We start from the raw sequence: 922746 nt of genomic DNA on the forward strand, positions 1-922746 counted from the left end.
TAACCATCCGCCCCAGTAATACAAAGCCGATAAATGGCTGTCTTGCCCGGTTCTCGTGAAATTCCATCCTCTGCCTCCTCGCCTTGCCAGAGGCTTTATCTTCACGGATTCGAGGCATAACAATACAGATGCACAAAATACTTTTCTTTAACATACAGATTAGCTAAAACGATATCTGCGTGGCTTTTTTTCCACCAGTCTGTACTGGTTTATCTATCTGTATGGCGACAATAAGGGATACAGCATGACGCGTTACCAACATCTGGCCAGCCTGCTGGCGGAACGTATTGAGCAAGGGCTGTATCGCGACGGCGAAAAGCTGCCTTCAGTGCGCAGTCTGAGTCAGGAGCACGGCGTCAGCATCAGTACCGTCCAGCAGGCCTACCTGACGCTGGAACAGCAGCGGCTAATCACCCCCCAGCCGCGTTCCGGCTATTTTGTCGCGCCGCGCAAGGCGCTGCCACCGGTTCCGCCGATGTCGCGTCCGGTTCAGCGCCCGGTGGAGATAACCCAGTGGGATCAGGTGCTGACCATGCTTGATGCGCGCAACGACAAAACCATTATCCCCTTTGGCGGCGGCTCGCCGGACGTCACCCAGCCCAGCCTGAAGCCACTGTGGCGTGAGCTTAGCCGGGTCGTGCAACATAATCTCAGCGAGGTTCTCAACTACGATGAACTGGCCGGACGTCGTGAGTTGCGCGAACAAATCGCTCGCCTGATGCTGGACGGCGGATCCGTAGTGACCGCCAACGATCTGGTGATTACCAGCGGTTGCCACAGCGCCCTGTCGCTGGCCCTGCTGTCCGTCTGCCAGCCCGGAGATATCGTCGCCGTCGAATCCCCTACCTATTACGGCACCATGCAGCTGCTGCGCGGACTGGGGATCAAAGCCATTGAGATCCCGACAGATCCGGACAGCGGGATCAGCATCGAAGCGCTTGAACTCGCGCTGGAGCAGTGGCCGATCAAAGGGGTGATCCTGGTTCCCAACTGTAATAATCCGCAGGGCTTTATCATGCCAGACGCCCGCAAGCGCGCGGTACTGACTCTCGCCCAGCGTCACGATATCGTCATTTTTGAGGATGATATTTATGGCGAACTGGCTACCGATTACCCGCGTCCACGAACTCTCCATTCATGGGATATCGACGGTCGGGTGATGCTCTGCAGCTCGTTTACCAAAACTATCGCACCGGGCCTGCGCATCGGTTGGATCGCGCCGGGGCGTTACTACGATCGCCTGCTGCAGATGAAATACGCCGCCAGCGGCACCAACGTTCCGTCAACGCAACTGGCCGCCTGTAACTTTATCCGCGAAGGCCACTATCATCGCCACGTTCGGCGCATGCGGCAGATTTATCAACGGAATATGGAGATCTACACCTGTTGGCTGCGGGAGTATTTTCCTTGTGGTATCTGCGTCACTCGTCCGAAAGGCGGCTATATGCTGTGGGTTGAGCTCCCCGAGCACGTCGATATGGTCTGCGTCGCGAAGCAGCTGTGCCAGTTGAAAATCCAGGTTGCGCCGGGTTCACTGTTCTCAGCGTCCGGGAAATACCGCAACTGTTTAAGGATCAACTGCGCGCTACCGCCGATCGAGAAACACCGGGAGGTGATGGTGAAGCTGGGGGAGGCAATAAAAGTGGCGATGGAATGACTTTTCCTTCATAGCGAACTGACATCTCCCCGGTGGCGCTACGCTGACCGGGCTACGGGTTCACCGCCGCGGGCCAGTAGCCCGGACAGGCGTGGCAACCGCCGCCGCCGGGATTTCTTCCCCCCTTTTTATTGGTACAACATCATTACGGCATAACGGGCAACCACGTCATGAGCGAAGGCACACGACGGGTCAATGACATAAACAAATCGCTGATAGCGCAATATTCTGGAAATTTAATAAATAGCATTAAATAATATATAAATAGCAATTCAAATTAAAACAACACACAAATGATTTATTAAAAAAACCATATATAAGACGGAAAAAAAACATCACGCAATAAAATTGTAACGCATTGATTTATAAATATAATTATATATAACAACATGCCATTTACCTAATTGCCTTCCTGTTATATTCCCGATACATTCACCCTATCCCGATAAGGGAAACTCTAAGTATAAAAACACAACACTATAATTGGGATGAAAGTCATGAGAATAACCAAAGATCGGGTGGTTTACGCCATGTCGCAACATAATACTCCGGTTGCCAGCGTTGCCAGCGGTAGCGAAGTTCTGTTTGAAACCTGCGACTGCTTCTCCGATCAAATTACTTCCGCCGACGCTGCTTTTAATGAACTGGACTGGCAGAGAATTAACCCTGCCAGCGGGCCGGTCTATATTGAAGGCGCCGAGCCGGGTGATGTGCTAAAGGTCTGCATCAAACGCATTACCCTCACGGCCCAACAGGCGGTGATGGTTACCGCCCCTCAACTGGGCGTGATTGGCGATGAACTTCACTCGCCTACCGTCACGATCGTTCCCATTGAACATGACCATGCCGTATTGCCCGGCAATGTGCGCGTTCCGCTCAACCCCATGGTTGGCGTTATCGGTGTCGCTCCTGCTGGCGAAGCCATCTCCTGCGGCACGCCAGATAGCCACGGCGGCAATATGGACTGTAAAATGATTACTGCCGGCAGCACTCTGTGGTTGCCAGTCAACGTTCCTGGCGCACTGTTCGGCCTGGGTGATTTACACGCCGCAATGGGCGATGGCGAAGTCTCCGTCTGCGGGCTGGAAATTCCAGGTGAAGTACTGGTTGAGCTGAGCGTCGTTAAAAATCGCGCCCTCCCGTTACCGATGCTGGAAAACAACGAGACCATTTTCACCCTTGCGTCCGCCTTAACGCTCGATGATGCCGCCGCTCTGGCTGCGCGTAATATGGCGCATTTTATCGCCGACAATACGGATTTGTCGCTTGCCGAGGCGATCAACATACTCAGCATCGCAGGCGACCTGCAAATATGTCAGGTTGTCGACCCCCTTAAAACCTGCCGATATGCACTCCCCAAAACGGTCGCAGAACAACTTTCCCTGTGTATCGAAGGGGAACAAGCATGAGCGTCGAACAGTTCGGCTACAAACAGGAGCTGCATCGGGCGCTCACCTTCCGTGACCTGCTGGTTTACGGCATGATTTTTATGGTGCCGATCGCGCCGTTTGGCGTATTTGGCTACGTCTGGGATGGCGCGCAGGGGATGGTCGCGTTGGCCTATCTCATCGGGATGGTGGCGATGTTCTTTACCGCCATGAGCTACTGGTCGATGTCGCGAGCCTTCCCGGTTTCAGGTTCGGTCTACGCCTATGCCCAGCGTGGCATTCATCCTGTCGTCGGTTTTTTTGCCGGATGGCTTATCCTGCTGGACTATATTCTGGTGCCGTCGCTGCTGTATATCGTCAGCGCCGCGGCACTGGGGCCAATGCTACCAGGCGTACCGGGCTGGCTGTGGATCGTTGGTTTTATCGCGATTAACAGTCTGATCAATTTACGCGGCATTACCTTTACCGCCCGCGCCAACAACACCATCCTGATAGCAGAAATCGTGGTGCTTGCGGTGTTTGTGGTATTAGGGCTGGTCGCACTCTATTCCGGTGCAGGGGCGGGTCATCTGACGCTCGACCCCCTCTATAATGCTGATAAATTCAGCCTGCCGCTGGTCATGGGAGCGGTCTCCATCGCGGTGCTTTCCTTCCTCGGCTTTGACGGTATTTCAACGCTGTCTGAAGAGACCAAAGGCGGTGTTGATACCGTAGGCAAAGCATCATTGGGAGCGCTGATGCTGGTCGGTACGCTATTTATTTTACAGACCTGGATTGCCGCCGACCTGGCGCAGGGGATGAAATTTGGTAGCCTCGATACCGCCTTCTACGATACTGCAAACCTGGCGGGTGGCAGCTGGCTGAAGTACGTCACCATGTGGTCGACGGTGATCTCCTGGGGGATTGCCAACGCGCTGGTCGCACAGGCGGCAGTTTCACGTATTCTGTTTGCGATGGCCCGAGATAAACAGCTGCCTCAGCTGCTGGCAAAAGTACATCCTCGACTGAAAACTCCCTACGTCAGTACTCTGTTTGTGGCACTTATTTCGTTGATCTCTGGCCTCTATTTTTACGGTGATATAGATAATCTCAGTCGTCTGGTGAATTTTGGTGCGTTAATGGGCTTTCTGGTCTTGCACGTTGCCGTGATAAACCATTACCTGATCCGCCAAAAATCGCGCAATCTGGTGATGCACCTGCTGTTCCCGGTGGTGGGTTTGTGCATTATCGGCTTTGTTATCTATGAAATGGATATCGAAGCGAAAGTGCTCGGTCTGAGCTGGCTGGCCGTCGGCGTGGTCTATTACGTGATCATGCGTCTGGTACTCAAACGCAATATCGAGCTGAATCTGGAAGGATAAACGCCCGCAATAAATCTTTCTGGTGGCGTTGCGCTGACCGGGCTACGGGTTCATCGGGCCGATAGCCCGGTCAGGCGCAGCAAGCGCCGCCTCCGGGGAAGCAGCCGCCAAATCGCTTCAGGCCATCTCCCCGGTGGCGCTGCGCTAACCGGGCTGCGGGCTCAGCGTCGTCTGTTAGTCCTCGCCAAAAAACACCATGCCTTTGTATGGCTGCGTCCGGCAAGCGACCAGACGCTGGGCGAGGCTGCCGACGTGCAGCTCCAGCTTGTGGCCGTCGGGGTCGAGAAAATAATGCGATGCCCCTTCGCTGCGGTTTACCTTCCACACCGCCACGCCAGCCACGTCCAGTCGAGCGGCAAACCCGGCGAAATCGGCTTCGGCAATGTTAAATGCGTAGTGGGTATAGTCGCTCTCTTCCGGCGAGGTGACTCGCCGCTGCGGGTCAAGTGACAGACACAGCCACAGATCGCCGCAGGAAAGATAGGCTCCGCGATCCCAACGGGCATGCAGCTTCATCCCCAGCAACTGGTGATAAAACGCGACGCTCAACGGCAGTTGGCTGACCGCCAGAGTCAGGTGATTCAATCCGCTTAACATGATTTATCCTCTAATGACATCACGATTTGCTGACGCAGCCATTGATGGGCCGGGTCACGATGCCAGCGTTCGTGCCACAGCATCAGCATATCAAACCCGGCCACCGCCAGCGGCGGATCAACCACCGTCAGGCCGCTTGTCCCACGCACCAGCCGCTCCGGCACCACAGCCACCAGCTCGCTGTTACGCAGCGCTTCCAGCATAAACAGGAAATGTGGCACCGAAAGGACAACCCGCCGCGCCCGCCCGAGATTGGCCAGGGCGGTATCCGTCGCCGCGAGAAAACCACCGCCGTCCGGAGAGACGATAACCTGCTCCAGCTGGCAGAACTGCTCCAGGCTTAGCGCAGATTGCAGCGCCGGATGCCCGGTTCTGCCCGCCAGAACATAGCGTTCGCGGAACAATAACCGCTGATGCAGCTCCGGCGGTGCGCCGTCCCGGGTATGGAAAAACAGATCGGCGTCATCCCGTTCTGCCTGGGCCACCAGCCGATAAGGTTGCAGTTCAAAGACCGCCAGGCGGCTACCGGGAGAGGCCAGACGCAACGCGTGCAGCGCCGGGAGCAACATCGCCGAGGCCATATAATCCGTGGCCGCCACCCGCCAGGTCTGCACCGCCGTTGCCGGGTCAAAATGGCTGGCCGGTGCCACCGCCAGCTCAAGCGCGGCGAGCGCATCTCGCAGCGGTCCGCGCAGTTCATCGCCACGAGCGGTGGGCAGCATACCGCGCGGCCCCGGAAGCAGCAGCGGGTCAGCGAAGATCTCCCGCAGCCTGGCAAGCTGAATGCTGACCGACGGCTGCGACAGGTTAAGCCGCTGCGCCGCACGGGTGACGTTGTGCTCGCTTAACAGCACATTGAGTGTACGCAGCAAATTGAGGTCAAGACAATGTAAATTAATCACGACTATACCTGAGATTTAAGTTATTAATTTCTACTATAGCGGCGACCACCCTACTCTGCAGTTTTCCCGTGCTCAGAGGTTTTTATCATGAAAGTATTGCTGGTTTATGCTCATCCCGAACCACGTTCGTTAAACGGTGCGCTGAAAGATTTTGCCGTCCAGCATCTGCAAAATAGCGGCCACGATGTACAGGTCTCCGATTTGTACGCCATGGGCTGGAAAGCGGGGCTGGATGCCGACGACAGCACCGCGCCACCGCGAGACGATATTTACCGAACCACGTTGGATTCGAAGCACGCCTTTGAACAAGGAACTCAAAGAGCAGATATCGTTGCGGAACAAGAGAAACTGCGGTGGGCGGATACGGTGATTTTTCAGTTCCCACTGTGGTGGTTCTCGATGCCGGCCTTAATGAAGGGCTGGATTGACCGGGTATATGCTTATGGATTTGCCTACGGCGTGGGTGAACACAGCGACAGCCATTGGGGCGACCGCTATGGCGAAGGGACGCTGGCGGGCAAACGGGCGATGCTGATCGTCACCACCGGCGGCTGGGAGGAGCACTACGCTCCGCGCGGTATCAACGGGCCCATCGACGACATTCTCTTCCCCATCCAGCACGGCATGCTGTTTTACCCCGGCTTCGACGTGCTACCGCCGGTGGTATTCTACCGCACGGAAAAAACCGACGGCCCGCGCTTCACCGAGCAGCGCGCAGCGCTTGCCCAGCGGCTGGATACGCTGGCGCAAACGACGCCTATCCCTTTCCGCAGGCAAAATCACGGAGATTACCTGATTCCTTCCCTGACTTTGCGCCCGGATCTGGCGCCGGACGAACGTGGGTTTGCGGTGCATCAGCGCGCGGAGTCGTTCAACGCGTAACATTGGGGAGAACGCCATAACGTGCGGAAGTTTGCCCTTATCGCTGTTCTCCCCGAAACGGCGGTTTCTCGCAGAGAGGCCGCCAACTTCGCCCCCGGTCTCTTTCTCACCTGACATAATCGTGTATGTTCTCAACTATCCACCTTTATCCCTTTTCACCAATCCGGTAACGAGATGAGACGTATTGAGATAGTACTGCGGGAACTGGAGCGGCTGACTCAGGCCGTTACGTTAGACTCCCTGGAGAAGGGCTCAAATACCTTCACCGCAGAGCAAATCGGTTTTAACCTCGGACTGGCGCGTAATTCCGTAAGTAAAGACCTCAATCAGCTGTGGAGTGACGGACTGGTTATCAAAACCCGGGGGCGCCCGGTCTACTTTTTACATCGACGTACAACGGAAACGCTGCTTGACCGCCAGCTAACAGAGACGGATCGCGAACCTGTGACTCTCGCGGATCTTCTGCCAAAACACGCTCCCGATACTATGGCCGATCCTTTTACCTTACTGATCGGCCACGATCGCAGCCTGCACGATGCCGTTGAAAAGGGAAAAGCTGCAGTACTGTATCCCCATGGGCTACACGTGCTGCTTACCGGCCCATCCGGCGTGGGGAAAACCTTTTTTGCCGAACTCATGCACCGCTACGCCTGCGAACATGCCGGGGAAAAACTGCCGCCGCTGGTCTATTTCAACTGCGCGGAATACGCCAATAACCCGGAACTGCTCTCTTCACATCTGTTCGGCCATCGCCAGGGGGCGTTTACCGGCGCAACGGAAAACAAGACCGGGCTAATTGAACAGGCCGACGGTGGCTACCTGTTGCTTGATGAAGTCCATCGCCTGCCCTATGAGGGACAAGAAAAGCTCTTCTCGCTACTGGATAAAGGCGAGTATCGTCCGCTCGGTGCCAGCGGCCCCTCACGCAGTATTGCCGTGCGGCTAATCTGCGCTACCACTGAACCTGTCAATTCATCACTATTACGCACTTTTCAGCGACGCATTCAGGTCACCATCGATCTGCCCGGTATCCGCCAGCGCTCGGTGGAAGAACAGATAGAGCTGATCATCGGCTTTTTACAACGAGAAAGCCGTAAGATAGAACGCACGGTGAGCATCGATAAAACCCTGCTGCTCTGGCTGTTAAATAAACCGCTAGAAGGCAACATCGGCCAGTTAAAAAGTGATATCCAGTTTTTATGTGCCCAGGCATGGGCATCCGGTATGGCGGCGAATAACGAGTTGCTGCAGCTCGACAGCAAGCTGACGGATGGACCCGTCAATGCCACGCCTGAGCAGCGTCTCCTGGTCGATGCCTTATTTAATGCCAGGACGCTGCTGAATATTGACGCTCGTACGTTACCGCAGCTTAAAAGCTCGGCCGCCGATGAGCATAGTGTTGAAGAGAGCGATCTGTTCTACAGCTTCCTGACCCGTGAATACGTTAACCTGCGCAACAGCAATGTGCCTCCGGCAGAGACGCTGGCGATCCTAAAGAATAAGCTTAGCTCGATTTTCGAGTATGGCCTCTATAGCCGCGACAACACGACCCACGCCCCGCGTTATGGCGACCAAATTGAAGAGCGCGTGACTTTGCTGATTGGCTACGTCGAGCAAGTGCTTGGCTTCGCTCTGCCGGAAAATCTGGTCAATCCACTGCGTAAACATTTCCTCGCATTGATCAGTTACGTTCAACGCGGCTTGATCCCACAGCTTTATTCATCAAGCCTGATCCTCGATCGCTGCAAAGATGAATACGACAATGCGACATTGCTCTGTAAAAAGATCAATGACCTGCTGCATATCCAGTGCCCGGCCACCGAGGTCGTCTGGCTATGCTTATTCCTGAAAGAGTGCCGCCATTACCGCCAGCGTATTAACGCCAGCCCGGATTGCGGCGTTATTCTCATTGCCCATGGCGCTACCACGGCCACCAGCATGGCCCAGTACGTCAACCGGGTGCTGGAGCGCGATCTGTTCAACGCTATCGATATGCCGTTTGAGCAATCCGTCCATGATACCCTGGAGGAATTAATCCAGCTGATTGAGACGAAACGCTGGCAGCGATTGATCCTGATGGTGGATATCGGATCGCTGGTGCATTTTGGCAGTACGATCAGCAAACTGTTTCAGATTGACGTCCTGCTGATGCCAAATATTACGCTGACCAGCCTGCTGGAGATCGGCCTTGATCTCAGTTATGAGACAGGCGAACTCCCGCAGCTGGCAACGCTGATGCAGGAGAAAGGCATTAATAGCCAGCTGTGCACACCCCAGCAGGAAAACGCCGGAAAGGTCCTGGTTATTTCCTGTATTACCGGGATGGGTACGGCGGAAAAAATCAAAAAAGTGCTGGAAGAAAGCTTTGGCGAACTGATGTCGCAGGACACCCGGATGGTGATCCTTGATTATACCGAAGTGCGTAGCCCGGAACGGGTTCAGCAGGCTCTCAGCGCACATGAACGGCTGGCGGGAATCGTTGGTACCTTCCAGCCCGGCCTCCCTGATATTCCCTTTATCTCGCTGGAAGAACTGTTCTCCGAGCAGGGTCCTGAACTGGTATTAAGTCTCCTCACCCCAGACCTTTCAAGCAGCGAGCGTCGTCTGGAAATGGAGCGTAGCTCGGCCAGATTCATCAGCGCACTCACCATGGAAAGCATCATCAATCACATATCCGTGCTCAATCCTCAGCGGATTTTAAAAGAGATGGAAGGGATCCTGAACCAGCTCAGGACATCGCTGGCTATCACACCCAACCGTCAGGTGACACTACGCTTCCTGATCCACTGCTGCTGTATGGTCGAGCGTATTGTGATTAACCGTAAACCGTTACAGATGGCGCTGGAAATGCGGCCCGATATGGACCTGCAGGCGTTTAGTGTCATCAAATCAGCTTTCCATCCGGTAGAAGAGGCTTATGCCATTCGTTTATCCGATGCGGAATACATCTATATCTACGAATTATTATTTAGTTAATCTCTGTACTGGCGTGGCTTCCCGGCCCGCCAGCCTCTCTCTATCCGGTAGATGACACAAACTCTGGCACGCGCCTTGCTCTCTTTATTGCGTCAACGATTCGGCGCCAGGAGGCCACTTTGTCATCCACTGAACCTACATCCCCGTTACCCCAAATTCTGTTGCTGACGCACGGCGGTTGGGGCACGCAACTTTGCGATAGCCTGCGCATGGTGACAGGCGAAATTGCAGGAGTCAGCGAAATCGCGCTCATGCCGGTCGACACGCTTGGTGAGTTTTATCAGCGAGTTGAGAGTGTTGTTAAGGCAATGCCGCAAGGGTCGCTAATTCTGACCGACTTTCTTGGCGGCACAACGTCCAACGTTGCCGCCAGACTCAGCGCTGACTATCCCATCGCCGTTATTTGTGGGCTCAATGCATCACTGCTGCTGGAAGCGCTGGACAGGCGTGAACGAGGCCCGCTCACTCATTGCGTGAACGATCTGGTCGAAGCCGGACGCAGCAGCTGTCGCGACGTCGTCGCCCACGTGAACCAGTTAAATCACTAAGGAGCCCATCATGGCAAAAATCGTCTTATGTCGTATCGATAGCCGTCTGATTCACGGCCAGGTTGTCACTAAGTGGGTCGGCCAGTCACAGGCCAATCGTATTGCCGTCGTCAGCGATGAGCTGGATGCCGATCCGTTCATGAAAAACATCTATTTAATGGCCGCGCCACCAAACATCAAAGTCGACTGCTACAGCAACGCCAGCTTCGCCGCTGCCTGGAAAGAAAACCAGCTCGGTGACGGCAACGTGCTGGTGCTGTTCCCGTCGCTGACGGCAATCCAGCAGGCCACTCTGCAGGGATTTGACGTTCCAGCGATCCAGGTTGGTGGGCTGGGCGGCGGGCCGAACCGCAAAGCGGTCTTCCAGAACATCACGCTTGATGAAAAAGACGTGGGGATTCTCAAAGAGCTCAAAAACAGCGGGATTCAGGTGACCTTCCAGACTATCCCGGAAGATAAGCCACAGTCTCTGGACGATATCCTGAAAAAATTCTAACAAATTGATAAACAGGTAAAAACTATGGACACTCTACTTTTTGCGAGCCTGATGGGGTTGTATTACTGGTTCGCCCGATTACGTTTTGGCTATACCTTCTCCGCCATGTTGTTACAGCCCGTTGTCATTGCCGTTTTCGTCGGTCTACTGCTGGGCGATATGAAAACCGCGATGATCATCGGGGCGGGCATGCAGTTAGTCTACCTGGGCGTGACCTCCACGCCGGGTGGCAATGTACCTTCAGACCCGGCTCTCGCCGCCTGTATCGCGATTCCTATTGCCGTTAAGGCCGGTATGGAACCTAATCTGGCTATTGCGCTTGCGATTCCGTTCGGGGTCATCGGGGTTTTCCTCGACCAGCTTCGCCGCACGCTCAACGCCGCCTGGGTGCATATGGCCGATAAACATGCCGAAAGCGCCAATATGGCGGGAATTATGCGCTGCGCCTTTATTTATCCGGCTCTGCTTGGGCTGGTGCTGCGCTTCCCGGTTGTCTTTGCTGCAAACTTTTTCGGCCAAAGCGTCGTTGAGAAATTCCTTAAACTGATGCCTGGTTGGCTGACCCACTCGTTTGAAATCATGGGCGGCATTCTGCCTGCGCTGGGTTTCGCCATCACTATCATGGTCATTGGTAAGAAAAGCCTGCTGCCATGGTTTATCGGCGGATTTTTTGCGGTGCTCTACCTGAAGGTGGACATCATGGCGATGGCTATTTTCGGTACCTGCGTCGCCTTCCTGATTAAAGGCCTGGCCAAAAATGAAGGAGCAGCATGATGAGTAGCGATGTAATGCAACATGAACTGGTTGAGCGCGCCCGCGAAAGCCGGGCGTTAACCAAAGCCGATATCACCAAAGCCTGGCTGATTTACTGGCTGGGGGCAGAAGTCTCCAGCTCCTATGAACGCCTGCAAAGCCTGGTGTTCTGCGCCTCCATGACGCCAATAATCAAAAAGCTGTATCCGGAAAAAGAGGAGCAAGCGGAAGCACTGACACGCCATCTTAATTTCTTTAACTCGGAGCAGACATTCGGTTCAGTTATCCAGGGCATTGCTATCGCCATGGAAGAGCAGAAAACCCGCGGTGAACCCATTAGCGACGCCTCTATTACCGGTATCAAAACGGGTCTGATGGGACCGCTGGCCGGGATGGGCGACTCCATCATCTGGGCGGCGGTCATGCCGCTACTGATTGCTATCTTTATTCCTTTTGCTGCCAGCGGTAGCGCCTTCGGTGGTATCGCCCCGCTGATTCTCTACCCTGCTATTACCATGGCGATAAGCTACGGGCTGGTGCACAAAGGCTATACCCTCGGGCGCGATTCCATTATCGGCTTGCTGCAAGGAGGGCGAATAAAAGAGCTTATCTACGGCGCTAACGTTCTGGGCCTGATAATGATGGGGGCGCTCTCAGCAAGCTACGTCAAAATCACCACGCCGCTGAAAATAAGTGCGCTGAAGGGTTCTGAAGTGGTGGTACAGCAGATCCTCGACTCCATTGCCCCTGGCCTGCTGCCGCTGGCGGCGGTGTTTGCCGTCTACTTCTATCTGCTGAAAAAAGGCCCGCGCTACACCACGATTTTGCTATCGATTGTCGCAATCAGCATTGTTTGTTCGTTGACGGGAGTGCTGTAAGTCATGAACAGCAATATTTATCAGCAACTGGGTTTAAAAAGGGTCATTAACGCCTGCGGCAAAATGACGATCCTCGGTGTTTCTGCCGTTGCACCGGAAGTCATGCAGGCCACCGCTCAGGCGGCGGCGGCCTTTGTTGAAATGGATAAGTTAACCGACCGCGCCGGCGAACAAGTCTCCACCTACACCGGCGCAGAAGACAGCTACATCACCTCCTGCGCTTCGGCAGGAATCGCCATCGCCGTCGCGGCGGCCATTACCCATGGCGACCCCGAGAAAGTCGCTCTGATGCCCGACAGCAGCCCGTTCGCCAATGAGGTTGTGATGTTGCGCGGGCATAATGTCGATTATGGCGCGCCAATCACCAGCGCGATTCGTCTTGGCGGGGGGCGCATCGTCGAGGTAGGGTCCAGCAATCTTGCCGCACGCTGGCAACTTGAAAGCGCGGTCAGCGAAAAAACGGCAGCGCTGCTGTTTGTTAAGTCCCATCACTGTGTACAAAAAGGCATGCTCAGCATCGACGATTTTGTTCAGATCGCCCGCCAGCACGGTCTACCGTTGATTGTTGATGCTGCCGCCGAAGAAGATCTCCATCAATGGGTCGCCACGGGCGCAGATATGGTTATCTATAGCGGCGCCAAAGCATTTAATGCCCCGACATCAGGCTTTATCAGCGGCAAACGACCGTGGATCGCCGCCTGTAAAGCCCAGCACTACGGCATCGCCAGGGCGATGAAGATCGGCAAAGAAAATATGGTAGGGCTGCTCTTCGCCCTGGCGCGCTACCCGTTGGCCCCCCCTGTACCAGACGTTCCCGCATTGCGTCCCTTCACTGAGGCGATCTCCGCTCTGCGTGGCCTGAGCGCCGACATCGAACAGGATGAGGCCGGGCGAGCAATCTGGCGTATCCGGGTTCACGTCGACGAAGCCGAACTGGGGCTCAGTGCTCGCGATGTCGAAGCTCAACTGCGCGGTGGCCATATCGCGATTTACGCCCGACGTTACGCCCTACACCAGGGGCATTTTAGCCTTGACCCTCGTACCGTCGGCGAGGGCGAAATGCCGCTTATCATTGCGCGTTTGAAGGAGATTACCGACCATGCAGCGCATTAATTTTTATCGTCAGCGGGTTGCCATTAATGTGTTGGCAAAAGACATCGCTAACGCCCGGGATGTTTATGAGGCCTCGGAAGGCCATGCGGTGATTGGCGTGTTATCGGCACAATTTCCAAGCGTTGAGCAGGGTATTCATGAAGTGAGTCGCTGGATGGCCGAGATCCCTTCCATTTCCGTCGGTCTCGGCGCCGGCGATCCCGCCCAGTTTTATAAAGCCGCGATGATTGCGGCGAAGCTTCATCCTGCCCATGTCAACCAGACGTTTACCGGCTGTGGCTTTGCTGCTGGTGCACTGGCGGCAACGGATGGTCAACAGACGCGTATCAATGCACTCATCAGCCCTACGGGTACGCCGGGCGATGTACTTATCTCCACCGGCGTCAGCAGCGCAGGTGGAACGCCAGCAAAAGTCTCCTGCGATGCCGCCGTGAGAATGATTCAGGATATGGGCGCACACGCCGCAAAATTCTTCCCGATGGGCGGTGAACATTCGCTTCATGAGCTGAGCGTTCTTGCACAGAGCGCGGCGCACAACGGCATGACGCTGATTGAACCCACCGGCGGTATTGACCTGGAAAACTTCGCCGCGATCCTGCAAACCTGTTTGCAGGCGGGTGTCACACAGGTTATGCCCCATATCTACAGCGCGATTATCGATCCACAGAGCGGCAATACGCGCCCGGAGGATATACAGGCATTGATGAGTATCGTGAAAGATCTGGTTGATTAATCATCAGGTTGCGGGCGGCAATACGCAGACTCATGTTGCCGCACGCTTTCTATCGATTGATATGACAAATTGTGAGCCCCCACGCAATAACGACAATCCACGCGGCTGCACTCCCCCGCATCTTGATCGCTATCAAGAATAATCATACCGTCTGGTCGGTATGATTCGAACCATGAATATGGAAGCTCAGCATCGCAAAAAAGATCCCGTCCGCCTGCATCGTCAGCTGATTGAGTCAGCGGCGATGATTGCCGGAAGAGATGGCATCGCCGCACTCTCGTTAAACGCCGTCGCACGTGAAGCCGGGGTCAGCAAAGGCGGTCTTTTACACCATTTTCCGAATAAACAGGCGCTGATATTCGCCCTGTTTGCGCGCCTGCTGGCCATTATGGAAAAGGCCATTACGGAGCTTATGGCCGCCGATAACATCGCCTACGGTCGCTTTACCCGCGCGTATTTGCATTACCTGTCCAACCCTGAACTAACGGATACCCATGAAAGTCGGCAACTGATGGTATTGTCGCTGGCGATGCCGGATGAGCCGGTGCTGAGAAAATGCTGGCGCGACTGGATGCTGGAGCATCTGGCACAGGGCGATGCGCTGGATAACGGCCATACCGGTACCCTGGTACGCTATGCGGCAGACGGCATCTGGCTGTCGGAACTGACCGAGGGACGCACCATGAGTACCGACCACCGCCGGTCGCTGGTGCACGATCTGACGCGGATGACGCTGCCGATATGACGCGGGTAAACCTGTCCCGTCAGGCGTCATTGTTGCAGGCCGTCTGGCTACTGGCTGCGTGAAACGCCCGGGCATACGCATAGTACGCAAGGTGCGAGAACGCCCCCAGGACCAGACTGACAAAATAAAATAGCCTCATGTAGGCTCTTAGATTGAGGCCGCGATGCGCTATAACATCAATGCCCGTCTCATTTATGATGCAACGGACGGCACACTCACCCTCCCGGGAAGCACTGAACCCGACAGTCAGCTGTCTATCACCGCCAGCGCGCTGCTCTACTATTTTCTTCGCCATACCGACGTTATTAGCCGCGATGAGGTACTGAAGAAAGTCTGGGATGACAACGGATTAACCTCATCCAACAGCAACCTTAACCAGTACCTGAGCATGCTGCGAAAAACATGCCGCCATTACGATATTGATAACATCATCGTCACGGTATCGCGCGGCATGTTGCAGCTTAACCCCGATTTAGCCATCGAGATCATCGATAGCTCCCCGATGGTGTCCTCCGCATCTGAAGCGAGAGCTGCGCCAGAAGCCGAACGTCCGCAAGAGCCTGCTGCGCCGGTGCCACCCGCCGCGAGAGAAGAGCGTGCAGCATCGACAAGCCATTCGCGAGGTGCCTGCTGGTACATGGCCGGCGCCAGCCTGCTGACGATTGCCCTGCTGCTGGTGATTTTCGCGTTCGCCGGCAGCAACCCGGCGCGACCGATCACCCTGACGCCTATGAGCCATAGCCAGTGCGAGCTGCTGGCCAGTGAAGAGATGCTGCGATCCGTGTCAGCAACCGCCTACGGGAAAAATTTTGATGAGGTACGCCAGCGTCTGAAGCTGGAGTGCAAGCCCGGTGAGCGCCTCGTTTTCTTCTATGGCGACCGGCTGGAAACCAACGGCCTGGGCCGCGTCTTTCTCGCCCACTGCGCAATGCATGAAGATAATCCGTTCAGCTACTGCGATAACTATTTCTACTACTCCTGGAAGCCGCAATGAGACTCGCTCCTCGTCCCTTTTTCGCCCTCTCTACACTGGTGTTTATCGTCGCGGCCGGGCTCAGTGCCTGGAAGCTGCTGCCCGTTGAAAAAGACGGCGTAATGAGCTGTTCGACTAAAGCCATCATGCGTTTTGAAAATATGGATAAAGAGAACGTGAACGGCAATATTCATTTTAATTTTGCCGCTAACGGCAAAGGCTCCATGGTCGTCGAGGGCTATACCGACTCCGCGGCCGGCTGGCTTTATCTACAGCGCTACGTCAAATTTAACTGGACCAGTCAACGCATCTCATCCACCGAGCGCCACTACCGCATCAGCAAGTGGGAATCCAGCGCCTCGTCGATCGATGAATCCCCGGACGTTATCTTTGCCTACTTTATGCGTGAGATGTCCGATAGCCATGATGGCTTGTTCCTCAACGCCCAGAAGCTCAACGAGAAAGCGATTCTGCTGAGCTCTATTAATTCGCCGCTCTATGTATGTACCCTGAAATCCGGTAGCCAGCTGGATTAACCCCGCCCTCCCGTTTTCCCGGCACCGCTCGCACGCTAAAACCGCATTTTTTGCATTTATCCTCCGACAAAAAACATGACCATAACCACACTTATCTGATGGATATATTACCCCGCGCCCGCAATAAATTAGCAACCCGTTAACATTCCCGACGGCGCAGATCGCCGCGCTAAAACCCACCCGATCCAACGCCAAATCCCACCCGACCACTCAGCATAAATAGATAAAAACAGAGCTTATAAATACTAAATTGCAGAGTAAAAATCTAAAAACAAACCATTCACGGATTTAAATTTCACTCCTTCCGCAGTTCTCTATAGTGAACCTCGAACGCCGCTACCGCGTGTTGACGCCGTTACGCGGACGGTTTTCCCGAATCACAAAACCTGTTCTTGAGGAGATCACAATGGGTGATGCATTGGGGCTTATTGAAACCAAAGGCCTGGTGGCCTGCATTGGAGCGGCGGATGCAATGTGCAAGTCCGCCAACGTTGAGCTGATTAGCTATGAAAACATCGGCTCCGGGCTGGTCACTGTCATGGTGAAGGGCGATGTCGGCGCGGTGAAAGCGGCGGTGGATTCCGGCGTGGAATCCGCACAGCGCATCGGCGAAGTGGTGACCTCGCTGGTTATTGCCCGTCCGCATAACGACATCAACAAAATCGTCATTAAACACAAGGCTTAAGGCCAGGAGAACGCAAATGGGTGATGCATTAGGTTTGATTGAAACCAAAGGTCTGGTGGCCTGTATCGAAGCGGCGGATGCGATGTGTAAAGCCGCCAACGTCGAGCTGATTGGTTATGAAAACGTGGGCTCCGGGCTGGTGACCGCCATGGTGAAAGGTGACGTCGGCGCAGTAAAAGCCGCTGTGGACTCCGGTGTGGAATCGGCGCAGCGCATCGGGGAAGTGGTGACCTCGCTGGTTATCGCCCGTCCGCATAACGACATCAACAAAATCGTCGCGCATTACAAAGTCGCGGAATAACGGGAGACAACATGATGAAAGAAGCGCTTGGTCTAATCGAAACCAAAGGTCTGGTGGCCTGCATTGAAGCTGCTGATGCGATGTGTAAAGCCGCCAACGTCGAGCTGATTGGCTATGAAAACGTCGGCTCCGGACTGGTGACTGCGATGGTGAAAGGCGATGTCGGCGCGGTCAACGCAGCCGTTGATTCCGGCGTGGAAGCGGCGAAACGCATCGGCGAAGTGGTCTCGTCTCGCGTCATTGCGCGTCCGCATAACGACATCGAAAAAATCGCGTCGCAGCACAAGGCTTGACCTGACAGGGCGCGCCCCGTCTCCACTCTTTTAGTCTGATGAAGGATAGACTCATGATTGAACTGGATAACGATTTGCAGTCCCGCCAGAACGCGCGGGAACTGGTGCGCAGCGCCAAAAAGGCTCAGGCGATTCTGGCCACCTTTTCGCAGCAACAAATCGACGCCATCGTGAAAAACGTGGCCCAGGAAGCCGCGCACCACGCCGAAACGCTGGCGAAAATGGCTGCGGAAGAGACCGGATTTGGCAACTGGCAGGATAAAGTGCTGAAGAACCGTTTCGCTTCGCTGCGCGTTTACGACGCCATCAAAGATATGAAGACCGTCGGCATCATTCATGACGATCCGCTAAAAAAAGTGATGGACGTGGGCGTGCCGCTGGGCGTGATTTGTGCGCTGGTCCCGTCAACAAACCCGACTTCCACCGTCATCTACAAAACGCTGATTGCCCTCAAGGCCGGTAACGCGATTATCTTTTCCCCGCATCCAGGGGCACGCCAGTGCAGTTGGAAAGCCATTGAGATCGTCAAGCGTGCCGCCGAAGCCGCAGGCGCACCGACTGGCAGCGTCAGCGGTATTACCGAATTGACGCTGGATGCCACCTCTGAGCTGATGCACAGCAAAGACGTCTCGCTGATTCTGGCGACCGGCGGCGAAGGTATGGTGCGCGCGGCCTATGCATCTGGCACACCCACCATCAGCGGCGGCCCGGGCAACGGTCCGGCCTTTATTGAGCGCAGCGCTGATATTCATCACGCGGTGAAAGATATTATCACCAGTAAAACCTTCGATAATGGGGTGATCTGTGCTTCCGAGCAGTCGATCATCGTCGAACGCTGCATTTATGACGACGTTCACCGTGAGCTGGAAACTCAGGGCGCCTATTTTATGAATGAAGGGGAAGCGGCCAAAATGGCGGCCCTGCTCCTGCGCCCGAACGGCACCATCAACCCGAAAGTAGTGGGAAAAACCGCGCTGTATCTGAGCCAGCTTGCCGGCTTCAGCGTGCCAGCCAGCACCAAAGTGCTGATCGCCGAGCAAACCACCGTCTCTCACCAGAACCCCTACTCCCGCGAAAAACTGTGCCCGATTCTCGGCCTGTACGTGGAAGAGGACTGGAAAGCGGCCTGCCATCGCGTTATGGAACTGCTGACCAACGAAGGGCTCGGCCATACCCTGGTTATCCATACCCGCAACCAGGATGTGATTCGTCAGTTCTGCCTGGAAAAACCGGTCAACCGCATTTTGATTAACACCCCGGCGGCGCTGGGCGGCATCGGCGCGACCACCAATATCACCCCGGCGCTGACCCTCGGCTGCGGCGCGGTTGGCGGCGGATCCAGTTCCGATAACGTTGGCCCCATGAACCTGCTCAACATCCGCAAAGTTGGCTACGGCGTGCGTTCTATCGATGAACTGCGCGCCCCGGGCAGCCGCCCGGAACCTCAGCCGACCATCGTCACGCCGGCAGATAACCCGCACCGCAGCATTCTGGACGACGTGCGCTTCACCTCTGCGGGGACCGCGACGACTGCGCCTGCTACCGGCAACGCAGCGGCAGATAACCGCTTTGCTGTCGCCGCCGCCGTCGAAGCGGAAGGCGAGATCAGCGAGCAAAATGTAGAGCGCATCATCCGCCAGGTGCTTACGCGCTTAGGTCAGTAATGCATTGAAATAAGGCGATAAAAACGATGATTCTCGCAAAGGTAGTCGGACATGTCGTTGCCACGCAGAAATGCGCTGAGCTACGCGGCAGTAACCTGCTGCTGCTCGTCAAGTTAGACGATAACCAGCAGCCCATGAAAGACCAGACCTGGGTCGCCGTCGATAGCGTTGGCGCCGGCATGCACGACATCGTCCTGGCTGAAGAGTATTTCGCGCTCAACGCAGAGCGCTACAAAGCCATGTCGGTGGTCGCCATTGTCGAGAACGTGTTTCGGGACGCTTAAGGAGTGAATAACCCAATGAGTGAATTTTTGCTGAAACCCCGGATCCGCTTTGGTCAGGACGCGCTATCGGTTCTGAACGAGCTGCCCGCCCGCAATGCCCTGCTGGTCACCGATAAGGCGATGGTCAAATTCGGTCTCGCCGAACGCGTTACCGGCCCCTGGCACCAGCGCGGTATTGCCTTCCAGGTCTGGGACGATGTGGTGGCAGATCCGGATATCGCCACCATCGTGCGCGGTATGAAGCTGATGGACAACAGCTATCCGGATCTGGTGGTGGCGCTGGGCGGCGGATCGGTTATTGACGCAGCCAAAGCGGTTATTTTCGCCCTGGCGCAGACCCGTCCGCAGCCCGGACGTCAGCGCCCATGCTTCGTGGCGATCCCGACCACCAGCGGTACCGGTTCAGAAGTGACCGCCTTTTCGGTTGTGAAAGCGCATGCTGAAAAACTGGTGCTGGTGGACCCGACGCTGCTGCCGGATATCGCCATTCTCGACCCGGCGCTGGTGGCCTCGGTCCCGCCGGCCATCACCGCAGATACCGGTATGGACGTACTGTGCCACGCGCTGGAAGCCTACGTCTCCCGCGCCGCCAGCGACTTTTCCGATGCGCTGGCCGAAAAAGTGGTGCAGCAGGTTTTCCGCTATCTGCCCACCTGCTGGCGAAGCGGTGACAACCTGCTGGCTCGTGAAAAGATGCACAACGCCTCCTGCATGGCGGGCATGGCGTTCACCAACGCCTCCCTGGGTATCACTCATAGTCTGGCCCACGCGCTGGGCGGCGTATTTCGCGTCCCACACGGCCGGGCAAATGCGCTGCTAATGGCCGAGGTGGTGGCGTGGAATGCGGATTATCAGGGGCAGTGCGATACCGACGCCGCCCGTAAATATGCCCGACTGGCCCATTTACTGGACCTGCCAGCGGCCACAACCCGCCAGGGCGTCGCCAGTCTGCTGATTGCGATTCAGACCTTAAAAGACGAAATGACCCTGCCGGCCGGTATTGGTGATACCGGCGTTGATGGTGCTGATTTTGAGCAACGACTGGCGGAGATGGTCGGCCAGGCGCTACGCGACAGCTGTACGCCGACCAACCCACGCACGCCGGACGCTCGAGCCTTAACCGAACTCTATCGCCGGGCCTGGACCGGGCACCAGAGCGGCGCCGCCGTTCAGGGCGACTGATAACAAGATTTGGAGAACCTTACCCATGGCACACTACAGCTTAACGCCGCGCGTCAACGTGCTGGCTGACCGTTTACTCTCACAAAAAAGTACCCTGTGCACCGAGCATGCCGCCACGCTGAACGCCCTTGATGGCGATATCGCGGGTATTCCTGCTGCCGTCAAGCCGGCGCGCCGTTTCTATGAGCTGATGCGCCAGCTGCCGGTGTGCATTAGCCCCGATGAGCTGATTGTCGGTGACCAGACCCGCAAACCGCACGGGGCGATTTTCCACGATGAAAGCGCCGCGCATCGTCCGTCGGCATTCCGCTTCCTCAATCTCAGCAACGATCTGGACTCCCCGGATTATCGACTGATCGTCGAAAAAGGCGTGCTGGCGATTAAACACCAGCTGGAAGAGAAAACCCGCAGCCTGGGTAGCGCCGTTAGCCGTAGCGGTATGGATGAAGTCAACGGCTGCCGCGCCGCTATTTACGCCTGCGACGCCCTGCTCACCCTGGCACAAAACCTGGCCACCAGCGCCGAAACGCTCGCTGCTGCGGAAAGCAACCCGTACCGCCAGGCCGAACTGCTGGAAAGCGCGGCAATTCTGCATCATGTTCCGGCTCACCCGGCGCGTAACTTCAAAGAAGCCTGCCAGGCGTTTTATCTGTTCCAGCTGGCGCTGCAGCTGGACAACGGCAGCTACGCGGTGAACCCGGAAGGCGCCGATAAGGCCCTGCTACCGTGGTATCAACGCGACATCGCCAACGGCACCCTGACGCCGCAGCAGGCGTATGAAATCGTTGAGTGCCTGTGGTTCAAACTGGCGCAGCTGAGCGAAGTCCGCGCGGCCAGCACCATCGATGGCTACCCAATGTTCGACGCCCTGCGCCACGGCGCCAGCCTCGATGACGCCGGCCTTATCATCAACGAACTTTCCGGCCTGTTCCTCTGCGCACAGCGTAATCTGAGCGCGCTCAATCTGCCGGTGCGCCTGTTCCGCGGCGAGCAGAAAGTCTCCGCCGTGCCGTTTGCTACCTGCAGCGAGACGCCAACGGCAGAAGGACTGACTCCGCGTATGCAGCGCCTGCGTAACCACTACCTGACGGTACGCCCGAGCGTCTCTATCTATCGCGCGCTGGCCTTTACCGAAGTGGTGAAAGCCAATCCAGGCATGCCGACCATTCTGCTGCGCGCCAAAGCCTTCCGCCACGCCTGCGAAACCGCACCGATTCTGATTCAGGATGACGAGCTGATCGTCGGCCATCCGTGCGGCAAGCCGCGCGCGGGCGCCTTCTCGCCGGATATCGCCTGGCGCTGGGTACGCGACGAACTCGATACCATGAGCACCCGCCCACAGGATCCGTTTGAAATAAGCGAAGCAGATAAAAAAGTGATCCGCGAAGAGATCGTCCCGTTCTGGGAGGGCCGTTCGCTGGATGAAATCTGCGAAGCGCAGTATCGCGAAGCGGGCGTGTGGGCGTTCAGCGGTGAAACCTTCGTCAGCGACCTCTCCTACCACCAGATCAACGGCGGCGGCGATACCTGCCCGGGCTATGATGTGCTGTTGTTCACCAAAGGAATGAACGGCATTAAAGCCGATGCCGAGGCGCATCTTGCCGGCCTGAGTATGGAGAACCCGGAAGATATCGACCGTATCTACTACTACAAAGCGGCGATTGAAACCTGTGAAGGGGTGATTAACTATGCTCACCGCATCGCCGCTCATGCTCGTGAGCTGGCAGCCAAAGAGCAAAACGCCCAGCGTCGCGCCGAGCTGCTGACCATTGCTGAAGTGAACCAGAACGTCCCGTCTAATCCGCCGAAAACGCTGCAGGAAGCGCTGCAAAGTATCTGGACCGTGGAGTCGCTATTCGAAATAGAAGAGAACCAGACCGGCCTGTCACTGGGCCGCGTTGACCAGTACTGCTTCCCGATGTTTGAAGCCGATATTCGCGAAGGCCGCCTGACTCACGAAGCCGCGCTGGAGCTGATGCAGGCATTTATCATCAAATGCGCCGAGCTGATGTGGATGTCCAGCGAACTGGGGGCAAAATACTTTGCCGGCTACCAGCCGTTTATCAACCTGACCGTCGGCGGCCAGAAGCGTTCCGGCGGCGATGCCTGCAACGATCTGACCTACCTGATTATGGATGCCGTGCGTTTTGTGAAGGTCTACCAGCCCTCGCTGGCCTGCCGAATTCACAACCAGTCGCCGCAGAAGTACATGGAAAAAATTGTCGACGTGGTGAAAGCGGGCATGGGCTTCCCGGCCTGTCACTTCGATGATTCCCATATCAAGATGATGCTGCGCAAAGGCTTCGATTTTGAAGACGCGCGCGACTACTGCCTGATGGGCTGCGTTGAACCGCAGAAATCTGGCCGTATCTATCAGTGGACCTCTACCGGCTACACCCAGTGGCCCATCGCCATCGAATTTGTGCTCAACCGCGGCCGGATGGTGCTGTTTGATAGCTATCAAGGGCTGGATACCGGCGACCTGCGCGACCTGCACACCTTCGAAGAATTCGATGCGGCGGTGAAAAAGCAGATTGCCCATATCGTCCGCCTGTCGGCGATTGGGACGGTGATCAGCCAGCGCGTTCACCGCGACGTGGCGCCAAAACCGCTGATGTCACTGCTGGTGGAAGGCTGCATGGAGCAAGGTAAGGACGTCGCCGCCGGTGGCGCGATGGTCAACCACGGACCGGGACTGATCTTCTCCGGACTGGCAACCTACGTCGACTCCCTCGCCGCCATCCGCAAGCTGGTCTACGAAGATAAGAAATACACCCTCGAGCAGATGCGCGATGCGATGCTGGCGAACTTCGAAGGCTTTGAGGCGCTGCGCCGCGACTGCCTTAACGCGCCGAAATACGGTAACGATGATAACTACGTTGACCAGTACGCACTGGATATCACCGAGTGGACAGAAAGAGAGTGTCGTCAGTACAAGATGCTCTACTCCACACTCAGCCACGGCACCTTGTCTATCTCCAACAACACGCCGATTGGCGAGCTGACCAACGCCACGCCGAACGGCCGCCTGGCATGGATGCCGCTTTCCGACGGTATCAGCCCGACGCAGGGGGCAGATAAACAAGGTCCAACCGCCATCATCAAGTCAGTGAGCAAGATGAACGTGGAGACCATGAATATCGGCATGGTGCATAACTTCAAGTTCCTCAAAGGGTTGCTGGATACACCAGAGGGGCGCCATGGCCTGATCACTCTGCTGCGCACAGCATCGATTCTCGGCAACGGCCAGATGCAGTTCAGCTACGTCGATAACGAGGTGCTGAAAAAAGCCCAGCAGGAGCCGGAGAAATATCGTGACCTGATCGTCCGCGTCGCCGGCTACAGCGCCTATTTCGTTGAGCTGTGCAAAGAAGTTCAGGACGAGATCATCAGCCGGACGGTGATTGAGAAGTTCTGATAAAGACACGGACGTTTTTGGACAAGGATGTCCTGGCTATTTTTTCTGGAGGCAAGCGTGAATCAAGAATTAACCGGACGAATTTTCAATATTCAGAAATATTCGATCTACGACGGGGATGGTATTCGCACGCTGGTTTTTTTCAAAGGCTGCAATATACGCTGCCCATGGTGCGCAAATCCGGAGGGGCTGAATAGCCAGTTCCAGGTGATGTTCTCGCACGACAAATGCATTAACTGCGGTGACTGCGTCAACGTCTGTCCGGCCGGAATTCATTATCGGGCAGAAGAAAACGGCGAGATGAAACATTTCGTCGACCGCAATAAAGACTGTATCGGCTGCCGTAAATGCGAGGAGATTTGCACTCAGAACGCGCTGGATATTATGGGTAAAGACGTCACCGTCAGCGAACTGATGGAAATCATCATGCAGGATTATGACTTCTATATTGCTTCCGGCGGCGGCGTGACCATCGGCGGCGGCGAAATGAGCCTGCAAACCGACTTTGCCGTGGCGCTGTTCAGCGAATGCAAAAAGATGATGCTCAATACCGCCGTTGAAACCCAGGGCACGACGCCGCTGGCAAATTATCAAAAGCTGGCGCCGGTCACCGACACCTTCTTATTCGATATTAAGCAAATAGATAGCGCGCACCATAAAACGTTATTTGGTATCGGCAATGAAGGTATTCGCCGCAATCTGGAATGGCTGGTGGATTCCGGCGCCAACGTCATTGTGCGTATGCCGCTGGTTCGTGGATATAACGATTCGTGGGATGCCATTACCGGCGCAATTGATTATGTGCAGAAGCTGGCGAAGCGCGGAAATATCCGCCGTATCGATATGTTGCCGTACCACCAGCTGGGGCGAAAAAAATATGAACGCCTGGATATGCCCTACCCCATTACCCAGGATCCATCTTATTCGCCCGAGGAACTGAGCCAGCTGGAGACGTTCTTCACACAATTTGATTTTGATATTCGCTTAGTCCGCCATTAACAGGAGCCGACAATGAAAAGTTTAGGCGTAATTGAAACGCGAGGGCTGGTCGCCGCCATTCAGGCCGTAGATGCTGCCTGTAAGGCCGCGGGCGTGACCTGCATTGGCTATCGAAAAATCGGGTCGGGGCTGGTCAGCGTCTGCTTCGAAGGCGAAATCAGCGCCATCCACGCCGCTATTGAGCGCGGCATCGAGGTCGTTGCCGCAGACCAGGTTATCGGCTCGTTGGTTATCGCCCGTCCGGAACCCAGCGTGGTGGCAGCCCTTCGTCATCTGAAAGGCCATCCGGCAGCAAAACCAGCCGTGAAACACGCTGACACGAAAAGCATGATTCCGGCGCCGGCGGAAGCAATCGCGCCACAGACGCCGCCATCGCCGCCAGCGGCGGGAGAGCCAGAAGATAAAAATGCCGCGATGAAGAAAGGGAAGAAGGCATGATCGACACCCTGCTACATGAAAAAATCACCGCCCGGCTGACGCGCATCGCGCCGGATATCCCGGTCGGTATCTCGAACCGCCACGTGCATCTGTCACAGCAGGATGTTGAGGCGCTGTTTGGCCAGGGCTATGCGCTGACGCCGTTTAAACCGCTGCGCCAGCCAGGACAGTTTGCCGCTCAGGAGTGCGTCACCGTTGTCGGGCCAAAAGGTACACTGGCCCACGTTCGCGTCCTCGGACCCACCCGTCCGGTCACGCAACTGGAAATTTCCCGCGCCGACTGCTTCACTCTCGGAATAGCCGCGCCGGTACGCGAATCTGGTCAACTGGACAATGCGGGCAATGCGCTACTGATCGGCCCGGCAGGTCATGTGGAGCTGCATTCTCAGGTGATCTGCGCCTGGCGGCATATACATATGTCACCGCAGGATGCGCGGCGGTTGAACGTCAGCAACGGGCAGAAGGTTCGTGTAGGCAGCCGGGGCGAACGCCAGCTGACCTTTGATGAAGTCGTGGTCCGCGTGCGGGATGATTTTGTCCTGGAGTTCCACATTGATACCGAAGAAGCCAACGCCGCCGGACTGAAAAACGGCGCTCAGGTCACGCTCATCGCTTAACGGAGGCCAGCCATGACCGATGAAGAGATCGACCGCCTCGTGACGCGGATTATCCACAGGCTACGGCCACCGATACTGGTGATGGTAGGCCCGGCCACGGGCTACCGCCAGGCCATCCGGAGCCGCCTGGCAGGAAGCGGGCAACGTCTGCAGCTCGCGCTGGATGAAGGGATTTCGGATGCCGAACAGTGGCAGGCAATGGGTGAAATTCTGCCGTCCAGCGCCTGGCCGGAGTCGCTGCCGTCGGCGGCCTGGCGGGCCGTAGTCCTGCCGTTTCTCGACTATCCGCTGGCGGCCGATCTGGTGAGCGGTACGTTGCAAAGCCCGGCAGCCAGACGGTTGCATGACGCTCTGCTTGCCGGCCTGCCGGTGCTGGCGCTGCGCTATCACTGCGATCCGGCCAGCGAATTAAACCAGCTGCGCGGAGCCGCGAACGATACGCCTTACGCCAGTCATATACAGTCTACGCTGGCCAGGCTGACGGAGTGCGGTGTGACGCTGTGCACCATGAATGAGCTGCTGGAGAAGCTAGCAGCGGAAAGTGTGGCGATCGCCCAGGCTCCGGCTACCGGCGCACGTCGTTATCTCACTGTCACAGACATCGTGAATAATCCGGCGCTGGCTTGCGCACCCGATGTCGTCCTGACCGATGCTGCTATCGATTTTTTAAAAAACAGAAAAAAAGAACCCTACCTTAATAAATAGACCCGGAGTTTATTATGTCTTCAAAAACAAAATGCTGGCTATGGATGCTGTTGGTTATCCTCTCGGAAACCTCGGCCACTTCCACCCTGAAAATGTTCGGTAGCAGCGAAGGGATGACCAAAATGCTGCTGCTCGGACTGCTGGTGGTACTGTACTGCACCTGCTACTACTCCCTTTCCCGCGCGGTAAAAGATATTCCCGTTGGCCTGGCATACGCCACCTGGTCCGGGACCGGCATCCTGGTGGTCTCGACGCTGGGGATGGCATTTTACGGCCAGCACCCGGATACCGCGGCAATTATCGGCATGGCCATTATCGCCAGCGGCATCGTTATCATGAATCTGTTCTCGAAAATGGGCAGCGAGGAGAGTGTCGATACGCCCGCCGAGCCGGTTACCTCTCTGGACAAAAAGATCGCCAACTAACAGGAAAGGAATAGCATATGTTTAATCTCGGATTCTTATGGCTGGCGCTGTCAATCGGCTCAGAAATTACCGGCACGTCGATGATCAAAAAAACCAACGGCTTTAGCAAGCTGGCGCCTTCGGTGCTGGTGGTCTGCGCCTATTCACTGTGTTATTTCGCCCTCACCCGCGCGATGAGCACCATCCCGGTGGGCGTCGCGTATTCGCTGTGGTGCGGTTTTGGGATCGTCGGCGTCACCATTTGCTCCATGATCCTCTATAAGCAAAAACCGGATCTGCCGGCGATCTTCGCCATGGTGCTGATTATTTCCGGCGGCATCATTATGAACGTCTTCTCGACAATGTAAGCGAAGAAGCCTACGGCGCGTGGGTTTACCCCGCGCCCGTTTCGTGGCAGGATAGTCTGATGAACAGAATCGTTGTCATTGCCCGCCCATATCGTTGGTGGCTGCCTGCATAACAGGCGGCACGATTTACGTTTCCATTTTTAAAGCCGCCGGAAGGCGGCTTTATTGTTTATCAAGCGACGTCTTTCGGCTTAACAGCATCGTAAGGAGTCTCTGATGAACACAACACCAACCATTCTTACCGGCGACCGCCCTACCGGCCAGCTGCATCTCGGCCATTACGTGGGGTCTCTGCGCCAGCGAGTGCAGCTTCAGCATGACCACCAGCAGTTTATCCTCATTGCCGACCTTCAGGGGCTAACGGACAACGGCAGCGATCCGCAGAAAATCAGCAGCAATATTTTTGAGGTGATGGCCGATTATCTGGCGGTGGGTATCGATCCGCACAAAACAACGATTTGCCTGCAATCGGCCCTGCCCGCCCTCGCGGAGCTGAGCGCGCTGTATATGAATATCGTCACCGTCGCCCGCGTCGAGCGTAATCCGACGGTCAAAAGTGAAATCGCGCAGAAGGGGTTCTCCCGCTCGCTGCCGGTCGGTTTTCTGGCCTATCCCATCAGCCAGGCCGCCGATATCACCGCATTTAAAGCCGGGCTGGTGCCGGTTGGCGACGATCAGCTGCCGATGATCGAGCAGACCAATGAGATCGTCCACAAAATGAATAGCCTGACCACCACGCCGGTGTTGCAGCACTGTCGGGCGCTGCTCAGCGACGTCAGTCGCCTGCCCGGCATTGACGGCGGTGCCAAGATGTCAAAATCGCTGGGCAATACGCTCACGCTCTCGGCCAGCGAAGAACACATTCATCGCGCGGTCAGTGCAATGTATACCGACCCGACGCATTTGCGGGTCAGCGACCCAGGCCAAATCGAAGGCAATGTGGTCTTTACTTACCTTGATGCCTTTCATCCCGACAGCGCCTTCGTCGCCGATATGAAGGCGCACTATCAACGCGGCGGCCTGGGTGACCGTCAGTGCAAAAACGCACTGGAGGAGTGTTTGCAGACGCTGCTGGCGCCGATTCGCGAACGTCGGGCAACGTTTATTGCGGATAAAGGGATGCTGCTGGAACTGCTGCGCCAGGGCAGCGAGCGGGCGCACCGCCTCACACAGCAGACGCTGCATGAGGTGATGCGTGGATTAGGGTTACCCGTGCTGTTCTGAACACCCGGGGCGCGGTGCTTTAGTCGTGCGGATCATGCTCACCCTCGTGCATCTTCACGCAGTCGCGCCCGTTACGCTTGGCAACGTACAGCGCGCTGTCGGCGTCGCGCAGCAGCCGATTATAATCCGGGTGGCCGGTATGCACGGCATAGCCAATACTGGCAGTAATCGCAATATTGGTCTCTCCACCGACGTTAAACGGGAGCTGACTGATGCTTTTTCGTAAGCGTTCAAGGAGCGCAAAGGCTTCGGCCGCGCCGGTTTCCACCAGAACCAGCAGAAACTCCTCGCCGCCATAGCGGAAGATATAATCGCTGGAACGGATGTTATCGCTAAGCAGGTCGGCAACGTGCTTAATCGCCCGGTCGCCCACCATGTGGCCCCAGTTATCGTTAATCTCTTTAAAATGGTCGATATCCACAATTGCCACCGTCATCGGCAGCTCATGTTCCATGGCGAGCGTGACCTCATGTTTGAGGACCACCGGCAGGTAGCGGCGGTTTAGCAGGCTGGTCAGGGAGTCTTTACCGTTTTGCATCTGCGACAGACTGCTGAAGATAACCCCGAGCTGGCTGCTGATTTGCTGACAATGGATGTGGATGTTCTGGAGTAAGCCCTGCGTATTTTTATATTCTGCGCTGTCTTCTGAGGATTTCCAGCCGGCGATTAAGCTGTCCACCTGGTTAATTAAACCGGTAATCTCTTTCATCTGCGCATTCTTGTTAAAGTAACGCACGCATTTATGGCGGAACCACAGGCCGAATTCGGATTCAGATAATAACGTGCCGTTAATATCGGTCTTATTTTCACTCACGATATTAAAAATAGCGCTATTTTCCCAACCGGAGAGCGAGGCCTGCTGTTTGCCATATTCCATCGGCACATTATCCATCAGGCTATACAGGCGATACGCCTCTTCATTTCTTGTCGCCCGATAGTGCGATAAGGTGTAGGCATGGCACATCATCTCGATGGCCATATTAATCGCCATCACCGCGTAGTGGATGGTCGCAAGGCCGGTGGAGTGGTCAATCTTATCGTTATCCCGCACATGTTCAATCAGCCCGGCCTTGAGCTGACGGGCACCCCGCAGCACGGCCTCGGCGGGGATACCGATGCGGGCGTGAATACTGCCGATATGGTATTGCCTTTCAGCCAGCGCCTGCAGCTGATCTTTCTCGCAGGTCAAGATGTCGTGGACCCATACGGCCAGCGAACGACTAAGGCGCTCCTGCACCAGATCATAAGTCAGGTGACGGGCAATATCGGGATCCTGAAAAATAAAATCATAGAAACGAGCGGCCAGAGCTGCTGACTGCTCTGCGGCAATATCTTTAAGAACCGCCTTCACTTCCGGCGTCAGGCTGTCGTACAGCGGCAGCCATTCCTTAAAAATAACTGAGATATATTTTTTGCTTTCATCGCTCATTGAATAAAGCACTCGCCGACATGGGTCTATTTTCAAGGCCGCAAATCATACAACAGTTCGCCCTGGTCAACCAGATTGAAAATGCAGCAATCGTTTTTTACGCTTTCCCGTACCGCCATCGGCGGCGATTCGCGATGTACATCAATACCCCATGTTTATCGTATGGACATACTCAATACAAATGCTAGTATCCCATAGACGATAGCTATATTTATGCGTGTTTCATTTAAGGCCAGGATTGCTGATGATGACCACATTCGTAGCACATCTTTTTCACCGGTTAGCCGCGCAGCTGGATTCGCGACCCGGTCGGCCTTGCCTCTCAATTCCTCTATTTTTCAAAGAGATAAAACTTCGTTTGCCCGAGGGAAGAAACGCGCATCACTCAGCAATATGGAACAGAGCGAGTAGCGTATGGACAAAATCAAACAGCATTGGGCCTGGTGCCTTGTCGGACTGCTGGCGGTTATCGCCGCCCTGATATGGTGGACGCTACGTCCGCCGGGACTTCCGGAGGGTTTTGCCAGTAGCAACGGCAGGATAGAAGCCACCGAGGTGGATATCGCGACCAAGACCGCCGGACGCATCGACACCATTTTGGTCAAAGAGGGCCAGTTCGTTCACAAGGGCGATGTGCTGGCGCGTATGGATATTCGGGTGCTTAACGAACAGCGCCTCGAAGCCGCAGCCCAGATAAAGGAAGCTGAAAGCGCGGTTGCCGCCGCCAAAGCGCTGCTCGATCAGCGGCAAAGCGAAATGCGCGCCACCGAAGCGGTAGTGAAACAGCGGCAGGCGGAGCTAAATTCCACCGCGAAACGTCACGTGCGCTCCAGCGCGCTATCGCAGCGCGGAGCGGTTTCAGCGCAGCAGCTCGACGATGACCAGGCGGCAGCGGAAAGCGCCCGGGCAGCGCTCGAATCTGCCAGAGCCCAGGTTTCTGCGGCGAGAGCCGCAATTGAAGCCGCCCGAACCAGCATTATCCAGGCCCAAACCCGCGTTGAAGCTGCTCAGGCCACCGAACGACGCATCCTCGCCGATATTGACGATAGTGAACTCAAAGCGCCGCGCGACGGCCGAATTCAGTATCGCGTGGCCGAGCCGGGCGAAGTCCTGGCCGCCGGCGGCCGGGTGCTGAATATGGTCGACCTCTCCGATGTCTACATGACCTTCTTCCTGCCAACCGAACAGGCTGGCCTGCTGGCGCTGGGCAGCGAAGCGCGTATCGTACTGGATGCGGCGCCAGATCTGACTATCCCTGCGAATATCACCTTTGTTGCCAGCGTGGCGCAGTTTACGCCAAAGACGGTAGAAACCAGCGATGAACGACTGAAGCTGATGTTCCGGGTGAAGGCCCGCATCCCGCCGGAGCTGCTGGAACAGCATCTTGAGTATGTCAAAACCGGCCTGCCCGGGATGGCATATGTCCGGCTGAATAGCCAGCAGACGTGGCCTGACGCGCTCGCGGTGAGGTTGCCGCAATGAGAGACGTTCAGCAGGATACTCACCCACCGGTCGCCCTGCTGGAACACGTCGGGCAGCATTTTGGCGCCACCGTCGCGCTGCGGGATATTTGCCTGAGTATTCCCGCTCGCCGGATGGTGGGCCTGATTGGGCCTGACGGCGTCGGCAAATCGAGCCTGCTGTCGCTGATTTCCGGAGCGCGGGCCATTGAACAAGGCAACGTGATGGTGCTTGGCGGTGATATGCGCGATGCACGTCATCGCCGCGACGTCTGCCCCAAAATTGCCTGGATGCCGCAGGGGCTAGGCAAAAACCTCTACCACACTCTTTCGGTGTATGAAAACGTCGACTTCTTTGCCCGCCTGTTTGGGCATGATAAAGCCGAGCGCGAGACCCGCATCGATGAACTCCTGCACAGTACCGGACTGGCCCCTTTCCGCGACCGCCCCGCCGGGAAATTATCCGGCGGGATGAAGCAAAAACTCGGCCTGTGCTGTGCGCTGATCCACGATCCGCAGTTGCTGATCCTTGATGAGCCCACCACCGGCGTTGACCCGCTTTCTCGCGCCCAGTTCTGGGAGCTAATTGACAGCATTCGCCAGCGTCAGCCTGAAATGAGCGTACTGGTTGCGACGGCCTATATGGAAGAGGCGGAGCGCTTCGACTGGCTGGTCGCCATGAACGCGGGGGAAGTGCTGGCCACCGGCAGCGCCGAAGAGCTCAAAGCCCAAACCCACAGCCAGACGCTCGAGCAGGCGTTTATCGCCCTGCTGCCCGCAGCCCAGCGTGAGGCGCACAAAGAAGTTATCATTACACCGCGCAACGCTCTGGACAATGAAATCGCGATTGAAGCCCGTGGCCTGACCATGCGCTTTGGCAACTTCGTGGCGGTCGACCATGTGAACTTCCGCATCGCCCGGGGAGAAATTTTTGGTTTCCTCGGCTCAAACGGCTGCGGTAAATCAACCACCATGAAAATGCTAACCGGTCTGCTCCCCGCCAGCGAAGGTGAGGCCTGGCTATTTGGCCAGCCGGTCGATCCAAAGGATATTGCCACTCGCCGCCGCGTTGGTTACATGTCGCAGGCGTTCTCCCTCTACAGCGAACTGACCGTCCGGCAGAACCTTGAGCTTCACGCCCGTTTATTTCACATCCCGGATGCCGAGATCCCCGGTCGGGTGGCGGAAATGAGTCAACGCTTTATGTTAACGGAGGTCGAAGATACTCTGCCCGCGTCCCTGCCGTTAGGTATTCGCCAGCGGCTTTCTCTCGCCGTAGCGGTGATCCATCGCCCGGAAATGCTGATCCTCGATGAACCGACTTCCGGTGTCGATCCGGTCGCCAGGGACATGTTCTGGCAGCTGATGGTCGATCTCGCCCGCCAGGATCGGGTGACGATTTTTATCTCGACCCACTTTATGAATGAAGCCGAGCGCTGCGATCGTATTTCACTCATGCACGCCGGGAAGGTGCTGGCCAGCGATACGCCGCAGGCGCTGGTTGCACAGCGCGGCGCAGCCAACCTCGAAGAGGCGTTTATCGCCTGGCTGCAGGATGCCCAACAGCCCGTCGATGACATACCGCCTGCCCCGCCGGTAAACGCCTCGACCAGGACCGCCGCCCCACGACAGGCGTTTAGCCTGCGCCGACTCTTTAGCTACAGCCGTCGTGAAGCGCTGGAGCTCCGGCGCGATCCGGTGCGCTCAACCCTGGCTCTGCTGGGTACCGTGATTCTGATGTTCATTATGGGATATGGCATTAGCATGGATGTGGAAGACCTGCGTTTCGCGGTACTCGATCGCGACCAGACCCTCAGCAGCCAGGGCTGGTCACAGAATATAGCCGGTTCACGCTACTTCATTGAGCAGCCCCCGCTACAGAGCTATAGCGAACTGGACAGACGGATGCGCAACGGCGAGCTGGCCGTCGCCATTGAAATTCCGCCTAATTTCGGCCGCGATATTGCCCGCGGCACCCCGGTCAACATTGGCGTCTGGGTGGACGGCGCCATGCCGAATCGGGCCGAGACGGTGCGCGGCTACGTTCAGTCTATGCATCTGGCCTGGTTACAGGAGATGGCAGGGCGGCAGGCGACGCCGGGGCGCGATACGTCGCTGATATCCATTGAGACGCGCTATCGCTATAACCCGGATGTGAAAAGTCTGCCAGCCATCGTTCCAGCGGTGATCCCGCTGCTGCTGATGATGATCCCGGCAATGCTCAGCGCGCTGAGCGTAGTCCGCGAAAAGGAGCTGGGTTCCATCATTAATCTGTACGTTACGCCGACGACCCGCAGCGAGTTTCTATTGGGTAAACAGGTGCCGTACATCGTGCTGGGCATGTTTAACTTCTTCCTGCTGTGCGCGCTGTCGGTCTTTGTGTTTGGCGTGGCGCATAAGGGCAGCTTTCTGACCCTGACCCTGGCGGCACTGCTCTATGTCACCATCGCCACCGGGTTGGGACTTCTGATCTCCACCTTTATGAAAAGCCAGATTGCAGCCATCTTCGGTACCGCCATTATCACGCTGATACCGGCCACGCAGTTTTCCGGCATGATTGACCCGGTCGCTTCGCTGGAGGGGCCAGGCCGCTGGATTGGTCAAATTTACCCGACCAGCCATTTTCTGACCATCGCTCGCGGGACGTTTTCAAAAGCCCTGAATCTGACGGATTTATGGGCGTCCTTTATCCCGCTGCTGATTGCTGTCCCGCTGGTGCTCGGCCTCAGCGTGTGGCTGCTGAAAAAACAGGAGGGATGATGCGCGGATTACGCAATATTTATAATCTCGGTGTCAAAGAACTGCGCAGTCTACTCGGCGATAAGGCGATGCTGACCTTAATCCTGTTCGCCTTCACCGTCTCGGTCTATTCCTCAGCGACCGTAATGCCAGGGTCCCTGCATCTGGCGCCTATCGCTATTGCCGATATGGATAAGTCACAGCTCTCCTCGCGTATTATCAACGGCTTTTATCGACCGTGGTTTTTACCGCCGGAGCTGATTAATGAAGATCAGATGGATGCCGGGCTGGACGCCGGGAACTATACCTTTGCCATTAATATTCCCCCCAACTTTCAGCGTGATGTGCTCGCCGGACGGCAGCCGGAAATTCAGGTTAACGTCGACGCCACACGCATGAGTCAGGCGTTTACCGGCAATGGTTATATCCAGAATATTATTAGCGGGGAGGTGAACAGCTTTGTGGCCCGCTATCGGGATAACGCAACCCTACCGGTTGAGCTGGCGGTGCGGATGCGCTTTAACCCCAACCTCGAACAAGAGCGTTTTGGTGCAGTCATGGCCATCATCAATAACATCACCATGCTGGCGATCGTGCTGACCGGATCGGCGCTGATCCGCGAGCGGGAGCACGGTACGGTCGAACACCTGCTGGTCATGCCGGTGACACCGTTCGAAATTATGCTGGCAAAAATCTGGTCGATGGGGCTGGTCGTGCTGGTTGTTTCCGGGCTTTCGCTGTTGCTCATGGTCCAGGGAGTGCTACAGGTGCCGATTGAAGGTTCAATCCCGCTGTTTATGTTGGGCGTGGCACTGAGCCTGTTCGCGACCACCTCAATCGGTATTTTTATGGGGACGGTAGCGCGCTCAATGCCGCAGCTGGGACTGCTGATGATCCTGGTACTGCTGCCGCTGCAGATGCTTTCCGGCGGCTCAACCCCGCGGGAGAGTATGCCCCAGGCGGTACAGGATATAATGTTAACCATGCCGACAACCCATTTTGTCAGCCTGGCGCAGGCAATTCTGTATCGTGGTGCCGACTTTACCATTGTCTGGCCGCAGTTTTTAACCCTGTTGGCCATCGGCGGAGTGTTCTTTACTGTCGCTCTGCTGCGTTTTCGTAAGACGATTGGCGCGATGGCCTGAAGGGGGAGTTCTGGCCGTCACCAGCGGTGGCGGCCAGCGGTAATAAGAACGAAAGGTCAGCTCTTGCGGTTTATTACGCGACGTAGCAGCCAGGTAAAGCCCATTGCCATGCTGAACAGGATAAAGAGCAGGACCAGCCAGCTCAGAGAAATGCGGATTAGGGCGCTGAACGTCATCAGCGGCTGAAGGTAGACGGTAAAGGATTCACTTAACGGTTTCCCGATCAGCAGCAGCACGCTGTCAGCGATCCAGACGCATATCCGACAAGCCACCCAGATAATCGCCGGCCAGCAGAGCAGAACCAGAAAGGTGAAGCGTTCTTGTAGGTAGCTTATGAGCTGGCGCAAAGGCGGCCATTTTAAAAGGATCTTCATTTTTATTCTCATCGTGCCGCTTGATAGCATTTATGCCACACAAACCAGACTGTTTTGTGGCGGTGGCGTATCTCAGCGACATCGGGATAGCTTTAATACAGATCGTACGCGCTACATTATATCGAAATTTCAGTGACACGAACTCGATCGAGTTAACAAACTGTTAATGACACTAAAACATTTCATCTTGAAAGTCCAGTTACAACAGCACGCGTCGTTAAATATGCGTTAAATAACCTACAAACATATCGATAATATAAAAATTAATGAAAATAAATATATTTGAATAATAAATTCAAATGCCTCAATTTATTTTTTGGCGTTATATTTTCACGCCATGAATAGTTTCTTGCTTTATATTTTAGTTAAAGTCAGCGAATGATATTTAATTATTTGGCAGGACGTACTCTGCTGCAGGAATAAGAGAATGGGGGATAGGAGATTAAAGCAGAATAAAAACCGCTCAGCCCCTGTATGTGGAGCCACTGGCTGAGATATTTCCCCGGAGGCGGCGCGCGGCGCCTTGTCCGGGCTACCCGGCAGTACCGGCAAAAACGCAAAAAGCCCATCCGTCAGGATGGGCTTCTTACTTGTTTGATGCCTGGCAGTTCCCTACTCTCACATGGGGAGACCCCACACTACCATCGGCGCTACGGCGTTTCACTTCTGAGTTCGGCATGGGGTCAGGTGGGACCACCGCGCTATTGCCGCCAGGCAAATTCTGTTTCCACCCCGCATCTCTGCGCAGTGAATAATCTGTCATCAGGCTGAAAATCAATTTCGTCTCTTCGCCAAAACAGCTTCGGCGTTGTAAGGTTAAGCCTCACGGTTCATTAGTATCGGTTAGCTCAACGTATCGCTACGCTTACACACCCGACCTATCAACGTCGTAGTCTTCAACGTTCCTTCAGGACTCTCAAGGAGTCAGGGAGAACTCATCTCGGGGCAAGTTTCGTGCTTAGATGCTTTCAGCACTTATCTTTTCCGCATTTAGCTACCGGGCAATGCCATTGGCATGACAACCCGAACACCAGTGATGCGTCCACTCCGGTCCTCTCGTACTAGGAGCAGCCCCCTCAATTCTCCAGCGCCCACGGCAGATAGGGACCGAACTGTCTCACGACGTTCTAAACCCAGCTCGCGTACCACTTTAAATGGCGAACAGCCATACCCTTGGGACCTACTTCAGCCCCAGGATGTGATGAGCCGACATCGAGGTGCCAAACACCGCCGTCGATATGAACTCTTGGGCGGTATCAGCCTGTTATCCCCGGAGTACCTTTTATCCGTTGAGCGATGGCCCTTCCATTCAGAACCACCGGATCACTATGACCTGCTTTCGCACCTGCTCGCGCCGTCACGCTCGCAGTCAAGCTAGCTTATGCCATTGCACTAACCTCCTGATGTCCGACCAGGATTAGCTAACCTTCGTGCTCCTCCGTTACTCTTTAGGAGGAGACCGCCCCAGTCAAACTACCCACCAGACACTGTCCGCAACCCGGATCACGGGTCTACGTTAGAACATCAAACATTAAAGGGTGGTATTTCAAGGTTGGCTCCATGCAGACTGGCGTCCACACTTCAAAGCCTCCCACCTATCCTACACATCAAGGCTCAATGTTCAGTGTCAAGCTATAGTAAAGGTTCACGGGGTCTTTCCGTCTTGCCGCGGGTACACTGCATCTTCACAGCGAGTTCAATTTCACTGAGTCTCGGGTGGAGACAGCCTGGCCATCATTACGCCATTCGTGCAGGTCGGAACTTACCCGACAAGGAATTTCGCTACCTTAGGACCGTTATAGTTACGTACCGCCGTTTACCGGGGCTTCGATCAAGAGCTTCTCCTTACGGATAACCCCATCAATTAACCTTCCGGCACCGGGCAGGCGTCACACCGTATACGTCCACTTTCGTGTTTGCACAGTGCTGTGTTTTTAATAAACAGTTGCAGCCAGCTGGTATCTTCGACTGATTTCAGCTCCGTGAGCAAGTCACTTCACCTACCATCAGCGTGCCTTCTCCCGAAGTTACGGCACCATTTTGCCTAGTTCCTTCACCCGAGTTCTCTCAAGCGCCTTGGTATTCTCTACCTGACCACCTGTGTCGGTTTGGGGTACGATTTGATGTTACCTGATGCTTAGAGGCTTTTCCTGGAAGCAGGGCATTTGTTACTTCAGCACCGTAGTGCCTCGTCATCACACCTCAGCGTTTAATAAGCGTCCGGATTTACCTAAACGCTCCGCCTACATGCTTAAACCGGGACAACCGTCGCCCGGCTAACATAGCCTTCTCCGTCCCCCCTTCGCAGTAACACCGAGTACAGGAATATTAACCTGTTTCCCATCGACTACGCCTTTCGGCCTCGCCTTAGGGGTCGACTCACCCTGCCCCGATTAACGTTGGACAGGAACCCTTGGTCTTCCGGCGAGCGGGCTTTTCACCCGCTTTATCGTTACTTATGTCAGCATTCGCACTTCTGATACCTCCAGCAACCCTCACAGGCCACCTTCAACGGCTTACAGAACGCTCCCCTACCCAACAACGCATAAGCGTCGCTGCCGCAGCTTCGGTGCATGGTTTAGCCCCGTTACATCTTCCGCGCAGGCCGACTCGACCAGTGAGCTATTACGCTTTCTTTAAATGATGGCTGCTTCTAAGCCAACATCCTGGCTGTCTGTGCCTTCCCACATCGTTTCCCACTTAACCATGACTTTGGGACCTTAGCTGGCGGTCTGGGTTGTTTCCCTCTTCACGACGGACGTTAGCACCCGCCGTGTGTCTCCCGTGATAACATTCTTCGGTATTCGTAGTTTGCATCGGGTTGGTAAGTCGGGATGACCCCCTAGCCGAAACAGTGCTCTACCCCCGAAGATGAGTTCACGAGGCGCTACCTAAATAGCTTTCGGGGAGAACCAGCTATCTCCCGGTTTGATTGGCCTTTCACCCCCAGCCACAAGTCATCCGCTAATTTTTCAACATTAGTCGGTTCGGTCCTCCAGTTAGTGTTACCCAACCTTCAACCTGCCCATGGCTAGATCACCGGGTTTCGGGTCTATACCCTGCAACTTAACGCCCAGTTAAGACTCGGTTTCCCTGCGGCTCCCCTATACGGTTAACCTTGCTACAGAATATAAGTCGCTGACCCATTATACAAAAGGTACGCAGTCACCCCATAAAGAGGCTCCCACTGCTTGTACGTACACGGTTTCAGGTTCTTTTTCACTCCCCTCGCCGGGGTTCTTTTCGCCTTTCCCTCACGGTACTGGTTCACTATCGGTCAGTCAGGAGTATTTAGCCTTGGAGGATGGTCCCCCATATTCAGACAGGATACCACGTGTCCCGCCCTACTCTTCGAACTCACAGAATATGCATTTTAGTGTACGGGAGTATCACCCTGTACCCTGCGACTTTCCAGACGCTTCCACTAACACACAAACTGATTCAGGTTCTGGGCTGCTCCCCGTTCGCTCGCCGCTACTGGGGGAATCTCGGTTGATTTCTTTTCCTCGGGGTACTTAGATGTTTCAGTTCCCCCGGTTCGCTTCGTTAAGCTATGTATTCACTTAACGATAGTGTGTCGAAACACACTGGGTTTCCCCATTCGGAAATCGCCGGTTATAACGGTTCATATCACCTTACCGACGCTTATCGCAGATTAGCACGTCCTTCATCGCCTCTGACTGCCAGGGCATCCACCGTGTACGCTTAGTCGCTTAACCTCACAACCCGAAACTGTTTCGTAAAACAGTTCGCATTGCGAAAATTTGAGAGACTCGAACACACCATTTTTCCTTTCTTATTACGGAGAAAGGAAACAGTGTGTCGTTTCAATTTTCAGCTTGATCCAGATTTTTAAAGAGCAAATATCTCAAACATGATTCCGGAGAATCAGTTTTGAGATACTGAGGTCGGCGACTTTCACTCACAAACCAGCAAGTGGCGTCCCCTAGGGGATTCGAACCCCTGTTACCGCCGTGAAAGGGCGGTGTCCTGGGCCTCTAGACGAAGGGGACACTGAAGTCTCAATCGCAAGACGCCTTGCTATTTACTTTTCATCAGACAATCTGTGTGGACACTACAAAGGCAGGTTCTTTCAGGTAAGGAGGTGATCCAACCGCAGGTTCCCCTACGGTTACCTTGTTACGACTTCACCCCAGTCATGAATCACAAAGTGGTAAGCGCCCTCCCGAAGGTTAAGCTACCTACTTCTTTTGCAACCCACTCCCATGGTGTGACGGGCGGTGTGTACAAGGCCCGGGAACGTATTCACCGTGGCATTCTGATCCACGATTACTAGCGATTCCGACTTCACGGAGTCGAGTTGCAGACTCCGATCCGGACTACGACATACTTTATGAGGTCCGCTTGCTCTCGCGAGGTCGCTTCTCTTTGTATATGCCATTGTAGCACGTGTGTAGCCCTACTCGTAAGGGCCATGATGACTTGACGTCATCCCCACCTTCCTCCAGTTTATCACTGGCAGTCTCCTTTGAGTTCCCGGCCGAACCGCTGGCAACAAAGGATAAGGGTTGCGCTCGTTGCGGGACTTAACCCAACATTTCACAACACGAGCTGACGACAGCCATGCAGCACCTGTCTCACGGTTCCCGAAGGCACTAAAGCATCTCTGCTAAATTCCGTGGATGTCAAGAGTAGGTAAGGTTCTTCGCGTTGCATCGAATTAAACCACATGCTCCACCGCTTGTGCGGGCCCCCGTCAATTCATTTGAGTTTTAACCTTGCGGTACGTACTCCCCAGGCGGTCGACTTAACGCGTTAGCTCCGGAAGCCACTCCTCAAGGGAACAACCTCCAAGTCGACATCGTTTACAGCGTGGACTACCAGGGTATCTAATCCTGTTTGCTCCCCACGCTTTCGCACCTGAGCGTCAGTCTTTGTCCAGGGGGCCGCCTTCGCCACCGGTATTCCTCCAGATCTCTACGCATTTCACCGCTACACCTGGAATTCTACCCCCCTCTACAAGACTCAAGCTTGCCAGTTTCAAATGCAGTTCCCAGGTTGAGCCCGGGGATTTCACATCTGACTTAACAAACCGCCTGCGTGCGCTTTACGCCCAGTAATTCCGATTAACGCTTGCACCCTCCGTATTACCGCGGCTGCTGGCACGGAGTTAGCCGGTGCTTCTTCTGCGAGTAACGTCAATCACTAAGGTTATTAACCTTAACGCCTTCCTCCTCGCTGAAAGTACTTTACAACCCGAAGGCCTTCTTCATACACGCGGCATGGCTGCATCAGGCTTGCGCCCATTGTGCAATATTCCCCACTGCTGCCTCCCGTAGGAGTCTGGACCGTGTCTCAGTTCCAGTGTGGCTGGTCATCCTCTCAGACCAGCTAGGGATCGTCGCCTAGGTGAGCCATTACCCCACCTACTAGCTAATCCCATCTGGGCACATCTGATGGCATGAGGCCCGAAGGTCCCCCACTTTGGTCTTTCGACGTTATGCGGTATTAGCTACCGTTTCCAGTAGTTATCCCCCTCCATCAGGCAGTTTCCCAGACATTACTCACCCGTCCGCCGCTCGTCACCCAAAGAGCAAGCTCTTCTGTGCTACCGCTCGACTTGCATGTGTTAGGCCTGCCGCCAGCGTTCAATCTGAGCCATGATCAAACTCTTCAATTTAAGTTTGATGCTCGTGAATTAAACTTCGTAATGAATTACGTGTTCACTCAGAGACTTGGTATTCATTTTTCGTCCGAGGACGTTAAGAATCCATGTCACTTTGAGTGCCCACACAGATTGTCTGATAAATTGTTAAAGAGCAGTGCGACGGCGCTGAGCGCTCTGTCGCGAGGTGGCGTATATTACGCTTTCCTCTTTCAGAGTCAACCCTTAAGTTCAGGATTTTTTCTCTTCCGACCCGGCTTAATCTGTGAAGTTGTTCACATTTGCCGTGTCAGTGGGAGCGCATTATAGGGAGTTCTGTTTGTATGGCAAGCGTTAAAATACAAAAAACTTATCAAGCGCTCATAATTTGAACTTTTCTGTTTCCAGCCCGGTTAACTAAAAACGAACAAACCCAGTAACCACGCGGCTTACAGCGCAAATCAGCCAAAATACCGTTTGGCGAAAAAATTCGATCGCGGTATTTGCCGCCCGTATTTTTTCCCTCTCTTTCTTTAATACCATCACAGTGCGCTACTGCTTATGGCGAATTAAGCAGCTGGATTGACTCATGACAAAGCGCCCGCAGCCGACTCCTTTCTATAATCAGGCCCGTTTCTACATTACTGGTGTGAATCTATGGCTTATCAACTGAACATCAACTGGCCCGAGTTTTTAGAGAAGTACTGGCAAAAGCAGCCGGTGGTATTAAAGAATGCTTTCCCGAACTTCGTCGATCCGATCACCCCGGACGAGCTGGCGGGTCTGGCCATGGAACCGGAAGTCGACAGCCGGCTGGTCAGCCTGGTGAACGAACAGTGGCAGGCGAGCAACGGCCCGTTCGAACATTTTGATGGTCTGGGCGAAACCGGCTGGTCGCTGCTGGCGCAGGCGGTAAACCATTGGCATATGCCGGCTGCCGAGCTGGTACGCCCCTTCCGTGTCCTGCCGGACTGGCGTCTTGATGATCTGATGATCTCATTCTCCGTTCCCGGCGGCGGCGTTGGCCCACACATCGATCAGTATGACGTCTTTATTATTCAGGGAATGGGCAGCCGTCGCTGGCGCGTGGGTGACAAGCTGCCGATGCGCCAGTTCTGTCCGCATCCGGCGCTTCTGCATGTCGATCCTTTCCCACCGATTATCGATGAAGATCTCGAGCCGGGCGATATCCTTTATATCCCACCAGGATTCCCGCACGACGGGATCACCCACGAGACGGCACTGAACTACTCCGTTGGCTTCCGCGGACCGAACGGTCGTGACCTGATCAGTAGCTTTGCCGACTACGCGCTGGAAAACGATCTTGGCGGCGAGCACTACAGCGATCCTGACCTCACCTGCCGCGAACATCCGGGCCGGGTAGAAGAGTACGAACTTGACCGCCTGCGCACGATGATGATCGACATGATTAACCAGCCGGAAGACTTTAAGCAGTGGTTTGGCCGTTTCGCCACCACACCGCGCCACGAGCTGGATATCGCCCCGGCGGAGCCGCCGTATGCTGAAGAAGAGGTTGTCGATGCGCTGGCGGGTGGCGAAAAGCTGTGCCGTCTGAGCGGATTGCGGGTCCTGCATATCGGCGACAGCTTCTTTGTGAACAGCGAGCAGCTGGAAACGACCGATGCCAGCGCACTCGACGCCTTGTGCCGATATACCACCCTGGGCCAGGAGGAGCTGGGCGATGTGCTACAGAACCCGGCCTTTGTGGCGGACCTCGTACGCCTGATCAATCAAGGCTACTGGTACTTCGAAGAGTAATCTCGCTGCGCTATGTTTGCGTTGCCAAAAGCCTGGTTTTGCCAGGCTTTTGGCATTTACGCTATCTGTTTTGGCAAGGTGACAATAAAGCGCGTTGAGCGACTGTCGGACTCCACCACCACGCTGCCATGGTGCGCAGTGATAATAGACTTCACGATCGCAAGGCCAATACCGCTGCCCTCGCCTTTACGCTGACGGGAAGGATCGACGCGATAAAAACGGTCAAACAGCCGGGGTAAGTGCTCAGCCGCAATCGGTGTACCAGGATTTTCCACCACCAGCTTCGCCTGTCCTGCGCTTTCGCTGACTCGGATCGTGACCGCCTGCTGGCCCGGGGTATAGCGAATGGCGTTTGACAGCAAATTACTGATCGCCCGGCGCAGCATGAGCGGATCGCCGGTTACCCAGCAGGCGTTACCCGTCAAACGCAACGTCACCTCCTTCTCCTCCGCCCAGGCTTCAAAGAAGTCGAACACTTTGTTGACCTCATCGGCAAGATTCAGCGCTTTCTGCTCAGGGATCAGCTGATTGTTGTCCGCCTGCGCCAGAAACAGCATGTCGCTCACCATCCGTGACATCCACGAAAACTCTTCCAGATTGGAATACAGCACATCTTCCAGCTCTTTCTGGCTACGGGTCTGGCTGAGCGCGATTTCCGTTTGCGTCACCAGGTTGGTAATCGGCGTGCGGATCTCATGGGCAATATCGGCAGAAAAGTTGGACTGGCGGGTAAAGACATCTTCAATACGTTCCAGCATATGGTTAAACGAAATCACCAGCCGCTCCAGCTCCACCGGAACACTCCCGGGGTTTAACCGGACGTCGAGATCTTTGGACGTGATATTTTGAATTTGCCGGCTGACCTGGCGGATCGGCTTGTGTCCCTGATACACCACGAACAGCACAATAAAGATGATAAGAATGCTGATAACCGACGCCGCCGAAATCAGCTTCGCCTTCAGCTCGTTAATATAATGCAGATGAAAATCAATCGATAACGCCATCAGCAGGTGATAAGCCGGTTTGCCTTCTGCCGTTTTACCGAGCGGCAGCATAATCAGTCGCCAGGCGCGGGTTTGCATCTGATGATTATCATGCGTCATCGCCCGCGGGTGTGGATCGGTCCACGAAATTACGCTCCCGTCCTGCAACCGGGCCGCCAGCCCGGAGGTGCTCATGATATGGCTCAGGTCCGGGCCATTCGGCGACTGAAAAAGGATATTCCCGTTGGCATCATCGAGGCAGATAAAGACATTGGCATAACCATCAATCACGTTTTTTAAAATATCCAGCCGCTGTTCCTGCGAATACTCGCCGTGGTTAAGCACCGTTTCAAGCGTTGTGGCCAGCTGTTTTAAGTCGTGAACGTCACGTTCCTCAAAATGCGCTTTGACCGAATGGATCATTATCCAGGTGAACGCAAAGAACGCCACAATCGTGGCCAGGCTGATAAAAAACGTCAGCCGCGAGGCCAGCGAAAAAGGCCGCTGAAACAGCTTACTCGCCATCCGGTACCTCAAGCATATAGCCCACGCCGCGCACGGTCTGGATTAGCTTCGGCTCAAAGTCATTATCGATTTTGGCCCGCAGCCGTTTGACCGCCACATCGATGGCGTTGGTATCACTGTCAAAGTTCATATCCCAGACTTGAGAAGCAATCAGCGAACGGGGCAGCACTTCTCCCTGATGACGCAGAAAGAACTCCAGCAGCGTGAACTCTTTACTGGTCAGGGTGATACGCGTTCCAGCGCGGGTGACTTTGCGACTCACCAGATCAACAGACAAATTCGCCGCCTGAAACTGGCTTTCAACCATTGTCGATGTACCGCGGCGTAGCAAGGTTCTGACTCGCGCCAGCAGCTCGGCAAACGCAAACGGCTTCACCAGATAGTCATCAGCTCCCAGCTCCAGCCCTTTCACCCTATGCTCAACGGTGCCCAGGGCGGTCAGCAGCAAAACAGGCATGCCTTTATTGGCAGCGCGCAGCATTCTGACAATATCCCAGCCGTTCACATCCGGCAGCATAATATCGAGAATCAGCAGGTCATAATCGCCAGTCATCGCCAGGTGATAGCCGTTCAGACCGTTATCGGCCAGATCAACGACAAAACCGGATTCCGTCAGCCCTTTGGTCAGGTACTCACCGGTTTTCTTCTCATCTTCGACGATCAAAATCTTCATGACATGCTCCTTCACGCGCCTTTTGTGCGGGTTTCCAATTCTAGTGGAGACAAACCGGATAGCAATGAATTCTCAGGAAAATGACAGCTTTGTCATTTTCCTGTCACGCGTCGAACAGAGGCCGTTTTGTAAAGTACCCGTCATTCATTCATCGCCAAAAAACGTCCTGCTCTATGCGCAAATTAAAGCTCATCACGCTCAGCGTTATGTTTGTTCTGACCGGCTGCCTGTCTTTAGCACCGGAGTACCAGCAGCCGGCCTCGCCGGTGCCACAGCAGTTCTCGCGCAGCCAGAACAAGCTGGTCGCGATGCCGGCAAGCTATCAGGATACCGGCTGGCGGACGTTTTTCGTCGACCCGCAGGTAAAGGCGCTGATTGGCGAAGCGCTGCTGACCAACCGGGATTTGCGCATGGCGACGCTCAAGGTTCAGGAGGCGCGAGCGCAATATGGCGTCACTGACGCCGACCGCTACCCGCAGCTGAATAGCGCCGCCAGCACCACCTACGGCGGCAAGCTCAAAGGCGATACCACCACCAACAGCGATTACCAGGCCGGACTTAACCTCAGCTTCGATCTCGATTTCTTTGGTCGGCTGAAGAACTTAAGCGAGGCGGACCGGCAAAACTATTTCGCCAGCGAAGAAGCCCGCCGGGCGGTCCATATCTTATTAATCTCGAATGTCTCGCAGAGCTATTTCAACCAGCGCCTGGCCTGGGCTCAGCTGCAGGTGGCCCGGGAAACCTTGCAGAACTATCAGCGCTCCTACGCATTTGTTGAGAAGCAGCTGCTGACCGGCAGCACCAACGTTCTCGCGCTGGAACAGGCCCGTGGGGTTATCGAAAGCACCCGCGCCGATATCGCCAAACGCGAGGGTGAACTGGTGCAGGCCAACAACGCCCTTCAGCTGTTGCTGGGCAGCTATCAGCATCTGCCCGATGATGCGGCCAGCAGCCTTCTCGATATTAACGGCGTCGCCTTACCCCCGGCGTTGTCATCGCAGATCCTGTTGCAGCGCCCGGATATTTTAGAAGCCGAGCATGGTTTACGCGCCGCCAACGCCAATATTGGCGCCGCGCGCGCGGCCTTTTTCCCGTCGATTACCTTAACCAGCTCGGTGTCCGGCAGCAGCGCAGATCTGTCCAGCTTATTTAATCCCGCCAGCGGGATGTGGAATTTCGTCCCCAAAATCGAATTGCCGATTTTTAATGCCGGACGTAATCAGGCCAATCTCGATCTCGCCGAAATCCGCCAGCAGCAGTCGGTGGTGAACTACGAGCAAAAAATCCAGGCCGCCTTCAAAGATGTTGCCGATGCGCTGGCCCTGCGCCAGAGCCTGGCTGACCAAATCAGCGCCCAGCAACGCTACCTCTCCTCACTGCAAATTACGCAGCAGCGTGCCAGGGCGCTCTATCAGCACGGCGCGGTGAGCTATATCGAGGTGCTGGATGCCGAGCGTTCTTTGTTCACGACGCAGCAAACCCTGCTGGACCTCAACTACGCCCGCCAGGTCAACGAAATCAAGCTATTCACCGCCCTGGGTGGCGGCTGGGTGGAATAAATTTTCATTAACTTTCAGGAGTATGAATCATGAATAACATCGCTAAAACGATCATTTTCGGCCTTCTTTCTACGGTAATGTTCGGCGCACAGGCCAACGAGCATCAGCATGGAGACATGATGAATACCGCGCCAGCCGCGCAGCAGACGCAGGCCATCAGCGCCACCGGCGAGGTCAAATCTATTGATATGGAAAACAAAAAGGTCACCATCGCCCATGATGCCATTCCCGCGGTGAACTGGCCGCCGATGACCATGCGTTTCACTTTTACCCCGCAAACGCCACTCAATGACATCAAAGCCGGCAGCAAAGTCGCCTTTACCTTTATTCAGCAGGGCAACCTCTCCTTATTACAGGATATTCATCTCGCGCAATAACGCCCCACGGAGATAACCCCAATAATGTTGATATGGATACAGATATGGCATCGTTAACCCTCAAAAACAGCGCGCTGATTCTCGGCAGTATGCTTATTGGCGGCATTATCTCCGCAAGCCTGTACGCCCATTTTTCGCCTCCCGCTACCGATAGCTCGTCCCCAGCTGGTGCAAAAGAGGCCCGTAAAGTGCTGTTCTGGTATGACCCGATGTACCCCAATACCCGCTTTGATAAACCGGGAAAATCACCGTTTATGGACATGGACCTGGTGGCGAAATACGCCGATGAAGAGAGCGCATCCTCTTCCACGCCCGGCGTGCGCATCGATCCCACACAGACCCAGAATCTGGGGTTAAAAACCGATCCCGTTCGCCGTGGCCCGCTGCATTTCTCTCAGCTACTCCCGGCGAGCGTCAGCTTTAACGAATATCAGTTTGTGATTGTCCAGGCCCGCTCCGCGGGATTTATCGAGAAGGTCTATCCCTTGACCGTCGGCGATAAAATTCGCCAGGGTACGCCGCTTGTTGATCTGACTATTCCGGACTGGGTCGAAGCCCAAAGCGAATATTTACTGCTGCGGGACACCGGCGGAACCGCCACTCAGGTGGAGGGGATCCTTGAGCGCCTGCGCCTCGCCGGTATGCCGGAAGAGGATATTCGCCGCTTAAAAGCCACGCGCAAGATTCAGACCCGTTTCACCCTCAAAGCGCCGATCGATGGCGTGATCACCGCCTTTGATTTACGCAGCGGGATGAATATCACCAAGGACAACGTGGTGGCGAAAATTCAGGGGATGGACCCGGTGTGGATCAGCGCCGCAGTGCCGGAATCTATCGCGTGGCTTCTCAAAGACAGCTCGCAGTTTACGATCTCCGTTCCGGCCTGGCCCGGGAAAACGTTCACCGTCAGCAAATGGACGATTCTGCCCAGTGCCGATGCCACGACCCGCACGCTACAGCTGCGCCTGCAGGTAGAAAACCCGGATGAGGCGCTCAAACCGGGGATGAACGCCTGGCTCAAGCTGAATACCCAAAGCCAGCCGATGCTGCTGATCCCGTCAAAAGCGCTGATCGATACCGGCACGGAGCAGCGGGTGATCACACTCGACAACGACGGACGCTTTGTCCCGAAACGCATCGAGGTGTTCCAGCAATCCGACGGCATGACGGCGGTACGCGCCGGCCTCAGCGAAGGCGAAAAAGTGGTCTCCAGTGGGTTGTTCCTGATTGATTCAGAAGCCAATATTTCCGGCGCGCTGGACAGGATGCGCGCACAGACGCCTGCCGCGGCGCCAGCGCCTGCGGAATCCGCATCCCACGCCCACTGAGGAAATGACAAATGATTGAATGGATAATCCGTCGCTCGGTGGCCAACCGTTTTCTGGTGATGATGGGTGCGCTGTTTCTCAGCCTGTGGGGCGCGTGGACAATAGTCCATACCCCGGTCGATGCTCTGCCCGATCTCTCAGATGTGCAGGTGATAGTAAAAACCAGCTATCCAGGACAGGCTCCGCAAATCGTCGAAAACCAGGTCACCTGGCCGCTGACCACCACCATGCTCTCGGTCCCGGGGGCTAAAACGGTGCGCGGCTTCTCGCAGTTTGGTGACTCGTACGTGTACGTTATTTTCGAAGATGGTACCGACCCTTACTGGGCGCGCTCCCGCGTCCTGGAGTATCTCAACCAGGTACAGGGCAAGCTGCCGGCGGGCGTCAGCGCCGAAATGGGGCCCGATGCCACCGGTGTCGGCTGGATCTTTGAATACGCGCTGGTCGACCGCAGCGGTAAACACGATCTCGCGGAGCTGCGCTCGCTGCAGGACTGGTTTTTAAAATACGAGCTGAAAACCATCCCCAATGTTTCAGAAGTGGCGTCGGTGGGCGGCGTGGTGAAAGAGTATCAGATTGTTGTCGACCCGCAGAAACTGACCCAGTATGGCATCAGCCTGTCTGCGGTGAAATCCGCGCTGGATGCCTCGAACCAGGAGGCGGGCGGCTCGTCCGTCGAACTGTCAGAAGCCGAGTACATGGTGCGCGCCAGCGGCTACCTGCAAACTCTGGAAGACTTCAATAACATCGTGCTGAAAACTGGCGATAACGGCGTGCCGATCTTTCTGCGCGATGTGGCGCGGGTGCAAATGGGCCCGGAAATGCGTCGTGGCATCGCCGAACTAAACGGAGAAGGCGAAGTGGCAGGCGGCGTGGTGATCCTGCGTTCGGGTAAGAACGCCCGCGAAGTGATCTCCGCCGTTAAAGACAAGCTCGACACGCTGAAAAACAGCCTGCCAGCAGGGGTGGAGATCGTCACGACCTACGATCGCAGCCAGCTGATCGACCGGGCGATTGATAATCTCAGCCACAAGTTGCTGGAGGAGTTTATCGTCGTGGCACTGGTCTGCGCGCTGTTCCTGTGGCACATCCGCTCTGCCCTGGTGGCCATTATCTCCCTGCCCCTCGGCCTGTGTATCGCCTTTATCGTGATGCATTTTCAGGGGCTGAACGCCAATATTATGTCGCTGGGCGGTATCGCCATTGCCGTAGGGGCGATGGTCGACGCCGCCATCGTGATGATCGAGAACGCTCATAAGCGGCTGGAGGAGTGGGAACACCGCAATCCGGGGCAAAAGCTGGCTAACGACACGCGCTGGAAAATTATCACCGACGCCTCGGTGGAGGTTGGTCCGGCGCTGTTTATCAGCCTGCTGATTATCACCCTGTCGTTTATCCCGATTTTTACCCTCGAAGGGCAAGAAGGGAAGCTGTTTGGCCCCCTCGCCTTTACCAAAACCTGGTCGATGGCAGGCGCCGCGCTGCTGGCGATCGTGGTGATCCCGATCCTGATGGGCTTCTGGATCCGCGGCAAGATCCCGGCAGAGACCAGCAATCCGCTTAACCGTTTTCTGATCCGCATTTACCATCCTTTATTACTGAAGGTCCTCCACTGGCCGAAAACCACGCTGCTGGTTGCGCTATTGTCGATCCTGACAATTATCTGGCCGCTTAACCGGGTCGGCGGTGAGTTCTTACCGCAGATTAACGAAGGCGACCTGCTGTATATGCCCTCGACGCTGCCGGGGATCTCGGCCGCCCAGGCGGCGGATATGCTGCAAAAGACCGATAAGCTGATCATGACGGTACCGGAAGTGGCTCGCGTGTTTGGCAAAACCGGTAAGGCGGAGACCGCCACCGACTCCGCGCCGCTGGAAATGGTCGAAACCACGATCCAGCTCAAGCCGCAGGCGCAGTGGCGACCGGGAATGACCATGGAAAAAATTATCGAGGAGCTGGATAAGACCGTGCGCCTGCCGGGGCTGGCCAATCTGTGGGTGCCGCCGATTCGTAACCGCATCGATATGCTCTCAACCGGGATTAAAAGCCCGATCGGTATTAAGGTTTCCGGCACGGTGCTGTCCGATATCGACGAAGTCGCCGAGCGGATCGAGGTTGTCGCCAGAACCGTGCCGGGCGTCACCTCGGCGCTGGCGGAACGTCTGGTGGGCGGGCGCTACCTGAATATCGATATCAACCGCGAAAAAGCCGCCCGCTATGGGATGACCGTAGGCGACGTTCAGCTGTTTGTATCGTCGGCCATCGGCGGTGCCATGGTGGGTGAAACGGTAGAAGGCGTCGAACGATATCCGATCAACATCCGCTACCCGCAAAGCTATCGCGACAGCCCGGAAGCCCTGCGCCAGCTGCCGATCCTCACCCCGCTGAAGCAGCAAATTACGCTCGGCGACGTCGCAGAAGTGAAGGTGGTGACCGGCCCCTCGATGCTAAAAACCGAAAACGCCCGTCCGGCAAGTTGGATCTACATCGACGCCCGGGATCGCGACATGGTCTCCGTGGTTCACGACCTGCAAAAGACCATCGCCCAGCAAGTGAAGCTGAAGCCCGGCATCAGCATCTCCTACTCCGGGCAGTTTGAGCTGCTTGAACGCGCCAACCAGAAGCTGAAGCTGATGGTACCGATGACGCTGATGATCATCTTCGTGCTGCTCTATCTGGCTTTCCGCCGCTTTGGTGAGGCATTGCTGATCATTACCAGCGTGCCGTTCGCCCTCGTTGGCGGGATCTGGTTCCTGTACTGGATGGGGTTCCATCTGTCCGTTGCCACCGGCACCGGATTTATTGCGCTCGCCGGGGTGGCGGCGGAGTTTGGCGTGGTGATGTTAATGTACCTGCGCCACGCTATTGAAGCCCATCCATCGTTGGAAAATCCGCAGACCTTCAGCGTCGAAAAGCTCGATGAGGCGCTGTATCAAGGGGCGGTACTGCGCGTACGCCCGAAGGCGATGACCGTGGCGGTCATTATTGCCGGTCTGCTCCCTATCTTATGGGGAACGGGTGCGGGGTCGGAGGTGATGAGCCGTATCGCCGCACCGATGATTGGCGGGATGATCACCGCCCCGCTGCTGTCACTGTTCATTATCCCGGCGGCGTATAAGCTAATGTGGCTGTACCGGCACCGACAGACACGGAAAGCATTATCCTGAAAACCTGATATCCTGAGGGCGCCCGGCCGGTGCCCTCATTAATTACATCTGGATAGCACGACCCGCGCTCGCAATAAAATGGCAACGCATTACACTGGCTATCCGACTCTCGCCGACACCAGAGGGATTGCCTTGCAAACCATTCGTATCGTGCCGTTACCCGGTGAAAGCCGGATCGTGAATCTCTTTTCATCTCCCGAACTTGCGGATGCGTTCGCCATCACCCTGCCGTCTGATGCACCTTCAGATATCAATATCCTGGCTCATCAGGTTCTGGCGAGGCCACCGCGCTGGTTCAGATGGTTGCTGGCCTGCCGGGATCTTATGGTTAAACCCTTCGGGATCCAGTCTTCCGCTCAGATGCGGGCAAAGCTGGTCGCGGACGGTATCCCACATATTGATTTCTTTCCGGTGCTCGCGGTAGAGACCAACGAGCTGATCGTCGGAGCCAATGACAGCCATCTGGATTTCAGGATCGCAATTCTGACTCGTCACCGCGGCGAGACGCAGGAAAAAGAGGTGGTGCTGGCCTCGGTAGTACACTGCCACAACCGGACGGGGAAGCTGTATATCATGCTGATTGCTCCTTTCCACCGCCTGGTGGTCCGCGCCATGCTCAAAAGAGCCGCGGCGCGGAGCTGGCGATAGCGGCAAAGCAATCAATCACACCGCGAAGGGAGTTCTCTTTGCGGCACTGGCCGGACAGGCATCACTGTTTGCACGCGACGATAGCGTAAATAGAGGTTATTCAGGATTAACGCAGCGCCGGTGAGGCATGCACCGATAATTTCCGGCGCCGTGGGCGCGACGCCGGCCATTGCCGAAATGGAAAACGCAGTCAGGGGAACCACGTCCATAAACAGCACGCCATTCATCGGCGTCAAAACTTTATTTCCCATATTCCAGCACAAAATACCGATAAAACCAGCAATTATTGCCGTATAAAAAACATGGGGAATAATAAAGATAAAATCAGCAGACGCCGGAGCAGATACCGCACCACTAATATACAGCCCGGCAGTCAACGCCAGGATACTCGTCATCCCAAGGCCGGTCGTCATTGCCGTATATTTTAACGGCGACCAGTGAGGGAAAAATCCCGCCCCTACCGTATAAATCACCCAGCACAGCGCCCCCATAATAATCAATGCATTGGCTGCATATCCGCCAGGATTACTGACCAGACTGCCGTAGTGCCCTTTGGTAATAACGGTGAGAACGCCAAAAAATGACAGCATAATTAATCCGACGGAGAGCGCGGGCGGCATGACCCGGCGAACTATCCCGTTAACAAGAATCCCCAGCATCGGCATCGTGGCCATCATAATAGACGCCGTCAGCGCACCATCCTTCCCGGCCATCTGCTGGCCCGCAAAAACAAAAAAGCCAAAACCGACAAACCCCGCAGAGCCCAGCAGCCACGCCAGACCTGTGCGCTGCCCTTGCAGGCTGAAGCCCTGCCCACCTTCACGCAGCGCGAGTGCAATCATTAACGCCAGTCCGGCAAATCCGTAGCGCAGCGCGGTAAAGGTGTAAGGATCGCATCGCGTCAGGGCGCTGGTCATAACAGGGAACGTCGCCCCCCAGGATAAAGTGGCAAACAGGCAGCAAATAACACCGGTCGCATAGGTATTTTTCATCGCGATATATCCAATAAACATCCCTGCAACGGTATTGATTTCCACCGGCAGAGAAACAACAGTACGGGAAAATATTCAGCAGGATGGCACCACATTTTAGCCGGCACAGCTATTCTGCACCGGCGAGGGAAGCGTGCGCGAAAACTATTCCGTGGGTAATACGCCCCCTTTAGCCCAATGGGTTTTAGGTATTTCGATAATGACGACATCGACGCTTTCCGGTTTGCATTTGAGTGTTTCCACCGCTATCCGGGTTACCTCACGAGCAAAGTCACGTTTTTGTTCAGGCGTGCGGCCTGGCTGTAATTCCAAACGTAAAACAGGCATATATTTCTCTCCGATTAAGACACCCGGCTGGGGTCGATAAATTTATCTTTGCCGAAACGTGAGGACGAATAAATGTGTGTTAGGTTGATTGAATCAGAACCTACAGGTTGTTAATCATGGATAAACTTGCCGGGATGGAGATGTTTGTCAGGGTTGTCGAGTGCGGCAGCTTTACCGCAGCGGCCGATATCAGCGATGTATCGGCCACCATGGTTGCCAAACAAATCAGGGCGATTGAACAGCGGTTAGGCGCACGTTTGTTGCATCGGACGACTCGCCGCCAGCAGCTGACCGAAGTTGGGCAGCTTTACTATGAACGCTGCCGACGCGTGCTGGCGGAGTTTTCTCTTGCCGAGCATAGCGCCATGGAGCTGCAATCTACTCCCAAAGGGCTGGTGCATATGGTGGCGCCGGTCAGCTTCGGTTGCCAGATTCTGGTGCCGGCACTGAGCGTCTACATGACGCAAAATCCAGACGTCAACGTGATGCTGACGCTGGATAACCAGACCCCCAATTTGAGTCACGGGAATATTGAGCTAGGTATTCATATCGGCGAGATTCACCAGCCGGATATCGTTGCCCGACCGCTGCACGCCTATCGCCGTATTCTTGCCGCCTCTCCCGACTACCTCCGCCAGCACGGGACGCCGACGCATCCGGATCAGCTGAGCCACTTTAGCTGTCTGGGGATATCCTACTGGATACATCAGGATCGCTGGGAGCTGATGGGCCCCGATGGCGAGATATTTAAAGCGGAGGTCAAAGGTCGGTTTATGTCTAACCAGGGCCACGCACTGAGGATTGCCGCCCTTAACGGCTGCGGTATCGTGCTGCAACCGGAGTCGCTGCTGAAGGAGGATATCGCCAAAGGGCGCCTGGTGCCGGTGCTGCCCGACTGGTCCTATAAACCAACGCCGATGTATCTTATTTATCAACAGGATACACGACCATCAGCCAAGCTACGCAGCGTGATTGATTTTCTGATTCAGCGCTTTGGTGCTCAGCCATAAGCAAGCACCCAACGGGAACAAACCGGTTCTGACCAAACGCTGCGCCAGCCCGGTCCACTATTGCGACGACAAATGCCATCTACCGGGAGCCAGCGGCCCCCGGCTGACGGATTTATTGCGACGTCTTCTCGAGCGCTTCCCACAGCCCCAGCAGATAAGTCACCCCTAACGCGCGGTCGAAAAGGCCGTATCCCGGGCGCCCGGTCTCCCCCCAGATAAAGCGCCCATGGTCAGGGCGAATATAGCCGTCAAAGCCGTTATCGTGGAGAGCCTGCATGACGCGATACATATCCAGCGAGCCATACTGCGACGGATGAGCAGATTCGTAGAAATCTTTATCCTTAATCAGTTTGATATTACGCACATGGGCAAAATGGAGACGCTTGCGACGCGTAAATTCGGCAAGAATTTCATAGACGTTATTACTCGGATCTTCCGCAATCGACCCGGTGCACAGCGTAATGCCGTTCGCCGGTGAATCCACGGCATCGCAAATCTTCGTCAGGTCATCATGGTTTTTGACTACCCGCGGGAGGCCAAAAATAGAGTACGGCGGATCGTCCGGGTGAATGGCCATTTTCACACCCACTTCCTCGCATACCGGGATAATTTCTCTGAGGAAATAAAACAGATTTTCCCGCAGTTTATTATCATCAACGCCGTTATAGCGGCCGAACAGCTCCTGTACTTTGGCCAGCCGTTCAGGCTCCCATCCCGGTAATGCAAAGCCGTTGGCGTTATCGAGTACCTCTTTGACAACCTCTTCCAGGCTTTTATCAATGCCGTGCTTTTCGAAGGCCATGGTCAGCGAGCCATCCGGCAGGACGTAATTCATATCGGTCTTCATCCAGTCGAATACCGGCATGAAGTTATAACAAATGACCTTAACGCCAAAGCCCGCCAGGTTACGGATCGTTTGTTTATAATTTTCTATGTAGCGATCGCGTTCCGGGGTGCCGATTTTGATGTCATCATGAATGTTGACGCTTTCAATCACTTCCATTGTCAGGCCCGCGGCATGGGCCTGGTCAACGAGGGCCTTAATTTTCTCAACCGGCCAGACTTCTCCGGGAGCAACGTCATACAGCGCCCCGACGACACCTTCCACACCCGGCACCTGCCGGATATATTCCAGTGGGATTTTATCTTCCTGTGGCCCAAACCAGCGCATTGTCATCTGCATTTTGTATCCGCCTTAATCGTTGCATCTGTGCATGTTAACGAGGTGTACCATACTAGTATTGATAGCATATGCAGTAATTATCTTTTGATCAACCACCTCGTCAAAAAAGGATGGCCCCGCCATAAAAAGAATGACGAGATAAGCGAGTACCGTTTGTATATCGGATTAATTGTTTTTATTTTGTAAAACACGATGATGATTTATTTTAAATTTAATGAGACCCACAGCCTCTTTATTTTTAACAGGCAAATAAATTCATCAGCCTGCATTTTTAGCCATGAATACCTTTAGCGAAATAACATGCGTTAAGTCACAATTTTATTATTACGTCTTGTATGGTAGTAGACATGCAGTAACGGGGAAGCTTACCCTCAACGCCATTAAGTCCTGTCATACACCGCCCCCGACGTCAAACAGGGGGATTCGTAGCGAAAGAAACATCGTGCACGGAGTAGTTATGTCACTGATAAAAAACAGCTTCATGATAAACAACGCACCAGGTCAGCGGCTGTATTCTGAGGTAGCAAAAGCGTTACCGATTATTGATTACCACTGCCATCTTGATGCCAAAGCCATTTGGGAAAATAAACCGTTTACGGATATGACGCAGCTATGGCTGGAGGGCGACCATTACAAATGGCGGGCGATGCGAGCTAATGGAATACCTGAACAAAAAATTACGGGCAATGCTTCCGCCGAAGAAAAATTTGAAGCATGGGCGCAAACCGTCGAAGCCAGTTTTGGGAACCCTCTCTATCACTGGACCCATCTTGAGCTGAAACATTATTTTTCTATCGACGAAACGCTGAATAGCAAAAACTGGCGCGATATTATGGCGCAGTGTAATGCACAATTACGCCACGACGATTTTTTACCCCAGGCGCTCATCCGCCGTTCAAACGTTGAAGCACTGTGCACAACCGACGGACCGCTCGACGATCTGGAATACCATCGGCTGCTGGCGGCAAAAAGTGATTTTACCCCTCTCGTTTTACCCACTTTTCGCCCTGACGAACTGTTTGACACCTGCCCCGAGCGCTTTCTGACATTTATCTCCCGGCTGGCGCAGAAAACCCAGCTGGCGATAACCTCGCTGGATCAATTCCTGGCCGCTCTCGAAGCGCGTATTGATTATTTCCACAGCACGGGCTGCCGGGTATCTGACCACGGTCCGCTGGAGATCCGTTTTTCCCCGCTTGATGAGGCCGGACAGACCGCGCTGTTCCAGCGTCGGCTGGCGGGAGAGGCCCTGAATGACCAGCAGCTTCAGGCCTGGGAAAGTATGATTTTTATCGCGCTGGGCAAAATGTACAAACAGCGCGACTGGGCAATGCAGATTCACTTTGGCGCCATTCGTAATAACAACGCGACCATGTTCAACAAGGTCGGCATCAACTGTGGTTTTGACTCTATTGGCGATCAGACTCACCTTGCGCAAAGCCTGAACGCGTTGCTTAACGCCATGGTGGAGCATGACGGCCTACCCAAAACCATTCTTTACAACCTCAACGCCAGCTACAACGACGTGGTTGCCTCAACACTCGCCAACTTTCAGAGCGGCGAGGATGGGATGAAATCACCGCTGCAGTTCGGTTCCGGATGGTGGTTTAACGATACCCGACGCGGGATGGTCAACCAGCTTAATACGTTGGCCGATCAGGGGCTGCTTGCCAACTTTATCGGCATGCTCACCGATTCCCGCAGCTTCGTTTCCTACCCCCGACACGATTATTTCCGCCGGATCCTCTGTGACCTGGTTGGTAGTTGGGTAGAGAGAGGCGAAGTGCCAGAAGACCGCGCCATCCTTGACGCCATGATCCGCGGTATTTGTGTGGACAACGCCCGCCGTTATTTTCGTTTTTGATCGTCAGAGACAGGGATAAAGCATGACCCGTAAAAACAGAAAGGTAACTATCCCCGTCAGTATCGGCTACGGTCTGACGGACATCATGGGCGGCGGTGCATTTACCGTTATCGGCGCGTGGCTGCTGTTCTTCTATACCACGTTTGTCGGCCTGTCGCCGATTGAAGCGGCGTCGATTGTGGCGATTGCGCGTATCGTCGATGCTATCGTCAGCCTGTTTATGGGCAGCTTCACCGACCATTTTTATAAAAACTATTTGGGTAAGAAATTTGGTCGTCGCCGGTTTTTCCTGCTGATCGGCGCACCGCTCATGCTGGTTTACGCCCTCCTGTGGCTGAATGGCATGAACTACTGGTTCTATCTCGCGGTGTATCTGGCCTTTGAAATCATTGCCGCCATGGTGCTTATCCCATGGGAAACGCTGCCTTCAGAGATGACTAAAGATTTTAATGGCCGGACCAAACTTTCCACATGCCGTATGTTCTTGTCAGCATCCGGGACCTTTCTCGCAACCTTTATTCCCGGTCTGCTGATTGCCGCGCTGGGCGAAAACAACGCCGATGCGTATCTGATCAACGGCGTGGTATTTGCCGTGATGTTTATGATCTGCGTGTTTATTTCGTGGAAAGTAACCTGGGAACGCGAGCTGACGCCGGAAATGCTGGCAGAACTGGATAAAGAGCAGAAGCCGATGAGCGGCGCCGAAAAACTGGCTGCTTTTGGCAATCTGTTCAAGGAGTATGCTTCGACTCTGAAAGTCCGTGCGTTCCGTAAGCACCTGGCGATTTATCTGTTCTCCTTTACGGCGAAGGATGTCTACAACACCGTATTCGTCTTTTTCTGCGTCTACTGCCTGCAGGTCTCCTCTTCGCTGGCGGGGTCGCTGCTGTCGATGAGTATCGTCGGGCTGCCGGTGACCCTGGCGGCTGGCGTGGCGATCATTAAGTATGGTCCGTCTCGTCTTTATATCTTTGCCTATAGCCTGATGCTGCTGTGCCTGGGTGGTTTTTTCCTGGTGTATCAGTTCCCGACCGACAACAAAGTGATGCTGCTGGTGATCCTCGCCGGCGTTTACCAGGTCGGTCGCTGCGTACTGGAATTTACACCGTGGAACGTCTTCCCGTTTATTCCCGATATTGACGAGATGATCACCCGCCAGCGTCGTGAAGGGCTGTTTGCCGCCGTCATGACCTTCTCACGGAAAACGACGGTCGCCATCGCCACCTTTGCCGTGGGCCTGCTGTTGCAAAGCGGCGGCTTCGTAAAAGGCAGCCTGTCGCAGCCGCAGGAAGCGATTAATACCATCGCGACGCTGCTGTTTGCCGGGACCGCCGTGCTGTTGCTGATTGCTCTGTGGCAGGCACTGACCTTCCATCTGAACAAACGTACGCACAAGATTTTTGTCGATGAGATTGAGCGCCTGAAAGCCAACGGTCTTAAACAGGACGTCACGCCTGAAGCGCGTCATGTTGTCGAAGACCTGACGGGTTACAGCTATGACACGCTGTGGCGTGATACTCCGCCCGTACGGGCAAAAGCGGGAGAGCCGACCTCAATACTGAACTGACAGTCGCCGTGCGGCAGCGGTATTACGCCAGTTGCCGCACGGTGCTTTTTGTGTCCGGCAGGCTTCAATGAAGCCAGGGAAAGCAGACTATTTCACCATCTTCTGTGTTTTTTCGACATCCTTCAGCCCGCCTTCATTGATGGCGTTCTTATACCCCATGCTCTGCAACATTTTTTCTGCCTTCCCGGACTGGTTGCCGGTATTGCAGTACAGATGCAGCGTGTCATTCTTATCTTTTGCCACCTCGCTGATGTGTGTATCCAGCTGTTTCAGGGGAATATTCACCGCCCCTTCCACATGCGTTTCCTGAAACTGATCTGGGGTACGGACATCAATCCAGTGCTCGGCTGCCCACAATGATGTGGACGCCATCAGAATCGCGCCGGTCAGGATCGTTTTTTTCATTACCCGGGTCAGATTAACCATGACGACAGTTCTCCTTGTTTATTTTCCATAGTCACCGGAAAACATACTAGTGAAGGCATCTCGGGCGATCTTTGACATCATCAGGAAAATGGCGATAAACCCAATAATTATTGATGTGAGCGAAGGGGCAACCCGGCAGGCAAACTGGCAAGCTCAGCTAAAATTACTATGCTTAAAGACAACATCATCTGTTCCGCCGTTGATTTTATAGGGAGCGTATATGGGGTTCTGGAGAATTGTTATAACGATTATTTTACCGCCGCTTGGCGTATTGCTGGGTAAGGGGTTCGGCTGGGCATTTATTCTGAATATTGTGCTGACATTACTGGGCTATATCCCTGGTCTGATTCACGCATTCTGGGTACAAACGCGCGATTAATCGATATCACCATGACGGCGCATCGGCGCCGTTTGTTTGTGCCCGGCGCTTTTTGTCTGTTACTTATTTTCACCTTTATAGGGTTACCTGCCCGCATTAAGCAGGAACAGACTGTAATCCGGTGAAATACAGGCAACAAAAAACCCGCACTTGGCGGGTTCATTTTATCATCAGCAGAGCTTATCTGCTCAGGCCATTGCCTTCATCGCTGTTGTAAACGTCGCTGATAATGGGTGCAGCTTACAGCGGGGTGACGTTGCCAGCTGCCGGGCCTTTAGCACCATTTTCAATGGTGAAAGATACCTGCTGACCTTCATCAAGGGTTTTGAAGCTGTCACTCTGGATAGCAGAGAAATGTACGAATACATCTTTGCTGCCGTCGTTCGGAGTGATAAAGCCAAAACCTTTATCTGCGTTAAACCATTTTACTAAACCAGTCATTTTATTAGACATAGATACTTCCTTAATTAATGAGCCACTAAGCGCGGCGATGATGGCCTGTATTTAGAGTTACTTATTTGGCACTTAGGAGGAGGCTCACGACGAAGGGTATCTGTGGATAGCACTTGAACTGAGGACTGCTTTACTAAAACTGCTTTCATAAGGTCTGTGTTCCAAACCGATGACGCTATTAAGACATAACGAAATTATTATAGCAAGGTTTATGTTTTTTATTTTAACCACTTAAACACCCGGACGGCTATATGTCCGTTAAGTCCCGTTTGTGGCGACATCACCAGATTTTACTTATAAGAAAACCCACGTAAAAACGTGGGTAGGGTTAACAAGCGGTTATCCTGGAAAACTCAGAACTGATATTTATAAGACAGCTGGAAGCGTTTTTCTGCCTCATCAAGATAGGTGTTGTTATCTTGAATATACGTAAAGCCGCTAACTGAATGGTGTTTATTAAAGGAATAACCAAGACCTACACCGGCGAAATAGCCTTTATAGTTCTCCCCTTCATCATTTTTAGAACCATAAGACACGCCGACAAAGTTCAGCAAACGTAGATCATCGGTCAAAGGTTTAAGAGAAAATGCACCAATGTAGCCGCTGCTGCCAGCCGTTTCCTGTAGGTTAAAACCGTTCTCAGGGGACGGTTCGCCGCTGAACCCAGGTTGGTTACAGGCACCGCCTTTGTCGCTACCACAAGACAGCGTATCGCCCGTATTGTAGGTGTAACCGGCCATCGGAAAGATTTGGAATCCCGCAGGTTCAAAACCGAAGTAGCTTAACGGTATGAAAGTACCGACAGAATAGTTGGTCTGTGAGGCGCCATTAGGATAATCATTCTTACCAAAGTTGAAGTTAATAATCCCCACCGGGAACAACCAGGATCCACCCACACGCCATTCACTGCCATCGCTATTAACACTCGCATTGATTTGCCTTGCTTCATCAAGTGCAAGCGAGCCGGAAAAAGACACGTTACTGTCATTCATATCATAGCTATCGGACCAGGCGATCCCAACTTTGGTCGTTATTTTTGTCGGGTCATCGGCAGATTTATCTTTATTTTCTTTAATATTACCCGTCTGGGCCTGGAGCAGGCCAGGCATCAATCCAAAACCAATCAACGAAATAATTAACAATTTATTACACATAAAATTCCTGAAATATATATATGCTAAAGTGTGTAGTCAGCCATCATGAAATTTATATTACAGGCATAAAAACAACGTTCAGATTCAAATTAAATCTGAACAAAAAAATTATTAAAAATTCATTACTGACGTTTTGGATAAACGCTCGGGAAATAATGACTTCTTTTTCTTGGGTTAGTCCTGTCGCTTCCAGCTATCAATCAACGCTCTGGTCTGAGTCCGTACAGTCTCCTTGAGCATTTTCAGGTTATCCCCACTGAAATCTTGCCACCCCATCGACTCCATAGCCGCACGCGGCATGATATGAAACACCATTAACTGCCCGTTAGTGGTGATGAGGCGCAGCAGTACCTGTGGGTTATCTACGTCGCAATCACTAAGCCGGGCAACCAACGCAATTCCGACCTGAGTCACACGCTGCTTATTGAGGCTTCGTAGTGGGTCTGCAAGCCCGCCATGCCCGGCCTGTTCCTGAGCCAGAAACAGCGCACGTTTCTGCGCTTGTTCATCACAGAGTAAGTAGTCAGCAATCGTATCTTGCAGACGTAAAAATGCCTCGATTAACGCCTCTCTGCTTGTTTGCGGGTTATTCAGTATCACCTCTACGTCATCGAGCACGGGGGTGAAGTGTGCCTCGGCAGCCTCCATAAGATGATCCGCACAGGCCTTGTAGAGACCTTCTTTGTTATCGAAGTAATACTGTAATGCCGGGGTATTTACGCCAGCCTGACGGGCGATATCACGGGTGGATGCCCCCTCGTAACCATGTTTGCCAAACAGGCTAATAGCGACGTCTATCAGACGACGACGCGTCTGTTCACCGCGTGAATAGCCACCTTCTTCCCGGTGGCGTAAACGCCCGGTTTCAGCGATGTTTGTCATAGTGTCCTTCAGGTCTGGTCGTTGTGCAGGCGTTGAATTTATCTCAATCGATACATTTATGTCAATCGGGATAATTTCAACAAAAGATGACAACGGTGATGCCGGGTAAATTGAATTTTATGTCCGGTGGCAGGCTCAGATCGCACATCATCCTGATAACACGGGTTATCTCATGACAGGACAGAAGTTTGGGATTATCAGAATGAGCAACTATTCATATCCTTAATTAAAGGATGTTTGCTGCAGTTAGCGTGTTGCGGAATAGTGGATCAGATTAACTTACGCTGAATGAACAAGCGCGGGAAGGCCTTGCGGATACAGGATTTCGGGCAGAAAAAAGACGAGCGTTGATGTTTCTATGGTGCGAAGGCCGGACTCGCCTTTCAAGGTTAATCAAATGAATTACAAGAGATTAATTGTTAATACATTGGTAATATATACTCAGTTATATACTCAACTACTTTCTTTCAAAAATCAGCGCTTAACGCAGCACATAAACCAACTCAAAGATGGCGCTGTGATTATACCCGATTGCATCATTTCAGCCTGGGGCGTTTTTTATTATCTGAAGGTAGCATCTCCGGATAATATTTCGGTCGGTTAAAACTACGACTTCAGTTTGCATGGTATTTTTTCCGTAAAAAGTAAACGCACCCACCAGTACCAGCAGGCGCATTATGCAATGAGTAAACATGGAACAAAGATCGGCGGTGTAAATCGGGAGATAGTTCGCAATATTCACAACGCAGAGTTATTACAGTTTCTTCGTAACAAGCCAGTTACCTGTTGTGCCCGCAGGATATCGACAGCCCGAAGATAAGGGGATTGTTCCTGCCAGCTAAATCCTTTGCGATCTATTCGAATCAGCTCGTATTTTTCCACCAGAAAGTTAACGGCATCGGCCAGCGTGATACCAGCGTCGATATGTTCCTGAATAACGGTTTCATCACTGAAAGGTGTGTCCTTTAGCGTCAGGCCATAGTGCTGTTCCAGCAGGCGTGTCAGTAGCATTTGCCAGACAGCCACGGGTGACTGGTAGGGCTTTACCGCCCGCGAAGACGTTGCAGGTTGAGGTTTCATGTTTTCTCTCGCGAAAGTAATTAGCGTTAGATTGGATAAACAACGATATATAAGTAGCCGCAACTGCCAAGGGTGTCGGCTTCGCAGGTAAAACCGTTGTGATACAGGGTGACGCAGTGTGCGTGTCGGGGATTCAGTTCACCGGTGGTCAGCATTGATTCCATCTGGCTGATAAAGTGTGGAAATACTTCATCCAGCTTCCGACATTCGGCGTTACTGAATTTACCGGTGATGCTGGCCCGGTCAGCCAGATAGTGCAGCTGGTTACCCTCCTGCACCAGACGGGCTCCCAGGCGTGGCGTAATATCCCGCTGCAGTCCCCATGTGACGTTATTTCCCATCGGGCTTCTCCTTTATTGTCAGTTCAGGGTGATACTCATCAGACAGGCATAGGCCCGTTACGGTCCTGGCGACGTTCGGCGTATACCGGCAGCACGCCGGGAATGTCAGGAACTACCTGACCGGTGTAATGACATACACTGCCGTGCCACTGGTATCTGCCGGTGCAGTATCGAAAAATGCGGGAGGCCGGATGCTGGTAGTAAATCGTCATTGCCCGGCGTTTACTGATAATTTTCATGTAATACCTCAAAGAAGACCGTGTTCAGCGAACGAAAATATCTGCGTACCACCGACGATAAGGTGGTCAGGCACACGGATATCAACGAGCTGAAGCGCCTGCACCAGACGCTGCGTAATGGCTTTGTCAGCCTGGCTGGGTGTGGTGTCGCCGGAGGGGTGGTTATGCGCCAGAATCACTGCTGCTGCATTGAAATACAGGGCACGTTTGACCACCTCACGGGGATGTACCTCGGTGCTGCTAATGGAACCGGCAAACAGGGTTTCATGGGCAATCAACTGGTTTTGCTGGTTCAGGTACAGCGCCATAAACTCTTCGCGCTCCAGCCCCGCCATTTTCAGTTTCAACCAGTCACGGGCAGCCTGAGTGGAGGTGAATGCCACGCCTGTTTCGCGCAGGTGTCGGTCAAGCAGAGTTAAAGCGCGTTTTACCGTGCGTTGTGCGGTCGGTGGAAGTACCGGAGTCAGTGGGATAAGTGACTGTTCCATCATGAGTATCCTTAATCAATAATGCGCAGAATGGCGTGGGATTCAGGGTGCTGCCGGGCGTAATCCCGCAGGCGGTAATAGTGCTCAGTCATGGCATCGCATTCGATGCGACAGGCGTGATGGCTGTATTCAATCAGGCAGACAGCGATACCTGCGGCTTCCGCGCTTATTTCCGCACCATTGCCGTTCATGCCGTTAAAAAGATGCCATTTATCGTCACTGTCAGCATCAGGGACCATAAACGCTCCGCCATTGCTGAGCGTGTAAAAGGACCAGATACCACCGCTGTACTCATCACAGAAACGGTCCATCCAGGTGAAAATCCGTGGCTCCAGCGTTATCCACTGCGGAATGGAGCTGAAGTGCTGTAGCCAGAAGTTGATTCTCTGTTCGTCGGGTACCTGCGTGGCACTGAGGGTGAACTCCGGTTCGTTAGCGGGAACAAACTCGTACTGTGTCTGTGTTGTCATAGGGTTTCTCCGTCAATAAAAAACGCCAGCGGCGATGGCTGGCGTATGTAAAGGGCGTTCGGGGATGTGAAGTGAATGCCCGGGGTCAGTCGGTGGATAATGCTCTGTAAATGCCATCCTGCACGATATACCGGTTTAGTGCCGTACCGGCATCCGGTTCAAAGTTCCACGCTCGCCAGACCATCCGGCCTTCGGAGTCGCGAACCACCAGACGGAAGTGACTGCCCTGGTCGTCTTCAATGGCGATGTTGTGATACCGGCGGGTAACAGCTTCGGCCTGCAGGCGAGTGAATGAACCCGACGGTAGTAATTGATATTCAGGCATTCGGTGTACCTTAAAAGCAAAAGCCCCTGACGCAGACGCGTCAGGGGCTGTGGGAGTATGCGGGTGTGAGGTGACTGTCAGTAACCGGTTTGTACCTTATACAGCCTCAGGGTTTTGCTGCCCCGGACAATCTTCACATACAGAGCATTATCTTTCGAGCCACGCACAAATCCGGCCTGCACATCGCCCTTACAGTCACCACCATCGTAAGGAACATTGATGCCGGTCTGGCGCACCAGGTCGATAACCCCGAAGCTTAAATCTTCACAGGCAGGGCCCGGCAGGTCCTGAATCAGGGCAAACTTACGGTCATGACTGACGCCGGTCAGCGAGCACATGGAGGTGTTTATATCGTTTCCCTGGCACCAGTATTCCTGACCAGGATTGTCTTTATCCATCAGGCTTGCCGGAAGCTGCGCGGCACCGGTACTGAAGGTGGCGAATGACAGAATGAGAGCGGGAATGGCTGAGGTGATAATTCTTAACATGGCATTCTTCCTGAATTAATGGGTGTCGTATTACGCCCAATATATTTGCCGGGCATCTGGTGTGATTTAAAACGCCTGTAATCAGACTCTCAGCAGTTACCGGTACGGCGGCACAGTTCAGCCATGCTCTGCTTCGCCACCCACTGCTGCAGTTCACGGTCTTTTTGAGAACGCTTAGCCGCCAGCGCGGCCTGTTGTTTTGGATTGACGCAATTATCAGGCACGACCAGCAGGGCTTTCGGTACGTAGGTAGACCGGGCATGATTCAACGCTTCTGTCGGATTATCTGTTCCACCCGATCTCTGTTGCGCCTCGTCCAGCAGCGAGGCCTGGGTATCAATCAGAGTGAACCCACACGCCTTACCCTCTCCCTGGTACACGGATGTCAAATCGGCGGGGGAGCCACTGGCCGTTTTGAGTGCAAGTTTGCGTACCGTTTTGGTGCTTTTGTCCGCGACAAAATAGCCTCCGTTGTATCCCATCCGTAGCAGAAACTGCCGGGTCCAGGGGTAATTATCAATGACTCTGGCACCGTAGAGCGCATTGCTGAGGGTGTGATTGTCCAGACCATCGGCTGATTTCCAGCCGTCAGCTTGCATGTATTGCCAGGCCTTAACAGTCCCTACGACATTTTCAGCGGCTACTGGCAAAACGGTACCCGCGCACAGACTGAGCGCCAGCGCCGTGGTAGTAAGTAATTTCATATCTGTTCCTTTTTAGGTGAAAACCCGTCGTCAGTGACAACGAGCAGTGAGTGGAAAGTCTGAAAGTGAGGTAATACCCGAAGAAAATCGGGATGTGACAGCAGGTTACGCACCCGTGTATCCGGCACGAACAGTGCCGGGTGGAAGGTAATCGTATGAATATCGCCCAGCGGGAAAACCGTTATATGCCCCCCTAGCTCACCGGTCAGATACCAGCAGCCGTCGCTGCACACCAGGCGGTAAGGAGCCAGGCCAGAGTAACGACCGCCTTCTGCCAGTAGCGTTACCCGACGGTGTTCTGTGATGGCGCGAATCAGTCGCGTAAAAACTTCAGTCCGTGCCTGTGTTCTGGCGTTGGTGCTGTGCCAGATAAGACAGGGTGACTCGCTGGCACTCAATAGTGAGTTGACTAGTTGGTTGTCAATCTCCGGGAAAAGAGCCTCCACACCGGACTGACGGACAAAGGTCTGCACCGTCAGCTCCCTCTGACGACTACCAGACAGCAGACGACATTGCCCGTTACGGAATTCCAGGTCGAGATAAGCCAGCCGCTCGCGAAAATCCCGACGCAGCGTGCGAACTGACACGCCAAACTCGACAGCCAGCTTCTGCATAATCAGCGTTTCTCCCGCCACAAGGCGGCTGATAATCAGCGACAAGCGGACCGCAAGGCGCTCATGGCGGCGCTCAGTCTGAGACATGAGAGGCGTTCTCCATCCTGTTAATAGACTGAAAATTAAGTGATTAGTGTAACGAGAGGGCCGGACAGGATATGGACAGCAGAAGCAGTATTTTTTCAGCAGGCTGAACGCAATCAGAATGCGGCTTCGTGTCCAGTCAGAGGAAATATTGCCTGTAAATTGAGCAATGAACGGACAGGTGATGTCCGCATTAACCTGGAGCTAGTATTTGTTTGTCTGAAACCCGCTGAGCATCGTTTCTGCCATCACCCACAGCGCACGGTTAAGCTTCACGTCGCCATCGATACCGCGCACGGCACGGGTATGCGTTCGCCCGCCTTTTACACTACGTCCGCTAAGCCCACCTTTTATCAGGTTCTCCTGAATACGCTGGTAGGTGGTCCACAGGTCATTACTCTCATCCTGCCAGCGGCGTGGGGAAAGTATCTGTGTCGGGGCAACCGGCTGGTGGTCCTCCCCGAAACGGTAAGCCAGTGCGGCCTGTGCCAGAGCCTGTTGTGCAGGTGGCGGCAGCATCAGCGACTGCATGGCATCTCGCTTCTCTTCCACACGGTCAAAAATCTCCAATACCTCATACGCCCCTTCAATCACCTGACTCACCACATCTCCTTTGTGCGGCACTCGCACCTCGCCAAACGACTCACCGCAGACGAGCCCATTCGCACAGACCGCACGAAATAACCCCGGCAGCATCTGGTACGAACTTGTACCATCATGAGAGTTGAGCAGAATGATTTCCGGTACCTGTTTGCCGGTGATTTGTCCCTCCCGGCGCAGGCGCAGCATGTGCTTTGTGTGCTCGCGACGCTCAGGATCACGAACCCTGGTCTGACAGGCAAAGAACGGCTGAAAGCCTTCACGTTTCAGGCTGTCGAGCAGAGATATTGTTGGAATGTAGGTATAGCGTTCACTGCGGGACTGATGTTTATCCTCACTGAAGACACTGGGAACCACACGAAACAGCTCTTCATGGGTTAACGGACGGTCGCGACGGATAAGGTTTGCTGCGCCAAAGCGCGAAGCCAGACGGGTCATAAGCAGACTCCTCATGATGGAAAATAAATACAAAAAAGCCCTGCCGCTCAAATGGCGACAGGGCTCAGGAAACGACGGATTAAGCGGCAATATTCAGAAGAAGAAATTCCAGACAGCACGAGCAACCGACACCACGGTGCCGCGTACAGCCTGAATGATTGTCCGAACCGGGGCCGGTATCAGGGGCATGGAGCTTACTGTGTCCAGTACCGAGCCGACCGTTTCCCCAAAATCGTCACAGGCTTTTTTATTAACGGCATCGGTACGAAGCGGCGCACTGAGCTGTACCGCTACCGGACTGCTGGCCTCGCGTGGCAGGCAACGGATCATCCTTTCAGCCATTACCCGAAGCCCCCATTGCAGACGTACTGAAACCGCACAAACCGGGTTTACCGGCTGGAACAGTTCATGTAACAGGCAGATTTTGCGGCTGATATTGCGTTTCTGCTCCGTAGACAATGTCTCGCTGCCACTGGCTGGCTCAATCTTGTCGGCCTGATTGATGACAAACAGCACCTTATGCCGGTACTGCTCGCCAATCACCTGACGGTAAAAATGCTCATCCACCGCCAGCGCCCGGTCATCGGCCTTAATCAACCACAGCACCAAGTCAAGCCGGGGAAGCTGTCGCCGGTACAATGCGGCATACTCTGAATCACGGGTCTGACTTTCCCCGACACCAGGCAGATCCACGATGCTCATCACGCGTTCCCCCACCTGCAGTCGAAAGCGCAGTGGTTCGCGAGTACAGGCAGCCACATCGCTGACAGGTGAAACCTCACTGGCAAACAGGGCATTGCACAACGAAGACTTTCCCGCTCCTGTTTTGCCCATAATGCCTATTACCGGCTCATAGTGAATAAGCTGGTTTATCTGCTGCAGAATATGCTCTGATGCCCATTGCGGCAGGCCGGAAAGCGATTGCTGCAGTGACTGTGAACCGTCAAATTGATTCATTACCGCTCCTCTGAAATGAAAACAAAAAAGGCAGAACCTCATGGGTCTGCCTTTAATGGGGGATGTTCAGGGAAATGATATATATATAAAATTATTTTAAATAAACGCGGAAGTTTTATTTTCTATAGATTGTTTCTTACATACTCGCTTTCAATAAGCGAGGCCATCATATCTGACTCAGACATGTTGTAATGAACGGAGAGCTTCCTGAGTTTCTTTCTTATTTTGGCCGGAAGTATGAGTTCTGCATTATGATTTTTTATCGTCTTTCGACCCAGTTTCATCTTCCAGGCTTTTTCAAGTTCATCCATCAAAACTGCTTTGTGTTTCTGAGGAGTACAAGGTGAATCCCTTAATTCAAGGCGCTGCTGGCTTATTTTTTTATGATCTTTCGTTAATTCCTTAACTTGTTCATCCGTCCACCCGTTCCATAAGTCGAATGTTGCACAGATAAAATACCAGCGCTGAAAATTATTAAGTGGATTTAGCGGAGGGGAAACACCTTTATTTTTCATGGTATTCCACACCCAAATACATTGTTCTTCATTTTTAATATCCATCCACGAGAAAGCTTGCTGAAAATCCTCCTGAGCCCTTGTCCACACTTTGCTGGTTTCTCGTAAGAAATTAATAATATTCTTTGTGTCGAAATCAGATAATGTATTTATGATACATCCGGCAATATCTTGCACCCCGGTGATTTTATTAGCAAAAACTGGAAAAGAAACGCCATTGGCTGGTTGGTTTTTTAACGTAGAAACATTAAATGTCCCGAGAAAATTTTCTAAGTCTATTGCGATGTTTTCTTGCTTATCAGAATGCGACAGAAGCAAGCTGTTCTCTTCTGATTTTACGGAACTTTTTGGCGACTCCGGGGCATCTGACTCAGATTTGCTCTGGTTAGAACTAAAATCAAATGTTGATGCGATTACACCAAGCGTAGCCATTTTTTCAGATTGCTGGCCTGGAGTTTGATCAATCGCCAGATTAAGCGGTGGACCTCCGAGAGCACTTTGTGATAATGGGTTTACATGGTTTTCAACCTCTGGGAAAGCCCCTGCCCCTCTGAATTTTTCGAAATATAAAGCAAGGTAAAAAAAATGGAAAAAAGCTGCCCGGGGCTCTTTATTCAACCATTTTAGCTTGTTTTTTATCCAGTCGCGATTTTCTACCTGTTCCTTTCTGAGTCTGATTTTTTCTTTTTCGATACGTTCCTTCTCCCATGCCCGACTTTCCTCAATAACCGTTTTTTCGTTCATTTTGCCACCAACTCCAGAGGTTCATTGGCTTCATTTTACATAGTAAAAACGTATGTTATCAATAGTGATATCGATAACAAAATGGCATAAAAAAAATAAAAATAACATGGTTTTAATGTAGTAAAAACGTATTTATAAAACATAGCTGAAAATATAAATATCAATAAGTTACAAAAAACACCTCTTAGATTTACGAAATAAAACACTAATTACAAACAATAGCCTTCAACCAGCTGCTTAAGCCGCAGGAAGAAGTCCTCTTGTCGGACAGGCTAAGGACGCTGCAGATGGGTGTAAGAGGTATGTTTAATCAGCAAGGCTGGATGAGCTTCGGAGCTAAGCAACAATCATCTCTATTTTTTACAGCAGCACCGGTAGCTATGCCGGAGCGGGCAGCAGTCATTCATAAACCGACTCCGGTATCCATTTAGCTACCGGAGAATACCGTCATGACCGTTACACCTTCCCTGCTCGAAGACCAGTTTATCGATATGATTTTTATCACCCAACTCACCGGGTTAACGGATAAGTGGTTTTACAAACTCATCAAAGATGGTGAGTTTCCAAAACCCACCAAATTTGGGCGCAGCTCCCGTTGGCGGAAAAGTGAAGTGGAAGCCTGGCTTCAGGCACGCATTGAGGCATCCCGCAAACAGTAGTAAGCCCTACTTCACCAAATAAAACTAACCCAGACCGTACTTGCACTATCCGCTTTCTGCGGAGGCTTACGGCTGCCTGAAATTTAATAATCAAGGAAAATCTTCAATGAAAAACATCTCATTGCTCAACCATTACAATGCCTGGCTTAATGACTTTACCCGCATCAATTTGTTACATGGTTTTTGTCAGCAGGAAATAGAGCACTGGCACAAACTTGCGATTACATCGTGCCGGTCATCGGACGGTATGGCATCGGTAATTGTCATCCCACAGTATCTATTACAGGTCACTCAAACATCCCAGGAGGAAGAGTGTGCTGTTATCCCCCGACTGAATAAACGTACTGACTATTCTCTGTTACCTGGAGTGTTGCTCAGTGAATGTTACCGCCTTGGAAAAAGCAGACTGTCGGAACAATTACAGATGTTATTCCGGCTGCATACGCAACCGGGCTTTCGACAAACGCTGACACTACTTTGCTGGTGTGAACTGGTTGCAGGCCGGGATTTAGATGAATGGTATTCGCTGCACTTACTGCTTCCTGACACTCTGAAGCAATGGATGTCTGAAAAACAAAAATCTTACCGGGGACTGAAAACGCTAACTGAAAATTATATTCGTGCCAGCAGGCCAATGTGAGGTCTGGAAAATGCGAGTACAAAAATGTTATATCGCACAGCGTAGAACCGGCGAAATTGTGCCTACCCGCCAAGTGAATATGGCAGAAAGTGAAGAGTGGCGCTGCCACCATTGTCAGTGCCCATTGATATTCCACCTCCCCACCAGAACTTCACCGTCATGGTTTGAACACGATATTCCACGCGGACAACCGGAAGCCCTTTTGCAGTGCCCCTGGTTAGCAGCAGCAAGTGGGAAGTCTTCCACCATAGAGAAACTTCAGCAACTCGTGGCACAACTGCCCCCAGTCATTACAACAACCCAATGGCAATGCACGATGTGCGGCCTGTCATATGGTGGTGAGAAACGCTGCCCTCAATGCAGAAAAGGGATATACAGTCGGGAGATACGAATTTAGTGATACGTACCAGGCAATCATGGGATTGATTGGTACACCAGAAAGTTATTATATGGGGGCATATAACTTCGGAGTAAAAATCAATCACTTTCTATCATCCGGCCCCTGGTGCTTGTGGATTCGTAATTCATAACCCATGACGGGTTGGTAATATTATTAATTAACCAACTGATATATAAACAATATTATCTCATTGTCACGCCCATATACGGTTACTCATACACGACAGCCTAAATGGCTGGTATCACCCTTTAAATCCTTAATCCCTTTAACAACCCATTGCGGGTAAGGTTTTGCCCTGCCCGTAATTTATTACCCAAGGAAAATTATATGTTTGACAATATCTGTCTCGATAGACGGCATGCACCATTCAACACCACTTACCTGCAGCGTATTCTACGCGTTATAAATAACGCGACTGCAGATCACGCACGGACGATGGCAGTTCGGGTAGACCTGCGCCTTCCTGACGAGATTCTCATTAACCGACAGGGTCTGATGTCTCGCTTCATTGAATCCCTTGATGCAAAAATTGCAGCGCGCTACAGAAGTAAGTTGAAGCAGGGTAAACGAACTTATCCATGCCACCTTCGTGATGCCTGGGTTCGGGAGGTGGGGGAGATTAACCAGAAGTCTCATTACCACATGGTGCTGTTCGTGAATAACGATACGTTTAATGGGTTGGGGAGTTACAAAGAAGACGGGACGGGCCTAGCGTCTTTGATACGAGAGGCATGGTTGAGTGCTTTACAGCTTAGTCATCGCTCAGAGCACTGGCCGCTAGCCCGTTTTCCCGATAATCCACTTTATTACCTAGACGTTAATTCCGCTGGTTACAAAGAGGTTTATGATCAACTGATGTTTCGGTTAAGTTATTTTGCGAAAGAGCGCACTAAAGATTACAGCAGGGAGGAACGCTCATTCGGCTGTAGCCAAGGCTGATATTCGATACATCGTTTTGCTGATGCCGATTTATTTACGCCAGTATCCCATTGTGTGACAACCACACCGAGTTACTCCCTCCCAATTCCTTCAATTCACTCAACCGCATGGCGTCAGTCTGCCCATCAAGGGCGGCTTACACCAGCTTGCAGAAGTCGGATTATATTTGTCGCCAACGACGGTAATAGCCGTTTGACGACCGCCAGAACGGTACAGAAAGATATATAGCATCGTAGGCAGGCTGGATACCCCTGTTATCGTGCAGTCTTGATACTGCGCTTGTTTCGGATACCATTACTAGGGCAAAAAGCACTGTGTGGTCTGTGGTATCGGGATATATAGCACGGAAGAATCAAACTGGCTGATGAATGACACCAGAGCGCCTGCGTGAGGTCCGCCGTTTTTCTCCAGCCAACACAGAGAAAAAATCATAATGAGCTACCACCAGTTAATCATCACCAATACAAAGTCGGCGGACAGTGCACGCATTCACCACGTATTACAGCAACCCGGATGGTTTCGAAATACAATTGGCAGCGTTGAAAGAGGTTGCATTGCAAATGGTTTTTTCAGTGATGACTGCCTGCAGTGATCTGTTTAAATGATCACTGTCACGTTATCTGGATTGCGCAGTTGCTTGGGTTGCAGTATGTCTCATCTTAGACTGTGTTGATGTTATTGTTGATATCCACACTCCGACAGATGGCCAAATTCAGTAAACCACTTCAAAAGGCACATTTATGCAACCTCATCAGAAGTGACCCGTAAAAAATTGCAACTTAAGGAGCAATAATGAACCGAGCACAAGCCCAACAACTGCTGCAGACTGCTTTGGCTAACCCTGCTGCTGAATTTCGTGATGGTCAGTGGGAAGCCATTGATGCATTGGTTAATCGTCGTCAGAAACTACTGGTTGTACAGCGTACCGGCTGGGGTAAGAGCTCGGTTTATTTTATTAGTACTAAAATCTTCCGTGACCGCGAGATGGGGCCTACGATTATTGTATCCCCACTGCTTGCATTAATGCGTAACCAGATTGATTCAGCGCAGCGTTTGGGAATAGTTGCCGAAACAATGAATTCGGCTAATAGGGAGGATTGGCAAGCTGTAACTCAACGAATTCTCAATAACCAAATAGACTGTTTGCTCATTTCCCCAGAGCGGCTAGCAAATGATACCTTTATTGAGACGGTCCTTCAGCCCATTGCCGATCGTATCGCCCTAATGGTAATTGACGAAGCACACTGTATTTCAGATTGGGGTCATGATTTTCGTCCTGATTATCGCCGTATCGTAAATATCCTTCGTCAATTGCCAGCCAACACCCCAGTACTAGGTACGACAGCAACAGCCAATAACCGAGTTGTTGACGATATCCAAACCCAGCTTGGGGATATACAAATCCACCGAGGTCCTCTAACTCGCGAAAGCCTCGCTCTGCATACAATGTCTTTACCCGATCAGGCGTCTCGTTTAGCTTGGCTTGCCCAAGTTATTCCGATGCTACATGGAACAGGCATTATTTACGCATTAACAGTTCGTGATGCCGAGCAGGTGGCAGAATGGTTGAGCATGCACGGTATAGTTGCCATGGCATACCACGGTAGCATCGAGGCTGAAGGTTTTGAGAACAGCAATGCTTACCGTCAGTACTTGGAAGAATTGTTACTTAACAACCAGCTTAAGGTTTTGGTAGCAACGACCGCGTTGGGTATGGGTTATGATAAACCTGATTTAAGTTTTGTAATCCATTACCAAGCTCCGAGTTCAATTGTTGCATACTACCAGCAGGTGGGTCGGGCTGGGCGCGGTATTGCTCATGCAACAGGTGTACTGATGTCGGGGATAGAAGATAACGACATCCATGATTTTTTCCGTGATTCTGCATTTCCATCGGAGGATCAAGTTAACGATATTCTTCGAGTGTTGGAAAATAATGATGGTCTATCACTCCGCAACATCGAGGAAAAAACTAACCTACGCCACGGCCAGATTGAGAAAGTACTTAAGTTACTAAGTGTAGAAAATCCAGCCCCCATCATTAAAAATGAAAATCGTTGGGTTAGGACCACAGTTCGCTATCAAATGGATCATGCCCGAATTGCTCATTTGACAGGACAACGTATTCAGGAATGGGAAGAGGTTCAGGCGTACCTTACCGACACTGGATGCAAAATGGCATTTCTACGTCGTTCTCTGGACGATCTCGACCCAACTCCATGTGGTAAATGCTCATCCTGTATTGGTCAACCAATTATAAATCAAATCATTGACCCTGCTTTGGTACATCGTGCAGGGACTTTCCTAAAACATGCAGAAATGCCGATTACTCCAAAAGCTCAGGTAGCAGCTAATGCTTTTTTACAATATGGCTTCAGCGGCAATTTGCCACAGCAGATTAGAGCACAAGAAGGTCGAGTGTTGTCTCGCTGGGGAGATGCTGGTTGGGGACGGTTAGTAGCCGATAATAAACGTGCAGATCACTTTGATGATGAGCTAGTGGTTGCTATGGCCGAGATGATTCAGCAGCGTTGGCAACCGAATCCAGCGCCACAATGGGTATGCTGTGTACCTTCACGCAATCATGTACAATTAGTCCCTGATTTCGCTCGCCGCTTGGCGGCATGTTTGGGGTTGCCTTTTTTTGATGCCATCAGCAAGGTTAGAGATAACCAACCTCAAAAGGGGCAACAAAACCGTTTCCATCAATGCCGAAATCTGGACGGTGCGTTTGAGATAAATCAACCTCTACCTAACACACCGGTTTTACTTGTAGATGACATTGTAGATTCAGGCTGGACGTTAACTGTCATCGCAGCACTCCTACAACGCGCAGGTAGTGGTAAAGTATACCCTGTTGCACTTGCTTCATCTTCGGTAAAAGACTCATGAATGTATCTAACTTATTGTCAAAAACGGCCCAGGCGACCTTACTTCTGACTAGTTATTTTTCTAAAGCAACTAGCGAAAACGCCAAACCACTTTCCAATGCCGAATGGGGACGTTTTGCGCTATGGTTGAAAGAAAAAGCAGTTACGCCAGCTGATTTGTTGGACTCTGATCCTCAAACCTTACTGAATGGCTGGTACGACTCCCGTATCAGTACGGATCGGATCATTGAGTTGATGAATCGAGGACATAGCCTCGCTTTGGCTATGGAGAAATGGCAACGGGCAGGCTTGTGGGTAGTGACACGTTCTGATCCAGAATATCCATGGAGATTAAAGCATCGGCTTAAAACAGACTCTCCCCCTGTTTTATTTGGCTGTGGCAATAAAGCCTTATTAAATAGAGGGGGATTGGCTGTCATTGGTTCTCGAAATGCCAATGCATCAGACCTTACTTTTACTGATCACATCGGCGTTAAAGCTGCGGACGAAAATATAGCTGTTGTATCTGGTGCTGCGCGTGGAGTAGATGAAACAGCAATGTTAGGTGCAATGAGGCAAGGTGGAGTTGTAATCGGGATTTTGGCAGATAGCCTGTTAAAAGCTGCGACTAGTGCCAAATGGCGCAAGGGGCTTATGAATGACCATGTTGTGCTAATATCCCCTTTTTATCCTGAAGCTAGTTTCTATGCGGGAAATGCCATGGCTCGCAATAAATATATCTATTGCTTGTCGGATAGTGCATTGGTTATTCATTCTGGTCGAAAGGGTGGAACAATTAGTGGGGCAGAGGAAAATCTTAAGAAAGGATGGGTGCCACTATGGGTCAATCCAACAACCGATATAGATTCAGCTAATGCTGACTTAGTGAGCAAAGGGGGACATTGGTTGCCAAGTGATAGTAATGGCCTATCCATCGAGAATTTGCTTAAAAATAATGACAGTTCAAAAATGCAGTTAAAAGCAGAGCCCCAAGATCTTTTTTCAGAATTATCGCATCCAGAATTAATTATTGGATCTGCAGAGAAATCGTCAACTCAAGCTCTCGAAAAAAAATGGACTGCTACTATTAATGAAGAAACTCCCAACCTAATAACTACGGAAAAAAAATTAGAGGAAAAAGAGTTAGATGTAAATCCTATAGACTTTTATCTGCTATTCAGGACAGAATTACAGCGGTTGGCCGAATCTCCAATTACAGTAGATAGATTGACAGAGGTCACTGGGTTGAATAAATCGCAAGTGCTTGATTGGCTGAAACGTGCTGAACAAGATGGTTTGGTAAAAAAACTAAACCGTCCTACAAGATATCTATTAAATGAGTAGTAACAGGCTCTAATGAAGCAACTATAACCGGTTTGGCCTTAATGATTTTTAGTTAAGCTTGGACATATAAGAATTTAGAATTGACAAAATGACATTCAATTACATTAGTGTTGAGCTAATGTAATTGATCCTGATTTAAATATCATCTATCAGAATTGAACAATTTTACATAGTTTATACTTTATGTCTTTCTTTCAAGTGCAACTCCTAGATCCGCTGCCATTTTTTGGATTAGCCTCCAATCTAGCGGCCATTCTTTTTCTAAAGTAGATCTCCGTCTTTTGATTAACCAGTAAACGAAAATAACAACGCTTTGTTCAAAGAAACTACTGCCTTCTTTGCCATCCTGAATTAGTAGTTCGAGCTCAGGAGTCTCTTCTATAAATTGATGTAATCTTTCTATCGTGTCGGGTTTGATCACTTCTTTAAATGTATCTAGAATTAATAAAGTCGATTTTTGATTGTTTGGTCTATTCTTGGTTAAAGCCATGTAGATATTATCTAAAGTTCGCTGTATTCCTGCGTAACCATCAGATGCTGCGTTAATTGCTTTCGATACTGAACAGAAAAAATCATCCGTAGTTTCTATTAACGCCATGCTTTTTGCTACAGTTCTATGTATATCTGGTTCAACTATAGTTTTTGCTTTATATATGGCATCATGAGTTAACTCGGCATAGGCATGTTGTAATAAAGATCTAACCTGTATCTCACATGGAATGCCTTGTTCAATGATAACTCCATTATAATCAAAGGATTCTTTTGCAGTTACTATAAAATGTACGGATTGATACGTGAAAATTAATGGTGTATTTAATCTTTCTTCTTCGTAGTGTCTTGATGTCTTATAATGCCATTTATCACTATTTTTTATTATTTCACATATTTCATCTATATCTGAAGTAAGTAAAACGACAAACCTGATGCCAACTTTATCTTCAATCTCTTGGTAGGGATTTTTGTATGATTTTTCTTTTCGATGAAAAGCTTTATCGATTAGAGATGTCTTTTCTTTTATTCTCGGTGTTGCAGGTTGCTTGAGAAAGCTATTGAGGTCTCGCTCTTTATTTTCTGAGAGTTCTTTGCAAATATTTGAGACGACAAAATCCCCCCATGCTTTATACATAGGTAGTTCTTTTTCCCAAAGTTGCGAAAACTCTAATTCATTCATTAATTAGCTCATTCCTGAAGGGTTATCTTGTCCTTGATGAGGATTGTTGTCCACTCAGCAGGTTTACCATCTTTATCGAGTTCACCTATAGTAGATTCAATTACAATATGGCTTTTAAAAACTTCCGCAGGGGCTGTGATTTTTATATTTTTACTAAAGTTAAGCTTTCTTGTTTTTAATTTGCTTTCAATATGCTCATTGTCTCTTGTGAAAGAGGTCTGTGGTATACCAGATTCATGAGCATACTCAAGATAAAGATCCTTAACATTATCATCAAAAAATCTTTCAGCATAATCTTTAGCTGAAATTACATCCGATTTCTCATGTTTAAGATATGTAACTAATGCATTTTTAAGCACATTTTTCTTTTCCTCGCTGACATCTAATTCATTAAGAAATTCACTCGTTTTTTCATAAAAATTCTTTGTTGTGCGGGCACTTGTTTCTGGGTAACCGCAACCTAAAAAATTTTGATAAAAATATTGTGCTGCAGCTTTACCATCCGACTTACTGATTTGATAGTCAGAAATCATCACACCCCAAGATTTATTAAGATCAGTATTATCAAGAGAATTGGTTGATTGGAAAAAACCGGCAGTTTTATAAAGTTTTGTGGATGGTGTAAGTAATATTTCTTCAACGAATTTTAATGATATTTGGCCAGTTTTATTGTCGATTACTTTTTCATATGCACTATAAATATCAGCCTTGATAATTCCAATGAATTTTCTTTTATTTACACCATAGTCGCCAGAAAAGATAACTACAATTCCGCCTGGAATTGCTCGTCTTGTCTGCGCATCCGCCAGTTTATTAGCTATTGTGTAAGTCTCATCAATATAATCCTCTCCCTCTTTATCAATTAAAGTTGTAGCAATATAAGGAACATAATCTTTTCCATGTTCCTTTATTTGCATTTTTACTGCTTTAGAACCATCACCTAAAGCGTCGATTACTCGAGATTTAAAACCTTGCAAGGCATCAGCATCAAATTTTATAAATGAAGAACCTCTTGTCGGTTCTATTTTATTTCCTTCTTCGTCGCGCTGATGAATTTGGTGGATAATTATCTTGTTAATATTTATTTTGCTGATGTTCATTTCTGTGTAGTTCCGTATTATTGATTATCTGATTTCATATTTTTGCTTTCAATATATTCTTTGTGAATATTGTTCCATTCTTGACTATCTTTTTCCCAAATAGATTTATATTCATCAAAAAGACTATCAATATCTGATTGGGTTACATCTTCTTTGGATTTTAAGTAATTAACTTTGTTTCTAAGTTGATACATGGCTAGCAAAGTAGCTTTTTGCCTAAACCATAATTTTTGATAATCAAATCTTGCAGTCCACCCACTAACTAGAGTAAGACAGGCACTCACAATGAGAGCAGAATTTTTCTGTATTTTTTCATATCCAGATAAATCGAAGGCTAATATCAGTGTAGTAATAGTGCTCAGAAATATAGTCATGAAAAAAAATACTTTTAATTTTTTTTTATTCCATTTCGCCTTGCACTTTATTATGTTGATACTTTTATGGATTTCATCCAGTAAAAACTGTTGAGAAGATGTTATAGACAATTATCTCACCTGAAATATTTTCACATTGGTAATAAAACTACTCGCACTAACTGGTATGAGCTCATACCAGTTAGTGCGAGCAAGGCTACCGCATTTGATGCGCTCAACAGCTTTGTATTGAGATACTTTTAACAATGTTGTATGTAACTAGCTGATACTATTAATTATAAATGAGAATCAGAGCAAAAACGAGCGGTAGGTAAGATATAGACCGAAAGCATATAAAACCATAAATATCAACTTATTACACTACCGCATGTAAGATTCTACGTACAGAGTATAGATCAATCAAATAGTCTGAATACCACTGCATCATCTCTCTTCGCCCCTCCAGATATTGCGCATGGTTGTACGTCCCACGAATGGCATTTTTATCAACATGTGCAAGCTGCGTCTCAATCCACGCCGTATTGAATCCTTCCTCATGCAAAATCGTACTCATTGTGTGACGGAATCCATTCCCCCCTAATACGCCTTACGTAGCATATGTGCTTCACAATCACATCGAAAATGTTGAGTACAGTCATGAGATGAGCGGCGTCGAACCAAAACTTCATTGAATTCCAATGAAAACTGACATCTATGATACAAAAACACCATGAATTCATTGACATAAATTGCTACTCACTGAGATCATATCGCACACAGCTCCTTAATGAGGAATGAGCAATGGCAGTGAGTATCGCGGAATATTTAGGCCAAAGAACAGACGTGGAACAACAGATTGTCCCCGTTTCAAAAGGGACGCTGGCGCAATGCCCTTTTATGGATCGTACGTGTGACAAAGTAAGTAAAAATAATCATCCTGTTTGCTCTGTCCGTAAACCAGACGGCACTATTTGGATCGTTTGTGAGCATAGACTTTGTTCTACTCGCCAAAAAAAGACAATCATCTCTGGTGAGCGCACACAACAAGTTGACAATGTCTTAGTTGAACATCAGAGAGACATTTTGCGGAAAGTAGCAAAACTGATTTATCAGGATCCTGAACTGCAAGATTCAGAGATTGGCGTAAAAAGAGAAGTCAATATTCCTTTACCAGATTCAGATAATAGCTACCACGCAGACTACGTAATGAGAAACTTTTCCGGTAGAGGAAGAGCTGACGAAGTCCTCCTCGAAATGCAAGGCGGCGGAGAAACGAGCAGCACAGGAGCCATTACTCGCCACATTGCCGCTTGGGCTGACCTCGAATACCCAACAAATGAAATTCTAAGAAGACCTGTAGCAGCAAATACTATCGAAACCAACGCATGGAGACGACAACAAGAACAATTTCTTGTGAAAGGGAATGTTGTTGATCAAACTGGTGGAAAAATCGTTTTTGCTGTTGGTAGCTTACTCTATGACTATCTACACAGACGTTTTAGGAATGCAAATCTTAGGGATCTAAAAGCTCATAACTGGACATTATGTATTTTAGCTTTCAAGGAAGATAAGTTGGATGAACCACATCAAGGCCCGATTCCGCTGATCATTGATGACTCAAAAACATTATTCACTAATTATTCAACATTTGTAAGATTTCTAACAGATCAGGGCGCACCACGCCCTGAACTATTCGAAGGATCATTCTTACGTTTAGATAATAGTACTGTTACGATCATGCCTCGTTGAGCATCTGCTGATCTGCAAGGATAATTCTTTTTCCTATCCATTCAACAATAGGGACCGCGACAGCGTTCCCTACTGCTCTGAATCGATTAGAGTCCAGTTCTCTGGAAATCCCTGCAGACGCTCGTACTCGGAAGGCAGCATCCGGCGCACATACAGCATCTGAACTTCCTCTTGAGTCAAGTGTGTAGGTTTCTCCGTCGTTCCTGTACCCTTTGGCTTGAGGTCCTGCAGTTGCTTTTCGTCCAATACTTGCATGCTGGATAGAATAGATATCTGCTTTTGATAGGCCTGTATCAGAGGCTCCGGAAGCATTTGCCCTCTCTCCTTGGCCCTGTTTATCAACGATTCTAGTTGCTCCGGGTTCAAAAAGGACTCGAGCGGAGCGCATGTCTCCAAGACTTGCGACAATGTACACTCTTCTTCTGCGCTGGGGTGTTCCAAAGTATTTTGCATCCAATACTCTCCACGAAACGCCATACCCGAGTTCGACCAATGTATCGATGACAACTTTGAAGTCTTGTCCATTGTGGCTGTTGAGCAGTCCGGGAACATTTTCAATAACAAGCCATTCAGGCTTTCTTTCTTCGATGAGTTTTGCATATGTATAAAATAAGCCGCTTCGGGCCCCCTCTAGACCTTTCCGTTTTCCTTGGTTAGCTGACGACACATCCTGGCAAGGAAAACCACCACACCAAACACTGCTTTCTGGGATCTCATCAACATTCAGTTGTGTAATATCAGTATGTAATGGAACTTTTGGCCAATTCTTTCTAAGGACTTTCTGGCAAAACTTGTTGATTTCGCATTGAAAAACAACTTCCATCCCCGCTTTTTCAAGACCAAGATCGAATCCACCAATCCCTGCGAAAAACGAGGATACCTTGTACTGCTTCAGTGGTTTCTTTTTCATATCGACTTTTTTCATCACTTTTTGATCCGAAGATCCTAACGGAAACCAGTCCCGATGGCCACCTTTTTTTCTAACTAAGGCCCGTTCCTTGGTATCCAAGCATTGATTATGAAATAAACTAACTGTAATTATATACAGTACATCTTAAATTCCAACAAGAGTGTGCTTTTTTGCGAAAAAGTTTCCAATTTAACTACATTTTCGCATAGTCAAACGGACTAATCCCCTTCTCCCGATTCACATCCAGATAATCTGCCCACCATTGCAACATCAATCGTCTCTCATCCAAATGTTCCGCCTTATGAATATAAGCCGCCCGCACAGAGTTACGCTCCATATGGCTCATCTGCCGTTCGACTGCATCCTTCGACCACAATCCTGACTCAATCAACGAACTACATGCCATGGTCCTGAAACCGTGGCCGCACACTTCAACCTGTGTGTCATATCCCATTACTCGTAATGACTTGTTAACCGTGTTTTCACTCATCGGTTTACGCGGATCATGATCGCCAATGAAAACAAAATCGCGCTCGCAACTAAGCTTGTGAACCTGTTTAAGGATTGCCAATGCCTGACGAGACAGCGGCACTAAGTGAGGTGTACGCATTTTAGAACCACGTTGCGAATGCTTAACACCTTCTATAGCTTCTCGTTCTGCCGGGATTGTCCACATTGCCCTTTCAAAATCGATCTCAGACCAACGGGCAAAGCGCAATTCACTGGAACGAATAAAGATTAATAACGTGAGCTCAACAGCCAGACGGGTTAAAGGTCGCCCACTGTAGTTATCAATTCGGTGAAGTAGTTCAGATAAGCGTTTCAGTTCAAGTGCTGGTCGATGAACACGATTACTTGAAGCAACTGCCCCAGCCATCTCCTGAGCAGGATTGTAATCGATCAAACCGCTTTGCACTGCATAACGCATAATCGCATTAGTACGCTGCTGAAGACGTGAAGCAACTTCAAGTCGCCCTGTAGCCTCAACTACTTTAATAGGTACAAGGAGATCGCGCGTGCTAAAACTATCAATACTCCGCTTACCAATTGCTGGGAACAGATTGTCTTCCAGACTCTTCAGTACCCGTCGACTGTGATCCTCTGACCATTTCTTGTTTGCGGCATGCCACTCTCTCGCAACAGACTCAAAAGTGATGGTCTCTTTCGCCTGTTCTTCTCTAACAGCCCGCTTGTGCTCGCGCGGATCAATACCAGCGGCAACTAGCCTCCTAGATTCATCTCGTTTCTTACGAGCATCGGCTAAAGATGTTTCAGGGTAAACACCAAATGCCATAAGGTGCTGATCACCACCAAAACGAAAGCGATAACGCCAGTATTTTGAACCATTGGGATGAATTAGCAAAAACATGCCATCCCCATCAGGAAGTGTGTACTGCTTTTCCCGTGGTTTTGCAGAACGCACCTTGGTATCAGTCAGGGCCATGATGGTATTCCTTCCATATACTGCCGTGAGTATATAAGCATTATCGAACCAGCATATATACTCGGTTCTATACTCACAAGCATGTTGATGTGGGGTAACTCAGATTGACGTCGGTTGACTGAAAAAGCGAGGAAAGCCTTGCGGGGACTAGATTTTAGGCATAAAAAAGACCTCAGTTGAGGTCTATTTACATACTAATGGTGCCGAAGGCCGGACTCGAACCGGCACGTATTTCTACGGTTGATTTTGAATCAACTGCGTCTACCGATTTCGCCACTCCGGCACAGAAGGGATACGGAAACGTTGTGGATTATACCTGTCGATGGCCGCCATGCAAGCGCCAGCGTGTGCAAGCTACGCTAAGTGTCGAAAAAAACAGCGCCAGGTCTCTTTGCGGCCCTCTGAGTCACATTTTTTAGATCGTTTCCTGCCCCCTAAAATCATTACCATCAATGCTTAAAGAAGGAATAACACAAACCTCCCCGACACCTCCTTCTGCCAAGCATCGCCCCGTCCCATGCTCTACACTTTCTGTTTATCTACGCCAAACCAAGGAAATCGTGATGAGCACAATTAAAAGCTACGCCGCCAAAGAAGCGGGCGCCGATCTATCGCTGTGGGAATATGACGCGGGCGAACTGCTGCCGCAGGACGTCGAAGTCCAGGTGGAGTACTGCGGCATTTGCCACTCCGACCTGTCAATGATCGACAACGAATGGGGCATGTCGAGCTATCCGCTGGTTGCCGGCCACGAGGTGATCGGCCGCGTATCCGCGCTGGGCAGCGCGGCGCAGAATAAAGGGCTGAAAGTCGGTCAGAAAGTAGGGATCGGCTGGACGGCGCGCAGCTGCGGACACTGCGACGCCTGTATCAGCGGCAACCAGATCAACTGCCTGGAAGGCTCGGTGCCGACCATTATCAACCGCGGCGGCTTCGCCGATAAGCTGCGCGCCGACTGGCAATGGGTGATCCCACTGCCAGAAAGTATCGATATCGAATCTGCCGGGCCGATGCTGTGCGGCGGGATCACCGTCTTTAAACCACTGCTGATACATCACGTTACTGCCACCAGCCGCGTGGGCGTCATTGGTATCGGTGGTCTGGGCCACATTGCCATTAAACTGCTGCGTGCGATGGGTGCCGAAGTGACCGCCTTCAGCTCAAATCCGGCGAAAGAGCAGGAAGTGCTGGCAATGGGCGCCGATCGAGTAGTAAACAGCCGCGATCCAGAAGCGTTAAAAGCGCTGGCCGGCCAGTTCGATCTGATCATTAACACCGTCGCGGTAGACCTCGAATGGCAGCCGTACTTTGAAGCGCTGGCCTACGGCGGTAACTTCCATACCGTCGGGGCAGTGATGAAGCCGCTGCCGGTTCCGGCCTTCACCCTGATTGGCGGCGACCGCAGCATCTCCGGTTCGGCCACCGGCAACCCATCCGAGCTGCGCAAGCTGATGAAGTTCGCCGGGCGCAGCAAAGTCGCCCCAACCACCGAGCTGTTCCCAATGTCGCAGATCAACGACGCACTGAAACACGTGCGCGAGGGTAAAGCCCGCTATCGCGTGGTGCTGAAAGCCGACTTCTAACGCTCTTCCTCTGTGCCGGGCGGCCCGTCTGCCCGGCCTGTTTCCGCAGCCGGCTCCCGCAGCAGGTTCATTAAACGGTCATCTCCCCGCCATCCCCTTGCAGTCATTCGTTTCCACAATCCGGGCTTCCACAAACGCCTGAACGAGACGTCTGCCACCATGAGAAAAACCTGGCTCCCCTGGCTGATACTGTCGCCCTCCCTGCTGTTTTTACTGCTGTTTACCTGGTTCCCGCTGGGCCGTTCGGTGTACGACAGCCTGTTCGATACCCGCATGGTCAGCGACGACGCGCCGTTCGTTGGGTTGGATAACTTCGTCCGTCTGTTTGCCGATAACGTCTTCTGGCAGTCGCTGCTAAATAACCTGCTCTATATTCTGCTGACGGTAGTTCCCGGCGTGACGCTGGCGCTGCTGCTGGCGGTAGCGCTGAGCGAAAACCACCGCGTCAACCGCTGGCTGCGCACCGCCTTCTTCTTCCCGATGATTATCCCGATGGTCAGCGCCGCCGCGCTGTGGCTGTTTATCTTTATGCCCGGCCTCGGCCTGCTTGATCACTACCTCGCGAAGCTCTTTGGGCCGATGAACAACAACTGGCTCGGGCGCAGCAACAGCGCCCTGCTGGCGCTGGCGTTGATAGGCGTATGGAAGTTCGCCGGCTACTACATGCTGTTTTTCCTCGCCGGTTTACAGAGCATCCCGGCCTCAACGCGCGAAGCGGCGATCATGGAAGGTGCCACCCGCCGCCAGGTGTTCTTTAAGGTGACGCTGCCGCTGTTGCGCCCGACCCTGAGCTTCGTCATCACCACCGCGCTAATCTACTCCATCACCCAAATTGACCACGTGGCGGTGATGACCCGCGGCGGGCCGGATAATGCCACCACCGTGCTTCTCTACTACATCCAGAATCTGGCGTGGGACACCCATGACCTCGGCAAAGCCTCCGCCGCCACCTTCCTGACGCTGGCCGGGCTGTTTGCCTTCTCGCTGATTAACCTCAAACTGCTGGAGAAAGGAGCGCACCATGAGCGCTGAAGCCTCGCCGATGCTGCCGCGCGAGCAAAGCACCACGCGCCCGCTGTGGCTACGCCTGCGTCGTTCGCAGCCATTCACCCTCACCGTGCTGATGAGCTGCCTGGCCCTGCTGTGGATCAGCCCGTTTATCTGGATGTTGGCCACCGCGTTCAGCGCCACCACCTTCGGTGAGGACATGGCCTCGCTGCTGCCACGCCTGCCGCTGACCCTCGATAACTTTCGCGACGCCTGGGCCAGCGCCGACTGGCTGAGCCTGTACGCCAACACCATTATCTTCACCTTCGGCACCTTCTTCGTGCAGCTGATCACCATCACCACCGCCGGGTACGTCTTCGCCTGCCACGAGTTTCGCGGCAAACAGACGCTGTTCCTGCTGTTTTTGGTACAGCTGATGATCATGCCGGTGGTGATGATGGTGCCGAACATGCTGACCCTGAAAACCTTCGGCCTGCTCAACACTCTCACCGGAGTGATGATGCCCTACTTCACCTCGGCGTTCGGCGTGTTCCTGATGCGCCAGGCCTTCCTCGCGATCCCCAAAGAGCTGGAGGAAGCCGCGTTGATGGAAGGCTGCCGCTGGTGGCAGGTGCTGTTCCGCGTGCTGCTGCCAATGTCCTGGCCGTCGGTGCTGGCCTTCGCCACCGTCAGCATTACCTATCACTGGAACGAGTATCTGTGGCCGCTAATGATGCTCAACGATCCCGATAAACAGGTGCTGACGGTGGGGCTGGTCTCCTTCGCCATGGGCGCCGAATCTGGCGGCCAGTGGGGCACCATCGGCGCCGGGACGCTGATGGTCTGCCTCCCGCTGATGCTGGCATTCATCCTTTTCCAGAAACAGTTCCTGCGAAGCTTCGGCTTCTCCGGGATCAAATAAGGAGTTATTCATGCTGTTAGCGCAAATATCCGATACCCACTTTCGCAGCCACGGTCAGAAGCTGTACGGCTTCATCGATGTGAACGCCGCGAATGCCGACGTGGTCTCCCAGCTCAACGCCCTGGCGGAGCGCCCGGACGCGGTAGTGGTCAGCGGTGATATCGTCAACTGCGGCCGCCCGCAGGAGTACGAGGTCGCCCGCCAGATCCTCGGCAGCCTGAACTACCCGCTGTATCTGATCCCCGGAAACCACGACGATAAAGAGCTGTTTCTCGAATATCTGCACCCGCTGTGCCCGCAGCTCGGCAGCGACGCGCAGAATATGCATTACGCGGTGGACGATTTCGCCACCCGACTGCTGTTTATCGACTCCAGCCGCGCCGGCACCTCCAAAGGCTGGCTGACGGATGAAACCATCAAATGGCTGGAGGCCCAGCTGTTCGACGGCGGCGACAAGCCGGCTACGGTATTTATGCACCACCCTCCGCTGCCGCTGGGCAACGCGCAGATGGACCCCATCGCCTGTGAAAACGGCCATCGCCTGCTGGGGCTGGTAGAGCGCTTCCCGTCGCTGACCCGCATCTTCTGCGGGCATAACCACAGCCTGACCCTGACCCAGTATCGCCAGGCGATCATCTCGACTATCCCAGGCACCGTCCATCAGGTGCCCTATTTCCACGAAGACAGGCGTCCGTACTACGACCTGTCACCGGCCTCGTGCCTGATGCATCGCCAGGTCGGCGAGCAGTGGGTCAGCTACCAGCACGCGCTGACGCACCACGCCGGGCCGTGGCTGTACGACGAAAACATCAGTTGCCCAACCCAAGAGCGTTAATTCTCATGCTTAGTTTGCAAAATATCAGTAAGCGCTTTGACGGCAAACCGGCCCTCGATGCCCTCTCTCTCGATATTCACGAAGGCGAGTTCGTGGTGCTGGTCGGCCCCTCCGGCTGCGGGAAAAGCACGCTGCTACGCCTGCTGGCCGGGCTGGAGCCGGTAAGCGAGGGCGAGATCTGGCTGCACGACGAGAACATCACCGCCCTGTCGCCGCGCGAGCGCAACTTCGCAATGATCTTCCAGAACTACGCCCTGTTCCCGCACCTGTCGGTGCAGGACAACATGACTTTCGGCATGAAGGTGCGCAAGGAAGATAAGGCCAGCTGGCAACCGCGGGTTGATAAAGTGGCCCAGATGCTACAGCTGGAAAGTTTGCTGGATCGCAAGCCGGCGAAGCTCTCCGGCGGCCAGCGTCAGCGAGTGGCGATGGCCCGCGCCATCGTGCGCAACCCGCGTCTGTTTTTGATGGACGAACCGCTCTCAAACCTCGATGCGCGCCTGCGCAGCGAAGTGCGCGACAGCATTATGGATCTCCACCAGCAGCTGAAAACCAGTACCGTCTACGTCACCCACGACCAGACCGAGGCGATGTCGATGGCCGACCGCATCGTGGTGATGAACAGCGGCCACGTGCAGCAGGTCGGGCGGCCGGAATACCTCTACGCCCATCCGGCCAACCTGTTCGTTGCCGGGTTTATCGGCTCTCCGGCAATGAATCTGCTGTCGCTGCCCTGCGCCGACGGCCAGGTGCAGCTCGGCGACCTGCGTCATCCGCTGCCGTCGCACTCCCGCGACGCATCCCGCGTCTGGTTTGGCATTCGCCCGGAACATATCAGCGATCGCGTGGAAGAAGGCCATCTGCGCCTGTCCGCCACTGTACTGCAACGAGAACTGATGGGCGCAGATTATCTGCTCCACGTCAGCACCCCCATCGGCACGCTACGCTTTAGCCGCCGCCATCGCGGCACAGTGCCTGAGAAAGGCGACACGCTAACTCTCGGCTTCTCCCCTGCCGATGTGCATCTTTTTCATGCTGAGAAACAGCACAATTTAACGCCTGCTCATCAGGCGCTTACCTCAGGAGATTGACCATGCTAAAAACGCTCACAGCGGTCGGGCTTTCACTTGCCCTCTGCGGCACGGCGCTGGCCAAAGAGAAGATCGATTTCATGTTCCCGGCGCCGGTAGACGGCAAGCTGACCATGGAGATGACCCGCGTCATTAAAGCGTTCAACGATTCGCAGCAGGATGTCGAAGTGCGCGGGATCTTTACCGGCAACTACGATACCACCAAGATCAAAGCCGAATCGGCACAGAAGGCCGGGCAGCCGCCGGCGCTGGTGATTATGTCCGCCAACTTCACCACCGATCTGGCGCTGAAGGATGAGATCCTGCCGATGGACGAGCTGTTCCAGTATGGCGATCAAAAAGCGGGTGATTTCCTGGTGAAGGAATTCTGGCCAGCGATGCATAAAAACGCCCAGGTAATGGGCACGACCTATGCGATCCCGTTCCATAACTCAACGCCGATCCTCTACTACAACAAAAGCCTGTTCGATCAGGCCGGGATCACACAGCCGCCGCAAACCTGGGCCGAGCTGCTGGCGGATGCCAAAAAGCTGACCGACGAGAGCAAAGGTCAGTGGGGGATCATGCTGCCATCGACCAACGACGACTACGGCGGCTGGATCTTCTCGGCGCTGGTGCGCGCCAACGGCGGAAAATACTTTAACGAAGATTACCCAGGCGAGGTCTACTACAACACGCCGACCACCATCGGGGCGCTGCGCTTCTGGCAGAATCTCATCTACAAAGACAAAGTGATGCCTTCGGGCGTGCTCAACTCGAAGCAGATTAGCGCCAGCTTCTTCTCCGGCAAGGTCGGGATGGCGATGCTCAGCACCGGCGCACTGGGCTTTATGCGTGAGAACAGCAAAGACTTTGAGCTCGGTGTGGCGATGCTTCCGGCAAAAGAGCAGCGCGCGGTGCCGATCGGCGGCGCCAGCCTGGTGAGTTTTAAAGGCATCAACGACGCGCAGAAGAAAGCGGCCTATCAGTTCCTGACTTATCTGGTCAGCCCGCAGGTCAACGGCGAATGGAGTCGCTTTACCGGCTATTTCTCCCCGCGTAAGGCCGCCTATGATACGCCGGAAATGAAAGCCTACCTGCAGCAGGACCCGCGCGCGGCGATTGCGCTGGAGCAGCTGAAATATGCCCATCCGTGGTACTCCACCTGGGAAACCGTCGCCGTGCGTAAAGCGATGGAGAACCAGCTGGCAGCGGTGGTCAACGATGCCAAAGTAACACCGGAAGCAGCAGTACAGGCGGCACAAAAAGAAGCCGATACGTTGATGAAGCCGTACGTCGACAAAACCGCCCTCGCCGAAGTGAAATAAATTGCCGGGAACCTCCGGGATTTTCCCATCCCGGAGTTTTCCCCGGTGGCGCTGTGCTAACCGGGCGACGAACGAGCAGGATAGCAACCCTGTAGCCCGGACAGGCGCATCGCGCCGCCTCCGGGGTAATCTTGCTCGCCATTTCCCACGCCAGCCGTTTGATTTCTCAGCGTAAAAAGGGTACGTTTTCACCTTCCCCTCTCAGCGTGAGCGTCGTGCATTATGCCTATTATTCAGTCTGTTGAACGTGCCCTGACGATCCTCGATCTGTTCAATGAACAGGCGACGGAGCTCAAGATCACCGACATCAGCAAACAGATGGGCCTCAGTAAAAGCACCCTCCATTCGCTGCTCAAAACCTTACAACTGCACGGTTACATCGACCAGAACCCGGAAAACGACAAATATCGCCTGGGCATGAAGCTGGTCGAACGTGGCCATTTTGTCGTCGGGACAATGGATATTCGCCAGAAGGCAAAAAGCTGGCTGACGGATCTCTCACAGCGGACCGGGCAGACCACCCACCTCGGCGTTCTCGATGGTCACGAAGGCGTCTATATCGAGAAGATAGAAGGCAAACTCGCCGCCATCGCCTACTCACGCATTGGCCGTCGGCTCCCTGTCCACGCAACGGCTATCGGCAAGGTACTGATCGCCTGGCTTAGCGAGGCGGAACAAAATACGCTGCTGGAAGGCTATCAATACACGCCATTCACCCCGGCAACCCTCACTTCTCGTGAAGCGCTACTGGCGGCGCTGGCGCAAACCCGCGCCCAGGGTTACGCGCTGGACAGCGAAGAGAATGAGCAGGGGGTACGCTGCGTGGCGGTACCCGTGTGGAATCATGAGTCGCGGGTCATTGCCGCGCTGAGCCTGTCAACGCTCACCTCCCGCGTCGATGAGAACGCGCTCGCGCGCTACCGCGCTCTGCTGGAAGAGGCCGGGCACCAGCTGTCGAAAGCGCTGGGCTACCCGGCCTGAAGCGCTATTCGGTTACTGGCGCATAGCGGAAATAGTCAAAATCCGCGTAGCAGCCGTCGCCGCTAATATCCTCACAGTGCAGACCAACAAAGGCACCGGTAAAGAATCCGCGCCCGCCGATATAATCATCCGACAGCTTCCAGGCAGCATATTCCACCGGCACGGTGTGCCACTGCTCGCCGTCAAATGAGTAGCTGTAGCGATAGATAAGATGGTCAACGTCAACCCGCAGCCACACGCTCTGCGCCGCATCCGGTACGACAATTGGGTGTTCATGCAGCGGCCATGACGGCACGTTGTGGTCGAGCTGCAGCACTTTTATCGTCCGTCCCCGTCCCTCTTCAAAATCAACGAAGCAGTAGCTCCAGTTTTTGCTGTTGTAATAGCAGGTTAAGCCCGCACTCTGCTGAAAATTCTCCGGGGAAAATTCCATTCGCGTTTCCGCGCGGAAGACAAAGTGCTGCCAGCGCCGGGCCACGGTGGACTGAGTAAACGTCGAGTTAAGCGAATCGTTGCCATACAGCCGCAAAAAGCCCGGCCGCGCGCTCAACGACCCTAACGTGTCATCAAACGGGATACGCAACGTTTGCAGCTCCGGGCTCAGCGTCGGACCGGTGAAGTCATCCCGCCAGGCCTCATCGGCAACGGCACGACTTTCGACCATTTGTGGCCCCGGCACGCTGAGCTGAGCGTGCTTCCCCCCTTCCACCGACGGCCAGCCGTCGTGCCAGACAATACGCGCAATACCGGTTTCGCGCCCCAGGGAGCAGTAGCCTCGCCCGCCGGAAGCCAGCAGCGGCACCCCGGGTAAGCGCTGTGGGCGGCTGGTGAGATAGGCCATATACCATTCACCGGTGTGCGTTTCCAGCAGCGAACCGTGGCCGCTTTTCTGCAGGGGATTTTCCGGCAGATGCCAGCTGGTCATCATTGTCCCTTCCGGATGCAGCTCGTATGGCCCGTCGATATGTTTCGCTCTGAGCACCACAACCGCATGTTCATAGCTGGTGCCGCCTTCGGCCACCAGCAGATAATACCAGCCGTCTTTATGGTACAGATGAGCCCCTTCGGTGTAGCGCAGCGCGGTACCGGTGAACAGGGTTTTACGCGTCTTCGACAACGTCTGCGTCTGCGGGAAATACTCCTGCAGTACGATAGTGCAGTGCGGATCGCTATGATGACGCGGCCCCCACGGCCGATAGATATAATATTTACGCCCGTCCGAATCGTGAAACAGCGACGGATCGAAACCGCCATTGCCCATCGGTATCGGTTCGCTCCACGGCCCTTCAATGGAAGGCGCAGTAACCAGATAGTTGCGACCGTTTTTCCACGGAGAGTCGACGATTTTCACATCGGTATACAGCAGCCAGAATAATCCATCAGCGTAGCTCAGGCACGGCGCCCAGATGCCGCCGGAATCAGGGTTACCCTTCATATCCAGCATCGACACGCGGTCCAGCGGCGTGCTGACCAGCGACCAGTTTTTTAAATCCCGCGAATGATAAATACGCACGCCCGGAAACCACTCGAAGGTGGACGTCGCGATGTAGTAATCCTCCCTCTGGCGGCACATTGACGGGTCAGGGTTAAACCCGGTCAGAATCGGGTTATTAATGGTGTACATATTGCCTCCTGCTTAATTGGATGTCGCGGCAGCGGCGGCAGGTACGCCCTCTTCCTGCACCGCGCGATGTTGACGTAACTGCTGGCTGATGGCCTCCACGCGGTCATCGGTCAGTTTGTATAATGAGAGCATGATGAACATGCCGACGTAGAGCACCACCGGCACCACGCAGAACAGAATTTTGATGGTGGTTAACACCTCGACCGGCTGTACGCTGCTACTGGCAGAATAGTTCACATATGCCAGAATCCAGCCCACGACCGCGCCGCCAATGGCCAGGCCAATCTTCAGGCTGAACAGATAGGTGGAAAAAACCAGCCCGTCGAGGCGTCGACCGCTGCGGCTCTCTTCATAGTCCACCACGTCTGAGGCCATCAGCCACTGTAGTGGCGTGGTGGTGTTAAAGACGAACAGGAAGACGATGTTGAGCGCAAAAATCAGCGCAATATGCTCGGCCGGCACCAGGAAAATCAGCAGGCTTATCAGGGAATAAACCACGATAATCGCTTTAAAGGCCTTCACCCGGTCGAAGCGGCCCAGCAGGCGCGAAGAGGCCAGCGAACCAAACATGGTGGCAATGCTGCCGTAGAGCAGAAACTGCATCGCCAGCTCTGGATGGTCCATGACGTATTTCACGAAGTAGAGCGTTGCCCCGCCGCGTACCACGTTGGAGCAGGTCGCCATCATTTTGAAAGTACACATAATGCGCCACTGGGTGTTGCCAAACAGCAGCTTGAGGTCTTTCTTCACCGATGCGCCCGGCTGCACGTCGAAGGTGTAGCGTTCCTTGGTGGTGAAGAAGCACACGTACAGCAGCACCACGCCGCTCAGCCCCAGCACGCACATCGCGCCAAAGTAGCCTGCCTGCTCGTTGCCTTTACCGATAATGCCCACCAGCGGCAGCGCTATCCCGCTAATCGCCAGCGAACCCGCGGCAGCGAGGAAGAAACGCCATGACTGCAGCGCGTGGCGCTCTTTCGGATCCGCCGTAATCACTCCCGGCATCGCGCAGTAGGGGACGTTGACGAAGGTGTACACCAGCGTCAGCAGAATATAGGTCACGCAGGCATAGATAATTTTGCCCTGCGCGGAAAAGTCCGGCGTGTAGAAGGTCAGCATACAAACGATGCCGAACGGGATAGCGCCCCACAGCAGAAACGGGCGGAACTGACCGTAGCGGGTGCGGGTGCGATCCACCAGCAGCCCCATGAGTGGATCGGTGACGGCATCCAGCACGCGGGAAACCAAAAACAGCGTGCCCATAATGCCGGCGGAGAGACCAAATACATCGGTGTAGAAATAGGCCAACAGAAACATCGTCGCCTGCCAGACAAAGCCGCAGGCGGTATCGCCCAGTCCGTAGCCGATTTTATCTTTCATGGTTAATTGCATTTTTATCCCCAACTCCAAAGAGTGGAATGGCGCAAACGTCAGGGACCTGAAACAGGAATACATACCCGCTGCAACATCAGGGAATCACCCATAATTCGTGTGCCTGTCATTCACGTTTTCGTGTTAACAGAGTGTAAGAAGATGTTCATTTTTACAGCAATGACCATTTTTAATTTATGAATTATGTTTTTTAGTTTTTGTGACTACCATCGTTATAAACGGGGGAGAACAGAGAATATTTTATATCTTTACTTTTAAAGATTTATAAAAAAACAAAAAACCATAATTATAATTATTACAGACGTAAAAAAGCCGTCCGCGGAATATTTCCGCAGACGACTTTAATCCTGAATTTATTTAAATGCCGAGTGCTTTTTTACCGGCATTAATAACCTCAATAATTTTATCTGTATCGTATATACAGCCTTTCCACGTCCCGCCGCTGACCGACTGCAACGCTGCCCACAGACGGGTATCGTCCGGTAAAAAATCATGGGCGTGCAAATCGGGATGCGGCGCTCTTGCCGCCAGTTCCGCAGCGCCCTCTTCCGGCGTCAGCCGCTTTTGCGCCGAGCCGATAAAATTGACGTGCCCGGTGAGCGCCAGCCTGTCGACCGCAATCTCAATGACATCGTTATCGCGCAGCTTGCCGATTGGCCCACCCGCCAGCGCTTCCGGGGCAACGTGGCCGAAACAGGCCCCGGTCGACACGCCAGAGAAACGGGCATCGGTGATCAGCGACACCGTTTTCCCCCACGAGACATGTTTTAGCGCCGAGGTCAGCTGGTAGGTCTCTTCCATACCGGTACCGGACGGCCCGCCGCCGATCACCACCATAATATCGCCCTGCTCGATCTCACCATTTTTGATCGCCTTAATCGCCCGGGCTTCCGACACAAATACCCGCGCCCGCCCGGTGTGGCGATACACGCCGTCATCGTCTACCACCGAGGGATCGATCGCCGTCGCTTTGATGACCGATCCTTCCGGCGCAATATTGCCGACCGGGAAAGCCACCGTCGACGTCAGCCCTTTGTCTTTCGCCCGAGCCGGCGGGAGGATCACATCATCCGGGTCGACGCCGTCCTGCTCACGCAGACACTGGCGGAATTTCTCGCGCCGCACGGAAGTTTGCCACCAGTCGAGGTTTTCCCCCACCGTCTGGCCGGTAACCGTCATCGCATCCAGATGCAGCAGGCCAAGGCTGCGCAGGTGCAGCATGACTTCCGGTACTCCGCCGGCGAGGAAAGCCCGCACCGTCGGATGGTAGTCCGGCCCGTTCGGCAACACGCTGACCAGCCGCGGGACTTTTCGGTTGATGCGCGTCCAGTGCGCAACATCAGGAATGGTGCAGCCTGCCGCATGAGCAATCGCGGGAATATGCAGCAGGAGGTTAGTCGAGCCGCCAAACGCCGCGTGAATAACCATTGCGTTTTCAATGGCCTTATCGGTCAAAATATCGCGCGTGGTAATGCCGCGATTATCCAGCTCGCTCACCGCCCGCGCCGACTGACGAGAGATTTCCAGCCACACGTCCTGCCCCGATGGCGCCAGCGCCGAGTGCGGCAACGCCAGCCCAAGCGCTTCCGCCACTACCTGCGAGGTGCCCGCCGTGCCTAAGAACTGGCAGCCGCCTCCCGGCGAGGCACAGGCGCGACAGCCAAGTTCGGCGGCTTCCTGCAACGACAGCTCGTGGTTGGCGTAGCGCGCACCAATGGTCTGCACTTTGCCGGCGTCTTCACCGAAGGTTGGCGGCAGCGTCGCCCCGCCAGGGACGAGGATAGTCGGCAAATCGTGCATCGCCGCCAGGGCAATCATCGTCGCCGGCAGGCCCTTATCGCAGGTGGCAACGCCGATCACCGCCCGGCGCGTCGGCAGCGAGCGGATCAGACGACGGAACACAATCGCCGCATCGTTGCGGTACGGCAGCGAGTCGAACATGCCGTGCGTGCCCTGAGAGCGACCGTCGCACGGGTCGCTGACGAAGGCGGCAAAAGGGATCCCGCCGTTGCGGGTGATTTCTTTCGCCGCGGCCTGCATTTGCAGACCAATTTCCCAGTGTCCGGTGTGGTAACCCAGCGCCACCGGGCGGCCGTCACCGGCGCGAATCCCGCCCTGAGTGCCGATGATCAGCACCTCTTTGCCGGTGAGTTTGTTTGCGTCCCAGCCCATGCCGGCATTTTGCGTCATCCCGAACAGATTACCGCTCGGCGACTCCATCAGCATTTGCGGCGTCAGCGGCAGCGCCCCCTGCGGGCCTGCGGCATGAGTGATGACCGCATAAAACGCATCATCCTGGGGCGTGAAAATCGTCTCTATTGCCATCTTAATTTTCCGGTTCAGCAGAGTCTGAGCTGTTGCAGCAGCGTTTTAAGCTGCCTCTTTTTCGCCTCGTCCAGCGGAGAAGACGGAGGTAACACATGCGTGGAGATCGGCCGCCCGCACAGCACGATCGCCTCTTTAATCACATTCACGAACGGCGTATCCAGCTGGTACATCTGCGGGATGTGCAGCAGCGTCTGATGATAGCGCGCCGCTTCGGCCAGATCGCCCTCACGGAAGGCCTGCAGCAGCTTCACTGAGATCTGCGGGGCAAAGTTGGCGCTGGCAGAAATTGCCCCGTCGCCGCCCAGCAGCAGGGTGTTAAACAGATGATCGTCGTAGCCGCACAGCACCGAGAAGTGCGGGTGTGCCGATTTCACTGTCTGGATCATGCTACGCAGGTGAGCCACGGAGTCGATGGTGTCTTTGATGCCGACAATATTGCTGCGCGAGTCTGCGAGAGTTTTGACCAGCGATGGCGTGAGATCCTGGCCGCTCAGAGCCGGAAAGTTATACAGCATCACCGGCAGGGTGACGCTGTCAGCCACCTGCTGGAAATAGTGGATCAGGTTTTGTTCCGAGACTTTCCAGTAGTAAGGGTTAATCACTACGATGCCGTCGGCCCCCACCTGCTGTGCGTGCTGGCTGAGGTCAATCGTCTCCCGGGCGTTGGTGCCGCCGGTGCCAATCAGCACCGGAACCCGGCGATCGACATGGGCGATAGCGAATGCAGCGATCGCTTTCCGTTCTTCGGCGTTGAGCTGTGAAAACTCCCCGCCGCTGCCCAGAAAGAACAGGCCGTCCACACCTGCGGAAATCATATCGTCGATCAGCGCAGCGGTACCCTGGGTATCGAGCTGGCCATCGGCGGTAAAGAGAGTGGAGACAGGTGGAATAATCCCCGAGAACTGCACGGTTTGCGGCATGAGATCCCCTTGCTGAATTATTTTGTTCTACATTATAGAACAGTGTTCTTTTATTTAACGATCATACTATGCTGCCGACAAAGAGAAGGTAAATGGGGCCGTGGACGCAAGTGCACGTTTTTCAGGCTGGATCACACAATGCTGCAACGCAGATGATTTATAGCCATGAGAAATACCCCGGAGATAGCGCACAGGGCCTGTCCGGTCTGTTTGCCGGGATGGTTGTCTGATTAGCGGGTTTTGTGGCGATAAGCGCGAAGGGAAAAAAGCAGGCCGCAGCATTGTGCGGCCTGCAAATGGATCAACGATTAGATTCCTGCCGTTTCACGAATGTATTTACGCGCCTTCACCGCGTATTCGAAGGGGTTCGCCAGCGCCGGATCCTGCTCAGCTTCAACCACCATCCAGCCTTTGTAGCCAAAATCATCCAGCAGTTTGAACACCGGGCGGAAATCGATCACCCCATCGCCGGGAACGGTAAAGGTGCCCTTTTTCACGCCATCAAGGAACGACAGCCCTTCGCGACGAACCTGCTCAATGACCGGCGGGCGCACGTCTTTCAGGTGCACGTGATTAATACGCGGCAGGTATTTCTTGAGGATCGCCAGCATCGGGGCTTCGCCGCCTTCGGAATACCAGGCGTGGCCGGTGTCGTACAGCAGGAAGACTTTGTCATCCACCAGCGACATAAATTTGTCTATCTCTTCGGTAGTCTGAATACCGGTCCCCATATGGTGGTGCAGGCACACCTGCATGCCCTTCTCGGCAGCCAAACGCCCCAGCGTATTGTAGCCTTCCGCCACGCGCTGCCACTCTTCCTCGCTAAAGCAGGGTTTTGCCTCGCCGAGGATCGGTTTTTCCAGCCCCTGGATACTGCCGCTTTGCTCGGAGCAGCCAATCACTTTAGCCCCCATCGTATGGAGAAAATTCATGTGATTCACAAACTCGTCGATGGTCTTTTCCCGCTGTCCGTTGGCGAAAAAGGTACTGAACCACGCATTACAGATCTGGATGCCGCGAATATCCAGCATCGGCTTCAGCACCGCCGGATCGCGCGGATATTTGCTGCCCACTTCACTACCGCTAAACCCGGCCAGCGCCATTTCGCTGACGATCTGCTGGAAGGTATTTTCGCTTCCCAGCTCAGGCATATCATCGTTGGTCCAGCCAATAGGGGCGATCGCCAGTTTTACATTATCTTTGTTCATAAAAATGCTCCTGTTGCCGAGTCTTAGCGACGCAGCAATTCTCGTTCGATAAGTTCACGGGTTTCCACTGCCTGGTATTTCATTTTTTCCGGGTAGCCAAATAGCGAGGCGGCTACAATCGGCGCGCCGCCGACTTTGAAGGTCTGCTCAGCAAAATTCATCTCGCGCAGGGTGCGGAACAACGCGTCGAAATCCACGTCCCCCTCGCCAACGCCAACATGCTGGTGAACCACGGCATCAACGCCCGGTGGATTAACGATATAGCGGCAGTGCTTTGTATGATTTCGGGTATCTGCAATCAGCACATGTGAGAGATCGCCGCCGGCATAGCGCAGCATTTTCTCGACCTCACCTTTCCCTTTGTCATAAAAGAAAGTGTGCGGAACGCTGTATACATACTTCACATTCTCGCTGCGGAACGACTTCACGATATCGACGGTTTCGTTATGCTCTTCGCAGAAGTCCCACGGATGGGCCTGAATCTCTACGCGAATACCTTCGCGCTCAAAAACAGGCAGCAGTTCATCCATCGAGCGATAGAACATCTCTTCACAGATTTCCGGCTGATTCGGATCGCCGGAAAACTCGGTGTTGATCACCTGTACCCCCATCTCCACCGCAATTTCGATCAGCCGTTTCCAGTTTTTTACCGCCGCCTGGCGGCGCAGCTCATCCGGGCCAGACCAGCGGTATACGCAGATAAACGAGGAGATCTCTACGCCGGTTTCGCGCAGCGCCTGTTTATACTCGGCAATCACTTCCCGCCCGGCGCGCGGATGTTTGTAGAACGGGTTAATCTGCGGATGGGGCGACTGCTCAATGTACTTGTAACCCCATTCCGCGACCTGGTGGACCATGCGGGTAATCCCGAGATCGCGAATCACATCAACGTCGAAAGCAATTTTCATCGTCGTTACCTGTTCAAAGATGTTCCGTAAGCGAGAGGTGAGTTAGCGCTGGTAGAACGCCGGGCACTCTGGCAACGCAACCGCCACCGGACCGCTGCTCTCCTGAGCCTGCATGCAGGCATCGGCCGCTACAGAAGCCGCATAGCCATCCCATGCCGACGGCCCGTGCAGCTGTCCGGCCTTCACATCATTGATGAAGGCCTGCAGCTCCACGTCGTAGGCTTTGATAAAACGATCTTTCCAGTCGGTGAGGATCGCGGTCGACAGGTTGGCGCTTTTACGCATCTGGATCGCAGACGGCTCCGGCAGACGAGCAATCCCCGTTTCCCCGACCACTTCGCACTGGATGTCGTAGCCGTACTGGCAGTTAACGAAGACTTCAACATCGATCAGCGTACCTTTACGCGTTTCGAAGGAGACAATCTGCGGATCTCTCAGACGCGGATGGGTGTGGGAGGTGGAACGCGGGAAACGGACCTGTACCGAGCGATAGTCGTCGTTGAGCAGCCAGCGCAGCACGTCCAGCTCGTGGATCAGGGTGTTGGTGATCGCCATATCGGTGGTGTAGTTCTCGCCGACCGACTGGTTACGGTGCGCGCAATGCAGCATCAGCGGTGCGCCGATATCACCATCATCAATGACTTTTTTCAGTGCCAGATAGCCTTCATCGTAAGGGCGCATAAAGCCCACTTGCACCAGCCGACGGCCCGCTTTCATTTCAGCATCGACAATACGGCGGCAGCCTTCTGCGCTCATCGCCAGCGGCTTTTCGCAGAATACCGGTTTACCGGCGGCGATCGCCGCCAAGGTATATTCTTCGTGCGTCGGGTCCCACGACGTGACGAGGATAGCGTCAACATCGCTGGAATTGATGACATCGTGGCCGTCGGTGTAGATTTCCGCGTGCACGCCCGGCAGCGCAACCGCCGCACGTGCGCTATCTGCATTAATATCCGACACCGCCACCACGGTGGCTCCCTGTAAGACCTGGGTGCAACGACGGATATGTTCTTTACCGATGGCGCCTGCGCCGATGACACCTAATTTGAGTGACATAGTGGTTTTCTCCGTGATTCTGTAGGGTTCAAGGTGAGCGTTCTGTTCTAGTAATCTCGCGCTTCTGCACGTTTTTCATTAATCATTTCAGCGACTTTGCGAATACGTTCGGATAAGGCCGTCTGGGCGACGCCGACGTTCCACCAGCTGCCGTACGAGTGCACCATGGTCTTCGGCAGCACTTTAATATCAATCAACGTACTGACCGTCTCGCGGCGCGCGGCATCCAGAGCATGACGCAGCTCATCCAGAGTGGTAACACGCCAGGTTTTGCAGCCGTAGCCCGCCGCGATGGTGGCAAAGTCGACCGGCACCAGGCCGCCCTGCAGCTGCCCGGTCTGCGCTGAGCGATAGCGGAATTCGGTGCCGAAGCTGCCCATACCGTGGCCAATCTGCAGGTTGTTGATACAGCCGTTGGCCATATTGTCGAGCAGCACAACGTTGATCTTCGCCCGCTCCTGCAACGAGGTGACCAGCTCGGAGTGCAGCATCATGAAAGAGCCGTCCCCGACAAGGGAATAGACTTCGGTTTGCGGCTGCGCCAGCTTCACACCCAGCGCGGCATTCACTTCATAGCCCATGCAGGAGTAGCCATACTCCACGTGATAAGTATTGGTCGACCGGTTGCGCCAGACGCGCTGTAGATCGCCAGGCAGGCTACCCGCCGCCGCGACAATGACCGCATCCGCCGGCAGCGTTTCATTGAGCACGCCCAGCACGCTACTCTGAGTCAACGTGGAATCGGTTATCTGGCGGAACTCGCGATACACCGCATCGCGATCCAGGCCGTCGTCAATTTCCGGGACGAAAGAGGACTCCTGCCACACCGCCTGATAGACGCGCTGCGTCTCTTTCAACTGGCGGCTCTGGACGCTGTCAATCTGCGCGCCCCAGCTCGCCTGCCAGCCGTCGCCAGCCAGCGCGCTATCCAGTGAGGTCAATGCTTCACGGGCATCGGCCAGCAGCGGAATACCGTCAAGTTTCCAGGCGTCAAAGTTGCTGACGTTGACGTTCAGAAACCGCACGCCTGGGTGCTGGAACAACCATTTTGATGAGGTGGTAAAATCGCTAAAACGGGTGCCGATGCCGATAACTAAATCGGCTTCTTTCGCCAGCAGGTTGGCGGCCAGGCAGCCGGTTTCCCCTACGCCGCCCACGTTCAGCGGGTGAGAGGACACGACCGTACCTTTCCCCGCCTGCGTTTCGGCAAAGGGAACGCCGTAACGCTCGGCAAAGCGGGACAGCGCCTCGCCGGCACCGGCATATTTCACGCCACCGCCGCAGATAATCAGCGGCTTACGGCTGGCTTTGATGGCAGCAACCGCATCCGCCAGCTGTGCTGCGCTGGCCGGGCGGCGATCGAGCCGATGCACGCGTCGTACAAAGAAGGACGCCGGGTAATCCCAGGCTTCGCCCTGGACATCCTGCGGCAGGCACAGCGTCACGGCGCCGGTTTCCGCCGGGTCGGTCAGGACACGCATTGCGTTAATGCAGGCGCTCATCAGCTGTTCCGGGCGCGTAATACGATCCCAGTATTTGCTGACCGCCCGGAAGGCATCGTTGGTGCTGATGCTCAGGTCGTAGCTCTGTTCAACCTGCTGCAGTACCGGATCCGGCTGACGGGTGGCAAACACATCGCCTGGCAACAGCAGCAGAGGAATGCGGTTGGCCGTTGCCGTTGCCGCGGCAGTCAGCATATTTGCCGCACCCGGGCCAACGGAAGAGGTACAGGCGATGATCTGGCGACGCAGAGACTGACGGGCAAAGCCGGTGGCGGCGTGCGCCATGCCTTGTTCATTGCGCCCCTGGTAGACCCGCATTTCACCGCTGTCTTGTTCCAGCGCCTGGCCTAACCCCAGTACGTTGCCGTGGCCAAAGATGGCGAAAATACCTTTTACGAATTTATGCTCTTCGCCATCCACTTCGAGAAACTGGTTATCAAGGAACTTCACCAGCGCCTGCGCCATTGTCAGTCTCAGTTTGCCCATCTTGCACAATCCTTATTGTTCAGTATTTGTGTGTGGGTTAGCGCGTTTTCCCCGTGCAACACGGCTTGTCATAACGGCGGGAAATCGTTAACGTCCACTGGAATACTTTTGGATTATAGGCAAACATTTTTTTCATTAAATAGAAATACAGAAAAAATATTTCATTTTGCGAGAGGGATCAAACTCTCTCCCTGTTTCACCCGTTTCACCCACGCTGGCCACACCCCAATCTGCCTTTCCAGGCGCACCATAGCTTAAACATCCTGTTAAAAATCAGTCATAAAGCAGCATCTCATCGGACCATGCCGGTGCAGCCGTAGTTACCGTCCGCGATCCTTTGTAGAATGGGGCCTGGCGCGGCAGAGTGGTAGATCCCTCACACTTTTGGTTTTTTAATTTCGATCCAATTTGCAAATGAAATATTTATTTCTCAAACTAGGGGTAACCGTTCACCCTCAGGCTGTTTGTGGAGACCTTGTCGGCATCCCGACCCTTCCGTACAGCAGATAAAAAGGAAACCCTAGCTATGAATGCAGCAGTAAAGCGGCTCGACGTCATCTGTATTGGCCGGGTGGCTGTCGACCTCTATGCCCAGCAGATTGGCGCAAGGCTAGAAGATGTTGCCAGTTTCTCTAAATATCTGGGCGGCTCTTCCGGCAACGTGGCCTTTGGCACCGCCATTCAGGGATTAAAATCCGCCATGCTGGCGCGCGTCGGCGATGAGCACAATGGCCGTTTTTTACGTGAAACGCTCAGCCGGGCCGGGGTCGATACCGAATACCTGATTACGGATAAACAGCGCCTCACCGCCCTGGTGATGCTGGGAATTAAAGATCAGGAGACCTTCCCGCTCATTTTTTACCGTGACAATTGTGCCGATATGGCGCTGGCGCCAGAGGATATTAACGAGGAGTACATCGCCTCTTCCCGCGCCCTGGCGGTGACTGGCACCCATCTCTCGCACGCCAATACCCGCGCAGCCGTACTGAAAGCGCTGGAATATGCTCGCCGTCACGGGCTGCGCACCGCGCTGGATATTGATTACCGTCCGGTGCTGTGGGGATTGACCTCGCTGGGAGACGGTGAAACGCGTTTCATCGAGTCCGGTCCGGTCACCAGCCAGCTTCAGGAAGTGCTACATCTGTTCGATTTAGTGGTCGGGACAGAAGAAGAGTTTCATATTGCCGGTGGCAGTACGGATACTCTGACCGCACTGAAAAATGTCCGACATGCCACGAAAGCGACGCTGGTCTGCAAGCGAGGCCCGATGGGCTGCGTGGTGCTGGAAGGCGACATCCCCGATAGCTGGGACAGCGTTCCGCTTCAGCAGGGCGTACGGGTTGAGGTGCTCAACGTGCTGGGCGCGGGCGATGCGTTCATGTCCGGCCTGCTGCGCGGCTGGTTGAATGATGAAGGCTGGGAGCAGGCGTGCCGCTATGCCAACGCCTGTGGTGCTCTGGTGGTTTCACGCCACGGCTGTGCGCCGGCGATGCCGACCAAAGTCGAGCTGGATGATTATCTGCTGCGGGCGGAATCTGTCCCGCGCCCGGATATCGATGCGCGGCTGAATCATTTACACCGCGTCACCAGCCGTCGTCAGCAGTGGCCGGAGCTGTGCATTTTCGCCTTTGACCATCGTAAACAGCTGGCAGATCTGGCCCAGGAAACCGGGCGCGATTCGGCCTGTATTCCTCAGCTCAAACTGCTGCTGCTGGCCGCGGCTGAAGCCGCCGCGAAAGAGGCGGGACTTGAACAGCGTAGCGGTATTCTCGCCGACGGGACCTACGGTCAGCGAGCGTTGAACGCCATTACCGGCAAAGGGTGGTGGATTGGCCGGCCTATCGAGCTACCGGGCTCACGCCCGCTGCGTCTGGAACACGGTAACATCGGTTCTCAGCTAATCGACTGGCCGCTGGAGCAGGTGGTGAAATGTCTGGTCTTCTATCACCCGGCCGACCCGGCACCACTGCGGGCTGAGCAGGATGCGCTGCTGCTGGAGGTCTGGCAGGCCTGCAACAAGTCCGGGCATGAGCTGCTGCTGGAAGTGATCCAGCCGGAAAATGGCCCGGATAAAGACGAGCGTCATTACCACACCATGCTGGAACATTTTTACCAGCTCGGCATTCAGCCAGACTGGTGGAAACTGCCGCCGCTCTCCAGCAGCTGCTGGGATAAGATCGCCGCTCTTATTACGCGCGAAGACCCCTGGTGCCGCGGGATCCTGCTCCTCGGTCTCGACGCCCCACCGGACCGGCTGCGCGCAGGCTTTGCGGAGGCCGCAGGCCACCCGATCATCAAAGGCTTTGCCGTCGGTCGCACCATCTTTGGCCAGCCTTCGCGACGCTGGATGCAGGGGGAGCTGAGCGATGAAGCGCTGATCGACGAGGTGAAACACAACTACCTGACGCTGATCGACTACTGGCGCGAAGCCCGCGGTTGACCCCCCGATAAAGCCCGCCCGCGCCTCCTGGTGCGGGCTTTTTTCTGTTTCTTCGTGAAATGAATCGCGTATTTCATCGCAAAAAATGAAAAATTCGCTTCATTTGGTACACTGGAAGCTATATTCCTTTCATTTTCTCAGAGCGCAATCTATGGCCAATAATCCGACCCAACTGACCATCCTGCAGGATGAAATCCGGCGTCGCTACGATACCTTAAGCAAACGCCTAAAACAGGTGGCTCGCTATATTCTGGATAACAGTAATAGCGTCGCTTTCGATACCGTCGCGTCCATCGCCCAGCAGGCGGATGTCCCGCCATCAACGCTGATCCGTTTCGCTAATGCGTTCGGTTTCAGCGGCTTTAACGAAATGAAGCAGATGTTCCGCCAGCACCTGATGGAAGAGACCGCCAACTACACCGAGCGCGCGCGCCTGTTCCGCCAGACCACCAATGACGAAACATCGCCGCCGGAAACGCCAACTGAAATTCTCAATATGTTCACGATGGTGAATACCCAGGCGCTACAGCAGCTAGCGATGCAGACTTCCGGCGATGACCTTGAGCGCGCGGTCGCCCTGCTGGCAGAAGCGGAAAATATCTATGTGATTGGCCTGCGCCGCTCATTTAGCGTTGCTTCTTATCTGACCTACGCGCTGCGCCATCTTGATCGTAAAGCGTTTCTGATTGACGGTCTCGGCGGGATGTTTACCGAACAGCTGAGCCTGGTCGGCCCGAAAGACGTGGTAGTCGCCGTCAGCTTCTCGCCCTATGCGCGCGAGGTGGTAGAACTGGTTGAGCTGGGCGCTCAGCGCAAAGCGCGGCAGATCGCCATTACCGACAGCCAGGTGAGTCCGCTTGCGGCCTTCAGCGATGTCTGTTTCGTGGTACGTGAAGCGCAGGTCGACGGTTTCCGCTCGCAGGTAGCCTCTTTGTGCCTGGCCCAGACGCTGGCCGTTTCGCTGGCGCTGAACAGCAGCAAAGAACCGCAGTCGTTGCAGCACCCGGCCTGAGTCCGTCCCCGGAGAGCGCTCCGGGCAACACCATGGCACATTGATTGCGCATCCGTCGCCCCGGCAGACGTAGCATCGCCGGATAAAACCGGCGATAAAAAAAGGCCGCTAAACCAAGTTTAGCGGCCTTTTTTACATCGATGACGCGTCAGTCGTGACGAGGATAATCAGGACTGTTAATCCACGCATGATCCTCTTCCCAGGTGAACAGCCACTTGCGATCCGGCCCGGCCATCACATTCAGATAATAGCTGTCGTAGCCGGCAATCGCCGCCACCGGATGATAACCGCGCGGCACCATCACCACATCGTGGTTATACGGCGCCATGCAGGCATCCAGGCTACGATCATCGGTATACACCCGCTGGAAGGCAAAGCCCTGCGGCGGATCGAAACGATGGTAGTAGGTCTCTTCGAGCTGGGTCTCTTTGCCCGGCTGCGCGGTATCATGTTTATGCGACGGCCAGGAGCTGGTCGCGCCCTCATCGGTATACACTTCGACCACCAGCAGGCAGTCGGCCTGCGCATTATCCGGCAGAATATTGTGCACCAGGCGCTGATTGCGTCCCTTGCCACGATGCTCAACGCCCACATCCTGCGGACGAATCACCCGCGCCGGCAGCGTCCCTTTCCCCGGCGCGCTGCACACGGCCAGCTCAAGGTCGGAATCCGCCGTCACCTCAACTTTATCCTGCGTCGGGACATACACCGACCACGGCGGCGTACGCTCAAACGGCGACATACGCTGCCCCAGGTTGGGAAAATCGGCCTTCGTCGTTTTGACCGATGCCAGCCCGGCAACCAGCACCAGGCACAGCTCACGGTCGCCGCTTTCCAGGGTAATGCTTTGTCCTTTTTTCAGCATCCACACATCAAAACCGATATAGCGCCAACCGGCGCTTTGCGGCGTGATGTGCTGGATCTGCCCCTCTTTTCGTGACTTAGCCAGTAACGACATGGCGTTCTCCTTCGCCGATTAGCCCAACGTCGGCATGCTGAATTCAGATACGGTTTGCTGCCCTTCCGGCCAGCGCACGGTGGCGGTTTTCATGCGGGTATAGAAGCGTACGCCGTCAGGACCATGGACGTTGAGGGCGCCAAATACCGAGCGTTTCCAGCCGCCAAAACTGTGGAAGGCCATCGGTACCGGAACCGGTACGTTCACCCCGACCATCCCGGCCTGGACATCGTGCACGAATTCGCGTGCGGTGTGTCCATTGCTGGTGAAGACGGCGCTCCCGTTACCAAATTCGTGGCTGTTCACCAGCTCCAGCGCGCTGTGATAGTCCGCCACGCGGACAATACCCAGCACTGGCCCAAAAATCTCTTCCCGCCAGATGGTCATATCAGGCGTGACGTTGTCGAACAGCGTACCGCCGACGTAGTACCCGTCGTCATAGCCTGACACGCGCAGCCTGCGTCCGTCGACTACCAGTTTTGCCCCTTCGCTGGCACCTTTATCGATATAACCCAGCACTTTCTTCTGGTGGGTATCGGAAACGACCGGGCCCATTTCGTTCTCTTCTTTGCCGCGCATGCATCCCGGCCCGACTTTCAGCGCTTCCACCAGCGGCTTCAGGCGCGCAATCAGTTTGTCCGCCGTTTCATCGCCCACCGCCACCACCACCGGCAGCGCCATGCAGCGCTCGCCCGCGGAACCAAACGCGCCGCCCATAATGGCGTTGACCGTGGCATCCAGGTCCGCATCCGGCATCACGATAGCGTGGTTTTTCGCCGCGCCAAAGGCCTGCACGCGTTTACCATGCGCGCTGGCGGTTTTGTAGATATATTCGGCGACACCGGAAGAGCCCACGAAGCTGACCGCCGCAATGCGCGGGTCGGTGTAGAGCTGTTCGGCATCATCGTTGCTGCAATGGATAACGTTAAAAACGCCGTCCGGCAGGCCCGCTTCCTTCAGCAGTTCGGCAAGGCGGACCGCAGCGGTTGGCGCCAGCGCTGGCGGTTTCAGAATAAAACTGTTACCGCAGGCCAGGGCCAGAGGGAACATCCACATCGGCACCATCGCCGGGAAGTTAAACGGCGTAATCCCCGCCACCACGCCCAGCGGCTGCATCAGCGAATAGCAGTCCACTCCGGTGCCAACGTCGGATGAATACTCACCTTTGATCAGATGTGGAATACCACAGGCAAACTCAACGACTTCCAGACCACGGGTCAGCTCACCCAGCGCATCTGACCACACCTTGCCGTGCTCGCTAACGATGATGCCTGCCAGCTCTTCAGCGTGCTGTTCAAGCAGCATTTTAAAGTTGAACAGCACGCGGGCGCGGCGCAGCGGCGTGGTGCGCGACCAGCTTTCAAACGCATCACGGGCAACCTGAATGGCATCAGAGACTTCCTGAGCGGTCGACAAAGTGACTTCGCGCACCACCTTGCCCGTCGCCGGGTCATACACCGGCATCGTTTCATTGCTGCTGCTGGTGACGGTTTTCCCGCCAATAAAGTTTCCTGTGATCGTCATCTTCTCGCCTCATGGTGTTGGAAGGCCAACGGTGCGGCCCGTTTCCGATTTTGCTGTGCTATAACCGTAGTAAAATGAAACTTATATTTCAATATTGATGTGAAATGAAATTCCATTTTGGTGATGACTGTCGCATTTCCCGGCAACAGCACTTCAGTTTCGCAAAGAAAGCGCGATCGAAAAGGTTCAGGCGCGACGCATTCTGTGACCAATGCCTGCCAGGCAATGAAAGTACGATTATTTGAGAAGCAGCTCAAATAACCACCATTTCAGTCATTGCTAATTTTGGAATAAACGTTTTGACTTACATGCAATCGAACGAACCCAACCTATCGTCTTTCAGGAGAGCCATATGGCTATCGCACTGCATCGTTTCTGCCTTAATCGCAAGATCGCCCCATCCCTGAGCATTGAGGCCTTTTTCCGTCTGGTGAACAGCCTTGGGCTGAATAAGGTCGAGCTGCGTAATGATTTGCCCGGGGGCAAGGTGACCGACGATCTGAGCCATCAGCAGGTACGCGAACTGGCCGACCGCTACCATATTGAGATTCTGACCATCAATGCGGTTTATCCTTTCAATTGCCGTACCGAGCAGGTTCGCAGCCTGACCGAATCCCTGCTGAAAGAAGCCCAGGCCATTGGCGCTAAATCGCTGGTGCTGTGCCCGCTGAACGATGGCAGCGAAGTGCCGGCCAGCGAAACGCTAAATGCGCTGCGCGATCTGTCACCACTGTTCTCGTTTTACGGCGTACGGGGTCTGGTTGAACCACTGGGTTTCCCACAAAGTTCTCTGCGTTCAGCCGCGCAGGCGCAGACGCTGATCCGCGATGCAAAAGTGCCGTTCAAGCTGCTGATTGATACCTTCCATCACCATCTTTATCCGCTGGCGGATGCTGAGTTTAGCCAGGTGGATATCGCTGATATCGGCCTGGTGCACCTTTCCGGGGTGGAAGACTCTCGCCCACGGGAAAGCCTGACCGATGACGAACGCATCATGCTGACGGCAAAAGATCGGCTGCAAACCTGCGAGCAAATCAAGCATCTGGAAGCTCGGGGCTACCAGGGCGTGTATGCGTTCGAACCGTTTGCACCGCAGCTGGTATCCTGGCGTGAAGAGGATATCCGCCGCGAGACGGAACGGAGCATCGCCCTGATTCAACAGCATTGCGCCTGAGGGAAATCAACGCCACGCCCGGCGAATGCAGCGATTTCTCACGTCGGTTTGCGGCCAGTTTGCCTATAATCGACGCAGGATAAATGGAGGAATCGATCATGAGTTCACCCCTGCTGATTGCCCGAACCCTGGAAAAACAGCTGCATTTGCTACCTGGAATGGCCAACCGCCACGGCCTGATTACCGGTGCGACCGGCACCGGTAAAACCGTCACCCTGCAAAAGCTGGCGGAGTCATTTTCAGACATCGGTGTTCCGGTCTTTATGGCCGATGTGAAAGGTGATCTGACCGGGATTGCCGAGGCGGGTCAACGCTCGGAAAAACTGCAAACCCGACTGGAGAAAATCGGCGTCACCGACTGGCAGCCCCACGCTAACCCGGTGGTGGTGTGGGATATTTTCGCCGAAAAAGGCCACCCGATAAGGGCTACGGTCTCCGACCTCGGGCCGCTGCTGCTGGCGCGGTTGCTCAACCTTAACGAGGTCCAGTCCGGAGTGCTAAATATCATCTTCCGTATCGCCGACGATCGCGGCCTACTGCTGCTCGACTTCAAAGATTTACGCGCGATCACCCAGTACATCGGCGATAACGCCAAAACCTTTCAGAACCAGTACGGCAACATCAGCAGCGCCTCGGTCGGGGCGATTCAGCGCGGCCTGCTGACCCTGGAGCAGCAAGGTGCCGAGCACTTTTTCGGCGAGCCGATGCTCGATATCCAGGACTGGATGCGCCTCGATGAAAACGGTAAAGGGGTGATTAATATCCTCAGCGCTGAAAAGCTGTATCAGATGCCAAAACTCTACGCGGCCAGCCTGCTGTGGATGCTCTCTGAACTCTACGAACGCCTGCCGGAAGCGGGCGATCTCGACAAGCCGAAGCTGGTCTTTTTCTTCGACGAGGCGCACCTGTTATTTAACGATGCACCTCAGGTGCTGCTGGATAAAATCGAGCAGGTTATCCGGCTGATTCGTTCGAAAGCCGTCGGGGTTTACTTCGTATCACAGAACCCGTCGGATATTCCCGACGCAGTCCTTGGCCAGTTGGGCAACCGCGTGCAACATGCTCTGCGCGCCTTTACGCCGAAAGATCAGAAAGCGGTAAAAACCGCGGCGCAGACCATGCGCGCCAACCCGGCCTTCAGCACCGAACAGGCTATTCAGGAGCTGGGTACCGGCGAAGCGCTGATCTCCTTCCTGGATGAGAAAGGCAGCCCGTCGGTGGTCGAACGCGCGATGGTTATCGCCCCGTGTTCCCGAATGGGGCCAGTAACCGACGACGAGCGTAACGGCCTGATTAACCACTCCGCGCTGTACGGTAAATACGAAGACGCCGTCGATCGCGAGTCCGCCTTTGAAATGCTGCAAAAAGGCGTTCAGGCGACCACCGAACAACAGGCAGCACCGCCGGCAAAAGGCCAGGCGGACGGCGCTGACGATGGTCTTCTTGGCGGGCTGAAAGATATTTTATTTGGTACCACCGGCCCGCGCGGCGGCAAGCATGATGGGATTGTACAAACGGCGGCGAAAAGCGCGGTTCGGCAGGTAACGAATCAGATAGTCAGGGGCATGCTGGGGAGCTTACTCGGCGGGCGAAAACGGTAGTGCTATCCCCCTCTCTGCGAAAGAGAGGGGGACGTCGGGCTAGTTCCTTCTCATCATCAGCCAGAGGCTTATCAGGAAGAAACTGGCGCTTGGCAGCAGCGCACCGATAATGGGCGGGATACCGTAGACCAGCGTCAGCGGGCCAAAAATCTGGTCCAGCACGTAGAAGATAAAGCCAAAGCTGATCCCGGTGACTACCCTCACCCCCATCGCCACGCTGCGCAGCGGGCCGAAGATAAACGACAGCGCCATCAGCATCATCACCGCGACCGACAGCGGCTGGAAGATTTTGCTCCACATATTAAGCTGGTAGCGCCCCGGATCCTGTCCACTGGACTTCAGATAGGTCACGTAGTTATGTAACCCGCTGATCGACAGCGCGTCCGGGTCAAGAGCGACCACGCCCAGCTTGTCGGGCGTCAGTTTGGTTTTCCAGGTCCCGCTGACCATCTGCGAGCCGGTTATCTGTTTCGGGTTGGTCAGGTCAGACTCATCGACCTGCGACAGGCGCCAGACTTTGTTGTCGTTGTCGAATTTAGCCGAAGCGGCATAGCGCACGGTCTGCAAACGGCGCTGGTCGTTAAACGCGTAAATACTCACGCCGCCCAGTTCATCGTTTCCCTTCACTCGTTCAATATAAACAAAGTTATGGCCATCTTTCGCCCACAGCCCCTGCTGGGTGGACAGCAGCGACCCGCCGTACATTTGCTGAGCGCGGTAGTTACGCGCCATTTGCTCGCCCTGCGGCGCCACCCATTCGCCGATTGCCATCGTCAGCAGCACCAGCGGAATCGCAGTTTTCATCACCGCCATCGCCACCTGCAAACGGGTGAAGCCGGAGGCCTGCATAACCACCAACTCGCTGCGCTGCGCCAGCATACCGAGGCCCAGCAGCGCGCCAAGCAGCGCCGCCATGGGGAAGAAAATCTGCACGTCTTTCGGCACGCTGAGAATGGTATACAGCCCGGCGCCCAGCGCGTCATAGCTGCCCTGGCCCGCTTTTTTCAGCTGATCGACAAACTTGATAATGCCCGAGAGTGAAACCAGCATGAACAGCGTCATCATGATGGTGTTGAAAATCGTCCGACCGATATAACGGTCAAGTACGCCAAAGGCCTGCATCACACCGCTCCTTTGTTAAAACGGGCACGGAAGCGGCGCATCGGCACCGTATCCCACAGGTTTAGCAGCACGGCCAGCGCGAAATAGAGCAGGTTAATCCCCCACATCCAGATCATCGGGTCGATTTTACCTTTACTCCCGTTTGACTTAATCGAGGTTTGCAGCAGGAAGAAGACCAGGTACAGCAGCATCGCTGGCAGCATCGACAGCACGCGCCCCTGACGCGGGTTCACCACGCTCAGCGGAACCACCATCAACGCCATAATGAACACCGTCGCCACCAGCGTGAAGCGCCAGTGCAGCTCGGCGCGGGCGCTGTCAGTGTCGGTATGCCACAGCGAGAACATCCCCATCTGATCGGTGTTGTCAGGATCCGAGGATACCGCCTGATGGCCAATAATGGCCTGATAGTTTTTAAAATCAGTGATGCGGAAATCACGCAGCATCGCGGTACCTTCAAAGCGAGTGCCTTGATTCATGGTCACCACCTGCGAGCCGTCTTTCTTCTGCGTCAGCTCACCAGAATCCGCCACAACCACCGACGGGCGCGCATTGCCCTTCGGCTTCAGCTGCGCCAGGAAGACATCATGGAAGCGCTTACCGTTGACGTTTTCAATAAACAGCACCGCGCTGCCGTCGCTGGCCTGTTGAAACTGGCCCTGGGCTAGCGCGGCCATGCCGGGGTTAGCTTTGGCTTCTGCCAGCACCTCGTCCTGATGACGGGACGACCAGGGGCCGGCCCACATGACGTTTACCGCCGCCACAGCACCGGTAAACAGCGCGAGGATCATCGCGGCTTTCACCAGCACGGCCTTACTCAGGCCGCAGGCATGCATTACCGTGATTTCACTTTCGGTATACAGTTTGCCCAGCGTCATCAGCAGCCCGAGGAATAAACTCAGAGGCAGAATGAGCTGCGCCATTTCCGGTACGCCCAGCCCTAACAGCGAGAGCACCAAATTTGTCGGGATATCGCCATCTACCGCGGCACCGAGGATCCTGACCAGTTTCTGGCAAAAGAAAATGAGTAACAGGATGAATAGGATCGCCAACTGGCTTTTCAGCGTCTCACGAACCAGATATCTTATGATTATCACTATAAATACGCCCGTAAAAACCCGTCTTATTGCAGGAAAATTGCTTGTTTCATGGCTTAAACGTCATTTATTCTCTTTGGTCTTCGAAATCATCGCTAAGATTAAATGACTTATTGGTTCCGCGTATCAGGTTTTTTTCTGACGAACCAAAGCCGTAATAACGTTAAGATTAACACGAAGTCACCGCAACAGCGGACATGAGTTACGAAAGCTTTCAATTCTATCCGTAGCCACCGTCGTTGTCTTTAAGATTCAGGAGCGTAGTGCATGGAGTTCAGTGTAAAAAGCGGTAGCCCGGAGAAACAGCGGAGTGCCTGTATCGTAGTCGGCGTCTTTGAACCGCGTCGCCTCTCCCCGATTGCCGAACAACTCGATAAAATCAGTGACGGTTATATCAGCGCGCTGCTGCGTCGCGGTGAACTGGAAGGAAAACCTGGCCAGACGCTGCTGCTGCACCATGTGCCAAATATTCTGTCAGAACGTATTCTGCTGATTGGCTGTGGCAAAGAGCGTGAACTGGACGAGCGTCAGTACAAACAGGTCATTCAGAAAACCATTAATACTTTGAATGATACCGGTTCAATGGAAGCGGTCTGCTTCCTGACTGAACTGCACGTGAAAGGTCGTAACAACTACTGGAAAGTTCGCCAGGCCGTTGAGACCGCCAAAGAGACGCTGTACAGCTTCGATCAGCTGAAAACCAACAAAAGCGAGCCGCGTCGTCCGCTGCGCAAAATGGTCTTCAACGTCCCGACCCGTCGCGAGCTGACCAGCGGCGAACGCGCCATCCAGCACGGACTGGCTATTGCTTCCGGCATCAAAGCGGCAAAAGATCTTGGCAACATGCCGCCAAACATCTGCAACGCGGCCTATCTTGCTTCTCAGGCCCGCCAGCTGGCCGACACCTACAGCAAAAATGTCGTCACTCGCGTGATCGGCGAACAGCAGATGAAAGAGCTGGGGATGAACTCTTACCTGGCCGTCGGCAATGGTTCGCAGAACGAATCGCTGATGTCGGTGATTGAATACAAAGGTAATCCGGCGGAAGACGCGCGTCCAATCGTGCTGGTCGGCAAGGGGCTGACCTTTGACTCCGGCGGCATCTCGATCAAGCCTGCCGAAGGCATGGACGAGATGAAGTACGATATGTGCGGCGCTGCGGCGGTCTACGGCGTGATGCGTATGGTGGCAGAATTACAGCTGCCACTGAACGTGATTGGCGTGCTTGCCGGCTGTGAAAACATGCCAGGCGGCCGCGCCTATCGTCCGGGCGATGTCCTGACGACGATGTCCGGTCAGACGGTTGAAGTACTCAATACCGATGCGGAAGGCCGTCTGGTGCTGTGCGATGTGCTGACCTATGTCGAACGTTTCGAGCCAGAAGCCGTCATTGACGTGGCGACGCTGACCGGCGCCTGCGTGATTGCGCTGGGCCATCACATCACCGGCCTGATGTCTAACCACAATCCGCTGGCCCACGAGCTGATCGGCGCATCCGAGCTGGCAGGCGACCGCGCATGGCGCTTACCGCTGGGCGATGAATTCCAGGATCAGCTGGAGTCTAACTTCGCGGATATGGCCAACATCGGCGGGCGTCCTGGCGGCGCGATTACCGCCGGCTGCTTCCTGTCGCGCTTTGCCCGTAAATACAACTGGGCGCACCTGGATATTGCCGGTACCGCATGGCGCTCCGGGAAAGCCAAAGGCGCCACCGGTCGTCCGGTCGCCCTGCTGTCGCAGTTCCTGCTCAACCGCGCCGGTTTTAACGGCGAAGAGTAAAACAAATCGTACCCGGTAGGCCTGACTTGCCGGGTTCAGTTCCCCCATTACATTCTATACCCTCTGGATTTCAGGTTGCATCGCGGCGGCAACCGCGCGAATCTCCAGGAGCATAGATAACTATGTGGCTGGGGTGAGTGAGGGCAGCCAACAAAGAGGCAGCCAGAAAGACAATGGGTATAGATTATGAAGAATGCGACGTTCTACCTGCTCGATAACGACAACACCGCCGACGGCCTGAGCGCCGTCGAGCAGCTGGTGTGTGACGTTGCCGCAGAACGTTGGCGCAGCGGCAAACGCGTGCTCATCGCCTGTGAAGACGAGCAGCAGGCCATCCGTCTGGATGAAGCGCTGTGGGCACGACCTCCGGAAAGTTTCGTCCCGCATAATCTGGCGGGAGAAGGCCCCAGAGGTGGAGCGCCGGTGGAGATTGCCTGGCCGCAAAAGCGCAACAGCAGCCCGCGGGATATTCTGATCAGTCTGCGGGTAAACTTTGCAGATTTTGCCACCGCTTTCACAGAAGTGATAGACTTTGTCCCTTACGAAGATTCTCTGAAACAACTGGCGCGCGAACGCTACAAAGCGTATCGCATGGCTGGTTTCAACCTGAATACGGCAACCTGGAAATAATGGAAAAGACATACAACCCACAAGATATCGAACAGCCGCTCTACGAGCACTGGGAAAAGCAGGGCTATTTCAAACCGAATGGTGATGAAAGCCAGGAGAGCTTCTGCATCATGATCCCGCCGCCGAACGTCACCGGCAGTTTGCATATGGGTCATGCCTTCCAGCAAACCATCATGGATACCATGATTCGCTACCAGCGCATGCAGGGTAAAAATACTCTGTGGCAGGCCGGTACCGACCACGCGGGTATTGCAACCCAAATGGTGGTTGAGCGTAAGATTGCCGCAGAAGAAGGAAAAACCCGCCACGACTACGGTCGCGATGCCTTTATCGATAAAATCTGGCAGTGGAAAGCGGAATCCGGCGGCACCATTACCCGTCAGATGCGTCGCCTTGGCAACTCCGTGGACTGGGAGCGTGAGCGCTTCACCATGGATGAAGGCCTCTCCAATGCCGTCAAAGAAGTCTTTGTGCGCCTGTACAAAGAAGATCTGATCTACCGCGGTAAGCGCCTGGTCAACTGGGACCCGAAACTGCGCACCGCAATCTCCGATCTGGAAGTGGAAAACCGCGAGTCTAAAGGCTCGATGTGGCACATCCGCTACCCGCTGGCCGATGGCGCGAAAACCGCCGATGGCAAAGATTACCTCGTGGTTGCCACCACTCGTCCGGAAACCCTGCTGGGCGATACCGGCGTGGCCGTTAACCCGGAAGACCCGCGTTACAAAGACCTGATTGGCAAATTCATCGTTCTGCCGCTGGTCAACCGCCGCATTCCGATCGTCGGCGACGAACACGCTGATATGGAAAAAGGCACCGGCTGCGTGAAAATCACCCCGGCGCATGACTTTAACGACTACGAAGTCGGCAAACGTCATCAGCTGCCGATGATCAACATTCTGACCTTTGACGGCGATATCCGTGAAAGCGCGGAAGTGTATGACACCAAAGGCAACGAATCCGACGTTTACGCTAATGAAATCCCGGCAGAATTCCAGAAAATGGAACGCTTTGCCGCGCGTAAAGCGGTGGTTGCCGCTATTGACGCGTTGGGCCTGCTCGAAGAAATCAAACCACACGACCTGACCGTGCCGTACGGCGATCGCGGCGGCGTGGTTATCGAGCCGATGCTGACCGACCAGTGGTACGTGCGTGCCGATGTGCTGGCGAAACCGGCCGTGGAAGCGGTTGAAAATGGCGACATCCAGTTCGTACCGAAACAGTACGAAAACATGTACTTCTCCTGGATGCGCGATATTCAGGACTGGTGTATTTCCCGTCAGCTGTGGTGGGGTCACCGGATCCCGGCATGGTACGACAACGACGGTAACGTCTACGTTGGCCGCACCGAAGACGAAGTGCGTCAGGAAAATAACCTGGCCGCTGACGTGGCACTGCGTCAGGACGAAGACGTTCTGGATACCTGGTTCTCTTCAGCGCTGTGGACCTTCTCTACCCTCGGCTGGCCGGAAAATACCGATGCGCTGCGTCAGTTCCACCCGACCAGCGTAATGGTCTCCGGCTTCGACATCATCTTCTTCTGGATTGCCCGCATGATCATGATGACCATGCACTTCATCAAAGATGAAAACGGCAAGCCGCAGGTTCCGTTCAAGACCGTCTATATGACCGGCCTGATTCGCGACGACGAAGGGCAGAAGATGTCCAAATCCAAGGGCAACGTGATTGACCCGCTGGATATGGTTGATGGCATCTCCCTGCCGGATCTGCTGGAGAAACGCACCGGTAATATGATGCAGCCGCAGCTGGCAGAAAAAATCGCCAAACGTACGGAAAAACAGTTCCCGAACGGCATCGAACCGCACGGCACCGACGCCCTGCGCTTCACCCTGGCGGCGCTGGCCTCTACCGGTCGCGACATCAACTGGGATATGAAGCGTCTGGAAGGTTATCGTAACTTCTGTAACAAGCTGTGGAACGCCAGCCGCTTCGTGCTGATGAACACCGAAGATCAGGATTGCGGCTTCAACGGCGGCGAGAAAGTGCTGTCGCTGGCTGACCGTTGGATCCTCGCCGAATTCAATCAGACCGTGAAAGCATACCGCGAAGCGCTGGATAACTTCCGCTTCGATATCGCCGCAGGTATCCTGTATGAGTTCACCTGGAACCAGTTCTGCGACTGGTATCTGGAGCTGACCAAACCGGTGATGACCGGCGGTTCTGAGGCTGAGCTTCGCGGCACTCGTAACACGCTAGTCACCGTACTGGAAGGTCTGCTGCGCCTGGCGCACCCGATCATTCCATTCATCACCGAAACCATCTGGCAGCGTGTGAAAACCATCGTCGGCATCGACGTGGACACCATCATGCTGCAGCCGTTCCCGGCTTACGATGCAGCGCAGGTTGATGCTGCGGCGCTGGCCGATACCGAATGGCTGAAGCAGGCTATCATCGCCGTACGTAACATCCGTGCGGAAATGAACATCGCGCCGGGTAAACCGCTTGAATTGCTGCTGCGTGGCTGCAGCGCCGACGCTCAGCGTCGCGTGAGTGATAACCAGAGCTTCCTGCAGTCCATGGCGCGTCTGGAAAGCATCACCGTGCTGCCTGCGGACGAGAAAGGCCCGGTTTCGGTGACCAAAATCATCGATGGCGCCGAACTGCTGATCCCGATGGCGGGTCTCATCAACAAAGAAGATGAACTGGCGCGTCTGGCAAAAGAAGTGGCGAAAATCGAAGGTGAAATCAGCCGTATCGAGAGCAAACTGTCTAACGAAGGTTTCGTCGCCCGCGCACCGGAAGCGGTTATCGCTAAAGAACGCGAGAAGCTGGAAGGTTATGCAGAAGCCAAAAGCAAACTGATCGAGCAGCAGGCCGTGATCGCCGCGCTGTAATCCTCCCGCCCCTTGCGCTGTCAGGCAAGGGGCGTTTTTATCCGCGATACCCGCTTGCACTCCCCCCGCTCCCGATGTTATTAACAACACCATCCACCCTTTTTTGCTATGAGAAATCGTATGAATACGATCGCGACCGTGACGGCATCACTGCGCCGCATTACCGCTGAAGACAATGCCGCTATCGCCAACGTTATCCGCCAGGTTTCTGCGGAGTACGGGCTGACGGCAGATAAAGGCTACACGGTAGCCGATCCCAATCTGGATGAGCTGTTTGAGCTTTACAGTCAGCCGGGCTCCGCTTACTGGGTGGTGGAACAAGATGGTCGGGTTGTCGGTGGCGGTGGTATTGCCCCGCTGGCCCATAGCGAACCGGATATCTGCGAGCTGCAGAAAATGTATTTTATGACCTCCGCCCGCGGCCAGGGGCTGGCGAAAAAACTGGCGCTGCTCGCGCTGGATCATGCTCGCGAGCAGGGTTTTAAACGCTGCTACCTGGAAACAACAGCCTTTTTGAAAGAGGCGGTGGGGCTATACGAGCACCTTGGTTTCGCCCATATTGACGGGCCGCTTGGCAGTACTGGCCACGTCGATTGCGAAGTGCGGATGCTAAAAGCGCTGTAGCCTCTCAGCTCAGTGCTCCTCCCCGGTGGCGCTACGCTGACCGCGTTACGGGTTCGTGCGGTTTCTTAGCCCGGACAGGTGCATAGCAGCGCCTTCGGGAGCAATCTCTTTCAGGCGCTGACCGGGACGCCGCTGTGAAAGCGGAATTCGGCCTCCGGGGCGTTAATCAGCGCCGCCTCCGCCTCTCCAAGCTGGTGAATACGTTCGCTGATATCCTCTTCGGCAATCTGCTGCGCCAGATCCAGATAGTCCTGGTAGTGCCGCGCTTCCGAGCGCAGCAGCGACAGGTAGAATTTTTGCAGATCGTCATTCAGCCACGGCGCCAGCGCGGCAAACCGTTCGCAGGAGCGCGCTTCAATATAGGCTCCGCAGATCAGCTTATCGATAAGCATCACCGGTTCATGGGAACGCACCTCTCTACGCAGACCGCGGGCGTAATTGCTGGCGGTGATTTTGACGTAAGGAATATCGTGGGCCAACATCATTTCCCGCACCTGCCAGAAATGATGCAGCTCTTCTTTAATCAGCAGCACCATGTTGTCGATCAGTTGACGGCCCCAGGGATCGTCGGTTTGCGGCATCGTGCTTTTATTGATCTGTTTATGCAGCGCCACGAAATCCGGCTCGGGTCCCCAGCGGTAGGTAAAATCTTCATACGGCTTCAGGCAGGCCAGCAGCTCATCGGCCCCTTCTTTATCAGCGACATATTTACGCACCAGCAGCAGCGCGTTTTGCGCCGCTTTTAGCTCGCAGACCATATGGTCCGTCAGCAGTAGCGGGAGATTTTCCGGTTTGCGGGCTTCATCAATCCACGCCTGTGGCGTCGGGCAGTGCAGGAAATTGCGTACGGGGGCGAGTATTTGCGGGTAGTCCATGGAGGTTCCTTGCTATACGGTAACGGCCACCGGCCATTACCGTATCCAAATATACACAAAATCATTCAGGGTATAACGAGACGAAACCCCGGCGACATCATTCTCTTTGTCGTCGGGGTTTCTGTGCGTAGCCAGCAAAACGCGGCCTGAAGGATGACGTGCAGACTTGCTTAGTGGCGAACGCCGTCGTCGTCTTCATCGACGAGATCTTCGTCATCTTCTTCATCGCCATCTTCGCCGTTCGGGTCTTCGTAGTAAGTGCCCCAACCGTCATATTCCACGCCGAATTTTTCTGCCAGGGTCATCAGTTGCTCAACCTGGGCGTCAATCAGTTCCACCTTCAGTGCGCTTTCGCTCAGGATGTCACAGCAGATAACCACTTCACCTTCTTCCACTTCCAGCTCTTCCGGCTCGGTCACTTCGTAACCCAGTTTGAAGGCTTCTACCGCCACTTTCTCCAGCGTTTCGAAGTCGTCGGCAGAGAGATGGTGTTCAATGGTGTACAGCGCGTCCGGATCGCTGCCGTCTTCGAGCAGCTCTTCGATAATCAGACGCGTTTCTTCACGCTGTTCTTCCAGTAGTTCCGGGTTTGCCATGGCTCGTTCCTCATAATGTGCGACAGATACTTCTATTGTCACATACCGCCGTGATTGCCTCCACCTTTGTGCGAAAGATTTGTGCAACGGGGTTGCAAATGAATATTCATACATATAAATTGAATTTTAATTCAATAAGTGGCTTAAGCCATGTGAGGGAATCATGTCCGCGTTTTACCAGAAGCATTTTTTAAAATTACTTGATTTTACCCCTGCTGAAATCACCACCCTGCTGAAGATGGCGGCAAGACTGAAAACCGATAAGAAAAACGGTATTGAAATCCAGCATCTTGCAGGGAAAAACATCGCGCTCATCTTCGAAAAAGACTCCACCCGTACACGATGCTCTTTCGAAGTTGCCGCATTTGATCAGGGTGCCCGCGTGACGTATCTCGGGCCAAGCGGTAGCCAGATCGGCCATAAAGAATCGATTAAAGATACCGCCCGCGTGCTGGGCCGGATGTATGACGGCATTCAGTATCGTGGCCATGGGCAGGGAATTGTCGAAACGCTCGCCCGCTATGCTGGCGTACCGGTGTGGAACGGCCTGACCAACGAGTTTCACCCCACCCAGCTGCTGGCGGATTTGCTGACCATGCAGGAGCATCTGCCGGGGAAAGCCTTTAACGAAATGACCCTGGTCTATGCCGGTGATGCCCGCAACAATATGGGTAATTCCATGCTGGAAGCCGCGGCGTTGACCGGGCTGGATCTGCGCCTGGTTGCCCCGGCAGCCTGCTGGCCAGAAGCGAGCCTGGTGGCCGAATGCCAGGCGTTGGCGCAGAAAAACGGCGGCAACATCACCCTGACCGACGATATTGCGGCCGGCGTGAAGGGCGCAGACTTTATCTATACCGACGTGTGGGTATCGATGGGCGAGGCCAAAGAGAAATGGGCGGAGCGCATCGCGCTACTGCGTGCTTACCAGGTGAATAGCGAAATGATGGCGCTGACCGGCAATCCGCAGGTGAAGTTCCTGCACTGCCTGCCTGCCTTCCATGACGATCAGACCACGCTTGGCCAGCAGATGGCGGCTGAATACGGCCTGCATGGCGGCATGGAAGTGACCGACGAAGTTTTTGAGTCGGCGGCAAGCATTGTCTTCGACCAGGCAGAGAACCGCATGCATACCATCAAAGCGGTTATGGTCGCGACGCTCAGTAAATAACGGGCCTGGTACGATTCCCCCTGGAGGTGGCTCTCTTATGCCAGTCCGGGCTACCAGACCGTACCAAACCCTTACCCCGGCCCGCACCGCCGGGGTATTTCTTATGGCATCAGTACCTTCACCACCGCCTTGCGTACTTTGGCCGGTTCCCCCACGGCACATAGCGGTTTATGCACTTCGCCTGGGTAAAACACCACAAAATCTCCCGCGTTCAGGATGATGGTTTTCTCCTCTTCGCCGGCGGACAGAAACGCAATGTCCTTTTCTGCCAGCCAGTCAATATCCGGCGTGCCGGCAGGCTGGGTGCTGAACGTCATGGCTTCCTGGCCACGCAGCACAATCTGGATATCCAGATAGCGCGCATGATATTCGGCGCGACGGGCGGCGAGAGGTTCCGTCGTGTCTTCCGAAATCATATAAAACAGATTGTTACCGTCAATATCGTATTTGCCGAGCGGTGTCTCTTCGCTGACGTTGGCTTTGACGTGCTCAATCGCCTGACGCAGCGCGTCCGGTAGCCAGGCCTGCAGATGATGAATGTGACCAACGATCATAATAACCCTCAAAGATAAAACAGCTTTTCATTTTTGTTTTTATACGCCCCTTCAAACTGCCATACCACCTCTTTTTTGCGGTTTTTTGCGCTGGCGCAGCCTTATCGAAGCAATCGTTTTCTTGTTTGTGTACTAATCGCTTGATCCGAAATTTGAGCTGCGTATAATGCCGGTCGATTTGCCGGGAGGAAGCATGGTCTACTGCGTACGACATTCTGTCTTACCGCGTCTGAAAACAGGCGCTGGCGTAGCGTTTTTCTTTCCGTTGCTCAATGAATTCTCGAAGCCCCTTATTTAAGGGGCTTTTTTTTTGCCCAGGCGTCAGGAGATAAACATGGCTAACCCGCTATATCAAAAACATATCATTTCCATAAACGATCTCAGCCGAGAAGACCTCGAACTGGTACTGGCGACCGCTGCAAAACTGAAAGCGAATCCACAGCCGGAACTGCTGAAGCACAAGGTTATCGCCAGCTGTTTCTTTGAAGCCTCCACCCGCACCCGTCTGTCGTTTGAAACCTCGATGCACCGTCTCGGCGCCAGCGTGGTGGGTTTTTCTGACAGCAGCAACACCTCCCTGGGCAAAAAAGGGGAAACCCTGGCCGACACGATTTCGGTCATCAGCACCTACGTTGACGCGATAGTCATGCGCCACCCGCAGGAAGGGGCTTCGCGACTGGCGACCGAATTTTCCGGCGGGATCCCGGTCCTCAACGCCGGCGATGGCGCTAACCAGCACCCGACGCAGACCCTGCTGGATCTGTTCACCATTCAGGAAACCCAGGGCCGCCTGGAGAACCTCAACGTCGCGATGGTCGGTGACCTCAAGTATGGCCGCACCGTCCATTCACTGACCCAGGCACTGGCGAAATTTAACGGCAACCGCTTCTACTTTATCGCCCCGGATGCGCTGGCGATGCCGCAGTACATCCTCGATATGCTGGATGAGAAAGGCATTGCCTGGAGCGTACATAGCGCCATCGATGAGGTGATGGAAGAGGTGGATATTCTGTACATGACCCGCGTACAGAAAGAGCGTCTTGATCCGTCGGAGTACGCCAACGTGAAGGCGCAGTTTGTCCTGCGCGCCACCGACCTTGAAGGCGCACGTCAGAATATGAAAGTGCTGCACCCGCTGCCGCGCATTGATGAAATCACCACCGATGTCGATAAAACGCCGCACGCCTGGTACTTCCAGCAGGCCGGCAACGGCATCTTCGCGCGCCAGGCGTTACTGGCACTGGTACTGAATAGCGAGCTGGCTCTGTAAGGGGAAACGACCATGACACACGATAATAAATTGCAGGTAGAAGCCATCAAACGTGGCACCGTCATCGACCACATCCCTGCACAGGTGGGCTTTAAGCTGCTGACGCTGTTCAAGCTGACCGAAACCGATCAGCGTATCACCATCGGCCTGAACCTGCCGTCAGGCGAAATGGGCCGCAAGGACCTGGTGAAAATTGAGAATACCTTCCTGACCGACGAGCAGGTTAACCAGCTGGCGCTGTATGCCCCGCATGCGACGGTTAACCGTATCGACGATTATGAAGTGGTCGGTAAGTCACGCCCTAATCTGCCGGATCGGATTAACAACGTACTGATCTGCCCGAACAGCAACTGCATCAGCCATGCTGAGCCCGTCTCTTCCAGCTTTGCGGTGAAAAAACGGGAAAACGATATCGCGCTGAAGTGCAAATATTGTGAAAAAGAGTTTTCGCATTATGTGGTTCTGGCCAACTAATTGAGGTTGGTATTGGCTACCCGGCTCCCTATAATGGCCGGGTTCCATACGCGCTATCCTTCAAGCTGTTTCTTTGTTGGCCGTGCGGGCGGTTCGCCCCTTGCCGCATCGATGCAACTCGAAGGATTTTGCGTCACTACTTAATAATGCTGTTATTCAGGAGAACTCATGTCTAAAACTATCGCGACGGAAAATGCACCAGCAGCAATCGGCCCGTATGTTCAGGGTGTTGATCTGGGCAGCATGATCATCACTTCCGGCCAGATCCCCGTCGACCCGAAAACCGGTAGCGTGCCGGAAGATGTCGCCGCTCAGGCGCGCCAGTCTCTGGACAACGTCAAAGCTATCGTTGAAGCCGCAGGCCTGAAAGTCGGCGACATTGTTAAAACGACCGTATTCGTTAAAGATCTGAACGACTTCGCTACCGTGAATGCCGCTTATGAAGCGTTCTTTACCGAACATCACGCGACCTTCCCGGCGCGCTCCTGCGTTGAAGTGGCTCGTCTGCCGAAAGACGTGAAGATCGAAATTGAAGCGATCGCGATTCGTCGCTAATCATCGCTTTTCCCTCACCCATGCGCCTTTTTATCGCCGCGCCGGGTGAGGGAATTTAACTACTCGACCTTCGTCGCCCTCAGTAGTTTTTCCAGCGGGTAAACCGCCGCAATCACTAGCTCATCCTGCGTTTTCGCCGCTTCGTCCAGCTGTGCCTGGACCGACGCATACTCTTTATCGTCCAGCGTTCCCTGACGCGCTACCAGGTCGGTTAGCCGCAATCCCAACGTCGCCAGTTTATCCACCTGTGCCACCACCGGCTTTATTGCCGCCAGTTGATAGCTGTTTTCCGTCAGCGCCTGAGCATCGGCGATATTGTTTTGCCAGAGGGTAAAGATGTGGCGCAGCGCATCCGCGCTTTCACTGTCTTCGGCATCACTCGTCAAGCGCGCCGCCCAGCGGTCGAGGTTGCGCACGGTGAGACTTTCCGCAGGTAAAGCATCGGCAAGGCGGTTGAGCGGCTCAAACAGATGATAGTGGTCGGCCTGGAATTTCAGATGCTGGCGGGTGTAGTAGTGTGCAGGTTCCAGCGCCTGAGCGAGAATTTGCAGCGGTAGCGTACTGCCGCCGTTGGCTAAACGCGTAAACTGCACCAGCTGCTGGCTATGCTGCTGCAGGCCAACCGAGACCGTTGACCAGCTGTCCATCGCCTGCAGCCGCTGATACATATTGTCGCTGTCGTTAACATCCTGCGCCGACCACAGACGCTCCGCCACCGCAAACGCCCGCGGCCAGAGTTTGATATCCAGCACCGGCGCCGCCACGTTTTCTGCCCACAGTGCGGCTTCACCACCGAGCAGATTCTTCTGCTGTTGCGCATCCGGCACCACCGGTGGCGTACCCTGAGGAATCGCCTCCAGCCGCTGCCCGCTAACCGGATATCGGGTATTGCCAAGCAGGAAGTAGCCGCTCAGTTTGTCATCGTTCACGGTTAATACCGGTCGGGTCTCCCCCATCCAGGTATCCACGCGGAAGGTCAGTCGATCGTCATCGCTCCATTCAATATCCTGCACGGCACGGCGAGACTTACCTTTAAAATCAACAAACCCGCGCCATCCACCCTCTCCTTTTACCAGCGTAAAGCTCCCCTCAACCGCACTACCCTTCAGTCGCGGCATGGAGAAACTCCAGCTCTGCGCGCTGTCATTATCCCCAATCGTATCCACGCCGTTCAGCCCCTGCGGTACGATCTCATTGCGATAGTGATAGGCGGTATACTGCGGCTGGTCGAGATAGAAACCGGTGGAGAGAATCCCTCGATAGCCCTGCTTTGCCACCTCGCCAAGCGCGTCCTGGCCCTGCCAGGACTGGATCAGAATGCTTTTCGGCAGGTCCGGGTGATAAATTTCATCCCAGCCCACCATCTGGCGGTGGTATTTTTCGAGGATCGACTCCAGCCTGCGATTGAAGTAAGCCTGCAATGCGTGGCTATCGGCCAGCCCTTTCTCACGCATAAATGCCTGAATTGCCGGGTTCGCTTTCCACTGACTGTCGTCAACTTCATCCCCGCCGATGTGCAGATACGGGTCCGGGAAGATAGCCGCCAGTTCACCGATCATCACCTCAGCAAAAGCGTAGGTGGTCTCTTTAGTCGGATCGAGCACCGGTTTTAGAACACCCCAATGACGTTCCATTTCGTAGGGCCCAGGACCGCTCATCAGCTCCGGATAAGCCACCGCAATAGCGGAGGCGTGACCCGGCATATCGATTTCAGGCACCACCCGAATACCACGGTCCGCCGCGTAGCGGACGATCTCTTTCATCTGTGCCTGGGTATAAAACAGCCCGTCACTGGCTTTCTGTTGCAGCTTCGGATAGCGCGTCGAGGCAAAACGCCAGCCCTGATCGTCGGTCAGATGCCAGTGGAAAACGTTCAGTTTGGCCGCGGCCATACCGTCAATCTGGCGCTTAATAGCATCCAACGGCATAAAGTGGCGAGCGGAGTCCAGCAGCAGCCCGCGCCACGGGAAGCGCGGTGCATCATCAATCGTGACATAAGGAATGACGGTATTGTCTGCTCCGTTCTGGATCAGCTGAAGCAGCGTTTCCATCCCGCGCAGGGCGCCAAAACGGGTATTCGCCTTGAGGGTAATGCCCTCGGCGGTCACCTTCAGCTGGTAGCTTTCATCGCTGTCAGGACGGGGAATTGCCGGCACTTTTCTGGCAATGACCACGTTAATCGTCGGCGTTTTAGCCGGCGCCATTTGCGGTTGCAGCATCCAGCCGGTCTGGCGGGCAATACGCTCACGCCAGCGGGTGGCCGCTTCTGCCAAATCATCGCCGGTGACGTTCAGCGTCAGCTGATTATTCAACACCAGCGCACCCGACGTCTGCGGACGTTCAACGTGAGCGGGCCATGGCATCAGCGGCAGGTCGCCCGCCGGGGCGGCGCAGGCCAGGCCGCTGAGAATTAATCCGCTGGTCAGCAGGCCATAACGCACAGAGTTAAGCATGAGTTTTCCTTTTTATGACGGGCCAAAAAAAAGCAAAACATTGGGTTAACATGCGCGCAAAAGAGCGTCAAGAGAACAGGATGACGGGGTTCACAACTTTCTGAGATTTAAGAGAAATGCCAAAAAAGACCCCTCTCCCGGCAGGGAGAGAGGTCGGCACAGAGAGGGGTTATTGCCAGCCGTAGCGACGGCTGTAGAAGCCTTTCACCATCTGAGTCAGCGTCATGTAGCCTGCCAGAATGGCAATCAGCCACGGGAAGTAGCTCAGCGGCAACGCCTGCAGTTGCAGATACCCCGCCAGCGGCGAGAACGGCAGCGCAATGCCCACCAGCATCACCACCAGGGTCATGGCAAACAGCGGCCACGCGGCGCGGCTCTGAACAAACGGAATCCGCCGTGTACGGATCATATGTACAATCAGCGTCTGCGACAGCAGCCCTTCAATAAACCAGCCCGACTGGAACAGCGTCTGTGCTTCCGGCACGTTGGCATGGAAGACCCACCACATCAGACAGAAAGTCAGAATGTCGAAAATCGAGCTTATCGGACCAAAAAAGACCATAAAGCGCCCCAGTTCCGAAGGGTTCCAGCGCTGCGGTTTACGAATTTGCTCGTCATCGACATTATCAAACGGAATGGCGACCTGGGATACATCGTACAGCAGGTTCTGGATCAGTAAGTGCAGCGGCAGCATCGGCAGGAACGGCAAAAAGGCGCTCGCTACCAGTACGCTGAAGACGTTACCAAAGTTCGAACTGGCGGTCATTTTGATGTACTTCAGCATGTTGGCAAAAGTACGGCGACCTTCGATCACCCCTTCTTCCAGCACCATCAGGCTTTTTTCCAGCAGAATGATATCCGCAGCTTCACGCGCAATATCCACCGCCCCATCTACGGAGATACCGATATCCGCCGCCCGCAGCGCCGGAGCATCGTTGATGCCATCGCCCATAAAGCCGACCACATGGCCTTCGCGTTTAAGCAGCGTCACAATGCGCTCTTTATGCAGGGGGGCAAGACGCGCAAACAGGGTTGTGCGTTTGGCCAGCGACGCCAGTTCGTCATCGCTCAGGGTTTCAATCTGGCTGCCGGTGACCACTTCGCCGGCATCCAGACCGACTTCATGACACACTTTCGCCGCGACAAGCTCGCTATCGCCGGTGAGGATTTTGACGGTGATCCCGCTGGCTTTCAGCGCTTTCAGTGCCGGAGCAGTCGTCTCTTTCGGCGGATCGAGGAAAGCAATGTAGCCTTCAAGAATCAGATCGGACTCGTCAGCACGCTGATAGTCGCCTTCCCGCGCCGGCAGATAGCGAGTCGCTACCGCCACTACGCGCAGCCCCTGCCGATTCAGGGTATCAGTGACGCGCCGGATGCGGCGCAGCATGGTGTCGTCCAGCGGCACGATTTCACCGTTGTAGCGCACCTGGGTCGAAACGTTGAGGATTTCCTGTAGTGCACCTTTGCAGATCAGCTGATGAACGCCCTCCTGCTCACTCACCACCACCGACATGCGGCGGCGTTCAAAGTCGAAAGGAATCTCATCGATTTTCTGCCAGCGTTCAGAAAGCTGGCGAGCCGCCTCCAGGTCCACGCCTTCCAGCACGGCCTTGTCGAGCAGGTTTTTCAACCCGGTCTGGTAGTGGCTGTTCAGCCACGCGGAGTGCAGGACGCGCTCGCTAACCTTACCGGAGATATCGGTATGGTTTTCGAGCACGATTTTATCCTGGGTCAGGGTACCGGTTTTATCCGTGCACAGGATGTCCATCGCGCCGAAGTTCTGGATAGCATCGAGGTGTTTCACGATAACTTTTTGTTTCGACAGCTTCACCGCCCCACGTGCCAGGGTTGAAGTGACAATCATCGGCAGCATTTCTGGCGTCAGGCCCACGGCCACTGAAAGAGCGAACAGCGCCGCTTCCCACCAGTCGCCTTTGGTGTAGCCGTTAATCAGCAGAACCACCGGCGCCATCACCAGCATAAAGCGGATCAGCAACATGCTGACGCGGCTGATGCCCTTCTGGAACGCATTGGGTTCACTTTCCTGCTCACTCACCCGCCCGGCGAGCTGGCCAAACCAGGTGTTGCCGCCGGTGGCAAAGACCATCGCCTGCGCCGACCCGCTCACCACGTTGGTCCCCATAAAGCACAGGGTATCGCACTCAAGCGGGTTGCTTTGCTGTGGGTCGCGGCTGCGCACCACTTTTTCTACCGGCAGCGATTCACCGGTCAGCGACGCCTGGGCGACAAACAGATCTCGCGCCTGCAGAATACGCAGATCTGCCGGGATCATATCCCCGGCCGAGAGCTTCACGATATCGCCCGGCACCAGTTGGTCGATCGGCAGTTCGCACCAGCGACTTTCACCCTGCTCGTTGACCACCCGCAGCACCGTTGCGGTATTGCTGACCATCGCCTTCAGGGCATCCGCCGCTTTGGTGGAGCGGGCTTCCTGAACGAAATTAAGCAGCGTCGAGATCCCTACCATCAGCGCAATCACGCCAGCGGCAAACAGATCTTCCGTGGCGTAGGAGACGATGCCCAGCACGGTCAGCAGCAGGTTAAAAGGATTGCGGTAACAGGTCCAGAGATGCACCCACCACGGCGCCGGTTTTTGCGCCGGAATTTGGTTGTCACCGTAGCGAGCAAGTTTTTGCGTAACGTCGGCGTCGTTAAGCCCTTCCGGGTGGCTTTCGAAGGCACGCCAGATTTCATTTTCATCCATCGCCGCCACGTTCAGGCACTGCTTACCTAACGAATCCGGAATCGGGGCGCTGGCCAGGTTACGGGCATCAGGTAACGGGTCGCGCTGAACCAGACGGCGCGGCAAATGGCGGCTGAGCTGTGCAAACAGCTGCCGGGTAATATTTTTCAGCATAAACAGTCCCTCCACGCTCGCACAGGCGAACGCAGCAAAACAGGCAGGCACGCTAAAACCTTACCTGTCAGGTATTATTTTTTTATGGCAGGGACATCAAGGACGTCACTGCTTTACGCTTCCGGTAAAGCAGTGCTAAGCAGGCTTACCGGAAAAGGATATAACTCCATCGAGGATGAGGAGTGGGATCGGGGTCCATAATATCTCCGGTAAGTGAGTAAAAACGGTGCGAAGTATACCGCGACAAACAGGCAATTTATAGCCTCTGTATCAATGATAACCCCTCGGAACTAAACCAGACGTAAACCAGACTTTGCTCATTGCGGTTTGGTTGAGTAGCATTAGGCTCACTATAATCGGATCACGACGAGACCTCTGCATGCAAAACCGGCTGACCATCAAAGATATCGCGCGCTTAAGCGGCGTCGGGAAATCGACGGTATCCCGCGTGCTCAATAACGAAAGCGGCGTTAACGAGCGCACCCGCGAGCGGGTCGAAGCGGTTATGCAGCAGCACGGTTTCTCGCCCTCCCGCTCAGCACGAGCAATGCGTGGCCAAAGTGACAAAGTGGTGGCGATTATCGTCACCCGTCTGGATTCATTGTCGGAAAACCTTGCCGTACAGACCATGCTGCCCGCGTTCTACGAGCAGGGCTACGATCCTATCATGATGGAGAGCCAGTTCTCCCCGGCGCTGGTTGGCGAGCATCTTGGGATCCTCGCCCGTCGCAATATCGATGGCGTGGTGCTGTTCGGCTTTACCGGCATCACCGAAGAGATGCTGACGCCGTGGCGAGAGTCGATGGTGCTGCTGGCTCGCGACGCGCCGGGATTCGCCTCCGTCTGCTACGACGATAACGGCGCGGTGAACATGCTGATGCAGCGTCTGTACGATAACGGGCATCGTCATATCAGCTTCCTCGGGGTGCCGCATAGCGACGTCACTACCGGACAGCGCCGCCATCAGGCCTACCTCAACTTCTGCGAACAGCATCAGCTGACGCCATCCGCCGCCCTGCCGGGGCTGGCGATGAAACAGGGCTATGAAAATGTCGCCAGCGTGCTGACCGCCGAAACCAGCGCCCTGCTCTGCGCCACCGATACTCTCGCACTCGGCGCCAGTAAGTATTTGCAAGAGCAGCGGATCGCGGATCTTCAGGTCGCCAGCGTCGGCAGCACGCCTTTGATGAAGTTCCTCCACCCGGAAATCCTGACCGTGAATCCTGGCTATGCCGAGGCTGGACGCCAGGCGGCTCAACAGCTGATCGCCCAGATCGGCGGCCAGGCAGAACCCCGGCAGATAGTGATCCCCGCCGCGCTGATTTAAGCCCATTTGTTGGATTTATGTGATCGTTGCTGCGTTTCGGGAACGTTCCCATTTTGAAAGTCAGGCGGAGCGGTTAGGATTCATCTCAGGTCATTACGCAATCTCTTCCCTCTGTTTTGAGGCCTCATAATGAGCAAAGTAAATCAGCAGGACATCGATAAATTAATCGAACTGGTGGGCGGGCGCGATAACATTGCTACCGTCAGCCACTGTATTACCCGTCTGCGCTTTGTGCTGAATAATCCGGCCATCGCCAAACCGAAAGAAATCGAACAGCTGCGCATGGTAAAGGGCTGCTTTACCAACGCCGGGCAGTTCCAGGTGGTGATCGGCACAGAAGTCGGCGATTACTACAAAGCCCTGCTGGCCACCACCGGCAAAGCCTCTGCGGATAAAGAGCAGGCCAAGCAGGCGGCGCGGCAAAATATGAAGTGGCACGAACAGCTGATCTCGCATTTTGCCGAGATCTTCTTCCCGCTGCTGCCGGCGCTAATCAGCGGTGGTCTGATCCTCGGTTTCCGTAACGTGATCGGCGATCTGCCGATGAGTAACGGGCAGACGCTGGCGCAAATGCACCCGTCGCTGCAAACCATTTATGACTTCCTGTGGCTGATTGGCGAAGCCATCTTCTTCTATCTGCCGGTCGGTATCTGCTGGTCGGCGGTGAAAAAAATGGGCGGCACGCCGATCCTCGGTATCGTACTCGGCGTTACCCTGGTCTCTCCGCAGCTGATGAATGCCTACATGCTGGGTCAGCAGGTGCCGGAAGTGTGGAACTTCGGCCTGTTTACGATTGCTAAGGTCGGCTATCAGGCGCAGGTCATCCCGGCGCTGCTGGCGGGCCTGGCGCTCGGCTTCATTGAAACACGCCTGAAACGCATCGTCCCTGACTACCTGTATCTGGTGGTGGTGCCGGTTTGCTCCCTGATTCTGGCGGTGTTCCTCGCCCACGCCTTTATCGGCCCGTTTGGCCGTATGATTGGCGACGGCGTCGCCTTTGCAGTACGTCACCTGATGACCGGCAGCTTCGCGCCGATTGGTGCCGCATTGTTCGGCTTCCTCTATGCGCCATTGGTTATTACCGGGGTCCATCAGACCACGCTGGCAATCGACATGCAGATGATTCAAAGCATGGGCGGTACGCCGGTATGGCCGCTGATTGCGCTCTCCAACATCGCACAGGCTTCGGCGGTCGTCGGCATTATTATCGCCAGCCGCAAGCAGAATGAGCGCGAGATCTCCGTACCGGCCGCGATCTCGGCCTACCTCGGCGTCACCGAACCGGCGATGTACGGGATCAACCTGAAATACCGCTTCCCGATGCTCTGCGCGATGGTCGGCTCCGGCCTGGCTGGGTTGCTGTGCGGCCTGAACGGCGTCATGGCGAACGGTATCGGCGTCGGCGGACTGCCGGGCATCCTCTCCATCCAGCCAACCTACTGGCAGGTGTTCGGATTAGCGATGGTCATCGCGGTAGTGGTGCCAATCGCCCTTACCGTCCTCGTGTACCAGCGTAAGTTCCGTCAGGGCACGTTACAGATTGTCTGATTTTTTCTTCCGGGGCGCGATGGCGCCCCTTCGTTGTAGCAGGAAAGCGATATGAATACCCTTCCCTTTTGGTGGCAAAACGGCGTTATTTATCAAATTTATCCGAAGAGTTTCCAGGATACGACCGGCAGCGGCACCGGCGATCTGCGCGGGGTGACCTCGCGCCTCGACTATCTGCAAAAGCTCGGCGTGGACGCTATCTGGCTGACGCCATTTTACGTCTCTCCGCAGATTGATAACGGTTACGATGTCGCCAACTACACCGCCATCGATCCAACCTACGGCACGCTGGAAGACTTCGACGAACTGGTGGCCGAGGCCAAAGCTCGCGGGATCCGCATTGTGCTGGATATGGTCTTTAACCATACCTCTACCGCACATGCCTGGTTCCGCGAATCGCTCAAGAAAGAGAGTCCTTACCGCCAGTTTTATATCTGGCGCGACGGCGAACCGGCAACGCCGCCGAACAACTGGCGTTCAAAATTCGGTGGTAACGCCTGGCAGTGGCATGCCGAGAGCGGGCAGTATTATCTGCATCTGTTTGCCACGGAGCAGGCGGATCTCAACTGGGAAAACCCGGTGGTCCGCGCGGAGCTCAAAAAGGTGTGCGAGTTCTGGGCAGACCGCGGCGTCGACGGCCTGCGTCTTGATGTGGTCAACCTGATTTCGAAAGATCAGACCTTCCCGTCGGATGCCCAGGGCGATGGCCGCTGTTTTTATACCGACGGCCCACGGGTTCACGAATTTCTGCAGGAGATGAGCCGCGATGTTTTCACCCCGCGTAACCTGATGACGGTCGGTGAGATGTCCTCCACCTCGCTGGAGCATTGCCAGCAGTATGCGGCGCAGGATGGCCGCGAGCTGTCGATGACCTTTAATTTCCATCACCTGAAGGTGGATTACCCCGGCGGCGAAAAGTGGACCCTGGCGCGCCCGGACTATGTCGCGCTAAAAGCGCTGTTCACCCACTGGCAGCAGGGAATGCACAACCGGGCGTGGAATGCGCTGTTCTGGTGTAACCACGATCAGCCGCGCATCGTGTCACGTTTCGGCGATGAGGGCGAATACCGGGTGCCGGCAGCGAAAATGCTGGCGATGGTGCTGCACGGCATGCAGGGCACCCCCTATATTTATCAAGGCGAAGAGATTGGCATGACCAATCCTCACTTCTCGCACATCAGCGACTATCGCGACGTCGAAAGCCATAACATGTTTATTGAGCGCTCGGCGCAGGGACAGGCACCCGATGAGCTCCTGGCGATTCTGGCCAGTAAATCGCGCGATAACAGCCGTACGCCGATGCAGTGGGACAAGCGTGAACAGGGCGGATTTACCGCCGGCGAGCCGTGGATTGCGCTGTGCGATAACTATCAGGCGATCAACGTCGACGCGGCGCTGGCTGACCCGAATTCCGTCTTCTACGCCTATCAACAGCTGATTACGCTGCGCAAAACCACGCCGGTGCTAATCTGGGGCGACTATCTGGATCTGTTACCCGAACATCCGTCGCTGTGGTGCTATCGTCGCCAATGGCAAGGGAAAACGCTGGTCGTCGCGGCGAACCTGAGCCGCGAGTTCCAGAGCTGGCAGCCGGAGGAGTTGACCGGCGACTGGCGGGTCCTGATGAGTAACTACGCGGAGGCAGCCAACCGCCCTGCGGCAATGACCCTGCGTCCATTTGAAGCCGTATGGTGGCTGCAGGAGTAACATTTCCCCGATACCGGGTCACAGAAGGTTGTGATCCGCTAGCCCGGAGGCGCGTCAAGCGGCGCCTCCGGGAACAAGACCGTAGAGGCATTAGATGCGTTCAACCGCAGCGCGCGTGGTGCTGGTTTCCACCTGTGCAGAAGCGTGTTCCTCTTTCGCCTTCAGACGATCCCACGCCCGGAAGAACGGGTAATAGACCACCAGTGAAATACTCAGGTTTACCACCTGCAGAATAGTCCCGGAAATATGCCCGCCCGTCGCCAGATAGCCGCTGATGAAAATCGGGGTCGTAAACGGCAGCGCAATCCCCGCAGGCGGCGCTACCAGCCCGGTCGCCATCGCGGTATACGAAACAATAACCAGCAGCACCGGCGTCAGAATAAACGGCAGGAAAAAATAGGGGTTCATCACCAGCGGAATACCGAAAACCATTGGCTCACTGATGTTGAACAGCGCCCCCGGCGCGGCAATTTTCCCCAGCTGTTTCATCTGCTGGCTACGGCTGCGGAATAGCATAAAAATCACCAGCCCCAGCAGCGCCCCGGTCCCGCCGGGAGCAATCCACAGGTCATAAAACTGCTGAGTGATGATATGCGGAATCGGCTGACCGTTCTGAAACGCGGTCAGGTTTTCTGACATGTTCGACAGCCACACCGGCTGGATAAACACCAGCACGATGGCATCGCCGTGCAGGCCGAGCGTCCACAGAATGCCAATCAGGATAACCGAGATGATCATTCCCGGCAGTGTGCCACCCACATGATGCATTGGAATGCCGATAATCGTCGCGATCATGCTGTTAATGTCGCCGAACGATGAAGCTTCCACGATCAGACGCAGCGCCAGCACCACCGCCAGTACACAGAAGCCGGGGATCAGTGCGAGGAAGGACTTCGCCACCGCCGGCGGCACGCCGTCCGGCATACGGATAACCAGATTACGCCCGGCGACAAAACGATAAATCTCGGTGGAAAGCAGCGAAATCACGATCGCAACGAACAGCCCCTGACTGCCGACCAGTCCAACAGGAATCACCCCTTTGATAACCTCTGACGCCCCGTGAACCGGAGTAAACAGCGTGTGCTGTGGAATGGTCATCACAAAGGCCACCAGCGACATGGCACCCGCGGTGAGCGGGTCCAGCGTGCGGTATTTCTCCGCCAGCCGGTAAGCAATTCCGAAGCTGGAGATCAGCGCCATGATGTCGTAGGTCGCTTTCACCGGGTAGAGAATTTTATCGCGCCAGACGTCACCAAACAGGCCGCTCATCATATCGGCGTAGCCCGGAATGGGCAGATAGGCAAAAATCAGGAAAAATGAGCCGATCAGCATAAATGGCATATTAAGAATGATGCCATCACGCACGGACAGGACATGTTTTTGCCCGGCGAATTTCAGCGCCGCAGGCATGACGTAACGTTCAATGAAGGTAGTGTTCGACATTTGCGATCCCCGAAGGAAATAACGGTCAGTTAAATTGCGTCAGCCATTGACGGTTTATGGTTAACACTTCGTCCAGCAGCGCTTGAGCATCGGTGACATTCCCCACTAGCGGATTAGTTACCAGCGCCAGCAGGGCGCTATCCCGACAGCCGTGGACCGCGGCCTCAATGGTCAGCCGTTCAAACGCTTTCACCTGCTGCGTCAGGCCATTCATCGCCGGAGGCAGTGCACCAAAGGCCAGCGGACGCGCGCCCTGCGCATCAATAATGCTGTTCGTCTCTACCACCGCGTCATCATCCAGCCCATGAATCGCGCCGTTGTTCCGGGTGTTCACCACCATCTCTTTGCCGAGGTTATTGTGGATAGCGTTGATGAGTTCCACTGCCACTTCGGAGTAATAGGCGCCGCCGCGGAAGCTGAGCTGTTCCGGTTTCTCATCCAGTTCCGGGTCGGCGTACAGCTCAAACAACGAGTGTTCGACTTTCATCACCTGCTCGGCGCGGGTGCCTTTGGACTGCGCAGCCGCAATCTCTTCGGCCAGCATCGCCGGCGTCAGCCAGAAATAACGGTGATACGGACAGGGAATCGCGTTCAGCGCCCGCAGGAATTCCGCCGGCCACGGCAGTTCCTTGATGTTATTCATCGACAGCGCCTGGCCATCGCACAGCATGTCGATCACCCGACGGGTGACATCCTCCCGCCCCTGCATCACCTTATGCACCCAGACCATATGGTTGAGACCGGCAAAACGCAGTTTGACCTCGTCTTCTTTGGCACCCAGCATGCCGACTATCATGTGCTGCATATTAATCGGCACGTTGCACAGGCCGATGATCTTCGCCTTGCTGTAGCGGCTCACCGCTTCGGTGACAATTCCCGCCGGGTTGGTAAAATTGAGAATAAACGCCTCCGGCGCCAACGCTTCGACTTTCCGCGCGACGTCGAGGATAACCGGGATGGTCCTGAGCGCTTTAGCAAACCCGCCGACGCCGGTGGTCTCCTGACCCAGCAGATGATATTTCAGCCCGAGGCGTTCATCCGCGGCACGCGCCGCCAGTTGCCCGACGCGCAGCTGAGTTAAGACAAAGCTGGCCCCGCGAATTGCATCATCAAGCGTAAAGTGGACGCTAACGGTAACGTGCTCCAGCCCTTTGCGTTTTAACATCCGCCGCGTCAGCGCGGCGATAATCTCGACCTTCCCCCTGCCAGATTCAACATCAACCAGCGCCAGCTCCGTAACAGGAAGCTGTTCATAACGAACGATAATTCCTTCAATGAGCTCCGGTGTGTAGCTACTGCCGCCGCCAATCACGGCGATTTTCAGTGTTTGCATAGAGACCTCTTTTCGGCATGCAGAGAGCCGCACGCAGTCGGCATGATTGCGCGTGATGGTTCAGGTTTAAGAGAGAAAAATCAGTGATTAAGCAGTGCGAGCGCCTTATCGAGCACGGCAGCGCCGCGCATCATGCCGTAGTCGGCCATATCAATCACCGCCACCGCCTTACCGTGCGGAGCGGCCAGCGCACTCAGGCGTCCGGCTTCATACTTCACCTGTGGCCCCAGCAGGATCACGTCGGCATTGGCCAGCTCGCGCTCAAACTCCGCCACCGCCACCGCATAAATATCCAACGACAGAGCGCGCTGCTGCGCTTCCGTTTTCATTTTGCTGACCAGCATGCTGGTCGACATGCCCGCCGCACAACACAGAACAATTCGTTGCATCGCTTTTTCCTCTAGTGGTTTCGTGATCTGGCCCGTCAAGGCATACATGAATATATTGTTAAGATTGTGTGAGAGTGAAGGCTATATGAAAATAATTTTCATCAATGTGATCGATGATGACTTTTTCATCATTTTTTTCCGATTTATCTCGGATAAACTGCCCTGGAGTTAGGCGACACCCCACTCTGGTGCTATAAAGAGCACTACACGGTGCTTGAAAAATATTTTCAAAATGTATTCCGAAGAAAGGGACGATCAGGATGGATATCGTAGGGCAGTTGCAGGAAGGGTTAGTTCGTTTTAGCGCTCAGGAGTCGCGGGTCGCCGCGTTTATCCTGAAAAACCTAAGTTTTACCGCCAGCGCATCTATTGACGAACTGGCCGCCAGCGCCGGCGTCAGTCCGGCTACCATCACCCGCTTTGCCCGCTCCGTCGGCTGCGAGGATATCCGCGATCTGCGCAAGCAGCTGGCGCAGGCCAGCGAGCGCCGCACCAGTTGGCTAACGCCGGGCAGCGATGCCCTGCCTGCCGCCTGGCGGGAAAAACTGACCCATCTCGGCGATACCCTCACACAGCAGCTGGCGCACACTTCGGAAACCGCTGTTGAGAAGCTCAAATCCCGCCTGCAAACCGCCCGGGCCGTCCACTGCTTTGCGCTCGGCATACAGGATACCGCCCTGGCGTCGCTGCTCCAGCATCAGCTATTGCCTTCCGGCGTTGCCATTAACCTGTGCCAGGACACTGCGCTGATGCGTATGACCGCCAGCACCCTCAGCGATGATCATCTGCTGCTGGTGCTGGTGACCGGCGAAGCCGATACGATTTTACAAAGCGCCACGCTCCAGGCGCGGACGCAGGGCGTAACCATCATCGCCCTGACGCCGGAAAAGCACACGCTGGCCAATATGGCCGCCGATATTATTCCCCTCCCTGATAACCCACAGCTGGCACGCTACTCTCTGCTACTGCTGGTCGATCTCCTCAACGACACCCTGATGGCCTGACGCAACACGACCCCGGCCTGAAAACGTTGCATTCAGGCCCGTTTCTGCTTGTTTTATAGTCATATAAATTTACATTTGCCCCAGGCGCCCACCATCCGTACTCTCGTCTTTTTACTTTGTTCTGCATCAATAAAATCGCAAACATCTTTGATGCAAATCACTACATATAGAACTTAAAATGCGTCCCGGCCCTACATCTTGTATTAATCGTCTATTATGTCAGCACATTTCATCGTTCTTTGGCGGTGGTGGGATGTGGATAAAAAGGGCCAGAACCGGAGCAAAACGGCGGCAGGTATAGCCCCCGCGGCATCGGTGAGACTTCCGCCTCTGTGGATAACCTGTTTTATAAAGTATGGAGTGATCATGACACCGCATGTGATGAAACGTGATGGCTGTAAAGTGCCGTTCAAATCTGAGCGCATTAAAGAAGCAATTTTGCGTGCAGCTAAAGCAGCGGGAGTCGATGACGCAGACTATTGCGCCACCGTCGCAGAAGTCGTCAGCCAGCAAATGCAGGACCGTAGCCAGGTTGATATCAACGAGATTCAGACTGCCGTTGAGAACCAGCTGATGTCTGGCCCGTGGAAACAGCTGGCCCGAGCCTATATCGAATATCGCCACGACCGCGACATCGAGCGTGAAAAACGCGGTCGCCTGAATCAGGAAATTCGTGGTCTGGTTGAGCAAACCAACTCGTCCCTGCTCAATGAAAATGCGAACAAAGACAGCAAAGTCATCCCGACCCAGCGCGACCTGCTGGCCGGTATCGTCGCCAAACATTATGCTCGTCAGCACCTGCTGCCGCGCGATGTGGTGCTTGCCCATGAACGCGGTGAAATTCACTACCACGACCTCGACTATTCGCCGTTCTTCCCAATGTTCAACTGTATGCTTATCGATCTGAAAGGCATGCTGACTCACGGCTTTAAAATGGGCAATGCTGAGATTGAACCACCGAAATCAATCTCGACCGCCACGGCGGTGACGGCACAGATTATCGCCCAGGTGGCCAGCCATATTTATGGCGGCACCACCATTAACCGTATCGACGAAGTGCTGGCGCCGTTCGTCAGTGAAAGCTTCAAAAAGCATCGTAAAATCGCCGAAGAATGGCAGATCCCGGATGCGGAAGGCTATGCCCGCTCTCGCACCGAGAAAGAGTGCTACGACGCCTTCCAGTCGCTGGAATACGAAGTGAATACCCTGCATACCGCCAATGGGCAGACACCGTTCGTCACCTTTGGTTTTGGTCTCGGTACCAGCTGGGAATCCCGCCTGATTCAGCAGTCAATTCTGCGTAACCGCATCGCTGGTCTGGGCAAAAACCGCAAAACCGCGGTGTTCCCGAAACTGGTGTTCGCGATTCGCGACGGCCTGAACCATAAGTTCGGCGACGCCAACTACGACATCAAACAGCTGGCACTGGAGTGCGCAAGTAAGCGCATGTATCCGGACATCCTCAACTACGATCAGGTCGTAAAAGTTACCGGTTCATTTAAAACGCCGATGGGCTGCCGCAGTTTCCTCGGCGTGTACGAGGAAAACGGCGAACAAATCCACGATGGCCGTAACAATATTGGCGTGATCAGCCTGAACCTGCCACGCATTGCGCTGGAAGCCAAAGGTGATGAAGCCACCTTCTGGAAGCTGCTGGATAACCGTCTGGAGCTGGCTTACAAGGCGCTGATGACGCGCATCGCTCGCCTGGAAGGAGTGAAAGCTCGCGTGGCACCGATCCTGTACATGGAAGGCGCCTGCGGCGTACGTCTGAAGGCCGACGACGATGTGTCAGAGATCTTTAAAAATGGTCGCGCCTCCATTTCGCTGGGCTACATCGGTATCCACGAAACCATCAACGCGCTGTCCGGCAACCAGCATATGTATGACAGCGACGCGCTGCGTGAAAAAGGCGTCGCCATCGTCAAGCGTCTGCGCGACGCCGTTGACCGCTGGAAAGATGAGACCGGCTATGGTTTCAGCCTGTACAGCACGCCGAGCGAAAACCTCTGCGATCGCTTCTGCCGTCTCGATACCGCCGAATTTGGTGTTATTGAGGGCGTGACCGATAAGGGCTACTACACCAACAGCTTCCACCTCGATGTCGAGAAAAAGGTTAACCCGTACGACAAGATCGACTTTGAAGCGCCATACCCGCCGCTGGCGAACGGGGGCTTCATTTGTTACGGCGAATACCCGAATATTCAGCACAATCTGAAAGCACTGGAAGATGTCTGGGATTACAGCTATCAGCACGTCCCTTATTACGGTACCAACACGCCAATCGACGAATGCTATGAGTGCGGCTTTACCGGTGAGTTCGAATGTACCAGTAAAGGCTTTACCTGCCCGAAATGCGGCAACCACGATGCCGCCCGCGTGTCGGTGACTCGCCGGGTCTGCGGCTATCTCGGTAGCCCTGACGCCCGCCCGTTCAACGCCGGCAAGCAGGAAGAGGTGAAGCGCCGCGTCAAACACCTCGGCAACGGTCAACTCGGCTAATCGTCAGCCGTTTAATGCCCGGAGGTGTTGCGCTCGGGAGCCGTTCCCGGGGGCGGTGCTATGCACCTGGCCGGGCTACACGTCTGGGTTGGTTTTCGCTTTTCGCACAGCAATTGACGTCAGAACCTGGCGGCAAGCGAAAGAATCCCTGGGCGCTGACATCGCTCAGTAACCAGGGTGAGTGAGCGCAGCCAACGCAGCAATGGCGTTAATTGAGAAGCGAAAATGAATTACCACCAGTACTACCCTGTAGATATCGTCAACGGACCAGGGACAAGATGTACCCTGTTTGTCTCAGGCTGCGTCCACGAATGCCCCGGCTGCTATAACAAGAGCACTTGGCGGCTCAACTCCGGGTTGCTGTTCACGCCCGAGATGGCCGACCGTATCATCGCCGACCTCAACGACACGCGGATCGCCCGCCAGGGGATATCCCTGTCCGGTGGTGATCCGCTACATCCGCAGAACGTGCCGGAGATCCTCGCACTGGTGCGCCGCATTCTCGCCGAATGCCCCGGCAAGGATATCTGGGTCTGGACCGGCTACAAGCTGGACGAACTGAACGATGCGCAGCGGGAAGTGGTTGATCTGATTAACGTGCTGGTTGATGGCAAGTTTGTCCAGGATTTAAAAGACCCGGCGCTTATCTGGCGCGGCAGCAGCAATCAGGTAGTCCACCATTTGAGATAGACAGGATCAAAAACGGCTGACGCACTCCATCGCTACCGTTTTAAACTCATCAAAACTGCGCGTCGCGGCCAGTCTGGCCATTGCGCGTTCGCGCAGGAAGGTCACGAAAATATCGTAGATCGCCATCGCCTCTTCATATTCACTTTTGCTGATCGCCAGCAGGAAAATAATATGTGCGGTTTCGTCTCCCCAGGCGATGCCGTTCGGCGCAATCACGGTATAGACCACGGTTTTTTGTGCCAGCAGCCCCAGGGCATGGGGCAGCGCAATCCCGTCACCGAGCATGGTACTGACGATCGCTTCACGTTCAACGACGGAGTCATGGAACCCGGCGTCGACAAATCCTTCCTGCTGTAGCTGCTGGCACAGCCCGGCAAACAACGTCTGCTGGTCAATAGGCGCATCAATGACCTGAAAATGGGCCGCATCGAAATATTTATTCAGCACCCATGGTCGGGTCCTGTCCACCAGCACCAGCTTGCCTATCTGATCCAGCTGATAATCGGTCGGGAACGGGGCAATCGTCACCACCGGCTTATCCTTTTCGCCAATACGCACGGTCGAGATAACAAAATCTTCCGCCACCGCCGTCAGCTGTTCATACTCCCGCTGCGACAGGGTTGCAGCAATTTCTAACTGCGGATATTTACGCTGCAAAATGGCTTCGATCATGCGCACCATCGCATTGCTGGTGTCACATACCAGCAGCACCCGCGGCTGACGCTGATAGCCAATGTTGTAATGACGTTCCAGCCCGACGCCAATATGCAGCACCAGGAACCCAATCTCGTTTTCGCTGATGGCATAGGGCGTATATTTCCCCCAGCTGGTCACCGCTGCCAGGGTCATGTCCCACGACATCGGGTAGTGCTGCTTAATATTATCAAGCAGAGGATTGGGGATCATGATTTGGTAGCGCACCCGGGTGATCATGGTCTTAATGTGGGTCAGCAGATCGGCATGTAGCTGGGCATCGTCCAGCAGGTTGTAGTTATACTGGCTGTTGATATAGCGCAGGATATAGTTCACCAGCGCTTCACCATCGTCGGCGCTGATCGTACCCGGGTCGACATCCTGAATCTGGCGGGCTGCAAGGTGCACGCACAGCCACTCTTCTTCAGCCGGAGAGAGTACTTTTCCCGCCAGCTGTTGCAGCACGGCGGCCAGATCCCGCGCGGCATCACGCACGTTTTGCGCGACACCTTCTGCGCTAAACTCTGCCAGTGGATAGCCCTGGCTGACGCGGCGCACCGTCACTGCGCTATACAGCCGGATAAACCGCTCGCCTTCATCGGTCAGGCGCACATGGTGCCGGGTCAGAATCTCCTGCAGTTCGTCACCAAGCTGTTCCTGCACATCTGAATTCAGCGTTTCCTCATCCATTAACGGGTTGACCCCGCCCTGTAGCGCCTGCTGCCATAACAGATCGGTCAGGCAGGCGCGAATCGACACTTCGCTGCCGAACAGCCGCATGCCGTGCCGTGGGCGGGTCTCCAGGGTAAGCTGATAGCGCTGGAAGCATTCACGCACTTCGGCCATATCGCTTTGCAGCGTCGCGCGGCTGACGAACCACTCATCCGCCAGATCTTCGAGCTTGATGGAGAACGCAGAGGTCAAAAAGCGGACCAGCAGAAAGTTGATGCGGTCCTGGGCGGTGCGTGGAATATGCTGCGGCTTCGGCGCGCTCTCTTCCAGGGTCTGATAGCGCGACGGGTCATCGATTTTGAGTTGATACCCGCTGCCGCGAGCAAGAATAAATTGTGCGCCGTACTTCACTAACAACGCGTTAAGCGCCGTAATATCGGCGCGCACGGTGCGGGTAGAAACCGACAGCCGCTGCGCCAGTTCATCCTGGGGCAGCGTTTCGTTTTGCAGCAAAGTAAACAGTTGCGCTAAACGTTGGTTGGGAAATCGCATGTCAGTTCCTTCATCTTACGGCTCAAGGTTGAGCGGATATCACCATCTGTGATGGACTGCCTACCGGCGTGTATTCCGGGGCAAAGGTCAGCTTGCCGCTCTGAGGCGCCACGCTGAAGCGGGTAATATTATCGCTACGCTGGTTCATGACGTACAGCCACTGCCCCTGATTATCCAGCGTCAGCGTCCGGGGGTAGTCGCCACGGGTCCAGATATCTTCCTGATGGCTCAGGCTGCCGTCGGCCATCACGCTAAAATGCGCAATGCTGTTGTGTAAACGGTTGGCCACGTACAGCTGCTTCCCGTCGGCGCTCAGCGTCAGGCCCGCCGCGAAACTGGTCCCTTTGTACTCTTTTGGTAGCGCGGAGATAGTCTTGCCTTCGCGCAGCAGTCCGCTTTTCTTATCAATATGATAGAACGTCAGCGTCGAGGATTCTTCATTAATCAGCCACAGGCCATCACCTTTCGGTGTAAAGACAAAGTGCCGCGGTCCGGCGCCGGCAGAAGAGGCGGCGATAAACGGCGGATCGTTCGGCGTGAGCTTGCCGCTGCTATTGTCCAGCCGGTACTGATAGATTCTGTCCAGCCCAAGATCGGTAGAAAAAACAAATTTCCCGCTCGGATCCGCCGCAATCATATGGGCATGCGGCCCATTGTGATCGCTGATGGCAAAACTGCCTTCTGCGGCCGCAGCCGGTCGCTCCGCGCCAGCGGGGCCTTGATCCTGATGGGTATCCACCGCCTCACCGAGGCTGCCATCTTCTTTGATCGGCAGCACCGCTACCGTGCCGCTGACATAATTTGCCACCAGCAGATGACGGCCATCCGGCGTCAGCGACAGATAGACCGGCCCGGCTCCCGCAGAAGAGACCTGATTGAGATCGGTCAGTTCACCGTTAGCTTCAATCCGCCACGCCTGCACCACGCCCTTTTCCACTTCGCTGGCGGCATACAGCGTTTTACCATCATGCGACACGGTGAGCTGGGCAACGTTGGGCAGCGAGCTAACCAGAGCTTTATCGCGCAGCGCCCCGGTTTTACCATCGACGGTAAAACGGTACAGGCCTTCGCCATTAGGATTATAGGTGCCAACCCAGGCATAGTGAGTTTGCGCGGTGGCGGTGGCAGCCAGCAGAGAAAGTGAAGCAACAAGCAGGTGACGAGCGGTGGGCATAGTGACTCCTTGAGGTTCGATGGGGGTATTTTTCCGCACGCACCTCTCGAAGAGAAACGCGTGCGGCGGGGACGACAAACCTATTTGACGAGTGCTTTTGTCATTTCCAGCAGCTGGCGGACGTCCGCCGGGCGAGTATTCCCGCTGGCTTTATCAATAATAGAGCTATAGATGTGCGGAATAATTTTGCTGACCCCCGCGTCCAGCGCGATCTGCAAAATTTCGCTGTAGTTTTCCAGATCGATTCCGCCGGTCGGCTCCAGCCAGAAATCATGCCGTGCACAGGCTTGTGCCACCGCGAGGAACTCGTCGCGATGTTTCAGTCCGCCCATCGGGAAGTATTTGATTGAGCTACCGCCCATATCTTTCAGCAGGGCGATCGCCGTTTCCAGCGGCACAATCCCGTCAGGTGCGCCGCTGCTCAGTGGCCCGGTCGAGATCTTAACTTTGCCCGGCGTACCGGTCGGTGACACCAGACCGTTGACGACAGTATCGTTCTGCCCCAGCAGCGCACGACTGGTGCCGACGCCGGTGAACACCTGGTTAACGTGCTGCGGCTGTACCTGACGCGAGATTTCGCTGACCATGGCTGACTGATTCGGATCGCCCGCCCCCAGCCCTACCGAAAGTGCATTATCGATAAGCTGAGCGTATTCGCGCATATCCGCCACCGCGCTCGCCACGTCCGGGTAGTTTTTGGAGAGCACGCCAACCAGGACATGACCTTCCGCCGCCTCGTAGATCTCACGGGCGTTGTCTTTGCTGCCCGCCAGTACGTTCAGGCATACGCGGTCGCGGTAAAAATTCGGGGTCAGTTTCATGCGTTTTTCTCCTTGTTCAGAACCTCGGCGATGCGACGAGAGACAATCTCCAGCTGCTGCGCGTTCACGCTGCGAACATCGGCTTCAATAATGCCTTCGTTAGCCTTATAGCCGCGGAAGTAGATGGCGTATTCGCCCTGTTTCAGCGCGTCAACCAGTTCGCCGGTGGCGATGCCGGTGACGGCTTCATTAAATTTGATTTCGGCGCGGGCGATATCACGGCCCGCGCTGTCCCAGACCACCCGAGCGGTAACGCCATTGAGAGTATTCAGTTGGTTAATGAATGGCGTCATCTTCGCCACCATCTCATCCCCGCTCTCTTTGCGCGCCATCAGGTAGTGCTCAATCGCGCAGGTCAGGCCAAGGATCCCCTCTTTGCCCACTTTCATCGCCCGACCAATGCCCGCCGACTGGCGCTTCACCCACTCAACGTACTGGGTTTTACCCACCACCAGGCCACTGGTCGGCCCTTCAATGGCTTTCGCACCGCTGTAAATCACCAGGTCAGCACCGGCCCGGTAGTAGCACTGCAAATCTTCTTCCGCAGCCGCATCGACGATCAGCGGCAGGTTATGTTTGCGCGCGACGACCACCGCCTGCTCAACGCTGAGCATGCTTTTCTGCACGCAGTGGTGAGATTTGATATACAGAATGGCCGCCGTACGCGGGGTAATTGCTGCCGCCAGCTGGTCCGCGGAACATTCGTTGGCGTAACCCGCTTCCACCAGCTTGCCGCCACCCAGCGCAACCATCGAACCGACCGGTGCGCCGAAGTTGACGTTGTGGCCTTTCGGCAGCACGATTTCGTTGTTTTCAATCGGCGTGACGTGCAGATTCTCCAGCAGCCAGCTGCTGTCTTTCACCAGCACCGCCGCGACCGACTGGGCGATCCCCGCCGATGCGCAGGAGACGACGGTAGCCCCTTCAACATCCAGCAGTTTCGCGATGTATTCCCCGGTTTTATTTACCAGATCCTTCATTTCGAAGTAGTGGTTCATGCCGCTCATCACCGCGTCGACCACTTCCGGACGCGGAGTGGACACGCCCAGCGCCGTCATGCGCCCGGAGGTATTAATCACTTGTTTAAGGTTATATTTTTCAAAAATTGAAGGCATTTTCCGCGCTCCCTTGTTCGGTCAGATAGCCCTTGCCTGCGCGAATCGCGGCAAGCGGCACCAGAATATTGTCAGCCTGTAGACTCTCTTTTTCCGCATCAACCAGCAGCGTTGGCGCATGCTGTACGGTAAACAGGGTTAAATCGGCATCGTAGCCCACGGCCAGCCGCCCTTTTTGCGTCAGACGCAGCCCGTCAGCCGCGCCGGCGGTCACGCACTCAATCACCTGCGCCAGCGTCATGCCGATGGCGAGAAACTTCGACATCACCAGCGCCAGCGAACGAACCGGGCCGTCAATACGGTTGCGGCAGTAAATATCGGAGCTGATGGTGTGCGGCAGAATGCCCATCGCAATGGCTCGCCGCGCCACCTCAAAGCTGAAGCTCGCGGTGCCGTGGCCAACATCAAGCCGTACACCGCGCTGTAGTGCGCGGGTAATCGAGGCGCGCAGCTCGCCTTCTGGCGTCAGAATGCGGTTTGGTTTGCCGTTGTAGCAGTGGGTAATGATGTCGCCTGCGCTAAGCAGCCCGGCAATTTCATCGAGGTTTGGCGGGTTGTTTCCGATATGCACCATCAGCGGCAGATCGTCATTTTCCTGCTGGATGGCTTTCGCCCGCGCCAGCGGCGTAATTCCGTTTTCGCCGACGACGCTGCTGCTCATGCGTGCTTTCAGGCCGACGATAAAATCAGGGTGGCGTTTTACCGCCTGCTTCACCGCGTCCGCGTCAATATTGGCCATATTGGCCAGCTCGTTCTGAGCGATCAGCCCGACGCGGGAAATATTGAGCAGCGCATAGACTTCAGTCGCCGCTTCGCGGGTCAGCTGATAAAAATCATCGATATCATCCGCGCCGGTGCTCCCGGCATCAATTACGGTGGTGACACCGGTGGCGATACCGACGCTGTCCGGCAGGTCGTGATAGATCGGTGATTTTGGGTAGCAGTGGACGTGGGAATCAATCCAGCCGGCGCTGACGTAATAATGGCCGTCCAGCGTCACGGTTTTGCGCGCTGGCGCGTCAATCTCGCCCAGCGCGGCAATTTTCCCATCCTGGATTGCAATATCGGTCAGGGTATCGTCGACGAGGCGCGCACGGCGCAGGAGTAAATCAAACATATGTATCTCCTGTTAAGGCGGGCGCATAAGCGCCCGGGAGTATCAAAGCGCAACCGGGAATATTGAACCTAAAATCATCGCCCCGAGGATCGCGCCGCCGGTAATCGGCTTCTGCCAGATGTAAAACAGCAGGGCCCCAACCAGAGAACCGATACCGATAGGAATAGAGGCGGTCATCGCGCTGAGGATAATCAACGGACCGAGGAAGCGGCCGGAGGCGTTACCCGCGCCCATCATGACGTCGGCGCCGTAGGTCGAGTTGCTCTGGTTAACCGTGAATTTACGCGCCAGGATAATGACGTAGCCAATTGCCACGCCGATAATCAGGCCGGTTGCCAGGGAAGCGGCAAAATTCGCCACTGGGAAAATGATGCCTGCGCCCAGCAGCAGCGCCGGCACGCCGAGGCCGACCCCGGTCTGAATCGCCCCGCCGATATCCAGAATACCGACCAGCGAACCTTCGATGATACGGGCGAAGAGGAAGCTCGCGCCAAATGCCGCCACCGCACCGTACACGCCGGTGTCGATCCCGGATTTCAGCATCGCCACGAAGGCCACTTCGTTAAACGCGCCGATGCCGTAGAGGTAGTACATGTGCGTCCCGGCAAAGACGCCGGAAGAGAGCAGGCCGACAAAGATCGGGAATGACCAGTCCGCGTACCAAAAACCTTTATTCTGTTCCATGCGTTATCCCCTTATTTGCCGCTCAACGCGCTATGCAGCAGATCCAGCCAGTTCGGCACGGTCATGTGGAAGGACTCAATCATCTTCATGTCAAATCCGCGGAAGAAGCCACTCAGCACGAACAGGGCGATAATGGCCGTCATCATGATTTTGGTGACGCGGTTCCAGCCTGCGTCTTCGACGCCTTTACCGATCAGAATCCCCAGCACCAGACCCGGTACGGCGTTGCCCATAATCAGCTGCGCGGCGCCGCCGAAAATAGTGGCCCAGAAGCCTGATTTCTTACCGGCATCGATAGCCGCCAACCAGAAGATAACCGGCATGATGATGTTCACCAGCAGGTTGGCTGCAGGCACCAGCACCTTCACCGCAGTGACCTGTAATGCTTCCGGTACCGCAGAGGCCGTAGAGTTCAGGAATGCCACCACCACCATGCCGATGAGACCGCAGGCAATGGCCATTTTCTTAGGATCGTGAAGGGTTTCTGCCACGTTGCGATTTTTCATCATCAGGGCCGAGGCGCCCCAGTGCGGGATAATGCGGTGGTCAACGTCCTGGGTGAAAGCACCCGCTGCGACGGAAGAAGCCCAGGCGTTAAAGAAGAATCCCAGACCAAAGGAGAAGTGGGAAGCCGGATCGCCTTCGCAGGAATTCAGCTCGCCCAAGGTACGAAACGCCCCCATCCCCTGGGTGGTAGGCGCATGAAACATGCGTGCCGCTCCGGCGCCCACTCCGACGCCGACCAGGCCGCCGATAATGAGCGATTTTATTAAAATTATCAGGAACATAGTTTAACCCTATGGTGAAGATCAGGTTTGCGTAACGAAATCCACTTTATCGACATTAATGGCCGTTACGTTGACGGTGACATCCAGCTCCACGCTGTAGGTCCGTCGTTCACGGCGCAGAAAGAAGAACAGAAACGCTTCTTTGCGCACCGCTTCACGCGCATGAACAACCTTCACATCCTGTGGCTCAATACGCAGTAAGATGTGCGGTGAAGTGCTCATCACCGCTGCCTGTACGTGGTTCAGGGCATCGGCAAAGGCGCGCGTTTTGCTTTCGCCTTTGCCCTTGACGCTCACCGTGGTGGTGAATTGCTCTTTCATGCTCACGCGCCGTATTTCTTTTTCCAGGCTTCTACCAGGCGCTCGCCCAGCTCTTCTTTATCCATAAAGCCGAAACCCAGTACGTTGTAGCCTTCGTTGATAGCGGTCACGCCTTCATCAACGGAGCGCATGCCATATTTTGCTTTGTAACCGTGCTTGTTCTGCGCGGTGATAGCGCCTGCGCCACCGCTGCCGCAGAAGGAGATACCGAAGGTGGCATTTTCTGCTTTCATCATGTCACCCAGCTTCATATCAGCGGCAACGCCCGGTACGACAACGGCACGAGCACCGGCTTTTTCCGCGCCAGCGGCCACTTTTTGCCCTTTACCCAGGCGGTCGCCAATTACGACAGTAATTTGTTCCATTTTTTGCTCCTTACAGGTTGTCTTTTGCTACTTCGAAGTGGACGGACAGCAGCCAGGATTCTTCTTCTGGCAGGTTGCCGAATTCCGCAACCACTTCGCGGGCAAGCATCATTGAATCTTCTGAAATTTCTTCAAACAGGCTGGCATCCACTTCCGGCAGCGGCTCGCCGCTAATCGACCGGTGGGCCATTGCCCGCACGTGGGAAGTCAGCATCTGCTCCTGAACGGCGTTGGGGATGATATTGCGACGGCTTAACAGTGCGTAAACCCGCGGCAGCATCTTCTCAGCCAGCAGCTCAGTTTGCGTTGCCTGTTCCCCTACGTCGTTTATTACCGCTCCGTTATTCACTTGTGTTACCCCGTTGATGTCTCTGGGGATAAAACTAGCGCCGGGGGGAAGGAGTTTGTAGCGAGTTGTTTTCCACTTCGAAGTGGAAAGGCGGACGGCATGCGTGATCTATTCCACATAATCGGTGTGAAAATGGCATGAAGAGACTGTTTTCGGCGAAATCACGTGATGGGCGTCACAAGAAAATCATTGTGTTACCGGCTGAAGACGGCGGAATAAGCGGAAAAGAAAAGGGGAAAAGTGTGATGCCAGCAGGGTTTTATCGTGGAAGTTGAGCAGGAGGCATCGACAGATGCCTCCTGAAACAGGACTTAGCGGTATTTCTGATGGTAGGTATTACGGGTCGTTTTGAACCCTTCTGCGGCAGCCTGGGCCTCTTTCACTTTACCTTCATCCGCCAGCTTCAGCGCGCCGTCAATCTGGCCAATCAGAATATCCAGACCGTGGCGATAGTCTTTCATTTCTGCGCTGTCCGCCGCTTTACCTTCCAGCTTCGGCGGGGTGTCCTTCTGCGCATCCACGGCGGCATCGCGCATTTTGGTCAGCGCCGCTTTCAGTTCGCCCGCATCGGAGGTTTTTTGTACCACCTGCAGGTTTTGCGCGATGGTGTCCATATCTTCGCCCAGTTCAGCGGCGAACGCTGAAACAGAGCCCATTGCAAGGGCGGAGACCGCCAGCATTGCTAACAGTTTTTTACGCATTGCTCACATCCTTTTTTATTATTAAAACAAACGGGCGCCGCAGGGAGCGCCCTTCTGTACAGATTATTTTGCAAACAGCATATCGAATGGTGGGGATAAAACGGTGTTACTGTCCGGCGATTTTCATCTCCGGCAGCAGCACGGAGCCGCACTGAATATTACTGCGCGTTTCGATATCGTCACCCACGGTCACGATATTACGCCACATATCTTTCAGATTGCCGGCGATAGTAATTTCGCTTACCGGATACTGAATTTCACCATTCTCAACCCAGAAGCCAGAAGCGCCGCGTGAATAATCGCCGGTCACGCCACTGACACCCTGCCCCATCAATTCAGTGACGACAAGTCCGGTGCCCATCTCTTTAAGCAACTTTTCAAAACTCAGACCGCGGCCGTTAATCCGCCAGTTATGGATGCCCCCCGCGTGCCCGGTGCTCTTCATGCCCAGCTTGCGCGCCGAGTAGTTGGTCAGCAGCCACTGCGTCAGCACGCCGTCTTTAATAATATCGCGACGCTCGGTACGCACCCCTTCGCTGTCGAACGGCGTCGAGGCCAGCCCTTTCAGCAGATGTGGATGCTCTTCAATCGTCAGCCATTCCGGCAGAATCTGCTGGCCGAGGGAGTCGAGCAGGAAAGTCGATTTCCGGTAGACCGCGCCGCCGGCAATTGCACCGACCAGATGACCAAACAGCCCGGTAGCCGCTTCGTTAGCAAAGATAACCGGCGCTTTCATCGTCGAGAGCTTACGTGGTGCCAGGCGCGCCAGAGTACGGCGGGCACACTCATCGCCCACCCACTCCGGAGTTTGCAAATCTTCAAGCGCACGGCCAATGGTGTAAGCGTAATCGCGCTCCATATCGCCGTTTTCTTCTGCGATAACGCAGCTGGAAAGCGAATGGCGGGTTGAGCAGTAGCTCTGCAACATGCCGTGGCTGTTGCCGAATACTTTGATGCCGTAATGGCTATTGAAGCTGCCGCCTTCGGTATTGGTAATCCGTTTATCCGCCTGCAGAGCGACCTGCTCCGCGCGAGCGGCCAGCGCAATCGCCTCGTCCGGCGTGACTTCTGCCGGATGGAACAGGTCAAGATCCGGGGCATCAAAGGCCAGCAGCTCTTTATCTGCCACGCCGGCGAACGGATCCGGTGAGGTATAGCGGGCAATGTCCAGCGCCGCCTGCACCGTGCGGGCAATCGCCTGCGGGCTCAGATCGGTTGATGAGGCGCTTCCCTTGCGATTCTGATGATAAACGGTGATGCCTAACGCACCATCGCTATTAAATTCTACGTTCTCCACCTCGCCGTAGCGGGTGCTGACGCTGATGCCGGTCGTTTTGCTGACGGAGACTTCCGCGCCGTCAGATTTACCTGCCGCCAGTTCCAGCGCCGTGGTTACAGCCTCTTCCAGCGTCTTGCGCTGTTGTGCAACTTGAGAGATGACTTTCATCGCTAATGCCATAATGTAGGAAGGAGTTAAGTGAAGTCTAACAGAGAACCGTTTTTCAGTGCGCGCCTTAACTGGTAACATTAGCCTCTTTTTTTAAGGAGCCTGAGATGACAAAGCAGCCCGATGACTGGCTCGACGACGTGCCCGGTGATGACGTTGAAGATGAAGACGATGAAATTATCTGGGTCAGTAAAAGTGAAATTAAGCGTGACGCCGAAGAACTGAAGCGTCTTGGCGCAGAATTGGTAGAACTGGGGAAAAACGCGCTGGATAAGATCCCGCTCGACAGCGACCTCCGTGACGCCATTGAACTCGCCCAACGTATCAAGAAAGAAGGTCGCCGCCGCCAGATGCAGCTGATTGGTAAAATGCTGCGCAGCCGCGATGACGATCCGATTCGCCAGGCGTTAGACAAGCTGAAGAACCGCCATAACCAGCAGGTTGCGCTGTTCCATAAGCTGGAGATGATCCGCGACCGTCTGATTGAAGAAGGCGATGATGCGGTACCGGAAGTGTTAAATCTGTGGCCTGATGCCGATCGTCAGCAGCTGCGTTCGCTTATCCGTAATGCGAAAAAAGAGAAAGAAGGCAACAAGCCGCCGAAATCTGCACGTCTGATCTTCCAGTATCTGCGTGAACTGGCCGAAGGCGAACGCTAACTCCGCGTCTGCCCGCCAGATTTTCCCGGAGGCGGCGCTTTGCGCCTGTCCGGGCTACCGGATAACGCTGTACCTGTAGCCCGGCAAGCGATAGCCTCGCCGGGAATATCCCCCCTCAACGCCAATATTCCTCCGTTATTCCCACCCTGCTGCTCGGTCGGTCGTTACGATTGAGCATTAGAGCTGAATCGTTAAAGCTAATAACGCTTAAATTCACATATATTAAGTAACAATAACCATATTTATCTTATAAAAAGCGATCTTTATTGCATTTAAAAGTTTAAACATGCGCATTTTCTCATCAGGTGAGGCACTTCACGTTTTAATCAGACGCTTGCAATTAGATTCCCTTCACTGGATACACAATCGATTCAGCAAAAGGAATAAAAAATGAAAAAAACACTGATTTTGACGGCCATTTCCATGCTTATTTCTGGTCAGGCAGCGGCGAAAACCTGGGTGCTGACAAGCGCTGAAAACGGCACTGACAAAGGAAACTGGCAGATAACAAGCGATCAGCTGAAAATAAAAGATCACGACTTCAGCATTGAGCAAAAGGTCCTCCATGGCGGCAAACAGGAAGGCAGTAAAATTCTCGTAATCCGCAGTAAAGATGGCCTGACTATCACCCTTAGCCCGACCCGTGGCATGAATCTGCTGAAAATTGAAGGTTTCGGCTCTCGAATGGGCTGGGATTCGCCGGTGAAAGCGGTCGTCAACCCGGCCTTTATCAACCTCGAAAGCCGGAATGGGCTCGGCTGGCTGGAAGGTTTCAATGAGATGATGGTGCGCTGTGGTTATGAATGGACCGGCCACCCGGTCACGGCTGACGGCCAAATGTATACTCTGCACGGTAAAGCCGGGAATACGCCAGCATCGCAGGTGGAAGTTGAAGTGGCGGATACCGCCCCGTATGAAATCCGTATTCGCGGGCTGGTGAAGGAGAGCACCTTCAAAAAAGCCGATTTGCAGACCATGACCGAGCTGCGCTATGTCCCCGGTAAAAATAGCTTCAGCCTGCATGATGTCTTAACCAACCACGCGGATTACCCGCATGACTACCAGATCATTTATCACAGTAATTTCGGTACACCGATTCTGGAAGAGGGAGCACGTTTTCTGGCACCAATGTCCAGCATCAGTCCGTTCAACGACTATGCAAAAGCGGGTCTGAAGAACTGGCAAACCTACGCCGGTCCGACCAAAGATTTCGACGAAATGGTCTTTAACATCCGCCCGCTGGCGGATAACGACCACCAGACTCTGGCCGCCGTGGTCAACAAAGCAGGAGATAAAGGGGCATCCATCCAGTTCGATACCCGCCAGTTGCCGGTACTGACGCTGTGGAAAAATACCGATACCGAAAAACAGGGCTATGTCACCGGTATTGAGCCGGGTACCAGCTATGCCTATCCGGTTACCATTGAGCGCGAGCAAAAACGCGTCAAACAGCTTCAGCCTGGGGCCAGCACTCAGTTTGACCTGACCTATACGCTGCTCCATAACGCGGAGCAGGTCGCCGACGTTGAGAAGAAAATCGCGACAATTCAGGGCGATACCAAAGTGGCAGAAGACGTAACGCCTATTGCAAAGGAGTAATTTAGCGCCTTAAGCATGCCCGGGTTTCGGCCTCCGCGTCGGACCCGGGCAGCCTGCCTACGCCATCACCACCTGACGTAAATCTTCGGCAAAGCGCCGGTACTGCACTTCATCAATCGCCTGAGGGTAGCCCAGCACCAGCAGTTCATGATCGGCGATGCCGGCATGATAAGTCGGGTGACAATGCGGCCACGAGCTGGCGCGAAAACCCATCGTTTCATAAAAGCGCAGGCGCTTGCGGGCAATCTCCGTGGTTAACGGATCGATTTCCAGAATAGTCAACGGTGCCCGTTCAAGGATCCGGGCCAGCAGGCGTTTGCCATAGCCGCGGGAGCGCAGCGTATCGTCAATCGCCAGGTGTTCAATGTAGCTGTAGCCGGAAAACTGCCAGCAGCCGCTCAGGCCAATAAAGACCTCTTCATCAAACCACGCTTCCAGCGCATAGTGCGGATCGCGCAGCGCCTGCTGCTTTGCCGCCAGCTCTCGCTGTTCATGCCATGGAAATGCTTTTGCGTAGAGCGCATCGACGGCAGGAAAATAAACCGAGTCGATAGCGGTGATTTTTTTCGCTATGAGCATGACAAATCCTGAGTCACAAAAAGACATCTGCCCTCACAAGGAGGGCAGAGCGGGACGGGCCGCGCGGTTACTCCGCCGCCGCCGCTTTGCTGGCCAGCTTATCGAGCAGCTTCTGATGAATACCGCCAAAACCGCCGTTACTCATGACCAGAATATGATCGCCCGGGTGCGCGGTTTTGACCACCATATCGGCCAGGACATCCACATCGGCGCTCCAGTGCGCCGGCTGCACGCAGGCTTCCGCCACTTCAGCAACCTGCCACGGAATGTGCTGCGGCTGGAGCAGGAACACTTCGTCAGCACGACCCAGGGACGGCGCCAGATCGTCTTTGCACACGCCCATTTTCATGGTGTTGGAGCGGGGTTCCAGTACCGCGAGGATCCGTGCGGTTCCGCCAACTTTACCGCGCAGCGCCTGCAGAGTCGCCAGGATCGCCGTTGGATGATGGGCGAAGTCGTCGTATACCGTCACGCCGTTGGCTTCGCCACGCAGCTCAAGGCGGCGGCGGGCGTTGATAAAGCCGCCCAGGGCGTTGGCGGCATCGGCCGGCAGGACGCCAACATGACGAGCGGCGGCAATCGCCATCAGGCCGTTATGCATGTTGTGTTCGCCAACCAGGTCCCACTTCACTTCACCGGCTTTCTCACCGTCCAGCCAGACTTCCCACTGCGAGGCATCGGCGTTCAGTTTCTTCGCCTGCCAGTGGCCCTGTTCCCCCACCAACTCCTGCTCGCTCCAGCAGCCCATCGCCATCGTCTGTTTCAGATTGATGTCGTTTTCCGGCAGGATAATTTTGCCTTTACCCGGCACGATACGCACCAGATGGTGGAACTGTTTCTGAATAGCTTTCAGGTCATCAAAGATATCCGCATGATCGAACTCAAGGTTATTGAGGATCAGTGTACGCGGGCAGTAGTGCACAAATTTGGAACGCTTATCGAAGAAGGCACAGTCATACTCATCGGCTTCGATAACAAAGAACGGGCTGTCGCCCAGACGCGCGGAGACCTCAAAATTACCCGGTACGCCGCCGATAACAAAGCCCGGCTTATAGCCGCAGGCTTCGAGGATCCATGTTGCCATCCCCGCGGTAGTTGTTTTCCCGTGGGTGCCCGCAACCGCCAGTACCCAGCGATCGCGCAGGACGAAATCATGCAGCCACTGCGGGCCGGACATATACGGAATATTATTTTCCAGCACCGCTTCGACGCACGGATTGCCGCGGGTCATTGCATTACCAATGATAACCAGATCCGGCCGAGGCTCCAGCTGACTGGCATCATATCCTTGAATTAAATCGATTCCCTGGTTTTCCAACAGGGTACTCATTGGCGGATAGACGTTAGCATCCGACCCCGTTACCTCATGACCGAGAGAACGAGCCAGCATCGCCAGTCCCCCCATAAACGTGCCACAGATACCTAAAATATGAATGCGCATTCGTCGTTTCCCTTTTTAATCTGGCGCACATTTTACCCATATGTACGGCATCAGAGAAATGCATTTCAGGCTAATCCGTTTTTTGCTGGCGCGATTCACCTGTGCGTATTTTTTTTATTCTTTGTTAAGATTGTTGCGTTCGTTTTACTTCACATAAACATGCAGGGAACGGGTTATGAAAACGTTAGGTGAATTTATTGTCGAAAAGCAACACGAGTTCTCCCACGCAACCGGCGAGCTTACTGCTTTGTTGTCGGCGATAAAGTTAGGCGCCAAGATCATCCACCGCGATATCAACAAGGCCGGTCTGGTCGATATCCTGGGTGCCAGCGGTGCTGAAAACGTCCAGGGTGAGGTACAGCAAAAACTCGACCTGTTCGCCAATGAAAAATTGAAAGCTGCACTGCGAGCACGCGATATCGTGGCCGGGATCGCCTCCGAGGAAGAAGATGAGATCGTCGTTTTTGAAGGTTGTGAACACGCGAAATACGTGGTGCTCATGGACCCTCTGGATGGCTCCTCTAACATCGACGTTAACGTTTCTGTCGGGACTATCTTCTCCATCTACCGTCGCATAACTCCGGTTGGAACACCGGTCACCGTTGAAGATTTCCTGCAGCCCGGCAGCAAGCAAGTCGCGGCAGGCTATGTGGTTTACGGCTCTTCCACCATGCTGGTTTATACGACCGGCTGCGGCGTTCACGCCTTCACCTACGATCCTTCTCTTGGCGTTTTCTGCCTCTCTCAGGAGCGCATGCGCTTCCCGGAGAAAGGCAACACGTACTCCATTAACGAAGGTAACTACATCAAGTTCCCGATGGGCGTGAAGAAGTACATCAAATTCTGTCAGGAAGAAGATACCGGTACCCAGCGTCCGTACACCTCGCGCTATATCGGTTCTCTGGTAGCGGATTTTCACCGCAATCTGCTGAAAGGCGGCATCTATCTCTACCCGAGCACCGCCAGCCACCCGGACGGCAAGCTGCGCCTGCTGTACGAATGCAACCCGATGGCGTTCCTTGCAGAACAGGCGGGCGGTAAAGCCAGCGACGGTAAAGACCGTATTCTGGATATCGTTCCGACCAGTCTGCACCAGCGTCGCTCTTTCTTCGTCGGCAACAATCATATGGTTGAAGACGTCGAAAACTTCATTAAAGAGTTCCCGGACGCGTAACGTCCCCCTTCCCCTCCCGCCCGGGAGGGGAATTTTCCGCTAGCGGTGCGCCGTTCCACTCACCCGAGTGACCGGTGAGTTCTGCCGGTTTTCCCACAGCACCGTCAGACCGCGTTGCAGCGCGATAAATACAAACAACAGAATCCCGATGGCAATTTTTGTCCACCACGAGCTGAGCGTCCCGTCGAAGTTAATATAGGTCTGAATCAGCCCCTGAATCGCCACGCCGAACAACGTGCCCAGTACCGTTCCGACACCGCCGCTTAACAGCGTGCCGCCAATCACCACCGACGCAATCGCATCCAGCTCAACGCCAACGCCGGCGAGGGCATAACCGGCCTGGGTATAGACAGAAAAGACAATCCCCGCCAGCGTCGCCAGGCCAGTGGACAGCATATAGATCCGAATGGTCGTGCTACGGGTCGAAATCCCCATCAGATTCGCGGAGACCGCGCTGCCGCCAATGGCATAGACCTGATTGCCAAAGCGGGTGCGGTGTGCCACGAAAATCCCCGCCACCACCACCAGCAGCATCAGCAGCCCCATTGCGCTCAGGCGACCGCCGCCGGGGATAGTCCACGCCAGCCCGGAGAGGGTGTCATACAGCGGATGATCAATGGGGATCGATTCCTCAGAAACCAGATAGCTGACGCCGCGCAGAAAGAACATTCCGGCGAGGGTAATAATAAACGCCGGGATCTTCAACGCATCGATAAGCCAGCCCATCAGCGCACCAAACGCACAGCCCATCGCCAGCACCAGCGGGAACGCCAGCAGCGGGTCGATTCCCCAGGAACCAATAGCCTTCGCCAGGAATACGCCGGTGAACGCGATCACCGACCCGACCGAAAGATCGATCCCGCCAGAAAGGATCACAAACGTCATCCCGACGGCAATGATGCCGAGAAAAGCGTTGTCCGTCAGAATATTGCAGATAACCCGCGTCGAGGCAAAGCCGGGAAACTGGGTTAAGCAGTACAGATAGCCCAGCACAAATACGGCCAGGGTGATCATCAGTGGCAAATTACGTTTTATCATGGCCGCGCACTCCTTTCAGTAAGCCAATAAAGCGCGGCGACTGGACGATCAACACACACAGGACCACCACCGCCTTCACGACCTGATTCAGCTCCGGCGGAAAACCCGACAGCAGGATCCCGGTATTCATCCCCTGAATTATCAATGCCCCAACCACCGAAAGCAGCAGGTTAAAACGCCCGCCCATCAGCGAACCGCCGCCGATCACCACCGCCAGGATGGCGTCCAGCTCCAGCCACAGCCCGGCGTTATTGGCATCGGCGCCACGGATATCCGCCGCGACGATAATCCCGGCAATGGCCGCGCAGACGCCGCTCAATACATAGGCCAGCATCACCACAATCCGGGTATTCACTCCGGCGTTTTTCGCCGCCCGGATGTTGATCCCCACCGCTTCGATAAACATCCCCAGCGCCGTTTTGCGGGTGAACAACCAGAACAGCAGCAGCGTCGCGGCGGCGATCAGGACCGGCGTCGGCAGCAGCAGCAGAGAACCGCTACCGAGCCAGGCCAGGTGCGCCGAGTCGAAGGTGACGATCTGCCCGGAGGTGATCAGCTGCGCGACGCCGCGCCCGGCCACCATCAGAATCAGCGTGGCCACAAAAGGCTGGATCTTGAGTATCGCCACCAGGATCCCATTCCATAACCCCGCCAGCGCCCCCGCCGCCAGTGAAGCCAACAGCACCACCGGCAGACCGTGCCCGGCAACGGTCATTGAGGCCGCAGTCGCACCGGCAATCGCCATCACCGCGCCAACCGACAGGTCAATCCCACCGGTGGCAATCACCAGGGTCATGCCTATCGCCAGTAGCGCCACCGGTGCCGCGCGGTTGAGAATATCTATCGGGCTGCCGAACAGGCGCCCGTCCTGGAGTACAACCTGGAAGAAGTGCGGCGCCACGAGGCTGTCGACCACCAGCACGAGGATCAGGGCGATAATTTGCGGCATACCTTTCGGCCAGCTGAAGCGCCGCCTGGACTGGCCCGTTTGTGGAACTGATCGAGGCATCATGGGTTACTCCTTATGCCGCAATAGCGTTCATGATCGCCGGGACGGAGAGCTCGGCGAGCGGGATCTCCGCCACCTGCTTACGATCGCGCATGATAATCACCCGATCCGCATAGCCCACCAACTCTTCCAGCTCCGAAGAGATCACCAGCAGCGCCAGGCCATCGGCGCACAGGGTCTCAATCAGGCGAATAATCTCCGCATGCGCGCCGACATCGATCCCGCGCGTTGGCTCATCGAGGATCAGGAACTGCGGTCTGGTCAGCAGCCAGCGGGAGAGCAGCACCTTCTGCTGGTTGCCGCCGGAGAGAAATTCAATCGGTTGTTCGGCACTGGGAGTACGAATACCCAACTGGCGGATAAAGCGCTCGGCAATGTCGTTTTGCTCACGCCGTGGGATTGGCCGCAGCCAGCCGCGCTGGGCCTGTAGCGCCAGCACGATATTTTCCCGCACCGAGGCCGCGGCGATAATTCCGTCGGTTTTACGGTCCTCAGGGCAGAAGCCAATGCCGAGGCTCGAAGCCTGATGCGGCGAGCGCAGCCCTTGCACTTTACCTTTAATCCACGCCGTGCCGGTGTCTGCCGGTTTGATACCGAAAATCACCTCGGCCGTTTCCGTGCGCCCGGAGCCCAGTAGCCCCGCCAGACCGACAATCTCACCGGGTCGGACCTGGAGGTCGAACGGCGCAATGACGCCTTTCTTGCCAAAGCCTTCAAAGGCGGCAACCGGTTTGTCGCTGAGCAAGGTACGGCCCGCACGATGCAGGGCATCATGCTCCAGCTCGCGGCCAAGCATCATCTTCACCAGCTCGATCTGCGGTAGTTCGCGGGTTTCCCGGCAGCCGACAAAGCCGCCGTTGCGCAGAACGGTGATCCGGTCGCTGACGGCATACACCTGATCGAGGAAGTGGGTAACGAAAATCAGACTGACGCCATCATCGCGCAGCTGACGCATCAGGGTGAAGAGCATCTCCACTTCCTGGGTATCCAGACTGGCGGTCGGCTCATCGAGGATAAGCACCCTGGCCGATAGATCAATGGCCCGGCAGATGGCGACGATTTGCTGCATCGCCACCGAAAAGCGGTTCAGGGGTTCGCGGACATCGAGGGAGAAACCATAGGAAGCCATCAGCTCAGTGGCACGCTTTTCCATCTCTTTGCGCCGCAGCAGACCAAAACGCCGGGGTTCGCGACCGATAAACAGGTTATCTGCCACCGACATGTTCGGCAGCAGGTTGACCTCTTGATAAACCGTGCCGATCCCCAGCTGCTGGGCGTGAGCGGTATTTTTCGGCGATATCTCCTGCCCTTCCAGCCAGATAGCGCCGCGATCGGCGTGGTAGACGCCGGTCAGGGCTTTAATTAGCGTTGATTTACCCGCCCCGTTTTCACCGAGCAGGGCCATGATCTCACCACGCCGCAGGCTGAAATTAACGTTATCCAGCGCTTTGACGCCGGGGAAGAACTTGCTGAGCCCTTCCGTGCGAAGGATTTCCTGATGTGATTCGCCGTTCATGATCTCCCCTCACCTTTACCCTCTCCCGATGGGGGGAGAGGGAGCTCAGCCATGCTTTAGCCATCGGGATAACTCCGGAGTCGGCGCTACCCTATCTGTTGACGGCAATGAACCTGTAGCCCGGTAAACAGCGCGCCACCGGGAACCAGGCCTGTTTTAAGCGACTCAGTAGCCCATATTTTTCTTCTTCTCGAGCTCTTCTTTTGCCGTATCCGGCAGATAAAGCGTCGATTTGGTGATGGTCAGCTTCTCAGGCAGCGTGCCGTCTTTTTTATATTTCTCCAGCGCATCAAACGCCGGTCCGGCCATATTTGGCGTCAGCTCGACGCTGGCGTTCGCTTCACCCGCCATCATCGCTTTATAAATATCCGGTACGCCGTCGATAGAGCCGGTCAGAATATCTTTGCCCGGTTTCAGACCCGCTTCTTTAATGGCCTGGATAGCGCCAATAACCATGTCATCGTTATGGGCAAAGACCATGCAGATGTTCTTGCCGTTGTTTTCCGCTTTAATAAAGCTCTCCATGACTTCTTTGCCTTTGCTGCGGGTAAAGTCGCCGGACTGAGAGCGGATAATTTTGATGTTTGGCGTTTTAGCAATAACGTCGGCAAACCCTTTCTTACGGTCGATCGCCACGCTGGCGCCAACCGTGCCCTGCAGCTCAACCACGTTACACGGTTTACCGTTGACCGTTTTCACCAGCCAGTCGCCAATCAGCTGACCTTCAAGGACGTTGTTGGCGGTGACCGTGGTCATATAGAGATCTTTGTCTTTCACATCAATCGAACGGTCGAGCAGGAATACCGGAATTTTGGCCTCTTTGGCCTCTTTCAGCACCGGTTCCCAGCCGGTCGCCACGACCGGAGCAATAAAAATGGCATCGACGCCCTGGGCAATAAACGAGCGGACGGCTTTAATCTGGTTTTCCTGTTTTTGCTGACCGTCGGCAATCTTCAGAGTGATACCGCGTTTGGCGGCCTCCTCCTTCGCAACGTTGGTTTCGGCCGCGCGCCAGCCGGATTCAGATCCGACCTGCGAAAATCCTACGGTCAAAGGGGCAGCCATTGCCATAGACGACATAGCTGCGGAAACTGCTGTGACAAGAAGTAAGCGCTTCCACATAAAAAGGTCCTCGTAGGGTTACTGTAAGTTCAATCGACATCTGCGGACAAACTATAGACAACCGGTGATGTAACTGAATGCGTTACATCACACTTCGAAAAAGTAAACTAAATGTTAATTCCCGTGATTTATTCCAGCTGAGAGCGGATAAGGCTTCCCGCAGGTCGCGGCTACCGACGGATAAGATGAAATTTTGCGCAGGTTGAGAAATCAAACAGATACAATGTAAGCGATTACATTGTTTTATTCAGGATGCAGCTATGTTTATGGATTTTCAGGTTGTTTTTCGCCGGCGAATTCAGACAGATTACCGGCCGGCAAAATAAAAGAAGCCAAGACATTCGATGTGAGTTGGCTATAATACCAGGCACTTGTTTGCCATACATTTTAAAGGAAACAGACATGAGCTTACTCAACGTACCTGCGGGTAAAGATCTGCCGGAAGACATCTATGTCGTGATCGAGATCCCGGCTAACGCAGACCCAATCAAATACGAAGTCGACAAAGAGAGCGGCGCGCTGTTCGTTGATCGCTTCATGTCCACTGCGATGTTCTATCCGTGCAACTACGGCTACATCAACCACACCCTGTCTCTGGACGGTGACCCGGTTGACGTTCTGGTCCCGACGCCGTACCCGCTGGAGCCAGGCTCAGTAATCCGCTGCCGTCCGGTTGGCGTACTGAAGATGACCGACGAATCCGGTGAAGATGCGAAACTGGTTGCGGTACCGCACACCAAGCTGAGCAAAGAGTACGATCACATCAAAGATGTGAATGACCTGCCGGAACTGTTGAAAGCCCAGATCACCCACTTCTTCGAGCACTACAAAGACCTCGAAGCGGGCAAATGGGTTAAAGTTGACGGTTGGGACAATGCTGAAGCGGCTAAAGCTGAAATCATTGCTTCCTTCGAGCGCGCTAAGAAGTAATTCTGCCGCACTCAGGTTAGCGAAAAACACCGCCTCAGGGCGGTGTTTTTGTTTATGGGACAAAACCATGCCGCACGCGCTCGTCGCCCCGATAAGCCAGGCGTCACCGGAGGCCGCACGCGCCGGTACTCGCGCACAAAAAATAACGCCACCCGAAGGTGGCGTTACCGTGGTTAATACTGGTCTCTGTCTAACCAGTTACCGCTTTCTATCAACGTAAAGCCCTCAACGGGTCGCTGATAGACATACATCCATGCGCTACCATAAGGCGTCTGGATCAGGTGACGTGCATATTCACCGCCCTTGGTGCGCAGCGCGTCCAGTTCGGCCAGCGTTGATGCGTCAATACGATACACTTCACCATGTACTGTGCCGTTACCCGGCACCGCGCCTGGATAGTGGCCCAGGCTGTACAGCTGATAATCGTTGACACTATGATCGCCCAGCCACTGAGCGTTTGTCATCCAGTGGCTGTTGCCTTGTTTGCGTCGTAAACTGCCGTAAACAAATATTCGCATTGCTAAAACTCAAACTGATAGAGCAAATCGAGAGCCTGGTCTACGCCAGACACCGCTTCCATATATAGCTTAGGCATCAAGCGATAGCGTAATGTCAGCGTCGCCAGAGAGTCAAATATACCGACCCCATATTTTACCTGCAGACCTGGCAGCACATAGCCGCTGACCACCACCTGGGAAGAGTCGCCTACCCCCTGGGTATCCAGTGCCAAATTGCTTACGCCAAACGTCTCGCCGATTTTACCCACAACCTGACCACTTTGTGCAACCCCCAGACCAACAAGCATTGATGTCATCGCCGCGCCGTCGCCCTGTTCGCTGCTCAATCCCTGGCCACGCAGCAGGTAAGAAAGTGCTTCTTGCTGCGACATTGCCGGATCAGAGAAGATTTCCGCCTTCGGCTGATCGGCCAGGCCGGTGACCCGCACGCCGGCCACCACGTCATCTTCCGTCGAGTCCGGGTTACGAATCGCTTCGATGTTCAGCAGCGGCTGGTCCGGCGGGCCGGAGAACAGCAGCTCCCCTTTACGCACGATCAGGTCCTGACCGTAGGCGTGGAAGCGTCCCTCCGGGATATTGATCTGTCCGTTCAGGCCCAGCCCCTGTTTATCCTGGGCGACTTTCAGATCGCCGGTCAGGCGAGCCTTCAGGCCAAAGGCATCAAGACGCACGTTATTACCGACATGAATCGTCAGGTTGCTGTTGATCGGGATGCCCGCGCTCTGCGGCTTGATCGGCTGCAGGGAGTCATTCAGCATCACCTCATCAGAAGAAACTCCGACGGCGCTCTCCGGCACGTCATTGACGACGATACGCGCCCACGGAACATCAACGCTACCATCAAGGCTAAATAAGCTCGGGGTGGCGGTAAAGACCACATCCGGTGAAACGTCCAGGCGTACCATCGGCGGCACGGTAATACGTACCCGGCTGCCTTTGGCGGCGATCTGCGCGCGCCAGTTATCGATCTGGGTCCAGTCGGCGTTACCACTCAGGCTGATTTGGCCCTGTTTGGTATTCACCGTCCCCTGCAGCGTTGAGCGGGTGCCGTTGAAGCTCATCGCCAGCTGACTCGGCTGCATGTCAAACGGCATAAAGTTGCCGTCGATATCGATACCACCCAGTTGCATCTGGCCAAATAGCTGCGGGCTTTGCAGGTCGCCACCAAGACGCAGACGCGCGTTGAGTTTCCCTTCCGCCTTCTCTCCCCGGGCGAAGATCGGGTTAATCATCGCCAGAGAGAAGTTGCTGATATTCACATTGCCGCCAAGATTGCGGCGCCCCTGCGGGTCGGTGACCTGCACCTGCCCGTCCAGCTGACCGTTATTGGTCAGGCGAATCAGCCAGCCGAGCTGTGCACGATTGTTATGCAGTTCAGCTGTCAGGCTCAATGTATCGAAGGCCACCGGCAGCGGCGCATCGTTGACCATCTGGGTGACTTTCACATTGCGCCCGTTCAGCGTCACCTTGCCCTGTGGCAGCCCTTCTTTGGTCGTGTCCCAACTGACATCTGCGTTGCCGCTGAATACGCCGCTGGCCTGGGTCGCCTCCGGCATAAACGGCTTCAGCATCGCCAGGTCAAAGCGGTTCAGATTCACTACCGCCCGCCCGCTGGCCCCGGCGTCGATGGTTTGCGGAACGCACAGCTCTGCATTCGGATTACTCCAGCAGTGCGGCCCGATACTGATTTTTTGCTCGCGATTACGGTAGTCCAGCGCGATGTTGCGCGTCAGGGAAACCGGCCCAACCGGCGTCTGGAAGCGGGTATTGCTCAACGTTCCCTTCCAGCGCTCCTCTTTACGATCGAAGCTCCCAGCCAAAGAAAGCTGCCCGGACACCGGATCACCCTGCACTTTCAGCTGCAGGTCGTGCTGCTTCTCATTCCCTTTGGCGTTCAACTGCACCAGGCTGATATTGACGCCCGGCTGGCTGATACGGTCAACGCGGATATCAAGATTGCCGCCAATCTGGTCACTGGACTTCACGTCACCCTTGACGTTAACCTGAGCCACCGTCAGCTCCTGCCAGCGCAGCGCACGGGCGGTGATATCCGCCAGCAGCTGCGGCGCGTCCACGGTGCCACGTACTTTCAGCAGCCCTTTCGCCGTGCCGCCGAGCCCCGGCAGCGCATTATCCAGATTAGGCGCATCAATGGTGGCATCCAGGTTCAGATCTTTAATCCCCAGCTCGCCCTTCACCTCTGCGCTATTCTTACCGAGCGCCAGGTGTAGCCCGGGGATTTTCCACTGCATATAGCTGTTACCCTGCAGTGAACCGTTAACATCGACCTTGTTCTGCTTAACGTTCCCGGTGATTTTCAGCTCCGGAACCGACATCTGCCAGCTCCCGCCGTACAGGCTCCCCTGGGTTTTAATCATCCCGTTCAGTTTCGACGGCCAGTCCGGCACCTCTTTGGCCGTGTTGATACCGTCGAGCGTCAGCTCGCCGCGCCAGCTGATAGCCTGCTGCCAGTCGAGCAGCGCTTTCAGTTCGGTTTTCCCTTCCAGCGCTGCAACGGTCAGCTTATCGAGGTTAATCTGCTGTTCATTCCCTTTGGCATTGAGCGTGATTTTAGCCGGTGGCAGCGATTGCCCTTTCACCGCGGTACTGAACGCCATGGTGTAATCGGTCATCTTGCCATTAAATTTCAGCAGTACATCATCGGCCTGGAACTGTTTTTCGCCACTAAATGGCCAGTACAGCTGCTTACTCTTCAGCTCCATATTCAGCGGTAGCCCGGCTTCCGCCAGCTGCGCGTCAGCGCGTAGCGTCATCGCCACAGAACCGGCTAAATCCACGCCGATTTCCAGTTTTTTACGCACTTCACCGCCGACTTTCAGCTTCACTTTCTCCCCTTTCAGCGGATCAATATTCAGCGTGCTGTTGAGGGTGATGTCTACCGGCCAGTTATCCTGCAGCTGCGCGGTGCCCGATGCATTGACCTTACCCTGATCGGAATCGATATCCAGCGTATCCAGCTTCATTTGTCCGTCGATGCTGCTGACCTTCAGCAGCAGGCTGTAGACGGTCATATCGGTATCACCGGTGACGCGTAGCTGCTCGCCGCGGAACGACTGGATATTCAGGTTCAGCGGCAGATGAACGTCGGTCATTTCCGGCAGAACGGGCTGAGAGAACAGCGCTTTCATCGTCTCGCCGAGCGGTTTTTCTTCCGGCTTCGGATGTTCAATCTTCGGCTCAACCACCTGCTCCTGAGCCACTTTCGCCACCTTCGGCAGCGCGATAAGCAGTCCCTGCAGCGACGTTGGCGTCAGGGTCAGGTTCTTCTCCTGCCAGTTCAGGCCGGTGGAGAAGTCCCGCACCGACACGGCGGTGTTATCGATTTTGACGTTCACGTTTTGCAACGCCACACGACTCAACGTAATGGGATACGGCGTTGAAAGATTCAGCGGCCCCGTGTCCTCTTCCTCTACCGGCGCAGAGGGTGGCATTTTGCTGGTGTCGATCGCCACGTAGATATCGCGCAGCGAAATGTCGTTCACGCACAGGCTGCTGTCCCACAGGCATTGCAGCTTAACCGCCAGATGGAACTGTCCGGCCGTGACCGCCACGCCCGGTTGTTCAAAACGCACGTTTTGCAGCGTCAGGTCACGCCAGCCGCCGGTCACCTTGCCAATTTCCAGACCAGGTACCCAGCGGTCCGCCGCCTTCAGCACCAGGTGCAAGCCGCTGGTCGTGCCGACCAGAAACGCCACCGTCCCCAGCAGCAGGACCACAAAGATCAGTACCCCGAGGCTTATCTTCTTCCATAAACTCATAATTCAGGCCCCAGACCGATGTAAAACTGTAAACCGTGCTCGTCTTTATCGCCGACCGGTGCGGCAATATCCAGCTTGATCGGGCCAACCGGCGACTGCCAGCGCACGCCGACGCCGGCGCCGGTTTTAAAATCGCTTTTGCGGATATCGCTCACCGCTTCACCGCTGTCGACGAATACGGCGCCCCACCATTTTCCGCTGACGTTGTACTGATACTCCAGCGAGCCTGTTGCCAGCTTCGAGGCACCAATCAGCTTGCCATCGTCATCCTTTGGCGAGATCGATTTGTATTTATAGCCACGAATACTGCGGTCGCCCCCGGCGAAGAAGCGCAGATCCGGTGGAACCTTATTGAAATCATCGGCTTCAATCCAGCCGAGGTTGCCGCGCACCACAAAACGGTGGCGGTCGTAGAGCGTGCGGATCCACACATCCTGCGCCTGAGCGACGATGAAGTTGATATCCGAGCCCCACATGGTGTTGGAGTAGTCCACCGAATAGCGCTGGGAGTCGCCCCAGGTCGGCATCAGGCCGCCGCGTGAACGGGTACGGTTCACCGACACCCCAGGATAGATAAGCATCGTGGTGTTGGTGACGTTGGCCTGGGTAAAGTGGTCGAGGCTCCAGCGCAGGTTGATAGCGCGCTGCCAGCCGCTGGACAACTCCCAGTAGCGCGAAAGCGCCAGCGTCGAGGAGTCGGCTTTGGTATCGTTGAGGTCCGTGCGCTTAAAGCCGCCCTGCATTAGATAGTATTGCTCAAGAGGGTTCTTCAGCAGCGGAACTTTATAACTAAAATCAAGCTGTTGTTCGGGGGCGGAGAGGCTGATGCTGGACGTTAAGCTGTGGCCATAGGAGTTCATCCACGGCTTTTTCCAGGTCGCCTTGACCCGTGGCCCAACGTCCGTTGAATAGCCGACACCGGTCTCGACGGTGTTTTCTTTGCGCGGCGAAACCACGCCATGCAGCGGCAGGACCTTGGTTTTGCGCGATTTATCAAATTCCGGCGCCACCACTACCGAACTGAACCAGCCGGTCGCCGCCAGGCGACGGTTTAGCTCCGCCAGATCCTCAGAGGTGTAGTAATCCCCTTGCTTAAACGGCACCAGGTTTTGCAGGTATTCATCGCGGATTTGCGACCCACTGAACGAAACGTCGCCAAAACGGTAACGTTCGCCGCTGTTGTAGTCGATATCCCAGAAGGCCTGATGGCGGTCAAGGGAAACGCCGAGTTGGCTTTTAAGGAATTCGCTGTCAAAGTAGCCTTTACGCAGCGCAACATGGGTGAGCGAGCTCTTGAAGCTGTCATAATCGCCATGATTCAGCACGGTGCCGATAGCCGGGCGTTTTTTTAACAAATCCAGATAGTCACGGTCGGTGCGTGCACCGCCCCGCAGAATGACTTCCGTGCCGCCAATACGCACCGGTTCGCCTGGCGTCACTTTTGCAATCAGCACCTGTCGGCCGGTTTTCGGTGGCGGACGGAGGTCGAAAGTGATGGTCGGTTCGTAGTACCCCAGGGCCTTCAGCCCTTCGCGAATCGCATCATCAACGCGCGCGCGAAAGCGACGATCCGGCGTGACTTCATCGCTCTGGATCGTAGAAAGTTGAGCTCGGACGTTTTTTTCCAGCTCTCCGGATAACCCCTCAACCTGCAAACGCACGCTCGCGGCGCTAGCGATCCCGCTGACCAGCAAAAGGCTGGTGACACATAACTGGCGGATTTGTAGCACGTTTTCTCCTGAATATCCTTGTTTCCCCCCGAAGGAAACGAAAGCGCCGTTCCACGGCTTAATAAAACCCCAACAACTGAGGGTTGAAAAAGAAACGCTAAACCAAATAATTCTTATGTTTAAATCTAGACGTATCGAGCATGTTTATTGTGTAAAAAGACACGCTTCGTTACAACCTTAACCACGACTTATGTTTTGAGAGGCCAACCGTGAGTCTATTTGATAAAACGCATCTTGTCGCCCAGGCGGATGCGCTGCCAGGACGCAACACCCCTATGCCGGTGGCAACACTCCACGCTGTCAATGGCCACTCCATGACCAACGTCCCTGACGGGATGGAAGTTGCGCTGTTAGCGATGGGCTGTTTCTGGGGCGTTGAGCGTCTGTTCTGGCAGCTGCCGGGCGTTTACAGCACCGCCGCAGGCTATACCGGCGGCTATACGCCAAACCCAACCTACCGTGAAGTCTGTACCGGCAACACCGGCCATGCCGAAGCCGTACGCATCGTTTACGATCCACAGGTCATCAGCTACGCGCAGCTGTTGCAGATTTTCTGGGAAAATCACGACCCCGCTCAGGGAATGCAGCAGGGCAATGACCATGGCACCCAGTACCGTTCCGCCCTTTATCCGCTGACCCCGGAACAGGATGAAGCGGCGAAAGCCAGTCTGGCACGTTTCCAGGCCGCGATGCGCGACGCTAACGACACGCGTGAGATCACCACGGAAATTACCTCGGCGAAGCCGTTTTACTACGCTGAGGACGATCATCAGCAATATCTGTACAAAAACCCGCACGGCTATTGCGGTATCGGAGGCATTGGCGTCTGTCTGCCTCCGCAGGCATGATACCGTTTATAGCTAAGGTGAATAATTAACGCTCTGGCGGCTTTACAGTAGCTTACGCTATACTACCCTGTGTTATAGCCGGTCCAGAGCCTTCGGACCGGTTTTTTATGTATTCCACAGTAGAGTTATCAACTTCCCTTCCGAGGATCTGGCCTCAACGGCTGGATAAACTATGTTAAATAGTATTTTAGTTATTCTTTGTCTGATCGCTGTCAGTGCGTTTTTTTCGATATCTGAGATCTCGCTGGCAGCTTCACGTAAGATCAAACTCAAACTGCTGGCCGATGACGGCAACGTGAACGCCCAGCGCGTTCTCAAAATGCAGGAAAACCCAGGCACCTTCTTTACCGTCGTGCAGATCGGCCTCAACGCCGTCGCGATTCTTGGTGGTATCGTGGGTGACGCAGCATTCTCGCCAGCCTTCTACAGCCTGCTGAGCCAGTACATGTCTGCCGAGCTTGCAGAGCAATTGAGCTTTATCATCTCCTTTACCCTGGTCACCAGCCTGTTCATTCTGTTCGCTGACCTGACCCCGAAACGCATCGGTATGATTGCGCCAGAAGCCGTTGCTTTGCGTATCATCAACCCGATGCGCTTCTGCCTGCTGGTCTTCCGCCCGCTGGTATGGCTGTTCAATGGCATGGCCAACAATATCTTTCGCCTGTTCAAAATACCGATGGTGCGTAAGGACGATATTACTTCCGATGATATTTACGCCGTCGTTGAGGCCGGTGCGCTGGCCGGGGTGCTGCGTAAGCAGGAACATGAACTGATTGAGAACGTTTTCGAGCTGGAATCGCGTACCGTTCCATCGTCCATGACCTCGCGTGAAAACATTATCTGGTTCGATCTGCACGAGGATGAGCAGAGCCTGAAGAACAAAGTGGCAGAGCATCCGCACTCTAAGTTCCTCGTCTGCAACGAAGATATCGACCATATCATCGGCTACGTTGACTCAAAAGATCTGCTCAACCGCGTCCTGGCGAACCAAAGCCTGGTGCTGACCGGCGGCGTACAGATTCGCAATACGCTGATTGTTCCGGATACGCTGACGCTGTCAGAAGCGCTGGAAAGCTTTAAAACCGCCGGTGAAGACTTTGCCGTCATCATGAACGAATATGCGCTGGTGGTGGGGATTATCACCCTCAACGACGTCATGACGACTCTGATGGGCGATCTGGTCGGTCAGGGGCTGGAAGAACAGATTGTCGCTCGTGACGAGAACTCCTGGCTGATTGACGGCGGCACACCGATTGACGACGTGATGCGCGTGCTGGATATCGACGAATTCCCGCAGTCCGGTAATTACGAAACCATCGGCGGCTTTATGATGTTTATGCTGCGTAAGATCCCGAAACGCACCGATGCGGTAAAATTCTCGGGCTATAAGTTCGAAGTTGTGGACATCGATAACTACCGTATCGACCAGTTGCTGGTCACGCGCATCGATAACAAACCGACGGTACTGGTGCCAAAGCAACCGGAAGCCGCGGATAGCGAACCAGAGTCGGCATAAGCCCCTCTCTCTTAACAATCAAAGGCGGATGAAAAGTCCGCCTTTTTTATTGCCCGAATGTGAAGCGGCTCACGCCGCTCAGGCAATAGCAGATTTTTACTACTCCATAGCGAAACCTTCATGACTCCCCTTTACGCAAAAAGGTAACTTTGCTCGCGTCTACACGATCATATTCCTGCACAAAGGAAGAGAGGGTTACCATGATAGAATCAAATAAAAATTACTATATAAGCTGTCTGTTCTTTCTGTTCTTCTTTATTGGTTGGGGATGTTGTTATCCCTATTTATCACTATGGCTAACAGAAACCATCGGCATTAACTATACCGATGTTGGCCTGGTGTACTCCTTTACCGCCATTATTGCCGTGTGCGTCCAACCGTTATTCGGTTTTATCTCCGACAAACTAATTTATCGTAAGAATCTGATGTGGATGCTGGCGATAATTATTACCTTATTCGCCCCATACTGGATTTATATCTTCGCACCGTTATTAAAAATTAACGTTTTTCTCGGCGCACTGGCCGGTGGTATCTATATTGGTATGGCCTATGGCGCTGGTTGCGGTATTTGTGAAGCCTACATTGACAAGGTCAGCCGCGCTTCCGGGTTTGAATTTGGTCGCGCCAGAATGTTTGGCGGTATTGGTGCGGCCATCGGTACTTTTGCAGCAGGTAAGCTCTACGGGATCGACCAGAATATGATTTTCTGGTTAGCCAGCTGCGCCGGGGTTTGCCTGCTGGTGATTGTCTGGAAAATGCAAATCAGCACTGACAAGCAAGGCACCATGCAGACCGGAAAGGCCTCGCCGGTCACCTTAAGCGATGCCACCTCATTGCTGAAAATGAAGAAATTCTGGTTCTTTGCCATCTATATGATTGGCGTTGGCGCGGTGTATGAAACCTACGACCAGCAGTTCGCTATCTATTACAGCCACTTTTTTGCAAGCAAAGCACGCGGCGCGGAGGTCTTTGGCTATTTAACCACCGGTCAGATCTTCCTTGATGCCATCGTGATGTTCTTCGCACCGTGGTTCGTCAATAAAATCGGTCCCAAAAATGCCTTGTTGTACTGCGGAATGATTATGAGCCTGCGCATTATAGGTTCTGCCTGGGCAGTCGGTCCGGTATCTATCAGCCTGATTAAACTCCTCCACGGCTTTGAAAGCTCAGTATTACTTGTCGCTGCATTAAAATATATTTTCGCTAACTTCAACCCTCTGCTTTCCGCCACGGTTTACTTAATTGGGTTCCAGTTTTCAAAAAGCTTTAGCTCCATTTTTCTTTCTACCGGTATTGGCCACATGTATCAGAGCATAGGCTTTACCAGTAGTTACATTGTGCTTGGCGGGATTGCACTGTGCTTCACGTTGATTTCATTCATTACGCTGGACAGAGCGCGTGTTTTTGTTCCTCAGCCAGCGCTCGCCCATTAATTTAAGGAGGTAACCGACATGTCTGATTTATTTTATGGCGTGGCTTATTACGATGAATATATGCCTGAAGATCGGCTGGAGAAAGATATCGCACTCATGCGCGAAACGGGCATTAACGTCGTACGCATCGCGGAATCTACCTGGAGTACCCTGGAACCGCAGGAGGGCGAGTATAATTTCTACCATATTGACCGGGTACTGGATGCCATGCATAAAGCCGGGATCGCGGTGATTATCGGCACCCCGACTTACGCCGTCCCGGCATGGCTGGTGGCGAAACACCCGGACATTCTGGTCACCACCGCTGAAGGTCAGCAAAAATATGGCCCGCGGCAGATCATGGATATCGTCAATCCCAATTTTCGCCGCTATGCCGAAAAAATTATCCGCACCCTGATGGCCCACGTCCATCGCCATCCGGCAATTATCGGCTGGCAGCTGGATAACGAAACCAAGCATTACGACAATATTGGTCGCTATATGCAGGAGGGATTCGTTCGCAGCCTGCAGGAAAAATACGCAAGCCTGGCTCAGCTCAATAAAGATTTTGGTCTGGATTACTGGAGCAATCGCATCGATAACTGGCAGGATTTTCCACCTGTCGAAAATACCATTAACGCCAGCCTCGCCTGCGCATTTTCCCGTTACCAGCGCCAGCAGGTGACAGAATATCTGGCCTGGCAGGCGGAAATCGTGCGCGAATATGCGCAGCCGCAGCAATTTGTCACCCATAATTTCGATTTTGAATGGCGCGGCTATTCCTACGGCGTGCAGCCGCGTGTCGACCACTTTGCGGCGGCGCAGACGCTGGATATTGCCGGTGTCGATATCTATCATCCGAGCCAGAAGCACCTGACCGGGCGGGAGATCGCCTTTGGTGGCGCCATCACCCGTTCGCTGAAGCAAGGGCAGAACTACTTCGTGCTGGAGACGCAGGCCCAAGGATTTGCCCAGTGGACGCCGTTCCCGGGCCAGCTGCGTCTCCAGGCCTTTAGCCACGTGGCTTCGGGGGCGACGATGGTCTCGTACTGGCACTGGCATTCCATTCATAATTCGTTCGAAACCTACTGGAAGGGGCTGCTAAGCCACGACTTCTCACGGAATCCCACCAGGCAGGAAGCCACCACCATCGGCGCTGACTTCGCTCGCCTGTCGCCACAGCTGGCGGGCCTGCAGGCAGAGAACGACGTCGCACTGCTGGTAAGCAATGAGGCGATGGACGCGCTTAACCAGTTCCGTCCCGGCGACGCGCAGGGCAATGTCTATAACGACATTTTTCGCCGTTTCCACGATGCGCTGTACGACCACAATATCAGCCTGGATATCATCCATGATGTTAATGAAGCGACATCACGTTACCGTACGCTGATTATTCCCGGGCTCTACGCGGCTGATGATGGCCTGCTGTCGCGGATCAACCGCTACATAGAACAAGGCGGCAGAGCGTTAATCGGCTTTAAATCCGGGTTTAGTGATGAAAACGTCAAGGTGCGCAGCACCACCCAGCCGGGGATCTTGCATGAAGCCTGCGGCGTGAGCTACAGCCAGTTCACCCTGCCGGAAGAGACCACGGTGAGCTCATGCAGCGCAGCCATTGATTGCAGCAAAGACAATCAGGCCGAGCTATGGATGGAGCTGCTGACGCCAGATTCCACTACCCGCACGCTGCTCCGCTATCAGCATCCGGCATGGGGCGATTATGCCGCCGCTACCGATGCAAATTACGGCCACGGGCGCGCCATTTATATTGGTTTTCTGCCTCAGAAGACGCTGATTAGCCAGTTGTTTGATGTCCTGACCGCTGACCTGGACCTGCGCTCACGCACTTCAGCGTACCGCTATCCACTGGTGGTTAAGAAGATGCGTAACCGTGACGGCAAGCGCATCCATTTCTTGTTCAACTACTCCGGCGAGCCGCTGGATTTTATCAGCGAAACAGCCGGTAAAGCGCTATTGACCGGAAATGAGGTAAGCTGCGACCAGCCGCTGCGCCTTGAGGCGTGGGAATTTAGTATCATCGAAAGTTAAACGCGCTGCGCGCTCAGGTGGGGAAACTATGGAGCTGGATATCAATGAGTTGCTGAATTTCTCACCCTTGATGAAGACCTTTACCTTCAACGCCTGGGTCGTCGCCGGTTTTACGCCTATCACCCGTGGGTCAAAGCTGGACTATTACATTAACCGTCCGCAGGGCATGAAAGGCTACATCATAAACCTGACCCTGCGCGGCCAGGCCCGCGCCAAAGCGGGCGACGGTTCCCTGCTGTTTCGGCAAAACGATCTGCTGCTGTTCCCGCCCGGTGTGGCTCATCACTACGGGCGGGACGAACACAGTGAGTACTGGGACCATTTATGGATCTATTTTATCCCCCGCCCCTACTGGATAGACTGGCTTAAATGGGACCAATCCACCCACGGAATCGGCAAAACAACGGTTAACGATCCTGAGCAGCTGCAGGAGTTGCGCGATCTTTTCTACGAGGTTATTCGCCACCACAGCGCCAGCGCTCCCCTTTCAGAAGCGCTGGCGATGAACGCGCTGGAGCGCCTGATCCTCAACTGCTTTCAACGTCAACCGATCAGCAATCGCCATGCCCACGATCCGCGAATAAACGCCGTATGTGACTACCTCAACGAACATATTGCGCAGGAGATTAAGGTGGAGACGCTGGCTGCGATGGTGTTTATCTCTCCTTCGCGGCTCTCGCATCTGTTCAAAAATGAACTGGGGCAGACGGTGTACGCCTGGCGTGAGATGCAGCGTATCAACCGGGCAAAATGGTTAATTCAGAGTACCTCGCTGCCGCTGAACAAAATCGCGCTTTCAGTGGGCTATGGCGACCCGGTCTATTTCACGCGGATCTTCCGCAAACATAACGGTATACCGCCGGGCGAGTACCGCAAACGTTATGCGGAAATGAAGGGATAGAAACACTAACGGCTCCCATCAGGAGCCGTTTTATTTACCGCATAGCTATATCGTTATTCAGGTTAAGCCATCTCTGTTTGCAGACGCAGAACCTGACGATTGACTTCAGACATCACAGAAAAATGCTGCTTGTCTTTGACCTTCGGGATAAGGATTTTTCCCTTATCAAACTCAAAAGCGCCAACATCCTTGATGTATAACCGTCCACGGAACAGGATCTTCACGTACTTCGCCACTTGCAGCGGATTGTAGCGTTGGAAAATTTTCATTGTTGTCTCCTGCCAGGGTTACGCTCTTGTGGTGCCACATTTGGCCCACGATTCGGGAGCGCAAATTTAATGCCCTGAAACTATAGTCCAGAACCTCTGTAATACCCAGCATGCATAAGTTTATTTACCTTTTGATGACAATAATTAAGAACTTTCTTTTCAAACATACGTAGAAGCTAGTATAAGTCGCCGATTTCCTTCGAATATGTGCGTTACCACGCAAACTGGCACCCTGATTGCGTGTAAAGCCGGGAAATCGCATTTATGCTTAAACGAGACCAAGTGGTCGGATCACCTGCATAAAAATAAGGACCCATCATGACCCTACGTAAGCTCCTGGCGGTTTCATGCCTCCTGTTTCCGCTGATGGCCTCAGCGCATAATTTTGTCGATGGCCAGCGTGTCGCGCCGGTTGGCATTGCCGACCGGGGAGAATTAATTCTGGATAATGATAAGTTTAGCTATAAAAACTGGAATAGCTCGCAGCTGGCAGGAAAAGTTCGCGTGGTGCAGCACATTGCCGGGCGTACGTCGGCAAAAGAGAAAAATGCCACCCTGATAGAGGCGATTAAGGCAGCTAAGTTCCCGCACGATCGCTATCAGACCACCACCATCGTCAATACCGATGACGCCATTCCTGGCTCCGGCATGTTCGTGCGCAGCAGCATTGAGAGCAATAAACAGCTCTACCCCTGGTCACAGTTCATTGTCGACAGCAACGGTCTCGCTCGCAAAGCCTGGCAACTGGATGAAGAGAGCTCAGCGATAGTGGTGCTGGATAAAGAGGGGCGCGTTCAGTGGGCCAAAGACGGCGCACTCACCCAGGACGAGGTGCAGCAGGTCGTCGCGCTGCTGCACAAACTGCTTAGTAAATAGAGACCCGGAATCCAGGGTTGAGGAAGGATTCACGCGGAGTATAGTCCAGTGTGCGGCCCTGCCAGTCGTGAACGTGCGCCCCGGCAGCGACCGCAACGGCATGACCTGCGGCGGTATCCCAGGTACTGGTCGGCCCGAAGCGCGGATAAAGCTGAGCCTGGCCTTCCGCCACCAGGCAGAACTTCAGCGACGAACCGATTGAGGTAGTCTGATGCTCGCCAATCTGTTCCAGATACTCCTGCAGTTCCGGGTCGTTGCCGTGAGAACGGCTAATCACTACCAGCGGTGGCCGGGCATCCCGCACCTGAATCCGCTTACGCATGCCGCATTCGTCTTTCCATGCTTTCCCGCCTTCCGCGCAGTACAGCACGTTTAAGACCGGGGCATAAACCACGCCAAGAACGGGTTTCCCCTTTTCAATCAAGGCAATGTTGACGGTAAATTCACCGTTACGTTTAATAAATTCTTTGGTACCGTCCAGCGGGTCCACCAGCCAGTAGCGCTGCCAGTGCTGACGTACTTCCCATCCGGGAGGGTCTTCTTCCGAGAGCACCGGAATGTCGGGCGTCAGCGCCAGCAGGCCGTTGATAATGACGTTGTGCGCGGCAAGATCCGCCGCCGTTACCGGAGAATCATCTTTCTTGCTGGCAACGTCCATCGGTTGTTTTCCATCATAGACGTCCATGATGGCATCACCGGCAATCCGTGCAAGTTGACATACTTGTTCTAACATTCTCCACCTCATCTGGTTGCAGTGGCGTTAACTCGTTGTTTTAGTTATATCGCATCGCTGCGAGTTCCGCTATCTGTGATAGCGATGGCGGTTTCATGACACACTTTTCGGCATGATTCACATTTCTGTAAGCAACAGGATGTACATACATTCTCTTCTGTGTCATTGCTCATAAAAAGGACGCCTCTGATGATTAAGTTTAGCGCAACGTTACTGGCCACGCTGGTCGCTGCCAGCGTGAACGCAGCGACGGTCGATTTGCGGATCATGGAAACCACCGATTTGCACAGCAATATGATGGATTTCGATTATTACAAAGACACCGCAACGGAAAAGTTTGGCCTCGTGCGCACCGCTACGCTGATTGAAAAAGCCCGCCAGGAAGCCAGAAACAGCGTGCTGGTCGATAACGGCGACGTCATTCAGGGAAGTCCTCTGGGTGATTATATGGCCGCCAAAGGACTCAACAATGGCGATGTCCACCCGGTGTATAAGGCGATGAATACGCTGGATTACGCGGTGGGCAACCTCGGTAATCACGAGTTTAACTACGGCCTCGATTTCCTGCATAAAGCGCTCGCCGGGGCGAAATTCCCCTACGTAAACGCCAATATTATCGATGCTAAAACCGGTCAACCGATGTTTACGCCGTACCTGATCAAAGAAACCACGGTGCAGGATCGCGACGGCAAAACGCAGACGCTGCGCATCGGTTATATCGGTTTTGTTCCGCCGCAGATAATGACCTGGGATAAAGCCAATCTCAGCGGCAAAGTGACCGTCAACGACATTACCGAAACCGCGCGTAAATATGTGCCGGAAATGCGTGAAAAAGGGGCGGATGTGGTGGTAGTGGTCGCCCACTCGGGGCTTTCTGCCGATCCGTACCAGGCAATGGCGGAAAACTCGGTTTACTACCTCAGCCAGGTGCCCGGCGTGGATGCCATTATGTTCGGCCACGCGCATGCCGTGTTCCCGGGGAAAGATTTCGCCGGCATTCAAGGTGCAGATATCGAGAAAGGCACGCTGAACGGCATTCCGGCCGTGATGCCCGGCATGTGGGGCGATCATCTCGGGGTCGTCGACCTGGTGTTGAACAACGACGCCGGCCAATGGCGGGTCACCCAGTCCAAAGCGGAAGCGCGCCCTGTCTATGACGCAGTAGCGAAGAAATCCCTGGCTGCGGAAGATGCGGACATGGTGAAAGTGCTGAAAGCCGACCATGACGCCACCCGCGAGTTCGTTAGTAAACCCATCGGCCGCGCTGCGGACAACATGTACAGCTACCTGGCGCTGGTGCAGGACGACCCCACAGTACAGGTGGTGAATATGGCGCAGAAGGCCTATGTCGAACACTTTATTCAGGGCGATCCGGACCTGGCAAAGCTACCGGTGCTCTCTGCCGCCGCACCGTTTAAAGTTGGCGGCCGCAAAAACGATCCGGCCAGCTTCGTCGAAGTGGAGAAAGGCCAACTCACCTTCCGCAATGCCGCCGACCTGTATCTCTACCCAAATACTCTGGTGGTAATGAAGGTCAGCGGTAAAGAGGTTAAAGAGTGGCTGGAGTGCTCCGCCGGGCAGTTTAATCAGATTGACCCGACCAGCAGCAAACCGCAGTCATTAATTAACTGGGACGGATTTCGCACCTATAACTTTGATGTGATTGACGGCGTAAACTATCAGATTGATGTCAGCCAGCCGGCGCGCTACGACGGCGAATGCCAGATGATTCACCCGCAGGCTGAGCGAATTAAAGATCTGACGTTTAACGGTAAGCCTGTTGATCCTAAAGCCACCTTCCTCGTCGCGACCAACAATTACCGCGCCTACGGCGGTAAATTTGCCGGCACCGGCGATAGCCATATTGCGTTTGCCTCCCCGGACGAGAACCGTTCGGTACTGGCAGCATGGATCGGCGCAGAGTCGAAAAAAGCGGGCTCAATCCACCCGGCCGCTGACAACAACTGGCGCCTGGCCCCTGTCCACAGCAGTGTGCCGCTGGATATCCGCTTTGAGACTTCCCCGAGTGAAAAAGCCGCGGCGTTTATTAAAGAGAAAGCACAGTACCCGATGCATCAGGTGGCAACCGACGATATCGGCTTTGCCATTTATCAGCTGGATTTAAGTCAGCCGAAATCTTAAACCTCAGCCACCTGCTCGTGGTTCGCCAGAACCGCGGGCAGATTCAACTCAATCCAGTCCGCCAGCGCTGCCACTTTCGCACTGACCTGCTCGCCAAGCGGCGTCAGGCTATACTCTACGTGCGGCGGGACCACCGGGCGGGAAACCCGGTTGATAAAGCCATCCTGCTCCAGCGCCTGCAGCGACTGAGCCAGCATCTTTTCGCTGACGCCGCCCATTTTACGACGTAGCTCACTGAAGCGATGGGTTCCCCCACGCAGTGCCACCAGGATTAACACCCCCCAGCGGCTGGTCACATGCTTTAGCACATCGCGTGACGGGCACTGTTCGGCAAACAGATTACCGTCGCGCATTTTTTCGCTCAGCGTCGGATTGGCCATTTTCATACTTACCTTTTTGTACGTACTTACTAAAAGTTAGTTAAGGTGTTAGCTTACCACAACTGTCACGCAACACGAAGGAGAAGACTCATGATCGCGATTACCGGCGCAACCGGCCAGCTTGGCCACCTCGTCCTACAGAATCTGTTAAAAACTACCGCCGCCAGCCAGATTGTGGCCATTGTACGTAACCCGGCGAAAGCCGAAGCGCTGAGCCAACAGGGCATTGTGGTCCGCCAGGCTGATTATACCGACGAAGCGGCGTTTACCGCCGCGCTGCAGGGTGTGGATAAGCTGCTGCTGATCTCCTCCAGCGAAGTCGGCCAGCGTACGACGCAGCACCGCAACGTCATCAATGCCGCCAAGGCTGCCGGAGTGAAATTTATCGCCTATACCAGCCTGCTGCATGCCGATAAATCACCGCTTGGCCTGCACGTTGAGCATGTTGAAACCGAGAAATTGCTCGCCGACTCCGGCATCCCTTACGCTCTGCTGCGCAACGGCTGGTACACCGAGAACTACCTCGCCAGCACCCCGCCGGCGCTGGAGCACGGTGTCTTTATCGGTGCCGCCGGTGAAGGCAAAATCGCCGCGGCAACCCGCGCCGATTATGCGCAGGCAGCCGCACGCGTTATCGCAGAAGAGGGCCACGCAGGAAAAGTGTATGAGCTGGCCGGTGACGAGGCCTGGACCCTGAGTGAGCTCGCTGACGCGCTGAGCAAACTGAGCGGTAAAAACGTGGTTTATCAGAACCTGAGCGAAGCCGACTTTGCCGCTGCGCTGAAAAGCGTCGGCCTGCCGGCAGGACTGGCGGACATGCTCGCTGACTCCGATACTGGCGCCGCAAAAGGCGGGCTGTTTGACGACAGCCATACCCTGAGCTCGCTGATTGGCCGCCCGACAACGCCGCTGGCCGAGAGTATCAAAGGCATCCTGTAACGGTTACAAAAAGGTTAATTTTTGTAGCTTCCCGGCGGACCATCCTCAATAATAAAAGGATATCCGTCGGGAGAAACGCAATGCAGGGCGTACCGGAACAGTTCAACGATGAGAAAGACAGCGCGCGCTTTCGCCATCTGGCGCAGCTGCCTGGCGTTGAGCTGTATCATGCCCATATTTCCCGCTATGCGTTCGAACCGCATACCCATGAAGCCTTCGGCATTGGCGCAATAGAGCTCGGCGCCGAGCGTTTTCGCTACCGCGGCAGCCAGTACGTCGCTCCGGCTAACTCCATCGTCACCATGAACCCTGATGAGCTACACACCGGTGAGGCGGCTACCGCCGATGGCTGGCGCTACCGAATGCTCTATCTGGAACCGCAGATGCTGGAAGACGTTACCGGCGTGCGGCACTGGTGGTTCAGCGATGTGGTGCGCCAGGATCCACGGCGCTCGCAGCGGCTCTGTCAGCTTATCTATGGCTTATGGCATACCGACGACACGCTGGCGCAGCAGGGTCTGTTGCTGGACGTGATTGATACGTTCCGACCGCTGGCCCATCACGCCCCCGTTATCACGGAAGCCGCCCACCGCTTCGAGCGAGTGCGTGACTATCTGCATGACAACTATATGCACGCCGTCTCGCTCGATGAGCTGGCGCAGGTTGCCGCCCTGAGCCCGTATCACTTTCAGCGCCAGTTTAAGGCGCATTTCCACGTCACGCCCCACCAGATGCTAATGGCCATTCGCCTGTGGCGAGCCAAAGCATTTCTCACCCACGGAATGCCCGCCGCCGAAGTCGCCGCCGCCGCTGGCCTGACCGATCAGTCGCATCTGACCCGCGCCTTTACCCGCCGCTACGGCATCACCCCGGTACGCTACCAAAAACAGGTCGCCCGGCGCTGATGAATGCGCAATCTCATACAATATTTCCCGACGCGACCTCTTCTACACTTTAGCCAACTGAAACTGGTACGGATGGCGTGATGATTAGTGGTGTGTTGTATGCCCTGCTGGCGGGGCTGATGTGGGGGCTGATATTCGTCGGCCCGGTGCTGGTGCCGGAATACCCGGCGGTACTGCAATCCATGGGGCGCTATCTGGCGCTGGGGCTGATTGCCCTGCCGCTGGCCTGGCTTGGTCGCGTGCGGCTGCGCCAGCTTTCCGGGCGTGACTGGTGGACCGCGCTGGGGCTGACCATGATGGGCAACCTGATCTATTACGTTTGCCTCGCCAGCGCCATTCAGCGTACCGGCGCGCCGGTATCAACCATGATTATCGGTACGCTTCCGGTGGTGTTGCCGGTGATGGCTAACCTGCTCTACAGCCAGCGCGATGGCAAGCTGCCGTGGCGACGTCTCTTTCCGGCGCTCTCCTGCATTGCTCTCGGCCTGGTGTGCGTCAATATTGCCGAACTTCGCCAGGGTCTGCCCAATTTCAGTATCTGGCGCTACGGTTCCGGTATTGGCCTGGCGTTGATTTCGGTGGCCTGCTGGGCATGGTACGCTTTGCGTAATGCCCGCTGGCTGCGGGAAAACCCGGATAAGCACCCGATGATGTGGGCGACGGCACAGGCGCTGGTGACGCTACCTGTCTCACTGGCAGGCTACCTGATTGCCTGCGGGTGGCTGCATACTCAACAGGCTGAATTCCCCCTTCCCTTCGGCCCACGTCCCTTGCTTTTCGTGACGCTGATGCTGGCCATTGCCGTCCTCTGTTCCTGGGTCGGCGCATTGTGCTGGAATATTGCCAGCCAGAAACTCCCGACGGTCATCCTCGGGCCGCTTATCGTCTTCGAAACGCTGGCTGGTCTGCTGTATACCTTCCTTCTGCGGCAAAGTATGCCACCTGCGCTGACGCTCAGCGGCATCCTGCTGCTGGTTCTCGGTGTGGTCTATGCGGTCTGTTCCCGACCACAAAAGCCGGTGGTGCTGGAACGGGTCGGCGAGCATAAAAAATAGCCTGGTATCCGAAAGGGGTATTTCCTTGCCCATAAGATGCATTTAATATGCATCTTATATTTTTAAAGACGAGGTATCCGCTATGGCTTTTCGTGACCAACCTTTAGGCGAGCTGGCGCTGACGATCCCGCGCGCTTCCTCGCTATTTCGTAAATATGATATGGACTACTGCTGCGGTGGCAAACAGACCCTGGAACGCGCCGCATCGCGCAAGGAACTGGACGTCGCGATGATTGAAGACGAGCTGGCGAAGCTGGCGGAAGAGCCGGTTGAAAAAGACTGGCGCGCTGCACCGTACGCGGAAATCATCGACCATATCATCGTGCGCTATCACGACCGCCATCGCGAACAGCTGCCGGAGCTTATCCTGCAGGCCACTAAAGTTGAGCGCGTTCACGCCGACAAACCCGGCGTACCGAGCGGCCTGACCAAATACCTGACTATGCTGCATCAGGAGCTCTCCAGCCACATGATGAAAGAAGAGCAGATCCTGTTCCCGATGATCAAACAGGGTATGGGTACCCACGCCGCCGGCCCCATCAGCGTCATGGAAAGCGAGCACGACGAAGCCGGTGAGCTGCTGGAAGTGATTAAGCACGTCACCAACAATGTCACTCCGCCGCCGGAAGCCTGTACCACATGGAAAGCGATGTACAACGGCATTAACGAGCTGATCGACGATCTGATGGAGCACATCAGCCTGGAGAACAATGTGCTGTTTCCACGTGCCCTCGCTGGAAAATAAAAAAGGCGCCCGCAGGCGCCCTCGACATTGTCAGTATCATTGGCCACCTCGGTGGCCTTTTTTATGACGGGCCGTTGCAAGCAACGTTAAAAATCTCTCCCGAAGATTTTTTTATTTCACCAGACGCTTCTTGCCGGCAAAGAACCAGCCCACCGCCAGCAGAACGAACCACAGAGGAGTCACGATCAGCGCTTCACGCGTGTCGGTTTCCAGGGTCAACAGCACCAGGACGAAGGCGAAGAATGCCATGCAGACCCAGCACATCAGCTTACCCAGCGGCATCTTATATTTGGACTGCTCATGCAGCTGCGGACGCTTTTTACGGTAGACCAGGTACGAACACAGAATAATGGTCCAGACGAACATAAACAGGATCGCAGATACCGTGGTAATCATGGTGAAGGCGGCAATCACGCTCGGATTCACCATCAGCATCACCACGCCGCCCAGCAGGCACATGCAGGAGAAGGTCAGCCCTTTCGCCGGCACCGCACGTTTCGACAGTTTGGCAAACATTGACGGCGCCTGACCGTCCTGGGCCAGGCCGAACAGCATACGGCTGGTTGAGAACACGCCGCTGTTGGCCGAAGAAGCCGCCGAAGTCAGTACCACAAAGTTAATCAGGCTGGCAGCGGCCGGCAGGCCGACCAGCACAAACAGCTCGACGAACGGGCTCTTGGTCGGTACTACGGAGCTCCACGGCGTTACTGACATAATCACGATCAGCGCGAAGACGTAGAACATAATAATACGCAGCGGGATGGAGTTAATCGCACGCGGCAGGGATTTCTCCGGATCTTTGGTTTCCGCAGCGGTGGTTCCCACCAGCTCAATACCTACGAAAGCAAAGACCGCTATCTGGAAACCGGCAAAAAACCCGCTGATGCCTTTCGGGAACCAGCCACCGTCATTCCACAGATGGGCAAAAGAAGCCTCCACGCCGGTCGGCGATTTGAAATGCATCATCACCATCACCAGGCCAACCACAATCAGTCCCACGATAGCGACGATTTTGATCATCGCGAACCAGAACTCCATTTCACCGAACATTTTTACGGTGGCCAGGTTAAGGCTCAAGAGCAGCAGGATGACCGCCAGCGAAGCAACCCAGTCGGAAAGTCCGGGGAACCAGAACTGGGCGTAGGCGGTAATTGCCACCACGTCGGCCATCCCGGTGACCACCCAGCAGAACCAATAGGTCCAGCCGGTAAAGTAGCCTGCCCACGGCCCCAGAAGGTCGGCGGCAAAATCACTGAACGATTTATATTCCAGATTCGACAGCAGTAATTCGCCCATGGCGCGCATAACGAAAAACAGCATAAAGCCGATGATCATATAAACAAAAATGATGGATGGCCCGGCGAGGCTGATGGTTTTGCCGGAGCCCATAAACAGCCCGGTGCCGATGGCGCCACCAATAGCAATAAGCTGGATATGTCGATTCGTGAGATTTCGCCGTAGCGATTGTTCAGTCGGAGCCTGCTCTTCAGCAGCGACTTTAACCTGATCTACCATGTGATTTTCTTCCTGTTGTACCTGTCTGTGTTGTTCAGGCTCTGATGGCCCGTCATTCGTCATTACCCTGGAAAAGGGCTTATCGATATTAGGTAAGAATCGGAGGGATGAATACTATGATTTAGATATAATGTTAATTATATGTTTAAAGTGAGTGTTATATCACTCCTACAGCGCGAAACAGCTCACAAAAATACACCCAAAAAGCCTGGAAGCAATATAAAATTCCAGTAAATTTCTAACTTAAGTATTTTACGCTATTTTTTATTGCCTCCTCCCCCTGACGGGAGAGGAAGCACCTGCTGATTAGATAATATCCAGCAGTTCAACTTCAAAAATCAGGGTGCTGAACGGAGGAATGGAAGCTCCTGCGCCGCGCTCGCCGTAGGCCAGGTTGTGCGGAATAGTCAGTTCCCATTTAGAGCCTACCGGCATCAGAGTCAGCGCTTCAATCCAGCCACCGATAACGCCAGTTACCGGGAATTCAGCCGGTTCACCGCGCGCCACGGAGCTATCAAATACGGTTCCGTCGATCAGTTTACCGGTGTAATGCACACGAACGTGGTCGGTACGCGCCGGGATTGCGCCTTCACCCTGAGTCAGAACGCGGAACTGCAGGCCAGATTCGGTGCTGTTCACGCCTTCGCGCTCGCGGTTTTCATCCAGATATTTCTGGCCATCGGCCGCCATCTCCTGGAAACGCTCACGACGGACCGCATCGGCGCGTTCGTGGATTTCACGCAGCGCGCGATGAACGGCTTCCACCGGCACCTGCGGCTGATTACCTTCCAGCGCATCGGCAATGCCGGCAACCAGTGCTTCAGGCAGCAGCCCCTGCAGGCCGGATTCGCTCAGCTGTTGTCCAACCTGCAAGCCAATACCGTAACTTGCCTGCGCTTCAATAGTGTCAAAAGTCGGGGTTGCCATCTTCTTTCCTTATTTTTCGGGGGGAAAATTTCATACTCAACGAATTCCGAATAGTAAGAAGACGGCAGGCAGGTGATTCCCCGATAGCACAGACCACTGTGTAACCGGAGGAAGCAGGCGCAGCCAGCGCGTCAGCAACTCGAAAGACGACGAGCATAAAGTGGTGGGCAGCATATCAGCCATCGTCCGATGGGTAAAACTTTGTCGCGGAGATGATGACAAATCTGAGGGAAACAGAAACAATAGGAGATATCAGGTTAACCTCACGAAACATATCTTTGTCTCGGCCATCAGGAAGTTAGCCATCTATACTCTACGGAGCAGGATAAAAATATGCGGAGCAGGAGGAAAGCCATGCCCGGGCGCTTTGATATCACACCTACCCTGGCGAAGATCTGGCACGCCCCGGATCATATTCGCATTATGGATCCGCTGCCGCCAATGCATCGCCGAGGCATCATTGCCGGCGCACTGCTGGTGATTATCGGCATACTGCTCCCGTCGACGGATAGCAGCAGCCCGGTGCAAAACGGCCGGGAAGCCAGTATCGATCTGCAATCGCAGTCCCAGTCGCAATCATCCCAGCAGGCCATGCCGCTGCCGCCGATTACCACCACGCCGACGGTGAATGACACCGATCAGATGGCACCGGTGGCGCCGGAACCCGTTCAGGATGAGCCGGTGGAACAGGGGCAAACCCAGGCCTATTCTCAACCACAGCAGCAGCAACAGCAGCAGTCGACTCCGGGGATTGAGCAACAGTGGCGGACCTACCGCATCGAAGCGGGTAAAACCCTGGCTCAGCTGTTCCGCGATCATAACCTTCCGCCAACCGACGTCTATGCGATGGCTCAGGTGGAAGGTCCGGGCAAACCGCTCAGTTCGCTGCAAACCGGGCAGACGGTGCAGATCCGCCAGAATGCGAATGGCGTAGTGACCGGCCTGACTATCGATATCGGCGGCGGGCAGCAGGTGCTGTTCACCCGTCAGGCGAACGGCAGCTTTATCCGCGCACGGTAATCTCACCGCAATACGCGCTGGCAGCGCCGGGTTCGTTACCCGGCCTGTCGCACAATACTGACCCGGTTTACCCAGCCTATCCCGAAACAGACCAGCACCAGCGCAATCGCATATTTAAGCTCAAAAATATTCTCGCCGAGGAAAATAGCCGACAGCACGGTCCCCGCAATGGGGATGACGAAGCTAAACGGCGCAATCATGCTGACACGATTGTACTTCAGCAATACGCTCCACAGCGCAAACGCCACAGAAGAGAGCAGCGTCAAATAGGCCAGTACCATAAGCGCCGTCATACTGTGTATTACCAGCGTCCCTCCAGTCAGATATCCCCCCACGACCAGCACCAGGCCACCAAAAGCCAGCTGCCACCCGGTCATCACCGTCGGGTCCACGGTTTGCGAGATCTGTTTGCCATACAGCGTCGCCGCCGACAGGATAAATGCCGCCAGCACGACGAATCCATCGCCGCACCAGACAAAACTGAAATCACTCAGCGAATCGGTAAAGTTCACCAGCATGACACCCGCGAAGCCGAGGACGCAGCCGATAGTTTTGTTGTAGCTCAGCCGGTCATTTTGATAGATAAAGTGCGCCAGCAGTACACTAAAAAAGGTACTGGTGGCATTCATGATTGAGCCTTTAATACCGGTCGTAAATGCCAGGCCGACGTAAAAAAAAGCATACTGAATGGAGGTTTGCGTCAGGCCCAATAGCGCCAGCTGCCCGTACTGACGGCCATTCAAGCGGGCAATGGGCTTGCGCTGTGCCAGCGCGAACAGCAGGAGCAGCACGCCGGCGAACAGGAAACGATAGCCGGCAAAGACAATTTTGGTCGGGACATCGTCCGTGGCAATGTGAAAAAGCTGGTAACCGCTTTTAATAGCCGGGTAGGAGCTTCCCCACAGCAAACAGCAGAGTGTCGCGCAGGCGTAAGCCACTTTCTTGCGGGAAAAAACTGAAGGGGTGGAAAGCGTATCCATTCACATCACCAGAAATAAAATATCGTTTCATTTTATTATCCAGAAATGGAGGATGAATAGCTACCATACAAGATGCTAAATGTGCGGATGCCAGAAAAGCAAAACGCCGGCACAAGGCCGGCGTCTCGACGCAAACTGAGTAAAAAATTACTCAGCTACAACGTTAACAACCAGTTTCGCGAAGACTTCGCTGTGAACCTGGAAGTCCACTTCGTGCTCACCGGTGGTGCGCAGAACGCCGTTCGGCAGACGAACTTCGCTCTTGGCAACAGCAACGCCAGCTGCAGTTACAGCGTCAGCGATGTCGCGGGTACCGATGGAACCGAACAGTTTACCTTCGTCGCCAGATTTAGACGCGATGGTAACGGTGCCCAGTGCATTGATTGCTTCAGCACGTGCGTTAGCAGCGTTCAGAACGTCAGCCAGTTTGGCTTCCAGTTCAGCACGGCGTGCTTCGAAAAACTCAACGTTTTTCTTGGTAGCTGGAACAGCTTTACCCTGTGGTACCAGGAAGTTACGAGCATAGCCCGCTTTAACGTTAACCTGATCACCCAGGCTACCCAGGTTTGCTACTTTATCAAGCAGAATAACTTGCATTACCTTATCCTCTTAAAGTCGTTAATAGACAGCGGCCGATTACTGATGACGATCGGTATACGGCAGCAGGGACAAGTAGCGAGCGCGCTTGATGCAGCGAGCCAGCTGACGCTGGTATTTTGCACGAGTACCGGTGATACGGCTCGGGACAATTTTACCGCTTTCGGTAATGTAGTTTTTCAACGTTGCGATATCTTTGTAATCAATCTCAACAACGCCTTCCGCGGTGAAACGGCAGAACTTGCGACGACGGAAATAACGTGCCATTTGGCTAGTCTCCAGAATCTATCAATTCAATCTGCTCGGCATGCAGAACCATTTTGCTCAGGCCGTTCTTTGCCTTGTGGCAAGAAATGAACCCCCGAACGATGACTGCACTACCGACCGTTATACTGTGAGTAATGGCCTGGTTTTGGTGTCCGCTAATGATAACGGGCATTTGGCACCATGCCTGCCGGTGAAAACCGGCTTCCTCCTGCACTGAACGATGCTCAAGCACGAACTGGCAGTGTGGAATTCCTGACGGGCTGACCTTACGAATTGGCGTCCTGCAAATAATGCCGGACAGCTCCAGACGGTTGGTCATCAGGATTACTCTTCAGAATCCCCAGCTTCGGAATCATCTGCGGTTTCGTTTGCGAAATCTTCGCGACGCTCACGGCGCTCGTCTTTCGCTTTAACCATCGGAGATGCTTCGGTAACAGCGTGCTTAGTACGCATTACCATGCTGCGGATAACGGCGTCGTTGAAGCGGAAGTTTGTTTCCAGCTCATCGATCGCTTCCTGCGGGGCTTCAACGTTCAGCAGAACGTAGTGAGCTTTGTGCAGTTTGTTGATCGGGTAAGCCAGCTGACGGCGGCCCCAGTCTTCCAGACGGTGGATCGTACCTTCTGCTGCAGTGATTGCACCAGTGTAACGTTCGATCATACCCGGAACCTGTTCGCTCTGGTCAGGATGGACCATAAAAACGATTTCGTAATGACGCATCGAATTGCTCCTTACGGATTATTCAGCCTCCTGTCTGGGTCAGCCGCGGCCCATGGAGGCAAGGAACGTGGTTAAAGGGCGGCTGAAAAATTGACGCGTCATTCTACGTTCGGAGCCCCAGGAAGACAAGCGAATTGCACAAATAATTCGCACTAACGGCAAAGCCGCGCTAAGTCAGTGATTTAAAATTAATCAATGACGGCAGCGACACTTTTTTGAACAACTCCATCAGAAATGGTCGCGATAGACCCGACAGCCAGAGATTACACTTATATCAAAGCTATCGATAACCCACGAGGACCCCGGATTCAAGCCAGAATGGCCGACAGAACGTCAGGAGCGTAGAGTATGAAAAACATCATCATTGCCGCTATGGCTGCGCTTTTACTGAGTGCCAACGCGCTCGCAGCCATCAAGATCGATGGACGCCAGGCTCGTAACATGGATGACGTGCAGAGCCTGGGCGTTATCTATATCAACCATAATATGGCCACTGAACAAGAGGCCGACCAGGCACTGAGTCAGTTGAGCGATAAGCAGGGCGCAAAATATTTTCAACCGATCCTGATTCACGAACCGGAAAGCAACGGCGTGATTCATGCCAGCGCCGCCATCTATCGCTAATAACCGGCGCTTTGACTTCGCCCCGTAACGGGGTGAAGTCTTAATGCCATCGCCTCGACGTTTTCGCCGGAGCGATAGTGCGTGAATGGATGCTTGCTGGCATGCGATTGCCAACAATACGAAAAATGGCTCCGGAGCAGACCGGTTAATTCATCATCAAGATGAATGGCTCCGGAGCACATGCGTTACTTTTGCCCGTAATAGGCATTAGGTCCGTGCTTTCGCATAAAGTGTTTGTCCATCAGCCAGCTATCGATCGGCTTCAGCTGCGGATTGATTCCGCGTGCAATCCACGCCATCCGCGCCACTTCTTCCATCACCACCGCGTTATGCACCGCATCGTGCGCATCTTTACCCCAGGTAAAAGGTCCGTGTTGATACACCACTATCCCCGGCGTAAGCAGCGGTTCTATCTCGCCCAGCGTTTCGATGATCACCCGCCCGGTGTTCAGTTCATAAGCCTCCTCCACTTCCCTCGGGCTCAACGCTCTGGTGCAAGGGATATCGCCAAAGAAGTGGTCTGCATGGGTCGTTCCCAGCGCGGGAATAGCCAGCCCGGCCTGCGCCCAGGCCGTCGCGTGCGTCGAGTGGGTATGCACCACGCCGCCAAGGCTCGGATAGCGGCGATAGAGCGCAAGATGGGTGGCGGTATCGGAAGAAGGACGATACCGCCCTTCCACCACGTTACCCTGCAGATCCACAACCACCATATCGCTCGCTTGCATCGTCTCGTAGGCCACACCGCCCGGCTTAATTACCACCAGCCCGCGCTCGCGATCGATCGCGCTCACATTACCCCAGGTAAAGGTCACCAGGCCGTAGCGCGGCAAATCCATGTTGGCTTCAAAAACCTGCTGCTTGAGTTTTTGCATTATGCCGCCTCCACCAACCCGGCGCTGGCCATCCGCGCCATCACCCAATCGCGGGCTTTCGCCACCTCCGCTACCGGATCGTCGGTCGTTTCGCTCCACATTTCAATCAGGTAGGGTCCGCAGTAGCCGGTTTGCCTGAGTGTCTCAAAGCAGCGTTCGAAATCAACGACCCCTTCACCAAACGGGACGTTTTTAAAGACGCCGGGTTTAGTATCCTTCACATGTACCGCCACGATATGCCCCATCCCGGCCTGTAACTCCATCTGCACATCGTTATCCCATGCCGACAGGTTGCCGATATCCGGATAGAGCTGGAACCACGGATTATTCAGGTAGTGGGCGTAGCCCAGCGCTTTACTGATCGAGCTCATCAGCGGGTAGTCCATAATTTCCATCGCCAGCGTCACCTGCGCGCGGCTCGCCATTTCGACGCTCTCTTTCAGGCCATCGCGGAAACGACGGCGCGTCTCGTTGTTGGCTTCCTGATAGTAAACGTCATAACCCGCAAGCTGAATCACCCGAATGCCTACATCCTGCGCCAGCTGAATGGCTTTGCGCATAATCTCCAGCCCCTGCGCTCGCACCGCGTCATCTTCGCTACCAAGCGGGAAGCGCCGGTGGGCGCTGAGGCACATAGAGGGCACCCGTACCCCGGTTTCAGCAATCGCGTTGACGAGCTCCAGGCGCTGCTCCCGGCTCCAGTCAAGCCGTTCCAGGCGAGCGTCAGTCTCATCCACCGACATTTCGACAAAGTCAAAACCAAGCTCTTTCGCCAGCCGCAGACGATCCAGCCAGCTCCCGCCGGCAGGGAGCGCCTTTTCATAGATGCCGAGCGGAATTTTTTTCGACAGCATAACCGCTCCTTAGCCCCACAGCTGGGCAATAGAACGTTTAAACTGCCGTGCAGCTTCAACCGGGGAAGACGCGTCGCGAATGCTGCGACCGGCGATAAAGACGTGAATCGGAATACCCTGGAACAGCGGCAGATCTTCCAGCGCCAGGCCGCCGGTAACGGTGACTTTAAAGCCCATGTCGGATAAGCGCTTGATGGCACTGATATCCGCCTCGCCCCACGCTACGCCAGCGGCCTGCGCATCGCGGCTACGGTGATAAACCACCTGTTGAATACCTGCATCGCGCCATTCCTGCGCCTGCTCCCAGGTCCAGTAGCCGGTTAGTTCGATCTGTACATCACCGTTAAATTCTTTCGCCACATCCAGCGCGCCTTTGGTGGTGTTGATATCCGCGCAGCAGATAACAGTCACCCAGTCGGCATGCGCTTCAAAGCACATCCGAGAGAGAATTTTGCCGGCATCGGCAATTTTGGCGTCCGCCAGCACGATTTTGTGGGGATAGAGCGCTTTCAGGTCGCGCACGGCGCGTACGCCTTCAGCAATGCAAAGAATGGTGCCAACTTCAATAATATCCACTTCATCGGCGATCAGGCGTGTCGTTTCATACGCGGAAGACATTGATTGGTTATCCAGCGCAACCTGCAACATAGGTAATGACATTTGATGCTCCTTTTAGACGGCCGCCGTCGTGGCGTTATCAATTAAATCCAGCACTTCCTGCACGGCGCGGCAGGCACGTAAACGGTCGAAATTAGCTTCATCGTCAAACAGATTGACGATCTGCATGATGCCCACTTCCTGATGGGTGTTAGCATCAACGGCCGCCATGGTGATCAGGATGTCGACCGGGTCGTTATCCTCATGGTTGAAAGCCAGCGGCTTCCTCAGCGTTACCAGCGCAAAACCCGTTTTCTTCACCCCCTCTTCCGGACGTCCGTGTGGCATCGCCAGACCGGGCGCAATCACAAAGTAAGGGCCATGCTGAGCAACGCCATCCAGAATGGCCTGGTAGTAGCGCGGCTCAACCACGTCGGCCTTCACCAATAAATCGACGCTTAGCTTTACGGCTTCCTGCCAGGTACTGGCATCTGCCTGCAAAAGAATGGAGTTATTCTCGACAAGCGAATCACGTAATTTCATTTGGCCTCCTTACTTCACATCCTGTGGGAAATGTTCTTTGATCACTTCCAGCAGTTTTGGGCCAAAATCCGCAGGCGATAGCATGTTGCGCACGCCGACCACGTATTTGTTGCCGGAGACAGTAATCTCCCCGGCGATATGAGTAGAAGCGATGATGATATCTGCGCCGCTTAATTCACTTTTGTATTCACCCACCGCACAACTGTTCACTGAGTGATCAATATTTGATTGAGTCAAAAACTGGTCCACTTTCATCTTCATGATCATGGAACTCCCTTGCCCGTTGCCACATACAGCCAGAATACGTACGGTCATAGTCAAAACTCCTTATTGAGCAGAAGCATCTGCCAGTTGTTTTTCCGCGTCCTCTTCAGCACGCAGCGTGCGCCCTGCGAAGAACATATATGCCAGTGAAATAATGATGATGACGGCCATAAATGCGATACCGATAGAGGCAAATCCCTGCATCATCGGCGGCGCCAGGATTGACCAGTCCGCCATGCCCATCCAGGCGCTCATACCGGTGAGCTTCACCGCCCAGACGCAGCCGAAAATTTCAATCATCCCCATCACCAGACAAATCTTGAGCGCCGCGCGCCAGCCGCCAAAGTGGTTCGCAAAGACGCCGATAGTCGCGTTCGAGAAGAACATCGGAATAAAGCCCGGAATAATCAGGATGGAAGAGCCGAAGCCCACCAGAATACCGACGGCGATAAGCTGGCCAATGGTGCCCCACATAAAGCCCCAGACGACGGCGTTCGGCGCAAAGCTATAAATCGCCGCACAGTCAATCGCCAGCACGGCACCGGGGATCAGGCGCTGGGAGATCCCGTTGAACGCCTCGGAAAGTTCGGCGACGAACATACGCACGCCCTGAGTGATAATAAAAATAGCGACGGCGAACGAAAAACCAGTTTGCAGGATGTACACCGTCCAGTGCGTTTTTCCCGCCATCGCCTGGACGGTGTCGATGCCGAAAGAGAGCAGGATCGCGCCAAAGAAAATGGTCATGACAATGGCCGTGGAAACGATGTTGTCGTGGAAAATATTCAGCCAGCCGGGCAGCTTAAGATCTTCAACGCTCTCTTCTTTTTTCCCCAAATAAGGTGCGACCTTATAAGCAATCCATGAGGCGAACTGCTGTTGATGTCCGATGGAGAAGCCGCAGCCGTCGGTGACGTCCTGGGTCGGCTTGTACATCATGTTGGAGGTAATGCCCCAATAGAGCGATACCAGTACCGCCGTGCAGATAATCGTCGTCCACATCGGGTACCCGAAGATATAGAAAGAGACGGCAATCAGCCCCGCCTGCTGGAACATGATGTGCCCGGTCAGCATGATGGTGCGAATACCGGTAATGCGCCGCAGCAATACGTAACAAATATTCAGCGCCAGAGCTAACAGCACGGCATAACCCACCCAGCTGTAAGCCTCCCCCATCCGCTCAATGGTTGCCATCATGGAGGCGTAGGTATCGGAGATAGCACCGTTGATGCCGTAAACCTCAGACATTTTCGCGACGACGGGTTTAAAGGTACTGGTCAGAATGCCGGACCCTGCCTGCAACAACATAAAACCGATAATCGTTTTAATCGTACCTTTTACAATCACACTGGCGCTTTTACGCAGCAGGATATAGCCCAGGCACGTCACGATCCCCAGCAGCAGAGGGGCGTTGGTCATCACCTGATTAAAGAAAACGGTAAAGATGTTGTAGAGAATCTCCATAACACACTCCAGAAAGTGGAATCTCTGAACGCACGCTACGCCCAGGGTTTGTTGCTGCAATCACTCTAATAATCAAAAATAATCACAACAAGATTATATTTGATTAAATGTGACGCACGCCGCAAATAATCATTCAATCCGTTACCGTATTAATTCTCATTTTCTAAAATCACAAAATAATCAATACAAATCAATTGAATGGTGACATTCATGCATCATAAGACCAGCATTTACCTCCCATTCCCCTACCAAAAACATCTTATGGATGGCGAAATACAGGATTGCAATCCTGAAAAAACGGTGCCAGTATTCGTCAAAACAAATCAACAAATGATTACTTTTGAAAATACGTGAGGTAAAAATCAATGAGTAAAGTACAGACCATCACCCGCGAATCATGGATCCTGAATACTTTCCCAGAGTGGGGCAGCTGGCTGAATGAAGAAATTGAACAAGAGCAGGTTGCACCGGGCACTTTTGCCATGTGGTGGTTGGGCTGTACGGGCATCTGGCTGAAATCCGAGGGCGGAGCCAATATCTGCGTCGATTTCTGGTGCGGTACCGGCAAACAAAGCCACGGGAACCCACTGATGAAAGCAGGCCATCAGATGCAGCGCATGGCAGGCGTGAAGAAGCTCCAGCCAAACCTGCGTACCACCCCGTTTGTACTGGATCCCTTCGCTATTCGCCAGATTGATGCGGTGCTGTCCACACACGATCATAACGATCACATTGATGTAAACGTTGCTGCCGCAGTCATGCAAAACTGCGCCGATGACGTGCCGTTTATCGGCCCGCAAACCTGCGTCGATCTGTGGATTGGCTGGGGCGTCCCGAAAGAGCGCTGCATCGTGATGAAACCGGGCGACGTCGTAAAAATAAAAGATGTTGAAATCCACGCGCTCGACGCTTTTGACCGTACCGCCCTGATAACCTTACCTGCGGATCAAAAAGCGGCTGGCGTGCTGCCGGACGGAATGGATGAGCGCGCGGTAAACTACTTGTTCAAAACGCCGGGCGGCAATCTGTATCATAGCGGCGACTCTCACTACTCCAACTACTATGCGAAACACGGTAACGAACACCAGATCGACGTGGCGCTGGGGTCCTATGGCGAAAACCCGCGTGGTATAACCGACAAAATGACCAGCGCCGATATCCTGCGCATGGCCGAGTCTCTGAACACCCAAGTAGTCATCCCGTTCCACCACGATATCTGGTCAAACTTCCAGGCTGATCCGCAGGAAATACGCGTTCTGTGGGAGATGAAGAAAGACCGCCTGAAGTATGGCTTTAAGCCTTTCATCTGGCAGGTGGGCGGGAAATTCACCTGGCCACTGGATAAAGACAACGTCGAATACCACTACCCGCGCGGATTCGACGACTGCTTTACCATGGAACCGGACCTGCCTTTCAAGTCCTTCCTGTAAGACTCATCCGGCGAGCGGAAATCATTGCCCCCTCGCCGGAAATTATCCCGTCAGCATTAGTATTTTCACCTGATTTCAAATATCATCTTTGCTTATCACTTTTAATCGGATTTGCTCATGACGGAAGCGCAAAGACATCAAATTTTACTGGATTTGCTGGCACAAACGGGATTTGTCACCGTGGAGCAGGTGATTTCCCGGCTGGGAATTTCTCCGGCAACGGCACGACGCGATATCAATAAACTCGACGAAGGCGGTAAGCTGAAAAAAGTCCGCAATGGCGCTGAAGCCATCAGCGAGCAGCGCCCGCGCTGGTCGCCGATGAACATTCACCAGGCCCAAAACCACGACGAGAAAGTACGCATTGCGCGGGCGGCCTCGCAGCTGGTTAACCCGGGCGAAAGCATCGTCATCAACTGCGGCTCTACCGCATTCCTGCTAGGGCAAGAGCTGTGTGGTAAGCCAGTACAGATCATTACTAACTATCTGCCGCTGGCCAATTACCTGATAGACCAAGAACACGACAGCGTCATCATTATGGGCGGACAGTATAACCGTAGCCACTCCATCACGTTGAGCCCGCAGGGCAGTGAAAACAGCCTGTATGCCGGGCACTGGATGTTCACCAGCGGCAAAGGGCTGACCGCCGAAGGGCTATATAAAACCGATATGCTTACAGCGATGGCCGAGCAAAAAATGCTTAACGTCGTCGGCAAACTCGCGGTGCTGGTAGATAGCAGCAAAGTTGGCGAACGCGCCGGAATGCTGTTCAGCCAGGCCGGGCAAATCGACCTGGTGATTACCGGAAAACAGGCGGATGAAGCGATCCTCAAGCAGCTTGAGGATCAGGGTGTTCAGGTGATTCGCGTTTAAAGGCTGTGCTGAAAAAATTTCACCGTTGTCGCTAACGCCTCAGGTGTTATCCGGTGACGCACGCCTTTCTGCCAGACGCAGGTCAGGCCGGCAGCCAAATTGTTTTCCCGCAGCGCCTGCTGGAGCCTGAAGGTGCCTTCAGGCGGTACCACGTCATCTTCCTCGCCGTGCCAGAGCAATAGCGGTCTGTTGGCCAGCGTGCTGAGCTGCTGAGTGACATCCCACTCAGCCAGCCGTTCGGCACTGACGGCAGGCGAAGGGAACAGGCTCTGCGAAAGCTGAGTAAAATAGCCGGAGCCCATCAGACAAGCCACGCTTTTTAGATCCGGATGATGGGTCATTATTCCCAGCGCCGTCATGCCGCCCATTGATGCCCCGGCGACCGCCAGACGATCCCCTTCAACCCAGCCCTGGGCGATGACCGCCTCGCGCAAGGCCGGAAATTCGGCAAAATTCTGCAGTAAAATCGACCAGAAGCGCTGCATTCGTCCGCGTTCATCGCCATCGTAACGTGCACCATGCTCTGGCGCATCGGGCATAATGACCCGAAAACCGGCTTCCGCCAGCGCCACGGCGAAGTAGCTGTACACCCGTTTGGAGGAGGTAAAGCCGTGATAAAAGATGATGCAGGGCAATGGCTTATCCAATGCATGTTGCGGGCAGGCATGCAGCACCTCACCGCCCGCCAGACGACGTATTTCGAGAGCAATCATTGACCATCTCCTTTCACTAAAATGAGGGTATGTCATAGGCTGACATATTCAGCAAGAAACCAGGTTCACCATGATTCATAATGTTGAGAACTCGGTTACGCTTTCACGATATTTTCATTCGAAAATCGCGTCAGAGATAACACTTCGGGAACATTCCCCGGAAATGACATTCAGGCTACCACTACACTATGACTATCAGGAAACGAGATATGGTTATGCGCAGGTTAACACCGTGGTTTCTGGCTATCGCACTGAGCGGTTGTAGTGCCCTGCAGGGGACGCCAGAAGCACCACCACCCGCAACCGACCATCCGCAAGAGATTCGCCGTAACCAGACGACTGGGCTACAGAAGATGGGGACGGTGAGCGTGTTGATGTACGGTTCGCCGATGGATGTCGAAGCGGCGTTGAAAACGAAGGCAGAAACGGCTAAAGCGGATTACTACGTCATCATCATGATTGATGACACCATGGTTCCCGGCCAGTGGTATTCGCAAGCGATTCTGTACCGTAAATAGCGGTGCACTGTCTTTTAGCCAGCTTTACACTGCTTTGCGTCCATTCACGTTCTCTTGTGCATAATAACGTTCGGCCAGCCAACCTGGCAGGACGTTAGCAACGGACTGCCCTCGGGACTACGTGAAATGGAGCTGACGATGAAACGATCTTTTACCCTACCCGCACTGCTGCTGACCGCAGCGACAGCAAACACCTCTGCACAGTCAGCGGAATTCGCCAGCGCGGACTGCGTCACCGGCCTGAATGAAATTGGCCTGATTTCCGTCAATAACATTGCCGGCAGCCAGCAGGACGTTGAGCACGCCATCGCCGTGAAGGCCGATGAACAAGGTGCGTCGTGGTATCGCATCGTACAAATGTACGAAGATCAGCAGCCGGATAACTGGCGAGTACAGGCCATTCTCTACGCCTGAGGCGCCTGACGTCCCCGCCCCATTGCACGGAGTAGCAAGTCTTCCAGCGTCGGCTCATCCAGGCGCACACCGCCGCGCGTGTCGAGCATCATACGACACCAGGCTTCCGCCAGCGGCGGTGAGGCATAACGCAGCATCTGCGCCCCGACGCCGAGCATATAAACCCGGCGGGTTATCTCCCTACCCTGCTCTTCTGCGGGTCGCCGTAGCAGCTGCTGCAGCTGCCGCCACGTGCGGTCGAAATGCCGATTCTGCCCCTTCACTTCTGCGCACTCCGCCGCCAGCAGTTCCAGCGCTGCCGGATGCTTGCTCAGCACCCGCATCACGTCCAGACACATAATATTGCCAGAGCCCTCCCAGATACTATTGACCGGCATTTCACGATACAGGCGCGGCAGCTCGCTCTCCTCACAGTAGCCGGTACCGCCCAGCACCTCCATTGCCTCGGCGACAAACGGGATCCCGGATTTGCAGATTGCAAACTTCGCCGCCGGCGTAAATAAGCGAGCCCACAGAACCTCTCTCGCGCTATCCCGGCTATCCCACGCTCGCGCCAGACGGAATAAAAAGGCGGTCTGCCCTTCAAGGCGCAGCGCCATCTGGCCCAGTACCTGGCGCATCATCGGCTGATCAACCAGATTCTTACCAAATGCCTGCCGCTGTAGCGCATGATAGAGCGCTACTGAATAGGCCCGACGCATTAATGCATGGCTGCCCAGCGCGCAGTCGAAACGGGTCAGTCCGCCCATTTTGAGGATTTGCCGTACCCCATCGCCCTCTTCACCCACCAGCCAACCGCGGGCCTCAAAGAATTCGACTTCACTGCTGGCATTAGCGCGATTGCCGAGCTTATCTTTCAACCGCTCAAGGTGTAGAGCATTACGTTGACCATCGGGAAGGATCCGCGGCACGAAAAAGCAGGACAGACCTTTCGGCGCCTGAGCCAGTACCAGATGTGCATCGCTTTGTGGAACCGAGAAAAACCACTTATGTCCGACAAGATGATAAAAATCTTCGGCGGTTTTCTCGGCCCGGGTGGTATTGGTCAGTACGTCAGATCCTCCCTGCTTTTCCGTCATCCCCATACCAATCAATATCCCGCGTTTCTGACAGCCCGGCGCGAGATGCGGATCGTAGCGATCGCTCAGCAGAGGAGCCAACCAGTCGCTGAAGGGTTTAGGTAGGGCATGCTGCAACAACGGGGTGGCGGCGAAGGTCATGGTGACGGGACACAACGTTCCCGCTTCCACCTGCGCATGCAGCATAAAACGGGCTGCGCGTGCAACAAAGGCGCCCGCGCGGGCATCCTCCTGCCAGGCAAGATTATGTACCCGGTTCGCACACAGCCCCTGCATCAACAGGTGCCAGGCAGGGTGAAAGCGGACATCATCAAGCCGGTTGCCGCTCGCATCATAGCGCAGCAGCTCCGGTGGGTTACTGTTTGCCAGCCTCCCCAGCTCCAGCGACTCCGCTGCCCCCAGCTGCTGACCGATGCTGGCCAGTAAATCGCTATCCCATCCCGCCCCTTCGCGCATCACGGCTTCACGCAGCGCGCTATCAGACAGGAACAAATTACTGTTCATCAGCGGTGCGGGCTGATTGAACACGGTATGCGTTTGCCAGGGCATGCTGTCTCCTTGCGTCATTGGCGTTGCTATTCAGTATGGCCATCCTCGCCGGACATCGCCCGCGAGTCTGGTCACAAAAAACCATCTATCCCTTCGTGAAGCCCATCACAGCCATAAGAATTTTAAATTTCATAATAAAAAATGTATGGAATAATTTATTCAATTGTGACTTTTTTGCTCATATCGGGATGACTTATGCAGACCGCAACAACGACAATGGGCGCACATAAACGCGCGCTCATCGCCGGTTCTATCGGCAACTTTATTGAATGGTACGAGTTCGCGGTATATGGCTTTCTGGCGACGGTAATTGCCCAAAACTTCTTTCAGCTTGAAGGGGAATCGCCGCTGACGGGGTTAATCCTGACCTATGCCTCGTTCGCGATCGCTTTCTTCTTTCGCCCCTTAGGCGCCATTATCTTTGGCCGGATCGGCGATCGTATTGGCCGCAAACCCACGCTGATTATTGTCCTGATAATGATGACGCTGGCGACAACGGCTATTGGCCTGGTGCCGGTTTATGCCAGCATCGGGATTGCTGCACCGCTGATTCTGACGGGGCTGCGCATTCTACAGGGGCTGTTTGCCGGCGGTGAATATGGCGGCGCCGTGTCGCTGATGACGGAATTCGCCCCACGCGGTAAGCGCGGGCTGTATGGCGCCTGGCAGTCTTTCACCGTGGCGCTAGGGCTGCTGGCAGGGGCAGGTATCGTTGCGTTGATTTCGGCCGTTCTGACTCCGGAAGAGCTGCATGCCTGGGGCTGGCGCCTCCCGTTCTTCCTCGCCATTCCTATGGGAGGCGTGGCGCTCTGGCTACGGGTGAAAATGGAAGAGACGCCGGGTTTTCTCCGTCAGCAGGAGCAGCAACATCCACAGCCCTCGGCGAGCCTCAGCCAGACGCTGAAGGTTATTATGATCGGCATTGGCCGCCTGATGGTCTGGTCTGCCGCAGGCTATACCTACCTGGTCATTATGCCCGCCTATCTGCAATCCTCGCTGCATACCGGTTTTAATCAGGCGCTGTTGATTGCGGTAATTTCCAATATTGGTTTCGCCATCACGATCCTGCCCGCCGGGATGCTCAGTGACAGATGGGGACGCCGCAACGTGATGGTGATTGCCGCCGTTCTGCTGCTGATCCTGGCACTTCCGCTGCTGAAAATCCTGCAGGCGGAATCCAGCACCCTGTTGGTGAAAGGCGTCGTGGTTTTGATTGCCGGTGGGCTGGTGGGGGTTTTAGCCGGGCCGGGACCGGCAATGCTGGCGGAAATGTTCCCGACAAGGATCCGCTATACCGGACTCGGACTGGCCTACTCGCTCTCTAACGCGGTGTTCTCCGGCTGTGCCGGGCTGATGATTACCGGCCTGATTAAACAGACCGGTAATCTGGATATTCCAGCTTACTACGTGATGGCAACGGCGTTGATAAGCGTGCTGGCACTGATGACGCTCAACAAAGACGATCATTTGCGGTCGCTTGAAGAGTGAATTTTTCCGGGTGGTGGCTACGCTTTGCCCGGCCGACAAAACCGTAGGCCCGGTATGCGAAGCACCACCGGGCAAACATCAGCTACGCTGGCGCACCGCTTCAAACAGGCAAATCCCGGTGGCAACGGAGACGTTCAATGAAGAGACGCTGCCGGCCATCGGGATGCTAATCAGCTCATCACAATGTTCACGGGTCAGGCGACGCATGCCTTCACCTTCCGCCCCCATGACCAGCGCCATCGGGCCGGTCATTTTGCTCTGGAACAGCGTGTGGTCCGCTTCACCCGCGGTGCCCACGATCCAGACATTCTCTTCCTGCAGTAAACGCATGGTACGAGCGAGGTTAGTCACACGGATAAGCGGGACATTTTCCGCCGCGCCACAGGCGACTTTTTTCGCGGTCGCGTTCAGCTGTGCAGAACGGTCTCTCGGCACAATCACCGCATGCACGCCAGCGGCATCGGCGCTGCGCAGGCAGGCGCCCAGGTTATGGGGATCGGTGACGCCGTCAAGGATCAGCAGGAACGGCCGATCGAGCGAGGCAAGCAGGTCAGGAAGATCGTTTTCCTGATACTGACGCCCCGGCTTCACGCGGGCGATAATCCCCTGATGCACGGCGCCTTCGCTTTTCTCGTCAAGAAACTGACGGTTAGCGACCTGAATCACCACGCCCTGAGCTTCCAGCGCATGGATCAGCGGCAGCAGGCGTTTATCTTCGCGGCCTTTCAGAATATACACTTCCTGAAAACGCTCTGGAGCGCGCTCAAGCAAGGCCTGCACCGCGTGGATGCCGTAAATCATTTCACTCATTGATGTACTCGTTACTGGTTAGTATTGCCGTTTCGGCTTTGCAGACCGGGCACCCCGGCCTGCAAAAATTGATACACGCTTATTCAGCGACTTTTTTCTTCGCCGCACGCTTCGCCTTGGTCGCCGCCGCTATTTTCTGCGTCTTAGCAGACGGTTTTTTGGCGCTCTTCTCTTTCTTCGCTTTCTCCGGTTTTGGTTTGCCCTTATCACCACGGAAAGCGCTGTCTGGTTCGAAGTTCACCTGTTTGCCCGCCTGGCGACGACGGCCGGAAGGTTTGCCTGCGCCGTTGGCCTTCTTGGTCTTCTCCCGGGCGGTCTTACCAACGTTGCGCGGACCGCGCTCGCTGGAGATCAGGGAGAAATCGATTTTACGTTCGTCCATGTTGACCGCTTCCACACGGACTTCCACACGGTCGCCCAGGCGATAAGTCTGACCACCGGATTCACCGATCAGACGTTGTCCGACCTGATCGAAACGGTAGTAGTCGTTATCCAGCGAGGACACGTGTACCAGACCATCGATAAACAGCTCATCAAGACGCACGAAGAAACCAAAGCCGGTAACGCTGGCAATCACGCCTTTAAAAACGTTACCAACCTGATCCAGCATAAAGTCACACTTCAGCCAGTCGGAGACTTCACGGGTGGCTTCGTCGGCACGACGTTCGGTCATCGAACAGTGCGCGCCCAGCTGGAGCATTTCATCCATGCTGTAGTGCCAGCCGCCGGTTTCGGTGCTGTTGCCTTTGTGGCCCTGCTCTTTCGCCAGCAGGTACTTAATAGCACGGTGCAGCGACAGGTCTGGGTAACGGCGAATCGGCGAGGTGAAGTGCGCATAGGATTGCAGCGCCAGGCCAAAGTGGCCACGGTTTTCCGGATCGTACACCGCCTGTTTCATCGAACGCAGCAGCATGGTTTGCAGCATTTCATGATCCGGACGGTCGGCAATCGAGGTCAGCAGTTCAGCATAATCACGCGGCTCTGGCTTGTTGCCGCCGGGCAGTTCAAGGCCCAGCTCCGCCAGCACAGAGCGGAACGCGGTAATCGCTTCGGTGCTCGGTTTATCGTGAATACGGAACAGCGCCGGCTCCAGCGCCTTCTCAACGAAGCGAGCGGCGGAGATATTCGCCAGAATCATGCACTCTTCGATAAGTTTGTGCGCATCGTTACGCTGCGTCTGCTCAATACGTTCGATGCGACGCTCAGCGTTAAAGATAAACTTCGCTTCTTCACTCTCAAAGGAGATCCCGCCACGTTCTTCACGAGCGCTATCCAGCACTTTATAGAGTGTGTGCAGCTCTTCGATATGCTTCACCAGCGGCGCATAGTGCTCACGCAGCTCCTGGTCACCCTGCAGCATATGCCACACTTTGGTGTAGGTCAGGCGGGCGTGTGAGCTCATCACCGCTTCATAGAATTTGTAACCGGTCAGGCGGCCCTTGGATGAAATGGTCATCTCACAGACCATACACAGGCGATCGACCTGCGGGTTCAGGGAACACAGACCGTTGGAAAGGACTTCCGGCAGCATCGGTACGACCTGGGACGGGAAGTAGACCGACGTACCGCGGCTGCGCGCTTCAGCATCCAGCGGCGTACCAGGACGCACATAGTAGCTGACATCGGCAATAGCCACCCACAGGCGCCAGCCGCCACCGCGTTTTTTCTCACAGTAAACCGCGTCATCAAAATCGCGGGCATCTTCGCCATCGATAGTCACCAGCGGCAGGTCGCGTAAATCCACGCGGCCTGCTTTCGCCTCTTCCGGCACCTGCTCTTTCAGCACAGAAACCTGTTTCTCTACCTCTGGTGGCCAGGTGTAAGGGATTTCATGGGTGCGCAGCGCCATATCGACCGCCATGCTGGTGCCCATATTATCGCCCAGCACTTCGACAATCTTGCCGATCGCTTTGGTACGACGGGTCGGGCGTTGGGTCAGTTCCACCACCACGACAAACCCCATGCGGGCGCCCATAACCTCTTCCGGCGGAATCAGGATATCAAAGCTCAGTCGGCTGTCGTCCGGCACCACGAAGCCCACGCCAGCGTCGGTGAAATAGCGGCCGACGATCTGGCTGGTTTTGGGCACCAGAATACGTACCACGCGCGCTTCACGGCGGCCCTTACGATCCGCACCCAGCGGCTGCGCAAGGATCTGATCGCCGTGGATGCACATTTTCATCTGCTCGGAAGAGAGATAAAGGTCGTCTTTACGCCCTTCAACGCGCAGGAAGCCATAGCCGTCGCGATGACCGATAACGGTACCTTTGAGCAGGTCAAGGCGCTCCGGCAGTGCGTAGCACTGACGACGGGTAAAGACCAGCTGTCCGTCACGCTCCATAGCGCGCAGACGACGGCGCAGACCTTCGAGTTGTTCTTCGCCTTCGATATTCAGTTCTATCGCCAGCTCGTCGCGGCTGGCCGGTTTTTCACGTTTTGCTAAATGATCGAGGATAAATTCCCGGCTTGGGATTGGATTCGCATACTTTTCAGCTTCGCGGTCCTGGAAAGGATCTTGTGACATGTCGGTTCCTCCGTTGTCATCTCTGATGAGAGTTTACGTCACTCCACCAGTAATAATTTATAAAGCGGTTGATTTTCTTCAACCAAATCAGCCAGCGTGTAGTTATCTAGTTCCTTGAGAAAACTTTGCGCAGCTTCAGCCAGCGCCTTTTTCAGGCGGCAGGCGGGCGTGATGTGGCAAAATTCGCTGCTGCAATTGACCAGCGACAGCGGCTCCAGATCGCGGACGACATCGCCGACACGAATGGTTTTCGCCGGCTTACCCAGGCGAATCCCCCCGTTTTTTCCCCGCACGGCCATCACGTAACCAGCACGGCTTAACTGATTGATTATTTTTACCATATGATTACGGGAAACGCCGTAAACCTCCGTCACTTCGGAGATACTCGTCATTCTTCCATCCGGCAACGACGCCATATAAATCAGCGCCCGTAGTCCGTAATCAGTGAAACTCGTTAACTGCACATCAACCTCAGGGTAAGGGGGAAGCGGCGTACACGCAGACTTCAGGTTACTGCTGCGTCGATCGACTGGACGCATCCTGAATGCCTGTGTGTATTAATCCTCGGGTAATGAACGTATTGATACTGTATTGATGATAAACCAGCCAGCGCTCAGGCCGCTAATTTATTTGAAATGGGGCGGGTGAACAGCAAAAACAAGGGGCGCCCTGACGGCGCCCCAGAAGATGATTATGCGTCGAACGGATCGCGCAGAATCATCGTCTCAGAACGGTCAGGACCGGTAGAGATGATATCAACCGGTACGCCGGTCAGCTCTTCAATGCGCGCGATATAGTTCAACGCCGCCTGCGGCAGTCCGCTGCGCGTTTTCACGCCGAAGGTGGTTTCAGACCAGCCTGGCATGGTTTCATAAATCGGCTCAATGCCTTCCCAGTTGTCAGCAGCCAGCGGAGTGGTCGTCACTTCGCGGCCGTCCGGCAGACGGTAGGCAACGCAGAGTTTCACTTCTTTCAGGCCGTCCAGGACGTCCAGCTTAGTCAGGCAGAAGCCAGACAGGGAGTTGATCTGCACCGCGCGACGAATCGCCACGATATCCAGCCAGCCGGTACGACGACGACGGCCGGTGGTAGCGCCGAACTCGTTACCCTGCTTGCACAGGAACTCGCCGATATCATCGAACAGTTCAGTCGGGAACGGACCTGCGCCGACGCGAGTCGAATAGGCTTTGATGATCCCCAGAACGTAGTCCACGTAACGCGGACCCAGGCCGGAACCAGTCGCCACGCCACCTGCGGTGGTGTTGGAGGAGGTCACATACGGATAGGTACCGTGGTCGATATCCAACAGAGTACCCTGCGCGCCTTCGAACATCACGAAGTCGCCGCGCTTACGCGCCTGGTCCAGCAGATCGGAAACGTCAACAACCATCGCCGTCAGGATGTCGGCAATCGCCATCACATCATCCAGCACTTTCTGATAATCAACCGCTTCTGCTTTGTAGAAGTTCACCAGCTGGAAGTTGTGATATTCCATCACTTCTTTCAGTTTGTCAGCGAAGGTTGCTTTATCGAACAGGTCACCAACGCGCAGACCGCGGCGTGCAACTTTATCTTCGTAAGCAGGGCCGATGCCGCGACCGGTTGTACCGATAGCTTTCGCACCACGTGCTTTTTCACGCGCAACATCCAGTGCGACGTGATAATCGAGAATAAGCGGGCAGGCTTCGGACAGCAGCAGACGCTCACGAACAGGGATACCACGGTCTTCCAGACCCTTCATCTCTTTCATCAGCGCAGCCGGAGACAGCACAACACCGTTACCGATGATGCTGGTGACGTTCTCGCGAAGAATACCTGATGGAATAAGATGGAGGACGGTTTTTTCACCGTTGATTACGAGAGTATGGCCTGCGTTGTGACCACCCTGGTAGCGCACAACATATTTAGCCCGTTCAGTCAGGAGATCGACGATCTTCCCTTTACCTTCGTCACCCCATTGGGTGCCCAGTACGACGACGTTGTTACCCATTTTTCAAAATCACCGTTTGCTTAAAAATGGATTCTACCATCGCTTTTTCAGAGTTACAGCACTTTTTGCAGCCAATAACGGGCAGGTCTGACCATTTTTTGATCAGCTCATCGATTTCGTCAACATGTAGTAGATGACAAACCCTGCAACCACAAGACCACCGCCAAAACGGCGTAATAAATTATCCGGCAGCTGGCTCATTGTGGCGACCATTCGACGCCAGGCGCGGGGATAAAGCAGCGGCCCAAGTCCTTCGAGTACTAAAACCAGCGCCAGCGCCAGCCAGATTGTTGCGTTCATTATTGGCCCTTAGAGAGAAAGCCCGGTGCCGTCGTGAAGTAGCTTCGGCGGCAGGGCAGTGCGGGTATGACCCTTTGCAGCATTGTCCGGCATTTCACATTTATTATGAACTGCTTTCGCGCACAAAAATTCATAACTGATTGTGTTACAGGTTGTTTATGAGATACAGCCTATAAAAAAAGGCGCCTTTCTCAAGGCGCCTTTTTGCTTATGAAAGTACTTACTTACGAGCCGAGTCCGGCGATTTCATATAGCGGAAGAAATCGCTGTCCGGGCTGAGAACCATCACGTCCTGATTGCTCTGGAAGCTGTTCTCATAGGCACGCAGGCTACGGATAAAGGCGTAGAAGCCCGGATCTTGGCTAAATGCATCCGCAAACAGCTTGGCGGCCTCTGCATCGCCTTCACCACGCATAATACGGCCCTGACGTTCTGACTCAGCCAGCGTCTTGGTAACTTCATAGTCTGCGGTAGCACGCAGCTTCTCAGCCTCTTCCTGACCCTGTGAACGGTGGCGACGAGCAACCGCTTCACGCTCGGCGCGCATACGGTTATAAATCGCTTCCGACACTTCAGCCGGCAGGTTGATCTGCTTGATGCGCACGTCGACAACTTCAATACCCAGTGCCGCCATACTGTTCGGGTTAATAACCGGCACTTTACCATTGGTTTCAGTCGATACGCGCTCTGCCGCTTTGGCAATCGCATCGTCGGCAGCCGGGGTGCTGACTTCATCTTCCGTGCCTGCAGAACCGGAGTTCAACGCATCGCGCACTTCCAGCGTCAGACGACCGCGGGAATCGGTCACGATATCTTTCACGTCCAGGCGACCAATTTCGGAGCGCAGACGGTCAGAGAACTTACGTTTGAGCAGCACTTCGGCCTGGGAGACGTCGCCGCCGCCGGTTGCCAGATAGTAACGGCTGAAGTCGCTGATGCGCCATTTGATGTAGGAGTCAACGATCAGGTCTTTCTTCTCTTTGGTGACAAAGCGATCGGCCTGGTTATCCATAGTCTGAATACGTGCATCCAGCGTTTTCACTGATTCAATAAACGGGATCTTGAAATGCAGACCCGGCGCATAAACCAGCGGTTTATTTTCGCTATCGCGCAGAACTTTACCAAAGCGCAGCGTAATACCGCGCTCGCCTTCTTTGACGACAAAGACAGACATGTAAAGCACTACCAGTACGATGGCAAGAATCGCAATTACAGGTTTACGCATCGTTATTCCCCCTGACGCTGGTAGTCGTTACGCTGCGCGTTGGCGCGACGTTGGTCCATAATATTGCCATCCGTCGTGGTCGACGTGGTGCTGGCACTGCTTGAGCTGGATGCAGGCGGCAGGCGCAGCAGATCGCTCGCGCCACTGCTACCGCTCTTTGCTGCCGGGGCGCCAGCCCCTTTCAGCATCTGATCAAGAGGCAGAACCATCAGATTGCCGCCTTTATCGTTCACCAGCACTTTACGGGTATGGCTCAGCACTTTTTCCATGCTTTCGATATACAGACGTTCACGGGTGATTTCCGGCGCAGCTTTATACTCTGGCAGAATCTTCGCAAAGCGAGCGACTTCACCCTGCGCTTCCAGAACGGTCTGAGTCTTGTACGCACGCGCCTCTTCAAGGATACGCTGCGCCTGACCATTGGCTCGCGGCTGGACTTCGTTGGTATACGCTTCGGCTTCACGGATGTACTGCTGCTCGTTCTCACGCGCCGCAATCGCATCATCAAATGCCGCCTTCACTTCTTCCGGCGGACGCGCCGTCTGGAAGTTGACGTCCAGCAGGGTAATCCCCATGTTGTACGGACGAATCGTCTCTTCCAGTTCACGCTGGGTATCGCTACGAATAACGGTACGACCTTCGGTCAGGATACGATCCATCGTGTACTTGCCGATGACACCGCGCAGGGCGCTGTCCGTTGCCTGACGCAGGCTATCGTCTGCGCTGGCCACGCTAAACAGATAGCGCTCAGGATCGGTCACGCGATACTGAACGTTCATCTCAACGCGCACGACGTTTTCATCGGACGTCAGCATGACGCCAGAAGCCGCCAGTTCACGTACCGACTCAACGTTAACGGCCTGAACGTTATCGATAAAGGTTGGCTTCCAGTTAAGACCTGGCTCAACCAGATGGCTGAATTTACCAAAGCGTGTTACCACACCACGTTCCGCTTCCTTGATGGTATAGAAACCGCTGGCAGCCCAGATAATAACCGCGGCGGCCGCCACGATGCCGACAATGCGTCCGCCCATCGGGCCGCGAGGTCCCTGAGAGCTGCTACCGCTCCCCTGGCCCCCTTTTCCGCCACCGAGACCGCCAAGTTTTTTACTTAACTTGCGGAAGATATCATCCAGATCGGGCGGCCCCTGCTCGCGACCACCTTTATTGCCATTTCCCCCGGAGTTGCCGCCTTGGTTATTGCTGCTCCCCCACGGGTCGCGGTCCTGTCCGTTATTACCGGGCTGATTCCACGCCATGTATATGCTCCATATTTGTTTTTGATATCCCCACAGGGGTTAATATCTTCAGGCCAGCTGCAAGGTCAAATCACGTAATCAACCAGCGCTGGCTCTTGTTTACAGAGGCGACGCCAGTCAACGATCGGCATGCGCACCTGCAGACCCACGCTGCCGTCATCCTCCAGCCACTCTTTTTCTATCGCCTGAAGCTGATAGAACCGACTTCTCAGTCGCCCTTCCTGTGGCGGTAAACGCAGCGTATGCTGTGCCACTTCACCGGAAAGCCGTTCCGTCAAAGCCTGAAAAAGCAGTGGTACGCCAATTCCGGTCTGGGCGGAGAGCCAGACCCGAATCGGTTTATTCTCTTCATCCCGGTCGATGCGCGGTTCAAAATCGTCAAGCATGTCGATTTTGTTCATCACCATCAGCATCGGGATCTCATCGGCCTCAATTTCAGCCAGTACCGTATTCACGGCATCGATGTTTTCCTGCAAACGGACGTCGGCTGCGTCGATCACGTGCAGCAGCAGCGTCGCCTGACGCGTCTCCTGCAGCGTAGCTTTAAACGCGGCGACCAAATCGTGCGGCAGATGGCGAATAAAGCCAACGGTATCCGCAAGAACGCTCTCACCCACATCGGTAACATCAATGCGGCGCAACGTCGGATCCAGCGTCGCGAACAGCTGATCCGCCGCGTAAACTTCAGCTTCGGTTATCTGATTAAACAGCGTTGATTTCCCGGCGTTGGTGTAGCCCACCAGCGATACGGTTGGAATATCGGCTTTGGCTCGTGACCGCCGTCCTTGTTCACGCTGTTTCGATACTTTTTCCAGCCGTCCGAGGATCTGCATAATGCGGTTGCGCAGCAGTCGACGGTCAGTCTCGAGCTGGGTTTCACCCGGGCCACGCAAACCAATCCCGCCTTTCTGTCTTTCAAGGTGGGTCCAGCCGCGAACCAGGCGTGTGGCCATATGGCGCAGCTGTGCCAGCTCAACCTGCAGCTTCCCTTCATGGGTACGCGCGCGCTGGGCAAAAATATCTAAAATAAGACCTGTGCGGTCGATAACCCGGCATTCGCATAAGCGTTCCAGATTTCGTTCCTGAGCCGGGCTCAGGGCATGATCGAACAGCACGACTGACGCGCCGGTCGCTTTTACGGCTTCCGCAATTTCGACAGCCTTACCTTCACCAACAAAATATTTTGGGTGCGGTGCTTTACGGCTACCGGTAATCACCTGCATTGCTTCGACACCGGCAGAGGAGACCAGGGATTCAAACTCCTGAAGGTCTTCCATATCTTTGTCTTGCGAAAAATAGATGTGTACCAGCACCGCCTGCTCACCGGCATCATAACGGTCAAACAAGCGTAAACCCCTTCTAAAATACCAGCGGGGAACACGGTCACCCGTTGTCTTTCAAGCCGCATTGGCATTGGCTTTTCTGCCCGACCCTGGCCGGGCCGCCACGCGCGTCGTTCAAATCTGCTCCTGGCAAATTTGCTGTTCACCCCAGTCATTTACTCACGCAAATGGCTGGGGAGTCACTACGCGCCGCCTTCCTGCAGCCTGAAACTCATCGAATAAACCTGGCTCCCCGGCATGGAAAAACAGCATGAACCTTATTCAGTGTCTTCGCTGTCTTGCTGCGGCGCAGAAGAACCCTGCGCGCTACCACCGTGGTGATAGTTGCTTGTACTGCCGCCAGCATTATTGCTGTGGTGAGACACCGGGCGAGACGGGACAACAGTAGAAATTGCGTGCTTGTAGACCATCTGGCTGACCGTGTTTTTCAACAGGATCACGAACTGATCGAAAGACTCAATTTGCCCTTGCAGCTTAATACCATTCACCAAATAAATAGAAACCGGAACGCGTTCCCGACGCAAAGCGTTCAGGAACGGATCTTGTAAAGATTGCCCCTTAGCCATTCTCTCTTTTCCTTATATGTATGCTTGTTTTGTACTCAGAACCTTACGATTCTTAAAAAAAATTACGCACGATACCGTTTAATTGTACACGTTCAGTCCTGGCTCGCACCAACTACCTGTAATACTTTGTTTAGTGCCTGTTCAGGATGTTCACTATCTAACCAGTGAATATCTTCCCAGCCACGTAACCAGGTAATCTGACGTTTCGCTAACTGTCTCGTCGCGCAAACACCTCGATAAACCATTTCATCATACGGGATCTCGCCTTCAAGGTATGACCACATCTGGCGGTATCCCACACAACGAATGGAAGGCATATCCGTATGCAAATCTCCGCGGGCAAAAAGCGCCCGTACTTCTGCTTCAAAACCCGAAGCCAACATCTGATGAAAACGCTGTTCTATGCGTTGATGGAGCAGTTCACGGCTCGCCGGGGCGATGGCGAACTGATACACCTGGTACGGCAGAGCGTCTCCTGACGTTTGCGTCAGTTCCGTTAAAGTTTTACCCGAAATGAAAAAAACTTCCAGTGCCCGGGAAAGTCTTTGCGGATCATTTGGATGAATACGCGCAGCAGCAACGGGATCTATCTCCTGTAGCTGCCGGTGCAATGCGTGCCACCCCTGCTCTGCTGCCTGTTGCTCAATTTTGGCCCTGACCTGAGGATCCGCCGAAGGTAGCGGCGACAATCCTTCCAGCAACGCTTTGAAATACAACATTGTTCCGCCAACCAGCAGCGGAATACGCCCGGCAGCGACGATTTCCGCCATTTCAGCCAGCGCATCGCGGCGAAAATCCGCCGCGGAATAGGCCTCAGCCGGATCGCGAATATCCAGCAACCGATGCGGCGCAGCGCTCAGCTCCGCAGCATCCGGCTTGGCGGTGCCAATATCCATTCCTCGATAGATAAGGGCGGAATCAACACTAATCAACTCTATCGGTAAAATTTTACGCAAAGCGATCGCTAATGCGGTTTTACCGGAGGCCGTTGGGCCCATTAAAAATATTGCCTTAGGCAGGCTCGCCGTAGTGACATCACTCATCTTTCAGGGCATTCATCGCCGAATGTAAATCAACAGGTTGTAACAGACCACCCGGCGGCGCTTTTACCAGCTGCGGGCATAAACGTTCAACGTCTGCCAGCACCGTAATCGCCTGCGCCATATTCCACTGCGCATGTTCGCTCGCCAGATTACGCGCGATCCACTGCGCGATGTTGCCGACGTCAAATGCCTTTTGCTGCGCCAGGTAGCCTATCAGTTCAGGAATCAAGATTTGTAAATTTTGTTGTCTTAAGGGTAAAGGCACGGCGCGAACCGTTAAATGTTGCGCATCAGATTGCAGATCGATCCCCAACAACGCCAGCGCCGACTGCGCTTTAGCCAGCGCGTCTTTCTCCGCGGCGGACGCTTTCAGCCGCAGCGGAATCAGCAGCGGTTGAGCACAAACCGGCTCAACCTCTGGCGTCAGCTGCGCCTGGCGCAGCCAGCGTTCGGCAACCGGCAGCGAGAGAAGCGCCAGCTTGCCGTCGCGTTCAAGCAGCGCGCAATCGCCACCCACAATGGTCAGTACGCGGCCAAAACTTTGACTATGGCCTGATAGTCCATCCGCTGCGGGTGCCGGTACCGCGATTTTACGTTCAGCAGTCGGCGTATCCAGCAGCTGGCGGTAGAGCGCCCCCTGCTGTTTTTGATAACCCGGCTGTGCATGCGGCCAGCTGGCTGAACCTGTAGAAGCGGGGCCCGGCGACGGTCGCGGCGTATCGCTGCTGTAACGCGGGGCGGCGGGCTCGCGCGCAACGGCTGGCTGGGCAAAGTGGTTGCCGCCCGCCGCCACCCGATTTTCCGGAATCGGCGCCCGCGCAGGCTCAGCTTCGTTTTCTTCTGCCAGCGGGGCATTAAGCTGCTGCTGAAGCACGCTCAATACGCCCTGATAGATAAAATCATGGACCAGACGCGACTGATGAAAACGAACTTCATGCTTCGCCGGGTGGACGTTCACATCTACCTGGTGCGGATCGATCTCCAGATACAGCACAAATGCCGGTTGCTGATCGGCCCCCAGCTTATCTTCACAGGCCTGACGAATGGCGTGATTGATTAAGCGATCGCGCATCATACGGCCATTGACGTAGCAGTACTGAATTTCCGCCAGCGTTGGGTTGGTATGTAACGGGTCGGCGACCCAGCCGCGAAGCGTCAGATCGCCATGCTGCCACTCGATCGCCAGGGCATGCTCCAGAAACGGCACGCCGCAAATTGCCCCTAGCCGCCGTTCGCGCTGGCCGCCTTCAGGCACCGCACGATACTGGCGTACCGCTTTGCCGTTGTGGCTAAGGTTAATGGTGACGTCAAAACGCGCCAGCGCGATGCGCCTGACGATTTCATCGATGTGGCTAAATTCCGTCTTCTCAGTGCGCATAAACTTGCGCCGCGCCGGCGTGTTGTAAAACAGATCCAGCACTTCCAGCGTCGTGCCAATCGGATGCGCCGCCGGTTTAACGGTCACCTCCTGATCGCGCCCTTCGGCGTAGGCCTGCCAGGCTTCCTGCTGCTCCTCAGTGCGAGAAGTCAGCGTCAGCCGGGCAACTGAACTGATGCTGGCCAGCGCTTCGCCGCGAAAACCGAGGCTGATAATCGCTTCCAGATCGTCAAGCGAAGCAATTTTACTGGTGGCATGGCGAGCCAGCGCCAGCGCCAGCTCGTCCTTTTTGATACCGCAGCCGTTATCACGAATGCGGATAAGTTTTGCGCCGCCGCGCTCAATATCAATATCGATGCGCGTAGCCCCAGCGTCGAGACTGTTTTCGACCAGCTCTTTCACCACCGACGCCGGACGTTCCACCACCTCACCTGCGGCAATCTGGTTGGCGAGCTGCGGCGGTAGAACCTGAATCGGCATGACTGACTCCTTAATTAATCAACGTCCTGCCAGGCGACGTGGCGCTGGCGGTTTGGGCGGTCTCTCCGCGCGGCGCCGACTGAAGCGGATGTTGCATAAAGTAGTTACGCAGGCCGTTATAAATGGCTTCGGCGATCTGCTGCTGATAATTATCGCTACCCAGCAGCCGCTCTTCCCCGGTATTGCTGATAAAACCGGTTTCTACCAGGATCGATGGGATATCCGGCGAGCGCAGTACGCCAAGGCTGGCGTGCTCAGGACGGCGTTTGTGCAGATCGCCCACCCGTTGCAACTGGCTTAATACGTTCGTTGCCACATCATATCCGACGCGCTGAGAATGGCCGAACTGTAAATCCAGCACCGCCTGGCTGAGGTAAGGATCTGACTGGCTGTTCGCCAGCACATCACCCGCTCCACCGAGCAGTTCAGACTGCTTCTCATGCTGTTCAAGCCAGCCGGCCATCTCACTGTTCGCGCGACGATTGGATAACACCCATACCGACGCGCCGGTGGCATCGCGATTTGGCGCGGCATCGGCGTGAATGGATACCAGGAAGTTAGCGTTCTGCTTACGCGCCACGTCAGAACGGCCCATGACCGAAATGAAGTAATCGCCATCACGGGTCAGCACCGGATTGAAGAGCGGATCCGCATTTAACAACGTGCGCAGTTTGCGGGCGATAGCGATAGTGACATTCTTCTCTTTAGTACCATTCGGTCCGATTGCGCCAGGGTCCTGCCCACCGTGACCGGCATCAATGGCGATAATCACTTTATCATCCGACGCCACGGCACGGCTCACCGGACGCGTAACACTCTGGCTGTTGCTCATCGCCGTTTGTCGTTCATTTCCTGAAGATTTAAACGGATTGCGTGCGGGCTCGGCCGGACGCAATGGCTGCACCGGCACCTCGACCCGCTTAGCGACTACCGGCGGCGGCGGGGGTGGCGGAGGTGGCGCATCGGCATTAATCGTGAAAACCACGGTGTAGTTCGAACCGTTCTGCTGCTTCACCGCGCGCGTTTTACCATCTTCCGTCAGGTCCACCAGCAGGCGCAGCGTCTGGGTATCTTGCGGCGTTCCAGCCCGAATACTTTTTACCAGATTGTTGCCGCTAAACAGCAGCGGTAGCCCCTGAAGTACCCCGCTCTGCTTAATATCCAGCGCCACGGTGCGCTTGCCCTGTGGGCTAAACGAATATTCGGGATCGCCGATAAAGCTAATTGTAATACGGGCCTGCTGATCTCCATTGGCAACCTGGATATCGGATAAACTAGCCGCAGTAACCTGAATGCTAAACAGCATCAGCGTAGCGGCCAACCAACTGGTTATACGATAGGTCATCCCGTTATCCTTCAGGCTAAACGCGTCAATAAAGACTCACCTAATGCAGAGACGGCCGTTACGCGCGCCTCACGCCCTTGTGCCTGATACGTAAGATGGATTTCGACATCCGGATCAGGCAGCACACCTGTACCTTGTTGGGGCCATTCCACCAGGCAGATGGCATCGTTAGTAAAATAATCACGGATCCCCATAAATTCGAGCTCTTCGGGATCCGCCAGACGATACAGGTCAAAGTGGTACACCATCAGGTTATCGAGGGTGTAGGGCTCGACCAGCGTATAGGTCGGGCTTTTGACATTCCCGCGATGGCCGAGCGCGTGCAAAAAGCCGCGGCTGAAGGTCGTTTTACCCGCGCCTAAATCGCCATACAGATAGATGACCGTGGCGCCGGTACAGGCCTGCGCAATACGGTCACCCAAGTCTAAAGTTGCCTGCTCGTCAGCTAAAGGAATCACTCGGTTCATCATGGTCCAGGTCAATCACATACGGGTTAACAACACGCCTGAGCGTGGAAAAAAGATCGGTTGCCAGCATCCCGCGACTGCCATAGCGAGCTGCCAGTCGGTCTGCCGCTTCGCCATGCGCCACGCAGCCGGCGCAGGCAGCATCATACGGCGTCAGCCGCTGTCCTGACAGCGCAGCGATAATCCCTGTCAGGACATCGCCCATTCCGCCGCTGGCCATCCCGGCATTGCCGGCATCGATAATGCCCATCTCGCCTGCTTCGCTGGCCACCACCGTGCCCGCGCCTTTCAGCACAACCACGCCTCCATAACGTTTTACCAGACGTTGCGCAGAAAGTAAGCGATCGCTTTCAATTTCTGCCACGTCGCAGTTCAGCATACGGGCGGCTTCACCGGGGTGCGGCGTCAGCACACGATTGTGACGTTTATCGGGATTGATTGCCAGCAGGTTCAACGCATCCGCATCCCATACCATCGGTTTGCGAAAATCCCGCACCTGGCGCAGCGCCTGGACTCCCCATTCGCGTTGCCCAAGGCCGGGGCCAATCGCGACCACATCGGCCCATTGCAGACTGTCATCGACGCTTTGCTGCGTCAGTTCGTGGACCATTAATTCAGGCCTGGCTGCAACGATAGGGGCGATGTTTTCTTTATGCGTGAGCACGCGCACTAAACCCGCACCAGCCCGTAGTGCAGCCTCACCGGTCATACGGATAGCGCCAGCGGTACCGCGATCGCCACCGATAATCACAAGCTTCCCGTGATCGCCTTTATGCGATGTCGGGCGTCTGGGAGGAAGCCAGTCCGCTAGCTGTGACGCATCGAAACGCCGCAGTGGCACCGTCTGTTCGGCCAGCCAGCTTTCCAGTCCCAGGGCGTGATAGCGCAGCCGGCCAACCACATCCCGGGCTTTACCCGTTAGCAGCCCTGGCTTGAGGCCAATAAACGTTATCGTGCAGGCCGCTTCTATCACGGCACCAGGGGTAGTACCGGTTTGTGCGTTGAGCCCGGAGGGAATATCCAGCGCCACAACCGGCGCGGGATGGGCATTTGCTCGCAGGATCAACGCCGCGACATTCTCTCGCGGAGCGCTATGTAGCCCGGTACCGAGAAGCCCGTCGATAATCAGAGAGATATCATGTGGCCAGGGAATATCCGCGGCGTGAATGGTCCCACCGGCGTTCAGCCACGCGGCGCGCGCGGCGCGGGCCTCTTCCGGCAGCGGTTTCTCGCTCTCCAGCGCCAGCAGCGTGACGCCGATGCCTTCGGCCTGCGCCAGGCGCGCCACCACGTAGCCATCGCCGCCGTTATTGCCATGGCCGCAGAGGATCAGCCAGTGTTTGCTGGCAGGATAGTCGGCTCGCGCCCGTTGAAAAGCCGCTTCACCGGCCCTCAGCATCAGCTCAAACAGCGTCAGGCCAAGACTGTCTGCGGCCTCTTTTTCCGCGCGCCGCAGCGCATCTGCAGGCCAGATGAAGTGTGGTATACTGACAGGGTTTTTCGTCATTGTATGGTCCATCATGTCTCAGCCCCTCGATCTCAATAAATTAGCGCAGCAAATCAAGCAATGGGGCACTGAACTGGGGTTCCAGCAGGTCGGGATTACCGATACCGATCTCAGCGCCAGCGAACCCAAACTGCAGGCATGGCTGGATAAACAATACCACGGCGAGATGGAATGGATGGCGCGTCACGGAATGATGCGTGCCCGCCCCCATGAGCTCCAGCCCGGTACGTTGCGCGTGATCAGCGTGCGGATGAACTATCTCCCCGCCAACGCCGCTTTCGCCCGCACCCTGAAAGATCCCTCGCTGGGTTACGTCAGCCGGTATGCCCTCGGGCGTGATTATCATAAGCTGTTACGTAACCGACTGAAAAAACTCGGTGAGATGATTCAGGAACAGTGTGCTTCGCTCAATTTTAGACCGTTTGTCGATTCCGCGCCCATTCTGGAGCGCCCTTTGGCGGAAAAGGCCGGACTTGGCTGGACAGGTAAACACTCGCTGATTCTCAACCGCGACGCCGGATCGTTCTTTTTCCTCGGCGAACTGCTCGTGGATATTCCACTTCCCATCGACAGCCCGGTGACGGAAGAGTGCGGCCGCTGCGTCGCCTGCATGACCATCTGCCCCACCGGCGCCATTGTTGAACCCTATACCGTCGATGCCCGGCGCTGTATCTCTTATCTGACCATTGAGCTGGAAGGTGCCATCCCGCAGGAGTATCGCCCGCTTATCGGCAACCGTATCTACGGCTGCGACGACTGCCAACTGATTTGCCCATGGAACCGCTTCTCGCAGTTAACGGACGAAGAGGATTTCAGCCCGCGGAAAGCGCTACATGCACCGCCGCTGGTGGAGCTGTTTGCCTGGAGTGAAGCGCATTTCCTGAAGGTGACGGAGGGGTCTGCAATTCGCCGGATTGGTCATCTGCGCTGGCTACGGAATATTGCCGTTGCCCTGGGCAATGCTGCCTGGGATGAGGCGCATCTGACCGCGCTGGAAAGTCGCCGAGGTGAGCACCCACTACTCGATGAGCACATTGAGTGGGCGGTGATACAACAAATTGAGAAACGAAATACCAACGTCGTCGAGGTGCAGTTACCGAAAAAACAGCGGCTGGTTCGGGTGATTGAGAAAGGGCTGCCGCGCGATGCCTGATTCATTCACAGGCTGTGAATAAAAACAAAAACACATTGCGTTTCAATATACAGACGTTCGTCAAGTGATCGCATTAACACTTTGAAATGAAATTTTATCGTTAAATATCAATCAGATGAGTTGATATTATTCACATGATGAAGTTTTTCGGTGTGAGGTGGCGAGAGTTTAACCTGTGGATAACTCTGTTTACAGTATTTTTCGTTAGGCGGCGGAAAGCATCCCCGGTGCCATTTTGCACTGTGGATAAACTGGATACTGGAAGAAATTTTGGAGCGGGAAACGAGACTCGAACTCGCGACCCCGACCTTGGCAAGGTCGTGCTCTACCAACTGAGCTATTCCCGCTTGGGTGTGGTGACTTTCAAATTTTGGAGCGGGAAACGAGACTCGAACTCGCGACCCCGACCTTGGCAAGGTCGTGCTCTACCAACTGAGCTATTCCCGCTTGGGTATGGTGCTTTCAAATTTTGGAGCGGGAAACGAGACTCGAACTCGCGACCCCGACCTTGGCAAGGTCGTGCTCTACCAACTGAGCTATTCCCGCGTACTTCTGGCCATATTTCTATGGCGTCGTGATTTGCATTTCTGCTTCGTCACGGGAGGCGCATTATACGAGAATTCGATTTACCTGCAACCCCCCCGCGAGTACTTTTTTGTATTTTTTGTCTGAGTGGGTATTTTATCGCCAAATGCACCGTTGAATTGTACAAATAAGCATCTGACAAGGCAAAATAACTTTTTCCAACCGCGCTAAAGGCGCAAAATCGCTCAGATTTGTGGGTGCTTGATACCCGCTGACGGTCACCAACCATGACAAACAGGGAAATTCACATGAAAAGCGCGCTTTCCGTCCTGCTGCTGACCTCGCTGCTTGCTGCAGGGGCAGCATCCGCGACGACGCTGCACTTCGGCACCACGACGGCCAATCCGCCCTTTGAAACCATAAATGCGAAAAATCAGCCCTCAGGTTTCGATATCGATCTGGCCAAAGCGCTGTGCAAACAGATGCAGGCCGAATGCAAATTTACCCCTCAGGATTTTAATACGCTGATCCCCGCGCTGCGCTTTAAGAAATTTGATGCCATCATCGCCGGCATTGAAGTCATTCCTATGCGCGAAAAGCAGGTCGCCTTTACCCAGCCCTATCGTCAGGCGCTCTCCGGCGTTGTGGTGACCGCGAAAGGGGCCGCCCACCGTTTTGCTGACCTGAAAGGGAAAAAGCTTGGCGTCGTCAAAGGTACCGTCCACCAGCATTATCTACAGGACAAACAAAAAGGGGTGAACGTTATCGTTTACGATAATCATGACAGCGCACTCAGCGCACTGAAAGACGCAAGCGTTGATGCCGTAATGGATGACCAGGACACCCTTGCCCCGTGGCTACAGGAGAATCCTGACTACGCCATGATGGATGAAAGAGCCACCGACCCGAAATACTACGGCAAGCAATACGCTATTGCGGTGCGTAAAGACGACCCGGAGTTGCTGAACGCGATGAATGCTGCACTGGAGGTGGTAAAGGCGTCGCCTGACTTCCAGGCGATGGAACAGAAGTGGTTTAAATAAGACAGCGACGCCGGGGCCTTCTGACCCCGGCGTGGGCATTACAGTTTGATAAAGTTCTCGCGATAGTAAGCCAGTTCCGCCACCGACTCACGAATATCATCCATTGCCTGATGGGTTCCCTGCTTTTTAAAGCCATCGAGAATTTCCGGTTTCCAGCGGCGTGCCAGCTCCTTCAGCGTGCTGACATCCAGGTAGCGATAGTGGAAATAAGCTTCCAGCTCCGGCATATATTTGAACAGGAAGCGGCGATCCTGGCCGATGCTGTTGCCGCAGATAGGCGATTTCCCCGCCGGCACCCACTGTTTAAGAAATTCAAGGGTCGCCAGTTCCGCTTCACGATCGCCCAGAGTGCTGGCCTTGACGCGCTCGACCAGCCCGCTTCCGGTATGGGTACGCACGTTCCACTCATCCATCAGCGCCAGCTGTGCGTCAGACTGATGAACCGCAATCGTCGGCCCTTCCGCCAGAATATTCAGGTGCGCATCGGTCACCAGAGTGGCGATTTCAATAATGCGATCGCGCTCAGGATCCAGCCCGGTCATTTCGAGATCGATCCAAATCAGGTTGTTTTCATCTGCACTCATGCTATTTTCCACCCATAATTTTACAATTCTGGCCCGTAAAACTTCAGGATGCAGGCAAAACAACGTACCAGCATCTTGCAAGATGACGGGTCGATATTCATCTTAGATAGCGTGTATCATAGAGGTTTTGCCCACTTAGGGCGACCAGGAGCCAGTTCGATTGAGTAAAAATAAACTCTCCAAAGGCCAACAGCGCCGCGTGAAGGCCAACCACCAGCGCCGCCTGAAAACGACTTCGGAGAAGGCCGATTACGATGACAACCTGTTTGGTGAGACCTCTGAAGGGATCGTCATCAGCCGCTTTGGCATGCATGCCGATGTCGAATCCGCCGACGGTAGCGTTCACCGCTGCAACATTCGCCGCACAATCCGTTCGCTGGTTACCGGCGATCGCGTGGTCTGGAGGCCGGGCAAAGATGCCGCTGACGGCGTCAACGTGAAAGGAATCGTTGAAGCGGTGCACGATCGTACCTCCGTACTGACGCGACCGGACTTCTACGATGGCGTCAAACCCATTGCCGCTAACATCGATCAAATCGTCATTGTTTCCGCGATCCTCCCCGAGCTGTCACTCAACATTATTGACCGCTATCTGGTGGCTTGCGAAACGCTGGACGTTGAGCCGCTGATTGTGCTCAATAAGACCGACCTGCTGGATGACGACGGCATGGCCTTCGTTAATGAGCAAATGGATATCTACCGCGGCATCGGTTATCAGGTCCTGATGGTCTCCAGCCGTACTCAGGACGGCCTCAAGCCGCTTGAGGAAGCCCTCACCGACCGTATCAGTATCTTTGCCGGACAGTCCGGGGTAGGTAAATCAAGTCTGCTGAACGCACTGCTGGGTCTGCATGAAGATCAGATCCTGACCAATGACGTGTCAGACAACTCAGGTCTCGGTCAGCACACCACTACCGCCGCGCGCCTCTACCACTTCCCGCACGGCGGCGATGTCATCGACTCCCCCGGGGTACGCGAATTCGGGCTGTGGCATCTGGACGCGGAACAAATTACCCACGGTTTTGTCGAATTCCATGACTATTTAGGTCGTTGTAAATATCGCGACTGTAAGCACGATACCGATCCGGGCTGTGCCATTCGTGAGGCGGTAGAAAATGGCCGCATTGCCGAGAGCCGTTTTGAAAACTATCACCGCATTCTGGAAAGCATGACGCAGGTACAGGTAAAAACGCGTAAAAGCTTTTCATCATCCGATGACTGACATTTAAGCTGAGCATCGTTAGAATCGTCCCCCTTTTTTCAGGTCCCCGCACGTTTGCGGGGTCAGGAACGACAAATAATGGCCTGGAGGCTACCTTGTTAAACGATCTTAAACTTTCACTGCAATACATTCTGCCTAAACTGTGGCTCACCCGCCTCGCAGGCTGGGGTGCGAGCAAACGAGCGGGTTGGCTGACGAAACTGGTCATCGATCTGTTCGTGAAATGCTACAAGGTCGATATGAAAGAGGCGCAAAAACCGGATACCGCCAGCTACCGCACCTTCAACGATTTCTTCGTGCGCCCGTTGCGCGAAGACGCGCGTCCGTTGAACACCGATCCTAACGTGCTGGTCATGCCGGCTGATGGTGCCATCAGTCAGTTGGGCGCTATCGAAGATGACAAAATTTTGCAGGCGAAAGGCCACAACTACACCCTGGAAGCGCTGCTGGCGGGTAACTACCAGATGGCCGAACTGTTCCGCAACGGCACCTTCGCCACCACCTATCTGTCACCACGTGACTATCACCGCGTGCACATGCCGTGCAACGGTATCCTGCGCGAGATGATCTACGTCCCGGGGGATCTGTTCTCCGTTAACCACCTGACCGCGCAGAACGTTCCGAATCTGTTTGCCCGTAACGAGCGCGTTATCTGCCTGTTTGATACTGAGTTTGGCCCGATGGCGCAAATCCTGGTCGGTGCGACGATTGTGGGCAGCATCGAAACCGTCTGGTCCGGTACGGTGACTCCGCCGCGTGAAGGCGTCATCAAACGCTGGACCTGGCCTGCGGGCGACAGCGAAGGTTCCATCGCGCTGCTGAAAGGCCAGGAAATGGGCCGCTTTAAGCTCGGTTCGACGGTTATCAACCTGTTTGCTCCGGGCAAGGTGAAGCTGGTTGAACAGCTGCAAAATCTCTCCGTCACCAAACTTGGCCAGCCGTTGGCAACTGCCGTAGAGACCATGTCCGCAACCGCAGAAGACGCCAGCCCACTGAGCGATGCGACGCAAGACGAAGGTTAATTCCTGACAAAAAAGGGTTATGCCGTGCGCCTGATATATATTTTCCTGCTGGCCTGGAGCCTCAGTCTGGGGGCGTACGCAGCGACAGCCCCCGATGCGAAACTGATCGCTCAGGAACTGGAACAGGCGAAGGCGGCAAAACCCGCCCAGCCTGGTACCGTTGAAGCTTTACAGTCTGCACTGAACGCCCTTGAGGAACGCAGCGCCTCTCTTGAGCGCGCGCGTCAGTATCAGCAGGTTATCGATAACTTCCCCAAACTTTTCCAGACGCTGCGTTCACAAATCGGCAATCTGCCCGATGAACCGCGCCAGGCCTCAACCAGCCTCTCCACCGATGCCCTGAACCAGGAAATCCTGCAGGTCAGCAGCCAGCTGCTCGAAGCCAGCCGTCAGGCGCAACAGGAGCAGGAACGCGCGCGCGATATCGCCGATTCGCTTAATCAGCTTCCGCAGCAGCAGACCGACGCGCGACGTCAGCTGAATGAAGTGGAACGCCGGGTCGGCGCGCAGAACAGCAATACCCCGCTGGCACAGGCTCAGAATCTCGGCCTGCAGGCGGAATCTGCGCGTCTGAAAGCGCTGGTGAACGAGCTGGATCTGGCTCAGCTTTCGGCAAACAATCGCCAGGAGCTGTCGCGGATGCGCGGCGAGCTGGCGCAGAAGCAGGGCAAGCTGCTCGACGGCTACCTGCAGGCGCTGCGTAATCAGCTTAATAGCCAGCGTCAGCGTGAAGCAGAAAAAGCACTGGAAAGCACCGAGCTGCTGGCGGAAAACAGCGAGAACCTGCCGCCTGAGCTCGTGGCCCAGTTTAAAGTCAACCGCGAGCTGTCTCAGGCGCTGAACCAGCAGGCCCAGCGCATGGATCTGGTGGCCTCGCAGCAGCGTCAGGCAGCCAACCAAACGCTGCAGGTCCGCCAGGCGTTAAATACCCTACGCGAACAGTCACAGTGGCTCGGGTCCTCCAATCTGCTCGGCGAAGCTTTACGCGCCCAGGTAGCTCGTCTGCCGGAAACGCCGAAACCACAGCAGCTGGATACCGAAATGGCACAGCTGCGGGTACAGCGCCTGCATTATGAGGATCTGCTGAGCAGCCAGCCGCAGCTACGCCTGCTTCGCCAGGCAGACGGTGAGCCGCTCACCAGCGAACAAAATCGCATTCTTGAAGCACAGCTGCGTACGCAAGGTGAACTGCTCAACTCGCTGCTGCAGGGCGGCGATACGCTGATTCTGGAGCTGACCAAGCTGAAAGTCTCCAACAGCCAGTTGGAAGACGCGCTGAAAGAGATCAACGAAGCAACGCACCGCTATCTGTTCTGGACCTCGGACGTCAGCCCAATCGGTTTTTCATGGCCGCTGGAAATCGTCCACGACCTGCGTCGTCTGGTCTCTCTCGATACCGTCAGCCAGCTTGGCAAAGCCAGCGCGATGATGTTAACCAGCAAGGAAACGCTGCTGCCGCTGTTCGGGGCGCTGATTCTGGTCGGCTTTAGCATCAGCTCGCGCCGCCACTTTACTCGCTTCCTCGAACGCTCCAGCGCCCGCGTCGGCAAAGTGACCCAGGATCATTTCTGGCTCACGCTGCGCACGGTGTTCTGGTCGATACTGGTGGCCTCTCCCCTCCCCGTTCTGTGGATGACGCTGGGTTACGGCCTGCAATCGGCATGGCCCTACCCGCTGGCCGTGGCGATCGGCGAAAGCGTCACCGCCACGGTGCCGCTGCTGTGGGTGGTGATGATTTGCGCCACCTTCGCGCGTCCGAACGGCCTGTTTATCGCGCACTTCGGCTGGCCGCGTAGCCGGGTCACCAAAGCCATGCGCTACTATCTGATGAGCATTGGCCTGATCGTCCCGCTGATTATCGCGCTGATCATGTTTGATAATCTTAACGACCGTGAGTTTTCCGCTTCGCTCGGCCGCCTGTGCTTCCTGCTGATTTGCGGGGCGCTGGCGCTGGTGACCCTGAGCCTGAAGCACGCCGGGATCCCGCTGTATCTCGATAAGTCCGGGAACGGCGATAATATGCTTAACCGGATGCTGTGGAACCTGCTGCTCGGCGCGCCGTTAATCGCGATGCTGGCAGCGGCTATCGGCTATCTGGCTACCGCCCAGGCGCTGCTGGCTAGACTGGAGACCTCCGTCGCTATCTGGTTCCTGCTGCTGGTGGTCTATCACATCATCCGCCGCTGGATGCTGATTCAGCGACGTCGGCTGGCCTTCGACCGCGCGAAACATCGGCGAGCGGAAATTCTTGCTCAGCGTGCCCGTGGCGAAGACGATGTAGCTCATTCCAGCAGCCCTGAAGGATCGGCAGAAAGCGAAGTGAGTGAAATCGATCTCGACGCGATCAGTACTCAGTCCTTGCGCCTGGTCCGTTCACTGCTAATGCTAATCGCGCTGGTGTCGGTGATCGTCCTGTGGTCAGAAATTCACTCCGCGTTCGGCTTCCTCGAAAATATCTCCTTGTGGGATGTCACCTCGACGGTGCAGGGCGTTGAAAGCCTGGAGCCGATTACGCTCGGCGCTGTCCTGATTGCCATTCTGGTGCTGATTATCACCACCCAGCTGGTACGAAATTTCCCGGCGCTGCTGGAGCTGGCGATTCTGCAACACCTCGATCTCACCCCGGGGACCGGGTATGCCATCACTACCATCACCAAATATTTGCTGATGCTGATTGGTGGCCTGATGGGCTTCTCAATGATCGGGATTGAATGGGCGAAGCTGCAGTGGCTGGTCGCCGCGCTCGGTGTGGGACTGGGCTTTGGTCTTCAGGAAATCTTCGCTAACTTTATCTCTGGCCTGATTATCCTGTTTGAAAAACCCATACGTATTGGCGATACGGTCACGATCCGCGATCTGACCGGTAGCGTCACCCGCATTAATACCCGCGCGACCACCATCAGCGACTGGGACCGTAAAGAGATTATTGTGCCTAACAAGGCCTTCATCACCGAGCAGTTTATCAACTGGTCGCTCTCTGACTCGGTCACTCGCGTGGTGTTAACTATCCCGGCGCCAGCGGATGCCAATACTGAAGAGGTTACGCAGATCCTGATCGCCGCCGCTCACCGCTGCTCGCTGGTGATCGATACACCGGCGCCAGAGGCGTTCCTCGTCGATCTGCAGCAGGGAATTCAGATTTTCGAGCTGCGTATTTACGCCGCCGAAATGGGGCATCGCATGCCGCTGCGTCACGAGATACACCAGCTGATTCTGGCCGGCTATCGCGAACACGGCATCGATATGCCATTCCCGCCGTTCCAGATGCGTCTGGAAAGCATTGATGGCCTGAAAACCAGTAAGTCGTTGACCTCGGCAGGGAAATCCAACCGCACGGCAGGAAGTCTGTAAAACCATCCGGGGGAGCTATCCCCCGGTACTTTCTCTTACCACCAGCGTGACGGGCAGCATTTCATCCGCCTGCATCATGCCTTCCAGCAACAGTCCCACAGCCCGATAACCGAGCTGATGTTTGTCGACCGCGATAGTGGTCAGCGCCGGACGGCTCCACGCCGCAGGCGCAATATCATCGAAGCCGATAATGGCAATATCCTGTGGGACACGGACCCCGCGGCGTTCACAAATATTCATGGCCGCAATCGCCGTCACATCGTTATAGGCGAAGATGGCATCCGGTGGTACCGGTAGTGACAACAGCTCATTCATTGCCGTCACCAGCGACTGGTTGGTATCCCCCAGCGGTGAAGCAATCACTTCATATTCCGGCGGCATCATCATCTGTGCTTCATATAACGCCTGACGATAGCCCTTTTCCCGCTGACGAATACTGTAGTGGGCGGCGGTGCTGGCAAGAAAGGCAATACGCTTGCGCCCGGTGTCGATCAAATGGCGCGTCGCCAGATACCCGCCATGCTGGTTATCCAGGTTCACACAGGGCAGGTCAGGGGCCCATAAATCGACCAGCACCATCGGCAGTTTCGCCTTCTGTATCGCCATGATCAACGCGCTTTCAAAATACCCGGCACAAATAAGGGCATCAGGGTGATGCAATGCAATTTGTTCATCAACATTATCGCCAGGCCCGATAGAGAGAAAGCTCATCGCAATCCCCTGCTCACGACAGTGGTCCTCCACGCCGAGCAACAGCAAGGAATAAAAAGGCAGTGCACGGGCAATATCATGCTGGCGATGGAGCAAAAACAGGACACGCTTAATTTTATCTCCCCGCAGACGGGAAAAGTCGTATCCCATTTCCTTCGCCACCGCGATGACTCTCTGCCGGGTATCTTCCCTGAGTCCCGGCTGCCCTTTGAGGGCCCGGGATACCGCAGCGACGGACAGCCCGCACGCCTCGGCAATACCTCTGATCCTGACCGGCTTTGTCATGTCGCTCCCAATAAAAAATAAAGAAACAGCAATTCGTTAACTATAGATTTATGCCGTGTCCACAGCAACCCTCGATTTTTTAAGCCAAAAATCCCGCCACGATAAATATGGAAATATTAGCTATCACCATGAAATATATTGCTCAATTGTTTTTGAAACATGATCTTATTCACGCTTCATTGATTGCCTTCTTCCCAGAACGCTAAGTTAATTTTTAAGGTAACAATATCTTGTTTACTAAAAATGAGGTTTTATATGTTATCGGCAAAGGGTATGAAGCAAGAGAACTACCTGCTCTCGAGCATATGGTTTCTCTTTTTCTTTATCGGCTGGGGTTCTTGCTTTCCCTGGCTGTCATTATGGCTAACGGAAAAAATTGGCATTCGCTCAACCGAAGTCGGCATGGTGTATACCTGCATCGCCATTGTCGCCGTGGTTTTCCAGCCCGTCTTCGGCATCCTTGCCGATAAGCTCAATTTCCGTAAACACCTGATGTGGATGCTGGCGGGGCTGATGATTGCTTTTGCCCCCTGGTGGATCTGGGTGTTCGCCCCGTTACTCAAAATCAATATTATCGCCGGGGCTCTGGCGGGCGGCGTCTTCATCGGTCTGACGTTCGGTTGCGGCTGCGGGATCTGTGAGGCGTGGATCGATAAAATTTCTCGTCTCGAAGGATTTGAATTTGGCCGTGCCAGAATGTGGGGCGGTATCGGGGCGGCGGTCGGTACCTTTATTTCCGGTAAGCTTTTCGCGATTAACCCCAACTACATTTTTATCATGGCAAGCTGTGCCGGACTGATCCTCGCCGTGCTGCTCTGTTTCTTCCGCCCAGGCCTGCATATACGAGACGATGCGCTTAGCCCACAGCGGGTAAAAATAGACCGCGGCGATGTGCTGGCCCTGCTGCAAACAGGACGCTTCTGGTTTCTGGTGCTGTATATGGTAGGCGTTGGGGCCGTTTATGAAACCTACGATCAGCAGTTTGCCGTCTATTACAGCAGCTTTTTCGCCACTCGCGAACGGGGTGCAGAAGTATTTGGCTATCTCTACACCGTACAGATTTTCCTTGATGCGTTAACCATGTTTTTCGCACCGGCCATCGTCAATCGTATTGGCCCCAAAAACGCCCTGCTGTACTGCGGTTTTATCATGACCTTCCGTATTATCGGCAGCGCAATGGCCACCGGCCCGATCATGATATCTACCATGAAGCTATTACACGGCTTCGAAAGTTCGATCCTGATTATCGCCACTCTGAAATACATCGCCGCCAATTTCGACTGGCGACTGTCTGCCACCGTGTACTTAATTGGCTTCCAGTTCGCCAAGCAATTCAGCCAAATCTTCATGAGCACTGCCATCGGCGGTATGTACGATGCGATGGGTTTTAAACAGTCCTATACCGTCCTCGGCATTATCGCACTGTGCTTCACCGTTATTTCTGTTTTCACATTATCGCGCAATCGGGTACTGCACCCCGCGCCAACCGTATAACCCTGCGATTCAGGAGTTGATATGTCAGAGTTTTTATCCGTCATTGAAAACGGTATTACCATGGTTTTCGATTTGGCCGACCGGGCGCGTCTGCTGCATTTTTCCGCCCTGCCGTTTAATGCCGACACCATCGGGCCAAACCACGATGAGCAATCGCGCTTTAATCTGGTTGAAGTCAATATTTCCGGGCTGGATAAGCCGCTTGAACGACATGGCGCCGGGTTCACTGCTACGGCTCCAGGCTATACGCTACGCTACCAACAACACCAGGACTCCCACAATCGTGACGGGCGCAAGCTGGTTTTTACCCTGTATGACACCAACACCGCCGCACAGGTTGAGGTTCATTATCAGTTTTATACCCATCTGGCGCTAATACGCAGCTGGAGCGTCATTCGTAATCAAGGCCACCAGGCTTTTACCGTAGAGTACCTTTCCAGCTTCGTGATTAACGGCATTGCCAAAGAGAGCGCCAAAAACTGGGGTGATAACTTCACATTGCATATTCCCCACAACAGCTGGACCCGTGAACTGCAATGGCGGCAGTACCGGTTTGATGAATTAGGGTTCATGCCCTGTATTCAGAAAGGGTTGCAGCGCTCATCAAAACCGCTGCATTACAGTAATACCGGCGCGTGGTCGAGCAAAGAATACCTGCCAATGGGCTATCTGGAAGACCGCTGCACCGGCGCCGGCCTGTTCTGGCAAATTGAGCATAACGGCTCATGGCACTGGGAAATCGGCGATCAGGCCAACCATCTCTATTTGCAGTTAGGTGGACCGAATGAGTTTTATCATCACTGGTTTAAACAGCTGCAGCCCGGCGACGCGTTCTGTTCTGTCCCGGTGGCAATAGGGGTCTCCCAGGCGGGCTTCACCGATGCCATGGCGACCTTAACCCAGTACCGCCGCCGCACCCGGCGCCTCAATGATGATAACCAGCAGTTGGGCGTTATCTTCAACGACTACATGAACTGCTTATTTGGCGATCCCACGACGGCAAAACTACTGCCGCTGATCGATGCCGCCGCTGAAGCCGGGGCCGAATATTTCTGTATCGACTGCGGCTGGTATGACAAAGGTGCATGGTGGAACGGCGTGGGCCAGTGGCTACCGAGCGAAGAGCGTTTCCCTGAAGGCATTCAGCACGTGATTCGCTATATTCGCGAAAAAGGCATGATCCCAGGGCTGTGGCTGGAGCTGGAAGTCATGGGTGTGAAATCACCCAAACTGGAGGAAACCGACGACAGCTGGTTCTTCATGCGCCACGGTAAACGAGTGTTTGACCGCAGCCGTTACCAGCTGGACTTTACCAGCCCGGCGGTCATTCGCCATGCCGATGAAGTGATCGACCGGCTGGTCACTGAATATGGTGTCGGCTATATCAAAATGGATTACAACATTGAACCCGGCATCGGCACCGAACAGAACGCTGATAGCGCCGGTGATGGTCTGTTGAAACATAACCGGGCCTGGCTGGCGTGGCTGGATCGCGTGTTTGCCCGCTATCCGCAGCTGATCATTGAAAACTGCGGTAGCGGCGGCCTGCGGATGGATTATGCCATGCTGAGCCGCTGCTCTATCCAGTCCACCAGCGATCAAGAAGATTACCTGAAGTATGCGACCATTGCCGCCAATGCCCCTACCGCCGTAACGCCGGAGCAGGCGGCCATCTGGTCCTATCCGCTGCGCGATGACGATGAACAAGCAGTCATCTTTAATCAGGTCTCGGCGATGCTGCTGCGCATTCACCAGAGCGGCCATCTGGCAGAACTCTCCGATCGGGGCTTTCAACAGGTCAAAGAGGCTATTCGCTACTACAAAACGTTGCGCCAACACATCAACACCGGGCTACCGTTCTGGCCGCTGGGGCTCTCAAGCTTTACCGACGAATGGGTGGCCCTGGGAATGAAATCTGCTGAAGGTAAGGTGTGGCTGGCGGTCTGGCGACGCGAGGGATCGCAAGAGAGCTGCGCGCTACCGCTGACAGGGATTAAAGGCAGCGTACAACAGGGCTATCCATCTACCGTGCAACATAACACCGTCTGGCACAGTGAACAGGAGGTCCTGACGGTCACTATGCCGCCGCGCTCGGCGGCCATTTTTGAGATATCTCGCTAACTCGCAGTCAACCCGGCGACAGCTGCCGTCGGGTTGCCTGCATGCTTCAGCGGCGCAACACTCACCTGCATAGGTGACGGAACCTAGGCGCGATCAACGGTAAAGGCAATCACTTCACCGATGCTTTCAGCGCCCAGCGCCAGCATCACCACGCGATCCACCCCCAGCGCCACACCGGAGCAGTCCGGCAGGCCAGCCTGCAGCGCACCCAGCAGATTAGTATCAATCGGCTGCTGCGGCAGACCACGGGCCGCACGCTTGCGGTTATCCTGTTCAAAACGCTGCTGCTGTTCGCGCGCATCGGTCAGTTCATGGAAGCCATTCGCCAGCTCAATTCCCTTGTAGTAAACCTCAAAGCGCTCAGCGACGCGGTGATCTTCGGTGCTGATCTGCGCCAGAGAGGCCTGGCTTGCCGGGAAGTGATAGATAAAGGCCGGGCGATCTTTACCAATATGCGGCTCAACGCCCATGGTAAACAGCAGCTGCAGCAGGGTATCCCGGTCTTCTTCCGTATCGGCAATATTGCTCAGATCGAGTTTCGCCGCCGCTTCACGCAACTGCGTTTTATCTGCTGACAGCGGATCAAGTTCAAGATGGCGCAAAAACGCCTGCTGATAAGAGAGGCTTTCCGCCGGCTGACACTCCAGTACCTGCTGGAGTAAATCATCGACTTCGTTAATCAGGCGATACATGTCATAGCACGGACGATACCACTCCAGCATGGTGAATTCCGGGTTGTGGTGGCGCCCCATTTCTTCATTGCGGAAGCTACGACACAGCTGGAACACCGGACCGCAGCCCGCGGCCAGCAGACGCTTCATATGGTATTCCGGGCTGGTCATCAGATAAAGATCCATCCCCTGCGAATAGCCAGGGCCGACGAAACGGGTCTGGAACGGAAATAAGTGAATATCCGTCACCGTTGCCTGACTCATACAAGGCGTCTCCACCTCCAGCACGCCACGGTCGCTAAAGAAACGGCGAATTTCCGCCATTATCGCCGCGCGTTTTAACAGGTTTGGAATGGACGCGCTCGGCTGCCAGGTTGCCGTCTCGCTCATGTTACTTTCTCCGATTTCATACAAGGGCACGAAGTCTACTCGTAACCGTCGGGTGAGACAAATTTTGTGCCTGAACGTCGGCCATATGACATTCGGGAAACTTATTGTCAGTGACAATTCATCACCCAGACTGATAAACCGGCGCACATATTGACAAAAAAATCGAACACATCAATTTTCCCCATCAACCCTGCGGCTATACTCCTTTACCTATAAAGGAGCAGTGATACATTTTCGCCAGTCCGGCGGCGAAATAAACAAAAACTGGAGGAATGTCGTGCAAACTTTTCAAGCCGATCTTGCCATTATTGGCGCTGGCGGAGCAGGTCTTCGTGCTGCTATTGCCGCGGCGCAGGCAAATCCAAATGCCAAAATCGCACTGATTTCAAAAGTCTATCCCATGCGCAGCCATACCGTGGCGGCCGAAGGAGGTTCTGCCGCCGTTGCGCAGGATCATGATAGCTTTGAGTACCACTTTCACGACACCGTCGCCGGCGGCGACTGGCTCTGCGAGCAGGATGTCGTCGATTACTTCGTCCATCATTGTCCCACGGAAATGACCCAGCTTGAGCAGTGGGGGTGCCCGTGGAGCCGTCGCCCGGACGGCAGTGTCAACGTGCGCCGCTTCGGCGGGATGAAAATCGAACGCACATGGTTTGCCGCCGATAAGACCGGCTTCCATATGCTGCATACCCTGTTCCAGACCTCCCTCCAGTTCCCGCAAATCCAACGCTTCGACGAACACTTCGTCCTCGACATTCTCGTCGACGATGGCCAGGCCCGCGGCCTGGTGGCGATGAATATGATGGAAGGTTCCCTGGTCCAAATCCGCGCAAACGCGGTGGTCATGGCCACCGGCGGTGCGGGACGCGTCTATCGCTACAACACCAACGGCGGCATCGTCACCGGCGACGGGATGGGCATGGCACTGAGCCACGGCGTCCCGCTGCGCGATATGGAGTTTGTCCAGTATCACCCAACCGGCCTGCCGGGATCCGGGATTCTGATGACGGAAGGCTGCCGCGGTGAAGGCGGTATTCTGGTCAATAAAAACGGCTACCGTTATCTGCAAGACTACGGCATGGGTCCGGAAACGCCGCTGGGCGAGCCTAAAAACAAATACATGGAGCTCGGTCCGCGCGACAAAGTCTCCCAGGCCTTCTGGCATGAATGGCGTAAAGGCAACACCATCCCGACGCCGCGCGGCGATGTGGTCTATCTCGATTTACGCCATCTCGGTGAGAAAAAGCTGCTTGAGCGCCTGCCGTTTATCTGCGAGCTGGCAAAAGCCTATGTCGGCGTTGATCCGGTGAAAGAACCAATTCCGGTCCGCCCGACCGCACACTACACCATGGGCGGCATTGAAACTGACCAGCAGTGCGAAACACGGATTAAAGGCCTGTTTGCAGTCGGCGAATGTTCTTCCGTCGGTCTGCATGGCGCCAACCGCCTCGGTTCCAACTCGTTGGCAGAACTGGTGGTATTTGGTCGTCTCGCCGGTGAACAAGCGATGAAGCGTGCGGCGGAAGCCGGAGAAGCAAACGGCACGGCGCTGGATGCACAGGCCGCCGACGTGGAAAAACGCCTTAAAGATCTCGTCAATCAGGAAGGGAACGAGAACTGGGCGAAAATTCGCGACGAAATGGGGCTGTCGATGGAAGAAGGCTGCGGTATTTACCGTACGCCGGAGCTCATGCAGAAAACCGTCGATAAGCTGGCGGAGCTTCAGGAACGCTTTAAACGCGTACGTATCACCGACAACTCCAGCGTCTTCAATACCGACCTGCTTTACACCATCGAACTGGGCCATGGCCTGAACGTTGCCGAATGTATGGCGCACTCCGCTATTGCACGTAAAGAGTCACGCGGTGCGCACCAGCGTCTGGATGAAGGCTGCACCGAACGTGATGATGTCAATTTCCTCAAGCATACGCTTGCTTTCCGCGATGCAGATGGCACCACGCGCCTGGATTACGGCGATGTGAAAATCACCACTCTGCCGCCGGCGAAACGCGTATATGGCGCAGAAGCGGAAGCAGCCGAGAAGAAGGAGACGACAAATGGCTGAGATGAAAAACCTCAAGATTGAAGTGGTGCGCTACAACCCGGAAGTAGACACGGCACCGCACAGCGCATTCTATGAAGTGCCTTATGATGAGCAAACCTCGCTGCTCGACGCGCTGGGTTACATCAAAGATAACCTTGCACCTGACCTCAGCTACCGCTGGTCTTGTCGTATGGCAATCTGCGGCTCCTGTGGGATGATGGTCAACAAAGTGCCAAAACTGGCCTGTAAAACCTTCCTGCGCGAATACACCAAGGGCATTAAGGTTGAGGCGCTGGCCAACTTCCCGATTGAGCGCGATCTGGTGGTCGACATGACCCACTTTATCGAAAGCCTGGAGGCGATTAAGCCCTACATTATCGGCAACACGCGTACACCGGATCAGGGTCCAAACAAGCAAACTCCGGCGCAGATGGCGAAATACCATCAGTTCTCCGGCTGCATCAACTGCGGCCTGTGCTATGCCGCCTGCCCGCAGTTTGGTCTTAATCCGGAGTTTATCGGTCCGGCGGCTATCACTCTCGCCCATCGCTACAACGAAGACAGCCGCGACCACGGCAAAAAGGAACGCATGGCGCAGCTTAACGGTCAGAACGGCGTCTGGACCTGTACCTTCGTGGGCTATTGCTCTGAAGTGTGTCCGAAGCATGTCGATCCGGCAGCCGCCATTCAGCAGGGCAAGGTAGAAAGTTCGAAAGACTTTCTTATCGCCACCCTGAAACCACGCTAAGGAGTGCATGATGACGACTAAACGCAAACCCTATGTGCGGCCGATGACGTCCACCTGGTGGAAAAAACTGCCGTTTTATCGCTTCTACATGGTGCGTGAAGGAACCGCATTGCCCACGGTATGGTTCAGTATCGTACTAATTTACGGGCTGTTTGCCCTGAAGCATGGCGCAGAAAGCTGGGCTGGCTATGTGGGTTTTCTGCAAAACCCCATCGTGGTGATCCTGAACCTGATCACGCTTGCCGCCGCGTTACTGCACACCAAAACCTGGTTTGAGCTGGCGCCGAAAGCCGCCAATATCATTATCAAGGGTGAAAAAATGGGGCCAGAGCCGGTCATTAAAGGGCTTTGGGTGGTGACCGCACTGGTGACCGTAGTCATCCTGTTTGTTGCCCTGTTCTGGTAAGGAGGCTGAAATGATCAATCCCAACCCAAAACGCTCTGATGAACCCGTCTTCTGGGGCCTGTTTGGCGCAGGCGGTATGTGGGGCGCGATTGTCGCTCCGGTCATGGTACTGCTGGTCGGTATTCTGCTGCCGTTAGGCCTGGCGCCGGGCGATGCGTTCAGCTACGAACGCGTACTGGGCTTTGCCCACAGTTTTGTCGGTCGCGCCTTCATCTTCCTGATGATCGTCCTGCCGCTGTGGTGCGGGCTTCACCGAATCCATCACGCCATGCACGATCTGAAAATTCACGTCCCGAATGGTAAGTGGGTCTTCTACGGCCTGGCCGCCATTCTGACCGTCGTGACGCTGATTGGCGTGTTGTTTATTTAACGTCCCTGAAGCCCGGTAGCATTCTGTTACCGGGCTCTCTTTTGCAGAAAATATCCCCGCTTTTTTCCCGACAGAATCTACACTTAGCTAAAAAGCCAGCAAGGAAAATGCTATGCGTGTGCTGCCTATTATTGCGGTTGTCGCCGCGTCGTTTCTGGTTGTCGCCTGTAGCACGCCAACGCCGCCACAAGGCGTAACGGTGGTCAGTCCGTTTGATACCCAGCGCTATCTCGGCACCTGGTATGAAATCGCTCGCTTCGACCATCAGTTTGAAAGTGGTCTTGAGAAAGTGACCGCCACCTACAGCCTGCGCGACGATGGCGGGCTGGACGTGGTGAATAAAGGCTATAACCCCGACCGGGGTATGTGGCAGAAAACCGATGGCGTAGCGTACTTCACCGGCCAGCCGACTCGTGCGGCGCTGAAAGTCTCCTTTTTTGGACCTTTCTACGGCGGCTACAACGTGATCGCCCTGGATAAAGATTATCACTATGCGCTGGTCTGCGGGCCAGACCGCGATTATCTCTGGCTGCTGGCCCGCTCGCCGAAAATCTCACCGGAAGTCAAACAGCAGATGCTGGACATTGCCACCCGACAGGGCTTCGACGTCAGCAAGCTTATTTGGGTCAACCAGCGCTACTAGTCAGTGCGCGCTGATCTTCAGCCCGATAATGCCGACCACGATACACGCCAGGCTGGCAATTCGCATGGCGCTGGCAGATTCGCCCAGCAGGACGATACCTGTGATGGCCGCACCGACTGCGCCAATGCCCGTCCAGACAGCATAGGCGGTGCCGACAGGCAGCGTTTTCATCGACCATGACAACAGCGCCATGCTGAGCACCATGGCAACAATGGTTATCACGCTTGGCACCAGGCGACTAAACCCATGGGTGTATTTCAGACCAACCGCCCAGACCACTTCCAGCAGACCGGCGATAAACAAAACGAACCAGGACATAGGACTCCCTTTATGGGGCCGTCCCCGAATGCGATACGCTTACGGGTCGTCCCGCAAGGTGTGGATGAAAGCGGAGAGATTATAACCAGCAGAACGCACGATGGGAAGAACGGTACGGCCGACAACCGTACCGTCGGGGTCTATTGCTGAGCCTTATTCGCGGCACCGGAAATGGCGCTGCCACCTTCTGAAATATCCTGACCAACACCACGCGTTGTATTACATGCGGTCAACACAGAAGAAAGGGCCAAAACCGTAAAGAACGCTGCAATTGCTTTTTTCACCATAATGTCATCCTTATTACCAGTTTTAGTTATCGTGCCTTATAAGCATAGACAACCTGACCCAGGATGGCGGGATCTCAGCGTTTTTTAAGAGAAAAGGAGGGATGAAACGAAAGGTGTAAGCGAAACGGTACGGCGAAGCGGTGATAAATCAAAACAATCAACTAAAAAGGCGCTAGCTGACCGCGTGCGAAATAGCATGCCCCAGCCCCCGGATATCTTCGCCAACGCCGCGGACGGTATTGCAGCCGGTCAGCAAAGCGGCGCTCAGAGAGAGCACGAGCAGAAGTTTTATCGGGTTATTCATCTTCCTTGCCTGCGGTTGATGGCCTGCTGTTTCTTTGACGGCGATAGCAGGCGCAGCACGCTGCTGCGCCAACTCTCTATGGCATGATTACTTCACGCGGGATACGTATTCGCCAGAGCGAGTATCCACTTTGATGACTTCGCCAATCTGAACGAACAGCGGAACTTTAACCACTGCGCCAGTGGTCAGGGTCGCTGGCTTGCCGCCGGTACCTGCGGTGTCACCTTTCAGGCCTGGATCGGTTTCAACGATTTCCAGCTCAACAAAGTTCGGCGGGGTAACAGAGATAGGCTGACCGTTCCACAGGGTCACGATGCATTCAGCCTGATCCAGCAGCCATTTAGCATTATCGCCAACGGCTTTCGCGTCGGCAGCCAGCTGCTCGAAAGTGGAGTTGTTCATGAAATGATAGAACTCACCGTCGTTGTACAGGTAGGTCAGGTTCATATCAACAACGTCTGCGCCTTCAGCGGAGTCGGTAGATTTGAAGGTTTTCTCTACGCGAGTCCCGGTCAGCAGGCGGCGCAGCTTAACGCGCGCAAAAGCCTGGCCTTTGCCTGGTTTTACGAATTCACTGGCTTCAACGGCATAAGGTTCGCCGTCCATCATGATTTTAAGACCGGCACGAAAATCGTTGCTATAGTAAGTCGCCATAAGGCCCTCTAAATTTGTTAATTGGTAGCTAAGCCACAAAATGGCGCATATTGTAACCCTAAATACCCCATCCAGAGAAGATTGGTTAACGCAACTTGCAGATGTTGTGACCAGTCCTGACGAACTGCTGCATCTTTTAAATGTAGACACTGATACCCACTTGCTGGCGGGACGCGATGCAAAACGCCTCTTCCCCCTGCGCGTACCGCGGGCATTTATCGCCCGCATGGAGTCGGGGAACCCCAACGATCCCCTTCTTCGTCAGGTACTTACCTCGCAGGACGAGTTTATTTCAGCTCCGGGTTTTTCCACCGATCCGCTGGAGGAACAGCACAGCGTCGTGCCGGGTCTGCTGCATAAATACCGCAATCGGGCGCTGCTGTTGGTCAAGGGCGGCTGCGCGGTAAATTGCCGTTATTGCTTCCGCAGACACTTCCCTTATGCCGAGAATCAGGGCAATAAGCGCAACTGGCAGGCGGCGCTGGAGTATATTGCCGCGCATCCGCAGCTTGATGAGATCATTTTTTCCGGCGGCGATCCGCTGATGGCAAAAGATCATGAGCTTGACTGGTTGCTCACTCAGCTGGAAGCCATCCCGCACATTAAGCGCCTGCGCATTCACAGCCGCCTGCCTGTCGTTATCCCGGCGCGGATTACCGATGCGCTGGTTACGCGCTTTACCGATTCGTCGCTGCAGGTGCTGCTGGTCAATCACATTAACCACGCCAATGAGATCGATGCTGATTTCCGTGCCGCGATGGCGCGGCTGCGTCGGGCCGGGGTCACGCTACTGAATCAAAGCGTTCTGCTGCGCGGCGTCAACGACAACGCGCACACGCTGGCCGATCTGAGTAATGCACTGTTCGATGCGGGCGTCATGCCCTACTACCTGCACGTGCTGGATAAAGTCCAGGGCGCGGCCCACTTTATGGTCGAAGACGAAGAAGCCCGGGCGATTATGCGCGAACTGTTGACGTTAGTTTCAGGGTATATGGTGCCGAGGCTGGCGCGAGAAATCGGCGGTGAGCCGAGCAAAACGCCGCTGGATTTAGGCTTAAAACAACATTCGTGAAAAGGTCTGCCGGGGATAAGCTGGCAGACCCTCGACTCGCAGGCCGCTTTCTCACCGTCGGTGAGAAAGGCATGGAATCAGATCAGTTCGGGCACTTATAGACCTGACCGTTCATTTCGCTGTCGGTCGGGACAAAGCTCGACAGAAGGTTCTGCGTCGGGCTGCTCACGCCATAAATCACGTTACCACCCATTGCCGCAGCCTGGTTGCGCAGCGCGTTAGCTGCGCCACGCATGGAGCCGCCTTCATCACCGTTCTGACCGGACAGCCAGTTGCTCTGCTTGCCCGTCGCGGTCCCCAACAGCTGGCAATCCGCACCCGGCTTATCTTCAACAAAGCGTACGCTCTGTCCGCCTGAGCTCAGTTCGTTGCTGGAACTGCAACCCGCTAACAATAATGCTGCGCCGACAATCCCTGCTAAATATCTTACCTGCATGTTATTCCCCATGATCAATGAGCTGGACGCGCTGGCCCGGATGTACACCTTATACTAAAAAGATGAGAAAAAGAAAAACCCCCGAGCATTTCTGCCCGGGGGTTTCTTTGTTTCTAAGGGGTATAGCGCACGATTACATCATGCCGCCCATACCACCCATGCCGCCCATACCGCCAGCAGCACCTAAATCAGCTGCGTCGCTTTTCGGCAGGTCGGTCACCATGCACTCGGTGGTGATCATCAGACCAGCAACAGAAGCGGCGTACTGCAGAGCAGAACGGGTCACTTTAGTCGGGTCCAGGATACCCATATCGATCATGTTACCGTATTCTTCGGTAGCAGCATTGTAGCCGTAGTTGCCATCGCCCGCTTTCACGGTGTTAGCGACTACAGACGGCTCTTCGCCACAGTTCAGTACGATCTGACGCAGCGGAGCTTCCATTGCGCGCAGCGCAACTTTGATACCCACGTTCTGGTCTTCGTTCTGACCGCGCAGGTCGCTCAGTTTGGATGCTACGCGAATCAGCGCAACGCCACCGCCGGCAACCACGCCTTCTTCTACCGCAGCACGGGTCGCGTGCAGGGCATCGTCAACGCGCGCTTTTTTCTCTTTCATTTCAACTTCGGTGGCTGCACCGACTTTGATAACTGCAACGCCGCCTGCCAGTTTAGCAACACGTTCCTGCAGTTTTTCACGGTCGTAGTCTGAAGTTGCTTCTTCAATCTGCTTACGGATCTGAGCAACACGGCCCTGGATCGCAGCTTCTTCACCCACGCCATCGATGATGGTGGTGGTGTCTTTGTTGATCACAACGCGTTTAGCCTGACCCATATCTTCCAGGGTCGCTTTTTCCAGCTCCATACCGATCTCTTCAGAGATAACGGTACCGCCGGTCAGGGTTGCGATGTCCTGCAGCATAGCTTTACGACGGTCGCCGAAGCCCGGTGCTTTAACCGCAGCAACTTTAACGATGCCACGCATGGTGTTAACGACCAGAGTCGCCAGCGCTTCGCCTTCAACGTCTTCAGCGATAATCAGCAGCGGTTTGCCTGCTTTCGCAACGGCTTCCAGAACTGGCAGCATTTCACGAATGTTGGAAACTTTTTTGTCAGCCAGCAGGATGAACGGGCTTTCCAGCTCTACTGCGCCAGTTTCCGGCTTGTTGATGAAGTACGGGGACAGGTAGCCGCGGTCAAACTGCATACCTTCAACCACGTCCAGTTCATCTTCCAGACCGGTACCGTCTTCAACGGTGATCACGCCTTCTTTACCGACTTTATCCATCGCTTCAGCGATCAGTTTACCTACGGTTTCGTCGGAGTTAGCGGAGATGGTACCAACCTGAGCAATAGCTTTAGAGTCGGAGCACGGTACGGACAGGGTTTTCAGTTCTTCAACGGCAGCGACGACAGCTTTGTCGATACCACGTTTCAGATCCATTGGGTTCATGCCAGCAGCAACGGCTTTCAGGCCTTCTGCGATGATAGCCTGAGCCAGTACGGTCGCGGTGGTAGTACCGTCGCCTGCAGCGTCGTTCGCTTTAGAGGCAACTTCTTTTACCATCTGCGCGCCCATGTTTTCGAATTTGTCTTCCAGTTCGATTTCACGAGCAACGGACACGCCGTCTTTGGTGATGGCCGGAGCACCGAAGGATTTGTCCAGCACTACGTTACGGCCTTTCGGACCCAGGGTCACTTTCACTGCATCTGCCAGTACGTTTACGCCGCGCAGCATTTTTACACGAGCGTCGTTACCGAATTTTACGTCTTTAGCTGCCATTTTTTCTATTCCTCAAATTCGTTCAGTTTCGCGCGCGAATTACGCTTCAACAATTGCCAGAATGTCGCTTTCAGACATGATCAGCACTTCTTCATTGTCGATTTTTTCAGATTTCACACCGTAGCCGTCGTTAAAAATAACGATGTCGCCAACTTTAACGTCCAGCGGCTGCACAGTTCCGTTTTCCAGGATGCGGCCCTTACCGACAGCGATGATTTCGCCACGAGTTGATTTGGCTGCTGCAGAACCGGTCAGAACGATGCCGCCTGCAGATTTGGTTTCAACTTCTTTACGTTTGACGATCACACGATCATGTAACGGACGAATACTCATTGATAGCTCTCCTTTGAGAAAGTCATTATCAGTTATGGGTGACACCGGCCCGTATAGGGTTTTCCGGCTAGTGCCTGAGAGATGGGGGTGGGTTTTCCGGCTTCAAGGGGGAAAGTTAAAAAAAATTTTTTCCTCGTGCGCTGACGCACAGAATGAGAGACAGATCGGCCATCGTCATAAGCAAAAACGATTGTGATACCATCGATCTTTTGTCAGGGCAGGATAGCATCATGAGTGGTTTGAAGCAGGAGTTGGGTCTGGCTCAGGGAGTGGGGCTGCTTTCTACGTCGCTACTCGGCACCGGCGTCTTTGCCGTTCCCGCTCTCGCCGCGCTGGTTGCGGGAGATAACAGTCTGTGGGCCTGGCCCGCGCTGATTCTGCTGGTCTTCCCGATAGCCATTGTCTTTGCCGTACTTGGCCGCCACTTTCCCAGCGCAGGCGGCGTGGCGCATTTCGTGAATATGGCGTTTGGTTCCCATATGGAACGCGTCACCGGCTGGCTATTCCTGTCGGTCATTCCGGTCGGGCTCCCGGCGGCCCTGCATATTGCAACCGGCTTCGGCCAGGCGCTGTTTGGCTGGCACGATAGCCAGCTGCTGCTGGCGGAGCTGGGTACGCTGGCCATCGTCTGGTGGGTCGGGTCGCGTGGTGCAAGCTCCAGCGCCAATCTGCAAACGCTGGTTGCGATCCTTATTGTCGCACTGATTGGCGCTGTCTGGTGGCGAGGCGGAATTAGCCCGGCACAGATCCCCTTCCCGCCGCCAGAGAATATTGACCGCCCTCAGCTTTTTGCCGCTCTGTCGGTGATGTTCTGGTGCTTTGTCGGTCTTGAGGCCTTCGCCCATCTGGCAGCAGAATTTAAACGCCCCGAGCGCGATTTTCCCCGTGCGCTGATGATCGGCCTGCTGCTGGCGGGGTCGGTTTACTGGGCCTGTACCGTGCTGGTGCTCCATTTTCACGCCTTCGGCGAAAATATGGCTGCCGCCGCGTCGCTGCCTAATATTGTGGTTCGCCTGTTTGGTGTGCAGGCGCTGTGGGTGGCCTGTGTCATTGGCTATCTCGCCTGCTTTGCCAGCCTCAATATCTATATCCAGAGCTTTGCCCGCCTGGTCTGGTCGCAGGCGCAGTACACACCGGGGAGCTATCTCGCCCGCCTGTCGCCGCGGCAAATCCCACGCAATGCGCTCAATGTGGTTCTGGGCTGCTGCGTCATCAGTACGCTGTGCATCTACTGGCTGGATATCAACCTCGATGCGCTGATTGTCTATGCCAACGGCATCTTTATTATGATTTATCTGCTGTGCATGCTGGCGGGCTGTCGGCTATTACGCGGGCGCTATCGGGTGTTAGCCGCCATCGGGAGCGTACTTTGTCTGCTTCTGCTGGCGATGGTAGGCTGGAAGAGCCTGTACGCCCTGATTGTCATGGCGGCACTGTGGCTGTGGCTGCCAAAGCGCCGGAAGGCAGTTCTTCCCCAATGAAACCAGCCATAAAAAAAGCCGGGTAGCGCAACGCGTATCCGGCTCATTAGCATGGTGTCGGCCCGACTATGATCAGGCCAAATGGGTTAGCGGTCGTCTTTGTGATCCAGACGGTCGCGCTCTTCATCTTTACGCTGGTACTCCCCGTCAAAGGTCTCCCCGCCTCCGGTTCCGGCGCTAAAACCACCGCCCGGCATCCGGCTAAAGCGCAGGTGCGGCATCAGCTTCAGGGTCAGATGTTTTTGCACCGGCGGCAGCAGGAGTAGCAGGCCGAGGAAGTCGGTAAAGAACCCCGGGAGCAACAGCAGCAGACCGGCAATAATCAGCGAGACGCTTTTAATCATTTCTGCAGCCGGGCTTTCCCCTGCCGCCATCTTCTGCTGCATCAGCATAAAGTTTTTAAAGCCCTGGTTGCGCACCAGCGACATACCAACCACCGAGCTGAAGATCACCAGAATCAGCGTCAGCAGGACGCCGAGCACGTGAGCCACCTGGATAAAGATCGATATCTCAATGTAAACGTATAAAAAAATGGCAATAAACGGAATCCAACGCACTGGCGTCTCCTTCATTAGCGGAGCCCACTATCGGCCCCCGCAGTCATCGGTGTGCTTTTCGCATCCAATCAATATTGGGCTAAAACGCCACATTTCAATCGGCAGAAACGCTTATTTTTTTTCATGAACGGAAAAGCGGTGACTCATTTCACAGATTAATAATTCTTATACCCTTCTCGACATAATAAGTGATCAAGGTTGCTGACATTCGCTATCATCAGCATATGATCGTGGGCACCGGGCCGATTAAGGAAATAATCTTCGGCAAGAAAATGCGTAAAATCCCATAAATTCTGCGTATTTGGTGAATTCATTGGCAGCTTGAAAAGAAGGTTCACATGTTAAACAACATTCGTATCGAAGAAGATCTGTTGGGTACCAGGGAAGTTCCAGCTGACGCCTACTATGGTGTTCATACTCTGAGAGCGATTGAAAACTTCTACATCAGCAATAGCAAAATCAGCGATATCCCTGAGTTCGTGCGCGGTATGGTGATGGTGAAAAAGGCCGCTGCGATGGCCAACAAGGAACTGCAAACCATTCCTAAAAGCGTCGCGAACACCATTATTGCCGCATGCGATGAAGTTCTGAATAACGGTAAATGCATGGACCAGTTCCCGGTTGATGTGTTCCAGGGCGGAGCGGGAACGTCCGTCAACATGAACACCAACGAAGTGCTGGCCAACATCGGCCTTGAGCTGATGGGCCACCAGAAAGGTGAATACCAGTATCTGAACCCGAACGACCACGTTAATAAATGCCAGTCCACCAACGATGCCTACCCGACCGGTTTCCGTATCGCGGTTTATGCGTCGCTGCTGAAATTAACCGACGCCATCAACCAGCTGGGCGAAGGCTTCCAGAATAAAGCCGTCGAATTCCAGGATGTCCTGAAAATGGGCCGTACCCAGTTGCAGGATGCCGTGCCGATGACTCTCGGCCAGGAGTTCCACGCCTTTAATGTTCTGCTGAATGAAGAAACCAAAAGCATCCTGCGTACCGGCGAGCTGCTGCTCGAAGTTAACCTCGGCGCCACCGCCATCGGTACGCGCCTGAATACACCGGATGGCTACCAGCAGCTCGCCGTGCAGAAACTGGCGGAAGTCAGCGGTCTGCCGGTGATTCCGGCGGAAGACCTGATTGAAGCCACTTCCGACTGCGGCGCCTACGTAATGGTGCACAGCTCGCTGAAGCGTCTGGCGGTGAAACTGTCCAAAATCTGTAACGACCTGCGCCTGCTCTCTTCCGGCCCGCGCGCTGGCCTGAACGAAATCAACCTGCCGGAGCTGCAGGCGGGTTCATCTATCATGCCGGCGAAAGTGAACCCGGTGGTGCCAGAAGTGGTCAACCAGGTCTGCTTCAAGGTGATCGGCAACGACACCACGGTGACGATGGCATCGGAAGCCGGTCAGCTACAGCTGAACGTCATGGAGCCGGTTATCGGCCAGGCGATGTTTGAATCCATCCACATCCTGACTAACGCCTGCTACAACCTGCTGGAAAAATGCATTAACGGCATTACCGCCAACAAAGCGGTATGCGAAGGCTACGTATATAACTCTATCGGAATCGTCACCTACCTCAACCCGTTTATCGGCCACCACAATGGCGATATCGTCGGCAAGATTTGCGCCGAAACCGGCAAGAGCGTACGAGAGGTTGTTCTGGAGCGTGGATTGCTGACTGAGGCGGAGCTGGACGATATTTTCTCGCCGCAAAACCTGATGCATCCGGCCTATAAAGCGAAGCGTTATACCGATGAAAGCGAACAGTAAGCTTTCAGGTTAAACTACCCAGAGGCATGTCAGCGATGACATGCCTTTTTTGCTTCTTTAGGTTTACCAAATCACAACAATTCAATATCAACTTGTTAAAAAACAAGGAAGGCGTATATGTTTGGTGCAGAACTCGTGATTGTCCTGCTAGCGATCTACCTGGGGGCCCGGCTCGGCGGTATCGGCATCGGTTTTGCCGGTGGTCTGGGCGTCCTCGTCCTGACGCTCATCTTTCAAATCAAACCTGGCGCGATCCCCTTCGACGTCATTGAAATCATCATGGCGGTTATCGCTGCTATTGCCGCTATGCAGGTAGCCGGCGGCATGGATTATCTGGTCAGCCTTGCTGAGCGTATGCTCAGACGCCATCCGAAATACATTACCTTCCTTGCTCCGCTGGTCACCTGGTTTATGACTGTTCTGGCGGGAACCGGTCATACCGCGTTTTCCACCCTGCCGGTCATTACTGAGGTCGCGAAAGAACAGGGTATTCGCCCGTCCCGCCCGCTCTCTATCGCCGTCGTCGCCTCACAGATTGCGATTACCGCCTCGCCAATCTCCGCTGCGGTGGTCTTTTTTGCCGGGATCCTCGAACCGCTGGGCGTTAGCTACCTGACGCTGCTGTCCATCTGTATTCCGGTAACGCTGATTGCGGTGATGATCACGGCGGTGGTCTGTAACTTCCTCGGCTGCGAACTGAAAGATGATCCGATCTATCAGGAACGTCTGGCAAAAGGTGAAGTGAAGCTGCGCGGGAGCCAGGTTTTTGAGCTGAAACCCCACGCGAAACGTTCCGTACTGCTGTTCCTGATCGGTATCGTGGCAGTCATGTTTTACGCCACCGCCATCAGCGATACCGTCGGGCTGATTCAGAATCCGGTCCTGCCACGTAACGAAGCGATCGTCGTCTTCATGCTGACCGTCGCCACGCTGATTAGCATCACCTGTAAAATCGATACCGGCGAAGTTCTCAACGCCAGCACCTTTAAATCCGGGATGAGCGCCTGCGTCTGCGTCCTGGGTGTCGCCTGGCTGGGCGATACCTTCGTCAAAGCGCATATCACCGATATCCAGGCCGTTGCCGGCGATCTGCTGCACAACTATCCGTGGCTGCTGGCGGTAGTGCTGTTCTTCGCCGCTACCCTGCTGTATTCCCAGGCCGCGACGACCAAAGCATTAATGCCGGCCGCGCTGCTGCTTGGCGTTACGCCTCTGACCGCCATCGCCTCGTTTGCAGCCGTCTCCGCGCTGTTCGTGCTGCCGACCTATCCTACGCTGCTGGCGGCGGTAGAAATGGACGATACAGGCTCAACGCGCATCGGCAAGTATGTCTTTAACCACGCATTCCTGGTTCCGGGAGTGATTGCCATAACCCTGTGCGTCATTCTGGGTTTCCTGATTGGCGGCATCATGCTGTAAATCTGCTTAAATTCGGGCCAGTTGCTGGCCCGTTTCATTTATCCCCCCACCTTGCGTGCTATAGTGCCTCTTTTCGCTGATACGAGGTTCACGATGACTACGCCTGATGCTGTTGTTGTTCTCTGTACCGCGCCGGATGAAGCTACCGCCCAGGATCTGGCGGCTAAAGTGCTGGCGGAAAAGCTCGCCGCCTGTGCCACCCTCCTGCCTGGGGCGACGTCCCTCTACTACTGGGAAGGTAAGCTGGAACAGGAGTATGAAGTCCAGATGCTGTTGAAAACCGACCGGGCCCATCAGCAGGCGTTACTGGATTGTCTGAAATCCCATCACCCGTATCAAACCCCCGAATTACTGGTTTTACCCGTTACTCACGGAGACACTGATTACCTCTCATGGCTCAACGCATCATTACGCTGATCCTGCTGCTGTGCAGCACATCCGCTTTCGCCGGTTTATTTGACGCTCCCGGGCGCTCTAACTTTGTTCCCGCAGACCAGGCCTTTGCTTTTGATTTCCAGCAAAGCCAGCATGACGTTAACCTGACCTGGCAAATCAAAGAGGGCTACTATCTCTATCGCCAGCAGATCAAACTCACGCCGACGGATGCGACGCTTACTGCGCCAACGCTGCCGCCCGGCACGTGGCATGAAGATGAGTTTTACGGCAAAAGCGAGATTTATCGCCAGCACCTGAGCATACCGGTCACGCTAAACCAGGCGGAAAAAGGCGCGACGCTCACCGTAACGTATCAGGGCTGTGCTGATGCGGGTTTTTGTTATCCACCGGAAACTAAAGTCGTGCCGCTTCGCGCGGCCCTGGCCGTTTCCGGCAGCGAGTCGGTCCCTGCTCATGAGGCGCTATCCGCAGCCGGGCAGCCGAAATTTAACCCGCCGCTGCCGGTAGAAAAACGCCCTGAGCTGGTTGCTAAAGTTGCACAGCCTGCCCCGGCGCAGGAAAAGCGCGACGCAGGTGATAATCCACCTGCCGGTCTGCCCTTCTCTGCGCTATGGGCGCTGCTGATTGGTATCGGTATCGCCTTCACACCGTGTGTGTTGCCGATGTATCCGCTGATCTCGGGCATTGTCCTCGGCGGCAAGCAGCGACTGTCTACCGCGCGGGCGCTGCTGCTGGCGTTTATTTACGTTCAGGGGATGGCGCTCACCTATACCGCGCTGGGCCTGGTGGTCGCGGCCGCCGGCTTGCAGTTTCAGGCAGCGCTGCAGCATCCTTATGTGCTTATTGGCCTCTCCGCGGTCTTTATCCTGCTGGCGCTGTCGATGTTTGGTCTGTTTACGCTGCAGCTCCCCTCATCGCTGCAAACCCGCCTGACGCTGATGAGCAACAAACGCCAGGGTGGTTCACCCGGCGGCGTCTTCGCGATGGGAGCCATTGCCGGACTGATCTGCTCGCCCTGCACCACCGCACCGCTGAGCGCCATCCTGTTGTATATTGCCCAGAGCGGTAATCTGTGGCTCGGCGGCGGCACGCTTTATCTGTATGCACTGGGCATGGGGCTACCGCTGATCCTGGTGACCGTCTTCGGCAACCGCCTGCTGCCGAAGAGCGGCCCGTGGATGAGTCATGTGAAGACCGCATTCGGGTTTGTTATCCTCGCACTTCCGGTCTTTTTACTTGAGCGTATCGTCGGTGAACCCTGGGGTCTGCGTCTGTGGTCGCTGCTGGGCGTCGCCTTCTTTAGCTGGGCTTTTATTACCTCGCTCGGCGCAGCACGCCCGTGGTTGCGCATCGTGCAGATTGTTATGCTCGGTGCGGCGCTGGTCAGCGCACGTCCGCTGCAGGACTGGGCCTTCGGTGAACCGCTAACCCAACAGCAGGCCCACCTGGCCTTTACGCGCGTCAGCACCGTCGCGGAACTCGATCGGGCGCTGGCACAGGCCAAGGGAAAACCGGTCATGCTCGATCTGTACGCCGACTGGTGCGTAGCCTGCAAAGAGTTCGAAAAATACACCTTTAGCACGACCGAAGTACAACAGGCCCTGAAAGATACCGTTCTGTTGCAGATAGACGTGACGAAGAACAGCGCCGAGGATGTGGCTCTGCTGAAACACCTGAAGGTGCTCGGCTTGCCCACCATTCTGTTCTTTAATACGCAGGGTGAAGAACAGCCTGCGCAGCGCGTCACCGGGTTTATGGATGCGACAGCATTCAGCGCCCATTTGCACGATTGGCAACCGTGAACGACACTTTAGGAGGAAAAATGGAGGAGAAGACCGTGCAACGTGAAGATGTCCTGGGTGAAGCCATACAAATTCTCGAAATTGAAGGTATTGCCAACACCACGCTGGAAATGGTCGCCGAACGCGTCTCTTACCCGCTCGCTGACCTCAAACGTTTCTGGCCCGACCGCGAAGCGCTGCTGTACGATGCGCTGCGCTATCTCAGCCATCAGGTCGATGCCTGGCGTCGCCAGCTGCTGCTCGACGATTCGCTTACGCCTGAGCAAAAGCTGCTGGCACGCTACGGCGCATTAACCCAGTGTGTGAGCAACCATCGCTATCCCGGCTGTTTGTTCATCGCCGCCTGTACCTTTTACCCGGATGCTCAACATCCTATTCATCAACTGGCGGAACAACAGAAGCAGGCCTCTCTGGCCAATACCCACGAACTGCTGACGCAGCTGGAAGTTGATGACCCGGCAATGGTGGCTAAACAGATGGAGCTTATCGTCGAAGGCTGCCTGAGTCGCCTGCTGATAAAACGCAGCCAGGCTGATGTCGATACCGCTCAGCGTCTGGCAGAAGATATTCTGCGCTTTGCCCAATGCCGGACGGGTGGCGCATTAACCTGACGCCGAATCCGTCAGCGCTAAGCCGCGCATATTTCCCGATGGCAGGTCGCGTCAGGACCGCCGTGTAGCGTATTTCCGGGCGCGTACAGGCGGTACGTGACCGGGGTAAGCGCGGGCCGCCAACAAAGATGCAAGTTGCAGGATGAAGGGTATAATTCCCCCTACATCGATACGTCTACCGAGATTTATATGCGTCCTCTCTTCTGGGCTGCCATTATGGGGCTATGTCCGGCATCGCTCCTGGCCGCTCCCGTTCAAGGTTTTTCTTTTGCGCATAAAGACTGGGAAGTCGCCTGCGATAATACCGGCACCTGCCGGGCCGCAGGTTATGGCGTCAACATGGGTGAAATCAGCGTTCTGTTAACCCGTAACGCGGGCGCCGGGCAGCGTGTGAGCGCTCAAATGACCTTCGCCCAGACCGATCATGATATTCCCCAGGATGCCACGGTTGACCTGCTGATCGATAACCAGGATCGCGGCGCGCTTGAAGCCAAAGACGACAGCCATTTCCGTTTTGATAGCACGCAAACCGCCGCCCTGATCCAGGCGCTGGAGCATGACAATAAAATCGAGATTTCACTTAACGGCCAGCGTAAGCAACTCTCCAGCGCAGGCAGCAGCGCAGTATTTCTCAAGGTTGATGAATTTCAGCAGCGCCTGGGCACCGCAGATGCGCTGGTGCGTAAAGGCGATGCTGACGATGACAGTACACTCAATGCCCTTCCGGCTCCGGAAATTATCGCCGCCCCGATTATCCACAACGCTCAGAGCGAACCGCTGACGACAAAACAGCGGCAGAAGCTGCTGCCAGCACTGGTCCCGTTGCTGAACAGCCGCTGCGATGACTGGCAAAATAAAGATATTCCGCCTCAGGAGCGGGAGATAACCTCAACCCCTCTCGATAAAACCCATTCGCTGATCGAGGCCCTGTGCTGGCGTGCGGCTTATAACGATGGATACGCGATGTGGGTAGTCGACAATGCCCCTCTCGCCAGGCCAGAGCTCATCACGACCGACGCATCCAGCTATGCCGATGGCGTTATCACCTTTTTCAACAAAGGCCGTGGCGTCGCCGACTGCGTCAACGGAGAAGAGAGGGTCTGGGACGGAAGATCTTTCGTCCAGAGTCTGAAATACACAACCGGTATGTGCCGTGAAATCACCCCTGGCGGTACCTGGATGCTGCCCACTTTCGTCAGCCAGGTTCGTCCAAAACAGCAGAAGGATGCCGATAACATTGCGCTCAAAGCACTGTATAACGCGGTGCTGAAGGAGCAGAAGACCGACCCTGAGCTGGCATTGAAAAAGGTTGCTGAGCAGTTCCCGCTCACCGGCCACGTGACGAACTTTACGCTGACCTACGCGGACGACTCTCTGGTATCGACCAACAAACCCGCCGTCGATATCAGCGACGACGAGTGGCAGGCCTTTCTGCACTCAGACATCAGCGCTGACTCAGAAAACGGTAAGGTCAGCTTCACGCTGATTGACCTTGATAATGACGGCAAGCGCGATTTAATTATCGACAGCTATATCGGCGGGACCGGGCTATTCAGCTACACCGGCGTGCTAAAGCGCGGTGATAACACGTTTGATACCGTAGATCATAGCGATAGCGATGACGACGATAATTTTGACGCGGGCGTCCCCGGAGCGCTGTTTTCCCTCAACGGGCGCGGCGCTAATCAGTGGAACCAGTGGGTCAGAATCAACGGTCAGGTATATGCGCTGTGGTACAACGGCCAGTTTGGCGAAGACAATCTTTATCTGCTGCGCCCCTTCAGCCCGACGAACAGCAGCCCGGCCGTGACGATTCGCTATCGCTACGCGCTGGAGACGCTAAGTTCACCGGAAAAAGGCCAGCCTCTGACGCCGGCGCTAACCGCACAGGACCGGGACGATTTACTCAAATCGCTGGAGCTGATGCAAAGCAACCTGCTGAAAGATAAAAAAGAGAAAACAGAGGACGGGCCAATTTGTCCGATCCCTGCCGGCACCTCATCCGATGAAGCGGATAACTATTACAGCGGTGTCGCCTCCTACTACGTCTATGAAACGGTTGCGTATATTCCCGTCTGGCTCGGCGGGAAATGCTTTATCGGCACCGTCATCAGCCATCATGGCGCTTACCGCCACGGCGTCGATGCGGAAATTATGATCAGCTCGCCGCGGGAAGACGAAGACGTCATTGGCGGTTACTCCGTATCCGGATTGCGCCACGTTATCTCTGCCGTCAGTGGCTGGAAAATTCGCGAAGGCGACAACGGAATGATGTGATGAGTCGGCAAAATGTCCCTTTCGCGGCAAAACTGCCGCAAAGTTAAGCAATCAGCAGACAAATCAAGAAATTTGGTTGACGCGCAAGATGGATTACGGTTTAATGCGCCCCGTTGCCCGGATAGCTCAGTCGGTAGAGCAGGGGATTGAAAATCCCCGTGTCCTTGGTTCGATTCCGAGTCCGGGCACCAACCATTCAGAAACGGACGCCCTCGGGCGTCCGTTTTGCTTTATAAAGTCAACATGTTATCCCGCTCTTCATGTTCACTACTGTTCATTAAAATTCACTGGCAGCCACTAACTTTTGTTGGTAAAAAAGTTGGTAAACTCAGTTCGATGAGTTTTTTACCAACATTTACCTCACCGGAGGCTCGCCATGCGCTTAACTGATATTGCAGTAAAAAACGCCAAGCCTTCCGACAAACAGATCAAGCTATCAGATGGTAAGGGGCTTTATCTGCTGGTGCATCCCAACGGTTCGAAATACTGGCAAGCTGCTTATCGCTTCGATGGTAAGCAGAAAGTGTTCTCAATTGGCACCTACCCTTTTGTATCGCTCTCAGAAGCTCGTACAAAGCTCATAGAGATGAAAACACTGCTGAGTAATGGGATAGACCCGCTACAGCAAAAAAAAGCTGTAAAAGCTGAAGAGCGTGGAGATTTTACGTTTGAAGCTGTAGCCCGTGATTGGCATAAAAAAATGACTGTCAGTGAGCGGTGGATACCTCAGCATAGTGAACGTATTATAAACAGCCTCATCAATCATCTTTTCCCGGCTATTGGTTCAAAAGACATTACGAAGCTAACCACTCGTGATCTGCTTCTTCCTCTGCGTAAAATTGAAGTCAAAGGCCAGCATGAAACAGCTTCACGTCTGAAACAACGGATCACTGCTATCATGCGTTATGCTGTTCAGGAAGATATGATCAGTCAAAATCCGGCAAATGAGCTTGGTGGCACATTAATTACGCCTAAACGGACACATTATCCCGCTCTTGAACTTGAACAAATACCCGATCTATTAAGTCGCATAGATGCTTATAAAGGCCGCAAGCTCACTGTATTAGCTTTAAAACTAACTATGCTTGTGTTTATTCGTTCAAGTGAACTACGCTTCGCCCGTTGGCCTGAAATAGATTTTGAAAATCAACTTTGGATCATTCCGCCAAATCGTGAAGAAATCAAAAATGTAAAATTTTCTGAACGTGGTTCTAAAATGCGTATACCGCATTATGTGCCGTTAAGTCATCAGGCTATTGATATTTTAAAAGAACTGAAAGAAATTAGTTATGATATGTCTGATGGACAAGGATTAATTTTCATTGGTTGCCACGATTACCGTAAACCAATGAGTGAAAATACGGTTAATAAAGCCTTACGGCTAATGGGTTATGACACCAAAAAAGATATTTGCGGTCATGGATTCCGCACAATGGCTTGTAGTTCTCTCGTTGAGTCAGGTATATGGGCAGAAGACGCAATTGAAAGACAAATGAGCCATAAAGAACAAAACAATGTTCGTGCTGCTTATACTCATAAAGCGAAGCATATTACGCAGCGCCGTTTGATGATACAGTGGTGGGCTGATTATCTTGATGCTAATATAGAAAAATATATTATGCCATTTGATTTCGCCAGAATAGAAATTTGATTATCTAAATAAAAGAGGCTTCACGCCTCTTTTATTTAGGTTTAAAGGTTGGATATTTGGCATTCTGTTCTACTTCTTGCTGTTGTACTCTTGATGTTTCTTTTTTTAAGTTCGATTTCAATTTCGATTTAAATCTATTTTCATACTCAGCCATATATGCAGGTTTTTTCTTTATTTCTTCTTTAATTACTTTTTCTTTATTTCTTGGCTGAATAACAGGTTTTTTAATGCCTAATCGCTCCCTCACTTCTTCGATCTTAGCTGCTCGACTATTGAAACTGCTACGGCCTTTGAGTCTAAATTTATCTGTGGCTGTAATTGCTGTTTCTGCATGATCAAGTATCCTGTTGATAGAACTGCTATCAGATTTATCATGCCAACGATTGAAGCCACCTTGATTATTAATTTTGTTTGGTTTTTGATTGTATTGTTTTTTAAGTCTGTTGAGAGTTTGTGTATTTTTCTGTTTTGTATTTCTAAATCGTCTATTTGCTTGTCTATCGTATTTCTTGACAGATTTAGTATTGATGATGTTGTTGATATTGTTTTCTCTGTTCTCTCCAATACTTTCTGTGTCTGATTTAATGCTGTACTGACCGACTCCGATAATATCATCATCGTTTCTGATAATGGTTCTATCGTTGTTGATATCTGGTTCAACAAGTGATCGTCCAGAACTATTTTCATCATCTGTTTTTCTTGCTGAGAATCTTCTAATGATTTCATCATCTCTATCTTTGTCATATTTCACCTTTGTTTTAATTGTGTTCCAACTGAATTTTTTACCTAATGAAGATCCCTTAAATGCTATGTCATTTACACTGAATGAAACCCCCGCGACGTTGCCAGTGCTGGCAACATTGAACCTTGGTTCAATGCCTACGGCCTGCAGACGTTCTACGAACGTCCCTAAATCTGGTTTTCCTACCATAGCTGCTTGTAAAGAGACTTGAAGCACTAAACGGGCTGGTTTCTCTCCTGTCCTTAAAGCCATTTCAATTTCGTTCTTGGTTGGTGCTGATACCGCTGATTTTTGCCCCTGCAAGCCTTTGGTAATGGTTAAGCAGTGCTTTACTTCTAAACGTTCACAAGCTGCTATTGTATTAAATGCTGAGTGCTGACCATGCCATACGGAACCGTCTAAACCTATGCGGTTGGCTACTATATGAATATGGTCTTGATCTGTATCTTTATGACGCACACAAATATATTGATGTTTTTCTATATCGATATTCATTTCTTTTAAATAGTCTTTTGCTATCGCTTCCCATTCCTGATCTGTTAAATGTTCATTTTTTGGAAGAGATAAAAACGCATGAAAAACAGGTTTTTTTATATCTTGTCTAAAGCTGCTTACAGTTTTAAATTCATCAGTTAAATCACTAACATTATTAAAATCACTTGCCATATTGCTACATATGAAATCGTGATCATCTTTTAATATATACTCAACCCTATTTTTAAATGATCTCCCTGTTTTAGCTACATTTCCTTTCATACCGTATAAACCTCACAAGCCTTTAATATTCTTTTCATAAGTTGCTTTATAGCAAAGTTAGCTTCGGAGGCTACAGATTGTTTAAAGTCTTCGTTGATATGTAGTCTTTTAGCAATCTGATTTATATTATTACCTTGATGCTGTATTTCTCTATACAATGATTGCTCAAACTCAGGCATTTTCCTTTTTATCACTGGTTCAGCTTTTAATATTTCCCTTCTGATATAATGGCCTCTTTCTAAACCAGAAGCGTCCACTAATGAGTTTAAATACTCAAACTCTGATTTGTTTACTCTAAATTGTATAGATACATCTCTGCGTTCGTCAGCACTTAAATTTATACGTCCTCTTTTTCGATCTGTAGTTGGCATTGTTTATTCCTCATAATAATGTAATCATCTGTTGCTCTTATGTAGTCGTTATCATTTTCAATAATTAATACTTCAATAAGCTCATCAGCTTTATTTTCTGTAATGTATCTATTAGCTACAAAATAACACAAATCCCGCTCATCACTATTGATTTCATTGAATGGTATATTTTTATTTTGTTCTATGTAATAAAAAAACCTTGCCAGTATTTCGAACTTATATTCTATAGTCATACTATTCATTAAATTTTCTACATTCATCTTCTATTCTCCCTTTTAAGTTTTAACAGTTCTTTTTTATCTATCATTTTCCTAACATCTGATATTGATTGTTTCATTTCGCTTGAAGAGTCTTTTTTACCCGTACAACTACGGATCATGAAGCCGCCAAGCATTATGCAAAGAATCATCATTCCTACAGATACAAGCATCATAATATTTCTCCTCCGTATTGATTGAATAAATCAGAATAAATAAAAGTAAGTTCAGCATATTGTTCATCAGTATCGTTATCACATATAAAATCATATATCCTCTTAATCATTCCTTGATCTAAAAAATAATCTGTATATGTAGTAAAAAGACTATCTCTATTAACTTCTAACTCTGCGTTTGCTTGTATGTAAAAAAAGCATCTTTGATATAAAATATCACTTAATGTATTAATAGCTTTGTGCTCATCATGGTAAATATATTTTAAATCAAAATACATCTTTAATGCTTTTTTATATTGCTCATCACTGAAATAAAAAGCATTACTTTCCAAGAAATAATCTTTATCTGTATATACAGCTAACCTACTATCGAAATTTTCAAAATCTTCATGCATATTAAATGCTCCTATATAGTTATAATATCCAATGTAAAACTGTATGGTTTACCGCCAACCCTTGATAGGGTGATAAGGCGGAAGGGTAGATCTTTTAACAACCCTCCAAGCGTAGCGCGTGGGGGCAATCCGGAGGATTGGGTAAATAGCGGATACGCTATTACACCTTGCCTCAGTTTCCGAAAAACACAAAAACAAAGCTGAACTACACTTATATTTAAATAAATAACCGATAATAAGATCTAGTCAATAGCGGCTACATAAATAAATACACTACGTGCCAGAAAAAATGCAAATAAAAGATAGGACAAATAATATATTGTCTGTTGGTAGCTTTGCGTAAAATCGTCAAGTGCTAAATCGTGGGGTCCCGCTTGCGGGTTCCGATTTAGTTCTTGATGACACAGGGGAGGAAATAAAATTTATATGGGTGATGGTTCACGTAGTGGAGCATCACCCTGAAAGAGAAGACTGATTTACATTCTTCTTCTGAATACAATATTGTCAGAAAAAACGACTTTACCTATCATAAATCCGATAGCAAATATTAATGGTAGGCTAATAGTAGCTCCTGCCATTCCATTAGACATGCCGATCAAAAATGATAAGCCGAAGGCTAGCAGGATGATCACAGCAGCATACCAACCGGGGTAAGTTCCATACAGCACGGATGCCTGACACCCGGTGCATACCTGAACACCTCTTTGACTTTCTTTTAAGCAAAAAGGGCATTTAATTGTGTTGTTTTCCATTTTTCAGTTCCTTTTAAAAACAGCGCCCTGATAAATAACGCCATCTTTGACTTTTTCGATTTTAAAAGTCCAAGAGCCGAGATCTTTGTTTTGAGTTCTAGCGATATAGACGGGTTTCTTGCTTTCATCCCAGTTTTTAACGGTAAAAACTCCATTCCTGAACTTGATCACATCTTTCTGAATATCAAGTCTGACGCCGAACTGTTGATTGATATAGCTGCCATAGATGCCATCATCACCACAACCAGACAATAGCGTCACCAAACCTGCCACCATCATAAGTTTACGCATACCTTTTCCTTCACTGATGAGACACAGGCCACCGCTTGGCCTGTAAACGTCTTAGAATTCAATTATTTTCATAGTTCGTCATATCGTTTGTACCGATCGAAAAAAACCGCATGATAGTCACAGGCTATCATAATCAATAAATCGATCGGTTATGACAATTAAAAACCGATCGATAAGACCACATTAATCGATAAAAACTATCAATAGTGTTTTATTGATCTTTTTTATCGATCATTTTTTTGAAGGGAAATTAGAATGGAGTATTTTTAATTTTATGATAAATATCGCTTTCTATATTTATCTGGCTCTATGAATACATTATAAATTAAATATCAATTTCATACTTTTTAATGACTTAACAAGATATCATCACCAATTAAATCACTCAACATTTCATCAATAAAATCATCAGACAAAAGATATGAATTAACACCAATGAGTTTTTGAATTTCATCAATATTATGAATAGGTTCCTTGCAAATAAAAAAATCAGTTGAACATTGTGCTACTATATCATTTATATTTTCGAGGCTTGGATTGTCATCAAGATATTTTGCGCCATACAATATAGAATGTGAATTAATTGGCATATATACTGCTTTTAAATCATCATCTTTTTCATGGAATGGTTTAAATCTACGATCTCCATCAACTTCAAAAACTACGAGACAATCCCCTAATATCAATGACTGTTCAACATTTATTAGTTTATAACTTAACTTCTTATACTCTTCAATTTTCAAACTTTCATCCAACCCAAGTCCTTTTAAGTGCCCTTTTTTAGCAGCATCAGGAATACCGGATAAAACCATATTCTCAAATAAAGGAATAAGTTGCAATGAGAGTCTATTTGCCATGTCGGGAAGCCAAGCATGAACGTTATTAAAAAAAACATTTTTGATATCCGGGCGAAAAACTTGTGGAACATTTAACTCATTAAGTTGTTCATTAATCAATCTATCCATTTTTGATGGATCAGAAATGAAATTTTTATTAAAATATCTATACAGTGTGTCTTTGCTTAAAAGCCTTATTCGCATTTGATCTATTAGATGAGATGCAGTGTTGGTAAAGTTAGAACGCAAATTTTTAGTTCTAATTTCCATATGAAAAACAAAGTCGGACAAACTTCCTATATCATCCATGTCAAATGTGCCATTCACTAACTCACGGACGATTTTTGAATAAACATAAGTTTCTTTTTCAGTTATTTTGTCATCAATTGACGAATCACCATCGAGAGTATAAAATTTATTTTCCAAACCAATATTTTCAATTACTATATTTTCTTTTATAATCTCTTTTCTACATAAACAAGAAAAAAACTTTCCTTCTTTCTCTATTGAAAATCCGCGTTGTAAGAATCTAGGGATAAAATGCTGTCTTTTACCTGCCATCTTTACATCCTTTATAAAAAAATGACTTTAATAAAGTTTATCATATAAGAAAAAATATTTTAATTTTTTTTCGTACAGTAGTACTAGAAATTTAAATTTTAAAGTTTTCGGGTTTTAGATGGCGACTTTCAGTCGTAGTAGTTTTCCGTTAGGAAAACTTAGTTTTTCTTGGAGCATTCCCCCCCCTCCCCCCGCGCGAAAAATGAAAATCGCTAAAGAGATAGAGAAAGGAAAAATGAATGCTCATTGCGCTTTGCTTACTCAAAAAGTATTCTGATCGTTTCCAATCTGATACTCCCCCCCGCGACCCGCGCAAACCCTACCATGATCTTTTAAGCACTTCTCGTTTTACTAAAGAAGCTATAACGCTTTATAAATTTTAGGTAAGGCGATTCAGGCTGACAACATCGCTCCCGGTTAACCGTTGTCGCAATAACTATAAGATTCACCATCACTTGAGGGACCTTCGTATTCTTATACCTGATACAGCAGGTTTTAACGTTATTGCTTTTGAGGATTAAAAAGGATTCTGGAAATGGTATTTGACAGGCTTGTAAAAAGTTCGGATTTAGATTTGACAAATATGAAAAGATTATTTAATACTTTATTATATTTGTAATCACGTTGTCTTATAACTGATTACAAGACTTCAAAAGTCAGCGAAAACTTTTTTAGTCCTTAAAAAGTCAGATTTAATATCTGGCTTTTTTTGTATCTTCATTCTTTATAGATCTTCATATATTACCTGTCAAGCATGAATCAAGAATATTTTTGACACCATGATCAATTAGATAAAAGAACAAATAAAAAAGGCCGGATAAAATCCAGCCTTTACTCGAAACATATAATATTTTTCATATATAGCCTTAAAACTCTCTGTATGCGATTTTAAATCGCTTACACTAAAAATAGTGTAATCACATTCAGGATAACAAATAGTAAGTGAGAGTGTTTTTTATGCAGCCTGATTACGTGAAGAAAAAATCTTTTCATCAATCCAAGCATCGATTTCACTTTCTACAAAAGCGATAGTCCTTTCACCGGTTCTAACAGGTGTTGGAAATCGATTATTTTTTATTAGGTTATAAATCCATGTCCGACCATAACCAGTACGGTCGATTACTTCAGAAATGCGGATTAGTTTTTTCTTATGCGCCATATATTTCTCCATCGTCGTTTGATGGAATGTATTATTCGAATATCGCTTATGACAATCAACTACATTTACGAAAAAATATCTGGATTTTTTATAACATTTGAAGTATGACGAGAGTGAGTAGCATTAAACCAATTAAAAACAATTGGTTATATTGTTTAGCAAAAAGTGCTATTTTCCCGGCATTAGCTGATGTGTAGATATTGACCGTAAGCTTTACGTCTCATGCGGTTTGATGTTCAGTATTGTTCACTGGCGTTCACTACCGTAAACTATTGATTTAAATTGACTTGAGTTGCCATTTGTTGGTAAAAGTGAGTTGGTAAAACACAAGTGTAGTTATTTTTATTCATTTAAAACATAGGAATAAAGTGATGTTCGATTCCGAGTCCGGCACCACTATTTAAAGAAACCAGCCTAAGGGCTGGTTTCTTGCTTCCTGCGATGCGGACTCTCCATCGAACTCCGTTCGATTATTCGCGGCAGGCCGCTCACCCCTCCGGGGCCAGCGCGACAAGCGCGCTGTTCAAACGCCTGCGGCGTTAGTCCGAGTCCGGGCACCACTATTTAAAGAAACCAGCCTAAGGGCTGGTTTCTTGCTTCCTGCGATGCGGACTCTCCATCGAACTCCGTTCGATTATTCGCGGCAGGCCGCTCACCCCTCCGGGGCCAGCGCGACAAGCGCGCTGTTCAAACGCCTGCGGCGTTAGTCCGAGTCCGGGCACCACTATTTAAAGAAACCAGCCTAAGGGCTGGTTTCTTGCTTCCTGCGATGCGGACTCTCCATCGAACTCCGTTCGATTATTCGCGGCAGGCCGCTCACCCCTCCGGGGCCAGCGCGACAAGCGCGCTGTTCAAACGCCTGCGGCGTTAGTCCGAGTCCGGGCACCACTATTTAAAGAAACCAGCCTAAGGGCTGGTTTTTTGCTTTCTGCGATGCGGACTCTCCATCGAACTCCGTTCGATTATTCGCGGCAGGCCGCTCACCCCTTCGGGGCCAGCGCACCAGAGCTCACTAACTCACCCTTCCCCTTCGGCCATTCCCTCAGCGCGTCCTTGCGCCCGGAGCCAGAATGCTAGCGAGTAAAGTGATTCATCACGCAAGCGTATCGCGGCGAAAACTGGTCACCGATAATGACCGTTTCGCTATCAATGCGTTTGACCATATACAACTTGTCCGCTCGCTCATAAGAATCAAAGAAAAGATAATCTATTGCATCTGGCGCATCGTCATCCGGCGACTTTTCACGCCCTGATGGGTTAATTGTGTAAACCCCCGCAGCATGTCCCAGTGGACGGGAGTAACGAAAGAAAAGCTTACGATCGACGAGATACTGACTACCTTCTGCTTTCAACGCCCCCTGTACTGACAAAGAAAACGAGCCCGAGTGATAGCTGGTAATCAATAAAATCCCCTCAAGTTCCATTTTTGATTTATGGATATCAAGGGATGAACTAAATTCAGATGAACAGGAAAAGCTAATTTCATTTTTTTTAGCCTCTCTGTTCACCAGTAAATAGGCGATCGCCGCCCCACCGATAATGATAATCACTAGCGACCACAAAAAAGGAGACAGATCCCTCTCAGTCTTCATACCACTCCTCACGATGTTGATACTGACTATGACAGTGGTAATACCCGTTGTTGTGTCCGCATTCCGCAGCAAATGTCCAGTTAATCAGGTCATAATTACTGGCCCAGGTATTGAGATACAGGTCTTTTTTCACTGAGCAATCGGGAGTAATACCGGTTTTCTGAAAAATATCCTGGGCTCTTTCCTCCGTAATATTATCGGTACTGGCATTTCCCAGAATATGAATCTGACATTGCTGCCACCTGACGGTTCTCAGAACAGAAACATCAACCATAGGAATTTCATCCGGTATCCATGTGCACCAATATGTCGCCAGCACGGCAATACTACTGATTAATCCTGTAATACCGATTACCCAGCCGCTCGCCTTCCTCTTGCCTTTTTTGGTATCAGCGACAACGGCTACTGGCTCTTCTGCCTTTTCCGTCTCTTCCAGCAATTGAAAATGAATACCAAACTCACCAATTCGGAACCCCATTCGAGGAACCGTGACCACAATATCCGCCGGGTATCCAAGAGAAGTGATAACTTTTCGTATAAAGGAAATATGCTGATTTAGGTTTGCATCGGTTGCTCTGGCACCGTTGCGCTGAAAAACATTAAGAAGAATCTCGTCGCGGGTGGAAATTTCGTTACCATTTTGCAACAAATAAAGGAACAATTGCGATGCGACATTATTGAAAGTACCTGCCTTACCCGATGCGACGTCTTTTAACGAATTTTTATGCGGTCTGAATACGATGCCATCGCCAATAATTACGGATTTAATCTTACATATTGGGATATGAGAAACCAATGATGTCTCCTTGATACAGGAATATCCTTGAATAAATGATTGAGGCACTAGCATATCACACTTCATTTATCATTTTAGGGTTTGTCAGAGATCGCTTTATTAGCCATTTTATAACATATGTTTAATATTATGCAGATGGTCGAATACTTCACATACAAAAAACGGCTATCTTATTGTCATCTCTACACTTTGATGCTTGATTCTTTTTTCACAAAAAATTTATAAATACAGGAAGATAGTCATGCCTGCCTAAATAAAAATTCAACTAACAGATAAAAATACTATAAAAACAAATAAAAACAGCAAATAAACCCAATAAATAGCTTAAAAAATCACCAAAAAAGCCAAAAACAACGTCCCAGACGATACCAGAACAACAGGATCAGCTGAGTTTGATTCAAACCAACATTTTGCATTGCCCCATTTTCTCACCGACTTAATATAGGTCACCGAAACAGTGCTAAGGACTACTTACGATAATTCAGACTGGATTATTCATTAGCTCATAAGCACAGCGCGATTGCCGGAAAATACGAAACAATCCGCCACCGCTCTCTCGCAAAGGTATTTATGACGAAAAATACCTTTGTGAGAATACATTGTTGTAATAACCCCAAACAAAAATAAGGTTTAGATTAAACATGAAAATGAAAAATGCAGCTGTCACCTGTGCACTCATGGCCGGTATCGCATTGACGGCTACTTCTTCTTTCGCAGCTAAAAGCGTTGACCCGACTAACGGGAAAATTCAATTCACCGGTACGCTGGTCAATTCCGCATGTGGTCTGGCTCCAGAATCCAGCCCGGTGCAGGTTAATTTCGGTGAAATCCCAACGTCTCAGTTAAAAGACAATCAGCGTGCAGGTACGAAGCATGCGAAAATCGTCCTGCAAGGATGTGACGCCACCGTCGCTAAAACAGCAACCGTTACCTATACCCCGGCAACGATCGATCCGGACAATGCGTCCCTGGCCGCCTTCACTTCCGGTACCGCTCACGGCGCCGGTATTGGCATGGTTGATAGTGGCAACCAGGATGTGAAATGGGGTGAAGCAGCATCTCAGGTCAACATTACTGACGGTGAAACCGATATCGATTTTGTGGCTTATTTACAGGCCAATAATGCCTCTGCAACGATCACTCCGGGTGACTTTGAGTCCACCGTAAACTTCCAGATCGACTACCAGTAACGATATTGGGCAGGTGCATCACTGCGCCTGCTTACTACTTTATGTCCATTAGATAAAGGGAATTCGGCAATGCCTGGATGGCGGACTCTACTGCTTATTATGCTTCTGCCATCAGCATGGACCCTGGCAAACACCGGCCAGGTAGCCAAAACGCCGGGCAAAATGCATTTGCAGGGGAAAATAATAGAAGCCGCTTGCTATGTCGATCCTGATGACCAGAATTTGCTAGTTGAATTTAATCATATTTCCGCCAGGGATATTAACAGCACGCCTGAAAATATTTCAGCACATGATTTTAGCATTCATCTACTTGGCTGTTCACTGGGTGACTCACAACATCCTGGCAGTATATTTCATAGTGCCAGCATCACTTTTTACAATAAATCAGACAACATCAACACAGAATACTTAAGCGTGCAATCTGGCGCTGGAGATTTATCAATATCGATTTTTGATAAATACGGAAGTCCCATTCAAATGGGAACCCCCTCCCCCGATTATTTACTTAACCCAGGTAAAAACACGCTCAGGTTTACCGCACATTTAATTTCCCAAAACGGACATATCCGTGCCGGTGAGTTTAACGCCAGTATGCATTTTGTTGTGAATTATCTCTAAGTCGCACTGGTAATAAGGGTCCTGAAGGTTAGCAAACGAAGATGACAACGTTGAATACATCCAAAACGCTTCTGGCACTTTTTATTGCCCTGGCCTGCGCCTCTTCCCCAGCCGCTGCGGACGAGGCCATTGAATTCAATACTGCCGTACTGGATGCCAGCGATCGACAAAATGTGGATTTACAACGTTTTTCCGAAGGTAACTTTGTCGCTCCCGGGGATTATCTGCTGGACGTGCACATTAACGGCCAGGAGATCGCACAACAGCAGGTCCGATACATCACCGATGCTGACCGTCCGCATAAAACGCTGGCCTGCCTCAGTTCGCAGCAGCTCGAACTGCTGGCGCTGAAAGAGGAAGCGCTTAAATACGTCCATGCTCTTCCCGGCGACTGTCTCGACATCTCGCATTTACCCGGCATCGTGCTAAGCAATAGCGCCGGCGTTCTCGATATAACCGTCCCCCAGGCATGGATGAAATATACCGACCCAAACTGGACACCGCCCGAACGTTGGGATAACGGCATCGCCGGGCTCATTTTTGACTACAACCTTTCCGGTCAGGCGACGCGCTACCAGCAGGATGGAGGCAGCTACCAGTCCCTCTCAGGCTACGGCCAGACGGGATTTAACCTCGGTGCCTGGCGCGTGCGCAGCCAGTATCAGGCGAATTACACCTCTGATACGCAAGGTACACGCTTCGACTGGGATCAGTTCTATGCCTATCGCCCGCTGCCTTTTCTCGCGGCAAAGCTGACGCTCGGCGAAATCTATCTTAACTCACAGGTATTTGATTCTGTTCGCTTTACAGGAGCCAACCTCGCCAGCGACGAGCGTATGCTGCCGCCAAATTTGCAGGGTTATGCCCCGCAGGTTCACGGCATTGCCAGAAGTAATGCCAAAGTCACGGTGAGCCAGCAACAGCACGTGATCTATCAAACCACCGTCCCGGCAGGACCGTTCAATATTGAAGACCTGCGCAGCTCAGTGCGCGGTACGCTGGATGTCCGGGTGGAAGAACAAGATGGCACGGTTCAGACTTTTCAGGTCAATACCGCGGATATTCCCTATCTGACGCGCCCGGGCTATGTCCGTTACAACACCGCCGTGGGGAAGCCCTCACGTTACGATCACCGCCTCCAGGGGCCGGCTTTTTACAGCGGCGACTTTTCGTGGGGGATGAGTAACGCATGGTCGCTGTATGGCGGTGCGCTGCTGACCGGCAATCGCTACAACGCAGGGTCACTGGGCATCGGGCGCGACCTGAGCGTGCTGGGTGCGCTCTCGGCGGATGTCACCCAATCCATTAGCCGGATAAAAAATCAGAACGAACAAAAGGGATTGTCCTTCAAGCTCAGCTACGCCAAAACTTTTGATGAGTACAACAGCGCTATTACTTTTGCTGGCTACCGCTTCTCCCAGCGAAGTTTCCGCTCTTTCTCGCAGTTTCTTGATGAGCAGTATGAAAACAACGACAGCTCCGGGCGCGAAAAAGAGATGTATACCCTCACCGGGAACACCACCTTTTTTGCCGACACGCCCCACCTTGCCACTACGTTATATCTGACTTATGCCCATCAGAACTACTGGGATCGGCGTTCACAGGATCGCTACGGTCTGTCGGTCGGGCACACGTTTTCATTTGCCGGTATGGAAGGGCTCAGCACTAACCTTGCGGCGTATCGCTCTGAGTATCAGGGAAAACGAGATGACAGCCTGTCACTTTCCCTGTCAATTCCCTGGCGAGACGGTCGTTCGACAGAATATCAGTTGCAAAACAGCGGCGGCCGCACCAGTCAGATGGTTTCTTATTCTGATAACCGCGATCGCAATAACCCATGGCGGGTGCGCGCGGGCCTGTCAGAAGAAGGGCGAACGGCCTTTGATGGTTACTACCAGCACCGCAGCATGATGGCGGAGCTGGAGTCTAACGTCAGCTGGCAGCAGGATCGCTATATCTCCGTCGGAGGAACCGTGCGCGGTGGTTTTACCGCCACACGGCACGGAGCCGCCTTCCACAATAGTCAGGCATCCATGAATACGGCCCGTGTCATGGTCGATACCGACGGGGTCGCCAACGTCCCGCTCAATGGCCAGCAGGCCCACTCAAACCGTTTCGGAATTGCCGTCGTACCCGACATCGTCAGCTACCACAGCTTTGATACGCGTATTGATGTCGATGCCATGGATGAGGACATCGCCGCCACCAAAGCCATCGTCACCAGCACGTTAACGGAAGGTGCCATTGGCTACCAACGCTTTGCGGTGGCACAGGGCGAAAAAATGATGGGGCTGCTGCGTCTTGCCGATGGCTCAGCCCCGCCTTTTGGCGCAGAAATTTTTAATGCTAACGGCGTCAGCGTCGCCATGGTCATGGACAACGGCGAAAGCTGGATCGCAGGTGTCAAACCCGACGAAACGCTTTCCGTTGTCTGGGGAGGCCACACGCAATGCCACCTGAATGTTCCCCGACAAATCAACCCGCAAGGCAGCATCTTGCTGCCTTGTCATACCTCTCAACCAGCAAAATGAATAATGCGATGAAAAACCAATCTTCTTTTTCTCTATGGCGGGTGCTGTTATCCGCTACCTGTGGCCAGCTACTGGCTGCGGCGGTCCACTCAGCCTGGGCCGGCGTTGCCCTGGATCGTACCCGCTTGATCATCACCGAGGACGATCGTTCGGTGAGCGCGAACTTAACCAATACCAGCCCCGGCACCCCATTTCTGGCGCAATCCTGGGTGGAGGATGCCAGCGGGGCCAAAGTCACGTCTCCGCTTATGGTTCTTCCCCCCCTGCAGCGTATCAACGGCGGGCAGAAAGGGATCGCGCGAGTCACCAAAACCAGCGGGATTGCTTCCCTCCCGCAGGATCGTGAAAGCCTGTTCTATCTCAACGTGCGCGAAATCCCGCCGAAACCGGATAAACCCAACGTATTGCAGCTGGCGATGCAGTCACGCATCAAGCTGTTTTATCGTCCTTCGGCCATTGTGCCGTCGGAGCCGGGGACGGTCTGGCAAAACCAGCTGGTCTTTCACAAAAAAGGCAGCCAGTGGTCGGTGGAAAATCCCACACCTTACTTCATCACGGTCATTGGCCTGAGCCGTAAAACCGAAGCGGAAGGCAGCGGCAGGCTAACCAACTTCCCGGGGATGATGGTTGCCCCTAAATCATCGCAGGAATTTAAGGTTGCCGACGCCGGAGCCGGCCAGTTCGTCATGATGTATGTGAATGATTTTGGCGGCCATCCGGAACTCAGATACCGCTGCACAGGTGATATTTGCCGGGCGTTGCCAGCCGATCAACAACCCCGGTAATACGGTTCATCAGGGAGGTTCGTCAATGAAAAAGCTTCTTTGTGCTCTGCTGCTGGCAGGCTGCTCTGGCTCCATTCAGGCCGATAACGGGCGTCGCGATATGAGCCAGGTCTCAGGTGAATATGGCGACGTCCGCTTTCACGGGCGCGTTTATGTTTCACCGTGCGTGCTGGACATGGCATCCCGCGATCAGAGCATCGACCTCGGGGATATTCCCGCAAGCGCTTTTCACCAGGCGGGAGACCGTAGCCGCCCGGTTCTCGTCACCCTGGCGCTCAACGATTGCCTGAAAGGTTCGGGGCACGCGCTACGGGATCTCCCCGAACAAACCTCCGCCACCCCGCCGCTGACCCATAGCACGCTGGAGCAAGGCGTTTCACTCACGCTGATGGCCGAAGGCGCATGGGGAAATAGCGATCTTGCGCGCATTCACGGAGAGGTTCAGGGGGCCGGCATTCGCGTCATGAGCGAACACCAGCAGCTTATCCCTCTCAATCAGCCACAGCGCATGTGGATCATTAAACCTGGAAATAACGCGCTTCACTTTCTTGCCGCGCTGGAATCCACCGGCACCGAGGTCAGCGCCGGTGAGTTTCAAGGACTGCTCAGATTGAAGCTGGAGTATCTATGACCGTATTGTTCAAAGCCCTGCTTGGCGCCGCGCTGTCGTTCAGCCCCCTGGCGGCATCAGCATTCACCCAAGGTGAAGGTGAACCACAGGGGGGAATGCCGCATCAGTATGATATCGAGCTGAAATCGTTAGATATGGATAAAAACCATATTGGCGGGCGTACCAACCCTTTCACCTGGAATCTGAACGGGCAATACGTGGTTAATTTTCATTGTCCCGTTGAAAATATTCGTCGCGGGGCGATCCATTACTCCACGCTTTCCACCATGCCCCTCTCATCAAACGGCCCCAACCGCTACCGCCTGAATGAATACCTGGACGTTGAGGTATCGGTGTGGATTGCCGGGAACTATCGCGACTATGTGCGGGCTCCCTTTACCAACGTGTCAAATCGCCTCACCAACAATTCGTGCTCGAAGCGCAGCGGCGTCACCACGGTCAGAAACGTGGAAAGTGGTTCCAAGGGGAAGGTCGTGTTTATCGTGACCAAACCCATTATTAACGGGATCAACATCGCCTCGCAGTCGCTCCTCGACGTGGCGGGACGCATGGGAGCAGACGGTCCGACGCCGACCACATCCATTTCGCGCGTGGTGATTAAATCCGGGATTATTACCGTACCGGATAAATGTACGTTTAATCGTGGCGATAAAATCACGATTGAATTCGGCAACTTGCCCGGGTCCAACGACAAGCTTAACGGGGTCAACTTTAGCAAATCGGTCCCCATCCACGTCGAATGCGAGGGCGGAAGCTTTGATCAAGGGGCGCTGAATATCAATCTGGCCGTTCAGACAAGCACCGCCTCCGGAACCGCCGGGTTTAATAGCCAGTATCTCGGTACCCTGAGCAACGGGCAGAAACGCAACGATCTCGGCATCATCCTCAAAGACGAAGGTGGCCGCACCGTGGTACCTAATCAGTTCTATAACGTAAAAGGGTTTTATCAAAATCAGGGCGACTGGAATCTCACCGCCGCGCCCATCGCTAACCCCGGCGTTGGAAGTGTAAAAGAGGGGGAATTCGAAGCCTCCGCAACCGTCGTGGCACAGTTTCAGTGAGGCACCTGATGAGATACCGGACATTCATCGCCCTGCTCCCCTTATTGCTGGGCAGCACCGCCTATGCGGAAACCAAACTCGTCGGCGGTGATATGCATTTTCATGGCACCGTCATGGCGCTGGCCTGTAGCCTTCCACCCAATGCTGACAAGATTGAAGTCGACTTCGGACAGATCGCGGCGAAAGACCTCTACCTGAGCGGGCGCAGCCAGCCGCAGAAGTTCACGATCCCCTTACGTGATTGTAACCCCGACGTTTTCGCCACCATTTCCGTGACCTTTAACGGCACGGAGAACCCGAGTTTACCCAATCATCTGGCATTAAACAGCGGCGGACCAGGCAGCGCCTCTGGCGTCGCCATTGGGCTGAGTGAGGAGAACGGTACCGCCATTCGCCTTGGTCAAAGTACCTCCCGACAGGCGATTACCGAAGGCCCTATGGAGCTACACTTCCTGAGCTGGGTGGAGGCAGAACCCGATGCCCTGAAAAATCAATCCATTGAGTTTGGCCCGTTCAGCGCCAGTGGAACCTGGACGTTGAACTATCAATAGCATGAAGATCTTCCCCCCATCGACACACGACCTGGCTCAACGTTTCATGCTGGGCCTCAGCATGGCGTTCTGGGGCATCATTCTCCATTTTTACTGGCCCAATAACGGCGGAAGCGGCCTGTCGCTGCCGCTGAATATTCTGGCGTGGCTCTATGCGGGGCTAGTGTTGGGCGGGGCATCCGTTTTGTTACCTCGCCGCAGATGGCACATCACGATGCCATTACAGCTGATTATCGTGGGCACAATTCTCCTGACACTGCTTTGCGTGCTGACGCCGGAAATCTGGCGCCCGGAAGCGCTCCTCGTTGCCGGGGCGATAGCCGGTGGAGCTCTTTTTTATCTGGTGCTGCTGCAAATACCGCTGACGGGAAAGGCCCTAACCACGCTGCTCATAATCCTGTGGGCCGCATGTTTGCTCGAATGCGGCGTCTTTCTTATTCAGTACCTGCATCTGCCTCTGGCACAGTTCTGGGAATTCCCCTGGCGGCGCGGCACCCGTCCTTACGGCATTTTTCAACAGGTCAATCTGATAGCCAGCTTCACGGCAAGCGGTACCCTTGTATCCGCTATTCTCGCCTTACGAACCGGCACCCGATGCCGTATCGCTATCGGCGCAGGAATGCTGCTAATGGGGTTCGTGATACACGAAAGTCAGTCCCAGACCGGGTATCTGTCACTGTTTATTGGCTGGTCCCTGCTGCTGTGTGCTTTTCCTGCCCGACGGCAGCTGGCCGGATTATTGTTACTCCTGGTGCTGGGCATCGCGCTGGGAGAATGCGCTCGCCGCCTGCTCTTCGTCGCAACAATCGATCATCTGACATCCGCCCGGACTCGTTGGGAAGTCCTTCGCTATTGCTGGGTGCTGATGAAACAGAATCCCTGGACAGGCTCCGGAGTCGGGAGCTTTCCCACCCTCTTCCTGACGCATTTTGGCCACACGGGACTGAGCCGGATTGCACACCCGCATAACGAACTGGTGCTATGGCTGGTTGAAGGCGGCATTGCCGGCCTGGTCGGCATGGTCTGTTTTATCGCGGGCGGGCTCAGGCTCTGGCTGGCTGGTAATGTCTGGCGTCGCGCCTGCTTAGTGGCCGGCGTTCCCGTCCTGATCCATATGTTAACGGAGTACCCCGTCTGGCAATCAACCCCGCACTGGCTATTGCTGATCCTGCTAATGCGCTGCGCAGATCGCCCGGTAAAAAGCAGACGGCTCACCCGGTCGGCTACGGCAACGATTCGCGTCGCAATCGTGCTTCTGGCCCTGGTACTGATCCCCCTGCTGGCAAAAACGCTGCATATTCAGCAGCAGCTCACCGCCGTTGAACGACAGGGAGAGCAGTGGCGGCTTCAGGATCCGGTGCCTCCCGGCGGCTGGCTCCTGGCCTCTCGCTATCGGTTCGATATCCATATGGGCTATCTACAGCGTTATCAGCAGACAAAAAACGAGCAATGGCTGATCGCCTTTCGCCGCTGGGCTTCCGGTTACGTGGACGTTCATCCCGATCCGAATGTCTCTTTCACATGCATTTTGATTGCCCTGCATCAGCAAGACTTCGCCATAGCCCACCGCCTGGCAAAACGGTTTTATCTTGAATATCCGAACGACCGTCGTATCCCCTGGTTACAGGATCCACGGCGCCCTTTCAATCAACGAAACGATGAACATGAGCAGAATGATTGAGAACGTCCTTATCTCCTCCGAGATGAGTCAACATCGCGAACTGGCCGCGGTCTGCGGGATCAGGCTGGAAATGATCTACTTTTTTGCCGATTCTGCCTCTAACGTCAGTGAAGTGTTGAGCAAGGTGGAAACTGACTGCTCGCTAGATACGTTCTTTCGCCAGCTCTCTGTTCAGGCAAAGCAACAGCTATTTCTGTGGCAAATCCAGCAGGTCACCACGCTGCCAGGACACTTCTCCCTCAACTTATCGCTCAACATGATTATCCAGCCAGCCTTTGTACAGGCACTGATTACGCTGGCGCAGCCGGCGAGGATAATTATTGAGATACAGGACCCAGGCACTCTATCGGACCTTACCCAGAGTGAACGACAAAAGGTGCTGGCAGCCGTACGCACGCTCTGTCGGGCGGGATTCAAGGTCTGGCTCGATGATTTATACCCGCAGCAGGTGTGCAGCTGGCAATTCTCAGGAATACGTTTTGATGCGATAAAAATATCCAGCGCGCTGTTTCACCAGCTCAGAACCACAGGGCCGCAGCTGGCCTGCCTGATCGCACGTTATCGGGAAGTTGGCGAACGGGTGGTGATTGAAGGCGTGGAAACCGAACACGATTTTGCGATCGGTCGTAGCAGCGGGGCCGATGCCGTGCAGGGTTTTTTGCTGCGCGATACCCGGTCGATCGCACACCTGCTCAGTTAGTCGACGACGTGAAAGAATGCACGACAGTCTCACGCGAGCGCAGGCCCGCTGTGGTCGAAAAAAGAGTATCGGGCAGAAAGAGGCGGGCGGGCAGGCAGGCAGTGCCGTCAACCCTGCCCTTGCCACCGCTAACCAGCACAGCTTAGCGAAAGACCTCGCGTCCAAGCTGGCGGGCAACGTCCAGGTGCGCCTCCACGGTTCCCAGCTCCGGCATCAATAGCATGTGTGAACGCTCTACCGTGGCGCCGCAGTAGTCAAAAATACCGTGGGTGATTTGTGCGTTAAATGCAGCGGTAAACCCGTGTGTGTCATACGTTTTCTGGCCTGCCGCCCCTAAAGCCACAAGGTGAACCCGCAGACGTCCTAGCTTCTTCACCACATTCCCGTCGGCGGTTTCTTCATAGGCCCAGCCCTGGGAGAAGACGCGATCTACCCAGCCTTTCAGCAGACCCGGCATCGACCACCAGTAGATTGGAAAGACTAAAATCAGCGTATCGGCGTTATCAATCCGGGACTGTTGAGTGAGGACATCGGGGGGCGTTTCGTCGGTTTGCCGAAAGGCCGCCATATCTGCGGCTGAAAAAACCGGGTCAAAATTTTCCTGCGTCAGATCGACTACTTCAGATGTATCTTGTGGATCGTTTTCTGCGATCCCTTGTGCTATCTCCGCCGCGGTGCGGTGCGTCAGGGACGTATTGAGAGGATGGGAAACCACAATTAATGCATGCATGATCAATACTCCAGTTGCCCGACGACAAGATCGGACGTAGTCTTATATACCAACAGTAACCTACCAATGGTAACTTACCTTTAGTATATAAGCATGTCAACGGGAGAATATCACGATGCCAACCCCCCTCGTACGACAGCGTTTATCCCGGGAAGAGCGGCATAAACAGCTGGTGGATGTTGCCTGGCGAATCATTCATGAAGAAGGGACAGAAGCGCTAACGCTAGGATATCTGGCGAAACAAGCTGGTGTGACAAAACCGGTGGTTTATGACCATTTTGACAGCCGTTCGGGGCTTTTCGCCACGCTTTATACCGAATTTGATCGCCGCCAGACGGCGCTGATGGATGACATTATTCGCCAGACCGAACCCGAACCTGAAAAACTCGCCGGCGTGATTGCCACGTCATACATTGAGTGCGTACTGCTTCAGGGGCGGGAAATGCCCAGCGTGATGGCGGCGCTTGCTGGCACACCGGAGCTGGAGAAAATCAAACAGGATTACACCGTCGCATTTACCGCCCGATGCCGTGAATTGTTTACACCGTTTTGTAGCAAGCACCCGCCAGGGGACGCTGCTATTCTGGCGATGCTGGGGTCTGCGGAGGGCCTGTCCGCAGCGGTAGTCAATGGCATAATTACGGAACAGCAGGCTAAAGATGAGCTCTTCCAGGTGATTATGTCACTGCTACGCCGGTGCAGCTCGCCATGCTGAGCCTGATGTGAAGAACCCACCAACAGGCGGGTTCTTCCGGTAATCAATACTCAGTTGCCGCCGGCTTTCTTGATTGCCGCATCCAGCGAGTCTTTATCGGCAAGTCCCGGGAAGACGGTAATCGTGGCTTCGGTCGCGCCGGTGGTTGGCATCACAATCACGCCCGGCGTTCCGCTCAGGCCAATCTCCTGCGCCAGCTGGTTAGTGCCCTCCAGGACCGCTTCAACATCCGTTGCTTTCTTCGCATCGAAATTGACCTTCTTCGCCTGCTGCTGCACGTCCGCTGCCGTCAGCTTCCCTTCATTATGCCCGGTGGCATAAATCCCGTTATGGTAGGTCAGGTAAGCCTCTGCGCCCTTCTGCTGGTAAATTTGCAGGCCGGTCTTCGCCGCCGTTAGCGACGTCTCCCAACGGCTGCCGAAAATTGGCCACTCTTTAAACGCAAACCGGGTCTGCGGATTTTCCTTAATCACCTGCTCCATCACCGGCGCCAGGCGGCTACAGTAAATGCACTGATAATCAAAGAATTCGATAACGGTCACCTTGCCATTCGCCGGTCCGTAGGTCGGGGTGTTCTTATCCTGAGTCAGCGCAGCCTGGTTCTTAATCACCGCCTCGGTTGCCGCGCTAGCCTGCTGCTCTTGCTGAATTTGTTGCAGCTTCTGGCTTGCCTGGAGGAGCACCTCCGGGTGCGCCACGAGATAATCCGCGGCAATTTTGCCAATCCGGGCTTCCTGCTCCGGGGTAAAGGTTGCTGCTGGCGCATCAGCGGCAATGGCCAAAGCCGGAAGCAGCACGCTGCCCAACAGAGCGCCAATCAGTATTTTTTTCGTACCAGCCATGAGGATAATCCTTGCGATGAGTAAACGGCAGGTGGGTCTGACCAAACAAAGTAGCATCCTTTTTCGGTGAATCATCCCGGCACGATGCATTGATTCGTAACTTTATTTTTCAATCTCAGGCAACGGGTAATGTGGACTCACTTTTTCCGGGCGGTGGTCAACGCGCCTCAACAGGGGTACGCTTGCTTCGGTTTTCCCCCTGGGGATACCTTTTTTTAATTGATATGAGTCAGGCATGAACGAGCTATTTAATCAGTGGGATGTTGGCGTTATTTTGCTACAAATCATCGCAATCGACCTGTTGTTAGGCGGTGATAATGCTGTTGTGATCGCCATGGCATGCCGCAAACTGCCGCCAGAACAGCGTACAAAAGCCATTCTCATTGGGACCTTCGGCGCAATACTGGCCCGCGTCCTGCTGCTCGCTATCGCTGTCTATCTGCTTTCCCTGCCGTGGCTGAAAATCGTCGGGGCGATCCTGCTGCTGTGGATTGGTATCAGGCTGGTTGCCCATCAGGATGAGGATGAAGAGGTCAGCAGCTCAGGCAGCCTGTGGCGGACTGCGGTGACTATCACGGTGGCCGATGTCATTATGTCGATGGATAACGTGCTGGCGGTTGCCGCCGCCGGGAAAGGCCACCTGCTGCTGGTCGCGCTGGGTGTACTGATCAGCATTCCGATAATCGTGGCGGGCAGTAAACTGGTACTGGCCATCCTCAACCGTTTCCCGTTCGTTATCCTGCTGGGGGGCGCCCTGATCGGCTGGATAGCCGGCTCGATGTCGGTGACGGACCCAATCCTCCTACGCCTGTTTCCCGATGCACCCGATGCACTGCCGCTTATCGTTGGCGCCCTCGGCGCTGCGCTGGTGCTGCTGGAAGGCGTCCGCCGCAACGCCCGGGTACGCCCGCTCAAATAAGCTCCCCGCGACGAACACACGCCGCCAATCCCGACGGCGTCAAGTTTCCGCCACATTCCTTCCACACCGGCACTCATTTGCCCTAAGCTTATGACTGAACGTCGTGACCAACGCAGCAAGTAAAATGAGATAACGCAATGGAATTAAAGGATTATTATGCCATTCTAGGGGTTAAGCCAACAGACGATCTAAAAACGATTAAGACCGCCTACCGCCGCCTGGCTCGTAAATATCACCCCGACGTCAGCAAAGAAACCGATGCCGAAGCGCAATTCAAAGATCTCGCCGAAGCATGGGAAGTGCTGAAAGATGAACAGCGCCGCGCCGAATATGACCAGCTCTGGCAACACCGCAACGACCCACAGTTTGGTCGGCAACAGCAATCCCATGAACAGAGCTACAGCCAGCAGGACTTTGACGATATTTTCTCGTCGATGTTCGGCCAGCAGGCGCACCAGTCCCGCCGTCAGCATGCCGCACGCGGCCATGATTTAGAAATTGAAGTCGCGGTCTTCCTTGAAGAGACTCTGGCCGAGCAGACGCGCACCATCAGCTACAAACTCCCGGTCTATAACGTGTTCGGGATGGTTGAGAGCGAAACGCCGAAAACGCTGAATGTGAAAATCCCCGCTGGCGTCAGCGACGGGCAGCGTATTCGCCTGAAAGGCCAGGGGACGCCGGGGGAAAACGGTGGGCCAAATGGCGACCTGTGGCTGGTGATTCACATCGCACCACACCCGCTGTTCGATATCGTGGGCCATAACCTGGAAATCGTCCTGCCGCTCGCGCCGTGGGAAGCAGCGCTTGGTACTAAAGTGACCATCCCGACGCTTAAAGAGAGCATCCTGCTGACCATCCCGCCAGGTAGCCAGGCGGGGCAGCGTTTACGTATCAAAGGCAAAGGGCTGGCCAGCAAAACGACCACCGGCGATTTATATGCCGTGATTAAAATCGTCATGCCGCCGAAACCGAACGAGAAGGCCAGCGCGCTCTGGCAACAGCTGGCCGATGCAGAAGCCGGCTTCGAGCCGCGTCAAGCATGGGGGAAAGCATAATGGCTAAAATGGCAGTGACGTTTACGATGACGGAGTTTTGTCTTCACACCGGCGTTTCCGAAGAAGAACTGAAGGAGATCGTCGGCCTGGGCGTAATTGAACCGCGCCAGCCGCAGACAGAAGTCTGGCTTTTCGATGATAGCGCAGTCGTGGTTGTGCATCGTGCGCTGCGTCTGCGCCGGGAGCTGGAGCTGGACTGGCCGGGCATTGCGGTTGCGTTGACGCTACTGGATGAGAATGCGCGTCTGACCCGCGAAAACCGGTTGCTGCACCAGCAGTTGGCCCGCTTTTTGACCCATAGCTAAGCCGGTATTCCTCTGTCATTGTCCGGCGGCTTATCGCTTGCCCGGGCTGAGATAAGCCGAGCTATATTTTGATGGTGTAGATGCTGTAGGCCGGGCAAAGCGCTAGCCGCCGCCCGGCACCCTGTCTCATACAGCATCAACTAACGATGTACCCACTCCGGCAGCCAGTCACCGTGGCTGGCAATCAAATCGTCCACCAGGGCATAAACCTCTTCGATGCCCAGCACCGCAGAGGTATGCGGATCCATCAGTGTGGCATAGTAAACATAATCGCGGTTCTCGGTCAGGATCGCCTCCGTCAGCAGAGTCTGAACGTTAATATTGGTCTGCATCAGCGCGGCCAGATGCGCAGGTAGCGTGCCGACTTTCGTCGGCTGAATACCGTTCGCATCCACCAGACAGGCCACTTCCACGCAGCATCCTTGCGGCAGGTTGTCGATCAGCCCCTCGTTGCGCACGTTGCCGTACACCACGCTCGGCTCACCGGTCCAGATGGCATTCATAATGGTGCTGGCGTACTCGCGAGAGGGTTTGATCTCAATCCGCTCGCTGGATTTGTACCGTTCCAGCTCTTTGTGCCAGTTGTCCACCTGCTCCACGCAGCGTTTTGGATATTCATCCAGCGGCACCTGGTAGCGCTCAATCAGGTCTTCCCGACCCGGTTTGATAAACCATGGCGTATATTCGGCGAAGTGCTCTGAAGACTCCGTCACGAAGTAGCCGAGCTTTTTGAACATCTCATAGCGGACAATATTCTGACAGCGCGAGTTCTCCCGATACTTCGGCGCTCTCCCCTCGGCGTAGGCCTGTAGCATATCCGGATAAATGCTGACGTAGCTGCCGTCTGCCCGCTTCTTCTCAAGCGACAGATAGAACGCCATATGGTTGATACCTGCGCAACGATAGCGTAAATCCGCCGGGTCGAGATCGAGATCGTGCGCCAGCTCTTCCGCCGTCCCCTGCACCGAATGGCATAACCCTACCTGCTTAATATGCGGATAACGCGCATACATGGCCCAGGTATTCATGGCCATCGGATTGACGTAGTTCAGCATCGTGGCCTGCGGGCACACTTCCGTCATGTCGTCACAAATACGCCACAGGTGTGGAATGGTACGTAACGCACGCATAATCCCGCCGGGCCCGAGCGTATCGGCAATCGTTTGTTCGAGGCCATGCAGCTTGCAGACTTCAAAATCGGTGACGGTACAGGGCTGATAGCCGCCAATCTGAAAAGCCACCACCACAAAATCCGCATCCTTCAACGCGGCTTTTTGCTCTCGATGACAGCTAATTTCGCCGTCGGCGCCGACGGAATCCATCAGCTTACGGACCACAATATGCGACTCTTCCAGCCGGGTTGCATCGATATCCATCAGCGCAACGTGCGCTGACTTCAACGCCGGACGCTGAAAAACATCGCCGAGAATATTTTTGACGAAAACCGTTGAGCCAGCGCCGATAAACGTAATTTTGGGGGCAGACATAGTGCTCTCTCCTTCAGGTCATTGAACCCCTGCAGAGTGGCACGCCAGCCCCTCGCTCCGCTGCCCTCTTCCTGACAGAGCATTCCCGAAAACTCAGATCGACGGCGAGCAAACGCAAAATCTGAGATTATGGGAGTAAATCAACGGAAAAGTAGAGAAAACGGGCCGTTTATTCCGCTAGAATAAAACCATTCCGGTGCAAAAAACCGCCAGTGTGACGATTCAGGAATTCACGCCCTCATGGAAACAAACCGCACATCTTCGCACCACGACCCGCATATGAGCAGCAGTGACGAGGCGCACACCCGCAGCCCGCTAGCGCTCTATTCCGAATACCAGCGGATGGATATTGAACTGCGCTCCCCGCACGCAATGGCCACCAGTCACTGGCATGGCCAGGTCGAGGTCAATGTCCCCTTCGACGGCGATGTGGAGTATCTGATCAACAATGAAACGGTGCGCATCAAGCAGGGCTATATCACCTTGTTCTGGGCCTGTACGCCCCATCAGCTAACCCGCACCGGCGATTGCCGGCAAATGGCGATTTTCAATCTGCCGATGCATCTGTTTTTATCCTGGCCCCTGGATCGCGAACTGATCAATAACGTCACCCACGGAATGGTGATTAAATCGCTCTCCGCCCAGCAGCTCAGCGTTTTTGAAGTCCAGCGCTGGCAGCAAGAACTCAACAACGACAACGAACAAATACGCCAGCTGGCGATCGATGAAATCGCCTTGATGCTTAAGCGCTTTAGCCTCTCTGGCTGGCAGCCTATCCTGGTCAACAAAACCTCGCGCACCCACAAACACAGCGTTTCACGGCATGCGCAGTTTTACGTCAGCCAGATGCTCGAATTTATCGCCGCACACTACGATCAGGCGCTGACCGTCGATGCCGTCGCCGAACATGTCAAACTGAACCCCAACTATGCGATGGGTATTTTCCAGCGGGTGATGCAGCAAACCATGAAGCAGTACATCACCGCGATGCGCATCAACCACGTGCGCGCCCTGCTCAGCGATACCGACAAGACTATCCTCGATATCGCCCTGATCGCCGGTTTTCGCTCCAGTAGCCGCTTCTACAGCACCTTTAGCAAGTATGTCGGCATGCCGCCTCAGCAGTACCGTAAGCTCAGCCAGCAGCGCCGCCAGGGCCTGCCGCCCGCTCAACCATAAACGGGCATAAAAAATGCCGCCGGGGAAGCCCACGGCGGCAGGATTTAGCACGAGTACGGATTATTCGTTGATACGCGGGTGCTGCTGTACCAGGCGGGAACGTTTTTCCTGCAAATCCGCGATCTCCTGATCGAGATCTTCGATTTTATGCTCAATATTATCGTGATGCTCACGCAGGATCTCTTTGGCTTCCTGAATATCCGATGCGGCCGGCGTCGCCCCTTTCAGCGGGCGGTTTGCCGTCTCTTTCATCGTCAGGCCGGTCATCAGGCCGATAACCGCAATCACCATCAGATAGTAAGCCGGCATCATCAGGTTCTGCGAGGTTTCTACCAGCCAGGCCGCCAGAGTCGGCGTCAGGCCCGCCACCAGCACCGAGATATTAAACGCACTCGCCAGAGCACTAAAGCGGATATGGGTCGGGAACATCGCCGGCAGCGATGACGCCATCACGCCGATGAAGCAGTTGAGCACCACCGCCAGCAGCAGCAGGCCGGCGAAAATCAGGCCAATAATGTTGCTGTTAATCATGATAAAGGCCGGAATCGACAGGACAAACAGCGCAACGCTACCGATCAGAATAAACGGACGACGGCCGAAGCGGTCGCTGAGCATCCCAATAATCGGCTGGACGAACAGCATACCGACCATGATCGCAATAATAATCAGCACCCCGTGATCTTCCGAGTAGTGCAGGTTATGCGACAGGTAGCTTGGCATGTAGGTGAGCAACATGTAGTAGGTCACGTTGGTGGAAATCACCAGACCGATACAGGTCAGCAGGCTGCGCCAGTGTTTGGTCGCAATCTCTTTAAAGGAGACTTTTGGCCCTTCCTGTAACCCTTCACGATCGCCCTGTTCCAGGGTCTCAACGTGCTGCTGGAACGCCGGCGTCTCTTCCAGCGCATGGCGCAAATAGAGGCCAATCAACCCTAACGGCAGCGCCAGGAAGAACGGCAAGCGCCATCCCCAGCTGAGGAAGTTCTCTTCGCCTACTACGCTCGAAATCAGCACCACCACGCCGGCACCCAGAACAAATCCGGCGATTGAACCAAAGTCCAGCCAGCTGCCCATAAAGCCACGTTTACGGTCGGGCGAGTATTCGGCGACGAAAATCGATGCCCCGGTATATTCTCCCCCTACCGAGAAGCCCTGCGCCATTTTACACAGCAGCAGCAGAACCGGCGCCCAGATACCAATCGAGGCATAGGAGGGTATCAGACCGATACAGAAGGTACTGATCGACATGATGACAATGGTAATCGCCAGAATCTTTTGTCGACCGTATTTATCGCCCAGCATACCGAAGAACAGGCCACCTAGCGGACGAATTAAGAACGGAACGGAGAATGTCCCGAGCGCTGCAATCATCTGCACGCTGGGATCGGCATCGGGGAAGAAGACTTTACCTAAGGCATACGCCACAAAACCATATACACCAAAATCAAACCACTCCATCGCATTACCCAGCGATGCCGCAGTGATCGCCTTTTTCAGCTTACCATCGTCAATGATGGTGACATCACGCAGAGTGATTGGCTTTATTTTTTTTCTTCTAAGCATATTTTTCCTCTAAAGCTTCGCCGTGAGCGCACGGATCGCCGCCACACGGCAAAGCCGTCGGCGTTGTGCGTAGGGAGCGGCGAATTGCTGTGCTCCTCTTCTCAAGCGTAGCAGGTTTGCCTGCACTGTCTGCTGACAGTCTGTACAACCGAACCTGTTGACGCCTGCTCTGGCAGTAGTCAATAAATGGAGTTACGAATAAATTTACCGAATTTCCGCACTCCCCTTTTTTACCCTAACAGCGTTTAATTTCGGGATCAACTTCACAAAAAAACGGCTGCCATATAACAGAGCCAGAGAATATTAATAAGTTCCATAAATATGACAGGAGAATGATTTATTTCTGGATAAACATTGAAATTTTCCCCGCGAAATATTACGTCGCTAACACAACATAATTCAAATATTTACGTCGCGGTATTATCATAAAAAAAGACCCGACAAAAAGGCGGGAATACGCTATAATCACCCATACTTTCGGCTATCAGCCGCTGTTTAACGGACCAACGTCCTGTTTTACCCTGTAATCGCGAGGAACGCCATGCAACTCCCACACTGCCCGAAATGCCAGTCTGAGTACACCTATGAAGATAACGGCATGTTTATCTGCCCGGAATGTGCCCATGAATGGAACAATGCCGAGCCGGCTGATGATAATGACGCCCTGGTAGTAAAAGATGCTAACGGCAATTTACTTGCCGACGGCGACAGCGTGACCGTCATTAAAGATCTGAAGGTAAAGGGCAGTTCTTCAATGCTGAAAATCGGCACCAAAGTGAAGAATATCCGTCTGGTGGAAGGCGATCATAACATTGACTGCAAAATTGATGGTTTTGGCCCGATGAAGTTAAAATCTGGGTTCGTCAAAAAGAACTAATTTTATTTCCTCCGCGCAGAGAATTTATTTCCCGTAGCCAAAGCAACAGCCCGGAAAAATGAAGGGATATATTTCCGGCGCGCCGCCTGATTATTTCCACTGTGCCACTGCATCCAGCCCAGGCCGCTACCGCCTGGCCTGGATTGCTCATTCCCCTCTACACTTATTGGGTCTTCGTTACCTGAGGTAATGGTTATGCCCTTAAGCCCCTACATCACCTTTAGTGGCAACTGCGCGGCGGCGATAGCGTTCTATCAGCAAGCGCTGGGTGCCGAACTTGTCCACCAAATAACCTACGGCGAAATGCCCCAGAATATGCAGGATGCCAAAGACGGCTGTCCGTCCGGCCAGCATTTATCCGCAGACTGCATCGCCCACGCCAGCCTGCGCGTCGCGGGCAGTGAGCTCATGCTCGGCGACAGCCCGAGCGGTGAGAGCGACGGCTACGCCGGTTTTACCGTGGTACTCGATACCCAGGAGCTGGCGGAAGGTAAACGCTGGTTTGATAGCCTCGCGGACGGCGGGCGCATCGAGATGGACTGGCAGGAAACGTTCTGGGCCCACGGTTTTGGCAAGGCCATTGACCGTTTTGGCGTCCCATGGATGGTTAACGTCGTCAAACAACCTTAAAACTTCTCCTCCGGGCGGGCCCTCCCGCCCTGTCATTCAGCTGGCATCAACTCTTCATCCCTCGGTCATTATGTTTTAACCAAAATGTAACAAAAACGCGTCAGGATCGGGCCACTCTCAGAGGGAAATCCCTTCTTCTGCTTAGTGAGGCTCGACTGACATGTACTTATCCAGACCTCCGACCAGTTATCCAACCCGGTATCAGGAAATCGCGGCCAGGCTTGAGCAGGAGTTACGCCACCACTACCGCTGCGGCGACTACCTTCCTGCCGAGCAGCAGCTGGCCACGCGCTTTGAAGTCAACCGTCATACTCTGCGTCGGGCTATCGATCAGCTGGTCGAACGCGGCTGGGTCCAGCGTCGTCAGGGCGTTGGCGTGCTGGTTCTGATGCGTCCAATTGACTATCCGCTCAATGCCCAGGCGCGTTTCAGTCAGAATCTGCTCGATCAGGGTAGCCATCCAACCAGCGAAAAGCTGCTGTCGGTACTGCGCCCGGCCAGCAGCCACGTTGCCGAAGCGTTTGGCATTGACGAAGGCGATAACGTTATTCATCTCCGGACCCTGCGTCGCGTCAACGGCGTCGCGCTCTGTCTGATCGACCACTACTTCACCGACCTGCGCTTCTGGCCCGCGCTGCAAACCTTTACTCAGGGCTCACTGCACGATTTCCTGCGTGAACAGCTGGATATCGAACTGACCCGCGCACGCACCAGGATCAGCGCCCGTCGCGCCCAGGCCAAAGAGAGCAACATTCTGGGGATCCCCAACATGGCGCCGCTGCTGTGCGTGAGAACCCTGAACCACCGCGCGGGCGAACCGCAGGCCACGGAATACTCCGTCAGCCTGACCCGAGCGGACATGATTGAATTCACCATGGAGCACTGAATGCACTTTGATACCGCAACCCGCCAGCGCTGGATGTCCGTGCTGGCTCACAGTGAACCTCAGGAACTACAGGCACGGATGCAGACCCTCCAGCTGACGCCGGAGTATGAACTGATTCGCACCCCGGAAACCGGTCTGGTACAGCTCCAGGCGCGGATGGGCGGTATTGGCGATCGTTTCTTTGCCGGTGACGCGACGTTGACCCGCGCCGCCGTTCGCCTTACCGACGGCACGATAGGCTACAGCTGGATACTGGGCCGCGATCGCCCGCATGCAGAACGCTGCGCCACCATCGACGCGCTGATGCAATCGCCACACCATTTTCACACCTTAATGGAAACCCTAATTACCCCGCTGGAAGCACAACGAAGCGCGCACATTGAAGCCCGACGCGCCGAAGTCAACGCTAGCCGGGTGGACTTCTTTACTCTGGTTCGCGGAGATAACGCATGACCTTACAAACCGCTTTTACCCTACCGGTGCAGGATGCCCAGCACAGTTTTCGTCGCCTGCTGAAAGCCATGAGCGAGCCCGGCGTCATTGTCTCTCTGCAGCAGCTCCAGCACGGCTGGCAGCCGTTGAATATCGCCTCCACCAGCCTCCTGTTGACTCTGGCAGACCATGACACCCCGGTCTGGCTCTCTACGGCGCTGCATAACGACCTCGTTGGCCAGAATTTACGCTTTCATACCGGCGCACCGCTGGTGGAACTGCCACAGCAGGCGGTATTCGCCGTCGCCGATGACCGAATCAGTACCGAGCAGCTCAACGTCCTTTCTGCCGGTACCGTGGCTGCACCAGAAACCGGCGTCACGCTGATTGTGCAGCTCTCCAGCCTTAGCGGTGGACGCATGCTACGCCTGACCGGCGCCGGCATCGCCGAAGAACGCATGATTGCCCCGCAGCTACCGGACTGCATCATTGATGAGCTGACCGAACGCCCGCATCCGTTCCCGCTGGGTATTGACCTGATCCTCACCTGTGGCGAGCGCCTGCTGGCCATCCCGCGCACCACCCACGTGGAGGTTTGCTAATGTACGTTGCCGTCAAAGGCGGAGAGAAGGCGATCGCCGCCGCTCACGCTTTACAGGAACATAAACGACGAGGCAGTGGACAGCTTCCAGAACTGAGCATTGAACAGATTACCCAGCAGCTTAACCTGGCGGTCGATCGCGTGATGACCGAAGGCGGTATCGCCGACCGTGAACTGGCGGCGCTGGCGCTCAAACAGGCCAGCGGCGACAACGTCGAAGCCATTTTTTTACTGCGCGCATATCGCACCACCCTACAGCGACTGGCGGTGAGCGAACCTGTCGATACCGCCAGCATGCGCCTGGAACGCCGTATTTCAGCGGTATATAAGGATATTCCCGGCGGCCAGATGCTTGGCCCAACCTACGATTACACCCACCGCCTGCTGGATTTCACCCTACTGGCCAATGGTGAAACGCCACCGCTGAATATCGCCGAACGGCCATCAGACGCCACTCCTCACGTCTTTAACCTGCTGGAACAGCAGGGACTGGCGAAAACGGAACAGGACACTCACGCCCAACCCGATGACATCACCCGTGCGCCGCCGGTCTATCCCTGTTCGCGTTCATCACGCCTGCAGCAGCTGGTCCGCGGCGATGAAGGCTTTCTGCTGGCGCTGGCCTACTCTACCCAGCGCGGCTATGGCCGCAATCACCCTTTTGCCGGTGAAATCCGCAGCGGCTACGTCGCGGTGGAGATCGTTCCCGAAGAGCTGGGGTTTGCGGTCAACATCGGCGAACTGCTGATGACCGAATGCGAAATGGTCAACGGCTTCGTGGCGCCAGAAAGCGAACCGCCGCACTTTACGCGCGGCTATGGGCTGGTATTCGGCATGAGCGAGCGCAAGGCGATGGCGATGGCGCTGGTTGACCGCGCGCTACAGGCGCCGGACTACAGCGAAGAGATAGCCAGCCCGGCGCAGGATGAAGAGTTTGTTCTCGCCCACGCCGATAACGTCGAGGCGGCCGGTTTCGTCTCGCATCTCAAGCTGCCCCACTATGTCGATTTCCAGGCCGAACTGGCGCTGCTGAAACGCCTGCAACGGGAGAACGAACGTGGCTAACTCACTCACTGGCTACAACTTTGCTTATCTTGATGAGCAGACCAAGCGCATGATCCGCCGGGCGATTCTCAAAGCGGTCGCGATTCCTGGCTACCAGGTGCCGTTCGGCGGTCGTGAAATGCCGATGCCCTACGGCTGGGGAACCGGCGGTATACAGCTTACCGCCAGCGTCATCGGCGAGCATGACGTACTGAAGGTGATCGACCAGGGTGCTGATGACACCACCAACGCAGTATCGATACGCCAGTTCTTTCAGCGCGTCACCGGCGTCGCCACCACCGAGGCGACCTGCGATGCAACGCTGATCCAGACCCGTCACCGGATCCCGGAGACGCCGCTCACTGAAGATCAGATCCTGATCTTCCAGGTTCCGATCCCGGAGCCGCTGCGCTTTATCGAGCCCCGTGAGACCGAAACCCGCACCATGCATGCGCTGGAAGAGTACGGCGTCATGCAGGTGAAACTGTATGAAGACATTGCCCGCTTCGGCCACATTGCCACTACCTACGCCTACCCGGTAAAGGTCAACGGCCGCTATGTGATGGACCCGTCGCCGATCCCTAAATTCGATAACCCGAAAATGCATATGATGCCCGCACTGCAACTGTTCGGTGCCGGACGTGAAAAGCGTATTTACGCGGTGCCGCCGTATACCCCGGTGGAAAGCCTCGATTTCGATGACCATCCCTTCACCGTCCAGGAGTGGGATGAGCCCTGCGCCATTTGCGGGTCTCGCCACAGCTATCTGGATGAAGTGGTGCTGGATGACAGCGGCAAACGGATGTTTGTCTGCTCCGATACCGACTATTGCCGCCAACAGAGCGAGGCGCTGAAAAAATGAGCCATCCGTTACTCGCGGTCAATCACCTGACCCATCTCTACGCGCCGGACAAAGGGTTCAGCGACGTCTCTTTTGAACTGTGGCCCGGTGAAGTGCTGGGTATCGTGGGCGAATCCGGCTCGGGAAAAACAACCTTACTGAAAGCCCTCTCAGCACGCCTGACGCCGCAGGCAGGTGAAGTGATGTATGAAAACCGCTCGCTGTACGCCATGAGCGAAGCGGATCGCCGCCGCCTGTTGCGTACCGAGTGGGGCGTGGTGCACCAGCACCCCATGGACGGCCTGCGTCGTCAGGTGTCGGCCGGGGGCAACATCGGTGAACGTCTGATGGCCACCGGCGCACGTCACTACGGAAATATCCGCGCAACCGCCGAGCAGTGGCTGAGCGATGTCGAAATTCCCCCGTCGCGTATTGACGATCTGCCCACCACCTTTTCCGGCGGGATGCAGCAGCGCCTGCAAATCGCCCGCAATCTGGTCACCCAGCCGAAGCTGGTGTTTATGGACGAACCAACCGGCGGCCTGGATGTGTCAGTGCAGGCCCGTTTGCTTGACCTGCTTCGTGGCCTGGTGGTGGAGCTGAACCTGGCCGTGGTGATTGTCACCCACGATCTCGGCGTGGCGCGCCTGCTGGCTAACCGCCTGCTGGTCATGAAACAGGGTCAGGTGGTGGAAAGTGGTTTAACCGACCGGGTGCTGGACGATCCTCACCATCCGTATACCCAGCTGCTGGTGTCGTCCGTTTTACAGAACTGATATCGCTGTCGCCGGGTGGCACTACGCTGACCTGGCCCGGAAGGTGCGTTATTTGTAGGCCGGGTAAGGCGCCGCCGTCACCCGGCAAAAAGAATCAAGAGGCCAAGATGATCCGCGTAGAAAACGTGAGTAAGACTTTTGTGCTCCACCAGCAACACGGCGTACAACTTCCGGTACTGCAAAACGCCTCTCTTGAGGTCAAAAAGGGGGAATGCGTGGTGCTGCACGGCCACTCGGGCAGCGGAAAATCGACGCTGCTCCGCTCCCTGTACGCCAACTATCTGCCCGACCAGGGCCACATTCACATCTGTCACGGCGACGAGTGGGTGGATCTGGTGCAGGCTCCGGCGCGTAAAGTGCTGGAAGTCCGCAAGCACACCATCGGCTGGGTCAGCCAGTTTCTGCGCGTGATCCCCCGCATATCCGCCCTCGAGGTGGTCATGCAGCCGCTACTCGACCTCGGCATCCCGCGCGATACCAGTGCTTCACGGGCAGCTCGCCTGCTGACGCGTCTGAACGTCCCCGAGCGGCTGTGGCATCTTGCTCCGTCCACGTTTTCCGGTGGCGAACAGCAGCGGGTGAATATCGCCCGCGGTTTCGCGGTGGACTACCCGATTTTACTCCTCGATGAACCTACCGCTTCGCTGGATGCCAGAAACAGCGCCGCCGTGGTGGAACTGATTCACGAGGCCAAAGCGCGCGGCGCGGCTATCGTTGGCATTTTCCATGATGAAACGGTACGCAATCAGGTCGCCGACCGGCTGCACCCGATGGGAATAACAGCATGATTATCAACAATGTAAAACTGGTTCTCGAAGACGAAGTGGTGCACGGCTCGCTGGAAGTGCAGGATGGCAGAATTTACGCCTTTGCCGAAAGCCAAAGTCAGCTGCCGCAGGCGCTAGACGGTGAAGGCGGCTGGCTGCTGCCCGGGCTAATTGAGCTGCATACCGATAATCTGGACAAATTTTTTACCCCGCGCCCGAAAGTTGACTGGCCCGCCCACTCGGCGATGAGCAGCCACGATGCGCTGATGGTCGCCAGCGGGATCACCACGGTTCTGGACGCGGTCGCCATTGGCGACGTGCGCGACGGCGGGGATCGGCTGGAGAATCTGGAAAAGATGATCAACGCCATCGAAGAGACGCAGAAACGGGGCATCAACCGCGCCGAACACCGCCTGCATTTGCGCTGCGAGCTGCCGCACCACACTACGCTGCCGCTGTTTGAAAAACTGGTGGACCGTGAACCCGTCACCCTGGTCTCGCTGATGGACCACTCTCCTGGCCAGCGTCAGTTCGCCAATCGCGAGAAATATCGCGAGTATTACCAGGGAAAATATCAGCTTACCCATGAGCAGATGCAGCGTTATGAAGAAGAACAGATGGCGCTGGCGGCAACCTGGTCTCACGCCAACCGTCAGTCCATTGCCGCGATGTGTCGCGACCGCCAAATTGCGCTGGCCAGCCACGATGACGCCACTGCCGAGCATGTTATTGAATCCCATCAGCTTGGCAGCGTGATCGCCGAATTCCCCACCACGTTAGCCGCAGCTGAAGCGTCACGCCAGCACGGCATGAACGTCCTGATGGGAGCGCCGAATATCGTGCGCGGCGGCTCGCATTCCGGCAACGTTGCCGCCCACAAATTAGCGGCCAGCAACCTGCTCGATATTCTGTCCTCAGACTATTATCCCGCCAGCCTGCTGGATGCGGCGTTCCGTATCGCCGATGACGATAACAACACCTTCACGCTGCCACAGGCCATACGCCTGGTCAGCAAAAACCCGGCTCAGGCCCTGGGATTAAGCGACCGCGGTATCATTGCGGAAGGCAAGCGTGCCGACATGGTGCTGGCGCACCGTCGCGGCGAACATGTCCATATCGACCACGTCTGGCGTCAAGGCAAGAGGGTTTTCTGATGGCAGGAAAATTGATTTGGCTGGTGGGAGCCTCCGGCTCCGGAAAAGATAGCCTGCTGGCTGCGCTACGCCAGCGCGAAAACACCCAACTGCTGGTAGCACACCGCTATATCACGCGCCCGTTCAACGCCGGCAGCGAGAATCATATCGCCCTCAGCAAACAGGAGTTTTTCAATCGTGCCGAGCGTCAGCTGTTTGCCCTGAGCTGGCACGCCAACAATAATTACTACGGAATTGGCATCGAAATCGACCTGTGGCTGCACGCCGGTTTTGACGTGGTGGCCAATGGTTCTCGCGCCCATCTGGCACAGGCGCGAGCGCGCTACGCTGACGCCCTGCTGCCAATTTGCCTGCAGGTCACGCCGGAGGTGCTGCGCCAGCGCCTGGAACAGCGCGGACGAGAGAGCGAAACGGACATCGCTCAGCGCCTGGAACGTGCGGCGCGCTATACTCCCTCCGACTGCCTGACGCTGAACAACGACGGTAGCCTGGGGCAATCGGTCGAACAGTTCTTCACGCTGCTGCGCCGCCACTACGCCCGACAAGAGAATCAGCATGCCTACCTGTGAGCTCCGTGAACCTACTCTGGACGATGTCGATGCGGTATATGCGTTAATTTGCGAATTAAAGCAGAAAGCGTACGATCGCCGCCATTTTGCCGCCGGATTTGCCATGAACCTGGAAAATCCAACTCTGCGCTATCAGCTGGCGCAGGTGGAGGGGGAGACGGTCGGACTGATTGGGCTACAGTTACAGTTCCCGCTCAATTTCAACGCCTGGATCGGTGAAGTACAGGAACTGGTTGTGCTGCCACAGATGCGCGGCCTGCACGTCGGTCAGGCGCTGCTGGCGTGGGCGGAGCAGGAAGCCCGCGAATGCGGTGCGCAGATGGTGGAGCTCTCCAGCGGGAAAGCCCGCCCCGACGCCCACCGTTTCTATCTCCGGGAAGGGTACGCGCAAAGCCATCTGCGTTTTAAAAAAGCGCTGTGAGGAGGAAGTATGAGCCTGACTATCCGCTTAACCGGTACCGGCGGCGCCCAGCTGGTTCCGGTCTTCGGCTGCGACTGTGCGGCCTGTCATCGTGCGCGCCGTCATGAGGCCCATCGTCGTCGCCCCTGTAGCGCGGCGGTCACCTTCAATGATGCCGTCACGCTCCTGGATGCCGGGCTACCCGACCTGATGGATCGATGGCCCGCCGGTCATTTCCAGCAGTTTTTGCTTACCCACTACCATATGGATCATGTTCAGGGCTTATTCCCGCTGCGCTGGGGTGTCGGGGCGCCGATCCCGGTTTATGGTCCGCCGGACCAGGAAGGCTGCGACGACCTGTTTAAACACCCCGGCCTGCTGGACTTCAGCCATACCGTTGAACCGTTTGTGGTGCTTGAGTTACAAGGATTGCGGGTGACGCCGCTGCCGCTGAACCACTCGAAGCTGACGTACGGCTATCTGCTGGAATCGGCGCACAGCCGGGTGGCATGGCTGTCGGATACCGCCGGGCTACCGGAGAAGACGCTCAAATTTTTGCTCAATAACCATCCGCAGGCGATCGTGATTGACTGTAGCCACGAGCCTCGCCCGCAGCCTCCGCGCAATCACTGTGATTTGAATACGGTGCGCGCCATCAACCAGGTACTGGCCTGCCCGCGGGTCATCCTGACCCATATCAGTCACCAGTTTGATCTCTGGATGATGGACCACCCGCTGCCGCCGGGGTTTGAGGCCGGTTATGACGGCATGGAAATCGTTCTGGATTAACGTCAGTTCCTGGTGGGTGGCTCTATAGCCTGCCAGGCGCAGCGTACAACCTGACCGAAGCGCTCTACGCCAACGGGGCTTTAATTGTCATCATCCAGCCGACGCTGGTCGCTCTCAAGCTGCCGGCGATCCTGATCCAACTGACGCTGGCGATCGTCGAGCTGGCGGCGACGATCTTCTATCTGCCGTTGGCGATCGTCATACAGTCGCTGGCGATCGGAGCTCTGCTGGCGGCTATCCTGATAGCGCCCGTCATCATAACGATCATCGTCGTCATCTGACCGGCTGCTGCTGGGGTGATAAGCATCATTAATCGCCTGCTGAATATTGCCGATGGCATCGTCGATAATATCGGCGCGTGCAAACTGGCTGCTCAGCGACAGGGAGCAGAGGATCAAAGCGATAAGGTAACGTTTCATAGAGCCAGTCTCGTCGGGGGGCTGACTCTACGTTAATCAACGGCCGTCACGCCGGGTAGCGGAGGAATCTCAAATCCGCGGCTGTTCAAGCGCGGTAATTGCATCTATACGCCCCTGATGGCGCCCACCTTCGTAGCCGCTCCCCAGCCAGGCATCAACAATCATTTTCGCCAGCTCAAGACCGATCACGCGCGCGCCGAAGGCCAGCACATTGGTATTATTATGTTGCCGCGACAGCTGAGCCGAATAGGGTTCACTGCACACTACCGCGCGAATGCCGGGGTATTTATTGGCGGTAATAGAGATCCCGACGCCGGTACCACAGATCAAGATCCCGCCATCGACTTCCCCTGCCAGAATAGCCTGCGCAACAGCGCTGGCATAGCGTGGATAATCAGTACGCTCAGATGACCATGTTCCCTTATCCAAAACCTCGATCCCTCGCTGCTGGAGATGCGCCACAATATCATCTTTAAGGATAAACCCGACGTGATCACAGCCAATTGCAATCCTTTTCATACTTAACCTCGCCTGTTTTTACTTTACGAAAATAGATTGGTTTGTGATTTAAACCAGAAAAACTGGCGAATAACACGCCACAAACCCTGCCTGAAGGGGCATTTCTACATCGCAAAAATTCACAAATCAAGCGATCAAAATGAAAAACCCATGTTACCTATCGTCTTAAATCATACGGAGAAGTATAAAAATATATTGTTTTACAAATGGTTAATTAAAAAATAATACAACCCACTCGCCTAAAACTTTACAAATAGTTAAACTTTATAAAATTATAATTTCTGTGAAGTTGATTGTATCTTTTCTGTTTTGGCTGTGATGATATAGTGACGTCTTCACATTAAGGACAAGAGAAAGCGATGAGTCAGTCAGAATCCAGTTCGCTCCCCAACGGTATCGGCCTCGCCCCCTGGCTGCGCATGAAGCAGGAAGGAATGACCGAAAACGAAAGCCGCATCGTCGAGTGGTTGCTTAAACCCGGCAACCTGAGCGATGCTCCAGCCATTAAAGATGTGGCGGAAGCGCTATCGGTTTCCGAAGCAATGATCGTCAAGGTCTCCAAACTGCTCGGTTTTAGTGGCTTTCGTAATCTGCGTAGCGCCCTGGTGGAGTATTTTTCTCAATCTGAACAGGTCCTTCCTGCAGAGCTCTCCTTCGATGAAGCACCTCAGGACGTGGTGAATAAGGTTTTTAACATAACCCTGCGTACCATTATGGAAGGCCAGTCGATCGTTAACGTCGATGAAATTCATCGCGCTGCACGTTTCTTCGCCCAGGCTAATCAACGCGATCTTTACGGTGCGGGCGGCTCAAATGCCATCTGTGCCGATGTACAGCATAAGTTTTTACGCATTGGTGTGCGCTGCCAGACTTATCCGGATGCGCATATCATGATGATGTCCGCCTCGTTATTAAAAAAAGGCGACGTTGTCCTGGTGGTCACCCATTCCGGGCGCACCAGTGATATTAAATCTGCAGTAGAACTGGCGAAGAAGAACGGTGCTAAAATTATCTGTATTACACATAGCTACCATTCGCCAATTGCTAAATTAGCTGATTTTATTATTTGCTCGCCAGCACCAGATACTCCTTTATTAGGGAGAAACGCTTCAGCACGTATTTTACAGCTTACGTTATTAGATGCTTTTTTTGTTTCGGTGGCCCAACAAAATATTGAACAGGCTACATTAAACATGCAAAAAACCGGCGCTATTGTTGATTTATTTTCACCCGGCGCTCTGAAGTAAATAATAAAACCGATCCCACCACGGTGGGATAAATATCACTATATCCTACACCGAGAACACTGTCATGAATAAATACCTGAAATTTATCAGCGGCGCGGCTATGGGCGTAATGTTATCTACCAGCGCTTTTGCCGCCGCCGATTATGCTGTGGTATTAAAAACATTATCGAACCCTTTCTGGGTTGATATGAAAAAAGGTATTGAGGATGAGGCAAAAACGCTGGGAGTCAGCGTCGATATTTTTGCCTCGCCTTCGGAAGGGGATTTTCAATCACAGCTGCAACTGTTCGAAGACTTAAGCAATAAGAACTATAAGGGCATCGCTTTCGCACCTCTCTCCTCGGTCAACCTGGTCATGCCAGTGGCAAAAGCCTGGAAGAAAGGGATTTATCTGGTCAATCTCGATGAAAAGATCGACATGGATAACCTTCAGAAAGCTGGCGGTAACGTTGAAGGTTTCGTCACCACGGACAATGTCGCAGTGGGGGCAAAAGGGGCCGATTTTATTATCGAAAAACTGGGTGCTGAAGGCGGCGATGTTGCCATCATCGAGGGAAAAGCGGGTAACGCATCAGGCGAAGCCCGTCGTAATGGTGCGACGGAGGCATTCAAAAAAGCCAGCCAGATTAAGCTTGTTGCCAGCCAACCTGCCGACTGGGATCGTATTAAAGCGCTCGACGTTGCCACCAATGTGCTACAGCGTAACCCTAACCTGAAAGCCTTTTACTGCGCGAATGACACAATGGCAATGGGCGTTGCCCAGGCCGTGGCCAATGCCGGAAAAAGCAAAACGGTTTTGGTTGTCGGTACTGATGGCATCCCAGAAGCCCGGAAAATGGTCGAAGCCGGGCAGATGACCGCAACGATTGCACAAAATCCTGGCGATATCGGTGCGACGGGACTGAAGATGATGGTTGATGCCGAAAAAACCGGTAAGGTGATTCCACTGAATAAAACACCGGAATTTAAACTGGTGGATTCTATTCTGGTCACAAAATAATTCCCCCCGACGGTTCGCCAGAGGCGATCCCCTTACCCTCCTGACCTGAGGAGGGTAAAAATAAGTAAGGAGTTATTATGGTCACGCCATATATTTCAATGGCGGGGATCGGCAAATCCTTTGGTCCGGTTCACGCATTAAAATCGGTCGATTTAACCGTTTATCCGCATGAAATACATGCATTGCTAGGGGAAAACGGTGCAGGTAAATCAACATTAATGAAAGTTTTGTCGGGAATACATGAACCGACCAAAGGCACCATTACGGTTAATAACGTTAATTATGACAAACTCGATCATAAATTAGCAGCCAGTCTTGGCATCGGCATTATTTATCAAGAACTCAGCGTCATTGATGAACTAACCGTAATGGAAAATTTATACATCGGTCGTCATCTGACTAAAAAAGTCTGCGGCATCAATATTATCGACTGGAAAGAGATGCGCATCAGAGCAGCAATGATGCTGCTGCGCATCGGATTAAAGGTCGAGTTAGACGAAAAAGTGGCGAATCTGTCCATCAGCCATAAACAGATGCTGGAAATTGCTAAGACACTGATGCTCGACGCCAAAGTACTGATTATGGACGAACCCACCTCTTCCCTGACCAACAAAGAGGTGGACTACCTGTTCCTGATCATGAACCAGCTGCGTAAAGAGGGCACCGCTATCGTCTATATCTCACACAAGCTGGCGGAGATACGCCGTATCTGCGACCGCTACACGGTGATGAAGGACGGTAGCAGCGTATGCAGCGGAATGGTCAGCGAGGTCAATAACGACGATATCGTACGTCTGATGGTTGGCCGCGAGTTGCAGAACCGCTTTAACGCGATGAAAGAGAGCGCCGCGAATATCGCACGCGAAACGGTATTCGAGGTAAAAAATGTGACCAGCCGGGACAAGAAAAAGGTTCGTGATATCTCCTTTAGCGTCAATCGCGGTGAAATTCTCGGCTTTGCCGGCCTGGTGGGCTCCGGGCGTACCGAGCTGATGGATTGCCTGTTTGGCGTTGATAAACGGAGCAGCGGTGAAATCATCCTCAACGGCCAGGCGATAACTCCGCGCTCACCGTTAGATGCCTTAAAGAAAGGAATGGGTTACATCACTGAGAGCCGCCGTGACAACGGTTTCTTCGGCAATTTCTCCATTGCGCAAAACATGGCCGTTAGCCTGAGCCTGAAACACGGCGGCTTTAAAGGGGCAATGGGGTTATTCCATGAAGAGAACGAACGAAATACGGCAGAAGCGCAGCGAAAACTACTGGCTCTGAAGTGCCATTCTGTCGATCAAAACATCACCGAACTATCCGGCGGTAACCAACAGAAAGTATTAATTTCCAAATGGTTATGTTGCAACCCCGACGTCATTATTTTCGATGAGCCGACGCGCGGGATAGACGTCGGTGCTAAAGCAGAAATTTACAAAGTGATGCGCCAGCTGGCGAATGACGGAAAAGTCATTCTGATGGTGTCATCAGAGCTTCCTGAAATTATCGCCGTCTGTGACCGCATCGCCGTGTTCTGCGAAGGGCGGCTGACGCAAATTCTGACCAATCGCGACGACATGAGCGAAGAGGAGATTATGGTATGGGCACTGCCACAAGAGTAAAAGGCGAGTCCGATGGCAAAAAGCCGTTCAACTTCGCGCTGTTCTGGGATAAATACGGCACCTTTTTTATCCTCGCGATTATTGTCGCGATTTTCGGCACGCTGTCATCGGAATACTTTCTGACGACCAATAACATCACGCAAATCTTTGTCCAGAGCTCGGTGACGGTGCTCATCGGTATGGGTGAATTTTTCGCCATTCTGGTGGCGGGCATCGACCTGTCCGTGGGAGCGATTCTGGCACTTTCCGGCATGGTTACCGCCAAACTCATGCTGGCAGGGGTCGATCCGTTCCTCGCAGCGCTGATTGGCGGGGTCTTTGTCGGGGGCGCGCTAGGGGCGATTAACGGTTGCCTGGTCAACTGGACCGGCCTGCACCCGTTTATTATTACCCTCGGCACCAACGCAATTTTTCGTGGAATAACATTGGTTATCTCCGATGCCAACTCGGTCTATGGCTTCTCTTTTGACTTCGTGAACTTTTTTGCCGCCAGCGTATTGGGGATCCCGGTCCCGGTCATCTTCTCGCTTATTGTGGCCGTGATTTTATGGTTTCTGACAACCCGAATGCGGCTGGGCCGCAACATCTACGCGCTGGGTGGCAATAAAAACTCCGCCTTCTACTCTGGCATCGACGTGAAGTTCCACATGTTGCTGGTGTTCATTATATCCGGCATCTGCGCCGGGCTGGCAGGCGTGGTATCGACAGCGCGTCTCGGCGCCGCAGAGCCTCTGGCCGGAATGGGCTTTGAAACCTACGCCATTGCCAGCGCCATTATCGGCGGCACTAGCTTCTTTGGCGGTAAGGGACGCATTTTTTCCGTGGTGATTGGCGGCCTGATCATTGGCACCATCAATAACGGGCTGAATATTCTCCAGGTACAAACCTACTACCAGCTGGTGGTGATGGGTGGATTAATTATCGCAGCTGTCGCCCTTGACCGTCTTATCAGTAAATAAGGAATTATGATGAAAATTGCCCCTTCTTTAATGTGTATGGACCTGCTGAAATTCCAGGAACAGATCGAATTTATCGATCGGCATGCAGATTACTTTCACATCGACATCATGGATGGCCACTTTGTCCCTAATCTGACGCTATCGCCATTTTTCGTCAGCCAGGTGAAGAAGCTAGCCAGTAAACCACTGGACTGCCATCTGATGGTCACCCGGCCACAGGATTACATCGGCCAGCTGGCGCAGGCAGGTGCGGACTTTATCACCCTGCATCCGGAAACTATAAACGGCCAGGCTTTCCGTCTGATCGATGAGATTCGCCGCCACGGCATGAAGGTCGGGCTTATTCTCAATCCGGAAACATCCGTTGAAACGATGAAATATTACATCCACAAGGCCGACAAAATTACGGTGATGACCGTCGATCCCGGCTTCGCGGGCCAGCCGTTTATCCCTGAAATGCTGGAGAAGATCGGCGAACTAAAAGCGTGGCGCGAACGTGAAGGACTGAGCTACGAGATTGAGATCGACGGCTCATGCAATACAGCGACCTATGAAAAACTGATGGCGGCAGGCGCGGACGTCTTTATCGTCGGTACCTCAGGTCTCTTTAACCATGGCGACAATATTCACGACGCGTGGCAGATAATGGCAGAGCAGATTCTGGCTGCCAAAAACGAGGTATTCCCTCATGCAAAAACAGCTTAAAGTCGTCGCAGGAGTGGACATGGGCGCAACCCATATCCGCTTTTGCCTGCAAACCGCGCAGGGTGAAACTCTGCATTGCGAGAAGCTTCGCACCGCCGAGGTGATCGCGCCTGGCGGCCTGGTGAACGGGATCACGACGTTGATTCAGCAGCAGCTTGACCGCTTTCAGGCACATTGCTGCGGTCTGGTGATGGGCTTTCCGGCATTGGTAGGCAGAGATAAACGGACGATTATCTCCACCCCAAATCTCTCGTTACCACCAGAGACTCTGCGTACGCTCGCTGATGAGCTGGAGCATTCGCTGGCCTGTCCGGTCGAATTTTCCCGCGATGTGAATCTCCAGCTCTCATTTGACGTACAGGAAAATGGTTTGCAGGCGCAACAGGTGTTAGCCGCTTATCTCGGCACCGGCATGGGCTTTGCCATCTGGTTAAACGGCGGACCGTGGACAGGTGCGCACGGCGTGGCGGGAGAGTTGGGTCATATCCCGCAGGGCGACAACGCACTCCTCTGCGGCTGCGGTAATCCCGGCTGTCTGGAAACCGTCTGTTCCGGCATCGCGCTCAAACGCTGGTATGAACAACAACCGCGCAACTATGCACTTGGTGAGCTGTTTTTACACGCCGCCGAGGAGCCATTTGTCCAGGCGCTCCTGCACCATGCCGCCCGCGCAATCGCCACCGGCATCAACCTGTTCGATCCGGATGCGGTGATCCTCGGCGGGGGAGTAATGGACATGTCCGGCTTTTCACGCGAGGCGCTGCTCGCTATGACAAAAGCGCATATTCGCCGTCCACTGCCTTATCAGGCGGTGCAGTTTCTTACCGCATCCTCCTCAACATTTAATGGTGCTCAAGGGGCAGCGACGCTGGCCCGCTACCGTTATTTGCCCCAACCTGTCGCAGCGCCTGCCTCAACTGTGTCCGGCTGAAGGGCTTACGCAACAGCTCCACGTCCGGCAGCGCGGGATTGTGCGCCGGGCGCAGATCCTGGCCGCTTATCAGCAGTACCGCAACCGTCGGGAAACGGCGCTGCGTTTCGTTAATCACTTCTACACCGCTCAGCCGCCCCGGCAGCATCAGATCGCTAATCAACAGCGCGATTTCCGTCGAGGCATCAAGCAATTGCAGCGCCTGCTCGCCATTCTCTGCTTCCAGGGTTAACCAGCCAAGCTGATGCAGCTGCTCGCAGAGGGTCTGGCGCACATCAGCCTCATCTTCCAGCACCAGCGCCAGCCGCTCACCGCTCATCGTCTGCTCCGCTTCCGGCAGCGCGCCACCGGTCACCGCCTGTACCGCCGCACGCGGCAGCTGTAAGCGCACCGTCGTCCCCTGGCCCGGAGCGCTCTCAATGGCCACTCGCCCGCCAGACTGGCGGACAAAACCATAAACCATCGACAGCCCCAGACCGCTGCCGCTGCCGGTTTGTTTCGTGGTAAAGAATGGTTCAAACACCTGCGCTTTCACCTCCTGCGACATTCCGCTGCCGTGGTCGATCACCTCCAGCGCGACCATATCCTGGCGCCGCCCGTCGCTGCGGGCCACGCGCTGGTTCCAGGTGCGTAGCTTAATCACCCCGGGCCGCCCTTCCATCGCATCACGAGCGTTCATCACCAGATTAATAATCGCGTTTTCCAGCTGGCCCACGTCAATCCATGCAGGCCAGGCCGGCGACTGGGCTTCAATCTCCAGGCTCAGCGCCGGCGGCAGAGAATGACGCATCAGTTCGCCAAGGTTCTCCAGCAGCGGTTGCATGGCAACGGCGTTCGGGTGCAATGACTGTTTGCGCGAGAAGGCCAGCAGCCGCTGGGTTAACAATGCCCCGCGCTCCGCGGCTTTTCGTGCCCGGGAGATCCGCGGAATATCCGCGTCCTGCGGCTGAACCAGCTCAAGACTGCCCATAATCACCGCCAGCAGGTTATTAAAATCATGCGCCAGGCCGCCGGTCAGCTGACCCACGGCTTTCATTTTCTGGCTGTGAACCAGCGCCTGTTCCAGCCCTTTACGTTCGGTCCTGTCCAACACCACGTTCACCAGGCCACGCCCGGGGACCGGGCTAAAGCGCAGCTCAATGGTACGGTCGCCCGCCAGCTGTAGCTCCTGAGGTTTGGGGAGCGGACGGGCCAGGTTCTCCCGGATGTGTTCCGCCAGAGGGGCGGCCTGACCCAGCAGATGCTGGTAGTGAATACCGCGCTGCAGTTCATTGGCTGCCAGCCCCAACAGCAGCGGATACTGCGGGTTCCACACCACCAGCAGCCCCTGATTATCAAACAGGGCAAAACCGTCGCGCATCGCGTGAAAGGTGGTCTCCAGCAGGGTGCTTTTTTCTTTCAGTAGCAGAGAGGTATGGGCCAGCGAGGCAGTATTGCGGGCAAAAACGTTGAAGGCACGCGCCAGCTCCCCCAGCTCATCGCGCCGCTGGAGCCCAGGAACGGAAACATCCTGCTCACCGTGGGCCAGCCGTGACATCGCGCGGGAGATAGCGGTCAGGTTTGAGCCGAGGTTACGGTAGATATACCAGCTGGCACAGCCGGTTATCACCAGCGCCAGCATCGCCGACAGCAAAATAAACGTGCTGATGGAGCGCAGCTCCTGATGGCTTTGTGTCGCCCGCAGTTCGGATGCCTGGGCGACTCTGGCAACATATTGATTAATATCGCTGTTGAGCAGCGCCACCAGCGCCTTAATGTGAAACATATACCAGCCAATGGCCAGATCGCTCTCCTCAAGCTGCGCCGACAGCGGCTCCAGCCTGGCCAGTTCACCATTAAAATCCAGCAGAATTGCGTCCAACGTCGGGTCAGGGCTGGTTTTCGGCAGAAACCCTCTCACCTTATCCAGCTGCTGGACGATCGATCGCGGCGTCGAAGTATGAGTGGCAGCAACGATCAGCCGATCCATCTCCGCCAGCTGCCGGGAATCGATCGCCTCCGCGCCATGCCGATCGTTAAGATCCTGAATATGCCGGAGATAGCTCTGGTTCTGATACAGCGAGCTGAGCAGCTCATTGCGCTGTAGGTGGCGGCGCTGACCGCGTTCCAGCATGCCGCCCACGCTCTGCTGCAACTCATTGCTGCGGCGAATAATACTGGCTACCAGCGCCAGCTCCTGCTGCGCCAGCGGCGCAGCGGCAAGATGAGAGAGTGAATATTTCAGAGCCTGCTGGGTCTCCAGCAGCCGTTCCGCCTCGCTTTTATACTCCAGCGCGCCAACAACCTGCGAGAGGCGAACCGCTGCGGTGGCCACGTTGGCGGTATCGCGAGCCAGATTCATACTGCCGGTCATATCGTCCAGCGTCTGCCGTTGGACCTGTTCCTGTAGCACGCTGGCGTGGCGAAAACCCAGCACCGCGACGCCGGCCACCATCAGCGTGACCGCAACCATCAGCAAATTAAACGACAGCAGACGCCCGCGAGCGCTGGCAAAAAACGGGTTGCGATGGGACGACATGGGTCAGCTCCACGATTTTTTTATTTATCCTGGCGGTTGCAGACCATGACCGGGAGCGCCACATCGCGTAATTGTGAGCCAGGTTAACTATTCATCAATATGACAAATATGAACGGCATCTGACATTTTGCATTTATCGTGCTGTGGTGCACTGCGACTCTCGATCATGCTCGCAGGAGAGCCGCCATGCAGGGGACCCCGGTACTATCTATGCGCAATATTGCCAAAGCCTTTGGCAAGTTTTATGCGCTAAAAGGCGTCGATCTGACGGTATGGCCCGGCGAGATCCATGCATTAATGGGGGAGAACGGCGCCGGCAAAAGCACGTTGATGAAGATCCTCGCAGGGGCGTATACCGCCACCCGCGGCGAGATCCTGATCGACGGAAAACCGCACGCCATTAAAGGGCCAAAAGATGCGCTGGCCGCCGGGATCACACTGATCTACCAGGAGATGCAGCTGGCACCGAATTTAACCGTCGCGGAGAATATTTTCCTCGGCAGCGAACTGGCGCGCGGCGGCCTGGTGCTGCGCAAAGAGATGCTTAATCAGGCTCAGGCGGTCATTGACCGCCTCGGCGCCCAGTTTAAGGCCAGCGACCGGGTGATGACGCTGACCATTGCCGAACAGCAGCAGGTCGAGATCGCCCGCGCCCTGCATCGTAACAGCCGGGTTCTGGTGATGGATGAACCGACCGCCGCCCTCTCCTCCCGTGAAACCCAGCGCCTGTTTGAACTGATTTTGCGCCTGCGCGACGAAGGTATGGCGATTATTTATATCAGTCACCGCATGGCCGAGGTGTATGAACTGTCCGACCGCGTCAGCGTACTACGCGACGGCCAGTACGTCGGCAGCCTGACCCGTGACAAGCTCAACGCCTCCGAACTGGTGCGGATGATGGTTGGCCGTCCGTTAAGCGATCTGTTCAACAAAGAGCGCGATATTCCGCCGGGCCAGTCCCGGCTGCGGGTACAGGATTTGACCGACGGCGGCAAAGTGAAGGCCAGCAGCCTCGTGGTACGCGCCGGGGAGATAGTCGGCCTGGCCGGGCTGGTCGGCGCCGGCCGCTCGGAGCTGGCGCAGCTGATTTTCGGCGTGCGTAAGGCCACCGGCGGCGTCATTGAGATCGACGGCGAGCCGGTGGTCATTCACTCGCCGCGCGAGGCCATCGATCTTGGCATCGGCTTTCTCACCGAAAACCGCAAGGAGCAGGGGCTGTTCCTTGAGATGGCCGCGCAGGAAAACATCACCATGGCCACCCTCGAACGAGATGCCCACTGGGGCATGCTCAACCGCAAAAAGGCACAGACCCTCTCCGACGATGCGATCGCCCTGCTCAACATCCGCGTGCCGCATTCGCAGGTGCGGGCCGGCGGCCTTTCCGGTGGCAACCAGCAAAAGCTGCTGATCTCCCGCTGGGTCGCTATCGGCCCGCGCATTTTGCTGCTTGATGAACCGACGCGCGGTGTTGACGTCGGCGCCAAAAGCGAGATTTACCGCATCATGAATCAGATGGCCCACCAGGGGGTAGCCATCCTGATGATCTCCAGCGAATTACCCGAAGTGGTCGGCATGAGCGACCGGGTCTACGTCATGCGTGAAGGCAGCATTGTCGGCGAGCTCCAGGTCGGCGGCATCAGCCAGGAAAGTATTATGACGCTGGCTACCGGCGTGAACGACTCTCACCTTAAGGCGGTACAACCATGACAACACACAAAGAGACCGCCGCGAAGCCGGTGGCAAAATCCGCATCAGCGAAAAAAATGCTGATGGGCGATCTGGTACAAACGGTCGGTATCTTGCCGATTTTAATCCTGATTGTGGCGGTATTTGGCTTTATCGCGCCGAATTTCTTTACCGAAAGTAATCTGCTGAATATTACCCGCCAGGCATCAATCAACATCGTGCTCGCCGCCGGAATGACCTTCATCATTCTGACCGGTGGGATCGATCTGTCCGTTGGTTCAATTCTCGGGACCACCGCGGTCGCTGCCATGGTGGTATCACTGACCCCGGAGCTGTCCCTGCTTTCCATTCCCGCAGCGCTGATGCTCGGCCTGCTGCTTGGCCTGTTTAATGGGGCGCTGGTGGCCTTCGCCGGGCTGCCGCCGTTTATCGTAACGCTCGGGACCTATACGGCCCTGCGCGGGGCGGCTTATCTGCTGGCCGACGGCACCACGGTGATTAATTCCGATATCAGCTTTGAATGGATCGGCAATGATTATCTCGGGCCTATTCCCTGGCTGGTGGTGATCGCGTTACTGGTGGTGGCGGTGTGCTGGTTCATTCTACGTCGTACGACCCTGGGCGTTCATATCTACGCCGTAGGCGGCAACATGCAGGCAGCACGGCTGACCGGGATCAAAGTGTGGCTGGTGCTGCTGTTTGTCTATGGCATGAGCGGGCTGCTCTCCGGACTGGGCGGCGTCATGAGCGCCTCGCGGCTGTACAGTGCCAACGGCAACCTCGGCGTGGGCTATGAGCTGGATGCCATCGCCGCCGTTATTCTCGGCGGGACCAGCTTCGTCGGCGGTATCGGCACCATCACCGGCACACTGGTCGGGGCGCTGATTATCGCCACCCTTAATAACGGCATGACGCTGATGGGGGTCTCCTATTTCTGGCAACTGGTGATCAAAGGGGCGGTGATCATCATTGCGGTACTGATCGACAAATACCGTACCCGACACCATCAAAGTGCATAACAACAATACCCTACAGACAGAGGAAAACAGTATGCGTTTAAAACCCTTAGTAACCGCGCTCTGTGCCGGCGCGCTGCTTGCCGCAGCGCCCTTTACCCAGGCCAAAGAGCTGAAGTCAATCGGCGTCACGGTGGGGGATTTAGCCAACCCGTTCTTTGTGCAGATAACCAAAGGCGCGGAGCTGGAAGCCCGTAAGCTGGCCGGGGACAACGTAAAAGTGACGCTGGTTTCCAGCGGTTACGATCTGGGTCAGCAGGTGGCGCAGATCGATAACTTTATTGCGGCTAAAGTCGACATGATTATCCTCAATGCCGCCGACTCGAAAGGGATTGGTCCGGCGGTGAAACGGGCGAAAGACGCAGGCATTGTGGTAGTGGCAGTGGACGTGGCCGCCGAAGGCGCCAATGCCACTATCACCTCAGATAACACTCAGGCGGGAGAAATGGCCTGTAAATACATTACCGACCGCCTGAAAGGGAAAGGGAGTGTGGTGATTATCAACGGACCGCCGGTTTCTGCGGTACAGAATCGTGTCGAGGGCTGCCAGGCCGAATTTGCGCGCCACCCGGAGATTAAGGTGCTCTCCTACAACCAGAACGCGAAAGGCAGCCGTGAAGGAGGCCTGGAAATTATGACTTCATTGCTGGCGGCGAATCCGAAAATCGACGGCGTCTTTGCGATTAACGACCCCACCGCGATCGGCGCCGATCTGGCGGCCAAACAGGCACAGCGTCATGAGTTCTTTATCGTTGGTGTCGATGGCAGCCCGGACGGTGAAGAGGCCCTGAAACGTAAAAACTCACTCTTTGTCGCCACCCCTGCGCAGGACCCGCAGGTCATGGCGGCAAAAGCGGTGGAAATCGGTTACGACATTTTGCAGGGTAAACCAGCACCCGCCGCGCCGGTGCTGATCCCGGTGACAATGATCGATAAAAACAATATCGGCAGTTACAAGGGCTGGACCGTGAAGTAAGGCGCCATATATCCCCGGTGGCGCAACGGCTGCCGGGGTTATGCCGCCCTGTCACCGTGGACAACGTCCGCGGCGAACACGTAGCCCAGGCCGCGTAAGGTTTTGATCAACGTCGGCTGGTGCGGGTTTGGTTCGATTTTGCGCCGCAGGCGCATGATCAGCACGTCAATCGTTCGGTCAAAGACGTCGGTACTCTCGCTATGAGTCAAGGCCAGCAGTTGTTCGCGATTGAGCACCCGGCGGGCGTTTTGCGCCAGCGCCAGCAGCAGACTGTATTCTCCCTGAGTCAGCGGCACCGCCTGCTGCTGGGGATTAAACAACTCACAGCGAAACGTATCCAGCCGCCAGCCGTTAAACAGCAGCCCCGCTCCGCCGCTCGCGCCTTCAGCGCTGAGTGCGCCGCTGCGCCTGAGCACCGCTTTCACCCGCGCCACCACCACCCGGGAATTAAACGGCTTGGCAATATAATCATCGGCACCCATTTCCAGCCCGACCACCACATCGGCTTCGCTACCGAGACCGGTTAACATCACAACCGGTAAATCAGGCCGGCTGCGCTGCAGCTGTTGCAGTACCAGCAGCCCGTTAGTGTCGGGGAGAATCATATCCAGCAGCACCAGGGAGATATCTGCCCGCTGCGCCGCCACCGCCAGCGCATCGCTACCGGTCTGGCACACCAGCACGTCAAAAACATGCGCGCTAAGCACATCGCTGAGCAGTTCGCCAATCGCGCTGTCGTCATCCACCACTAAAATGACCGGTTTCATTACTTGCCTCTGCCCGCACGGAACGATCTCTGTCTGATTAATTCAGCAAAGGCCTCCCGACAAATCCATTCCGGGATCGCGTTTCTTCAATCCATGTCACATCTCTCCCCTCTTCGACACGTCAAAACTGACGACGCCCTGCTTTTCGTCAGCATTTAGCCCAAAAAATCGACGTATCATCAGTTAATACCCACAGTGAAAACATGGCATAGAAGATGCATATTGACGGTGTGATAGCGCATATGCGCCCATTGATGAACTGGAGCAAGACCGATGAAAAAAGTCGTCACGGTTTGCCCGTATTGCGCATCAGGTTGCAAAATCAACCTGGTGGTCGATAACGGCAAAATCGTCCGGGCTGAGGCGGCACAGGGGAAAACCAACCAGGGAACCCTGTGTCTGAAAGGCTATTATGGCTGGGATTTTATTAACGATACCCAGATCCTCACCCCGCGCCTGAAAACCCCAATGATCCGCCGTCAGCGTGGCGGCAAACTGGAATCCGTCTCCTGGGATGAAGCGCTCGACTACGTCGCCACTCGTCTCAGCGCCATTAAAGCGAAGTACGGTCCGGACGCGATTCAGACTACCGGCTCGTCCCGTGGGACGGGTAACGAAACCAACTATGTGATGCAAAAATTCGCGCGCGCCGTTATTGGTACCAATAACGTTGACTGCTGCGCGCGCGTCTGACACGGCCCTTCGGTTGCAGGTCTGCACCAGTCGGTCGGTAATGGCGCCATGAGTAATGCCATCACAGAGATTGATAACACCGATCTCGTGTTTATCTTCGGGTATAACCCGGCAGATTCACACCCTATTGTGGCGAATCACGTGATTAACGCCAAACGCAATGGGGCGAAAATTATCGTCTGCGATCCGCGTAAAATTGAAACTGCACGCATTGCGGATATGCACGTTGCGCTGAAAAATGGCTCGAATATCGCGCTGCTTAATGCCATCGGCCACGTCATTATTGAAGAGAATCTCTACGATAAATCTTTTGTCGCCAGCCGTACCGAGGGCTTCGAAGAGTATCGTAAAATCGTCGAAGGCTACACGCCGGAGTCAGTGGAAGCGATCACCGGCGTCAGCGCCCAGCAAATCCGCGAATGTGCCCGGATGTATGCGAATGCCAAATCCGCCGCCATTCTGTGGGGCATGGGCGTCACCCAGTTCTATCAAGGGGTAGAAACCGTGCGCTCGCTGACCAGCCTGGCGATCATGACCGGCAACCTCGGCAAGCCGAGCGTTGGCGTCAACCCGGTGCGCGGACAGAACAACGTCCAGGGCGCCTGCGATATGGGCGCGCTGCCGGACACCTATCCGGGCTATCAGTATGTAAAATTCCCGGAAAACCGCGAGAAGTTCGCCAAAGCCTGGGGTGTCGACAGCCTGCCGGCGCACACCGGCTACCGCATCAGCGAGCTGCCGCACCGCGCGGCACATGGCGAAGTGCGTGCCGCATACATCATGGGTGAAGATCCGCTCCAGACCGACGCCGAGCTCTCCGCCGTGCGTAAAGCGTTTGAGGAGCTGGAGCTGGTTATCGTCCAGGACATCTTTATGACCAAAACCGCGTCGGCGGCGGATGTGATTTTACCGTCAACGTCGTGGGGCGAGCATGAAGGCGTCTATACCGCCGCCGACCGTGGCTTCCAGCGCTTCTTTAAAGCGGTAGAGCCGAAGTGGGACCTAAAAACTGACTGGCAGATCATCAGCGAAATCGCTACCCGGATGGGCTATCCGATGCACTACAACAACACCCAGGAGATCTGGGATGAGTTGCGGCATCTGTGCCCTGATTTTTACGGCGCCACCTACGAGAAAATGGGCGAGCTGGGCTACATCATGTGGCCGTGTCGCGACGAATCCGATGCCGATCAGGGGACCTCTTATCTGTTTAAAGAGAAGTTCGACACCCCGAACGGCCTGGCGCAGTTCTTCACCTGCGACTGGGTTGCGCCGATCGATAAGCTCACCGACGAGTATCCGATGGTGCTCTCCACCGTGCGGGAAGTGGGCCACTATTCGTGCCGCTCCATGACCGGCAACTGTGCGGCGCTGGCCGCCCTGGCGGATGAACCGGGCTATGCGCAAATCAATACCGCCGACGCCGCGCGCCTGGGGATTGAAGATGAAGCGCTGGTGTGGGTCAACTCGCGCAAAGGGCGGATCATCACCCGTGCGCAGGTCAGTGACCGGCCGAATAAAGGGGCGGTCTATATGACCTACCAGTGGTGGATTGGCGCCTGTAACGAGCTGGTCTCGGAGAACTTAAGCCCGATTACCAAGACGCCGGAGTACAAGTACTGCGCCGTGAACGTTGAACGCATCACCGATCAGCGCGCCGCCGAGCAGTATGTGATTGACGAGTACAACACGCTGAAAGCCCGCCTGCGCGAAAGCGCAATGGGTTAATAAAGCCGCCTCCCCGGAGGCGGTGCTTCGCATTTGTCCGGGCTACGGGACGGCACGACCCCGTAGCCCGGGCAAGGCGCGTCAGCGCCGCCCCCGGGATTTCCCCGTACGGTATCCCGTCACCGGTGTTTCACCAAACCTGCCAGTTGCTGCCGTTTTCTTCTTTTTCACCTCCCTTTATACTGCTCGCTGTTTTCCCAACTGATAATAAAGAATGAAATACCTCTATTTGCTTCTTACGCTGCTCTCTCTTACCGCGGGCGCCATGGAACCCGGCAGCCAGTACAAACAACAGGCGGAGGCCGGCGATCCGCGCGCGCAGTACTATCTTGCCGATACCTACGTCAGCTCCGGTGATTATCAGCAGGCTGAATACTGGGCGCAAAAGTCGGCCGATAACGGCGACGGTGACGCGCTGGCGCTGCTGGCTCAGTTAAAAATTCGCAATCCGCAGCAGGCCGATTACAAACAGGCCAGACAGCTGGCGGAGAAGGCGGTACAGGTTGGCAGCAAGGCGGGAGAGATTATCCTGGCCCGCGTGCTGGTTAACCACCAGGCCGGACCGACCGACTATTCACATGCCATCACCCTGTTACAGGATGCCGCCCAGGACCCTGAAAGCGATTCCGCGGTCGACGCTCAGATGCTGCTGGGTTTGATTTACGCCAGCGGTGTTCAGATGGCAGAGGATGATGCCAGGGCAACGGACTATTTTAAACGTAGCTCCTCGCTGTCCCGTACCGGCTATGCCGAATACTGGGCCGGGATGATGTTCCTGCAGGGCGAAAAAGGCTTTATTGAACCGAACCCGCAGAAAGCCCTGCACTGGCTCAACGTCAGCTGTCAGGAGGGGTTTGATACCGGCTGTGAAGAGTTTGAACGGATGACGAAGGGATAATCTCTTCAGCCACGAGATTTTGCTGGCGAATGACTGGTGCGAGAAAACCAAAAAACCCCGACGCATAGCGCCGGGGTTTTTATTTATAACGGGTGAGCGGCCTACTGAGCCGTCTTATCAAATTTACCCAGCACTTCACGCTCGTACGCCAGCGCTTTTTTGCGGTCAAACTTGTGTTCCCACTTAGCGATCACCAGCACCGCCAGCGCATTGCCCACCACGTTCAGCGCGGTACGCGCCATATCGAGGATACGGTCAACGCCGGCAATAAAGGCCAGCCCTTCCAGCGGGATCCCCACGCTTCCCAGCGTTGCCAGCAGCACCACGAAGGAGACGCCAGGCACGCCAGCAATCCCTTTCGACGTCACCATCAGAGTCAACACCAGGGTGATTTCCTGCCACAGCGACAGGTCAATACCGTACAGCTGGGCAATAAAGATCGCCGCAATACTCTGATACAGCGTTGAGCCATCGAGGTTAAATGAGTAGCCGGTCGGCACGACAAAACTGGTAATAGAAGCCGGTGCACCGTAGGCTTCCATCTTCTCAATAATACGCGGCAATACGCTCTCGGAGCTGGCGGTGGAGTACGCCAGAATCAGTTCGTCTTTCAGGATACGGATCAGAATCCAGATACTTAACCCACATATCCGCGCCACGATCCCCAGAACCACCAGCGCAAAAAACGCAATCGCGAAGTAGACCAGAATCACCAGCTTGGCTAACGGCCACAGGGAGGCAAAGCCAAAGGTCGCCACGGTAACCGAGATCAGCGCAAACACCCCGACCGGCGCATAGCGCATGACCATATGAGTGACTTTGAACATGGTTTCAGAAATGGAGCGGAAAACGGTGACCAGCGGTTCACGATGCGTCGCCGGCAGCGAAGAGAGCCCCAGGCCGAACAGTACTGAGAAGAAGATAATCGGCAGCATATCGCCTTTCGCCATCGACGCGACGATATTGGTCGGCACCAGCGACAGTATTGTTCCCATCAGTCCGTGCGCATGGCTTTGTACTTCCGCCGTCGTACTCTGATATTTCGAAATATCCACCGCCGCCAGCTGCGACATATCAATGCCGCTGCCCGGCTGGAAAACGTTCGCCAGGGTAATCCCCAGCACAATCGCTACCGTGGTAATGACTTCAAAATAGATAATCGTTTTCGCGCCGATACGGCCCAGCTGTTTTGCATCGCCTACGCCCGCAATCCCGACAATCAGCGTGGAAATCACAATGGGTACGACAATCATCTTGATCAGATGGATAAAGATATCGCCCGCTGGCGTCAGTAAATTCGCAATTAACCAGTCACGGTCGTCGGCATGATAATGCAGGTAGCTACCCAGCAGGATGCCCAGCACCAGGGCCAGCAAAATTTGCCAGGCCAGGCTGACTTTTGTTGTTTTCTTCACTACAGACTTCCTCAATGAAAGGCACCATTCCCGGAAGTCATGATGCCCACTGAAAGGGGTATGAATTGTGTTGCGTTGCTTTATGGAGTTTTTTAACGCGCGGTATCAGTATCATCTGCACGGCATGCTACGCAAGCGTTTAAGAACAGGGCTTTTCTCTGCGTTTATGCATAAACTCGCTAACTTTCCCCACTTACGTTGCATAAGTATTTGTTATAAAAAAAATTTCATAAATTCCATTTCTATAAATTCATTTCTGTAACTATTTCACTTCAAAGTTTCATTTGATTGATTTTCATTCAGTTGAATCAATGCGTGATCTGCCCCCCAAATAGCAAACAAAGCCGCCAAAGCCCCTACTATTAACGTTTGTTTGACATATATTTAACAACCTACAGGAGAAAAAAAGCCATGAGCCAAATACATAAGCACTCTATTCCCGCTAACATTGCGGACAGCTGCCTGATTAACCCGGAACAGTACAAGGCGCACTATCACCAATCTGTCACCGACCCTGATGCATTCTGGGGTGAGCAAGGCAAAATCCTTGACTGGATGCGGCCCTATACGCGCGTGAAGAACACCTCCTTCGCGCCGGGCAACGTCTCGATTAAATGGTATGAAGACGGCACGCTGAACCTTGCCGCTAACTGCCTCGATCGTCACCTGGCCGAACGCGGCGACCAGACCGCGATTATCTGGGAAGGCGACGATGCCAGCCAGAGCAAACACATCACTTATCGCGAGCTGCATCGCGACGTCTGCCGCTTTGCCAACGTCCTTATCGACCTTGGCATTAAAAAGGGCGACGTGGTTGCTATCTATATGCCAATGGTGCCGGAAGCGGCGGTAGCCATGCTGGCCTGCGCCCGCATTGGCGCTATTCACTCGGTGATCTTCGGCGGCTTTTCGCCGGAAGCGGTTGCCGGGCGCATCATTGATTCCAGCTCTCGTCTGGTTATTACGTCTGACGAAGGGCTGCGCGCCGGGCGCGCGATCCCACTGAAGAAAAACGTCGACGACGCGCTAAAAAATCCAAACGTGAAAAGCATTGAGCACGTTGTCGTGCTCAAACGGACCGGCGGTAAAGTCGACTGGCAGGAAGGTCGCGACCTGTGGTGGAGCGATGTGATTGAACAAGCCAGCGCGGATCATCAGCCGGAAGAGATGAATGCCGAAGACCCGCTGTTTATCCTCTATACCTCCGGTTCCACCGGTAAGCCCAAAGGGGTGCTGCACACCACCGGCGGCTATCTGGTCTACGCCGCCACTACCTTCAAGTATGTCTTTGACTACCATCCAGGCGATATCTACTGGTGTACCGCCGACGTGGGCTGGGTGACCGGCCACAGCTATCTGCTGTACGGCCCGCTGGCCTGCGGTGCCACTACGCTGATGTTTGAAGGTGTACCAAACTGGCCAACGCCGGCGCGGATGTGCCAGGTCGTCGATAAGCACAAGGTCAATATTCTCTACACCGCGCCAACGGCGATTCGTGCGCTGATGGCGGAAGGCGATAAGGCCATTGAAGGCACCGACCGCTCTTCCCTGCGCATTCTGGGCTCCGTCGGCGAGCCGATTAACCCGGAAGCCTGGGAGTGGTACTGGAAGAAGATTGGCAACGAGAAATGCCCGGTGATGGATACCTGGTGGCAAACCGAAACCGGCGGCTTTATGATCACTCCGCTGCCGGGCGCCATTGAGCTGAAAGCGGGTTCCGCAACGCGTCCGTTCTTTGGCGTGCAGCCGGTGCTGGTTGACAATGAAGGCACGCCGCTGGAAGGCGCCACAGAGGGCAACCTGGCTATCGCCGACTCCTGGCCGGGTCAGGCGCGAACCTTGTTCGGCGACCATGAGCGTTTTGAACAAACCTACTTCTCAACCTTCAAAAATATGTATTTCAGCGGCGACGGCGCGCGTCGTGATGAAGATGGCTACTTCTGGATTACCGGCCGCGTGGACGACGTACTGAACGTATCTGGCCACCGTCTGGGCACCGCAGAGATCGAATCGGCGCTGGTGTCGCACCCGAAAATCGCTGAAGCGGCAGTGGTCGGCATTCCGCATAACATCAAAGGTCAGGCGATTTACGCTTACGTAACGCTGAACCACGGTGAAGAGCCGACGCCGGAACTGTATGCGGAAGTACGCAACTGGGTACGTAAAGAGATTGGCCCGCTGGCCACGCCGGACGTGCTCCACTGGACCGATTCATTACCGAAAACCCGCTCAGGTAAAATCATGCGCCGTATTCTGCGCAAGATTGCCGCGGGCGATACCAGCAACCTCGGCGATACGTCAACGCTGGCAGATCCTGGCGTCGTGGAAAAACTGCTCGAAGAGAAGCAGGCCATTGCGATGCCGTCATAAACGGACTCATTCCCTACACCCTCTCCTCGTCAGGGGAGAGGACATAAATCATACGCCCTAAGGATTCCACGTAGCAGGACAGCGGTAAGCATCCCCTCTTCCCGACAGCACGCAGCCGGGCGGAAAAGTGCTGCCGACGGATAGCGCGTGGATGACGAAATGGGTACCTCTGGAGACGCTGTGATGAATGAGAAAATTTGTCAGCGGGTAGAAAATAGTGCGCATTTCAGGGAGTTAGTTGCAACCCGGCAAAGGTTTGCCGCCATCCTGTCACTGATTATGTTGGTTATCTACGTGGGCTTTATTTTGCTTATCGCTTTCGCCCCCGGCTGGCTTGGCACGCCGCTGCATGCCGGCACCAGCGTCACCCGAGGCATTCCAATCGGCATCGGCGTTATCGTTATCTCTTTTGTCCTGACCGGAATTTATGTCTGGCGGGCTAACGGGGAATTTGACCGTCTGACGAAAAGCGTTATCAATGAGGTGCACGCATCATGAAGAAAGTCCTGACGGCGATTGCCGCCACGCTCCCTTTTTCCGCGAGTGCCGCTGACGCTATCACCGGCGCGGTACAACGCCAGCCGACAAACTGGCAGGCGATCATCATGTTCCTGATCTTTGTCGCCCTGACGCTGTATATCACGTACTGGGCGTCAAAACGCGTGCGCTCACGCAGCGACTATTATACCGCTGGCGGGAATATCACCGGCTTTCAGAACGGGCTGGCGATCGCCGGCGACTTTATGTCGGCAGCCTCCTTCCTCGGTATTTCCGCGCTGGTTTATACCTCCGGCTACGACGGGCTGATTTACTCCCTCGGCTTCCTGGTCGGCTGGCCGATTATTCTGTTCCTGATTGCCGAACGCCTGCGCAACCTCGGACGCTATACCTTTGCCGACGTCGCCTCTTATCGCCTTAAGCAAGGGCCGATCCGTACCCTTTCCGCCTGCGGCTCGCTGGTGGTGGTGGCGCTGTATCTGATTGCGCAGATGGTCGGGGCGGGCAAGCTGATTCAGCTGCTGTTCGGTCTGAACTACCACGTCGCGGTGGTGCTGGTCGGCGTGCTGATGGTGCTCTACGTCCTCTTCGGCGGTATGCTCGCCACCACGTGGGTACAGATTATCAAAGCGGTCCTGCTGCTGTGCGGCGCCAGCTTTATGGCCTTTATGGTCATGAAGCACGTCGGCTTCAGCTTCAACAATCTGTTCAGTGAGGCAATGGCGGTGCATCCGAAAGGCGCGGCGATTATGAGCCCGGGTGGATTGGTGAAAGATCCAATATCGGCCCTGTCGCTCGGCCTTGGACTGATGTTCGGCACCGCCGGTCTGCCACATATTCTGATGCGCTTCTTCACCGTCAGCGACGCACGTGAAGCGCGTAAAAGCGTGTTCTACGCCACCGGATTTATGGGCTATTTCTATATCCTGACCTTTATCATCGGCTTCGGCGCAATCATGCTGGTGGGGGCAAATCCGGCGTTCAAAGATTCAGCGGGCGTGCTAATCGGCGGGAATAACATGGCAGCGGTACACCTGGCCGATGCGGTGGGCGGTAACCTGTTCCTCGGCTTTATTTCAGCGGTCGCCTTCGCCACTATTCTGGCGGTGGTTGCCGGCCTGACTCTGGCCGGCGCATCGGCGGTCTCGCACGATCTGTATGCCAACGTCTTCCGCAAGGGCGCCAGCGAACGTGACGAGCTGCGGGTATCGAAAATTACCGTTCTGGCATTAGGGGTCGTGGCGATCCTTCTGGGGATTCTGTTTGAAAATCAGAATATTGCCTTTATGGTCGGTCTGGCGTTCTCGATTGCTGCCAGCTGTAACTTCCCGATCATACTGCTGTCGATGTACTGGTCGAAGCTGACTACCCGCGGTGCCATGATTGGCGGCTGGCTGGGGCTGCTGACCGCCGTGATTCTGATGATCCTCGGCCCGACGATTTGGGTCCAGATCCTCGGCCATGAAAAGGCGATATTCCCGTATGAATATCCGGCGCTGTTCTCTATCGCCATCGCTTTTATTGGCATCTGGTTCTTCTCTGCCACCGACAACTCTGCGGAAGGAATGCGCGAGCGCGAGCAGTTCCGTGCTCAGTTTATCCGTTCGCAAACCGGGATTGGTATCGAAACCGGCCAGGCGCACTAACCTGATATTCCCCGGCCACCCGGCCGGGGAATCTTAAAACATCAGCAGGCGCACCAACGGCGCTGCCAGTACCATCACCACGCCTGACAGCATCATCACCAGACTGGCCACCACCCCTTCCTGCGGCCCCAGTTCATACGAGCGGGCGGTACCGGCCCCGTGCGAAGCGGCGCCAAACCCAGCCCCTTTAGCCATCCCTTCACGAATAGCGAGCCGCATAAACAGCGCATCCCCCACCGCCATACCAAACACGCCGGTGATCACCACAAACAGGGCCACCAGCTCCGGCTGCCCGCCAATCGGTTTGGCGGCCGCCAGCGCAAACGGGGTAGTGATCGAACGCACCGCCAGGCTACGCTGAATTTCATCCGGAAGCGTAAGCAAGCGCGCCAGCCACACCGAGCTGGTTACCGCGACAACGACCGCTGTCGTCACGCCTGCGGTCAGCGACATCCAGTGGCGTTTAATCACCGCCAGGTTGTCATACACCGGGACGGCAAATGCAATCGTGGCAGGCCCCAGCAGCCATAACAGCCAGTGGGTTTCTCCCATATAGTTCTGATAGGAGATATGGCCAAAGACCAGGATCAGCACCAGCAGTATCGGGGTAAATACCAGCGGCATCAGCGGCAGCTTATGAAAGCGACGATACAGACGTTTATTGGCAAAATAGAGTGCCAGCGTCACTATCAGGCACAGGATACTCAGTTGAAAATCACTCATGCTTCATCCGGCTGATTTCAAAGCGATACACTTTATCCACCACCCATGCCGTCGCGCCCAGCACCATCATTGTACTCAGCGCAATCACCAGGCAGATCCGCCAGCCGTCCACCATCAGCAGCTGGGTATAGTTGACCACCGCCACCACCGCCGGAACAAAAAACAGCAGCATTTCCGCCAGCAGCCAGCGCGCACCTGCCCGCACCCATTTTAACGGGATCACCCGACAGACGATTAACACCAGCAGCATCAGCATGCCGACTAAATTCGCCGGTAGCGGCAGATGCAGCCAGTTAACTAAATATTCGGCGCAGACGAACAGTCCGGCATAGATCAGCACCTGAACCGGGACCTGGAGGCGCTGTACAACGAAGGGGGCCACACGAGCTGGCGCGAAGGCCATGAGCGAAATTCCTGAAAAATAAGCGAGGTGTGCAGTATAGAGAGCCGCCGGAGCGGACAGAAATGAATTAAAATCATCACAGGTATAGTCTCTGGGAATAATTATGGATATCCGAACGCTGCGCTATTTTGTCGAAGTGGTGCGTCAACAGAGTTTTACTCGCGCTGCGGAGAAGCTTTTCGTCACCCAGCCCACCATCAGTAAAATGCTCAAAAATCTGGAAGATGAGCTGAACTGCACCCTGCTCATTCGCGATGGACGCAGGCTCCTGCTGACCGATACCGGTCGGGTCGTTTTCGAACGTGGGCAGGCCATTCTTGGCGAGTTTCATCAGCTGGAATCGGAGCTGAGCGACATTAATCATCTGCACAAGGGGGTCCTGCGACTGGGGATCCCGCCGATGGTCGGCATGCTGATGGCAGAACCGATTAGCCTGTTTCGCCAGCGCTACCCGGGCGTGGAGCTAAAGATTGCCGAGTTTGGCGGCCTGACGGTCCAGCAGGCGGTAAGCAACGGCGAGCTGGATCTCGCCATGACAGCGCTGCCGGTAGACGAGAACAGCGGCCTGAGTACGCTGCCGCTCTTCAACCATCCGCTGTGCGTGCTGACGCCGAGAACGGAGCAATGGGAAAACGTTCCGTCACTGTCGCCGGAAGCGCTCGCGGCCCATCCGCTGGTGATTTATAACGAAGACTTCGCCCTGAGCCGGCAGCTAATGGCGCTGTTCACCTGCCATGATGTAAAACCTCGAATCGCGGTACGCAGCGGCCAGTGGGATTTTCTTGCTGCCATGGTGCAGGCGGGCATCGGCGTGGCTATATTGCCGCAGCCGATTTGCGAACGCCTCGATGCACAGAACTTTTGCTGGATACCGTTGCAGAGCGAGCTGCACTGGGAGCTGGGAATGATTTGGCGGGAAGGTGTGTATCTGTCGCACAGCGCACAGGCGTGGCTGGAGTGCAGCAAGGCATTCTGGCTGGGGTAAGCTCCCGGAGGCGGCGCGTTGCGCCGGTCCGGGCTACCGGCTTGCTGAACCCGTAGCCCGGTCAGCGCAGCGCCACCGGGGAACAGGTACCGGGCTACTGATCTTCGATTAACAGCGCTTCCAGCAGGTCAAGGTCATGCAGCAGCTTTTGCAGCGTTTCATTGCTGATCTGTCGGGTCGCACGCAGATGGTACAGCTCACCGCGTTCCGAACGCAGTGCCGCCAGACGGAACCGGCGTTCAAGCTGTTCTTCGAGAATTGAGGTTTCCACATCGTTGCGTCCGTCAACCCGGCGACGCAGATTACCAATGACCCGCGAACTGACCTCGGTCAGCAGCTGATTATCGATATTTTCCTTGGTGTCCGACGCCAGACGCTCTTCCATTTTCTGAATCGCCACAATAGCGACATCCGCCGTCGCTGCACGTGCCAGGCGTTCTTCTTTACGCTGCTGAACATGGTCGCTCGACTCGATATGACGCAGCAAAATCGGCAGCGCAATCACCCCGACAAACAGCGAAAACAGAATCACCCCTGCGGCCAAAAAGATCAGCTCATAGCGAGCCGGGAAGACGTTGCCGTCCGGCAGCAGGAGCGGAATCGACAGAACACCGGCGAGCGTTATCGCCCCGCGAACCCCGGCGACGGAGGAGATCAGCAGCTCACGGGTTGTCCACGAGCCAAACTCCATCGGTTTCTTTTTCAGGAAACGCTGGCTCAGTTTGCGCATCGTCCACAGCCAGCCAAAACGCACCAGCATCAGCGCGGCATAGATCAGGATAATGTCGGTAAACAGCATCCAGGTTTCAACATTAGGATCCGCTTCCGCCGCCACCAGCGACGTCGACAGAATATCCGGCAGCTGTAGGCCCAACAGCAGGAAGACCATGCCGTTAAAGACAAACTCCAGCATCGCCCAGGTGCTGTTCGCACGCAGGCGCATCGCCAGAGGCGCGGTACGCATCACGCCGGAACGAGTGATGGTCATCCCTGCAGCCACCGCTGCCAGGATCCCGGAGACGCCGATATGTTCCGCGATCAGGTAGGAAGCAAACGGCAGCAGGAACAGCAGGACAATCTGCGTTGCGGGCTCATCGCCGCCCCAGCGGCTGAGGAAGCGCATTGAGCGACCATACAGCCAGCTGACCACAAACCCGGCCAGGATGCCGCCGATGGCGACTTTGAGGAACTCGACCGTCGCGCCGCCGACGGTAAATACCATCGTGCCCATCGCCACGGCGACGGCAAACTTCAGCGAGACCAGACCGGAGGCATCGTTCATTAACGCCTCGCCCTGCAAAATCCCCATAATTTTTTTCGGAATTCGCCCTTCGCCCACGATGCCAGACAGCGCCACGGCATCGGTCGGTGACAGTACCGCCGCCAGCGCGAAAGCCGGAATCAGCGGAATACCCGGCACTATCCAATAAATGAGGAAGCCAATACCGACCACCGTCACCAGCACCAGCGCCAGCGCTAATCCGAGGATTTCTCGTCCGTGCTCGATAAATTCACGAGTCGGCGTCTTCCAGCCGTCGGCAAAAAGCAGCGGCGGAATAAACAGGACCAGGAAGAGCTCGGGGTCGAATTCAACGTGCAAACCAAACGTCGGCCACGCCAACAGCGCGCCAATGGCGATTTGCATCAGTGGTAATGGAACCTGAAAGGGCAGAACGCGTGTAACCACCCCGGAGAGAGAGACCACGAGGGTCATGATGAGTATGGTGAAGAATATTTCCATGTGTTCCCTGTTTGCTGCGTTTTCTTTTTTATACCTTAAATAATTCGAGTTGCAGGACAACAGTGCTTGCGCTGGCCCCAAAGGGACGAAGCTGAAGGCTGAGTAACGCTGCGAGCAGCGGCCCTGATAGGGTTGAGGCTCATGGATGAGCCGAATCACGAGGACAGCCAACGCTCATGCAACTTGAAGTATGACGGGTATACACCGGAGGCGTCATGTCTCTGGATAATACGCTACCCAGATTAACGCAAAAGGAAACAGGATGTGGCCTAAAAATAAAACGGGCGGCCTGAGCCACCCGTGAGACTGATGACAAACCTCAAGACGATACCGGCCTGCCATATTCAACCCAATAAAAAACAAGGAAAATCAATTTATTGATTTTCGGCTGCTAACCACAAAGAAGGAAAAACCACGCTTTTTCCTTCTTTGTCAGCAATCTGACGGGCGGCCTGAGCCACCCGTCACCCGCAGGAAAAGCTTAAATAGCCCAACCGCCGGCGTAGAAGATCACCAGCGCAGCGGCGATGATGACGGTGCCCAGGTTCAGCTTGCGCCATTCACCGGAAACCAGACGGCCGATCACCAGGGTGGCAAAGCCGATCATGATGCCCGTTACGATGTTACAGGTCAGCACGATAAAGACCGCGGTGATCAGACCCGCCATCGCATCGACAAAATCATTAAAGTCGATTTTCGCTACGTTGCTCAGCATCAGCAGACCGACATACATCAGCGCAGGCGCCGTTGCATAGGCAGGTACCAGATAAGAGAGTGGAGACAGGAACAGAATTAGCAGGAACAGTACGCCAACGGTCACGGCGGTCAGGCCGGTTTTGCCGCCAGCCGCGGTACCCGCGGCAGATTCGATGTACACCGCCGCCGGCGCAGCACCAACCACGCCAGAGAAGACGCTGCTCAGGGAGTCGGTAGTCAGCGCTTTACCGCCGTTGATAATCTGCCCGTCTTTATCCAGCAGGTTTGCCTGCCCTGCGACGGCGCGAATGGTGCCTGTGGCATCAAATACCGCCGTCATCACCAGCGCCAGCACGCTTGGCAGAACCACCGGATTCAGCGCGCCCAGAATATCGAGGCTGCCAATCAGCGAGTTGCCTTTATCATCGCTCAGCGAAGGCATCGCGAAAATACCGGAGAAGTGAACGTTCGGGTCAAACAGCAGGCCGACAATCGACACGCCGATAATCGTCAGCAGGATACCGCCCGGCACTTTCATTTTTTCAAGGCCGATAATGACCGCCAGCCCTACCAGCGACATAATCACCGGGAAGCTGTCGAATTGACCCAGCGCAACCGGCAAACCGTCCAGCGGGTTTTTGATAACCAGACCGACGCCGTTTGCGGCGATCAGCAGCAGAAACAGGCCGATACCAATCCCGGTACCCTGCGCAACGCCCTGCGGTAAATTGCGCAGGATCCAGCTACGAATGCCGGTGGCAGAGATAACGGTAAACAGCACGCCCATCAGGAACACGGCGCCCAGCGCAACCGGGATGCTGATGTGCTGACCCAGCACCAGGCTGAAGGCGGTGAACGCGGTCAGCGAGATAGCACAGCCGATGGCCAGCGGCAGGTTCGCCCACAGCCCCATCACGAGGGAGCCTACGCCGGCGACCAGACAGGTGGAAACAAATACGGCAGCCGGTGGAAACCCGGCTTTACCCAACATGCCCGGAACAACAATGACCGAATACACCATCGCCAGGAAGGTGGTCAAACCGGCAACAATCTCCTGACGAACGGAGCTACCGCGAGCTGAAATTTTAAACCAGGCGTCTAATGAACCGCCGGTACGCGCTGAAGGCGTAGACATAGAAAACTTCCCCTGAAAATTTTAATCGTTCGTCCGCATACGTGGTGGACCATCCACTGCCAGTTAAACGCGATCTCCTTGTGCTACTTCACAGCGCCAGGGGGGCTGCAAAAAGCAAACGTTTAACTCCGCGCATGCAATACGGTGGTCAGAATGAATTTGCTCCCCCCAGAACAGAGGTAAATAGCGAGCAAAATAAAAAGGCAAACGATTATCCAGCCTTTAGATGGGCCTTTTCAACTGAAGTTTGCGCTAATTCGCTAAATTTTGCTTATGACGTTCATGAAATAACCAGTCGATGCGCAAACGTTGTCGTCTATGCGCAATCCGGTAACATTTTTTTATTGCGCCGATAGCAATTCACCGCGGTCATCACAAAAATCGCTGCTTCACTGCGGCAAGGTGAACGGGCCGCCGCGTTCAATCGCTTTCTGCCAGGCCGGGCGCTGTTCTACACGCTGCACCCATTGCTTGATATGCGGCGCGTCTTCGATACCGCCACGCGCCAGCAGCGCCATGACCGGAAAACTCAGCTGGATATCGGCCATGCTTAGCCGGGCGCCGGCAAACCACGGCTGACGGGAGAGATGATCCTCAATAAAGCGCGCGTGCGTGGCGATTTGCCGGTCCAGCCAGGCCTTCTGCACCCCTTTGCCCAACGCGTTGCCTAACGTTCGCATACCGAGTGGAATGGGCGGTTTACCAAGGCTGGCAAAGACCAGTTTCATCAGCAGCAGCGGCATCAGCGAACCCTCGGCATAATGCAGCCAGAATCGGTATTGCAGCTTGTCCTCGGTCGCCTGCGGCCTGAACTGCTGTTCGCTATCGTAGGTTTCCTGCAAATATTCCAGAATGGCTCCCGACTCCGCCAGCACGTGGCCGCTATCTTCCACCACCGGCGATTTGCCAAGCGGGTGGATCTTTTTCAGTTCAGGGGGCGCCAGCATATTTTTTTCTCGCTGGTAGCTGACAATGCGATAAGGCAGCTGGAGCTCTTCAAGCGCCCACAGCACGCGTTGGGATCGTGACTGATTGAGATGATGTACCGTTAACATGCAGGCTCTCCCGTAGTTTGTTCGAATTAACTATAGGAACTGACGGCGATTGGCGGAAAAAATTCGCCTAAATAAACGGGTGAAATAGTTGGGCTGTGCCACAATTAAGTTGTCGGCGCAATCCGGAACCTCCATCAACATCTTGCGCAATACCGAGGGGAGCCGACGTCGGGGGAAACCCTCCTGCGAACCAGTAGGATAGCGTCAAAGACAAAGACCGGAAAACAACTAAAGCGCCCTGTTGTGGCGCTTTAGTTTTATACGTCATCTTCCAGCAGTCGCGCACCGGTCCCCTCTTCACCCAGCCGGTCTCCCGGGTTACGCAACGGGCAGTCACGTCGCGACAAACAGCCGCAGCCGATACAGCCGTCCAGTTGGTCACGCAGTGCGGTCAAGGTATGAATGCGCCGATCAAGCTCTTCCCGCCACTGAGATGAGAGCTGCTTCCACTCTTTCGCGCTGAGGTTATGCCCTTCCGGCAGCACGCCAAACGCATCGCCGATGGTCGAAAGCGGAATCCCGATACGCTGGGCAATCTTGATGATCGCCACCGCACGCAGCACGTCACGGCGATAGCGCCGCTGATTTCCGGCATTACGCTGGCTGTGAATCAACCCTTTGCTTTCATAGAAATGCAGGGCAGAAACGGCAACGCCGGTACGTTTTGCCACTTCGCCCGGGGTCAACAGCATTTTAATACGAGGGGATTTCTTTTCCATAAAAGCGCTTTACCTCAAGTTAACTTGAGGAATTATACTCGCCCGCAGACAAAACGACGAATCGAGAATTGAGAGAGGCCGCTTTATGTCCCATCAGGATATTATCCAAACGCTTATTGAATGGATTGATGAACATATCGATCAACCACTTAACATTGATGTAGTCGCCAGAAAATCCGGATACTCAAAATGGTACCTCCAGCGGATGTTCCGCGCCGTCATGCATCAAACGCTGGGCGATTACATCCGCCAACGCAGACTGCTGCTGGCCGCAGAAGCACTGCGCACCACCCAGCGGCCAATTTTTGATATTGCGATGGATCTGGGCTATGTGTCGCAGCAGACGTTCTCACGGGTATTTCGCCGGGAGTTCGATCGCACCCCCAGCGACTATCGCCATCAGATTTCCGCCTGACCGTTTATACACAAGGGCTGAGCAGCGCGGGTGCGTTCGCCAGCCACTGCCTGAACTCCTGCGGCGGCATCGCCTTTGCAAAGTACCAGCCCTGGCAATACTGGACCCCGCGCTTTCGTAGCCAGATGACCTGGTCCGCCGTTTCCACACCTTCGGCAACGGTCTTTAAGCGCAGGCTGCGGGCCATATCAATAATATGTTCGGCGATCATGTAGCTGGTACTGTTGGTGGTGAGCGTATCGATAAACGATTTATCGATCTTCAGAATATCCACGTTTAAAGCGTGGAGGTTGTGCAGGTTTGAATAACCCGTGCCGAAGTCATCAATGGCAATTTCATACCCGGCTTCGCGGAAAGCCTGGATGACCGGCATGGTTTTCTGTACGTCAATAAACCCGCGTTCGGTGACTTCAATTTTTATCTGATCGATACGTACCGCGTAGCTCCTGGCCTTTTCACCGATTTGGGCAATCAGCCGTGAAGAGTGGAAATCGGTCGCCGACAGGTTAATCGCAATATACAGATGCGGGTGTCTGGCCAGAAATTCTCCCAGCTCGGAAAACAGCTCATCCACCACATAATCGGTGACCTGCGCAATCATCCCCTCATTTTCCGCCAGTGGAATGAACTCCGCCGGGCTCATCACCGGCCCGTCAAACCCCGGCCAGCGCAGCAGAGCTTCGGCACCCACGCAGCGGTTATTTTCGATATCGATTATCGGTTGGTAATGCAGACACAGCTGACGGCGATTGAGCGCACGCTGTAGCATATTGCGTGGTGAATGGTATTGCTGCCGGGTACGCAACCACACCAGTAAAATCAGAATGCTGCAAATAATCCCCAGCGGTAAGGTGAGCCTTAGCTGATCATAAAAGCTCTGATAATAACTGGCGCACGAAGTGGACATAATCACGGCGATCGGGCGGATGGCCGAATGGGCCACGGTATATACCCGCTGGCCCTCGTGAAAAAAGGCGTCTTCATGACGAATCAGGCCGTGCAGAGAAGCATCGGCATGCTTACTGGTGGAAAAAAACAGGTTCGTTTTCGTATCGTACAGGCCGTAGGCTAAATCTTTATCGCTTGATATTAATGAGCTGTAGGACAGTGGGTTAATAACGGCAAGGTAATGCCCTCGCTGCATATAGTTCATCGCAAAGCCGGGATAGAAAGGCGTATCACGGTAGTAGTAGATGGCGACATCCGGCTGTTTTGTATAATTCGCAGCAGGAATACGCCATGCGGTATCAGGGTGTACCGAAGTGGAGCAAAACAAACGCGTACCATCAGCATAAATTAAATCGTCGACATAAAGCAGACTACGAACAATCGACAACATATATTGCTGATGTGCGGGAGAACATATTATCCCTTTAAATCGCATGGCTTTATCACGCGCCTGATCCGCCTCATAGATAACCATTTCCGTTTTCTGTAGCGCCAGTTGTGAAAATGCGCGGAGCCGATCGGAGGTCTCTGCTTTTGCTCTGATTTGCGCAAACCACAGCGCCAGAAGGACGGGTAGCAGGAGCACCAGCGTCATACCCAATATTCTCAACGCGTTGTGCAGTGTGCGACGATTCATTTCCGTTTATTGTCCATGCGATATGCCTTTATCACGGTAAAAGATCACACCCGTTGTTATACAACAGAGACTATTTTCAGCAACCAGTCATTTGATGTAAAAACCCCACCCTCAATAATGATGAATAATACTAATTTCACGGAGAATCGAGAAACATTCTCGTCATTATGAGAGCAACACCTCTATCTAATTCGGTTTATCCGTGTGATTGGCAAGATTACGTAATAAAAGCCGTAGATAACGCGCACAAAAAAAGAAATCAAAACCCAGGAAGGCAATGTTTACTGTTTGCGGGAGCGGTAAAATGCAGCCTCACCATTATCCACAACAATTACATGGTTTAAAAACAACCAAAAAACGCACACTTTTGACTGGTGAATAAAGAAGCAAATGTGATATAGTTCACACAACTTAATGAAACAAGAACGCTGTTTCATTACTCCCCTGATTGCCCGTAGATAGCCAGAGCGCCACGTCATTGTCAGTCTCGCCAGGTTGTCAAAGGCACCCGATTTTCTTTGAGGATGAGGTTGATGGCTTCCATAACTACCAGTGTCATACTTTTGCGCTGGCCGCTGGTGAGCGCGGTTCTGATGTTTTTGGCCAGTTCGATGAATATTCAGCTACGCAAAAGCGATTATGCCGGTTTAGCCGTTATTTGCAGCTGTCTCGGCCTGGTCGCTGCCTGCTGGTTCGCTACCGGCTTGCTAGGGATAACGCTGCTGGATATTGCCAAAATCTGGGGTAACATCAAAGACGTCATGATCGAAGTCATGAGTCAGACACCGCCAGAATGGCCGATGGTCATGACCTGATAATAAAAAAGCTTCCTTCGGGAGGCTTTTTTATTACCCCACCAAATCTATTCGCAATCCTTTGATATTTTAATAAATTTATCATTATAGATAATGTATTTATCCCCAGACTGGCGCAGCGCTGCCTGGTGAACCACATCTCCAGGCCGCAAATACCAGGCCTCGCCCTCTTCTTCCGTTGCATTGCATCCCGGCTTGATCAGCAGCTTAAACCAGGTATTGCCGCTGTTACTGACGCTTCCCGACTGGCGGTCAAAAACCCATTTAAACTGCACCTGCCGCGGGCGCACCACCAGGATAGTTTCCATCACCACCACCGGGTCGATCCCCACCGATCCACCAGCTGCAGTGCGGGCGATACGGTTACGGGTGGGGATTTCGCGAAATGAGACCCGGTAATAGCGTTCGCGGTTATCCTGTGGGCCATGGTAATAAAATTTAAAATATTCCCCTTGTCCAGCCTGCAGAGTGAGCTGACGCGGGGCAAACAGCAGCTCGCCATCTGCCGGGCGAGAGCGAACTTCATTTCCCCCCGGACGATCGATCCCGACAACGGATATCTGATACAGCCGTGCGCTCGGGTTATTATTCAGTACCCGTTTGGCGACAAAAGTCTCCCCGGCGCCCAGCGAAAAGGTTAAATTGCCAACGGAAATCGCCCGGCCCGTTGCAGGCAGCCCCAAAAGCAGCACCCACGCGACGGCCTGGAGCAGATTAATTAATATTGCGCCATGTCGCCTGAACATGAATCTCTCCTGAAGCACTGACTTCACCAAACCAGCCATCGTCATCTACCGTTCGTAACGAAATATCGTCGTTCATCGGTATGGAAAATTTCACCGTCGTCTTGTTCATCACCCCGACATCGCCGGACGCATCCGTCCACGGCGTCGTCAGCCACAGCGCATCCGTCATATCACGCCAGCTATCATCACAGCCGGCATCATAATTTTTGGTCGTACCGGTCTGGGTGGTAAACACCAGCAGCGCCGGGAAAGGAACCTTTGTCATTCCGTCCGCCGAGCTGAACAGGCAGTATGAGCGCCCGGCGATCGACTGCGACGGGCCGGTGACTTTAATCAGAACTTCATCGGCGGCGGTTTTTCCACTGGTGGTGACGATATAGCCGAAATCCAGTGACGGCTGTCCCGCGCCGACATACCCCTCGCGCGATGGAGAACTGGTGTACTCGTCGGAAATAATACTAATGCTGAAATCGCGCGGTTTGATAATCAGCGAGTTGGAGGTGGAAAACTCATACCAACCGGATTCCGGCGAGGTGGTGTTCTGGAAACGGAAGTTAAACAGATCGTTGGTATTAATATCGCTGATCCCCAGCGCCACCATCTGCTTAAAGAAGTTGCTGGAAAAGAAGATGTAAACCGAATCCGAGGCTTTCAGCTCGTTAAACGTATAGTAGTAGGCGGTGCCGCTGACCGGCTTCCAGCTGTTACCATCCAGGCTGAACTGCATATCATACATATTCACCGCCGACGTTAACGATGAGTTGTTTATTGCCGGGAAAATATGAATCGAGGTATTACTCAATCCATTGTGCTGCAACGCATAGTTGACCATCTTACAGCTCAGGCCACTCCGGGTGCCAATCGTCTGCGCCCGACAGTTCGTGCTGCCCTCTCCCAACGTCGGGATCCCGTCGCTATTGATAAAAACTTCGGTCAGCGAATGGGTGTTGATTAACTTTAAGTTCGCCGCTTTGGTATGGGTCACTTTACGGACATACCAGGCACCGGAAGCCTGATCCTTACACCGTGCTCCGCTGCTTGCATCATAGGAGACGGAGGTCTGACAAGCATTGATCGTCATCGACATGCTGCCGCCTACCGGCATCTGCTGTAGATACTGATAGAAGGCGTCCGACATCATGCCGTGCATCCATTTTTGCCCACCGGTAGTCACCGTCACGCCGTAAAATCCGTTCGCGTCAGTAACCTGCGGCAAAATCAGGCTGGTTGCCATATCGCAACCGGCGTACCAGTTGATGCAGCGCAGCCCGCTCAGGGGATTTGATACCGGCGAGTTCTCCAGCCACATATCAAACTTCCAGTTGGCGTTAAGTCCGGTGTTATAGCCGTTATCGATATAGCCCAGGCTCTGCTGATAGATAGTGCCGCTGCCGGTATATTTCAGCCCGGTCCAGCGGCTGGCACCGGTCATGCGCGGGTCCAGCACACCGCCCGGCGTAACGAAATAGTTATCATCAGAGTTGTTTTCAACGAAAACATACTGCACCGCAGCCGCGTCAGCCCAGGTTGTCTTCGTCACCGCCGCTTCTGCCCGCAGCGCGCACAGCGCGATGACAAACAGGCCAATTAACGGAAACCACTTAGCTTTCATGTCCTTCTCCTGCCTGCTGCACGCTGGCGTAAGTTTTCAGGCCGGTGCAGACGACGTCACCCACCCACACCGCTCCTCGCGCCTGACCAATCTCAAGCCCGACTTCACAGCTCTGGTTATTGCCGTAGGTAAAATCGATAGTGGGATATTTTTTATCCACGTCCATAACGAATCCGCCCGTGTTATCGGTACGCGTCCGACCAATGTGGTTATTGATATGCGCATTGGCCAGCAGCGTGCCGTCTTCGGCACGGATGCGTCCGGAAACGGTCACCATCTGCTTCACTTCCGGTTCGATAACCGCCACGTTGCCCGGGTAGAGCGTCAGGCTGCTCTTACGGCTGCTGACAATGTCGTAACTGTCGATAGAATTCTTGCTGTTTTGCAGCTCTACGTCGTAACGGCTGTAGGGTGACAGCGGCAGATAGTTGCGCTTACCGGTAAGCTGGATGACCCGCCCGTTAACCCGGGCGCTCAGCTTGCCGTCATCATCGAGATCGGTATTAAAAATCACGCCGGCGTTGCCATCGGTGCGCCCGCTGGCAGCAATATTTCGCCCCTGCCAACCCATGCTACCGCTGGCGGTCAGGTTGGTATTCACATAGCCGTCAGCGCCGCTGTTAATGTTCAACGTGCCATTGGCGTAACGTGTATCAAACTGGGCGTAGGCTCCGCCGCTCAGCGTTTTATCATCCCCGGTATCACCGGAGACCGCGCGCGAAATATTGGCGCCAAGGGTACGCACCACGCCCTCATCAAACTGTTTACGGGCGGACAGGTTCGCCATGGTGTAGCCGTTCTGGTGGGTCATACCGGCGCTGAACCAGTTTCCCAGAGGGAGTGAGAAGTCGAGCGCGATGTATTTCCCGGTGCTGCTACTGCTGTCACCATTATTGAATCGCTGGATACCGGCACGCAGGCCCAGCGAGCCGAACGCGCCGCTAAAGAGCGTCTGATAATAATCCGCGGTGTAGTAATGGCTGCTGTAGCGACGATCGTCGTTGTAGCTAATGCTAAATGTTCCCAGCTTTGACCACAGTGGATTGAGATTAAGGGTGCCGCCAATCGCCCGGTTATCGGCGTCGCTACGCCGTAGCTTATCGCCAATAATGGTTTTTTCCTGGTTAACCCAGATGGTGCTAAACCCCCCGGGTAAGGACGCGCTGATGCTGCCAATGCTGCTCCAGGAGCTGTCGCTGGCTAGCATATTTTGCAGGTTGACGTTGACCGCCTCCGTCAGCGGCACGGTCAGACGCGTCTCGGCTACGGTATTGCTATCGTAACCGTAGCCGGTCGCCGCCCAGTTGAGGACGCCAACGGCGCCGGACGTGGATGCGCCCGCCAGCCAGCTCTCTTTTGCCGGCCGGGCCTTTTTGCCGCTTTCTGACCAGCGGTCCATATGAAAGCTGCCGCCCCAGACCTGCCAGGCCAGCGGTGCCCCCGCTCCACGCCCCTGGCTGAAGAGTTTATTCACGCGCTGCGTGCGTTTGCTCACCGCCCGACCATTGACGATAACCTCGACGTCCACATCATAAATTCCGTAGGGCAGGCCCCGGGTGTCCACTTCGTGGTTGCCCATCGTAAAGTTCTGCACGCTCAGCAGACGCCCGTCGCGTGACAAATGCACCTCACCCGCGGCAGGTAAAAAAGCGACAATCGGCGTAACCGATTGTGAATGATCAAATACCGTTGAGCTGGCCTGGTTTCCCCAGGATGCACCGTAGATCTTCCCCGCAGAAATCGCGGTCATCGGCCCAAGCGACTGTAAATTCCACGTGTCCAACATCCCACCGGCAAAGCGATGCCCGGCGAAATCACGCTCATACATGGCCTTATAAATTTCACTATCCTGATTGCTGGTTCCGGCACCGTACAGCGAGCCATCCAGCACAATATGGTGTTCACGCAGAGCGCTGACGCTGTTCAACGACAAATAACTCGAAGTACTGTTCCCGGCGTTACGCATCTGGTTGTTATACACCCCGAGGTTATAGTTCAGGCTACTGCTGATACTGTTTACGCTGGACTGGCCGATATCCTCACTGCGCGAGCGCAGGACGGTCCCCAGCGCCTCACGTTTCACCACCAGCTGCAACAGCAGTTGGCGAAGACTAAGCTGTAGCTGAGCCTCAGTCGTCAGCGTGATATGTAAATCGCCGTTGAAAGGTGCATTCACCAGTTCGGTCAACGTTTTTCGGGTTTGTTCGCTTACGCTGGCATTGTCAGCGCGCTCTTCCAGCTGAATATGACGGATGCGAAGCGTTCCATCATCCAGCCAGATAAACGCGCTGCCGAGGCGCTGATCGTCCTGCGTCCCCGGGCTGCCTTCGAGGTGAAGAAACAGCGGGATACTCATCCCATCCTGCAGCGCCTGGCTAAATGCCTGAGGAATCACCACGCCACCCATTTGCTGCACCTGCTGGGGAGCTGCATTTACGCTAAGCGGAAGAGAAAAAATGGCCATACCGTAGGCAAAGAGCGTTTTCAGCCCGGGTGAAATCCGTAGTAAAGGCATAACCTTAGTCCGTCAGCACAATTATTATTTTACGGGCACAAATTGCTCGCCCTGCCAGAGAGCGACCCGTCCCTTTTTATCGGCAATATTTACGCGGGTAAAACGACGCTCTTTGCCGGGCATGAGGTAATAGTTTTCTTTGCATTCTTTGCCATCCGCAGGCTTCAGGCAGGGTCCGTAAGCTAGGATACGCAGCGTGGCATTGCCGGTGTTCGCCAGCGTTCCGTTGGCGTACTGATAGCGGTAATCCGCCTTACGCGGGGCAACGACCAGGATGGTGCCGATACGGGCCGATGCGGTGGCAACCGCACTGCGCCGGGTGCTGTCGCGCTGCGCATCGCTTAACGCCTGATCGAACCAGACGATGCGGTAATAGCGCTCTTTATTGTCCGCCGGCCCTTTATAGAAAAAGCGAATGACGTCGCTGCTCTGCGCCGGCAGCAGCAGGCTGGCGGGCGTCAGCAGCACTTCATCCTGACGGTCCATCGCAATCACACTGCCGCCTTCAAGCGGCGAGGAAAGGCGTTCAACATGGATATTGATTAAACGTCCACTATCGGTCGTGTTTTTAATCTCTTTACTGAGCACACTGCCGTCGCTGTTCATAAACGAAGAGATATCGCCAACATCCAGGGCCAGGGCCGGCATGATGGCGCAAAAATACAGGCTGATAGCCAGAATGCGGTTTTTCATATGAATTCGGTCCGTGGAGGAAAGCAGGGGGAAATCCCCCTGCTCGTGCTACAGAGAAATCAGCTGGTCCAGGTGGCGTCGAACTGAACGCTGACATCACCACTCCAGATCCCTTCCGGCAGCGTGCTGTAATCGGTGACTGCGGTCGTACCATCAGTGGTACCGCTGATGATAGAGAAGTTGAATCCATCCTGTGCAGTGGCGCGGCCGGCCTGGTTGTAACCATTAGACAGTGCGCTTAAGTTACCGCCCAGAACGCCGTTCGCGGTGTCAATCATGATGGTATCAGCAGATTTTTCGACCGCGGCGCCGTTGTAATCCACACCGACGTTCAGCGTCGAGCCCGAGGTATCCAGCTGAGTCAGGGTATTGGTAATCAGACGAGAGGTCAGTTTAAATGCCGTCGCAGTCGCATCACCTTCAATCGCGACATCAAACAGGCCTTTTTGCGAGTTAAAGCCTTTAATCCCTTCGGCGTACTGGAAAGCCAGGCTACCCAGAGGCGTCACGACCAGTTTGCTGGTGGTGTCTTTTTTAGCCGTGGCTGACCAGGTCGCAACGGCCTGAGCCGTAACGTCTGCTGCCTGAACGGTGCCCACGCAGAAAGTCGTAACCAGAGCTGCTGCTAACATTTTCAATTTCATATTCATCACCTGATAATAATAAGAGGCTTTTTATCGCCCGTACTGTTCCATCGTTATGGAATGATCGCCCTTAAGAACATGGTGTTCTTAAATGCAAAGGTTGAATAAATCGATAAAACTCACTGGATCCCTGTGACAATAAAACTCAATTACGCTGCGGGTTACACAACATTAAATAAGAATCATATTGGTTCCTGATGCCGGCAATATAAAACGCATTAAAGCAAGCATGGTAATGTTATTGTTATTTAACAAACCGACCTTATTACTGGTATTGCTTTTATGCAAACTTACCGTCTTAATACTCAGACCGAGAATTTCAGAAATATCATTGATTAAGTTGCCAATAATCATCAATGACATAATCTTCTCTTCACGAACCGTGAGATTCCTTTTCCTGGCCTTAAACTTTTTTAGCTTAAGGATGCTCTCCACCGTTTTGACACTCGCGTTAGCAGACAAAAAACAGATATTATTGATATCGGAAACATCACTAACAAATTTAGCATCAGGAGCGACAATGACCTTCGCCGGGCTGCTCGACAGATAATGCTGATAGGCACAAAGCATTTTCTCTATCTGCGCAAAATGAATAATGACGTAATCTTCTGCACTCAGCGCCCGGCACTGTTGTTGCGCGAACTCATTCTCGACGTTATCGACCCAGCTGATGTAGCAGTCATCATCGGCTATGCTCAGCAGACCCTGCATATAGAAATAATTATCTGTTACGATCAGTACGGCCATGATAACAACGCCTCCATTCCATTGAGTCCATTGAGCTAATCCATTGGAGAATGTCATCATCTATGATGAAGCTCCGACCCTTCTCTTTACTCTTATTTTTACTTTTCTTTTATGAATGATGACAAAAATTCACTATTATTTTTGTTAGAGCCGCGCCACCACATTTCATACATAAATAGTAAGCTTAATGACTTCATTTTATTACTCATAAAGTTATGAAGCACAAAAAAATCACATCTGTTGATCTTTTGTTAAAACACAACCCATTGATAAATATAAAAATAAATACCACATTTAACAAATGGACATTGATTTATAACAATCATGCTACTGGATTAAGAGTATTCTTAGTGATGAATGAATGTCAGGTCTACTCTTTGGTGCTAGTATCGCGGCATCAAATCCCAGATAAATGACACAGTGGTAACTATTCTCACAATAAGACATCATATATGGCTACTATTTACGTTATCGAGAACACGCTGAGATTTAACTCTGAAGCGCATACTCTCCATTCCATAAAAAGTAATGAACACATTACTCTGGCAATACCAGCAAGTCTGTGCTTTGATTTGTTAATACAAAATCAGGGAAGAATCGTCACCCAGGCTGAGCTGTTACAAAATGCCTGGGGAGAAAGAGGGATGAATGTTACGCCGAATACTTTACATCAAAACATCTCTTTATTGCGCAAATCCCTAAATCGCTTAAATGTGAATGGAACACTTATTCAAACCATCCCTAAACGGGGGTTTATGATTGCTGATGATGCAAACATTCGGATTGATAGCCCCGATACCAATACGGAGAACGGCCCGAAGAATGGCGTCGATAGCGTAACGCCTCAGATAAATATCGTCGTTGCGGAGGAGCGCAGCAATTACCATCAAGACAGCCAGCAGCTTCACGCCGACCCGCCGGTAGAGCAAGGAAAAGATGATGATATCCCGAAGGGAATTATCGGGGCCGTGAAAAAAAGAAAAACAGGGTGGATCATCGCGGGTATTACTACCCTGTTGATTTTTCTGCTGCATGTCTACATCAGTCAGTCGGCAGCGACCGATTCACCTTTCGCATCTTATGCACTAATAACAACGGTAAACAACTGCAAGATTTTCAGAAATGATGATTTGCGATTCGATGAATATTATATTGAATTTCTTAAAGAGCATAATATCACCTGCTCAAATGGGAAGAACATTTATATTACCAACCATTATCCATCGAGCAGGACATCGCTGATCGCCTGTCGATACCCGATTAAATCTAATAAAAAATCGTTTTGTACTTCATCTTATTACTTAAAATAACACAATATGAATATACTCAAGCTAAATAAAGTCATCGTATACGCCGGCATTATTATCGTGATAAGCTTCATTTTTTACCATATAAACACATCCGATGATGGTGAAACCATTAACTGTACTTCTGCATTTTCAATTATTAATGACAGCGAGGAGTTTACCTTTTCCGTCACGTTCTTCGCCAGCGAGGGGGATGGGTTGATCACATTTACCGGCAACTCAGGAAATATAAAAGATAACATTAGCATCAGGAAATATTTAAGTTACGTAAAAAATAAAAACAATATTTATATTTTCAGAAGCACTGACGCCAATATGCGATCAGACGTAACTCCTATCAATCATAAATTTGATGAAGTGTTACCGCCATTTTTCACCGAAATTAGAAAAGAAGATAAATTCATTATCAAAATAATAAAGATAAAACCAGGGTCGTGGGTCTTCATGTCAACAAACACACCCTATTTTATTTGTGAAAATACCAATGGTTAGCCACCTTTCCGGTTAGCACAGCGCATGGTGCTTGAAACTTCCCGGGCAGCGTTTAATCGCGCAGTGTGGCTGGTAACAGCACCCCTCCACCGTTGTAGCGTCAAAATCATAGGGACAGGAAGGCCGTTCCCGTAGGGTTTCCCACTGAGCCTGGCTGTAGATTGAAATATTATAGACTTTAATATGATGATATCTTTCGTTAACTAATACTTTCGAGGAGTACAACCTCATCGACTCCCCAGGAAGCAGCAGAATATCAGCTTCATACCATATGATGAATTTTAAGAAGCGCAGCCTTGAAATACTCGAAAATGCTACACCAGAATGTGGGCAGATAATTGTGTTCTGAATTGTCCATTTCATTTCGCATCCTTGTGCTTTGCGGGCAACAACCATATAGATAGTGATAGCAAAGATCATAATTAACCGCAAGCCTTGCCCTCGATATTGTGATGCAAGACCGGGGCATTGGGCCTTTAAAGTGACGACTAATAAGTAAGTGAGCTAATACAAAATACGTAGACAGGTAAAATAGAAATACATAATTCTACATTACGCTGGGTATAAATTTACAAAAACACAATTGCCGAACAGGCGGCAATGATGGGAAGACACGACGGGCCCTAACCAACCCCATCGCGTCGCCTGCGGATATTTACCAGGTTTTCCCAATATTAAATTGAAATTGCTCCGCCTTATCACCGTCATATTTTTTAAACGGTTCAGCCCAGGAGAAAACCAGCGGGCCCAGCGGCGACATCCACTGCACCGCAATCCCTGCCGACATACGAATATGTAGCGGATCGCCATAGTCAGGGATCCCGGCGGCCTGCGTCTGAGCGGTATTTTGCCACGACGTACTCCATACGGTCCCCGCATCGACAAAGAACGAAGTACGCAAACTGTCGGCATACTTGTCGTTGATAAACGGCGTCGGAATAATAAATTCGCTGTTCAGTACCGCCATGGCGTTTCCGCCCACCGCATCAGAAGAGCTTTCTACCGGGCAATTGCTGTAGCTACTTTCAGACCCATTACAGCGATAGTAAGCCGCTTTTGGCCCTATGGTATTAGAAGAGAAACCGCGTACCGACGTCGAGCCTCCGGCATAGAAGTTATCGTAAAACGGGACCGTTTTCCCGTTCAGGCCACCGGCATAACCCGCTTTAAGGTGTTCCATCCAGACCCAGCTTTTCCCTTCATTAAGGGGGACATACTGCGCGGTATCGAGAGTGAGTTTGTAATAACTGTTATCTGAACCCGGTACGGTCACTTTTCCGCTCAGGCTGCTTTTATTCCCCGCACGGGGGAAAAATCCGCGGTCGAGATTGTTGTAGCTCCAGCCCAGGCTGGCAAAGACGTCGTTGGCGCTATACTTTGCCCCGCTGTTGCCATCTTTCGTGACTACGTCGGGATAAATACCCCGAGAGTTAAGGTAATTCCACGTCGTCAGCTCCGGATCCATGTTCGTCAGGTAGTTATGGACATAATCTACACCCAGACTCAGCGAGTTATTTTCGCTAATCGGGAAGCCAAGACTACTCCCCAAGCCATAGCTTTGCTGGTTATAACTCCCGGCATCGGCGTCGGCGGCATCATAGCTGTTGTAGAAAATTTTCCCGCCCAGACTGACGCCATCAACGGTAAAATAGGGGTCGGTAGCACCCAGTTCAACATAGGACTGATAGCTGTTGCGCGTCCCGTTAAAACTGACGCTGTTGCCGGTGCCTAACCAGTTGTCCTGAGTGACCCCAAGCTGATAGCTGATGCCACTATCTGTCCCGAAGCCCAGCCCAACGTTAAACGAACCGGTATTACGTTCTTTCACTTTATAGACGACATCAACCTGATCCTGACTCCCGGCAACCGGCGTTATCTCTTTATCTACCGTCTCAAAAAAGCCCGTGCGATCCAGCCGCTCTTTCCCTTGCTGTACCTTTTCATCATTGAGCCATCCGCCCTCCATTTGACGCATTTCACGACGTAAGACGGCATCGCGTGAAGTGTCATTCCCGACGAAACGGATCTGGCGGACGGAATAACGGCGCCCGGCATCAACATTGATATGTAGGGCCACGCTTTTATGTGTGTCGTCTATTTCAGTACGGGTATTTACCTGTGGCCAGGCGTAGCCGTATTTACCAAACCGCTTTTTGATACTGTTTTCGACGGCTGTAATGTCGGCCCCGCTATACCATTTTCCCGACAGTGGCTGTACCAGCGCTTCAATCTCTTGCGTGTGTTCGGCCATCTCACCGCTCACCACCGTGCTGGTAACCTTATAACGCTCACCTTCAGATATGTTGACCGTGAGATACAGCGACTTTTTATCCGGCGTGATGCTGACCTGGCTGGTGTTAATCGCGAAGCGCGCATAGCCCCGGTCGAGGTAATAACTCCGCAGGGTTTCCAGGTCGGCTTCCATTTTTTGTTTCTGATATTTTTTGTCCCCGACCACGTTCCACCATGGAACATGATCACGCAGCTGAAGCTGATCCAGCAGCGTGTCCTCGCGAAAGGCTTTATTGCCGATGATATTAATCTGGGCAATGGTCGCGGCGATGCCTTCCTGAAAAACAAACTTTAAATCGACGCGGTTACGCGGCAATGGCGTTACCACCGCATGGACCTGCGCGCTGTATTTCCCGACGCTATAATAGAAATCCTGTAATCCTTTTTCTATTTCACTGAGCGCGTTACGATCCAATGCGCTCCCTTCTTCAACGCCGCTGGCCGCCAGATTGTCTTTCAGGGCATCATCTTTTACCGATTTATTTCCCGAAAAACTTAATCTGGCAATCGTCGGCCGCTCTTTAAGCTGTACTACCAGCGTCGCGCCATCACGCAGGATCTGGACATTTTCAAAGTTACCGCTGGCATATAAAGCGCGTACCGACTCGCTAATATCATCATTAGATACCTGTTCTCCGGTATGGATGGGCATGCTTAATAGTGCAGCCCCTACGGTAACGCGCTGCAACCCCTCAAAACGAATATCATCAACTTTGTACGTTGTTGATGCATAAAGCGTTAAGGGCGAAATTAATAATCCGGCAATGATATTTGTTTTCTTTAGCATGGACGTTTTGTCTAAGAGATATTTGGCGATAGCAGAATTCTGCTGGGATTTGCGTAAGCAACGCGCAGAATTACACGTCATTATGGTGAAACAATGGAGAAAAGAAGGATGTTATTCGATAGAGAAAAAATTTTAATTTAACGGAACTTCGTCAAATTAAGTCAGTCTGAGCAGCAACCTGACAACAGAATAAAATTGAAAATGATTTTTTTAATTTATAAAACAAAAAGCCCCCTTTCTGATTGGGTGAAAGGGGGAAAGATCTTGTTAGGAATGATGCTCTCTGGGATAAACCAGGAACACCAGCAATCTACCCTGAAATACAGAATTTAAAATGAAGAGATTTTGAATAAATTATGCAGTAACAACCTGTAATAACCACAATATATCAGGGCGTTAATTTGTATGAATTCTTCATATTTTCCTCAAAATAGCAGAATAGAGTATGAGAGGCTTATGGGAACATCAAAGCACATCAAGCGTGATATCTAAAAAGTAAAGTAGTGGCGCCTTACCACGGAGGGTGAGGCATTTACCTGGCCGCCTGCAGCCCCTCGCCACGTGATGGAGGGGTAGCTGGTCTGGAATGAGCATGAATCATGCGTAAAAATGAGATCCAGCAGTCCGTTCTTAACGAGCTGGTACGTTGGATAAAAAACAACCTCGATAAAAAACTTACGGTCAATGCACTCAGCGCATTTTCCGGGTATTCAGAGTGGCATCTTTTCCGTCTGTTCCGCCATTATTTTAATATGTCACCGATGGAATATATCAGGCGACAGCGCATGTCGTTATGCCGTGATTTATTGCAGATTCAACCTGCCTTCCGCATCGTCGATATTTGTGTTATGACGGGATATGAAGATATCAGTGCATTTAACCGTACATTTAAAAGGTATTATGCAGTCACCCCAACGCAATTTCGCCAGCACCTGACGGGAAATCATGATAATCCATGTAGCTGATGAGAATAAAACGCCGGGAACACTTTAATATTCCCGGCGTGATAAATGACAATCAGAAATGCGTATTTACACTGACATAGAAAGTCCTGCCTGACTCATTATAGGTCTCCGCGCCAGCACCGTATAAATAGGCCCCGGTGGTGGCATTCCCGGTCGTTTGCGCATTTCCGGCGCGATAGTGGCGAATATCAAAAAGATTGTCCACGCCGCTGGTCAGACTCAGGTTTTTATTCACGTCCCAGGTCGCACTCAGCCCGACAATGCTGTACGGGCTAAGCTCGTTCAGCTCACTTCCGGATACCGCTTCACCTTTGTAATTGAAACGTTTAGGTTTCTGCCGTCCGTACCAGGTAAAGGTGCTTTGCAATGACACATCGTCCCGGACCTGCCAGCCAAGCGTAGAGTTAAGGGTAAACTGCGGAATAACCGACAGGCGATCGCCGGTCGTCTTGTTCTTACTTTGCAGCATCCAGGTCAGGTTATTACTCCAGTTGACCGTTTCACTCAGCGGCAGGTTCAGCGAACCTTCAAGCCCTTCCACCAGCGCTTTAGGGACGTTCTCCCACTGATAGATGTTCGTCGTCCCATTGCTGGCGGTACCGACCGCTGAATACCCGGACTCAATTTTATTGCGGTAGTCGTTACGGAACCAGGTTATTCCCGCCTGATAGCCTTCATGCTTGTATTCCAGACCAATCTCTTTATTGACGCTGGTCTCAGCCTTCAGATCGCTATTCCCCATCAGATAGCAGGCGGAGCTGCTGGCATAGCATCCTTGGCCGTTACTGTAGAGAATATAGTTGGGGTTAAGCTGATAGAGGTTCGGCGCTTTATAGGCGCGGGCAATACCGAGTTTCAGGGTCCAGTCGTCACTCAGCCCCTGCGACAGATTAAGCGATGGGCTCCAGTTATTGCCGACGATACTGTGATGGTCAAAACGCAGCGCCGGCGTCAGCATCGTGCTATCGGTGAGTGCGATATTGTCTTCAGTAAACAGCGAGAAAATCTCGGCACTGCTGTAGGGACTGCGACCGGAGGCCGAAATACCGTCGATGGAACCGTAGGAGAGCGACTGGGTGGTCGACACCCCATCTTTCATCCGCTGCTGGTTCCACTCGGTGCCCAGCGTCAGATTCTGGTCGACTCCCAGCGTAAACGGAATATTCACCTCGCTGTGTAACAGCACATCTGCCAGATCGATATCCGAGAACTCACTGCTGGAGAAGATACCCTCGGTTCCCCCGGCCAGGCCTTCATTCATGCGGGAGTTACGGGTATGTTCATACTGTGCATAGCTGTTGCTGGTGACGCCGTTATCCCAGCCTCCTGTCCAGGTGAGGCCATAGGTCTGACGGTAAATGCGGTTGGTCTCTTTACCATACATACTTTTCACCAGCGTACTGGTGTTGGTATTCTGCGTATCGCCGGCATAGAGATTGCCCTGGCGGCTATAGCCGGTTTCAAACTCCAGCGCCTGCATGGGTGCAAATTCCCAGCGTAGCTTACCGTGGATATCTTTATTCACGACCCCTTCGCGCCCGGCCGGATAAGATCCCGCGTAGCTGCCGGTCCGCTCCGCCTCGTGGCCGGCGTTAATATCCTGGGCATCAGCCTGCGTTTTACTCAGGTTGCCCCATAAATTAAAGCTCACGCTGTCCGACATTAGCCCTTCAAGGCTGAAGTTCGTTCGCTTTGTCGCCCCCTCTTTTCGGTGCTGAGGCGCGTTCATGTAGGTATTCCAGGAGCCATGCCATTCGTTATTCACGGGTTTGGTAATAATATTCACCACGCCGCCCATAGCACCGTTGCCATAGCGCGCCGCCGCAGGGCCGCGAATCACGTCAATGTGGTCGATCATCTCTGCAGGAACCCAGCCGGTGTCACCGCGCGTATCACGATCGCCACGCCAGCCATAGCGTACCGAGTTACGGCTGGTCACCGGCTTGCCATCGATCAGTATCAGCGTATTCTCCGGCCCCATGCCGCGGATATCGATTTGTCGGTTATTACCGCGCTGGCCGCTGGTCGAGTTGCCGGTAAGGTTCACCCCTGGCTGAGTACGAATCAGTTCAGAGATATCGCGAGCCGGCGGGTGTTTGCGAATGTCATCAGCCGTGAGCGTTGAAACACCGGGTGCCTGCAAGGTCTGCCTGGCGGCAGTCACCACCATCGTCTCTTCGGTATTTGCCGCAGCGGTATCGGCGTCCTTTGTGTCTTCCTGTGTGCTGCTGTCAGCGGCCTGCGCGGGTAATGCCGCGCCCCAGATAGCCATATGAATCAGCACGGCTAGCGAGTAGTGTGAGTATTGTTTCATGGAGTATGCCCTGTTTTCTTTTTTTGCTGTCGGGGCGCGACTCCTTCATCATTCAGATAAACAGCGGTAGTCATTTCCATGCGAATAACTCAACGCCTGGTTTTGGCGTAGCAAAGCCCTCCCGAATAACTAACGGGATATAAAGAGCTTGTGGCCAAAATATAAAATCTCACCCTGTCGAAAATGAAAAATACGCGTCCGCACTATTCTTAGATAGCGTTTTACGATCAGCCATGGATATGATTATTGTGCGTTATTACGTTATTAGAAATGAGATTCATTATCAAGCCGATAATGTAAAATAGCTGAAACAGATTGAAATATAACAAATAAAACAAATAAAACAAATAAAACAACAGGATAAACCACGAGCGTTGTTATTGGTAATAATAATTTAATTAATATCAACATTCACAAAAACATAAAAAAAACACTATTCAACCATATTATCTCCATAATTATTTATCGTTTCCATTTCATTTTAAAAATAATAGTCAGCATTAATAAAAAAGAGAAGACGTCACTCTTCAATATTCGTCATTGAATCAAGCAGCATATTCATTCGGGTTGCTTCGCAAGGCAGGGATGCTTGCCCCGCGACATCTAGCGATGTTCCCCCCTCATGTCGTCATGGTAAACGAACAAGCTAACCCCCAAGAGTTGACTAAAATAAATGGATGCACCTGCGGAGCATCACTCCATGAACATCCTCTCATTTCAACGATACGCTATCGCCTGCTTTTCTTGCCTGGCCGCCCTGCTGCTCGCCAGCTCCGTTTATGCGGCGGCCGGGGAAAAGAAACCACCGCTTCAGGAAGAACGAGAGACGCTGGAATTAAATACGCAAGAGATGCAGCAGCCCTGGCAGGGCGATCTCCCCGGCATGCTCGACAGACGAGTCATCAGGGTGTTAACCACCTACAGCAAGACCTTTTTCTTTATCGACAAAGGCACCCAGCGGGGGGCAACACATGACATTTTTATCGAGTATGAACGCAGCCTTAATCAACAGCTGATGAAGGAACAGAAGCTCAAACACCGCCATCTGAAGGTGCGGATAATCTTTGTTCCAGTCGCTCGCGACCAACTCTTCAGCGCACTCATTGCCGGCAAGGGAGATATTGTCGCCGCAAATATTACGGTAACCGAAGATCGTCAGCAGCAGGCAGATTTTACGATGCCACTCTATTCCAACGTCCAGGAGCTTCTGCTTTCCGGACCGGGCTCACCTGAAGTGACCAGCCTGGAACAGCTCTCAGGCAAAAAAGTCTTTGTTCGCCAGTCATCAAGTTATTACCAGAGCCTGGTCGCACTGAACGCCCACTTTGCGAAAGAATCTCGTCCACCGGTTATCATCGAAGCCGCGCCGGAATCCCTCGAAGATGAAGACCTGATAGAAATGCTGAGCGCCGGCCTGATTCCGCTGACCGTTGTCGATCGTCATAAAGCTATGTTCTGGAAACAGGTTTTCCCAAAAATCCAGGTACATCAGGATATTGTCCTGCGCAAAGATGCCAGCATCGGCTGGGCGGTACGCAAGAACAGCCCCCTGCTTCTCGCCTCGTTAAATCGCTTTGTGAAGGCTAACGGCCAGGGTAGCAAGCTGGGGAATACCATCCTGCTGCGTTATCTGAAGGACGCGAAGTATGTCAAAAATGCCGCCGCACAAAAGGAACGGCGCAAGTTTCTGGCAATGGTGGATATCTTTCGCAAGTACGGCGATAAATATGACGTTGACTGGCTGTTAATGGCGGCTCAGGGGTACCAGGAGTCGCGCCTCAACCAGTCGGTCCGCAGCCACGTTGGCGCCATCGGCGTTATGCAGGTGATGCCGCGGACGGGTAAAGAGCTGAAGGTCGGTGATATCAGCAAGCTGGACCCAAATATCCATGCCGGGGTGAAGTATATGCGCTGGATGATCGACCAGTATTATGGCGACGAACCGATGACCCAGCTCGACAAGGCGCTCTTCTCGTTCGCTTCCTATAACGCCGGACCAGCCCGTATCGCCCGCCTGCGCACAGAAACCAAAAAGCGCGGTTTTGACCCCAATATTTGGTTTGGCAATGTGGAATATCTGGCCGCTGAGAAGATCGGCTCCGAAACCGTAACCTACGTCAGCAATATCTATAAGTACTATATTGCCTATCGACTGATCGTCGATGAGATGGCGCGTAAACAAAAAGCCACGGCCCAATCCAGCGGCCCGGCAGCTCCCGCCGAACCAGCAGCAGCACCAGCAGCACCAGCAGCACCAGCAGCACCAGCAGCACCAGCAGCACCAGCAGCACCAGCAGCACCAGCAGCACCAGCAGCACCAGCAGCACCAGCAGCACCAGCAGCACCAGCAGCACCAGCAGCACAGTAAGGTACAAGAGCACGCGAAACTTTCACAGCTTCGCAGCAGATATAAAAAAGCCCCGAAAAACGGGGCTTTTTTTCATGCATCAACGACTGTGTCTAAGGGAGACCTTAGAACGGGATATCGTCATCGAAATCCATCGGTGGTTCGTTAGAAGGCGCTGCCGGTGCAGACTGCTGCTGCGGGCGAGACTGTGCGCCGCCGCTGAACTGGTTGCCGCCGCCCTGCGGCTGCTGAGGCTGACCCCAGCCGCCCTGCTGCTGGCCACCGGCTGCCGGAGCGCCGCCGCCCTGACGGCCACCCAGCATCTGCATGGTACCGCCCACGTTGACGACGATCTCCGTGGTGTATTTTTCAGCCCCGGACTGATCGGTCCATTTACGGGTTCGCAGCTGGCCTTCAATGTAGACCTGGGAGCCTTTACGCAGGTATTCACCAGCGACTTCAGCCAGCTTGCCAAACAGCACAACGCGGTGCCATTCGGTCTGTTCTTTCATTTCGCCGGTCTGCTTATCGCGCCAGGATTCGGAAGTCGCCAGCGTGAAGTTGGCGACTGCGCCACCACTCGGCATGTAGCGTACTTCCGGGTCCTGCCCCAGATTACCGACGAGAATCACCTTGTTTACGCCTCTGCTGGCCATGATCGAATCTCCTGAATAGGTTTCTTAATAAGTGTAAACCGGTAATTCTAACACCACAAAGGTGCATTTTGATAGCTGCGAGGCGGATTCCAGTAAACATCTTATTGCCCTGCCATTTTTCATCGCGCATGCCGATGAGCGTTCCAATACTGTATATTCAAACAGGTCGGATTGTGCCATAATTAGCCGTTTCCGCCGTTTGTTCTTCATGCAAACCAGGCAGTCCGTGTATCTACCTACCGGGAAAGGTGAATGGATAAGATCGAAGTTCGGGGCGCCCGCACCCATAATCTCAAAAACATCAACCTCGTCATCCCTCGCGACAAACTGATTGTCGTCACCGGGCTGTCGGGGTCAGGCAAATCCTCATTGGCTTTCGACACGCTGTATGCCGAAGGGCAACGTCGCTACGTTGAATCACTCTCTGCCTATGCGCGTCAGTTCCTGTCGCTGATGGAGAAGCCGGACGTCGATCACATTGAAGGGCTGTCGCCGGCGATTTCCATTGAACAGAAATCAACATCTCATAACCCTCGCTCTACGGTCGGGACTATCACCGAAATTCACGACTACCTGCGCCTGCTCTACGCGCGCGTCGGTGAGCCACGCTGCCCGGATCATGATGTTCCTCTGGCCGCGCAAACCGTCAGCCAGATGGTCGACAATGTGCTCTCCCAGCCGGAAGGTCAGCGCCTGATGCTGCTGGCGCCAATCATTAAAGAGCGCAAAGGCGAGCACACCAAAACGCTGGAGAACCTGGCCAGCCAGGGCTATATCCGTGCGAGGATCGACGGCGAGGTTTGCGATCTGTCCGATCCGCCCAAGCTGGAGCTGCAAAAGAAACACACCATTGAAGTGGTTATCGATCGCTTTAAGGTGCGTGACGATCTATCCCAGCGTCTGGCCGAATCCTTTGAAACCGCGCTGGATCTTTCCGGTGGTACCGCCGTTGTCGCCAACATGGACGATCCGAAAGCGGAAGAGCTGCTGTTCTCCGCTAATTTCGCCTGCCCGATTTGCGGCTACAGCATGCGTGAACTGGAACCTCGCCTGTTTTCTTTCAACAACCCGGCGGGCGCCTGCCCGACCTGTGACGGTCTGGGCGTTCAGCAATACTTCGATCCCGACCGGGTTATCCAGAACGCGGAGCTGTCGCTGGCGGGTGGGGCCATTCGCGGCTGGGATCGCCGTAACTTCTACTACTTCCAGATGCTGAAATCGCTGGCGGAGCATTACCAGTTTGATATCGAGGCGCCGTGGGGCACCCTCAACGCCGACGTGCAAAAGGTCATTTTGTACGGCTCAGGTAAAGAGAACATTGAATTCAAGTACATGAACGACCGCGGCGATACTTCAGTACGCCGCCACCCGTTCGAAGGCGTGCTGCACAATATGGAACGCCGTTACAAAGAGACGGAATCCAGCGCGGTGCGTGAAGAGCTGGCGAAGTTCATCAGCAACCGCCCGTGCACCAGCTGTGACGGTACCCGTCTGCGCCGCGAAGCCCGCCACGTATTTGTCGAAAACACGCCGCTGCCAACCATCTCTGACATGAGCATTGGCCACGCGATGGATTTCTTCACCAATCTGAAGCTGTCCGGCCAGCGTGCGCAAATAGCCGAAAAAGTGCTGAAAGAGATTGGCGATCGCCTGAAATTCCTCGTTAACGTCGGCCTGAACTACCTGACGCTCTCCCGCTCGGCAGAAACGCTCTCCGGCGGTGAAGCCCAGCGTATTCGTCTGGCGAGCCAGATTGGCGCCGGGCTGGTCGGCGTAATGTACGTTCTGGACGAGCCTTCCATCGGCCTGCATCAGCGCGATAACGAACGTCTGCTCGGCACGCTGGTGCATCTGCGTAATCTGGGCAATACGGTGATTGTCGTCGAGCATGATGAAGACGCCATCCGCGCCGCTGATCACGTGATCGATATCGGCCCAGGTGCCGGGGTACACGGTGGCCAGGTTGTCGCCGAAGGGACGCTGGAAGACATCATGGCGGTGCCTGAATCCCTGACCGGGCAATACATGAGCGGAAAACGCAAGATTGAAGTGCCGAAACAGCGCGTCCCTGCCGACCCGGAAAAAGTGCTCAAGCTCACCGGCGCTCGCGGCAACAACCTGAAAGATGTGACGCTGACGCTGCCGGTCGGCCTGTTTACCTGTGTTACCGGCGTCTCCGGTTCGGGTAAATCAACGCTGATTAACGATACGCTGTTCCCGATTGCCCAGCGCCAGCTCAATGGCGCGACCATCGTTGAACCCGCGCCATATCGCGATGTGCAGGGGCTGGAACACTTCGATAAGGTTATCGATATCGACCAGAGCCCGATTGGTCGTACGCCGCGCTCAAACCCGGCAACCTATACTGGCGTCTTCACGCCGGTGCGCGAACTGTTTGCCGGCGTGCCGGAATCGCGTTCACGCGGCTATACGCCAGGGCGCTTCAGCTTTAACGTCCGCGGCGGGCGCTGTGAAGCCTGCCAGGGTGATGGTGTGATTAAAGTCGAAATGCACTTCTTGCCGGATATCTACGTGCCCTGCGATCAGTGCAAAGGCAAGCGCTATAACCGTGAAACGCTGGAGATTAAGTACAAAGGCAAGACCATTCATGAAGTGCTGGATATGACCATTGAAGAAGCGCGTGAGTTCTTCGATGCCGTACCGGCGCTGGCGCGTAAGCTGCAAACGCTGATGGACGTCGGTCTGACCTACATTCGTCTCGGTCAGTCTGCCACGACGCTTTCCGGCGGCGAAGCCCAGCGCGTGAAGCTGGCGCGCGAGCTGTCGAAACGCGGCACCGGCCAGACGCTGTATATTCTCGATGAGCCGACGACGGGTCTGCACTTCGCCGATATCCAGCAGCTGCTGGAAGTACTGCACCAGCTGCGCGATCAGGGCAATACTATTGTGGTCATTGAGCACAACCTGGATGTCATCAAGACCGCCGACTGGATCGTTGATCTTGGGCCGGAAGGCGGCAGCGGCGGCGGTGAAATCCTCGTTTCCGGGACGCCTGAAACAGTGGCCGAGTGCGAAGCCTCGCACACCGCGCGTTTCCTCAAACCCCTGCTGGGTTAATCACCGTAAAAGCTGCTGTCGGGTTGGTTCCGGCAGCAGCCGTACCGCCTGCTGGTATGAAGCATCGACCAGGTAGTAAATCTGTGAATCAGGCAGGGCACCGTCAAGAAAAACCGTACTCCAGTGGGCTTTATTCAGATGTTTGCTGGGTCTGATGTCCACGTGCTGTTCCCGCAACAGTTCAGCAAGCTCCGGGCTGGCTTTGAGCGACACGGCAGGCCGCATATCCTCCACTTCCTTCACTAACGCAAATAGCACGTCCGACACTTTAATCTGCGTGGCTTTCCAGTCGCTATGCACGCTTTGCTCCGCGCCCGGTTTTGCCATGCAGTACAGCAATAACTCCGAAATTGTCATCTGTTACTCCCCCGTGAGCCTCGCGACGATATGCCGCGAACCGCCGTGAATACGCTGTTCCTCTAACCTGTCTCGCTCAACCAAATGAATCTTCCTAAGTGTGCAGCAATACGCGAAAAGGTAAAACCTCTTCGCCCTGTTTTTTGTACAAAAAAACGGCAGCTTATTGGCTGCCGTTTTCTGTGCTGTCTCGTTTTAACCGACACTCGGGTTAATAATCAGAATTTACGATCACTTCTTCACCCAGCGCCCCGGCCATCGGCAACGGTTTATACGATGAGTTTGACGCGCGCAGTACGCGAATGCCGCGTGCCCCGGCGTCGCGCGCGGCCGAAATGTCATTATCAGAATCGCCGTAGAAGACCTTAATATTCTTCTCCTGCAGCCATTGGGTTTTCGTATTCTGCCCCGGTTTGTCACCGGCAAAAATAACCGGGTTCATGTTCGCCGCCGGGATCAGAAAATCATCCTGTAGCGTTTTCGAAACCGTTTCGGTTTTGGTCGGGCTGCGCCCGGTGACAAAGTAAATGCTATCACCGCGCTTCACGTGCATCGCAATCAGCTGCCGGGCGACCTCTTTTGGCATACTGAATTCGTCCCAGCCGTTATTCATTTTTTCCCAAAACTCGGGGTTTTTCAGGTACGCATCGCTGCCGGGTGAAAATGTTTTTTGACCGCGCCAGAAGCCCGGGCTGGAAAACAGAACCGTATCGTCAATATCAAAACCTACGGCAAACGGCTGACGACCCAGCAGGCTGTTTTCAATCTGTGCCACGGAAACCCAGTGAACCGGCATCTGCTCAGCCAGTCTGGCGACGTTGGTACCGGTGGAGAGCGGCTGTGGCGTGGAAGCCTGAGCCACGGCGCTGCCGTTGAACGTGAACAATAAGCAGATGGCCCCGAAGGCCAAAGTCATCTTGCGCATAGTTATCCCTTTAAACGTCATTCATTAAATGGCTTCTTTGCCGGGAACAAGGAACCTGGCGCTGGGGCCACGGCACCCGTTGAATGACCTGATGTATCAAGAATTGAATCGTTATAGTTTTCAATTATGTGGGTGCTTATAAATGCACCATGACCTTACCCCCCACATCCACCGATGCAAAGGATTTTCTGCTTAAATGTCATATAAAAAGAGAATGATCACACTTCAGGAAGGGAGCTGCCCTCTCCATTTAACGGGAAAGGGCAGATAATAGTCAGGGGATTACATAACCGCAGAGAACGCCTGCGCCACGCGCTGCACATTGCGTGAATTCAGACCCGCCACGCACATCCGGCCGCTGGAAATCAGGTACACACCAAACTCTTCACGCAGACGGTCAACCTGTGCCGCACTCAATCCGGTGTAGCTGAACATCCCACGTTGCTTGAGCAGGTAATCAAAATTGACGCCCGGCACCGCTTCTTTCAGGACATTCACCAGCTCCTGACGCATCGCCAGAATGCGCGTGCGCATCTCTTCCACTTCCGCCAGCCAGCAGGCTTTCAGTTCCGCATCATTCAGTACGGCCGCGACAACCTGAGCGCCAAAGTTCGGCGGGCTGGAGTAGTTGCGACGTACGGTCGCCTTCAGCTGCCCCAGCACGCGGTTTGCGGTTTCTGCGTCTTCGCACACGACCGACAGGCCGCCTACGCGCTCACCGTACAGCGAGAATATTTTTGAGAAGGAGTTGCTGACCAGCATCGGCATGCCGGCGCGGGCAATCGCGCGAATCGCGTAGGCATCATCATCCATTCCTGCGCCAAAGCCCTGATAGGCGATATCGAGGAAAGGAATCAGGTTACGCGCCTTCAGCACATCGGCAATTTGATCCCACTGGGCGTGGTTGAGATCGGCCCCAGTCGGGTTATGACAGCACGGATGCAGCAGTACGATATCACGCTCAGGCAGCGTGTGCAGTTTCTCCAGCAGCGCCTCAAAACGCACGCCGTTGGTCTCGTTATCAAACCAAGGGTAAGTACTTACTTCGAAGCCAGCCCCTTCAAATATGGCGATGTGGTTTTCCCAGGTCGGATCGCTGACCCAGACGTGAGACCCCGGGAAGTAGCGTTTCAGAAAATCGGCACCCACTTTCAGTGCGCCGGAACCGCCCAGCGTTTGAATAGAGGCAACGCGATTTTGCAGCAGCGCCGGATGTTCAGCGCCGAACAACAGTGGAGCAATCGCGTTGCGATAGGCGTTCAGCCCTTCCATCGGCAGATACAACGAGGCGCCGTGCAGCTGAGCATTAAGGCGTGCTTCCGCCTCAGCAACCGCCTGCAGCTGCGGGATAATCCCGTCTTCGTTGTAATAGAGGCCGATGCTAAGGTTTACTTTGTCACTACGCGGATCTTCTTTGAAACGCTCCATCAAGGAGAGAATAGGATCGCCAGCGTAGGCGTCAACTTTTTGAAACACGTGATGTTTCTCCGGGTTTACGAGAGGCAGGTCATAACACAATAAACCGGAAGCAGAAGAAGATCGAGAGGATGTTGGTGGATAGTTGGCGGAAAGTCAGCGAAGATCGCACGGCTCTCCGCGCCCGGGGAATGTCCCGGCTAAAACGTTAGCGTCTGCGCCGGGGTATCGCCTGCTTCAGGCCGTCACCCCGGCTAGCGCAGCGCCACCGGGGATATCAGGACTCGTGGCTGTCGACCAGATGTGCACTTAATCCAGGTACTGCATCGAGACTCTGGACGTCAGGCGGGTAATAAGTTCGTAAGCACTCACTTTTGTCAGTTCGGCGATGCGCTCGACGGGCAAACCCTCACCCCAGAGTACCACCGGGTCGCCGGACTTATCCTGCGCCTCTGGCCCAAGGTCGACGCAAATCATATCCATCGCGACACGACCCACAATCGGGACTTCGCGACCGTTAACCAGTACCGGTGTACCGGTGGGCGCCGCACGCGGATAGCCATCGCCATAGCCCATCGCCACCACGCCAAGCCGAGTGTCACGTTCACTCACCCAGGTACCGCCATAGCCCACCGGCTCACCCGCTTTATGTTCGCGCACGGCAATCAGGCTCGACGTCAACGACATCACCGGCAGACAGCCGAAATCTGCGCCGGTGGAAGGACTATCCAGCGGCGATACGCCGTACAGGATGATACCCGGGCGAACCCAGTCAAAATGCGACTGCGGCCACAGCAAAATCCCGCCCGATGCCGCAATGGAACGCAGGCCGGGTTTGCCTTCGGTAAAGGTGGTGAAAATATCCAGCTGGCGTTCGGTGGCACCGCATTCGGGTTCATCAGCGCGCGCAAAGTGGCTGACAATATTGACCGGCTGGCGAACGTTTTTACACTGGCTCAGACGCTGCCAGAACGCGTCCGCCTGTTCCGGCAGTACGCCAAGGCGATGCATCCCGGTATCCAGTTTCATCCAGACAGTGACCGGCTCAGGCAGCTCAGCCTGCTCCAGTGCCTCCAGTTGCTCCGGACTGTGCACCGCTGTGTGCAGTTGCTGCGCGGAAATAACCGACAGATCGGCCGCATCAAAGAAACCTTCCAGCAGCAGGACAGGCTTCGTGATACCGCCAGCGCGCAGGCGCAGGGCTTCTTCAAGACGGGCGACGCCAAAGGCATCGGCATCAGGGAGCGTTCGCGCGGTCTCAAGAAGACCGTGTCCGTAAGCGTTCGCTTTCACGACTGCAACCAGTTTGCTGGCAGGCGCCAGTTCACGCAGACGTTGCAGGTTGTGTCGCAGAGCGCGGCGGTTAATAACAACAGTTGCCGCTTGCATTTGAATTCCTTGATAAAAAGATTGCCTGGATCATTCGTGTTGCAGTCAACGCACCTGCGGCGCGAAGGATAACGGCTATTTATTCGTCGTCGTACTGTGGTCCCGCATAATTATCAAACCGCGACCACTGCCCGTTAAAGGTCAGACGTATCGTCCCGATGGGTCCGTTACGCTGCTTACCAATAATAATTTCCGCAATGCCTTTTAAATCACTGTTCTCGTGATAAACCTCATCACGATAGATAAACATGATTAAGTCGGCATCCTGTTCGATGGAGCCCGATTCACGCAGGTCGGAGTTAACCGGGCGTTTATCGGCACGTTGTTCCAGCGAGCGGTTCAGCTGCGACAGTGCAACCACCGGAACCTGAAGCTCCTTTGCCAGCGCCTTCAACGAACGGGAGATTTCAGCAATTTCCAGCGTACGGTTATCAGAGAGCGACGGTACGCGCATCAACTGCAGGTAGTCGATCATGATAAGCCCGATCCCCCCGTGTTCGCGGGCGATACGCCGCGCGCGGGAACGCACTTCCGTCGGCGTCAGGCCGGAAGAGTCATCGATATAGATATTGCGTTTTTCCAGCAGGATGCCCATGGTGCCGGAAATGCGCGCCCAGTCCTCATCATCCAGTTGCCCGGTACGAATACGGGTCTGATCGACCCGCGACAGCGAGGCCAGGGAACGCATCATGATCTGCTCTGATGGCATTTCAAGACTGAAAATGAGTACCGGTTTATCCTGCAACATCGCCGCATTTTCGACGAGGTTCATGGCAAATGTCGTCTTACCCATCGATGGGCGCGCCGCGACAATAATCAAATCCGACGGCTGAAGGCCGGCGGTCTTTTTATTCAGATCGTCATAGCCGGTATTGACTCCGGTGACGCCGTCATGGGGTTGCTGGAACAGCTGCTCGATACGCGCGACGGTCGCATCAAGAACTTCGGCGATGTTTCGCGGACCTTCGTCTTTATTCGCGCGGCTTTCCGCAATCTTAAACACCCGGGACTCGGCCAGGTCGAGCAGATCTTCGCTGGTACGTCCCTGCGGATCGAAGCCCGCCTCGGCGATTTCATTCGCCACCGAGATCATCTCACGAACAACCGCACGTTCGCGCACGATGTCCGCATAGGCGCTAATGTTCGCCGCACTTGGCGTATTTTTAGAGAGCTCTGCCAGATAAGCAAACCCGCCAACGCTATCCAGCTGTCCCTGACGCTCCAGCGACTCCGCCAGCGTGATCAGATCGATCGGGCTGCCTGTCTCCTGCAGACGTGCCATTTCAATAAAGATATGGCGGTGCGGACGGGTATAAAAATCTTCCGCCACAACGCGCTCGGCGACATCGTCCCAGCGTTCGTTGTCCAGCATTAAACCGCCCAACACCGACTGTTCCGCTTCAATCGAGTGCGGCGGGACTTTCAGCCCGGCGAGCTGCGGATCGCGCTCACGGGGTTCAGTCTGTGGTTTGTTGAAGGGTTTATTTCCTGCCATATTGAATGGAATTCCCGCTATAGAAATTGGCTCGAAAGGTTACCACATAGTTCAGGAGGAAGCATGGCAACACGTATCGAATTTAACAAGCATGGCGGCCCTGAGGTTCTACAGGTGGCGGAGTTTACGCCCGGCGATCCGGCGGACAACGAAATTCAGGTCGAAAATAAAGCGATTGGTATCAACTATATCGATACCTACATCCGCAGCGGCCTCTATCCGCCTCCGTCTTTACCAAGCGGCCTGGGTACCGAAGCGGCTGGCGTAGTGACGAAAGTCGGGCGCAACGTCCGGCATATTAAAGCTGGCGACCGCGTCGTCTACGCACAGTCAGCCCTGGGTGCCTACAGTACGGTTCATCATGTCGTTGCCGATAAAGCCGCCATTTTGCCGGACGAAATCTCATTTGAACAAGCGGCGGCATCATTCCTCAAAGGACTGACGGTCTACTATCTGCTGCGCAAAACCTACGAAATTAAACCCGGCGAACCGTTCCTGTTCCATGCCGCGGCCGGTGGCGTCGGGCTGATCGCCTGCCAGTGGGCGAAGGCGCTGGGCGCCAAACTGATAGGCACCGTCGGCAATGCGCAAAAAGCGCAGCGAGCAAAGCAGGCCGGCGCCTGGGAGGTGATCAACTACCGCGAAGAGAATATTGTTGAACGTTTAAAAGAGATAACCGAAGGGAAAAAAGTCCATGTGGTCTATGATTCCGTGGGCAAGGATACCTGGGAAGCATCGCTTGATTGCCTGCAACGGCGGGGGCTGATGGTCAGCTTCGGCAACTCTTCCGGTCCGGTGACCGGCGTCAACCTTGGGATCCTCAATCAGAAAGGTTCGCTGTACGTCACCCGCCCTTCCCTGCAAGGCTATATCACCACTCGCGAAGAACTGGCGGCAGCCAGTAGCGAGCTGTTTTCGTTAATTGCCAGCGGCGCGATTAACGTGGACGTAGCGGACAGCCAGAAATACCCGCTGACCGACGCGCAGCGCGCGCATGAGGTCCTCGAAAGCCGCGCCACCGAAGGGTCGAGCCTGCTGCTGCCGTAATTGCAAACAGGTGAGTGAACGCTTTGAAGCCGTGTGACGGGAGACTCGCCCTAAATCATTCGGGCTACAGGCAGGCGGCAAGAGAACGAATCCCCGGGAGCTGACAGTAGTCAGTGACTGGGGTGACAAATCTGTCTGGAACAGATTTGAACGCTGCCAGCAGCGGCCCTGATAAGGGTGAGGCTCATGGATGAGCCGAATAACGAGGTAGTCAACGCCCCTGTAGTCTGAAGTATGACGGGAGAGCAGAAAAGTTTAGGGCTTCCACATGGGAAGCCCTTACTTTTTTAGTTCGGCTGTATGTAGGGTACAGCGCGATGAATTCGTTAACGCGCTAATAGTGACAGATTTAATAAGCAAAACCTACGTCGTTTTATGCAAAATTCTTCAGGTTGTGACAGACCACTCACTCCCTTAATAACGCCAACGGTTATTCCCGCGATAACGGCTGTCAGCAGGCGATTTTATCGCCCGAATCACCCATACCACGACAACCGCCAACAGCAGCCATGGCAGCAGTTTGATCATCATTGCAAACAACCCACCGACGAACATCAGCGCCGTCGCGACGATAATCGCGGCAAGAATACCCAGCATCGACACGCCGGTGACCAGCAACATGACAAAAAATCCAATAACAAATAAGAGTTCAAGCATCGTCTTCTCCCCAAAGAAATTACGCAGTGACTCTCCGGGTATTACAAGAAACGTGCCAAGTTTAATTCATTGAATTTAATGAAAAAACTTATATCAGCCGCGACAGAACCTGGCGTATTTGACCAAATTTTGGCGTAAAATTAACGTTTATCTGCCACTAGCTTCAGCGCATGTTCCAGTACGTTAATATCCGCTCCGGCTTTATGCGCATTTTCGCTCAGGTAGCGGCGCCACTGACGCGCACCCGGAATCCCCTGGAACAGGCCCAGCATATGGCGAGTAATGTGGCCCAGATAGGTACCGTTGCTCAGCTCGCGTTCGATGTACGGGTACATCGCGCGCACGACGGCAACCGGGTCACTGTCAGTCCCATCAGCCGCAAAGATCTCCCGGTCGACCGAGGTCAAAATCCCAGGATTCTGATAGGCTTCACGCCCCACCATCACGCCATCCATATGCTCCAGGTGCAATTTTGCCTCTTCCAGCGATTTGATCCCACCGTTGATGGCCATCGTCAGATGCGGAAAGTCGCGTTTTAGCTGATAAACCCGAGGATAATCCAGCGGTGGGATCTCGCGGTTTTCTTTGGGGCTCAGGCCAGAGAGCCAGGCCTTACGGGCGTGGATGATGAACATCTCACACTCGCCGTTTCCGGAGACGGTATTGATGAAATCGCACAGGAATTCATAGCTGTCTTGATCATCAATGCCGATACGGGTTTTTACCGTCACCGGAATCGACACCACGTCGCGCATCGCTTTAATGCAGTCTGCCACCAGTTGCGCATTACCCATCAGACAGGCACCGAACATCCCGTTTTGTACGCGGTCAGACGGACAGCCGACGTTGAGGTTAATCTCATCATAGCCGCGCGATTCCGCCAGTTTCGCACACTGTGCGAGCGCCGCCGGGTCGCTGCCGCCCAGCTGCAGAGCCAGCGGATGTTCTTCTTCGCTATAGGCCAGATAGTCGCCTTTACCGTGAATAATCGCCCCGGTTGTCACCATTTCGGTATACAGCAGCGTATGGCGCGACAGCTGGCGCAGGAAATAGCGGCAGTGCCTGTCGGTCCAGTCGAGCATGGGTGCGATGGAAAAACGGTGGGCGGCAAAAGCGTGAGAAGTGGGTTCTGGCATCATGGCGAATAAACAGGCATCCGGGTAAAAAGGGGCGCTACTATAGCACAAAGATACACCACAGGCGCATAGCACCGCGATGGGTACCGTGCGCCAGATAAACGGGCTATCGCCGGCGAGGTTTGCCGTCGTGTGGGCCGAAAAATTGCGGCGGATGATCGACCCAGCGGTCCTGGCGCGTCGCCGCATACTCTGGATTCAGCGGGTAGTAAATGCGGTTAAATTTTTTGTTCGACTCTCCCACCACTAACAAGCGAACTTCCTGATCGGTGTTATTCAAAAAAGTATGACAGACCCCGGTCCCGGCCGGAAAGCCAACGCTGTCGCCCGGCTCAAGCTTCCACAAATAGCCATTGATCCAGACCTCAGGGTAGCCATCGAGCACGTAGATAAACTCTTCTTCGTCACTTTCTGCATGGGGATAAGAAGTTCGACGGCCCGGCGGCAAACGTTCATGATGAATACCCAGCCGGTTGAGCCTTAACCCCCGCGCCAGCGGAGCCCCAATAGAAAAGCGCTCCGGGTTGTTAGGATAAGAGGCATCATCTGGGCCTTCCAGTTCGCGCCAATGTCGAATGCAATCAGGTCGTTTCATCGTTTTCTCCCGAAAATGAGATGCATCAGGTATAGCACAAGCCGCCGGTTCTCGGCGTTTTGCCTGGATCGTGATAAAGTAACAACTTCAGACTCACGCAACCAGAGGATGCTCATGAATAAGACCACTTCGCAAGAAATGTTAGCGCACGCTGAAAAGCTCTGCGCACAGCGCGGCGTGCGCCTGACTCCGCAGCGCCTGGAAGTGTTGCGTCTGATGAGCCTACAGCAAGGGGCGATTAGCGCATATGACCTGCTTGACCTGCTGCGTGACAAAGAGCCACAGGCGAAGCCACCGACGGTCTACCGGGCGCTGGAGTTTTTGCTGGAGCAGGGGTTTGTGCATAAGGTGGAGTCCACCAACAGCTACGTGCTGTGCCATCTCTTCGATCAGCCGACCCACAGTTCCGCGATGTTTATCTGCGATCGCTGCGGCGTGGTCAAAGAAGAGTGCGCGGAAGGCGTGGAGGATATTATGCACACGCTGGCGGCCAGAATGGGCTTTGCGTTGCGCCACAACGTGATTGAGGCGCACGGTCTGTGCGCGGGGTGTGTCGAGGTCGAAGCCTGTAGCACTCCAGGGCACTGTCACCACGACCATACGATCCAGATTAAAAAGAAAGCCCGCTGAGGCTGGTGCCGCAGCGGGAATCAGGGTTGTCGGTACCTCCGTGTACCGTTCGGGCAGGTAATAACAGAGGGTTAATGCGTTATGACTCGCCGCTACCAGCGGTGATCGTTTTTACGTTCCCAGTCAGACACTTCTTTCTCAGCCTGATCTTTGGCGTAGCCGTAACGCTCCTGGATTTTACCTACCAGCTGGTCACGCTTGCCCTCGATGACCGTCATGTCATCATCGGTAAGCTTACCCCATTTCTCTTTCGCTTTACCTTTCAACTGTTTCCAGTTACCGCCGATTTCGTCTTTGTTCATCATTCAATCCTCATCGTTCGGTGAGTCAACAGCCCGCCGTGTGCCGGACATAGGTTTAACTATAGATAAGAATTCTGGGTTGAATTTATTATTCGGAATCTTTAACCAATTACACGTTAAAAATCGCTACGAAAACCAGGTTCCGCGCTGCCAGTGTCGCCGCCAGATAACCGCCAGCGACAGGCCGCGCAGTGCAAGAAAGACCGCCAGCGCCAGCCAAAGCCCGTGGTTACCCAGAACCGGCAGCGTCAGCAACGTCACGGCAAACCCTGCCGCCGCTATCGCCATGCTGTTACGCATCTCAGCTCCCCGCGTCGCACCGATGAACATGCCATCCAGCAAATAGCACCACACGCCAATCACCGGCAGAACCATCTGCCAGATCAGGTAGCGATCGGCAAGCTGCTGGAGCGACGGCAGCGAGGTCAACAGGGCAATAATCTGCTGCCCCGCAACGGCATAGGTCACCGCAAACGCCAGCGCCACTATTCCCGATTGCCGACAGGCCGCCCGCCAGACGTCAAGCAGCTGACTCCCATTACGCGCGCCGTACGCCTGCCCGGAGTGAGCTTCTACGGCATAGGCAAAACCATCCAGCGCGTAGGCGGTGAAGGTCAGCATGGTCATCAGAAGCGCATTGACGGCAACGATCTCGCCGCCGAGGCGAGCGCCAAAGACGGTCACCGCGCCAAAGCAGAGCTGGAGCAGCAGAGAGCGCAGCATGATATCGCGGTTTAACGCCAGCAGCCGACGCACATCCCCGCGCCAGGCGCATTTCAGCATGGCCAATGACACCCCGCGCAGCGTCAGTACGCGTTTTGCCATCAGCAGCCCGATGATAAAGGTGACATATTCGGCGGTCACCGTCGCCAGCGCAGCACCCTGCACGTTCATGTGCAGACCCATCACCAGCCACAGGTCGAGCACGATATTCAGCAGATTGCCGACGATCAGCAGAATCACCGGCGCCCTGGCGTACTGCACACCCAGCAGCCAGCCGAGCAGCACCAGGTTTGCCAGCGACGCCGGCGCGCTCAGCCAGCGAATTTTGAGAAAGCGCCGGGCCTGTTCCAGCACCGCTTCATTGCCGCCAACAATATGCAACGCCAAATCGATAAGTGGGGTTCTGAAAAGCACAATCAGCAGGCCGGCCCCTAATGCCAGCCCCAGCGGCTGCACCAGCGCCCTCGCCAGGCGAAGAGGATCTTTTGCGCCAAAGGCCTGTGCCGTCAGTCCGGTGGTGCTCATGCGCAGAAAAAGCAGCAGCATGAAGAGAAAACTGGTGGCCGTCGCGCCGACCGCAACACCACCGAGGTAAACCGGGCTATCGAGGTGACCAATTACGGCGGTATCGACCAACCCCAGCAGCGGGACGGTGATATTGGAGAAAATCATGGGTAGCGCCAGGCGCCACAGGGCCTTATCAGCGGCGTTAAAGAACATGAGAAAGAGCCTGACCGGGGGAAGACTGCGCAGCATCATGCATCAGATGATGCTGCGGGGAGAAGGTGTTACAGCCACTCACCGTTGCGAATAACGCCAACGGCCAGCCCTTCGATAGTGAAGTTTTGCTCGCGCAGATTCACCACGATCGGTGAAAATTCGCTGTTTTCTGGCAGGAGTTCGACGATGTTACCCAGCTTTTTAAGGCGTTTTACGGTAACTTCTTCGTCAATACGCGCCACGACAACCTGGCCGTTACGCACATCCTGAGTTTTATGGACCGCCAGCAGATCGCCATCAAGAATACCGATATCTTTCATCGACATACCGCTAACCCGCAGCAAAAAGTCGGCATTCGGCTTGAACATCGCCGGATCGACCTGGAAGTGACCTTCGATATGCTGCTGAGCCAGCAGCGGCTCACCGGCTGCGACGCGGCCAATCAACGGCAGACCAGGTTCTTCTTCCGTAAGCAGACGGATGCCCCGGGAGGCGCCGGAGATAATCTCGATCGCGCCCTTACGCGCCAGCGCTTTCAGGTGTTCTTCCGCCGCGTTGGGAGAACGGAACCCCAAGCGCTGAGCAATTTCCGCACGCGTTGGCGGCATGCCCGTCTGGCTGATGTGATCCCGAATGAGATCGAACACCTCTTGCTGCCTTGTCGTTAACGCTTTCATCCCGCCCCCTGGGTGTATATACAGTTATGCTGTGAGTATATACAGCTAACGGTGATTTTGGAATCAAATTTCACACAAAAATCAGGAGATTCTTTCCATTTTGCGTATCAGATAACCCATTGTGCCAGGGGTTATTGCCACCGGCAGGCCGCAAACCCCATCGGGCGCGTGGAGCCTGCCGGTCGGGACAGCAAAATTCGGTTAATGGTAGCGGGCCCACAGCAGGATTGCCCAGGTGATCAGCGCGATCGCAATGGCCAGCAGCACCGCCGCGGACCCCATGTCCTTCGCCCGACCTGATAGTTCGTGGTGCTCTGGCCCAATACGGTCTACGACCGCTTCAATCGCGCTATTAAGAATTTCGACTATCATCACTATCAGGACCGAGCCTATCAGCAGCACCCGCGTGATGGCGTCAACGTCCAGCCAGCAGGCGATCGCGACGGCAATAATGGCGGCGACGCCTTCTTGACGAAATGCGGCCTCATTCATCCATGCCGCACGGAACCCTTTCCAGGAATAACCTGCTGCTTTAATGATTCGGGTTAACCCAGTGGTATTATTGGCCATCAAAAGAACCTTTTTATGTAAATGACGTCAATGAGTGCACGCGTTTGCCGCGTGGCAACGGAAATTTTGCGCGCTTTCTGTTATTCTTGCCGCGCATTTGCATGATTAACCAGAGGCTTCACATCGTTTATGTCCGGCTGGCAACGAATTTACTATAAATTACTGAATTTACCATTACGGGTGCTGGTAAAAAGCAAGTCTATTCCCGCAGAACCTGCTCAGGAATTAGGGCTGGATACCTCGCGTCCTATTATGTACGTCCTGCCTTATAACTCGAAGGCGGACCTGCTGACTCTGCGCGCCCAGTGCCTGGAGCACGATTTACCCGACCCGCTTGAACCGCTGGAAATCGACGGCGCGCTGCTGCCGCGCTACGTGTTTATCCACGGCGGGCCGCGCGTCTTTACCTACTATGCGCCGAAAGAAGAGTCGATCAAGCTGTTCCACGACTACCTGGATCTGCACCGTAACCATCCTGACCTGGACGTGCAAATGGTGCCAGTGTCGGTGATGTTTGGTCGTAGGCCAGGGCGTGAGAAAGGCGAAGTGAACCCGCCGCTGCGCATGCTGAATGGCATTCAGAAGTTCTTCGCCGTTCTGTGGCTGGGGCGCGACAGTTTTGTCCGTTTCTCACCGCCGGTTTCCCTGCGCAGAATGGCCACCGAACACGGCACCGATAAAATTATCGCCCAGAAGCTGGCCCGCGTCGCGCGCATGCACTTCGCTCGTCAGCGCCTGGCTGCTGTCGGCCCGCGCCTGCCGGCGCGTCAGGACCTGTTCAATAAGCTGCTGGCCTCAAAAGCCATCGCGCGCGCGGTGGAAGACGAAGCACGCAGCAAGAAAATCTCCCATGAGAAGGCGCAGCAAAACGCCATCGCGCTGATGGAAGAGATCGCCGCAAACTTCTCCTATGAGATGATTCGTCTGACCGACCGCGTGCTCGGGTTTACCTGGAACCGTCTGTATCAGGGGATCAACGTCCATAACGCCGAACGCGTGCGTCAGCTGGCCCATGAAGGGCACGAGATTGTGTACGTACCGTGCCACCGCAGCCATATGGACTACCTGCTGCTCTCCTACGTGCTGTATCACCAGGGGCTTGTGCCACCGCATATTGCCGCCGGTATCAACCTGAACTTCTGGCCAGCAGGCCCGATTTTCCGCCGCGGCGGCGCGTTCTTTATTCGTCGTACCTTTAAGGGCAATAAGCTCTATTCAACGGTGTTCCGTGAATATCTCGGCGAGTTGTTCAGCCGGGGTTACTCCGTAGAATACTTCGTTGAAGGGGGCCGTTCCCGTACCGGCCGCCTGCTGGATCCGAAAACCGGCACCTTGTCGATGACCATCCAGGCTATGCTTCGCGGCGGGACCCGTCCTATCACTCTGGTGCCTATCTACATCGGCTATGAGCACGTAATGGAAGTGGGTACCTACGCCAAAGAGCTGCGCGGCGCGACGAAAGAAAAAGAGAGTCTGCCGCAGATGCTGCGCGGTCTGAGCAAACTGCGTAACCTCGGTCAGGGCTATGTGAACTTTGGCGAGCCGCTGCCGCTGATGACCTACCTGAACCAGCATGTTCCGGAATGGCGTGAGTCTATCGATCCGATTGAAGCCGTGCGGCCGTCGTGGCTAACGCCAACGGTGAACAACATTGCCTCCAGTCTGATGGTGCGCATCAACAACGCTGGCGCGGCCAATGCCATGAACCTGTGCTGCACCGCGCTGCTCGCCTCTCGTCAGCGCTCGTTGACTCGCGAACAGCTGACGCAACAGCTGGAGTGCTACCTCGACCTGCTGCGCAACGTGCCCTATTCCCCGGATGCGACTACGCCAACGGCCTCCGCCAGTGAGCTGATTGACCACGCGCTGAAGATGAATAAGTTCGAGGTCGAGAAAGATACGATCGGCGATATCATCATTCTGCCGCGTGAGCAGGCGGTGCTGATGACCTACTATCGCAACAACATCGCCCATATGCTGATGCTGCCGTCGCTGCTGGCGGCGATTGTCACCCAGCATCGTCGTATCACCCGCGCGGAAGTCCTGCATCACGTAGAGATGTTCTATCCGCTGCTGAAAGCTGAGCTGTTCCTGCGTTGGGAAAAAGAAGAGCTGGCCGGCGTTATCGATGCCCTGACGGCGGAAATGCAGCGCCAGGGACTGATTGTCCTGAGCGATGACACAATTAGCATCAACCCGTCCCATTCTCGCTCCTTGCAGCTGCTGGCCGCCGGCGCGCGCGAAACGCTCCAGCGTTATGCCATTACCTTCTGGTTGCTGAGCGCGAACCCGTCCATCAACCGCAGTTCGCTGGAGAAAGAGAGCCGTACCGTGGCCCAACGTCTGTCGGTTCTGCACGGTATCAACGCGCCGGAATTCTTCGACAAAGCGGTATTCAGTACGTTAGTGCTGACGCTGCGCGATGAAGGCTATATTAGCGATACCGGCGATGCTGAGCCGGAAGAGACGCTGAAGGTCTACCAGATGCTGGCGGCGTTGATTACGTCGGACGTGCGTTTGACGATTGAAAGCGTCACCCAGGATGAAGCGTAACGGTTAGACTGACTATTCTGCCCCCGGCTTGCGCAGTGCGAGCCGGGGACAGACAGCGCGTTTACTGCAAATAGCTCATCGCCAGACCAAGAAACACCACCAGCCCGACGTAGTTATTATTTAAAAACGCTTTGAAGCAGGCGTCACGTTCACGCCGGAAAATCAGTTTCTGCTGCCAGAAGAACAGCCCTGCCGCGATAAACAACGACCAGTAATATTCCCAGTGCAGCCCGTTCAGCCAGCCGACGGCGGCCATCAATACCAGCACCCCAATCTGCAACATGCCAATAATCGTCCGGTCATGTTCACCGAACAAAATCGCCGTCGATTTAATGCCGATCTTGACGTCATCATCTCTGTCGACCATCGCGTACTGGGTATCGTAAGCCACCGCCCACAAAATATTGGCGAGGAACATCAGCCAGCAGCTCAGCGGCAGAGCTTCACTCACCGCCGAGAAGGCCATCGGGATGGACCAGCCGAATGCGGCACCTAGCACCACCTGCGGCAAATGGGTGTAGCGCTTCATAAACGGATACACCCACGCCAGCGCCAGTCCGGCAACCGACAGCAGGATAGTCATGGTGTTTAACGTGAGCACCAGCAGGAACGAAAGCAGCACCAGCACGGCAAACAGTACCCGCGCCTCTTTCTCCGATACATCGCCGCTGGGTAGCGGGCGGTGGGCGGTGCGTTTAACGTGGCCGTCAAATTTCCGGTCGGCGTAATCGTTCACCACACAGCCGGCGGCGCGCATCAGCCAGACGCCGGCGACAAAAACGACCAGAATCCACAGCGGGGGGATCCCCGGTGTCGCCACCCATAGTGCCCACAGCGTCGGCCACAGCAGCAGCAGCGCGCCAATAGGTTTGTCAGTACGCATCAGGCGATGAAACGCCAACAGCTTATTTTGCGTCAGACTCCTCTCCATTTCTTCTTCCTCTTAATACAACGGTGACGCAGGCAGAAAAAGTTCTGTCAGCAGCAGCGGTTTTCCGCTCAGGCGGAGGCGGGAACGACGCCCCCACAGCTCTGCATAGCGCCCAATTTCAATAAAATCGCGGGTTAATGTTGATGATGTGAACAAATAGCGCCCCAGCGGCGTCTGCCCCAGCTGCTGCAAGGCCAGTTCGGGACCACACAGCGTCGACTCCGGCACGATCGTTCGGCCAGCAAGCCAGGGTTCACCATTGGCGCAAAGAATGATTTCCCGCAGCCAGTAACGCGCTTCATCTGGCAGCAACGCCTCTTCACCCTCCAGCGCTTCACGGCCAACGAAGCCTTCGTTGATCATATTCACACTGACTTTTTTCCCCTGTTGCTCAAAGCGTTGGGTCATTGAGTCTTCCAGCAACAGCCAGTCGCGCAGAGGCGGCTCCAGCGGGGGCATAGCGGCAAAATAGCGCAGCGCACGCAGTTGCGTAAGCGCAGGATGTGACATGCCTGATTCTCCGGTACATAACGTAGCAGCATTGTATCGCAGAATAAGCCAATCAGGGCGGGCAAACCGTCAAGATACGATCATCGGCGTAACAGCCATGCAACAGCGGCCGCCACGCGATAAAAAAAGGTGCGTCCAGGCGGACGCACCCAAAGGCTGTGCCTAAACATCAGCATTGTGGGGAGACGATCACCCCTTGCCTTTTACACTGCTGATAAAGGTGGAACGAGCAGATTTCGAGCCGAGGCGCTCAGCTTCGTTCATCAGTTTGAGGGCTTTGTCGATATCACCTTTCGCAACAGCCTGCTTGATGCCGTTGTTAAAGTAAGTTTCGGTGTCATCAAGCATCGGTTCGCTTTTTGCTGCTGGCGCTGGCGCCGCAACGGGAGCAACAACCGGCGCGGCCGCTGGCGCGCTGTAGACAGGTGCCGCCGTATTCCCGACGGTTACCGGGCCTGGGCCGGAAGAACCAAACAGCGGCCCAACCAGCACGCTGGAGCCTGACGATGTTTTCACTTTCAGGCCCAATGTGCCTTCAGTGGTATGTTTAGCGATCGGATCTGGAATATCAGGCACCGCATTTCCGGTACCTTTAGCGTAGGCTTTTGCCGGGTCGATTAATTTCGTCGTCTGTTGCAGATCCTGCGGCGTGGTAAAGACCAGCACATAGATTTTTTGCTGGCCTAATGCCGGAGTCAGGCGCATCACCCCTTCCAGACGATCCGAACTCATTACGCCGGGTTCCAGGTAGGTGAAATAGCTGCTTGGGAAGAACGCAGATGGCGTCATGTTCTGGTCAAGAATCAGCACATTTGGTGCATAAACGCTGGTTTGCTTATTCACTTCGCTGGTCAGCGTGAGGGTCAGCTCACCGATATTCGCCGGGACGCTGTAAGCCGCCACCGGGCCGACAATACCGGGGATATTCAGCGATTGACCTGCCGTTGCTAAATTCGTGGTTTGTGCTTTCGATTGATCCACCGGTGTCCAGGTTAGCTGCTGTAACGCGGAAGCGGGAATGGCCGGTGCAGCAGAGGTATTCTGCGGCACAAAATTCACATCAGCAAAACTGACTGCGGGTACGCTGGCCAGCAGGCCGGCGGACAGGCAGAGGGCAACGAGACTTTTCTTCATTTTCATTGTTATCACCTCAATTCCGATGGCCGAGCGGTAGCCAGGCAATAGCCCGCTGGGCCTAAACATAGAGGGGCTTGCGCCCCTCTTTTGGTCATTACACGTCAGGTCGGATTACCACCAGATTTCCATCTGGGCACCGAAGGTCCACTCGTCGCTGTCGCCACGGCTGAAGGTCTTCGCAGAAGTGTCGCTGTACGCAACGCCGGAGGTGTAGCCAGTACCGGAGTCACCGTTCGCGTAGCCCCATTTCTCATCCCACTTGGCGTAGGTTGCGAACAGACGGATTGCCGGACGAGACCAGATGCTGTCGCCAGCCTGCCACTGTTGGGCCAGGGTAATTTTGTACTGGTTGTTGCTTTCGCCGGTATTCTGGGATTTGACGTTGTCGTAGCCCACTTCCAGCAGGGTGCTCATGATAGGCGTCCATTTGTACATAGGACGTACGCCGACGGTCCACCATTTGGTGCCGTTGTTGTTGTCCAGGTTGATATCCTGGTACATCGCAACGTACATCATGTCCCAATCGTCACCCATGGAGATCGCGCCGTGGTCAAGCACACGCCACATGGTACCGTCGTTGTTGATGCTGCCGCCCTGCGGAACGCCTTTACCGTTGGAGGTCATTGCGTCAGTTGCGTACTGCAGAACAAACTTGTTGTAGCCTTTCAGAATGCTTTGCGTGTGTTCCGCAGTCAGCATCCAGCCGTCTTTAGACGCGTCCGGCTGCAGGTAGTAGTTATCCGGAACGTTGGTATGACCGTAGTCAACACCCAGCTCCAGGGTACCGCCTGGGTTGATTTCCATCTGTGCTAAACGCACGTCGAAGACGTCGTTTGGAACGATATTGTCGTATACGCGGTTACCCAGCGCATCACGGTCAGCGAAGGTCGCAGAGCCGCCAGATTCAGAAGAACGGGTCGCTGCCAGAGAGAGTTTACCGAAGCCGACATCGATGTTTTCAAGACCCGCACCAGGACCAGAGATATCCCAGTAGTAGAAGTCGATCATGTGAACGTCATGACGCTGGTAGAAACGCTTACCGGCCCAGATGGTGGAGCCTGGCAGCCAGTCGATCAGGTTTTTACCCTGCACGTTGGCTTCACGGAATGCCGGGCTGGTGGATTCCCAGTCATTTTGCTGCGATACGGAGTAGGCAACGTTAGTATCGAAGTAGAAGCTCTTATCACCTTCTTTCCAGACTTCCTGGCCCAGTTTTAATTCCGCATAGGTTTCACATTCGTTACCAAGACGGTATTTACTTTGAGCACCGGTTGCCTGGAAGCACTGTTGTTCACCGCCGCTACCGGTCCAGCCGATACCGGAACGAGCATAACCGTGGAAATCGACGGCCAGCGCCTGAGCAGACATAACGCCTGCTGCGACGGCTACCGCCAGTGGAAGTTTGCGCAGAGTAATCATCATTCTATCTCCTGAGATCATTGCTTTTCTTTGAACACTTCGCCCGTCGTTATGCCGTGTTACGGCAGCACTCTGGGGTTCGTGTTTTTTTTTTAATGGGAAGCCTTACACGCCCGGCTCTTTATGCAACCGACGACACGCCGTACCATCCTCACGGAATAAATGGCAGCGCTCTGGTGGCAAACCGATAGCGAATGTGGCTCCCTCTTTTACCAACACCACGTCATTCTGGCGGTAAACCAGGTTTTGACGGATGGCGGGGATCTGGATATGAATTTGTGTTTCGTGGCCAAGCTGCTCAACAACCTGAACTTCCCCTTCCAGGGTGACATCGGCGATATCGCTGGGCAGCAGATGCTCCGGTCGGATACCTAAGGACATATTGGCGCCAACCTGAACACGGGCGCTGTCCACCGGTAGCCAAATCTGTTGACGGTTTGGCAGTTCCACCTGCACCTGCTCAATGGCGGTAGCGGTGACTTTTACCGGCAGGAAGTTCATCTTTGGCGAACCAATAAAGCCCGCGACAAAGCGATCGGCCGGGTAGTGATACAGCTCAAGCGGTTTCCCGACCTGTGCAACGCGACCGGCATCCAGCACCACAATCTTATCGGCCAGCGTCATCGCTTCGACCTGATCGTGGGTCACGTAGATCATCGTGCGCCCAAGGCGCTTATGCAGACGGGAGATTTCGATACGCATCTGCACGCGCAGTGCGGCATCGAGGTTAGAAAGGGGTTCGTCCAGCAGGAAAACACGGGGTTCAGCAACCAGAGTACGGCCAATTGCCACACGCTGACGCTGGCCGCCGGATAACGCCTTCGGCTTACGCTCAAGCAGATGCGCCAGCTGCAGCACTTCAGCTACCTGAGTCACACGCTGGTTGATCACATCTTTTTTGGCGCCGGCCAGCTTGAGGCCGAAAGACATGTTTTCCGCGACGGAAAGATGAGGGTAAAGCGCATAAGACTGGAACACCATCCCGATACCACGCTCGGCGGGTGGGATGTCATTCATTCGCGTCTCACCGATAAACAAATCGCCACTGGTTATGGTTTCCAGTCCGGCAATCATACGCAGCAGGGTTGATTTGCCGCAGCCCGATGGCCCGACAAACACCACGAACTCCCCTTCCTGGATGTCGAGATTGATATCTTTCGATACCACAACGTCACCCCAGGCTTTCGTTATATTTCGCAGCTGTACGCTCGCCATCCCCATCTCCCTTCGTTACAACCTGTCACTAAAAGACACATTCAAGATGGGCTGACTATGCGGCATTCATTAACCTGGTGAATCCTCCACCCCCGGCTTTTTTATGGGGGAGGAGACGGGAGGATGAGAGATTGCCCCTCGCTCCGGAGGACGGCGTGGCAAAGTCAATTTCGTGATGCAGGTTGCAAAAATAGCCTCCTTTTTATGTGCTCCACGCCCCAATACCGGCATTTCTGCAAGCAAGATCACACAAACCACGGGTGGGGCGTAGACATAGGGAGGATGGAAAGGGGTTGTTAAAAAAGGAAACTCATCACCGTTAAGCCACCTAAGTGTATCCACGAGCACATCACCAAAAAGGACTGGTATATGAAAATCAAAACCGGCGCTCGCATCCTCGCGTTGTCTGCATTGACGACGATGATGTTTTCCGCCTCTGCCCTCGCCAAAATTGAAGAAGGTAAGCTGGTTATCTGGATTAACGGCGACAAAGGCTATAACGGTCTCGCCGAAGTGGGTAAGAAGTTTGAAAAAGACACCGGCATTAAAGTTTCCATCGAACACCCGGACAAGCTGGAAGAGAAATTCCCGCAGGTCGCGGCGACCGGTGACGGCCCGGATATCATCTTCTGGGCACATGACCGTTTCGGTGGCTATGCACAATCTGGCCTGCTGGCTGAAATCTCCCCGGACAAAGCTTTCCAGGACAAACTCTATCCGTTTACCTGGGACGCCGTACGCTACAACGGCAAACTGATTGCTTACCCTATCGCGGTTGAAGCACTGTCGCTGATTTACAACAAAGACCTGGTACCGAACCCACCGAAAACCTGGGAAGAGATCCCGGCGCTGGATAAAGAACTGAAGGCGAAAGGTAAGAGTGCGCTGATGTTCAACCTGCAAGAACCGTACTTCACCTGGCCGCTGATTGCCGCTGACGGCGGATATGCGTTCAAATTTGAAAACGGTAAATATGACGTCAAAAACGTGGGTGTGGACAGCGCTGGCGCGAAAGCCGGTCTGACCTTCCTGGTTGACCTCATCAAAAATAAACACATGAATGCCGATACCGATTACTCCATCGCTGAAGCCGCATTCAACAAAGGCGAAACCGCGATGACCATCAACGGTCCGTGGGCGTGGTCTAACATCGATAAGAGCAAGGTCAACTATGGCGTCACGCTGCTGCCAACCTTTAAAGGCAAAGCGTCTAAACCGTTTGTTGGCGTGCTGAGCGCCGGTATCAACGCCGCCAGCCCGAATAAAGAACTGGCGAAAGAGTTCCTCGAAAACTACCTGCTGACCGACCAGGGTCTGGATGAAGTGAACAAGGACAAACCGCTGGGCGCCGTCGCACTGAAATCCTTCCAGGAGAAACTGGAAAAAGACCCGCGTATCGCTGCAACCATGGCGAACGCCCAGAAAGGCGAAATCATGCCGAACATCCCGCAGATGTCCGCCTTCTGGTATGCCGTACGCACGGCGGTTATCAACGCAGCTAGCGGTCGTCAGACCGTCGATGCCGCGCTGAAAGACGCACAGTCTCGTATCACGAAGTAATCTGCTAGTCCCCTCCCCCTTTTCGGGAGCGGGTCAGAGTGAGGGCCGCTGTACAGAGCCCTCTCTCCGCCCCTCTGTCCTGAAGGGAGAGGGAGAACAAAATACGTTGTAGAGGATGATCCCCATGGATGTCGTTAAAAAGAAACACTGGTGGCAAAGCCCACAGCTGACATGGTCTGTGATTGGCTTGCTGTGCCTGCTGGTGGGTTACCTTGTCGTTTTGATGTACGCCCAGGGGGAGTACCTGTTTGCCATCCTGACGCTGATTTTAAGCTCAGCTGGCCTGTATATCTTTACCAACCGCAAGGCCTATGCCTGGCGTTATGTCTACCCGGGCCTCGCCGGGATGGGGCTGTTCGTCCTGTTCCCGCTGGTCTGTACCATCGCTATTGCCTTCACCAACTACAGCAGCACCAACCAGCTGACCTTTGAGCGCGCTCAGGAAGTGCTGATGGATCGCTCCTTCCAGGCTGGCAAAACCTATAACTTCTCGCTGTTCCCGGCGGGAGATGAGTGGAAACTGGCCCTGACCGATGGTGAAAGCGGCAAAAATTATGTTTCAGACGCGTTCAAACTGGGCGGTGAGCAGAAACTGGCCTTAAAAGAAGGCGATGCGCTGCCGGAAGGCGAACGTGCGAATCTGCGTATCATCACTCAGAACCGCACCGCGCTGAACCAGCTGACCGCCGTACTGCCTGACGACAGCAAAGTGATCATGAGTTCACTGCGCCAGTTCTCCGGCACCCAGCCGCTGTACACGCTGGCAAAAGATGGCACGCTGGCTAACAACCAGAGCGGCGTAAAATACCGCCCGAACAATGATGTTGGCTTCTATCAGTCCATCAATGCTGACGGCAGCTGGGGCGCAGAGAAGCTGAGCCCGGGCTACACCGTTGGGATCGGCTGGGATAACTTCACCCGCGTCTTTACCGATGAAGGGATCCAGAAACCGTTCTTTGCCATCTTCGTCTGGACGGTTGTCTTCTCCGTTCTGACCGTGATTCTGACCGTGGCCGTGGGCATGATCCTCGCCTGCCTCGTGCAGTGGGAGTCATTGAAAGGCAAAGCGATTTACCGCGTTCTGCTGATTTTGCCTTACGCCGTACCGTCGTTTATCTCGATTCTGATTTTCAAAGGGTTGTTCAACCAGAGTTTTGGTGAGATCAACATGATGCTCAGCGCGCTGTTCGGCATCAAGCCGGCCTGGTTTAGCGACCCGACCACCGCGCGCTCAATGATCGTTATCGTCAACACCTGGCTGGGCTATCCGTACATGATGATTCTGTGCATGGGCCTGCTGAAAGCTATCCCTGACGACCTGTACGAAGCATCGGCTATGGACGGCGCCGGTCCGTTCCAGAACTTCTTTAAGATTACGCTGCCGCTGCTTATCAAGCCGCTCACGCCGCTGATGATCGCCAGCTTCGCCTTTAACTTTAACAACTTCGTTCTGATTCAGCTGTTAACCAACGGCGGTCCGGACCGCCTCGGCACCACCACGCCAGCCGGTTATACCGACCTGCTGGTCAGCTATACCTACCGTATCGCCTTCGAAGGCGGCGGCGGTCAGGACTTCGGTCTGGCGGCAGCGATTGCCACGCTGATCTTCCTGCTGGTGGGCGTGCTGGCAATTGTTAACCTGAAAGCCACACGTATGAAATTCGACTAAGGAGGGCTCAGAACATGGCTATGGTACAACCCAAATCTCAGAAGCTGCGTTTATTCACCACGCACCTCCTGCTACTGATTTTCATCGCGGCGATTATGTTCCCGCTGCTGATGGTTATTGCTATCTCCCTGCGCGAAGGTAACTTCGCCACCGGTAGCTTAATCCCGGACCAGATCTCCTGGGAGCACTGGCGGCTGGCGCTGGGCTTCAGCGTTGAACACGCTGATGGCCGCGTCACTCCGCCACCTTTCCCGGTTCTGCTGTGGCTGTGGAACTCGATTAAAGTGGCTGGTATCACCGCCATCGGTATCGTAGCGCTGTCCACAACCTGTGCCTATGCCTTCGCCCGTATGCGCTTCCCGGGCAAAGCGACGCTGTTGAAAGGGATGTTGATTTTCCAGATGTTCCCGGCGGTCCTGTCGCTGGTGGCGTTATACGCCTTGTTTGACCGCCTCGGCCAGTATCTGCCGTTTGTCGGCCTGAACACGCACGGCGGCGTTATCTTCGCTTATATGGGGGGCATCGCGCTGCACGTCTGGACGATTAAAGGCTACTTCGAAACCATCGATGGCTCGCTGGAAGAAGCGGCGGCACTGGATGGTGCGACGCCGTGGCAGGCCTTCCGTCTGGTCCTGCTGCCGCTGTCGGTACCGATTCTGGCGGTCGTGTTTATTCTGTCGTTCATTGCCGCGATTACCGAAGTACCGGTCGCCTCGCTGCTGCTGCGCGATGTGAACAGCTATACCCTGGCCGTAGGTATGCAACAGTATCTCAACCCGCAGAACTATCTGTGGGGCGACTTTGCCGCTGCGGCGGTGCTCTCCGCCATTCCGATTACCGTTGTCTTCCTGCTGGCCCAGCGCTGGCTGGTCAATGGCCTGACGGCAGGCGGGGTGAAAGGTTAAGTTTCATCGTTATACCCGCCCCAAATTTCAGAGGAGGGACGGTGGTTTAGTTGCTGTACACGAACCCCAACCGGGTACGGCAACTACCGCCCTCAGCTGAAAAAGTAAGGCAAATGCCACTGCTATCCTCAACTGGACCCTACATAAATTAAGTTTTGTGACTGTTGGTCAGCGGCCCTTAGAGGCCGCTTTTTTTATTCGCGTTTCAGCCGGTTGGAGTTACACAGCCACAGCGTAATCACCAGAATCAGGATCGCGGCCGAATAGATAAGCACCGCCATTGGCGACTCGTGATCGACAATAATCAGGCGCACAATCGCCGTAATACCGATGTAGACAAAATAGCGCAGCGGAAAGTGAAAGCCCGACTCAAAGTACTTCACAATCAGCGCGATAAATTCAAAATAGAGAAAATAGACCACCAGCCCTTCGACCAGTTTGTACTTACTGACCGGTTCCGGGGTAAACAGCACATGCGCCAGATGGAACGTCTCTTTCCCCAGGAAAACAACCAGAATGACACCCAGACACAGCAGCGCCAGGTTCAGCACCGCCTGCATGGCGGTCGCTACAAAATTCACCAACGGACGATAGACCGACGGCATATTCACACCTCTTATATTCATTATTCCTGCCGATCTGTATAACGCAAAAACGTGATCCAGATCGATATTATTCGTTAACTTTTTGCGTCCATTGTGTCAAATGTAACAATCACTTGCCAAACTGGTGGGTTAAAAAGGAGACAGCAATGCTGACAATACGTACGGCACAACGGGAAGACGCCCCTCTGCTTAGTGAAATGGGGAATGCCAGCTACCGCCACCACTTCGCCCACCTTTGGCGTAACGCCGATGAGATGGAGCACTACCTGCAGCAAGAGTATGCTCTGCCCGCGCTGGAACACAGCCTGGCCGATACGCAGTGCCGTTGGTTGATTGCTGAAGCCGCCCACCCGATTGGCTTCGCTAAATACGTCTGCCGCCAGAATATCAACGCCGACGGCCCGTCCGGCACGCTGCTGCATAAGCTCTATCTGCTGCCTGACGCAACAGGGCAACGCTACGGTGAACCGCTTTTTAACGCCGTCGAAATGCGAGCAAAAGAGAGCGGCGAAAGCTGGCTATGGCTGGAAGTACTCGCCGCAAACACCCGCGCCCGTCGTTTTTATGAGCGTCAGGGGATGCAGCATGTAAAAGACGTCGTATTTAATTCCGCGACCCAGCAGAGCACATTACACATTCTGGCCAAAGCTATCTGAGAGGCGCTATGCACACTCTTCGTGAAACCGGCATCCGCAACGTGACCTGCGGCGAAAACGTCGTTATCTACCAGCCCGCCAACCTCTATGACTGCACGCTTGGCGATAACGTCTTCGTCGGACCGTTTGTTGAAATTCAGGGCAATACGCGCATCGGCGCTGACAGCAAAATCCAGTCCCATACTTTTATCTGCGAGTATGTCACGGTCGGAGAACGCTGCTTTATCGGCCACGGCGTAATGTTTGCCAACGATATGTTTCGCGAGGGTCATCCCGATGCTAATCGGGAAAACTGGGCACGAATTGCGATCGGTAACGACGTTTCTATCGGCAGCGGCGCGGCCATTCTGGCGGTCAGTATTTGCGATGGTGCGGTGATTGGTGCAGGGAGTGTTGTCACCAGATCGATTACCGAAAAAGGCGTCTGGGCAGGTAACCCGGCAAAATTATTGCGACGGCTATAACAAAAATGCCGACCCTGAAGGCCGGCATTGCAATCTGTTTGGCACAAGCACATCGCCTGAATACCGATCGCCCTGACCGGCATTCAGGCAGCAGCTAATTATGCGCGCCAGGCTTTGTAGCGGTTAATCAGGCCATTCGTCGAGCTATCGTGGCTGTCAATTTCTTCGCCATCTTTCAACTCAGGCAGAATGCGGTTAGCCAGCTGTTTACCCAACTCAACGCCCCACTGGTCGAAAGTGAAGATATTCAGAATCACACCCTGAGTGAAAATCTTATGCTCATACAGAGCAATCAATGCGCCCAGGCTGAACGGGGTGATTTCACGCAGCAGGATAGAGTTTGTCGGGCGGTTACCTTCGAACACTTTGAACGGTACTACGTGATCCAGCGTGGCCGGATCTTTACCCTGGTCACGATATTCCTGCTCAACCACTTCACGGGATTTACCGAACGCCAGCGCTTCGGTCTGGGCGAAGAAGTTAGACAGCAGTTTCGGATGGTGATCGGAAAGCGGGTTATGAGTCATGGCAGGAGCGATAAAATCGCACGGTACCATTTTGGTGCCCTGGTGGATCAGCTGGTAGAACGCGTGCTGACCGTTGGTGCCCGGCTCACCCCAGATGATTGGGCCAGTCTGGTAATCCACAGCGTTGCCATTACGGTCAACGTATTTGCCGTTAGATTCCATGTTGCCCTGCTGGAAGTAGGCCGCAAAACGGTGCATATACTGGTCGTACGGCAGAATCGCTTCGGTTTCTGCGCCGAAGAAATTGTTATACCAGATACCAATCAGCGCCAGCAGCACCGGCAGGTTTTTCTCTGGCGCGGTGGTGGAGAAGTGTTTGTCCATCGCGTGCGCGCCGGAGAGCAGCTCAACGAAGTTGTCGAAGCCCACAGACAGGATGATCGACAGACCAATCGCTGACCACAGAGAGTAGCGACCGCCAACCCAGTCCCAGAATTCGAACATGTTGGCCGTATCGATACCGAATTCACCGACTGCTTTGCCGTTAGTAGACAGCGCAGCAAAGTGTTTCGCCACGTGTTTTTCATCACCGGCGGTGCTCAGGAACCAGTCACGCGCGCTGTGGGCGTTGGTCATGGTTTCCTGGGTAGTGAAGGTTTTGGACGCGACCAGGAACAGCGTAGTTTCCGGGTTTACGCCTTTCAGCACTTCCGCGATGTGGGTGCCATCGACGTTAGAAACAAAGTGCATATTGAGGTGGTTTTTATACGGGCGCAGCGCTTCAGTCACCATAAACGGACCGAGGTCAGAGCCGCCGATACCGATATTCACCACGTCGGTAATTGCTTTTCCGGTATAGCCTTTCCAACTGCCGGAGATGATCGCTTCAGAGAAATGCTTCATCTTTTCGAGAACAGCATTCACTTCCGGCATCACATCTTTGCCATCAACAATAATCGGGGTATTGCTACGGTTACGCAGCGCGACGTGCAACACCGCACGGTCTTCGGTACGGTTGATCTTTTCGCCGGAGAACATGGATTTGATAGCCCCTGCCAGATCGGTTTCTTTCGCCAGATCCTGCAGCTTTGCCAATGTCTCTTCGGTGATGCGGTTTTTGGAGTAATCCACCAGCATCAGATCGTCGAACGTTGCGGAAAACTTAGAAAAACGGTCGCTATCTTGCGCGAAAAGATCGCTGATAGTAACGTCTTTCATTTCATCAAAGTGTTTCTGTAATGCCTGCCAGGCAGATGTCTGCGTTGGGTTGATGTTTTTCATTAGCAATACTCTTCTGATTTGAGAATTGTGACTGCGGTCGATTGTAGCGCCGGCGGCAAAAAATTGTGATGATTTTTGTGTTATGCCTATGACGCGCGTCAGGAATAGGGTCAGATCAGGGCAAAAAGCCTCTACTAGTATAGTCATCATAAGGCTTTTTTCTGTTAATCACCCTTGCATGAAAAATCCGCATAACCGCGGCGTTGACATACCTGCTCTGAAGCCTTTATATAACTGCACTGCCTGCATTTATGCAGGTTTGTATTGCTCGCGCATTTCACGCTACAGCGAAAGGGTATTGCAGGGGGATTATCACCAGCGCCCCCAGGCAAAGTGAAAGACGTCGGTAATTGCCAGAAGAGGTGCGTTGCCCAGGTAACCGTATTGGAGGGACCAGTCCGTAGAAAATACGTGAGGGGGAGCAACGCCGAGGTGAAAAAGCGTCTGGTACGCACATCACCGACCACAGGGGCTGAATCCCCTGGGTTGTCACCAGAAACGTTCGCAGTCGGGCGTTTCATACCCAGGAACTGACGCAACGCGTTGGGGAGCGGGTCTACAAGGTGGAGCACTTCTGGGTGACATCGTAGCTGTTTTTTGCTCTGCGCCCACCCTGTTTTTCGCTCTTCCCTTGTGCCATGGCTGAATAATTTGGCCTGGCTTATTAAGACATTTTATTACTGTAAGTTGGTGTCCAGCCCAACCCGATTCAGGAATCGTTTTAATAAGTCAGGCCCCCCCTGACACGAGGTTGTTATGACAGATTTAGTTGTAGCCAAATTCGGCGGCACCAGCGTTGCCGATTTCGATGCCATGAATCGCAGCGTTGACGTTGCGCGACTTGATGAAAACACGCGCGTCGTGGTGCTATCTGCCTCTGCGGGTGTAACCAATCTTCTGGTTGCTTTGGCCGATGGGCTGGAACCTACCGAGCGTTTTGAAAAGCTCGAATTACTGCGCCAGATTCAATTCAATATCCTGGAACGCCTGCGCTATCCCAACGTGATTCGCGAAGAGATCGAGCGTCTGCTGGAAAATATCACGACCCTGGCTGAAGCTGCTGCGCTGGCAACCTCTACCGCATTAACCGACGAGCTGGTCAGCCATGGTGAACTGATGTCCACCCTGCTGTTTGTCGAAATTCTCCGCGAGCGCGGTATCGCATCGCAGTGGTTCGACGTGCGTAAAATTATGCGTACCAACGATCGCTTCGGTCGCGCAGAACCCGATATTGCCGCACTCGCCGAGCTCACGCAGCTCCAGTTGACCCCACGACTGGCGGAAGGTCTGGTAGTCACTCAGGGCTTTATCGGCAGCGAAGCCAAAGGCCGCACCACTACGCTGGGCCGCGGCGGCAGCGACTATACCGCCGCTTTGCTGGGTGAAGCGTTGAACGCCAGCCGCGTCGATATCTGGACCGATGTCCCGGGTATCTATACCACCGACCCGCGCGTCGCCCCAGCGGCAAAACGCATTGATGTTATCGCTTTTGCCGAAGCGGCAGAAATGGCCACCTTCGGTGCGAAAGTGCTCCATCCGGCCACCCTGCTGCCCGCCGTGCGTAGCGATATTCCGGTCTTTGTCGGCTCCAGTAAAGAACCCACCGCCGGCGGCACGCTGGTGTGCAATAAAACCGAAAATCCACCGCTGTTCCGTGCTCTGGCCCTGCGCCGTCGCCAGACGCTGCTGACGCTGCACAGCCTGAATATGCTGCACTCCCGCGGCTTCCTCGCGGAAGTGTTCGGCATCCTCGCACGCCACAATATCTCCGTGGATCTGATAACCACCTCCGAAGTGAGTATTGCGCTGACCATGGATACCACGGGCTCAACCTCCGCTACCGACACCTTGCTGACCCAGGCGCTGCTGACTGAACTTTCTTCACTGTGCCGCGTAGAAGTAGAGCAGGATCTGGCGCTGGTGGCGTTGATCGGGAACGATCTGTCACGTGCCTGCGGCGTGGGCAAAGAGGTCTTTGGCGTTCTTGAGCCGTTCAATATTCGTATGATTTGCTACGGTGCATCCAGCCATAACCTCTGCTTCCTGGTGCCTGGCGTGGATGCCGAGAAAGTCGTGCAGAAGCTGCATCATAATTTGTTTGAATAATATCTCTTAGCACGATAAACATTACCTATGGCCGGGCTCGCACCCGGCTTTTTTATAACTATATCAACACAACATCCCTCATCGTTCAGGCTGCTGGCCGACGTGGCGCCCACGCAGGCTCCGCAGACGCATCGCCCGGGACATGAGAAGTCAATCGCAAGGAAAACAACATGCTCGCTATTCTGACGAGGCTGTTCCCGCTCTGGGCGCTGCTGCTCTCCGTTCTGGCTTATTACACGCCCACCACCTTTACGCCCATCGGGCCCTGGGTCACCACGCTACTGATGCTGATCATGTTCGGGATGGGCGTTCATCTGAAGCTGGACGACTTTAAGCGCGTGCTGTCGCGACCGGCCCCGGTTGCCGCAGGTATTTTTCTTCACTATCTGGTGATGCCTCTCGCCGCCTGGGCGCTGGCGCTGCTGTTCCATATGCCAACCGAGCTCTCAGCCGGCATGGTACTGGTGGGGAGCGTCGCCAGTGGGACAGCATCGAACGTGATGATCTATCTGGCAAAAGGTGATGTGGCGCTGTCAGTGACCATCTCTTCTGTTTCTACACTGGTCGGCGTGGTCGCCACTCCGCTGCTGACGCGGCTGTATGTGGATGCGCATATTCAGGTCGATGTGATGGGCATGCTGCTCAGCATCCTGCAAATCGTGGTGATCCCGATCGCGCTGGGGCTGGTTATTCACCATACGCTGCCCAAAGTGGTGAAAGCGGTTGAGCCTTTCCTGCCTGCTTTCTCGATGGTCTGTATCCTGGCCATTATCAGCGCCGTCGTCGCCGGTTCCGCTTCGCATATCGCCTCCGTCGGTCTGGTGGTGATTGTCGCGGTGATCCTGCACAACGCTATCGGCCTGCTCGGCGGCTACTGGGGCGGGCGGCTGTTTGGCTTTGATGAATCAACCTGTCGGACGCTGGCGATTGAGGTGGGTATGCAAAACTCCGGTCTTGCCGCTGCGTTGGGGAAAATCTACTTCGGCCCGCTCGCTGCACTTCCTGGCGCGCTGTTCTCGGTGTGGCACAACTTGTCCGGTTCACTGCTGGCGGGCTACTGGTCCGGAAAACCGACTGCAAGTCACGAGAAGAAACGCTAAGCACCTTTTGCCCGGGTCTGCGCGGCCCGGGAATCCCTCCCTTAGCGCTGCACCGGCAACGGCTGAACAAGCTGTCCGTCAGCCCGCGATTACCGTACACTGAGTTATCCGGCAGACTGAGGGCATCACTATGGCACTTCCCCGCATTACGCAACAAGATATGACCGAGCGCGAGCAGCGCGAGCTAAAAACGCTGCTTGACCGGGCGAGAATTGCGCACGGCCGTCTGCTGACTAACGCAGAAACCAACGCCGTCAAAAAAGAATACATTGATAAGCTGATGGTGCTCCGCGAAGCCGAAGCGAAAAAAGCCCGCCAGTTGAAGAAAAAGCAGGCCTATAAACCCGATAGCGACGCGTCGTTTTCCTGGTCGGCGAACACGCCGACCCGCGGCAGACGTTAACGCCCTTTCTTTTTACGTCCCGGCTGATTAAAACGTTTTCCGTTTGATGCCGGGCGTCCTTTCTCGCTTTTCTCGTTGCTCTTTTCAATCTTCACTACCGGACGCTTAATCCCGGCCGTTTTCGGTTTGGCTTTGGCCTTGGGTTTCGCCTCAGACGATGAATTCTCAATCAGCTTAAACAGCGCCACCAGCTCATCATCCGTCAGATCACGCCACTCACCGAGCGGCAACCCCGACAACCCGACGTTCATAATTCGCGTCCGTTCAAGTTTCGTGACTTCATAGCCAAAATGTTCGCACATCCGGCGAATCTGCCGGTTCAGACCCTGAACCAGAGTGATACGGAACACGAACGGCGCTTCCTTCCTGACTTTGCATTTCTTGGTCACCGTCCCGAGCATCGGTACCCCGGCGCCCAGACCGCGAATAAACTCGTCGGTCACCGGCTTGTCCACCGTTACCAGATACTCTTTTTCGTGATCGTTGCCAGCGCGCAGGATCTTATTCACCAGATCCCCGTGGTTGGTCAGGAAGATCAATCCCTGAGAGTCTTTGTCCAGTCGGCCAATAGGAAAGACGCGCTTGCTGTGGTTAACAAAATCAACAATATTGTCGCGTTCACTGTCTTCCGTGGTACTCACAATGCCGACCGGTTTATTCAGCGCGATGAAGACCAGATCTTCAGCCTCACGCGGCTCAATCAACTGACCGTTTACCTTCACGACATCGCCAGGATTGACCTGATCGCCAATGGTCGCGCGCTTGCCATTAATGAAAACATTGCCTTGTTCAATGTAGCGATCCGCCTCGCGACGCGAGCAAATTCCGCTTTCACTGATGTATTTATTAAGTCGGGTTGATGAGTCGGGCAGCATAACGTCTCCTGGAACACTTCATCCTTCAAGTTGTCATTGTGTTGGCTACGCTCACTCATCCCTGGTACAGATTTCTCTGCTGCCGGGAGTTCGTTCTCTTGCCGCCTTGATAGAACTTGAATGCTTTTAGGTTTAAAACGAGGAATATACCTCAGCCTGCGGGCAATCAAAAATAATCGCGTCCCCCTAACCCGCCGCTAAATGTGATCCGTCACGCCTTTCTACACAAAAGTGTTCCGCTCTGGCCCGTGCAATTTTGCCCGCTGAAAATAAGCAGAATCAAACCATTAGCTCATCTCGCACAAACGTGCCATCTCCAGGCCGGTTCATAATCAAATGTGCAAAACAAACTACCGTCTTCTGACGATGAAATGGCTGAAAATTGCTTTGTTGTCCGCCATAGATGGGGTTATATCAGATCAAGAGAACAAGAATGTCGTTTGCACAAATGTGCAGGAGCCCGAAGATGGCGATAGAAAATAGCGATGATATCCGCTTAATTGTCAAAGTTGCCCAGCTCTATTATGAGCAGGACATGACTCAGGCGCAGATTGCCCGCGAACTGGGCATTTATCGCACCACCATCAGCCGCCTGCTGAAACGCGGTCGCGAGCAGGGTATCGTCACTATCGCTATCAACTACGACTACAACGAAAACCTGTGGCTCGAACAACAGCTGAAGCAAAAATTCTCCCTCAAAGAGGCGGTGGTGGCCTCGTGCAACTCCTTACAGGAGGAGGACCAGCTAAGTACTATCGGACAGCATGGCGCACAGCTGGTCGATCGTCTGCTGGAGCCCGGCGACATCATCGGCTTTTCGTGGGGACGAGCGGTCCGCGCACTGGTCGAAACGCTGCCGCAGGCAAGCCAGTCGCGACAGGTCATTTGTGTACCGATTATCGGCGGCCCCTCTGGCAAACTGGAGAGCCGGTATCATGTGAATACGCTGACCTACGGGGCCGCTGCCAGGCTGAAAGCCGAATCGCACCTTGCCGACTTCCCGGCATTGCTGGAAAACGCGCTGATTCGCAACGGGATTATGCAGTCCCAGCATTTTAAAACGATTTCGTCCTACTGGGAGAATCTCGACGTGGCTCTGGTGGGGATCGGCTCCCCGGCAATTCGCGATGGCGCGAACTGGCATGCGTTTTATGGTAGCGAAGAGAGCGATGACCTTAACGCACGTCACGTCGCCGGCGATATTTGTTCACGTTTTTACGATATCAACGGAATGGCCGTTGAAACCAATATGAATGAAAAAACATTATCCATCGATATTGCCAGATTAAAACAGGTACGCTATTCCGTGGGCATCGCTATTGGTGAAGAAAAATACACCGGTATTCTTGGCGCATTACGCGGTGGTTATATTAATTGCCTGGTGACAAATCGAGAAACCGCAGAGCAACTACTGAAATAACATATGATTTCTGTTTACGCAGCCGGCGCTGCGTGGGATCCCTTTACCTGAAAATGAGATGACGATTATGCAAACATGGCTAAATCTACAAGATAAAATCATTATTGTTACCGGTGGCGCTTCGGGAATTGGCCTGGCGATTGTTGACGAATTATTAAGCCTGGGGGCAAAGGTCCAGATGACCGATATTCACGGCGGCGATAAACATCACAATAGCGACCGCTATCAATTCTGGCCAACGGATATTTCCAGCGCCAGTGAGGTAAATCAGACCGTCGAGAAAATCATTCAGCAATTCGGGCGTATTGATGGCCTGGTGAATAATGCCGGAGTGAACTTCCCGCGCCTGCTCGTCGATGAGAAAGCCCCGTCCGGACGCTATGAACTCAATGAAGCCGCCTTTGAGAAAATGGTCAACATCAATCAAAAAGGGGTCTTTTTAATGTCGCAGGCGGTCGCCCGGCAGATGGTAAAACAGCGTGAAGGCGTCATTGTTAACGTTTCGTCGGAAAGCGGGCTGGAAGGATCTGAAGGCCAGAGCTGCTACGCCGCAACCAAGGCCGCGCTGAATAGCTTCACGCGTTCATGGTCCAAAGAGCTGGGGAAACACGGTATCCGCGTCGTGGGCGTGGCGCCGGGCATCCTTGAAAAAACCGGCTTGCGCACGCCGGAGTACGAAGAAGCGCTGGCATGGACGCGCAATATCACCGTCGAGCAGCTGCGCGCAGGCTATAGCAAAAATGCGATTCCTATCGGCCGCTCCGGCCGTCTGAGCGAGGTTGCTGACTATGTCTGCTACCTGCTGTCAGAGCGGGCAAGCTATATAACCGGAGTAACTACTAACATCGCCGGCGGAAAAACCCGCGGCTAAGGAGTCGACATGGTGAATGTTATTTTCTGCGCCCACGGTCAGCTGGCCTGCGCCATGCTGGATTCGGTGCAAATGGTCTATGGCGACGTTAAGGTCAGCGCGGTGGCATTTGTGCCCGGTGAAAACGCTGGCGATATTGCCACGAAGCTGGAAATGTTAGTAAGTACTCACAATGATACTGAATGGCTGATCGCCGTCGATTTACAGTGTGGAAGCCCATGGAATGCCGCCGCCGGACTGGCGATGAAAAACCCACGACTGCGGGTCATCAGCGGTCTCTCATTACCGCTGGCGCTGGAGCTGGTGGACAATCAGGATAGCCTGAGCGCAGATGCCCTGTGCGCCCACCTGACCACCATCGCCAGCCAGTGCTGCGTGGTCTGGCGACAGCCGGAAACCATTGAGGAGGATTTTTAATGAACATTACGCTTGCCCGTATTGATGACCGCCTGATCCACGGCCAGGTCACTACCGTCTGGTCAAAAGTAGCTAACGCCCAGCGCATTATTATCTGTAACGACGACGTTTATAACGATGAGGTACGTCGGACCTTACTCCGCCAGGCCGCGCCTCCAGGCATGAAGGTCAATGTTGTTAACCTTGAAAAAGCGGTCGCCGTGTATCACAACCCGCAATATCAGAATGAGACCGTTTTTTATTTATTTACCAACCCACAGGATGCGTTAACGATGGTCCAACAGGGAGTGAATATTGCCACCTTGAATATCGGCGGCATGGCCTGGCGACCGGGTAAAAAACAATTAACCAAAGCCGTTTCTTTAGACGATAACGATATTCATGCATTTCGTGAACTGGATAAGCTGGGCGTTAAACTGGATTTACGCGTCGTTGCATCAGATCCGTCCATCAATATTCTCGATAAAATAACCGAGCAGTTTGTTACAGAATAAAAAATAGCGCCTGTATTTTATACCGTTATTCTGAACGCCACTTGCTGAAAATAAACTTTTCACTTCACCGGTGAGCGGTTTAAAAATATAAAGCCAATAACGTGACCATCAGAGTAATAGCGTATTAATGCCGTAACAGGCAGGGATTTGCATACCCTCAAGGTGACATATTATGGAAATTAGTACCCTACAAATAATCGCCATATTTATTTTTTCCTGTATTGCCGGAATGGGCAGCGTACTGGATGAGTTTCAGACACACCGCCCATTAATCGCCTGTACCGTTATCGGGCTAATTCTCGGTGATTTAAAAACCGGGATTATGCTCGGCGGCACGCTGGAGCTGATCGCACTCGGCTGGATGAACGTCGGCGCCGCACAATCGCCGGATTCGGCGCTGGCCAGTATCATCTCCGCGATTCTGGTCATCGTCGGCCATCAAAGCATCGCCACGGGGATCGCCATCGCGCTACCGGTCGCGGCGGCAGGCCAGGTGCTCACCGTTTTCGCCCGCACCATCACGGTCGTCTTCCAACATGCGGCAGATAAGGCCGCCGAAGAGGCGCGTTTTCGCACTATCGACATGCTGCATATCTCTGCGCTGGGCGTACAGGCACTTCGCGTCGCCATTCCGGCACTGGTGGTCTCGCTGTTTGTCAGCGCCGACATGGTCAGCAACATGCTGAACGCCATCCCGGAATTTGTCACCCGCGGCCTGCAAATCGCCGGTGGTTTTATTGTGGTGGTGGGCTACGCCATGGTGCTGCGCATGATGGGCGTGAAATACCTGATGCCCTTCTTTTTCCTCGGTTTTCTGGCGGGAGGCTATCTCGACTTCAGCCTGCTGGCCTTTGGCGGCGTGGGCGTCATCATCGCGCTGATTTATATCCAGCTGAACCCGCAATGGCGTAAGGCAGAGCCTCAGCAGGCGACCGCCTCTTCCACCGCCCTTGACCAACTTGACGACTGATGGAGCCCATTATGGAACCGAAAAAACTCACTCAAGGCGACCTGGTTAATATCTTTCTGCGCTCCAACCTGCAACAGGCCTCCTTCAACTTCGAACGTATTCATGGCCTCGGTTTTTGCTACGACATGATCCCGGCGATCAAGCGTCTCTACCCGCTAAAAGAGGATCAGGTGGCGGCGCTAAAACGCCATCTGGTGTTCTTCAACACCACCCCCGCCGTCTGTGGCCCGGTGCTGGGCGTAACGGCGGCAATGGAAGAAGCGCGCGCCAACGGTGCGGCCATCGACGATGGGGCGATCAACGGCATCAAAGTTGGCCTGATGGGGCCGCTGGCGGGGGTGGGCGATCCGCTGGTCTGGGGCACGTTACGCCCGATTACCGCAGCGCTCGGCGCATCGCTGGCACTCTCAGGAAACATTCTTGGCCCATTACTTTTTTTCTTTATTTTCAATGCAGTACGCCTGGCAATGAAATGGTATGGCCTACAGCTCGGCTTCCGTAAAGGGGTCAATATCGTCAGCGATATGGGCGGCAACCTGCTGCAGAAACTGACCGAAGGTGCCTCCATTTTGGGCCTGTTCGTGATGGGCGTTCTGGTCACCAAGTGGACCTCCATCCACGTGCCGTTGGTGGTGTCGCAAACCCCGGGCGCCGACGGCACCACCGTCACCATGACCGTGCAAAACATCCTCGACCAGCTTTGCCCTGGCCTGCTGGCACTGGGCCTGACGCTGCTGATGGTGCGCCTGCTCAACAAGAAAGTTAACCCGGTATGGCTGATCTTTGCCCTGTTCGGGCTCGGCATTATCGGCAATGCACTGGGCTTCTTGTCCTGATTATTCTGCCCCGGTCGCGCCGGGGCAACTTCAATAAACTAACCCCGACAGTGAAAGGGGATGAGGTGGTAAACATGAAAACAACCGCTCTGCGTCTTTACGGTAAACGTGACCTGCGCCTGGAAACCTTCGCGCTCCCGGACATGCAGGACGACGAAATCCTGGCCCGCGTGGTCACCGACAGCCTGTGCCTCTCTTCCTGGAAAGAGGCCAACCAGGGGGAAAATCATAAGAAAGTACCGGACGATGTGGCGGTGAATCCGATTATCATCGGCCATGAATTCTGTGGCGAAATCCTCGCGGTAGGGAAAAAATGGCAGCACAAGTTTCAGGCCGGCCAGCGCTACGTGATTCAGGCCAACCTGCAGCTGCCGGACCGCCCCGATTGCCCCGGCTACTCCTTCCCGTGGATCGGCGGCGAAGCCACTCACGTCGTGATCCCCGATGAGGTCATGACGCAAGATTGCCTGCTTGCCTGGGAGGGCGACACCTGGTTTGAAGGTTCGCTGGTTGAACCACTCTCCTGCGTCATTGGCGCATTCAATGCCAACTATCACTTACAGGAGGGGACCTATAACCACACGATGGGCATCCGGCCGCGGGGGCGCACGCTGATCCTTGGCGGTACCGGACCAATGGGGCTGCTGGCGATTGACTATGCGCTGCATGGGCCGGTGAATCCGTCCCTGCTGGTCGTCACCGACACCAATAAGCCGAAGCTGAGCTATGCCCGCCAGCATTATCCGTCAGAACCACAAACGCTGATCCACTACCTCGATGGACACGATGCCGGGCGTGAGACCCTGATGGCGCTGACCGGCGGCCACGGGTTTGATGATATTTTTGTATTCGTACCGAATGAGCAGCTGATTACCCTGGCCTCTTCGCTGCTGGCCGCCGACGGCTGCCTGAACTTCTTTGCAGGTCCACAGGACAAGCAGTTCAGCGCGCCAATAAACTTTTACGATGTGCATTATGCCTTTACCCATTACGTCGGCACTTCCGGCGGCAATACCGACGATATGCGTGCCGCTGTTGCGCTGATGCAGGAGAAAAAAGTCCAGGCGGCAAAAGTGGTGACGCATATTCTTGGACTGAATGCGGCGGGTGACACAACGCTGGATTTACCGGCCGTCGGCGGCGGTAAGAAGCTGGTTTATACCGAAAAATCGCTTCCGCTGACCCCACTTGGCGCCATTGCCGATCCTGAACTGGCGGCGATTATGGAGCGTCATCATGGGATCTGGTCCGCCGAAGCGGAACGATACCTGCTGGCCCACGCACCGGACATTGCTCATGATTAATCGCGATACACGGCTCTGCATGTCCCTGGCCGGTCGGCCAGGCAACTTTGGCACCCGTTTTCACAACTACCTGTATGACAAAATGGGGCTGAATTTTATCTATAAAGCCTTTACGACGCAGGACATCGCCTCAGCGGTCAGAGGCGTACGGGCGCTGGGCATTCGCGGTTGCGCGGTATCAATGCCGTTTAAAGAGAGCTGCATGCCCTTTCTCGACGCCATTGACCCTTCAGCCAGGGCGATTGACTCGGTCAATACCATTGTCAACGATGACGGCAGGCTAACCGGCCTTAACACCGACTATATCGCGGTTCAGAGCCTGATTGTCAGCCACCAGCTGAATACCGCCGCCAGGGTGATGATTCAGGGCAGCGGCGGCATGGGGAAAGCCGTCATTGCCGCCTTTCGCGACGCCGGCTTTCATGACGTGGTCATCGCTGCCCGCAACCGCGACAGCGGCCTGGCCCTGGCGAGACAGTACGGGTTTCAGTGGCAGCCACGGCCGGAAGGGATAAAGGCCGATATTCTGGTCAACGTTACGCCGCTCGGCATGGCCGGTGGTGCGCAAAGCGATACTCTGGCGTTCAGCCAGTCGATGGTGGAGCAGTCCCGCGTGGTGTTCGACGTGGTGGCCCTGCCGCCGGAAACTCCGCTGATTCGTCTGGCGCAAAAGCGGGATAAACAGATCATCAGCGGTGCGGAGGTTATTGCTCTGCAGGCGGTGGAGCAGTTCGTGCTTTATACCGGCGTGCGCCCGGATGCGGACCTCGTCAGAGAAGCCGCGGCATTCGCGCGGGCAGAGTAACGCAGAGCGCCAGGGAAGGCGCAATTCATGTCGCGACCTTGCAACATCGTGAGCCATATCAGCGAGCGAGCAGGCAACCGGTGGTAGGATCCGCAGCCGATGCTATCACCTGGCTACATGGAGAAAAGATGGAACTGCTGTTATTGAGTAACTCGTCGCTACCTGGCAAAGCGTGGCTGGAACATGCGCTGCCGCTGATTGCCGGCCAGCTAAACGGACGCCGTTCTGCGGTGTTTATCCCCTTTGCCGGGGTGACGCAAACCTGGGATGACTATACGGCTAAAGCTGCCGGGGTACTTTCCCCGCTTGGGATTACCGTCACCGGTATTCACAGCGTCGCCGATCCCGTGGCGGCAATTGAAGCAGCTGAAGTGGTGATTGTTGGCGGCGGCAATACTTTTCAGCTGCTGAAAGAGTGCCGCGGGCGCGGACTTCTGGCCCCCATCGTGGATGTTGTGAAGCGTGGCGCGCTGTACATCGGCTGGAGCGCGGGTGCCAATCTCGCCTGCCAGACCATCCGCACCACCAACGATATGCCGATCGTCGATCCGCAGGGGTTCGATGCCCTGGGGCTGTTCCCGCTGCAAATTAACCCGCACTTTACCAACGCGCTGCCGCAAGGGCATCAGGGAGAAACCCGCGAGCAGCGGATTCGCGAGCTGCTGGTCGTGGCCCCGGAACTGACGGTTATCGGTCTGCCGGAAGGCAACTGGATTCAGGTCACGCAGGGACAGGCCACGCTTGGCGGCCCGAACCCGACGCTGGTGTTTAAAGCCGGCGAAGAAGCGGTGACCCTGAGCGCAGGCCATCGTTTCTAAACCCCGACCGCACTTTTCCCGGAGGCGGCGCTACGCACCTGCCCGGGCGACCAGTCCGCAGACGACAGTGGACAGTAGCCCGGATAAGCGTAGCGCGAGCCGAAGGGTTCGGGCGGCATCAGCGCTTAATAATCATCACGCTCATCGTCTTCATCCGGCTGCTCCATCACGCTATAAGCCACCGAGCAGAACAACGAGTTCAGGCGTTTCATATCCCCCAGTAACCCCAGATGCAGCGAACTGGTCTCAATACTCTGCACGTTCTGCTGGTGCAGGCGATCAACGTGTGCGTGCGAGTAGCGGCGGTTCAGGATACGGAAACGGTGCTTGTTACGGCGCAGACGTCGGGCGCTCGGGACGTCGCTGGAGAAAAAGACCGACATCGCCAGCTGTAAGTTGCTGAGCAACTGATCGTACAACCCGTCCAGCTCCTTGAGCCCTTCGACCGAAAATGCACGCCGCGCCGCCAGCGATTTATCGGCAATTTCACTGCCCATTCTCTCCACGATATCGGAAGCTTGCTCCAGATTAAGCGCCATTTCGATGATCTCCGCCCAGCGGCGGGATTCTTCTTCGGCCAGCTCATCTTTTGGCATGCGGGCCAGATACAGCTTGATCGCGGTGTAGAGCACGTTGATATCATCAGCCAACCTGCGCAGCTCTTTCTCCTCCCGCGGCTCACCGTGCATCACCTTGTGCAAACCGACCAGCATCTGCTCCATCGCGTCACCAATGCGCAGCGTCTCGCGTGCAGCATTGGCTAACGCCAGCGCTGGCGTGTCCAGCGCCGAGGTATCCAGATGTTTTGGCTTAAGATGCAGGTCCAGCTCAGGATCTTCACGAATCATCCGCTTGCAGAGCCTGGCCATCGGTTCAGCAAAAGGCACCATTGCCACGCAGCGGATCAGGTTGTAGAAGACGTGGAAGTAAATAACCAGTTCCGATTCCGGCAGCGGCATGCGGTGCATTGCATCGGCCAGCACATGGACAAAAGGCAGAATAATCAGGCTACCCACCAGCTTGAATAACAGACTGCCGAGCGCCACGCGACGTGCGGAGGCATTCGCCGCGCTGTTGTTGATCATAGCCAGAATCCCCGAGCCGAGGTTGGCGCCAATCACCAGGCACAGCGCAACCGGGAACGAGATTACGCCGGTTGAGGTCAGGGTTGCCGTTAACAGCACCGCCGCCAGGCTGGAGTAGCTGATGATGGCAAACATGGCGCCAATCAACGCATCCAGCATAATATCGCCGGTCAGCGAGGCGAAAATAACCTGCACGCCATTGGCCTGGGTGATGGGATGAACCGCCTGCACAATCAGTTCCAGCGCTAACAGAATCAGACCCAGGCCGATCCCGACTCGCCCGAGCTGACCGGCCCGCGTTTGCTTGCGCCCGAGGAAAAAAATCACGCCGATAAAAATCAGCAGCGGCGACAGCCACGATAGATCGAAGGTCAGCACCCTCGCCATCAATGCGGTCCCCACATCGGCCCCCAGCACAATCACCAGCGCAGGCGTCAGCGCCACCAGGTCCTGGGCAACAAACGAGGTGACCAGCATGGTGGTGGCATTACTGCTTTGGACCAGCGCCGTGACGCCAATCCCTGCGCAGAAGGCGAGCGGCTTTTTCTCGACACTACTACTGAGAACGGAACGCAGGCGCGCGCCAAATACGCGCATCACGCCGGTACGGACGATGTGGGTTCCCCAAACCAGAAGGGCAACAGCAGAAAGCAGATGCAGCAGAGTTAACACGGATTCTTGTTCTCCTTATTACCCGACGGAAAAATACCGATAATCCGTCCGGAATTCCCCCGACGGCGCTGCGCTTAGCCGGGCTATAGCGTCCGGAACGGTTTCAGTCGATGCCGGTCGTTCTGGATCAATACTCCAGTATAAGGGTTTAGCTGCAATAAAGAGACAGGGCGCCCTGATAGCGCCCGGTAAGTTGTAAGTTAAGATGACAAATTTGTGACAGACGGCGATCTAGTCCGCGTCATACCCCAGATTTGGCGCCAGCCAGCGCTCGACTTCGGCAGGGGTCATACCTTTACGTTGGGCATAATCCTCCACCTGATCGCGCTGAATTTGCGCGACTGCGTAGTACTTGCTGTCAGGATGGCTGAAATACCAGCCGGAAACCGATGCACCCGGCCACATGGCGAACGACTCGGTCAGCTTCATACCGGTATGCGCCTCAACATCCAGCAGTTCCCAGATCACGGCTTTTTCCGTGTGCTCCGGGCAGGCCGGGTAGCCCGGCGCCGGACGAATCCCCTGGTAGTTTTCGCGGATCAGTTCCTCATTGCTGAGGTTCTCATTCGCCGCATAGCCCCAGTAGACTTTACGTACGCGCTCATGCAGGTATTCGGCAAACGCTTCGGCCAGGCGGTCAGCGATGGCTTTCACCATGATCTTGTTGTAATCATCGTGCTGTGCATCAAACGCCTCGGCCAGAGCGTCTTCTTCCAGCCCGCCGGTCACCGCAAAAGCACCAAGATAGTCAGCTTTGCCGCTGAGCTTCGGCGCCACGAAGTCGGCAAGACAATAGTTAGCAAAACCGACCTTCTCCGTCTGCTGGCGCAGATGGTGGCTGACCGTCAGCACATGGGTTCGGGTCTCATCGCGGTAGATTTCAATATCATCACCCACGCGGTTCGCCGGGAATAACCCCACCACACCGCGCGGATTCAGCGTCTTCTCGGCGCTAAGTTTATCCAGCAACTCGTTGGCATCGTGGAACAGCCGCTGCGCTTCTTCGCCCACCACTTCATCTTCGAGGATGCGCGGATATTTCCCGGCCAGCGACCAGGTCATAAAGAACGGCGTCCAGTCGATGTAGTTCCGCAGGGTTTCGATGCTGGCTTCCACGCTCTGCACGCCCAGGCGATGGGCAACCGGCGGCGTATAGCTGGCCCAGTCAAAAGCCAGATCGTTATCGCGAGCAGCGGCCAGGGTCACCGGCGGCGTACGTGGTTTCTTACGCCCATGCTGGATACGCACGGTTTCGTACTCTTTGCGGGTTCGTGCGACAAAGTCATCGTGCTGAGTATCAGAGAGCAGGGCCGAGACCACGCCTACGGTACGCGAGGCGTTCTGCACGTAGACCGTCGGGCCGCTGTAGTTTTGCTCGATTTTCACCGCCGTATGGGCTTTCGAAGTGGTGGCTCCGCCAATCAGCAGAGGAATAGTAAAGCCCTGGCGTTCCATCTCCTTCGCCACGTTCACCATTTCGTCCAGCGACGGGGTAATCAGCCCGGACAGGCCAATCAGGTCGGCATTCACTTCGCGGGCCGTTTTGAGGATTTTGTCCGCCGGCACCATTACGCCAAGATCGATAATTTCGTAGTTATTACACTGGAGCACCACGCCAACGATATTTTTGCCGATGTCGTGTACGTCGCCCTTCACGGTCGCAATAACCATCTTGCCGTTGCTGGAGCCTTTTTCCTTGCTGGCTTCGATATACGGCTCCAGATAGGCAACGGCCTGTTTCATGACGCGAGCCGACTTCACAACCTGCGGCAGGAACATTTTCCCTTCGCCGAACAGATCGCCGACCACGTTCATACCGTCCATCAGCGGGCCTTCTATCACTTCAATCGGACGAGTCGCCTGCTGACGCGCCTCTTCGGTATCCTGCTCGATAAACTCGGTAATCCCTTTCACCAGCGAGTATTCAAGCCGTTTTCTCACGTCCCAGCTGCGCCATTCCGCCTGCTGTGCATTGGCGGAGTCGTCCGTTTTGCTACCGCGGTATTTTTCCGCCAGCTCCAGCAGACGATCGGTCCCTTCATCGTGACGGTTGAGGATCACATCTTCGACGGCATCGCGCAGTTCGGCCGGGAGGTCATCGTAAATCGCCAGTTGGCCGGCGTTAACGATCCCCATATCCATACCGTTACGGATGGCGTAGTAGAGGAAAACGGCGTGAATCGCTTCGCGAACCGGATCGTTACCGCGAAATGAGAAGGAGACGTTCGACACACCGCCGGAAATCAGCGCATGCGGCAGCTCACGTTTAATATCTTCACAGGCGCCGATAAAGTCCTGAGCATAGTTGTTGTGCTCTTCAATACCGGTAGCAACGGCAAAGATATTCGGGTCAAAAATAATATCTTCCGGCGGAAAGCCGACTTCTTCGGTCAGAATCTTGTACGCCCGGCGGCAAATCTCAATTTTCCGCGCGCGGGTATCGGCCTGGCCAAGTTCATCAAAGGCCATCACCACAACGGCAGCCCCGTAGCGGCGCACCTTCTTCGCGTGTGCAACAAAGGCCTCAACGCCCTCTTTCATCGAGATGGAGTTGACGATGCCTTTACCTTGAATGCATTTCAGCCCCTTTTCGATGACATCCCACTTCGAGGAGTCGATCATAATCGGCACGCGAGCAATATCAGGTTCACCGGCAATCAGGTTGAGGAAGCGCACCATCGCCGCTTCGGCATCGAGCATCCCCTCATCCATGTTGATATCGATAATCTGCGCACCGCTTTCCACCTGCTGGCGGGCAACATCCAGCGCTTCGTTATATTTCTCTTCCTTAATCAGGCGCTTGAACTTGGCTGAGCCGGTCACGTTGGTGCGTTCACCGACGTTAACAAACAGGCTGTCATCGCCGATATTCAGCGGCTCCAGGCCAGCCAGGCGGCAGGCAACCGGGATCTCAGGCAGCGCGCGCGGCGCAAGGCCCGTCACGGCACGCGTCATGGCGGCGATATGTTCCGGCGTCGTGCCGCAGCAGCCGCCGACGATATTCAGAAAACCCGATTCCGCCCATTCGCGAATCTGAGCTGCCATGGTGTCGGCGTCCAGGTCGTACTCACCAAAGGCATTTGGCAGACCGGCGTTAGGGTGTGCGGTGACATAACATTCGGCAATGCGCGACAGCTCCTGCACGTACTGGCGCAGCTCATCTGGCCCCAGCGCGCAGTTCAGACCGAAGGTGAGCGCATCGGCATGACGCAGCGAATTATAAAACGCTTCCGTGGTTTGCCCGGATAGCGTACGCCCGGAGGCGTCGGTGATGGTGCCGGAGATCATGATCGGTAAATCAACGCCCAGCGCCTCGAATTCTTCTTTCACGGCAAAGATCGCCGCTTTGGCGTTCAGGGTATCGAACACGGTCTCGATCAGAATCAGATCTACGCCCCCTTCCACCAGCGCTTTGGTGGACTCGCGGTAAGCTTCCACCAGTCCATCAAAGGTAATATTGCGGTAGGCCGGGTCGTTAACATCCGGGGAAATAGAGGCCGTGCGGTTGGTCGGGCCGAGCACGCCCGCAACGTAACGCGGTTTTTCCGGCGTCCGGGAAGTCCACTCATCGGCGCAGGCGCGCGCCAGCCTTGCGGCGACTAAGTTGATTTCCGCCGACAGGGATTCCATCTGGTAATCCGCCATCGCGATGGAGGTCGAGTTAAAGGTATTGGTTTCAATGATATCCGCCCCCGCCTCAAAGTAGGCGTCGTGGATAGCGGTAATCACGTCCGGTTTACTGAGCACCAGCAGGTCGTTATTGCCTTTCAGATCGCATGGCCAGTCGGCAAAGCGTGCGCCGCGGAAGTCCTCTTCACTCAGACGATAGCCCTGGATCATGGTGCCCATGCCCCCATCCAGAACCAAAATACGTTTTTTTAACTGCTGATGCAGTTGTTCAACTTTGCTGCTCACACTCGCTCCCGACAACGCTCAACCAGACCGAAAAAAACTCAACAGGCCATACTGGCATAAAGCACTAAAGCGGAAAAGAGAGCGACGGGCAATATGAGACATGTTCAGCTTCACTCCTCCGATCAGTCGGGTTGTGATTGCAAATTCACCAAATAAAATGAAAACTATTTCCACGATACAGAAAAAAGGAATCTGCGATGGCTACTCCCGTTCCCGCTAAGCGCGGCAGAAAACCCGCAACGCCCGCTGCCCCTCAGGCTGGCGGCCAGGTTCAGTCGCTCACCCGTGGATTAAAATTACTTGAATGGATTTCTGAATCTCACAGCAGCGTGGCGTTGACCGAACTGGCTCAGCAGGCTGGCCTGCCCAACTCCACCACTCATCGCCTGCTGACCACCATGCAGCAGCTGGGCTTCGTACGCCAGGTTGGCGAACTGGGCCATTGGTCCGTCGGCGCACATGCTTTTGTGGTCGGCAGCAGCTTTCTGCAAAGCCGCAACCTGCTGGCGATCGTCCACCCTATCCTGCGTCAGCTGATGGAGGACTCCGGCGAAACGGTCAACCTGGCGGTGCTGGACCAAGGCGATCATCAGGCGATTATTATCGACCAGGTACAGTGCACGCAGCTGATGCGCATGTCGGCGCCGATTGGCGGCAAACTGCCGATGCACGCCTCCGGCGCGGGCAAGGCGTTCCTGTCACAGCTCAGCGAAGAGCAGGTCACCGGCCTGCTGCATCGGAAGGGCCTGCACGCCTATACCCATGCTACGCTGGTCTCGCCGCTCCATCTGAAAGAGGATTTAGCCCAGACGCGCAAACGCGGCTATTCCTTTGATGATGAAGAACATGCCCTGGGCTTACGCTGCGTCGCCTCCTGTATCTATGACGAGCACCGCGAACCGTTTGCCGCGATCTCCATCTCCGGCCCGATTTCCCGTATGACCGACGATCGGGTCACCGAGCTGGGGGCTCTGGTGATTAAGGCTGCGAAAGAGGTCACCCTCGCCTACGGCGGCATACGCTAACCGCCAGCTGCAACAAGGGAAAAGTGATGAGCAAGCCACTCGTTTTCTGGCAGGAAAAGTATCCGCAGGCATCCTGCTGGTCATTTGGTGATTCCCCTGAGATGGCCGATGAGCTGGTAGCGCTGGTTATCGCCGGGAAAAAGCGCGGCACCTGCTGCGCCTTTGTCAGCTATCAGGCCGATGAACACCCGGTGACGCCTGGTGCCATGCACATTGTCCTTAACGGCGCGGGCGAAGCGGCCTGCATCATACGCACGCTGTCGCTACGCATCATCCGTTTTAATGAAATGAGCGCGGAACTGGCCGCGCTGGAAGGGGAAGGCGATCTCAGCCTGGCCTACTGGCAGCAGGCTCATCAGGCATTTTTCACGCGGGAAGGTAGTTGGTCACCCGATATGGAACTGGTCTTTGAAGAGTTCGTCGTGATCGAGGTAGCCTGAGCAACAGGCTTAGCCTGCCTGCTGCAAGACGCCGTAACGAACGCAAAAACGCTGGCGGCGACGGTAGGCATAGACATCCTCCACGTGGCCGTTGCGAATTCTTGTCTGCAGCTCTCGCCAGTAGTCTGCCCGCAGCAGGTCAGCGTGCATCTCTTCAAGCAGCGGCCCAATGCGCGGGTCAGCACACAGCCAGTGGCGAAACTCTTCCGGGAAGACATCCCCAGGCGACACGCTGTACCATGGTTCGCTCGCCAGTTCATCCTCCGGATAGCGCGGTGGCGGAATATCGCGGAAATTCACTTCGGTCATGTAGCAAATTTCATCATAATCATAAAACACGACCCGGCCATGGCGGGTCACGCCGAAGTTTTTAAACAACATATCACCGGGAAAGATATTGGCAGCGGCAAGCTGGCGAATCGCATTACCATACTCTTCCACCGCATCGCGCAGCGCCTGACCATTCACCTGCTCCAGCCAGATGTTCAGCGGAACCATTCGGCGTTCAATGTAGAGATGGCTGATGGCAATCCGATCGCCAAGATCGGTGATTTTTGCCCCGGCTTCCGCCAGCAGTAACGCCATCAGCTCCGGAGCAATCTGCCGCTTTTCCAGCACGAAGTTTTCAAACTCCTGGGTATCGGCCATCCTCCCGACGCGGTCATGCTCTTTGACCAGCTGATAGCAGGCGCGCACGTGGGCGGCGGTCATCTCCTTTTGCGGCGCAAAGCGGTCTTTGATGACCTTAAATACCCGGTCAAACCCCGGCAGAGTAAAGACCAGCATCACCATGCCGCGGATGCCGGGCGCCTCGATAAACGGCTCGTCGCTGCGGGCAATATAATGCAGATATTCACGGTAGCTTTCGGTCTTCGCGTGTTTCTGGCAGCCAATGGCCATATACAATTCGGCGGTGGTTTTACCCGGCAGAATGTCGCGCAGCCATTCAACCAACGCGCCGGGCAGCGGCGCATAGACCATAAAATAAGAGCGGGCGAAGCCAAACACGATACTCGCTTCGGCATGGGTGGTCAGACAGGTATCAATAAACAGCTCGCCCTCATCGCTGCGATGGACAGGCAGCAAAAACGGCAGACTTGCCACCGGCGTGACCAGTTTACCGACCAGCCAGGCGGCTTTATTGCGGTAAAAGAGTTCGTTCGCGATTTGCAGATGAGAGCGGGACAGCATCTCGCTTCCCAGCGTTTCCTGCAGGCAGGCGCTAATGTAGCCAACATCGCGCGCCTTGTTTTGCCACGGCAGGCGCAGGGGCAAGTCGGTGAGGACCTTGCTTAATAGTGTCTCCCAGCCGCGATCGGGAAAGAAGTTTTTCGCCAGCGGTCTCGGAAGAGAACGAAAGCTGCGATCCGGCTGAGAACTGAAAATAAAAAGCCGCTCGGGAGTCAGCGAGCGGTGGTCAAACAACCGGCAATAGACAGAATTAAAAAAGCTCTCCGCAATCTCAAAGCGAGGGTAATCCGGCAGCAGGTGCGTGTACTGCTCTTTCACCCGCAGCAAAAAATCCACGTCGGTACTTTTGCCTTCGGTGATACAGCGCAGCTGCTCAACCACCAGGCCAACATGATGATCATAAAGGTGAATACGCTGCTTCATAGCCTGCTGAACCGCATGCCAGTCGGCATGTTCAAAACGCTGCTGTGCGCCTGAAGTCACTTCCAGAAATCGCCCGTACTGCGCATCGAAGCCCTGCAAAATCGTTTGTGCAATCAATAATTCCAGGCCACGCGTCATCGCTTTTCCCCATCCGGCATTCGGTCATGCCGGATGGCGCGTTCGCTTATCCGGCCTACAACTTTCGTAGGCCCGGTAAGCGAACGCGCCACCGGGCAGCAATCAGAACTGCTCTTCTTCCGTAGAGCCGGTCAACGCCGTGACTGAAGAAGCACCGCCCTGGATTATCGTAGTCACCTTATCGAAATAGCCTGTTCCTACTTCCTGCTGGTGAGAAACGAAGGTATAGCCTTGCGACGCGGCGGCAAATTCTGGCTGCTGTACTTTCTCAACGTAGTGCTTCATCCCCTCACCCTGCGCATAGGCGTGGGCCAGGTCGAACATGTTGAACCACATACTGTGGATGCCCGCCAGCGTAATGAACTGGTATTTGTAGCCCATATCAGACAGCGCCTGCTGGAAACGCGCGATGGTGCTGTCATCAAGATTTTTCTTCCAGTTGAACGACGGCGAGCAGTTGTAGGCCAGCAGTTTGCCCGGGAAACGCGCGTGGATCGCTTCCGCAAACCGGCGTGCCTGATCGAGATCGGGTTTTGACGTCTCGCACCACACCAGGTCCGCATATGGCGCATAGGCCAGACCGCGACTGATCGCCTGTTCGATACCAGCATGGGTACGGAAAAAGCCTTCGCTGGTACGATCGCCGGAGACAAATTCACGATCGTACGGATCGCAGTCAGAAGTAATCAAATCGGCAGCATCGGCATCCGTTCGCGCAATCACCAGCGTGGGAACCCCCATCACATCCGCGGCCAGGCGCGCTGCGACCAGTTTCTGGATCGCTTCCTGAGTCGGTACCAGCACTTTGCCGCCCATATGCCCGCATTTCTTCACCGATGCCAGCTGATCTTCGAAGTGAACCGCCGCTGCACCGGCTTCAATCATCGATTTCATCAGCTCAAACGCGTTGAGTACGCCACCAAAACCCGCTTCAGCATCGGCCACAATCGGCAGGAAATAGTCGGTGTAGCGAGGATCGCCAGGTTCAATACCCGTTGACCACTGGATCTGATCGGCGCGGCGGAACGTGTTATTGATCCGATCGACCACCGCCGGTACCGAGTTTGCCGGATACAGCGATTGATCCGGGTACATGCTGGAGGCGAGGTTCGCATCCGCCGCCACCTGCCAGCCGGAGAGGTAAATGGCCTCGATCCCGGCCTTCGCCTGCTGCAATGCCTGCCCGCCAGTCAACGCGCCGAGGCTGTTGATGTACCCTTTTTTCGCTTCACCATGCAGTAACCGCCACATTTTGGCCGCCCCGAGCTGCGCCAGCGTGCATTCCGGATTGACCGAGCCGCGTAATTTCACCACGTCTTCAGCGCTGTATGGGCGGGTAATGCCTTCCCAACGTGGCTGGGTCCACTCTTTGTTTAATTCTTCGATTTGTTGGGTACGGGTTTTCATGTGCAGATGCTCCATTATTTTCTCCTGGCTTCCCAGGCATTATCAGTGAAGGCCGTTTGGCCGCGGCCGAAAAGACGAGCAAAGTAACCGGGTTGTTATGCCAGCAGGCGATAGCCTGGCAGCGTCAGGAAGTCGATCAACTCCTCTGAGGTGGTGATCTGTTCCATCAGGCGTGCGGCATCGTCAAAACGTCCGCTGCTGTAGCGGTGTTCGCCCAGCTCTTCCTGAATCACCATCAGTTCTTCCGCCAGCCACTGGCGGAACAGCGCCTTGGTGACCGGCGTGCCGTCACTGAGCGTTTTCTGATGGTGAATCCATTGCCAGATGGAGGTCCGCGAGATTTCGGCGGTCGCCGCATCTTCCATCAGACCGTAAATCGGTACGCAGCCATTACCGGAAATCCAGGCCTCGATGTACTGCACGGCGACGCGAATATTGGCGCGCATCCCCGCTTCAGTACGTTCGCCTTCACAGGGAGCCAGCAGCTGGTCGGCGGTCATCGGTGCATCCTCTTCCCGGCTGACGAACAGCTGGTTAGGTCGTTCGCCCAGTACCTGGTTGAAAACCGCCATGGCGGTATCCGCCAGACCCGGATGAGCAATCCAGGTACCGTCGTGGCCGTTTTTCGCTTCCAGTTCTTTATCTGCGGTCACCTTCGCGAGAACCTGGCGGTTGCGATCGGCATCTTTACTGGGGATAAATGCCGCCATACCGCCCATCGCGAATGCACCGCGTTTATGGCAGGTCTTAATTAACAGACGCGAATAGGCATTAAGGAAAGGCTTATCCATAGTGACGACCTGGCGATCGGGTAATACACGGTCACCATGGTTTTTTAACGTTTTGATGTAGCTAAAAATATAATCCCAGCGGCCGCAGTTCAGGCCGACGATATGGTCCCGCAGCGCATGCAGAATTTCATCCATCTGGAATACCGCTGGCAGTGTTTCAATTAACAGCGTGGCCTTGATCGTACCGCGCGGCAGTGCAAACCGGTCTTCGGTGTAGCTAAAGACGTCGCTCCACCATGTCGCTTCCTGCCAGGCCTGGGTTTTCGGCAGATAAAAGTAAGGTCCGGAGCCTTTCGCCAGCAGGTTTTTGTAGTTGTGGAAAAAATAGAGTGCGAAATCAAACAAGCTGCCGGGAATCGACTCACCGCGCCACGTAACATGCTTTTCCGGCAGGTGCAGACCACGCACGCGGCACACCAGAACCGCCGGATCGGGCTTGAGCTGATAAATTTTACCGGCTTCGTTGGCGTAGCTGATGGTGCCGTTCACCGCATCGCGCAGGTTAATCTGGCCATCAATCACTTTGTTCCAGTCCGGCGCCAGTGAATCTTCAAAGTCCGCCATAAAGACTTTTACGTTAGCATTGAGGGCGTTAATCACCATTTTGCGCTCAACGGGGCCGGTGATTTCTACACGGCGGTCCTGCAAATCAGCGGGAATACCGCGGATTGTCCAGTCACCTTCTCTAATGGAAGCCGTTTCCGAAATAAAATCAGGGAGCCTTCCTGCATCAATAGCCTGCTGTTGCTGGATACGTGCCGCCAGCAGTTTGTTGCGCTCAGGCGTAAAGCGGCTTACCAGTTCCGTCAGAAATTCCACCGCCTCAGGCGTTAAAATCTGCTTTTCCTGCTCGCCAAAGGGCCGGCTAAAGGCCAGTTCATCAGTGATTGTCGCCTGTTGCGTCATTGTGTAGCTCCTGTTGGTTGATCCCGCTGGCGCGAGTGAACGATCGTTGTCTGCTTTTCGCTCAACACAATTAAGACTACTCAATAAAATTCCAAAATCAAAAACTATTTCCATTTTTAATTTAATATCAATGCAACATATTGATAACACTGAGATTAAAGTTAATTACAATCATGAAGTGAATTTCGGAAACAAAAAAGGCACCCGAAGGTGCCAGAGGCAAAATGCTGAAACGCTTAAGGATCGCGTTGTCTGGAGGATTAATCTAAAGTCGGATTCATATTCCGCAGATCGTATGGAGTGATCTGGTAGACGTAATAGTTGAGCCAGTTTGCAAACAGCAGATTCCCATGGCTGCGCCAGGTGGCTCGCGGTTTGTTTTGCGGATCGTTTTGCGGAAAATAGTTGTATGGAATGTCCGGACTCAGACCGGCTTCCACGTCGCGGAAAAACTCGCTGGCCAGCGTGTTAGCATCGTATTCCGGGTGCCCGGTCACAAATGCAATACGCTTATCTTTGCTGGCAAACAAGTAAGCATCACCCTCTTCTGTTTCTGCCAGGATCTCTAAATCGGTATAGTCGCGAATCAGCGCCGCCGGGAAATCCGCGTAGCGAGAATGCGGGGCGAGGAAAGAGTCATCAAAACCGCGGGTCAGTAACGCATGGGGATGCAGGATATGATGTTCATAAACGCCGGAAATTTTTTCTGCGCGAGTCTGCTTAGGAATACCGTACAGAATATTGAGCGCGGCCTGCACCGCCCAGCAGACAAAAAGCGTGGAGGTGACGTGATCTTTCGCCCACTCCAGCACCTGTTTGATCTGTGGCCAGTAGGCAACATCGTTAAATTCAACCAGTCCCAGCGGTGCGCCGGTAACGATCAATCCGTCAAAATTCTGGTCGCAAATATCGTCGAAGTTACAGTAAAAGTTGTTCAGGTGCTCACTCGGCGTATTACGAGATTCACGCGCATCAATACGTAGAAGCTGGATATCAAGCTGCAGCGGAGAATTCGAGAGCAGGCGCAAAAACTGGTTTTCCGTCTCGATTTTTTTCGGCATCAGGTTAAGGATAAGCACCTTCAGCGGACGAATTTCCTGAGTCGTTGCACGCGTAGCCGTCATCACAAAGACGTTCTCACTACGCAAGAAATTGACGGCTGGTAGCTCGTCCTGCACCCGAATCGGCATAACTTTATTACCTCATAGCATACGTATAAACGTTTAGACATCCAGACAGCTAACAATAACCAGGAATAAATAAAATGTCGAGTCTGCAAGATGAAGGTGAGAAAGTTTCACCCATCTCCGGGCTAGAATACAGCGGTTAATCGCAAGGAAATATCATGAACATGATGATTCGCCGTTCGCGCAGTGACGAAAGCGAACAACTGATTGAAATTTGGCGTCGTTCCGTTGATGCAACGCATCATTTTCTTTCTGAGCAGGACCGAAGGGAAATTGATCGGCAGGTGTGCGCCTTTTTTCCTCTGGCGCCGCTATGGGTCGCAACCACCAATGAGGATAAGCCCTGCGCATTGATGCTGCTTTCAGAACAGCATCTGGAAGCCCTTTTTGTTGATCCAGGCTTTCACGGTATGGGCGTGGGTCGCCAGTTAGTTACGCATGCCCTGGCATTGATCCCGGGACTCACTACCGATGTGAATGAGCAGAATACCCAGGCTGTAGGGTTTTACGCGAAAATGGGATTTGTGGTTAGCGGGCGTTCAGCACATGACGATCATGGCCGGCCTTACCCGCTACTGCATCTGCGTCATTCCACGCGTTAAACGTAACAAGCCTGACAGGGATACGTCCCCGGAGGCGGCGCGCGGCGCCTTGTCCGGGCTACCTGGCATTACCGGCAAAAACGCAAAAAGCCCATCCGTCAGGATGGGCTTCTTACTTGTTTGATGCCTGGCAGTTCCCTACTCTCACATGGGGAGACCCCACACTACCATCGGCGCTACGGCGTTTCACTTCTGAGTTCGGCATGGGGTCAGGTGGGACCACCGCGCTATTGCCGCCAGGCAAATTCTGTTTCCACCCCGCATCTCTGCGCAGTGAATAATCTGTCATCAGGCTGAAAATCAATTTCGTCTCTTCGCCAAAACAGCTTCGGCGTTGTAAGGTTAAGCCTCACGGTTCATTAGTATCGGTTAGCTCAACGTATCGCTACGCTTACACACCCGACCTATCAACGTCGTAGTCTTCAACGTTCCTTCAGGACTCTCAAGGAGTCAGGGAGAACTCATCTCGGGGCAAGTTTCGTGCTTAGATGCTTTCAGCACTTATCTTTTCCGCATTTAGCTACCGGGCAATGCCATTGGCATGACAACCCGAACACCAGTGATGCGTCCACTCCGGTCCTCTCGTACTAGGAGCAGCCCCCTCAATTCTCCAGCGCCCACGGCAGATAGGGACCGAACTGTCTCACGACGTTCTAAACCCAGCTCGCGTACCACTTTAAATGGCGAACAGCCATACCCTTGGGACCTACTTCAGCCCCAGGATGTGATGAGCCGACATCGAGGTGCCAAACACCGCCGTCGATATGAACTCTTGGGCGGTATCAGCCTGTTATCCCCGGAGTACCTTTTATCCGTTGAGCGATGGCCCTTCCATTCAGAACCACCGGATCACTATGACCTGCTTTCGCACCTGCTCGCGCCGTCACGCTCGCAGTCAAGCTAGCTTATGCCATTGCACTAACCTCCTGATGTCCGACCAGGATTAGCTAACCTTCGTGCTCCTCCGTTACTCTTTAGGAGGAGACCGCCCCAGTCAAACTACCCACCAGACACTGTCCGCAACCCGGATCACGGGTCTACGTTAGAACATCAAACATTAAAGGGTGGTATTTCAAGGTTGGCTCCATGCAGACTGGCGTCCACACTTCAAAGCCTCCCACCTATCCTACACATCAAGGCTCAATGTTCAGTGTCAAGCTATAGTAAAGGTTCACGGGGTCTTTCCGTCTTGCCGCGGGTACACTGCATCTTCACAGCGAGTTCAATTTCACTGAGTCTCGGGTGGAGACAGCCTGGCCATCATTACGCCATTCGTGCAGGTCGGAACTTACCCGACAAGGAATTTCGCTACCTTAGGACCGTTATAGTTACGGCCGCCGTTTACCGGGGCTTCGATCAAGAGCTTCTCCTTACGGATAACCCCATCAATTAACCTTCCGGCACCGGGCAGGCGTCACACCGTATACGTCCACTTTCGTGTTTGCACAGTGCTGTGTTTTTAATAAACAGTTGCAGCCAGCTGGTATCTTCGACTGATTTCAGCTCCGTGAGCAAGTCACTTCACCTACCATCAGCGTGCCTTCTCCCGAAGTTACGGCACCATTTTGCCTAGTTCCTTCACCCGAGTTCTCTCAAGCGCCTTGGTATTCTCTACCTGACCACCTGTGTCGGTTTGGGGTACGATTTGATGTTACCTGATGCTTAGAGGCTTTTCCTGGAAGCAGGGCATTTGTTACTTCAGCACCGTAGTGCCTCGTCATCACACCTCAGCGTTTAATAAGCGTCCGGATTTACCTAAACGCTCCGCCTACATGCTTAAACCGGGACAACCGTCGCCCGGCTAACATAGCCTTCTCCGTCCCCCTTCGCAGTAACACCGAGTACAGGAATATTAACCTGTTTCCCATCGACTACGCCTTTCGGCCTCGCCTTAGGGGTCGACTCACCCTGCCCCGATTAACGTTGGACAGGAACCCTTGGTCTTCCGGCGAGCGGGCTTTTCACCCGCTTTATCGTTACTTATGTCAGCATTCGCACTTCTGATACCTCCAGCAACCCTCACAGGCCACCTTCAACGGCTTACAGAACGCTCCCCTACCCAACAACGCATAAGCGTCGCTGCCGCAGCTTCGGTGCATGGTTTAGCCCCGTTACATCTTCCGCGCAGGCCGACTCGACCAGTGAGCTATTACGCTTTCTTTAAATGATGGCTGCTTCTAAGCCAACATCCTGGCTGTCTGTGCCTTCCCACATCGTTTCCCACTTAACCATGACTTTGGGACCTTAGCTGGCGGTCTGGGTTGTTTCCCTCTTCACGACGGACGTTAGCACCCGCCGTGTGTCTCCCGTGATAACATTCTTCGGTATTCGTAGTTTGCATCGGGTTGGTAAGTCGGGATGACCCCCTAGCCGAAACAGTGCTCTACCCCCGAAGATGAGTTCACGAGGCGCTACCTAAATAGCTTTCGGGGAGAACCAGCTATCTCCCGGTTTGATTGGCCTTTCACCCCCAGCCACAAGTCATCCGCTAATTTTTCAACATTAGTCGGTTCGGTCCTCCAGTTAGTGTTACCCAACCTTCAACCTGCCCATGGCTAGATCACCGGGTTTCGGGTCTATACCCTGCAACTTAACGCCCAGTTAAGACTCGGTTTCCCTGCGGCTCCCCTATACGGTTAACCTTGCTACAGAATATAAGTCGCTGACCCATTATACAAAAGGTACGCAGTCACCCCATAAAGAGGCTCCCACTGCTTGTACGTACACGGTTTCAGGTTCTTTTTCACTCCCCTCGCCGGGGTTCTTTTCGCCTTTCCCTCACGGTACTGGTTCACTATCGGTCAGTCAGGAGTATTTAGCCTTGGAGGATGGTCCCCCCATATTCAGACAGGATACCACGTGTCCCGCCCTACTCTTCGAACTCACAGAATGTGCATTTTAGTGTACGGGAGTATCACCCTGTACCCTGCGACTTTCCAGACGCTTCCACTAACACACAAACTGATTCAGGTTCTGGGCTGCTCCCCGTTCGCTCGCCGCTACTGGGGGAATCTCGGTTGATTTCTTTTCCTCGGGGTACTTAGATGTTTCAGTTCCCCCGGTTCGCTTCGTTAAGCTATGTATTCACTTAACGATAGTGTGACGAATCACACTGGGTTTCCCCATTCGGAAATCGCCGGTTATAACGGTTCATATCACCTTACCGACGCTTATCGCAGATTAGCACGTCCTTCATCGCCTCTGACTGCCAGGGCATCCACCGTGTACGCTTAGTCGCTTAACCTCACAACCCGAAACTGTTTCGTAAAACAGTTCGCATTGCGAAAATTTGAGAGACTCGAACACACCATTTTTCCTTTCTTATTACGGAGAAAGGAAACAGTGTGTCGTTTCAATTTTCAGCTTGATCCAGATTTTTAAAGAGCAAATATCTCAAACATGATTCCGGAGAATCAGTTTTGAGATACTGAGGTCGGCGACTTTCACTCACAAACCAGCAAGTGGCGTCCCCTAGGGGATTCGAACCCCTGTTACCGCCGTGAAAGGGCGGTGTCCTGGGCCTCTAGACGAAGGGGACACTGAAGTCTCAATCGCAAGACGCCTTGCTATTTACTTTTCATCAGACAATCTGTGTGGACACTACAAAGGCAGGTTCTTTCAGGTAAGGAGGTGATCCAACCGCAGGTTCCCCTACGGTTACCTTGTTACGACTTCACCCCAGTCATGAATCACAAAGTGGTAAGCGCCCTCCCGAAGGTTAAGCTACCTACTTCTTTTGCAACCCACTCCCATGGTGTGACGGGCGGTGTGTACAAGGCCCGGGAACGTATTCACCGTGGCATTCTGATCCACGATTACTAGCGATTCCGACTTCACGGAGTCGAGTTGCAGACTCCGATCCGGACTACGACATACTTTATGAGGTCCGCTTGCTCTCGCGAGGTCGCTTCTCTTTGTATATGCCATTGTAGCACGTGTGTAGCCCTACTCGTAAGGGCCATGATGACTTGACGTCATCCCCACCTTCCTCCAGTTTATCACTGGCAGTCTCCTTTGAGTTCCCGGCCGAACCGCTGGCAACAAAGGATAAGGGTTGCGCTCGTTGCGGGACTTAACCCAACATTTCACAACACGAGCTGACGACAGCCATGCAGCACCTGTCTCAGAGTTCCCGAAGGCACCAAAGCATCTCTGCTAAGTTCTCTGGATGTCAAGAGTAGGTAAGGTTCTTCGCGTTGCATCGAATTAAACCACATGCTCCACCGCTTGTGCGGGCCCCCGTCAATTCATTTGAGTTTTAACCTTGCGGCCGTACTCCCCAGGCGGTCGACTTAACGCGTTAGCTCCGGAAGCCACTCCTCAAGGGAACAACCTCCAAGTCGACATCGTTTACAGCGTGGACTACCAGGGTATCTAATCCTGTTTGCTCCCCACGCTTTCGCACCTGAGCGTCAGTCTTTGTCCAGGGGGCCGCCTTCGCCACCGGTATTCCTCCAGATCTCTACGCATTTCACCGCTACACCTGGAATTCTACCCCCCTCTACAAGACTCAAGCTTGCCAGTTTCAAATGCAGTTCCCAGGTTGAGCCCGGGGATTTCACATCTGACTTAACAAACCGCCTGCGTGCGCTTTACGCCCAGTAATTCCGATTAACGCTTGCACCCTCCGTATTACCGCGGCTGCTGGCACGGAGTTAGCCGGTGCTTCTTCTGCGAGTAACGTCAATCACCAAGGTTATTAACCTTAATGCCTTCCTCCTCGCTGAAAGTACTTTACAACCCGAAGGCCTTCTTCATACACGCGGCATGGCTGCATCAGGCTTGCGCCCATTGTGCAATATTCCCCACTGCTGCCTCCCGTAGGAGTCTGGACCGTGTCTCAGTTCCAGTGTGGCTGGTCATCCTCTCAGACCAGCTAGGGATCGTCGCCTAGGTGAGCCATTACCCCACCTACTAGCTAATCCCATCTGGGCACATCTGATGGCATGAGGCCCGAAGGTCCCCCACTTTGGTCTTTCGACGTTATGCGGTATTAGCTACCGTTTCCAGTAGTTATCCCCCTCCATCAGGCAGTTTCCCAGACATTACTCACCCGTCCGCCGCTCGTCACCCAAAGAGCAAGCTCTTCTGTGCTACCGCTCGACTTGCATGTGTTAGGCCTGCCGCCAGCGTTCAATCTGAGCCATGATCAAACTCTTCAATTTAAGTTTGATGCTCGTGAATTAAACTTCGTAATGAATTACGTGTTCACTCAGAGACTTGGTATTCATTTTTCGTCCGAGGACGTTAAGAATCCATGTCACTTTGAGTGCCCACACAGATTGTCTGATAAATTGTTAAAGAGCAGTGCAACGCGGCTTTCGCTCACCGTTGCGAGGTCCCGTATAATACGTTTTCCTCTTTCAGAGTCAACCTCATTTTTCAGAAGTTTTCTCTTTCAACCCGGCGGCTTGTTTGCCGTTGTTCCGTGTCGATGGAGGCGCATTATAGGGAGTTCTCGAGAGCCCGCAATAGAAAAATTGCAGAAAAATGACTGACTGCTGCATTCCCCAGCAAAACCCCGCTTTATACCCTGTTACACACAGAATTATCCACAGACCACCTGCATCCCTGGTCGATAAAGACCGGCAAAATGCTCTTCTATATAGAGGAGAGACCGGCAAAAAAGAGAAAGATAAAAATTCGCGAGCGTTGCGCAAACGTTTTCGTTACAATGCCGCGCTATGACAAGGATGCCCGGTTGGGCGCGTTAGGTGAGTTTTTAGACGAAAACTCACCTAACGCTCTCTGTAATGTTCAAATCCTGGGGATTTAATACCATGCAACAACGTCGTCCAGTCCGCCGCGCTCTACTCAGTGTTTCTGACAAGGCCGGTATCGTCGAATTCGCGCAGGCTCTTTCCGCTCGTGGTGTTGAGCTACTGTCTACGGGTGGTACCGCACGCCTGCTGGCTGAGAAAGGTCTGCCGGTAACCGAAGTCTCTGACTACACCGGTTTCCCGGAAATGATGGATGGACGCGTTAAGACCCTGCATCCAAAAGTGCACGGCGGCATTCTCGGCCGTCGCGGCCAGGATGATGAGATCATGGCACAGCATGCGATCTCTCCTATCGATATGGTTGTCGTTAACCTTTATCCATTTGCTCAAACTGTCGCTCGCGAAGGTTGCTCGCTGGAAGATGCGGTTGAGAATATCGATATCGGTGGCCCGACGATGGTGCGCTCCGCGGCCAAGAACCATAAAGACGTGGCTATCGTCGTGAAGAGCCATGACTACAACGCCATTATTAAAGAGATGGATGCCAACGACGGTTCCCTGACCCTGGAAACCCGTTTCGACCTCGCGATTAAAGCTTTCGAGCACACCGCAGCCTACGACAGCATGATTGCCAACTACTTTGGCAGCATGGTCCCGGCCTATCACGGTGATACTCAGGAAGCGTCCGGCCGTTTCCCGCGCACGTTGAATCTGAACTTCATTAAGAAGCAGGATATGCGCTACGGCGAGAATAGCCATCAGCAGGCGGCCTTCTATATAGAAGAAGAAATTAAAGAAGCCTCCGTTGCCACCGCTACCCAGATTCAGGGTAAAGCGCTTTCCTATAACAACATCGCCGACACCGATGCAGCGCTGGAGTGCGTGAAAGAGTTCAACGAGCCGGCCTGCGTCATTGTTAAACACGCCAACCCGTGCGGCGTCGCGGTCAGCGACTCAATTCTGGATGCTTACAATCGCGCCTACAAAACTGACCCGACTTCCGCATTCGGCGGCATTATCGCCTTCAACCGCGAGCTGGATGCTGAAACCGCACAGGCCATCATCTCTCGCCAGTTTGTTGAAGTGATTATTGCACCTTCCGCCAGCGAAGAGGCATTGAAGATTACGGCCGCCAAGCAGAACGTCCGCGTACTGATCTGCGGCGAGTGGGCAGCACGTGTACCGGGTCTCGATTTCAAACGCGTTAACGGCGGTCTGCTGGTACAGGATCGTGACCTGGGCATGGTCACCGCAGGCGAACTGCGCGTGGTCAGCAAACGCCAGCCGTCAGAGCAAGAACTCCGCGACGCGCTATTCTGCTGGAAGGTCGCCAAGTTCGTAAAATCCAACGCAATTGTTTACGCCAAAGAGAACATGACAATCGGTATAGGCGCAGGGCAGATGAGCCGCGTTTACTCCGCTAAAATTGCCGGTATCAAAGCCGCTGACGAAGGTCTGGAAGTTCAAGGCTCGGCAATGGCATCGGATGCCTTCTTCCCATTCCGTGACGGCATCGATGCAGCCGCAGCGGTTGGCGTAACCTGCGTGATTCAACCGGGTGGCTCTATTCGCGACGAAGAAGTCATTGCCGCCGCCGACGAACACGGCATTGCGATGATCTTCACCGACATGCGCCACTTCCGCCATTAATTCACGGAGCAGAACATGAAAGTATTAGTGATTGGCAACGGCGGCCGCGAGCACGCGCTGGGGTGGAAAGCGGCACAGTCTCCGCTGGTTGACACCGTTTACGTTGCACCGGGTAACGCCGGTACTGCTCTGGAACCTGCGCTGAAAAACGTCAATATCGGCGTGACAGACATTCCGGCACTGCTGAGCTTTGCACAGAGCGAAAAAATCGATCTGACCATCGTCGGCCCGGAAGCGCCGCTGGTGATTGGCATTGTGGATGCATTCCGCGCTGCGGGCCTGAAAATTTTCGGCCCGACCGAAGGCGCCGCTCAGCTGGAAGGCTCTAAAGCGTTTACCAAAGATTTCCTTGCACGCCATAACATTCCAACGGCGGAATATCAGAATTTCACCGACGTCGAGCCTGCGCTGGCCTACCTGCGTGAAAAAGGCGCCCCGATTGTTATCAAAGCTGACGGTCTGGCTGCCGGTAAAGGCGTGATTGTCGCGATGACGCTGCAAGAAGCGGAAGATGCAGTTCAGGATATGCTGGCAGGCAACGCCTTTGGCGATGCGGGTCACCGGATCGTGATCGAAGAGTTCCTCGACGGTGAAGAAGCCAGTTTTATCGTCATGGTCGACGGCGAGCACATCCTGCCGATGGCCACCAGCCAGGACCACAAACGCGTGGGCAATGGCGATACCGGTCCGAATACCGGCGGCATGGGCGCTTACTCTCCCGCCCCGGTGGTGACGGATGAGGTTCATCAGCGCACCATGGATCGCATCATTTGGCCAACGGTCAAAGGCATGGCGGCAGAAGGCAATACCTATACCGGCTTCCTGTACGCCGGCCTGATGATCGACCAACAGGGTAATCCAAAAGTCATCGAGTTCAACTGCCGTTTCGGCGATCCGGAAACGCAGCCCATTATGCTGCGTATGAAATCCGATATGGTGGAGCTGTGCCTCGCCGCCTGTGACGGGAAGCTGGATGAGAAGACCTCCGAGTGGGACACTCGCGCTTCACTGGGCGTTGTGGTCGCTGCCGGCGGCTACCCGGGCAACTACGCCACCGGCGACGAGATCTTCGGTCTGCCACAGGAAGACGCGGCGGATGGCAAGGTATTCCATGCCGGGACAAAGCTTGCCGACGGCCAGCGCGTCGTGACTAACGGCGGGCGCGTACTGTGCGTGACGGCATTAGGCGATACCGTTGCCCAGGCGCAGCAGCGTGCCTACGAACTGCTGACCGGTATTCACTGGGAAGGTAGCTTCAGCCGTAGCGATATCGGCTGGCGTGCCATTGCTCGTGAGCAAGACTAGCGTCTGAGTATTATCTCAGGGAAAGCGTTATTGACGGGCGGCTCCAGTTTGGGGCCGTCCGTTTTTTTATCGTCAGCCCGGCATCAGCCATCAGGTTTACGCGGCTGTGCGCTTCAGAGAAGTATCATCGTGCTGAAGAACGGCGGCGGAGAGAAACAGGGATTGCGGGGGGAGTGTAAAGCGTCTCTGACAGAGCGTCAGAAGGTTTTCTCCTGCGGCTGCCAGGTACAGAAGTCTTCGTTGGCCACCAGCAAGAGCTGAGCACCGTCCGATGCTTCCAGCCACGCCACGCTCACCTCAACGGAGGAGTGATTCTGGCGACGTTGAATGTGAGCTAAGGCTCGCGCATCCAGATCTGGCTTCACGATTTGCCCTTCACAGGTCGTTACCGTGTGGTTGGCATGCCAGCGCCCCTGGCGCAGGACAACGCGTCCCTGGCGTAATGCGTCGCTGGTTCGGCGAATTTGCGTTGCCCGGTAGCGGTAAAGCGCCACCTGATCGCTGGAAAGCTGCTGCTTTTGTCCGTCCACTTCGCGCTGCATAAAGCTCAGCTCGCCCTGGTCATCAAAGCGGGCCCGAATATGTTCCGTGGGTTTGCCGTATACGTTGAGTTCGATAAGCGTGAGTCTGTCACCCTGCCAGCGGTATTCGCTGGTTGAGGTATTGCCGTGACGCCACGGGCTAAAGGCAGCAAGAAGATGCACTTCACCGTTGGCATCCAGACGCCAGATACGCATCGCCCCCTGGTTGTCCGCATAACCGCTAGCGGTAAAAGGCGGAACAGAGGAATCATGGCTGCAGGCAGAGATCAGCACAACGCCCGCCAGCATCAACGCGCGACGCCAGATAGACAAAAGGGGCTTTAAGGCCCCTTCGTTAAAACTGTACACTGCCACGCAGTCTTACTTAACTGCGTCTTTCAGAGCTTTACCAGAAACAAACGCCGGCACGTTAGCAGCGGCAATTTTGATTTCGTTACCGGTCTGCGGGTTGCGGCCAGTACGCTCAGCGCGGTGGTTCACTTTGAAGGTACCGAAACCAACCAGTTGAACAGCATCACCTTCTTTCAGAGACTCAGTAATTGCAGCCAGGGTAGATTCCAGGGCAGCTTTTGCCTGTGCTTTGGACAGGTCAGCTTTGTCCGCAATTACATCAATCAGTTGAGTCTTGTTCATAAGTTATCCTTACAATGTGTTTATCGCTTGCTAAGCACCGAGTGCGACGGAAATGCCTGAAAAGCACTCTCCTGCATACACGCACCGATAGCCACTTTTTTTCGCCCTCCAAATGTAGACCAGACGGGGGGCGGAATGGAAGCCTTCAGACGCTACAATTCAGGCGGTAAATCACGTTTTCTGGTCTCACTGCTGAAAATTTATACCAATATTGCTCTCACCGGCCTCACGGAGGTCGGCACGCAGTCCTTTGATCAGCTCAATATCGCGTTCTTCGCATTCGGCCAGCAGGCGAAAAATTTCCCACTGAATATCCCATTCCTGCTCTACCGCTGGGTTTACTTTGAGCTCTTCATCGGTCATTTCGCGACCAGCCTGGGTCATTTCCAGCATTGCGACGGTGGTAATGGAACTCTTACTCACTTCAATCGCGTGCTCAAGCGTCTCTCCACTCAGACGCGAATGAACCAGTTCGCTCAGAGCGACGCAAGCATCGATAGCCGGATAGACCCCGTACATATCGAAATCGTCGGCTACCGGGATCGCCTCTTCCAGCTTTTCCAGCTGACTATCAAAATTCACCTTCGCATCTTTGACCGTCAGCGTTTCCCAAATCAGATCGAGGATACGGCGATACAGCTGGCCGTCAGCAAATTCGGTTTGCTGGCAGAACATGGCGTAATTGGGGTACATGCGCTCGCACAAACAGGCCATAAAGGTGACGTGCTGCCAGCTTTCCAGCTTCTCCAGGCGCAGATGAATCGGGTTTTGTAACATGATGAATTCTCGAAGTCAGAAATTAGCCGCAGTGTACCTGAATCAGCGGTGATTTGCTTGCCAACGCACAAATGCCGGACGCTGCGAAGCAACCGCATCGGCCCAGCGCGTGGGCTCTGGCAGACGATAACCTCTGGTGCAGCGCTGTACCCACGCCAGTGCGCTATCGAGGGCAACGCGATGGCCGGTGCTGATAAACAGAGGATTGCAGCGCGCTTTGCTGCGCCACACCCATGCAAGCTGTTCGTTTTTATCCGTCAGCGGCGCCAGCGCCCCTGGTTCGTCGCCCGGCAGCGTAAATTGCCCGCACAGGCGCCTTTTCGCCACACCAATGGTCGGCACGTCAACCAGCAGACCAAAATGACTGGCCACACCCAGGCGTCGGGGATGGGAAATACCGTGGCCATCAACAAATAACAGACCCGGCTTTCGTGAAAGCTGCTGCCACGCCGCCAACAGCGCGGGCGTTTCACGAAAGGAGAGAAAACCGGGGATATAAGGCATGGTGGTGGGCACACGTGCCACCTGGTACTCAACCAGCTCCAGCGAAGGGTAAGCGAGCAGCACAATAGCCGCCCGCGTGACTTCACCTTCTTGCTCAAAACCGACGTCCGCTCCGCCGATCAATCCGAGAGAGTCCTGATCCAACCGATCCTCGCGAATAACCGATGCTGCCAGCTCCTGCTGACGGGCGCGTAGCGACGCCAGATCCATACTCATTCCTTAGCGATGGTATTGTGCTGACAGCCGGTGTACCGCTTCAACAAATACGCCAGCGTGTTCAGGATTCACATCCTGATGGATACCGTGGCCCAGGTTGAAGACATGGCCTTCCCCCTGGCCAAAACCAGCAAGTATGGTTGCGACTTCATCTTCAATGCGTCCAGCAGGCGCATAGAGCATTGAAGGGTCCATATTGCCCTGCAGCGCAACTTTGTGACCCACGCGACGACGTGCGTCGGCAATATCCGTCGTCCAGTCGAGCCCGAGGGCATCGCAACCGGTCTCCGCCATTGCTTCCAGCCACTGCCCACCGCCTTTGGTGAACAGCGTAACCGGTACGCGGCGCCCTTCGTTTTCACGCAGCAGACCATCGACAATTTTGTGCATGTAATACAGCGAGAACTGCTGATAATCGCGGCCGGTCAGCACGCCACCCCAGGTATCGAAAATCATCACCGACTGGGCGCCCGCTTTGATCTGGGCGTTAAGGTATAGCGTGACGCTTTTTGCCAGCTTATCAAGCAGCGCATGCAGCGCCTGTGGGTCGGCATACATCATTTTCTTGATGACGGTGAAGGCCTTACTGCTGCCCCCTTCAATCATGTAGGTCGCCAGCGTCCACGGGCTACCGGAGAAGCCGATCAGTGGAACGTCGCCTTTGAGTTCACGGCGAATCGTGCGCACAGCATTCATCACGTAGCCGAGCTCATCTTCCGGATCGGGCACCGGCAGTTTGTCGACATCGGCCTTGCAGGTAATTGTCGACGTGAAGCGTGGGCCTTCGCCGGTTTCGAAATAGAGCCCCAGCCCCATCGCGTCCGGAATAGTCAAAATGTCCGAGAAGAGGATCGCCGCATCCAGCGCATAGCGGCGCAGCGGCTGCAATGTCACTTCGCAGGCCAGCTCGGCGTTTTTACACAGCGACATAAAGTCGCCCGCCTGTGCGCGAGTCGCTTTGTACTCCGGTAAATAGCGGCCAGCCTGGCGCATCATCCACACCGGGGTCACATCAACGGGTTGGCGCAGCAGCGCACGCAGATAACGATCGTTCTTCAGTTCGGTCATTTTGCAGTTCCTTAATGCGTCAGGCCGTTATTGTATCACGTCATTCCTCGTCGGCCCGGCACATTGCCACGGTATCTTCAATCAGGCGACGCGCTACGGTACCCGGCGGCGGCAGCAGCGGTAAATCGTCGTAGCGGTACCAGCCTGCCTGTAACAGCTCTTTCTTATCAATGACAATCTCGCCGCTGTCATACTCCGCCATAAATGCAGTCATCAGCGACTGCGGGAACGGCCAGGGCTGGGAGGTTACATAGCGCAGATTTTTCACCTTCAGGCCACACTCTTCCATAACCTCACGGGCCACCGCCTGCTCAAGGGTCTCTCCGACTTCGACGAACCCGGCCAGCACCGTGTGTACACCATTACGGTGCCGGGTATGCTGCGCCAGCAGGATAGAATCGTCCCGGCGAATCGCCACGATCATACAGGGAGCAATTTGCGGGTAATAGCGCTCGCGGCAGTGGCTACACAGCATCGCCCATTCGGTTTTGCTGGGATGCATAGAATGCCCGCAGTAGCCGCAGAATTTATGCGAGCGGTAAAATTCAGCCAGCTGAATACCGCGCCCCGCCAGCTGAAACAGCCCCGGATCCTGATCCAGTAGCTGGCGCAACGATCCCATATCATGCCGACGATCCTGACGCACCATCCAGACCGCGTCGCCTTGCCATTCGCCAATATGCAGTGCGTGTTGCCCGACAAGATTAAAATTTACCGCTTCGCCATGTGGTAATTCCCCGTCGGGTAACCATAATTTTTGTTCGTGACTGACGATCCACCAGCCGCGATCTAATTTTTCAATAATACGATCCATATCTATTGCACTACCTTCGTTTTACTGGCAATTTTAACATTATATTTACATTCTGGTGAGCAACGTTATTTTCTTAAACTTGCGGAGTCAACCATGTTAAACCAGCTGGAAAACCTAACGGAACGTGTTGGAGGCAGTAATAAACTGGTCGATCGCTGGCTGCATGTACGTAAGCATTTGCTCGTGGCTTACTACAAGCTGGTTGGCCTGAAACCCGGCAAAGAATCCTTTATGCGACTGAATGAAAAGGCGCTGGATAACTTTTGCCAAAGCCTGGTGGATTACCTCTCCTCAGGCCATTTTAGTATTTATGAACGCATTCTTGGGGAAATGGAAGGTGATACGCCACTTTTGGCGGCCACGAAGCTCTATCCTCAGCTGGAAGCCAACACCCAGCAGATTATGGATTACTACGACTCCTGCCTCGAAAACGCCATCGATCACGATAACTATCTTGAGTTCCAGCAGGCGCTATCGGATATCGGCGAAGCCCTGGAAGCACGCTTTGCGCTGGAAGATAAACTGATTGCTCTGGCCATTTCGCACAACCTGAAAGACAACGTCAGCGACAATATCGCGCCGACTGCTTGAGTTGTGCGCTGTTAACGCGTAGTTTACATACGTTCCCCCTCGCTGGAGGGGGATGTATCTTGTCGGAGTGCCCATTTTCCACAAAAGCATTCGTGATGCGTCAAGGCGGCAAGTCAGTGAGCCTCCGTGAACTTATAAGTAAGTGACCGGAACAAGCGGACGAAGCCAGTCAGAAGCAACACGAAGGATAAAGTGGAAAAGGCTGAGACCGTTAATTCGGGATCCGCGGAACCTGATCAGGCTAATACCTGCGAAGGGAACAAGAGTAAACTGCCATAAGCGAGCGTCCATCCAGGACCGATCGCCTCTGTTACTCCATCCGTCGTCTGACAAGCCATCTCCTCTTTATCTGGAATGAGCTATGTCTGCAATAAAACTCACCCGCCGTGAACAGCGCGAACGCGCGCAGCACTTTATTCATACCCTCGAAGGTACCGCCTTTCCCCGCTCACGACGCATCTATATTCAGGGCTCGCAGGATGATATTCGCGTGCCGATGCGCGAAATTCAGCTCAGCCCCACGCTCGTCGGCGGCGATAAAACCCGCCCGCAGTACGAAGAAAACGAAGCCATACCGGTGTATGACACATCGGGTCCCTATGGCGATCCTGATATCGCGATCGATGTCCGCCAGGGGCTGACAAAGCTGCGCCAGCCGTGGATTGATGCCCGCCACGATTGCGAGGCGTTACACGAACGCAGCTCCCTCTACACCAAAACGCGTCTGGCCGATGAAGCGCTGGATATGCTGCGCTTTAACGGCCTGCTGACGCCAAAACGCGCAAAGCCTGGCAAATGCGTCACCCAGCTCCACTACGCGCGGCAGGGCATCGTGACGCCGGAAATGGCGTATATCGCCATCCGGGAAAATATGGGCCGGGAGCGTATCCGCAGCGAGGTGCTGCGCCACCAGCATCCGGGCGAAGGTTTTGGAGCCCGTCTGCCGAAAAATATCACCGCGGAATTCGTCCGCGATGAGATCGCCGCCGGTCGCGCTATCGTGCCTGCCAATATCAACCATCCTGAATCGGAGCCGATGATTATCGGCCGCAATTTTTTAGTGAAGGTTAACGCCAACATCGGCAACTCCGCGGTCACCTCCTCCATCGAGGAAGAGGTGGAAAAGCTGGTGTGGTCAACGCGCTGGGGAGCTGACACGGTTATGGATTTGTCCACCGGGCGTTATATTCATGAAACCCGCGAGTGGATCCTGCGCAACAGCCCGGTCCCCATTGGGACTGTCCCCATCTACCAGGCGCTGGAGAAAGTAAACGGCATCGCCGAGAACCTCACCTGGGAAGCCTTCAGGGATACCCTGCTGGAGCAGGCGGAGCAAGGCGTTGACTATTTCACCATTCATGCCGGCGTCCTGCTGCGCTACGTGCCCATGACCGCCAGACGGCTGACTGGCATTGTCTCTCGCGGCGGTTCAATTATGGCGAAATGGTGCCTCTCCCATCATCAGGAGAACTTCCTCTACGCGCATTTCCGCGAAATCTGTGAAATCTGCGCCGCCTATGATGTCTCACTCTCCCTCGGCGACGGCCTGCGTCCGGGCTCAATTCAGGACGCCAATGATGAAGCCCAGTTTGCCGAGCTGCATACCCTGGGCGAACTGACCCGCATCGCCTGGGAGTACGATGTGCAGGTGATGATTGAAGGACCAGGCCATGTGCCCATGCAGATGATCCGCCGCAATATGACCGAGGAGCTGGAGCACTGCCATGAAGCACCGTTCTATACGCTAGGGCCGCTCACGACCGATATTGCGCCGGGTTATGACCATTTCACCTCCGGTATCGGGGCGGCCATGATCGGCTGGTTCGGCTGCGCGATGCTCTGCTACGTCACGCCAAAAGAGCACCTCGGCCTGCCCAACAAAGAAGACGTAAAGCAGGGACTGATCGCCTATAAAATCGCTGCGCACGCCGCCGACCTCGCCAAAGGGCACCCCGGGGCACAGATCCGCGATAACGCCATGTCCAAAGCCCGTTTTGAATTCCGTTGGGAAGACCAGTTTAACCTCGCGCTCGACCCGTTCACCGCCCGCGCTTATCACGATGAAACGCTACCGCAGGAGTCCGGCAAAGTCGCCCACTTCTGCTCCATGTGCGGGCCCAAATTCTGTTCAATGAAAATCACCCAGGAAGTCCGAGAGTATGCCGCCCGGCAGGATATCGCCGCCGGTATGGCCGACAAATCCCAGGACTTCCGCGCTCGTGGCGGTGAGATCTATTTACGTAAGGAGCAAGCCTGATGTATCAACCCGATTTTCCGACCGTCCCGTTCCACTTAGGCCTCTATCCGGTTGTTGATAGCGTGGTATGGATCGAACGCCTGCTGCAAGCCGGCGTGCGCACTCTTCAACTACGCATCAAAGATAAGCGCGACAGTGATGTTGAAGATAAGGTGATCGCCGCTATCGCGCTAGGTCGTCAGTATCATGCCCGCCTGTTTATCAACGACTACTGGCAGCTGGCCATCAAACATCAGGCCTACGGCGTGCATCTGGGGCAGGAGGACCTTGAGACGACGGACCTGAACGCGATTCGCAATGCCGGTCTGCGTCTTGGCGTCTCTACGCATGATGATATGGAAATCGACGTTGCGCTGGCCGCGCGACCATCCTACATCGCACTGGGCCACGTTTTCCCCACGCAAACCAAACAGATGCCTTCCGCTCCTCAGGGACTGGAGCAGCTTACTCGCCATATCCAGCGTCTGGCAGATTACCCGACGGTGGCAATCGGCGGTATCAGTCTGGCGCGTGCGCCGGCGGTACTGGCAACCGGCGTCGGTAGTATTGCGGTCGTCAGCGCAATTACCCAGGCGGCAGACTGGCAGCAGGCCACCGCTCAGCTGCTCAAAATCGCGGGAGCAGGCGATGAATGACAGCGATTTTATGCGCTACAGCCGCCAGCTGATGCTGGAAGACATCGCCCTCGAAGGACAGCAGAAACTGCTGGCCAGCCGGGTACTGATCGTCGGGCTCGGCGGACTGGGATCGCCTGCCGCGCTATATCTGGCGGGCGCCGGTGTCGGCACGCTGGTCCTGGCGGATGACGACGACGTTCACGTCAGCAACCTGCAGCGACAGATTCTCTTTACCAGCGAGGATATTGCTCAGCCGAAAACCAGCGCCGCCCGCCAGCGGCTGACACAGCTTAACCCGCAGATTGAAATCATCGCTCTGGCGCAGCGATTAAACGGTGATGCTTTGCACCATGAAGTCGCCAGGGCCGATCTGGTGCTGGACTGCACCGATAACATGGAGACCCGTCAGGCCATCAATGCTGCCTGCGTCGCGCTGGCTACGCCGCTGATTACCGCCAGTGCCGTTGGGCTCGGCGGACAGCTGATGGTACTGACTCCGCCGTGGGAACAGGGTTGCTACCGTTGCCTGTGGCCGGATAGCAGCGAACCTGAACGTAATTGCCGCACGGCGGGAATTATCGGCCCGGTGGTCGGCATGATGGGCACCCTGCAGGCGCTGGAGGCGATTAAATGGCTCAGTGGCATGGCAACGCCGCGCAACACGCTGCGGCTATTCGATGCACGTACCAGCCAGTGGCGCAGTCTGGCACTCCAGCGCGCGCAGAGCTGCCCGGTTTGTGGAGGGCGACATGCAGATCTGGTTTAACGACGAACCGATGCAGTGCGCCGGGACAACCACCGTCTCCGCTCTGCTCACTCAGTTAGCACAACAGCAGGCGGGCACCGCGCTGGCGCTCAATCAACAGGTCCTGCCGCGCGAGCGGTGGGAACATCATCTTTTGCAGGAAGGCGATCGGGTCCTGCTTTTTCAGGTTATCGCCGGAGGCTGACATGTTACGCATCGCGGACAAAACGTTTGAATCACATATTTTTACCGGCACTGGAAAATTTTCTGCGCCGGAACTGATGGTCGAGGCGATTCGCGCTTCAGGCAGCCAGTTGGTGACGCTGGCGATGAAACGCGTCGATCTGCGCCAGCATAATGACGCCATTCTCGCCCCCTTACTGGCGGCCGGCGTCAGCCTGCTGCCGAATACATCCGGGGCAAAAACGGCAGAAGAAGCCATTTTCGCCGCACGACTGGCCCGGGAAGCGCTGGGTACCCACTGGCTGAAGCTGGAAATTCATCCGGACGCGCGCTGGCTACTGCCAGACCCAATCGAAACGCTAAAAGCGGCTGAGGTGCTGGTCCGTGAAGGTTTCGTGGTTCTGCCCTATTGCGGTGCCGACCCGGTACTGTGCAAACGGCTGGAAGAGGCCGGCTGTGCGGCAGTGATGCCTCTGGGCGCGCCGATTGGCTCGAACCAGGGGCTGGAGACCCGGGCGATGCTGGAGATTATTATCGAGCAGGCAACGGTACCGGTGGTGGTCGATGCGGGTATTGGCGTCCCCAGCCATGCTGCTCAGGCGTTAGAAATGGGTGCGGATGCGGTACTGGTCAATACCGCCATTGCCGTGGCGGACGATCCGGTGACGATGGCGCGAGCGTTTCGCCTGGCGGTAGAAGCAGGGTTACTGGCTCGGCAGGCAGGTCCTGGCTCGCGCAGCCGCCAGGCCCAGGCCACCAGCCCGTTGACCGGCTTTCTGGAGGCGCTGGTATGAGCACCTTTACCGAGCGCTGGAAAGCGCTGCAATGGGATGATATCCGCCTGCGCATCAACAGCAAAACGCCGGCCGACGTCGAGCGGGCAATGGCGGCAAAACAACTCAGTCGTGACGATATGATGGCCCTGCTCTCCCCCGCCGCTGCCGGCTATCTGGAACCCCTGGCACAGCGGGCACAGCGGCTGACCCGCCAACGTTTCGGCAATACCGTCAGCTTCTACGTACCGCTTTACCTTTCCAATCTGTGCGCGAACGATTGTACTTATTGCGGCTTCTCGATGAGCAACCGCATCAAACGTAAAACGCTAGATGAGGAAGAGATTACCCGTGAGTGCGCAGCCATTCGCGAGATGGGTTTTGAACATTTGCTGCTGGTTACCGGTGAACACCAGAGCAAAGTCGGCATGGACTATTTTCGCCGGCACCTGCCCGCTATCCGCAGCCAGTTTTCTTCACTGCAAATGGAAGTGCAGCCGCTCTCGATGGAAGAGTATGCGGAGCTGAAAACGCTCGGGCTGGACGGCGTCATGGTTTATCAGGAAACGTATCATGAAAGCATGTACGCGCAGCACCATCTGAAGGGCAAAAAGCAGGACTTCTTCTGGCGCCTGGAAACGCCGGATCGTCTCGGCCAGGCGGGGATCGATAAGATCGGTCTCGGGGCATTAATTGGTCTTTCAGACAGTTGGCGCGTGGATTGCTATATGGTCGCCGAGCACCTGCTGTGGCTACAGCAGCACTACTGGCGCAGCCGCTACTCGATTTCATTCCCGCGCCTGCGTCCATGTGCCGGTGGCGTTGAGCCCGCATCGCTGATGGACGAGCGCCAGCTGGTGCAGACCATTTGCGCCTTTCGCCTGCTGGCACCGGACGTCGAGCTGTCGCTCTCGACGCGAGAATCGCCGACATTCCGTGACCAGGTGATCCCGCTGGCGATTAATAACGTCAGCGCATTTTCGAAAACCCAACCGGGTGGATATGCCGATAACCACCCGGAGCTGGAGCAGTTTGCACCGCACGACGGTCGCCGTCCTGAGGAGGTCGCCGACGCTCTGGTGTCACGCGGATTGCAGCCGGTGTGGAAAGACTGGGATAGCTGGCTGGGACGCGCTTCACAGTCGTGATGAAAGGCAACGTAGCTGACTAAATGTTTTACGCCGCGTCACGCAATGAGAAAAACGGCAGATGGCCGCCACGCTGCCGTTATCCTATTCTGCCCCGGTCAGCAACGGATGCTGACCAGGGCGAAAGTCTTCTCTTCCTCATTTTCGCCCTGCTTCATCGCCCTGACAAACGCCGCAATGGCATCGCGACCGAATATAAATCCCATCCTCCCAAAGCCCGTGGTTATAATTGACGGAGTATTAATTGATTCGCTCGCCAGGCATTACGACTAATCCTGCGCTTCAACCCACGGAAAGACCTTCTGGAACGATTTACAACACATGGCTCGCCACAGTAGAAAGCTCTCTTTTACTATGCCAATTCTGGTTGGCTTTGCGGGGATTTTACTCAGCTTTTTGCTGATCGCCGTTTTCGTCATCACCACGCAGAAAAAGAATTTTCTGGAAGACTACCACCACGTTAACCGCAATTTTACCCACAACCTGGCCGTTAACTATACGGAGTCACTGCTGCGCGGAAATGATTATATTCTCGCCAGGGCAACTAAGTTCTTTGCCAATAACGACGAGTTGAATCAAGCGGTTAACGTAGATCCTCTGCGGGGATTGCAGGAGTTAATGCAGCTGCAGGAGCTGATGCCAACCGTCTCGTCTATCTCGCTGGCGGACACTCAGGGCCACTATCTGCGCGCGCCGGAGGTCCTGGCGAGTGATGACAGCCAGGCTTTCGATCCTAAGTCGAGACCGTGGTTTATTAAACAGGCAGAAGCCAGCACCTTCAGCCATTATACCAGCCCCTATCTGGATTATTTCACCCATCATCCGACCATCACGCTCTATAAACCCGTCATCTCGCCGCAAGGTCGGCTCAAAGGCAGCCTCGCATTTCATCTGGATTTGACGTCCATGGGCTACGCTTTACGCCAGATGGTGGCCCCTGTTCAGGGCGAGTTTTTCGTGGTCCAGCGCGATGGGAAAGTGGTACTCCATCCCGATACCGGCGCGCTGTTTAAACCCTACGTCAGCGACGAGCTCATGGACAAAATGACCAGCGCCGAGGGTCAGCTGTATGACGAGAAAAAAGACATCTGGTACTACTATTATTCGTTCACCAATCCCGACTGGTTTGTCATCTACCGCGTGGATAACGCCACGCTGGTCGATTTAACACGTTACGAAACCGATATTGTTATCTGGGGATTTGCGCTAGCCGCCATTGTTATTATTCTCTTTGGCCTGTACCTGCGTCATGCCTCGCGCACGGTGCTGATGAATATCATCAACGCGATCAAAACCGGCGATGTCAACCGCGCCCCGCGGCTGGAAGCGATGCTGAGCAAGGCCATCGAAAGTAATAAACAGCGCGAGCTGACCTATGTGCGCCAGGCTACCATCGATGCGTTAACCGGCTGTAAAAACCGCCGCGCCTTCGACAGCGATACCGCCGCGCTGATGAACGATCATCAGCCGTTTGCACTGGCTCTGGTCGATATCGATAATTTCAAATCCATCAACGACACCTGGGGTCACCTCAACGGCGATATCGTTTTACGCAACGTCGCACGTGAAGGGCTGCAGATCCTGCAGCCTCAGCATATTTCGCTCTATCGCTATGGCGGTGAAGAATTTGCCGTCATTTTCACCGGCGAGCATATTGCCAATGCGCCGGCGATACTGGAAAGCTGGCGTCACAACATTGCTCAGCGTACCTGGCGGGAAGAAGGATTAACGGTGACCTTCAGCGCCGGTTTAGGCGAGTGGAATATGGAACCACTGGATAAACTGGTCATGAGCGTAGATGAAGCGCTCTATAAAGCGAAACAGCAGGGCAAGAATCGTATCATCAGGGCATAAGGCGCAGAGGCCAGAAAGCCCACTTCGGTGGGCCTTTTTATCTTTTCACGCATAAAATTGAAACCGGTTTCATTATTTTGTGATGCCTTACACACAATCGCTGCAAACCGGTTGTCGTGCCTCCCGCCCCGCGATAAAGATGATGCATCAAGGGAACATAAGGGCCATCCACTATGAAGAATATCGTTTTATGCTGCGCCGCTGGAATGTCCACCAGCATGCTGGTTCAACGGATGCAGGATGCTGCGCAGAAGAAAGGTGTTGAAGTCTCCATTAAAGCCGTACCGGTCGCTGAGTTTAAAGAGAATCTTGCCGCAGCGGACATCATTCTGCTGGGTCCGCAGGTGAAGTATGAGCAGGCCAAACTGCAGGCGCTGGCCGATCCGTTCGGTAAGAAAGTCGCCGTTATCGATATGATGGATTACGGCATGATGAAAGGCGATGTCGTTCTTGATAAAGCCCTGAAGTTAATGGAGTAAGTCATGGAAGATTTAGAAACAACCATCATGGAACTGTTAGTGAACGCGGGTTCAGCCCGTAGTTCTGCTTTAACCGCCCTGCAGCTCGCCCGCAAAGGCGATTTTGCCGCCTCCGAACAGGCCATGGCAGAATCACATGAGTTTGTGAAGCACGCGCATAAAATCCAGACTCAGCTTATCGGCCTGGATGAAGGTACCGGCAAGCTGCCGGTAAACCTGATCACGGTTCACTCCCAGGATCACCTGATGAATGCCATGGTGATTCAGGATCTGGCGACCGATATGATCGAACTGTATCGTCGCACCGCGCAGTAGCAGTAGCAGTAGCAGTAGCAGTAGCAGTAGCAGTAGTAAATGAATACGATGAAAGCAGGTGCCCTTCGGCACCTGCTTTTTTATTACAGGAAGCCGTACATCGCGGCAAATACCCAACCAAACACACACGACACGCTGACGCCAATTAAGCCCGGCAGAATGAAGCTGTGGTTAATCACGAAACGACCGATATGGGTGGTGCCCGAGCGGTCAAACTGAATCGCCGCCAGGTCGCTTGGATAGGTCGGCAGAATATAATAACCGTAACAGGCAGGGGCAGAGGCGACGATGTACGCAGGGTCAACGCCAATAGCCAGCGCGACAGGGACGATCGCCGCCAGCGCCGCCGCCTGAGAGTTAACGAATTTGGAGACAATCAACAGGACGATGGCATAGGCCCACGGATACTCCTTCACCATTTCTCCCAGCACGCCTTTAATCTCAGTCATATGCGCGCCGAACATCGTTTCCGCCATCCAGGCAATACCGTACACCGCCACAATGGCAATCATCCCCGAACGGAAAACCTCGTTCTTAGAAATCGACGCCGGGTTAGTTTTGGTGATGATGATGATAAGCGCACCGGAGAGCAGCATGAACATCTGAATGACCAGCACCATTGATAGTGGCTTACCGTCGAATGCCGGGCGCAGCTCAGAGAACGCCCCCAAAACGGCCACCACGGCAATGGATGCCAGGAAGATCCACATCGCGACCCAGTTACTGGTCGGCAGTTTTCGGTCCAGCAGCGTTGCCGTATCGCCGTAAACGTAGTGGCGGTTTTCCGGCGTAGAGATGAAAGCCTGAAACTCTTCGTCTTTATCTAAGTCCTTACCGCGAAACCAGCTAAATATACCAATCGCCAGGATCCCCAATAGCGTAGAGGGAATGGTAATGGCCAGCAGATCGAGAAATTCGAGGTGTTTACCGTTAAAGGTGAAATTTCCCAGCATCGCCACCAATGACACTACCGCTACGGATACCGGGCTGGCAATAATCCCCATTTGTGCGCCGATGGAACTTGCCGCCATCGGACGCTCAGGGCGAATATTATTCTTGATAGCCACGTCATAGATAATCGGCAGGATGGTATAGACCACGTGACCGGTACCGCAAAGAATGGTCAGCGTACAGGTCACGAAGGGAGCGACAATGGAGACATACTTTGGGTTACGCCGCAGAAGTTTTTCAGCAATCTGCAGCATCACATCTAACCCGCCAGAGGCCTGCAGCGTCGCCGATGCGGCGACAACCGCAATAATCACCAGCATAACATCAACCGGCGGTTTACCCGGCTGAAGGTGAAAAACAAAGACCAAAATAACCAGCCCGATACCACCTAAAAGACCCAGCGCGATACCGCCTTTTCTGGCGCCATAAAATAGACAAATTAAGATAATGATGAGCTGTATTGCAAATTCCATGCATCCCCCAGGCTATTAAAATCAAAAGACTTATCTCCCGCAGCTGTGTTATTTGCACCTCTCTCCTGTTTCATTTTTCGGATATAAGTCACCCTCCTCAGTTTCACGAAACCGAAGATGGAAGAAAAAGTAATCACATGATTAATTGGACTTTTTGACTATATCGTCTTTGATTTTCTGATTTTTTGATACGTGTAGAACTTTTACCCATCAATAAGTGTGGGTATTAAGAAAAAATCAACGGTCGGTTTTGATATGAACTATTTGCTACTTAATTGAGAGGGAAATATTAATGAAATGTAATCCATTATGGAGAAGGGAAGTGGATATTACCCTGGCACTGTCTCTGGATAATAAAAAAGCCAGTCAGGATACCTGACTGGCTTTTTAAGCATAGCGTCAACGATTAATCGTTGTCTGAACCGCCCAGACCCGCGTTCAGCAGTTCTGCCAGGTTAGCAGAAGCTTCTTCCACGCTCACCTGAGGTGCAGCAGGCTGTTCGCCAGCCGCTTTGCGGCGCATACGATCCTGGTGGTACGCATAGCCGGTACCTGCCGGGATCAGACGACCCACGATAACGTTCTCTTTCAGGCCGCGCAGTTCGTCGCGTTTACCCGCAACGGCTGCTTCGGTCAGGACACGCGTGGTCTCCTGGAACGATGCGGCAGAGATGAACGACTCGGTTGCCAGAGACGCTTTGGTGATACCCAGCAGGTCGCGGGAATAAGTCGCCGCCACTTTGCCGTTCGCTTCCAGATCGCGGTTCGCAATCTTGACGCGGGAGTATTCAACCTGCTCACCTTCCAGGAAGTCGGAGCTACCTGCGCTTTCGATGGTCGCTTTACGCAGCATCTGACGAACGATAACTTCAATGTGCTTATCGTTAATCTTAACGCCTTGCAGACGGTAAACGTCCTGTACTTCGTTGGTGATATAACGCGTTACCGCGTGTACGCCACGAAGACGCAGAATGTCGTGCGGTGCTTCCGGACCGTCGGAAACCACGTCACCACGTTCTACACGTTCACCTTCGAACACGTTCAGCTGACGCCATTTAGGAATCATCTCTTCGTACGGATCGCTACCATCTAACGGAGTGATAACCAGACGACGCTTCCCTTTGGTTTCTTTACCGAAGGAAATGATGCCGCTGATTTCCGCCAGAATAGCCGGCTCTTTCGGACGACGTGCTTCGAACAGATCCGCAACGCGCGGCAGACCACCGGTGATGTCCTTGGTACCACTGGATTCCTGAGGAATACGCGCCAGGGCGTCACCTGAGTGAATCTGAGTCCCGTCTTCCAGCTGGACAATCGCTTTACCCGGCAGGAAGTACTGAGCAGGCATATCGGTGCCTGGGATCAGAACGTCGTTACCGTTAGCATCAACGATTTTCAGCGCTGGACGCAGGTCTTTACCGCCCGCGGTACGTTCTGCAGAATCCAGAACAACCAGGGATGACAGACCGGTTAATTCGTCGGTCTGACGGGTAATGGTCTGGCCGTCGATCATGTCGGTAAAGCGAATGAAACCGCTGACTTCAGAGATAACTGGCATGGTGTGCGGATCCCAGTTTGCAACGGTTTCCCCGCCGGCAACCTGCTCGCCATCGCCTTTGCCCATAACAGCACCGTAAGGTACTTTATAGCTCTCTTTGGTACGGCCGAATTCGTCGATCAGTTTCAGTTCAGTGTTACGAGAGGTCACAACCAGCTTGCCAGCGGAGTTAACAACCGACTTGGCATTAGACAGCTTGATGCTACCCTTGTTTTTCACCTGAATGCTGGATTCAGCAGCCGCACGAGATGCCGCACCACCGATGTGGAACGTACGCATCGTCAGCTGGGTACCCGGCTCACCGATGGACTGTGCTGCGATAACGCCGATAGCCTCACCTTTGTTGATGATGTGGCCACGCGCCAGGTCACGACCATAGCAGTGCGCACATACACCAAAGTCGGTGTCACAGGATACAACGGAACGCACTTTGACGGAGTCAACGGAGTTCTCTTCCAGCAGGTCACACCAGTGCTCGTGCAGCAGCGTGTTGCGTGGAACCAGAATGTCCGCCGTACCCGGCTTCAGAACGTCTTCAGCAGTCACACGACCCAGAACGCGATCGCGCAGCGGCTCTTTAACATCACCACCCTCGATAACCGGGGTCATGGTGATGCCTTCCAGGGTGCCACAGTCGTCTTCGGTAACAACCAGATCCTGTGCCACGTCAACCAGACGACGCGTCAGGTAACCGGAGTTCGCCGTTTTCAGTGCGGTATCCGCCAGACCTTTACGAGCACCGTGAGTAGAGATGAAGTACTGGAGTACGTTCAGACCTTCACGGAAGTTCGCGGTGATTGGCGTTTCAATGATGGAGCCATCCGGCTTCGCCATCAGACCACGCATACCCGCCAGCTGACGAATCTGTGCTGCAGAACCACGCGCACCGGAGTCGGCCATCATGTAGATGCTGTTGAAGGAAACCTGCTGCTCTTCGACGCCGTCACGGTTAATCACGGTTTCGGTTTGCAGGTTATCCATCATCGCTTTGGATACACGATCGTTCGCCGCAGCCCAGATATCGATAACTTTGTTATAGCGTTCGCCCGCGGTAACCAGACCGGACTGGAACTGTTCCTGGATCTCAGCAACTTCGGCTTCCGCCTCAGAGATGATCTCGTGTTTTTTCTCCGGGATGACCATGTCATCGATACCAACGGATGCACCTGAACGCGCTGCATAAGCAAAGCCGGTGTACATCGTCTGGTCCGCAAAAATAACGGTCGGTTTCAGGCCCAGAATACGGTAGCAGGTATTCAGCATCTTAGAGATCGCTTTCTTACCCAGCGCCTGGTTCACGATAGAGAACGGCAGACCTTTCGGTACGATCATCCACAGAATCGCACGGCCAACGGTCGTGTCTTTCAGGCTGGTTTTCGCAACAAACTGGTCGTTTTCGTCTTTTTCGTATTCAGTGATACGCACTTTAACGCGCGCATGCAGAGAGGCCAGGCCAGCGCGATAAATACGCTCAGCTTCTTTCGGGCCAGTCAGCACCATGCCTTCGCCTTTGGCGTTAACACAGTCACGGGTCATGTAGTACAGACCCAGTACAACGTCCTGAGACGGAACGATGATTGGCTCACCGTTCGCTGGAGACAGGATGTTGTTGGTAGACATCATCAGCGCACGCGCTTCCAGCTGGGCTTCCAGCGTCAGCGGTACGTGAACAGCCATCTGGTCACCATCGAAGTCGGCGTTATATGCCGCACAAACCAGCGGGTGCAGCTGGATAGCTTTACCTTCGATCAGTACCGGTTCAAATGCCTGAATACCCAGACGGTGCAGTGTTGGTGCACGGTTCAGCAGTACCGGGTGTTCGCGGATAACTTCGTCCAGGATATCCCAGACAACAGCTTCTTCACGCTCAACCATTTTCTTCGCGGCTTTGATGGTGGTGGCCAGGCCACGCAGTTCCAGCTTGCCGTAAATGAACGGTTTGAACAGCTCCAGCGCCATTTTCTTCGGCAGACCGCACTGATGCAGACGCAGGTATGGACCTACGGTGATAACAGAACGACCGGAGTAGTCAACACGCTTACCGAGCAGGTTCTGACGGAAACGACCCTGCTTACCTTTGATCATGTCGGCCAAAGATTTCAGAGGACGCTTGTTAGAACCGGTGATCGCACGACCGCGACGACCGTTATCCAGCAGGGCATCAACCGCTTCCTGCAGCATACGTTTTTCGTTGCGTACGATGATATCCGGCGCAGCCAGATCCAGCAGACGCTTCAGACGGTTGTTACGGTTAATGACGCGACGATACAGATCGTTCAGGTCAGAAGTCGCAAAACGACCACCATCCAGCGGGACCAGCGGACGCAGATCTGGCGGCAGAACCGGCAGAACGGTCAGGATCATCCACTCTGGCTTGTTACCAGACTGAACGAACGCTTCCAGCAGCTTAATGCGCTTGGTCAGCTTTTTACGCTTGGTTTCGGAGTTGGTTTCGTTCAGCTCTTCGCGCAGAGTTTCACACTCTTGCTCCAGATCCATGCTCTTCAGCAGGGCCTGGATAGCTTCCGCACCCATCTTCGCATCGAATTCGTCACCAAACTCTTCCAGCGCATCCAGATACTGCTCTTCAGTCAGGATCTGATTACGTTCGAGGTTGGTCATCCCGCCTTCGATTACCACATAGGATTCGAAGTACAGAACACGTTCGATATCACGCAGCGGCATATCCAGCAGCAGGCCGATACGGGACGGCAGCGACTTCAGGAACCAAATGTGGGCGGTCGGAGACGCCAGCTCGATGTGGCCCATGCGCTCACGACGCACTTTAGTCTGGGTCACTTCAACGCCGCACTTCTCACAGATCACACCACGGTGTTTCAGGCGCTTGTACTTACCGCACAGGCACTCATAGTCTTTTACTGGCCCGAAAATACGCGCACAGAAAAGGCCGTCACGTTCTGGTTTGAACGTACGGTAGTTAATGGTTTCCGGCTTTTTAACTTCACCGAAAGACCATGAACGGATCATGTCTGGCGAGGCCAGAGCAATTTTGATCGCATCAAACTCTTCGGTTTTAGTCTGCGCTTTCAGAAACTTTAATAAATCTTTCACGGATTTGCTCCCGTCGGAGTTAGCACAATCTGGCGCCGGGTATTACCCCGGCACCAGTGACCTGTTTGAGCGAGAGTTACTCGTCTTCCAGTTCGATGTTGATGCCCAGCGAGCGAATCTCTTTCAACAGTACGTTGAAGGACTCAGGCATGCCCGGTTCCATCTGATGGTTGCCGTCCACGATGTTTTTATACATCTTGGTACGACCGTTAACGTCATCAGATTTGACGGTAAGCATTTCCTGCAGGGTGTATGCCGCGCCGTAAGCTTCCAGCGCCCACACTTCCATCTCACCGAAGCGCTGACCACCGAACTGAGCCTTACCACCCAGCGGCTGCTGAGTAACCAGGCTGTAAGAACCGGTAGAACGCGCATGCATCTTGTCATCAACCAGGTGGTTCAGTTTCAGCATGTACATATAGCCGACGGTAACCTGGCGCTCGAACTGCTCGCCGGTACGACCGTCAAACAGGGTAATCTGACCGGAAGTCGGCAGGCCACCCAGCTGTAACAGTTCCTTGATTTCAGACTCTTTCGCACCGTCGAAGACCGGCGTTGCGATCGGCATACCTTTTTTCAGGTTTTCAGCAAGACGTAGAACTTCATCATCGGTGAAGGTATTCAGATCAACCTTCTGACGAACATCTGTACCCAGGTCATACGCTTTCTGGATGAACTCGCGCAGTTTGGCAACTTCCTGCTGCTGTTTCAGCATGGCGTTGATCTTCTCGCCAATGCCTTTTGCAGCCATACCCAGGTGGGTTTCCAGAATCTGACCGATGTTCATACGAGACGGTACGCCCAGCGGGTTCAGTACGATGTCTACCGGCGTGCCGTTTTCATCATAAGGCATATCTTCGATCGGGTTGATCTTAGAAATAACACCCTTGTTACCGTGACGACCTGCCATTTTGTCACCCGGCTGAATCTGACGTTTAACGGCCAGATACACTTTAACAATCTTCAGCACGCCCGGTGCCAGATCGTCGCCCTGAGTGATTTTGCGGCGTTTCGCTTCGAGTTTTTTCTCGAACTCGTGTTTCAGTTCGTCGTACTGCTCAGCCAGCTGTTCCAGCTGATTTTGTTTCTCTTCGTCGGCCAGGCCCAGTTCCAGCCAGCGATCGCGCGGCAGCTTGTCGAGCTTCTCAGCTTCAACACCACCGGCAACCAGCACCGCGTAGATACGACCAAACAGACCAGCTTCGAGGATCTGCAGTTCTTCAGACAGGTCTTTTTTGGCCTGCTTCAGCTGCATTTCTTCGATTTCCAGCGCACGCTTGTCTTTTTCCACGCCATCGCGGGTGAAGACCTGAACGTCGATAACGGTACCGGAAACACCGTTTGGTACGCGCAGAGAAGAGTCTTTAACGTCAGACGCTTTCTCGCCGAAGATCGCACGCAGCAGTTTTTCTTCTGGCGTCAGCTGGGTTTCACCTTTCGGCGTTACCTTACCAACCAGAATGTCGCCGCCGGTCACTTCTGCACCGATGTAAACGATACCGGATTCGTCCAGTTTAGAGAGCGCAGCTTCACCCACGTTCGGGATGTCAGCGGTGATCTCTTCCGGCCCCAGCTTGGTGTCACGGGACACACACGCCAGTTCCTGGATATGAATCGTGGTGAAACGATCTTCCTGAACCACACGCTCGGAGACGAGGATGGAGTCTTCGAAGTTGTAACCGTTCCACGGCATGAACGCGACGCGCATGTTCTGGCCAAGAGCCAGTTCACCGAGGTCGGTAGACGGGCCATCTGCCAGCACGTCACCGCGCTCAATTGGCTCACCCAGCGACACGCAAGGCATCTGGTTGATGCAGGTGTTCTGGTTAGAACGGGTGTACTTGGTCAGGTTATAGATGTCGATACCTGCTTCGCCCGGGTACATCTCGTCTTCGTTAACTTTGATAACGATACGGGAAGCATCCACGTACTGAACGGTACCGCCACGTTTAGCCACCGCAGTAACACCGGAGTCAACGGCAACAGCACGTTCCATACCGGTACCAACCAGCGGCTTATCAGCACGCAGAGTCGGAACCGCCTGACGTTGCATGTTCGCACCCATCAATGCACGGTTGGCGTCATCGTGTTCCAGGAACGGGATCAGGGATGCACCGACGGAAACCACCTGTTGGGTGGAAACGTCCATGTAGTCAACCTGATCGCGGCTGAACAAGCTGGATTCGCCTTTACTACGGCAGGTTACCAGGTCTTCTTCAAAGTGGCCTTCGTCATCCAGGTTGGAGTTCGCCTGAGCGATGACGTAGTTACCTTCTTCGATAGCAGAGAGGTAATGAATTTCATCGGTAACAACACCGTCGGTCACTTTACGATACGGAGTCTCAAGGAAGCCGTATTCGTTAGTCTGTGCGTACACGGACAGGGAGTTGATCAGACCGATGTTCGGACCTTCAGGCGTTTCGATTGGACATACGCGACCGTAGTGAGTCGGGTGTACGTCTCGAACTTCAAAGCCTGCACGTTCACGGGTCAGACCGCCTGGGCCGAGGGCAGAGATACGACGTTTGTGCGTAATCTCGGACAGCGGGTTGTTCTGGTCCATAAACTGAGACAGCTGGCTGGAACCGAAGAACTCTTTCACTGCTGCGGAAATCGGCTTGGCGTTGATCATATCCTGAGGCATCAGGGTATCCAGATCGCCCAGAGACAGACGCTCTTTCACCGCACGCTCAACACGAACCAGGCCAACGCGGAACTGGTTTTCCGCCATTTCGCCTACGGAACGGATACGACGGTTGCCGAGGTGGTCGATATCATCGACTTCGCCTTTGCCGTTACGGATATCAATGAGCTTCTTCATCACTTCGATGATGTCGTCTTTGCTCAGGATACCGGAACCTTCGATTTCGTCACGCAGCAGAGAACGGTTGAACTTCATACGACCGACCGCGGACAGATCGTAGCGGTCTTCGGAGAAGAACAGGTTCTCAAACAGGCTTTCAGCCGCTTCACGAGTCGGCGGCTCACCCGGGCGCATCATACGGTAGATTTCTACCAGTGCGCTCAGACGATCGTTGGTTGGGTCGACGCGTATAGTTTCAGAAATGTACGGGCCGTGGTCCAGATCGTTGGTGAACAGAGTCTCGATGCGCTTGTGACCAGACTGGCTCAGCTTCGCCAGCAGATCCAGGCTCAGCTCGGTATTCGCCGGGCAGATCAGTTCGCCAGTCGCTGTATCGACATAGTCTTTAGCAGCAACTTTACCCGCGATATATTCAACCGGAACTTCGATATGCTTGATATCGTCTTTTTCCAGCTGGCGGATATGGCGAGCGGTAATGCGACGCGCTTTTTCGACGTAGATTTTGCCGTTCGCTTCGATGTCGAAGGAAGCCGTCTCACCGCGCAGACGTTCTGGAATAAGCTCCATCTGCAGCTTGTTGTCGCGAATTTCGAAAATAACTTTTTCGAAGAACAGATCGAGGATCTGCTCGGTAGTGTATTGCAGCGCGCGCAGGATGATGGTCGCAGGCAGCTTACGACGACGGTCGATACGGACAAACAGGTTGTCTTTCGGATCGAACTCGAAGTCCAGCCAGGAACCACGGTAAGGGATAATACGCGCGTTATACAGGACCTTACCGGAAGAGTGAGTCTTACCTTTGTCACTGTCAAAGAAGACGCCCGGGCTACGGTGCAACTGAGAAACGATAACACGCTCAGTACCGTTGATAACAAAGGTACCGTTGTCAGTCATGAGCGGAATCTCGCCCATGTAGACTTCTTGTTCTTTAATGTCTTTAACGGTGCCTTCCGGCGCTTCGCGCTCGTAGATCACCAGACGCAGTTTCACGCGCAGCGGTGCCGAATAGGTCACGCCACGGATCTGACACTCTTTAACATCAAAAACAGGTTCGCCCAGACGGTAGCTGACGTATTGCAGCTCGGAATTACCGCTGTAGCTTTTAATCGGGAACACGGAACGGAAGGCTGCTTCCAGACCATATTGCCCTTCAGGATCTTGCTCGATAAACTTCTGAAACGAATCAAGCTGGATAGAAAGGAGATAAGGTATGTCCAGAACTTGCGGACGTTTACCAAAATCCTTACGAATACGTTTTTTCTCGGTATAGGAGTAAACCATAGGGTTCCTCAGCTCGCTGACAAGTCGACCCGTCTGCCTCAAAAAGGCAGTTTTTTATGCAACACTATTTTGTAGACCGGAAAATGGAACACTTTCCGCAATACCTGTTGCTATCACGCTTAAACCATTTCGTCGCGATTTACACAGAGCGAGCACCCTGTCGCAGTATATTAAGTCGTCGATAGAAACATGCATTGTCAGGACAACCAGCAGTCAAACAGTGTGAAATTCTACTGGCGCCTTACAGCGCAAAAAGGCTGGTGACTAAATAGTCACCAGCCATCAGCCTGATCACTCAGGCTGCAACCGGAAAGGTTGGCTTATTTGACTTCAACTTCAGCGCCAGCTTCTTCCAGAGATTTTTTCAGTGCTTCTGCGTCATCTTTGCTGATGCCTTCTTTCAGGGCAGCAGGTGCAGATTCAACCAGGTCTTTAGCTTCTTTCAGACCCAGGCCAGTTGCGCTACGTACTGCTTTGATAACAGCAACTTTGTTAGCGCCAGCAGCTTTCAGAATTACGTCGAATTCAGTTTTTTCTTCAACAGCTTCAGCCGGGCCAGCAGCTACAGCTACAGCAGCAGCAGCGGAAACACCGAATTTTTCTTCCATTGCAGAGATCAGCTCTACAACGTCCATTACGGACATAGCGGATACTGCTTCAATGATTTGATCTTTAGTGATAGACATTTAAATTGTTCCTGAATATCAGAATAAGTTTATACGTAAGCGAGCGCTTTATAAAGACAACTGCAATTAAGCAGCTTCTTTCGCATCGCGTACAGCAGCCAGAGTGCGAACCAGTTTGCCAGCCGAAGCTTCTTTCATGGTTGCCATCAGGCGTGCAATTGCTTCTTCGTAGGTCGGCAGAGTTGCCAGGCGGTCGATGTTCGACGCCGGGATCAGCTCACCTTCAAAGGCTGCAGCTTTGACCTCAAATTTTGCATTCGCTTTCGCGAACTCTTTGAACAGACGAGCAGCAGCGCCCGGGTGTTCCATAGAGTATGCAATCAGGGTCGGACCAACAAACGTGTCTTTCAGGCACTCAAACGGAGTACCTTCAACTACGCGGCGCAGCAGGGTGTTACGAACAACACGCATGTAAACGCCAGCTTCACGACCTGCTTTACGCAGTTCAGTCATTTTATCAACAGTAACGCCGCGGGAATCCGCAACTACTGCAGACAGCGCACCTTTGGCTACTTCGCTGACTTCAGCAACAATCGCTTGTTTGTCTTGAAGATTTAAAGCCATTAGCTTTGCTCCTGGATGTTTGCCAGAGCTTATGCTCTGGAACTCACTTCACTCTTTCCAACGAAAGAGCGTCTTTAATACGGTGAGCAGAAACAAGCCAGAGTATCCAAAAAATAATCTTAGCGTTCTGTCACCGTCTACGCAGGGCATTAAGTTTCTGACGAAACACCTGCGGTCTTCGACGGAGGCCTGGATAGGCCAGGCTCCAACGAACAAATCTGTTTTTATCTGTCGAGCCTAAGCCAACAGAATCGTGGGGGTAGAATTGTAGACAAATCCTACGCCCACGTAAAGGCGAATATTAGTTCGCCACAGTCGCAGTCAGACCGGACTGATCAACGGCAACGCCAGCACCCATGGTGGTGGAGAGGCTAACTTTCTTGATGTACACGCCTTTAGCCTGAGTCGGTTTCGCTTTTTTCAGCGCAACCAGCAGAGATTCCAGGTTTTCTTTCAGTTTGTCAGCGTCAAAATCCACTTTACCGATGGTGGTGTGGATGATGCCGTTTTTGTCGTTACGATAACGAACCTGACCTGCTTTAGCGTTCTTAACTGCTTCAGCAACGTTCGGAGTAACGGTACCCACTTTCGGGTTAGGCATCAGGCCGCGAGGACCCAGAACCTGGCCCAGCTGGCCAACAACGCGCATTGCATCCGGGGAAGCAATAACAACGTCAAAGTTCATTTCGCCTTTTTTGATCTGGTCAGCCAGATCTTCCATACCTACCAGCTCGGCGCCTGCAGCTTTAGCAGCTTCAGCGTTCGGGCCCTGGGCAAATACGGCTACGCGAACTGAACGGCCAGTACCGTGCGGCAGTACAGTTGCACCACGGACGTTCTGGTCAGATTTACGAGCGTCGATGCCGAGGTTAACAGCAACGTCTACGCTTTCAGTAAATTTAGCGGTGGCCAGCTCTTTCAGCAGAGCAATAGCTTCGTTGATGTCATACTGTTTAGTCACATCAACTTTGTCACGGATCACGCGCATGCGCTTGGTCAGTTTAGCCATTTCTTAATCCTCCACTACCAGGCCCATGGAACGTGCGGTACCTTCGATGGAGCGAGTCATCGCTTCAATGTCGGAACCAGTCATGTCGGCAGCTTTGGTCTGCGCGATTTCCTGCAGCTGAGCGCGGGAAATTTTACCTACTTTCTCTTTGTTCGGCTTACCGGAACCAGACTTGATGCCTGCAGCTTTCTTCAACAGAACAGCAGCCGGCGGAGTCTTGGTAACAAAGGTAAAGGAGCGGTCAGCGTAAACGGTAATAACAACCGGAATCGGCAGACCTTTTTCCATGGATTCAGTTTTTGCGTTGAACGCTTTACAGAATTCCATGATGTTCACACCCTGCTGACCCAGTGCTGGACCAACCGGCGGGCTCGGGTTCGCCATACCAGCTGCAACCTGCAGCTTGACGTAGGCTTGGACTTTCTTAGCCATTTAAATTTCCTCGTTTGGGTATAACGCCTTCAGAAAAGGCTCCCCGTTATAAATAATGTTTTATGGACACATGGCCCATAAAAACAAAAGGCGCGAAATTGTATGTCAATTTCGCGCCTCATGCAACGATTAAATCGCTGCTTTTTTGATCGCCTGTTAGGCTTTCTCTACCTGAGCAAAGTCCAGCTCAACCGGAGTTGCACGGCCAAAGATAGAAACAGATACCTTCAGACGGGACTTCTCATAGTCAACTTCTTCAACGACGCCGTTAAAGTCAGCAAACGGACCATCGCTGACACGAACCATTTCGCCCGGTTCAAACAGCGTTTTCGGACGCGGCTTATCACCAACCTGCTGCAGGCGGTTCATAATCGCATCAACTTCTTTATCGCTGATCGGTGCCGGACGGTCAGAAGTACCGCCAATAAAGCCCATCACGCGCGGCACGCTGCGCACCAGGTGCCAGCTTGCGTCGTTCATTACCATCTGGACCAGAACGTAACCCGGGAAGAATTTGCGCTCACTCTTGCGGCGCTGGCCGCCACGGATTTCGACCACTTCTTCGGTCGGCACCATGACTTCGCCAAATAACTCTTCCATATTGTGTAATTTGATATGTTCACGCAACGAGGTAGCTACGCGACCTTCAAAACCGGAAAACGCCTGAACGACGTACCAACGTTTTTTAGGAGCTTCAGACATCTCAGAACCTCAGGCCAGTGATAAAGGATACCAGGCGAACCAGAATACCATCCAGTCCCCACAGGATCAGTGACATTACCGCAGTAACCGCAGCAACAATCAGCGTAGTGTGCAGCGTTTCCTGGCGAGTTGGCCAGATAACCTTGCGGACTTCGGTTCTCGCTTCGCGGGCAAAGGCGACTGTCGCCTTACCTTTAGTGGTTAACAGCGCAACGCCACCGGCAGCAGCGATCAGAATCACTACAGCCAGCGCACGCACCGCCAGCATAATGTCACGATAAAGGAAGTTGCCTACGATGGCCACAATCAGCAGCGCAGCAACGATCACCCACTTCATCGCTTCCAGGCCGCGCCCGCTCCCTTGAGCTTCGGTATTCGCACTCATAAACCAACCTGTCACAAGAATTCAGACAAATAATTTTGCCCCGCCAGAGCGAGGCAACCAAACCGAAATGCTCTGCTGCGTTTCGGACTTAACGCCCTCTACAGAGCCTGTCTCAGCAATGATTATGGCAAAAAAAATCACTGATGAGCCAGGTTCTGGTTCGAAAGCGTGCAAAAAGGGCATCAAATGATGCCCTTTTATTGCGCATTGCGTCAAATGTTATCAGCGATTAGCTGAGAACTTTTGCTACCACGCCCGCGCCAACGGTACGACCGCCTTCACGGATTGCGAAACGCAGACCATCGTCCATCGCGATCGGGTGGATCAGGGTAACAACCATTTTGATGTTGTCGCCCGGCATGACCATCTCTACGCCTTCCGGCAGTTCGATGGTGCCAGTCACGTCAGTTGTACGGAAGTAGAACTGCGGACGGTAGCCTTTGAAGAACGGAGTATGACGGCCGCCTTCATCTTTGGACAGGATGTACACTTCAGATTCGAATTTGGTGTGCGGCTTGATAGAACCCGGCTTAGCCAGTACCTGACCACGTTCGATTTCTTCACGTTTGATACCACGCAGCAGAACACCAACGTTCTCACCAGCACGGCCTTCGTCCAGCAGTTTGCGGAACATTTCAACGCCAGTACAGGTAGACTTAGCAGTCTCTTTGATACCAACGATTTCAACTTCTTCGCCAACTTTAACGATACCGCGCTCTACACGACCGGTAACAACAGTACCACGGCCGGAGATGGAGAATACGTCTTCGATCGGCAGCAGGAACGGCTTGTCGATTGCACGTTCTGGTTCCGGGATATAGGAATCCAGGTAGCCAGCCAGTTCAACGATCTTAGCTTCCCACTCTGCGTCGCCTTCCAGCGCTTTCAGAGCAGAACCACGGATGATCGGAGTGTCGTCGCCCGGGAAGTCGTACTGAGACAGCAGCTCACGAACTTCCATCTCAACCAGTTCCAGCAGCTCTTCGTCATCAACCATGTCGCATTTGTTCAGGAACACGATGATGTACGGAACGCCTACCTGACGACCCAGCAGGATGTGCTCACGAGTCTGCGGCATCGGGCCGTCAGTCGCAGCAACAACCAGGATCGCGCCATCCATCTGAGCAGCACCGGTGATCATGTTTTTAACATAGTCGGCGTGGCCCGGGCAGTCTACGTGTGCGTAGTGGCGAGTCGGGGTGTCATATTCAACGTGGGAAGTGTTGATGGTGATACCACGAGCTTTTTCTTCCGGTGCGTTATCGATCTGGTCGAATGCGCGAGCAGAACCACCGTAGGTTTTAGCCAGAACGGTAGTGATTGCAGCAGTCAGCGTTGTTTTACCATGGTCAACGTGGCCGATAGTACCGACGTTAACGTGCGGTTTTGTACGTTCAAACTTTTCTTTAGACATCGATTGTCCCTCTAAGACACGGATAAATCGGTGATATCACCACATCAACCGGGCACATGCCCGACTTGTTGAATGCAATAAACAGAGAGAAACAGGGAAGGAGAGATAAAGAAGTGGTGCTGATACCCAGAGTCGAACTGGGGACCTCACCCTTACCAAGGGTGCGCTCTACCAACTGAGCCATATCAGCACGTCTGGAGCGGGCAGCGGGAATCGAACCCGCATCATCAGCTTGGAAGGCTGAGGTAATAGCCATTATACGATGCCCGCATCCTGAAACTCGGCTACCCAGTTCTTTCTATAACAAAAAAAAGAGAGTTATCTCTTTTTTTCATTTGAGTTGATTAGTTTAACCAAGCAACTCTGGCTTCGCAAAGCGTTGCCGAAAGATGGTGGTGGGGGAAGGATTCGAACCTTCGAAGTCGATGACGGCAGATTTACAGTCTGCTCCCTTTGGCCGCTCGGGAACCCCACCAGGCACTTGATGGTGCCGACTACCGGAATCGAACTGGTGACCTACTGATTACAAGTCAGTTGCTCTACCTACTGAGCTAAGTCGGCATCAAGTAGCGCGCATTTTAGGGAGACCTGCGAATTCATGCAACTAAAAAATTGCATAAAATGTTCCATTGCTCATATTTTGTGCTCAAACAAGGAAAAACGGTGTAATTTCAAACAACGGAGGACAAAAAACCGGCATTCCTCGCGCCATAAATCGAACGTAGCCACGTGATATTGGGTTCAGAAACGCCATTTCCGATCATCGCAGGAACTTCCGGGCACCCTCGCGGCATGAAAACTCCTCTTATTCTGACGAAAATGTATTTCAACGTCAGCTAAGCGCGTTCGTTGATAGCTCTCCCCATCGACATTCATCACCCGCCCCCTTCACCACTATTATCCACCTGACACATAATTACCCGCACACCCCACTCTTGTGATGTCTGCATTAGAAAGCGTCATTCGATGAGTTTTTTTCTTATTATTCCTCGCAATCTGGTGTTACCCTCCTGCCCATTGTCCTGATTAACTTGTGTGAAGCATCCCTCGCTGCATTAGATTCGGCGATGCTAAGAACATGCTTATGAGCAAAAAAGAGCAGACGTTAATGACACCGTATCTACAATTTAACCGCAACCAATGGGCTGCACTTCGTGATTCCGTTCCGATGACGCTGACAGAGGAAGAAATCACGCGGTTAAAAGGCATCAACGAAGATCTTTCCCTTGAAGAAGTTGCAGAGATCTATTTGCCGCTGTCGCGTTTGCTTAATTTCTATATCAGTTCTAACTTGCGCCGCCAGGCCGTGCTGGAGCAATTCCTTGGCACTAACGGCCAGCGTATTCCGTATATCATCAGTATTGCCGGGAGCGTGGCAGTAGGTAAAAGCACAACTGCGCGTGTCCTGCAGGCCTTGCTCAGTCGCTGGCCGGAACATCGCCATGTCGAATTAATTACCACCGATGGTTTCCTGCATCCTAACGCCGTGTTGAAAGAACGCGGGCTGATGAAGAAGAAGGGCTTCCCGCAATCTTATGATATGCACCGTCTGGTCAAGTTTGTCTCCGACCTGAAATCCGGTATACCGAATGCCACCGCACCGGTCTATTCGCACCTTATTTATGATGTAATCCCCGACGGGGATAAAACCGTGGCACAACCGGACATTTTGATTCTGGAAGGATTAAATGTACTGCAAAGCGGAATGGATTATCCCCATGACCCGCACCATGTATTTGTGTCTGACTTCGTTGATTTTTCTATATATGTCGATGCGCCAGAAGAATTACTGAAAACATGGTATATCAACCGCTTCTTAAAATTCCGCGAAGGGGCATTCACCGATCCTGATTCTTATTTCCATAATTATGCAAAGCTTTCTAAAGATGAAGCTGTGAACATTGCCACTTCATTATGGAATGAGATTAACCTGCTGAATCTCAAAGAAAACATACTACCAACTCGAGAGCGCGCTAGTCTTATCATGACCAAAAGTGCAAATCACTCGGTTGATCAGGTCCGGTTACGGAAATAATAATTATAAAAAATAAAAGGGAGCTCCGGCTCCCTTTTTTATTTGACTTACTCGGCGCTACGCAATGATATCTCGCCACCAACCCAGGGCTTTATCACCCCATCCTGCTCAAGTAATAACGCCCCTTGAGTATCAATACCGCGAGAAATACCAAAGATTTCTTTATCACCAATAATAAGCTTAACCGGGCGATTAAGGAAGTTATCTAATTTCTCCCAACGCGCAAGATAAGGTGTCAGACCGTCTTGCTCAAAGAGCTGAAGGCCAGCGCGAAGCTCTTTAATCAGGCGCGCGGCCAGCGTATTGCGATCGATAGATACACCGGCTTCCTGCAGGCTAATCCATCCCTGGTTCACGATGTCCGACTCAACGCGACGCATCGCCAGATTGATCCCCGCCCCGCTCACTATCTGCGCCGCATCACCGGTTTTCCCCGTCAGCTCGACCAAAATACCCGACAGTTTACGATCCTGGAGATAGAGATCATTTGGCCACTTCACGCGAACCTTGTCGGCCCCCAGGCTCTGAAGCACTTCTGCAATGACAATTCCGATTACCAGACTCAGCCCCACCGCGGCGGCAGGCCCTTGCTCCAGCCGCCAGAACATAGAGAGATAGAGGTTAGCTCCAAAGGGTGAAAACCACTTGCGCCCACGGCGGCCGCGGCCAGCCTGCTGATACTCTGCAACACAGGCATCTCCGGATTGCAGCTCATTAAGACGATCCATCAGATACTGGTTCGTTGAGTCAATGACCGGGAGTACCGTCACTCGGCCGTTTTCGATCTGTGCAGCAATGCGCTCTTCATCTAATAGCTGGATCGGCTCTGGCAGGCTGTAGCCTTTACCTGGAACGGTAAAAACGTCAACGCCCCAGTCACGCAGAGTCTGAATATGCTTATTGATTGCCGCCCGGCTCATGCCCAGGCGTTCGCCCAGCTGCTCTCCGGAATGAAACTCACCATCGGCTAAAATCGATATCAGCGTCAGAGGGATTGTATTATCTTTCATGCAATTGCCTCCTCGGCGTTCACTTCACCGGTTGCACCAATAAAGCGGACTTCCGGCTGGAGCCAGATATTAAATCTTTCGCCTACCTGCTGGCGGACATAATGGGCCAGCTGAATGACATCATCGCTGGTTGCCTGATTATCATTGATTAATACCAAAGCCTGCTGGCGATGTACCGCGGCCCCGCCGATGGTTTTCCCTTTCAGCCGGCATTGATCGATGAGCCATCCTGCGGCCAGTTTCATACTGCCATCTGCCTGCGGGTAATGTGGAGCATTCGGGAACATGGCCAGCAGCGCCTGCCCTTTCTCTGCATCGATCACCGGGTTTTTAAAGAAGCTACCGGCATTACCGTTCACCTTTGGATCCGGAAGCTTAGTTATTCGCATATGGCAAACGGCATCGAATACCTGACGTGGTGTTACGGTTTGCCGGTCAAGTTGAGTCAGATCGCCGTAGGTTAACACCGGATCCCAGCTCTTTGTCAGCCTGAAACCCACGGCAACGATGGCATAGCGATCCTGGTACTCATGTTTGAAAATACTGTCACGATAGCCAAAACGACATTCACTTGCGGAAACGCGCAGCTTACGACCTGTCGCCAGCTCAATACAATCGACATACTGGCAAAAACGTTTTAATTCAACACCATATGCGCCGATGTTCTGGATCGGAGAGGAGCCCGCACAGCCGGGAATCAATGCCAGATTTTCCAGACCCGGCATTTCATTATCCAGCGTAAACTGCACCAGCTGATGCCAGTTCTCTCCGGCCCCAACGTGCAAATGCCAGGCATCAGGCGTTTCCGTAACCTCAATTCCCATAATGCGGTTGATAATCACCGTACCCGCATAATCCTTCAGGAAGAGCACGTTGCTTCCTTCACCGAGGATCAAAACGGGCTGTTCTTCTGCAGTGGCTTTTTGCCATGCGGACAATAGCTGCTGTTCATTTTCAGCACGCACAATCGCTTTGGCCGTACGGTCAATGCCAAAGGTATTCCAGGGTTTGAGGGAATGATTCATAGTGGCTTCCTGATGCAAAATCTGCACTAGTTTACCGTATCTGTTGGGGGAAGGCTTGTTTGATTGCGGCCAGACGGGTATTCGTGGCGCTCCAGATAAACATGACTTTTCAGATAGAGATATTTCCCGGAGGCGGCGCGCGGCGCCTTGTCCGGGCTACCCGGCAGTACCGGCAAAAACGCAAAAAGCCCATCCGTCAGGATGGGCTTCTTACTTGTTTGATGCCTGGCAGTTCCCTACTCTCACATGGGGAGACCCCACACTACCATCGGCGCTACGGCGTTTCACTTCTGAGTTCGGCATGGGGTCAGGTGGGACCACCGCGCTATTGCCGCCAGGCAAATTCTGTTTCCACCCCGCATCTCTGCGCAGTGAATAATCTGTCATCAGGCTGAAAATCAATTTCGTCTCTTCGCCAAAACAGCTTCGGCGTTGTAAGGTTAAGCCTCACGGTTCATTAGTATCGGTTAGCTCAACGTATCGCTACGCTTACACACCCGACCTATCAACGTCGTAGTCTTCAACGTTCCTTCAGGACTCTCAAGGAGTCAGGGAGAACTCATCTCGGGGCAAGTTTCGTGCTTAGATGCTTTCAGCACTTATCTTTTCCGCATTTAGCTACCGGGCAATGCCATTGGCATGACAACCCGAACACCAGTGATGCGTCCACTCCGGTCCTCTCGTACTAGGAGCAGCCCCCCTCAATTCTCCAGCGCCCACGGCAGATAGGGACCGAACTGTCTCACGACGTTCTAAACCCAGCTCGCGTACCACTTTAAATGGCGAACAGCCATACCCTTGGGACCTACTTCAGCCCCAGGATGTGATGAGCCGACATCGAGGTGCCAAACACCGCCGTCGATATGAACTCTTGGGCGGTATCAGCCTGTTATCCCCGGAGTACCTTTTATCCGTTGAGCGATGGCCCTTCCATTCAGAACCACCGGATCACTATGACCTGCTTTCGCACCTGCTCGCGCCGTCACGCTCGCAGTCAAGCTAGCTTATGCCATTGCACTAACCTCCTGATGTCCGACCAGGATTAGCTAACCTTCGTGCTCCTCCGTTACTCTTTAGGAGGAGACCGCCCCAGTCAAACTACCCACCAGACACTGTCCGCAACCCGGATCACGGGTCTACGTTAGAACATCAAACATTAAAGGGTGGTATTTCAAGGTTGGCTCCATGCAGACTGGCGTCCACACTTCAAAGCCTCCCACCTATCCTACACATCAAGGCTCAATGTTCAGTGTCAAGCTATAGTAAAGGTTCACGGGGTCTTTCCGTCTTGCCGCGGGTACACTGCATCTTCACAGCGAGTTCAATTTCACTGAGTCTCGGGTGGAGACAGCCTGGCCATCATTACGCCATTCGTGCAGGTCGGAACTTACCCGACAAGGAATTTCGCTACCTTAGGACCGTTATAGTTACGGCCGCCGTTTACCGGGGCTTCGATCAAGAGCTTCTCCTTACGGATAACCCCATCAATTAACCTTCCGGCACCGGGCAGGCGTCACACCGTATACGTCCACTTTCGTGTTTGCACAGTGCTGTGTTTTTAATAAACAGTTGCAGCCAGCTGGTATCTTCGACTGATTTCAGCTCCGTGAGCAAGTCACTTCACCTACCATCAGCGTGCCTTCTCCCGAAGTTACGGCACCATTTTGCCTAGTTCCTTCACCCGAGTTCTCTCAAGCGCCTTGGTATTCTCTACCTGACCACCTGTGTCGGTTTGGGGTACGATTTGATGTTACCTGATGCTTAGAGGCTTTTCCTGGAAGCAGGGCATTTGTTACTTCAGCACCGTAGTGCCTCGTCATCACACCTCAGCGTTTAATAAGCGTCCGGATTTACCTAAACGCTCCGCCTACATGCTTAAACCGGGACAACCGTCGCCCGGCTAACATAGCCTTCTCCGTCCCCCCTTCGCAGTAACACCGAGTACAGGAATATTAACCTGTTTCCCATCGACTACGCCTTTCGGCCTCGCCTTAGGGGTCGACTCACCCTGCCCCGATTAACGTTGGACAGGAACCCTTGGTCTTCCGGCGAGCGGGCTTTTCACCCGCTTTATCGTTACTTATGTCAGCATTCGCACTTCTGATACCTCCAGCAACCCTCACAGGCCACCTTCAACGGCTTACAGAACGCTCCCCTACCCAACAACGCATAAGCGTCGCTGCCGCAGCTTCGGTGCATGGTTTAGCCCCGTTACATCTTCCGCGCAGGCCGACTCGACCAGTGAGCTATTACGCTTTCTTTAAATGATGGCTGCTTCTAAGCCAACATCCTGGCTGTCTGTGCCTTCCCACATCGTTTCCCACTTAACCATGACTTTGGGACCTTAGCTGGCGGTCTGGGTTGTTTCCCTCTTCACGACGGACGTTAGCACCCGCCGTGTGTCTCCCGTGATAACATTCTTCGGTATTCGTAGTTTGCATCGGGTTGGTAAGTCGGGATGACCCCCTAGCCGAAACAGTGCTCTACCCCCGAAGATGAGTTCACGAGGCGCTACCTAAATAGCTTTCGGGGAGAACCAGCTATCTCCCGGTTTGATTGGCCTTTCACCCCCAGCCACAAGTCATCCGCTAATTTTTCAACATTAGTCGGTTCGGTCCTCCAGTTAGTGTTACCCAACCTTCAACCTGCCCATGGCTAGATCACCGGGTTTCGGGTCTATACCCTGCAACTTAACGCCCAGTTAAGACTCGGTTTCCCTGCGGCTCCCCTATACGGTTAACCTTGCTACAGAATATAAGTCGCTGACCCATTATACAAAAGGTACGCAGTCACCCCATAAAGAGGCTCCCACTGCTTGTACGTACACGGTTTCAGGTTCTTTTTCACTCCCCTCGCCGGGGTTCTTTTCGCCTTTCCCTCACGGTACTGGTTCACTATCGGTCAGTCAGGAGTATTTAGCCTTGGAGGATGGTCCCCCCATATTCAGACAGGATACCACGTGTCCCGCCCTACTCTTCGAACTCACAGAATGTGCATTTTAGTGTACGGGAGTATCACCCTGTACCCTGCGACTTTCCAGACGCTTCCACTAACACACAAACTGATTCAGGTTCTGGGCTGCTCCCCGTTCGCTCGCCGCTACTGGGGGAATCTCGGTTGATTTCTTTTCCTCGGGGTACTTAGATGTTTCAGTTCCCCCGGTTCGCTTCGTTAAGCTATGTATTCACTTAACGATAGTGTGACGAATCACACTGGGTTTCCCCATTCGGAAATCGCCGGTTATAACGGTTCATATCACCTTACCGACGCTTATCGCAGATTAGCACGTCCTTCATCGCCTCTGACTGCCAGGGCATCCACCGTGTACGCTTAGTCGCTTAACCTCACAACCCGAAACTGTTTCGTAAAACAGTTCGCATTGCGAAAATTTGAGAGACTCGAACACACCATTTTTCCTTTCTTATTACGGAGAAAGGAAACAGTGTGTCGTTTCAATTTTCAGCTTGATCCAGATTTTTAAAGAGCAAAACTTCGCAGCATACCTTTTCAGGTACGCTCTGAAGTTTTTTATTGTGCAGCAGTAAAGGATGGTGGAGCTATGCGGGATCGAACCGCAGACCTCCTGCGTGCAAGGCAGGCGCTCTCCCAGCTGAGCTATAACCCCATCGTAATTGTCATCTCTGTTTACCGTTATTCGATATCGGGCAAGGCATGGTGACGCGAAGCATACTGAAGTATGTGAGTAGTCGCCATAACGCAGCACGGTAGCGAATTTGGTAGGCCTGAGTGGACTTGAACCACCGACCTCACCCTTATCAGGGGTGCGCTCTAACCACCTGAGCTACAAGCCTGCAGAGATTTTTTACTGCTTATTTTTCATCAGACAATCTGTGTGGACACTACAAAGGCAGGTTCTTTCAGGTAAGGAGGTGATCCAACCGCAGGTTCCCCTACGGTTACCTTGTTACGACTTCACCCCAGTCATGAATCACAAAGTGGTAAGCGCCCTCCCGAAGGTTAAGCTACCTACTTCTTTTGCAACCCACTCCCATGGTGTGACGGGCGGTGTGTACAAGGCCCGGGAACGTATTCACCGTGGCATTCTGATCCACGATTACTAGCGATTCCGACTTCACGGAGTCGAGTTGCAGACTCCGATCCGGACTACGACATACTTTATGAGGTCCGCTTGCTCTCGCGAGGTCGCTTCTCTTTGTATATGCCATTGTAGCACGTGTGTAGCCCTACTCGTAAGGGCCATGATGACTTGACGTCATCCCCACCTTCCTCCAGTTTATCACTGGCAGTCTCCTTTGAGTTCCCGGCCGAACCGCTGGCAACAAAGGATAAGGGTTGCGCTCGTTGCGGGACTTAACCCAACATTTCACAACACGAGCTGACGACAGCCATGCAGCACCTGTCTCACGGTTCCCGAAGGCACTAAAGCATCTCTGCTAAATTCCGTGGATGTCAAGAGTAGGTAAGGTTCTTCGCGTTGCATCGAATTAAACCACATGCTCCACCGCTTGTGCGGGCCCCCGTCAATTCATTTGAGTTTTAACCTTGCGGCCGTACTCCCCAGGCGGTCGACTTAACGCGTTAGCTCCGGAAGCCACTCCTCAAGGGAACAACCTCCAAGTCGACATCGTTTACAGCGTGGACTACCAGGGTATCTAATCCTGTTTGCTCCCCACGCTTTCGCACCTGAGCGTCAGTCTTTGTCCAGGGGGCCGCCTTCGCCACCGGTATTCCTCCAGATCTCTACGCATTTCACCGCTACACCTGGAATTCTACCCCCTCTACAAGACTCAAGCTTGCCAGTTTCAAATGCAGTTCCCAGGTTGAGCCCGGGGATTTCACATCTGACTTAACAAACCGCCTGCGTGCGCTTTACGCCCAGTAATTCCGATTAACGCTTGCACCCTCCGTATTACCGCGGCTGCTGGCACGGAGTTAGCCGGTGCTTCTTCTGCGAGTAACGTCAATCACTAAGGTTATTAACCTTAATGCCTTCCTCCTCGCTGAAAGTACTTTACAACCCGAAGGCCTTCTTCATACACGCGGCATGGCTGCATCAGGCTTGCGCCCATTGTGCAATATTCCCCACTGCTGCCTCCCGTAGGAGTCTGGACCGTGTCTCAGTTCCAGTGTGGCTGGTCATCCTCTCAGACCAGCTAGGGATCGTCGCCTAGGTGAGCCATTACCCCACCTACTAGCTAATCCCATCTGGGCACATCTGATGGCATGAGGCCCGAAGGTCCCCCACTTTGGTCTTTCGACGTTATGCGGTATTAGCTACCGTTTCCAGTAGTTATCCCCCTCCATCAGGCAGTTTCCCAGACATTACTCACCCGTCCGCCGCTCGTCACCCAAAGAGCAAGCTCTTCTGTGCTACCGCTCGACTTGCATGTGTTAGGCCTGCCGCCAGCGTTCAATCTGAGCCATGATCAAACTCTTCAATTTAAGTTTGATGCTCGTGAATTAAACTTCGTAATGAATTACGTGTTCACTCAGAGACTTGGTATTCATTTTTCGTCCGAGGACGTTAAGAATCCATGTCACTTTGAGTGCCCACACAGATTGTCTGATAAATTGTTAAAGAGCAGTGCAACGGCGCTGAGCGCTCTGTCGCGAGGTCCCGTATAATACGTTTTCCTCATTCAGAGTCAAGCATTTATTTTTGCTTTTCTCTGTTGGTGTTCATCGCTGAACCCCGCTAACCCGGCGGCCTGTAAGCCGTTGTTCCGTGTCAGTGGAGGCGCATTATAGGGAGTTCTGAGACGTTGACAAGCCCTGTTTTAAAAAAACTTTTCAACCGCTCAAATTCCCGCCATCACGCCGATTTTACGCGCTATTTGCTCGTCATTTGTGCGATTTCTCGCGCAAAATTGGCAACCTGCTTCCAGTCGGTGTAGACGACTTCTTTACTGGTGTCCGTTTCACCGCCGGTCATCTTCATGATCAGGCGAATCATGAAGCGATCGTACCAACGATAGCGTGGGTAGCGCAGCGCCCCGGCAAATACCGCACTACGCTGCGGCTGCCACGGTGAGTTGAGCAGAAACTTGCGCGTATAGCTATTCGTTTGAGGAGTGCGCTTCTCTGGCTTACGAGCAACGAGATTAACCGAGAAAAATGCCCCCGGCAGCGCATTCAGCGGCTGCAGATGTTTCTTCACGAAACGGTCCAGGGCCGGATGAAAGTGCCCATAACGAATCGACGCGCCAATCACTACGCGATCGTAGTAATGCCATTCAACCTCTTCAGTACGGTTGAGATTGATCGTATCCGCATCGACACCCAGCTCTTTTAATTCAGAGGCCAGGAAGGAGGCTATTTCACGAGTCTGCCCATCACGGGTGGAAAATAATATCAACGTTTTCACAAGCACTCCTGTTATTCGCGCCAGAAAGTGGGGGTAAAGAGCACCAGTAAGGTGAACACTTCCAGACGACCAAACAGCATATTAGCAATCAAGATCCATTTCGCGACCGGGTTCATTGTTGCGAAGTTATCCGCCACCACGCCAAGTCCAGGCCCGAGGTTGTTTAAGGTTGCCACAACCGAGGCAAAAGCAGAAAAGTCATCCACACCGGTCGCGATGATCGCCAGCATGCTAATAATGAACACCAACGCATAGGCGGAAAAGAACCCCCACACCGCTTCCAGGATACGTTCCGGTAGCGCACGGTTGCCTAGCTTAATGCTGTATACCGCATTCGGGTGCACCAGACGTTTGAGCTCACGGTTCCCCTGTTTGAACAACAACAGTATGCGGATAACTTTCAGACCACCGCCCGTTGACCCGGCACAACCACCAATAAATGCCGAGCACAGTAACAGTACCGGCAGGAATAACGGCCAGCGAGCGATGCTGTCGGTAGTAAAACCCGCCGTTGTTGCCATCGAGACCACCTGGAAGAAGGCCTGATTCAGCGTCATTAGCGCCGAGCTGTAGACATCGTGTAGCCACAGCACCAGCGTGCAAATCACCACCAGCGTCAGCTGGACGCCGATAAACATGCGAAATTCAGGGTCGCGCCAGTACACCTTCAGGCTACGCCCGCTGAGCAATGAAAAATGCAGGCCATAGTTACAGCCGGAGATCAGCAGGAAAATCGCAATAATAGAGTTAATCGTTGGGCTGTTAAAATATCCCACGCTGGCATCATGGGTAGAAAAGCCGCCAATCGCGATTGTCGAAAAGCTGTGGCCAATGGCATCGAATGCCGGCATTCCAGCGAACCACAGCGCGAGCGCACAGGCTATCGTCAACAGTACGTAGATAAGCCACAGCGTTTTTGCCGTTTCGGCGATACGCGGACGCATCTTATTGTCCTTCAGTGGCCCGGGCATTTCCGCCCGATACAACTGCATCCCACCGACGCCCAGTATTGGCAGTATGGCTACCGCCAGCACAATGATCCCCATACCGCCAAACCACTGCAGCATTTGTCGATAGAAAAGGATGGCATGAGGTAAAGAGTCCAGCCCAACCAGCGTGGTCGCACCCGTCGTGGTCAAGCCTGAAAAGGATTCAAAAAACGCATCCGTTATCGTCAGATTCGGCTGCTCGGCAAAAATAAACGGCAATGCACCGACGCTACCCAGCACGGTCCAGAAGAGGACGACAATAAGAAAGCCCTCACGGGACTTCAGTTCACCCTTTTCACGACGGTTCGGCCACCATAATAGAGAGCCAATCGCCAGAGCGACAAAAAAGGTCTGGGTAAACGCCCGTCCCGCGCCATCTCGGTATATCAGGGCCACTAACCCCGGGAGGATCATGGTCCCCGAAAATAAGATGACCAGCAGGCCAACGATTCGGGTTATCGCGCGAAAATGCATCTCTGGCGCTTCCTTTGATATGCAAAAAATCAGGTGGGGATTATTCGTCAATCTTCAGTAATTGCAACGAACCACGACTAAAATCAGCCAGTTTTGTCGAAAAAGACGCCACTTCAGCCTGCGGAAGCGCCACACGAAGCAGGACGAAGGCCTGATAGTCGCTTTCGACAATTTTTCCGGAGAACTGAGCCAACAGCATTTCAATCCCGGCTAGCTGCCCGTATTCACACTGCAAAGTATACGCGGTCAGCGGCGTCTTGCGCTGCGTTGTCAGCTGGGCAAGCGCCTGATGTACACCGCCGCCATACGCTTTAACCAGACCACCGGTACCGAGCAAAATGCCGCCATAGTAGCGAACCACAACGGCCGTTATCTCGCCGACGCCGCTACCCATCAGCTGCGCCAGCATAGGTTTACCCGCCGTCCCCGCCGGTTCGCCATCGTCAGAAAAACCCAACTGCTGAGAGTCATTGGGTGGCCCGGCCACCCACGCCACACAGTGGTGACGGGCATCCGGGTGTTCCGCCCTCACGGACTCAACAAACGCCTTTGCCGCTACCACGCCATCCGTATGCGCCAACAGCGTGATAAAACGGCTTTTTTTGATCTCTTCAACGAAGGTCACCGGCGCCGCCGGTATCAACCAACTGTCCATTACGCCAGTTTCAGATCACGCGTCATATTTTCAACACTATTTTCGTGGATCACGACGTTATCTTCGATGCGGATGCCACCAAACGGCTTCAAGGCTTCAATTTTCTGCCAGTTGAAGTGTTTGCTGAACTGCCCTTCACGCCACGGCGCCAGCAGAGATTCAATAAAGTAGATACCCGGCTCAATCGTCAGCACCATACGCGGCTGCAGAATACGCGTGCAGCGCAGATACGGATACTTCGACGGTGCAGCCAGATGAGTACCGGTATCATCCTGCATAAAACCGGCCACATCATGGACCTGCAGGCCCAGCGGATGACCAATACCGTGCGGCATAAACGGCCCGGTCAGGTTGTTTTCGACCATCGTATCTTCGCTCATATTGGTCACGATCTGGTGCTTACGCAGCAGTTTGGCGATACGTTGGTGGAACTGGATATGGTAATCCACATAGCTAGTACCGGCCTTCATCGTGCTAATAAGAGCCAGCTGCTCATCATTAACGTCTTTAATCAGATGCGCAAAGTCATTGTCGCCATGTGCCGCCCAGGTACGCGTCAGATCGGCCGCGTAGCCGTTATATTCGGCCCCTGCATCCAGCAAGAAGCTGCGCGCTTCTGCCGGCGCACGGTGATCCAGTTTGGTGTAGTGCAGCACAGATGCATGCTCGTTAAGCGCCACAATATTGCTGTAAGGGACATCGGTATCGCGATGGCCGGTGGCCGTCAGATATGCCTGGTTGATATCGAATTCGCTCATCCCGGAGAGAAATGCTTCATGGGCGGCGCGATGACCGTTAACTGCCGATTTCTGCGCTTCGCGCATGCAGGCCAGTTCATAGTCTGTTTTATACGAACGATAGTAATGCAGGTAATCAATCACCCCTTTCGGGTTGATGTTGTCGGCGGCGATCTCTAAACCGAGCGCCCGCTCTGGCACCGGTCCAATATAGGCAATGTTGCCGCGTGCTGCCGGCAGTTGGCTGCCAATACCATCGGCTTTCGGCAGCGCGATCACTTCAACATCCTCTGTCCAGAATGAGGTCGGCAGCGGTTCAACGTTATGCCAGTAATCAACCGGCAGATAGAACCACAGCTTCGGCTTGTTTACGCCATCAACCAGCAGCCAGCAGTTTGGTACCTGCGTTACCGGGACCCAGGATTTAAATTGCGGGTTGACCTTAAACGGGTACGGATGATCGTCCAGGAAGACATTGACCAGCTCACCGGAGTGAATCAGCAACGCATCGAGATTGAAACGAGCTAAAGCATCACGGGTACGTTCTTGTAGGGTAACGATATGATTTTTATAGAGCGCGGCTAGTGATTCCATCTTTCATCCTTTGCTTTTATTGGATCGTGATTCCCCGCATCTTAGCACATTGCCCCCAGGCAGGGTGATTTCCGCCAGGTGTGATCAGACCAGCATTTATTTAAAGACTCATTTGCAATTCTTTAACATAAATACCACACTCCGCTTCATCTGGTATGACCAGATCATATTGCTGGATTCAGGAGACTGACATGCTCTACAAAGGCGACAACCTGTACCTCGACTGGCTGGAAGATGGCATTGCCGAACTGGTGTTCGATGCCCCCGGCTCGGTTAACAAGCTCGATACCGCAACCGTAGCCAGCCTCGGTGATGCGCTGGACGTGCTCGAAAAACAGAAAGATTTGAAGGGGCTGCTGCTGCGATCTGAAAAAGCGGCCTTTATTGTTGGTGCCGATATTACCGAATTTCTGTCCTTGTTCCTGGTTCCGCAGGAGCAGCTCAGTCAATGGCTCCATTTTGCCAACAGCGTGTTTAACCGTCTGGAAGATTTACCGGTACCGACCATTTCAGCGGTGAACGGTTACGCGCTGGGCGGCGGCTGCGAGTGCGTCCTGGCGACGGACTACCGCCTGGCCACGCCGGACCTGCGCATCGGCCTGCCGGAGACCAAACTGGGTATCATGCCAGGCTTCGGTGGCTCAGTGCGAATGCCGCGCCTGCTTGGCGCCGATAGCGCGCTGGAAATTATCGCTGCAGGAAAAGACGTCAGCGCCGAACAGGCGCTGAAAATCGGCCTCGTCGACGGCATTGTCAAGCCAGAGAAGCTACGTGACGGCGCTCTGGCTATTCTGCGTCAGGCAATTAACGGCGACCTGGACTGGAAAGCGAAGCGTCAGCCGAAACTGGAGCCCCTGAAACTCAGTAAAATTGAAGCGGCAATGAGCTTCACTATCGCCAAAGGCATGGTTGCTCAGACCGCTGGAAAACACTATCCGGCACCGATGACGGCGGTAAAAACAATCGAAGCTGCCGCTGGATCAGGCCGTGAAGCTGCTCTGAACCTGGAAAACCAAAGCTTTGTTCCACTGGCGCACACGAAAGAAGCCCGTGCGCTGGTAGGTATTTTCCTCAACGACCAGTACGTCAAAGCCAAAGCGAAGAAGCTAACCAAAAACGTTGAGACCCCGAAACAGGCCGCTGTGCTGGGGGCCGGGATCATGGGCGGCGGCATCGCTTACCAGTCAGCCTGGAAAGGCGTACCGGTTATCATGAAGGATATCAACGACAAATCGCTGACGCTCGGCATGAACGAAGCCGCCAAACTGCTCAACAAGCAGCTTGAACGTGGCAAGATCGATGGCCTGAAGCTGGCTGGCGTCATCGGCACGATTCACCCGACCCTCGATTATACCGGCTTTGAGCGCGTAGATGTGGTGGTCGAGGCCGTCGTCGAAAACCCGAAAGTGAAGAAGGCCGTACTGGCTGAAACTGAAGAGAAAGTGCGCCCGGATACGGTCCTGGCTTCCAACACCTCAACGATTCCGATCGGTGAGCTGGCAAGCGTCCTGTTGCGACCGGAAAACTTCTGCGGCATGCACTTCTTTAACCCGGTGCATCGTATGCCGCTGGTAGAAGTCATTCGCGGCGAAAAAACCTCGGATAATACCATCGCGAAAGTTGTGGCCTGGGCCAGCAAAATGGGCAAAACACCGATCGTGGTCAATGACTGCCCCGGCTTCTTCGTTAACCGCGTGCTGTTCCCTTACTTTGCAGGATTCAGCCAGCTGCTCCGCGACGGCGCGGACTTCCGCAAGGTCGATAAGGTGATGGAGAAACTGTTCGGCTGGCCGATGGGTCCGGCATACCTCCTCGACGTTGTCGGCATCGATACCGCGCATCACGCACAGGCAGTTATGGCCGCCGGTTTCCCGCTGCGCATGCAAAAAGACTATCGCGATGCGATTGATGCACTGTTCGACGCCCGTCGTTTTGGCCAGAAAAATGGTCTCGGCTTCTGGCGTTATACAGAAGACAGTAAAGGCAAACCTAAGAAAGAAGAAGATCCGGCCGTTGACGCGCTGCTGGCCGAAGTCAGCCAGCCGAAGCGTGACTTCAGCGACGATGAGATTATCGCCCGGATGATGATTCCGATGGTCAACGAAGTGGTTCGCTGCCTGGAAGAGGGTATTATCGCCAGCCCGGCCGAAGCGGATATGGCGCTGGTTTATGGTCTTGGCTTCCCTCCGTTCCACGGCGGCGCATTCCGCTGGCTGGATACCCAGGGCAGCGCAAAATATCTCGATATGGCGCAGCAATATCAGCACCTCGGTCCGCTATATGACGTGCCGGAAGGTCTGCGCGATAAAGCACGCCATAACGAACCCTATTATCCTCCGGTAGAACCCGCCCGCCCGGCAGGTATTCTGAAAACGGCTTAAGGAGTCACAATGGAACAGGTTGTCATTGTTGATGCAGTTCGTACCCCGATGGGCCGTTCGAAGGGCGGCGCCTTTCGCCACGTGCGCGCGGAAGACCTCTCCGCGCACCTGATGCGTAGCCTGCTTTCGCGTAACCCGGCGCTCGACCCGGCAGCGATTGACGATATCTACTGGGGCTGTGTGCAGCAAACGCTGGAGCAAGGTTTCAACATTGCACGTAACGCCGCGCTGCTGGCCGAGATCCCACATTCGGTACCGGCCACGACGGTCAACCGCCTGTGCGGTTCATCGATGCAGGCACTCCACGATGCGGCACGAATGATCATGACCGGCGACGCCAGCGTCTGCCTGATTGGCGGCGTGGAGCATATGGGTCACGTCCCGATGAGCCACGGCGTCGATTTTCACCCTGGCATGAGCCGGAACGTGGCGAAAGCGGCCGGTATGATGGGGCTGACGGCCGAAATGCTGGCGCGTTTGCACGGTATCAGCCGGGAAATGCAGGATCAATTCGCCGCCCGCTCCCACGCTCGCGCATGGGCAGCTACGCAGTCCGGTGCGTTTAAAGCCGAAATTATCCCGACGGGAGGCCATGACGCCGACGGCGTGCTGAAGTCATTTAATTACGACGAAGTGATCCGCCCGGAAACCACCGTGGAAGCCCTGGCAGCATTAAGGCCCGCATTCGACCCGGTGACGGGTACCGTCACGGCGGGAACCTCATCTGCACTCTCCGACGGCGCCGCCGCGATGTTATTAATGAGCGAAAGCCGTGCGCGTGAGCTGGGGCTAAAGCCCCGCGCCCGCGTACGTTCAATGGCAGTAGTCGGCTGTGACCCATCGATTATGGGCTATGGCCCGGTACCGGCGTCAAAGCTGGCGCTGAAAAAAGCCGGGCTTGCTGCCAGCGATATCGACGTTTTTGAAATGAATGAAGCGTTTGCCGCGCAGATCCTGCCGTGTATTAAGGATCTTGGTCTGATGGAGCAGATTGACGAGAAGATCAACCTTAACGGTGGTGCGATCGCTCTGGGTCACCCGCTGGGCTGCTCGGGCGCGCGTATCAGCACCACATTGATTAACCAGATGGAGCGCAAAGACGCACAGTTCGGTCTGGCTACCATGTGTATCGGACTGGGTCAGGGGATTGCGACGGTATTTGAGCGGATTTAATCGGAAAGATATCCCCTCACGCATTTGCACTGTATCGCGGCGGCAACTGAGCACATCCTCGGGAGCATAGATAACTATGTGACCGGGGTACGCAAGGGCAGCCAACTAAGAGGCAGCGTAAAGGCGGGTGGGGAAGAGTTTAGTTGCCGTTTTTCCCGCCTGTCAGGGGCGGGTTTTTTATTTCTGCCATCATCCGCCCTCTCCCTTAAGAAGAGGGGGAGACGAATCAGATAAAGGCAAACGCATCGCCGAACAGGCGATCTTCGCGGGCGCTACGCTCACTGCAGAACAATTCACGAGCAATTTTGGCCATCTCGAAACGACCGGCAATATAAATATCATGCTCAGCCAGGGTGCCATAATCCTGTAGCACCGCAGTCAGCACTGTGCCAGAACGACCGCGCCAGTCTTCTTCCGGCTGCTCAACGACCGGTTCAACACGCAGGCCAGGGTGTTCCACGCTCAACGCTTCCAGCTCTGCCAGATCGTAGAGGTGCTTCGCTTCGCGACCGCCCCAATACACGGCGATATCGCGATTTGGATTACGAGCCAGCGCCGTTAACAGAATGGAACGCACATAGGAGAACCCGGTGCCTCCGGCGATAAGAATAAGCGGACGATCTTCGTCTTCGCGCAGCCAGGCCTCACCATGCGGAATATCAACCTCAATCTCACGCTCTTTCAGAATGCGATCCATCACCGCCATCGCATACAGGTTCAGCTCAGAGGCTCCGATATGCAGTTCAATACATTCCTGCTCCGCCGGTGTGGAAGCCATAGAGAACGGACGCTTGTCACGCTCATCCATTACCACCATCAAATATTGACCAGCGCGGAAAGAAAACGCCGCTTCCGGCACTAATCGAACGCGATACACGGTATCGGTAATCGCCTCCACCGAGGTCACTTTACAGCTTAAGGTTGTCATGCGTCCCCTCTGTCGGGTCAAAACAGCGGCGTTAGCCCCGCTTACTGTTATTTAAAGATAGCCAGCTCATCCCAGATAGCGTCGATGCGCGCCGTCACCTCAGGATCTTTCTTGATTGGGCGACCCCATTCACGCTGGGTTTCGCCAGGCCATTTATTTGTGGCATCCAGCCCCATTTTTGAACCCAAACCGGAAACCGGTGAGGCAAAATCCAGATAATCGATTGGCGTATTTTCTACCAGTACCGTATCACGAGCCGGGTCCATACGGGTAGTAATCGCCCAGATCACATCGTTCCAGTCGCGTGCATTGACGTCATCATCGCAGACGATCACGAATTTAGTGTACATAAACTGGCGCAGGAACGACCAGACTCCCATCATGACGCGTTTCGCATGGCCGGCGTACTGTTTCTTCATCGTGACCACGGCCAGACGATAAGAACAGCCTTCCGGCGGCAGGTAGAAATCAACAATTTCAGGGAACTGCTTTTGCAGAATCGGCACGAAGACTTCATTCAGTGCAACACCCAGCACCGCAGGTTCATCAGGCGGACGCCCGGTATACGTTGAATGATAAATCGCATCTTCACGCTGGGTAATATGCGTGACCGTAAAGACCGGGAAGCTATCGACTTCATTGTAGTAGCCGGTATGATCGCCATACGGGCCTTCCGGCGCCATTTCACCCGGATCGATATACCCTTCCAGCACAATTTCCGCGCTAGCCGGCACTTCAAGGTCGTTGGAAATGCACTTGACCACTTCGGTTTTGGTGCCGCGCAGCAGGCCGGCAAACGCATATTCTGAAAGCGTGTCGGGAACCGGTGTGACCGCGCCAAGAATCGTCGCGGGGTCAGCGCCCAACGCCACGGAGACCGGGAAGCGCTCACCTGGGTGAGCCGCACACCATTCCTGAAAATCGAGTGCGCCGCCGCGATGGGAGAGCCAGCGCATGATCAGCTTATTCTTGCCAATCAGCTGCTGACGATAGATGCCCAGATTCTGTCGCTCTTTATGCGGACCGCGGGTGACCGTCAGCCCCCAGGTTATCAGCGGAGCGGCATCTTCCGGCCAGCAGGTCATGATCGGGATGCGCGTCAGGTCAACGTTGTCGCCTTCAATAATTTTTTGCTGGCAGGGCGCCCCACGCAGGCGCTTCGTCGGCATATTCAATACCTGCTTGAACTGCGGCAGCTTATCGAACAGGTCGCGAAAGCCTTTCGGCGGTTCCGGCTCTTTCAGGAAAGCCAGTAGCTTGCCCACTTCACGCAGCGAGCTGACATCCTCCTGCCCCATCCCCATGGCAACGCGGCGCGGCGTGCCAAACAGATTGCACAACACCGGCATGGTGTAGCCTTTGGGATTTTCAAAAAGCAGGGCCGGGCCGCCGGCACGCAAAGTGCGATCGGCAATTTCGGTGATCTCAAGGTGCGGATCGACCGGCAGGGATATTCTTTTCAGTTCACCCTGCTGCTCCAGTAATGTCAGAAAGTCGCGTAGATCGTGGTATTTCATGGAGTTATTATTGACCTCTATACAGGCGGCTGATTATACGGTGTTCGCCGGCGCCATGCTGTACTTTTGTTAAATTAGCGTGAAAGAACATAGAATTTTTGATTTCACTTATATTGGCTTTCGCGATCGCACCAGGCTTTTGTTATGCTTGCGGCTAATAGAGTGGAAAGAGTTATTATGCAAGCCTGGTATTTACTGTATTGCAAACGTGGGCAGCTTCAGCGCGCCCAGGAACACCTCGAACGGCAGGCAGTCAATTGCCTGATGCCGACGATCGCACTGGAAAAAATCGTCCGCGGCAAACGCACTACGGTCAGTGAACCCTTGTTCCCGAATTACCTGTTTGTCGAGTTTGACCCGGAAATTATCCATACCACCACCATCAGCGCCACACGCGGCGTGAACAGCTTCGTTCGCTTTGGTGCCCAGCCGGCTACGGTGCCGTCCGCGGTTATTCACCAGCTATCCATCTATAAACCAGAAGGCATCACCGACCCGGAAACGCCACACGAAGGCGACTTCGTATTGATTACCGATGGCGCATTTGAAGGCCTGCAGGCTATCTTTAGCGAGCCGGATGGTGAAGCTCGTTCTATGCTACTGCTGAATCTGCTTAACAAGCAGGTACTGCAAAGCGTCAAAAATACCGACTTCCAGAAAATCTGACGATACGCTTAAAAACGGATGCCAAAGAGTGTTCTGACATTCGTGTCGGTAATCTCTTCCAGCCGCAGAGCCTCTTCCCCGCGCCATCCCGCAATACTCGTCAGAATATGCGGCAGGTGTGCAGGTTCGTTACGACGGGAAGCGGGTTTCGGGCTAAGGTCACGAGGCAACAAATACGGGGCATCCGTTTCAATCAGCAGACGGTCTGCCGGGATATCCGGCAGCAGTTCGCGCAGCTCAAGCCCTCGCCGCTCATCGCACACCCAGCCGGTAACACCGATAAACAAACCGTGCTTCACACAGGCGAGCATTTCGTCGCGACTTCCGGTAAAGCAGTGCAGCACCGCCCCAGGCAGCTTATCCAGCCAGGGGATGAGTAGCGCCAGAAAACGTTCATGGGCATCGCGGCAGTGCAAAAAGACCGGCAGAGAAAGCTCAGCGGCCAGAGCCAGCTGCGCGCTGAAGGCGGCCTCTTGCTCTTGCGGGGTTGAAAAGTTGCGGTTGAAGTCGAGCCCACATTCACCGATTGCAACCACCTCCGGCTGGCGCGCCAACTGACAGATAGCGTCCGCAACCGATGCCGTCCAGCTGCTGGCGTCGTGTGGATGTACGCCAGCGGTTGACCAGCAGCGTGTATAGCGGAGGGCCATCTGTCGGGCCTGCTCGCTTTCATGCAGGTTAGTTCCGGTGAGCAGCATGCCGGTCACGCCCACCGCCTGAGCCCGGGCTACGACTTCATCGCGATCGCGGGAAAACTGTGGGCTAGTCAGATTGACACCGATATCAAACATCGCTTCTCCAATATGACAACCGCCCTGGCGGGCGGTTAGTTACTCTTCTTTGCTCCCCGCTTCTTCAGCGGCGGCATCTTCGTCACGCGTCAGTCGTTTCCCGGTATAGAAACGTGCAAAGAAGACCCCGATCTCAAACAAGCAGTACATCGGAATCGCCAGCAGCGTTTGCGAGAAAACATCCGGCGGCGTCAGCAGCATACCAACGACAAATGCACCCACCAGAACGTATGGCCGTTTCTTACGCAGGTCTTCCGGGGTCGTGACGCCCATCCAGCACAGCAGCACTATCGCAACCGGCACTTCAAACGAGACGCCAAAGGCGATAAACAGCGCCATGACAAAATCGAGATAGCTGCGGATATCGGTGGAAACCTGCACACCTTCCGGCGCCGCGTGCGTCAGGAAACCAAACGCCAGCGGAAAAACGACAAAGTAAGCAAACGCCATACCGATATAGAACAGCAGCGTACTGGAGACCAGCAGTGGCATCACCAGTCGACGCTCATGCTTATACAGCGCCGGAGCAACAAATGCCCAGACCTGGTAAAGAATCACCGGCACCGACAGAATCACTGAGACCATAAAGGTCAGTTTGATCGGTGTAAAGAAAGGAGAAGCCACGTCGGTGGCGATCATCGTTGCGCCCACCGGCATCTGCCGGATAAGCGGTGCAGAAACCAGCTGATAGATGTCGTTGGCGAAATACACCAACGCCAGAAAAATCACCAGGATCGCGATGATGCTATTGATCAGGCGCTTACGCAGCTCAATCAAATGCGAAATTAGCGGTTGAGTATCTTCTACGCCCATTTTTACGGTTTATCACTCGATACAGGGGAGGAATCGGAAGCGGTTACAGCCACTTTTTCTTTGGCTACCGGGAGAGGATCCGGCTGCGTAGCGGGGTGCACTTCAACAACACTCTCTTCCGGCGCATGTACGGGCGCACTGGCCTGATGTTCAGCCGTCGCAGGCGTAATGTCCTGGCGCTGCGCTTCACTGCCCTTCACCACCGGGTTATGAATCGTGTTGGCTTCGTCGCTGACTTTCTCAGGATCCTGGGCGGTATAAGAGCGCTTCATGGATTCAGCGGCTTCACGCAGCTCATCCATTGACGCTTTTAGTTCCGGCGTCAGGTTATCCAGGCTCGCCTTTTCCACTTTCTTCAGGCTTTCCTGGAACTCCTGCAGTTTTAGTTCCTGAGTGATCTCATTTTGTACGGTAGCCGCCAGCGATCGTAACGTACGAATCCAGCTGGCCACCGTTTTTACCGCTACAGGCAGTCGCTGTGGCCCCAGCACAATGAGGCCAATAACGAACACCAGCAGTAATTCACTAAAACCGATATCGAACACGAATTACACCTGCTCTTTGTCGTGGCGTTTTGTTTCGTCTTTTTTCGCTTCATCCGGCTTATCGGCGATCGATTTCGCCGTGAAATCTGCATCCGGAGCGGATTTTTCAGGTTTTTCATCATCGCTCATGGCTTTCTTAAAGCCTTTGATCGATGCACCCAAATCTGACCCCAGCGAGCTCAGCTTTTTCGTCCCGAAAAGCAGAACTACAATGACGACAACAATTAATAACTGCCAAATACTGATACCACCCATACACGTTCCCCTATGACAGATGATGAATTATTAGGACGCATTATACACGTCATCCCGCGAGCCGCCTCTTTGTCAGGTCACTCGCATGACTTCGCGCAAAAACGAATGCGCTGTGATAAAGGCGCTTCCCTTCAGTGCGTTTTCCGCCAGCCAATCAGCCAGGACACCGCGCCAGCGGCCATCAGCCAGCCTGGCATCATGCCCCATTCCGGGCGGTGGATGAATAACAGCGTACCACTCAGTAACAGAACCGCACCTATACCAAACAGATAGCGGGACTGCCCCTGGCGAACATGTCGCACCTGGAAGTCACGCACGATGGTATCCACGCTGGTTTGCAGCTGTTTGCTCTGCTGCAAAGTCTGGTACACCAGTTCAGGGATTTCCGGCATTCTTTCGATCCAGAACGGCGCTTTTTCTTTAAACGCACGCACCAGCGCCGGAATGCCAACCTGATCTTTAATCCACGACTCAAGGAAAGGCTTCGCCGTTTTCCACAAGTCTAACTGAGGATAGAGCTGGCGGCCTACACCTTCTACGTAAAGTAATGTCTTCTGCAGCAATACCAGCTGCGGCTGAACTTCCATGTTGAAACGCCGGGCGGTGTTGAACAGGTTCAGAAGAACATGACCAAACGAGATTTCAGCCAGCGGCTTCTCGAAGATAGGCTCACAAACGGTACGAATGGCAAACTCGAACTCCTCAACATTCGTATCCGCTGGCACCCAGCCAGAATCCACGTGCAGTTCGGCAACCTTGCGATAGTCGCGGTTGAAGAAAGCGATGAAGTTTTCCGCCAGATAGCGCTTATCTTCTTTGTTCAGCGACCCCACAATGCCGCAGTCAATCCCGATGTACTGGGGATCCTCCGGATGGTTGTAGCTGACAAAAATATTGCCCGGGTGCATATCCGCATGAAAGAAGCTGTCGCGAAATACCTGGGTGAAAAAGACCTGGACACCACGTTCAGCCAGCAGCTGCATGTTTGTGCCCTGCGCCTCCAGCGCTTCAACGTCCGAAACCGGGATGCCGTAAATCCGCTCCATCACCATCATGCTTTCGCTACAGTAATCGGAATAGACCTCAGGTACATATAGCATCGGGCTGTCTTCAAAGTTGCGGCGCAGTTGAATGGCGTTAGCCGATTCGCGCAGCAGGTTGAGCTCATCCAGCAGCGTTTTTTCGTATTCGCGGACTACCTCCTGTGGACGCAGGCGGCGGCCGTCGGGCAGCAAACGCGGAACCCAGCGCGCAAGGCGGTAGATAAGTTTCATATCCGCTTTAATGACCGGCACGATGTCCGGGCGGATAACTTTAATCACGATCTCTTTACCGTTCTCTTTCAGGCGCGCGGTGTGAACCTGGGCAATCGAGGCCGACGCTAGCGGTTCAATCGAGAAATCGTCAAACCATGCTTCTACGGGAAGGCCCCCCATCGCCTGTTCGATCTGCTGTTTCGCCAGTTGGCCATCAAAGGGGGCCACGCGATCCTGCAGCAGTGCGAGCTGATCGGCAATTTGCGGAGGGAACAGATCGCGCCGGGTGGAAAGCATCTGACCGAACTTGATCCATACCGGCCCAAGCTCCTGTAGCGCAAGACGCAGGCGTTCGCCAAGAGGTTGGTCTTTATGGCGATTTGGCATCCAGAACAGCATCCGTCGCCAGATACGCAGCGGCAGCGTGATACGCATTTTGGGAATGAGCTCATCAAGCCCATAGCTCAAAAAGGTGCGGATAATAAGATACAGGCGCCGTAATTCTCCTGGCGTCATTTGCCCTCCAGCGTTTCCAGCCGTTTTTCCAGTGCGACAAGCGTACGTTCTACGGCGGCAGTCTCTTCTCCGAACCAGGCCATTTCCAGCGGCCCTGGCGCCATACGCCACTCTTCGGTCAGTGCCTCAGCGACATAGCGCTGCTGGCGCTGAGCGCCGTTCAGCAGGAAGCGAGTGCCGGAACGAAAGACTTTACTGAGCCCTTCCGCAACGATATCGCCGGTATAAGGCGCCAGCAGTTCAGCCGGGTCGAATTCCGCCAGGTCGCAGAGCGCCACCGTATTTTGCACAACCTGCAGATCGCCCTGCACCTCCAGCTCACCGCTGCGAATAAGCGCCGTGAGCTGTTGACGATTGCGCAGCTGTGGCAATACGCTGAGGCGGGTAATGACGGTACAGTCGGCATCGCCTTCCCAGGCACCCAGCACATCCACCTGACGCTCGCTAAAGATCAGCACAACCGGCGCCGATAGCTCCTTGAGTTCGACGCGCAGTACTTTCCCCAGCAGACGTTGGCGAGCAGGTTTTAACGCTTTGTCACGCCAGAGAAAGGTATTGAGGGCGGTTTCAATGCCAGCGGTAACCAGTGGTTTGAAAGGCATACGATCCCTCCTGTCAGAACTTATAACCGCGGTGCAACGCAACGATACCAGCCGTCAGGTTGTAGTAGTCGACGCTTTCAAAACCGGCATCCTGCATCATGGCCTTCAGGGTGTCCTGATTCGGATGCATACGGATAGATTCCGCCAGATAGCGATAGCTTTCACCGTCTTTGGCAACCAGTTCCCCCACGCGCGGCAGAATGTGGAAAGAGTAGGCGTCATAGGCTTTGCTGAGCGGCTCAATGATCGGTTTCGAGAATTCCAGAACCAGCAGACGCCCGCCCGGCTTCAGGACGCGATACATTGAACGCAGCGCTTTTTCTTTATCGGTAACGTTACGCAGGCCAAACGAAATGGTGATGCAGTCAAAAGTGTTATCGGCAAACGGCAGCGCTTCCGCGTTAGCCTGAACGTATTCAACGTTGCCGACGATGCCGATGTTGCGCAGCTTTTCACGCCCCATTTTCAGCATTGAGTCGTTAATATCGGCGAGCATGACGCGACCCGTTTCACCAACCAGACGAGAGAACTTCGCCGTCAGGTCACCGGTGCCACCGGCCAGGTCCAGAACGGTCTGTCCACGGCGTACGCCGCTGCAATCGATGGTGAAACGCTTCCACAAACGATGAATACCGAACGACATCAGATCATTCATAACATCATATTTTGCGGCCACAGAATGGAATACATGTGCCACCATGTCCGCCTTCTGCTCTTTGGCTACCGTCTGAAAACCAAAGTGCGTCGTTTCTTGTGAATCCTCAACCATCTCAATGCCTGCTTATCAAGAAAATGTTCGCCGAGTGTAACAGATTCAGCGCATTTCCCATACGGTTCAACGCGGCGGAGACGGCTCATCGGCCATCTCATCGCGCGCCAAATCGGGCATAAATTCGTTATCTTCCAGCGCGTTTTCGTCTTCTTCAGAACGATATTCGTCATCCTGCGCCATCGCCTGATCGACTAAATCAGGATTAATCCCGCGCTTCACTTCAACACCAAGACCGCGGAATGCTTCGGCCTGCACCAGCAGGTTCCCGCGTCCAGAGGCAAGCTTTTTCATTGCCTGACGATAGTTATCCTGTGCCTTGTCCAGGCTCTGCCCGATGGCAGACATATCATCAACAAACAAGCGCATTTTGTCGTACAGGCGGCCCGCACGCTCGGCGATTTTCTGCGCATTGCGGCTTTGATGTTCATAGCGCCAGAGGTTGGCAATCGTTCGCAGCGCCACCAGCAGCGTCGTCGGGCTGACCAGCATGATGTTATTCTTCAGCGCCTCGCTGATAAGCTCAGGCTGGCGGTCTATGGCCAGCAGGAACGCCGGCTCCACGGGAATAAACATCAGAACATAGTCGAGCGAACGCAGACCTGGCAACTGCTGATAATCCTTGCGACCAAGCAGGCGGATATGGTTACGCACCGAGGCGATATGCTCCTGCAGTGCCGCCTCGCGGGTGTAGTCATCGTCTGCATTAAAATAGCGTTCATAGGCAACCAGCGTCATTTTGGCATCAATGACCACATCCTTCCCCTGCGGCAAGCGGACGATCACATCAGGCTGCATGCGCGAACGGCCTTCCGTTTCGATACTGACCTGGGTTTGATATTCATACCCTTCGCGCAAACCGGAGGCCTCCAGCACACGGGTTAACACCACTTCGCCCCAGTTACCCTGAGTTTTGTTATCCCCTTTCAGCGCTCGGGTCAGATTCAGTGCCTCCTGTGCCATCTGGGCATTCAACTGCTGCAAGTTGCGAATCTCATGAGCCAGCGTGTGCCGCTCGCGCGCCTCCTGGCCAAAGCTGTCCTGCACCTGACGGCGGAAACCGTCCAGCTGTTCACGCAGTGGGGTCAGCAGGCCATGTAAGCTCTGTCGGTTCTGTTCATCAACACGTCGGTTGCTGTGTTCGAAAATACGGTTTGCCAGGTTTTCAAACTGTTCGCTCAGGCGCTGTTCGCTGTTCACCATCTGGCGGATTTTATCCTCCGCGTGGATCCGGGTAGATTCAAGGCGGGTGGTGACTTCGCGGAGATCGGCCTCCAGAGAGGTGTTGATATCACGCAGGCTGCGGAGCTCATTATTCAGCAGTTCGCATTCATCACGCCAGTGGGCTTCCTGCACCAGCTGCTGGCGCGCGGCGCTGAGTTCGATATCCAGTTCACGGCGCTCTTCGATAAGATCGGCACGGATTTGGTCGGCATGAGCTTTAGTCGCCAGCCAGCCCACGATTAGCCCCACGGCCAACGCCACAACAGCACTAATAATAATCGAGATATCCACAACACCCCCTGTGGCAACAACTTACGGCACAAAAATAGAATTGTGCTGTACAAACGTCCAGTTTAAAAGAGTTTTCCTGCGAGGCGCAGCGCAAAAAAAAAGGCCGGAAGATCCGGCCCTGGGTCGAAAGACGGGGAAACTACAGCAGGCGACGAGCGGCTTCCACAACGATTTTTACCGCGTGGCTTTCGGTTTGCTTCATGGTTTCCGCGTTTGGAATTTCCTGCTGGGTACGGTTGACGATAACCCCGGCAACCATCCCGGCGCGCAGGCCCTGGCTGGCGCACATGGTCAGCAACGTCGCAGATTCCATCTCATAGTTCATGACGCCCATTGACTGCCACTCTTCCATGGAGCCTTTAAAACGGCTGACTACGCGACCGGAGAAGGTGTCATAGCGTTCCTGGCCCGGGTAGAAGGTGTCAGATGATGCGGTCACGCCGATATGGGTAGTCGCCCCGATCGATTTTGCCGCTTCCACCAGCGCGGTGGTGCAGGCAAAGTCAGCCACGGCCGGATATTCCATCGGCGCAAAATGCAGGCTTGCGCCGTCGAGGCGTACGGATGCGGTGGTGACCAGCACGTCACCAACATTGATGTGCGGCTGGATAGCACCGGTGGTGCCAATACGCAGGAAAGTTCGAATTCCCAGCTGCGCCAGTTCTTCAACGGCAATGGACGTTGACGGGCCGCCGATACCGGTCGAGCAGACAATGACCGACTTGCCATCCAGTTCGGCACGCCAGGAGGTAAATTCGCGATGCGATGCCAGCTTGACCGGCTTATCCATCAGCGCGGCGATCTTTTCCACACGCTCCGGATCGCCAGGGACGATAGCCAGCGTAGCCCCTTGTAAATCGTTTTTGGTGAGGCCGAGATGAAAAACATCAGACTTAGACATAAAAAAACTCCTCTGTGGGTCGAATTATCAGCAGAAGCAAAACGGTACTTTACAGAAGCCATCGACTTCATTTTGTGATGACAATCACCATGAATGAAAAACATTGCAATGATTTTCCATCAAAAAGTGATAAACATCACATTAACAAGTTATATTCACCGTGCCTGAACAAAAGATAGCCTGTTTCAGGCACTGTGCTTTGTTAACGTCCGGTCGATAGCGTCTATAGTTATCGATGCGCTAATAAAAAATAAGGGTACGGAGAATACCATGACCACAACTAAGCAACCTGGCTTTGCGCCTGCAGCCACGCCCCACGCTTCTACCGCCGTTCATACCTCGGAGGAAAGCATTATCACCGGCGAAACGTCGATCCCCACTCAGGGGGAGAACATGCCGGCGTATCACGCTCGTCCAAAAAACGCCGATGGCCCGCTCCCGGTCGTTATCGTTGTGCAGGAAATTTTCGGCGTCCATGAACATATCCGCGACATTTGCCGTCGCCTGGCGCAGGAGGGATATCTGGCTATTGCCCCAGAGCTCTACTTCCGTCAGGGCGATCCGAATGACTATACCGATATCCCCACCCTGTTCCAGGAGCTGGTCAGCAAAGTGCCGGATGCTCAGGTATTGGCAGATCTTGACCATGTCGCCAGCTGGGCAGCACGTCACGGAGGTGATGCCCATCGTCTGCTGATCACCGGCTTTTGCTGGGGGGGCCGTATTACGTGGCTTTATGCCGCACATAACCCGCAGCTGAAAGCTGCTGTTGCCTGGTACGGGAAGCTGGTCGGGCAGAAAACCCTGAACTCGGCGAAATATCCGGTGGATATTGCCGTTGATCTTAATGCCCCGGTTCTGGGGCTGTACGGCGGCAAAGACGCCAGCATTCCACAGGATACGGTGGAAACGATGCGCCAGGCGCTACGCGCCGCCAATGCCAAAGCGGAGATCATCGTCTACCCGCAAGCCGATCACGCCTTTAACGCCGATTATCGCGCCAGCTACCATGAAGAGTCGGCCAAAGACGGCTGGCAGCGTATGCTGGCGTGGTTCGCCCAGTATGGTGGAAAGCGCACGTAAGCCGCTATCGATTGCCGATATGGCGACTAATCATATCGGCAATCGTTCCATCACTCATCCATGCGGCCAGGCAGCCACAGACAAACTCATAGTGCTGTAGCCTGTTTCGGGGAACGCAAATCGCCTGCTGTATCTGGCTGAAGCTATCAGGCAGTAAACGGAACCGGGGATCGTCCTGCGCCACGCTGGCAAGCGGCTGACGAATACCGGCGACCATCTCCCCTTCTCCGTCGATAAACGCGCGGATTGCCTCCTGAGAGGTCGCGTACTGTTGCATCGTCGCATGTCGCAAGGTTCGAATCAGATACAGCTCATAGGCAGCGCCTTTTCCGACGTTAATCGTCATCCCTGGTTTGTCCACCTCATGGACAGAGTGAATATCGCTGTCGTTTCTGACCAGCAATGAGCTTTCAATCGTGATATAGGGCGGAGTGATGCACAGTTTGTCTTCACGAGCGGGGTCTATGGCCAGAAAAGCGATATCCCACTGCTCCTCGAAGGCCGCATCCACTACTTTTCCTGCCGTCGGCCAGGTCCTAAACCGCGCCTCGCAGCCGTACTCAGCAGCCAGCTTTTTGGCTAGCTCGGCGGTGATGCCTCCTGGGGTGCTATCCGGCAGCAACGTCGCGAGAACCGGGTTCCCCAGATTAATTGCAAAACATAAAGACCGCTGTTGATCATCGAGCCTGCTCATCATTCCCCCGGAAATATCTGTGCTTACATGGTGTTGCTAAGCGTAGCCCAGGCGGTGGAACTCAGCAGGCTGAACGCCGAATTTGCCGAAAGCACTCATGCTATGCCCCACAGCATTTTTTATACTTTTGCCCACTTCCGCACGGGCAGGGGTCATTTCGACGCGCAGCCGCTACAGTCTGCGGTTCCTCTTTTGCCAGCCACTGCATGATCGCTGACGGCGGGTAACCGTTTTCCAGAAGCTGCTGCCAGACATTCATGTAAGGCGTGATGTATTTGAAAAAATGCTTATAGCCGGCGCACAGATAGTTGTGGCCCGGATGACCACCCGGCGACACGGCAAAGCGATGTTTCGGGCAGCCTCCATGGCAAACCGGCCGGAATTCGCAGCGACGACAATCCGTCGTTAAAGTTGTTTCCTTCGCTTCGCCAAAAGCGATCGCCCGTTCGCTATGATTAAGCTCATGGATGCTTTTTTGATGAATATTTCCGAGCTTATATTCCGGGTAGACATAGTGATCGCAGTTATAGAGATCGCCGTTTGCTTCTAACGCAAAGGCGTGTCCGCAGGTTGCGGAATGAACGCATAGTACAGGCGGTTGGCCGGTCCAGGCAGCCAGCGCGACATCAAACATCTGTACCGAGACACGGTCAACATCCCGCCGCACCCACACATCGAAAATCTGACGCAGGAAATCACCAAACTGCCATGAAGGTACCGTCCAGGGAGCAAGTTTTGCGGCACTTTCGCCGGGCAATACCAGCTGCAGCGACGACGATGTATCACTGCTAAGACGTTCTACCAGGGGTATGAATTGCATGTAACGGGAACCTGCGGCTAGCAGGAATTCATAGACCTCACGGGCATGCTCCACGTTATGTTTACCGACGACTGTTAAGGTATTGAATTCAACATGATGTGCCTTTAGCAGTGACATCGCCGCCATCACCCTTTCGTGAGTTCCCTTTCCTGCGCGGTTAACACGATACCGATCGTGCAACTGCGCAGGGCCATCTATCGACAGCCCCACCAAAAAGCGATGCCCGGCAAAAAATCGGGCCCATGCTTCATCCAGCAGCATTCCGTTGGTCTGCAATGCGTGCGTTATTGTCTTTCCACCGGCATACTTTTTACACAGTTCGATGACGCGATAAAAAAACGGTAGCCCCATCATCGTCGGTTCTCCGCCCTGCCAGGCAAACGTAACCGAATCACCAGACTGGGCTTCAATATGCTGACGAATGTAGTTTTCCAGCGTCTCATCGGACATACGCCAGTTCGTATTACGCTCAGGGTAAAGGGCTTCTTTCTCAAGATAAAAACAGTAAGCGCAATCGATATTACATACCGAGCCCGTGGGCTTCGCCATCACGTGACAGCCGGTTATCGCCATGTCAGAAAAATCCTTGTTATTGCAATCTGAGAAATATCGGGAGTACCAGAGAAAGCGCGATCAGGCTCAGGATAAGACTCAGCAGGCGTTTAATCTGAACCGAAGAACGCGTCGTTAATTCCTCATCCATTACCGTTTTTTTCTGCCGGTAATACGAGATAACAACCAGCCCCAGGGCCAGCCCGGTGGCGAGACTCCCAAGGCCTGCGACCAGCACATCTCCGCGGGAAAAACCACCGCGGCTCGCGGCCAGCGCGAGGATCAATACGCAAAATGCCGTTCTTTGCCAGGAGAGAGCCGTTCGCTCCGGCTGGAGACCCGGATCGCGGGGGCGGCGCCTTATCGTCATAGCAGAAGTAATATTGCCTGGGTAAGCAATATGGTTACCGCCAACCCACCGCTGAGCCAGACCAGTACTTTGGGATAGGCTAAATCAGCACCTTTACGCATAGCACGCTCGTTACCCGACCAGCGACGATAAGCGTACAAGGCGAGAACCGCCGCCGTGAGGCTTAATACGCTCACCAGCAGTTCACGGATATCAGAAGAGGCGAAGTTTATCGCGAGTTGATCGACACCAATAGCCGTGGCCATAAACGCCAGCGCGGTACGAATCCAGGCCAAAAACGTACGCTCATTCGCCAGCGAAAAACGATAGTCAGGCGCCTTCCCCTGGCTTATCCATTTCATCGGCTGTTCTCAACAATATACTGATAGCAGCTGGCAACATGTTTAGCGATACCAAACTCCACCAGCTCGCCGCGTTCGTTATATCCTTTACGGGTTTTGACCAGCAGCGGCTCTGACGCGCTGATTTGCAGAATTTGGACATCGCTTTCCGTGGGAAGCTCCGCGGTAATAATGTCCTGAAAGCTTTCAATATTTTCGTTATTTTCCTCCAGCATGCTGTACAAGCCGCCGTCAAATGCCTCCAGCGTCAAATCCCCCAGGCGCGGCGTGAGCCAGATATAGTTCACCTGCGCAGGCAGCTCATTTTGCCGGAAGATAGTCCTGGTCAACCGATAGAGCAGGGTTTCAGCATCCAGTCCAAACTCACGAGCGATCGGCTCCGGTGGCAGGAGTCGCTCCAGCTTCAGGTTATTACGTGAAATGGGGTGCTGCTGTTGCCCATCCACTAACCGAATACGGGTTTTCACCCCCTGTTTCTCAGAGGTACTGATAACCATCGTACCGATGCCCGCCTGGCGCTTTACCAGCCCTTTCGCGACCAGTTCGGCCAGCGCACGGCGCGCGGTAATCCGGCTGACGCCAAACAGCTCTTCAAACTCTGCCTCAGTCGGCAGCACATCATTTTTTTTGTAGGTGCCGGTTTTCAACCTCTCCAGCAGAATATCGTATAGCTGGGCGTATAAAGGTTTCGCGCCACGAGAATAATCCAGCTCTTCTTTCATTAACTTCACACTCCTTTACCCCGGACTCAGCCGGGGTACCTCTTAATCAAGTCGCATTTCCAACGCCATCTTATAGTACACACTCTGGTGCTGCTCCTCTGGAACCTCGTTCTGCACGAAGGCCCACAGATTTTCACGAGTCCAGTCGGCGCTGCTGGCGGCCCGAAGTTTTCCCACCAGAGTCTGCTGGCCACTGCCTTCAAGATGCTGGAGCAACGCAAACAACCCATAACGTACCTGCGGTTCAAAGTCGGCGAGTTCCGGTAATAAATGCGGGTCCAGCCCGAACAGTGAAGCAAAGGGTTCCGCTAGTCCATATCGCGCATACAGCTCAGCGGGAGCGTCGCTTTCCTGCATCATCCGCATCATCTGCGAGATCAGCTCCCGTGCTACCCCTTCATCACGACACTGCGTTTGCTGCGCCGGATCTGTCATCACATCGTACAGGCGATGCCCAAACCGATCGGCCCCTCTGGTCATCACCGACTCTGCGGGAATTTTCATCAGCGGGCAGCCCTTCGAAAACGAAAATGGCGGGTGCATCGTCATCCCTTTAAGCTCCTGCGGCGTGCAGCGTCGATTGATTCGGGTCGGCATAAGCGTGTACTCATACAATCCATCAATACTTTGCTCAACAGGCGAGCGCATATAGACATAGCGGCCATCGGTAATATTGATATGGCAGCCGTGATAGCCAAATAGTGCATAATCTCGCACTGGCGTATCGTCAGACAGCGCAGGCAAGAGTGATACTCCCTGCATATCAGCCGGCTTATCCAGCCCGAAGCAATCCAGTATCGTTGCCGGAATATCAATCGTCTGCGCTAACGCCTGCCGCGATTCGCCCGCACAACCGTAACGGGGATGCCAGATAAAGCAGGGAATATTCGCCACTTCGTTATACAGCGGCATAATATTCTTCCCCCACCACTCGTGCTCGCCAAGCAAAAAACCGTGGTCGGTATTGACGATAAGCATGGTGTCCTGCCAGAGATCGTAACGATCCATATAATCCAGCACCTTGCCGACGTAGGCGTCCACCATCGTCAATAGCGCCATATAGTACGTTTGAATCAGACTCTTACGCTCATCGGTTTCGGTCACAAAATAGTAAGGAGGCCAGCCGTCAAACTGAGATGGATCGTCGATGCCGTACATTTTCAGGTATTTTTCCGGCACAAAAAACGGTTCATGCGGATCGAAACATTCAAGCTGCAGGAACCAGTTATCGCTGGCATGGTTGGTTTCAAGAAACTCCAGCCCCTTACCAATCGTCCTGGCCAGATGATGATCTTCTTCATTCTGCATAAACTGGACGTTGATCTGATGCTGCACCCGGCTGGCAATTCGCCGCTGTTTGATCTCACTCGGTTCACCGGATTCATACCGATATTCCGGCTTTTCCACGACACCTTTCCAGGCGTCCCCCTCCTGTCCGCGCACGAACTCAAAGGTACTGTAGCGCGAATGATATGTCGCACCGCCATCTCGCCAGTAGTGCTTATGGTCTGTCACCAGGTGAGTGTGAATACCGCTTTTCTTCAGTATTTCCGGGACGGAATCATCAAACGGCTCCAGCGGCGACCAACCACGGTGGAGGAAATTATAGCGCCCGGTGTGCAGCTCTCTTCGGGCAGGCATACACGGCATGCTGCCTACGTAAAAATTATCAAAACGCACCGTGCGTTCCCGCAATCGCTGAAAATTCGGCGTGATCGCTCGGTCACTGCCGTAAGCTGACAACAGACGTTTGTTCAGCGAATCAAACATCAACATAATCGCTTTCATGCTTTACCCCTTTCCCTTTCTCACGCCGTTTCTTTATCGTAACCACGTATTTTTCCGACGATGTACGTCAATACGAATGCGGCGGTACAACCGGTTAACCACGCCAGGATGTACTGCAAATATTTACCGTCGGCGATAAGCGGCAACGCGGACAGCCCGGCCGCCCCAATCCCGTTGGTCGTGACCCCCAGTAACACCACCATTACGCCGCCAAATCCCGCCCCGATAGATCCGGTGATAAAAGCAAACCCGGTGGGAATGTTAACGCCAAAAATCGTTGGCTCACCGACGGCCAGAATGGACGTTGGAATGGCCCCCCTGGCAATTTTCTTCATGACCGGATCGCGAGTCATCACCAGTACCGCCGTCGCTGCCCCCACCATTCCGGCATTCGACATAATCTGGATCGCAAACAGCGGGGCATGGCCGGTGGCGTTTATCATTTCGATATGGACCGGGAACAGCCCGTGGTGCAGGCCCAGCGAGATTAAGAACGGAAAGAGCGCAGAGAGAACAAAGCCTGCCGCAATACCGCCACCGGCAAGCAGACCGTTTAGCCCATGCAGAATGCCGTCAGAGATTATTCCGGCCACCGGCATAATGGCGAACAGCAGTGCCGCTGCCATCACCACCACCACGATCGTCGGTGTCACAACGACATCAACGATATCCGGCACAAACCGCCGTACCCGTTTTTCCAACAGACACATCAGCCAGGCGCAGAAAATAACACCAATCAGCCCACCCTGGCCCGGCACCAGCCCAAAGGCGGTAAGCTGCGGCAGCATCGTCACGCCCCCTAACAGGCCGCCCATAATTGCATTGCCACCGAACTCTTTTGCCGCCGACATGCCGGTATAGATAGCCAGGAACCCAAATAGCGCTTTCGAGACAATATCGAGAAACTGGCTGACGCCAAGCAGGTGCCGCTGATCGAGCACGACCTGGGTCGGGGAGAGATCGCCCAGCGCCACGACGTGATGCGCCAATGCCCAGGAAGCGGCAGAATTCACCAGCACATTATTGATGCCCATCAGAATACCGGCGGCAATAAGCGCGGGCAGTATGGGGACGAAAATATTGGCAATGTGTTTAAGAATGATTTTGGTCCGGGTCTGCCGTTTTGCTTTTTCCCGCGCCAGCGTAGCCTTTTGCTCCACCGAGCTTCGCGGCGCCTCGCCAACCGACAGTCCCTTCAACATGTCGTTAATTTCATCCGCGACCTTTGTCGATTTTCCCGGTCCGACAATCACCTGCAGCGTATCGTCTTCAACAACACCCAGCACGCCGTCGATACTTTTCAGCGCGACAATGTCAACCAGCGACCGATCGCCAATCGTCATCCGTACACGGGTCATACAGTTGGTGACATGTTGTAAATTCAACAGGCCACCACAGTGCTTCACAATTGCGCTTCCCACCTGGCGATAGTCCATACAGAGGTTCCTTTTTTATTTTGGTGGCAATTGTTATAACAATATAATGATATCATATTCGTGAGAGAGTTCAAAAAATGGTCTATCGTTTATCCGAATTTGATAAGAAGTCGTTGCGAGGAAATTAAGAACAAAAGACAAAAAAAGGAGGCACAGGGCCTCCTCTCGGGAATGAATGGTTGAGCTGTAGAACTATGCCTGACGCAGGTTCTGTGCGGCTTTCACCATGTTGGCCAGCGCGGCGCGGGTTTCCGGCCAGCCGCGGGTTTTCAGGCCGCAGTCCGGGTTTACCCACAGACGCTCTGCCGGGATACGTTGAGCCGCTTTCTCCAGCAGCGCTTCAATCCATTCCACGCTTGGGACGTTCGGCGAGTGGATGTCATACACGCCCGGCCCGATTTCGTTCGGGTATTCGAACTCTTCAAACGACTCCAGCAGCTCCATATCGGAACGCGATGTTTCAATGGTAATCACATCCGCGTCCAGAGCAGCAATCGAATCCATGATGTCATTGAACTCGCAGTAACACATATGGGTGTGGATCTGGGTATCATCCTGCGCCACGGCGGCGTTAATACGGAAAGCCTCTACGCCCCACTGCAGGTACGCATCCCAGTCGCTGCGCTTGAGCGGCAGGCCTTCACGCAGCGCCGGCTCATCAATCTGGATGATGCCGATCCCGGCCGCTTCCAGGTCCGCGACTTCGTCACGCAGCGCCAGCGCAATCTGCTTCGCGATGGTCTCGCGGCTGACGTCTTCACGCGGGAAAGACCAGCAGAGAATGGTTACCGGACCGGTCAGCATGCCTTTTACCGGCTTGTCGGTTAGCGACTGAGCAAACTTCGCCCACTCTACGGTGATCGCTTCCGGACGGCTGACATCCCCGATCACCACCGGCGGCTTCACGCAGCGGGAGCCGTAGCTCTGTACCCAGCCGTTTTGCGTGAAGATAAACCCGTCGAGGTGCTCACCGAAGTACTCCACCATGTCATTACGCTCGGCTTCGCCGTGAACCAGAACATCTAACCCTAAACGCTCCTGCTCAACAATCGCCTGCTTGATGTGCTCTGCGATACCGGTACGGTAGTTGCTGGCATCAAGATTGCCTTTTTTGAAATCCAGACGCAGGCCGCGAATCTCGGTAGTCTGCGGGAAAGAACCGATGGTGGTGGTCGGCCATGCCGGCAGATTAAAGCGCGCGCGCTGTGCCCTGGCACGTTCAGCATATGGGCTGTTGCGCTGGCTATCTTGAGCAGTAATAGCTGCCAGACGTTTTTCCACCGCCGCGTTATGCACCCGGCTAGAGTGGCGGCGGGCCTGAATCGGTGCGCTCCACGCCACCAGTTTCGTCGTATCGCCGCTGTTCAGCGCATCGCGCAGCAGGGCCAGCTCTTCACATTTTTGCAGCGCGAAGGCAAACCAGCTTTTCACTTCCGCATCGAGGCGGGTTTCAACACTCAGGTCGATCGGGCTGTGCAGCAGGGAGCATGAAGAGGCAACCCACAGTTCGCGCTTACCGACGAGGTCTTTGATTTGTGCGTACTTTTCGGTCAGGTCGGCACGCCAGACGTTACGGCCATTAATCACCCCCGCGGAGAGCAGCCAGTCGGCAGGCAGACGTTGATGCAGCCCGGCCACATCATCTTTACCGTGAACCAGGTCTACGTGCAGCCCCTGAACCGGCAGCGCAGTAATCGTGTCGAGGTTAGCGGTAATACCTTCAAAGTAGGTAGTCAGCAGCAGCTTAACCTGGCCTGCAAGCGCGTCATATGCCGGTTTGAACGCATCCAGCCATGCCTGCGGCAGCTCCAGCACCAGCGCGGGCTCGTCAATCTGCACCCACTCAATGCCGCGTTTGGCCAGTTCCGCCAGAACCTGCTGGTAAACCGGCAGAATATCGCTCAGCAGACTCAGACGGTCAAACTGCTCACCTTTTACTTTACCCAGCCATAAATACGTAACCGGGCCCAGCAGTACAGGTTTCACCTTGTGACCCAGCGCCAGGGCTTCATCGACTTCATCCAGCAGCTGCGTCCAGGTCAGTGCAAATTCCTGACCTTTGCTGAATTCCGGCACCATATAGTGATAGTTGGTGTTAAACCATTTGGTCATTTCTGCCGCTGCCGCCGGTTCGCCGGTCGGTGCGCGACCGCGGCCAATGCGGAACAGGGTATCGATATCAACTGAGCCATCTTTGTTCTGATGACGAGCCGGCACATTGCCCAGCAGCAGGCTGGTAGTCAGAACATGGTCGTACCAGGCGAAATCGCCCACCGGCAGCAGGTCCACGCCCGCCTGCTTTTGCTGATCCCAGTGGCGAGCGCGCAGCTCGCGCCCCACGGTCAGCAGCTCTTCACGGGTGGAGTTACCCGCCCAATAGCTCTCTTGCGCTTTTTTCAACTCACGGCGTAGGCCAACGCGGGGAAAACCGAGGGTGTGATTAATGATTGTCATTTTTGTTCCTCTCTTATTTCATTGAATCTGAAGAAAAACGCTAAATAGTTCGGCTTGCAGGAAGGCGGCAACGATGCGCATCCCCAGGAGCTTACTGAAGTCAGTGACTGGGGTAAGCGAGGCAGCCAACGCATCTGCAAGTCGAAATATGACGAGTTTAGACGTCCAGATGTTTACACATCCATAATTGAAGGTTACTGTATATTCCTCAAGCGCAAATTATTCATGCCGAAGTGAAGGACTTTCATGATCGAAATTAAACACCTGAAAACGCTACAGGCGTTGCGGAACAGCGGGTCGCTGGCAGGCGCTGCGGCAGCACTGCACCAGACCCAGTCCGCCCTGTCCCACCAGTTCAGCGATCTGGAACAGCGCCTTGGCTTCCGCTTGTTTGTGCGTAAAAGTCAGCCTCTGCGCTTTACGCCGCAGGGGGAGATCCTGCTTCAGTTGGCAAACCAGGTTCTGCCGCAAATCAGCCGCGCGCTGCAGGACTGCCATGAGCCGCAGCAAACCCGTCTGCGCATCGCCATCGAGTGCCATAGCTGTATTCAGTGGCTGACTCCGGCGCTGGAGAGCTTCCGCGCCCGCTGGCCGCATGTCGAAGTGGATTTCCAGTCTGGCGTGACCTTCGACCCCCAGCCAGCCTTGCAGCAAAGCGAACTGGACCTGGTCATGACCTCCGATATCCTGCCGCGCAGCGGTCTGCACTATTCACCAATGTTTGATTTCGAAGTGCGGTTGATCCTGGCGCCAGAGCATCCGCTGGCGGCGAAAACGCGCATTTCTCCGGAGGACCTGGCGGCAGAACTGCTGTTGATTTATCCGGTTCAGCGCGGGCGCCTGGATGTCTGGCGCCACTTCCTGCAGCCGGCGGGTATCAGCCCGCAGCTCAAGAGCGTCGACAATACCCTGCTGCTAATCCAGATGGTCGCCGCGCGGATGGGCATCGCTGCCCTGCCGCACTGGGTGGTGGAAAGCTTTGAGCGCCAGGGTCTGGTCGTCACTAAAACCCTGGGCGAAGGACTGTGGAGCCGGCTGTACGCCGCAGTGCGCGACGGCGAGCAGCGTCAGCCGGTTACCGAAGCGTTTATTCGCTCAGCGCGGAATCACGCTTGCGATCATTTGCCGTTTGTCCGGAGTGCGGAGCGACCCAACGGCGATGGACCCACAGTGAGGCCAGGATCACCAGAGCTCCTGTAATAAAGCTCGGCCAGTGGGGCTGCTCCTGCCAGATGGCAAGGTTTACCAGCAGCCCGGCTGGGACATGTACGTTATTCATAATGCCCAGCGTTCCGGCATCCACCTGCGTCGCCCCGTAGTTCCACATAAAGTAACCGAGCCCCGACGCCGCCACGCCCAGCCAGACCAGAACCCCCCACTGTAGCGGGGTGGTCGGCAGCCTCTGCGGATTGCCCAGCGCAAACCAGGCCGCCACCGCCACCAGGAAAGCGCCCATATAGAACCAGGCAAACGCATTGTGCTGCGGCATCGGACGCAGCTCCATCAGGCGCTTGTAGCCCACCATCCCGATAGCAAAACAGAGGTTCGACAGCTGGACCAGTAGCAGCCCCGTCCAGAAATGATCGCTCACCTTGTCATAGCGGATAATGGCCGCCCCCAGCACCGCCAGCCCCGCGCTCAGCAGATATCCCCAGCGTAGCTTGCGCCCGCTGAGCAGATCATAAATCAGCGTGATATAGAGTGGCGTAAAGACGGTAAACAGCAGGAATTCAGAAACCGTCAGGTATACATAGGCGCGGAATGCCAGCAGATACATGATGCCCAGCTGCATTGCGCCGACCAGCATATAGAGCACGATAGTACGCGGTGATTGCCCACGGGTACGCAAAAACGGCAGGAACACCAGCGCCGCCAGACCCACGCGCATCAGCACGGAAAAGTAGCTATCGACGCTACCTGCCAGGTATTCGCCTATCAGGCTAAAGGAAAAAGCCCACAGGATAGTGGTAATAATCAGTAGCGCCACAATGAATGTCTCTCAGGAAGAAGAGCATTCATTGTAGCGAAGAGTCAGGTTGACGACTGAGCAATAAACGCACAGTCGTCAATCTTTATCAGGCGAGATAGAGCTTACGCAAATAATGTGGCACCGCATCGTCAGCGTTGCTGCCGATCACGTCCAGATCCGGATGCAGGTCTTTCAGCCGCTGGTGGGCATTCTGCATGATGCAGCCTTTGCCCGCCATCGACAGCATTTCGGCATCATTCATGCCATCGCCAAAAGCGATACAGTCTTTCAGGCGATAGCCGAGCATTTTAGCAACCGCTTCCAGCGCATGCCCTTTCGACACGCCACCGGCCATCACTTCCAGGCAGGTCAGGGTCGAGAAACTGACGTTGACGCGATCGCCCCAGCGGGCGTTGATCGCCTGCTCCAGCGGCAGCAGATGCTCGTGATCTTCGCAGGTGAAGAATACTTTGCTGATCCCTTGCGGATCGAGCTCGCCCGCTTCATACAGCTTGTAGTTGAACACCGCTTCTTTGAAAAAACGCATTTCTTCCGGACGATGGCGGTTCATATACCACTCATCTTCGCGATAGACGTTAGTCACCACCTTCGGGTCATTACGCATCATTTCAAACAGATCGCCCGCGATATCACGGTCAAGGTTATGCGCAAAGATCTGTTTTCCCTCGCTATCGTGCACGCGCGCGCCGTTGGAGGTGATCATGTAGGATTTAATGCCGAGATTATCGCGAATTTGCCCGACATCGATGTAATGACGACCGGTGGCGAAAACAAAATTGATCCCGCGCGCGGTCAGCAGCTGCAGCGTCTCTTTTGCGTAGGGAGTTAAGTAGTGATCGGGAGAAAGCAGCGTGCCATCTAAGTCAGACGCAACAACCTGGTACATAAAAATTTTAACCTCTAAGCAGGGCGACGAGCGTTTCGCCGGATTAAGAACCTGACCTGGCAGGCTCTAATTATGTCGACCGAAAAAATCGACGATGGCATTCAGCGCGACTGAGCGCATGGCGTCCTTTTCAAAAAGGATCTCATGGTATGCCCCTTCTATGACAAGTGGCTTATTACCTTCGCAGGGTCGACCTGCCGCAGCGCGGAGTTCGCAGTAGCGTTCGTGCATACGGTTATCGACCACGCGTTCTTCTTCTGCCTGCAATAACAGCGTGGGCGTCGTGTCTTTTTCAACGCCCGCCAGCGCTTCTTCACCCGCGAGGATCCCCTCACGCACCCAGTGGTAGGTTGGCCCACCGACGCGCAGCTGCGGCTCATCGGCATAAAAGCGCAGATTACGGCGATAGCGTTGGCGGCTATGCGTTAACACGTTGACCGAAAAGGGCAGCGCCCGCCAGCGACCGGTACCCAGGGCATACTCTTCACGAATGCGCTGATGGCCCTCAGCCCAGTCGAGAATATGGCGCACCATCCAGTCGGGGAAGCGCATAACGATACCGAACATAGGCGCGGACAGCGCGATGGCGTCACAATGCTGCTGGTGACGTTGCAAAAATAGCGTCGCGATCGCCCCCCCCATCGAGTGCGCCAGGATAAACCGTTTTCGCCAGTGGCCGGGGGCGACTTCCTGCTGCCAGAGCGCAGCCAGATCGTCGACATAATCGCTAAAGCGCACCACGTGGCCCCGATGGCTATCGGTCAATATTCGCCCGGAACGCCCCTGGCCACGATGGTCGATAATCATCACGTCGAAACCGCTGTGGAAAAGATCGTAAGCCAGCTCGGCGTATTTAACGTAGCTTTCAATACGCCCCGGGCAGATGACCACGACCCGATCGTTATCTTTGGCGCAAAAGCGAACAAAACGGACCGGGACATCGTCTACGCCCCGGAATTCCGCTTCTTCCCGCTGATGCCAGAAATCGGTGAGTGGCCCCATCGTAAAAGCCGCAAACGCGTTTTCTCGTGTGTCCCAATCCTTTTGCTGCCGAAACATCGGGCTTACACCCCTGTTAACCACTGAAAATCGTTTTTTTATCGCGTATCACACAATGCTCACACAATAGCGTATTGTGGCATAAAAACAGACAACCAGGGAGTTTCTCATGACGTTCGAGTGGTGGTTCGCCTATCTGCTGACATCCATTATTCTCAGCCTGTCGCCGGGTTCCGGGGCAATTAATACCATGACGACCTCGATCAACCACGGCTACCGCGGCGCAGCCGCGTCGATTGCCGGGCTACAAACCGGGCTGGCAATTCATATCGTTCTCGTTGGGATCGGCCTGGGAACGCTATTTTCCCGCTCGGTGCTGGCCTTCGAAGTGCTGAAATGGGCGGGGGCAGCTTATCTTATCTGGCTAGGTATTCAGCAGTGGCGCGCAGCAGGTTCTCTCAATCTGAACACGCTGGCGAAGGCACAAACGCGTGGGAAACTGTTCCAGCGTGCGGTTTTCGTTAACCTCACTAACCCGAAAAGCATTGTCTTCCTGGCCGCGCTGTTCCCGCAGTTTATCGTGCCGCATCAGCCTCAGGTCATGCAGTATCTGGTGCTCGGGATCACCACCATCGTGGTGGATATCATTGTGATGATTGGCTACGCGACGCTGGCGCAGCGTATTGCGGCGTGGATTAAAGGCCCCAAACAGATGAAGGCATTGAACAAAGTCTTCGGATCGTTGTTTATGCTAGTGGGTGCGCTGTTGGCTTCCGCACGCCATGCCTGACGGGAGAGGCCCGGTTTGCCTGATGCAAACCGGGAAAGTCTGCGCTTAGCGCGAAATAATCAGATGAATGCCGAAGCCAGCAAAGAGCGTGCCGGCAATGCCGTCGATCCATTTTGCCATCCGCTGATAACCACGACGCATGGTCGGTAAGGCGAACAGGCTGGCTACGACGGTGAACCAGGCCAGCGTTTCAAGAACGATCAGCAGGAAAATCCCCCAGCGCTCACCCGTGCCGACGTTATCGCCGACAAACAGTGAGAAGACGGAGCCAAAGTAGATAATTGCTTTAGGGTTCGCGAGGTTGGTCAGCAGCCCTTTGAGGAAACTGCGCCCGCTACGAGCCAGTTCCACCTGCGGCTCCGCTGCCGCCACATCGCTTTTCTTCAGCGCGCCACGCAGCATCTGGTAGCCCATCCAGCACAGATACAAGCCGCCGCCGACCATAATAATGGTGTGCAGCCAGGCCATTTTTTCGATAATCAGGTGCAGACCAAGCAGTGCGACGCCCGCCCAGACCATTACGCCACAGGTAATCCCCAGCACGCCCATCATCGCCTCTTTACGAGAGCGGCTAACGGCGGTCTGCGAAACAAAGAAAAAGTCCGGACCTGGACTCATCAGCGCAATGATATGCACCAGCGCGACGGTGAGGAAAAGCATCAGCATGATTGAACCCTAATCTCTCGGCAATTTTACTAGCAGGAATATAGTGAAGACCGAAACTATCCTGACACTTTTTTGCCCGGCTGACTACTCATCTTCACCATCGATATGCGTGCGGATCAGCGCCATAAACTCTTTCCCGAAACGCTCCAGTTTCCGCGTGCCCACGCCGTTTACGCTCAGCATCTCACCTGCGGTGATCGGCGATTGCTCCGCCATTTCGATCAGCGTCGCGTCGTTAAACACGACGTACGGTGGGATATTCTCTTCATCGGCAATTGCCTTACGCAGCTTACGCAGCTTGGCGAACAGCTTGCGGTCGTAGTTGCCGCCGAAGGTTTTTTGCATCGCCTTCGGTTTGAGCGCCACGATACGCGGAACGGCGAGCTGTAGCGGTACCTCGCCACGCAGAACCGGGCGGGCAGCTTCGGTCAACTGAAGCGCCGAATGCTGGGCGATGTTTTGCGTGACCAGGCCAAGATGAATCAGCTGGCGAATTACGCTCACCCAATGCTCATGGCTCTGCTCGCGGCCAATACCGTATACCGGCAGCTTGTCATGCGCCATCTCACGAATGCGCTGATTATTCGCCCCGCGTAGCACCTCCACCACGTAACCCATACCGAAACGTTGATTCACGCGGTAAATCGTCGAGAGCGCCTTACGCGCGTCCATTAAACCGTCGTACTGTTTCGGCGGATCGAGGCAAATATCGCAGTTGCCGCAGGCTTCCTGACGCCCTTCACCAAAATAGTTGAGCAGCACCAGGCGGCGACAGGTTTGCGCTTCAGCAAATGCGCCCATTGCATTCAGCTTGTGGCGTTCAATATCCAGCAGCGGCCCGGCGGGTTTCTCTTCCAGGCAGCGACGTAACCACGCCATATCTGCCGGATCGTAAAACAGCATCGCTTCCGCCGGCAGGCCATCGCGCCCGGCGCGGCCGGTTTCCTGGTAGTAGGATTCGATATTACGGGGAATGTCAAAGTGCACCACGAAGCGGACGTTGGGTTTATTGATCCCCATGCCGAAAGCCACCGTAGCCACCACAATTTGCAGATCGTCGCGCTGGAATTTCTCCTGCACGTCGGCACGAACGCCATTTTCCAGCCCGGCATGATAGGCCGCCGCGCTAATACCGCGGCTTTGCAGACGGGCGGCGGTATCTTCTACTTTCGAACGGCTGTTGCAGTAGATAATGCCCGATTTGCCGCGCTGGTCCTGCACGTAGCGCATCAGCTGATCGAGAGGTTTAAACTTCTCCATCAGCATATAGCGGATGTTCGGGCGGTCGAAGCTGCTGACCTGAATCAGCGGATCGTTCAGCCCCAGCAGGCGCACAATATCGCGGCGGGTGGTGTCATCGGCCGTTGCCGTTAACGCCATAAACGGAATCTGCGGCATCCGCTGACGCAGCTGGCCCAATGCGGCATATTCCGGTCGGAAATCATGCCCCCACTGGGAAATACAGTGCGCTTCGTCCACCGCCAGCATTGCCAGATTCCAGTGGCTGAGATGCTCAAGGAAGTTATCCAGCATCAGCCGTTCCGGGGCAATATACAGCAGACGAATCTGCCCGCTGCGACAGCCGGCCATGACATCCTGCTGCTGCTCGCGGCTCTGCGTCGAGTTCAGACAGGCGGCGGCCACACCGTTCGCCAGCAGCTGATCGACCTGATCTTTCATCAACGAGATCAGCGGCGATACCACTACCGTCAGGCCACCAATCACCAACGCAGGCACCTGATAGCACAGCGATTTACCGCCGCCGGTGGGCATGACGACCAGGCAGTCACGCCCGCCCAACGCCGTATCGATAATGGTTTCCTGGCCTGGGCGAAACTGCTGGTAGCCAAAGGTTTCCTGTAAAACCTGTTTTGCCAGCAATGTTTGATTCAATACTTCCGCCTGTGCCACGTTGACCCCGTCTGCCTGAAAAGAAAACAGGCGCTATTTTCAGCGCCAGTGAGCCAGAGTGCAACGATTAAAACAGATCGTTAAGCGTTACACCGACGCCAACCCGCGTCTGGTTAAAGTTATAGTCGATGAGCGATTCGCCATAACCGCTGTAGACCTGAGTGTAGAAGCGCACGTGGCGGGTGATCGGGTAGCTGACGCCAAGTTCTGCACCGCCATAACCGCTGTTCCAGTTATATTGCCCCTGAGCACTCAGGATAGCCTCACCGAGCTGATAGCCGACTTTCAGGCGGTAATAGCCCATATATTTAGTAATATCCGGGTTATCGTTGGTACTGCCGACGACATACCAGGGTTTAACCTCCACCAGCCAGTTACCATTTTGCGCCATCAGGCGAGCATACAGGCGGTTCCAGCTGCGGGATGTCGGGTCCGAACGCCCGTTAGAATCGTGGTTGTAGCCCATTTCGACATCACGCAACGTCCAGCCAGCGAGCTGATAATCGGTAGCAAACCCCAAAAACAGCTGCGGTTCATAGTTGGTTTCGCGAAACGGCGCCGACTCTTTGCTATTAGAGAGTTGCCACCAGGACTTCTGCGTATAGGAGGCCCCGAGCAGCGAGTTCTCACCGAGGATCCCGCGCCACAGCGGAAACGCCAGGCTGAGCTGGAATTTGACTTCGTCCTTGCGGGCATTTTCAGCCCAGTCATAGCTGGAGATCGCTTCCTTGTTGATATCACTGCTCCACGTATAGAGCAGGTAGTTACTCTCGTAGGGATACAGCAAGAAAGGATTATCATGGTCCTGCAACAGATTAGCGATAATGCTACCGCGTACCGCAGGGGTATCATGAACGGGATGACTAACCGGCGCATCCTGCGCCAAAACGCCAGCCGGAAGCGCGCTAAACGCGACCAGCCAGGCCAAAGAGATACGCATTACTGTTCTCCTGAATGAGTGATTATTATTTCTGTTTTACCCGTCATCCATTCTACCTGTTTACAAGCCCCCTGCCCGGTTATCCGTTCTGAAAGTGGAAATCACCGTTTTAGAAGCATAAAATCAACATCTCATTAACGAATGGATATCATCGTCATGTCTGAACTTACTGCCGAAGCCGCCCTTAAGCTGGTCGGCGAAATTTTTGTCGACCACATGCCTTTCAACCGCGCCTTGGGCCTGAAGTTAGAGCGTTACGAAAAAGAGTTTGCCCAGTTGAGCTTTAAAAACCAACCGATGATGGTGGGTAACTGGGCGCAAAGCATTCTGCACGGCGGAGTCATCGCCTCGGCGCTGGACGTCGCCGCCGGGCTGGTGTGCGTAGGCAGTACGCTAACCCGGCACAACACCATCAATGAAGAAGAGTTGCGCCAGCGTCTGTCGCGCATGGGCACCATCGATCTACGCGTTGACTATCTGCGCCCAGGGCGCGGCGAACATTTTACCGCCACCAGCAGCCTGCTGCGTGCCGGAAACAAGGTTGCAGTTGCTCGCGTGGAATTGCATAACGAAGAACAGGTTTATATCGCCAGCGCCACGGCGACGTATATGGTGGGTTGATCGCGGTAAATAAAGTAACATCGCTGTTTTGGCGTAACGGATTCTACCGATGGATGCAAAACAAACGCGGCTGGGGATTATACTGGCTCTTGCCGCCTATTTTATCTGGGGCATTGCACCCGCCTATTTCAAGCTTATCTACTATGTTCCCGCCGATGAAATCCTCACCCATCGCGTGATCTGGTCTTTCTTTTTCATGCTGGCATTGATCAGCCTTAGCCACCAGTGGCCGCAGGTGAAGAAACTGCTGCATACGCCGCGAAAGGTGTTCCTGCTGGCGGTATCGGCAGTGCTGATTGGCGGCAACTGGCTGCTCTTCATCTGGGCGGTGAATAACCACCATATGCTGGAAGCCAGCCTGGGCTACTTTATTAACCCGCTGGTGAATATTGTGCTGGGGATGATCTTCCTCGGCGAGCGCTTCCGCCGGATGCAGTGGCTGGCGGTACTGCTGGCGCTTTGCGGCGTGCTGGTACAGCTGTGGACCTTTGGTTCGCTGCCGATTATCGGCCTGGGGCTGGCCTTTAGCTTCGCCTTTTACGGACTGCTGCGCAAAAAGATCGCCGTTGACGCACAAACCGGGATGCTGGTTGAAACCCTGTGGCTCTTACCGGTCGCGGCGCTGTATCTGTTTGCCATCGCCGATAGCCCAACCAGCCATATGGGGCAAAACCCATGGTCGCTGAACCTGCTGCTGATGGCGGCCGGGGTTGTCACCACCATTCCGCTGCTGTGCTTTACCGGGGCGGCCACCCGCCTGCGACTCTCTACGCTGGGGTTCTTCCAGTATATTGGTCCGACGCTGATGTTCCTGCTGGCGGTAGTATTTTACGGGGAAGTGCCGGGGGCCGATAAGATGGTGACCTTCGCCTTTATCTGGATTGCACTGCTGGTCTTTATCATCGATGCGCTGTATACCCAGCGCCGACTGCGTAAGGGATAACCCTGAGCGAAACCGCATGAGGCCCGGGCAGCGGCGCTGCCGCTATCCGGGAGTCAGACAATCTACAGCCAGTTTTTACGCTTAAAGTAGAGATACGGCGCCAGGCCGGCGAGCATCATAAAGACGATGGCTCCCGGGTAGCCAAAGCTCCAGTGCAGCTCCGGCATAAACTCAAAGTTCATCCCATAGCTTGATGCCACCAGCGTTGGCGGCAGGAAGACCACAGAAACCACCGAGAAGATCTTGATGATGCGGTTCTGCTCGATGTTGATAAAGCCCATCGCCGCCTGCATCAGGAAGTTAACCTTCTGGAACAGCGATTCGTTATGCGGCAGCAGGGATTCGATATCTCGCAGGATCTCGCGCGCCTGCTCCAGCTGCCCCGCAGGCAAACGCGCCTTACGCACAAGGAAGTTCAGAGCACGCTGGGTATCCATCAGGCACAGGCGTACCTTCCAGCCGATATCTTCCTGCTCCGCCAGCGTCGAGAGCGCATCATCGTACTCATCGCCCTGACGGCCTTCCATAATGACGCGGCTGAGTTTTTCCAGGTCGCTATAAATATTTTCGATTTCATCCGCCAGCTGTTCAATTTTGGTTTCAAACAGATCCAGCAGCAGCTCATAGGCGTTGCCATCAACCATTAACTGGTTGCGAACGCGCATGCGGTAGAGGCGAAACGCCGGCAATTCACGTTCACGCAGGGTGAACAGGCGCCCTTCACGAATCGTAAATGCCACGGTGGAGTTACCGGCGTGATCCTCTGCATCTTCAAAAAAGAAAAAAGAGTGAATATGTAAACCGTCTTCATCTTCAAAGAAACGCGCCGATGCTTCGATATCTTCCAGTTCCGGGCGCGTTGCCAGGTTCTGACCCAATTCCGTCTGCACGCGGCTTCGTTCTTCGTCGTCGGGCTCGACCAGATCGACCCACACCGAACTGGCAAGATGCTTGATCTCATCAGCTTCCAGGCGTGTTAAACGATTATTTTCCAGTTGAAATGCGCTCAGCATGACCGGGACTCCCAATGCAAAAAAATTATCGGACAGTTCGGTGGGCACACAGAAACAATTTGGGTTTCAGACCATTAAGCCTGACTCAGAGCGACGGGTATGACGGGTCGCTGACAACCGCTAAGGCTATCAGCATAAGAGGATAGCCTTAGGAGTTGTTCCTGACGGACAGGAAGTTGAGCCAGCATCTACTGGGTGTGTCCAAGGCGAATGTCCTCTTAGCGTAATCGTGCGCGCATGTTACGCCAGCACAAAAACGGCGTCAACACGCAACGGAACGCTAAAGAGCAAATCCTGCCCTTTAGCATACAAGGCTAGCAGATTATTACAAAAAAACTATATTTTTCTTAATGTTACACTGTTTCCAGCCGCGCATAGGCCGCCACCAGCCATTTGATACCTTGCCCCTGGAAAGCTACCTGCAAACGGCTGTGTTCCCCGCTGCCTTCCAGGTTCACAATGGTGCCTTCGCCGAATTTAGGATGGCGTACGCGCTGGCCCAGCTTATATCCAGTATCGTTTTCCGCCATCGGCGTCCCCATCCGCTGATGGCTGACCGGGCGGCTCACCGTCGCACGCAGACGCACTTCTTCAACGCAGGCTTCCGGCAGCTCGCCGATAAAGCGCGACGGGCGATGGTATACCTCTTTGCCATACAGCCGACGGGTTTCCGCGTAGGTCAGGGTCAGCTTCTGCATCGCCCGCGTCACGCCGACGTAGGCCAGGCGACGCTCTTCTTCCAGTCTGCCGCCTTCATCCAGCGCCATCTGGCTCGGGAACATCCCCTCTTCCACGCCAACGATAAACACCTGCGGGAACTCCAGACCTTTCGCCGAGTGCAGGGTCATCAGCTGTACCGCGTCCTGCCAGGTATCCGCCTGCCCTTCACCCGCTTCCAGCGCAGCATGGGAGAGGAAAGCCTGCAGCGGCATTAAATCTTCGTCTTCATCGTTATAGCTGAACTGACGCGTTGCCGTCACCAGCTCCTCTAAGTTTTCGATTCGCGTCTGGCCCTTCTCACCCTTTTCCTGCTCGTACATCGTGCGCAGGCCGGAGTCTTTAATCACCCGATCGGTCTGTACGTGCAGCGGCATATCCGCCGTTTCCTGTGCCAGGGCGTCAATCAGCTCCATGAAGCGCTGTAACGCGCTGGCGGCACGGCCGGCCAGGGCTTTGTCTTTCAGCAGTTCACGGCACGCCTGCCAAAGCGTGAGCTGGCGATCGCGAGAAGTCTGGCGCACCACGTCCAGCGTCCGGTCGCCGATACCGCGGGTTGGCGTATTGACCACGCGCTCAAAGGCCGCGTCGTCGTTGCGGTTGGCGATCAGGCGCAGATACGACAGCGCATCTTTAATTTCCTGACGTTCGAAGAAGCGCATACCGCCGTAGATCCGATACGGCATGCTGGCCTGCAGCAGCGCCTCTTCCAGCACGCGCGACTGGGCGTTGCTGCGATAAAGAATGGCGCACTGCTCAAGCGCCCCGCCGTTCTCTTGCCAGGTTTTAATACGGTTCACGACAAACCGCGCTTCATCCAGATCGTTGAAGGCACAATAGAGCGAGATCGGTTCGCCATCGGCGCCGTCGGTCCACAGTTTTTTGCCCAGACGCCCGCTGTTGTTTTCAATCAGGGCGTTCGCTGCGCTCAGGATGTTGCTGGTTGAACGGTAGTTCTGCTCCAGGCGGATGGTTTCTGCGCCGGGGAAGTCGTTAAGGAAGCGCTGGATGTTCTCCACCTGGGCGCCGCGCCAGCCGTAGATCGACTGGTCATCATCGCCGACAATCATCACCTTGCCACTGTCGCCCGCCAGCAGGCGAATCCAGGCATACTGGATGTTGTTGGTATCCTGAAACTCATCGACGAGGATATTGGTGAAGCGCTCACGGTAGTGCTGGAGAATATGCGGTTTGTTGAGCCACAGCTCGTGCGCGCGCAGCAGCAGCTCGGCAAAGTCTACCAACCCGGCGCGATCGCAGGCTTCCTGATAGGCCTGATACACTTTCTGCCAGGTTTGTTCTACCGGGTTGCCGTAGCTCTGAATATGGTGTGGGCGCAGCCCTTCGTCTTTCTGGCTGTTGATGTACCACATCGCCTGACGCGGTGGCCACTGTTTCTCGTCGAGGTTCATCGCCTTAATCAGACGCTTCAGCAGACGCAGCTGGTCTTCGCTATCGAGGATCTGAAAATCCTGCGGCAGATTCGCATCCAGATGGTGGGCCCGCAGCAGGCGGTGCGCCAGCCCGTGGAATGTTCCGACCCACATCCCGCCCTGGGTTGTCCCCATCAGTTGGCCGATACGATGGCGCATCTCCGCCGCCGCTTTGTTGGTAAAGGTGACGGCCATAATGGAATACGGTGAGCAGTTTTCGACGCTCAGCAGCCAGGCGATACGGTGTACCAGAACGCGAGTCTTACCGCTGCCCGCTCCAGCCAGAACCAGCATATTGGTGCGCGAAGCGGCGACGGCTTCACGCTGTTTATCATTAAGGCTGTCGAGCAGGTAAGAAACGTCCATTGGCACCGCCGGAAATGAGCTGCCCGGCAACGTATCGTCTACCGGACATACTGTTAATATATACAGAACTAATGGTGATTATATCAGCGAGGTCAGAGATGCCAACCGCGAAATTTCAATATGCGGTAGCAGGCGGCTGTCGGCGGCACGCATCAGATCGGCCCCCTGCGGTTTAATCCAGCAGGCCTGCATGCCGCAGCGGATAGCGCCCGCCACGTCGGTAGTCAGGTCATCCCCCACGTGAAGTATCTGCGTCAGCGGCAGATCAAGACGCTCTGCGGCCAGATGATACATATCGGCAAAGGGCTTCGATCGCCCGTCCGGGCCGGCACGCAGCACAAAACGGAAATAATCGCTCAAGCCAAAGAGCTCCGGCTGCGCGTTGCCGTTGGTCACCGCGACCAGCGGCCATTTCTCCGCCAGCGCGGCCAGCGTATCGTGAGTTTCCTGCGGGACATCGATCAGGCTGCGCCAGTGGGCAAAATTCGCCATTGCCGCATCCGCGCCCTCGGCGGCCTGCCCGGCAGAAAGCCCGGCATTCATCATGCCGAGCACCAGCGCACGTCGCCGCCATTCGGTCACGTCGTGGTAAATGTCCGGCTCTGTCTCCAGCAGCGTCTGGCGCAGACGTTGCAGCTCGTGGGCATCAAACTGGCTCAGCGACGGATGATAGCTGCGCACGAAGGCCAGCGACTCATGCAGCGTCCGGTCGATAACCGGGCGGTTGTCATATAAGGTATCGTCCAGATCAAACGTCAGTGCAGAAATCTGGCCCAGCGGTCGGTAAAAGCGCATTATTTCCCCCGTTTGGCGCGCGGATGCGCCGCATCATACACCGAGGCAAGGTGTTGAAAATCAAGATGGGTATAGATTTGAGTGGTCGAGAGATTGGCATGGCCCAGCAGCTCCTGCACACCGCGCAGATCGCCGCTCGACTCCAGCATATGAGTGGCAAAGGAGTGACGCAATTTATGCGGGTGCACGTGGCTGTTCAGTCCCTGCTTAATGCCCCATTCGGCAAAGCGCTTCTGCACATTACGCGCGGAGATACGCTTACCCAATTTTGATAAAAACAGCGCGTCGTCATCGGTGCCAAACAGGCCGCGCAAATCAAGCCAGTGTTCGATCCACGCCACTGCGCTGCGCCCAATCGGCAGACGACGTTCTTTGCTCCCTTTCCCCATCACCCACACCTCGCCGGACTCCAGATCAAGGTGTTTAATATCGAGATTGACCAGCTCAGAAAGACGCAAACCCGCACCGTACATCACTTCCAGCATAGCCCGGTCGCGTACCGCCAGCGGATCGTTAAGATCGATATCCAGCAGCCGGTCCACGTCATCGACGTCGATGTTTTTCGGTAAGTGGCGGGGAATTTTCGGGGCGGAGATACCCTTCGCCGGGTTTGCCGTCAGCTCGCCCTGGGCCACCAGCCAGTCAAAAAAGCTGCGCAGCGCAGAGAGCCGCAGCGCAAGACTTGCCGGCCCCAGTCCCTGTTTGCGGCTACGCACCGCCAGGCCTCGAACCTGAGCGGCGTCGCACTGCTGCCAGGTTTTGAGCCCCGCCTGTTCAGCGAGCGCCATCAGCGCATCCAGCTGGCGCCGGTAGTTCAGGAGCGTGATTGGGCTAAGCTGACGCTCCACGCCCAGATAGCGCAGGAAGCGGTCAACGGCAGTGAATAAGGGAGAATCTATCATGCGCGTTCAACCCAGCGCTCCAACAGACCCGGCAGCATTAGCGCGATTTCCTGCAGCAGCTGCGTTCCCTGGCCTTGCTGATAATGCTGGACATCACGGCTGCTGAAAAGCATTACGCCGGGCGCGTCATCGCCGCCCAGTAAGGACATTGCTACCGAGCCGATAGCTTTCGCGTCCGGGAGCACCACCAGCAGCTCAGGCCCATGCAGCGGCCCAAGATAGTGACTAGCCTGACCAAGACGCTGAATACGGATAGGTTCAAACGCCTGCCGGCTCAGCGCCAGATGGGTAAACTTTGATGGTGCGCCGAGCCGCCAGCTATCGGGAAACAGACGCACCGTTGCGCCCGCCAGCCCGATTTCACGGGCCCAGCGGTGAAAGCGGTTCAGCATCTCGTCAAGGCTTTCTGCCGCCGCCAGCCGCGTCTGCAGATGCAGCAGACGCTGGAACAGGCTCTCATTCGCCGTCGCCTGCTCCATCAGCAGCATCATGTTCTCTTCCAGCACGTTGATATGGTTACGCGCCCGCACCATGTGCCATTCCACCAGCGAGATTGAGCCGCGCACCGGATGCGGTACGCGCATGTGCTCAACTAATGCTGCATTACGAATAAAGAATTCAGGATGTTGCAACAGATAGTCCACCACCGCGCGATCGTTCAGCGCGCCGGTGATTTCCTGCTGTTCTTCCCCGACTTGTTTCATAAGTGAATAAATCCGTCGTAGACATGTGCCGCCGGGCCAGTCATAAACAACGGTTGGCCCGGGCCTTTCCAGGCGATATCAAGACGCCCGCCTGGTAATTCCACGCGTACTTCTTCGGCCAGCAATCCCTGTTGGATACCAACCGCGACCGCCGCACAGGCGCCGCTGCCGCAGGCCTGGGTTTCGCCCGCGCCGCGCTCATAAACACGCAGACGAATGCGATCGCGTTCTACCACCTGCATAAAGCCGATGTTAGCGCGCTCCGGGAAGCGCTCATGACTTTCCATCACCGGACCAAGCGTTTCTACCGCAGCGGTTTCTACATTGTCGACCTGAATAACGCAGTGCGGGTTGCCCATCGAGACCACGCCGCACAATACTGTCTGCTCGGCAACACGCATAATATAGGTCTTTTCCGCTTTGTTAGCGCGGAATGGTACCTGCGATGGCTCGAAGTTCGGCTCACCCATATTGACGCGCACCAGATCGTCTTCCGTTACGCTTAATACCATACGGCCGTTCGCCGTGCTCACGCAGATATCACGTTTATTGGTCAAGCCTTTCAAACGGACAAACCGGGCAAAGCAGCGTGCGCCATTGCCACACTGTGACACTTCGCTGCCGTCGGCATTGAAGATGCGATAATGGAAATCCAGATCCGGATCGTAAGGCGGCTCAACAACCAGCAGCTGATCGAAACCGACGCCCAGATGACGATCCGCCAGGCGGCGAATCAGCTCCGGTGAGAAAAAAACATTCTGCGTTACCGCGTCAACGACCATAAAATCGTTGCCAAGGCCATGCATTTTAGAGAACTGCATCATCTACTCCAGTCGCGCGGAACAGAACGTTATCGTTAATAGTTTACCTGGCTCGGGCCGCCGCTATCACCGCGATCGTTACGATCTGGCGTCGAGCTCTGGATACCGCTATCGACCGGTTTAGTCGGAGGCGCCGCCGTCTTTTCTGCCGGAGGGAAATAAAGCGGTCCCTTCAGACCACAGCCAGTCAGGCTGAAGATCGCCAATAAAACGGCAAGCGTTGGAAAAACGTTTTTCATTGATAGTTGCCCGTGATTCACTCTTTCTGCTTTCTATCATCGCAGGAGAAGACGTAAAAGCAAGCGTTTAGCATCCGACTGCGCGCGCTTTTGTTTCGCGCTATACTGCCGCCATCTTTAAAAAAGCAGGGTAGAACCATGAACGACAGTGAATTCCATCGCCTGGCTGATAGCCTGTGGATGACCATCGAAGAGCATCTGGACGACCGCGACGGCGATAGCGACATCGACTGCGAGATCAACGGCGGCGTGCTGACCCTCAGTTTCGAGAACGGCAGCAAAATTATCATCAACCGTCAGGAGCCGCTGCATCAGGTGTGGCTGGCCACGAAACAAGGCGGCTACCATTTTGATCTTAAAGGTGATGAGTGGGTGTGCGATCGCAGCGGGGAAACCTTCTGGGATCTGCTGGAGCAGGCGGCCACGCAGCAGGCAGGCGAAGACGTCAGCTTCCGTTAAGGTTATTCCCGGATGCCGGCGCGTCGCGCGTCATCCGGGTTACCGGTGCTCAGGAATAGTGCTGCTGCAGCATCGGTGAGACGGCAGTATCTTGGCTCACCGACGTCGCAGGGGTGCCGATCGCCTGACTACGGAATGGAATCACCTGGAGTCGGCCGTCAACATCGACGATCTGGTAGAACTGCGGCAGGTTGAAGTTGATAAAACTGGAGCCGTAGGTGAAGCGGTCATGGGACGAGGAGTAAAAACGACTCACGTCACGCACCAGCTCCTCTTTACTGCCCTCACAGTGATGATAAACCTCTGCGCGGTTGCTCTCGTCGAGAATATAGATGTTAAATCCGCTATCGTTATCCGCATCTTCAAAGAAGAACTGAATAATCCCTTCGCTGGCAAACCCATCCACCACCTGCGGCAGCTTAACATGGTTGGTTTCCACCTGAACCGACAGGCCATGCAGCTTGTTATGCGAAATGGCACCGTAGAACTCAATCGCATTTTCCAGTTTCTGCACCGAGACGTTAAGACGTTCAAAGAACAGTCCCCACGTCTGCCCGGAGACGCGCAGCGCCTTAAAGCGACCGGTATCCTGACGGGTACTGGAGAGACGTAGCTCAATGCACTCGGACACCATCTGCTGCACGCGGGTACGAATTAAACCACGCAGATGCTGGCTATAGCAGAACACTTCAACGCTATCCGGCGGTGCGGCATCCTGATGCATTTTGCCGAGAATGGTTTTCAGCGCTTCGATCATCGCCTGCTCGCCGTTAAAGTGCAGGGTTCGTACTTCGTTCCACGAATTGCGATACAGCAGATCAACGCTGCCAATTAAGCACTTCTGCTCTTCGCCGAAGCTGAAGACATCCAGCTTACGGAAATCAAAATGCACCACCTGATTACGGAACGCTGCCGTCGGGTCATATTCAAGGTTGACGATAATCGCCAGATGGCGAATTTCGCAGGGGCTATACAGCGCTTTTGGCGTTGGCGACGGCAGACGCAGCGGGAAATGGTGCGAAACATCGGCGACCATCTCCTGCAGCTTAGCGAGATCAACGATGCCGTTGCCCTTAATAAACAGGCGAGTACGCGATGTCAGCAGGCCGTTGAACCAGGCCCAGGCCACCAGCTTATTAAGATAACGGTTATACTCCAGCGGCTGATGGCTGATGATCGACTCCATATCCGGTGCGCGGTTATAGACATACCAGCCGGTACGGTTGGCACGGCCAGGCGGCACGTGGATAAAGGTCAGATTCGGCTCGGACAGATCCGGAGAGATTTGTGGGTTCACCAGGGTCACTTTCCCCGGTAGCGCTTCAAAAGCCGCATACAGCTTACGGGTCAGGACGCCGATATCCTGCGGACTGGCAGATACGCTCAGATTATTGCGGCGCGCAAAGCGGATCAGGTTGCGATAGCTTTGCATCATCGCATCCAGCAGCTCGTTATGCGCTTTGCGGACTTCGTCGATCTTCCAGTTGGCCCGGTTGTCCAGCATCATCAGACGCTTTTCATCCCAGCCCCACTCTTTCACCAGGTGGCTCACGACTTCACGACGCCAGCCCACGCAGGCGCGTTCGCGACTGAGTTTTTCACACACTTTCAGGTAGAAGCAGCGACGTACCAGATCGAGACGGGTATCGTCTTCGATGGCCTGCAGATAGGCGGTCACGCGCTCCAGCATCATGCAATAAGGGTCGAGGCCAAACGAGACAATTTCACCGTCATGCAGACGCTGCTTAATGTCTTTCGCCAGCAGGCGGTTGTTCGGATACTCCCAGGAGTAGGCTTCGAGCAGCAGGGTTTTCAGCACCGCTTTATAAGGCGAGTCGATACTTTTATAAAGCTGCCACAGGCTGGCGCCGAAGTATTCTTCCGCCGACAGCGAGCTCAAGCCGCCCAGGTCGAGCCACTCGTTGGGCGTCAGTACGCCTTGTGCATAAAGGCTCATGACGTAATCGTCGTAGTGCTCTTCTTCCTCGCACGGCACCATATTCCACAGAATACGTTTCCCGGCGAGGCGCACGGCGGTGCGGTAGAACTCATCCAGCAGCAAAATATGCTGCGTAGAGCCGCAGTCTTCGCCGCCCAGGCTGCCGCTCTCATTATGACGGAAGCGGTTTTCATCAATCAGGAAGAAGCTGACCTCAACGCCTAGCGATGCCGCCCAGCTTTCCAGCAGGCTGCACTTGCGCTGTAGAAGTTGACGCTCATCCGTATCGAGCCATGCCTGATGGCATACCCAGATATCAAGATCGGAGGAGCAGCTTTGGCCAACGGAAGAGGTGCTGCCCATCGAGTAGACACCGGTAATCGGCAGTTCGCCTTTCGGCGGCTCCTGCGTCAGCATGCCGCGGTGCAGTTCTAACTCGTCAAGATAGTGGCGTTGGGTTTCATCAGGCGTGTAGAGGCAAATGCCTCGGGGAACGTTACCGTCAAGGTAACCCGGCATCAACGGGTGATGATAATGTAGTAATGTCGGCAGTAGACTGTAAACCTGCTGGAAAGCGGGTCCCATGGCAGCAAGCGCGCGATCGACACGCAGTTGGTTGATGGCATCCAGTCTCTGTTTCAGTGTCTCAATATAGAGGTACAAGACATATCGCCTGATGTTCAAAAACCCGTCGTACAATAGTACGGAGGATTTCAGTATTTCAACAAAAACCGTCACCATTCGTCGTCGGTGTGGTTGTGATGAACTGCTGACGGACAAATGGTTTAAAACGTGATCAATCTAACACCTTGCTCATTGACCGTAAAGAAAGATGCGCTACATACAAGTGTAGCACCGTTTACTGTGTGTAAATTCCTCACTACGGTTGTGGCAACCGTAATGGCACCAAACGCAAATAAAGAGAGAGCCGCCCCCCTAATCCCACAAAACTAACATCCCTAAGGCAACAATGTTAGGATAGTTTGTGGTCGACAATGACGGTAACAAGCATGTTAGACAAAGTTTTGAGAATTGCCACACGGCAAAGTCCACTTGCGCTATGGCAGGCGCATTATGTGAAAGATCGCCTCGAGTCCTGTCATCCAGGGCTGGTGGTGGAACTGGTGCCAATGGTCACTCGCGGCGACGTGCTCCTTGATACTCCACTGGCAAAAGTGGGTGGCAAGGGCTTGTTTGTCAAAGAATTAGAACTGGCCATTATGGAAGGTCGCGCGGATATCGCCGTGCATTCCATGAAAGATGTTCCCGTCGAGTTTCCCGAGGGACTGGGGCTGGTCACGATTTGCGAGCGCGAAGATCCGCGCGATGCCTTCGTCTCTAATCACTACGCGTCAATCGATGCACTGCCGCACGGCAGCGTCGTTGGCACTTCAAGTTTACGCCGTCAGTGCCAGCTGGCAGCCCGACGCCCGGACCTGGTGATCCGCTCTCTGCGCGGTAACGTGGGGACCCGCCTCGGTAAACTTGATAGCGGTGAATATGACGCCATTATCCTCGCCGCCGCCGGGCTGAAACGCCTGGGGCTGGAAGCGCGCATTCGTCAGCCGTTAACGCCGGAGCAGTCGCTGCCCGCCGTCGGCCAGGGCGCGGTCGGTATTGAATGTCGCCTGGACGATAGCTGGACGCAGACGCTGCTGGCGCCGCTCAATCACGACGAGACCGCCATTCGGGTCCGCGCAGAACGGGCGATGAATACCCGCCTGGAAGGCGGCTGCCAGGTTCCAATCGGTAGCTACGCTGAATTGATTAACGGCGAGCTGTGGCTGCGCGCGCTGGTCGGCGCACCGGACGGCTCGCAGGTGGTACACGGAGAACGACGCGGTCTGCCGGAAGATGCCGAACGCCTCGGCGTATCCCTGGCGGAAGAGCTGCTGGATAACGGCGCCCGCGAGATCCTTGCCGCAGTTTATGCAGGAGAAGCGCCTCGATGAGTATCCTGGTCACCCGTCCGCTGCCCCAGAGTGAAGAGCTGGTCAGCCGCCTGCGCGCGCTGGGACAGGTGGCCTGGAGTTTTCCACTCATTGAGTTTACTCCCGGGCGCGAACTGCACGCGTTAAGCGGCCAACTTGCGGCCTTATCCGCAGGCGATCTCTTATTTGCACTCTCGCAGCACGCGGTGGAGTTTGCCCATGCTCGTCTGCGTCAGGTGGGCCAACGCTGGCCTCAGGCTCCCGACTACTTTGCCATTGGCCGCACCACGGCGCTGGCCCTGCATACGGTCAGCGGCCAGAACATTCGCTACCCATTAGATCGGGAAATTAGCGAAGTCTTGCTACAATTACCTGAATTACAAAACATTGCCGGGAAGAAAGCCCTCCTTCTTCGCGGTAACGGCGGGCGGGAATTATTAGGCGAAACGCTCCGTGAGCGCGGCGCCGACGTCACTTTTTGTGAATGCTATCAACGTAGTGCGAAGCATTACGATGGCGCAGAAGAAGCAATGCGCTGGCAGTCCCGCGGCGTCACCACGCTGGTTGTCACCAGCGGCGAGATGCTGCAACAGCTTTGGGCGCTGATACCCCAGTGGTATCGCGAACGGTGGCTCCTTCGCTGTCGCATTTTAGTTGTCAGTGAACGCCTGGCCCAGCAGGCCCGCGAATTGGGCTGGCAGGATATCCAGGTTGCCGATAGCGCCGACAACGATGCGCTGCTACGCGCATTACAATAACTCTCAACATTGGAAGCCATAATGACGGAACAACAAAACCAATCCGCCGTGGTTGAAGAGACCAGGGAGGCCGTGGACAAGGCGCCACAGCCAGAGAATACCGGAAAGAAAAACGGCGGTAATAAAACCAGCCTCGTTCTGAGTGCGGTTGCTATCGCCATTGCCCTCGCCGCTGGCGTTGGCCTGTTTGGATTGAATAAACAGCAAGTGTCACGACAGAACGCGACCAGCACGGCGCTTGCCGATCGGGTCGCAGAGCTGCAAAAAGCGCAAGAAAGCCAAAAAAATGAACTCGAAGGCGTGATTAAACAGCAGGCAGACCAGCTAACCGAGGCGAAGCATCAGCAGGAAACGCTGGCGAAGCAGCTGGAAGAGGTGCAGCAAAAAGTCGCCGTCATTTCCGGCAGCGATGCTAAAACCTGGCTGCTGGCGCAGGCCGACTTTCTGGTCAAGGCGGCCGGGCGTAAGCTGTGGAGCGATCAGGACGTCACCACCGCCGCAGCGCTGCTGAAAAGCGCGGATGCCAGCCTCGCCGATATGAACGATCCCAGTCTGATTAGCGCCCGCCGCGCCATTACCGACGATATCACGTCTCTGTCGGCAGTCAGCCAGGTCGACTACGACGGTATTATCCTGAAAGTAAACCAGCTCGCTAACCAGATCGATAATCTGCGCCTGGCCGACAACAACAACGACGACTCCCCGATGGATTCCGACAGCGAAGAGCTGTCCAGCTCTATTGGCGAATGGCGCGTAAATCTGCAAAAGAGCTGGCAGAGCTTCATGGACAGCTTTATCACCATCCGTCGCCGCGACGAAACAGCCGTCCCGCTGCTGGCACCAAACCAGGATATCTACCTGCGCGAAAATATTCGCTCCCGTTTGCTGGTTGCCGCACAGGCGGTACCTCGCCATCAGGAAGAGACTTACAAACAGGCGCTGGATAACGTCTCCACCTGGGTTCGCGCGTATTACGACACGGAAGATGCCACAACCAAGGCTTTCCTTGACGATATCGATAAGCTGAGCCAGCAGACCATCACGATGAGCGTGCCGGAAAATCTGCAAAGCCAGGCCATTCTCGAGAAGCTGATGCAAACGCGAGTACGCAACCTGATGGCGCAGCCCGCCGTCACCCAGAGCAGTGCTCAGGCTCCCGCAACCACAGCGCCTGTCCCTGCACCTGCGCCACAAGGAGAGTAACGCATGCTGAAAATTCTCTTACTCTTCGCACTGCTGATCGCCGGGATCGTTGTCGGCCCGATTATCTCCGGGCACCAGGGTTATGTTCTGATCCAGACCGATAACTACAACATCGAAACCAGCGTCACCGGGCTGGCGATCATTATGATCCTCACGATGGTGGTGCTGTTTGCGATCGAATGGCTGTTCCGCCGTATTTTCCGTACCGGCGCCCACACCCGCGGCTGGTTCGTAGGCCGCAAGCGTCGTCGCGCGCGTAAACAAACCGAACAGGCATTGCTGAAGCTGGCGGAAGGTGACTATCAACAGGTTGAAAAGCTGATGGCGAAGAACGCCGATCACGCGGAGCAGCCGGTAGTGAACTACCTGCTGGCTGCGGAAGCGGCCCAGCAACGCGGTGATGAAGCACGGGCGAATCAGCATCTGGAACGCGCAACGGAACTGGCCGGAGATGATTTGATTCCGGTCGAGATCGCGCGCGTGCGCCTGCAGCTGGCCCGTAATGAAAACCATGCGGCCCGCCACGGCATTGACAAGCTGCTGGAAATTACCCCACGGCATCCGGAAGTTCTGCGCCTGGCTGAGCAGGCCTATACCCGCACCGGCGCGTGGAATTCGCTGCTGGATATCATCCCGTCAATGGCAAAAGCCAACGTCAGCGATGAAGAGCACCGTGCCGCGCTGGAACAGCAGGCGTGGATTGGCTTGATGAGTCAAACCCTTGCCGATCGGGGTAGCGACGGGCTGCGCGAGTGGTGGAAAAATCAGAACCGCAAAACTCGCGGGCAGGTGGCGTTGCAGGTGGCGATGGCCAATCTGCTCATCGAAAGCGACGATCACGATACCGCACAGCAGATTATTATCGACAGTCTGAAAAAGCAGTATGACGACCGGCTGGTCATGCTTATTCCGCGCCTGAAGACTAATAATCCGGAGCAGCTGGAAAAAGTACTACGTCAGCAGATTAAATCCGTCGGCGACCGTCCTTTACTGTGGAGCACGCTGGGGCAATCCCTGATGCGCCACGGCGAATGGCAGGAAGCCAGCATTGCATTCCGCGCCGCGCTGAAGCAGCGTCCGGATGCTTTTGATTATGCCTGGCTGGCCGATACGCTTGACCGCATGCATCAGCCGGAAGAAGCAGCGCTAATGCGCCGTGATGGCCTGCTGTTAACGCTCCAGAATAATCCTCAGTCATAACCTGCCGTTCCGCTATCGCCTCTTCCTGGGGCGATAGCGCACTTCTCTGAATCTGTTCCTGACTTCCAGACATAAAAAAACGCCTGCGCTGAAATCAGGGCAGGCGTTAAAACAGGTCTGTTTGACAACAAATTGGGTGCTTCACTCAACGTTATGTCCATGGTGTTTGATGAGACGATACGCTGTATCTCGCAGGCGGCGTTGAAGCGGCCTGAAGATTGTGCGTAAACGCGACATCTGTCAGTGGACGATAAGCACCGTAAACGGCTCTGCATCATTCCTGAGTTTATGAGGCCCGAAGGCGAACATAAGAGATGGAATGAGCATCTACCCGGCTATTATCGCACAGGTTCCGTGGGAATGACATCTGCCACGACGGTGAATTGGGAGTATTCCGGACAAGAAATGACGCTTTTGAATATCGCGTAGCTGTGAATTTTTATCTTGGAAATCAAGGAGACAGGAATGATTTGTGGCGATGAGAGAAAACAAAAAACCCCGCCGAAGCGGGGTTCAAAATTGGTCGGCGAGAGAGGATTCGAACCTCCGACCCACTGGTCCCAAACCAGTTGCGCTACCAAGCTGCGCTACTCGCCGATATACTGCTTTTTGAATTTTTAGTTCAATTCTTTAAAGTCGTGGTGCGAGGGGGGGGACTTGAACCCCCACGTCCGTAAGAACACTAACACCTGAAGCTAGCGCGTCTACCAATTCCGCCACCTTCGCAAATCACAACTCTATCAAATAATGGGGTGGCTAATGGGATTCGAACCCACGACAACTGGAATCACAATCCAGGGCTCTACCAACTGAGCTATAGCCACCACTACAAATCTTTTCACGCGGCCCTGTTAATTTAACAGTCCACCGCAGCTCAAGCACCGGGTTAAATGGTGCGCCCGACAGGATTCGAACCTGAGACCTCTGCCTCCGGAGGGCAGCGCTCTATCCAGCTGAGCTACGGGCGCTTAGCGCCGTTGCGGGGTCGGATATTACGGACTTCCCCCCCCGCTGTCTAGTGCCTTTTTAAATAAAATTTCTGTTTGGTCACGCTTTGTGCGTTTTGGCGTTTATTCCGCCGTTTTATCGATATTTCCACGGCGGCCGAGGCCAAACACCTTATAAATAAGCGTCACCAGCGCCAGGAAAAGTATCCCGACGAACAGCGACATTCGGGTGTCATCGTTGAAGCCCATACCGATTAGCACACAAACCAGGAACGCCATCGTGAAGTAGTTAGCCCATGGGAACAGCAGTGAACGGAATGGATGGCTGGCCATAGCTTCCCGATGCGCGCGGCGAAAACGCAGCTGGCTAATCAGGATCACAAACCATGGCACCATGCCCGGCAGCACGCTGGCGCTGTAGACATAGACAAAGACCCGCTGTGGGTTAGGAATAATATAGTTCAGGCAAGACCCAATCAGCAGGATCAGAATCGACAGCGCGACGCCCACGGCCGGGACGCCGTTGCGTGACACTTTAGCGATAGCCGCCGGCAGCTGGCGATTCCGCGCCAGTGCGTAGAGCATACGACCGCAGCTGTACATCCCGCTATTACAGCCGGAAAGCGCCGCCGTCAGCACCACAAAGTTGATAATACCCGCCGCAGCGGTAATACCGATTTTCGCAAAGGTCAGGACAAACGGACTGCCGTCGGAGCCAATCTGATTCCACGGGAAAATCGTGACAATCACGAAAATAGCGCCCACATAAAAAATCAGGATACGCCACAGGACCTTGCCCACCGCACTGCGCAGCGTGACCTGCGGGTTCTTCGCTTCGCCGGCGGTGATGCCGATAAGTTCAACGCCCTGATAGGAAGCCACGACGATACACAGCGCCGTCAGAAACCCCTTCCAGCCCCCGGCAAAGAAGCCACCGTGTTCAGTCAGGTTGCTGAATCCGATGGAGTGCCCGCCGTTGCCAAAACCAAAGAAGATCACACCCAGCCCGACCACTATCATCACAATAATGGTGGTGACTTTAATCATCGCAAACCAGAATTCGATTTCACCATACAGCCGTACCGCAGCCAGGTTTGCCAGCGCAACCAGCCCCACGGCAATCAGCGCCGGTATCCACTGTGCCATCTCCGGGAACCAGAACTGCACATACACCCCGATAGCCGTAATCTCCGAGATCCCGACCGCCATCCACATGAACCAGTATGACCAGGCGGTGAGGTAGCCGAAAAACGGGCTCATATAGCGGTGAGCGTAAACGGCAAACGAGCCGGTTACTGGTTCGAGGAACAGCATTTCGCCCATCGAACGCATGATAAAGAAGACAAATAAACCGGCGATAATGTAAGCCAGCAGGACGGAAGGTCCGGCCCACTTCAGCGTACTGGCCGCGCCCATAAATAACCCCACGCCAATCGTCCCGCCAAGGGCGATAAGCTCAATATGCCTGGCCTCCAGCCCGCGCTGAAGTTCCGCTTTTTTCTCTGTCATATAGCCTCTTTGTGTTTGCCCTGCTTCCGGTTTTTGTTCATCGTCCTTCGAACGGGCACAACTGACGGCAGACCTCACTCATTCCCGCGACACGATGATTCATGCCGCCGGGAGTGGCGAATTTGCCATAGCGCGGCCCGCGAATGGTCTTGCACATATACCGGTTATTTTTATGGATGAATGAAAGGATATGGCCTTGCCTGCACGACGGCATAAACTGCCCGCCGCGTATTAAGCATGCGAATGGTTAATGAATTTTAAGGAAATGGCAAACAAAGTATCAGGCGAGTTAATATATTAGACAGAATACGTACGTAAACTCGCCGATTTGCAGTGGAATATTAGAGCTGACCGGTATAATACCAACGTAAATATCGCAGCAGGCGCAGCTGTCTTTTAATCCGACTCGGCTGCGATATTAAACGATAGAACCACTCCAGGCCGAGGTCCTGCCAGAATTTTGGCGCCCGGTGGACATGGCCAGTGAAAACATCATAGGTGCCGCCGACGCCCATATACAGCGCCTGTGGGTAAACCTCCCGACAGTCGCGCATCAGAATCTCCTGACGCGGCGAGCCCATCGCCACGGTGACGATTTTTGCGCCGCTATCGCGAATACGCTCAAACAGCGCCTGGCGCTGATCAGCGGCGAAATAGCCATCCTGACTGCCGACAATATTGACGTTCCAGCGTGCCCGCAGCTGTGACTCCGTCTGGGCCAGGACCTCCGGTTTGCCGCCCACCAGGAAGACCGGAGTCCCCTGTGCGCCAGCACGTTCCATCAGCGCTTCCCAGAGATCGGCGCCCGCCACGCGCGAAACTTGCGCCTGCGGATATTTTTTGCGTAATGAACGAACGACGCTGATGCCATCGGCATATTTAAACTCAGCGGCTTCAATCAGTGCCCGAACTTCCGGGTTATCTTCAACCGCCAGCATCTTCTCTGCATTGATAGCGACCAGCGTCCCCTGGCGGATAGCGCCGTCCGCATACAGATAATCCAGAGCGTGCTGCATATTGCGCCAACCAATGAGTTGTAACCCTCTCAGCAGATACAACGGCGCAGAAATAGTCTCAGTCATGTCCATCCTTATCTGACCTGAGGTTGCGAAAGCGGTTTAGCCCGCCGGTGAATCAGTCCCGCGCTATCCAGGAACCAGTACAGCAATTTCGCCGCCAGTAAGCAGATACCAAAGATCACGAGGAAAAACACCACGCGGGAGCCAAATGAGTCCAGCCCTTCGCGTGCCAGCACTATCATGTTGAAGATAGCGCCAAAACAGAAACTGTGCAGAATAGCCGCTTTATAACGGTTACTCTCCCGGTTGCCGAGCTCGTACAGCCAGTCAAACCATTTAATAATAAGCCCGACAGCCACCGCGCCCAGCGGAACAAACCAGACCCCGCCCATCACCACCAGCGAGCCAATCAGCGTCGGCGAGATAGCCAGGCCGGAGTGGTTATTCAGCACTTCCCAGGTAAAATAGTTCGCGGTATTGAGCACCATGGATGGCCGTCCATGCCACATCCAGCTGGGGATAAAGACGTAAAAATCCCTGATCATCGGCGCCAGCCCCTGGAACGCGATCTTGTCGTAGTTCTGCAACAGCAGCGCCAGGTTCTCCCACGGCGAAAACGTATCGCGGGTCAGGTACAGGAAGGTATAAAACGCCTCATCGCCGCTGACGTTCATACCGTAGCGCTTGAGCGCCAGCCAGAACATCCCCACAATGCCCAGCACCCCAGCCGCCGCCAGCATCCACAGGCTAATCCAGCCACGAATAATGCCGATAAATAAGAAGATAGCGAAAGCGATAATAATATTTGCGCGGGTTCCACCGACGATGGCATAGGTCAGCAGCCCAAACGCCACTGTGCTGATCAGGAAGAATATCCACGCCTTATAATCCTGGCGCAGGAAATAGACCACCAGCATTGCCGGGATAAAGAAATAGAAAAAGCGCTTCAGGGCCACACCGGAGACTTCAGCAGAGAAGATCTGACTGTAGGAGTTGAGCTTAAACAACAGGAAGCCGTTGTGGGCGAAGAAGATCCCGACGCACAGCAGCGCCACGCCCAGCAGAATGACCCATGTCAGATGGGCTTCCACGCGATTCATGGTGAATAACGGGCGCCGCTGGCTGTCATGCGTTGCCGCACGCAGACGCGTTTTATAGGTCACGTAATAGACCGCATAAAAACAGACCGACACCAGCAGGGTTTGTAAAAGCACGTCCGGCGGCGCAACGCTGACATCAAAGCGGAACACCAGAATACTAGTCAGCGGGAAGCCAAAGAAGAAAGTCAGCAGAAACAACAATGAGAAGAAAACATTGAAGTTAAAGCGCACGCGGCGAAACTCAAAATACGTCGCGGTGGCGATAAATAGTGTGGACAGCAGCCAGACAGCCAGCAGCCCGCAAAATTGCATTAATGTCATGCTTTGACCTCCGCGGCAATCTGCAATGCCCGCTGCCAGCCAGCCAGGTAGTTCGGTCGGAAGAAAGCAATCTGGTTCTTATCAACGCTCGCCAGCTGGCGCTGAGCCTCACGTACCACGGCCACATCCAGCGCATCACCGGTAAACAGCACCGGGATATTCTGCTCCGTCATATCCTGCCAGAACGGATTTTCCCGGTTCAGTACGCAAGGTATACCCGCCTGAATCAACAGACATAATGTCCCGATGCCCTGCTGGCGAGCGAAGAGGAAATAGCCCAAATCGCAGCGACGCAGCAGGTTGAGATAATCATGAAACGCCAGCTTTTCGCTGAGGATCTGCAGGTGTTCCGCGCTGAATAACGCAGAACCTGCTTCACGCACCTCATGAATATAGTCCGCATTATTTTCCGGATACCCCATCGGCACAATCACATTGACCGTATCACCAAACTGCTGATGGATAGCACGCAGCGCCGCAATATGCGCGTTGCTGCGATCGCCCGAGTTGCCCACCAGCAGAGTCAGCGTCTCTGCGCGCGGGGCACTCTCGGCCAGCGAATTGAGCGCCGGATCCATCCGCGTCGGGAAATAGAGCAGTTCGCCGGGCACGCGCGGATGGCGACGGGCAAACCAGCTGAGATCGCCGCGAGTGGCAAAAACACGCCCCACCCGGCCCTGCGCCAGACGCCGCAGCGGATAGAATAAGCGGAACTTCAGGCTGGACGAATTCTCATACAGGTCGGCGCCCCAGATATGCCAGTTAAACTGGCCCGGACGAATCCCGCCGCTTAGCAGCGCCAGCCACAGCCCGGTATTAAACTGGCCGTGGAAGAAAAACCGCTGACGACGATCGGCTTTTGCCAGAGCAATAACCGCCTGCGCCAGGGATTTTTTCCCGCGATAGCAGGCGATCGACAATGCCGGGTACGTTTCGCCGACTCCCGTATCATCACCGACGACCATAAACCGACGCGCCTGCTCGTCATGAACGGCCAGCTCGTCGTTAAAGAACCGCAAAACGGTCTGGTTGTGGTGCGGGATATCCGATCCCAGTACATGTATCAGTGCTGTCATGCCCGTTTACGCCAGAGTAAAAACACGCCACTACAAAGGGCGAAATAAACAATATAAGTAGCCATATACGCCTGCGCTGCGCCAATCGCGCCATGCGCCGGGATAAGCCAGTGCGAAAATGCGGTCAACAGCGTGAACTGGCTGATTTCCGTCAGAATATAAAAACGCAGTGACGCTTTTGCGATCACCAGATAGCCATATACATAGGCGCCGACCTTCAGCACGTCGCCGACCAGTTGCCAGGCAAACAGATCGCGCATTGCCGTAAAGCGCTCAGAAAACAGCAGCCAGATGGCAAAGTCGCGCAGCAGCCAGACCGTCAAGCTTGCCGCCGCCACCGCCGGAAGGACAAATTTCAATGACTTGCCGATCTCGCGGGTAATCTCCGCTTTGGCCGTCAATCGGGAGAGCGTAGGCAGGAGGTACACGCTAAATGATGCGGTGATAAACTGCAGATAGGCATCGGATATACTGCTGACACCCTGCCAGATGCCTACTGCTTCCCAGCCATAATGATCCGCCAGCAGGTTACGCATCATCACGTAGGCCACCGGCAGCGTCACTGAGGTAATCAACGCCATCAGGGTAAACTTGGAGAGCTGCCCCGCCAGGCCGTTATCCCAGCGCGGACGCAGCGCGCTGAGCGGAATCCTCCCGCGCCGCCAAAGTACGATCGCCGCCGGGACCACGACCAGCGCCGGCACCAGCGCCAGCCCAAGCAGCGCCCCTTGATAGCCCGCGAAATGATAGCAAGCGTAGTAGGCCACGACACCAATCAGGCTACCAGCGATCAGCGACAGGGCATTCCCCGCCGCATCGCGAAAACCTTTCATCAACGCCAGCAGCAGGTTGGCCCAGGCAATCCCCATCTGTACCAGCGCCACAAGGCGCACCAGCCCCTGGTAATGGGTGTGGCCAAACAGCCCCTGGCTAATCGGTGCCGCCGCCAGCAGAAAAATTAATGCCAGCAGCGTTGAGAAGCCAAGCACCATCGTCGAGGAGGTTCCGACGACTTTATTCAGCTGCTGTCGATCGTCATGATGCTGCGCAACCAGTTTGGTGACGCCGTTGAAAATCCCCGCGCCGGCCAACACGCCCAGCACGGTTACCAGCTGGCGAAAGTTACCGGCCTGACCAACCCCAGCCGGTCCAAAGGAGACCGCCAGCAGTTTAACCACCAGCAGCCCGGCACCAATTTTGACCAGCGTAGACGCGGCGGTCCACAGTGAAGCTTTAGCCAGAGACATATCAGGAGAAATAGCTCAGCAGCGAATTAATCACCGTACGCTGATTGGCTGACGACAGATTGTAGAACAGCGGCAGGCGCAGCAGGCGCTCGCTTTCCTGAGTCGTATAACGATCGTCACCGCGGAACTCACCGAAGTGTTCGCCCGCCGGGCAGCTATGCAGCGGAATGTAGTGGAACACCGCCAGGATTTCCGCCTCTTTCAACCAGGCAATCAGGTTGCTGCGGTCGTCGATATCGCGCAGCTTAATATAAAACATATGCGCGTTCTGCCCGCAGTCAGCAGGAATGGCCGGCAGATCGATACGTCCTGCCCGCGCCAGCGGCAGCAGTGCATCGTAATAACGCTGCCAGAGCGTTAGACGCTGCTGGTTAATCTGTTCCGCCGCTTCCAGTTGCGCCCACAGATATGCCGCCTGCAGGTCGGACATCAGATAGCTGGAGCCGATATCGCGCCAGGTATATTTATCCACCAGCCCGCGAAAGAACTGGCTGCGGTTGGTGCCTTTTTCACGGATGATTTCCGCGCGCTCAATCAACTTACGATCGTTAATCAGCGTCGCCCCGCCTTCACCGCCGGCGGTATAGTTTTTGGTTTCATGAAAGCTGAAGCAGCCGATATGGCCAATAGTGCCCAGCGCTCGCCCTTTATAGGTCGACATTACGCCCTGCGCGGCATCTTCCACCACGAACAGATTGTATTTGCTGGCAAGAGCCATGATGGTGTCCATCTCGCAGGCTACACCGGCATAGTGGACCGGTACAATTGCCCGGGTTTTATCGCTAATCGCCGCTTCAATTTTGGTTTCATCGATGTTCATCGTATCGCGACGAATATCGACAAAGACGATTTTGGCACCGCGCAGGACAAAAGCGTTGGCGGTGGAGACGAAGGTATAGCTCGGCATTATCACTTCATCGCCCGGCTGGATATCCAGCAACAGGGCCGCCATCTCCAGCGACGCGGTACAGGAAGGCGTCAGGAGTGCTTTGGCGGTTCCGAAACGCTGCTCCATCCACTGCTGGCATCGTCGGGTATACCCGCCGTCGCCGCACAGTTTGCCGCTGTCCATCGCGGATTGCATATAATCAAGCTCGGTTCCCACCACCGGCGGTGCGTTAAATGGAATCATCATGTCACCTGTATAACCAGTACGCGGTGTTTTCCACATTCGCACCGCTGAGAATATAACGTTTAAGCGCGGCGGTATTCCCCATCTGGGTTGCCACCCGCAGTGTAGATAGCCCGCGACGTTCGGCCCAGTGCCGTGCGGCCTGCATTAGTTCAGCACCGGCACCACGACCGGCCAGCAGGCCGATTCGGGCATCCGTATCATTGAGCTGGCGCAGCGAAACAAAAGCGCGAATGTCGCCATCGGCGGCGCGAAAAATCAGGCACTGGTTATCGAACGTTCCCCGCACCGCGTTTTCAATCCATTGGGCGTAGAAATGACCGCTGGCATCAGCGGCGTACCAGGGCGCGCGAAAGCGGCTTTGAGTAAAGGTCTGTGCCGCCAGTTCACGCAGCCGCGGAATCTCTGCCGTCGTAGCCACCTCGCAGCTCGTCTTGTCAGACAGGCCAACCGGCAGCGCCAGATCGACTTCGCCTTCTACGAGCTGGAAACCCAGCTGCTGTAGCCCATCCAGCCGCACGCTATCATCCGCTGCGATTTTTGCTTGCACACGCGACCAGCCGGCCAGCGTCTGAGCCGTCAACGGCGGGGCGTCATCGTGAAAGCGGACAATCGCGCTCTGGATGCCGAAGAAGCGATTTTCCCATTCCAGGGGTTCAATGCTGGCATAAAGAGACATGGAAGGTGTCCCGGTTAGATTGGTCACGGCCAGAGGCTGACATAACGCGCAGGCTTACGCCGGTGACCCGAACCGTATTCACCGCCACACCCCTTTGGTGTCGACAATATAGGCCTGCGTTACGCTGTCGCCGCTAATGGCCTTAAACTCGTGATGATCAACCAGCATCACCAGCACGTCGGCGCTGGCCAGTGCGTCATCCAGCAAAGCCAGAGTACACAGACCGTTAAGCTTCGTCGGCAGCTGGTGAATATTGGGTTCCACTACTAGCGTTTCACCGCTGTGCCAGTGGGCGATTTGCATAGCGATAGACATCGCCGGGCTTTCGCGCAGATCGTCGATATTCGGCTTAAAAGCCAGGCCAAAGCAGGCGATTTTCAGCTCGCTGGCACGTTTATTACTGGCAGCCAGACAATCGGCCACCTGGGCTTTGACCTGACTGATAACCCAGTCAGGCTTATGATCGTTGACTTCACGGGCGGTACGAATCAGCCGCGCCTGCTGCGGGTTTTGCGCCACGATAAACCACGGGTCGACGGCGATACAGTGCCCGCCAACTCCCGGCCCCGGCTGCAGAATATTCACACGCGGATGGCGATTCGCCAGACGAATAAGCTCCCAGACGTTAATCTCCTGCTCGGCGCAGATCAGCGACAGTTCGTTTGCAAACGCGATATTAACGTCGCGGAAGCTGTTTTCGGTCAGCTTACACATCTCGGCGGTGCGGGAGTTGGTCACCACGCATTCGCCTTCAAGGAAAATTTTGTACAGCTCGCTGGCACGGGCGGAGCAAACCGGTGACATGCCGCCGATAACGCGATCGTTTTTAATCAGCTCGACCATCACCTGCCCCGGCAGAACGCGCTCGGGACAATAGGCAATATTGACATCCGCCGCTTCGCCAACCTGCTGTGGGAAGCTCAGGTCCGGACGCATTTCGGCAAGCCAGGCGGCCATTTGCTCCGTAGAACCTACCGGAGAAGTGGACTCCAGAATCACCAGCGCCCCTTTCTTCAGGACAGGTGCAATGGATTTTGCCGCCGACTCAACGAAGACCATATCTGGTTCATGCAGATCTTTGAATGGCGTAGGTACGGCTATCAGATACGCATCCGCCTCTACCGGCACGGTAGTGGCACTCAAATAGCCCTGCTCGACCGCCGTTTTAACCACGCTCGCCAGATCCGGCTCTACGATATGAATCTCGCCACGGTTAATGGTCTCCACGGCATGTTGATTGATATCAACGCCGACCACCCGCTTTTGCCGGGAGGCGAACGCGGCAGCGGTTGGCAGGCCAATATATCCAAGGCCAATCACTGAAATGGTAGAAAAACTCATAGCGTTACCTGATTATTTTTAAGTGCGGACAAAATACGGCTACATGCCTGGCCATCGCCGTAGGGATTATGCGCCCGGCTCATCGCCTGATAAGCAGCATCATCCTGCAGCAGGTGCGTGACTTCAGCGACGATACGCTGGCTGTCGGTTCCGACCAGGCGCACGGTGCCTGCAGAAACTGCCTCCGGGCGCTCCGTCATTTCACGCATCACCAGCACCGGCTTTCCAAGCGATGGCGCTTCTTCCTGAATGCCGCCAGAGTCGGTGAGGATCAGCCATGCGCGATCCATCAACCAGACAAACGGCAGGTAATCCTGTGGCTCAATCAACATCACGTTATCAACGTGACCGAGAATACGATTCACCGGCTCGCTGACGTTCGGATTCAGGTGTACCGGATACACAATTTGGACATCGGGGTTGGCGGCGGCAATTTCCGCCAGCGCGTGACAAATTTGCTCAAACCCGCGGCCAAAGCTTTCCCGGCGGTGGCCAGTAACTAAAATCATCTTCTTGCCGTTCGCCAGGAAGGGATAACGCTGCATCAGCGTGGTACGTAGTGCCTCATCGCCCAGCACCCGATCGCGAACCCAGAACAGCGCATCGATAACCGTGTTGCCGGTGACCGTTATCTGACCATCCGCGATATTTTCCCGCAGCAAATTCTGCCGTGAGGTTTCCGTCGGCGCAAAATGGTACGTCGCCAGATGCCCGGTCAGCGTACGGTTGCCTTCTTCCGGCCACGGCGAGCTCAAATCGCCGGTCCGCAGCCCTGCTTCAACGTGTCCAACCGGGATACGCTGGTAGAAAGCGGCCAGGCTGGCAGCCATCGTCGTCGTCGTATCACCATGCACCAGGACAACGTCCGGTTTAAACGATTCCAGGACCGGCTTCAGCCCCTCCAGGATGCGGCAGGTAATCTCCGTCAGGCCCTGGCCTGGCTGCATAATATTGAGGTCGTAATCCGGAACAATAGAAAAAAGTTTCAACACCTGGTCAAGCATCTCCCGATGCTGCGCGGTTACGCAAACCTTCGCCTCAAAATGAGGATCTTTTGCCAGCGCATGAACCAGAGGTGCCATTTTGATGGCTTCGGGTCTGGTGCCAAATACCGTTAATACTTTCACATCGATTCTCTTCGATTAGGTGATGAAGTCCGTTTTCCCTTCATCACAGGCCGCATTCACTGGACCCTGCGTCGCGATAACGCCACGCCTGCGCCGATGAGCGCGCCCACGATCCCCCACATCACCATCAGAAATACGCGCCGCGGGCTATCGCGTTTTACAGGTTCTTCCGGCGTACGCAAATACCGGTAAGTCTGAAAACGCGGATCTAGCGTCGGGCCAACGTTGAGCGTATTCAGCATGGCACGGCTTTGGTCATAGTCGAGATCGTATTCCGGCCCCACCGCCTGCAGATTTTCCAGCCGCGCCTGCAGCATTGGCCTGCCGAGTAAGAACAGTTCGGAATCCGGCAGCTGGTCGGCCGGGACATCCGTTTCACTGCGGGAGATGTTGTGCTGCTGAGCCACTTTCAACGCCTCTTCCACGCTGTGGGTGCGACGGTTGAAAATTTCGCGAGCCACCTCTTCCTGGCGTTTCACCTGAGCCTTCATCTGAACGGTACGGGCCGCCCAGGCGCCTTTCAGCTCATCGTTGAGATGGCCTGCCGCACGCTGGCTGGCGAAAGCCACGTACTGACGCAGCAAATTATTGGCATCCGGCGCGGTCTCAGCCGTCAGCTTGACGCTGTCGTTAACATTTTTGACCGGGTCGCCCGGCATGAACTGAATATTGTTAATCAGTTCATCCAGCATCGCAGCGTCCGCGCGGGCATTGCCCGACATGCGCTGCTTGTAATAATCAGTTTGCAACCAAAAATCGCGGCGGGTATCCCAGGACCCCTGCTGCATGATGAACTCTTTATAAGCTTGATCCATCGCCGATGGCTGGTCGACCGGAACGAGATTGGCTTTAATATCCAGATTGCGTAAGAACTGCTGTTGGGAATAGTAACCGCCCAGCATATTCACAGTTGGCCGATCGGTAATTGCAGTCGCACTCCACTCCTGGCGAGCAAAGAAGGCGTATACCAGAACAATCAGCGCAAATAGCACGGCCATACCGGCTATCCAAATTTTTCCTGCCCATAAGGCGCGAAACAGCCCGCGAATATCCAGCTCATTCTCAACGTTCACTGCTTGTGCTCCCGGTAATGGTTGAGTCATCACGTCCCCAGTTCTACTTGGTTAATTTTGGATTATTGCCGCTGTGTCGCCGTATTCTGCGTCTGATGCGCTTAACCAGTCGCGCCACTTTCCATGCGCGTTTAATGCAGTAGCCATAAAGGAAAAAGGCCAACAAAAAGAGTATTAACATCACCCATTCAGGAACGATACGGGTATATTCTGCCGCAACGCCCACCAGCGCCAGCAACGCCGCCGCCAGAGTAATCAGGACAAACGCCTGCCGGGAAGTAAACCCGGCACGCATGATCAAATGATGAATGTGCTGGCGGTCCGGAGAGAACGGGCTCATGCCTTTGCGCAGACGGCGATACATAATCGCCACCATATCCATCAGCGGAATGGCAATAATCCACAGCGCCGTCACCGGGCTAATGGGATGCGTTTTACCCTGGGTCGTTTCCAGCAGAATCCAGATAATGGTGAAGCCAATCATGGTGCTACCGGCATCACCCATAAAGACTTTATAACGCCGGCCAAGCGCGCCGAGGTTAAGTAAAATATAGGGCAGAATGGCGGCAATCATCGCAAAACACCACATTGCCAGGCTGTACTGACCGTCGAACCACAAAATAATGCCGGTTGCCGCAAAGGAGACCGATGACAGGCCGCCGAGCAGACCGTCGATGCCATCCACCATATTAAAGGCGTTAATCGCAGCCCAGACGGCAAAAAGGGTGAGGAAGAAACCAAAGGGGCCGAGGACCAGCTCCCACGAGCCAAAAATGAAGCCCAGACTACTCAGGTGCAGGTTTCCTGCCGTCATCATAACGACGGCAATGGCGGCCTGAATAACCGCGCGTATTTTTACACTGATATCAAACCGATCGTCCAGCGCGCCGACCAGCACGAGGATGCCTGCACACGCCAGATATAAGGACGCATGGGGAATGTAATAATCGGCGATGGCAAAAGTAAAACAAATGCCAGCGTAAACTGAGATGCCACCCACTAACGGAACCAAACCCTGGTGCCGTTTTCGATAGTTAGGTTTATCCACTAACCCGACTTTTTTTGCCGCTTTACGAGCAACAAATATAAAAAGGGTAGTGAATAAGAAAATACTGATTAATTCAGTAATAGCAGTGAGTAAATTCACAACACATGTGCTCTCAGCATGGTTAATCCGGGAAGTATAACGACGATGTCTCAACTCCTGAAGGGGTAAAGCAGAACATTACAAATTTATTGTATAGATTTTAGTCTGTTAAAGTTGTCTTTGCCTGGATTGGTGCGCTAATCATACGATAATCCCTGCCTGCTTTTCCCTTTCTGGATCATACAAACCCCAAAAACAAAACGCCACGCGATTGCGTGGCGTTTTTTGGCTTTTTTTAACTTACGAGCGCTTCATCATATCAAAGAAGTCATCGTTAGTTTTGGTCATCGCCAGTTTGTTGATGAGGAATTCCATTGCATCAATCTCACCCATCGGATGGATAATTTTGCGCAGGATCCACATCTTCTGCAGCTCTTCCTGAGTGGTGAGCAGCTCTTCTTTACGGGTACCGGAACGGTTGTAGTCGATAGCCGGGAAGACGCGTTTTTCTGCGATCTTACGGGAGAGGTGCAGCTCCATGTTACCGGTGCCTTTAAACTCTTCGTAGATAACTTCGTCCATTTTGGAACCGGTATCGATCAGCGCCGTCGCGATGATGGTCAGGCTTCCGCCCTCTTCAACGTTACGTGCTGCACCGAAGAAGCGCTTCGGACGATGCAGGGCGTTAGCGTCCACACCACCGGTCAGCACTTTGCCGGAAGCCGGTACGACGGTGTTATAGGCGCGAGCCAGACGGGTAATGGAGTCGAGCAGAATAATAACGTCTTTCTTATGCTCAACCAGGCGTTTCGCCTTCTCGATAACCATCTCAGCAACCTGAACGTGACGGGATGCCGGTTCGTCAAAGGTGGAAGCAACCACTTCACCTTTAACCAGACGCTGCATCTCGGTCACTTCTTCCGGACGTTCGTCGATCAGCAGCACCATCAGTACGCAGTCAGGATGGTTGTAAGCGATGCTCTGCGCGATATTCTGCAGCAGCATGGTTTTACCGGCTTTCGGTGGCGCAACAATCAGGCCACGCTGGCCGCGACCGATCGGCGAGGCCAGATCCAGTACACGAGCGGTTAAGTCTTCGGTAGAACCGTTACCACGCTCCATACGCAGACGTGAGTTCGCGTGCAGCGGCGTTAAGTTCTCGAACAGGATCTTATTACGCGCGTTTTCCGGCTTGTCGTAGTTAACTTCGTTAACTTTCAGCAGCGCAAAGTAACGCTCACCCTCTTTAGGAGGACGAATCTTACCGGAAATGGTGTCACCAGTGCGAAGGTTGAAACGGCGGATTTGGCTTGGGGATACGTAGATGTCATCGGGACCGGCGAGGTAGGAGCTGTCTGCGGAGCGGAGGAAACCAAATCCGTCCTGCAGTATCTCCAGTACGCCATCGCCAAAGATATCTTCGCCACTCTTCGAATGCTGCTTGAGGATGGCAAAAATAATATCCTGCTTACGCATACGGGCCAGGTTTTCCAGCCCCATATTTTCGCCGAGAGTAATCAGCTCAGAAACCGGCGTATTCTTTAATTCGGTAAGATTCATAATGGTGTGGGTTCTTAAACTCGGGGTAAAACTCGAACTTAATGTTGTGAATGGTATGGCAGGAACATCCATGCCTGTTAGCGGCCTTCATCTCGTGCCTGTACGTTGCCTGGTCACAGGAAAGAACGCAGAGCTGGAACGACAAACGGAATGAGTGATAAGCCCGGAATTTGTAGCCTCTCGCGCATTTTCTGCGGGATGCTTCGGGTAAAACAAGATTCAAACAATAAAGGTATGTTTAAAACGAAGTCTGAAGTTAACTTAGCACGACTCTAGCCGGGCGTCCAGAGTTCCGCTAAAAATAGGAACCCGGACGCCGGAATGGCAAACTGCTTACGCCAGGTTGGCGTCGAGGAAGTCTTTCAGCTGGCCTTTAGACAGCGCGCCAACCTTGGTTGCCGCGACTTCGCCGTTCTTAAACAGCAGCAGAGTCGGGATGCCGCGAATGCCGTATTTCGGCGCAGTACCCGGGTTCTGATCGATGTTCAGTTTAGCTACGGTCAGTTTGCCCTGATACTCTTCAGCGATCTCATCCAGAATCGGGGCGATCATTTTGCACGGACCGCACCACTCTGCCCAGAAATCGACGAGGGTTAGCCCGTCAGCCTTGAGTACGTCCGTGTCAAAACTGTCGTCAGTCAGGTGAATAATTTTATCGCTCATATATAACTCCACAGGAATAAGCCTGGTGTGTTGGTGTCGCAGACATCAACGACGTGCCGATGCTACGTTATACACGTTATTCTTCAGGATGCCTCTTTTACTGACGCCTGTGCGATTCGATCCCTCATGGACGTCGTCTCACCGGAGCCAGGGCCAACCGCCTTCAAACCGTTTCCGGTAGAATAATCCTCCTCGGCTCGCTGAGTAGTCTAAGCTTTCGAGGATTCATTAGGTTGCCGTAGATGCACCTTAAGTCATTTCGCGTATAGCCAACGAAAGGTTGACGTTATTTCAACGGATACGCTTTCTTAATGCAATAGTTAGCTGATATTCTACCACACTATGAGCAAAACACATTTAACAGAACAGAAGTTTTCCGACTTCGCCCTGCACCCGGCAGTGATTGAAGCCCTTGAAAAGAAAGGGTTTCATAATTGTACGCCCATTCAGGCACTCGCTCTCCCGCTAACGCTGGAAGGTCGTGATGTCGCCGGGCAGGCGCAAACCGGTACCGGAAAAACGATGGCGTTCCTGACGTCAACGTTTCATTATCTTCTCACTCACCCGGCTAAAGATGACCGCCAGGTCAACCAACCGCGCGCGCTGATCATGGCTCCGACGCGTGAGCTGGCAGTACAGATTCACGCTGATGCAGAACCGCTGGCCGAGGCCACTGGCCTGAAGCTCGGTCTGGCGTACGGCGGCGATGGCTACGATAAGCAGCTGAAAGTGCTGGAAAGCGGCGTCGACATTCTGATCGGCACCACCGGTCGTCTTATCGATTACGCCAAACAGAATCACATTAACCTTGGCGCGATTCAGGTGGTCGTGCTGGATGAAGCCGATCGCATGTACGATCTCGGCTTTATTAAAGATATCCGCTGGCTGTTCCGCCGTATGCCGCCGACCAATCAGCGCCTGAACATGCTGTTCTCCGCAACCCTTTCTTACCGTGTCCGCGAACTGGCGTTTGAACAAATGAACAACGCCGAATATGTTGAAGTCGAGCCGGAGCAGAAAACGGGTCACCGTATTAAAGAAGAGCTGTTCTATCCTTCCAACGAAGAAAAGATGCGCTTGTTGCAGACGCTTCTGGAAGAAGAGTGGCCAGATCGTGCCATTATTTTCGCGAACACCAAGCATCGCTGCGAAGATATCTGGGGTCATCTGGCGGCGGACGGTCATCGTGTTGGCCTGTTAACCGGCGATGTCGCGCAGAAAAAACGTCTGCGGATCCTTGAAGAGTTCACCCGTGGCGATATCGACATTCTGGTCGCAACCGACGTTGCTGCACGTGGTCTGCATATTCCGGCCGTAACGCACGTCTTTAACTTTGACCTGCCGGACGACTGTGAAGATTACGTCCACCGTATCGGCCGTACCGGTCGTGCGGGCGCCAGCGGTCACTCCATTAGCCTGGCATGTGAAGAATACGCGCTGAACCTTCCGGCAATTGAGACCTACACCGGTCACTCCATTCCGGTCAGTAAGTACAACCCAGATGCACTGATGACAGACTTGCCTAAGCCGCTGCGCCTGGCGCGTCCGCGCACTGGCAATGGCCCGCGTCGCAGCGGTCCGCCTCGTAACCGTCGTCGTTCAGGTTAAAGATAGATGTCATACACAAAATCATTCAAGGCGCATCAAGGCGGCAAGAAAGTGAGCCCCGACGAGCTTACACTGGTAAGTGATTCGGGCGAAAAAATGCCGCCAACACAGAGGCAACTTGAAGGATGAAGTGTATGAGCTCCACCTCGCTTTATGCAGCTATCGATCTTGGTTCTAATAGCTTTCATATGTTGGTTGTACGCGAGGTGGCCGGGAGCATCCAGACGCTCAGCCGCATCAAGCGCAAAGTGCGTCTGGCCGCTGGCCTGAACAGCGATAATACGCTCTCCGCGGAAGCGATGGAGCGTGGATGGCAGTGTCTGCGCCTGTTTGCTGAACGCCTGCAGGATATCCCCCCTGCCCAAATTCGTGTTGTGGCGACCGCCACGTTACGCCTGGCCGTCAATGCCGATGATTTTCTGGCAAAGGCGCGGGAAATCCTCGGCTGTCCCGTGCAGGTAATCAGCGGCGAAGAAGAAGCCCGCCTTATTTATCAAGGTGTTGCACATACAACCGGCGGAGAAGATCGGCGTCTGGTTGTCGATATCGGCGGAGCCAGTACTGAACTGGTGACCGGAACGGGTGCACAGACCACTTCCCTCTTTAGCCTGTCGATGGGGTGCGTCACCTGGCTGGAGCGCTACTTCGCCGATCGCAACCTGACAAAAGAAAATTTCGATCTCGCAGAAAACGCGGCTCGTGAGGTTTTACGTCCGATTACTGACATCCTGAATTACCACGGCTGGAAAGTGTGCGTCGGCGCATCCGGCACCGTTCAGGCGCTACAGGAAATCATGATGGCACAGGGGATGGATGAACGTATCACCCTGGCTAAACTGCAGCAGCTCAAACAGCGTGCGATTCAATGCGGGCGCCTGGAAGAGCTGGAAATCGAAGGCTTAACCTTAGAGCGCGCCCTGGTTTTCCCCAGCGGACTGGCCATACTTATCGCCATCTTCAGTGAGCTGAATATTCAGTGCATGACCCTCGCGGGCGGTGCACTGCGTGAAGGTCTGGTTTACGGCATGCTGCATCTGTCCGTCGATCAGGATATCCGTAGCCGTACGCTGCGTAATATTCAGCGCCGCTTTATGATCGATACCGAGCAGGCCCAGCGCGTAACCCATCTTGCAGCACACCTGGTGAATCAACTGGATGATGTCTGGGAGCTGGAATCGCTGAGCCGTGAACTGCTGGCCAGCGCCTGCGAGCTGCACGAAATTGGCCTGAGCGTCGATTTTAAACGCGCCCCGCAGCACGCCGCCTACCTGGTGAGCAACCTCGATCTTCCTGGTTTCACACCCGCGCAGAAAAAACTGCTCGCAACATTACTGCTTAACCAAACTAACGCCATCGATCTCTCCTCGCTCCATCAGCAAAATGCGGTGAAGCCGCGGGTTGCGGAGCATCTGTGCCGGTTGCTGCGTCTGGCCATCCTGTTTGCCAGCCGCCGTCGCGACGACCTGCTGCCGGTCATTTCACTGACGGTCGAATGCGAGAAACTCGTGCTGACGCTACCGGAGGGGTGGCTGGAAAGTCATCCGCTGGGTCGGGAGATGGTGGAACAAGAGTGCCAGTGGCAAAGCTATGTCCACTGGTCACTGGAAGTGGCTTAATTTCGCCTGAATTTCAGCGGGTTCGATACAGCATCCCCGGTGTGCGTCACCGGGGTTCACAGAGCAACCTTATTTCCCTTTCGCTTTTGCCAGCATCGCCCGGATATTGGCGACGTTTGCCTGCCCTTTATGCATTCGCTCTTCCGGCGAGATAACCTTGCGCTCCTGCTCCCAGATCAGGTCGTCCTGCGGCAGCTCCAGCAAAAATCGGCTCGGCTCCGGACGCACCAGTTCGCCGTACTGACGGCGCTCTTTACACAGGGTAAAGGTCAGCTCTTTTTGTGCGCGGGTAATACCGACGTATGCCAGCCGGCGCTCTTCATCAACGTTGTCTTCATCAATGCTACTCTGATGCGGCAGCAGCCCCTCTTCCATGCCGACCAGGTAGACGTAAGGAAACTCCAGCCCCTTCGAGGCGTGCAGGGTCATTAACTGCACCTGATCCGACTCTTCATCTGACTCGCCGCGCTCCATCATATCGCGCAGGGTAAAGCGGGTGACCACCTGTGTCAGGGTCATCGGCTCATCGATATCGCTGCCTTCGAGCATCTCGGTCATCCAGCTAAACAGCTGATTAACGTTTTTCATCCGCATTTCTGCGGCCTTCGGACTCGGGGAGGTCTCATACAGCCAGGATTCATAATCTACCCCGCGAATCAGATCGCGCACCGCCGCGACCGGCTCGCTTTCTGCCAGACGTTGGATCTCGCCGAGCCACTGCGTAAAGCCGGTAAGCGCATCGTATCCGCGACCGCTGAGCGTCTGGGTGAGGCCCATATCAAAACTGGCGGTGAACAAACTCTTATTGCGGGTCATCGCCCATTCACCCAGTTTTTGTAACGTTGCCGGCCCAATTTCGCGTTTCGGCGTATTGACGATACGCAGGAAGGCGCTGTCATCATTCGGGTTAGTCAGCACGCGCAGATAGGCCAGCAGGTCTTTAATCTCAGGCCGTGAAAAGAATGATGTGCCGCCCGAAATTTTGTACGGGATCCGGTTTTGCATCAGCATCTTTTCAAAGACCCGCGACTGATGGTTGCCGCGGTAGAGGATCGCGTAATCCTTATATTGCGTCTTATTGATAAAGTGGTGGGCGATCAGTTCACCGGCCACCCGCTCTGCTTCATGATCTTCATTATTTGCGGAGAGCACCTTCAGCTCCACGCCATAGCCCAGCTCGGAGAACAGGCGTTTTTCGAAAACGTGCGGGTTGTTAGCAATCAGGATGTTAGCGGCTTTCAGGATGCGCCCGGAAGAACGGTAGTTCTGTTCGAGCTTGATCACCTGCAGTGCCGGAAAATCCTGGCTCAACAGGACCAGGTTCTGCGGCCGCGCTCCGCGCCAGGAATAGATCGACTGGTCATCATCGCCGACCACGGTAAAACGTGCTCGCTGCCCCACCAGCAGCTTCACCATCTCATACTGGCTGGTGTTGGTATCCTGATACTCATCCACCAGCAGATAGCGAATCTTGTTCTGCCAGCGTTCGCGAACTTCTTCATTGCGCTGCAACAGCAAGGTCGGCAACAGGATCAGATCGTCAAAATCCAGCACGTTGCAGGCCTTCATATGGGCGTCGTAGAGCCCGTAACAATGGGCAAAGATCCGATCCCGTTCACCCTTTGCGGCGGCTGCCGCCTGAGCCGGCGTTTGCAGATCGTTTTTCCAGTTGGAGATCGTCGAGATCAGCTGTTGCAATACGACTTTATCATCGTCGATCAGCCCTTCGGTCAGCTCTTTTAGCAGACCCACCTGGTCGGTATCATCAAACAAAGAAAAGTTAGATTTCATCCCCAGCGCAGCATATTCCCGCTTAATAATATCCAGCCCCAAAGTATGGAAAGTGGAAATCATCAGCCCCCGCGCTTCTTTGCGTCCCAGCGTTTGCCCGACACGCTCTTTCATTTCACGTGCCGCTTTGTTGGTAAACGTCACCGCCGCAATATGGCGCGCCTGATAGCCGCAGCCGCGGATCAGGTGGGCGATTTTATTCGTGATAACGCGGGTCTTACCGGAGCCGGCGCCCGCCAGCACCAGGCACGGTCCGGTAACGAATTCGACGGCTTGTTGTTGGCCAGGGTTTAAACGCATGGGTGTTTTGCTCAATCTTCGAACGGGGTGGGGATTGTAGCAGAAAGCCAAGGGGAGATTTACCGGCTAATGGTAAAGTGTTGGCAACACCTATTATCCTGAGAGTAAAACGATGGCAAAGTCAGCAGCAGCCCTGCATATCCTGGTAAAAGAAGAGAAGCTGGCCCAGGAGATCCTCGCGAAGCTGGATCGAGGCGTCAGCTTCGATCATCTGGCAAAACGATATTCAAAGTGCCCATCTGGTCGCAACGGCGGCGATCTCGGGGAGTTTAATCAAGGCGTCATGGTCGGGCCGTTTGATCAAGCGGTCTTTAGCTGCCCGCTGCTAAAACCTTACGGACCGGTCAAAACCAAGTTCGGCTACCATATCATTAAGGTGCTGTATCGCCGCTAGCGCATGCTAATATTGCCATCTGATTCATAGCAAATTATCAAGGCACAATCATGGCGAAAACCGCGGCAGCAATGCACATCCTGGTGAAAGAAGAGAAACTGGCCCTCGAACTGCTGGAGCAGATTAAAAATGGCGCCGATTTCGAGAAGCTGGCGAAGAAGCACTCTACTTGCCCGTCAGGTAAAAAGGGCGGTCATTTAGGTGAGTTCAAACAGGGCCAGATGGTTCCGGCATTTGATAAGGTCGTGTTCTCCGGCCCTGAGCTGGAGCCAACCGGGCCGCTGCACACGCAGTTCGGTTATCACATCATCAAAGTGCTGTACCGCAAGTAACAACGGCCGGGCCCCTCTGCAACAGAGAGGCCCGCTGTTATTTATGCGACTGCAGCGTTTTCTGCGCTTCGTGCTTCAGAACATGCGTGGTGACTGCTGCCTGGAAAACTTTAAACATCAGGCCGTTGATAAGCGTTGTCAGAGTGATAGTAATAAATGCCGTCATCATCCAGTCAATGAAAGCGATACCGCTGTGCAGCAGCGCCGGACGATAAACCAGCATCCCACCAAAAACCACCCAATGGCTCAGGCAATAGAAGCACTGAAAAAGATGTCCAGCCATGGCGTTCTTTTTCACGGTCCAGGCGCGAAATGCCGCGAATAGCTCTGTTTGCGTCACCGTCATCGACATACTACTCGCCGCCAGTGCAATCATCAGACAGATTGTTAACTCATTGATTAAATCAGACATCATGGATGTGACCCTTTTCGTTGAAATAGCTGATAAATTCTGTCCCAATATCCTGTAACGACAGTCCTTTAAAACGCGCCACGATCAGCGCTTCGGCATCCGCCAGCGTCGACGACATCACCCGATTCACCCCTTGCTCGACCAGGCATTCAGGATTTTCATTTCGATTACCAATGGCAAACAGCCCCGGCGAGCCCAGCGCGGTGTAAATATCATAAAGCGTCACTTCGCCCACCGAACGGCAAAGCCGCCAGCCGCCGTGATGCCCTTTCGTTGCGCAGACGATGTTATTTTCCCGTAGCCCGGCAAGGAGCTTACGAATAAAAGCCGGATTACCGTCGATAAAGGCGGCCATCTGTTCCGACGTCATGGGTTTATCAACCTGTTCCATATGGAGCAGAATGTGCAGCGTTGCTGAGAATGAGTTATTTATTTTCATGTAACTTACGATATTACATTAGATTCATTTCAACAATATCTACACGAAGAAAATGCCAGATAAAATAATATGACATTGATATTTAAATGAATTTAAGTTGATTGATGGCGGAAGGTAAAAGCAAAAAATGAGGGAATATCGTCTGGCGCGGTGGCCAAAACAAAAAACCCGGTAGCGCGGACGCCACCGGGTTGATGTTTACTCACATATCGAGAGCGAAGAATTAACCCGCGACAGCGATACGTTTCATATCAGTCATATAGCCACGCAGCTTCTGGCCAACCTCTTCAATAGCGTGGCTGCGGATCGCGTCGTTCACATCACGCAGCTGCGCGTTGTCTACCGCGCCTTCGGCAATCGCTTTACCCAGGTCGCCGGTCTGCAACGTCGTCATGAACTCTTTCAGCAGCGGTACGCAAGCGTAAGAGAACAGATAGTTACCGTATTCTGCGGTGTCGGAGATAACCACGTTCATTTCGTACAGACGCTTACGGGCGATAGTGTTGGCAATCAGCGGCAGCTCGTGCAGTGATTCGTAGTAAGCAGATTCTTCGATGATGCCGGAATCGACCATGGTTTCGAATGCCAGCTCAACGCCCGCTTTCACCATCGCGATCATCAGAACGCCTTTATCGAAGTACTCCTGCTCGCTAATTTTGCCTTCAAACTGCGGGGCGGTTTCAAACGCGGTCGCACCGGTCTCTTCGCGCCAGGTCAGCAGTTTCTTATCGTCGTTAGCCCAGTCAGCCATCATGCCGGAGGAGAATTCACCGGAGATGATGTCATCCATATGTTTCTGGAACAGCGGCGCCATGATCTCTTTCAGCTGTTCGGACAGCGCGTAAGCACGCAGTTTCGCCGGGTTAGACAGGCGATCCATCATCAGGGTGATACCGCCCTGCTTCAGCGCTTCGGTGATGGTTTCCCAGCCGAACTGGATCAGTTTTTCTGCGTAAGCCGGGTCGGTGCCTTCTTCCACCAGCTTGTCGAAGCACAGCAGTGAACCAGCCTGCAGCATACCGCACAGGATGGTCTGCTCGCCCATCAGGTCAGATTTCACTTCCGCAACGAAGGAGGATTCCAGAACACCCGCGCGGTGACCGCCGGTCGCCGCAGCCCAGGCTTTAGCAATGGCCATGCCTTCGCCCTTCGGATCGTTTTCCGGGTGAACCGCGATCAGTGTCGGTACGCCGAAACCACGTTTGTACTCTTCACGAACTTCGGTACCCGGGCATTTCGGCGCAACCATTACCACGGTGATGTCTTTACGAATCTGCTCGCCCACTTCCACGATGTTGAAGCCGTGGGAGTAACCCAGCGCAGCGCCGTCTTTCATCAGCGGCTGTACGGAACGCACAACGTCAGAGTGCTGTTTGTCCGGCGTCAGGTTAACCACCAGGTCAGCCTGCGGGATCAGCTCTTCATAGGTACCGACTTTAAAACCGTTTTCGGTCGCTTTACGCCATGAAGCACGCTTCTCAGCAATGGCTTCTTTACGCAGCGCATAGGAAATATCCAGACCGGAGTCACGCATATTCAGGCCCTGGTTCAGACCCTGAGCGCCGCAGCCGACGATAACCACTTTTTTACCCTGAAGGTAGCTTGCGCCATCGGCGAATTCGTCGCGACCCATAAAGCGACATTTGCCCAGCTGTGCCAGCTGCTGGCGCAGGTTCAGTGTATTAAAGTAGTTAGCCATGGTGATACCTCGTGATGTTGTACTGTCTTATTGTTCGGTTCGCATATGCGAGAATGAACTTACTATATGACAGGAAATTCATTGCGGAAATTGATATATTCACAACATCACGTTGCAATATCTGCAATGTAAAACCCTGGAGTGCGGCCTGTGGATTTACGCGATCTGAAAACCTTCCTGCATCTGGCGGAAAGCCGCCATTTTGGGCGCAGCGCACGGGCGATGCACGTCAGCCCTTCCACCCTTTCGCGCCAGATCCAGCGCCTGGAAGAAGACCTCGGCCAGCCGCTGTTTGTTCGTGATAACCGAACCGTGACCTTGACCGAAGCCGGCGAAGAGCTACGTCTGTTCGCCCAGCAGACGCTACTGCAATATCAGCAGCTTCGGCACGCCATTGATCAACAGGGGCCCTCGCTTTCCGGCGAGCTGCATATCTTCTGCTCGGTGACGGCGGCCTACAGCCACCTGCCGCCAATTCTCGATCGCTTCCGCGCGGCCCACCCCTCGGTAGAAATTAAGCTCTCCACCGGCGATGCCGCCGATGCGATGGAGAAAGTCGTCACCGGCGAAGCCGATCTTGCGATTGCCGGCAAACCGGAAACGTTGCCTGGCTCCGTCGCCTTCTCGATGCTGGAAAACCTGGCGGTGGTGCTGATTGCCCCGGCATTAGCCTGCCCGGTGCGTACCCAGGTCAGCCAGGAGAAGCCCGACTGGTCAACCGTGCCGTTTATCATGGCGGATCAGGGGCCAGTCCGCCGTCGTATCGAGCTGTGGTTTCGCCGCCATAAAATCAGCAATCCCTCGATTTACGCCACCGTCGGCGGCCATGAAGCGATGGTGTCGATGGTCGCTCTCGGCTGCGGCGTGGCCTTAATCCCGGAGGTGGTACTGGAAAACAGCCCGGAACCGGTGCGCAATCGCGTGATGATTCTGGAGCGTAGCGATGAGAAAACGCCGTTTGAGCTGGGCGTGTGCGCACAAAAAAAGCGGCTGTATGAGCCGCTTATCGATGCTTTCTGGTCTATTTTACCGAACCACTAATATTTTGCCGGGTGCAGGCGCAGGCGCCTTACCCGGCCAGCGATCTGATAGTTGGCCCGATAAGCGCAGCGCCATCAGGCATTAGCCGGCAAGGAAGAAGCGAAATGCCGGGTTATGCGTTTCATCGTGGCAATCGTAGCCCAGCTCATGCAGCCGGGTTTCAAAATCCGGTTCATGATCGCCAAGCTCGAACGCCGCCAGCACGCGACCGTAGTCGGTCCCATGGCTACGGTAGTGGAACAGAGAGATATTCCAGTGGGTGCCTAGCGTATGCAGGAACTTAAGCAGCGCCCCCGGTGATTCTGGAAACTCGAAGCTGAACAGGCGCTCCTGCAGCGGTTTTGACGGCCGCCCGCCGACCATATAGCGCACATGGAGTTTCGCCATTTCGTCATCGGATAGATCGACAACGCTGTAGCCCCCTTCACGCAGCAGATCCAGAATCTCTTTGCGCTCTTCCAGACCGCGGCTCAGACGAACCCCGACAAAAATGCAGGCGTCTTTTGCATCAGCAAAACGATAGTTGAACTCGGTCACTGAACGGCCACCCAGCAGCTGACAGAACTTCAGGAAGCTGCCTTTCTCTTCCGGAATGGTCACTGCCAGCAGCGCCTCACGTTGCTCTCCCAGCTCGCACCGTTCGGAAACATAGCGCAGGCCATGGAAGTTAACGTTAGCGCCGGAAAGTACATGTGCCAGCCGTTCGCCGCGGATATGATGCTGAGCGATATACTTCTTCATTCCCGCTAGCGCCAGTGCGCCGGAGGGTTCAGCTACGGCGCGGACATCTTCGAACAAATCTTTCATCGCCGCGCAAATCGCATCGCTGTCGACGGTGATAATATCGTCAAGATACTCCTGGCAGAGTCGAAAGGTCTCATCGCCGATGCGTTTCACCGCCACACCTTCGGCAAACAGCCCGACCCGCGGCAGGTCGACCGGGTGCCCGGCTTCCAGCGCGGCTTTCAGACAGGCGGAGTCTTCCGCTTCCACCGCAATCACTTTGATCTGCGGCATCAGCTGCTTAATCAGTACCGCCACGCCGGCGGCAAGGCCACCGCCGCCAACCGGGACAAACACGCGATCCAGATGCGCATCCTGCTGTAACAGCTCCAGCGCCAGCGTGCCCTGCCCGGCAATCACCATCGGGTGGTCAAATGGCGGGACCCAGGTAAAACTCTGCTGTTGCGCCAGCTCGATGGCTTTTGCTTTCGCTTCATCAAAGTTGGCACCGTGCAGCAGCACCTCACCACCAAAGCTACGCACCGCATCGACCTTAATATCCGCCGTGGCAACTGGCATCACGATCAGCGCCTTCACGCCAAGACGCGATGCGGAGAACGCGACGCCCTGGGCGTGGTTACCCGCGGAAGCGGTGATCACACCCTGCGCTTTTTGCTCTTCCGTCAACCCCGCCATCATTGCGTAAGCCCCGCGTAGCTTGAAGCTATGAACCGGCTGGCGATCTTCTCGCTTCACCAGAATCACGTTATCCAGACGCGACGACAGTTTTTCCATTTTTTGCAGCGGCGTAATCTGGGCCGCTTCATAGACCGGCGCGCGCAGCACCGCCCTGAGATATTCCGCCCCCTCAGGGGCGGCAGACAGGGGTTGTGATTCGGCCATCATTAACCCCCTAGTTTCGATTTATCGCGCACCGCGCCTTTATCGGCGCTGGTTGCCAGGCTGGCATAAGCGCGGAGTGCGAAGGAAACCTGGCGTTCACGCGCTTTTGGCGTCCAGGCGCGATCGCCGCGGGCCTCTTGCGCTTCACGACGTGCGGCGATTTCGGCATCGCTCAGTTGCAGCTCAATGCCGCGGTTCGGAATATCAATGGCAATCATATCGCCGTCTTCGATGATCGCGATATTGCCACCGCTGGCCGCTTCCGGTGAGACGTGGCCAATCGACAGGCCCGATGTCCCGCCGGAGAAACGTCCGTCGGTAATCAACGCACAGGCTTTACCCAGGCCCATTGATTTCAGGAAGGTCGTCGGATAGAGCATTTCCTGCATACCCGGGCCGCCCTTCGGCCCTTCGTAGCGAATGACCACAACGTCGCCCGCCACGACTTTGCCACCAAGAATCGCTTCTACCGCATCATCCTGGCTTTCATACACTTTCGCCGGGCCGGTGAATTTCAGAATACTGTCATCCACACCTGCGGTTTTAACGATGCAGCCATTTTCCGCAAAGTTGCCGTACAGCACCGCCAGACCGCCGTCTTTGCTGTAAGCATGCTCCAGAGAACGGATGCAGCCTTCAGCGCGATCGTCATCCAGCGTATCCCAGCGACAGTCCTGCGAGAACGCCTGAGTGGTGCGGATACCGGCCGGACCGGCGCGGAACATTTTTTTCACCGCATCGTCTTTGGTCAGCATGACATCATAGCGATCCAGCGTTTGCGGCAGAGTCAGGCCCAGCACGTTTTTCACTTCACGGTTCAGTAGCCCGGCGCGATCCAGCTCGCCGAGAATGCCCAGCACGCCGCCTGCGCGGTGAACATCTTCCATATGGTATTTCTGCGTGCTCGGCGCCACTTTGCACAGCTGCGGAACCTTGCGCGAAAGCTTATCGATATCGCTCATGGTGAAGTCGATTTCCGCTTCCTGCGCGGCGGCCAGCAGGTGAAGTACCGTGTTCGTGGAACCCCCCATGGCGATATCCAGCGTCATGGCATTTTCGAACGCCGCTTTGCAAGCGACATTGCGCGGCAGCGCAGATTCGTCATCCTGCTCGTAATAGCGTTTGGTCAGCTCAACGATGCGTTTCCCGGCGTTGAGGAACAGCTGTTTACGGTCGGCGTGAGTGGCCAGCAGGGAGCCGTTACCCGGCTGCGAGAGACCCAGCGCTTCGGTCAAGCAGTTCATCGAGTTGGCGGTAAACATCCCCGAACAGGAACCGCAGGTCGGACAGGCTGAACGCTCTACCTGCTCACTCTGCTCGTCGGAGACTTTCGGGTCCGCCCCTTGAATCATTGCGTCAACGAGGTCGAGTTTGATTATCTTGTCAGAAAGCTTGGTTTTCCCGGCCTCCATTGGACCACCGGAAACAAAAATGACCGGAATATTCAGGCGCAAGGACGCCATCAGCATCCCCGGGGTGATTTTGTCGCAGTTGGAAATGCAAACCATGGCATCGGCACAGTGCGCATTGACCATGTACTCGACGGAGTCGGCGATCAGTTCGCGGGATGGCAGTGAATAAAGCATACCTCCATGCCCCATGGCGATCCCATCATCCACCGCAATGGTGTTGAATTCTTTGGCAACGCCGTCTGAGGCTTCAATCTGCTCTGCAACCAGCTTACCAAGATCGCGCAGATGTACGTGACCCGGTACAAATTGGGTAAAGGAGTTAACAACGGCGATAATTGGCTTACCGAAATCAGCGTCGGTCATCCCGGTTGCGCGCCACAGCGCGCGGGCACCCGCCATATTACGGCCATGAGTGGTGGTGGCGGAACGGTACTTAGGCATGCTTTAGTTACTCCCAGTCTCTGTGACATGGGGCGCTGCGTGCCGCCCCATTTTTTTATGCTTATGCTTGAAATATGACGGGTATATTTATTGGTTAACCTGATCCAGCCAGCCCCATTTATCCTCGGTTTCACCGGTGAAGAGGCCAAAGAATGCTTGCTGAATGCGCTTGGTGACAGGGCCGCAGCGGCCTTCACCAACCTGAATACCGTCAACGCTGCGCACCGGGGTGATTTCCGCAGCAGTACCGGACATAAAGACTTCATCAGCCAGATACAGAGATTCACGGGACAGCACCTGCTCGCGAACTTCGATATCCAGATCTTTTGCCAGTTTAATAATGGCATCACGGGTAATGCCCGGCAGTGCGGAGGAGGTGAATGGCGGTGTAAACAATATGCCATCTTTCACTTCAAACAGGTTCTCACCTGCGCCTTCGGAGATATAGCCGTTAACGTCCAGCGCGATCCCTTCCTGATAGCCGTGACGGCGCGCTTCGCTGCCAACCAGCAGAGAGGACAAATAGTTACCACCGGCTTTTGCGGCGGTCGGGATGGTGTTTGGTGCCACACGGTTCCAGGAAGAAACCATCGCATCGATCCCCTGATCCAGCGCTTCAGCGCCAAGATAGGCTCCCCACGGGAACGCCGCGATGATCACGTCAGTGCTGTATCCCGCAGGCGGGTTAACGCCCATGCCAACGTCGCCAACAAAGATCAATGGTCGAATATAAGCGCTGGTCAGGTTGTTTTGGCGAATGACTTCACGACAGGCTTCCATCAGCTCATCAATGCTTTGAGATACCGGGAAACGATAGATTTTGGCTGAGTCATGCAGACGCTGCATATGTTCACGATGGCGGAACACCACCGGTCCTTTGTGCGAGTCGTAGCAACGGATGCCTTCAAACACGGAGGTGCCGTAGTGAAGCGCGTGAGACATCACGTGAACCTTTGCCTCTCCCCACGGAACCATCTCGCCGTTGAACCAAATGTAATCAGCTTTTTTCGTCGTCATTTTTCTTCCCTTGCGCTTATGCGCGGATTTGTTGTGATGTTGGTTGCTGGATCTCGACGCAGGCGACGTCGACCAGCTTACTTAATTGACTAAACAGTAATTCGACGGGCCGCTGACTGGCAACGGTCAATTCAATATTTATGCTGCCGGCCTCTGCCGCGGTTTCCATATTCATGGCGCAGACCTGAAAGCCACGATGGCGAACCACGCGCAGCACACGTTCTAAGGTTTCCGGGTTGAAGCGAGCCTGTAAAGCGACCTGATGTTGCATCATGATAATTTCTCCAGCATTTCTGCATTACTGGCACCGGGCGGTACCAACGGCCAGACGTTCTCAAGTTCATCGATTGAGACATGAAGCAGGTATGGCCCCTGGCTCGAAAGCATGGTGTCGAGAGCCGCTTCAACCTGGTCTTTACGGGTTATGTGCTGACCGGGGATACCGAAGGCGCTGGCCAGCGTGACAAAATCGGGGTTATCGGTCAGGGTGGTTTCGCTATAACGCTCCGCGAAAAACAGCTGTTGCCACTGACGAACCATGCCTAAGCGCTGGTTATCCAGTAACAGGATCTTTAACGGCAGCTGTTTACGTTTCACGGTTCCCAGCTCCTGGACATTCATCATGAATGAGCCATCGCCGGAGACGCAGATAACGATATCGTTCGGACGCGCAACCTGCGCACCCACCGCAGCCGGCAGGCCAAAGCCCATCGTGCCTAACCCGCTGGAGGTAATAAAATTCTCCGGGCGTGTATAGGTCATATGCTGTGCAGACCACATTTGATGCTGGCCCACGTCGGTCGTCACAACGCTATCAGCTGGCTTACGGTCGGACAGCTGTTTGAGCAGCAGCGGTGCATAAATGCCCTCACCCGGATGGTCGTAGCGCCATGCATGCTCGTCACACAGCGCCTGAATACGCTGGCGCCAGGCGTCGATTGAAAGCGGCAGCTGCAATGCAGGCAGCAATGTATTCAGATCGCCTGTCAGAGCAACATGGGCCTGACGCAGCTTGTTCAGCTCCGCCGGATCGATATCCAGATGGATGACTTTGGCGTGCGGAGCAAACGTGTTCAGCTTCCCGGTGACGCGGTCATCGAAACGTGCACCAACAGCAATCAGCAGGTCGCACTCCTGTACCGCCAGATTGGCCGCTTTGGTACCGTGCATCCCCAGCATACCCAGATAGTATGGATACGCCGCATCAACGGCACCCAGACCTTTCAATGTGCAGGTGGCCGGCATTTGGGTCATGGCGATAAACTCGCGCAAAGCGGGAACGGCCTGCGCCATCCCTACGCCTCCCCCAACGTACAGCATCGGTTTTTGCGCAGCAGCCAACATTTGCAGGGCTTGCTCAACCTCCGCCTGGGGGAAATCAGTGTCGTTATCAACCGTCGAGAAATACGGGTCGAGCTCGCCTTTCGCCAGCTGGATGTCTTTTGGAATATCGACCAGCACTGGACCAGGGCGACCAGAGTTTGCCACCTGAAAAGCCTCAGCGATCACTCGCGGCAATTCTTCCAGTGACTGAACGAGGAAGCTATGTTTCGTACAGGCCAGCGACAAACCCATGACGTCCACTTCCTGGAAAGCATCGGTACCGATAAACGGCGCCGCAACCTGGCCGGTGATAGCAACGACGGGGATAGAGTCCAGCAACGCATCCGCCAGGCCAGTGATCAAGTTTGTCGCACCTGGCCCAGAGGTGGCGATGCACACACCGGTTTTACCCGTGGCGCGGGCATAACCAATAGCGGCTATTGCCGCACCTTGCTCGTGCCGGCACAACAGGTGTTCCACGCCGCCGTCATACAACGCATCGTAAACCGGCATAATCGCGCCACCAGGATAGCCAAAAACAGTGTCGACTCCCTGTGTCCGCAAAGCATGTACTACCCACTGCGCCCCATTCATAGTTAGTTCCCCGTCATAGATCGGGAGAAACAGAATTTTATGCTGTTGGTCATGGTCTGCTCCTCACTTATCATTTTTAAGTTATAAAAAAACCCCCGGACCTTTCGGTGCGGGGGTCTTAGTTCGTTAAGGCTTGATTTCTAAGCCTTTCCTCGTCCAAGTGCAGCCCCGCACGGTGGGATAATAATCACCACCACGCTAATCACGACCAGGCTAATCACTCGTAGAAGGGCTGTCATTTTATGTACTTTCTGGCTTCTTGTTCGAAGGAATACCTAAAGAGTTACCACAGACATCACGTTAAACACAAGATTTTTTTATGCGTCACTTGCTGATCGCGCTAACAGTTTTTTGTAAAACAATTGTTTTTAATAGGAAAAATATAAAATGAAAAAAATTCAATTTATCGTTCTTTTCTATGACGATGTGATGCTTTACGGCAATACAGTCTTTCGCGATGGAGCCCGTCTGCGAAGCCAATTCCATAACGAGTGAAATGTAATAATATTCGGCGAATTAGCTGGAATCTGTCGCGTAAAATCCATTTATTGCAGATTACTGATAGTTATCAGACAGACATAATGCCCGCACTCAGGAGGCATTATGTCACTCGCGATTATTTACACACGGGCCGCGTTCGGTATCAGTGCCCCTCTTATTACTGTCGAAATTCATATTAGCAACGGGCTCCCCGGACTGACTATGGTGGGCCTTCCTGAAACTACGGTGAAAGAGGCTCGTGACCGGGTACGCAGTGCGATAATTAATAGCGGCTATACGTTCCCGGCCAAAAAAATCACCATCAACCTGGCACCTGCCGATCTCCCCAAAGAGGGAGGCCGGTACGATCTCCCCATCGCTCTCGCGCTTCTGGTGGCGTCGGAGCAGCTAAATGCCACCAGGCTGAATCAATACGAGTTTATTGGCGAACTCGCGCTCACAGGGGCGCTACGTGGCGTTCCTGGCGCCATCTCCAGCGCAATGGAGGCGATAAAAGCCGGACGGCAAATCATCGTCGCGGAAGATAATGCAGCTGAAGTGGGGCTCATTGAAGGCCAGGAGTGTCTTGTCGCCGGGCATCTACAGGAAGTCTGTGCCTTTCTTGAGGGGCAGCATGCGCTAAATCCTCCCCTGCCGGAGGCAGAATATCCTGCGGAGCCGCTGCCTGACCTGAGCGATGTTATTGGCCAGCAGCAGGGAAAGCGGGCACTAGAAATTGTTGCCGCAGGCGGGCATAACCTGTTGTTGATAGGCCCTCCCGGAACAGGAAAAACCATGCTTGCCAGCCGACTGCCGGGGCTCCTGCCACCATTAAGTAATCAAGAGGCGCTAGAAAGTGCCGCGATCCTAAGTCTCTTCAGTGCCAACCGCGCAACAAAACAGTGGCGTAGACGGCCGTTTCGCAGCCCACATCACAGCGCATCGCTCACGGCGATGGTTGGAGGTGGCTCAATCCCCATACCCGGAGAGATCTCCCTGGCTCATAACGGGGTACTGTTTCTTGATGAGCTACCGGAGTTTGAACGTCGGGTGTTGGATGCACTACGAGAGCCCATGGAATCAGGGAAAATACATATTTCACGTACCCGGGCGAAAATTGACTACCCGGCACATTTTCAGCTTATTGCAGCAATGAATCCCAGCCCGACCGGACATTACCAGGGGCATCATAATCGCGCATCGCCGGAACAAACATTACGTTATCTGGGACGCCTGTCTGGCCCGTTCCTCGACCGTTTCGATCTCTCGCTTGAAATTCCACTACCGCCTCCAGGCGTGCTCAGTCTGGTAGCCTCTGGTGTGGAAGATAGCGCCAGCGTGAGGAAGCGGGTTCTCGCCGCGCGCGACAAGCAGCTGGCCCGACAGGAGAAACTTAATGCCGACCTCGAGAGTAACGAAATGAAAATCTGGTGTCCGCTCAGTAAAGAGGATGCTATATGGCTGGAGCAGGTACTATTGCAGCTGGGGCTCTCTATCCGTGCCTGGCAGCGCCTGTTGAAAGTCGCACGGACTATCGCCGACATAGAAGATGAACCCCGTATTGAGCGCTACCACCTGCAGGAGGCCCTGGGCTATCGGGCAGTGGACCGGATGCTGAATCATCTGCAAAAACTTATGGCATAAAAAAAGGGCTTACGCCCTTTTTTTCTTAATCATCGCTTTCGGTGTAATCTTCAGCGCCTTCGACCTGCGGTTTACCGCCGGAGAGCGTATGAAAACGCTTAGGCCGCTTAATGCGTGCCATATACTTGATCCAGACACGCTCCATTTCCGTAGCTGGTTCACATTCCCCACGGCAGACCGAAACAAATTGTTTTTCATCTTCGGTGACAGGTTCGCGTTTACCCAGTTCCAGTTCGTTAAGGGCATAACCATGCTGTTCCAGCAGTTGTGCCTCTTTGATGGTGAAATCACCATGACGGGAGAACCCGCGCGGATAATGTTTATTATCGAAAAAACGATTAGTCGTCATAAAGCTTTCCGCCATCCTACACGCTCCTGATTCTTTGGCCGAGCTATTTATGGCGCGGAGTATTAGTTACGCTTGACAGAGTGTAAAACAAAAGATTTAAATCATTACGACAAATAATTTTGCGGAGAAGAGTGTGGATACGGAATTGCTCAAAACTTTCCTCGAGGTGAGCAGAACTCGCCACTTTGGACGAGCAGCAGAGGCGCTTTATCTGACGCAATCAGCCGTCAGCTTTCGTATTCGTCAGCTGGAAAACCAGCTTGGCGTCAACCTTTTTACCCGCCATCGCAACAATATCCGTCTGACATCAGCCGGCGAGAAACTGCTTCCTTATGCCGAAACCCTGATGAATACCTGGCAGGCGGCGAGAAAAGAGGTGGCGAACGCCTCCCGGCATAACGAATTCTCAATTGGCGGCAGTGCATCCTTATGGGAGTGCATGCTTAACGGATGGATGGGGAAACTCTATAAGGAACCCTATAACCTGCAGTTTGAGGCCAGGATTGCGCAGCGACAATCGCTGGTTAAACAACTACATGAACGGCAGCTTGATCTGCTGATCACGACAGAATCACCGAAAATGGACGAATTAAGCAGCCAGTTACTCGGTAATTTCACCCTGGCACTCTACTGCGCTTCACCATTTAAAAATAAGAATGAATTGAATTATTTGCGCCTGGAATGGGGTCCGGACTTTCAACAAAATGAAGTCGGACTGATTGGCAGTGATGATGTCCCCCTACTGACCACCAGTTCTGCTGAACTGGCTTATCAGCAGCTTGCTGCGCTTAATGGTTGCACATGGCTACCTACACATTGGGCGAAGGATAAAAGCGGCCTGCATACGGTAACGGATAGCACAACGCTATCTCGGCCTCTGTACGCTATCTGGTTACAAAACAGCGACAAACAGGTACAGATCCGTGAAATACTGAAAACAGGCATACTGGAATGACGCACGCCTCCATGGACGGAGGATGCTGTAAAGCGCTGGGGATAGTGAATAACAGACAAAAAAAATCCTTTGCCTGAGCAAAGGATTATATATGGCAGGGGCGGAGAGACTCGAACTCGCGACACCCGGTTTTGGAGACCGGTGCTCTACCAACTGAGCTACGCCCCTAAATCTCTTACTATTAAGCCCGCTAATGTATTAGCAGGCTTAACTTTAAATAAGTGGCGGAACGGACGGGACTCGAACCCGCGACCCCCTGCGTGACAGGCAGGTATTCTAACCGACTGAACTACCGCTCCACCGAATACTGTTTTACTGCTACCGGTTGTCACCCCGGTTTACTGCTTTAACCTTCGAACCAGTCACAACATCGCTGTGATTGCGTTCTTAATTTGATGCCTGGCAGTTCCCTACTCTCACATGGGGAGACCCCACACTACCATCGGCGCTACGGCGTTTCACTTCTGAGTTCGGCATGGGGTCAGGTGGGACCACCGCGCTATTGCCGCCAGGCAAATTCTGTTTCCACCCCGCATCTCTGCGCAGTGAATAATCTGTCATCAGGCTGAAAATCAATTTCGTCTCTTCGCCAAAACAGCTTCGGCGTTGTAAGGTTAAGCCTCACGGTTCATTAGTATCGGTTAGCTCAACGTATCGCTACGCTTACACACCCGACCTATCAACGTCGTAGTCTTCAACGTTCCTTCAGGACTCTCAAGGAGTCAGGGAGAACTCATCTCGGGGCAAGTTTCGTGCTTAGATGCTTTCAGCACTTATCTTTTCCGCATTTAGCTACCGGGCAATGCCATTGGCATGACAACCCGAACACCAGTGATGCGTCCACTCCGGTCCTCTCGTACTAGGAGCAGCCCCCCTCAATTCTCCAGCGCCCACGGCAGATAGGGACCGAACTGTCTCACGACGTTCTAAACCCAGCTCGCGTACCACTTTAAATGGCGAACAGCCATACCCTTGGGACCTACTTCAGCCCCAGGATGTGATGAGCCGACATCGAGGTGCCAAACACCGCCGTCGATATGAACTCTTGGGCGGTATCAGCCTGTTATCCCCGGAGTACCTTTTATCCGTTGAGCGATGGCCCTTCCATTCAGAACCACCGGATCACTATGACCTGCTTTCGCACCTGCTCGCGCCGTCACGCTCGCAGTCAAGCTAGCTTATGCCATTGCACTAACCTCCTGATGTCCGACCAGGATTAGCTAACCTTCGTGCTCCTCCGTTACTCTTTAGGAGGAGACCGCCCCAGTCAAACTACCCACCAGACACTGTCCGCAACCCGGATCACGGGTCTACGTTAGAACATCAAACATTAAAGGGTGGTATTTCAAGGTTGGCTCCATGCAGACTGGCGTCCACACTTCAAAGCCTCCCACCTATCCTACACATCAAGGCTCAATGTTCAGTGTCAAGCTATAGTAAAGGTTCACGGGGTCTTTCCGTCTTGCCGCGGGTACACTGCATCTTCACAGCGAGTTCAATTTCACTGAGTCTCGGGTGGAGACAGCCTGTACCATCATTACGCCATTCGTGCAGGTCGGAACTTACCCGACAAGGAATTTCGCTACCTTAGGACCGTTATAGTTACGTACGCCGTTTACCGGGGCTTCGATCAAGAGCTTCTCCTTACGGATAACCCCATCAATTAACCTTCCGGCACCGGGCAGGCGTCACACCGTATACGTCCACTTTCGTGTTTGCACAGTGCTGTGTTTTTAATAAACAGTTGCAGCCAGCTGGTATCTTCGACTGATTTCAGCTCCGTGAGCAAGTCACTTCACCTACCATCAGCGTGCCTTCTCCCGAAGTTACGGCACCATTTTGCCTAGTTCCTTCACCCGAGTTCTCTCAAGCGCCTTGGTATTCTCTACCTGACCACCTGTGTCGGTTTGGGGTACGATTTGATGTTACCTGATGCTTAGAGGCTTTTCCTGGAAGCAGGGCATTTGTTACTTCAGCACCGTAGTGCCTCGTCATCACACCTCAGCGTTTAATAAGCGTCCGGATTTACCTAAACGCTCCGCCTACATGCTTAAACCGGGACAACCGTCGCCCGGCTAACATAGCCTTCTCCGTCCCCCCTTCGCAGTAACACCGAGTACAGGAATATTAACCTGTTTCCCATCGACTACGCCTTTCGGCCTCGCCTTAGGGGTCGACTCACCCTGCCCCGATTAACGTTGGACAGGAACCCTTGGTCTTCCGGCGAGCGGGCTTTTCACCCGCTTTATCGTTACTTATGTCAGCATTCGCACTTCTGATACCTCCAGCAACCCTCACAGGCCACCTTCAACGGCTTACAGAACGCTCCCCTACCCAACAACGCATAAGCGTCGCTGCCGCAGCTTCGGTGCATGGTTTAGCCCCGTTACATCTTCCGCGCAGGCCGACTCGACCAGTGAGCTATTACGCTTTCTTTAAATGATGGCTGCTTCTAAGCCAACATCCTGGCTGTCTGTGCCTTCCCACATCGTTTCCCACTTAACCATGACTTTGGGACCTTAGCTGGCGGTCTGGGTTGTTTCCCTCTTCACGACGGACGTTAGCACCCGCCGTGTGTCTCCCGTGATAACATTCTTCGGTATTCGTAGTTTGCATCGGGTTGGTAAGTCGGGATGACCCCCTAGCCGAAACAGTGCTCTACCCCCGAAGATGAGTTCACGAGGCGCTACCTAAATAGCTTTCGGGGAGAACCAGCTATCTCCCGGTTTGATTGGCCTTTCACCCCCAGCCACAAGTCATCCGCTAATTTTTCAACATTAGTCGGTTCGGTCCTCCAGTTAGTGTTACCCAACCTTCAACCTGCCCATGGCTAGATCACCGGGTTTCGGGTCTATACCCTGCAACTTAACGCCCAGTTAAGACTCGGTTTCCCTGCGGCTCCCCTATACGGTTAACCTTGCTACAGAATATAAGTCGCTGACCCATTATACAAAAGGTACGCAGTCACCCCATAAAGAGGCTCCCACTGCTTGTACGTACACGGTTTCAGGTTCTTTTTCACTCCCCTCGCCGGGGTTCTTTTCGCCTTTCCCTCACGGTACTGGTTCACTATCGGTCAGTCAGGAGTATTTAGCCTTGGAGGATGGTCCCCCATATTCAGACAGGATACCACGTGTCCCGCCCTACTCTTCGAACTCACAGAATGTGCATTTTAGTGTACGGGAGTATCACCCTGTACCCTGCGACTTTCCAGACGCTTCCACTAACACACAAACTGATTCAGGTTCTGGGCTGCTCCCCGTTCGCTCGCCGCTACTGGGGGAATCTCGGTTGATTTCTTTTCCTCGGGGTACTTAGATGTTTCAGTTCCCCCGGTTCGCTTCGTTAAGCTATGTATTCACTTAACGATAGTGTGACGAATCACACTGGGTTTCCCCATTCGGAAATCGCCGGTTATAACGGTTCATATCACCTTACCGACGCTTATCGCAGATTAGCACGTCCTTCATCGCCTCTGACTGCCAGGGCATCCACCGTGTACGCTTAGTCGCTTAACCTCACAACCCGAAACTGTTTCGTAAAACAGTTCGCATTGCGAAAATTTGAGAGACTCGAACACACCATTTTTCCTTTCTTATTACGGAGAAAGGAAACAGTGTGTCGTTTCAATTTTCAGCTTGATCCAGATTTTTAAAGAGCAAAACTTCGCAGCATACCTTTTCAGGTACGCTCTGAAGTTTTTTATTGTGCAGCAGTAAAGGATGGTGGAGCTATGCGGGATCGAACCGCAGACCTCCTGCGTGCAAGGCAGGCGCTCTCCCAGCTGAGCTATAACCCCATCGTAATTGTCATCTCTGTTTACCGTTATTCGATATCGGGCAAGGCATGGTGACGCGAAGCATACTGAAGTATGTGAGTAGTCGCCATAACGCAGCACGGTAGCGAATTTGGTAGGCCTGAGTGGACTTGAACCACCGACCTCACCCTTATCAGGGGTGCGCTCTAACCACCTGAGCTACAAGCCTGCAGAGATTTTTTACTGCTTATTTTTCATCAGACAATCTGTGTGGACACTACAAAGGCAGGTTCTTTCAGGTAAGGAGGTGATCCAACCGCAGGTTCCCCTACGGTTACCTTGTTACGACTTCACCCCAGTCATGAATCACAAAGTGGTAAGCGCCCTCCCGAAGGTTAAGCTACCTACTTCTTTTGCAACCCACTCCCATGGTGTGACGGGCGGTGTGTACAAGGCCCGGGAACGTATTCACCGTGGCATTCTGATCCACGATTACTAGCGATTCCGACTTCACGGAGTCGAGTTGCAGACTCCGATCCGGACTACGACATACTTTATGAGGTCCGCTTGCTCTCGCGAGGTCGCTTCTCTTTGTATATGCCATTGTAGCACGTGTGTAGCCCTACTCGTAAGGGCCATGATGACTTGACGTCATCCCCACCTTCCTCCAGTTTATCACTGGCAGTCTCCTTTGAGTTCCCGTACCGAACCGCTGGCAACAAAGGATAAGGGTTGCGCTCGTTGCGGGACTTAACCCAACATTTCACAACACGAGCTGACGACAGCCATGCAGCACCTGTCTCACGGTTCCCGAAGGCACTAAAGCATCTCTGCTAAATTCCGTGGATGTCAAGAGTAGGTAAGGTTCTTCGCGTTGCATCGAATTAAACCACATGCTCCACCGCTTGTGCGGGCCCCCGTCAATTCATTTGAGTTTTAACCTTGCGGCCGTACTCCCCAGGCGGTCGACTTAACGCGTTAGCTCCGGAAGCCACTCCTCAAGGGAACAACCTCCAAGTCGACATCGTTTACAGCGTGGACTACCAGGGTATCTAATCCTGTTTGCTCCCCACGCTTTCGCACCTGAGCGTCAGTCTTTGTCCAGGGGGCCGCCTTCGCCACCGGTATTCCTCCAGATCTCTACGCATTTCACCGCTACACCTGGAATTCTACCCCCCTCTACAAGACTCAAGCTTGCCAGTTTCAAATGCAGTTCCCAGGTTGAGCCCGGGGATTTCACATCTGACTTAACAAACCGCCTGCGTGCGCTTTACGCCCAGTAATTCCGATTAACGCTTGCACCCTCCGTATTACCGCGGCTGCTGGCACGGAGTTAGCCGGTGCTTCTTCTGCGAGTAACGTCAATCACTAAGGTTATTAACCTTAATGCCTTCCTCCTCGCTGAAAGTACTTTACAACCCGAAGGCCTTCTTCATACACGCGGCATGGCTGCATCAGGCTTGCGCCCATTGTGCAATATTCCCCACTGCTGCCTCCCGTAGGAGTCTGGACCGTGTCTCAGTTCCAGTGTGGCTGGTCATCCTCTCAGACCAGCTAGGGATCGTCGCCTAGGTGAGCCATTACCCCACCTACTAGCTAATCCCATCTGGGCACATCTGATGGCATGAGGCCCGAAGGTCCCCCACTTTGGTCTTTCGACGTTATGCGGTATTAGCTACCGTTTCCAGTAGTTATCCCCCTCCATCAGGCAGTTTCCCAGACATTACTCACCCGTCCGCCGCTCGTCACCCAAAGAGCAAGCTCTTCTGTGCTACCGCTCGACTTGCATGTGTTAGGCCTGCCGCCAGCGTTCAATCTGAGCCATGATCAAACTCTTCAATTTAAGTTTGATGCTCGTGAATTAAACTTCGTAATGAATTACGTGTTCACTCAGAGACTTGGTATTCATTTTTCGTCCGAGGACGTTAAGAATCCATGTCACTTTGAGTGCCCACACAGATTGTCTGATAAATTGTTAAAGAGCAGTGCAACGGCGCTGAGCGCTCTGTCGCGAGGTCCCGTATAATACGTTTTCCTCATTCAGAGTCAAGCATTTATTTTTGCTTTTCTCTGTTGGTGTTCATCGCTGAACCCCGCTAACCCGGCGGCCTGTAAGCCGTTGTTCCGTGTCAGTGGAGGCGCATTATAGGGAGTTCTGAGACGTTGACAAGCCCTGTTTTAAAAAAACTTTTCAACCGTCTCTTTTTTGTGCAAAACGCCATTAAAGTGGCAGTTTTTCGAGCTTCTCAAAGCCGTAACGCTGCAAAACGGGTGAAAGTTGTTCAGTTTCGGCCGTCAGCGCCATGCAATAAGCAATATTCGGGTCGCTGGATTTCGCATCCGGAGCTTCATGTTCCAGCAGCCAGACGGTACGACGGGCAATGGCGGCACCGGAGTCGATCATCCGCGTTCCTTCCGGGAGCACCTGTTGCAGCTCTTCCTGTAAGAGAGGGAAATGCGTGCAACCCAGCACAACCGTATCAGGCGGCTCCGCCATTCGCAGCCACGGGCGCAGAATGCGCCGTAGTTCATCCAACGGGACCGGTTCACCATGCAGCTTCGCTTCCGCCAGCTCAACGAGTTCAGCGGAACCCAGCATTTCTATCTTACATTCATTCGCAAAGCGGCTTATCAACTCCCGCGTATAGGGACGCTTGACCGTACCACGCGTTGCCAGCAGGCCGACAATGCCGTTCGCCGTCAAACGCGCGGCAGGTTTAATCGCCGGAACGACCCCCACAACAGGAAAGGCGAATTTTTCACGAAGGGCGGGAAGAGAGACGGTGCTGGCGGTGTTACAGGCAATGACGGCCAGCGCCAGCGGATAACGTTGTTGAACGGCAGTGACGATTTCGAGCACGCGTTCAACGATGAATTCTTCACTCTTCTCCCCATAAGGGAAAGCAACGTTATCAAAAGCGTAGATGTAATGCAGATTCGGCAGCAGCTGCCGAATCTCATTATAAACCGACAACCCACCGACGCCGGAGTCAAACACCAGCACGGTGGGACGTGGATCAGAAGGTGTAGCTGCCAGACAAGTAGTATTCTCGTCCTGCAGTTTGGTAGCCATAAGCTGTCTCGTAATCTTTATCGAACAGGTTGGCTATTTTACCACGAACCGTCAGGTGATCGGTGATCGGATACGCGGCAGAAACGTCAAGAGTGCTGTAGCTTGGCAAAATGCGCTGCGTATTATTGTACTGAGACGTGTTGTTATCGTAGCGCTTGCCGTAATACTGCCACGATACATCCATATCGACGTTGAACATCGTCCAGTCCACCTGATACTTCGCCTGGCGTTTAGAACGTCTGGCCAGGACTTCACCATTATCATCATTACGCGGGTCGACGTACTGCAACGTGACGCGATGGCTGAAAATGCCTGTATCGATATTACCCGTCCACTCAACGCCTTTAATCGTTGCGGCATTGATATTGTCATACTCGCCTTCATAGGTGACAGGATCTGAGTAATAGGTAATCAGATTAGTGATTTTGTAGTGATACGCCGACAGGCGCCAGTCCAGCGGACCGGTAAGACCATCAAGCCCCGCTTCCCATTGTTGAGACTCTTCCGGCTTCAGGTTCGGGTTTGAGCTGATGCCAAATCGGGTCGAACCGAACTGCTGTCCCAGTGAAGGGGCGAGGAAGCCGGTGCCATAGCCCAGGGTTACGCGATAGTTTTCCACGAACTCCCAACCGGCGGTGGTCTGCCAGGTACCGTGCCAGCCGAACTGTTCATCGTGGTCTTCACGACCGGACGCTTCGAGCGTCACATCGCCAAACTGCTGCTGACCGGTCAGATACAGACCCGTGTTATCACGCTTGTAGGTATCCGATATTACCGTATCCGACGAGGTCAGCCGCTGCTGCTGCCAGTCCACGCCGGCGCTCACAGAGCCATGGCCAACAATAACGTTATTGCCCCACTGCAGATTACGCTGCGTCATCCGATCGAGCGTCGTGCCGTCATTGTAACGGCCATAGATGCTGCTGTAGTTATAGTCTTTGACCTTCTGATAGCTGGCGATCAGCTGTGAAGAGTAGATTCCGGAACTAAATGCCAGGCCTGCGTCCCAGCTCTGGTTATAGAGCTGCTCTTCATCTGCGCTGTAGGCAGGGCTATATGGCGGGCTTCCCAGATCGTAGTCTGCGTTGTTGGTATAGCTACGCCCGCGGAAGAAACCGTTCAGGTTATCGTTAAATTTATGCTCAAGACCACCCCAGAACGCTTTGCTGCGGAAACCATCGCGATCCTGATCGTGCGACCAGGTCGAATCAGGCTGAACGTTAAAGCCTTTGTTTCCCTCATAGGAACCGGCGACCGTCGCAACCGTATCGCCGAAGCGATGGCGCAGAGTGCCGTCGTATTGCTGGTAGCCTTCAGAGCCAACGCCTGCGGTGATCTTAGATTCTTCTTTATCAGAGTGGGTGATGACGTTAATCACGCCGCCCATCGCACCGGAACCGTAAATGGCCGAACGCGGACCACGGATGTATTCCACACGCTGCACCAGCGATAGCGGTATTTGGTTGAGGTCAGGGTTGTTGGTAATACCAGGACGAGGCATGGGTACGCCATCAATCAGTACCAGAACCTGTTTGGCTTCGGTGCCGCGGATAAATAAAGAAGAGCTTTGCCCCATCCCGCCATTCTGGGCAATATCCACACCCGGCAGCCGACGCATAACATCGTTTAAATCCTTCGCCTGCCAGCGATCGATATCTTCCCGGGTGACCACGTCAGTCGGCGCAAGAACCGTATTGACTGGCTGTTGAAAACGATTTGCTGTCACCACTAACGTATCTGAATTGCTGTCTTGCGCCCAGCCAGAAAATGCCGTGACGGAGAGAGCCGTCATCAGCGAAGCTTTTTTAATCATTGTAAAAGCATCCGTAACATATAAAGGATGCCGCTGGTTTCATCAGTAGCACGCGATGATAGAAACCAAATGCGACGTATTCCGGCAGGTCTTCGGGCTTGGGGTGTGTTATGGATGAGGACTTCCCACCTGAAATCGGCAGTGTCTGCACAATGCGTTCATCCCACCTTCCTTACCGCTGCGCGTCAGCCCCAGATTTACACTGGATTCCCTTTTAACTCACAGGACCGGTTACACAATGCTATAATTAGAAACATATAGAAGTCCAGACTTCTATAATTATATTTGTTCCCTTTTCCGGGCTGGACATCCCCTGCGCTTTCCCTACAATCCCCGCGTACTTATTTTATTCAGGATGCATCATGACCCCAGAACACCTTCCGACCGAACAATATGAAGCGCAGCTGGCAGAGAAAGTCGTCCGTCTGCAAAAAATGATGGTGCCTTTTAGCGCGCCGGTTCCGGAGGTGTTTCGTTCGCCGGTCAGCCATTATCGAATGCGTGCCGAGTTTCGTCTGTGGCACGATGGCGACGACCTGTACCACATCATGTTCGACCAGCAGACGAAATCCCGGATTCGCGTTGATCGCTTTCCGGCGGCGAGTGAACTCATCAATCAGTTGATGAGCGAAATTATCGATGGTGTACGCGATAATCCGGTTCTGCGCCATAAGCTGTTCCAGGTCGATTACCTGACGACCATGAGCAATCAGGCCGTAGTGTCGCTGCTGTACCACAAGAAGCTCGACGACGAGTGGCGTCAGCAGGCCACAGCCCTGCGCGATGCACTACGGGCGAAAAACCTCAACGTGCATCTGATTGGCCGCGCTACCAAAACCAAAATCGAGCTCGATCAGGACTATTTAGATGAGCGCCTGCCGGTCGCCGGCCGCGAAATGATCTATCGCCAGGTAGAAAACAGCTTCACTCAGCCCAATGCCGCCATGAATATTCAGATGCTGGAATGGGCGCTGGACGCCACCAAAGAGGCAACGGGTGATTTACTCGAGCTGTACTGCGGCAACGGCAACTTCTCCCTGGCGCTGGCGCGCAATTTTGATCGCGTACTGGCAACAGAAATAGCCAAACCGTCGGTCGCGGCGGCGCAGTACAACATTGCGGCTAACCATATTGATAACGTACAGATCATCCGTATGGCGGCGGAAGAGTTTACTCAGGCCATGAACGGCGTGCGGGAGTTTAACCGCCTGCAGGGTATCGACCTGCAAAGCTATCAGTGTGAGACGATTTTTGTCGATCCGCCGCGTAGCGGGCTGGATAGCGAAACGGAGAAGATGGTGCAGGCGTATCCGCGAATTCTGTACATCTCCTGTAATCCGGAGACTCTGTGCCAGAACCTGGAAACCTTAAGTCAGACCCACGACGTCACGCGCCTGGCACTGTTCGATCAGTTCCCGTACACCCATCATATGGAATGTGGCGTTTTGCTCACGAAAAAGTAAGCGGGAAACCCGGCAACATGATGTTTGCCGGGTAACAGCTGCGGGCTTACTCTGCCGCAGTATCCTTGCGGTTACGGATCCGGTAGCCGATCCAGAACACGGTGATCACCGACAGCACGGCCGGGAAGAAGTTAGACCCGATATCCGGATATTCCGCACGCACGACGGTGCTATACAGCAAAACGCCCAGAATAAAACAGGCGGCAGCCAGGCCAGGCAGCCCAACGGGCATACTGCGGTTCTGGTAGCGCTGATGCAGACAGTAAATCGTCAGTAGCAGAGACAGTACCGGGAAGATGGAAAAGGGAACGATCGAGCTGAACAGCGCGGCGAAGGTTCCATTAATGGACAAACCAGCGATCAGCGCCAGCAGCAGCGTACCTTTATCTTGAACTGAGTGTTTCATTGCTCGTCCTTCACGTTATTCGGAATGATTTGACATTTTTTCTTGTTCGCGGCGATACCAGTAATACGCGCCTTTCGAGATCATTCTGAGCTGCAGTACCAGTCGCTCTTCCAGCTGCCGGCGTTGTTCAGGGCCGACGTCCAGCGCCTCAGCGCCCGCGCTGAAAACGATAGTGACCATAGCTTCAGCCTGCGCTTCAGTAAAGGCACGCGGCATATGGTTTTCGATTTCTAAATAATCGGCAAGTTCCGCAATGAAATGTTGAATTTCACGCGCCACGGCGGCACGAAACGCCGCGGATGTGCCAGAACGTTCCCGTAATAAAAGACGGAAAGCGTTTGGGTTGTTACCTATAAATTCCATGAATGTAGAAACAGAGGTGCGAATCACGCTGCCGCCCTTGGCGATACGCTGCCGCGCCTGGCGCATCAGCTGGCGTAGCATGAGTCCACTCTCGTCGACCATCGTCAGACCGAGTTCGTCAACATCACGAAAATGGCGATAAAAGGACGTCGGTGCAATCCCCGCCTCGCGCGCAACTTCTCGCAAACTCAAGCTGGCGAAACTCCGTTCAGCACTAAGCTGGCTGAATGCGGCTTCGACCAGCGAACGCCGGGTTTTCTCTTTTTGTAGCGCTCTTACGCCCATCACGATGTCTGAATCCTTCCAATAGACCTGCTGGCACTATACCAGAGATTAAAACTAATCGGTTTACACTGGTTTGTGAATGATTGTTTACGAGCCGAATCTGCTTTTAGGCCGCAAAAAAGCACAACGATAATTGGGTTAAAGCCCGGCGAATGTTATCATCGTGTTTATTTTATGTATAAAACAGGTGAGTAATGCCATGTCACACTCTTGGGATTATGATGCAATAGTCATTGGCTCCGGCCCTGGCGGTGAAGGTGCCGCAATGGGGCTGGTTAAGCAGGGAGCGCGCGTTGCCGTTATCGAGCGCTATCATAACGTCGGCGGCGGCTGTACCCATTGGGGCACCATCCCGTCGAAAGCCCTCCGCCATGCCGTCAGTCGTATTATCGAATTTAACCAAAACCCCCTCTACAGCGACCACTCCCGCCTTCTTCGTTCTTCTTTCGCCGACATTCTTAACCATGCCGACAGCGTCATTAACCAGCAAACCCATATGCGTCAGGGTTTCTATGAGCGTAACCACTGCGAAATACTGCAGGGCAACGCGCACTTTGTTGATGAACACACGCTCGCCCTGGAATGTCACGACGGCACCGTCGAAACGATAACCGCGGAGAAATTCGTCATCGCCTGCGGCTCCCGCCCGTATCATCCGGCCGATGTCGATTTTTCCCATCCGCGCGTGTACGACAGCGATTCGATTCTCAGCCTGCAGCACGAACCACGTCACGTGATCATCTACGGCGCCGGGGTTATTGGCTGTGAATACGCGTCTATTTTCCGTGGCATGGAGGTGAAGGTCGACCTGATCAACACCCGCGACCGCCTGCTGGCGTTCCTCGATCAGGAGATGTCCGACTCCCTCTCCTATCACTTCTGGAACAGCGGTGTGGTGATTCGCCACAACGAAGAGTACGAGAAAATTGAAGCCGTCGATGATGGCGTGATTATGCATTTGAAATCGGGTAAGAAACTGAAAGCCGATTGTCTGCTGTACGCCAATGGCCGTACCGGTAACACCGATTCCCTGGCACTGGAAAATATTGGTCTGAAAACCGATAGCCGCGGCCAGCTCAAAGTCAACAGCATGTACCAGACCGCGCTGCCGCATATCTATGCCGTCGGCGATGTCATCGGCTATCCGAGCCTGGCATCAGCCGCCTACGATCAGGGACGCATCGCCGCACAAGCGCTGATTAAGGGTGAGGCTTCTGCCCACCTGATTGAAGATATCCCGACCGGGATCTACACCATCCCGGAAATCAGCTCCGTGGGTAAAACCGAGCAGCAGCTGACGGCCATGAAAGTGCCATACGAAGTGGGTCGCGCGCAGTTTAAACATCTGGCACGGGCGCAAATTGTCGGTATGAGCGTGGGAACCCTGAAGATCTTGTTCCATAGAGAAACGAAAGAGATCCTTGGGATTCATTGCTTTGGCGAACGCGCGGCCGAGATTATTCATATCGGCCAGGCGATTATGGAGCAAAAAGGTGGTGGCAACACCATTGAGTACTTCGTTAACACCACCTTTAACTACCCGACCATGGCGGAAGCCTATAGGGTCGCCGCTTTAAATGGCTTAAACCGCCTGTTTTAACGGCTTGTCGAAATGGCCATCCATGGTGCTGCGGATGGCCTCCGCCAGATGTTCGTAGCGGCTACGCAGCGGTGAACCGGGGCGGTAAACCAACCCGATAGTACGTCTCGGCTCCGGCTTAATGCACGGGATGTACACCACGCCATCGCGTTTTCTCTCCTGCGGCACCGCCAACGCCGGCAGCAGCGTGATGCCGCTACCTGCAGCCACCATATTGCGCAGCGTTTCAAGACTGGTCGCGCGGAAATGCGTATCTTCATCCGCGCCGGCCTCAAAACAGAAACCCATCGCCTGATCGCGCAGGCAGTGGCCATCTTCCAGCATCAGCAGCTTTTCTCCGGCTAAATCAGACATCGGTACGCGATCGCGATTTGCCCACGGGTGATCTTCGTAAATTGCCAGCATCATCGGCTCTTCAAACAGCGGTACCTCGATAAAGGCCTCGCTCTCTTTCACCAGCGCGAGGATCGCGCAGTCGAGCTTACCGCTGTCCAGCTGGGCCAGCAGTTGATGCGTTTGTGCTTCATGCAGGTACATTTCCAGCTTTGGAAAAGTCTGGTGCAGCATCGGTATTATTTGTGGCAACAGGTAAGGGCCAATGGTCGGAATCAGGCCAATATGCAGCGGCCCGGACATGGTCTCACCTTGTTGACTTGCCATTTCCTTGAGCACTTTGACTTCGCGTAACACGGTACGCGCCTGATCTACCAGCAACAGTCCGGCCTGGGTAAACAGAACCTTACGGCTGGTGCGCTCCAGCAACATGACCCCAAGTTCATCCTCCAGCTTGCGGATCTGACCGCTAAGCGTGGGTTGGCTGACGTGGCAGGAGTCCGCCGCGCGCCGGAAGTGGCGGTGCTCGGCTAGCGCAACCAGGTATTCAAGATCGCGAATATTCATTATTCATCCTCCGTCGCCATGATAGTTCATGGCGATAGATAGCATAGCAACGAACGATTATCCCTATCAAGTTTTCTGTTCAATAATAAACCCAGAAACGAGGCGAAAGTCAGAAAATCACGACACCGCCTCAGCGCATTCCCTGACCGAACAACTAAAGCCAACGTGAACTTTTGCGGACCTTGTGTCCGCTTTTTTTTGCATAAAAAAGCCCGGACATAGCCCGAGCTTCTTATCTCATCTGTCCCACAGGCATCAGCCCCGGGACGACAGGATTTACACCAGACGCTGTTTCGCGTCAGCAATCGCCTGTGCGACCTGCTTCGGCGAGACGCCGCCTTTAGCCAGACGTTTATCCAGGCAAGACTGCAGCGACAGAATCGGATAAACATCATCGGCAATCACGCTGCTAAACTTCTGCAGATCGGCCAGCGCCAAATCTTCCAGTGGTTTCCCCTGAGCGATGGCCTCGACAACCGCTTCCCCGACGATATGGTGCGCTTCACGGAACGGTACGCCTTTCGCCACCAGATAATCTGCCAGCTCGGTCGCATTCGCATATCCCTGCTGTGCCGCCTCTGCGCAACGCGGACGCTTGACCTGAATACCATCAAGCACCAGCGCCGCCATATGCAGACAATCAAGCCAGGTATCGAGCGCGTCGAACAGCCCTTCTTTGTCTTCCTGCATATCTTTGTTGTAGGCCAGCGGCAGGCCTTTCAGGGTCATCATCATGCCGGTCAGGGCGCCCTGGACGCGGCCACATTTCCCGCGGATCAGCTCAAGTGCATCCGGGTTCTTTTTCTGCGGCATCAGCGAGGAGCCGGAAGTGACGCGATCGGACAGTTCAATAAACCCGGCCTCACCCGTATTAAAGAAAATCAGATCTTCGGCGAAGCGTGACAGATGGACCATGCCAATCGACGCATCGGAGAGCAGCTCCAGCACATGGTCACGGTCAGAAACGCTGTCCAGGCTATTGCGGGTCGCCGTGGCAAAACCCAGCCAGTCGGCCAGCTGCTCGCGATCGATATCATAGGCGGTACCCGCCAGCGCACCGCAGCCAAGAGGGCTGACGTCCAGGCGCTTCAGAGTATCCTGCAGGCGGCTTTCATCCCGCGCCAGCATCTCAACGTAGGCCAGGCACCAGTGGGCAAACGTCACCGGCTGCGCGCGCTGCAGGTGAGTGTAACCCGGCATAACGGCATCCTGGTTGTTCTGCGCCGTCTCCACCAGCGCACTTTGCAGCTGGCGGTTGGCAGAGAGCAGCTCGGCAACGGTATCCTTACACCACAACTTCAGATCGGTTGCTACCTGATCGTTACGGCTGCGTCCGGTATGCAATTTCTTGCCCAGTTGGCCCACTTTGTCGATAAGCTTGCCTTCCACCCAGCTGTGAATATCTTCCGCATCGCTTTCCAGAATTTGCTGCGGGTTCGCCCGCACCTCTTCCAGCAGCACGCTTAACGCCTCTTCCAACTGCTGCTGCTCGGCGGCACTCAGAACACCAACCGTCACCAGCGCTTTAGACCAGGCAACGGAGCCAACGATATCCTGCTCCGCCAGGCGATAGTCGAAGCGCAAAGAGTCGTTGAACTGCTTGAACCGCTGATCTGCTGCCTGAGTAAAACGCCCGCCCCAAAGTGCCATAACTATTTCCTTAAATTCGTTTAGTTCTGTCGGGCAGCACTGCGCTCGCCCAACCTACAGTCTTGTAGGCCCGGCAAACTGTGCGCCGCCGGGCATGAAATATTACGCCAGAATACGCGTGCCAATGGCCGTGCCATTAAACAGTGCCGGCAGCTGTTCCGCGTGGCGCCAGGAGGCGATATCCACCGGACGACCCAGCGCCCGCGCCGCATCCAGCGCCGCATTGACCTTCACGATCATGCCGTCAGTGATAATACCTTGCTCGATCAATTGCTCCGCCTTCGCCGCGGTCATTTCCGCAATGCGCTGACCTTTGCCATCGAGAATGCCGCTGACATCGGAAAGCAGAATCAAATCTGCGCCGAGCGTCGCCGCCAGTGCGGTAGCCGCCTGGTCAGCATTGACGTTCATCAGTTGCCCTTCATCGGTGACGCCGATAGAGCTGACCACCGGCAGATAGCCCCCTGCCAGCAGCGTGTTAATCAGCGCCGGTGAACCCGGCTGCGCCAGGCCAACGTGGCCCAGCTCTTCATCCAGCTGAGTGACCTTAACGCTTTCGCCATCGCCAAGGAACAGGCCAACGGACGCAATGTGGTGTTTTTTCGCCCATGCCAGCAGCGTCTTATTGGCGGTACCCGCCAGCGCACCGGTAATAATGTCGATTTGATCCGCCGGCGTTACCCGCAGACCGTTTTTCTTGTTCACCGGCAGGTTGAGCTGCTTCATCAGCTCATCCACCACGCAGCCGCCGCCGTGCACGATAATCAGCGGGCGATGATGCGTTTCACGGTAATTCACCAGCGCGGTAAACAGGCGCTCCAGCGCTTCTTCGCTGTCGAGTAAAACGCCGCCGAGTTTGATAATTAATGGGTTCATCATCACACCTTAAATAAGAGACTGCGTTTCAGCGAAGCCGAAACGAATATTCGCGCACTGTACTGCCTGCGCCGCTGCGCCTTTCAACAGGTTATCTTCCGCAGCTACCACGATAATATGCTGGTCCTGAACCGCAAAACCGATATCACAGAATGGCAGACCTACGACGTTTTTCAATGCGGGCACGCCTTTATCGTATAAACGAACCAACGGCTTATCGGCATACGCCTGCTGGAACACTTCGGCAACCAGCTCTTTGCTGACGCCTGGCTTCAGACGGCAGGTAATGGTTTCCAGAATCCCACGTTTAAAATTGCCGAGATGAGGCGTGAAAATCACTTCGGTGCCAAGGTGGGTTGCGATTTCGGGGTGATGACGATGGTTGAACACGCCATACGGCTGCAGGCTGACTTCACAGAAGCTATTGCCAATTGCCGCTTTGCGACCTGCGCCGCTAACGCCGCTGGTCGCATTGATCACCGGCCACTGGTTAAGATCCAGCAGGCCCGCATCGATCAGCGGCTTCAGCGACAGCTGAGCTGCCGTCGGATAGCAGCCAGGCACAGCGACTAAATTCGCCTCTTTCAGTTTGTCGACGCTCCACTCAGCCAGCCCGTAAACCGCCTGTTCAAGCAGGGCCGGATGCTGATGCGTAAAGCCGTAATATTTTTCGTAGAACGCACCGTCGTTCACCCGGAAGGCACCGGATAAGTCGAACACCACGCAGCCTGCGGCCAGGAACTGCGGCGCGAGGTCGTGGCTCACTTCATGCGCGGTGGCGAGGAAGACGATATCGACCCCGGCGCTAAATTCGCTGATATCTGACATCGGCTGCAAGGGTAAATCCACAATGCCTTTCAGCTGCGGATGCAAATCGGAAATGAATTTCCCTGCATCATTGCTTTGCGCGGAGACCGTCAAAGCGGTTATGGTCATATGAGGATGGCGATTTACATAGGTCACTAGCTCTGCGCCGGCATAACCGCTGGCACCCACAATCAGCGTCTTCAACATCGGGGCTCTTCACCTTCTTACGTCATATTTGCCCAGGAAGCATCTCTCTTCCTCACCCTGTTAAGCCGTAAGCACTTTCCCTACATTTTATGGGTTTTCTTACGCTCAACGATAATGTATTTTTATTCACAAATACTGCATGAATATTGATACTATCATGACCCGAGGTGTGTCAACAATGAAAAACAATTTACCGCCCTTTATCGAGATTTACCGCGCATTGATCGCCACACCTTCCATCAGCGCAACCGAAGAGGCGCTGGATCAAAGTAATGAGACTTTAATCAATTTGCTCGCCGGTTGGTTCCGCGAAATTGGCTTCAATGTGGAAGTTCAGCCGGTACCGGATACGCGCAACAAATTCAATATGCTGGCCAGTACCGGCCACGGCGCTGGCGGCCTGCTGCTCGCCGGACATACCGATACCGTCCCCTTCGATGACGGCCGCTGGACCCGCGATCCCTTCTCCCTCACCGAACACGACAACAAGCTGTACGGCCTTGGCACCGCCGATATGAAAGGCTTTTTCGCCTTTATTCTTGATGCCTTGCGCGATGTCGATGTCAGTCAGTTGAAAAAGCCGCTCTACATCCTGGCCACTGCCGATGAAGAGACCAGCATGGCCGGCGCCCGATACTTTGCCGAAACAACCCAGCTGCGCCCGGACTGCGCAATCATTGGCGAGCCGACATCGCTGCAGCCGGTGCGCGCGCACAAAGGCCATATGTCCAACGCGATTCGTATCCAGGGGCAGTCCGGCCATTCCAGCGATCCGGCGCGTGGCGTCAACGCCATTGAGCTGATGCACGATGCCATTGGCCGCATCATGCAGCTGCGCGATTCGCTGAAAGAACGCTATCACTACGCCGCTTTCACCGTACCGTATCCGACGCTCAACCTCGGGGCAATCCACGGCGGCGACGCGTCAAATCGCATCTGCGCCTGCTGCGAATTGCATATGGATATTCGCCCGCTGCCCGGCATGACACTCAACGATCTCAACGGGCTGCTGGATGAGGCGCTGGCACCGGTTAGCGAGCGCTGGCCGGGCCGCCTGACCGTCTCCGAACTTCACCCGCCAATTCCGGGTTACGAATGCCCGCCGGACCACCAGCTGGTTCAGGTCGTGGAAAAGCTGCTCGGCGCGCAAACGGAAGTCGTGAACTACTGTACTGAGGCACCGTTTATTCAGACCCTCTGCCCGACCCTGGTTTTAGGTCCTGGCTCCATTAATCAGGCCCACCAGCCGGACGAATATCTGGAAACCCGCTTTATTAAGCCAACCCGGGAGCTTATTACGCAGGTTGTCCACCATTTCTGCTGGCACTAAAAGCCGCCGGTTCCCGCCTTCTTTCCTGGGGCGGGACGGTGATTCTGGTCACATTTCCATAAGCAACGCTTATCAGGGAACCTCTGAGTTAAATTTCGCAAATTGTCGCCATTTATTCGTTTGCTGAAGCGATTTCGCAACAATTGACGTGGGGGTTTTTACGTGGCTTTATAAAAGACGGCTGCTTATCCGATGCTCACCGCTGCAGAGTGCCGGGTATAACAAAATAAAATGAGATGGGGTGTCTGGGGTAACATGAACGAACAATATTCCGCTTTGCGTAGTAATGTCAGTATGCTCGGTAAGGTGCTAGGCGATACCATCAAGGATGCACTTGGAGAGAACATTCTTGATCGTGTCGAAACTATCCGTAAATTGTCCAAGTCTTCTCGCGCCGGCAATGAAGCCAACCGCCAGGAATTGCTCACCACGCTGCAAAACTTGTCCAACGACGAGCTACTGCCGGTCGCACGCGCCTTCAGCCAGTTTCTGAATCTCGCGAATACCGCGGAGCAATACCACAGTATTTCGCCAAACGGCGAAGCGGCCAGCAATCCGGAAGTGATTGCCCGCACCCTGAGAAAGCTCAAAGACGAACCTCATCTCAACGAAGAGACCATTAAGAAAGCGGTGGAAGCCCTGTCTCTGGAGCTGGTACTTACCGCTCACCCCACCGAGATCACCCGCCGTACGCTGATCCACAAAATGGTGGAAGTGAACAACTGCCTGAAGCAGCTTGATAACAAAGATATCGCTGATTATGAGCACCACCAGTTGATGCGCCGTCTGCGCCAGCTGATTGCCCAGTCATGGCATACAGATGAAATCCGTAAATACCGCCCGACGCCGGTTGATGAAGCCAAATGGGGTTTTGCCGTTGTTGAAAACAGCCTGTGGGAAGGGGTACCGAACTACCTGCGCGAGCTGAACGAACAGCTGGAAGAGAACCTTGGCTATCAGCTGCCGGTGGACTTCGTCCCAGTCCGTTTCACCTCCTGGATGGGCGGCGATCGCGACGGTAACCCGAATGTCACCGCCGATATTACCCGCCACGTGCTGCTGCTCAGCCGCTGGAAAGCAACAGACCTGTTCCTGAAAGATATTCAGCTGCTCATTTCCGAACTGTCGATGGTCGAATGTACCGACGAGCTGCGGGAGCTGGCTGGCGCGGAAGGCGCGCAGGAACCGTATCGCTATCTGATGAAAAAGCTGCGTACCCAGCTGATGGAAACCCAGGCCTGGCTGGAAGCGCGCCTGAAAGGGCAAAAGTTGCCGAAGCCTGCTGGCCTGATTACCCAGAACGAGCAGCTGTGGGAACCGCTCTACGCCTGCTATAAGTCGCTGCAGTCCTGCGGCATGGGCATTATCGCCAACGGCGAGCTGCTCGATACCCTGCGTCGCGTGAAATCATTCGGCGTACCGCTGGTACGTATCGATATTCGTCAGGAAAGTACCCGTCATACCGAAGCGCTGGGCGAAATGACCCGCTATCTCGGCATCGGCGATTATGAAAGCTGGTCAGAGGCCGACAAACAGGCGTTCCTGATCCGTGAACTGAACTCCAAACGTCCGCTGCTGCCACGCCAGTGGGAGCCAAGCAATGAAACCCGTGAAGTGCTCGACACCTGCCGGGTGATCGCCGAAGCGCCGCGCGGATCCATCGCCGCTTACGTGATCTCCATGGCGAAGACCCCGTCCGACGTGCTGGCGGTTCACCTGCTGTTGAAAGAGTCCGGTATCGGCTTCGCTTTACCAGTCGCGCCGCTGTTTGAAACTCTGGACGATCTGAACAACGCCAATGACGTGATGACCCAGTTGCTGAATATCGACTGGTATCGCGGCTTTATTCAGGGCAAACAGATGGTCATGATTGGCTATTCTGACTCCGCGAAAGATGCCGGCGTTATGGCAGCGTCCTGGGCGCAATACCAGGCACAGGATGCGTTGATCAAAACCTGCGAAAAAGCCGGTATTGAACTCACGCTGTTCCACGGGCGCGGTGGCTCTATCGGTCGCGGCGGTGCTCCGGCGCACGCAGCTCTGCTTTCTCAGCCTCCGGGAAGCCTGAAGGGCGGCCTGCGCGTAACGGAACAGGGCGAGATGATCCGCTTTAAGTACGGCCTACCGGAAGTCACCATCAGCAGCCTGTCGCTGTACACCAGCGCGGTTCTCGAAGCCAACCTGCTGCCGCCGCCGGAACCCAAGCCGGAATGGCGTCATATCATGGCCGAGCTGTCGGACATTTCGTGTGAAATGTATCGCGGCTACGTACGTGAAAATAAAGACTTTGTGCCTTATTTCCGCTCTGCTACACCGGAGCAGGAATTGGGTAAACTGCCGCTCGGCTCTCGTCCGGCAAAACGCCGCGCCACCGGGGGTGTCGAGTCCCTGCGTGCCATTCCATGGATTTTTGCCTGGACACAGAACCGCCTGATGCTGCCAGCCTGGCTGGGCGCGGGCACCGCGCTGCAAAAAGTGGTGGAAGATGGTAAGCAGAACGAACTGGAAACCATGTGTCGCGACTGGCCGTTCTTCTCTACCCGCCTCGGCATGCTGGAAATGGTGTTCTCGAAGGCCGACCTGTGGCTGGCGGAATACTACGATCAGCGACTGGTTAAACCCGAGCTGTGGAAGCTGGGCGCGGAACTGCGCGAGCTGCTGTCCAACGGGATCAACGTGGTGCTCGATATTGCTAACGACTCACACCTGATGGCCGACCTGCCGTGGATCGCAGAGTCTATCCAGCTGCGTAATATCTATACCGATCCGCTGAACGTCCTGCAGGCAGAGCTGCTGCACCGTTCACGTCTGGCTGAAGAAGAAGGTAAAGAGCCGGATCCGCGCGTAGAACAAGCGCTGATGGTGACCATTGCGGGCGTTGCAGCCGGGATGCGCAATACCGGCTAAGCTCTCAGCCGTCCCCGGCAACGCGATGTTTGCCGGGAAATAGCGGATAGCACCTTATCCGGCTACGATGTCCCCGGTCAGCATCACGTGACCGGGGATTTTTATTAGTGGTGCAGCATCTCGTCAACAATCTGCTCTTTATGCAGCGCATACGGATAATAGGTCGGCCAGTTATCCATCTCTTTCAGCAACGCCTCTTGCGAGTCATTGCCCATAAAGATGTGGAAGTGCTGTGATTTGCGCGGCCCGATAATATGATCGCTGAACTGAACGAATTTCGGTGCTTTTGACTCCGCCTGCTGACATTCGAACAAGTAACGCACGCCTTTCTTGCCGGAAGCGTAGGTCAGGATTTTATAGCCGGAATAGGCGTATTTACAGGCATTGACGGTTTTACCAACGTGGAATTCCATCACGTTATCTTCGATCCCAATCTGGTCTACGTCGGTGGCATACCCTTTTTTATAATATTCCCGATATTCCGCCACGCTCTTGCCACCCGCTTTTTTGGCTTTTTGCTCCAGCACCGGATCCAAATCGCCGTTCAGCAGGTATGGATTCACCGACTGCCAGACCCCATCCCAATCGCTTAATGGCCGATCTTTAACGTCTTTATCGGCAAAAACACCCTCGCTGGCCTTAACCTCTGCCTCTGTTAATGCGGGTCCATGACTATGATGGCCGTGAGCAAAGGTCTGAGTACTGGCTAACAACATGCCGGCGCCCAGCGCAAGGGCAGAAATCTTTTTGGTCATGACTCTCTCCTGAGTTAACGCTTGCAATGATATGTTACGATATAACATATCATATATATTCTGCAATACGCTCCCCATCATTGCCGTCTGACTTTTACCCTTTTCACTCTGTCCGGTATGATAAAAATGTGGCGCCCTCTACGGAGCAAGAATGGATACCGATATCAATCAACGCATCGACGCTTTAATCAAAGGCCCGGCGGCAATCCGCCAGATCCGATTTGCCACCGAAAACCGCCCGGCCTCTGATAACGTGCAGAAAGCTGATTTCCCACATCTTGAAATTCTGCTGGAAGGCCAGCTGCACGATGCCGCCGTCACAGCCGATCCGCCGCTGCTGACCCGGCATGACGTACTGTTTGTTCCTGCCGGTGGATGGAATGCTCCCCGGTGGCAGTCGCCCTGTACCGTCCTGAGCATTGTGTTTGGCAAGCAGCAGGTGGAACTCACCCTGACATGCTGGAATGGCAATACGCTGAACGTTGAAGATAAGCTTCAGGTGCCGCGCCGCGGCCCTCGCACGGGCTCCTTCCTGCTGCAGGCGCTCAATGAGATGCAGATGCAACCGCAGGAGCAACACACGGCGCGCTACATCGTTATCAGCCTGCTGAGCCACTGCGCCGACCTGCTTGGCAGCCAGGTGCAAACCGCCTCCCGCAGCCAGGCGCTCTTTGAGGCGATCCGCAAATACATCGATGCGCACTTCGCCGAGCCGTTAACCCGCGAGTCGGTCGCCCAGGAATTTTATCTCTCACCAAACTACCTCTCCCATCTGTTTCAGAAGTGCGGGCCCATGGGGTTTAACGAATATCTGAACCACATCCGGCTCGAGCAAGCCCGGATGCTGCTAAAAGGCCACGACATGAAAATTAAAGATGTCGCGCATGCCTGCGGTTTTGCCGACAGTAACTATTTCTGCCGCCTGTTTCGTAAAAATACCGAACGTTCGCCCTCCGAGTATCGCCGCCAGTACCACAGCCAGCTGACGGAGAAGCCGCGTTAAACAGAAACTAGATTTTTGTAAGTAGCCCATCGTGTTAATCCACTGATACTGCCCAGGCTCACCGGATATAGCAGGAAAATGTGATCTAAATCATCCTTAATCGCAATGCGTACATTTATCCAGTTTTTGGCAAATTTGTCATCTGGCGACCCGCCGGTGAGAAGCCGTATCCTTATCTCAACATCACTGAATTGAGCATCGAGGAAAGGCTATGGAACTCTATCTGGACACCGCGAACGTAGCAGAAGTAGAACGCCTGGCACGCATCTATCCGCTGGCCGGGGTTACCACCAACCCGAGCATTATCGCCGCAGGCAAAACACCCGTCTGGGATGTTCTCCCGCGACTGCAAAAAGCCATCGGGCCTGATGGCACGCTATTCGCCCAGACCATGAGCCGCGAGGCCGAAGGCATGGTGGCTGAAGCCAAACGCCTGAGCAATGCCGTCCCGGGCATTGTGGTGAAAATCCCGGTCACCGCGGAAGGCCTCGCCGCGATCAAATTACTGAAGAAAGAAGGTATCCCGACGCTGGGTACCGCGGTCTATAGCGCCGCTCAGGGGCTGCTGGCGGCGCTGGCGGGGGCCAAATATGTCGCCCCTTACGTCAACCGCGTCGATGCCCAGGGCGGTGACGGTATTCGTATGGTGCAGGAGCTGCAATCCCTGCTGGAGCAGCACGCGCCGGAAAGCAAAGTGCTGGCCGCCAGCTTCAAAACCCCACGTCAGGCGCTGGATTGCCTGCTGGCCGGCTGCGAAGCTATCACCCTTCCCTTAGACGTAGCGCAACAAATGCTCGGCACCCCTGCGGTAGAGTCAGCAATAGAGAAATTTGAGCAAGACTGGAATAACGCTTTTGGAAATCTGGACCTGTAACCCGATTGTCGCGTCGCCAGAGGGCGGCGCCACGATTAACCAGGAGGAATAGAAATGGATCGCATTATTCAATCCCCAGGCAAATACATTCAGGGCGCAAACGCTATCACCCGCCTTGGCAACTATCTCAAACCGCTGGCCGAACGCTGGCTCATTGTAGGCGACAAATTTGTCCTGGGTTTTGCTGAAGAAAAGCTGCGCAAAAGCCTGACAGATTCGGGCCTGGTTGCGGAAATTGTCCCGTTTGGCGGCGAATGCTCACATAGCGAAATCAATAGGTTGCGCGACATCGCCGGTTCCGCCCGCTGTAATGCCGTGCTGGGAATCGGCGGTGGGAAAACGCTGGATACCGCAAAAGCATTAGCCCACTTTATGAATCTTCCGGTCGTGATTGCTCCGACAATCGCCTCAACGGACGCTCCCTGCAGCGCGCTCTCGGTTATCTATACCGACGAGGGCGAGTTTGACAGCTACCTGATGCTGCCGCGCAACCCGAACATGGTGATTGTCGATACGCAAATCGTCGCCGGAGCGCCACCGCGCCTGCTGGCAGCGGGTATTGGTGATGCGCTGGCCACCTGGTTTGAAGCTCGCGCCTGTTCACGCAGCGGCGCCACCACAATGGCCGGAGGTAAATGCACTCAGGCGGCGTTGGCGCTGGCCGAACTGTGCTACAACACGCTGATTGAGGAAGGCGAAAAAGCGATGCTGGCGGCGGAACAACACGTCGTCACGCCGGCGCTGGAGAAAGTCATTGAGGCCAACACCTATCTGAGCGGCGTCGGTTTCGAAAGCGGCGGCCTGGCTGCCGCCCACGCCATCCATAACGGTCTGACCGCTATTCCGGACGCACACCACTACTATCACGGTGAAAAAGTTGCTTTTGGGACCCTGACGCAGCTGGTTCTGGAAAATGCCCCGGTGGAAGAGATTGAAACCGTAGCCGCGCTGTGTCACAGCGTGGGTCTGCCGATCACTCTGGCGCAGCTGGATATTAAAGGGGATATTCCCGGCAAAATGCGTACCGTCGCGGAAGCGGCCTGCGCAGAGGGCGAAACTATCCACAACATGCCCGGCGGCGCGACCGCAGATGAAGTCTACGCCGCGCTGCTAGTTGCCGATCAGTACGGACAGCGTTTCCTGCAGGAATGGGAATAAAACAGGATGGCCCTCGATGAGGGCCATTTTTTTATACCGCCGGACGCACGCCCAGCGTGTGGCAAATGGCGTAGCTCATCTCAGCGCGGTTCAGCGTGTAGAAGTGGAAATCCTTCACCCCTTCGCGGCTTAAAATCTTCACCATATCCATGGCGATATTCGCCCCGACCAGTTGGCGGGTTTCCGCATCGTTATCCAGACCTTCAAACATTTTAGACATCCAGGTCGGGATACGGACGTTGGTCATATCGGCAAATTTTTTCGCCTGTTTGAAGTTAGAAACCGGCAGGATGCCTGGAATAATCTCGACGTCGATACCGGCGGATACGCAGCGATCGCGAAAGCGCAGATAGCTTTCCACATCAAAGAAGAACTGGGTAATTGCGCGGTTAGCGCCCGCATCAACTTTGCGCTTCAGGTTCAGCAGATCCGCCTGCGCACTTTTGGCTTCCGGGTGAACTTCAGGATAGGCCGCAACGGAGATATCAAAATCGCCGACCTCTTTCAGCAGCGTCACCAGGTCAGCCGCGTACATATCGGGCTTACCGCTGCCCGGAGGCAGATCGCCACGCAGGGCCACGATGTGGCGAATGCCGTTGTTCCAGTAGTCCTGCGCAATCGTGCGCAGTTCATCGCGGCTGGCGTCAATACAGGTCAGATGCGGCGCAGCTTCCAGGCCAGTACGCTCTTTAATGCCTTTGATGATGCTGTGGGTACGATCGCGCTCGCCAGAGTTGGCGCCGTAAGTCACCGAGACAAACTTTGGCTTCAGGCTGCTTAAGCGATCGATGGACTTCCACAGGGTTTGCTCCATTTCACTGGTACGCGGCGGGAAGAATTCAAAGGACACGTTAATCTGGCCCTGTACTTCAGCCAGGCTCTGATTCAGGGCTTCCCGCTGATTGGCGTGAAAAAAGCTCATACCTTACCTCATCAATCGCATTTTATTGTTTGTTGTGTCGCGAACTTCTATACGTTTAGACGTCCAGATGTAAAAATGACGGAAAACAGCGCAGGCGTCAATAGAAAAATCTGCGTAAAGAGTGAGGAATATTCAGACAAGATGAGATGCGTTCATGTCGCCAGACGCTAACGCAATGATTCTTCAATTAACGACAGTAGCCGCGCACGCAAGGACTCATCCTCCGGCCGTGTCAGTAATCCTAGCGGTAGACGCAGCCGGGTATCATCGAGTGGATGAAATACCACGCCCTGTCGCTGAATCGCCGCAAATGACGCTGGCAGCAGAATCATGCCTTCCCCACGCGCAATACGTGCCAGCAGGACATCATGCTCAGCGGGTTCTTCCACATACGCTGGCGCGTAGCCAATACGTTCAAATATATGCTTTGTTTTATCAAAGAATGACGGATTACGTTCTCGTTTGAACCAAAACAATGGCCGATGGTTCAGGTGTTTTAAGGACAGGCTGACCATTGCAGATTCCGGCCAAGATGCAGGCAGCGCCGCAATCAGCGGTTCATGATAGGACAAGGGAGAAAGGGTTAATCCATCGACATCCAGCGGCAGCGCAACCAGCGCCGCATCAAGCTTGCCTTTTCGCACCCGCTGAGCCAGAGCCGGTGAGGACTGGCGGGTAATATGCAGGGCACTCATAGACGCACCCAGCGTAGTTTCGACGGCGGTGAAAACGCCTTGCTCAAAAGCGGTCGTCAGCCCCAACCGTAGCGCCAGCGGTCGGTCGTCGGACAACCGGCCTAGCGCGCTCAGCGTCTCCTCCTGTAGCGCCAGTAGAGGACGAATAAGCTCCAGAACCTGTTCGCCTTTTTCCGTGAGGATCAGTCCTTTGGTGTGACGGACAAAGAGCGTCACACCCAGCTGCGTTTCCAGATGCCGAATATGGCGACTCAGCGGCGGCTGTGAAATGAACAAGCGCTGCGCTGCCCGGCTGATATTATTCTCTGCCGCCACCACGGAAAAATAGCGTAGCAGGCGAATATCCAGAGTCTGTAAGCGTAAATTTGTCATACCTGAAAGGTATCACGAAAAAGGTATTACTCAAGTCCGCTCAACAATCCTAACCTTCCTCACAGCACACCACCATTATGAGGAAAGATCATGCCATCAGAACGTTATACCACCGGCCTGGACATGTTGCAGCGCGTTGACGGTAAAGGCGGCGACGCCGTCGTCAAAAGCCTGCAGGCCATCGCCCCGGACTTTGCCCGCTATCTGATCGAGTTTCCGTTTGGCGATATTTACGCCCGCCCGGGGCTGGACTTACGCAGCCGTGAAATCGCCACCATTGCCGCCTTAACCGCGCTGGGTAATGCCGCGCCGCAGCTAAAAGTGCATATTGCCGCGGGGTTACACGTCGGTTTGTCGCAGGAAGAGATTATAGAAGTAATTATGCAGATGGCGGTGTATGCCGGATTCCCGGCGGCGCTGAATGGGCTGTTCGCCGCCAAAGAGGTATTTGCCGCGCATTGATATCCCAGAACCAGACGCCGGTCTGGTCCTGGGAAAGGGCAGGATTACAGCAGCTGCGCCAGACGATTAATGTCCGACTGAATGGCGCCTGCGGTCACATCGCGGCCGGCACCCGGCCCGCGGATGACCAGCGGGTTGTCACGATACCAGCGGCTCTCGATCGCAAAGACGTTATCGCACGGCAGCAGCGCTGCCAGCGGATGCTCCTCACGAACGGCCTCGACGCCAACACGCGCTTTTCCGTTGGCATCAAAACGCGCCACGTAGCGCAGGACCAGTCCCAGCTCACGAGCGGCCTCCAGCCGTTGCAGCATCTGCTCATTCAGCTCTTCGCCATTTTCAAAGAAGTAATCCACCGAGCCCTCTTCGCAGTGCGCCGGAACCAGCGATTCCACGCGCACCTGATCGGGCTCGATGTCATATCCGGCTTCGCGTGCGAGGATAACCAGCTTACGCATCACGTCTTTCCCCGCCAGATCCACCCGCGGATCAGGCTCCGTCAGCCCCTGCTGCCAGGCCTGATCGACCAGGTCGGTAAACGGCACGGTACCGTCAAACTGCAGGAACAGCCAGGAGAGCGTGCCGGAGAAAATACCGCTCAGCGCCAGGATAGTATCACCGCTATTAATCAGATCGCGCACCGTGTGGTTCACCGGCAGACCCGCACCAACGGTAGCATTGTACAGCCAGTGACGGCCCGTTTTCTCAAACGCATCGTGAATCTGACGATATTTATCGCTGCTGCTGGCGCCTGCCAGCTTATTCGCGCTGATTACATGGAAGCCATGGCTGGCAAAATCGAGGTACTGATCGGCCAACTGCTCGCTGGCAGTCACGTCCAGCACCACTAAATCATCATACGGATGGGCGCGCATCCACAGGAACAGTGACTCCTCGTCCTGCTCAACCGCCTCGTCGTTGAAGAAGGCCAGCGCGCGGCTGGCATCCAGACCGTCGTAGTTAAGCAGGCTACGGCGGCTGTCCACCACGCCGGCGAGAATAAATTCAAAGCCGGTGCGGGCAGAAAGCGTGGTTTGTTCCCGGGCGAACAGTTCCAGCCAGCGAGAACCGATATTGCCTTTGCCAAACAACACCAGGCCGATGCGCTTCTCTGCGCGGAACAGGGACTGATGCAGGCCCTGAATCAGGCTTTCCGTCGGGCCTGCACGCAGCACCGCGACCAGGCTAATGCCCTCTTCTGACTGCCAGGTAAACTCAACCGGCTGCCCTTTCAGCTGCTGCCAGAAACGGTGGCAGTGCAGCGGATTGCGGCTGACGCCCGCGCCCACCATCGCGACCAGCGCCAGCTTCTGGCGCAGACGCAGCTCGCCCGGCAGGCCGGCTTCATCCAGCAGACGCAGCGCACTGTCGGCCACTTCTGAGGTGTAGCAGAACTGCAGCAGCTTGCGGTCGGCATGGACACCTACCGCCAGCGGGCGTAGCTGAGCGCGTTTAAAGATAAGATCCAACTCCTTGTGCGCCAGTTTGAAATCCTGGCCGGCAGGCACCTGGAACTCAATCAGGCAAACATCATCATGGCTGGTGACAATGCGCGCCCCGGTACCGGACGCCAGCACGCGCTCAATGCGCGTGGAGCCTTGTTCAGGGGTATAGCTACAGCGGAGTTGCAGATCGATATCGCTACCGGAAACCGGCTGAAGAGTACGGGCGTGCAGCACCGGCGCCGCCAGACGTGCCAGCTCGCTGGCTTCATCAAGGCGCAGCAGCGGCAGCAGGCACGCGTCTTTCACCTTACGCGGGTCCGCGCTATAGACGCCGGCTACGTCGCTCCAGATAGTGACACGAGACGCCCCGGCCAGCGCGCCAATCTGGGTCGCGGAATAGTCGGAACCATTACGCCCCAGCAGAACGGTTTCCCCGGCGTTGTTACGCGAGATAAAGCCGGTCACCACCAGGCGTTTGTTCGGATGTTGCGCCATCAACTGCTGCAGCAGCGGGTAGGACAGACCTTCGTCCACCTGCGGTTGCGCGGCACGTTCGGCGCGCAGGAAGCTACGCGCGTCAAGCCACGCGGCCTCCAGCCCCAGCTGATTAAGAACCGCCGCCATCAGACGCGCGGACCACACTTCGCCGTGGCCAACCACTTCGGCATAGACCGCATCGGTCACGCCGCTATCCAGCAGGCCCGCAAGACGCTCAAGGTCGTGGATAAACGTCGCGATCAGCGTATCGGCTGCTTCTGCCGACAGCAGACTGGAGATAAGCTCCATATGATAACGGCGCAGCGACTGCTGCACCTGATGCGCAGAAAGGCGATCGGTCTGGCTGAGCTTCAGCCAGCTAATCAGCTGGTTGGTGGTGCTACCCGCAGCGGAGACAACCATCATGTCACCGGCCTGCGAGTATTCCGTCATGATCCCCGCGACGCGCAGGTAACATTTCGCATCCGCTAAACTACTCCCACCAAATTTGTGCAGCTGGCGACCCTTCGCCCCTGCCTGCGCATTCACACTCATGTTTATTCCTCGTTTGCTGCCCGGAAGCCATTTTCCAGGTCGGCAATTAAATCTTCACCATCTTCAATACCGGTCGAAATACGCAGAAGCGTTTCTGAAATCCCCGCCGCCGCACGCGCTTCAGGTGCCATACCTGCATGCGTCATCGTCGCGGCGTGCGAAATCAGACTTTCTACGCCTCCCAGCGATTCGGCCAGCGTAAACAGCGATAATCCGCTCAGAAAACGACGCAGCGTCTGCTCATCGCCATTCAGCTCAAAGCTTAACATTGCGCCAAAACCTTTTTGCTGACGCGCAGCAATCTCATGCCCCTGATTTTCAGGCAGGGACGGATGATACAGTTTTTTCACCAGTGGCTGGGTTTTCAGATAGTCGACAATCGCCTGCGCATTGCGCTGCGCCACTTCCATACGCGGAGAGAGCGTACGTAAACCGCGCAGCAACAGGTAGCTGTCGAATGCGCCGCCGGTGACGCCGATATTATTCGCCCACCATGCCAGTTCGGTGACAGTCGCCGGATCTTTAGCAATCACCACCCCGGCCACCACATCTGAATGGCCGTTCAGGTATTTGGTGCACGAATGCAGTACCAGATCGGCTCCCAGCGCCAGCGGATTTTGCAACGCCGGGCTCAGGAAGGTGTTATCCACCACGCTCACCGCACCCGCTTCACGAGCCAGCGTGCAGATTTTCGCAATATCCACCACGCGCAGCAATGGATTACTTGGGCTTTCGACCAACACCAGCTTCGGTTTTTCCGCCAGCGCGGCACTCAGCGCCTGCTCATCGTTCTGATCGACAAACAGCACGCGGTAGCAGCCGCGCTTCGCCAGGCTATCAAACAGGCGATAGCTGCCGCCGTAACAGTCGTGTGGCGCCACCAGCAGATCGCCCGGTTTCAGGTAGACGGTGGTCACCAGCAGAATCGCCGACATGCCGGTATTCGTCAGAACGGCGCCAGCGCCCCCTTCCAGCTCCGCCAGCGCACGCTGCACCACATCGCGGGTAGGGTTACCGCGGCGGGAATAGTCGTGGGCACGAGGTTCATTAAAGCCGGTGAAGTTGTAGGTACTGGAAAGGTGAATCGGCGGGACAACGCAACCGTACTGTTCGTCGTCATTTAAACCGCTACGCACTGCGATGGTGGCCTGTTTACGCGTCATGTTGGGCAGTTCCTGGGCTGAGTCGGTGAAAAGTCAGCCACCAGAGTAATCATTGTCACAATAGACGTCAATACATCTGGACATCTAAACTTCTTTGCGTATAGATTGAGCAAATAGAGAATAGCCGTTAAAATTATATGCATTAGCGCATCTCTGCGGAGGCTTAGCGGGTGTCAGAACGCCCCCTCTACGGTAAACTACGCGCAATTATGGCCAGGATTCTAAGTTCAGGCCCTTAACTAATGACTAGAGGATTAAAGGTATCTCATGGCTGAATGGAGCGGCGAATATATCAGCCCATACGCTGAGCACGGTAAGAAGAGTGAGCAAGTAAAAAAAATTACGGTATCCATTCCTCTGAAGGTGTTGAAGATCCTCACCGATGAACGCACGCGTCGTCAGGTCAACAACCTGCGCCACGCCACCAATAGCGAACTGCTGTGTGAAGCGTTCCTGCATGCTTTTACCGGTCAACCGTTACCTAACGATGAAGACCTGCGTAAAGAGCGCAGCGATGAGATTCCGGAAGCGGCGAAACAGATTATGCGCGAGATGGGTATCGACCCGGATACGTGGGAATACTGAGTCAATAAAAAAGGGCAGAAGGTGACTTCTGCCCTTTTTTACGTCCCTGTCCGTCCTGAATGCAGCGCATTACCTAACGACAGAAACAAAAAAACCGCCCTGAGGCGGTTTTTTCTTCCGGCAACTTACTTGCTGGAGCCTGGAACGCTGAAGCGCTTGTTGAAGCGGTCAACGCGGCCACCGGTCGCAACATCACGCTGCTTGCCAGTGTAGAACGGGTGGCATTTACCGCACACGTCGAGGTTCAGGTCGTGACCTACGGTAGAACGGATTTTCATGACATTACCGCAAGAGCAAGAAGCAGTAATTTCTTCGTATTTCGGGTGAATATCTTTTTTCATGGGAGAACCTCAGTTAAGGCCGCGTCGCTCTTCCAGCCCTAACGCCAGACACCACGCGATGTTAATAATTTCCCGGCTCGATTTCGCTAAGCGAAATTCCCGGGTAATAGATTTTGATGCTGCACGAAGCGCACCAAAGGCGGCGAATCATACAGAATTTGACCAGCATATGCAAACTGATCCGCGAGCCCTTATCACAATGTGTATACTAACCGGCCAGATTTCAAGTCAGGAAGATGACATGCCCGTCGCCCACGTTGCCCTGCCCGTTCCGCTGCCCCGCACCTTTGACTACCTGCTTCCTGAGGGAATGTCGGTTAAAGCAGGCTGCCGCGTGCGCGTGCCGTTCGGCAAACAGGAGCGCATTGGGATTGTTACCGCCGTCAGCGAACGCAGCGAGCTGCCGCTGAACGAGCTCAAACCGGTCATCGACATTCTGGACGCCGAGCCGGTATTTTCGTCTTCCGTCTGGCGGCTGCTACTGTGGGCCGCCGACTACTATCACCATCCCATCGGAGATGTGCTGTTCCACGCCCTGCCGATTATGCTTCGCCAGGGGAAACCGGCCAGCGCGGCCCCGCAGTGGTACTGGTTTGCTACCGAACAGGGGCAAGCCGTCGATATCAACAGCCTCAAACGCTCACCGAAACAACAGCAGGCGCTGGCCGCTCTGCGTCAGGGCAAGATCTGGCGTCATCAGGTTGCAGAGCTGGCGTTTAACGATGCGGCGCTGCAGGCCCTGCGCGGGAAAGGACTTTGCGAGCTGGCAAGCGAATCGCCGGCCCTCACCGACTGGCGTACCCACTTTGCTATTCCCGGCGAGCGGCTACGCCTCAATACCGAACAGGCCACCGCCGTCGGGGCAATTCACAGCGCATCGGACCGTTTCTCTACCTGGCTGCTGGCGGGGATTACCGGCTCCGGGAAAACGGAAGTCTATCTCAGCGTGCTGGAAAACGTACTGGCACAAGGCCGGCAGGCGCTGGTGATGGTGCCGGAAATAGGCCTGACGCCGCAAACTATCGCCCGTTTCCGCGAGCGATTTAACGCGCCAGTTGAGGTCCTGCACTCCGGCCTTAATGACAGCGAGCGGCTTTCCGCATGGCTGAAAGCCAAAAACGGCGAGGCGGCCATCGTCATCGGCACGCGCTCGTCGCTGTTTACGCCATTTAAAGACCTCGGGGTGATCGTTATCGATGAGGAGCACGACAGCTCCTATAAACAGCAGGAAGGCTGGCGCTATCACGCCCGCGATCTGGCGGTCTGGCGCGCCCATAGTGAGCAAATCCCGATTATTCTGGGGTCGGCAACCCCGGCGCTGGAAACCTTATATAACGTTCGCCAGGGTAAATATCGCCAGCTGAAGCTGACCAAGCGAGCGGGTAACGCCCGTCCGGCACAGCAGCACGTACTGGACTTAAAAGGGCAGCAGCTACAGGCGGGGCTCTCACCGGCGCTGATTAGCCGCATGCGCCAGCATTTGCAGGCCGATAACCAGGTGATTCTGTTTTTAAACCGCCGCGGTTTTGCGCCCGCGCTGCTGTGCCACGACTGCGGCTGGATAGCAGAATGCCCGCGCTGCGACAGCTATTACACCCTGCATCAGGCACAGCATCATTTACGCTGCCACCACTGCGACAGCCAGCGCCCAATTCCACGCCAGTGCCCCTCCTGCGGTTCGACACATCTGGTGCCGGTCGGGCTGGGTACCGAGCAGCTGGAACAGGCGCTGGCGCCGCTGTTCCCCGGTGTGCCAATCTCGCGCGTCGACCGGGATACCACCAGCCGCAAAGGTGCGCTCGAGCAGCATCTCTCCGATATCCATCGCGGCGGCGCGCGCATCCTGATCGGTACGCAAATGCTGGCCAAGGGCCATCACTTCCCGGACGTCACCCTGGTATCGCTGCTGGACGTTGACGGCGCGCTATTTTCCGCCGATTTTCGCTCGGCAGAGCGCTTTGCCCAGCTCTATACCCAGGTCTCCGGTCGCGCCGGACGGGCGGGTAAACAGGGCGAAGTGATTCTGCAAACCCACCACCCGGAACACCCGCTGCTGCAAACGCTGCTGTATAAAGGCTACGACGCCTTTGCCGAACAGGCGCTGGCCGAAAGACAGACCATGCAACTGCCGCCGTGGACCAGCCACGTGCTGATTCGGGCCGAAGATCATAACAATCAGCAGGCCCCGTTGTTCCTGCAGCAGCTGCGCAATCTACTCCAGGCCAGCCCGCTGGCCGATGACAAACTGTGGGTCCTCGGTCCGGTTCCGGCGCTGGCGCCTAAACGCGGGGGCCGCTGGCGCTGGCAGATCCTGCTACAGCATCCATCACGCGTTCGCTTGCAGCATATCGTCAGCGGCACGCTCGCCTTGATCAATACGCTGCCGGAAGCACGCAAAGTAAAATGGGTACTGGACGTCGATCCTATTGAAGGTTAAGCCTTCTCTTGCGAGACGGATCGAAAAAATTCAACAACCATCACGTTTTTCATGAAAATTCTGTAACTCTCTGCATCGACTATCTGCTAAAAATGTTGCTGATGTCAGAACACAAAGGATGTGTCTGCGCCAGTCAGCGAGGAGAAAACAGGTGAAGCCCAAAAAACAGGTGGTTGCCGCCACAATGAAAGACGTCGCCCTAAAGGCAAACGTTTCAACGGCAACCGTGTCCCGAGCGTTAATGAATCCCGATAAGGTTTCTCAGACTACCCGTAACCGGGTGGAGCAGGCGGCGCTTGAAGTCGGCTATTTGCCGCAGTCGCTCGGACGAAATATGAAGCGCAACGAATCGCGTACGATTCTGGTCATCGTACCGGACATTTGCGATCCCTTTTTCAGCGAGATTATCCGGGGCATTGAGATTACCGCTGCGGAACAGGGGTATCTGGTGCTGATCGGCGACTGCGCCCATCAGAACCGGCAGGAAAAGACCTTTATCGACCTGATTATTACCAAGCAGATCGACGGCATGCTGCTGTTAGGCTCTCGTTTGCCGTTTGACGCCGGCGTTGAAGAACAGCGCAACCTGCCGCCGATGGTCATGGCGAATGAGTTTGCGCCGGAGCTGGAGCTGCCGACGGTACACATCGATAACCTCACCGCCGCATTTAATGCCGTCAATTATCTGCATGAGCTGGGGCATCAGCGCATTGGCTGTATCGCCGGTCCGGAAGAGATGCCGCTCTGCCACTACCGCCTCCAGGGCTACGTGCAGGCGCTACGTCGCAGCGGGATTACCATCGACCCGCACTATATCGCTCGCGGTAACTTTACCTATGAGGCCGGGGCCAGCGCGCTGGAACAGCTTCTGGCGCTGCCGGTACCGCCCACCGCGGTTTTCTGCCACAGCGATATCATGGCGCTAGGGGCGCTGTCGTTGGCAAAACGCCGGGGTCTGAAAGTACCTGACGACCTGTCGATTGTCGGTTTCGATAATATCTCTTTGTCTGAATTTTGCGATCCACCATTGACGACCGTTGCGCAACCGCGCTTTGATATTGGCCGCGAAGCCATGCTGCTGTTACTGGATCAGTTACATGGTCATAATGTGAACAGCGGTTCACGATTGCTGGACTGCGAACTGATCGTTCGCGGCAGTACGCGCAAAATCAGAGCATAACCATCAGGTTTTCGGGCCTGCTCTTCTGGTCAAAGGCCCGCCGCTTAAGTAACATGGCGGACTGACGAACGAATAAGACAGCGAAACGATAGTGGCACAACGAGATTATGTACGCCGCAGCCAACCGGCTTCTTCGCGGCGCAAAAAGGGTAATACCCGAAGCTCAAGGAATAAACAGAGCAGCCTTCCTGCGGTTTCACCGACTATGGTTGCGATCGCGGCGGCAGTACTGGTGGCCTTTATCGGTGGGCTGTACTTCATCACGCACCATAAAAAAGAAGAAGCTGAAGCACTGCAAAACCGTCAGGCGGCAGGTAATGGTCTCCCACCAAAACCGGAAGAGCGCTGGCGCTATATCAAAGAGCTGGAAAGCCGCCAGCCTGGCGTACGTGCGCCTACCGAACCGACAGCCGGCGGGGAAGTCATGAAACCCGAACAGCTGACCAACGAACAGCGTCAGCTTCTGGCACAAATGCAGGCGGATATGCGCCAGCAGCCAACCCAGCTGACCGAAGTCCCATGGAACGAACAAACCCCGGCTCAGCGCCAGCAGACGCTACAACGTCAGCGTCTGGCGCAGCAGCAGGTACAACAGCAGCAGCAAACTCAGCAGCAGTGGGCGCAAACCCAGCAGCAGGCGCCGGTGCAGCAACAGCCGCGCGCGCAGCAGCGGGTAGCGGAGCAGCCGTACCAGCAGCCGAAGCCGGCACAGCAGCCGAAGCAAACCGCCTCGACGCAGCAGCCGTATCAGGATCTGCTGCAGACGCCAGCGCATACTACCGCACAGCCTAAAACTCAGGCGGCGGCACCGGTCGCTCGGGTTGAAGAGGCGCCAAAGGCGGCTGCCGAGAAGAAAGACGATCGCAGCTGGATGATTCAGTGCGGCTCCTTTAAAGGCGCCGAGCAGGCGGAAACCGTTCGCGCGCAGCTGGCGTTTGAAGGGTTCTCATCGCACATTACCACCAACAATGGCTGGAATCGCGTGGTCATCGGGCCGCTGAAAGGCAAGGAAAACGCCAACGATATGATCACCCGCCTGAAGATGGCCGGACACGCAAACTGCATTCGTCTCGCCGCCAGGGGTTGAAACCCTAAAAATCCCCCCCATCTATAATTGCATTCTGCCCCGCGTAAACCGCGGGGCCCCTATTCCGCTTTTGTAACCAAGGGGTCTGCTCGTGACAACAATAGTTAGTGTTCGCCGTAACGGCCATGTGGTTATTGCCGGTGATGGCCAGGCCACGCTTGGCAATACCGTCATGAAAGGTAACGTGAAAAAAGTTCGTCGTCTCTACAACGACAAAGTGATCGCGGGCTTTGCCGGCGGCACCGCTGACGCCTTCACGCTGTTCGAACTGTTTGAACGTAAACTGGAAATGCATCAGGGCCACCTGGTCAAGGCCGCCGTGGAGCTGGCAAAAGACTGGCGTACCGACCGTATGCTGCGCAAACTGGAAGCTCTGCTGGCCGTGGCGGACGAAAACGCTTCGCTGATCATCACCGGCAACGGTGACGTGGTACAGCCAGAAAACGACCTGATTGCTATCGGCTCCGGTGGTCCCTACGCCCAGGCCGCGGCCCGTGCTCTGCTGGAAAACACCGATATGGGCGCGCGCGATATCGCAGAAAAGGCGTTGAATATTGCAGGTGATATCTGCATTTATACCAACCATTTCCACACCATCGAAGAATTAGCCTCTAAAGCGTAAGGATCTCCCATGTCTGAAATGACCCCACGCGAAATTGTCAGCGAACTCGACAAACATATTATTGGTCAGGACGCGGCAAAGCGTTCTGTCGCTATCGCGCTGCGTAACCGCTGGCGCCGTATGCAGCTGAACGAAGAGCTGCGCCACGAAGTCACGCCGAAAAACATTTTGATGATCGGCCCGACCGGTGTGGGTAAAACCGAAATTGCTCGTCGTCTGGCGAAGCTGGCCAACGCACCGTTCATCAAAGTTGAAGCAACAAAATTCACCGAAGTGGGCTATGTCGGGAAAGAAGTGGATTCTATCATCCGCGATCTGACCGATGCGGCGATCAAAATGGTTCGCATGCAGTCCATTGATAAAAACCGCTATCGCGCGGAAGAGCTGGCGGAAGAGCGCATTCTGGATGTGCTGATCCCTCCGGCAAAAAACAACTGGGGCCAGGCTGAAGCACCTCAGGAACCGTCCGCTGCGCGCCAGGCGTTCCGCAAAAAACTGCGTGAAGGCCAGCTCGACGATAAAGAAATCGAGATCGATCTCGCCGCCGCGCCGATGGGCGTGGAAATCATGTCCCCTCCGGGCATGGAAGAGATGACCAGCCAGCTGCAGTCGATGTTCCAGAATCTGGGCGGTCAGAAACAGAAACCGCGCAAGCTGAAAATCAAAGACGCAATGAAGCTGCTGATTGAAGAAGAAGCGGCGAAATTGGTCAACCCGGAAGAGCTGAAGCAGGATGCCATCGATGCCGTTGAACAGCACGGTATCGTGTTTATCGACGAAATCGACAAAATCTGTAAGCGTGGTGGCAACAGCTCCGGTCCGGACGTGTCTCGCGAAGGCGTTCAGCGTGACCTGCTGCCGCTGGTAGAAGGCTGTACGGTATCGACCAAGCATGGCATGGTGAAAACCGACCACATCCTGTTTATCGCCTCTGGCGCATTCCAGGTGGCCAGCCCGTCCGATCTTATCCCTGAACTGCAGGGCCGTCTGCCGATTCGCGTTGAACTGAAAGCGCTGACGACAGAAGATTTCGAACGCATCCTGACCGAGCCGAACGCGTCAATCACCGTCCAGTATAAAGCGCTGATGGCGACCGAAGGCGTAAGCATCGAGTTTACTGAAGACGGTATCAAACGCATCGCTCAGGCGGCGTGGCAGGTTAACGAAACGACAGAAAACATCGGCGCTCGCCGCCTGCACACCGTACTGGAACGTCTGATTGAAGACATCTCCTACGATGCCAGCGAAATGAGCGGCCAAAGCATCACTATTGATGCTGAGTATGTCGGTAAGCATCTGGATGTACTGGTGGCAGATGAAGATCTGAGTCGTTTTATCCTATAATCCGGTTCAATATATTTTCATCACTATAGATGGGGCTATAGATACACGAAATCATTCAAGCTGCGTCAAGGCGGCTAGCCTGATAATCCCCGGTTGCTTACTCAAGTAAGCAACCGGGGTGAGCGGGCGAAGCCAACAACGAGGCAGTTTGAAGGATGACGGGTATAGCCCCATTTTTATTGGCCGGAACCTATGACTGAACAACCGATAAACCGAACCCAGGCCTGGCTGGAAAGCCTACGACCAAAAACCCTGCCGCTGGCCTTTTCCGCCATTGTTGTCGGCACGGCGCTCGCATGGCAGCAGGGGTACTTCGATCCCTGGGTGGCGCTACTGGCCCTGATAACCGCCGGCCTGCTTCAAATCTTATCCAACCTGGCCAACGATTATGGGGATGCCGTTAAAGGCAGCGATAAACCTGACCGTATAGGGCCGCTGCGCGGCATGCAGAAAGGTGCTATCACCCAGGCGCAAATGAAGCGCGCGCTGATCGTCACCGTGGTGCTGATTTGCCTCTCCGGGCTAGCATTGTTGTTTAGCGCCTGGCAGACGATGGCCGATTTTATTGGCTTTATGGTGCTCGGCAGCTTAGCGATTATCGCGGCGATTACCTACACCGTTGGTACCCGGCCCTATGGCTATATCGGCCTTGGCGATATCTCCGTGCTGGTCTTCTTTGGCTGGCTTAGCGTTGCGGGGAGCTGGTATCTCCAGGCCCATACGATCGAAGCAACGATTTTCCTGCCAGCCACCGCCTGCGGTCTGTTAGCCGCTGCGGTATTGAATATCAATAATCTGCGCGATATCGACAGCGACAGAGAGAACGGCAAAAATACCCTGGCGGTACGCCTGGGGCCACTCAACGCCCGTCGGTATCACACTTGCCTGCTCATCGGCGCCCCGCTGTGTCTGGCGCTGTTTAATCTGATTTCCCTACATAGCCCATGGGGCTGGCTGTTTATGCTCGCCACGCCGCTGCTGGTGAAGCAGGCGCGATTTGTGATGAACGAGCGCGAGCCAGTGGCGATGCGCCCAATGCTGGAACGGACGGTAAAAGCCGCGCTGTTGACCAACCTGCTGTTTGTCATTGGAATTGTTTGCAGCAAGCTGGTGGGTTAACTGACAAATATCAATTAACAATTGATGATTTTGCCAACAATGCGATTCGCGAGATATACTAAAATCTCTCGCAGCAACTGAACGTTAAGCCTATGAAATACGATACTTCCGAGCTTTGTGACATCTACCAGGAGGATGTCAACGTAGTGGAACCTCTGTTCTCCAACTTTGGAGGACGGTCGTCGTTTGGTGGACAAATCATCACGGTGAAATGTTTCGAGGATAACGGGTTGCTATACGATATGCTCGAACAGAACGGCCGTGGTCACATCTTACTGATCGATGGTGGAGGTTCTGTCCGACGTGCGTTGATTGACGCCGACCTGGCGCGTCTTGCCGTACAGAATGAGTGGGAAGGGATAGTGGTCTATGGCGCGGTGCGTCAGGTAGACGACCTTGAAGACCTGGATATCGGTATCCAGGCGCTGGCCGCCATCCCCGTGGGCGCCGCTGGCGAAGGTATCGGCGAAAGCGACGTCCGCGTCAATTTCGGCGGTGTGACCTTCTTCTCTGGTGACCATCTGTATGCCGATAACACCGGGATCATCCTCTCCGAGGATGCGCTGGATATCGAATAACCCGTCAGGCGCAATAAAAAAGGCCTTCTCAGAGAGAAGGCCTTTTCATTTTTGTCACGCCAGAATTAGTACAGTTTCTTCGCGCAATCCAGCCAGTCATTTTTGAACGGACGCTTCATGTTCTCGATAGCGTCGATGATGTCGTGATGCACCAGCTTCTCGTTTTGAATACCGACACAGCGGCCGCCGAAGCCCTGCTGTAGCAGTTCAATGGCGTAGGCGCCCATGCGGGATGCCAGGATGCGGTCATAAGGAACCGGGGAACCCCCGCGCTGAATATGGCCCAGAACGGTCGCACGAGTTTCACGGCCGGTCTCTTTCTCAATGAAATGCGCCAGTTCGTCCACGTCACACATGTGCTCAGTGATAGCAACAATGGCGTGTTTCTTACCTTTAGCGATACCCGCTTTGATCTCTGAAACCAGATCGTCACGCGTGTATTCAACCTCAGGTACCATAATAAACTCGCAGCCGCCGGAAATAGCCGCAGCCAGGGTCAGATCGCCACAGTAGCGACCCATCACTTCAACAACAGAAATACGCTGGTGAGAAGAGGACGTGTCGCGCAGACGGTCAATCGCTTCAACTACGGTGCTCAGCGCGGTAAAGAAACCGATGGTGTAGTCAGTGCCTTTGATATCGTTATCGATAGTGCCCGGCAGGCCGATGCACGGGAAGCCCATTTCAGTCAGGCGCATCGCCCCCATGTAAGAACCATCACCGCCGATAACGACCAGCGCATCCAGGCCACGCTTTTTCATGTTCTCCAGCGCAACGGCACGAATATGCTCTTCACGGAACTCCGGGAAGCGCGCTGAACCCAGGAAGGTGCCGCCACGGTTGATCATGTCGGAAACGCTATAGCGGTCGAGCTGAACCATGCGATCTTCATACAGGCCGAGGTAACCGTCATAGATTCCAAAAACTTCCAGACCTTCCGTTAATGCTGCGCGCACAACGCCGCGAATTGCCGCGTTCATGCCCGGCGCATCACCGCCACTTGTCAACACACCGATTTTCTTAATCATGACTACCTCTGAACTTAGGAAGCAAAAAATAATCCTGTTGCCTGAAGCGCTCCTTCACCAGGAGTGCACGACGATAATTGCAATAGTATATCAAACGCTTCTGGCTGAATTGATTCAGGTCAGACCAAACGGCGGTAATTTATACAAATAATGCCGATCTGCCCCACACTTTTACATCGAGTTTACAGACTATAACCCAAAGCTCAAAAAACGCCCTGCCGCGCCAGCGGCACCACAGAACAGGGATCCTGATGAATAATGACATCAGAACCCGGGAAACGGTGCAGAATCGCCTGCTCCACCTGGTCGGCAATGACGTGTGCCTGAACCAACGGGAGGTTATCTTCCATTTCCAGATGTATTTGAATAAAGCGAGTCGGCCCTGACTGCCGCGTCCGTAGATCGTGTGCCCCGCTGACGCCTGGCCATTCGGTCACGATATTGATAATTTCCTGACGTTCCTCATCAGGAAGCGCACGGTCTAACAACGACTGAACGGCGTCATAGCCCATACGCAGAGCGCTATATAAAATATAGATGCCAATCCCCAGCGCAAACAGCGCGTCGGCACGATGCCAGCCATACCAGGACAGGCCCAGCGCGACCAGAATTGCGCCGTTCATCATAACATCAGACTGATAATGAAGCATATCTGCTCGCACTGCCTGACTTTGCGTTTTTCTGACCACCCAGCGCTGGAAAGTCACCAGCACCATCGTGCTGACCAAGGCAATCAGCGTCACAATCATGCCGATCCCAGCCGCCTGCATCGGCTCCGGACGCGCCAGGTGTTGAATACCGGTCAAAAACAGAAACAGCGCTGACCCGGAAATAAACATACTTTGCGCCAGTGCGGCCAGCGATTCTGCCTTGCCGTGACCGAAAGTATGTTCTTCATCCGCGGGCTGGAGCGAATAACGCACCACCAGTAGGTTCGTTAACGAAGCGGCTATATCCACCAGAGAGTCCACAAGCGCAGCCAGAATACTCACCGAGCCGGTATACCACCACGCAAAAATCTTGATCAAAAGTAACGCGGACGCCATCACCGTCGCCGCAATAGCCGCACGGCTCACCAGCCGCCCATAAGATTGATTCATACATGCTCCTTTTCGGCGATGGGCTTAGTATAACCTGAACTTTTGCCGCAACGAGGAGCAAGGGGGGAAGACGTTTGCAGAATGACAGACAAAAAAAACCCCCACATCATGTGGGGGAAGACAGGGATGGTGTCTATGGCAAGGAAAACAGGGTCTACTACTGGGGTTGCACGGTATTGCTACTACTCGACAGCATGGTTGCTGATCCTTTTTGCATCCTTGCAACCTCACGCAACTGATCCATTCGTTGCTGGTGTTTAGCATTGAGAACCGCTTGCTGCTCCGGCGTTAACAGGTGATACATCTGGTTGCGGACCTTCGCCATTTCAATCTGACGGGCAACCTGTTCCTGCGCCATTTTATCTGCCTGAGCGCGCACAGCGTTTTCATCAAAATTTTCTGCGGTGACAAGACGATGCATTGTCTCCATTTCGCTAACATTAATGGGTGGCCTGTCGTGGCGCGCCCGTCGCATAAGATCTCGTAACTGCTGACGTTGCTGTTCGGTTAAACTTATGCCGTCAAACATATGACTCTGGCTGGTGCGCTGCGCCCCGTCGTCTCCGGGGAGCCAGTTAACGCTGGTAACGACTTCAGCGGCGTGGCTATATGCACTTAGTGCCAGCGTTGAGGCCATGACGGCAGCAATAACATTGCGCATCACATACTCCCAATACGTTTGTGCCTGTGTAGCGATTCAACGAGATACAGTCTACGATTCGGGCTGCAAACATGCGTCAGGGGGTGTAAAACAACGTAAAGTCATGGATTAGCGAGCCTTGATGACGTAATTTCTGCCTCGGAGGTATTTAAACAATGAATAAAATCCTGTTAGTTGATGATGACCGGGAGCTCACCTCCCTGTTAAAAGAGCTGCTCGATATGGAAGGATTTAACGTGCTCGTAGCCCATGACGGGGAACAGGCGCTGGCCCTTCTGGACGACAGTATCGATTTACTTTTGCTTGATGTGATGATGCCGAAGAAAAACGGTATCGATACGCTTAAAGAGTTGCGTCAGACACACCAGACCCCGGTTATCATGCTAACTGCCCGCGGCAGCGAGCTGGATCGCGTTCTCGGCCTCGAGTTGGGCGCGGATGATTACTTGCCTAAGCCGTTCAACGATCGTGAGCTGGTGGCGCGTATACGCGCGATTCTGCGCCGGTCTCACTGGAGCGAGCAGCAGCAAACGACCGAAGCCGGTTCCCCGACGCTGGAAGTTGACGCCTTAAGCCTCAACCCAGGCCGCCAGGAAGCCAATTTCGATGGACAGACTCTGGAACTGACCGGCACAGAGTTCACCCTGCTCTACCTGCTGGCGCAGCATCTTGGCCAGGTCGTCTCTCGTGAACACCTGAGCCAGGAAGTATTGGGAAAACGCCTGACGCCGTTCGATCGTGCTATCGACATGCATATTTCCAATTTGCGTCGTAAGCTGCCAGAGCGTAAAGACGGTCACCCGTGGTTTAAAACCCTGCGCGGACGCGGCTACCTGATGGTTTCAGCTTCATGATAGGAAGTTTAACCGCACGCATCTTCGCTATTTTCTGGCTCACGCTGGCGCTGGTGTTGATGCTGGTTCTGATGTTGCCCAAGCTGGATTCTCGCCAGATGACTGAACTGCTGGAGAGCGAACAGCGCCAGGGCACCATGATTGAGCAGCACGTCGAGGCCGAACTGGCGACCGACCCACCAAACGATCTGATGTGGTGGCGTCGTCTGTTTCGCGCTATCGATAAGTGGGCTCCGCCTGGACAGCGCTTACTGCTGGTGACCAGCGAAGGCCGCGTGATCGGTGCAGAACGCAACGAAATGCAGATCATTCGTAACTTTATCGGCCAGGCCGATAATGCCGATCATCCGCAGAAAAAACGCTATGGCCGTCTGGAAATGGTCGGTCCGTTTTCCGTCAGGGATGGGGAAGATAATTACCAACTCTATCTAATCCGCCCTGCCAGTACATCCCAGTCAGACTTTATCAACCTGCTGTTCGACCGCCCGCTGCTCCTGCTTATCGTCACCATGTTGGTCAGTTCACCGCTGCTACTGTGGCTGGCATGGAGTCTGGCAAAACCGGCTCGTAAGTTGAAGAATGCCGCTGATGAGGTCGCACAGGGTAACCTGCGTCAGCATCCAGAACTGGAAGCCGGTCCGCAGGAGTTTTTAGCCGCCGGGGCGAGCTTTAACCAGATGGTCACGGCGCTGGAACGAATGATGACCGGTCAGCAGCGCCTGCTGTCTGATATTTCCCACGAACTGCGCACGCCGCTGACGCGCCTGCAGCTGGGCACCGCTTTGCTGCGCCGTCGCAGCGGCGAGAGCAAAGAACTTGAGCGCATTGAAACCGAAGCCCACCGGCTGGACAGCATGATTAACGACCTGCTGGTGATGTCGCGCAATCAGGCGAACAACGCGCTGGTCAGCGAAACGGTGAAAGCCAATCAGCTGTGGGGAGAAGTACTGGATAACGCCGCGTTCGAGGCTGAACAGGTCGGAAAATCCTTTACCGTGGAGTATCCGCCGGGCCCCTGGCCGCTGTATGGCAACCCTAATGCGCTGGAGAGTGCACTGGAAAATATCGTGCGCAACGCGCTGCGCTATTCGCACACTAAAATTTCAGTCAGTTTTTCGGTGGATAAAGACGGCATCACGGTTAACGTCGATGATGACGGTCCGGGCGTCAGTCCGGAAGATCGCGAGCAGATTTTCCGCCCGTTCTACCGTACCGACGAAGCACGCGATCGCGAGTCTGGCGGCACCGGCCTGGGGCTGGCGATTGTTGAAGCGGCGATTCAGCAACATCGCGGTTGGGTCAAAGCCGATGACAGTCCGCTAGGCGGGCTGCGGCTGACCATCTGGCTACCGCTGTATAAACGCACCTGATGTCATCACGCCCGGCTGGCAACGTCCGCAGCCGGGTGATATCAACCGTCCAGAAACGAGTATCCCGGCCCCTGCCTGCGGGATAAAGCGTATCCGCACTTCACCGCCAGCAGATATGAGCGAATTACTTCCCCCACAATCTCCGCGAATTATCTTCGATCTGCCCGCTTAAACGCCGCTTCTGCATGGTTCGGGTCCAGCTCACCGACAGTCCCGCCGCGGACAGCAGGCGATGATACTGTTCGTCGTCGAACGGCATATGCCAGGCAATCGCGCCGGCTTCATATACGCTCACATCGCTCACCTGCGACACCCGTTCCAGTGGAGCATCGCTGGATACATGACCGCCCGCAATCACACGGTAAAGCCAGCCGATTTTGCCGTTTTGCTGCATCCGCTGCGCCATATCACTGATGCCAAAATGGAAGTTGAGTTTGAAACACGGTGATCGTGGCTGGGTGACCTGGATTAGCGCCTCGTCCCAGCGGAAGATATCGCCGATGCAAACATTTTTCTCCGTCAGCCCCTCGGTAGAGAGGTTTTCGCCAAATGCCGGCGAGCAAAAAAGGTCGGCCTGTTCGGGAAACTCACGGATCCAGTCGGCATAGTGTTCGCGTGGATAGTGGCAAAGTGCGCGATCCGGCCCGCCATGAATTTTGATTTCCGCCTGCTCATCGCCTTCCAGCCCCAGCTCACCAAGGGTTAATTCACCGTCGACCTGAATTTTATGGATGGCGCTCGGGCGGCTGCCGGGATAGTCGCGAACGCGACCGATATAGACGTTTAGCGGATAGTGCATCTGCTGCTCCTTGTGCCGATACAAAAAAAGCGAGTCATCAGACTCGCTTCTCGTTCAGCACAATGCAACCTTATTTTTTGGCGGCAAAACGCGCTGCTGCTTCGTCCCAGTTAACCACGTTCCAGAACTCTTTGATGTAGTCCGGGCGGCGGTTCTGGAATTTCAGGTAGTAAGCGTGTTCCCAGACGTCCAGGCCCAGAATCGGGAAGCCGGAAGCACCAGAGATAGCTTCACCCATCAGCGGGGAGTCCTGGTTCGCGGTAGAAACCACGGCCAGTTTGTCACCCTTCAGTACCAGCCATGCCCAGCCAGAACCGAAGCGAGTCGCAGCCGCTTTTTCAAACTCAGCTTTGAAGTTATCAACGGAACCGAAATCACGTTCGATAGCAGCTTTCAGGTCGCCCTGCAGGGTTGTACCGGTTTTCAGGCCTTTCCAGAACAGGCTGTGGTTAGCGTGGCCGCCCGCGTTGTTACGCAGAACGCCTTTTTTGTCAGCCGGCAGCTGATCCAGTTTAGTAATCAACTCTTCAACAGACAGGCTAGCGAATTCCGGCAGGCTCTCCAGCGCAGCGTTAGCATTGTTAACGTAGGCCTGGTGGTGCTTAGTATGATGGATTTCCATCGTCTGCTTATCAAAGTGCGGTTCCAGGGCGTCATAAGCGTACGGCAGGGCTGGCAGTGTATAACTCATAATCATCTCCATTATTGTCAAGCGGCAGGAAGTGTTAAGGCCGCGTAAGCAGTTGGTTCATTATAGTTAATTAAATGATATTGAAAACGCTTATCAATGCCGTATTTTTAATAAGGTTATAACCTCAGGGCATACCCGCGTTTTTGTGAGCTGGAACAAGTAATTAAGTTGTTGGTTGCCAGGGTTCTGCATCACGTGGCAACAGCCTGAAGGCGAGAAAACTGACCGATTTTTACACTCATCGTGTCGGAAGAAGATTTATCCGATAAAAAATAGATGAGGATAAAATCAATGAATCACGCGATTACGATGGGTATTTTTTGGCATTTGATAGGTGCGGCCAGTGCAGCCTGTTTCTATGCCCCGTTCAAGCAAGTTAAACAGTGGTCATGGGAAACCATGTGGTCGATCGGCGGAATCGTCTCCTGGCTGATTCTCCCCTGGGCCATCAGCGCCATGCTCCTGCCCGATTTCTGGGCCTATTACCGCTCCTTCAACGCCTCCACGCTCCTGCCGGTATTCCTGTTTGGCGCCATGTGGGGGATCGGCAACATTAACTACGGCCTGACCATGCGCTACCTCGGTATGTCGATGGGAATCGGTATTGCTATCGGGATCACCCTGATTGTCGGTACGCTGATGACCCCGATTATCAACGGGCAGATCGATGTACTTCTTCACACGCAGGGTGGCCAGATGACGCTGCTCGGCGTGCTGGTTGCGGTGATCGGCGTAGCAATTGTCACCCGGGCCGGCCAGTTGAAAGAGCGCAAGATGGGCATTAAAGCCGAAGATTTCAATCTGAAAAAAGGGCTGATGCTGGCGGTGATGTGCGGCATTTTTTCTGCCGGTATGTCCTTTGCAATGAACGCCGCCAGGCCGATGCATGATGCCGCAGCGGCGCTCGGCGTTGACCCGCTCTATACCGCGCTGCCCAGCTACGTGGTGATTATGGGCGGCGGCGCGCTGGTCAATCTAGGCTTCTGTTTTATTCGTCTGGCAAAAGTCAAAAACCTGTCGATCAAAGCCGACTTCTCGCTGGCAAAACCGCTGATCATCACCAACGTACTGCTGTCGGCGCTGGGCGGTCTGATGTGGTATCTCCAGTTTTTCTTCTATGCCTGGGGTCACGCCAGCATTCCCGCGCAGTATGACTACATGAGCTGGATGCTGCATATGAGCTTCTATGTGCTGTGTGGCGGGCTGGTCGGGCTGGTGCTGAAAGAGTGGAACAACGCCGGTCGTCGTCCGGTCAGCGTGTTAAGTCTGGGCTGCGTGGTGATAATCATTGCCGCCAATATCGTTGGCCTGGGAATGGCCAACTAGCGCCCTATGCGGCAACGCGACTGCGTTGCCGCCACTGCCCCGGGGTCATGCCAATTTCGCGGTTAAAAACGACGGAGAAATAGTTGCTGTCTTCAAACCCACACTGCATCGCAATATCACCAATCAACCGCTCGGTATGCTGCAATAAATATTGCGCATGGCAGATACGTAGCTGACGCAGGTAGTGGTTAATTGTCATCCCGGTCTGCTGGCGAAACTGCTGGCGCAGCGCGCGTTCGCTGCATCCTTCCCGTTCACAAAACAGATCGAGGACAAATGGCCGGTTCAGGCTGCCGGCCAGTTCGGTCAGCAGCTTATCGAGGAGCGTTTCGCTTTGGGTCGCCGCCCGATTGTCGGTGGCGTAGCGGTGGCGATGAAGAATCAGCACCAGCTGGGCAAACAGCAACTCGGCCATATTATTCGCCTGCATATCGCTGCGGGCGCTCTCTTGCTCCAGCTGAGTTATGACCTGGCGAACCGGAGCCATGCCAGAACTGCCAATTCGCCAGTGCGGCATCCACGATGTACCAAACAGGCCGGGAATATGGGCCGCCCAGTCAAAATTCAGCCGTAGCCGATCCGGGCAATAGATAACGTTTTGCAGGACTAAATCATTCACGGAGGCGTAGGAGTGTTTGTCTTCGGCGCGAATATAAAACAGATCGCCGCGGGTAATGCGCCACGGGCGATCGTTAAGGACATGCAGGCCATTTCCTCGCCACACCAGCACCAGTTCACAGAACTCGTGGGTGTGTTCGGCGAAGACATTTTGCGGGTACCGGTCGGCAACCGCTACCGCCTGAGAAGGAGAGGCAAAAAACTCATCTTTGCGCAGAATCAGCTGACCGGCCACCACAAGAACTCCACCGCTAATAACATTTTATTATTGGCGTTTTTACCCGCTAAAACGTTGACTGCTCTCGCGTTACTGAAGAATGGCGTCCCTGCCCTGACGAATATCGCGCGGTGACCAGGAAAACTCTCGGCGAAAAAGCGTTGAAAAGTGGTTACTGTCGCCAAAACCACAGCGAAATGCGATATCTGTGACGCTCTCATCACTGTGGCGTAGCAGGTGCCGTGCCTTCATCAGGCGCACCCGGTTGAGATAGCGCTGCGGCGTCAGGCCGGTTTGCTGTTTCAACTGACGATGTAACGTCCGCAGCGACAGGGAAAATTTAGCCGCTACTTCCTCCCAGCAGACATCCTCAGCAAAGTGATCTTCCAGCCAGGCCATCAGATGGTTAAGCCGGGCTTCATTATCAGCCGCCCCTTCCGCGAGACTGCTTTTACGCAGCAGGACAAGCAGCTGCATAAAGAGAATCTCCCGTTCGGCGAGGGTATGCATATCCGATTCAGGGCCAACATTTTCCATCTGCCCGACGATCAGCCGCACCTGCTGCAATACCGCCTGGTTCACCCGCCAGTGGGAAAGATAGTTTCCCTCTTGCTCCTGCGGCAGCAGTTGATTGACACCATTCAGAAAACGAAAAGCGTCCGGCGCACGATAGAGCACATTGGTCAGGCATAAATTGTCTGTATGTTCATAGAGATGTCGGTCGTGATCGCGAATAAAACATACTGAACCGCCGCTGATGGTATAGGGCTGACCATTGAAAACATGAATCCCTGTTCCATGCTCAACGATAACGATTTCATGGAAATCGTGGTGATGTTCCGGGAACGCCGACTGAGGGAGGCGTGGCTCAATGGCAACAGCAGACGTCCCGGACTTAAAGAAATCCACACTGTGCAATATGGTCATAACGGCGCCCTCGAAATGAGAAATGTTATCAGTCAGTGCAGCAAATAGTAATTAAGGGTCCGCAATCCGGCCTTCAATTTTTAACCGCAAACATCGTAAATCCTGCCGCTTTTTCAAGAAACAGCCGGAAAGATCGGGAACTGCGGACAACATCACATCCCCGCCCCAGGCCCCCATGAACAGGAACTGTGAGCTTCCTCACGGTCATCTTTGCTTTCTTGCCAGCCGCCTGTTTTCCCTGTCAGTGGCAAGAAGGTGTCAGATTCACGACTTTTTTAGACTGCTGACAATGATTTTCACAAGGATCTCCCCATGAGTTTTCGTCATTGTGTAGCCGTTGATTTAGGCGCCTCCAGCGGGCGGGTGATGCTTGCCAGCTATGAATGCGGGCCGCGCACGCTAACGCTGCGCGAAATTCACCGCTTTACTAATAGCCTGCAAAAGGTGGATGGCTACGACTGCTGGGATGTCGACCGTCTGGAAGGTGAAATTCGCCGCGGACTGGTAAAGGTCTGTGAGCAGGGCATTCTCATCGACAGTATCGGGATTGATACCTGGGGCGTGGATTACGTCCTGCTGAATGAGCACGGACAGCGCGTGGGCCTGCCGGTCTCCTATCGCGACGCCCGGACCCACGGTCTGATGCTTCATGCCGAAGAGCAGATAGGTCGCGCCGAAATCTACCGCCGCAGCGGCATCCAGTTTATGCCCTTCAATACCCTTTATCAGCTACGTGCGCTGGTTGAGCAGCAGCCGGAGCTGGTCAGCCAGGTTTCGCATGCGCTGCTGATCCCGGACTATTTCAGCTTCCGCCTCACCGGCAAACTGAACTGGGAATACACCAACGCTACTACCACCCAACTGGTCAATATTAATAGCGATAGCTGGGATGAAGATCTGCTGAACTGGAGCGGCGCGCCGCGCGCCTGGTTTGGCACTCCCAGCCATCCCGGTAACGTGATCGGCCACTGGATATGCCCGCAGGGCAACGCCATTCCGGTGGTGGCCGTCGCCAGCCACGATACCGCCAGCGCAGTGATAGCCGTCCCGCAGCAGGATCCTGACGCCGCCTGGCTCTCTTCCGGTACCTGGTCGCTGATGGGTTTTGAAAGCAAAACCCCGTACACCGGCAGCGATGCCCTGCAGGCCAATATCACCAATGAAGGTGGTGCCGAAGGGCGCTATCGGGTGCTGAAAAATATCATGGGACTTTGGCTGCTACAGCGTGTGCTGAAAGAACAAAACGTCGGCGACCTCTCAGCGCTTATCGCCCGTACCGAGCGGCTTCCGGCCTGTCGCTTTGTGATTGACTGCAACGACGATCGCTTTATCAATCCGCCCAATATGAGCGCCGAAATTCAGGCCGCCTGCCGTGAATCCGGGCAGCCGGTTCCCAACGACGACGCCGAACTGGCTCGCTGTATTTTTGACAGCCTGGCTCTGCTGTACGCCCGTGTACTCCGCGAACTGGCCCAGCTCCGGGGCCGGCCATTCAGCCAGCTGCATATCGTGGGCGGCGGCTGCCAGAACGAATTACTCAATCAGCTGTGTGCCGACGCCTGCGGCATCACCGTCGTCGCGGGCCCCGTAGAGGCCTCCACGCTGGGCAATATTGGCATCCAGCTGATGACCCTGGACGAGCTGAATAACGTCGACGATTTCCGTCAGGTGGTACGCCGCAACTCCGCGCTGACCACTTTTACCCCCAATCCTGAACATGAAATTGCCCGCTTCGTGGCGCAGTTTCAGCCACAACAGACTAAGGAGCTTTGCGCATGACCACTCAACTTGAACAAGCCTGGGACATTGCTAAACAGCGCTACGCTGCCGTTGGCGTGGATGTCGAGGAGGCCCTGCGTCAGCTGGACCGGCTGCCCGTTTCGATGCACTGCTGGCAGGGCGATGACGTCGCCGGCTTTGAAAACCCGGAGGGGAACCTGACGGGCGGTATTCAGGCCACGGGAAACTATCCGGGCAAAGCCCGTAACGCCAGCGAGCTGCGCGCCGACCTTGAGCAGGCGTTAAGTCTGATTCCAGGGCCGAAACGCCTGAATCTGCACGCGCTCTATCTGGAATCAGACACGCCGGTGGCACGCAATGAAATCAAACCAGAACATTTCCGCAACTGGGTTGAGTGGGCCAAAACCAATAAGCTGGGGCTGGATTTTAACCCCTCCTGTTTCTCCCACCCGCTGAGCGCCGACGGTTTTACGCTGTCTCACGCCAACGACGAAATCCGCCAGTTCTGGATCGATCACTGCAAAGCCAGCCGTCGCGTCTCTGCGTATTTCGGCGAGCAGCTGGGCACGCCGTCGGTGATGAATATCTGGATCCCCGACGGTATGAAAGATATTACCGTTGACCGTTTTGCCCCGCGCCAACGTCTGCTCAATGCGCTGGATGAGGTCATCAGCGAAAAACTCGACCCGGCGCATCATATCGATGCCGTAGAGAGCAAGCTGTTCGGTATCGGCGCGGAAAGCTACACCGTTGGCTCCAACGAGTTCTACATGGGTTACGCCACCAGCCGCCAGACCGCTCTGTGCCTGGATGCCGGCCACTTCCATCCAACGGAGGTGATTTCTGACAAGATCTCCGCCGCCATGCTCTATATCCCGCGCCTGCTGCTGCACGTGAGCCGTCCGGTACGCTGGGATAGCGACCACGTTGTGCTGCTGGATGATGAAACCCAGGCCATCGCCAGCGAAATTATCCGCCACAACCTGTTCGACCGCGTACATATCGGCCTCGATTTCTTTGATGCCTCAATTAACCGCATCGCCGCATGGGTGATCGGGACCCGCAACATGAAAAAAGCGCTGCTGCGTGCCTTGCTGGAACCGACTGAACAGCTGCGTCAGCTGGAAGCTGATGGCGACTACACCGCCCGTCTGGCCCTGCTGGAAGAGCAGAAATGCCTGCCGTGGCAGGCTGCCTGGGAGATGTACTGTCAGCGCCACGACACCCCGGCAGGCAGCCAGTGGCTGGATAGCGTCCGGGCCTATGAAACAGCGGTTTTAAGTCAACGCGGCTAATCATCATTGCCGGATAGCGGCTTACGGGAACGGCATTTTATGCCGTTTCGTAGCCCGGACAGGTGCACGGCACCGCCTCCGGGATATTCATCAACAGGAAACACAAGACTATGCACAACATCATCAACGCCTGGTTCGTCCAGGGCATGATTAAAGCCACGACTGATGCCTGGCTGAAGGGCTGGGATGAACGCAACGGCGGTAATCTGACGCTACGCCTTGACGAGGCGGATATCGAACCGTTCGCGGCCGATTTTCACGCGAAACCGCGCTACATCGCTCTGAGCCAGCCGATGCCAACGCTGGCAAACCAGCCGTTTATCGTCACCGGTTCCGGGAAGTTTTTCCGTAACGTCCAGCTCGATCCTGCCGCCAATCTTGGCGTGGTGAAGGTAGACAGCGATGGTGCGGGATACCACGTGTTATGGGGACTGACGGACGATGCGGTGCCAACATCTGAATTACCAGCGCATTTTCTCTCCCACAGCGAGCGCATTAAGCTGACCCACGGCAAAGACCGCGTGATCATGCACTGCCACGCGACCAACCTGATTGCCCTGACCTATGTCCTGGAGAACAACAGCGATCTGTTCACCCGCAAGCTGTGGGAAGGCAGTACCGAATGTCTGGTGGTCTTCCCGGACGGGGTAGGTATTCTGCCGTGGATGGTGCCGGGTACCGATGAAATCGGCCAGGCCACCGCCCTGGAAATGCGCAAACACTCGCTGGTGCTGTGGCCATTCCACGGCGTCTTCGGCAGCGGCCCGACGCTGGACGAAACTTTCGGCCTTATTGATACCGCCGAAAAGTCTGCCGAAGTACTGGTGAAAGTTTATTCCATGGGGGGCATGAAACAGACCATCACCCGCGAAGAGCTCATCGCTCTGGGCAAACGCTTTGCGGTGCAGCCCATGCAGTCCGCGTTAGACCTTTATCAATAACAACATCGCGCCCCGCTCACTGAGACGGGGCGAACTCTGTCACCTGCAAATCATTCCCCGCGTACTTCGCAATGCAGGAAGAGGGCAAGTTCCACGGATGGACGAGTCGTTAAAGCCCACGTATCTGCGCTGTGAAGAACAACGGGAATCTAACTCAATCATGTGGAGTAAAAGCAATGAAAACAAAGACAAGCTTGATCCTCACCGTTGCCATTCTGGCGTTGTCCGGTTCTGCTTTAGCTGAAGTAAAAATCGCCCTTGTGGCGAAATCATTGGGAAATGGATTCTTCGAAGCAGCGAACGTCGGCGCCCAGGAAGCGGCCAAAGAGTTAGGCGATGTTAAAGTGATTTACACCGGCCCGACCACCACCACGGCGGAAGCACAGATCGAGGTCCTTAACGGATTGATCGCCCAGGGAGTGGATGCGATCGCCATCTCCGCCAACGATCCTGATGCCGTGGTTCCGGTGTTGAAAAAAGCCATGCAGCGTGGGATCAAAGTGGTTTCCTGGGATTCCGGCGTTGCGCCGGCAGGTCGGCAAATCCATCTCAATCCATCCAATAATGCCCTGATTGGCGAAACCAATGTCCGGCTCGCCGCCGAGGCCCTAAAAGCCCTGAATGTCGACAAAGGCGATGTGGCAGTCTTAAGCGCCACGCCGACCTCAACGAACCAGAATATCTGGATCGAAGAGATGAAAAAGGTGCTGCCGAAGTACCCTTCCGTCAACCTGGTCACCGTGGCCTACGGCGACGATCTGTCGGACAAGAGCTACCGCGAAGCGGTGGGTCTGCTGAAGTCTTATCCCGATCTCAAAGTGATCGTCTCACCTTCCTCGGTCGGGATCGTCGCCGCCGCACAGGCGGTCAAGGATCAGGGCAAGATTGGTAAGGTCTACGTAACCGGGCTCGGACTACCGTCTGAAATGGCCGGGGCGATTAAATCCGGTGCCAGTAAAAGCTTCGCCATCTGGAACCCTATTGATCTGGGATACGCCGCCACCTATCTGGCTGATGACCTGGTCAAAGGGACGGCGAGCAAAACCGAAGCCAGTATGGGCAAGCTGGGTAAAGTACAGCTGGATGCCGACGGCAACGGCGCGATGGCGCAGCCGTTCGTCTACGATGCCAGCAACATCGATAAATTCTCAAAAATCTTTTGACCCCGTTCCCCTCTCCCGGCGCGGGGGAGGGGAAAAACTGGAGAATTATCATGACGGCATCCACTCCACTGCTGTCGCTTAAGGGTATCACCAAGGTTTTCCCCGGTGTGCGTGCCCTTGAGAACGTACAGCTCGATCTCTGGCCCGGCAAAGTGACCGCCTTAATCGGTGAAAACGGCGCCGGAAAATCCACGCTGGTCAAAGTGATGACCGGTATTTATCAGCCCGATGCGGGCGACATTCTTTATAAGGCTATCCCTATTCAGCTGCCTCATCCGCAGTCGGCGCACAAGATGGGGATCACCGCCATTCATCAGGAAACGGTCCTGTTTGATGAACTGTCGGTGACGGAGAATATTTTCGTCGGTCAGTACCGCTATACCGGGTTGCTGAAAAAGCTCGACTGGCCCGCTATGCATCAAAAAGCGCAGGAGATTCTCCAGCGGCTGGAGGTGCAAATTGACCCTCGTGCGACGTTGAAAACCCTGGGTATCGCCCAGCGCCATATGGTGGCGATAGCCCGAGCCCTCTCCTTCGACGCCCAGGTGGTGATTCTCGATGAACCTACGGCCGCGCTCTCTCAGCATGAGATTCTGGAGTTCTATCAAATCGTTGAGCGCCTTAAGCAGGACGGGAAAGCGATTCTGTTTATCTCGCATAAGTTTGACGAAATTTTCGAACTGGCTGACTACTACACCATTCTGCGCGATGGCGTCTACGTCAGCTCCGGCGCCATTAACGAGACAACCGAAGAGCGGATGGTGGCGATGATGGTCGGCCGTGCGATTACCCAAACCTACCCAAAAGTCGAGTGCACGCTGAGGGAAACGGTACTGGAGGTGAAAAACTTCGGCCATTCCACCGAGTTTGCCGATATCAATTTTTCACTGCGTAAAGGTGAGATTCTGGGCTTCTACGGTCTGGTCGGCGCCGGACGTACCGAGCTGATGCAGGCGCTCTCTGGAGTATCTCGTCCCGCTTGCGGAGAGATCGTGCTGAACGGCAAAGCGATGCGCTTTCGCCAGCCGGCGGACGCCATCCAGGCCGGAATTGTCTACGTACCGGAAGAGCGCCAGAAGCAAGGAGCGATTATCGCTCTGCCAATCGCACAGAACATTAGCCTGCCGCAACTGAGCAAACTCAATCCCAACGGAGTGCTTAATGCCGCCCGGGAATGGCGGCTGGCGAATGAGTATGCCACGCGTCTGCAGGTCAAGGCGTTTAACTGGCAGCAGACAGTAGAAACCCTCTCCGGCGGTAATCAGCAGAAAGTGGTGATCGGCAAATGGCTGGCTACGCACCCGGAGGTGATCATCCTCGATGAGCCTACCAAGGGGATCGACATCGGCTCAAAAGCGGCGGTGCATCAGTTTATGTCTGAACTGGTGGGCCAGGGGCTGGCGGTGATCATGGTGTCATCGGAGCTACCGGAAGTGATGGGGATGGCGGACCGTATCATCGTGATGCACGAAGGGCTGACGGTAGCTGAATATCGTGCGGGGGAAGCGACGGCGGAAACCATCGTCAGCGCCGCCAGCGGCATCGGCCGGGAGGCAGCATAATGGGACGACAGCTGCTTAGACATCGCGAAGCGCTGCTGGCGGTGGTCATCATTGTGATGATCGGCGCAATCGGCAGCCGGGCGCCGTCATTTATCACCCCAGGAAATCTGGTGGAGATGTTTAACGACACCGCCATTTTGATCATTCTTGCCCTCGGCCAGATGATGGTGCTGCTGACCAAAGGTATCGATCTGTCGATGGCCGCCAATCTGGCGCTAACCGGGATGATTGTCGCCCTGCTCAACGCCCACTACCCCGATGTACCGGTTTGGGCGCTGCTGATTCTGGCAACCCTGCTGGGTTTGCTGATGGGAATGATCAACGGCCTGCTGGTGTGGCGGGTAGGGATCCCGGCCATCGTGGTTACGCTCGGTACCATGAGTATCTATCGCGGCATTATCTTCCTGCTCTCCGACGGCGGCTGGGTCAACTCGCACCAGATGAGCGCAGATTTTCTCGGCCTGCCACGCGCCTCGCTGCTTGGACTGCCGCTCCTCAGCTGGTGCGCCATCGCCGCGCTGCTGCTGGTCGGCTATTTTCTGCGTTACAGCCGCACCGGCCGGGCGCTGTACACCGCAGGCGGCAACGCGACCGCGGCGTACTACACCGGGATCAATGCGGGGAAAATGCAGTTCATCAGCTTCTGCCTTTCCGGCGCCCTGGCGGGCTTTTGCGGCTATCTGTGGATCTCGCGTTTTGCTGTCGCCTACGTTGACGTCGCCAACGGCTTTGAATTGCAGGTCGTGGCCGCCTGCGTGATTGGCGGCATCAGTACGATGGGGGGAACCGGGCGCGTCATCGGCTGCCTGTGCGGAGCGCTGTTCCTCGGCATCATCAACAATGCCCTGCCGGTGATCGGCATCTCACCGTTCTGGCAAATGGCAATTTCCGGCGCGGTCATTGTCATCGCGGTGGTACTCAATGAACGCGGCAACAAGCGGCATGGGCGGTTAATTCTGCGCAGTGCGGTGGTGGCGGCGCAAAAACAGACGGTGAAATCATGAGCAAAATAATGACCTCGGAAGAGATGAGCAGCGTTACGCCTGCTCCGTCTCCGCTGCGCCGCCTGCTCTGCTGGGAAGGTTTTTTGCTGGCGGTCACTCTGGTGGTTTTCATCGCCAGCGCGCTGGCATCACCCTACTTCCTCAATATCTGGAACCTGTCGGACGCTACCTTCAACTTTACCGAGAAGGCGATCGTAGTCCTGCCGATGGCGATGTTGATTATTGCCCGGGAAATCGACCTCTCGGTTGCCTCCACCATGGCGTTGAGCTCAACGGCGATGGGTTTTTGCGCCGCAGCGGGGATGGATACGCCGCTGCTGGTTGCCGTGGGGCTGGGAGTGGGTCTGCTGTGCGGCCTGTTTAACGGCCTGCTGGTCACGCGCCTGAATCTGTCGTCGATAGTGATTACCATCGGCACCATGAGCCTGTATCGCGGTATGACCTACATTCTGCTGGGCGACAAAGCACTGAATCACTATCCAGACAGCTTCGCCTGGTTCGGCCAGGGCTATGCATGGGGTGCGCTCTCCTTTGAGTTCGCGCTGTTTATCCTTCTCGCCATCGCCTTCACTTTCCTGTTGCACAAAACCAACTTTGGCCGCCGCACCTACGCGATAGGCAATAACCCAACCGGAGCCTGGTTTTCCGGCATCAACGTTAAACGCCACAACCTCGTGCTGTTTGCGCTGGTTGGGCTGATGTCCGGGCTGGCCGCCGTGCTGTTGACCTCCCGGCTTGGCAGCACCCGCCCGACCCTCGCCATGGGCTGGGAGCTGGCGGTTGTGACGATGGCGGTACTCGGCGGTATCAATATTCTCGGCGGTTCCGGCAGCATGGTAGGGGTGATTATCGCCGCCTTCCTGATGGGCCTGGTGACCTTTGGCCTGAGCCTGCTCAACGTGCCGGGCATTGTTATGTCAATCATCATCGGGGCGATGTTGATTGTGGTGATTTCACTGCCGGTCATTACCCGACGGGTGATGCACCGAAGACGGATCTAATGCCGGGGGGCGCTGCATTTACCCGGCCTGCGAGTGCGTAGGCCGGCGCAAGTGCAGCGCTGCCGGGTATAAAAATCACAGTCATTAAGGAGAATTATGATGAGTTTTATGTTGGCACTTCCCAAAATCAGCCTCCACGGCGCGGGTGCAATCGGCGATATGGTGAATCTGGTCGCGGATAAGCAGTGGGGCAAAGCGCTGATCGTCACCGACGGTCAACTGGTGAAGCTGGGCCTGCTCGACAGCCTGTTCGCCGCGCTGGATAAGCAGCAGATGTCTTATTATCTGTTCGATGAGGTGTTTCCTAATCCTACCGAGGCGCTGGTACAAAAAGGCTACGCGGCGTATCAGGATGCAGGTTGTGATTACCTTATCGCCTTTGGCGGAGGGAGTCCGATTGATACCGCCAAAGCGGTAAAAATCCTTACCGCTAACCCGGGGCCTTCCACTGCTTACTCCGGCGTCGGCAAGGTGAAAAATGCCGGCGTCCCGCTGGTAGCAATTAATACGACAGCCGGTACGGCGGCGGAGATGACCAGCAACGCGGTGATTATCGACTCCGGTCGCCAGGTCAAAGAAGTAATTATCGACCCGAATATCATCCCGGATATTGCGGTAGATGACGCCAGCGTGATGCTGGATATTCCGCCGTCCATCACCGCTGCAACCGGGATGGATGCCCTGACTCACGCTATCGAAGCATTTGTTTCCGTCGGTGCCCATCCGCTTACCGACGCGAACGCCCTGGAGGCCATTCGCCTGATTGCGCTGTGGCTGCCAAAGGCCGTTGAGGACGGGCATAACCTCGAGGCCCGCGAACAAATGGCATTCGGCCAGTATCTGGCGGGCATGGCATTTAACAGCGCCGGGCTGGGGCTGGTCCATGCGCTGGCGCATCAGCCCGGCGCCACCCACAACCTGCCGCATGGCGTCTGCAACGCTATCCTGCTGCCGGTTATTGAAAACTTTAACCGCCCGAATGCCGTCGCACGCTTTGCCCGAGTGGCACAGGCCATGGGCGTAGACATGCACGGCCTGAGCGATGAAGCCGCCAGCATCGAGGCCATTAGCGCTATTCGCGCGCTGAGCAACCGGGTCGGTATCCCGCAAGGCTTCAGCCAGCTTGGCATCACCAAAGCGGATATCGAAGGCTGGCTGGATAAAGCCCTGGCCGACCCCTGCGCGCCGTGCAACCCGCGTAGCGCCAGCCGCGATGAGGTCCGCGAGCTCTATCTGGAGGCCTTATGATCCGCAAAGCCTTTGTCATGCAGGTCAACCCGGATGCGCATGAGGAGTACCAGCGCCGCCATACACCCATCTGGCCAGAGCTGGAAGCGGTGCTCAAGGCGCACGGCGCGCACCACTACGCGATTTATCTCGATGCCACGCGCCACCTGCTCTTCGCCACGGTAGAAATTGAATCTGAGGCACGGTGGAATGCGGTCGCCAGCACCGATGTTTGCCAGCGCTGGTGGCGCCATATGCGGGATGTCATGGCCACCCATGCCGATAACAGCCCGCTCAGCGATGAGCTCACCGAGGTATTTTTCCTCGACTAACTCGCCCGGGAACCGGGCATAAAGACACGACGCCGCGGGTCACTGCGGCGTCGTGATTTGTGTGCGGCTGGCCCGTACGATCAGGTCGTCATCGCTTTGCCCTCAACGCTCCCCAGGGCGGTTTTACCCGACAGAGTGAACGCCGAGATAACGGTTACCACCAGCGCGATACCACCGAGAATAAGATAGGTGTCCTGGAAACCAATCCGGTCATACATATTGCCGGCAAATGCGGAGAGGAAAATCGCCGCCACCTGCTTGGCAAACTGGAAACCAACCAGATAAATCGTCGCCGACAGACGGGTATCGAAAACGCCGGTAATGTATTTAAATGCCCCCACCAGCAGGAACGGGACCTCGAGCGCGTGCAGCATTTTCAGCGCCACCACCTCCAGCGCGGTGGTCGCAAAAGATGAGCCGATCATGCGAGCCGCCATTACCGTCCCGGCAATCAACAAGGTATTTTTGGCGCCAATACGGTTAATAATCCACGGCGAGCAGAACATGATAATGGCATTGCAGATCTCCCCGGCGGTGGTGGCAAAGCCAAATGCCCGGGTTCCCGCTTCCGGCGTGGCGAAGTAGGATTTGAAGAAAGTGGCAAACTGCTGATCGAACACGTCATAGACGCAGGCAACGCCAACCACATACAAAATAAACATCCACATTTTACGCTGGCGGAACATGCGCACTGCGGTTTTCAAATCCACGGCGGGACGATTGGCTCCCAGAGAGTCCAGCACCTGAGTCGCCTGGCTGGCCTGCGGCTTAGCGATAGCCACCAGCACCAGCAGCAGCAATGCCGCGGCCGATCCCATCCAGAATACCCATTCAGGGTTCACGCTAAACAGCATTCCCGCCGTGGTGGCGCACAGCGCCCATCCCAGACAGCCAAAGGTACGCGCTTTCCCGTACTCAAACCCGCTATTACGACTGACGCGCTCGATATACGCCTCCATCGCTCCGGCGCCTGCGGAAAAAACAAAGCCGATATAGGCACCGCCGCTTAACGCGCCGATCCAGATATTGGTTTTTAATAACGGCGCAAACACGTAAAGGAAGAACGGCGCAATCAGCACCAGCAGGACGGAGACGACCCACATCAGATGCTTCTTCAGCCCCAGTTTATCCGAGATAACGCCCAGCACTGGCTGAAAACAAATCGCAAAAAGAGACAGACTGGAAAACACGATGCCGGTCTCGGTCTTGTTCAGCCCAATAACGTCCGACAGCCAGATCGGCAGAAACGGAAAGCAGGTGGCCATGATGAAGAAGTAGAGAAAGAAGAACAGCCCGAAAATCCAGAAGTTAGGGTTGTTTTTATGGGTACAGGCGGTCGGGTTCATTTTGTATTCCTCAATAAGGGCCGCCGGGCGGCCCATTGCCATCACACGCGTTGCAGACCAATCAAAATGGCGCTTTCCGGATCGAGAATCGGCAGCGCCAGTCCCGCCTGTTGCAGCCACTCGCCGCTCACCGTTTGCGGTGAGGTCATCCACGCCGGTAGCCTGCGCATGGTGTGGCCTCCTTCCCCCGTTATCTGAATATTCGGGTGATCAAGGAGCGTAATGCGATAGCGCGCTCCCGCCTCCAGACCCGCCATGCGCAGCGGTGCCATCAGGCCATAATCCGGCATCGCCAGCTGGCTCACGAGAAACAGGGCCTGGCTCTTATCTTCGCTGACCACGCCGTGCGCCAGGGTGGTAGCGTCTGGCATATCCAGCCGCCACTGCACGCCATGATGGATAACGTCGCGCCACTGCTTATGGAGCGCCGCATACTTGCGGTAGCCTGCGCGCTCCTGTTCATCGGCGCTGACCGGATCCAGCTCCAGCCCCATATGGCCAAACAGCGCGGTCAGCCCGCGAAAGGCGATACTGTGCTGACGAAACGTCGCATGACAATGCCGGTTGCCAATATGCGCGCCCATCACTTCCGGCGGGAAGAAATAGCTCATGCCGCGCTGGATGGTATTGCGCTCCAGCGCATCGTTATTATCCGAAGCCCAGAAACGGTGACTGCGTTTGAGTACTTCGTAATCGATGCGCCCACCGCCGGAAGAACAGGATTCAAACTCGATATGCGGGAAGCGAGCGACCAGGGTATCCAGCAGACGATAAAACTGACGGGTTTGCGCATCGGCCGCTGCTTTACCGTTATGCGCCGGCTGCACCAGCTCACGGTTCATATCCCACTTCACGTAATCAACCTGGTGTTCGCCAAGCAGCCAGCTCATCCGCGCCAGCAGATAGTCGAACGCCTCGGGAATATTGAGGTTCAGAACATATTGATGACGCCCGGTCGGTGGCGTATAGCCCGGCAGTGCAAGGACCCAGTCCGGGTGCGCACGATACAGATCCGAATTTGGATTAATCATTTCCGGTTCAACCCAGATACCAAATTCCATGCCCAGCGACTTCACATGTTCAATCACCGGCGTCAGGCCGTTGGGGTATTTTTTCTCATCGAGATACCAGTCGCCAAGCGCCGCCCAATCATCGTTGCGCCCTTTAAACCAGCCATCGTCAATAATGAAACGCTCGACGCCCAGCGTCGCCGCTTCATCAGCCATGCGCATGATGTATTGCGGGTCATGGTCGAAGTAAATCCCTTCCCAGGTATTGAGATGTACCGGGCGCGGTTTATTGTCCGGAAAGCGAATGATCTGCTGACGAAGATAGCGGTGGAACTGTTGGCTCATGCCGTTCAGCCCCTGCGTGGAATAGCTGGCGTAGAGGCTGGGTGTCCACAGCGTGTCCCCTTCCGCCAGCGCCATTTCCCCCGGCAGATATAAGGCTTCCGCCTGCAAATAACGCCGACCGTCGGTTTTCACTTCCGCGCGCAGGCGGTGGTTGCCGCTCCAGCCAAGGTGAACGCCCCACACCTCGCCCTCCATTTCTCGAAACGATGGACTGCCGGTAATCAGCGCTGGAAAATGCTCATGGGATGTTCGCCCCCGGCGATTTTCCAGCACAAAGCTGTCGTGCTCCAGGGTCAGGCGGTGCGGCTGAAATTCACGGATCCAGCGGCCGTGGAACGCCATGACCTCGCGGGCGCGTTCGGCAACCGGCAGCGTCACGGCCAGGCGGTCAACCTGCCAGGGCTGCGGGTGAAGATTAGTTAAACCGTGTCGGACGCGCAGGACACCGCTGCTATCGAGCTCAATCTCGCTGACCAGACGCAGGCCAGCGTGTTTATCTTCACTGGTAATCGTTAAATTCTGCCCCTCCTGGGCGACTTCCGTCGTGGCGAAGACCGGCGAGCCATCCAGCCCCTGACGATGCCCTTCGATCCCCGGCGCACCGAACAGGCCGTGGCCCAGCTCGGCCATTAAGGTGACCGGCGAATCAACATCGAGGCGGCCGTTGGCGATTGGGCGAGCAAGACTGTCAGCATCCTGCGGCGAAAAGTGGGCTACATGCGGCCCCCAGTAGATAATTTCGGCGAAAGGGTGGGTTTTTATCACCACATCAACCGTGGCGCTTTGCAGGCGTAAAATCGAATCAGACATCAGACATCTCCACAACAAGGAATGCCTTACTGTTGATCCGAAACGTTTCGGGTAACAACCAAAACGTTTCGGATCCGTGATCGAGTGCAGAAATTAGCGTCGCGGAAGGAGGATCAGGCGGTTTCGCCGGGGATGAATTCAGGCTGCCATAGCACCTGTAAAGAGGAGAGATCGTCACCGGCAATCAGCCGCCGGACCATATCGGCAATCTGTCGGCCGACGCCCTGGCGAGTGGACTGAATCACGGCAGCCACCTGGGTATCGATAATACTGTCCTGCGGCAATCCGTCGTAGACCACCAATGACACACGACTATCGCCGGTCAGTCTTCCCAGCTGCGAGAGCGCCATTGCCGCGCCGTCGCCGTGCGAATTACAGTCAGTGACGATCGCCGTCGGCGGCTCTGGCTGGCGTAAAAGCTCCAGCGTCGCCTGGTATCCACCGCGCCGGGTGGGCGGTACGCTGCGCAGCCAACTGTCTGACAGACCGGCTTCGCGTAGCGCATCCAGATACCCGTTACGCCGCTGAGAGATAAATGCCTGACTGTTGTTTTCTCCCAGCAGGGCGATGCGTCGATGGCCCTGGCTGATTAAATAGCGGGTCGCACGATACGTGCCGGCATAGTTATCAAAATCAAACCAGGCATAGGGCTGAGGTAGTCGGCTACGGCCAAGAGCAAGGAAAGGAAAACCGGAAGAGAGCAGCTGCGTCAGTCGCGGATCGTCATCCAGCGTGTGCGCCACGATCAGCGCATCAACCCGGCGGCTTTGTACCATGCGCATGTAGCCATGTTTATCCGCCTGTTCATCATCTGCTATCAGCAACAAATCAATTTCATAGCGCGCCAGCTCATGGCTGATTTCCCCGACCATATCGAGAAAGACGGTGTTATTCAGCGGGGCCGGACTCACCGGGAACACCAGACCCACGGCATCTATTTTGCCCATTTTAAGACGCCGGGCGAAGGTATTGGGCCGATAGCCGCGGCGTTTTGCCTCTGCCTCAACGCGGGCGCGCGTCTCCTGCGACACGTCGTCATATCCGTTTAACGCACGGCTGACGGTGGTGACCGAAATCCCAAGTTCTTTAGCAATGGCTTTCAGCGACATAAGTATCCCTGTCTTCGCGGAGAATGCGGCTAGTTTCCCGCAATACGGAGATGGCGTCCAGCAAGAGCCGTGGCACCCGCGCCCTCTCGTTAGTTCTGTTCAGCAACCAGGATAGCCTGCGTGTCCGGCTCCAGCGCCTGGAAAACATGCTCCTGATCCGCCGGATAACAGATGTAATCGCCCTCACCCAGCTCCTCCGGCGCTTCGGTCAACCCGACCCGCGCGCGTCCCTGGGTGATAATAATATGCTCTACCGACCCCGGCGGATGAGGATGAGAGACCCGATCGGCGCCAGGCTGCGTCAGCAATAAATAGATGTCGCGGCGGGCGCCCGGCGGACAGGTCGCCAGCAAAATAGCCTGGTAATGGGCCTGTTCGGCCACCACTTTGGTGCCTTCACCGCGGCGCAATACCTGTGTCTTTTGCGCCTGGGGTTCCAGCAGCTGCGCAAAAGGAATATCCAGCGCAACACAGAGGGCCCACAGCGTTTCCAGGCTCGGATTACCGTTGCCCGATTCCAGCTGCGATAAGGTTGATTTAGCAATACCCGCCCGGCGCGCCACTTCTGCCAGCGACAGCCCGGTTCGCGCACGTTCACGTACCAGACTTTTGGCAATCAGGCTAATTGGCTGTGTCATACACGGCTCCGCGTTTTTTATATCGAACGATTCGTTCGTCTTGAAAATCGATACTGTTGCGTTCATTATAATGGAAATTCGTTCGATATGGCTAAATAGTATGAAGCAGCAGCTCTCCTGTCTCAAAGCAGACACGATAAAAGCGATAGGCTTAGTGTGCCTGGCAGTCGGCATTGTCGGCGTGTCCTATGGCTCGCTGGCGATGGCCTATGGCTTCCCGGTCTGGGTCCCGTTTGTGCTCTCCATTTCGGTACTGGCAGGCGCGTCTGAGTTTATGTTTATTGGCATTATCGCCAGCGGTGGCAATCCTCTGGCCGCGGCGGCAGCGGGTTTGCTGGTCAACGCCCGCCATGTACCGTTCGGCGTCACGGTACGCGACCTGGTTGGCAAGCGCGGCGTCAGCCTGCTGGGCTGCCATATTATGAATGACGAAAGCGTGGTGTTCGGACTCTCGCAAAAAACACCGGAACAGCGTAAAGCCGCCTACTGGCTATGCGGCCTGGGCGTGGCGATCGTCTGGCCCGCAGGGGCTCTGTTCGGTGCCATGGTTGGAAAGCTGCTACCCGCCCCGGAAACCATCGGTCTGGATGCGGTATTCCCGGCAATATTGCTGGCGTTAGTGATACCGGCGTTTAAAAATCGCACCACCTTAATCCGCGCTTGCAGCGGCGCAGCGTTGTCCCTCGCAACAGTCCCCTTCGCACCGGTCGGTCTGCCGGTATTGCTCTCTCTGCTTGGCTTAATGGCGAGGAAAAAATAATGGCTGATATCACACTGTTTATCGTCGGCATGGCGATTTTATCGGCAGGAACCTATTTGATGCGTCTGGGCGGGGCGAAGCTCGGCAATCGGTTAGCGCTCTCTGAACGTTCTCAGGCGCTGCTTTCTGATGCGGCAACGGTGCTGCTGTTTTCTGTAGCCCTGGCGACTACTTTTTATGAAGGCGAGCATTTTTCCGGAATGGCGCGGGTGCTGGGGGTGGGTTTCGCCGTCTGTCTTGCCTGGTGCAAAATACCGCTGATCGTGGTGATTATCTCGGCAGCCGTGGTCACGGCGCTGCTACGCCTGGCCGGCATCCATTAAAAAAGCGCCCACAGGCGCTCTTTCGACGGTGATGCCAGTTTTATTTGTTCAGTTCCGCCGTCATGTGTACGCGGTTACCGGTGAAGGCTTCGGTGATAGTGTAAGAAGAAGCACCCGCGGCCTGCGCCTGGGCTGCGATTTTCGCTTCCGCGCCGTCCATTGTGGAGGAAGTTGCGCTCACTGACTGCGCAGCGAAAGCACCAAAGGAAGCGGTAAGAGCGATAACTGCAGCAAAAGTTTTGATGTTTTTCATGATGTAAATCCTTCATTTAGTTGTTTGGGTAAGGTGATTTGCCTTGATGTGATAAATAATAGACCTCACAACCCATGACTAAAAGCGGAAGGATTTGCTCTCATCATTCAAAAAAACTGAACTATATTTAACCTGCGTTCAACCGCTGCGGATGCGTGTAAACCGTCGCTCTGCCCGGTCGGCAAAAGCCCACCAGCGTCAGATTACAGCGCTCCGCGACTTCCACCGCCAGGGCGGTCGCAGCGGAAACCGCAAACAGGATTTCTACACCGCACATTGCCGCTTTCTGCACCATCTCGTAGCTGGCGCGGCTGGAAACCAGCGCCGCCCCAGACAGCCAGTCATCACCCTCTTCGACGCGTCGCCCGAGCAGTTTATCCAGTGCGACGTGCCGCCCGACATCCTCGTGCCCGCCCGCCAGCTCACCGTTCGGACGCAGCCAGGCCGCCGCGTGGGTGCAGCCGGTGATATGGCCAATCGGCTGTACATCGCGAAGCTGCTCCAGCGCGAGATCGAGATTGGCCAGGCGGAAGGTTTGCGTGAAAGGCAACGGTTTCACCGGCCTGCCGATATCGTTCAGTTGCTCAACGCCACAAACGCCGCACCCGGTTCGCCCGGCCAGCGCGCGCCGACGCTCTTTCAGCCCCATAAAACGACGGCTGGAAAGCTCGATCTGGACCTCCAGGCCGTTACATGCCTGCACCACCTCCATCCCATAAATCTCCCGTCGGTTTTCAATAATCCCTTCGGATAATGAAAAACCGACGGCAAATCGTTGCAGGTCTCTGGGAGAGGCCATCATGACAACGTGCGAGATACCGTTATAGACCAGCGCGACAGGAACTTCTTCGGCTAATTCGTCAGACTGCGGATGTTGCAAATTATCGCGCTTCCAGAGCGTGACCTGACGATATCCCGTGACATTTGTCACATTTTCAATTTGTTCGGGAGGGTTCTTATTCACTTTGTCTTAACCATATTGGAACAGGCATACACACAATGTGGTATTCTTTGCATACCCCTTCAAGTGAAAGGGTGATCAACCCCAATTCTGAACCTTTGCGGCCCTTACCGCAAAGTAAATAACTACATGTGACAATGTCGATACAAGGAGTGAACCATGCAGGTCAGCAGAAGGCAGTTCTTTAAGATCTGCGCTGGCGGTATGGCAGGCACAACGGCTGCAACGCTGGGCTTTGCCCCTGCGATTGCGCTCGCGGAGACCCGGCAATATAAACTGCTGCGTACCCGTGAAACCCGTAACACCTGTACGTACTGTTCTGTCGGTTGTGGGCTGTTAATGTATAGCCTCGGCGACGGTGCAAAAAACGCCAAAGCATCCATCTTTCATATCGAAGGTGACCCTGACCATCCGGTCAACCGTGGTGCGCTCTGCCCGAAAGGGGCCGGTCTGGTCGACTTTATCCATTCAGAAAGTCGCCTGAAATTCCCGGAATATCGTGCGCCAGGCTCCGATAAGTGGCAGCAAATCAGCTGGGACGACGCGTTCGATCGCATCGCGAAGCTGATGAAAGAAGACCGCGATGCCAACTTTATTGCCAAAAATGACGCAGGCACGACCGTCAACCGCTGGTTGACCACCGGTATGCTGTGCGCTTCGGCTTCCAGTAACGAAACCGGTTATTTAACGCAGAAATTCACCCGCGCGCTCGGTATGCTCGCGGTCGACAACCAGGCGCGCGTCTGACACGGACCAACGGTAGCAAGTCTTGCTCCAACATTTGGTCGCGGTGCGATGACCAACCACTGGGTTGACATTAAAAACGCCAACCTGATCGTGGTGATGGGCGGTAATGCCGCTGAAGCGCACCCGGTAGGGTTCCGCTGGGCGATGGAAGCCAAAATCCACAACGGTGCGAAGCTGATTGTTATCGACCCACGCTTTACGCGTACTGCGTCGGTAGCCGACTTCTATACTCCAATTCGTTCCGGTACTGACATTACCTTCCTGTCAGGCGTCATTCTGTATCTGCTGAATAACGAAAAATTCAACCGCGAGTACACCGAAGCCTATACCAACGCCAGCCTGATCGTGCGTGAGGATTACAGCTTCGATGACGGGTTGTTCAGCGGCTATGACGCGGCGAACCGCAAATACGATAAGACCAGCTGGAACTATGAGCTGGACGAAAACGGCTTCGCCAAACGCGACACGACGCTGCAACATCCGCGCTGCGTATGGAACCTGCTGAAACAGCACGTTTCCCGCTATACCCCGGAGGTTGTGGAGAATATCTGCGGCACGCCGAAAGCCGACTTCCTGAAAGTCTGCGAGTACATCGCTGAAACCAGCGCGCATGATAAAACGGCCTCGTTCCTCTATGCTCTCGGCTGGACGCAGCACTCTATCGGTGCGCAGAACATCCGTACCATGGCAATGATCCAGCTGCTGCTCGGTAACATGGGCATGGCCGGTGGCGGTGTGAACGCCCTGCGCGGCCACTCCAACATTCAGGGTCTGACCGACCTGGGGCTGCTGTCGCAGAGCCTGCCGGGCTATATGACGCTGCCGAGTGAGAAGCAGACCGACCTGCAAACCTACCTGGCCGCCAACACGCCGAAACCGCTGCTGAAAGATCAGGTGAACTACTGGGGCAACTACCCGAAATTCTTCGTCTCGATGATGAAGGCCTTCTTTGGCGATAAAGCTACGGCAGAGAACAGCTGGGGCTTCGACTGGCTGCCGAAGTGGGATAAAGGTTACGACGTCCTGCAGTACTTCGAGATGATGAACCAGGGCAAGGTCAATGGCTATATTTGCCAGGGCTTTAACCCGGTAGCCTCTTTCCCGAACAAAAACAAAGTCGTTGCTTCGCTGTCGAAACTGAAGTTCCTGGTGACTATCGATCCGCTCAACACCGAGACGTCCACCTTCTGGCAAAACCACGGTGAATCGAACGATGTCGATCCGTCAAAAATCCAGACCGAAGTCTTCCGTCTGCCCTCCACCTGCTTCGCCGAAGAGAACGGTTCCATCGTGAACTCCGGACGCTGGCTACAGTGGCACTGGAAAGGCGCGGACGCCCCGGGGATTGCGGCTACCGATGGTGAGATCCTGGCCGGCATCTTCCTGCGTCTGCGGAAAATGTACGCCGAAACCGGCGGCCCGGTACCGGAACCGGTACTGAATATGACCTGGAACTATGCCACGCCACATGAGCCCGCGTCGGAAGAAGTGGCGATGGAGAGCAACGGCAAGGCGCTGGCAGATATTACCGACCCTGCCACCGGCGCAGTGATTGTGAAAAAAGGGCAGCAGCTCAGTTCCTTTGCTCAACTGCGCGACGACGGTACAACGTCCAGCGGCTGCTGGATCTTCGCCGGGAGCTGGACGCCGGACGGGAACCAGATGGCACGCCGCGATAATGCCGACCCGTCAGGGCTGGGTAATACGCTGGGCTGGGCCTGGGCATGGCCACTCAACCGTCGCATTCTGTATAACCGCGCCTCCGCGGACCCGCAGGGTAAACCGTGGGATCCGAAACGCCAGCTGCTGAAATGGGACGGCGCAAAATGGGGCGGCGTGGACATTCCGGACTACAGTGCCGCCGCACCGGGCACCGACGTCGGGCCGTTTATCATGCAGCCCGAAGGTATGGGTCGCCTGTTTGCCATTGATAAGATGGCGGAAGGTCCGTTCCCGGAACACTACGAGCCGTTTGAAACGCCTCTGGGCACCAACCCGCTGCACCCGAATGTCATCTCTAACCCTGCTGCTCGCGTCTTTAAAGGCGATCTTGAGCAGATGGGTAAAGCGGATAAGTTCCCGTATGTTGGCACCACCTATCGTCTCACCGAGCACTTCCACTACTGGACCAAGCACGCGCTGCTCAATGCAATTGCCCAGCCGGAACAGTTCGTGGAAATCGGCGAGAAGCTGGCGAACAAGCTCAACATCGCGCATGGCGATACCGTTCGCGTCTCCTCCAACCGCGGCTACATTAAAGCCAAGGCGGTGGTGACCAAGCGTATTCGCACGCTGAAGGTGGATGGTAAGGATATCGATACCATCGGTATTCCTATTCACTGGGGCTATGAAGGGGTGGCGAAGAAAGGCTTTATCGCCAACACGCTGACACCGTTTGTCGGCGATGCGAACACGCAAACGCCGGAGTTTAAAGCCTTCCTCGTGAACGTGGAAAAGGTGTAACGGAGACGACTTATGGCTTATCAATCGCAAGACATTATTCGTCGTTCCGCGACTAACGGTTTCACTCCCGCGCCTCAGGCGCGGGACCACCAGCAGGAAGTCGCGAAGCTAATCGACGTCACCACCTGTATTGGCTGTAAAGCCTGTCAGGTCGCCTGTTCAGAATGGAATGATATCCGTGATGAAGTCGGCAGCAACGTCGGGGTGTACGATAACCCCGCGGATCTGACCGCGAAATCGTGGACGGTCATGCGCTTTTCGGAAGTGGAGCAGAACGACAAGCTGGAATGGCTTATCCGTAAGGATGGCTGCATGCACTGCGCCGATCCGGGCTGCCTGAAGGCCTGTCCGTCAGAAGGCGCTATCATTCAGTATGCCAACGGTATCGTCGATTTTCAGTCCGAACAGTGCATCGGCTGCGGCTACTGCATTGCAGGCTGTCCGTTCAACGTGCCGCGCCTCAATCCGGAAGACAACCGCGTCTACAAATGTACGCTGTGCGTAGACCGTGTCACCGTTGGCCAGGAACCGGCATGCGTGAAAACGTGTCCGACGGGCGCCATCCACTTCGGATCCAAAGAGGATATGAAAGTGCTGGCAGGTGAGCGCGTTGCCGAGCTGAAAACTCGCGGTTATGACAATGCGGGTCTGTACGATCCGGCCGGCGTTGGCGGAACGCACGTGATGTACGTGCTGCACCATGCCGACAAGCCGAATCTGTATCACGGTCTGCCAGAAAACCCGGAAATCAGCGCGACAGTGAAGTTCTGGAAAGGCATCTGGAAACCGCTCGCGGCGGTAGGATTTGCCGCGACCTTCGCAGCCAGTATCTTCCACTATGTCGGTGTCGGTCCGAACCGTGCGGAAGAGGAAGAAGACAACCTGCATGAAGAGAATGACGAGGTGCGCAAATGAAAAGACGTGACACCATCGTGCGCTACACGGCGCCGGAACGCATCAACCACTGGGTCACCGCCTTCTGCTTCATGCTGGCGGCGATAAGCGGACTGGGATTCTTTTTCCCGTCCTTCAACTGGCTGATGCAAATCATGGGCACTCCACAACTGGCGCGTATTCTGCACCCGTTTGTCGGTGTCATTATGTTTGCCTCATTTATCATCATGTTTTTCCGCTACTGGCACCATAACCTAATCAATCGGGATGATATCTTTTGGGCGAAGAATATTCGTAAGATCGTCGTCAACGAGGAAGTGGGTGACACCGGGCGCTATAACTTCGGTCAGAAATGCGTATTCTGGGCGGCGATTATTTTCCTGGTTCTGCTGCTGGTAAGCGGTGTGATCATCTGGCGTCCGTATTTTGCGCCTGCGTTCTCAATCCCGGTAATCCGATTAGCGTTAATGCTGCATTCATTTGCCGCAGTTGCCCTAATTGTGGTTATCATGGTGCATATTTACGCCGCCCTGTGGGTGAAAGGCACCATTACCGCGATGGTGGAAGGCTGGGTTACCAATACATGGGCGAAGAAACATCACCCTCGCTGGTACCGAGAAGTTCGCCAGAAACAGGAAAAAAAGACTGAATGAGTATTCGCATAATCCCGCAAGATGAGCTGGGTTCGAGCGAGAAACGCACGGCGGAGTACATTCCGCCGTTACTGTTCCCCAGGCTGAAAAATCTTTATAACCGCCGTGCAGAGCGTCTGCGTGAGCTGGCTGCCAGCAACCCGCTTGGCGACTATCTGCGCTTTGCTGCGCTCATTGCTCACGCCCAGGAAGTGGTGCTCTACGACCATCCGCTACAGATGGATCTGACCGCCCGCATCAAAGAAGCGAACGATCAGGGCAAGCCGCCGCTGGATATTCACGTGCTGCCGCGCGATAAGCACTGGCACAAACTCCTGCACTCGCTGATTGCCGAGCTGAAGCCAGAGATGAGCGGCCCGGCGCTGGCCGTGATCGAAAACCTCGAGAAGGCCTCTGAGCAGGAGCTGGAGCTGATGGCAAGCGCTCTGTTCGTCTCCGACTTTGCGTCGGTCAGCAGCGACAAAGCGCCGTTTATCTGGGCTGCGCTGTCGCTCTACTGGGCACAGATGGCAAGCCTGATCCCTGGCAAAGCGCGCGCCGAATACGGCGAGCAGCGCCAGTATTGCCCGGTTTGCGGCTCGATGCCGGTATCCAGCATGGTGCAAATTGGCACCACGCAGGGTTTGCGCTACCTGCACTGCAACCTGTGCGAAACCGAATGGCACGTCGTGCGCGTGAAATGCAGCAACTGCGAACAGAGCCGCGATTTGCACTACTGGTCGCTGGATAACGAACAGGCGGCCATTAAGGCCGAAAGCTGCGGCGACTGTGGGACTTACCTGAAGATTCTGTATCAGGAAAAAGACCCGAAAGTGGAAGCCGTCGCGGACGATCTTGCCTCGCTGGTGCTGGACGCACACATGGAGCAGGAAGGCTTCGCCAGAAGCTCTATCAACCCGTTCATGTTCCCGGGTGAAGGGGAGTAAATCAGCTCTCATGTCGGGCGGCACACGCTGCCCGACTCACCCATTTCACCACAATCCCCTTCTTTGCATCAGCCGTGAACTTCACTTTTGCGAGCCGCTATCCATCATCCACCCGCCATCAGAAACGCCATTTTCTTTTGCCCCAAACCAGGCTATAACACTGTATGCCCATACAGTTTAAAGGAGTAAAAAATGGCGTTGGAAAAAGGTATTGCAGAGCAGGTTCAGGCCTTTATCGATGCGGGTCGCCCCGCTTCGCGAGAGCAACATATTGATGACCGGAGAAACGGCTATATCGCCAGCACGGTCCTGGCCGGCGAGACGGAAACCCGCGTACAGGTGGACGATATCACTCTCGAAGGCATGAACTTTCGCGTGGTATCGCCGCAGAATGCGGCCGGTACGCTGCCTGCCGTTATTTACTATCACGGCGGCTGCTTTATCAGCGGCGGTTTCGCGACCCACGATAAACAGCTGCGGCAGCTGGCGTATACAAGCGGCTGCCGGGTGATTGCCGTGCAGTACCGGCTGGCACCCGAGCATACCTTTCCTGCCGCACACGATGATGCGGAACGCGGAGCCCGGATAATCCGGCGCCATGCGGAGCAGCTTGGGGTGGATGCCTCACAAATTACCCTTGCCGGCGATAGCGCGGGTGGCCACCTGGCGCTCGTGACCGCACTACGGCTGAAAGCCGTGCAAGGCTGGCAACCGGCGCAGCTGATTCTGATTTATCCCATGCTGGATGCTACCGCAGCTTCTGCAAGCTATATCAGCAACGGCAGTGATTACATCATCACCCGGGATACGCTGCTGAGCGGCTACGAAATGTACCTGGTTTCCACACCTTTAACGCACCCGGAGGCCAGCCCCCTGTGGCGTAACGACTTCAGCGGCCTGCCGCCCGTGCACATCCTTACCGCCGAATATGATCCGCTACGTGATGAAGGTGAAGCGCTGTACCAACGGATGATCGAACAGAACGTGGCCTGTACCTGCCAGCGCTATTCTGGCGTGATTCATGGTTTCTTTCAGCTGGGCGGTATCAGTGCTGCGGCGCGCGATGCTATGGGAGATGTCGCCTGGCGAGTCCGTTCACCAGGTCGGTCGATATAATCGATACGGCGGGAATTACTCTTCTTCGTTCCCGCCCTCTTCATACGAACCAAACGGCTTCGCGGGCAGAACGATGTAAATACCTTCAAAAATAGCGCCCAGGCTGTCACCGCCAAACAGCTCAACCTGCAGCTGGACGCGAGCTTTACGTCCGCGCGCCAGGCGGTCGAGATCGCCGCTGAGCGAACCCAGGTCGGCCACGGCGCTCGGGCGGCCGCTAATCGGCTGGCTGTAGCGTATATGGGCATCGGCGAGAATAATCGTGCCCCCCAGATGCCGTTCACGCAACATTAACCAGATTAACCCCCAGCCGGTCAGCGTTGCCTGGGAGAACAGGCTTCCGGCAAACAGGGTATGGTGCGGGTTCTGGTTACCGGCTTCGGGCATCGTCGTGATGAATTTTTTCCCGGTGTACTGCTGGATGCGTACGCCCATTTTTTCGCTGAGCGGAATATGCTGATACCAGGCCTGCTGCAGCTGTCCGCACCAGTCGCCGCGGTGCAGGATGTCGTCCAGCGAGGCAATGGGTTTAATCATCAGAAAATGGCGAACGGGCGTGGTGGTTGGCGTGGTAATCTCGCCCTGGTTAACAAAACCGAGCTTGGCAAAGAAGTCCATCGCATCTTCGCGAGCGCTACAGGTTACGCGCTTAACCCCTTCCTGACGGGCTACGGACTCCAGCGTCATCGCCATCAGCGTCCCCAGCCCTTTATCCTGCACCGACGGGTGAACGGCCATAAAGCGAATAGAAGCCTCGTTCTCCGCATTGATATATAGCCGCCCGACGGCAACGAGATTGCCTTCTTCATCGACCACCATCTGGTGATGTGCCATTGCATCCCAGGCGTCACGCTCCGATCCTTTGGGCTGATGAAGCGGCTTGCGCAGCATCTCCCAGCGGAACTGATAGTAGCTCTCGAGTTCGTCTTCTGTTTGCGGTACACGAAGGTGATACATAGCTGTACTCTCTTTTGTTACCCGCAGCCGGCCCGGAAGCTGGCTCATACCTGCAACCAAAAGGTCACAGGACCATCATTCACCAGTGAGACCTGCATATCCGCAGCGAATCTCCCGGTTTGTGTGTTCATTTCCTGCTGGCGGCAGCGCTCGACAAAGTAGTCATACAGCGCTTGCGCTCTGTCAGGAGCGGCCCCTTTGGAAAAGCTCGGGCGCATGCCGCGTTCGGTATCCGCAGCCAGCGTAAACTGTGAGACGACCAGAACACTGCCGCCGGCCTGCTGCACATTCAGGTTCATTTTTCCTTCGGCGTCGCTGAAAATACGATAGCCAAGCACGCGTTCGCACAGGCGATTCGCGTTTTGCTCATCATCGTCTTTCTCGACGCCCAACAGGACCAGAAGCCCCGGGCCGATTTCACCCGTCACTTCGCCCTCCACGGTTACGCTTGCACGGGATACGCGCTGAATTAATGCAATCATAGTTATTCTGTTTCTTCTTTTTTAAGTTTGCGGTATTCCTCGAGAGTGACAGTAATTTCTGCCCCAAGCAAGACGATACACCACGTCCAGTACACCCAGACAAACAAAATCGGCACCACGGCAATGACGCCATAAATCAGCTGGTACGACGGAAATGCCGTGATATATAAGGCAAACGCTTTTTTGCCCGCCTCGAATAGCAGCGCCGCCACCAGCGACCCGACGATCGCATCGCGATTGCGTACCTGAGTCGTCGGTACAATGCTGTAGAGCAGCCAAAACGCCGCCCACGATAGAATCAGCGGGAAGATACGCAGCACATCATCAATCACGCTGTTCAGTTCGCTTGCCCAGCGCAGCGACAGTAGATAGGAGCTGATAGCCAGGCTCGCCCCCGCCAGCAGCGGCCCCAGCGTCAGAATCATCCAGTAAACGGCAAAAGAGTAAATTTTGGGCCGGGTACGCGCGCTACGCCAGATGGTGTTCAGCGCGCTATCAATCGAATACATCAGCAGCAGCGACGTCACGATCAGTCCAAAAGCCCCGACGGCCGTCATCCGACTGGAGTTCGCGACAAACTGTTCGATGTACCCCTGGATAACATCCCCCGTTGCCGGGATGAAGTTGGCAAAGATAAAGTGGCGAATCTGCCCGCTGACCTCAGAAAACATCGGAAATGCCGAGAACAGCGCAAAGACAACGGCAATCAGCGGTACCAGGGAGAGTAACGACACGTAGGCGAGGTTCCCCGCCAGCGTCGTCATATTATCTTCATCAATACGCCGCCAGAGCAGCTTTATCCAGGCCATCAGGGGCCGGATACGATGCCTTGCTTTTTGATGAACGGTTTTGAGCATAGTTATTTCGCAAAGTAGGCGGGGATAGTCTCCTTTCCGGTCACCAAAATACTGGTTATCCCCAACAGGTTAGCTCCCGCTATATTATCGGCGTTATCGTCAAAAAAGACCGTATCTTCAGCAGAAAAACCTTCCGACTGCAGAACGCTTTGATAGATCCGCGCCTCGGGCTTGCGCATTCCCATCTCCTGGGAAAGATAGATATGGTCAGCAGCGGCCCGGACCTGCGGATATTCATCCGGCCAGAAAGTGGTATGCAGGCGGTTGGTATTCGACAGGACAACCACGCGGTGCCCCTGCTCACGCAGTTTTTGCATGATGGCGGTCACTTCCGGGCGCAGGGCGACAAAAACAGCCTGCCAGCCGTGGGAGAACTGCTCGTAGCTCAGCGGCATATTCATTTCATGGCACATCGCTTCGGCAAAGGCTTCGTCGCTAATTTCACCACGTTCGTGCTGATGGAACGCCTCGCCCATGGTGAAATGCTGCTTGAGCGTTGCCAGCGGGATGCGGCTCAAATCGCTCCATGTCCCAAGTACCCGGTTGAAGTCGATGTCGACAATCACATTACCTAAATCAAAGATATAGAGCATTTTTGTCTCCTTCCGCGCCATGAAAGATTAACTGTAGCGGGAAAGAGGGTGTTTGACTACGGAGTTAAAAGCAGAAAACACCCGCCCTGAGTCGGGTGTTTATCGAGGATCATAAAATTTCTTTAAAAGACCAGCGTGTTTCAATGATCTGCGGAGCGTCTGGAGCGACAAACTGCGGTGAATGGTTAATCGCATTCGGCGCCTGAGTGATGGGATTAACACATGTTGCATCAGGCTGTTTATCAAACACAACCAGGCTTTGCGCGGGTGATGTCATCACCATATTCAGCTTGCCAGGCCACTGCAATCGGACATTAACCCCGGAAGAAAATCCAAAACAATCGTCCCATGGGCCCGGCTGAGGGGATATCCTATTGCCCGTCGGTAACTCATTGCTCCCCGCCTCTTCTTGCCAGTCGGCGTTAAAGATGACCTGTAACTCGTCATCCGTATTCAAATCAAGCCGTTTAGCAAACCACGGATGCCAGCCAGCAGACGCAGGAAATGTTTCCGATGCTGAACGGATTTCAAGACGCAGAATGACGCTATCTTCTTCAATTTTCAGCGTTTGCAATACTTCCCCTTGCCAGGGCCAGGGTGAATCCAGCGGCATACGCAGCGTCAGCGCCTCCGCTTTATGCTCGACAATTTCCCATGTTGAATAACAGGCCATCCCGTGCAAGGCATGCGGAGGTTTATTCGCCGGCAAAGTATAGCGTTTACCTCCTACGTTAAGCGTCGCATCGCCCAGCCGCCCAGCCCAGGGCACCATCGGAAAACAGCCATACTGAAACGCCCTTCGCTGCGGAGCCCACTGCCGCAAGACCTCAAAACCAAACGCCTGTAGCGATGTCATCCTGGCGCCGTCATGCGGATAGACCTTGAGCCGAATATGACCATGCTCCAGTGAAACGGCCTTGCCTTCTGGCCCTGGCCAGGGGGCGTCAAAAGCGCGCTGTAGCGCGAGATGATGCAGATTATTTCCTTCAGTTTTCATGTGATTGTTCTCGGATATAGCGGTAAGAAGTTAATGGTTTCTTCGTGTCTTTTTTATTGTTTGAATGTGGCTCGATAAGCCAGACACAGATGAATGAAAGAGTTGAAACTACAAACAGGAACAGTGCGACATACCACGGTTTCCCCTCACCTAAAGCCAACAGGCTGGAAGCAATCAGGGGGCTTAACCCCCCGAGAATGGCAGAAAATTGGTAGGCAAATGAAAGACCGGTGTAACGGACCCGAATACCAAACATGCGGGTAAATAGCGTGGGCTGCACGGCAAACATCATGGTTGGCCCAAGGTTATAGCCCAGGATCATACTGCACCAGATGATCGGGGTACTTTTCGTGTCCAGTAAAAAGAAGAAAGGAAAGGCAAAAAGGACGCAGAAACCCGCGCCAAATAAGTACATTTTCCGCTGCCCAATACGATCGGAGATCCACCCCACCAAAGGGCAACACACAATGCCAATCGCCGACGCGATCAGCATCCCGGTTAATGGGATATCCCTTGATAACGCCAGCTGGCTGGAAATATAGACAATACCAAAGGCATTAATGATGTTTGACGAAACGCTCTCCGCCAGCCGGGCACCAAGTGCGAGAAGAATATTGCGCGGATGTTTACGAAAGAGCTCAATCAACGGCGGCGCGACTTTTTCATGTGATACCGACGGCTTCTGCTTTTTAAAATCCAGAGTCTCTTCGGTATGAAGACGGATAAACATCCCGACAATCAGCATTACGGCAGAAAGCCAAAATGGGATACGCCATCCCCAGGAAAGAAACTGCTCCTGGGTCAGAAAATGATTACAAAGCGCAAACACACCGGTTGCCAGCATAATTCCAACAGAAGCAGCGGTTTGTGGTAGAGCGCCTAAGAATCCGCGCTTTGCCTCAGGAGCCGACTCAATCGTCATTAATGCCGCTCCGCCATATTCTCCGCCAAGGCCAAAACCCTGGATCAGACGAAGAACCATCAGCGTGACGGGGGCCCAAATACCAATATCCTGATAGGTAGGAATAAAGCCAATTAAGAAGGTTGAAGTCCCTACGATACCCAGCGTCCAGATCAGCGTAATTTTTCGCCCAACTTTGTCACCGAAATGGCCAAAAACAATCCCGCCTAATGGACGGGTTAAAAAACCCACGCCAAAGGTTGCGAATGCGGCAATCAAACCAATAAAAGGATCGCTGTCAGGGAAAAACAGAGGAGCAAACACCAGTCCCGCAGCCGTGCCGAAAATAAAAAAATCGTACCATTCCATCAGAGCACCAGCGAAGCTCCCCATGACAACTCGTCTCATGGCCTTGCCGGATAGCCCTTCTCTCGGTATCGGTAATCTTTCAGACATCATTTTTCCTCTCCAGGTCGACGAGAGATGTGCTCAACAAAATGACTTCAAAAGGTGGAGAGCCTTCGGAGTAAACGCGTCGATATCAATCGACGCGTACGATCATTTCTCCAGTTCGGCCAGCACCTGAGCATCCTCAGCGTCCACATTCGCGCCAAGGGGTTCCCAGTTAATCAACACGCAAGTCAGGAATCCCAGGAAAGGCACAATTGCCAGCCAATAAAACGCCTCTGTTTTTAATGCGCCCCACAGCATAGGCCAGAAGATAAGCCCGGCAATGGCTCCGGTACGCATAATCGCTCGTGCGAATCCCACACCAGTTGGACGAATGCTGGGAGGATAGGAGAGGGTTGCGATAGTCATCCCTAAACCGCCAGGCCCTGCAGAATGGAAGAAAATGATGGCGCCCAATAAACCTAAAGAAAGCCATGGGTTGGTCGTCGCTAATGCGCCTAACGCCAGCAGGGCAATGGTCACTAAGGCAAATCCATACATCGACTGCAGACGTGTACCTAAGCGCTGAAGAATGAGTGAACCAATCAATCCACCGGTAATCCCGCAGAGTGCGTTCACAGCCGCAGAACCGGTTAGCGCTCCGGTCAATCCTCCACTCAATATCCCCGCAAGCGTCAGAGGCAGATAAACACCGACTGCGTTATATTGCCAGGCCTGCATGGTCGCCACAACGCAGCCTAAAATAGTGCGTTTACGATAGCGCGCGTTAAACAGGATGCCATACCCGCCGCGGAACTTACCTTCTGGCTTCACAGATGACGAACATTCTGATGATGGCGAAGCCACGCGAGCGTGAACGCCATAGCGGGCTGCCAGAATGCCGCAGGCTTCTTCATAACGCCCAACACGCGCAGCCCACATGGCGGACTCACCGATGAAGAAATAGCGCAGGATCATAATAATGACGGCGAAAATCGCCCCCGCGAAAATCCCATAACGCCACAGTTGTTCTTCAGCCACTCCGGACAGAAGTAACGGAAGCAATACAAGATAGACAACGGTTGTTGAGACGTACCATGCCATTTGCCAAAGGTTAACTGACGACCCGGTTTTCTTAGATGTGGAACCCCGCAGCTCCGCCACGGCGTTTGTTGCCAGAGGAAAATCAATGCCCAGGCCAAATCCCATGATCACGCGACATACCAGCACCCACCAGATGTTGGGGGCGATGGCGACGGCGGCGGCGCCTATCGTGCATAGTCCCATCCCGATGATAAACGCCCGCTTTTGACCAAAACGGTTAATCACCCGGTTTGCTAATAACCCACCGATCAGGGCCGCCACTAAAACAGAAGCGTTCACCGTTGCCGCAAGACCCGGTGAAATACCGAATTGAGCAGCAATGTATTTATTGCCAAATCCCACCATCGCCGCCTGATAAGCGTCAATGAGAATGCCACCCAGCGCGATAAAAATAACGCCGATGCTGGTATTAACAGCTGAGTTTTTATTAACAATATCAATCACGTCTTGGGGACGGCTGATTGAATAAGTTACAGGACTGGTGATTTGACTCATCGCAGTATCCTTTTTCATTGTTGTATGTAGGGTGGCGCTGCTGTTTTGCAGCGCCAGACAGAGGGTTACATCATTCAACCTCAGCAAACTGCAACATGACTTTTATGGAATCATTTTGTTGTGCACGTTCAAACGCCTTCGCCGCATCTTCGACCGGGAACAGATCTGTCACCAGTTCACGGGTGTCAAACTGGCCATCGGAGAGCCACCCAATCACCACGTCAAAATCCTCGGGGATGTACATGCCTGAATTCAGCAAATCCCGTTCAAAACGCTGCATCATAGGGAGAGGAATTTCACGAGGGCCGCTCGGCACCCCCATGCATACCACCGTCCCTCCGGCATAGACGCGAGTGCAGGCATCATTTAGCGTTGCCTGAGCAGCTACCACATCGATCGCTCCCGTAAAGCGAACCTGCGGATCAAGCTCGCCGGGAGCCCAGACTTCAGCTGCACCAAGCTTTAATGACAACGCTCGTTTGGCGGCATCGGGTTCAATAACGGTAATTTTCCCCGCGCCCATAATGCGGAGTGCCTGAACGATGGATAAGCCGATGGTCCCTGCACCAATCACCAACACGCTCTCCAGTGAGGCTTTCGGCATACGATTAACACAGTGGCGCGCACAGGCGGCCGGTTCGGCGAACGCCAGCACTTTCAGAGGCAGGGAGGCAGGTGCAACATGGCAGTTTCTCGCCGGTACAATATGCTGCGAACGAGCAAACCCTGGTGCACGGAAACCCGCAACCTGTGGAGGCTCGCACAGATTAAAGCGGCCTGCTTTACAGGCACGACATTCCATACACGCCATAATGGGGTCGACGACAACATGGTCACCCGGTTTAACCTCTTTGACCTCACTACCGACTTCCGTTACGCGTGCAGCAATTTCATGTCCTGGGACAACAGGGGGTTTAGCAAACGGGTGTCCCCCCTTCAGCACATGCAGGTCAGACCCGCAAATTCCATAGAATACCGGTGCAATACGAACTTCATGGGGTTTGAGTTCCTGGTGTGGCACTTCAACATACTGGGTCGTGACGCTCCCAATATCAGAAAATAAAACCTGGGTAATTTTATCCATTGTCATTCTCCAAATTCGTTATGAACCGGTGATTAGCGTTGAGCAATACCTTCATCAACGATTTCAGCTAAACGCTGCAGGCGTGGAACGGAAACATCACGCAGCATCGTTTGCGGATCCTGAGCGCCAATGACCGAAGCCCACACGGCTCGCCCGGCCAGGAACCCTGAGGCCCCCGCTTTCATTGCAATGCGAACCGCACGACCAAAAATATCCGCCTCAACGCCCGAGGAGAGAATGACCCAGGGCATCTTCATTTGATCATTCAGTTTCTGGCACGCGGCGAGTAACGTCGGTTCATCACCCTTACCGCCTAACGGCATTTCTGCTTTATAGAGGTCGGCGCCGGTGTTCCCGAGTTCTGCTGCCGCGGCAACAATGGCGCCTTCGCGGTCAAACTCCCAACCACAGCGAGGAGGACGCACCACCGGTTCAATAATACTGACCAGCCCGGCACTACGGCAGCGTTCAACGAACTCATTCACCATCGACAGGCGTACTTGCGCAGGTTCATCTTCACGCCACAGCACCAACAGTTTCATTGCCTTTGCGCCCATCTGGCGCGCCTGATGAGGGTCAATAGCTTTATCAATTTCAACGCTGTCTACCGGGATACCATTACCAGGGACAAAACGATCGGCAGCGACAATCAGGCCGCATGAATCAGCCACCGCACCCTGTGACACGATCTGATCCAGGCAAAACTGCTTATCGGCAAGGACCGCAGAAGCATAGGGGGACAAAATGCGCGTCGCAGAGACTTTAAAATCAGTTAAAACGCTATCCGCTACCGGTTTAGCATGCCCGGAAGCCGCAAACATCAAACGCATTGCTTCACGCTGATCGACGGCCAACATGGCAAATCCACCGCCAGGGCGAGAAATATCTTTCAGGGTGTACGGGTTATTGTGGGAAGACATAGTAACTCCTGTGAACGTTTAGAATTTAAAATGAGTCCGGGCGGCCAGCCTGCTGACGAACCAGGGATAACAGCGCACTCCAGTCCTGGCGACCCCGGCCACTCTCGCTGGCGCTGGCATAATACGTTTCTGCCGCAATCCCCATGCTGAGCGGCGCTCCGGTCTGACCGGCGACATCAACAGCGATACGCAAATCTTTCAACGCCAGATCCACCATAAATGCGGGAGAAAGATCCCCTTTCAGCACTTTTCCTGGCCAGGTTGTGGTGAAGTGGCCTTTGCCTGCCGCCGTACCGCTCATGACTTTGATGGCCACATCCAGACTTAAGCCTAATGACTCGCAAAGCACGGCAGCCTCCGCAGACAGTGCGTTTAGCGCGATGCTCATGTAGTTGTTAATCAACTTGACGCGGATCCCCATCCCCGGGCCACCCGCTTCGACCAGCTCAGATCCCATGCACAACAGGATTGGGCGCGCACGCTCCACTTGTTCTGACGTTCCTCCTGCCAGAATCAGCAAAGTGCCATCGATAGCATTAACGGAAGTTCTGCCCACGGGCGCATCCATCATGCTGATGCCTTTTTCTTTCATTGCGTCGAGGAGTGCATCGGTTTGCAGCGGATGAATCGTGGACATATCGATTACCAGCGCATCATGAGATACCGATTCACAGACGCCGGATTCACCCAGTAACACTTGCCGAACAATGTCGCCATTTGGCAGCATCGTGATGACAAACTCAGCGCCTTGTGCTGCTTCGGCCGGGGTTCCGGCTGCGATGGCCCCCTTCTGAACTAACGCATTAACGGCTTGCTGATTGACGTCGAAAACACGCAAAGCATGCCCTTTTTGCAACAGATTGTTGGCCATTGGGCTGCCCATCTGGCCCAATCCCAAAAATGCGATGGTCGTCATGAACGATCTCCTGTCTTAGGTTGACAAAAAATTACAACAAAAAAAGAAAATTCCGTCTGTTTTTGAGCATATTTGTAATTTATGATTAAAAACACGACCCGCATCACTAATTTGATCATTTATGTCATTAGAATGAACAAAAGAAGACAAAATCACACAGGACAAGTCAGATATGATCAGAATTGCATGCGTTGGAATCACCGTTCAGGATCGCATTTACTCTCTGGAGAGCCTTCCGGAGGATGGCGGCAAATATCAGGCAAGCCAGTATCTGGAGACGGGAGGAGGCCCGGCGGCGACAGCAGCGGTTGCTATTGCCAGGCTCGGAGCTGAAGTTGACTTTATTGGCCGCGTGGGTGACGACAGTTGTGGAGATACCTTGCTTACCGAGCTGCAAAACTGGGGAGTGAATACGTCACTTTGTCGCCAGTATCCTCATGCCCGCTCTTCACAATCCGCCATTCTCGTTGATCATCAGGGAGAGCGAATCATCGTTAACTACCCGAGCCCGGATCTGAAGACCGATGCACAATGGCTGGAATCAATCGATTTTACGCGTTACGACATCGTCCTGGCCGATGTCCGTTGGCATGAAGGGACAGAGAAAGCCTTTACGCTGGCACGTGCGGCAGGCGTCACAACGCTGCTGGATGCGGATATGACGCCGCAGGATATTACCCCACTGGTTGCACTTGCCGATCATGCCGTTTTCTCTACGCCAGGTCTGGAACGAATGACCGGGCAAAAGAGCGCCGAACAGGGTTTGTATCTGGCCGCTAAGCACACTGATGGCCAGGTGTATGTCACTCTGGGTAGTGAAGGGTCTTTATGGATTGAAGATGATCATCCGTGTCAACTGCCCGGATTCTCTGTGGATGTGATCGATACTACCGGCGCTGGCGATGTTTTTCACGGTGCAATGGCCCTCGCGTTAGCAGAAAAAATGCCTACAATTCAAGCTATTCGTTTTGCCAGCGCGGTAGCAGCGATGAAATGCACACGCGCAGGAGGTCGAGCCGGCATTCCTAATCGTGAGCAAACTGAATCATTTTTGTCACTTTATGCGTAAAATAGTGAACATTTACAGGGGCAGAGTACAGGAGTATTCATGAGCATCATCGAGATTACCGGTAACCCACGGCACGATCAGCTCGTCCACTATATTGCGGAACGAGGCTACATGAATATCGAAGAACTGGCGCAGCTGCTGGATGTATCCACGCAAACTGTCCGCCGGGATATTCGTAAACTGAGTGAGCAAGGGTTAATTACCCGTCACCATGGCGGGGCCGGAAGAGTATCAAGCGTCATGAATACGGCCTTTGAGCAGCGCGAACTGTCGCTTACTCAGGAAAAGCAAGCTATTGCGGAAGCCGTTGCTGATTACCTTCCTGAACGTTGCACCGTTTTTATTACGATAGGAACCACCGTCGAAGCCGTTGCCAGGGCGTTGCTCAATCGCCACGATTTACGCATCATCACGAACAGTCTTCGTGTCGCACAAATCTTGTATAAAAACCAGGATATTGAAGTCATGGTGCCTGGGGGAACGCTGCGGGCACATAATGGCGGCATCGTAGGTCCTGGCGCGGTGAGTTTTATTGAAGGGTTCAGAGCGGACTATTTAATTACCAGCATTGGGGCGATTGAGCATGACGGGACACTGCTGGAGTTCGACGTCAATGAAGCCCAGGTCGCCAAAACAATGATTGAACATGCGCGTAATACGCTATTAGTTGCCGACCATACTAAATTTTCTGCCTCCGCAGCCGTCTCCATCGGCAACGCACGTAAAGTTCGGGCATTTTTCACCGATGCTCCGCCGCCAAACTCATTTAAGCAGCTGATGAGTGAGGAAAATGTTGAGCTGGTCATTGCCGAGCAGGATATATCCCGGGATATCAGCGAGTAAAAATCTCTCTTCTACCGGGGAAAAATAGTAACAAAGCCGCAGAAACCTGCGGCTTTCGCTATTCAACATCCTGAGGTTTCACGCCCTGACGTTATGCCTCAGCGGCCTCTAACGCCCGCTTTCGTTGGCTAATCCGCTTCACCAGCAAGACGGATGCAACGGCGCCGCAGAACGCAAAGCAGGCCATGATACCAAAGACAATTTTGTATCCCAGAATGCCTGGATTGAGGTCCAGGATATAGCCGTAGAGGCTGAAACAGAACATTGCAGGGGCATAGCCGATAAAGCTACCGAGTGCCATGGCGGCGCCGGTCTGACTTTCCGCAATTTTCGCTTCACCAATTGGCGCAAAGAAGACCGCGCGCTGAGTAAAGACGATCGCCCCAAAGCCCAATGTGCAAGCCATTCCCAGATAAACCGGCATGCTTTCATGCGGGAGCAGAATCAGGACCACCAGCGCAGCCGTACTGATAAAAAAGGTGTAGCACAAATATTTACTCGGGGATTTCAGTATTTTATCCGAGATAATCCCGCCAACGGGACCACCGATCATCTTCAGACAGTACTGGTTAATAATGCCGTAAGCCCCCACCAGCGCGACCGGTAGAAGATAAATGTTTTTCAGGAATGGAATAAAGAAAGTCAGTCCGCAATAAACGGCGTAAACAAAAAAGACGTTGAACGCAATCAGCCATATTGTTTTATCTTTCAATACGGAAGACATACTGGTGTTTTTCTTCTCTTCATGCTGGCAGTCGACGGCGGCTGTTTTAACATCATCATCGTCCTGATTAAGCACAAAGAAGATAATGACCCCGACGCTAATAACAATGATGGAATAAAACCAGATCCCGGCTTTAAACCCTAACAGGCCACTTCCGAACCAGGCAAAAACCGCCAGTGCAGAAAAAGCGACGATAGTATCAACAATACCGCGGCCGGTTTCAAAGAAGCCAAATAGCCGGCCCTGCTGCTCACTATTTCCCAGACGGCTGACGGACTTTAATAATACTGGCCAGTTCATCATGTCACAGGTGACACCAAATAGCGCCCAGACGAAGAGAATACCCCAGTACCCCGGCATTGTTGTCAGATAGATACCTAGCAGCCCGGTGGCGATAAGCGAGAATGACATGGTGTATTTGCGCGGTAATTTATCGGCAAAATAGATTGAAAGAAAAAAACCAATCGTCGTTACAAATGAGTTAACGGACATGGCATTCCCAATCTGACCATTGGTCAAATGAAAATATTCCTGCATCGGTATATAGAAAGCATCTTTTAGCGAAGGCAGTTTATAAATCGTACCGCCACACAACGTCAATAAGCTAAAGAGTGCCCATTTCTTTCTTGTGAGCATGTGATTCCTTAATGATTTTATAATCATTTCGTTTTAAAAGGAAAAAGAACCCTGGCCACGCCTGCCGGGTGGCATATCGAAAAATAAAAGATCAGAGCTTAAAATTAAGATTTGATAATGTGGCTGGCCTCACTTTTTATTTGCTGGAGCGTTGTTCTGACAAATGCTAACTGTTGAAGAGCATCCGCTTTTTCTTTCAGTAACCGAGTTTCCAGCTGTGAGGTCTCAGGTAAAGGCGTTTCACTCATTTCTCGCCACGGGATCCACGGATTATCACCTTCATCAGCAAAGCGGAACGCCGGGGCAAAGTAGTCCACCTCTTCTTCCAGACCGTAGGCAACCACTTGAGGATGCTTATCACCAAGGCAAATTAGCCTGGTGAGCAACTCTTTAAACGGCATATCCCCTTGTCCGGAGATGCAGGCCTGATGCCCGAGACCGTTATCCTGATTAACAATCAGGGCATCTTTAATATGAACCTGAGTAATAAAGGGAGACATCGTCTCTAATGCATTAAGCGGATGTTCGTTGGCATTGATCATATTCGCAAAATCAAACAGAAGAGAAAGCGAAGACATATCACTCTGTTCGATTAATGCATTCAGTTCGTGGCTTTTCAGGTCCTCATGCTGCTCAAGAGTAAACGTCAGCCCACTATCCTGATAACGCTCTTTAATATACTGAATATCAAGAGCGATTTTCGGTAGTACGTCCTGTAAATGCCCTTCATAGCGAGGATAAAATCTAACAGAGGTGGCACCGGTTTTTAATGCGATATATGTTGCATGGTCGATGGCAGGTTTATCTGAGGAGCTGGTTTCTATATGAACATCAAGCTGTAACTTTTTCGCTTTTTCTGAAAACTCGCCAAGCTCCGCGTCACTCATCTTACCTAAAGAGCGTGTTTCACCATCCAGAACATGAATTTTCACACCGCGCAGATTATTTTTATGCGCAATATCTAATAAATCACCGGGTAATATGCGTTCAAGCCGCATATTAAGGTGATATGCATAGGCGTGAAGATAAAGGGGGAGGTTATCTACACGCGCGAGAATTTTTTCTGCATCGTATTGAGTTAGCATAACGTACCTACAAGTTAATAAAGAGATCTACAGCTTCGAACCGCCAGTATTCAAGATCTATCTGAATAATATTGCCGTCACCGTCAGCCCGATGCTTTTCAATAAGAATGGCCGGCATGCCAGAAGAACCGCCAATAAATTTACTGATATCACCGGACAGTCGGATTGGTTTAAACACCAGCTTTTTGGTTACGACGTCCTTTTGGTACTCATTTTTCCAGACGGAGGAGAAAGATTGATTTTCAAGCTGTTCGATAAACCCTGGCGCGACATTCGGGTTAATAAAGGTTTCGTGATAAAAAACTTTATGCCCTTCCAGTGCCCCCCAACCGGTAATGAGGTAAAGCTCATCTGATACCGTTGTCGCCAGAAGCGGCTGTGCGGCCTCGGGGTAGTTTGCCGTACGGCTCTTTTCAATAAATCCCCAGGAAGGTTCCCGGCCTTGTTCTAGCGCAGCACGCTGAAAACTGGCTGACAGCTCCGGGCTATAGTTAAAACGAGGCTGGGTCACGAACCACCCCTTCCGGTCTTTACGGAAGATGCGTGATTCTGCTTCCAGGCTTAAAAGCGCCTGCCGCAGGGTCATACGCTTAATGCCCAACAGCTCGCCTAATTCTCTTTCTGAGGGGAGCTTACCGCCAGGCGCGGTTATTCCTTCCTTCAGCCAGTGGTCTAATTTTTCTTTCGCATTTTCGACGGTAGACAGATTTGTTGTCATTGTTTAACCCAGTTGGTTTAAACCAGTTCATGAATCTTACTCTGACGCGCAAAAAAAAAGCAATATCTACGTTATTCTTTGGGGATAAATGTGACCAGCCTCTCTCCGAAACGGAAGCGGCTATTTGCTGACGCTGGGCGGGTATGGTGCAGGGCAAAAAAAAACCCCGCCATAAAGGCGGGGTCCAGGCATCGACAAGAAGTGCGAATTACTCTTCTTTCGCACCGCGCATAGCGCGTTTACGATCGTTCTCAGTCAGATGGCGCTTACGGATACGGACAGAAGTCGGAGTCACTTCGACCAGTTCGTCGTCATCGATGAACTCCAGAGCCTGCTCCAGGGTCATTTTCAGCGCCGGAACCAGCGTAGTTGCTTCATCAGTACCGGAAGCACGCATGTTGGTCAGTTTCTTACCGGTCAGGCAGTTTACAGTCAGGTCGTTAGAACGACTGTGAATACCGATGATCTGACCTTCATAAACTTCAGCACCGTGGCCCAGGAACAGCTTACCGCGGTCCTGCAGGCTGAACAGTGCAAACGCAACCGCTTTACCCTGACCGTTGGAGATCAGTACGCCGTTCTGACGCTGACCCACATCACCCGCACGAACGTCGTCGTAGTGGCTGAAGGTGGAGTACAGCAGACCGGTACCGGAAGTCATGGTCATGAACTCAGAACGGAAGCCGATCAGGCCACGGCTTGGGATCACGTAGTCGAGACGTACGCGGCCTTTGCCATCTGGATTCATGTTTTTCAGGTCGCCTTTACGCTCACCCAGAGCCTGCATGACAGAACCCTGATGCTGCTCTTCAACGTCCAGCGTTACGTTTTCGAACGGCTCTTGTTTACGGCCGTCGATTTCGCGGAAGATAACTTTCGGACGGGAAACCGCCATTTCGAAACCTTCACGACGCATGTTTTCGATCAGAACAGACAGGTGCAGTTCGCCACGACCAGAAACGCGGAATGCATCAGCATCCGGAGTTTCTTCAACGCGCAGCGCCACGTTATGCACCAGTTCTTTGTTCAGACGGTCAAGAATCTGACGGGAGGTAACGTACTTACCTTCTTTACCACAGAACGGAGAGGTGTTAACGCAGAAGAACATGGATACGGTCGGCTCATCGACTGACAGCGCCGGCAGCGCTTCAACATTCTGCGGATCGCAGATGGTGTCAGAGATGTTCAGTTCGCCCAGACCGGTGATCGCGATGATATCGCCTGCTTCTGCGATGTCACTGTCGATACGCTCCAGACCCAGATGGGTCAGAACTTTACCGACTTTACCGTTACGGGTTTTGCCTTCGCTATCAACGATAGTGACCTGCTGGTTTGGCTTCACTTTGCCGCGTTTGATGCGGCCGATGCCAATTACGCCAACGTAGTTGTTGTAATCCAGCTGGGAGATCTGCATCTGCAGCGGGCCATCCAGGTCCACGTTCGGAGCCGGTACGCGATCGACGATGGTCTGATACAGCGGAGTCATATCATCAGCCATATCTTCATGATCCAGACCCGCGATACCGTTCAGCGCAGAAGCGTAAACGATCGGGAAGTCCAGCTGCTCATCAGTCGCATCAAGGTTAACGAACAGGTCAAATACCTGATCGACGACCCAGTCAGGGCGTGCGCCCGGACGGTCAACCTTGTTGATGACCACGATTGGCTTCAGGCCATGAGCAAATGCCTTCTTGGTTACGAAGCGCGTCTGCGGCATTGGGCCATCCATTGCGTCAACGACCAACAGAACGGAATCAACCATGGACATTACACGCTCAACTTCACCTCCGAAGTCGGCGTGCCCAGGGGTATCAACGATGTTGATACGGTAATCATTCCATTTGATAGCGGTGTTTTTCGCGAGGATGGTAATCCCACGCTCTTTCTCCAAATCGTTGGAGTCCATCACTCGCTCTTGAGTTTCGGCACGCGCATCGAACGTACCGGATTGCTGCAGCAGCTTATCAACCAGGGTAGTTTTACCATGGTCAACGTGCGCGATGATGGCGATATTACGCAAATTTTCGATCACAACTTTGCCTCAGGCATTTAGAAATAGCGCGTTATTGTACACGGATTAATCGCAGTACAAAACAGGATCACAAACATCCTCCACAAACAAGTATTGCAGAGTTTCTTTGTGATCGCTTTCACGGAGCGTTAAAAGGGTTATTAAAGGTAAATTGCACCAAATAAGTGCACGACGTTCACATAAATGCACTATATTGGTGCAATGCATTCATGATGGTGCAGCCCTTTTGCACGATGGAGTGCATGATAACGCCTTTTGGGGGCAATTTAAAAGTTGGCACAGATTTCGCTTTATATTTTTTAAGGCAACAACGCCACATTAAGCAGTTAAAAAGTTTTCGTTACCACGACGACAATGACCAATCCGGGAGAGTTTAAGTATGTCCGCTGAACACGTTTTGACGATGCTGAACGAGCATGAAGTGAAGTTTGTCGACCTGCGCTTCACCGATACCAAAGGTAAAGAACAGCACGTCACAATTCCTTCTCATCAGGTAAATGCCGAATTCTTCGAAGAAGGCAAAATGTTTGATGGCTCCTCGATTGGTGGCTGGAAAGGTATTAACGAATCTGACATGGTTCTGATGCCGGATGCGACCACCGCGCTGATCGACCCGTTCTTTGAAGAACCAACGCTGATCATCCGCTGCGATATCCTGGAACCAGGCACGCTGCAGGGCTACGACCGTGACCCGCGCTCCATCGCCAAACGCGCTGAAGAGTATCTGCGCTCTACCGGTCTGGCAGACACCGTACTGTTCGGGCCAGAGCCAGAGTTCTTCCTGTTTGACGATATCCGTTTTGGCGCGTCTATCTCTGGTTCCCACGTTGCTATCGATGATATCGAAGGCGCATGGAACTCTTCCACCAAATATGAAGGTGGTAACAAAGGTCACCGTCCGGGCGTGAAAGGCGGTTACTTCCCGGTTCCGCCGGTCGATTCCTCTCAGGACATCCGTTCTACCATGTGTATGATCATGGAAGAAATGGGCCTGGTTGTTGAAGCTCACCACCACGAAGTGGCCACCGCAGGTCAGAACGAAATCGCTACCCGCTTCAACACCATGACCAAAAAAGCGGACGAAATTCAGATCTACAAATATGTCGTGCATAACGTCGCTCACCGCTTCGGCAAAACGGCGACCTTCATGCCAAAACCTATGTTTGGTGATAACGGTTCCGGCATGCACTGCCACATGTCTCTGTCCAAGAACGGTGTCAACCTGTTCTCTGGCGACAAGTATGCAGGCCTGTCTGAACAAGCGCTGTTCTACATCGGCGGCGTCATCAAGCACGCTAAAGCGATCAACGCCCTGGCGAACCCGACGACCAACTCCTACAAGCGTCTGGTCCCGGGTTACGAAGCACCGGTTATGCTGGCCTACTCTGCCCGTAACCGTTCAGCTTCCATCCGTATCCCGGTGGTCACCTCTCCGAAAGCACGCCGTATCGAAGTGCGCTTCCCGGACCCGGCGGCTAACCCGTACCTGTGCTTCGCAGCACTGCTGATGGCTGGCCTTGACGGTATCAAGAACAAAATCCATCCGGGCGAAGCGATGGACAAAAACCTGTACGATCTGCCGCCGGAAGAAGCGAAAGAGATCCCACAGGTTGCAGGCTCTCTGGAAGAAGCACTGAACGCGCTGGACGCTGACCGTGAGTTCCTGACGGCTGGCGGCGTATTCACCAACGACGCTATCGATGCCTACATCGCCCTGCGTATTGAAGAAAACGACCGCGTACGCATGACTCCGCACCCGGTTGAGTTCGAGCTGTACTACAGCGTCTGATTTTGCTGTAAATCCTCGGTATTCCGTGTTGTGGCGTGGGATACCAGGGATATTTTGTTGCCGTGGAAACTTTCAGCCCATCTCAGGATGGGCTTTTTTCTCCACCAACATGCTGATCTCATGCGCTTTTTATTCATAAAAAGCTATAATGCACTAAAATGGTGCACTCTTTTCAGGAGACTGTCAGATGGCAACAGGCACTCAGCCCGATGCTGGGCAGATCCTTAACTCTTTAATCAACAGTATCTTACTGGTCGATGACGACCTGGCGGTGCATTACGCGAACCCGGCGGCACAGCAGCTGCTGGCACAAAGTTCACGTAAGCTCTTCGGCACGCCACTCCCGGAACTGTTGAGCTACTTTTCACTGAATATCGGCCTGATGCAGGAAAGCCTGCTGGCGGGCCAGGGCTTTACCGACAACGAAGTGACGCTGGTTATCGATGGCCGCTCGCATATCCTGTCTCTGACCGCTCAGCGCCTGCCTGATGGCTATATCCTGCTGGAGATGGCCCCAATGGATAACCAGCGGCGCCTGAGCCAGGAGCAGCTACAGCACGCCCAGCAAATCGCTGCGCGGGATCTGGTACGAGGGCTGGCCCATGAGATTAAAAATCCGTTAGGCGGCCTCAGAGGCGCCGCACAGCTGCTGAGTAAAGCGCTGCCAGACCCGGCACTCATGGAATATACCAACGTCATCATCGAACAGGCCGATCGCTTAAGAAATCTGGTTGACCGTCTGCTGGGGCCACAGCACCCAGGGATGCACGTCACCGAAAGCATCCATAAGGTCGCCGAGCGAGTGGTCAAGCTGGTCTCGATGGAACTGCCGGATAACGTCAAACTTGTCCGCGATTACGACCCGAGCCTGCCGGAGCTTCCGCATGACCCCGACCAAATCGAGCAGGTTCTGCTGAATATCGTGCGTAATGCGCTTCAGGCGCTGGGGCCGGAAGGTGGCGAGATTATTCTGCGCACCCGTACGGCCTTTCAGCTGACGCTACACGGCGTGCGCTACCGCCTCACCGCGCGGATTGACGTCGAGGACAACGGTCCGGGAATTCCATCTCACTTACAGGACACGCTGTTTTATCCCATGGTTAGCGGTCGCGAAGGCGGTACCGGTCTGGGGCTTTCCATTGCCCGCAGTCTTATCGATCAGCACTCCGGCAAAATTGAATTTACCAGTTGGCCAGGGCATACCGAATTCTCGGTATACCTGCCTATTCGGAAGTAGAGGTGTTTATGCAACGAGGGATAGCCTGGATCGTTGATGACGATAGCTCCATCCGTTGGGTGCTTGAACGCGCGCTCACCGGGGCAGGCTTAAGTTGTACAACGTTTGAAAGCGGCAACGAGGTGCTTGATGCACTCACCACCAAAACCCCGGATGTACTGTTATCGGATATCCGGATGCCGGGAATGGATGGGTTGGCGCTACTGAAACAAATTAAACAGCGTCATCCAATGCTCCCGGTCATCATAATGACCGCGCATTCAGACCTGGACGCGGCGGTCAGCGCCTATCAGCAAGGTGCCTTTGATTATCTGCCTAAGCCGTTTGATATTGATGAAGCCGTCGCCCTGGTAGACCGTGCGATCAGCCATTATCAGGAGCAGCAGCAGCCGCGCAATATCACGATAACCAGCCCGACGGCCGATATTATCGGTGAAGCCCCGGCGATGCAGGACGTCTTCCGTATCATCGGGCGCCTGTCGCGCTCTTCAATCAGCGTATTGATCAACGGCGAATCCGGTACCGGTAAAGAGCTGGTTGCTCATGCTTTGCACCGCCATAGCCCGCGGGCGAAAGCGCCGTTTATTGCACTGAATATGGCGGCTATCCCAAAGGACCTGATCGAATCCGAACTCTTCGGCCACGAAAAAGGGGCATTTACCGGCGCCAATACCGTGCGTCAGGGGCGCTTTGAGCAGGCCGACGGCGGGACTTTATTCCTCGATGAAATCGGCGATATGCCTCTTGATGTGCAGACGCGTCTGCTGCGCGTTCTGGCCGATGGCCAGTTCTATCGCGTGGGCGGCTATGCGCCGGTGAAGGTAGACGTGCGTATTATTGCCGCAACCCACCAGAATCTTGAACAGCGCGTGCAGGAGGGGAAATTCCGCGATGACCTGTTCCACCGCCTGAACGTGATTCGCGTCCATCTCCCACCGCTGCGCGAGCGCCGTGAGGATATTCCCCGCCTGGCACGGCATTTCCTGCAAATTGCCGCCCGCGAGCTGGGGGTCGAAGCCAAGCAGCTCCATCCGGAGACGGAAACCGCGCTAACTCGTTTAGCCTGGCCCGGTAACGTCCGTCAGTTGGAAAACACCTGTCGCTGGCTGACGGTGATGGCAGCAGGTCAGGAAGTTCTGACGCAGGATCTTCCCAGTGAACTGTTTGAAACCACCATTCCGGATAGCCCTACCCATATGCAGCCGGACAGCTGGGCGACGTTGCTGGGGCAGTGGGCCGATCGCGCCCTGCGTTCCGGTCATCAAAACCTGCTTTCTGAAGCGCAACCGGAAATGGAGCGGACGCTGCTCACTACTGCGCTGCGTCATACGCAAGGACACAAGCAGGAAGCCGCACGTCTGCTGGGATGGGGGCGCAATACGCTCACGCGCAAGCTGAAAGAGTTAGGCATGGAGTAATGCTTCTCTGTTCCGGCAGGCATATCGCCCGCCGGGACAGTGCTTAAATTACCCGGGAGAACTGCTGCATTCGCGCTTTCTGGCGCAGATAGGCATCAAAGCACATGCAGATATTGCGAATCAGCAGCCGGCCTTTCGGCGTCACCTGAATGCCCTTTTCATCCACATCCACCAGCCCGTCTTTTGCCAACGGCGCCAGCAGCGCCAGGTCGTCCGCAAAATAGCGCTGGAAATCCAGCTCCCACCGCGTTTCTACCGCCGAAAAATCGAGACTGAACTGGCAAATCAGCGCCTTAATGACATCGCGACGAACACAGTCATCGCGGGTCAACGCGATGCCACGCCAGAGCGCATTGCCGGTTTCATCAACCTGCTGATAATAGTGTTTCAGTTCTTTCTGGTTCTGCGCATAGCAGTCGCCAATCATGCTGATCGCCGAAACGCCCATCCCCAGCAGGTCGGTGTCACCCTGAGTCGTGTAGCCCTGGAAGTTACGATGCAGGACGCCTTCGCGCTGAGCAATGGCCAGCTCATCATCCGGACGGGCAAAGTGATCCATTCCAATAAACTGGTAGCCGGCGCCGGTGAGTGAAGCAATAGTCTCCTGCAGAATATCCAGTTTCTGTTCCGCCGAAGGCAGGTCGGCATCTTTGATTTTACGCTGGGCGGCAAAGAGCGTCGGCAGATGCGCATAGTTAAATACGCTCAGTCGATCGGGATTAAGCTCGGCCACTTTTTGCAGCGTAAACGCGAAACTCTCCGGCGTTTGTTTCGGCAGACCATAAATCAGATCGATATTCGTCGAGGTAAAACCAATCTCACGCGCATGGTTAAGTAAGGCAAAAATAAACGCTTCGTCCTGCTCGCGATTAACCAGCCGCTGAACCTCTTTATTGAAGTCCTGCACGCCCATGCTCAGGCGATTGAAGCCTTCAGCTCGCAGATGATCCAGGACATCCAGTTCGATTTCACGCGGATCGACTTCAATCGAGATCTCCGCCTCAGCGTTAAAATTGAAATGGCCGCGCAGCAGATGCATCAGACGGCTGATTTGCGCTTTGTTCAGATAGGTAGGGGTACCGCCGCCCCAGTGCAGCTGGTTCACCTGACGCCCGGCAAAAAGCGGCGCGCGATGAATAATTTCCTGCTCCAGGACATCCAGATACTGGTCGGCCTTATGCTGCTGGCGGGTCACAATTTTGTTGCAGCCACAGAAATAGCAGAGCTTGTGGCAAAACGGAATATGCACATACAGCGATAGCGGGCGCTGCGGGTAGCGAGCCACCGCCTCGTCAAATTCAGCCGCACCGAACTCAGGAGAAAACTCCAGTGCGGTGGGGTACGAGGTATAACGTGGCCCGGAATAGTTATATTTCTGGATCAGGGCCAGATCCCAGTCGATTAACTGCACAGACATGCTCACTCCTTCCGATGGTGCCGCCGGCGGGTACGCCGCCCCGGCCCAACCGTACCTCGGGTAATGAGCCGGTTGCGCAGCCATTTCTGACGCCGCGACAACCGTCGTAGTTTAGCGAATAACCACAGCAGATAACATATAACCAGAAGGGTTATAAGCAGGACCGGGAATCCGATTGAATGCAAACGTTAGTTTCCACCCTTCAGCAGACGCATCATATCTTCCTGACGCTCTTCTTCTTCTTCGTCTTCATCGTCATCGTAGGACAGACCAAGCTGTTGCATCAGCTCATCAATACGATCGAGTTTGGCATCGACCCAGGACTGCTCTTCAGCATTCAGGGAACCACCCTCTTCCAGACGTTCCAGCAGCGCGTCCAGGCGCTCATCGTTTTCCAGCAAATCCAGCTCAGCCTGTGGTGAAAGCATAGGTTTCTCGCTCTTCGGTTTGTGCTGCTTAGTAGCCGGGGTGCTTTCAGTCACGCCCAGCGGAATCGGTTTTTTACTCCCAATACGCGGATCTTGCTGTTGGCCCTGTTTTTTGCCGGATGATGCGGCATCAGCGCCGGTTGCGCGACTTCCCGCCGCGTGGCCACGATGTTTCTTCTGGCGTTTGCGATCGCGGGATTCCTGGTTCATTTCTTCACGTGTCTTGCGCTGCGTTTTGCCACGGGTTACGGATGTCGGTTTTTTCATATAGGTAATCTTCAGATTCGTTTTCTTCAGTATAGAATTGAGGCGGAATCTAGCAGAAAGCAAGCAAAGAAAAAAGGCGACAGATTACTCTGTCGCCTTTTTCCTCACTGACAACCCTTAACGGGTTTCCACTTTCCCTGTTAGCTAACGACGCACCCTGTCTTTCCTTTAGCTAATAACAGTCCCTGTTATATCCCTTTCCTTTTTAAAACGTCTCCAGACGTTTGTCATCCTGACATCAATCCCTGGTCTTCGCCTCCTGGCGCTCCTGACCACTCATCCTGAGTCTTCGTCCTGTCGGCTTCCTTACCTTTGCTCATTACTTTACCGTGTTAAGTAAATCCTACAACCAACCACAAAGTAAAAATGGGTATGTAAGATTTTTATTTTTAATTAAGATAATGATTTTTAATGTTTTTATACTAAAAACACTCGACATTTCTCATCGATCTCCCCTGAATTGAATGGGCAATGTCTCACAAAGCACAAGGTTTTTACTTACAACAGACAGGTGCGGTAAAAACAGCCTTTTTCTGCTGTTCAGGTATAATCCCCGCCATAGCCTTATTTAACGGAGACGACAGTCTTGACCAACTGGAACTATCAACAGACGCATTTTGTCACCAGCGCACCCGATATCCGCCATCTTCCATCCGATACGGGTATCGAAGTTGCTTTTGCTGGTCGCTCAAATGCGGGGAAATCCAGCGCCCTGAATACGCTTACCAACCAGAAAAGCCTGGCGCGTACTTCTAAGACCCCTGGACGCACCCAGCTTATTAACCTGTTCGAAGTCGCCGAAGGCAAACGCCTGGTCGACCTGCCGGGCTACGGCTACGCTCAGGTCCCCGAGGAGATGAAGATAAAGTGGCAGCGTGCACTGGGTGAATACCTGGAGAAACGTCTGTGCCTGAAAGGCCTGGTGGTGTTGATGGATATCCGTCATCCCCTGAAAGACCTTGATCAGCAAATGATTCAATGGGCCGTAGAAAGCGATATCCAGGTTCTGGTGCTGCTCACTAAAGCCGATAAGCTGGCCAGCGGCGCACGTAAAGCGCAGGTGAATATGGTGCGTGAGGCGGTTCTCGCCTTCAACGGTGATGTGCAGGTTGAGCCCTTCTCTTCGCTGAAGAAATCAGGCGTGGACAAGCTGCGACAAAAACTCGACAGCTGGTTTAATGAGATCCCTCCTCAGGAAGAGATCGAAGAAGACGCAGAATAACCACCGCAGCATCCCCGGATAACGGCGCCTGACGCCTTATCCGGGCATCATCATCAGCCCGCCGTAGCCCGCAAAAGTTTTCTTTCGCGCAATAAAAAACGCCCCGGTCATAAATGACCGGGGCGGCTAAAATATTCAGCCAAATCCGATTACGTGAAGTAAAAGGTCTGAAAGATAGAACATCTTACCTCTGTACCCTACGAGATTAACTCTACTCTTCTTTCGATTAGGGAGAAAGCACTTTTTGTAGTTTTTTTTCACTCTTTACATAGCAAATTCAAATGATCATCACAAAACGCTATAAGTTATGTTGCTTACTTACAGAAAATCGCCTTATCAACTGAATAGTTAGTGCGCTTGATCCCAGTTTTCCCCGCTTCCCACTTCCACCAGCAGCGGTACCGCCAGAGTCGTACTGTTTTCCATCAGCTCATGCACCTTCTTCGCCACCGCATCGAGGTCGTCTTTGTGCACTTCAAAGACTAATTCATCGTGCACCTGCATGATCATTCGCACGCGAGGTTTCTCGGTCAGCAGCCATTCATCGACGGCGATCATCGCACGTTTGATAATGTCTGCCGCCGTACCCTGCATCGGGGCATTGATCGCCGCACGTTCGGCACCGGCACGACGGGCGCCGTTGCTGGATTTGATGTCCGGAAGATAGAGGCGGCGGCCATCCAGCGTTTCAACATAGCCCTGCTCTTTCGCCTGTGCGCGGGTGCGTTCCATATAATCCAGTACGCCCGGATAGCGCTCAAAATAGAGGTCCATGTATTTCTGCGCTTCTTTGCGCGGAATATTAAGCTGTCGGGCGAGGCCGAATGCGCTCATACCGTAAATCAAACCAAAGTTAATCGCCTTGGCACTTCGGCGCTGTTCGTTACTGACGCTCTCCAGCGGCAGGCCAAAGACTTCTGCCGCCGTCGCGCGGTGGATATCTTTGCCTTCAGCAAACGCGTTCAGCAGGCCTTTATCACGCGACAGGTGCGCCATGATACGCAACTCAATTTGCGAGTAGTCGGCAGAGACGATGAGATACTCCGGCGGCGCAATAAACGCCTGGCGAATACGACGCCCTTCCTCGTTACGCACCGGAATATTCTGCAGGTTAGGATCGGTGGACGAGAGACGCCCCGTCGCCGTTACCGCCTGGTGGTAAGAGGTATGTACGCGACCGGTTTTAGGGTTAATCATCAGCGGCAGCTTGTCGGTGTAGGTCGATTTCAGCTTCGCCAGCCCGCGATATTCAAGAATGACCTTCGGCAACGGATAATCCAGCGCCAGCTCTTCGAGCACTTCTTCGGAAGTTGATGGCGCGCCGCCCGGCGTTTTCTTCAGTGGCTTAATCCCCTGTTTTTCAAACAGGATCGTTTGTAGCTGCTTGGGAGAAGAGAGATTAAACTCTTCGCCCGCAATCTCGTAGGCTTTCTGTTCCAGCTCGATCAGGCGTTTGGCTATCTCCTGCGAATGGGCATGCAGCACGGCCGGATCGATTTTGACACCGTTGCGCTCCACGCGAGACAGCACCGGCACCAGCGGCATCTCAATATGTTTAAAGATGTTCAGTGGTCCTTCAAACTGCTGCAGCTTTGGCCACATCTTCTGGTGCAGCTGCAGAGTTACATCAGCATCTTCCGCCGCATAGCGGCCCGCCTCTTCCAGCGCTATCTGGTTGAAGGTGAGCTGATTTTTACCTTTACCGGCGATCTCTTCGAAGGTGATGGTTTTATGCTTCAGCCAGCGGTCAGCAAGACTATCCATATCATGGCGACCCGCCACGCTGTCCAGAATGTAGGACTCCAGCATGGTGTCGAAAGCGATGCCGCGAAGCTCAATGCCATAGTTCGCCAGAATCCCGCGGTCATATTTCAGGTTTTGCCCGACCTTCAGCAGATTTTCATCTTCCAGCAGGGGCTTAAGCAGTTCCAGCACGCGTTCACGAGAAACCTGATCCGGTGCATCGAGATAATCATGTGCAACCGGAACATAGGCCGCCAGGCCAGGCTCAATAGCAAACGACAGGCCGACCAGGTTGGCTGAGATGTTATCGAGGCTGTCCGTTTCCGTATCAAACGCAAACAGCGGCGCTTTTTTCAACTTCGCAATCCATTTGATCAACGTCTGTTCATCAAGAATAGTGACGTAGTTTTCCGCAGACAGCGTTGCCGTTACCTCGGTCTCTTCCTCCACAGCTGCCGCCGCTGATTCTGCCGGTTTTGCCGTTGGCTTCACGCCTTTTAACTGCATCCACTTCCCGGATTCCACATCGGTGATCCAGCGCTTAAATTCATATTTTTTAAACAGTACCAGTAGCTCATCCGCAGCCGGTGGCAGCACGTGCAGCTCTTCACAACTCAGATCCAGCTCAACATCGGTTTTAATGGTAGCCAGCTGATACGAGAGGTAAGCGACTTCTTTATTCTGCTCCAGCTTCGCCGCCATCGTTTTGGCACCGCGGAAACTCAAGCCAGCAATTTTTTCGGGCTCGGCATATAGCGTATCCAACCCTCCCAGCCCCTGCAGCAGCGCCTGAGCCGTTTTCTCACCCACACCGGGTACGCCTGGAATGTTATCTGAGGAGTCGCCCATCAGCGCAAGGAAGTCGATAATCAGCTCCGGCGGAACGCCATACTTTGTGACCACTTCATCCGGGCCAAGGATCGTATTGGTCATGGTATTAATCAGGGTAATACCCGGCGTGACCAGCTGCGCCATATCTTTATCACCGGTACTGATTAGCACCGGACGGCCCGCTTTTTCCGCTTCACGCGCCAGAGTTCCAATAACATCGTCCGCTTCAACGCCAGGCACAGCCATTAGTGGCAGCCCCATCGCCTTCACCATGGTATGCAAAGGTTCGATCTGCGCCCGCAGATCGTCCGGCATCGGCGGGCGGTGGGATTTGTAATGCTCAAACAGTTCGTCACGGAAGGTTTTCCCTTTGGCATCAAAGACCACAACGGCATGAGTCGGTTGATACTGAAGGATCAGGCTTCGCAGCATATTCAGCACGCCGTACATTGCCCCGGTCGGCTCACCGGCGCTGTTGGTCAGCGGCGGGAAAGCGTGATACGCCCGGTAAAGGTAGGAGGAGCCGTCAACGAGGATGAGAGGGTTTTCTGGGATCTGAACCATAATTTCCGTGCCTGTTTATCAGATTATGGGTAAAGGATGCCACAGACAGGCCTGAAAACCTGAATTTTTCCCGCATTTCACCAAAAAGATTCGTTGATCCGGTCGATCGTGCGGCAATGATATCTGTGGATAACTTTGTGCATAGTTTTATAAGGATAGCTGTCACGCATGAAATAAAATATCAGAAAACATAATTAAAGTTTATTTATCAGCAAGTTAATTATTGATCCTTGTTTTTAATACCCTTCTAATGACTCAATGTTCCATGTGGATATAAGATCCGCCACTTTTTCTGTTCTGGTAAGACCCGTCATTTGCTGCGTTTTCTGGTAAAATCAGCCTCTTGCACGGTTTAACTGCCCTCTTTATCAGCCTAACTTTCTGAATAAACTAACTATGTCGAGATTACTCGCTGCGATAATACTTCCGCTGAGTATCGCCCTTACCATCCTGGTGACGATTATCTGTTCCGTACCGATAATTCTCGCCGGGCTGATTAAACTTCTTGTCCCCATTCCTGCGGTGTGGCGTGTGATTTCCCGTTTCTGTAATTTCATGATGTATTGCTGGTGTGAAGGGTTGGCGCTGCTGCTGTACCTTAACCCTGGACTGAAGTGGGACGTGCAAGGGCTCGAGGGGCTGAGCAAGAAAAACTGGTATCTGCTCATCAGCAATCATCATAGCTGGGCAGATATCGTGGTGCTCTGCGTGCTGTTCCGCAAGCATATCCCCATGAATAAGTATTTCCTCAAACAACAGCTGGCGTGGGTGCCTTTTATCGGGCTTGCCTGCTGGGCGCTGGATATGCCCTATATGCGTCGTTACTCGAGGGGCTATTTAATTCGCCATCCGGAGCGTCGTGGTAAAGACGTTGAAACCACTCGCCGCTCCTGCGAGAAATTTCGCTCGCACCCAACAACCATCGTCAATTTTGTTGAAGGCTCACGTTTTACCGAAGAAAAGCAGAGCCAGACCCGTTCGCCATTCCGCAATTTATTGCCACCGAAGGCTGCGGGTATCGCGATGGCTCTGAATGTTCTTGGTTCGCAGTTCGATAAGCTACTGAACGTGACGCTTTGCTATCCGGAAAACAACCAACGGCCATTTTATGACATGCTGAGCGGTCGGCTGACGCGTATTGTTGTCCGCGTTAACCTGGTTCCCGTGGCGGAAGACCTGCACGGTGATTACGTCAATGACAAAAACTTTAAGCGTCGTTTCCAGCGGTGGTTAAATGAGCTGTGGGAAGAGAAGGATCGTCAGCTGACGGAAATCATGCGACAGGAAGAGCGTGAAGAGAGTTAAACCAGAAAGCAAAAACGCCGGTCACTGACCGGCGTTTCTTTTACTTCTTCTCAACCAACTGCTTAACGGTATCCGCATACTGGGCGACAAATGCGTCCATATTGCTGGTATCCATCCCTTGCGGGTTCAGCTGATATTTACCATTGACGTACATCGCCGGTACACCCTGCAGCTGCAGGTCAGCGGCGGCTTTTTCCTGCTGAGCAACCAGTGATTTCACCACGAAGCTGTTCCATGCCGCATCGTAGTCTTCACCTTTCACCCCGGCATCAACGAAGACTTTGCGAATGTCGGCAACGGTCTGTACGGTCTGAGTTTTCTGCACCGCTTCAAACATCGGCACAGTAATCTTATCTTCCACGCCCAGCGCCATCGCTACTGCCCACGCCTGGGTTAAGTCTTTACCCAAAGGCCCCAGGAATTCAACGTGGTATTTGGTCATTTTCACGCCTTCCGGCAGTTTTTTCTTCACGTTATCAGAAACGTGCAGCACTTCTTCAAACTGATAGCAGTGCGGGCAGTAGAACGAGAAGAATTCAAGGACCTGAGGCTCACCGGCTACGGGCTTATCAAGGGTGATGTACTGCTTACCGTCGGTGATCTGGGCAGCAGAAGCGCTGAAAGCCAGAATCATACCAGCCAGCGCCAGCCAAATTTTTTTCATTTTTACGTCTCTCCTGGAAATATCAGATTAATACATTGGCGTTAACTGAAGAGGGGGTTCTTGCAGAACCTTCACCTGCTCAAGAAAAGTTGCTGTCTGCCCGCGCCAGTAATCTTCCCCGGTAAGCCATGGGAAATTAATGGGGAAAGCAGGATCCTCCCAGCGCCTGAGCAACCATGCCAGATAATAGACTAACCGCATGGCGCGTAAAGGTTCGATGAGGGCAATTTCGTCCGAATTGAACGGACTGAATTCTTCATAAGCTTCAACGATCATCTCCAGCTGCATTCGCTGCTCGGCTTTGTCACCGTTCAGCAGCATCCAGAGATCCTGAATTGCCGGACCGTTGCGGGCATCATCTAAATCGACAAAAAGTGGGCCATCGCGCCAGAGGATATTACCGGCGTGACAATCGCCGTGCAGGCGCAGAATATCCGCATTCCCGTGCCATTGCGCTATAACGGCGGCAATCAGCTTATCTGCTGCACGAAGGAAATCCTTCTTCAGGCCTGAGGGTATCAGCGTTGAGTGTTCAAAAACATCACGCGGCGCGAGCAAATACTCATTCACGCCAATCTCTGGGCGTGCGACAAAACGCTCTTTGCGCCCGGTCTGGTGCAAACGCCCCAGATAGCGACCGACGGACTCCATTTGATCGAGGTTATCAGATTCAAACTGGCGCCCACCTAAGCTTGGGAACACGGCAAAATAGAAGCCCTGATGCTGGTGAAGCGTGTTGTCATTAAACAATAATGGCGCGGCAACAGGAACATCATCCTGTTTAAGCTGGAGGGTAAACTGGTGTTCTTCGAGGATCTGCTCGGCAGACCAACGTTCAGGACGATAGAACTTCACCACGTAACGGCGGCGGTCTTCGTCCTGAAACTGGTAAACGCGGTTTTCATAGCTATTAAGCGGGGTGAGCCCGGAGTCCACCCGCATCCCCAGATCGAATAGCCCATCGATGATGGTATCCGGGTTTAGCGTCTGAAAATTAAAAGCCTTATCGTGCATCCTGACATCCGATAATCTTAGGAATAGTTCAGGATATCATCTCATAACTCGTTCCGCGGCAGCACTTACAACCTTTTACTCTTTAATCACGCCGCGCGCGCGCAGTAAGGCCGTTTTAAAATCTTCTTCGTAATCCTTCTGAATCCCGGGAATAACGGCTTCTTTAGCCGAATCACGCATTTTCAGATGATATATCAGGATATCGTCGGAAAGATCGGTCAGTTCACCGTCATAACCCGCCTCTTTTGCCAGTTTCTGCAAGAATTGCATCAGATTCAGCTCCGGCTCTTTCTGCCAGGCTGGCTGGAGGAGTTCAATTACTTCATTCAGACGTTTACATTTCATGGTCATGCTCCTTACTCTTGATAGGGACAAGTTAACAGGGTCAATCCCACAATGAAAGAGGCGATATGGATACGCAGGGCGAAGTCATAACCGGCGTTGTATTGGCAGGCGGAAGGGCCACGCGGATGGGGGGAGCGGATAAAGGATTACAGCTGCTCAATGGTAAGCCATTGTGGCAACATGTTGCTGAAGCGCTGTCTCCTCAGGTGACGAGCCTGGCTATCAGTGCCAATCGTAATCTTGAACGCTGGTACGCAAGCGGGTATCCGGTCTATACCGACAGTCTATCCGATTTCCCGGGCCCATTGGCTGGCATGCTATCCGTGATGCAGCAGATGGATAGCGAATGGTATCTCTTTTGTCCGTGTGATACGCCGTTTATTCCCACATTCCTGGTTGAGCGCTTTATACAGCAAAAAAAAACCGCCCCGGTGGTCTGGGTATACGACGGGGAACGCGATCATCCGGCGATTACCCTGATGCATAGACGTTTAATACCCGATCTGGCGGCTTATCTTGCTGCAGGCGAACGACGAGTGATGGTTTTTATGCGCAATAGCGGCGGACATCACGTCGATTTTAGCGATGTCAGGTCGGCATTTATTAACGTTAATACCCTTGATGACTTGCAGAACATACAGGAGTAACCATGATCCCCGTTCTCGCTATTTCCGCCTGGAGCGGTACCGGTAAAACAACGCTACTGAAAAAACTGATCCCTGCATTATGTGCAGCTGGTCTGCGTCCCGGTTTGATCAAACATACTCATCATAATATGGACGTCGATAAACCAGGTAAAGACAGCTATGAGTTGCGTAAAGCCGGAGCCGCTCAGACAATTGTCGCCAGTGCCCAACGCTGGGCGCTAATGACGGAAACGCCGGATGAAGAAGAACTGGATTTGGCCTGGCTGGTTAGCAGAATGGATGCATCAAAGCTGGATTTAGTCCTGGTTGAAGGGTTTAAGCATGAACCAGTCGCCAAGATCCTACTTTTTCGGCAAAACGGCGGGCATTGTGTAGACGATCTTGTTCTGGACGATCACACCATTGCGGTAGCCAGTGATACGTTGATTGAAACTTCACTTCCACAATTAGATTTAAACAACATTCCACAGATCGCGGCGTTTATCCAACGGTGGCTGGCAGAAGCTTAATGACTGCTTTTCGGTGATATTTCCCGGAGGCGGCGCGCGGCGCCTTGTCCGGGCTACCCGGCAGTACCGGAAAAAACGCAAAAAGCCCATCCGTCAGGATGGGCTTCTTACTTGTTTGATGCCTGGCAGTTCCCTACTCTCACATGGGGAGACCCCACACTACCATCGGCGCTACGGCGTTTCACTTCTGAGTTCGGCATGGGGTCAGGTGGGACCACCGCGCTATTGCCGCCAGGCAAATTCTGTTTCCACCCCGCATCTCTGCGCAGTGAATAATCTGTCATCAGGCTGAAAATCAATTTCGTCTCTTCGCCAAAACAGCTTCGGCGTTGTAAGGTTAAGCCTCACGGTTCATTAGTATCGGTTAGCTCAACGTATCGCTACGCTTACACACCCGACCTATCAACGTCGTAGTCTTCAACGTTCCTTCAGGACTCTCAAGGAGTCAGGGAGAACTCATCTCGGGGCAAGTTTCGTGCTTAGATGCTTTCAGCACTTATCTTTTCCGCATTTAGCTACCGGGCAATGCCATTGGCATGACAACCCGAACACCAGTGATGCGTCCACTCCGGTCCTCTCGTACTAGGAGCAGCCCCCTCAATTCTCCAGCGCCCACGGCAGATAGGGACCGAACTGTCTCACGACGTTCTAAACCCAGCTCGCGTACCACTTTAAATGGCGAACAGCCATACCCTTGGGACCTACTTCAGCCCCAGGATGTGATGAGCCGACATCGAGGTGCCAAACACCGCCGTCGATATGAACTCTTGGGCGGTATCAGCCTGTTATCCCCGGAGTACCTTTTATCCGTTGAGCGATGGCCCTTCCATTCAGAACCACCGGATCACTATGACCTGCTTTCGCACCTGCTCGCGCCGTCACGCTCGCAGTCAAGCTAGCTTATGCCATTGCACTAACCTCCTGATGTCCGACCAGGATTAGCTAACCTTCGTGCTCCTCCGTTACTCTTTAGGAGGAGACCGCCCCAGTCAAACTACCCACCAGACACTGTCCGCAACCCGGATCACGGGTCTACGTTAGAACATCAAACATTAAAGGGTGGTATTTCAAGGTTGGCTCCATGCAGACTGGCGTCCACACTTCAAAGCCTCCCACCTATCCTACACATCAAGGCTCAATGTTCAGTGTCAAGCTATAGTAAAGGTTCACGGGGTCTTTCCGTCTTGCCGCGGGTACACTGCATCTTCACAGCGAGTTCAATTTCACTGAGTCTCGGGTGGAGACAGCCTGGCCATCATTACGCCATTCGTGCAGGTCGGAACTTACCCGACAAGGAATTTCGCTACCTTAGGACCGTTATAGTTACGACCGCCGTTTACCGGGGCTTCGATCAAGAGCTTCTCCTTACGGATAACCCCATCAATTAACCTTCCGGCACCGGGCAGGCGTCACACCGTATACGTCCACTTTCGTGTTTGCACAGTGCTGTGTTTTTAATAAACAGTTGCAGCCAGCTGGTATCTTCGACTGATTTCAGCTCCGTGAGCAAGTCACTTCACCTACCATCAGCGTGCCTTCTCCCGAAGTTACGGCACCATTTTGCCTAGTTCCTTCACCCGAGTTCTCTCAAGCGCCTTGGTATTCTCTACCTGACCACCTGTGTCGGTTTGGGGTACGATTTGATGTTACCTGATGCTTAGAGGCTTTTCCTGGAAGCAGGGCATTTGTTACTTCAGCACCGTAGTGCCTCGTCATCACACCTCAGCGTTTAATAAAGGTCCGGATTTACCTAAACCTTCCGCCTACATGCTTAAACCGGGACAACCGTCGCCCGGCTAACATAGCCTTCTCCGTCCCCCCTTCGCAGTAACACCGAGTACAGGAATATTAACCTGTTTCCCATCGACTACGCCTTTCGGCCTCGCCTTAGGGGTCGACTCACCCTGCCCCGATTAACGTTGGACAGGAACCCTTGGTCTTCCGGCGAGCGGGCTTTTCACCCGCTTTATCGTTACTTATGTCAGCATTCGCACTTCTGATACCTCCAGCAACCCTCACAGGCCACCTTCAACGGCTTACAGAACGCTCCCCTACCCAACAACACATAGTGTCGCTGCCGCAGCTTCGGTGCATGGTTTAGCCCCGTTACATCTTCCGCGCAGGCCGACTCGACCAGTGAGCTATTACGCTTTCTTTAAATGATGGCTGCTTCTAAGCCAACATCCTGGCTGTCTGTGCCTTCCCACATCGTTTCCCACTTAACCATGACTTTGGGACCTTAGCTGGCGGTCTGGGTTGTTTCCCTCTTCACGACGGACGTTAGCACCCGCCGTGTGTCTCCCGTGATAACATTCTTCGGTATTCGTAGTTTGCATCGGGTTGGTAAGTCGGGATGACCCCCTAGCCGAAACAGTGCTCTACCCCCGAAGATGAGTTCACGAGGCGCTACCTAAATAGCTTTCGGGGAGAACCAGCTATCTCCCGGTTTGATTGGCCTTTCACCCCCAGCCACAAGTCATCCGCTAATTTTTCAACATTAGTCGGTTCGGTCCTCCAGTTAGTGTTACCCAACCTTCAACCTGCCCATGGCTAGATCACCGGGTTTCGGGTCTATACCCTGCAACTTAACGCCCAGTTAAGACTCGGTTTCCCTGCGGCTCCCCTATACGGTTAACCTTGCTACAGAATATAAGTCGCTGACCCATTATACAAAAGGTACGCAGTCACCCCATAAAAGAGGCTCCCACTGCTTGTACGTACACGGTTTCAGGTTCTTTTTCACTCCCCTCGCCGGGGTTCTTTTCGCCTTTCCCTCACGGTACTGGTTCACTATCGGTCAGTCAGGAGTATTTAGCCTTGGAGGATGGTCCCCCATATTCAGACAGGATACCACGTGTCCCGCCCTACTCTTCGAACTCACAGAATGTGCATTTTAGTGTACGGGAGTATCACCCTGTACCCTGCGACTTTCCAGACGCTTCCACTAACACACAAACTGATTCAGGTTCTGGGCTGCTCCCCGTTCGCTCGCCGCTACTGGGGGAATCTCGGTTGATTTCTTTTCCTCGGGGTACTTAGATGTTTCAGTTCCCCCGGTTCGCTTCGTTAAGCTATGTATTCACTTAACGATAGTGTGTCGAAACACACTGGGTTTCCCCATTCGGAAATCGCCGGTTATAACGGTTCATATCACCTTACCGACGCTTATCGCAGATTAGCACGTCCTTCATCGCCTCTGACTGCCAGGGCATCCACCGTGTACGCTTAGTCGCTTAACCTCACAACCCGAAACTGTTTCGTAAAACAGTTCGCATTGCGAAAATTTGAGAGACTCGAACACACCATTTTTCCTTTCTTATTACGGAGAAAGGAAACAGTGTGTCGTTTCAATTTTCAGCTTGATCCAGATTTTTAAAGAGCAAATATCTCAAACATGATTCCGGAGAATCAGTTTTGAGATACTGAGGTCGGCGACTTTCACTCACAAACCAGCAAGTGGCGTCCCCTAGGGGATTCGAACCCCTGTTACCGCCGTGAAAGGGCGGTGTCCTGGGCCTCTAGACGAAGGGGACACTGAAGTCTCAATCGCAAGACGCCTTGCTATTTACTTTTCATCAGACAATCTGTGTGGACACTACAAAGGCAGGTTCTTTCAGGTAAGGAGGTGATCCAACCGCAGGTTCCCCTACGGTTACCTTGTTACGACTTCACCCCAGTCATGAATCACAAAGTGGTAAGCGCCCTCCCGAAGGTTAAGCTACCTACTTCTTTTGCAACCCACTCCCATGGTGTGACGGGCGGTGTGTACAAGGCCCGGGAACGTATTCACCGTGGCATTCTGATCCACGATTACTAGCGATTCCGACTTCACGGAGTCGAGTTGCAGACTCCGATCCGGACTACGACATACTTTATGAGGTCCGCTTGCTCTCGCGAGGTCGCTTCTCTTTGTATATGCCATTGTAGCACGTGTGTAGCCCTACTCGTAAGGGCCATGATGACTTGACGTCATCCCCACCTTCCTCCAGTTTATCACTGGCAGTCTCCTTTGAGTTCCCAGTACCGAACCGCTGGCAACAAAGGATAAGGGTTGCGCTCGTTGCGGGACTTAACCCAACATTTCACAACACGAGCTGACGACAGCCATGCAGCACCTGTCTCACGGTTCCCGAAGGCACTAAAGCATCTCTGCTAAATTCCGTGGATGTCAAGAGTAGGTAAGGTTCTTCGCGTTGCATCGAATTAAACCACATGCTCCACCGCTTGTGCGGGCCCCCGTCAATTCATTTGAGTTTTAACCTTGCGGCCGTACTCCCCAGGCGGTCGACTTAACGCGTTAGCTCCGGAAGCCACTCCTCAAGGGAACAACCTCCAAGTCGACATCGTTTACAGCGTGGACTACCAGGGTATCTAATCCTGTTTGCTCCCCACGCTTTCGCACCTGAGCGTCAGTCTTTGTCCAGGGGGCCGCCTTCGCCACCGGTATTCCTCCAGATCTCTACGCATTTCACCGCTACACCTGGAATTCTACCCCCCTCTACAAGACTCAAGCTTGCCAGTTTCAAATGCAGTTCCCAGGTTGAGCCCGGGGATTTCACATCTGACTTAACAAACCGCCTGCGTGCGCTTTACGCCCAGTAATTCCGATTAACGCTTGCACCCTCCGTATTACCGCGGCTGCTGGCACGGAGTTAGCCGGTGCTTCTTCTGCGAGTAACGTCAATCACTAAGGTTATTAACCTTAATGCCTTCCTCCTCGCTGAAAGTACTTTACAACCCGAAGGCCTTCTTCATACACGCGGCATGGCTGCATCAGGCTTGCGCCCATTGTGCAATATTCCCCACTGCTGCCTCCCGTAGGAGTCTGGACCGTGTCTCAGTTCCAGTGTGGCTGGTCATCCTCTCAGACCAGCTAGGGATCGTCGCCTAGGTGAGCCATTACCCCACCTACTAGCTAATCCCATCTGGGCACATCTGATGGCATGAGGCCCGAAGGTCCCCCACTTTGGTCTTTCGACGTTATGCGGTATTAGCTACCGTTTCCAGTAGTTATCCCCCTCCATCAGGCAGTTTCCCAGACATTACTCACCCGTCCGCCGCTCGTCACCCAGAGAGCAAGCTCTCCTGTGCTACCGCTCGACTTGCATGTGTTAGGCCTGCCGCCAGCGTTCAATCTGAGCCATGATCAAACTCTTCAATTTAAGTTTGATGCTCGTGAATTAAACTTCGTAATGAATTACGTGTTCACTCAGAGACTTGGTATTCATTTTTCGTCCGAGGACGTTAAGAATCCATGTCACTTTGAGTGCCCACACAGATTGTCTGATAAATTGTTAAAGAGCAGTGCGACGGCGCTGAGCGCTCTGTCGCGAGGTCCCGTATAATACGTTTTCCTCATTCAGAGTCAAGCATTTATTTTTGCTTTTCTCTGTTGGTGTTCATCGCTGAACCCCGCTAACCCGGCGGCCTGTAAGCCGTTGTTCCGTGTCAGTGGAGGCGCATTATAGGGAGTTCTGAGACGTTGACAAGCCCTGTTTTAAAAAAACTTTTCAACCGTCTCTTTTTTCACCAAAGCAGCGTGAAACGTGGCAAAAAACCAGCGTTTTGCCGTTTAAACCAACGAAACGGTCCACCTGGTGGCATACTGATACAGTAAAAAAAGAGAAAGGAACGGCATCTATGTCTTTAAGCGCACAGCAACTGGCGGCACAAAAGAACATCTCCTGGGTATTAGCGGAGAAACTGGCTCAAAAAATCCTGACCGGCGAATACCAGCCTGAAAGCATTCTGCCCGGCGAAATGGAACTGGGTGAACAGTTCGGTGTAAGTCGCACCGCGGTACGCGAAGCGGTCAAGACACTCACTGCAAAAGGGATGTTGTTACCACGCCCGCGCATCGGTACACGAGTGATGCCACGCAGTAGCTGGAATTTTCTCGATAAAGAGCTGCTCTCATGGTGGCTAACGGAAGATAACTTTGAAGAGGTGGTAAGCCATTTCCTTGTTATGCGCAGTAGCCTGGAGCCTCAGGCCTGTTTTCTGGCAGCCACGTCAGGTAGCGCTGAGCAAAAGGCTCAGCTCAACACCTTAATGGAAGAGATGAGTCAGTTAAAAAGACAGTTTCTACGCGAACGCTGGATAGAAGTGGATATGGCCTGGCATGAGCACATCTATGAAATGAGCGGCAACCCATTCCTGATAGCCTTTGCTTCTCTGTTCCATTCGGTTTACCACACTTACTTCACTTCTATTACCCAGAACGAAGTGGTGAAGCTGGATCTCCACCAGGCCATTGTTGACGCGATTCAGGATAGCGACGGCTCACGAGCGCTTAACGCCTGCCAGACGTTATTGAACGCGCCAAACCATTCAGGCAAATAACAAGGGTACCGCATGAGTGAAAAGAAAGGGCGCAGTATGGCCGGACTGCCGTGGATTGCAGCCATGGCCTTTTTTATGCAGGCGCTGGACGCCACCATTCTAAACACAGCCCTTCCAGCCATTGCGCACAGTCTCAACCGTTCACCGCTGGCCATGCAGTCCGCCATCATCAGCTATACATTAACAGTCGCTATGCTTATCCCGGTCAGCGGCTGGTTAGCCGATCGCTTTGGCACTCGCAAGGTGTTTATGATTGCCGTCGGCCTGTTTACTCTCGGTTCACTCGCCTGTGCCCTTTCCGGTTCCTTGATGGAGCTGGTTATCTTTCGCGTGATTCAGGGGATCGGCGGTGCCATGATGATGCCGGTGGCGCGCCTGGCATTATTAAGAGCCTACCCACGCAGTGAGCTACTCCCCGTACTGAACTTCGTCACCATGCCCGGACTTGTTGGCCCGATTCTTGGGCCGGTACTCGGTGGGGTGCTGGTCACCTGGGCCAGCTGGCACTGGATTTTCCTCATTAACATTCCTATCGGCATTATCGGGATATTTTATGCACGTAAATATATGCCTGACTTCACCACGCCGCGCCGGCGCTTCGATACTACCGGCTTCCTGCTGTTTGGCCTGAGCCTGGTGCTGTTTTCCAGCGGAATAGAACTGTTTGGCGAGAAAATCGTAGCAACCTGGATGGCTCTTTCGGTCATCGCCCTCAGCGTTATTTTACTGCTGGCCTATATCCGCCACGCGCGACGCCACCCGACTCCGCTGATCTCGCTTTCTTTATTTAAGACGCGCACCTTTTCTGTCGGCATTGCCGGTAATCTGGCAACACGTCTGGGGACCGGGTGCGTGCCGTTTCTGATGCCGCTGATGCTGCAGGTCGGATTTGGCTATCCGGCAATTGTCGCGGGATGCATGATAGCCCCTACCGCCATCGGTTCGATTATCGCGAAATCAACCGTAACTCAGATTTTACGCTGGCTCGGCTATCGGAAAACCCTGGTAGGAGTGACGATTTTTATCGGCCTGATGATCGCCCAGTTCTCTTTCCAGTCTCCTGAAATGCCAATCTGGATGCTATTGCTGCCGCTGTTTGTTCTGGGGATGGCCATGTCCACCCAGTTCACCTCGATGAATACCATCACGCTGGCTGACTTGACCGATGATAACGCCAGTAGCGGCAATAGCCTGCTGGCCGTGACCCAGCAGCTGTCAATTAGCCTCGGGGTTGCCATTAGCGCGGCCGTTCTGCGTTTTTATGAAGGATTCGACAGCGCCAATACCGTCGAGCAGTTCCACTACACCTTTATTACGATGGGGGTGATTACCGTGGTATCAGCGCTGACATTTATGCTGTTAAGAGCGAAAGATGGCCGCAACCTGATTAAGGAACGACACTCACGTTAAACAGAGCCGCGAATGACCAGTTCCGGGGTAAGCTGAACGCGCTGTTGCTTCTGCCCCGGATCGGCCATGCGGTGAATCAGCACGTCGATGGCCAGTTCGCCGAGCTCATCTTTCGGCTGATGAATAGTGGTCAGCGGCGGCGTCATATAACGCGCCAGTTCGATATCGTCATACCCCACCAGCGCCATATCCTGCGGGATACGTAGCCCGGCCTGATAAAGCGACTGATACGCCCCAACCGCCATCGCATCGTTACCGACGAATACCGCCTGCGGCCGCTCTGGTAAGGCCAGCAGCTTTTGCATGGCGCTAAATCCGCCGCCAAATTCGAAATCGCTGGTAATGACATAACCGGCCATGACCGGAAGCCCGGCGCGGGCCATCGCAGCGTGATACCCCTCCAGCCGCAGGCGCGATGGCGTTTTATCCAACGGTCCGGCAATACAGGCCACGCGGGTATATCCTTTATCAATCAGATACTGGGTCGCCATATCACCACCCAGCAGCGAGTTGTCCTGAATCAGATCGCTATCCCCGTCAAACGGCGCCCAGTCCATCATGACCGTTGGCACTGACGGATAGCGCTGCATAATTTCTGGCGAAGGTTGATGCGTTTCGGTACACAGCAGCAGCAGGCCGTCGACGCGTTTTTGCATCAGCGTCTCAAGATTGCGGTTCATACGCTGCTCATCGCCTTCGGTGTTACACAGCACCAGGCTATAGCCGCGCTCAAAGCAGCTGCGTTCCACGCCGCGCACCAGCTCCGAATAAAACGGGTTGGTACTGGCGGTTATCAGCATGCCAATGGTCCGGGTCTGGTTTAATTTGAGGCTGCGCGCCAGCGCAGACGGCGCATAGTTAAGGTTTTTAATCGCCGCATCAACTTTGGCCGTGATCGCTTCACTGACGAAGCGATCTTTATTAATGACGTGAGAAACTGTTGAAGTGGAAACGCCCGCTTCGCGGGCTACATCCTTCATGGTAGCCAAACGTTACCCCTGTTGACGTAAAAACTCGTCGATTTCTTCGCGCCATGGTACGGAAGGCTGTGCGCCTTTACGGGTAACGGCAATGGCAGCGGCAGCATGGGCAAAACGGATCGCGTCGTCCAGCGCGGTACCTTCCAGTAAGGCTGTCACAACGGCCCCATTAAAGGTATCCCCCGCGGCAATAGTATCGATAGCCTGAACTTTAAAACCAGCAATCCGACGGCCTTCTCCTTCCTGGCTGACCCATACACCCCGGCTGCCGAGCGTAATCATGACGATACCAATGCCTTTTTGATGCAGCGCACGGGCCGCATTCGCCGCATCGTCATCGTTTTCAACGCGGATGCCGGTCAGCTTTTCCGCTTCGGTTTCGTTAGGCGTAATGATATCCACCAGCGAAAGCAGCTCATCTGACAGCTCCCGGGCCGGTGCAGGGTTCAGTACAACGGTAGTTTGATGCTGATGCGCGATTTTCGCCGCCGCCAGCACGCTTTCCAGAGGTGACTCCAGCTGCATCAGCAGCGCCTGCGCACCTGCAATACGCGCTTTTTCGGCCTCAACCTGCGCCACTGAGAGCGCCGCATTGGCTCCGGCATGAATACCGATGACATTCTCACCTTCAGCGTTAACAAAGATCAGCGCTACGCCGGTCGATTGATCTTTTACCGCACGCACTGGCGCAACATCGATGTTATCGCGCTCGAGCTGGCGACGAACGCGCTCGCCGATATCGTCATCGCCGGTACAGGCAATAAACGCAATATCTGCGCCGCTTCGCCCGGCGGCGACGGCCTGGTTCGCCCCTTTACCGCCGAACGCCACCTGATAGTGATGACCGGTGACGGTTTCACCCGGCGTCGGGAAAGATTCAAGGTTAAGAATGTGATCGGCATTGATACTGCCAAGGACGACAAGTTTGCCTGCGGTTTTCATTATTTCTGTTCCCGGGAAAGCGCGCCACCGGACTCCGGTGGCGCATGCCCTGCTTTTCTTTTTTATGTTGTCCCTCGAACCGTTTCCGGCTCGAATCGCATATTACTGCTTAATGACCAGCTTCAGCTCAACCGGATAGCTGGCATCCACTTTCTCACCCTTCAGCACTTTATCAGCAGTCTCCACGCCTTTCACGCCGATCTGCTCTGGCAACTGAGCGATAGTCGCTGCCAGTTTGCCACTATTTACTGCTTTTTCGCCATCCGGAGTGCCGTCAAATCCAACCACCATCACATCAGATTTGCCCGCCGTTTGTAATGCACGCAGCGCACCCAGCGCCATTTCATCATTCTGAGCAAACACCGCTTTCACATCAGGATGTGCGGTCAGCAGGTTCTGCATGACGTTCAGACCTTTGGTACGGTCAAAGTCCGCCGGCTGGCTGGCCAGAACATCAAATTTGTGCGCGGCAACAGCCTGCTTAAAGCCTTCACCACGTTCACGAGCCGCGGAAGTCCCTGCAATACCTTGCAGTTCAATGACCTTCGCACCTTCACCGGCTTTCTTCGCAATGTAGTCGCCGGCCATCTTACCGCCCAGCACGTTATCAGAAGCGATATGGCTGACGACGTCACCTTTTGCTGCCTGACGGTCAAGAGTAATAACCGGGATCTTCGCCTGGTTAGCCATCTTCACGGCATTACCGACCGCATCAGAATCAGTCGGGTTAATCAGCAGCAGCTTCGCACCACGCACCGTTAAATCCTGCACGTTCGCCAGCTCTTTCGCCGGGTTGTTCTGCGAATCCAGCACCACCAGGTTGTAGCCCAGCTTGTCTGCTTCTTTCTGTGCGCCCTCTTTCAGGGAAACAAAGAACGGGTTATTCAGCGTTGAGATGACCAGGGCAATGGTATCTTTCGCCATCGCGTTTGCGCTGACGGTTGCGCTTAGAGCCACAGCAGAGACCAGGGTCGCCAGTTTTTTCATATTCATAGTTAAGATGTCCTGTAGAGTTCTTAGTTACTGCTTTTTGTTGTCTACCAGCACCGCCAGCAAAATTACCACCGCTTTCACGATCATCTGGTAATAGGAAGAAACGCCTAAAAGATTCAAACCGTTGTTCAGGAAGCCAAGGATCAACGCACCAATCAAGGTCCCGACAATACGACCTTTACCGCCCGCCAGGCTGGTGCCGCCAAGCACAACCGCCGCAATGGCATCCAGCTCATAGCCAGTCCCTGCCGTCGGCTGCGCAGAAGACAAACGCGCCACTTCGATAATCCCCGCCAGCGAAGCCAGCAGGCCGCATAGCGAATAGACGATGATTTTAACTTTGTTGACGCTGATGCCGGATAAGCGGGTTGCCGCTTCGTTACCGCCCAGCGCATAGATATAGCGACCCAGGCGCGTATGATGCAGCATGTACCACGCCGCCAAAAAGACGATCGCCATAATCCACACCGGCGTCGGAATGCCTAACGGGCGGCCGATACCAAACCAGCCAAACAGGTCGGCGTTATCGGTAAACCCGGTGTTCACCGGGCTGCCGTTGGTGTAGACCATCGTTACGCCGCGCAGCAGCAGCATCATTACCAGAGTCGCGATAAAGGCCTGAACGCGCCCTTTCGCCACAATCACGCCGGTGACCGCGCCAATCGCTGCACCTAAAGCAAGCGCCCCGGCAATCGCCACCAGCGCATTGACCTCCAGACCAACAATCGATGCTGCCACCGCGCCGGTCAACGCCAGCAGGGACCCGACGGACAGATCGATCCCTGAGGTCAGAATGACCAGCGTCATTCCGACAGCCATAATGGCGTTGACCGACGTTTGTTGCAGGATATTGAAGAGGTTATTGACGGTAAAAAAGTTGGGGCTCATGGTCGACACAATCGCTATCAGCACCAGCAGGGCAATCAACGACTTTTGCTCCATCAGCCATGCTTTGGTGAAATAGCGGCGACCAGAAACAGCCTGGGTTGTCATCTTTTTTACTCCTGATTCACACGGTTAAGCTTGCCCACAGCGGCAGCCATCAATACTTCCTGGGTGGCCTGCTCGCGTGTGAATTCACCGCCGAGATGCCCTTCATGCATCACAATGATGCGATCGCTCATGCCTAACACTTCCGGCATCTCCGAAGAGACCAGAATGATGCTCAGACCATCGGCTTTGAACTGGTTAATCAGCTGATAGATCTCTTTCTTCGCGCCAACGTCCACGCCGCGGGTGGGCTCATCAAGGATCAGCACCTTCGGTCGCGTCATCAGCCCGCGGGCGATCGCCACTTTCTGCTGGTTACCACCAGAGAGCAGGCCAATAGCCTGTTCCATTGATGGCGTTTTCACATTGAATAAGCGGATAAAATCGCTCACCGCCTGCTGCTCATCTTTATGCTTCAGACGGCCACCGGCATGGCTGAAATAACGCAGCGCGGTCAATGACATGTTTTCTTTCACCGACATCCCGAGCACTAAACCATCGCGCTTGCGGTCTTCGGAGATATAGACAATCCCGTTTGCCAGGCCATCCTGAGGGGAACGGGTCACCACTTCATGGCCGTCGAGCGTGACGGAACCGCTGCTGCGCGGCAAGGCGCCGTACAGCACCTTCATCAGCTCCGTTCGTCCGGCCCCCATCAACCCGGCGACGCCGAGAATTTCGCCCTGACGAAGGGTAAACGACACATTTTCGACACCCGGCCCGCACAGGTTGTCCACCTTCAGGCGAACCACACCCGGCGCTTTATCCAGATGCGGGTACTGATCTTCCAGCTTGCGACCAACCATCATCTCGATCAGCAGATCTTCATTAAGACTGGCCACCTCGCGCTCTGCGATAAACTGCCCGTCGCGGAAAACCGTCACATCGTCGCAAATCTCGAAGATCTCTTTCATGCGATGCGAGATATAGACAATCCCGCGTCCTTGCGCCTTTAACTCGCGGATGACGCGGAACAGAGATTCCGTTTCGGTATCGGTCAATGCATCCGTCGGTTCATCCATAATGATGACCTTCGACTCAAAGCTCAGCACCTTGGCAATTTCAACCATTTGCTGATCGCCAATCGACAGATCGCCCACCAGCTTCTGGCTGTTAAAACGCAGATTGAGCTTTGCCAGTAGTTTGTCGGCTTCGGCATACATCGTTTTCCAGTCAATTTTGCCAAACCGGTTAACGAACTCGCGACCGAGGAAAATATTCTCCGCGATAGTCAGCTGAGGGATCAGGTTAAGTTCCTGGTGAATAATGCCGATACCGGCTTCCTGGGAGGATTTAGGTCCGTTGAACGTGACTTCTTTACCCAGCCACAAGAGTGATCCGGCATCACGGGTATAGATACCGGTCAGCACCTTCATCATGGTGGACTTACCGGCGCCGTTTTCGCCAACCAGCGCCATGACGCGGCCAGCATAGACATTGAGCGAGGCGCCAGAGAGCGCCTTAACGCCTGGGAACGCTTTATCGATCCCTTTTAATTGCAATAAGGCTTCCATATCGGCGACCTCAGAACGTCACGCCGGCACAGAGAATAACGTTCGCATACGGGGAACATTCCCCGCTGCGAATCACCGCCTGACTATCTGCGGTTTGTTTTTTAAACTGCTCATGACTGGTGTAACGAATTTCAATGGTATTTCCCTGGTGTTGCTGCAGCAGCTCAAGGTGAGTGAGCAACGTCGCATGGAGCTGCGGATTATGAATTTTTATCTCTTCCGCCAGGATCGCCGCTTCAACCTGCATTTCAGCCGTTACCACCTCCAGAACCTGCATAAAGGAGGGTACGCCCTGGGTTAATGCCATATCGATACGCGCGCTGCTGCGGGGAACCGGTAAACCGGCATCGCAGACGACCAGCGTATCGGTATGACCCAGGCGGGAGATAACCGAAGAAATATCAGCGTTAAGTACGGTGCCTTTTTTCATTTTTCTCTTTTGCTCCAGTAGCGAAACGTTTCGCTAGAGCAAGTATTGTCAATATACGCGCAGAAAACCATCATCAGAAGAGAGAAATGTGATCGCCATCGAAACGTTTCGCGCACGACAGGAGAGAAAAGAGAACCAGGGCAAAAAACAAAAAAAAGCCCTTCACGAGGAAGGGCTTCTGCGCATCAGATTTCGACCTGGGTGCCCAGTTCGATTACCCGGTTCGGCGGGATTTCGAACTGATCCGGCGCCCTCAGGGCATTACGCTGCAGCAGGAGGTACAGTTTCCCGCGCAGTCGCAGATACCATGGCCGTTTGCCAATAATCAGCGATTCATGCGACATAAAGAACGAGGTCTCCATCATCCGGCAGCTCAGACCTTCCAGCCCACAGCGGTGGAACACTTCTTCCACGTTTGGCGTTTCGCGCCAGCCGTAGCTGGCCACCACGCGCCAGAACGACGGTGAAATCTGCTCAATCTGCACGCGGCGAACGTTATGCACATAAGGCGCATCTTCAGTTCGCAGCGTCAGCAGAATCACCCGTTCGTGCAATACCTTGTTGTGCTTGAGGTTATGCAGCAGGGCAAAAGGAATCACGTTCAGCGCGCGGGACATATAAACCGCGGTGCCCGGCACGCGAACCGGAGGTGATTTCTCCAGGGAGGAGATCATCGCTTCCAGAGAGTTTCCGTGTTCGTGCATCCGGCGCAGCAGGCGGAAACGTTCGCTTTTCCAGGTTGTCATCACGGTGAACATCACCAGACCAAGCGTTAACGGCAGCCAGCCACCGGAAACAATCTTATCGAGGTTGGCTGAGAACAGCGGTAAATCAATGCACATAAACGCGAGAAAGAGCAGCGCCACAAAGAACTTATTCCAGCGCCAGTTTTTACGCGCGACCGTGGTGAACAGAATCGTGGTCAGAACCATGGTTCCCGTTACCGCAATCCCGTACGCTGCCGCCAGGTTCGAAGAGTGCTCAAAGCTGATAATCACGATAACCACTGAGACATACAGCAGCCAGTTGATGAACGGAATATAAATCTGCCCGGATTCCATTTCCGAGGTATGAATAATCCGCATCGGCGGCAGATATCCCAGGCGAACAGCCTGGCGGGTCAGCGAGAATACCCCGGAAATCACCGCCTGCGAGGCGATAACCGTCGCTAACGCTGCAATGATCAGCATCGGGATCAGTGCCCATTCAGGAGCCAGCAGGAAGAAGGGGTTTTTGATCGCTTCCGGATGCTGTAACAGCAGCGCGCCCTGACCGAAATAATTCAGCACCAGCGAGGGCAGTACCACGGAAAACCACGCCAGGCGAATCGGCAATTTACCGAAGTGCCCCATATCCGCATACAGCGCTTCAACACCGGTAATAGAGAGCACCACCGCACCAAGCGCGACAAAGGAGACGGTTTTATATTCAAGGAAGAAATGAACAGCCCAGTACGGGTTTAGCGCCTGCAGCACTTCCGGATTGGCAATAATGCTGCGCGCCCCCAGCACCGCCAACAGCAGAAACCAGATCAGCATAATTGGCGCGAACAGCTTACCGACCATGCTGGTGCCGTGCTTCTGGATAGCAAACAACAGCGTCAGCACGAAAATAGAGATGGGGACAATCCAGGTATCCAGATTAGGAGCGATAATTTCCAGCCCTTCAATTGCCGACATAACCGAAATCGCCGGCGTAATCACCACCTCGCCGTAGAAGAAGCTGCCGCCAATCAGGCCGAGAATAACCAGAACCGATGTCATTCGCGCGGACGTGTTGCGTCCCGCCAGCGACATCAGCGTCAGGATCCCCCCTTCACCGGCGTTGTCTGCGCGCATGACGAAGGTGATGTATTTGAGTGATACGGTGAAGATTAACAGCCAGAAAATTAGCGACAGAAAGCCAAAAACAGCATCACGTTCAACGCCAAACCCAAACTGACCAGACAGACATTCTCGAAGTGTATACAGCGGACTGGTACCGATATCACCGTATACCACGCCGATAGCCGCCAGCGTTATTGCTGGCAACGATTGCTTATTATCAGTGCTCATAGACTAGTCTTTTCGTTTATAAAACAAATGTGTGCCTAGTCCCTTGGCCCACAAAAAGCGCACAGTATGCACGATTATTTGCTGAATCGTACCCCTAACCAACATCATATTAACCTGACTCAAAGAAAATAAATCGATTCTTCAGGCTATTACCATCCCTAATCAAACATCTATACTCGACTCAATAACGACACATGAAAAAGCACGCAACTCAATTATGGCTCAATCACATTTACTGGCAGAAAGAATTTCCCGGCTCAGCGCCTCTCTGGAAAAAGGTTTGTTCGAACGCAGTCACGCGATACGACTTTGCCTGCTCGCCGCGCTCAGCGGCGAAAGCGTTTTCTTACTCGGTCCACCGGGCATCGCCAAGAGTCTGATCGCCCGCCGCCTCAAGTTCGCCTTCCAGCAAGCCCGCGCTTTTGAATACCTGATGACCCGATTCTCCACTCCGGAAGAGGTTTTTGGCCCACTCTCCATTCAGGCGCTGAAGGATGAAGGGCGCTACGAGCGCCTGACGACGGGCTATCTTCCGGAAGCTGAAATTGTCTTCCTCGATGAGATCTGGAAAGCCGGCCCGGCAATCCTCAACACCTTACTGACGGCAATCAACGAACGTCATTTCCGTAACGGGGCGAAAGAAGAAAAAATCCCCATGCGCCTGCTGGTGGCGGCGTCAAACGAATTACCGGAAGCAGACAGCAGCCTTGAGGCACTCTACGACCGCATGCTCATCCGTTTATGGCTGGATAAGGTCCAGGATAAAACGAACTTCCGCTCGATGCTGATAAGCCAGCAGGATGAAAACACCAACCCGGTACCCGCCAGCCTGCAGGTCAGCGATGAGGAGTTCCGGCAGTGGCAGCAGGATATCAGCGCAGTGAAGCTACCGGATAGCGTGTTTGAGCTCATCTTCCAGCTTCGCCAGCAGCTGGATGCGTTACCTGATTCGCCTTATGTCTCGGATCGTCGCTGGAAGAAAGCCATCCGTCTGCTGCAGGCCAGCGCCTTCTTCAGCGGCCGGGATTCTATTGTCCCTATCGACATGATTTTGCTGAAAGATTGCCTGTGGCACAATATTGAAAGCATGAACCTGATGTCACAGCAGCTGGAAACCCTAATGACCAGCCATGCGTGGCAGCAGCAGGCAATGCTGACCAAACTGGGGGCGATAACCCAAAGACGTATTCAAATCCAACAGCAGCACAGCGACAAAACCGCGCTGAAGGTTACTCGCCTTGGCGGGATGTTCAGCCGTAAACCCCATTATGAGCTACCGGCTGAGATCAAGGATACCACGCTGACTCTGCTGCTCCAGCAGCCGCTTAAGCTGCACGATATGGAAGTTATCCATATCACCTTCGTGCGCGAAGAGCTTGCGCACTGGCTGGAAAAGGGCGGTGAAATCCGCGGTAAGCTTAACGGTATTGGTTTCGCCCAGCAGTTGAATATCGACGTGGATGCCGGTCAGCATCTTGTCGTTCGTGACGTCAGTCTTCAAGGCTCTCGCCTCTCATTACCCGGCAGCGAATCGCAGGAAAATATGCCAGCGGAAATCCGGCAGCAGCTGGAAGCGCTGGATGACGAGTGGCACCAGCAGCATAACCGCTTTAGCGAGCAGCAAAAATGTTTGTTCATTCCCGGTGACTGGCTCGGACGCATTGAAGCCAGCCTGCAGGACGTTGGCACGCAGATTAAACAGGCGCGGCAGCCATGACGCTGGATATGCTGAATGCCATGCTGGCAGTCAGCGAAGAGGGGATGATCGAAGAGATGCTGCTGGCGCTGCTGGCCTCTCCTCAGCTTGCCGTATTCTTCGAAAAATTTCCGCGCCTGAAGAATATTATCGCTGCCGATATTCCGCGCTGGCGGGAGGCCGTCAGAGCGCGACTCAAAGAGACGCATATCCCGCCGGAGCTGGATGTTGAAGTACAGAACTATCAACGTTCGCAGCTGCTCTCTACCTCGCAGTTCATCGTGCAGCTTCCGCAGACCCTTAGCCAGCTGCATAAACTGCACTCACCGTTTGCCGCCCAGGCACAACAGCTGGTGGACGAGAATGCCACCTTCACGCCCGCGCTGCATACGCTGTTTTTACAGCGCTGGCGCCTGAGCCTCGTGGTCCAGGCAACCACCCTCAACCAGCAGTTGCTGGATGAAGAACGTGACCAGCTACTGAGCGAAGTACAGGAGCGGATGACCCTGAGCGGGCAGCTGGAACCGGTGCTGGTGGAAAACGACAACGCCGCGGGCCGCCTGTGGGATATGAGCGCAGGGGAACTGAAGCGCGGCGATTATCAACTGATCATCCGCTACGGTGATTTCCTCAGTCAGCAGCCGGAGCTGATGCAGCTGGCTGAACAGCTCGGTCGTTCACGGGAAGCCAAATCAGTACCGAAAAAAGACGCACCAATGGAAGCATTTCGTAGCCTGGTTCGCGAACCGGCAACCGTACCGGAACAGGTTGATGGCCTGCAACAGAGCGATGATATTCTGCGGCTGCTTCCGCCTGAGCTGGCCACTCTTGGGATCACCGAACTGGAGTTCGAGTTCTATCGCAAGCTGGTGGAAAAGCAGCTGCTGACCTATCGGTTACATGGCGACGCCTGGCGGGAGAAAATCACCGAAAGACCGGTGACCCGTCAGGATTTTGACGAACAGCCGCGCGGGCCGTTTATCGTCTGCGTCGATACTTCCGGCTCGATGGGAGGATTCAACGAACAGTGTGCCAAGGCGTTTTGTCTGGCATTAATGCGGGTAGCGCTGGCGGACAATCGTCGCTGCTTCATTATGCTGTTCTCCAGCGAAGTCGTACATTATGAGCTGACGGGCCCGCAGGGTCTGGAGCAGGCGATCCGCTTCCTGAGTCAGCGTTTTCGCGGCGGTACGGATTTAGCCAGCTGTTTCCGCTCCATTATTGAGCGAATGCAAAATCCGCAATGGGTCGATGCCGATGCGGTGGTGATTTCCGATTTTATTGCCCAGCGCCTGCCGGATGAGGTGATCAATAAGGTAGGGGATCTACAGCGTAAACATCATCATCGCTTTCATGCGGTGGCGATGTCTGTACATGGTAAACCCGGCATTATGCGCATCTTCGATCACATCTGGCGCTTTGATACCGGGTTACGTAGCCGCCTGCTGCGTCGCTGGCGGCGTTAACAAGTCTATTAGAGGGGTTAGAGGAGCGAAGACACGCTCTCGCGAACCTGCGCTGGCCATACGCCGCACTGTACCTGACCGATATGATCAAGCTGCAGCAGAAGCATAGTCAGGCGGGACTGGCCAATACCGCCGCCAATAGTCTGCGGCATTTCACCGCGCAGCAGTGCCTGGTGCCACTCCAGCTTCAGGCGATCTTCATCACCGGTGATCGCCAGCTGGCGCTTCAGGGCGTCGGCATCGACGCGGATCCCCATCGAAGATATCTCAAAAGCATCTTCCAGAACCGGGTTCCACACCAGAATATCACCGTTCAGACCGGCAAATCCTTCGGCAACCTGGGTACTCCAGTCATCATAATCCGGTGCACGAACGTCATGGCGCTGGCCATCCGTCAGCTTACCGCCAATCCCAATAAGGAATACCGCACCCAGTTCTTTGGCGATTGCCCGCTCGCGCCCTTTAGCGTCGAGGCCCGGATAGCGACTCAGCAGCTCCTGGCTATGCACAAACTGAATTTGCTCTGGCAGGAACGGTGCCAGCCCAAACTCTTTGCATACCTCAGCTTCGGTCGCTTTGATCCCGGCGTAGATCGCCTCTACGGTCGATTTTAATGTCCCAACGTGGCGCTCATCGTCCCCCATCACGCGTTCCCAGTCCCACTGGTCAACGTAAACGGAATGAATTGCGGTCAGCCGGTCTTCATCGGGGCGAAGGGCCTTCATGTGCGTGTATAGCCCTTCGCCCGCGCTGAAGTCGTGTTGTCCCAGGGTTTGACGTTTCCACTTCGCCAGTGAATGAACCACTTCGAACTGGGCGTCTGGCAGCGTTTTCACTTTAACCTGAACCGCTTTCTCGCAACCAGACAGGTTGTCCTGAGTCCCGTCTCCGACACGGCTTAAGATAGGTGCCTGGACTTCAATCAGACCAAGCTTCTCTTCCAGCTGGCGGGAAAAGTGAGACTTAACGAAACTAATCTGGCGTTGTTTTGCGATGTATGCGGTTTTCATTTTTATTACTCCTGCGTCCTGTTGGTATTGATTAAGCAACAAAAACGGCTACCAATTCAATAATCAAACAACAAAAAGCCACGTTCACTTTTGATTCAATAAAATTTAAGGCTAATATAGGAAGAATCATCAAACATCATAAGAAAAACCAATGGAAAATTATCAGATCGATAATCTGGACCGCGGCATCCTTGAAGCCCTAATGGCCAATGCGCGTACTGCCTATGCCGAACTGGCCAAACAATTTGGCGTCAGCCCGGGGACGATTCATGTTCGCGTAGAGAAGATGAAACAGGCGGGCATTATTACCGGCGCGCGTATCGACGTGAATCCCAAACAGCTCGGCTACGATGTTTGCTGCTTTATCGGCATCATTTTAAAAAGCGCCAAAGATTATCCCTCGGCACTGGCCAAACTAGAAAGTCTCGATGAGGTCACTGAGGCCTACTACACCACCGGGCACTACAGCATCTTTATTAAGGTCATGTGCCGCTCGATCGATGCCCTGCAGCAGGTACTTATCAACAAGATCCAAACAATCGATGAAATTCAGTCCACCGAGACGCTGATCTCCCTGCAGAACCCGATCATGCGTACCATTCGCCCGTGATCGGGCTTTTTTAATCCCACATTTTCCACAGGTAGATCCCAGCTCTCACACAGCGTACAATGTGCCACTCTGAATAATTGAGCAGGCGATCATGGCAGACATTACGCTTATCAGCGGCAGTACCCTGGGCAGTGCGGAATATGTAGCAGAGCATCTGGCAGAAAAGCTGGAAGAAGCCGGTTACAGCACCGAAATCCAGCACGGTCCATTGATCGCGGATCTGCAGGCGGAGGGGATCTGGTTAGTTATCTCCTCTACACATGGTGCGGGCGATATCCCTGATAACCTGCTGCCGTTCTACGAGGCACTTCAGGAGAAGCAGTCTGACCTGTCTGCCGTTCGCTTTGGCGCTATTGGTATCGGCAGTCGTGAATACGACACCTTCTGCGGTGCTATCGATAAGATCGACAGTGCATTGAAGGCGTGTGGCGCCAAACAGATCGGTGAAACGCTGAAGATAAATGTCCTAGAACATGAAATTCCGGAAGATCCGGCAGAGATTTGGGTCGGATCCTGGAAAGATTTGCTCTAAGTTTTGTAAAGATCGTCCGTTCTTCTGTGGATAACTACACTTAAAAGCTCTGATCAACCGGTAGTTATCCAACGTATAAGTATTGACTGCTTTTTGAGCTGTGTATAACCATTCATTTTGATCCCAGCTTATACGGGACAGGATCACCGATCATTCACAGAAAGCGATCCTTCTTAAGCATTTGATCTTAAAACGCGGATCCGGCTTATCCACAGAAAGGCTCGATCCTAATAAGAGATCACAATAAAACAGATCTCTAAATAAAAGATCTTCTTTTTAATACTCAAGATCCCAGAGCTTTCTCGATCGACTAAAGTTGAGTAGAATCCACGGCCCGGGCTTCAATCCATTTTCAAACCGCTTTATGCGAGGCATACCACCATGTTTTATCAGGATCCTTTTGACGTCATCATCATTGGCGGGGGTCATGCAGGCACTGAGGCCGCGATGGCCGCAGCGCGAATGGGTCAGCAGACCCTGCTTTTGACACACAATATCGACACGTTGGGGCAGATGAGCTGCAACCCGGCGATTGGCGGCATTGGGAAAGGACACCTGGTAAAAGAAGTGGATGCACTTGGCGGGCTGATGGCGAAAGCGATCGACCAGGCTGGCATTCAGTTTAGGATACTAAACGCCAGCAAAGGCCCGGCGGTACGAGCGACTCGAGCTCAGGCAGACCGCGTGCTCTACCGTCAGGCGGTACGTACTGCACTGGAAAACCAGCCAAACCTGATGATCTTCCAGCAGGCAGTTGAGGATCTGATTGTCGAAAACGATCGGGTTGTCGGTGCCGTAACCCAGATGGGGCTGAAATTCCGTGCAAAAGCCGTCGTCCTGACCGTCGGTACCTTCCTGGACGGTAAGATCCACATCGGACTGGATAACTACAGCGGTGGCCGGGCAGGGGATCCGCCTTCCATCTCGCTCTCCCGTCGCCTGCGTGAACTTCCGCTGCGCGTAAGCCGCCTGAAAACCGGTACACCGCCGCGTATCGACGCCCGAACTATCGACTTCAGCGTTCTGGCCCCGCAGCATGGCGATAACCCGATGCCGGTCTTCTCGTTTATGGGCAATGCGGCTCAGCATCCCCAGCAGGTACCGTGCTACATCACGCATACCAACGAGAAAACCCACGATGTCATTCGTAACAACCTCGATCGCAGCCCAATGTATGCCGGAGTGATTGAAGGGATCGGCCCGCGCTATTGCCCGTCGATCGAAGATAAAGTGATGCGCTTTGCCGATCGCAACCAGCACCAGATCTTCCTTGAGCCTGAAGGGCTGACATCCAACGAAATTTATCCGAACGGCATCTCCACCAGCCTGCCATTCGACGTACAAATACAAATAGTTCGCTCTATGCAAGGCATGGAGAACGCTAAAATCGTTCGTCCAGGCTACGCTATTGAGTACGACTTCTTCGATCCTCGCGACCTGAAGCCGACGCTGGAAAGTAAATATATTCACGGCCTGTTCTTCGCCGGCCAGATTAACGGCACCACCGGTTACGAAGAAGCCGCCGCTCAGGGGCTGCTTGCTGGCCTGAACGCTGGTCGCTTCTCTGCGGAAAAAGAGGGCTGGGCACCGGCGCGTTCGGAAGCTTACCTTGGCGTACTGGTCGACGATCTGTGTACCCTGGGAACCAAAGAACCGTACCGTATGTTCACTTCCCGTGCCGAGTATCGCCTGATGCTGCGTGAAGATAACGCCGATCTGCGCCTGACCGAACAGGGTCGTGAGCTGGGTCTGGTCGATGATGAACGCTGGGCTCGTTTCAACGAGAAGCTGGAAAGCATCGAACTTGAACGCCAGCGTCTGAAATCCACCTGGGTTTACCCGGCGGCAGACAGCGCAGAAGAAGTGAATGCACACCTGACGGCGCCACTTTCTCGCGAAGCGAGCGGTGAAGATTTACTCCGTCGTCCGGAAATGACCTACGAGCAGCTGGTCCAGCTGTCTCCGTTCTCGCCGGGCCTGCAAGATACCCAGGCCGCAGAACAGGTTGAAATCCAGGTGAAGTACGAAGGGTATATTGCTCGTCAGCAGGAAGAGATCGAGAGACAGCTGCGTAATGAGAATACGATCCTGCCGGCAACGCTGGACTACCGTCAGGTGATCGGGCTGTCGAATGAAGTGATTGCTAAGCTAAACGATCACAAACCGTCTTCCATTGGTCAGGCTTCGCGTATTTCTGGCGTGACACCTGCGGCAATTTCCATTTTGCTGGTCTGGCTGAAAAAGCAGGGGATGCTGCGCCGCAGCGCCTGATTGCCCTGACAGGCAGAATTTGGCGGATAACGGACTGCGTCTCCGCCCTTTTGATTCACCAGCCCGGTAAGCGTTATCGCCTCCGGGCTCATTATTTCTGGACAGGTATTGAACGTGCTCAACAAACTTTCTCGTCTGCTGGTTGAAGCGGGTATTTCGCTCACCGATCATCAGAAAAATCAGCTGGTGGCCTATGTTGGACTGCTGGATAAGTGGAACAAAGCCTATAACCTGACCTCCGTTCGCGATCCGAACGAGATGCTGATTCGCCATATTCTCGATAGCATTGTTGTTGCGCCATACCTGCAAGGCTCACGTTTTATTGATGTCGGAACGGGACCAGGGCTGCCGGGAATACCGTTGGCTATTGTTCTCCCGCAAGCGCATTTCACGCTGCTGGATAGCCTTGGTAAGCGTGTACGTTTTCTTCGCCAGGTACAGCATGAGTTAAAACTGGAGAATATTGCACCGGTGCAGAGCCGTGTGGAAGATTTCCCCGCAGAGCCACCGTTCGACGGCGTAATCAGCCGTGCATTTGCTTCGCTGAATGATATGGTGAGCTGGTGTCATCATCTGCCGTCCGAAACCGGATGTTTCTATGCGTTGAAAGGCGTGGCTCAGGAAGATGAAATGGCTCAACTTCCCGAAGGATACACCGTAAGTGAGATTATCGAGCTGCATGTTCCTGAGCTGGAAGGGGAGCGTCACCTGGTGGTTATTAAACCAAAAATGATTTAGTTTTTATCAAAAAATGTGAAAAAAATGAGACCGTCGCATGTTACAAAAATAAATGTCACGGCGAGGTATTTGCAGAGCGTTTTAACCATGTTTTCACCATGGGTTATCTCAAAGTTAACTTTTACGGTTGATTTACCCATAAAATAGTCAACCCTGAAAATATCAGTGCGCTAAAAATCGAGCCGCTGACAGGGCATACAGATGTTAAATTTTTATTATAAATGTCAATAAAAGGTTTTCATTGTATGTGGGGTTGTTTTATAAAAACTGCTCATTTTTTATCTTTAATATCAAAAAGATGAAAACAGGCAATTTATGAACGGAATTAATTCGCTTTACTCTAAAATGTTTAATATGTGATCTGGTGCACGCTTTAATAGCTGTGTTTTCTCAGTATTTGCAGTTTCGTATGATGGCTCACAGATTGCTAAAATGCAGGAAAAGTTGCCTGTCAGAAAATAATTAAACATTTATTCACTATTTTGCTACTTATTGTTTGAAATCACGGGGCGTCACCGTATAATTTGTCCGCTTTTTGATGCTTGACTCTTCGTCTTAAAGGACGTTTTATACGACACGCGACATACCTCGAAGGGAGCAGGAGTAAAAACGTGATGTCTGTGTCGCTCTTGAGTCGAAACGTTGCTCGTAAGCTTCTGTTTATTCAGTTACTGGCAGTAATAGCAAGTGGACTGCTGTTCAGCCTAAAAGACCCCTTCTGGGGCGTTTCCGCTGTATGCGGAGGTTTGGCGGTTGTTTTGCCAAACATGTTGTTTATGATTTTTGCCTGGCGTCATCAGGCGCATACACCATCAAAAGGCCGAGTGGCCTGGACCTTTGCCTTCGGTGAAGCTTTCAAGGTGTTGCTGACCTTTGCCCTCCTCGCGGTGGCGCTGGCCGTTTTAAAAGTGGTATTTATGCCGCTGATAGTGACGTGGGTTTTGGTGCTGGTGGTACAAATTCTGGCACCAGCTGTAATTAACAACAAAGGGTAAAAGGCATCATGGCTGCAGAAAATATGACGCCGCAGGAATACATAGGTCACCATCTGAACAACCTTCAGCTGGACCTGCGTACTTTCTCGCTGGTGGATCCGCACAACCCCCCGGCCACCTTCTGGACGCTCAACATTGACTCCATGTTCTTCTCGGTGGTGCTCGGTCTGTTGTTCCTTACCATTTTCCGCAGCGTTGCGAAAAAAGCGACCAGCGGTGTTCCTGGTAAACTCCAGACGGCTATCGAGATGACCATTGGCTTCGTCCATGGCAGCGTCAAAGACATGTATCATGGCAAGAGCAAGCTGATTGCTCCGCTGGCCCTCACCGTGTTTGTCTGGGTATTCCTGATGAACCTGATGGACCTGCTGCCAATCGACCTGATTCCTTATATCGGTGAACATATTTTCGGCCTGCCTGCACTGCGTGTGGTTCCGTCTGCTGACGTGAACATCACCCTGTCGATGGCGCTTGGCGTGTTTATCCTGATTCTTTTCTACAGCATCAAAATGAAAGGCGTGGGTGGGTTCGTTAAAGAACTGACGCTGCAGCCGTTCAATCACTGGGCGTTCATTCCTGTCAACTTAATCCTTGAAGGGGTAAGCCTGCTGTCCAAACCGGTATCACTCGGTCTGCGACTGTTCGGTAACATGTACGCCGGTGAGCTGATTTTCATTCTGATTGCTGGTCTGCTGCCGTGGTGGTCACAGTGGATTCTGAATGTGCCATGGGCCATTTTCCACATCCTGATTATTACGCTGCAAGCCTTCATCTTCATGGTTCTGACGATTGTCTATCTGTCGATGGCATCCGAAGAGCATTGATTTTTACCAACATACTACGTTTTTACTGAAACAAACTGGAGACTGTCATGGAAAACCTGAATATGGATCTGCTGTACATGGCTGCCGCTGTGATGATGGGTCTGGCGGCGATCGGTGCTGCGATCGGTATCGGCATCCTCGGGGGCAAATTCCTGGAAGGCGCAGCGCGTCAACCGGATCTGATTCCTCTGCTGCGTACTCAGTTCTTTATCGTTATGGGTCTGGTGGATGCAATCCCAATGATCGCTGTAGGTCTGGGTCTGTACGTGATGTTTGCTGTCGCGTAGTAAGTTGTACGCAAGAAACCTAAGCCACAGAGTTAATTTAAGAGGTATTGTGCTGTGAACATGAACGCAACAATCCTCGGCCAGGCCATCGCGTTTGTTCTTTTCGTATGGTTCTGCATGAAGTACGTATGGCCGCCTTTAATGGCTGCCATCGAAAAACGCCAGAAAGAGATTTCTGACGGTTTGGCTTCTGCAGAACGTGCTAAGAAAGATTTGGACCTTGCACAGGCCAACGCGACCGACCAGCTGAAAAAAGCGAAAGCGGAAGCTCAGGTCATCATCGAGCAGGCGAACAAGCGTCGCTCTCAGATGCTGGACGAAGCTAAAGCTGAAGCAGAACAGGAACGCACCAAAATCGTTGCACAGGCGCAGGCTGAAATTGATGCCGAACGTAAACGTGCACGTGAGGAGCTGCGTAAGCAGGTCGCTATCCTGGCCGTTGCTGGCGCCGAGAAGATCATCGAACGTTCCGTGGATGAAGCTGCTAACAGCGACATCGTGGACAAACTTGTCGCTGAACTGTAAGGAGGGAGGGGCTGATGTCTGAATTTATAACGGTAGCTCGCCCCTACGCCAAAGCAGCTTTTGACTTTGCCGTCGAACACAAAAGTGTTGAGCGCTGGCAGGATATGCTGGCGTTTGTCGCTGAAGTGACCAAAAACGAACAAATGGCAGAGCTTCTGTCCGGTGCTCTGGCGCCGGAAACGCTCTCTGAGGCGTTCATTGCGGTCTGCGGTGAGCAACTGGACGAAAATGGCCAGAACCTGATTCGGGTTATGGCTGAAAATGGTCGTCTGCAAGTGCTTCCGGATGTTCTTGAGCAGTTCATTCACCTGCGCGCTGCCAGTGAGGCAACCGCAGAGGTAGATGTTATTTCTGCCTCCCCGTTGAGTGAAGAACAGCTTGCGAAGATCGTCGGCGCGATGGAAAAACGTCTGTCACGCAAAGTTAAGCTGAATTGCAAAATCGATAAGTCTGTTATGGCAGGTGTTATCATCCGTGCGGGTGATATGGTCATTGATGGTAGCGTACGCGGCCGTCTTGATCGCCTTGCAGACGTCTTGCAGTCTTAAGGGGACTGGAGCATGCAACTGAATTCCACCGAAATCAGCGAACTGATCAAGCAGCGCATTGCTCAGTTCAATGTGGTGAGCGAAGCTCACAACGAAGGTACTATTGTTTCCGTAAGTGACGGTGTTATCCGCATCCACGGCCTGGCCGATTGTATGCAGGGTGAGATGATTTCCCTGCCGGGTAACCGTTACGCTATCGCACTGAACCTGGAGCGCGACTCCGTAGGTGCAGTAGTGATGGGTCCGTACGCTGACCTCGCCGAAGGCATGAAGGTTAAATGTACTGGCCGTATCCTTGAAGTTCCGGTTGGCCGTGGCCTGCTGGGCCGCGTGGTGAACACCCTGGGTGCACCTATCGACGGTAAAGGTCCGCTTGAGCACGATGGCTTCTCACCAATCGAAGTTATCGCACCGGGCGTAATCGAACGTCAGTCCGTCGACCAGCCGGTACAAACCGGTTATAAATCTGTCGATGCGATGATTCCAATCGGCCGTGGCCAGCGTGAGCTGATCATCGGCGACCGTCAGACCGGTAAAACCGCGATGGCAATCGATGCGATCATCAACCAGCGTGATTCCGGCATCAAGTGCGTCTACGTTGCTATCGGCCAGAAAGCGTCCACCATCTCTAACGTGGTGCGTAAACTGGAAGAGCACGGCGCGCTTTCCAACACTATCGTTGTCGTTGCGACCGCTTCTGAATCTGCTGCACTGCAATACCTGGCGCCGTATGCCGGTTGCGCAATGGGCGAATACTTCCGCGACCGCGGTGAAGATGCGCTGATCGTTTATGATGACCTGTCTAAACAGGCCGTTGCTTACCGTCAGGTTTCCCTGCTGCTCCGTCGTCCGCCAGGACGTGAAGCGTTCCCGGGCGACGTGTTCTACCTCCACTCCCGTCTGCTGGAGCGCGCATCCCGCGTTAACGCGGAATACGTGGAAGCTTTCACCAAAGGTGAAGTTAAAGGTAAAACCGGTTCCCTGACCGCTCTGCCGATCATCGAAACCCAGGCGGGTGACGTTTCTGCGTTCGTTCCGACCAACGTAATTTCCATTACCGATGGTCAGATCTTCCTGGAAACCAACCTGTTTAACTCCGGTATTCGTCCGGCGGTTAACCCAGGTATCTCCGTATCCCGTGTGGGTGGTGCTGCTCAGACCAAGATCATCAAGAAACTGTCCGGTGGTATCCGTACCGCGCTGGCACAGTATCGTGAACTGGCTGCGTTCTCTCAGTTCGCATCGGATCTGGATGAAGCAACCCGTAAACAGCTGAGCCATGGTCAGAAAGTAACCGAGCTGCTGAAACAGAAACAGTATGCGCCTATGTCTGTAGCACAGCAGGGCCTGATTCTGTTTGCTGCTGAACGCGGTTACCTCGAAGATGTGGAACTGGCGAAAATCGGTAGCTTCGAAGCCGCTCTGCTGGCTTACGTTGACCGTGACCACGCTCCGCTGATGCAAGAGATTAACCAGACCGGTGGCTATAACGATGAGATCGAAGGCAAGCTGAAAGGCATCCTCGACTCCTTTAAAGCAACCCAGTCCTGGTAAAGTCTGGCGGCTTGTCTTAGGGCAAGCCGCACGGCATTGAGGAGAAGTTCATGGCCGGCGCAAAAGAGATACGTAGTAAGATCGCAAGCGTCCAGAACACGCAAAAGATCACTAAAGCGATGGAAATGGTCGCCGCTTCCAAAATGCGTAAATCGCAGGAGCGCATGGCGGCCAGCCGTCCTTATGCAGATACCATGCGCAAAGTGATTGGTCACCTTGCAAACGGTAATCTGGAATATAAGCACCCGTACCTGGAAGAACGCGACGTGAAACGCGTGGGCTACCTGGTGGTGTCGACCGACCGTGGTCTGTGCGGTGGCTTGAACATTAACCTGTTCAAGCGAGTGCTGGCAGATATGAAAGTATGGTCCGATAAAGGCGTTCAGAGCGATATCGCAATGATCGGCTCTAAAGGCGTATCTTTCTTTAGTTCCGTCGGTGGCAATATTGTCGCCCAGGTGACCGGCATGGGTGATAACCCGTCCCTGTCCGAACTGATCGGTCCGGTAAAAGTGATGTTGCAGGCCTATGATGAAGGCCGTCTGGACAAGCTTTACGTTGTCAGCAACAAATTTATTAATACCATGTCCCAGACTCCGACCATCACTCAGCTGCTGCCGTTACCGGCATCAGAAGATGCTGAGCTGAAGCGTAAATCCTGGGATTACCTGTATGAGCCAGACCCGAAAGCGCTGCTGGATACCCTCCTGCGTCGTTATGTGGAATCTCAGGTTTATCAGGGCGTGGTAGAAAACCTGGCCAGCGAGCAGGCCGCACGTATGGTGGCGATGAAAGCCGCTACCGATAATGGCGGCAGCCTGATTAAAGAGCTGCAGTTGGTATACAACAAAGCTCGTCAGGCCAGCATTACTCAGGAACTCACCGAAATCGTCGGTGGTGCATCCGCGGTATAACCAGGTTAATTCGTAGAGGATTCAAGATGGCTACTGGAAAAATTGTCCAGGTAATCGGCGCCGTGGTTGACGTCGAATTCCCTCAGGATGCCGTACCGCGCGTGTACGATGCTCTTGAGGTTCAGAATGGTAACGAGAGCCTGGTGCTGGAAGTTCAGCAGCAGCTCGGTGGTGGTATCGTGCGTACCATCGCAATGGGTTCTTCCGACGGTCTGCGTCGTGGTCTGGAAGTAAAAGATCTCGAACACCCGATCGAAGTCCCGGTAGGTAAAGCAACTCTGGGTCGTATCATGAACGTCCTGGGTCAGCCGATCGATATGAAAGGCGACATCGGCGAAGAAGAGCGTTGGGCTATTCACCGCGCAGCGCCGAGCTATGAAGAGCTCTCCAGCTCTCAGGAACTGCTGGAAACCGGTATCAAAGTTATGGACCTGATTTGCCCGTTCGCGAAGGGCGGTAAAGTCGGTCTGTTCGGTGGTGCGGGCGTGGGTAAAACCGTAAACATGATGGAGCTGATCCGTAACATCGCGATCGAGCACTCAGGTTATTCTGTGTTTGCGGGCGTAGGTGAACGTACTCGTGAGGGTAACGACTTCTACCACGAAATGACCGACTCCAACGTACTGGATAAAGTATCCCTGGTTTACGGCCAGATGAACGAGCCACCGGGAAACCGTCTGCGCGTTGCTCTGACCGGTCTGACTATGGCTGAGAAATTCCGTGACGAAGGTCGTGACGTACTGCTGTTCGTCGATAACATCTACCGTTATACCCTGGCCGGTACTGAAGTATCAGCACTGCTGGGTCGTATGCCTTCTGCGGTAGGTTATCAGCCAACGCTGGCTGAAGAGATGGGTGTTTTGCAGGAGCGTATTACCTCCACCAAAACCGGCTCCATCACTTCCGTTCAGGCGGTATACGTACCTGCGGATGACTTGACTGACCCGTCACCAGCCACCACCTTTGCTCACTTAGATGCAACCGTGGTACTGAGCCGTCAGATCGCGTCTCTGGGTATCTACCCGGCCGTTGACCCACTGGATTCCACCAGCCGTCAGCTGGATCCGCTGGTTGTTGGCCAGGAACACTACGACACCGCGCGTGGCGTTCAGTCCATCCTGCAGCGTTATCAGGAACTGAAAGACATCATCGCGATCCTGGGTATGGACGAACTGTCTGAAGAAGACAAACTGGTGGTAGCACGTGCGCGTAAAATTCAGCGCTTCCTGTCCCAGCCGTTCTTCGTGGCAGAAGTATTTACCGGTTCTCCAGGTAAATTCGTATCGCTGAAAGATACCATCCGTGGCTTTAAAGGCATCATGGAAGGCGAATACGATCACCTGCCAGAGCAGGCTTTCTACATGGTCGGTTCTATCGACGAAGCCGTGGAAAAAGCTAAAAAACTTTAACGCCTTAATCGGAGGGTGATATGGCAATGACTTACCACCTGGACGTCGTCAGCGCGGAGCAACAAATGTTCTCCGGTCTGGTCGAAAAAATCCAGGTAACGGGTAGTGAAGGTGAACTGGGTATTTACCCGGGTCACGCGCCGCTGCTCACCGCCATTAAGCCTGGTATGATTCGCATCGTTAAACAGCACGGTCATGAAGAGTTTATCTACCTGTCCGGCGGCATTCTTGAAGTGCAGCCTGGTAGCACGACCGTTCTGGCTGATACGGCAATTCGTGGCCAGGATCTCGACGAAGCGCGAGCCCTGGAATCGAAGCGTAAAGCCGAAGAGCACATTAACAGCTCTCACGGCGACGTGGATTACGCTCAGGCGTCTGCGGAACTGGCCAAAGCGATCGCCAAACTGCGCGTTATCGAGTTGACCAAAAAAGCGATGTAACACCGGCTTGAAAGTTAAAAAGCCAGTCTGGTTCAGACTGGCTTTTTTTATGGTTCCGTTTCAGAAAATTTGAAACTAAAAAGCGAGTTCAAAAATTTTGTGATGAATGTCTCATTTTTATTGATCGATTAAAAAATGAGGCGTAGACTTATTTTTATGATGTGAATCACAAAAATAAACCATCATAAATTAATCGCTATCCAGGAAGTCATCATGAAACTGATCAATAAAATCGTCGCTTTCTTCAGTGCTATGAACGTTACCTTTGGTACTTTCAACAACTGAGAATAAAACTTTCCAGACTGCATTTGCGCTGTCCCGCTAACTAAAACGACAACACATGCGGTGTAAAGCAGAAAAGGAAAAGGTCGCCTGAGGGCGACCTTTGTGTTTTTTGTCTTCCAGAAAACGCGACAGACTAGTTACGGCTGAGGAAGTCCCCGGTAGCAAAACTGCCATCGGCACGACGCAGCAGCGGAACCGGCAGCGTCAGGGATTGGTAATCGGTACTCTGAATCGTTTTCCCCTCGGCGTTGACGCTTTTCCCCTCGCGAATAAAGTAGTTGTTATCCTCAACGTTGCCGACGACGGCATCATCATATTTTCCGGGCTGGCTGCGCAGCGACAGATTGTCGCTGAAGTGCCCTTGAGTCTCTGGTTTACCGTAAGGACTAGGGCGGAAAAGATAGTTAAAGCGCTGGTTATCTACCGCTACGTTATTGACCACCACCAGCTTGCCGGGATTGAAATTATCAGTGAATCCGTCCAGATGGTTACCGATGGCAATGCTGTTACGTATTTCGTGGGCTACCGGCTGCCCTTCCCCACCGAGTTTGAAGCCGTTGCTGGTATTATTGCGGGCAATTGAATTCTCGATCACCACAACGCCGTTGGCACCGTCTTCAATTTTGTTAAACAGGTCGAATCCGTCATCGATATTATCGTGTGAGTAGCACCCTTCCAGGCGATTACCTTCCCCGACCCGCATTTTGACGGCAAAACCGTCGGCGTTAATCTTACCGGGATCCACATTGCCGTAGGATTCTGAATTCACCACTCGGTTGTAGCTTGCCCACAGCGGGCGACCTATTTTGTCCGCAGAGGAGATCTGGATTCCGGTATCATCGTTTTTGTAGGCGGTGACGTTCTCGATCAGGTTATGGCTACCCTGAATACGCAGGCTTTTATCGGTGACATTGATCCCGTTGATATGCCAGTAGTTCGCATCCAGCAGCAGGCCATGAATAACCGCTTTCCCGTCAGCCTGTAGCGTTTTGCTCTGCTCTTTGAGCCCGCTGGCCTGGAGTGGGATGACCGTTTGCGGGTAATCCCCGGCGGCTAAAATAATTTTCCCTCCGGGGGGCAGCAGGTCTATTGCGGTGGAGAGATCCAGCGGGGAATTAACGGTCCCTTTAGCATCCGCCTGACCCTCTGGAGAAACATGCAGCGTACTCCCATCAACGTGGAGGCTGCGCTCAACCGTCAGACTTTGCGTAACCGGTTTTTGGTTGCTGGCCGGTGTAAACTGAATCTCAAAGGTACTTTTATCTTTGAGTGTGGCGGGCTGAGTGAACATCTCCCCGGCTTTGACCTTCTTATTCTCCCCGATCGTCACCTCGTCCTGACGAACGGTGAAGTCGCCGTCATCATTCGCCCGCACCTGCAATACATACTCCGCGCTCTGGCTTTTTGCCCCCGAGGCGATTTGCATCACTACCGGCCAGGCTTTGGCAACATAAGGCTGAGAAACCAGGGTGTTCGCTGGCGATGTGACTAGTGAAGCGTCACTGACGGTGATTTTGGCGTTACGGGAAGCAAAGAAGCCAACGTAGTAGTTGTTTTTATCCTGCTGATTAACCAGATCGGCATGAGGCACCTTTTGGCTCACCCATGCATCGCTACCGTCCGGCGCCCATGAGGTGATAAATCCTTCATTGGTACGTTCGAGCCTGAGCTGGAAGGCCGGCGTCTGTGTAATATCGACATTTTCTTTATAACTCAGCCGGTTGATTGCTGCCCCCGCGTTCCCCCAGGGTCGAGTCATTCCTTCCCGGGATATTGCCTGGAGTTTGACGCGCGAGCGATCTTTTTTATCCTGAGTCATAATAGCGTTCATAACCATATTGGACGCCGCCGGAAACTCTTCGTAACCAACCATCAAAGGCTGCTGTCGCGGATGGCCGATGACATCACGCACCAGCAGCCCTGCGCCTTCCTGTGCTGCCGGAAGGGCGCCATTTTCCGGGCCAAATTGATCGACCCTGACCGTGGCTTGCAGGATGAAATTCTGCCGGGCCGGCAGTTCTGTATAAAAGAAGGTCAAACCGTCGTGTGAGTTGGCTATTTTTCCGCCTCGGCTCTCAATCGTTACGGGGGCGCTGAGATCGGCAACATCCTGCGGGGTAAGCTTTTTCCCTGCAATCGTCACGTCGTTAACGCCAATTTTCTCCGCCAGAACGTTGGAGGAAAAATTCACGTCAGTTGATTGACCAAAAGCGATGCCTCGCCAGACATGTTGCTCGTCAGCCTGCAGCGGTAATGCGATAATTGAGCTGCAAAGGGCTAATGCCAAAGGTATTTTTTTATTCATTTTTGTCTCCTGGGTAAATATTGACCAGCATTATCATAATAATGAAATGGTGTTTCTATTTACCTCGTCACAATTAATGAATATTAAAACGTTGTTTTATTTTATCGCCATGCTTTATTCAGGCGTCAAAAAAACAGCAAAAGCAGTGAGATAGCAGGCATTTATCTCCCTTATGGTTTTTTTTCGGAGATAAACTCATTTGCAGCGGTGAAAAATAGCACCATAAAATGGTAGATATCGTTGAGCCAGGGCGTTTTATCCGCGTCTCGTTTCATGATGAAAAATATGTAGATATTTCAACGTGAAAGGCTTTTACTTTTCGTTCTAATAGTTGTCAGGATGCGTATGTCAAACAGTGCGATGAGCGTGGTTATCCTTGCCGCAGGCAAAGGGACCCGCATGTATTCCGATCTTCCGAAGGTGCTGCACTCTCTGGCCGGGAAGCCAATGATGCAGCATGTTATTGATGCTACTAAAGATCTCGGTGCTTCAGCCGTACATCTGGTGTACGGGCACGGTGGCGATCTGCTTCGTCAGACGCTGCATGAAGACAATCTTAACTGGGTCTTACAGGCTGAGCAGCTCGGCACCGGCCATGCGATGCAGCAGGCGGCGCCGTTCTTCCGTGATGATGAAGACATCATGATGCTGTATGGCGATGTTCCGCTGATTTCCGTTGATACGCTACAACGTCTGCGCGCGGCAAAACCGCAGGGCGGCATTGGCCTGCTGACGGTGAAGCTGGACGACCCAAGCGGATACGGTCGCATTACGCGTGAAAACGGCCTGGTTACCGGCATCGTTGAGCACAAAGATGCCAGCGATGAACAGCGTCAAATTCAGGAAATTAATACCGGGATTTTGATCGCGGGTGGGGCGGATTTAAAACGCTGGCTGGCGAAACTGACCAATAACAACGTACAGGGCGAATACTACATCACCGATATTATCGCCATGGCGTATCAGGAAGGTCGGGAAATTGCTGCCGTCCATCCGCAGCGTTTGAGCGAAGTGGAAGGCGTGAACAACCGCCTGCAGCTATCGCGTCTGGAGCGCGTTTATCAATCCGAACAGGCTGAAAAACTGCTGCTGGCTGGCGTGATGCTACGCGACCCGGCACGTTTTGATCTGCGTGGCACTCTCCAGCACGGGCGCGATGTGGAGATTGATACTAACGTTATCCTGGAAGGAAACGTGGTACTGGGCGAGCGCGTGAAGATCGGTACCGGCTGTGTGATTAAAAACAGCACCATTGGCGATGACTGTGAGATCAGCCCCTATTCGGTGGTTGAAGACGCTCATCTGCAGGCTGCCTGTACCATCGGGCCGTTCGCTCGTCTTCGCCCTGGCGCTGAGCTGCTGGAAGGCGCGCATGTCGGCAACTTTGTCGAAATGAAAAAAGCGCGCCTGGGTAAAGGGTCGAAAGCCGGGCATCTGACTTATCTCGGCGATGCAGAAATCGGCGATAATGTGAATATCGGTGCCGGCACTATTACCTGTAACTACGATGGCGCGAATAAATTTAAAACCATCATCGGCGACGATGTGTTTGTCGGGTCCGACACTCAGCTGGTGGCGCCGGTGACCGTAGGCAATGGCGTCACGATTGCCGCCGGTACGACGGTGACGCGTGATATTGCTGATAACGAACTGGTTTTAAGCCGTGTGCCGCAGGTCCATAAACAGGGCTGGCAGCGTCCGGTGAAGAAGAAGTAATTTTTGGATTGTCGCCGGGCGTGAAAATCGACCGGTGAATCAGGATGAGAGGCGCAATATAGCGCCCCGTCCGCAGGCAGTACCATAAAAATAACCCCACTCTCTACAAGGCTCGGGGCGCCCGAAAGGGCATGACTCAAAGAATTTCGCATTGTGGCAGGGCGGCAAACGTGAGAATTCATGGGCGCTGACTTAAGTCAGTGACCATGGTGAGCGTGTGCAGCCAACGCAGTCACAGCGTGAAAGACGAAGAGTAATACAGGTCAGCGACAACGCATGGCATAACGCCATTATCAGGAAATTTAACTATGTGTGGAATTGTTGGCGCAGTCGCGCAGCGTGATATTGCTGAAATCCTTCTCGAAGGTTTACGTCGTCTGGAATACCGTGGATATGACTCTGCCGGTCTGGCAGTGGTTGATAACGCCGGGCATATGTCCCGCGTTCGTCGTCTCGGTAAAGTCCAGATGCTGGCTCAGGCGGTAGAAGAGCATCCGTTACACGGCGGTACGGGGATTGCCCATACCCGCTGGGCGACGCACGGTGAGCCGTCTGAAGGTAACGCGCATCCGCATGTTTCTGAACACATTGTGGTGGTCCATAACGGTATCATCGAAAACCACGAACCGCTGCGTGAGCTCTTGCAGTCCCGCGGCTATATCTTTGCCTCAGAGACCGATACTGAGGTGATTGCTCACCTGGTTCACTGGGAACTGGAGCAAGGCGGCACGCTGCGTGAAGCCGTTCTGCGGGCCATCCCGCAGCTGCGCGGTGCTTATGGCACGGTGATTATGGATATCCGCGATCCGGGTACTCTGCTGGCTGCGCGTTCGGGTAGCCCGCTGGTTATCGGCCTGGGAATGGGGGAAAACTTCATTGCCTCCGATCAGCTGGCGCTGCTGCCGGTAACCCGCCGCTTTATCTTCCTCGAAGAGGGCGATATTGCTGAAGTGACCCGCCGCTCCGTGGTGATTTTTGATAAGTCAGGCGCGGAAGTGAAACGCCCGGATATCGAATCCAACCTGCAATATGATGCCGGCGATAAAGGTATCTATCGCCACTACATGCAGAAAGAGATTTACGAACAGCCGAACGCTATCAAAAATACCCTCACCGGGCGTATCAGCCATGGTGAAGTGGATCTTAGCGAGCTGGGTACGCATGCCAATGAGATGCTGTCTCAGGTTGAGCATATCCAGATTGTTGCCTGCGGCACCTCGTATAACTCTGGCATGGTTTCTCGCTACTGGTTTGAAGCGCTGGCGGGCGTACCGTGCGATGTTGAAATCGCTTCTGAATTCCGCTATCGCAAATCAGCCGTGCGTCGCAACAGCCTGATGATCACGCTTTCCCAGTCCGGTGAGACTGCGGATACGCTGGCCGCTCTGCGCCTGTCAAAAGAGCTGGGCTACCTTGGTTCACTGGCTATTTGTAACGTTGCCGGGTCTTCTCTGGTCCGTGAATCTGATTTGTCTCTGATGACCAAAGCAGGCACCGAGATTGGCGTCGCATCAACCAAGGCTTTCACCACTCAGCTGACCGTATTGCTGCTGCTGGTGGCAAAACTGGCACGCCTTAAAGGCCAGGATGCCACCGTTGAGCATGATATCGTTCACGGGCTGCAGGCGTTGCCGAACCGTATTGAGCAGATGCTGTCTCAGGATAAGCGTATTGAAGCGCTGGCCGAGAACTTCTCTGATAAGCACCACGCGCTGTACCTTGGCCGTGGCGATCAGTACCCGATTGCGTTGGAAGGGGCGCTGAAGCTGAAAGAGATCTCGTATATCCACGCGGAAGCCTACGCAGCCGGCGAGCTGAAACACGGCCCTCTGGCCCTGATTGATGCTGAAATGCCGGTGATCGTTGTCGCGCCGAATAATGAATTGCTGGAGAAGTTGAAATCCAACATTGAAGAAGTTCGCGCGCGTGGTGGTCAACTGTACGTCTTCGCCGATGGCGAAGCGGGTTTCAGCAGCAGCGACAATATGCACATCATCGAAATGCCGCATGTTGAAGAGGTGATTGCGCCAATCTTCTACACCGTGCCGCTGCAGCTGCTGGCCTATCACGTTGCGCTGATTAAAGGCACTGACGTCGATCAGCCACGTAACCTGGCAAAATCGGTCACCGTAGAATAAACCGACTCACAGCATAAAAAGGGCTGCCATCCGGCGGCCCTTTTTTTATTACCGGCGATTTTTTTATCCTGCGGGTGAAAAATGCTGCGGCGCGGCTTAATGACAAACTGTCATTTTCGACGATAATTTCAGTGTCATAAAAAGAAAATTTTTCTGCAAACTTACCGTCACTTAAATAATTAACAGTATGATTTATATTGTTTTTATTTTCGCCTCTCGGCTGTCTTTTTGGGTGTCATAAAACTGTAATAATTCGTACATTTTACTGTCACTTCTTTGTCCTATTTTGCTCACCATAGCCTCGAAACAACGATTTACGAATCCAGCAGGAGACATTATGAACGTTATGCGTACCACCGTCGCAACAGTTGTCGCCGCGACCTTATCGATGAGCGCTTTCTCTGCATTTGCAGCTGCAAGTCTGACTGGCGCGGGCGCAACTTTCCCGGCGCCGGTGTATGCCAAATGGGCTGATACCTATCAGAAAGAAACCGGCAATAAAGTGAACTACCAGGGCATTGGCTCCTCCGGTGGTGTAAAACAAATTATTGCTAACACCGTTGATTTCGGTGCTTCTGATGCTCCTCTGGCCGATGACAAACTGGCCCAGGAAGGTCTGTTCCAGTTCCCGACCGTTATCGGCGGTGTGGTTCTGGCAATCAACCTGCCGGGTGTGAAGTCTGGTGAGCTGGTTCTGGACGGTAAAACGCTGGGTGATATCTACCTGGGCAAAATTAAAAAATGGGATGACGAAGCGATCGCTAAACTCAACCCAGGCATGAAGCTGCCGTCGCAGAATATCGCCGTGGTTCGTCGCGCCGATGGTTCTGGTACCTCCTTCGTTTTCACCAGCTACCTGGCGAAAGTGAACGAAGAGTGGAAATCTAAGATTGGCGCAGGCTCAACCGTTAACTGGCCGACCGGTCTGGGCGGCAAAGGCAACGACGGCATCGCCGCCTTCGTTCAACGTCTGCCGGGCTCCATTGGCTACGTAGAATACGCTTATGCTAAGCAGAACAACCTGGCCTACACCAAGCTGCTTTCTGCCGATGGTAAGCCGGTTAGCCCGACTGAAGATAACTTTGCTAACGCAGCAAAAGGTATCGACTGGAGCAAATCCTTCGCACAGGATCTGACTAACCAGAAAGGTGATAATGCATGGCCGATCACCTCAACGACCTTTATCCTGGTTCACAAAGCGACCACCAAGCCAGAGCAGACGGCTGAAGTGCTGAAGTTCTTCGACTGGGCGTACAAAAACGGCGGTAAAGAAGCTAACGCACTGGATTACGCAACGCTGCCGGAAGCCGTGGTTGAGCAGGTTCGCGCTGCATGGAAAACCAACGTGAAAGACAGCAGCGGTAAAGCGCTGTACTAAATACCCGTCAGACTTCGAGCCGCAGCTGCGTTGGCTGCACTTGCTTACCCCAGTCACATAGTGAATCTATGCTCCTGGGGGGTCACAAGCTTGCCGCCTTGCTGCAACTCGAATTATTTAGGGTATAGCATTACGTTAGCCTGGAGGCACGGTAAAATGCGCGCTTCCAGGCCCGAACTTAAAGAGTAATCTATGGCTGCAACCAAGCCGGCATTTAACCCTCCGGGGAAAAAGGGTGACATAATTTTCGGCGTGCTGGTCAAACTGGCGGCGCTGATTGTGCTATTGATGCTGGGCGGCATCATCGTTTCCCTCATCATCTCTTCATGGCCAAGCATTCAGAAGTTTGGTTTTTCCTTTTTGTGGACCAAAGAATGGGATGCGCCCAACGAAATTTTCGGTGCGCTGGTACCCATCTACGGGACGCTGGTGACCTCGTTTATTGCGCTGCTGATCGCCGTACCGGTGAGCTTTGGCATCGCGCTGTTCCTGACCGAACTCTCGCCGGGATGGTTGAAACGTCCGCTTGGTATCGCGATTGAACTGCTGGCGGCAATCCCCAGTATCGTTTACGGCATGTGGGGGCTGTTTATTTTTGCCCCGCTGTTTGCGACCTACTTCCAGGAGCCGGTGGGCAACGTTCTGTCGACGATTCCGTTTGTCGGCGCGCTCTTTGCCGGTCCGGCGTTTGGGATCGGGATTCTGGCTGCGGGCGTCATTCTGGCCATCATGATTATTCCGTACATTGCTGCGGTAATGCGTGATGTGTTTGAACAGACTCCGGTCATGATGAAAGAGTCGGCCTACGGGATTGGCTGCACGACCTGGGAGGTTATCTGGCGTATCGTGCTACCGTTTACCAAAAATGGCGTTATCGGCGGCGTGATGCTCGGTCTGGGGCGCGCGTTGGGGGAAACCATGGCGGTGACCTTTATTATCGGTAACACCTACCAGCTGGATAGCGCTTCGCTGTATATGCCAGGCAACAGTATCACCTCCGCGCTGGCAAATGAGTTTGCCGAAGCGGAAACCGGCCTCCACGTGGCGGCGCTGATGGAGCTGGGGCTGATTCTCTTTGTGATTACCTTTATTGTTCTCGCCGCCTCGAAGTTCATGGTGATGCGTCTGGCGAAGAATGAGGGAGCACGCTGATGGCGACGATCGAATTGCAAACCAGCGCAGAGCTGGCGGAATCCCGCCGTAAAATGCAGGCCAGGCGCCGGCTGAAAAACCGTATTGCCCTGACCCTGTCGATGGGAACGATGGTATTCGGGCTGTTCTGGCTTATCTGGATCCTGATGGCGACCGTGACCCGCGGTATTGATGGCATGAGTCTGGCGCTGTTTACCGAAATGACGCCGCCGCCGAACACCGCAGGCGGTGGTCTGGCGAATGCCCTGGCGGGCAGCGGTTTGCTGATCCTGTGGTCGACTATTTTTGGTACGCCGCTGGGCATTATGGCGGGTATTTATCTGGCGGAATATGGGCGTAAGTCTGTGCTGGCGGAAGTGATTCGTTTTATTAACGATATCCTGCTTTCCGCGCCGTCCATCGTGGTTGGCCTGTTTGTCTACACGATCGTGGTGGCGCAGATGCAGCACTTTTCCGGCTGGGCGGGCGTAATTGCTCTGGCGCTGCTGCAGGTGCCTATCGTCATTCGAACCACGGAGAATATGCTGAAACTGGTGCCTGACAGCCTGCGTGAAGCGGCTTATGCACTGGGTACACCGAAGTGGAAGATGATTTCAGCGATCACCCTGAAGGCCTCCGTGTCCGGCATCATGACGGGGATTCTGCTGGCTATCGCGCGTATCGCCGGGGAAACGGCACCGCTGCTGTTCACCGCGCTCTCCAACCAGTTCTGGAGCACCGATATGATGCAGCCGATTGCTAATCTGCCGGTGACCATTTTCAAATTTGCCATGAGTCCGTTCGCGGAGTGGCAGCAACTGGCATGGGCCGGGGTATTGATTATCACCCTGTGCGTATTGCTGCTGAACATTCTGGCGCGCGTTGTTTTCGCGAAGAATAAACACGGTTAATTTTTGCAGCGCGGCGAAATGCGGCGCTGAATGAGGAAGAGATTGATGAGTATGGTGAATGCGACCCCGGGTAAGCTTTCAGTTCGTAACCTGAACTTCTACTACGGAAAATTCCATGCCCTGAAGAACATCAACCTGGATATCACCAAAAACCAGGTTACGGCGTTTATCGGACCGTCAGGCTGCGGGAAATCGACCCTGTTACGGACGTTCAACAAAATGTTTGAACTGTACCCGGAGCAGCGTGCGGAAGGTGAAATTCTGCTGGATGGCGACAATATTCTGACCAATACTCAGGATATCGCTCTGCTGCGTGCGAAAGTCGGTATGGTCTTCCAGAAGCCAACGCCGTTCCCGATGTCGATTTATGACAACATCGCCTTTGGCGTTCGCCTGTTTGAAAAGCTGTCGCGTGCCGATATGGACGAACGCGTGCAGTGGGCACTGACCAAAGCCGCATTATGGAACGAAACCAAAGATAAGCTGCATCAGAGCGGGTATTCTCTCTCCGGCGGTCAGCAGCAGCGTCTGTGCATCGCGCGCGGCATCGCTATTCGCCCGGAAGTCCTGCTGCTTGATGAGCCGTGTTCAGCGCTGGACCCGATCTCTACCGGGCGCATTGAAGAGCTTATCACTGAACTGAAACAGGATTACACCGTCGTTATCGTTACCCACAACATGCAGCAGGCTGCGCGTTGTTCAGACCATACGGCATTTATGTATCTTGGCGAGCTGATTGAATTCAGTAACACGGATGATCTGTTTACCAAGCCCGCGAAGAAACAAACTGAAGATTATATTACTGGCCGCTACGGTTGATTGCCCTTCTGCTTACACAGGATCTAACCCGTTGGGCATTCAGGAGACACCATGGACAACCTAAATCTTAATAAACATATTTCCGGCCAGTTCAATGCAGAACTGGAGTATATCCGCACCCAGGTGTTGACCATGGGTGGGCTGGTAGAACAGCAGCTTTCTGATGCAATCACCGCGATGCACAATCAGGACAGCGATCTGGCAAAGCGCGTGATTGAAGGCGATAAACAGGTCAACATGATGGAAGTCGCTATTGATGAAGCCTGCGTACGCATCATCGCCAAGCGTCAGCCAACTGCCAGCGACCTGCGTTTAGTGATGGCGATTATTAAAACCATCGCGGAGCTGGAACGTATCGGCGACGTCGCTGACAAAATTTGTAGCACCGCGCTGGAGAAATTCTCCCAACAGCACCAGCCGCTGCTGGTCAGCCTGGAGTCGCTGGGGCGCCATACCGTGCAGATGCTGCATGACGTGCTGGACGCCTTTGCTCGCATGGATCTGGACGAGGCTGTGCGTATCTATCGCGAAGATAAGAAAGTTGATCAGGAATATGAGGGCATCGTGCGTCAGCTGATGACCTATATGATGGAAGATCCGCGTACGATCCCAAGCGTACTGACTGCTCTGTTCTGCGCACGCTCTATCGAGCGTATCGGCGACCGCTGCCAGAATATTTGTGAGTACATTTTCTACTTCGTGAAAGGCCAGGATTTCCGCCACGTTGGCGGCGATGAGCTGGACAAGCTGCTGGCGGGTAAAGATCCGAAGGAGTGATCCGCAGTAAAATGCCCGGTGACGTTACGCTTAGCGGGGCAACAAATCTACGGATCCTGTAGGCCGGATAAGCGCTAGCGCCATCCGGCTTTTTTCATTAACGCGTAATATTCCACCCACGCGCTTTCCACAGCCCTGGCAGCTGCGCTAAATCGGTAAAAGTCGTCACTTTTGGATGATCGATCGGTTTGTTGTGCGGGTCAGCGCAGAAGTAAAACACTTCCATTCCCGCATCGATACCTGACTGAGCGCCAGCGGTGGAATCATCCACCAGAATGCAGTTTTCGACGTTAACGTTCATGGCTTTTGCCGCGTGGAACATCAGTGCCGGATCGGGCTTCCAGCGCTGGATATCGTAACCGCTGTACAGCTGGTCGGGAAAATGGTGCACCATACCGGTTCTTCCCAGCGAGTGCTGCATTTTGCTGACCGGGCCGTTAGAAACTACGCACATCGGCACGCTGACCGCGTCCAGCAGCGCTTTCGCTCCGGGAATCGCCTCTAGTTCAGAATCAAACAGGCGCGCGACTTCAGCACGGTAGAGCGGTTCAAGCTCCGGCTTTTGTAGGTCGACACCGTACTCTGCATTGATGGTATCAATGATTTCGTAGAGCTTTACCCCTTTGAAACGCTTAAAAATCTCGTCTAAATCCAGGGTAATGCCAAATGCTTTAAACATGTGAACATACGCGCGAGAACAGATCACTTCGCTATCGACCAGCGTGCCGTCACAGTCGAAAAACAGGGCTTCTATTTGGGACATGCCGTTTCCATTTTAATAAGTTAACGTTTTCGTCATGCATATTCACAGGACGCAATCGTTGCCGTATAAGCAAATTCAATGAAAAAAATTACCATACAACTGCCCCTGGTGTCGCATTTTGGTATAGGATAGCGACGAATTTTCCCTCCTTTTGTTCGGAAACCGATAATGAGTCAACAACAAACCAGCCAGTCTTCTGGCCAGGGTCTGCTGGAGCGCGTGTTCAAACTACGTGAACACGGCACGACGGCACGTACCGAAGCGATAGCAGGTTTCACTACCTTTTTGACAATGGTCTACATTGTTTTTGTTAACCCACAGATTCTTGGCGTAGCGGGTATGGATACCAGCGCTGTATTTGTGACGACCTGTCTGATCGCCGCCTTCGGTAGTATTCTGATGGGGCTGTTTGCTAACCTGCCGGTTGCTCTGGCACCGGCAATGGGGCTGAACGCCTTCTTTGCCTTTGTCGTCGTCCAGGCGATGGGTCTGCCGTGGCAGGTGGGGATGGGGGCTATCTTCTGGGGCGCCGTTGGTCTGCTGCTGCTGACCATTTTCCGCGTCCGTTACTGGATGATTGCCAATATTCCGGTCAGCCTGCGCGTGGGGATCACCAGCGGTATCGGGTTGTTTATCGGCATGATGGGGCTGAAAAATGCCGGCGTGATTGTCGCCAACAAAGATACGCTGGTAAGCATCGGAAACCTGACTTCCCACAGCGTGCTGCTGGGGATTCTCGGCTTCTTTATCATCGCTATTCTCGCGTCTCGTAACATTCATGCCGCGGTGCTGGTCTCCATTGTCGTCACGACGCTGCTGGGCTGGATGCTGGGTGATGTTCACTACACCGGTATTGTTTCCGCTCCGCCGAGCATTACGTCGGTTATCGGCCACGTTGATTTGGCTGGCTCGTTTAATCTCGGCCTGGCTGGCGTCATCTTCTCCTTCATGCTGGTCAACCTGTTCGACTCCTCCGGTACCTTGATCGGTGTGACCGATAAAGCCGGTCTGGCCGATGAGAAAGGCAAATTCCCGCGGATGAAGCAGGCGCTGTTTGTCGACAGTATTTCATCGGTGGCAGGCTCCTTTATCGGTACCTCTTCCGTGACTGCCTATATCGAATCCTCCTCCGGCGTTTCCGTCGGCGGGCGTACCGGCCTGACGGCGGTTGTCGTGGGGATTCTGTTCCTGCTGGTGATTTTCCTCTCGCCGCTGGCGGGGATGGTACCAGCCTATGCGGCTGCGGGTGCGCTGATTTATGTTGGTGTACTGATGACTTCCAGCCTGTCGCGCGTGAAGTGGGACGATCTGACTGAAGCGGTACCGGCCTTTATCACTGCGGTGATGATGCCGTTCAGCTTCTCGATTACTGAAGGGATTGCGTTAGGCTTTATCTCTTATTGCGTGATGAAGATTGGTACCGGTCGCCTGCGTGACCTCAGCCCGTGTGTGATTATCGTGTCACTGCTGTTCGTGCTGAAAATCGTGTTTATCGACGCCCATTGATTTATCGATACTGATTTGCCCGTACGATCCCCTCTCCCTCCAAGGGAGAGGGGAAATAACCTTATGCTTTAACCCGCTGAATATATTCGCCAAAGGCGCTCAGCTGTCCGCTCAGATGATCGAGCGTGCTCTGATCGACCACTTCTCCTGACTGCGGATCGACCTTGTTCTGAATCACGCCACCCATAAACTCAGGTTTGTTCATCACCATTGCATCAAGGAACACCAGAATTTGACGCAGGTGATACTGGCAGCGAGCACCGCCGATAGCGCCCATTGAGCTGGTTTGAATCAGAACGGGTTTCCCGGACAGCGGTTGTTCAGGCAGGCGTGACAGCCAGTCAATCGCATTTTTCAGGCCGCCAGGAACGGAGTAGTTATACTCCGGCGTGACGATGACCACGCCATCTGCTTCGCGAATCTGGCGGGCAATTTCCTGCACACTTTGCGGAAAACCGTCTTCCTGCTGGACATCCGCATCATATAACGGAATATCGCCAATCGACGGCAGCGCGGAAATTTCCATACCCGCCGGCGCAATACCCGGCAGGGTACGAGCGACCATGCCATTAAAAGATCCCTTGCGCAGACTTCCGAGTAGCGTAACAACGTTCAACGTATCAGACATGATTGCTCCTTTGCATCATGATAGCCGGACAGGCCGGTTAGTTGAGGGAGAATGCTTTTTCCGCTGACAGGCTGGTAAAACGCATCAGGCGGGCAGAGGGCTCTTTTGCTCGCATCTGTGCGTCTGGCAGACTACGCCAGCCTTCCTGACAATTGTATTCCCAGACTTTTAGCTGGCCGATACCCGGCGTAGCGGCAATCGACCAGACCAGTACCGTTTCTGCATCACACAGGGCTTCAACAGGCTGCATGTTGGTTGTTCGTAGTCGACCTGCACCTGGCAGCAGCTGCAGGCGGATGGGGGATTCACCGGTCAGCTTCAGCACGCTCCGGCGCAGCGCCACCAGCTGGGCGCGTGCTTCATCGGGATCGTGCTGAATGTTAATCCATAAATTCTCATTGCTGTTGAAAACGTAGCGGTTAGCGTCGTGTAGTGGATGGACGCCGCGCGAGGCGTGCTGAAGCTCCATATCCAGTCCGCAATCGCCTTCCGTCGTTAAGGTTACGCCGACAATGTTTCCGGCATACGAGATGGAAAAACGGGGCAGGTGGGGATCGAGAAAAACGGGTCTGCCATTATCTTCGCTGATAATTTCCGGAAGCTCGCTAATGCCATATAGCATAAACAGCAGCTCGGCGAGCAGTGAGCGCGATGCGCGATAGCGAGTCTGCCGGTATTCTGGCAGGCGTTGTGCGGATTGATGACAGGCCGCGGACAGTCTTGTCGATAGCGGCTCCCTGGTACTGAGTATCCCTCTTGCAAAATGCGTTGCCATTCGTCGCTCCGTGATTAATGGTCAGAGAAAAATTAGTGGGGGTCTATTATCACCTGGTATTGATAGGTTTTAATGCGGAAATCCCCCCTTGAAAAGGGGATTTGCGAGAATTTTACAATTTCTTGCGCAGTCAGGAGAGAATGACCGGGAAAATCGCGTCAGAGCGGGTCAGCGTAGAGTCGCTTGAGGGTATCTTTGAGCCAGACGATCTTCGGGTTATCGCTATTGCGCTTGTGCCATAGCAAGGTAAATGGCACCCTCGTTTTTTCCAGTAATAACGGCTCCAGCGGTAGCGGGCGCGATACCAGCGGCAGATGGTGCTGCCGGTTATAGTGATGGCAGTAACGCGGCGCGGTGGCCAGCATGGTGTGATTCGGCTGGGCGGCCATAAACAGCGATTGTTCAAACCCCGGCAGCGTTAGTGCGACGTTTCGTTTGTGCCCCAGATCGTGCAGAACGTCATCCAGTGCCCAGGTATCGCTCTGTTCCCAGCTGATATTGATATGCGGATAGCGTAAAAAAGTCTCCAGATTCCACTCTTCGGCGAGTGCCGGATGGTCCGCGCGCAGCCAAACCTGAGGCAGGTCGGTAAACAGGACTTCGAAATCGATATACCACGGCAGCTGGCTGAGCTGCTCCCGTGAGCGCGGGTGCGTTTCGCGCCCGCAGAAACCGATATCGACCTCACCGCGAATAATCGCATCCAGCGAATCATAGTCCCAGTTGCGCAGACGGATCAGCGCCTGGGGATAGCGTTGGTAGATTTGCTGCGACAGCGAATTAAACAGGATCATCAGCAGCGGTACTTCCGCCGCCAGCTCGAATTTCAGGCCGCTAGGCATGATGTGATGGGGTTTATCAAGGATCTGGTTGCCCATCTGCATCCAGTCCGCCAGATCCTGCTCCATACTGGTCATTAGCGGCGTCGGCGACAGGCCGAGCGGCGTTTTGACAAACAGCGGATCGTCAAACCAGGTGCGCAGCTTGGCCAGCGATTTACTCACCGCCGACGGCGAAACGTTCATGCGTTTCGCCGTGCGGGTCACGCTGAGCTCCTGCGTCAGAAGCTGCAGGCAGAGTAATAAATTAAGATCGAGACTCGACAGGGGTTTCTTCATAATGTTGCGCGGCCCGGGTAGGGGAAGCGGCCAGAATCAGAACAATGCTCACTATGCTACAGCCAATGAGAATCCCGATCAGCATATTCGTGGCGCTTAGCCCAATGATGGCTGCCAGCCAAATCCATACCGAAGAACCGCAGACCTGAGCAATCCCCAGCGCGGAGCTGGCTACTCCCGCCCGCAGGGTGAACGGCCCCAGCGCCTGGCTCATGGCGACGCCAAAGCCCACGGAGAAGCCGGCGCAAATCAGCGCCAGGCCCAGGAGGGTTACCGTCTGGCTGGTGGCGAGGCCGAGCAATGTCCCGGCAATAAAGAACATCACCTGTGATGTCAGCATCAGAGTACGCGGCTTAAACAGGGTGAGCGCAAAGGGCGTTGAGAACGACACCGTCATGCTGACCAGCGCCATGAGGGCCATTGCCATCGAATACTGTCCGCGATCGAAACCCATCTCTTCCATCATCAATACCGGGGAGACGTTAACGTATGTAAGGATTGCCGTGACGCTGAGGGTGGTAATGACGATGCGACTGAGGAAAAAGCGGTTCAGCAATGATTCAGAGACGTCACCCTGCCCGGCGGTATCATGTGCGGTGACTGTTGGTCGCGTTTCTCGCAGCATAAAGACTGAGAGCAGGCCAACCATCACGCCCATGCCGGTCATGGTGTAGAACAGACTCTGCCACGGGTATTTCAGCATAATCAGGTGGCCCAGAACGGGTGCCAGGACCGGGATAATACAGGTGATGCCATTCAACAGTGACAGCACCTTGGCGCGGCGGCGATCGTCGAGCGTATCGCGCAGTACGGCAAACGCGACGACGTAGCAGCTCCCCGCCCCAATCCCCTGGATAAAACGTCCGATCAGGAAGAGAGTGCTGGTATGCGCGTGTGCACAGAGCAAAGAGGCCAGAATAAAAATCGTGGAGCCGAATATTGCGACCGGTTTGCGTCCTGACTTATCGGCTATTCTGCCGGCAAATAGCATCGCGGTCGCCATACCTGCCAGATAAACCGAAAACGCAATATGCAGCTGGGCTTCGCTGGCGCCGAGGTCCTGCGCAATGCGCGGCAACCCAACCAGATACATATCGATGCCGGATGGATAGAGTAAAACCAGCGCAAAACTGCAGATGAGAAAGCGTGCCATAGGACCCCCGCGAGAATAGTGGCGTACAGAGTAATGGCTATTGCGCGGCAGTACGAGTTGCCATTTGGACAACAATGATTTCCTGAGAGGAAAAACCCTTGCTGTGTTCTGCGCCTGACTACCAGACTTTGGCCATCCCGTCGCTTGCCGGGCGCACGGACGCAAAACCAAACTTCGCATACAGCTCGGGGACATCAGCGACCAGCGAAACATACGCTCCCTGGCAGGCGTTGGCATCCAGCCAACCGACGATCTTCTCCATAATGAGCCTGCCCAGGCCCTTTCCCTGGTGCACCGGGTCGACTGCAACATCGACAATCTCGAAATTGATGGCGCCATCACCCACGATACGACCCATGCCAACCGGAATTCCCTGCCAGAGAATATGGACGCCATAGCAGCTGCGCGGCAGCCCTGCTTTCACGCCTTCAAGCGGTCGGGGTGACATACCGGAGATCAGCCGTAAACGGCAAAAGTCCTCTGCCGAAGGGACGGTATCGATAACGGTGTAAGCGGTGGTCATGGCGGTATCCGGTAGCGGGTTTCTTAGGGCATTTAATGATGCCGCGTTACCGGAAGCAACCCGGTGTCGCCAGGATCGTGAGACGGGCAGAGAAAATCAGCGGTCTGGAGATAAAAAACCTGCATAAACATTATGTTAATGCAGGTTAGTTTATGCTCACTAATGTGTATCGATGAAACGTTATTTGCCGATACAGAAGCTGGAGAAAATACGCCCCAGCAGGTCATCAGAGGTGAATTCGCCGGTGATTTCGCTCAATGCCTGCTGCGACAGTCGAAGCTCTTCGGCCAGCAGCTCACCCGCCCATGCACCAAGCAGCTGTGCTTTGCCCTGCTGCAAATGGTTGGCGGCGTCGGATAATGCCTGCAGGTGGCGACGACGGGCGAGGAAACCGCCTTCCATATTGGTATCGAAGCCCATACTCTGCTTGAGGTGGTTGCGTAGCACATCCACGCCCTCACCGGTACGTGCCGACAGGCGAATCAGTGAGTGGCCATTCACTTCACTGATACCCAGCGTTTCGCCAGTGACGTCGGCTTTATTTCGTACCACGGTAATCGGCAGTTTCGCGGGCAAACGTTCGATAAAGTCTGGCCAGATTTCAGCCGGGTCGACGGCGCTGGTGGTAGTGCCATCCACCATGAACAGCACCCGGTCAGCCTGTTCAATTTCCTGCCAGGCACGCTCAATCCCAATGCGCTCAACTTCATCATTGGCATCACGAAGCCCTGCGGTATCAATGATATGCAACGGCATGCCGTCGATATGGATATGCTCGCGCAGCACATCGCGGGTGGTCCCGGCGATATCGGTAACGATCGCGGCTTCGCGACCGGCCAGCGCGTTCAGCAGGCTCGATTTCCCGGCGTTCGGGCGGCCAGCGATCACGACCTTCATACCTTCACGCAGCAGGCTGCCCTGGCGAGCCTCGGCACGAACGGCATCGAGGTCGGCGATCACGCCGTTGAGCTGGGCTTCGATTTTGCCATCAGAGAGAAAGTCGATTTCCTCATCCGGAAAGTCGATAGCAGCTTCGACGTAGATGCGCAGGTGAGTCAGCGCCTCCACCAGATGGTTGATACGAGTGGAGAATGCACCCTGCAGCGAATTCAGCGCCGAGCGTGCGGCCTGCTCGGAGCTGGCGTCGATCAGATCGGCAATCGCTTCAGCCTGGGCAAGATCGAGCTTATCGTTAAGAAACGCGCGCTCAGAGAATTCACCTGGTCTGGCAATCCGAATGCCCGGGAGGGTCAGAATGCGTTTCAGCAACAAATCCAGAATGACCGGGCCGCCGTGGCCCTGGAGTTCCAGGACATCTTCACCGGTAAAGGAGTTTGGGCCGGGGAACCACAGCGCAATACCCTGATCCAGAGGCGTGCCATCGGTATCTTTAAAGGGCAGATAATCGGCATAACGCGGCTTTGGCAGCTTGCCGAGAACCGCTTGCGCGACGTCGCGTGCTTTGAGGCCGGAGATGCGCAGGATGCCCACACCACCGCGTCCCGGTGGGGTTGCCTGGGCGACGATAGTGTCGTTATGGCTCATGATGACTCTCTATGTAAATGTAAAAAAGGCGGTCTATTGACCGCCTTCTCTGGCATTAACTCTACCGTAGATACTCAAACTAATTCAAGCAGCGGGAAGGCGGCAAGTTAGCGAGGCCCCAGGAGCTTACTGAAGTAAGTGACTGGGGCGAACTTACGAAGCCAGCGCATCTGCGGCTTGAAGAATGAAGAGTATCAGGATTTTTTCTTCTCGCGGCTATGCAGGCCACGCTTCTCCAGACCACGGTAAATCAGCTGCTGCTGAATAATGGTGACCAGGTTGCTGACGATATAGTAAACCACCAGACCAGACGGGAACCACAGGAAGAACACCGTGAAGATGACCGGCATAAAGGTCATGATCTTCTGCTGCATCGGGTCGGTCACGGTGGTCGGAGACATCTTCTGAATGAAGAACATCGTCGCGCCCATGATGATCGGCAGGATGTAGTACGGGTCTTGCGCAGACAGGTCGTGGATCCACAGGATAAACGGCGCATGACGCAGTTCAACCGAGGCGCTCAGCATGTAGTACAGCGCAAGGAAGATTGGCATCTGAATAATCAGCGGGAAGCAGCCACCCAGCGGGTTGACCTTCTCAGCTTTATACAGGGCCATCATCTCCTGGCTTTGACGCTGTTTATCGTCGCCCAGACGCTCACGCATAGCCTGAATCTTCGGCTGCAGCATGCGCATCTTCGCCATGGAGGTGTACTGCGCTTTGGTCAGCGGGTACATGATGCCACGAACGATAAAGGTGATAACGATAATGGAGAAGCCCCAGTTACCGAGGAAGCTATGGATCCATTTCAGCAGTTTGAACAGCGGCTGAGAAATAAACCACAGCCAGCCGTAGTCAACGGTCAGATCCAGGTGCGGCGCAACGGCAGCCATTTTGTCCTGAATTGCCGGGCCAACCCACAGCACGCTGTCCAGCTTATCAACCTGACCTGGCTGTACCAGAACCGGCTGAGATTTGTAGCCAATCGCGACAATACCGTTACCGAGGTTTGCGGTGTAGAAGCTATTGGTACCGTTATTATGCGGAACCCATGCGGTTGTGAAGTACTGCTGCAGCATGGCAACCCAACCGTCTTTGGTGCTGACGTTCAGGTTTTCGTTATCGACGATGGTATCGAATTTGTATTTTTCGTACTTCGCATCAGCGGTTGAATACGCGGCACCACGGAAGGTGTGCATCGTAGACAGGCCACCGGTTTGCGTATCACGCGCGCTTGGCAGGTTGGCAGACTGTTTCAGCTGACCGAAGGTAGAAATTTCCAGCGGTTTTTCGCCAACGTTCTTCACGCTGTAGCCTACGTTCACCGCATACTCACCGCGCTTCAGGGTGAATGTTTTGGTGAAGACGTTGCCCGCTTTGTCGGTGTACGTCAGCGGAATGACGATTTCGTTCTGGCCATCGGCCAGCACAAACGCATCTTTATCGACGTTATACAGCGGACGGGAGCCATTAGCCGGGTTATCCGGGCCATCACGACCGGTTAAACCGCTCTGTGCCTGATAGATAAACTGCGGTGTGGTTTCCAGTAACTGGAACGGTTCGGTAGACTTCAGCGCTTTCGGGTAAGCCGGAAGCAGCGCTTGTTCAACATCACCACCACGGGTGTTGATGGTCAGATCAAGCACGTCTGTTTTAACCGTAATCAGTTTCCCTTGGCCACTGGCCGGTACGCCCTGGTCGGCGGCGCTACCCGCTGCTGTGGTCGTTGTCTGCGTGGTCTGCTGCTGCTGGGCTTGCGGATTGTTATCCTGCTCCCAGGCTTGCCAGATCATGAAAGACACGAACAACAAAGCGATGATAAGAAGATTGCGTTGCGAATCCATCGTTAGTGTTCTCTGGTATCAAATGGTCCAGGCGGGACGGGATCGTCACCACCAGGGTGTAAAGGGTGGCATTTTAATACGCGTTTCACTGTCAACCAACTGCCTTTTACCATTCCAAACCTGCGCAATGCCTCAATTCCGTAGCTTGAGCAGGTAGGAGCGAAACGACAATGCGGCCCGAGTAGCGGACTAATCAGGCGCTGATAGACCCGGATAAGGCCTATCAGGACCCGGGAGCCAGGCGACAATGGCGGCGCCATAATTTTTCCAACGCTTCCGAGAGAGCACGGTTATCGAGATCGGCAACCCCTTTCTTTGCCACCACCACGAAATCCATTGGCGGGAGTTCATGCTGACGCAAACGGAAACTTTCACGCGTCAGACGTTTAATCCGATTGCGTTCATGTGCACGTTTGACGTTTTTCTTGGCGACTGTAAGACCGATGCGGGGATGCCCCAGCGAATTCAGGCGGCCGAGGATGGTGATTTGCGGCGTGCCAGCCCGTTGTGGCTGCTGGAAGACGAAAGTGAAATGACTGGGAGTTAACAAACGTAACTCCCTGGGAAATGCGAGCTTAACCACGCAGGGTTAGCTTTATTACTTGGAAACGGTCAGACGGGAACGGCTTTTAGCACGACGACGTGCCAGAACCTGACGACCATTTTTAGTAGCCATACGTGCACGGAAGCCGTGAGAACGGTTGCGCTTCAGTACAGACGGTTGAAAAGTGCGTTTCATGGCGGTTTCTACCTAAACTTGAATAATTTCACTGACTTTTGCGTATACCCGAACGAACTTCGAACGGCCAACGCCTCAGCGATGGTGATTAAAGAGGCCGGATTGTAATAATTGTACACTCCGGAGTCAATTCTCTTTCCTTATTTCTCGTAGCTTGTTGCACAAAAAATGACCTGCAACAGGCTACGGAAAACGGGCATTACGCGCCGGGTGGAGGATTATACGGCCTGACGGGTAAAGCGCAAGGATCGCAAAGGATCTTTGTTAGATCGTTTAGGCCCTAAACCGACATAGCTCATTAAATTTTTCAATATGTGGGTGAAATCGTGCCTCACTCTTCTCCGGATCGATTACACTTATCCGGCTTCGATCCTTCCTGTGGATAAATCGGGAAGAATCTGTTGAGAAACACAAGATATCTTTCTCAGTTTAGGCTATGATCCCCGGTCCTGATCGCGATCCACCGATCCGCATCGGATAAATACCGCAGATAGCGGTTCGCACGTCACCCCTTTAGTGCAGGGGCTTTTCGGCCAATGCAGGGTCTTGTCGACGTGTGCCAACAATCACGATTGTTTCTTTTTTTCTTTATATCGATTTTATGTTCGAGTGGAGTCCGCCGTGTCACTTTCGCTTTGGCAGCAGTGTCTTGCCCGATTGCAGGATGAGTTACCAGCCACAGAATTCAGTATGTGGATACGCCCGTTGCAGGCGGAATTGAGCGATAACACGTTGGCATTGTATGCGCCAAACCGTTTTGTGCTCGATTGGGTAAGGGATAAATACCTCAATAATATCAATGGACTCCTCAATGATTTTTGCGGTGCTGATGCCCCACAGCTGCGTTTTGAAGTCGGTACTAAGCCGGCTGTGCAGCCGCAGCGCGGTGCGATAAATAACGTCGCGGCCACCGTACCGGCAGCACAGGTTCAAATGGCGCGCGTTGCGCCGACGATCGTGCGCCCTGGCTGGGATAACGTCCCGGCACCGGCGGAGCCGACCTACCGCTCTAACGTTAACGTCAAGCATACCTTCGATAACTTTGTTGAAGGTAAATCTAACCAGCTGGCACGCGCGGCGGCGCGTCAGGTCGCCGATAACCCCGGGGGCGCATATAACCCTTTATTCCTTTACGGCGGTACCGGTCTGGGTAAAACCCACCTTCTGCACGCGGTCGGTAACGGCATCGTTGCGCGCAAACCGAACGCCAAAGTGGTCTATATGCACTCGGAGCGTTTTGTTCAGGACATGGTGAAAGCCTTGCAGAACAACGCGATCGAAGAGTTTAAACGCTACTACCGCTCCGTAGATGCCTTGCTGATCGATGATATTCAGTTCTTTGCGAACAAAGAGCGTTCTCAGGAAGAGTTTTTCCACACCTTTAATGCCCTGCTGGAAGGTAATCAGCAGATCATTCTCACATCGGATCGCTATCCGAAAGAGATCAACGGTGTTGAGGATCGTCTGAAATCTCGCTTTGGTTGGGGACTGACTGTCGCGATCGAACCGCCAGAGCTGGAAACCCGCGTGGCGATCCTGATGAAAAAAGCGGACGAAAACGACATTCGTCTGCCAGGTGAAGTGGCATTCTTTATCGCTAAGCGTCTACGCTCAAACGTACGTGAGCTGGAAGGGGCACTGAACCGCGTTATCGCCAATGCCAACTTTACCGGCCGGGCGATCACCATCGATTTCGTGCGCGAAGCGCTGCGCGATCTGCTGGCACTGCAGGAAAAACTGGTCACTATCGACAATATTCAGAAGACAGTGGCGGAGTATTACAAGATTAAGGTAGCGGACCTGTTGTCGAAACGCCGCTCCCGTTCGGTGGCGCGTCCACGCCAGATGGCGATGGCGCTGGCGAAAGAGCTGACCAACCACAGTCTGCCGGAAATTGGCGATGCGTTTGGTGGCCGCGACCATACCACCGTGCTGCACGCCTGCCGCAAAATCGAGCAGTTGCGTGAAGAAAGCCACGATATCAAAGAAGATTTTTCCAATTTAATCAGAACATTATCCTCGTGACGCTATGAAATTTACCGTAGAACGTGAACATTTATTAAAACCGCTGCAACAGGTGAGCGGCCCGTTAGGTGGTCGTCCAACGCTGCCCATTCTCGGTAACCTGCTGCTTCAGGTCTCGGAAGGCGCGCTGTCGCTCACCGGTACGGACCTGGAAATGGAAATGGTGGCGCGCGTTGCGCTGATACAACCACATGAAACGGGCGCAACGACGGTTCCGGCGCGTAAATTCTTTGATATCTGCCGTGGCCTGCCTGAAGGTGCGGAGATTGCGGTTCAGCTGGAAGGTGATCGGATGCTGGTGCGCTCCGGGCGCAGCCGCTTCTCGCTGTCGACTCTCCCTGCCGCAGATTTCCCTAATCTCGACGACTGGCAGAGTGAAGTTGAATTCACGCTGCCGCAGGCGACGATGAAGCGTCTGATTGAAGCCACTCAGTTTTCGATGGCGCATCAGGACGTCCGCTATTACTTAAACGGTATGCTGTTTGAAACCGAAGGCGACGAACTGCGTACCGTGGCAACCGACGGACACCGTCTGGCAGTCTGCTCTATGCCGTTGGGTGAATCGCTGCCCAACCATTCGGTGATCGTGCCGCGTAAAGGGGTGATTGAGCTGATGCGTATGCTCGACGGTGGCGATACGCCGCTGCGCGTGCAAATTGGCAGCAATAATATCCGCGCTCACGTTGGTGATTTCATCTTTACTTCGAAGCTGGTTGACGGGCGTTTCCCTGATTATCGCCGCGTATTACCGAAAAATCCTGATAAACATCTGGATGCGGGCTGCGATATTCTTAAGCAGGCATTTGCCCGTGCGGCGATTCTGTCGAACGAAAAATTCCGCGGCGTGCGTCTGTACGTTAGCGAAAATCAGCTGAAAATCACGGCTAATAACCCGGAGCAGGAAGAAGCGGAAGAGATTCTCGACGTTTCCTACTCCGGCAGCGAGATGGAAATCGGCTTTAACGTCAGCTACGTGCTGGACGTGCTTAATGCGCTGAAATGCGAAAACGTGCGTATTTTGCTGACCGATTCGGTATCGAGCGTGCAGATAGAAGATGCGGCGTCACAATCCGCAGCTTACGTCGTCATGCCTATGAGATTGTAGAATCTGCAAAGGGGCTGGTTTACTTGCCATTTCGCCTTCCGGCAGTGCTCGAAATGCTCACGTACTTCGTGTACGCTCCGCTTTCTGCGCGCTGGCGGTAGACGAACTGGCTGCGACACCCACGCGCCTTGAATGATGACGAGCTGATATGTCGCTATCCCGACTTCTAATCAAAGACTTCCGCAATATTGAAGATGCGGATCTCGCTTTATCCCCTGGCTTTAACTTCCTGGTGGGCGCGAACGGCAGCGGCAAAACCAGCGTGCTTGAGGCTATCTATACGCTCGGCCACGGCCGGGCGTTTCGTAGTTTGCAAATTGGCCGCGTGATCCGCCATGAGCAGGAGTCGTTTGTGCTGCATGGTCGCCTGCAGGGCGAGGAGCGTGAAATCTCCATCGGTCTGACGAAAGATAAGCAGGGCGACAGCAAAGTTCGTATTGACGGCACCGACGGCCACAAAGTGGCTGAGCTGGCGCACCTGATGCCGATGCAGCTCATTACGCCTGAGGGATTTACGTTACTCAACGGCGGTCCCAAATACAGAAGAGCCTTCCTCGATTGGGGATGCTTTCACAATGAAGTTGGATTCTTTACCGCCTGGAGCAATCTGAAGCGCTTGTTGAAGCAGCGCAATGCCGCGCTGCGTCAGGTCAGTCGCTACGCTCAGATACGGCCCTGGGATCTGGAACTTATTCCGCTGGCGGAGCAAATCAGCCGCTGGCGTGCCGAATATAGCGCCGCTATCGTCGAAGACATGGCGGATACCTGTAAACAATTTTTACCTGAGTTTTCTCTGACCTTCTCCTTCCAGCGTGGCTGGGAGAAAGAAACGGATTATTCCGAGGTGCTGGAGAGAAACTTCGAGCGTGACCGCATGCTGACCTACACCGCCCACGGCCCGCACAAAGCGGATTTCCGCATTCGTGCCGATGGGGCGCCGGTCGAAGATACTTTGTCACGTGGTCAGCTCAAACTCCTGATGTGCGCGCTACGGCTGGCACAAGGGGAGTTTTTAACCCGCGAAAGCGGGAGACGCTGTCTGTATCTGATAGATGATTTTGCCTCGGAACTTGATGATGCGCGGCGCGGTCTGCTTGCCAGCCGCTTAAAAGCCACGCAGTCGCAGGTTTTCGTCAGCGCGATTGGCGCTGAACACGTAATGGACATGTCGGACAAAAATTCGAAGATGTTCACCGTGGAAAAGGGTAAAATAACGGATTAACCCAAGATTAAATGAGCGAGAAACGTTGATGTCGAATTCTTATGACTCCTCCAGTATCAAAGTCCTGAAAGGGCTGGATGCGGTGCGTAAGCGCCCGGGTATGTATATCGGCGACACGGATGACGGCACCGGTCTGCACCACATGGTATTCGAGGTTGTGGATAACGCTATCGACGAAGCGCTCGCAGGGTACTGTAAAGACATCGTTGTCACCATCCATAGCGATAACTCCGTTTCCGTACAGGATGATGGCCGCGGTATCCCGACCGGTATTCACCCGGAAGAGGGCGTATCGGCGGCAGAAGTCATCATGACCGTCCTGCACGCAGGCGGGAAGTTTGATGATAACTCCTATAAAGTTTCCGGCGGCCTGCACGGCGTAGGCGTGTCCGTCGTTAACGCCCTGTCGCAGAAACTGGAGTTGGTGATTCAACGTGACGGCAAAGTGCACCGTCAGCTGTACGCCCACGGCGTGCCGCAGGCACCGCTTGCCGTCACCGGCGATACCGAGAAAACCGGTACCATGGTGCGCTTCTGGCCGAGCTATGAAACCTTCACCAACGTTATCGAATTCGAATACGAAATCCTGGCAAAACGCCTGCGTGAGCTGTCGTTCCTGAACTCCGGGGTATCTATCCGTCTGCGCGACAAGCGCGATGGTAAAGAAGACCATTTCCACTACGAAGGCGGCATTAAGGCGTTCGTTGAGTATCTCAACAAGAACAAAACGCCGATCCACCCGAATATCTTCTATTTCTCCACCGAGAAAGACGGTATTGGCGTAGAAGTTGCGCTGCAGTGGAACGATGGCTTCCAGGAAAACATTTACTGCTTCACTAACAACATTCCGCAGCGCGACGGCGGTACCCACCTTGCAGGCTTCCGTGCGGCGATGACCCGTACCCTGAATGCCTACATGGACAAAGAAGGCTACAGCAAAAAAGCGAAGGTCAGCGCCACCGGCGATGATGCTCGTGAAGGCCTGATTGCCGTGGTTTCCGTGAAGGTTCCGGATCCGAAATTCTCCTCGCAGACGAAAGACAAACTGGTCTCCTCTGAGGTGAAAACGGCGGTAGAGCAGCAGATGAACGAACTGCTGAACGAATACCTGCTGGAAAACCCGTCTGACGCGAAAATCGTCGTGGGCAAAATTATCGATGCGGCCCGTGCACGTGAAGCCGCGCGCCGTGCGCGTGAGATGACCCGTCGTAAAGGTGCGCTGGATCTGGCTGGTCTGCCGGGCAAACTGGCGGACTGTCAGGAACGTGACCCGGCGTTGTCCGAACTGTACCTCGTGGAAGGGGACTCCGCGGGCGGTTCTGCTAAGCAGGGCCGTAACCGTAAGAACCAGGCTATCCTGCCGCTGAAGGGTAAAATCCTCAACGTTGAGAAAGCCCGCTTCGACAAGATGCTTTCCTCTCAGGAAGTGGCGACGCTGATTACCGCGCTGGGTTGCGGCATTGGCCGCGACGAGTACAACCCGGACAAGTTGCGCTATCACCACATCATCATCATGACCGATGCCGACGTGGATGGTTCGCACATCCGTACTCTGCTGCTGACCTTCTTCTACCGTCAGATGCCGGAAATCGTTGAGCGCGGCCACGTCTACATCGCTCAGCCGCCGCTGTACAAAGTGAAGAAAGGCAAACAGGAACAGTACATCAAAGACGATGAAGCGATGGATCAGTACCAAATCGCCATCGCGCTTGATGGCGCAACCCTGCACACCAACGCCAGCGCTCCGGCCCTGGCGGGTGAACCGTTAGAAAAACTGGTTGCCGAGTTCAATGCGACGCAGAAAATGATTGTTCGCATGGAACGTCGCTTCCCGAAAACGCTGCTGAAAGAGCTTATCTACCAGCCAACGTTGAGCGAAGCCGATCTGTCTGATGAGCAGACCGTGACCCGTTGGGTAAATTCGCTGGTGACCGATCTGAACGAGAAAGAGCAGCACGGTAGCCTGTGGAAATTCGACATTCACGAAAATACCGAGCAGCAGCTGTTCGAACCGATCATCCGCGTGCGTACCCACGGTGTGGATACCGACTACCCGCTGGATCACGAGTTTATCACCGGCGGTGAATATCGTCGTATCTGCACGCTGGGCGAGAAGCTGCGCGGCCTAATCGAAGACGATGCGTTTATCGAACGTGGTGAACGCCGTCAGCCGGTAGCCAGCTTCGAGCAGGCGCTGGACTGGTTGGTAAAAGAGTCCCGTCGCGGCCTGTCTATCCAGCGTTATAAAGGTCTGGGCGAGATGAACCCGGATCAGCTGTGGGAAACCACAATGGATCCGGATAGCCGTCGTATGCTGCGCGTAACCGTTAAAGATGCGATTGCCGCCGACCAGCTGTTCACCACCCTGATGGGCGATGCCGTAGAACCGCGCCGCGCCTTTATCGAAGAAAACGCCCTGAAAGCGGCGAACATCGATATCTAATCAGTCAGTCCCCGGCGGCGCTATGCTTACCGGGGCTGTGCAATGAATCACCCGGATAAAGCGCCTGGCGCCGCAATCCGGGAGTTCCTCAGCCGTAAAAGAGGAATTCTTCGTTTCGATCCTATCCTCGTTTTCCCCTTCTTCTGTTGCTGTTTTTTGAGCGGAATCGCGTTAGCATGGCCCAGGACTCATCTTACCTGGGGATCTCATGGCTATTAAACTGATTGCAATTGATATGGACGGCACGCTGCTGCTGCCAGACCATACCATCTCTCCTGCTGTTAAAACCGCGATTGCCGCGGCGCGCGCGCGTGGCGTCAACGTTGTTCTCACTACCGGTCGTCCGTATGCGGGTGTGCATAGCTATCTGAAAGAGCTGCATATGGAGCAGCCAGGAGACTACTGCATTACCTATAACGGTGCGTTAGTGCAGAAGGCAAGCGACGGCAGTACCGTGGCGCAAACTGCGCTGAGCTATGACGACTACCGCTACCTCGAACAGCTTTCTCGCGACGTCGGTTCTCATTTTCACGCCCTCGATCGCAATACGCTGTACACCGCCAACCGCGATGTGAGCTACTACACGGTACATGAATCCTACGTAGCGACGATCCCACTGGTCTTCTGCGAAGCAGAAAATATGGACCCGAATATCCAGCTGCTGAAGGTGATGATGATCGATGAGCCAGCGATCCTCGACCAGGCTATTGCCCGGATCCCTGCGGAAGTAAAAGAGAAATATACCGTGCTGAAAAGCGCGCCGTACTTCCTCGAAATCCTTGATAAGCGCGTGAATAAAGGGACGGGTGTAAAATCTCTGGCTGATGCGCTGAATATCAAACAGGAAGAGATCATGGCAATTGGCGATCAGGAAAACGACATCGCCATGATTGAGTTTGCCGGCGTCGGCGTGGCGATGGATAACGCGATTCCAACGGTGAAGGAAGCCGCTAACTTCATTACCAAATCGAACCTTGAAGATGGCGTGGCCTGGGCGATTGAGAAGTACGTTTTATCCTGACCTGCTCTTCAGGCCCGTCATTTTCGGGCCTGAATCTGCCTTGATGATGCACAAAATGAACAACTTAGGCCGTTTTTTGCCGCATCACACGTCAATCCGCACTTAAGTCTCCCCCTCATTGCCGCGAATTCTATAAGCTTTCCTTCTTATTTTGCTGAATCCGTACCTGCCTCGAAAGAGTCATGCTGGATGCCAACTATACTCAAACTCGACGCGATTGCGCATTGCTGGCCGTCATCACTTTTTGTCTCAGGAGAGAATCGTTTTTGAGCACGCTGCGTAGCGTCATTCTGTTGTGTTTTGCATGCTCTTTTATCGGGCAGGTTCAGGCGCAGGCACTCAGCCAGGAAAATATCGATGACTGGCTGAAAAACCTGGGGGCCAGCGACCAGTTTGATGCCTCGAAAGGGATCGACTGGGGGGTGATGCCCGGGCCGTTTTACACGCCGGAGCTGGGTCTGGGAATAGGAACTGCGGTTGTCGGCATGTATCGCCCCGACCCCTCCGATACCGTTAGCCAAAATTCGACGTTAACGCTCAGTGGCTATGCCAGTTCTACCGGCGCATTCGGCGTCAGCGTGAAAAACTATGCCTTTTTTGCCAACGATCTCTGGCGCATCTTTGTTGAGGGGTCATTGGCTAATACACCAACGTACTATTGGGGACAGGGCTTCACTGCCGCCGATAATGACGGCGGCAAAGAGAAATATACCGCGCAGGTACTGACCCTGCGGCCCACCGTATACCGACAGCTGCTGGATAATGTCTATCTTGGCGTGGGCTGGTCGTTGGCCGCCCAGAATGCCGATGAAATGGACCGCGACGATCTGCCAAAAATAGAAAGTACCCCCCAGGGGCCCTCGGTATTCAGCTCCGGCATCAGTATCGATGTGAACTGGGACGATCGTGATTTTGTGCCGAACCCTCGCAAAGGCCAGTATGCCGACCTCCGCTATACCCATTACGCCCCCGGACTCGGGAGCGATACCCGGTTTGATGAATTCCACCTTCACTACAGCCGCTACACCGCACTTAGCGAGAAAAGCGTGCTGGCGTGGGAAGCTGACGGGATTTTTACTCAGGGCGATGTGCCATGGAGTATGCTGCCGCTGCTGGGCAGCGATGAACGCATGCGTGGCTATTATCAGGGGCGCTATCGCGATAAAAATGTGGTGAGCTCCCAGCTGGAATATCGTCGCCAGCTCACCTGGCGCCATGGCGTTGTCGCCTGGGTAGGTGCCGGGACGATGGGGCCTTCCGTTGATTCTCTGAACGACGGTCGCTGGCTGCCGACCGCAGGCGTCGGCTATCGATTTGAATTTAAACCCCGGGTGAATATTCGCCTGGACTATGGTATCGGCAAAGGCAGCAGCGGCTTCTACTTCCAGGTCGGCGAGGCCTTCTGATCGTCATTTCTCCCCCTCATTCTGACTTTCCTTCTGATAGCGGCCTTTGGGTTCGCTTTTTTTTATCTTATGAATTGTTCTTTTTGTGATCTAAATTGTAGTACAACATTGGTTATTGGTACTACTATGTGTCACATCAGATGACGTATAGCATCACGTTTGTACTGCAAAGGTGAGGTAAAAACCGGCAGTCAGGGTAAAGTAAGGCAGAGTGATTTCTTAAAGGACATGCCATGAACCTGACTAAAACCGATCGCATCATCATGACGTTGGGCCGCCAGATTGTGGGGGGCAAGTACGTTCCCGGCTCGGCACTGCCGGCGGAAGCAGAGCTGTGTGAAGAGTTTGAAACCTCGCGCAACATTATTCGTGAAGTGTTTCGCTCTTTAATGGCAAAGCGGCTGATTGAAATGAAGCGTTATCGTGGCGCTTTCGTCGCGCCGCGTAACCACTGGAATTACCTGGATACTGAGGTGTTGCAGTGGGTGCTTGAGCATGATTACGACCCGCGTCTTATTGGCGCAATGAGCGAAGTTCGTAATCTGGTTGAGCCGGCCATTGCTCGCTGGGCGGCAGAACGCGCGACCTCGAGCGATCTGGCGCAGATTGAAGACGCGCTCAACGACATGATAGCCAATAACCAGGACCGGGATGCATTTAATGAAGCCGACATTCGTTATCACGAGGCGGTGTTGCAGTCGGTGCATAACCCGGTTCTACAGCAGCTGACGGTAGCCATCAGCTCGTTACAGCGAGCCGTGTTTGAACGGACGTGGATGGGCGATGAGGCCAACATGCCGAAAACGCTCCAGGAACATAAGGCGCTGTTTGATGCGATCCGGCATCAGGATAGCGAAGCGGCAGAGCAGGCGGCGCTCACCATGATCGCCAGCTCAACACGACGGTTAAAGGAAATCACATGATATCTCGCTACATCGCAATTGACTGGGGATCGACCAATCTGCGCGCCTGGCTTTATCAGGGCGATGAATGCCTGGAGAGCAGGCAATCAGAAGCTGGCGTCACTCGCCTCAACGGCAAGTCCCCGGCTGCGGTGTTTAGCGACATAACCGAAAGCTGGCTCAATGGCGCCACTCCGGTAGTGATGGCGGGAATGGTGGGCAGTAATGTGGGATGGAAAACTGCGCCCTATCTGCCGGTTCCCGTCCATTTCTCGGCAATTGGCCAGCAATTAACCGCTGTTAGCGACAATATCTGGATTGTTCCTGGACTGTGCGTCTCTCGTGATAACAACCATAACGTGATGCGCGGTGAAGAGACGCAGCTGCTCGGGGCGCAGGCCCTTTCGTCCGCTTCTGTTTATGTTATGCCTGGCACCCATTGCAAATGGGTACAGGCCGACAGTCAGCAGATCCACGATTTTCGCACCGTTATGACCGGAGAGCTGCATCACCTGCTGCTGCGCCACTCGCTGGTGGGGGCTGGGTTACCGGAGCAAATATCGGCCCCCACCGCATTCCGCGCCGGTCTCGAGCGCGGACTGACTTCTCCTGACATATTGCCGCGGCTCTTTGAGGTTCGCGCGGCTCACGTGCTGGGTTCACTTCCGCGTGAGCAGGTTAGCGAGTTTTTGTCCGGCCTGCTGATTGGCGCCGAAGTTGCCACCATGAGCGAACAGTTTACCGGGCCGCAGGCAATAACGCTGGTCTGCGGAGCGTCGCTGGCCTCGCGCTACGCTCAGGCATTCCACGCTCTCGGGCGTGATGTGGCGACGGTCGATGGCGATGCGGCTTTTCAGGCGGGTATACGCTTCATTATTCAATCTGCCTCTCTGTCGACCGCGGGCGCACTTCGTCCCGTCCCTCATCCCTGAGGCGACAGCTGCACGCAGCATTCCAGTCTGTTTCTGAGCGATGGGGTTTCCCGAACGCTGAATCAAGCATACGTCTGAGGACTCTCAGGCGCGCGGCTCGACGCATTCTTAATGGTTTTGTGTAACTAAGGAGCATCGCAAATGCAGTGGCAAACAAAGATTCCGTTAATCGCAATTCTGCGCGGCGTAACGCCAGAAGAGGCGCTGGCACACGTTGGCGCTGTGATTGATGCCGGGTTCGACGCCGTTGAAATTCCGCTGAATTCTCCCCGTTGGCAGCAGAGCATTCCGGCGATTGTTGAGGCTTTTGGCGATCGGGCGCTGATCGGTGCAGGCACCGTGCTGCAACCGGAACAGGTAGATGAGCTGGCGAAAATAGGCTGTCGGCTGATTGTTACGCCCAATATCCAGACCGAGGTTATTCGCCGTGCGGTGGGCTATGGCATGACGGTCTGCCCGGGATGTGCCACCGCGACCGAAGCGTTCACCGCGCTCGACGCCGGGGCGCAGGCGCTAAAGGTATTCCCATCCTCTGCTTTTGGGCCGGACTATATCAAGGCGTTGAAAGCCGTATTACCGCCGGAGATCCCTGTGTTCGCCGTTGGCGGCGTAACGCCGGAGAATCTGAGGCAATGGATTGATGCCGGTTGTGCCGGTGCCGGGCTGGGTAGCGACCTTTATCGCGCCGGGCAGTCCGTCGAACGAACCGCTCAGCAGGCAACCGCATTTGTTAAAGCGTATCGAGAGGCAGTGCAATGAAAATAACCAAACTCACCACGTACCGTTTACCCCCTCGTTGGCTGTTCCTGAAAATTGAAACGGATGAAGGGGTTGTTGGCTGGGGCGAACCGGTGATTGAAGGGCGTGCGCGTACCGTGGAAACGGCCGTTCACGAGCTGGGAGACTATCTGATTGGTGCCGATCCGGCACGTATCAATGATTTGTGGCAGGTGATGTACCGCGCTGGTTTTTATCGCGGTGGCCCGATTCTGATGAGTGCGATTGCCGGTATTGACCAGGCGTTGTGGGACATCAAAGGTAAGGTGCTGAATGCGCCGGTCTGGCAACTGATGGGCGGCCTGGTACGCGACAATATCAAAGCTTACAGCTGGGTCGGGGGCGATCGCCCTGCCGAAGTCATTGATGGTATTAAAAAGCTGCGTGAAATTGGCTTTGATACCTTCAAACTAAACGGCTGTGAAGAGATGGGCGTTATCGATAATTCACGCGCGGTGGATGCGGCGGTGAATACCGTGGCGCAAATTCGCGAGGCTTTCGGTAATGAAATTGAATTTGGCCTCGATTTTCATGGCCGAGTCAGCGCGCCAATGGCCAAAGTATTAATTAAGGAACTGGAACAATATCGCCCGCTGTTTATTGAAGAACCGGTGCTGGCGGAGCAGGCGGAATATTATCCGAAGCTGGCGGCACAAACGCATATTCCTATCGCTGCCGGCGAGCGGATGTTCTCGCGCTTTGAGTTTAAACGCGTACTGGAGGCGGGCGGCCTGGCTATTCTGCAACCTGATCTTTCCCACGCCGGCGGTATTACCGAATGCTATAAAATCGCCGGGATGGCCGAAGCTTACGATGTGGCGCTGGCGCCGCACTGCCCGTTAGGGCCGATTGCCCTGGCCTCCTGTCTGCATATCGACTTTGTCTCACGCAATGCGGTGCTTCAGGAACAAAGCATGGGCATTCATTATAACAAGGGCGCGGAGCTGCTCGATTTTGTGAAAAATAAAGAGGACTTCAATATGACCGGCGGTTTCTTTAAACCGTTAATGAAGCCGGGACTGGGCGTAGAAATAGATGAAGCCCGGGTTATCGAACTGAGTCAAAATGCGCCGGACTGGCGTAATCCGCTGTGGCGGCATGAGGATGGTTCCGTCGCGGAATGGTAAATGGGCGTCATATTTCACGCCGCAGGTGTGTTGGCTGCAATTGCGCACCTCAGTCACTTACTCATGTAAGCTCCTGAGGATTTGCAATTTTTCCGCCTTCCTGCAACGCGAACTATGTAGATCATTCGTAAGCAAAATAAAAATTTTAAACACACCCTCTGTAAACTACAGGGCATGGTGAGCGGCTTCGCTATGCCCAAAATCTGGAGACAGATTGCGATGGATATTTCAGTTACCGCTGTAAAACCGGGGCGCCGCCGTTATTTGACGCTATTTATGATCTTTATTACCGTCGTCATTTGCTATGTTGACCGCGCCAATCTCGCCGTGGCATCCGCCCATATTCAGGAGGAGTTTGGTATCACGAAAGCGGAAATGGGCTACGTTTTTTCCGCTTTTGCCTGGCTTTATACGCTGTGTCAGATCCCGGGCGGCTGGTTTTTGGACCGGGTTGGTTCACGGCTGACCTACTTTATCGCGATCTTTGGCTGGTCGGTGGCGACCCTGTTTCAGGGGTTTGCCTCGGGGCTCATGTCATTGATTGGATTGCGGGCAATTACCGGGATTTTTGAAGCACCGGCCTTTCCGACCAATAATCGGATGGTGACCAGCTGGTTCCCGGAGCATGAACGCGCCTCCGCCGTGGGATTTTATACTTCCGGGCAGTTTGTCGGGCTGGCTTTCCTCACTCCGCTGCTGATCTGGATTCAGGAAATGCTGAGCTGGCATTGGGTCTTTATCGTAACCGGCGGCATCGGCATTGTCTGGTCATTAATTTGGTTCAAGGTTTATCAGCCGCCGCGTCAGACGAAAAGTATTAGTAAAGCAGAGCTGGATTATATTCGCGACGGCGGTGGTCTGGTGGATGGCGATGCGCCGGTAAAAAAAGAGGCGCGACAGCCGCTGACCAAAGCCGACTGGAAGCTGGTCTTTCACCGTAAACTGATCGGGGTTTACCTGGGGCAGTTTGCCGTGACGTCGACGCTATGGTTCTTCCTGACCTGGTTCCCGAACTATCTGACGCAAGAGAAAGGTATTACCGCGCTGAAGGCTGGATTTATGACGACCGTTCCCTTCCTGGCGGCCTTCTTTGGGGTACTGCTCTCCGGGTGGTTGGCCGATAGACTGGTGAAAAAAGGCTTCTCGCTTGGCGTGGCCCGTAAAACGCCGATTATCTGCGGTTTGCTGATTTCGACCTGCATCATGGGGGCCAACTACACCAATGACCCGGTATGGATCATGGTGCTGATGGCGGTGGCCTTCTTCGGCAACGGTTTTGCCTCCATCACCTGGTCGCTGGTCTCTTCGCTGGCGCCGATGCGTCTGATTGGCCTGACGGGCGGAGTGTTTAATTTCGTGGGGGGGCTGGGTGGCATTACCGTTCCGCTGGTGATTGGCTATCTGGCACAGGACTATGGTTTTGGCCCGGCGCTGGTCTATATCGCCGCGGTAGCGCTGATGGGCGCGCTGTCCTATATCCTGCTGGTGGGTGATGTTAAACGTGTAGGCTAATCTTGCCCGATGCTATACCCTGATGTGAACGTTGTGCATCAGGGTATCTCTATGAAACAAGTCACCTTTGCTCCCCGCCATCATCAGCTAACCAATACGCGCACCTGGACTGCGGACAGCCAGTGGCTGGTTTTCGACGTCCGTCCGTCTGGCGCTTCCTTTACCGGTAAGACGATTGAACGGGTTAATGTGCAAACCGGTGCCGTAGAAATCCTTTATCGCGCGGATCACGGGGCTCATGTCGGCGTGGTGACCGTTCATCCTTCATTGGATAAATATGTCTTTATACACGGCCCGGAGCACCCGGATGAAAACTGGCAGTACGATTTCCATCATCGTCGCGGTGTAGTGACATATCAGGGCACAACGCACAATCTTGATGCGATGGACATCACCGCACCGTATACGCCAGGTGCGTTGCGCGGCGGCAGCCACGTTCATGTCTATAGCCCAAACGGGCAGTACGTCAGCTTTACCTATAACGATCATGTTCTGCACGAACGCTCCGCCGCTCTTGATCTCAGGAACGTCGGGGTTGCGACGCCTTATGGGCCGGTGACCCCTGGTGGCCAGCATCCGCGTGAATATAGCGGTAGCCACTGGTGTGTACTGGTCAGTCGGACAACGCCGACGCCGGTGCCGGGCAGCGATGAGATTAATCGCGCCTATGAAGAAGGATGGGTGGGTAACCATACGCTGGCATTTATCGGCGATACGCTGTCGATCAATGGCGATAAAATCCCTGAGCTGTTTATGGTGACGCTACCCGAGGATGAACAAGGCTGGAAACAGCAGGGCGATGCGCCGCTGGCAGGCACGGATAGCACCATGCCAGCACCGCCGCACGGCGTGATGCAGCGACGTTTAACGTTCACTCACCATCGCCGTTATCCGGGGCTGGCCAGTACACCGCGACACTGGGTGCGGGCAAACCCGCAGGCGACGCAGATTGCCTTTTTGATGCGTGATGAGGCCGGTGTGGTTCAGCTGTGGCTGATTTCGCCGCAGGGCCGCGATCTGCGGCAGCTTACCCATAACGTTAATGATATTCAGTCGGCGTTTAACTGGCACCCGTCAGGAGAATGGCTGGGATTTGTACTGGATGACCGCATCGCTATCTGTCATGCCAGGAGCGGTGAAATTACATTTTTGACTGCCGATCATGAAAACCCACCTTCAGCGGATGCTGTGGTGTTTTCACCGGACGGGAAGCACCTTGCCTGGATGCAGGATGCAGAGGGCTATCGCCAGCTGTGGATAACCGAAGTCGCGCTTTAGATCAAGGTGAGGGCATTGCCGCTGGCGGAATCACAGAGTTGGTCGCCAGCGAGTCCTTCTCACTTTTCTCGACGCGTGATTTTATCGAGCTGTCGGTGCGGAACATATCCCACGGCAGCAGAAGCGTATCCATCACCGCCGTAAAGGGCATATCAAGAGCGACCAGGGATTTTGTTCCCCAGTTGGCATCACTGTTCCCCAGCATTTGTGCGCTGGCACGGGTTCCCGGATAGGTTCCTTCCTTTCCGCCGGTATGTGACATCACGCTGGAGCAACCGCTCAAACTCACTATCCCGCTGAACAGGACCAGCTTTAACAGACCGCTTTTCATCATTCTTCCATCGTCGTTTCGGGCATTGAGGTAACCTTCACATCGGTTATATCGAGCCATTCCGTGAATGCCTAGCGTTATTACGCTGCACTGTGGCAGGCATCGCATTTTGCCTTTTGTGCTGTCCACCCAGTCTAAGCAATCGGCAGGAAACTGCAAAAAAAAATGGCTTTTTACGCTTGAAAACGCCCAGGGAAGCCACATTTTAAGAATGTGGCCCGATGAGAATACGCCTGCGGGGTATTCCGGGTAATAACGACCTGTCCATGATGGAAGGTCAAAAATTCTCGCTGATTTCAGGAGCTTTTTATTATGCGTAATTTCGATCTCTCTCCGCTGTATCGTTCTGCTATTGGTTTTGACCGTCTTTTTAATCTGTTAGAAAACAATCAGAGCCAGAGCAATGGCGGCTACCCTCCGTACAACGTCGAGCTGGTAGATGAAGACCATTACCGCATCGCCATCGCCGTGGCCGGTTTCGCTGAGAGCGAACTGGAGATCACTGCGCAGGATAACTTGTTGATTGTAAAAGGCGCCCACGCGACCGAGCAAAAAGAACGTACCTATCTTTATCAGGGCATTGCGGAACGCAACTTTGAGCGCAAATTCCAGTTGGCGGAAAATATCCATATCCGCGGCGCAAACCTGGTGAACGGCCTGCTGTATATCGTTCTGGAACGTGTGATTCCGGAAGCGGACAAACCGCGCCGTATCGAAATTAACTAATTTTGTTCGGGTCGCCATGCGGCCCGATACTGGCAAACTTGCTCGCCGTCAGGGGGCAAATGTAAATCCACAGGATTTGCAGATATCAACTCGCTTCTTAGAAGGAGAAATACATTATGCGTAACTACGATTTATCCCCACTGCTGCGTCAATGGATCGGTTTTGACAAACTGGCCAATGCACTGCAATCCACCAGTGAAAGCCAGAGCTTCCCACCGTATAACATTGAAAAAAGCGACGATAACCACTATCGCATTACGCTTGCGCTGGCCGGTTTCCGTCAGGAAGATCTGGATATTCAGCTGGAAGGGAGATGCCTGAGCGTGAAAGGTACGCCGCAGCAGGCTGACAAAGAGACGAAATGGCTGCACCAGGGGTTAGTCAGTCAGGCCTTTAGCCTGAGCTTTACCCTGGCAGAAAATATGGAAGTCTCCGGCGCCACGTTCAATAACGGGTTGCTGCACATTGATTTAACCCGTGATGAGCCGGAAGTTGTTATCCCGCAGCGAATCGCAATTAGCGAGCGTCCGGCCCTCGACAGCTAAGATGACATCGCAGATAAAGCCCCGATTTTCGGGGCTTTTTTTTGCGTTAACAAAACTGATTCTCCGGCCTACGCCGTTCAGATGACCCGCTGATTATTGTGCGCCAGGCTGCATACAGGCCCGGAGGCTTAGGCCATAATCCATGGTGTTGATAATGTTATTCACAGGGAACAGACGATGAGTGATATAGCATTGACCGTCAGCGTTCTGGCGCTGGTGGCGGTAGTCGGATTGTGGATCGGCAATGTCAAAATTCGCGGCGTCGGGTTTGGTATTGGCGGCGTGCTGTTTGGCGGCATTATCGTTGGCCACTTTGTGGATAAGGCAGGTATCGCTCTTAGTAGCCCGATGCTGCACTTCATCCAGGAATTTGGCCTGATTCTCTTCGTTTATACCATCGGTATCCAGGTGGGACCGGGTTTCTTCGCCTCTCTGCGTGTCTCCGGGCTGCGGCTCAATCTCTTCGCCATCCTGATTGTTATTCTCGGTGGGCTGGTAACCGCGGTGCTGCATAAGCTCTTTCATATCCCGCTGCCGGTGGTGCTCGGTATTTTCTCCGGGGCCGTGACCAATACGCCAGCGCTGGGGGCCGGGCAGCAAATTCTGCGCGATCTTGGCGTACCGTTTGACGTTGTCGACCAGATGGGGATGAGCTATGCCATGGCCTACCCGTTTGGCATTTGCGGCATTTTGCTGACCATGTGGCTGGTGCGCCTGTTCTTTCGCGTTAACGTAGAAAAAGAGGCCCAGCAGTTTGATGAAAGCAGCGGGAACGGGCACGCGGTGCTACAAACGATCAACGTCCGCGTCGAAAACCCCAACCTGAATAATATGGCGATTCAGGACGTGCCGATGCTCAACAGCGATAAGCTGATATGCTCCCGTCTCAAGCGTGAAGATCTGCTGATGGTGCCTGCTCCGGGGACGTTAATTCAGACCGGCGACCTGCTACATCTGGTCGGGCGCCCGGAGGATTTACATAACGCGCAGCTGGTTATCGGCAAGGAAGTTTCAACCTCACTTTCAACTCGCGGTACGGATTTAAAAGTTGAGCGGGTGGTCGTCACCAATGAGAAAGTGTTAGGGAAGCGGATCCGCGACCTGCATTTTAAACAGCGCTATGACGTGGTCATTTCGCGACTTAATCGCGCCGGGGTTGAGCTGGTCGCCAGCAGCCACGCCAGCCTGCAGTTCGGCGATATTCTTAACCTGGTCGGTCGCCCGGAAGCGATTGATGCGGTTGCCGCTGAGCTGGGTAACGCCCAGCAAAAATTGCAGCAGGTGCAAATGCTGCCGGTCTTTATTGGCATTGGTCTGGGGGTTTTGCTGGGCTCCATTCCGCTGTTTATTCCCGGTTTCCCGGTGGCCTTGAAGCTGGGGCTCGCCGGTGGGCCATTGATTATGGCGCTGATCCTCGGGCGAATCGGGAGTATCGGGAAGCTCTACTGGTTTATGCCGCCGAGCGCCAACCTTGCCCTTCGTGAGCTGGGGATCGTGCTGTTTCTGGCCGTCGTCGGGCTGAAGTCTGGCGGTGATTTTGTCGTCACGCTGACCGAAGGAGACGGATTAAGCTGGATTGCCTACGGTATTTTTATCACCGCCATTCCTCTGCTGGCGGTCGGCATTCTGGCTCGGCTGCTGATGAAGATGAACTATCTGACCCTGTGCGGCATGCTGGCCGGGTCGATGACCGACCCGCCGGCGCTGGCTTTCGCTAACAACCTGCACGCCACCAGCGGGGCGGCGGCGCTGTCATATGCCACGGTCTATCCGCTGGTCATGTTTTTACGCATCATTACGCCGCAGCTACTGGCCGTGCTGTTCTGGGGGATGGGCTAACGGCATATCCAGGTGGACGCGCCGCAGATGGTAGTCCACCTGATATTCACTGGCGTTGCGGAACATCACCGAATAGTTCAGAAACTCACCGCTGTCGCTGTAGGAAAGCGAGGTTATCCGCAGCAGCGGCGTTTGTTCCGGCACATTCATCGACCGCGCCAACTGCTTGTCTGCCAGCACTGGCGTCAGGCTTTCATAGTTGCCGCTAATGGTTATCCCACACTCTTTCTCGATGTAATCGAATTTTGACCCTTCCAGATGTACCAGCGACAGGTTGCGGAACAATTTGACCGGCATATAGCTGTCTTCCAGCATCAGGGGTTTTCCATCCACGTAGCGCACGCGGCGAGAGAAGTAGATCCGCTCATTGATCTGTATTCGCAGCTGGCTGGCGATAGCCGGCGGAGCTGGCATAACTTCGAATACCAGCACCTCGCTCACCACCTCTTTGCCCTGCTTGCGTAACACCTCGGCAAGCCCGGTGAGATTCGTGGTTTCGTGGTGCACATCTTTGCGGGCGACAAAGGTACCGGAACCGTGCCGGCGAACGACCAGCCCCCAGCTAATCAGCAGCTCGATAGCCTTGCGGATCGTCATCCGCGCCACGCCAAACTCTTCCGCCAGCTTTTTCTCCCCCGGCAACGGGCTACCGATATTGAAATCGGAGGAATTTAGCCGAAGACGCAATCTGTCTGCGATAGATTTATAGATCACCAGTAGACCTCTGTTCCACTCTTCATAAGGAGTGCTAAACGATATGTATTGAAGGAAAATCCTTTTAATACATAAAGATATTATTTATTTATCACGATGGATTAATCGTCGTAATTCATGTTGTCTATTTTTAACACCAAAAGTAGACAACATGGGGGAAATTAAAACCATGAAAGGGATCACGAATCGCAGTGCCGCCGCATGTTGTCAGACGAGGAAATTCCTATTCTCGATTTAGGCCGATACTCAAGACAAATAAGGCCTCTTACCCTACTGGTTGTTAAATGAGGATTTTAAAATGCTCAGTCAAATACAACGTTTTGGCGGCGCCATGTTTACCCCGGTTTTACTGTTTCCTTTTGCCGGGATCGTGGTGGGTATAACCATTATGCTGCGCAACCCCATGTTTGTTGGCGAAGCGCTTACGGCACCTGATTGTTTATTTGCTCAGATTGTTCACATTATTGAAGAGGGCGGCTGGACGGTATTTCGCAATATGCCGCTGATTTTCGCCGTCGGCTTACCGATTGGCCTCGCAAAGCAGGCTCAGGGCCGGGCCTGTCTGGCCGTACTGGTGAGTTTCCTGACGTGGAACTACTTCATTAACGCCATGGGGATGACCTGGGGCCACTTTTTCGGCGTCGATTTTTCTGCCGATCCCACGGCCGGTAGCGGCCTGACGATGATTGCCGGCATTAAAACGCTGGATACCAGCATCATCGGGGCGATCGTTATTTCCGGAATCGTTACCGCGCTACATAACCGCTATTTTGATAAACCGTTGCCGGTATTTCTCGGTATTTTCCAGGGCTCTTCATTTGTTGTCATCGTTGCCTTCCTGGCGATGATCCCCTGCGCCTGGTTAACGCTGCTGGGCTGGCCAAAGGTGCAGATGGGTATTGAATCTCTGCAGGCCTTTTTACGCTCAGCCGGGGCGCTGGGGGTCTGGGTCTATATTTTCCTTGAGCGCATTCTGATTCCTACCGGGCTACATCACTTTGTCTACGGACCGTTTATTTTTGGCCCGGCAGTGGTGGAAGGCGGCATTCAGGTGTACTGGGCGCAGCATTTGCAGGAGTTCAGCCAGAGTACCGAACCGCTGAAAGCCCTGTTCCCGGAAGGCGGTTTCGCCCTGCACGGCAACTCGAAGGTCTTTGGCTCCGTCGGGATTGCGCTGGCTCTCTACTTTACCGCGGCGCCTGAAAACCGCGTGAAGGTGGCCGGGTTGCTGATTCCGGCAACGCTAACCGCCATGCTGGTAGGGATTACCGAACCGCTGGAGTTTACCTTCCTGTTTATCTCCCCGCTGCTGTTTGCCGTCCATGCGGTGCTGGCCGCCACGATGGCGACGGTGATGTATATGTGCGGGGTCGTCGGTAACTTTGGCGGCGGTCTGCTGGACCAGTTCCTGCCGCAAAACTGGATCCCGATGTTCCATAACCATGCATCGATGATGTTCATCCAGATAGGCATCGGGGTGTGCTTCACCGCTATTTACTTCGTTATCTTCCGCGCCCTGATATTGCATTTCAACCTGAAAACACCGGGTCGCGAAGAGAGCGAAATCAAACTCTACAGCAAGGCGGATTACCAGGCGGCGCGCGGCAAAACAAGCGCAGCAGGTGCGACGGAATCCAAATTCGGCCAGGCCGCTGGTTTTCTGCAGGCGCTGGGTGGCGCGAGCAACATCGAAAGCGTCAACAACTGCGCCACACGGCTACGCATCACGCTGGTCGATATGACGAAAACACAAAGTGACGACGTCTTTAAAGCGCTGGGCGCTCACGGGGTAGTGCGTCGTGGCAACGCGATTCAGGTCATCGTAGGCCTGCATGTTCCCCAGGTTCGCGACCAGTTGGAATCCCTGATGAAAGATTCTCTACAGACCGAACAAACCACCATGACGGAGGCAGTATCATGAAAAAATTCTCAGTTGTTATCGCAGGCGGCGGCAGTACCTTCACGCCAGGTATCGTTTTGATGTTGTTAGCAAACCAGGACCGTTTCCCGCTGCGGGCACTGAAATTTTATGACAACGACGGCGCACGTCAGGAGACTATCGCCGAAGCATGTAAAGTGATTCTCAAAGAGCAGGCGCCGGAGATTGAGTTCAGCTATACCACCGATCCGCAGGCGGCTTTTACCGACGTTGATTTTGTCATGGCGCATATCCGTGTTGGCAAATATCCGATGCGTGAAAAAGATGAAAAAATCCCGCTGCGCCACGGCGTTCTGGGTCAGGAAACCTGCGGACCTGGCGGCATCGCCTACGGCATGCGTTCTATCGGCGGCGTGCTGGAGCTGGTGGACTATATGGAAAAATATTCACCGAACGCCTGGATGCTGAACTATTCCAACCCGGCGGCAATCGTAGCGGAAGCCACGCGTCGTCTGCGTCCGAATGCGAAAATCCTCAATATCTGTGATATGCCAATCGGCATTGAGGGACGCATGGCGCAAATTGTCGGCCTCAAAGACCGCAAACAGATGCGCGTACGCTACTACGGGCTGAACCACTTCGGCTGGTGGACGTCGATTGAAGATCTGCAGGGCAACGATTTGATGCCGAAGCTGCGCGAACATGTGGCGAAATATGGCTATGTTCCGCCGTCTAACGACCCGCATACCGAGGCCAGCTGGAACGATACCTTTGCTAAGGCTAAAGATGTGCAGGCGCTGGACCCGGACACCATGCCGAACACCTACCTGAAATACTATCTGTTCCCGGATTACGTTGTTGAGCACTCTAACCCGGCGCGTACCCGTGCTAACGAAGTGATGGATCACCGCGAGAAAAATGTCTTCAGCGCCTGCCGCTCAATTATTGCCGCGGGTAAATCTTCTGCCGGCGATCTGGAAATCGATGAGCACGCCTCTTACATCGTGGATCTTGCAGCCGCCATTGCCTTCAACACCCAGGAGCGCATGCTGCTGATTGTACCGAACAATGGCGCAATCCATAATTTTGACGCCGATGCGATGGTGGAAATTCCGTGCCTGGTGGGCCACAACGGTCCAGAACCGCTGACAGTCGGTGATATTCCTAACTTCCAGAAAGGGATGATGAGCCAGCAGGTGGCGGTTGAGAAACTGGTGGTGGATGCCTGGGAACATCGCTCCTACCACAAGCTATGGCAGGCCATTGCGCTGTCGAAAACCGTACCGAGCGCATCCGTCGCGAAAGCGATTCTCGACGATCTGATTGAGGCCAACAAAGACTACTGGCCGGAACTGCATTAATTCTCACCTCGGCCGGCATCCATCGGATGCCGGTTCTTTCTCTGCTCCCCTGTTCGTAACAAATTACGCTATGCTGAAGCCTGCTTGCGCTACGAACAAGGAACCCTGATGAAAATCTCTCGCGTCGGCGAAGCACCGGATTACCGCTTCTCGCTGGCCAATGAACGCACCTTTCTGGCGTGGATCCGCACGGCATTAGGCTTTCTTGCCGCCGGGGTTGGTTTAGATCAGCTGGCACCGGATTTTGCCACACCGCTGATTCGCGAAGTGCTGGCACTGTTACTGTGTCTGTTTGCCGGCGGCCTGGCCATTTATGGCTACCTGCGCTGGTTGGGTAACGAAAAAGCGATGCGTCTGAAGCTGGACCTGCCTTATACCAGAACGCTACTGGTTATTAGCATATTGCTGGTCATTGTGGTGATCGTCGTGATGGGCCTGGTACTGTATGGCGGATAAGCGCCGGGTACGACGGGAAAGCGATCCGGGATTGCAGCCCGAACGGACATCGCTGGCCTGGTTTCGAACGCTGCTGGGCTACGCGGCACTGATGGCGCTGGCTATCAAACATAACTGGCATAGCGCCGGGATACTCTTCTGGTTATCGATTGGCATACTGGCGATTGTCGCAATCATCCTCTGGAGCTATACGTATCGCCGTAATCTGATGGATGTGGATGATAGCGATTTTGTCCAGCCACAGGCGATACGTGACAAGTTTTACATCGCCGTCGCAGTCCTTTCCCTGTCGCTCATGTTTGCGGCTACGCACCTGCGACAGATTGCTGTATTTCTTCAGGATATGACGTAACGAGAAGTGGGCTCAACGGCTTATCTTCCAGCCGTTGAGCCAGTGATGTTAGCGTCCCTTCGCCAGGTACTGCGCCATTTCTTCTTCCGGTACCATACCGCCGCCGGTCGCCCAGACCAGATGCGTGGCGTTGTGCATCTGGCTGTCCGTGAAGCTGTGCATCTGCGAATACGTCTTGCTGGCGCAAACGCGCTGAGGTCCGGCCATACCGGCCAGCGCAGACGGCTCCAGACGAATGTTTTCGGCTTTCGCCAGCCAGCCCAGCATGTCGTACATCGTCTGGTCACTAAGGGTATAGAAACCATCCAGCAGGCGCTCCATAGCCCTTCCGACAAAGCCGGAAGCTCGTCCAACGGCCAGACCGTCGGCAGCGGTCAGGTTATCAATACCCAGATCCTGGACCGAAATGTCATCATGCAGGCCGGTATGAACGCCGAGCAGCATGCAAGGAGAGTGCGTTGGTTCGGCGAAGAAGCAGTGTACATGGTCGCCAAAGGCCAGCTTCAGACCAAACGCTACCCCGCCAGGACCGCCGCCTACGCCGCACGGCAGATAGACAAACAGCGGATGATCGGCATCGACTACGCGCCCTTGCCGGGCAAACTGGGCCTTCAGGCGTTCACCTGCGACGGCATAACCGAGGAACAGCGTGCGTGAATTCTCGTCATCGATAAAGAAACAGTTGGGATCCGCTTCGGCGGCTTTGCGCCCCTGTTCGACCGCGACGCCATAATCCTGCTCGTATTCAATCACCGTCACGCCGTGGCTACGCAGCTTCGCCTTTTTCCATGCCCGGGCATCGGCTGACATATGCACGGTGACGTTAAAACCGACACATGCGCTCATGATGCCAATCGACATCCCCAGGTTACCCGTGGAGCCCACGGCGATGCTGTACTGGCTAAAGAACTGCTTAAATTCTGGCGTCAGCAGCTTGCGGTAGTCATCTGCAGGAGTGAGTAAACCAGCTTCCAGTGCCAGTTTTTCGGCGTGGGTGAGAACCTCGTAAATACCACCGCGGGCCTTGATGGAACCGGAGATCGGCAGATGGCTGTCTTTTTTCAGCAGCAGATCGCCGTAAATGGGCTGGGTAAAAGCCTGCTCCAGCCGTGTTTTCATTGCCGGGATAGCGACCAGCTCGGATTCAATAATTCCCCCGGTAGCGGCGGTTTCCGGAAACGCCTGTGCCAGATACGGCGCAAAGCGCTCAAGCCGGGCACGGGCGTCCTGAACATCGTCAGCTGTCAGGCCTACGTACGGTAAACCTTCCGCCAGCGAAGTGGTTGCCGGGTTAAACCAGGTGGTTTCTTTCAGGTCAATCAGGTCCTTCAGCAGAGGGAACCGGGCAAGTAAAGTGGTCATGTCAGCGTTTTTCATATTACGTCTCTTTGCGCTCAGATGATGAAAGAAAGCAGGAACGTGCAGGCTAGTGCAAGTAAGGATGCGATAAATGTGGCCGTTGTATAGTATTTGAACGTCTCACTCAGGCTCGCTCCGCAGTATTGTTTTACCAGCCAGAACAGGGAATCGGTGACGATCGTGCAGCCGATTGCGCCGGAACCGATGGCAATGGCGATGATCTCCGGGCTAACGCCAGGGTATAGCGGCAGCATCGGTGCGACGATGGCCGTGGCCCCCATCATGGCAACGGTGGCTGAACCGACCGCCGCATGCAGAATCAGGGCCACCAGCCAGGCCAGCAGAATCGGGTGCATATGCATGCCGGACAGAATCACCGCCAGTGAATCGGCCAGGCCGCTGGTTTTCAGGACCGCGTTGAACGCGCCGCCAGCGCCGATAATCAACAGGATATTAGCAATGGAGCCAAAGCCCTTTTCGGTATGGGTCAGCAGCGTGGCCATGCCCATATTCTGACGGATACCGAGGACGTAGTAGGCCACGAAGACGGCGATAAACATGGCGGTAATCGGGTTACCAATAAACTCCAGCAGCATATACAGCGTGCCGGTTTTGGCCATATTCAGCTCGGCGACGGTTTTCACTAACATCAGCGCGATCGGCAGCAAAATGGTCAGTAGCGTAGCGCCGAGAGACGGCAGCGTCTCTTCTTTACGGACTTCCAGATTCGCGAACTCAGCAGGAACCGCTTTAAACGGCAGACGGTTGCCCAGAAGCTTAAGGAACAACGGGCCGCCGACCAGCGAAGCCATCAATCCAACCAGCAGGCCGTAAACAATCACCGTACCGATATCGGCACCCAGCTTATTCGCGACAAACAGCGCCGCCGGGTGCGGCGGTACGACGCAGTGCACGGCCATTAATGCAGTACACAGCGGAATCGCCAACTTCAGCAGGGAGGTATGGGTCTTTTTAGCGATGGAAAAGGCCAGCGGAATCAGCAGTACCACGCCCACTTCCACAAACAGCGTTATCCCGCAAATCAGGCCAACCAGCACCATGATCACATCAACTGACAGCCAGCGGCAGCGCTGAAGCGTCAGGCCGATACGTTCGGCGGCGCCTGAGATTTCCATCATTTTGCCAAGAATGGTACCGAGGCCGATGACCGCTGCCAGGAAACCGAGGGTTCCACCAATCCCATTTTCAATGGCGTTGACCATATCCAGCGGGCTCATCCCCATCATGGCACCGACGAAGAAACTGGCTAACAACAGCGCCAGGAAGGGGTGAAATTTCAGTTTTACGATAGTCAAAACAATCAACACGATGCTGATTAATAACGTGCTCACAACCCAAATCTGAGATTCCATACCCCACCTCGCCCGTGAATAATATAGGGTTATTGAACAGAAAAACGGCATCGGCTGACAAACGATATAAATGGCCTTTCAGGTGAATTAGATTGAATCAAAATGGTGATTAATGTCTAAAAATGGCTTTTATTTGCGTTGTGGGTCACTTTTATTCATCTTTAAATCCACTTACCGCAACCATTTTTCTTACAATCATCGGTAAAAAAACAGGGGGATCGAACGATGGATATCAGTAAGGAGATAGGTAACCGGCTGCTGAATGGCTGGCAGCTGTCAAAGCTGTATACCTTTGAGGTGGCAGCGCGGCACGAATCTTTTGCGCTGGCGGCGGAAGAGCTGTCGCTGACTCCCAGCGCGGTGAGCCACCGGATGAATCAGCTGGAAGACGAGCTGGGTATTCAACTGTTTGTGCGCTCTCATCGCAAGGTTGAATTAACCCATGAGGGGCGGCGGGTGTACTGGGCGCTGAAGTCATCCCTGGATAGCCTGAATCAGGAGATTCTGGACATCAAAAACCAGGAGCTGTCGGGCACGCTTACCGTTTACTCGCGACCGTCAATTGCCCAGTGCTGGCTGGTACCGGCGCTCGGAGACTTTACTCGCCGCTACCCGTCGATATCGCTCACCGTCCTGACCGGCAACGACAACGTGAATATGCAGCGGGCGGGTATCGATCTGGCGCTCTATTTTGACGATCTGCCTTCATCGCAATTAACCCACCACTATCTGATGGATGAAGCGATTGTACCGGTTTGTACAGCCGACTACGCCCGCCAGCATCAGCTGCAACAAAATCCCGATAATCTTCAGCATTGCACCCTGCTGCACGATCGCCAGGCCTGGAGCAATGATTCCGGCACCGACGAATGGTTTAGCTGGGCACAGCACTTTGGGGTTAACTTGCCGCAATCGTCGGGCATTGGCTTCGATCGTTCAGATTTAGCGGTGATTGCTGCCATGAATCATGTTGGCGTGGCGATGGGGCGTAAACGGCTGGTGCAAAAGCGCCTGGCGAGCGGAGAGCTGATTGCGCCCTTTGGTGAGATGACGCTGAAATGCCACCAGCACTACTATGTGACTACGTTAGCGGGGCGCCAGTGGCCGAAAATAGACGCGTTTATTCACTGGTTACAGAGTCTGGCTCAATGATGTCTGGCGGACGCCCGGATAGGGCGCAGGCCACTATCCGGGGAGACTCAGACTTAAACCGGCTGCTGGTGGCGGCTGAAGCGCGAAGCCAGCGGCAGCCAGCACAGCAGAATCAGCAGACCCATCAGCATCATCAACAGTCCAAGGCTGCTTTGACTGGTCTGCGGCATCATCGCCGAGAGCCAGGCCAGTACGCCGGAACCGATGTTTTGCAGGCCGCCAACCAGGGCACCTGCCGTCCCGGCGAGGAACGGGAAGGGTTCCATTGCGCCGCTGGTTGCCAGCGGGAACAGCATCCCGGCGCCAAAGAAAAACAGCGCGGCGGGTACCAGTAGCGTCCAGACGGTCATGATGCCCATCAGACCCGGGATCCACATCAGTATCCCTGCCAGCAGACAGCAAATCACCGATTGCCACATCAGGGTCGAGAAACGTTTATTCGGGCGTCCGGCAAACCAGGCACCGAAGAAGGCCGCCGGAATGGGCAGAATAAACAGAATACTCACCGCCATGCTGCTTAAGCCCAGCACGGCGCCCATCAACACCCCTGAACAGGCTTCAAACACGGCGATGCCGGCGAGGCCGCCAATCAGCATCAGCAGATAGCAGTTAAACGCGGAGTTGCCGAACAGCGTTTTATAACTGGTTGCCAGCCGGGTGCGCGGTGCGCCAGCCGGACGCGTTTCCGGCATCCAGCGTGCCATGCTGAAGGTCACGATCGCACACAGTATGAGCAGGAACGCATAGCAGGCGCGCCAGCTCCACAGCGTATTGAGGATACCGCCAATCAGCGGCGCCAGCAGCGGACTGACCAGAATGCCCATGTTTAACAGGCTGTTGGCATGTCTGAGCTGGGCTCCTTCGTACAGGTCGCGCGGCAAGGTTCGCGCCATCACTCCGCCCACACCGGTTCCCATACCCTGGATGGCGCTGGCAATAATCAGCACCGTCAGGCTGTGCGTGGTGATGGCAACCAGCGTCGCCAGCATAAAAATAGACATTCCGATAAGGATCACCGGACGTCGCCCCACGCGGTCAGAAATCGGGCCATAAAAAAGCTGTGAGGTGCCATAGGTCAGCAAATAGGCCGCCATCACGCTCTGCACGGCGCCTTCGCGTGCGTTCAGCGAAATAGCCATATCGGCGATCGCCGGAATATAAATGGTCTGCGCCATCTGGCCAACGGCCACCAGCAGTACCAGCATCAACAACAAAGTGAAGTTCTTATGCCGTTTCATGTCGATGAATACTTTGTCAATAGAGATAAAAGAAGAATATGTGACTGGCACATCCCTTAAATGCTGGAGGAATCTACCACATAAAAATGACAGTACAACCACATAGTGATGATTGGTGAGGAATGACAGGCAGGTTTTGTAAACAATAATCGGCAACAAATGTTGCCATTCTGCACTAAGACAGACGCAGCAGGATAGCGCCTGCCGCGATACCGCAGGCGGCAACGATGCGCAGGGCGATAATCTTCTCTTTGAGCAGCACAAATGCGATGACGGCACCGAACAAAATTGAGGTTTCTCGCAGCGCGGCGACCACTGCCAGCGGCGCCTGGGTCATCGCCCAAAGCGCCAGGCCATAAGACCCCATCGTACTCAGGCCACCGATCAGGCCTTTTTTCCAGTGCTGACGCAGATAGCGGCTGGCTTCCTGGCGGCGGGCAATCATTGACCAGGTCAGCAGACAGGACCCGTTCATAAAAAAGGACCACAGTGTGTAGCCCAACGCGGTATCTGACAGCCGCACTCCTGTGCCATCAACCAGCGTATAGCCGGCGATAAAACAGGCATTAATAAGAGCGAGGGTGATGCCATAACCAGAGCTGGCCCGGCCGTTGAAGGCCATCGCGAGTATTGCCAGGCAGATAACGCCAATCCCTGTCCACGCCAGCGGTGACAGGGAGTCACCGAGGAGAGCAACGCTCACTACCGCCACCAGCAGCGGGGCGGTACCGCGCATCAGCGGATAGGTCTGGCTCATATCTGAGACCTGATAGGTTTTGGCGACCAGGACGGTGTACACCACCTGCAATGCGCTGGAAAGCACCAGATACGGTACGCTGGCCAGCGTGGGCTGCGGGGCGAAAGGCAAGGCCACCAGGGCGATCAGCGCAGCGGAGCCACTTACGCCAATCGCCGCGTACATCTTGTCTCCACTTGCTTTGACGATGGCATTCCAGCTGGCGTGCAGCAGGGCGGCGAACAGCAGAACGCAGAAAACGGTTATCGTCATGACGGATGTGTTGGGTAAATGGCAGAGACCTCGAACTGTAACACGAGCGTTTTCGGCCAGCCAGCTGCGCTTAAAGTGAGCAAAACAGGCGATGAGTGACCCGTGGCTCATCGTAAACCGGACGGAATCCGAGCGATTCATAAAATGGCCACGCCGACGGCGGCGCGTGGGTGTTGAGAAAATCGAACCAGGTGCCGGAGTGAGTGATGACGGCCACCAGCAGCTGCTGGCCGATATTCTGCCGACGGCAGGATTCGCTGATATATAAGTGGCGAATGCGCCCGGTTCGCAGCTGCGAGCTGAAGGGGTCAATATTCAGTCCGCAAACTCCCACCAGCTGCCCGCCGACAAAGGCACCTAGCAGTTTTTCACCCGGTGCATTAAAGCGGTTTTTCCCACTTTGCCAGTTCTCTGCCAGGCGACGTAGCATATTGAAATGCTGGGCGAGGCTTTCACTGCGCAGGGCAAGGAACCCGGGATCGTCCGGCGTTGTTGCGGCAATCAACAGCGGTGGTGGCATGGTTTTCTCCAGCAAGTCAGCATAAGGTTAATGGGAACCTCCTGTAGAGGGGCGGTTTCCCGCCCCTCTCAGGTGCGACTTGAACCTGAATCAGCGCAGCTGTTTCAGGACGGCATCAAGCAGTTGCAACACAGCAACCATGAGTTTCAGGATAAGAACAATAATATCCATTGCACCCATACGCGTCTCCTCTGGTACAGGAGCACGACCGGCTGGCGTACCTTTCCGCCGCCTGTTGCCAGCCAGGGTATACGCCGCCTGCGGGACACGTTGCCGTGACCAGAAGACAGTAGCGTATTTGTTGACGTAACACAGTGTGCTCTCTCGGGGTTAAGGCACTGACGGCACCACCCGTTTCAGCCAGGACTTTATTGCGCCGGTGATCCATGCGGCCCCGAATGACACAACGTGAACGCTTTCAGTATAAACAAGTACTGTATATATAAACAGTATTTTCTCGACAAATTTGTGCTCGTCGCCCATACTCTACTTCGGCGTAAACCGGGGTAAAATTGCGTGAACTCCCGTGAAAGCGTATACTTTTGTCGTTGACGTAATACAGTGTACTTGCGGTTACCAGCCGTAAACACGCTGAGGAAAAACCTCGCTTTGGCGGGGTTTTTTGTTTTTCCTGCCAGAATAAAAATTGTGATCCCTCACACAAATCCTCGTGGATGAAAATAAATCCGTTGTTTAATGGCGGCGCCTGTGTTTGTATAAATTCAGTTAAATTTTCGACACAACAGGTCCCTAATGAACGCTTCCATCCTGACTTCGACTCTACTAAAAACCGCGCCTGCCGCGGTGGTCGTCGTGCGTGTGGTGGTCGTCGTCGGCAATGCGCCGTAGGGTCCGGAACAACACGATTCCAAACCCCGCCGGCGCAAACCGAGCGGGGTTTTTTTTCGACACTCGCCCGGTAAGTCGGCTCAGAATAAAAGGACTGGAGCATGGCAAGTTCGGGCACAACATCAGAAAAAATGCGCTTTACCGGCGCACAGTTAGTTATTCATTTACTGGAGCGTCAGGGGATCACTACCGTTGCGGGTATCCCGGGCGGCTCTATCCTTCCGATCTATGACGCATTAAGCCAAAGCACCCAGATTCGCCACGTACTGGCCCGCCACGAGCAGGGCGCGGGCTTCATCGCTCAGGGGATGGCGCGCACCGAGGGCAAACCGGCGGTCTGTATGGCCTGTAGCGGTCCGGGTGCCACTAACCTGATCACCGCTATCGCCGACGCCCGTCTGGATTCGATTCCGCTGGTGTGCATTACCGGCCAGGTTCCGGCATCGATGATTGGGACCGATGCGTTCCAGGAAGTCGACACCTACGGTATCTCTATTCCCATCACCAAACATAACTACCTGGTACGCGACATTGCCGAACTGCCGCAGGTGATGAGTGACGCGTTTCGCATCGCTCAGTCAGGCCGCCCGGGTCCGGTGTGGATAGATATTCCTAAGGATGTGCAGACGGCGACCATTGAGATGGATGTCTTACCTGAGCCGGGCACCCGTACCGCGCCTCCGACATTTGACCGTACCAGCGTTTGTGATGCGGCAGCGATGATTAATGCGGCCAAACGTCCGGTGCTTTATCTGGGCGGCGGGGTGATTAACGCCCCTGAACAGGTTCGTGCGCTGGCGGAAAAAGCGAACCTGCCTACCACCATGACGCTGATGGCGCTGGGTATGTTACCGAAGGCGCATCCGTTGTCGCTGGGCATGCTGGGTATGCACGGCGCGCGTAGCACCAACTTTATTCTGCAAGAATCTGATTTATTGATTGTTTTAGGCGCACGTTTTGATGACCGGGCGATTGGTAAAACCGAGCAGTTCTGCCCGAATGCAAAAATTATTCATGTGGATATCGACCGTTCCGAGCTGGGTAAAATCAAGCAGCCGCACGTGGCGATTCAAGGGGATGTGGCCGACGTTCTGGCGCAGCTGACTCCACAGGTTGAGTCTCAGCCGCGCGACGAATGGCGCCAGCTGGTGGCGGACCTGCAGCGCGAGTTCCCTTCTCTAATTCCGCAGGAAAGCGATCCGCTTACGCATTACGGCCTGATCAATGCCGTTGCCGCCTGCGTTAATGATGACGCGATCGTGACTACCGACGTTGGTCAGCATCAGATGTGGGTTGCGCAGGCGTATCCGCTGAATCGCCCGCGCCAGTGGCTGACCTCCGGCGGACTGGGAACCATGGGCTTTGGTCTGCCGGCAGCGGTTGGCGCGGCACTGGCCAATCCACAGCGGAAAGTGATCTGTTTCTCTGGTGATGGCAGTCTGATGATGAACATCCAGGAGATGGCTACCGCGGCGGAAAACCAACTGGATGTGAAAATCATTCTGATGAATAACGAAGCGTTGGGGCTGGTCTATCAGCAGCAGAGCCTGTTTTATCAGCAGGGGGTATTTGCTGCGACCTATCCTGGGATGATCAACTTTATGCAGATTGCCGCCGGTTTTGGCCTGCAAACCTGTGATTTAAATAACGAAGCCGATCCGCACGCGGCGCTGCAGGCGATCATCGATCGTCCTGGTCCGGCGCTGATTCATGTACGTATTGATGCGGAAGAAAAAGTCTATCCGATGGTACCGCCGGGAGCGGCAAATACAGAAATGGTGGGGGAATAAACCATGCAACAGCAGACTCATGACAACGTTATTCTGGAACTCACCGTCCGCAACCATCCGGGAGTCATGACCCACGTTTGCGGCCTGTTCGCCCGCCGTGCGTTTAACGTGGAGGGCATTCTCTGTCTACCGATTCAGAACAGTAACCACAGCCGCATCTGGCTACTGGTGAATGATGACCAGCGGCTGGGGCAGATGATCAGTCAGATTGAAAAACTGGAAGATGTGGAAAAGGTGGTACGTAACCAGTCCGACCCTTCGATGTTTAATAAAATTGCCGTCTTCTTTGAGTAAAAGCCTATCCCATTAGGCTATTTTATTTGCCATTTTGGCCCTGGGCAGAGCGCCAGATCATCACGTACTACGCGTACGCTCTGGCTTTAGTGCACTGCCCGTCTCCAGACTGGCTGCGACAAGCTACGCCTACTGGGATGGCGCTAAGCTACTCACTTTCAGAATCCGGGGTGATGATTTTTACCGAACCATTCCGGCAGTGTGTGGCATAGTCTGCCGGTAATGGACGATCGCTGATAAGCACATCAAATGCTGACAGCGGAGCGATACTGGCAGGCGCGACATCGTCAAATAACGCGTAGCGCGCGAGCAGGATTTTTCGCAGGCCGCGTTCCATCGCTTTACGTTTGGTGGCGAGGTCTTCGGGGTTAAACCAGCTGACGCCAAAGTGTTCGTGTACGCCGCTGGCGGAAATAAACACTTTCCGCGGATTCAGCGAATCCAGCGCAGAAGGGTTGTTGGTATCGTAGAAGGCATCGCTCTTAGCCCGATAAGTTCCGCCACATAAAATGGCGGTGGCATTGGGCTTTTCATTTAAGGCCATAAATACCCGGTGTGAATAGCAAATACCGGTAAAGGTAATGTCATCGGGGATCATATTGATGACCAGCGGCATTTCGCTACCGTTATCAAAAAAGACCAGATCGTTTTCGCTCACCAGGCCGGCGGCAAGGATGGCAATCGGCAGCTCGTCGCGATGATGGGCTGGTTTCGCCGCAAGCGAAGGCGTGGCCGAAGGGGATGCTGGTTTATTCACCATGACCACGTAGCCGCCAAGCAGCGTGAGCGGCAGCGGTTCGTCATTTTCCAGACTGAGATCCCGGCGAATGGTCATCACAGAGACTTCCAGCATACGCGCGGCGTCTTTGAGATGGATTCGGTCGGTTTTCTTCAGCAGTTCCATCAGACGACGTATACGTTCTTTTTGCTTGGTCTCCATGCACACTCTCCGTAATTCATTAGGCAAATGTTCCTCTGGTAACATTTCTGTCCCTGCTGAAACATTATGCGTTCACATTACTATACTGCGCGTCTTTTGGAATTAAAAGTCTGATAGATCTCATTTTATTTATTATAATCGTTTTATTTTCATGTTGTTATGTATGTTGGCGTGCATTTTAATTCTCTTTCCTTCACTACCTCTCGCATTTTTATGGTCGTTAAATAAACAGATAATGATACTGCAATCGCGATCATGGTCACAAATGGTACTAAAGTAACATGATAATGTTACGATAATATCATTGTTGTGTGATTGTTTCTGAGAGGTAGTAAAATGGATATCGCGGTTATTGGCTCCAACATGGTGGATCTCATCACCTATACCAACCAGATGCCAAAAGAGGGTGAAACCCTTGAGGCGCCGGCGTTCAAAATTGGCTGTGGCGGGAAAGGGGCCAACCAGGCCGTGGCGGCCGCTAAGCTCAATTCTAAGGTGCTGATGTTGACCAAAGTGGGAGATGATATCTTTGCGGATAACACGATTCGCAATCTTGAGTCCTGGGGCATCAATACCACCTATGTTGAAAAAGTCCCCTGCACCAGCAGCGGCGTCGCGCCAATCTTTGTGAATGCCAACTCCAGCAACAGCATTCTTATTATCAAAGGCGCCAATAAATTTCTCTCTCCTGAAGATATCGATCGCGCCGCAGAGGATTTAAAAAAATGCCAGCTGATTGTTTTGCAGCTTGAGGTTCAGCTGGAAACGGTTTATCACGCTATCGAATTTGGTAAAAAGCACGGCATTGAAGTGTTATTAAATCCGGCACCGGCACTGCGTGAATTAGATATGTCTTATGCCTGTAAATGTGATTTCTTTGTTCCTAATGAAACCGAGCTTGAAATATTAACCGGCCTGCCCGTTGAAACTTACGATAATATTCGTACCGCCGCCCGGAGCCTCGTTGAAAAAGGCCTCAATAATATTATTGTGACCATGGGTGAGAAAGGCGCGCTGTGGATGACGCGCACTCAGGAGGTTCATGTTCCGGCGTTTAAAGTCAGCGCGGTAGATACCAGCGGCGCAGGCGATGCCTTTATTGGTTGCTTTGCGCATTATTACGTCCAGAGCGGAGATGTTGAATCCGCCATGAAAAAAGCCTCTCTCTTTGCCGCCTTTAGCGTCACCGGGAAAGGCACACAATCGTCTTATCCCAGTATCGAGCAGTTTAATGAATATCTGTCGTTAAACGAATAATCACCCTGCACTGTAAAAGGTAGCACTATGAACGATAAAAACATCATTCAGATGCCTGACGGCTATCTGAACAAAACCCCTCTGTTCCAGTTTATTTTGTTATCCTGCTTATTCCCTTTATGGGGATGTGCTGCGGCGTTAAATGATATTTTAATTACACAGTTTAAAAGCGTATTTGCATTAAGTAACTTTGCTTCCGCATTGGTACAAAGTGCATTTTATGGCGGTTATTTTTTAATTGCGATCCCGGCGTCATTAGTCATTAAAAACACCAGCTATAAGGTTGCTATTCTCACCGGGCTCACGCTTTATATCGTCGGCTGCACGCTCTTTTTCCCGGCCTCGCACATGGCAACCTACACCATGTTCCTGGCCGCGATTTTCGCGATTGCCATCGGCCTGAGCTTCCTGGAGACGGCAGCGAACACCTACAGTTCGATGATCGGCCCCAAAAGCCATGCCACACTGCGCCTGAACATCAGCCAGACCTTTTATCCGATTGGCGCAGCAGCCGGTATTTTGCTGGGCAAATATCTGGTCTTTTCCGATGGCGAAAGTCTGGAAAAACAGATGGCTGGTATGAATGCCGAGCAGATTCATAATTTTAAAGTCCTGATGCTGGAAAACACCCTTGAACCTTACAAGTACATGATCATGGTACTGGTGGTGGTCATGGTGCTGTTCCTGCTGACGCGCTTCCCGACCTGTAAGGTTGCGCAGACAGCAACGCATAAACGCCCGACGGCGGCCGATACGCTGCGCTACCTGGCCAGCAATGCGCGCTTTCGTCGCGGGATTGCCGCTCAGTTCCTGTATGTCGGGATGCAGGTCACCGTCTGGTCGTTCACCATTCGTCTTGCGCTGGAGCTGGGCGATATCAACGAGCGCGATGCCTCAACCTTTATGGTCTACAGCTTCGCCTGCTTCTTTATCGGCAAGTTTATCGCCAATATTTTAATGACCCGTTTCACGCCGGAAAAAGTGCTGATTATCTACTCGATCATCGGCGCGCTGTTCCTGGCGTATGTGGCGCTGGCGCCAAGCTTTAGCGCAGTGTACGTGGCGGTGCTGGTGAGCGTTCTGTTCGGACCATGCTGGGCGACTATCTACGCCGGCACGCTGGATACGGTTGATAACGAACATACCGAAATGGCCGGTGCGGTCATTGTGATGGCGATTATTGGTGCCGCCGTCGTGCCTGCGATTCAGGGCTTCGTGGCCGATATGTTCCATTCGCTGCAGGTCTCTTTCCTGGTACCGATGCTGTGCTTCATCTACGTGGGCGTCTATTTCTGGCGCGAGTGTAAAGTCCGCCGTTCGCTGACCGAAGCGACGGCATCCTGAGGAGAAAGCTCATGACGACACGTTTACCTTTATGGCGTCAGCTCTTTAGCGAGCAGCCTCGTACGCTGCTGGCGAATGATGACTTCACGGTAACGGCCTTCCGCTATGCCAGCGGCGTAGAGGGGCTACGGGTGGAGAATGCGCGCGGCCATCTGGTGATTTTGCCCTGGCTGGGGCAAATGATCTGGGACGCTGAATTTGACGGTCACGACCTGACCATGCGCAATATGTTCCGCGAGCCGAAGCCGGCAGCGGAGGTGGTGGCGACATATGGCTGCTTCGCCTTCCATTCGGGACTGCTGGCGAACGGCTGCCCGTCGCCGCAGGATACCCATCCGCTGCATGGTGAAATGGCCTGCGCCACCCTGGATGACGCCTGGCTGGAACTGGAGGAGGGCTGCCTGCGCGTGGCGGGACGCTACGAATACGTAATGGGTTTTGGCCATCACTATGAGGCGCGTCCTGCGGTGGTATTGCACAAAGCCAGCGCGCTGTTTGATATCCAGATGGCGGTAACGAATCTTGCTTCTGTTGCTATGCCGCTACAGTACATGTGCCATATGAACTATGCCTACGTGGCGCAGGCGACCTTCAGCCAGAATATTCCAGATGAAGCGCTCACGCTGCGTGAATCTGTACCGGCTCACGTGCAGCCAACGGAGTCATGGCTGGCTTTCAATCAACGTCTTGTGCAAGGGGAAGCCTCGCTGACCACGTTGAGTGAGCCTCAGTATTACGATCCGGAAATTGTTTTTTTTGCCGATAGGCTGGATCGCTACACGAATAGCCCGGAATTTCGCATGATAGCGCCGGATGGCACCACGTTTATCACGCGATTCTCCAGCGATGAGTTCAATTACGTTACCCGCTGGATCCTCTATAACGGCGATCAGCAGGTGGCCGCCTTCGCGCTACCGGCTACCTGTCGGCCTGAGGGATTTCTGGCGGCCCAGCGTAATGGCAGCCTGATTTCGCTGGCACCGCAGCAGACCCGGACCTTCACGGTGACTACCGGCATCGCATGAGGCGGATAATCCTGCACAAGGCTTGAACAACGCGCGATAAACATAATCCTTCAAGTGGCAGCAAGTCTGAGAATCCCCAGGAGCTGACTTAAGTCAGTGACTGGGGGAAGCAGACGCAGCCAACGCAGACGCCGCTTGAAGGATGCAGTTTATATCGTTAAGGTAAGCGCGTTTTTTAACCCGCCAGGATACGTCATGACCACCATTGCCCTTATCGACGATCATCTTATCGTCCGCTCCGGTTTTGCGCAGCTGCTGGGGCTGGAAGCCGATTTCCAGGTGGTTGCTGAGTTCGGCTCCGCACGCGAAGCCTTGACGGGGCTGCCCGGGCGCGGCGTTCAGGTCTGTATTTGTGATATTTCGATGCCGGATATGTCAGGCCTTGAGCTGCTCAGTCAGCTGCCTAAAGGGATGGCGACTATCATGCTCTCGGTTCACGACAGCCCGGCGCTGGTAGAGCAGGCGCTAAATGCCGGCGCCCGCGGTTTTCTCTCTAAACGCTGTAGCCCGGATGAGCTGATCGCCGCGGTCAGAACGGTGGCGACCGGCGGCTGTTACCTGACGCCGGATATTGCCATGAAGCTGGCGGCGGGCCGCCAGGATCCTCTTACCCGCCGTGAGCGCCAGGTGGCGGAAAAGCTGGCGCAGGGGATGGCGGTCAAAGAGATCGCCGCCGAGCTGGCATTGTCGCCAAAAACCGTTCACGTACATCGCGCTAACCTGCTGGAAAAACTGGGCGTCAGCAACGATGTTGAGCTGGCGCGGCGCATGTTCGATAGCTGGCAATGAAACCGTTCCTCTCCCGGCTGCTTTCGGTGGCCGGCTGCTTCTGTATTTTCTCTGCCGCGTGGTTTTGCCTGTGGAGTATCAGCCTGCACCTGGTTGCACGGCCGGACCTTGCCGTTCTGCTGTTTCCCTTCGGTCTGCGTCTTGGTTTGATGCTCCAGTGTCCGCGCGGCTACTGGCCGGTGTTGCTGGGCGCGGAGTGGCTGCTGATTTTCTGGCTGGCGCAGGAAGTGGCGCTGGCGCATCCGTTAATATTGATGATCGGAAGTGTGCTGGCGCTGCTGCCGGTGACGCTTATCTCGCGTTTTCGCCATCAGCGCGACTGGCTAACTCTGCTGCGTCAGGGCGGGGCGCTGATTGCTGCGGCTTTGCTGCAATCGCTGCCGTGGCTGCTGGAGGGGAAAGAGGGGCTGAACGCGCTGCTGCTGACCCTGACCGGCGGCCTGACGCTGGCGCCGACTTGCCTGGTTATCTGGCACTATCTCACCAGCACCGTCTGGCGGCCGCTGGGGCCATCGCTGGTTTCGCAGCCGGTGAACTGGCGAGGACGACACCTGATCTGGTATCTGCTGCTGTTTACCGTCAGCCTCTGGTTGCAGCTGGGATTACCCGCTGAACTCTCGCGGTTTACCCCTTTTTGCCTGGCGTTGCCGATTATCGCCCTGGCCTGGCACTACGGCTGGCAGGGAGCGCTGATTGCGACCCTGATGAATGCTATCGCGCTGATTGCCAGTCAGACCTGGCACGATCATCCGGTGGACCTGCTGCTCTCTCTGCTGGCTCAGAGCCTGACCGGACTGCTGCTGGGGGCCGGGATCCAGCGCCTGCGCGAACTGAACCAGTCGCTGCAAAGCGAGCTGGCGCGCAACCGGCGGCTGGCGGATCGGCTGCTGGAAACGGAAGAGAGCGTGCGTCGGGACGTGGCGCGCGAACTGCATGATGATATTGGCCAGACCATCACCGCCATTCGAACCCAGGCGGGGATTGTTCAGCGTCTGGCGCCGGAAAACGGCGGTGTGAAACAGAGCGGTCAGCTTATTGAGCAGCTTTCTCTGGGGGTTTACGACTCGGTGCGGCGCCTGCTGGGCCGCCTGCGCCCGCGTCAACTCGACGATCTGTCCCTTGAACAGGCGGTGCGTTCGCTGATGCGCGAAATGGAGCTGGAAGACTGCGGGATGGTCAGCCATCTGGAGTGGCGTATCGATGAGTCCGCACTGAGCGAAAACCAGCGCGTGACCCTGTTTCGTGTCTGTCAGGAAGGGCTGAACAACATCGTGAAACACGCCAGCGCCAGCGCGGTAACGCTACAGGGCTGGCAGCAGGAGGAACGGCTAATGCTGGTGCTTGAGGATGATGGCTGCGGGCTGCCGCCGGGCACCGGGCAGCAGGGCTTTGGCCTGACCGGCATGCGCGAGCGTGTGACGGCGCTGGGGGGAACACTCACTATCTCCTGCACGCACGGTACCCGCGTTTGCGTCAGCCTGCCGCGACGTTATGTTTGAGGAATGATGATGCTGAGCTTTTTTAAATCCCCGCCTGATGCCGCGCCGATTGCCGATAAGCAAGCGCTGGATGAGCGCTATCGCTACTGGCGACGGCATATTCTGACGACCATCTGGCTGGGCTACGCCCTGTTTTATTTTACGCGCAAAAGCTTTAATGCCGCCGTGCCGGAAATCCTCGCCAGCAACGTCCTGACGCGCAGTGATATTGGCCTGCTGGCGACGCTGTTTTACATCACCTACGGGCTGTCGAAGTTTTTCTCCGGCATCGTCAGCGACCGTTCCAACGCCCGCTATTTTATGGGGCTGGGCCTTATTGCCACCGGCGTGGTCAATATTCTGTTTGGCTTCTCTACCTCGCTATGGGCCTTTGCGCTGCTGTGGGCGCTGAACGCCTTTTTCCAGGGCTGGGGCTCGCCGGTGTGCGCCCGTCTGCTCACGGCCTGGTATTCGCGTACCGAACGCGGCGGCTGGTGGGCGCTGTGGAATACCGCGCACAACGTCGGCGGAGCGCTGATTCCGATGGTGGTCGGCGCGGCGGCGTTGCACTACGGCTGGCGCACCGGGATGATGATTGCCGGGATGCTGGCGATTCTCGCCGGGCTGTTCCTCTGCTGGCGGCTGCGCGATCGGCCACAGGTTGTCGGGCTGCCCGCGGTGGGCGACTGGCGGCATGACGAGCTCGAGATTGCCCAGCAGCAGGAAGGCGCGGGGCTGACGCGCAAAGAGATCCTCACCAAATACGTGCTATTGAATCCCTATATCTGGCTGCTGTCGCTGTGCTACGTGCTGGTATACGTGGTGCGGGCGGCGATAAACGACTGGGGCAATCTCTACATGTCGGAGACGCTGGGCGTCGACCTGGTGACCGCCAACTCGGCAGTGACGATGTTCGAGCTGGGTGGGTTTATTGGCGCCCTGGTGGCTGGCTGGGGATCGGATAAGTTATTTAACGGCAACCGCGGGCCGATGAACCTGATTTTCGCCGCCGGAATTTTACTCTCGGTTGGCGGGTTATGGCTGATGCCCTTCGCCAGCTATGTGATGCAGGCGGCCTGCTTCTTTACCACCGGCTTCTTTGTGTTTGGCCCCCAGATGCTGATTGGTATGGCGGCGGCGGAGTGTTCCCACAAGGAGGCGGCGGGCGCGGCAACCGGGTTCGTCGGGCTGTTTGCCTATCTTGGGGCATCGCTCTCCGGCTGGCCGCTGGCGAAGGTGATGGAAATCTGGCACTGGAGCGGTTTTTTCGTGGCGATCGCCATTGCCGCCGGGATTTCTGCACTGTTACTGCTGCCGTTTTTAAACGCTCAGGCGCCAAGAACCGCCAGCGAAGCGTGACCTGCCTCTCTTTTTTGCCCCGAGTGGGGCAAAACTAAGAAATTTTCCCGGTTCCGCCTGGACGCTGTCTCAGGCCTGTTGCGCCGCGGCTTTTTACAATGCCTGCCATTCGCAGGTATAAAAATTAGCCCGGAGTGTCCTATGCTGGCCTTTCTAAACCAGGTGCGCAAGCCGACCCTGGATCTGCCGCTCGACGTGCGGCGTAAGATGTGGTTCAAACCGTTCATGCAGTCCTATCTGGTGGTCTTTATCGGCTACCTGAGCATGTATCTGATTCGCAAGAACTTTAATATCGCCCAGAACGATATGATCTCGACCTACGGGTTGAGCATGACCCAACTGGGGATGATAGGCCTCGGCTTCTCGATAACCTACGGCGTAGGTAAAACGCTGGTGTCTTACTATGCGGACGGCAAAAACACCAAGCAGTTTCTGCCGTTTATGCTGATCCTCTCCGCTATCTGTATGCTCGGTTTTAGCGCCAGCATGGGAGCCGGTTCGACCAGCCTGTTTCTGATGATAACCTTCTATGCACTGAGCGGTTTTTTCCAGAGTACCGGCGGTTCGTGCAGCTATTCAACCATTACCAAATGGACCCCGCGGCGTAAGCGCGGCACCTTCCTGGGCTTCTGGAATATTTCTCACAACCTCGGTGGCGCGGGTGCGGCTGGCGTGGCGTTGTTCGGCGCGAACTATTTGTTCGATGGCCACGTCATCGGCATGTTTATCTTCCCGTCGATTATCGCGCTGATTGTCGGTTTTATCGGCCTGCGTTTTGGTAGCGACTCCCCGGAAACCTACGGTCTCGGTAATGCGGAAGAGCTGTTCGGCGAGGAGATCAGCGAAGAAGATAAAGAAACGGAAGAGAATGCCATGACCAAATGGCAGATTTTCGTCGAGTATGTGTTGAAAAACAAAGTCATCTGGCTGCTGTGTTTCTCCAACATCTTCCTCTACGTGGTACGCATTGGTATCGACCAGTGGTCGACGGTCTATGCCTTCCAGGAGCTGAAGCTGTCGAAAGAGGTCGCGATTCAGGGCTTCACCCTGTTTGAAGTCGGGGCGCTGGTCGGGACGCTGCTGTGGGGTTGGCTGTCGGATCTGGCGAACGGTCGTCGTGCACTGGTGGCCTGTATCGCGCTGGCGCTCATTATCGCGACCCTTGGCGTTTACCAGCACGCCAGCAATCAGTATGTCTACCTGCTGTCGCTGTTTGCCTTAGGCTTCCTGGTCTTTGGCCCGCAGCTGCTGATCGGCGTCGCCGCCGTGGGCTTCGTCCCGAAAAAAGCAATTGGTGCCGCTGACGGTATTAAAGGCACTTTCGCCTATCTGATCGGCGATAGCTTTGCCAAGCTGGGGCTGGGGATGATTGCTGACGGTACGCCGGTATTCGGACTTACCGGCTGGGCGGGCACTTTTGCGGCCCTCGACGCGGCCGCTATCGGCTGTATCTGTCTGATGGCCATCGTCGCGGTCTTTGAAGAACGTAAAATTCGCCGCGAGAAAAAGAAACAAATTTTGCAGTGTGCCTGAGTTATTGAGTATTGGTAACGTTGCCCGGCAGTGATGCCGGGCTTTTTTTGTTACATCATGAGTGAATGACTCAAATGGGCGACAACATCATTAAGTGAAATCTGTACCCAATAATGATTTTCTTCGTCGTAAAATGTCACTTCGGTCTCACTACCATCAATAAGTAAAATAAAGCGAGCGCCCAGGCGTTGGGCATTTTTTTGTCTGGTCGAGAGACGTAAAGAAGAGCAGTCATTCAGAATGCTTAAATGCGGAAAACTACGGCGTAAGCGCCGGCTCAGGGTTAATGCGACACGGCGGGCTCTCTCCTGACATGGAATAATCACCAGATCAATATGCTTCCCGGGGAAGTTATCTTTGTGGGTACTGCTTAATAAATGCATGATAGGTTCCAGCATAAAAGCAAACCCACAAGCGGATACGGGGTGGCCAATTAGCTGGCTGGCCGTATTATCATAGCGGCCACCACGGCATAATAGTTGATGGCGATGTGAAGTGTCAGAGTGCCATTCAAAGATAAGGTCATTGTAGTTATTCACGGGGAAAAGTTTGCGATCGTGGGTAAAAGGGATACGCAAAGCCGTAAGTGTATCACAGAGTATTATGAATCTTTGACGTGAGTGAGGCGAGATCCAAGACTCTAATTGCGGGGCCTTCTCTGCAAGACGCTGCATTAAACTGTCGTTGTCGGTTAACAAATGCTCCGGGCGAATGTTGAGCCAGTTCAGTTGTTGGGTGTTCAACAGAGCAGAGAAGGGGCGGTAGTATTGCTGAAGAGCGTGGCGAAAATGCGTAAACTCTTCTTGGTTTCCGGTAGTATTTACCCTGAGGTTAATAAAAGGTAATAATTGAAGTGATTTAAAAAAATCAAACTGCAGTGAAATTAATTCTATTTCAATTCCTATATCAGAATAACCGAAGGTCTCAACACCCAGTTGATGAAACTGACTAATATTTTGCTGGTGTTGACGACGGAACATTGTACCCTGGTACCAGACCCGGGTTTCAGTTTGCAAATTTTGATGCTGTGAAAGAAGTCGTAAACAGCCCATGGTGCCGTCACCACGGAGTAGGGCTTGATGATTTAATAACAGCTCGCCAGACTCGGAAGAAAAAGATTGAGTTAAATCTTCTTCAAGCTTTTCTAGCAAAGGGGTTCTTATTTCATGATAACAATACTGGCGTAATAAATATTCGGCTTTTTTTTCTAGCCATTCCCAGGTAGCTGCTGGATTCTGGTCATGTTTTCTGGGACGTCCTATTTTACGCGGGCGTAAATTTCTTTGAAGTTTATCCTCAAGAGCTTTAGAGTATGACGTTGTAGCCAGCAAGCAATTTTGCGTTAATGCAGACTCAATTCGCGTTATTATTGCTGGACTCATGCTACCGAGGCAAAACTGTTGGTAAATATTTCGGCGTTGTAATGCATTTTCCCCCAGGCGCAAATACTCGTCGTGAGGTGTAATCCGTTCCTCAGGTGCATCGGCGGAGCTATGATGCGTGAATTCGTCAGCACAGTGGCATTCAATATATTTTTTAGCGAGTAAAAAATACGCATTGGGTTCGACTGGGCTGCAATCGTAACGACTGTCCCATAACGTGCCATGTCGTTGATGACGGTGATTGAAATCATGAGTGTAACCTTTCCCAAGATGCTGCATAAATCGTCCCAGACTTTCTTTATCAGGGGCAGAAAGAAGTAAAGTTATTTTTTGCAAAGACAATGAGTATGCATGCAACTTTATTTTGTAAATTGCTAATGCATTATCAATACAATGATATAAGTTACTAATGTCTACATCATCTTTAAATATAACCTCATCATTATGCCCTGACAGTTTTACAAGATGAGGGATACCATCAATGAATAATCTGCTTTTTCGTGGCATAGTTAAATAACTTAATTTAGTAAGTGATAATATAAGGAGGAAACTGCGATGGTTATTTTAGTCTGTTTATCATGGTGTTAACCATTTCTATTCCCATGTTTGAATATCTTACAAGAGCTACCAAAAAACAACAAGGGTAGTTTGATAGCTCAGTTTTCTATTTGTGACTAATTTCAGAAATCTGTGATTTTATTTCCTCTATGGTCATTGATTCTTGCTTGTTATTTTGTAGATTCCAAAGGCGAAGATTTTCATCAGAGTTAATTGTAAGAACGTATTGGCAACCACTTTTAAGTGCATTTTGATGCTGGCGTTTTAATTTCGCGCCACTGCAATCAGTCAACACATTTAAACCTGGCAAGTCTCTTCGCAGCAAGCAAGCCAGCATTTGCGCGCGAACACCTCCATCACTTAACTCGCTGGTAATGGCGATATCAGGTGCTGATTGCCATTGCGGATTCTGGCCGTCAGAAACGGTTTGCAGCAGTAAGAGTAAACGTTCAATGCCGATGGCAAAACCGCATGCAGGAAGTCTCTTGCCGCTAAACAGCTCTGCGAGGCCATCGTAGCGTCCGCCACCGCACACTGTCCCCTGAGAGCCTAAATCATCTGTTACCCATTCAAAGACGGTTCGAGAGTAATAATCTAAACCTCGGACCAAACGTGGGTTAATCCGATAGGTAATTCCGGCATTATCTAAAATCGTCCGTAAGGTATCAAAATGCTGACGAGATTCCTCGCCCAAAAAATCAAGCAGACGTGGAGCTTGTTCGATAACGTTTTGAATATCAGGATTTTTGCTATCGAGAATTCGTAATGGGTTAATAGCAAGGCGTTTTACACTATCCTCGTCGAGGAGATCGGCATGCTGAGTAAACCATTTGACCAGTTCTTCGCGATGCGCCTGCCGTTCTGCGGATGTGCCCAGTGAATTTATTTCAAGGCGGACGTTCTGCGTGATATTTAAATCTTCGAAGAGATCCCGGACCATAAAAATGAGCTCGGCATCCACGTCGGCGCCGGACATACCGAATGCTTCGATACCAAATTGCGTAAACTGGCGTAAGCGGCCCTTTTGTGGGCGCTCATAACGAAACATCGGCCCTTGATACCACAAACGCTGAGACCTGTTGTAGCACATATTATTTTCCAGTACTGCACGCATACAGCCGCTGGTTCCTTCCGGTCTCAGGGTGATATGTTCACCGCTTTTATCCGTAAAATCATACATTTCTTTTGAAACAATATCGGTAGCCTCACCAACGGCTCGCTCAAATAGCGTCACGGGCTCGAGCAGTGGCAACCGCATCTCCTGATAACCGTAACGAAACGCCATATGGTGGAGCTTTCTTTCCAACCACTGCCACATGGGGGTTTCATCCGGAAGAACGTCTCTCATACCTCGTATAGCCTGGATCCTGCTCATAGCAACTCCTTACTTAACTTAGAAAAAGATGATTTAGTTGAACGTGTTTCAGAGGCGCCCTTTGTTTGACGGTGGCGCCTGGCAATGTAGAAAAGATAAAGAGGGAGGGTCGCCAGCTGTAAAACAATCCCCCATACCACCGTTGCCGAGCTTTCTGTCATAAGGGCCAATGTGATGAAACAAAGCGCAACAACGCTGAGGCAGCAGTAGCCGTAGAAATTTTTCTTCTCCTGGTGGTTGACGACCATCATTACCGGTAGTGATATGGCTGCAAAAGCGTATGGCAGTAGGCTGGCAGAGATGGCCAGGGTAATAATGGTTTTGAACTGGCTTTGTAAATCAGGTGAAAGCGTTAGCAGCAGGAGTAAGGTCATCAAAGAGGCAGTGAAAACGAGCCCTGCCCACGGAACACCATGGCGGTTTATTCGTGCAAAAAAATCCGGTAAAAGTCCGTCCTCTGCGGCGGCTCTGGGGACTTCGGTTTGTAGAATTTGCCAGCCAGGCATCGCGCCAAGACAGGCAATAACTACCATACCGGAAATGAGAGAACCGGCAACTTTTCCCCACATCGCGGCAGCGCTGTCGGCAAAGGGGGAGGACGAATTCACCAGAACATCATGTGGCAGTATGCCCATCATGACATTGGTAGATGTGGCATAGCATAAACCAGCAATGGCTAAGCCAAGTAATGTCGCCAGAGGGACGGTACGACGAGGATTTTTTACTTGCCCATAAGAGACTGATGCCGATTCAATGCCGAGAAATCCCCATAAAGAGATCATGGCAGCGTTGATAATGGCTTGCAGGTCGCTATGGTTGCTGACATTCCAGCTCATCTGATAACGCCCGGTATCAAAATGCCACCAACCCAGAACACCAATGCTCAGGATGACGATGACCATGCACCCGCCGGTAAAAAGCTGAGCGTATCCCATTAGCTTTGCACCTCTTAATCCCCATAGGACGGAGAGCCACAGCAAGATAATACAAGCGCTGGTGCCGTAGAGAGGGTTGTGCAGCGAGGGAAAGAAATAGGAGAGATAGCCTACACCGGCAAGTAGTAAGGCACAGTTGCCAATCCAGGTTGATAGCCAGTAAAACAGTGTCATTTGCAGGCCAATGAAAGGGCCAAAACTCGCTGTAATGCTGGCAATAATCCCACCATTACGTGGAAATAATGCACTCATTTTGCAAAAAATGAGTGCTAATGCGGTAATGACTAAAAAAGCGACCCCCCACCCCCACACGGAAATCGCACCAATGCGCGCGAGTGTGGCGGGGAGCATAAAGACGCCACTTCCCATCATATTTGATGCCGTCATCACTGTCAGGGCGAGCAGTCCCATCTGATTTGTTCTCGCACAGCATTTACTCATGCCAGTCCCCATTAGGTGGATGATGAAAAACAGTCGCAGCGGAGTCTGATGTCTCCCCGGTGAATGTCTCAGGCACAATTTTGTCGTTGCAACATATCGACAAAGCGGTAATCTGAATCAAGGCTCTGTTGACACAGAGCCTGAAGGACGCACCGATATTGATTGGTCTCGGCATCGGTGACGTCGGTCCTGGAGGGCAGTGGATGGTTATCACTGCCCTTTTACTAAGCGGCCTGTTTTTTCAAGTCGGCTATCACGTCATCAATCAACTCATCAATTTTGCTGGAATCAAGGTGGTGTGCTGTGGCGATGAGATGGGCAATATCCCCTGACGTGGCCAGGCAATGTTTTTTCCAGACGGCCTCTGATGGGCAAGGGAAGACGACGGTGATGGAGTTTTTGTTGCGCCAGGCATCAACCCCGGCAGACTGGAAACGGTCGACGGCATATTGAGCCATATTTAGGCTTCGTTCGATGCGGCGCTGCCATTCACTCCATGAGTGGCTTCGAATCGCCTCCCACATCATGAGTGGGGTGTGGCCGTTACGAGAGCCAGAAATAGTTTTATCGTGAGCAGAGATATAATCAATTTCTACAGAGATACGATCGACATTTTTCTTTTTGGCTACAACAATACCGCAAGGAATGGGAGACCCAATCATTTTATGCCCAGAAACACCAATAGAATCAATTCCGTCAGCGAAATTAAATGGCTGCGGGTCGTTAACGAAAGGTAAGATCATTCCGCTAAGCGCCGCGTCAGCGTGAAGATAATAGTCTTTACGTTCAATCCCTAACTCGTTAATTTTTTCTTGAATTGTCGCAATATTATCAATGGCTCCGCGAACGGTCGTCCCGATATTTGCAAAAATAATCGGATGTTTTTCATTATCGCGTTTGATTTTTTTGACTAAATCGGCGTAATCCATCTCACCATTGGGCTGTGATTCAACAAGTGTTGATTTGATGCGTAACAGTTTGACGATTTTTGCCACGGAGTAATGGGTATCTTTTGAGTAATACAAAGTGCCATTGGGGAAAATCTCCCGCCCCAGATAGCAGCCAAACATATTGCCTTCGGTGCCTCCATTCGTCACATACCCCCAGCTTTCTTCAAATGGGATTTTAAACAGCTGGGCGAAGTACTCCATGACCTCTTTTTCGAAATCAAATGAGTTTAACAAATAATTGCAATATTCCCCCCAGTCACCGCAGTTGTTGATAGAGAAGCGCATGAATCGTTCAAGAATAGTGTAATCAAAATCAGCAGACTCAGGATATCCGATGTTAAAATATTGATTTTTTACACAGTATGACCAGAAAGAATCAAGTTTATTTTGATCGCTAATGGATAATGTCATTTTAAACTCCTTGGTGTTCTTATTTATATATCTGGATTTATTTGTCTAAGTAGAGAATGGTTTGGCCTTTTTTACTTTTACCGGCAGCCACGAAAGAAAATAAAGGAATAGTTACCATCATCATGAGGATTCCCCAGAACATGGAATCACTGCCTGAGCCAAGCAAAGCGAAAATGCAGTAGATCATGCCAATGACAACAAGTGTGCAATAGAACATAAAGGTGCTGCCGCGGTTTATTTTCTTTGATACGAGAATGATAGGTAAGGAAATCAGGGCATACATATAAGGTAGCAAAGAAGCGAATACTGACATTAAGATAATAACTTCAAACTGCTTGGCCAGGTTTGGTGAGGCAGTAAGTAATAATACAATGCTCATCAGAATACCGGTAAAAATGAGGCTTTTCATCGGTACATCTTGTTTATTGGTGTCAGAGAAAAATTTAGGGAACAGGCCTTGCTGAGCACCTGCACGTGGCCCTTCTGACTGCAAAATAAGCCAACCGGAGATTGAACCAAAGCAAGCAATAATACTCAACGCGGAGGCAATGTTACCCGCCATATTACCAAACATGTAGCGAGCTGCGTCTGCGAATGGTGCAGCCGAGGAGATCAGAACATGGTGCGGAACCAGACCCATAATGACGGTGCAGCTACCGACATAGCATACAGAGGCAATAAGTAAGCCCATCACCGTCGCGCGGGGCACGGTGCGTTCTGGGTTTTCGACTTGTCCTGTTGAGACTACCGCTGATTCAATCCCTAAGAATCCCCAGAGCGCAATAGAAGACGCTGAGATAATAGCGGAGGAGTTGCTGCGGCCGGTCGCATTATAAACTTCGGAATACGTTTCTGGGCTAAACCAGAACCAACCAATCAATCCCACACCTAAAATAACGATAAGCCCACAGGTTGCAGTGAAAGACTGCGCTCGACCTGCGACTCTTGCGCCGAAGCTAGCAAGGAACACAAAGGCCCATAAGATAATAATGGCAGCGATGCAGCCATAGGCTGGATTTCTTAATTCTGGAAAAAAGAAACTTAGATATCCAACGCCAGCAACCAGTAATGCAACATTACCAACCCAGGCGCTTATCCAGTAGCAGATGGTAGTTTGAAATCCGATAAATGGTCCAAAAGCATCGCTGGCATATGCAACGATTCCCCCCGTACGTGGTGTAATGAGACTGGTTTTAGCAAAAACTAATGCAAGTGCAATAACTCCGATAATGGTAAATACCCATCCCCATATTGAGATAGAACCAATGCCTGCCAAATTAGTCGGTAGCATAAATACACCAGACCCCATCATGTTTGATGCGGTCACTAATGTCAGGGCAATGACTCCCATTTTATGAGCAGAGCCTGAGCTAACTGTTCCCATAATGGTTTCCTATTAATTTTAAATTTTACAATAAGTGAAAGTTCGTACTGAATTCGGGGGTATTTTTATCAATGAGATGACGCTGTTTTTGTGATGGGTGTCAAAAATGAGTATTAAGTAGATTATTAAACATGAGAGATTTGGTTGTTATTTGTTCAATTGCGCCGCAATTGACTCTGTCCCCTTTTATTTAAACTATTCGTGCTTTGATTTTATAATTCACGAGTGTCCCTATGAGGTGGCTAGATTAAAGTTATGATGCGGATAATGTGTTAAATAATATGCGCTCATGTACATATTTATGGCTTGTTTCGTTTCTTTTTAATAGGTTTGTTTACTTTTTCTGATTAGTATTGAACAACAGCTCCCGCAGCCACTGCTGCGCCGGGTCGCGGTGGCTACGTTCGTGCCAGGCCATACTTTTGGTGAAACCCGGTATTGCCAGCGGCGGCGGGGCGATGTGCATCCCGCCAGCCATCTTCGCCAGCCGGCGCGGCACTACGGCTATCATATCGCTGACCGCCAGAATCTCCGGCAGCACCAGAAAACTGCTCACCGATAACCCCACCCGGCGGGAACGCCCCAATGCTGCCAGCGCCTCGTCGGTTACGCCGCGAAAACTGTCACCCTGCCACGAGACCAGGATATGTTCCAGTGAGCAGAAGAGATCGAGGGTTAACGGTGCGTCGGCCTGGGGATGATCCGCCCGCATCAGGCACACATACTCCTCCTGATACAACGCCCGGCTGTGGAGCTCGGGCGGCGTTGAATAGGGCGTCAGCAGAGCAATATCGACATCGCCTCGTTCGGTCTGGGCGAAGAGCGTCTGCGGAGATTCCGCAATGATACGGACGCGAATGCCCGGCGCCTGAGATTTCAGCGCGGCGATAAACGGCACGATCACCGCTTTTAGCGCATAGTCGGTTGCGGCAATCGTCCAGGTAAAATTGGCCTCGAGCGGATCGAAAGTGGCCGGATACAGCAGCGCTTCGGCATCGGCCAGCAGCTGCTTAACCGGTGAGGCCAGCGCCTGTGCGCGCAGGGTGGGGACCATACCGTGCGGGGCGCGGACAAACAGCGGGTCGTTAAAGGCTTCCCGCAGCCGCGTGAGCATGCCGCTGACCGCCGGCTGCGTCAGGGAAAGCCGCGTCGCCGCCCGGGTTACGCTCCGTTCATCAAGCAGCGCATCCAGCGCTTTTAGCAGATTCAGATCGAGGTTTCTGATATCAGATTTCATGATGGACATCCGCAACGGCGATAAGTCACATTATGGTACGCCGGGGAGTCGACAGCGCGCAAATTCCCATTATGATAGTGGGGCTGCGGTAGATTGAGAGGAAGCATGATCTGGTTAGGATTGGCCACGCTGGTGGTAGTATTTGTTGTCGGTTTTCGGGTGCTTACCTCTGATTCACGCCGTGCTATTCGCCGCCTGAGCGAACGGTTAGCCATTACCCCGGTGCCGCTGGAATCGATGATCGACCAACTGGGGAAAACCGCTGGCAATGAGTACCTTCATTATCTTGAACGCCCCAATGAGGCGCATCTGCAAAACGCTGCACAGGTACTGCTGATCTGGCAGGTGGGTATTGTGGATGGCAGCGAGCAGAACCTGCACTACTGGTACCGTCAGATGCAAAAAGCCCGCCTGGCGGCACCGATTACCGATGCGCAAATTCGTCTGGCGCAGGGCTTCCTGCGAGAGCTGGACCCGGAGCTAAGCGAGATTGTTGCCCTGCAGCAGCGCTATAACGCGCTGTTTTCACCTGAGGATGGTGTGCACTGGCTGCATTGATATCAGATTGTGTGATGATCATAATCAATGATGGTGATTAGATTTATATCACTCCCGGACGGATGATGGGCCTCGTGAAATCGCAAACTTACGAGGTCTTTTATGAAACAGTCAATGCAACAACGCGCCATCGTCTGGCCGGAAGATTACCTGCCCGGCACCACCGATAACTTTGCCTCCAACGAAATCATTGTCAGCGGCCTGACGGCGGCGGAGATCTGGGCGCAGCTCGACGACACCACGCTATGGCCAACCTATTACAGCAACGTGGCCGATATCCGTTTTCATGACGGTAGCGGACCGACGCTAAGCGCCAACGCCCGCTTCCGTTTCTCCACGTTTGGCTTCCCTATTGAAGCGCAGGTCACCGAATATGTTCCACCAGTGGCCGGGGAGGCAGCACGCGTTGCCTGGCACGGCTGGGCAGAAGGTGATGAAACCACGCGGCTGGATGTGATCCACGCCTGGCTGTTCGAGGATTTACCCGGCGGCCGCGTGCGTATTCTGACTCAGGAGTCGCAAAAAGGCGCACCGGCCCAGGCGCTGGCCCAGACACTGCCGAATCCGATGATTAACGGACATCAGGAGTGGATCTGCGGCCTGGCTACGGCGGCCAAAAAAGCGCAGCGCGGTTAATTTTATCGTCTGAGCGCTGGCGAGCCTTGTGTGGCAGGCTCGTCAGCCGTTTATCCGCAAGAATCAAGCTTAAAGTTGTCGAAACGTTAAATTAGTCACACACAAAATGTTACACTGCGCAGCTTTTCCGCCATTCAACCTTGCAGGTAACTCATGACTCCTCTGAATGAAGCCAAACAACACGCCAGCGAGTTAGCGCGGCCAAACTGGTCGGCGGTCTTCGCGGTGGCCTTTTGCGTGGCCTGCCTGATTACCGTTGAGTTTTTACCGGTTAGCCTGCTCACGCCGATGGCCCAGGATCTGGGGATCTCTGAAGGCCTGGCCGGCCAGTCGGTCACCACCACGGCTTTTGTGGCCATGTTCTCCAGCCTGTTTATCACCACCATCATTCGCAGCACCGATCGCCGCTATGTGGTGATCCTCTTCTCGGTTCTGCTGACGGTCTCCTGCCTGCTGGTCTCTTTTGCCAATAGCTTTGCTTTGCTGCTGGTCGGCCGTGCCTGCCTGGGGCTGGCGCTGGGTGGCTTCTGGGCGATGTCCGCCTCACTGACGATGCGTCTTGTCCCGATGCGGGTGGTGCCAAAAGCGCTGTCGGTTATCTTCGGTGCGGTGTCGATTGCGCTGGTGATTGCCGCCCCGTTGGGTAGCTTTTTGGGCGGCGTTATCGGCTGGCGTAACGTCTTTAATGCGGCGGCGGTTATGGGCGTACTCTGCACGCTCTGGGTGGTGAAAGTGCTGCCTTCCCTGCCCGGTGAAGCGCCGCATCAACAGCAAAATATGTTCGGTCTGCTGAAACGCCCCGGGGTGATGGCCGGGATGTGCGCCATTTTTATGGCCTTTGCCGGGCAGTTTGCCTTCTTTACCTATATTCGCCCGGTCTACATGACTCTCGCCGGTTTTGATGTTGACGGCCTGACGCTGGTGTTGCTGAGCTTCGGTATTGCCAGCTTTATCGGCACCTCGCTGTCGTCGATGATCCTCAAACGCTCGGTGAAGGCGGCTTTAACGGCGGCGCCGCTGCTGTTGGCGATAAGTGCGACGGTGCTGGTGCTGTGGGGCGAAAGCCAGGTTGTGGCGTCGACGGTGGCGATTATCTGGGGCTTTGCGTTTGCGCTGATTCCGGTCGGGTGGTCAACGTGGATTACCCGCTCGCTCTCTGACCAGGCAGAAAAAGCCGGTTCGATCCAGGTAGCAGTCATTCAACTGGCCAATACCTGCGGTGCGGCGGTGGGTGGCGTGGCGCTGGATCACCTTGGCCTGCTGTCACCGCTGGTGATTTCCGGGGCGTTGATGCTGTTGACCGGCCTGCTGGTGGCGGTCAAAGTCCGCGTGTAGCGAAGACAATTCTCCGTGGAGACGGTTGCCCGGGCAAGGGGGATGCCGTCGCCCGGGGAAAGAGGGTGTAACTTACGGGCGTTCGCCCTTTGCCAGCCGGTCGTTGATGTCGGCAATCACTTCCGGCAGGTCTGCCAGCGTATCGACAACATAATGGGCGCCGGCGGCGTAGAGTTTCTCGGCCGCGCGCTCGCGGCGGGTCGCGATCTCTTCTCCCGTCATCGCCTGATATTCTTCCCAGGTGGCGCCAAACTCGTTACCGGAAACCGCCAGTCCGACGCTCCACATCCCGGCGTTCAGTCCTTCGGTAATCCCCGGCACGGCATCGTCCACTTTTACACAGTGGGAGACCGCATCAATGCCCAGAACCACCACGTTTTGCAGCGCCATCCATGGACCGGGGCGACCACCGGCCGCGAGGTCATCGGTGGCGACCCAATAGTCCGGGGCATAGCCGTGAGCGGCGGCGGCAGGCACCAGCTTTTCCATCACCGGGCGCGGGTAGCCAGAACAGGAACCTATTTTCAGTCCTTCGGCGCGAAGTGCGTTAATGGTGTCGACGACTCCGGCAATTGGCGCGGAAAAGTCGACCACTTTAGCGATTTGCAGCGGCATAAAGGCAGCATAAATCGCATCAATATCGGCGGCGGTCATCGAACGGCCAAATTTCGCCTGCCAGCGGGCATCCACGGAAGGTAACTGGCCTAGTGCTTCAATATGCTGCCACTTGCCGAGCCCCATTGGTACGCGAGCTTCCGCCAGCGTGATATCGACATCAAACGCCTGATGAAAGGCCTCGACGAAAATTTGCGTCGGCGCGAAGGAGCCGAAATCCACGGTGGTGCCAGCCCAGTCAAGGATCAGTGCGGTAATACGGTTCATGGCGGTTCCTTAGTGTGTCCAGTACATGGCATTGTCGATAGCGGTCAGCAGGGCGGTGATGTCGGCGGCGTAAACCTCGCCAATGTTGCCAATACGGAAACAGTCGCTCTGCGAGACTTTGCCCGGGTAGATAACGAAGCCCTGCTCTTTCAGTTTCTGGTAGAACGCTTTGAAGCGATACTGCGGTGCATCAGGTGAGTAAAAAGCGGTAATGATTGGCGAATGAAGGCTGTCATCCAGCAGCGGCTGAAAGCCCAGCGCGCGCATCCCGGCCACCAGGCGACGCTGGTTATCGCTGTAGCGGCGGTGGCGTGCGGCCACGCCGCCCTCGTCGGCCAGCTCTTTGAGCGCCTGGGCAAAGGCCAGCACGGTGTGGGTAGGGGAGGTGAAGCGCCATTTTCCGTGATTATCTTCCATGCAGCGCCACTGGGCATACAGGTCCAGCGACAGCGAGCGCGAGCGGCCTTTGCAGGTTTCCAGTTCGCTCTGGCGGGCAATAACAAAAGCGAAGCCCGGTACGCCCTGAATGCACTTGTTGGCTGAGCTAATCAGGTAATCAATATTCAGCGCGGCGACGTCCAGCGGAATACCGCCGAAGCTGCTCATCGCATCAACGATGTAGCGTTTATCGTAGCGCTGCGCCAGTGCCGCCACCTCTTCGATAGGGTTAAGCATCCCGGTCGTGGTTTCGCTATGGACCATGGCAATATGAGTGATCGCCGGGTCAGCCTGAAGGATCTGTTCGATCGTCGCGACGTCCGGGCGGGCCACTTCGCCGCAATCATACGGGTGACAGGCGATGCCCATCATTTCCGCCATTTCAATCATCCGCGCCCCGTAGGCGCCGTTGCTGATGATCAGCACTTTGCCCTGCGGGCCGATTGCGCTGCCGAGTACCGCTTCGACCGCATAACTGCCGCTACCCTGCAGCAGTACTGAGGTGTAGCCTTCGGCTGGGGTTGCCAGCTGTACCAGCTGCTGGCGAATGGCCTGCACCACGCCGAGGTTGTAATCATCATCCCAGGTACAGCTATCGAACAGCATGGCTTCTTTCACCGTACGAGAGGTGGTCAGCGGGCCGGGGGTCAGCAGCAGGTAATTACGTGAAGTCATTTATTTTCACCATTGGTCTATACCAGATTGGCTTTATGATGCTGACAGTGAGGGCCAAAGGTCAAAGAAAAGATCGTGCTGCAACAAAAAATTCATCTCCATGGGTATAATGGCGCTATCAAATCTGCTTGTGAGTCAACATGAAATCACCTTCTGGCGAAACGCCGCAGTACCTGCTGATTAAGGCGCAATTGCAGGCACGTATCGAAAACGGGGCGTTGAAAAGCGGCGATAAGCTGCCGTCAGAACGCGAACTGTGTACGATCTTCAATACTACGCGGATTACGGTGCGCGAGAGCCTGGCGCAGCTGGAGGCCAGCGGCGTGATTTATCGTGCCGATCGCCGTGGCTGGTTTGTCACGCCGGAGCGCCTGTGGCTGGATCCGACGCAAAATACCAACTTCCACAAGCTGTGTCTGGAACAGGGGCGGGAACCGAAAACGGTGCTGCTGAACGGCCAGCTGGCAGCCGTACCGCTGGATGTGATGGCGCCGTTGGCGCTACAACCGTTCGATCAAGTTTATCTGCTCAAGCGCCTGCGCTACGCCGACGGGCGCGCGATTTGCTACAGCGAAAACCACTGTCTGCCGGCGCGCGTGCCGGAGCTGCTGCGCCACGATCTGAATGGCAGTCTGACCGAGATTTATCAGGCTCATTACGACCTGATATATACCAGTATGCATTTGTCGTTCTATCCCACCTCAATGCCGCCGCAGGCCGCAGAGGCGCTGGGCGTTATGGAAGGGCGTCCGGCTCTGCTGCTGCGCCGCCTGAATTACGATCAACACGGACGTATCCTGGATTACGATATTGAGTACTGGCGCCACGATAGCCTGCGTATTGAAGTCGACACTCACTGAGTTTGCAGGCCCTGTACGGGATTTCCCGGTGGCGCTACGCTGACCGGACTCCGGGCTACTGACTTACCGCCGTCAGGTAGCCCGGACAGGCGCTATGCGCCGCCTCAGGGGGAAATCCCTGAGCAGTTCAACCTTCCTGAATTCCTCCGCCTTTCATCCTTTAGACACAGTTCATTCATCGTTTTGTCATAAATCCCCGGTAGCGTGACAATCAATCTGGTATAGACCATTAAAAATCACCACCCAACGAGGCTTACACGATGAAACTTTCCCGACTTGCTCTGCTGTCCGTTTTCGCGCTGACCAGTTCCCCGGTTTGGGCCGATGGGGTGGTCACGGTGTATTCCGCTGACGGCCTGCATGACGGCGACAATAGCTGGTATCAGAATCAGTTTGACGCCTTCACCAAAGCGACGGGTATCAAAGTGCAGTATGTGGAGGGGGGTTCCGGGGCGATTGTTGAGCGACTGGCAAAAGAACGCACCAACCCACAGGCTGACGTGCTGGTCACGGTCCCGCCGTTTATCCAGCGTGCGGCTAAAGAAAATCTGTTAGCGGAATTTACTCCCCAGGGCAGCGAAAAAATCCCCGGCGTTAACGCCCGCTACTCGCCGCTGGTTAACAACTATCTGACCTTTATCTATAACAGCCAGCTGTTGAAAACCGCCCCGGGCAGCTGGCAGGAACTGCTGGATAGCCGCTACAAAAATAAATTGCAGTACTCCACGCCGGGCCAGGCAGGTGACGGTACGGCGGTGATGTTGCAGGCCTTTCACAGCCTCGGTGGTAAAGATGCAGGCTTCACGTATCTCGGCAAACTGCAGGCCAATAACGTCGGCCCGTCCGCCTCGACCGGTAAGCTGACTGCGCTGGTCAATAAAGGTGAACTGTTGGTGGCCAACGGCGACCTGCAGATGAACCTGTCGCAGATTGCGCGTAACCCGAATGTGAAAATCTTCTGGCCGGCGGACGACAAGGGCGAACGCAGCGCGCTGGCCCTGCCGTACACGGTGGGCCTGGTTCAGAACGGGCCGCAGAGTGAAAACGGCAAAAAACTGATCAACTTCCTGCTGGATAAACAGGCGCAAAGCAGCGTCAGCGCGCTCTCCTGGGGGCTGCCGGTTCGCAGCGATGTGACGCCAACCGACGGTAATTATCAGGCAGCAAAAGCCGCGCTCGACGGTGTGAAAAGCTGGGAACCGAACTGGGACGATGTTGCCGTATCGCTATCGGCAGACATTGCCCGCTGGCATAAAGTGACCGACAGCGAGTAAGCCTGATGTTGATGAAAACGACTGCTGCCCACTCCCCGTCAGTGACGGGGAGTTCGGGGATAACCCTCGATTCTCTGCGCGTCTCCTATCATGGCAACGTGGTGCTGAAACCGCTGTCGCTGACTATCGAACCGGGCGAAGTGCTGGCCCTGATTGGCCCGTCGGGTTCCGGGAAAACCACGGTGCTGCGGGCCATTGCCGGGTTTGTGCAGCCGGCAGGTGGACGCATTTTGATCGGCGATACCGATGTCACCGGGCTACCGCCGTACAAGCGCGGTCTGGCCATGGTGGTGCAAAACTATGCTCTGTTCCCGCATATGAAGGTGGAAGATAACGTCGCCTTCGGCCTGCGGGCGCAGAAGCAGCCTAACGCGCTGATTGGTGAACGGGTGACCGAAGCGCTGAAAATTGTTGGCATGGCGGACTACGCCACGCGCTACCCGCACCAGCTGTCCGGCGGCCAACAGCAGCGTGTGGCTATCGCTCGTGCCATTGCCGTTCGCCCGCGGGTGCTGCTGCTCGACGAGCCGCTCTCGGCGCTGGATGCGCAAATTCGCCACAACATGGTGGAAGAAATTGCCCGCCTGCATCGCGAGCTGCCGGAGCTGACCATTCTCTATGTCACCCACGATCAGACCGAAGCCCTGACCCTGGCGGATAAGATTGGCATCATGAAAGACGGTTCGATGATTGCCCATGGGGAAACACACCCGCTTTATCATTACCCACCTAACCGGTTCAGTGCCGAATTCCTCGGCCGCGCCAATATTCTGCAGGCGACGGCGCTGACGGACACCTCCGGCCCAGGGCTGGTCAGCGTCAGCTGCGGCGGTGGGTTGGTGCAGGCGTTTAGCCAGGGCGGCCAGCACGGCAATAACAAGCTGCTGTGTATTCGCCCGCAGCATATGAGCCTGGCGCCGCGCTCGGCGGCCAGTAACCGGCTACATGCTACGCTGACGTCGGTACACTGGCAGGGGGATTTGACCCATCTGCTGTGCGACGTAGCCGGCGAAACGGTACGTATCGTGATGACGCACGTCAATCCGCTGCCGTGCGCGGGCGACAAACTGGCGCTCTACTTTGAACCGAATGATGCGGTCCTGATTGAGGTGTAATGATGTCGCAGACGTTAACGCTGTCGCGCCCGCGCCCGAACCTGCGTCCTTTCCTGTGGCTCCTGCTGCCGCTGCTGGTGCTGGCGACCCTGTTTTTCTATCCGCTGCTGCTGATCGCCGGCCAGGCGCTGCGCGATGACAGCGGTCATTTGAGCCTCGGGACATTCTGGCAGGTGCTAGAGTCCCGCCGGTTTATCGGCGCCTTGCTGAATACCCTGCAAATTGCGGTGCTTGCCACGCTTGGCTGCCTGGTGCTGGGCAGCCTGATGGCGCTGATTCTGGTCTTTATCCCGTTTCCCGGCAGCCAGTTAATTAGCCGGGTGATTGATACCTTTATTGCCCTACCGACGTTTCTTATCACCCTTGCTTTCACCTTTATTTATGGCTCGGCGGGATTGCTGAACGGTACGCTGATGTCGCTGTTCGATTTTGCGCTGCCGCCGGTGGATTTTCTCTACTCGATTCAGGGCGTCATTCTGGCGGAGATCACCGTTTTCACGCCGTTGGTGATGCGCCCGCTGATGGCCGGGCTGCGGCAAATTGATAAAAGCCAGCTGGAGGCGGCGAGTATTCTCGGGGCCCATCCGCTGAGGGTGATTGCCCAGGTTATCTTCCCGGCGGCGCTACCGGCGCTGATGGCGGGCGGCAGTCTGTGTCTGCTGTTGACGACGAACGAGTTTGGCATCGTGTTGTTTATCGGTGCAAAAGGGGTGAATACCCTGCCGATGATGGTCTACAGCAAGGCGATTCTTGAGTCCGATTACAGCGTGGCCTGCATGATTGCACTGATTAATATTCTGCTGTCGCTGGGGCTGTTTATGCTCTACAGGCTGGCGGCTGCGCGTACCGGCGTGAGGAGCTAACGATGTTAATTTGGTCACGTAAAGGCCGTGCGGCGGCGGGAACGCTGGCGGTGGTGCTGTTTGCCGGGTTCTTCTTCCTGCCGCTGTCGGTGATCCTGATGTCCAGCCTGAGCCAGCAGTGGAACGGCCTGCTGCCGTCCGGATTTACCTTCGGGCATTTTGTGAATGCGTTTCGCGGGGCGGCCTGGGATTCGTTGTTCTCAAGCCTTGCGGTCGGCTTTTGCGCCAGTCTGTTTGCGCTGTTGTGCGGCATGTGGGCGGCGCTGTCTCTGCGCCAGCTCAGTGCCCGACTGCAAAAATATCTTGGCCTGGCGTTTTACCTGCCCAGCGCGATCCCTTCGGTATCGGTGGGGCTAGGGATTCTGGTCGCCTTCAGCCAGGGGCCGCTGCGGATGAACGGTACCTTCTGGATTGTACTGGCGGCGCACTTCGTGTTGATTTCGGCATTTACCTTCAGCAACGTCTCCACCGGTTTGGCTCGTATTTCGCCGGATCTCGAAAATGTCGCCTCCAGCCTGGGCGCCTCGCCGTGGTATCGCCTGCGCTACGTGACGTTACCGCTGATGACGCCGTGGATGATCTCCGCGCTGGCGCTGAGCCTGTCGCTGTCGATGGGGGAACTGGGGGCAACGGTGATGATTTATCCGCCGGGCTGGACGACGCTGCCGGTGACGATATTCAGTCTGACCGACCGCGGGAATATTGCCGATGGCTCGGCGCTGACCATCGTACTGGCGGGCGTGACGCTGCTGCTGATGATAAAGCTTGAGCGTATCGCCCGCCGAATGAGCCAGAAATAAGGCTTTCCCCGGCGGCGCGCTGCCTCCGGGGACTTGGGTAACATCAGAACCAGGCTTCCCACATGGCGCCGACGTTCAGCGAATCGAGCTGATCTTCACTGGTGCCGTCGACTTTGGCGGTATGCTTGTTATCCACCTGACCGCCGGTGACGTAGAAACGCAGCATCGGACGGAACTCCGGCCCCATACCGATTGAAATGTTCTGCGACAGCGTCAGCTTCCAGCCCTTGTTATCTCCACCCTGATCGTAATCTACGCGCTGATAGCCCGCTTCCAGCCAGGTTGAGTGCACGTCGTTCCAGAAGTACATCGGACGCACAATCACGCCGTAGTTCTTACGGTTGTCGGTATTGTCTTTGCCGTTGTCATAATCATGGAAGGCCAGCAGATAATCGACCTGCGCCTGCGGGGTAAACTTGTGGCTGCCTTCAAAGCTGGCATACACCGTCGTCAGATCGTCGGTTTTGTTATACACGCTGTTATCCGAATTATCGGAATAGCGCAGAATCACTTTGTTTACGCCGCTGTCGTTGGTATGGCTGAGCACCAGGCCGCCCTGCCAGGCATCAAGACGCGCATCCTCGTCCACCGCTTTCGAGTCAAAACCGTAGTTGGCGTACACTTCGACGTCAATCGGTCCGGCTTTCATGTTGTGAATTTTGGAGGTCAGGGCATAGTTGCCTTTATCGCCGGTATCCGCGCCGCCGGTACAGGTAATACGCGATGGGTTCGACTCATCGGCCATGACTTCCGGGCTACAGGAAGCGACCTGCGCCACCGTAGCCACGTCGAACTGGACGCCGCCGATATCGAAGTTTTTCACCCCGGCGCCCTGGCCGTCGTGGTTCATCCAGAAGTAGTCGTTGATACCCTGTTGCGGACGCTGGTGGAAGTCGCGCCCAGCCCACAGATAGGCTCCCGGGTTAGATTCCAGCACGTTCGTTACGCCAACGTAGGCTTTCTTGAGGTTAACTTCGTCGCTCCACTGGTCAAACATCACGTTGATATCCCAGATGGCGCCTTTGCTGCTCTTAAACGCTTTGGTTATCTGGAATTCACCGCCGTTGCCTTCGTTACCTAAACGACCAATCGCCGAGGCGCCGTTATAGGAGCCGTCCACGCCAACGAATTTCTGATCGCCGGTCTGGAAGTGGGCGCCGTAGCGGGCATAGCCGCCGAATTTCAGGCCGAATGGAATCGCCATATCCGGCGAATCGGCGGTGGTTTGCGGGTTGGTAATGACATCCACTTTCTTATTGGCCGCGGCATCGATTTTGGCCTGACGATCCGCCAGGGCTTTATCGACGGCTTTCGCTACTATGGCGTCAATTTGTTCCTGAGAAAAATCTTGGGCGAGGACGGAAATTGGGCACAGTGCGGCAATGACCGCCATGGCTAATGGCAGTGTTTTTATTGTTTTCATGGTTATCTCACGTTTAATAATTTATCAATATTCAGACAATAATCACCCGCTCCGGCTATTAAATATAATAACCAGGGCACGCTGATTCTGTTTATTTAGGGCACAGCTATGCTCAAGAACAAATTGACCTGTTCTGGAGTTTTACTTCTGTACTAAATTAACGCTGGTAGAGATGAATCATTTCTTCGGAAAACTCACGGGCAAGCAGAGAGTTCATTAAATGATCCTGCGCATGCACCATAATTAACGTCATTGGCTGGCGCGCTTCACCGGCATCCTGCTCGATGAGCCTGGTCTGCATCAGGTGGGCGCGTCGGGCGTAGCCATCGGCTTCATTGAGGAGTAATTTGGCTTCATTAATATTTCCATTACGAGCGGCATGTAACGCCTCAAAACATAATGAGCGTGACTGTCCCGCATTCACGATAATTTCCATTACCGCTTCTTCTAGTTCAATCATAATATTACCTGAGGTGATTAACTTTATTATTTAAAGAATGTAGCGAAAATTCCTTTTTCGCATTATTCCGGGGTGGTGTTATTTTATTATTTAGATTTCACGGGAAATACAGCTGGCTGCGTATTCCCCACTCATTACTGGCTGACGGTTTCGGCAACCGGCACGGCATTTTTTGCTTTTTCAACTTCGGTCTTCATTAAAGAGCGTTCATAGGCACGCAGGAACGGCAGGTAGATAAGCGCCGACATCACCATGCAAATGGCACACATGATGACCGGGCTTAATGTCCAGTTAGCGGCCCAGGAAGCGCCGATCGGTGCCGGAGTGGTCCATGGCGTCAGCGAGACAACCTGCGTCAGCCAGCCAAGACGCGTTGCGCCATAGGCCAGGATGGCGTTGATCATCGGGACGAAAACGAACGGGATAAACATCATCGGGTTCATAATAATCGGCGCGCCGAACAGGATTGGTTCGTTAATATTGAAGAAGCTTGGCACGATGCCCATTTTGCCAATGGTACGCAGATGCGCCACCCGGCTGCGCAGCAGCAGGAACGCCAGCGGTAAGGTCGACCCGACGCCGCCAATCAGCAGATAGTGGTCCCAGAACCCTTGCAGATAAACATGGGGCAGTGCGGCACCGGCCGCCAGGGCCGCCTGGTTTGCTGACAGGTTTGCCATCCAGAACGGGTTCATAATCCCGGTAACGATCAGCGAGCCGTGGATCCCGGCAAACCAGAAAATCTGGCACATCAGCACGGAAAGCAGGATTGCGGGCAGGGAATCTGAGGCCGATACCAGCGGTGCGAGCAGGTGCATAATGGCCTGTGGCAGAATCATGCCGGTCTGGGCTTCGATAAACAGGTTCAGCGGATGCAGGGTACCAATCACCACCAGTACCGGGATCAGAATTTCGAAAGAGCGGGCGACGCCGGTTGGCACCTCTTTCGGCAGGCGAATAGTGATGTTGTTCTGTTTCAGCCACGCGTAAACGCGGGTGGAGTAAATTGCGGTAATAAGAGCGGTGAAGATCCCCTGGCCCGACAGATACTGCGTCGAGATTTTGCCGTCAGCATAAGGGGCGGCGACCAGCAAAAAGGCCATAAATGCCAGCAGGCCGGACATCACCGGGTCCAGCTGAAACTGGCGACCCAGGCTTGCGCCGATACCGACGGAGATAAAGAAGGTCATCACCCCCATACTCAGGTTGAACGGCAGCATCAGCTGTTCACGATACTGCTGCGAGAAATCCAGCCAGCCGCGCGCAAAACCGTTGGTAGTGTCCGGTGAAAAGGGAGGAAAGATAAATACCAGCATGAAAGAGCCGATGATCATAAACGGCAATGCGGCAGTGAAGCCATCGCGAATGGCGATAACATACTTCTGCTGCCCAAGGCGTCCTGCCAGCGGAGTAATAGATTGCTCGATCACGGCAATCATGGACTGATACAGAGAACTCATTTGCACACCTCTTATTGCGCCGGGTTAATCAGCGACAGCGCATAATCCAGGACGTTATCTCCCCGCTGCATGCCGTAGTCCATGGTGTTAATTGGCTGGACCGGAATATTCAGGGAAGCGGCTTTTTCTGACAACGTTTTCAGCATGTATTTCACCTGCGGGCCAAGGAGCACCACCTGGTAATGCGGAAACTGCATGTCAAATTCGGAAACACCATAGGCGTCAATCTGCACCGGCAGGTTACGTTCTTTCGCCACGTCGACCATCTTCCTGACCAGTAAACTTGTGGACATCCCGGCAGAGCAGCACAGCATAATCTTGTACATCGACACTCATCCTCAAAATGTAAAAAGTTATTGCGTGAATGATTTGATATCAGACGGAAACCGGTTTCCATTCATAAAAAACAGAACTGTGATGACTGTCAAGATCTTCTCCTTATGCCGCTAATTAATTGGATTTTGCTCACAGAATTCTGCCGGTTTTGCGATGTTTTTCCATGAAACGGAAAATCGGTTTCCAAATGAAAATGGAAACGGATATACTGGCGATGGTTATAATTGAAGCGATTCAGGGCCAGGAATGTACAGGGATCGGACGGACCCTGTCAGGGGATAATGATGTCTACAATCAATGATGTATCACGTTTAGCTGGGGTGTCCAAAGCCACCGTCTCTCGGGTATTGAGCGGTTCGCGCGGGGTAAAAGAGGCCAGCCGCCAGGCGGTACTACAGGCGGCGGAAGAGCTCAACTACCGTCCCAATATGATTGCCCAGTCGCTGTTTAGCCAGAGCACCGGCTGCATCGGTGTCATTTGCGCGCAGGACAATATTAATCAAACGACCAGCTATCTGTATGCCCTGGAAAAACAGCTGAGCCTGCATCAAAAGCATCTGCTGCTGCGCTTTGCCAACACCCGCGCCGGCGTGATGAGCGCCCTCGAAGAGTTGAGCTGTGGCCTGTGCGATGATGTGCTGATCATTGGCGCGCGGTTTCCATTGAATATCGACCGGGACGACGTGGCGCTGATTGATTGCCTGGAAAGCGAAGGGGCGAACAGTATTCAGTTCGACCACGCGTTTGCGGCGGAAACAGCCTGTAACTATCTGATTAGCCAGGGGCGTCGGCAGATCGCATTAATTCACCCCGAAGGCAGCGGCTTTGCTGACCAGGTTCTTCTGGGCTACAAACATGCGCTGGAGAAAAATTTCCTGCCGTTTAATCGCAACCTGGTGTTCCTCGACAGCACTTCGCCGTCGGTGGCGGTACAGGAGCTGGTCAGCAATGCGACAACCTTGAATTTCAATGCGTTGCTGGTTGCCGATGAACAGCAGGCTCAGCATATTGTGCCGCAGCTGCTGGCGTTTAATCGGGCGGTGCCGGAAAAAGTGATGGTGTTCAGCCTCGCGGGCTCGTTACAGCTGCCCGGTATTCCGACCATTCCGGCGATTGAGTATTCAATGGATGCGATGGCGACGCGTATCGTCAGCTGGCTGACTGAAAAAACGCAGATGCTCGGCGGCAGCATGCTGCGCGGCGATTTAATTATTCCGAAGCGCTAATCCCCCCTTGAACATCAACCCGTGGCGTTAACGCTGCGGGTTTTTTTATGCCGCTCTTTTTGCTGTCCACTTCACAATATAAACAGAACTCATAGCTGCCGTCGGTTTTTTGAACCGGACAGCGCCCGGGGACTGCCTTAAGTTGAATACGAAAGTTCAACTCCAAAAACATTAACCAGAACATTCGTACCGCCTGCTTAAGGAAGTCACCCTATGAATCACTCTCATGTTGTCGACGTGAAGTCGTGGATCGATGCCCGACCGATCTCGCGCTTTCAGTGGAACGTCCTGCTGCTGTGTTTTGTCATCATCATGCTTGATGGCTATGACGCGGCGGTTATGGGCTTTATCGCCCCGGCTCTGATCGAAGACTGGGGTATCAGCCGTGCGCAAATGGGCCCGGTACTTGGCGCGGCGATGTTTGGTGTCGCTATCGGTGCGCTGGTCGCCGGCCCGCTTTCCGATCGCTATGGTCGTAAGCGCATTCTGCTGTGGTCGGTGGCGCTTTTTGCGCTCTTCAGCCTTGCCGCCGCGCTGGCACAAAGCCCTTCACAGCTGGCGCTGATGCGCTTTCTCACCGGGCTGGGGCTGGGGGCGGTGATGCCTAACTGCGTCACCCTGGTGGCGGAATATATGCCTGAGCGGCGTAAGGGGCTGATGATTACGCTGATGTACAGCGGGTTTAATGTCGGTTCCGGGCTGGGCGGTTTTATCGCTGCCGGGCTGCTGTCGCACTACAGCTGGCATTCGGCGCTGATTTTTGGCGGCGTGCTGCCGCTGGTGGTCCTGCCCTTTATGGTGGTCATGCTGCCGGAGTCGGCAATGAATATGGTGGCGCGGCGTCTGCCTGCCGGACAAATTGCCCGGGTGCTGAACCGCCTTGGCGGTAGCTTCAGCAGCGAAACTCGCTTCCAGCTGAACGCCCCGCAAATCTCACGGCACAATAAAGTGGCGCAGCTGTTCCGCAACGGCTATGCGCGCGGGACGCTCGCCCTGTGGCTGACCTACTTTATGGGGCTGTTCGTTATCTATCTGCTCAATGGCTGGCTGCCGACCATCTTACGCTCCGGTGGATTGTCATTGCAGCAGGCGGCAATTATTACCGGCCTGTTCCAGCTTGGCGGCCCTCTGGGCGGTATTCTGGTGGGGTATTTGATGGATCGCACCTCGGCGAAAGCGGTGATTGCGGTCACCTATTTCCTCGGCTGCCTGTGCCTGTTAACTCAGGGACTGATGGACTTTGGCTCTGCGGCACTGTCGGTGCTGATCTTCATCAGCGGCATGTGCATTAACGGTGCGCAGAACGGTCTACAGGCCTATTCACCGGCGTATTATCAAACCGAAATTCGCGCCACCGGCGTCAGCTGGATGCACGGAATCGGGCGTACCGGAGCCATACTTAGCTCCACCCTGGGAGGGGTAATCATGCTGGCGGTACCGGGCCACTCTTCCATCTTTTTGGTGCTGGCGCTACCGGCTTGTCTGGCGGGCGCGGCAATTTTACTGCACCGTATGAATCACCCTAAGCCTCGGCAAACAGAGGCGGAGCTCAACGCGCTGTCGCAAACGTTGCATAACCGATAAATGGAGTCACCTCATGGCCAGAATACTCGGCGGGATCGCCGTTTCTCATACCCCGACCATCGGCTTTGCCGTCGATCATCATAAACAGCAGGAAGCCGCCTGGGCGCCGATTTTTCAGAGCTTTGAGCCTCTGCAGCGCTGGCTGGATGAGAAAAAACCGGATGCGCTGGTCTATATCTTCAATGACCACGTGACCGCCTTTTTCTTCGACCACTACTCGACGTTTACCCTCGGGATTGATAACGAGTACGACGTGGCGGATGAAGGCGGCGGCCCGCGCGACCTGCCGCCGGTAAAAGGCGATGCGGCGCTGTCCAGGCATATCGGCGCCAGTTTGATGGCGGATGAGTTTGATATGTCATTCTTTATGGACAAAAAACTCGACCACGGCCTGTTCTCGCCGCTGTCGGCGCTGCTGCCGTGGCAACAGGAGACGGGCTGGCCGACGCGGGTTATCCCGCTGCAAATTGGCGTACTGCAATTCCCGGTGCCCAGCGCCCGCCGCTGCTATAAGCTCGGGCAGGCGCTGCGCCGGGCCATTGAAAGCTATCCGCAAGATATCAACGTGGCGATTGTGGCGACCGGCGGTCTGTCGCATCAGGTGCATGGCGAACGCTGTGGTTTCAACAATCCGCAGTGGGACGCGCAGTTCGTTGATATGCTGATCAATGATCCAGAAAAGCTGGCCGAAATGACCCTTGGCGAGTACGCCACGCTGGGTGGCATGGAAGGTTCGGAAGTGATTATGTGGCTGGTTATGCGCGGGGCATTATCGGCCAACGTGAGTGAAATCTGGCGTGATTACTACCTGCCGTCGATGACCGGCATCGCGACGCTGATTCTGGAAAATAATGCCCGCGTCCCACCGGTGGATACGCTCAGCCGCCATCGCCAGCATATGGCGCAGCAGCTGGCTGGCGTGGAAGCGCTGCCTGGAACCTATCCGTTTACCCATGAACGCAGCCTGAATGGTCTGCGGCTGAACCGATTCCTGCATCAGCTGATTCAGCCCGCCTGGCGCGAGCGTTTTCTTAGCCAGCCGCAGGCGCTGTATGCTGAAGCGGAACTCAGCGAATATGAGCAGGCGCTGCTCGACGCCCGCGACTGGCGTGGACTGATTCAGTACGGCGCCAGCTTTTTCCTGCTGGAGAAAATGGGCGCCGTGGTTGGGGTATCCAATCTGCATATCTACGCCGCCATGCGCGGGCAGACGCTGGAGGAGTTCCAGAAGACGCGTAACCAGCAGGTGACCTACTCGGTAGCGGGAACCCGTTAACGTTGCGCGACATGCTGCTGAATAAAGCTTAGTAGGGCCTGGGTTGCCGGCGAAGGCAGGCTGCCCGCCCGGAAGGTCAGCCCGATGCGACGGGTCGTATCGGGCAGGCGAACGGGCAGAATAGTTAACAGGCTATTATCGATTTCAAAGCGCATCTGGCTGGCGGAGACGGCCGCCAGCATGTCGGAATCTCTCAACAGACCGCGAACCATCGCGGCATCGCCGGTTTCTACCGTCGGCTGCGGCAAGGGCAATCCCAGCGTCAGAAAAGCCTTCTCCAGCAGGTGCCGCGCCGGGGCATTTGAGCGCGGCAGCACCCACTGTGCAGCCGCCAGCTGGCTGCGCGGATCCGGATGACTTAGCAGCGGGTGATCGTTGCGCAGCAAAATGAGCATATCCTCTTCGAATAGCGCTTCGCAGGTCAGGTCCGGTAGATCCTCATCCTGGCGCAGCGCGCCGATAATAAAATCGATATTCCCCGCGCGCATATCGGAGACCAGCGACTCATATGGGCTTTCATTGGTCATCACCGTAATGCCGGGGTAGCGCGCCAGAAAGGCGCTAATCGCTGCGGGCAGTAGCTGAGTCCGGCTGAGCGGCAGGGCACCAATGCGTACGCGGCCCTCCAGCACGCCGCGACGGGCGGCAAGATCGCTCCAGATATTATCCAGTTCGTTCAACGCCCGGCTGATGGGCGGGTAGAGCAGGTCCGCCGCCGGCGTCGGGCGAACCCCTTCTGGCGTGCGGCGAAACAGCGCGGAGTCGGCTCCTTTTTCAAGAATTTTCAGCGCGGCACTGACCGCCGGTTGGGTGATGCCCAACTGGGTGGCGACGGTCTGCGTGTGATTGACGTGATAGAGCTGCAGGAATATTTCCAGCCGGCGGGTGTTGAACAGCCAGCCGGCATCCGGCAGTGCGCCGGATGCGGTGCTCCGCGTTTTAATCTTTTGCAGCAGCAGAGGAATGGCCTGAAGGTCATCGATAGCACGCCGCGCCCGCGGCAGCAGACATCTGCCGTACTCGGTCGCCACCATCCCGCTGTAGTGGCGTTCGAAAAGCGTCACGTTCAGCGCCGCTTCCAGATCGCGAATCGCCCGGGTGATTGCCGACTGCGTGCGGAATAAATCATCAGCCGCCCGCGAGACGCTGCCGCGCAGGGCAACCTGGCAGAAGAAGCGTAGCTGCATGATATTTATTGTCTTATCGTACTTTCTCTTCAGCATTTCTCTCCGGACTCCGGATTGTGAGCTTTACGACAACATAAATAAAAATCATAGCCTTCGCAAGTTAACGAATTACCCGCTCCTGCCGTGACATGACAAGCTGAAAAAAACAACAGAGGAAGTCATCATGTCTGAACCGCATAGCGAAAAAAGTGCCCTTGTCGTCAGCGCCCACTCTGCCGATTTTGTCTGGCGCGCGGGCGGAGCGATTGCGCTGCACGCCCGCCAGGGCTATCGGGTGCATATTGTTTGCCTGTCATTCGGCGAGCGCGGTGAATCCGCAAAGCTGTGGCGCAAAGGCAACATGAGCGAAGAGACCGTGAAGCAGGTCCGCCGTGAAGAAGCGCAGGCTGCCGCCGATATTCTCGGCGCCAGCGTTGAATTCTTCGATATCGGTGACTACCCGCTACGCGCCGACAAAGAGACGCTGTTCCGCCTCGCTGACGTTTACCGTCGCGTACAGCCGCACTTCGTCCTGACCCACTCGATGCACGATCCCTACAACTACGACCACCCGATGGCCTCCAACCTGGCCCAGGAAGCGCGCATCATCGCTCAGGCCGAAGGCTATCGCCCCGGAGAGAAAATCGTCGCCGCGCCACCGGTGTACTGCTTTGAGCCGCACCAGCCGGAACAGTGCAACTGGAAGCCGGATGTGCTGCTGGATATCACCAGCGTGTGGGAGACCAAATATCAGGCGATCCAGTGTATGCAGGGTCAGGAACATCTCTGGGAATACTACACCCGGGTTGCGCTACAGCGAGGCGTACAGGCGAAGCGCAATATCGGCATCACCGCGGCACGCGATATCGTTCACGGCGAGGCCTTCCACAGTATCTTCCCCCGCGTGACGGAGAATCTCGCATGAACCTGTTGAATAAAAAAGGCATTGTGATCCGCAATCTTCCTCGTCACGACCCGGCGACGCTGAGCCAGTTCGCCGCCGCCGGCGTCGCGACGATTCACGAAGCGTACGACCGACAGGGGCTGATGGCCCCGGATATTCGCCCGATCCAGCAGGGCGTCAGCCGCGCCGGAAACGCGGTGACAGTCCTGGTCACGCCGGGCGATAACTGGATGTTCCACGTGGCGGTCGAGCAGTGCCGCCCGGGCGATATACTGGTGGTGGCGCCAACCTCGCCCTGCGGCGACGGGTTCTTTGGCGATCTGCTGGCCACGTCGCTCCAGGCTCGCGGGGTGATTGGGTTGGTGGGAGATATCGGCATTCGTGATTCGCATACCCTGCGTGAAATGGGCTTTGCCGTCTGGTCGCGCCACGTTTATGCCCAGGGGACGGTGAAAGAGACGCTGGGGTCGGTCAACGTGCCGGTTATCTGCGCCGGACAGCTGGTTCATCCCGGAGATGTGGTTGTGGCGGATGACGACGGCGTGGTGGTGGTGCCGCATGCGCAGGCCCAGACGGTGCTGGCGAAGGCGGAGACCCGGATGGCCAATGAAGTGGCGAAACGCGATCGGATGCGCAGCGGTGAGCTGGGGCTGGATATCTACGCCATGCGTCCGCGCCTGGCGGAGAAAGGGCTGCGCTACTACGACAACACGGACGACGTCGAGGGCTAATAAGATGGCACAACGCAAAATACCGTGTCTGCTGATGCGCGGTGGCACCTCGAAAGCCGCCTGTTTTCTGGCGGACGATCTGCCGTCGGATGTCACGCTGCGAGATGCGGTGCTGCTGGCCGCCATGGGCTCACCGGATGCCCGGCAAATTGACGGCATCGGCGGGGCCGATCCGCTTACCAGCAAAGTCGCGATTATTCGCCGCTCCGCACGGCCTGAGGCCGATGTTGATTACCTGTTTGCCCAGGTGAATGTCGATCGCGCGGAGGTGGATTACGGGCAGAACTGCGGCAACATTCTCGCCGCCGTTGGCCCGTTTGCTATCGAACGCGGTCTGATCAGACACTCCGCACCGCTGACCCAGGTACGTATTTTTATGGAGAATACCGGCCAGTTGGCGATTGCCGATGTTCCCTGTGATGACGACGGGGTTGAGTACGCGGGCGAAACGCGCATTGACGGTGTTCCGGGCAGCGCCAGCCGAATTGTCCTTAATTTTCTCGATGTGGCGGGCTCCAGCTGCGGTTCGCTGCTGCCAACCGGCTGCGCCCGCGATCGCTTTGACGGTATCGACGTCACCTGTATTGATAACGGCATGCCGGTGGTGGTGGTGCGCGCCCGCGACCTTGGCCGCAGCGGCTATGAAACCCGAGAGCAGCTGGATAACGATGACGAGCTGAAGCAGCGGCTGGAGTCGATACGGCTCCAGGCCGGGCCACGTATGAATCTGGGGGATGTCGCCCGGCGAACGGTGCCGAAAATGACCCTGATTGCCGGTCCGCGCGAAGGCGGCACCCTCAGCAGCCGGACGTTTATTCCCCACCGCTGCCACGCATCGATTGGCGTCTTTGGCGCGGTGAGCGTTGCCTGCGCCTGCCTGATCCCCGGTTCGGTTGCCGAGGGGCTGGCACAGATCGGCGAAAGCGGGAATGTGATGATAAGCGTTGAACACCCGACCGGCGAGTTCAGCGTGGCGCTCCAGCGCAGCGAGCAGGGTGACGTGGTGGGCTGCGGTCTGCTGCGCACGGCGCGCCTGCTGTTTTCCGGCGACGTGTGTATTCCGGCCCGTATCTGGCCCGTGGAGGAGTCAGCATGACGACGATAACATTTATTGGTTTTGGCGAGGCGGGCGGCATTCTGGCGGCTGATTTAGCTCGCAATAATGAGGTCACCGTCTGGGACTGTAAACTGAACGGCCCTGAGCGCGAGGCGATGCGGGATAAGGCCCGTCGGGCTGGCGTCCGGGCGGCGGATTCGCTGGCGCAGGCGCTGGAGGGGGCGACGCTGATTTTTTCCACCGTGACGGCGGGGTCCGCGTTGGACGTGGCGCGATTGGTGGCGGAGTCTGTCGGTGCAGGTGGCTATTTTCTTGACTTAAACTCGGTGGCGCCGGCGACCAAGCGACAGGCGGCTGGTGGCTTTTTGCCGGGTGTTTATGTCGACGTGGCAGTCATGGCACCGGTGCCGCCAGCGCGGCTGAAAACGCCGCTGCTGATTGGCGGCCCGCAGGCGCGTGAAGTTGCGGACCTGCTACAGGCGCTGGGGCTGAATGCCCGCTATGGCGCGGATGAGGTGGGCAGCGTATCGGCGATAAAAATGTGCCGGAGCGTCATGATTAAAGGGCTGGAAGCGCTGACGACCGAATGCCTGTTTGCCGCCCGTGAGTACGGCGTGGAAGAGGACGTGCTGGCCTCGCTGCATGCCAGCTTCCCGTCGCTGGGCTGGGACGGCGCATTTTCGGGGTACTTGATTAGCCGGGTGGCTGAACACGGTATTCGCCGTAGTGAAGAGATGGAAGAGGTGGTGAAAACGCTGCGCGATGCGGGTGGCGCGGGGCTGATGAGCCAGGCTACGGCGCAAACGCAACGCCAGCTGCCGCAAAGCATGGCCGCACGTGGCCTGAGCTATGCACAGCTGGCGCCGTTCGACTGGAAAGCGTTGGCGGCTAAGCTGAAATGATTAGATTGCCGGGCAGCTGATTTTATCGATGGCTGCCTGATAACCCTTCTGGTTGTTGCGCTCTTTCGCCAGGGTAGCTTCCCGGACATATTCCTGATTTGCCTGAGAGGCGAGGATTTTATTGGCAAACTCGGTATCGCTCAGGGTGGCCTTCGGCGCACATTTTTCCTTCACCGCTTTTAACACCAGCTGCTTTTGTTGCTCGAACTGCAGACTTTTCAGCGGTGATTCGGCCCAGGCCGCCGTCGCGCTGAGGGTGGTAACCAGGCACAATATCCAACACGCTTTCATGGTGCTTCTCCTCAAATAGTAGCTTCAGTCAACTATATGCGCAGGACGCAAAACACGCAAATCATCATAAGATTAAGTTGTTTAAAATCAGGTGATTGCTTTTCTATGTTACCCGCACCCGGCGCCTTGAATCTACGGCGATCAGCACCACGGACGACAGAATAAGCAGGGTGCCGAGCCAGTCCGGCAGCGTAAAAGTGATGCCCAGCAGCAGGAGCGACAGCAGAGCGCTGCTCAGCGGCTCGGCGCAGCTGAGAATCCCCGCTTTCGCGCCGCCGATCTTTTGCGCACCGTTTAAATAGAGGCTGAAGGTTAGCGAGGTGCCGATCACGACCAGATAGAAAAATGCCAGCAGCAGACGGCCATTCACAACAAAGTTGGTGCCCTGGCCGCCGTAGAACGGTAGCAGCATTGCTCCGCCTATCAGCATGCTCCAGCCGACGATTGGCAGCGTGCCGTACCGGGCGATGAGCGTTGACGGCCAGGTGGTATAAAACGCGGCGGCAAATGCCGAGGCTACCCCCCATAGCAGCGCCGAGGGGGAAATGGATAACGTGGTGGGGTTGCCGTGGGTCACCAGCAGGAACGTACCCGCCAGCGACGTCCCGATGGCTGCCAGCACCAGCGGCCCGGGTCGCGTTTTGCGCGCCAGTGCAAACCAGCCGACGATAATGGTCGGCGACAGGAATTGCAGCACCGTCGCGGTTGCGGCGTTCGATTTCTCGATGGTCATCAGGAAGGTGTACTGCACGGTCAGTGCGCCGAACAATGAAAAGAACAGCAGGCTTAAGGCATCTTTACGGTTTTGCAGGACGCGGAAAATTTTGTCGCCGTGGACGAAAGAGAGCATCAGGAGAATCAGGCCAGCGAACAGCAGGCGCGTCATGGTCAGAAACGGCGAAGACATCTGGCTTTGCTGCATAATGTACTGCGCACAAACGCCGGAACTGCCCCATAGCACCGCAGCTATCAGTACGTTCAGCATCCCTTTTTTGCTGGAGCCCATCTTTTCCTCGAGTGAAATAGCGCAAAGCGGGCATCATAGCATGAGCCGAGGACCCGAAGGCGGACAGGAAATGGTAGTCGGGAAGCAAACTGGATGGGGCTTGGCGCCAGGGGGAAGTTAAATCCCGTCAAAAAAATCTATTGACGCGTTAACGACTTCACGTTGGTGATGGAGATGACAAACCTCTTCCCCCAGAACGTGTTGTGGGATGCTGGCAAGTGCGTGAGTCATCACGACGTATTATCAACCCGCCATCTGGCGGGTTATATCATGTACACCGTGATGTATCCGGTCCGCGTCCTAGCTCAAATCAACGTTTTTACTGCCGAACAGCCAGGTAAAGGCAAAGCCGCACAGATAGGCCACCGCTAACCCTGCGGCGTAAACCGCCATACCGGCGTAGATCCCGCTGGCGGAGGTCATCAGCGGCAGCGCCACCAGGCCAGAAGGGCCGAACACCGTGTTCAGACCTACCGGCAGCCCCAGCCATGCCACCAGACCGAGGAAGAAGCCGCCGCAGGCTCCGCCGATACAGGCGGTGATAAATGGCTTCATGCGCGGCAGGGTCACGCCGTAAATCAGCGGTTCGCCAATGCCGAGAAAGCCGGGAATAATCGCCCCTTTAATCTGGGTACGCAGCATTGAGCCGTGCTTCGCCCGCCAGTACAGCGCCAGCGCCGCGCCGACCTGCCCGGCTCCTGCCATGGCCAGAATCGGGAACAGCGAGTTAAATCCCTGGGCATCGACCAGCGCAAAATAGACCGGTACGAAGCCCTGATGGACGCCGAACATCACCGCCAGCAGGAACAGCCCGGCGAGCACCGCTGAGCCGAACGGGTTACCGTTGAGATGCAGGAACAGCCATGACATCCCGGTAAACAGCCAGCCACCGAGAGGCATGATGACCGTAAAAGTCACCGCCCCCATAATCAGCAGCGTGACCGCCGAGGTGAGGATCATATCGAGGTTGGCCGGCATCACGCGGCGCACCTGTTTTTCTACCCACGCGCCGAGAATCGAGGCGATCAGCACGCCGATGATATTACCGCGCGGGTCGATGCCGTGGCCGAAGAAGGTGGTGATCCCGGCGTAGAATCCGCTGGTGGCCTCGGGGTTATAGCCGAGGACAAACAGCGAAGCGATAATAGCGCCGTTAACCCCGGAACCACCGAACGCCTTCTGTGCGTTATAGCCAATCAGGATACTCAGGAAGGTGAACATCCCTTTGCTGAAGACTTTCATGTAGCCGATCAGCGCCATCAGAGAGGCGTTGGGATGGGCATTCTCCAGCACGAACATCTGCTCAGCCAGCGTCGCGAAGCCGAGCAGCAGGCCCACTGCGATAAAACCGGGGATCAGCGGGGTAAAAATAGTGGCGAATTTAGCGAGAAACTTCTGTACGCCGCTGGTTTGCTTGCTTTTCAGCGCCTGCTTTTTCTCTGCCGCCACATCCGCCAGAGAGGGCGCGTCGGTCGGCGTCTCTTCCAGCAGCCCGTTCATCATTTCCGCGGCGGTTTGCGCCTTGCCGGGGCCGAGGACTACCTGAAACTGCTCATCGCTGACGATAACGCCCATCACGCCTTCAATCTGGCGGATGGCGGCGCTATCGGCGAGCTGTTCATCACGCAAGGTGAGCCGCAGGCGAGTCATACAGTTCCCCGCCTGGGCGACGTTACCGGCCCCGCCGACATGCGTAAGGATCCGCGCTATCATCTCTTTATTTATTTTTGCCATTGCACGTTACCTGGTTATCGGCGCTTAGGTATTGCTCAGCGCTTTGCGGATATAGCCGTCATTTTTTGCCAGCAGGGATTGTGCTTCTGCGGCGCTAAGACCGGCCAGCACCATCACAATGGCCGTTTTACAATGGCGACCACAGGCGTCCAACGCGCTTTGCGCCGTCGCGCGATCGCAGTCGGTCGCTTCCATGACGATCGACACCTGGCGCTCAATCAGCTTCGCGTTTGTCGCTTCAACGTCAACCATCAGGTTGCTGTAAACCTTACCGACGCGGATCATGGCCCCGGTGGAAATCATATTCAGGACCAGCTTCTGCGCGGTGCCTGCTTTCAGACGGGTGGAGCCGGTGACCACTTCCGGACCGACGACCGGAGTGATGGCGACGTCGGCCAGGCGGGCCATTTCACCGTGCGGGTTGCAGCTAACGATAGCCACAAAAGCGTTCTGGCTGTGGGCATATTCCATGGCGCCAATAACATAGGGTGTACGCCCGCTGGCGGCCAGGCCAACCAGCACATCGCGGTGACTGAAGTTGAGGTTTTGCAGATCCATAGCGCCCTGCGCTTTGTTGTCTTCGACGTTTTCAACGGCGCTCAGAATCGCTTTGTGGCCACCGGCGATAATCCCGACCACCTGCTCCGGACGCGTACCAAAAGTCGGCGGGCATTCGCTGGCATCCAGGATCCCCAGACGACCGGAGGTGCCGGCACCGATGTAAATCAGGCGTCCGCCGGCCTGTAACGCCGCGGCTACCTTGTCGACGACCTGGGCAATCTGCGGCAAATAGGGCGCGATCGCGTGGGGCACCTGCTGGTCTTCCTGGTTAATAACCGTCAGCATGTCGACGGTGGACAGGGTGTCTATATTGGCGCTATTGGCATTGCGGCGCTCGGTCAGCAGCGCGCTCAGGTCGATACTCATATAAAAACCTCATCAGTGACAGTGAGCAGAGATTCTAAGGAATTAATTATTCCTTTCATGTGAAGGTTATCACGATTAACACGCAATGAATAATACGAGATTTACAGGTATGGCGGGAGATGGTGCAGTAATAATAGTGGAATATTTTATTACTGCACCTTTAATCAGTGGGCAGGCGTTGGCTTTTGCAGACCGAAGAAGAGGGCGATCAGATAGCTGACTGCCATGGCGAAACTCATTTTCAACATCGTTTCTCCCCCGAGCCCGGCCAGCGGCGCGGCAATACCGCCGCAGACAAACATCAGGGTTCCCATCAGCGCCGATGCGGTGCCCGACTGCGCGCTGCTGACCGCACTCATCGCCTTTGACCCGGCAACGGTACTGATACCGCTCATGAACGCCACGGTGAAGAACAGACCGATCAGCGCCGGCAGCGGCAGATGCAGCCAGGCGAGAGCCAGCGTGATTAACGCACACAGGGCCGCCAGAATCAGGCCGGTGCTCAGCAGTGTATCGGCGCGATAGCGGCGTGAGAGGCGAGAGAAGATCTGCGCGGTGATAATCAGCCCGATACCGTTGAGGCCGAACAGCAGGCTGAACTGTAGCGCCGTCATGCCGTATTCGTTCTGAATCACGAACGACGATGAGCCGATGTATGAGAACAAACCGGCCATCATAAAGGCCTGAATCAGGCAGTAGCGCATAAAGGGACGGTTTTTCAGTACCGGAGTATCGCTTTGCTGCTGTGCGGCGGCGGCGGTGTTTTTACCCGGCAGCGTTTCACGCAGCACCGTCAGGCTCAGGAGCAGCAGTACGCCACCAATACCGGCCATCGCCCAGAACAGAATACGCCAGTCGAAGGCGGTAATGATGTAGCCGCCAATGACCGGCGACACGACCGGAGCGATGCCGTTGACGGTCATCAGCATGGCGAAGAACTGGGTCAGTTGGGTGCCCTGATACTTATCGCGTGCAATAGAACGGGAGAGTACGGAACCGCCGGCCCCGGCGAAGCCCTGCAGAAAACGCCAGCCGATCAGCATATGAATATCGTAGGTTGTGGCGCACATCACCGACGAAAAAATAAACAGCAGCAATGACAGCGCCAGCGGTTTTTTACGCCCGATACGGTCGCTCAGTGGGCCAAAAAACAGCTGTCCGAGACCAAGACCGATCAGCGCCGCGGTCAGGGAGAGCTGGGTTTGCGTACCGGTGGCGCTCAATTGTTGGGTAATATCCGGCAGCGCAGGTAGATAGAAGTCGGTGCACAGCGGGCCGATGGCGGTTAACAGACCAAGAATTAACGCCCAGGAGAGGGAGATGCGTGGCATAAAAACTCCTTTAGCATACCGGGCGTTGCCGCCCGGTTGAAATCGATTTAGCTGGCGCCGCCTCCCAGCGACTGCCAGAGCGTGATGCGGTTTTCCAGATCGGTTTGTTGCAGAGATATCAGCGTGGCCTGCGCCGACCACAGCGTGCGCTGGGCGGTCAGAACCGACAGATAATCGCCGACGCCCGTCTGATATCGCTTCATCGCAATGTCCAGCGAGGTCTGCTCTGCGGCCACATACTGACGCTGGGCATCCAGCTGTTCGCTCAGGGTTTCCCGGCGCGCCAGCGCATCGGCCACGTCTTTGAAGGCGCTCTGAATGCTTTTCTCATAGGTGGCGATAAGCCCTTTTTTCTCTGCTTCCGCATAGCGTAGCTGGGCCAGATTGCTCCCGCCGGTAAACAGCGGCAGGCTGATCGACGGGGCAAATGACCAGACCTGCATCCCGTGGCTGAACAGGGACGATAGCGAATCGCTGCCCACACCAGCGCTGGCGGTCAGGGAGATGGACGGGAAGAAGTTGGCCCGTGCCGCACCGATATCCGCATTGGCGCTCTTCAGATTGTGCTCCGCTTCCTGAATATCCGGGCGGCGCAGCAGGACCGATGACGACACCCCGGCCGGTACCAGGGTAATGCTGTTATCGCCCAGGCTTTCCAGCGTGCCGGGCAGCAGGCTGTCTGGCACGGTTTCACCGGCCAGTAAATTGAGCGCATTTTTGTCCTGCGCAACCTGAGTACGGTAGCTGGCAACGCTGGCGCGTGCCTGCTGATAAACGCTTTCGGCATCGCTGAGATCGCCTGCGGATGCGGTACCCACCGCCATCTGGCGGGCGACAATTTTGCGCGAGTTATCTGCGCTGGCCAGGGTCTGCTGGGCCAGCGCCAGATTACTGTTATCCGCCGCAAGCGTGACCCAGGCGGTTGTCAGATCGGCAATCATCGTCAGACGCGTATTCTGCGCAGTGTATTCACTGGCAAGCCAGGTTTCCCGCGCTGCCCGCGATAAACTTTGATTCTTACCAAACAGATCCAGCTCGAAGCTGGAAACGGCGCCGTCGGCCTGTGACGATGAGGTGAGGCCGCTGGCCACCGTTTTACTGCGGGTGTGGCTAAGTTCGGCGTCAACGGTCGGGAACAGCGTCGCACGAGTTTCGCCATACTGTGCGCGGGCGGCCTCTATGTCGGCAAGCGCTTTCTGCACATCGCGGTTGCTGGTCAGCGACATGTTGACCACTTTTTTGAGCCGCGCATCGTTCACCACCTGCTGCCAGCTGCCGACAACCGTTGTGGCTTCGCCGTGGGTACCGGGGAGCGTGGCGGGAACCGGCGCCGCCGGGCGGCTGTAGTCCGGATCGAGCGAGACACAGCCGGCGGTCAGGAGCGCGACAAAAACTAACGTAAAACGAAACATAACTTACTCCTGAGTAGGGCGTCGGCGGGTGAACAGACGTTTCACCAGCACAAAGAACAGGGGAACGAAGAATACCGCCAGCAGCGTTGCGGTCAGGGTGCCGCCGATAATGCCGGTACCTATCGCCACGCGGCTGTTGGCCCCTGCGCCGGTCGCCACCGCCAGCGGCAGCACCCCGGCGATAAACGCCAGTGAGGTCATCACGATAGGGCGCAGGCGGGTTTGCGCTGCCCGCAGCGCGGCGCGTGACAGCGAATAACCCTCATCCACCGCCGCCTCGGCAAACTCAACGATCAGAATGGCGTTCTTCGACGACAGACCGATGGTGGTCAACAGCGCAACCTGGAAGTAGACATCGTTGTTCAGGTCGCGGATCCACGCCGCGAGTGCGGCGCCGAGCAGGCCCAGCGGAATAACCATAATCACCGAGAACGGTACGGACCAGCTCTCATACAGCGCCGCGAGACACAGGAACACCACCAGAATCGAGATGGCGTACAGGCTCATGGCCTGGCCGCTGGCCAGCTTTTCCTGTAGCGACATGCCGCTCCACGCCCAGGTGGTCCCTGCTGGCAGGCTGTCGGCCAGCGCTTCCATTTTGTCCATGGCTGCCCCGGAGCTGAAGCCGGTGGCATTCTCGCCCTGGATTTCGTAGGCGGCGGAGCCGTTGTAGCGCACAAGGCTTTCCGGGCCATATTCCCAATGAGTGGTGGCAAACGCGGAGAACGGCGTCATGCTGTCATCGCTGCCGCGCACGAACCATTTCCCGAGATCGGACGGTACGGCGCGGGCGTCGCTATTCCCCTGGATATAAACCTTTTTCACACGTCCGCGATCGATAAAGTCATTCACGTAGGTGCCGCCCCATGCGCTGGAGAGTGTATCGGTCACATCGCTCAGCGACAGCCCCAGTGAAACGGCTTTGTTGTTGTCGATATCGACCTGCAGCTGCGGCATTTGTGGCAGGTCATTGGCGCGGACCGACTGGAGCTCCGGACTTTGATTGGCGGCGGCCAGCAGCTGGCTGCGCATCTTCATCAGGCTCTCACGATCGGTACCGCCGCTGGACATCAGCTCAAAGGTAAAGCCGTTGCTCTGGCCCAAACCATCTACCGACGGCGGGGTCATGGCAAACAGGGACGCATCGCGGATGCTGCTGAGTTCTTTGGTGGCACGCAGGGCGATTGCCTGAGCGGTGTTTTCTGCCCCTTTACGCTCGGACCAGTTTTTCAGCGATACGAAGGCCATCCCGGCGTTTTGGCCGCTGCCGCTAAAGCTGAAACCATCGACGGTAAAGATAACGTTGGTATTGGCTTTCTCTTTGGTCAGGAACCAGTCGGTCACCTGGCGGCGAACCTCAGCGGTGCGCACGGCGGTGGCGCCTGCCGGGAGGGTGTACTGGACCATGATTTCGCCCTGATCCTCTACCGGCAGGAAGCTGCCCGGTAGTTTCCACATGGCCAGCGCCATCGCCGCGCAAATGACGGTAAAGGCGCCCATCATGATGGCCGAGCGGCGCAGGCCGCCCAGAACGCGATGCTGATAGCCCTGCTCCGTACGGCCCCACAGACGGTTAAATGCCCCGAAGAACCCTTTAGTGTGTGGTTTTGAATGGGAGAGCAGCGCGCCGCACAGCGCCGGGGTTAAGGTGAGAGCGACCACCACCGACAGCATCATTGCCGAGATAATGGTGACCGAGAACTGGCGATAAATAACCCCGGTTGAGCCGCCGAAGAAGGCCATAGGCAGGAAGACCGCCGACAGGACGAGGGCGATGGCGATCAGCGCACCGGAGATTTCCCCCATCGATTTTTCAGTGGCTTCGCTGGCCGGTAGCCCTTCGTCGCGCATAATACGCTCGACGTTTTCCACCACCACGATGGCGTCATCTACCAGCAGGCCGATGGCCAGTACCATCGCAAACAGGGTCAAGGTGTTGATGGAATAGCCGAACAACGCCAGCACGCCAAAGGTACCGAGCAGTACGACCGGCACCGCGACCGCCGGGATCAGCGTGGCGCGGAAATTTTGCAAGAACAGGTACATCACGCAGACGACCAGTATGATGGCTTCAAACAGCGTCTGAATCACGTCTTCGACCGAGATTTTGATGAACTCGGTGCTGTCTTTCGGGTAGGCGATATCGTAGCCCTGCGGCATCTGACGCTGGAATTCGGCAATCGTGCTTTTTACCCGCGTAGCGGTATCCAGCGCGTTGGCACCTGGCGCCATCATGACGGCGATACCGGCAGACGGATGGCCGTTAAGGTTTGAGGTGGCGGTGTAATCTTCGCTGCCCATTTCGACGCTGGCAACGTCGCCGAGATGCACGACCGAGCCGTCAGACTTGCTTTTTACAATGATGTTTTTGAACTGATCGACGGTTTGCAGCCGCGATTGCGCGCGGACGGTGGCCGTCAGCTGCTGAGCGCTGGAAGATGGCAGGGCGCCGATTTTACCGGCGGAAATCTGTACGTTCTGCGCTTCAATAGCCGTTTGTACATCGGAAGGCATTAACGAATAGGAAGCCAGTTTGGTCGGATCCATCCAGATACGCATCGCGTATTCCGCGCCGAACACCTGGAGACTACCGACCCCCTCAACGCGCGCCAGCGGGTCCTGCATATTGCTGACCAGCCAGTCGGCGATATCGGAGCTGGTGGCCTTGTCGGTTTTGTCATAGACCGCGAGGATCAGCAGGAAGCTGCTCTGCGATTTAACCACCGTCACGCCGGACTGCTGCACCTCGCTCGGCAGGCGCGATTCGGCCTGCTGCACTTTATTCTGTACCTGAACCTGGGCAGTATCCGGGTCGGTACCTTGCTCGAAGGTGACGTTAATACTGACTGAACCGTCTGAGCTGCTGGTGGAGGTGAAATAGAGTAGGTTATCCAGCCCGGTCAACTGCTGTTCAATAACCTGGGTTACGCTGTTTTCCAGCGTTTCGGCCGAGGCCCCGGTGTAGGTGGCAGAGATTTTTACCGACGGTGGCGCCACGTCCGGGTATTGCGCCACGGGCAATGTGCGAATGGCGAGCACCCCGGCGAGCATAATCAGAATCGCGATAACCCAGGCGAAAACCGGGCGTCGTACGAAGAAGCGGGAGAACATCAGGCGTTGCCTCCGTTAGTGCTGGCTGCAACGGCTTTGCTGACTTCAACGGCTTTCACCTGCTGGCCGACGCTCGCTTTGCTGGTGCCTTCGACGATTAACCGGTCACCGCTCTTCAGGCCGTTAACCACCAGCCATTTGTCACCGTAGGTTTCGCCGGTTTCGACTTCGCGCTGCTCCACTTTGTTGTCGCCATCGACGATAAGTGCGGTGGCGTTGCCTTTCGCATCACGGGTAATACCCTGCTGCGGCGCCAGAATCGCGTCGTCCATTACCCCTTCATCGACGTGAGCGCGTACGAACATTCCCGGCAGCAGGACATGCTGCGGATTCGGGAAGACCGCGCGCAGCGTGACTGACCCGGTGGATTCATCTACCGCGACTTCGGTCAGTGCCAGATGGCCTTTTTCGCTGTAGGTGCTGCCATCTTCCAGGGTTAACGTCACGTTGAGCGTATTGCCGTTGGTTGCCAGGGTTTGTTTACGCAACCGCAGCAGATCGACGCTGGAACGGGTGAGGTCAACATACATGGTGTCGAGACCACGGATGGTTGCCAGGGCGGTATCCTGATCGGCGGAAACCAGCGCGCCTGGAGTGATGGATGAAATGCCGATGCGCCCGGCAATCGGTGCGGTAACGGTGGTCCAGTTCAGATTAATGCGGGCACTCTCCAGCGCCGCTTTTTTCGACTCGACGCTGGCTTTGTCCTGATTACAGGTCGATATCGCATCGTCGGCATCCTGACGCGATACGCCGTTGTCTTTAACCAGCGCCGCGTAGCGCTGGGCTTTCTGACAGTCGGACACCACCAGAGACTGCGCCTGTTTCAACGCGGCGGCGGCTTCGTTATAGGCCGCACGATAGCTGGAAGGGTCGATTTGATACAGCGCCTGGCCGGCTTTGACCATGTCACCTTCGGTGAACAGGCGTTTTTGAATAATGCCGCCGACCTGTGGGCGTACCTCGGCGCTCAATGACGCCGTCGTGCGCCCGGTTAGTTCGCTGACCACGGAAACGGGCTGACTTTTCAGCGTCACGACGCCCACTTCCGGTGTCATCTGTGGCGGAGCTGATGTTTGGGCATTATCGCATCCACTCAGGATAAATAATGCCGCTGCGATGGGGAGTATGGTGTATTTCATTATATATTCTCTGGGTGAACGACGTCCTCCCCGTTAATTAAATAACGGGGCTCAGGCCAGGCGATGACGCATCTCCGAACAACGGAAACGACAAAAGGGAATTTAAAATTCCCTGTTTATTAGTTGTGGGCTAATTATTCTATCATTAGCAACATAGTGGTTATTTCCCGATACAGTTTCTCAAGTACTTCTGGTTCTACCGTTTGTGGAACAAGACGGCGGTAAATCGTCCCTTCCATCATGACTGCCGTGATTTCAACACAGCAGCGAACGCGTTCATCGCTAAGATGCGGATGCATTTTGTGGATGTGCGCACAGGCGTTGGCAAACATGCGCTTGTCCGCCTCAATCATCATGGCGGCGATGTGCGGGTTACGCGTCGCTTCTGCGGCCATTTCCAGCATCAATGCGTCGTCATCTTCGTCTAACGTTTGCCGCCAGGCGAGCGCGCGCGGGATCTGGTCCGTTTGCGTTTTTCCGTCCATTTCCGCGATGCGATAATCGATGATGCGGCGGATCATTTCCGCAATAATGGCGTCTTTATTGGCAAAGTAGCGGTATATTTGTCCGACGCTTAGCCTGGCCTCGCTGGCGATTTGTGCCATGCTGGCTCCGTGAAAACCATGGCGGCGAAAGCAGTGACGTGCGGCAGCGATGATTTCATCCTGCCGAAGCTTTTGGCGAGTAGCCAGTGCATTGCTCATGGTTTTCTCCGTAGCGGTAAGAGTGAGAATGATCATTCTCATTTTTTCTTCATTATACGTTTCCGGTAGGTGATGAAAAGGTTTTTTTAATTAAAAATAAGCAATGAAAATTTAGACAGGAAATAATGGAGAAAATAAGTATTTTTTGTGAAATTCAGGGCAGGGATATCTTCATAATATTGAATTAAGGAGAATAAAGGTGGCGCTAATAGTGACAAGAAGTATTAATCCGGCGGACCAGGAAGAACTGCTGACGGGACTACGTGAATACAATTTGCGTTATCTTGACCCGGAACAATTTGGTGAGATCGGCGTGTATATGCGCGATGAGGCAGGGGTGATGGTCGGTGGTCTGATTGCGAAAAGAAAAGCTAACTGGCTGTGTATTGAGTATTTGTGGGTCAGTGAAGCGGCACGCGGCAGTGGCCTCGGTAGCACGCTGATGCGTGAGGCAGAAAACCAGGCGCAGGAAGAGGGATGCCAACACGTCCTGGTCGATACCTTCAGTTTCCAGGCCCTGCCGTTTTATCAAAAACAGGGCTATCAGCTGCAAATGTCGCTACCTGATTTCCCACATGCCGGGATGGCGCGTCACTACCTGTCGAAAGCGCTGTCGCCCGATCGACAGATAAACCCCGAGGCGTCTTAACCGGCAATCCCCTGGCGGATGAGCGTCAGCGCGTGGCTGACAATCGTCTGTCGGGAAACGGATGCTAAGCGCTTGTCAGTACGCAGGCGGGAAAACGGCACCAGCACCAGGCTAATCAGAGTGGTGAACAGCAGCTCCGGCGACAGGGCCGGGTTGAGTTTGCCCTCTTCCTGCCAGCGCTTCACCGTTGCCAGCGTCCGGTGGTATTTATCTTCGCCAAAGCGCGCGTGCATATGCTGACGCAGTACCGGCATTTCACCAATGACCTCCTGCATCCACAGCGGGGCAAACCAGTTATTTTTCTCTGCCAGCGTGCCCAGCGCCTCGATCAGTAAGGTGAAAGCCGTCAGCGGATCATCCGGATGTTCGATAAAAATCTGGCCGATTTCATTGCGTAAAGGCATAAAGCGCTCTTCCAGCAACTGGTCGACTAACGTTTCCCGTGAGCTGAAATAGTAGTGCAGCATCGCCGGCGTCACCCCGGCCTCTTTGGCAATTGCGTTGAGGGAGGTATGGGCGATGCCCTGGCGGGAAAACAGCGCCAGCGCAATATCCATCAGCTGTTCGCGGCTGGCCGTACCGGGTTTTTTACCCCGTGGACGACCTGGACGACGAGGGACATCATTGTCTTTTTGTGCTGCCATTTCTTCGTGCTCTCTTGACGTGGTTCATCATTTCCCTAAATATTAATTATACATTTAATTAATTTCAAGCGAGTGATGTGATGACGTCTCAAGTCGCGACCCAACCGGCACCGTCGATCCGTCTGCTGTTTAGTGCGCTGTTGCTGGTTATGCTGTTGTCGGCCCTGGATCAAACCATTGTGTCGACGGCGCTACCCACTATTGTTGGCGAACTGGGCGGGCTGGATAAGCTCTCCTGGGTGGTGACCGCCTATATTCTTAGCTCGACGATTGTCGTCCCGCTGTACGGAAAATTTGGCGATCTGTTCGGCCGTAAAATCGTACTCCAGGTCGCGATAGTGCTGTTTCTGGTCGGCTCCGCGCTGTGCGGCGTTGCACAGAATATGACTCAGCTGGTGCTGATGCGCGCGCTGCAGGGGCTGGGCGGCGGTGGTTTGATGGTTATCAGTATGGCGGCAGTGGCCGATGTGATCCCTCCGGCCAACCGCGGCCGCTATCAAGGGCTCTTCGGTGGCGTATTCGGGCTGGCGACGGTCATTGGGCCGCTAATCGGCGGCTTTCTGGTGCAGCATGCCTCATGGCGCTGGATCTTCTATATCAACCTGCCGCTGGGGTTGTTTGCGCTGCTGGTGATCGGTGCGGTATTCCACAGCAGTAACAAACGTAGCCAGCACCAGGTTGACTGGCTGGGGGCGGTTTACCTGACGATGGCGCTGCTGTGCATCATTCTTTTCACGTCCGAAGGTGGCAGCGTGCGCGCCTGGAACGACCCGCAGCTCTGGTGCATCCTGGCCTTTGGCGTGGTGGGGATAATCGGCTTTATTTATGAAGAGCGGATTGCCGCCGAGCCGATTATTCCTCTCTCTTTGTTCCGCAACCGCAGTTTTCTGCTGTGCAGCCTGATTGGCTTTGTCATCGGGATGTCATTGTTTGGGTCGGTCACCTTCCTGCCGCTCTACCTGCAGGTGGTGAAGGCGGCGACGCCAACCGAAGCCGGGCTACAGCTGATTCCGCTGATGGGCGGACTGTTGCTGACGTCGATTGTCAGTGGGCGCATTATCAGCCGTACCGGTCGGTATCGCATGTTCCCGATTCTCGGCACGCTGTTAGGCGTGGTGGGGATGGTACTGCTGACGCGCATCACCATTCACTCGCCGATGTGGCAGCTGTATCTGTTCACCGGCGTGCTGGGTATGGGCCTGGGGCTGGTGATGCAGGTGCTGGTGCTGGCGGTACAAAACGCTATGCCGGCACAGATGTACGGCGTGGCAACGTCCGGTGTGACGCTGTTTCGCTCCATCGGCGGTTCAATCGGCGTAGCGCTGTTTGGGGCGGTGTTCACTCACGTTCTGCAAAATAACCTGCAGCGTCTGCTGCCGGAAGGGGCGGAGTTGCCGCGGGCGCTGAATCCGGCGGCGGTACAGAACCTGCCGGCGGAGATTCGCCTCGATTATCTCGATGCTTTTGGCTCGGCGATTCATGCCGCGTTCCTGATGGCGGCCTGCATCATGGCGGTCGCCTTCCTCCTTTCATGGCTGCTAAAAGAGACACCGCTGAAAAAGGCAACGGACTAGCGGGCAGTCGCGACGCGCGCCAGCGCCTGACGTAGCATCGGTGTGGCGAATTCGAGAAATTTCCGCAGTTTAAGCGGGGCCAGATCGCGAGCGGTATACAGCAGGTGTACCGGCGCCGGCTCTGGTTCCGTCGCTTCCAGCATCAGTTTCAGTTCCCCGCACGCCAGACCATCGATGGCCTGGTAGTGCAGCAGACGCGCCACGCCGACCCCCAACCGGGCGGCGTCGGCGGCGCTTTCCGGAGTGGTCACGCAGAGCACCGGCTGAGGCTCCACGAGCCTGTCTTCCGCCATCGTCGCGTTAAACCGCCAGCCGCGATAGGGCATCGGTGATTCAATGCGGATGGTTGGCAGCGCGCTCAGCTCTCGTGGCCGCTGCGGTAGGCCATGTTTCTCCAGCAGTGCCGGATGCGCGCAGGTGACGATGCGCATCTCACCCAGGCGAATGGCGACCATTCCGCTGTCCGGCAGCGTGCCAATGCGCACCGCGAGGTCGATATGTTCGTCGAGCAGGTCGGCATTGCGATCGCTGAGCAGTAAACGGGCGCGAATTTGCGGGTAGCGGGCAAGAAATTCCGTCACGACGGGTAAAACGTGCCGGCGGCCAAACATCGTGGGTGCTGCGATCGTCAGCTCGCCTTTCGGCTGCTGATATTCTCCCAGCGCCTGGCTTTCAGCTTGTTCCACCTCTTCGAGAATTCGCCGTGCGGCGGCGACATAACCGACCCCGGCATCGGTCAGCGTCAGTTTGCGGGTAGTGCGGAGCAGCAAACGTACGCCAAGCGTGCTTTCCAGCTCGGCAATGTTACGGCTAATGGTGGTTAATGGCGTATTCAACGCCCTTGCTGCCGCCGACATACTGCCCAGCTCGGTGACTTTTACCAGCAGCGCCATGGCGCTCAGGCGATCCATAATTATCCCGTTTATCGGAAAGATGATTATCAATCCAACAGTATTATCATTTACTACGGCAGAGTCCATGATGAGTGCAGGCACACCGTATTCGGAGGGGCTATGCCGGGAGATTTTCTTGATATCGCCATTACGCCTGATGTGATGGACGTTCAGCATGAAATGGGGAGCGACGAGCTGTGGCAGTCGCCGTACCGTCAGCGCAGGGGCGAGCGCTTCGGCGCCAGCGAAGAGGCGATGATCGCCACCCGCGACAGTTTTTATCTGGCAACGCTATCGCAAACCGGCTGGCCCTATATTCAGCATCGCGGCGGACCGCCGGGTTTTCTCCATTTGCTGGATGACGTTACGCTGGCGATGGCCGATTTTGGCGGCAACCGGCAGTACATCACAACCGGCAATCTACGCGGAAGCGACCGTGCCTGCCTGTTTTTGATGGATTACCCGCGCCGTGCCCGGCTAAAAATCTATGCCACTATTGAGGTGCTGGCAAACGATGATGATCCCGGGCTGTTGGCGCAGGTGACGCCGGAAAACTACCGGGCCCGGGTGGAGCGCCTGTTTCGCTTTCACCTTCAGGCCTTTGACTGGAACTGCCCGCAGCATATTACGCCGCGCTACAGCGCCCGGCAGGTGGCGGAGTATAGCCAGACGCTGCAACTACGTATTCAGGAACTGGAGCAGGAAAACCTGCTGCTGCAACAACAGTTAACGCTTAAAGAGGATCGCTCATGACCGAATCACGCCCGCCGCTGCCGCCGTTTACACGTGAAAGCGCGATGCAAAAAGTCCGTGCCGCCGAAGACGGCTGGAACAGTCGCGATGCACAAAAAGTCGCGCTGGCCTATACGGCCGACAGCCAGTGGCGCAACCGCAGTGACTTTGTTCATGGGCGTGCTGAAATTGTTGGCTTCCTGACGCAAAAATGGCACAAGGAGCAGGAGTACCGGCTGATTAAGGAGCTGTGGGCATGGAACGATAACCGCATTGCGGTGCGTTTTGCCTATGAATGGTGTGATGCCGACGGCAGCTGGTTTCGCTCATACGGCAATGAAAACTGGGAATTTGATGAGCATGGCCTGATGCGTACTCGCTATGCCTGCATTAACGATCTGCCGATTGAGGCGCGCGACCGCCTGTTCCACTGGCCCCAGGGCCGTCGCCCTGATGACCATCCGGGGCTGAGCGATCTGGGGCTGTAAACAGGCGGCGTTGCGGGTTAATCCGCTTTCGGGAAGTCGACGACCGTGTCATTCACCCGGTTTACCATATTGGTGAACAGAATAGCGCTCACCGCGCTAATGATCTCAATCACCTGCTGGTCGCGAAAGCCGACGCTGCGCAGTGCGCTGACGTTGGCTTCCGGCAGCGTGCCGCTGGTGCGCACCAGGGTCTGGACAAATTTCACCAGCTCGTCGAGATGGGCATCTTCAGCAAATTCCCCCCGGCGCAGCGCCTGAATTTGCTCGCTGCTGTAACCTGCTTTTTTCGCCATTAAAGTATGCGCTGCCAGGCAGTAATCACAGCCGGTGGCTTCGCTCACGGCCAGATTAATCGCCTCCAGCTCTTTGGCATTCAGGCTGCTTTTATTCAGCATCGCGTTGTGTGCCAGCGCCTGCTGCAATGCTGCCGGTGAATGACCGCCAATTGTCAGATAAGCATTCGGCACTTTGCCCATCGCTTTTTTGATCGCGCCGAAAATTTCTGCGGCTTTGCCTGTTACGTCTTGTTCACGAATATCAGCTAAACGGCTCATGGTGTGCTCCTGTGTATTTGAGGGTATATCGTGGCAATGACGACATCTTAGAGAGTTGGCGCGTGCTAGACTGAGGCCCTTCGTCTCATATTTTTGTCTTATCGTCTCAGGGGTGGCATGGACAGTCTCAGTCATTTGCTGGCGCTGCTGGCGCCGCGCTGTGAAGTGAATCTCCACTGCCGGTTTGGCGGACGCTGGCAGGCAGGCCATGAACAGATGCGCAATGGCGTGGTGCCGTGGCACTTTGTGCTGCGCGGTGAAGGGCGGCTGACGGTTGGCAGGCAAACCCGGCATATGCGGGCGGGGGATGTCATTCTGCTCCCGCACGGCTCCCCGCATCTGATGGAAAGTCTGGTGGAGTGGGGCCAGATCCTGCCCGTTGCCCACCGCTTTAACGGCACATTAACCGAGGTCAGAACCGGCACCGACCACGATGCGCTGGAGATGCTGTGCGGTGAATTTTACTTCGGCCCGCACGTCAGCTGGTTGTTTGCAGAGCAGGCGGACTTGATTCACCTGCATACCGACGAGCGCACGGAGTGCCCGGAGCTGGAGCTGCTGCTTAACGTACTGGTTCGGGAAAGCCTGATGGAACGGCCCGGCGGCGGCGCTATCGTGCGCAGCCTCGGTGACACGCTGCTGGTTTTGCTGCTGCGCACGTTACTTGGCAGCGAAGCGCCGCCGGAAGGGCTGCTGCGACTGATGAGCGATGAGCGGCTAATGCCCGCGGTTTTCGCGGTACTGGAGACGCCGGAGCAGCCCTGGACGCTGGAGAGTATGGCCGCTCGCGCGTTTCTCTCCCGGGCGACCTTCGCCCGTCACTTTGCCCGCGCGTATCATCTCACGCCCCAGGCCTGGCTTTCGCAGCTGCGAATGGCGATGGCTGCGCGACTGCTGCGCGTGGAGCGGCAGACCAACCTTGATGTGATTGCCGGACGCTGTGGGTTCCAGTCGCTGGCATCGTTCTCGAAGGCGTTTAAAAAACTGTATGGCGTGACGCCCGGCGAGTGGCGCCGCCGGTAAGGGGTGCTGCATTGGCAGGGGTGGAAAGCAAAAAATAGTCGTCCGGTTTTCGGTTGTGACGCCCGGCCCACGCGGGCCAGAATCCGCCGTATCACTACCAAACCGGAGGACTTATGGATTTCGCACAACAACATCAACAGGCAACGCCAATGCTGCTGGCTAACGTCTGGGACGTCCCCAGCGCACACGTTGCCGCCGATGCAGGATATACCGCAATCGGCACGTCCAGTGCCGCCATCGCCCACGGGCAGGGCCTGCATGACGGCGAAGCGTTGCCGTTCGCTGACCTGCTGCAACTGGTCACCCGCATCCGTGCGCGGGTGGCGCTTCCGCTGAGCGTGGACATGGAGGCCGGATATGGCGCCAGCGTCGCCACGGTCGTCGAGAACCTGCGCGCGCTGGCGCAAACCGGCGTGGTAGGGGTGAATCTCGAAGACAGCCTGGTTAACGAGGGGGAACGTGTTCTGGTTGATGCGCAGGTCTTTGCCCGGCGCCTGCGGGCGATTAAAGCGGGTCTGGTGCAGGCGGGTATATCGCTGTTTCTGAATATTCGGACCGATGCGTTTTTGCTGAACCGGCCACAGGCGCTGGCAGAGACGCTTGTTCGAGGTCAGCTGTATGCCCAACACGGCGCCGATGGCCTGTTTGTGCCGTGCATCACCGGGGCTGCGGATATTGCGGCGATTGTGGCGGCGGTTGCACTGCCGCTGAACGTGATGGCCATGCCCGCGTTGCCAGAAATTAGCGAGCTTGCAAGCCTTGGGGTGAAGCGGGTATCTATGGGTAATGCGCTACATAGCGCGCAGCAGGAGTATCTGCTTACTCTGCTACGCAGCGTGCGACAGCAGCAATCGTTTAACGGAGTGTTTGGCCATGCAGGTGACTGATAACGGTTTATGCGATACCTGGTACGCCGCGCTGCTGGCACGCGATTCCGGGTATGCGGGTGTTTTTTTCGTGGGTGTGAAAACCACCGGCGTGTTCTGCCTTGCCACCTGTCGGGCCCGCAAGCCAAAGCGGGAGAACGTTGAGTTTTACCACGATTTTAAAGCTGCGCTCAGCGCCGGATTTCGCCCGTGCAAAATTTGCCGGCCAACGGAAAACGCCAGCTCTGCGCCGCCCATGGTGGAGCAGGTGATGCGCCAGCTGCGGGATAACCCAAAAGCGCGGATAAGCGACGACCAGCTGCGCCAGCAGCACATCAGCCCGGAGCGGATACGCCGCTGGTTTACGCACCACTACGGGATGACCTTTCAGGCTTTTCAACGGATGCTGCGGGTGAACACCGCCTTACAGGAACTTAAGGGCGGGCGTCGTGCCACCGATGTTGCCTTTGACAGCGGCTACGACTCGCTGAGTGGTTTTGGCTATACCTGTAAAAAACTCACCGGCCACGCGCCCAGCCAGGCGGCGCAGGTGATTGTGATCCACCGCTTCACCACTCCCATCGGTCCGATGTTTGTCTGCGCCAGCGAGCGCGGCATTTGCCTGCTGGAGTTTGTTGACCGGCGGATGCTGGAGACGGAGTTTCGCGATATCCAGCGTCTGCTGTCGGCCAATATTATCGCCGGAGAGAATGAGCATACGCGGCAGGCAGTGAAGGAGATCGGCGAATATTTTGCCGGCCAGCGGTGCCATTTTTCCCTGATGCTGGATACGCCGGGCAGCGACTTTCAGTTGGCGGTCTGGCAGCAGCTCCAGGCGGTGCCGTACGGCACCACCGAACACTATCAGGGACTGGCGCAGCGGCTGGAGAAAAGCAGCGCGGTGCGGGCTGTCGCCAACGCCAACGGCGCGAATCGGGTGGCGATCGTTATTCCCTGCCATCGTATTATCGGCAAAGATGGCTCCCTGACCGGCTACGGCGGCGGCCTTGCACGCAAAGCGTGGCTGCTGGCGCATGAAGCCAAACACCGGTAGATGATTTTATTTCCGGTTGCTGTTTTTGCAGTTTAAAACCTGACCATAAAGTCGTTATAGTTTCGGTCGAAAAATAATAACGATCTTCTATGGACTGACAGGGTAAAAATGATGAAATTGCGTTTACGGACAGCCGCTGTCGTAGTGCTGGCAGGCCTGCTGCTGGCGGGCTGCGATCAGAAAGGTAGCGATGCGAAACACATTAAAGTCGGCGTCATCAACGGTGCGGAACAGGATGTGGCGGAAGTGGCAAAAAAGGTCGCCAAAGAGAAATATGGCCTGGATGTCGAGCTGGTGGGCTTCAGCGGTTCGCTCCTGCCTAACGAGGCCACTAACGCCGGCGATCTGGATGCTAACGTCTTCCAGCACCGGCCGTTCCTCGAGCAGGATAACAAAGCCCATGGCTATCATCTGGTGGCGGTCGGCAACACCTTCGTGTTCCCGATGGCGGGCTACTCGCGCAAAGTAAAATCGGTGGCTGACCTGAAAGACGGTGCGACCATCGCTATCCCTAACGACCCGACAAACCTTGGCCGCGCGCTGCTGCTGTTGCAGCAGGAGAAGCTGATTACCCTGAAAGCAGGAACCGGGCTGCTGCCGACGGCGGTCGACATAACTGACAACCCGCGTCACCTGAACATTATGGAGCTTGAAGGCGCGCAGCTGCCGCGCGTGCTCGACGACCCGAAAGTCGATGTCGCGATTATCAGCACCACCTATCTTCAGCAAACCGGGCTGTCGCCGGTGCATGACGGGATTTTTATCGAAGATAAAAACTCCCCCTACGTGAATATCATTGTGACCCGCGATGAGAACAAAAACGCGGAAAACGTGAAGGAATTCATGCAGTCCTATCAGTCGCCGGAAGTAGCAAAAGCGGCAGAGACTATCTTTAACGGTGGGGCGGTTCCCGGCTGGTAATCGCCAACACAAGGAGAGGTGAATATGGTCCGGCAGCGTCAGGCGGATTTACTGCTGGTAGCCGCCACGGCTATCGCCGCATGCGGGTGGATATTTTCTCGTGAAGCCATTGCGGGGATGCCGGTTTTCGCCTTCCTCGGGCTGCGCTTCTTTTTTGCGGCACTCCTGCTGCTGCCGTTCTGTCGCGGCTTTCGCGTGGAGAAACGCCACTGGCGACAGATGACCATTGGTGGGCTGTGGTTTGCGCTGAACCTGTGTCTGTGGATTTACTCGGTATCGACCACCGCCTCGTTGGGCGAAGGGGCGTTTATTATGAGCCTGTCGATGCTGTTCGTCCCGCTCACCGCATGGGTGATGATGAAGACGCGTCCGGCCAGGGCTTACTGGGAGTGCCTGCCGGTGGCGATTGTGGGCCTCGGGCTGCTCAGCCTGCATATGCCGATTACGTTCACCCCCAGTCAGGGTTGGTTTCTGCTGACCGCGCTGGTGCAGTCGATCTGGTTTTGCTACACCAGCCGCTGCGCCCGCGAGGTGCCGCTGATCCCGCTGACGACCGTGCAGCTGGCGATGACCGGGATTGTTGGGCTGGGGATCTCCCTCGCCGTCGAAACCTGGGACCAGCCGTTTACGCTGCCCACCTTCGGCTGGCTGCTGGCCAGCATCGTTATTGCCACCAGTCTGCGTTTCGGCCTGCAAATGAAGGGGCAGAAGTACGCGGCGGTGGCGAGCGCTGCGATTATTATGGTGCTGGAACCGCTGCTGACGGTAATTGCCGCCGCACTGTGGTACGGCGAACAGCTACCGTTGCAAAAGATTATCGGCGGGATGCTGATTCTGGCGGCCCAGCTGTGGTTCCGCTGGCGGATGCTTAAACCGCTGCGTTAACCGGCCCGCTGCTGGGCCATCAGATGCAGCAGCGGTACCAGCGACAGCCCGTCTGGCATCTCGCCGCGGGCGATAAGCTGGCTGATTTCCGCGAAGGTAAACCATCCCGTTTCCATCACCTCATCCTGATTCGCATCCATTCCAACATACTCCAGATCGCGGGCAAGCCAGGTGATAAACAGCTGGTCACTGCTGCCGTAGGAGGGGTTGTAGCGGATAATTTCTTCGGCATATTTTGCCCGATAGCCGGTCTCTTCCCGCAGCTCGCGCAGGGCCGCCGCGCGCGGTTCTTCATCTTCATCAATGCCGCCGGACGGAATAGCCCACACGACCTTATCGATCAGATACCGGTAGTGGCGGATCAGCAGCACTTTGTCCTGCTGCATAGCCACAATACCCACCGCCGGGCGCGGGTAGTGGATGGAGTAAAAATCGCGGCGCTCGGCGTCTGTGACGTCGATGGCCACCTTACGCATGCTGAACCACGGGGTTTGCGCAATCACTTCGGCGTCGTGCATATCGGCGACGGTCAGTTTCTTTTTCATCGTAGCCACTTCCTCAGGAAACGAGCGTTCAGCACACCATAGCCTGGGGCCGATGGCAACCGGGGAAAGTTGGCCCAATCCCATCGATCATTGCCCAGATGCCCATATTGCGCCAGGCTTGTGGGACGTACGATGTTCGCCAGATAACCGCGAAGAGGAGTGAACATCATGAAAATGACCCACATTCGTAATGCAACGCAACTGATTGAGTATGCAGGTAAAAAATTTCTGATTGACCCGATGCTGGCGCAGCAGGGTGCCTGGCCGGGATTTGCCGGCACCGCGCGGGCCGGACTGCGTAACCCGCTGGTGGGGCTGCCTGTTTCCGTCGATACGCTGGTGGATGTCGATGCCGCGATCGTCACCCACACCCACGAAGATCACTGGGACGAGGCGGCGATCGCTGCGATCCCGAAAACGCTGCCGGTTTTCGTGCAGCATGAAGCCGATGCCGGGCTGCTGCGTGGGCAGGGGTTCAGCGATATTCGCCTGCTGTCTGAGCACAGCGAGTTTGACGGGGTGACGCTGCAGAAAACCACTTCCGGGCAGCACGGCAGCGATCGCACCTATGCGGTACCGGCCATGGCGGAGCGCCTGGGTGAGGCCTGTGGGGTGGTGTTCCGCCATCCGCAGGAGAAAACGCTGTGGCTGGTGGGGGATACCATCTGGCGCCCGGAGATTGAATCCGACATGCGGCGACTGCACCCTGACGTGGTGGTGCTGAATGCCGGATACGCGCATGTGATCGGTTTTGGCCCGATTATCATGGGCAAAGAGGATGTACTGAAAGCGCATTTCACGCTGCCGGAAGCACACATTGTGGCTATCCATCTCGAAGCGGTTAACCACTGCCTGCTGAGCCGCGAGGAGCTGCGCGAGTATGTGGCTGACAATCAGATTGCCGATGCGGTCAGCATCCCGCAGGATGGGGAAAGTCTTTTCTTTTAACGTATTGCAGGGAACGGAGGGCACCATGAAACTCACCGATGTCGCGATTGTCGCCGTGGATGGCTTTAGCCCTTTCCACTACTCGGTTCCCTGTATGCTGTTTGGCGATAGCGTCTCGGAAACGAAACGCTTTAACCTGCAGATCTGTGCTGAACGGCCGGGATTGTTGACCGCTCGCGATGGCTTTGCGCTCAATGCCAGCGCCGATTTTAAGGCCCTTGAACAGGCCGATATCGTGGTGGTGCCGTTCTGGGGCGCGGTGCATCAGCGCCCGCCGCAGTCGCTGCTGGACAGCCTGGTGCGGGCCAGAGAGCAGGGCGCGGAGATTGTCGGCCTGTGCCTTGGCGCTTTTGTACTGGGCTATGCCGGGCTGCTGGATGGCAAACGAGCCGCCACCCACTGGGAGTTTGAGCAGGCGTTTCAGCAGCTGTTTCCCCAGGTGCAGCTGGATATCAATGCGCTGTATGTGGATGACCAGCGGATCATTACCTCCGCAGGCACGGCGGCGGCGCTCGATTGTTGCCTGTACATTATCGGCCAGCGTTTCGGCAGCCTCGTCGCAAATCAGATTGCCCGGCGCATGATTGTTCCTCCCCATCGCGAAGGTGGCCAGGCGCAGTTTATCGCCCAGCCGGTGCCGAAAAACACCCGCGATACGCGGATTAATGGCCTGCTGGAGTATCTCCAGCAGCATATTGCCGAACCGCACAACCTCGACACGCTGGCGCAGGTGGTGGCAATGAGCCGCCGGACGCTCACCCGCCATTTTACCCAGGCCACCGGTATGAGTATCGCCGACTGGCTGACCGCCGAGCGTCTGCGGCGCAGCCAGGTCCTGCTTGAAGCGGGAGGTATGCCGGTGGAGCAAGTGGCGGAAATGGTGGGCTTCCGTTCCGCCGTGACCTGGCGCCAGCAGTTTAAATCCCGCTTCGGCGTGAGCCCGAGGGAGTGGCGACGAACCTTTCGGCGCGGCCCTTAACCGGCGAGGGTGGCGCTGTCGATCACGAAGCGGTACTTCACGTCCCCTTTGACCATTCTCTCCCAGGCTTCGTTGATCTGATCGCCGCGAATCAGTTCGATATCGGCGACGATGCCGTGTTCAGCGCAGAAGTCTAGCATCTCCTGGGTTTCCGGGATCCCACCAATCATCGAGCCGGCAATCGCGCGGCGGCGGAAAATCAGATTAAACACTTCTGGTGAAGGATGCGGGCTGGCCGGTGCCCCTACTAGGGTCAGGGTCCCATCACGTTTGAGCAACGTGGTGAAGGCATCGAGATTGTGCGGTGCCGCCACGGTGTTGAGGATGAAGTCGAAGCTTTTCACATGTGCGGCCATTTCGTCCTCGTTGCGCGAGACAACCACCTCGTCCGCGCCCAGCGCTTTCGCCGCTTCCCGCTTCGATTCTGAGGTAGTAAAGGCCACCACGTGGGCGCCCATGGCGTGGGCCAACTTTATCCCCATATGTCCCAGCCCGCCGATACCCACGATGCCGACTTTTTTCCCCGGCCCGACGTTCCAGTGGCGTAGCGGGGAGTATGTGGTGATCCCCGCGCAGAGCAGCGGTGCCACGGCGGCGAGTTGCTCTTTCGGATGGCGCACGTGCAGTACGTAGCGTTCGTGCACCACAATCTGCTGAGAATAACCGCCGAGGGTATGTCCGGGGGCGTCTGTGGTCGGGCCGTTGTAGGTGAGGATCATATGATCGCAGTAGTTTTCCAGCCCCGCTTCGCACTCTTCACACTGTTTACAGCTGTCGACCATGCAGCCGACACCGACCAGGTCGCCGACGTTGAACCCCGAGACCTGATTACCGATGGCGGTCACCTGGCCGACAATTTCATGCCCCGGCACGCAAGGATAGAGCGTACCGGCCCATTCGGATCGTGCCTGATGAAGGTCGGAGTGGCAGACGCCGCAGTAATCGATGGCAATCTGCACATCGTGAGGACCAGGATCGCGGCGGGAGATGGCCATCGATTTCAGCGGTTGGGTGGCGGAGTACGTACCAATAGCATTGATCTGCATAGCGAAACCTCTTTCTGAATGAACGAGCTGGATGATTCGGAGGGGATGACCTGCTTTTTGGCGGCAACGGTAAGCGTAGCCTGGTCAGCGCGGGACGTGGGGCGATTAGCTCAGAGTGTTAAAAAGAAAGGGATGAAAAAGATGCAGCCCCCCTGCACGGCCGGGGGGCGAAAGGATTGGGGAGATTACTCAACCGGCGTCAGATAATCCAGGCGCAGAGGCTCGGCCAGCAGGCTATCCATTTGCGCGATAAAGGCCTGGAAGTGCGGCAGGGCGATATGTGCCTCCAGTGCAGACGGGTCACGCCACGATTCGCGCATGTAGAAGGTATCCGGCATATCACGCAGCTGGAACAGGGCGTAATCCAGATTGCCTGGTTCCTGACGGGTTGGCGATAGCAATGCTTTCAGCGCTTGCTGCAACTCGGCCGTTTTTCCCGGTCGGGCTTTCAGAACGGCAATAATAGATACTGCTTCGCTCATCATCTTAAAACCCTTCCAGTACGATTTTGCCCACCGCGCGGCCGGTTTCGAGCTGAGCGTGGGCTTTCTGCAGATTCTCCGCGGTGATCGCGCCGTAGTGTGCGCCGAGCGTGGTTTTAATCGTTTTATCATCAATCAGCGCGGCGACGCGGGTCAGCAGCCGATGCTGGGCAATGATATCCGCCGTTTCAAACATTGAGCGGGTAAACATAAACTCCCAGTGCAGCGAGATGCTTTTGGCCTTCAGCGGTCGGGCGTCGAGAGCTTCCGGATCGTCAATCAGTGCCAGCTTGCCCTGCGGGGCGAGCGCCGCAATCAGCTGAGGGTAATGCTGCTGGGTGTTGTTGAGACTGGCAACGTGTGTGACCGCGTTGACCCCAATCCGCACCAGCTCTTCGCTAAGTGGCTTCGTATGATCGATAACGTGGTGCGCGCCGGCATCAAGCACCCATTTCTGGCTTTCCGGACGCGAAGCCGTGCCGATCACCGTCATGGCGGTCAGTTTACGCGCCAGCTGCGTGAGAATGGAGCCGACGCCGCCCGCTGCGCCGACAATCAGCAGCGTGTCCCCGGCGTTGCCGCCTTCCTGTATGCCAAGACGGTCGAACAACAGTTCCCAGGCGGTGATGGCGGTCAGCGGCAGGGCGGCGGCGGCGGCATTATCCAGCGAACGCGGTTTCAATGCGGCAATCCGCTCGTCGACGAGCTGATACTCGCTATTGCTTCCCGCGCGCCCTAGCGCGCCGGCGTACCAGACTTCATCGCCCGGAGTGAACAACGTGACCGCCTCGCCGACCGATTTAACAATGCCTACCGCATCCCAGCCCAGCACGCGCGGGGTATCGCCGGTAAACCCGGCGCGGACTTTGGTATCCACCGGGTTAACGGAAATGGCCTTTACTTCAATCAGCAGGTCATGCCCTGCGGCAACCGGAACCGGTAGCGCAATGTCGCTTAAAAATGGGATGTTGCTGCCTTCTGTTGCGGCGCGGGTAATGGCGATCGCTTTCATACACTCTCCGGTTATCAAATGGGGTTTCGGGTGGCAATCCATTAATGGTAGACCGTGGATGAGGAGGGAAAAACGGGGTGCGGGCGATAAGAGTTATATTGGAAAGGTGAAAATCAGTTCAGGCGATGTCGTAACCCGTTCTGTGCGCAGACGCCGACTTCGCCGACGGGGACGGTACAACATAAAGATCCTCGTGAGGAATATTGCGCAACGAAGAGCTGCACAATGTGTCATGCACCGCTGATGCCGTGTTTCATATTTGAGAATATTTTTGTGTTGACACCACAAATATGAATATCTGCTTCAGGGAATAAGAATATTGCGTTATTGCTCAAGGTTTATGTCTTGACTCAAGGCATTGTGCGTGCGACTTTTCCTTTATCAAATAATAAACAAGGTTTCATATCTGGAACAATAAATATAAAAAACACGCTAATTGAAGGATCGTTTCACTGCTGAGACAGAATAAATAAAAACGCCGATATTAAGCGGCGAGAACTTTTATCGCTTATTAAATTATAACGTGAGGCATTCGCTATGCGTAAATTAATCCTTTCCCTGCTGCTGGCCGCCAGCGCCAGCGGGCTGGCACGGGCAGACGACGGCAAGCCGTTTCCGCATATCGGCTGGCGCAGTGCGGATAATCTTGCCGGGCTGGATTTTGGCGGCGCGCTGCGCGCGAATTACCGCTACGAAGACTGGAAAGGCAGTAATTATCGTAACCCGCCGCATCTGCGGTTTGATACGTTTCGTATCGATAGCAGCGGCTTTTATAATAACTATTTCTTTGATGCCGGATTCTGGTTTCAGGACCACCGAAAATATGCCATCGATCGCGCCTATGTGGGATATCGCATCGATGATAATAATAATATCCAGTTGGGGATACCTGGCAAACCTTTCGGCCTGGAGCCTTATCCACAATTTGGTTGGTCCTACGGTATTCCGTTTTATCTCGGCTTTGGCGTCAGCGCCGGTAGCGGCGTTAACTATCAATATCACGATAATAACTGGTCGCTGGATGTAGCTTATTTCCCGTGGATGGAGCCGGAGAATTTACGCTATGCGCCGGATGTCGGGGATTACGATCGGCTGAAAAACACGATCTACCCAACCCAACACCAGCAACATAATGAAAAGCGCGATCAGGTTAACGTGCGCGTCGCGCGTGATTTCCACGGCGGCGGCTGGAACAACGAGCTGGGCGGCTCGCTGGCGCTGGCACGGCTGCACAACCGTGAGACCGACGATGACGGCACCTTCTGGGCAGCGGGCGTGCACGGGATGCTGCATAACGGGCCGTGGCAGCTCACCTCGCAGCTGATCCGCTACCAGTACGATCCGAAGAACCCGGCGGGCGTCAGCGACGATACGATTCTGATGGGGGGCAACGGCCTGACCCCGGCCTACCTGATCCCGGCTAAAGCCACCACCGCATCGCTGAACCTCGCCCGCGACCTTGATGTGAAGTGGGGAGCCGTCTCGAAGCTGCGCCTCTATAACGATTACAGCGTATTGTGGAAAGACAAAAGTGGCTGGCAAGATTCGCAGATGAACACCCTTGGTGTACAGGTCTTCGCACTACCGGTGATGTTCTGGGTCGATCTCAGCTGGGCGAAGAACGTTAATCCGTGGGGCGGCGCGCTGAACTCCACCGGCTGGACCAGCACCCAGTCTGAGGGCAGCGGCAAATGGTATTTCCGCACTAACGTCAATATTGGTTATTACTTCTGATGGGGGCGGGGCTTCTCAGGGGCCCTCCCTTCGCGCAGCCATGTGCTGATAAGCCTGACGGTTGCCAGAGTATGTCGCCCACATGAAGTCGGTTATTCCTGATTATAACGGACTCATATTCGAGATCAGGATCAGCACAGGAGAATATTACTGATTGCAATAGACTGTAGTATAAGGGATTTATTGAACGCGATGGAATTCAGAGGAAGCAAACTGGCGGAAGATCACAGGAGTTGAACCTGCCCGGGACCGCTGGCGGCCCCAACTGGATTTGAAGTCCAGCCACCTCACCGGAGATGACGATCTTCCGCGCCTCGATTGCTACATGGAGGCGGGGCGCATTATAGCTACTTTCAGGCATTTACCACATACCTAAACGCATTTTTTTACTGTTAAAACTGGACTTTACAGAACAGTCTGACACAAACCCTCGCAAAATCCGTGGGTTACACTTTTATATATTTTCTGCGAGCGGGGCCCGGCAGAAAAAAACGACTGCGGATAGTGAGATACGGTGAATGGCATCGCGCCTGAAACCACCGTGGCGCCCGCATGCTACCGCGGTTGCTACCGTTCTCTGCCAGTGAGTTCCCCCACAGACACCCTTGCGGTTTGGTGGTAGCGTACTCTGCCGCTGAGAGGAGCCCGCAATGGACTTAGAGAATATCTTTCGTGACGTGAAGCTGAGCAAAACGGAAATGACCGTGCTGCGTTTTATCCAGAATGACCCTGAACAATGTGTGCGGGAAGGGATTCGGACCGTCGCTGAGCGCTGCTATAGCAACCCTTCCTCACTGGTGCGGCTGGCGAAGAAGCTGAAGTTCAGCGGCTGGCTGGAGCTGGTTTATTTCATCAAGTTCAATATCACCATGCCGAAACTCGATGTCACCAACGACATCGACTACATGAGTATCCAGCCCACAGAGCAACTGGCGCCGCTGCTGGAAAGCCTGCAACATCAGCGGATCCTGATTCACGGCAGCGGTTTCTCTCAGCTGATTGCGCAATATATTTATAATAAATTCCTGGTGACCGGCGTAAACGCCAGCCTCGCACTGTGGCCAGATTACGAAATCCTTGAGCAGAAGAACGCGGCGAAATTCGACTCCATCTGGATAGTCTCAAAATCCGGGCGCAGTAGCTCGGCCCTGAACTGGGTCAAGGCGCTGGAGGGGAAGGAGATTAACCTGGTCTGCTTTACCGGCGATTATCAAAGCCCGCTGGCGCAGGCGGCAGATGCCGCGTTTATTATTCATGACCCGCAGAAATTTGATGATGATATCTACTGGAGCAACCCGTTTTTTGGCTACTGTATTTTAGGTTTTGAGCGCTTGCTGAAGATGTGGTTTATGCAGACAGGGATCCCCGGAGGGGGCGCTTAACGCGCCTGTCCGGGCGACAAAACCGGCAAATCATGCCGATCCGGTAGCCCGGATAAGGCGTTCGCCGCCATCCGGGGGAGTGGGCCGGGCGCTTATTGCCAGTCGGCAAACAGCTTATCGTCGAGGTAGGCGTTTGCCAGCTTCTGCGCCAGCGAATATGAACCGACCAGCGGGTGGGCCATTAGCGCCCGGATCGCCAGCGATTTATCTCGCTGCAGAATGGCCGCCACCGCCAGACGTTCATACTCTTTGACGCTGGCTATCATGTTTTTCTGCGCCGTTGGCACGTGTGCCGGAGTGACCGGCTTCAGACCCTCTCTGCTCAGATCGCAGCTAATCTCAATGACGTCATCAGGGCGTAAAAAATCGAGGGTGGTGTTGTTGGATATCGATACGACAATACGTTTGGTGGTGGTGCTGTTGACCGCCTCCAGAATATCCAGCGCCACGCCTGCGTAGCCGCCGGTATCCGGCTCTTCGATAAACTGCTGTAAGGTGAGCGGTTCGCGGGTATGGAACTTCTCCTGCTGCGACTCGTTTTGCATATAGCTATTTTCCCGGCGCAGGTAGTGTTTCATCCATAAATTAAACGCGGCTTCCGGGTTGGTACGTACATCAACGGTGTGCAGCTCATCGCGCATATCGCGGTTGATGCGGGCGATCTGCTCGCCGCGGGTTTCGGGGGCGTCCTGAATCGCTTTTAACGCCACTTCGCGATAATAGTAATAATAGAGATATTCGTTGAGTAATTGCTTATCGCACAGCTGAACCAGCTCCGGCGAGAAATACTGCATCGCCGTTTTACGGTATAAATCCGGGTTGGCAATCAGGCGTTCGGTAACCTCTTCGCCGCGCACCGTAATGTGGGTAAACCAGGAAAAATGGTTCAGCCCGTAACACTCCACGCTGAGATCACGCTCGTCGCAGTCCAAAATCTCGGGCAGTTCGCGAATCAGCTCCGACGGCGCATCGCAAATGCCATACACGCGGCGCTTAAAGCCTGACTTGATGATCGCCTCAGTCACCAGCCCAGACGGGTTGGTAAAGTTAAACAGGATCGCATCTTCGGCGGCATGTTCTTCGATCAGGCGGCAGTAGTTGAGGATCGCCGGGATCGAACGCATCGCCATGGCAAAACCACCGGCGCCGGTGGTCTCCTGGCCCAGGGTGTTATGCTCAAGCGCAATGCGCTCATCGCGAATGCGGCTCTCGTCGCCGCCAACCCGCAGTGTGGTAATCACATAATTGGTGTTTTTCAGCGCGGCGACCGGATCGGTGGTCGTGCTAAATGTAATATCAGAACGAATTGTCTTAAAAACATAGCGGGCAATTTCACCAAACAGAGCCAGATTATCCGCTGAGCTGTCCAGAAATACCACTTCGGTTAAACCAATACGGTGCGCGTTATAAGCCAGAGATTTCGCCAGAAACGCAGAGCGCACGCCGCCCCCGCCTAATACGGTTAATTTCATACATCACTCCCAATTAATTTTCTGCTAGCCAGCTATCAACCCGGGAACGAACTTGTCCCACTTTGACGCCATAAATAACCTGAACTTCATTACGATTTCTCACGACGCCATTAGCACCGGTACTTTTTAATATGAGGTCATCAACTAAATCCATATTCTTAATCACCACGCGCAGGCGCGTGAAACAGTTATCGACGGAAATAATATTTTCTTTGCCCCCGAGGCCATTAATAATCTCATCGGTAACCGACTGCGGATTGCCGACCTTTTGGCGATAATCTGCTTTGCTGTAAAGCTTCACATTGTCGTCGTCTTCACGGCCCGGCGTTTTCAGATTCAGCTTCACCACCAGGGTCCGGAAAATGACGTAATAAACGGCGAACTGACCGATACCGATAAGAATGTACCCCGGCCAACGCGTTAATGAGACCGGCAGCGGCAGGTTATAAATCAGGAATTCGATAAGCCCGGATGCGCCCCAGGGACGGACGGTAAAGAGGTCGCAAATTGCCTGTGAGGCGGCGGTCAAAGTGGCGTGAATCACCCACAGCAGCGGCGACACGAACAGGAAGGTGAATTCAATCGGTTCGGTAATTCCGGTCAGCATCGAGGTAATAATGGCGGGCAGCAAAATCGCCTTAGCCATCATTTTTTTCTCCGGTTTTGCAGTGTGATAAAAGGCCAGAGATGCGCCTGCGAGGCCGAAAATCGTGGTCATTCCCTGCTGTGAAAAGCGCAGAGCATCGTTCATTACCGGAGTCAGATCCGGATGGCGCATATAGGCGAGAAATATCGCCTGGGTACCGGAAACTACCTGACCATCGACGTTCAGCGTGCCGCCGATTTGCGTCAGCTGGAAGGGGGACCAGACGAAATGGTGCAGGCCGGTAGGGATCAGGAATTTTTCAAAGAAGCCGTAAACGAAGACGCCCGCCACGCCAGCATTTTTCATAAACCCGGTTAACGCCCCGATACCGTGGGTCATAAACGGCCAGATCCAGGTAAAAGCGATAGCGTAGAAAATGACCACCGGCGTCATCGCCACCAGCGTTAGCTTGGCACCGCCGTACATCGACAGTGCGCCGGGCAGTTCAATGTTCGAGACTTTATTATGTACCCAGGCGATGGTGCAGCCGAGGATAATGCCGAGGAAAACCCCCATATCGACGACCACAAAACCGAGGAGCTGCGTCTGACCGGTTCCGTAATATTCGCCATTAATTTTTTCGGCGATACCGTGGATATGCTCCAGCCATGAATGGTTGGCGCCCAGAAACATAATAAAACACATGACCGAAACCAGCGCGACTTCTGTTTTTTTATCTTTCGCCAGGCCATAACTAATACCGACGCAAAAGAGTAACCCAAGGTTGCCGAATAAAGGCCAGAAGGTATCGCCGAGTAATTGTCCGAGCTGATGTAAAAAGCTGGTTTCAGAAATTAATGTTGGGTTGGTTAAGACAGAACTGAGTGCCAGAATCAGGCCAATGACGGGCAAGAACAAGACTGCACCGATCATTGCTCTGGAGAATTTTTGCATATTCTCCAGAATACGTTGACGTATTGCGGACATAGTTGTTCCTTTATTTTTATATTTACATAGGGTTGATTATTGTTTTATCTACTTCCAGTTATTTGTTTATAGCAATTCCGATCTTTGAAGGAAACATGTTGCGGGAAATAGGTACAAACAGCCGCAAAATGCACACAGGTTTCGCTGCCGGGAAGGGGATACCTTGTGGGGACGGAAAATGGCATGGTGGAAGAAGATGCCCTCTCACCGGCGGAGAGAGGGCTGGAGGACGTTAAGGGGCTGGCGGGGTGGGGACAGTCTGAGTCGGTTCGCTGCTTACCTGACCGTTGCGCATCACCTGCGCGACCTGCTGTTTTTCCATATTTACCGCGCTGAGCTGGCCGCTCACCGTTGGTTTTAGCGGGGCATCGGCCTGCACGCTGCCGCTGGCGGTCAGCTGGAAGTTACCATCGCCGGAAACCGGTAGCGCTGGCCAGCCCCATTCCTGCAAAATATTCAGCGGTACACCGCGACCGTTCAGACTGAGCGTGACCTGACGCTGGGGGAGCTGCGAAATGGCCGCCGTGGCCTGGAGGATGCCGCGCTCGGTAAAGGCGCTCAGCTCGTTGATATTGACCGTGGAGGCGTTGGCGTTAAGCTTCAACGACGGCCGGCGAACGTCGATGCGGTTAAAGGTTGCGGCAGCGGCGTTCAGCGTTGCGCTGCCGTTCCACACGCCCCAGCGGTGATCTTTCACCAGCTGCAGTTCGCCGCCGTAGCCGTCAAGGGCGGTGATCTGCCACGGGAACGTCGGGTCGATATCGATAATGAGATTGCGGCTGGCGCTGAATTTTTTCAGCGTCAGGCTTTCCAGCCATGTTGGCAGCGACGCCATCCACAGCTGTTTCCAGTTTTCAGGAAGGGTGTACTCCAGCCCGGCAAACGCGGCGTCATCCAGTACCAGCGCGTTACCGGCGCGCAGCCAGTTGCCAGAAGCCCGTACCATCCCACCTTCCCAGCGCGAGGTGAACTGGCGCAGCGCAATACCCTGCGGTGAGAATTCAGCATTGGCGATAGGATCAAGCAGATGCAGCGATCCGTTAATAAAATCGCTGGCGTTCATCGACAGGGTGCCGTCATCGCTCTGCCATCCGCCGTGGCTCAGGGTCAGGTTACGCAGGCTAAGATCGAGATCCGTCACCGCCCAGTCCGGCCCCTGTAAACGGGCATCGGTCATATCGAGACGGCCAATTTGCAGCGAAGGGACGCTGGTCAGCGGGGTGAAGAATTCCGCCAGCGATTTATCGCTCTGCAGGCGAATTTCGTTGAGCTGCAGATTATCCACCAGCCAGCTGCCGTCGGCGTTGCGTCTGGCGTTACCGGTCAGCGTACCACGCGCGATGTCGGCGCCCAGCGTGGATAACGTCACTTCGCCATTATCGAGACTGCCCTGAATCAAGACATTACTGGCGTCAACGCCGTTCAGGGTCAGCGACCCCGCACTCATCTGAATCTGGGCCTTTTTGCCCAGTACATTGCCCGCTTCCGGTGCCCAGGGGCTGACGCCTCCGTCGACGCGCTGTGCGCTCAGCGCCCAGCCGGTTTCCGGGCTGTTAAACGCCATATTGCGCAACTGCAAACGGTCGGCGGCAAAAGGTAAAGACGCGGAAGACGGCGAGAGATTCAACGTCCCGTCGCTGAGGACAATTTCGTCGGCGTGCAACGGGTCGCTGAACTGGCGGGTACTGAAGCCAATATCCACCGTTTTAGCCACCAGAGTCGGCGGTTTGCCGTCGCGCCCGAAAGTGACATTTTGCAGCTGTAGATGGAGAGGTGAAGAGAAGCTGTGATCCATCGCATCGAAGGAGACCTGCCAGCCGGTACCCTCGCTCAGCCAGGCGCTGGCCTGGCGTGAACCCCAGTGGGTCTGTAGCAGGAACCAGGCAGCAACGATGGCGACCAGCAGGGCGATCGATAGCCAGAGGACCAGCTTTCCAAGAAATTTCATGATCTTCCATCCTGAGAGGTGCACATAGGGCTGTTATGCACGATTTATGCGCAATCCTCAAGACAGGAGTTGTTTTTTTAGATGACAGCGTGACGGGTTCAGGTGTTGGTGCCGCCCCGGCGCACAAAGTGCTGCCGGGGCGAAGAAGATTACGACTTCTCTGGAGGGAAAACCAAATTCAGAACAATCGCCGTAATCCCGCCGGCAGCAATACCGGAGGAGAGCAGGTTCTTCAGCCAGTCAGGGGCAAACTGCAGAATCAGCGGCTGCTGGGAGACGCCGAGGCCAACCGCCAGCGACAGGGCGATAATCAGAATCGCGCGGCGGTTCAGTGGTTCGCGAGAGACGATACGCACGCCGGACGCGGCAATGGTGCCGAACATCACCAGCGTTGCGCCGCCGAGCACCGGTTCCGGAATGTGCTGGACAAAGCCGCTGACCGCCGGGAACAGGCCCAGTACGATCAGCATCAGTGCCACCACGAAGCCGACGTAGCGGCTGGCGACGCCGGTCAACTGAATCACGCCGTTATTCTGGCCGAAGCAGGAGTTCGGGAAGGTATTAAAGACGGCGGAGACAAAGGAGTTCAGGCCGTTAGCCAGTACGCCACCTTTCAGACGTTTCATATACAGCGGGCCGGAGACCGGCTGTTCGGATACGTCGGACGTGGCGGTGATATCGCCGATGGTTTCCAGCGAAGTAATCATAAAGACCAGCATCAGCGGCAGCAGCAGGCTCCAGTCGATGCCCAGACCGTAATAGAGCGGGGTTGGCACCATAATCAGGCTGTCGTTTACCGGTGCGCTGTTGGTTGGCAGCATATCGAGCAGCCAGGCCGCCAGATAGCCTGCCGCCATGGCAATAACCAGGGAGGCGATGCGCAGGTAAGGGTTGCGCTGGCGGTTAAGAATAATGATCAGCGCCAGAACAATACCCGCCAGCAGCAGGTTTTTCGGCGCGCCGAAGGTATGGTCAGCCATAGCGGAGTAGCCACCGCCGATGGAGGTCAGCCCGACCTGAATCAGCGACAGACCGATAATCATTACCACCACGCCGGAGACCAGCGGCGTAATGACCCGCCGGGCCAGATGCAGGACCCGAGAGATGACCATTTCCGTGCAGCTTGCCAGCATTAGCGTGCCAAACAGCGCGGCCATCATCGTTGGTACATCGGCTCCGCCGGTTTTCAGCGCGGTGCCGCCCATAATCAGCGGGGCAACGAAGTTAAAGCTGGTGCCCTGAATCGACAGCAGTCCGGACCCGACCGGTCCCCAGGCTTTAATCTGAATGATGGATGCCACACCGGAAGCGAACAGCGACATACTGATGACGTGCTGTGTGTCCTGAGCCGGAAGGCCCAGCGCCTGACAGATTAACAACGCCGGCGTGATGACCGCGACAAACATCGCCAGCAGGTGCTGAAAAGCGGCGAACAGGGTTTGCGGCAGCGGCGGGCGGTCTTCGAGGCGGTAGATTAATTCGCTGGTTGTTTTATGCGCAACCGGTTGCGCGGCTTCTGACTCGGCGGTGTTAACGGACATCACAAACAATCCCAAGGTGGCAAAGCGGGAATTTTATCGGACTGTAGTGCAAAAGCAAACGTTTGCCACTCTTTGGCGGGAAATTTTTATACAAAAAACCACCGCGGATATTTTATTAACATTTTGTATGCTTGATCGCATCAATATCAAAACAAACTATCTTTTCCTGTTATTTGCCAGGCGCTTCTGCTTAAAATCTGGCTCCGATTTCTCAAGACGAGAATCTATCGACACCGGGAATACCGTCGCGTGTGAATGAATCATGCGCAAATAAGGAGCTCTTTTTTATGTTTCACCTCGATACCTTATCGACGCTTGTTGCCGCAACACTGGTGCTGCTACTAGGCAGACAACTCGTCCAGAAAGTCCCCTTCCTGAAGAAATACACTATCCCTGAACCCGTCGCGGGTGGCCTGCTGGTGGCACTGGCGCTGCTGGTGCTGAAAAAAAGCATGGGTTGGGAAATCGATTTTGATATGAGCCTGAAAGACCCGCTGATGCTGGCGTTCTTTGCGACGATCGGGCTTAACGCTAACCTGGCCAGCCTGCGGGCAGGCGGTAAAGTACTGGGGACGTTTCTGATTGTGGTGGTGGGTCTGCTGCTGCTGCAAAACGCCCTCGGCATTGGCATGGCAAAGCTGCTGGGTCTGGACCCGCTGATGGGCCTGCTGGCCGGTTCGATCACCCTCTCTGGTGGCCATGGTACCGGCGCAGCGTGGAGTAAGCTGTTTGTAGAACGTTACGGTTTTGCCAACGCCACCGAAGTGGCAATGGCCTGCGCCACCTTCGGCCTGGTGCTGGGTGGGCTGATTGGCGGCCCGGTAGCGCGTTATCTGGTTAAACACTCCTCTTCTCCGGACGGAACGCCGGACGACCAGCTGGCGCCTACCGCGTTTGAAAAGCCAGAGATGGGCCGGATGATCACCTCGCTGGTGCTGATCGAAAGTATTGCCTTAATCGCAATCTGTCTGACGCTCGGGAGGGTGGTTGCGCAACTGCTGATGGGAACCGTGCTGGAATTGCCGACCTTTGTCTGCGTGCTGTTTATCGGCGTGATCCTCAGCAACGGTCTGGCGCTGGCGGGCTTCTATCGCGTGTTTGACCGGGCGGTATCGATACTGGGTAACGTCAGCTTGTCGCTGTTCCTCGCCATGGCGCTGATGAGCCTGAAACTGTGGGAGCTGGCTTCGCTGGCGCTGCCGATGCTTGCCATCCTCGCGGTGCAGGCGGTAGCGATGGCGCTGTATTCGATTTTCGTTACCTACCGCATGATGGGTAAAAACTATGATGCCGCCGTGCTGGCTGCCGGTCACTGTGGCTTTGGTCTCGGCGCAACGCCGACGGCGATTGCCAATATGCAGGCGATCACCGACCGTTTTGGTCCGTCCCATATGGCATTTCTGGTGGTGCCGATGGTTGGCGCGTTCTTTATCGATATTGTGAATGCGCTGGTGATTAAGTTGTATTTGCTGCTGCCGATCTTTGGCTAAATCCCCGTCGTCTTTCAGGCCACAGGTGCGTTGACTACGTTTGCTTACCCCGGTCACAGAGTTATCTATGTGACCGGGGATGCGCGCACTTGTCGCCTTCCTGTGACCCGAAATCCATAGGGGATTGCCTGGTAAAGGTCCGTAGCCCGGTCAGTACAGCGCCGCCGGGCATTTTCGGGTTATGACTCGTCGTGCTCTTCCCATGCCAGGGCGCGTTTCACCGCTTTTTTCCAGCCGCTGTAGCGGTAGTTACGCTCGGTGGTTTCGATACCCGGACGGAATTCACGCTCAATGACCGCTTTCTCCTGCAGCTCATCCAGATTCTGCCAGAAGCCTACGGCCAGACCTGCCAGATAAGCGGCTCCCAGCGCCGTAACTTCACGTACTTCCGGGCGCTCAACGCGGGTGCCCAGGATATCGGACTGGAACTGCATCAGGAAGTTGTTGGCGACGGCCCCTCCGTCGACACGCAGCGCGTGCAAACGAATCCCTGAATCAGCCTGCATGGCTTCCAGTACATCGCGCGTCTGATAGGCAATAGACTCCAGCGTGGCACGAATAATATGGTTGGCATTCACGCCGCGCGTCAGGCCGAAGATGGCGCCACGAGCATACGGATCCCAGTAAGGTGCACCGAGGCCGGTAAACGCCGGAACCACGTACACGCCATTGGTGTCTTTCACTTTAGTCGCGAAATACTCGGAATCGAACGCGTCGTTGATCAGCTTCATTTCATCACGCAGCCACTGAATGGAGGCGCCGGCCATGAACACCGCACCTTCCAGCGCATAGTTCACTTCCCCACGTGGGCCACAGCCGATAGTGGTAAGCAGACCGTGAGTCGATGTGACCGCTTTTTCCCCGGTATTCATCAGCATAAAGCAGCCGGTGCCGTAGGTGTTCTTGGCCATCCCCTCTTTGACGCACAGCTGACCGAACAGCGCCGCCTGCTGGTCACCGGCGATACCGGCGATTGGAATACGCGTGCCGCCTTTACCGCCGATGTTCGTCTGACCGTATACCTCGGAAGATTTACGGACTTCCGGCAGCATCGCGCGTGGAATATCCAGCGCTTCCAGCATTTTGTCATCCCAGTCCAGCTCGTGGATGTTGAACAACATAGTTCGCGAGGCGTTGGTGTAGTCGGTGACGTGAACACGACCCTGCGTCATTTTCCACACCAGCCAGGTATCCACGGTCCCGAACAGCAGTTCGCCGCGTTTTGCCCGCTCGCGGGAGCCTTCCACGTGGTCCAGAATCCATTTTACTTTGGTACCGGAGAAGTACGGGTCAACCACCAGTCCTGTGGCCTTGCGGATGTACTCTTCCATACCGTCACGCTTGAGCTGTTCGCAAATTTCAGCGGTACGACGGCATTGCCAGACAATCGCGTTATAAATCGGTTTACCGGTTTCGCGCTCCCAAACAATGGCAGTTTCACGCTGGTTGGTGATCCCGATTGCCGCTATCTCGTCGGAGTTAATGTCGGCCTTCGCCAGCACTTCAACCAGGGTAGAGCTTTGCGATGCCCAGATCTCCATCGGGTCATGCTCGACCCAGCCTGGCCGCGGATAAATTTGCTCAAATTCACGCTGAGAAACGCTGACGATATTGGCATCGTGATCCATCACAACGGCCCGGGAACTGGTGGTGCCCTGGTCGAGCGCAACGATATATTTTTTGTCGGTCATAGTATGAGTCCCGTAGTCGGATTACAGCGAAGCATTGTGTTGCGTAGTCGAGGTGCTTTCTTTCTCGTCCTCGACGCAGGTGTCGCAGGGCAGATGGCGGCCAATCAGCTTGCGATAGCTGAACGCGCCTAGCGCGGCACCCACTATCGGTGCGCACAGCGGCACCAGGAAATAAGGAATATCTTTACCGCCGGTGAAGGCGATGTCACCCCAGCCGGCAAGCCAGGCGAACGTTTTTGGGCCAAGGTCGCGTGCCGGGTTCATGGCAAAACCGGTCAGCGGTCCCATGGATGCGCCGATAACCGCGATCAGCAGGCCGATCAGCAGCGGTGCCAGCGGGCCACGCGGGATGCCGTTGCCGTCATCAGTCAGCGCCAGGATGACGCCCATCAGGATAGCGGTAATCACCATTTCTACCGCGAATGCCTGCACAAAATTGATATGTGGGTTCGGGTAAGTGGAGAAAATACCGGCCAGCTCAAGACTTTCGACGCTGCCGCGCACCATATTGTGGCTGTGTTCGAAATCGAAGAAAAGATTGTAGTAAAGCCCGTAAACTAACGCCGCAGCGCAAAAGGCGCCAGCGAACTGAGAAATGATAAAAGGAACAACTTTACGCCCGTCGAAGCAGGCAAACAGCCATAATGCGATAGTAACCGCAGGGTTAAGGTGCGCACCGGATACGCCTGCGGTCAGGTAGATAGCCATCGCCACCCCCAGACCCCAGATGATGCTGATTTCCCACTGACCGAAGCTGGCTCCCGCAACTTTGAGCGCCGCGACGCAGCCAACGCCGAAAAAGATCAACAACCCGGTACCAAGGAACTCTGCGATGCACTGGCCTTTTAATGTTGATGTCTGGCTCATATTGAATCCTGAAGCGAAGTGGTGATTATTGTATGTATGAAGGTCGACGACGACCACGCTGCCTTGTAGGCATAGTGTTAATTTATCGTTAACGAACAAAAACGAGAAATATCGAAATATAAATGTGTGTGCTGCGTCAAGAAAATGAGCGTTTTCGCGCCATAAACGCGTGTTGTGACACATTTGACCCTCTTTTTCGGCAGATTGAGTTAACCCATTGATTAACAATTGCCAGAGAAGTCCCCGGAAAACGCGCCGAATGCGCCAGGTAAAGGCTGAAAAGTGTTGCAAACCGCAATCTGCGCGGGTTGTCGCTGGACAGGGAAGGCGGGGATTCATACAATCGACAGCATGACCACTGTAGTGCGCTTATTTTCGTTAAGGCGTCACCGCATAGGTACACAACATCATTCGGGATGCATCACAACGACAGGCGAATGAATCCTCAGCAGCTTACTTCGGTAAGCGGCCGGGAAGAACCCGCTAACGCAGAAGCAGCTTGAAGGACGACGTGTACGGGATAGTACTCTATCAACGCCTTGCAAGTTCAGGAGAGGTATGACGATGTCATTAGAAGTGTTTGAGAAATTAGAATCAAAAGTACAGCAGGCGATTGATACCATCACTCTGTTACAGATGGAAATCGAAGAGCTGAAAGAAAAAAACAACACGCTGGCGCAGGAAGTTCAGGGCGCACAGCACGGTCGTGAAGAGCTGGAGCGTGAAAACGGTCAGCTGAGAGAGCAGCTGCAGGGCTGGCAGGATCGTCTGCAGGCGCTGCTGGGTCGCATGGAAGAAGTGTAACCCTCTCGTCCTCGCCCTCTCCTGCCCGGGAGAGGGTAAGCATTACCCCCCTCACAGATATATACTCACAAGTTATAGCCAATCTTTTTTTATTCTTTAATCATTGGTTCGCTTTCTGGCACGCTTAGCTCATCACAACACGACATAAAGAGAGCGGTGCGATGAACAAGTGGGGCGTTGGGTTAACTCTATTGCTGGCATCCGCCAGCGTTCTGGCAAAAGACATTCAGTTATTAAACGTATCTTATGATCCGACGCGCGAACTGTACGAACAGTACAACAAAGCATTTAGCGCGCACTGGAAACAAGAGACCGGCGACAATGTCGTGATTCGTCAATCGCATGGCGGCTCTGGCAAACAGGCGACGTCGGTCATTAATGGTATCGAAGCTGATGTCGTGACGCTGGCGCTGGCCTATGATGTTGATGCGATCGCCGAACGCGGGCGTATCGATAAAAACTGGTTGAAACGCCTGCCGGATAACTCAGCACCGTATACCTCCACCATCGTGTTCCTGGTTCGTAAAGGCAACCCCAAACAGATTCATGACTGGAACGACCTGATTAAGCCGGGCGTGTCGGTCATTACGCCAAACCCGAAAAGCTCCGGCGGTGCGCGCTGGAACTATCTGGCGGCATGGGGCTATGCCCTGCATCAGAATCACGGTGACCAGGCTAAGGCCCAGGAATTTGTGAAGGCGCTGTATAAAAACGTTGAGGTGCTGGACTCCGGCGCACGCGGTTCGACCAATACCTTTGTTGAACGCGGTATCGGCGATGTGCTGATTGCGTGGGAGAACGAAGCGCTGCTGGCGGCGAACGAACTGGGTAAAGATAAGTTTGAAATTGTGACCCCGAGCGAATCGATTCTGGCCGAGCCGACCGTCTCCGTGGTGGACAAAGTGGTTGATAAAAAAGGCACCCGCCAGGTGGCTGAGGCCTATCTGAAGTATCTCTACTCGCCGGAAGGCCAGGAGATTGCGGCGAAGAACTTCTATCGGCCACGTGACCCGGCAGTGGCGAAGAAATATGCCGATGAATTCCCGAAACTGAAGCTGTTCACCATTGACCAGGAGTTTGGTGGCTGGACCAAGGCGCAGAAAGAGCACTTCTCAAACGGCGGCACGTTCGACCAAATTAGTCAGCGTTAATTGCCCAGAACGCCCGGTTAAATAACCGGGCGTTTTTATTTAGTCATCAAACCAGGCTACTCTTCCGTTTCTGGCTGGACAGGAAAAGATGATGAGAAGAGTACGATACCTTTTATGGCTGCTGTTAGTACTTGTGCTGGCAGCGGTGGCCGGCGGCTGGTACTGGCTGCATTCCGGTAACCCCAACGCGCTGCGACAGATTGTTTTGCAGCAATGTGTGCCTAATCAACAGCAGCATCAAAACCCATCGCCGTGCGCTGACGTTAATCTGAAGGGCGGCTACGTGCTGTTTAAAGATCGTAACGGCCCATTGCAGTATTTGCTGATGCCGACATACCGGATTAACGGTACAGAGAGCCCGCTGCTGCTCGACCCGTTAACGCCGAACTTCTTCTGGCAGGCGTGGCAGAGGCGCGAAATCATGAGCGAGCGCCGCGGTTCGGCGGTCCCGGATAGCGCGGTGTCGTTAGCGATTAATTCCCGAAGCGGACGCACGCAAAACCATTTCCATATTCATATATCCTGCCTGCGGGAAGATGTGCGCACTCAGCTCAATAGCCATGCCGGTGCGATAAGCAGCCGCTGGCTGCCGCTTCCCGGCGGTTTGCTGGGCCATGAATATCTGGCGCGGCGAGTCACTGAGTCCGAGCTGGCGCAGCGCAGCCCGTTTCTGATGCTGGCCGAAGAGGTTCCCCTGGCGCGCGAACATATGGGACGTTTTGCGCTGGCGATGGCAGAGCAGAGCGATGGTTCTTTGGTGCTGTTGGCAACCGAGCGTAATCTGCTGACGTTGAATCGCGCTTCCGCCGAAGAGATCCAGGATCACCGCTGCGCGATCCTGACATCACCTTAACGTTCCTCTCGACAGGCAATTCTGCCGATATCCTATTGATTCTCATCCCTGTTTGATTAAGGGGTGGGATTCAGTACGTAAAATTTATGTGAATTCGATCAAAAGATATAAAGGTATACCTTTATATCTTTTTGGATCTCGTTACACTCTCCCTATGGTCATCAAAAGCGTTTGGCAGATGACTTATTAATAAAAACGTTTTTATTTCACGTAGTGACATCATTAATTGTTTGTCAGATTTGCGCTTAAGAGCGTAAAGGAATATCAACATGAAACTTTCTATCGTGGAAAAAATCGGCTTCGGCGCAGGAGATATGGCGATAAACGTTGTAATTATTGCCATGCAGCTGCTCCTCGCTTATTTCTATACTGATATTTATGGCCTGAGTGCTGCAGATGTTGGCGTATTGTTTGTGGTTGTACGAATGATTGATGCCATTATCGATCCGGCAATGGGGATACTGACCGATAAGCTTAATACGCGCTGGGGACGCTATCGTCCATGGCTGCTGTGGTTTGCCATCCCTTTCGGTTTTGCTGTCTATTTGATGTTTATCACTCCAGATATGGCGTATATGGCCAAGCTGGCATGGGCGTATGGCACTTATATTTTGATGACCCTGATTTATACCGCCATCACCATTCCCTATATTTCTATGATTGGCGTCATTACCAACGATCCTGTTGAACGGCTAAGCGCAAATGGTTACCGATTCGTCATGACTAAGATTGCTGCGTTTCTGGTGACAATTGTCGTTCCCATGCTGGCTGTATGGCTAGGGCAGGGCAATAAAGCGATGGGATACCAACTTTCTATGGGATTGATGGGGGCAATGGGGTCACTGTTGTTTATCTTCTGTTTTTTGACGACCCGTGAACGCAGTGAACCGGAAATAACCGCTCTTCCGATAGGTCAGCAGTTTAAGTATTTATTGCGTAACGATCAGTGGATCATCCTCGGTGTCGTGATTTTACTGCTGATGTGTGGCTACGTTATTCGTGGCTCTGTTGCAGCGTATTATGCTAAATACTTTCTGAATGGCGGTGATAGCTTGATTTCACCTTTCCTGACTACTGGCGTTGTTGCATCGATTTTGGCAATGGTAGTGACCACCTGGATGACTCGATTCTGGGATAAAATTAAACTATTCCGTTATACCCAATTGATTACCTTTGTTCTGAGCGCACTGATGTATTTTTCCGTCGGCCGGGAAAACCTTGCGCTGGCATTCGTATTCTACTTCCTCATTAATTTCTTCTGTGACATGCAAATGCCGGTGTTCTGGTCTTCTATCGCCGAGGCTGTGGACTACGGTGAAAAGAAAACCGGTATTCGCGTTTCCGGTCTCGCATTTGGCGGCATTCTCTTTTTCCAGAAATTCGGTATGGGGGTTGCAGGTGGCGTTCTCGGGTTCCTGCTGAGCCATTTTGGTTATCAGGCTGATGTTGAACAAAGCGCACGGTCGCTAACCGGTATTGCCCTGATGATGACGTTAATTCCTGCATTGTTCCATCTGATAGTCGGCCTTCTTATGAGGAAATATTTGATTAATAACGACTATTACCGTGACATCCAGAGTGCGCTGACGCAGCGTCAGCAGGCGTAAGGAGGCGAAAATGAGTGCAACGAATAAAGTCTGGGTTATTGGGGATGCGTCCGTTGACCTGGTCCCGGAAACGCAGAATAGCTACCTGAAATGCCCTGGAGGCGCATCGGCAAATGTCGGGGTCTGTGTGGCCAGACTCGGAGGGAACTGCGGTTTTATTGGCTGTTTGGGTGACGATGATGCCGGGCGTTTCTTGTGTCAGGTGTTTCAGGATAACGGTGTGGATGTCTCCTTTCTGCGGCTGGATGCCGCCCTAACCAGCGCGGTACTCATCGTTAACCTGACCGCTGACGGAGAGCGCAGCTTTACCTACCTGGTACACCCCGGAGCCGATACGTTTGTCTCGCCAAAGGATCTGCCGCGATTTCAGGCGAATGAGTGGTTTTACTTCAGCTCGATTGGTCTGACGGACAGACCTGCTCGTGAAGCGTGCCTGGAAGGCGCCAGAAGAATGCGTGATGCCGGGGGATACGTACTGTTTGATGTCAATTTACGCAGCAAGATGTGGCGAGATGTGGGGGAGATCCCCGAGCTGATCGCACAGTCCGCTGCGTTGGCTTCTATCTGTAAAGTCTCTGCCGATGAATTATGCCAGCTGAGCGGAGCCAGCTGCTGGCAGGATGCCCGTTACTATCTGCGCGATCTAGGTTGCGAAACCACCATCATTTCGCTGGGTGCCGATGGCGCGCTCTTGATTGATGCCGAAGGTGAATACGGCTTCCCCGCGCCGAGAGTTAACGTCGTGGACACGACCGGTGCGGGCGATGCGTTTGTCGGCGGACTGCTCTTCACGCTCTCGCAGGCCGATGGCTGGACCCATGTGCAGCTGGCAGAAGCGATCGGTCACGCCAATGCCTGCGGTGCAATGGCGGTGACGGCGAAGGGGGCTATGACCGCACTACCGTTTTCCGACCAGTTACACACTTTTTTGTCCAGCCATACGCTGGAACAAGCCATGACCGTGAAATAAGGAGTCATCATGTACATTGATCAAAATAAAATACTGGGATGTTTGGTTGGTGCCGCCGCCGCCGATGCAATGGGAGCGGCAACGGAGGTCCGTACTCAGCAGCAAATAAAAGACTATTTTGGCGGATGGGTGACCACTTTTCAAAAACCACCGGCTGATACGTTTGGGCGCTGCAACGAAGCAGGCATGTGTACTGATGATTTTATTCAGGCAAAGTACATCATGGATGCGCTGTTATGCCACCACCGCAAAGTGAGTGATGAGGCAATGCGCGAAGCTTTCCAGCACTGGCTTGATTACCCTTACTACGCCAACTTTACCGGTCCGACAACGCGTGCGGCAATGAAAGCGATATTTAACGATAATCGCGCATCATTGCAAGGGGAGCTGGAAGGTGAAAAACAGTCGGTACAAATTATTAATAAGGGCAACGCTGAGGCGACGAACGGCGCCGCTATGAAGATTTGGCCCGCTGCGGTCTTGCACCCGGCTGATGTTGACGCGGCAATTGATTGCGCGCTACAGATTTGCCGTTTTACTCATAACAACGTGCTGGCGATGTCCGGTGCTGCGGCGATGGCAGCGGCGACCAGTGAAGCCTTAAGCGCGCAGACCAACGCTGATAGCATTATTGCCGCAGGGATTTATGGGGCGGAAAAAGGATATCTGCTCGCGCAGAATATGGGGGCTATGATGGTCGCCGGACCTTCCGTTGCACGGCGAATTGAACTGGCCGTCGATATCGGCAAGCGACATCGTCATTGGGAAACCGCGATTGTGGATATTGCTGATATTATTGGCTCAGGGCTTCACGTCAGCGAAGCTGTACCGGCTGCTTTCGGTCTGTTCGCGTGTTGTCCGAATTCTGCCGTAGATGCTATTATCTCCGCCGTTAATGTTGGTAACGATACCGATACCGTCGCGACCATGGTTGGGGCAATCGCCGGCGCATTCCACGGTGTAAATGCTTTTCCAGCCGATTATTTAACGACCGTGGATCAGATGAATCATTTCGATTTAGCAGAACTGGCCAGGCAAATCGCAGGGTAGCGTTTGGAACCCTGCCGGGGACGGCGAACCGTCCCCTGCTGGCGAAGACGTGAGGTGCGTAGTTTGCAGGTTGATAAAACGAGCTTTACTCCGCTTTATAAGCAATTATTTTTTATCCTCTGTCAGCAGATCCAAAATGGCGCGTTGCCTGTTGGTAGCCAGTTGCCGACGCAAAAAGAAATTGCCAGAGCGTATAATGTTTCGCTCATCGTGGTTAAACAGGCCTGGAGTGAACTCATTAACGCGGGCATTATCTCATCGCAGCGTGGGAGTGGCTCGATAGTCTGTGCGGTGCCGGAGGGGGTTAGCTATGGCCACACTTTTCGCGGTATCACTCGCGATTTGCAAGATGCCAGTATTGCGATTGAAAACCGTGTGCTGGAAATCACGCCGCGCCGGGCACGAGATGCGCATGCGGATGGACTAAGTCTGCCAACGCACCACCAATACCTGTACATCTCTCGTATTCGATATCTGAACAATCGCCCTTTTAACCATGAGAAGATTTATCTCGATCTGAGTTTCTTCCCGGGACTCGAATTAACAGCAGAGGCGCTGGCACATACATCGCTCTACTCCTTGCTGAATGTCACCAGTGATTCTGCAATAGAAAAAGTGGATGCAATTTTACCTTCTGTAGAATTATGCGAGAAATTGCAGATTGCCGCTAACAAGCCGTTACTCTCCGTCGCCAGGCAGACTTTTCAGGCCGGGCATGATATCCCGTTCGAGTACTGCCGCTATTACGTACTGTCGGAATATTTCGGTGAAATTCATTATCACTAACCTGCCAGCGTAACGTCATTTTTACGTTGTCCGATAGTTATCAATACGGATTGTTCTGCGATACGATCCACAATACGTGAAAAGCCCCACCATATCTGGCGTTTACCTGCCTGGTCCCTCGTCGTATTCTTGCTGAAAAAAACGACAGGAGACAGGCATGTCGCTCTGGTTTTCTCACCCTCTGTTTATTCCCTCGCTGATTGTCGCGATAACCATCCTGCTGTGGGCAACCTCGCTGCTGCCGGAGTTTATGACCGCGCTGCTGTTTTTTGCTGCGGCGATGATGGCCAAAATTGCGCCACCGGAAGTGATCTTTGGCGGGTTTGCCTCGTCGGCGTTCTGGCTGGTGTTCAGCGGTTTTGTCCTTGGGATTGCGATTCGTAAAACCGGTCTGGCGGACAGAGCGGCACGGGCGCTATCGGCGCGGCTGACAGACTCCTGGCCTTTAATGGTGGGCAGCGTTGTGCTGCTGAGCTATGCGTTGGCCTTTGTGATGCCGTCAAATATGGGGCGTATCGCGCTGCTGATGCCCATAGTGGCGGCGATGGCGAAGCGCGCCGGTATCGAAGACGGCACCCGGCCCTGGTATGGACTGGCGCTGGCGGTGGGCTTTGGGACGTTCCAGCTGTCAGCAACTATTCTGCCTGCCAATGTCCCAAACCTGGTGATGAGCGGTGCGGCTGAAGGTTCGTACGGCATTCACCTTAACTACCTGCCGTATCTGCTGCTGCACACGCCGGTGCTGGGTTGGCTAAAGGGGGGAGTATTAATTGCCCTGATCTGCTGGCTGTTTCCTGGCAAACCGCACCCGCCGCGCGAACTGACCCCGCTTACGCCGATGAGCCGGGACGAGAAGCGCCTGGCCTGGCTACTGGCGGTGGTGCTGGTGTTATGGGTGAGTGAGAGCTGGCACGGCATCGGCCCGGCCTGGACCGGGCTGGCGGCCGCAGTGGTGACTTTGCTGCCACGGGTAGGATTTATCAACGGGGAGGAGTTTTCCAGCGGGGTGAATATTCGCACCTGCATTTACGTCGCCGGGATCCTTGGACTGGCGATTACCGTCACCCAAACCGGCATCGGTGAGGCGGTGGGCAATGCGCTGCTGCACGTAATGCCGCTCGATAAAGAAAGTCCGTTTACCAGCTTCCTGGCCTTAACGGGCATCACTAGCGCCCTGAACTTTATTATGACCGCCAACGGCGTACCCGCGCTATACACCACGTTTGCCCAGAGCTTTTCCGATGCCACCGGTTTCCCGCTGCTCAGCGTGATTATGATTCAGGTTTTGGGCTATTCAACGCCGCTGCTGCCGTATCAGGCGTCGCCGATTGTGGTGGCGATGGCGTTGGGAAAAGTGCCTGCGCGGCTGGGGATGCTGCTGTGTATCGCCCTGGCGGCGGTAAGTTATTTGATTCTGCTGCCGCTGGACTATCTGTGGTATCAGGCGTTGGGGAAACTGTAGCGGGATCAAAAAACCCGGAGGCGGCGCCTGATGCGCCTTGTCCGGGTTATCCGTATTGCACGACACGTATTGTACTATCCCGTCGCCCCACCAGGGGAAATGAGGGATAGCGCGTTACGCGTTTTTCGCTGCTTCTGCTGCTTTAACGATCACCGCGAAAGCGTCAGCTTTCAGGGATGCGCCGCCAACCAGCGCGCCGTCGATGTCCGGCTGGGTGAACAGTTCTGCTGCGTTGGAAGCGTTCACGGAACCGCCGTACTGGATAATGACCTGTTCAGCCACTTTCGCATCCGCTTTCGCAATGTGGTCACGGATGAATTTGTGCACGGCCTGAGCCTGAGCCGGAGTCGCAGATTTGCCGGTGCCGATTGCCCAGACTGGTTCGTAAGCGATAACCACGCCTTCAAATGCCGCTGCGCCCTGAGTTTTCAGAACGGCGTCGATCTGACGTGCGCATACTTCTTCGGTTTTGCCCGCTTCGTTTTCTGCTTCAGTTTCACCGATGCACAGAACCGGAATCAGACCTTGTTCTTTCAGAACTGCGAATTTTTTAGCGATGAATTCGTCAGACTCTTTGTGGTAAGTACGACGCTCAGAGTGACCGATGATGATGTATTCAGCACCGACATCTTTCAACATTTGGGCTGACGTTTCACCGGTGAATGCGCCGGACAGGTTCAGGTCAACGTTCTGCGCGCCCAGGTGAATGTGGCTACCTTCTGCCGCATGCTTAGCCAGATCGATATACATTTCTGGCGGAGCGATTGCAACGGCACAGCCAGAAACGCCAGCCAGTTCGGTACGCAGGTTAGCAACCAGTTCGTTTACCATGTGGCGGCTGCCGTTCAGTTTCCAGTTACCCATCACTAAAGGATGTCGCATTTTAATTCTCCACGCTAAGTTAAGCGAATTAAGGAATATAGCCACCCGTCAGGGCAGCATGGTCTGTCAAACAGTATAGAGATTCATCGTTGGAAAGGCTTTGCTTTTTGTCATTTATTATTGCTCTCCAGCGTTTCGGATAGCGCCAGCTTAATCGGTTCAACAGCGAAGGTCAGCCCTTTTTCACCGTTGTCTGCGACAACATAGCGTATCGCGCCTTCCGTTTCAGAGAAGTAACGTTTTCCCTTGCCGGCGGCGAGCATTTTCTGCAGTTTTTGCTGACTCTGAGCGAGACTTAAGGTGGGCGCAAACGTGCGTAACACGGCGCTCATATACTCCTGAGCTTTGGTCTTTGCGGCTTTTTGCTCTGGTCCCTGAATAGGTAGCCAGGTCACCTGTATCGATTTTATCTTGAGCGTGCCGCGCTCCAGCGCCGTGGAGGCGTAGAGATTTTCATTAATTTTGCTCGCTGCCCGCGTCAGATTTTCCCGATCGCGGCTGGAGGCGATGGCGCGAAATTCGTTCAGCTGGAGCTTAGGATTGTCCGCATTGAATTTTTCCCTAAACTCGCTGATAGACATATCAAAGGTGGGGGCGCCTGCTAGCAAATAGGGGGCCGTGGCGGAAGATTCCGGCACCGCGGAGAACGCCTTCGGGCCAACGGTTAAGGCCGTCAGCCCAATAAAACATATTGTCATCCACGTCTTCATGCCGGTCGTTCCTTTTTTTGCCTGCAGACGATTAAAACGGGAACCGTCGCGCTTGTCAAAAAGTGACGGCTTCAGGGTAAACTACGCGAATGAAGATGATAAGGAATAAAACATGACCCTACAGCAGTGGATGTTCTCAATTAAAGGGCGCATCGGGCGCCGTGATTTCTGGATCTGGATAGCTATCTGGGTGCTTTCCATGAGCGCGCTGTTTACCCTGGCCGGCACAAATTTACTCAATGTGCAGACCGCTGCGTTTATTTTGGTGTGCCTGCTGTGGCCGACGGCGGCGGTGACGATTAAGCGCCTGCATGACCGCGGGAGATCGGGGCTCTGGGCGCTACTGATGATTCTGGCGTGGATGCTGCTGGCGGGGAACTGGTCAGTGCTGCCGGGCGTCTGGCAATGGGTTGTCGGGCGGTTTGCGCCGACGCTGATTATCGTCATGATGCTTATCGACCTGGGCGCGTTTGTCGGCACCCAGGGTGAGAATAAATTTGGTAAAGATACGCAGGATGTTCGCTGGAAAGCGGAGTCCTGATTACCAGTATTGCTCGGCGGTCATGTGGCCCGGTCGGCGACGAAGATGTTTCGTCATCTGTCGGGTCTCTTTCAACAGCTGTTGAGTATCGCGCACCATCTGCGGGTTTCCGCAAAGCATAACGTGGCTATTATCGGCGTTCATCGGCAGGCCAACCGTCTCTTCAAGGGCGCCGGTTTCGATCAGAAAGGGAATTCGGCCGGTCAGCGAGCCGGGGACGGTTTCGCGGCTCACCACGGTCTGGATTCGTAGCTTGCCGGCGTAGCGTTGTTCTAATTCACGCATCAGCGGCAGATAGCTTAAATCTGCCTCATAGCGGGCGGCATGAACCAGCACCAGGTTCTTGAAGCGCTGGAGGTCTTTGCCTTCTTGCAGGATAGACAGATACGGGCCGAGTGCGGTGCCGGTCGCCAGCATCCACAAGGTCTCGCAGTCCGGCACCTCTTCCAGCACGAAGAAGCCAGCGGCTTCGCTGACAAGCTGAACGTCATCGCCAGGTTTGAGCGCCGCGAGACGCGGGCTGAGCTTACCGTCCGGGACGGTGACCAGATAGAATTCCAGGTCAGGATTACCCGGTGCGTTAACGTAGGAATAGGCACGCTGCACGCGTTCACCGTCAATTTCCAGCCCCAGCTTGGTAAATTGCCCGGCGGTAAACGGGTGAACAGGTGCATGGACGTACAAACTGAACAGCGTGTCGGTCCAGAACTCTATTTTTTTTACTTTGCCGCTAACCCAGTCAGCCATCATCTTCTCCCGTTGCGCGAAGCGTTGCCTTATCTTCGGTGCATGCGGCAAAGATTTCCAGCCTGACGGCGCCGAAAAGCTCTATTGATCAAATATTACCGTCATACTTCAATTGCATGTGCGCTCGGGGGAACCGTTATTCAGCCCATCCCTGGGCCTGTTGCCAGCATGCCATCAGAACGCGTGAACGGGCGTTTACAGAATATGCAGCTGGATATCCGGGTCTTTGCGGTCGAGATAATGAATGGACTGAATACGACGAATCGTACGGGATTTACCGCGAATCAGCAGCGTTTCCGTCGTGGCCATATTGCCTTTACGAGTAATGCCATCCAGCAGATCGCCTTTGGTGATCCCGGTGGCGGAGAACACGACATTATCGCTGCGGGCCATCTCGTCCAGGCGCAGGACTTTGCCAGCCTCGATGCCCATCTCTTTGCAGCGTGCCAGCTCGTTCTCACCGATACGGCGGTTTTCTGCGGTATCGCCTTTCACATCGTGACGAGCCAGCAGGCGGCCCTGCATGTCGCCGTCCAGAGCACGGATGACGGCGGCAGAGACCACCCCTTCCGGTGCGCCACCGATGCCGTACAGGACGTCGACTTCGCTGTCCGGCATGCAGGTCAGAATTGATGCCGCTACGTCGCCATCAGGAATGGCGAAGACGCGGACGCCTGACTGCTGGAGCTCGGCAATGACCGCATCATGACGCGGCTTGGCCAGAATAGTGACGGTCAGTTCGGCCAGCGGTTTATTCAGCGCCGCAGCGACATTACGCAGGTTTTCCGCCAGCGGCAGATTGAGGTCAATCGCCCCTTTTGCGCCTGGGCCGACAATCAGTTTTTCCATGTACATATCCGGCGCATTCAGGAAACAGCCCTTATCACCGACTGCCATCACCGCCAGCGCGTTGGCCTGGCCCATGGCCGTCATACGCGTTCCTTCAATCGGGTCAACGGCAATATCCACCGCATCACCGTTGCCGGTGCCGACCCTCTCACCGATATACAGCATCGGCGCTTCATCGATTTCACCTTCGCCAATAACGATGGTGCCGTCGATATTAATCAGATTGAGCATAATACGCATGGCGTTGACGGCAGCGCCGTCGGCGGTATTTTTATCACCGCGGCCCAGCCATTTATAGCCCGCCAGGGCGGCGGCTTCGGTGACACGCGAAAATTCGATGGCCAGTTCTCGTTTCATAATCCACTCGTTGTGAAGATAAATTGCGCGCAGCGTCGCGGTCTGCCCCTGCGGGAACAGGTCTGACGCTAGGCGTTGGAATAGCGTTCGGTTTCCGGCATCCAGCGCTCGATAAGCGCCTGAGCCTGCTGAGAATAACGTTCATGAATATGGCGGGCGATGCGCTGAACGTCCGGGATCATGGCCTGATCGCGCAGCAGATCGGCGACTTTAAACTCGGCGGTGCCGGTTTGTCGGGTGCCAAGCAGCTCGCCGGGGCCACGGATTTCCAGGTCCTTCTGAGCAATGACGAAACCGTCGTTGCTGTCGCGCAGGACCTGCAGGCGTTTCTGCGCCGTTTTTGACAGCGGTGATTTATAGAGTAGCACGCAGTGTGATGCTACCGCGCCGCGCCCGACGCGCCCTCTGAGCTGGTGCAGCTGCGCCAGACCCAGGCGTTCCGGATTTTCGATAATCATCAGGCTGGCATTCGGCACGTCTACCCCAACTTCGATGACCGTGGTGGCGATCAGCAGATGCAGTTCACCCTGCTTAAAGGCCTGCATGACCGCCTGTTTGTCTGCCGGCTTCATGCGGCCATGCACCAGGCCGATATTCAGCTCCGGCAGCGCCAGCTTAAGCTCTTCCCAAGTGGCTTCTGCCGCCTGGGCTTCCAGCAGATCGGACTCTTCAATCAGGGTGCAGACCCAGTAGGCCTGACGCCCTTCATGTGTGCAGGCGTTGCGAACCCGGTCGATAATATCGTGGCGGCGAGTATCGGGGATGGCGACCGTAGTGACCGGCGTTCTCCCCGGCGGCAGCTCGTCGATTACCGAGGTATCAAGATCGGCGTAGGCGGTCATTGCCAGGGTACGTGGAATCGGGGTCGCGGTCATAATCAACTGGTGGGGATGGAAGCCTTGCTGCTGGCCTTTTTCCCACAGCGCCAGCCGCTGGTGGACGCCGAAGCGGTGCTGCTCATCAATAATCACCAGCGCCAGGCCGTTGAACTGTACCTGCTCCTGAAAAATGGCGTGGGTGCCGACGATCATCTGTACCTGACCGCTGGCGATGGCGTCCTGCTGTGCCTGGCGTGCCTTACCTTTCTGTTTGCCCGCCAGCCAGCCGACTTCAATGCCCAGCGGCGCAAACCACTGGCGGAAGTTACTGGCGTGTTGTTCTGCTAGCAGTTCGGTAGGCGCCATCAGCGCCACCTGTTTGCCGTGAGAGATGGCCCGCAGCGCGGCGAGCGCGGCAACCAGCGTTTTCCCGGACCCAACGTCACCTTGTACCAGGCGCATCATCGGCACATCGAGCGCCATATCGCGTTCAATCTCGGCGGTGACTCGCTGCTGTGCGCCGGTCGGCTTAAAGGGCAGGGAGGCAAGCAGCTGGTTTTTAAATGTGTCGTTGGCGCTGAGAGCCACGGCATGAAAACGCTGAGCACCTGCGCGTAGCGCCAGCATGCTCAGATTATGCGCCAGAAGTTCTTCCAGAATTAAGCGCTGCTGTGCCGGATGTTTGCCGCTTTCCAGATCGCTGAGCTGCAGCGACGGCGGCGGACGGTGCAATGTGCGTAGCGCTTCCGGCAGGCTCATCATTCCCTGTGCCAGTTCGGGTGGCAGCAGTTCGGCGATAGCGCAGGTGTCGAGGAGTTCCAGCGCCTGATCGGTCAGCTTGCGCAGCGTTGCCTGCTTGATGCCTTCGGTCGTTGGATAGACTGGCGTCAGCGTTTCCTGAAGCTCAGGCGTGCTCATGTCACCCTGCACGCGGTATTCCGGGTGAATCATCTCCGCCCCGTATTTCCCACGTTTGGCTTCTCCGTAGGCCAATACGCGCCTGCCAGTCGCCAGGCTGTTTTTCATCGCGGCGTTAAAGTTGAAAAAGCGCATGGTGAGTATGCCGGAGCCGTCGCTGATTTGGCAGGTCATCATGCGGCGGCCGCCGAAGGTGATGTTGCTGCTGAGGACTTCGCCTTCAACGGTGGCGTAAACGCCCGGCAGCAGCTCGCCTATTTGATAAAGATGGGTACGGTCTTCATAGCGTAGCGGCAGGTGCAGAAGGAGGTCCTGCACGGTATGCAGGCCGATTTTCGCCAGTTTGTTGCTTTGTGCCGCGCCAACGCCGGTTAGCGAATTCAGCGGGACTGCATCTAACAGGCGACCTGCCATTTACCCTTCATCCTTCAGATTGCGCCTTTGTGGGCCTGCTCCTGTACTGCTACCGCCTGTGGTGCGGTGAGCGGAGCCGGATGCCTGCATGGTTGCCCACCATGCGTCATCGGCTTCAACTTCGCCCTGCGCATTCACGTACGGATAAGGCAGACCTTTTTGTTTTGCCACCCTGGCCAGCACCGGATATCCACCTTCAAACAGCAGGCGCTGCTGTTCTTCTTCCGGCAGCATACTGTTCTCACGCTGATACATGCCCGCGTTTTGCCGCTGGCGCTGGGCTTCGTAGAGGATCAGGGCGGAGGCGACGGAAACATTCAGCGACTGCACCATGCCTGTCATCGGAATAATGATGTCCTGGTCGGCCAGCGCTAAGGCTTCCTGAGTGATGCCGGTTTTTTCCTGACCCATCAGAATGCAGGTGGGGAGGGTGTAGTCGATTTCGCGAAAATCGACGGCTTTATCAGAGAGGTGAGTGGCCAGGATTTGCATACCCTGGCCCTTTAAATGGCTGACAGCATCGCCAATCGAGCGGTGGGTTTTGACCTGAACCCAGCTATTGCTGCCGGCGGCGGCAGAGGCCATAGTGCGCATGCGGCTACTGGGCCATATAGCGTGTACTTCGTGCACGCCAACGGCGTCTGCGGTACGAATCACCGCAGAGACGTTATGAGGTTTATGGACCTGCTCCATGCAGACCGTCAGGTCAGGCTGACGCCTGGCGAGCATCTCACAGATACGCGCATAACGCTGTGGATTCATAAACACTTCATCCTTCAAGTTACCTCGGCGTTGGCCGTACTTATTCACTCCAGCCACCGACTTCTGTTTGTGGCTGGAGATTCATTCGATCGCCGCGTTACCTGGCTGACAAACGTGCCCCTTCGGGGCCAGCGCAAGCGCTGTGCAAAACGCGAAAGCGTCTTGTGACGTAACTCGAATGCTTTTGTATATAAGGCTAGTTTCGGTTACGGGTGACTTTTATCACATCCGGCATGACACGAATTTTGCGCATAATATTCGCCAGATGCACGCGGTCGCGCGCGGTAAGGCGGATAAACGCGCTGTATACGCGACCATCTTTTTCTTCTGTATTCAGACTCTGAATATTGGAAGAGGCGGTGTTAATGGCTGCCGTAAGGTTCGCCAGTGCACCCTGGTGGTTAAACATATCCACCTTAATTTCGGTGATAAATTCCTGCGCGGTCTCTTTATCCCACTCGACGGCCATAAACTTCTCTGGCTCTTTCTGGTAGCCACGAATGTTACGACAGGACTCATGGTGAATGACCAGACCTTTGCCGGGGCTGACGTGGGCGATAATCGGGTCGCCAGGAATCGGACGACAGCACTTCGCAAAGGTAATCAGAACGCCGTCAGCGCCTTTAATCGGCAGATGACCGTGGCCTGAAGAGGCGCTTTGCGCTGGTGCAGTGACGGTTTCGCCCTGCTGCAGGTTTTTGGCTACTACGACGCTCATCGCGTTACCGAGGCCAATTTCCGCCAGCAGATCGTCAAGGCTGGCCAGCTTCATACGCTCCAGTTCGCGCTGAATACTCTCCTGCGGGATTTCAGCCAGCTTGCGGCTGCCACCCAGAGCATGGTTGAGCAGACGGCGGCCCAGGCTGACAGAATCATCGCGCTTGAGGTTTTTCAACAGCTGGCGAATTTTGGCGCGCGCTTTCGAGCTGACGACAAAGTTCAGCCATGCGGCATTCGGCCGGGCGCCAGGTGCGGTGATGATTTCCACCGTCTGGCCGCTGGAAAGCGACTGCGACAATGGATACGGCTGGCGGTCGACGCGGGCGCCAACGCAGGCATGGCCGATATCGGTATGCACGGCGTAGGCGAAGTCCACCGGCGTCGCGCCAGCGGGCAGTTCGACAATGCGCCCTTCCGGGGTGAAAACGTAAATCTCATCCGGGAACAGATCGGATTTGACGCTCTCGATAAATTCAAACGAGCTGCCTGCGCTTTGCTGTAGCTCCAGCAGGCTTTGCATCCAGCGCTGCGCGCGGATTTGTGCGGTGGTGCTGCTTTCGCCGCCGTGCTCTTTATAAGCCCAGTGCGCCGCGACCCCCATTTCTGCCATCTGGTCCATGTCTTCGGTACGAATCTGGACCTCAACCGGGACGCCGTGCGGGCCGATCATGGAGGTGTGCAGAGATTGATAGCCGTTCGCTTTTGGAATAGCGATGTAGTCTTTCATTCGGCCTGGGCGAGGCTTGTAAAGGCTGTGCATCTGGCCAAGCACGCGGTAGCAGGTGTCTGAATCATGCACGATCACGCGGAACGCGTAGATATCCATGATTGAGTGAAAGCGCTGCTCTTTAAGCACCATCTTGCAGTAGATGGAGTACAGATGTTTTTCACGACCGCTGACGCGACAGGGGATTCCCGCTTCCTGTAAACGCCCTTCGATTTCAGAGAGGATCTTTTGAATCATCTCTTTACGGTTGCCGCGCGCCGCTTTGACGACTTCTTTGATGACGCGATAACGATTAGGATACAGCGCTTCAAAGCCCAGCTCTTCAAGCTCGGTTTTGATGTGGTGAATACCTAAACGGTGGGCCAGCGGGCTGTAGATCTCCAGCGTTTCACGGGCAATACGGCGGCGTTTGTCCGGGCGAAGTGAGCCCAAAGTGCGCATGTTGTGCGTGCGGTCGGCAAGTTTGATGAGGATGACGCGGATATCCTGCACCATCGCCATAATCATTTTGCGAAAGTTTTCGGCCTGCGCCTCTTTCTTATCGCGGAACTTGAGCTTATCAAGTTTCGATACCCCCTCTACCAGCTCAGCAACGCTTTTGCCAAAGAGCTGCTCCATATCCTGGTAGGTGGCAGGGGTATCTTCAATCACGTCATGCAGCAGCGCAGCCATCAGCGTTTCATAGTCGAGTTTCATCTCGGCCAGAATGCAGGCTACCGCCACCGGGTGCGTGATATAGGGTTCACCGCTTGAACGTGTCTGGCCCTCGTGAGCGTCACGTGCAACGAGATATGCCTGCCGAAGACGCTTGATTTGCTCTTCCGGCAGGTAATTTTGAATCAGCTGATTCAGGCTTTCAAACAGATACAAGGGCTACCCGCTGCGTGATTAACGACGACCTTCAGCAATAGCGGTAACGGCTTGTAATTCAGCGGCTTCCTGCTCTTGCTGTTCTTGACGATCGCGGACGTCGAGGATCTGGTTGTTGATCAGACCTTCTTCGATTTCGCGCAGTGCAATAACGGTAGTTTTATCGTTTTCTTCCGGTACCAGCGGATCTTTTCCGCCTACCTGCATCTGACGAGCGCGACGCGCGGCGACCAGTACCAGGTCAAAACGGTTACCAATTTTCTCTACAGCGTCCTGAACAGTTACGCGTGCCATACTTAAAATGCTCCACAGATGAAGAAATGACTGGGCATGATACTGAATGTGGGTTCAGTCTGCCAACAGTTTGGTGATTAAAGCGCCATGTCGCTGCTTTTGGCGGCTCATGCGCAGACGTTCGGCGCGAATAATGTTTTTCAGATCGCTCAGCGCGGTATCAAAATCATCATTCACAATAAGGTAATCATATTCCGCGTAATGGCTCATTTCTGCAACAGCCTGCGCCATACGTTTTGCGATCACCTCTTCGCTGTCCTGGCCGCGGCCACGCAGGCGACGGTCAAGCTCATCTTTTGACGGCGGCAGAATAAAGATGCTGCGCGCGCCCGGCATTCTTTGACGGATTTGCTGAGCACCCTGCCAGTCGATATCAAGGAAAACATCGACGCCGGTTGCCAGTACCTGCTCGATTGTTTCGCGCGAGGTGCCGTAATAGTTGCCAAAAACTTCCGCGTGCTCAAGAAATGCGTCTTTGCCAATCATCGCTCTGAAATCATCGTGATTAACAAAGAAATAGTGTTCGCCGTGCACTTCACCCGGACGCGGCGCGCGCGTGGTATGCGAAACAGAGACCTGGGTGTCATACAGCGGTTGGGTTTTCAATAAAGCCTGAATCAGGCTGGATTTACCCGCGCCACTTGGGGCGGAAACAATATAAAGCGTGCCTTGAGCCATGAGAGTCTTTTGTATGTGATTGTCGAAAGAGATACTACATACGAGCCTATTATACACGGCGCCGCACCGTGACGCAGTCCCTGTCACACTTTTTGCTTCTGTTTCTTTCATTTTGCTAGCCGTTTCCCTGATTTCTCTGTGTCTTGCCGAAAAGACATACAAAGCCTGGATGACCGATCGCAGCGTGAGAAATCACCTGTCGCCGAAGGAAAACGCTCTCCTGCAGAATGCCCGTGGATAAAACAGGAGGCGGAGCCATGCGAAAGTGGATCTTGATGATTGGCGTGTGGGTCGCGGCTGGATACGGACAGGCAGCCTGTCCTGAATGGCCACTGGCGCAGGCCGAGCGGGAGATACATCGTCTGAATCAGCAGGTGACTGACTGGAACAATGCGTACTGGCGGCAGGGGAGTAGTGACGTCAGTGATGAGATATACGACCAGCTTTCGGCGCGATTAACACAGTGGCGACGCTGTTTTTCGCTCGTATCCCCCGCAAATAATGATGAGTTGCCGCCCGCAACGGGAGCGATCGAGCATCCGGTTGCCCATACCGGTGTGCGAAAACTGGCTGATAAATCCGAAGTTGCGCGGTGGATGCACGGTAAAACGGATCTCTGGGTGCAGCCGAAGGTTGACGGTGTGGCCGTGACGCTGGTGTATCGCCACGGGCAATTGGTACAGGCGATCAGTCGTGGAGACGGTCGCGCCGGAGAGTCGTGGACCGCCAAGGTGCGACAGATTCCTGCTGTGCCGACGGTTACTGAAGGTGCACTGGCTAATAGCGTGCTGCAGGGGGAAATTTTTCTGTATCACGCCGGGCATATACAAAAGCAAATGGGGGGAATGAATGCGCGGGCGAAAGTGGCCGGTACGCTGATGCGCCTTGATACACCGGCGCAGCTCGCACAGCTGGGGATTTTTATCTGGGCGTGGCCAGATGGTCCTCAGGATATGCGCCAGCGTCTGGACTTGTTGCAGAAGAGTGGATTTCTCCACAGCGCTCATTTTTCACACCCCGTTGTGGATGCGCAGCAGGTTGCACAGTGGCGAGAGCGCTGGTTAACCTCGGCTCTGCCTTTTGCTACCGACGGTGTGGTTGTGCGTCGCGGTCGGGAGCCTGCCGGCCGATTGTGGTCGCCAGGGCAGGGTGAATGGGTCGTTGCCTGGAAATATCCGCCGGCGTCCCGCTTAATGGAGGTTCGCGGCATCCGCTTTCGGGTTGGCCGCAGTGGGAAAATTTCAGTCGTTGCCCTGCTGGAGCCACAGTATTTGGACGATAAACGGGTGAAGCAAGTCAGTATCGGGTCAGTTTCCCGCTGGAAGCGCCTGGATATTGGTCTCGGCGATCAGCTGCAAATCAGTCTGGCGGGTCAGGGTATTCCACGAATAGACCGCGTCGTGTGGCGGGCAATAAAACGTAATAAGCCTCAGCCGCCGCCGGAGCGGTTTACCCCGCTGACGTGCTATTTCGCGGTCCCCGGGTGTGATGAGCAATTTCTCTCAAGGCTGACCTGGCTGTCGACAAAACCGATTCTGAAACTTGATGGCGTAGGTGAGTCAGTGTGGCGCACTGTACAGCATGCGCACCCGCTGGAGCACCTGTTCTCGTGGCTGGCATTAACACCACAGCAGCTACAAGGGATTCCTGGGATTAGCGCCGGTCGAGGGCAGCGGCTTTGGCATCAGTTCAATCTGACTCGCGAGCTGCCGTTTTTACGCTGGATACAGGCGTTAGGTGTGCCAATTCCTCAGGTGGCGCTTGCCGGACTGGCAGGGGAAAACTGGCAGCAGCTGCAGGAGCGTAGCGAGGAGCAGTGGCGGAGCCTGCCGGGGATGGGCGCTGAGAGAGCCCGGCAGCTGGTTGCTTTTCTCCGACATCCGGATGTTACCGTGCTGGCGCACTGGCTCAGCGGGCAACATATTCCCGGGTTTTGACGGGATCAGTGGGCGTTATGGTTGTAATTGAAGACGGGAAGTCCCAGTTTCCAGCGCAACGCCAGCATGCGGGCGGTAAAGCCAAACAGCAGGGTGGAGATCACGACCACATCATGGCTGCTCACGTAGTGCTGCAGGGCGATATAAAGGATTGCTGCCGCAAATGAGATGCCGGCATACAGCTCTTTCTGGAAAACCAGGGGGATGCGCTTGCAGAACATGTCTCGCAGCACGCCGCCAAATACGCCAGTAACCACGGCAGCGATAGAAGCAATCACCGGTCCTTCTCCCATATCCAGCGCAATTTGTGCGCCGATGATCGAGAACACTATCAGGCCCAGGGCATCCAGAACCAGAAACAGGCGGCGCAGATGAGGCATGACCGGGGCGGCAATGGTGGTTAACACTGCCGCGACGGCGACGATGATGACGTATTCCGGGTTCTTGACCCATCCCAGCGGGTAGTGTCCCAGCAGGATATCCCGGACTGAGCCGCCGCCAAGCGCGGTTGCGGTTGCAATGATAATGACGCCGAAGGTATCCATCCGGCGGCGCCCGGCTGCCAGAGCACCGGTCATCGCTTCAGCAGTGATACCAATTAAATACAGAATATGAAGCAGCATAAATCCCCCACAATGATGCCGGTCAGATTAGCGATTTGTGCGGAAGATCACGATTGAGATTTTCTAAGGTGAAGAGTTTTTCCCAGGAAAAACTAATGTGTGAGATAGGTTTTGAGCAGTAAATCTGGGGTAGGTTGATCGTAAGTTGATTAAAATGGATAAATAAAAGTAATGCTGGCTCGTCATAAGAGGAGCCAGCAACAGCGATTACTCGATGTTCTGAATCTGCTCGCGCATTTGCTCGATCAGGACTTTCAGTTCGATGGCGGAATTGGTCACTTCCGCATTGATGGATTTCGACGCCAGCGTGTTCGACTCGCGGTTGAATTCCTGCATCATAAAGTCAAGACGGCGGCCAACGGCTTCTTTCTTCTTCAGGATGTTCCAGGTCTCTTTTACGTGTGCTTCCAGACGGTCCAGCTCTTCGGCAACGTCGATGCGCTGTGCCATCAGCACCAGCTCTTGTTCGAGACGGTTATTTTCCAGCTGCACTTCCGCATCTTCCAGCTTGGCAACCAGGCGGTCGCGCTGCCACTGTAAGATTTCCGGCATATGAGCGCGCACTTTCGCAACTTCAGCAGTAACGCCTTCGAGGCGCTGCTCAATAAGCGATTTCAGCGCCTGACCTTCGGTCTCACGGGCAACGATAAAGTCATCCAGCGCACCGTTCAGCGCAGACAGAATATCGGCGGCAATCGCATCGAGATCCTGTTCCTGGGCTGCCATAACGCCAGGCCAGCGCAGAATGTCAACCGGGTTGATTTCACCTTCATCGCTCTGCATCTTGACCCAGTTGGCGGCATTGACCAGCTGTTTTGCGAGATTTTCGTTCAGAATCAGCTCACTCTGAGCGCTGGGATCCTGATCAAAACGTAAGGTACATTCAACTTTGCCACGGGTCAGTCGTGAACGAATACGCTCACGCACTACAGGCTCCAGGCTACGGAACTGCTCCGGCAGACGGAAATAAGTTTCCAGATATCGTTGGTTTACCGAGCGCAGTTCCCACGCGGCGCTGCCCCATTCACCCTTGATTTCACGCCGGGCATAGGCGGTCATACTGCGGATCATAGACGTTCCTGTTTTTAAAGGAGAGTGGGGTGGATTATAGCTTTCAGGGCCTTATCAGGATAGGAATAAGCGAGCATTATCCGTATATACACGTTATCCTTCTGACTGCCCCTCTGTTGGCGGCATCGCTCCGCCCAGGGCCTCAGTTATCTATGCTGCCAGAGGCGCGTCACCTCATGCATCCCGCATGATTTTGTGTATAATGCGCGCCACATTCGTTTCAAGCCGGAGAGATCATTATGCGTCCAGCAGGTCGTAGCGCTAACCAGGTGCGTCCCGTCACCCTGACCCGTAACTATACAATACACGCAGAAGGCTCCGTGCTGGTCGAATTTGGTGACACCAAAGTGTTGTGCACCGCCTCGATCGACGAAGGCGTGCCGCGCTTCCTGAAAGGTCAGGGCCAGGGGTGGATTACGGCAGAATATGGCATGCTGCCGCGTGCTACACATACCCGTAACGCGCGTGAAGCCGCGAAGGGTAAGCAGGGCGGCCGTACCATGGAAATCCAGCGTCTGATTGCACGTGCTCTGCGCGCGGCGGTAGACCTGAAAGCACTCGGCGAATTCACCATTACCCTCGACTGCGATGTTCTGCAGGCTGACGGCGGCACCCGTACCGCATCGATTACCGGCGCCTGCGTGGCGCTGGCCGATGCGCTGAATAAGCTGGTTGCTGCCGGTAAGCTGAAAAGCAACCCGATGAAAGGGATGGTCGCTGCGGTTTCCGTGGGTATCGTCAACGGCGAAGCGCTGTGCGATCTGGAATATGTCGAAGATTCCGCAGCGGAAACCGATATGAACGTGGTGATGACCGAAGACGGTCGCATCATTGAGGTGCAGGGCACGGCGGAAGGCGAGCCGTTTACCCATGAAGAGCTACTCACCCTGTTGGCGTTGGCCCGAGGGGGAATCGAATCCATTGTGGCGACGCAGAAAGCGGCGTTAGAAAACTAGTTTTTAAGGCGACTGAGAAGTCGCCTTTTTTTTGTCTGAAAATAGTAAGAAGCGATTCCATCAGGCCTGACCGGCGCAGGTAGTTTGCGCTGGGCTCGCGCGGAAAAACCGGAACGTACGCATAGTACGTGAGGATTTTGAGCACTGCCCTGGCGCATAATGACAAGCAAGGTAGCCTGGTGGGATGGACTCTAAGATGAGGAGCAAATCCATGAAGTTATATCAGCGCCAGTTTATTGAATTTGCGCTTAACAAGCAGGTCCTTAAGTTTGGCGAATTTACGCTGAAATCCGGGCGTAAGAGCCCCTATTTCTTCAACGCCGGCCTGTTTAACACCGGGCGCGATCTGGCACTGTTAGGCCGTTTCTATGCCGAAGCATTAGTCGATTCCGGAATTGATTTCGATCTGCTGTTTGGCCCGGCTTATAAAGGGATCCCTATCGCGACCACCACAGCGGTTGCCCTGGCGGAACACCACGACCTGGATTTGCCTTACTGTTTTAACCGTAAAGAAGCGAAGACCCATGGTGAAGGCGGGAGCCTGGTCGGCAGCACTCTGCAGGGACGAGTTATGCTGGTTGACGACGTGATCACCGCCGGTACCGCGATTCGTGAGTCGATGGAAATTATCCAGGCGCACGGTGCAGAACTGGCCGGCGTACTGATCTCTCTGGACCGCCAGGAACGCGGTCGCGGTGACATCTCCGCGATTCAGGAAGTTGAGCGTGATTACGGCTGTAAAGTGATCTCTATCGTCACCCTGAAAGAGTTGATTTCCTATCTGGAAGAGAAGCCGGAGATGGCTGAGCATCTGGCAGCCGTTCGGGCTTACCGCGAAGCGTACGGGGTATAAACATCAGCCCGGCAGGTCGTTTCCTGCCGGGCTGGTTTCAGACCAGCTTTGCCCCTTGGGCATTGACGTAGAGCGAATAGATTGAGGTGCTGGAAGCCATAAACAGGCGATTGCGCTGCTCACCGCCAAAACAGAGGTTTGCGCAACGTTCCGGCAACTGAATGATGCCGATGTTCTTCCCCTGAGGGTTGAAGACGCGCACCCCGTCCAGCTCCTCGCTGCCCGTTCCCCAGCCACACCATAGATTCCCGTCCATGTCACAGGCGATGCCGTCAGCGGTCCCGTTGCCACAGTCAATATGCACTCTTTTGTTTTTCAACGTGTTATCGACAACATCCCATGCCAGGATGAGGCGGTTTGGCGTTGCGCGGCTCTCCACGACGAACAGCGTTTTCTCATCCTGGGAGAAACAGAGTCCGTTTGGACCTTTCACGTCGCCCAATATGACGCTCAGCTTGCGGCTTTCTGGATCCAGCCGATAAACGTTCTGCGGCAACTGCGGCGTGGCTTTGTGCCCTTCATAGAACCCACTGATACCGAAAGGCGGATCGGTAAACCAGATGCTGCCGTCTGACTTCACAACGATATCGTTCGGTGAGTTTAGCGGTTTGCCGTCAAAGCTGTCGGCCAGTACGGTAATGGTCCCGTCGTACTCGGTGCGGGTAATGCGGCGGGTGTCGTGCTCACAGCTAATCAACCGCCCCTGCCGGTCGCGGGTGTGGCCGTTGGCGTAGTTTGCCGGTTGACGAAATATGCTGGTTTCACCGGTGGCTTCATCCCAGCGCATGATGGCGTTATTGGGAATATCACTCCAGAGCAGCATACGCGTATCGCCAAACCATACCGGTCCTTCTGCCCAGCGAAAACCGGTAGCGATTTGCTCGACTTTTGCGCTGGCAAGCATATAGCGGCGAAAGCTGTCATCCGTCGCCATAATGCGTGGGTCGGGATAACGCGCTGATGGTGCCCAGGCCGCGAAACTTTTTTGACTGAGCAATAGTGATGCGGTCGCCAGACCGCCCAGTTTGAGCAATTCCCGCCGTGATGTCGCCATCAGCCTTCTCCTTGTCCATTGAAAAAATACAATCAAAGGATGTTATGAGAGAGCGAGAGCCGAAAACATCTGGCAATTCAACGAATTGTTCTGGGCTTTATGACAGAAAAATCAAAAATGAGATGCAGCCTTTTGGGCTGCATCGAGAGCGGTGTGGATTACCGCAGCTGCGCGGCAACCAGCGGCCAGCGGGCGTCAAAATCATCCGTCGGACGATATTTAAACTCGCTACGCACAAAGCGAGACAGCATACCCTCGCAGAAGGCCAACAGCTGACTGGCCAGCAGGGCTTCATCGACGGTATAGCCTTCACCTTCACGCATTTTCTTCTCGCGCATGACCTGGCGTAGCTGTACCTCAATACGTTCAAACAGCTGGTTAATCCGCCCCTGGAGACGATCTTGTTCGAACATCAGCGCATGGCCGGTCAGAATTCGCGTCAGCCCAGGATTACGCTCACCAAACCCAAGAATCAGCAGCACAATCAAACGCAGGCGCGCCGACGTGTCTTTTTCATCTTTTAAAATCAAATTGATGCGCGTAATCAGACTGTCTTCGATAAACTCGATTAGGCTATCGAACATGCGAGTTTTGCTGGGAAAATGACGATACAACGCCGCTTCGGACACGCCGACGGACGCCGCCAGTTTCGCTGTGGTAATGCGTTGACTACCATCGCTGGATTCAAGCATCAGGGCCAGAGACTGAAGTATTTCTTCGCGACGATTCCTTTTCGCAGTTTGTTTTTCTGCCATGTTTTAAAATACCCCTGAAAATAAGCACTTGTCAGGCAGGCATCCACAAAGTGACCGCAAACAGTCGTTTGCGGTGATGTTATTGCATTAATGCACTCTGGGATGCGGATTCGATGTGGTCAGGCTTATGCGCGCCCTGAGTGACCAAAGCCACCTTCGCCACGTTCGGTGGCGTCAAAATCTTCCACCAGGTTAAATTCCGCCTGTACGACGGGTACAAAGACCATTTGAGCGATACGCTCACCGGGTTCAATCGTAAAGCTCTGCTGGCCGCGGTTCCAGACGGAAACCATCAGCTGCCCCTGATAGTCGGAATCAATCAGACCGACCAGGTTGCCCAGAACGACGCCGTGCTTATGGCCCAGCCCGGAGCGCGGCAGAATCACCGCCGCCAGAGACGAATCGGCGATATGAATAGCCAGACCGGTAGGCAACAATGTGGTTGCACCCGGCGCCAGCTCTACGGCGTCGTCGAGACAGGCTCGCAGGTCAAGTCCGGCGGAACCGGAGGTGGCATAGGTCGGCAGCGGAAATTGCTTACCAACACGCGGGTCCAGAATCTTAACGTCGATTTTTTTCATCATAACGGGTCACGATCTCGTCGAGTAATAATTGGCCAAGGAGTTCCTTGCGCTCAAGTGGTAAGCGCTTATCTCCATCCTGCCAGAAAAGGTGTAAGGCGTTGCTGTCGCTGTTAAATCCTTGATTAGGCTGAGAGACATCGTTAGCGCAAATCAGGTCGAGGTTTTTGCGAGCGCGTTTTTGCCTCGCGTATTCTTCCACATTATTCGTTTCGGCGGCAAACCCAACGACAAAAGGTCGATTGACCATGAGCGCTGCCACTCCGGCAACAACATCGGGGTTCTTGACCATTTTGAGGGTTAGCTCATCGCCTTGCTTTTTAATTTTTTCTTCCGCGATGGCAACGGCACGATAGTCGGCTACGGCGGCGCAGCCAATAAAAATCTGCTGCTGCTGGGCGCTTTTCTGGACCGCTGCTTCCATTTCCAGCGCAGTTGTCACATCGATACGTTGGACTAACGGCGGCGTTGGTAAAGCAACCGGCCCGCTAACCAGCGTCACGTTCGCCCCACGGCTCGCGGCCGCGGCGGCAATGGCAAACCCCATTTTACCGGAGCTGTGGTTGGTAATATAACGCACCGGATCCAACGGCTCACGGGTAGGGCCCGCAGTAATCATGATGTTGAGATGTTGCAAATCTTTGACAGGCGAAAAATGCGCGGCGGCCAAATCAACAATCGTCATTGGGTCCAGCATTCGGCCCGGGCCGATATCGCCGCAGGCCTGGCTACCGCTGTCCGGACCCCAGAGCAGCAGGCCGCGTGAGGCAAGCACCTCAAGGTTATGCTGCGTGGCTGCCGCGCGGTACATCTGCTGATTCATTGCGGGGACAACGGCAACCGGAGAGGGGGTCGCGAGGCAGATAGTAGAGACCAGGTCATTGGCCATGCCAGCCGCAACGCGGGCGATCAGATCGGCGGTTGCCGGGGCGAGGATAACCAGGTCCGCCCATTTACCCAGCTCAATGTGACCCATTGCGGCTTCTGCTGCCGGGTCGAGCAGGCTATCGGACACCGGGTAACCGGACACCGCCTGCAGACTCAGTGGCGTAATGAAGGCTTTGGCGGCTTCCGTCATGGCGACGCGCACATCTGCGCCACGGTCACGCAGGCGGCGCACCAGTTCCGGCGTTTTATAGGCAGCGATGCCGCCGCTAACGCCAAGAACGATCTTTTTACCAGCCAGACTCATCATGATTTTTTCCTGTTGGAGTACACCAGAATCCGCGCATATTACCACAATCCCGTCGCCGTCGCGTGGCTGCCAGGAATTCACTTTGCGAGGCGCTACGCAAGAGGCGAGTAAGGCTGTCGGCAGCGCTAGCGGGCTGTGCCAGGATAGGGGGACTGGAAAGGAGAGGCCCTATGGATGCACCGGAACCCCTGATGCCGCGGGAAAAAATGTCGCTTTACGGCATTGAAGCTTTGTCGGATGTTGAACTGCTGGCGCTATTTTTACGCACCGGGACGCGGCACAAAGATGTCATGACTTACTCGTATGACCTGCTGCAGCGTTTTGGTTCGCTGCATGGTCTGCTGTCAGCGAATAAATCACAGCTTGATGCGGTGGATGGTATTGGCCTGGCGAAATATGCTCAGCTAAAGGGGATTGCCGAGCTGGCACGGCGCTATTTTAGCCTGCGGTTGGTTGCAGAGCCTTCTCTGGTCACCCCGATGATGACGCTGGAGTTTTTGCAAAGTCATCTCGCTGATGAGGAGCGAGAGATCTTCATCGTGATCTTTTTAGATAATCAGAACCGGGTATTGAAACATAGCCGGCTTTTTTCTGGTACTCTTAGCCACGTAGAGGTGCATCCGCGAGAAATTGTACGCGAAGCCATCAAAGTGAACGCCGCTGCGGTGATCCTTGCACATAATCATCCGTCCGGTAGTCCTGAGCCGAGTAAGGCTGACAGACTGATGACCGAACGCGTGGTAAAGTGTTGTGGTTTCATGGAGATACGAGTGCTCGATCATCTTGTAATCGGCCGCGGTGCGTACGTATCTTTTGCCGAACGCGGCTGGATTTAGCCCCGATCACGCGATCCAGCGGGATCTTTGTCTGTTCGGGACTTGAGCACATCGCCGAGTCAGCGTATACTACGCCACCTTTGAGAATCTCGGGTTTGGCATTTGGGCCTGGCAATCGATGGTTCACTTAGAACTGCGATGACCGGGCTGTAAAGCCTGACGAGGCGCCGATACCCCATACGAAGCTCGAGCTAATTTGATTTTTGGAGAATAGACATGTCCCGAGTCTGCCAAGTTACTGGCAAGCGTCCGGTGACCGGTAACAACCGTTCCCACGCACTGAACGCGACCAAACGCCGTTTCCTGCCGAACCTGCACTCTCACCGTTTCTGGGTTGAGAGCGAAAAGCGTTTTGTCACCCTGCGTGTATCTGCTAAAGGTATGCGTGTTATTGATAAGAAAGGCATCGATACAGTTCTGTCTGAACTGCGTGCCCGTGGCGAAAAGTACTAAGTACTAAGAGGAAATAAATCATGGCTAAAGGTATTCGTGAGAAAATCAAGCTGGTTTCTTCTGCTGGTACTGGTCACTTCTATACCACCACGAAGAACAAACGTACTAAGCCGGAAAAACTGGAACTGAAAAAATTCGATCCAGTTGTCCGTCAGCACGTTTTATACAAAGAAGCTAAAATCAAATAATTTTAGTTTCCTTGTAAAGAAAACCCCGCTCCGGCGGGGTTTTTGTTTTTTTATCCAGTGGAAAACTGCCGGATAAACCCCGCCCGGAATTTACTTCCCTGATGCCTGCTGCTGAATCACAATACTCTGGGTTAATGGAGGAAAACGAATGCCTGAATTACCAGAGGTAGAAACCAGCCGTCGCGGCATCGAACCGCATCTGGTGGGGGCGACTATTCTGCACGCGGTTGTGCGTAACGGACGCCTGCGCTGGCCGGTCAGTGAAGAAATTTATCGCCTGAGCGATGTCCCGGTGCTGAGCGTGCGTCGGCGTGCCAAATATCTGCTGCTTGAACTCCCTGGCGGCTGGATCATTATCCATCTGGGCATGTCCGGAAGCCTGCGCATCCTGAAGGACGAGCTACCTGCAGAAAAGCATGACCATGTGGATCTGGTGATGAGCAACGGCTGCGTGCTGCGCTACACCGACCCTCGTCGTTTTGGTGCCTGGCTGTGGACTCGCACGCTGGAAGGGCATCCTGCGCTGGCGCATCTTGGGCCAGAACCGCTGAGCGAAGCGTTTAATGCCGACTATTTGCAGCAGAAGTGCGCGAAAAAGAAAACGGCAATTAAACCCTGGCTTATGGATAACAAGCTGGTGGTCGGCGTCGGGAATATTTATGCCAGCGAATCGCTGTTCTCGGCGGGGATCCACCCCGATCGGCTGGCTTCTTCGCTTTCGCGTGAAGAGTGCGAGCGGCTGGTAAGCGTGATTAAAGCGGTGCTGCTACGCTCGATTGAGCAGGGTGGAACGACGCTGAAAGATTTTCTGCAAAGTGATGGTAAGCCGGGCTATTTTGCCCAGGAATTACAGGTTTATGGCCGCAAGGGCGAGCCCTGCCGCATTTGCGGTACGCCAATTATTGCCAGCAAGCATGCTCAGCGGGCGACGTTCTATTGCCGCCAGTGCCAAAAGTAAGGTGTTGAAACCGGCATGCTCCCGGTGGCGCTGCGCTGACCGGGCTACGGGTTCGTAAGCAGCCTGAACTGGCGCAAGGTGCCGCCTCCGGGAATGACCCCTGGCGTAAGATTACAGCTTTTTCAGCAGCGCCTGATGCACGTTCGCCGGCAGGAAGTGGGAAACGTCGCCCTGGTGGCGTGCGACTTCCTTTACCAGCGAGGAAGAGATAAACGACCACTCTTTGCACGGCATCAGGAATACGCTTTCCAGCGTTGGCATCAGATGGCGATTCATATGCGCCAGCTGCATCTCATATTCGAAATCTGCTACTGCACGCAAGCCACGAATCAAAATGTTGGCCTGCTGTGCGCGGGCAAAATTCGCCATTAGATCGCTGAAACCCATCACCTCGACATTGACCAGATGCGCCGTTGCCTGCTCCGCTAGCGCAATACGCTCGTCGAGGGTGAACATCGGCTTCTTGCTCGGGCTGGCGGCAATGGCCAGCAGCACCTTGTCAAACATGCTGGCAGCGCGCGTGACGATATCGATATGCCCGTTGGTAATGGGGTCGAAGGTACCGGGATAGATTGCTTTTGTGCTCATAATTACACTTTCTCTGAATAGCCGCGGCTCAGCGCCCACAGCTCGGTGTATTTATTAAACGTATACTGCGCGTTAACTACGGCGAGCAGCCAGCCTTGTTTACCATCCAGCACGCCGCCGCGTAGCAGCAGCGTTTTCACAAAAGCGCCCAGCGTATGGCCGAAGATGCTCGCCAGAGAGGTCTTTTTCCCCTTCAGGTGACGCTCCTGCGCCCAGGCGGCAGCATAGGCCAGCTGTTTTTGCTGGAAACCCGAAAAATCGCGGCAGGTCAGATGCAGTAAATCGCCTGACAGTTCGATAACCTGTGCACCTTTGGTATCGAGCGATTCGTGCACCAGATTATTGTTATAGCGGAAACGGCTGCGTTCGTACAAACGCATAACACGATCGGGATACCAACCGCTATGGCGCATAAAGCGACCAAGGAAATAGTTACGCCGGGCGATGCTGTAGACCACGCCGCTTTGTGGCGCATCCAGCACGCGGCGAAGAGAGCGTGCCAGCTCCGGCGTTACGCGCTCGTCGGTATCAAGCATCAGCACATAGTCGCCGGTCGCGTAGTCCTGGGCGCGCTGACGCTGAATGCCGTAGCCTTGCCAGTCGCTGTTGATATAGACCGTTGCGCCCAGGCTGCGGGCCATTTCGACGGTATTATCGCTGCTGCCGGAGTCCAGCAACACGATCTCATCGGCCCAGTCTACGGAGGCCAGGCAATCCGCAAGCAGATCCGCCGCATTTTTGGCAATCATCACGACGGACAGGCGGGTCGACATTAGTGGCTCCGCTGCGGCAGATAGGGTTGCAGTAAATGTAGCAGACGCGAGAGTGCGCCCTGGTTTTGATGCAGCACTTCCACCGCGTGGCGGCCGTACCACAGACGATAGTCTTCATCGGTCAGCAGATTGGATACCTGGGTGACCAGTGAACTGACGTCGGTGACGGTAATCAGGCCATCGTCCTGTTGTAGCTTGGCGCAGATATCTTTGAAGTTGAAGGTGTGCGGGCCCATCAGCACCGGGATGGCATGCGCCGCCGGCTCCAGTGGGTTATGGCCGCCCCGTTCAACCAGGCTGCCGCCGACGAAGGCGAGGTCGGCAATGCCGTACAGCAGCATCAGTTCGCCCATGGTATCGCCGATCACCACCTGCGTACTGTGGGTAGGAATTTCGCCGGTGCTGCGCAGCGTGAAGCTCATCCCTGCCTTTTGCACCATATCTCGTGCATCGGCGAAGCGCTCAGGGTGGCGAGGAACGAGGATCAACAGCAGGTCCGGGAAGGTATTCAGCAGCTGCCTGTGCGCCTGCAGGATAATTTGTTCTTCACCGTCGTGAGTGCTGGTGGCGATCCACACTTTGCGGTGCGGGGCCCACTGGCGGCGAAGGGTAATTGCGCGAGCGGCCAGCTCTGGCGTCACGGAAATATCAAATTTGAGACTACCGGTGACCGCCAGCTGGTTGCGCTTCAGGCCCAGGGCCAGAAAGCGATTACCGTCTTCTTCATTCTGCGCCGCGATCAGCGTGATGCGGCTGAGCAGTCGACGCATAAATTTCCCAAGCTTTGCGTAGCCCTTTGCTGAACGTTCTGACAAGCGGGCGTTGGCGATGACCAGCGGGATTTTGCGTTTGTGCAGGGCGGCGACCATATTAGGCCACAGCTCGGTTTCCATCACGATAACCAGCTTTGGCTGTACCGTATTGAGGAAGCGGTTCATCGCGCAGGGTAAATCGTAAGGCAGATAGACGTGATGAACATCTTTGCCGAAGGCGGACATTGCGCGTTCAGAGCCGGTCGGCGTCATGGTAGTGACGGTGATTGGCAAAGAAGGGTAGCGGTGGCGCAGTGCGCGCACCAGCGGGATCGCTGCAAGCGTCTCACCCACGGAAACGGAATGCAGCAGAATCCCATCCGGCGCTACCTTGTTCTGACAGAAGCCATAACGTTCAGCCCAGCGCTTTCGATAGGCAGGGGCCTTACGGCTGCGCAGCAGCAGTCGCAGCCAAACCAGCGGCTGAATAAGATAGAGTAGGGTGGTATAAAGCAATTCCAAGCGATTTATCCGATTTATGTTTTAGCGGGCAAATTCTAAGCATTTAGCCCGCGTAAAGCTATCTCTTTGGCGGAAACAGCGGGATTCAGCGTCAGGCCGCGTCGCGATAGCGTTTAATGCGCAAGTAGCGCCGGCCAAGGCGCCAGCGTAAACGGAAGGTGCGCGCATTTTTCCAGATCAGCTGCCAGATTCCGCGGTCAAAGAATTCTTTAATAATAATATGCTTTTTTGACTCATCTTTCATGCTATCAAAGGTATGAATAATCCCCAGCCCCTCTTTGGCGATTTGCCAGCGGCAGGCGGAAATATGGCGCACCTTATCGGGATAGCGTTCGTTGATCGCGTCCAGCATCTCCAGAATCTTCATATAATGGCGTGCCGAACGCATCAACGTGTCGTCATTGTCCGGTTTGTGCGACACCGATTCTGAGTGGATATAGTAATCGTAGAACTGCTCGCTGGTGTACTGCACGCGTTCAGCGGCCAGCAGCGCTTCCGTGGTCCACGGGATATCCTGATGACGTAACCCGGGCTCAAAGTGGAAATGATGCTGCATGATAAATTCGCGGCGATAAATATTCAGCCAGGTGACATGCAGGAACTTGCGTGAGTCCAGAGCCTGTTTAAGCCAGACGTGGCCGGGCAGAATGCCGGTCGACGGCAGGCGATCCGGAGGAAGAATAGGGTGGATATCGTTTCGGGTTTCGTAAACGTAGCGACCGTTACAGGTGGCGACATCAAGCTGACCCTTTTCGGCCATCTCCAGCAGCGTGCGATACATACCGGGGTAAAGCTTATCGTCAATATCCGGGAAGGCCAGATATTTGCCGGTTGCGGCGGCCAGGCCGGTATTACGCGCGACCGAGACGCCCTGGTTTTCCTGCTCCAGCACGATGATGTTGGGTAACCGGGATTGCCATTCTTCGATAACCGCCAGGCTACAGTCCGTCGAGCCATCGTTGACCAGGATCAGCTCATAGCTTTCCAGCTGCTGTTGCTCAATGCACTCAAAGAATTGCGCAAGGAATTTTTCGCCGTTATAAACGGCAGCCACAATGCTCAGTAAAGGCGTTTGACTCATAAATCATTCGATCCTGGTTAAATAGCGGCGTCAGCTGCGACGCAGCTGACGGTACTGCTGACAAATTGTATCCACGCTGAATTTTTCCAGTGCAGATTGCTCGATGGCTGGTGGGTTATGGTAAATGCTTTGCATCGTCCGGGCCAGCGCCGGGCTGTTCAGGTCGGCCAGACCGCGGGCTAACTCGCCGGTGAGAATTTCCGTCACCCCGCCAGGACAGCGGGTGCTGGCGACCGGTGTATCCAGCAATAGTGCTTCAACTACCACGTTGCCAAAACCCTCGCTGTCAGAGCTGAGCACCAGCATCCGCGCGTGCTTAATCCACGGTAGCGGGTTTTGTTGAAAACCTTTAAACAGAACCCGATCGCCAACCTGCAGCTGCTGCGCCAGCTGACGCAGGCGCTGTTCCTGTTCCGGCTTGCCCTGGCCCAGCAGCACCAGCGGCGCGGTAATACCGCTCTGCGCATAGGCTTCAATCAGGCGATCGTGGCGTTTCCCGGGGTGAAAGCGGCCGACGTGAATAATATAGTCGCCCACGGGCTGTTCACCAGGGGCCTCGGCGGCGGTGCGCAGTGCGGCAATGTCGAACGGGTTATAAATCGTTTTTAACTGTGCCGGGCGTATCGCGAATTGTTCGACCAGATCCTGGCCTACCGCATCGGAAACGGTCACTACGTTGCGCCCCTGGTAGACACGCTTAATTTTCTGCTGTTTCATCCAGCGATCAAATCCGCTGCGATGGCCCAGGTAAGATGTCGAGAAGACGCCATGCAGGCAGAACCAGACGTTACGGTTTCTCAGCGTCTGGCTGCGGGCGACGATGCGATCGGTTTTATGCAGGTTGGAGAGGACCAGATCAAACTCGCCCTGCTGTTCGGCCTGGGCGATGGCGGCATCAAGTTGATGAGCGCGGCGCGATAGTTCAGTGAGCTTGCGCCAGGGTTTTCGGCAGTGGTCACTGATTACCTGATAATCCAGCCTTTCCGGCAGAGCGTAATCACAGACGTCGCGCAGTGAAAACAGCGAGACCCGCTCGCCCTGGCTCAGAAAACGCTCTGCCAGCGTCAGCACCACCTTTTCCGCTCCGCCCCCGGGCAGGCCATCGATCACAAACAGTATGCGCATCGTTATTTCACCAGATCCTGATAAAGGGAGAGCAGCTGCGTCGATAACCGTTCGCTGGTGCAATCCATAATACGTTCCCGGGCGCGGCTGCCCTCTGCTGAACCTGGTGCGCGAGCGGGGAGCGCGACGACTGCCTGCTGTAGCGCCGGGATATCCAGCGCATCGCAGACAAAGCCGTTGCGGCCCTGAACGATAAATTCCGCACCGCCGCAGCCGGTTGTGGTGATCACCGGCAGGCCGCAGGCCATGGCTTCCAGAATGACGTTCGGAAACGGGTCGTACAGCGTCGGCAGCAGCAGGCCATCGGCCATTTGATAAAACGGCAGGGTTTCCGATTGCATCCCGAAGAAGCGAATCCGGTTTTCACAGTGCAGCGTTTTTGCCAGCGACTGATAGCGGTTCTGATCTTTGTCTTTGCCCACGACCAGCAGATAGCGGTCGGTTGGCGCGATGGCGCGGATCGCGGCATCCAGCCCCTTGCGCTCAAAACCGGAACCCACAAACACCAGGCAGGATGCCTGCGGTGGGAGACCCCACTGGGTACGCAAGGCCGCACGGGCTTCCTCCGTTGGCGGCAGGAAACGCTGGTGATCGATAGCGTTGTAGATGACGTGGATTTTCTCCGCCGGGATCGCGAAGTCTTCGATGATCTCTTGTTTAATCATCTCCGCATTGCAGATGACGCCGCGCAGGTGTGCATCCTGATACATCTCGCGTTCGGCCTGCATGACATAGCGGTGATAGCGGTCGGCAAACAGCAGTCGGCTTTTCCAGCCGGGCAGAATGCGTGAGCGCTGATGCAGCCAGCGGCGGTGGACACCGTCACCGGCGCGATACAGGTCGCACCCGGGAATGCGTTCATGGCTCTGCACCAGATCGAAGTGTTCGCCCTGCCACAGCTGACGCGCGGCATCGGCGAACCCGCGTTCACGGCTGATGCGCCCCCATTTACGTGGGTTGCAGATGTGAATATTCCAGTCGGGTTTCACCGGCCCTTGCCATTCGCGAGTAATGACGTTCAGTTCAAGATTGCTGCTATCAAGGGCTTCCAGCGCACGGGAGACAAAACGCTCTGCGCCGCCGTCCGGGCGGTATTTCTGTCGCACCAGGGCCAACCTGAATTTGCTCATGCCAGTACCTTTTTCGCCGCCGCGATAACGGCGTCGGTGGGAATTAAATCGAGATAACGTTCTTCCGTACCGGTATCGATATCGTCCGGGTCAGGCAGAGGGCCGAAATCACCAGCCCAGATGACCTCGCCTTTGGCCTGCCATGGGCGCCAGAAGGTCAGCTTCGACGGCCCGAACAGCGCTACGAGCGGGGTACCGAGCGCGGCGGCCATATGCATAGGAACGGAATCTACGCCAATAAACAGGCGGGCATGATCGATAACCGCCGCTAGCTGGCGCAGAGTCAGCTGGCCGGCAAGAGAGTGTAAGCGTGCGTGCGGGCAGCCGGCGATAATGGTCTCAACCATTTTCTTCTCTTTAGCGTCCGGCCCGGAGGTCAGCACGACAGCATATCCGGCATCTGAAAGCGCATTAATCACCGTGCTCATACGGTCTTCACGCCAGCATTTGAAGAACCAGCGGGAGGTCGGCTGAATGACGACATAGTGATTTTCAAACCCTTCAGGGAGCAGTGAGCGGCTGGTTTCCAGGTCCTGCTCGCTGTAGCCCATTCGCGCTGGTGCTTCATCGATAGCCAGGCCGAGCGGGGCCAAAATAGACAGGTTTTGCTGCACCGTGTGCAGATGTTTATGCGCCTGGGTTGAGGCCAGCTCGGTGTGACAGAAACGCCAGGCCGGTTGGCGACGTTTAGGAAAGTCAAAACCGATGCGCGTCGCCGCACCGGTCAAGCGGGTGATGATAGCGCTGGGCCACTGATCGGCAAGATTCAGTACCATGTCGTAGCGCTGTTGGCGCAGGGTACGTATCAGTCTGAACTCCATTCTGAGCTGATGGCCTTTCCCCTGTTTTTTCCAGCGCCGGTCAATGGCGAAAATCTGGTTAATATCAGGGTTAGCCGCGAGCATATCCCGGGTTTCTTCATAAAGCAGAACATCAACGCTGGCAGCGGGATATTGCTGTTTGAGGGCGTGAATGAGCGGCGTGATCAGCAGCATATCGCCATGATGGCGCAGCTTGATGACCAGGATTCGCGCCGGGGTCACGGGGCCGGGAGAGCGGGTTTCAGGCGTCATACTCAGTTCTTCATTCAATATCAGGTTTCCGATTCTAGGGGATCAGACAGATTGAGAGAAGCGTTGTATTGCTCTACCATGACCCGATACGTATGGTCTGAGGACGTTTTCGTGCACAATCCCGCATTTCTCATCACGATTGATACAGAGGGCGATAACCTCTGGCAAAAACATGACAGCATCACCACCGAGAATGCGCGCTATTTACCGCGTTTTCAGCAGCTTTGCGAAAAGTATGGTTTTAAACCTGTCTATTTGACCAACTATGAAATGGCGATTGATCCATTTTATATCGAATTTGCCAAAGATGTGATTGCCCGCGGTACGGCGGAAATCGGCATGCATCTCCATGCCTGGAACAGCCCGCCGACGGATCCGTTGACCGATGATGACTGGCGCCATAAGCCCTATCTGATTGAATATGCCGATGCGGCAATGCGCGAAAAAGTCGCTTACATGACGCACCTGCTGGAAGATACCTTCCAGACGAAAATGGTTAGCCATCGCGCGGGGCGCTGGGCGTTTGATGAACGCTACGCTCGCCTGTTGGTGGAGCATGGCTATCTGGTCGACTGCTCGGTAACGCCGCGGGTCAACTGGAAGACGGCGAAAGGCGCGCCGCAGGGGAATGGCGGGACCGATTACCGTGATTTCCCACAGCATGCCTATTTCCTTGATGAGAACGACATCAGCCGCGAGGGCCGATCTTCACTGCTGGAAGTGCCGATGAGTATTCAATATAAGCACTCCGGTTGGATGAATAGCGTGAAGCAGGGCTACGACCTTCTGCGCGGCAAAGTCCGTTCGCCGTCGGTGCACTGGCTGCGTCCGATGGGGGGTAACGTCGACACCATGAAGAAAGTGGTACAGCAAACTCTGGCTCAGGGTAATGATTACGTTGAGTACATGCTGCACTCCTCGGAGTACATGCCAGGAGGAAGTCCGACGTTTAAAAATGAGCAGGATATCGAGCGTTTATATGCCGATCTGGAGGCGTTTTTCAGCTGGCTGGCGCCGCAGGTGAACGGAATGACGTTGGCGGAGTATTACCAGTTCCGGATAAATCTTACACAAAATAACCCTATAGCATAGAGGCGCATGGGTTTTCTGGTGTAATATTGGCGCCGCGTAAATGTCGGTCTCCTGATTTTTATTTTTCTGTGCAGTATGTTTTCATTTTATGAGGCATGTATGAAGATAGTAACGGTATTGCGTTCTGGTGGTGATTATAATCATGATCATGTTCAGTGGTTGTATAAGCAATTACCGGATGATATCGAGAAAATTTGCTTCACTGACCTGACCATTCCTGGCGTTCAGACGATTAAACTGACTGAGAATCTCCCTGGCTGGTGGTCAAAAATAGAAATATTTGATCCAGAAAAGGTCAATGAAGATATTTTTTATATTGATTTAGATGTTGTCATTGTGGGCGATCTCACGGATATTCTGCAAAATACCAGACTGACTATGCTCAGTGACTTCTTCTTCCCGCAGAAAACAAAAAACTCAGCAATTATGCGTATTCCGCATGAAGAGAAGTATAAAGTCTGGGAAGCTTTTAAACGTTACCCTGAGCTGTTTATGTCGCGCTATCAAAGCGGCGGTGACCAGGAGTTTATTAGTAAGATTTATCCTCAGGCGGCCATCTGGCAGGATATTTTGCCAGGGCAAATCGTTAGCTATAAAAAACATGTCATTGAGAAGAAGAAGAATGAACACGCAACCGGGAATGGCTCTGTGCCGCCAGGAACGCGCATCGTGTGTTTCCATGGCAAGCCAAGACCGTGGGACTGTGGTGAAGCATGGGTTCCGCCATTTGTGAAAAGTTAAGCACCGATGATTAAAGAAAAATTTCCTTTGCTAATATTGCTAAGTGCAATATTAGCCTGTGCAGTGGTGACGCCTGAGAAAATTATGGGCAGAAACCTTTTTTATTTATCGGCTGTGCTGTCTGTAGGCTATGCCGCGTTTAATATTAAAAATCTGCGCTTTAAAAAAGAAGATGCGGTCATTGCCCTGTTCCTTTTTTTGATGGGCAGCTCGCAGCTGCTATGGACATATCGGTTTCCGGCGAATGCCGCAGAGATTTATATGGCAGATGTTAGCTACGGGCGTACAGGCATCTATCTGATCATCGGTGCTATTGTCGTGCCGCTTGTTTCGGCGATATTCAGGATGATTACCCCGAGTCAGGGGCGATTTTTCAATTATCTGCTGCTGCTGGGCTTTACGTATTTAACGCTGTATGCCCTGCATTTTCACTTTTTTATCTCGGAAGACCGTCTGAGAATTGGCAACTCTGCCACGTTGAGCGCCTACCTGTATGCGTTTTATACGATGATCACGCTTTATGCTTTAGCCTGTATAGAGATGCGTTATCGCAAGCAGATGATTTTTGCAGTTCTGGTTTTCTCTTTTTGGGTTATATTTTTAACCCAGACACGTTCGGTGCTGCTTTTTTATCCGGCGATTCTGATTTATGCCCTCCTGAAAAGCAGCATGATGTCGAAGTCAAAAATGATCGTACTGTGCCTGGTATCATTACTTGCCTCGCTGGTTATTATTGAGTTTGTCTTTCCGACAATTAAAACGCGCGCGGTTGATGCCGTGACGGAGCTTTCAGAGTATCAGAGCGATAACAACACTTCACTCGGCGCCAGGCTGAGTATGTGGCATACGGGCATCTACGAAATATATCGCCATCCTGGCGGGGTAAGTTCACAGCAACGTTATGAAATCCTTTCGCAGCTGATGCAGGAGAAAGAGCATGGTAACCCGGAAGGGATCCGTAATATGGTCTATCACTTGCATAACGATCTGATTGAAACGATGTCCCTGCAAGGGGTGTTTGCGGGTGTCATCTTACTGGGGCTGTATGCAGCGATGATTTTCTATGTCTATAGAAAGAAAGTGCTGTCGTGCGCCGTTATATTTCTATGTGCACCGGTTATTCTCTTTGGCTCCGTTGATACCCTTTTTATTCATGACCGGTTTATCGTGATGTTTATTACCAGTCTGATCATCTGTACCGGGATACACAGGATAAAGCAGGTTTGGTAGCGACACAGTAAAAAAAGTGACCTATACGGTCACTTTTTTATTGATTGGGCAAACGGGACTTTATCGAAGATATGCGCGGGGAGCGCACTGTTTATTGATACGTTGGTTACTTCGATACCCGCGTTACGCATATACTTACTGGCGAGCTCAAACGCCGGGAAAATTAATGAGTCTACTTTGTTGGCAAGATAAGAAGGCAGCATATTACTGCTGTTTTCATAAAATCTTGGTTGTTCAAAGTTATTCATGTCCAGACCCGCGATGATTACTTTATCAAACCCCAGCCAGGCGATAATCTGCAATGCCCAGTAGGCTACCGTCCCGGCATCAAATATCCCGTGGCGAATATCAACGGAAAATCCAATGTCATTCGACCGATCATGGAGTAAAACCGTATCAGAGTGGCTGAACGTATTTTTGATATCGCGGCTGGCGATGCGGGGTTGATAGATTTTGTAGCAAGCATCCTCGATCAGCGCAAGGCGGCAGCGGATATTCTCTATGCCGAGCCGATCGATTATTTTAACTATGCCGTGGGCTGTCGTAAAAAACAGAATCTTTGGATTAGCCACAATAGATGCGATGACGTCAGGTTTTCTATCGAAAAACTCCATATCAACAATCAGATATAAAGTGAAACTGACTTTGCCTTCAAGGCAATAGGCGCCATTGACTCCCATCACCGGAATCGTCGGAGGCAGGATAGAAAAATCAATGTCTTTAACCGATGGGCCGGTTGCGGTAAGCAACAATGGCCCGGAAAAGCGATCTTTCAGTTCACTGAGGCGACACAGCGGTACCGCTTTACTTTTGTAGGTCAGCGAACAAATTTCTCCGGTTGCCGCACGGGTTATTTTCGTCCACGGCCAGAGATTTTCATTATGACGAAAAGCCCGCGGGCGGGTGTAGCGATAAATTTGCTTGAACAGTGAACCCATTACGCCAGCCCCTGAGATTGCAACAGCTGCATGACGCGGGTAGCGGTAATGTCCCCGGTGCTGTTGCCGCTTTCCGGGCGCACGACATGCTGGTTTTGACCATAGCCGCCAATCAGCCCCGGATCGGTGGGGCCATACAGCGTAAAGTTGGGTTTATCGAGCGCAGCGGTCAGATGGCTCAGGCCGGTATCGACGGAGACTACGCCTCTGGCGCCCGCCAGAACCTGAGCGACCTGTTCCAGGCTCATGCGCGGCAGCACCTCGACAAAGCTGTGGCCGTCCGCCAGTCGCCTGGCCCGCGCCTCTTCATGCGGCGCACCCCACGGCAGCTTAATATGCAGACCGCTGTCGGCCAGCAGGGCGATCAGCGCCTGCCAGTGGCTTTCTGGCCAGTGCTTGTCATCGCGGGTTGTGGCATGCAGGAAGACAAGGTACGGCGTAGCCGGCGCGGTTTCCTGCTCGGTGAAGTGGCGGGCGATAGCATAATCGCCCTGGCTCTCCGGCCGGGCGTAGCCCAGGCTTTTGGCGAACAGTTCACGTGTGCGTTCAACGGCATGCTGCTGTTTAGCAATATGGTGACGACGGTTGTAGAACAGACTGGCCAGCGGCTCGCGGGCGGTTTGCCAGTCCATACCGTGTTTCACGCCATGCGCCAGTCGGGTGACCAGCGCGGCGCTTTTCACCAGGCCTTGCGCGTCGATGATGGCATCGTATTTTTGTGCCCGTACGGCTTCACGGAATGCCTTGCGCTCGGCTTTAATCGGGGCGGAAAACCAGGCTTTGCGCCAGCGACGAATGGCGACGGGAATCACCCGATCGACGGCTTCATGCCAGGAGGGAATCTGTGCAAAACCTTCCTCTACGACCCAGTCAAAGCGAATCTCGGGAAAAGCCAGCACGGCATCGGTTAGCGCGGGCAGCGTATGCAACACATCGCCCATGGATGAGGTTTTTACGATCAATACCCGCATCCGTTACGCTTCCTCTTTTTCAGTTGTTTCCTGCAAGAGCGCGTGCAGCTCCTCCAGTACGCGCTGCGGCGTAATATCTATAAGGCTCTGATGATAGCCTTGCGCAGCATCGCCTTTACGGACCTTGTGGTAGCCGCTAATCAGGCGGATCACCCGCGCTTTATGCGACAGCGGCGGGGTAAAGTCGGGACTGCTTGGGCCATACAGCGCTACCAGCGGGCGGTCCAGCGCCGCGGCGACGTGCATCAGCCCGGAGTCGTTGCTGACCACCGCCGTACAGGCTGCAATCAAAATCACCGCCTGTTCAAGCTGGGTTTCTCCGGCCAGATTACGGCACCATGCCTGCTGCTGGGTGCTCAGCGCGGCAAGGATATCGTTGCCGGCTTCATGGTCTTTGGCCGAGCCGAACAGCACAACCTGATAGCCTTCATCGATGAGCTGCTTTGCCAGCTCGGCGTAGTGGTAGTGCGGCCAGCGTTTTGCCGGGCCAAACTCTGCGCCGGGGCAGAAACCGACGACAGGGCGATCGGCAGAGATGTTGAACGCGTTGCAGACCTGCGATTTTTCACCGTCAAAAACCTGCAACTGCGGCCACAGCAGCGGCTGCGGTAGATCTTTGGCGCTGCGCATGACGCCCTTATCATAGGCCAGCGCGACATAGCGTTCGACCATCAGCGGCCAGGCGTCTTTATCCAGCACCCGGGCGTCGTTGAGCAGCCCGTAGCGCATTTCACCGCGCCAGCCGGTGCGATGCGGGATATTAGCGAAGAAGGGAACCAAGGCCGATTTAAACGAGTTCGGCAAGACGTAGGCGCGGTCATAGCGTCGTTCACGCAGGCTGTGTCCGAGCTTACGGCGTTCGCCAATTTCGAGTGCGCCATGACCCAGCGGCATCGGGATGGCTTCATTGACTTCCGGCATTCGTGACAACAACGGACGGCACCATGCGGGTGCCATCACGTCGATGATTGCCTGGGGATAGCGTGCTCTGAGCGTGCGATAGAGACTTTGCGACATCATCATGTCGCCCACCCAGGACGGGCCAACCACCAATATTTTCATTCACTTCATCCTTCAGGCTGTCTCTGCGTTGGCTACGGATTACTCGGCCCATCCCTGGGCCTCGCCCCTTCGGGACCGCTGCAAGCAGCGTTCAAATCTATTCCAGATAGATTTGTCACTCCGGTCACTGACTTGAGTCAGTTTCCGGAGATTCACTGAGTTTCTGCCGTAATACCGTTTGAATGCTGTTGTTAATTGGCGCTATTTTCGCGGTTCAGCCAGACCATATATTCCGTTACGCCTTCGGCCACGGTCTTGAATGGTTTGTCGTAGCCAGCAGCACGCAGGTTCGTCAGGTCCGCCTGGGTAAATGCCTGGTAACGGCCCTTCAGCTTCTCCGGGAACGGAATGTATTCAATGCTGCCTTTCTGGTGGTATGCCAACGTTGCATCTGCTACCGCCTGGAAAGATTCCGCACGGCCGGTACCGAGGTTGAAAATACCGGATACGCCGTTTTCCCAGAACCATAGGTTCACCGCAGCCACGTCGCCCACGTAGACGAAATCACGTTTGAAGCCATCGCTGCCTTCGAACAGTTTCGGGCTTTCGCCGTTATTCAGCTGGGTATTGAGGTGGAAAGCCACGCTCGCCATGCTGCCTTTGTGACCTTCGCGAGGGCCGTACACGTTGAAGTAACGGAAGCCGACAATCTGCGAGTCTGCTTCTGGCAGGATCTGGCGAACATACTCGTCAAACAGGAATTTGGAATAGCCGTAAACGTTCAGCGGCTGCTCATATTCGCGGGATTCGATAAAGTCGCTGGTACGCCCGCCGTAGGTTGCCGCAGACGAGGCATACAGGAACGGGATTTGACGTTCCAGACAGTAATGCAGCACCTCTTTAGAGTACTGATAGTTGTTATCCATCATGTACTTGCCGTCCCACTCTGTCGTGGAGGAGCAGGCGCCTTCGTGGAAAATCGCTTCAATATCATCGCCGAATTCTTCACCGGCGATCACCTGAATCAGGAAGTCTTCTTTATCCATGTAATCAGCGATATTCAGGTCTACCAGGTTGGCAAACTTGGTGCCGTCTTTCAGATTATCTACGACCAAAATGTCGGTAATGCCTTTGTCATTCAGGGCCTTCACGATGTTGCTGCCGATAAACCCTGCGCCGCCGGTAACGATGATCATAACTGTAACCTTTGAAGTATGGAGTCCAGAGACAATCCGGACATGAATACTCATATCATATCACCACATGAAGCCGGCTTCAGCCATTCGCCGAAAAGGGGGGGGTGAGCGTGATTTATGCTGCAAATAATTCATCCAGGCATGCATCATCTCGTATCAGCGTATAGCTTTGGGTAATATGTGCCAAATTTTGCCAAATCTGGAGAGTTGCAATGCGTGGTGATTTTTACAAACAGTTAACCAATAACCTGGAGACCGCTCGTGCGGAAGGGTTGTTTAAAGAAGAACGCATTATCACATCGGCGCAGCAGGCGGATATCACCGTCGGCGGCAGCAACGTCATTAACTTCTGTGCCAATAACTATCTGGGTCTGGCGAACCACCCTGAGCTGATTGCGGCCGCGAAAGCCGGGATGGACAGCCACGGTTTTGGGATGGCTTCCGTGCGTTTTATTTGCGGTACGCAGGACAGCCACAAAGCGCTTGAGAAGAAGCTGGCTGAGTTCCTGGGCATGGAAGATGCCATTCTCTATTCCTCCTGCTTTGACGCCAACGGCGGTCTGTTTGAAACGCTGCTGGGCCCGGAAGACGCTATTATTTCTGATGCCCTGAACCACGCTTCCATTATTGACGGCGTGCGCCTGTGCAAAGCAAAACGCTACCGTTACGCCAATAACGATATGCAGGAGTTGGAAGCGCGCCTGAAAGAGGCCCGCGAAGCCGGTGCACGTCACGTGCTGATCGCCACCGACGGCGTATTCTCCATGGACGGCGTGATTGCCAACCTGAAAGGCGTTTGCGATCTGGCGGACCAGTTCGATGCGCTGGTGATGGTTGATGACTCCCACGCCGTGGGCTTTGTCGGTGAAAACGGCCGCGGCTCTCATGAATACTGCGACGTAATGGGCCGGGTAGATATTATCACCGGGACCTTAGGTAAAGCGCTGGGCGGCGCATCCGGCGGCTATACCGCCGCGCGTAAAGAGGTTGTTGAATGGCTGCGTCAGCGCTCGCGTCCGTATCTGTTCTCCAACTCGCTGGCCCCGGCAATTGTTGCCGCCTCCATCAAAGTGCTGGAGATGGTGGAGTCCGGTGCCGAACTGCGCGATCGCCTGTGGTCCAATGCGCGTCTGTTCCGTGAAAAAATGACTGCCGCAGGCTTTACGCTGGCCGGCGCCGATCACGCGATTATCCCGGTCATGCTGGGCGAGGCCGTGGTTGCGCAGAACTTTGCGCGTGAGCTGCAAAAAGAAGGTATTTACGTCACCGGGTTCTTCTATCCGGTGGTACCGAAAGGCCAGGCGCGTATTCGTACCCAGATGTCTGCGGCGCATACCCCTGAACAAATTGAACGTGCGGTGGAAGCCTTTACCCGCATCGGTAAACAACTGGGCGTTATTGCCTGAGGGCGTGAGATGAAAGCGTTATCCAAACTGAAAGCGGAAGAAGGCATCTGGATGACCGACGTACCGGAACCGGAAGTCGGCCATAACGATCTGCTGATCAAAATCCGCAAGACCGCGATTTGCGGTACCGACGTACACATTTATAACTGGGATGAATGGTCGCAAAAAACCATCCCGGTGCCGATGGTAGTAGGGCATGAGTACGTGGGGGAAGTCGTGGGTATCGGCCAGGAAGTGCGTGGCTTTAAGATCGGCGATCGCGTTTCCGGTGAAGGGCACATTACCTGCGGCCACTGTCGTAACTGTCGCGCCGGGCGCACCCACCTGTGCCGCAATACGATCGGCGTAGGCGTTAACCGCCCGGGCTGCTTTGCTGAATATCTGGTGATTCCTGCCTTCAACGCCTTCAAAATTCCTGACAACATTTCTGACGATCTGGCGTCGATTTTTGACCCGTTTGGTAACGCCGTTCATACCGCGCTCTCCTTCGACCTCGTCGGTGAAGACGTGCTGGTTTCCGGTGCGGGTCCGATTGGCATCATGGCAGCCGCGGTGGCTAAACACGTTGGCGCGCGTAATGTCGTCATCACTGACGTTAACGAATACCGTCTGGGTCTGGCACGTAAGATGGGCGTGACGCGTGCGGTTAACGTCGCACAGGAGAGCCTGACTGACGTAATGGCAGATCTGGGGATGACCGAAGGGTTCGACGTGGGCCTGGAAATGTCCGGTGCCCCGCCGGCCTTCCGCACCATGCTGGATACCATGAACCACGGTGGCCGTATTGCGATGCTCGGTATTCCGCCGTCGGATATGTCTATCGACTGGACGAAAGTCATCTTCAAAGGTCTGTTTATCAAAGGGATCTATGGCCGGGAAATGTTTGAAACCTGGTACAAGATGGCCGCACTTATCCAGTCTGGTCTGGATCTGTCGCCGATCATTACCCATCGGTTCGGCATCGATGAGTTCCAGCAGGGCTTCGATGCGATGCGCTCCGGTCAGTCCGGAAAAGTGATTCTGAGCTGGGATTAAACCGGCGAAAAGAGCCGCCCGGCTGCGGCCGGGTGTATGCCTCGATGCTCTGAGCGCCTGCGGGCGCTTTTTTTTGTTTAGATTTGGATAACATATCTCGCCTCCTCACCGGTAAACGCACGTTTACTGCATCGGACTTTGGCCTATTCATTTATACAGTTGTTTAATCACCGTTTAATCCTATAAAAACTATGTTTAAACTCACTGTATGCTTGCTGACCTGTAATTCCGCTCGTCTGTTGTGTCAGGTTTTACCGCCGTTATTAAAAGTGGCGGATGAATGTATTGTCGTGGATTCAGGCAGTACCGATGCAACGCTGGATATATGCCAGCAGTTTGGTCTGGCGACACATCATCACCCCTATACCGCCCACGGTGCGCAGATGAACTATGCAACAGCGTTGGCCAGCCATGACTGGGTGCTGTGTATGGATAGCGATGAAATTCTTGATAATGAAGTGGTGGCCGCGATTCTGAGGCTGAAAGCCGGTGAGGATCTTGACCCTACCTGCGCGTGGCGCCTGCCGCGTCACTGGTATGTACTTGGGGAAGCCGTGAGAACCATCTATCCCGTCTCATCGCCGGATTACCCGGTTCGCTTATTTAATCGTACCGTCGCGTCCTTTAATCACCGCCCGGTTGACGACCAGGTTGTCGGCCACGCCTGCTCAGTTAAGCTGCCGGGACGCGTACGCCACGATACGTTTTATTCGCTGCATGAAGTGTTTAATAAACTTAATAGCTACACCACCCGACTGGTGAAACATCAAAAGGTCAGGCCATCGCTGAGTCGCGGGATCATCAGCGCGATTGGCGCTTTCTTTAAGTGGTATGTGTTTAGCGGGGCGTGGCGGAATGGCAAAGTAGGGGCCGTTACCGGGCTATATGCCACCTCGTACAGCTTTCTGAAATATTTTAAAGCCTGGTATGCCGACGAAGGAAAGCGGGAATCTGTGACGGAAAAACGGACAGACTCCCGGTCAGTCTAGTTCGTTGGGTTGTCCCAGCCCTGCCATTTCAGCTGGTAGTACTGTACCAGCGCACTCTGGCTGATACTTTCGCTCAGAATGCTAAAGAAGCGGCTGGCGTAAACCGGCTCTGGCGGTTGCTTCGGCTTGCAGAATTTCACGCCGCGGAACGGATTACGCGGCGAGGTGGGCGGCGTGGTCTTCGACGGCGGTAGCCCGCTGTCTGGCGTTGAAGTATCGACCTGCGGTTCGTTCAACAGGCTGCTCGGGCGCACGAGAGTGATATCGGGCGGCAGGTTATAGACCATTTGTTGCAGGACGCGCACCGTGGTGGGATGCGGATGACCGATAGCAATGGCAGAACCGTTGCGGCGCGCCAGCGCGATAGCGCGGTTGAACTGGACGCGAATATCGGCCTCATTCTGCGTGTCGTCGAGGAACACTTTACGCTTGATCACCTTCACACCGGTCCCCTGAGCGGCGCGCATGGCCTGGGTGTTGCCGATAGTGACGCTATCGAGAAAATAGAGATTGTAGCGTTCCAGCGCCTGCATCACCTTTTGCATCCCGAACAGGCTGGAGGTCATCGCGCTGCCCATATGGTTGTTCAGGCCAACGGCGTACGGCACTTTGTCGTAGGCATCACGGATGATGCGCTCAATCTCATTGCTGCTCATATCAGGACGCAGGGTATCTTTTTCCAGCGGCTGCTTGCTGAGCGGCGCCATCGGCAGGTGGATAAGCACCTCATGGCCAAGACCATGCGCCTTCGTCGCCATTTCACGGGCGTGCGGCGCATTGGGTAAGACGGCGACGGAGATCGTTGCTGGCAGCGCCAGCACTTGATTTTCAGTTTGTGGACGATAGCCAAAGTCGTCAATAACGATGGAGAGTTTGCCGGCAAATGCTGGCGATGCCATAGCCAGCGTACCGGCTACCGCGAATGCAATTCTGCGAAATTGAAGCAAAACTTATCTTCCCAACCACGGCTGTGGATTGACCGCCTGACCCTGGCGACGAATTTCGAAATAGAGCGACGGACGGCCCTGACCGCCGCTGCTGCCTACGAGAGCAATCGGCTGGCCCGCCCGGACCTGAGTGCCGACGCTGACCAGCGCGCTTTGGTTATAGCCGTAAAGGCTCATATCGCCTTTACCGTGTTCAACGACTACCACCAGGCCGTAGCCCTGTAGCCAGTCGGCGAGAATCACCCGGCCATCGGCAATGGCTTTGACCTCGGTGCCTTCAGACGCAGCGATAACCATCCCTTTCCAACGTAGTTCACCTTGCAGCTGTTCGCCATAACGATGAAGCAACGTTCCGCGAACCGGCCAGTAGGCCTGACCACGAGGAGAGCCAAGACCGCCGGTGCGGGACATCAGCGAACGCTCGCTTTCGGTCGGTTTGTAGGTCGTACCTTTACGGGATGCATCCTGTTGGCGATCGCGCACGGCCTGTGCCTCACGGGCCTCTCGTTCCGCGCGGGCTTTCGCCGCGGCTTCTGCTTGTGCGATCCGGCCGCGCAGGCGCGATTCGTTGGCCCGCATTTCGCTCAGCTGCTGCTGGCCTTGCTGGATAGAGGACTCAAGGCCTGAAAGGGTTTTCTTACGTTCGTTACGTGCCTGCTCCAGCTTTGCCTGCTGTGCACGTTGCTCATAAACCAGCGTCTGCTGTTGGCTTTGCTTCTCTTCCAGCTCGGCCTTTTGGGCGGTGACCTCTTCGCGCGTTTGCTTCAGCTGGGCGATAGTCTCCTGGCGAGCCTGGTTAAGGTAACCGTAGTAAACCTGCATTCGCTGGTTACGCTGGCCTTCTTCACCGCTGAGGATCATTTGCATCCCGGTATGCGGCCCCTGACGAAACGCGGCGTCAAGCTGCGCGGACAGGTTGCGCTCCTGGGTGGCGCGCTGGCGTTCCAGCTTAGCAATCGACGCGTTCATCTCGTCAATCTGCTTATTCAGCTGGTTCAGAGTATCCTGGGTTTCACGCAGTTTACGGGAGGCGGCCGAGATGGCCTCTTCCTGCGCTTTTAACTGGGCAAGCAGGGAGGCGCGCTGCTGCTGCTGCTGTTTTATCGCCTGCTGCTTTGCGGCGATATCAGCCTGAATCGATTTGAGCTGGTCGCGGTCATCCGCCTGAGCGGGTGCGGCGCACAGCAATACGCCAGCGCTGAGCGCGCTGGCGTAAAGGACGGATCGAACAGCCGTTGCGATCCATGTATTTGAATAAGTCGCCTTTCCCCTCATGGGGAAGGATTATTCCACGATGAACAGCGGCTTGCCAGTCATCTCTTGCGGGATTTCCATTCCCATCAGCGACAGCATGGTCGGTGCGATATCGGAAAGCTTGCCGCCTGCGGCCACTTTCACGGCTTTATCGCCGACGTAGATCAGCGGTACCGGCAGGTTGGTGTGGGCCGTGTGGGCCTGGCCGGTTGCCGGATCGCGCATCTGTTCAGCGTTACCGTGATCGGCGGTAATCAGCAGCTGGCCGCCGACGGATTCTACCGCTTTGGTGACCTGATCGATGCAGTTATCCAGAGTTTCAACGGCTTTGATTGCCGCTTCCATCACGCCAGTATGGCCGACCATATCACCGTTCGGATAGTTACAGATGATAGTGTCGTATTGGCCACCTTTGATAGCGGCAACCAGTTTCTCGGTCAGCTCAGCGGAGCTCATTTCCGGCTGCAGGTCGTAGGTGGCTACTTTCGGAGAATTGATCAGAATACGCTCTTCGCCTTTGAACGGCTCTTCAACACCGCCGTTAAAGAAGAAGGTCACGTGCGCGTATTTCTCGGTTTCAGAGATGCGCAGCTGAGTCTTGTCGTTCTTCGCCATCCACTCGCCGAAGGTGTTCGCCAGCGACGCCGGCGGGTATGCGCAGGCAACGTTGATGTCGGCGGCGTATTCGGTCAGCATCACGAAGTCGAGCTTAACGACTTTCTTGCGGGCGAATCCGTCGAAATCGGTATTGACGAAGGCGCGGGTGATTTCACGGGCGCGGTCGGCACGGAAGTTCATGAAAATCAGCGCATCGCCGTCTTCCATTGCCGCATCGGCCTGGCCTTCGGCGCGAATGACGGTCGCTTTCACGAATTCGTCGTTTTCATCACGAGCGTAAGCGGCCTGCAGACCGGCAACGGCGGTATCGGCCTGGAACTCGCCCTGTGCCAGGGTCATCAGGTCATATGCCTGCTCAACGCGATCCCAGCGGTTGTCGCGGTCCATGGCGAAGTAGCGGCCAATAATCGAGGCCACACGGCCCTTGCCCAGAGCGGCAAATTTTTCTTCAAATTTTGCCAGGGATTTTTCCGCGCTGCGCGGCGGTGTGTCGCGGCCATCGAGGAAAGCATGCAGATAGATTTTTTCTGCGCCGCGTTCGGCGGCCAGTTCCACCATCGCCATGATGTGGTCTTCGTGGCTATGAACGCCGCCAGGGGACATCAGACCCATGATGTGCACGGCTTTGCCTGCGGCAACGGCTTTATCGACCGCAGCGGTCAGAACCGGGTTGGCAAAGAAGGTACGTTCTTTGATTTCGACGTCGAGACGGGTCAGATCCTGGTAAACGATGCGGCCTGCACCCAGGTTAACGTGACCGACTTCGGAGTTACCCATCTGGCGATCCGGCAGACCGACCTCCAGGCCAGAAGCATCAATCAGCGTATGGGGACGTTTCGCCCACAATGCGTCCATGACTGGCGTTTTCGCGCTATAAATCGCGTTATCCTGCTGGTCTTCACGATAGCCATAGCCATCCAGAATGACCAGTACCATCGGTTTTTTAGAATTCGACATTGCGACAACCTCATGCTCAAAGACAGAAAATTTGCGTAATTTTACTACAGCTGAATCGATCAAAGCACCGTAAAAGATCAAAGAAAGAGAGCGTCGGGCCGGCACGAAAGTCGCGATAAGATGATTTTTTCGTGACGGACCGCAGAAAATACATTACATCGTGCTCACTGGCTGTATTTGCTGCAATGCACAGGTATACTCCTTCCCTGGTTTTTTTATCACTTAGTCGGGAGTTGTAACCCCCCATGCAAGAAATTATGCAATTCGTCGGCCGTCACCCCGTCCTGAGCATCGCGTGGATCGCGCTGCTGGTGGCGGTACTGTTCACCACCTTCAAAGGGCTGATGTCGAAAGTTAAAGTCATTACCCGTGGTGAAGCGACGCGTCTGATCAACAAAGAAGATGCCGTGGTTGTCGACCTGCGTCAGCGTGACGACTTCCGTAAAGGCCATATCGCGGGCTCCATCAACCTGCTGCCGAGCGAAATCAAGGCAAATAACGTTGGTGAGTTGGAAAAACACAAAGTACAACCCATTATAGTGGTAGATGGTTCCGGTATGCAGGCACAAGAGCCTGCCAGCGCGCTGAATAAAGCCGGATTCGAAAAGGTCTTTGTACTGAAAGAAGGCATTGCTGGCTGGAGCGGCGAAAACCTTCCGCTGGTACGCGGCAAATAAATTTACCCCACGTCTTTATGGCGTAGCCAGGTTTCCCCCACAGCGGCGATCCGTCGGGGGTAGCCTTGTCTGCGGCGTAAAATCCTCAGGGTAAAAACAGGAGTGAAGTCATGGCCAATATTGATATCTACACCAAAGCCACCTGCCCGTTCTGCATCCGTGCCAAAGCACTGTTGAACAGCAAAGGCGTAACGTTCAATGAACTGCCGATCGATGGCAATGCCGCAAAGCGTGAAGAGATGATCCAACGCAGCGGTCGGACGACGGTTCCGCAGATTTTTATTGATGAACAGCACATTGGCGGCTGTGACGACTTGTATGCGCTTGATTCACGTGGTGGACTTGATCCCCTGCTGCGCTAATTTTGCGTCCGCCCAGGCCGGGTAGGCGTATTTAAGGACAACACGAAAGGGTTTTACTATGTCAGAACAAAACAGCACCGAAATGACTTTCCAGATCCAGCGTATCTATACCAAGGATATTTCCTTTGAAGCGCCGAATGCGCCGCAAGTTTTCCAGAAAGACTGGCAGCCTGAAGTTAAACTTGATCTGGATACCGCTTCCAGCCAGCTGGCTGAAGGCGTATATGAAGTGGTGCTGCGCGTGACCGTAACCGCCGCGCTGGGCGAAGAAACTGCATTCCTGTGTGAAGTACAGCAGGGCGGTATTTTCTCCATCGAAGGCATTGACGGCAACCAGATGGCACATTGCCTCGGCGCATATTGCCCGAACATTCTGTTCCCGTATGCGCGTGAGTGCATTACCAGCCTGGTTTCTCGCGGTACCTTCCCGCAACTGAACCTTGCGCCAGTGAACTTTGATGCGCTGTTTATGAACTATCTGCAGCAGCAAGCTGGCGAAGGTGCCGAACAACATCAGGATGCCTGATGAACGCACTTAATGCTGCAATGACTGTGATCGGTGCCGGCTCATACGGCACCGCTCTTGCCATTACCCTGGCAAGAAATGGCCACGACGTTGTGCTCTGGGGCCATGACCCGAAACATATCGCGACGCTGCAACACGATCGCTGCAATGCCGCTTTCCTTCCTGATGTACCTTTCCCTGACACGCTGCATCTTGAAAGCGATCTGTCGGCCGCGCTGGCTGCCAGCCGCGATATTCTGGTGGTGGTACCAAGCCATGTCTTTGGTGAGGTTCTGCGCCAGATTAAACCGCTGATGCGTCCTGATGCGCGCCTGGTCTGGGCGACGAAAGGCCTTGAGGCTGAAACCGGGCGCCTGCTGCAGGATGTCGCACGCGAAGCGCTGGGCGACACGATCCCGCTGGCGGTTATCTCCGGTCCGACCTTCGCCAAAGAACTGGCTGCAGGTCTGCCGACGGCTATTTCGCTGGCGTCAACTGAGCCACAGTTTGCCGATGATCTACAGCGTCTGCTGCACTGCGGTAAAAGCTTCCGCGTTTACATCAACCCGGATTTTATCGGCGTGCAGCTCGGCGGGGCGGTGAAAAACGTTATCGCCATCGGCGCCGGCATGTCTGACGGTATCGGTTTTGGTGCCAATGCTCGTACGGCGCTGATTACCCGAGGCCTGGTCGAAATGTCTCGTCTCGGTACCGCGCTTGGCGCCGATCCAGAAACCTTTATGGGGATGGCGGGGCTCGGTGATTTGGTGCTGACCTGTACCGATAACCAATCGCGTAACCGCCGCTTTGGCATGATGCTCGGTCAGGGCATGGATGTGCAAAGCGCGCAGGATAAGATTGGCCAGGTGGTTGAAGGCTACCGCAATACCCGGGAAGTTCGCGTTCTGGCACAGCGTTTAGGTGTCGAAATGCCAATAACCGAGGAAATTTATCAGGTATTGTATTGCGGAAAAATTGCGCGCGAGGCAGCATTGACTTTATTAGGTCGTGCACGCAAGGACGAGCGTAGCAGTATCTCCCCGAAATAATCCGCGCAGGCGGCCCAAAGTATAACGGGGATAGTCGCAGGGAACCTTTGTCACCTGAATGACCCGGTCAGCAGAGAACTGACCGGTCATTTAACCCTTTGATACTTCAGGCTGCTGTCAGCCGAAGTATGACGGGGATAGCTATCGTCTGGAGTCAGCAATGCCATGTGAAGAACTGGATATCGTCTGGAATAATATTAAAGCCGAAGCTCGCGCCCTGGCTGACTGCGAGCCTATGCTTGCCAGTTTTTACCACGCAACGCTACTCAAGCACGAAAATCTGGGCAGCGCCCTGAGCTATATGCTGGCGAATAAGCTGGCATCGCCAATTATGCCCGCCATTGCCATTCGTGAAGTGGTGGAAGAGGCCTATGCCGCTGACCCGGAAATGATCGCCTCCGCAGCCTGTGATATTCAGGCCGTGCGCACCCGTGACCCGGCGGTCGACAAATACTCGACTCCGCTGCTGTATCTGAAAGGCTTCCACGCGCTGCAGGCATACCGCATTGGTCACTGGTTGTGGAATCAGGGGCGCCGCGCGCTGGCCATTTTCCTGCAAAACCAGGTATCCGTTTCTTTCCAGGTGGATATCCACCCGGCGGCGAAGATTGGTCGCGGGATCATGCTCGATCACGCTACCGGCATTGTGGTTGGTGAAACGGCGGTGATTGAGGATGACGTGTCGATTCTGCAGTCTGTCACCCTCGGCGGTACCGGTAAAACCAGCGGCGACCGTCACCCGAAAATCCGCGAAGGCGTCATGATTGGCGCCGGTGCGAAGATCCTCGGCAATATCGAAGTGGGGCGCGGTGCCAAAATTGGTGCCGGTTCTGTCGTGCTACAGCCCGTACCGCCGCATACCACTGCGGCAGGTGTACCGGCGCGTATCGTCGGGAAGCCTGAAAGCGATAAGCCAGCGATGGATATGGACCAGCATTTTAATGGTATCCACCATACCTTCGAATACGGCGACGGGATCTAGAATCGGGTTATCGTGCTTACCCGCTTGTGCCTGGGCTGTGCCCGCCATCCTCACGTACTGCATGTACGCTGCGGTGGCTGAGCGCAGTCGATTCCCGGCTTAACGACGCAAGACCGCGCCAGGATACCCCAGCTGGCGCCATGCTTCGTACACCACCACCGACACCGCGTTTGACAGGTTCATGCTGCGGCTGTCCGGCATCATCGGAATACGGATTTTCTGCTCCGGTGGCAGGGCATCAAGAATGCTGGCCGGCAGGCCGCGCGTTTCCGGACCAAACATCAAGAAATCGCCATCCTGGTAGCTGACCGCGCTGTGAGCCGGTGTACCTTTGGTGGTCAGGGCGAACAGGCGCTGTGGCCTCGCGCTTTCCACGAAGGCGGCATAATCGTGATGGCGCTGGACGGCGGTGAATTCATGGTAATCCAGTCCGGCGCGGCGCAGGCGCTTATCGTCCCAGGTGAATCCCATGGGTTCGATAATATGCAAACTGAAGCCGGTGTTAGCGCACAGGCGGATGATATTCCCGGTATTGGGCGGGATTTCTGGCTCGAATAGTACGATGTTTAGCATGCTGCCCTGTCTCATTAGGCTCTAAATAGCGCGGGCAGAATAGCAGATTTTTGCCCGGCCCTCATCCCTGTGGGAGCGCGCCGGGCGGGGAGTTACGCTGCGTTACCCTGCTTAATGGCATTGAAGGTTTGCAGAGCGTCGGCATTCTGTACCAGAGAGTCGCGGCTGATTTCGCTGATGGTTTTGGTACCGGTCAGGGTCATGGCCACTTTCATTTCTTTCTCAATCAGGTTCAGCAGATTAGCCACGCCCTGTTTGCCGTGCGTGGCCAACGCATACAGATAAGCGCGGCCCAGCAGGACGCTATCGGCACCCAGCGCAATCATTCGCACCACGTCAAGGCCGTTGCGGATACCGCTATCGGCAAGGATAGCGATATCGCCTTTTACCGCATCGGCGATGGCCGGCAGGGCGCGGGCGGAGGAGAGAACGCCGTCGAGCTGGCGGCCACCGTGGTTGGAGACGACGATCCCGTCAGCGCCGAAGCGCACCGCATCGCGTGCGTCCTGAGGATCGAGGATCCCTTTGATCACCATCGGGCCGTCCCAGAATTCGCGGATCCACTCAAGGTCTTTCCACGAAATCGACGGATCGAAGTTGTTCGCCAGCCAGCCAATATAGTCCTCAAGGCCGGTGGGTTTGCCAAGATAGGTGGAGATATTGCCGAGATCGTGCGGACGGCCGTTTAAACCGACATCCCACGCCCACTGTGGGTGAGTCATCGCCTGCCAGTAACGGCGCAGAGCGGCATTTGGGCCACTCATGCCGGAATGGGCGTCACGATAGCGAGCGCCGGGGGTTGGCATATCAACGGTAAATACCAGGGTTGAACATCCTGCGGCTTTGGCGCGCTCCAGCGCATTACGCATAAAACCGCGATCGCGCAGGACATACAGCTGGAACCACATCGGGCGCTTGATGGTCGGAGCGACCTCTTCTATCGGACACACGGAAACGGTGGAGAGCGTAAAGGGAATGCCTTTATCATCCGCCGCGCCTGCTGCCTGAACCTCACCGCGACGGGCGTACATCCCGCATAGCCCGACCGGCGCCAGCGCGACCGGCATCGCCAGCTTTTCTTTAAACAGCGTCGTCTCCAGGCTCAGGTCCGACATATTCTTCAGGACTCGCTGGCGGAGCGCCACATCAGACAGATCTTCTACGTTGCGGCGCAGCGTATGTTCGGCATAGGCGCCGCCGTCGATATAGTGGAACAGAAACGGTGGCAGGATTCGCTGTGCGGCTGCGCGATAGTCGCTGGCGGCTGAAATAATCATCACGGGTTCTCCCTGGCATTTTCATTGTGGTCACCGGGCAGGCGGGTAATTCGCGCCTGGCGGGCCTGGTCTTCATCAAAGTGTTTAATCGTGGCGTGGACGAAACCTAAATGCGCCATCATCGCCTGCCGTGCGCCTTCGGCGTCACCGGCGAAAATGGCCTCCATCACGGCCTGGTGCTGTTCGGTCAGGCGGGCGAATACCGGCGGGACAAGATACATCCGCTGGCGGCTTTGCTTGACTGAGGACTGTAAGAGATCGAAAAAGCCGCGCATGGTTTGTAGCAGCACTACGTTGTGCGAGGCTTCGGCAATCGCCAGATGGAAGCGGACGTCGGCCTGTGAGGCGAGGTCCGGGTCTTCACTCTGCGTGGCTTCGAAGCACAGGCGAATACGCTCTTTTTCTGCGTCGGTTGCCCGCATTGCCGCATGCCAGGCGGTGCTGGCTTCGATGGCGTGACGGGCTTCCAGAATATCAAAGCTGTAATCGGGGTCGTCGGCGAGCAGCGTTTTTAGCGGCTGAACGATATTCTGTTCTGACCACGCCTCATGCTGCCAGCGCACGAAAGTCCCGCCGCCGCGGCGGCTGACCAGAAGGCCTTCGTTCACCAGCATCGCCAGCGCTTCGCGTAGTGAATTGCGCGATACGCCAAGCTGCGCGGCCAGCTGGCGCTCGGCGGGCAGTCGCATGCCCGCCTCCAGCTTGTGTTCTTCTATCAGCGCCCGCACACGACGAGCAACATCGTCTGCGAGGCGCCGGGGCATCACTATCATGGGATCATCCAGGTTAAGACATAAGCCTGTAGCGTGGTAATAACGCCGACCATACAGGTGAAAATCAGGCTGTGTTTTACGGTAAAACGGAACAGATCCGACTCTTTACCCACCAGGCCGACCGCCGCACAGGCGATGGCGATGGACTGCGGTGAAATCATCTTGCCGGTGACGCCACCGGTGGTATTGGCCGCCACCAGCAGGATATCGGAGACGCCGATTTGCTGAGCCGCAGTTGCCTGCAGTGCGGCGAACAGCGCGTTAGACGATGTGTCTGAACCGGTCAGGAAGACCCCCAGCCAGCCGAGGAACGGCGAGAAGAAGGTAAACGCATGGCCGGTATGCGCCAGTGCAAGGGCCAGCGTCGACGACAGCCCGGAATAGTTAGAAATAAAGGCAAATGCCAGCACCATGCCGATGGAGTAAATCGGCAGAGCCAGTTCTTTCAACGTACTGCCAAAGGTGACCAGCGCGTCTTTCGGCTTCATGCGCAGCCAGACTACGGAAAGTATAGCCGCGAACAGAATGGCGGTACCGGTGGCCGACAGCCAGTCGAACTTGTACACCGCAGCGTAAGGCGTGGCTGCGCTGACGACCGGCGGCATACGAGCCACCATCTTATCGAGGAACGGGACGGAGATATTGATGACGAAGTCATACATCGCGCCGCCGGGGGCGAACAGGGCCTTAAACGGCGGCACGCTCCATAAGGTCACGGTGGCGGTCAGGAACAGGAAGGGTGACCAGGCGCGGACGACCTGCCCGGCGCTGTAATGGGTACGGGCCAGCGTTTGATCGACCTGCGCTGCACCCATATCGCCAAAGCGGAAGATGCGTACCGGCTGCCAGCGTTTGAGGAACAGCGTCAGACAGACCAGCGACACCAGAGAAGAGATGATGTCAGGCAGTTCCGGGCCGAGGAAGTTAGAGCTGAGGTACTGGGCGATAGCGAAGGAGCCACCGGCGACCATCACCGCCGGCCAGGTTTCTTTGACCCCGCGCCAGCCGTCCATAATCGCCATAATCCAGAACAGGACGATAATCGTCAGGAACGGCAGCTGGCGTCCCACCATCTGGCCGATGGCGAAGCTATCGATACCGGTTACCTGACCCGCAACCAGAATAGGAATGCCCATCGCGCCGAAGGCAACCGGTGCGGTATTAACAATCAGGCATAGCCCCGCCGCATACAACGGGTTAAATCCCAGGCCGACCAACAGCGCGGCGGTAATCGCCACCGGCGCACCAAAGCCCGCCGCACCTTCCAGGAAAGCCCCGAAGGAGAAGCCGACGATCAGCATCTGCAGACGCTGGTCAGGGGTAATCGACAGAATTGAAGAGCGGATAATATCGAACTGTCCGGTCTTGACCGAGATTTTATAGACAAATACCGCGGCGATAATAATCCACGCGATGGGCCACAGGCCGTAAAAGAAGCCATAGACCACGGAAGTCAGCGCGCGGTCAACCGGCATCTTGTAGAACAGCAGCGCGACCGATAGCGCAATGGCCACGGTCCATGTCGCCGCCACGTACCCTTTGAGCTTGAGCTTAATCAGGGCAAAAAAGAAAAACAGAATCGGTAACGATGCGATAAGACTTGAGAGCCAGATATTACCGGCCGGATCGTAATTTTGTTGCCAGAGGTTCATGCAGGTCTCCATCGGGCCACAAAGATGCGGTGCTGAGTCTGCGCTCCTTGCAGGTCACATCTTTTGTAAAATTGGCCCAGCCAAAATTCAGTTGTAGGATTAACGACAACGAATGGTTAACCAAATGTTATTGCCAGGCAATATGTCTGTGACTAAAAATGATGTATTTGTGAACCGTTGGGGGGTTTAAGAAATAATTGGTAGGGCCAATAAGGTAAGAAGGATTGGGGACAGGATTCACATTGGAATTTGTGCATTCCCCCGGAGGCAGCGCATGACGTGCCTGTCCGGGCTACAAAGCCCCAAACATCCATGGGATGTAGCCCGGCCAGCGTAGCGCCACCGGGGAAATTCTCGGGATAAAAGATCAGAACGCGGTTTTTGAGAAACCGGTCATTTCTTTAAGGTTCATTTCGCGACCCAGAGCGGTCATCGGGTGAACAATCACCAGCCCGCGAACGCTTTTCTTCAGCTTGCCCATATCGGCCTGCTCTTTTTTGGTGATCGCGCGGCGATGCGGCAGATTCATCAGCTTCTGAGCTTCTTTGCTCAGCTTCTGGCCCTGAACTTCGCGCAGGCGCACGATTTCAGCTTCGATGGTGGCCTGTTCTTTTTCCAGCTCGGCATACTTGTCCGCAGCTTCAACCAGAGACAGGTCTGCCTGCTGGTGACGGATGGCGTCGAGGCGGTCGCTCAAACGCTTGATTTCATTCTTTTCGACTTCTTTCATGATGACTTAATCTATTAATAAAGGGATTTCGACAACATATAGTATGTGCTGTGACTTCTGTTGTGGGTAGTCATTTATCAAAAACTCGTTGTTTTTTCCACGGAAGTCTCAGATGTAATGATTTCTAATTATTTGAATGTTAATCATATTATTACTAAGAGTGACCTGAATTTCATCTCTGTGAACTCCGTCGTCAATAAAGCACGTTTTCCTCAACCCTGGCCTCGCTTTTCGCTAATCCTTTACAGGATGAACCCTGAAAACAGGAGGGCGAGATGGCAAAAATCGGTGACGGCGTACCGCGTATAATCGACAAGACAGTTGATTTTATGGCTTCAAGCCAGGCTTTTATGGAGTATTTGAAAAAATCCCCGCGTTTGCAGCACGTGCCGCGGGATATCCCGCAGAACAAAGAGGCGCTGTATCTGAGTCGTCTGGAGTATTACAGGCAGCTTTACCGGCCGGCTTGTGACCAGGTGGAGTCCGGGTCAGAGCGTTGATTTCTGAAAGGCTTTTTTTAAGCTGATTCGGGAAATCAGCTCAGTCAGAGACAGCATCATTGTTGAACGTACAACCTGCTGGTAGCGTAGTTTCTGCATTGCCAGCAGCTCTTCGTCGCTCTCGTCGAACAGCGGCGTTGGCGGCAGGGCGGTCACGCAATGCAGTTCGCCAAAAGGCCCAAGAATCTCATCGTCGGTAAAGCTGTACTCATTCCCGTCGTGATTCAGCTCTTCGCGCAGGGCCATCAGCAGCTCGGCGTCTTCGTATTCGGCGCGGCTAATCACCCCAAGGCCATAAATCAGCTTCAGGCGTACAGAAAGGTCTCCCAGCGGCCCATCGCCATCCAGCAATGGCTCCACTGCGTATTTCACCGCGTAGTCGTCTTTACGGAATACCTGAAGCACCAGAATATTGACCGCTTCCGTGAGGAGTTCGACGGTGGCGATCAGGAAGCTTCGTACGGTTTTGCCAGCATTCAGACGCTCAAGCACGCGGTTTTCAAATGCCTGTGTTTCTTCCATTATTGCCTGCATATCTGACAGGAGTAGTAATGGGCGCGGTTCGTACCGCGCCAGGTTTTGTCTCATTTGGTGGCGTTATAGTCGTTAACGGCCTCCACCACCACGGCACTTGCGGCATCCAGACCAGAAATCTGTGCCAGCGCTGCCTGCGGGCCCTTTTCGTTAATCAAGGCAGCCAGTTCCTGCGCCTGCGGGTCTTCTTCGCTACGGAAATGCATCGCGGCGGCGATCCCTTTCACCAGATTGACGTGTGGCAGAGCATACTCCAGCGTGCCAAGCAGCGGTTTGATCAGACGATCGCCCGCGCTCAGTTTACGCAGCGGCTGACGACCCACGCGCTCAACGTCATCTTTCAGGTACGGGTTCTCGAAACGACCGAGGATTTTCTGGATGTAGGCGGCGTGCTTCTGTGCATCAAAGCCGTAGCGTTTGATCAGTACCGCGCCGCTCTCTTCCATGGCCCCTTTTACCACTGCGCGAATATTCTCATCGAGAATCGCATCGCGAATCGTCTGGTGCCCGGCCAGTTTTCCGAGGTAGGCGGTTATAGCATGTCCGGTGTTTAAGGTGAATAGCTTACGTTCGACAAATGCCATCAGGTTGTCGGTTAATTCCATTCCCGGGATCGCGGGCAGGGTACCTTTAAACTGGGTTTTATCGACGATCCACTCGCTGAAGGTTTCCACGGTCACTTCCAGCGGATCGTGCGTGGCGGAAGCGGAAGGCGGAACAATGCGGTCAACTGCGGAATCCACGAAGCCGACGTTGGCTTCGACCCAGGTTTTATCTTCTTCTGCCAGGGCGTTAAACACGTGGCCTTTTAGCTGGGTGGTGCCGCGCACCATGTTTTCACAGGCGATGATGTTCAGCGGGGCGGTAATACCCTGCGCTTTACGCTTCGCCAGACCTTTCGCAATGGCTGGCGCAATACGTTCCAGCACCACGGGGCCGACGGCGGTGGTAATCAGGTCAACGCTGGCAATCAGGTCAATGACTTCATCGCCGATGCTGCTGACGGCATTGACGCCGGAAACGGTATCAACCTGCTCGTTTTCACCCACAACGTGAACCTGATAGCTATGACGGGCATTCAGGGCATCAAGTACCACCTGATTCACATCGGCGAATGTTAAAGCGATCCCCGCGTCAGCCAGCAATTTGCCGATAAAGCCACGTCCGATATTACCTGCGCCAAAATGTAATGCATTCATAGTATTAACCTTCATTAATGTTTTTACCTGAGAGGGTTCGGGTGAGGCTTGCCCCTCACCCGAACCCTCTCTCTCCAGACAGAGAGAGAGGGTGATTCGTTTCCCCGGCAGGCCGGGGGACCGTTTAGGCTTTATTGCCTTTCAGCAGCGCCAGCACTTCCTCAACGCTGGTGGTGTGAGTCAGGCGTTCAATCACCGACTCATCATCCAGCGCATTAGTCAGGCTGGTAATCACGTGGATATGCTCGTTGTTGCGTGCTGCGATACCGATAACCAGACGGGCAATGTCATCGGCTTCTTCACCAAAGCGGACGCCTTCTGGATACTGGCAGAACACTACGCCGGTCTTCAGCACGCGGTCTTTCGCTTCAATCGTACCGTGTGGCACTGCGATGGACTCACCCAGGTAGGTTGAGGTCAGTTTTTCACGATCCAGCATCGCCTGCACATATTCCGGCTCAACGTATCCGCCTTTCACCAGCTGCTCGCCGGCAAAGAGGATCGCTTCTTCTTTCGTCGCCGCTTTCCGTCCGAGGAAGATGTTTTCCGCACCGAGTTTGAACAGATTGGTGTCCTGAGCGTCAAAGCTGTCTTTCAGGCTACCGCGAACTTTCTCTTCGTTATCGGTATGGCGCTGTGCGGCGACCAGACGCTCGGTCAGGCTGGTGTAGAGGCCGCTGTCGAGGAAGTTGGTCAGCGAAATATGCTGGGCCTGCGGTACCTGGCGCATCGCACGCTCGGTCAGGTCGCGGTGGGTAATCACCAGGTCGACATCCGGCGGCAGATTGTTAATGGCGCAGTTGGTCACGGAAATATTGCTCAGCCCCGCATCCTGCACTTTTTTACGCAGCACCCCGGCGCCCATCGCGCTTGAGCCCATACCGGCATCACAGGCCACGATGATTTTGCGCACGTGGCTCAGGTCGTTAGCTACGGCACCCGCAGACAGCGGCGTAGCTGCGCCTTTGGATTCGGCTTTCATATCCTGCATGCGACGGGTCGCAGCATCGATATCGTCTTCTTCTTTCACTTTGCTGGTTTTCAGCAGAATAGCGGAGACCACGAAGGAGACGGCCATCGCTGCAATAATTGCCGCGATGTTAGCGAAGTACGCGCCTTTCGGGGTCATCGCCAGGACGGCAAGGATAGAACCCGGGGAGGCAGGAGAAACCAGACCGCCGTTCAGGATAGTCAGGGTGAACACGCCGGTCATACCGCCGAGGATAACGGCGAGGAGCAGACGCGGGTTCATCAGCACATACGGGAAGTAGATTTCGTGGATACCGCCCAGGAAGTGAATGATTGCTGCACCGCCTGCAGACTGTTTCGCGCTACCGCGGCCAAAGAACATGTATGCCAGCAGGACGCCCATCCCCGGACCCGGGTTCGCTTCAATCAGGAAGAAGATTGATTTGCCCAGCTCATGAGACTGCTGAATGCCCAGCGGCGAGAAGATACCGTGGTTGATGGCGTTGTTCAGGAACAGGATTTTGGCCGGTTCAACGAAGATAGACGCCAGCGGCAGCATGTCATGGACAACCATGAAGTTAACGCCCGCCGCCAGAATTTTAGACAGGACTTCAACCGCCGGACCAATGCCGAGGAATGCCAGAATCGCGAGGATCATCCCGATAATACCGGCGGAGAAGTTGTTCACCAGCATCTCGAAGCCAGATTTAATCTTACCGTCTACCCAGCCATCGAAATGTTTAATCGCCCAGCCACCCAGAGGACCTGCGATCATCGCACCGAGGAACATCGGCATGTCTGCACCGACGATAACGCCCATCGTGGTGATTGCGCCGACCACGCCGCCACGCTCACCGCCAATTAATTTACCGCCGGTATAACCGATCAGCAGCGGCAGCAGATAGGTGATCATTGGCCCGACTAGCTTCGCCAGCGTTTCGCTCGGTAACCACCCTGTCGGAATGAATAATGCGGTGATGATACCCCACGCGATAAACGCGCCGATGTTTGGCATCACCATATTGCTGAGGAAACGACCAAAGCTTTGCACCTTGATCTTGATATCGGATGACATAAAACACCCCTTCTTCTGTTTTGCTTACGCGTAGGCTAAAAGCCTGAGGCTTGTTGTTAATATGGCGGCAGAGGTCGCCGGACCCTGATTGATAGAGGGAATCTGGCACTGAATCGCTAAACTGTCCAGTCGGTGGATTTTTATGTGATTATGATCACATGAATATAGGTGTCTGGTAGGTATTTGTAGTGATGTTCATCACAAAATGAGTGTGCAAAAAAAAGACAACAGGTCAAAATTAGCCTGATTAGGCTAATTAATGTGAATTCGATCACATAATATTGTTTTCTGTTTGTCTCTATATTGTGACTTTGTTCACAAAAAATAATGAGTTGATTTTTACGGATGTGATCCCCGGCAAACTCCGTGTGCTCGCACCGGGCCCGGTACCGGCACGCCGGCTTCAGAATGAAAAAACATCATCGCAGGGCCGTATGGAAAAAAGTAAAAACCTGGCTTAAGCTCATCATGTAAAGATAAGTATATAGTTCTTCAGGATATATTTTGTCACGCTTAAAAACTTGCAAGGAGAATAGCTAAAAACAATACTCCCCGGCCTTAAATTATAAGTGCATTTTGCTATTACTTAAATTTAATTAATTAATTTGGTTGCTTACCATTTTATATCATTGATGAGCTTACGTCGTGTTTAGTGAGGCACATATGTTTCTCAACTATTTTGCGCTGGGTGTGTTGATTTTCGTTTTTCTGGTTCTGTTTTATGGAATCATCGCTATTCATGATATTCCATATCTAATGGCTAAAAAACGCAATCATCCCCATGCTGATGCCATCCACACCGCCGGTTGGGTGAGCCTGTTTACACTGCATGTTATCTGGCCATTCCTGTGGATTTGGGCCACGCTCTATCAGCCTGAACGGGGATGGGGAATGAAATCCCATCTTCCTCCTTCTGAGCGCGATCCGGACATAGACAGACTTTCACAACGCGTTGCCGAGTTGGAAAAACGACTGGGTGCGGTGTCATCATCCGCAGAAAAAGATACGCCGGAGCGCTAATCATGGATCTGTTAATTGTATTGACCTATGTGGCGATTGCATGGGCGGTTTTTAAAATATTCCGTATTCCGGTTAACCAGTGGACTCTCGCCACGGCGGCATTAGGCGGTATATTTCTCGTCAGTGCCCTTATTTTATTAATGAACTATAACCATCCTTATACGTTTACCGCACAAAAAGCGGTTATTTCTATTCCCATTACGCCACAGGTAACCGGCATCGTCAGTACCGTGACGGATAAAACCAATCAGCGGGTGAACAAGGGCGATGTGCTGTTTACTATCGATCCCGTTCGTTACCAGGCCCGGGTGGATAGACTACAGGCCGATCTGGTGACCGCGATGCACAGCATCAATACGCTTAAGGCCCAGCTGTCAGAAGCGCAGGCCAACACGGTGCGTGTTTCTGCCGAGCGCGATCGGCTCTATAAAGATTACCAGCGTTACCTGAAAGGCAGCCAGGCACGGGTCAACCCGTTCTCTGAAAGCGATATCGATAATGCCCGACAAAACTATCTGGCGCAGGATGCGTTAGTGAAAGCGTCGGTTGCCGAGCAGGCGCAGATACAAAGCCAGCTGGACAGCATGGTGGGCGGCGAGCAGTCGCAGGTTGTCAGCCTGCGTGCGCAACTGACGGAGGCGAAATACAACCTCGACCAGACCGTTATTCGCGCGCCAAGCAACGGCTACGTTACCCAGGTTCTGATCCGTCCCGGCACGTATGCGGCGGCGCTGCCGCTGCGCCCGGTGATGGTCTTTATCCCGGAACAAAAACGGCAGATTGTCGCCCAGTTCCGCCAAAACTCGCTGCTGCGACTGAAGCCAGGCGATGATGCCGAAGCGGTCTTTAACGCGCTGCCGGGCCAGGTGTTTCATGGCAAGCTGACCAGCATTCTTCCGGTTGTGCCCGGCGGGTCTTACCAGGCGCAGGGAGCATTGCAGTCACTGACGGTCTTGCCGGGAACCGATGGGGTACTGGCGACGATTGAACTGGACCCGAATGCGGATGTAGATGCGCTGCCGGACGGGATTTATGCGCAGGTTGCGGTCTATTCTGACCACTTCAGCCATGTCTCGGTCATGCGAAAAGTCTTGCTCCGCATGACCAGTTGGATGCACTACCTCTACCTGGATCATTAATTCCAATAAAGGCAGGCTGACGCTAAGTCGGACCTGCCTTTTGCCTGCGCCTGAACCATACTTATACCCGTCATACTTCAAGTTGCATCGGCTCCTGGTCACTTACTTGAGTAAGCTCCTGGGGATTCTGCGTCGCCGCGTTACTCTCGCCCCTGTGGGGCCAGCGTAAACGCTGTTCAATAACGCCGAAAGCATTGTGGTCCTGCAACTCGAATTATTTTGGGTATAGAGCCTATCCCATTAGGTTTCTACTTTTGTGTTGGCGAAAGGAGCAGGCAATGAAACTGATCGGCAGCTACACCAGTCCCTTTGTGCGTAAAATCTCTGTCATTCTGCTGGAAAAAAATCTCCCCTTCGAATTCGTCAACGAGTTCCCCTATCAGGACGTGAACGGCGTCGGGAAATTCAACCCATTGGGTAAAGTGCCGGTGCTGGTTACGGACAGCGGCGAATGCTGGTATGACTCCCCCGTTATCGCGCAATATCTTGAGCAACTCGGCGTCGCGCCGGAAATGCTGCCATCGGACCCGAAGGCGGCGTTGAAAATGCGCCAGCTGGAGGCGCTGGCCGATGGTGTCATGGAGGCGGCCCAGGCCCTGGTGCGCGAAAAAGCCCGCCCGGCGGCGCAGCAGTCGGAAAGCGAGCTGCTGCGTCAGCGCGAGAAAGTGACCCGGGGACTTGACGCGCTGGAAGCCTATGTAGCCGACGGCCGCCTGCGAATTGATGAGGTCAATCTGGCCACGATTTCGGCAGCGTGCGCCATTGCGTACCTCAATTTTCGCCGGGTCGCTCCCGGCTGGTGTGCGACACGTCCTCAGCTGATCAAGCTGGTCGACTCACTCTTCCAGCGCGCCAGTTTTGCCCGCACCGAACCGCCAAGGACTTGACCCAGGCAGGTAACAGTTTCCCCCCGGAGACGTTACAATCACCGCTGATTTGTTGACTCCCTCTCCCGTCGGGAGGGGGGTAAATAACTTACCGCCAGGTCCATTCATGACTACCGATATTCGTGCGCTCTACACCCGGCTTCCGGCCACCGATCGTTTGCTTCGCGATCCCGCTTTTTCTGCCGTGCTGGCCCGACATGGCCATGCCCAGGTGGTGGCGCTGCTGCGCCAGATGCTGGATGAAGCCCGGGAACACATTCGTCAGGCACAGGCGCTGCCGGCCTGGTGCGATGACTGGCCGCAGGAAGCCGGGCGACGTCTGGCGCAAACCCTGCAAAGCGCGCTGCGCCCGGTGTTTAATCTCACCGGTACGGTGCTGCATACCAACCTGGGTCGCGCGATCCAGGCCGAAGCTGCGGTTGATGCGGTAGCTCAGGCAATGCGCGCACCGGTGACGCTGGAGTACAGCCTGGATGATGCTGGTCGCGGCCACCGCGATCGGGCGCTGGCGGATCTGCTGTGCCGCATTACCGGCGCGGAAGATGCCTGCATCGTCAACAATAACGCGGCGGCGGTGCTACTGATGCTGGCGGCCACCGCTGGCGGTAAAGAAGTGGTGCTTTCACGCGGCGAGCTGGTGGAGATTGGCGGCGCGTTCCGTATTCCCGACGTGATGCGCCAGGCGGGCTGTATCCTGCATGAAGTGGGGACCACTAACCGCACCCATGCCAAAGATTATCGTCAGGCCGTGAATGACAATACCGGCTTGTTGATGAAGGTCCATACCAGTAACTACAGCATTGAAGGCTTCACTAAAGTCGTCGATGAAGCCGAGCTGGCGGCGATTGGTCGCGAGTCTGGCATTCCGGTAGTGGCTGATTTGGGCAGCGGTTCGCTGGTCGATCTGAGCCAGTATGGTCTGCCGAAAGAGCCGATGCCGCAGGAGATGATCGCCGCGGGCGTCAGCCTGGTGAGCTTCTCCGGCGATAAGCTGCTGGGCGGCCCGCAGGCGGGGATTATCGTTGGCGATAAAGCGCTGATTGCCCGTCTGCAACAGCACCCGCTTAAACGCGCGCTGCGGGCGGATAAGATGACCCTGGCTGCGCTGGAGGCCACTTTACGGCTCTATTTGCATCCGGAAACGCTGGCCGACCGGCTGCCCACGCTGCGTCTGCTGACCCGCACGGCACAGGCGATTCATGCGCAGGCAGTGCGTCTACAGCCGCAGCTGGCCGCGCATTATGCAGACTTTGCGGTGCGGGTAGAGCCGTGTCAGTCGCAAATCGGCAGCGGTTCGCTACCGGTTGACCGCCTGCCGGGGGCGGCGCTGACCTTTACGCCGCGCGATGGCCGCGGTAGCCAACTGGAGGCGCTGGCGACCCGCTGGCGCGGGCTACCGGTTCCGGTTATCGGGCGAATTTACGACGGGCGTCTGTGGCTGGATTTGCGCTGTCTTGAAGATGAACCCCGGTTTATGGAGATGTTATTACAATGATTATTGCCACCGCCGGACACGTTGACCACGGCAAAACGACGCTACTGCAGGCGATAACCGGCGTTAATGCCGATCGCCTGCCGGAAGAGAAATCACGCGGAATGACGATCGATCTGGGGTACGCCTACTGGCCACAGCCCGACGGCCGCGTGCTGGGTTTTATCGATGTGCCTGGCCACGAAAAGTTTTTGTCTAATATGCTGGCTGGCGTGGGTGGTATCGACCACGCGCTGCTGGTGGTGGCCTGCGATGATGGCGTGATGGCCCAGACTCGCGAGCACCTGGCAATCTTGCAGCTGACGGGAAACCCGTCGCTGACGGTGGCGCTGACAAAAGCCGATCGCGTTGACCCGGCGCGGGTGAACGAAGTGCATGCTGAGGTGGAAGCGGTGCTGGCCGAATTTGGTTTTACCCACGCGACGCTGTTTGCCACGGCAGCGACGGAAAACCAAGGAATTGACGCGCTGCGCGACCATCTGCGCCAGCTACCTGAACGCACCCATCCGCAGCATCAGCGTTTTCGTCTGGCTATTGACCGCGCCTTTACCGTAAAAGGGGCAGGCCTGGTGGTGACCGGCACCGCGCTCAGCGGTGAGGTCAGCGTCGGGGATACGCTGTGGCTGACCGGGGTAGATAAACCGATGCGCGTGCGTGGCCTGCATGCGCAAAACCAGCCGGTCGAGCAGGCGCGGGCAGGCCAGAGAATTGCGTTGAATATCGCGGGCGACGCGCAAAAAGAGGCGCTGAACCGCGGCGACTGGCTGCTATCCGTTCAGCCTCCGGAACCGTCCGACCGGGTTATCGTTGAATTACGGTGCCACACGCCGTTGACGCAATGGCAGTCTTTGCATATCCATCATGCCGCCAGCCATATTACCGGTCGCGTTTCGCTGCTGGTGGGGGATCTTGCCGAGCTGGTACTCGATACGCCGCTGTGGCTGGCTGATAACGATCGCCTGGTGTTACGCGATATCTCTGCCCGGGTGACTCTGGCGGGAGCCCGCGTAGTGACGCTAAATCCGCCGCGCCGCGGGAAACGAAAAGCGGAGTATCTGCAGTGGCTTCATACGCTAACGGCGGCGACAGATAATGCTCAGGCGCTGGAGATGCACCTGCAACGTGATGCGGTACGTCTGGATGAGTTCGCCTGGGCTCGCCAGCTAAACGACAATGGCCTGGCTGCGCTGACGCACAATGCCAGCTACCTGCAGGCCGGCTATAGCCTGCTGAGCTCTTCGCTGGCGGCCCGTTGGCAGGCAAAACTCCTTGATGCGCTGGCGCGCTATCACGACCAGCATCGCGACGAGCCTGGACCGGGCCGGGAGCGTCTGCGGCGTATCGCGCTACCGATGGAAGACGAAGCGCTGGTGCTGTTGCTTATTGAGCAGATGCGCGCTGGCGGGACGATCGAGAGTCATCACGGATGGCTGCACCTGCCGGAACACAAAGCGGGTTTTACCGAAGAGCAGCAGGCCATCTGGCTACGGGTTGCCGATCTGTTTGCCGATGAACCCTGGTGGGTGCGCGACCTGGCGAAAGAAGCGGGTGTCGAAGAGTCGCTGATGCGCGCGGTACTGCGTCAGGCGGCGCAGCAGGGCATGATTACCGCGATCGTTAAAGATCGTTATTACCGTAACGATCGTATCGTAGCCTTTGCCAGAATGATCCGCGATCTGGATCAGCTGCGGGGTTCAACCTGCGCCGCTGACTTTCGCGATACGCTAAACGTCGGGCGTAAGCTGGCGATTCAGATTCTCGAATACTTCGACCGGATTGGCTTTACTCGCCGTCGTGGAAACGATCATATCCTGCGTGATAAGGCATTGTTTCTTTAAGCATCATCAGAGCGTTCCCGGAGATCTGCTCAGCCTGGCGCCACCGGGGGTTTTAAAATAAAGACCTCCGGTGACGCTGCGATGCCTCCTGCGCTTATTGGTCCGTTTCTTTTACCCAGATGCGCATTTCTCCTTCACCGCGATTCGCCCAGCTAAACCACGGGATAAAGGTTAAGGTCTGCGGCTGACGCGTAGCCGAAGTACGATCGTAATTCCACAGCGCCTGGTTTTCGGCGTTCTCCGCCGTTTGCTTGTAGCCCGGTGCCTGAAGAATCATTTTATGGGCAAAAATGCCTTTCCCTTCAAAAGCATTGAACCTGGCATGGCGCGGCAGCTGCAGGTTATGCAGCTGCTCACCGTTGTCGGCCTGTTCCAGACAATAAACCAGCGGACCTCGCTGCACGGCGACCTGGCCGGCCTGATGGCGCACCAGCGGATTACCATAAACACGACGTACCGGCATCGGCAGCGTTAACAGGAGAATATCGCCTTCCTGCCAACGATGGCTGATGTGCAAATAACCTTTGCGCACATCCTGTGAAACCGGAGCGCCGTTCAGCGTCACCTGTGGTTCATCGCACCAGTCTGGCAGGCGTAGCGCCAGGGTATGATTAACCGGCGCAGACGAGTCGATGGCTATTTTCACCTGCTCCTGCCACGGGTAGTTGCCGCTGATTCGCAACCGCAACGTTTGGTCGCCAACCGGGATCTCCGCGCTGTTGCCGACATACAGGTTGATGTAGAGCGCCTCTTCATGCGGCGTATAGATATAGTGCCCTAGCGAAGTGAGCACGCGGGCAATGTTTGGTGGGCAGCAGGCGCAGCCGAACCAGCGCTGACGAACGGGCTTCACGTGGTCGTAAATATGATTGAATTTCAATGAGGTAGGATGCACTTCCAGCGGGTTGACGTAGAAGAAGTGCTTACCATCCAGCGCCATTCCGCCCAGTACGGTGTTATACAACGCGCGCTCCATGACGTCGGCATACTGGCTGTCGGCTTCCATTTCCAGCATCCGGCGGGCAAACATCATCAGCCCGATGGAGGCACAGCTTTCAGCATAAACCGTATCATTCGGCAGGTCATAGTCGCTGCTGAAGGCTTCGCCGCTGCTTTGCGAGCCTATACCGCCGGTGATATACAACTGACGCCTGGCCATATTGTTCCACAGGCGCAGACAGTCCTGGCGTTTACTTTCATCCTGACTCAGGCGGGCCAGATGGGCGACGCCGGTCATCAGGTAGACAAAGCGCACCGCATGGCCGATGGCGACAGGCTGCTCGGCAATCGGCAGGTGTGCCTGACTGTAGGGTTTATCCATCACCATCCATGCCGGGCCGTAGGTATTCCAGTAGGATGTTTTGCCGCGTTTTTCGTATTCAATGTCGTAAAAATGTGGCTGCGTTCCGCGCTCTTCGACGAAGTAATTCGTCAATGCCAGGTAGCGTGGTTCCTGAGTGACGTCATACAGGCGCATTAATGCCAGCTCGATCTCCGGGTGTCCAGGGTAGCCGTGCAGCTGATGTTCACCGGGGCCAAACACGCTGTCGATATGGTCCGCCAGGCGACAGACCACTTCCAGCAGGCGGCGTTTGCCAGTGGCCTGGAAGAAGGCGACGCCGGCTTCAATCATATGGCCAGCGCAGTACAGCTCGTGACACTCGGCAAGGTTCGTCCAGCGTTCCGTCGGTGCTTTGACCGTAAAGTAGGTATTCAGATAGCCATCTTCGCACTGGGCCGCAGCAACCAGCTCAATCACCTCATCAGCGGTCTTCTCCAGCTCGGCGTCCGGCTTCTGGCACAGCGACCAGGCGACAGCTTCCAGCCATTTTGCGACGTCGCTGTCCTGAAAGACCATACCGTAAAACTCGCCTTCCTGGCGTCCGGCGGCAATGCGGAAGTTTTCTATCGCATGGCTCGGATCGGCCTCCTCAATGCGGTCATTAAGCGCATCCCACTGGTAGGGGATAACCACATCACGCACCAGCTGCTGGTACTGGCCAAGGAAAGGGTCGGTGACTTTCAATTTGTGCAGATCGACTTCCATAACAGACATGACGGACTCCTTAAGACTGAACGTGGCGCGTGCGCAGGTCGGTGGCAATGCGCGCCATCATCGGATTATTGAGCTTGCAGGCACGGATAGCGAAGGCCAGCAGCAGATGAAAAAGGGCGGGCAGCAGGGTTTCCATGGACGTGATACCCGCCAGCGACGATGCCGTTTGGTTGCCCGCACCCGGCTGATAAGCCACATAAATAAAAATGATGCTGATAATGCCGGCGCTGGAAGCCCATGCCAGCTTGATGAAGAACAGATTAAAGGCGAAGTTCATGCCGGAAGAGCGCACGCCGGTCTTCCATTCGCCGTAGTCGTCGGAGAAGGCCATCAGCGAGAAGTGCAGCGGCAGAGTGAAGCCGAGAATAATTCCATTGCAGAGGATAACCACCAGCCACAGGGTCTGATGGGCCGGACCGGTGGGTAAAAACCACATCGCAACGGCAATCGCCGCTAACACCAGGTTGGTGTAGTAGTAGAGTGTGACGGTATCAAAACGACGTGACAGCATGTTGATAATGACGGCGCCGAAAATAGAGGCGAAGGTCACCATAGTGAAAAACAGGGAGGTATAGCCAGTAGAGCCGCCGAGGACGTAGGTGATGAAATACATGTAACCGCCGCCACGGATATTAAAGACGTTGATCAGCAAGAATGACATCACCAGCATCAGCAGCAGCTGATCGTTTCTACGCAGTCCGGCAATATGTTCGCGTAGGGTAAATTTCCCCATCACATCCAGCGAAACACGTTCGCGCACCCAGAAGAAACAGCACAGGAACATCACCACCGCAACAGCACAGAGTACGCCAACGCCATATTGATAGCCCTGCGCGGTGTTGCCCTGGCCCAGAGCCTTCACCAGCCATGGCAGTCCTACCGAAACTAAAAATCCTGCCACGCCGCATAATACAAAACGCCATGCCTGGCATGAGATGACTTCGCTATGGCGGGTAGTCATGGTGTTGATGAGCGCGCAGTACGGCACATTGATTGCGGTATAGCTGATGGACAGCAGCAGGTAGGTACCGAATGCCCAGGCAATTTTTACCCCCATGCTGGCGTCTGGCACGGTAAAGGTGAGTACGCCAATGATGCCGATAGGTACGGCAATCCACAGCTGCCAGGGGCGGAAACGCCCCCAGCGACTTTGGGTTCGGTCTGCCAGTACGCCCATGATTGGGTCAGAAATGGCATCAAAAACGCGCAGGGCCAGGAACAGGGTTCCGACTAGCGCAGGCGTCAGCCCAAAGACATCGGTATAGAAAAACGTAAGAAAGTTCATAATCAGGCAGGTAATTACCGTCCCGCCCGCGTCACCCAGTCCGTAACCTATTTTTTCACGGAGGGATAATTTGTCGTTTTGGGCACTCTGTGCCAAATCGCTAGTCGTAATCGGAGCCGAAGTCATAAATAACTCCTGGAGATGATGTTCGGAAAATATCCCGCTGGATTGCAGGTTTTTATTGTGTAATTTGCAAAGTACGGTATTTATTCTGCACGAAATTCCGGCACCAACAAGGGAAGGAAAAAGTATAAAAAGGTGACGATTCCGACTTCATCGTGAAAGTGTGATTTCGATCCGGCATGATGGCTTTTTATCGTTAATAATCAAATGCAAATTGAATTATAGATGATGAAAAAAGCGAGAAAATGAATATCTATGCTTGAATTATCCATGTCTCTTCCGATTAAAGTACAAAATGGCGGGTTATTTATTTCTCGTGGAATTGGTAGCCACCCGGCACGGCAGCTTTGTTCCTGGGAAATCATTTTTGTGGAAAAAGGAACATTAACGATTCGTGAAGATAATCAAATGTTCAGCGTGAATGCCGGAGAAAGTTTGCTGCTTTGGCCACAGCGGTCGCATATTGGTGTTGGCCAATTCCCGGCGGATTTAAAATTCTACTGGCTACACTTTGAGGTGATACCGGATGAGGGGAGTTTACTCCCTAAAGCACTGCTATCTATCCCACAACATGCTCGGGTTAGTGAGCCGCAGTATATTATTTCGCTGTTCAGGCAATTCTTGCGAGAACAGGAAAATATTCATCGTAGTGCGGCACTGGAATTGATTCTGTTGCTCATTTTACAGCAAATTTCGGCAGCCGCAGGCGAGCAACCGGCGGATAGCCCCGGCAATGCGCTGGCGTGGAAAGCACAGCAAATCATTCATACCCGCTTTCATCTGCCGGTTTCGGCCTCAACGTTAGCGAAAGAGTTGCATTGTAATGCGGACTATCTGGGGCGCGTTTATCGTCATGCTTTTCGGCTGACGCTCACGGAAGCATTGCATCGTCAGCGGGTGAGAGCGGCGGAGAAGCTGCTAATCAGCGATTCGTTATCGCTGACCGAGGTGGCAATGAAATGCGGCTTTAACGATGTCGGCTATTTTCGCAAGATTTTTCGCAAACACACCAGCCTGACGCCGGCGGCGTGGAAGCGCCGTTATTGCAAGGAGCACATTAATTCGGCGTAGGGTTTCGCTGCTGTGCTCGTATTGTGCCGGATGACTCACCTTAGCTATTCCCTGGTGGCGCTGCGCTGACCGGGCTACGGAGCCTGACTTCAGTTGGTAGCCCGGACAGACGCGGCATGCGCCGCCTCCGGGGTGATATTTGAAACCCCGATTCCCCGGTAGCGCGGCACTGACCGGGCCTACCGGGGTCTGGCGTCAGTTTTGCCCGTAATAGGCATTCGCACCGTGTTTACGCAGATAGTGTTTGTCGAGCAGTTCAGATTGCATATCCGGCAATTGCGGGGCCAGCTGGCGTGAGAACAGTCCCATGTAGGCACACTCCTCAAGCACGACGGCATTATGTACGGCGTCGGCGGCGTTTTTACCCCAGGCAAACGGACCGTGCGAATGGACGAATACCGCCGGAATTTGCGCCGGATCCAGGCTGCGCGCTTCAAAGGTTTTAATAATCACCTCACCGGTTTGATACTCATACTCACCGTTAATTTCCTCAACGGTCATCAGGCGGGTGCAGGGGATAGCACCATAGAAATAGTCGGCGTGCGTGGTACCCCAGGCGGGGAGATCGAGCCCGGCCTGGGACCAGATCGTCGCATGGCGGGAGTGGGTATGCACAATCCCACCGATCTCTGGATAACGCCGATAGAGCGCCAGATGGGTTGGCGTATCGGACGAGGGTTTTTTGTTGCCCTCAACGATGTGGCCGCTGGCGATTTCCACCACCACCATATCATCGGCGGTCATCACCTCATATTCGACCCCGGAAGGCTTGATGACCATTAGCTTGCGCGTTTCATCAACTGCGCTGACGTTGCCCCAGGTAAAGGTGACTAAACCGTGTGCCGGGAGCGCCAGGTTTGCCGCCAGCACCTCGGCTTTGAGCTGTTCTAACATGTAAAACCTCCTTCCTGCATCCGCGCTTCTATCCAACGGCGAGCCTGGATTATCTCCAGCACCGGTTCGTTGGCTTTCTCCGTCCACATTTCAACCAGAAACGATCCGCGATAGTTCAGTTCATGCAGCGTCTTAAAAATGCCGACAAAATCGACGCACCCTTCGCCAAACGGTACGTCGCGGAACTGGCCGGGGCTATCGCCAGTCACCGGGAACGTGTCTTTCAGATGGATTGCGGCAATACGGTCGATGCCCAGCTTCAGCTCGGCGGTCACGTCGTTCCCCCAGGCGCTGAGGTTCCCGACGTCCGGATAGACGGTGAACCATGGCGACGAAAGCATCTCGTCCCACTTCTTCCATTTGCTGATCGAGTTCATAAAAGCGGTGTCCATGATCTCCACCGCCAGCATCACCTGAGCCGCGGCGGCTTGCTCTACCGCCCATGCCAGCCCTTCAGCAAAGCGCTGCTGAGTCCCTTCGTCGTGCTCTTCGTAATAGACGTCGTAACCTGCCAGCTGAATGGTACGAATACCGAGATCGCGGGCCAGACGAATGGCTTTGGTCATGATTTCGCGCGCGCGTTCACGCGTCTTCTCATCGCGACTGCCAAAGGGAAAGCGACGGTGGGCGGAGAGACACATTGACGGGATAGCGACGCCGGTTTCCAGCATCGCGGCTACCAGCGAGGTGCGCTGAGCGGGGCTCCAGTCGAGGCGTGACAGGCGTTCATCGGTCTCATCTACCGACATTTCGACAAAATCAAAACCACAGCTTTTTGCCAGCACCAGCCGTTCCGGCCAGCTGAGATCTTTTGCCAGCGCTTTTTCATAGATACCTAATGGATGATTACGCATGCTTTTATCCCCAGATGGCATTGATTTGTTCGCGGAATTCGCTGGCGACCTGTGCCGGATGAGAGGCCCCTGCCAGCGCTCGCCCGGCAATAAACGCTTTGACGTTGACATCGTGGAACAGCGGCAAATCGGCGGGCGTAATGCCGCCGGTTATCGATAGCTCAAGGCCAATATCCGACAGCGCTTTCATCCGCGCCAGGTCCGCCGCTCCCCACTGTTGCCCGCTGGCCTGCGCATCGCGTCCGCGATGATAAATTGCCTGATGAACACCGGTACGATACCAGGCGCGGGCGTCGTCCAGCGTCCAGTTGCCGAACAGCTCCATCTGAATTTCGCCGCCGCAGGCCTGCGCAACGGCGTGGCCTTTTTCGACCGTGGCGAGCGGTGCGGCGCAGATGATGGTCATCCAGTTCGCGCCGGCTGAAAAGGCCTGCTGCGCCAGGGTTTCCCCGGCATCGGCGACCTTCCAGTCGGCGACGATGATTTTTTCCGGGCACTGGGCGCGCAGAGCTTTCACCGCGCTAAGGCCCTCGGTCAGACACAGGATGGTGCCAGCTTCAACGATATCGACATGGTCCTGTAACAGGGCAACATCGCGCTGTGCCGCCTGAAGACTGGTGTGGTCGAGCGCGAGTTGCAGTAGTGGTCGGCTCATAATGCGTGCTCCTTAACGCGGGCGTGGTAGCCCTGCAATGCTGTAATCAGTTGTTGGTAACGGTGGTATTTGTGCTGGTAGCGCGCGTGAGCGGCCATATCGGGCAACAGCGTGCGCATTGGATGTTGTAGGTCTCGCCGGGCTTCACCGAAGCTGCGATAGACGCCGGTGCCAACACGAGCCGCGAGTGCTGCGCCAAAGCAGCCGGTTTCTTCTACCTGAGGCAGTTCAATGCGCAGTCCGCTGACGTCCGCCAGCATCTGCATCCAGACATCGGAGTGTGCCGGGCCGCCGGTGACCCGCAGGGTATGAACGCGAGTAAAGCGTTCACGCACACGGTTGAGGTGGGTCATGTGGCTGAAGACTACACCTTCATAGACGGCCTGCAGCAGGTGGGCACGGGTGTGCAGCGCCTGCATGCCGTAAAAACCGCAGGTCATCTCCAGTCCGGCGTTACTGCCGTAGAGAAAGGGCAGAAAAAAGAGGTCGCTACCGGCTTTCGGCAGGCTGGCGACCGCCCGGTTGATCTCATCAAAAGAGAGGTCGCCCCACTGTGCGGTAAACCATTCAAGGTTGCCTGAAGAGGTCGGGCTGGCTTCGTGAACGATGTACTGCCCGTCATTGACATAGCGACCATAAACATAAGGATGGGCCTCATGTTCGTGCAGACCGTGTGCAATCCCGCTGGTGACGGCCCAGGTCCCCATGACGGCATTGAGCGTGTATTCATCTTCAATACCGGAACACAAGGCGGTGGAAACCACATCAAACAGGCCGCCGACGACGGGGGTGCCCGCCGCCAGACCGGTTATGGCGGCTGCCTGAGCGGTGATCTCCCCGCATATTTCGGCTGAACCGACGATGGGCGGAAGCGCATTATCGATTTCACTGATGCCCAGCCACTGTGTCAGACACGGGTCGTACTGACCCGTGGTCATGTTGTAGAGATTGGACTCGGAGATGTTGCTCTCTTCGCAGCCTTTCACCCCGGTTAAGCACCAGCGCAGATAGTCATGCCCCATCATTACGCAGCCGATTTGCGCATAGCGCTGGGGATCATGTTCTTTTATCCAACGCAGCAAAGAGGCCGGATGTCCGGTCCAGAGTGTTTGCCGGGTGAGCGGATATAGTTGCTCCGGAATACCGTCCTGTTGCCAACGCTGGATGATGTCCAGCGCCCGGCGATCGGATGAAAGTATGGCGTTTCCTAATGGTCGGTCTCGCTGGTCCAGAAGAAACAGGCCTTTTCCCTGAGCGGAAATCCCAACGCCTCTGATTTGTGCGCCGGATATACCCGTTTGTTGTAATAGACCGGCAAGGGTCTCTGCACACTGTTGCCAGAGCTGGTTCATGTCGCGTTCGGCATAACCTGGCTGCCGCGATATTGTTTGCAGTGCTTGCCGATGAATGCCGCATTCGTGGCCATTGGCATCATACAAACCCGCTTTAAGATAAGTACCGCCACAATCGATACCCAGCCAGAAGGTCTCTTTTTCACTCATCTTTGCCTCTCTGTTTTCCGGGAGACTTATTTCTCCCGGCTGGAGTTATGCTGCGTGTTTACGCGGGTTCATTGTCTTTACCGGCACGGTACCGGCATCGCATTTCGCCGGCAGCAGCAGGGCCATGAGTGCGGCTAACGCAAGGGAGATTGCCAGGCAATACACGCCAGCGTCTTTGCTGTAGAGCGTGATCAGCACACCCACCGCGTAAGGGCCGCAGAATCCACCGAGGTTGCCGAGGGCGTTGATGACGCCACGCGCGCCACCGGCCATTTCGGCACTGAACAGACGGGCAGGAATGGTCCAGAACACGCCAGCAGCCGATTGCAAAAAGAAGCCGCAGCCAACCAGTGCGGTATAGGCCAGCCAGATATTGTTTTTCAGCGCTACCGACAGGAACATGCACAGGGCGAAGCCAACCAGCGGCAGGCAGACAAACAATTTGCGTTTTCCGGTGCGGTCAGAAAGAGAAGAGAACAGGAACATCCCGGCAATAGCACCAACGTATGGCAGAATGGCGAGCATCCCAACCTGACTCATGCTGCTGTGAGTTAATTCCTTGAGAATGGTTGGTAGCCACAGGGTGTAGCCATAAATGCCCGTCTGATAGAAGAAATTAAGCGCGATCAGCTGCCACATGGTTCTGTCAGAAAGTACGGCGCTGAGAGAGGCGTTTTTGACGGTGGTTCCGGCGATGGCGCGTTGTTCGGCGGCGAGGGTATCGACCAGGTAGCGCTTTTCAGCTTCAGAAATCCACCGGGCTTCCTGCGGGCGGTCGTAGACGGTATAGGCCCACAGGGCTAACACTACCACCGAGAGCATGCCTTCAATAATGAACAGCCAGCGCCAGTCGAGGATGGTAATGATCCATCCGGAGAGCGGGGCGGTGATAATGCCGGCAATCGGGACAAACATAATCACAATCGCGTTGGCGCGGCCACGTTCAGCATCCGGGAACCAGTTGCTGATCATCGTCAGCACCACCGGCAGCATGCCCCCTTCGGCGACGCCCAGTAAGAAGCGCAGGACCAGCAGCTGATATTGGTTGGTGATTAACCCGGTCAGGACCGAAATGACCGCCCAGGCGACCAGCGACCAACCAATAAACTTCTTGCCGCTGCCGTGGACCGCGATTTTTCCGCCCGGCACCTGTAAAAACAGATAGCCGATAAAGAAAATCCCGCCCGCAAGCCCTGCCATGGTGGCGGAAATACCGAGTTCGGCATCCATCCCTCCGGGCATAGCAAAGGCAATGTTGACCCGGTCCATATAGGAAATAATACACGCGATAAGAATAGGGGGAATAATTCTTAACCAGCGTTGGCGCGGAATATCCGCGGTTGTAGCGTAAGAGGAAGTGTTCATATTAATCTCGTGTTTAAAGTAACTGACGTTGCGATTAAATTGACGCTTTATATTTATTGTTGGGCTATGTTTAACGCGTTAATGCCATCGCGTAATATGGCTATGCGATGATTCGCATCAGCATTCTCATCAATTTCCAGTAACTTAATACCGGCAAACTGTAATTTTGCTGAATCAGCCACATTAAATAATTCTTTGGCGTGCGCCGCCGTTAACAGGCTGTGCGGGCAGAGCGGGGCGAACGGTGTGTGCAGGTCAGTCCATTCGCCATACGGCCCTTCAGTCGCGGTGCCAGAGAACATCAGCGCCCCCAGTTTTCCTGCGGCATGTACCGCTTGAGCGTGCGTCAGCGGCAGGTCGGCGTTACGCCCTTCAATCGCCGACCGCGCCCAGTTGATACAGATATCAATGCGGTAACCTGCCAGGACCTCCAGCACGTTTTCCAGCGGCAAAAAGCCTTTGCGTGGCGCCGGCTGGTTCATGGCATCACAATGTTCCAGTACGAGTGAGCATGACCAGTCCCAGGCCGCAATCTCTTTGATTGAGCGGGCGAAAGCATCGGTTGCCTGCTCTACGTTCGCATTGCCTGCAAGCGGTGCTGCCTGCAGTTCCAGGGAGATGACCTTGCCGGCAAAACGTTTGTTTAGTGCATTGATTTTGTTGTATAAATGACGATGGAATTCGACGCATGCCAGGCGCTGTTCTTCATCGCTGGAGGCCAGGCCGAAAGCCGTGTTGCCACCGCCACGGCGACGCATGGTTTCCGGGATGGCAGTCACCACCATCTGCCACTCCTGCGGCGTATGCTGGAGCAACCACTCATCGCCATAGGGGTGAAAATTCTCATGGCATGGCTGCTCCAGCCCGCGGATGTGGGGCGTGTCCGCAAGTAAGCGCCAGAATTCCGTCTCTTCTTGTTCGCTCTTTTGGTGAAATGAGGGCGCACAAGGGTATGCGCCGATGATATAACCGGCGTCATTTCTTTCCATTTTTCACTCCTTTTATTTATCGCTGTGCGACAAATAAATTACGGATTAATCTAAAGCGGAAATAGCAACTTTAACCACTATTTTCCTGATCGCCGTTGCCTGGTGTTTATTACAAGCTGGTCGGTGAACATCCTGCGGGAAAAATATGGCGTAGTTCCCCGGTCTCATTTCTATTAACGATTCATTTTCGCTGTGGTGATAGAAAATAATATCCCGCTGCTCAAGTAATTCTTCACTGACAACATTATTGCCGGTATCGATAGCGACACCGATTTGCTCTTCACCGGAATATAAAAACTGGATATCCAGGTAGCGGCGGTGTACTTCCGGGCGCAATTCATCGTGCGGACGGGTGGTCAGATCGAGGATCTGCGCGAATATCGTACGCCCCTCGATTTCGACCACCCCGGTCTCCAGTTTGCTGAAGTCCGTGGTGCGCAAAAAATCCAGTGCTTTTTCAATCGCTGCCGGATATCGACAGGCGTTGGGTTGAGAAATATGTCCATAAATCATGATGATATTCCTTACAGCGCTTTGATTTTTGCCCACACGCTGTCATCAACGGTGATACCGTTGCGGCGGTTCTCTTCCAGCAGACGGGAAAACTCATGACCGGGCAGACGGACCGGCACGTGTTCGTCGGCACGTTCGGCGCTGGTGATGTAATCCATGATGCGTTGCAGCTTGGCGTCGCGGGTGGCACCGTCGATCAGCTTGTCCACTTCGATAGCGATAAAGACTTGCGAAATGTTGAATTCGTCACTGTTGTCTTCAGTTACTGCAGCAACGGAAGCGCCATCGGAGAGCAGGGTGGCGATCATGTCCAGCACAATGGAGAGGCCTGAACCTTTCCAGTAGCCCATCGGCAGAATACGGCGGTTTTTCTCGATGGGTGCCGGGTCTTTGGTCAGGTTTCCTTCGTCATCGAAGCCGCCGTCAACCGGCAGCTGGCGGCCTGCCAGACGGTTCACTTCCAGCATGCCGTAGGAGAACATCGACATCGACATGTCCACCATGGTGATCGGCGTCGACGGAATAGCGACGATCAGTGGGTTCGTCCCGATGCGGCACTCTTTGGCGCCCCACGGCGGCATCACGGCAATGGAGTTGGTCCAGCAGATACCGATGTAGCCTTTTTCCGCCGCCTGCCAGCCGTAGCTGCCGCCGCGCATCCAGTGGTTGGCGTTGCGCACCGCAACCAGACCAATACCGTGGTCAGAAGCCAGTTCAATAGCCCGATCCATCATTTTTTTCGCCGTCAGGTTACCGATTGAACGCTGGGCATCCCACTGCTCAATTGCCCCCAATGAAGCGGTACATTTTGGCAGGGCCTCCGGGATGATATCGCCGTTTTCCAGCTGCTGAATAAAGCGCGGGAAACGGTTTACGCCGTGTGAATAGACCCCTGACTCGGTGGTGCGAGCGAACATTTCTGCACAGGCATCGGCAGTTTCAGCCGCCACGCCGCGTGCCAGCAGGACACGGGTAAACTCATTTTTAAGGTCAGAAAAACTCAATAACATACGTTTTCTCCATTACATCTTATGTTTCACATAGTGGAATGCTATTCCACTAAATAGTGTCCGGTTGCAAAAATACGCCGGCAGGACCGGTGCGTGTCGGTGTGACTTTGGTTTATCCCTGAAGGCGGGATGGGGTGAAGGTCACCCGATACAGCGATGTCGTCGCCGTAATAAAAAGCGCATTCCCGTCGGGACCACCAAAGGTGCAGTTAGAGACGCGCTCGGGGACCGCAATGGTGTCCAGTAATTCGCCTGCGGCGGAGAAAATCAAAATCCCCGTTTCGCAGCTGCAGTAAATATTCCCGTCCTGGTCGACGCAGAATCCGTCCGGAATACCCGGTTTGACCTGGGTTACAACGTGGGAAAATAGCGCGTTATCGCCTTCAAGGCGGTAAGCACGAATTTCCCGGCGACCCTGGCTCGGAAAATCAATAACCGACATATCTGCCACGTATAGCCATTTATCATCTGGCGAAAAGGCCAGCCCGTTGGGGCGCTGGGTATCGCTGATGGCAATAGCGACCTGGTGACGCGCTTCATCAAAGCGATAGACGTAGCAGCCAATGACCTGACTTGCGGCGCGATAGCCCTCTTCGTCACCGACGATGCCGTAGGGCGGATCGGTAAACCAAATCGACCCGTCCTGGCGCACCGCGATATCGTTGGGGGAGTTAAAACGCAGCCCATCGACTTTATCCACCAGCAGGGTGTGATTGCCTGCGGCGTCGGTACGGCTGATCCCGCGCCGACCGTGCTCGCAAGTCAACAAACGCCCTTGTAAGTCCCGCGCGTTGCCGTTGGCAAAGTGGGATTCGGCACGAAACACGCTGACGCCATTTTGCGCATCCCAACGGAACATTCTGTTGCCTTTCACATCGCTGAAAATCAGGCACTGCTGGTCTGCCAGCCACACCGGACCTTCCGCCCAGATCGCCGGTGAGCACAGGCGTTCAATACTTCCCGTGACGGCTAACATTTCACTTCACGCCCCAGATGGCTTTGTAGCGATCGCGATAATGGTTGTCCGGGTCGAATTCATTGTTCTGGCCGCCGTCGGCGGCGATGTTCTCTTTGGTTACCAGATGCGCCGGGGTGACATAACCAGATGGCGCTTTGCCCGCGAAGGCGCGGTTAAATTCATCCAGCAGCTGCCAGCCGTGCAGTTTCAACGGCTCTGGTACGGTTGCGATCTGCGCTTTGCCTTCACGCACGCGCTGGTAGGCGGTGACGGAACCGTCGCCAGCGGAGATGTTGTACGGTGGTTTATCTCCGCTGCCTTTGCCCGCGGTTTGTAGGGCTGGGGCCATAAAGTCGAAGTACAGGTCGTTAATCGCCAGCGAGTATTCGAATTTATCGCCATATTTTTGGATCAGGCTGTAGGTCATGCCCGGCATGCGGTTGGAGGTATCGGCCAGCGGGGTATCAATAAACTCCACCACCTGGCAACCGCTGCACTGCTCAATCACCTTCTTCATCGCGTTGGCTTTATCCAGCGCGATTTGGTACAGCGAGTCGGTGAAAATCAGCACCTTGGCGGTGCCGTTGGATTTCGCCACCGCATACAGCGCCGCCATGCGCGAGACTTCATTCGAGTCGGAGGTCACGTTGTAGAAAATGTTGTAAGCCGGAACAGGGCCAGGCGCGGGAACCGCGTGCCATGCAGTCAGCACGATGCCCTCTTTCACGGCCTTTTTCAGCGGAATTTTGGCGACGTTCGGGTTCCAGCCGCCAATGACGATACCGTCCGGTTTACGAGCGATCGCCTGGTTTAGCGCCGCCAGTTGATCTTTCACCGAACCTGCACCATCCAGTACATCCAACTGCCAGCCTGCGGCTTTCACCGCTTCCTCCAGTCCCTCTTTAACGCCCAGCACGCCGCCGTTTTTCATGTCTGAGGCGATGAAAATGATCTTCTTATTCGGCTGCAGCGCCGGACCTTGGGTTGGGCCGTCCCATGTGGTGACTGGTGCGGTCGCTTTGGCAATCGCCGTTTTCGCTTGCTGAACAAAGGCATCGTCGGCGAGGCTGAAACCACTTGCCATCATCAACCCGGCAGCCAGACAGCATTGAACTATTTTTTTATTCATTTTCAGTTCCTTACGTGAGACTCATTGGGTAACGGAGGAGCCTGATGCTGGCGATTGTGCCCGCTGCACCAGTTTTTTATTTAATGCCCGACGGCGTTGGGCGTAGCCTGCCAGGGTAATCGACAGCAGCAGCGTCGCGCCGTTAAACAGTGGTTCGACCCAAAACGCGCCGCCGAACTGCTGGATACCCGCAATACCAATCGCCAGAACCGCAATACCGACCACCGTGCCCCAGACGTTCACCCGGCCAGGACGAATGGTGGTGCTGCCAAGGAAGGCGCCCACCAGAGCCGGGAGCAGATAATCCATTCCGACGCTGGCCTGGCCCACGCCCTGCTCGGCGGCGATGATCACCCCGGTAAAGCCGGTTAAGGTGCTGGAAGTCATAAATGCCCCGATGATGTAACGATTAACGGAAATGCCGTTGAGCGCTGCGGCGACGGGGTTGCCGCCCACCGCATACATGCAGCGACCAATCGGGGTATGTTCGGTGATGATCCACAGCACCACGGCGGCAAAAAGGACGTAGAAGGCCACCACCGGAATGCCGAACAGGTCGGAGTGATGCAGGGCGATAAAGGCGTCAGGTAAGTCCCCGACGATCTGCCGACCGCCTGAGTGCCAGAGCGCGATGGCGTACAGCACCGTGCCAGAACCCAGGGTCGCAACAAAGCTGTCGATATCCGCCAGCGCCACCAGAATACCGTTCAGCAAACCGTAGAGTGCAGAGAGCACCAGCACGATCGCCACAGCGACGGGCCAGGAGAAACCATATTCAACCTGCAAAGTAATGGCGAGGATGTGCCAGAGCACGATGCCGAAGCCGACGTTCAGGTCGATTTTGCCAACAATCATCGGGATGGTTGCTGCCAGCGCCAGCAGGGCAATTTTCGATTTGCTATCGAGAATAGCCTGCAGCGTCAACAGGGAAGCAAACGAAGGCGTTGTCAGTGAAAAAACGATAACCAACACCACGCAGATCGCGGGTAAACCGTAACGCGTGGTCAATTGTCCAAGCCAGGTGGCCGCTCCGTGTTCATGAAGTGATACGCGTGATTCCAGGGCCGTCGATTTCATTGATGTTTTAGCCATAACGCACTCCGACTTAATGTATGGTGCCGCTGCCTGATGCCAGCTCAAGCAATCTGGCAAAGGTGACATCCTGGTTGAGAAGTTCGCCGACGATCTGCCCGCGGTTAAACACCAATGCCCGGTTGCAGATGTGCGCTACCTCTTCCAGATCGTTGGAGATGACCAGAATGGCAACGCCGTTTTGCAGCGCCTGATTGAGTAAATCGTAAATTTCTGCGCGTGCGCCTACGTCAACGCCTGCAGAAGGATCTTCCAGGATGAGCAGCGGGGCATTGAGCGAGAGCCAGCGTGCCATGACTACTTTTTGCTGGTTGCCGCCCGACAGCGCACTGATTTCAATATTTATCTGCGCAGGGCGCACGTCGAACTGGCGGATTTTCTCCCAGCTCAGCGGCGCTTCGCTTTTTTCGTTATAGCGGGAAAACAGCGCATGACCGTGTTTACAAGGGTTCATAAACAGGTTTTCACGCACCATCATGCCTGGAATCAGGCTTTCATGAAGACGGTCGCCGGCGACAAAAGAGATGCCTGCGGACATCGCTTCCCCTGGTGTTGTCGCCGTAAGCGGCACGCCACTTAACATGATTTGTCCACTCTCCTGCGGCCTGCAGGCAAACAGTAAACGTCCAATCTCTTCCTGACCGGCGCCCCGCAGACCGGCGAGTGCCACCATCTCACCGGCACGCAGCTCAAAGGAGACTGGCCCGGTATCACCCACTTTGACGTTGTCCATTTTCAACAGCACCGGCGCGCTGGCATCGGGTAAGGCCTGACGCCGATCGCCGCCGAGGCTTTCGCCCACAATCAGTTCGACCAGACCACGCAGGCTATAGCGAGCGATATCGCCGCCCCCGGCGTAACAGCCGTCGCGCATCGCGCAAACGGTATCCGCCATCTCCATCACCTCATCCAGGCGGTGGGTGATATAAATCATGCCTACCTGCTTCTCGCGCAGGATGTTCATCACGCGGAACAGGTGGCGGACATCGTCGGCAGGCAGTGAGGCTGTCGGTTCATCGAGCACCAGCACCGAGGCGTCAACTGCCACCGCGCGGGCAATCGCCAGCAGGGATTTTTCGGTGCGGGAAAGGTCAAACACGCGGTCATCCGGGTCGAGTTGAATGCCGATATCTTCCAGCGCTTTTTGCGCCTGGCGTTTGGTGGCCGCCCAGTCAATCAGGCCGAAGCGACGGGGGAAACCCATCACCAGCGCCATGTTTTCGGCGACGGTCATCCACTCTACCAGGCCTAAATCCTGATGAATAAAGGCGATAGGCTGTTCGTTACCCTGACGTAACGCGGCGGCGGAATCCACCGGCTGACCGCGAAACAGGATCTCTCCACCATCGCGGGAATAGACGCCCGCCAGCACCTTAATCAGCGTCGATTTACCGGCACCGTTTTCTCCCAGCAGTGCCACAACCTGTCCCGGATAAATATCCAGACTGACGTTATTGACCGCCACATTTCCACCAAAGCGCTTGATAATGTGGCGCATGGATAACAACGGAGACAACACTGCTGCTTCTGCCATTTAAGGTGACCTCCCGTCGTGTGGGAAAGAACGTTTTACACGCTATAAATTTCACTATGCGAAATCTGATTTCAAATATATCGATCATGATTTCACAAAGCAATCGATGAGGTTGTTTTTGAAATTCAATAAAATCAGATAATTACAAAATTTCTGTTCAGATCGTGAAGTGAAACACACTTTGCGCTACCATCAGTGCGGGTCGAAAAGGGGAGCTGACGCGATGGACACAAAAGAGAGCGAAATGACGCAAGACAAAGAAAGGCCTGCGGGAAGCCAGAGCCTGTTCCGGGGGTTGATGCTGATTGAAATCCTCAGTAACTATCCGAATGGTTGTCCGTTGGCGCATCTGTCTGAGCTGGCGGGTCTGAACAAAAGTACGGTCCACCGCTTATTGCAAGGGCTGCAATCCTGCGGCTATGTGACGCCAGCCCCGGCTGCGGGCAGTTACCGTCTGACGACTAAATTTATCGCGGTGGGGCAAAAAGCGCTGTCATCGCTCAATATCATCCACGTTGCAGCACCGCACCTTGAGGCGCTCAATCTGGCGACCGGTGAGACGGTCAACTTTTCGAGCCGTGAAGATGACCATGCGATTTTGATTTATAAGCTGGAACCGACGACGGGAATGCTGCGCACCCGTGCTTATATCGGTCAGCACATGCCGCTGTACTGCTCGGCAATGGGCAAGATTTACATGGCCTTTGGCCATCCTGACTATGTCGAAAGCTACTGGAATACACATCAGGATATTATTCAGCCACTGACCCGCAATACCATCACGGGACTGCCTGCGATGCATGATGAGCTGGCGCAGATCCGCGAACGGAATATGGCGATGGACCGTGAAGAGAACGAGTTAGGCGTTTCCTGCCTGGCTGTACCCGTTTTCGATATCCATCGGCGAGTTCCTTACGCTATTTCCATCTCGTTATCGACGTCGCGTCTTAAGCAGGTCGGAGAAAAGAACTTACTGAAACCGCTGCGCGATACGGCGGAAGCCATTTCCCGTGAGCTCGGTTTTTCGGTGCGCGAAAACTAAGGCAAATGACCAGATTTTCCTGGTAATCGCTAAAAAAACGGCTGATTCCATTCAGGATCAAGGCGCGGTGAAGGTTTTTTCTGGCACGCTGCTTTTTTATCCTCAATGGAGCAGTGGATGAACCGTTTTATCATCGCGGATGCACAAAAATGCATTGGCTGCCGGACCTGTGAAGTGGCCTGTGTGGTTGCGCATCAGTATGGCCAAAGCTGTTCAACGGTTTCTGCAACGCAGTTTGCGCCACGTATCCGGGTGGTGAAAAGCGACGAACTGTCGACGGCTACGCTGTGCCGCCAGTGTGAAGATGCGCCCTGTGCGAACGTGTGCCCGGTAGAGGCGATTCAACGGGAGAATGCCGTCTGGCGCGTTGATCAACGTCGCTGTATCGGCTGTAAAAGCTGCATGGTGGCCTGCCCGTATGGCGCGATAACCGTCATGCTGACCGAAGAGGGCGTACAGGCGCTGAAATGCGATCTATGCAGCCATCGCGAAGAGGGGCCGGCATGTATTGCCGCGTGCCCGACCGAGGCTTTACGCTGCATGGAAGGTGTGGAGCTGGAGGCATTAAGCGCGCAAAGGCGTCGGCGAATGGCGCTGGCAATGTAGTCGATGTGTGAGATCCCGGATAGCGGCGCGCTCTGCGCCTTATCCGGGCTCCACAGCCCGGGTGATGGCGTCAGGGCAAGCGCTCTATGCGTGTTCTTCGCTCCAGGCCCGCTCAACCTCTTCGGCGAGGATTTTCACTCCCGCTTCGATTTTTTGCGGGTCCGGTACGTAGTTCATGCGCATGCACTGGTGCGTGTGCGGCCAGGGTTTATCCAGCCCCGGGAAGAAATAGTCGCCCGGCACCATCAGGACGCCGCGTTTTTTCAGCCGCTGATACAGCAGCTCCGTGGAGATTGGCAGGTCTTTAAACCACAGCCAGAGGAAAATGGCCCCTTCCGGTTTATGAATCAGGCAGCGTTCTTGCGGAAGATAGCGGCGAATAATGGCGATGGTTTCCTGTACGCGCTGGTAGTAAAACGGCTTGATGACCGTTTCCGACAGACGCAGCAGGTCATTGCGTTTAATCATTTCGCACATCATCGCTGGCCCCATTCCACCCGGCGCAAGGCTGATAATCCCGTTCATGTTGCTGATGGCGGTAATGATTTTCTCATTGGCCACGATAATCCCGCAGCGGCTGCCCGGCAGGCCCAGCTTGGACAGGCTCATGCACAGCACAATATTCGGGTTCCACAGCGGCCTGGCGTCACTGAAAATAATCCCCGGGAAAGGCACGCCATACGCGTTATCAATCACCAGCGGCACGCCGTGTTGATGGGCCAGCGCATCCAGCTTGATCAGCTCTTCGTCGGTAATCACGTTACCGGTCGGGTTGGTCGGGCGAGAAACGCAAATCATCCCCGTCTCTTCGGTGACCTGCAGATGCTCGAAATCGACGTGGTATTTAAACTGGCCTTCTGGCAGTAGCTCGATATTCGGGCGTGTCGCCACAAACAGATCCTCTTCGAGGCCCGAGTCAGCGTAGCCGATATATTCCGGCGTCAGTGGAAACAGGACTTTGCGGGTGGTGCCATCCGCACGGCGCCCGGCAAAGAGATTAAATAAGTAGAAAAACGCACTCTGACTGCCATTTGTTAGCGCAATATTCTGTGGTTCGATCTCCCAGCCCAGCGCTTCTCGCAGCATCTGCGCCAGTACGGTCAGAAGCTCGCTTTTCCCCTGAGGGCCGTCGTAATTACAAAGCGCATCAAGGGCTTTGCCGTTGGCGAGCATGTCCGACAGCAGGTTCTGGAAGTATTCGTTCATTTCCGGGATTTGTGCGGGGTTACCGCCGCCCAGCATGATTGCGCCCGGAGTGCGCAGGCCGTCATTAAGGTCTTCCATCAAGCGGGTGATGCCTGAATGACGGGTGAATTTGTCGCCGAAAAGTGAAAATGTCATCGCGGATAGTCTATCGGTCTTCCTGGAAAGTGGATAACCATAACGCCAGCCTCGACGCGGTGCAAATCGGCAGGGAAGTCGAATATTTCTTTTTTATGCTAGTTTGTCGTCTTATGTTGGTGTTTTATGCTGAAAAGGCTCCCCGCAGATCACGGGGAGCCAGCAGAAGAGAAATTAACGTTGGCCTGCCCACACCACCATGACTTTGTCATCGGCGTTTTCACGGACGAAGCCATAGCCCTGCGGCAGGGAGAGCGTGGTCTGTTTACCCATCCCAATCGCCGGATGGCGGGCGCGGAACTGGCCGAGTTTCTGCCAGTGGGTGACGCTGAGCGCGGCCTTACCCTCGACGTCCTGCCAGTTCATATCCGAACGGGTTCCCTGTAGCGGGTCTGAGCCGGTAGGGCCGAACGGCCGTGCGGACTCATCACCGTAGAAGAGCTGTACCGCACCTGGCGCGAGCAGCAGCAGTTCTGCCGCCGTGCTGCCACCTTCACGGAACAGACGCGTATCGTGGGATGAGAGATAGCTCAGGACGTTAAACGTTTGTAGTTTATCTGCCATCTGCTGCCAGGTCAGGTCAATATTGGCGAGGCAGCCTGACGCTTTCGCCGCCTGATCCTGATAGTCGAAGTTAATCATCGCATCAAAGCCGTGATGGTAGTAATCGCTCTGCATCACCCCGTGGCCCCAGGCTTCACCGGTCATCCAGAAAGGCGCGTTATCCAGCGCTTTATCCGGGTTGGCCTTTTTCCATTCCGCCAGCGCCGCGGTGGCCTGGGTTTTTAACTGTTGCCAGGCTGCCTGTTCAACGTGTTTGGCGGTATCGACGCGGAAACCATCGATGCCGTAATCACGTACCCACTGACTGAGCCAGTGGGTTAAATAATCACGCGGCGTGAAGCCGGGAATGGTTTTGGCTGCGGTGTCCGGCTTTTGTTGGTAGAAATTCGGCAGCCCGGATGGCGTGGTCGATTCTGTTTTCAGATCCGGCAGGAAGGCCAGGGACATGGTCAGATCGTCAAAGCCCGGGTTGTCGTAGTCGCCAATATCGGTACGAATCCACTTTTTCCCCCACCATTTTTCCCAGCCGGCTTTATCGCTGAAGTTGATGTAATCGTTGAAGCTGTGCCAGGTCTGGCCCGGGCCGGGCTTCCAGTCGGTCCAGCGTTCCCCGAGCGTCTTTTTCAGCTCGTCGCCTTGCAGATACAGCGAGCCGAATTTGAACTCCTGCATGTCGGCGAGCGTCGCATAGCCGGTGTGGTTCATCACCACATCGAAGAGGATGCGAATACCGCGTTTGTGCGCCTCATCGACCAGGCGACGTAAATCGGCCTCGGTGCCCATATTGGCATCCAGTTTTGTCCAGTCCTGGGCGTAGTAGCCGTGGTAGGCGTAATGGGGGAAGTCGCCCTTGGTTCCGCCGCCGACCCAGCCGTGTATTTGCTCCAGCGGCGAGCTAATCCACAGCGCATTAACGCCTAATTCTTTCAGGTAATCGAGCTTGCTGGTCAGGCCTTGCAGGTCGCCGCCGTGGAAGGTACCGATTTCCTGCATGCCGTCTTTGTGGCGTCCATAGCTGTTGTCGTTGGCCGGGTTGCCGTTGACAAAACGATCGGTCAGAACGAAGTAGACGGTCGCATTATGCCAGTTGAAAGGCGCATCGGCGGTGGTGTCCGCACGCTCAAGCAGCAGTAAACCATTGCTGTTGGGTGCCGGCTGTAGGGTAATTTTCCCGGCGCTGACCGTGGCAATATTGCCGCTGTAGAAATCACGGACTTTACTGCCCTCGGCGAAGGTTTTGCTGACGTCCAGCGTCAGCGGTTTTCCGTTCCATGCAGGACACTGACGCAGCTGCGGCGCGGAAGCCGTTGCGGCCTCTTTTTCCTCCAGAGAAAGCATCAGCGTTGGCGTACCGGAGCGAGTATCGACTTCAAGCGTGTAGCGACCTTCGCGAAAAACCCGCCACTGCGCGGGAGTACCGTGGCAGGGTTCCATTGACAGCATCTGGTTGAGTTTTATGGCGCCGACGGGCTGCCAGCACTGTTGGTCAAAATTAATTTGCAGCGGACGTGTACCCTTCGCCACCTCGTTTTGACTGATAAATCTGCCGGTGCCTTCTTCGGTGAAGGAGGGAAAATCAGCGGTAGTCCAGGCGGCGAAGGCCATCCCAGGCAACAAGAGCGACGCAAGCGCAGCGAGTTTCATTCTGGAGTCCTGTGAGCGGTTTTTTGTTCAGTTTGCCCGGCAAGCCGGGCAATGAACTCATCCCACCTGCACTTTTGCAGGGATGACAAAAAGGGGTGAGTGACTAAGGTCAAAAAATAGGCAAAAAATGAGACGGAGATAGCATTTTCGCGCCCTGGTTACGGCACAGAAACCGATTTCAGATGACAGCTTTTAGGAATTGGACTATTTCTGTTAGTGCTCTTACTGGGTATTTTTGATACTATTCGCGACTCAATTAACGTTTTTTTGCGTAAAACAAGGTGTTGGAATGATTAAATCCGACCAGGAGACCTAATGATATCGATTCCCATGCGACGATATGGGGCTGCGATACTCATGTTACTTACCTGCATATTTTCAGGTAGTGTGTTGGCAACAACCCACACAGCAACAACGAGTCATAAAGCCTCACAAGTAAAGAAAAGTAGTCAAGTTAAGGTAAGCAGTAAACAAGAGTATTCTCGCAATAGTGTAAAGAGTAGTTCACTTCCTGATTTGCGAAAATACCCTTCCGGAACCCCAAGGAAAAAAGCGTTTCTCCGGACAGTAATGCCTTATATTACTAAACAGAATCAGGTGATTACCGCCGATCGTAACTGGCTTGTCACTAAGCAATACGATTCGCGCTGGTCGCCGACAGAGCGCACGCGCCTGAAGGACATCACCGCACGCTATAAGGTGAAATGGTCTGGCAATACTCGCCATATTCCATGGAACACGCTGATGGAACGCGTCGACATCATTCCTAACAGTATGGTGGCGACCATGGCAGCGGCGGAAAGCGGTTGGGGTACGTCCAAACTGGCGCGTATGAACAACAATCTGTTTGGTATGAAATGCGGCGGCGGAAATTGCCGCGGTGCGATGAAAGGCTACTCCCAGTTTGATTCTGTGGAGGAGTCCGTGCAGGCTTACGTAACGAACCTGAACACGCATCCGGCATATAAGTCTTTCCGTAAATCCCGTGCGCAGCTGCGTAAAACGGATCAGGAAGTGACGGCCAATACCATGATCCATAAGCTGAAGGGCTACTCGACCAAAGGGTCAAGCTACAACAACTACCTCTTCGCAATGTATCAGGACAACCAACGGCTGATTGCTGCCCACATGTAATAGTGAATGCCCGGTGCGCAAGCCCGGGCATTTTTCTTTTCTGCCAGCTTCTCTACATCATCACTTCACTGTGCCGGTCCCGGTACTCCTTCGGCGTGACGTCGTACTCTTTCTTAAATACTGAATAGAAATATTGCAGCGACGGATAGCCGCACATCTGTGAGATTTCATTAATCGACAGCGTGGTGGACACCAGCAGGCTGCGGGCCTTTTCTAACTTCTCGCGATGGATGATGGAGTGAATGGTGTCGCCGACTTCCTCTTTGAAGCGCTTTTCGAGGTTGGATCGGGAGATGCCGACGGCATCCAGCACCTGCTCGACCTTGATGCCTTTACAGGCGTTATTGCGGATGTAGTGCATCGCCTGAATTACCGACGGGTCGGTGAGCGAGCGATAATCCGTTGAGCGGCGTTCGACGACACGCATAGGCGGCACCAGCCGGCGCTGCAGCGGCAGCGGCTCTTTATCCAGCAGACGATGCAGCAGCTTTGCCGCCTGATAGCCCATCTGTCGAGTCCCCTGCGCTACGGAGGAGAGCGCCACGCGTGACAGGTAGCGAGTCAGCTCTTCGTTATCAATACCGATGACGCACAGCTTTTCCGGCACCGGAATGTGCAACAGCTCGCAGGCTTGCAGCACGTGGCGAGCGCGGGCGTCGGTCACGGCGATAATGCCGGTTTGCGGAGGCAGCGTTTGCAGCCAGTCCGCCAGGCGGTTTTGTGCGTGCTGCCAGTTTTCTGGCGCGGTCTCCAGCCCCTGATAAACCACGCCGCGATATTTCTCTTTTGCGACCAACTGACAAAACGCGTGTTCGCGCTCCACCGCCCAGCGCTTTCCGCTGGAGGTGGGCAGCCCGTAAAAGGCGAAGCGCTGGACCCCTTTTTCTTTCAGGTGCAGAAAAGCGCTTTCGACCAGCGCGGCGTTATCTGTCGCAATATAGTGAACCGGAGGATAGCCTTCAGGGCGATGGTAGGAGCCACCGACGCCGACAATCGGGACCTCGACATCGGTAAGCAGTTTTTCAATTTCCGGGTCGTCATAATCCGCAATGACGCCGTCTCCCAGCCACTCTCTGATGTTCTCAATCCGCGCCCGAAAATCCTCTTCAATGAAGATATCCCATTCCTGTTGCGATGCCTGTAAATATTCACCAACCCCTTCCACGACCTGTCGGTCATAGGCTTTGTTGGCGTTAAAGAGCAGCGTAATACGGTGGCGCTTTGCAAACATAGTCTCTTTTCCTGGTCACTCTGACAGGCCATACAATACCGGCCAATGCCCGAATAAAGACAAGCGTCTTATACGTAAATCTGGCGGTAGCGCAAATAATTCGGGCATTCTCTATTCAGCAGACTTAGGTTCTCCGTTTCGTTGCCGAATCCATCCACACCGCCAGCAGCAAAATGGCACCTTTGACGATGTACTGCCAGAAGGTGGCGACATCCATCATGCTCATGCCGTTATCCAGGGCTGACATGATAAAGGCCCCCATGACTGCGCCAGCAACGCTGCCTACCCCGCCAGCAAGGCTGGTACCGCCGATGACGCAGGCGGCGATGGCATCCAGTTCGGCGATGTTACCGGCCGAGGGCGAACCAGCCCCCAGGCGCGAGCTGAGGATCAGGCCGGCAATGGCCACCATCAGACCGTTGATGGCGAAGACGGCCAGCTTGGTTCGTTCCACGCTAATCCCGGACAGGCGAGCCGCTTCCAGATTGCCGCCAATGGCGTAAATCCGCCGACCAAACGCCGTTCGGGTTGCCATAAACATCCCTGCCAGCAGCAGGGCCGCCAGGATGAGTACCGGCGTGGGAACACCGCGGTAATCATTTAATAACCAGATGGCGCCAAGGACGATAACCGCGGTAACGCTCTGGCGAGCCACCGTCGAGGTTGGCGCCGGCGTGGTTAATCCCAGGGACAGGCGACGCAGGCGACCGCGCCATTGCCAGACAATAAAGGCCGCCATGCCAATGACGCCGATGCCAAAGCCCAGGCCATCGGGCAGATAGCTTTGTCCAATTTGCGACATTGCCGGGCTGGTGGGGGAAACAGTGGTGCCATTGGTGATACCGATCAGAATGCCGCGGAACGCCAGCATCCCGGCTAGCGTGACGATAAATGAGGGGACTTTGCGGTAGGCGACCCACCAGCCATTCCATGCGCCGAGCAGCAGCCCCATCACCAGCGTGACCGCAATGGTCAGCGGCAGCGGCCAGCCGAGCCAGACGTCAAAAATCGCCGCTGCGCCGCCAAGCAGCCCCATCATCGAGCCAACGGAGAGGTCGATCTCCGCAGAAATAATGACAAAGACCATTCCGACCGCCAGGATGCCGGTGATCGCCGTCTGCCGCAGCAGGTTAGAAATGTTACGCGCGCTTAAATAGGCTCCCTCGGTGGCCCAGGTGAAGAACAGCATAATCACGACAATAGCCGCAATCATCACAAAAACCTGCAGGTTCAACCCGTTGAGAGCAGGTAAACCGGCAGAGGCGGGTGGGATAACTTTAATTTCAGACGGCGTGTTTTTCGACATGGTGTTCGCTCCTCAGCGCGGCTTCCATTACCTGTTCCTGGGTCAGGTTATGATTGATTAAATTGGCTTTCAGCTTGCCTTCATGCATCACCAGTACCCGGTCGCTTAACCCGAGAACTTCAGGCAGCTCGGATGAGATGACGATGACGGCGATCCCCTGCTGTACCAGCTGATTAATCAATTTGTAAATTTCGTATTTCGCACCGATATCGATGCCGCGGGTAGGCTCATCGAGAATCAAAATACGTGGATTCAGCAGCAGGCAGCGGGCCAGAATCGCTTTCTGCTGATTGCCACCGCTCAGACGGCCAATGGCCAGATCCGGCGATGATGTTTTGATTTTCAGCCGCTGAATGGACTGCTGGATGCAGTGCTGCTCGCCGGCGTCATCCAGGCTGCTGAGCGGGCCGGTAAACTGATTTAACGCCGCCAGCGTGATATTCTTGCCCACCGCCATGACCGGTACGATACCGTCTTTTTTGCGGTCCTCCGGTACCATGGCGATACCGTGAGCAATGGCCTGCTGACAGTGGTGAATCGCCACCGGCTGGCCATCAATGAACACCTTGCCTTCCCAGCGTCCCGGCCAGACGCCGAACAGACACTGAACGGCCTCGGTACGCCCGGCGCCGACCAGCCCGGCAATGCCAAGGATCTCCCCGCGACGCAGGGAAAAGGAGATGTCGTTAACCCGTTTAATGTGTCGGTTAACCGGATGCCAGGCGGTTAAATGCTCGACGCGTAAAATTTCATCGCCGCAGTCGTGCGGCTCATTCGGGTAAAGGGCGGTGAGCTCGCGGCCGACCATCATCGTTATCACGTCATCTTCATTCATGCCGCTGGCGTCGCGGGTGCCGATATGCTGGCCATCGCGAATGACGCAGATCGTGTCGGAGATGGCTTTCACCTCATTGAGCTTGTGGGAAATATAAATACAGGCGATGTCGTGGTTTTGCAGATCGCGAATGATATCCAGCAGAATGGACGTTTCCTGCTCGGTTAATGAGGCAGTAGGTTCATCAAGTATTAATAAACGCACCTGCTTATTGAGCGCTTTGGCAATTTCAACCAGCTGCTGTTGGCCCAGGCCTAAATCGCCAACGCGGGTATCGGGTGAAATAGCTAAATTCACCTGAGCCAGCAGCTTCTGGCAGCGCAGGGTCATGGTTTCATAATCAAGAAGGCCATAGTGGGAAATTTCCGCGCCCAGAAAAATATTCTCCAGAACGCTCAGGTGCTTAACCAGCGCCAGCTCCTGGTGAATGATAGCAATGCCTTTACGTTCGGTATCACGAATATGGCTGGGTTTTAGCGTTTCACCGGCGAAAATAATCTCACCGTCATAGCTGCCGTACGGATAAATTCCGCACAGGACCTTCATTAGCGTGGATTTACCCGAACCATTCTCTCCGCATAGTGAAACAACTTCCCCTGCGTTAAGGCGCAGGCTGATATTATCTACGGCCTTCACGGTGCCGAAGGTTTTGGTGATATTCTTCATTTCGAGTAACCAGGACATAGATGCTCCGCGTAAGCGATATCCGGCTGGACGAGAATGACGCCCCGGCGAGGGGCGTCAGGAATTATAATTCGCTCTTTTTGTGGAAGCCGTCTTTGATTACCGTCTGTTCAATATTGTCTTTATTGACTTCGATAGGAGTTAACAGGCGGGACGGGACGTCTTTCAGTCCATTATTTAACGTGGTGTCAGCATGTGGCGCTTTATCATTGCCGAGCTCGACGGCAATTTCCGCAGCGGTGGTAGCAAGCGTGGTAATCGGTTTATAGACGGTCATGGTCTGCGTGCCGGAAACAATGCGTTTAACACCGGCAAGGTCGGCATCCTGACCGGATATGGCCACTTTGCCCGCCAGGCCCTGCGCGCTTAATGCCTGGATCGCGCCGCCGGCGGTCGCGTCGTTAGAGGCCACGACTGCATCGATTTTGTTATTGTTGGCGGTGAGGGCGTTCTCCATAATTTTTAAGGCATTTTCCGGCAGCCAGCCGTCAACCCACTGATCGCCGACGATCTTAATTTTGCCTTCGTCAATATAGGGTTTGAGGACTTTCATTTGTCCGGCACGGAACAGCTTAGCGTTATTATCTACCGGAGAGCCGCCCATCAGAAAATAGTTACCCTGGGGAACTTTATCGACCAGACTTTGGGCCTGCATTTCACCCACTTTTTGGTTATCAAAGGAAATATAGAAATCAATATCTGCATTATTAATCATGCGATCGTAGGCCAGGACTTTAATACCTTCCTGTTTGGCTTCTTTAATCACATTACTTAATACCTGGCCGTTGTAAGGAATAATAACCAGAACATCAACGCCGCGATTTATCATATTTTCAATTTGCGACATTTGTGTTTCTTCATTGCCATTAGCGGACTGAACAAATACTTTGGCACCTAATGATTCGGCTTTGTTGACAAATATATCGCGATCTTTCTGCCAGCGCTCCAGTCGGAGATCGTCAATGGCCATACCAATCTTAACTTCTTTCGCAATCCCCGCCATGCTGGTCAGCAGGAGTGAGGCACAGAGCGTGAGGAAAAGGTTCTTTATCTTCATAATAATAACGCCTTTTTTGTAAAGTGCAGGATAAGACGAACGGGTAAAGAAACGGCCTGATACGTAGTAGATTCTTAACAGGTACAGGAAGACTGGCAATTATCTGTGCTTATTTTCGGGTTATGAAATTTAGTTTGTTTTCTGATTTATGACCGCGATCTGGTTTTTAAAAATAAATAACCTGGCTATATCGTTGATATTTCATTAAAACGATGGCGGAAGTGCTATTAATAATATTGATTTATGCGATCTGGCGCACGTTTGTGGATTCTCTCAATCACGGTGTGAAATAACGTAATTGAGGAAAGTAAAACATGAATTCTATATTGGCTTATGACTTATTACCCGCCGCATCCCTGAATATGGAGTTCATTATGCAGACCTATTTCGATCAACTCGATCGCGTTCGTTATGAAGGCCCAAAAACCACTAATCCGCTGGCGTTCCGTCATTACAACCCTGATGAGCTGGTGTTGGGTAAGCGCATGGAAGAACACCTGCGGTTTGCCGCCTGTTACTGGCACACTTTCTGCTGGAACGGAGCAGATATGTTTGGTGTGGGCTCCTTCAACCGTCCATGGCAGCAGCCGGGTGACGCGCTGGAAATGGCAAAACGCAAAGCCGACGTCGCCTTTGAGTTTTTCCATAAGCTTAATGTGCCGTACTACTGCTTCCATGATGTTGACGTCTCGCCGGAAGGGGCGTCGTTGAAAGAGTATCTGGACAATTTTGCCCGGATGGTTGATGTGTTGGCGGAGAAACAAGAGCAGAGCGGCGTGAAGCTGCTGTGGGGGACGGCAAACTGCTTTACCAACCCGCGCTACGGCGCAGGCGCTGCGACCAACCCGGATCCGGAAGTCTTCAGCTGGGCGGCGACCCAGGTCGTTACCGCCATGAATGCCACTCACAAACTGGGCGGGGAAAACTATGTCCTGTGGGGCGGTCGTGAAGGCTACGAAACCCTGCTCAATACCGACCTGCGCCAGGAACGTGAGCAAATTGGCCGCTTTATGCAGCTGGTGGTGGAACACAAACATAAAATCGGCTTCCAGGGCACGCTGTTGATTGAGCCAAAACCGCAGGAGCCGACGAAACATCAGTATGATTATGATGCCTCCACCGTCTACGGCTTCCTCAAGCAGTTTGGCCTGGAAAAAGAGATCAAACTAAATATCGAAGCAAACCATGCGACCCTGGCCGGCCACTCCTTCCACCATGAGATTGCGACCGCTATCGCGCTGGGCCTGTTCGGTTCCGTGGATGCCAACCGTGGCGACCCGCAGCTGGGCTGGGATACCGATCAGTTCCCAAATAGCGTGGAAGAGAATGCGCTGGTGATGTATGAAATTCTTAAAGCCGGCGGCTTCACCACCGGTGGCCTGAATTTTGATGCCAAAGTCCGTCGTCAGAGCACCGATAAATACGATCTGTTCTATGGTCATATTGGGGCGATGGATACGATGGCGCTGTCGCTGAAGGTGGCGGCACGCATGATAGAAGAGGGTGAGCTGGATAAGCGGGTGGCGAAACGTTATGCCGGCTGGAATGGCGACCTGGGCCAGCAAATCCTGAAAGGACAGATGACGCTGACGGAGATTGGGCAGTACGCGGCGCAGCATAATTTGGCTCCGCAGCATCAGAGCGGGCATCAGGAACAGCTGGAAAACCTGGTTAACCATTATCTTTTCGATAAGTGATGAGGATGCCCGGCCGCGCCGGGCGTTGGCGATAGCCTGCTTTCTCGCGCCACGGTTAGCCGTGGCGCACCGTTAAGGAGAGACCGTATGTACATCGGGATTGATTTAGGTACCTCGGGCGTCAAGGCCATTCTGCTTAATGAGCAAGGTGAGGTTCTGGCTTCGCACACCGAGCCCCTCACCGTATCGCGGCCACATCCGCTCTGGTCCGAACAAGACCCCGAGCACTGGTGGCAGGCGACGGACCGCGCCATGAAAGCGCTGGGTGAGCAGCACGTTCTGCGCGAAGTGAAAGCGGTGGGCATCGCCGGGCAAATGCACGGCGCCACGCTGCTGAATAAACATCAGCAGGTACTCCGCCCGGCAATTTTGTGGAATGACGGGCGTAGCGGCGATGAGTGCGTCCAGCTGGAAAAAGCCGTGAGCCGCTCGCGGCAAATCACCGGCAACCTGATGATGCCGGGGTTTACGGCGCCAAAACTGCTCTGGATCCAGCACCATGAACCCGATCTCTTCCGCCAGGTGGATAAGGTTCTGCTGCCGAAAGATTATCTGCGCCTGCGAATGACCGGTGAATTTGCCAGTGATATGTCGGACGCCGCCGGAACCCTGTGGCTGGATGTGGCCAGACGCGACTGGAGCGATGAGCTGCTCAATGCCTGCGACCTGAGTCGCGATAATATGCCGGCGCTGTTTGAAGGCTGTGAAGTGACGGGAGCGCTGCGTCCGGCTATTGCGCAGGCGTGGAATATGCCGCAGGCGCTGGTGGTCGCTGGCGGTGGCGATAATGCCGCCGGTGCCGTGGGCGTCGGTATGGCAGATGCGGGCCAGGCCATGCTGTCTCTGGGAACCTCCGGGGTCTATTTTGCCGTCAGTAACGGTTTTCTCAGCAAACCTGAAAGCGCAGTACACAGTTTCTGTCACGCCCTGCCGGGACGCTGGCATTTGATGTCGGTGATGTTGAGCGCGGCTTCTTGCCTTGACTGGGCGGCAAAACTGACTGGTCTCGGCACGGTCCCGGCGCTGGTGGCTGCCGCGGAATCAGCGGATGAAAACGTCGATCCCGTCTGGTTTTTGCCCTATCTTTCCGGTGAACGCACGCCGCATAACAACCCGCATGCAAAGGGCGTCTTTTTTGGCCTGACGCATCAACATGGCCCGGCGGAGCTGGCGCGTGCGGTACTGGAAGGTGTGGGCTATGCGCTGGCGGATGGTATGGATGTGGTGCATGCCTGCGGCGTGAAGCCGGAGAGTATTACGTTGATTGGCGGTGGCGCGCGAAGCCCCTGGTGGCGGCAGATGCTGGCTGATATCAGCGGCCAGCAGCTTGATTTCCGTACCGGTGGCGACGTTGGACCCGCGCTGGGCGCTGCCCGGTTAGCGCAGCTGGCGCTGCATAAAGGGGCGGCTTTTTCAGACCTGCTGCCGCAGCTACCGTTGGAACAGGCTCACCGGCCGGATGCTGAGCGTTTTGCCCACTACGCGCCGCGTCGTGAAACGTTCCGCCAGATATATCAGCAGCTGCTGCCGCTGATGTCGTCCTGATAATCCGCCCCTGTCGGGGCGGTTTGTTTCCGGCCGCGCTAGCTGACCAGACGCCGGGTATCCAGGCGCTGCACCAGCATCGACAGCAGCAGGCTGCCTGACACGGCCGCGGCGAACACCCAGAAAATATCCAGCAGCGGCCAGCGCGTTAGCTCCATTCCGCTGGCCCGCAGCGCATGAATAATCAGGGCATGAAACCCGTAGATCCCCAGCGAGTGGCGCGCAATCAGCGCCAGGGCAGGGATCTGACGTGCGTTGAGGGTATTCTTCACCAGCGTCAGCATCGTTATCGCGCAGACAAAAACCGCCGGCCCACAGTACAAGTACCAGGTATCCCCGAAGTCGCCGCGCCACTTCAGCTCGTGCAATGTCCCACGTGAAATCACCCATACCGCCGCGGTGAAAAGGGCGGCGCACAGCAGCGTGAGCCATTTTTTATCGGTGTCCATCATGCCAATTGCCCGACCCAGCACGCCATACAGGACATAGTAAAATGTATCGCCACTGATATAGAGATTGAGCGGCAGCCATTCGATTCCGCCTGCTTTGACCGACACCATATTGGGGTTCGCCAGAATGCCCGTCACCAGCATCAGGACCAGCAGCATTTTGCCGCTGACCTGCTTAACCTGTAGCAGCGGCGAGAGCAGGTAAATCACGATAATCGCGAAGAAAAACCACAGATGGTAGAACACCGGCTTTTGCAGCAAATGCTTCAGCGACAGCACCACGTTGATATGGGTGAACAAGGTGATGTAAAGCAGAGACAGGGCGCTATAAAACACCACGCACAGTACGATCCGCAGAAAATGTCGCGGCCGGGCGCTACGCTCACCGAAAAACAAATAGCCTGACATCATGAAAAACAGCGGGACGCTAACGCGAGAGGCCGAATTAAGCAGGTTGGCGATATCCCAGTCCAGCAGGGTGATGGCATGTGGATGGGTGATGTACCAGGTGGTGCTGTGAATCATTACCACCATCAGGCATGCGATGCCGCGCAAACTTGTTATCCAGTTTATTTTTTCCTGCATCGGTACCTCAGTTGCTCCTTTTTAAAGAGGGTCTGACTCCTCCAGGCGGGCTGTGTCGCAATGGAAAATTCCGAGTTTGTCACGCCGCTCTTGTAGAGATGCGGAGAGATTCGCACAATGCCCCGGTGATTTCACGTAACCTGCACGATAACAATTTGCTAACAAGGTGGTTAAGGAAAATAGTGATGAAATATTTCTTTTCTGGACTGCTCGTGCTTTTGCTGGCGGGCTGCAGCCAGTCGCCTTCTCAGCCGATACAGAAAGCTCAACGTGCACGGATTACGCCACAAATTACCCTGAATATGGAGCAACTGTGTAAGGATCAGGCGGCAAAACGCTACAGTACTGGCCCCCGTATGGTAGACGTCAGCCACTTCGAGCAGTTTCAGGGAAGCTATGAGCTATCGGGTCTGACTTCGCAGAATGAGCGCTTTATCTGTTCTTTCGATCCAGACGGGCAGTTTTTACATCTTTCTATGCGCTAAATCGGCCCCTGGTGCCGCGTGATGGCGTTAATTTCCGCAATTTTATTTAAACAACGCCGTTTCGTACTGTATATCTCGCAGCCAGCGGGTATACTGATCCCTTCCTTTAAATCCACACGTATCCAGCACGAAATAATATGCAAAAGTTTGATACCAGGACCTTCCAGGGCCTGATCCTGACCTTACAGGATTACTGGGCACGTCAGGGCTGCACCATTGTTCAACCACTGGACATGGAAGTTGGCGCCGGCACCTCTCATCCGATGACCTGCCTGCGTGCGCTCGGGCCAGAACCGATGGCGACTGCCTATGTGCAGCCTTCTCGCCGCCCGACTGACGGCCGCTACGGTGAAAACCCGAACCGCTTACAGCACTACTACCAGTTCCAGGTGGTGATTAAGCCATCGCCGGATAACATTCAGGAGCTGTACCTTGGGTCTTTGAAAGAGCTGGGTATGGATCCGACGATTCACGACATCCGCTTCGTGGAAGACAACTGGGAAAACCCGACGCTGGGTGCCTGGGGTCTGGGCTGGGAAGTGTGGCTGAACGGGATGGAAGTGACCCAGTTCACTTACTTCCAGCAGGTGGGTGGTCTGGAATGTAAACCGGTAACCGGTGAGATCACTTACGGTCTGGAACGTCTGGCGATGTATATCCAGGGCGTAGACAGCGTGTACGACCTGGTCTGGAGCGATGGCCCGCTGGGTAAAACTACCTACGGCGACGTGTTCCATCAGAACGAAGTCGAGCAATCGACCTATAACTTTGAATACGCGGACGTTGACTTCCTGTTCTCCTGCTTCGAGCAGTATGAGAAAGAAGCTCAGCAGCTGCTGGCGCTGGAAAACCCGCTGCCGCTGCCTGCCTACGAGCGTATTCTGAAGGCCGCCCATAGCTTCAACCTGCTGGATGCACGTAAAGCCATTTCCGTCACCGAGCGTCAGCGCTATATCCTGCGCATTCGCACCCTGACGAAAGCAGTGGCGGAAGCGTATTACGCTTCCCGCGAAGCCCTTGGCTTCCCGATGTGCAACAAAAACAAATAAGAGGCGGCCATGTCTGAGAAAACTTTCCTGGTGGAGATCGGCACCGAAGAGCTGCCACCAAAAGCCCTGCGCAGCCTGGCTGAATCCTTTGCTGCGAACTTTACCGCGGAGCTGGATAACGCTGGACTCGCCCACGGCAACGTAGAGTGGTTTGCTGCCCCGCGCCGGCTGGCGCTGAAAGTGGCGAACCTGGCCGCTTCTCAAGCGGATCGCGAAGTTGAAAAACGCGGTCCGGCTGTTTCTGCGGCGTTCGATGCAGAAGGCAAACCGAGCAAAGCGGCTGAAGGCTGGGCGCGTGGCTGCGGCATCACCGTTGACCAGGCCGAGCGCATGGTCACCGACAAAGGTGAATGGCTGCTGTATCGTGCGCACGTGAAGGGCGAAAGCACAGAAGCGCTGCTGCCGAACATGGTGGCAACGTCTCTGGCAAAACTGCCGATCCCGAAACTGATGCGCTGGGGCGCGTCTGACGTGCAGTTCGTGCGTCCGGTTCACACCGTGACCCTGCTGCTCGGCGATAAAGTCGTGCCGGCGACCATTTTGGGCATCACCTCCGATCGCGTCATTCGCGGCCACCGCTTTATGGGCGAGCCGGAATTCACTATCGATAATGCCGATCAGTATCCGCAGATTCTGGCCGAGCGCGGCAAAGTCATTGCTGACTATGAGCAGCGTAAAACCAAAATCAAAGCCGATGCCGAGGAAGCGGCGCGCAAAATTGGCGGCAACGCCGATCTCAGCGAAAGCCTGCTGGAAGAAGTCGCCTCCCTGGTCGAATGGCCGGTGGTGCTGACGGCGAAATTCGAAGAGAAGTTCCTCGCGGTGCCGGCGGAAGCGCTGGTCTACACCATGAAGGGCGATCAGAAGTACTTCCCGGTATATGGCAACGACGGCAAACTGCTGCCGAACTTCATTTTCGTGACCAACATCGAGTCGAAAGATCCGATGCAGATCATTTCCGGGAATGAGAAAGTGGTTCGTCCGCGTCTGGCGGATGCGGAGTTCTTCTTCAACACCGACCGTAAAAAGCGTCTGGAAGATCATCTGCCGCGCCTGCAAACCGTACTATTCCAGCAGCAGCTGGGCACGCTGCGCGACAAAACTGACCGCATTCAGGCCCTGGCTGGCTGGATTGCCGGGCAAATCGGCGCTGATGTTAACCACGCCACCCGTGCGGGCCTGCTGTCGAAGTGTGACCTGATGACCAACATGGTCTTCGAGTTCACCGACACCCAGGGCATCATGGGTATGCACTATGCACGTCACGACGGCGAAGCCGAAGACGTTGCGGTGGCCCTGAACGAGCAGTACCAGCCGCGCTTTGCCGGCGATGACCTGCCGTCAAATCCTGTCGCCTGTGCCGTGGCGATTGCCGATAAAATGGATAGCCTGGCGGGTATCTTTGGAATCGGCCAGCACCCGAAAGGGGATAAAGACCCGTTTGCGCTGCGTCGTGCCGCGCTGGGTGTGCTGCGTATCATCGTTGAGAAGAACCTGAACCTGGATCTGCAAACGCTGACTGAAGAAGCGGTACGCCTGTACGGCGACAAGCTGACTAACGCCAACGTGGTTGATGATGTTATTGACTTCATGCTCGGTCGTTTCCGCGCCTGGTATCAGGACGAAGGTTACACCGTTGACACCATTCAGGCGGTCCTGGCACGTCGTCCGACTCGTCCGGCTGATTTCGACGCCCGTATGAAGGCGGTATCGCACTTCCGTACTCTGGAAGAGTCCTCGGCGCTGGCCGCAGCTAACAAGCGCGTGTCCAACATTCTGGCTAAATCTGAAGAAACGCTGAACGACGTTGTCCACGCTTCCGTGCTGAAAGAGACCGCTGAGATCAAGCTGGCGACCCACCTGGTGGTTCTGCGCGACAGACTGCAACCGTACTTCGCCGCAGGACGCTATCAGGAAGCGCTGATTGAACTGGCTTCTCTGCGCGAGCCGGTAGATGAGTTCTTTGAAAACGTGATGGTGAATGCGGAAGATAAAGACATCCGTATCAACCGCCTGACGCTGCTGTCAAAACTGCGCGATCTGTTCCTGCAGGTTGCGGATATTTCTCTGCTGCAGTAATCGCCCGTTTGCATAACAAAAAACCTGCCCCAGGGCAGGTTTTTTTATGGCGAGAAGAAACACGCTCACTGTATCGGACGCCTTTCGGCGGCCAAATTTACTGCAAATTCCCCGCCGTCAGGCTCTCTTTATCAAAGGCATGGCTGACGTTAATCCGGTTCTGATGCACTGACGTATCGATGTTTGAACCGGCTTCCGGCGGCGTGGGGCGATGCTCTGCCGCCATGACGCCAGATGACAGTGAAGCGGCCAGAAGCAGGGCAGTCATCACGCTGATATTTTTCATTTTATTTACCTTTTCATCGTGTTGTCGTTGTCGCCTGTCTGGTTAACTTCCGGCGGCCCGGCAAGAGCGGGTGATGTTATTTTGTCAGTTCGGCAGTCATATGCACACGGTTGTTGAACTGGGCGCTGGTAATTTTATAAGACGCACCTTGTTCAGCAGCCTGGGCGGCAATTTTTGCTTCAGCGCGGTCCAGCGTGGAGGCCGTGGTGCTGATGCTCTGTGCGAAAGCACCGAAAGACATCATAGAAAGGACAGAAACTGCAACGAAAGTTTTGATGGATTTCATGGTCATATTCCTTAAGTGATTTGTTTGGTATAGGGCGTTGTTGCTCTGATGTGATAAATAATAGAACGATATTGGATCGATTAAAATTGGAACAATTTGCGCATCTCTTTCAAAAAATTAGAATGAAAAGTGAGCGATAAAAATCGAGCAATCTCGAGAGTGTTTTGCGTCTCCTGGCGGGGAGAGTCGATTGGCCTGATAGCGGTTGTTGGAAAATTAACCTTGTCATTAGGGGGTGGGTATGGCTATCCTGTGCCCCGACGAATCCCTCGTCTCACTGAGAGCACACTGAAATGGACAAACACGCCTGCTGAATTCGGATCCTTGCTAACGCACTGCGTCAGCTGGGGATGTATTGATTTCATTCAGGAGTGCTTATGGCCCATTGTGCCCAATCCCCCTCTTTTATTTTGCATCAGGTCACCTGTCAGTTTGCGACGGGAGAAATGCTTTTTGGTCCGCTGAATATCGCGCTGGAGAATTCGCTCTGCGGTCTGGTCGGGCGAAATGGCGTCGGGAAAACCCGGCTGCTGCGCCTGCTGGCGGGCATAGATTCTCCCTCAAGCGGACACATCGAACGCGGTACCTCACTGGCCTGTGTAGCCCAACAGCCGGCTATCTCCTCCCACACGTCGTTAGCCGCCCTGTTGGGCTATGAGCCCATATTTTCTGCTTTGCGGCGACTTGAGTGTGGTGAAGGGCTGGCTGACGACGTCGATTGCCTGGAAGGTTTCTGGGATCTGCACGATCGCCTGAGTGCGGCGTTTGAAGATGCTGATCTGCCGCCGTTTTCCCCCGATCGACTCGC

At 54.5% G+C, this 922746-nt stretch carries 826 protein-coding genes, 23 tRNA genes, 15 rRNA genes, 3 pseudogenes, 2 riboswitches and 1 other annotated feature (2 of these 870 only partly in view); of the genes and pseudogenes, 395 read left to right on the top strand and 472 right to left on the bottom strand.

The genetic code is table 11. The annotated features are described in order from the left end of the window. Positions 1–67, bottom strand: partial view of a DUF1127 domain-containing protein gene (locus ACMYSK_RS16070; protein WP_434636806.1) — the 5' end (the start) only. The gene continues 98 nt to the left of window position 1, outside the view; the window shows 67 of its 165 coding nt (coding positions 1–67); it begins with the start codon at positions 65–67; its stop codon lies off the left edge, out of view. A gap of 177 nt (positions 68–244) precedes the next feature. Here ACMYSK_RS16070 and ACMYSK_RS16075 point away from each other — a divergent pair, with 177 nt between their 5' ends. The 3 genes from ACMYSK_RS16075 to ACMYSK_RS16085 all read left to right on the top strand — a co-directional run bounded on the left by ACMYSK_RS16075 (position 245) and on the right by ACMYSK_RS16085 (position 4406). Beyond that, positions 245–1657, top strand: a complete 1413-nt coding sequence (locus ACMYSK_RS16075) for a PLP-dependent aminotransferase family protein (protein ID WP_434636808.1) — start codon at positions 245–247, stop codon at positions 1655–1657. Between the two features lie 497 nt (positions 1658–2154). Further along, on the top strand, positions 2155–3066 hold the full coding sequence (locus tag ACMYSK_RS16080; protein WP_434636810.1) for an acetamidase/formamidase family protein: 912 nt from the start codon (positions 2155–2157) through the stop codon (positions 3064–3066). After that, positions 3063–4406 carry an APC family permease gene (locus ACMYSK_RS16085; protein ID WP_434636811.1) on the top strand — a complete coding sequence of 448 codons (1344 nt, stop codon included), beginning with the start codon at positions 3063–3065 and terminating at the stop codon, positions 4404–4406. The genes ACMYSK_RS16080 and ACMYSK_RS16085 overlap by 4 nt, the downstream gene beginning before the upstream one ends. Positions 4407–4580: 174 nt before the next feature. On the opposite strand, the gene ACMYSK_RS16090 is transcribed toward ACMYSK_RS16085, so the two are convergent. Together ACMYSK_RS16090 and ACMYSK_RS16095 are read right to left on the bottom strand one after the other, a co-directional pair. Then, entirely contained in the window at positions 4581–5003 is a 423-nt protein-coding gene (locus ACMYSK_RS16090; protein WP_434636813.1) for a FosA family fosfomycin resistance glutathione transferase, read from the bottom strand. Continuing rightward, positions 4997–5905 (bottom strand): LysR family transcriptional regulator, encoded by a 909-nt coding sequence (locus tag ACMYSK_RS16095; protein ID WP_434636815.1) that lies wholly within the window; start codon positions 5903–5905, stop codon positions 4997–4999. The genes ACMYSK_RS16090 and ACMYSK_RS16095 overlap by 7 nt, the downstream gene beginning before the upstream one ends. A gap of 87 nt (positions 5906–5992) precedes the next feature. On the opposite strand from ACMYSK_RS16095, the gene ACMYSK_RS16100 reads away from it, so the two are divergent. The 25 genes from ACMYSK_RS16100 (at position 5993) to trpS (ending at position 29120) form a co-directional block, all read left to right on the top strand. After that, positions 5993–6787, top strand: a complete 795-nt coding sequence (locus tag ACMYSK_RS16100; protein ID WP_434636817.1) for an NAD(P)H-dependent oxidoreductase — start codon at positions 5993–5995, stop codon at positions 6785–6787. A 174-nt stretch (positions 6788–6961) separates the two neighbouring features. Beyond that, positions 6962–9763, top strand: coding sequence for a transcriptional regulator DagR (gene dagR, locus ACMYSK_RS16105; protein ID WP_434636819.1), 2802 nt, complete (start codon positions 6962–6964; stop codon positions 9761–9763). Between the two features lie 119 nt (positions 9764–9882). Further along, positions 9883–10311, top strand: a complete 429-nt coding sequence (locus ACMYSK_RS16110) for a PTS sugar transporter subunit IIA (RefSeq protein WP_434636822.1) — start codon at positions 9883–9885, stop codon at positions 10309–10311. Positions 10312–10321: 10 nt separating this feature from the next. Then, complete coding sequence (locus tag ACMYSK_RS16115; RefSeq protein ID WP_434636824.1) at positions 10322–10807, top strand: PTS system mannose/fructose/N-acetylgalactosamine-transporter subunit IIB; 486 nt, start codon at positions 10322–10324, stop codon at positions 10805–10807. Between the two features lie 24 nt (positions 10808–10831). Next, the gene (locus tag ACMYSK_RS16120; protein ID WP_434636826.1) at positions 10832–11581 is read left to right on the top strand and encodes a PTS mannose/fructose/sorbose/N-acetylgalactosamine transporter subunit IIC; all 750 of its coding nucleotides are present in this window, start codon (positions 10832–10834) and stop codon (positions 11579–11581) included. After that, a complete protein-coding gene (locus tag ACMYSK_RS16125) occupies positions 11578–12438 on the top strand; it encodes a PTS system mannose/fructose/sorbose family transporter subunit IID (RefSeq protein ID WP_434636829.1) in 861 nt (286 codons plus the stop codon). Before ACMYSK_RS16120 ends, ACMYSK_RS16125 begins: the two co-directional genes overlap by 4 nt. Before the next feature lie 3 nt (positions 12439–12441). After that, positions 12442–13551: a D-glucosaminate-6-phosphate ammonia lyase gene (gene dgaE, locus ACMYSK_RS16130; RefSeq protein ID WP_434636832.1), complete on the top strand. Its 1110-nt coding sequence runs from the start codon at positions 12442–12444 to the stop codon at positions 13549–13551. Further along, on the top strand, positions 13538–14284 hold the full coding sequence (gene dagF, locus ACMYSK_RS16135; protein WP_434636835.1) for a 2-dehydro-3-deoxy-phosphogluconate aldolase: 747 nt from the start codon (positions 13538–13540) through the stop codon (positions 14282–14284). The genes dgaE and dagF (ACMYSK_RS16135) overlap by 14 nt, the downstream gene beginning before the upstream one ends. A 160-nt stretch (positions 14285–14444) precedes the next feature. After that, positions 14445–15029, top strand: a complete 585-nt coding sequence (locus ACMYSK_RS16140; RefSeq protein ID WP_434636837.1) for a TetR/AcrR family transcriptional regulator — start codon at positions 14445–14447, stop codon at positions 15027–15029. A gap of 163 nt (positions 15030–15192) precedes the next feature. After that, positions 15193–16023: a winged helix-turn-helix domain-containing protein gene (locus tag ACMYSK_RS16145; protein ID WP_434636838.1), complete on the top strand. Its 831-nt coding sequence runs from the start codon at positions 15193–15195 to the stop codon at positions 16021–16023. Next, positions 16020–16538, top strand: coding sequence for a FidL-like protein (locus ACMYSK_RS16150; protein ID WP_434636841.1), 519 nt, complete (start codon positions 16020–16022; stop codon positions 16536–16538). The genes ACMYSK_RS16145 and ACMYSK_RS16150 overlap by 4 nt, the downstream gene beginning before the upstream one ends. Before the next feature lie 406 nt (positions 16539–16944). Beyond that, positions 16945–17223, top strand: coding sequence for a BMC domain-containing protein (locus tag ACMYSK_RS16155; RefSeq protein WP_098984660.1), 279 nt, complete (start codon positions 16945–16947; stop codon positions 17221–17223). 16 nt (positions 17224–17239) lie between these two features. Next, positions 17240–17524 carry a BMC domain-containing protein gene (locus tag ACMYSK_RS16160; protein ID WP_041143877.1) on the top strand — a complete coding sequence of 95 codons (285 nt, stop codon included), beginning with the start codon at positions 17240–17242 and terminating at the stop codon, positions 17522–17524. 14 nt (positions 17525–17538) lie between these two features. Next, positions 17539–17817: a BMC domain-containing protein gene (locus ACMYSK_RS16165; protein WP_434644166.1), complete on the top strand. Its 279-nt coding sequence runs from the start codon at positions 17539–17541 to the stop codon at positions 17815–17817. 53 nt (positions 17818–17870) lie between these two features. Further along, complete coding sequence (locus ACMYSK_RS16170) at positions 17871–19481, top strand: acetaldehyde dehydrogenase (acetylating) (RefSeq protein ID WP_434636845.1); 1611 nt, start codon at positions 17871–17873, stop codon at positions 19479–19481. A 26-nt stretch (positions 19482–19507) separates the two neighbouring features. Further along, complete coding sequence (locus ACMYSK_RS16175) at positions 19508–19765, top strand: EutN/CcmL family microcompartment protein (protein WP_434636847.1); 258 nt, start codon at positions 19508–19510, stop codon at positions 19763–19765. Positions 19766–19780: 15 nt separating this feature from the next. Next, positions 19781–20947 (top strand): 1-propanol dehydrogenase PduQ, encoded by a 1167-nt coding sequence (locus ACMYSK_RS16180; protein ID WP_434636849.1) that lies wholly within the window; start codon positions 19781–19783, stop codon positions 20945–20947. Between the two features lie 25 nt (positions 20948–20972). Next, complete coding sequence (gene cutC, locus ACMYSK_RS16185; RefSeq protein WP_434636850.1) at positions 20973–24365, top strand: choline trimethylamine-lyase; 3393 nt, start codon at positions 20973–20975, stop codon at positions 24363–24365. Between the two features lie 27 nt (positions 24366–24392). Next, a complete protein-coding gene (gene cutD / locus ACMYSK_RS16190; protein ID WP_434636852.1) occupies positions 24393–25364 on the top strand; it encodes a choline TMA-lyase-activating enzyme in 972 nt (323 codons plus the stop codon). Between the two features lie 12 nt (positions 25365–25376). After that, complete coding sequence (locus ACMYSK_RS16195; protein ID WP_434636854.1) at positions 25377–25802, top strand: BMC domain-containing protein; 426 nt, start codon at positions 25377–25379, stop codon at positions 25800–25802. After that, entirely contained in the window at positions 25799–26419 is a 621-nt protein-coding gene (locus tag ACMYSK_RS16200; RefSeq protein WP_434636855.1) for a phosphate propanoyltransferase, read from the top strand. The genes ACMYSK_RS16195 and ACMYSK_RS16200 overlap by 4 nt, the downstream gene beginning before the upstream one ends. Before the next feature lie 12 nt (positions 26420–26431). Beyond that, complete coding sequence (locus ACMYSK_RS16205) at positions 26432–27124, top strand: hypothetical protein (RefSeq protein WP_434636857.1); 693 nt, start codon at positions 26432–26434, stop codon at positions 27122–27124. Between the two features lie 14 nt (positions 27125–27138). Beyond that, on the top strand, positions 27139–27549 hold the full coding sequence (locus ACMYSK_RS16210) for a DMT family transporter (RefSeq protein WP_434636859.1): 411 nt from the start codon (positions 27139–27141) through the stop codon (positions 27547–27549). Positions 27550–27566: 17 nt separating this feature from the next. After that, positions 27567–27896, top strand: a complete 330-nt coding sequence (locus ACMYSK_RS16215; RefSeq protein ID WP_434636861.1) for a DMT family transporter — start codon at positions 27567–27569, stop codon at positions 27894–27896. Between the two features lie 216 nt (positions 27897–28112). After that, a complete protein-coding gene (gene trpS / locus ACMYSK_RS16220) occupies positions 28113–29120 on the top strand; it encodes a tryptophan--tRNA ligase (RefSeq protein ID WP_434636863.1) in 1008 nt (335 codons plus the stop codon). A gap of 19 nt (positions 29121–29139) precedes the next feature. On the opposite strand, the gene ACMYSK_RS16225 is transcribed toward trpS, so the two are convergent. Continuing rightward, entirely contained in the window at positions 29140–30549 is a 1410-nt protein-coding gene (locus ACMYSK_RS16225; protein ID WP_434636864.1) for a diguanylate cyclase, read from the bottom strand. A 414-nt stretch (positions 30550–30963) separates the two neighbouring features. Here ACMYSK_RS16225 and ACMYSK_RS16230 point away from each other — a divergent pair, with 414 nt between their 5' ends. The 3 genes from ACMYSK_RS16230 to ACMYSK_RS16240 are packed head-to-tail and all read left to right on the top strand — an operon-like array spanning position 30964 to position 35893. Next, entirely contained in the window at positions 30964–32031 is a 1068-nt protein-coding gene (locus tag ACMYSK_RS16230; RefSeq protein WP_434636866.1) for an HlyD family secretion protein, read from the top strand. Next, a complete protein-coding gene (gene rbbA / locus ACMYSK_RS16235) occupies positions 32028–34769 on the top strand; it encodes a ribosome-associated ATPase/putative transporter RbbA (protein WP_434636868.1) in 2742 nt (913 codons plus the stop codon). The genes ACMYSK_RS16230 and rbbA overlap by 4 nt, the downstream gene beginning before the upstream one ends. Further along, entirely contained in the window at positions 34769–35893 is a 1125-nt protein-coding gene (locus ACMYSK_RS16240) for an ABC transporter permease (RefSeq protein ID WP_434644168.1), read from the top strand. The genes rbbA and ACMYSK_RS16240 overlap by 1 nt, the downstream gene beginning before the upstream one ends. Before the next feature lie 56 nt (positions 35894–35949). Here ACMYSK_RS16240 and ACMYSK_RS16245 read toward each other — a convergent pair whose 3' ends face one another. The 5 genes from ACMYSK_RS16245 to ACMYSK_RS16265 form a co-directional block, all read right to left on the bottom strand. After that, the gene (locus ACMYSK_RS16245; RefSeq protein ID WP_434636870.1) at positions 35950–36267 is read right to left on the bottom strand and encodes a hypothetical protein; all 318 of its coding nucleotides are present in this window, start codon (positions 36265–36267) and stop codon (positions 35950–35952) included. A 599-nt stretch (positions 36268–36866) separates the two neighbouring features. After that, positions 36867–36982: ribosomal RNA gene (rrf, locus tag ACMYSK_RS16250) — 5S ribosomal RNA — on the bottom strand. A 97-nt stretch (positions 36983–37079) separates the two neighbouring features. Then, a 23S ribosomal RNA gene (locus tag ACMYSK_RS16255) occupies positions 37080–39986 on the bottom strand. A gap of 218 nt (positions 39987–40204) precedes the next feature. Further along, a tRNA-Glu gene (locus ACMYSK_RS16260) sits at positions 40205–40280 on the bottom strand. 85 nt (positions 40281–40365) lie between these two features. Next, a 16S ribosomal RNA gene (locus ACMYSK_RS16265) occupies positions 40366–41908 on the bottom strand. The 16S, 23S and 5S rRNA genes sit together here with 1 tRNA gene alongside, the layout of an rRNA operon. A 621-nt stretch (positions 41909–42529) precedes the next feature. Between ACMYSK_RS16265 and ACMYSK_RS16270 the strand changes: the two genes are divergently transcribed. Beyond that, positions 42530–43651: a JmjC domain-containing protein gene (locus ACMYSK_RS16270; protein WP_434636872.1), complete on the top strand. Its 1122-nt coding sequence runs from the start codon at positions 42530–42532 to the stop codon at positions 43649–43651. Positions 43652–43707: 56 nt separating this feature from the next. Here ACMYSK_RS16270 and ACMYSK_RS16275 read toward each other — a convergent pair whose 3' ends face one another. After that, complete coding sequence (locus tag ACMYSK_RS16275) at positions 43708–45159, bottom strand: Cu(+)/Ag(+) sensor histidine kinase (RefSeq protein ID WP_434636874.1); 1452 nt, start codon at positions 45157–45159, stop codon at positions 43708–43710. Then, a complete protein-coding gene (locus tag ACMYSK_RS16280) occupies positions 45149–45832 on the bottom strand; it encodes a copper/silver response regulator transcription factor (RefSeq protein WP_434636875.1) in 684 nt (227 codons plus the stop codon). The genes ACMYSK_RS16275 and ACMYSK_RS16280 overlap by 11 nt, the downstream gene beginning before the upstream one ends. 173 nt (positions 45833–46005) lie before the next feature. Between ACMYSK_RS16280 and ACMYSK_RS16285 the strand changes: the two genes are divergently transcribed. From ACMYSK_RS16285 to ACMYSK_RS16305, 5 genes are all read left to right on the top strand, one after another. After that, positions 46006–47391 (top strand): efflux transporter outer membrane subunit, encoded by a 1386-nt coding sequence (locus ACMYSK_RS16285; RefSeq protein ID WP_434636876.1) that lies wholly within the window; start codon positions 46006–46008, stop codon positions 47389–47391. Between the two features lie 29 nt (positions 47392–47420). Further along, positions 47421–47768, top strand: coding sequence for a cation efflux system protein CusF (gene cusF / locus ACMYSK_RS16290; protein ID WP_434636879.1), 348 nt, complete (start codon positions 47421–47423; stop codon positions 47766–47768). A 44-nt stretch (positions 47769–47812) separates the two neighbouring features. Beyond that, entirely contained in the window at positions 47813–49096 is a 1284-nt protein-coding gene (locus tag ACMYSK_RS16295; protein ID WP_434636881.1) for an efflux RND transporter periplasmic adaptor subunit, read from the top strand. Positions 49097–49107: 11 nt separating this feature from the next. Beyond that, positions 49108–52263, top strand: coding sequence for a CusA/CzcA family heavy metal efflux RND transporter (locus ACMYSK_RS16300; protein WP_434636883.1), 3156 nt, complete (start codon positions 49108–49110; stop codon positions 52261–52263). Positions 52264–52341: 78 nt separating this feature from the next. Next, the gene (locus tag ACMYSK_RS16305; RefSeq protein WP_434636885.1) at positions 52342–52911 is read left to right on the top strand and encodes a DUF2867 domain-containing protein; all 570 of its coding nucleotides are present in this window, start codon (positions 52342–52344) and stop codon (positions 52909–52911) included. 11 nt (positions 52912–52922) lie between these two features. Here the strand turns inward: ACMYSK_RS16305 and ACMYSK_RS16310 are convergent, their stop codons facing one another. After that, on the bottom strand, positions 52923–53903 hold the full coding sequence (locus ACMYSK_RS16310; protein WP_434636888.1) for a DMT family transporter: 981 nt from the start codon (positions 53901–53903) through the stop codon (positions 52923–52925). Between the two features lie 144 nt (positions 53904–54047). Then, on the bottom strand, positions 54048–54230 hold the full coding sequence (locus tag ACMYSK_RS16315; RefSeq protein WP_434636889.1) for a 4-oxalocrotonate tautomerase: 183 nt from the start codon (positions 54228–54230) through the stop codon (positions 54048–54050). 116 nt (positions 54231–54346) lie between these two features. On the opposite strand from ACMYSK_RS16315, the gene ACMYSK_RS16320 reads away from it, so the two are divergent. Then, complete coding sequence (locus ACMYSK_RS16320) at positions 54347–55240, top strand: LysR family transcriptional regulator (protein ID WP_434636891.1); 894 nt, start codon at positions 54347–54349, stop codon at positions 55238–55240. Positions 55241–55352: 112 nt separating this feature from the next. Here the strand turns inward: ACMYSK_RS16320 and uxuA are convergent, their stop codons facing one another. After that, positions 55353–56423: a mannonate dehydratase gene (gene uxuA / locus ACMYSK_RS16325; protein WP_434636892.1), complete on the bottom strand. Its 1071-nt coding sequence runs from the start codon at positions 56421–56423 to the stop codon at positions 55353–55355. Positions 56424–56880: 457 nt separating this feature from the next. Here uxuA and uxaC point away from each other — a divergent pair, with 457 nt between their 5' ends. Both uxaC and ACMYSK_RS16335 read left to right on the top strand, forming a co-directional pair. Beyond that, a complete protein-coding gene (gene uxaC / locus ACMYSK_RS16330; protein WP_434636894.1) occupies positions 56881–58287 on the top strand; it encodes a glucuronate isomerase in 1407 nt (468 codons plus the stop codon). A 22-nt stretch (positions 58288–58309) separates the two neighbouring features. Further along, entirely contained in the window at positions 58310–59854 is a 1545-nt protein-coding gene (locus ACMYSK_RS16335) for an MFS transporter (RefSeq protein ID WP_434636896.1), read from the top strand. Positions 59855–59941: 87 nt separating this feature from the next. On the opposite strand, the gene pspE is transcribed toward ACMYSK_RS16335, so the two are convergent. Then, entirely contained in the window at positions 59942–60280 is a 339-nt protein-coding gene (gene pspE / locus ACMYSK_RS16340; RefSeq protein WP_434636898.1) for a thiosulfate sulfurtransferase PspE, read from the bottom strand. Between the two features lie 220 nt (positions 60281–60500). Here pspE and ACMYSK_RS16345 point away from each other — a divergent pair, with 220 nt between their 5' ends. After that, positions 60501–60659, top strand: coding sequence for a YqaE/Pmp3 family membrane protein (locus ACMYSK_RS16345; RefSeq protein ID WP_434636900.1), 159 nt, complete (start codon positions 60501–60503; stop codon positions 60657–60659). A 240-nt stretch (positions 60660–60899) separates the two neighbouring features. Here ACMYSK_RS16345 and cspE read toward each other — a convergent pair whose 3' ends face one another. From cspE to ACMYSK_RS16420, 15 genes and pseudogenes are all read right to left on the bottom strand, one after another. Then, a complete protein-coding gene (gene cspE, locus ACMYSK_RS16350; protein WP_031520308.1) occupies positions 60900–61112 on the bottom strand; it encodes a transcription antiterminator/RNA stability regulator CspE in 213 nt (70 codons plus the stop codon). Between the two features lie 353 nt (positions 61113–61465). Further along, positions 61466–62266, bottom strand: a complete 801-nt coding sequence (locus tag ACMYSK_RS16355) for a hypothetical protein (protein ID WP_434636902.1) — start codon at positions 62264–62266, stop codon at positions 61466–61468. A gap of 174 nt (positions 62267–62440) precedes the next feature. Then, positions 62441–63148 carry a CerR family C-terminal domain-containing protein gene (locus ACMYSK_RS16360; protein WP_434636904.1) on the bottom strand — a complete coding sequence of 236 codons (708 nt, stop codon included), beginning with the start codon at positions 63146–63148 and terminating at the stop codon, positions 62441–62443. A gap of 738 nt (positions 63149–63886) precedes the next feature. Beyond that, positions 63887–64228 (bottom strand): TA system toxin CbtA family protein, encoded by a 342-nt coding sequence (locus ACMYSK_RS16365; protein WP_434636906.1) that lies wholly within the window; start codon positions 64226–64228, stop codon positions 63887–63889. A gap of 26 nt (positions 64229–64254) precedes the next feature. Further along, positions 64255–64569: a type IV toxin-antitoxin system YeeU family antitoxin gene (locus ACMYSK_RS16370; protein ID WP_434636909.1), complete on the bottom strand. Its 315-nt coding sequence runs from the start codon at positions 64567–64569 to the stop codon at positions 64255–64257. A gap of 18 nt (positions 64570–64587) precedes the next feature. Further along, a pseudogene (locus ACMYSK_RS16375) lies at positions 64588–64808 on the bottom strand (DUF987 domain-containing protein). Positions 64809–64816: 8 nt separating this feature from the next. Beyond that, positions 64817–65299: a RadC family protein gene (radC, locus tag ACMYSK_RS16380; protein WP_434636911.1), complete on the bottom strand. Its 483-nt coding sequence runs from the start codon at positions 65297–65299 to the stop codon at positions 64817–64819. Between the two features lie 8 nt (positions 65300–65307). Then, positions 65308–65766, bottom strand: coding sequence for an antirestriction protein (locus ACMYSK_RS16385; RefSeq protein ID WP_434636913.1), 459 nt, complete (start codon positions 65764–65766; stop codon positions 65308–65310). A gap of 85 nt (positions 65767–65851) precedes the next feature. Continuing rightward, a complete protein-coding gene (locus ACMYSK_RS16390) occupies positions 65852–66091 on the bottom strand; it encodes a DUF905 domain-containing protein (protein ID WP_434636914.1) in 240 nt (79 codons plus the stop codon). A gap of 77 nt (positions 66092–66168) precedes the next feature. Next, the gene (locus tag ACMYSK_RS16395) at positions 66169–66579 is read right to left on the bottom strand and encodes a hypothetical protein (RefSeq protein ID WP_434636916.1); all 411 of its coding nucleotides are present in this window, start codon (positions 66577–66579) and stop codon (positions 66169–66171) included. Between the two features lie 89 nt (positions 66580–66668). Then, a complete protein-coding gene (locus ACMYSK_RS16400) occupies positions 66669–67283 on the bottom strand; it encodes a hypothetical protein (RefSeq protein WP_434636918.1) in 615 nt (204 codons plus the stop codon). Continuing rightward, complete coding sequence (locus tag ACMYSK_RS16405) at positions 67280–67984, bottom strand: transcriptional regulator (protein ID WP_434636920.1); 705 nt, start codon at positions 67982–67984, stop codon at positions 67280–67282. Before ACMYSK_RS16405 ends, ACMYSK_RS16400 begins: the two co-directional genes overlap by 4 nt. Positions 67985–68185: 201 nt before the next feature. Beyond that, positions 68186–69019 (bottom strand): DUF932 domain-containing protein, encoded by an 834-nt coding sequence (locus ACMYSK_RS16410; RefSeq protein ID WP_434636921.1) that lies wholly within the window; start codon positions 69017–69019, stop codon positions 68186–68188. 93 nt (positions 69020–69112) lie between these two features. Then, the gene (locus tag ACMYSK_RS16415) at positions 69113–69976 is read right to left on the bottom strand and encodes a GTPase family protein (protein ID WP_434636923.1); all 864 of its coding nucleotides are present in this window, start codon (positions 69974–69976) and stop codon (positions 69113–69115) included. Positions 69977–70098: 122 nt separating this feature from the next. Beyond that, the gene (locus ACMYSK_RS16420) at positions 70099–71235 is read right to left on the bottom strand and encodes a hypothetical protein (protein ID WP_434636925.1); all 1137 of its coding nucleotides are present in this window, start codon (positions 71233–71235) and stop codon (positions 70099–70101) included. 449 nt (positions 71236–71684) lie between these two features. Here ACMYSK_RS16420 and ACMYSK_RS16425 point away from each other — a divergent pair, with 449 nt between their 5' ends. The 6 genes from ACMYSK_RS16425 (at position 71685) to ACMYSK_RS16450 (ending at position 78087) form a co-directional block, all read left to right on the top strand. Next, positions 71685–71894, top strand: a complete 210-nt coding sequence (locus tag ACMYSK_RS16425; protein ID WP_434636927.1) for a helix-turn-helix transcriptional regulator — start codon at positions 71685–71687, stop codon at positions 71892–71894. A gap of 106 nt (positions 71895–72000) precedes the next feature. Next, on the top strand, positions 72001–72534 hold the full coding sequence (locus ACMYSK_RS16430) for a secretoglobin family protein (RefSeq protein WP_434636929.1): 534 nt from the start codon (positions 72001–72003) through the stop codon (positions 72532–72534). A 10-nt stretch (positions 72535–72544) separates the two neighbouring features. After that, on the top strand, positions 72545–72931 hold the full coding sequence (locus ACMYSK_RS16435) for a putative zinc ribbon protein (RefSeq protein WP_434636931.1): 387 nt from the start codon (positions 72545–72547) through the stop codon (positions 72929–72931). A 330-nt stretch (positions 72932–73261) separates the two neighbouring features. Continuing rightward, on the top strand, positions 73262–73873 hold the full coding sequence (locus tag ACMYSK_RS16440) for an inovirus Gp2 family protein (RefSeq protein ID WP_434636932.1): 612 nt from the start codon (positions 73262–73264) through the stop codon (positions 73871–73873). A 792-nt stretch (positions 73874–74665) separates the two neighbouring features. Beyond that, positions 74666–76765: a RecQ family ATP-dependent DNA helicase gene (locus ACMYSK_RS16445; protein WP_434636934.1), complete on the top strand. Its 2100-nt coding sequence runs from the start codon at positions 74666–74668 to the stop codon at positions 76763–76765. Next, positions 76762–78087 carry a DNA-processing protein DprA gene (locus ACMYSK_RS16450; protein ID WP_434636935.1) on the top strand — a complete coding sequence of 442 codons (1326 nt, stop codon included), beginning with the start codon at positions 76762–76764 and terminating at the stop codon, positions 78085–78087. Before ACMYSK_RS16445 ends, ACMYSK_RS16450 begins: the two co-directional genes overlap by 4 nt. Positions 78088–78268: 181 nt before the next feature. Here ACMYSK_RS16450 and ACMYSK_RS16455 read toward each other — a convergent pair whose 3' ends face one another. From ACMYSK_RS16455 to ACMYSK_RS16470, 4 genes and pseudogenes are all read right to left on the bottom strand, one after another. Next, the gene (locus tag ACMYSK_RS16455) at positions 78269–79258 is read right to left on the bottom strand and encodes a GTP pyrophosphokinase (protein WP_434636936.1); all 990 of its coding nucleotides are present in this window, start codon (positions 79256–79258) and stop codon (positions 78269–78271) included. Between the two features lie 8 nt (positions 79259–79266). Further along, positions 79267–80358: a nucleoid-associated protein gene (locus ACMYSK_RS16460; RefSeq protein ID WP_434636937.1), complete on the bottom strand. Its 1092-nt coding sequence runs from the start codon at positions 80356–80358 to the stop codon at positions 79267–79269. A 17-nt stretch (positions 80359–80375) separates the two neighbouring features. Then, positions 80376–80843 carry an SLATT domain-containing protein gene (locus tag ACMYSK_RS16465; protein WP_434636940.1) on the bottom strand — a complete coding sequence of 156 codons (468 nt, stop codon included), beginning with the start codon at positions 80841–80843 and terminating at the stop codon, positions 80376–80378. Between the two features lie 244 nt (positions 80844–81087). Continuing rightward, a pseudogene (locus tag ACMYSK_RS16470) lies at positions 81088–81318 on the bottom strand (tyrosine-type recombinase/integrase); the annotation flags it as partial. A 194-nt stretch (positions 81319–81512) separates the two neighbouring features. On the opposite strand from ACMYSK_RS16470, the gene ACMYSK_RS16475 reads away from it, so the two are divergent. Further along, complete coding sequence (locus ACMYSK_RS16475; RefSeq protein ID WP_434636942.1) at positions 81513–82460, top strand: hypothetical protein; 948 nt, start codon at positions 81513–81515, stop codon at positions 82458–82460. On the opposite strand, the gene ACMYSK_RS16480 is transcribed toward ACMYSK_RS16475, so the two are convergent. The 3 genes from ACMYSK_RS16480 to ACMYSK_RS16490 form a co-directional block, all read right to left on the bottom strand. Next, positions 82447–83385, bottom strand: a complete 939-nt coding sequence (locus tag ACMYSK_RS16480) for a DNA cytosine methyltransferase (protein WP_434636945.1) — start codon at positions 83383–83385, stop codon at positions 82447–82449. The two genes, ACMYSK_RS16475 and ACMYSK_RS16480, sit on opposite strands and share 14 nt — an antisense overlap. Positions 83386–83563: 178 nt before the next feature. After that, the gene (locus tag ACMYSK_RS16485) at positions 83564–84814 is read right to left on the bottom strand and encodes a tyrosine-type recombinase/integrase (protein WP_434636947.1); all 1251 of its coding nucleotides are present in this window, start codon (positions 84812–84814) and stop codon (positions 83564–83566) included. 198 nt (positions 84815–85012) lie between these two features. Next, positions 85013–85097 (bottom strand) — tRNA-Leu (locus ACMYSK_RS16490). Positions 85098–85377: 280 nt separating this feature from the next. Here ACMYSK_RS16490 and ahr point away from each other — a divergent pair. From ahr to ACMYSK_RS16525, 7 genes are all read left to right on the top strand, one after another. Next, entirely contained in the window at positions 85378–86397 is a 1020-nt protein-coding gene (gene ahr, locus ACMYSK_RS16495) for an NADPH-dependent aldehyde reductase Ahr (protein ID WP_434636949.1), read from the top strand. A 159-nt stretch (positions 86398–86556) separates the two neighbouring features. Further along, positions 86557–87429 (top strand): carbohydrate ABC transporter permease, encoded by an 873-nt coding sequence (locus ACMYSK_RS16500; RefSeq protein WP_434636951.1) that lies wholly within the window; start codon positions 86557–86559, stop codon positions 87427–87429. Further along, on the top strand, positions 87419–88306 hold the full coding sequence (locus tag ACMYSK_RS16505) for a carbohydrate ABC transporter permease (RefSeq protein ID WP_434636953.1): 888 nt from the start codon (positions 87419–87421) through the stop codon (positions 88304–88306). The genes ACMYSK_RS16500 and ACMYSK_RS16505 overlap by 11 nt, the downstream gene beginning before the upstream one ends. Positions 88307–88316: 10 nt before the next feature. Then, a complete protein-coding gene (locus ACMYSK_RS16510) occupies positions 88317–89141 on the top strand; it encodes a phosphodiesterase (protein ID WP_434636955.1) in 825 nt (274 codons plus the stop codon). Between the two features lie 5 nt (positions 89142–89146). Beyond that, positions 89147–90232: an ABC transporter ATP-binding protein gene (locus ACMYSK_RS16515; protein ID WP_434636958.1), complete on the top strand. Its 1086-nt coding sequence runs from the start codon at positions 89147–89149 to the stop codon at positions 90230–90232. 2 nt (positions 90233–90234) lie between these two features. Next, positions 90235–91539 carry an ABC transporter substrate-binding protein gene (locus tag ACMYSK_RS16520; protein ID WP_434636960.1) on the top strand — a complete coding sequence of 435 codons (1305 nt, stop codon included), beginning with the start codon at positions 90235–90237 and terminating at the stop codon, positions 91537–91539. A 222-nt stretch (positions 91540–91761) separates the two neighbouring features. Beyond that, on the top strand, positions 91762–92520 hold the full coding sequence (locus ACMYSK_RS16525) for an IclR family transcriptional regulator (protein ID WP_434636962.1): 759 nt from the start codon (positions 91762–91764) through the stop codon (positions 92518–92520). Between the two features lie 4 nt (positions 92521–92524). On the opposite strand, the gene ACMYSK_RS16530 is transcribed toward ACMYSK_RS16525, so the two are convergent. The 8 genes from ACMYSK_RS16530 to iolD form a co-directional block, all read right to left on the bottom strand. After that, positions 92525–94144, bottom strand: a complete 1620-nt coding sequence (locus ACMYSK_RS16530) for a glycoside hydrolase family 43 protein (protein WP_434636965.1) — start codon at positions 94142–94144, stop codon at positions 92525–92527. 12 nt (positions 94145–94156) lie between these two features. After that, positions 94157–95536 carry a glycoside-pentoside-hexuronide (GPH):cation symporter gene (locus tag ACMYSK_RS16535; protein WP_434636967.1) on the bottom strand — a complete coding sequence of 460 codons (1380 nt, stop codon included), beginning with the start codon at positions 95534–95536 and terminating at the stop codon, positions 94157–94159. Positions 95537–95893: 357 nt separating this feature from the next. Further along, positions 95894–97861 carry a YjhG/YagF family D-xylonate dehydratase gene (locus ACMYSK_RS16540; RefSeq protein WP_434636969.1) on the bottom strand — a complete coding sequence of 656 codons (1968 nt, stop codon included), beginning with the start codon at positions 97859–97861 and terminating at the stop codon, positions 95894–95896. Between the two features lie 14 nt (positions 97862–97875). Further along, the gene (locus tag ACMYSK_RS16545) at positions 97876–98784 is read right to left on the bottom strand and encodes a dihydrodipicolinate synthase family protein (protein ID WP_434636971.1); all 909 of its coding nucleotides are present in this window, start codon (positions 98782–98784) and stop codon (positions 97876–97878) included. A 308-nt stretch (positions 98785–99092) separates the two neighbouring features. Then, positions 99093–99992: a myo-inosose-2 dehydratase gene (gene iolE, locus ACMYSK_RS16550; RefSeq protein WP_434636973.1), complete on the bottom strand. Its 900-nt coding sequence runs from the start codon at positions 99990–99992 to the stop codon at positions 99093–99095. A 23-nt stretch (positions 99993–100015) separates the two neighbouring features. Further along, positions 100016–100900: a sugar phosphate isomerase/epimerase family protein gene (locus ACMYSK_RS16555; protein ID WP_434636975.1), complete on the bottom strand. Its 885-nt coding sequence runs from the start codon at positions 100898–100900 to the stop codon at positions 100016–100018. Positions 100901–100942: 42 nt separating this feature from the next. After that, positions 100943–101956, bottom strand: coding sequence for a Gfo/Idh/MocA family protein (locus ACMYSK_RS16560; protein WP_434636977.1), 1014 nt, complete (start codon positions 101954–101956; stop codon positions 100943–100945). A 47-nt stretch (positions 101957–102003) separates the two neighbouring features. Further along, on the bottom strand, positions 102004–103944 hold the full coding sequence (iolD, locus tag ACMYSK_RS16565) for a 3D-(3,5/4)-trihydroxycyclohexane-1,2-dione acylhydrolase (decyclizing) (RefSeq protein WP_434636982.1): 1941 nt from the start codon (positions 103942–103944) through the stop codon (positions 102004–102006). A 526-nt stretch (positions 103945–104470) separates the two neighbouring features. Between iolD and ACMYSK_RS16570 the strand changes: the two genes are divergently transcribed. Next, entirely contained in the window at positions 104471–106384 is a 1914-nt protein-coding gene (locus ACMYSK_RS16570) for a bifunctional 5-dehydro-2-deoxygluconokinase/5-dehydro-2-deoxyphosphogluconate aldolase (protein ID WP_434636984.1), read from the top strand. Positions 106385–106535: 151 nt separating this feature from the next. After that, a complete protein-coding gene (locus ACMYSK_RS16575; protein ID WP_434636986.1) occupies positions 106536–107396 on the top strand; it encodes a MurR/RpiR family transcriptional regulator in 861 nt (286 codons plus the stop codon). 148 nt (positions 107397–107544) lie between these two features. On the opposite strand, the gene iolB is transcribed toward ACMYSK_RS16575, so the two are convergent. Beyond that, entirely contained in the window at positions 107545–108354 is an 810-nt protein-coding gene (gene iolB, locus ACMYSK_RS16580) for a 5-deoxy-glucuronate isomerase (protein WP_434636988.1), read from the bottom strand. Between the two features lie 18 nt (positions 108355–108372). Next, entirely contained in the window at positions 108373–109878 is a 1506-nt protein-coding gene (locus ACMYSK_RS16585; RefSeq protein WP_434636990.1) for a CoA-acylating methylmalonate-semialdehyde dehydrogenase, read from the bottom strand. 352 nt (positions 109879–110230) lie between these two features. Here ACMYSK_RS16585 and ACMYSK_RS16590 point away from each other — a divergent pair, with 352 nt between their 5' ends. Further along, positions 110231–111052, top strand: coding sequence for a TIM barrel protein (locus ACMYSK_RS16590; protein ID WP_434636992.1), 822 nt, complete (start codon positions 110231–110233; stop codon positions 111050–111052). Positions 111053–111150: 98 nt separating this feature from the next. Continuing rightward, positions 111151–112653: a helicase HerA-like C-terminal domain-containing protein gene (locus ACMYSK_RS16595; protein WP_434636994.1), complete on the top strand. Its 1503-nt coding sequence runs from the start codon at positions 111151–111153 to the stop codon at positions 112651–112653. 39 nt (positions 112654–112692) lie between these two features. On the opposite strand, the gene lptG is transcribed toward ACMYSK_RS16595, so the two are convergent. Then, a complete protein-coding gene (lptG, locus tag ACMYSK_RS16600; protein WP_434644170.1) occupies positions 112693–113775 on the bottom strand; it encodes an LPS export ABC transporter permease LptG in 1083 nt (360 codons plus the stop codon). Further along, positions 113775–114872 carry an LPS export ABC transporter permease LptF gene (lptF, locus tag ACMYSK_RS16605; protein WP_434636996.1) on the bottom strand — a complete coding sequence of 366 codons (1098 nt, stop codon included), beginning with the start codon at positions 114870–114872 and terminating at the stop codon, positions 113775–113777. The genes lptG and lptF overlap by 1 nt, the downstream gene beginning before the upstream one ends. A 267-nt stretch (positions 114873–115139) precedes the next feature. On the opposite strand from lptF, the gene pepA reads away from it, so the two are divergent. The 4 genes from pepA to ACMYSK_RS16625 all read left to right on the top strand — a co-directional run bounded on the left by pepA (position 115140) and on the right by ACMYSK_RS16625 (position 120760). Next, on the top strand, positions 115140–116651 hold the full coding sequence (gene pepA / locus ACMYSK_RS16610; protein ID WP_434636998.1) for a leucyl aminopeptidase: 1512 nt from the start codon (positions 115140–115142) through the stop codon (positions 116649–116651). A gap of 186 nt (positions 116652–116837) precedes the next feature. Beyond that, positions 116838–117281 carry a DNA polymerase III subunit chi gene (gene holC / locus ACMYSK_RS16615; RefSeq protein WP_434637000.1) on the top strand — a complete coding sequence of 148 codons (444 nt, stop codon included), beginning with the start codon at positions 116838–116840 and terminating at the stop codon, positions 117279–117281. Further along, a complete protein-coding gene (locus ACMYSK_RS16620) occupies positions 117281–120136 on the top strand; it encodes a valine--tRNA ligase (protein ID WP_434637002.1) in 2856 nt (951 codons plus the stop codon). Before holC ends, ACMYSK_RS16620 begins: the two co-directional genes overlap by 1 nt. Positions 120137–120256: 120 nt before the next feature. Next, a complete protein-coding gene (locus ACMYSK_RS16625; protein WP_434637004.1) occupies positions 120257–120760 on the top strand; it encodes a GNAT family N-acetyltransferase in 504 nt (167 codons plus the stop codon). A 110-nt stretch (positions 120761–120870) separates the two neighbouring features. Here ACMYSK_RS16625 and miaE read toward each other — a convergent pair whose 3' ends face one another. Then, positions 120871–121635: a tRNA isopentenyl-2-thiomethyl-A-37 hydroxylase MiaE gene (gene miaE / locus ACMYSK_RS16630; RefSeq protein ID WP_434637006.1), complete on the bottom strand. Its 765-nt coding sequence runs from the start codon at positions 121633–121635 to the stop codon at positions 120871–120873. A 170-nt stretch (positions 121636–121805) separates the two neighbouring features. Then, a complete protein-coding gene (rraB, locus tag ACMYSK_RS16635) occupies positions 121806–122231 on the bottom strand; it encodes a ribonuclease E inhibitor RraB (protein WP_434637008.1) in 426 nt (141 codons plus the stop codon). Between the two features lie 98 nt (positions 122232–122329). On the opposite strand from rraB, the gene argL reads away from it, so the two are divergent. Beyond that, a complete protein-coding gene (argL, locus tag ACMYSK_RS16640) occupies positions 122330–122425 on the top strand; it encodes a putative translational regulatory protein ArgL (RefSeq protein WP_434637010.1) in 96 nt (31 codons plus the stop codon). After that, positions 122395–123399 carry an ornithine carbamoyltransferase gene (gene argF, locus ACMYSK_RS16645; RefSeq protein WP_434637012.1) on the top strand — a complete coding sequence of 335 codons (1005 nt, stop codon included), beginning with the start codon at positions 122395–122397 and terminating at the stop codon, positions 123397–123399. Before argL ends, argF begins: the two co-directional genes overlap by 31 nt. 101 nt (positions 123400–123500) lie before the next feature. Here argF and ACMYSK_RS16650 read toward each other — a convergent pair whose 3' ends face one another. Beyond that, entirely contained in the window at positions 123501–123953 is a 453-nt protein-coding gene (locus ACMYSK_RS16650) for a YhcH/YjgK/YiaL family protein (RefSeq protein ID WP_434637015.1), read from the bottom strand. Positions 123954–124146: 193 nt separating this feature from the next. Here ACMYSK_RS16650 and ACMYSK_RS16655 point away from each other — a divergent pair, with 193 nt between their 5' ends. From ACMYSK_RS16655 to ridA, 5 genes are all read left to right on the top strand, one after another. After that, complete coding sequence (locus tag ACMYSK_RS16655) at positions 124147–124251, top strand: pyrBI operon leader peptide (RefSeq protein ID WP_080773194.1); 105 nt, start codon at positions 124147–124149, stop codon at positions 124249–124251. Next, positions 124226–124285: a pyrBI operon leader peptide gene (locus ACMYSK_RS16660; RefSeq protein WP_112150686.1), complete on the top strand. Its 60-nt coding sequence runs from the start codon at positions 124226–124228 to the stop codon at positions 124283–124285. The genes ACMYSK_RS16655 and ACMYSK_RS16660 overlap by 26 nt, the downstream gene beginning before the upstream one ends. 2 nt (positions 124286–124287) lie before the next feature. Then, a complete protein-coding gene (pyrB, locus tag ACMYSK_RS16665; RefSeq protein WP_434637017.1) occupies positions 124288–125223 on the top strand; it encodes an aspartate carbamoyltransferase in 936 nt (311 codons plus the stop codon). A gap of 12 nt (positions 125224–125235) precedes the next feature. Further along, a complete protein-coding gene (gene pyrI / locus ACMYSK_RS16670; RefSeq protein ID WP_434637019.1) occupies positions 125236–125697 on the top strand; it encodes an aspartate carbamoyltransferase regulatory subunit in 462 nt (153 codons plus the stop codon). A 168-nt stretch (positions 125698–125865) separates the two neighbouring features. After that, positions 125866–126252 carry a 2-iminobutanoate/2-iminopropanoate deaminase gene (gene ridA, locus ACMYSK_RS16675; protein ID WP_004857278.1) on the top strand — a complete coding sequence of 129 codons (387 nt, stop codon included), beginning with the start codon at positions 125866–125868 and terminating at the stop codon, positions 126250–126252. Positions 126253–126311: 59 nt separating this feature from the next. Here ridA and ACMYSK_RS16680 read toward each other — a convergent pair whose 3' ends face one another. From ACMYSK_RS16680 to mgtL, 3 genes are all read right to left on the bottom strand, one after another. Further along, positions 126312–128705, bottom strand: a complete 2394-nt coding sequence (locus ACMYSK_RS16680; RefSeq protein ID WP_434637021.1) for a beta-N-acetylhexosaminidase — start codon at positions 128703–128705, stop codon at positions 126312–126314. Positions 128706–128874: 169 nt separating this feature from the next. Then, a complete protein-coding gene (gene mgtA / locus ACMYSK_RS16685) occupies positions 128875–131583 on the bottom strand; it encodes a magnesium-translocating P-type ATPase (RefSeq protein ID WP_434637023.1) in 2709 nt (902 codons plus the stop codon). Positions 131584–131728: 145 nt separating this feature from the next. Beyond that, the gene (mgtL, locus tag ACMYSK_RS16690) at positions 131729–131782 is read right to left on the bottom strand and encodes a mgtA regulatory leader peptide MgtL (protein WP_155417144.1); all 54 of its coding nucleotides are present in this window, start codon (positions 131780–131782) and stop codon (positions 131729–131731) included. Positions 131783–131962: 180 nt separating this feature from the next. Here mgtL and treR point away from each other — a divergent pair, with 180 nt between their 5' ends. The 3 genes from treR (at position 131963) to treC (ending at position 136165) form a co-directional block, all read left to right on the top strand. Further along, positions 131963–132910 (top strand): trehalose operon repressor TreR, encoded by a 948-nt coding sequence (gene treR, locus ACMYSK_RS16695; protein ID WP_434637025.1) that lies wholly within the window; start codon positions 131963–131965, stop codon positions 132908–132910. A 129-nt stretch (positions 132911–133039) separates the two neighbouring features. Then, on the top strand, positions 133040–134458 hold the full coding sequence (gene treB, locus ACMYSK_RS16700) for a PTS trehalose transporter subunit IIBC (RefSeq protein ID WP_434637027.1): 1419 nt from the start codon (positions 133040–133042) through the stop codon (positions 134456–134458). A gap of 51 nt (positions 134459–134509) precedes the next feature. Further along, positions 134510–136165: an alpha,alpha-phosphotrehalase gene (gene treC / locus ACMYSK_RS16705; protein WP_434637029.1), complete on the top strand. Its 1656-nt coding sequence runs from the start codon at positions 134510–134512 to the stop codon at positions 136163–136165. Between the two features lie 90 nt (positions 136166–136255). Here treC and celB read toward each other — a convergent pair whose 3' ends face one another. The 3 genes from celB to ACMYSK_RS16720 form a co-directional block, all read right to left on the bottom strand. Further along, the gene (celB, locus tag ACMYSK_RS16710; protein WP_434637030.1) at positions 136256–137608 is read right to left on the bottom strand and encodes a PTS cellobiose transporter subunit IIC; all 1353 of its coding nucleotides are present in this window, start codon (positions 137606–137608) and stop codon (positions 136256–136258) included. A gap of 25 nt (positions 137609–137633) precedes the next feature. After that, complete coding sequence (locus tag ACMYSK_RS16715) at positions 137634–138941, bottom strand: 6-phospho-beta-glucosidase (RefSeq protein ID WP_434637032.1); 1308 nt, start codon at positions 138939–138941, stop codon at positions 137634–137636. An 80-nt stretch (positions 138942–139021) separates the two neighbouring features. Continuing rightward, positions 139022–139285 (bottom strand): PTS sugar transporter subunit IIB, encoded by a 264-nt coding sequence (locus ACMYSK_RS16720; RefSeq protein ID WP_434644172.1) that lies wholly within the window; start codon positions 139283–139285, stop codon positions 139022–139024. Positions 139286–139590: 305 nt separating this feature from the next. Here ACMYSK_RS16720 and ACMYSK_RS16725 point away from each other — a divergent pair, with 305 nt between their 5' ends. The 3 genes from ACMYSK_RS16725 to nrdG all read left to right on the top strand — a co-directional run bounded on the left by ACMYSK_RS16725 (position 139591) and on the right by nrdG (position 143526). Further along, positions 139591–140334 (top strand): MurR/RpiR family transcriptional regulator, encoded by a 744-nt coding sequence (locus tag ACMYSK_RS16725; protein ID WP_434637033.1) that lies wholly within the window; start codon positions 139591–139593, stop codon positions 140332–140334. A 366-nt stretch (positions 140335–140700) separates the two neighbouring features. After that, a complete protein-coding gene (gene nrdD, locus ACMYSK_RS16730) occupies positions 140701–142836 on the top strand; it encodes an anaerobic ribonucleoside-triphosphate reductase (protein WP_434637035.1) in 2136 nt (711 codons plus the stop codon). A 225-nt stretch (positions 142837–143061) separates the two neighbouring features. Then, positions 143062–143526, top strand: a complete 465-nt coding sequence (nrdG, locus tag ACMYSK_RS16735; RefSeq protein WP_434637036.1) for an anaerobic ribonucleoside-triphosphate reductase-activating protein — start codon at positions 143062–143064, stop codon at positions 143524–143526. A gap of 6 nt (positions 143527–143532) precedes the next feature. Here nrdG and ACMYSK_RS16740 read toward each other — a convergent pair whose 3' ends face one another. The 12 genes from ACMYSK_RS16740 to pmbA all read right to left on the bottom strand — a co-directional run bounded on the left by ACMYSK_RS16740 (position 143533) and on the right by pmbA (position 154337). Then, a complete protein-coding gene (locus ACMYSK_RS16740; RefSeq protein WP_434637038.1) occupies positions 143533–145443 on the bottom strand; it encodes a BglG family transcription antiterminator in 1911 nt (636 codons plus the stop codon). A 22-nt stretch (positions 145444–145465) separates the two neighbouring features. Then, a complete protein-coding gene (locus ACMYSK_RS16745) occupies positions 145466–146617 on the bottom strand; it encodes a lactonase family protein (protein ID WP_434637040.1) in 1152 nt (383 codons plus the stop codon). An 80-nt stretch (positions 146618–146697) separates the two neighbouring features. Continuing rightward, complete coding sequence (gene dagF, locus ACMYSK_RS16750; RefSeq protein ID WP_434637042.1) at positions 146698–147438, bottom strand: 2-dehydro-3-deoxy-phosphogluconate aldolase; 741 nt, start codon at positions 147436–147438, stop codon at positions 146698–146700. Further along, on the bottom strand, positions 147435–148553 hold the full coding sequence (locus ACMYSK_RS16755; protein WP_434637044.1) for a DgaE family pyridoxal phosphate-dependent ammonia lyase: 1119 nt from the start codon (positions 148551–148553) through the stop codon (positions 147435–147437). Before ACMYSK_RS16755 ends, dagF (ACMYSK_RS16750) begins: the two co-directional genes overlap by 4 nt. Beyond that, positions 148537–149670: an amidohydrolase/deacetylase family metallohydrolase gene (locus ACMYSK_RS16760; protein WP_434637045.1), complete on the bottom strand. Its 1134-nt coding sequence runs from the start codon at positions 149668–149670 to the stop codon at positions 148537–148539. Before ACMYSK_RS16760 ends, ACMYSK_RS16755 begins: the two co-directional genes overlap by 17 nt. A 42-nt stretch (positions 149671–149712) precedes the next feature. Further along, complete coding sequence (locus ACMYSK_RS16765; RefSeq protein WP_434637047.1) at positions 149713–150354, bottom strand: DUF4310 family protein; 642 nt, start codon at positions 150352–150354, stop codon at positions 149713–149715. An 11-nt stretch (positions 150355–150365) separates the two neighbouring features. Next, positions 150366–151142 (bottom strand): DUF4311 domain-containing protein, encoded by a 777-nt coding sequence (locus ACMYSK_RS16770; RefSeq protein WP_434637049.1) that lies wholly within the window; start codon positions 151140–151142, stop codon positions 150366–150368. Positions 151143–151163: 21 nt separating this feature from the next. Then, positions 151164–151463: a DUF4312 family protein gene (locus ACMYSK_RS16775; RefSeq protein WP_434637051.1), complete on the bottom strand. Its 300-nt coding sequence runs from the start codon at positions 151461–151463 to the stop codon at positions 151164–151166. A gap of 2 nt (positions 151464–151465) precedes the next feature. After that, positions 151466–151828, bottom strand: coding sequence for an SFCGS family glycine-rich protein (locus tag ACMYSK_RS16780; RefSeq protein ID WP_004098072.1), 363 nt, complete (start codon positions 151826–151828; stop codon positions 151466–151468). Between the two features lie 10 nt (positions 151829–151838). Beyond that, positions 151839–152177: a glycine dehydrogenase gene (locus tag ACMYSK_RS16785; protein WP_434637053.1), complete on the bottom strand. Its 339-nt coding sequence runs from the start codon at positions 152175–152177 to the stop codon at positions 151839–151841. A 311-nt stretch (positions 152178–152488) separates the two neighbouring features. Then, positions 152489–152878, bottom strand: coding sequence for a cytochrome b562 (gene cybC / locus ACMYSK_RS16790; RefSeq protein WP_434637055.1), 390 nt, complete (start codon positions 152876–152878; stop codon positions 152489–152491). Between the two features lie 106 nt (positions 152879–152984). Beyond that, positions 152985–154337: a metalloprotease PmbA gene (gene pmbA, locus ACMYSK_RS16795; protein WP_434637057.1), complete on the bottom strand. Its 1353-nt coding sequence runs from the start codon at positions 154335–154337 to the stop codon at positions 152985–152987. A 95-nt stretch (positions 154338–154432) separates the two neighbouring features. Here pmbA and yjgA point away from each other — a divergent pair, with 95 nt between their 5' ends. Both yjgA and ACMYSK_RS16805 read left to right on the top strand, forming a co-directional pair. Beyond that, entirely contained in the window at positions 154433–154984 is a 552-nt protein-coding gene (yjgA, locus tag ACMYSK_RS16800; RefSeq protein WP_434637059.1) for a ribosome biogenesis factor YjgA, read from the top strand. Positions 154985–155374: 390 nt separating this feature from the next. Then, complete coding sequence (locus ACMYSK_RS16805) at positions 155375–156583, top strand: aldose 1-epimerase family protein (protein ID WP_434637061.1); 1209 nt, start codon at positions 155375–155377, stop codon at positions 156581–156583. 57 nt (positions 156584–156640) lie between these two features. Here ACMYSK_RS16805 and ACMYSK_RS16810 read toward each other — a convergent pair whose 3' ends face one another. Both ACMYSK_RS16810 and mpl read right to left on the bottom strand, forming a co-directional pair. Beyond that, a complete protein-coding gene (locus ACMYSK_RS16810; protein ID WP_434637063.1) occupies positions 156641–157162 on the bottom strand; it encodes a GNAT family N-acetyltransferase in 522 nt (173 codons plus the stop codon). A gap of 67 nt (positions 157163–157229) precedes the next feature. Then, positions 157230–158603, bottom strand: coding sequence for a UDP-N-acetylmuramate:L-alanyl-gamma-D-glutamyl-meso-diaminopimelate ligase (mpl, locus tag ACMYSK_RS16815; RefSeq protein ID WP_434637065.1), 1374 nt, complete (start codon positions 158601–158603; stop codon positions 157230–157232). Between the two features lie 175 nt (positions 158604–158778). Here mpl and fbp point away from each other — a divergent pair, with 175 nt between their 5' ends. Continuing rightward, positions 158779–159777, top strand: a complete 999-nt coding sequence (gene fbp, locus ACMYSK_RS16820) for a class 1 fructose-bisphosphatase (protein WP_434637067.1) — start codon at positions 158779–158781, stop codon at positions 159775–159777. Between the two features lie 39 nt (positions 159778–159816). Here fbp and yjfF read toward each other — a convergent pair whose 3' ends face one another. The 4 genes from yjfF to ytfQ all read right to left on the bottom strand — a co-directional run bounded on the left by yjfF (position 159817) and on the right by ytfQ (position 164462). After that, complete coding sequence (yjfF, locus tag ACMYSK_RS16825; RefSeq protein ID WP_434637069.1) at positions 159817–160815, bottom strand: galactofuranose ABC transporter, permease protein YjfF; 999 nt, start codon at positions 160813–160815, stop codon at positions 159817–159819. After that, positions 160802–161827 carry a galactofuranose ABC transporter, ATP-binding protein YtfT gene (gene ytfT / locus ACMYSK_RS16830; protein ID WP_434637071.1) on the bottom strand — a complete coding sequence of 342 codons (1026 nt, stop codon included), beginning with the start codon at positions 161825–161827 and terminating at the stop codon, positions 160802–160804. Before ytfT ends, yjfF begins: the two co-directional genes overlap by 14 nt. A 10-nt stretch (positions 161828–161837) precedes the next feature. Beyond that, the gene (gene ytfR / locus ACMYSK_RS16835) at positions 161838–163340 is read right to left on the bottom strand and encodes a galactofuranose ABC transporter, ATP-binding protein YtfR (RefSeq protein ID WP_434637074.1); all 1503 of its coding nucleotides are present in this window, start codon (positions 163338–163340) and stop codon (positions 161838–161840) included. Positions 163341–163505: 165 nt separating this feature from the next. Beyond that, on the bottom strand, positions 163506–164462 hold the full coding sequence (ytfQ, locus tag ACMYSK_RS16840) for a galactofuranose ABC transporter, galactofuranose-binding protein YtfQ (protein ID WP_434637076.1): 957 nt from the start codon (positions 164460–164462) through the stop codon (positions 163506–163508). Between the two features lie 402 nt (positions 164463–164864). Here ytfQ and ppa point away from each other — a divergent pair, with 402 nt between their 5' ends. Beyond that, positions 164865–165392, top strand: coding sequence for an inorganic diphosphatase (ppa, locus tag ACMYSK_RS16845; protein ID WP_123757880.1), 528 nt, complete (start codon positions 164865–164867; stop codon positions 165390–165392). Positions 165393–165565: 173 nt separating this feature from the next. On the opposite strand, the gene ACMYSK_RS16850 is transcribed toward ppa, so the two are convergent. The 3 genes from ACMYSK_RS16850 to tamA are packed head-to-tail and all read right to left on the bottom strand — an operon-like array spanning position 165566 to position 171419. Beyond that, positions 165566–165910: a gamma-glutamylcyclotransferase family protein gene (locus tag ACMYSK_RS16850; RefSeq protein ID WP_434586624.1), complete on the bottom strand. Its 345-nt coding sequence runs from the start codon at positions 165908–165910 to the stop codon at positions 165566–165568. A 2-nt stretch (positions 165911–165912) separates the two neighbouring features. Continuing rightward, positions 165913–169689 carry an autotransporter assembly complex protein TamB gene (gene tamB / locus ACMYSK_RS16855; RefSeq protein ID WP_434637078.1) on the bottom strand — a complete coding sequence of 1259 codons (3777 nt, stop codon included), beginning with the start codon at positions 169687–169689 and terminating at the stop codon, positions 165913–165915. Continuing rightward, on the bottom strand, positions 169686–171419 hold the full coding sequence (gene tamA, locus ACMYSK_RS16860) for an autotransporter assembly complex protein TamA (protein WP_434637080.1): 1734 nt from the start codon (positions 171417–171419) through the stop codon (positions 169686–169688). Before tamA ends, tamB begins: the two co-directional genes overlap by 4 nt. A gap of 209 nt (positions 171420–171628) precedes the next feature. Here tamA and msrA point away from each other — a divergent pair, with 209 nt between their 5' ends. The 5 genes from msrA (at position 171629) to araC (ending at position 178145) form a co-directional block, all read left to right on the top strand. Further along, positions 171629–172267, top strand: a complete 639-nt coding sequence (gene msrA / locus ACMYSK_RS16865; protein ID WP_434637083.1) for a peptide-methionine (S)-S-oxide reductase MsrA — start codon at positions 171629–171631, stop codon at positions 172265–172267. A 172-nt stretch (positions 172268–172439) separates the two neighbouring features. Then, positions 172440–173783 (top strand): hemolysin family protein, encoded by a 1344-nt coding sequence (locus ACMYSK_RS16870; RefSeq protein ID WP_434637085.1) that lies wholly within the window; start codon positions 172440–172442, stop codon positions 173781–173783. 200 nt (positions 173784–173983) lie between these two features. After that, positions 173984–175216, top strand: coding sequence for an oligosaccharide MFS transporter (locus ACMYSK_RS16875; protein ID WP_434637087.1), 1233 nt, complete (start codon positions 173984–173986; stop codon positions 175214–175216). An 18-nt stretch (positions 175217–175234) separates the two neighbouring features. Further along, on the top strand, positions 175235–177244 hold the full coding sequence (locus tag ACMYSK_RS16880) for a beta-galactosidase (RefSeq protein WP_434637089.1): 2010 nt from the start codon (positions 175235–175237) through the stop codon (positions 177242–177244). 28 nt (positions 177245–177272) lie between these two features. Next, positions 177273–178145, top strand: coding sequence for an arabinose operon transcriptional regulator AraC (araC, locus tag ACMYSK_RS16885; protein ID WP_434637092.1), 873 nt, complete (start codon positions 177273–177275; stop codon positions 178143–178145). Between the two features lie 62 nt (positions 178146–178207). On the opposite strand, the gene ACMYSK_RS16890 is transcribed toward araC, so the two are convergent. Further along, positions 178208–178414, bottom strand: a complete 207-nt coding sequence (locus ACMYSK_RS16890) for a DUF1107 domain-containing protein (protein WP_041143739.1) — start codon at positions 178412–178414, stop codon at positions 178208–178210. Between the two features lie 318 nt (positions 178415–178732). Between ACMYSK_RS16890 and ACMYSK_RS16895 the strand changes: the two genes are divergently transcribed. Beyond that, positions 178733–179290 (top strand): YtfJ family protein, encoded by a 558-nt coding sequence (locus tag ACMYSK_RS16895; protein ID WP_434637094.1) that lies wholly within the window; start codon positions 178733–178735, stop codon positions 179288–179290. Here ACMYSK_RS16895 and cysQ read toward each other — a convergent pair. Further along, positions 179280–180023 (bottom strand): 3'(2'),5'-bisphosphate nucleotidase CysQ, encoded by a 744-nt coding sequence (cysQ, locus tag ACMYSK_RS16900; RefSeq protein ID WP_434637097.1) that lies wholly within the window; start codon positions 180021–180023, stop codon positions 179280–179282. The genes ACMYSK_RS16895 and cysQ overlap by 11 nt on opposite strands. Positions 180024–180212: 189 nt before the next feature. On the opposite strand from cysQ, the gene ACMYSK_RS16905 reads away from it, so the two are divergent. Further along, on the top strand, positions 180213–182165 hold the full coding sequence (locus ACMYSK_RS16905) for a bifunctional 2',3'-cyclic-nucleotide 2'-phosphodiesterase/3'-nucleotidase (RefSeq protein WP_434637100.1): 1953 nt from the start codon (positions 180213–180215) through the stop codon (positions 182163–182165). On the opposite strand, the gene ACMYSK_RS16910 is transcribed toward ACMYSK_RS16905, so the two are convergent. Continuing rightward, complete coding sequence (locus tag ACMYSK_RS16910; protein WP_434644174.1) at positions 182162–182545, bottom strand: winged helix-turn-helix transcriptional regulator; 384 nt, start codon at positions 182543–182545, stop codon at positions 182162–182164. The two genes, ACMYSK_RS16905 and ACMYSK_RS16910, sit on opposite strands and share 4 nt — an antisense overlap. Before the next feature lie 90 nt (positions 182546–182635). On the opposite strand from ACMYSK_RS16910, the gene ACMYSK_RS16915 reads away from it, so the two are divergent. The 4 genes from ACMYSK_RS16915 to ytfE all read left to right on the top strand — a co-directional run bounded on the left by ACMYSK_RS16915 (position 182636) and on the right by ytfE (position 186189). Continuing rightward, positions 182636–183484 (top strand): SDR family oxidoreductase, encoded by an 849-nt coding sequence (locus tag ACMYSK_RS16915; protein WP_434637102.1) that lies wholly within the window; start codon positions 182636–182638, stop codon positions 183482–183484. A gap of 80 nt (positions 183485–183564) precedes the next feature. Next, complete coding sequence (locus tag ACMYSK_RS16920) at positions 183565–184389, top strand: AraC family ligand binding domain-containing protein (RefSeq protein WP_434637104.1); 825 nt, start codon at positions 183565–183567, stop codon at positions 184387–184389. A gap of 80 nt (positions 184390–184469) precedes the next feature. Next, complete coding sequence (locus ACMYSK_RS16925; protein WP_434637106.1) at positions 184470–185444, top strand: DMT family transporter; 975 nt, start codon at positions 184470–184472, stop codon at positions 185442–185444. A gap of 82 nt (positions 185445–185526) precedes the next feature. Then, positions 185527–186189, top strand: coding sequence for an iron-sulfur cluster repair protein YtfE (gene ytfE / locus ACMYSK_RS16930; protein WP_434637108.1), 663 nt, complete (start codon positions 185527–185529; stop codon positions 186187–186189). Between the two features lie 111 nt (positions 186190–186300). Here ytfE and cycA read toward each other — a convergent pair whose 3' ends face one another. Together cycA and fklB are read right to left on the bottom strand one after the other, a co-directional pair. Then, positions 186301–187704, bottom strand: coding sequence for a D-serine/D-alanine/glycine transporter (gene cycA, locus ACMYSK_RS16935; RefSeq protein WP_434637110.1), 1404 nt, complete (start codon positions 187702–187704; stop codon positions 186301–186303). Between the two features lie 306 nt (positions 187705–188010). Further along, the gene (fklB, locus tag ACMYSK_RS16940) at positions 188011–188631 is read right to left on the bottom strand and encodes an FKBP-type peptidyl-prolyl cis-trans isomerase (RefSeq protein ID WP_434637112.1); all 621 of its coding nucleotides are present in this window, start codon (positions 188629–188631) and stop codon (positions 188011–188013) included. 354 nt (positions 188632–188985) lie between these two features. Here fklB and ACMYSK_RS16945 point away from each other — a divergent pair, with 354 nt between their 5' ends. Beyond that, positions 188986–189651 (top strand): LysM-like peptidoglycan-binding domain-containing protein, encoded by a 666-nt coding sequence (locus tag ACMYSK_RS16945; RefSeq protein ID WP_434637114.1) that lies wholly within the window; start codon positions 188986–188988, stop codon positions 189649–189651. Positions 189652–189686: 35 nt separating this feature from the next. Here ACMYSK_RS16945 and ACMYSK_RS16950 read toward each other — a convergent pair whose 3' ends face one another. The 5 genes from ACMYSK_RS16950 to rpsF all read right to left on the bottom strand — a co-directional run bounded on the left by ACMYSK_RS16950 (position 189687) and on the right by rpsF (position 192215). Then, a complete protein-coding gene (locus ACMYSK_RS16950) occupies positions 189687–190631 on the bottom strand; it encodes a DMT family transporter (protein WP_434637116.1) in 945 nt (314 codons plus the stop codon). Positions 190632–190778: 147 nt separating this feature from the next. Next, a complete protein-coding gene (gene rplI, locus ACMYSK_RS16955; protein WP_110274450.1) occupies positions 190779–191228 on the bottom strand; it encodes a 50S ribosomal protein L9 in 450 nt (149 codons plus the stop codon). Positions 191229–191267: 39 nt separating this feature from the next. Next, entirely contained in the window at positions 191268–191495 is a 228-nt protein-coding gene (gene rpsR, locus ACMYSK_RS16960; RefSeq protein WP_002210155.1) for a 30S ribosomal protein S18, read from the bottom strand. A 4-nt stretch (positions 191496–191499) separates the two neighbouring features. Continuing rightward, on the bottom strand, positions 191500–191814 hold the full coding sequence (gene priB, locus ACMYSK_RS16965; RefSeq protein ID WP_041143726.1) for a primosomal replication protein N: 315 nt from the start codon (positions 191812–191814) through the stop codon (positions 191500–191502). Between the two features lie 5 nt (positions 191815–191819). Then, the gene (rpsF, locus tag ACMYSK_RS16970; RefSeq protein WP_004098001.1) at positions 191820–192215 is read right to left on the bottom strand and encodes a 30S ribosomal protein S6; all 396 of its coding nucleotides are present in this window, start codon (positions 192213–192215) and stop codon (positions 191820–191822) included. 348 nt (positions 192216–192563) lie between these two features. On the opposite strand from rpsF, the gene ACMYSK_RS16975 reads away from it, so the two are divergent. Next, positions 192564–192839, top strand: a complete 276-nt coding sequence (locus ACMYSK_RS16975; RefSeq protein ID WP_434637118.1) for a DUF1471 domain-containing protein — start codon at positions 192564–192566, stop codon at positions 192837–192839. A gap of 185 nt (positions 192840–193024) precedes the next feature. Here ACMYSK_RS16975 and ACMYSK_RS16980 read toward each other — a convergent pair whose 3' ends face one another. The 6 genes from ACMYSK_RS16980 to ulaA are packed head-to-tail and all read right to left on the bottom strand — an operon-like array spanning position 193025 to position 197433. After that, on the bottom strand, positions 193025–193711 hold the full coding sequence (locus ACMYSK_RS16980; protein WP_434637120.1) for an L-ribulose-5-phosphate 4-epimerase: 687 nt from the start codon (positions 193709–193711) through the stop codon (positions 193025–193027). Next, positions 193711–194565 (bottom strand): L-ribulose-5-phosphate 3-epimerase, encoded by an 855-nt coding sequence (locus ACMYSK_RS16985; protein WP_434637122.1) that lies wholly within the window; start codon positions 194563–194565, stop codon positions 193711–193713. Before ACMYSK_RS16985 ends, ACMYSK_RS16980 begins: the two co-directional genes overlap by 1 nt. Before the next feature lie 9 nt (positions 194566–194574). After that, complete coding sequence (gene ulaD, locus ACMYSK_RS16990) at positions 194575–195225, bottom strand: 3-keto-L-gulonate-6-phosphate decarboxylase UlaD (RefSeq protein WP_088402680.1); 651 nt, start codon at positions 195223–195225, stop codon at positions 194575–194577. 12 nt (positions 195226–195237) lie between these two features. Next, positions 195238–195705, bottom strand: a complete 468-nt coding sequence (gene ulaC, locus ACMYSK_RS16995; RefSeq protein WP_434637124.1) for a PTS ascorbate transporter subunit IIA — start codon at positions 195703–195705, stop codon at positions 195238–195240. A gap of 9 nt (positions 195706–195714) precedes the next feature. Beyond that, positions 195715–196020, bottom strand: coding sequence for a PTS ascorbate transporter subunit IIB (gene ulaB, locus ACMYSK_RS17000; RefSeq protein WP_004857097.1), 306 nt, complete (start codon positions 196018–196020; stop codon positions 195715–195717). 12 nt (positions 196021–196032) lie between these two features. Next, positions 196033–197433 (bottom strand): PTS ascorbate transporter subunit IIC, encoded by a 1401-nt coding sequence (gene ulaA, locus ACMYSK_RS17005; protein WP_434637126.1) that lies wholly within the window; start codon positions 197431–197433, stop codon positions 196033–196035. A 365-nt stretch (positions 197434–197798) separates the two neighbouring features. Between ulaA and ulaG the strand changes: the two genes are divergently transcribed. Both ulaG and ulaR read left to right on the top strand, forming a co-directional pair. Then, entirely contained in the window at positions 197799–198863 is a 1065-nt protein-coding gene (ulaG, locus tag ACMYSK_RS17010) for an L-ascorbate 6-phosphate lactonase (protein WP_434637127.1), read from the top strand. Between the two features lie 117 nt (positions 198864–198980). Continuing rightward, positions 198981–199736: an HTH-type transcriptional regulator UlaR gene (ulaR, locus tag ACMYSK_RS17015; RefSeq protein ID WP_434637129.1), complete on the top strand. Its 756-nt coding sequence runs from the start codon at positions 198981–198983 to the stop codon at positions 199734–199736. Here ulaR and yjfP read toward each other — a convergent pair. Continuing rightward, a complete protein-coding gene (yjfP, locus tag ACMYSK_RS17020) occupies positions 199733–200449 on the bottom strand; it encodes an esterase (protein ID WP_434637131.1) in 717 nt (238 codons plus the stop codon). The two genes, ulaR and yjfP, sit on opposite strands and share 4 nt — an antisense overlap. 209 nt (positions 200450–200658) lie before the next feature. Here yjfP and bsmA point away from each other — a divergent pair, with 209 nt between their 5' ends. Beyond that, entirely contained in the window at positions 200659–200967 is a 309-nt protein-coding gene (gene bsmA / locus ACMYSK_RS17025; RefSeq protein WP_434637133.1) for a biofilm peroxide resistance protein BsmA, read from the top strand. Positions 200968–201105: 138 nt separating this feature from the next. After that, positions 201106–201381, top strand: a complete 276-nt coding sequence (gene yjfN / locus ACMYSK_RS17030) for a DUF1471 family protease activator YjfN (protein ID WP_434637135.1) — start codon at positions 201106–201108, stop codon at positions 201379–201381. On the opposite strand, the gene ACMYSK_RS17035 is transcribed toward yjfN, so the two are convergent. Continuing rightward, a complete protein-coding gene (locus ACMYSK_RS17035; protein WP_434637137.1) occupies positions 201372–203009 on the bottom strand; it encodes an isovaleryl-CoA dehydrogenase in 1638 nt (545 codons plus the stop codon). The two genes, yjfN and ACMYSK_RS17035, sit on opposite strands and share 10 nt — an antisense overlap. Positions 203010–203204: 195 nt before the next feature. Here ACMYSK_RS17035 and ACMYSK_RS17040 point away from each other — a divergent pair, with 195 nt between their 5' ends. Beyond that, entirely contained in the window at positions 203205–204497 is a 1293-nt protein-coding gene (locus ACMYSK_RS17040; protein WP_434637138.1) for an MFS transporter, read from the top strand. A 78-nt stretch (positions 204498–204575) separates the two neighbouring features. On the opposite strand, the gene rlmB is transcribed toward ACMYSK_RS17040, so the two are convergent. From rlmB to nnr, 14 genes are all read right to left on the bottom strand, one after another. Then, entirely contained in the window at positions 204576–205307 is a 732-nt protein-coding gene (gene rlmB, locus ACMYSK_RS17045) for a 23S rRNA (guanosine(2251)-2'-O)-methyltransferase RlmB (protein ID WP_434637139.1), read from the bottom strand. A 79-nt stretch (positions 205308–205386) separates the two neighbouring features. Further along, entirely contained in the window at positions 205387–207831 is a 2445-nt protein-coding gene (gene rnr, locus ACMYSK_RS17050) for a ribonuclease R (RefSeq protein ID WP_434637142.1), read from the bottom strand. Positions 207832–207869: 38 nt separating this feature from the next. Next, positions 207870–208295 (bottom strand): nitric oxide-sensing transcriptional repressor NsrR, encoded by a 426-nt coding sequence (gene nsrR, locus ACMYSK_RS17055; protein WP_004857051.1) that lies wholly within the window; start codon positions 208293–208295, stop codon positions 207870–207872. A gap of 227 nt (positions 208296–208522) precedes the next feature. Beyond that, the gene (locus ACMYSK_RS17060) at positions 208523–209821 is read right to left on the bottom strand and encodes an adenylosuccinate synthase (protein ID WP_434637144.1); all 1299 of its coding nucleotides are present in this window, start codon (positions 209819–209821) and stop codon (positions 208523–208525) included. 102 nt (positions 209822–209923) lie between these two features. Continuing rightward, complete coding sequence (locus tag ACMYSK_RS17065) at positions 209924–210121, bottom strand: DUF2065 domain-containing protein (RefSeq protein ID WP_434637147.1); 198 nt, start codon at positions 210119–210121, stop codon at positions 209924–209926. Positions 210122–210341: 220 nt separating this feature from the next. Continuing rightward, a complete protein-coding gene (hflC, locus tag ACMYSK_RS17070) occupies positions 210342–211346 on the bottom strand; it encodes a protease modulator HflC (RefSeq protein ID WP_434637148.1) in 1005 nt (334 codons plus the stop codon). A 2-nt stretch (positions 211347–211348) separates the two neighbouring features. Further along, positions 211349–212605 (bottom strand): FtsH protease activity modulator HflK, encoded by a 1257-nt coding sequence (gene hflK, locus ACMYSK_RS17075; RefSeq protein ID WP_434637150.1) that lies wholly within the window; start codon positions 212603–212605, stop codon positions 211349–211351. A 65-nt stretch (positions 212606–212670) separates the two neighbouring features. Then, positions 212671–213951: a ribosome rescue GTPase HflX gene (gene hflX, locus ACMYSK_RS17080; protein WP_434637152.1), complete on the bottom strand. Its 1281-nt coding sequence runs from the start codon at positions 213949–213951 to the stop codon at positions 212671–212673. A gap of 254 nt (positions 213952–214205) precedes the next feature. Further along, entirely contained in the window at positions 214206–214514 is a 309-nt protein-coding gene (hfq, locus tag ACMYSK_RS17085) for an RNA chaperone Hfq (RefSeq protein WP_434637154.1), read from the bottom strand. A 92-nt stretch (positions 214515–214606) separates the two neighbouring features. Then, positions 214607–215557: a tRNA (adenosine(37)-N6)-dimethylallyltransferase MiaA gene (miaA, locus tag ACMYSK_RS17090; RefSeq protein ID WP_434637156.1), complete on the bottom strand. Its 951-nt coding sequence runs from the start codon at positions 215555–215557 to the stop codon at positions 214607–214609. Continuing rightward, positions 215550–217415 carry a DNA mismatch repair endonuclease MutL gene (mutL, locus tag ACMYSK_RS17095; RefSeq protein ID WP_434637158.1) on the bottom strand — a complete coding sequence of 622 codons (1866 nt, stop codon included), beginning with the start codon at positions 217413–217415 and terminating at the stop codon, positions 215550–215552. The genes miaA and mutL overlap by 8 nt, the downstream gene beginning before the upstream one ends. A 10-nt stretch (positions 217416–217425) precedes the next feature. After that, the gene (amiB, locus tag ACMYSK_RS17100) at positions 217426–218760 is read right to left on the bottom strand and encodes an N-acetylmuramoyl-L-alanine amidase AmiB (RefSeq protein WP_434637160.1); all 1335 of its coding nucleotides are present in this window, start codon (positions 218758–218760) and stop codon (positions 217426–217428) included. Between the two features lie 11 nt (positions 218761–218771). Further along, on the bottom strand, positions 218772–219230 hold the full coding sequence (gene tsaE, locus ACMYSK_RS17105; RefSeq protein WP_434637162.1) for a tRNA (adenosine(37)-N6)-threonylcarbamoyltransferase complex ATPase subunit type 1 TsaE: 459 nt from the start codon (positions 219228–219230) through the stop codon (positions 218772–218774). Then, positions 219202–220734, bottom strand: coding sequence for a bifunctional ADP-dependent NAD(P)H-hydrate dehydratase/NAD(P)H-hydrate epimerase (nnr, locus tag ACMYSK_RS17110; RefSeq protein WP_434637165.1), 1533 nt, complete (start codon positions 220732–220734; stop codon positions 219202–219204). Before nnr ends, tsaE begins: the two co-directional genes overlap by 29 nt. Positions 220735–220747: 13 nt before the next feature. Between nnr and queG the strand changes: the two genes are divergently transcribed. Continuing rightward, positions 220748–221887 carry a tRNA epoxyqueuosine(34) reductase QueG gene (gene queG / locus ACMYSK_RS17115; RefSeq protein WP_434637167.1) on the top strand — a complete coding sequence of 380 codons (1140 nt, stop codon included), beginning with the start codon at positions 220748–220750 and terminating at the stop codon, positions 221885–221887. A 271-nt stretch (positions 221888–222158) separates the two neighbouring features. Here the strand turns inward: queG and ACMYSK_RS17120 are convergent. From ACMYSK_RS17120 to ACMYSK_RS17130, 3 genes are all read right to left on the bottom strand, one after another. Then, positions 222159–222234: transfer RNA gene (locus ACMYSK_RS17120), tRNA-Gly, on the bottom strand. A 24-nt stretch (positions 222235–222258) separates the two neighbouring features. Next, positions 222259–222334: transfer RNA gene (locus ACMYSK_RS17125), tRNA-Gly, on the bottom strand. Between the two features lie 23 nt (positions 222335–222357). Further along, positions 222358–222433: transfer RNA gene (locus ACMYSK_RS17130), tRNA-Gly, on the bottom strand. Positions 222434–222720: 287 nt separating this feature from the next. On the opposite strand from ACMYSK_RS17130, the gene ACMYSK_RS17135 reads away from it, so the two are divergent. After that, positions 222721–223455 carry a transporter substrate-binding domain-containing protein gene (locus ACMYSK_RS17135; protein ID WP_434637169.1) on the top strand — a complete coding sequence of 245 codons (735 nt, stop codon included), beginning with the start codon at positions 222721–222723 and terminating at the stop codon, positions 223453–223455. A 38-nt stretch (positions 223456–223493) separates the two neighbouring features. Here ACMYSK_RS17135 and orn read toward each other — a convergent pair whose 3' ends face one another. Next, positions 223494–224039 (bottom strand): oligoribonuclease, encoded by a 546-nt coding sequence (orn, locus tag ACMYSK_RS17140; protein ID WP_004857009.1) that lies wholly within the window; start codon positions 224037–224039, stop codon positions 223494–223496. Positions 224040–224199: 160 nt separating this feature from the next. Here orn and rsgA point away from each other — a divergent pair, with 160 nt between their 5' ends. The 3 genes from rsgA to mscM all read left to right on the top strand — a co-directional run bounded on the left by rsgA (position 224200) and on the right by mscM (position 229634). Further along, a complete protein-coding gene (gene rsgA / locus ACMYSK_RS17145) occupies positions 224200–225261 on the top strand; it encodes a small ribosomal subunit biogenesis GTPase RsgA (RefSeq protein WP_434637171.1) in 1062 nt (353 codons plus the stop codon). A 95-nt stretch (positions 225262–225356) separates the two neighbouring features. Next, positions 225357–226283 carry an archaetidylserine decarboxylase gene (gene asd / locus ACMYSK_RS17150; RefSeq protein ID WP_434637173.1) on the top strand — a complete coding sequence of 309 codons (927 nt, stop codon included), beginning with the start codon at positions 225357–225359 and terminating at the stop codon, positions 226281–226283. 24 nt (positions 226284–226307) lie between these two features. Beyond that, positions 226308–229634, top strand: a complete 3327-nt coding sequence (mscM, locus tag ACMYSK_RS17155; protein ID WP_434637175.1) for a miniconductance mechanosensitive channel MscM — start codon at positions 226308–226310, stop codon at positions 229632–229634. A 15-nt stretch (positions 229635–229649) separates the two neighbouring features. On the opposite strand, the gene ACMYSK_RS17160 is transcribed toward mscM, so the two are convergent. After that, positions 229650–230630, bottom strand: a complete 981-nt coding sequence (locus ACMYSK_RS17160) for a LacI family DNA-binding transcriptional regulator (protein WP_434637177.1) — start codon at positions 230628–230630, stop codon at positions 229650–229652. Between the two features lie 255 nt (positions 230631–230885). On the opposite strand from ACMYSK_RS17160, the gene ACMYSK_RS17165 reads away from it, so the two are divergent. Further along, a complete protein-coding gene (locus ACMYSK_RS17165) occupies positions 230886–232124 on the top strand; it encodes an oligosaccharide MFS transporter (RefSeq protein WP_434637178.1) in 1239 nt (412 codons plus the stop codon). A 21-nt stretch (positions 232125–232145) separates the two neighbouring features. Continuing rightward, the gene (locus ACMYSK_RS17170; protein WP_434637180.1) at positions 232146–234245 is read left to right on the top strand and encodes an alpha-galactosidase; all 2100 of its coding nucleotides are present in this window, start codon (positions 232146–232148) and stop codon (positions 234243–234245) included. Positions 234246–234328: 83 nt separating this feature from the next. Here ACMYSK_RS17170 and epmA read toward each other — a convergent pair whose 3' ends face one another. Beyond that, positions 234329–235306: an elongation factor P--(R)-beta-lysine ligase gene (epmA, locus tag ACMYSK_RS17175; RefSeq protein WP_434637181.1), complete on the bottom strand. Its 978-nt coding sequence runs from the start codon at positions 235304–235306 to the stop codon at positions 234329–234331. A gap of 277 nt (positions 235307–235583) precedes the next feature. On the opposite strand from epmA, the gene frdA reads away from it, so the two are divergent. From frdA to ACMYSK_RS17200, 5 genes are all read left to right on the top strand, one after another. Continuing rightward, a complete protein-coding gene (frdA, locus tag ACMYSK_RS17180; RefSeq protein WP_434637183.1) occupies positions 235584–237374 on the top strand; it encodes a fumarate reductase (quinol) flavoprotein subunit in 1791 nt (596 codons plus the stop codon). Next, positions 237367–238101 (top strand): fumarate reductase iron-sulfur protein, encoded by a 735-nt coding sequence (gene frdB, locus ACMYSK_RS17185; RefSeq protein WP_434637185.1) that lies wholly within the window; start codon positions 237367–237369, stop codon positions 238099–238101. The genes frdA and frdB overlap by 8 nt, the downstream gene beginning before the upstream one ends. Positions 238102–238111: 10 nt before the next feature. After that, positions 238112–238507: a fumarate reductase subunit FrdC gene (gene frdC / locus ACMYSK_RS17190; RefSeq protein WP_434644176.1), complete on the top strand. Its 396-nt coding sequence runs from the start codon at positions 238112–238114 to the stop codon at positions 238505–238507. Between the two features lie 10 nt (positions 238508–238517). Beyond that, positions 238518–238877: a fumarate reductase subunit FrdD gene (gene frdD, locus ACMYSK_RS17195; protein ID WP_434637186.1), complete on the top strand. Its 360-nt coding sequence runs from the start codon at positions 238518–238520 to the stop codon at positions 238875–238877. A 112-nt stretch (positions 238878–238989) separates the two neighbouring features. Beyond that, a complete protein-coding gene (locus tag ACMYSK_RS17200; RefSeq protein WP_434637188.1) occupies positions 238990–239520 on the top strand; it encodes a lipocalin family protein in 531 nt (176 codons plus the stop codon). Here ACMYSK_RS17200 and sugE read toward each other — a convergent pair whose 3' ends face one another. From sugE to efp, 4 genes are all read right to left on the bottom strand, one after another. Further along, positions 239521–239838 (bottom strand): quaternary ammonium compound efflux SMR transporter SugE, encoded by a 318-nt coding sequence (gene sugE / locus ACMYSK_RS17205; protein WP_434637190.1) that lies wholly within the window; start codon positions 239836–239838, stop codon positions 239521–239523. A 140-nt stretch (positions 239839–239978) separates the two neighbouring features. Then, on the bottom strand, positions 239979–240125 hold the full coding sequence (ecnB, locus tag ACMYSK_RS17210) for a lipoprotein toxin entericidin B (protein ID WP_159867629.1): 147 nt from the start codon (positions 240123–240125) through the stop codon (positions 239979–239981). Positions 240126–240297: 172 nt separating this feature from the next. Next, on the bottom strand, positions 240298–240429 hold the full coding sequence (locus ACMYSK_RS17215; protein WP_434637191.1) for an entericidin A/B family lipoprotein: 132 nt from the start codon (positions 240427–240429) through the stop codon (positions 240298–240300). 87 nt (positions 240430–240516) lie between these two features. Further along, positions 240517–241083 carry an elongation factor P gene (gene efp, locus ACMYSK_RS17220; RefSeq protein ID WP_434637193.1) on the bottom strand — a complete coding sequence of 189 codons (567 nt, stop codon included), beginning with the start codon at positions 241081–241083 and terminating at the stop codon, positions 240517–240519. A 40-nt stretch (positions 241084–241123) separates the two neighbouring features. Here efp and epmB point away from each other — a divergent pair, with 40 nt between their 5' ends. Beyond that, positions 241124–242155: an EF-P beta-lysylation protein EpmB gene (gene epmB, locus ACMYSK_RS17225; RefSeq protein WP_434637195.1), complete on the top strand. Its 1032-nt coding sequence runs from the start codon at positions 241124–241126 to the stop codon at positions 242153–242155. Positions 242156–242237: 82 nt separating this feature from the next. On the opposite strand, the gene ACMYSK_RS17230 is transcribed toward epmB, so the two are convergent. The 3 genes from ACMYSK_RS17230 to ACMYSK_RS17240 form a co-directional block, all read right to left on the bottom strand. After that, positions 242238–242591, bottom strand: coding sequence for a DUF4156 domain-containing protein (locus ACMYSK_RS17230; RefSeq protein ID WP_004856962.1), 354 nt, complete (start codon positions 242589–242591; stop codon positions 242238–242240). Positions 242592–242724: 133 nt separating this feature from the next. Continuing rightward, positions 242725–244371 (bottom strand): chaperonin GroEL, encoded by a 1647-nt coding sequence (gene groL, locus ACMYSK_RS17235; protein ID WP_434637197.1) that lies wholly within the window; start codon positions 244369–244371, stop codon positions 242725–242727. Between the two features lie 39 nt (positions 244372–244410). Beyond that, on the bottom strand, positions 244411–244704 hold the full coding sequence (locus tag ACMYSK_RS17240; RefSeq protein ID WP_003855929.1) for a co-chaperone GroES: 294 nt from the start codon (positions 244702–244704) through the stop codon (positions 244411–244413). Positions 244705–244934: 230 nt separating this feature from the next. On the opposite strand from ACMYSK_RS17240, the gene yjeH reads away from it, so the two are divergent. Beyond that, positions 244935–246185: an L-methionine/branched-chain amino acid transporter gene (gene yjeH, locus ACMYSK_RS17245; protein WP_434637198.1), complete on the top strand. Its 1251-nt coding sequence runs from the start codon at positions 244935–244937 to the stop codon at positions 246183–246185. An 86-nt stretch (positions 246186–246271) separates the two neighbouring features. On the opposite strand, the gene ACMYSK_RS17250 is transcribed toward yjeH, so the two are convergent. Then, complete coding sequence (locus ACMYSK_RS17250; RefSeq protein ID WP_004856948.1) at positions 246272–246742, bottom strand: FxsA family protein; 471 nt, start codon at positions 246740–246742, stop codon at positions 246272–246274. Between the two features lie 338 nt (positions 246743–247080). On the opposite strand from ACMYSK_RS17250, the gene aspA reads away from it, so the two are divergent. The 8 genes from aspA to ACMYSK_RS17290 all read left to right on the top strand — a co-directional run bounded on the left by aspA (position 247081) and on the right by ACMYSK_RS17290 (position 256673). Then, complete coding sequence (gene aspA / locus ACMYSK_RS17255) at positions 247081–248517, top strand: aspartate ammonia-lyase (protein ID WP_434637200.1); 1437 nt, start codon at positions 247081–247083, stop codon at positions 248515–248517. 117 nt (positions 248518–248634) lie between these two features. Then, the gene (locus tag ACMYSK_RS17260) at positions 248635–249936 is read left to right on the top strand and encodes an anaerobic C4-dicarboxylate transporter (RefSeq protein ID WP_434637202.1); all 1302 of its coding nucleotides are present in this window, start codon (positions 248635–248637) and stop codon (positions 249934–249936) included. Between the two features lie 93 nt (positions 249937–250029). Next, a complete protein-coding gene (cutA, locus tag ACMYSK_RS17265) occupies positions 250030–250353 on the top strand; it encodes a divalent cation tolerance protein CutA (protein WP_004856939.1) in 324 nt (107 codons plus the stop codon). Next, a complete protein-coding gene (locus ACMYSK_RS17270) occupies positions 250329–252134 on the top strand; it encodes a protein-disulfide reductase DsbD (protein ID WP_434637204.1) in 1806 nt (601 codons plus the stop codon). The genes cutA and ACMYSK_RS17270 overlap by 25 nt, the downstream gene beginning before the upstream one ends. Positions 252135–252169: 35 nt before the next feature. Beyond that, positions 252170–252745, top strand: coding sequence for a transcriptional regulator (locus tag ACMYSK_RS17275; RefSeq protein WP_434644178.1), 576 nt, complete (start codon positions 252170–252172; stop codon positions 252743–252745). A 189-nt stretch (positions 252746–252934) separates the two neighbouring features. After that, a complete protein-coding gene (locus ACMYSK_RS17280; RefSeq protein ID WP_434637206.1) occupies positions 252935–255022 on the top strand; it encodes a DUF1176 domain-containing protein in 2088 nt (695 codons plus the stop codon). A gap of 115 nt (positions 255023–255137) precedes the next feature. Beyond that, a tRNA-Phe gene (locus ACMYSK_RS17285) sits at positions 255138–255213 on the top strand. A gap of 185 nt (positions 255214–255398) precedes the next feature. After that, entirely contained in the window at positions 255399–256673 is a 1275-nt protein-coding gene (locus ACMYSK_RS17290) for a tyrosine-type recombinase/integrase (RefSeq protein WP_434637208.1), read from the top strand. Between the two features lie 31 nt (positions 256674–256704). Here the strand turns inward: ACMYSK_RS17290 and ACMYSK_RS17295 are convergent, their stop codons facing one another. From ACMYSK_RS17295 to ACMYSK_RS17345, 11 genes are all read right to left on the bottom strand, one after another. Next, positions 256705–258171, bottom strand: a complete 1467-nt coding sequence (locus ACMYSK_RS17295; RefSeq protein ID WP_434637210.1) for a relaxase/mobilization nuclease domain-containing protein — start codon at positions 258169–258171, stop codon at positions 256705–256707. Beyond that, on the bottom strand, positions 258168–258542 hold the full coding sequence (locus ACMYSK_RS17300) for a plasmid mobilization protein (protein ID WP_434637212.1): 375 nt from the start codon (positions 258540–258542) through the stop codon (positions 258168–258170). Before ACMYSK_RS17300 ends, ACMYSK_RS17295 begins: the two co-directional genes overlap by 4 nt. Next, a complete protein-coding gene (locus ACMYSK_RS17305) occupies positions 258509–258802 on the bottom strand; it encodes a hypothetical protein (protein WP_434637214.1) in 294 nt (97 codons plus the stop codon). The genes ACMYSK_RS17300 and ACMYSK_RS17305 overlap by 34 nt, the downstream gene beginning before the upstream one ends. Continuing rightward, complete coding sequence (locus ACMYSK_RS17310) at positions 258799–258975, bottom strand: hypothetical protein (RefSeq protein ID WP_434637216.1); 177 nt, start codon at positions 258973–258975, stop codon at positions 258799–258801. The genes ACMYSK_RS17305 and ACMYSK_RS17310 overlap by 4 nt, the downstream gene beginning before the upstream one ends. Then, the gene (locus ACMYSK_RS17315) at positions 258972–259370 is read right to left on the bottom strand and encodes a hypothetical protein (protein WP_434637218.1); all 399 of its coding nucleotides are present in this window, start codon (positions 259368–259370) and stop codon (positions 258972–258974) included. Before ACMYSK_RS17315 ends, ACMYSK_RS17310 begins: the two co-directional genes overlap by 4 nt. A 476-nt stretch (positions 259371–259846) precedes the next feature. Further along, positions 259847–260122 carry a hypothetical protein gene (locus ACMYSK_RS17320; RefSeq protein ID WP_434637220.1) on the bottom strand — a complete coding sequence of 92 codons (276 nt, stop codon included), beginning with the start codon at positions 260120–260122 and terminating at the stop codon, positions 259847–259849. A 3-nt stretch (positions 260123–260125) separates the two neighbouring features. Then, positions 260126–260413, bottom strand: coding sequence for a hypothetical protein (locus ACMYSK_RS17325; protein WP_434637222.1), 288 nt, complete (start codon positions 260411–260413; stop codon positions 260126–260128). 347 nt (positions 260414–260760) lie between these two features. Further along, positions 260761–261810 (bottom strand): DUF4238 domain-containing protein, encoded by a 1050-nt coding sequence (locus ACMYSK_RS17330; RefSeq protein WP_434637224.1) that lies wholly within the window; start codon positions 261808–261810, stop codon positions 260761–260763. A gap of 955 nt (positions 261811–262765) precedes the next feature. Beyond that, on the bottom strand, positions 262766–262969 hold the full coding sequence (locus ACMYSK_RS17335) for a helix-turn-helix transcriptional regulator (protein WP_434637226.1): 204 nt from the start codon (positions 262967–262969) through the stop codon (positions 262766–262768). Between the two features lie 1073 nt (positions 262970–264042). Continuing rightward, on the bottom strand, positions 264043–264561 hold the full coding sequence (locus tag ACMYSK_RS17340; RefSeq protein WP_434637227.1) for a hypothetical protein: 519 nt from the start codon (positions 264559–264561) through the stop codon (positions 264043–264045). Further along, complete coding sequence (locus tag ACMYSK_RS17345; protein ID WP_434637229.1) at positions 264551–265411, bottom strand: winged helix-turn-helix domain-containing protein; 861 nt, start codon at positions 265409–265411, stop codon at positions 264551–264553. Before ACMYSK_RS17345 ends, ACMYSK_RS17340 begins: the two co-directional genes overlap by 11 nt. 587 nt (positions 265412–265998) lie before the next feature. Here ACMYSK_RS17345 and ACMYSK_RS17350 point away from each other — a divergent pair. The 9 genes from ACMYSK_RS17350 to ACMYSK_RS17390 all read left to right on the top strand — a co-directional run bounded on the left by ACMYSK_RS17350 (position 265999) and on the right by ACMYSK_RS17390 (position 275105). Further along, positions 265999–266547: a fimbrial protein gene (locus tag ACMYSK_RS17350; protein ID WP_434637231.1), complete on the top strand. Its 549-nt coding sequence runs from the start codon at positions 265999–266001 to the stop codon at positions 266545–266547. A 69-nt stretch (positions 266548–266616) separates the two neighbouring features. Next, the gene (locus tag ACMYSK_RS17355; protein WP_434637233.1) at positions 266617–267165 is read left to right on the top strand and encodes a fimbrial protein; all 549 of its coding nucleotides are present in this window, start codon (positions 266617–266619) and stop codon (positions 267163–267165) included. A 41-nt stretch (positions 267166–267206) separates the two neighbouring features. Beyond that, on the top strand, positions 267207–269696 hold the full coding sequence (locus tag ACMYSK_RS17360; RefSeq protein WP_434637234.1) for a fimbria/pilus outer membrane usher protein: 2490 nt from the start codon (positions 267207–267209) through the stop codon (positions 269694–269696). Positions 269697–269704: 8 nt separating this feature from the next. After that, entirely contained in the window at positions 269705–270481 is a 777-nt protein-coding gene (locus tag ACMYSK_RS17365; RefSeq protein WP_434637236.1) for a fimbrial biogenesis chaperone, read from the top strand. Between the two features lie 25 nt (positions 270482–270506). Further along, on the top strand, positions 270507–271112 hold the full coding sequence (locus tag ACMYSK_RS17370) for a fimbrial protein (protein ID WP_434637238.1): 606 nt from the start codon (positions 270507–270509) through the stop codon (positions 271110–271112). Beyond that, positions 271109–272173 carry a fimbrial protein gene (locus ACMYSK_RS17375; RefSeq protein WP_434637241.1) on the top strand — a complete coding sequence of 355 codons (1065 nt, stop codon included), beginning with the start codon at positions 271109–271111 and terminating at the stop codon, positions 272171–272173. Before ACMYSK_RS17370 ends, ACMYSK_RS17375 begins: the two co-directional genes overlap by 4 nt. An 8-nt stretch (positions 272174–272181) precedes the next feature. Continuing rightward, entirely contained in the window at positions 272182–272724 is a 543-nt protein-coding gene (locus tag ACMYSK_RS17380; protein WP_434637242.1) for a fimbrial protein, read from the top strand. Between the two features lies 1 nt (position 272725). Then, positions 272726–274405 carry an O-antigen ligase family protein gene (locus tag ACMYSK_RS17385; RefSeq protein WP_434637244.1) on the top strand — a complete coding sequence of 560 codons (1680 nt, stop codon included), beginning with the start codon at positions 272726–272728 and terminating at the stop codon, positions 274403–274405. After that, positions 274389–275105 (top strand): EAL domain-containing protein, encoded by a 717-nt coding sequence (locus tag ACMYSK_RS17390; RefSeq protein ID WP_434637246.1) that lies wholly within the window; start codon positions 274389–274391, stop codon positions 275103–275105. Before ACMYSK_RS17385 ends, ACMYSK_RS17390 begins: the two co-directional genes overlap by 17 nt. A 142-nt stretch (positions 275106–275247) precedes the next feature. On the opposite strand, the gene ACMYSK_RS17395 is transcribed toward ACMYSK_RS17390, so the two are convergent. Next, positions 275248–275835: an NAD(P)H-dependent oxidoreductase gene (locus ACMYSK_RS17395; RefSeq protein WP_434637249.1), complete on the bottom strand. Its 588-nt coding sequence runs from the start codon at positions 275833–275835 to the stop codon at positions 275248–275250. Between the two features lie 115 nt (positions 275836–275950). On the opposite strand from ACMYSK_RS17395, the gene ACMYSK_RS17400 reads away from it, so the two are divergent. Then, positions 275951–276550 carry a TetR/AcrR family transcriptional regulator gene (locus ACMYSK_RS17400; RefSeq protein ID WP_434637252.1) on the top strand — a complete coding sequence of 200 codons (600 nt, stop codon included), beginning with the start codon at positions 275951–275953 and terminating at the stop codon, positions 276548–276550. Between the two features lie 50 nt (positions 276551–276600). On the opposite strand, the gene ACMYSK_RS17405 is transcribed toward ACMYSK_RS17400, so the two are convergent. Then, positions 276601–277392, bottom strand: a complete 792-nt coding sequence (locus tag ACMYSK_RS17405) for a DsbA family protein (protein ID WP_434637254.1) — start codon at positions 277390–277392, stop codon at positions 276601–276603. A 235-nt stretch (positions 277393–277627) separates the two neighbouring features. Here ACMYSK_RS17405 and ACMYSK_RS17410 point away from each other — a divergent pair, with 235 nt between their 5' ends. The 3 genes from ACMYSK_RS17410 to cbpM all read left to right on the top strand — a co-directional run bounded on the left by ACMYSK_RS17410 (position 277628) and on the right by cbpM (position 279671). Further along, positions 277628–278311 carry a TerC family protein gene (locus ACMYSK_RS17410; RefSeq protein WP_434637256.1) on the top strand — a complete coding sequence of 228 codons (684 nt, stop codon included), beginning with the start codon at positions 277628–277630 and terminating at the stop codon, positions 278309–278311. A gap of 137 nt (positions 278312–278448) precedes the next feature. Further along, positions 278449–279366 carry a curved DNA-binding protein gene (gene cbpA / locus ACMYSK_RS17415; RefSeq protein ID WP_434637258.1) on the top strand — a complete coding sequence of 306 codons (918 nt, stop codon included), beginning with the start codon at positions 278449–278451 and terminating at the stop codon, positions 279364–279366. Then, on the top strand, positions 279366–279671 hold the full coding sequence (gene cbpM / locus ACMYSK_RS17420; protein WP_434637260.1) for a chaperone modulator CbpM: 306 nt from the start codon (positions 279366–279368) through the stop codon (positions 279669–279671). Before cbpA ends, cbpM begins: the two co-directional genes overlap by 1 nt. Before the next feature lie 140 nt (positions 279672–279811). Here cbpM and ACMYSK_RS17425 read toward each other — a convergent pair whose 3' ends face one another. Continuing rightward, a complete protein-coding gene (locus tag ACMYSK_RS17425; RefSeq protein ID WP_434637262.1) occupies positions 279812–281158 on the bottom strand; it encodes an alpha-glucosidase/alpha-galactosidase in 1347 nt (448 codons plus the stop codon). A gap of 240 nt (positions 281159–281398) precedes the next feature. On the opposite strand from ACMYSK_RS17425, the gene melR reads away from it, so the two are divergent. Further along, positions 281399–282337, top strand: coding sequence for a transcriptional regulator MelR (gene melR, locus ACMYSK_RS17430; RefSeq protein WP_434637264.1), 939 nt, complete (start codon positions 281399–281401; stop codon positions 282335–282337). A 60-nt stretch (positions 282338–282397) separates the two neighbouring features. Here melR and proP read toward each other — a convergent pair whose 3' ends face one another. After that, a complete protein-coding gene (gene proP / locus ACMYSK_RS17435; protein ID WP_434637266.1) occupies positions 282398–283900 on the bottom strand; it encodes a glycine betaine/L-proline transporter ProP in 1503 nt (500 codons plus the stop codon). A gap of 541 nt (positions 283901–284441) precedes the next feature. Here proP and ACMYSK_RS17440 point away from each other — a divergent pair. From ACMYSK_RS17440 to phnP, 13 genes are all read left to right on the top strand, one after another. Further along, positions 284442–284777, top strand: coding sequence for a zinc ribbon domain-containing protein YjdM (locus ACMYSK_RS17440; protein ID WP_434637268.1), 336 nt, complete (start codon positions 284442–284444; stop codon positions 284775–284777). Between the two features lie 195 nt (positions 284778–284972). Next, a complete protein-coding gene (yjdN, locus tag ACMYSK_RS17445) occupies positions 284973–285407 on the top strand; it encodes a VOC family metalloprotein YjdN (RefSeq protein ID WP_434637270.1) in 435 nt (144 codons plus the stop codon). Positions 285408–285567: 160 nt separating this feature from the next. Then, positions 285568–286293 (top strand): phosphonate metabolism transcriptional regulator PhnF, encoded by a 726-nt coding sequence (gene phnF / locus ACMYSK_RS17450; protein WP_434637272.1) that lies wholly within the window; start codon positions 285568–285570, stop codon positions 286291–286293. Next, positions 286294–286746, top strand: a complete 453-nt coding sequence (gene phnG / locus ACMYSK_RS17455) for a phosphonate C-P lyase system protein PhnG (RefSeq protein ID WP_434637274.1) — start codon at positions 286294–286296, stop codon at positions 286744–286746. Continuing rightward, positions 286743–287327: a phosphonate C-P lyase system protein PhnH gene (phnH, locus tag ACMYSK_RS17460; RefSeq protein ID WP_434637276.1), complete on the top strand. Its 585-nt coding sequence runs from the start codon at positions 286743–286745 to the stop codon at positions 287325–287327. The genes phnG and phnH overlap by 4 nt, the downstream gene beginning before the upstream one ends. After that, on the top strand, positions 287327–288391 hold the full coding sequence (locus ACMYSK_RS17465; protein ID WP_434637278.1) for a carbon-phosphorus lyase complex subunit PhnI: 1065 nt from the start codon (positions 287327–287329) through the stop codon (positions 288389–288391). Before phnH ends, ACMYSK_RS17465 begins: the two co-directional genes overlap by 1 nt. Continuing rightward, complete coding sequence (locus ACMYSK_RS17470) at positions 288384–289232, top strand: alpha-D-ribose 1-methylphosphonate 5-phosphate C-P-lyase PhnJ (RefSeq protein WP_434637280.1); 849 nt, start codon at positions 288384–288386, stop codon at positions 289230–289232. Before ACMYSK_RS17465 ends, ACMYSK_RS17470 begins: the two co-directional genes overlap by 8 nt. Beyond that, on the top strand, positions 289229–289987 hold the full coding sequence (phnK, locus tag ACMYSK_RS17475) for a phosphonate C-P lyase system protein PhnK (RefSeq protein ID WP_434637282.1): 759 nt from the start codon (positions 289229–289231) through the stop codon (positions 289985–289987). The genes ACMYSK_RS17470 and phnK overlap by 4 nt, the downstream gene beginning before the upstream one ends. A gap of 107 nt (positions 289988–290094) precedes the next feature. Next, positions 290095–290775 (top strand): phosphonate C-P lyase system protein PhnL, encoded by a 681-nt coding sequence (gene phnL / locus ACMYSK_RS17480; protein WP_434637284.1) that lies wholly within the window; start codon positions 290095–290097, stop codon positions 290773–290775. Beyond that, the gene (gene phnM / locus ACMYSK_RS17485; RefSeq protein ID WP_434637286.1) at positions 290772–291908 is read left to right on the top strand and encodes an alpha-D-ribose 1-methylphosphonate 5-triphosphate diphosphatase; all 1137 of its coding nucleotides are present in this window, start codon (positions 290772–290774) and stop codon (positions 291906–291908) included. The genes phnL and phnM overlap by 4 nt, the downstream gene beginning before the upstream one ends. Then, positions 291908–292477 carry a ribose 1,5-bisphosphokinase gene (gene phnN / locus ACMYSK_RS17490; protein ID WP_434637288.1) on the top strand — a complete coding sequence of 190 codons (570 nt, stop codon included), beginning with the start codon at positions 291908–291910 and terminating at the stop codon, positions 292475–292477. Before phnM ends, phnN begins: the two co-directional genes overlap by 1 nt. Continuing rightward, positions 292464–292898: an aminoalkylphosphonate N-acetyltransferase gene (gene phnO, locus ACMYSK_RS17495; protein ID WP_434637290.1), complete on the top strand. Its 435-nt coding sequence runs from the start codon at positions 292464–292466 to the stop codon at positions 292896–292898. The genes phnN and phnO overlap by 14 nt, the downstream gene beginning before the upstream one ends. Before the next feature lie 9 nt (positions 292899–292907). Then, on the top strand, positions 292908–293666 hold the full coding sequence (phnP, locus tag ACMYSK_RS17500; protein ID WP_434637292.1) for a phosphonate metabolism protein PhnP: 759 nt from the start codon (positions 292908–292910) through the stop codon (positions 293664–293666). An 80-nt stretch (positions 293667–293746) separates the two neighbouring features. Here phnP and yjdP read toward each other — a convergent pair whose 3' ends face one another. After that, positions 293747–294085 carry a DDRRRQL repeat protein YjdP gene (gene yjdP, locus ACMYSK_RS17505; RefSeq protein ID WP_434637294.1) on the bottom strand — a complete coding sequence of 113 codons (339 nt, stop codon included), beginning with the start codon at positions 294083–294085 and terminating at the stop codon, positions 293747–293749. A 69-nt stretch (positions 294086–294154) separates the two neighbouring features. Beyond that, complete coding sequence (gene rpiB / locus ACMYSK_RS17510; protein WP_434637296.1) at positions 294155–294604, bottom strand: bifunctional allose-6-phosphate isomerase/ribose-5-phosphate isomerase RpiB; 450 nt, start codon at positions 294602–294604, stop codon at positions 294155–294157. A gap of 359 nt (positions 294605–294963) precedes the next feature. Between rpiB and ACMYSK_RS17515 the strand changes: the two genes are divergently transcribed. From ACMYSK_RS17515 to alsK, 6 genes are all read left to right on the top strand, one after another. Continuing rightward, positions 294964–295851 (top strand): MurR/RpiR family transcriptional regulator, encoded by an 888-nt coding sequence (locus ACMYSK_RS17515; protein ID WP_434637297.1) that lies wholly within the window; start codon positions 294964–294966, stop codon positions 295849–295851. 64 nt (positions 295852–295915) lie between these two features. Next, the gene (alsB, locus tag ACMYSK_RS17520) at positions 295916–296851 is read left to right on the top strand and encodes a D-allose transporter substrate-binding protein (RefSeq protein WP_434637298.1); all 936 of its coding nucleotides are present in this window, start codon (positions 295916–295918) and stop codon (positions 296849–296851) included. A gap of 77 nt (positions 296852–296928) precedes the next feature. Beyond that, positions 296929–298461: a D-allose ABC transporter ATP-binding protein AlsA gene (gene alsA, locus ACMYSK_RS17525; RefSeq protein ID WP_434637299.1), complete on the top strand. Its 1533-nt coding sequence runs from the start codon at positions 296929–296931 to the stop codon at positions 298459–298461. Further along, positions 298440–299420: a D-allose ABC transporter permease gene (gene alsC, locus ACMYSK_RS17530; protein WP_434637300.1), complete on the top strand. Its 981-nt coding sequence runs from the start codon at positions 298440–298442 to the stop codon at positions 299418–299420. The genes alsA and alsC overlap by 22 nt, the downstream gene beginning before the upstream one ends. A gap of 9 nt (positions 299421–299429) precedes the next feature. Next, complete coding sequence (gene alsE, locus ACMYSK_RS17535; RefSeq protein ID WP_434644181.1) at positions 299430–300125, top strand: D-allulose 6-phosphate 3-epimerase; 696 nt, start codon at positions 299430–299432, stop codon at positions 300123–300125. Beyond that, positions 300109–301056: an allose kinase gene (alsK, locus tag ACMYSK_RS17540; RefSeq protein ID WP_434637301.1), complete on the top strand. Its 948-nt coding sequence runs from the start codon at positions 300109–300111 to the stop codon at positions 301054–301056. Before alsE ends, alsK begins: the two co-directional genes overlap by 17 nt. On the opposite strand, the gene ACMYSK_RS17545 is transcribed toward alsK, so the two are convergent. Then, positions 300968–303574, bottom strand: a complete 2607-nt coding sequence (locus ACMYSK_RS17545; protein ID WP_434637302.1) for an ATP-binding protein — start codon at positions 303572–303574, stop codon at positions 300968–300970. The two genes, alsK and ACMYSK_RS17545, sit on opposite strands and share 89 nt — an antisense overlap. Positions 303575–303760: 186 nt before the next feature. Here ACMYSK_RS17545 and ACMYSK_RS17550 point away from each other — a divergent pair, with 186 nt between their 5' ends. From ACMYSK_RS17550 to ACMYSK_RS17560, 3 genes are read left to right on the top strand one after another with little or no spacing between them, the layout of a single operon-like run. Then, complete coding sequence (locus ACMYSK_RS17550; RefSeq protein WP_434637303.1) at positions 303761–305281, top strand: sugar ABC transporter ATP-binding protein; 1521 nt, start codon at positions 303761–303763, stop codon at positions 305279–305281. Further along, on the top strand, positions 305278–306279 hold the full coding sequence (locus ACMYSK_RS17555; RefSeq protein ID WP_434637305.1) for an ABC transporter permease subunit: 1002 nt from the start codon (positions 305278–305280) through the stop codon (positions 306277–306279). The genes ACMYSK_RS17550 and ACMYSK_RS17555 overlap by 4 nt, the downstream gene beginning before the upstream one ends. Before the next feature lie 31 nt (positions 306280–306310). Then, positions 306311–307252: an ABC transporter substrate-binding protein gene (locus ACMYSK_RS17560; RefSeq protein ID WP_434637307.1), complete on the top strand. Its 942-nt coding sequence runs from the start codon at positions 306311–306313 to the stop codon at positions 307250–307252. Between the two features lie 38 nt (positions 307253–307290). Here the strand turns inward: ACMYSK_RS17560 and ACMYSK_RS17565 are convergent, their stop codons facing one another. Further along, positions 307291–308019 (bottom strand): response regulator, encoded by a 729-nt coding sequence (locus tag ACMYSK_RS17565; RefSeq protein WP_434637310.1) that lies wholly within the window; start codon positions 308017–308019, stop codon positions 307291–307293. A gap of 273 nt (positions 308020–308292) precedes the next feature. Here ACMYSK_RS17565 and fdhF point away from each other — a divergent pair, with 273 nt between their 5' ends. Together fdhF and ACMYSK_RS17575 are read left to right on the top strand one after the other, a co-directional pair. Then, on the top strand, positions 308293–310440 hold the full coding sequence (fdhF, locus tag ACMYSK_RS17570) for a formate dehydrogenase subunit alpha (protein ID WP_434637312.1): 2148 nt from the start codon (positions 308293–308295) through the stop codon (positions 310438–310440). Between the two features lie 214 nt (positions 310441–310654). Continuing rightward, positions 310655–311338: a tetratricopeptide repeat protein gene (locus tag ACMYSK_RS17575; protein ID WP_434637314.1), complete on the top strand. Its 684-nt coding sequence runs from the start codon at positions 310655–310657 to the stop codon at positions 311336–311338. A 101-nt stretch (positions 311339–311439) separates the two neighbouring features. Here ACMYSK_RS17575 and gltP read toward each other — a convergent pair whose 3' ends face one another. Then, positions 311440–312753 (bottom strand): glutamate/aspartate:proton symporter GltP, encoded by a 1314-nt coding sequence (gltP, locus tag ACMYSK_RS17580; protein ID WP_434637316.1) that lies wholly within the window; start codon positions 312751–312753, stop codon positions 311440–311442. 411 nt (positions 312754–313164) lie between these two features. Between gltP and acs the strand changes: the two genes are divergently transcribed. The 3 genes from acs (at position 313165) to actP (ending at position 317267) form a co-directional block, all read left to right on the top strand. Beyond that, the gene (gene acs / locus ACMYSK_RS17585; RefSeq protein WP_434637318.1) at positions 313165–315123 is read left to right on the top strand and encodes an acetate--CoA ligase; all 1959 of its coding nucleotides are present in this window, start codon (positions 313165–313167) and stop codon (positions 315121–315123) included. A gap of 183 nt (positions 315124–315306) precedes the next feature. Next, a complete protein-coding gene (locus tag ACMYSK_RS17590) occupies positions 315307–315621 on the top strand; it encodes a DUF485 domain-containing protein (protein ID WP_434637319.1) in 315 nt (104 codons plus the stop codon). Further along, positions 315618–317267, top strand: a complete 1650-nt coding sequence (gene actP / locus ACMYSK_RS17595; protein WP_434637321.1) for a cation/acetate symporter ActP — start codon at positions 315618–315620, stop codon at positions 317265–317267. The genes ACMYSK_RS17590 and actP overlap by 4 nt, the downstream gene beginning before the upstream one ends. A gap of 33 nt (positions 317268–317300) precedes the next feature. On the opposite strand, the gene ACMYSK_RS17600 is transcribed toward actP, so the two are convergent. Together ACMYSK_RS17600 and ACMYSK_RS17605 are read right to left on the bottom strand one after the other, a co-directional pair. Beyond that, complete coding sequence (locus ACMYSK_RS17600) at positions 317301–317990, bottom strand: LrgB family protein (RefSeq protein WP_434637323.1); 690 nt, start codon at positions 317988–317990, stop codon at positions 317301–317303. After that, positions 317983–318393, bottom strand: a complete 411-nt coding sequence (locus ACMYSK_RS17605) for a CidA/LrgA family protein (protein WP_434637325.1) — start codon at positions 318391–318393, stop codon at positions 317983–317985. Before ACMYSK_RS17605 ends, ACMYSK_RS17600 begins: the two co-directional genes overlap by 8 nt. 103 nt (positions 318394–318496) lie before the next feature. Between ACMYSK_RS17605 and ACMYSK_RS17610 the strand changes: the two genes are divergently transcribed. Next, positions 318497–319378, top strand: coding sequence for a LysR family transcriptional regulator (locus ACMYSK_RS17610; RefSeq protein WP_434637327.1), 882 nt, complete (start codon positions 318497–318499; stop codon positions 319376–319378). Positions 319379–319472: 94 nt separating this feature from the next. Here ACMYSK_RS17610 and ACMYSK_RS17615 read toward each other — a convergent pair whose 3' ends face one another. The 4 genes from ACMYSK_RS17615 to soxR form a co-directional block, all read right to left on the bottom strand. Then, on the bottom strand, positions 319473–321119 hold the full coding sequence (locus tag ACMYSK_RS17615; protein ID WP_434637329.1) for a Na+/H+ antiporter: 1647 nt from the start codon (positions 321117–321119) through the stop codon (positions 319473–319475). Positions 321120–321600: 481 nt separating this feature from the next. Then, positions 321601–322950: an NCS2 family permease gene (locus ACMYSK_RS17620; protein WP_434637331.1), complete on the bottom strand. Its 1350-nt coding sequence runs from the start codon at positions 322948–322950 to the stop codon at positions 321601–321603. Positions 322951–323339: 389 nt separating this feature from the next. Then, positions 323340–324005 carry a glutathione S-transferase family protein gene (locus ACMYSK_RS17625; RefSeq protein ID WP_434637333.1) on the bottom strand — a complete coding sequence of 222 codons (666 nt, stop codon included), beginning with the start codon at positions 324003–324005 and terminating at the stop codon, positions 323340–323342. Positions 324006–324262: 257 nt separating this feature from the next. Then, entirely contained in the window at positions 324263–324724 is a 462-nt protein-coding gene (soxR, locus tag ACMYSK_RS17630) for a redox-sensitive transcriptional activator SoxR (RefSeq protein WP_434637335.1), read from the bottom strand. 85 nt (positions 324725–324809) lie between these two features. Here soxR and soxS point away from each other — a divergent pair, with 85 nt between their 5' ends. Beyond that, positions 324810–325139 (top strand): superoxide response transcriptional regulator SoxS, encoded by a 330-nt coding sequence (gene soxS, locus ACMYSK_RS17635; protein WP_004856516.1) that lies wholly within the window; start codon positions 324810–324812, stop codon positions 325137–325139. Positions 325140–325143: 4 nt separating this feature from the next. On the opposite strand, the gene ACMYSK_RS17640 is transcribed toward soxS, so the two are convergent. Next, on the bottom strand, positions 325144–326724 hold the full coding sequence (locus ACMYSK_RS17640; protein WP_434637337.1) for an EAL domain-containing protein: 1581 nt from the start codon (positions 326722–326724) through the stop codon (positions 325144–325146). A gap of 533 nt (positions 326725–327257) precedes the next feature. Between ACMYSK_RS17640 and ACMYSK_RS17645 the strand changes: the two genes are divergently transcribed. Continuing rightward, on the top strand, positions 327258–327539 hold the full coding sequence (locus ACMYSK_RS17645; RefSeq protein WP_434637339.1) for a YjcB family protein: 282 nt from the start codon (positions 327258–327260) through the stop codon (positions 327537–327539). A 47-nt stretch (positions 327540–327586) separates the two neighbouring features. Here the strand turns inward: ACMYSK_RS17645 and ACMYSK_RS17650 are convergent, their stop codons facing one another. The 6 genes from ACMYSK_RS17650 to ACMYSK_RS17675 form a co-directional block, all read right to left on the bottom strand. After that, positions 327587–328285, bottom strand: coding sequence for a hypothetical protein (locus ACMYSK_RS17650; RefSeq protein ID WP_434637341.1), 699 nt, complete (start codon positions 328283–328285; stop codon positions 327587–327589). Then, positions 328254–329897: a fimbrial adhesin EcpD gene (gene ecpD, locus ACMYSK_RS17655; RefSeq protein ID WP_434637343.1), complete on the bottom strand. Its 1644-nt coding sequence runs from the start codon at positions 329895–329897 to the stop codon at positions 328254–328256. Before ecpD ends, ACMYSK_RS17650 begins: the two co-directional genes overlap by 32 nt. Beyond that, on the bottom strand, positions 329887–332412 hold the full coding sequence (locus ACMYSK_RS17660) for a CS1-pili formation C-terminal domain-containing protein (RefSeq protein WP_434637345.1): 2526 nt from the start codon (positions 332410–332412) through the stop codon (positions 329887–329889). Before ACMYSK_RS17660 ends, ecpD begins: the two co-directional genes overlap by 11 nt. A gap of 24 nt (positions 332413–332436) precedes the next feature. After that, positions 332437–333105, bottom strand: a complete 669-nt coding sequence (locus ACMYSK_RS17665; protein WP_434637347.1) for a hypothetical protein — start codon at positions 333103–333105, stop codon at positions 332437–332439. A gap of 59 nt (positions 333106–333164) precedes the next feature. Continuing rightward, the gene (gene ecpA, locus ACMYSK_RS17670) at positions 333165–333749 is read right to left on the bottom strand and encodes a common pilus major fimbrillin subunit EcpA (protein ID WP_434637349.1); all 585 of its coding nucleotides are present in this window, start codon (positions 333747–333749) and stop codon (positions 333165–333167) included. Between the two features lie 171 nt (positions 333750–333920). After that, complete coding sequence (locus tag ACMYSK_RS17675; protein WP_434637351.1) at positions 333921–334496, bottom strand: LuxR C-terminal-related transcriptional regulator; 576 nt, start codon at positions 334494–334496, stop codon at positions 333921–333923. Between the two features lie 452 nt (positions 334497–334948). Between ACMYSK_RS17675 and ACMYSK_RS17680 the strand changes: the two genes are divergently transcribed. Continuing rightward, on the top strand, positions 334949–335806 hold the full coding sequence (locus tag ACMYSK_RS17680; RefSeq protein WP_434637353.1) for a winged helix-turn-helix domain-containing protein: 858 nt from the start codon (positions 334949–334951) through the stop codon (positions 335804–335806). 501 nt (positions 335807–336307) lie between these two features. Here the strand turns inward: ACMYSK_RS17680 and iraM are convergent. Beyond that, on the bottom strand, positions 336308–336658 hold the full coding sequence (gene iraM / locus ACMYSK_RS17685; RefSeq protein ID WP_434637355.1) for an anti-adapter protein IraM: 351 nt from the start codon (positions 336656–336658) through the stop codon (positions 336308–336310). A gap of 292 nt (positions 336659–336950) precedes the next feature. Beyond that, positions 336951–339374 (bottom strand): outer membrane protein assembly factor BamA, encoded by a 2424-nt coding sequence (bamA, locus tag ACMYSK_RS17690; protein ID WP_434637358.1) that lies wholly within the window; start codon positions 339372–339374, stop codon positions 336951–336953. Between the two features lie 599 nt (positions 339375–339973). Between bamA and ACMYSK_RS17695 the strand changes: the two genes are divergently transcribed. After that, the gene (locus ACMYSK_RS17695; protein ID WP_434637360.1) at positions 339974–340339 is read left to right on the top strand and encodes a helix-turn-helix transcriptional regulator; all 366 of its coding nucleotides are present in this window, start codon (positions 339974–339976) and stop codon (positions 340337–340339) included. 52 nt (positions 340340–340391) lie between these two features. Here ACMYSK_RS17695 and ACMYSK_RS17700 read toward each other — a convergent pair whose 3' ends face one another. Next, complete coding sequence (locus ACMYSK_RS17700) at positions 340392–342653, bottom strand: TonB-dependent siderophore receptor (RefSeq protein ID WP_434637362.1); 2262 nt, start codon at positions 342651–342653, stop codon at positions 340392–340394. 700 nt (positions 342654–343353) lie between these two features. Between ACMYSK_RS17700 and ACMYSK_RS17705 the strand changes: the two genes are divergently transcribed. Beyond that, a complete protein-coding gene (locus ACMYSK_RS17705) occupies positions 343354–345021 on the top strand; it encodes a transglycosylase SLT domain-containing protein (protein ID WP_434637364.1) in 1668 nt (555 codons plus the stop codon). 104 nt (positions 345022–345125) lie between these two features. Here the strand turns inward: ACMYSK_RS17705 and ssb1 are convergent, their stop codons facing one another. After that, positions 345126–345656: a single-stranded DNA-binding protein SSB1 gene (ssb1, locus tag ACMYSK_RS17710; protein ID WP_434637366.1), complete on the bottom strand. Its 531-nt coding sequence runs from the start codon at positions 345654–345656 to the stop codon at positions 345126–345128. 252 nt (positions 345657–345908) lie between these two features. On the opposite strand from ssb1, the gene uvrA reads away from it, so the two are divergent. Then, positions 345909–348734: an excinuclease ABC subunit UvrA gene (uvrA, locus tag ACMYSK_RS17715; RefSeq protein WP_434637368.1), complete on the top strand. Its 2826-nt coding sequence runs from the start codon at positions 345909–345911 to the stop codon at positions 348732–348734. Here the strand turns inward: uvrA and ACMYSK_RS17720 are convergent, their stop codons facing one another. From ACMYSK_RS17720 to dnaB, 5 genes are all read right to left on the bottom strand, one after another. Beyond that, the gene (locus ACMYSK_RS17720) at positions 348735–349091 is read right to left on the bottom strand and encodes an MmcQ/YjbR family DNA-binding protein (protein ID WP_434637371.1); all 357 of its coding nucleotides are present in this window, start codon (positions 349089–349091) and stop codon (positions 348735–348737) included. 211 nt (positions 349092–349302) lie between these two features. Further along, positions 349303–350016, bottom strand: coding sequence for an acid phosphatase AphA (aphA, locus tag ACMYSK_RS17725; protein WP_434637374.1), 714 nt, complete (start codon positions 350014–350016; stop codon positions 349303–349305). 282 nt (positions 350017–350298) lie between these two features. Further along, positions 350299–351492 carry an aromatic amino acid transaminase gene (gene tyrB / locus ACMYSK_RS17730; RefSeq protein ID WP_434637377.1) on the bottom strand — a complete coding sequence of 398 codons (1194 nt, stop codon included), beginning with the start codon at positions 351490–351492 and terminating at the stop codon, positions 350299–350301. Between the two features lie 249 nt (positions 351493–351741). Continuing rightward, positions 351742–352821, bottom strand: a complete 1080-nt coding sequence (gene alr / locus ACMYSK_RS17735) for an alanine racemase (RefSeq protein ID WP_434637379.1) — start codon at positions 352819–352821, stop codon at positions 351742–351744. 79 nt (positions 352822–352900) lie between these two features. Beyond that, entirely contained in the window at positions 352901–354316 is a 1416-nt protein-coding gene (gene dnaB / locus ACMYSK_RS17740; RefSeq protein WP_434637381.1) for a replicative DNA helicase, read from the bottom strand. A gap of 63 nt (positions 354317–354379) precedes the next feature. Between dnaB and ACMYSK_RS17745 the strand changes: the two genes are divergently transcribed. Continuing rightward, complete coding sequence (locus tag ACMYSK_RS17745) at positions 354380–355363, top strand: quinone oxidoreductase (RefSeq protein ID WP_434637383.1); 984 nt, start codon at positions 354380–354382, stop codon at positions 355361–355363. A 414-nt stretch (positions 355364–355777) separates the two neighbouring features. Here the strand turns inward: ACMYSK_RS17745 and pspG are convergent, their stop codons facing one another. From pspG to ACMYSK_RS17760, 3 genes are all read right to left on the bottom strand, one after another. Then, entirely contained in the window at positions 355778–356020 is a 243-nt protein-coding gene (pspG, locus tag ACMYSK_RS17750) for an envelope stress response protein PspG (protein ID WP_434637385.1), read from the bottom strand. 140 nt (positions 356021–356160) lie between these two features. Further along, positions 356161–357159 carry a tRNA dihydrouridine(20/20a) synthase DusA gene (dusA, locus tag ACMYSK_RS17755; RefSeq protein ID WP_434637387.1) on the bottom strand — a complete coding sequence of 333 codons (999 nt, stop codon included), beginning with the start codon at positions 357157–357159 and terminating at the stop codon, positions 356161–356163. A 103-nt stretch (positions 357160–357262) separates the two neighbouring features. Then, a complete protein-coding gene (locus tag ACMYSK_RS17760; protein ID WP_434637389.1) occupies positions 357263–357751 on the bottom strand; it encodes a cupin domain-containing protein in 489 nt (162 codons plus the stop codon). A 114-nt stretch (positions 357752–357865) separates the two neighbouring features. Between ACMYSK_RS17760 and zur the strand changes: the two genes are divergently transcribed. Then, a complete protein-coding gene (gene zur / locus ACMYSK_RS17765) occupies positions 357866–358381 on the top strand; it encodes a zinc uptake transcriptional repressor Zur (RefSeq protein WP_434637391.1) in 516 nt (171 codons plus the stop codon). Between the two features lie 92 nt (positions 358382–358473). On the opposite strand, the gene ACMYSK_RS17770 is transcribed toward zur, so the two are convergent. The 4 genes from ACMYSK_RS17770 to ACMYSK_RS17785 all read right to left on the bottom strand — a co-directional run bounded on the left by ACMYSK_RS17770 (position 358474) and on the right by ACMYSK_RS17785 (position 361373). Beyond that, entirely contained in the window at positions 358474–358683 is a 210-nt protein-coding gene (locus tag ACMYSK_RS17770; RefSeq protein ID WP_004856456.1) for a CsbD family protein, read from the bottom strand. A gap of 126 nt (positions 358684–358809) precedes the next feature. Further along, the gene (gene dinF / locus ACMYSK_RS17775) at positions 358810–360126 is read right to left on the bottom strand and encodes an MATE family efflux transporter DinF (protein WP_434637393.1); all 1317 of its coding nucleotides are present in this window, start codon (positions 360124–360126) and stop codon (positions 358810–358812) included. Between the two features lie 68 nt (positions 360127–360194). Then, the gene (gene lexA / locus ACMYSK_RS17780) at positions 360195–360803 is read right to left on the bottom strand and encodes a transcriptional repressor LexA (RefSeq protein ID WP_434637395.1); all 609 of its coding nucleotides are present in this window, start codon (positions 360801–360803) and stop codon (positions 360195–360197) included. A gap of 201 nt (positions 360804–361004) precedes the next feature. After that, positions 361005–361373, bottom strand: coding sequence for a diacylglycerol kinase (locus ACMYSK_RS17785; RefSeq protein WP_434637397.1), 369 nt, complete (start codon positions 361371–361373; stop codon positions 361005–361007). 129 nt (positions 361374–361502) lie between these two features. Between ACMYSK_RS17785 and plsB the strand changes: the two genes are divergently transcribed. Continuing rightward, the gene (gene plsB / locus ACMYSK_RS17790; RefSeq protein WP_434637399.1) at positions 361503–363926 is read left to right on the top strand and encodes a glycerol-3-phosphate 1-O-acyltransferase PlsB; all 2424 of its coding nucleotides are present in this window, start codon (positions 361503–361505) and stop codon (positions 363924–363926) included. Between the two features lie 61 nt (positions 363927–363987). Here the strand turns inward: plsB and ubiA are convergent, their stop codons facing one another. From ubiA to malK, 5 genes are all read right to left on the bottom strand, one after another. Next, positions 363988–364857 carry a 4-hydroxybenzoate octaprenyltransferase gene (ubiA, locus tag ACMYSK_RS17795; protein ID WP_434637401.1) on the bottom strand — a complete coding sequence of 290 codons (870 nt, stop codon included), beginning with the start codon at positions 364855–364857 and terminating at the stop codon, positions 363988–363990. A 12-nt stretch (positions 364858–364869) separates the two neighbouring features. Next, the gene (gene ubiC / locus ACMYSK_RS17800) at positions 364870–365367 is read right to left on the bottom strand and encodes a chorismate lyase (RefSeq protein WP_434637403.1); all 498 of its coding nucleotides are present in this window, start codon (positions 365365–365367) and stop codon (positions 364870–364872) included. A 189-nt stretch (positions 365368–365556) separates the two neighbouring features. Further along, entirely contained in the window at positions 365557–366507 is a 951-nt protein-coding gene (gene malM, locus ACMYSK_RS17805; protein ID WP_434637405.1) for a maltose operon protein MalM, read from the bottom strand. A 108-nt stretch (positions 366508–366615) separates the two neighbouring features. Further along, positions 366616–367926, bottom strand: a complete 1311-nt coding sequence (locus tag ACMYSK_RS17810) for a maltoporin (RefSeq protein ID WP_434637407.1) — start codon at positions 367924–367926, stop codon at positions 366616–366618. A gap of 102 nt (positions 367927–368028) precedes the next feature. Then, positions 368029–369138: a maltose/maltodextrin ABC transporter ATP-binding protein MalK gene (gene malK / locus ACMYSK_RS17815; RefSeq protein WP_434637409.1), complete on the bottom strand. Its 1110-nt coding sequence runs from the start codon at positions 369136–369138 to the stop codon at positions 368029–368031. Between the two features lie 369 nt (positions 369139–369507). Between malK and malE the strand changes: the two genes are divergently transcribed. From malE to malG, 3 genes are all read left to right on the top strand, one after another. After that, complete coding sequence (gene malE, locus ACMYSK_RS17820; protein ID WP_032689953.1) at positions 369508–370698, top strand: maltose/maltodextrin ABC transporter substrate-binding protein MalE; 1191 nt, start codon at positions 369508–369510, stop codon at positions 370696–370698. Positions 370699–370822: 124 nt separating this feature from the next. Then, the gene (malF, locus tag ACMYSK_RS17825; protein WP_434637413.1) at positions 370823–372367 is read left to right on the top strand and encodes a maltose ABC transporter permease MalF; all 1545 of its coding nucleotides are present in this window, start codon (positions 370823–370825) and stop codon (positions 372365–372367) included. Between the two features lie 14 nt (positions 372368–372381). After that, positions 372382–373272 carry a maltose ABC transporter permease MalG gene (gene malG, locus ACMYSK_RS17830; RefSeq protein WP_434637415.1) on the top strand — a complete coding sequence of 297 codons (891 nt, stop codon included), beginning with the start codon at positions 372382–372384 and terminating at the stop codon, positions 373270–373272. Between the two features lie 194 nt (positions 373273–373466). Here malG and psiE read toward each other — a convergent pair whose 3' ends face one another. Beyond that, a complete protein-coding gene (psiE, locus tag ACMYSK_RS17835) occupies positions 373467–373877 on the bottom strand; it encodes a phosphate-starvation-inducible protein PsiE (RefSeq protein WP_004856423.1) in 411 nt (136 codons plus the stop codon). 146 nt (positions 373878–374023) lie between these two features. On the opposite strand from psiE, the gene ACMYSK_RS17840 reads away from it, so the two are divergent. Together ACMYSK_RS17840 and ACMYSK_RS17845 are read left to right on the top strand one after the other, a co-directional pair. Next, entirely contained in the window at positions 374024–374533 is a 510-nt protein-coding gene (locus ACMYSK_RS17840; protein WP_434637417.1) for a GNAT family N-acetyltransferase, read from the top strand. 8 nt (positions 374534–374541) lie between these two features. After that, a complete protein-coding gene (locus tag ACMYSK_RS17845; protein ID WP_434637419.1) occupies positions 374542–374997 on the top strand; it encodes an acyltransferase in 456 nt (151 codons plus the stop codon). Positions 374998–375095: 98 nt separating this feature from the next. On the opposite strand, the gene pgi is transcribed toward ACMYSK_RS17845, so the two are convergent. After that, entirely contained in the window at positions 375096–376745 is a 1650-nt protein-coding gene (gene pgi, locus ACMYSK_RS17850) for a glucose-6-phosphate isomerase (RefSeq protein WP_434637421.1), read from the bottom strand. 349 nt (positions 376746–377094) lie between these two features. Next, positions 377095–377327, top strand: a riboswitch (Lysine riboswitch). Positions 377328–377501: 174 nt separating this feature from the next. Between pgi and lysC the strand changes: the two genes are divergently transcribed. The 3 genes from lysC (at position 377502) to ACMYSK_RS17865 (ending at position 380354) form a co-directional block, all read left to right on the top strand. Further along, entirely contained in the window at positions 377502–378851 is a 1350-nt protein-coding gene (lysC, locus tag ACMYSK_RS17855; protein ID WP_434637423.1) for a lysine-sensitive aspartokinase 3, read from the top strand. Positions 378852–379021: 170 nt separating this feature from the next. Beyond that, positions 379022–379951, top strand: coding sequence for a ketopantoate/pantoate/pantothenate transporter PanS (gene panS, locus ACMYSK_RS17860; RefSeq protein WP_434637425.1), 930 nt, complete (start codon positions 379022–379024; stop codon positions 379949–379951). 130 nt (positions 379952–380081) lie between these two features. Next, positions 380082–380354 (top strand): DUF3811 domain-containing protein, encoded by a 273-nt coding sequence (locus ACMYSK_RS17865; protein WP_123757723.1) that lies wholly within the window; start codon positions 380082–380084, stop codon positions 380352–380354. Here ACMYSK_RS17865 and rluF read toward each other — a convergent pair. Beyond that, the gene (rluF, locus tag ACMYSK_RS17870) at positions 380351–381229 is read right to left on the bottom strand and encodes a 23S rRNA pseudouridine(2604) synthase RluF (RefSeq protein WP_434637428.1); all 879 of its coding nucleotides are present in this window, start codon (positions 381227–381229) and stop codon (positions 380351–380353) included. The genes ACMYSK_RS17865 and rluF overlap by 4 nt on opposite strands. A 466-nt stretch (positions 381230–381695) precedes the next feature. On the opposite strand from rluF, the gene ACMYSK_RS17875 reads away from it, so the two are divergent. The 9 genes from ACMYSK_RS17875 to pepE all read left to right on the top strand — a co-directional run bounded on the left by ACMYSK_RS17875 (position 381696) and on the right by pepE (position 389164). Next, positions 381696–382649: a sugar-binding transcriptional regulator gene (locus ACMYSK_RS17875; protein ID WP_434637430.1), complete on the top strand. Its 954-nt coding sequence runs from the start codon at positions 381696–381698 to the stop codon at positions 382647–382649. 67 nt (positions 382650–382716) lie between these two features. Then, positions 382717–383520, top strand: coding sequence for an SDR family oxidoreductase (locus tag ACMYSK_RS17880; RefSeq protein WP_434637432.1), 804 nt, complete (start codon positions 382717–382719; stop codon positions 383518–383520). A 9-nt stretch (positions 383521–383529) separates the two neighbouring features. Continuing rightward, positions 383530–383937 carry a mannose/fructose/sorbose PTS transporter subunit IIA gene (locus ACMYSK_RS17885; protein WP_434637434.1) on the top strand — a complete coding sequence of 136 codons (408 nt, stop codon included), beginning with the start codon at positions 383530–383532 and terminating at the stop codon, positions 383935–383937. Further along, positions 383937–384431, top strand: coding sequence for a mannose/fructose/sorbose PTS transporter subunit IIB (locus ACMYSK_RS17890; RefSeq protein ID WP_434637435.1), 495 nt, complete (start codon positions 383937–383939; stop codon positions 384429–384431). The genes ACMYSK_RS17885 and ACMYSK_RS17890 overlap by 1 nt, the downstream gene beginning before the upstream one ends. A 172-nt stretch (positions 384432–384603) precedes the next feature. Next, the gene (locus ACMYSK_RS17895) at positions 384604–385401 is read left to right on the top strand and encodes a PTS mannose/fructose/sorbose transporter subunit IIC (protein WP_434637437.1); all 798 of its coding nucleotides are present in this window, start codon (positions 384604–384606) and stop codon (positions 385399–385401) included. A gap of 11 nt (positions 385402–385412) precedes the next feature. Further along, complete coding sequence (locus ACMYSK_RS17900; RefSeq protein ID WP_004856400.1) at positions 385413–386237, top strand: PTS system mannose/fructose/sorbose family transporter subunit IID; 825 nt, start codon at positions 385413–385415, stop codon at positions 386235–386237. Between the two features lie 74 nt (positions 386238–386311). Further along, entirely contained in the window at positions 386312–387541 is a 1230-nt protein-coding gene (gene sorE / locus ACMYSK_RS17905) for an L-sorbose 1-phosphate reductase (RefSeq protein WP_434637440.1), read from the top strand. After that, a complete protein-coding gene (locus ACMYSK_RS17910) occupies positions 387534–388346 on the top strand; it encodes a shikimate 5-dehydrogenase (protein ID WP_434637442.1) in 813 nt (270 codons plus the stop codon). Before sorE ends, ACMYSK_RS17910 begins: the two co-directional genes overlap by 8 nt. A gap of 128 nt (positions 388347–388474) precedes the next feature. Next, the gene (gene pepE, locus ACMYSK_RS17915) at positions 388475–389164 is read left to right on the top strand and encodes a dipeptidase PepE (RefSeq protein ID WP_434637444.1); all 690 of its coding nucleotides are present in this window, start codon (positions 388475–388477) and stop codon (positions 389162–389164) included. A 125-nt stretch (positions 389165–389289) separates the two neighbouring features. Here the strand turns inward: pepE and ACMYSK_RS17920 are convergent, their stop codons facing one another. Further along, entirely contained in the window at positions 389290–390921 is a 1632-nt protein-coding gene (locus tag ACMYSK_RS17920) for a Na/Pi cotransporter family protein (protein ID WP_434637446.1), read from the bottom strand. Positions 390922–391152: 231 nt separating this feature from the next. Continuing rightward, positions 391153–394836 (bottom strand): methionine synthase, encoded by a 3684-nt coding sequence (metH, locus tag ACMYSK_RS17925; RefSeq protein WP_434637449.1) that lies wholly within the window; start codon positions 394834–394836, stop codon positions 391153–391155. Positions 394837–395033: 197 nt separating this feature from the next. Here metH and iclR point away from each other — a divergent pair, with 197 nt between their 5' ends. Together iclR and ACMYSK_RS17935 are read left to right on the top strand one after the other, a co-directional pair. Next, positions 395034–395861 carry a glyoxylate bypass operon transcriptional repressor IclR gene (iclR, locus tag ACMYSK_RS17930; RefSeq protein WP_434637451.1) on the top strand — a complete coding sequence of 276 codons (828 nt, stop codon included), beginning with the start codon at positions 395034–395036 and terminating at the stop codon, positions 395859–395861. Between the two features lie 26 nt (positions 395862–395887). Then, positions 395888–396301: an ASCH domain-containing protein gene (locus tag ACMYSK_RS17935; RefSeq protein ID WP_434637453.1), complete on the top strand. Its 414-nt coding sequence runs from the start codon at positions 395888–395890 to the stop codon at positions 396299–396301. 9 nt (positions 396302–396310) lie between these two features. Here the strand turns inward: ACMYSK_RS17935 and aceK are convergent, their stop codons facing one another. The 4 genes from aceK to metA form a co-directional block, all read right to left on the bottom strand. Continuing rightward, on the bottom strand, positions 396311–398053 hold the full coding sequence (gene aceK, locus ACMYSK_RS17940; protein WP_434637456.1) for a bifunctional isocitrate dehydrogenase kinase/phosphatase: 1743 nt from the start codon (positions 398051–398053) through the stop codon (positions 396311–396313). A 102-nt stretch (positions 398054–398155) separates the two neighbouring features. Then, a complete protein-coding gene (aceA, locus tag ACMYSK_RS17945) occupies positions 398156–399460 on the bottom strand; it encodes an isocitrate lyase (RefSeq protein WP_434644186.1) in 1305 nt (434 codons plus the stop codon). A gap of 95 nt (positions 399461–399555) precedes the next feature. Continuing rightward, on the bottom strand, positions 399556–401157 hold the full coding sequence (gene aceB / locus ACMYSK_RS17950; protein ID WP_434637458.1) for a malate synthase A: 1602 nt from the start codon (positions 401155–401157) through the stop codon (positions 399556–399558). A gap of 260 nt (positions 401158–401417) precedes the next feature. Next, positions 401418–402347 (bottom strand): homoserine O-succinyltransferase MetA, encoded by a 930-nt coding sequence (metA, locus tag ACMYSK_RS17955; RefSeq protein WP_434637460.1) that lies wholly within the window; start codon positions 402345–402347, stop codon positions 401418–401420. 155 nt (positions 402348–402502) lie between these two features. Here metA and ACMYSK_RS17960 point away from each other — a divergent pair, with 155 nt between their 5' ends. Beyond that, a complete protein-coding gene (locus ACMYSK_RS17960; RefSeq protein ID WP_434637462.1) occupies positions 402503–402946 on the top strand; it encodes an acetyltransferase in 444 nt (147 codons plus the stop codon). A gap of 125 nt (positions 402947–403071) precedes the next feature. Here the strand turns inward: ACMYSK_RS17960 and rrf (ACMYSK_RS17965) are convergent. The 4 genes from rrf (ACMYSK_RS17965) to ACMYSK_RS17980 all read right to left on the bottom strand — a co-directional run bounded on the left by rrf (ACMYSK_RS17965) (position 403072) and on the right by ACMYSK_RS17980 (position 408111). Further along, positions 403072–403187: ribosomal RNA gene (gene rrf / locus ACMYSK_RS17965) — 5S ribosomal RNA — on the bottom strand. Between the two features lie 97 nt (positions 403188–403284). Next, positions 403285–406190 (bottom strand): 23S ribosomal RNA (locus ACMYSK_RS17970). Between the two features lie 218 nt (positions 406191–406408). After that, positions 406409–406484: transfer RNA gene (locus ACMYSK_RS17975), tRNA-Glu, on the bottom strand. An 85-nt stretch (positions 406485–406569) separates the two neighbouring features. Next, a 16S ribosomal RNA gene (locus ACMYSK_RS17980) occupies positions 406570–408111 on the bottom strand. A 615-nt stretch (positions 408112–408726) separates the two neighbouring features. Here ACMYSK_RS17980 and purH point away from each other — a divergent pair. Together purH and purD are read left to right on the top strand one after the other, a co-directional pair. Continuing rightward, complete coding sequence (gene purH, locus ACMYSK_RS17985; RefSeq protein WP_434637464.1) at positions 408727–410316, top strand: bifunctional phosphoribosylaminoimidazolecarboxamide formyltransferase/IMP cyclohydrolase; 1590 nt, start codon at positions 408727–408729, stop codon at positions 410314–410316. A 15-nt stretch (positions 410317–410331) separates the two neighbouring features. Next, entirely contained in the window at positions 410332–411621 is a 1290-nt protein-coding gene (gene purD, locus ACMYSK_RS17990) for a phosphoribosylamine--glycine ligase (protein ID WP_434637466.1), read from the top strand. Between the two features lie 197 nt (positions 411622–411818). On the opposite strand, the gene ACMYSK_RS17995 is transcribed toward purD, so the two are convergent. The 6 genes from ACMYSK_RS17995 to nudC all read right to left on the bottom strand — a co-directional run bounded on the left by ACMYSK_RS17995 (position 411819) and on the right by nudC (position 416175). Then, a complete protein-coding gene (locus ACMYSK_RS17995) occupies positions 411819–412511 on the bottom strand; it encodes a DUF1481 domain-containing protein (protein WP_434644188.1) in 693 nt (230 codons plus the stop codon). A 12-nt stretch (positions 412512–412523) separates the two neighbouring features. Further along, positions 412524–412796, bottom strand: coding sequence for a nucleoid-associated protein HU-alpha (gene hupA, locus ACMYSK_RS18000; RefSeq protein ID WP_004097675.1), 273 nt, complete (start codon positions 412794–412796; stop codon positions 412524–412526). Positions 412797–412982: 186 nt separating this feature from the next. After that, entirely contained in the window at positions 412983–413573 is a 591-nt protein-coding gene (locus tag ACMYSK_RS18005) for a YjaG family protein (RefSeq protein ID WP_434637468.1), read from the bottom strand. A gap of 42 nt (positions 413574–413615) precedes the next feature. After that, on the bottom strand, positions 413616–414287 hold the full coding sequence (gene nfi, locus ACMYSK_RS18010; protein ID WP_434637470.1) for a deoxyribonuclease V: 672 nt from the start codon (positions 414285–414287) through the stop codon (positions 413616–413618). Positions 414288–414296: 9 nt separating this feature from the next. Next, positions 414297–415361, bottom strand: coding sequence for a uroporphyrinogen decarboxylase (gene hemE, locus ACMYSK_RS18015; protein ID WP_434637472.1), 1065 nt, complete (start codon positions 415359–415361; stop codon positions 414297–414299). A 40-nt stretch (positions 415362–415401) separates the two neighbouring features. Further along, on the bottom strand, positions 415402–416175 hold the full coding sequence (gene nudC, locus ACMYSK_RS18020; protein ID WP_434637474.1) for an NAD(+) diphosphatase: 774 nt from the start codon (positions 416173–416175) through the stop codon (positions 415402–415404). Between the two features lie 93 nt (positions 416176–416268). Between nudC and rsd the strand changes: the two genes are divergently transcribed. The 10 genes from rsd (at position 416269) to ACMYSK_RS18070 (ending at position 425137) form a co-directional block, all read left to right on the top strand. Continuing rightward, entirely contained in the window at positions 416269–416766 is a 498-nt protein-coding gene (gene rsd, locus ACMYSK_RS18025) for a sigma D regulator (RefSeq protein WP_434637476.1), read from the top strand. Positions 416767–417127: 361 nt separating this feature from the next. Further along, positions 417128–419023, top strand: a complete 1896-nt coding sequence (gene thiC / locus ACMYSK_RS18030; RefSeq protein WP_434637478.1) for a phosphomethylpyrimidine synthase ThiC — start codon at positions 417128–417130, stop codon at positions 419021–419023. Next, the gene (gene thiE / locus ACMYSK_RS18035) at positions 419023–419658 is read left to right on the top strand and encodes a thiamine phosphate synthase (RefSeq protein WP_434637481.1); all 636 of its coding nucleotides are present in this window, start codon (positions 419023–419025) and stop codon (positions 419656–419658) included. Before thiC ends, thiE begins: the two co-directional genes overlap by 1 nt. Beyond that, positions 419651–420406, top strand: coding sequence for a HesA/MoeB/ThiF family protein (locus ACMYSK_RS18040; protein WP_434637483.1), 756 nt, complete (start codon positions 419651–419653; stop codon positions 420404–420406). The genes thiE and ACMYSK_RS18040 overlap by 8 nt, the downstream gene beginning before the upstream one ends. Next, a complete protein-coding gene (thiS, locus tag ACMYSK_RS18045; protein WP_434637485.1) occupies positions 420390–420590 on the top strand; it encodes a sulfur carrier protein ThiS in 201 nt (66 codons plus the stop codon). The genes ACMYSK_RS18040 and thiS overlap by 17 nt, the downstream gene beginning before the upstream one ends. A 1-nt stretch (position 420591) precedes the next feature. Then, the gene (thiG, locus tag ACMYSK_RS18050; RefSeq protein WP_434637487.1) at positions 420592–421362 is read left to right on the top strand and encodes a thiazole synthase; all 771 of its coding nucleotides are present in this window, start codon (positions 420592–420594) and stop codon (positions 421360–421362) included. Beyond that, positions 421359–422489: a 2-iminoacetate synthase ThiH gene (thiH, locus tag ACMYSK_RS18055; protein WP_434637489.1), complete on the top strand. Its 1131-nt coding sequence runs from the start codon at positions 421359–421361 to the stop codon at positions 422487–422489. The genes thiG and thiH overlap by 4 nt, the downstream gene beginning before the upstream one ends. 321 nt (positions 422490–422810) lie before the next feature. Continuing rightward, positions 422811–424343, top strand: coding sequence for a sensor domain-containing diguanylate cyclase (locus ACMYSK_RS18060; protein ID WP_434637491.1), 1533 nt, complete (start codon positions 422811–422813; stop codon positions 424341–424343). Between the two features lie 218 nt (positions 424344–424561). Then, the gene (locus tag ACMYSK_RS18065) at positions 424562–424822 is read left to right on the top strand and encodes a PTS sugar transporter subunit IIB (protein ID WP_434644190.1); all 261 of its coding nucleotides are present in this window, start codon (positions 424562–424564) and stop codon (positions 424820–424822) included. A 3-nt stretch (positions 424823–424825) separates the two neighbouring features. Further along, entirely contained in the window at positions 424826–425137 is a 312-nt protein-coding gene (locus ACMYSK_RS18070; protein WP_434637493.1) for a PTS lactose/cellobiose transporter subunit IIA, read from the top strand. A gap of 83 nt (positions 425138–425220) precedes the next feature. On the opposite strand, the gene dcuB is transcribed toward ACMYSK_RS18070, so the two are convergent. The 14 genes from dcuB to ACMYSK_RS18140 form a co-directional block, all read right to left on the bottom strand. Then, positions 425221–426561: an anaerobic C4-dicarboxylate transporter DcuB gene (gene dcuB / locus ACMYSK_RS18075; RefSeq protein ID WP_434637494.1), complete on the bottom strand. Its 1341-nt coding sequence runs from the start codon at positions 426559–426561 to the stop codon at positions 425221–425223. A 406-nt stretch (positions 426562–426967) separates the two neighbouring features. Continuing rightward, positions 426968–431191 (bottom strand): DNA-directed RNA polymerase subunit beta', encoded by a 4224-nt coding sequence (gene rpoC, locus ACMYSK_RS18080; RefSeq protein WP_434637496.1) that lies wholly within the window; start codon positions 431189–431191, stop codon positions 426968–426970. Positions 431192–431267: 76 nt separating this feature from the next. After that, entirely contained in the window at positions 431268–435296 is a 4029-nt protein-coding gene (rpoB, locus tag ACMYSK_RS18085) for a DNA-directed RNA polymerase subunit beta (protein ID WP_434637498.1), read from the bottom strand. Positions 435297–435616: 320 nt separating this feature from the next. After that, entirely contained in the window at positions 435617–435982 is a 366-nt protein-coding gene (rplL, locus tag ACMYSK_RS18090) for a 50S ribosomal protein L7/L12 (protein ID WP_434637500.1), read from the bottom strand. A 66-nt stretch (positions 435983–436048) separates the two neighbouring features. Next, a complete protein-coding gene (rplJ, locus tag ACMYSK_RS18095) occupies positions 436049–436546 on the bottom strand; it encodes a 50S ribosomal protein L10 (protein ID WP_434637502.1) in 498 nt (165 codons plus the stop codon). Positions 436547–436847: 301 nt separating this feature from the next. Continuing rightward, the gene (gene rplA / locus ACMYSK_RS18100) at positions 436848–437555 is read right to left on the bottom strand and encodes a 50S ribosomal protein L1 (RefSeq protein ID WP_434637504.1); all 708 of its coding nucleotides are present in this window, start codon (positions 437553–437555) and stop codon (positions 436848–436850) included. A gap of 3 nt (positions 437556–437558) precedes the next feature. Further along, complete coding sequence (gene rplK / locus ACMYSK_RS18105) at positions 437559–437987, bottom strand: 50S ribosomal protein L11 (protein WP_434637507.1); 429 nt, start codon at positions 437985–437987, stop codon at positions 437559–437561. 156 nt (positions 437988–438143) lie between these two features. Continuing rightward, positions 438144–438689, bottom strand: coding sequence for a transcription termination/antitermination protein NusG (nusG, locus tag ACMYSK_RS18110; protein ID WP_002438628.1), 546 nt, complete (start codon positions 438687–438689; stop codon positions 438144–438146). Between the two features lies 1 nt (position 438690). Next, positions 438691–439074 (bottom strand): preprotein translocase subunit SecE, encoded by a 384-nt coding sequence (gene secE, locus ACMYSK_RS18115; RefSeq protein ID WP_004118411.1) that lies wholly within the window; start codon positions 439072–439074, stop codon positions 438691–438693. Between the two features lie 229 nt (positions 439075–439303). Continuing rightward, positions 439304–440488 carry an elongation factor Tu gene (tuf, locus tag ACMYSK_RS18120; RefSeq protein ID WP_041143535.1) on the bottom strand — a complete coding sequence of 395 codons (1185 nt, stop codon included), beginning with the start codon at positions 440486–440488 and terminating at the stop codon, positions 439304–439306. 114 nt (positions 440489–440602) lie between these two features. Next, positions 440603–440678, bottom strand: a tRNA-Thr gene (locus ACMYSK_RS18125). Between the two features lie 5 nt (positions 440679–440683). Next, a tRNA-Gly gene (locus ACMYSK_RS18130) sits at positions 440684–440758 on the bottom strand. A gap of 120 nt (positions 440759–440878) precedes the next feature. Beyond that, positions 440879–440963 (bottom strand) — tRNA-Tyr (locus ACMYSK_RS18135). 10 nt (positions 440964–440973) lie between these two features. Further along, positions 440974–441049, bottom strand: a tRNA-Thr gene (locus tag ACMYSK_RS18140). 523 nt (positions 441050–441572) lie between these two features. Here ACMYSK_RS18140 and coaA point away from each other — a divergent pair. Continuing rightward, positions 441573–442523, top strand: a complete 951-nt coding sequence (coaA, locus tag ACMYSK_RS18145) for a type I pantothenate kinase (RefSeq protein ID WP_015585388.1) — start codon at positions 441573–441575, stop codon at positions 442521–442523. A gap of 47 nt (positions 442524–442570) precedes the next feature. Here the strand turns inward: coaA and birA are convergent, their stop codons facing one another. The 11 genes from birA to pepQ all read right to left on the bottom strand — a co-directional run bounded on the left by birA (position 442571) and on the right by pepQ (position 454353). Next, on the bottom strand, positions 442571–443533 hold the full coding sequence (gene birA / locus ACMYSK_RS18150) for a bifunctional biotin--[acetyl-CoA-carboxylase] ligase/biotin operon repressor BirA (protein WP_434637511.1): 963 nt from the start codon (positions 443531–443533) through the stop codon (positions 442571–442573). Beyond that, a complete protein-coding gene (gene murB / locus ACMYSK_RS18155) occupies positions 443530–444558 on the bottom strand; it encodes a UDP-N-acetylmuramate dehydrogenase (protein ID WP_434637513.1) in 1029 nt (342 codons plus the stop codon). The genes birA and murB overlap by 4 nt, the downstream gene beginning before the upstream one ends. 223 nt (positions 444559–444781) lie before the next feature. Continuing rightward, positions 444782–444897: ribosomal RNA gene (gene rrf, locus ACMYSK_RS18160) — 5S ribosomal RNA — on the bottom strand. 97 nt (positions 444898–444994) lie between these two features. Beyond that, positions 444995–447902: ribosomal RNA gene (locus tag ACMYSK_RS18165) — 23S ribosomal RNA — on the bottom strand. A gap of 205 nt (positions 447903–448107) precedes the next feature. After that, positions 448108–448183, bottom strand: a tRNA-Ala gene (locus tag ACMYSK_RS18170). Positions 448184–448293: 110 nt separating this feature from the next. Then, a tRNA-Ile gene (locus ACMYSK_RS18175) sits at positions 448294–448370 on the bottom strand. A gap of 71 nt (positions 448371–448441) precedes the next feature. Next, positions 448442–449982: ribosomal RNA gene (locus tag ACMYSK_RS18180) — 16S ribosomal RNA — on the bottom strand. Positions 449983–450370: 388 nt separating this feature from the next. Further along, positions 450371–450904: a menaquinone-dependent protoporphyrinogen IX dehydrogenase gene (gene hemG, locus ACMYSK_RS18185; protein WP_434637515.1), complete on the bottom strand. Its 534-nt coding sequence runs from the start codon at positions 450902–450904 to the stop codon at positions 450371–450373. An 11-nt stretch (positions 450905–450915) separates the two neighbouring features. Next, positions 450916–452367, bottom strand: coding sequence for a Trk system potassium transporter TrkH (gene trkH / locus ACMYSK_RS18190; protein WP_434637517.1), 1452 nt, complete (start codon positions 452365–452367; stop codon positions 450916–450918). A gap of 40 nt (positions 452368–452407) precedes the next feature. Then, positions 452408–453022, bottom strand: coding sequence for an IMPACT family protein (locus ACMYSK_RS18195; RefSeq protein WP_434637519.1), 615 nt, complete (start codon positions 453020–453022; stop codon positions 452408–452410). After that, complete coding sequence (gene pepQ, locus ACMYSK_RS18200; protein ID WP_434637521.1) at positions 453022–454353, bottom strand: Xaa-Pro dipeptidase; 1332 nt, start codon at positions 454351–454353, stop codon at positions 453022–453024. The genes ACMYSK_RS18195 and pepQ overlap by 1 nt, the downstream gene beginning before the upstream one ends. Positions 454354–454544: 191 nt before the next feature. Between pepQ and fadB the strand changes: the two genes are divergently transcribed. Then, positions 454545–456734 carry a fatty acid oxidation complex subunit alpha FadB gene (fadB, locus tag ACMYSK_RS18205; protein ID WP_434637523.1) on the top strand — a complete coding sequence of 730 codons (2190 nt, stop codon included), beginning with the start codon at positions 454545–454547 and terminating at the stop codon, positions 456732–456734. Positions 456735–456743: 9 nt separating this feature from the next. Next, the gene (gene fadA / locus ACMYSK_RS18210) at positions 456744–457907 is read left to right on the top strand and encodes an acetyl-CoA C-acyltransferase FadA (RefSeq protein ID WP_434637525.1); all 1164 of its coding nucleotides are present in this window, start codon (positions 456744–456746) and stop codon (positions 457905–457907) included. 226 nt (positions 457908–458133) lie between these two features. On the opposite strand, the gene fre is transcribed toward fadA, so the two are convergent. Then, positions 458134–458835 carry an NAD(P)H-flavin reductase gene (gene fre, locus ACMYSK_RS18215; protein WP_434637527.1) on the bottom strand — a complete coding sequence of 234 codons (702 nt, stop codon included), beginning with the start codon at positions 458833–458835 and terminating at the stop codon, positions 458134–458136. Positions 458836–458882: 47 nt separating this feature from the next. Beyond that, complete coding sequence (ubiD, locus tag ACMYSK_RS18220; protein ID WP_434637529.1) at positions 458883–460352, bottom strand: 4-hydroxy-3-polyprenylbenzoate decarboxylase; 1470 nt, start codon at positions 460350–460352, stop codon at positions 458883–458885. Between the two features lie 177 nt (positions 460353–460529). On the opposite strand from ubiD, the gene rfaH reads away from it, so the two are divergent. Further along, complete coding sequence (gene rfaH / locus ACMYSK_RS18225) at positions 460530–461018, top strand: transcription/translation regulatory transformer protein RfaH (protein WP_434637531.1); 489 nt, start codon at positions 460530–460532, stop codon at positions 461016–461018. A gap of 8 nt (positions 461019–461026) precedes the next feature. On the opposite strand, the gene tatD is transcribed toward rfaH, so the two are convergent. The 9 genes from tatD to udp form a co-directional block, all read right to left on the bottom strand. After that, complete coding sequence (gene tatD, locus ACMYSK_RS18230; protein WP_434644193.1) at positions 461027–461821, bottom strand: 3'-5' ssDNA/RNA exonuclease TatD; 795 nt, start codon at positions 461819–461821, stop codon at positions 461027–461029. Positions 461822–461848: 27 nt separating this feature from the next. After that, a complete protein-coding gene (tatC, locus tag ACMYSK_RS18235) occupies positions 461849–462622 on the bottom strand; it encodes a Sec-independent protein translocase subunit TatC (protein ID WP_004869672.1) in 774 nt (257 codons plus the stop codon). Between the two features lie 2 nt (positions 462623–462624). Beyond that, positions 462625–463167, bottom strand: a complete 543-nt coding sequence (gene tatB, locus ACMYSK_RS18240) for a Sec-independent protein translocase protein TatB (protein ID WP_434637534.1) — start codon at positions 463165–463167, stop codon at positions 462625–462627. A gap of 3 nt (positions 463168–463170) precedes the next feature. Next, the gene (gene tatA / locus ACMYSK_RS18245; RefSeq protein WP_434637536.1) at positions 463171–463422 is read right to left on the bottom strand and encodes a Sec-independent protein translocase subunit TatA; all 252 of its coding nucleotides are present in this window, start codon (positions 463420–463422) and stop codon (positions 463171–463173) included. 131 nt (positions 463423–463553) lie between these two features. Continuing rightward, a complete protein-coding gene (ubiB, locus tag ACMYSK_RS18250) occupies positions 463554–465194 on the bottom strand; it encodes a ubiquinone biosynthesis regulatory protein kinase UbiB (protein WP_434637538.1) in 1641 nt (546 codons plus the stop codon). Continuing rightward, a complete protein-coding gene (ubiJ, locus tag ACMYSK_RS18255) occupies positions 465191–465796 on the bottom strand; it encodes a ubiquinone biosynthesis protein UbiJ (protein WP_434637540.1) in 606 nt (201 codons plus the stop codon). The genes ubiB and ubiJ overlap by 4 nt, the downstream gene beginning before the upstream one ends. 13 nt (positions 465797–465809) lie before the next feature. After that, positions 465810–466565, bottom strand: a complete 756-nt coding sequence (ubiE, locus tag ACMYSK_RS18260) for a bifunctional demethylmenaquinone methyltransferase/2-methoxy-6-polyprenyl-1,4-benzoquinol methylase UbiE (RefSeq protein ID WP_434637542.1) — start codon at positions 466563–466565, stop codon at positions 465810–465812. 66 nt (positions 466566–466631) lie between these two features. Further along, positions 466632–468080 carry a DNA recombination protein RmuC gene (rmuC, locus tag ACMYSK_RS18265; protein WP_434637544.1) on the bottom strand — a complete coding sequence of 483 codons (1449 nt, stop codon included), beginning with the start codon at positions 468078–468080 and terminating at the stop codon, positions 466632–466634. A gap of 139 nt (positions 468081–468219) precedes the next feature. Next, the gene (gene udp / locus ACMYSK_RS18270) at positions 468220–468981 is read right to left on the bottom strand and encodes a uridine phosphorylase (protein WP_004869655.1); all 762 of its coding nucleotides are present in this window, start codon (positions 468979–468981) and stop codon (positions 468220–468222) included. A 270-nt stretch (positions 468982–469251) separates the two neighbouring features. Between udp and ACMYSK_RS18275 the strand changes: the two genes are divergently transcribed. Next, positions 469252–470064 (top strand): dienelactone hydrolase family protein, encoded by an 813-nt coding sequence (locus ACMYSK_RS18275; RefSeq protein ID WP_434637546.1) that lies wholly within the window; start codon positions 469252–469254, stop codon positions 470062–470064. 4 nt (positions 470065–470068) lie between these two features. Here the strand turns inward: ACMYSK_RS18275 and ACMYSK_RS18280 are convergent, their stop codons facing one another. The 8 genes from ACMYSK_RS18280 to metE form a co-directional block, all read right to left on the bottom strand. After that, on the bottom strand, positions 470069–470758 hold the full coding sequence (locus tag ACMYSK_RS18280) for a transporter substrate-binding domain-containing protein (RefSeq protein ID WP_434637548.1): 690 nt from the start codon (positions 470756–470758) through the stop codon (positions 470069–470071). 100 nt (positions 470759–470858) lie between these two features. Next, complete coding sequence (locus tag ACMYSK_RS18285) at positions 470859–472151, bottom strand: anaerobic sulfatase maturase (protein ID WP_434637550.1); 1293 nt, start codon at positions 472149–472151, stop codon at positions 470859–470861. Positions 472152–472167: 16 nt separating this feature from the next. Then, entirely contained in the window at positions 472168–472500 is a 333-nt protein-coding gene (locus ACMYSK_RS18290) for a DUF202 domain-containing protein (protein WP_434637552.1), read from the bottom strand. Next, positions 472497–472841: a YidH family protein gene (locus tag ACMYSK_RS18295; protein ID WP_434637554.1), complete on the bottom strand. Its 345-nt coding sequence runs from the start codon at positions 472839–472841 to the stop codon at positions 472497–472499. Before ACMYSK_RS18295 ends, ACMYSK_RS18290 begins: the two co-directional genes overlap by 4 nt. Further along, the gene (locus tag ACMYSK_RS18300) at positions 472838–473563 is read right to left on the bottom strand and encodes a GntR family transcriptional regulator (RefSeq protein WP_434637556.1); all 726 of its coding nucleotides are present in this window, start codon (positions 473561–473563) and stop codon (positions 472838–472840) included. The genes ACMYSK_RS18295 and ACMYSK_RS18300 overlap by 4 nt, the downstream gene beginning before the upstream one ends. Positions 473564–473605: 42 nt before the next feature. After that, positions 473606–475351, bottom strand: a complete 1746-nt coding sequence (locus ACMYSK_RS18305; RefSeq protein WP_434637558.1) for a sulfatase-like hydrolase/transferase — start codon at positions 475349–475351, stop codon at positions 473606–473608. A 20-nt stretch (positions 475352–475371) separates the two neighbouring features. Further along, entirely contained in the window at positions 475372–476787 is a 1416-nt protein-coding gene (locus tag ACMYSK_RS18310; RefSeq protein ID WP_434637560.1) for a PTS transporter subunit EIIC, read from the bottom strand. 192 nt (positions 476788–476979) lie between these two features. Continuing rightward, positions 476980–479241 carry a 5-methyltetrahydropteroyltriglutamate--homocysteine S-methyltransferase gene (gene metE / locus ACMYSK_RS18315; RefSeq protein ID WP_434637562.1) on the bottom strand — a complete coding sequence of 754 codons (2262 nt, stop codon included), beginning with the start codon at positions 479239–479241 and terminating at the stop codon, positions 476980–476982. A 246-nt stretch (positions 479242–479487) separates the two neighbouring features. On the opposite strand from metE, the gene metR reads away from it, so the two are divergent. Then, positions 479488–480441, top strand: a complete 954-nt coding sequence (gene metR / locus ACMYSK_RS18320; RefSeq protein ID WP_434637564.1) for an HTH-type transcriptional regulator MetR — start codon at positions 479488–479490, stop codon at positions 480439–480441. Here metR and ACMYSK_RS18325 read toward each other — a convergent pair. The 3 genes from ACMYSK_RS18325 to pldB form a co-directional block, all read right to left on the bottom strand. Beyond that, complete coding sequence (locus tag ACMYSK_RS18325) at positions 480329–481228, bottom strand: carboxylate/amino acid/amine transporter (protein ID WP_434637566.1); 900 nt, start codon at positions 481226–481228, stop codon at positions 480329–480331. The two genes, metR and ACMYSK_RS18325, sit on opposite strands and share 113 nt — an antisense overlap. An 88-nt stretch (positions 481229–481316) precedes the next feature. Then, positions 481317–482117, bottom strand: coding sequence for a sugar/pyridoxal phosphate phosphatase YigL (yigL, locus tag ACMYSK_RS18330; protein ID WP_434637568.1), 801 nt, complete (start codon positions 482115–482117; stop codon positions 481317–481319). 66 nt (positions 482118–482183) lie between these two features. After that, the gene (gene pldB, locus ACMYSK_RS18335) at positions 482184–483176 is read right to left on the bottom strand and encodes a lysophospholipase L2 (protein ID WP_434637570.1); all 993 of its coding nucleotides are present in this window, start codon (positions 483174–483176) and stop codon (positions 482184–482186) included. A gap of 109 nt (positions 483177–483285) precedes the next feature. Between pldB and rhtB the strand changes: the two genes are divergently transcribed. Further along, positions 483286–483906 (top strand): homoserine/homoserine lactone efflux protein, encoded by a 621-nt coding sequence (gene rhtB, locus ACMYSK_RS18340; protein WP_434637572.1) that lies wholly within the window; start codon positions 483286–483288, stop codon positions 483904–483906. Positions 483907–483951: 45 nt separating this feature from the next. Here rhtB and rhtC read toward each other — a convergent pair whose 3' ends face one another. From rhtC to pldA, 3 genes are all read right to left on the bottom strand, one after another. After that, positions 483952–484572 (bottom strand): threonine export protein RhtC, encoded by a 621-nt coding sequence (rhtC, locus tag ACMYSK_RS18345; protein ID WP_434637574.1) that lies wholly within the window; start codon positions 484570–484572, stop codon positions 483952–483954. A gap of 84 nt (positions 484573–484656) precedes the next feature. Then, positions 484657–486483, bottom strand: coding sequence for an ATP-dependent DNA helicase RecQ (gene recQ, locus ACMYSK_RS18350; protein ID WP_434637576.1), 1827 nt, complete (start codon positions 486481–486483; stop codon positions 484657–484659). 67 nt (positions 486484–486550) lie between these two features. Continuing rightward, complete coding sequence (gene pldA, locus ACMYSK_RS18355; RefSeq protein WP_434637577.1) at positions 486551–487423, bottom strand: phospholipase A; 873 nt, start codon at positions 487421–487423, stop codon at positions 486551–486553. Between the two features lie 156 nt (positions 487424–487579). Here pldA and yigI point away from each other — a divergent pair, with 156 nt between their 5' ends. Further along, on the top strand, positions 487580–488044 hold the full coding sequence (gene yigI / locus ACMYSK_RS18360) for an acyl-CoA thioesterase YigI (RefSeq protein WP_434637579.1): 465 nt from the start codon (positions 487580–487582) through the stop codon (positions 488042–488044). A 49-nt stretch (positions 488045–488093) separates the two neighbouring features. After that, a complete protein-coding gene (rarD, locus tag ACMYSK_RS18365; protein ID WP_434637581.1) occupies positions 488094–488987 on the top strand; it encodes an EamA family transporter RarD in 894 nt (297 codons plus the stop codon). A gap of 62 nt (positions 488988–489049) precedes the next feature. Here the strand turns inward: rarD and corA are convergent, their stop codons facing one another. From corA to lptM, 8 genes are all read right to left on the bottom strand, one after another. Next, positions 489050–490000, bottom strand: coding sequence for a magnesium/cobalt transporter CorA (gene corA, locus ACMYSK_RS18370; RefSeq protein WP_004869610.1), 951 nt, complete (start codon positions 489998–490000; stop codon positions 489050–489052). 148 nt (positions 490001–490148) lie between these two features. Continuing rightward, positions 490149–490205: a YsgD/CorL family protein gene (gene ysgD / locus ACMYSK_RS18375; RefSeq protein ID WP_350028775.1), complete on the bottom strand. Its 57-nt coding sequence runs from the start codon at positions 490203–490205 to the stop codon at positions 490149–490151. A 148-nt stretch (positions 490206–490353) separates the two neighbouring features. Then, entirely contained in the window at positions 490354–492516 is a 2163-nt protein-coding gene (gene uvrD / locus ACMYSK_RS18380) for a DNA helicase II (protein ID WP_434637583.1), read from the bottom strand. Between the two features lie 78 nt (positions 492517–492594). Beyond that, complete coding sequence (gene yigB, locus ACMYSK_RS18385; RefSeq protein ID WP_434637585.1) at positions 492595–493311, bottom strand: 5-amino-6-(5-phospho-D-ribitylamino)uracil phosphatase YigB; 717 nt, start codon at positions 493309–493311, stop codon at positions 492595–492597. After that, positions 493311–494213: a tyrosine recombinase XerC gene (xerC, locus tag ACMYSK_RS18390; protein WP_434637587.1), complete on the bottom strand. Its 903-nt coding sequence runs from the start codon at positions 494211–494213 to the stop codon at positions 493311–493313. Before xerC ends, yigB begins: the two co-directional genes overlap by 1 nt. Further along, positions 494210–494917: a DUF484 domain-containing protein gene (locus ACMYSK_RS18395; protein WP_434637589.1), complete on the bottom strand. Its 708-nt coding sequence runs from the start codon at positions 494915–494917 to the stop codon at positions 494210–494212. Before ACMYSK_RS18395 ends, xerC begins: the two co-directional genes overlap by 4 nt. Beyond that, positions 494914–495738: a diaminopimelate epimerase gene (dapF, locus tag ACMYSK_RS18400; RefSeq protein ID WP_434644194.1), complete on the bottom strand. Its 825-nt coding sequence runs from the start codon at positions 495736–495738 to the stop codon at positions 494914–494916. The genes ACMYSK_RS18395 and dapF overlap by 4 nt, the downstream gene beginning before the upstream one ends. 35 nt (positions 495739–495773) lie before the next feature. Then, a complete protein-coding gene (gene lptM / locus ACMYSK_RS18405; RefSeq protein ID WP_434637591.1) occupies positions 495774–495977 on the bottom strand; it encodes an LPS translocon maturation chaperone LptM in 204 nt (67 codons plus the stop codon). A gap of 138 nt (positions 495978–496115) precedes the next feature. Between lptM and cyaY the strand changes: the two genes are divergently transcribed. Next, a complete protein-coding gene (gene cyaY, locus ACMYSK_RS18410) occupies positions 496116–496436 on the top strand; it encodes an iron donor protein CyaY (protein ID WP_434637593.1) in 321 nt (106 codons plus the stop codon). A 49-nt stretch (positions 496437–496485) separates the two neighbouring features. Here the strand turns inward: cyaY and cyaA are convergent, their stop codons facing one another. Then, positions 496486–499038, bottom strand: a complete 2553-nt coding sequence (gene cyaA, locus ACMYSK_RS18415) for a class I adenylate cyclase (RefSeq protein ID WP_434637595.1) — start codon at positions 499036–499038, stop codon at positions 496486–496488. Positions 499039–499385: 347 nt separating this feature from the next. On the opposite strand from cyaA, the gene hemC reads away from it, so the two are divergent. Genes hemC through hemY form a run of 4 tightly spaced genes read left to right on the top strand, consistent with a single transcriptional unit; the run spans position 499386 to position 503467 of the window. Beyond that, entirely contained in the window at positions 499386–500327 is a 942-nt protein-coding gene (gene hemC, locus ACMYSK_RS18420) for a hydroxymethylbilane synthase (protein ID WP_434637597.1), read from the top strand. Next, the gene (gene hemD / locus ACMYSK_RS18425) at positions 500324–501064 is read left to right on the top strand and encodes a uroporphyrinogen-III synthase (RefSeq protein ID WP_434637599.1); all 741 of its coding nucleotides are present in this window, start codon (positions 500324–500326) and stop codon (positions 501062–501064) included. Before hemC ends, hemD begins: the two co-directional genes overlap by 4 nt. A gap of 21 nt (positions 501065–501085) precedes the next feature. Further along, positions 501086–502267 carry a uroporphyrinogen-III C-methyltransferase gene (gene hemX, locus ACMYSK_RS18430; protein WP_434637600.1) on the top strand — a complete coding sequence of 394 codons (1182 nt, stop codon included), beginning with the start codon at positions 501086–501088 and terminating at the stop codon, positions 502265–502267. A gap of 3 nt (positions 502268–502270) precedes the next feature. Beyond that, a complete protein-coding gene (gene hemY / locus ACMYSK_RS18435; protein ID WP_434637602.1) occupies positions 502271–503467 on the top strand; it encodes a protoheme IX biogenesis protein HemY in 1197 nt (398 codons plus the stop codon). Between the two features lie 520 nt (positions 503468–503987). Here hemY and ACMYSK_RS18440 read toward each other — a convergent pair. From ACMYSK_RS18440 to trxA, 17 genes are all read right to left on the bottom strand, one after another. Next, positions 503988–504064 (bottom strand) — tRNA-Pro (locus tag ACMYSK_RS18440). A 42-nt stretch (positions 504065–504106) separates the two neighbouring features. Next, a tRNA-Leu gene (locus ACMYSK_RS18445) sits at positions 504107–504193 on the bottom strand. A gap of 22 nt (positions 504194–504215) precedes the next feature. After that, positions 504216–504291: transfer RNA gene (locus ACMYSK_RS18450), tRNA-His, on the bottom strand. Between the two features lie 67 nt (positions 504292–504358). Then, positions 504359–504435 (bottom strand) — tRNA-Arg (locus ACMYSK_RS18455). Between the two features lie 102 nt (positions 504436–504537). Then, positions 504538–505923 (bottom strand): bifunctional threonine/serine APC transporter ThrP, encoded by a 1386-nt coding sequence (thrP, locus tag ACMYSK_RS18460; RefSeq protein ID WP_434637604.1) that lies wholly within the window; start codon positions 505921–505923, stop codon positions 504538–504540. 341 nt (positions 505924–506264) lie between these two features. Continuing rightward, on the bottom strand, positions 506265–507005 hold the full coding sequence (gene wecG, locus ACMYSK_RS18465) for a lipopolysaccharide N-acetylmannosaminouronosyltransferase (protein WP_434637606.1): 741 nt from the start codon (positions 507003–507005) through the stop codon (positions 506265–506267). Between the two features lie 8 nt (positions 507006–507013). Beyond that, positions 507014–508363 carry an ECA oligosaccharide polymerase gene (wzyE, locus tag ACMYSK_RS18470; RefSeq protein ID WP_434637608.1) on the bottom strand — a complete coding sequence of 450 codons (1350 nt, stop codon included), beginning with the start codon at positions 508361–508363 and terminating at the stop codon, positions 507014–507016. Continuing rightward, positions 508360–509439: a TDP-N-acetylfucosamine:lipid II N-acetylfucosaminyltransferase gene (locus ACMYSK_RS18475; protein WP_434637610.1), complete on the bottom strand. Its 1080-nt coding sequence runs from the start codon at positions 509437–509439 to the stop codon at positions 508360–508362. The genes wzyE and ACMYSK_RS18475 overlap by 4 nt, the downstream gene beginning before the upstream one ends. Continuing rightward, positions 509436–510686, bottom strand: a complete 1251-nt coding sequence (gene wzxE / locus ACMYSK_RS18480; protein ID WP_434637612.1) for a lipid III flippase WzxE — start codon at positions 510684–510686, stop codon at positions 509436–509438. The genes ACMYSK_RS18475 and wzxE overlap by 4 nt, the downstream gene beginning before the upstream one ends. A gap of 1 nt (position 510687) precedes the next feature. Continuing rightward, positions 510688–511818: a dTDP-4-amino-4,6-dideoxygalactose transaminase gene (gene rffA, locus ACMYSK_RS18485; protein ID WP_434644197.1), complete on the bottom strand. Its 1131-nt coding sequence runs from the start codon at positions 511816–511818 to the stop codon at positions 510688–510690. Positions 511819–511822: 4 nt separating this feature from the next. Next, a complete protein-coding gene (gene rffC, locus ACMYSK_RS18490; protein WP_434637614.1) occupies positions 511823–512497 on the bottom strand; it encodes a dTDP-4-amino-4,6-dideoxy-D-galactose acyltransferase in 675 nt (224 codons plus the stop codon). A gap of 78 nt (positions 512498–512575) precedes the next feature. Continuing rightward, entirely contained in the window at positions 512576–513838 is a 1263-nt protein-coding gene (wecC, locus tag ACMYSK_RS18495; protein WP_434637616.1) for a UDP-N-acetyl-D-mannosamine dehydrogenase, read from the bottom strand. After that, the gene (wecB, locus tag ACMYSK_RS18500) at positions 513835–514965 is read right to left on the bottom strand and encodes a non-hydrolyzing UDP-N-acetylglucosamine 2-epimerase (RefSeq protein ID WP_434637618.1); all 1131 of its coding nucleotides are present in this window, start codon (positions 514963–514965) and stop codon (positions 513835–513837) included. The genes wecC and wecB overlap by 4 nt, the downstream gene beginning before the upstream one ends. Before the next feature lie 56 nt (positions 514966–515021). Continuing rightward, complete coding sequence (gene wzzE, locus ACMYSK_RS18505; RefSeq protein ID WP_434637619.1) at positions 515022–516068, bottom strand: ECA polysaccharide chain length modulation protein; 1047 nt, start codon at positions 516066–516068, stop codon at positions 515022–515024. A 13-nt stretch (positions 516069–516081) separates the two neighbouring features. Beyond that, complete coding sequence (gene wecA / locus ACMYSK_RS18510; RefSeq protein ID WP_434637620.1) at positions 516082–517185, bottom strand: UDP-N-acetylglucosamine--undecaprenyl-phosphate N-acetylglucosaminephosphotransferase; 1104 nt, start codon at positions 517183–517185, stop codon at positions 516082–516084. A 240-nt stretch (positions 517186–517425) separates the two neighbouring features. Beyond that, positions 517426–518685 (bottom strand): transcription termination factor Rho, encoded by a 1260-nt coding sequence (rho, locus tag ACMYSK_RS18515; protein ID WP_002883293.1) that lies wholly within the window; start codon positions 518683–518685, stop codon positions 517426–517428. A 333-nt stretch (positions 518686–519018) separates the two neighbouring features. Continuing rightward, positions 519019–519348: a thioredoxin TrxA gene (gene trxA, locus ACMYSK_RS18520; RefSeq protein WP_004869525.1), complete on the bottom strand. Its 330-nt coding sequence runs from the start codon at positions 519346–519348 to the stop codon at positions 519019–519021. 342 nt (positions 519349–519690) lie between these two features. Between trxA and rhlB the strand changes: the two genes are divergently transcribed. After that, positions 519691–520956 carry an ATP-dependent RNA helicase RhlB gene (rhlB, locus tag ACMYSK_RS18525; RefSeq protein WP_434637622.1) on the top strand — a complete coding sequence of 422 codons (1266 nt, stop codon included), beginning with the start codon at positions 519691–519693 and terminating at the stop codon, positions 520954–520956. Between the two features lie 125 nt (positions 520957–521081). Next, on the top strand, positions 521082–522572 hold the full coding sequence (gene gppA, locus ACMYSK_RS18530; protein ID WP_434637624.1) for a guanosine-5'-triphosphate,3'-diphosphate diphosphatase: 1491 nt from the start codon (positions 521082–521084) through the stop codon (positions 522570–522572). A gap of 69 nt (positions 522573–522641) precedes the next feature. On the opposite strand, the gene rep is transcribed toward gppA, so the two are convergent. Beyond that, the gene (rep, locus tag ACMYSK_RS18535) at positions 522642–524663 is read right to left on the bottom strand and encodes a DNA helicase Rep (RefSeq protein ID WP_434637626.1); all 2022 of its coding nucleotides are present in this window, start codon (positions 524661–524663) and stop codon (positions 522642–522644) included. Positions 524664–524775: 112 nt separating this feature from the next. Here rep and ppiC (ACMYSK_RS18540) point away from each other — a divergent pair, with 112 nt between their 5' ends. Both ppiC (ACMYSK_RS18540) and ppiC (ACMYSK_RS18545) read left to right on the top strand, forming a co-directional pair. Beyond that, entirely contained in the window at positions 524776–525057 is a 282-nt protein-coding gene (gene ppiC, locus ACMYSK_RS18540; RefSeq protein ID WP_434637628.1) for a peptidylprolyl isomerase PpiC, read from the top strand. A 50-nt stretch (positions 525058–525107) separates the two neighbouring features. After that, positions 525108–525389, top strand: a complete 282-nt coding sequence (ppiC, locus tag ACMYSK_RS18545) for a peptidylprolyl isomerase PpiC (protein WP_434637629.1) — start codon at positions 525108–525110, stop codon at positions 525387–525389. A gap of 37 nt (positions 525390–525426) precedes the next feature. Here the strand turns inward: ppiC (ACMYSK_RS18545) and ACMYSK_RS18550 are convergent, their stop codons facing one another. From ACMYSK_RS18550 to ilvC, 3 genes are all read right to left on the bottom strand, one after another. Continuing rightward, the gene (locus tag ACMYSK_RS18550) at positions 525427–525804 is read right to left on the bottom strand and encodes a DUF1360 domain-containing protein (protein ID WP_434637631.1); all 378 of its coding nucleotides are present in this window, start codon (positions 525802–525804) and stop codon (positions 525427–525429) included. After that, positions 525794–526240 (bottom strand): RrF2 family transcriptional regulator, encoded by a 447-nt coding sequence (locus tag ACMYSK_RS18555; protein WP_434637633.1) that lies wholly within the window; start codon positions 526238–526240, stop codon positions 525794–525796. Before ACMYSK_RS18555 ends, ACMYSK_RS18550 begins: the two co-directional genes overlap by 11 nt. 223 nt (positions 526241–526463) lie before the next feature. Next, positions 526464–527939 carry a ketol-acid reductoisomerase gene (ilvC, locus tag ACMYSK_RS18560; protein WP_434637635.1) on the bottom strand — a complete coding sequence of 492 codons (1476 nt, stop codon included), beginning with the start codon at positions 527937–527939 and terminating at the stop codon, positions 526464–526466. A 150-nt stretch (positions 527940–528089) separates the two neighbouring features. Between ilvC and ilvY the strand changes: the two genes are divergently transcribed. Beyond that, complete coding sequence (ilvY, locus tag ACMYSK_RS18565; protein ID WP_004869503.1) at positions 528090–528980, top strand: HTH-type transcriptional activator IlvY; 891 nt, start codon at positions 528090–528092, stop codon at positions 528978–528980. An 81-nt stretch (positions 528981–529061) separates the two neighbouring features. Here the strand turns inward: ilvY and ilvA are convergent, their stop codons facing one another. From ilvA to ilvL, 7 genes are all read right to left on the bottom strand, one after another. Continuing rightward, positions 529062–530606, bottom strand: a complete 1545-nt coding sequence (ilvA, locus tag ACMYSK_RS18570) for a threonine ammonia-lyase, biosynthetic (RefSeq protein WP_434637637.1) — start codon at positions 530604–530606, stop codon at positions 529062–529064. Positions 530607–530608: 2 nt separating this feature from the next. Further along, positions 530609–532459, bottom strand: a complete 1851-nt coding sequence (gene ilvD / locus ACMYSK_RS18575) for a dihydroxy-acid dehydratase (RefSeq protein ID WP_434637639.1) — start codon at positions 532457–532459, stop codon at positions 530609–530611. Between the two features lie 87 nt (positions 532460–532546). Then, positions 532547–533476, bottom strand: a complete 930-nt coding sequence (gene ilvE, locus ACMYSK_RS18580; RefSeq protein ID WP_434637641.1) for a branched-chain-amino-acid transaminase — start codon at positions 533474–533476, stop codon at positions 532547–532549. Positions 533477–533492: 16 nt separating this feature from the next. Further along, on the bottom strand, positions 533493–533750 hold the full coding sequence (gene ilvM, locus ACMYSK_RS18585) for an acetolactate synthase 2 small subunit (RefSeq protein ID WP_434637643.1): 258 nt from the start codon (positions 533748–533750) through the stop codon (positions 533493–533495). Continuing rightward, positions 533747–535393, bottom strand: coding sequence for an acetolactate synthase 2 catalytic subunit (ilvG, locus tag ACMYSK_RS18590; RefSeq protein ID WP_434637645.1), 1647 nt, complete (start codon positions 535391–535393; stop codon positions 533747–533749). Before ilvG ends, ilvM begins: the two co-directional genes overlap by 4 nt. Positions 535394–535395: 2 nt before the next feature. Then, entirely contained in the window at positions 535396–535467 is a 72-nt protein-coding gene (gene ilvX / locus ACMYSK_RS18595) for a peptide IlvX (RefSeq protein WP_201405924.1), read from the bottom strand. A 66-nt stretch (positions 535468–535533) separates the two neighbouring features. Beyond that, positions 535534–535632 (bottom strand): ilv operon leader peptide, encoded by a 99-nt coding sequence (gene ilvL, locus ACMYSK_RS18600; RefSeq protein WP_001311244.1) that lies wholly within the window; start codon positions 535630–535632, stop codon positions 535534–535536. Between the two features lie 364 nt (positions 535633–535996). On the opposite strand from ilvL, the gene ACMYSK_RS18605 reads away from it, so the two are divergent. Next, positions 535997–537517, top strand: coding sequence for a YifB family Mg chelatase-like AAA ATPase (locus ACMYSK_RS18605; RefSeq protein ID WP_434637647.1), 1521 nt, complete (start codon positions 535997–535999; stop codon positions 537515–537517). A 25-nt stretch (positions 537518–537542) separates the two neighbouring features. On the opposite strand, the gene ACMYSK_RS18610 is transcribed toward ACMYSK_RS18605, so the two are convergent. Next, entirely contained in the window at positions 537543–537881 is a 339-nt protein-coding gene (locus tag ACMYSK_RS18610; protein WP_434637648.1) for a DUF413 domain-containing protein, read from the bottom strand. Between the two features lie 118 nt (positions 537882–537999). Between ACMYSK_RS18610 and hdfR the strand changes: the two genes are divergently transcribed. Next, positions 538000–538821: an HTH-type transcriptional regulator HdfR gene (hdfR, locus tag ACMYSK_RS18615; protein WP_434637650.1), complete on the top strand. Its 822-nt coding sequence runs from the start codon at positions 538000–538002 to the stop codon at positions 538819–538821. Positions 538822–538913: 92 nt separating this feature from the next. Here hdfR and ACMYSK_RS18620 read toward each other — a convergent pair. From ACMYSK_RS18620 to btuB, 9 genes are all read right to left on the bottom strand, one after another. Beyond that, positions 538914–538989: transfer RNA gene (locus ACMYSK_RS18620), tRNA-Trp, on the bottom strand. A 54-nt stretch (positions 538990–539043) separates the two neighbouring features. Next, a tRNA-Asp gene (locus tag ACMYSK_RS18625) sits at positions 539044–539120 on the bottom strand. 98 nt (positions 539121–539218) lie between these two features. Continuing rightward, positions 539219–539334 (bottom strand): 5S ribosomal RNA (gene rrf / locus ACMYSK_RS18630). Between the two features lie 97 nt (positions 539335–539431). Then, positions 539432–542339 (bottom strand): 23S ribosomal RNA (locus ACMYSK_RS18635). 205 nt (positions 542340–542544) lie between these two features. Beyond that, positions 542545–542620 (bottom strand) — tRNA-Ala (locus ACMYSK_RS18640). 110 nt (positions 542621–542730) lie between these two features. Next, positions 542731–542807, bottom strand: a tRNA-Ile gene (locus ACMYSK_RS18645). Between the two features lie 71 nt (positions 542808–542878). Next, a 16S ribosomal RNA gene (locus tag ACMYSK_RS18650) occupies positions 542879–544421 on the bottom strand. A gap of 378 nt (positions 544422–544799) precedes the next feature. After that, entirely contained in the window at positions 544800–545651 is an 852-nt protein-coding gene (gene murI, locus ACMYSK_RS18655; protein ID WP_434637652.1) for a glutamate racemase, read from the bottom strand. Next, positions 545596–547464 carry a TonB-dependent vitamin B12 receptor BtuB gene (gene btuB, locus ACMYSK_RS18660; protein ID WP_434637654.1) on the bottom strand — a complete coding sequence of 623 codons (1869 nt, stop codon included), beginning with the start codon at positions 547462–547464 and terminating at the stop codon, positions 545596–545598. Before btuB ends, murI begins: the two co-directional genes overlap by 56 nt. Positions 547465–547531: 67 nt before the next feature. Then, positions 547532–547711: riboswitch (cobalamin riboswitch) on the bottom strand. 115 nt (positions 547712–547826) lie between these two features. Between btuB and trmA the strand changes: the two genes are divergently transcribed. Next, positions 547827–548927 (top strand): tRNA (uridine(54)-C5)-methyltransferase TrmA, encoded by a 1101-nt coding sequence (trmA, locus tag ACMYSK_RS18665; RefSeq protein WP_434637655.1) that lies wholly within the window; start codon positions 547827–547829, stop codon positions 548925–548927. A 46-nt stretch (positions 548928–548973) separates the two neighbouring features. Here the strand turns inward: trmA and ACMYSK_RS18670 are convergent, their stop codons facing one another. Next, positions 548974–549333: a YijD family membrane protein gene (locus tag ACMYSK_RS18670; protein ID WP_434637657.1), complete on the bottom strand. Its 360-nt coding sequence runs from the start codon at positions 549331–549333 to the stop codon at positions 548974–548976. A 15-nt stretch (positions 549334–549348) separates the two neighbouring features. After that, complete coding sequence (gene fabR / locus ACMYSK_RS18675) at positions 549349–549984, bottom strand: HTH-type transcriptional repressor FabR (RefSeq protein WP_434637658.1); 636 nt, start codon at positions 549982–549984, stop codon at positions 549349–549351. Between the two features lie 196 nt (positions 549985–550180). Here fabR and sthA point away from each other — a divergent pair, with 196 nt between their 5' ends. Next, positions 550181–551581, top strand: a complete 1401-nt coding sequence (gene sthA, locus ACMYSK_RS18680; protein WP_434637660.1) for a Si-specific NAD(P)(+) transhydrogenase — start codon at positions 550181–550183, stop codon at positions 551579–551581. Here the strand turns inward: sthA and oxyR are convergent. The 4 genes from oxyR to argC form a co-directional block, all read right to left on the bottom strand. Then, positions 551564–552481: a DNA-binding transcriptional regulator OxyR gene (gene oxyR / locus ACMYSK_RS18685; RefSeq protein WP_434637662.1), complete on the bottom strand. Its 918-nt coding sequence runs from the start codon at positions 552479–552481 to the stop codon at positions 551564–551566. The two genes, sthA and oxyR, sit on opposite strands and share 18 nt — an antisense overlap. Positions 552482–552757: 276 nt before the next feature. Then, positions 552758–554131, bottom strand: a complete 1374-nt coding sequence (gene argH, locus ACMYSK_RS18690; RefSeq protein ID WP_434637664.1) for an argininosuccinate lyase — start codon at positions 554129–554131, stop codon at positions 552758–552760. A gap of 102 nt (positions 554132–554233) precedes the next feature. Continuing rightward, positions 554234–555010 carry an acetylglutamate kinase gene (gene argB, locus ACMYSK_RS18695; protein WP_434637665.1) on the bottom strand — a complete coding sequence of 259 codons (777 nt, stop codon included), beginning with the start codon at positions 555008–555010 and terminating at the stop codon, positions 554234–554236. Positions 555011–555016: 6 nt separating this feature from the next. Further along, a complete protein-coding gene (argC, locus tag ACMYSK_RS18700) occupies positions 555017–556021 on the bottom strand; it encodes an N-acetyl-gamma-glutamyl-phosphate reductase (protein ID WP_434637667.1) in 1005 nt (334 codons plus the stop codon). Between the two features lie 178 nt (positions 556022–556199). Here argC and argE point away from each other — a divergent pair, with 178 nt between their 5' ends. Beyond that, positions 556200–557351 (top strand): acetylornithine deacetylase, encoded by a 1152-nt coding sequence (gene argE, locus ACMYSK_RS18705; protein ID WP_434637669.1) that lies wholly within the window; start codon positions 556200–556202, stop codon positions 557349–557351. 255 nt (positions 557352–557606) lie between these two features. Beyond that, positions 557607–560258, top strand: coding sequence for a phosphoenolpyruvate carboxylase (ppc, locus tag ACMYSK_RS18710; RefSeq protein ID WP_434637671.1), 2652 nt, complete (start codon positions 557607–557609; stop codon positions 560256–560258). A 104-nt stretch (positions 560259–560362) separates the two neighbouring features. On the opposite strand, the gene zinT is transcribed toward ppc, so the two are convergent. Then, on the bottom strand, positions 560363–561013 hold the full coding sequence (zinT, locus tag ACMYSK_RS18715) for a metal-binding protein ZinT (protein ID WP_434637673.1): 651 nt from the start codon (positions 561011–561013) through the stop codon (positions 560363–560365). A 151-nt stretch (positions 561014–561164) separates the two neighbouring features. Between zinT and ACMYSK_RS18720 the strand changes: the two genes are divergently transcribed. The 3 genes from ACMYSK_RS18720 (at position 561165) to gldA (ending at position 564048) form a co-directional block, all read left to right on the top strand. Beyond that, positions 561165–562016, top strand: a complete 852-nt coding sequence (locus tag ACMYSK_RS18720; RefSeq protein WP_434637675.1) for a helix-turn-helix transcriptional regulator — start codon at positions 561165–561167, stop codon at positions 562014–562016. A gap of 211 nt (positions 562017–562227) precedes the next feature. Next, positions 562228–562890, top strand: coding sequence for a fructose-6-phosphate aldolase (gene fsa / locus ACMYSK_RS18725; RefSeq protein WP_434637677.1), 663 nt, complete (start codon positions 562228–562230; stop codon positions 562888–562890). Between the two features lie 54 nt (positions 562891–562944). Beyond that, positions 562945–564048, top strand: coding sequence for a bifunctional L-1,2-propanediol dehydrogenase/glycerol dehydrogenase (gene gldA / locus ACMYSK_RS18730; RefSeq protein ID WP_434637679.1), 1104 nt, complete (start codon positions 562945–562947; stop codon positions 564046–564048). Between the two features lie 31 nt (positions 564049–564079). On the opposite strand, the gene metF is transcribed toward gldA, so the two are convergent. Together metF and ACMYSK_RS18740 are read right to left on the bottom strand one after the other, a co-directional pair. After that, positions 564080–564970: a methylenetetrahydrofolate reductase gene (gene metF / locus ACMYSK_RS18735; protein WP_095105394.1), complete on the bottom strand. Its 891-nt coding sequence runs from the start codon at positions 564968–564970 to the stop codon at positions 564080–564082. Between the two features lie 167 nt (positions 564971–565137). Next, positions 565138–566037, bottom strand: coding sequence for a LysR family transcriptional regulator (locus ACMYSK_RS18740; RefSeq protein ID WP_434637681.1), 900 nt, complete (start codon positions 566035–566037; stop codon positions 565138–565140). Between the two features lie 90 nt (positions 566038–566127). Here ACMYSK_RS18740 and ACMYSK_RS18745 point away from each other — a divergent pair, with 90 nt between their 5' ends. Next, positions 566128–566499: a carboxymuconolactone decarboxylase family protein gene (locus tag ACMYSK_RS18745; RefSeq protein ID WP_434637683.1), complete on the top strand. Its 372-nt coding sequence runs from the start codon at positions 566128–566130 to the stop codon at positions 566497–566499. A 44-nt stretch (positions 566500–566543) separates the two neighbouring features. Here ACMYSK_RS18745 and ACMYSK_RS18750 read toward each other — a convergent pair whose 3' ends face one another. Continuing rightward, entirely contained in the window at positions 566544–568976 is a 2433-nt protein-coding gene (locus ACMYSK_RS18750) for a bifunctional aspartate kinase/homoserine dehydrogenase II (RefSeq protein WP_434637684.1), read from the bottom strand. A gap of 2 nt (positions 568977–568978) precedes the next feature. Then, positions 568979–570139, bottom strand: coding sequence for a cystathionine gamma-synthase (metB, locus tag ACMYSK_RS18755; protein WP_434637686.1), 1161 nt, complete (start codon positions 570137–570139; stop codon positions 568979–568981). 267 nt (positions 570140–570406) lie between these two features. On the opposite strand from metB, the gene metJ reads away from it, so the two are divergent. Then, the gene (metJ, locus tag ACMYSK_RS18760) at positions 570407–570724 is read left to right on the top strand and encodes a met regulon transcriptional regulator MetJ (protein WP_004869405.1); all 318 of its coding nucleotides are present in this window, start codon (positions 570407–570409) and stop codon (positions 570722–570724) included. A gap of 125 nt (positions 570725–570849) precedes the next feature. Here the strand turns inward: metJ and rpmE are convergent, their stop codons facing one another. Beyond that, a complete protein-coding gene (gene rpmE, locus ACMYSK_RS18765) occupies positions 570850–571065 on the bottom strand; it encodes a 50S ribosomal protein L31 (protein ID WP_434637688.1) in 216 nt (71 codons plus the stop codon). A gap of 241 nt (positions 571066–571306) precedes the next feature. On the opposite strand from rpmE, the gene priA reads away from it, so the two are divergent. From priA to rraA, 7 genes are all read left to right on the top strand, one after another. Continuing rightward, on the top strand, positions 571307–573502 hold the full coding sequence (gene priA, locus ACMYSK_RS18770; protein ID WP_434637690.1) for a primosomal protein N': 2196 nt from the start codon (positions 571307–571309) through the stop codon (positions 573500–573502). 151 nt (positions 573503–573653) lie between these two features. Further along, positions 573654–574682: a DNA-binding transcriptional regulator CytR gene (cytR, locus tag ACMYSK_RS18775; protein ID WP_004869399.1), complete on the top strand. Its 1029-nt coding sequence runs from the start codon at positions 573654–573656 to the stop codon at positions 574680–574682. A 91-nt stretch (positions 574683–574773) separates the two neighbouring features. Continuing rightward, complete coding sequence (ftsN, locus tag ACMYSK_RS18780; RefSeq protein WP_434637692.1) at positions 574774–575769, top strand: cell division protein FtsN; 996 nt, start codon at positions 574774–574776, stop codon at positions 575767–575769. Positions 575770–575860: 91 nt separating this feature from the next. Continuing rightward, complete coding sequence (hslV, locus tag ACMYSK_RS18785; protein ID WP_095105382.1) at positions 575861–576391, top strand: ATP-dependent protease subunit HslV; 531 nt, start codon at positions 575861–575863, stop codon at positions 576389–576391. A 9-nt stretch (positions 576392–576400) separates the two neighbouring features. Then, the gene (gene hslU / locus ACMYSK_RS18790; RefSeq protein ID WP_434637694.1) at positions 576401–577735 is read left to right on the top strand and encodes an HslU--HslV peptidase ATPase subunit; all 1335 of its coding nucleotides are present in this window, start codon (positions 576401–576403) and stop codon (positions 577733–577735) included. Between the two features lie 192 nt (positions 577736–577927). Continuing rightward, a complete protein-coding gene (gene menA, locus ACMYSK_RS18795; protein ID WP_434637696.1) occupies positions 577928–578854 on the top strand; it encodes a 1,4-dihydroxy-2-naphthoate polyprenyltransferase in 927 nt (308 codons plus the stop codon). Between the two features lie 92 nt (positions 578855–578946). Next, positions 578947–579432 (top strand): ribonuclease E activity regulator RraA, encoded by a 486-nt coding sequence (gene rraA, locus ACMYSK_RS18800; protein WP_004869382.1) that lies wholly within the window; start codon positions 578947–578949, stop codon positions 579430–579432. A gap of 65 nt (positions 579433–579497) precedes the next feature. Here rraA and pfkA read toward each other — a convergent pair whose 3' ends face one another. The 3 genes from pfkA to cpxP form a co-directional block, all read right to left on the bottom strand. Continuing rightward, positions 579498–580460 (bottom strand): 6-phosphofructokinase, encoded by a 963-nt coding sequence (gene pfkA, locus ACMYSK_RS18805; RefSeq protein ID WP_434637699.1) that lies wholly within the window; start codon positions 580458–580460, stop codon positions 579498–579500. Positions 580461–580663: 203 nt separating this feature from the next. Then, complete coding sequence (fieF, locus tag ACMYSK_RS18810) at positions 580664–581560, bottom strand: CDF family cation-efflux transporter FieF (protein ID WP_434637701.1); 897 nt, start codon at positions 581558–581560, stop codon at positions 580664–580666. Positions 581561–581717: 157 nt separating this feature from the next. After that, positions 581718–582221: a cell-envelope stress modulator CpxP gene (gene cpxP, locus ACMYSK_RS18815; RefSeq protein WP_434637703.1), complete on the bottom strand. Its 504-nt coding sequence runs from the start codon at positions 582219–582221 to the stop codon at positions 581718–581720. Between the two features lie 155 nt (positions 582222–582376). Between cpxP and cpxR the strand changes: the two genes are divergently transcribed. Together cpxR and cpxA are read left to right on the top strand one after the other, a co-directional pair. Continuing rightward, positions 582377–583075 carry an envelope stress response regulator transcription factor CpxR gene (cpxR, locus tag ACMYSK_RS18820; RefSeq protein WP_004203671.1) on the top strand — a complete coding sequence of 233 codons (699 nt, stop codon included), beginning with the start codon at positions 582377–582379 and terminating at the stop codon, positions 583073–583075. After that, positions 583072–584445 (top strand): envelope stress sensor histidine kinase CpxA, encoded by a 1374-nt coding sequence (gene cpxA / locus ACMYSK_RS18825; protein ID WP_004869367.1) that lies wholly within the window; start codon positions 583072–583074, stop codon positions 584443–584445. The genes cpxR and cpxA overlap by 4 nt, the downstream gene beginning before the upstream one ends. A gap of 124 nt (positions 584446–584569) precedes the next feature. Here cpxA and yiiM read toward each other — a convergent pair whose 3' ends face one another. After that, positions 584570–585244 carry a 6-hydroxyaminopurine reductase gene (yiiM, locus tag ACMYSK_RS18830; RefSeq protein ID WP_434637705.1) on the bottom strand — a complete coding sequence of 225 codons (675 nt, stop codon included), beginning with the start codon at positions 585242–585244 and terminating at the stop codon, positions 584570–584572. Between the two features lie 70 nt (positions 585245–585314). Next, on the bottom strand, positions 585315–585935 hold the full coding sequence (gene sodA / locus ACMYSK_RS18835) for a superoxide dismutase [Mn] (protein WP_434637706.1): 621 nt from the start codon (positions 585933–585935) through the stop codon (positions 585315–585317). 291 nt (positions 585936–586226) lie between these two features. On the opposite strand from sodA, the gene rhaT reads away from it, so the two are divergent. Continuing rightward, on the top strand, positions 586227–587261 hold the full coding sequence (gene rhaT / locus ACMYSK_RS18840) for an L-rhamnose/proton symporter RhaT (RefSeq protein WP_434637708.1): 1035 nt from the start codon (positions 586227–586229) through the stop codon (positions 587259–587261). A 4-nt stretch (positions 587262–587265) separates the two neighbouring features. Here the strand turns inward: rhaT and rhaR are convergent, their stop codons facing one another. Next, positions 587266–588114 carry an HTH-type transcriptional activator RhaR gene (gene rhaR / locus ACMYSK_RS18845; RefSeq protein WP_434637710.1) on the bottom strand — a complete coding sequence of 283 codons (849 nt, stop codon included), beginning with the start codon at positions 588112–588114 and terminating at the stop codon, positions 587266–587268. Positions 588115–588186: 72 nt separating this feature from the next. Then, positions 588187–589023, bottom strand: coding sequence for an HTH-type transcriptional activator RhaS (rhaS, locus tag ACMYSK_RS18850; protein ID WP_434637712.1), 837 nt, complete (start codon positions 589021–589023; stop codon positions 588187–588189). Between the two features lie 312 nt (positions 589024–589335). On the opposite strand from rhaS (ACMYSK_RS18850), the gene rhaB reads away from it, so the two are divergent. The 9 genes from rhaB to rhaM all read left to right on the top strand — a co-directional run bounded on the left by rhaB (position 589336) and on the right by rhaM (position 599288). Continuing rightward, on the top strand, positions 589336–590802 hold the full coding sequence (rhaB, locus tag ACMYSK_RS18855; protein WP_434637714.1) for a rhamnulokinase: 1467 nt from the start codon (positions 589336–589338) through the stop codon (positions 590800–590802). After that, on the top strand, positions 590799–592058 hold the full coding sequence (gene rhaA / locus ACMYSK_RS18860) for an L-rhamnose isomerase (RefSeq protein ID WP_434637716.1): 1260 nt from the start codon (positions 590799–590801) through the stop codon (positions 592056–592058). Before rhaB ends, rhaA begins: the two co-directional genes overlap by 4 nt. Before the next feature lie 110 nt (positions 592059–592168). Continuing rightward, entirely contained in the window at positions 592169–592999 is an 831-nt protein-coding gene (gene rhaD / locus ACMYSK_RS18865; RefSeq protein WP_434637718.1) for a rhamnulose-1-phosphate aldolase, read from the top strand. Between the two features lie 176 nt (positions 593000–593175). After that, positions 593176–594162: a rhamnose ABC transporter substrate-binding protein gene (rhaS, locus tag ACMYSK_RS18870; RefSeq protein ID WP_434637720.1), complete on the top strand. Its 987-nt coding sequence runs from the start codon at positions 593176–593178 to the stop codon at positions 594160–594162. A 50-nt stretch (positions 594163–594212) separates the two neighbouring features. Further along, positions 594213–595724 (top strand): sugar ABC transporter ATP-binding protein, encoded by a 1512-nt coding sequence (locus ACMYSK_RS18875; protein WP_434637722.1) that lies wholly within the window; start codon positions 594213–594215, stop codon positions 595722–595724. Next, positions 595721–596728 carry an ABC transporter permease gene (locus ACMYSK_RS18880; RefSeq protein ID WP_434644199.1) on the top strand — a complete coding sequence of 336 codons (1008 nt, stop codon included), beginning with the start codon at positions 595721–595723 and terminating at the stop codon, positions 596726–596728. The genes ACMYSK_RS18875 and ACMYSK_RS18880 overlap by 4 nt, the downstream gene beginning before the upstream one ends. Further along, positions 596725–597729, top strand: a complete 1005-nt coding sequence (locus ACMYSK_RS18885; protein WP_434637724.1) for an ABC transporter permease — start codon at positions 596725–596727, stop codon at positions 597727–597729. Before ACMYSK_RS18880 ends, ACMYSK_RS18885 begins: the two co-directional genes overlap by 4 nt. Positions 597730–597828: 99 nt before the next feature. Next, a complete protein-coding gene (gene fucO / locus ACMYSK_RS18890) occupies positions 597829–598977 on the top strand; it encodes a lactaldehyde reductase (protein WP_434644202.1) in 1149 nt (382 codons plus the stop codon). Next, the gene (rhaM, locus tag ACMYSK_RS18895; protein ID WP_434637726.1) at positions 598974–599288 is read left to right on the top strand and encodes an L-rhamnose mutarotase; all 315 of its coding nucleotides are present in this window, start codon (positions 598974–598976) and stop codon (positions 599286–599288) included. Before fucO ends, rhaM begins: the two co-directional genes overlap by 4 nt. 80 nt (positions 599289–599368) lie before the next feature. On the opposite strand, the gene ACMYSK_RS18900 is transcribed toward rhaM, so the two are convergent. The 4 genes from ACMYSK_RS18900 to ACMYSK_RS18915 all read right to left on the bottom strand — a co-directional run bounded on the left by ACMYSK_RS18900 (position 599369) and on the right by ACMYSK_RS18915 (position 604546). Then, positions 599369–600634: an MFS transporter gene (locus ACMYSK_RS18900; RefSeq protein WP_434637727.1), complete on the bottom strand. Its 1266-nt coding sequence runs from the start codon at positions 600632–600634 to the stop codon at positions 599369–599371. Positions 600635–600675: 41 nt separating this feature from the next. Next, on the bottom strand, positions 600676–602799 hold the full coding sequence (locus tag ACMYSK_RS18905; protein WP_434637729.1) for an alpha-galactosidase: 2124 nt from the start codon (positions 602797–602799) through the stop codon (positions 600676–600678). Positions 602800–602912: 113 nt separating this feature from the next. After that, complete coding sequence (locus ACMYSK_RS18910) at positions 602913–603908, bottom strand: substrate-binding domain-containing protein (protein ID WP_434637731.1); 996 nt, start codon at positions 603906–603908, stop codon at positions 602913–602915. A gap of 89 nt (positions 603909–603997) precedes the next feature. Next, positions 603998–604546 (bottom strand): helix-turn-helix domain-containing protein, encoded by a 549-nt coding sequence (locus ACMYSK_RS18915; RefSeq protein WP_434637733.1) that lies wholly within the window; start codon positions 604544–604546, stop codon positions 603998–604000. 100 nt (positions 604547–604646) lie between these two features. On the opposite strand from ACMYSK_RS18915, the gene ACMYSK_RS18920 reads away from it, so the two are divergent. Continuing rightward, positions 604647–605306, top strand: coding sequence for an AzlC family ABC transporter permease (locus ACMYSK_RS18920; protein ID WP_434637734.1), 660 nt, complete (start codon positions 604647–604649; stop codon positions 605304–605306). Continuing rightward, positions 605306–605629, top strand: coding sequence for an AzlD domain-containing protein (locus ACMYSK_RS18925; protein WP_434637736.1), 324 nt, complete (start codon positions 605306–605308; stop codon positions 605627–605629). Before ACMYSK_RS18920 ends, ACMYSK_RS18925 begins: the two co-directional genes overlap by 1 nt. A gap of 40 nt (positions 605630–605669) precedes the next feature. On the opposite strand, the gene ACMYSK_RS18930 is transcribed toward ACMYSK_RS18925, so the two are convergent. Both ACMYSK_RS18930 and fdhD read right to left on the bottom strand, forming a co-directional pair. Further along, on the bottom strand, positions 605670–605882 hold the full coding sequence (locus tag ACMYSK_RS18930; RefSeq protein ID WP_434637738.1) for a YdgH/BhsA/McbA-like domain containing protein: 213 nt from the start codon (positions 605880–605882) through the stop codon (positions 605670–605672). A 127-nt stretch (positions 605883–606009) separates the two neighbouring features. Next, complete coding sequence (gene fdhD / locus ACMYSK_RS18935) at positions 606010–606846, bottom strand: formate dehydrogenase accessory sulfurtransferase FdhD (protein WP_434637740.1); 837 nt, start codon at positions 606844–606846, stop codon at positions 606010–606012. 156 nt (positions 606847–607002) lie between these two features. On the opposite strand from fdhD, the gene fdnG reads away from it, so the two are divergent. The 5 genes from fdnG to ACMYSK_RS18960 all read left to right on the top strand — a co-directional run bounded on the left by fdnG (position 607003) and on the right by ACMYSK_RS18960 (position 613642). Continuing rightward, positions 607003–610053: a formate dehydrogenase-N subunit alpha gene (gene fdnG / locus ACMYSK_RS18940; protein ID WP_434637742.1), complete on the top strand. Its 3051-nt coding sequence runs from the start codon at positions 607003–607005 to the stop codon at positions 610051–610053. A 12-nt stretch (positions 610054–610065) separates the two neighbouring features. Continuing rightward, positions 610066–610968, top strand: coding sequence for a formate dehydrogenase subunit beta (gene fdxH, locus ACMYSK_RS18945; RefSeq protein ID WP_434637745.1), 903 nt, complete (start codon positions 610066–610068; stop codon positions 610966–610968). Next, the gene (gene fdoI, locus ACMYSK_RS18950; RefSeq protein WP_434637747.1) at positions 610965–611600 is read left to right on the top strand and encodes a formate dehydrogenase cytochrome b556 subunit; all 636 of its coding nucleotides are present in this window, start codon (positions 610965–610967) and stop codon (positions 611598–611600) included. Before fdxH ends, fdoI begins: the two co-directional genes overlap by 4 nt. Beyond that, a complete protein-coding gene (gene fdhE, locus ACMYSK_RS18955) occupies positions 611597–612526 on the top strand; it encodes a formate dehydrogenase accessory protein FdhE (protein WP_434637749.1) in 930 nt (309 codons plus the stop codon). The genes fdoI and fdhE overlap by 4 nt, the downstream gene beginning before the upstream one ends. A 192-nt stretch (positions 612527–612718) precedes the next feature. Beyond that, positions 612719–613642, top strand: a complete 924-nt coding sequence (locus ACMYSK_RS18960) for an alpha/beta hydrolase (RefSeq protein WP_434637751.1) — start codon at positions 612719–612721, stop codon at positions 613640–613642. Between the two features lie 15 nt (positions 613643–613657). Here ACMYSK_RS18960 and fabY read toward each other — a convergent pair whose 3' ends face one another. The 10 genes from fabY to yihU all read right to left on the bottom strand — a co-directional run bounded on the left by fabY (position 613658) and on the right by yihU (position 623338). Further along, the gene (fabY, locus tag ACMYSK_RS18965; RefSeq protein WP_434637752.1) at positions 613658–614599 is read right to left on the bottom strand and encodes a fatty acid biosynthesis protein FabY; all 942 of its coding nucleotides are present in this window, start codon (positions 614597–614599) and stop codon (positions 613658–613660) included. A 44-nt stretch (positions 614600–614643) separates the two neighbouring features. Then, on the bottom strand, positions 614644–615081 hold the full coding sequence (gene dtd / locus ACMYSK_RS18970) for a D-aminoacyl-tRNA deacylase (protein WP_434637754.1): 438 nt from the start codon (positions 615079–615081) through the stop codon (positions 614644–614646). Between the two features lie 2 nt (positions 615082–615083). Then, the gene (locus tag ACMYSK_RS18975) at positions 615084–615938 is read right to left on the bottom strand and encodes a virulence factor BrkB family protein (RefSeq protein ID WP_434637756.1); all 855 of its coding nucleotides are present in this window, start codon (positions 615936–615938) and stop codon (positions 615084–615086) included. Between the two features lie 2 nt (positions 615939–615940). Further along, positions 615941–616531 carry a glucose-1-phosphatase gene (gene yihX, locus ACMYSK_RS18980; RefSeq protein ID WP_434637758.1) on the bottom strand — a complete coding sequence of 197 codons (591 nt, stop codon included), beginning with the start codon at positions 616529–616531 and terminating at the stop codon, positions 615941–615943. 109 nt (positions 616532–616640) lie between these two features. Continuing rightward, entirely contained in the window at positions 616641–617528 is an 888-nt protein-coding gene (locus ACMYSK_RS18985; protein WP_434637760.1) for an aldose 1-epimerase, read from the bottom strand. Next, positions 617518–618885, bottom strand: a complete 1368-nt coding sequence (locus ACMYSK_RS18990; RefSeq protein ID WP_434644205.1) for an MFS transporter — start codon at positions 618883–618885, stop codon at positions 617518–617520. The genes ACMYSK_RS18985 and ACMYSK_RS18990 overlap by 11 nt, the downstream gene beginning before the upstream one ends. A gap of 102 nt (positions 618886–618987) precedes the next feature. Further along, a complete protein-coding gene (locus tag ACMYSK_RS18995; RefSeq protein WP_434637762.1) occupies positions 618988–620418 on the bottom strand; it encodes an MFS transporter in 1431 nt (476 codons plus the stop codon). A 70-nt stretch (positions 620419–620488) separates the two neighbouring features. Further along, positions 620489–621502: a zinc-dependent alcohol dehydrogenase gene (locus tag ACMYSK_RS19000; protein WP_434637763.1), complete on the bottom strand. Its 1014-nt coding sequence runs from the start codon at positions 621500–621502 to the stop codon at positions 620489–620491. Between the two features lie 32 nt (positions 621503–621534). Next, a complete protein-coding gene (locus ACMYSK_RS19005) occupies positions 621535–622422 on the bottom strand; it encodes an aldolase (RefSeq protein WP_434637765.1) in 888 nt (295 codons plus the stop codon). 25 nt (positions 622423–622447) lie between these two features. Then, a complete protein-coding gene (gene yihU, locus ACMYSK_RS19010; RefSeq protein WP_434637766.1) occupies positions 622448–623338 on the bottom strand; it encodes a sulfolactaldehyde 3-reductase in 891 nt (296 codons plus the stop codon). 172 nt (positions 623339–623510) lie between these two features. Here yihU and ACMYSK_RS19015 point away from each other — a divergent pair, with 172 nt between their 5' ends. Both ACMYSK_RS19015 and ACMYSK_RS19020 read left to right on the top strand, forming a co-directional pair. Then, positions 623511–624407: a sugar kinase gene (locus ACMYSK_RS19015; RefSeq protein ID WP_434637768.1), complete on the top strand. Its 897-nt coding sequence runs from the start codon at positions 623511–623513 to the stop codon at positions 624405–624407. Between the two features lie 39 nt (positions 624408–624446). Continuing rightward, entirely contained in the window at positions 624447–625250 is an 804-nt protein-coding gene (locus ACMYSK_RS19020) for a DeoR/GlpR family DNA-binding transcription regulator (RefSeq protein ID WP_434637770.1), read from the top strand. A 91-nt stretch (positions 625251–625341) separates the two neighbouring features. Here ACMYSK_RS19020 and ACMYSK_RS19025 read toward each other — a convergent pair whose 3' ends face one another. From ACMYSK_RS19025 to typA, 4 genes are all read right to left on the bottom strand, one after another. Beyond that, complete coding sequence (locus ACMYSK_RS19025; protein WP_434637772.1) at positions 625342–626610, bottom strand: MFS transporter; 1269 nt, start codon at positions 626608–626610, stop codon at positions 625342–625344. A 104-nt stretch (positions 626611–626714) separates the two neighbouring features. Then, complete coding sequence (locus tag ACMYSK_RS19030) at positions 626715–627695, bottom strand: sugar phosphate isomerase/epimerase family protein (RefSeq protein ID WP_434637774.1); 981 nt, start codon at positions 627693–627695, stop codon at positions 626715–626717. Positions 627696–627702: 7 nt separating this feature from the next. Further along, positions 627703–628413, bottom strand: a complete 711-nt coding sequence (locus ACMYSK_RS19035; protein ID WP_434637776.1) for a GntR family transcriptional regulator — start codon at positions 628411–628413, stop codon at positions 627703–627705. Positions 628414–628621: 208 nt separating this feature from the next. Continuing rightward, positions 628622–630445, bottom strand: coding sequence for a ribosome-dependent GTPase TypA (gene typA, locus ACMYSK_RS19040; RefSeq protein ID WP_434637778.1), 1824 nt, complete (start codon positions 630443–630445; stop codon positions 628622–628624). Between the two features lie 379 nt (positions 630446–630824). On the opposite strand from typA, the gene glnA reads away from it, so the two are divergent. The 3 genes from glnA to glnG all read left to right on the top strand — a co-directional run bounded on the left by glnA (position 630825) and on the right by glnG (position 634889). Further along, entirely contained in the window at positions 630825–632234 is a 1410-nt protein-coding gene (gene glnA, locus ACMYSK_RS19045) for a glutamate--ammonia ligase (protein ID WP_041143387.1), read from the top strand. Between the two features lie 187 nt (positions 632235–632421). Continuing rightward, complete coding sequence (glnL, locus tag ACMYSK_RS19050) at positions 632422–633471, top strand: nitrogen regulation protein NR(II) (RefSeq protein WP_434637780.1); 1050 nt, start codon at positions 632422–632424, stop codon at positions 633469–633471. A gap of 8 nt (positions 633472–633479) precedes the next feature. Continuing rightward, positions 633480–634889, top strand: coding sequence for a nitrogen regulation protein NR(I) (glnG, locus tag ACMYSK_RS19055; RefSeq protein ID WP_434644208.1), 1410 nt, complete (start codon positions 633480–633482; stop codon positions 634887–634889). Positions 634890–634932: 43 nt separating this feature from the next. Here glnG and hemN read toward each other — a convergent pair whose 3' ends face one another. Both hemN and yihI read right to left on the bottom strand, forming a co-directional pair. Then, positions 634933–636306 (bottom strand): oxygen-independent coproporphyrinogen III oxidase, encoded by a 1374-nt coding sequence (gene hemN / locus ACMYSK_RS19060; RefSeq protein WP_434637782.1) that lies wholly within the window; start codon positions 636304–636306, stop codon positions 634933–634935. A 188-nt stretch (positions 636307–636494) separates the two neighbouring features. Next, on the bottom strand, positions 636495–637001 hold the full coding sequence (yihI, locus tag ACMYSK_RS19065; protein ID WP_434637784.1) for a Der GTPase-activating protein YihI: 507 nt from the start codon (positions 636999–637001) through the stop codon (positions 636495–636497). 586 nt (positions 637002–637587) lie between these two features. On the opposite strand from yihI, the gene yihA reads away from it, so the two are divergent. Next, entirely contained in the window at positions 637588–638223 is a 636-nt protein-coding gene (gene yihA, locus ACMYSK_RS19070) for a ribosome biogenesis GTP-binding protein YihA/YsxC (protein ID WP_434637786.1), read from the top strand. 348 nt (positions 638224–638571) lie between these two features. On the opposite strand, the gene polA is transcribed toward yihA, so the two are convergent. After that, positions 638572–641361, bottom strand: coding sequence for a DNA polymerase I (polA, locus tag ACMYSK_RS19075; RefSeq protein WP_434637787.1), 2790 nt, complete (start codon positions 641359–641361; stop codon positions 638572–638574). 396 nt (positions 641362–641757) lie between these two features. Here polA and ACMYSK_RS19080 point away from each other — a divergent pair, with 396 nt between their 5' ends. After that, on the top strand, positions 641758–642666 hold the full coding sequence (locus ACMYSK_RS19080) for an acyltransferase (RefSeq protein ID WP_434637789.1): 909 nt from the start codon (positions 641758–641760) through the stop codon (positions 642664–642666). A 40-nt stretch (positions 642667–642706) separates the two neighbouring features. On the opposite strand, the gene dsbA is transcribed toward ACMYSK_RS19080, so the two are convergent. The 3 genes from dsbA to ACMYSK_RS19095 all read right to left on the bottom strand — a co-directional run bounded on the left by dsbA (position 642707) and on the right by ACMYSK_RS19095 (position 644689). Further along, positions 642707–643330: a thiol:disulfide interchange protein DsbA gene (gene dsbA / locus ACMYSK_RS19085; RefSeq protein WP_434637791.1), complete on the bottom strand. Its 624-nt coding sequence runs from the start codon at positions 643328–643330 to the stop codon at positions 642707–642709. A 27-nt stretch (positions 643331–643357) separates the two neighbouring features. Further along, a complete protein-coding gene (locus tag ACMYSK_RS19090) occupies positions 643358–644344 on the bottom strand; it encodes a serine/threonine protein kinase (RefSeq protein ID WP_434637793.1) in 987 nt (328 codons plus the stop codon). A 75-nt stretch (positions 644345–644419) separates the two neighbouring features. Then, positions 644420–644689: a YihD family protein gene (locus tag ACMYSK_RS19095; RefSeq protein ID WP_132731766.1), complete on the bottom strand. Its 270-nt coding sequence runs from the start codon at positions 644687–644689 to the stop codon at positions 644420–644422. 65 nt (positions 644690–644754) lie between these two features. Here ACMYSK_RS19095 and mobA point away from each other — a divergent pair, with 65 nt between their 5' ends. Beyond that, positions 644755–645336: a molybdenum cofactor guanylyltransferase MobA gene (gene mobA / locus ACMYSK_RS19100; RefSeq protein ID WP_434637795.1), complete on the top strand. Its 582-nt coding sequence runs from the start codon at positions 644755–644757 to the stop codon at positions 645334–645336. A gap of 2 nt (positions 645337–645338) precedes the next feature. Further along, positions 645339–645845, top strand: coding sequence for a molybdopterin-guanine dinucleotide biosynthesis protein MobB (gene mobB / locus ACMYSK_RS19105; RefSeq protein ID WP_434637797.1), 507 nt, complete (start codon positions 645339–645341; stop codon positions 645843–645845). Between the two features lie 120 nt (positions 645846–645965). Here mobB and rrf (ACMYSK_RS19110) read toward each other — a convergent pair. The 4 genes from rrf (ACMYSK_RS19110) to ACMYSK_RS19125 form a co-directional block, all read right to left on the bottom strand. Continuing rightward, positions 645966–646081 (bottom strand): 5S ribosomal RNA (rrf, locus tag ACMYSK_RS19110). 97 nt (positions 646082–646178) lie between these two features. Next, positions 646179–649084: ribosomal RNA gene (locus tag ACMYSK_RS19115) — 23S ribosomal RNA — on the bottom strand. 218 nt (positions 649085–649302) lie between these two features. Then, positions 649303–649378 (bottom strand) — tRNA-Glu (locus ACMYSK_RS19120). A gap of 85 nt (positions 649379–649463) precedes the next feature. Next, positions 649464–651007: ribosomal RNA gene (locus ACMYSK_RS19125) — 16S ribosomal RNA — on the bottom strand. Positions 651008–651485: 478 nt separating this feature from the next. Between ACMYSK_RS19125 and ACMYSK_RS19130 the strand changes: the two genes are divergently transcribed. Both ACMYSK_RS19130 and mdtD read left to right on the top strand, forming a co-directional pair. Continuing rightward, the gene (locus ACMYSK_RS19130; RefSeq protein ID WP_434637798.1) at positions 651486–652187 is read left to right on the top strand and encodes a FadR/GntR family transcriptional regulator; all 702 of its coding nucleotides are present in this window, start codon (positions 651486–651488) and stop codon (positions 652185–652187) included. A gap of 12 nt (positions 652188–652199) precedes the next feature. Then, positions 652200–653597 carry a multidrug transporter subunit MdtD gene (gene mdtD / locus ACMYSK_RS19135; protein ID WP_434637800.1) on the top strand — a complete coding sequence of 466 codons (1398 nt, stop codon included), beginning with the start codon at positions 652200–652202 and terminating at the stop codon, positions 653595–653597. Here mdtD and rbsR read toward each other — a convergent pair. The 7 genes from rbsR to kup all read right to left on the bottom strand — a co-directional run bounded on the left by rbsR (position 653594) and on the right by kup (position 661500). Further along, the gene (gene rbsR / locus ACMYSK_RS19140) at positions 653594–654577 is read right to left on the bottom strand and encodes a ribose operon transcriptional repressor RbsR (protein ID WP_434644211.1); all 984 of its coding nucleotides are present in this window, start codon (positions 654575–654577) and stop codon (positions 653594–653596) included. The genes mdtD and rbsR overlap by 4 nt on opposite strands. A gap of 12 nt (positions 654578–654589) precedes the next feature. Continuing rightward, positions 654590–655522 carry a ribokinase gene (gene rbsK / locus ACMYSK_RS19145; RefSeq protein ID WP_434644213.1) on the bottom strand — a complete coding sequence of 311 codons (933 nt, stop codon included), beginning with the start codon at positions 655520–655522 and terminating at the stop codon, positions 654590–654592. A gap of 99 nt (positions 655523–655621) precedes the next feature. Beyond that, complete coding sequence (rbsB, locus tag ACMYSK_RS19150) at positions 655622–656512, bottom strand: ribose ABC transporter substrate-binding protein RbsB (RefSeq protein WP_434637802.1); 891 nt, start codon at positions 656510–656512, stop codon at positions 655622–655624. A 27-nt stretch (positions 656513–656539) separates the two neighbouring features. Beyond that, positions 656540–657505, bottom strand: coding sequence for a ribose ABC transporter permease (rbsC, locus tag ACMYSK_RS19155; protein WP_123756956.1), 966 nt, complete (start codon positions 657503–657505; stop codon positions 656540–656542). Positions 657506–657510: 5 nt separating this feature from the next. Beyond that, positions 657511–659016 carry a ribose ABC transporter ATP-binding protein RbsA gene (gene rbsA, locus ACMYSK_RS19160; RefSeq protein ID WP_434637803.1) on the bottom strand — a complete coding sequence of 502 codons (1506 nt, stop codon included), beginning with the start codon at positions 659014–659016 and terminating at the stop codon, positions 657511–657513. 10 nt (positions 659017–659026) lie between these two features. Next, complete coding sequence (gene rbsD / locus ACMYSK_RS19165) at positions 659027–659446, bottom strand: D-ribose pyranase (RefSeq protein ID WP_434637805.1); 420 nt, start codon at positions 659444–659446, stop codon at positions 659027–659029. A 185-nt stretch (positions 659447–659631) separates the two neighbouring features. Next, positions 659632–661500 (bottom strand): low affinity potassium transporter Kup, encoded by a 1869-nt coding sequence (gene kup, locus ACMYSK_RS19170; protein ID WP_434637807.1) that lies wholly within the window; start codon positions 661498–661500, stop codon positions 659632–659634. Positions 661501–661717: 217 nt separating this feature from the next. On the opposite strand from kup, the gene ravA reads away from it, so the two are divergent. Both ravA and viaA read left to right on the top strand, forming a co-directional pair. Beyond that, positions 661718–663217, top strand: a complete 1500-nt coding sequence (ravA, locus tag ACMYSK_RS19175; protein ID WP_434637809.1) for an ATPase RavA — start codon at positions 661718–661720, stop codon at positions 663215–663217. Next, entirely contained in the window at positions 663214–664662 is a 1449-nt protein-coding gene (gene viaA / locus ACMYSK_RS19180; protein WP_434637811.1) for an ATPase RavA stimulator ViaA, read from the top strand. The genes ravA and viaA overlap by 4 nt, the downstream gene beginning before the upstream one ends. A 17-nt stretch (positions 664663–664679) precedes the next feature. Here viaA and asnA read toward each other — a convergent pair whose 3' ends face one another. After that, on the bottom strand, positions 664680–665672 hold the full coding sequence (asnA, locus tag ACMYSK_RS19185; RefSeq protein ID WP_434637812.1) for an aspartate--ammonia ligase: 993 nt from the start codon (positions 665670–665672) through the stop codon (positions 664680–664682). A 151-nt stretch (positions 665673–665823) separates the two neighbouring features. Between asnA and asnC the strand changes: the two genes are divergently transcribed. The 13 genes from asnC to ACMYSK_RS19250 all read left to right on the top strand — a co-directional run bounded on the left by asnC (position 665824) and on the right by ACMYSK_RS19250 (position 677319). Further along, positions 665824–666282 carry a transcriptional regulator AsnC gene (gene asnC / locus ACMYSK_RS19190; RefSeq protein ID WP_004869233.1) on the top strand — a complete coding sequence of 153 codons (459 nt, stop codon included), beginning with the start codon at positions 665824–665826 and terminating at the stop codon, positions 666280–666282. Positions 666283–666373: 91 nt separating this feature from the next. After that, complete coding sequence (gene mioC / locus ACMYSK_RS19195) at positions 666374–666814, top strand: FMN-binding protein MioC (RefSeq protein ID WP_434637814.1); 441 nt, start codon at positions 666374–666376, stop codon at positions 666812–666814. A 381-nt stretch (positions 666815–667195) separates the two neighbouring features. Continuing rightward, on the top strand, positions 667196–669085 hold the full coding sequence (gene mnmG, locus ACMYSK_RS19200) for a tRNA uridine-5-carboxymethylaminomethyl(34) synthesis enzyme MnmG (RefSeq protein WP_434637815.1): 1890 nt from the start codon (positions 667196–667198) through the stop codon (positions 669083–669085). Between the two features lie 114 nt (positions 669086–669199). Further along, complete coding sequence (gene rsmG, locus ACMYSK_RS19205) at positions 669200–669823, top strand: 16S rRNA (guanine(527)-N(7))-methyltransferase RsmG (RefSeq protein WP_434637817.1); 624 nt, start codon at positions 669200–669202, stop codon at positions 669821–669823. A 614-nt stretch (positions 669824–670437) separates the two neighbouring features. Beyond that, entirely contained in the window at positions 670438–670818 is a 381-nt protein-coding gene (atpI, locus tag ACMYSK_RS19210; protein WP_434644216.1) for a F0F1 ATP synthase subunit I, read from the top strand. Positions 670819–670826: 8 nt separating this feature from the next. Continuing rightward, positions 670827–671642, top strand: coding sequence for a F0F1 ATP synthase subunit A (atpB, locus tag ACMYSK_RS19215; protein ID WP_041143359.1), 816 nt, complete (start codon positions 670827–670829; stop codon positions 671640–671642). A gap of 47 nt (positions 671643–671689) precedes the next feature. Next, positions 671690–671929: a F0F1 ATP synthase subunit C gene (atpE, locus tag ACMYSK_RS19220; protein WP_000429386.1), complete on the top strand. Its 240-nt coding sequence runs from the start codon at positions 671690–671692 to the stop codon at positions 671927–671929. A 54-nt stretch (positions 671930–671983) separates the two neighbouring features. After that, positions 671984–672454: a F0F1 ATP synthase subunit B gene (atpF, locus tag ACMYSK_RS19225; RefSeq protein WP_004869221.1), complete on the top strand. Its 471-nt coding sequence runs from the start codon at positions 671984–671986 to the stop codon at positions 672452–672454. Positions 672455–672468: 14 nt separating this feature from the next. Next, positions 672469–673002: a F0F1 ATP synthase subunit delta gene (atpH, locus tag ACMYSK_RS19230; RefSeq protein ID WP_434637819.1), complete on the top strand. Its 534-nt coding sequence runs from the start codon at positions 672469–672471 to the stop codon at positions 673000–673002. A 12-nt stretch (positions 673003–673014) separates the two neighbouring features. After that, positions 673015–674556 (top strand): F0F1 ATP synthase subunit alpha, encoded by a 1542-nt coding sequence (gene atpA, locus ACMYSK_RS19235; protein WP_434637821.1) that lies wholly within the window; start codon positions 673015–673017, stop codon positions 674554–674556. A gap of 50 nt (positions 674557–674606) precedes the next feature. Next, complete coding sequence (atpG, locus tag ACMYSK_RS19240; protein ID WP_434637823.1) at positions 674607–675470, top strand: F0F1 ATP synthase subunit gamma; 864 nt, start codon at positions 674607–674609, stop codon at positions 675468–675470. 26 nt (positions 675471–675496) lie between these two features. Continuing rightward, positions 675497–676879 (top strand): F0F1 ATP synthase subunit beta, encoded by a 1383-nt coding sequence (gene atpD, locus ACMYSK_RS19245; RefSeq protein ID WP_434637825.1) that lies wholly within the window; start codon positions 675497–675499, stop codon positions 676877–676879. A 20-nt stretch (positions 676880–676899) separates the two neighbouring features. After that, positions 676900–677319: a F0F1 ATP synthase subunit epsilon gene (locus tag ACMYSK_RS19250; RefSeq protein WP_434637827.1), complete on the top strand. Its 420-nt coding sequence runs from the start codon at positions 676900–676902 to the stop codon at positions 677317–677319. Positions 677320–677737: 418 nt separating this feature from the next. Here the strand turns inward: ACMYSK_RS19250 and ACMYSK_RS19255 are convergent, their stop codons facing one another. Continuing rightward, on the bottom strand, positions 677738–679909 hold the full coding sequence (locus ACMYSK_RS19255) for a right-handed parallel beta-helix repeat-containing protein (protein WP_434637828.1): 2172 nt from the start codon (positions 679907–679909) through the stop codon (positions 677738–677740). 345 nt (positions 679910–680254) lie between these two features. On the opposite strand from ACMYSK_RS19255, the gene glmU reads away from it, so the two are divergent. The 7 genes from glmU to phoU all read left to right on the top strand — a co-directional run bounded on the left by glmU (position 680255) and on the right by phoU (position 688779). After that, positions 680255–681625: a bifunctional UDP-N-acetylglucosamine diphosphorylase/glucosamine-1-phosphate N-acetyltransferase GlmU gene (gene glmU, locus ACMYSK_RS19260; protein WP_434637830.1), complete on the top strand. Its 1371-nt coding sequence runs from the start codon at positions 680255–680257 to the stop codon at positions 681623–681625. Positions 681626–681933: 308 nt separating this feature from the next. Next, the gene (gene glmS, locus ACMYSK_RS19265; protein WP_434637832.1) at positions 681934–683763 is read left to right on the top strand and encodes a glutamine--fructose-6-phosphate transaminase (isomerizing); all 1830 of its coding nucleotides are present in this window, start codon (positions 681934–681936) and stop codon (positions 683761–683763) included. Positions 683764–684100: 337 nt separating this feature from the next. Further along, positions 684101–685141, top strand: a complete 1041-nt coding sequence (gene pstS / locus ACMYSK_RS19270; RefSeq protein WP_434637834.1) for a phosphate ABC transporter substrate-binding protein PstS — start codon at positions 684101–684103, stop codon at positions 685139–685141. Positions 685142–685333: 192 nt separating this feature from the next. Continuing rightward, positions 685334–686293 (top strand): phosphate ABC transporter permease PstC, encoded by a 960-nt coding sequence (pstC, locus tag ACMYSK_RS19275; RefSeq protein WP_434637836.1) that lies wholly within the window; start codon positions 685334–685336, stop codon positions 686291–686293. After that, complete coding sequence (gene pstA, locus ACMYSK_RS19280) at positions 686293–687183, top strand: phosphate ABC transporter permease PstA (protein ID WP_434637838.1); 891 nt, start codon at positions 686293–686295, stop codon at positions 687181–687183. Before pstC ends, pstA begins: the two co-directional genes overlap by 1 nt. Positions 687184–687228: 45 nt before the next feature. Further along, positions 687229–688002, top strand: a complete 774-nt coding sequence (pstB, locus tag ACMYSK_RS19285; RefSeq protein ID WP_110276026.1) for a phosphate ABC transporter ATP-binding protein PstB — start codon at positions 687229–687231, stop codon at positions 688000–688002. A 51-nt stretch (positions 688003–688053) separates the two neighbouring features. Then, positions 688054–688779 (top strand): phosphate signaling complex protein PhoU, encoded by a 726-nt coding sequence (gene phoU, locus ACMYSK_RS19290; protein WP_434637840.1) that lies wholly within the window; start codon positions 688054–688056, stop codon positions 688777–688779. A 97-nt stretch (positions 688780–688876) separates the two neighbouring features. Here phoU and yieH read toward each other — a convergent pair whose 3' ends face one another. Further along, the gene (yieH, locus tag ACMYSK_RS19295) at positions 688877–689542 is read right to left on the bottom strand and encodes a 6-phosphogluconate phosphatase (protein ID WP_434637842.1); all 666 of its coding nucleotides are present in this window, start codon (positions 689540–689542) and stop codon (positions 688877–688879) included. A 168-nt stretch (positions 689543–689710) separates the two neighbouring features. Between yieH and adeP the strand changes: the two genes are divergently transcribed. Next, positions 689711–691048, top strand: coding sequence for an adenine permease AdeP (gene adeP, locus ACMYSK_RS19300; RefSeq protein ID WP_434637844.1), 1338 nt, complete (start codon positions 689711–689713; stop codon positions 691046–691048). Between the two features lie 61 nt (positions 691049–691109). Here the strand turns inward: adeP and ACMYSK_RS19305 are convergent, their stop codons facing one another. The 11 genes from ACMYSK_RS19305 to ACMYSK_RS19355 form a co-directional block, all read right to left on the bottom strand. Further along, the gene (locus tag ACMYSK_RS19305; RefSeq protein ID WP_434637845.1) at positions 691110–691676 is read right to left on the bottom strand and encodes an NADPH-dependent FMN reductase; all 567 of its coding nucleotides are present in this window, start codon (positions 691674–691676) and stop codon (positions 691110–691112) included. A 37-nt stretch (positions 691677–691713) separates the two neighbouring features. Beyond that, positions 691714–692298, bottom strand: coding sequence for a 4'-phosphopantetheinyl transferase family protein (locus tag ACMYSK_RS19310; protein WP_434644219.1), 585 nt, complete (start codon positions 692296–692298; stop codon positions 691714–691716). Between the two features lie 311 nt (positions 692299–692609). Next, positions 692610–693569, bottom strand: a complete 960-nt coding sequence (yidZ, locus tag ACMYSK_RS19315; RefSeq protein WP_434637847.1) for an HTH-type transcriptional regulator YidZ — start codon at positions 693567–693569, stop codon at positions 692610–692612. Further along, positions 693538–694722, bottom strand: a complete 1185-nt coding sequence (locus ACMYSK_RS19320) for an MFS transporter (RefSeq protein WP_434637849.1) — start codon at positions 694720–694722, stop codon at positions 693538–693540. Before ACMYSK_RS19320 ends, yidZ begins: the two co-directional genes overlap by 32 nt. 118 nt (positions 694723–694840) lie before the next feature. Beyond that, on the bottom strand, positions 694841–695245 hold the full coding sequence (locus ACMYSK_RS19325) for a GNAT family N-acetyltransferase (protein WP_434637851.1): 405 nt from the start codon (positions 695243–695245) through the stop codon (positions 694841–694843). Between the two features lie 180 nt (positions 695246–695425). Beyond that, positions 695426–696790 (bottom strand): tRNA uridine-5-carboxymethylaminomethyl(34) synthesis GTPase MnmE, encoded by a 1365-nt coding sequence (gene mnmE / locus ACMYSK_RS19330; RefSeq protein ID WP_434637852.1) that lies wholly within the window; start codon positions 696788–696790, stop codon positions 695426–695428. A gap of 194 nt (positions 696791–696984) precedes the next feature. Then, entirely contained in the window at positions 696985–698634 is a 1650-nt protein-coding gene (gene yidC, locus ACMYSK_RS19335) for a membrane protein insertase YidC (RefSeq protein ID WP_434637854.1), read from the bottom strand. Positions 698635–698636: 2 nt separating this feature from the next. Further along, positions 698637–698894 (bottom strand): membrane protein insertion efficiency factor YidD, encoded by a 258-nt coding sequence (gene yidD / locus ACMYSK_RS19340; protein ID WP_434637855.1) that lies wholly within the window; start codon positions 698892–698894, stop codon positions 698637–698639. Continuing rightward, positions 698858–699217 (bottom strand): ribonuclease P protein component, encoded by a 360-nt coding sequence (gene rnpA / locus ACMYSK_RS19345; RefSeq protein ID WP_049264554.1) that lies wholly within the window; start codon positions 699215–699217, stop codon positions 698858–698860. The genes yidD and rnpA overlap by 37 nt, the downstream gene beginning before the upstream one ends. A 15-nt stretch (positions 699218–699232) precedes the next feature. Beyond that, positions 699233–699373, bottom strand: coding sequence for a 50S ribosomal protein L34 (gene rpmH / locus ACMYSK_RS19350; protein ID WP_002220736.1), 141 nt, complete (start codon positions 699371–699373; stop codon positions 699233–699235). 218 nt (positions 699374–699591) lie between these two features. Then, positions 699592–699672 carry a hypothetical protein gene (locus ACMYSK_RS19355; protein ID WP_434644221.1) on the bottom strand — a complete coding sequence of 27 codons (81 nt, stop codon included), beginning with the start codon at positions 699670–699672 and terminating at the stop codon, positions 699592–699594. 322 nt (positions 699673–699994) lie between these two features. Here ACMYSK_RS19355 and dnaA point away from each other — a divergent pair, with 322 nt between their 5' ends. The 12 genes from dnaA to ACMYSK_RS19415 all read left to right on the top strand — a co-directional run bounded on the left by dnaA (position 699995) and on the right by ACMYSK_RS19415 (position 715123). Then, the gene (gene dnaA / locus ACMYSK_RS19360; protein ID WP_434637858.1) at positions 699995–701398 is read left to right on the top strand and encodes a chromosomal replication initiator protein DnaA; all 1404 of its coding nucleotides are present in this window, start codon (positions 699995–699997) and stop codon (positions 701396–701398) included. Positions 701399–701402: 4 nt separating this feature from the next. After that, on the top strand, positions 701403–702503 hold the full coding sequence (gene dnaN / locus ACMYSK_RS19365) for a DNA polymerase III subunit beta (protein WP_434637860.1): 1101 nt from the start codon (positions 701403–701405) through the stop codon (positions 702501–702503). 148 nt (positions 702504–702651) lie between these two features. Then, positions 702652–703725, top strand: coding sequence for a DNA replication/repair protein RecF (recF, locus tag ACMYSK_RS19370; RefSeq protein ID WP_434637862.1), 1074 nt, complete (start codon positions 702652–702654; stop codon positions 703723–703725). A 28-nt stretch (positions 703726–703753) separates the two neighbouring features. Then, positions 703754–706168 carry a DNA topoisomerase (ATP-hydrolyzing) subunit B gene (gene gyrB / locus ACMYSK_RS19375; RefSeq protein WP_434637864.1) on the top strand — a complete coding sequence of 805 codons (2415 nt, stop codon included), beginning with the start codon at positions 703754–703756 and terminating at the stop codon, positions 706166–706168. 208 nt (positions 706169–706376) lie between these two features. Continuing rightward, positions 706377–707189, top strand: a complete 813-nt coding sequence (yidA, locus tag ACMYSK_RS19380; protein WP_004869167.1) for a sugar-phosphatase — start codon at positions 706377–706379, stop codon at positions 707187–707189. Between the two features lie 275 nt (positions 707190–707464). Next, on the top strand, positions 707465–708595 hold the full coding sequence (locus tag ACMYSK_RS19385) for a BamA/TamA family outer membrane protein (RefSeq protein WP_434644223.1): 1131 nt from the start codon (positions 707465–707467) through the stop codon (positions 708593–708595). 233 nt (positions 708596–708828) lie between these two features. Next, the gene (dgoR, locus tag ACMYSK_RS19390) at positions 708829–709518 is read left to right on the top strand and encodes a D-galactonate utilization transcriptional regulator DgoR (protein ID WP_434637866.1); all 690 of its coding nucleotides are present in this window, start codon (positions 708829–708831) and stop codon (positions 709516–709518) included. Next, the gene (locus ACMYSK_RS19395; RefSeq protein WP_434637868.1) at positions 709515–710429 is read left to right on the top strand and encodes a 2-dehydro-3-deoxygalactonokinase; all 915 of its coding nucleotides are present in this window, start codon (positions 709515–709517) and stop codon (positions 710427–710429) included. The genes dgoR and ACMYSK_RS19395 overlap by 4 nt, the downstream gene beginning before the upstream one ends. Positions 710430–710570: 141 nt before the next feature. Further along, positions 710571–711188: a 2-dehydro-3-deoxy-6-phosphogalactonate aldolase gene (locus ACMYSK_RS19400; protein WP_434637870.1), complete on the top strand. Its 618-nt coding sequence runs from the start codon at positions 710571–710573 to the stop codon at positions 711186–711188. Continuing rightward, positions 711185–712333: a galactonate dehydratase gene (gene dgoD, locus ACMYSK_RS19405; RefSeq protein WP_434637872.1), complete on the top strand. Its 1149-nt coding sequence runs from the start codon at positions 711185–711187 to the stop codon at positions 712331–712333. Before ACMYSK_RS19400 ends, dgoD begins: the two co-directional genes overlap by 4 nt. Positions 712334–712507: 174 nt before the next feature. Next, positions 712508–713845: an MFS transporter gene (locus ACMYSK_RS19410; protein ID WP_434637874.1), complete on the top strand. Its 1338-nt coding sequence runs from the start codon at positions 712508–712510 to the stop codon at positions 713843–713845. 51 nt (positions 713846–713896) lie between these two features. Continuing rightward, entirely contained in the window at positions 713897–715123 is a 1227-nt protein-coding gene (locus ACMYSK_RS19415; protein WP_434637876.1) for a DUF3748 domain-containing protein, read from the top strand. Between the two features lies 1 nt (position 715124). On the opposite strand, the gene ACMYSK_RS19420 is transcribed toward ACMYSK_RS19415, so the two are convergent. Beyond that, entirely contained in the window at positions 715125–715457 is a 333-nt protein-coding gene (locus ACMYSK_RS19420) for a YceK/YidQ family lipoprotein (RefSeq protein ID WP_434637877.1), read from the bottom strand. 242 nt (positions 715458–715699) lie between these two features. After that, positions 715700–715773 (top strand) — a sequence feature (ROSE (Repression Of Heat Shock gene Expression) occurs in the 5'-region of heat shock genes and acts as an RNA thermometer to modulate expression.). Between ACMYSK_RS19420 and ibpA the strand changes: the two genes are divergently transcribed. From ibpA to ACMYSK_RS19435, 3 genes are all read left to right on the top strand, one after another. Beyond that, on the top strand, positions 715767–716180 hold the full coding sequence (gene ibpA / locus ACMYSK_RS19425) for a small heat shock chaperone IbpA (protein ID WP_434637879.1): 414 nt from the start codon (positions 715767–715769) through the stop codon (positions 716178–716180). Its footprint overlaps the feature before it by 7 nt. A 116-nt stretch (positions 716181–716296) precedes the next feature. After that, positions 716297–716725 carry a small heat shock chaperone IbpB gene (ibpB, locus tag ACMYSK_RS19430; RefSeq protein WP_434637881.1) on the top strand — a complete coding sequence of 143 codons (429 nt, stop codon included), beginning with the start codon at positions 716297–716299 and terminating at the stop codon, positions 716723–716725. A 177-nt stretch (positions 716726–716902) separates the two neighbouring features. Next, complete coding sequence (locus ACMYSK_RS19435) at positions 716903–718564, top strand: putative transporter (RefSeq protein ID WP_434637883.1); 1662 nt, start codon at positions 716903–716905, stop codon at positions 718562–718564. On the opposite strand, the gene ACMYSK_RS19440 is transcribed toward ACMYSK_RS19435, so the two are convergent. Then, positions 718532–719278: a GntR family transcriptional regulator gene (locus ACMYSK_RS19440; protein WP_434637885.1), complete on the bottom strand. Its 747-nt coding sequence runs from the start codon at positions 719276–719278 to the stop codon at positions 718532–718534. The two genes, ACMYSK_RS19435 and ACMYSK_RS19440, sit on opposite strands and share 33 nt — an antisense overlap. Before the next feature lie 298 nt (positions 719279–719576). Here ACMYSK_RS19440 and ACMYSK_RS19445 point away from each other — a divergent pair, with 298 nt between their 5' ends. From ACMYSK_RS19445 to ACMYSK_RS19460, 4 genes are all read left to right on the top strand, one after another. Then, on the top strand, positions 719577–721199 hold the full coding sequence (locus ACMYSK_RS19445; RefSeq protein WP_434637887.1) for an alpha-glucoside-specific PTS transporter subunit IIBC: 1623 nt from the start codon (positions 719577–719579) through the stop codon (positions 721197–721199). Further along, positions 721196–722518, top strand: coding sequence for a 6-phospho-alpha-glucosidase (locus ACMYSK_RS19450; RefSeq protein WP_434637889.1), 1323 nt, complete (start codon positions 721196–721198; stop codon positions 722516–722518). Before ACMYSK_RS19445 ends, ACMYSK_RS19450 begins: the two co-directional genes overlap by 4 nt. Before the next feature lie 108 nt (positions 722519–722626). Then, a complete protein-coding gene (locus ACMYSK_RS19455) occupies positions 722627–722974 on the top strand; it encodes a YidH family protein (RefSeq protein WP_434637891.1) in 348 nt (115 codons plus the stop codon). Then, complete coding sequence (locus tag ACMYSK_RS19460) at positions 722964–723326, top strand: DUF202 domain-containing protein (RefSeq protein ID WP_434637893.1); 363 nt, start codon at positions 722964–722966, stop codon at positions 723324–723326. The genes ACMYSK_RS19455 and ACMYSK_RS19460 overlap by 11 nt, the downstream gene beginning before the upstream one ends. 48 nt (positions 723327–723374) lie before the next feature. On the opposite strand, the gene dsdA is transcribed toward ACMYSK_RS19460, so the two are convergent. After that, positions 723375–724703: a D-serine ammonia-lyase gene (gene dsdA, locus ACMYSK_RS19465; protein WP_434637894.1), complete on the bottom strand. Its 1329-nt coding sequence runs from the start codon at positions 724701–724703 to the stop codon at positions 723375–723377. A gap of 17 nt (positions 724704–724720) precedes the next feature. Further along, on the bottom strand, positions 724721–726058 hold the full coding sequence (gene dsdX / locus ACMYSK_RS19470) for a D-serine transporter DsdX (RefSeq protein WP_434637896.1): 1338 nt from the start codon (positions 726056–726058) through the stop codon (positions 724721–724723). 225 nt (positions 726059–726283) lie between these two features. Between dsdX and dsdC the strand changes: the two genes are divergently transcribed. Next, a complete protein-coding gene (gene dsdC / locus ACMYSK_RS19475; RefSeq protein WP_434637898.1) occupies positions 726284–727210 on the top strand; it encodes a DNA-binding transcriptional regulator DsdC in 927 nt (308 codons plus the stop codon). 53 nt (positions 727211–727263) lie between these two features. On the opposite strand, the gene emrD is transcribed toward dsdC, so the two are convergent. The 4 genes and pseudogenes from emrD to tisB all read right to left on the bottom strand — a co-directional run. Next, complete coding sequence (gene emrD / locus ACMYSK_RS19480; RefSeq protein WP_434637900.1) at positions 727264–728448, bottom strand: multidrug efflux MFS transporter EmrD; 1185 nt, start codon at positions 728446–728448, stop codon at positions 727264–727266. A 175-nt stretch (positions 728449–728623) separates the two neighbouring features. Further along, positions 728624–729457, bottom strand: coding sequence for an EamA family transporter (locus tag ACMYSK_RS19485; protein WP_434637902.1), 834 nt, complete (start codon positions 729455–729457; stop codon positions 728624–728626). 70 nt (positions 729458–729527) lie between these two features. Further along, positions 729528–729977 carry a GNAT family N-acetyltransferase gene (locus ACMYSK_RS19490; protein ID WP_434637904.1) on the bottom strand — a complete coding sequence of 150 codons (450 nt, stop codon included), beginning with the start codon at positions 729975–729977 and terminating at the stop codon, positions 729528–729530. Between the two features lie 90 nt (positions 729978–730067). Next, positions 730068–730182: pseudogene (gene tisB, locus ACMYSK_RS19495) on the bottom strand (type I toxin-antitoxin system toxin TisB); the annotation flags it as partial. Positions 730183–730730: 548 nt separating this feature from the next. Between tisB and ivbL the strand changes: the two are divergent. The 3 genes from ivbL (at position 730731) to ilvN (ending at position 732910) form a co-directional block, all read left to right on the top strand. After that, a complete protein-coding gene (gene ivbL, locus ACMYSK_RS19500) occupies positions 730731–730826 on the top strand; it encodes an ilvB operon leader peptide IvbL (RefSeq protein ID WP_004869113.1) in 96 nt (31 codons plus the stop codon). 101 nt (positions 730827–730927) lie between these two features. Next, positions 730928–732616: an acetolactate synthase large subunit gene (gene ilvB, locus ACMYSK_RS19505; RefSeq protein ID WP_434637906.1), complete on the top strand. Its 1689-nt coding sequence runs from the start codon at positions 730928–730930 to the stop codon at positions 732614–732616. A 3-nt stretch (positions 732617–732619) separates the two neighbouring features. Beyond that, positions 732620–732910 carry an acetolactate synthase small subunit gene (gene ilvN / locus ACMYSK_RS19510; RefSeq protein WP_434637908.1) on the top strand — a complete coding sequence of 97 codons (291 nt, stop codon included), beginning with the start codon at positions 732620–732622 and terminating at the stop codon, positions 732908–732910. Positions 732911–733058: 148 nt separating this feature from the next. On the opposite strand, the gene ACMYSK_RS19515 is transcribed toward ilvN, so the two are convergent. Further along, a complete protein-coding gene (locus tag ACMYSK_RS19515; RefSeq protein WP_434637910.1) occupies positions 733059–733850 on the bottom strand; it encodes a DeoR family transcriptional regulator in 792 nt (263 codons plus the stop codon). Positions 733851–734186: 336 nt separating this feature from the next. Here ACMYSK_RS19515 and rbsK (ACMYSK_RS19520) point away from each other — a divergent pair, with 336 nt between their 5' ends. From rbsK (ACMYSK_RS19520) to uhpT, 7 genes are all read left to right on the top strand, one after another. Continuing rightward, complete coding sequence (rbsK, locus tag ACMYSK_RS19520) at positions 734187–735107, top strand: ribokinase (protein ID WP_434637912.1); 921 nt, start codon at positions 734187–734189, stop codon at positions 735105–735107. A 27-nt stretch (positions 735108–735134) separates the two neighbouring features. Continuing rightward, positions 735135–736451: an L-fucose:H+ symporter permease gene (gene fucP, locus ACMYSK_RS19525; protein WP_434637914.1), complete on the top strand. Its 1317-nt coding sequence runs from the start codon at positions 735135–735137 to the stop codon at positions 736449–736451. Positions 736452–736462: 11 nt separating this feature from the next. Further along, positions 736463–737476, top strand: coding sequence for an aldose 1-epimerase family protein (locus tag ACMYSK_RS19530; protein WP_434637916.1), 1014 nt, complete (start codon positions 736463–736465; stop codon positions 737474–737476). Positions 737477–737671: 195 nt separating this feature from the next. Continuing rightward, complete coding sequence (uhpA, locus tag ACMYSK_RS19535; protein ID WP_434637918.1) at positions 737672–738265, top strand: transcriptional regulator UhpA; 594 nt, start codon at positions 737672–737674, stop codon at positions 738263–738265. 17 nt (positions 738266–738282) lie between these two features. Continuing rightward, positions 738283–739764 (top strand): signal transduction histidine-protein kinase/phosphatase UhpB, encoded by a 1482-nt coding sequence (gene uhpB / locus ACMYSK_RS19540; RefSeq protein WP_434644226.1) that lies wholly within the window; start codon positions 738283–738285, stop codon positions 739762–739764. 9 nt (positions 739765–739773) lie between these two features. Next, positions 739774–741102 carry an MFS transporter gene (locus ACMYSK_RS19545; RefSeq protein ID WP_434637919.1) on the top strand — a complete coding sequence of 443 codons (1329 nt, stop codon included), beginning with the start codon at positions 739774–739776 and terminating at the stop codon, positions 741100–741102. A gap of 141 nt (positions 741103–741243) precedes the next feature. Continuing rightward, a complete protein-coding gene (uhpT, locus tag ACMYSK_RS19550; RefSeq protein WP_434637920.1) occupies positions 741244–742635 on the top strand; it encodes a hexose-6-phosphate:phosphate antiporter in 1392 nt (463 codons plus the stop codon). A 50-nt stretch (positions 742636–742685) separates the two neighbouring features. On the opposite strand, the gene ACMYSK_RS19555 is transcribed toward uhpT, so the two are convergent. From ACMYSK_RS19555 to ACMYSK_RS19580, 6 genes are all read right to left on the bottom strand, one after another. Next, complete coding sequence (locus ACMYSK_RS19555; protein ID WP_434637922.1) at positions 742686–744524, bottom strand: ATP phosphoribosyltransferase regulatory subunit; 1839 nt, start codon at positions 744522–744524, stop codon at positions 742686–742688. A 157-nt stretch (positions 744525–744681) separates the two neighbouring features. Then, positions 744682–745950, bottom strand: a complete 1269-nt coding sequence (gene hisS, locus ACMYSK_RS19560; RefSeq protein WP_434637924.1) for a histidine--tRNA ligase — start codon at positions 745948–745950, stop codon at positions 744682–744684. Beyond that, positions 745947–747296 (bottom strand): amino acid permease, encoded by a 1350-nt coding sequence (locus ACMYSK_RS19565; RefSeq protein ID WP_434644228.1) that lies wholly within the window; start codon positions 747294–747296, stop codon positions 745947–745949. Before ACMYSK_RS19565 ends, hisS begins: the two co-directional genes overlap by 4 nt. A gap of 254 nt (positions 747297–747550) precedes the next feature. After that, the gene (locus tag ACMYSK_RS19570; protein ID WP_434637926.1) at positions 747551–748687 is read right to left on the bottom strand and encodes a histidine decarboxylase; all 1137 of its coding nucleotides are present in this window, start codon (positions 748685–748687) and stop codon (positions 747551–747553) included. Positions 748688–748724: 37 nt separating this feature from the next. Next, positions 748725–750071: a histidine-histamine antiporter gene (hdcC, locus tag ACMYSK_RS19575; protein ID WP_434637927.1), complete on the bottom strand. Its 1347-nt coding sequence runs from the start codon at positions 750069–750071 to the stop codon at positions 748725–748727. A gap of 334 nt (positions 750072–750405) precedes the next feature. Then, the gene (locus ACMYSK_RS19580) at positions 750406–751308 is read right to left on the bottom strand and encodes a LysR family transcriptional regulator (RefSeq protein ID WP_434637929.1); all 903 of its coding nucleotides are present in this window, start codon (positions 751306–751308) and stop codon (positions 750406–750408) included. A 105-nt stretch (positions 751309–751413) separates the two neighbouring features. Here ACMYSK_RS19580 and ACMYSK_RS19585 point away from each other — a divergent pair, with 105 nt between their 5' ends. The 3 genes from ACMYSK_RS19585 to nepI all read left to right on the top strand — a co-directional run bounded on the left by ACMYSK_RS19585 (position 751414) and on the right by nepI (position 753837). Next, positions 751414–751866: a DUF1198 family protein gene (locus ACMYSK_RS19585; RefSeq protein ID WP_434637931.1), complete on the top strand. Its 453-nt coding sequence runs from the start codon at positions 751414–751416 to the stop codon at positions 751864–751866. Positions 751867–751980: 114 nt separating this feature from the next. Next, positions 751981–752502, top strand: coding sequence for an SRPBCC domain-containing protein (locus ACMYSK_RS19590; protein ID WP_434644231.1), 522 nt, complete (start codon positions 751981–751983; stop codon positions 752500–752502). 153 nt (positions 752503–752655) lie between these two features. Further along, positions 752656–753837 (top strand): purine ribonucleoside efflux pump NepI, encoded by a 1182-nt coding sequence (gene nepI, locus ACMYSK_RS19595; RefSeq protein WP_434637932.1) that lies wholly within the window; start codon positions 752656–752658, stop codon positions 753835–753837. 72 nt (positions 753838–753909) lie between these two features. Here the strand turns inward: nepI and phnX are convergent, their stop codons facing one another. Both phnX and phnW read right to left on the bottom strand, forming a co-directional pair. Continuing rightward, the gene (gene phnX / locus ACMYSK_RS19600; protein ID WP_434637934.1) at positions 753910–754719 is read right to left on the bottom strand and encodes a phosphonoacetaldehyde hydrolase; all 810 of its coding nucleotides are present in this window, start codon (positions 754717–754719) and stop codon (positions 753910–753912) included. Positions 754720–754728: 9 nt separating this feature from the next. After that, positions 754729–755832 carry a 2-aminoethylphosphonate--pyruvate transaminase gene (gene phnW / locus ACMYSK_RS19605; protein WP_434637936.1) on the bottom strand — a complete coding sequence of 368 codons (1104 nt, stop codon included), beginning with the start codon at positions 755830–755832 and terminating at the stop codon, positions 754729–754731. 140 nt (positions 755833–755972) lie between these two features. Between phnW and phnR the strand changes: the two genes are divergently transcribed. From phnR to phnV, 5 genes are all read left to right on the top strand, one after another. Then, positions 755973–756692 (top strand): phosphonate utilization transcriptional regulator PhnR, encoded by a 720-nt coding sequence (phnR, locus tag ACMYSK_RS19610; protein ID WP_434637938.1) that lies wholly within the window; start codon positions 755973–755975, stop codon positions 756690–756692. 260 nt (positions 756693–756952) lie between these two features. Then, a complete protein-coding gene (gene phnS, locus ACMYSK_RS19615; protein WP_434637940.1) occupies positions 756953–757966 on the top strand; it encodes a 2-aminoethylphosphonate ABC transporter substrate-binding protein in 1014 nt (337 codons plus the stop codon). A gap of 5 nt (positions 757967–757971) precedes the next feature. Next, positions 757972–759081: a 2-aminoethylphosphonate ABC transport system ATP-binding subunit PhnT gene (gene phnT / locus ACMYSK_RS19620; protein ID WP_434637942.1), complete on the top strand. Its 1110-nt coding sequence runs from the start codon at positions 757972–757974 to the stop codon at positions 759079–759081. Positions 759082–759083: 2 nt separating this feature from the next. Then, a complete protein-coding gene (gene phnU / locus ACMYSK_RS19625) occupies positions 759084–759944 on the top strand; it encodes a 2-aminoethylphosphonate ABC transporter permease subunit (RefSeq protein WP_434644234.1) in 861 nt (286 codons plus the stop codon). 2 nt (positions 759945–759946) lie between these two features. After that, entirely contained in the window at positions 759947–760744 is a 798-nt protein-coding gene (phnV, locus tag ACMYSK_RS19630) for a 2-aminoethylphosphonate ABC transport system, membrane component PhnV (RefSeq protein ID WP_434637944.1), read from the top strand. A 43-nt stretch (positions 760745–760787) separates the two neighbouring features. Here the strand turns inward: phnV and ACMYSK_RS19635 are convergent, their stop codons facing one another. The 4 genes from ACMYSK_RS19635 to ACMYSK_RS19650 all read right to left on the bottom strand — a co-directional run bounded on the left by ACMYSK_RS19635 (position 760788) and on the right by ACMYSK_RS19650 (position 764413). Then, complete coding sequence (locus ACMYSK_RS19635; protein WP_434637946.1) at positions 760788–762167, bottom strand: carbohydrate porin; 1380 nt, start codon at positions 762165–762167, stop codon at positions 760788–760790. A gap of 157 nt (positions 762168–762324) precedes the next feature. Then, positions 762325–762627: a PTS lactose/cellobiose transporter subunit IIA gene (locus ACMYSK_RS19640; protein ID WP_434637948.1), complete on the bottom strand. Its 303-nt coding sequence runs from the start codon at positions 762625–762627 to the stop codon at positions 762325–762327. A gap of 134 nt (positions 762628–762761) precedes the next feature. After that, positions 762762–764087: a PTS sugar transporter subunit IIC gene (locus tag ACMYSK_RS19645; RefSeq protein ID WP_434637950.1), complete on the bottom strand. Its 1326-nt coding sequence runs from the start codon at positions 764085–764087 to the stop codon at positions 762762–762764. 11 nt (positions 764088–764098) lie between these two features. Next, the gene (locus ACMYSK_RS19650; RefSeq protein WP_434637952.1) at positions 764099–764413 is read right to left on the bottom strand and encodes a PTS sugar transporter subunit IIB; all 315 of its coding nucleotides are present in this window, start codon (positions 764411–764413) and stop codon (positions 764099–764101) included. A 294-nt stretch (positions 764414–764707) separates the two neighbouring features. On the opposite strand from ACMYSK_RS19650, the gene ACMYSK_RS19655 reads away from it, so the two are divergent. Next, complete coding sequence (locus tag ACMYSK_RS19655) at positions 764708–765649, top strand: LacI family DNA-binding transcriptional regulator (protein WP_434637954.1); 942 nt, start codon at positions 764708–764710, stop codon at positions 765647–765649. Here the strand turns inward: ACMYSK_RS19655 and ACMYSK_RS19660 are convergent. Next, entirely contained in the window at positions 765633–765833 is a 201-nt protein-coding gene (locus ACMYSK_RS19660) for a hypothetical protein (RefSeq protein WP_434637956.1), read from the bottom strand. The genes ACMYSK_RS19655 and ACMYSK_RS19660 overlap by 17 nt on opposite strands. Before the next feature lie 29 nt (positions 765834–765862). On the opposite strand from ACMYSK_RS19660, the gene ACMYSK_RS19665 reads away from it, so the two are divergent. Then, entirely contained in the window at positions 765863–767233 is a 1371-nt protein-coding gene (locus tag ACMYSK_RS19665; protein ID WP_434637958.1) for an MFS transporter, read from the top strand. Between the two features lie 13 nt (positions 767234–767246). Next, positions 767247–768509, top strand: a complete 1263-nt coding sequence (locus ACMYSK_RS19670; protein ID WP_434637960.1) for a gallate dioxygenase — start codon at positions 767247–767249, stop codon at positions 768507–768509. Here the strand turns inward: ACMYSK_RS19670 and ACMYSK_RS19675 are convergent. Then, on the bottom strand, positions 768506–769732 hold the full coding sequence (locus ACMYSK_RS19675) for a LysR family transcriptional regulator (RefSeq protein ID WP_434637962.1): 1227 nt from the start codon (positions 769730–769732) through the stop codon (positions 768506–768508). The two genes, ACMYSK_RS19670 and ACMYSK_RS19675, sit on opposite strands and share 4 nt — an antisense overlap. 127 nt (positions 769733–769859) lie before the next feature. Between ACMYSK_RS19675 and galB the strand changes: the two genes are divergently transcribed. The 4 genes from galB to ACMYSK_RS19695 are packed head-to-tail and all read left to right on the top strand — an operon-like array spanning position 769860 to position 773269. Then, on the top strand, positions 769860–770600 hold the full coding sequence (galB, locus tag ACMYSK_RS19680) for a 4-oxalmesaconate hydratase (protein WP_434637964.1): 741 nt from the start codon (positions 769860–769862) through the stop codon (positions 770598–770600). After that, a complete protein-coding gene (locus ACMYSK_RS19685; RefSeq protein ID WP_434637966.1) occupies positions 770597–771310 on the top strand; it encodes a 4-carboxy-4-hydroxy-2-oxoadipate aldolase/oxaloacetate decarboxylase in 714 nt (237 codons plus the stop codon). Before galB ends, ACMYSK_RS19685 begins: the two co-directional genes overlap by 4 nt. 4 nt (positions 771311–771314) lie before the next feature. Further along, on the top strand, positions 771315–772406 hold the full coding sequence (locus ACMYSK_RS19690) for a 4-oxalomesaconate tautomerase (protein WP_434637968.1): 1092 nt from the start codon (positions 771315–771317) through the stop codon (positions 772404–772406). Beyond that, positions 772403–773269 carry a DUF1932 domain-containing protein gene (locus tag ACMYSK_RS19695; protein ID WP_434637970.1) on the top strand — a complete coding sequence of 289 codons (867 nt, stop codon included), beginning with the start codon at positions 772403–772405 and terminating at the stop codon, positions 773267–773269. The genes ACMYSK_RS19690 and ACMYSK_RS19695 overlap by 4 nt, the downstream gene beginning before the upstream one ends. Here the strand turns inward: ACMYSK_RS19695 and ACMYSK_RS19700 are convergent, their stop codons facing one another. The 10 genes from ACMYSK_RS19700 to ACMYSK_RS19745 all read right to left on the bottom strand — a co-directional run bounded on the left by ACMYSK_RS19700 (position 773270) and on the right by ACMYSK_RS19745 (position 784927). After that, positions 773270–773560, bottom strand: coding sequence for a YicS family protein (locus ACMYSK_RS19700; protein ID WP_434637971.1), 291 nt, complete (start codon positions 773558–773560; stop codon positions 773270–773272). Between the two features lie 103 nt (positions 773561–773663). Next, positions 773664–774566, bottom strand: coding sequence for a DMT family transporter (locus ACMYSK_RS19705; RefSeq protein ID WP_434637973.1), 903 nt, complete (start codon positions 774564–774566; stop codon positions 773664–773666). 117 nt (positions 774567–774683) lie between these two features. Next, positions 774684–774797, bottom strand: coding sequence for a hypothetical protein (locus tag ACMYSK_RS19710; protein ID WP_434644237.1), 114 nt, complete (start codon positions 774795–774797; stop codon positions 774684–774686). Positions 774798–774866: 69 nt separating this feature from the next. Continuing rightward, positions 774867–776300, bottom strand: coding sequence for a PTS N-acetylmuramic acid transporter subunit IIBC (gene murP, locus ACMYSK_RS19715; RefSeq protein WP_434637975.1), 1434 nt, complete (start codon positions 776298–776300; stop codon positions 774867–774869). 24 nt (positions 776301–776324) lie between these two features. After that, positions 776325–777227, bottom strand: coding sequence for an N-acetylmuramic acid 6-phosphate etherase (murQ, locus tag ACMYSK_RS19720; RefSeq protein ID WP_434637976.1), 903 nt, complete (start codon positions 777225–777227; stop codon positions 776325–776327). 164 nt (positions 777228–777391) lie between these two features. After that, positions 777392–778558 (bottom strand): multidrug effflux MFS transporter, encoded by a 1167-nt coding sequence (locus tag ACMYSK_RS19725; protein WP_434637978.1) that lies wholly within the window; start codon positions 778556–778558, stop codon positions 777392–777394. Between the two features lie 47 nt (positions 778559–778605). Continuing rightward, on the bottom strand, positions 778606–779970 hold the full coding sequence (locus ACMYSK_RS19730; protein WP_434637980.1) for an efflux transporter outer membrane subunit: 1365 nt from the start codon (positions 779968–779970) through the stop codon (positions 778606–778608). Between the two features lie 3 nt (positions 779971–779973). Further along, positions 779974–783081 (bottom strand): efflux RND transporter permease subunit, encoded by a 3108-nt coding sequence (locus ACMYSK_RS19735; RefSeq protein ID WP_434637982.1) that lies wholly within the window; start codon positions 783079–783081, stop codon positions 779974–779976. Further along, a complete protein-coding gene (locus ACMYSK_RS19740) occupies positions 783081–784223 on the bottom strand; it encodes an efflux RND transporter periplasmic adaptor subunit (protein WP_434637984.1) in 1143 nt (380 codons plus the stop codon). Before ACMYSK_RS19740 ends, ACMYSK_RS19735 begins: the two co-directional genes overlap by 1 nt. 134 nt (positions 784224–784357) lie before the next feature. Then, complete coding sequence (locus ACMYSK_RS19745) at positions 784358–784927, bottom strand: TetR/AcrR family transcriptional regulator (protein WP_434637986.1); 570 nt, start codon at positions 784925–784927, stop codon at positions 784358–784360. 199 nt (positions 784928–785126) lie between these two features. Between ACMYSK_RS19745 and ACMYSK_RS19750 the strand changes: the two genes are divergently transcribed. Then, a complete protein-coding gene (locus ACMYSK_RS19750) occupies positions 785127–785576 on the top strand; it encodes a GNAT family N-acetyltransferase (protein ID WP_434637988.1) in 450 nt (149 codons plus the stop codon). Here ACMYSK_RS19750 and ACMYSK_RS19755 read toward each other — a convergent pair. Continuing rightward, positions 785573–786220: a TetR/AcrR family transcriptional regulator gene (locus tag ACMYSK_RS19755; RefSeq protein ID WP_434637990.1), complete on the bottom strand. Its 648-nt coding sequence runs from the start codon at positions 786218–786220 to the stop codon at positions 785573–785575. The genes ACMYSK_RS19750 and ACMYSK_RS19755 overlap by 4 nt on opposite strands. Before the next feature lie 80 nt (positions 786221–786300). Here ACMYSK_RS19755 and ACMYSK_RS19760 point away from each other — a divergent pair, with 80 nt between their 5' ends. Continuing rightward, the gene (locus ACMYSK_RS19760; RefSeq protein WP_434637992.1) at positions 786301–787794 is read left to right on the top strand and encodes an MDR family MFS transporter; all 1494 of its coding nucleotides are present in this window, start codon (positions 786301–786303) and stop codon (positions 787792–787794) included. On the opposite strand, the gene ACMYSK_RS19765 is transcribed toward ACMYSK_RS19760, so the two are convergent. Beyond that, entirely contained in the window at positions 787791–788705 is a 915-nt protein-coding gene (locus tag ACMYSK_RS19765) for a LysR family transcriptional regulator (RefSeq protein ID WP_434637994.1), read from the bottom strand. The genes ACMYSK_RS19760 and ACMYSK_RS19765 overlap by 4 nt on opposite strands. A gap of 102 nt (positions 788706–788807) precedes the next feature. Between ACMYSK_RS19765 and ACMYSK_RS19770 the strand changes: the two genes are divergently transcribed. Next, a complete protein-coding gene (locus tag ACMYSK_RS19770; RefSeq protein ID WP_434637996.1) occupies positions 788808–789440 on the top strand; it encodes a pyridoxamine 5'-phosphate oxidase family protein in 633 nt (210 codons plus the stop codon). Beyond that, positions 789437–789907: a DUF1348 family protein gene (locus ACMYSK_RS19775; RefSeq protein WP_434637998.1), complete on the top strand. Its 471-nt coding sequence runs from the start codon at positions 789437–789439 to the stop codon at positions 789905–789907. Before ACMYSK_RS19770 ends, ACMYSK_RS19775 begins: the two co-directional genes overlap by 4 nt. A 17-nt stretch (positions 789908–789924) precedes the next feature. On the opposite strand, the gene ACMYSK_RS19780 is transcribed toward ACMYSK_RS19775, so the two are convergent. Then, positions 789925–790461 (bottom strand): carboxymuconolactone decarboxylase family protein, encoded by a 537-nt coding sequence (locus tag ACMYSK_RS19780; RefSeq protein ID WP_434638000.1) that lies wholly within the window; start codon positions 790459–790461, stop codon positions 789925–789927. Positions 790462–790578: 117 nt separating this feature from the next. Between ACMYSK_RS19780 and ACMYSK_RS19785 the strand changes: the two genes are divergently transcribed. From ACMYSK_RS19785 to ACMYSK_RS19805, 5 genes are all read left to right on the top strand, one after another. Next, positions 790579–791484, top strand: a complete 906-nt coding sequence (locus ACMYSK_RS19785) for an AraC family transcriptional regulator (protein WP_434638002.1) — start codon at positions 790579–790581, stop codon at positions 791482–791484. Positions 791485–791597: 113 nt separating this feature from the next. Further along, the gene (locus tag ACMYSK_RS19790; protein ID WP_434638004.1) at positions 791598–792371 is read left to right on the top strand and encodes an isocitrate lyase/PEP mutase family protein; all 774 of its coding nucleotides are present in this window, start codon (positions 791598–791600) and stop codon (positions 792369–792371) included. Further along, positions 792358–793404 (top strand): bifunctional transcriptional activator/DNA repair enzyme AdaA, encoded by a 1047-nt coding sequence (locus ACMYSK_RS19795; RefSeq protein WP_434638006.1) that lies wholly within the window; start codon positions 792358–792360, stop codon positions 793402–793404. Before ACMYSK_RS19790 ends, ACMYSK_RS19795 begins: the two co-directional genes overlap by 14 nt. A gap of 111 nt (positions 793405–793515) precedes the next feature. Beyond that, the gene (gene nlpA, locus ACMYSK_RS19800; RefSeq protein ID WP_434644240.1) at positions 793516–794325 is read left to right on the top strand and encodes a lipoprotein NlpA; all 810 of its coding nucleotides are present in this window, start codon (positions 793516–793518) and stop codon (positions 794323–794325) included. 24 nt (positions 794326–794349) lie between these two features. After that, positions 794350–795210, top strand: a complete 861-nt coding sequence (locus tag ACMYSK_RS19805) for a DMT family transporter (RefSeq protein ID WP_434638008.1) — start codon at positions 794350–794352, stop codon at positions 795208–795210. On the opposite strand, the gene ACMYSK_RS19810 is transcribed toward ACMYSK_RS19805, so the two are convergent. After that, entirely contained in the window at positions 795207–795755 is a 549-nt protein-coding gene (locus ACMYSK_RS19810) for an NUDIX domain-containing protein (RefSeq protein ID WP_434638010.1), read from the bottom strand. The genes ACMYSK_RS19805 and ACMYSK_RS19810 overlap by 4 nt on opposite strands. Positions 795756–795923: 168 nt before the next feature. On the opposite strand from ACMYSK_RS19810, the gene ACMYSK_RS19815 reads away from it, so the two are divergent. After that, the gene (locus ACMYSK_RS19815) at positions 795924–796703 is read left to right on the top strand and encodes an MBL fold metallo-hydrolase (protein ID WP_434638012.1); all 780 of its coding nucleotides are present in this window, start codon (positions 795924–795926) and stop codon (positions 796701–796703) included. A gap of 25 nt (positions 796704–796728) precedes the next feature. Then, entirely contained in the window at positions 796729–797682 is a 954-nt protein-coding gene (locus tag ACMYSK_RS19820; protein WP_434638014.1) for a GlxA family transcriptional regulator, read from the top strand. Here ACMYSK_RS19820 and ACMYSK_RS19825 read toward each other — a convergent pair. The 3 genes from ACMYSK_RS19825 to ACMYSK_RS19835 all read right to left on the bottom strand — a co-directional run bounded on the left by ACMYSK_RS19825 (position 797679) and on the right by ACMYSK_RS19835 (position 800222). Continuing rightward, entirely contained in the window at positions 797679–798728 is a 1050-nt protein-coding gene (locus tag ACMYSK_RS19825; RefSeq protein ID WP_434638016.1) for an NAD(P)-dependent alcohol dehydrogenase, read from the bottom strand. The genes ACMYSK_RS19820 and ACMYSK_RS19825 overlap by 4 nt on opposite strands. Positions 798729–798913: 185 nt before the next feature. Continuing rightward, the gene (locus ACMYSK_RS19830) at positions 798914–799213 is read right to left on the bottom strand and encodes a putative quinol monooxygenase (RefSeq protein ID WP_434638018.1); all 300 of its coding nucleotides are present in this window, start codon (positions 799211–799213) and stop codon (positions 798914–798916) included. Position 799214: 1 nt separating this feature from the next. After that, on the bottom strand, positions 799215–800222 hold the full coding sequence (locus ACMYSK_RS19835; protein ID WP_434638020.1) for a zinc-binding alcohol dehydrogenase family protein: 1008 nt from the start codon (positions 800220–800222) through the stop codon (positions 799215–799217). Between the two features lie 537 nt (positions 800223–800759). Here ACMYSK_RS19835 and ACMYSK_RS19840 point away from each other — a divergent pair. Beyond that, positions 800760–801956 (top strand): hypothetical protein, encoded by a 1197-nt coding sequence (locus tag ACMYSK_RS19840; protein WP_434638022.1) that lies wholly within the window; start codon positions 800760–800762, stop codon positions 801954–801956. A gap of 214 nt (positions 801957–802170) precedes the next feature. Here the strand turns inward: ACMYSK_RS19840 and ACMYSK_RS19845 are convergent. Next, a tRNA-Sec gene (locus ACMYSK_RS19845) sits at positions 802171–802265 on the bottom strand. A gap of 341 nt (positions 802266–802606) precedes the next feature. On the opposite strand from ACMYSK_RS19845, the gene ACMYSK_RS19850 reads away from it, so the two are divergent. Then, positions 802607–803338, top strand: coding sequence for a MurR/RpiR family transcriptional regulator (locus ACMYSK_RS19850; protein ID WP_434638024.1), 732 nt, complete (start codon positions 802607–802609; stop codon positions 803336–803338). Positions 803339–803430: 92 nt separating this feature from the next. Here ACMYSK_RS19850 and ACMYSK_RS19855 read toward each other — a convergent pair whose 3' ends face one another. The 4 genes from ACMYSK_RS19855 to ACMYSK_RS19870 all read right to left on the bottom strand — a co-directional run bounded on the left by ACMYSK_RS19855 (position 803431) and on the right by ACMYSK_RS19870 (position 809872). Beyond that, positions 803431–804810 carry a glycoside hydrolase gene (locus ACMYSK_RS19855; protein ID WP_434638025.1) on the bottom strand — a complete coding sequence of 460 codons (1380 nt, stop codon included), beginning with the start codon at positions 804808–804810 and terminating at the stop codon, positions 803431–803433. 13 nt (positions 804811–804823) lie between these two features. After that, positions 804824–806383 carry a PTS transporter subunit EIIC gene (locus ACMYSK_RS19860; RefSeq protein ID WP_434638026.1) on the bottom strand — a complete coding sequence of 520 codons (1560 nt, stop codon included), beginning with the start codon at positions 806381–806383 and terminating at the stop codon, positions 804824–804826. A gap of 232 nt (positions 806384–806615) precedes the next feature. Beyond that, a complete protein-coding gene (locus ACMYSK_RS19865) occupies positions 806616–808331 on the bottom strand; it encodes an AsmA family protein (RefSeq protein WP_434638028.1) in 1716 nt (571 codons plus the stop codon). 149 nt (positions 808332–808480) lie between these two features. Continuing rightward, on the bottom strand, positions 808481–809872 hold the full coding sequence (locus ACMYSK_RS19870) for a nucleobase:cation symporter-2 family protein (protein ID WP_434638030.1): 1392 nt from the start codon (positions 809870–809872) through the stop codon (positions 808481–808483). A gap of 287 nt (positions 809873–810159) precedes the next feature. Here ACMYSK_RS19870 and gltS point away from each other — a divergent pair, with 287 nt between their 5' ends. Beyond that, positions 810160–811362, top strand: a complete 1203-nt coding sequence (gene gltS, locus ACMYSK_RS19875; RefSeq protein WP_434638032.1) for a sodium/glutamate symporter — start codon at positions 810160–810162, stop codon at positions 811360–811362. A 179-nt stretch (positions 811363–811541) separates the two neighbouring features. Here the strand turns inward: gltS and glpK are convergent, their stop codons facing one another. Together glpK and ACMYSK_RS19885 are read right to left on the bottom strand one after the other, a co-directional pair. Then, the gene (gene glpK / locus ACMYSK_RS19880; protein WP_434638034.1) at positions 811542–813053 is read right to left on the bottom strand and encodes a glycerol kinase GlpK; all 1512 of its coding nucleotides are present in this window, start codon (positions 813051–813053) and stop codon (positions 811542–811544) included. 21 nt (positions 813054–813074) lie between these two features. Beyond that, positions 813075–813920 (bottom strand): MIP/aquaporin family protein, encoded by an 846-nt coding sequence (locus tag ACMYSK_RS19885; RefSeq protein ID WP_434638036.1) that lies wholly within the window; start codon positions 813918–813920, stop codon positions 813075–813077. A gap of 558 nt (positions 813921–814478) precedes the next feature. Between ACMYSK_RS19885 and zapB the strand changes: the two genes are divergently transcribed. The 8 genes from zapB to ACMYSK_RS19925 all read left to right on the top strand — a co-directional run bounded on the left by zapB (position 814479) and on the right by ACMYSK_RS19925 (position 822603). Next, complete coding sequence (zapB, locus tag ACMYSK_RS19890; RefSeq protein WP_086815662.1) at positions 814479–814724, top strand: septal ring assembly protein ZapB; 246 nt, start codon at positions 814479–814481, stop codon at positions 814722–814724. Between the two features lie 161 nt (positions 814725–814885). Next, on the top strand, positions 814886–815875 hold the full coding sequence (locus tag ACMYSK_RS19895; RefSeq protein ID WP_004868989.1) for a sulfate ABC transporter substrate-binding protein: 990 nt from the start codon (positions 814886–814888) through the stop codon (positions 815873–815875). A 91-nt stretch (positions 815876–815966) separates the two neighbouring features. Next, the gene (locus ACMYSK_RS19900; protein ID WP_434644243.1) at positions 815967–816728 is read left to right on the top strand and encodes a CDP-diacylglycerol diphosphatase; all 762 of its coding nucleotides are present in this window, start codon (positions 815967–815969) and stop codon (positions 816726–816728) included. Positions 816729–816997: 269 nt separating this feature from the next. Then, positions 816998–818335 (top strand): MFS transporter, encoded by a 1338-nt coding sequence (locus tag ACMYSK_RS19905; RefSeq protein ID WP_434638037.1) that lies wholly within the window; start codon positions 816998–817000, stop codon positions 818333–818335. Positions 818336–818345: 10 nt separating this feature from the next. Further along, complete coding sequence (locus ACMYSK_RS19910) at positions 818346–819305, top strand: aminoimidazole riboside kinase (RefSeq protein WP_434638039.1); 960 nt, start codon at positions 818346–818348, stop codon at positions 819303–819305. Positions 819306–819314: 9 nt separating this feature from the next. Then, positions 819315–820355, top strand: coding sequence for an ADP-ribosylglycohydrolase family protein (locus ACMYSK_RS19915; protein ID WP_434638041.1), 1041 nt, complete (start codon positions 819315–819317; stop codon positions 820353–820355). Positions 820356–820418: 63 nt separating this feature from the next. Continuing rightward, entirely contained in the window at positions 820419–821141 is a 723-nt protein-coding gene (locus ACMYSK_RS19920; RefSeq protein WP_434638043.1) for a GntR family transcriptional regulator, read from the top strand. Positions 821142–821298: 157 nt separating this feature from the next. Then, entirely contained in the window at positions 821299–822603 is a 1305-nt protein-coding gene (locus tag ACMYSK_RS19925; RefSeq protein ID WP_434638045.1) for an SLC13 family permease, read from the top strand. 114 nt (positions 822604–822717) lie between these two features. Here the strand turns inward: ACMYSK_RS19925 and tpiA are convergent, their stop codons facing one another. Then, complete coding sequence (tpiA, locus tag ACMYSK_RS19930) at positions 822718–823485, bottom strand: triose-phosphate isomerase (protein WP_434638047.1); 768 nt, start codon at positions 823483–823485, stop codon at positions 822718–822720. 110 nt (positions 823486–823595) lie between these two features. Beyond that, a complete protein-coding gene (locus ACMYSK_RS19935; protein WP_434638048.1) occupies positions 823596–824195 on the bottom strand; it encodes a DUF1454 family protein in 600 nt (199 codons plus the stop codon). Positions 824196–824307: 112 nt separating this feature from the next. On the opposite strand from ACMYSK_RS19935, the gene ACMYSK_RS19940 reads away from it, so the two are divergent. Further along, complete coding sequence (locus ACMYSK_RS19940) at positions 824308–824736, top strand: DUF805 domain-containing protein (RefSeq protein WP_434638049.1); 429 nt, start codon at positions 824308–824310, stop codon at positions 824734–824736. Here ACMYSK_RS19940 and fpr read toward each other — a convergent pair whose 3' ends face one another. From fpr to gmk, 7 genes are all read right to left on the bottom strand, one after another. Next, the gene (gene fpr, locus ACMYSK_RS19945) at positions 824737–825483 is read right to left on the bottom strand and encodes a ferredoxin--NADP(+) reductase (RefSeq protein WP_434638051.1); all 747 of its coding nucleotides are present in this window, start codon (positions 825481–825483) and stop codon (positions 824737–824739) included. It lies immediately after the preceding gene. 195 nt (positions 825484–825678) lie between these two features. Further along, positions 825679–826689 carry a class II fructose-bisphosphatase gene (glpX, locus tag ACMYSK_RS19950; RefSeq protein ID WP_434638053.1) on the bottom strand — a complete coding sequence of 337 codons (1011 nt, stop codon included), beginning with the start codon at positions 826687–826689 and terminating at the stop codon, positions 825679–825681. Between the two features lie 68 nt (positions 826690–826757). Further along, positions 826758–828839 carry an ATP-dependent DNA helicase RecG gene (gene recG, locus ACMYSK_RS19955; RefSeq protein WP_434638055.1) on the bottom strand — a complete coding sequence of 694 codons (2082 nt, stop codon included), beginning with the start codon at positions 828837–828839 and terminating at the stop codon, positions 826758–826760. Further along, a complete protein-coding gene (gene trmH, locus ACMYSK_RS19960) occupies positions 828840–829601 on the bottom strand; it encodes a tRNA (guanosine(18)-2'-O)-methyltransferase TrmH (RefSeq protein WP_434638057.1) in 762 nt (253 codons plus the stop codon). 196 nt (positions 829602–829797) lie between these two features. Then, complete coding sequence (spoT, locus tag ACMYSK_RS19965; protein WP_434638058.1) at positions 829798–831918, bottom strand: bifunctional GTP diphosphokinase/guanosine-3',5'-bis pyrophosphate 3'-pyrophosphohydrolase; 2121 nt, start codon at positions 831916–831918, stop codon at positions 829798–829800. Between the two features lie 18 nt (positions 831919–831936). Beyond that, a complete protein-coding gene (gene rpoZ, locus ACMYSK_RS19970) occupies positions 831937–832212 on the bottom strand; it encodes a DNA-directed RNA polymerase subunit omega (protein WP_004868966.1) in 276 nt (91 codons plus the stop codon). A gap of 54 nt (positions 832213–832266) precedes the next feature. Continuing rightward, the gene (gene gmk / locus ACMYSK_RS19975; protein ID WP_434638060.1) at positions 832267–832890 is read right to left on the bottom strand and encodes a guanylate kinase; all 624 of its coding nucleotides are present in this window, start codon (positions 832888–832890) and stop codon (positions 832267–832269) included. Positions 832891–833147: 257 nt separating this feature from the next. Between gmk and ligB the strand changes: the two genes are divergently transcribed. Beyond that, positions 833148–834827 (top strand): NAD-dependent DNA ligase LigB, encoded by a 1680-nt coding sequence (gene ligB / locus ACMYSK_RS19980; RefSeq protein ID WP_434638062.1) that lies wholly within the window; start codon positions 833148–833150, stop codon positions 834825–834827. A gap of 5 nt (positions 834828–834832) precedes the next feature. On the opposite strand, the gene ACMYSK_RS19985 is transcribed toward ligB, so the two are convergent. Together ACMYSK_RS19985 and ACMYSK_RS19990 are read right to left on the bottom strand one after the other, a co-directional pair. After that, positions 834833–835450: a trimeric intracellular cation channel family protein gene (locus ACMYSK_RS19985; RefSeq protein WP_434638064.1), complete on the bottom strand. Its 618-nt coding sequence runs from the start codon at positions 835448–835450 to the stop codon at positions 834833–834835. A gap of 207 nt (positions 835451–835657) precedes the next feature. Then, positions 835658–836521, bottom strand: coding sequence for a YicC/YloC family endoribonuclease (locus tag ACMYSK_RS19990; protein ID WP_434638066.1), 864 nt, complete (start codon positions 836519–836521; stop codon positions 835658–835660). A 239-nt stretch (positions 836522–836760) separates the two neighbouring features. On the opposite strand from ACMYSK_RS19990, the gene rph reads away from it, so the two are divergent. Both rph and pyrE read left to right on the top strand, forming a co-directional pair. Continuing rightward, complete coding sequence (gene rph, locus ACMYSK_RS19995; protein WP_004868954.1) at positions 836761–837477, top strand: ribonuclease PH; 717 nt, start codon at positions 836761–836763, stop codon at positions 837475–837477. 211 nt (positions 837478–837688) lie between these two features. After that, entirely contained in the window at positions 837689–838330 is a 642-nt protein-coding gene (pyrE, locus tag ACMYSK_RS20000; RefSeq protein WP_434638068.1) for an orotate phosphoribosyltransferase, read from the top strand. A gap of 37 nt (positions 838331–838367) precedes the next feature. On the opposite strand, the gene ACMYSK_RS20005 is transcribed toward pyrE, so the two are convergent. The 4 genes from ACMYSK_RS20005 to coaBC all read right to left on the bottom strand — a co-directional run bounded on the left by ACMYSK_RS20005 (position 838368) and on the right by coaBC (position 841912). Continuing rightward, positions 838368–839384: an SMP-30/gluconolactonase/LRE family protein gene (locus ACMYSK_RS20005; RefSeq protein ID WP_434638070.1), complete on the bottom strand. Its 1017-nt coding sequence runs from the start codon at positions 839382–839384 to the stop codon at positions 838368–838370. A gap of 158 nt (positions 839385–839542) precedes the next feature. Beyond that, positions 839543–840139, bottom strand: a complete 597-nt coding sequence (gene slmA, locus ACMYSK_RS20010) for a nucleoid occlusion factor SlmA (RefSeq protein ID WP_434638072.1) — start codon at positions 840137–840139, stop codon at positions 839543–839545. Positions 840140–840264: 125 nt separating this feature from the next. Next, positions 840265–840723 (bottom strand): dUTP diphosphatase, encoded by a 459-nt coding sequence (gene dut, locus ACMYSK_RS20015; RefSeq protein ID WP_434638073.1) that lies wholly within the window; start codon positions 840721–840723, stop codon positions 840265–840267. Continuing rightward, complete coding sequence (gene coaBC / locus ACMYSK_RS20020) at positions 840701–841912, bottom strand: bifunctional phosphopantothenoylcysteine decarboxylase/phosphopantothenate--cysteine ligase CoaBC (RefSeq protein WP_434644245.1); 1212 nt, start codon at positions 841910–841912, stop codon at positions 840701–840703. The genes dut and coaBC overlap by 23 nt, the downstream gene beginning before the upstream one ends. A gap of 173 nt (positions 841913–842085) precedes the next feature. Here coaBC and radC (ACMYSK_RS20025) point away from each other — a divergent pair, with 173 nt between their 5' ends. From radC (ACMYSK_RS20025) to mutM, 4 genes are all read left to right on the top strand, one after another. After that, positions 842086–842751 (top strand): RadC family protein, encoded by a 666-nt coding sequence (gene radC, locus ACMYSK_RS20025; RefSeq protein ID WP_434638074.1) that lies wholly within the window; start codon positions 842086–842088, stop codon positions 842749–842751. Between the two features lie 216 nt (positions 842752–842967). Then, on the top strand, positions 842968–843204 hold the full coding sequence (rpmB, locus tag ACMYSK_RS20030) for a 50S ribosomal protein L28 (RefSeq protein WP_002436699.1): 237 nt from the start codon (positions 842968–842970) through the stop codon (positions 843202–843204). Between the two features lie 20 nt (positions 843205–843224). Next, positions 843225–843392, top strand: coding sequence for a 50S ribosomal protein L33 (rpmG, locus tag ACMYSK_RS20035; protein WP_003024094.1), 168 nt, complete (start codon positions 843225–843227; stop codon positions 843390–843392). A gap of 148 nt (positions 843393–843540) precedes the next feature. After that, positions 843541–844350: a bifunctional DNA-formamidopyrimidine glycosylase/DNA-(apurinic or apyrimidinic site) lyase gene (gene mutM / locus ACMYSK_RS20040; RefSeq protein ID WP_434638076.1), complete on the top strand. Its 810-nt coding sequence runs from the start codon at positions 843541–843543 to the stop codon at positions 844348–844350. A gap of 111 nt (positions 844351–844461) precedes the next feature. On the opposite strand, the gene coaD is transcribed toward mutM, so the two are convergent. The 7 genes from coaD to rfaQ all read right to left on the bottom strand — a co-directional run bounded on the left by coaD (position 844462) and on the right by rfaQ (position 851394). After that, complete coding sequence (coaD, locus tag ACMYSK_RS20045; protein ID WP_434638077.1) at positions 844462–844938, bottom strand: pantetheine-phosphate adenylyltransferase; 477 nt, start codon at positions 844936–844938, stop codon at positions 844462–844464. Between the two features lie 2 nt (positions 844939–844940). Continuing rightward, complete coding sequence (locus tag ACMYSK_RS20050) at positions 844941–845711, bottom strand: glycosyltransferase family 2 protein (RefSeq protein ID WP_434638079.1); 771 nt, start codon at positions 845709–845711, stop codon at positions 844941–844943. Further along, positions 845711–846985, bottom strand: coding sequence for a lipid IV(A) 3-deoxy-D-manno-octulosonic acid transferase (gene waaA, locus ACMYSK_RS20055; protein WP_434638081.1), 1275 nt, complete (start codon positions 846983–846985; stop codon positions 845711–845713). Before waaA ends, ACMYSK_RS20050 begins: the two co-directional genes overlap by 1 nt. A gap of 91 nt (positions 846986–847076) precedes the next feature. Beyond that, on the bottom strand, positions 847077–848066 hold the full coding sequence (locus ACMYSK_RS20060; RefSeq protein WP_434638083.1) for a glycosyltransferase: 990 nt from the start codon (positions 848064–848066) through the stop codon (positions 847077–847079). 30 nt (positions 848067–848096) lie between these two features. Continuing rightward, entirely contained in the window at positions 848097–849191 is a 1095-nt protein-coding gene (locus tag ACMYSK_RS20065) for a glycosyltransferase (protein WP_434638085.1), read from the bottom strand. A gap of 2 nt (positions 849192–849193) precedes the next feature. Further along, complete coding sequence (locus ACMYSK_RS20070; RefSeq protein ID WP_434638087.1) at positions 849194–850321, bottom strand: glycosyltransferase family 4 protein; 1128 nt, start codon at positions 850319–850321, stop codon at positions 849194–849196. Next, entirely contained in the window at positions 850318–851394 is a 1077-nt protein-coding gene (rfaQ, locus tag ACMYSK_RS20075) for a putative lipopolysaccharide heptosyltransferase III (RefSeq protein ID WP_434638089.1), read from the bottom strand. The genes ACMYSK_RS20070 and rfaQ overlap by 4 nt, the downstream gene beginning before the upstream one ends. Positions 851395–851505: 111 nt before the next feature. On the opposite strand from rfaQ, the gene ACMYSK_RS20080 reads away from it, so the two are divergent. The 3 genes from ACMYSK_RS20080 (at position 851506) to ACMYSK_RS20090 (ending at position 854457) form a co-directional block, all read left to right on the top strand. Then, positions 851506–852486, top strand: a complete 981-nt coding sequence (locus tag ACMYSK_RS20080) for a polysaccharide deacetylase family protein (protein WP_434638091.1) — start codon at positions 851506–851508, stop codon at positions 852484–852486. Positions 852487–852585: 99 nt separating this feature from the next. Next, positions 852586–853227 carry a hypothetical protein gene (locus tag ACMYSK_RS20085; protein WP_434638093.1) on the top strand — a complete coding sequence of 214 codons (642 nt, stop codon included), beginning with the start codon at positions 852586–852588 and terminating at the stop codon, positions 853225–853227. A 6-nt stretch (positions 853228–853233) separates the two neighbouring features. Then, positions 853234–854457, top strand: coding sequence for an O-antigen ligase family protein (locus ACMYSK_RS20090; RefSeq protein WP_434638094.1), 1224 nt, complete (start codon positions 853234–853236; stop codon positions 854455–854457). 29 nt (positions 854458–854486) lie between these two features. On the opposite strand, the gene ACMYSK_RS20095 is transcribed toward ACMYSK_RS20090, so the two are convergent. The 4 genes from ACMYSK_RS20095 to rfaD form a co-directional block, all read right to left on the bottom strand. Beyond that, positions 854487–855395: a sugar glycosyltransferase gene (locus ACMYSK_RS20095; protein ID WP_434638096.1), complete on the bottom strand. Its 909-nt coding sequence runs from the start codon at positions 855393–855395 to the stop codon at positions 854487–854489. Then, positions 855395–856366: a lipopolysaccharide heptosyltransferase RfaC gene (gene rfaC / locus ACMYSK_RS20100; RefSeq protein WP_434638098.1), complete on the bottom strand. Its 972-nt coding sequence runs from the start codon at positions 856364–856366 to the stop codon at positions 855395–855397. The genes ACMYSK_RS20095 and rfaC overlap by 1 nt, the downstream gene beginning before the upstream one ends. A gap of 3 nt (positions 856367–856369) precedes the next feature. After that, on the bottom strand, positions 856370–857428 hold the full coding sequence (gene rfaF / locus ACMYSK_RS20105) for an ADP-heptose--LPS heptosyltransferase RfaF (protein ID WP_434638100.1): 1059 nt from the start codon (positions 857426–857428) through the stop codon (positions 856370–856372). Positions 857429–857619: 191 nt separating this feature from the next. Further along, the gene (gene rfaD, locus ACMYSK_RS20110; protein ID WP_434638102.1) at positions 857620–858564 is read right to left on the bottom strand and encodes an ADP-glyceromanno-heptose 6-epimerase; all 945 of its coding nucleotides are present in this window, start codon (positions 858562–858564) and stop codon (positions 857620–857622) included. A gap of 212 nt (positions 858565–858776) precedes the next feature. Between rfaD and kbl the strand changes: the two genes are divergently transcribed. From kbl to ACMYSK_RS20125, 3 genes are all read left to right on the top strand, one after another. Next, positions 858777–859970, top strand: a complete 1194-nt coding sequence (kbl, locus tag ACMYSK_RS20115) for a glycine C-acetyltransferase (RefSeq protein WP_434638104.1) — start codon at positions 858777–858779, stop codon at positions 859968–859970. A 9-nt stretch (positions 859971–859979) separates the two neighbouring features. Then, positions 859980–861005, top strand: a complete 1026-nt coding sequence (tdh, locus tag ACMYSK_RS20120) for an L-threonine 3-dehydrogenase (protein ID WP_434638105.1) — start codon at positions 859980–859982, stop codon at positions 861003–861005. A gap of 191 nt (positions 861006–861196) precedes the next feature. Then, entirely contained in the window at positions 861197–861994 is a 798-nt protein-coding gene (locus ACMYSK_RS20125) for a glycosyltransferase family 2 protein (RefSeq protein WP_434638107.1), read from the top strand. Here ACMYSK_RS20125 and ACMYSK_RS20130 read toward each other — a convergent pair. From ACMYSK_RS20130 to gpmM, 3 genes are read right to left on the bottom strand one after another with little or no spacing between them, the layout of a single operon-like run. After that, positions 861991–862941 (bottom strand): divergent polysaccharide deacetylase family protein, encoded by a 951-nt coding sequence (locus tag ACMYSK_RS20130; protein ID WP_434638108.1) that lies wholly within the window; start codon positions 862939–862941, stop codon positions 861991–861993. The two genes, ACMYSK_RS20125 and ACMYSK_RS20130, sit on opposite strands and share 4 nt — an antisense overlap. Positions 862942–862944: 3 nt before the next feature. Then, positions 862945–864216 (bottom strand): murein hydrolase activator EnvC, encoded by a 1272-nt coding sequence (gene envC / locus ACMYSK_RS20135; protein ID WP_434638110.1) that lies wholly within the window; start codon positions 864214–864216, stop codon positions 862945–862947. A gap of 9 nt (positions 864217–864225) precedes the next feature. Next, positions 864226–865770, bottom strand: coding sequence for a 2,3-bisphosphoglycerate-independent phosphoglycerate mutase (gene gpmM, locus ACMYSK_RS20140; protein ID WP_434638112.1), 1545 nt, complete (start codon positions 865768–865770; stop codon positions 864226–864228). 245 nt (positions 865771–866015) lie between these two features. Between gpmM and ACMYSK_RS20145 the strand changes: the two genes are divergently transcribed. The 5 genes from ACMYSK_RS20145 (at position 866016) to cysE (ending at position 869345) form a co-directional block, all read left to right on the top strand. After that, entirely contained in the window at positions 866016–866447 is a 432-nt protein-coding gene (locus tag ACMYSK_RS20145; protein WP_434638113.1) for a rhodanese-like domain-containing protein, read from the top strand. A 110-nt stretch (positions 866448–866557) separates the two neighbouring features. Continuing rightward, positions 866558–866809, top strand: a complete 252-nt coding sequence (grxC, locus tag ACMYSK_RS20150; RefSeq protein ID WP_004868906.1) for a glutaredoxin 3 — start codon at positions 866558–866560, stop codon at positions 866807–866809. A 58-nt stretch (positions 866810–866867) separates the two neighbouring features. Next, a complete protein-coding gene (gene secB, locus ACMYSK_RS20155; RefSeq protein ID WP_041143201.1) occupies positions 866868–867335 on the top strand; it encodes a protein-export chaperone SecB in 468 nt (155 codons plus the stop codon). Further along, a complete protein-coding gene (gene gpsA, locus ACMYSK_RS20160; RefSeq protein ID WP_434638116.1) occupies positions 867335–868363 on the top strand; it encodes an NAD(P)H-dependent glycerol-3-phosphate dehydrogenase in 1029 nt (342 codons plus the stop codon). Before secB ends, gpsA begins: the two co-directional genes overlap by 1 nt. A 160-nt stretch (positions 868364–868523) precedes the next feature. Beyond that, positions 868524–869345: a serine O-acetyltransferase gene (gene cysE, locus ACMYSK_RS20165; RefSeq protein WP_004106845.1), complete on the top strand. Its 822-nt coding sequence runs from the start codon at positions 868524–868526 to the stop codon at positions 869343–869345. A 99-nt stretch (positions 869346–869444) separates the two neighbouring features. On the opposite strand, the gene trmL is transcribed toward cysE, so the two are convergent. The 5 genes from trmL to ACMYSK_RS20190 all read right to left on the bottom strand — a co-directional run bounded on the left by trmL (position 869445) and on the right by ACMYSK_RS20190 (position 874350). Then, positions 869445–869918, bottom strand: a complete 474-nt coding sequence (trmL, locus tag ACMYSK_RS20170; protein WP_434638118.1) for a tRNA (uridine(34)/cytosine(34)/5-carboxymethylaminomethyluridine(34)-2'-O)-methyltransferase TrmL — start codon at positions 869916–869918, stop codon at positions 869445–869447. A 92-nt stretch (positions 869919–870010) separates the two neighbouring features. Beyond that, positions 870011–871195, bottom strand: coding sequence for an FMN-dependent L-lactate dehydrogenase LldD (lldD, locus tag ACMYSK_RS20175; protein WP_434644248.1), 1185 nt, complete (start codon positions 871193–871195; stop codon positions 870011–870013). Then, the gene (gene lldR, locus ACMYSK_RS20180) at positions 871195–871968 is read right to left on the bottom strand and encodes a transcriptional regulator LldR (RefSeq protein WP_434638120.1); all 774 of its coding nucleotides are present in this window, start codon (positions 871966–871968) and stop codon (positions 871195–871197) included. Before lldR ends, lldD begins: the two co-directional genes overlap by 1 nt. Beyond that, positions 871965–873620: an L-lactate permease gene (gene lldP, locus ACMYSK_RS20185; protein ID WP_434638122.1), complete on the bottom strand. Its 1656-nt coding sequence runs from the start codon at positions 873618–873620 to the stop codon at positions 871965–871967. The genes lldR and lldP overlap by 4 nt, the downstream gene beginning before the upstream one ends. A gap of 367 nt (positions 873621–873987) precedes the next feature. After that, the gene (locus tag ACMYSK_RS20190; RefSeq protein WP_434638124.1) at positions 873988–874350 is read right to left on the bottom strand and encodes a YibL family ribosome-associated protein; all 363 of its coding nucleotides are present in this window, start codon (positions 874348–874350) and stop codon (positions 873988–873990) included. Between the two features lie 275 nt (positions 874351–874625). On the opposite strand from ACMYSK_RS20190, the gene ACMYSK_RS20195 reads away from it, so the two are divergent. Next, the gene (locus ACMYSK_RS20195) at positions 874626–874850 is read left to right on the top strand and encodes a hypothetical protein (RefSeq protein WP_434638126.1); all 225 of its coding nucleotides are present in this window, start codon (positions 874626–874628) and stop codon (positions 874848–874850) included. On the opposite strand, the gene mtlR is transcribed toward ACMYSK_RS20195, so the two are convergent. From mtlR to mtlA, 3 genes are all read right to left on the bottom strand, one after another. Continuing rightward, positions 874839–875438, bottom strand: coding sequence for a mannitol operon repressor MtlR (gene mtlR, locus ACMYSK_RS20200; RefSeq protein WP_434638128.1), 600 nt, complete (start codon positions 875436–875438; stop codon positions 874839–874841). The genes ACMYSK_RS20195 and mtlR overlap by 12 nt on opposite strands. Further along, positions 875435–876583, bottom strand: a complete 1149-nt coding sequence (gene mtlD, locus ACMYSK_RS20205; protein WP_434638129.1) for a mannitol-1-phosphate 5-dehydrogenase — start codon at positions 876581–876583, stop codon at positions 875435–875437. Before mtlD ends, mtlR begins: the two co-directional genes overlap by 4 nt. A 124-nt stretch (positions 876584–876707) precedes the next feature. Then, the gene (mtlA, locus tag ACMYSK_RS20210; protein WP_434638131.1) at positions 876708–878627 is read right to left on the bottom strand and encodes a PTS mannitol transporter subunit IICBA; all 1920 of its coding nucleotides are present in this window, start codon (positions 878625–878627) and stop codon (positions 876708–876710) included. A gap of 663 nt (positions 878628–879290) precedes the next feature. Here mtlA and ACMYSK_RS20215 point away from each other — a divergent pair. The 5 genes from ACMYSK_RS20215 (at position 879291) to selB (ending at position 885003) form a co-directional block, all read left to right on the top strand. Next, positions 879291–879647: a DUF3302 domain-containing protein gene (locus ACMYSK_RS20215; RefSeq protein ID WP_434638133.1), complete on the top strand. Its 357-nt coding sequence runs from the start codon at positions 879291–879293 to the stop codon at positions 879645–879647. Positions 879648–879649: 2 nt separating this feature from the next. Beyond that, positions 879650–880786 carry an HlyD family secretion protein gene (locus tag ACMYSK_RS20220; protein ID WP_434638135.1) on the top strand — a complete coding sequence of 379 codons (1137 nt, stop codon included), beginning with the start codon at positions 879650–879652 and terminating at the stop codon, positions 880784–880786. A 278-nt stretch (positions 880787–881064) separates the two neighbouring features. Continuing rightward, positions 881065–881673, top strand: a complete 609-nt coding sequence (locus tag ACMYSK_RS20225; RefSeq protein WP_434638137.1) for a glutathione S-transferase — start codon at positions 881065–881067, stop codon at positions 881671–881673. A 106-nt stretch (positions 881674–881779) separates the two neighbouring features. Next, entirely contained in the window at positions 881780–883168 is a 1389-nt protein-coding gene (selA, locus tag ACMYSK_RS20230) for an L-seryl-tRNA(Sec) selenium transferase (protein WP_434638139.1), read from the top strand. Then, positions 883165–885003, top strand: coding sequence for a selenocysteine-specific translation elongation factor (selB, locus tag ACMYSK_RS20235; protein WP_434638141.1), 1839 nt, complete (start codon positions 883165–883167; stop codon positions 885001–885003). Before selA ends, selB begins: the two co-directional genes overlap by 4 nt. A gap of 94 nt (positions 885004–885097) precedes the next feature. On the opposite strand, the gene ACMYSK_RS20240 is transcribed toward selB, so the two are convergent. Together ACMYSK_RS20240 and ACMYSK_RS20245 are read right to left on the bottom strand one after the other, a co-directional pair. Next, positions 885098–887059 carry a glycoside hydrolase family 127 protein gene (locus tag ACMYSK_RS20240; protein ID WP_434638142.1) on the bottom strand — a complete coding sequence of 654 codons (1962 nt, stop codon included), beginning with the start codon at positions 887057–887059 and terminating at the stop codon, positions 885098–885100. A gap of 10 nt (positions 887060–887069) precedes the next feature. After that, a complete protein-coding gene (locus tag ACMYSK_RS20245) occupies positions 887070–888470 on the bottom strand; it encodes an MFS transporter (protein ID WP_434638144.1) in 1401 nt (466 codons plus the stop codon). 252 nt (positions 888471–888722) lie between these two features. Between ACMYSK_RS20245 and ACMYSK_RS20250 the strand changes: the two genes are divergently transcribed. Further along, positions 888723–889538: a helix-turn-helix domain-containing protein gene (locus tag ACMYSK_RS20250; protein ID WP_434638146.1), complete on the top strand. Its 816-nt coding sequence runs from the start codon at positions 888723–888725 to the stop codon at positions 889536–889538. A 195-nt stretch (positions 889539–889733) separates the two neighbouring features. Here ACMYSK_RS20250 and araD read toward each other — a convergent pair whose 3' ends face one another. The 12 genes from araD to ACMYSK_RS20310 form a co-directional block, all read right to left on the bottom strand. Then, positions 889734–890432, bottom strand: a complete 699-nt coding sequence (gene araD, locus ACMYSK_RS20255; RefSeq protein WP_434638148.1) for an L-ribulose-5-phosphate 4-epimerase — start codon at positions 890430–890432, stop codon at positions 889734–889736. Further along, positions 890426–891286 (bottom strand): L-ribulose-5-phosphate 3-epimerase, encoded by an 861-nt coding sequence (locus tag ACMYSK_RS20260; RefSeq protein ID WP_434638150.1) that lies wholly within the window; start codon positions 891284–891286, stop codon positions 890426–890428. The genes araD and ACMYSK_RS20260 overlap by 7 nt, the downstream gene beginning before the upstream one ends. Positions 891287–891290: 4 nt before the next feature. Beyond that, positions 891291–891941 (bottom strand): 3-keto-L-gulonate-6-phosphate decarboxylase UlaD, encoded by a 651-nt coding sequence (ulaD, locus tag ACMYSK_RS20265; protein ID WP_434638152.1) that lies wholly within the window; start codon positions 891939–891941, stop codon positions 891291–891293. Next, positions 891938–893443 carry an FGGY-family carbohydrate kinase gene (locus tag ACMYSK_RS20270; RefSeq protein WP_434638154.1) on the bottom strand — a complete coding sequence of 502 codons (1506 nt, stop codon included), beginning with the start codon at positions 893441–893443 and terminating at the stop codon, positions 891938–891940. The genes ulaD (ACMYSK_RS20265) and ACMYSK_RS20270 overlap by 4 nt, the downstream gene beginning before the upstream one ends. 45 nt (positions 893444–893488) lie before the next feature. Then, on the bottom strand, positions 893489–894808 hold the full coding sequence (locus tag ACMYSK_RS20275; RefSeq protein ID WP_434638156.1) for an MFS transporter: 1320 nt from the start codon (positions 894806–894808) through the stop codon (positions 893489–893491). A 53-nt stretch (positions 894809–894861) separates the two neighbouring features. Further along, positions 894862–895797, bottom strand: coding sequence for a DUF4862 family protein (locus tag ACMYSK_RS20280; protein WP_434638158.1), 936 nt, complete (start codon positions 895795–895797; stop codon positions 894862–894864). Positions 895798–895842: 45 nt separating this feature from the next. Beyond that, complete coding sequence (locus ACMYSK_RS20285; RefSeq protein ID WP_434638160.1) at positions 895843–896310, bottom strand: YhcH/YjgK/YiaL family protein; 468 nt, start codon at positions 896308–896310, stop codon at positions 895843–895845. An 11-nt stretch (positions 896311–896321) separates the two neighbouring features. After that, positions 896322–897320 (bottom strand): 3-dehydro-L-gulonate 2-dehydrogenase, encoded by a 999-nt coding sequence (gene yiaK, locus ACMYSK_RS20290; RefSeq protein WP_434638162.1) that lies wholly within the window; start codon positions 897318–897320, stop codon positions 896322–896324. A 112-nt stretch (positions 897321–897432) separates the two neighbouring features. Then, entirely contained in the window at positions 897433–898296 is an 864-nt protein-coding gene (locus tag ACMYSK_RS20295) for an SMP-30/gluconolactonase/LRE family protein (protein WP_004868844.1), read from the bottom strand. A 1-nt stretch (position 898297) separates the two neighbouring features. After that, on the bottom strand, positions 898298–899365 hold the full coding sequence (locus ACMYSK_RS20300; RefSeq protein ID WP_048756834.1) for an ABC transporter substrate-binding protein: 1068 nt from the start codon (positions 899363–899365) through the stop codon (positions 898298–898300). Positions 899366–899428: 63 nt separating this feature from the next. After that, entirely contained in the window at positions 899429–900499 is a 1071-nt protein-coding gene (locus tag ACMYSK_RS20305; RefSeq protein ID WP_044023579.1) for an ABC transporter permease, read from the bottom strand. Positions 900500–900512: 13 nt separating this feature from the next. After that, the gene (locus tag ACMYSK_RS20310; RefSeq protein WP_434638165.1) at positions 900513–902033 is read right to left on the bottom strand and encodes a sugar ABC transporter ATP-binding protein; all 1521 of its coding nucleotides are present in this window, start codon (positions 902031–902033) and stop codon (positions 900513–900515) included. A gap of 223 nt (positions 902034–902256) precedes the next feature. On the opposite strand from ACMYSK_RS20310, the gene yiaJ reads away from it, so the two are divergent. Next, positions 902257–903075: an IclR family transcriptional regulator YiaJ gene (gene yiaJ / locus ACMYSK_RS20315; RefSeq protein WP_434638167.1), complete on the top strand. Its 819-nt coding sequence runs from the start codon at positions 902257–902259 to the stop codon at positions 903073–903075. A gap of 117 nt (positions 903076–903192) precedes the next feature. After that, positions 903193–903681 carry a 4Fe-4S binding protein gene (locus ACMYSK_RS20320; protein WP_434638169.1) on the top strand — a complete coding sequence of 163 codons (489 nt, stop codon included), beginning with the start codon at positions 903193–903195 and terminating at the stop codon, positions 903679–903681. A gap of 84 nt (positions 903682–903765) precedes the next feature. Here ACMYSK_RS20320 and avtA read toward each other — a convergent pair whose 3' ends face one another. Continuing rightward, complete coding sequence (gene avtA / locus ACMYSK_RS20325; RefSeq protein WP_434638171.1) at positions 903766–905022, bottom strand: valine--pyruvate transaminase; 1257 nt, start codon at positions 905020–905022, stop codon at positions 903766–903768. 174 nt (positions 905023–905196) lie between these two features. After that, positions 905197–907230, bottom strand: a complete 2034-nt coding sequence (locus ACMYSK_RS20330; RefSeq protein ID WP_434638173.1) for an alpha-amylase — start codon at positions 907228–907230, stop codon at positions 905197–905199. Between the two features lie 315 nt (positions 907231–907545). Here ACMYSK_RS20330 and ACMYSK_RS20335 point away from each other — a divergent pair, with 315 nt between their 5' ends. Further along, positions 907546–908364 (top strand): protein bax, encoded by an 819-nt coding sequence (locus ACMYSK_RS20335; RefSeq protein WP_434638175.1) that lies wholly within the window; start codon positions 907546–907548, stop codon positions 908362–908364. A 52-nt stretch (positions 908365–908416) separates the two neighbouring features. Here ACMYSK_RS20335 and xylR read toward each other — a convergent pair whose 3' ends face one another. From xylR to xylF, 4 genes are all read right to left on the bottom strand, one after another. Next, positions 908417–909595, bottom strand: a complete 1179-nt coding sequence (gene xylR, locus ACMYSK_RS20340; RefSeq protein ID WP_434638177.1) for a D-xylose utilization transcriptional activator XylR — start codon at positions 909593–909595, stop codon at positions 908417–908419. Between the two features lie 124 nt (positions 909596–909719). Next, a complete protein-coding gene (gene xylH, locus ACMYSK_RS20345) occupies positions 909720–910901 on the bottom strand; it encodes a xylose ABC transporter permease XylH (RefSeq protein ID WP_434638179.1) in 1182 nt (393 codons plus the stop codon). Then, positions 910879–912420 carry a xylose ABC transporter ATP-binding protein gene (locus tag ACMYSK_RS20350; RefSeq protein ID WP_434638181.1) on the bottom strand — a complete coding sequence of 514 codons (1542 nt, stop codon included), beginning with the start codon at positions 912418–912420 and terminating at the stop codon, positions 910879–910881. Before ACMYSK_RS20350 ends, xylH begins: the two co-directional genes overlap by 23 nt. 64 nt (positions 912421–912484) lie before the next feature. After that, positions 912485–913477: a D-xylose ABC transporter substrate-binding protein gene (xylF, locus tag ACMYSK_RS20355; RefSeq protein ID WP_434638183.1), complete on the bottom strand. Its 993-nt coding sequence runs from the start codon at positions 913475–913477 to the stop codon at positions 912485–912487. Between the two features lie 374 nt (positions 913478–913851). Between xylF and xylA the strand changes: the two genes are divergently transcribed. Then, on the top strand, positions 913852–915174 hold the full coding sequence (gene xylA, locus ACMYSK_RS20360; protein ID WP_434644251.1) for a xylose isomerase: 1323 nt from the start codon (positions 913852–913854) through the stop codon (positions 915172–915174). Between the two features lie 87 nt (positions 915175–915261). Next, positions 915262–916719 (top strand): xylulokinase, encoded by a 1458-nt coding sequence (gene xylB, locus ACMYSK_RS20365; RefSeq protein ID WP_434638185.1) that lies wholly within the window; start codon positions 915262–915264, stop codon positions 916717–916719. Between the two features lie 38 nt (positions 916720–916757). On the opposite strand, the gene ACMYSK_RS20370 is transcribed toward xylB, so the two are convergent. Continuing rightward, entirely contained in the window at positions 916758–917753 is a 996-nt protein-coding gene (locus ACMYSK_RS20370) for an acyltransferase (RefSeq protein WP_434638187.1), read from the bottom strand. A gap of 185 nt (positions 917754–917938) precedes the next feature. On the opposite strand from ACMYSK_RS20370, the gene ACMYSK_RS20375 reads away from it, so the two are divergent. From ACMYSK_RS20375 to glyS, 3 genes are all read left to right on the top strand, one after another. Continuing rightward, entirely contained in the window at positions 917939–918238 is a 300-nt protein-coding gene (locus ACMYSK_RS20375) for a YsaB family lipoprotein (protein WP_434638189.1), read from the top strand. Positions 918239–918375: 137 nt separating this feature from the next. Then, positions 918376–919287, top strand: coding sequence for a glycine--tRNA ligase subunit alpha (glyQ, locus tag ACMYSK_RS20380; protein ID WP_004126458.1), 912 nt, complete (start codon positions 918376–918378; stop codon positions 919285–919287). 9 nt (positions 919288–919296) lie between these two features. Beyond that, a complete protein-coding gene (gene glyS / locus ACMYSK_RS20385) occupies positions 919297–921366 on the top strand; it encodes a glycine--tRNA ligase subunit beta (RefSeq protein ID WP_434638191.1) in 2070 nt (689 codons plus the stop codon). 97 nt (positions 921367–921463) lie between these two features. Here glyS and ACMYSK_RS20390 read toward each other — a convergent pair whose 3' ends face one another. Both ACMYSK_RS20390 and ACMYSK_RS20395 read right to left on the bottom strand, forming a co-directional pair. Then, complete coding sequence (locus tag ACMYSK_RS20390) at positions 921464–921652, bottom strand: hypothetical protein (RefSeq protein WP_434638193.1); 189 nt, start codon at positions 921650–921652, stop codon at positions 921464–921466. Between the two features lie 76 nt (positions 921653–921728). Next, positions 921729–921938, bottom strand: coding sequence for a YdgH/BhsA/McbA-like domain containing protein (locus ACMYSK_RS20395; RefSeq protein WP_132729339.1), 210 nt, complete (start codon positions 921936–921938; stop codon positions 921729–921731). A gap of 377 nt (positions 921939–922315) precedes the next feature. Here ACMYSK_RS20395 and ACMYSK_RS20400 point away from each other — a divergent pair, with 377 nt between their 5' ends. Continuing rightward, on the top strand, positions 922316–922746 hold the 5' portion of the coding sequence (locus ACMYSK_RS20400; RefSeq protein WP_434638196.1) for an ABC-F family ATP-binding cassette domain-containing protein. 1189 nt of this gene lie beyond the right edge of the window; 431 of the gene's 1620 nt are visible here — the first part of the coding sequence; its start codon is at positions 922316–922318; its stop codon lies off the right edge, out of view.

Source organism: Klebsiella sp. I138 (genome assembly GCF_051131765.1).
Classification (GTDB): Bacteria; Pseudomonadota; Gammaproteobacteria; order Enterobacterales; family Enterobacteriaceae; genus Klebsiella.

What these genes read in the sequence shown, in the direction of transcription:
- ACMYSK_RS18975 (WP_434637756.1), bottom strand. Translation starts at nt 615,938, where the DNA reads ATGCTCAAAACCGTTCATCAAAAAGCAAGGCATCGTATCCGGCCCCTG.
- araD (WP_434638148.1), bottom strand. Translation starts at nt 890,432, where the DNA reads ATGTTAGAACAGCTCAAAGCCGAGGTGCTGGCGGCAAACCTGGCGCTC.
- ACMYSK_RS17305 (WP_434637214.1), bottom strand. Translation starts at nt 258,802, where the DNA reads ATGAATGTAGAAAATTTAATGAATAGTATGACTATAGAATATAAGTTC.
- uxaC (WP_434636894.1), top strand. Translation starts at nt 56,881, where the DNA reads ATGTCACTGATAAAAAACAGCTTCATGATAAACAACGCACCAGGTCAG.
- ACMYSK_RS19570 (WP_434637926.1), bottom strand. Translation starts at nt 748,687, where the DNA reads ATGACATTATCCATTAGCGATCAAAATAAACTTGATTCTTTCTGGTCA.
- trxA (WP_004869525.1), bottom strand. Translation starts at nt 519,348, where the DNA reads ATGAGCGATAAAATTATTCACCTGACTGACGACAGTTTTGACACGGAC.
- ACMYSK_RS17515 (WP_434637297.1), top strand. Translation starts at nt 294,964, where the DNA reads ATGAGTCAGTCAGAATCCAGTTCGCTCCCCAACGGTATCGGCCTCGCC.
- ACMYSK_RS16385 (WP_434636913.1), bottom strand. Translation starts at nt 65,766, where the DNA reads ATGACAACACAGACACAGTACGAGTTTGTTCCCGCTAACGAACCGGAG.
- thrP (WP_434637604.1), bottom strand. Translation starts at nt 505,923, where the DNA reads ATGACAGAGAAAAAAGCGGAACTTCAGCGCGGGCTGGAGGCCAGGCAT.
- ACMYSK_RS19885 (WP_434638036.1), bottom strand. Translation starts at nt 813,920, where the DNA reads ATGAGCCAGACATCAACATTAAAAGGCCAGTGCATCGCAGAGTTCCTT.
- atpG (WP_434637823.1), top strand. Translation starts at nt 674,607, where the DNA reads ATGGCCGGCGCAAAAGAGATACGTAGTAAGATCGCAAGCGTCCAGAAC.
- ACMYSK_RS17885 (WP_434637434.1), top strand. Translation starts at nt 383,530, where the DNA reads ATGGTGAATGTTATTTTCTGCGCCCACGGTCAGCTGGCCTGCGCCATG.
- rep (WP_434637626.1), bottom strand. Translation starts at nt 524,663, where the DNA reads ATGCGTTTAAACCCTGGCCAACAACAAGCCGTCGAATTCGTTACCGGA.
- ACMYSK_RS18280 (WP_434637548.1), bottom strand. Translation starts at nt 470,758, where the DNA reads ATGAGCAGGCTCGATGATCAACAGCGGTCTTTATGTTTTGCAATTAAT.
- hemD (WP_434637599.1), top strand. Translation starts at nt 500,324, where the DNA reads ATGAGTATCCTGGTCACCCGTCCGCTGCCCCAGAGTGAAGAGCTGGTC.
- cutC (WP_434636850.1), top strand. Translation starts at nt 20,973, where the DNA reads ATGGCACACTACAGCTTAACGCCGCGCGTCAACGTGCTGGCTGACCGT.
- ACMYSK_RS17425 (WP_434637262.1), bottom strand. Translation starts at nt 281,158, where the DNA reads ATGTCTGCCCCCAAAATTACGTTTATCGGCGCTGGCTCAACGGTTTTC.
- pepE (WP_434637444.1), top strand. Translation starts at nt 388,475, where the DNA reads ATGGAACTGCTGTTATTGAGTAACTCGTCGCTACCTGGCAAAGCGTGG.
- ACMYSK_RS16510 (WP_434636955.1), top strand. Translation starts at nt 88,317, where the DNA reads ATGCTGTTAGCGCAAATATCCGATACCCACTTTCGCAGCCACGGTCAG.
- rpmH (WP_002220736.1), bottom strand. Translation starts at nt 699,373, where the DNA reads ATGAAACGCACTTTTCAACCGTCTGTACTGAAGCGCAACCGTTCTCAC.
- cutD (WP_434636852.1), top strand. Translation starts at nt 24,393, where the DNA reads ATGTCCTGGCTATTTTTTCTGGAGGCAAGCGTGAATCAAGAATTAACC.
- ACMYSK_RS18920 (WP_434637734.1), top strand. Translation starts at nt 604,647, where the DNA reads ATGAAGCAGCAGCTCTCCTGTCTCAAAGCAGACACGATAAAAGCGATA.
- ACMYSK_RS16655 (WP_080773194.1), top strand. Translation starts at nt 124,147, where the DNA reads ATGGTCTACTGCGTACGACATTCTGTCTTACCGCGTCTGAAAACAGGC.
- ACMYSK_RS17565 (WP_434637310.1), bottom strand. Translation starts at nt 308,019, where the DNA reads ATGAAACCGGTCATTTTAGTGGTGGATGACGACAGCGCGATTGGCGAA.
- secE (WP_004118411.1), bottom strand. Translation starts at nt 439,074, where the DNA reads ATGAGTGCGAATACCGAAGCTCAAGGGAGCGGGCGCGGCCTGGAAGCG.
- ACMYSK_RS16115 (WP_434636824.1), top strand. Translation starts at nt 10,322, where the DNA reads ATGGCAAAAATCGTCTTATGTCGTATCGATAGCCGTCTGATTCACGGC.
- ACMYSK_RS17605 (WP_434637325.1), bottom strand. Translation starts at nt 318,393, where the DNA reads ATGGCCTTCGCGCCAGCTCGTGTGGCCCCCTTCGTTGTACAGCGCCTC.
- nnr (WP_434637165.1), bottom strand. Translation starts at nt 220,734, where the DNA reads ATGACGAAAAACCCTGTCAGTATACCACACTTCATCTGGCCTGCAGAT.
- polA (WP_434637787.1), bottom strand. Translation starts at nt 641,361, where the DNA reads ATGGTTCAGATCCCAGAAAACCCTCTCATCCTCGTTGACGGCTCCTCC.
- ACMYSK_RS19690 (WP_434637968.1), top strand. Translation starts at nt 771,315, where the DNA reads ATGGCACAACGCAAAATACCGTGTCTGCTGATGCGCGGTGGCACCTCG.
- rbsD (WP_434637805.1), bottom strand. Translation starts at nt 659,446, where the DNA reads ATGAAAAAAGGCACCGTACTTAACGCTGATATTTCTTCGGTTATCTCC.
- ACMYSK_RS18915 (WP_434637733.1), bottom strand. Translation starts at nt 604,546, where the DNA reads ATGACACAGCCAATTAGCCTGATTGCCAAAAGTCTGGTACGTGAACGT.
- phnF (WP_434637272.1), top strand. Translation starts at nt 285,568, where the DNA reads ATGTACTTATCCAGACCTCCGACCAGTTATCCAACCCGGTATCAGGAA.
- ACMYSK_RS17200 (WP_434637188.1), top strand. Translation starts at nt 238,990, where the DNA reads ATGCGTGTGCTGCCTATTATTGCGGTTGTCGCCGCGTCGTTTCTGGTT.
- ACMYSK_RS19450 (WP_434637889.1), top strand. Translation starts at nt 721,196, where the DNA reads ATGAAAAAATTCTCAGTTGTTATCGCAGGCGGCGGCAGTACCTTCACG.
- cbpA (WP_434637258.1), top strand. Translation starts at nt 278,449, where the DNA reads ATGGAATTAAAGGATTATTATGCCATTCTAGGGGTTAAGCCAACAGAC.
- ACMYSK_RS16725 (WP_434637033.1), top strand. Translation starts at nt 139,591, where the DNA reads ATGGATATCGTAGGGCAGTTGCAGGAAGGGTTAGTTCGTTTTAGCGCT.
- ACMYSK_RS16210 (WP_434636859.1), top strand. Translation starts at nt 27,139, where the DNA reads ATGTCTTCAAAAACAAAATGCTGGCTATGGATGCTGTTGGTTATCCTC.
- ACMYSK_RS19990 (WP_434638066.1), bottom strand. Translation starts at nt 836,521, where the DNA reads ATGATCCGCAGTATGACCGCCTATGCCCGGCGTGAAATCAAGGGTGAA.
- ACMYSK_RS16445 (WP_434636934.1), top strand. Translation starts at nt 74,666, where the DNA reads ATGAACCGAGCACAAGCCCAACAACTGCTGCAGACTGCTTTGGCTAAC.
- aceB (WP_434637458.1), bottom strand. Translation starts at nt 401,157, where the DNA reads ATGACGCAACAGGCGACAATCACTGATGAACTGGCCTTTAGCCGGCCC.
- fieF (WP_434637701.1), bottom strand. Translation starts at nt 581,560, where the DNA reads ATGAATCAATCTTATGGGCGGCTGGTGAGCCGTGCGGCTATTGCGGCG.
- ACMYSK_RS17880 (WP_434637432.1), top strand. Translation starts at nt 382,717, where the DNA reads ATGCAAACATGGCTAAATCTACAAGATAAAATCATTATTGTTACCGGT.
- ACMYSK_RS16950 (WP_434637116.1), bottom strand. Translation starts at nt 190,631, where the DNA reads ATGGATACGCTTTCCACCCCTTCAGTTTTTTCCCGCAAGAAAGTGGCT.
- iraM (WP_434637355.1), bottom strand. Translation starts at nt 336,658, where the DNA reads ATGAAATGGACAATTCAGAACACAATTATCTGCCCACATTCTGGTGTA.
- gpsA (WP_434638116.1), top strand. Translation starts at nt 867,335, where the DNA reads ATGAACGCACTTAATGCTGCAATGACTGTGATCGGTGCCGGCTCATAC.
- ACMYSK_RS18300 (WP_434637556.1), bottom strand. Translation starts at nt 473,563, where the DNA reads ATGAAAGAAGAGCTGGATTATTCTCGTGGCGCGAAACCTTTATACGCC.
- ACMYSK_RS16485 (WP_434636947.1), bottom strand. Translation starts at nt 84,814, where the DNA reads ATGGCCCTGACTGATACCAAGGTGCGTTCTGCAAAACCACGGGAAAAG.
- ACMYSK_RS16155 (WP_098984660.1), top strand. Translation starts at nt 16,945, where the DNA reads ATGGGTGATGCATTGGGGCTTATTGAAACCAAAGGCCTGGTGGCCTGC.
- aceA (WP_434644186.1), bottom strand. Translation starts at nt 399,460, where the DNA reads ATGAAAACCCGTACCCAACAAATCGAAGAATTAAACAAAGAGTGGACC.
- ACMYSK_RS16625 (WP_434637004.1), top strand. Translation starts at nt 120,257, where the DNA reads ATGAATACGATCGCGACCGTGACGGCATCACTGCGCCGCATTACCGCT.
- rluF (WP_434637428.1), bottom strand. Translation starts at nt 381,229, where the DNA reads ATGCTGCCCGACTCATCAACCCGACTTAATAAATACATCAGTGAAAGC.
- coaD (WP_434638077.1), bottom strand. Translation starts at nt 844,938, where the DNA reads ATGAGCACAAAAGCAATCTATCCCGGTACCTTCGACCCCATTACCAAC.
- argB (WP_434637665.1), bottom strand. Translation starts at nt 555,010, where the DNA reads ATGATGAACCCATTAATTATCAAACTCGGCGGCGTTTTACTCGACAGC.
- ACMYSK_RS16500 (WP_434636951.1), top strand. Translation starts at nt 86,557, where the DNA reads ATGAGAAAAACCTGGCTCCCCTGGCTGATACTGTCGCCCTCCCTGCTG.
- ACMYSK_RS16720 (WP_434644172.1), bottom strand. Translation starts at nt 139,285, where the DNA reads ATGCTGGTCAGCAAAATGAAAACGGAAGCGCAGCAGCGCGCTCTGTCG.
- selA (WP_434638139.1), top strand. Translation starts at nt 881,780, where the DNA reads ATGACTACCGATATTCGTGCGCTCTACACCCGGCTTCCGGCCACCGAT.
- ACMYSK_RS17745 (WP_434637383.1), top strand. Translation starts at nt 354,380, where the DNA reads ATGGCAACACGTATCGAATTTAACAAGCATGGCGGCCCTGAGGTTCTA.
- ACMYSK_RS19985 (WP_434638064.1), bottom strand. Translation starts at nt 835,450, where the DNA reads ATGCTGCTTCATATTCTGTATTTAATTGGTATCACTGCTGAAGCGATG.
- ACMYSK_RS17770 (WP_004856456.1), bottom strand. Translation starts at nt 358,683, where the DNA reads ATGAACAAAGACGAAATCGGCGGTAACTGGAAACAGTTGAAAGGTAAA.
- ppiC (WP_434637629.1), top strand. Translation starts at nt 525,108, where the DNA reads ATGGCGAAAACCGCGGCAGCAATGCACATCCTGGTGAAAGAAGAGAAA.
- rbsC (WP_123756956.1), bottom strand. Translation starts at nt 657,505, where the DNA reads ATGACAACCCAGGCTGTTTCTGGTCGCCGCTATTTCACCAAAGCATGG.
- ACMYSK_RS16650 (WP_434637015.1), bottom strand. Translation starts at nt 123,953, where the DNA reads ATGATCGTTGGTCACATTCATCATCTGCAGGCCTGGCTACCGGACGCG.
- wzyE (WP_434637608.1), bottom strand. Translation starts at nt 508,363, where the DNA reads ATGACATTAATGCAATTTTGCGGGCTGCTGGCTGTCTGGCTGCTGTCC.
- ACMYSK_RS19650 (WP_434637952.1), bottom strand. Translation starts at nt 764,413, where the DNA reads ATGTACAAGATTATGCTGTGCTGCTCTGCCGGGATGTCCACAAGTTTA.
- ACMYSK_RS17040 (WP_434637138.1), top strand. Translation starts at nt 203,205, where the DNA reads ATGCAGACCGCAACAACGACAATGGGCGCACATAAACGCGCGCTCATC.
- ACMYSK_RS18905 (WP_434637729.1), bottom strand. Translation starts at nt 602,799, where the DNA reads ATGTCTGATTCGATTTTACGCCTGCAAAGCGCCACGGTTGATGTGGTG.
- rpmB (WP_002436699.1), top strand. Translation starts at nt 842,968, where the DNA reads ATGTCCCGAGTCTGCCAAGTTACTGGCAAGCGTCCGGTGACCGGTAAC.
- glnL (WP_434637780.1), top strand. Translation starts at nt 632,422, where the DNA reads ATGGCAACAGGCACTCAGCCCGATGCTGGGCAGATCCTTAACTCTTTA.
- ACMYSK_RS18610 (WP_434637648.1), bottom strand. Translation starts at nt 537,881, where the DNA reads ATGGCGGAAAGCTTTATGACGACTAATCGTTTTTTCGATAATAAACAT.
- ACMYSK_RS19900 (WP_434644243.1), top strand. Translation starts at nt 815,967, where the DNA reads ATGAGAAGAGTACGATACCTTTTATGGCTGCTGTTAGTACTTGTGCTG.
- ACMYSK_RS19725 (WP_434637978.1), bottom strand. Translation starts at nt 778,558, where the DNA reads ATGCCACGCATCTCCCTCTCCTGGGCGTTAATTCTTGGTCTGTTAACC.
- cusF (WP_434636879.1), top strand. Translation starts at nt 47,421, where the DNA reads ATGAATAACATCGCTAAAACGATCATTTTCGGCCTTCTTTCTACGGTA.
- ACMYSK_RS17590 (WP_434637319.1), top strand. Translation starts at nt 315,307, where the DNA reads ATGAATGAGAAAATTTGTCAGCGGGTAGAAAATAGTGCGCATTTCAGG.
- yieH (WP_434637842.1), bottom strand. Translation starts at nt 689,542, where the DNA reads ATGTCCCAAATAGAAGCCCTGTTTTTCGACTGTGACGGCACGCTGGTC.
- ACMYSK_RS16680 (WP_434637021.1), bottom strand. Translation starts at nt 128,705, where the DNA reads ATGCTTAACTCTGTGCGTTATGGCCTGCTGACCAGCGGATTAATTCTC.
- argL (WP_434637010.1), top strand. Translation starts at nt 122,330, where the DNA reads ATGAATATTCATACATATAAATTGAATTTTAATTCAATAAGTGGCTTA.
- ACMYSK_RS20145 (WP_434638113.1), top strand. Translation starts at nt 866,016, where the DNA reads ATGCAAGAAATTATGCAATTCGTCGGCCGTCACCCCGTCCTGAGCATC.
- ACMYSK_RS16090 (WP_434636813.1), bottom strand. Translation starts at nt 5,003, where the DNA reads ATGTTAAGCGGATTGAATCACCTGACTCTGGCGGTCAGCCAACTGCCG.
- ACMYSK_RS19420 (WP_434637877.1), bottom strand. Translation starts at nt 715,457, where the DNA reads ATGATGAAAAGCGGTCTGTTAAAGCTGGTCCTGTTCAGCGGGATAGTG.
- cpxR (WP_004203671.1), top strand. Translation starts at nt 582,377, where the DNA reads ATGAATAAAATCCTGTTAGTTGATGATGACCGGGAGCTCACCTCCCTG.
- ACMYSK_RS17400 (WP_434637252.1), top strand. Translation starts at nt 275,951, where the DNA reads ATGCCAACCCCCCTCGTACGACAGCGTTTATCCCGGGAAGAGCGGCAT.
- ACMYSK_RS16590 (WP_434636992.1), top strand. Translation starts at nt 110,231, where the DNA reads ATGGCTATCGCACTGCATCGTTTCTGCCTTAATCGCAAGATCGCCCCA.
- pstB (WP_110276026.1), top strand. Translation starts at nt 687,229, where the DNA reads ATGAGTATGGTGAATGCGACCCCGGGTAAGCTTTCAGTTCGTAACCTG.
- rffA (WP_434644197.1), bottom strand. Translation starts at nt 511,818, where the DNA reads ATGATTCCATTTAACGCACCGCCGGTGGTGGGAACCGAGCTTGATTAT.
- yjdN (WP_434637270.1), top strand. Translation starts at nt 284,973, where the DNA reads ATGCCCTTAAGCCCCTACATCACCTTTAGTGGCAACTGCGCGGCGGCG.
- ilvC (WP_434637635.1), bottom strand. Translation starts at nt 527,939, where the DNA reads ATGGCTAACTACTTTAATACACTGAACCTGCGCCAGCAGCTGGCACAG.
- pmbA (WP_434637057.1), bottom strand. Translation starts at nt 154,337, where the DNA reads ATGGCATTAGCGATGAAAGTCATCTCTCAAGTTGCACAACAGCGCAAG.
- galB (WP_434637964.1), top strand. Translation starts at nt 769,860, where the DNA reads ATGTCTGAACCGCATAGCGAAAAAAGTGCCCTTGTCGTCAGCGCCCAC.
- ACMYSK_RS17385 (WP_434637244.1), top strand. Translation starts at nt 272,726, where the DNA reads ATGAAGATCTTCCCCCCATCGACACACGACCTGGCTCAACGTTTCATG.
- rpmG (WP_003024094.1), top strand. Translation starts at nt 843,225, where the DNA reads ATGGCTAAAGGTATTCGTGAGAAAATCAAGCTGGTTTCTTCTGCTGGT.
- ACMYSK_RS17295 (WP_434637210.1), bottom strand. Translation starts at nt 258,171, where the DNA reads ATGAAAGGAAATGTAGCTAAAACAGGGAGATCATTTAAAAATAGGGTT.
- argF (WP_434637012.1), top strand. Translation starts at nt 122,395, where the DNA reads ATGTCCGCGTTTTACCAGAAGCATTTTTTAAAATTACTTGATTTTACC.
- xylR (WP_434638177.1), bottom strand. Translation starts at nt 909,595, where the DNA reads ATGTTTGCAAAGCGCCACCGTATTACGCTGCTCTTTAACGCCAACAAA.
- ACMYSK_RS19655 (WP_434637954.1), top strand. Translation starts at nt 764,708, where the DNA reads ATGTCTACAATCAATGATGTATCACGTTTAGCTGGGGTGTCCAAAGCC.
- malE (WP_032689953.1), top strand. Translation starts at nt 369,508, where the DNA reads ATGAAAATCAAAACCGGCGCTCGCATCCTCGCGTTGTCTGCATTGACG.
- ACMYSK_RS18740 (WP_434637681.1), bottom strand. Translation starts at nt 566,037, where the DNA reads ATGACAAATTTACGCTTACAGACTCTGGATATTCGCCTGCTACGCTAT.
- mobB (WP_434637797.1), top strand. Translation starts at nt 645,339, where the DNA reads ATGATCCCCGTTCTCGCTATTTCCGCCTGGAGCGGTACCGGTAAAACA.
- ACMYSK_RS16365 (WP_434636906.1), bottom strand. Translation starts at nt 64,228, where the DNA reads ATGAAACCTCAACCTGCAACGTCTTCGCGGGCGGTAAAGCCCTACCAG.
- ACMYSK_RS20190 (WP_434638124.1), bottom strand. Translation starts at nt 874,350, where the DNA reads ATGAAAGAAGTCGAAAAGAATGAAATCAAGCGTTTGAGCGACCGCCTC.
- ACMYSK_RS19940 (WP_434638049.1), top strand. Translation starts at nt 824,308, where the DNA reads ATGACCCTACAGCAGTGGATGTTCTCAATTAAAGGGCGCATCGGGCGC.
- ACMYSK_RS19925 (WP_434638045.1), top strand. Translation starts at nt 821,299, where the DNA reads ATGTCGCTCTGGTTTTCTCACCCTCTGTTTATTCCCTCGCTGATTGTC.
- zinT (WP_434637673.1), bottom strand. Translation starts at nt 561,013, where the DNA reads ATGACCAAAAAGATTTCTGCCCTTGCGCTGGGCGCCGGCATGTTGTTA.
- ubiJ (WP_434637540.1), bottom strand. Translation starts at nt 465,796, where the DNA reads ATGCCTTTCAAACCACTGGTTACCGCTGGCATTGAAACCGCCCTCAAT.
- ACMYSK_RS19000 (WP_434637763.1), bottom strand. Translation starts at nt 621,502, where the DNA reads ATGGATAAAATTACCCAGGTTTTATTTTCTGATATTGGGAGCGTCACG.
- murP (WP_434637975.1), bottom strand. Translation starts at nt 776,300, where the DNA reads ATGGCAAAAATAAATAAAGAGATGATAGCGCGGATCCTTACGCATGTC.
- ACMYSK_RS19815 (WP_434638012.1), top strand. Translation starts at nt 795,924, where the DNA reads ATGAAAATGACCCACATTCGTAATGCAACGCAACTGATTGAGTATGCA.
- ACMYSK_RS16805 (WP_434637061.1), top strand. Translation starts at nt 155,375, where the DNA reads ATGAAAAAAACACTGATTTTGACGGCCATTTCCATGCTTATTTCTGGT.
- ACMYSK_RS16475 (WP_434636942.1), top strand. Translation starts at nt 81,513, where the DNA reads ATGGCAGTGAGTATCGCGGAATATTTAGGCCAAAGAACAGACGTGGAA.
- ACMYSK_RS19795 (WP_434638006.1), top strand. Translation starts at nt 792,358, where the DNA reads ATGCAGGTGACTGATAACGGTTTATGCGATACCTGGTACGCCGCGCTG.
- ACMYSK_RS16620 (WP_434637002.1), top strand. Translation starts at nt 117,281, where the DNA reads ATGGAAAAGACATACAACCCACAAGATATCGAACAGCCGCTCTACGAG.
- ubiA (WP_434637401.1), bottom strand. Translation starts at nt 364,857, where the DNA reads ATGGAGAGGAGTCTGACGCAAAATAAGCTGTTGGCGTTTCATCGCCTG.
- proP (WP_434637266.1), bottom strand. Translation starts at nt 283,900, where the DNA reads ATGCTTAGAAGAAAAAAAATAAAGCCAATCACTCTGCGTGATGTCACC.
- ACMYSK_RS16575 (WP_434636986.1), top strand. Translation starts at nt 106,536, where the DNA reads ATGGCCAATAATCCGACCCAACTGACCATCCTGCAGGATGAAATCCGG.
- emrD (WP_434637900.1), bottom strand. Translation starts at nt 728,448, where the DNA reads ATGAAACGGCATAAGAACTTCACTTTGTTGTTGATGCTGGTACTGCTG.
- trmA (WP_434637655.1), top strand. Translation starts at nt 547,827, where the DNA reads ATGACCCCAGAACACCTTCCGACCGAACAATATGAAGCGCAGCTGGCA.
- ACMYSK_RS17760 (WP_434637389.1), bottom strand. Translation starts at nt 357,751, where the DNA reads ATGAAACGACCTGATTGCATTCGACATTGGCGCGAACTGGAAGGCCCA.
- ACMYSK_RS19585 (WP_434637931.1), top strand. Translation starts at nt 751,414, where the DNA reads ATGATCTGGTTAGGATTGGCCACGCTGGTGGTAGTATTTGTTGTCGGT.
- argC (WP_434637667.1), bottom strand. Translation starts at nt 556,021, where the DNA reads ATGTTGAAGACGCTGATTGTGGGTGCCAGCGGTTATGCCGGCGCAGAG.
- ACMYSK_RS19250 (WP_434637827.1), top strand. Translation starts at nt 676,900, where the DNA reads ATGGCAATGACTTACCACCTGGACGTCGTCAGCGCGGAGCAACAAATG.
- mnmE (WP_434637852.1), bottom strand. Translation starts at nt 696,790, where the DNA reads ATGAGCCATAACGACACTATCGTCGCCCAGGCAACCCCACCGGGACGC.
- nusG (WP_002438628.1), bottom strand. Translation starts at nt 438,689, where the DNA reads ATGTCTGAAGCTCCTAAAAAACGTTGGTACGTCGTTCAGGCGTTTTCC.
- epmB (WP_434637195.1), top strand. Translation starts at nt 241,124, where the DNA reads ATGGCGCATATTGTAACCCTAAATACCCCATCCAGAGAAGATTGGTTA.
- rhaA (WP_434637716.1), top strand. Translation starts at nt 590,799, where the DNA reads ATGACCACTCAACTTGAACAAGCCTGGGACATTGCTAAACAGCGCTAC.
- rhlB (WP_434637622.1), top strand. Translation starts at nt 519,691, where the DNA reads ATGAGCAAAACACATTTAACAGAACAGAAGTTTTCCGACTTCGCCCTG.
- ACMYSK_RS20245 (WP_434638144.1), bottom strand. Translation starts at nt 888,470, where the DNA reads ATGACTTCGGCTCCGATTACGACTAGCGATTTGGCACAGAGTGCCCAA.
- queG (WP_434637167.1), top strand. Translation starts at nt 220,748, where the DNA reads ATGTCTCAGCCCCTCGATCTCAATAAATTAGCGCAGCAAATCAAGCAA.
- phnP (WP_434637292.1), top strand. Translation starts at nt 292,908, where the DNA reads ATGAGCCTGACTATCCGCTTAACCGGTACCGGCGGCGCCCAGCTGGTT.
- yjeH (WP_434637198.1), top strand. Translation starts at nt 244,935, where the DNA reads ATGAGTGGTTTGAAGCAGGAGTTGGGTCTGGCTCAGGGAGTGGGGCTG.
- lldD (WP_434644248.1), bottom strand. Translation starts at nt 871,195, where the DNA reads ATGATTATTTCAGCCGCCAGCGACTATCGCGCAGCCGCACAGCGAATC.
- ACMYSK_RS16400 (WP_434636918.1), bottom strand. Translation starts at nt 67,283, where the DNA reads ATGAAATTACTTACTACCACGGCGCTGGCGCTCAGTCTGTGCGCGGGT.
- ACMYSK_RS16535 (WP_434636967.1), bottom strand. Translation starts at nt 95,536, where the DNA reads ATGCAATTAACCATGAAAGATAAAATCGGCTACGGACTGGGCGATACC.
- ACMYSK_RS19785 (WP_434638002.1), top strand. Translation starts at nt 790,579, where the DNA reads ATGGACAGTCTCAGTCATTTGCTGGCGCTGCTGGCGCCGCGCTGTGAA.
- phnG (WP_434637274.1), top strand. Translation starts at nt 286,294, where the DNA reads ATGCACTTTGATACCGCAACCCGCCAGCGCTGGATGTCCGTGCTGGCT.
- argH (WP_434637664.1), bottom strand. Translation starts at nt 554,131, where the DNA reads ATGGCACTTTGGGGCGGGCGTTTTACTCAGGCAGCAGATCAGCGGTTC.
- lptG (WP_434644170.1), bottom strand. Translation starts at nt 113,775, where the DNA reads ATGCAGGCCTTTGGCGTACTTGACCGTTATATCGGTCGGACGATTTTC.
- envC (WP_434638110.1), bottom strand. Translation starts at nt 864,216, where the DNA reads ATGAGGGGAAAGGCGACTTATTCAAATACATGGATCGCAACGGCTGTT.
- yidC (WP_434637854.1), bottom strand. Translation starts at nt 698,634, where the DNA reads ATGGATTCGCAACGCAATCTTCTTATCATCGCTTTGTTGTTCGTGTCT.
- ACMYSK_RS19805 (WP_434638008.1), top strand. Translation starts at nt 794,350, where the DNA reads ATGGTCCGGCAGCGTCAGGCGGATTTACTGCTGGTAGCCGCCACGGCT.
- glyQ (WP_004126458.1), top strand. Translation starts at nt 918,376, where the DNA reads ATGCAAAAGTTTGATACCAGGACCTTCCAGGGCCTGATCCTGACCTTA.
- zapB (WP_086815662.1), top strand. Translation starts at nt 814,479, where the DNA reads ATGACGATGTCATTAGAAGTGTTTGAGAAATTAGAATCAAAAGTACAG.
- ACMYSK_RS16180 (WP_434636849.1), top strand. Translation starts at nt 19,781, where the DNA reads ATGAGTGAATTTTTGCTGAAACCCCGGATCCGCTTTGGTCAGGACGCG.
- rpiB (WP_434637296.1), bottom strand. Translation starts at nt 294,604, where the DNA reads ATGAAAAGGATTGCAATTGGCTGTGATCACGTCGGGTTTATCCTTAAA.
- ACMYSK_RS18195 (WP_434637519.1), bottom strand. Translation starts at nt 453,022, where the DNA reads ATGGACAGTTGGTTGATACCGGCGGCGCCGGTGACCTTCGTTGAAGAG.
- ACMYSK_RS17390 (WP_434637246.1), top strand. Translation starts at nt 274,389, where the DNA reads ATGAGCAGAATGATTGAGAACGTCCTTATCTCCTCCGAGATGAGTCAA.
- dagR (WP_434636819.1), top strand. Translation starts at nt 6,962, where the DNA reads ATGAGACGTATTGAGATAGTACTGCGGGAACTGGAGCGGCTGACTCAG.
- ACMYSK_RS17035 (WP_434637137.1), bottom strand. Translation starts at nt 203,009, where the DNA reads ATGCCCTGGCAAACGCATACCGTGTTCAATCAGCCCGCACCGCTGATG.
- ACMYSK_RS17300 (WP_434637212.1), bottom strand. Translation starts at nt 258,542, where the DNA reads ATGCCAACTACAGATCGAAAAAGAGGACGTATAAATTTAAGTGCTGAC.
- ACMYSK_RS19915 (WP_434638041.1), top strand. Translation starts at nt 819,315, where the DNA reads ATGTACATTGATCAAAATAAAATACTGGGATGTTTGGTTGGTGCCGCC.
- ACMYSK_RS17135 (WP_434637169.1), top strand. Translation starts at nt 222,721, where the DNA reads ATGAAAAGCGCGCTTTCCGTCCTGCTGCTGACCTCGCTGCTTGCTGCA.
- purD (WP_434637466.1), top strand. Translation starts at nt 410,332, where the DNA reads ATGAAAGTATTAGTGATTGGCAACGGCGGCCGCGAGCACGCGCTGGGG.
- ACMYSK_RS17910 (WP_434637442.1), top strand. Translation starts at nt 387,534, where the DNA reads ATGATTAATCGCGATACACGGCTCTGCATGTCCCTGGCCGGTCGGCCA.
- ACMYSK_RS16745 (WP_434637040.1), bottom strand. Translation starts at nt 146,617, where the DNA reads ATGCCCACCGCTCGTCACCTGCTTGTTGCTTCACTTTCTCTGCTGGCT.
- yidA (WP_004869167.1), top strand. Translation starts at nt 706,377, where the DNA reads ATGGCTATTAAACTGATTGCAATTGATATGGACGGCACGCTGCTGCTG.
- ACMYSK_RS18930 (WP_434637738.1), bottom strand. Translation starts at nt 605,882, where the DNA reads ATGAAAAACATCAAAACTTTTGCTGCAGTTATCGCTCTTACCGCTTCC.
- ACMYSK_RS19455 (WP_434637891.1), top strand. Translation starts at nt 722,627, where the DNA reads ATGAAAATCTCTCGCGTCGGCGAAGCACCGGATTACCGCTTCTCGCTG.
- trpS (WP_434636863.1), top strand. Translation starts at nt 28,113, where the DNA reads ATGAACACAACACCAACCATTCTTACCGGCGACCGCCCTACCGGCCAG.
- slmA (WP_434638072.1), bottom strand. Translation starts at nt 840,139, where the DNA reads ATGGCAGAAAAACAAACTGCGAAAAGGAATCGTCGCGAAGAAATACTT.
- ACMYSK_RS19935 (WP_434638048.1), bottom strand. Translation starts at nt 824,195, where the DNA reads ATGAAGACGTGGATGACAATATGTTTTATTGGGCTGACGGCCTTAACC.
- ACMYSK_RS17315 (WP_434637218.1), bottom strand. Translation starts at nt 259,370, where the DNA reads ATGCATGAAGATTTTGAAAATTTCGATAGTAGGTTAGCTGTATATACA.
- ilvG (WP_434637645.1), bottom strand. Translation starts at nt 535,393, where the DNA reads ATGAATGGGGCGCAGTGGGTAGTACATGCTTTGCGGACACAGGGAGTC.
- ACMYSK_RS17555 (WP_434637305.1), top strand. Translation starts at nt 305,278, where the DNA reads ATGACAACACACAAAGAGACCGCCGCGAAGCCGGTGGCAAAATCCGCA.
- ACMYSK_RS19810 (WP_434638010.1), bottom strand. Translation starts at nt 795,755, where the DNA reads ATGAAAAAGAAACTGACCGTCGCCGATATGCACGACGCCGAAGTGATT.
- pepA (WP_434636998.1), top strand. Translation starts at nt 115,140, where the DNA reads ATGGAGTTCAGTGTAAAAAGCGGTAGCCCGGAGAAACAGCGGAGTGCC.
- ACMYSK_RS17785 (WP_434637397.1), bottom strand. Translation starts at nt 361,373, where the DNA reads ATGGCCAATAATACCACTGGGTTAACCCGAATCATTAAAGCAGCAGGT.
- mnmG (WP_434637815.1), top strand. Translation starts at nt 667,196, where the DNA reads ATGTTTTATCAGGATCCTTTTGACGTCATCATCATTGGCGGGGGTCAT.
- ACMYSK_RS19565 (WP_434644228.1), bottom strand. Translation starts at nt 747,296, where the DNA reads ATGGGACTGCTCGCCCTGACAGTGATGACGGCATCAAATATGATGGGA.
- phnL (WP_434637284.1), top strand. Translation starts at nt 290,095, where the DNA reads ATGATCCGCGTAGAAAACGTGAGTAAGACTTTTGTGCTCCACCAGCAA.
- yjdP (WP_434637294.1), bottom strand. Translation starts at nt 294,085, where the DNA reads ATGAAACGTTACCTTATCGCTTTGATCCTCTGCTCCCTGTCGCTGAGC.
- malF (WP_434637413.1), top strand. Translation starts at nt 370,823, where the DNA reads ATGGATGTCGTTAAAAAGAAACACTGGTGGCAAAGCCCACAGCTGACA.
- rlmB (WP_434637139.1), bottom strand. Translation starts at nt 205,307, where the DNA reads ATGAGTGAAATGATTTACGGCATCCACGCGGTGCAGGCCTTGCTTGAG.
- rfaC (WP_434638098.1), bottom strand. Translation starts at nt 856,366, where the DNA reads ATGCGGGTATTGATCGTAAAAACCTCATCCATGGGCGATGTGTTGCAT.
- xylB (WP_434638185.1), top strand. Translation starts at nt 915,262, where the DNA reads ATGTACATCGGGATTGATTTAGGTACCTCGGGCGTCAAGGCCATTCTG.
- ACMYSK_RS17170 (WP_434637180.1), top strand. Translation starts at nt 232,146, where the DNA reads ATGTCAGAGTTTTTATCCGTCATTGAAAACGGTATTACCATGGTTTTC.
- lexA (WP_434637395.1), bottom strand. Translation starts at nt 360,803, where the DNA reads ATGAAAGCGTTAACGACAAGGCAGCAAGAGGTGTTCGATCTCATTCGG.
- rfaQ (WP_434638089.1), bottom strand. Translation starts at nt 851,394, where the DNA reads ATGACGCCTGAAACCCGCTCTCCCGGCCCCGTGACCCCGGCGCGAATC.
- yigB (WP_434637585.1), bottom strand. Translation starts at nt 493,311, where the DNA reads ATGCGCTTTTACCGACCGCTGGGCCAGATTTCTGCACTGACGTTTGAT.
- ACMYSK_RS16740 (WP_434637038.1), bottom strand. Translation starts at nt 145,443, where the DNA reads ATGCGATTTCCCAACCAACGTTTAGCGCAACTGTTTACTTTGCTGCAA.
- ACMYSK_RS16165 (WP_434644166.1), top strand. Translation starts at nt 17,539, where the DNA reads ATGAAAGAAGCGCTTGGTCTAATCGAAACCAAAGGTCTGGTGGCCTGC.
- ACMYSK_RS19545 (WP_434637919.1), top strand. Translation starts at nt 739,774, where the DNA reads ATGCTGAGCTTTTTTAAATCCCCGCCTGATGCCGCGCCGATTGCCGAT.
- dinF (WP_434637393.1), bottom strand. Translation starts at nt 360,126, where the DNA reads ATGTTCTTTAACGCCGCTGATAAGGCCCTGTGGCGCCTGGCGCTACCC.
- tamB (WP_434637078.1), bottom strand. Translation starts at nt 169,689, where the DNA reads ATGAGTTTATGGAAGAAGATAAGCCTCGGGGTACTGATCTTTGTGGTC.
- ACMYSK_RS16410 (WP_434636921.1), bottom strand. Translation starts at nt 69,019, where the DNA reads ATGACCCGTCTGGCTTCGCGCTTTGGCGCAGCAAACCTTATCCGTCGC.
- dut (WP_434638073.1), bottom strand. Translation starts at nt 840,723, where the DNA reads ATGATGAAAAAAATCGACGTTAAGATTCTGGACCCGCGTGTTGGTAAG.
- ACMYSK_RS19395 (WP_434637868.1), top strand. Translation starts at nt 709,515, where the DNA reads ATGATATCTCGCTACATCGCAATTGACTGGGGATCGACCAATCTGCGC.
- fucP (WP_434637914.1), top strand. Translation starts at nt 735,135, where the DNA reads ATGAACGATAAAAACATCATTCAGATGCCTGACGGCTATCTGAACAAA.
- sorE (WP_434637440.1), top strand. Translation starts at nt 386,312, where the DNA reads ATGAAAACAACCGCTCTGCGTCTTTACGGTAAACGTGACCTGCGCCTG.
- ACMYSK_RS20370 (WP_434638187.1), bottom strand. Translation starts at nt 917,753, where the DNA reads ATGCAGGAAAAAATAAACTGGATAACAAGTTTGCGCGGCATCGCATGC.
- ACMYSK_RS17280 (WP_434637206.1), top strand. Translation starts at nt 252,935, where the DNA reads ATGCGTCCTCTCTTCTGGGCTGCCATTATGGGGCTATGTCCGGCATCG.
- ACMYSK_RS20125 (WP_434638107.1), top strand. Translation starts at nt 861,197, where the DNA reads ATGTTTAAACTCACTGTATGCTTGCTGACCTGTAATTCCGCTCGTCTG.
- dagF (WP_434637042.1), bottom strand. Translation starts at nt 147,438, where the DNA reads ATGAAACTGACCCCGAATTTTTACCGCGACCGCGTATGCCTGAACGTA.
- ACMYSK_RS16945 (WP_434637114.1), top strand. Translation starts at nt 188,986, where the DNA reads ATGCCCGGGCGCTTTGATATCACACCTACCCTGGCGAAGATCTGGCAC.
- ACMYSK_RS16145 (WP_434636838.1), top strand. Translation starts at nt 15,193, where the DNA reads ATGCGCTATAACATCAATGCCCGTCTCATTTATGATGCAACGGACGGC.
- ACMYSK_RS18295 (WP_434637554.1), bottom strand. Translation starts at nt 472,841, where the DNA reads ATGAAATGGATAAGCCAGGGGAAGGCGCCTGACTATCGTTTTTCGCTG.
- rbsK (WP_434637912.1), top strand. Translation starts at nt 734,187, where the DNA reads ATGGATATCGCGGTTATTGGCTCCAACATGGTGGATCTCATCACCTAT.
- ravA (WP_434637809.1), top strand. Translation starts at nt 661,718, where the DNA reads ATGGCTCAATCACATTTACTGGCAGAAAGAATTTCCCGGCTCAGCGCC.
- ACMYSK_RS16515 (WP_434636958.1), top strand. Translation starts at nt 89,147, where the DNA reads ATGCTTAGTTTGCAAAATATCAGTAAGCGCTTTGACGGCAAACCGGCC.
- ACMYSK_RS17645 (WP_434637339.1), top strand. Translation starts at nt 327,258, where the DNA reads ATGGCTTCCATAACTACCAGTGTCATACTTTTGCGCTGGCCGCTGGTG.
- rhaB (WP_434637714.1), top strand. Translation starts at nt 589,336, where the DNA reads ATGAGTTTTCGTCATTGTGTAGCCGTTGATTTAGGCGCCTCCAGCGGG.
- sthA (WP_434637660.1), top strand. Translation starts at nt 550,181, where the DNA reads ATGTCACACTCTTGGGATTATGATGCAATAGTCATTGGCTCCGGCCCT.
- cbpM (WP_434637260.1), top strand. Translation starts at nt 279,366, where the DNA reads ATGGCTAAAATGGCAGTGACGTTTACGATGACGGAGTTTTGTCTTCAC.
- cysE (WP_004106845.1), top strand. Translation starts at nt 868,524, where the DNA reads ATGCCATGTGAAGAACTGGATATCGTCTGGAATAATATTAAAGCCGAA.
- ppc (WP_434637671.1), top strand. Translation starts at nt 557,607, where the DNA reads ATGAACGAACAATATTCCGCTTTGCGTAGTAATGTCAGTATGCTCGGT.
- ACMYSK_RS20310 (WP_434638165.1), bottom strand. Translation starts at nt 902,033, where the DNA reads ATGGCAGAAGCAGCAGTGTTGTCTCCGTTGTTATCCATGCGCCACATT.
- xylH (WP_434638179.1), bottom strand. Translation starts at nt 910,901, where the DNA reads ATGTCGAAAAACACGCCGTCTGAAATTAAAGTTATCCCACCCGCCTCT.
- ACMYSK_RS19640 (WP_434637948.1), bottom strand. Translation starts at nt 762,627, where the DNA reads ATGATTGAACTAGAAGAAGCGGTAATGGAAATTATCGTGAATGCGGGA.
- ACMYSK_RS17160 (WP_434637177.1), bottom strand. Translation starts at nt 230,630, where the DNA reads ATGACAAAGCCGGTCAGGATCAGAGGTATTGCCGAGGCGTGCGGGCTG.
- ACMYSK_RS19770 (WP_434637996.1), top strand. Translation starts at nt 788,808, where the DNA reads ATGCCGGGAGATTTTCTTGATATCGCCATTACGCCTGATGTGATGGAC.
- efp (WP_434637193.1), bottom strand. Translation starts at nt 241,083, where the DNA reads ATGGCGACTTACTATAGCAACGATTTTCGTGCCGGTCTTAAAATCATG.
- ACMYSK_RS19090 (WP_434637793.1), bottom strand. Translation starts at nt 644,344, where the DNA reads ATGCACGATAAGGCTTTTAATTTTCAGACGCTAAACCCGGATACCATC.
- yigI (WP_434637579.1), top strand. Translation starts at nt 487,580, where the DNA reads ATGTCTGAACTTACTGCCGAAGCCGCCCTTAAGCTGGTCGGCGAAATT.
- dsbA (WP_434637791.1), bottom strand. Translation starts at nt 643,330, where the DNA reads ATGAAAAAAATTTGGCTGGCGCTGGCTGGTATGATTCTGGCTTTCAGC.
- ACMYSK_RS18990 (WP_434644205.1), bottom strand. Translation starts at nt 618,885, where the DNA reads ATGTCTGAAAGATTACCGATACCGAGAGAAGGGCTATCCGGCAAGGCC.
- ACMYSK_RS16985 (WP_434637122.1), bottom strand. Translation starts at nt 194,565, where the DNA reads ATGCTGTCGAAAAAAATTCCGCTCGGCATCTATGAAAAGGCGCTCCCT.
- ACMYSK_RS20285 (WP_434638160.1), bottom strand. Translation starts at nt 896,310, where the DNA reads ATGATTTATGGACATATTTCTCAACCCAACGCCTGTCGATATCCGGCA.
- ACMYSK_RS17375 (WP_434637241.1), top strand. Translation starts at nt 271,109, where the DNA reads ATGACCGTATTGTTCAAAGCCCTGCTTGGCGCCGCGCTGTCGTTCAGC.
- ACMYSK_RS18925 (WP_434637736.1), top strand. Translation starts at nt 605,306, where the DNA reads ATGGCTGATATCACACTGTTTATCGTCGGCATGGCGATTTTATCGGCA.
- fklB (WP_434637112.1), bottom strand. Translation starts at nt 188,631, where the DNA reads ATGGCAACCCCGACTTTTGACACTATTGAAGCGCAGGCAAGTTACGGT.
- ubiD (WP_434637529.1), bottom strand. Translation starts at nt 460,352, where the DNA reads ATGAAATACCACGATCTACGCGACTTTCTGACATTACTGGAGCAGCAG.
- nepI (WP_434637932.1), top strand. Translation starts at nt 752,656, where the DNA reads ATGACTCCTCTGAATGAAGCCAAACAACACGCCAGCGAGTTAGCGCGG.
- dagF (WP_434636835.1), top strand. Translation starts at nt 13,538, where the DNA reads ATGCAGCGCATTAATTTTTATCGTCAGCGGGTTGCCATTAATGTGTTG.
- ACMYSK_RS16170 (WP_434636845.1), top strand. Translation starts at nt 17,871, where the DNA reads ATGATTGAACTGGATAACGATTTGCAGTCCCGCCAGAACGCGCGGGAA.
- ACMYSK_RS19700 (WP_434637971.1), bottom strand. Translation starts at nt 773,560, where the DNA reads ATGAAAGCGTGTTGGATATTGTGCCTGGTTACCACCCTCAGCGCGACG.
- ACMYSK_RS17600 (WP_434637323.1), bottom strand. Translation starts at nt 317,990, where the DNA reads ATGAGTGATTTTCAACTGAGTATCCTGTGCCTGATAGTGACGCTGGCA.
- ACMYSK_RS18065 (WP_434644190.1), top strand. Translation starts at nt 424,562, where the DNA reads ATGCTGGTTCAACGGATGCAGGATGCTGCGCAGAAGAAAGGTGTTGAA.
- ACMYSK_RS16390 (WP_434636914.1), bottom strand. Translation starts at nt 66,091, where the DNA reads ATGCCTGAATATCAATTACTACCGTCGGGTTCATTCACTCGCCTGCAG.
- holC (WP_434637000.1), top strand. Translation starts at nt 116,838, where the DNA reads ATGAAGAATGCGACGTTCTACCTGCTCGATAACGACAACACCGCCGAC.
- ACMYSK_RS17365 (WP_434637236.1), top strand. Translation starts at nt 269,705, where the DNA reads ATGAAAAACCAATCTTCTTTTTCTCTATGGCGGGTGCTGTTATCCGCT.
- xylA (WP_434644251.1), top strand. Translation starts at nt 913,852, where the DNA reads ATGCAGACCTATTTCGATCAACTCGATCGCGTTCGTTATGAAGGCCCA.
- ACMYSK_RS19745 (WP_434637986.1), bottom strand. Translation starts at nt 784,927, where the DNA reads ATGAGCAATGCACTGGCTACTCGCCAAAAGCTTCGGCAGGATGAAATC.
- ACMYSK_RS19400 (WP_434637870.1), top strand. Translation starts at nt 710,571, where the DNA reads ATGCAGTGGCAAACAAAGATTCCGTTAATCGCAATTCTGCGCGGCGTA.
- malM (WP_434637405.1), bottom strand. Translation starts at nt 366,507, where the DNA reads ATGAAAATGAAGAAAAGTCTCGTTGCCCTCTGCCTGTCCGCCGGCCTG.
- ACMYSK_RS17330 (WP_434637224.1), bottom strand. Translation starts at nt 261,810, where the DNA reads ATGGCAGGTAAAAGACAGCATTTTATCCCTAGATTCTTACAACGCGGA.
- ACMYSK_RS19840 (WP_434638022.1), top strand. Translation starts at nt 800,760, where the DNA reads ATGCGTAAATTAATCCTTTCCCTGCTGCTGGCCGCCAGCGCCAGCGGG.
- ACMYSK_RS16125 (WP_434636829.1), top strand. Translation starts at nt 11,578, where the DNA reads ATGATGAGTAGCGATGTAATGCAACATGAACTGGTTGAGCGCGCCCGC.
- dapF (WP_434644194.1), bottom strand. Translation starts at nt 495,738, where the DNA reads ATGCAGTTCTCTAAAATGCATGGCCTTGGCAACGATTTTATGGTCGTT.
- hemY (WP_434637602.1), top strand. Translation starts at nt 502,271, where the DNA reads ATGCTGAAAATTCTCTTACTCTTCGCACTGCTGATCGCCGGGATCGTT.
- alsC (WP_434637300.1), top strand. Translation starts at nt 298,440, where the DNA reads ATGGGCACTGCCACAAGAGTAAAAGGCGAGTCCGATGGCAAAAAGCCG.
- ulaD (WP_088402680.1), bottom strand. Translation starts at nt 195,225, where the DNA reads ATGTCATTACCTATGTTGCAGGTTGCGCTGGATAACCAATCAATGTCT.
- ACMYSK_RS17890 (WP_434637435.1), top strand. Translation starts at nt 383,937, where the DNA reads ATGAACATTACGCTTGCCCGTATTGATGACCGCCTGATCCACGGCCAG.
- ACMYSK_RS17560 (WP_434637307.1), top strand. Translation starts at nt 306,311, where the DNA reads ATGCGTTTAAAACCCTTAGTAACCGCGCTCTGTGCCGGCGCGCTGCTT.
- plsB (WP_434637399.1), top strand. Translation starts at nt 361,503, where the DNA reads ATGTCCGGCTGGCAACGAATTTACTATAAATTACTGAATTTACCATTA.
- pstS (WP_434637834.1), top strand. Translation starts at nt 684,101, where the DNA reads ATGAACGTTATGCGTACCACCGTCGCAACAGTTGTCGCCGCGACCTTA.
- ACMYSK_RS16080 (WP_434636810.1), top strand. Translation starts at nt 2,155, where the DNA reads ATGAGAATAACCAAAGATCGGGTGGTTTACGCCATGTCGCAACATAAT.
- celB (WP_434637030.1), bottom strand. Translation starts at nt 137,608, where the DNA reads ATGTCGAACACTACCTTCATTGAACGTTACGTCATGCCTGCGGCGCTG.
- cybC (WP_434637055.1), bottom strand. Translation starts at nt 152,878, where the DNA reads ATGCGTAAAAAACTGTTAGCAATGCTGGCGGTCTCCGCCCTTGCAATG.
- phnM (WP_434637286.1), top strand. Translation starts at nt 290,772, where the DNA reads ATGATTATCAACAATGTAAAACTGGTTCTCGAAGACGAAGTGGTGCAC.
- bamA (WP_434637358.1), bottom strand. Translation starts at nt 339,374, where the DNA reads ATGCTAAAGAAAACAAATATCATTGCCGGATTATTAATTTCGCCCTTA.
- ACMYSK_RS17360 (WP_434637234.1), top strand. Translation starts at nt 267,207, where the DNA reads ATGACAACGTTGAATACATCCAAAACGCTTCTGGCACTTTTTATTGCC.
- ACMYSK_RS16545 (WP_434636971.1), bottom strand. Translation starts at nt 98,784, where the DNA reads ATGCCGCAAACCGTGCAGTTCTCGGGGATTATTCCACCTGTCTCCACT.
- ACMYSK_RS18745 (WP_434637683.1), top strand. Translation starts at nt 566,128, where the DNA reads ATGCCATCAGAACGTTATACCACCGGCCTGGACATGTTGCAGCGCGTT.
- rbsR (WP_434644211.1), bottom strand. Translation starts at nt 654,577, where the DNA reads ATGAAGGATGTAGCCCGCGAAGCGGGCGTTTCCACTTCAACAGTTTCT.
- ACMYSK_RS17370 (WP_434637238.1), top strand. Translation starts at nt 270,507, where the DNA reads ATGAAAAAGCTTCTTTGTGCTCTGCTGCTGGCAGGCTGCTCTGGCTCC.
- ACMYSK_RS16780 (WP_004098072.1), bottom strand. Translation starts at nt 151,828, where the DNA reads ATGGAACAAATTACTGTCGTAATTGGCGACCGCCTGGGTAAAGGGCAA.
- fbp (WP_434637067.1), top strand. Translation starts at nt 158,779, where the DNA reads ATGAAAACGTTAGGTGAATTTATTGTCGAAAAGCAACACGAGTTCTCC.
- phnK (WP_434637282.1), top strand. Translation starts at nt 289,229, where the DNA reads ATGAGCCATCCGTTACTCGCGGTCAATCACCTGACCCATCTCTACGCG.
- ACMYSK_RS19660 (WP_434637956.1), bottom strand. Translation starts at nt 765,833, where the DNA reads ATGTTCTGGTTAATGTTTTTGGAGTTGAACTTTCGTATTCAACTTAAG.
- alsA (WP_434637299.1), top strand. Translation starts at nt 296,929, where the DNA reads ATGGTCACGCCATATATTTCAATGGCGGGGATCGGCAAATCCTTTGGT.
- ACMYSK_RS19780 (WP_434638000.1), bottom strand. Translation starts at nt 790,461, where the DNA reads ATGAGCCGTTTAGCTGATATTCGTGAACAAGACGTAACAGGCAAAGCC.
- ACMYSK_RS18900 (WP_434637727.1), bottom strand. Translation starts at nt 600,634, where the DNA reads ATGAACCCGACCGCCTGTACCCATAAAAACAACCCTAACTTCTGGATT.
- menA (WP_434637696.1), top strand. Translation starts at nt 577,928, where the DNA reads ATGACTGAACAACCGATAAACCGAACCCAGGCCTGGCTGGAAAGCCTA.
- wecC (WP_434637616.1), bottom strand. Translation starts at nt 513,838, where the DNA reads ATGAGTTTTTCTACCATTTCAGTGATTGGCCTTGGATATATTGGCCTG.
- cycA (WP_434637110.1), bottom strand. Translation starts at nt 187,704, where the DNA reads ATGGTAGATCAGGTTAAAGTCGCTGCTGAAGAGCAGGCTCCGACTGAA.
- ACMYSK_RS16085 (WP_434636811.1), top strand. Translation starts at nt 3,063, where the DNA reads ATGAGCGTCGAACAGTTCGGCTACAAACAGGAGCTGCATCGGGCGCTC.
- radC (WP_434638074.1), top strand. Translation starts at nt 842,086, where the DNA reads ATGGATGCACCGGAACCCCTGATGCCGCGGGAAAAAATGTCGCTTTAC.
- ACMYSK_RS19730 (WP_434637980.1), bottom strand. Translation starts at nt 779,970, where the DNA reads ATGTTTCGTTTTACGTTAGTTTTTGTCGCGCTCCTGACCGCCGGCTGT.
- ACMYSK_RS19555 (WP_434637922.1), bottom strand. Translation starts at nt 744,524, where the DNA reads ATGCCACGAAAAAGCAGATTATTCATTGATGGTATCCCTCATCTTGTA.
- wzzE (WP_434637619.1), bottom strand. Translation starts at nt 516,068, where the DNA reads ATGACTCAACCATTACCGGGAGCACAAGCAGTGAACGTTGAGAATGAG.
- ACMYSK_RS16870 (WP_434637085.1), top strand. Translation starts at nt 172,440, where the DNA reads ATGTTAAATAGTATTTTAGTTATTCTTTGTCTGATCGCTGTCAGTGCG.
- ACMYSK_RS16205 (WP_434636857.1), top strand. Translation starts at nt 26,432, where the DNA reads ATGACCGATGAAGAGATCGACCGCCTCGTGACGCGGATTATCCACAGG.
- ACMYSK_RS18960 (WP_434637751.1), top strand. Translation starts at nt 612,719, where the DNA reads ATGGCGTTGGAAAAAGGTATTGCAGAGCAGGTTCAGGCCTTTATCGAT.
- iolB (WP_434636988.1), bottom strand. Translation starts at nt 108,354, where the DNA reads ATGTCGTTACTGGCTAAGTCACGAAAAGAGGGGCAGATCCAGCACATC.
- pldB (WP_434637570.1), bottom strand. Translation starts at nt 483,176, where the DNA reads ATGTTTCGGCAGCAAAAGGATTGGGACACACGAGAAAACGCGTTTGCG.
- murB (WP_434637513.1), bottom strand. Translation starts at nt 444,558, where the DNA reads ATGAATCATTCCCTCAAACCCTGGAATACCTTTGGCATTGACCGTACG.
- alsB (WP_434637298.1), top strand. Translation starts at nt 295,916, where the DNA reads ATGAATAAATACCTGAAATTTATCAGCGGCGCGGCTATGGGCGTAATG.
- ACMYSK_RS19035 (WP_434637776.1), bottom strand. Translation starts at nt 628,413, where the DNA reads ATGACAACAAATCTGTCTACCGTCGAAAATGCGAAAGAAAAATTAGAC.
- ACMYSK_RS16120 (WP_434636826.1), top strand. Translation starts at nt 10,832, where the DNA reads ATGGACACTCTACTTTTTGCGAGCCTGATGGGGTTGTATTACTGGTTC.
- ACMYSK_RS18310 (WP_434637560.1), bottom strand. Translation starts at nt 476,787, where the DNA reads ATGGACTATCGCCAGGTGGGAAGCGCAATTGTGAAGCACTGTGGTGGC.
- yigL (WP_434637568.1), bottom strand. Translation starts at nt 482,117, where the DNA reads ATGTACCAGGTTGTTGCGTCTGACTTAGATGGCACGCTGCTTTCTCCC.
- fpr (WP_434638051.1), bottom strand. Translation starts at nt 825,483, where the DNA reads ATGGCTGACTGGGTTAGCGGCAAAGTAAAAAAAATAGAGTTCTGGACC.
- ACMYSK_RS17405 (WP_434637254.1), bottom strand. Translation starts at nt 277,392, where the DNA reads ATGGCTGGTACGAAAAAAATACTGATTGGCGCTCTGTTGGGCAGCGTG.
- rhaM (WP_434637726.1), top strand. Translation starts at nt 598,974, where the DNA reads ATGATCCGCAAAGCCTTTGTCATGCAGGTCAACCCGGATGCGCATGAG.
- asnC (WP_004869233.1), top strand. Translation starts at nt 665,824, where the DNA reads ATGGAAAATTATCAGATCGATAATCTGGACCGCGGCATCCTTGAAGCC.
- ACMYSK_RS18910 (WP_434637731.1), bottom strand. Translation starts at nt 603,908, where the DNA reads ATGTCGCTGAAAGCCATTGCTAAAGAACTTGGGATTTCGGTCACCACC.
- metJ (WP_004869405.1), top strand. Translation starts at nt 570,407, where the DNA reads ATGGCTGAATGGAGCGGCGAATATATCAGCCCATACGCTGAGCACGGT.
- murI (WP_434637652.1), bottom strand. Translation starts at nt 545,651, where the DNA reads ATGGCTACCAAACTGCAGGACGAGAATACTACTTGTCTGGCAGCTACA.
- ACMYSK_RS19895 (WP_004868989.1), top strand. Translation starts at nt 814,886, where the DNA reads ATGAACAAGTGGGGCGTTGGGTTAACTCTATTGCTGGCATCCGCCAGC.
- ACMYSK_RS16925 (WP_434637106.1), top strand. Translation starts at nt 184,470, where the DNA reads ATGATTAGTGGTGTGTTGTATGCCCTGCTGGCGGGGCTGATGTGGGGG.
- ecpA (WP_434637349.1), bottom strand. Translation starts at nt 333,749, where the DNA reads ATGAAATTGAAAATGTTAGCAGCAGCTCTGGTTACGACTTTCTGCGTG.
- ibpA (WP_434637879.1), top strand. Translation starts at nt 715,767, where the DNA reads ATGCGTAATTTCGATCTCTCTCCGCTGTATCGTTCTGCTATTGGTTTT.
- orn (WP_004857009.1), bottom strand. Translation starts at nt 224,039, where the DNA reads ATGAGTGCAGATGAAAACAACCTGATTTGGATCGATCTCGAAATGACC.
- ACMYSK_RS16760 (WP_434637045.1), bottom strand. Translation starts at nt 149,670, where the DNA reads ATGTTTGATTTACTCCTGCGCCGTGCGCGCCTCGTCGACGATACCCTG.
- ACMYSK_RS16530 (WP_434636965.1), bottom strand. Translation starts at nt 94,144, where the DNA reads ATGTACACCATTAATAACCCGATTCTGACCGGGTTTAACCCTGACCCG.
- ACMYSK_RS16230 (WP_434636866.1), top strand. Translation starts at nt 30,964, where the DNA reads ATGGACAAAATCAAACAGCATTGGGCCTGGTGCCTTGTCGGACTGCTG.
- ACMYSK_RS17610 (WP_434637327.1), top strand. Translation starts at nt 318,497, where the DNA reads ATGGATATCCGAACGCTGCGCTATTTTGTCGAAGTGGTGCGTCAACAG.
- ACMYSK_RS16310 (WP_434636888.1), bottom strand. Translation starts at nt 53,903, where the DNA reads ATGAAAAATACCTATGCGACCGGTGTTATTTGCTGCCTGTTTGCCACT.
- ACMYSK_RS19530 (WP_434637916.1), top strand. Translation starts at nt 736,463, where the DNA reads ATGACGACACGTTTACCTTTATGGCGTCAGCTCTTTAGCGAGCAGCCT.
- ACMYSK_RS18070 (WP_434637493.1), top strand. Translation starts at nt 424,826, where the DNA reads ATGGAAGATTTAGAAACAACCATCATGGAACTGTTAGTGAACGCGGGT.
- dsdC (WP_434637898.1), top strand. Translation starts at nt 726,284, where the DNA reads ATGGATATCAGTAAGGAGATAGGTAACCGGCTGCTGAATGGCTGGCAG.
- pgi (WP_434637421.1), bottom strand. Translation starts at nt 376,745, where the DNA reads ATGAAAAACATCAACCCAACGCAGACATCTGCCTGGCAGGCATTACAG.
- dgoD (WP_434637872.1), top strand. Translation starts at nt 711,185, where the DNA reads ATGAAAATAACCAAACTCACCACGTACCGTTTACCCCCTCGTTGGCTG.
- ACMYSK_RS19865 (WP_434638028.1), bottom strand. Translation starts at nt 808,331, where the DNA reads ATGAAATTTCTTGGAAAGCTGGTCCTCTGGCTATCGATCGCCCTGCTG.
- ACMYSK_RS17620 (WP_434637331.1), bottom strand. Translation starts at nt 322,950, where the DNA reads ATGTCTACGCCTTCAGCGCGTACCGGCGGTTCATTAGACGCCTGGTTT.
- ACMYSK_RS16075 (WP_434636808.1), top strand. Translation starts at nt 245, where the DNA reads ATGACGCGTTACCAACATCTGGCCAGCCTGCTGGCGGAACGTATTGAG.
- ACMYSK_RS16435 (WP_434636931.1), top strand. Translation starts at nt 72,545, where the DNA reads ATGCGAGTACAAAAATGTTATATCGCACAGCGTAGAACCGGCGAAATT.
- ACMYSK_RS19835 (WP_434638020.1), bottom strand. Translation starts at nt 800,222, where the DNA reads ATGAAAGCGATCGCCATTACCCGCGCCGCAACAGAAGGCAGCAACATC.
- ACMYSK_RS19310 (WP_434644219.1), bottom strand. Translation starts at nt 692,298, where the DNA reads ATGCTATATGGCATTAGCGAGCTTCCGGAAATTATCAGCGAAGATAAT.
- melR (WP_434637264.1), top strand. Translation starts at nt 281,399, where the DNA reads ATGGAAACAAACCGCACATCTTCGCACCACGACCCGCATATGAGCAGC.
- ytfT (WP_434637071.1), bottom strand. Translation starts at nt 161,827, where the DNA reads ATGATGCCTCGATCAGTTCCACAAACGGGCCAGTCCAGGCGGCGCTTC.
- ACMYSK_RS17410 (WP_434637256.1), top strand. Translation starts at nt 277,628, where the DNA reads ATGAACGAGCTATTTAATCAGTGGGATGTTGGCGTTATTTTGCTACAA.
- treB (WP_434637027.1), top strand. Translation starts at nt 133,040, where the DNA reads ATGAGCAAAGTAAATCAGCAGGACATCGATAAATTAATCGAACTGGTG.
- priA (WP_434637690.1), top strand. Translation starts at nt 571,307, where the DNA reads ATGCCCGTCGCCCACGTTGCCCTGCCCGTTCCGCTGCCCCGCACCTTT.
- ACMYSK_RS20215 (WP_434638133.1), top strand. Translation starts at nt 879,291, where the DNA reads ATGTTTCTCAACTATTTTGCGCTGGGTGTGTTGATTTTCGTTTTTCTG.
- yihI (WP_434637784.1), bottom strand. Translation starts at nt 637,001, where the DNA reads ATGAAAAAACCGACATCCGTAACCCGTGGCAAAACGCAGCGCAAGACA.
- fsa (WP_434637677.1), top strand. Translation starts at nt 562,228, where the DNA reads ATGGAACTCTATCTGGACACCGCGAACGTAGCAGAAGTAGAACGCCTG.
- ACMYSK_RS19580 (WP_434637929.1), bottom strand. Translation starts at nt 751,308, where the DNA reads ATGAAATCTGATATCAGAAACCTCGATCTGAATCTGCTAAAAGCGCTG.
- ACMYSK_RS17660 (WP_434637345.1), bottom strand. Translation starts at nt 332,412, where the DNA reads ATGCCTTTACTACGGATTTCACCCGGGCTGAAAACGCTCTTTGCCTAC.
- phnN (WP_434637288.1), top strand. Translation starts at nt 291,908, where the DNA reads ATGGCAGGAAAATTGATTTGGCTGGTGGGAGCCTCCGGCTCCGGAAAA.
- ACMYSK_RS16755 (WP_434637044.1), bottom strand. Translation starts at nt 148,553, where the DNA reads ATGCCTTCAATTTTTGAAAAATATAACCTTAAACAAGTGATTAATACC.
- secB (WP_041143201.1), top strand. Translation starts at nt 866,868, where the DNA reads ATGTCAGAACAAAACAGCACCGAAATGACTTTCCAGATCCAGCGTATC.
- rnr (WP_434637142.1), bottom strand. Translation starts at nt 207,831, where the DNA reads ATGTCACAAGATCCTTTCCAGGACCGCGAAGCTGAAAAGTATGCGAAT.
- trkH (WP_434637517.1), bottom strand. Translation starts at nt 452,367, where the DNA reads ATGCATTTTCGCGCGATAACCCGAATCGTTGGCCTGCTGGTCATCTTA.
- recF (WP_434637862.1), top strand. Translation starts at nt 702,652, where the DNA reads ATGTCGCTATCCCGACTTCTAATCAAAGACTTCCGCAATATTGAAGAT.
- nlpA (WP_434644240.1), top strand. Translation starts at nt 793,516, where the DNA reads ATGAAATTGCGTTTACGGACAGCCGCTGTCGTAGTGCTGGCAGGCCTG.
- rplL (WP_434637500.1), bottom strand. Translation starts at nt 435,982, where the DNA reads ATGTCTATCACTAAAGATCAAATCATTGAAGCAGTATCCGCTATGTCC.
- iolD (WP_434636982.1), bottom strand. Translation starts at nt 103,944, where the DNA reads ATGGGCAAACTGAGACTGACAATGGCGCAGGCGCTGGTGAAGTTCCTT.
- fdhE (WP_434637749.1), top strand. Translation starts at nt 611,597, where the DNA reads ATGAGTATTCGCATAATCCCGCAAGATGAGCTGGGTTCGAGCGAGAAA.
- ACMYSK_RS17640 (WP_434637337.1), bottom strand. Translation starts at nt 326,724, where the DNA reads ATGAATCGTCGCACACTGCACAACGCGTTGAGAATATTGGGTATGACG.
- phnS (WP_434637940.1), top strand. Translation starts at nt 756,953, where the DNA reads ATGAAACTTTCCCGACTTGCTCTGCTGTCCGTTTTCGCGCTGACCAGT.
- cpxP (WP_434637703.1), bottom strand. Translation starts at nt 582,221, where the DNA reads ATGCGCAATGTTATTGCTGCCGTCATGGCCTCAACGCTGGCACTAAGT.
- ACMYSK_RS18875 (WP_434637722.1), top strand. Translation starts at nt 594,213, where the DNA reads ATGACGGCATCCACTCCACTGCTGTCGCTTAAGGGTATCACCAAGGTT.
- ACMYSK_RS16875 (WP_434637087.1), top strand. Translation starts at nt 173,984, where the DNA reads ATGATAGAATCAAATAAAAATTACTATATAAGCTGTCTGTTCTTTCTG.
- ytfQ (WP_434637076.1), bottom strand. Translation starts at nt 164,462, where the DNA reads ATGTGGAAGCGCTTACTTCTTGTCACAGCAGTTTCCGCAGCTATGTCG.
- ACMYSK_RS16360 (WP_434636904.1), bottom strand. Translation starts at nt 63,148, where the DNA reads ATGACAAACATCGCTGAAACCGGGCGTTTACGCCACCGGGAAGAAGGT.
- ACMYSK_RS17875 (WP_434637430.1), top strand. Translation starts at nt 381,696, where the DNA reads ATGGCGATAGAAAATAGCGATGATATCCGCTTAATTGTCAAAGTTGCC.
- thiC (WP_434637478.1), top strand. Translation starts at nt 417,128, where the DNA reads ATGTCTGCAATAAAACTCACCCGCCGTGAACAGCGCGAACGCGCGCAG.
- glmU (WP_434637830.1), top strand. Translation starts at nt 680,255, where the DNA reads ATGTCAAACAGTGCGATGAGCGTGGTTATCCTTGCCGCAGGCAAAGGG.
- kbl (WP_434638104.1), top strand. Translation starts at nt 858,777, where the DNA reads ATGCGTGGTGATTTTTACAAACAGTTAACCAATAACCTGGAGACCGCT.
- hflC (WP_434637148.1), bottom strand. Translation starts at nt 211,346, where the DNA reads ATGCGTAAACCTGTAATTGCGATTCTTGCCATCGTACTGGTAGTGCTT.
- ACMYSK_RS18060 (WP_434637491.1), top strand. Translation starts at nt 422,811, where the DNA reads ATGGCTCGCCACAGTAGAAAGCTCTCTTTTACTATGCCAATTCTGGTT.
- purH (WP_434637464.1), top strand. Translation starts at nt 408,727, where the DNA reads ATGCAACAACGTCGTCCAGTCCGCCGCGCTCTACTCAGTGTTTCTGAC.
- malK (WP_434637409.1), bottom strand. Translation starts at nt 369,138, where the DNA reads ATGGCGAGCGTACAGCTGCGAAATATAACGAAAGCCTGGGGTGACGTT.
- hupA (WP_004097675.1), bottom strand. Translation starts at nt 412,796, where the DNA reads ATGAACAAGACTCAACTGATTGATGTAATTGCGGACAAAGCTGACCTG.
- kup (WP_434637807.1), bottom strand. Translation starts at nt 661,500, where the DNA reads ATGAGCACTGATAATAAGCAATCGTTGCCAGCAATAACGCTGGCGGCT.
- ACMYSK_RS18885 (WP_434637724.1), top strand. Translation starts at nt 596,725, where the DNA reads ATGAGCAAAATAATGACCTCGGAAGAGATGAGCAGCGTTACGCCTGCT.
- mobA (WP_434637795.1), top strand. Translation starts at nt 644,755, where the DNA reads ATGGATACGCAGGGCGAAGTCATAACCGGCGTTGTATTGGCAGGCGGA.
- nudC (WP_434637474.1), bottom strand. Translation starts at nt 416,175, where the DNA reads ATGGATCGTATTATTGAAAAATTAGATCGCGGCTGGTGGATCGTCAGT.
- ACMYSK_RS16775 (WP_434637051.1), bottom strand. Translation starts at nt 151,463, where the DNA reads ATGAAAGAGCAATTCACCACCACGGTGAGCGTCAAGGGCAAAGGCGAA.
- viaA (WP_434637811.1), top strand. Translation starts at nt 663,214, where the DNA reads ATGACGCTGGATATGCTGAATGCCATGCTGGCAGTCAGCGAAGAGGGG.
- ACMYSK_RS20225 (WP_434638137.1), top strand. Translation starts at nt 881,065, where the DNA reads ATGAAACTGATCGGCAGCTACACCAGTCCCTTTGTGCGTAAAATCTCT.
- ACMYSK_RS17615 (WP_434637329.1), bottom strand. Translation starts at nt 321,119, where the DNA reads ATGGAAATATTCTTCACCATACTCATCATGACCCTCGTGGTCTCTCTC.
- ACMYSK_RS16915 (WP_434637102.1), top strand. Translation starts at nt 182,636, where the DNA reads ATGATCGCGATTACCGGCGCAACCGGCCAGCTTGGCCACCTCGTCCTA.
- rhtC (WP_434637574.1), bottom strand. Translation starts at nt 484,572, where the DNA reads ATGCTGATGCTTTTCCTCACCGTCGCGCTGGTGCATATCATTGCGCTG.
- araC (WP_434637092.1), top strand. Translation starts at nt 177,273, where the DNA reads ATGGAGCTGGATATCAATGAGTTGCTGAATTTCTCACCCTTGATGAAG.
- glmS (WP_434637832.1), top strand. Translation starts at nt 681,934, where the DNA reads ATGTGTGGAATTGTTGGCGCAGTCGCGCAGCGTGATATTGCTGAAATC.
- ACMYSK_RS17865 (WP_123757723.1), top strand. Translation starts at nt 380,082, where the DNA reads ATGGCACTTCCCCGCATTACGCAACAAGATATGACCGAGCGCGAGCAG.
- aphA (WP_434637374.1), bottom strand. Translation starts at nt 350,016, where the DNA reads ATGCGCAAGATGACTTTGGCCTTCGGGGCCATCTGCTTATTGTTCACG.
- ACMYSK_RS17290 (WP_434637208.1), top strand. Translation starts at nt 255,399, where the DNA reads ATGCGCTTAACTGATATTGCAGTAAAAAACGCCAAGCCTTCCGACAAA.
- ACMYSK_RS18605 (WP_434637647.1), top strand. Translation starts at nt 535,997, where the DNA reads ATGTCACTCGCGATTATTTACACACGGGCCGCGTTCGGTATCAGTGCC.
- ACMYSK_RS19675 (WP_434637962.1), bottom strand. Translation starts at nt 769,732, where the DNA reads ATGCTGAAGAGAAAGTACGATAAGACAATAAATATCATGCAGCTACGC.
- metF (WP_095105394.1), bottom strand. Translation starts at nt 564,970, where the DNA reads ATGAGCTTTTTTCACGCCAATCAGCGGGAAGCCCTGAATCAGAGCCTG.
- ACMYSK_RS17260 (WP_434637202.1), top strand. Translation starts at nt 248,635, where the DNA reads ATGTTTGGTGCAGAACTCGTGATTGTCCTGCTAGCGATCTACCTGGGG.
- ACMYSK_RS16890 (WP_041143739.1), bottom strand. Translation starts at nt 178,414, where the DNA reads ATGAAAATTTTCCAACGCTACAATCCGCTGCAAGTGGCGAAGTACGTG.
- radC (WP_434636911.1), bottom strand. Translation starts at nt 65,299, where the DNA reads ATGATGGAACAGTCACTTATCCCACTGACTCCGGTACTTCCACCGACC.
- ACMYSK_RS20335 (WP_434638175.1), top strand. Translation starts at nt 907,546, where the DNA reads ATGATATCGATTCCCATGCGACGATATGGGGCTGCGATACTCATGTTA.
- ahr (WP_434636949.1), top strand. Translation starts at nt 85,378, where the DNA reads ATGAGCACAATTAAAAGCTACGCCGCCAAAGAAGCGGGCGCCGATCTA.
- bsmA (WP_434637133.1), top strand. Translation starts at nt 200,659, where the DNA reads ATGGTTATGCGCAGGTTAACACCGTGGTTTCTGGCTATCGCACTGAGC.
- ACMYSK_RS17840 (WP_434637417.1), top strand. Translation starts at nt 374,024, where the DNA reads ATGCTGACAATACGTACGGCACAACGGGAAGACGCCCCTCTGCTTAGT.
- ACMYSK_RS17215 (WP_434637191.1), bottom strand. Translation starts at nt 240,429, where the DNA reads ATGAATAACCCGATAAAACTTCTGCTCGTGCTCTCTCTGAGCGCCGCT.
- pyrI (WP_434637019.1), top strand. Translation starts at nt 125,236, where the DNA reads ATGACACACGATAATAAATTGCAGGTAGAAGCCATCAAACGTGGCACC.
- ACMYSK_RS16320 (WP_434636891.1), top strand. Translation starts at nt 54,347, where the DNA reads ATGGATAAACTTGCCGGGATGGAGATGTTTGTCAGGGTTGTCGAGTGC.
- pspG (WP_434637385.1), bottom strand. Translation starts at nt 356,020, where the DNA reads ATGCTTGAACTCTTATTTGTTATTGGATTTTTTGTCATGTTGCTGGTC.
- ACMYSK_RS19705 (WP_434637973.1), bottom strand. Translation starts at nt 774,566, where the DNA reads ATGGGCTCCAGCAAAAAAGGGATGCTGAACGTACTGATAGCTGCGGTG.
- trmL (WP_434638118.1), bottom strand. Translation starts at nt 869,918, where the DNA reads ATGCTAAACATCGTACTATTCGAGCCAGAAATCCCGCCCAATACCGGG.
- uvrD (WP_434637583.1), bottom strand. Translation starts at nt 492,516, where the DNA reads ATGGACGTTTCTTACCTGCTCGACAGCCTTAATGATAAACAGCGTGAA.
- ACMYSK_RS17720 (WP_434637371.1), bottom strand. Translation starts at nt 349,091, where the DNA reads ATGACAATTTCGGAGTTATTGCTGTACTGCATGGCAAAACCGGGCGCG.
- pfkA (WP_434637699.1), bottom strand. Translation starts at nt 580,460, where the DNA reads ATGATTAAGAAAATCGGTGTGTTGACAAGTGGCGGTGATGCGCCGGGC.
- ACMYSK_RS16460 (WP_434636937.1), bottom strand. Translation starts at nt 80,358, where the DNA reads ATGAACATCAGCAAAATAAATATTAACAAGATAATTATCCACCAAATT.
- phnT (WP_434637942.1), top strand. Translation starts at nt 757,972, where the DNA reads ATGTTGATGAAAACGACTGCTGCCCACTCCCCGTCAGTGACGGGGAGT.
- ytfE (WP_434637108.1), top strand. Translation starts at nt 185,527, where the DNA reads ATGGCTTTTCGTGACCAACCTTTAGGCGAGCTGGCGCTGACGATCCCG.
- ACMYSK_RS18750 (WP_434637684.1), bottom strand. Translation starts at nt 568,976, where the DNA reads ATGAGTGTGAATGCGCAGGCAGGGGCGAAGGGTCGCCAGCTGCACAAA.
- ACMYSK_RS18985 (WP_434637760.1), bottom strand. Translation starts at nt 617,528, where the DNA reads ATGAAAACTGAAGGAAATAATCTGCATCATCTCGCGCTACAGCGCGCT.
- glnA (WP_041143387.1), top strand. Translation starts at nt 630,825, where the DNA reads ATGTCCGCTGAACACGTTTTGACGATGCTGAACGAGCATGAAGTGAAG.
- ACMYSK_RS16540 (WP_434636969.1), bottom strand. Translation starts at nt 97,861, where the DNA reads ATGGCAATAGAGACGATTTTCACGCCCCAGGATGATGCGTTTTATGCG.
- pstC (WP_434637836.1), top strand. Translation starts at nt 685,334, where the DNA reads ATGGCTGCAACCAAGCCGGCATTTAACCCTCCGGGGAAAAAGGGTGAC.
- hflK (WP_434637150.1), bottom strand. Translation starts at nt 212,605, where the DNA reads ATGGCGTGGAATCAGCCCGGTAATAACGGACAGGACCGCGACCCGTGG.
- dgoR (WP_434637866.1), top strand. Translation starts at nt 708,829, where the DNA reads ATGAACCTGACTAAAACCGATCGCATCATCATGACGTTGGGCCGCCAG.
- ACMYSK_RS16895 (WP_434637094.1), top strand. Translation starts at nt 178,733, where the DNA reads ATGACCCTACGTAAGCTCCTGGCGGTTTCATGCCTCCTGTTTCCGCTG.
- rraB (WP_434637008.1), bottom strand. Translation starts at nt 122,231, where the DNA reads ATGGCAAACCCGGAACTACTGGAAGAACAGCGTGAAGAAACGCGTCTG.
- ACMYSK_RS19855 (WP_434638025.1), bottom strand. Translation starts at nt 804,810, where the DNA reads ATGAAATTAACCGTATTAGGCGGGGGCGGCGTGCGCTCTGCGTTTCTG.
- ACMYSK_RS16425 (WP_434636927.1), top strand. Translation starts at nt 71,685, where the DNA reads ATGACCGTTACACCTTCCCTGCTCGAAGACCAGTTTATCGATATGATT.
- ACMYSK_RS17465 (WP_434637278.1), top strand. Translation starts at nt 287,327, where the DNA reads ATGTACGTTGCCGTCAAAGGCGGAGAGAAGGCGATCGCCGCCGCTCAC.
- dgaE (WP_434636832.1), top strand. Translation starts at nt 12,442, where the DNA reads ATGAACAGCAATATTTATCAGCAACTGGGTTTAAAAAGGGTCATTAAC.
- mdtD (WP_434637800.1), top strand. Translation starts at nt 652,200, where the DNA reads ATGAGTGAAAAGAAAGGGCGCAGTATGGCCGGACTGCCGTGGATTGCA.
- atpI (WP_434644216.1), top strand. Translation starts at nt 670,438, where the DNA reads ATGTCTGTGTCGCTCTTGAGTCGAAACGTTGCTCGTAAGCTTCTGTTT.
- hslU (WP_434637694.1), top strand. Translation starts at nt 576,401, where the DNA reads ATGTCTGAAATGACCCCACGCGAAATTGTCAGCGAACTCGACAAACAT.
- ACMYSK_RS17335 (WP_434637226.1), bottom strand. Translation starts at nt 262,969, where the DNA reads ATGGCGCATAAGAAAAAACTAATCCGCATTTCTGAAGTAATCGACCGT.
- ivbL (WP_004869113.1), top strand. Translation starts at nt 730,731, where the DNA reads ATGAACGCTTCCATCCTGACTTCGACTCTACTAAAAACCGCGCCTGCC.
- soxS (WP_004856516.1), top strand. Translation starts at nt 324,810, where the DNA reads ATGTCCCATCAGGATATTATCCAAACGCTTATTGAATGGATTGATGAA.
- ACMYSK_RS18275 (WP_434637546.1), top strand. Translation starts at nt 469,252, where the DNA reads ATGACCACAACTAAGCAACCTGGCTTTGCGCCTGCAGCCACGCCCCAC.
- ACMYSK_RS20270 (WP_434638154.1), bottom strand. Translation starts at nt 893,443, where the DNA reads ATGAGTGAAAAAGAGACCTTCTGGCTGGGTATCGATTGTGGCGGTACT.
- ACMYSK_RS19320 (WP_434637849.1), bottom strand. Translation starts at nt 694,722, where the DNA reads ATGGCACGCTTTCTCATCTGCAGTTTTGCGCTGGTTTTACTCTATCCA.
- ACMYSK_RS17310 (WP_434637216.1), bottom strand. Translation starts at nt 258,975, where the DNA reads ATGATGCTTGTATCTGTAGGAATGATGATTCTTTGCATAATGCTTGGC.
- ecnB (WP_159867629.1), bottom strand. Translation starts at nt 240,125, where the DNA reads ATGGTGAAAAAAGCAATTGCAGCGTTCTTTACGGTTTTGGCCCTTTCT.
- ACMYSK_RS16430 (WP_434636929.1), top strand. Translation starts at nt 72,001, where the DNA reads ATGAAAAACATCTCATTGCTCAACCATTACAATGCCTGGCTTAATGAC.
- ACMYSK_RS20275 (WP_434638156.1), bottom strand. Translation starts at nt 894,808, where the DNA reads ATGAACACTTCCTCTTACGCTACAACCGCGGATATTCCGCGCCAACGC.
- rarD (WP_434637581.1), top strand. Translation starts at nt 488,094, where the DNA reads ATGGATGCAAAACAAACGCGGCTGGGGATTATACTGGCTCTTGCCGCC.
- wecG (WP_434637606.1), bottom strand. Translation starts at nt 507,005, where the DNA reads ATGACTGAGACTATTTCTGCGCCGTTGTATCTGCTGAGAGGGTTACAA.
- yidZ (WP_434637847.1), bottom strand. Translation starts at nt 693,569, where the DNA reads ATGAAGAAACCCCTGTCGAGTCTCGATCTTAATTTATTACTCTGCCTG.
- ulaR (WP_434637129.1), top strand. Translation starts at nt 198,981, where the DNA reads ATGACGGAAGCGCAAAGACATCAAATTTTACTGGATTTGCTGGCACAA.
- hfq (WP_434637154.1), bottom strand. Translation starts at nt 214,514, where the DNA reads ATGGCTAAGGGGCAATCTTTACAAGATCCGTTCCTGAACGCTTTGCGT.
- ulaC (WP_434637124.1), bottom strand. Translation starts at nt 195,705, where the DNA reads ATGAAATTACGTGATTCGCTTGTCGAGAATAACTCCATTCTTTTGCAG.
- ilvM (WP_434637643.1), bottom strand. Translation starts at nt 533,750, where the DNA reads ATGATGCAACATCAGGTCGCTTTACAGGCTCGCTTCAACCCGGAAACC.
- fre (WP_434637527.1), bottom strand. Translation starts at nt 458,835, where the DNA reads ATGACAACCTTAAGCTGTAAAGTGACCTCGGTGGAGGCGATTACCGAT.
- ridA (WP_004857278.1), top strand. Translation starts at nt 125,866, where the DNA reads ATGTCTAAAACTATCGCGACGGAAAATGCACCAGCAGCAATCGGCCCG.
- fadA (WP_434637525.1), top strand. Translation starts at nt 456,744, where the DNA reads ATGGAACAGGTTGTCATTGTTGATGCAGTTCGTACCCCGATGGGCCGT.
- ACMYSK_RS19665 (WP_434637958.1), top strand. Translation starts at nt 765,863, where the DNA reads ATGAATCACTCTCATGTTGTCGACGTGAAGTCGTGGATCGATGCCCGA.
- ACMYSK_RS19820 (WP_434638014.1), top strand. Translation starts at nt 796,729, where the DNA reads ATGAAACTCACCGATGTCGCGATTGTCGCCGTGGATGGCTTTAGCCCT.
- ACMYSK_RS17350 (WP_434637231.1), top strand. Translation starts at nt 265,999, where the DNA reads ATGAAAATGAAAAATGCAGCTGTCACCTGTGCACTCATGGCCGGTATC.
- ACMYSK_RS16240 (WP_434644168.1), top strand. Translation starts at nt 34,769, where the DNA reads ATGCGCGGATTACGCAATATTTATAATCTCGGTGTCAAAGAACTGCGC.
- ACMYSK_RS20060 (WP_434638083.1), bottom strand. Translation starts at nt 848,066, where the DNA reads ATGAGTCAAACGCCTTTACTGAGCATTGTGGCTGCCGTTTATAACGGC.
- ACMYSK_RS17625 (WP_434637333.1), bottom strand. Translation starts at nt 324,005, where the DNA reads ATGTTAACGGTACATCATCTCAATCAGTCACGATCCCAACGCGTGCTG.
- ACMYSK_RS18290 (WP_434637552.1), bottom strand. Translation starts at nt 472,500, where the DNA reads ATGACGATAAGGCGCCGCCCCCGCGATCCGGGTCTCCAGCCGGAGCGA.
- hemC (WP_434637597.1), top strand. Translation starts at nt 499,386, where the DNA reads ATGTTAGACAAAGTTTTGAGAATTGCCACACGGCAAAGTCCACTTGCG.
- epmA (WP_434637181.1), bottom strand. Translation starts at nt 235,306, where the DNA reads ATGAGCGAGACGGCAACCTGGCAGCCGAGCGCGTCCATTCCAAACCTG.
- ACMYSK_RS17240 (WP_003855929.1), bottom strand. Translation starts at nt 244,704, where the DNA reads ATGAGTATTCGTCCGTTACATGATCGTGTGATCGTCAAACGTAAAGAA.
- ACMYSK_RS20280 (WP_434638158.1), bottom strand. Translation starts at nt 895,797, where the DNA reads ATGGAAAGAAATGACGCCGGTTATATCATCGGCGCATACCCTTGTGCG.
- ACMYSK_RS18285 (WP_434637550.1), bottom strand. Translation starts at nt 472,151, where the DNA reads ATGGCGATAACCGGCTGTCACGTGATGGCGAAGCCCACGGGCTCGGTA.
- rhaS (WP_434637720.1), top strand. Translation starts at nt 593,176, where the DNA reads ATGAAAACAAAGACAAGCTTGATCCTCACCGTTGCCATTCTGGCGTTG.
- ACMYSK_RS19695 (WP_434637970.1), top strand. Translation starts at nt 772,403, where the DNA reads ATGACGACGATAACATTTATTGGTTTTGGCGAGGCGGGCGGCATTCTG.
- phnV (WP_434637944.1), top strand. Translation starts at nt 759,947, where the DNA reads ATGTTAATTTGGTCACGTAAAGGCCGTGCGGCGGCGGGAACGCTGGCG.
- thiE (WP_434637481.1), top strand. Translation starts at nt 419,023, where the DNA reads ATGTATCAACCCGATTTTCCGACCGTCCCGTTCCACTTAGGCCTCTAT.
- ACMYSK_RS17675 (WP_434637351.1), bottom strand. Translation starts at nt 334,496, where the DNA reads ATGGCCGTACTGATCGTAACAGATAATTATTTCTATATGCAGGGTCTG.
- ACMYSK_RS20050 (WP_434638079.1), bottom strand. Translation starts at nt 845,711, where the DNA reads ATGTCGACCCGCCTGTCCGTCGTGATGATTGCCAAAAATGCGGCGGAT.
- ssb1 (WP_434637366.1), bottom strand. Translation starts at nt 345,656, where the DNA reads ATGGCCAGCAGAGGCGTAAACAAGGTGATTCTCGTCGGTAATCTGGGG.
- ACMYSK_RS17230 (WP_004856962.1), bottom strand. Translation starts at nt 242,591, where the DNA reads ATGCAGGTAAGATATTTAGCAGGGATTGTCGGCGCAGCATTATTGTTA.
- ACMYSK_RS19445 (WP_434637887.1), top strand. Translation starts at nt 719,577, where the DNA reads ATGCTCAGTCAAATACAACGTTTTGGCGGCGCCATGTTTACCCCGGTT.
- rhaS (WP_434637712.1), bottom strand. Translation starts at nt 589,023, where the DNA reads ATGACCATATTGCACAGTGTGGATTTCTTTAAGTCCGGGACGTCTGCT.
- ACMYSK_RS19415 (WP_434637876.1), top strand. Translation starts at nt 713,897, where the DNA reads ATGAAACAAGTCACCTTTGCTCCCCGCCATCATCAGCTAACCAATACG.
- udp (WP_004869655.1), bottom strand. Translation starts at nt 468,981, where the DNA reads ATGTCTAAGTCTGATGTTTTTCATCTCGGCCTCACCAAAAACGATTTA.
- malG (WP_434637415.1), top strand. Translation starts at nt 372,382, where the DNA reads ATGGCTATGGTACAACCCAAATCTCAGAAGCTGCGTTTATTCACCACG.
- gmk (WP_434638060.1), bottom strand. Translation starts at nt 832,890, where the DNA reads ATGGCTCAAGGCACGCTTTATATTGTTTCCGCCCCAAGTGGCGCGGGT.
- ACMYSK_RS16305 (WP_434636885.1), top strand. Translation starts at nt 52,342, where the DNA reads ATGGCAACGCATTACACTGGCTATCCGACTCTCGCCGACACCAGAGGG.
- ACMYSK_RS16140 (WP_434636837.1), top strand. Translation starts at nt 14,445, where the DNA reads ATGATTCGAACCATGAATATGGAAGCTCAGCATCGCAAAAAAGATCCC.
- ACMYSK_RS20390 (WP_434638193.1), bottom strand. Translation starts at nt 921,652, where the DNA reads ATGAAAAATATCAGCGTGATGACTGCCCTGCTTCTGGCCGCTTCACTG.
- ACMYSK_RS19860 (WP_434638026.1), bottom strand. Translation starts at nt 806,383, where the DNA reads ATGTCCGCAATACGTCAACGTATTCTGGAGAATATGCAAAAATTCTCC.
- ACMYSK_RS16335 (WP_434636896.1), top strand. Translation starts at nt 58,310, where the DNA reads ATGACCCGTAAAAACAGAAAGGTAACTATCCCCGTCAGTATCGGCTAC.
- ACMYSK_RS20320 (WP_434638169.1), top strand. Translation starts at nt 903,193, where the DNA reads ATGAACCGTTTTATCATCGCGGATGCACAAAAATGCATTGGCTGCCGG.
- ACMYSK_RS16295 (WP_434636881.1), top strand. Translation starts at nt 47,813, where the DNA reads ATGGCATCGTTAACCCTCAAAAACAGCGCGCTGATTCTCGGCAGTATG.
- ACMYSK_RS17695 (WP_434637360.1), top strand. Translation starts at nt 339,974, where the DNA reads ATGCGTAAAAATGAGATCCAGCAGTCCGTTCTTAACGAGCTGGTACGT.
- rph (WP_004868954.1), top strand. Translation starts at nt 836,761, where the DNA reads ATGCGTCCAGCAGGTCGTAGCGCTAACCAGGTGCGTCCCGTCACCCTG.
- atpA (WP_434637821.1), top strand. Translation starts at nt 673,015, where the DNA reads ATGCAACTGAATTCCACCGAAATCAGCGAACTGATCAAGCAGCGCATT.
- thiH (WP_434637489.1), top strand. Translation starts at nt 421,359, where the DNA reads ATGAGCACCTTTACCGAGCGCTGGAAAGCGCTGCAATGGGATGATATC.
- mtlD (WP_434638129.1), bottom strand. Translation starts at nt 876,583, where the DNA reads ATGAATGCATTACATTTTGGCGCAGGTAATATCGGACGTGGCTTTATC.
- dtd (WP_434637754.1), bottom strand. Translation starts at nt 615,081, where the DNA reads ATGATTGCATTAATTCAGCGCGTATCCCGTGCAAGCGTAACCGTGGAG.
- ibpB (WP_434637881.1), top strand. Translation starts at nt 716,297, where the DNA reads ATGCGTAACTACGATTTATCCCCACTGCTGCGTCAATGGATCGGTTTT.
- rsd (WP_434637476.1), top strand. Translation starts at nt 416,269, where the DNA reads ATGTTAAACCAGCTGGAAAACCTAACGGAACGTGTTGGAGGCAGTAAT.
- ACMYSK_RS19030 (WP_434637774.1), bottom strand. Translation starts at nt 627,695, where the DNA reads ATGCTAACTCAATACGATGCAGAAAAAATTCTCGCGCGTGTAGATAAC.
- metR (WP_434637564.1), top strand. Translation starts at nt 479,488, where the DNA reads ATGATCGAAATTAAACACCTGAAAACGCTACAGGCGTTGCGGAACAGC.
- ACMYSK_RS16420 (WP_434636925.1), bottom strand. Translation starts at nt 71,235, where the DNA reads ATGAACGAAAAAACGGTTATTGAGGAAAGTCGGGCATGGGAGAAGGAA.
- ACMYSK_RS16345 (WP_434636900.1), top strand. Translation starts at nt 60,501, where the DNA reads ATGGGGTTCTGGAGAATTGTTATAACGATTATTTTACCGCCGCTTGGC.
- sodA (WP_434637706.1), bottom strand. Translation starts at nt 585,935, where the DNA reads ATGAGTTATACACTGCCAGCCCTGCCGTACGCTTATGACGCCCTGGAA.
- ACMYSK_RS19910 (WP_434638039.1), top strand. Translation starts at nt 818,346, where the DNA reads ATGAGTGCAACGAATAAAGTCTGGGTTATTGGGGATGCGTCCGTTGAC.
- tpiA (WP_434638047.1), bottom strand. Translation starts at nt 823,485, where the DNA reads ATGCGACATCCTTTAGTGATGGGTAACTGGAAACTGAACGGCAGCCGC.
- yiaJ (WP_434638167.1), top strand. Translation starts at nt 902,257, where the DNA reads ATGGACACAAAAGAGAGCGAAATGACGCAAGACAAAGAAAGGCCTGCG.
- phnX (WP_434637934.1), bottom strand. Translation starts at nt 754,719, where the DNA reads ATGAACCGTATTACCGCACTGATCCTTGACTGGGCTGGCACCACCGTG.
- pstA (WP_434637838.1), top strand. Translation starts at nt 686,293, where the DNA reads ATGGCGACGATCGAATTGCAAACCAGCGCAGAGCTGGCGGAATCCCGC.
- ACMYSK_RS17355 (WP_434637233.1), top strand. Translation starts at nt 266,617, where the DNA reads ATGCCTGGATGGCGGACTCTACTGCTTATTATGCTTCTGCCATCAGCA.
- ecpD (WP_434637343.1), bottom strand. Translation starts at nt 329,897, where the DNA reads ATGAAAGCTAAGTGGTTTCCGTTAATTGGCCTGTTTGTCATCGCGCTG.
- ACMYSK_RS16355 (WP_434636902.1), bottom strand. Translation starts at nt 62,266, where the DNA reads ATGTGTAATAAATTGTTAATTATTTCGTTGATTGGTTTTGGATTGATG.
- ACMYSK_RS16850 (WP_434586624.1), bottom strand. Translation starts at nt 165,910, where the DNA reads ATGCGAATATTTGTTTACGGCAGTTTACGACGCAAACAAGGCAACAGC.
- murQ (WP_434637976.1), bottom strand. Translation starts at nt 777,227, where the DNA reads ATGAGTATCGACCTGAGCGCGCTGCTGACCGAGCGCCGCAATGCCAAT.
- ACMYSK_RS17810 (WP_434637407.1), bottom strand. Translation starts at nt 367,926, where the DNA reads ATGATGATTACTCTGCGCAAACTTCCACTGGCGGTAGCCGTCGCAGCA.
- tsaE (WP_434637162.1), bottom strand. Translation starts at nt 219,230, where the DNA reads ATGATGAACCGAGTGATTCCTTTAGCTGACGAGCAGGCAACTTTAGAC.
- ACMYSK_RS20395 (WP_132729339.1), bottom strand. Translation starts at nt 921,938, where the DNA reads ATGAAATCCATCAAAACTTTCGTTGCAGTTTCTGTCCTTTCTATGATG.
- ACMYSK_RS16980 (WP_434637120.1), bottom strand. Translation starts at nt 193,711, where the DNA reads ATGCAAAAACTCAAGCAGCAGGTTTTTGAAGCCAACATGGATTTGCCG.
- ACMYSK_RS16910 (WP_434644174.1), bottom strand. Translation starts at nt 182,545, where the DNA reads ATGGCCAATCCGACGCTGAGCGAAAAAATGCGCGACGGTAATCTGTTT.
- ACMYSK_RS16770 (WP_434637049.1), bottom strand. Translation starts at nt 151,142, where the DNA reads ATGTTCCTGATAATTTTAATAAAATCGCTCATTATCGGCGGCCTGGTC.
- rpsR (WP_002210155.1), bottom strand. Translation starts at nt 191,495, where the DNA reads ATGGCACGTTATTTCCGTCGTCGCAAGTTCTGCCGTTTCACCGCGGAA.
- ACMYSK_RS19850 (WP_434638024.1), top strand. Translation starts at nt 802,607, where the DNA reads ATGGACTTAGAGAATATCTTTCGTGACGTGAAGCTGAGCAAAACGGAA.
- ACMYSK_RS16415 (WP_434636923.1), bottom strand. Translation starts at nt 69,976, where the DNA reads ATGAATCAATTTGACGGTTCACAGTCACTGCAGCAATCGCTTTCCGGC.
- ACMYSK_RS16195 (WP_434636854.1), top strand. Translation starts at nt 25,377, where the DNA reads ATGAAAAGTTTAGGCGTAATTGAAACGCGAGGGCTGGTCGCCGCCATT.
- soxR (WP_434637335.1), bottom strand. Translation starts at nt 324,724, where the DNA reads ATGGAAAAGAAATCCCCTCGTATTAAAATGCTGTTGACCCCGGGCGAA.
- ACMYSK_RS20195 (WP_434638126.1), top strand. Translation starts at nt 874,626, where the DNA reads ATGGCAAAAATCGGTGACGGCGTACCGCGTATAATCGACAAGACAGTT.
- ACMYSK_RS18550 (WP_434637631.1), bottom strand. Translation starts at nt 525,804, where the DNA reads ATGATGTCTGATTTAATCAATGAGTTAACAATCTGTCTGATGATTGCA.
- nrdD (WP_434637035.1), top strand. Translation starts at nt 140,701, where the DNA reads ATGACACCGCATGTGATGAAACGTGATGGCTGTAAAGTGCCGTTCAAA.
- ACMYSK_RS16100 (WP_434636817.1), top strand. Translation starts at nt 5,993, where the DNA reads ATGAAAGTATTGCTGGTTTATGCTCATCCCGAACCACGTTCGTTAAAC.
- treC (WP_434637029.1), top strand. Translation starts at nt 134,510, where the DNA reads ATGAATACCCTTCCCTTTTGGTGGCAAAACGGCGTTATTTATCAAATT.
- mtlR (WP_434638128.1), bottom strand. Translation starts at nt 875,438, where the DNA reads ATGAGACAAAACCTGGCGCGGTACGAACCGCGCCCATTACTACTCCTG.
- ACMYSK_RS18040 (WP_434637483.1), top strand. Translation starts at nt 419,651, where the DNA reads ATGAATGACAGCGATTTTATGCGCTACAGCCGCCAGCTGATGCTGGAA.
- pepQ (WP_434637521.1), bottom strand. Translation starts at nt 454,353, where the DNA reads ATGGAATCACTAGCCGCGCTCTATAAAAATCATATCGTTACCCTACAA.
- phnR (WP_434637938.1), top strand. Translation starts at nt 755,973, where the DNA reads ATGAAATCACCTTCTGGCGAAACGCCGCAGTACCTGCTGATTAAGGCG.
- metE (WP_434637562.1), bottom strand. Translation starts at nt 479,241, where the DNA reads ATGACAATCATTAATCACACCCTCGGTTTTCCCCGCGTTGGCCTACGC.
- sugE (WP_434637190.1), bottom strand. Translation starts at nt 239,838, where the DNA reads ATGTCCTGGTTCGTTTTGTTTATCGCCGGTCTGCTGGAAGTGGTCTGG.
- ACMYSK_RS16595 (WP_434636994.1), top strand. Translation starts at nt 111,151, where the DNA reads ATGAGTTCACCCCTGCTGATTGCCCGAACCCTGGAAAAACAGCTGCAT.
- yihX (WP_434637758.1), bottom strand. Translation starts at nt 616,531, where the DNA reads ATGCTCTATATCTTTGATTTAGGTAATGTGATTGTCGACATCGACTTC.
- rpmE (WP_434637688.1), bottom strand. Translation starts at nt 571,065, where the DNA reads ATGAAAAAAGATATTCACCCGAAATACGAAGAAATTACTGCTTCTTGC.
- glyS (WP_434638191.1), top strand. Translation starts at nt 919,297, where the DNA reads ATGTCTGAGAAAACTTTCCTGGTGGAGATCGGCACCGAAGAGCTGCCA.
- selB (WP_434638141.1), top strand. Translation starts at nt 883,165, where the DNA reads ATGATTATTGCCACCGCCGGACACGTTGACCACGGCAAAACGACGCTA.
- ACMYSK_RS17270 (WP_434637204.1), top strand. Translation starts at nt 250,329, where the DNA reads ATGGCTCAACGCATCATTACGCTGATCCTGCTGCTGTGCAGCACATCC.
- glpK (WP_434638034.1), bottom strand. Translation starts at nt 813,053, where the DNA reads ATGACCGACAAAAAATATATCGTTGCGCTCGACCAGGGCACCACCAGT.
- ACMYSK_RS19905 (WP_434638037.1), top strand. Translation starts at nt 816,998, where the DNA reads ATGAAACTTTCTATCGTGGAAAAAATCGGCTTCGGCGCAGGAGATATG.
- ACMYSK_RS17345 (WP_434637229.1), bottom strand. Translation starts at nt 265,411, where the DNA reads ATGCTAGTGCCTCAATCATTTATTCAAGGATATTCCTGTATCAAGGAG.
- ulaA (WP_434637126.1), bottom strand. Translation starts at nt 197,433, where the DNA reads ATGGAGATTCTCTACAACATCTTTACCGTTTTCTTTAATCAGGTGATG.
- dcuB (WP_434637494.1), bottom strand. Translation starts at nt 426,561, where the DNA reads ATGGAATTTGCAATACAGCTCATCATTATCTTAATTTGTCTATTTTAT.
- ACMYSK_RS20220 (WP_434638135.1), top strand. Translation starts at nt 879,650, where the DNA reads ATGGATCTGTTAATTGTATTGACCTATGTGGCGATTGCATGGGCGGTT.
- ACMYSK_RS19775 (WP_434637998.1), top strand. Translation starts at nt 789,437, where the DNA reads ATGACCGAATCACGCCCGCCGCTGCCGCCGTTTACACGTGAAAGCGCG.
- ACMYSK_RS17550 (WP_434637303.1), top strand. Translation starts at nt 303,761, where the DNA reads ATGCAGGGGACCCCGGTACTATCTATGCGCAATATTGCCAAAGCCTTT.
- ulaB (WP_004857097.1), bottom strand. Translation starts at nt 196,020, where the DNA reads ATGACCGTACGTATTCTGGCTGTATGTGGCAACGGGCAAGGGAGTTCC.
- rplI (WP_110274450.1), bottom strand. Translation starts at nt 191,228, where the DNA reads ATGCAAGTTATTCTGCTTGATAAAGTAGCAAACCTGGGTAGCCTGGGT.
- ACMYSK_RS20065 (WP_434638085.1), bottom strand. Translation starts at nt 849,191, where the DNA reads ATGCGCATACTGTTTGTGATCGATGGCCTGCCCGGGGGCGGAGCGGAA.
- mtlA (WP_434638131.1), bottom strand. Translation starts at nt 878,627, where the DNA reads ATGTCATCCGATATCAAGATCAAGGTGCAAAGCTTTGGTCGTTTCCTC.
- atpD (WP_434637825.1), top strand. Translation starts at nt 675,497, where the DNA reads ATGGCTACTGGAAAAATTGTCCAGGTAATCGGCGCCGTGGTTGACGTC.
- ACMYSK_RS17845 (WP_434637419.1), top strand. Translation starts at nt 374,542, where the DNA reads ATGCACACTCTTCGTGAAACCGGCATCCGCAACGTGACCTGCGGCGAA.
- cutA (WP_004856939.1), top strand. Translation starts at nt 250,030, where the DNA reads ATGACTACGCCTGATGCTGTTGTTGTTCTCTGTACCGCGCCGGATGAA.
- ACMYSK_RS17680 (WP_434637353.1), top strand. Translation starts at nt 334,949, where the DNA reads ATGGCTACTATTTACGTTATCGAGAACACGCTGAGATTTAACTCTGAA.
- ilvA (WP_434637637.1), bottom strand. Translation starts at nt 530,606, where the DNA reads ATGGCCGAATCACAACCCCTGTCTGCCGCCCCTGAGGGGGCGGAATAT.
- fdxH (WP_434637745.1), top strand. Translation starts at nt 610,066, where the DNA reads ATGGCTTATCAATCGCAAGACATTATTCGTCGTTCCGCGACTAACGGT.
- tuf (WP_041143535.1), bottom strand. Translation starts at nt 440,488, where the DNA reads ATGTCTAAAGAAAAGTTTGAACGTACAAAACCGCACGTTAACGTCGGT.
- ACMYSK_RS16920 (WP_434637104.1), top strand. Translation starts at nt 183,565, where the DNA reads ATGCAGGGCGTACCGGAACAGTTCAACGATGAGAAAGACAGCGCGCGC.
- btuB (WP_434637654.1), bottom strand. Translation starts at nt 547,464, where the DNA reads ATGATTAAAAAAGCTTCGCTGATGACGGCTCTCTCCGTCACGGCATTT.
- ACMYSK_RS19740 (WP_434637984.1), bottom strand. Translation starts at nt 784,223, where the DNA reads ATGAAATACACCATACTCCCCATCGCAGCGGCATTATTTATCCTGAGT.
- wzxE (WP_434637612.1), bottom strand. Translation starts at nt 510,686, where the DNA reads ATGTCTCTGGCTAAAGCTTCACTGTGGACCGCCGCGTCTACGCTGGTC.
- ACMYSK_RS20260 (WP_434638150.1), bottom strand. Translation starts at nt 891,286, where the DNA reads ATGCGTAATCATCCATTAGGTATCTATGAAAAAGCGCTGGCAAAAGAT.
- phnU (WP_434644234.1), top strand. Translation starts at nt 759,084, where the DNA reads ATGTCGCAGACGTTAACGCTGTCGCGCCCGCGCCCGAACCTGCGTCCT.
- ACMYSK_RS16275 (WP_434636874.1), bottom strand. Translation starts at nt 45,159, where the DNA reads ATGGCGAGTAAGCTGTTTCAGCGGCCTTTTTCGCTGGCCTCGCGGCTG.
- lldP (WP_434638122.1), bottom strand. Translation starts at nt 873,620, where the DNA reads ATGAACCTCTGGCAACAAAATTACGATCCGGCCGGTAATATCTGGCTC.
- ACMYSK_RS19015 (WP_434637768.1), top strand. Translation starts at nt 623,511, where the DNA reads ATGATCAGAATTGCATGCGTTGGAATCACCGTTCAGGATCGCATTTAC.
- aspA (WP_434637200.1), top strand. Translation starts at nt 247,081, where the DNA reads ATGTTAAACAACATTCGTATCGAAGAAGATCTGTTGGGTACCAGGGAA.
- ACMYSK_RS16150 (WP_434636841.1), top strand. Translation starts at nt 16,020, where the DNA reads ATGAGACTCGCTCCTCGTCCCTTTTTCGCCCTCTCTACACTGGTGTTT.
- ACMYSK_RS16570 (WP_434636984.1), top strand. Translation starts at nt 104,471, where the DNA reads ATGAATGCAGCAGTAAAGCGGCTCGACGTCATCTGTATTGGCCGGGTG.
- ACMYSK_RS19755 (WP_434637990.1), bottom strand. Translation starts at nt 786,220, where the DNA reads ATGGCAGCACAAAAAGACAATGATGTCCCTCGTCGTCCAGGTCGTCCA.
- ACMYSK_RS16765 (WP_434637047.1), bottom strand. Translation starts at nt 150,354, where the DNA reads ATGGAACAGAATAAAGGTTTTTGGTACGCGGACTGGTCATTCCCGATC.
- trmH (WP_434638057.1), bottom strand. Translation starts at nt 829,601, where the DNA reads ATGAATCCACAGCGTTATGCGCGTATCTGTGAGATGCTCGCCAGGCGT.
- ACMYSK_RS16160 (WP_041143877.1), top strand. Translation starts at nt 17,240, where the DNA reads ATGGGTGATGCATTAGGTTTGATTGAAACCAAAGGTCTGGTGGCCTGT.
- argE (WP_434637669.1), top strand. Translation starts at nt 556,200, where the DNA reads ATGAAAAACAATTTACCGCCCTTTATCGAGATTTACCGCGCATTGATC.
- fabY (WP_434637752.1), bottom strand. Translation starts at nt 614,599, where the DNA reads ATGTATCACCTTCGTGTACCGCAAACAGAAGACGAACTCGAGAGCTAC.
- ACMYSK_RS18995 (WP_434637762.1), bottom strand. Translation starts at nt 620,418, where the DNA reads ATGAGTCAAATCACCAGTCCTGTAACTTATTCAATCAGCCGTCCCCAA.
- rffC (WP_434637614.1), bottom strand. Translation starts at nt 512,497, where the DNA reads ATGTCTCTTTATGCCAGCATTGAACCCCTGGAATGGGAAAATCGCTTC.
- uhpA (WP_434637918.1), top strand. Translation starts at nt 737,672, where the DNA reads ATGACCACCATTGCCCTTATCGACGATCATCTTATCGTCCGCTCCGGT.
- ACMYSK_RS19435 (WP_434637883.1), top strand. Translation starts at nt 716,903, where the DNA reads ATGAGTGATATAGCATTGACCGTCAGCGTTCTGGCGCTGGTGGCGGTA.
- rpoZ (WP_004868966.1), bottom strand. Translation starts at nt 832,212, where the DNA reads ATGGCACGCGTAACTGTTCAGGACGCTGTAGAGAAAATTGGTAACCGT.
- psiE (WP_004856423.1), bottom strand. Translation starts at nt 373,877, where the DNA reads ATGCCGTCGGTCTATCGTCCGTTGGTGAATTTTGTAGCGACCGCCATG.
- actP (WP_434637321.1), top strand. Translation starts at nt 315,618, where the DNA reads ATGAAGAAAGTCCTGACGGCGATTGCCGCCACGCTCCCTTTTTCCGCG.
- xylF (WP_434638183.1), bottom strand. Translation starts at nt 913,477, where the DNA reads ATGAAGATAAAGAACCTTTTCCTCACGCTCTGTGCCTCACTCCTGCTG.
- pyrE (WP_434638068.1), top strand. Translation starts at nt 837,689, where the DNA reads ATGAAGTTATATCAGCGCCAGTTTATTGAATTTGCGCTTAACAAGCAG.
- ACMYSK_RS17900 (WP_004856400.1), top strand. Translation starts at nt 385,413, where the DNA reads ATGGAACCGAAAAAACTCACTCAAGGCGACCTGGTTAATATCTTTCTG.
- hemX (WP_434637600.1), top strand. Translation starts at nt 501,086, where the DNA reads ATGACGGAACAACAAAACCAATCCGCCGTGGTTGAAGAGACCAGGGAG.
- hemE (WP_434637472.1), bottom strand. Translation starts at nt 415,361, where the DNA reads ATGACCGAACTGAAGAACGATCGTTATCTGCGTGCGCTGCTGCGCCAA.
- birA (WP_434637511.1), bottom strand. Translation starts at nt 443,533, where the DNA reads ATGAAAGATAATACAATCCCTCTGACGCTGATATCGATTTTAGCCGAT.
- rbsB (WP_434637802.1), bottom strand. Translation starts at nt 656,512, where the DNA reads ATGAATATGAAAAAACTGGCGACCCTGGTCTCTGCTGTGGCTCTAAGC.
- rplA (WP_434637504.1), bottom strand. Translation starts at nt 437,555, where the DNA reads ATGGCTAAACTGACCAAGCGCATGCGCGTGATCCGTGACAAAGTTGAT.
- glpX (WP_434638053.1), bottom strand. Translation starts at nt 826,689, where the DNA reads ATGAAACGAGAACTGGCCATCGAATTTTCGCGTGTCACCGAAGCCGCC.
- fdoI (WP_434637747.1), top strand. Translation starts at nt 610,965, where the DNA reads ATGAAAAGACGTGACACCATCGTGCGCTACACGGCGCCGGAACGCATC.
- ACMYSK_RS17060 (WP_434637144.1), bottom strand. Translation starts at nt 209,821, where the DNA reads ATGGGTAACAACGTCGTCGTACTGGGCACCCAATGGGGTGACGAAGGT.
- ACMYSK_RS19005 (WP_434637765.1), bottom strand. Translation starts at nt 622,422, where the DNA reads ATGTCTTCCCACAATAACCCGTACACCCTGAAAGATATTTCTCGCCCT.
- ACMYSK_RS17320 (WP_434637220.1), bottom strand. Translation starts at nt 260,122, where the DNA reads ATGGAAAACAACACAATTAAATGCCCTTTTTGCTTAAAAGAAAGTCAA.
- ACMYSK_RS19255 (WP_434637828.1), bottom strand. Translation starts at nt 679,909, where the DNA reads ATGAATAAAAAAATACCTTTGGCATTAGCCCTTTGCAGCTCAATTATC.
- ACMYSK_RS20005 (WP_434638070.1), bottom strand. Translation starts at nt 839,384, where the DNA reads ATGGCGACATCACGGCGGGAATTGCTCAAACTGGGCGGTCTGGCGACC.
- ACMYSK_RS17380 (WP_434637242.1), top strand. Translation starts at nt 272,182, where the DNA reads ATGAGATACCGGACATTCATCGCCCTGCTCCCCTTATTGCTGGGCAGC.
- fucO (WP_434644202.1), top strand. Translation starts at nt 597,829, where the DNA reads ATGAGTTTTATGTTGGCACTTCCCAAAATCAGCCTCCACGGCGCGGGT.
- yjfP (WP_434637131.1), bottom strand. Translation starts at nt 200,449, where the DNA reads ATGATTGCTCTCGAAATACGTCGTCTGGCGGGCGGTGAGGTGCTGCAT.
- ACMYSK_RS20085 (WP_434638093.1), top strand. Translation starts at nt 852,586, where the DNA reads ATGAAGATAGTAACGGTATTGCGTTCTGGTGGTGATTATAATCATGAT.
- ACMYSK_RS17665 (WP_434637347.1), bottom strand. Translation starts at nt 333,105, where the DNA reads ATGAAAAACCGCATTCTGGCTATCAGCCTGTATTTTTGCGCCATCATG.
- gldA (WP_434637679.1), top strand. Translation starts at nt 562,945, where the DNA reads ATGGATCGCATTATTCAATCCCCAGGCAAATACATTCAGGGCGCAAAC.
- ACMYSK_RS16525 (WP_434636962.1), top strand. Translation starts at nt 91,762, where the DNA reads ATGCCTATTATTCAGTCTGTTGAACGTGCCCTGACGATCCTCGATCTG.
- yjfF (WP_434637069.1), bottom strand. Translation starts at nt 160,815, where the DNA reads ATGATAAAACGTAATTTGCCACTGATGATCACCCTGGCCGTATTTGTG.
- amiB (WP_434637160.1), bottom strand. Translation starts at nt 218,760, where the DNA reads ATGACCTATCGTATAACCAGTTGGTTGGCCGCTACGCTGATGCTGTTT.
- ACMYSK_RS19710 (WP_434644237.1), bottom strand. Translation starts at nt 774,797, where the DNA reads ATGACTCACGCACTTGCCAGCATCCCACAACACGTTCTGGGGGAAGAG.
- corA (WP_004869610.1), bottom strand. Translation starts at nt 490,000, where the DNA reads ATGCTGAGCGCATTTCAACTGGAAAATAATCGTTTAACACGCCTGGAA.
- rho (WP_002883293.1), bottom strand. Translation starts at nt 518,685, where the DNA reads ATGAATCTTACCGAATTAAAGAATACGCCGGTTTCTGAGCTGATTACT.
- ACMYSK_RS20240 (WP_434638142.1), bottom strand. Translation starts at nt 887,059, where the DNA reads ATGTCTGTTATGGAAGTCGATCTGCACAAATTGAAAGTCACCGACCCT.
- ACMYSK_RS16200 (WP_434636855.1), top strand. Translation starts at nt 25,799, where the DNA reads ATGATCGACACCCTGCTACATGAAAAAATCACCGCCCGGCTGACGCGC.
- rraA (WP_004869382.1), top strand. Translation starts at nt 578,947, where the DNA reads ATGAAATACGATACTTCCGAGCTTTGTGACATCTACCAGGAGGATGTC.
- ACMYSK_RS20070 (WP_434638087.1), bottom strand. Translation starts at nt 850,321, where the DNA reads ATGAGCAAATTCAGGTTGGCCCTGGTGCGACAGAAATACCGCCCGGAC.
- ulaG (WP_434637127.1), top strand. Translation starts at nt 197,799, where the DNA reads ATGAGTAAAGTACAGACCATCACCCGCGAATCATGGATCCTGAATACT.
- ACMYSK_RS19515 (WP_434637910.1), bottom strand. Translation starts at nt 733,850, where the DNA reads ATGGAGACCAAGCAAAAAGAACGTATACGTCGTCTGATGGAACTGCTG.
- ilvL (WP_001311244.1), bottom strand. Translation starts at nt 535,632, where the DNA reads ATGACAGCCCTTCTACGAGTGATTAGCCTGGTCGTGATTAGCGTGGTG.
- ACMYSK_RS18555 (WP_434637633.1), bottom strand. Translation starts at nt 526,240, where the DNA reads ATGAAAATAAATAACTCATTCTCAGCAACGCTGCACATTCTGCTCCAT.
- ACMYSK_RS19460 (WP_434637893.1), top strand. Translation starts at nt 722,964, where the DNA reads ATGGCGGATAAGCGCCGGGTACGACGGGAAAGCGATCCGGGATTGCAG.
- rhtB (WP_434637572.1), top strand. Translation starts at nt 483,286, where the DNA reads ATGACGTTCGAGTGGTGGTTCGCCTATCTGCTGACATCCATTATTCTC.
- recG (WP_434638055.1), bottom strand. Translation starts at nt 828,839, where the DNA reads ATGGCAGGTCGCCTGTTAGATGCAGTCCCGCTGAATTCGCTAACCGGC.
- ppiC (WP_434637628.1), top strand. Translation starts at nt 524,776, where the DNA reads ATGGCAAAGTCAGCAGCAGCCCTGCATATCCTGGTAAAAGAAGAGAAG.
- ACMYSK_RS16715 (WP_434637032.1), bottom strand. Translation starts at nt 138,941, where the DNA reads ATGCAAACACTGAAAATCGCCGTGATTGGCGGCGGCAGTAGCTACACA.
- yidD (WP_434637855.1), bottom strand. Translation starts at nt 698,894, where the DNA reads ATGGCGCCGCCATTGTCGCCTGGCTCCCGGGTCCTGATAGGCCTTATC.
- phnW (WP_434637936.1), bottom strand. Translation starts at nt 755,832, where the DNA reads ATGACTTCACGTAATTACCTGCTGCTGACCCCCGGCCCGCTGACCACC.
- rbbA (WP_434636868.1), top strand. Translation starts at nt 32,028, where the DNA reads ATGAGAGACGTTCAGCAGGATACTCACCCACCGGTCGCCCTGCTGGAA.
- rhaT (WP_434637708.1), top strand. Translation starts at nt 586,227, where the DNA reads ATGAATCACGCGATTACGATGGGTATTTTTTGGCATTTGATAGGTGCG.
- groL (WP_434637197.1), bottom strand. Translation starts at nt 244,371, where the DNA reads ATGGCAGCTAAAGACGTAAAATTCGGTAACGACGCTCGTGTAAAAATG.
- ACMYSK_RS18005 (WP_434637468.1), bottom strand. Translation starts at nt 413,573, where the DNA reads ATGTTACAAAACCCGATTCATCTGCGCCTGGAGAAGCTGGAAAGCTGG.
- yjfN (WP_434637135.1), top strand. Translation starts at nt 201,106, where the DNA reads ATGAAACGATCTTTTACCCTACCCGCACTGCTGCTGACCGCAGCGACA.
- ilvE (WP_434637641.1), bottom strand. Translation starts at nt 533,476, where the DNA reads ATGACGACGAAAAAAGCTGATTACATTTGGTTCAACGGCGAGATGGTT.
- ilvN (WP_434637908.1), top strand. Translation starts at nt 732,620, where the DNA reads ATGCAACAGCAGACTCATGACAACGTTATTCTGGAACTCACCGTCCGC.
- acs (WP_434637318.1), top strand. Translation starts at nt 313,165, where the DNA reads ATGAGCCAAATACATAAGCACTCTATTCCCGCTAACATTGCGGACAGC.
- atpH (WP_434637819.1), top strand. Translation starts at nt 672,469, where the DNA reads ATGTCTGAATTTATAACGGTAGCTCGCCCCTACGCCAAAGCAGCTTTT.
- pyrB (WP_434637017.1), top strand. Translation starts at nt 124,288, where the DNA reads ATGGCTAACCCGCTATATCAAAAACATATCATTTCCATAAACGATCTC.
- miaE (WP_434637006.1), bottom strand. Translation starts at nt 121,635, where the DNA reads ATGGACTACCCGCAAATACTCGCCCCCGTACGCAATTTCCTGCACTGC.
- ACMYSK_RS16480 (WP_434636945.1), bottom strand. Translation starts at nt 83,385, where the DNA reads ATGAAAAAAGTCGATATGAAAAAGAAACCACTGAAGCAGTACAAGGTA.
- ACMYSK_RS19760 (WP_434637992.1), top strand. Translation starts at nt 786,301, where the DNA reads ATGACGTCTCAAGTCGCGACCCAACCGGCACCGTCGATCCGTCTGCTG.
- alsK (WP_434637301.1), top strand. Translation starts at nt 300,109, where the DNA reads ATGCAAAAACAGCTTAAAGTCGTCGCAGGAGTGGACATGGGCGCAACC.
- ACMYSK_RS18305 (WP_434637558.1), bottom strand. Translation starts at nt 475,351, where the DNA reads ATGAAAGCGATTATGTTGATGTTTGATTCGCTGAACAAACGTCTGTTG.
- ACMYSK_RS20300 (WP_048756834.1), bottom strand. Translation starts at nt 899,365, where the DNA reads ATGATGGCAAGTGGTTTCAGCCTCGCCGACGATGCCTTTGTTCAGCAA.
- avtA (WP_434638171.1), bottom strand. Translation starts at nt 905,022, where the DNA reads ATGACATTTTCACTTTTCGGCGACAAATTCACCCGTCATTCAGGCATC.
- nrdG (WP_434637036.1), top strand. Translation starts at nt 143,062, where the DNA reads ATGAATTACCACCAGTACTACCCTGTAGATATCGTCAACGGACCAGGG.
- miaA (WP_434637156.1), bottom strand. Translation starts at nt 215,557, where the DNA reads ATGAGTGATGTCACTACGGCGAGCCTGCCTAAGGCAATATTTTTAATG.
- ACMYSK_RS16395 (WP_434636916.1), bottom strand. Translation starts at nt 66,579, where the DNA reads ATGTTAAGAATTATCACCTCAGCCATTCCCGCTCTCATTCTGTCATTC.
- phoU (WP_434637840.1), top strand. Translation starts at nt 688,054, where the DNA reads ATGGACAACCTAAATCTTAATAAACATATTTCCGGCCAGTTCAATGCA.
- ACMYSK_RS19790 (WP_434638004.1), top strand. Translation starts at nt 791,598, where the DNA reads ATGGATTTCGCACAACAACATCAACAGGCAACGCCAATGCTGCTGGCT.
- metA (WP_434637460.1), bottom strand. Translation starts at nt 402,347, where the DNA reads ATGCCGATTCGGGTGCAGGACGAGCTACCAGCCGTCAATTTCTTGCGT.
- ACMYSK_RS16585 (WP_434636990.1), bottom strand. Translation starts at nt 109,878, where the DNA reads ATGACGATCACAGGAAACTTTATTGGCGGGAAAACCGTCACCAGCAGC.
- glnG (WP_434644208.1), top strand. Translation starts at nt 633,480, where the DNA reads ATGCAACGAGGGATAGCCTGGATCGTTGATGACGATAGCTCCATCCGT.
- lptM (WP_434637591.1), bottom strand. Translation starts at nt 495,977, where the DNA reads ATGAAAAACGTTTTTCCAACGCTTGCCGTTTTATTGGCGATCTTCAGC.
- adeP (WP_434637844.1), top strand. Translation starts at nt 689,711, where the DNA reads ATGAGTCAACAACAAACCAGCCAGTCTTCTGGCCAGGGTCTGCTGGAG.
- ACMYSK_RS18670 (WP_434637657.1), bottom strand. Translation starts at nt 549,333, where the DNA reads ATGAAACACTCAGTTCAAGATAAAGGTACGCTGCTGCTGGCGCTGATC.
- alsE (WP_434644181.1), top strand. Translation starts at nt 299,430, where the DNA reads ATGAAAATTGCCCCTTCTTTAATGTGTATGGACCTGCTGAAATTCCAG.
- mpl (WP_434637065.1), bottom strand. Translation starts at nt 158,603, where the DNA reads ATGCGCATTCATATTTTAGGTATCTGTGGCACGTTTATGGGGGGACTG.
- lldR (WP_434638120.1), bottom strand. Translation starts at nt 871,968, where the DNA reads ATGATAGTGATGCCCCGGCGCCTCGCAGACGATGTTGCTCGTCGTGTG.
- ACMYSK_RS19735 (WP_434637982.1), bottom strand. Translation starts at nt 783,081, where the DNA reads ATGTTCTCCCGCTTCTTCGTACGACGCCCGGTTTTCGCCTGGGTTATC.
- zur (WP_434637391.1), top strand. Translation starts at nt 357,866, where the DNA reads ATGAATAAGACCACTTCGCAAGAAATGTTAGCGCACGCTGAAAAGCTC.
- ubiE (WP_434637542.1), bottom strand. Translation starts at nt 466,565, where the DNA reads ATGGTTGAGGATTCACAAGAAACGACGCACTTTGGTTTTCAGACGGTA.
- ACMYSK_RS16810 (WP_434637063.1), bottom strand. Translation starts at nt 157,162, where the DNA reads ATGCTCATAGCGAAAAAAATCACCGCTATCGACTCGGTTTATTTTCCT.
- ACMYSK_RS20305 (WP_044023579.1), bottom strand. Translation starts at nt 900,499, where the DNA reads ATGGCTAAAACATCAATGAAATCGACGGCCCTGGAATCACGCGTATCA.
- ytfR (WP_434637074.1), bottom strand. Translation starts at nt 163,340, where the DNA reads ATGAACGGCGAATCACATCAGGAAATCCTTCGCACGGAAGGGCTCAGC.
- metB (WP_434637686.1), bottom strand. Translation starts at nt 570,139, where the DNA reads ATGACGCGTAAACAGGCCACCATCGCAGTGCGTAGCGGTTTAAATGAC.
- ACMYSK_RS19025 (WP_434637772.1), bottom strand. Translation starts at nt 626,610, where the DNA reads ATGCTCACAAGAAAGAAATGGGCACTCTTTAGCTTATTGACGTTGTGT.
- thiS (WP_434637485.1), top strand. Translation starts at nt 420,390, where the DNA reads ATGCAGATCTGGTTTAACGACGAACCGATGCAGTGCGCCGGGACAACC.
- ACMYSK_RS18475 (WP_434637610.1), bottom strand. Translation starts at nt 509,439, where the DNA reads ATGACAGCACTGATACATGTACTGGGATCGGATATCCCGCACCACAAC.
- cspE (WP_031520308.1), bottom strand. Translation starts at nt 61,112, where the DNA reads ATGTCTAATAAAATGACTGGTTTAGTAAAATGGTTTAACGCAGATAAA.
- ACMYSK_RS16905 (WP_434637100.1), top strand. Translation starts at nt 180,213, where the DNA reads ATGATTAAGTTTAGCGCAACGTTACTGGCCACGCTGGTCGCTGCCAGC.
- ACMYSK_RS17650 (WP_434637341.1), bottom strand. Translation starts at nt 328,285, where the DNA reads ATGTTCAGGCGACATGGCGCAATATTAATTAATCTGCTCCAGGCCGTC.
- ACMYSK_RS17935 (WP_434637453.1), top strand. Translation starts at nt 395,888, where the DNA reads ATGAGCAAGCCACTCGTTTTCTGGCAGGAAAAGTATCCGCAGGCATCC.
- ACMYSK_RS19305 (WP_434637845.1), bottom strand. Translation starts at nt 691,676, where the DNA reads ATGTCTGATACGTTGAACGTTGTTACGCTACTCGGAAGTCTGCGCAAG.
- ACMYSK_RS19635 (WP_434637946.1), bottom strand. Translation starts at nt 762,167, where the DNA reads ATGAAAACAATAAAAACACTGCCATTAGCCATGGCGGTCATTGCCGCA.
- thiG (WP_434637487.1), top strand. Translation starts at nt 420,592, where the DNA reads ATGTTACGCATCGCGGACAAAACGTTTGAATCACATATTTTTACCGGC.
- grxC (WP_004868906.1), top strand. Translation starts at nt 866,558, where the DNA reads ATGGCCAATATTGATATCTACACCAAAGCCACCTGCCCGTTCTGCATC.
- panS (WP_434637425.1), top strand. Translation starts at nt 379,022, where the DNA reads ATGCTCGCTATTCTGACGAGGCTGTTCCCGCTCTGGGCGCTGCTGCTC.
- hisS (WP_434637924.1), bottom strand. Translation starts at nt 745,950, where the DNA reads ATGAGCAGGATCCAGGCTATACGAGGTATGAGAGACGTTCTTCCGGAT.
- ACMYSK_RS20090 (WP_434638094.1), top strand. Translation starts at nt 853,234, where the DNA reads ATGATTAAAGAAAAATTTCCTTTGCTAATATTGCTAAGTGCAATATTA.
- ACMYSK_RS16455 (WP_434636936.1), bottom strand. Translation starts at nt 79,258, where the DNA reads ATGAATGAATTAGAGTTTTCGCAACTTTGGGAAAAAGAACTACCTATG.
- ACMYSK_RS17065 (WP_434637147.1), bottom strand. Translation starts at nt 210,121, where the DNA reads ATGAACGCAACAATCTGGCTGGCGCTGGCGCTGGTTTTAGTACTCGAA.
- rfaF (WP_434638100.1), bottom strand. Translation starts at nt 857,428, where the DNA reads ATGAAAATATTGGTGGTTGGCCCGTCCTGGGTGGGCGACATGATGATG.
- ligB (WP_434638062.1), top strand. Translation starts at nt 833,148, where the DNA reads ATGCGAAAGTGGATCTTGATGATTGGCGTGTGGGTCGCGGCTGGATAC.
- tatA (WP_434637536.1), bottom strand. Translation starts at nt 463,422, where the DNA reads ATGGGTGGTATCAGTATTTGGCAGTTATTAATTGTTGTCGTCATTGTA.
- mutL (WP_434637158.1), bottom strand. Translation starts at nt 217,415, where the DNA reads ATGCCGATTCAGGTTCTACCGCCGCAGCTCGCCAACCAGATTGCCGCA.
- ACMYSK_RS16555 (WP_434636975.1), bottom strand. Translation starts at nt 100,900, where the DNA reads ATGAAAATTGCTTTCGACGTTGATGTGATTCGCGATCTCGGGATTACC.
- yihU (WP_434637766.1), bottom strand. Translation starts at nt 623,338, where the DNA reads ATGACGACCATCGCATTTTTGGGATTGGGCCAGATGGGCAGCCCAATG.
- uxuA (WP_434636892.1), bottom strand. Translation starts at nt 56,423, where the DNA reads ATGCAGATGACAATGCGCTGGTTTGGGCCACAGGAAGATAAAATCCCA.
- yiiM (WP_434637705.1), bottom strand. Translation starts at nt 585,244, where the DNA reads ATGCACTATCCGCTAAACGTCTATATCGGTCGCGTTCGCGACTATCCC.
- rpoB (WP_434637498.1), bottom strand. Translation starts at nt 435,296, where the DNA reads ATGGTTTACTCCTATACCGAGAAAAAACGTATTCGTAAGGATTTTGGT.
- nfi (WP_434637470.1), bottom strand. Translation starts at nt 414,287, where the DNA reads ATGGATCTGGCGTCGCTACGCGCCCGTCAGCAGGAGCTGGCAGCATCG.
- ACMYSK_RS16285 (WP_434636876.1), top strand. Translation starts at nt 46,006, where the DNA reads ATGCGCAAATTAAAGCTCATCACGCTCAGCGTTATGTTTGTTCTGACC.
- ACMYSK_RS16560 (WP_434636977.1), bottom strand. Translation starts at nt 101,956, where the DNA reads ATGTCACTCAAATTAGGTGTCATCGGCGCAGGCGCCATCGGTAAAGAA.
- coaBC (WP_434644245.1), bottom strand. Translation starts at nt 841,912, where the DNA reads ATGAGTCTGGCTGGTAAAAAGATCGTTCTTGGCGTTAGCGGCGGCATC.
- ACMYSK_RS19870 (WP_434638030.1), bottom strand. Translation starts at nt 809,872, where the DNA reads ATGTCCGTTAACACCGCCGAGTCAGAAGCCGCGCAACCGGTTGCGCAT.
- ACMYSK_RS17325 (WP_434637222.1), bottom strand. Translation starts at nt 260,413, where the DNA reads ATGCGTAAACTTATGATGGTGGCAGGTTTGGTGACGCTATTGTCTGGT.
- ACMYSK_RS19590 (WP_434644231.1), top strand. Translation starts at nt 751,981, where the DNA reads ATGCAACAACGCGCCATCGTCTGGCCGGAAGATTACCTGCCCGGCACC.
- ACMYSK_RS19485 (WP_434637902.1), bottom strand. Translation starts at nt 729,457, where the DNA reads ATGACGATAACCGTTTTCTGCGTTCTGCTGTTCGCCGCCCTGCTGCAC.
- asnA (WP_434637812.1), bottom strand. Translation starts at nt 665,672, where the DNA reads ATGAAAACCGCATACATCGCAAAACAACGCCAGATTAGTTTCGTTAAG.
- ACMYSK_RS16245 (WP_434636870.1), bottom strand. Translation starts at nt 36,267, where the DNA reads ATGAAGATCCTTTTAAAATGGCCGCCTTTGCGCCAGCTCATAAGCTAC.
- hdcC (WP_434637927.1), bottom strand. Translation starts at nt 750,071, where the DNA reads ATGGGAACAGTTAGCTCAGGCTCTGCTCATAAAATGGGAGTCATTGCC.
- ACMYSK_RS17895 (WP_434637437.1), top strand. Translation starts at nt 384,604, where the DNA reads ATGGAAATTAGTACCCTACAAATAATCGCCATATTTATTTTTTCCTGT.
- ulaD (WP_434638152.1), bottom strand. Translation starts at nt 891,941, where the DNA reads ATGAGCCGACCACTACTGCAACTCGCGCTCGACCACACCAGTCTTCAG.
- mioC (WP_434637814.1), top strand. Translation starts at nt 666,374, where the DNA reads ATGGCAGACATTACGCTTATCAGCGGCAGTACCCTGGGCAGTGCGGAA.
- alr (WP_434637379.1), bottom strand. Translation starts at nt 352,821, where the DNA reads ATGCAAGCGGCAACTGTTGTTATTAACCGCCGCGCTCTGCGACACAAC.
- cyaY (WP_434637593.1), top strand. Translation starts at nt 496,116, where the DNA reads ATGAACGACAGTGAATTCCATCGCCTGGCTGATAGCCTGTGGATGACC.
- iolE (WP_434636973.1), bottom strand. Translation starts at nt 99,992, where the DNA reads ATGAACAAAGATAATGTAAAACTGGCGATCGCCCCTATTGGCTGGACC.
- ACMYSK_RS16175 (WP_434636847.1), top strand. Translation starts at nt 19,508, where the DNA reads ATGATTCTCGCAAAGGTAGTCGGACATGTCGTTGCCACGCAGAAATGC.
- ACMYSK_RS16215 (WP_434636861.1), top strand. Translation starts at nt 27,567, where the DNA reads ATGTTTAATCTCGGATTCTTATGGCTGGCGCTGTCAATCGGCTCAGAA.
- ACMYSK_RS20295 (WP_004868844.1), bottom strand. Translation starts at nt 898,296, where the DNA reads ATGTTAGCCGTCACGGGAAGTATTGAACGCCTGTGCTCACCGGCGATC.
- rplK (WP_434637507.1), bottom strand. Translation starts at nt 437,987, where the DNA reads ATGGCTAAGAAAGTCCAAGCCTACGTCAAGCTGCAGGTTGCAGCTGGT.
- ACMYSK_RS16505 (WP_434636953.1), top strand. Translation starts at nt 87,419, where the DNA reads ATGAGCGCTGAAGCCTCGCCGATGCTGCCGCGCGAGCAAAGCACCACG.
- ACMYSK_RS16225 (WP_434636864.1), bottom strand. Translation starts at nt 30,549, where the DNA reads ATGAGCGATGAAAGCAAAAAATATATCTCAGTTATTTTTAAGGAATGG.
- dnaB (WP_434637381.1), bottom strand. Translation starts at nt 354,316, where the DNA reads ATGGCAGGAAATAAACCCTTCAACAAACCACAGACTGAACCCCGTGAG.
- ACMYSK_RS16315 (WP_434636889.1), bottom strand. Translation starts at nt 54,230, where the DNA reads ATGCCTGTTTTACGTTTGGAATTACAGCCAGGCCGCACGCCTGAACAA.
- frdD (WP_434637186.1), top strand. Translation starts at nt 238,518, where the DNA reads ATGATCAATCCCAACCCAAAACGCTCTGATGAACCCGTCTTCTGGGGC.
- ACMYSK_RS17700 (WP_434637362.1), bottom strand. Translation starts at nt 342,653, where the DNA reads ATGAAACAATACTCACACTACTCGCTAGCCGTGCTGATTCATATGGCT.
- pldA (WP_434637577.1), bottom strand. Translation starts at nt 487,423, where the DNA reads ATGCGTATCTCTTTGGCCTGGCTGGTCGCGTTTAGCGCGCTTCCGGCT.
- rpsF (WP_004098001.1), bottom strand. Translation starts at nt 192,215, where the DNA reads ATGCGTCATTACGAAATCGTTTTTATGGTCCATCCTGACCAGAGCGAA.
- rfaH (WP_434637531.1), top strand. Translation starts at nt 460,530, where the DNA reads ATGCAAGCCTGGTATTTACTGTATTGCAAACGTGGGCAGCTTCAGCGC.
- frdB (WP_434637185.1), top strand. Translation starts at nt 237,367, where the DNA reads ATGGCTGAGATGAAAAACCTCAAGATTGAAGTGGTGCGCTACAACCCG.
- ACMYSK_RS19410 (WP_434637874.1), top strand. Translation starts at nt 712,508, where the DNA reads ATGGTGAGCGGCTTCGCTATGCCCAAAATCTGGAGACAGATTGCGATG.
- priB (WP_041143726.1), bottom strand. Translation starts at nt 191,814, where the DNA reads ATGACCAACCGTCTGGAGCTGTCCGGCATTATTTGCAGGACGCCAATT.
- gpmM (WP_434638112.1), bottom strand. Translation starts at nt 865,770, where the DNA reads ATGTCGAATTCTAAAAAACCGATGGTACTGGTCATTCTGGATGGCTAT.
- lysC (WP_434637423.1), top strand. Translation starts at nt 377,502, where the DNA reads ATGACAGATTTAGTTGTAGCCAAATTCGGCGGCACCAGCGTTGCCGAT.
- ACMYSK_RS16975 (WP_434637118.1), top strand. Translation starts at nt 192,564, where the DNA reads ATGAAAAACATCATCATTGCCGCTATGGCTGCGCTTTTACTGAGTGCC.
- oxyR (WP_434637662.1), bottom strand. Translation starts at nt 552,481, where the DNA reads ATGAATATTCGCGATCTTGAATACCTGGTTGCGCTAGCCGAGCACCGC.
- mutM (WP_434638076.1), top strand. Translation starts at nt 843,541, where the DNA reads ATGCCTGAATTACCAGAGGTAGAAACCAGCCGTCGCGGCATCGAACCG.
- ACMYSK_RS17545 (WP_434637302.1), bottom strand. Translation starts at nt 303,574, where the DNA reads ATGTCGTCCCATCGCAACCCGTTTTTTGCCAGCGCTCGCGGGCGTCTG.
- ACMYSK_RS20350 (WP_434638181.1), bottom strand. Translation starts at nt 912,420, where the DNA reads ATGTCCTGGTTACTCGAAATGAAGAATATCACCAAAACCTTCGGCACC.
- ACMYSK_RS16300 (WP_434636883.1), top strand. Translation starts at nt 49,108, where the DNA reads ATGATTGAATGGATAATCCGTCGCTCGGTGGCCAACCGTTTTCTGGTG.
- tatC (WP_004869672.1), bottom strand. Translation starts at nt 462,622, where the DNA reads ATGGGCGTAGAAGATACTCAACCGCTAATTTCGCATTTGATTGAGCTG.
- ACMYSK_RS19490 (WP_434637904.1), bottom strand. Translation starts at nt 729,977, where the DNA reads ATGCCACCACCGCTGTTGATTGCCGCAACAACGCCGGACGATCCCGGG.
- hemN (WP_434637782.1), bottom strand. Translation starts at nt 636,306, where the DNA reads ATGTCTGTGCAGTTAATCGACTGGGATCTGGCCCTGATCCAGAAATAT.
- rbsA (WP_434637803.1), bottom strand. Translation starts at nt 659,016, where the DNA reads ATGGAAGCCTTATTGCAATTAAAAGGGATCGATAAAGCGTTCCCAGGC.
- ACMYSK_RS19130 (WP_434637798.1), top strand. Translation starts at nt 651,486, where the DNA reads ATGTCTTTAAGCGCACAGCAACTGGCGGCACAAAAGAACATCTCCTGG.
- ACMYSK_RS19685 (WP_434637966.1), top strand. Translation starts at nt 770,597, where the DNA reads ATGAACCTGTTGAATAAAAAAGGCATTGTGATCCGCAATCTTCCTCGT.
- ACMYSK_RS20330 (WP_434638173.1), bottom strand. Translation starts at nt 907,230, where the DNA reads ATGAAACTCGCTGCGCTTGCGTCGCTCTTGTTGCCTGGGATGGCCTTC.
- gyrB (WP_434637864.1), top strand. Translation starts at nt 703,754, where the DNA reads ATGTCGAATTCTTATGACTCCTCCAGTATCAAAGTCCTGAAAGGGCTG.
- dsdA (WP_434637894.1), bottom strand. Translation starts at nt 724,703, where the DNA reads ATGAAAAACGCTGACATGACCACTTTACTTGCCCGGTTCCCTCTGCTG.
- ACMYSK_RS19670 (WP_434637960.1), top strand. Translation starts at nt 767,247, where the DNA reads ATGGCCAGAATACTCGGCGGGATCGCCGTTTCTCATACCCCGACCATC.
- ACMYSK_RS17340 (WP_434637227.1), bottom strand. Translation starts at nt 264,561, where the DNA reads ATGAAGACTGAGAGGGATCTGTCTCCTTTTTTGTGGTCGCTAGTGATT.
- ACMYSK_RS19355 (WP_434644221.1), bottom strand. Translation starts at nt 699,672, where the DNA reads ATGAGCTATGTCGGTTTAGGGCCTAAACGATCTAACAAAGATCCTTTG.
- tdh (WP_434638105.1), top strand. Translation starts at nt 859,980, where the DNA reads ATGAAAGCGTTATCCAAACTGAAAGCGGAAGAAGGCATCTGGATGACC.
- ACMYSK_RS16450 (WP_434636935.1), top strand. Translation starts at nt 76,762, where the DNA reads ATGAATGTATCTAACTTATTGTCAAAAACGGCCCAGGCGACCTTACTT.
- ACMYSK_RS16370 (WP_434636909.1), bottom strand. Translation starts at nt 64,569, where the DNA reads ATGGGAAATAACGTCACATGGGGACTGCAGCGGGATATTACGCCACGC.
- frdC (WP_434644176.1), top strand. Translation starts at nt 238,112, where the DNA reads ATGACGACTAAACGCAAACCCTATGTGCGGCCGATGACGTCCACCTGG.
- fadB (WP_434637523.1), top strand. Translation starts at nt 454,545, where the DNA reads ATGCTCTACAAAGGCGACAACCTGTACCTCGACTGGCTGGAAGATGGC.
- atpB (WP_041143359.1), top strand. Translation starts at nt 670,827, where the DNA reads ATGGCTGCAGAAAATATGACGCCGCAGGAATACATAGGTCACCATCTG.
- aceK (WP_434637456.1), bottom strand. Translation starts at nt 398,053, where the DNA reads ATGACGCGTGGCCTGGAATTATTGATTGCACAAACGATTTTGCAGGGC.
- ubiC (WP_434637403.1), bottom strand. Translation starts at nt 365,367, where the DNA reads ATGTCACATCCTGCGCTTACGCAACTGCGTGCGCTGCGCTATTTTGCC.
- ACMYSK_RS19020 (WP_434637770.1), top strand. Translation starts at nt 624,447, where the DNA reads ATGAGCATCATCGAGATTACCGGTAACCCACGGCACGATCAGCTCGTC.
- ACMYSK_RS20250 (WP_434638146.1), top strand. Translation starts at nt 888,723, where the DNA reads ATGCTTGAATTATCCATGTCTCTTCCGATTAAAGTACAAAATGGCGGG.
- gltS (WP_434638032.1), top strand. Translation starts at nt 810,160, where the DNA reads ATGTTTCACCTCGATACCTTATCGACGCTTGTTGCCGCAACACTGGTG.
- treR (WP_434637025.1), top strand. Translation starts at nt 131,963, where the DNA reads ATGCAAAACCGGCTGACCATCAAAGATATCGCGCGCTTAAGCGGCGTC.
- ACMYSK_RS19325 (WP_434637851.1), bottom strand. Translation starts at nt 695,245, where the DNA reads ATGACCACCGCTTACACCGTTATCGATACCGTCCCTTCGGCAGAGGAC.
- ACMYSK_RS17440 (WP_434637268.1), top strand. Translation starts at nt 284,442, where the DNA reads ATGCAACTCCCACACTGCCCGAAATGCCAGTCTGAGTACACCTATGAA.
- gppA (WP_434637624.1), top strand. Translation starts at nt 521,082, where the DNA reads ATGAAGTGTATGAGCTCCACCTCGCTTTATGCAGCTATCGATCTTGGT.
- ACMYSK_RS17165 (WP_434637178.1), top strand. Translation starts at nt 230,886, where the DNA reads ATGTTATCGGCAAAGGGTATGAAGCAAGAGAACTACCTGCTCTCGAGC.
- ACMYSK_RS16280 (WP_434636875.1), bottom strand. Translation starts at nt 45,832, where the DNA reads ATGAAGATTTTGATCGTCGAAGATGAGAAGAAAACCGGTGAGTACCTG.
- ACMYSK_RS19080 (WP_434637789.1), top strand. Translation starts at nt 641,758, where the DNA reads ATGTCGAGATTACTCGCTGCGATAATACTTCCGCTGAGTATCGCCCTT.
- ACMYSK_RS16270 (WP_434636872.1), top strand. Translation starts at nt 42,530, where the DNA reads ATGGCTTATCAACTGAACATCAACTGGCCCGAGTTTTTAGAGAAGTAC.
- ACMYSK_RS16880 (WP_434637089.1), top strand. Translation starts at nt 175,235, where the DNA reads ATGTCTGATTTATTTTATGGCGTGGCTTATTACGATGAATATATGCCT.
- ACMYSK_RS16520 (WP_434636960.1), top strand. Translation starts at nt 90,235, where the DNA reads ATGCTAAAAACGCTCACAGCGGTCGGGCTTTCACTTGCCCTCTGCGGC.
- phnH (WP_434637276.1), top strand. Translation starts at nt 286,743, where the DNA reads ATGACCTTACAAACCGCTTTTACCCTACCGGTGCAGGATGCCCAGCAC.
- iclR (WP_434637451.1), top strand. Translation starts at nt 395,034, where the DNA reads ATGGCTACTCCCGTTCCCGCTAAGCGCGGCAGAAAACCCGCAACGCCC.
- atpE (WP_000429386.1), top strand. Translation starts at nt 671,690, where the DNA reads ATGGAAAACCTGAATATGGATCTGCTGTACATGGCTGCCGCTGTGATG.
- ACMYSK_RS20375 (WP_434638189.1), top strand. Translation starts at nt 917,939, where the DNA reads ATGAAATATTTCTTTTCTGGACTGCTCGTGCTTTTGCTGGCGGGCTGC.
- yiaK (WP_434638162.1), bottom strand. Translation starts at nt 897,320, where the DNA reads ATGTTATTGAGTTTTTCTGACCTTAAAAATGAGTTTACCCGTGTCCTG.
- phnO (WP_434637290.1), top strand. Translation starts at nt 292,464, where the DNA reads ATGCCTACCTGTGAGCTCCGTGAACCTACTCTGGACGATGTCGATGCG.
- ACMYSK_RS19645 (WP_434637950.1), bottom strand. Translation starts at nt 764,087, where the DNA reads ATGAGTTCTCTGTATCAGTCCATGATTGCCGTGATCGAGCAATCTATT.
- cpxA (WP_004869367.1), top strand. Translation starts at nt 583,072, where the DNA reads ATGATAGGAAGTTTAACCGCACGCATCTTCGCTATTTTCTGGCTCACG.
- mgtA (WP_434637023.1), bottom strand. Translation starts at nt 131,583, where the DNA reads ATGCTGAAAAATATTACCCGGCAGCTGTTTGCACAGCTCAGCCGCCAT.
- pspE (WP_434636898.1), bottom strand. Translation starts at nt 60,280, where the DNA reads ATGGTTAATCTGACCCGGGTAATGAAAAAAACGATCCTGACCGGCGCG.
- ilvD (WP_434637639.1), bottom strand. Translation starts at nt 532,459, where the DNA reads ATGCCTAAGTACCGTTCCGCCACCACCACTCATGGCCGTAATATGGCG.
- xerC (WP_434637587.1), bottom strand. Translation starts at nt 494,213, where the DNA reads ATGATAGATTCTCCCTTATTCACTGCCGTTGACCGCTTCCTGCGCTAT.
- ACMYSK_RS17960 (WP_434637462.1), top strand. Translation starts at nt 402,503, where the DNA reads ATGAACATGATGATTCGCCGTTCGCGCAGTGACGAAAGCGAACAACTG.
- dnaN (WP_434637860.1), top strand. Translation starts at nt 701,403, where the DNA reads ATGAAATTTACCGTAGAACGTGAACATTTATTAAAACCGCTGCAACAG.
- ACMYSK_RS17575 (WP_434637314.1), top strand. Translation starts at nt 310,655, where the DNA reads ATGAAATACCTCTATTTGCTTCTTACGCTGCTCTCTCTTACCGCGGGC.
- ACMYSK_RS19095 (WP_132731766.1), bottom strand. Translation starts at nt 644,689, where the DNA reads ATGAAATGTAAACGTCTGAATGAAGTAATTGAACTCCTCCAGCCAGCC.
- ACMYSK_RS18720 (WP_434637675.1), top strand. Translation starts at nt 561,165, where the DNA reads ATGGATACCGATATCAATCAACGCATCGACGCTTTAATCAAAGGCCCG.
- rplJ (WP_434637502.1), bottom strand. Translation starts at nt 436,546, where the DNA reads ATGGCTTTAAATCTTCAAGACAAACAAGCGATTGTTGCTGAAGTCAGC.
- uhpT (WP_434637920.1), top strand. Translation starts at nt 741,244, where the DNA reads ATGCTGGCCTTTCTAAACCAGGTGCGCAAGCCGACCCTGGATCTGCCG.
- rfaD (WP_434638102.1), bottom strand. Translation starts at nt 858,564, where the DNA reads ATGATCATCGTTACCGGCGGCGCAGGGTTTATCGGCAGCAACATCGTG.
- dusA (WP_434637387.1), bottom strand. Translation starts at nt 357,159, where the DNA reads ATGATGCCAGAACCCACTTCTCACGCTTTTGCCGCCCACCGTTTTTCC.
- ACMYSK_RS17395 (WP_434637249.1), bottom strand. Translation starts at nt 275,835, where the DNA reads ATGCATGCATTAATTGTGGTTTCCCATCCTCTCAATACGTCCCTGACG.
- ppa (WP_123757880.1), top strand. Translation starts at nt 164,865, where the DNA reads ATGAGCTTACTCAACGTACCTGCGGGTAAAGATCTGCCGGAAGACATC.
- ACMYSK_RS17705 (WP_434637364.1), top strand. Translation starts at nt 343,354, where the DNA reads ATGAACATCCTCTCATTTCAACGATACGCTATCGCCTGCTTTTCTTGC.
- uvrA (WP_434637368.1), top strand. Translation starts at nt 345,909, where the DNA reads ATGGATAAGATCGAAGTTCGGGGCGCCCGCACCCATAATCTCAAAAAC.
- ACMYSK_RS19830 (WP_434638018.1), bottom strand. Translation starts at nt 799,213, where the DNA reads ATGATGAGCGAAGCAGTATCTATTATTGCCGTTCTGAAAGCCCGACCG.
- ACMYSK_RS18395 (WP_434637589.1), bottom strand. Translation starts at nt 494,917, where the DNA reads ATGAAACAAGTCGGGGAAGAACAGCAGGAAATCACCGGCGCGCTGAAC.
- yjgA (WP_434637059.1), top strand. Translation starts at nt 154,433, where the DNA reads ATGACAAAGCAGCCCGATGACTGGCTCGACGACGTGCCCGGTGATGAC.
- cysQ (WP_434637097.1), bottom strand. Translation starts at nt 180,023, where the DNA reads ATGTTAGAACAAGTATGTCAACTTGCACGGATTGCCGGTGATGCCATC.
- ACMYSK_RS19765 (WP_434637994.1), bottom strand. Translation starts at nt 788,705, where the DNA reads ATGGATCGCCTGAGCGCCATGGCGCTGCTGGTAAAAGTCACCGAGCTG.
- dsdX (WP_434637896.1), bottom strand. Translation starts at nt 726,058, where the DNA reads ATGGAATCTCAGATTTGGGTTGTGAGCACGTTATTAATCAGCATCGTG.
- ACMYSK_RS19825 (WP_434638016.1), bottom strand. Translation starts at nt 798,728, where the DNA reads ATGCAGATCAATGCTATTGGTACGTACTCCGCCACCCAACCGCTGAAA.
- ACMYSK_RS16405 (WP_434636920.1), bottom strand. Translation starts at nt 67,984, where the DNA reads ATGTCTCAGACTGAGCGCCGCCATGAGCGCCTTGCGGTCCGCTTGTCG.
- ilvB (WP_434637906.1), top strand. Translation starts at nt 730,928, where the DNA reads ATGGCAAGTTCGGGCACAACATCAGAAAAAATGCGCTTTACCGGCGCA.
- ubiB (WP_434637538.1), bottom strand. Translation starts at nt 465,194, where the DNA reads ATGACGCCAGGAGAATTACGGCGCCTGTATCTTATTATCCGCACCTTT.
- rhaD (WP_434637718.1), top strand. Translation starts at nt 592,169, where the DNA reads ATGCACAACATCATCAACGCCTGGTTCGTCCAGGGCATGATTAAAGCC.
- ACMYSK_RS16440 (WP_434636932.1), top strand. Translation starts at nt 73,262, where the DNA reads ATGTTTGACAATATCTGTCTCGATAGACGGCATGCACCATTCAACACC.
- coaA (WP_015585388.1), top strand. Translation starts at nt 441,573, where the DNA reads ATGAGCAAAAAAGAGCAGACGTTAATGACACCGTATCTACAATTTAAC.
- ACMYSK_RS20095 (WP_434638096.1), bottom strand. Translation starts at nt 855,395, where the DNA reads ATGGGTTCACTGTTCAAGCAAATTTATCGCTACACCCGCCCGCGGGCT.